The organism is Bacteroides sedimenti, assembly GCF_040365225.1.
In the GTDB taxonomy this organism is placed as follows: domain Bacteria; phylum Bacteroidota; class Bacteroidia; order Bacteroidales; family Bacteroidaceae; genus Bacteroides; species Bacteroides sedimenti.
In genome coordinates, this window is the sequence record NZ_AP028055.1 from 2,595,215 (window position 1) to 3,517,960 (window position 922,746).

716 protein-coding genes, 24 tRNA genes, 5 rRNA genes and 11 pseudogenes (2 of these 756 only partly in view) are annotated in these 922,746 nt (G+C 39.5%); 406 read left to right on the plus strand and 350 right to left on the minus strand.

Features of this window, described 5'->3' with window-relative positions; translation table 11 throughout:
* From ABWU87_RS10240 to ABWU87_RS10255, 4 genes are all read right to left on the minus strand, one after another.
* Window positions 1-48: ribosomal RNA gene (locus ABWU87_RS10240) — 23S ribosomal RNA — on the minus strand; it reaches 2,834 nt to the left of the window's first position.
* Between the two features lie 143 nt (window positions 49-191).
* A tRNA-Ala gene (locus tag ABWU87_RS10245) sits at window positions 192-265 on the minus strand.
* Between the two features lie 45 nt (window positions 266-310).
* A tRNA-Ile gene (locus ABWU87_RS10250) sits at window positions 311-384 on the minus strand.
* A 120-nt stretch (window positions 385-504) separates the two neighbouring features.
* A 16S ribosomal RNA gene (locus ABWU87_RS10255) occupies window positions 505-2,027 on the minus strand.
* Together the 16S and 23S rRNA genes with 2 tRNA genes alongside form the textbook arrangement of a ribosomal RNA operon.
* Window positions 2,028-2,773: 746 nt before the next feature.
* Here ABWU87_RS10255 and ABWU87_RS10260 point away from each other — a divergent pair.
* A complete protein-coding gene (locus ABWU87_RS10260) occupies window positions 2,774-3,949 on the plus strand; it encodes an MFS transporter (protein ID WP_353330443.1) in 1,176 nt (391 codons plus the stop codon).
* A gap of 424 nt (window positions 3,950-4,373) precedes the next feature.
* On the opposite strand, the gene ABWU87_RS10265 is transcribed toward ABWU87_RS10260, so the two are convergent.
* Complete coding sequence (locus tag ABWU87_RS10265; protein WP_353330444.1) at window positions 4,374-4,838, minus strand: hypothetical protein; 465 nt, start codon at window positions 4,836-4,838, stop codon at window positions 4,374-4,376.
* Between the two features lie 517 nt (window positions 4,839-5,355).
* On the opposite strand from ABWU87_RS10265, the gene ABWU87_RS10270 reads away from it, so the two are divergent.
* Together ABWU87_RS10270 and ABWU87_RS10275 are read left to right on the plus strand one after the other, a co-directional pair.
* Window positions 5,356-5,805: a hypothetical protein gene (locus ABWU87_RS10270; protein ID WP_353330446.1), complete on the plus strand. Its 450-nt coding sequence runs from the start codon at window positions 5,356-5,358 to the stop codon at window positions 5,803-5,805.
* 36 nt (window positions 5,806-5,841) lie between these two features.
* The gene (locus ABWU87_RS10275) at window positions 5,842-6,315 is read left to right on the plus strand and encodes a hypothetical protein (RefSeq protein ID WP_353330448.1); all 474 of its coding nucleotides are present in this window, start codon (window positions 5,842-5,844) and stop codon (window positions 6,313-6,315) included.
* A gap of 215 nt (window positions 6,316-6,530) precedes the next feature.
* On the opposite strand, the gene rrf is transcribed toward ABWU87_RS10275, so the two are convergent.
* From rrf to ABWU87_RS10300, 5 genes are all read right to left on the minus strand, one after another.
* A 5S ribosomal RNA gene (rrf, locus tag ABWU87_RS10280) occupies window positions 6,531-6,641 on the minus strand.
* Between the two features lie 106 nt (window positions 6,642-6,747).
* Window positions 6,748-9,629, minus strand: a 23S ribosomal RNA gene (locus tag ABWU87_RS10285).
* Between the two features lie 143 nt (window positions 9,630-9,772).
* Window positions 9,773-9,846, minus strand: a tRNA-Ala gene (locus tag ABWU87_RS10290).
* A 45-nt stretch (window positions 9,847-9,891) separates the two neighbouring features.
* Window positions 9,892-9,965, minus strand: a tRNA-Ile gene (locus ABWU87_RS10295).
* A 120-nt stretch (window positions 9,966-10,085) separates the two neighbouring features.
* Window positions 10,086-11,608, minus strand: a 16S ribosomal RNA gene (locus ABWU87_RS10300).
* Window positions 11,609-12,211: 603 nt separating this feature from the next.
* Here ABWU87_RS10300 and ABWU87_RS10305 point away from each other — a divergent pair.
* Entirely contained in the window at window positions 12,212-12,385 is a 174-nt protein-coding gene (locus ABWU87_RS10305; protein WP_353330321.1) for a hypothetical protein, read from the plus strand.
* A gap of 2,717 nt (window positions 12,386-15,102) precedes the next feature.
* On the opposite strand, the gene ABWU87_RS10310 is transcribed toward ABWU87_RS10305, so the two are convergent.
* The 5 genes from ABWU87_RS10310 to ABWU87_RS10330 are packed head-to-tail and all read right to left on the minus strand — an operon-like array spanning window position 15,103 to window position 21,683.
* Complete coding sequence (locus tag ABWU87_RS10310; protein ID WP_353330450.1) at window positions 15,103-15,396, minus strand: PG0541 family transporter-associated protein; 294 nt, start codon at window positions 15,394-15,396, stop codon at window positions 15,103-15,105.
* Between the two features lie 23 nt (window positions 15,397-15,419).
* Entirely contained in the window at window positions 15,420-18,560 is a 3,141-nt protein-coding gene (locus ABWU87_RS10315) for an efflux RND transporter permease subunit (RefSeq protein WP_353330452.1), read from the minus strand.
* Between the two features lie 45 nt (window positions 18,561-18,605).
* Window positions 18,606-19,631, minus strand: coding sequence for an efflux RND transporter periplasmic adaptor subunit (locus ABWU87_RS10320; protein ID WP_353330454.1), 1,026 nt, complete (start codon window positions 19,629-19,631; stop codon window positions 18,606-18,608).
* A 31-nt stretch (window positions 19,632-19,662) separates the two neighbouring features.
* Window positions 19,663-21,024: a TolC family protein gene (locus ABWU87_RS10325; RefSeq protein ID WP_353330456.1), complete on the minus strand. Its 1,362-nt coding sequence runs from the start codon at window positions 21,022-21,024 to the stop codon at window positions 19,663-19,665.
* A gap of 14 nt (window positions 21,025-21,038) precedes the next feature.
* Window positions 21,039-21,683, minus strand: a complete 645-nt coding sequence (locus ABWU87_RS10330; RefSeq protein ID WP_353330458.1) for a TetR/AcrR family transcriptional regulator — start codon at window positions 21,681-21,683, stop codon at window positions 21,039-21,041.
* 221 nt (window positions 21,684-21,904) lie between these two features.
* Here ABWU87_RS10330 and ABWU87_RS10335 point away from each other — a divergent pair, with 221 nt between their 5' ends.
* Window positions 21,905-23,185, plus strand: a complete 1,281-nt coding sequence (locus tag ABWU87_RS10335) for an O-acetylhomoserine aminocarboxypropyltransferase/cysteine synthase family protein (protein WP_353330460.1) — start codon at window positions 21,905-21,907, stop codon at window positions 23,183-23,185.
* 256 nt (window positions 23,186-23,441) lie between these two features.
* Here the strand turns inward: ABWU87_RS10335 and ABWU87_RS10340 are convergent, their stop codons facing one another.
* The gene (locus tag ABWU87_RS10340; protein WP_353330462.1) at window positions 23,442-24,065 is read right to left on the minus strand and encodes a cyclodeaminase/cyclohydrolase family protein; all 624 of its coding nucleotides are present in this window, start codon (window positions 24,063-24,065) and stop codon (window positions 23,442-23,444) included.
* A gap of 270 nt (window positions 24,066-24,335) precedes the next feature.
* Here ABWU87_RS10340 and ABWU87_RS10345 point away from each other — a divergent pair, with 270 nt between their 5' ends.
* The 7 genes from ABWU87_RS10345 to ABWU87_RS10375 all read left to right on the plus strand — a co-directional run bounded on the left by ABWU87_RS10345 (window position 24,336) and on the right by ABWU87_RS10375 (window position 33,383).
* Window positions 24,336-25,679: a sigma-54-dependent transcriptional regulator gene (locus tag ABWU87_RS10345; protein WP_353330464.1), complete on the plus strand. Its 1,344-nt coding sequence runs from the start codon at window positions 24,336-24,338 to the stop codon at window positions 25,677-25,679.
* A 418-nt stretch (window positions 25,680-26,097) separates the two neighbouring features.
* Window positions 26,098-26,178: a K(+)-transporting ATPase subunit F gene (kdpF, locus tag ABWU87_RS10350; RefSeq protein WP_353334455.1), complete on the plus strand. Its 81-nt coding sequence runs from the start codon at window positions 26,098-26,100 to the stop codon at window positions 26,176-26,178.
* A gap of 4 nt (window positions 26,179-26,182) precedes the next feature.
* The gene (kdpA, locus tag ABWU87_RS10355; RefSeq protein WP_353330465.1) at window positions 26,183-27,883 is read left to right on the plus strand and encodes a potassium-transporting ATPase subunit KdpA; all 1,701 of its coding nucleotides are present in this window, start codon (window positions 26,183-26,185) and stop codon (window positions 27,881-27,883) included.
* A gap of 13 nt (window positions 27,884-27,896) precedes the next feature.
* A complete protein-coding gene (gene kdpB, locus ABWU87_RS10360; RefSeq protein WP_353330468.1) occupies window positions 27,897-29,930 on the plus strand; it encodes a potassium-transporting ATPase subunit KdpB in 2,034 nt (677 codons plus the stop codon).
* A gap of 11 nt (window positions 29,931-29,941) precedes the next feature.
* Window positions 29,942-30,520 (plus strand): K(+)-transporting ATPase subunit C, encoded by a 579-nt coding sequence (locus ABWU87_RS10365; protein ID WP_353330470.1) that lies wholly within the window; start codon window positions 29,942-29,944, stop codon window positions 30,518-30,520.
* Between the two features lie 6 nt (window positions 30,521-30,526).
* Window positions 30,527-31,651 (plus strand): sensor protein KdpD, encoded by a 1,125-nt coding sequence (locus ABWU87_RS10370; protein ID WP_353330472.1) that lies wholly within the window; start codon window positions 30,527-30,529, stop codon window positions 31,649-31,651.
* A gap of 16 nt (window positions 31,652-31,667) precedes the next feature.
* Complete coding sequence (locus ABWU87_RS10375) at window positions 31,668-33,383, plus strand: ATP-binding protein (protein ID WP_353330474.1); 1,716 nt, start codon at window positions 31,668-31,670, stop codon at window positions 33,381-33,383.
* Window positions 33,384-33,399: 16 nt separating this feature from the next.
* Here ABWU87_RS10375 and ABWU87_RS10380 read toward each other — a convergent pair whose 3' ends face one another.
* Window positions 33,400-34,020, minus strand: a complete 621-nt coding sequence (locus ABWU87_RS10380) for a glycine zipper domain-containing protein (RefSeq protein WP_353330476.1) — start codon at window positions 34,018-34,020, stop codon at window positions 33,400-33,402.
* A gap of 295 nt (window positions 34,021-34,315) precedes the next feature.
* On the opposite strand from ABWU87_RS10380, the gene ABWU87_RS10385 reads away from it, so the two are divergent.
* Window positions 34,316-36,133: a MutS family DNA mismatch repair protein gene (locus ABWU87_RS10385; RefSeq protein WP_353334456.1), complete on the plus strand. Its 1,818-nt coding sequence runs from the start codon at window positions 34,316-34,318 to the stop codon at window positions 36,131-36,133.
* An 18-nt stretch (window positions 36,134-36,151) separates the two neighbouring features.
* Here the strand turns inward: ABWU87_RS10385 and ABWU87_RS10390 are convergent, their stop codons facing one another.
* The 35 genes from ABWU87_RS10390 to ABWU87_RS10560 form a co-directional block, all read right to left on the minus strand.
* The gene (locus ABWU87_RS10390) at window positions 36,152-36,682 is read right to left on the minus strand and encodes a hypothetical protein (RefSeq protein ID WP_353330478.1); all 531 of its coding nucleotides are present in this window, start codon (window positions 36,680-36,682) and stop codon (window positions 36,152-36,154) included.
* 239 nt (window positions 36,683-36,921) lie between these two features.
* Window positions 36,922-37,410 (minus strand): 50S ribosomal protein L17, encoded by a 489-nt coding sequence (rplQ, locus tag ABWU87_RS10395; protein ID WP_353330479.1) that lies wholly within the window; start codon window positions 37,408-37,410, stop codon window positions 36,922-36,924.
* 3 nt (window positions 37,411-37,413) lie between these two features.
* On the minus strand, window positions 37,414-38,406 hold the full coding sequence (locus ABWU87_RS10400) for a DNA-directed RNA polymerase subunit alpha (RefSeq protein ID WP_353330480.1): 993 nt from the start codon (window positions 38,404-38,406) through the stop codon (window positions 37,414-37,416).
* Between the two features lie 14 nt (window positions 38,407-38,420).
* Window positions 38,421-39,026: a 30S ribosomal protein S4 gene (rpsD, locus tag ABWU87_RS10405; protein WP_353330482.1), complete on the minus strand. Its 606-nt coding sequence runs from the start codon at window positions 39,024-39,026 to the stop codon at window positions 38,421-38,423.
* Window positions 39,027-39,140: 114 nt separating this feature from the next.
* Complete coding sequence (gene rpsK, locus ABWU87_RS10410; protein ID WP_002558049.1) at window positions 39,141-39,530, minus strand: 30S ribosomal protein S11; 390 nt, start codon at window positions 39,528-39,530, stop codon at window positions 39,141-39,143.
* An 11-nt stretch (window positions 39,531-39,541) separates the two neighbouring features.
* Window positions 39,542-39,922: a 30S ribosomal protein S13 gene (gene rpsM, locus ABWU87_RS10415; protein WP_353330485.1), complete on the minus strand. Its 381-nt coding sequence runs from the start codon at window positions 39,920-39,922 to the stop codon at window positions 39,542-39,544.
* Window positions 39,923-39,955: 33 nt separating this feature from the next.
* Complete coding sequence (gene rpmJ / locus ABWU87_RS10420) at window positions 39,956-40,072, minus strand: 50S ribosomal protein L36 (protein ID WP_073402467.1); 117 nt, start codon at window positions 40,070-40,072, stop codon at window positions 39,956-39,958.
* Between the two features lie 11 nt (window positions 40,073-40,083).
* The gene (gene infA, locus ABWU87_RS10425; protein ID WP_002558052.1) at window positions 40,084-40,302 is read right to left on the minus strand and encodes a translation initiation factor IF-1; all 219 of its coding nucleotides are present in this window, start codon (window positions 40,300-40,302) and stop codon (window positions 40,084-40,086) included.
* Window position 40,303: 1 nt separating this feature from the next.
* Window positions 40,304-41,101 (minus strand): type I methionyl aminopeptidase, encoded by a 798-nt coding sequence (map, locus tag ABWU87_RS10430; protein ID WP_353330488.1) that lies wholly within the window; start codon window positions 41,099-41,101, stop codon window positions 40,304-40,306.
* A gap of 11 nt (window positions 41,102-41,112) precedes the next feature.
* Window positions 41,113-42,459: a preprotein translocase subunit SecY gene (gene secY / locus ABWU87_RS10435; protein ID WP_353330490.1), complete on the minus strand. Its 1,347-nt coding sequence runs from the start codon at window positions 42,457-42,459 to the stop codon at window positions 41,113-41,115.
* Between the two features lie 4 nt (window positions 42,460-42,463).
* On the minus strand, window positions 42,464-42,910 hold the full coding sequence (gene rplO, locus ABWU87_RS10440; RefSeq protein WP_353330492.1) for a 50S ribosomal protein L15: 447 nt from the start codon (window positions 42,908-42,910) through the stop codon (window positions 42,464-42,466).
* Between the two features lie 31 nt (window positions 42,911-42,941).
* Window positions 42,942-43,118 (minus strand): 50S ribosomal protein L30, encoded by a 177-nt coding sequence (gene rpmD / locus ABWU87_RS10445; protein WP_353330494.1) that lies wholly within the window; start codon window positions 43,116-43,118, stop codon window positions 42,942-42,944.
* 11 nt (window positions 43,119-43,129) lie between these two features.
* Window positions 43,130-43,648: a 30S ribosomal protein S5 gene (rpsE, locus tag ABWU87_RS10450; protein WP_353330496.1), complete on the minus strand. Its 519-nt coding sequence runs from the start codon at window positions 43,646-43,648 to the stop codon at window positions 43,130-43,132.
* A gap of 5 nt (window positions 43,649-43,653) precedes the next feature.
* Window positions 43,654-43,998 carry a 50S ribosomal protein L18 gene (rplR, locus tag ABWU87_RS10455; protein ID WP_353330498.1) on the minus strand — a complete coding sequence of 115 codons (345 nt, stop codon included), beginning with the start codon at window positions 43,996-43,998 and terminating at the stop codon, window positions 43,654-43,656.
* 21 nt (window positions 43,999-44,019) lie between these two features.
* On the minus strand, window positions 44,020-44,574 hold the full coding sequence (gene rplF, locus ABWU87_RS10460) for a 50S ribosomal protein L6 (protein ID WP_353330500.1): 555 nt from the start codon (window positions 44,572-44,574) through the stop codon (window positions 44,020-44,022).
* Between the two features lie 17 nt (window positions 44,575-44,591).
* Window positions 44,592-44,987: a 30S ribosomal protein S8 gene (gene rpsH / locus ABWU87_RS10465; protein WP_353330502.1), complete on the minus strand. Its 396-nt coding sequence runs from the start codon at window positions 44,985-44,987 to the stop codon at window positions 44,592-44,594.
* Window positions 44,988-45,038: 51 nt separating this feature from the next.
* The gene (gene rpsN / locus ABWU87_RS10470; RefSeq protein WP_073402447.1) at window positions 45,039-45,308 is read right to left on the minus strand and encodes a 30S ribosomal protein S14; all 270 of its coding nucleotides are present in this window, start codon (window positions 45,306-45,308) and stop codon (window positions 45,039-45,041) included.
* Between the two features lie 6 nt (window positions 45,309-45,314).
* Window positions 45,315-45,872: a 50S ribosomal protein L5 gene (gene rplE, locus ABWU87_RS10475; protein WP_353330505.1), complete on the minus strand. Its 558-nt coding sequence runs from the start codon at window positions 45,870-45,872 to the stop codon at window positions 45,315-45,317.
* Window positions 45,872-46,192 (minus strand): 50S ribosomal protein L24, encoded by a 321-nt coding sequence (gene rplX / locus ABWU87_RS10480; protein WP_353330507.1) that lies wholly within the window; start codon window positions 46,190-46,192, stop codon window positions 45,872-45,874. The genes rplE and rplX overlap by 1 nt, the downstream gene beginning before the upstream one ends.
* A gap of 20 nt (window positions 46,193-46,212) precedes the next feature.
* Window positions 46,213-46,578: a 50S ribosomal protein L14 gene (rplN, locus tag ABWU87_RS10485; protein ID WP_353330509.1), complete on the minus strand. Its 366-nt coding sequence runs from the start codon at window positions 46,576-46,578 to the stop codon at window positions 46,213-46,215.
* Window positions 46,579-46,580: 2 nt separating this feature from the next.
* Window positions 46,581-46,838: a 30S ribosomal protein S17 gene (gene rpsQ / locus ABWU87_RS10490; RefSeq protein ID WP_353330511.1), complete on the minus strand. Its 258-nt coding sequence runs from the start codon at window positions 46,836-46,838 to the stop codon at window positions 46,581-46,583.
* An 8-nt stretch (window positions 46,839-46,846) separates the two neighbouring features.
* A complete protein-coding gene (gene rpmC, locus ABWU87_RS10495) occupies window positions 46,847-47,044 on the minus strand; it encodes a 50S ribosomal protein L29 (RefSeq protein WP_353330513.1) in 198 nt (65 codons plus the stop codon).
* A gap of 5 nt (window positions 47,045-47,049) precedes the next feature.
* Window positions 47,050-47,484, minus strand: coding sequence for a 50S ribosomal protein L16 (gene rplP / locus ABWU87_RS10500; protein ID WP_073402438.1), 435 nt, complete (start codon window positions 47,482-47,484; stop codon window positions 47,050-47,052).
* 24 nt (window positions 47,485-47,508) lie between these two features.
* Entirely contained in the window at window positions 47,509-48,240 is a 732-nt protein-coding gene (rpsC, locus tag ABWU87_RS10505) for a 30S ribosomal protein S3 (protein WP_353330516.1), read from the minus strand.
* Between the two features lie 5 nt (window positions 48,241-48,245).
* Window positions 48,246-48,656 carry a 50S ribosomal protein L22 gene (rplV, locus tag ABWU87_RS10510; RefSeq protein ID WP_353330518.1) on the minus strand — a complete coding sequence of 137 codons (411 nt, stop codon included), beginning with the start codon at window positions 48,654-48,656 and terminating at the stop codon, window positions 48,246-48,248.
* A gap of 37 nt (window positions 48,657-48,693) precedes the next feature.
* Window positions 48,694-48,963 (minus strand): 30S ribosomal protein S19, encoded by a 270-nt coding sequence (gene rpsS / locus ABWU87_RS10515; protein WP_353330520.1) that lies wholly within the window; start codon window positions 48,961-48,963, stop codon window positions 48,694-48,696.
* Between the two features lie 20 nt (window positions 48,964-48,983).
* Window positions 48,984-49,808: a 50S ribosomal protein L2 gene (gene rplB, locus ABWU87_RS10520; protein WP_353330522.1), complete on the minus strand. Its 825-nt coding sequence runs from the start codon at window positions 49,806-49,808 to the stop codon at window positions 48,984-48,986.
* A 5-nt stretch (window positions 49,809-49,813) separates the two neighbouring features.
* The gene (gene rplW / locus ABWU87_RS10525; RefSeq protein ID WP_353330524.1) at window positions 49,814-50,104 is read right to left on the minus strand and encodes a 50S ribosomal protein L23; all 291 of its coding nucleotides are present in this window, start codon (window positions 50,102-50,104) and stop codon (window positions 49,814-49,816) included.
* Between the two features lie 3 nt (window positions 50,105-50,107).
* Entirely contained in the window at window positions 50,108-50,746 is a 639-nt protein-coding gene (gene rplD / locus ABWU87_RS10530; protein WP_353330526.1) for a 50S ribosomal protein L4, read from the minus strand.
* Window positions 50,746-51,363, minus strand: a complete 618-nt coding sequence (gene rplC / locus ABWU87_RS10535; RefSeq protein ID WP_353330528.1) for a 50S ribosomal protein L3 — start codon at window positions 51,361-51,363, stop codon at window positions 50,746-50,748. The genes rplD and rplC overlap by 1 nt, the downstream gene beginning before the upstream one ends.
* Window positions 51,364-51,381: 18 nt before the next feature.
* Window positions 51,382-51,687, minus strand: a complete 306-nt coding sequence (gene rpsJ / locus ABWU87_RS10540; RefSeq protein ID WP_073402422.1) for a 30S ribosomal protein S10 — start codon at window positions 51,685-51,687, stop codon at window positions 51,382-51,384.
* Between the two features lie 19 nt (window positions 51,688-51,706).
* Window positions 51,707-53,821 (minus strand): elongation factor G, encoded by a 2,115-nt coding sequence (fusA, locus tag ABWU87_RS10545; protein ID WP_353330530.1) that lies wholly within the window; start codon window positions 53,819-53,821, stop codon window positions 51,707-51,709.
* Window positions 53,822-53,833: 12 nt separating this feature from the next.
* Window positions 53,834-54,310, minus strand: a complete 477-nt coding sequence (gene rpsG, locus ABWU87_RS10550) for a 30S ribosomal protein S7 (protein ID WP_353330532.1) — start codon at window positions 54,308-54,310, stop codon at window positions 53,834-53,836.
* 149 nt (window positions 54,311-54,459) lie between these two features.
* Window positions 54,460-54,870, minus strand: coding sequence for a 30S ribosomal protein S12 (gene rpsL, locus ABWU87_RS10555; protein ID WP_353330534.1), 411 nt, complete (start codon window positions 54,868-54,870; stop codon window positions 54,460-54,462).
* Between the two features lie 190 nt (window positions 54,871-55,060).
* A complete protein-coding gene (locus ABWU87_RS10560) occupies window positions 55,061-55,369 on the minus strand; it encodes a DUF3467 domain-containing protein (protein WP_353330536.1) in 309 nt (102 codons plus the stop codon).
* Between the two features lie 665 nt (window positions 55,370-56,034).
* On the opposite strand from ABWU87_RS10560, the gene ABWU87_RS10565 reads away from it, so the two are divergent.
* The 3 genes from ABWU87_RS10565 to ABWU87_RS10575 all read left to right on the plus strand — a co-directional run bounded on the left by ABWU87_RS10565 (window position 56,035) and on the right by ABWU87_RS10575 (window position 59,751).
* A complete protein-coding gene (locus ABWU87_RS10565) occupies window positions 56,035-56,712 on the plus strand; it encodes a porin family protein (protein ID WP_353330538.1) in 678 nt (225 codons plus the stop codon).
* Window positions 56,713-56,795: 83 nt separating this feature from the next.
* Window positions 56,796-59,258, plus strand: coding sequence for a replication restart helicase PriA (gene priA, locus ABWU87_RS10570; protein WP_353330540.1), 2,463 nt, complete (start codon window positions 56,796-56,798; stop codon window positions 59,256-59,258).
* A gap of 10 nt (window positions 59,259-59,268) precedes the next feature.
* Window positions 59,269-59,751 carry a low molecular weight protein-tyrosine-phosphatase gene (locus ABWU87_RS10575; RefSeq protein ID WP_353330542.1) on the plus strand — a complete coding sequence of 161 codons (483 nt, stop codon included), beginning with the start codon at window positions 59,269-59,271 and terminating at the stop codon, window positions 59,749-59,751.
* 64 nt (window positions 59,752-59,815) lie between these two features.
* Here ABWU87_RS10575 and ABWU87_RS10580 read toward each other — a convergent pair whose 3' ends face one another.
* Window positions 59,816-61,915 carry an HD family phosphohydrolase gene (locus ABWU87_RS10580; protein WP_353330544.1) on the minus strand — a complete coding sequence of 700 codons (2,100 nt, stop codon included), beginning with the start codon at window positions 61,913-61,915 and terminating at the stop codon, window positions 59,816-59,818.
* Window positions 61,916-62,061: 146 nt separating this feature from the next.
* Here ABWU87_RS10580 and gltX point away from each other — a divergent pair, with 146 nt between their 5' ends.
* Window positions 62,062-63,582 carry a glutamate--tRNA ligase gene (gene gltX, locus ABWU87_RS10585; RefSeq protein ID WP_353330546.1) on the plus strand — a complete coding sequence of 507 codons (1,521 nt, stop codon included), beginning with the start codon at window positions 62,062-62,064 and terminating at the stop codon, window positions 63,580-63,582.
* 9 nt (window positions 63,583-63,591) lie between these two features.
* Window positions 63,592-64,812, plus strand: a complete 1,221-nt coding sequence (locus ABWU87_RS10590; protein WP_353330548.1) for a 3-deoxy-D-manno-octulosonic acid transferase — start codon at window positions 63,592-63,594, stop codon at window positions 64,810-64,812.
* Window positions 64,813-64,891: 79 nt separating this feature from the next.
* On the opposite strand, the gene ABWU87_RS10595 is transcribed toward ABWU87_RS10590, so the two are convergent.
* Both ABWU87_RS10595 and ABWU87_RS10600 read right to left on the minus strand, forming a co-directional pair.
* On the minus strand, window positions 64,892-65,404 hold the full coding sequence (locus tag ABWU87_RS10595; protein ID WP_353330550.1) for a gamma carbonic anhydrase family protein: 513 nt from the start codon (window positions 65,402-65,404) through the stop codon (window positions 64,892-64,894).
* A 33-nt stretch (window positions 65,405-65,437) separates the two neighbouring features.
* On the minus strand, window positions 65,438-67,219 hold the full coding sequence (locus ABWU87_RS10600) for an aminopeptidase P family protein (protein WP_353330552.1): 1,782 nt from the start codon (window positions 67,217-67,219) through the stop codon (window positions 65,438-65,440).
* Between the two features lie 264 nt (window positions 67,220-67,483).
* Between ABWU87_RS10600 and rpsU the strand changes: the two genes are divergently transcribed.
* The 17 genes from rpsU to rpoC all read left to right on the plus strand — a co-directional run bounded on the left by rpsU (window position 67,484) and on the right by rpoC (window position 81,927).
* Window positions 67,484-67,675, plus strand: a complete 192-nt coding sequence (rpsU, locus tag ABWU87_RS10605) for a 30S ribosomal protein S21 (RefSeq protein ID WP_073402398.1) — start codon at window positions 67,484-67,486, stop codon at window positions 67,673-67,675.
* 75 nt (window positions 67,676-67,750) lie between these two features.
* Window positions 67,751-68,632, plus strand: a complete 882-nt coding sequence (gene xerA, locus ABWU87_RS10610; RefSeq protein WP_353330555.1) for a site-specific tyrosine recombinase/integron integrase — start codon at window positions 67,751-67,753, stop codon at window positions 68,630-68,632.
* Window positions 68,633-68,647: 15 nt separating this feature from the next.
* Window positions 68,648-68,947, plus strand: coding sequence for a ribosome hibernation-promoting factor, HPF/YfiA family (gene hpf / locus ABWU87_RS10615; protein ID WP_353330556.1), 300 nt, complete (start codon window positions 68,648-68,650; stop codon window positions 68,945-68,947).
* 98 nt (window positions 68,948-69,045) lie between these two features.
* Window positions 69,046-69,119 (plus strand) — tRNA-Thr (locus ABWU87_RS10620).
* A gap of 13 nt (window positions 69,120-69,132) precedes the next feature.
* A tRNA-Tyr gene (locus ABWU87_RS10625) sits at window positions 69,133-69,215 on the plus strand.
* A 29-nt stretch (window positions 69,216-69,244) separates the two neighbouring features.
* Window positions 69,245-69,317, plus strand: a tRNA-Gly gene (locus tag ABWU87_RS10630).
* Between the two features lie 7 nt (window positions 69,318-69,324).
* Window positions 69,325-69,396: transfer RNA gene (locus ABWU87_RS10635), tRNA-Thr, on the plus strand.
* Between the two features lie 52 nt (window positions 69,397-69,448).
* On the plus strand, window positions 69,449-70,636 hold the full coding sequence (gene tuf / locus ABWU87_RS10640) for an elongation factor Tu (RefSeq protein WP_353330558.1): 1,188 nt from the start codon (window positions 69,449-69,451) through the stop codon (window positions 70,634-70,636).
* A 45-nt stretch (window positions 70,637-70,681) separates the two neighbouring features.
* Window positions 70,682-70,754: transfer RNA gene (locus ABWU87_RS10645), tRNA-Trp, on the plus strand.
* Between the two features lie 16 nt (window positions 70,755-70,770).
* The gene (gene secE / locus ABWU87_RS10650) at window positions 70,771-70,974 is read left to right on the plus strand and encodes a preprotein translocase subunit SecE (RefSeq protein ID WP_353330560.1); all 204 of its coding nucleotides are present in this window, start codon (window positions 70,771-70,773) and stop codon (window positions 70,972-70,974) included.
* Between the two features lie 12 nt (window positions 70,975-70,986).
* Entirely contained in the window at window positions 70,987-71,529 is a 543-nt protein-coding gene (nusG, locus tag ABWU87_RS10655) for a transcription termination/antitermination protein NusG (protein WP_353330562.1), read from the plus strand.
* 55 nt (window positions 71,530-71,584) lie between these two features.
* Entirely contained in the window at window positions 71,585-72,028 is a 444-nt protein-coding gene (gene rplK, locus ABWU87_RS10660; RefSeq protein ID WP_353330564.1) for a 50S ribosomal protein L11, read from the plus strand.
* A gap of 15 nt (window positions 72,029-72,043) precedes the next feature.
* Entirely contained in the window at window positions 72,044-72,742 is a 699-nt protein-coding gene (gene rplA / locus ABWU87_RS10665; RefSeq protein WP_353330566.1) for a 50S ribosomal protein L1, read from the plus strand.
* A 14-nt stretch (window positions 72,743-72,756) separates the two neighbouring features.
* On the plus strand, window positions 72,757-73,269 hold the full coding sequence (gene rplJ / locus ABWU87_RS10670) for a 50S ribosomal protein L10 (protein ID WP_353330568.1): 513 nt from the start codon (window positions 72,757-72,759) through the stop codon (window positions 73,267-73,269).
* A gap of 47 nt (window positions 73,270-73,316) precedes the next feature.
* A complete protein-coding gene (gene rplL, locus ABWU87_RS10675; RefSeq protein ID WP_353330570.1) occupies window positions 73,317-73,691 on the plus strand; it encodes a 50S ribosomal protein L7/L12 in 375 nt (124 codons plus the stop codon).
* 104 nt (window positions 73,692-73,795) lie between these two features.
* Window positions 73,796-77,608 (plus strand): DNA-directed RNA polymerase subunit beta, encoded by a 3,813-nt coding sequence (gene rpoB / locus ABWU87_RS10680; protein WP_353330572.1) that lies wholly within the window; start codon window positions 73,796-73,798, stop codon window positions 77,606-77,608.
* A 32-nt stretch (window positions 77,609-77,640) separates the two neighbouring features.
* Window positions 77,641-81,927 carry a DNA-directed RNA polymerase subunit beta' gene (rpoC, locus tag ABWU87_RS10685; protein ID WP_353330573.1) on the plus strand — a complete coding sequence of 1,429 codons (4,287 nt, stop codon included), beginning with the start codon at window positions 77,641-77,643 and terminating at the stop codon, window positions 81,925-81,927.
* A gap of 205 nt (window positions 81,928-82,132) precedes the next feature.
* Here the strand turns inward: rpoC and ABWU87_RS10690 are convergent, their stop codons facing one another.
* Window positions 82,133-82,756: a phosphatase PAP2 family protein gene (locus ABWU87_RS10690; protein WP_353330575.1), complete on the minus strand. Its 624-nt coding sequence runs from the start codon at window positions 82,754-82,756 to the stop codon at window positions 82,133-82,135.
* Between the two features lie 335 nt (window positions 82,757-83,091).
* On the opposite strand from ABWU87_RS10690, the gene ABWU87_RS10695 reads away from it, so the two are divergent.
* From ABWU87_RS10695 to ABWU87_RS10705, 3 genes are read left to right on the plus strand one after another with little or no spacing between them, the layout of a single operon-like run.
* The gene (locus tag ABWU87_RS10695; RefSeq protein WP_353330577.1) at window positions 83,092-83,769 is read left to right on the plus strand and encodes a succinate dehydrogenase/fumarate reductase cytochrome b subunit; all 678 of its coding nucleotides are present in this window, start codon (window positions 83,092-83,094) and stop codon (window positions 83,767-83,769) included.
* A gap of 52 nt (window positions 83,770-83,821) precedes the next feature.
* Entirely contained in the window at window positions 83,822-85,765 is a 1,944-nt protein-coding gene (locus ABWU87_RS10700) for a fumarate reductase/succinate dehydrogenase flavoprotein subunit (RefSeq protein WP_353330579.1), read from the plus strand.
* A gap of 13 nt (window positions 85,766-85,778) precedes the next feature.
* Window positions 85,779-86,534 carry a succinate dehydrogenase/fumarate reductase iron-sulfur subunit gene (locus tag ABWU87_RS10705; RefSeq protein WP_353330581.1) on the plus strand — a complete coding sequence of 252 codons (756 nt, stop codon included), beginning with the start codon at window positions 85,779-85,781 and terminating at the stop codon, window positions 86,532-86,534.
* Between the two features lie 475 nt (window positions 86,535-87,009).
* Here ABWU87_RS10705 and dprA read toward each other — a convergent pair whose 3' ends face one another.
* The 3 genes from dprA to ABWU87_RS10720 all read right to left on the minus strand — a co-directional run bounded on the left by dprA (window position 87,010) and on the right by ABWU87_RS10720 (window position 89,897).
* Entirely contained in the window at window positions 87,010-88,122 is a 1,113-nt protein-coding gene (dprA, locus tag ABWU87_RS10710; RefSeq protein WP_353330582.1) for a DNA-processing protein DprA, read from the minus strand.
* A complete protein-coding gene (locus ABWU87_RS10715; protein ID WP_353330584.1) occupies window positions 88,119-88,526 on the minus strand; it encodes an acyl-CoA thioesterase in 408 nt (135 codons plus the stop codon). Before ABWU87_RS10715 ends, dprA begins: the two co-directional genes overlap by 4 nt.
* A gap of 96 nt (window positions 88,527-88,622) precedes the next feature.
* Window positions 88,623-89,897, minus strand: coding sequence for a peptidase U32 family protein (locus ABWU87_RS10720; protein ID WP_353330586.1), 1,275 nt, complete (start codon window positions 89,895-89,897; stop codon window positions 88,623-88,625).
* Between the two features lie 71 nt (window positions 89,898-89,968).
* On the opposite strand from ABWU87_RS10720, the gene dusB reads away from it, so the two are divergent.
* Complete coding sequence (gene dusB, locus ABWU87_RS10725) at window positions 89,969-90,964, plus strand: tRNA dihydrouridine synthase DusB (protein WP_353330588.1); 996 nt, start codon at window positions 89,969-89,971, stop codon at window positions 90,962-90,964.
* A 266-nt stretch (window positions 90,965-91,230) separates the two neighbouring features.
* On the opposite strand, the gene ABWU87_RS10730 is transcribed toward dusB, so the two are convergent.
* The 3 genes from ABWU87_RS10730 to ABWU87_RS10740 form a co-directional block, all read right to left on the minus strand.
* Window positions 91,231-92,730: a sulfatase family protein gene (locus tag ABWU87_RS10730; RefSeq protein ID WP_353330590.1), complete on the minus strand. Its 1,500-nt coding sequence runs from the start codon at window positions 92,728-92,730 to the stop codon at window positions 91,231-91,233.
* Window positions 92,731-92,897: 167 nt separating this feature from the next.
* The gene (locus tag ABWU87_RS10735) at window positions 92,898-93,863 is read right to left on the minus strand and encodes a phosphatase PAP2 family protein (RefSeq protein WP_353330592.1); all 966 of its coding nucleotides are present in this window, start codon (window positions 93,861-93,863) and stop codon (window positions 92,898-92,900) included.
* The gene (locus ABWU87_RS10740) at window positions 93,854-94,867 is read right to left on the minus strand and encodes an NAD-dependent epimerase/dehydratase family protein (protein WP_353330594.1); all 1,014 of its coding nucleotides are present in this window, start codon (window positions 94,865-94,867) and stop codon (window positions 93,854-93,856) included. The genes ABWU87_RS10735 and ABWU87_RS10740 overlap by 10 nt, the downstream gene beginning before the upstream one ends.
* A 257-nt stretch (window positions 94,868-95,124) precedes the next feature.
* Between ABWU87_RS10740 and rnr the strand changes: the two genes are divergently transcribed.
* The 3 genes from rnr (at window position 95,125) to ABWU87_RS10755 (ending at window position 98,309) form a co-directional block, all read left to right on the plus strand.
* A complete protein-coding gene (gene rnr / locus ABWU87_RS10745; protein ID WP_353330596.1) occupies window positions 95,125-97,281 on the plus strand; it encodes a ribonuclease R in 2,157 nt (718 codons plus the stop codon).
* An 88-nt stretch (window positions 97,282-97,369) separates the two neighbouring features.
* A complete protein-coding gene (locus tag ABWU87_RS10750) occupies window positions 97,370-97,831 on the plus strand; it encodes a lipocalin family protein (protein ID WP_353330598.1) in 462 nt (153 codons plus the stop codon).
* A 4-nt stretch (window positions 97,832-97,835) separates the two neighbouring features.
* On the plus strand, window positions 97,836-98,309 hold the full coding sequence (locus ABWU87_RS10755) for a pyridoxamine 5'-phosphate oxidase family protein (RefSeq protein ID WP_353330600.1): 474 nt from the start codon (window positions 97,836-97,838) through the stop codon (window positions 98,307-98,309).
* Between the two features lie 145 nt (window positions 98,310-98,454).
* Here the strand turns inward: ABWU87_RS10755 and gldN are convergent, their stop codons facing one another.
* The 10 genes from gldN to ABWU87_RS10805 form a co-directional block, all read right to left on the minus strand.
* Complete coding sequence (gene gldN, locus ABWU87_RS10760) at window positions 98,455-99,504, minus strand: gliding motility protein GldN (RefSeq protein ID WP_353330602.1); 1,050 nt, start codon at window positions 99,502-99,504, stop codon at window positions 98,455-98,457.
* Between the two features lie 14 nt (window positions 99,505-99,518).
* A complete protein-coding gene (gene gldM / locus ABWU87_RS10765) occupies window positions 99,519-101,090 on the minus strand; it encodes a gliding motility protein GldM (RefSeq protein ID WP_353330604.1) in 1,572 nt (523 codons plus the stop codon).
* A gap of 16 nt (window positions 101,091-101,106) precedes the next feature.
* Window positions 101,107-102,141: a gliding motility protein GldL gene (gldL, locus tag ABWU87_RS10770; protein WP_353330606.1), complete on the minus strand. Its 1,035-nt coding sequence runs from the start codon at window positions 102,139-102,141 to the stop codon at window positions 101,107-101,109.
* 2 nt (window positions 102,142-102,143) lie between these two features.
* Entirely contained in the window at window positions 102,144-103,571 is a 1,428-nt protein-coding gene (locus tag ABWU87_RS10775) for an SUMF1/EgtB/PvdO family nonheme iron enzyme (protein ID WP_353330608.1), read from the minus strand.
* A 5-nt stretch (window positions 103,572-103,576) separates the two neighbouring features.
* A complete protein-coding gene (locus tag ABWU87_RS10780; RefSeq protein WP_353330610.1) occupies window positions 103,577-104,518 on the minus strand; it encodes a PorP/SprF family type IX secretion system membrane protein in 942 nt (313 codons plus the stop codon).
* A gap of 164 nt (window positions 104,519-104,682) precedes the next feature.
* On the minus strand, window positions 104,683-104,904 hold the full coding sequence (locus tag ABWU87_RS10785; protein ID WP_321425513.1) for a DUF2795 domain-containing protein: 222 nt from the start codon (window positions 104,902-104,904) through the stop codon (window positions 104,683-104,685).
* A 68-nt stretch (window positions 104,905-104,972) separates the two neighbouring features.
* Window positions 104,973-105,536 carry a cob(I)yrinic acid a,c-diamide adenosyltransferase gene (locus ABWU87_RS10790; RefSeq protein ID WP_353330613.1) on the minus strand — a complete coding sequence of 188 codons (564 nt, stop codon included), beginning with the start codon at window positions 105,534-105,536 and terminating at the stop codon, window positions 104,973-104,975.
* Between the two features lie 45 nt (window positions 105,537-105,581).
* Entirely contained in the window at window positions 105,582-106,307 is a 726-nt protein-coding gene (locus ABWU87_RS10795) for a class I SAM-dependent methyltransferase (protein WP_353330615.1), read from the minus strand.
* An 86-nt stretch (window positions 106,308-106,393) separates the two neighbouring features.
* On the minus strand, window positions 106,394-107,872 hold the full coding sequence (gene rhaB / locus ABWU87_RS10800; protein WP_353330617.1) for a rhamnulokinase: 1,479 nt from the start codon (window positions 107,870-107,872) through the stop codon (window positions 106,394-106,396).
* Between the two features lie 293 nt (window positions 107,873-108,165).
* Window positions 108,166-110,286: a GDSL-type esterase/lipase family protein gene (locus ABWU87_RS10805; RefSeq protein ID WP_353330619.1), complete on the minus strand. Its 2,121-nt coding sequence runs from the start codon at window positions 110,284-110,286 to the stop codon at window positions 108,166-108,168.
* Window positions 110,287-110,883: 597 nt separating this feature from the next.
* On the opposite strand from ABWU87_RS10805, the gene ABWU87_RS10810 reads away from it, so the two are divergent.
* On the plus strand, window positions 110,884-112,452 hold the full coding sequence (locus ABWU87_RS10810; RefSeq protein ID WP_353330621.1) for a rhomboid family intramembrane serine protease: 1,569 nt from the start codon (window positions 110,884-110,886) through the stop codon (window positions 112,450-112,452).
* A 390-nt stretch (window positions 112,453-112,842) separates the two neighbouring features.
* Window positions 112,843-113,568 carry a DUF6064 family protein gene (locus ABWU87_RS10815; RefSeq protein ID WP_353330623.1) on the plus strand — a complete coding sequence of 242 codons (726 nt, stop codon included), beginning with the start codon at window positions 112,843-112,845 and terminating at the stop codon, window positions 113,566-113,568.
* 155 nt (window positions 113,569-113,723) lie between these two features.
* Here ABWU87_RS10815 and ABWU87_RS10820 read toward each other — a convergent pair.
* Window positions 113,724-113,807, minus strand: a tRNA-Leu gene (locus tag ABWU87_RS10820).
* Window positions 113,808-113,953: 146 nt separating this feature from the next.
* Here ABWU87_RS10820 and ABWU87_RS10825 point away from each other — a divergent pair.
* Window positions 113,954-115,036: a mannose-1-phosphate guanylyltransferase gene (locus ABWU87_RS10825; RefSeq protein ID WP_353330625.1), complete on the plus strand. Its 1,083-nt coding sequence runs from the start codon at window positions 113,954-113,956 to the stop codon at window positions 115,034-115,036.
* 55 nt (window positions 115,037-115,091) lie between these two features.
* Here the strand turns inward: ABWU87_RS10825 and ABWU87_RS10830 are convergent, their stop codons facing one another.
* From ABWU87_RS10830 to ABWU87_RS10840, 3 genes are all read right to left on the minus strand, one after another.
* Window positions 115,092-115,505: an HIT family protein gene (locus ABWU87_RS10830; protein WP_353330627.1), complete on the minus strand. Its 414-nt coding sequence runs from the start codon at window positions 115,503-115,505 to the stop codon at window positions 115,092-115,094.
* Between the two features lie 10 nt (window positions 115,506-115,515).
* Window positions 115,516-115,980 carry a transcription elongation factor GreA gene (greA, locus tag ABWU87_RS10835; RefSeq protein ID WP_353330629.1) on the minus strand — a complete coding sequence of 155 codons (465 nt, stop codon included), beginning with the start codon at window positions 115,978-115,980 and terminating at the stop codon, window positions 115,516-115,518.
* Window positions 115,981-116,187: 207 nt separating this feature from the next.
* Complete coding sequence (locus ABWU87_RS10840) at window positions 116,188-117,339, minus strand: DUF4369 domain-containing protein (RefSeq protein ID WP_353330631.1); 1,152 nt, start codon at window positions 117,337-117,339, stop codon at window positions 116,188-116,190.
* A gap of 219 nt (window positions 117,340-117,558) precedes the next feature.
* Between ABWU87_RS10840 and pnp the strand changes: the two genes are divergently transcribed.
* Window positions 117,559-119,694 (plus strand): polyribonucleotide nucleotidyltransferase, encoded by a 2,136-nt coding sequence (gene pnp, locus ABWU87_RS10845; RefSeq protein WP_353330633.1) that lies wholly within the window; start codon window positions 117,559-117,561, stop codon window positions 119,692-119,694.
* 209 nt (window positions 119,695-119,903) lie between these two features.
* Here pnp and ABWU87_RS10850 read toward each other — a convergent pair whose 3' ends face one another.
* Window positions 119,904-120,146 carry a hypothetical protein gene (locus ABWU87_RS10850; RefSeq protein WP_353330635.1) on the minus strand — a complete coding sequence of 81 codons (243 nt, stop codon included), beginning with the start codon at window positions 120,144-120,146 and terminating at the stop codon, window positions 119,904-119,906.
* A 268-nt stretch (window positions 120,147-120,414) separates the two neighbouring features.
* Here ABWU87_RS10850 and ABWU87_RS10855 point away from each other — a divergent pair, with 268 nt between their 5' ends.
* Window positions 120,415-120,828: a hypothetical protein gene (locus tag ABWU87_RS10855; protein WP_353330636.1), complete on the plus strand. Its 414-nt coding sequence runs from the start codon at window positions 120,415-120,417 to the stop codon at window positions 120,826-120,828.
* A 296-nt stretch (window positions 120,829-121,124) separates the two neighbouring features.
* A complete protein-coding gene (locus ABWU87_RS10860) occupies window positions 121,125-122,423 on the plus strand; it encodes a T9SS type A sorting domain-containing protein (protein WP_353330638.1) in 1,299 nt (432 codons plus the stop codon).
* Between the two features lie 350 nt (window positions 122,424-122,773).
* Here the strand turns inward: ABWU87_RS10860 and ABWU87_RS10865 are convergent, their stop codons facing one another.
* The 8 genes and pseudogenes from ABWU87_RS10865 to ABWU87_RS10900 form a co-directional block, all read right to left on the minus strand.
* A complete protein-coding gene (locus tag ABWU87_RS10865) occupies window positions 122,774-123,133 on the minus strand; it encodes a transposase (RefSeq protein ID WP_353330640.1) in 360 nt (119 codons plus the stop codon).
* A gap of 117 nt (window positions 123,134-123,250) precedes the next feature.
* Window positions 123,251-124,057: a transposase gene (locus ABWU87_RS10870; RefSeq protein WP_353334457.1), complete on the minus strand. Its 807-nt coding sequence runs from the start codon at window positions 124,055-124,057 to the stop codon at window positions 123,251-123,253.
* A gap of 120 nt (window positions 124,058-124,177) precedes the next feature.
* Window positions 124,178-124,486: pseudogene (locus ABWU87_RS10875) on the minus strand (transposase family protein); the annotation flags it as partial.
* 571 nt (window positions 124,487-125,057) lie between these two features.
* Window positions 125,058-125,141: transfer RNA gene (locus tag ABWU87_RS10880), tRNA-Leu, on the minus strand.
* 337 nt (window positions 125,142-125,478) lie between these two features.
* Entirely contained in the window at window positions 125,479-125,871 is a 393-nt protein-coding gene (locus tag ABWU87_RS10885) for a lipocalin family protein (RefSeq protein WP_353330642.1), read from the minus strand.
* Window positions 125,872-126,029: 158 nt separating this feature from the next.
* Window positions 126,030-126,428: a hypothetical protein gene (locus tag ABWU87_RS10890; protein ID WP_353330644.1), complete on the minus strand. Its 399-nt coding sequence runs from the start codon at window positions 126,426-126,428 to the stop codon at window positions 126,030-126,032.
* A gap of 585 nt (window positions 126,429-127,013) precedes the next feature.
* Window positions 127,014-127,469, minus strand: coding sequence for a JAB domain-containing protein (locus ABWU87_RS10895; protein ID WP_353330646.1), 456 nt, complete (start codon window positions 127,467-127,469; stop codon window positions 127,014-127,016).
* Between the two features lie 207 nt (window positions 127,470-127,676).
* Window positions 127,677-128,531: a Dam family site-specific DNA-(adenine-N6)-methyltransferase gene (locus ABWU87_RS10900; RefSeq protein WP_353330648.1), complete on the minus strand. Its 855-nt coding sequence runs from the start codon at window positions 128,529-128,531 to the stop codon at window positions 127,677-127,679.
* 83 nt (window positions 128,532-128,614) lie between these two features.
* On the opposite strand from ABWU87_RS10900, the gene ABWU87_RS10905 reads away from it, so the two are divergent.
* Entirely contained in the window at window positions 128,615-128,866 is a 252-nt protein-coding gene (locus tag ABWU87_RS10905; RefSeq protein ID WP_353330650.1) for a helix-turn-helix domain-containing protein, read from the plus strand.
* On the plus strand, window positions 128,853-129,704 hold the full coding sequence (locus tag ABWU87_RS10910; RefSeq protein ID WP_353330652.1) for a DUF7687 domain-containing protein: 852 nt from the start codon (window positions 128,853-128,855) through the stop codon (window positions 129,702-129,704). Before ABWU87_RS10905 ends, ABWU87_RS10910 begins: the two co-directional genes overlap by 14 nt.
* Window positions 129,705-129,834: 130 nt before the next feature.
* Here ABWU87_RS10910 and ABWU87_RS10915 read toward each other — a convergent pair whose 3' ends face one another.
* The 3 genes from ABWU87_RS10915 to ABWU87_RS10925 all read right to left on the minus strand — a co-directional run bounded on the left by ABWU87_RS10915 (window position 129,835) and on the right by ABWU87_RS10925 (window position 131,795).
* Window positions 129,835-130,422 carry a tyrosine-type recombinase/integrase gene (locus tag ABWU87_RS10915; RefSeq protein ID WP_353330654.1) on the minus strand — a complete coding sequence of 196 codons (588 nt, stop codon included), beginning with the start codon at window positions 130,420-130,422 and terminating at the stop codon, window positions 129,835-129,837.
* A 157-nt stretch (window positions 130,423-130,579) separates the two neighbouring features.
* Entirely contained in the window at window positions 130,580-131,602 is a 1,023-nt protein-coding gene (locus ABWU87_RS10920; RefSeq protein ID WP_353330656.1) for a DUF3871 family protein, read from the minus strand.
* Entirely contained in the window at window positions 131,562-131,795 is a 234-nt protein-coding gene (locus tag ABWU87_RS10925; protein ID WP_353330658.1) for a hypothetical protein, read from the minus strand. The genes ABWU87_RS10920 and ABWU87_RS10925 overlap by 41 nt, the downstream gene beginning before the upstream one ends.
* A gap of 157 nt (window positions 131,796-131,952) precedes the next feature.
* Here ABWU87_RS10925 and ABWU87_RS10930 point away from each other — a divergent pair, with 157 nt between their 5' ends.
* Window positions 131,953-132,504, plus strand: coding sequence for a hypothetical protein (locus ABWU87_RS10930; RefSeq protein WP_353330660.1), 552 nt, complete (start codon window positions 131,953-131,955; stop codon window positions 132,502-132,504).
* A gap of 113 nt (window positions 132,505-132,617) precedes the next feature.
* Here ABWU87_RS10930 and ABWU87_RS10935 read toward each other — a convergent pair whose 3' ends face one another.
* From ABWU87_RS10935 to prmC, 14 genes are all read right to left on the minus strand, one after another.
* The gene (locus ABWU87_RS10935; protein WP_353330661.1) at window positions 132,618-133,427 is read right to left on the minus strand and encodes a hypothetical protein; all 810 of its coding nucleotides are present in this window, start codon (window positions 133,425-133,427) and stop codon (window positions 132,618-132,620) included.
* Between the two features lie 1,273 nt (window positions 133,428-134,700).
* A complete protein-coding gene (locus tag ABWU87_RS10940) occupies window positions 134,701-135,765 on the minus strand; it encodes a hypothetical protein (RefSeq protein WP_353330663.1) in 1,065 nt (354 codons plus the stop codon).
* Window positions 135,766-135,911: 146 nt separating this feature from the next.
* The gene (locus ABWU87_RS10945) at window positions 135,912-136,775 is read right to left on the minus strand and encodes a hypothetical protein (RefSeq protein WP_353330665.1); all 864 of its coding nucleotides are present in this window, start codon (window positions 136,773-136,775) and stop codon (window positions 135,912-135,914) included.
* A 78-nt stretch (window positions 136,776-136,853) separates the two neighbouring features.
* On the minus strand, window positions 136,854-138,059 hold the full coding sequence (locus tag ABWU87_RS10950) for a site-specific integrase (protein WP_353330667.1): 1,206 nt from the start codon (window positions 138,057-138,059) through the stop codon (window positions 136,854-136,856).
* 157 nt (window positions 138,060-138,216) lie between these two features.
* A tRNA-Leu gene (locus ABWU87_RS10955) sits at window positions 138,217-138,300 on the minus strand.
* A 14-nt stretch (window positions 138,301-138,314) separates the two neighbouring features.
* A tRNA-Gly gene (locus ABWU87_RS10960) sits at window positions 138,315-138,387 on the minus strand.
* 73 nt (window positions 138,388-138,460) lie between these two features.
* Window positions 138,461-138,904 (minus strand): hypothetical protein, encoded by a 444-nt coding sequence (locus ABWU87_RS10965; protein ID WP_353330669.1) that lies wholly within the window; start codon window positions 138,902-138,904, stop codon window positions 138,461-138,463.
* 13 nt (window positions 138,905-138,917) lie between these two features.
* The gene (locus ABWU87_RS10970; protein ID WP_353330670.1) at window positions 138,918-139,916 is read right to left on the minus strand and encodes an aldo/keto reductase; all 999 of its coding nucleotides are present in this window, start codon (window positions 139,914-139,916) and stop codon (window positions 138,918-138,920) included.
* A gap of 25 nt (window positions 139,917-139,941) precedes the next feature.
* On the minus strand, window positions 139,942-141,282 hold the full coding sequence (gene argH, locus ABWU87_RS10975) for an argininosuccinate lyase (RefSeq protein ID WP_353330672.1): 1,341 nt from the start codon (window positions 141,280-141,282) through the stop codon (window positions 139,942-139,944).
* 22 nt (window positions 141,283-141,304) lie between these two features.
* Window positions 141,305-141,715, minus strand: a complete 411-nt coding sequence (locus ABWU87_RS10980; protein WP_353330674.1) for an SRPBCC family protein — start codon at window positions 141,713-141,715, stop codon at window positions 141,305-141,307.
* 15 nt (window positions 141,716-141,730) lie between these two features.
* A complete protein-coding gene (pyrE, locus tag ABWU87_RS10985) occupies window positions 141,731-142,369 on the minus strand; it encodes an orotate phosphoribosyltransferase (protein WP_353330676.1) in 639 nt (212 codons plus the stop codon).
* Window positions 142,370-142,591: 222 nt separating this feature from the next.
* Window positions 142,592-143,284, minus strand: a complete 693-nt coding sequence (locus tag ABWU87_RS10990) for a ComF family protein (protein ID WP_353330678.1) — start codon at window positions 143,282-143,284, stop codon at window positions 142,592-142,594.
* Complete coding sequence (locus ABWU87_RS10995) at window positions 143,262-143,741, minus strand: regulatory protein RecX (RefSeq protein ID WP_353330680.1); 480 nt, start codon at window positions 143,739-143,741, stop codon at window positions 143,262-143,264. The genes ABWU87_RS10990 and ABWU87_RS10995 overlap by 23 nt, the downstream gene beginning before the upstream one ends.
* Window positions 143,738-144,574 (minus strand): peptide chain release factor N(5)-glutamine methyltransferase, encoded by an 837-nt coding sequence (gene prmC / locus ABWU87_RS11000; protein ID WP_353330681.1) that lies wholly within the window; start codon window positions 144,572-144,574, stop codon window positions 143,738-143,740. Before prmC ends, ABWU87_RS10995 begins: the two co-directional genes overlap by 4 nt.
* A gap of 35 nt (window positions 144,575-144,609) precedes the next feature.
* Between prmC and ribD the strand changes: the two genes are divergently transcribed.
* The 10 genes from ribD (at window position 144,610) to ABWU87_RS11050 (ending at window position 155,804) form a co-directional block, all read left to right on the plus strand.
* The gene (gene ribD / locus ABWU87_RS11005) at window positions 144,610-145,683 is read left to right on the plus strand and encodes a bifunctional diaminohydroxyphosphoribosylaminopyrimidine deaminase/5-amino-6-(5-phosphoribosylamino)uracil reductase RibD (protein ID WP_353330683.1); all 1,074 of its coding nucleotides are present in this window, start codon (window positions 144,610-144,612) and stop codon (window positions 145,681-145,683) included.
* Between the two features lie 124 nt (window positions 145,684-145,807).
* Window positions 145,808-147,157, plus strand: coding sequence for a DUF6242 domain-containing protein (locus tag ABWU87_RS11010; RefSeq protein ID WP_353330685.1), 1,350 nt, complete (start codon window positions 145,808-145,810; stop codon window positions 147,155-147,157).
* Window positions 147,158-147,235: 78 nt separating this feature from the next.
* Window positions 147,236-147,937 (plus strand): DUF6089 family protein, encoded by a 702-nt coding sequence (locus ABWU87_RS11015; RefSeq protein WP_353330687.1) that lies wholly within the window; start codon window positions 147,236-147,238, stop codon window positions 147,935-147,937.
* Between the two features lie 6 nt (window positions 147,938-147,943).
* Complete coding sequence (locus ABWU87_RS11020; RefSeq protein WP_353330689.1) at window positions 147,944-148,675, plus strand: isoprenyl transferase; 732 nt, start codon at window positions 147,944-147,946, stop codon at window positions 148,673-148,675.
* Between the two features lie 10 nt (window positions 148,676-148,685).
* A complete protein-coding gene (gene bamA, locus ABWU87_RS11025; RefSeq protein WP_353330691.1) occupies window positions 148,686-151,316 on the plus strand; it encodes an outer membrane protein assembly factor BamA in 2,631 nt (876 codons plus the stop codon).
* A 23-nt stretch (window positions 151,317-151,339) separates the two neighbouring features.
* Window positions 151,340-151,855 carry an OmpH family outer membrane protein gene (locus ABWU87_RS11030; protein WP_353330693.1) on the plus strand — a complete coding sequence of 172 codons (516 nt, stop codon included), beginning with the start codon at window positions 151,340-151,342 and terminating at the stop codon, window positions 151,853-151,855.
* Between the two features lie 60 nt (window positions 151,856-151,915).
* Window positions 151,916-152,428 carry an OmpH family outer membrane protein gene (locus tag ABWU87_RS11035; protein ID WP_353330695.1) on the plus strand — a complete coding sequence of 171 codons (513 nt, stop codon included), beginning with the start codon at window positions 151,916-151,918 and terminating at the stop codon, window positions 152,426-152,428.
* A 79-nt stretch (window positions 152,429-152,507) separates the two neighbouring features.
* Window positions 152,508-153,350, plus strand: a complete 843-nt coding sequence (murI, locus tag ABWU87_RS11040; RefSeq protein ID WP_353330697.1) for a glutamate racemase — start codon at window positions 152,508-152,510, stop codon at window positions 153,348-153,350.
* Window positions 153,351-153,484: 134 nt separating this feature from the next.
* On the plus strand, window positions 153,485-155,545 hold the full coding sequence (locus ABWU87_RS11045) for a hypothetical protein (RefSeq protein ID WP_353330699.1): 2,061 nt from the start codon (window positions 153,485-153,487) through the stop codon (window positions 155,543-155,545).
* A gap of 19 nt (window positions 155,546-155,564) precedes the next feature.
* Complete coding sequence (locus ABWU87_RS11050) at window positions 155,565-155,804, plus strand: hypothetical protein (RefSeq protein ID WP_353330701.1); 240 nt, start codon at window positions 155,565-155,567, stop codon at window positions 155,802-155,804.
* Between the two features lie 94 nt (window positions 155,805-155,898).
* On the opposite strand, the gene ABWU87_RS11055 is transcribed toward ABWU87_RS11050, so the two are convergent.
* The 5 genes from ABWU87_RS11055 to aroQ are packed head-to-tail and all read right to left on the minus strand — an operon-like array spanning window position 155,899 to window position 160,024.
* On the minus strand, window positions 155,899-157,131 hold the full coding sequence (locus ABWU87_RS11055) for an FtsX-like permease family protein (protein ID WP_353330703.1): 1,233 nt from the start codon (window positions 157,129-157,131) through the stop codon (window positions 155,899-155,901).
* 4 nt (window positions 157,132-157,135) lie between these two features.
* A complete protein-coding gene (rbfA, locus tag ABWU87_RS11060) occupies window positions 157,136-157,468 on the minus strand; it encodes a 30S ribosome-binding factor RbfA (RefSeq protein ID WP_353330705.1) in 333 nt (110 codons plus the stop codon).
* An 8-nt stretch (window positions 157,469-157,476) separates the two neighbouring features.
* Window positions 157,477-158,118 (minus strand): O-methyltransferase, encoded by a 642-nt coding sequence (locus ABWU87_RS11065; RefSeq protein ID WP_353330706.1) that lies wholly within the window; start codon window positions 158,116-158,118, stop codon window positions 157,477-157,479.
* Between the two features lie 2 nt (window positions 158,119-158,120).
* Complete coding sequence (gene pyk, locus ABWU87_RS11070; protein WP_353330708.1) at window positions 158,121-159,572, minus strand: pyruvate kinase; 1,452 nt, start codon at window positions 159,570-159,572, stop codon at window positions 158,121-158,123.
* 26 nt (window positions 159,573-159,598) lie between these two features.
* A complete protein-coding gene (aroQ, locus tag ABWU87_RS11075; RefSeq protein WP_353330709.1) occupies window positions 159,599-160,024 on the minus strand; it encodes a type II 3-dehydroquinate dehydratase in 426 nt (141 codons plus the stop codon).
* A gap of 75 nt (window positions 160,025-160,099) precedes the next feature.
* Between aroQ and xerD the strand changes: the two genes are divergently transcribed.
* From xerD to ABWU87_RS11095, 4 genes are all read left to right on the plus strand, one after another.
* On the plus strand, window positions 160,100-161,113 hold the full coding sequence (gene xerD / locus ABWU87_RS11080) for a site-specific tyrosine recombinase XerD (protein ID WP_353330711.1): 1,014 nt from the start codon (window positions 160,100-160,102) through the stop codon (window positions 161,111-161,113).
* Between the two features lie 133 nt (window positions 161,114-161,246).
* Window positions 161,247-162,944 carry a hypothetical protein gene (locus ABWU87_RS11085; protein WP_353330713.1) on the plus strand — a complete coding sequence of 566 codons (1,698 nt, stop codon included), beginning with the start codon at window positions 161,247-161,249 and terminating at the stop codon, window positions 162,942-162,944.
* 144 nt (window positions 162,945-163,088) lie between these two features.
* On the plus strand, window positions 163,089-164,213 hold the full coding sequence (locus tag ABWU87_RS11090; RefSeq protein WP_353330714.1) for a TlpA disulfide reductase family protein: 1,125 nt from the start codon (window positions 163,089-163,091) through the stop codon (window positions 164,211-164,213).
* Window positions 164,214-164,219: 6 nt separating this feature from the next.
* On the plus strand, window positions 164,220-165,758 hold the full coding sequence (locus ABWU87_RS11095; RefSeq protein ID WP_353330715.1) for a YifB family Mg chelatase-like AAA ATPase: 1,539 nt from the start codon (window positions 164,220-164,222) through the stop codon (window positions 165,756-165,758).
* A 195-nt stretch (window positions 165,759-165,953) separates the two neighbouring features.
* On the opposite strand, the gene ABWU87_RS11100 is transcribed toward ABWU87_RS11095, so the two are convergent.
* Window positions 165,954-166,397 carry a radical SAM-associated putative lipoprotein gene (locus ABWU87_RS11100; RefSeq protein WP_353330717.1) on the minus strand — a complete coding sequence of 148 codons (444 nt, stop codon included), beginning with the start codon at window positions 166,395-166,397 and terminating at the stop codon, window positions 165,954-165,956.
* A 169-nt stretch (window positions 166,398-166,566) separates the two neighbouring features.
* Window positions 166,567-168,627 (minus strand): acetate--CoA ligase family protein, encoded by a 2,061-nt coding sequence (locus tag ABWU87_RS11105; RefSeq protein ID WP_353330719.1) that lies wholly within the window; start codon window positions 168,625-168,627, stop codon window positions 166,567-166,569.
* A gap of 369 nt (window positions 168,628-168,996) precedes the next feature.
* Between ABWU87_RS11105 and metG the strand changes: the two genes are divergently transcribed.
* The 12 genes and pseudogenes from metG to ABWU87_RS11165 all read left to right on the plus strand — a co-directional run bounded on the left by metG (window position 168,997) and on the right by ABWU87_RS11165 (window position 183,426).
* Window positions 168,997-171,036 (plus strand): methionine--tRNA ligase, encoded by a 2,040-nt coding sequence (gene metG, locus ABWU87_RS11110; RefSeq protein ID WP_353330721.1) that lies wholly within the window; start codon window positions 168,997-168,999, stop codon window positions 171,034-171,036.
* A 16-nt stretch (window positions 171,037-171,052) separates the two neighbouring features.
* On the plus strand, window positions 171,053-172,504 hold the full coding sequence (locus ABWU87_RS11115; RefSeq protein WP_353330722.1) for a lipopolysaccharide biosynthesis protein: 1,452 nt from the start codon (window positions 171,053-171,055) through the stop codon (window positions 172,502-172,504).
* 8 nt (window positions 172,505-172,512) lie between these two features.
* Window positions 172,513-173,511: a glycosyltransferase gene (locus ABWU87_RS11120; RefSeq protein WP_353330724.1), complete on the plus strand. Its 999-nt coding sequence runs from the start codon at window positions 172,513-172,515 to the stop codon at window positions 173,509-173,511.
* A 4-nt stretch (window positions 173,512-173,515) separates the two neighbouring features.
* Complete coding sequence (locus tag ABWU87_RS11125) at window positions 173,516-174,409, plus strand: FkbM family methyltransferase (RefSeq protein ID WP_353330726.1); 894 nt, start codon at window positions 173,516-173,518, stop codon at window positions 174,407-174,409.
* 23 nt (window positions 174,410-174,432) lie between these two features.
* Window positions 174,433-175,257: a hypothetical protein gene (locus ABWU87_RS11130; protein ID WP_353330728.1), complete on the plus strand. Its 825-nt coding sequence runs from the start codon at window positions 174,433-174,435 to the stop codon at window positions 175,255-175,257.
* A gap of 1 nt (window position 175,258) precedes the next feature.
* The gene (locus tag ABWU87_RS11135) at window positions 175,259-176,164 is read left to right on the plus strand and encodes a glycosyltransferase family 2 protein (protein WP_353330729.1); all 906 of its coding nucleotides are present in this window, start codon (window positions 175,259-175,261) and stop codon (window positions 176,162-176,164) included.
* Entirely contained in the window at window positions 176,161-177,072 is a 912-nt protein-coding gene (locus tag ABWU87_RS11140; RefSeq protein ID WP_353330731.1) for a glycosyltransferase family 2 protein, read from the plus strand. Before ABWU87_RS11135 ends, ABWU87_RS11140 begins: the two co-directional genes overlap by 4 nt.
* 75 nt (window positions 177,073-177,147) lie before the next feature.
* On the plus strand, window positions 177,148-178,413 hold the full coding sequence (locus ABWU87_RS11145) for a glycosyltransferase family 4 protein (protein WP_353330733.1): 1,266 nt from the start codon (window positions 177,148-177,150) through the stop codon (window positions 178,411-178,413).
* Window positions 178,406-179,158, plus strand: coding sequence for a glycosyltransferase family 2 protein (locus tag ABWU87_RS11150; RefSeq protein WP_353330735.1), 753 nt, complete (start codon window positions 178,406-178,408; stop codon window positions 179,156-179,158). The genes ABWU87_RS11145 and ABWU87_RS11150 overlap by 8 nt, the downstream gene beginning before the upstream one ends.
* An 849-nt stretch (window positions 179,159-180,007) precedes the next feature.
* Complete coding sequence (locus ABWU87_RS11155; protein WP_353330736.1) at window positions 180,008-181,228, plus strand: TlpA disulfide reductase family protein; 1,221 nt, start codon at window positions 180,008-180,010, stop codon at window positions 181,226-181,228.
* 302 nt (window positions 181,229-181,530) lie between these two features.
* A pseudogene (locus tag ABWU87_RS11160) lies at window positions 181,531-181,650 on the plus strand (ATP-binding protein); the annotation flags it as partial.
* Between the two features lie 387 nt (window positions 181,651-182,037).
* The gene (locus ABWU87_RS11165) at window positions 182,038-183,426 is read left to right on the plus strand and encodes an ATP-binding protein (protein ID WP_353330738.1); all 1,389 of its coding nucleotides are present in this window, start codon (window positions 182,038-182,040) and stop codon (window positions 183,424-183,426) included.
* A gap of 68 nt (window positions 183,427-183,494) precedes the next feature.
* Here the strand turns inward: ABWU87_RS11165 and ABWU87_RS11170 are convergent, their stop codons facing one another.
* From ABWU87_RS11170 to rpsO, 5 genes are all read right to left on the minus strand, one after another.
* Window positions 183,495-185,978, minus strand: coding sequence for a hypothetical protein (locus ABWU87_RS11170; protein WP_353334458.1), 2,484 nt, complete (start codon window positions 185,976-185,978; stop codon window positions 183,495-183,497).
* Between the two features lie 41 nt (window positions 185,979-186,019).
* Complete coding sequence (ahcY, locus tag ABWU87_RS11175; RefSeq protein ID WP_353330740.1) at window positions 186,020-187,438, minus strand: adenosylhomocysteinase; 1,419 nt, start codon at window positions 187,436-187,438, stop codon at window positions 186,020-186,022.
* Window positions 187,439-187,653: 215 nt separating this feature from the next.
* Window positions 187,654-189,303 carry an AMP-binding protein gene (locus ABWU87_RS11180; RefSeq protein ID WP_353330742.1) on the minus strand — a complete coding sequence of 550 codons (1,650 nt, stop codon included), beginning with the start codon at window positions 189,301-189,303 and terminating at the stop codon, window positions 187,654-187,656.
* A gap of 11 nt (window positions 189,304-189,314) precedes the next feature.
* On the minus strand, window positions 189,315-189,890 hold the full coding sequence (locus ABWU87_RS11185) for a helix-turn-helix domain-containing protein (RefSeq protein WP_353330744.1): 576 nt from the start codon (window positions 189,888-189,890) through the stop codon (window positions 189,315-189,317).
* 253 nt (window positions 189,891-190,143) lie between these two features.
* Window positions 190,144-190,413 (minus strand): 30S ribosomal protein S15, encoded by a 270-nt coding sequence (rpsO, locus tag ABWU87_RS11190; RefSeq protein WP_353330746.1) that lies wholly within the window; start codon window positions 190,411-190,413, stop codon window positions 190,144-190,146.
* 285 nt (window positions 190,414-190,698) lie between these two features.
* On the opposite strand from rpsO, the gene typA reads away from it, so the two are divergent.
* On the plus strand, window positions 190,699-192,498 hold the full coding sequence (gene typA, locus ABWU87_RS11195; protein WP_353330748.1) for a translational GTPase TypA: 1,800 nt from the start codon (window positions 190,699-190,701) through the stop codon (window positions 192,496-192,498).
* A 506-nt stretch (window positions 192,499-193,004) separates the two neighbouring features.
* Here the strand turns inward: typA and pckA are convergent.
* Complete coding sequence (pckA, locus tag ABWU87_RS11200; protein WP_353330749.1) at window positions 193,005-194,612, minus strand: phosphoenolpyruvate carboxykinase (ATP); 1,608 nt, start codon at window positions 194,610-194,612, stop codon at window positions 193,005-193,007.
* Window positions 194,613-194,845: 233 nt separating this feature from the next.
* Here pckA and ABWU87_RS11205 point away from each other — a divergent pair, with 233 nt between their 5' ends.
* On the plus strand, window positions 194,846-196,156 hold the full coding sequence (locus tag ABWU87_RS11205) for a polysaccharide deacetylase family protein (protein WP_353330751.1): 1,311 nt from the start codon (window positions 194,846-194,848) through the stop codon (window positions 196,154-196,156).
* Window positions 196,157-196,162: 6 nt separating this feature from the next.
* Window positions 196,163-196,816 carry a uracil phosphoribosyltransferase gene (gene upp, locus ABWU87_RS11210; RefSeq protein WP_353330753.1) on the plus strand — a complete coding sequence of 218 codons (654 nt, stop codon included), beginning with the start codon at window positions 196,163-196,165 and terminating at the stop codon, window positions 196,814-196,816.
* 153 nt (window positions 196,817-196,969) lie between these two features.
* Here the strand turns inward: upp and ABWU87_RS11215 are convergent, their stop codons facing one another.
* The 3 genes from ABWU87_RS11215 to ABWU87_RS11225 all read right to left on the minus strand — a co-directional run bounded on the left by ABWU87_RS11215 (window position 196,970) and on the right by ABWU87_RS11225 (window position 202,521).
* A complete protein-coding gene (locus tag ABWU87_RS11215) occupies window positions 196,970-197,983 on the minus strand; it encodes a 2-oxoacid:ferredoxin oxidoreductase subunit beta (RefSeq protein ID WP_353330755.1) in 1,014 nt (337 codons plus the stop codon).
* Window position 197,984: 1 nt separating this feature from the next.
* Entirely contained in the window at window positions 197,985-199,838 is a 1,854-nt protein-coding gene (locus ABWU87_RS11220; RefSeq protein WP_353330757.1) for a 2-oxoacid:acceptor oxidoreductase subunit alpha, read from the minus strand.
* A gap of 217 nt (window positions 199,839-200,055) precedes the next feature.
* Entirely contained in the window at window positions 200,056-202,521 is a 2,466-nt protein-coding gene (locus ABWU87_RS11225) for an outer membrane beta-barrel family protein (RefSeq protein WP_353330758.1), read from the minus strand.
* Between the two features lie 142 nt (window positions 202,522-202,663).
* Between ABWU87_RS11225 and ABWU87_RS11230 the strand changes: the two genes are divergently transcribed.
* The 5 genes from ABWU87_RS11230 (at window position 202,664) to ABWU87_RS11250 (ending at window position 207,252) form a co-directional block, all read left to right on the plus strand.
* Window positions 202,664-202,735, plus strand: a tRNA-Arg gene (locus ABWU87_RS11230).
* A gap of 1,144 nt (window positions 202,736-203,879) precedes the next feature.
* Window positions 203,880-204,398, plus strand: a complete 519-nt coding sequence (locus ABWU87_RS11235; RefSeq protein ID WP_353330760.1) for an ECF transporter S component — start codon at window positions 203,880-203,882, stop codon at window positions 204,396-204,398.
* Window positions 204,388-204,786 carry a phosphoribosyltransferase gene (locus ABWU87_RS11240; RefSeq protein ID WP_353330762.1) on the plus strand — a complete coding sequence of 133 codons (399 nt, stop codon included), beginning with the start codon at window positions 204,388-204,390 and terminating at the stop codon, window positions 204,784-204,786. The genes ABWU87_RS11235 and ABWU87_RS11240 overlap by 11 nt, the downstream gene beginning before the upstream one ends.
* 9 nt (window positions 204,787-204,795) lie before the next feature.
* Window positions 204,796-205,731, plus strand: a complete 936-nt coding sequence (locus ABWU87_RS11245; RefSeq protein WP_353330764.1) for a DUF362 domain-containing protein — start codon at window positions 204,796-204,798, stop codon at window positions 205,729-205,731.
* 6 nt (window positions 205,732-205,737) lie between these two features.
* A complete protein-coding gene (locus tag ABWU87_RS11250) occupies window positions 205,738-207,252 on the plus strand; it encodes a 4Fe-4S dicluster domain-containing protein (RefSeq protein WP_353330766.1) in 1,515 nt (504 codons plus the stop codon).
* Between the two features lie 317 nt (window positions 207,253-207,569).
* Here ABWU87_RS11250 and secDF read toward each other — a convergent pair whose 3' ends face one another.
* The 5 genes from secDF to ABWU87_RS11275 all read right to left on the minus strand — a co-directional run bounded on the left by secDF (window position 207,570) and on the right by ABWU87_RS11275 (window position 215,575).
* Window positions 207,570-210,596 carry a protein translocase subunit SecDF gene (gene secDF / locus ABWU87_RS11255; RefSeq protein ID WP_353330767.1) on the minus strand — a complete coding sequence of 1,009 codons (3,027 nt, stop codon included), beginning with the start codon at window positions 210,594-210,596 and terminating at the stop codon, window positions 207,570-207,572.
* A 188-nt stretch (window positions 210,597-210,784) separates the two neighbouring features.
* Entirely contained in the window at window positions 210,785-212,872 is a 2,088-nt protein-coding gene (locus ABWU87_RS11260) for a M3 family metallopeptidase (RefSeq protein WP_353330768.1), read from the minus strand.
* A gap of 29 nt (window positions 212,873-212,901) precedes the next feature.
* Window positions 212,902-214,005, minus strand: a complete 1,104-nt coding sequence (locus ABWU87_RS11265) for an endonuclease/exonuclease/phosphatase family protein (RefSeq protein ID WP_353330770.1) — start codon at window positions 214,003-214,005, stop codon at window positions 212,902-212,904.
* 3 nt (window positions 214,006-214,008) lie between these two features.
* Window positions 214,009-214,914: a rhomboid family intramembrane serine protease gene (locus ABWU87_RS11270; protein ID WP_353330772.1), complete on the minus strand. Its 906-nt coding sequence runs from the start codon at window positions 214,912-214,914 to the stop codon at window positions 214,009-214,011.
* Window positions 214,895-215,575, minus strand: coding sequence for a rhomboid family intramembrane serine protease (locus ABWU87_RS11275; protein ID WP_353330774.1), 681 nt, complete (start codon window positions 215,573-215,575; stop codon window positions 214,895-214,897). Before ABWU87_RS11275 ends, ABWU87_RS11270 begins: the two co-directional genes overlap by 20 nt.
* 221 nt (window positions 215,576-215,796) lie before the next feature.
* Here ABWU87_RS11275 and ABWU87_RS11280 point away from each other — a divergent pair, with 221 nt between their 5' ends.
* Complete coding sequence (locus ABWU87_RS11280; protein WP_353330776.1) at window positions 215,797-216,069, plus strand: HU family DNA-binding protein; 273 nt, start codon at window positions 215,797-215,799, stop codon at window positions 216,067-216,069.
* Between the two features lie 120 nt (window positions 216,070-216,189).
* On the plus strand, window positions 216,190-217,983 hold the full coding sequence (gene argS / locus ABWU87_RS11285) for an arginine--tRNA ligase (protein ID WP_353330778.1): 1,794 nt from the start codon (window positions 216,190-216,192) through the stop codon (window positions 217,981-217,983).
* 305 nt (window positions 217,984-218,288) lie between these two features.
* On the opposite strand, the gene topA is transcribed toward argS, so the two are convergent.
* The 3 genes from topA to ABWU87_RS11300 all read right to left on the minus strand — a co-directional run bounded on the left by topA (window position 218,289) and on the right by ABWU87_RS11300 (window position 225,613).
* Entirely contained in the window at window positions 218,289-220,634 is a 2,346-nt protein-coding gene (gene topA / locus ABWU87_RS11290) for a type I DNA topoisomerase (RefSeq protein WP_353330780.1), read from the minus strand.
* Window positions 220,635-220,813: 179 nt separating this feature from the next.
* A complete protein-coding gene (locus tag ABWU87_RS11295) occupies window positions 220,814-222,595 on the minus strand; it encodes a TonB-dependent receptor (RefSeq protein ID WP_353330782.1) in 1,782 nt (593 codons plus the stop codon).
* Window positions 222,596-222,604: 9 nt separating this feature from the next.
* Complete coding sequence (locus tag ABWU87_RS11300) at window positions 222,605-225,613, minus strand: tetratricopeptide repeat protein (protein WP_353330784.1); 3,009 nt, start codon at window positions 225,611-225,613, stop codon at window positions 222,605-222,607.
* 213 nt (window positions 225,614-225,826) lie between these two features.
* Between ABWU87_RS11300 and amrS the strand changes: the two genes are divergently transcribed.
* On the plus strand, window positions 225,827-226,861 hold the full coding sequence (gene amrS / locus ABWU87_RS11305) for an AmmeMemoRadiSam system radical SAM enzyme (protein WP_353330786.1): 1,035 nt from the start codon (window positions 225,827-225,829) through the stop codon (window positions 226,859-226,861).
* A gap of 117 nt (window positions 226,862-226,978) precedes the next feature.
* On the opposite strand, the gene amrB is transcribed toward amrS, so the two are convergent.
* Window positions 226,979-228,421 carry an AmmeMemoRadiSam system protein B gene (amrB, locus tag ABWU87_RS11310; RefSeq protein ID WP_353330788.1) on the minus strand — a complete coding sequence of 481 codons (1,443 nt, stop codon included), beginning with the start codon at window positions 228,419-228,421 and terminating at the stop codon, window positions 226,979-226,981.
* Window positions 228,422-228,651: 230 nt separating this feature from the next.
* Here amrB and ABWU87_RS11315 point away from each other — a divergent pair, with 230 nt between their 5' ends.
* Entirely contained in the window at window positions 228,652-229,761 is a 1,110-nt protein-coding gene (locus ABWU87_RS11315; protein ID WP_353330790.1) for a sialidase family protein, read from the plus strand.
* 163 nt (window positions 229,762-229,924) lie between these two features.
* Here ABWU87_RS11315 and ABWU87_RS11320 read toward each other — a convergent pair whose 3' ends face one another.
* From ABWU87_RS11320 to ABWU87_RS11330, 3 genes are all read right to left on the minus strand, one after another.
* Window positions 229,925-230,443: an NUDIX domain-containing protein gene (locus tag ABWU87_RS11320; RefSeq protein ID WP_353330791.1), complete on the minus strand. Its 519-nt coding sequence runs from the start codon at window positions 230,441-230,443 to the stop codon at window positions 229,925-229,927.
* A gap of 58 nt (window positions 230,444-230,501) precedes the next feature.
* Window positions 230,502-230,575, minus strand: a tRNA-Asn gene (locus ABWU87_RS11325).
* Window positions 230,576-230,600: 25 nt separating this feature from the next.
* A tRNA-Asn gene (locus tag ABWU87_RS11330) sits at window positions 230,601-230,674 on the minus strand.
* Window positions 230,675-230,754: 80 nt separating this feature from the next.
* Between ABWU87_RS11330 and ABWU87_RS11335 the strand changes: the two genes are divergently transcribed.
* From ABWU87_RS11335 to ABWU87_RS11360, 6 genes are all read left to right on the plus strand, one after another.
* A complete protein-coding gene (locus ABWU87_RS11335) occupies window positions 230,755-231,741 on the plus strand; it encodes an adenosine kinase (RefSeq protein WP_353330793.1) in 987 nt (328 codons plus the stop codon).
* A gap of 44 nt (window positions 231,742-231,785) precedes the next feature.
* A complete protein-coding gene (locus ABWU87_RS11340; protein ID WP_353330795.1) occupies window positions 231,786-233,483 on the plus strand; it encodes a S41 family peptidase in 1,698 nt (565 codons plus the stop codon).
* Window positions 233,484-234,739: 1,256 nt separating this feature from the next.
* Entirely contained in the window at window positions 234,740-235,219 is a 480-nt protein-coding gene (locus ABWU87_RS11345; protein WP_353330797.1) for a hypothetical protein, read from the plus strand.
* Between the two features lie 243 nt (window positions 235,220-235,462).
* On the plus strand, window positions 235,463-236,140 hold the full coding sequence (locus ABWU87_RS11350) for a hypothetical protein (protein WP_353330799.1): 678 nt from the start codon (window positions 235,463-235,465) through the stop codon (window positions 236,138-236,140).
* A 188-nt stretch (window positions 236,141-236,328) separates the two neighbouring features.
* Window positions 236,329-236,985, plus strand: a complete 657-nt coding sequence (locus ABWU87_RS11355) for an SMI1/KNR4 family protein (protein ID WP_353330800.1) — start codon at window positions 236,329-236,331, stop codon at window positions 236,983-236,985.
* 680 nt (window positions 236,986-237,665) lie between these two features.
* Window positions 237,666-239,759, plus strand: coding sequence for a right-handed parallel beta-helix repeat-containing protein (locus ABWU87_RS11360; protein ID WP_353330802.1), 2,094 nt, complete (start codon window positions 237,666-237,668; stop codon window positions 239,757-239,759).
* 108 nt (window positions 239,760-239,867) lie between these two features.
* Here ABWU87_RS11360 and ABWU87_RS11365 read toward each other — a convergent pair whose 3' ends face one another.
* From ABWU87_RS11365 to ABWU87_RS11400, 8 genes are all read right to left on the minus strand, one after another.
* A complete protein-coding gene (locus tag ABWU87_RS11365; protein WP_353330803.1) occupies window positions 239,868-241,712 on the minus strand; it encodes a 4-hydroxy-3-methylbut-2-en-1-yl diphosphate synthase in 1,845 nt (614 codons plus the stop codon).
* A 78-nt stretch (window positions 241,713-241,790) separates the two neighbouring features.
* Entirely contained in the window at window positions 241,791-242,297 is a 507-nt protein-coding gene (purE, locus tag ABWU87_RS11370) for a 5-(carboxyamino)imidazole ribonucleotide mutase (protein ID WP_353330805.1), read from the minus strand.
* 9 nt (window positions 242,298-242,306) lie between these two features.
* Window positions 242,307-242,687, minus strand: a complete 381-nt coding sequence (gene gcvH / locus ABWU87_RS11375) for a glycine cleavage system protein GcvH (protein WP_353330806.1) — start codon at window positions 242,685-242,687, stop codon at window positions 242,307-242,309.
* A 27-nt stretch (window positions 242,688-242,714) separates the two neighbouring features.
* Window positions 242,715-243,332, minus strand: a complete 618-nt coding sequence (locus tag ABWU87_RS11380) for a hypothetical protein (protein ID WP_353330808.1) — start codon at window positions 243,330-243,332, stop codon at window positions 242,715-242,717.
* Between the two features lie 20 nt (window positions 243,333-243,352).
* Entirely contained in the window at window positions 243,353-244,816 is a 1,464-nt protein-coding gene (gene rpoN / locus ABWU87_RS11385; protein WP_353330810.1) for an RNA polymerase factor sigma-54, read from the minus strand.
* 122 nt (window positions 244,817-244,938) lie between these two features.
* Window positions 244,939-246,612, minus strand: a complete 1,674-nt coding sequence (locus ABWU87_RS11390) for a nucleoside kinase (protein ID WP_353330812.1) — start codon at window positions 246,610-246,612, stop codon at window positions 244,939-244,941.
* Between the two features lie 334 nt (window positions 246,613-246,946).
* Complete coding sequence (rd, locus tag ABWU87_RS11395) at window positions 246,947-247,111, minus strand: rubredoxin (protein ID WP_353330814.1); 165 nt, start codon at window positions 247,109-247,111, stop codon at window positions 246,947-246,949.
* 58 nt (window positions 247,112-247,169) lie between these two features.
* The gene (locus tag ABWU87_RS11400) at window positions 247,170-247,883 is read right to left on the minus strand and encodes an SIR2 family NAD-dependent protein deacylase (RefSeq protein ID WP_353330816.1); all 714 of its coding nucleotides are present in this window, start codon (window positions 247,881-247,883) and stop codon (window positions 247,170-247,172) included.
* 110 nt (window positions 247,884-247,993) lie between these two features.
* On the opposite strand from ABWU87_RS11400, the gene ABWU87_RS11405 reads away from it, so the two are divergent.
* From ABWU87_RS11405 to ABWU87_RS11420, 4 genes are all read left to right on the plus strand, one after another.
* Window positions 247,994-248,629 carry an FKBP-type peptidyl-prolyl cis-trans isomerase gene (locus ABWU87_RS11405; protein ID WP_353330818.1) on the plus strand — a complete coding sequence of 212 codons (636 nt, stop codon included), beginning with the start codon at window positions 247,994-247,996 and terminating at the stop codon, window positions 248,627-248,629.
* Between the two features lie 17 nt (window positions 248,630-248,646).
* A complete protein-coding gene (locus ABWU87_RS11410; protein ID WP_353330820.1) occupies window positions 248,647-249,513 on the plus strand; it encodes an FKBP-type peptidyl-prolyl cis-trans isomerase in 867 nt (288 codons plus the stop codon).
* A gap of 182 nt (window positions 249,514-249,695) precedes the next feature.
* Complete coding sequence (locus ABWU87_RS11415; RefSeq protein WP_353330822.1) at window positions 249,696-250,160, plus strand: Lrp/AsnC family transcriptional regulator; 465 nt, start codon at window positions 249,696-249,698, stop codon at window positions 250,158-250,160.
* A 7-nt stretch (window positions 250,161-250,167) separates the two neighbouring features.
* Entirely contained in the window at window positions 250,168-250,482 is a 315-nt protein-coding gene (locus tag ABWU87_RS11420; protein ID WP_353330823.1) for a DUF4491 family protein, read from the plus strand.
* Between the two features lie 89 nt (window positions 250,483-250,571).
* Here ABWU87_RS11420 and buk read toward each other — a convergent pair whose 3' ends face one another.
* Together buk and ABWU87_RS11430 are read right to left on the minus strand one after the other, a co-directional pair.
* Window positions 250,572-251,633, minus strand: coding sequence for a butyrate kinase (gene buk / locus ABWU87_RS11425; RefSeq protein ID WP_353330825.1), 1,062 nt, complete (start codon window positions 251,631-251,633; stop codon window positions 250,572-250,574).
* A gap of 9 nt (window positions 251,634-251,642) precedes the next feature.
* Window positions 251,643-252,548 carry a phosphate acyltransferase gene (locus ABWU87_RS11430; RefSeq protein WP_353330827.1) on the minus strand — a complete coding sequence of 302 codons (906 nt, stop codon included), beginning with the start codon at window positions 252,546-252,548 and terminating at the stop codon, window positions 251,643-251,645.
* 247 nt (window positions 252,549-252,795) lie between these two features.
* Here ABWU87_RS11430 and ABWU87_RS11435 point away from each other — a divergent pair, with 247 nt between their 5' ends.
* The 3 genes from ABWU87_RS11435 to ABWU87_RS11445 all read left to right on the plus strand — a co-directional run bounded on the left by ABWU87_RS11435 (window position 252,796) and on the right by ABWU87_RS11445 (window position 255,236).
* Window positions 252,796-253,704, plus strand: coding sequence for a S66 peptidase family protein (locus tag ABWU87_RS11435; RefSeq protein ID WP_353330829.1), 909 nt, complete (start codon window positions 252,796-252,798; stop codon window positions 253,702-253,704).
* 98 nt (window positions 253,705-253,802) lie between these two features.
* Window positions 253,803-254,792: a M20 family metallopeptidase gene (locus ABWU87_RS11440; protein WP_353330831.1), complete on the plus strand. Its 990-nt coding sequence runs from the start codon at window positions 253,803-253,805 to the stop codon at window positions 254,790-254,792.
* A gap of 18 nt (window positions 254,793-254,810) precedes the next feature.
* Window positions 254,811-255,236 carry a SufE family protein gene (locus ABWU87_RS11445; protein WP_353330833.1) on the plus strand — a complete coding sequence of 142 codons (426 nt, stop codon included), beginning with the start codon at window positions 254,811-254,813 and terminating at the stop codon, window positions 255,234-255,236.
* On the opposite strand, the gene ABWU87_RS11450 is transcribed toward ABWU87_RS11445, so the two are convergent.
* The 14 genes and pseudogenes from ABWU87_RS11450 to ABWU87_RS11515 all read right to left on the minus strand — a co-directional run bounded on the left by ABWU87_RS11450 (window position 255,233) and on the right by ABWU87_RS11515 (window position 273,407).
* Complete coding sequence (locus tag ABWU87_RS11450) at window positions 255,233-255,652, minus strand: hypothetical protein (RefSeq protein WP_353330835.1); 420 nt, start codon at window positions 255,650-255,652, stop codon at window positions 255,233-255,235. The two genes, ABWU87_RS11445 and ABWU87_RS11450, sit on opposite strands and share 4 nt — an antisense overlap.
* A gap of 135 nt (window positions 255,653-255,787) precedes the next feature.
* Window positions 255,788-256,726, minus strand: a complete 939-nt coding sequence (locus tag ABWU87_RS11455; RefSeq protein WP_353330837.1) for a bifunctional riboflavin kinase/FAD synthetase — start codon at window positions 256,724-256,726, stop codon at window positions 255,788-255,790.
* A 7-nt stretch (window positions 256,727-256,733) separates the two neighbouring features.
* Complete coding sequence (locus ABWU87_RS11460; RefSeq protein WP_353330839.1) at window positions 256,734-257,348, minus strand: HAD family hydrolase; 615 nt, start codon at window positions 257,346-257,348, stop codon at window positions 256,734-256,736.
* Window positions 257,345-259,204, minus strand: a pseudogene (locus tag ABWU87_RS11465) (calcium-translocating P-type ATPase, PMCA-type); the annotation flags it as partial. The gene ABWU87_RS11460 and the pseudogene ABWU87_RS11465, both read right to left, overlap by 4 nt.
* Before the next feature lie 267 nt (window positions 259,205-259,471).
* Window positions 259,472-260,254: pseudogene (locus ABWU87_RS11470) on the minus strand (cation-transporting P-type ATPase); the annotation flags it as partial.
* Between the two features lie 11 nt (window positions 260,255-260,265).
* Complete coding sequence (locus ABWU87_RS11475; RefSeq protein ID WP_353330840.1) at window positions 260,266-261,843, minus strand: S41 family peptidase; 1,578 nt, start codon at window positions 261,841-261,843, stop codon at window positions 260,266-260,268.
* Window positions 261,844-261,859: 16 nt separating this feature from the next.
* Window positions 261,860-262,312, minus strand: coding sequence for a pantetheine-phosphate adenylyltransferase (gene coaD / locus ABWU87_RS11480; RefSeq protein ID WP_353330842.1), 453 nt, complete (start codon window positions 262,310-262,312; stop codon window positions 261,860-261,862).
* Between the two features lie 2 nt (window positions 262,313-262,314).
* The gene (locus ABWU87_RS11485) at window positions 262,315-264,168 is read right to left on the minus strand and encodes a DNA topoisomerase IV subunit B (RefSeq protein WP_353334459.1); all 1,854 of its coding nucleotides are present in this window, start codon (window positions 264,166-264,168) and stop codon (window positions 262,315-262,317) included.
* A 42-nt stretch (window positions 264,169-264,210) separates the two neighbouring features.
* Entirely contained in the window at window positions 264,211-265,350 is a 1,140-nt protein-coding gene (locus ABWU87_RS11490; protein WP_353330844.1) for an N-acetyltransferase, read from the minus strand.
* Window positions 265,351-265,467: 117 nt separating this feature from the next.
* Window positions 265,468-266,649 (minus strand): THUMP-like domain-containing protein, encoded by a 1,182-nt coding sequence (locus ABWU87_RS11495; protein ID WP_353330845.1) that lies wholly within the window; start codon window positions 266,647-266,649, stop codon window positions 265,468-265,470.
* A gap of 121 nt (window positions 266,650-266,770) precedes the next feature.
* A complete protein-coding gene (locus ABWU87_RS11500; protein ID WP_353330847.1) occupies window positions 266,771-267,544 on the minus strand; it encodes a polysaccharide deacetylase family protein in 774 nt (257 codons plus the stop codon).
* Window position 267,545: 1 nt separating this feature from the next.
* Complete coding sequence (locus tag ABWU87_RS11505; RefSeq protein WP_353330849.1) at window positions 267,546-269,390, minus strand: glycosyltransferase 87 family protein; 1,845 nt, start codon at window positions 269,388-269,390, stop codon at window positions 267,546-267,548.
* Between the two features lie 349 nt (window positions 269,391-269,739).
* Complete coding sequence (locus ABWU87_RS11510) at window positions 269,740-272,691, minus strand: LamG-like jellyroll fold domain-containing protein (RefSeq protein WP_353330851.1); 2,952 nt, start codon at window positions 272,689-272,691, stop codon at window positions 269,740-269,742.
* A gap of 642 nt (window positions 272,692-273,333) precedes the next feature.
* Window positions 273,334-273,407 (minus strand) — tRNA-Ile (locus ABWU87_RS11515).
* A 521-nt stretch (window positions 273,408-273,928) separates the two neighbouring features.
* Between ABWU87_RS11515 and ABWU87_RS11520 the strand changes: the two genes are divergently transcribed.
* A complete protein-coding gene (locus tag ABWU87_RS11520; protein WP_353330852.1) occupies window positions 273,929-274,579 on the plus strand; it encodes an HAD family hydrolase in 651 nt (216 codons plus the stop codon).
* Between the two features lie 180 nt (window positions 274,580-274,759).
* Here ABWU87_RS11520 and ABWU87_RS11525 read toward each other — a convergent pair whose 3' ends face one another.
* On the minus strand, window positions 274,760-276,892 hold the full coding sequence (locus ABWU87_RS11525) for a glycoside hydrolase family 97 protein (RefSeq protein ID WP_353330854.1): 2,133 nt from the start codon (window positions 276,890-276,892) through the stop codon (window positions 274,760-274,762).
* 28 nt (window positions 276,893-276,920) lie between these two features.
* The gene (locus ABWU87_RS11530; RefSeq protein WP_353330856.1) at window positions 276,921-279,074 is read right to left on the minus strand and encodes a TIM-barrel domain-containing protein; all 2,154 of its coding nucleotides are present in this window, start codon (window positions 279,072-279,074) and stop codon (window positions 276,921-276,923) included.
* Window positions 279,075-279,393: 319 nt separating this feature from the next.
* On the opposite strand from ABWU87_RS11530, the gene ABWU87_RS11535 reads away from it, so the two are divergent.
* The 25 genes from ABWU87_RS11535 (at window position 279,394) to ABWU87_RS11655 (ending at window position 307,580) form a co-directional block, all read left to right on the plus strand.
* Window positions 279,394-280,290 carry a class I SAM-dependent methyltransferase gene (locus ABWU87_RS11535; RefSeq protein WP_353334460.1) on the plus strand — a complete coding sequence of 299 codons (897 nt, stop codon included), beginning with the start codon at window positions 279,394-279,396 and terminating at the stop codon, window positions 280,288-280,290.
* Between the two features lie 2 nt (window positions 280,291-280,292).
* Window positions 280,293-281,171 carry a cell division protein FtsX gene (locus ABWU87_RS11540; protein ID WP_353330858.1) on the plus strand — a complete coding sequence of 293 codons (879 nt, stop codon included), beginning with the start codon at window positions 280,293-280,295 and terminating at the stop codon, window positions 281,169-281,171.
* A gap of 27 nt (window positions 281,172-281,198) precedes the next feature.
* Window positions 281,199-281,429, plus strand: coding sequence for a DUF3098 domain-containing protein (locus ABWU87_RS11545; protein ID WP_353330860.1), 231 nt, complete (start codon window positions 281,199-281,201; stop codon window positions 281,427-281,429).
* 2 nt (window positions 281,430-281,431) lie between these two features.
* Window positions 281,432-282,325 (plus strand): undecaprenyl-diphosphate phosphatase, encoded by an 894-nt coding sequence (locus tag ABWU87_RS11550; RefSeq protein ID WP_353330862.1) that lies wholly within the window; start codon window positions 281,432-281,434, stop codon window positions 282,323-282,325.
* Entirely contained in the window at window positions 282,325-283,023 is a 699-nt protein-coding gene (truB, locus tag ABWU87_RS11555; protein WP_353330864.1) for a tRNA pseudouridine(55) synthase TruB, read from the plus strand. The genes ABWU87_RS11550 and truB overlap by 1 nt, the downstream gene beginning before the upstream one ends.
* Before the next feature lie 16 nt (window positions 283,024-283,039).
* Window positions 283,040-284,098, plus strand: a complete 1,059-nt coding sequence (gene queA, locus ABWU87_RS11560) for a tRNA preQ1(34) S-adenosylmethionine ribosyltransferase-isomerase QueA (RefSeq protein ID WP_353330866.1) — start codon at window positions 283,040-283,042, stop codon at window positions 284,096-284,098.
* Window positions 284,099-284,104: 6 nt separating this feature from the next.
* The gene (gene folK, locus ABWU87_RS11565; RefSeq protein ID WP_353330867.1) at window positions 284,105-284,572 is read left to right on the plus strand and encodes a 2-amino-4-hydroxy-6-hydroxymethyldihydropteridine diphosphokinase; all 468 of its coding nucleotides are present in this window, start codon (window positions 284,105-284,107) and stop codon (window positions 284,570-284,572) included.
* Between the two features lie 238 nt (window positions 284,573-284,810).
* The gene (gene metK / locus ABWU87_RS11570; protein WP_353330869.1) at window positions 284,811-286,106 is read left to right on the plus strand and encodes a methionine adenosyltransferase; all 1,296 of its coding nucleotides are present in this window, start codon (window positions 284,811-284,813) and stop codon (window positions 286,104-286,106) included.
* 194 nt (window positions 286,107-286,300) lie between these two features.
* Window positions 286,301-286,888, plus strand: a complete 588-nt coding sequence (locus ABWU87_RS11575) for a TIGR00730 family Rossman fold protein (RefSeq protein ID WP_353330871.1) — start codon at window positions 286,301-286,303, stop codon at window positions 286,886-286,888.
* The gene (locus tag ABWU87_RS11580) at window positions 286,885-288,045 is read left to right on the plus strand and encodes a DUF4271 domain-containing protein (RefSeq protein ID WP_353330872.1); all 1,161 of its coding nucleotides are present in this window, start codon (window positions 286,885-286,887) and stop codon (window positions 288,043-288,045) included. The genes ABWU87_RS11575 and ABWU87_RS11580 overlap by 4 nt, the downstream gene beginning before the upstream one ends.
* A gap of 4 nt (window positions 288,046-288,049) precedes the next feature.
* Window positions 288,050-288,808 (plus strand): uroporphyrinogen-III synthase, encoded by a 759-nt coding sequence (locus tag ABWU87_RS11585; RefSeq protein ID WP_353330874.1) that lies wholly within the window; start codon window positions 288,050-288,052, stop codon window positions 288,806-288,808.
* Window positions 288,809-288,904: 96 nt separating this feature from the next.
* Window positions 288,905-289,297 carry a ribonuclease P protein component gene (locus ABWU87_RS11590; protein WP_353330876.1) on the plus strand — a complete coding sequence of 131 codons (393 nt, stop codon included), beginning with the start codon at window positions 288,905-288,907 and terminating at the stop codon, window positions 289,295-289,297.
* Window positions 289,294-289,515 (plus strand): membrane protein insertion efficiency factor YidD, encoded by a 222-nt coding sequence (gene yidD / locus ABWU87_RS11595; RefSeq protein WP_353330878.1) that lies wholly within the window; start codon window positions 289,294-289,296, stop codon window positions 289,513-289,515. Before ABWU87_RS11590 ends, yidD begins: the two co-directional genes overlap by 4 nt.
* Before the next feature lie 7 nt (window positions 289,516-289,522).
* Window positions 289,523-290,155: a TatD family hydrolase gene (locus ABWU87_RS11600; RefSeq protein ID WP_353330880.1), complete on the plus strand. Its 633-nt coding sequence runs from the start codon at window positions 289,523-289,525 to the stop codon at window positions 290,153-290,155.
* Window positions 290,156-290,221: 66 nt separating this feature from the next.
* Window positions 290,222-291,514 carry a tyrosine--tRNA ligase gene (gene tyrS / locus ABWU87_RS11605; RefSeq protein WP_353330882.1) on the plus strand — a complete coding sequence of 431 codons (1,293 nt, stop codon included), beginning with the start codon at window positions 290,222-290,224 and terminating at the stop codon, window positions 291,512-291,514.
* A 340-nt stretch (window positions 291,515-291,854) separates the two neighbouring features.
* Window positions 291,855-292,400: an RNA polymerase sigma-70 factor gene (locus ABWU87_RS11610; RefSeq protein ID WP_353330884.1), complete on the plus strand. Its 546-nt coding sequence runs from the start codon at window positions 291,855-291,857 to the stop codon at window positions 292,398-292,400.
* Between the two features lie 75 nt (window positions 292,401-292,475).
* Window positions 292,476-293,483, plus strand: a complete 1,008-nt coding sequence (locus ABWU87_RS11615; protein ID WP_353330886.1) for a FecR family protein — start codon at window positions 292,476-292,478, stop codon at window positions 293,481-293,483.
* 168 nt (window positions 293,484-293,651) lie between these two features.
* The gene (locus ABWU87_RS11620) at window positions 293,652-296,993 is read left to right on the plus strand and encodes a SusC/RagA family TonB-linked outer membrane protein (RefSeq protein WP_353330888.1); all 3,342 of its coding nucleotides are present in this window, start codon (window positions 293,652-293,654) and stop codon (window positions 296,991-296,993) included.
* A 13-nt stretch (window positions 296,994-297,006) separates the two neighbouring features.
* The gene (locus ABWU87_RS11625) at window positions 297,007-298,851 is read left to right on the plus strand and encodes a RagB/SusD family nutrient uptake outer membrane protein (protein ID WP_353330890.1); all 1,845 of its coding nucleotides are present in this window, start codon (window positions 297,007-297,009) and stop codon (window positions 298,849-298,851) included.
* A gap of 81 nt (window positions 298,852-298,932) precedes the next feature.
* Complete coding sequence (locus tag ABWU87_RS11630; RefSeq protein ID WP_353330892.1) at window positions 298,933-300,051, plus strand: glycoside hydrolase family 88/105 protein; 1,119 nt, start codon at window positions 298,933-298,935, stop codon at window positions 300,049-300,051.
* A 26-nt stretch (window positions 300,052-300,077) separates the two neighbouring features.
* Window positions 300,078-302,309 (plus strand): M60 family metallopeptidase, encoded by a 2,232-nt coding sequence (locus ABWU87_RS11635; protein ID WP_353330894.1) that lies wholly within the window; start codon window positions 300,078-300,080, stop codon window positions 302,307-302,309.
* Between the two features lie 22 nt (window positions 302,310-302,331).
* Window positions 302,332-304,446, plus strand: coding sequence for a glycoside hydrolase family 2 protein (locus ABWU87_RS11640; RefSeq protein WP_353330896.1), 2,115 nt, complete (start codon window positions 302,332-302,334; stop codon window positions 304,444-304,446).
* 176 nt (window positions 304,447-304,622) lie between these two features.
* Window positions 304,623-305,465: a 5-dehydro-4-deoxy-D-glucuronate isomerase gene (kduI, locus tag ABWU87_RS11645; RefSeq protein ID WP_353330898.1), complete on the plus strand. Its 843-nt coding sequence runs from the start codon at window positions 304,623-304,625 to the stop codon at window positions 305,463-305,465.
* 21 nt (window positions 305,466-305,486) lie between these two features.
* Entirely contained in the window at window positions 305,487-306,266 is a 780-nt protein-coding gene (locus tag ABWU87_RS11650) for a gluconate 5-dehydrogenase (RefSeq protein WP_353330900.1), read from the plus strand.
* Window positions 306,267-306,350: 84 nt separating this feature from the next.
* A complete protein-coding gene (locus ABWU87_RS11655; RefSeq protein ID WP_353330902.1) occupies window positions 306,351-307,580 on the plus strand; it encodes a DUF4861 domain-containing protein in 1,230 nt (409 codons plus the stop codon).
* Window positions 307,581-308,948: 1,368 nt separating this feature from the next.
* Here ABWU87_RS11655 and ABWU87_RS11660 read toward each other — a convergent pair.
* The 3 genes from ABWU87_RS11660 to ABWU87_RS11670 all read right to left on the minus strand — a co-directional run bounded on the left by ABWU87_RS11660 (window position 308,949) and on the right by ABWU87_RS11670 (window position 314,397).
* A complete protein-coding gene (locus ABWU87_RS11660) occupies window positions 308,949-310,982 on the minus strand; it encodes a family 20 glycosylhydrolase (protein WP_353330904.1) in 2,034 nt (677 codons plus the stop codon).
* A gap of 23 nt (window positions 310,983-311,005) precedes the next feature.
* The gene (gene mutS / locus ABWU87_RS11665) at window positions 311,006-313,621 is read right to left on the minus strand and encodes a DNA mismatch repair protein MutS (RefSeq protein WP_353330906.1); all 2,616 of its coding nucleotides are present in this window, start codon (window positions 313,619-313,621) and stop codon (window positions 311,006-311,008) included.
* Between the two features lie 110 nt (window positions 313,622-313,731).
* Window positions 313,732-314,397, minus strand: a complete 666-nt coding sequence (locus tag ABWU87_RS11670; RefSeq protein ID WP_353330908.1) for a hypothetical protein — start codon at window positions 314,395-314,397, stop codon at window positions 313,732-313,734.
* Window positions 314,398-314,978: 581 nt separating this feature from the next.
* Between ABWU87_RS11670 and leuS the strand changes: the two genes are divergently transcribed.
* The 5 genes from leuS to ABWU87_RS11695 are packed head-to-tail and all read left to right on the plus strand — an operon-like array spanning window position 314,979 to window position 323,042.
* Window positions 314,979-317,768, plus strand: a complete 2,790-nt coding sequence (leuS, locus tag ABWU87_RS11675; RefSeq protein WP_353330910.1) for a leucine--tRNA ligase — start codon at window positions 314,979-314,981, stop codon at window positions 317,766-317,768.
* A gap of 14 nt (window positions 317,769-317,782) precedes the next feature.
* Window positions 317,783-318,664 carry a YitT family protein gene (locus tag ABWU87_RS11680; RefSeq protein ID WP_353330912.1) on the plus strand — a complete coding sequence of 294 codons (882 nt, stop codon included), beginning with the start codon at window positions 317,783-317,785 and terminating at the stop codon, window positions 318,662-318,664.
* 16 nt (window positions 318,665-318,680) lie between these two features.
* On the plus strand, window positions 318,681-320,168 hold the full coding sequence (locus tag ABWU87_RS11685; RefSeq protein ID WP_353330914.1) for a DUF6056 family protein: 1,488 nt from the start codon (window positions 318,681-318,683) through the stop codon (window positions 320,166-320,168).
* Window positions 320,169-320,170: 2 nt separating this feature from the next.
* Window positions 320,171-320,773, plus strand: a complete 603-nt coding sequence (locus tag ABWU87_RS11690; protein ID WP_353334461.1) for a non-canonical purine NTP diphosphatase — start codon at window positions 320,171-320,173, stop codon at window positions 320,771-320,773.
* Window positions 320,754-323,042 (plus strand): two-component regulator propeller domain-containing protein, encoded by a 2,289-nt coding sequence (locus tag ABWU87_RS11695; RefSeq protein WP_353330916.1) that lies wholly within the window; start codon window positions 320,754-320,756, stop codon window positions 323,040-323,042. The genes ABWU87_RS11690 and ABWU87_RS11695 overlap by 20 nt, the downstream gene beginning before the upstream one ends.
* 22 nt (window positions 323,043-323,064) lie before the next feature.
* Here ABWU87_RS11695 and ABWU87_RS11700 read toward each other — a convergent pair whose 3' ends face one another.
* The gene (locus tag ABWU87_RS11700) at window positions 323,065-323,736 is read right to left on the minus strand and encodes a hypothetical protein (RefSeq protein ID WP_353330918.1); all 672 of its coding nucleotides are present in this window, start codon (window positions 323,734-323,736) and stop codon (window positions 323,065-323,067) included.
* 541 nt (window positions 323,737-324,277) lie between these two features.
* The gene (gene nadA / locus ABWU87_RS11705) at window positions 324,278-325,270 is read right to left on the minus strand and encodes a quinolinate synthase NadA (RefSeq protein WP_353330920.1); all 993 of its coding nucleotides are present in this window, start codon (window positions 325,268-325,270) and stop codon (window positions 324,278-324,280) included.
* Between the two features lie 473 nt (window positions 325,271-325,743).
* Here nadA and ABWU87_RS11710 point away from each other — a divergent pair, with 473 nt between their 5' ends.
* Window positions 325,744-326,292 (plus strand): RNA methyltransferase, encoded by a 549-nt coding sequence (locus ABWU87_RS11710; RefSeq protein ID WP_353330922.1) that lies wholly within the window; start codon window positions 325,744-325,746, stop codon window positions 326,290-326,292.
* Here the strand turns inward: ABWU87_RS11710 and ABWU87_RS11715 are convergent.
* Entirely contained in the window at window positions 326,264-326,845 is a 582-nt protein-coding gene (locus ABWU87_RS11715) for a DUF4294 domain-containing protein (RefSeq protein WP_434533924.1), read from the minus strand. The genes ABWU87_RS11710 and ABWU87_RS11715 overlap by 29 nt on opposite strands.
* Before the next feature lie 163 nt (window positions 326,846-327,008).
* Here ABWU87_RS11715 and ABWU87_RS11720 point away from each other — a divergent pair, with 163 nt between their 5' ends.
* The 3 genes from ABWU87_RS11720 to ABWU87_RS11730 all read left to right on the plus strand — a co-directional run bounded on the left by ABWU87_RS11720 (window position 327,009) and on the right by ABWU87_RS11730 (window position 330,726).
* Window positions 327,009-327,818, plus strand: coding sequence for a hypothetical protein (locus ABWU87_RS11720; protein WP_353330924.1), 810 nt, complete (start codon window positions 327,009-327,011; stop codon window positions 327,816-327,818).
* A 3-nt stretch (window positions 327,819-327,821) separates the two neighbouring features.
* Entirely contained in the window at window positions 327,822-329,888 is a 2,067-nt protein-coding gene (locus ABWU87_RS11725; RefSeq protein WP_353330925.1) for a helix-hairpin-helix domain-containing protein, read from the plus strand.
* Window positions 329,889-329,949: 61 nt separating this feature from the next.
* The gene (locus ABWU87_RS11730) at window positions 329,950-330,726 is read left to right on the plus strand and encodes a radical SAM protein (RefSeq protein ID WP_353330927.1); all 777 of its coding nucleotides are present in this window, start codon (window positions 329,950-329,952) and stop codon (window positions 330,724-330,726) included.
* A gap of 180 nt (window positions 330,727-330,906) precedes the next feature.
* Here ABWU87_RS11730 and ABWU87_RS11735 read toward each other — a convergent pair whose 3' ends face one another.
* Entirely contained in the window at window positions 330,907-332,589 is a 1,683-nt protein-coding gene (locus ABWU87_RS11735; protein ID WP_353330929.1) for a SulP family inorganic anion transporter, read from the minus strand.
* A 247-nt stretch (window positions 332,590-332,836) separates the two neighbouring features.
* Here ABWU87_RS11735 and rbr point away from each other — a divergent pair, with 247 nt between their 5' ends.
* The 6 genes from rbr to ABWU87_RS11765 all read left to right on the plus strand — a co-directional run bounded on the left by rbr (window position 332,837) and on the right by ABWU87_RS11765 (window position 336,771).
* Window positions 332,837-333,415 carry a rubrerythrin gene (rbr, locus tag ABWU87_RS11740; protein ID WP_353330931.1) on the plus strand — a complete coding sequence of 193 codons (579 nt, stop codon included), beginning with the start codon at window positions 332,837-332,839 and terminating at the stop codon, window positions 333,413-333,415.
* Window positions 333,416-334,137: 722 nt separating this feature from the next.
* The gene (locus tag ABWU87_RS11745; protein ID WP_353330933.1) at window positions 334,138-334,944 is read left to right on the plus strand and encodes a hypothetical protein; all 807 of its coding nucleotides are present in this window, start codon (window positions 334,138-334,140) and stop codon (window positions 334,942-334,944) included.
* Window positions 334,945-335,099: 155 nt separating this feature from the next.
* Window positions 335,100-335,543, plus strand: coding sequence for a hypothetical protein (locus tag ABWU87_RS11750; protein WP_353330935.1), 444 nt, complete (start codon window positions 335,100-335,102; stop codon window positions 335,541-335,543).
* 102 nt (window positions 335,544-335,645) lie between these two features.
* Window positions 335,646-336,056, plus strand: coding sequence for a hypothetical protein (locus ABWU87_RS11755; protein ID WP_353330937.1), 411 nt, complete (start codon window positions 335,646-335,648; stop codon window positions 336,054-336,056).
* A gap of 50 nt (window positions 336,057-336,106) precedes the next feature.
* Window positions 336,107-336,460 (plus strand): hypothetical protein, encoded by a 354-nt coding sequence (locus tag ABWU87_RS11760; RefSeq protein ID WP_353330939.1) that lies wholly within the window; start codon window positions 336,107-336,109, stop codon window positions 336,458-336,460.
* A 26-nt stretch (window positions 336,461-336,486) separates the two neighbouring features.
* Window positions 336,487-336,771 carry a hypothetical protein gene (locus tag ABWU87_RS11765; RefSeq protein WP_353330941.1) on the plus strand — a complete coding sequence of 95 codons (285 nt, stop codon included), beginning with the start codon at window positions 336,487-336,489 and terminating at the stop codon, window positions 336,769-336,771.
* Between the two features lie 71 nt (window positions 336,772-336,842).
* On the opposite strand, the gene ABWU87_RS11770 is transcribed toward ABWU87_RS11765, so the two are convergent.
* Both ABWU87_RS11770 and nadB read right to left on the minus strand, forming a co-directional pair.
* Entirely contained in the window at window positions 336,843-337,985 is a 1,143-nt protein-coding gene (locus ABWU87_RS11770; RefSeq protein WP_353330943.1) for a glycosyltransferase, read from the minus strand.
* Between the two features lie 162 nt (window positions 337,986-338,147).
* Complete coding sequence (gene nadB, locus ABWU87_RS11775; protein ID WP_353330944.1) at window positions 338,148-339,719, minus strand: L-aspartate oxidase; 1,572 nt, start codon at window positions 339,717-339,719, stop codon at window positions 338,148-338,150.
* Between the two features lie 211 nt (window positions 339,720-339,930).
* Between nadB and lpdA the strand changes: the two genes are divergently transcribed.
* Window positions 339,931-341,274 (plus strand): dihydrolipoyl dehydrogenase, encoded by a 1,344-nt coding sequence (gene lpdA / locus ABWU87_RS11780; RefSeq protein WP_353330945.1) that lies wholly within the window; start codon window positions 339,931-339,933, stop codon window positions 341,272-341,274.
* The gene (dacB, locus tag ABWU87_RS11785) at window positions 341,274-342,674 is read left to right on the plus strand and encodes a D-alanyl-D-alanine carboxypeptidase/D-alanyl-D-alanine endopeptidase (RefSeq protein ID WP_353330946.1); all 1,401 of its coding nucleotides are present in this window, start codon (window positions 341,274-341,276) and stop codon (window positions 342,672-342,674) included. The genes lpdA and dacB overlap by 1 nt, the downstream gene beginning before the upstream one ends.
* A gap of 394 nt (window positions 342,675-343,068) precedes the next feature.
* Here the strand turns inward: dacB and ABWU87_RS11790 are convergent, their stop codons facing one another.
* Complete coding sequence (locus ABWU87_RS11790) at window positions 343,069-344,565, minus strand: acetyl-CoA hydrolase/transferase family protein (RefSeq protein WP_353330947.1); 1,497 nt, start codon at window positions 344,563-344,565, stop codon at window positions 343,069-343,071.
* Window positions 344,566-344,608: 43 nt separating this feature from the next.
* Window positions 344,609-345,028: a hypothetical protein gene (locus ABWU87_RS11795; protein ID WP_353330949.1), complete on the minus strand. Its 420-nt coding sequence runs from the start codon at window positions 345,026-345,028 to the stop codon at window positions 344,609-344,611.
* A 329-nt stretch (window positions 345,029-345,357) separates the two neighbouring features.
* Between ABWU87_RS11795 and miaB the strand changes: the two genes are divergently transcribed.
* The 7 genes and pseudogenes from miaB to ABWU87_RS11830 all read left to right on the plus strand — a co-directional run bounded on the left by miaB (window position 345,358) and on the right by ABWU87_RS11830 (window position 353,957).
* On the plus strand, window positions 345,358-346,725 hold the full coding sequence (gene miaB / locus ABWU87_RS11800) for a tRNA (N6-isopentenyl adenosine(37)-C2)-methylthiotransferase MiaB (protein WP_353330951.1): 1,368 nt from the start codon (window positions 345,358-345,360) through the stop codon (window positions 346,723-346,725).
* A gap of 230 nt (window positions 346,726-346,955) precedes the next feature.
* Entirely contained in the window at window positions 346,956-347,855 is a 900-nt protein-coding gene (gene epsC, locus ABWU87_RS11805) for a serine O-acetyltransferase EpsC (protein ID WP_353330953.1), read from the plus strand.
* Between the two features lie 10 nt (window positions 347,856-347,865).
* Window positions 347,866-349,029: pseudogene (locus ABWU87_RS11810) on the plus strand (THUMP domain-containing class I SAM-dependent RNA methyltransferase); the annotation flags it as partial.
* A gap of 2 nt (window positions 349,030-349,031) precedes the next feature.
* Window positions 349,032-351,182 carry a S9 family peptidase gene (locus tag ABWU87_RS11815; RefSeq protein ID WP_434533882.1) on the plus strand — a complete coding sequence of 717 codons (2,151 nt, stop codon included), beginning with the start codon at window positions 349,032-349,034 and terminating at the stop codon, window positions 351,180-351,182.
* 16 nt (window positions 351,183-351,198) lie between these two features.
* Complete coding sequence (purD, locus tag ABWU87_RS11820) at window positions 351,199-352,467, plus strand: phosphoribosylamine--glycine ligase (RefSeq protein ID WP_353334464.1); 1,269 nt, start codon at window positions 351,199-351,201, stop codon at window positions 352,465-352,467.
* 3 nt (window positions 352,468-352,470) lie between these two features.
* On the plus strand, window positions 352,471-353,469 hold the full coding sequence (locus tag ABWU87_RS11825; RefSeq protein WP_353330955.1) for a hypothetical protein: 999 nt from the start codon (window positions 352,471-352,473) through the stop codon (window positions 353,467-353,469).
* Window positions 353,457-353,957 carry a YqaA family protein gene (locus ABWU87_RS11830; RefSeq protein WP_353330957.1) on the plus strand — a complete coding sequence of 167 codons (501 nt, stop codon included), beginning with the start codon at window positions 353,457-353,459 and terminating at the stop codon, window positions 353,955-353,957. The genes ABWU87_RS11825 and ABWU87_RS11830 overlap by 13 nt, the downstream gene beginning before the upstream one ends.
* Before the next feature lie 4 nt (window positions 353,958-353,961).
* On the opposite strand, the gene mnmD is transcribed toward ABWU87_RS11830, so the two are convergent.
* A complete protein-coding gene (gene mnmD, locus ABWU87_RS11835) occupies window positions 353,962-354,684 on the minus strand; it encodes a tRNA (5-methylaminomethyl-2-thiouridine)(34)-methyltransferase MnmD (RefSeq protein ID WP_353330959.1) in 723 nt (240 codons plus the stop codon).
* A 99-nt stretch (window positions 354,685-354,783) separates the two neighbouring features.
* Here mnmD and ABWU87_RS11840 point away from each other — a divergent pair, with 99 nt between their 5' ends.
* From ABWU87_RS11840 to queG, 5 genes are all read left to right on the plus strand, one after another.
* The gene (locus tag ABWU87_RS11840) at window positions 354,784-355,653 is read left to right on the plus strand and encodes a metal ABC transporter solute-binding protein, Zn/Mn family (protein WP_353330961.1); all 870 of its coding nucleotides are present in this window, start codon (window positions 354,784-354,786) and stop codon (window positions 355,651-355,653) included.
* A complete protein-coding gene (locus ABWU87_RS11845; RefSeq protein WP_353330963.1) occupies window positions 355,650-356,411 on the plus strand; it encodes a metal ABC transporter ATP-binding protein in 762 nt (253 codons plus the stop codon). The genes ABWU87_RS11840 and ABWU87_RS11845 overlap by 4 nt, the downstream gene beginning before the upstream one ends.
* Window positions 356,412-356,572: 161 nt before the next feature.
* Window positions 356,573-359,884: a protein O-mannosyl-transferase family gene (locus tag ABWU87_RS11850; RefSeq protein ID WP_353330965.1), complete on the plus strand. Its 3,312-nt coding sequence runs from the start codon at window positions 356,573-356,575 to the stop codon at window positions 359,882-359,884.
* 16 nt (window positions 359,885-359,900) lie between these two features.
* Entirely contained in the window at window positions 359,901-360,509 is a 609-nt protein-coding gene (locus ABWU87_RS11855; RefSeq protein WP_353330967.1) for a polysaccharide deacetylase family protein, read from the plus strand.
* Entirely contained in the window at window positions 360,509-361,429 is a 921-nt protein-coding gene (queG, locus tag ABWU87_RS11860) for a tRNA epoxyqueuosine(34) reductase QueG (RefSeq protein ID WP_353330969.1), read from the plus strand. Before ABWU87_RS11855 ends, queG begins: the two co-directional genes overlap by 1 nt.
* A gap of 17 nt (window positions 361,430-361,446) precedes the next feature.
* Here queG and ABWU87_RS11865 read toward each other — a convergent pair whose 3' ends face one another.
* The 9 genes from ABWU87_RS11865 to polA form a co-directional block, all read right to left on the minus strand.
* The gene (locus ABWU87_RS11865) at window positions 361,447-362,628 is read right to left on the minus strand and encodes a hypothetical protein (RefSeq protein ID WP_353330971.1); all 1,182 of its coding nucleotides are present in this window, start codon (window positions 362,626-362,628) and stop codon (window positions 361,447-361,449) included.
* A 247-nt stretch (window positions 362,629-362,875) separates the two neighbouring features.
* On the minus strand, window positions 362,876-363,559 hold the full coding sequence (locus ABWU87_RS11870) for a GNA1162 family protein (RefSeq protein ID WP_353330973.1): 684 nt from the start codon (window positions 363,557-363,559) through the stop codon (window positions 362,876-362,878).
* Entirely contained in the window at window positions 363,556-363,906 is a 351-nt protein-coding gene (locus tag ABWU87_RS11875) for a DUF4810 domain-containing protein (RefSeq protein ID WP_353330975.1), read from the minus strand. The genes ABWU87_RS11870 and ABWU87_RS11875 overlap by 4 nt, the downstream gene beginning before the upstream one ends.
* Entirely contained in the window at window positions 363,903-364,241 is a 339-nt protein-coding gene (locus tag ABWU87_RS11880; protein WP_353330976.1) for a hypothetical protein, read from the minus strand. Before ABWU87_RS11880 ends, ABWU87_RS11875 begins: the two co-directional genes overlap by 4 nt.
* Before the next feature lies 1 nt (window position 364,242).
* On the minus strand, window positions 364,243-365,166 hold the full coding sequence (locus tag ABWU87_RS11885) for a CsgG/HfaB family protein (protein ID WP_353330978.1): 924 nt from the start codon (window positions 365,164-365,166) through the stop codon (window positions 364,243-364,245).
* 341 nt (window positions 365,167-365,507) lie between these two features.
* A complete protein-coding gene (locus ABWU87_RS11890; RefSeq protein WP_353330980.1) occupies window positions 365,508-366,419 on the minus strand; it encodes a ketopantoate reductase family protein in 912 nt (303 codons plus the stop codon).
* A gap of 62 nt (window positions 366,420-366,481) precedes the next feature.
* The gene (gene ychF / locus ABWU87_RS11895) at window positions 366,482-367,585 is read right to left on the minus strand and encodes a redox-regulated ATPase YchF (RefSeq protein ID WP_353330982.1); all 1,104 of its coding nucleotides are present in this window, start codon (window positions 367,583-367,585) and stop codon (window positions 366,482-366,484) included.
* Window positions 367,586-368,329: 744 nt separating this feature from the next.
* Window positions 368,330-368,746, minus strand: coding sequence for a pyridoxamine 5'-phosphate oxidase family protein (locus tag ABWU87_RS11900; RefSeq protein WP_353330984.1), 417 nt, complete (start codon window positions 368,744-368,746; stop codon window positions 368,330-368,332).
* Window positions 368,747-368,810: 64 nt separating this feature from the next.
* Entirely contained in the window at window positions 368,811-371,588 is a 2,778-nt protein-coding gene (polA, locus tag ABWU87_RS11905; RefSeq protein ID WP_353330986.1) for a DNA polymerase I, read from the minus strand.
* Between the two features lie 88 nt (window positions 371,589-371,676).
* Here polA and ABWU87_RS11910 point away from each other — a divergent pair, with 88 nt between their 5' ends.
* A complete protein-coding gene (locus ABWU87_RS11910; protein WP_353330988.1) occupies window positions 371,677-372,651 on the plus strand; it encodes a polyprenyl synthetase family protein in 975 nt (324 codons plus the stop codon).
* 256 nt (window positions 372,652-372,907) lie between these two features.
* On the opposite strand, the gene deoC is transcribed toward ABWU87_RS11910, so the two are convergent.
* From deoC to ABWU87_RS11950, 8 genes are all read right to left on the minus strand, one after another.
* A complete protein-coding gene (gene deoC / locus ABWU87_RS11915) occupies window positions 372,908-373,810 on the minus strand; it encodes a deoxyribose-phosphate aldolase (protein WP_353330990.1) in 903 nt (300 codons plus the stop codon).
* Window positions 373,800-374,135, minus strand: a complete 336-nt coding sequence (locus ABWU87_RS11920) for a nucleotide pyrophosphohydrolase (RefSeq protein ID WP_353330991.1) — start codon at window positions 374,133-374,135, stop codon at window positions 373,800-373,802. The genes deoC and ABWU87_RS11920 overlap by 11 nt, the downstream gene beginning before the upstream one ends.
* Window positions 374,135-374,587, minus strand: a complete 453-nt coding sequence (gene dtd / locus ABWU87_RS11925; RefSeq protein ID WP_353330993.1) for a D-aminoacyl-tRNA deacylase — start codon at window positions 374,585-374,587, stop codon at window positions 374,135-374,137. The genes ABWU87_RS11920 and dtd overlap by 1 nt, the downstream gene beginning before the upstream one ends.
* 50 nt (window positions 374,588-374,637) lie before the next feature.
* A complete protein-coding gene (gene uvrC, locus ABWU87_RS11930) occupies window positions 374,638-376,449 on the minus strand; it encodes an excinuclease ABC subunit UvrC (RefSeq protein WP_353330995.1) in 1,812 nt (603 codons plus the stop codon).
* Window positions 376,450-376,470: 21 nt separating this feature from the next.
* Entirely contained in the window at window positions 376,471-376,995 is a 525-nt protein-coding gene (locus tag ABWU87_RS11935) for an adenine phosphoribosyltransferase (RefSeq protein ID WP_353330997.1), read from the minus strand.
* Between the two features lie 57 nt (window positions 376,996-377,052).
* Window positions 377,053-378,927 carry a tRNA uridine-5-carboxymethylaminomethyl(34) synthesis enzyme MnmG gene (gene mnmG, locus ABWU87_RS11940; protein WP_353331000.1) on the minus strand — a complete coding sequence of 625 codons (1,875 nt, stop codon included), beginning with the start codon at window positions 378,925-378,927 and terminating at the stop codon, window positions 377,053-377,055.
* 733 nt (window positions 378,928-379,660) lie between these two features.
* Entirely contained in the window at window positions 379,661-380,080 is a 420-nt protein-coding gene (gene ybeY, locus ABWU87_RS11945; protein WP_353331002.1) for an rRNA maturation RNase YbeY, read from the minus strand.
* Between the two features lie 9 nt (window positions 380,081-380,089).
* On the minus strand, window positions 380,090-381,322 hold the full coding sequence (locus tag ABWU87_RS11950) for a nucleoside recognition domain-containing protein (protein ID WP_353331004.1): 1,233 nt from the start codon (window positions 381,320-381,322) through the stop codon (window positions 380,090-380,092).
* A 410-nt stretch (window positions 381,323-381,732) separates the two neighbouring features.
* Here ABWU87_RS11950 and ABWU87_RS11955 point away from each other — a divergent pair, with 410 nt between their 5' ends.
* The 6 genes from ABWU87_RS11955 to ABWU87_RS11980 all read left to right on the plus strand — a co-directional run bounded on the left by ABWU87_RS11955 (window position 381,733) and on the right by ABWU87_RS11980 (window position 388,471).
* On the plus strand, window positions 381,733-382,233 hold the full coding sequence (locus ABWU87_RS11955) for a helix-turn-helix domain-containing protein (protein ID WP_353331006.1): 501 nt from the start codon (window positions 381,733-381,735) through the stop codon (window positions 382,231-382,233).
* 228 nt (window positions 382,234-382,461) lie between these two features.
* Complete coding sequence (locus tag ABWU87_RS11960) at window positions 382,462-383,160, plus strand: DNA alkylation repair protein (RefSeq protein WP_353331008.1); 699 nt, start codon at window positions 382,462-382,464, stop codon at window positions 383,158-383,160.
* 67 nt (window positions 383,161-383,227) lie between these two features.
* Window positions 383,228-384,250: a Holliday junction branch migration DNA helicase RuvB gene (gene ruvB, locus ABWU87_RS11965; RefSeq protein ID WP_353331010.1), complete on the plus strand. Its 1,023-nt coding sequence runs from the start codon at window positions 383,228-383,230 to the stop codon at window positions 384,248-384,250.
* 87 nt (window positions 384,251-384,337) lie between these two features.
* Window positions 384,338-385,831, plus strand: coding sequence for a lipopolysaccharide biosynthesis protein (locus ABWU87_RS11970; RefSeq protein ID WP_353331012.1), 1,494 nt, complete (start codon window positions 384,338-384,340; stop codon window positions 385,829-385,831).
* A 158-nt stretch (window positions 385,832-385,989) separates the two neighbouring features.
* Window positions 385,990-388,119 carry a S46 family peptidase gene (locus ABWU87_RS11975; RefSeq protein ID WP_353334465.1) on the plus strand — a complete coding sequence of 710 codons (2,130 nt, stop codon included), beginning with the start codon at window positions 385,990-385,992 and terminating at the stop codon, window positions 388,117-388,119.
* A gap of 220 nt (window positions 388,120-388,339) precedes the next feature.
* The gene (locus ABWU87_RS11980) at window positions 388,340-388,471 is read left to right on the plus strand and encodes a hypothetical protein (RefSeq protein WP_353331014.1); all 132 of its coding nucleotides are present in this window, start codon (window positions 388,340-388,342) and stop codon (window positions 388,469-388,471) included.
* Between the two features lie 344 nt (window positions 388,472-388,815).
* Here the strand turns inward: ABWU87_RS11980 and ABWU87_RS11985 are convergent, their stop codons facing one another.
* The 7 genes from ABWU87_RS11985 to ABWU87_RS12015 all read right to left on the minus strand — a co-directional run bounded on the left by ABWU87_RS11985 (window position 388,816) and on the right by ABWU87_RS12015 (window position 397,980).
* Window positions 388,816-389,973 (minus strand): DNA methyltransferase, encoded by a 1,158-nt coding sequence (locus tag ABWU87_RS11985; RefSeq protein ID WP_353331016.1) that lies wholly within the window; start codon window positions 389,971-389,973, stop codon window positions 388,816-388,818.
* Window positions 389,970-391,337 carry a DNA double-strand break repair nuclease NurA gene (locus ABWU87_RS11990; protein WP_353331018.1) on the minus strand — a complete coding sequence of 456 codons (1,368 nt, stop codon included), beginning with the start codon at window positions 391,335-391,337 and terminating at the stop codon, window positions 389,970-389,972. Before ABWU87_RS11990 ends, ABWU87_RS11985 begins: the two co-directional genes overlap by 4 nt.
* Window positions 391,334-393,463: a helicase HerA domain-containing protein gene (locus ABWU87_RS11995; protein ID WP_353331020.1), complete on the minus strand. Its 2,130-nt coding sequence runs from the start codon at window positions 393,461-393,463 to the stop codon at window positions 391,334-391,336. The genes ABWU87_RS11990 and ABWU87_RS11995 overlap by 4 nt, the downstream gene beginning before the upstream one ends.
* Before the next feature lie 438 nt (window positions 393,464-393,901).
* Entirely contained in the window at window positions 393,902-395,725 is a 1,824-nt protein-coding gene (locus ABWU87_RS12000; RefSeq protein WP_353331022.1) for a DEAD/DEAH box helicase, read from the minus strand.
* Between the two features lie 190 nt (window positions 395,726-395,915).
* Window positions 395,916-396,836: a carbohydrate kinase family protein gene (locus ABWU87_RS12005; RefSeq protein ID WP_353331024.1), complete on the minus strand. Its 921-nt coding sequence runs from the start codon at window positions 396,834-396,836 to the stop codon at window positions 395,916-395,918.
* Window positions 396,824-397,429, minus strand: coding sequence for an SIS domain-containing protein (locus tag ABWU87_RS12010; RefSeq protein WP_353331026.1), 606 nt, complete (start codon window positions 397,427-397,429; stop codon window positions 396,824-396,826). Before ABWU87_RS12010 ends, ABWU87_RS12005 begins: the two co-directional genes overlap by 13 nt.
* A 2-nt stretch (window positions 397,430-397,431) precedes the next feature.
* On the minus strand, window positions 397,432-397,980 hold the full coding sequence (locus ABWU87_RS12015) for a TIGR00730 family Rossman fold protein (RefSeq protein ID WP_353331028.1): 549 nt from the start codon (window positions 397,978-397,980) through the stop codon (window positions 397,432-397,434).
* A gap of 107 nt (window positions 397,981-398,087) precedes the next feature.
* Between ABWU87_RS12015 and ABWU87_RS12020 the strand changes: the two genes are divergently transcribed.
* On the plus strand, window positions 398,088-399,308 hold the full coding sequence (locus ABWU87_RS12020) for a M16 family metallopeptidase (RefSeq protein ID WP_353334466.1): 1,221 nt from the start codon (window positions 398,088-398,090) through the stop codon (window positions 399,306-399,308).
* Window positions 399,309-399,398: 90 nt separating this feature from the next.
* Here the strand turns inward: ABWU87_RS12020 and ABWU87_RS12025 are convergent, their stop codons facing one another.
* From ABWU87_RS12025 to dapB, 5 genes are read right to left on the minus strand one after another with little or no spacing between them, the layout of a single operon-like run.
* The gene (locus ABWU87_RS12025; protein ID WP_353331030.1) at window positions 399,399-400,028 is read right to left on the minus strand and encodes a WbqC family protein; all 630 of its coding nucleotides are present in this window, start codon (window positions 400,026-400,028) and stop codon (window positions 399,399-399,401) included.
* Window positions 400,028-400,978, minus strand: a complete 951-nt coding sequence (gene lepB / locus ABWU87_RS12030; RefSeq protein ID WP_353331032.1) for a signal peptidase I — start codon at window positions 400,976-400,978, stop codon at window positions 400,028-400,030. The genes ABWU87_RS12025 and lepB (ABWU87_RS12030) overlap by 1 nt, the downstream gene beginning before the upstream one ends.
* A 2-nt stretch (window positions 400,979-400,980) precedes the next feature.
* Complete coding sequence (locus tag ABWU87_RS12035) at window positions 400,981-402,462, minus strand: S26 family signal peptidase (RefSeq protein ID WP_353331034.1); 1,482 nt, start codon at window positions 402,460-402,462, stop codon at window positions 400,981-400,983.
* A 37-nt stretch (window positions 402,463-402,499) separates the two neighbouring features.
* Entirely contained in the window at window positions 402,500-403,978 is a 1,479-nt protein-coding gene (gene lepB / locus ABWU87_RS12040; RefSeq protein WP_353331036.1) for a signal peptidase I, read from the minus strand.
* 10 nt (window positions 403,979-403,988) lie between these two features.
* Entirely contained in the window at window positions 403,989-404,708 is a 720-nt protein-coding gene (gene dapB / locus ABWU87_RS12045; protein WP_353331038.1) for a 4-hydroxy-tetrahydrodipicolinate reductase, read from the minus strand.
* A 114-nt stretch (window positions 404,709-404,822) separates the two neighbouring features.
* Here dapB and ABWU87_RS12050 point away from each other — a divergent pair, with 114 nt between their 5' ends.
* The 5 genes from ABWU87_RS12050 to ABWU87_RS12070 all read left to right on the plus strand — a co-directional run bounded on the left by ABWU87_RS12050 (window position 404,823) and on the right by ABWU87_RS12070 (window position 410,215).
* Complete coding sequence (locus ABWU87_RS12050; protein WP_353331040.1) at window positions 404,823-406,091, plus strand: DUF2851 family protein; 1,269 nt, start codon at window positions 404,823-404,825, stop codon at window positions 406,089-406,091.
* An 84-nt stretch (window positions 406,092-406,175) separates the two neighbouring features.
* Entirely contained in the window at window positions 406,176-406,691 is a 516-nt protein-coding gene (locus ABWU87_RS12055) for a DUF4348 domain-containing protein (protein ID WP_353331042.1), read from the plus strand.
* Between the two features lie 81 nt (window positions 406,692-406,772).
* The gene (locus ABWU87_RS12060) at window positions 406,773-407,420 is read left to right on the plus strand and encodes a carbohydrate-binding family 9-like protein (RefSeq protein ID WP_434533883.1); all 648 of its coding nucleotides are present in this window, start codon (window positions 406,773-406,775) and stop codon (window positions 407,418-407,420) included.
* A 94-nt stretch (window positions 407,421-407,514) separates the two neighbouring features.
* Complete coding sequence (locus tag ABWU87_RS12065) at window positions 407,515-409,407, plus strand: Ig-like domain-containing protein (RefSeq protein ID WP_353331044.1); 1,893 nt, start codon at window positions 407,515-407,517, stop codon at window positions 409,405-409,407.
* On the plus strand, window positions 409,343-410,215 hold the full coding sequence (locus tag ABWU87_RS12070) for a DUF3108 domain-containing protein (protein ID WP_353331046.1): 873 nt from the start codon (window positions 409,343-409,345) through the stop codon (window positions 410,213-410,215). Before ABWU87_RS12065 ends, ABWU87_RS12070 begins: the two co-directional genes overlap by 65 nt.
* On the opposite strand, the gene ABWU87_RS12075 is transcribed toward ABWU87_RS12070, so the two are convergent.
* The gene (locus ABWU87_RS12075; protein ID WP_353331048.1) at window positions 410,205-410,609 is read right to left on the minus strand and encodes a hotdog fold thioesterase; all 405 of its coding nucleotides are present in this window, start codon (window positions 410,607-410,609) and stop codon (window positions 410,205-410,207) included. The genes ABWU87_RS12070 and ABWU87_RS12075 overlap by 11 nt on opposite strands.
* Before the next feature lie 71 nt (window positions 410,610-410,680).
* Complete coding sequence (gene cysS / locus ABWU87_RS12080; protein ID WP_353331050.1) at window positions 410,681-412,156, minus strand: cysteine--tRNA ligase; 1,476 nt, start codon at window positions 412,154-412,156, stop codon at window positions 410,681-410,683.
* 207 nt (window positions 412,157-412,363) lie between these two features.
* Between cysS and ABWU87_RS12085 the strand changes: the two are divergent.
* The 4 genes and pseudogenes from ABWU87_RS12085 (at window position 412,364) to ABWU87_RS12100 (ending at window position 419,807) form a co-directional block, all read left to right on the plus strand.
* Window positions 412,364-413,200, plus strand: a pseudogene (locus ABWU87_RS12085) (1-acyl-sn-glycerol-3-phosphate acyltransferase).
* Between the two features lie 4 nt (window positions 413,201-413,204).
* The gene (locus tag ABWU87_RS12090) at window positions 413,205-414,182 is read left to right on the plus strand and encodes a GNAT family N-acetyltransferase (RefSeq protein WP_353331052.1); all 978 of its coding nucleotides are present in this window, start codon (window positions 413,205-413,207) and stop codon (window positions 414,180-414,182) included.
* 531 nt (window positions 414,183-414,713) lie between these two features.
* Entirely contained in the window at window positions 414,714-416,633 is a 1,920-nt protein-coding gene (locus tag ABWU87_RS12095; RefSeq protein WP_353331053.1) for a KUP/HAK/KT family potassium transporter, read from the plus strand.
* A gap of 495 nt (window positions 416,634-417,128) precedes the next feature.
* A complete protein-coding gene (locus ABWU87_RS12100) occupies window positions 417,129-419,807 on the plus strand; it encodes a TonB-dependent receptor plug domain-containing protein (RefSeq protein WP_353331055.1) in 2,679 nt (892 codons plus the stop codon).
* Window positions 419,808-419,854: 47 nt separating this feature from the next.
* On the opposite strand, the gene ABWU87_RS12105 is transcribed toward ABWU87_RS12100, so the two are convergent.
* Window positions 419,855-421,180, minus strand: a complete 1,326-nt coding sequence (locus ABWU87_RS12105; protein ID WP_353331057.1) for a deoxyguanosinetriphosphate triphosphohydrolase — start codon at window positions 421,178-421,180, stop codon at window positions 419,855-419,857.
* A gap of 177 nt (window positions 421,181-421,357) precedes the next feature.
* Between ABWU87_RS12105 and dut the strand changes: the two genes are divergently transcribed.
* The 7 genes from dut to ABWU87_RS12140 all read left to right on the plus strand — a co-directional run bounded on the left by dut (window position 421,358) and on the right by ABWU87_RS12140 (window position 429,636).
* Window positions 421,358-421,792, plus strand: a complete 435-nt coding sequence (gene dut, locus ABWU87_RS12110; protein WP_353331059.1) for a dUTP diphosphatase — start codon at window positions 421,358-421,360, stop codon at window positions 421,790-421,792.
* A gap of 68 nt (window positions 421,793-421,860) precedes the next feature.
* Complete coding sequence (locus ABWU87_RS12115) at window positions 421,861-423,678, plus strand: tetratricopeptide repeat protein (protein ID WP_353331061.1); 1,818 nt, start codon at window positions 421,861-421,863, stop codon at window positions 423,676-423,678.
* Window positions 423,675-424,538 (plus strand): DUF4292 domain-containing protein, encoded by an 864-nt coding sequence (locus ABWU87_RS12120; protein ID WP_353331063.1) that lies wholly within the window; start codon window positions 423,675-423,677, stop codon window positions 424,536-424,538. Before ABWU87_RS12115 ends, ABWU87_RS12120 begins: the two co-directional genes overlap by 4 nt.
* Complete coding sequence (locus tag ABWU87_RS12125; RefSeq protein ID WP_353331065.1) at window positions 424,535-425,881, plus strand: murein hydrolase activator EnvC family protein; 1,347 nt, start codon at window positions 424,535-424,537, stop codon at window positions 425,879-425,881. Before ABWU87_RS12120 ends, ABWU87_RS12125 begins: the two co-directional genes overlap by 4 nt.
* 39 nt (window positions 425,882-425,920) lie before the next feature.
* A complete protein-coding gene (locus ABWU87_RS12130; RefSeq protein ID WP_353331067.1) occupies window positions 425,921-427,444 on the plus strand; it encodes a lipopolysaccharide biosynthesis protein in 1,524 nt (507 codons plus the stop codon).
* A gap of 15 nt (window positions 427,445-427,459) precedes the next feature.
* A complete protein-coding gene (locus ABWU87_RS12135) occupies window positions 427,460-428,452 on the plus strand; it encodes a glycosyltransferase family 2 protein (protein ID WP_353331069.1) in 993 nt (330 codons plus the stop codon).
* Window positions 428,449-429,636 carry a glycosyltransferase gene (locus ABWU87_RS12140; RefSeq protein WP_353331071.1) on the plus strand — a complete coding sequence of 396 codons (1,188 nt, stop codon included), beginning with the start codon at window positions 428,449-428,451 and terminating at the stop codon, window positions 429,634-429,636. Before ABWU87_RS12135 ends, ABWU87_RS12140 begins: the two co-directional genes overlap by 4 nt.
* Here ABWU87_RS12140 and ABWU87_RS12145 read toward each other — a convergent pair.
* Window positions 429,621-430,574, minus strand: coding sequence for a hypothetical protein (locus ABWU87_RS12145; RefSeq protein ID WP_353331073.1), 954 nt, complete (start codon window positions 430,572-430,574; stop codon window positions 429,621-429,623). The two genes, ABWU87_RS12140 and ABWU87_RS12145, sit on opposite strands and share 16 nt — an antisense overlap.
* A 3-nt stretch (window positions 430,575-430,577) precedes the next feature.
* The gene (locus ABWU87_RS12150; RefSeq protein WP_353331075.1) at window positions 430,578-431,639 is read right to left on the minus strand and encodes a M20 family metallo-hydrolase; all 1,062 of its coding nucleotides are present in this window, start codon (window positions 431,637-431,639) and stop codon (window positions 430,578-430,580) included.
* Window positions 431,640-433,309: 1,670 nt separating this feature from the next.
* On the opposite strand from ABWU87_RS12150, the gene ABWU87_RS12155 reads away from it, so the two are divergent.
* The 9 genes from ABWU87_RS12155 (at window position 433,310) to ABWU87_RS12195 (ending at window position 443,550) form a co-directional block, all read left to right on the plus strand.
* Window positions 433,310-433,711, plus strand: coding sequence for a hypothetical protein (locus ABWU87_RS12155; protein ID WP_353331077.1), 402 nt, complete (start codon window positions 433,310-433,312; stop codon window positions 433,709-433,711).
* Between the two features lie 259 nt (window positions 433,712-433,970).
* Window positions 433,971-435,776, plus strand: a complete 1,806-nt coding sequence (locus ABWU87_RS12160) for an AMP-dependent synthetase/ligase (RefSeq protein WP_353331078.1) — start codon at window positions 433,971-433,973, stop codon at window positions 435,774-435,776.
* Between the two features lie 154 nt (window positions 435,777-435,930).
* The gene (locus tag ABWU87_RS12165; protein ID WP_353331080.1) at window positions 435,931-436,911 is read left to right on the plus strand and encodes a GntR family transcriptional regulator; all 981 of its coding nucleotides are present in this window, start codon (window positions 435,931-435,933) and stop codon (window positions 436,909-436,911) included.
* A gap of 90 nt (window positions 436,912-437,001) precedes the next feature.
* Complete coding sequence (gene fucI, locus ABWU87_RS12170) at window positions 437,002-438,771, plus strand: L-fucose isomerase (RefSeq protein ID WP_353331082.1); 1,770 nt, start codon at window positions 437,002-437,004, stop codon at window positions 438,769-438,771.
* A 183-nt stretch (window positions 438,772-438,954) separates the two neighbouring features.
* A protein-coding gene (prfB, locus tag ABWU87_RS12175; RefSeq protein WP_353331083.1) for a peptide chain release factor 2 occupies window positions 438,955-440,074 on the plus strand; the annotation gives its coding sequence in 2 pieces (ribosomal slippage) (window positions 438,955-439,017 and window positions 439,019-440,074; 1,119 coding nt in all).
* A gap of 145 nt (window positions 440,075-440,219) precedes the next feature.
* Complete coding sequence (locus ABWU87_RS12180) at window positions 440,220-440,351, plus strand: hypothetical protein (RefSeq protein WP_353331085.1); 132 nt, start codon at window positions 440,220-440,222, stop codon at window positions 440,349-440,351.
* Between the two features lie 79 nt (window positions 440,352-440,430).
* Complete coding sequence (locus ABWU87_RS12185) at window positions 440,431-441,747, plus strand: OprO/OprP family phosphate-selective porin (RefSeq protein ID WP_353331087.1); 1,317 nt, start codon at window positions 440,431-440,433, stop codon at window positions 441,745-441,747.
* A 1-nt stretch (window position 441,748) separates the two neighbouring features.
* Complete coding sequence (locus tag ABWU87_RS12190; RefSeq protein ID WP_353331089.1) at window positions 441,749-442,219, plus strand: CYTH domain-containing protein; 471 nt, start codon at window positions 441,749-441,751, stop codon at window positions 442,217-442,219.
* Between the two features lie 26 nt (window positions 442,220-442,245).
* Entirely contained in the window at window positions 442,246-443,550 is a 1,305-nt protein-coding gene (locus ABWU87_RS12195) for an MgtC/SapB family protein (RefSeq protein WP_353331091.1), read from the plus strand.
* 136 nt (window positions 443,551-443,686) lie between these two features.
* On the opposite strand, the gene ABWU87_RS12200 is transcribed toward ABWU87_RS12195, so the two are convergent.
* From ABWU87_RS12200 to ABWU87_RS12245, 10 genes are all read right to left on the minus strand, one after another.
* Window positions 443,687-444,928 (minus strand): OmpA family protein, encoded by a 1,242-nt coding sequence (locus tag ABWU87_RS12200; protein WP_353331093.1) that lies wholly within the window; start codon window positions 444,926-444,928, stop codon window positions 443,687-443,689.
* Window positions 444,929-444,960: 32 nt separating this feature from the next.
* Window positions 444,961-445,530 (minus strand): Yip1 family protein, encoded by a 570-nt coding sequence (locus tag ABWU87_RS12205; RefSeq protein WP_353331095.1) that lies wholly within the window; start codon window positions 445,528-445,530, stop codon window positions 444,961-444,963.
* Between the two features lie 40 nt (window positions 445,531-445,570).
* On the minus strand, window positions 445,571-446,077 hold the full coding sequence (locus ABWU87_RS12210; protein ID WP_353331097.1) for a DUF4251 domain-containing protein: 507 nt from the start codon (window positions 446,075-446,077) through the stop codon (window positions 445,571-445,573).
* 568 nt (window positions 446,078-446,645) lie between these two features.
* Complete coding sequence (locus ABWU87_RS12215; protein WP_353331099.1) at window positions 446,646-447,530, minus strand: 1-acyl-sn-glycerol-3-phosphate acyltransferase; 885 nt, start codon at window positions 447,528-447,530, stop codon at window positions 446,646-446,648.
* 35 nt (window positions 447,531-447,565) lie between these two features.
* Window positions 447,566-447,994 (minus strand): GtrA family protein, encoded by a 429-nt coding sequence (locus ABWU87_RS12220; protein WP_353331101.1) that lies wholly within the window; start codon window positions 447,992-447,994, stop codon window positions 447,566-447,568.
* The gene (locus ABWU87_RS12225) at window positions 447,987-448,697 is read right to left on the minus strand and encodes a CDP-alcohol phosphatidyltransferase family protein (protein ID WP_353331103.1); all 711 of its coding nucleotides are present in this window, start codon (window positions 448,695-448,697) and stop codon (window positions 447,987-447,989) included. Before ABWU87_RS12225 ends, ABWU87_RS12220 begins: the two co-directional genes overlap by 8 nt.
* A 225-nt stretch (window positions 448,698-448,922) precedes the next feature.
* Window positions 448,923-449,004 (minus strand) — tRNA-Leu (locus ABWU87_RS12230).
* Window positions 449,005-449,091: 87 nt separating this feature from the next.
* The gene (locus ABWU87_RS12235; protein ID WP_353331105.1) at window positions 449,092-450,114 is read right to left on the minus strand and encodes a S41 family peptidase; all 1,023 of its coding nucleotides are present in this window, start codon (window positions 450,112-450,114) and stop codon (window positions 449,092-449,094) included.
* Window positions 450,115-450,137: 23 nt separating this feature from the next.
* On the minus strand, window positions 450,138-450,986 hold the full coding sequence (locus tag ABWU87_RS12240) for a DUF3316 domain-containing protein (protein ID WP_353331107.1): 849 nt from the start codon (window positions 450,984-450,986) through the stop codon (window positions 450,138-450,140).
* Between the two features lie 48 nt (window positions 450,987-451,034).
* Window positions 451,035-453,761, minus strand: coding sequence for a DNA gyrase/topoisomerase IV subunit A (locus ABWU87_RS12245; RefSeq protein WP_353331109.1), 2,727 nt, complete (start codon window positions 453,759-453,761; stop codon window positions 451,035-451,037).
* A 162-nt stretch (window positions 453,762-453,923) separates the two neighbouring features.
* Here ABWU87_RS12245 and ABWU87_RS12250 point away from each other — a divergent pair, with 162 nt between their 5' ends.
* Together ABWU87_RS12250 and ABWU87_RS12255 are read left to right on the plus strand one after the other, a co-directional pair.
* Window positions 453,924-455,465 carry a glycine--tRNA ligase gene (locus tag ABWU87_RS12250; protein ID WP_353331111.1) on the plus strand — a complete coding sequence of 514 codons (1,542 nt, stop codon included), beginning with the start codon at window positions 453,924-453,926 and terminating at the stop codon, window positions 455,463-455,465.
* 13 nt (window positions 455,466-455,478) lie between these two features.
* The gene (locus ABWU87_RS12255; RefSeq protein ID WP_353331113.1) at window positions 455,479-456,036 is read left to right on the plus strand and encodes an FKBP-type peptidyl-prolyl cis-trans isomerase; all 558 of its coding nucleotides are present in this window, start codon (window positions 455,479-455,481) and stop codon (window positions 456,034-456,036) included.
* Between the two features lie 234 nt (window positions 456,037-456,270).
* Here the strand turns inward: ABWU87_RS12255 and ABWU87_RS12260 are convergent, their stop codons facing one another.
* Entirely contained in the window at window positions 456,271-457,791 is a 1,521-nt protein-coding gene (locus tag ABWU87_RS12260; RefSeq protein ID WP_353331115.1) for a GH3 auxin-responsive promoter family protein, read from the minus strand.
* 151 nt (window positions 457,792-457,942) lie between these two features.
* Here ABWU87_RS12260 and ABWU87_RS12265 point away from each other — a divergent pair, with 151 nt between their 5' ends.
* The gene (locus ABWU87_RS12265) at window positions 457,943-458,953 is read left to right on the plus strand and encodes an ATP-dependent 6-phosphofructokinase (RefSeq protein ID WP_353331117.1); all 1,011 of its coding nucleotides are present in this window, start codon (window positions 457,943-457,945) and stop codon (window positions 458,951-458,953) included.
* Window positions 458,954-459,123: 170 nt separating this feature from the next.
* Here the strand turns inward: ABWU87_RS12265 and rnc are convergent, their stop codons facing one another.
* The 3 genes from rnc to ABWU87_RS12280 are packed head-to-tail and all read right to left on the minus strand — an operon-like array spanning window position 459,124 to window position 461,576.
* On the minus strand, window positions 459,124-460,095 hold the full coding sequence (rnc, locus tag ABWU87_RS12270) for a ribonuclease III (RefSeq protein WP_353334468.1): 972 nt from the start codon (window positions 460,093-460,095) through the stop codon (window positions 459,124-459,126).
* Entirely contained in the window at window positions 460,061-461,323 is a 1,263-nt protein-coding gene (fabF, locus tag ABWU87_RS12275; RefSeq protein WP_353331119.1) for a beta-ketoacyl-ACP synthase II, read from the minus strand. The genes rnc and fabF overlap by 35 nt, the downstream gene beginning before the upstream one ends.
* Before the next feature lie 16 nt (window positions 461,324-461,339).
* Window positions 461,340-461,576 (minus strand): acyl carrier protein, encoded by a 237-nt coding sequence (locus ABWU87_RS12280; protein ID WP_321436101.1) that lies wholly within the window; start codon window positions 461,574-461,576, stop codon window positions 461,340-461,342.
* Window positions 461,577-461,675: 99 nt separating this feature from the next.
* On the opposite strand from ABWU87_RS12280, the gene ABWU87_RS12285 reads away from it, so the two are divergent.
* Complete coding sequence (locus ABWU87_RS12285) at window positions 461,676-462,323, plus strand: phosphoribosylglycinamide formyltransferase (protein WP_434533925.1); 648 nt, start codon at window positions 461,676-461,678, stop codon at window positions 462,321-462,323.
* Between the two features lie 142 nt (window positions 462,324-462,465).
* Here the strand turns inward: ABWU87_RS12285 and ABWU87_RS12290 are convergent, their stop codons facing one another.
* Complete coding sequence (locus ABWU87_RS12290; protein ID WP_353331124.1) at window positions 462,466-464,325, minus strand: hypothetical protein; 1,860 nt, start codon at window positions 464,323-464,325, stop codon at window positions 462,466-462,468.
* A gap of 405 nt (window positions 464,326-464,730) precedes the next feature.
* Here ABWU87_RS12290 and ABWU87_RS12295 point away from each other — a divergent pair, with 405 nt between their 5' ends.
* From ABWU87_RS12295 to ABWU87_RS12430, 28 genes are all read left to right on the plus strand, one after another.
* Entirely contained in the window at window positions 464,731-465,678 is a 948-nt protein-coding gene (locus tag ABWU87_RS12295; protein WP_353331126.1) for a polysaccharide deacetylase family protein, read from the plus strand.
* Between the two features lie 90 nt (window positions 465,679-465,768).
* Window positions 465,769-469,278, plus strand: a complete 3,510-nt coding sequence (locus ABWU87_RS12300) for a SusC/RagA family TonB-linked outer membrane protein (protein ID WP_353331127.1) — start codon at window positions 465,769-465,771, stop codon at window positions 469,276-469,278.
* A 12-nt stretch (window positions 469,279-469,290) separates the two neighbouring features.
* On the plus strand, window positions 469,291-471,111 hold the full coding sequence (locus ABWU87_RS12305) for a RagB/SusD family nutrient uptake outer membrane protein (RefSeq protein ID WP_353331129.1): 1,821 nt from the start codon (window positions 469,291-469,293) through the stop codon (window positions 471,109-471,111).
* A gap of 159 nt (window positions 471,112-471,270) precedes the next feature.
* Window positions 471,271-472,722: a sodium:solute symporter gene (locus ABWU87_RS12310; RefSeq protein ID WP_353331131.1), complete on the plus strand. Its 1,452-nt coding sequence runs from the start codon at window positions 471,271-471,273 to the stop codon at window positions 472,720-472,722.
* A gap of 6 nt (window positions 472,723-472,728) precedes the next feature.
* Window positions 472,729-475,764: a xanthan lyase gene (locus ABWU87_RS12315; protein ID WP_353331133.1), complete on the plus strand. Its 3,036-nt coding sequence runs from the start codon at window positions 472,729-472,731 to the stop codon at window positions 475,762-475,764.
* A 926-nt stretch (window positions 475,765-476,690) separates the two neighbouring features.
* Window positions 476,691-479,732 carry a SusC/RagA family TonB-linked outer membrane protein gene (locus ABWU87_RS12320; protein ID WP_353331135.1) on the plus strand — a complete coding sequence of 1,014 codons (3,042 nt, stop codon included), beginning with the start codon at window positions 476,691-476,693 and terminating at the stop codon, window positions 479,730-479,732.
* Window positions 479,733-479,742: 10 nt separating this feature from the next.
* Window positions 479,743-481,389 (plus strand): SusD/RagB family nutrient-binding outer membrane lipoprotein, encoded by a 1,647-nt coding sequence (locus tag ABWU87_RS12325; protein WP_353331137.1) that lies wholly within the window; start codon window positions 479,743-479,745, stop codon window positions 481,387-481,389.
* A 21-nt stretch (window positions 481,390-481,410) separates the two neighbouring features.
* On the plus strand, window positions 481,411-482,253 hold the full coding sequence (locus ABWU87_RS12330; protein WP_353331139.1) for a hypothetical protein: 843 nt from the start codon (window positions 481,411-481,413) through the stop codon (window positions 482,251-482,253).
* Window positions 482,254-482,264: 11 nt separating this feature from the next.
* On the plus strand, window positions 482,265-483,905 hold the full coding sequence (locus ABWU87_RS12335) for a PKD domain-containing protein (protein WP_353331141.1): 1,641 nt from the start codon (window positions 482,265-482,267) through the stop codon (window positions 483,903-483,905).
* Between the two features lie 69 nt (window positions 483,906-483,974).
* Window positions 483,975-486,755 (plus strand): family 10 glycosylhydrolase, encoded by a 2,781-nt coding sequence (locus tag ABWU87_RS12340; protein WP_353331143.1) that lies wholly within the window; start codon window positions 483,975-483,977, stop codon window positions 486,753-486,755.
* Window positions 486,756-486,810: 55 nt separating this feature from the next.
* Window positions 486,811-488,193 (plus strand): T9SS type A sorting domain-containing protein, encoded by a 1,383-nt coding sequence (locus ABWU87_RS12345; RefSeq protein ID WP_353331145.1) that lies wholly within the window; start codon window positions 486,811-486,813, stop codon window positions 488,191-488,193.
* A 104-nt stretch (window positions 488,194-488,297) separates the two neighbouring features.
* On the plus strand, window positions 488,298-490,748 hold the full coding sequence (locus tag ABWU87_RS12350) for a phosphodiester glycosidase family protein (protein WP_353331147.1): 2,451 nt from the start codon (window positions 488,298-488,300) through the stop codon (window positions 490,746-490,748).
* Window positions 490,749-491,031: 283 nt separating this feature from the next.
* Window positions 491,032-493,482: a phosphodiester glycosidase family protein gene (locus ABWU87_RS12355; RefSeq protein WP_353331149.1), complete on the plus strand. Its 2,451-nt coding sequence runs from the start codon at window positions 491,032-491,034 to the stop codon at window positions 493,480-493,482.
* Window positions 493,483-493,557: 75 nt separating this feature from the next.
* Complete coding sequence (locus tag ABWU87_RS12360; protein ID WP_353331151.1) at window positions 493,558-496,071, plus strand: phosphodiester glycosidase family protein; 2,514 nt, start codon at window positions 493,558-493,560, stop codon at window positions 496,069-496,071.
* Window positions 496,072-496,447: 376 nt separating this feature from the next.
* Window positions 496,448-497,320 (plus strand): hypothetical protein, encoded by an 873-nt coding sequence (locus tag ABWU87_RS12365; RefSeq protein ID WP_353331153.1) that lies wholly within the window; start codon window positions 496,448-496,450, stop codon window positions 497,318-497,320.
* Window positions 497,321-497,331: 11 nt separating this feature from the next.
* Window positions 497,332-499,743, plus strand: a complete 2,412-nt coding sequence (locus tag ABWU87_RS12370) for an Ig-like domain-containing protein (protein ID WP_353331155.1) — start codon at window positions 497,332-497,334, stop codon at window positions 499,741-499,743.
* 333 nt (window positions 499,744-500,076) lie between these two features.
* On the plus strand, window positions 500,077-500,922 hold the full coding sequence (locus tag ABWU87_RS12375; RefSeq protein WP_353331157.1) for a hypothetical protein: 846 nt from the start codon (window positions 500,077-500,079) through the stop codon (window positions 500,920-500,922).
* A 248-nt stretch (window positions 500,923-501,170) separates the two neighbouring features.
* A complete protein-coding gene (locus ABWU87_RS12380) occupies window positions 501,171-503,027 on the plus strand; it encodes a PQQ-binding-like beta-propeller repeat protein (protein ID WP_353331159.1) in 1,857 nt (618 codons plus the stop codon).
* A 42-nt stretch (window positions 503,028-503,069) separates the two neighbouring features.
* Complete coding sequence (locus tag ABWU87_RS12385; RefSeq protein ID WP_353331161.1) at window positions 503,070-504,533, plus strand: glycosyltransferase family 2 protein; 1,464 nt, start codon at window positions 503,070-503,072, stop codon at window positions 504,531-504,533.
* The gene (locus ABWU87_RS12390) at window positions 504,530-505,477 is read left to right on the plus strand and encodes a DUF4922 domain-containing protein (RefSeq protein ID WP_353331163.1); all 948 of its coding nucleotides are present in this window, start codon (window positions 504,530-504,532) and stop codon (window positions 505,475-505,477) included. The genes ABWU87_RS12385 and ABWU87_RS12390 overlap by 4 nt, the downstream gene beginning before the upstream one ends.
* Window positions 505,474-506,787 carry a SpoIID/LytB domain-containing protein gene (locus ABWU87_RS12395; protein ID WP_353331165.1) on the plus strand — a complete coding sequence of 438 codons (1,314 nt, stop codon included), beginning with the start codon at window positions 505,474-505,476 and terminating at the stop codon, window positions 506,785-506,787. Before ABWU87_RS12390 ends, ABWU87_RS12395 begins: the two co-directional genes overlap by 4 nt.
* A 20-nt stretch (window positions 506,788-506,807) precedes the next feature.
* Window positions 506,808-508,109, plus strand: a complete 1,302-nt coding sequence (locus ABWU87_RS12400; RefSeq protein ID WP_353331167.1) for an MFS transporter — start codon at window positions 506,808-506,810, stop codon at window positions 508,107-508,109.
* 18 nt (window positions 508,110-508,127) lie between these two features.
* Entirely contained in the window at window positions 508,128-509,366 is a 1,239-nt protein-coding gene (locus tag ABWU87_RS12405) for an exo-beta-N-acetylmuramidase NamZ family protein (RefSeq protein ID WP_353331169.1), read from the plus strand.
* 39 nt (window positions 509,367-509,405) lie between these two features.
* On the plus strand, window positions 509,406-512,204 hold the full coding sequence (locus ABWU87_RS12410; protein WP_353331171.1) for an FAD-binding and (Fe-S)-binding domain-containing protein: 2,799 nt from the start codon (window positions 509,406-509,408) through the stop codon (window positions 512,202-512,204).
* A 4-nt stretch (window positions 512,205-512,208) separates the two neighbouring features.
* Complete coding sequence (locus tag ABWU87_RS12415; RefSeq protein ID WP_353331173.1) at window positions 512,209-513,381, plus strand: acyltransferase family protein; 1,173 nt, start codon at window positions 512,209-512,211, stop codon at window positions 513,379-513,381.
* Window positions 513,378-514,211 (plus strand): ATPase, encoded by an 834-nt coding sequence (locus ABWU87_RS12420; protein ID WP_353331175.1) that lies wholly within the window; start codon window positions 513,378-513,380, stop codon window positions 514,209-514,211. The genes ABWU87_RS12415 and ABWU87_RS12420 overlap by 4 nt, the downstream gene beginning before the upstream one ends.
* 21 nt (window positions 514,212-514,232) lie before the next feature.
* The gene (gene murQ, locus ABWU87_RS12425) at window positions 514,233-515,066 is read left to right on the plus strand and encodes an N-acetylmuramic acid 6-phosphate etherase (protein ID WP_353331177.1); all 834 of its coding nucleotides are present in this window, start codon (window positions 514,233-514,235) and stop codon (window positions 515,064-515,066) included.
* Complete coding sequence (locus ABWU87_RS12430) at window positions 515,063-515,725, plus strand: GDSL-type esterase/lipase family protein (protein WP_353331179.1); 663 nt, start codon at window positions 515,063-515,065, stop codon at window positions 515,723-515,725. Before murQ ends, ABWU87_RS12430 begins: the two co-directional genes overlap by 4 nt.
* Window positions 515,726-515,826: 101 nt before the next feature.
* Here the strand turns inward: ABWU87_RS12430 and pdxB are convergent, their stop codons facing one another.
* Window positions 515,827-516,882, minus strand: coding sequence for a 4-phosphoerythronate dehydrogenase PdxB (pdxB, locus tag ABWU87_RS12435; protein WP_353331181.1), 1,056 nt, complete (start codon window positions 516,880-516,882; stop codon window positions 515,827-515,829).
* Entirely contained in the window at window positions 516,879-517,577 is a 699-nt protein-coding gene (locus tag ABWU87_RS12440; RefSeq protein ID WP_353331183.1) for an ATP-binding cassette domain-containing protein, read from the minus strand. The genes pdxB and ABWU87_RS12440 overlap by 4 nt, the downstream gene beginning before the upstream one ends.
* 134 nt (window positions 517,578-517,711) lie before the next feature.
* On the opposite strand from ABWU87_RS12440, the gene ABWU87_RS12445 reads away from it, so the two are divergent.
* The 8 genes from ABWU87_RS12445 to ABWU87_RS12480 all read left to right on the plus strand — a co-directional run bounded on the left by ABWU87_RS12445 (window position 517,712) and on the right by ABWU87_RS12480 (window position 524,784).
* The gene (locus ABWU87_RS12445; RefSeq protein ID WP_353331185.1) at window positions 517,712-518,317 is read left to right on the plus strand and encodes a DUF4254 domain-containing protein; all 606 of its coding nucleotides are present in this window, start codon (window positions 517,712-517,714) and stop codon (window positions 518,315-518,317) included.
* 2 nt (window positions 518,318-518,319) lie between these two features.
* Window positions 518,320-519,357 (plus strand): glycosyltransferase family 9 protein, encoded by a 1,038-nt coding sequence (locus tag ABWU87_RS12450; protein ID WP_353331187.1) that lies wholly within the window; start codon window positions 518,320-518,322, stop codon window positions 519,355-519,357.
* Window positions 519,357-520,100 carry a lipopolysaccharide kinase InaA family protein gene (locus tag ABWU87_RS12455; protein ID WP_353331189.1) on the plus strand — a complete coding sequence of 248 codons (744 nt, stop codon included), beginning with the start codon at window positions 519,357-519,359 and terminating at the stop codon, window positions 520,098-520,100. The genes ABWU87_RS12450 and ABWU87_RS12455 overlap by 1 nt, the downstream gene beginning before the upstream one ends.
* Window positions 520,101-520,112: 12 nt before the next feature.
* On the plus strand, window positions 520,113-521,159 hold the full coding sequence (locus ABWU87_RS12460; protein ID WP_353331191.1) for a CDP-glycerol glycerophosphotransferase family protein: 1,047 nt from the start codon (window positions 520,113-520,115) through the stop codon (window positions 521,157-521,159).
* A gap of 18 nt (window positions 521,160-521,177) precedes the next feature.
* Window positions 521,178-522,215 carry a pyridoxal-phosphate-dependent aminotransferase family protein gene (locus tag ABWU87_RS12465; RefSeq protein ID WP_353331193.1) on the plus strand — a complete coding sequence of 346 codons (1,038 nt, stop codon included), beginning with the start codon at window positions 521,178-521,180 and terminating at the stop codon, window positions 522,213-522,215.
* A gap of 11 nt (window positions 522,216-522,226) precedes the next feature.
* On the plus strand, window positions 522,227-522,721 hold the full coding sequence (locus ABWU87_RS12470) for an adenylyltransferase/cytidyltransferase family protein (RefSeq protein WP_353331195.1): 495 nt from the start codon (window positions 522,227-522,229) through the stop codon (window positions 522,719-522,721).
* Between the two features lie 65 nt (window positions 522,722-522,786).
* The gene (gene glf / locus ABWU87_RS12475; protein WP_353331197.1) at window positions 522,787-523,905 is read left to right on the plus strand and encodes a UDP-galactopyranose mutase; all 1,119 of its coding nucleotides are present in this window, start codon (window positions 522,787-522,789) and stop codon (window positions 523,903-523,905) included.
* Between the two features lie 21 nt (window positions 523,906-523,926).
* The gene (locus ABWU87_RS12480; protein ID WP_353331199.1) at window positions 523,927-524,784 is read left to right on the plus strand and encodes a DUF4422 domain-containing protein; all 858 of its coding nucleotides are present in this window, start codon (window positions 523,927-523,929) and stop codon (window positions 524,782-524,784) included.
* Between the two features lie 65 nt (window positions 524,785-524,849).
* Here the strand turns inward: ABWU87_RS12480 and ABWU87_RS12485 are convergent, their stop codons facing one another.
* Window positions 524,850-525,641, minus strand: coding sequence for a DUF5672 family protein (locus ABWU87_RS12485; protein WP_353331201.1), 792 nt, complete (start codon window positions 525,639-525,641; stop codon window positions 524,850-524,852).
* 166 nt (window positions 525,642-525,807) lie between these two features.
* On the opposite strand from ABWU87_RS12485, the gene ABWU87_RS12490 reads away from it, so the two are divergent.
* Both ABWU87_RS12490 and ABWU87_RS12495 read left to right on the plus strand, forming a co-directional pair.
* On the plus strand, window positions 525,808-526,857 hold the full coding sequence (locus tag ABWU87_RS12490) for a glycosyltransferase family 9 protein (protein ID WP_353331203.1): 1,050 nt from the start codon (window positions 525,808-525,810) through the stop codon (window positions 526,855-526,857).
* A gap of 139 nt (window positions 526,858-526,996) precedes the next feature.
* Window positions 526,997-528,046, plus strand: coding sequence for a galactofuranosyltransferase (locus tag ABWU87_RS12495; RefSeq protein WP_353331205.1), 1,050 nt, complete (start codon window positions 526,997-526,999; stop codon window positions 528,044-528,046).
* 139 nt (window positions 528,047-528,185) lie between these two features.
* Here ABWU87_RS12495 and ABWU87_RS12500 read toward each other — a convergent pair whose 3' ends face one another.
* The 3 genes from ABWU87_RS12500 to ABWU87_RS12510 all read right to left on the minus strand — a co-directional run bounded on the left by ABWU87_RS12500 (window position 528,186) and on the right by ABWU87_RS12510 (window position 530,946).
* On the minus strand, window positions 528,186-528,800 hold the full coding sequence (locus ABWU87_RS12500; RefSeq protein ID WP_353331207.1) for a ribonuclease H family protein: 615 nt from the start codon (window positions 528,798-528,800) through the stop codon (window positions 528,186-528,188).
* Window positions 528,801-529,115: 315 nt separating this feature from the next.
* Window positions 529,116-530,288: an acyltransferase family protein gene (locus tag ABWU87_RS12505; RefSeq protein WP_353331209.1), complete on the minus strand. Its 1,173-nt coding sequence runs from the start codon at window positions 530,286-530,288 to the stop codon at window positions 529,116-529,118.
* Between the two features lie 94 nt (window positions 530,289-530,382).
* A complete protein-coding gene (locus ABWU87_RS12510; RefSeq protein WP_353331211.1) occupies window positions 530,383-530,946 on the minus strand; it encodes a Crp/Fnr family transcriptional regulator in 564 nt (187 codons plus the stop codon).
* A 643-nt stretch (window positions 530,947-531,589) separates the two neighbouring features.
* On the opposite strand from ABWU87_RS12510, the gene ABWU87_RS12515 reads away from it, so the two are divergent.
* The 8 genes from ABWU87_RS12515 (at window position 531,590) to ABWU87_RS12550 (ending at window position 538,975) form a co-directional block, all read left to right on the plus strand.
* A complete protein-coding gene (locus ABWU87_RS12515) occupies window positions 531,590-532,033 on the plus strand; it encodes a hypothetical protein (RefSeq protein ID WP_353331212.1) in 444 nt (147 codons plus the stop codon).
* Window positions 532,034-532,127: 94 nt separating this feature from the next.
* On the plus strand, window positions 532,128-532,610 hold the full coding sequence (locus ABWU87_RS12520) for a hypothetical protein (RefSeq protein ID WP_353331214.1): 483 nt from the start codon (window positions 532,128-532,130) through the stop codon (window positions 532,608-532,610).
* Between the two features lie 263 nt (window positions 532,611-532,873).
* A tRNA-Glu gene (locus tag ABWU87_RS12525) sits at window positions 532,874-532,945 on the plus strand.
* Window positions 532,946-533,248: 303 nt separating this feature from the next.
* A complete protein-coding gene (locus ABWU87_RS12530; RefSeq protein WP_353331216.1) occupies window positions 533,249-534,334 on the plus strand; it encodes an isochorismate synthase in 1,086 nt (361 codons plus the stop codon).
* A 15-nt stretch (window positions 534,335-534,349) separates the two neighbouring features.
* Window positions 534,350-536,023: a 2-succinyl-5-enolpyruvyl-6-hydroxy-3-cyclohexene-1-carboxylic-acid synthase gene (gene menD, locus ABWU87_RS12535; protein ID WP_353331218.1), complete on the plus strand. Its 1,674-nt coding sequence runs from the start codon at window positions 534,350-534,352 to the stop codon at window positions 536,021-536,023.
* A 6-nt stretch (window positions 536,024-536,029) separates the two neighbouring features.
* On the plus strand, window positions 536,030-536,851 hold the full coding sequence (menB, locus tag ABWU87_RS12540; RefSeq protein ID WP_353331220.1) for a 1,4-dihydroxy-2-naphthoyl-CoA synthase: 822 nt from the start codon (window positions 536,030-536,032) through the stop codon (window positions 536,849-536,851).
* A gap of 2 nt (window positions 536,852-536,853) precedes the next feature.
* On the plus strand, window positions 536,854-537,894 hold the full coding sequence (locus ABWU87_RS12545) for an o-succinylbenzoate synthase (protein ID WP_353331222.1): 1,041 nt from the start codon (window positions 536,854-536,856) through the stop codon (window positions 537,892-537,894).
* Window positions 537,869-538,975, plus strand: a complete 1,107-nt coding sequence (locus ABWU87_RS12550; protein WP_353331224.1) for an AMP-binding protein — start codon at window positions 537,869-537,871, stop codon at window positions 538,973-538,975. Before ABWU87_RS12545 ends, ABWU87_RS12550 begins: the two co-directional genes overlap by 26 nt.
* 140 nt (window positions 538,976-539,115) lie before the next feature.
* Here ABWU87_RS12550 and ABWU87_RS12555 read toward each other — a convergent pair whose 3' ends face one another.
* Window positions 539,116-540,267 carry a lactonase family protein gene (locus ABWU87_RS12555; protein ID WP_353331226.1) on the minus strand — a complete coding sequence of 384 codons (1,152 nt, stop codon included), beginning with the start codon at window positions 540,265-540,267 and terminating at the stop codon, window positions 539,116-539,118.
* A 112-nt stretch (window positions 540,268-540,379) separates the two neighbouring features.
* Between ABWU87_RS12555 and ABWU87_RS12560 the strand changes: the two genes are divergently transcribed.
* A complete protein-coding gene (locus ABWU87_RS12560; RefSeq protein ID WP_353331228.1) occupies window positions 540,380-540,907 on the plus strand; it encodes a shikimate kinase in 528 nt (175 codons plus the stop codon).
* Between the two features lie 4 nt (window positions 540,908-540,911).
* Here ABWU87_RS12560 and ABWU87_RS12565 read toward each other — a convergent pair whose 3' ends face one another.
* Window positions 540,912-541,256, minus strand: a complete 345-nt coding sequence (locus ABWU87_RS12565; RefSeq protein ID WP_353331230.1) for a cupin domain-containing protein — start codon at window positions 541,254-541,256, stop codon at window positions 540,912-540,914.
* 179 nt (window positions 541,257-541,435) lie between these two features.
* On the opposite strand from ABWU87_RS12565, the gene speA reads away from it, so the two are divergent.
* From speA to ABWU87_RS12590, 5 genes are all read left to right on the plus strand, one after another.
* Window positions 541,436-543,328, plus strand: coding sequence for a biosynthetic arginine decarboxylase (gene speA / locus ABWU87_RS12570; RefSeq protein ID WP_353331232.1), 1,893 nt, complete (start codon window positions 541,436-541,438; stop codon window positions 543,326-543,328).
* Window positions 543,329-543,331: 3 nt separating this feature from the next.
* Window positions 543,332-544,105, plus strand: a complete 774-nt coding sequence (gene argB, locus ABWU87_RS12575; protein ID WP_353331234.1) for an acetylglutamate kinase — start codon at window positions 543,332-543,334, stop codon at window positions 544,103-544,105.
* Window positions 544,106-544,166: 61 nt separating this feature from the next.
* Complete coding sequence (locus ABWU87_RS12580) at window positions 544,167-544,676, plus strand: RNA polymerase sigma factor (RefSeq protein WP_353331236.1); 510 nt, start codon at window positions 544,167-544,169, stop codon at window positions 544,674-544,676.
* The gene (locus ABWU87_RS12585; protein WP_353331238.1) at window positions 544,666-545,190 is read left to right on the plus strand and encodes a hypothetical protein; all 525 of its coding nucleotides are present in this window, start codon (window positions 544,666-544,668) and stop codon (window positions 545,188-545,190) included. Before ABWU87_RS12580 ends, ABWU87_RS12585 begins: the two co-directional genes overlap by 11 nt.
* Before the next feature lie 2 nt (window positions 545,191-545,192).
* On the plus strand, window positions 545,193-545,675 hold the full coding sequence (locus tag ABWU87_RS12590; RefSeq protein ID WP_353331240.1) for a DUF4252 domain-containing protein: 483 nt from the start codon (window positions 545,193-545,195) through the stop codon (window positions 545,673-545,675).
* Between the two features lie 325 nt (window positions 545,676-546,000).
* On the opposite strand, the gene ABWU87_RS12595 is transcribed toward ABWU87_RS12590, so the two are convergent.
* Window positions 546,001-547,332 (minus strand): deoxyribodipyrimidine photo-lyase, encoded by a 1,332-nt coding sequence (locus ABWU87_RS12595; RefSeq protein WP_353331242.1) that lies wholly within the window; start codon window positions 547,330-547,332, stop codon window positions 546,001-546,003.
* A 355-nt stretch (window positions 547,333-547,687) separates the two neighbouring features.
* Window positions 547,688-548,479, minus strand: a complete 792-nt coding sequence (locus tag ABWU87_RS12600; protein WP_353331244.1) for a head GIN domain-containing protein — start codon at window positions 548,477-548,479, stop codon at window positions 547,688-547,690.
* A gap of 136 nt (window positions 548,480-548,615) precedes the next feature.
* Between ABWU87_RS12600 and ABWU87_RS12605 the strand changes: the two genes are divergently transcribed.
* The 10 genes and pseudogenes from ABWU87_RS12605 (at window position 548,616) to ABWU87_RS12650 (ending at window position 560,622) form a co-directional block, all read left to right on the plus strand.
* Complete coding sequence (locus tag ABWU87_RS12605) at window positions 548,616-549,320, plus strand: YgjP-like metallopeptidase domain-containing protein (protein WP_353331246.1); 705 nt, start codon at window positions 548,616-548,618, stop codon at window positions 549,318-549,320.
* Window positions 549,321-549,504: 184 nt separating this feature from the next.
* Window positions 549,505-549,972, plus strand: coding sequence for a ribosome assembly cofactor RimP (gene rimP, locus ABWU87_RS12610; protein WP_353331248.1), 468 nt, complete (start codon window positions 549,505-549,507; stop codon window positions 549,970-549,972).
* 1 nt (window position 549,973) lies between these two features.
* Entirely contained in the window at window positions 549,974-551,230 is a 1,257-nt protein-coding gene (gene nusA / locus ABWU87_RS12615) for a transcription termination factor NusA (RefSeq protein WP_353331250.1), read from the plus strand.
* A gap of 832 nt (window positions 551,231-552,062) precedes the next feature.
* Window positions 552,063-554,405, plus strand: a pseudogene (gene infB / locus ABWU87_RS12620) (translation initiation factor IF-2); the annotation flags it as partial.
* A 133-nt stretch (window positions 554,406-554,538) separates the two neighbouring features.
* Complete coding sequence (locus tag ABWU87_RS12625) at window positions 554,539-555,039, plus strand: CvpA family protein (protein ID WP_353331254.1); 501 nt, start codon at window positions 554,539-554,541, stop codon at window positions 555,037-555,039.
* A gap of 2 nt (window positions 555,040-555,041) precedes the next feature.
* Window positions 555,042-556,496 carry a Fe-S cluster assembly protein SufB gene (sufB, locus tag ABWU87_RS12630; protein ID WP_353331256.1) on the plus strand — a complete coding sequence of 485 codons (1,455 nt, stop codon included), beginning with the start codon at window positions 555,042-555,044 and terminating at the stop codon, window positions 556,494-556,496.
* Between the two features lie 16 nt (window positions 556,497-556,512).
* Window positions 556,513-557,265 carry a Fe-S cluster assembly ATPase SufC gene (sufC, locus tag ABWU87_RS12635; protein ID WP_353331258.1) on the plus strand — a complete coding sequence of 251 codons (753 nt, stop codon included), beginning with the start codon at window positions 556,513-556,515 and terminating at the stop codon, window positions 557,263-557,265.
* A 50-nt stretch (window positions 557,266-557,315) separates the two neighbouring features.
* Complete coding sequence (sufD, locus tag ABWU87_RS12640) at window positions 557,316-558,659, plus strand: Fe-S cluster assembly protein SufD (RefSeq protein ID WP_353334469.1); 1,344 nt, start codon at window positions 557,316-557,318, stop codon at window positions 558,657-558,659.
* A 27-nt stretch (window positions 558,660-558,686) separates the two neighbouring features.
* Entirely contained in the window at window positions 558,687-559,901 is a 1,215-nt protein-coding gene (locus tag ABWU87_RS12645; protein ID WP_353331260.1) for an aminotransferase class V-fold PLP-dependent enzyme, read from the plus strand.
* 118 nt (window positions 559,902-560,019) lie between these two features.
* Window positions 560,020-560,622: a ribonuclease HII gene (locus ABWU87_RS12650; protein ID WP_353331262.1), complete on the plus strand. Its 603-nt coding sequence runs from the start codon at window positions 560,020-560,022 to the stop codon at window positions 560,620-560,622.
* 157 nt (window positions 560,623-560,779) lie between these two features.
* Here ABWU87_RS12650 and ABWU87_RS12655 read toward each other — a convergent pair whose 3' ends face one another.
* From ABWU87_RS12655 to ABWU87_RS12675, 5 genes are all read right to left on the minus strand, one after another.
* Window positions 560,780-561,193 carry a hypothetical protein gene (locus tag ABWU87_RS12655; RefSeq protein ID WP_353331264.1) on the minus strand — a complete coding sequence of 138 codons (414 nt, stop codon included), beginning with the start codon at window positions 561,191-561,193 and terminating at the stop codon, window positions 560,780-560,782.
* 376 nt (window positions 561,194-561,569) lie between these two features.
* Entirely contained in the window at window positions 561,570-562,148 is a 579-nt protein-coding gene (locus tag ABWU87_RS12660) for a hypothetical protein (RefSeq protein WP_353331266.1), read from the minus strand.
* Window positions 562,149-562,239: 91 nt separating this feature from the next.
* Complete coding sequence (locus tag ABWU87_RS12665) at window positions 562,240-562,581, minus strand: hypothetical protein (protein WP_353331268.1); 342 nt, start codon at window positions 562,579-562,581, stop codon at window positions 562,240-562,242.
* A gap of 142 nt (window positions 562,582-562,723) precedes the next feature.
* Window positions 562,724-563,029, minus strand: coding sequence for an RHS repeat-associated core domain-containing protein (locus ABWU87_RS12670; protein ID WP_353331270.1), 306 nt, complete (start codon window positions 563,027-563,029; stop codon window positions 562,724-562,726).
* A gap of 45 nt (window positions 563,030-563,074) precedes the next feature.
* Entirely contained in the window at window positions 563,075-563,497 is a 423-nt protein-coding gene (locus tag ABWU87_RS12675; RefSeq protein ID WP_353331272.1) for a hypothetical protein, read from the minus strand.
* Window positions 563,498-565,785: 2,288 nt separating this feature from the next.
* Between ABWU87_RS12675 and gpmI the strand changes: the two genes are divergently transcribed.
* The 4 genes from gpmI to ABWU87_RS12695 are packed head-to-tail and all read left to right on the plus strand — an operon-like array spanning window position 565,786 to window position 568,782.
* Entirely contained in the window at window positions 565,786-567,300 is a 1,515-nt protein-coding gene (gene gpmI, locus ABWU87_RS12680; RefSeq protein ID WP_353331274.1) for a 2,3-bisphosphoglycerate-independent phosphoglycerate mutase, read from the plus strand.
* Between the two features lie 7 nt (window positions 567,301-567,307).
* Entirely contained in the window at window positions 567,308-567,889 is a 582-nt protein-coding gene (locus ABWU87_RS12685) for a DUF3109 family protein (RefSeq protein ID WP_353331276.1), read from the plus strand.
* Window positions 567,890-567,908: 19 nt separating this feature from the next.
* Window positions 567,909-568,394 carry a flavodoxin domain-containing protein gene (locus ABWU87_RS12690; protein WP_353331278.1) on the plus strand — a complete coding sequence of 162 codons (486 nt, stop codon included), beginning with the start codon at window positions 567,909-567,911 and terminating at the stop codon, window positions 568,392-568,394.
* A 40-nt stretch (window positions 568,395-568,434) separates the two neighbouring features.
* Window positions 568,435-568,782 carry a DUF3795 domain-containing protein gene (locus ABWU87_RS12695; protein ID WP_353331280.1) on the plus strand — a complete coding sequence of 116 codons (348 nt, stop codon included), beginning with the start codon at window positions 568,435-568,437 and terminating at the stop codon, window positions 568,780-568,782.
* Between the two features lie 367 nt (window positions 568,783-569,149).
* Here the strand turns inward: ABWU87_RS12695 and gyrB are convergent, their stop codons facing one another.
* From gyrB to ABWU87_RS12710, 3 genes are all read right to left on the minus strand, one after another.
* Complete coding sequence (gyrB, locus tag ABWU87_RS12700; protein ID WP_353331282.1) at window positions 569,150-571,108, minus strand: DNA topoisomerase (ATP-hydrolyzing) subunit B; 1,959 nt, start codon at window positions 571,106-571,108, stop codon at window positions 569,150-569,152.
* 186 nt (window positions 571,109-571,294) lie between these two features.
* A complete protein-coding gene (gene rpsT, locus ABWU87_RS12705; RefSeq protein WP_353331284.1) occupies window positions 571,295-571,549 on the minus strand; it encodes a 30S ribosomal protein S20 in 255 nt (84 codons plus the stop codon).
* Between the two features lie 45 nt (window positions 571,550-571,594).
* Window positions 571,595-571,666: transfer RNA gene (locus tag ABWU87_RS12710), tRNA-Glu, on the minus strand.
* A gap of 297 nt (window positions 571,667-571,963) precedes the next feature.
* Here ABWU87_RS12710 and recO point away from each other — a divergent pair.
* Complete coding sequence (gene recO, locus ABWU87_RS12715) at window positions 571,964-572,689, plus strand: DNA repair protein RecO (protein ID WP_353331286.1); 726 nt, start codon at window positions 571,964-571,966, stop codon at window positions 572,687-572,689.
* Between the two features lie 246 nt (window positions 572,690-572,935).
* On the opposite strand, the gene ABWU87_RS12720 is transcribed toward recO, so the two are convergent.
* From ABWU87_RS12720 to mraZ, 14 genes and pseudogenes are all read right to left on the minus strand, one after another.
* On the minus strand, window positions 572,936-573,385 hold the full coding sequence (locus ABWU87_RS12720; protein WP_353331288.1) for a GatB/YqeY domain-containing protein: 450 nt from the start codon (window positions 573,383-573,385) through the stop codon (window positions 572,936-572,938).
* Between the two features lie 14 nt (window positions 573,386-573,399).
* Complete coding sequence (ftsZ, locus tag ABWU87_RS12725; protein ID WP_353331290.1) at window positions 573,400-574,716, minus strand: cell division protein FtsZ; 1,317 nt, start codon at window positions 574,714-574,716, stop codon at window positions 573,400-573,402.
* A gap of 37 nt (window positions 574,717-574,753) precedes the next feature.
* Window positions 574,754-576,220, minus strand: coding sequence for a cell division protein FtsA (gene ftsA / locus ABWU87_RS12730; protein ID WP_353331292.1), 1,467 nt, complete (start codon window positions 576,218-576,220; stop codon window positions 574,754-574,756).
* A 105-nt stretch (window positions 576,221-576,325) separates the two neighbouring features.
* Window positions 576,326-577,060: pseudogene (locus tag ABWU87_RS12735) on the minus strand (cell division protein FtsQ/DivIB); the annotation flags it as partial.
* A complete protein-coding gene (murC, locus tag ABWU87_RS12740; RefSeq protein ID WP_353331294.1) occupies window positions 577,057-578,433 on the minus strand; it encodes a UDP-N-acetylmuramate--L-alanine ligase in 1,377 nt (458 codons plus the stop codon). The pseudogene ABWU87_RS12735 and the gene murC, both read right to left, overlap by 4 nt.
* Window positions 578,423-579,550, minus strand: a complete 1,128-nt coding sequence (gene murG, locus ABWU87_RS12745) for an undecaprenyldiphospho-muramoylpentapeptide beta-N-acetylglucosaminyltransferase (RefSeq protein ID WP_353331296.1) — start codon at window positions 579,548-579,550, stop codon at window positions 578,423-578,425. The genes murC and murG overlap by 11 nt, the downstream gene beginning before the upstream one ends.
* A gap of 60 nt (window positions 579,551-579,610) precedes the next feature.
* Entirely contained in the window at window positions 579,611-580,864 is a 1,254-nt protein-coding gene (locus ABWU87_RS12750; protein ID WP_353331298.1) for an FtsW/RodA/SpoVE family cell cycle protein, read from the minus strand.
* 6 nt (window positions 580,865-580,870) lie between these two features.
* Window positions 580,871-582,205 carry a UDP-N-acetylmuramoyl-L-alanine--D-glutamate ligase gene (murD, locus tag ABWU87_RS12755; RefSeq protein ID WP_353331300.1) on the minus strand — a complete coding sequence of 445 codons (1,335 nt, stop codon included), beginning with the start codon at window positions 582,203-582,205 and terminating at the stop codon, window positions 580,871-580,873.
* A 2-nt stretch (window positions 582,206-582,207) separates the two neighbouring features.
* Complete coding sequence (gene mraY / locus ABWU87_RS12760) at window positions 582,208-583,476, minus strand: phospho-N-acetylmuramoyl-pentapeptide-transferase (RefSeq protein ID WP_353331302.1); 1,269 nt, start codon at window positions 583,474-583,476, stop codon at window positions 582,208-582,210.
* A gap of 20 nt (window positions 583,477-583,496) precedes the next feature.
* Window positions 583,497-584,948: a UDP-N-acetylmuramoyl-L-alanyl-D-glutamate--2,6-diaminopimelate ligase gene (locus tag ABWU87_RS12765; RefSeq protein ID WP_353334470.1), complete on the minus strand. Its 1,452-nt coding sequence runs from the start codon at window positions 584,946-584,948 to the stop codon at window positions 583,497-583,499.
* Between the two features lie 3 nt (window positions 584,949-584,951).
* Window positions 584,952-587,078 (minus strand): penicillin-binding protein, encoded by a 2,127-nt coding sequence (locus ABWU87_RS12770; RefSeq protein ID WP_353331304.1) that lies wholly within the window; start codon window positions 587,076-587,078, stop codon window positions 584,952-584,954.
* 1 nt (window position 587,079) lies between these two features.
* The gene (locus ABWU87_RS12775; protein WP_353334471.1) at window positions 587,080-587,385 is read right to left on the minus strand and encodes an FtsL-like putative cell division protein; all 306 of its coding nucleotides are present in this window, start codon (window positions 587,383-587,385) and stop codon (window positions 587,080-587,082) included.
* A gap of 86 nt (window positions 587,386-587,471) precedes the next feature.
* The gene (gene rsmH, locus ABWU87_RS12780; RefSeq protein ID WP_353331306.1) at window positions 587,472-588,383 is read right to left on the minus strand and encodes a 16S rRNA (cytosine(1402)-N(4))-methyltransferase RsmH; all 912 of its coding nucleotides are present in this window, start codon (window positions 588,381-588,383) and stop codon (window positions 587,472-587,474) included.
* Entirely contained in the window at window positions 588,380-588,859 is a 480-nt protein-coding gene (gene mraZ, locus ABWU87_RS12785; protein WP_353331308.1) for a division/cell wall cluster transcriptional repressor MraZ, read from the minus strand. The genes rsmH and mraZ overlap by 4 nt, the downstream gene beginning before the upstream one ends.
* Window positions 588,860-589,502: 643 nt before the next feature.
* Here mraZ and ABWU87_RS12790 point away from each other — a divergent pair.
* The 6 genes from ABWU87_RS12790 (at window position 589,503) to ABWU87_RS12815 (ending at window position 600,234) form a co-directional block, all read left to right on the plus strand.
* A complete protein-coding gene (locus tag ABWU87_RS12790) occupies window positions 589,503-590,087 on the plus strand; it encodes an RNA polymerase sigma factor (protein ID WP_353331310.1) in 585 nt (194 codons plus the stop codon).
* A gap of 67 nt (window positions 590,088-590,154) precedes the next feature.
* Window positions 590,155-591,129, plus strand: coding sequence for a FecR family protein (locus tag ABWU87_RS12795; RefSeq protein WP_353331312.1), 975 nt, complete (start codon window positions 590,155-590,157; stop codon window positions 591,127-591,129).
* A gap of 237 nt (window positions 591,130-591,366) precedes the next feature.
* Window positions 591,367-594,909 (plus strand): SusC/RagA family TonB-linked outer membrane protein, encoded by a 3,543-nt coding sequence (locus ABWU87_RS12800; protein WP_353331314.1) that lies wholly within the window; start codon window positions 591,367-591,369, stop codon window positions 594,907-594,909.
* A gap of 12 nt (window positions 594,910-594,921) precedes the next feature.
* The gene (locus tag ABWU87_RS12805; protein ID WP_353331316.1) at window positions 594,922-596,826 is read left to right on the plus strand and encodes a RagB/SusD family nutrient uptake outer membrane protein; all 1,905 of its coding nucleotides are present in this window, start codon (window positions 594,922-594,924) and stop codon (window positions 596,824-596,826) included.
* Between the two features lie 287 nt (window positions 596,827-597,113).
* Window positions 597,114-599,402 (plus strand): glycosyl hydrolase family 95 catalytic domain-containing protein, encoded by a 2,289-nt coding sequence (locus ABWU87_RS12810; protein ID WP_434533926.1) that lies wholly within the window; start codon window positions 597,114-597,116, stop codon window positions 599,400-599,402.
* Between the two features lie 58 nt (window positions 599,403-599,460).
* On the plus strand, window positions 599,461-600,234 hold the full coding sequence (locus tag ABWU87_RS12815; RefSeq protein WP_353331320.1) for a glycoside hydrolase family 16 protein: 774 nt from the start codon (window positions 599,461-599,463) through the stop codon (window positions 600,232-600,234).
* Window positions 600,235-601,100: 866 nt separating this feature from the next.
* On the opposite strand, the gene ABWU87_RS12820 is transcribed toward ABWU87_RS12815, so the two are convergent.
* The 3 genes from ABWU87_RS12820 to ABWU87_RS12830 all read right to left on the minus strand — a co-directional run bounded on the left by ABWU87_RS12820 (window position 601,101) and on the right by ABWU87_RS12830 (window position 606,658).
* Window positions 601,101-601,739 (minus strand): class II aldolase/adducin family protein, encoded by a 639-nt coding sequence (locus ABWU87_RS12820; protein ID WP_353331322.1) that lies wholly within the window; start codon window positions 601,737-601,739, stop codon window positions 601,101-601,103.
* 550 nt (window positions 601,740-602,289) lie between these two features.
* A complete protein-coding gene (locus ABWU87_RS12825) occupies window positions 602,290-604,539 on the minus strand; it encodes a GH92 family glycosyl hydrolase (protein WP_353331324.1) in 2,250 nt (749 codons plus the stop codon).
* A gap of 13 nt (window positions 604,540-604,552) precedes the next feature.
* Window positions 604,553-606,658 (minus strand): glycoside hydrolase family 172 protein, encoded by a 2,106-nt coding sequence (locus ABWU87_RS12830; protein ID WP_353331326.1) that lies wholly within the window; start codon window positions 606,656-606,658, stop codon window positions 604,553-604,555.
* Between the two features lie 363 nt (window positions 606,659-607,021).
* Between ABWU87_RS12830 and ABWU87_RS12835 the strand changes: the two genes are divergently transcribed.
* From ABWU87_RS12835 to ABWU87_RS12890, 12 genes are all read left to right on the plus strand, one after another.
* Window positions 607,022-611,077 carry a hybrid sensor histidine kinase/response regulator transcription factor gene (locus tag ABWU87_RS12835; protein ID WP_353331328.1) on the plus strand — a complete coding sequence of 1,352 codons (4,056 nt, stop codon included), beginning with the start codon at window positions 607,022-607,024 and terminating at the stop codon, window positions 611,075-611,077.
* 344 nt (window positions 611,078-611,421) lie between these two features.
* Window positions 611,422-614,517 (plus strand): SusC/RagA family TonB-linked outer membrane protein, encoded by a 3,096-nt coding sequence (locus tag ABWU87_RS12840; RefSeq protein ID WP_353331330.1) that lies wholly within the window; start codon window positions 611,422-611,424, stop codon window positions 614,515-614,517.
* 18 nt (window positions 614,518-614,535) lie between these two features.
* On the plus strand, window positions 614,536-616,062 hold the full coding sequence (locus ABWU87_RS12845) for a hypothetical protein (RefSeq protein WP_353331332.1): 1,527 nt from the start codon (window positions 614,536-614,538) through the stop codon (window positions 616,060-616,062).
* A 24-nt stretch (window positions 616,063-616,086) separates the two neighbouring features.
* Window positions 616,087-616,449, plus strand: coding sequence for a hypothetical protein (locus ABWU87_RS12850; protein ID WP_353331334.1), 363 nt, complete (start codon window positions 616,087-616,089; stop codon window positions 616,447-616,449).
* 87 nt (window positions 616,450-616,536) lie between these two features.
* Window positions 616,537-617,634: a hypothetical protein gene (locus tag ABWU87_RS12855; RefSeq protein ID WP_353331336.1), complete on the plus strand. Its 1,098-nt coding sequence runs from the start codon at window positions 616,537-616,539 to the stop codon at window positions 617,632-617,634.
* Between the two features lie 21 nt (window positions 617,635-617,655).
* On the plus strand, window positions 617,656-620,466 hold the full coding sequence (locus ABWU87_RS12860) for a formylglycine-generating enzyme family protein (protein WP_353331338.1): 2,811 nt from the start codon (window positions 617,656-617,658) through the stop codon (window positions 620,464-620,466).
* 12 nt (window positions 620,467-620,478) lie between these two features.
* Window positions 620,479-623,850: a GH116 family glycosyl hydrolase gene (locus tag ABWU87_RS12865; RefSeq protein WP_353331340.1), complete on the plus strand. Its 3,372-nt coding sequence runs from the start codon at window positions 620,479-620,481 to the stop codon at window positions 623,848-623,850.
* Between the two features lie 5 nt (window positions 623,851-623,855).
* Window positions 623,856-625,889 carry a beta-L-arabinofuranosidase domain-containing protein gene (locus ABWU87_RS12870; RefSeq protein WP_434533884.1) on the plus strand — a complete coding sequence of 678 codons (2,034 nt, stop codon included), beginning with the start codon at window positions 623,856-623,858 and terminating at the stop codon, window positions 625,887-625,889.
* Window positions 625,890-625,915: 26 nt separating this feature from the next.
* Complete coding sequence (locus ABWU87_RS12875) at window positions 625,916-628,537, plus strand: glycoside hydrolase family 3 protein (protein WP_353331342.1); 2,622 nt, start codon at window positions 625,916-625,918, stop codon at window positions 628,535-628,537.
* A gap of 141 nt (window positions 628,538-628,678) precedes the next feature.
* On the plus strand, window positions 628,679-630,523 hold the full coding sequence (locus tag ABWU87_RS12880) for a glycoside hydrolase family 127 protein (RefSeq protein ID WP_353331344.1): 1,845 nt from the start codon (window positions 628,679-628,681) through the stop codon (window positions 630,521-630,523).
* A gap of 27 nt (window positions 630,524-630,550) precedes the next feature.
* Entirely contained in the window at window positions 630,551-633,664 is a 3,114-nt protein-coding gene (locus tag ABWU87_RS12885; protein WP_353331346.1) for a formylglycine-generating enzyme family protein, read from the plus strand.
* Window positions 633,665-633,733: 69 nt separating this feature from the next.
* Complete coding sequence (locus tag ABWU87_RS12890; protein WP_353331348.1) at window positions 633,734-634,873, plus strand: aldose epimerase family protein; 1,140 nt, start codon at window positions 633,734-633,736, stop codon at window positions 634,871-634,873.
* Between the two features lie 600 nt (window positions 634,874-635,473).
* Here the strand turns inward: ABWU87_RS12890 and ABWU87_RS12895 are convergent.
* The 8 genes from ABWU87_RS12895 to ABWU87_RS12930 form a co-directional block, all read right to left on the minus strand.
* Window positions 635,474-636,316 (minus strand): FAD/NAD(P)-binding protein, encoded by an 843-nt coding sequence (locus ABWU87_RS12895; RefSeq protein WP_353331350.1) that lies wholly within the window; start codon window positions 636,314-636,316, stop codon window positions 635,474-635,476.
* Window positions 636,313-637,323, minus strand: coding sequence for a 4Fe-4S dicluster domain-containing protein (locus tag ABWU87_RS12900; protein ID WP_353331351.1), 1,011 nt, complete (start codon window positions 637,321-637,323; stop codon window positions 636,313-636,315). The genes ABWU87_RS12895 and ABWU87_RS12900 overlap by 4 nt, the downstream gene beginning before the upstream one ends.
* Window positions 637,324-637,329: 6 nt before the next feature.
* Window positions 637,330-638,130 (minus strand): 4Fe-4S dicluster domain-containing protein, encoded by an 801-nt coding sequence (locus tag ABWU87_RS12905; RefSeq protein ID WP_353331354.1) that lies wholly within the window; start codon window positions 638,128-638,130, stop codon window positions 637,330-637,332.
* Window positions 638,123-638,584: a hydrogenase iron-sulfur subunit gene (locus tag ABWU87_RS12910; RefSeq protein ID WP_353331356.1), complete on the minus strand. Its 462-nt coding sequence runs from the start codon at window positions 638,582-638,584 to the stop codon at window positions 638,123-638,125. The genes ABWU87_RS12905 and ABWU87_RS12910 overlap by 8 nt, the downstream gene beginning before the upstream one ends.
* Before the next feature lie 10 nt (window positions 638,585-638,594).
* Entirely contained in the window at window positions 638,595-640,595 is a 2,001-nt protein-coding gene (locus ABWU87_RS12915) for a CoB--CoM heterodisulfide reductase iron-sulfur subunit A family protein (protein WP_353331358.1), read from the minus strand.
* A gap of 4 nt (window positions 640,596-640,599) precedes the next feature.
* Window positions 640,600-641,439 (minus strand): CoB--CoM heterodisulfide reductase iron-sulfur subunit B family protein, encoded by an 840-nt coding sequence (locus ABWU87_RS12920; RefSeq protein ID WP_353331360.1) that lies wholly within the window; start codon window positions 641,437-641,439, stop codon window positions 640,600-640,602.
* Window positions 641,436-641,999 carry a 4Fe-4S dicluster domain-containing protein gene (locus tag ABWU87_RS12925; RefSeq protein ID WP_353331362.1) on the minus strand — a complete coding sequence of 188 codons (564 nt, stop codon included), beginning with the start codon at window positions 641,997-641,999 and terminating at the stop codon, window positions 641,436-641,438. Before ABWU87_RS12925 ends, ABWU87_RS12920 begins: the two co-directional genes overlap by 4 nt.
* A gap of 189 nt (window positions 642,000-642,188) precedes the next feature.
* Entirely contained in the window at window positions 642,189-643,196 is a 1,008-nt protein-coding gene (locus tag ABWU87_RS12930) for an aspartate-semialdehyde dehydrogenase (RefSeq protein ID WP_353331364.1), read from the minus strand.
* A gap of 106 nt (window positions 643,197-643,302) precedes the next feature.
* Between ABWU87_RS12930 and ABWU87_RS12935 the strand changes: the two genes are divergently transcribed.
* The 4 genes from ABWU87_RS12935 to ABWU87_RS12950 all read left to right on the plus strand — a co-directional run bounded on the left by ABWU87_RS12935 (window position 643,303) and on the right by ABWU87_RS12950 (window position 648,832).
* Window positions 643,303-645,213, plus strand: coding sequence for a lamin tail domain-containing protein (locus ABWU87_RS12935; protein ID WP_353331366.1), 1,911 nt, complete (start codon window positions 643,303-643,305; stop codon window positions 645,211-645,213).
* 121 nt (window positions 645,214-645,334) lie between these two features.
* On the plus strand, window positions 645,335-647,467 hold the full coding sequence (locus ABWU87_RS12940) for a cation:proton antiporter (protein WP_353331368.1): 2,133 nt from the start codon (window positions 645,335-645,337) through the stop codon (window positions 647,465-647,467).
* A complete protein-coding gene (locus ABWU87_RS12945; RefSeq protein WP_353331369.1) occupies window positions 647,467-648,177 on the plus strand; it encodes a tRNA threonylcarbamoyladenosine dehydratase in 711 nt (236 codons plus the stop codon). Before ABWU87_RS12940 ends, ABWU87_RS12945 begins: the two co-directional genes overlap by 1 nt.
* A gap of 4 nt (window positions 648,178-648,181) precedes the next feature.
* Window positions 648,182-648,832: an ABC transporter ATP-binding protein gene (locus ABWU87_RS12950; RefSeq protein WP_353331371.1), complete on the plus strand. Its 651-nt coding sequence runs from the start codon at window positions 648,182-648,184 to the stop codon at window positions 648,830-648,832.
* Here ABWU87_RS12950 and ABWU87_RS12955 read toward each other — a convergent pair.
* A complete protein-coding gene (locus ABWU87_RS12955; RefSeq protein WP_353331373.1) occupies window positions 648,829-649,728 on the minus strand; it encodes a ComEA family DNA-binding protein in 900 nt (299 codons plus the stop codon). The genes ABWU87_RS12950 and ABWU87_RS12955 overlap by 4 nt on opposite strands.
* Before the next feature lie 98 nt (window positions 649,729-649,826).
* Here ABWU87_RS12955 and ABWU87_RS12960 point away from each other — a divergent pair, with 98 nt between their 5' ends.
* Complete coding sequence (locus tag ABWU87_RS12960; RefSeq protein WP_353331374.1) at window positions 649,827-650,213, plus strand: VanZ family protein; 387 nt, start codon at window positions 649,827-649,829, stop codon at window positions 650,211-650,213.
* A gap of 561 nt (window positions 650,214-650,774) precedes the next feature.
* On the opposite strand, the gene ABWU87_RS12965 is transcribed toward ABWU87_RS12960, so the two are convergent.
* On the minus strand, window positions 650,775-652,073 hold the full coding sequence (locus tag ABWU87_RS12965) for a UDP-N-acetylmuramoyl-tripeptide--D-alanyl-D-alanine ligase (protein ID WP_353331376.1): 1,299 nt from the start codon (window positions 652,071-652,073) through the stop codon (window positions 650,775-650,777).
* Window positions 652,074-652,419: 346 nt separating this feature from the next.
* Between ABWU87_RS12965 and folP the strand changes: the two genes are divergently transcribed.
* Together folP and cdaA are read left to right on the plus strand one after the other, a co-directional pair.
* Window positions 652,420-653,268: a dihydropteroate synthase gene (gene folP, locus ABWU87_RS12970; protein WP_353331378.1), complete on the plus strand. Its 849-nt coding sequence runs from the start codon at window positions 652,420-652,422 to the stop codon at window positions 653,266-653,268.
* A gap of 10 nt (window positions 653,269-653,278) precedes the next feature.
* Entirely contained in the window at window positions 653,279-654,043 is a 765-nt protein-coding gene (cdaA, locus tag ABWU87_RS12975; RefSeq protein ID WP_353331380.1) for a diadenylate cyclase CdaA, read from the plus strand.
* Here the strand turns inward: cdaA and ABWU87_RS12980 are convergent.
* From ABWU87_RS12980 to ABWU87_RS12995, 4 genes are read right to left on the minus strand one after another with little or no spacing between them, the layout of a single operon-like run.
* Complete coding sequence (locus ABWU87_RS12980) at window positions 654,040-655,083, minus strand: GNAT family N-acetyltransferase (protein ID WP_353331382.1); 1,044 nt, start codon at window positions 655,081-655,083, stop codon at window positions 654,040-654,042. The genes cdaA and ABWU87_RS12980 overlap by 4 nt on opposite strands.
* 6 nt (window positions 655,084-655,089) lie before the next feature.
* Complete coding sequence (locus ABWU87_RS12985; RefSeq protein WP_353331384.1) at window positions 655,090-655,983, minus strand: DUF2156 domain-containing protein; 894 nt, start codon at window positions 655,981-655,983, stop codon at window positions 655,090-655,092.
* A gap of 33 nt (window positions 655,984-656,016) precedes the next feature.
* Window positions 656,017-656,712 (minus strand): LrgB family protein, encoded by a 696-nt coding sequence (locus ABWU87_RS12990; protein WP_353331386.1) that lies wholly within the window; start codon window positions 656,710-656,712, stop codon window positions 656,017-656,019.
* Window positions 656,709-657,047, minus strand: a complete 339-nt coding sequence (locus ABWU87_RS12995) for a CidA/LrgA family protein (protein WP_353331387.1) — start codon at window positions 657,045-657,047, stop codon at window positions 656,709-656,711. Before ABWU87_RS12995 ends, ABWU87_RS12990 begins: the two co-directional genes overlap by 4 nt.
* A gap of 277 nt (window positions 657,048-657,324) precedes the next feature.
* Between ABWU87_RS12995 and ABWU87_RS13000 the strand changes: the two genes are divergently transcribed.
* From ABWU87_RS13000 to ABWU87_RS13040, 9 genes are all read left to right on the plus strand, one after another.
* Window positions 657,325-658,392, plus strand: a complete 1,068-nt coding sequence (locus ABWU87_RS13000; RefSeq protein WP_353331389.1) for a tetratricopeptide repeat protein — start codon at window positions 657,325-657,327, stop codon at window positions 658,390-658,392.
* 131 nt (window positions 658,393-658,523) lie between these two features.
* Window positions 658,524-658,988 carry a hypothetical protein gene (locus ABWU87_RS13005; RefSeq protein WP_353331391.1) on the plus strand — a complete coding sequence of 155 codons (465 nt, stop codon included), beginning with the start codon at window positions 658,524-658,526 and terminating at the stop codon, window positions 658,986-658,988.
* 192 nt (window positions 658,989-659,180) lie between these two features.
* Entirely contained in the window at window positions 659,181-659,564 is a 384-nt protein-coding gene (locus ABWU87_RS13010; protein WP_353331393.1) for a DUF3244 domain-containing protein, read from the plus strand.
* Between the two features lie 101 nt (window positions 659,565-659,665).
* Window positions 659,666-660,073, plus strand: a complete 408-nt coding sequence (locus ABWU87_RS13015; RefSeq protein WP_353331395.1) for a hypothetical protein — start codon at window positions 659,666-659,668, stop codon at window positions 660,071-660,073.
* 81 nt (window positions 660,074-660,154) lie between these two features.
* A complete protein-coding gene (locus tag ABWU87_RS13020) occupies window positions 660,155-661,795 on the plus strand; it encodes a tetratricopeptide repeat protein (protein WP_353331397.1) in 1,641 nt (546 codons plus the stop codon).
* Between the two features lie 466 nt (window positions 661,796-662,261).
* Window positions 662,262-663,134: a VIT1/CCC1 transporter family protein gene (locus ABWU87_RS13025; RefSeq protein WP_353331399.1), complete on the plus strand. Its 873-nt coding sequence runs from the start codon at window positions 662,262-662,264 to the stop codon at window positions 663,132-663,134.
* Window positions 663,135-663,299: 165 nt separating this feature from the next.
* Window positions 663,300-664,313 (plus strand): phosphate acetyltransferase, encoded by a 1,014-nt coding sequence (pta, locus tag ABWU87_RS13030; protein WP_353334473.1) that lies wholly within the window; start codon window positions 663,300-663,302, stop codon window positions 664,311-664,313.
* 19 nt (window positions 664,314-664,332) lie between these two features.
* Window positions 664,333-665,304, plus strand: a complete 972-nt coding sequence (locus ABWU87_RS13035) for a 3-hydroxyacyl-CoA dehydrogenase family protein (protein ID WP_353331401.1) — start codon at window positions 664,333-664,335, stop codon at window positions 665,302-665,304.
* 5 nt (window positions 665,305-665,309) lie between these two features.
* Window positions 665,310-666,512: an acetate/propionate family kinase gene (locus ABWU87_RS13040; RefSeq protein ID WP_353331403.1), complete on the plus strand. Its 1,203-nt coding sequence runs from the start codon at window positions 665,310-665,312 to the stop codon at window positions 666,510-666,512.
* A 74-nt stretch (window positions 666,513-666,586) separates the two neighbouring features.
* Here ABWU87_RS13040 and ABWU87_RS13045 read toward each other — a convergent pair whose 3' ends face one another.
* A complete protein-coding gene (locus ABWU87_RS13045) occupies window positions 666,587-667,567 on the minus strand; it encodes an ROK family protein (protein ID WP_353331405.1) in 981 nt (326 codons plus the stop codon).
* Window positions 667,568-667,711: 144 nt separating this feature from the next.
* Here ABWU87_RS13045 and ABWU87_RS13050 point away from each other — a divergent pair, with 144 nt between their 5' ends.
* The 8 genes and pseudogenes from ABWU87_RS13050 to ABWU87_RS13085 form a co-directional block, all read left to right on the plus strand.
* Window positions 667,712-668,428 carry an ABC transporter ATP-binding protein gene (locus ABWU87_RS13050; protein WP_353331408.1) on the plus strand — a complete coding sequence of 239 codons (717 nt, stop codon included), beginning with the start codon at window positions 667,712-667,714 and terminating at the stop codon, window positions 668,426-668,428.
* A gap of 2 nt (window positions 668,429-668,430) precedes the next feature.
* Window positions 668,431-669,705, plus strand: a complete 1,275-nt coding sequence (locus tag ABWU87_RS13055) for an ABC transporter permease (RefSeq protein ID WP_353331410.1) — start codon at window positions 668,431-668,433, stop codon at window positions 669,703-669,705.
* Between the two features lie 2 nt (window positions 669,706-669,707).
* Window positions 669,708-670,952 carry an ABC transporter permease gene (locus ABWU87_RS13060; protein ID WP_353331412.1) on the plus strand — a complete coding sequence of 415 codons (1,245 nt, stop codon included), beginning with the start codon at window positions 669,708-669,710 and terminating at the stop codon, window positions 670,950-670,952.
* Window positions 670,953-670,990: 38 nt separating this feature from the next.
* On the plus strand, window positions 670,991-672,115 hold the full coding sequence (locus ABWU87_RS13065) for an efflux RND transporter periplasmic adaptor subunit (protein WP_353331414.1): 1,125 nt from the start codon (window positions 670,991-670,993) through the stop codon (window positions 672,113-672,115).
* A gap of 8 nt (window positions 672,116-672,123) precedes the next feature.
* Complete coding sequence (locus tag ABWU87_RS13070) at window positions 672,124-673,440, plus strand: TolC family protein (RefSeq protein WP_353331416.1); 1,317 nt, start codon at window positions 672,124-672,126, stop codon at window positions 673,438-673,440.
* A gap of 46 nt (window positions 673,441-673,486) precedes the next feature.
* Window positions 673,487-675,109: an ExeM/NucH family extracellular endonuclease gene (locus ABWU87_RS13075; protein WP_353331418.1), complete on the plus strand. Its 1,623-nt coding sequence runs from the start codon at window positions 673,487-673,489 to the stop codon at window positions 675,107-675,109.
* Window positions 675,110-676,018: 909 nt separating this feature from the next.
* The gene (locus ABWU87_RS13080) at window positions 676,019-678,136 is read left to right on the plus strand and encodes a glycoside hydrolase family 2 protein (RefSeq protein ID WP_353331420.1); all 2,118 of its coding nucleotides are present in this window, start codon (window positions 676,019-676,021) and stop codon (window positions 678,134-678,136) included.
* 15 nt (window positions 678,137-678,151) lie between these two features.
* Window positions 678,152-678,496 (plus strand): annotated as a pseudogene (locus ABWU87_RS13085) (DUF4861 family protein); the annotation flags it as partial.
* Window positions 678,497-679,564: 1,068 nt separating this feature from the next.
* Here the strand turns inward: ABWU87_RS13085 and ABWU87_RS13090 are convergent.
* The 7 genes and pseudogenes from ABWU87_RS13090 to ABWU87_RS13120 all read right to left on the minus strand — a co-directional run bounded on the left by ABWU87_RS13090 (window position 679,565) and on the right by ABWU87_RS13120 (window position 691,239).
* Window positions 679,565-679,924, minus strand: coding sequence for a transposase (locus ABWU87_RS13090; RefSeq protein WP_353330640.1), 360 nt, complete (start codon window positions 679,922-679,924; stop codon window positions 679,565-679,567).
* Between the two features lie 117 nt (window positions 679,925-680,041).
* Complete coding sequence (locus tag ABWU87_RS13095) at window positions 680,042-680,848, minus strand: transposase (RefSeq protein WP_353334457.1); 807 nt, start codon at window positions 680,846-680,848, stop codon at window positions 680,042-680,044.
* A gap of 120 nt (window positions 680,849-680,968) precedes the next feature.
* Window positions 680,969-681,277, minus strand: a pseudogene (locus ABWU87_RS13100) (transposase family protein); the annotation flags it as partial.
* A gap of 423 nt (window positions 681,278-681,700) precedes the next feature.
* Window positions 681,701-683,491, minus strand: coding sequence for a RagB/SusD family nutrient uptake outer membrane protein (locus ABWU87_RS13105; RefSeq protein ID WP_353331422.1), 1,791 nt, complete (start codon window positions 683,489-683,491; stop codon window positions 681,701-681,703).
* Between the two features lie 31 nt (window positions 683,492-683,522).
* Window positions 683,523-686,702 (minus strand): SusC/RagA family TonB-linked outer membrane protein, encoded by a 3,180-nt coding sequence (locus tag ABWU87_RS13110; protein ID WP_353331424.1) that lies wholly within the window; start codon window positions 686,700-686,702, stop codon window positions 683,523-683,525.
* 22 nt (window positions 686,703-686,724) lie between these two features.
* Window positions 686,725-688,428: a RagB/SusD family nutrient uptake outer membrane protein gene (locus ABWU87_RS13115; RefSeq protein WP_353331426.1), complete on the minus strand. Its 1,704-nt coding sequence runs from the start codon at window positions 688,426-688,428 to the stop codon at window positions 686,725-686,727.
* 12 nt (window positions 688,429-688,440) lie between these two features.
* Entirely contained in the window at window positions 688,441-691,239 is a 2,799-nt protein-coding gene (locus tag ABWU87_RS13120) for a SusC/RagA family TonB-linked outer membrane protein (protein WP_353331428.1), read from the minus strand.
* 684 nt (window positions 691,240-691,923) lie between these two features.
* On the opposite strand from ABWU87_RS13120, the gene ABWU87_RS13125 reads away from it, so the two are divergent.
* The 6 genes from ABWU87_RS13125 (at window position 691,924) to ABWU87_RS13150 (ending at window position 704,379) form a co-directional block, all read left to right on the plus strand.
* Window positions 691,924-693,069, plus strand: a complete 1,146-nt coding sequence (locus tag ABWU87_RS13125) for a glycoside hydrolase family 88/105 protein (protein WP_353331430.1) — start codon at window positions 691,924-691,926, stop codon at window positions 693,067-693,069.
* Between the two features lie 80 nt (window positions 693,070-693,149).
* Complete coding sequence (locus ABWU87_RS13130; protein ID WP_353331432.1) at window positions 693,150-694,604, plus strand: alpha-L-fucosidase; 1,455 nt, start codon at window positions 693,150-693,152, stop codon at window positions 694,602-694,604.
* An 87-nt stretch (window positions 694,605-694,691) separates the two neighbouring features.
* Window positions 694,692-696,056, plus strand: coding sequence for an alpha-L-fucosidase (locus ABWU87_RS13135; RefSeq protein WP_353331434.1), 1,365 nt, complete (start codon window positions 694,692-694,694; stop codon window positions 696,054-696,056).
* 376 nt (window positions 696,057-696,432) lie between these two features.
* Window positions 696,433-700,542 carry a hybrid sensor histidine kinase/response regulator transcription factor gene (locus ABWU87_RS13140; RefSeq protein WP_353331437.1) on the plus strand — a complete coding sequence of 1,370 codons (4,110 nt, stop codon included), beginning with the start codon at window positions 696,433-696,435 and terminating at the stop codon, window positions 700,540-700,542.
* Window positions 700,543-700,733: 191 nt separating this feature from the next.
* On the plus strand, window positions 700,734-701,852 hold the full coding sequence (locus tag ABWU87_RS13145) for an acyltransferase family protein (RefSeq protein ID WP_353331439.1): 1,119 nt from the start codon (window positions 700,734-700,736) through the stop codon (window positions 701,850-701,852).
* A 571-nt stretch (window positions 701,853-702,423) separates the two neighbouring features.
* Window positions 702,424-704,379 carry a biosynthetic peptidoglycan transglycosylase gene (locus ABWU87_RS13150; protein WP_353331441.1) on the plus strand — a complete coding sequence of 652 codons (1,956 nt, stop codon included), beginning with the start codon at window positions 702,424-702,426 and terminating at the stop codon, window positions 704,377-704,379.
* Between the two features lie 66 nt (window positions 704,380-704,445).
* On the opposite strand, the gene ABWU87_RS13155 is transcribed toward ABWU87_RS13150, so the two are convergent.
* The 5 genes from ABWU87_RS13155 to ABWU87_RS13175 all read right to left on the minus strand — a co-directional run bounded on the left by ABWU87_RS13155 (window position 704,446) and on the right by ABWU87_RS13175 (window position 710,344).
* Window positions 704,446-705,846 (minus strand): hypothetical protein, encoded by a 1,401-nt coding sequence (locus tag ABWU87_RS13155; RefSeq protein WP_353331443.1) that lies wholly within the window; start codon window positions 705,844-705,846, stop codon window positions 704,446-704,448.
* A 105-nt stretch (window positions 705,847-705,951) separates the two neighbouring features.
* Window positions 705,952-706,785 carry a CvfB family protein gene (locus ABWU87_RS13160; protein ID WP_353331445.1) on the minus strand — a complete coding sequence of 278 codons (834 nt, stop codon included), beginning with the start codon at window positions 706,783-706,785 and terminating at the stop codon, window positions 705,952-705,954.
* 7 nt (window positions 706,786-706,792) lie between these two features.
* Window positions 706,793-707,797, minus strand: a complete 1,005-nt coding sequence (locus tag ABWU87_RS13165) for an inorganic phosphate transporter (RefSeq protein ID WP_353331447.1) — start codon at window positions 707,795-707,797, stop codon at window positions 706,793-706,795.
* A 15-nt stretch (window positions 707,798-707,812) separates the two neighbouring features.
* Entirely contained in the window at window positions 707,813-708,472 is a 660-nt protein-coding gene (locus ABWU87_RS13170; protein WP_353331449.1) for a DUF47 domain-containing protein, read from the minus strand.
* A 504-nt stretch (window positions 708,473-708,976) separates the two neighbouring features.
* On the minus strand, window positions 708,977-710,344 hold the full coding sequence (locus tag ABWU87_RS13175) for a Gfo/Idh/MocA family protein (RefSeq protein WP_353334474.1): 1,368 nt from the start codon (window positions 710,342-710,344) through the stop codon (window positions 708,977-708,979).
* 906 nt (window positions 710,345-711,250) lie between these two features.
* On the opposite strand from ABWU87_RS13175, the gene ABWU87_RS13180 reads away from it, so the two are divergent.
* From ABWU87_RS13180 to ABWU87_RS13190, 3 genes are read left to right on the plus strand one after another with little or no spacing between them, the layout of a single operon-like run.
* A complete protein-coding gene (locus tag ABWU87_RS13180; protein ID WP_353331451.1) occupies window positions 711,251-711,847 on the plus strand; it encodes a DNA-3-methyladenine glycosylase I in 597 nt (198 codons plus the stop codon).
* Window positions 711,848-711,888: 41 nt separating this feature from the next.
* Window positions 711,889-712,233, plus strand: a complete 345-nt coding sequence (locus ABWU87_RS13185; RefSeq protein WP_353331453.1) for a hypothetical protein — start codon at window positions 711,889-711,891, stop codon at window positions 712,231-712,233.
* Window positions 712,234-712,257: 24 nt separating this feature from the next.
* The gene (locus tag ABWU87_RS13190) at window positions 712,258-713,022 is read left to right on the plus strand and encodes a class I SAM-dependent methyltransferase (RefSeq protein WP_353331455.1); all 765 of its coding nucleotides are present in this window, start codon (window positions 712,258-712,260) and stop codon (window positions 713,020-713,022) included.
* 252 nt (window positions 713,023-713,274) lie between these two features.
* Here ABWU87_RS13190 and ABWU87_RS13195 read toward each other — a convergent pair whose 3' ends face one another.
* Window positions 713,275-713,676 (minus strand): BACON domain-containing protein, encoded by a 402-nt coding sequence (locus ABWU87_RS13195; RefSeq protein WP_353331457.1) that lies wholly within the window; start codon window positions 713,674-713,676, stop codon window positions 713,275-713,277.
* 371 nt (window positions 713,677-714,047) lie between these two features.
* Here ABWU87_RS13195 and ABWU87_RS13200 point away from each other — a divergent pair, with 371 nt between their 5' ends.
* A complete protein-coding gene (locus tag ABWU87_RS13200) occupies window positions 714,048-714,809 on the plus strand; it encodes a DUF72 domain-containing protein (RefSeq protein ID WP_353331459.1) in 762 nt (253 codons plus the stop codon).
* Between the two features lie 59 nt (window positions 714,810-714,868).
* Here ABWU87_RS13200 and ABWU87_RS13205 read toward each other — a convergent pair whose 3' ends face one another.
* The 16 genes from ABWU87_RS13205 to ABWU87_RS13280 all read right to left on the minus strand — a co-directional run bounded on the left by ABWU87_RS13205 (window position 714,869) and on the right by ABWU87_RS13280 (window position 736,465).
* A complete protein-coding gene (locus ABWU87_RS13205; protein ID WP_353331461.1) occupies window positions 714,869-716,533 on the minus strand; it encodes an AMP-binding protein in 1,665 nt (554 codons plus the stop codon).
* Between the two features lie 51 nt (window positions 716,534-716,584).
* Window positions 716,585-717,139 (minus strand): helix-turn-helix domain-containing protein, encoded by a 555-nt coding sequence (locus tag ABWU87_RS13210; protein ID WP_353331463.1) that lies wholly within the window; start codon window positions 717,137-717,139, stop codon window positions 716,585-716,587.
* An 18-nt stretch (window positions 717,140-717,157) separates the two neighbouring features.
* Window positions 717,158-717,931 (minus strand): pyrroline-5-carboxylate reductase, encoded by a 774-nt coding sequence (gene proC / locus ABWU87_RS13215; RefSeq protein WP_353331465.1) that lies wholly within the window; start codon window positions 717,929-717,931, stop codon window positions 717,158-717,160.
* 134 nt (window positions 717,932-718,065) lie between these two features.
* Window positions 718,066-719,187: an aspartate aminotransferase family protein gene (locus ABWU87_RS13220; protein WP_353331467.1), complete on the minus strand. Its 1,122-nt coding sequence runs from the start codon at window positions 719,185-719,187 to the stop codon at window positions 718,066-718,068.
* A 17-nt stretch (window positions 719,188-719,204) separates the two neighbouring features.
* A complete protein-coding gene (gene argC, locus ABWU87_RS13225) occupies window positions 719,205-720,173 on the minus strand; it encodes an N-acetyl-gamma-glutamyl-phosphate reductase (protein ID WP_353331469.1) in 969 nt (322 codons plus the stop codon).
* 21 nt (window positions 720,174-720,194) lie between these two features.
* On the minus strand, window positions 720,195-721,394 hold the full coding sequence (locus ABWU87_RS13230; protein ID WP_353331471.1) for an argininosuccinate synthase: 1,200 nt from the start codon (window positions 721,392-721,394) through the stop codon (window positions 720,195-720,197).
* Between the two features lie 24 nt (window positions 721,395-721,418).
* A complete protein-coding gene (locus ABWU87_RS13235) occupies window positions 721,419-722,018 on the minus strand; it encodes a GNAT family N-acetyltransferase (protein ID WP_353331473.1) in 600 nt (199 codons plus the stop codon).
* Window positions 722,019-722,049: 31 nt separating this feature from the next.
* Window positions 722,050-722,532: an arginine repressor gene (gene argR, locus ABWU87_RS13240; protein WP_353331476.1), complete on the minus strand. Its 483-nt coding sequence runs from the start codon at window positions 722,530-722,532 to the stop codon at window positions 722,050-722,052.
* Window positions 722,533-722,956: 424 nt separating this feature from the next.
* On the minus strand, window positions 722,957-723,148 hold the full coding sequence (locus ABWU87_RS13245; protein WP_353331478.1) for a hypothetical protein: 192 nt from the start codon (window positions 723,146-723,148) through the stop codon (window positions 722,957-722,959).
* Between the two features lie 260 nt (window positions 723,149-723,408).
* Window positions 723,409-724,092 carry an SGNH/GDSL hydrolase family protein gene (locus ABWU87_RS13250; RefSeq protein ID WP_353331480.1) on the minus strand — a complete coding sequence of 228 codons (684 nt, stop codon included), beginning with the start codon at window positions 724,090-724,092 and terminating at the stop codon, window positions 723,409-723,411.
* A 345-nt stretch (window positions 724,093-724,437) separates the two neighbouring features.
* Entirely contained in the window at window positions 724,438-727,233 is a 2,796-nt protein-coding gene (locus ABWU87_RS13255; protein ID WP_353331482.1) for a glycoside hydrolase family 3 N-terminal domain-containing protein, read from the minus strand.
* A gap of 42 nt (window positions 727,234-727,275) precedes the next feature.
* Window positions 727,276-728,484 (minus strand): glycoside hydrolase family 88 protein, encoded by a 1,209-nt coding sequence (locus ABWU87_RS13260; RefSeq protein WP_353331484.1) that lies wholly within the window; start codon window positions 728,482-728,484, stop codon window positions 727,276-727,278.
* Between the two features lie 2 nt (window positions 728,485-728,486).
* Entirely contained in the window at window positions 728,487-730,430 is a 1,944-nt protein-coding gene (locus ABWU87_RS13265) for a heparinase II/III domain-containing protein (protein ID WP_434533885.1), read from the minus strand.
* Window positions 730,431-730,563: 133 nt separating this feature from the next.
* Window positions 730,564-732,291, minus strand: a complete 1,728-nt coding sequence (locus ABWU87_RS13270) for a RagB/SusD family nutrient uptake outer membrane protein (protein ID WP_353331486.1) — start codon at window positions 732,289-732,291, stop codon at window positions 730,564-730,566.
* A gap of 10 nt (window positions 732,292-732,301) precedes the next feature.
* Entirely contained in the window at window positions 732,302-735,457 is a 3,156-nt protein-coding gene (locus ABWU87_RS13275) for a SusC/RagA family TonB-linked outer membrane protein (protein WP_353331488.1), read from the minus strand.
* Between the two features lie 935 nt (window positions 735,458-736,392).
* Window positions 736,393-736,465: transfer RNA gene (locus ABWU87_RS13280), tRNA-Pro, on the minus strand.
* Window positions 736,466-736,583: 118 nt separating this feature from the next.
* On the opposite strand from ABWU87_RS13280, the gene ABWU87_RS13285 reads away from it, so the two are divergent.
* From ABWU87_RS13285 to ABWU87_RS13300, 4 genes are all read left to right on the plus strand, one after another.
* Window positions 736,584-736,656 (plus strand) — tRNA-Phe (locus tag ABWU87_RS13285).
* Window positions 736,657-737,809: 1,153 nt separating this feature from the next.
* Window positions 737,810-737,995: a DUF2007-related protein gene (locus ABWU87_RS13290; protein ID WP_353331490.1), complete on the plus strand. Its 186-nt coding sequence runs from the start codon at window positions 737,810-737,812 to the stop codon at window positions 737,993-737,995.
* Window positions 737,996-738,077: 82 nt separating this feature from the next.
* Entirely contained in the window at window positions 738,078-738,323 is a 246-nt protein-coding gene (locus ABWU87_RS13295; protein ID WP_353331492.1) for a DUF2007-related protein, read from the plus strand.
* Window positions 738,324-738,442: 119 nt separating this feature from the next.
* Window positions 738,443-738,685, plus strand: a complete 243-nt coding sequence (locus tag ABWU87_RS13300) for a DUF2007-related protein (RefSeq protein ID WP_353331494.1) — start codon at window positions 738,443-738,445, stop codon at window positions 738,683-738,685.
* A 94-nt stretch (window positions 738,686-738,779) separates the two neighbouring features.
* Here ABWU87_RS13300 and ABWU87_RS13305 read toward each other — a convergent pair whose 3' ends face one another.
* Complete coding sequence (locus ABWU87_RS13305) at window positions 738,780-739,928, minus strand: pyridoxal phosphate-dependent aminotransferase (protein WP_353331496.1); 1,149 nt, start codon at window positions 739,926-739,928, stop codon at window positions 738,780-738,782.
* A gap of 181 nt (window positions 739,929-740,109) precedes the next feature.
* On the opposite strand from ABWU87_RS13305, the gene proB reads away from it, so the two are divergent.
* The 4 genes from proB to ABWU87_RS13325 all read left to right on the plus strand — a co-directional run bounded on the left by proB (window position 740,110) and on the right by ABWU87_RS13325 (window position 747,302).
* Window positions 740,110-741,192: a glutamate 5-kinase gene (gene proB, locus ABWU87_RS13310; RefSeq protein ID WP_353331498.1), complete on the plus strand. Its 1,083-nt coding sequence runs from the start codon at window positions 740,110-740,112 to the stop codon at window positions 741,190-741,192.
* A gap of 20 nt (window positions 741,193-741,212) precedes the next feature.
* Entirely contained in the window at window positions 741,213-742,463 is a 1,251-nt protein-coding gene (locus tag ABWU87_RS13315) for a glutamate-5-semialdehyde dehydrogenase (RefSeq protein ID WP_353331500.1), read from the plus strand.
* Between the two features lie 28 nt (window positions 742,464-742,491).
* On the plus strand, window positions 742,492-743,448 hold the full coding sequence (locus ABWU87_RS13320; RefSeq protein ID WP_353331502.1) for an N-acetylornithine carbamoyltransferase: 957 nt from the start codon (window positions 742,492-742,494) through the stop codon (window positions 743,446-743,448).
* Between the two features lie 701 nt (window positions 743,449-744,149).
* On the plus strand, window positions 744,150-747,302 hold the full coding sequence (locus tag ABWU87_RS13325) for an ABC transporter substrate binding protein (RefSeq protein WP_353331504.1): 3,153 nt from the start codon (window positions 744,150-744,152) through the stop codon (window positions 747,300-747,302).
* Between the two features lie 465 nt (window positions 747,303-747,767).
* On the opposite strand, the gene bioB is transcribed toward ABWU87_RS13325, so the two are convergent.
* From bioB to ABWU87_RS13355, 6 genes are all read right to left on the minus strand, one after another.
* Window positions 747,768-748,712: a biotin synthase BioB gene (gene bioB / locus ABWU87_RS13330; protein WP_353331506.1), complete on the minus strand. Its 945-nt coding sequence runs from the start codon at window positions 748,710-748,712 to the stop codon at window positions 747,768-747,770.
* A 6-nt stretch (window positions 748,713-748,718) separates the two neighbouring features.
* Entirely contained in the window at window positions 748,719-748,952 is a 234-nt protein-coding gene (locus ABWU87_RS13335; RefSeq protein ID WP_353331508.1) for a hypothetical protein, read from the minus strand.
* A gap of 276 nt (window positions 748,953-749,228) precedes the next feature.
* Window positions 749,229-750,833, minus strand: a complete 1,605-nt coding sequence (locus ABWU87_RS13340; protein WP_434533886.1) for a glycoside hydrolase family 31 protein — start codon at window positions 750,831-750,833, stop codon at window positions 749,229-749,231.
* Window positions 750,834-751,302: 469 nt separating this feature from the next.
* Window positions 751,303-751,788 (minus strand): hydrolase, encoded by a 486-nt coding sequence (locus tag ABWU87_RS13345; protein WP_353331510.1) that lies wholly within the window; start codon window positions 751,786-751,788, stop codon window positions 751,303-751,305.
* 232 nt (window positions 751,789-752,020) lie between these two features.
* Window positions 752,021-752,446, minus strand: coding sequence for a TIR domain-containing protein (locus ABWU87_RS13350; RefSeq protein WP_353331512.1), 426 nt, complete (start codon window positions 752,444-752,446; stop codon window positions 752,021-752,023).
* A 62-nt stretch (window positions 752,447-752,508) separates the two neighbouring features.
* The gene (locus ABWU87_RS13355; RefSeq protein ID WP_353331513.1) at window positions 752,509-752,967 is read right to left on the minus strand and encodes a universal stress protein; all 459 of its coding nucleotides are present in this window, start codon (window positions 752,965-752,967) and stop codon (window positions 752,509-752,511) included.
* 446 nt (window positions 752,968-753,413) lie between these two features.
* Here ABWU87_RS13355 and ABWU87_RS13360 point away from each other — a divergent pair, with 446 nt between their 5' ends.
* From ABWU87_RS13360 to ABWU87_RS13380, 5 genes are all read left to right on the plus strand, one after another.
* Entirely contained in the window at window positions 753,414-753,842 is a 429-nt protein-coding gene (locus tag ABWU87_RS13360) for an Hsp20/alpha crystallin family protein (protein ID WP_353331514.1), read from the plus strand.
* Window positions 753,843-754,108: 266 nt separating this feature from the next.
* Entirely contained in the window at window positions 754,109-756,529 is a 2,421-nt protein-coding gene (locus ABWU87_RS13365; protein ID WP_353331515.1) for a serine hydrolase, read from the plus strand.
* Between the two features lie 180 nt (window positions 756,530-756,709).
* The gene (locus ABWU87_RS13370) at window positions 756,710-757,525 is read left to right on the plus strand and encodes a hypothetical protein (protein WP_353331517.1); all 816 of its coding nucleotides are present in this window, start codon (window positions 756,710-756,712) and stop codon (window positions 757,523-757,525) included.
* A gap of 868 nt (window positions 757,526-758,393) precedes the next feature.
* On the plus strand, window positions 758,394-762,422 hold the full coding sequence (locus ABWU87_RS13375) for a glycoside hydrolase family 2 TIM barrel-domain containing protein (RefSeq protein WP_353331519.1): 4,029 nt from the start codon (window positions 758,394-758,396) through the stop codon (window positions 762,420-762,422).
* 297 nt (window positions 762,423-762,719) lie between these two features.
* The gene (locus tag ABWU87_RS13380; RefSeq protein ID WP_353331520.1) at window positions 762,720-763,244 is read left to right on the plus strand and encodes a hypothetical protein; all 525 of its coding nucleotides are present in this window, start codon (window positions 762,720-762,722) and stop codon (window positions 763,242-763,244) included.
* Window positions 763,245-763,273: 29 nt separating this feature from the next.
* On the opposite strand, the gene ABWU87_RS13385 is transcribed toward ABWU87_RS13380, so the two are convergent.
* The 6 genes from ABWU87_RS13385 to rpmH form a co-directional block, all read right to left on the minus strand.
* The gene (locus ABWU87_RS13385) at window positions 763,274-763,942 is read right to left on the minus strand and encodes a NigD1/NigD2 family lipoprotein (protein ID WP_353331522.1); all 669 of its coding nucleotides are present in this window, start codon (window positions 763,940-763,942) and stop codon (window positions 763,274-763,276) included.
* Complete coding sequence (locus tag ABWU87_RS13390) at window positions 763,939-765,090, minus strand: acyltransferase (RefSeq protein ID WP_353331524.1); 1,152 nt, start codon at window positions 765,088-765,090, stop codon at window positions 763,939-763,941. Before ABWU87_RS13390 ends, ABWU87_RS13385 begins: the two co-directional genes overlap by 4 nt.
* 4 nt (window positions 765,091-765,094) lie before the next feature.
* The gene (locus ABWU87_RS13395; RefSeq protein ID WP_353331526.1) at window positions 765,095-766,069 is read right to left on the minus strand and encodes a D-alanine--D-alanine ligase; all 975 of its coding nucleotides are present in this window, start codon (window positions 766,067-766,069) and stop codon (window positions 765,095-765,097) included.
* Window positions 766,066-767,157: an RluA family pseudouridine synthase gene (locus tag ABWU87_RS13400; RefSeq protein WP_353331528.1), complete on the minus strand. Its 1,092-nt coding sequence runs from the start codon at window positions 767,155-767,157 to the stop codon at window positions 766,066-766,068. Before ABWU87_RS13400 ends, ABWU87_RS13395 begins: the two co-directional genes overlap by 4 nt.
* 11 nt (window positions 767,158-767,168) lie before the next feature.
* On the minus strand, window positions 767,169-767,825 hold the full coding sequence (locus ABWU87_RS13405; RefSeq protein ID WP_353331530.1) for a PASTA domain-containing protein: 657 nt from the start codon (window positions 767,823-767,825) through the stop codon (window positions 767,169-767,171).
* Between the two features lie 119 nt (window positions 767,826-767,944).
* Window positions 767,945-768,100 carry a 50S ribosomal protein L34 gene (gene rpmH / locus ABWU87_RS13410; protein ID WP_353331532.1) on the minus strand — a complete coding sequence of 52 codons (156 nt, stop codon included), beginning with the start codon at window positions 768,098-768,100 and terminating at the stop codon, window positions 767,945-767,947.
* Window positions 768,101-768,297: 197 nt separating this feature from the next.
* On the opposite strand from rpmH, the gene efp reads away from it, so the two are divergent.
* The 5 genes from efp to ABWU87_RS13435 all read left to right on the plus strand — a co-directional run bounded on the left by efp (window position 768,298) and on the right by ABWU87_RS13435 (window position 771,851).
* Window positions 768,298-768,864, plus strand: coding sequence for an elongation factor P (efp, locus tag ABWU87_RS13415; protein ID WP_353331534.1), 567 nt, complete (start codon window positions 768,298-768,300; stop codon window positions 768,862-768,864).
* 71 nt (window positions 768,865-768,935) lie between these two features.
* Window positions 768,936-769,925, plus strand: a complete 990-nt coding sequence (locus tag ABWU87_RS13420; protein ID WP_353331536.1) for a glycosyltransferase — start codon at window positions 768,936-768,938, stop codon at window positions 769,923-769,925.
* Window positions 769,926-770,013: 88 nt separating this feature from the next.
* On the plus strand, window positions 770,014-770,700 hold the full coding sequence (gene radC / locus ABWU87_RS13425; protein WP_353331538.1) for a RadC family protein: 687 nt from the start codon (window positions 770,014-770,016) through the stop codon (window positions 770,698-770,700).
* A gap of 63 nt (window positions 770,701-770,763) precedes the next feature.
* On the plus strand, window positions 770,764-771,075 hold the full coding sequence (locus ABWU87_RS13430; protein WP_353331540.1) for an iron-sulfur cluster assembly protein: 312 nt from the start codon (window positions 770,764-770,766) through the stop codon (window positions 771,073-771,075).
* Between the two features lie 11 nt (window positions 771,076-771,086).
* Window positions 771,087-771,851, plus strand: coding sequence for a UDP-2,3-diacylglucosamine diphosphatase (locus ABWU87_RS13435; protein ID WP_353331542.1), 765 nt, complete (start codon window positions 771,087-771,089; stop codon window positions 771,849-771,851).
* 161 nt (window positions 771,852-772,012) lie between these two features.
* Here the strand turns inward: ABWU87_RS13435 and rplS are convergent, their stop codons facing one another.
* The gene (gene rplS, locus ABWU87_RS13440) at window positions 772,013-772,366 is read right to left on the minus strand and encodes a 50S ribosomal protein L19 (protein ID WP_353331544.1); all 354 of its coding nucleotides are present in this window, start codon (window positions 772,364-772,366) and stop codon (window positions 772,013-772,015) included.
* 161 nt (window positions 772,367-772,527) lie between these two features.
* Between rplS and ABWU87_RS13445 the strand changes: the two genes are divergently transcribed.
* Genes ABWU87_RS13445 through ABWU87_RS13455 form a run of 3 tightly spaced genes read left to right on the plus strand, consistent with a single transcriptional unit; the run spans window position 772,528 to window position 777,148 of the window.
* A complete protein-coding gene (locus ABWU87_RS13445; RefSeq protein WP_353331546.1) occupies window positions 772,528-773,307 on the plus strand; it encodes a 5'-nucleotidase in 780 nt (259 codons plus the stop codon).
* Window positions 773,308-773,318: 11 nt separating this feature from the next.
* Window positions 773,319-774,170: a bifunctional metallophosphatase/5'-nucleotidase gene (locus tag ABWU87_RS13450; protein ID WP_353331547.1), complete on the plus strand. Its 852-nt coding sequence runs from the start codon at window positions 773,319-773,321 to the stop codon at window positions 774,168-774,170.
* On the plus strand, window positions 774,167-777,148 hold the full coding sequence (locus ABWU87_RS13455; protein WP_353331550.1) for a glycoside hydrolase family 3 N-terminal domain-containing protein: 2,982 nt from the start codon (window positions 774,167-774,169) through the stop codon (window positions 777,146-777,148). Before ABWU87_RS13450 ends, ABWU87_RS13455 begins: the two co-directional genes overlap by 4 nt.
* A 423-nt stretch (window positions 777,149-777,571) precedes the next feature.
* Here ABWU87_RS13455 and ABWU87_RS13460 read toward each other — a convergent pair whose 3' ends face one another.
* Window positions 777,572-778,288, minus strand: coding sequence for a porin family protein (locus tag ABWU87_RS13460; RefSeq protein ID WP_434533887.1), 717 nt, complete (start codon window positions 778,286-778,288; stop codon window positions 777,572-777,574).
* Window positions 778,289-778,472: 184 nt separating this feature from the next.
* Between ABWU87_RS13460 and ABWU87_RS13465 the strand changes: the two genes are divergently transcribed.
* The gene (locus ABWU87_RS13465) at window positions 778,473-778,643 is read left to right on the plus strand and encodes a DUF362 domain-containing protein (RefSeq protein WP_321438523.1); all 171 of its coding nucleotides are present in this window, start codon (window positions 778,473-778,475) and stop codon (window positions 778,641-778,643) included.
* Between the two features lie 349 nt (window positions 778,644-778,992).
* On the opposite strand, the gene ABWU87_RS13470 is transcribed toward ABWU87_RS13465, so the two are convergent.
* The 4 genes from ABWU87_RS13470 to ABWU87_RS13485 all read right to left on the minus strand — a co-directional run bounded on the left by ABWU87_RS13470 (window position 778,993) and on the right by ABWU87_RS13485 (window position 783,901).
* Window positions 778,993-780,186: a pyridoxal phosphate-dependent aminotransferase gene (locus ABWU87_RS13470; RefSeq protein ID WP_353331552.1), complete on the minus strand. Its 1,194-nt coding sequence runs from the start codon at window positions 780,184-780,186 to the stop codon at window positions 778,993-778,995.
* Window positions 780,187-780,304: 118 nt separating this feature from the next.
* Complete coding sequence (locus tag ABWU87_RS13475; protein WP_353331554.1) at window positions 780,305-781,519, minus strand: bifunctional 3,4-dihydroxy-2-butanone-4-phosphate synthase/GTP cyclohydrolase II; 1,215 nt, start codon at window positions 781,517-781,519, stop codon at window positions 780,305-780,307.
* 3 nt (window positions 781,520-781,522) lie between these two features.
* Window positions 781,523-783,427 (minus strand): LptF/LptG family permease, encoded by a 1,905-nt coding sequence (locus ABWU87_RS13480; RefSeq protein WP_353331556.1) that lies wholly within the window; start codon window positions 783,425-783,427, stop codon window positions 781,523-781,525.
* 87 nt (window positions 783,428-783,514) lie between these two features.
* On the minus strand, window positions 783,515-783,901 hold the full coding sequence (locus ABWU87_RS13485; protein ID WP_353331558.1) for an START-like domain-containing protein: 387 nt from the start codon (window positions 783,899-783,901) through the stop codon (window positions 783,515-783,517).
* A 197-nt stretch (window positions 783,902-784,098) separates the two neighbouring features.
* On the opposite strand from ABWU87_RS13485, the gene ABWU87_RS13490 reads away from it, so the two are divergent.
* The 3 genes from ABWU87_RS13490 (at window position 784,099) to ABWU87_RS13500 (ending at window position 786,003) form a co-directional block, all read left to right on the plus strand.
* A tRNA-Met gene (locus tag ABWU87_RS13490) sits at window positions 784,099-784,172 on the plus strand.
* 767 nt (window positions 784,173-784,939) lie between these two features.
* Window positions 784,940-785,368, plus strand: coding sequence for a DUF2231 domain-containing protein (locus tag ABWU87_RS13495; RefSeq protein ID WP_353331560.1), 429 nt, complete (start codon window positions 784,940-784,942; stop codon window positions 785,366-785,368).
* 23 nt (window positions 785,369-785,391) lie between these two features.
* On the plus strand, window positions 785,392-786,003 hold the full coding sequence (locus tag ABWU87_RS13500) for a rubrerythrin family protein (protein WP_353331562.1): 612 nt from the start codon (window positions 785,392-785,394) through the stop codon (window positions 786,001-786,003).
* Window positions 786,004-786,190: 187 nt separating this feature from the next.
* Here ABWU87_RS13500 and ABWU87_RS13505 read toward each other — a convergent pair whose 3' ends face one another.
* Complete coding sequence (locus ABWU87_RS13505; protein ID WP_353331564.1) at window positions 786,191-786,592, minus strand: hypothetical protein; 402 nt, start codon at window positions 786,590-786,592, stop codon at window positions 786,191-786,193.
* Window positions 786,593-787,059: 467 nt separating this feature from the next.
* Here ABWU87_RS13505 and ABWU87_RS13510 point away from each other — a divergent pair, with 467 nt between their 5' ends.
* Complete coding sequence (locus ABWU87_RS13510) at window positions 787,060-788,424, plus strand: hypothetical protein (RefSeq protein WP_353331566.1); 1,365 nt, start codon at window positions 787,060-787,062, stop codon at window positions 788,422-788,424.
* A 23-nt stretch (window positions 788,425-788,447) separates the two neighbouring features.
* The gene (locus ABWU87_RS13515; RefSeq protein ID WP_353331568.1) at window positions 788,448-788,948 is read left to right on the plus strand and encodes a hypothetical protein; all 501 of its coding nucleotides are present in this window, start codon (window positions 788,448-788,450) and stop codon (window positions 788,946-788,948) included.
* A gap of 399 nt (window positions 788,949-789,347) precedes the next feature.
* Here ABWU87_RS13515 and ABWU87_RS13520 read toward each other — a convergent pair whose 3' ends face one another.
* Complete coding sequence (locus tag ABWU87_RS13520; protein ID WP_353331570.1) at window positions 789,348-791,756, minus strand: leucine-rich repeat protein; 2,409 nt, start codon at window positions 791,754-791,756, stop codon at window positions 789,348-789,350.
* Window positions 791,757-792,195: 439 nt separating this feature from the next.
* Entirely contained in the window at window positions 792,196-793,707 is a 1,512-nt protein-coding gene (locus ABWU87_RS13525) for a tetratricopeptide repeat protein (protein WP_353331572.1), read from the minus strand.
* Between the two features lie 1,498 nt (window positions 793,708-795,205).
* On the opposite strand from ABWU87_RS13525, the gene ABWU87_RS13530 reads away from it, so the two are divergent.
* Together ABWU87_RS13530 and ABWU87_RS13535 are read left to right on the plus strand one after the other, a co-directional pair.
* Complete coding sequence (locus ABWU87_RS13530; RefSeq protein WP_353331574.1) at window positions 795,206-795,727, plus strand: ester cyclase; 522 nt, start codon at window positions 795,206-795,208, stop codon at window positions 795,725-795,727.
* Complete coding sequence (locus ABWU87_RS13535) at window positions 795,724-796,230, plus strand: nuclear transport factor 2 family protein (protein ID WP_353331576.1); 507 nt, start codon at window positions 795,724-795,726, stop codon at window positions 796,228-796,230. The genes ABWU87_RS13530 and ABWU87_RS13535 overlap by 4 nt, the downstream gene beginning before the upstream one ends.
* 123 nt (window positions 796,231-796,353) lie before the next feature.
* On the opposite strand, the gene ABWU87_RS13540 is transcribed toward ABWU87_RS13535, so the two are convergent.
* Window positions 796,354-797,124: a Mut7-C RNAse domain-containing protein gene (locus tag ABWU87_RS13540; RefSeq protein WP_353331578.1), complete on the minus strand. Its 771-nt coding sequence runs from the start codon at window positions 797,122-797,124 to the stop codon at window positions 796,354-796,356.
* A 192-nt stretch (window positions 797,125-797,316) separates the two neighbouring features.
* On the opposite strand from ABWU87_RS13540, the gene ABWU87_RS13545 reads away from it, so the two are divergent.
* The 8 genes from ABWU87_RS13545 (at window position 797,317) to rodA (ending at window position 807,115) form a co-directional block, all read left to right on the plus strand.
* Window positions 797,317-798,159, plus strand: coding sequence for a polysaccharide deacetylase family protein (locus ABWU87_RS13545; protein WP_353331580.1), 843 nt, complete (start codon window positions 797,317-797,319; stop codon window positions 798,157-798,159).
* Between the two features lie 147 nt (window positions 798,160-798,306).
* Window positions 798,307-799,491, plus strand: coding sequence for an RtcB family protein (locus tag ABWU87_RS13550; RefSeq protein WP_353331582.1), 1,185 nt, complete (start codon window positions 798,307-798,309; stop codon window positions 799,489-799,491).
* Between the two features lie 343 nt (window positions 799,492-799,834).
* Complete coding sequence (gene purH / locus ABWU87_RS13555; RefSeq protein ID WP_353331584.1) at window positions 799,835-801,358, plus strand: bifunctional phosphoribosylaminoimidazolecarboxamide formyltransferase/IMP cyclohydrolase; 1,524 nt, start codon at window positions 799,835-799,837, stop codon at window positions 801,356-801,358.
* A 6-nt stretch (window positions 801,359-801,364) separates the two neighbouring features.
* Entirely contained in the window at window positions 801,365-802,384 is a 1,020-nt protein-coding gene (locus ABWU87_RS13560) for a rod shape-determining protein (protein ID WP_353331586.1), read from the plus strand.
* Between the two features lie 93 nt (window positions 802,385-802,477).
* On the plus strand, window positions 802,478-803,323 hold the full coding sequence (gene mreC, locus ABWU87_RS13565) for a rod shape-determining protein MreC (protein WP_353331588.1): 846 nt from the start codon (window positions 802,478-802,480) through the stop codon (window positions 803,321-803,323).
* The gene (gene mreD, locus ABWU87_RS13570) at window positions 803,323-803,820 is read left to right on the plus strand and encodes a rod shape-determining protein MreD (protein WP_353331590.1); all 498 of its coding nucleotides are present in this window, start codon (window positions 803,323-803,325) and stop codon (window positions 803,818-803,820) included. Before mreC ends, mreD begins: the two co-directional genes overlap by 1 nt.
* Window positions 803,821-803,823: 3 nt before the next feature.
* Window positions 803,824-805,677 (plus strand): penicillin-binding protein 2, encoded by a 1,854-nt coding sequence (gene mrdA / locus ABWU87_RS13575; RefSeq protein WP_353331592.1) that lies wholly within the window; start codon window positions 803,824-803,826, stop codon window positions 805,675-805,677.
* Entirely contained in the window at window positions 805,658-807,115 is a 1,458-nt protein-coding gene (gene rodA / locus ABWU87_RS13580; RefSeq protein ID WP_353331594.1) for a rod shape-determining protein RodA, read from the plus strand. The genes mrdA and rodA overlap by 20 nt, the downstream gene beginning before the upstream one ends.
* Window positions 807,116-807,134: 19 nt before the next feature.
* Here the strand turns inward: rodA and ABWU87_RS13585 are convergent, their stop codons facing one another.
* The 5 genes from ABWU87_RS13585 to ABWU87_RS13605 all read right to left on the minus strand — a co-directional run bounded on the left by ABWU87_RS13585 (window position 807,135) and on the right by ABWU87_RS13605 (window position 812,339).
* Window positions 807,135-807,614: a gliding motility lipoprotein GldH gene (locus ABWU87_RS13585; protein WP_353331596.1), complete on the minus strand. Its 480-nt coding sequence runs from the start codon at window positions 807,612-807,614 to the stop codon at window positions 807,135-807,137.
* Window positions 807,589-809,040, minus strand: a complete 1,452-nt coding sequence (locus tag ABWU87_RS13590) for a PSP1 domain-containing protein (RefSeq protein WP_353331598.1) — start codon at window positions 809,038-809,040, stop codon at window positions 807,589-807,591. Before ABWU87_RS13590 ends, ABWU87_RS13585 begins: the two co-directional genes overlap by 26 nt.
* 11 nt (window positions 809,041-809,051) lie before the next feature.
* The gene (gene holB, locus ABWU87_RS13595; protein WP_353331600.1) at window positions 809,052-810,179 is read right to left on the minus strand and encodes a DNA polymerase III subunit delta'; all 1,128 of its coding nucleotides are present in this window, start codon (window positions 810,177-810,179) and stop codon (window positions 809,052-809,054) included.
* A gap of 6 nt (window positions 810,180-810,185) precedes the next feature.
* Complete coding sequence (gene metF, locus ABWU87_RS13600; RefSeq protein WP_353331602.1) at window positions 810,186-811,139, minus strand: methylenetetrahydrofolate reductase [NAD(P)H]; 954 nt, start codon at window positions 811,137-811,139, stop codon at window positions 810,186-810,188.
* A gap of 276 nt (window positions 811,140-811,415) precedes the next feature.
* On the minus strand, window positions 811,416-812,339 hold the full coding sequence (locus tag ABWU87_RS13605) for a DsbA family protein (protein WP_353331604.1): 924 nt from the start codon (window positions 812,337-812,339) through the stop codon (window positions 811,416-811,418).
* Window positions 812,340-813,096: 757 nt separating this feature from the next.
* Here ABWU87_RS13605 and ABWU87_RS13610 point away from each other — a divergent pair.
* Window positions 813,097-814,221: a lipid II:glycine glycyltransferase FemX gene (locus ABWU87_RS13610; RefSeq protein ID WP_353331606.1), complete on the plus strand. Its 1,125-nt coding sequence runs from the start codon at window positions 813,097-813,099 to the stop codon at window positions 814,219-814,221.
* Window positions 814,222-814,243: 22 nt separating this feature from the next.
* Here ABWU87_RS13610 and ABWU87_RS13615 read toward each other — a convergent pair whose 3' ends face one another.
* Window positions 814,244-815,149 carry a helix-turn-helix domain-containing protein gene (locus tag ABWU87_RS13615; protein WP_353331608.1) on the minus strand — a complete coding sequence of 302 codons (906 nt, stop codon included), beginning with the start codon at window positions 815,147-815,149 and terminating at the stop codon, window positions 814,244-814,246.
* A 348-nt stretch (window positions 815,150-815,497) separates the two neighbouring features.
* Here ABWU87_RS13615 and ABWU87_RS13620 point away from each other — a divergent pair, with 348 nt between their 5' ends.
* The 11 genes from ABWU87_RS13620 to ABWU87_RS13670 all read left to right on the plus strand — a co-directional run bounded on the left by ABWU87_RS13620 (window position 815,498) and on the right by ABWU87_RS13670 (window position 835,744).
* Window positions 815,498-816,817, plus strand: a complete 1,320-nt coding sequence (locus ABWU87_RS13620; protein WP_353331610.1) for a TolC family protein — start codon at window positions 815,498-815,500, stop codon at window positions 816,815-816,817.
* A gap of 25 nt (window positions 816,818-816,842) precedes the next feature.
* Window positions 816,843-817,877: an HlyD family secretion protein gene (locus tag ABWU87_RS13625; RefSeq protein WP_353331612.1), complete on the plus strand. Its 1,035-nt coding sequence runs from the start codon at window positions 816,843-816,845 to the stop codon at window positions 817,875-817,877.
* A 6-nt stretch (window positions 817,878-817,883) separates the two neighbouring features.
* Entirely contained in the window at window positions 817,884-819,482 is a 1,599-nt protein-coding gene (locus ABWU87_RS13630; protein WP_353331614.1) for a hypothetical protein, read from the plus strand.
* 417 nt (window positions 819,483-819,899) lie between these two features.
* A complete protein-coding gene (locus ABWU87_RS13635) occupies window positions 819,900-820,868 on the plus strand; it encodes a FecR family protein (RefSeq protein ID WP_353331616.1) in 969 nt (322 codons plus the stop codon).
* A 236-nt stretch (window positions 820,869-821,104) separates the two neighbouring features.
* Window positions 821,105-824,524, plus strand: a complete 3,420-nt coding sequence (locus ABWU87_RS13640; RefSeq protein WP_353331618.1) for a SusC/RagA family TonB-linked outer membrane protein — start codon at window positions 821,105-821,107, stop codon at window positions 824,522-824,524.
* Window positions 824,525-824,541: 17 nt separating this feature from the next.
* Window positions 824,542-826,119 (plus strand): SusD/RagB family nutrient-binding outer membrane lipoprotein, encoded by a 1,578-nt coding sequence (locus ABWU87_RS13645; RefSeq protein ID WP_353331621.1) that lies wholly within the window; start codon window positions 824,542-824,544, stop codon window positions 826,117-826,119.
* A gap of 376 nt (window positions 826,120-826,495) precedes the next feature.
* The gene (locus tag ABWU87_RS13650; RefSeq protein WP_353331623.1) at window positions 826,496-827,944 is read left to right on the plus strand and encodes an alpha-L-fucosidase; all 1,449 of its coding nucleotides are present in this window, start codon (window positions 826,496-826,498) and stop codon (window positions 827,942-827,944) included.
* A gap of 100 nt (window positions 827,945-828,044) precedes the next feature.
* Window positions 828,045-830,336: a GH92 family glycosyl hydrolase gene (locus ABWU87_RS13655; RefSeq protein ID WP_353331625.1), complete on the plus strand. Its 2,292-nt coding sequence runs from the start codon at window positions 828,045-828,047 to the stop codon at window positions 830,334-830,336.
* A 315-nt stretch (window positions 830,337-830,651) separates the two neighbouring features.
* Entirely contained in the window at window positions 830,652-831,212 is a 561-nt protein-coding gene (locus tag ABWU87_RS13660; protein ID WP_353331627.1) for an RNA polymerase sigma-70 factor, read from the plus strand.
* Window positions 831,213-831,387: 175 nt separating this feature from the next.
* Window positions 831,388-833,607: a DUF4838 domain-containing protein gene (locus tag ABWU87_RS13665; RefSeq protein ID WP_353331629.1), complete on the plus strand. Its 2,220-nt coding sequence runs from the start codon at window positions 831,388-831,390 to the stop codon at window positions 833,605-833,607.
* A gap of 34 nt (window positions 833,608-833,641) precedes the next feature.
* Window positions 833,642-835,744: a glycoside hydrolase family 97 protein gene (locus ABWU87_RS13670; protein ID WP_353331631.1), complete on the plus strand. Its 2,103-nt coding sequence runs from the start codon at window positions 833,642-833,644 to the stop codon at window positions 835,742-835,744.
* Window positions 835,745-835,819: 75 nt separating this feature from the next.
* On the opposite strand, the gene ABWU87_RS13675 is transcribed toward ABWU87_RS13670, so the two are convergent.
* Window positions 835,820-836,392, minus strand: a complete 573-nt coding sequence (locus ABWU87_RS13675; protein WP_353331633.1) for a pentapeptide repeat-containing protein — start codon at window positions 836,390-836,392, stop codon at window positions 835,820-835,822.
* Between the two features lie 307 nt (window positions 836,393-836,699).
* Here ABWU87_RS13675 and ABWU87_RS13680 point away from each other — a divergent pair, with 307 nt between their 5' ends.
* Window positions 836,700-837,113 (plus strand): hypothetical protein, encoded by a 414-nt coding sequence (locus ABWU87_RS13680; RefSeq protein WP_353331635.1) that lies wholly within the window; start codon window positions 836,700-836,702, stop codon window positions 837,111-837,113.
* A gap of 135 nt (window positions 837,114-837,248) precedes the next feature.
* On the opposite strand, the gene ABWU87_RS13685 is transcribed toward ABWU87_RS13680, so the two are convergent.
* The 3 genes from ABWU87_RS13685 to ABWU87_RS13695 all read right to left on the minus strand — a co-directional run bounded on the left by ABWU87_RS13685 (window position 837,249) and on the right by ABWU87_RS13695 (window position 839,149).
* Window positions 837,249-837,321, minus strand: a tRNA-Lys gene (locus ABWU87_RS13685).
* Between the two features lie 100 nt (window positions 837,322-837,421).
* Window positions 837,422-838,531, minus strand: a complete 1,110-nt coding sequence (locus tag ABWU87_RS13690) for an AI-2E family transporter (RefSeq protein WP_353331637.1) — start codon at window positions 838,529-838,531, stop codon at window positions 837,422-837,424.
* A gap of 24 nt (window positions 838,532-838,555) precedes the next feature.
* Window positions 838,556-839,149: a thymidine kinase gene (locus tag ABWU87_RS13695; RefSeq protein WP_353331639.1), complete on the minus strand. Its 594-nt coding sequence runs from the start codon at window positions 839,147-839,149 to the stop codon at window positions 838,556-838,558.
* A gap of 160 nt (window positions 839,150-839,309) precedes the next feature.
* Here ABWU87_RS13695 and rsmI point away from each other — a divergent pair, with 160 nt between their 5' ends.
* From rsmI to ABWU87_RS13765, 14 genes are all read left to right on the plus strand, one after another.
* Window positions 839,310-839,984, plus strand: coding sequence for a 16S rRNA (cytidine(1402)-2'-O)-methyltransferase (gene rsmI, locus ABWU87_RS13700; protein ID WP_353331641.1), 675 nt, complete (start codon window positions 839,310-839,312; stop codon window positions 839,982-839,984).
* Window positions 839,985-840,021: 37 nt separating this feature from the next.
* Entirely contained in the window at window positions 840,022-840,882 is an 861-nt protein-coding gene (locus tag ABWU87_RS13705; RefSeq protein WP_353331643.1) for a hypothetical protein, read from the plus strand.
* An 84-nt stretch (window positions 840,883-840,966) separates the two neighbouring features.
* On the plus strand, window positions 840,967-841,656 hold the full coding sequence (locus ABWU87_RS13710) for a YjjG family noncanonical pyrimidine nucleotidase (protein ID WP_353331645.1): 690 nt from the start codon (window positions 840,967-840,969) through the stop codon (window positions 841,654-841,656).
* Between the two features lie 475 nt (window positions 841,657-842,131).
* Window positions 842,132-845,335, plus strand: coding sequence for a SusC/RagA family TonB-linked outer membrane protein (locus tag ABWU87_RS13715; protein WP_353331647.1), 3,204 nt, complete (start codon window positions 842,132-842,134; stop codon window positions 845,333-845,335).
* A gap of 14 nt (window positions 845,336-845,349) precedes the next feature.
* The gene (locus tag ABWU87_RS13720) at window positions 845,350-846,816 is read left to right on the plus strand and encodes a SusD/RagB family nutrient-binding outer membrane lipoprotein (RefSeq protein WP_353331649.1); all 1,467 of its coding nucleotides are present in this window, start codon (window positions 845,350-845,352) and stop codon (window positions 846,814-846,816) included.
* Window positions 846,817-846,844: 28 nt separating this feature from the next.
* Complete coding sequence (locus tag ABWU87_RS13725) at window positions 846,845-847,540, plus strand: BT_2262 family domain-containing protein (RefSeq protein ID WP_353331651.1); 696 nt, start codon at window positions 846,845-846,847, stop codon at window positions 847,538-847,540.
* A gap of 12 nt (window positions 847,541-847,552) precedes the next feature.
* The gene (locus ABWU87_RS13730; RefSeq protein WP_353331653.1) at window positions 847,553-848,053 is read left to right on the plus strand and encodes a lipid-binding protein; all 501 of its coding nucleotides are present in this window, start codon (window positions 847,553-847,555) and stop codon (window positions 848,051-848,053) included.
* Window positions 848,054-849,175: 1,122 nt separating this feature from the next.
* On the plus strand, window positions 849,176-852,367 hold the full coding sequence (locus ABWU87_RS13735; RefSeq protein WP_353331655.1) for a SusC/RagA family TonB-linked outer membrane protein: 3,192 nt from the start codon (window positions 849,176-849,178) through the stop codon (window positions 852,365-852,367).
* A gap of 12 nt (window positions 852,368-852,379) precedes the next feature.
* Complete coding sequence (locus ABWU87_RS13740) at window positions 852,380-853,951, plus strand: SusD/RagB family nutrient-binding outer membrane lipoprotein (protein WP_353331657.1); 1,572 nt, start codon at window positions 852,380-852,382, stop codon at window positions 853,949-853,951.
* Between the two features lie 938 nt (window positions 853,952-854,889).
* Window positions 854,890-856,134, plus strand: coding sequence for a GTPase HflX (gene hflX / locus ABWU87_RS13745; protein ID WP_353331659.1), 1,245 nt, complete (start codon window positions 854,890-854,892; stop codon window positions 856,132-856,134).
* A 20-nt stretch (window positions 856,135-856,154) separates the two neighbouring features.
* On the plus strand, window positions 856,155-858,143 hold the full coding sequence (locus ABWU87_RS13750; protein ID WP_353331661.1) for a DUF4954 family protein: 1,989 nt from the start codon (window positions 856,155-856,157) through the stop codon (window positions 858,141-858,143).
* A 495-nt stretch (window positions 858,144-858,638) separates the two neighbouring features.
* Entirely contained in the window at window positions 858,639-860,279 is a 1,641-nt protein-coding gene (locus ABWU87_RS13755) for a fumarate hydratase (protein WP_353331663.1), read from the plus strand.
* A 780-nt stretch (window positions 860,280-861,059) separates the two neighbouring features.
* Window positions 861,060-864,071: a SusC/RagA family TonB-linked outer membrane protein gene (locus tag ABWU87_RS13760; RefSeq protein WP_434533888.1), complete on the plus strand. Its 3,012-nt coding sequence runs from the start codon at window positions 861,060-861,062 to the stop codon at window positions 864,069-864,071.
* Between the two features lie 18 nt (window positions 864,072-864,089).
* Window positions 864,090-865,799, plus strand: coding sequence for a RagB/SusD family nutrient uptake outer membrane protein (locus tag ABWU87_RS13765; protein WP_353331665.1), 1,710 nt, complete (start codon window positions 864,090-864,092; stop codon window positions 865,797-865,799).
* A gap of 130 nt (window positions 865,800-865,929) precedes the next feature.
* On the opposite strand, the gene rsgA is transcribed toward ABWU87_RS13765, so the two are convergent.
* The 4 genes from rsgA to ABWU87_RS13785 all read right to left on the minus strand — a co-directional run bounded on the left by rsgA (window position 865,930) and on the right by ABWU87_RS13785 (window position 870,325).
* Window positions 865,930-866,862, minus strand: coding sequence for a ribosome small subunit-dependent GTPase A (gene rsgA, locus ABWU87_RS13770; RefSeq protein WP_353331667.1), 933 nt, complete (start codon window positions 866,860-866,862; stop codon window positions 865,930-865,932).
* Between the two features lie 75 nt (window positions 866,863-866,937).
* Window positions 866,938-867,498: a ribosome recycling factor gene (gene frr, locus ABWU87_RS13775; RefSeq protein WP_353331669.1), complete on the minus strand. Its 561-nt coding sequence runs from the start codon at window positions 867,496-867,498 to the stop codon at window positions 866,938-866,940.
* Between the two features lie 264 nt (window positions 867,499-867,762).
* Entirely contained in the window at window positions 867,763-868,947 is a 1,185-nt protein-coding gene (locus ABWU87_RS13780; protein ID WP_353331671.1) for a hypothetical protein, read from the minus strand.
* Window positions 868,937-870,325, minus strand: a complete 1,389-nt coding sequence (locus ABWU87_RS13785) for an APC family permease (RefSeq protein ID WP_353331673.1) — start codon at window positions 870,323-870,325, stop codon at window positions 868,937-868,939. Before ABWU87_RS13785 ends, ABWU87_RS13780 begins: the two co-directional genes overlap by 11 nt.
* A 164-nt stretch (window positions 870,326-870,489) precedes the next feature.
* On the opposite strand from ABWU87_RS13785, the gene ABWU87_RS13790 reads away from it, so the two are divergent.
* Genes ABWU87_RS13790 through ABWU87_RS13810 form a run of 5 tightly spaced genes read left to right on the plus strand, consistent with a single transcriptional unit; the run spans window position 870,490 to window position 876,414 of the window.
* Window positions 870,490-871,305, plus strand: coding sequence for a metal ABC transporter permease (locus ABWU87_RS13790; RefSeq protein WP_353334479.1), 816 nt, complete (start codon window positions 870,490-870,492; stop codon window positions 871,303-871,305).
* A 29-nt stretch (window positions 871,306-871,334) separates the two neighbouring features.
* A complete protein-coding gene (locus ABWU87_RS13795) occupies window positions 871,335-874,187 on the plus strand; it encodes a tetratricopeptide repeat protein (RefSeq protein ID WP_353331674.1) in 2,853 nt (950 codons plus the stop codon).
* Between the two features lie 22 nt (window positions 874,188-874,209).
* Window positions 874,210-875,760 carry a bifunctional response regulator/alkaline phosphatase family protein gene (locus tag ABWU87_RS13800; RefSeq protein ID WP_353331676.1) on the plus strand — a complete coding sequence of 517 codons (1,551 nt, stop codon included), beginning with the start codon at window positions 874,210-874,212 and terminating at the stop codon, window positions 875,758-875,760.
* A 20-nt stretch (window positions 875,761-875,780) separates the two neighbouring features.
* Window positions 875,781-876,191, plus strand: a complete 411-nt coding sequence (gene tsaE / locus ABWU87_RS13805) for a tRNA (adenosine(37)-N6)-threonylcarbamoyltransferase complex ATPase subunit type 1 TsaE (protein WP_353331678.1) — start codon at window positions 875,781-875,783, stop codon at window positions 876,189-876,191.
* Between the two features lie 4 nt (window positions 876,192-876,195).
* Window positions 876,196-876,414 carry an immunity 17 family protein gene (locus ABWU87_RS13810; protein ID WP_353331680.1) on the plus strand — a complete coding sequence of 73 codons (219 nt, stop codon included), beginning with the start codon at window positions 876,196-876,198 and terminating at the stop codon, window positions 876,412-876,414.
* A 7-nt stretch (window positions 876,415-876,421) separates the two neighbouring features.
* On the opposite strand, the gene ABWU87_RS13815 is transcribed toward ABWU87_RS13810, so the two are convergent.
* On the minus strand, window positions 876,422-877,147 hold the full coding sequence (locus tag ABWU87_RS13815; protein ID WP_353331682.1) for an RDD family protein: 726 nt from the start codon (window positions 877,145-877,147) through the stop codon (window positions 876,422-876,424).
* 101 nt (window positions 877,148-877,248) lie between these two features.
* Between ABWU87_RS13815 and ABWU87_RS13820 the strand changes: the two genes are divergently transcribed.
* From ABWU87_RS13820 to ABWU87_RS13855, 8 genes are all read left to right on the plus strand, one after another.
* Window positions 877,249-878,217: a stage II sporulation protein M gene (locus ABWU87_RS13820; RefSeq protein WP_353331684.1), complete on the plus strand. Its 969-nt coding sequence runs from the start codon at window positions 877,249-877,251 to the stop codon at window positions 878,215-878,217.
* Window positions 878,192-879,121, plus strand: coding sequence for a hypothetical protein (locus ABWU87_RS13825; RefSeq protein WP_353331686.1), 930 nt, complete (start codon window positions 878,192-878,194; stop codon window positions 879,119-879,121). Before ABWU87_RS13820 ends, ABWU87_RS13825 begins: the two co-directional genes overlap by 26 nt.
* 6 nt (window positions 879,122-879,127) lie before the next feature.
* A complete protein-coding gene (locus tag ABWU87_RS13830) occupies window positions 879,128-879,754 on the plus strand; it encodes a DUF4129 domain-containing protein (protein ID WP_353331688.1) in 627 nt (208 codons plus the stop codon).
* Entirely contained in the window at window positions 879,744-881,087 is a 1,344-nt protein-coding gene (locus ABWU87_RS13835) for a DUF4350 domain-containing protein (RefSeq protein WP_353331690.1), read from the plus strand. Before ABWU87_RS13830 ends, ABWU87_RS13835 begins: the two co-directional genes overlap by 11 nt.
* A gap of 6 nt (window positions 881,088-881,093) precedes the next feature.
* Window positions 881,094-882,065: an AAA family ATPase gene (locus tag ABWU87_RS13840; RefSeq protein WP_353331692.1), complete on the plus strand. Its 972-nt coding sequence runs from the start codon at window positions 881,094-881,096 to the stop codon at window positions 882,063-882,065.
* Between the two features lie 6 nt (window positions 882,066-882,071).
* Window positions 882,072-883,382, plus strand: a complete 1,311-nt coding sequence (locus tag ABWU87_RS13845) for a DUF58 domain-containing protein (RefSeq protein ID WP_353331694.1) — start codon at window positions 882,072-882,074, stop codon at window positions 883,380-883,382.
* A 1,177-nt stretch (window positions 883,383-884,559) separates the two neighbouring features.
* Window positions 884,560-885,303, plus strand: a complete 744-nt coding sequence (locus ABWU87_RS13850; RefSeq protein WP_353331696.1) for a hypothetical protein — start codon at window positions 884,560-884,562, stop codon at window positions 885,301-885,303.
* Window positions 885,304-885,349: 46 nt separating this feature from the next.
* Entirely contained in the window at window positions 885,350-885,847 is a 498-nt protein-coding gene (locus tag ABWU87_RS13855) for a hypothetical protein (RefSeq protein WP_353331698.1), read from the plus strand.
* Window positions 885,848-885,938: 91 nt separating this feature from the next.
* On the opposite strand, the gene ABWU87_RS13860 is transcribed toward ABWU87_RS13855, so the two are convergent.
* The 3 genes from ABWU87_RS13860 to dnaE are packed head-to-tail and all read right to left on the minus strand — an operon-like array spanning window position 885,939 to window position 890,334.
* Window positions 885,939-886,274: a hypothetical protein gene (locus tag ABWU87_RS13860; RefSeq protein WP_353331700.1), complete on the minus strand. Its 336-nt coding sequence runs from the start codon at window positions 886,272-886,274 to the stop codon at window positions 885,939-885,941.
* 43 nt (window positions 886,275-886,317) lie between these two features.
* Window positions 886,318-886,632: a thioredoxin gene (gene trxA / locus ABWU87_RS13865; protein WP_353331702.1), complete on the minus strand. Its 315-nt coding sequence runs from the start codon at window positions 886,630-886,632 to the stop codon at window positions 886,318-886,320.
* A gap of 45 nt (window positions 886,633-886,677) precedes the next feature.
* Window positions 886,678-890,334 carry a DNA polymerase III subunit alpha gene (gene dnaE, locus ABWU87_RS13870; protein ID WP_353331704.1) on the minus strand — a complete coding sequence of 1,219 codons (3,657 nt, stop codon included), beginning with the start codon at window positions 890,332-890,334 and terminating at the stop codon, window positions 886,678-886,680.
* Between the two features lie 214 nt (window positions 890,335-890,548).
* Between dnaE and ABWU87_RS13875 the strand changes: the two genes are divergently transcribed.
* The 3 genes from ABWU87_RS13875 to ABWU87_RS13885 are packed head-to-tail and all read left to right on the plus strand — an operon-like array spanning window position 890,549 to window position 892,257.
* Window positions 890,549-891,235: a phosphatidylserine decarboxylase family protein gene (locus ABWU87_RS13875; protein ID WP_353331706.1), complete on the plus strand. Its 687-nt coding sequence runs from the start codon at window positions 890,549-890,551 to the stop codon at window positions 891,233-891,235.
* A gap of 9 nt (window positions 891,236-891,244) precedes the next feature.
* Window positions 891,245-891,952: a CDP-diacylglycerol--serine O-phosphatidyltransferase gene (gene pssA, locus ABWU87_RS13880; RefSeq protein WP_353331708.1), complete on the plus strand. Its 708-nt coding sequence runs from the start codon at window positions 891,245-891,247 to the stop codon at window positions 891,950-891,952.
* Between the two features lie 59 nt (window positions 891,953-892,011).
* Window positions 892,012-892,257 (plus strand): DUF4834 family protein, encoded by a 246-nt coding sequence (locus tag ABWU87_RS13885; RefSeq protein WP_353331710.1) that lies wholly within the window; start codon window positions 892,012-892,014, stop codon window positions 892,255-892,257.
* Window positions 892,258-892,275: 18 nt separating this feature from the next.
* Here ABWU87_RS13885 and ABWU87_RS13890 read toward each other — a convergent pair whose 3' ends face one another.
* Window positions 892,276-892,710, minus strand: coding sequence for a nucleoside deaminase (locus ABWU87_RS13890; protein ID WP_353331714.1), 435 nt, complete (start codon window positions 892,708-892,710; stop codon window positions 892,276-892,278).
* 1 nt (window position 892,711) lies between these two features.
* Entirely contained in the window at window positions 892,712-892,945 is a 234-nt protein-coding gene (locus ABWU87_RS13895; RefSeq protein WP_353331716.1) for a hypothetical protein, read from the minus strand.
* Between the two features lie 69 nt (window positions 892,946-893,014).
* On the opposite strand from ABWU87_RS13895, the gene ABWU87_RS13900 reads away from it, so the two are divergent.
* Genes ABWU87_RS13900 through ABWU87_RS13910 form a run of 3 tightly spaced genes read left to right on the plus strand, consistent with a single transcriptional unit; the run spans window position 893,015 to window position 894,508 of the window.
* Window positions 893,015-893,380, plus strand: coding sequence for a YraN family protein (locus tag ABWU87_RS13900; protein ID WP_353331718.1), 366 nt, complete (start codon window positions 893,015-893,017; stop codon window positions 893,378-893,380).
* Between the two features lie 32 nt (window positions 893,381-893,412).
* On the plus strand, window positions 893,413-893,769 hold the full coding sequence (locus ABWU87_RS13905) for an MmcQ/YjbR family DNA-binding protein (protein WP_353331720.1): 357 nt from the start codon (window positions 893,413-893,415) through the stop codon (window positions 893,767-893,769).
* A gap of 4 nt (window positions 893,770-893,773) precedes the next feature.
* The gene (locus ABWU87_RS13910; RefSeq protein WP_353331722.1) at window positions 893,774-894,508 is read left to right on the plus strand and encodes a biotin--[acetyl-CoA-carboxylase] ligase; all 735 of its coding nucleotides are present in this window, start codon (window positions 893,774-893,776) and stop codon (window positions 894,506-894,508) included.
* Window positions 894,509-894,599: 91 nt separating this feature from the next.
* Here the strand turns inward: ABWU87_RS13910 and ABWU87_RS13915 are convergent, their stop codons facing one another.
* Window positions 894,600-895,286, minus strand: a complete 687-nt coding sequence (locus tag ABWU87_RS13915) for a tetratricopeptide repeat protein (RefSeq protein ID WP_353331724.1) — start codon at window positions 895,284-895,286, stop codon at window positions 894,600-894,602.
* A gap of 106 nt (window positions 895,287-895,392) precedes the next feature.
* On the opposite strand from ABWU87_RS13915, the gene pyrH reads away from it, so the two are divergent.
* On the plus strand, window positions 895,393-896,103 hold the full coding sequence (pyrH, locus tag ABWU87_RS13920; protein ID WP_353331726.1) for a UMP kinase: 711 nt from the start codon (window positions 895,393-895,395) through the stop codon (window positions 896,101-896,103).
* A 356-nt stretch (window positions 896,104-896,459) separates the two neighbouring features.
* Here pyrH and ABWU87_RS13925 read toward each other — a convergent pair whose 3' ends face one another.
* Window positions 896,460-897,689, minus strand: coding sequence for a 3-phosphoshikimate 1-carboxyvinyltransferase (locus ABWU87_RS13925; RefSeq protein ID WP_353331728.1), 1,230 nt, complete (start codon window positions 897,687-897,689; stop codon window positions 896,460-896,462).
* 755 nt (window positions 897,690-898,444) lie between these two features.
* On the opposite strand from ABWU87_RS13925, the gene ABWU87_RS13930 reads away from it, so the two are divergent.
* The 4 genes from ABWU87_RS13930 (at window position 898,445) to ABWU87_RS13945 (ending at window position 900,389) form a co-directional block, all read left to right on the plus strand.
* Complete coding sequence (locus ABWU87_RS13930) at window positions 898,445-898,885, plus strand: hypothetical protein (protein ID WP_353331730.1); 441 nt, start codon at window positions 898,445-898,447, stop codon at window positions 898,883-898,885.
* Between the two features lie 193 nt (window positions 898,886-899,078).
* Complete coding sequence (locus ABWU87_RS13935) at window positions 899,079-899,594, plus strand: HEAT repeat domain-containing protein (protein WP_353331732.1); 516 nt, start codon at window positions 899,079-899,081, stop codon at window positions 899,592-899,594.
* 37 nt (window positions 899,595-899,631) lie between these two features.
* Entirely contained in the window at window positions 899,632-899,904 is a 273-nt protein-coding gene (locus ABWU87_RS13940; RefSeq protein ID WP_353331734.1) for a transposase, read from the plus strand.
* An 11-nt stretch (window positions 899,905-899,915) separates the two neighbouring features.
* Window positions 899,916-900,389, plus strand: coding sequence for a hypothetical protein (locus ABWU87_RS13945; RefSeq protein WP_353331736.1), 474 nt, complete (start codon window positions 899,916-899,918; stop codon window positions 900,387-900,389).
* A gap of 715 nt (window positions 900,390-901,104) precedes the next feature.
* Here ABWU87_RS13945 and ABWU87_RS13950 read toward each other — a convergent pair.
* Window positions 901,105-902,415: a leucine-rich repeat domain-containing protein gene (locus tag ABWU87_RS13950; protein WP_353331738.1), complete on the minus strand. Its 1,311-nt coding sequence runs from the start codon at window positions 902,413-902,415 to the stop codon at window positions 901,105-901,107.
* 234 nt (window positions 902,416-902,649) lie between these two features.
* Between ABWU87_RS13950 and ABWU87_RS13955 the strand changes: the two genes are divergently transcribed.
* Complete coding sequence (locus ABWU87_RS13955; RefSeq protein WP_353331740.1) at window positions 902,650-904,068, plus strand: amidophosphoribosyltransferase; 1,419 nt, start codon at window positions 902,650-902,652, stop codon at window positions 904,066-904,068.
* A gap of 253 nt (window positions 904,069-904,321) precedes the next feature.
* Complete coding sequence (locus tag ABWU87_RS13960) at window positions 904,322-904,663, plus strand: hypothetical protein (RefSeq protein WP_353331742.1); 342 nt, start codon at window positions 904,322-904,324, stop codon at window positions 904,661-904,663.
* Window positions 904,664-904,756: 93 nt separating this feature from the next.
* Here the strand turns inward: ABWU87_RS13960 and ABWU87_RS13965 are convergent, their stop codons facing one another.
* The 8 genes and pseudogenes from ABWU87_RS13965 to hydG all read right to left on the minus strand — a co-directional run bounded on the left by ABWU87_RS13965 (window position 904,757) and on the right by hydG (window position 917,419).
* Window positions 904,757-907,933, minus strand: coding sequence for an alpha-mannosidase (locus tag ABWU87_RS13965; RefSeq protein WP_353331744.1), 3,177 nt, complete (start codon window positions 907,931-907,933; stop codon window positions 904,757-904,759).
* A gap of 347 nt (window positions 907,934-908,280) precedes the next feature.
* Window positions 908,281-910,056 carry an NADH-dependent [FeFe] hydrogenase, group A6 gene (locus ABWU87_RS13970; RefSeq protein ID WP_353331746.1) on the minus strand — a complete coding sequence of 592 codons (1,776 nt, stop codon included), beginning with the start codon at window positions 910,054-910,056 and terminating at the stop codon, window positions 908,281-908,283.
* 6 nt (window positions 910,057-910,062) lie between these two features.
* The gene (locus tag ABWU87_RS13975; RefSeq protein WP_353334480.1) at window positions 910,063-912,660 is read right to left on the minus strand and encodes an NADH-ubiquinone oxidoreductase-F iron-sulfur binding region domain-containing protein; all 2,598 of its coding nucleotides are present in this window, start codon (window positions 912,658-912,660) and stop codon (window positions 910,063-910,065) included.
* Window positions 912,661-912,870: 210 nt separating this feature from the next.
* Window positions 912,871-913,101: pseudogene (locus tag ABWU87_RS13980) on the minus strand ((2Fe-2S) ferredoxin domain-containing protein); the annotation flags it as partial.
* An 85-nt stretch (window positions 913,102-913,186) separates the two neighbouring features.
* Entirely contained in the window at window positions 913,187-913,687 is a 501-nt protein-coding gene (locus tag ABWU87_RS13985) for an NAD(P)H-dependent oxidoreductase subunit E (protein WP_353331748.1), read from the minus strand.
* 1 nt (window position 913,688) lies between these two features.
* Window positions 913,689-914,780 carry a [FeFe] hydrogenase H-cluster radical SAM maturase HydE gene (hydE, locus tag ABWU87_RS13990; RefSeq protein ID WP_353331750.1) on the minus strand — a complete coding sequence of 364 codons (1,092 nt, stop codon included), beginning with the start codon at window positions 914,778-914,780 and terminating at the stop codon, window positions 913,689-913,691.
* A 3-nt stretch (window positions 914,781-914,783) separates the two neighbouring features.
* Window positions 914,784-915,980: a [FeFe] hydrogenase H-cluster maturation GTPase HydF gene (hydF, locus tag ABWU87_RS13995; protein ID WP_353331752.1), complete on the minus strand. Its 1,197-nt coding sequence runs from the start codon at window positions 915,978-915,980 to the stop codon at window positions 914,784-914,786.
* Between the two features lie 11 nt (window positions 915,981-915,991).
* Window positions 915,992-917,419: a [FeFe] hydrogenase H-cluster radical SAM maturase HydG gene (gene hydG / locus ABWU87_RS14000; protein ID WP_353331754.1), complete on the minus strand. Its 1,428-nt coding sequence runs from the start codon at window positions 917,417-917,419 to the stop codon at window positions 915,992-915,994.
* A gap of 475 nt (window positions 917,420-917,894) precedes the next feature.
* On the opposite strand from hydG, the gene ABWU87_RS14005 reads away from it, so the two are divergent.
* From ABWU87_RS14005 to ABWU87_RS14015, 3 genes are all read left to right on the plus strand, one after another.
* On the plus strand, window positions 917,895-919,760 hold the full coding sequence (locus ABWU87_RS14005; RefSeq protein WP_353331756.1) for a CocE/NonD family hydrolase: 1,866 nt from the start codon (window positions 917,895-917,897) through the stop codon (window positions 919,758-919,760).
* Window positions 919,761-919,782: 22 nt separating this feature from the next.
* Window positions 919,783-921,828, plus strand: coding sequence for a glycoside hydrolase family 65 protein (locus ABWU87_RS14010; protein ID WP_353331758.1), 2,046 nt, complete (start codon window positions 919,783-919,785; stop codon window positions 921,826-921,828).
* 319 nt (window positions 921,829-922,147) lie between these two features.
* A protein-coding gene (locus ABWU87_RS14015; protein ID WP_353331760.1) for a hypothetical protein crosses the window boundary here: on the plus strand, window positions 922,148-922,746 show its 5' portion. Its footprint extends 22 nt past the window's final position; the window shows 599 of its 621 coding nt (coding positions 1-599); the start codon lies at window positions 922,148-922,150; its stop codon lies off the right edge, out of view.

Genomic DNA, 922,746 nt, shown 5'->3' on the forward strand with positions numbered 1-922,746 from the left:
CGCCTCCGAGAGCCAAGGCATCCGCCATGCGCCCTTGCTTACTTTCTTCAAACAAACCGGCATTCACATTGCTGATCATGCCGCGTATGGTTCGATATATACTTTCAGCTCTTTTTTTCTCAAAAAAGTTACTTCTTTATTTGCTTTTGTACATCATGTCAAAGATCTTGTCGAGAAATGAATCTCTTTTGTGGAGAATAACGGATTCGAACCGTTGACCCCCTGCGTGCAAGGCAGGTGCTCTAGCCAGCTGAGCTAATCCCCCGAAATCATTCAGAAGCTTTCCGCTGTGGTGCTTCCTCATTATTCGTAGTCCCAGGCAGAGTTGAACTGCCGACCTCTACATTATCAGTGTAGCGCTCTAACCAACTGAGCTATAGGACTGTCGTTCAAAACCGCCTGCCTTTCGGCCCGGCTTCTTTCTTTATCTCTTAAAATCTATATTTTAAATTAAACAATATACCGTAGTACAAGAAATCCAAACCAAGAACGGAATCGCTCCAGAAAGGAGGTGTTCCAGCCGCACCTTCCGGTACGGCTACCTTGTTACGACTTAGCCCCAGTCACCAGTTTTACCCTAGGACGCTCCTTGCGGTTACGTACTTCAGGTACCCCCGGCTCCCATGGCTTGACGGGCGGTGTGTACAAGGCCCGGGAACGTATTCACCGCGCCGTGGCTGATGCGCGATTACTAGCGAATCCAGCTTCATGGAGTCGGGTTGCAGACTCCAATCCGAACTGAGAAGGGTTTTGGAGATTAGCATCCTGTTGCCAGGTAGCGACCTTCTGTACCCTCCATTGTAACACGTGTGTAGCCCCGGACGTAAGGGCCGTGCTGATTTGACGTCATCCCCACCTTCCTCACATCTTACGACGGCAGTCTCAATAGAGTCCTCAGCATGACCTGTTAGTAACTATCGATAAGGGTTGCGCTCGTTATGGCACTTAAGCCGACACCTCACGGCACGAGCTGACGACAACCATGCAGCACCTTCACAGATGCCATTGCTGGCTATGATGTTTCCACCATATTCATCTGCAATTTAAGCCCGGGTAAGGTTCCTCGCGTATCATCGAATTAAACCACATGTTCCTCCGCTTGTGCGGGCCCCCGTCAATTCCTTTGAGTTTCACCGTTGCCGGCGTACTCCCCAGGTGGAATACTTAATGCTTTCGCTTGGCCGCTTACTGTATATCGCAAACAGCGAGTATTCATCGTTTACTGTGTGGACTACCAGGGTATCTAATCCTGTTTGATACCCACACTTTCGTGCATCAGCGTCAGTTGTACCCCGGTAAGCTGCCTTCGCAATCGGAGTTCTTCGTGATATCTAAGCATTTCACCGCTACACCACGAATTCCGCCTACCTTATGTACACTCAAGAAAAACAGTATCAACTGCAATTTTACGGTTGAGCCGCAAACTTTCACAGGCTGACTTATCTTTCCGCCTACGCACCCTTTAAACCCAATAAATCCGGATAACGCTCGGATCCTCCGTATTACCGCGGCTGCTGGCACGGAGTTAGCCGATCCTTATTCATAGCATACATACAAAAACCCACACGTGGGTCACTTTATTCTGCTATAAAAGAAGTTTACAATCCATAGGACCTTCATCCTTCACGCTACTTGGCTGGTTCAGGCTCGCGCCCATTGACCAATATTCCTCACTGCTGCCTCCCGTAGGAGTTTGGTCCGTGTCTCAGTACCAATGTGGGGGACCTTCCTCTCAGAACCCCTATCCATCGAAGACTTGGTGAGCCGTTACCTCACCAACTATCTAATGGAACGCATCCCCATCCATAACCGATAAATCTTTAACTTAATTAGGATGCCCTAATAAAGTACCATCAGGTATTAATCTTTCTTTCGAAAGGCTATCCCTGAGTTATGGGAAGGTTGGATACGTGTTACTCACCCGTGCGCCGGTCGTCAGCGGTATTGCTACCCTGCTACCCCTCGACTTGCATGTGTTAAGCCTGTAGCTAGCGTTCATCCTGAGCCAGGATCAAACTCTTCATTGTAAAAGTTTCTTTTTAATTCTGTTCAGGATTCCGATTCTTATTTTAATATCTCATCCTATAAGGAGGGATATTGACGGTTTGAATCTTTTTTACTAAAATATCTCGATTAACATCGAAACATTATAGCTCTTGTACTACTTGTATTGTTTATATCTAAATCTTTTCAAAGAACGATCAAAATTGTGCTTGATTGTTAAGCGGATGCAAAGGTAGAGGTTTTATTTCTTACCTCCAAATCTTTTCTGAATTATTTTTTTTAAATCCTTTCAGCCAAGCTTCGGAATAAAGCAACCGTTATCAGCATGTCATTTATCAAGGCTTTGTTTCTCTTGCAAAGCGGGTGCAAAAGTAGACCTTTTCAACTTACCAAACAAATTTAAAACACTCTTTTTCCTCAAAAAGTTTCAGGCAAAATGTTAATCAACTGGTTCTCAATTGTGTTATATAACATAATTTTTTCGGATTAGGAAAATAGGGAGAACAGGGCATTACCTTATTGTATTACGCGCGCGTGAAGGAAGAAGAGCCCTCCATTTAAAAAAACTGCATTAGAAATGCTAAAAGTTGATTAATGCAATAATTCAGCTAACAGAATCTCCACATTAACAGAATCTGATTATGAAAAGTATTTCAATATTTCAGAAAACTCTTATACCTTTGTAATACACCAACTAAGCAAAGGTACAACTATAGTACACTAGTGTGAGTGGGTATATCGACTAATCATAAAAAACATTCAATTGGAAATGAAGCAACAGTCAAAAAAGGTTTTCGGTTTTAGCAGAAACATCTTCTTTACGGGATTAACAAGTCTGTTTACCGACATGTCCACAAAAATGATATACTCTATCATGCCTATGTTTTTATTATCTATAGGAGCTTCAAAGACCACTCTATCTATTATTGAGGGTATCGCAGAAAGTACAACCACACTTCTAAAAGCTTTTTCAGGATATTGGAGCGATAAAATGGGGCGGAGCAAACCCTGGATGATATTAGGCTATAGCCTTTCTGCAATAGTAATGCCGCTTTATGCCTTTGTTGTCACTCCGCTGCAGGTTCTCTATATCCGCTTTATCGAACGGATTGGCAAAGGTATACGGACAGCACCCCGTGATAGTCTAATAGCTGGTTATGACCAAAATAAAGAATCAGGAAGGAACTTCGGTCTTCAAAAAGCGATGGACAACACAGGTGCGATAATAGGACCGCTGATAGCATTCGCTCTTTTGTCTACTTTCCCAAACAATTACCATCTTATATTCTTATTAGCAGGCATACCATCCATCTTGGGAGTATTTGTACTTATTTTTTATATTAAAGAAGGTAAAAAACCAAGAGAACTGTTGCTTGACAAATTTAGTTTTAGAGACTATCCTAAGCGTTATTATTTCCTCTTAGGAATAATCTTCCTCTTCACATTGGGAAATTCAACAGATGCTCTTTTGTTAGTCAAGGCAAACGAAGTGGGAATACAAGTTGCTTACATTCCACTTGTTTACCTGATTATGAACTCAGTTGCTGTTGCCTTATCCATCCCTTTAGGCACACTATCTGATAAGATAGGTAAAGAAAAAATTCTGATCATCGGATATCTTATATACTCTCTTGTATATTGGGGATTCGGAGCAACTCATAGCATCAAAGTGATCACTTGTTTATTTGCACTTTATGGTCTCTACTCAGCTTCAACCGACGGCATTCAAAAAGCATTGGTAAGCGATATACTTGATGCAAATAAGAAAGGAACCGGCTTGGGTATTTACAATGCACTTCTAGGGATTACCCTCCTTCCCGCGAGTATTATAGCAGGATTACTTTATGACAAAATAAACTCTTCTATTCCATTTTATTTTGGAGCTTCAATAGCAGCACTGTCATCCTTGTTAATGATGATCTTCTGCAAATACTCTTCAAAATAGAATTGAACTTTTATTTTAATAAAGCAATCCGTACATATAAACAGCTGTTTCGCATTGAGCAATGGTAAGTTGCAAATTATACCAACTGTGATAAAATAGCAGTGAACCTGAACAGTTTTATCAATTGCCATAACTCATTCTTTGTTTGACTCTGCGTCATAAATGTAAATAGATGGTTAGAACAAAAAATGCGTTATGGGATTAATATTTTATGCAGATGTATCAAAAAGGAACAGATTCCTTTAAACAATGTGCTATACCATATCCACTGCAGCTAATTGAAGTAAATCAAAATTAACCAAATGAGTACTTTTCTCTGTTTTTACTATAGTTTGATAATCAATCAGAGCACAGCTTAAATTGATCCAAGATCAACTATGATGCTAGTATAAAAATTATATTACAGAGACCTGAGTGGTAATTGTTAACTTTGAAATTCAAAAAATGTTTTATTAAAGTGATTTTCGTAAAGATCTGATAAAATGAAAGACTCACCAGTTACATCAGAACATAGATTCTGTAACTGATGAATGTAGTGAATTTGTCTGTTTTCATACCATATTGTGTTGTCGTACTTATGCACTTTAAGTTCTAAGCTACCATTATAGTAATGATAGATATCTTCTTGACAATCTACTTTAATTAAATCGCCAGCCTCATTTCTTCGAATTGTGCTACTTATATAAAATTTAAGATCAAACAAACAATCAATGAACAAACTCACTGGTTTAATCTCTTTTTTAGAGATCCAAGTAGACCCGTTGATTTGCAGAGAAGTTATAACGTTATCTGTATATTCTATTTGAGTCACTTTTACAATTCTCGGATGATCTGAACTGTTTTCAAGCACAACAAAATTTCCAGGTCTATATGTATCAATGTCTTTCATCTCACTTATTTTTATATATCCCAAATATATTTATTCATTTCATGATAAACAAACTTTCTTATGAAAAAGAAAAATGCTAAATCATACAACAAATTATTCATTAACAAAGCAACGTTAATGAAGAAGGGCTTATGAAACAACCAGAAACAATATCTTAATCTATGTATTAGTCCTTACTCTCTCATTATTCAATTATCAAAACTGTTTAAAGCAGTTTCATTTTCAACTAATATCGCAACTAAAAGCTGAACTATTTGAATTAATGATTGTTATAATCAATAAATAACTATTGCAAATCCATTGTAGAATGAGGTTTTGAAAAAAGTTCTTAAAACATCAGTAAGAGTTTTCAAAATGATTTTCAATACAAAGTTCTCTCTCATTCTCACTATGACATTTTAAAATTATAATATTTTGATCATAAGCTGAATATTTGAAATACACTCTCATGGTTATCTTACAAATAGATAAAATTCACTTTTAGTTAAAAATCTACTAACCGATAAAATATTGAATTATGAAAGCAGTGAAATTCTTCTTTTATTTAATCGTGCTGTTCACTATCAGCAGTTGCACTCAACATAAAAAAATTCTTCCCATAGGTGCATGGAAATTAGTTTTTGCCCAACAAATGTCAGGCGATTCTGTGGTTAACAAATTTTCTGTTGATAAGAATGGGACTCAGCTCAAAATATGGTCAGAAAATAATTTTTTCTTTGTTGGTAGAAAAAAAATGGACCAGGATACCGCCTTTAGTGACACTTATGGTAGCGGCACTTACAAATTAACAGACAATCAATATCAGGAAGTGGTACTATATCATCACAACAAACTTGTTGTGAATACAGTCATAAATATGATATTGGAAATTAAGGGCGATACTCTAACCCAATCCTGGCCTGTAGATCAGTATGGAAAAGTGATCCCTGCCAATTACTATGTTGAAAAATACATCAGGCTAAAATGATTTTAAGTATCTAATTACCTCTAAAACATTTAAATTATGAAAGTGAAGTATATTTTCTATTTAATGATTATTCTAATCATGAGTAGCTGTGGTGCAAAAAACAAAGAGGTTAAGCACCCTGAAGTAGGAGCGTGGCAACTGTTTTATTCAAAATATGTTCGTGCGGATACAATTGTATTCGAGATTTTGGGAGATGTCACTGGTACAGATGTAAAAGTCTGGTCGGGAAAATACTTTATTTCTGTTGGACGGTTCAAAGAAGATACAACATATGTTGATAACTATGTGGGAGGTTCATACACACTGAATGGAAATAATTACGAAGAACATATCCAATATCATGTCAATAAGAAATATGTAGGTAAAACAGTAAAAATGATAATGGAATTCAAAGGAGACACTCTCATCCAGACATGGCCGGTTGATAAAAATGGTCAAATCGATTCTAAAAACTACGTACGCGAAAAATACGTAAAAATCAAGACCAAATTTCAACGGCCTCAAATATAGCTAACAGGTCATATCTTTCCAAAGAGGCATAAAAATAAAATTCTCATTTTACAATTTTGCTGTTCAGATATATGTTTTCAAACGATTTATGGACTATCCAGGGCTTTCATAAGGTTTTGGATAGTCCTTTTTTATGAGTTTCTATGTATGCAGCTTAAAGGCTTTTGACATCAAAAAAGAGTCCCGACCATGTTTCCATGACCGGGACTCGGATAAAACGGCGGCTACCTACTCTCCCACTGTTACGCAGTACCATCGGCGTGATCAGGCTTAACTTCTCTGTTCGGAATGGGAAGAGGTGGAACCCTGATGCTATAGCCACCTTAATATTTTTTTGATCTTACTCTCTATTAAGATAACACAATGCAAAAGCAATAAAGAAGCCCTTTTATCAATAAAAGAGCAAAACATATAGCCAACCATACAAAGGCTCGAAGAAAGTGTACGGGCAATTAGTACTGCTCGGCTTTGACATTACTGTCTTTACACCTGCAGCCTATCAACGTTGTCGTCTTCAACGACCCTAAGAAATCTAATCTTGTGGCTGGCTTCGTACTTAGATGCTTTCAGCACTTATCCAATCCCGACTTAGATACCCGGCGATGCACCTGGCGGCACAACCGGTAAACCAGCGGTCAGTCCAACACGGTCCTCTCGTACTAGTGTCAGAGCCACGCAAATTTCATACGCCCACGATAGATAGAGACCGAACTGTCTCACGACGTTCTGAACCCAGCTCGCGTGCCACTTTAATGGGCGAACAGCCCAACCCTTGGGACCTTCTCCAGCCCCAGGATGTGACGAGCCGACATCGAGGTGCCAAACCGCTCCGTCGATATGAGCTCTTGGGAGCGATCAGCCTGTTATCCCCGGAGTACCTTTTATCCTTTGAGCGATGTCCCTTCCATACGGAAACACCGGATCACTATGCTCTAGTTTCCTACCTGATCGACTTGTCGGTCTCCCAGTCAAGCACCCTTATGCCATTACACTCTGCGGACGGTTACCAATCGTCCTGAGGGTACCTTTAGAAGCCTCCGTTACACTTTTGGAGGCGACCACCCCAGTCAAACTACCCACCAAACAGTGTCCTCGTAACCACGAGTTAGAACTCAAATAATCAAAGGGCCGTATTTCAACAGCGGCTCCACAAACACTGGCGTGCCTGCTTCAAAGCCTCCGGCCTATCCTACACATCAATTACCCAAATTCAATGTTAAGCTATAGTAAAGGTTCACGGGGTCTTTTCGTCCCATCGCGGGTAATCGGCATCTTCACCGATACTACAATTTCACTGAGCTCACGGTTGAGACAGTGTCCAGATCATTACACCATTCGTGCAGGTCGGAACTTACCCGACAAGGAATTTCGCTACCTTAGGACCGTTATAGTTACGGCCGCCGTTTACTGGGGCTTCAATTCAACGCTTCTCTTGCGATGACATCTCCTCTTAACCTTCCAGCACCGGGCAGGTGTCAGGCTATATACGTGATCTTTCAATTTTGCATAGCCCTGTGTTTTTGTTAAACAGTTGCCTGGACCTATTCTCTGCGCCCTCATTGCTGAGGGACCCTTTATCCCGAAGTTACAGGGTCAATTTGCCTAGTTCCTTAACCGTGATTCACTCAAGCGCCTTAGTATATTCAACCCGACTACGTGTGTCCGTTTACGGTACGGGTACCTTAAGGATTAAGTTTAGCGGATTTTCTCGGGAGTATGCTTACATGCACTATCCAATCACCACAAGGGCTCTCGGTACTATCAGGTTCGACTAGTCTTCCGGATTTGCCTGGAAATCTAATATCTACACCCTTCAACCAGCTATTCCGTCAGCTGGCGGCACTGTCACGCCTCCGTCTCCACGTCACTCCTTAAGGTAGTAAGGGAATATTAACCCTTTCTGCCATCGGCTTCGCCATTCGGCTACACCTTAGGACCCGACTAACCCTGATCCGATTAGCGTTGATCAGGAAACCTTAGTCTTTCGGCGAGGGGGTTTCTCACCCCCTTTATCGTTACTTATACCTACATTTGCTTTTCCACACGCTCCAGCAGAGCTCACGCTCCACATTCAACGCTGAGTGGAATGCTCCCCTACCAACCATTACTGGTTCCATAGCTTCGGTAAATTGCTTATGCCCGATTATTATCCACGCCAAACTCCTCGACTAGTGAGCTGTTACGCACTCTTTAAATGAATGGCTGCTTCCAAGCCAACATCCTAGCTGTCTTAGCAATCTGACTTCGTTAGTTCAACTGAGCAATTATTTCGGGACCTTAGCTGATGGTCTGGATTCTTCTCCTCTCGGGCACGGACCTTAGCACCCATGCCCTCACTCCTGATATTAAACTAATGCGCATTCGGAGTTTATCAAGACTTGATAGGCGGCGAAGCCCTCGCATCTTATCAGTCGCTCTACCTCACATTAGTAATTATCAAGGCTGCACCTAAATGCATTTCGGGGAGTACGAGCTATCTCCAAGTTTGATTAGCCTTTCACCCCCACCCACAGTTCATCCGGAAGCTTTTCAACGCTTATCGGTTCGGTCCTCCAGTTAGTGTTACCTAACCTTCAACCTGACCATGGGTAGATCACTTGGTTTCGCGTCTACTACCACTGACTAAAAACGCCCTATTAAGACTCGCTTTCGCTTCGGCTGCAAAACTTAGTTTCTTAACCTTGCCAGTGACAGTAACTCGTAGGTTCATTATGCAAAAGGCACGCCGTCACAGCTAAAAGCTGCTCCGACCGCTTGTAGGCGCATGGTTTCAGGGACTATTTCACTCTTCTATTCGAAGTGCTTTTCACCTTTCCTTCACAGTACTGGTTCACTATCGGTCTCTCGGGAGTATTTAGCCTTACCGGATGGTCCCGGCAGATTCACGCAGAATTCCTCGTGCTCCGCGCTACTCAGGATACCACTATGGTATACATTAGATTCATGTACGCAACTATCATGCTCTATGGTGACACTTTCCAGAGTCTTCCATTCTCTAATGTAAGTCCAACAACGTGGTCCTACAACCCCATAAATGCCGTAACATCTATGGTTTGGGCTAATCCGCGTTCGCTCGCCACTACTTACGGAATCATTCATTTATTTTCTTCTCCTACAGGTACTAAGATGTTTCAGTTCCCTGCGTTCGCCTCCATCTATGATGGATAATATCCCTTCAGGATATTGGGTTGTCCCATTCGGAAATCTTCGGATCAATGGTTATTTGCACCTACCCGAAGCTTATCGCAGCTTATCACGTCCTTCATCGCCTCCGAGAGCCAAGGCATCCGCCATGCGCCCTTGCTTACTTTCTTCAAACAAACCGGCATTCACATTGCTGATCATGCCGCGTATGGTTCGATATATACTTTCAGCTCTTTTTTTCTCAAAAAAGTTACTTCTTTATTTGCTTTTGTACATCATGTCAAAGATCTTGTCGAGAAATGAATCTCTTTTGTGGAGAATAACGGATTCGAACCGTTGACCCCCTGCGTGCAAGGCAGGTGCTCTAGCCAGCTGAGCTAATCCCCCGAAATCATTCAGAAGCTTTCCGCTGTGGTGCTTCCTCATTATTCGTAGTCCCAGGCAGAGTTGAACTGCCGACCTCTACATTATCAGTGTAGCGCTCTAACCAACTGAGCTATAGGACTGTCGTTCAAAACCGCCTGCCTTTCGGCCCGGCTTCTTTCTTTATCTCTTAAAATCTATATTTTAAATTAAACAATATACCGTAGTACAAGAAATCCAAACCAAGAACGGAATCGCTCCAGAAAGGAGGTGTTCCAGCCGCACCTTCCGGTACGGCTACCTTGTTACGACTTAGCCCCAGTCACCAGTTTTACCCTAGGACGCTCCTTGCGGTTACGTACTTCAGGTACCCCCGGCTCCCATGGCTTGACGGGCGGTGTGTACAAGGCCCGGGAACGTATTCACCGCGCCGTGGCTGATGCGCGATTACTAGCGAATCCAGCTTCATGGAGTCGGGTTGCAGACTCCAATCCGAACTGAGAAGGGTTTTGGAGATTAGCATCCTGTTGCCAGGTAGCGACCTTCTGTACCCTCCATTGTAACACGTGTGTAGCCCCGGACGTAAGGGCCGTGCTGATTTGACGTCATCCCCACCTTCCTCACATCTTACGACGGCAGTCTCAATAGAGTCCTCAGCATGACCTGTTAGTAACTATCGATAAGGGTTGCGCTCGTTATGGCACTTAAGCCGACACCTCACGGCACGAGCTGACGACAACCATGCAGCACCTTCACAGATGCCATTGCTGGCTATGATGTTTCCACCATATTCATCTGCAATTTAAGCCCGGGTAAGGTTCCTCGCGTATCATCGAATTAAACCACATGTTCCTCCGCTTGTGCGGGCCCCCGTCAATTCCTTTGAGTTTCACCGTTGCCGGCGTACTCCCCAGGTGGAATACTTAATGCTTTCGCTTGGCCGCTTACTGTATATCGCAAACAGCGAGTATTCATCGTTTACTGTGTGGACTACCAGGGTATCTAATCCTGTTTGATACCCACACTTTCGTGCATCAGCGTCAGTTGTACCCCGGTAAGCTGCCTTCGCAATCGGAGTTCTTCGTGATATCTAAGCATTTCACCGCTACACCACGAATTCCGCCTACCTTATGTACACTCAAGAAAAACAGTATCAACTGCAATTTTACGGTTGAGCCGCAAACTTTCACAGGCTGACTTATCTTTCCGCCTACGCACCCTTTAAACCCAATAAATCCGGATAACGCTCGGATCCTCCGTATTACCGCGGCTGCTGGCACGGAGTTAGCCGATCCTTATTCATAGCATACATACAAAAACCCACACGTGGGTCACTTTATTCTGCTATAAAAGAAGTTTACAATCCATAGGACCTTCATCCTTCACGCTACTTGGCTGGTTCAGGCTCGCGCCCATTGACCAATATTCCTCACTGCTGCCTCCCGTAGGAGTTTGGTCCGTGTCTCAGTACCAATGTGGGGGACCTTCCTCTCAGAACCCCTATCCATCGAAGACTTGGTGAGCCGTTACCTCACCAACTATCTAATGGAACGCATCCCCATCCATAACCGATAAATCTTTAACTTAATTAGGATGCCCTAATTAAGTACCATCAGGTATTAATCTTTCTTTCGAAAGGCTATCCCTGAGTTATGGGAAGGTTGGATACGTGTTACTCACCCGTGCGCCGGTCGTCAGCGGTATTGCTACCCTGCTACCCCTCGACTTGCATGTGTTAAGCCTGTAGCTAGCGTTCATCCTGAGCCAGGATCAAACTCTTCATTGTAAAAGTTTCTTTTTAATTCTGTTCAGGATTCCGATTCTTATTTTAATATCTCATCCTATAAGGAGGGATATTGACGGTTTGAACCTTTTTTACCAAAATACCCCGATTAACATCGGAATATAATAGCTCTTGTACTACTTGTATTGTTTATATCTAAATCTTTTCAAAGAACGATCAAAATTGTGCTTGATTGTTAAGCGGATGCAAAGGTAGAGGTTTTATTTCTTACCTCCAAATCTTTTCTGAATTATTTTTTTTAAATCCTTTCAGCCAAGCTTCGGAATAAAGCAACCGTTATCAGCATGTCATTTATCAAGGCTTTGTTTCTCTTGCAAAGCGGGTGCAAAAGTAGACCTTTTCAACTTACCAAACAAATTTAAAACACTCTTTTTCCTCAAAAAGTTTCAGGCAAAATGTTAATCAACTGGTTCTCAATTGTGTTATATAACATAATTTTTTCGGATTAGGAAAATAGGGAGAACAGGGCATTACCTTATTGTATTACGCGCGCGTGAAGGGATGAGAACCGGGCGATAATATGAGAACAAGAACTAGTTTTTTATTGTGAGCGTGTGTGGGAGTTTTCGCTAAAGAACAATACAAATGGGGTTTATATTATGCGCAAATGTGGAAAGAAAGTTCAAAGTGATAGCCACCTTTACCTACGTCAAGCTTGTTATATTATGCGCACGTGTGGAAAGAAAGTTTGTCGATTATAGGCAGGAGGTAGTAATTATGGCTGTATTCTGTTCTATTCAGGAACTAAGTAAGTCTTGAGTTATCCGGTGGTATTAATAGAATAAAAGCAATGGCAAAGGATTGGGGTGGCACAATTGGCAGGGAGCAAAATGCAAAGCGGAGGTGAAATAGATGGGTTTACCAATGGTTGTCGAGGGGCGGTTATGCTTGTGTTATATTATCGGACATTGCGAATGATGGGTATAAGAATTGTATGCGGAGATAGTCACCAGGAATCTCCATAGCGTTGATTTAAAAAAGTAGCACAAGTCGCGCAAGTCACGCACTTTCGATATAAAACACTCATATCATGGCCATTACAGGTGCGTGACTTCTGCGTAAGCAGCGCGTAACTTCCTGGCAAAGGGCAAGGGATTGACATCAGGTTGGAGAGGATTAAGTACTGACTTGCAGCAGATTGTCATGCGGAACGCTGAAGGGAGTTGGATTGTAGCTATCTAGGAGGTTGATGGAAGAAGGATGTACAACCAGGGCAATTGATGGGAGAATAGAGAGGCTTAATCTACGATTAACGGGAGGCGGTGCAGTTAACTGCAGGGAAAAAATAGAAGCTCTAATATAAGGTGGGGGTTGGATTGCTACTGGAGTGAACCGGCAAAGGATTGATATACAATCAGAGAAGAATTATCGCGAGACTAAAGAGGCTTAACCTACGATTAACGGGAGGAGGTGCAGCTAACTGCAGGAAAAAAATAGACGTCCTTCTATCAGATGAGGGATTAGATTGCTGCTGGTGGGTAACCGGAGAAGGGTTGGTATGCAATCAGAGAAGAATTATCGCGAGACTAAAGAGGTCTGGTAAAATATTTGAAAAGAACCAGTCAGGATTGGTGAAGAATTAATAAACTACCGGCAGAAAAGTGTAGTTGGAGAAGTATAAATGAATGAGCTACAAGGATGGAACAAACATTGATATACAATTATATAAGAACGGACGGAAACTGGTGTATAACTATAAAGCACAGGTATATGGATGAAGCGAATCAAACAGCGTAACTTGGGTATTAATGCCGGCCAATTACCCGAAATTAGGATACTTCCAGCGAAGGATTGACGCGCGAAGGTTATAAGAAATACTACTATCCAAGAAATTAGAGAGTAATTATTATGAAACGATAGACGATCTGGAAAAATACTTAAATACAACTGATGAGGAGCCGGTTAAGGAAAACGATCACAAAAGAAAAGAAGTGCTGTTTGCGAAGAATTAACGCAAAAGCAACTAGAAACAGGTAGAAACCGATACCGCACTGACCAAAAACTGACGGAAATTGGCGCATAACCGTCAAGGGTTTATCATATTAAACGCTCTACCTGTTGATATCCGCATCCTACCGCCAAGGGATTGTCAAACAACAGGCTAAGATTCTAAAATTCAAGGTGAATAATTCCTCTGTCCACCCAGGTCTACCCGCCCCTCCCACCCGGGTGTACCAAGCCTTTACATCTGGGTGCACACCTCTTCTAGATCCGGGTGGAGCAACAAAGATATAATATCAAATGTCATAATCTGACAAAGTTTGAATTATTTTGTTTCTTTACCCTTTTGGAGTTGACTGATTATATTTTAACCGCTAACTTCGGTTGAATAAATTTTTTATAGTCTCTATTGTGGTTAATAGATCTTTTTCAATTTTAAATATTTAAAGAAGAAGAGAGGTTCGCAGCCTTCTTTCCCTATCTCGTTCTGGTTCTTGGCAGAATCTTTTTTACCATCAAGACAAAGATAGTTTTCTCTTTATTGTGGGCTAGATTCTCTATATTTATCTTTATAACTTGTCCATCGTTTCTTGATTATTCCAGTCTTTCCAAAAGCCTGTTGTGGGGTAAGCATATCTAAACTCCTATGGGGCCGTTTGGTATTCTAGAATGTGATAGCCGACTGTCTCACTTGTTCGATTATTTCAAAGGAGTATTGGTTAATAAATTCCTTTTTATAAATATTGCTATCGCCACCACAGCACCGCCATGATGAGTAGAAATCGGTTTTCATCTTTAAGGTGAAAATAAAAACTTTCGAACAAAAAATTTTTATTAAAACCAATATCGCCAATCAGAAGAACAGTTCCAACCTTTAATATACCGCATTATTATTTACATAATATCAAAATGACACTGCGCGACTTATCAGAAGTCACGCAGTAGTCACGCAGAGGTCTCGCGCCTATAAACAACTATCCTACTGCATATTAATCACTCGCTGCGTAACATGCGTGACTTGCGGGACTTTTTTGAATTCAGTTTATGGTAGAGGATGTAAAGAGGACGATTAAGCATCGTATACAAAACAGATGAATAGCAGGGAATACATCCATCTAAAGGTTAATTCCAGAAGCATCTGATAAATTTGATTTACTTACTTTTCCCCTAATATTTCTCAAATAGGTAATAAAAGTATTACTAATAAACAGTTAGATAATCAACCATAAAAAGAGCCAAAGACCATACATTTTGCTTCAGTTCAAATTATCGTAAGTCTGATAACTATGCAAATAAACAGACGACATTGTATTAAAAGCCAGGGAAAAGCCTTTCAATATTTACTAAAAAAAAATCAAATGGAGAATTTTGTTTGAATTCGGACAAAAAGAAAGATCAAAATAACAAAACGAGACCTACCTCCTTCTCTTAACCTATTCATTCGAACAAATTATAAGTCGATTGATGAACCAAAAAAAACGTCCCGGAATGCATATTATTGCTCCGGGACGTTATCCAAATATCACAATAGTGCGCTATATTGATTTTTCAATATTCCAGACAAAAGCCCGGAGCCCAAGCTGTTCGGTGGATTTATCTAGACGATGCAACATCTCCAGAAGGCGGTCTACCTTTTCATCTTCTACGACGGTTATTATTGCTGAGCACATAGAAGGCCATGCATGACTGCCATAATGAGGGTCACCCGTCTTACTTCCTCGTCCTTTTACCTCTTCAATGTAAGAAAAGCCACGACAACTATTCCTATCTAAAACAGCTATCACACTATCGTAGAAGGCCTGATCGAATGTTATTAAAACTGATTTCATATGTTTTCTTTTTTCCTAATTCATTAATCATTTTCTACTGATGCTACAATTGCTTCCAGTTCACGCATTTTTTTACGTTTACGTTTAACTCCCGTTCCCGCAAAAATGCAATAAAATACTGGAATAATAACCAGAGTCAACAGTGTAGATACAGTTAATCCACCAATAACGGTAATCCCCATCGGCTTCCACATTTCAGAACCCTGGCCTCCACCAACAGCCATTGGAATCATACCGAGAATCGCTGTAAGAGAAGTCATAAGTACAGGGCGCAAACGAGATTTTCCACCTTTAACTACCGAAATGATAATACCCAGACCGCGTTCACGGTTCAGATTAATATAATCGACCAATACAATACCGTTCTTCACCACAATACCAATCAACATAATCATACCAATACCCGACATCAGATTTATGGTGCTACCCGAGATCCACAGTGCAATCAACACTCCCGATAAAGCAAAGGGTAAGGCAAACATTATAATAAACGGATAAGTAAGCGATTCAAATTCTGCCGCCATCACAATAAACACCAAAATTATGATAAGAGCTCCCAAGGTGAGCAAATCGCCAAATGATTCTTGCTGCTCCTCATATGTTCCCGACAATTGCACAGTAACGCCTGCGGGAACTTCCATCTGAGATATCTGCTGACGTGCAGCAGCCACAACTTTATCCATGGAGGTACCCGAGATAACCGTCTGAACCGTGTTGACACGTTCACGGTCTTTTCGTTCGATGGTTGGAGGGACACTCGCTTCCACGACAATTCCCAAATCTTTTACACGGATGCCTTTCCCTTGATTATTGTAAACCAGGATATTTTCAATCGATTCAATAGACTGCCTGTATTCGGGAGCATACATTACCTTGATATCATACTCATCCCCTTCTTCACGATACTTTGATGCCGTGGCACCATTGATGCGGTTTCTTACAAATGTTGCGGCTGTTGAAAGCGTCAATCCATTTAAAGCCAGCTTTTCGCGGTCGAATTTAATCTGATATTCGGGTTGATAATCACCACGACTTATATTCACGTCGGCACACCCAGGCACCTTCATCATCCTTTCTTTCAGCTCTTTGGCCACCTTATCTGTTTCTGCAAAATCGTATCCATAAACTTCCAAATCCAACGTGGATTGTCCGCCACCCATTGAGCTCATTCTACTACCCCCCACATTAACCATGTACTTCTTTATCTCAGGGAAATCGGCCAGGTCCTTACGCATATCATCACAAATTTCCACAATTCCTCGCTTACGTTTTGCAGGATCAGACAAACGGATATTGAAAGACATGATATAGGTTCCATTATCGGTCATTGATGCCCAGGTATTATCTGAAGAAGCCTGCCCAACGGTAAAGTTTATCACCTCAATCTCGGGATATTTCTTTTTCCAGAGATTCTGCACCCTTAAGGCTACATCTCGGGAAACCTCTGTACGAGTTCCAATAGGCATTTCCAGCGTCACCCCTACACGGCCATTGTCCTGCGTAGGCATTAACTCCATTCCAATAAATTTGAATAAGAAGAGAGAAGCAACGAAAAACGCAACACCGCCTAAGATAACAACCGTTTTGTGACGAACCGCCCAGTTCAGAAGCTGAGCATACGAAGCATCGAGTTGGTCCAGCCCTCTTTTTACTGGTCCGTAAAACTTCTCGAACGTTTTATTGTGTGTCGGATTAAGTTTAAGAAGCTGTGAACTCATCATCGGAGTCAGCGTCAATGCACAAATAAGCGATATTGCCATAATGATACAAACCATCCATCCCAACTCGCGGAACAGTACACCGGTCATGCCCGATACCAAAGTAAGCGGGAAGAACACCGCAAAAAGAGTCAGAGTTGAAGCAACAACGGATAACGCCATCTCGTTTGTACCATGAACGGAAGCCTGTTTCGGGTGACTACCTCTTTCAATATGCGTGGTCACATTTTCGAGCACCACAATGGCATCATCCACCACCAATCCAATGGCAATTGACAAGGATGACAAAGAGATGATATTCAGCGAACTACCCGTGGCTGCCAGATAAATAAATGAAGCGACCAACGACAATGGGATTGTGATAAGAATAATAACACACGACCTCCATCTGCCCAGGAAGATAAATACAACCAAGCCTACAAAGATTAGCGCATCACGAATTACATCTCCTAAAGAAGCAATCGTATTTTTGATATTATCTGAGGTGTCCAGAATCACATCCAGTTTCACATCAGAAGGCAGCTTAGCCTGGAGTGCAGGCAGTGCCTCCTTTACCTTATCGGCAATTTGCACGGAGTTTGCTCCGGTTTGTTTCTGGATAACAATCATAGCTCCTTGCACTCCATCATTATATGTTTCCTGAACCCTTTCCTGTACAGAGTCATTTATCCGTGCAACATCTCTCAAATAAACATTCTTTCCATTATAACTTCCTACTACAATATTTTCCAGCTGAGAGGCATCTTTGAATTCACCCTCTACGCGTAAAGAGTATGTATTGCTTCCTATATCAAAGTTACCCCCCGGCACATTTTTATTTTCAGCTGCAATGATAGAAGAGATGCCTTCAACACTCAGATGGTAAGCGTCCAAACGGACAGGATCTATATATACCTGAATCTGGCGTTTAGGCGCACCGGTAACAGATACCGTTCCAACCCCATTAATTCTGGCCAACGGGTTTGCCACACCTTCGTCCAGAATCTTATAAAGTGCCGGCATGCTTTCTTTTGCCTTGGCCGAGAGCACAATGATTGGAATCATATCCGTGCTAAACTTAAAAATCACCGGATTCTCAGCATCATCGGGCAACATCGACTTTACCAAGTCTAATTTATCACGCACATCGTTTGTAAGCACATCGATATCTTTCCCATAATCAAACTCCAGCGTAATAATGGAGATATTCTCTCTTGACTTAGATGTAATATGCTTAAGGTTACTTACTGTATTCAATACATTTTCTAGAGGACGAGATATATTATTTTCAATATCCGGAGCACTTGCTCCCTGATATGAAGTCATTACCATAATGGTATTGGTCTCGATATTCGGATATAAATCAATCGGTAATTTCTGTAAAGAAAAAAGTCCCATTACCATCACTGCCACAAAACAGAGTGAGGTCATAATAGGACGTTTTACCGCTCCTGCGTATATACTCATATTATTTTATATTTTATCAGCTTCTGAATAGAAATGCTGTTTGTGTTATTTCTTTTCTACTTCGACGGCTATTCCGTTAATTAAATGAGTCTGTCCTGCTATCACAACCTGAGAATTGTTTGGAACTCCTGACACCAGTTCATATTCTGCTCCCATACGACGCCCAAGCACAACTTTATTATAAGAGACCTTTCCATTGTTGTATACATATACGTAACGATCTCCAGAACCAGTCTGTTTAACTACTGCAAGATCTGGAACCACTACGCGTTCAAGTGATCCAAAGCTCAGAGTAACCCGGGCAAACATTCCCGGACGCACCTTCTGACCTCCATTTGCAACAGTAATTTCAACCGGGAACGTACGGGTAGTTTGATCGACAGTAGGATAAATCAGGGTTACATTTCCTGTGAATTCTTCGTCACCATATACATCCAGTTTAATGCTTGCCTTCATTCCTCTTTTTACTTTTGTGAAATAATCTTCAGAAACATTGATCATCAATTTCACCGGAGTAATCTGTTCAACAGTCAGTACTGGCATTCCTCCGGAATACATATCACCGCTATCATAGTTACGAGCTGTAACTACACCACTAATAGGACTGGTCAGAGAAGTATTTCGTAAAAGATTTCTATAAGAGGTCTGCATCACATCCAGACTCATCTTTTTGGCATCCCACTCTGATTTTGAAACACCCCCCACTTTGTACAATTCATCAATTCTTGCAAACTCAATTTTAAGATTGTCCAATTGAGCTTTCACCTGGTTCAGGCTGGATGCATCCATTTGAACGAGTTTTTGACCTTTACGAACCTGATCGCCCACTTCGACAAAGATCTTTTCGATGCGAACAGGAGAAGAAGGTGCTATATTATTCTTTACATTTGATTCGACTGTTGCTGTAAACTCCTGAATTTGTTCTACATTTTCTGTTTTCACAAGTGCCAGCTTTACTTTAGGTTTTTCTTCCTTCACTTTTACTTCAGCACTTTTATCACTCTTACCACATGAGCATAACAACATTAATGCGCTCAGAGTGAGTAACTGAATTCTTCCATTACTTTTCATATCTTACTTTTTTAAATTATCAGTTAGTGTTTTATTTCTTTGTGTCATTATTATTAAATGAAGTTGTTGATTGAGTCTTTCCCAACACTTTTTCCAGATCAGCCTTTGCAGACAGGTAATCAAAAATAGATTGATTGTATGCCAGTTTAGACTGTGTCAATGCCAGCTCCGAATCATTTAATTCCAGAATAGTGCCTTTGCCTACTTCATACCTCTTTTGAGCAATGGAATATCCCTTCTCTGCCTGTTTTACTCCTTCTTTGTTTGAACCAACCTGTTCGATCGATTTTTGAATATTATTCATATAATTCTTCGCCATCACATCAAGATTTCTCCGCAAGTTCAATGCATTTAAATTTAACTGCTCAATCTGCAGTTGCGTCTGCTTTGTTCTGTATGAGCGAGCCCCACCCTGATAGATTGGAACAGAAACAGTGATTCCAACTGTACTGTAAGGATTCCATTTATACTCATTAAATTTAAAGTTCTCGTTCATTGAAACATAAGTAAACTGAGAAGATAAGTTTACAGTCGGAAGATAAGCACTCTTATTTATTTCCATTTGTTTATCAAGCATTTCACCTTGTAGCCTCAACTGTTTTAACTGAGAGTTATTATCAAGCATAGCGGTATCAAGGTTCAAGACATCGGAATACATTGATTTCTCATAATCAGCAAGATTTCCAACAACTTCAATGTTTTGATTTGCATCCATACCAATGAGTACTTTTAACTGGAGCTTGGTCAGATTTACTGCATTTTCGGCAGAAATCACACTTGGTTTCAGGTTCCTCACCTGAACTTCTGCACGGATTTTATCGTATTCCGACACAACTCCCTGCTTAAATTTGTTGTTGACCACTTCATAGTTCTCTTCGGCATGTGCATAACTTTTTCTAAGTACATCATACGAATCCTGAGTCAACAGCAATTGATAGTATGCTTTTGTAACCTGATTCACCAAATCCTGATTGGATGAACGGGCGCTTTCCAGAGCAAGTTCCACATCTTTTGCCTTTAAATCGATAGATTTATAGAGAGTTGGAGCAAAAATAGGCATAGCAAGTCCAACACCAGCATTCCAGTTGTTCGATTGACCGACTTTAATAGTCTGCCCCATCATTGCAAAGACCTGTTTTTTAATGGTATATGTATACCCACCGTTAGCTGAAATATTGGGGAATAATCCGGCAAGGGTCTCTTTCCTTGCATACTCTTTCTTTTGAATTTCTTTATTGGCGACTTTAATAGTCGGGCTCTCATTCTGTGCTATTTCCAATGCTTTTTCAAGGTTCAGCTTAAGTACTTCCTGAGCATTAAGTCCTCCTGATAAGAGCCACACGGTAATAACACACAACATTTTATTACCGATTGAAGATTTCATTTTTTTCATTTATAATTCGTGTATTATTTGTTTTTGTTTCTATAATTTTCAATAAACTCCTCCAATATTTTTTGACCCTTGGCAGTTGAGATACCACGTAAGAAAGTAAAAACTATAGATTCATAAATTTCAATAATCGGATAGTTGCAAACAATCTCCGCCCGATTCAGGAAATTCATTTGCTCTCTGACTAAAAGATTCAGAATCCCAAAATTTACATCCCCTCTGAAAATGCCCTGGTCAACTCCACCCTGAAAGAAAGCAATCGCATCCCTTTGATTTTTTTCACGACTTTGTTCAATCAGTTCATTTACCCTGGAATATTTCTTTATATCATCGAAAAATCTCTTATCTACATTATTATATATTTCAATACTAAGTTTGTAGATTTTCAGTATAACTTCCAGAGCATTTTCAGATTCTGCCAAAATCTTCTTATAAAAAGTCTCCTTTTCCCTTTCATGATTTTCCCAGCCTGCAACCAACAAACTTTCTTTATCCTTAAATATTTCGTATAAAGTGCGCTTTGAAATCCCCAGTTCAGAAGCAACATCATCCATTGTCACTCCTTTTATTCCTTTTGAAGTAAATGCTTTCATAGCAACAGAGACAATCCGCTCTTTGAGTTCAGACTTCATCTCATCGTGTTTTTTTCCACAATTATTCATCCAATTATTTATCTTTTTATTTGACTATTTCACTGAAATATTATCAGGACACAAAGATGAATAAAACTATTCATACGAAAGTAGTTTTCAATTACAATATGTAGGCATTTTGCAATTATTAAGTTTTATTGCTGAAACATTAAAAGAATTGTTAATATGCTTCCCCAATTATATTGTAATTTTGCGGCAGAGATTTTAAATCATTTAATATTGTAGATAAGATGACTAAGAAACCTAATCCGGAAACGATATGTGTACAGGCTGGATGGAATCCTAAAAAAGGAGAGCCTCGTGTACTCCCCATCTACCAAAGTACAACTTTCAGATACGAAACAAGTGACCAGATGGCCAAGCTATTCGATCTGGAAGAGAGCGGATATTTCTATACCCGTTTACAGAACCCAACAAATGAAGCTGTTGCAGAAAAAATTGCAGCACTAGAAGGAGGAGTAGCTGCCATGCTTACTTCGTCTGGCCAATCGGCTAATTTTTATGCTATTTTTAATATTTGCTCTGCAGGAGACCACATTGTAAGCGCTTCAACAATTTACGGTGGGACATTCAATCTCTTCGGTGTGACAATGAAGAAACTGGGCATTGAAGTTACTTTTGTAGACCCGGATGCAAGCGAGGAAGAAATATCTAAAGCCTTTCGCCCCAATACAAAAGCTCTATTCGGAGAAACAATCTCAAACCCAGGATTAAATATTCTGGATATTGAGAAATTTGCAAATATTGCGCATAGCCACGGTGTACCTTTATTGGTTGACAACACCTTTGCAACTCCAATAAACTGCCGCCCGTTTGAGTGGGGAGCTGACATTGTAATTCACTCTACTACCAAATACATGGATGGCCATGCCACATCAGTAGGGGGAGCCATTGTTGACAGTGGTAATTTTGATTGGGATGCATATGCCGACAAATTTCCAGGCTTAACCCAACCGGATGAATCTTACCATGGACTGACATACACAAAAAGTTTTGGTAAAAATGCATATATTACAAAAGCAACCGTGCAACTGATGCGTGACTTAGGCTCAGTTCAGTCACCGTTCAATGCTTTCTTGCTGAATCTAGGATTGGAAACTCTTCATTTGCGTGTTCCTCAGCATTGTAAGAATGCCCAGAGAATTGCTGAGTATCTTGAGCAAAACGACAAAGTGGCATGGGTAAATTATAGTGGACTTAAAAGTAGCCCATATTACGAACTGGCTCAGAAGTATTTGCCAAACGGTTCTTGCGGGGTAATTGCATTCGGGCTGAAAGGCGGACGCGAAGTTGCCATTAAGTTTATGGACAGTTTAAAAATGGTAGCTATTGTAACTCACGTGGCCGATGCACGTACCTGTGTACTTCACCCAGCGAGTCACACACACCGTCAGTTAAGCGATGAGCAGCTCATTGAAGCCGGAGTAGCCCCCGACCTGATTCGCTTTTCGGTTGGAATTGAGAATGTAGAAGATATTATTGCAGATATAGAGCAGGCACTGGCTCAATAGTTCAAAAAAATCCCCGGATTTCAGAAAAAGGAAAATACACTTAAAGGTTTTGTAAATAACCTTAGAAGAGTTTCAAAGAGTTCCGGGGATTTTTTTCATCCCAAACTAAAGAGAATTTAAAGAAAGTAGCCATTGCAACTCACATGGTCTATGAAAGTACTTACGTACTTCACATTGCAAGTTATACACACCGTCAGTTAAGCGATGAGCAGCTTATGATTTTTCCGCTATAAACGAAAGAGAAATTAAAAACAGCTCAATTAGAACTCTTAATCCAGTCAAGTAGCTCCCGTTCTTTTGTGACAGCTTGTTTTTCTATTTCGCTCGATTTAATCGTCAAATCCACTACTACGTTCTTACTTTTCAATGAAGGTAGATTCGTCCGGGTTGTCTGTAATCCACTCAATGCGGCACTACGTGCAAAAAACATTGCCGTACAAATGTCGCTTAATAAATTCTTGTCAGCCAATTTTGCAACTTCAGCAATATAATCCATCATCCTCATAGCCATTTCTGCTACATCGAAAGGTACCATTGCAACAATCAGGGTGTTTTTCTGAATCTGTTCATCGCGCAAAACCTTTTCCTCCTCTGTTTTGGAAGGCATTTTATGGGCAGCCATCAGCTCCTGATAAGCCTTTGCATCAGCGTCAATACAATGCGTAAACTCATCTGACAATGCCCCCATGTTATCAGCCAGGGATTCCATCTGTATTTTTTGTTCCCCGATGTCCATTCTGGAAGCAATCAGCTTTGCTATTTTTCGAGTTAGTGATGCAGCCAATGCAGCTCCCATCGCTGCGGCACAACCTCCGGCGGGAACAGCCTCATCTCCTGCTGTTTTTGCCAAGTATTCTTTGATAGTCAAGTCTGCCAACATTCTTATATATAAATATCTAGTTATTATTAATGAGACGAAGATATACTTTTTCGGTAAGAAAGAACAATAGATCAATGCAATTTTTGATTTCCTTCACCAATAAATCAGAATAAATATTCAGCTCATTCATAAAAAAAGACTTATTTTGCAATTTATTTCTAAGAAGCAGAACTTAAATTCAATATATGCATTCATCAAAATAGAATTGCATGTTTCAGAAAAGGTCAATTATATCTAAAAGCTTTTCTCAATAAATAAACAATTACTGGCATGAATAAAGTACTTATCATTGACGACGAGAACCAGATTCGGAAATTACTAGCAAGAATGATTGAGCTTGAAGGGTATGAAGTGTATCAGGCTGCCGATTGCCGTTCCGGTCTTAAGCTTCTAGATATCAGCATGCCCGAAGTGGTTTTGTGCGATGTCCGCTTGCCAGATGGTAATGGAGTAGACCTTGTCTTGAAAATTAAGAAACTGTTCCCACAAACAGAGGTTGTACTACTTACCGCTCACGGGAATATTCCTGATGGTGTTCAGGCAATCAAAAACGGAGCTTACGACTACATTACCAAAGGAGATGATAATAATAAGATTATTCCACTGATAAGCAGAGCCATGGAAAAGGCTTTGATAAACAAACGGTTAGAATCACTCGAAGCACAAATCGAAAAAAAATACTCATTCAGCAATATTCAAGGAAGTAGCAAGCTGATAAAAGAGGCTATTTTACTTGCACAAAAAGTTTCTGCTACAGACGTACCTGTATTGCTGACCGGTGAAACAGGGACTGGCAAGGAGGTTTTTGCACAGGCGATTCACGGGAATGGCCCTCGTCATAATAAAGCATTTGTGGCAATAAACTGTTCATCATTCAGCAAGGATTTACTAGAAAGTGAGATTTTCGGTTATAAAGCCGGAGCATTTACCGGCGCTAATAAAGACAAAAAAGGATTGTTTGAAGAGGCAAATAACGGAACCATTTTTCTTGATGAAATAGGAGAAATGGCATTTGACCTGCAAGCCAAACTTTTACGCATACTTGAAACTGGAGAATTCATAAAAATAGGTGAAACCAAACCAACCAAAGTAAACGTACGTATTATCGCAGCGACAAACCGCAATCTTGAAAAAGAAATAACAGAAAACCATTTCAGAGAAGATTTATTTTACCGTCTTTCAGTTTTTCAAATTCACTTACCAGCTTTGCGCGACCGAAAGGAAGATATAGAATCCATAGCCCTTACTCTTATTAGGGATTTCGGAGCCAGATTATCAAGAAAAGATATAAAAATAAATAGCGAGTTTATTGAGGCACTTAAAAATCATCAGTGGAAAGGGAATATCCGTGAATTGCGCAATGTAATTGAAAGAAGCCTCATCATTTGTAATGAAGAAGAGCTCACCCTTCAAGACCTGCCGATAGAAATCCAAAATAGCCATTTTGAAGAGAGTGCTGGCAGAAACTATTCAAACTTTGAATTAGCAGCAATGGAACGCAGACATATTTCGAGGGTCCTTCAATATACCAAAGGGAATAAGACCGAAGCTGCCCGACTTCTGAAAATAGGCTTAACCACACTTTACAGAAAAATAGAAGAATATAAATTATAAATATCCTTGCTTTTTCAGAGGACTCTTCCTTAATCATTTCCAAGACTACTCTCACAATTATATCTGAATTATAAAAGACAGATAAAATCAACTACATTTTCATTTGATAACAGATAACGTTATTACTCTTACTATACCAAAACAACATACACCCTTCCAAAATGAAAAGGTAGCAATCCCCCTTTTCAAAAGAACATTCCACCTTAATTAGTTGTTTTTGTGATATATAAATCTCTATTCTTAATTGTGGCATGCTATTAGTACACTATTCTGCGATAGAAAAATTAAATGATAAACAATTTTAAGAATAAAAATGATGAACGTACTATTTTTAATAGCAGATTGTCTTGCAGGCTCTATCTGCTTCTGGTTTTTCTTTAAATGCATTGATTGGTTCGAACAAATTTAAAAAAATGATATGTATACAATTTTATTCATATTAGGAGTGGCCATATTCATTTATATGGTATACGTACTTATCAAACCAGAAAAGTTTTAATCAAATGAACACAGAAATACTTGGAATCGGGATACAGATTATCCTGATGATCGCATTAAGTTACCCACTGGGTAAATACATAGCAAAAGTATATAAAGGAGAAAAAAACTGGTCGGATGTTATTTCTCCGGTAGAAAATTTCATATATCGGTTCTGCAAAATTGACCCGACAGAAGAGATGGACTGGAAAAAGTTCCTGAAAACATTACTTATTCTTAATCTATTCTGGTTTTTCTGGGGAATGGTACTGCTTATGTCTCAACATTGGTTGCCACTAAATCCGGATGGAAATGGAGCACAAAGTGCAGATCAGGCGTTTAATACTTGCATCAGTTTTCTGGTAAACTGCAATTTACAGCATTACAGTGGCGAAAGTGGGTTGACATACTTCACTCAATTGTTTGTGATTATGCTCTTCCAGTTCTTAACCGCAGCAACGGGAATGGCGGCTATGGCAGGAATTATGAGAGCCATGGCAACAAAAACCACTCAGACCATTGGTAATTTCTGGTTTTTCCTGGTGAGAAGTTGTACGAGAATACTTCTGCCCATCTCATTATTGATTGGTCTTATACTAATACTTCAGGGAGTGCCGATGGGATTTGAAGGAAAGGCAAAAGTTACAACTCTTGAAGGGTCAGTACAAACAATATCGCAAGGGCCAGCCGCAGCAATTGTTGCCATCAAGCAACTAGGTACGAACGGAGGTGGTTTTTTCGGAGCTAACTCCGCCCATCCTTTGGAAAACCCGTCATACCTGAGCAATATGGTCGAAAACATTTCAATTCTTCTCATCCCAATGGCTATGATTTTTGCACTTGGGTTCTACCTAAAGCGAAAGAAAATGGCTTACATCATTTTCGGTGTGATGCTGTTAGGTTATCTCATAGGTGTAACGATCAACACATGGCAGGAGACAAGCGGGAACCCTAAAATTTCGGGGATTGACCAAAGAGGTGGAGCCATGGAAGGTAAAGAAGTAAGAGTGGGTTCGGCAGCAACAGCATTATGGAGTGTGAGTACTACGGCTACTTCCAATGGGTCTGTAAATGGCATGCACGATAGCATGAAACCTCTTTCGGGAATGGTAGAGATGCTCAACATGCAGATTAACACCTGGTTTGGAGGCGTAGGTGTTGGTTTTATGAATTACTATATTTTCATCATCATAGCTGTATTTATCAGCGGATTAATGGTGGGTCGTACTCCCGAATTCCTTGGCAAGAAAGTTGAAGCCCGGGAAATGAAAATAGCAACAATCATTGCCTTATTCCACCCATTTTTAATTCTTACAAGTACTGCCATAGCAGCTTATTTGTACATACATCATACCGGTTTTGTCTCGTCCGAGGGAGGTTGGCTGGCTAATCCATCTTATCATGGATTAAGTGAAATATTTTATGAGTATACCTCTTGTTCGGCTAATAATGGTTCCGGATTTGAAGGTTTAAAAGATAACACTCCTTTCTGGAACTACTCTTGCGGCATGATTCTTATTCTGAGCAGGTACATACCTATTATAGGACAAGTAGCAATAGCCGGTTTATTAGCCAAAAAGAAATTTATTCCAGAAAGTTCGGGAACATTAAAAACGGATACGGTTACGTTTGGCATTATGACCTTGGCAGTTATATTAATTATTGCTGCCCTGGCATTCTTCCCTCCGTTGGCATTAAGCACAATTGCAGAACAGTTAAGTTTATAATTGAAAGAAGTATATGAAAAAAAATATGTCCACCTCTTTATTCCCTAAAGAGCAAGTAAAAGCAAGTTTAAAGCAATCATTCGTGAAATTGGATCCGCGGATGATGTTTAAAAATCCTATTATGTTTACTGTGGAAGTAGCTACAATAGTTATGTTTATTGTCTCTATCTACTCCATTACGAACAATTCACAGGGTTCATTCGGATATAACATTACGGTGTTCATCATTCTTTTTATTACCTTATTGTTTGCAAACTTTGCGGAAGCCATAGCCGAAGCGCGAGGAAAAGCACAGGCCGACAGCCTTAGAAAAACCCGTGAAGATACACCTGCCAAACTCATAATCAATGGAAAGATTAAGATAGTAAGCAGTTCGCAACTAAAAAAAGGAGATATTTTTGAATGCGAGGTTGGCGACATTATTCCTGCAGATGGTGAAATTATCGAAGGCTTGGCTTCTATTGACGAAAGTGCAATAACAGGCGAGAGTGCTCCTGTAATTCGTGAAGCGGGAGGTGATAAAAGTTCTGTTACAGGGGGAACAAAAGTTCTGTCGGATAGTATCAAGGTAATGGCAACCACACAACCTGGCGAAAGTTTCCTGGATAAGATGATTGCATTGGTTGAAGGAGCAACACGCCAGAAAACACCAAATGAAATTGCCTTGACTATTTTATTGGCAGGCTTTACACTGGTCTTTATAATTGTCTGCATGACTTTAAAGCCTTTGGCCGACTACAGCAAAGCAACGCTCACTATCGCATCATTAATATCACTCTTTGTCTGCCTCATCCCTACCACAATAGGAGGCTTACTATCTGCCATCGGCATTGCAGGAATGAACCGTGCCTTGCAGGCAAATGTAATTACCAAATCGGGAAAAGCGGTTGAAACTGCCGGAGATGTAGACACTCTTCTACTTGATAAAACAGGTACAATTACCATCGGCAACAGAAAAGCAACCCGTTTTTATCATGCAAATGGAATGGAAGAACGGGCATTTATTGAATTCTGCATGCTCTCTTCCATGTCGGATGAAACTCCTGAAGGTAAATCGATAGTAGACTTGGGACGTGAATCTGGACTTCGGATGAGAAACCTGAACACAACGGGAGCCAGAATGATTAAATTCACGGCAGAAACAAAATGTTCCGGTGTAGATCTTCAGGATGGAACACAGATTCGCAAAGGTGCTTTCGATTCTATTCGTCAAATTATTGAGTTGGCAGGTAATAAATTTCCTACGGAAACAGAAGAGATGACTTCGGCTATTGCCAATAACGGAGGAACTCCGCTTGTTGTATGTGTTAATAAGATAGTGGTTGGGGTTATTGAATTGCAAGACATTATTAAACCCGGCATCCAGGAGCGCTTCCAACGTTTAAGAAAAATGGGGGTTAAAACCGTGATGGTTACTGGAGATAACCCGTTAACTGCCCGATATATTGCAGAAAAAGCCGGTGTGGATGATTTCATTGCAGAAGCAAAACCGGAAGATAAGATGGAATACATAAGAAAAGAACAGGAGTCGGGCAAGTTGGTTGCCATGATGGGTGATGGCACCAATGATGCTCCGGCTCTTGCGCAGGCGAATGTAGGAGTGGCAATGAACAGCGGAACACAGGCTGCCAAAGAAGCCGGGAATATGGTGGACCTTGACAATGACCCTACCAAACTGATTGAAGTGGTGGAAATCGGGAAACAGCTACTGATGACGCGAGGCACTTTAACCACTTTCTCTATTGCTAACGATGTAGCCAAATATTTCGCCATTGTACCAGCTCTCTTTATGGCAACTATTCCTCAACTTTCATCACTGAACATAATGGGGTTGCATAGTCCGGAAAGCGCTATCTTGTCTGCCATCATATTCAATGCGCTTATTATTCCGGCTTTAATTCCTTTAGCTTTAAAAGGGGTAGAGTATAAACCTATCGGTGCATCGGCGCTTCTCCGCCGCAACTTGTTAATTTATGGTTTTGGAGGCATAGTCGCACCGTTCATCGGAATCAAGTTGATAGATCTTATTGTCGGTTTATTTATTTAAGGAAATATAAAATGAAAACAACTCTTATAAAATCGGTAAAAATAACCATTCTGTTTAGTTTACTGCTAGGAATCTCTTATGTACTAATTCTATGGATTTTCTCATTATTAACAACGTCTGATAAAGGGAATGCAGAACTGGTTTCCTGTAACGGTAAAGTAGTGGGAGCTGCCAATGTGGGTCAGAATTTCACAAAAGAGATTTACTTCTGGGGACGTCCTTCAGCGGTGAATTATACAGCTGATGCTTCTGGTGGAAGCAACATGAGTATTACAAATAAGAAATATTTGAATGAGGTGGAAACCAAAATCAAGGAATTTCTGGTTCATCACCCTTATCTTAAACGCAGTCAGGTTCCTATTGAAATGGTTACTGCCAGCGGATCCGGACTGGACCCGGACATTACTCCTCAGTGTGCTTATGTTCAGATTAAGCGCGTAGCTAATGCACGTGGAATGAATGAAGAGAACGTAAAAAAAATCGTTGAAAAACAAATACACAGACCATTTTTAGGTATATTTGGAACAACCAGAATAAATGTTCTGAAATTAAATATAGCACTAGAAGAGGCAGATAAGAGAGCTAAATAAATAGTCATGAACGACGAGAACAATGTACAACATTTCCTTGATTTGATTAAAAAATCGAGAAGAGGGAAATTTAAAATATACATCGGTATGATAGCCGGTGTAGGGAAATCTTATCGCATGTTGCTGGAAGCTCACGATCTTCTTAAAAGTGGTGTGGATGTGCAGATTGGATATATAGAATCTCATGGAAGAGCTGAAACCGAAGTGCTGATAAAAGGTTTGCCTGTTATTCCAAGAAAAAAGGTATTTTATAAAGGAAAAGAAATCGAAGAAATGGATTTGCAGAACATCTTGCTTATCCATCCGGAGATTGTGATTGTGGACGAATTGGCACACACAAATGTGGAAGGAAGTACAAACGAAAAGAGATGGCAGGATGTTATTACGCTTCTGGATGCAGGCATTAACGTAATTAGTGCGGTAAACATACAGCATATAGAAAGCCTGAACGAAGAAATAAAAGATATTTCGGGCATTGAGGTGAAAGAAAGAATACCTGACAGTCTATTGGAACAGGCCGACGAAGTTGTAAACATCGACCTAACGGCAGAAGAATTGGTAAATCGTCTGAAAGCAGGAAAAATATATCATCCTGATAAAATCCAGATTGCACTAAGCAACTTTTTTAAAACGGAAAATATACTTCAATTACGTGAGCTTGCTCTAAAAGAGGTGGCATTACGGGTAGAAAAGCAGGTGGAAAATGAGTTTATCCAAGAGACATCACGCATTCGTCACGAAAGATTCCTAGCATGCATCAGTGCAAATGAAAAAACCCCAAGAAAAATAATACGCAAAACAGCCCGTCTGGCTACACATTATAATACAAAGTTTATTGTACTGTATGTACAGACTCCACGAGAATCAAGCGACCGTATTCCTCTGGCCAACCAAAGACATCTGCTCAATCATTTCAAGCTTGCAACAGAACTGGGTGGTGAAATAATGCAAGAACAATCGGCAAATATTATCGATACCATTATCCGGGTATGCAAAGAACGGCAAATTACCACCGTCTGCATGGGAAGCCCTTCATTTAAAATTCCCAGGGTATTTTTTTCAGTAACTAAATATAAGAAATTCATCGATTCACTTTCAAGGGCTAACATCGACCTGATTATCTTAGCCTGATTAAAAAATCAATGTTATGAGGATAAAAACTAAACTCACCTACGGCATCGGAGTTCTTGTTGCCATAATCGTTCTCCTGGGGATGCTCTCGCTGAACTATATAAATAAACTGGATAATGAAACCCGTAAAATTTATACGAACAACAACTATTCACTGGATTATTGCAGAAACATGTTGTCTGTTCTTGATAATGTGGAGAGCAATAGGGAGGCGCAGAAAATATTTCTGCTGAACTTACATAAACAACAAAAGAATGTAACCGAGGTTAATGAAAAAGAATACACGGATAGGTTGACATTCAATTTCGAAAAGTATTTAAGTAAAAAAGATAAGAAAACACTGCCACAAATTAGAAGTGACATCTACTCTATTATGAGTCTGAATATGGCTTCTATCTATCATAAAAGTGAAGTTGCCAGGCAGACGGCAAATAACGCCTTATTGTGGATTTCGCTGACTTTTGCCGGATGCATTATTCTGGCATTAGCTATCTTATTCCGCTTTCCGTACACTATTTTGAAACCGATAAGGGAACTAATCAGCGGAATCACAGAAATTGCCAATCACAACTATGACAAACGGCTTAATTTTGAACCAACAAGCGAATTTGGCGAAGTATCTGCTTCTTTCAATAAAATGGCAGAGCGATTAAATGAATACAAAGAAAGTGCTCTTTCCGACATCATTGCCAACAAAAAATACATTGAGGCTATTGTAAATAGTATCACAGAACCGATTATCGGGTTAGACAATGAGAAAGAGATTCTTTTTATCAATGATGAAGCGCTGAATATACTAAATCTGAAAAGGGAGAATGTAATTCGAAAATCAGCTCCTGAAATAGCACTCAAAAACGATCTTCTCCGACGTTTAATAAGAGAGCTGGTAAATCCCGGAGAAAAATACGAGCCTCTGAAAATTTATGCAGATAATAAAGAGAGTTATTTTCAGGCCAATTACATCCCTATAAAGATTGTTGAAACCGGAGAAAAGGAACCACACAGCATTGGATACGTAATTCTTCTGAAGAATATCACCGAGTTTGAGGAACGGGATTCGGCAAAAACTACCTTCCTCTCTACCATTTCTCATGAACTAAAGACTCCGATTTCAGCCATCATGATGAGCTTACAGCTATTAGAAGACAAACGGATTGGAGCCCTGAATCATGAACAGGAGTCACTTTCGCAAAACATAAAAGAAAACAGTGAACGTTTATTGAATATAACGGGCGAATTGCTGAAACTGACACAGGTAGAAGCTGGTAAACTGCAACTGATTCCTAAGATTACTAAACCAATCGAATTAATAGAGTATGCAATAAAAGCAACCCGCATGTTGGCTGAGAGATTTGGATGCCAAATTGAGGTTGAATATCCTGAAAAGATATCGAAACTGTTTGTTGATAGTGAAAAGATAGCTTGGGTTCTTACCAACTTGTTAAGCAACGCAATTCATTATTCGAAAGAAAATTCAAGGATCATTATCGGTGCCCGTCAAGACGGAGATGTTGTAGAAATGTATGTGCAAGACTTTGGCAAAGGAATTGATCCGAGGTACCACCAAAGCATTTTCGACAGATATTTCCGCGTACCTGGAACTAAAGTACAAGGCAGCGGACTGGGACTTTCAATTTCAAAGGATTTTATTGAAGCTCAGAATGGTACAATTACTGTTGAAAGTGAAGTAGGAAAAGGAAGCAAATTTATAATTCGGTTTAATGTTAAATAGGTAGCTCTATATATTCTTATCTCCCTTCAGTCCTAATTGAGAACTCTTCCCTGGGTGTACCGAATCCATTTCGCTCATCCAGGTAGATTTCAAATACAGCCTCGCCACTTTTTAGACCACGTGTGGCGGATAGATTTACTTTGTAGAGCACCTTTTCACCAGGCTTTATTTTATCTATCACTGCCGGAGGCGAATAAATCAGATGCCGGGTACCTTTTCCTCCTTTAAGCATTGGAGTTACATCGTAGGCAGTATTTTCACCCTCGTTGTAAATCTCAAATATAAGCCGGCAATCCTCACCAGTCTCTACCACTCTGTTCCAGTTTTCGTCCTGAAGCCTAATATCACGAATTATCAGATAAGGAGATGGAACTGTTTTATCGATATTGGGATGCCTGCTGTGAGGTTGCTCTCTGTTCACAATGCTTGCACCTATCAAGGCTCCGGCTGCCGAACCGATAAAAGAGCCCATGTAAGAACCTCTGTACCCTCCAATGTTTTCTCCAATAATTGAGCCGGCTATACTACCAATTGCAGCTCCAGTTTGAGTAGCGATAATAGATTGAGAAAATCGGTCCATCGAACTGCATTCTGAAAGAAGAAGCACACATGCAGTATATATAAATGCTTTTTTCATACCTTCTGGATATTGATTATACAAAAAACAGAAAACGTAACGCAAGTTAATAAATTCCGTCCTTATAATTAAGGCAATAGTTGGTTATATGTTCAACAAAACAGGTAGATTTAATATTAATTAGGTCTACACCTTCAATAATTATACTCTACTACTTACTAATTTTAGCCCTAGGTCTTTTAGTAAATCATTAAGCAGTAAATTGCTTAATCGTGGTGTTAAAACTAGTAAATAAAAGGGTCTCGTGATAAATATATTCCATACATTTGCTCTGAATCAAAGTAAAACACAGGTAATGGAGCAAAATCTCATTGAAATCAGCAATCGATACAAGCAGATTATTGAGGAAACTCGTAAAAAACACGTTGAGGTAAAAAAGAGAACAAATCTTATCAGCATAATCCGCGTACTGCTTTTTATCGCGGGAGTGGCAGGAATTATCTATTTCTTCAACGCAGGAGGAGTTGTTGTGTGCAGCATAGCAGCCTTTACTTTCTTGCCTTTTCTGGCGCTAGTGAAGCACCATAATCGTCTGTTCTATAAGAAAGAATATCTAGAAAAGAAAATTGAGGTTAATGAACAGGAACTTTCTGCCTTTGACTATGACATCTCTTCTTTCGACGGTGGAAAAGAGTACATAAACCCAGCTCATCTATATTCCTACGATCTTGACGTATTTGGAGACAACTCCTTATTTCAGTACATTAACCGTACCTCTACTTTATTTGGCAAAGAACAACTGGCAGCCTGGTTCAATCATCACCTGGATAATAAGGAGACGATTGAGCAGAGACAGAAAGCTATTCGGGAACTTACACCTGAGCTATCCTTCCGTCAACGCTTCCGCATCCTAGGACTATTATATAAGGGTGAAGCTGCCGACCGTCAGGAAATTGAGGATTGGATAGCTGGTGAAAACTATTTTAAAGGCAAAAAGGGAGTTAAAATACTTACACTAGCTGTACCAGTAGTTAATTTGCTCGTTATATTCCTGGCATTAACAAATGTAGCATCGTTTAATTTGCTGGGATTTTCATTTGTTTTATTTCTGATTTTAAGTCTAAAATTCTCGAACAGGGTTACTAAATTCCAGATAGTATATGGAAAAAAGCTCGGCATTTTAGCTACTTATGCAGGATTAATGGAGATGGTTGAACAGAAGAATTTCAAAAGCATACTGTTACTAAAAATCCAAGATGGACTGGGGGTAAAAGAGGAACCGGCATCTATAGCCGTAAAAAGGCTTTCGACAATGATGAATGCACTTGATCAACGCAACAATATTTTGGTAACCATGTTATTGAATGGATTCCTCTTCTGGGAACTACGCCAGACCATCAAAATAGAATCGTGGAAAGAGAAGCATGCTACCCGATTAACCAGTTGGCTTAATGCCGTAGGAGAAATAGACGCGCTTTCTTCTTTGGCCACATTTGCCTACAATCATCCTGAATATACATTTCCAGCTATCAAAGAAAAGCCATTTATCTTAAAAGCGTCAGAAATGGGGCATCCCTTGATGGACCGTAACAAATGTGTAAAAAACAGCATCAACATTGAAGAACAACCATATTTCGTTGTAATTACAGGAGCAAATATGGCTGGTAAGAGTACATACCTACGCACAGTCGGAGTAAATTACCTGCTAGGCTGTATCGGAGCGTCTGTCTGCGGAAAAAAGATGGAAATCTACCCATCGAGGTTGATTACAAGTTTGCGGACTACCGACTCACTTACTGAGAATGAATCCTATTTCTTTGCAGAACTAAAAAGATTAAAAATAATTATTGAGAAGCTTGAAAAGGGTGAAGAGCTTTTCATTATACTGGATGAAATACTGAAAGGCACCAACTCATTGGATAAACAGAAAGGTTCTCTGGCTTTGATTAAACAATTTATGACGCTAAAGACAAACGGTATAATTGCAACCCACGATTTACTGCTGGGCACATTAGCCGAACAATACCCTGAGAATATCCAGAACCACTGCTTCGAAGCAGAGATAAATAACAATGAACTAAATTTCTCGTATCAGCTTAAAGAAGGAGTTGCACAGAATATGAACGCATGCTTTTTAATGAAAAAAATGGGGATAGCCGTAATAGACGCCTAACCCCCATTTCAAAACTACTTAATTATATTTATTAAAATAAGCGGCTACTTCAACGGCTTTATCACCACGGAAATAAGCAACTGGAATATCAGACGTAAATTTGTAAGTAGAGAACTGAAATAGCTGCATTGCTATGAATTGATTATCTTCAGAAACAAGGTAATCTAACCGAACAGAGCCTTTTTCGCCAGCAGCAACAATATCTTCGGAGAAAGTACCTGATTTCATCATCTTTTCGAGCTTGTATTTTGCATGAATATCAAAAAACAAGGAACGCTTCAGAATTTTACTCCCTGTTGGCTCATAGACCAGAGTCTTTGATTTCCAGGCCAACCAATAAATACCTAAAAGAAACAAAAAAGCAGCCAACACCATTGCTGTCAAAGTTACTGCACCTGAGAGTTTTTCTAACTGATTTGAAAAAACAAATGTCACAATACCAGCAACTATAAAAAGAAAAGATAATAACAGACTACCAATGTTAGTGCGCTTCACAACATCTTGATGGTTAGATTCAAACAGGTGTTTCTCAGCAGAAGTTTTGTTCATAGTAAATATAGGTTAAATAGATTCATAATAAATCATACATCATCTCTTTCACAAAGGCAACTATTGCAAAGATAAATAATAATATGAAACAAACAAGTTTAAAGACAGGAAAGTAAAGATTTAGCCGGGAATGAAAAGATAAGCCTGTTGCAACTTTTAAAAAATCTTGTAATACGGTATAAACAAAAAGAGGGAATATCCATTGGATATCCCCTCTATATGAAATATATTGGTGTATATTATTCAGCTTTTGCTTCTTCAGCAGCAGGAGCTTCAGCAACTGTAGCTTCAACAGCAGGAGCTGTTTCAGTCTTCTTGGAACGACGAGTACGAGTAGCTTTCTTAACAACCTTTTCTTTAGCCATATTTTCATTGTAGTCAACCAACTCGATGAAACACATTTCTGCGTTATCTCCTAAACGGTGACCAGTTTTGATAATACGAGTATAACCACCCGGACGATCAGCAATCTTCACAGAGATTTCTTTGAACAATTCTGTTACAGCGATCTTATCTTGCAAGTTGCTAAATACAACACGACGAGAGTTAGTTGTGTCGTCTTTAGACTTAGTAATCAAAGGCTCAACGAATTTCTTCAAAGCTTTTGCCTTTGCAACAGTCGTAGTGATTCTTTTGTGCTTAATCAAAGAACACGCCATGTTAGAGAGCATAGCACTTCTATGAGAAGCAGTACGACCTAAATGATTGAATTTTTTATTGTGTCTCATTTTTTAATCTTTATCTAATTTATATTTAGAAATATCGGTTCCAAACGACAGATTCAGACTTTCGAGCAAATCATCAAGCTCCGTAAGCGATTTCTTACCAAAATTTCTGAACTTAAGAAGATCGGTTTTGTTGAACTGAACAAGGTCTCCTAATGTTTCAACATCAGCAGCCTTCAAGCAGTTAAGTGCACGAACAGACAAGTCCATGTCAACAAGCTTGGTTTTCAACAATTGACGCATGTGCAATACTTCTTCATCAAACTCTTCGTTGCCATCAACATCTGAACTTTCAAGAGTAATCTTTTCGTCAGAGAACAGCATAAAGTGATAGATTAAGATTTTTGCAGCTTCTTTAAGTGCATCTTTTGGGTGTATAGAACCATCAGTTGTAATTTCAAGTATTAGTTTCTCGTAGTCAGTTTTCTGCTCTACGCGGAAATTCTCTACAAAATACTTAACATTACGGATAGGTGTATAAATTGAATCAATTGGAATTACATTCACATCAGTGCAGTATTCGCGATTTTCATCAGCAGGAATATATCCGCGACCTTTGTTGATTGTAATATCAATTTGCATTGTAGCTTTTGAATCTAAATGGCAAATAACTAATTCAGGATTTAACACTTCAAATCCAGTCAAATACTTACCAATATCACCTGCTTTAAATTCTGCTGAATTTTCTACAGAGATAGAGACCTTCTCACTTTCAAACTCTTCAACTACTTGCTTGAATCTTACTTGCTTCAGATTCAAAATAATGTTAGTTACGTCTTCCTTGACCCCTGGAACAGTTGAAAATTCATGCTCAACACCCTCAATTTTAATGGTGGTGATTGCATAACCTTCTAATGAAGAGAGAAGAATACGGCGCAAAGCATTACCCACAGTAATACCAAAACCAGGTTCCAGCGGACGGAACTCGAATTTACCGAATTTGGCGTCTGCCTCTAACATTAATACTTTATCAGGTTTTTGAAATGCTAATATAGCCATGAAATTAATTATTATTATTTAGAATACAACTCTACAATCAACTGCTCTTTAATGTTTTCTGGGATGTCAGCTCTTTCAGGTACATGTAACAATTTACCAACCTTAGAAGTATCTTCCCACTCTAACCAAGGATATTTGCTGTGATTGAAACCTGCCAGTGAATTTGCAATCACTTCCATAGATTTAGATCTTTCACGAACACCGATAACCTGACCTGGTTTAACAGAATAAGAAGGGATATTAACAACTTTCCCATCAACAGTGATGTGTCTGTGGCTTACCAACTGACGAGCTGCTGCACGAGTATTTCCGATACCTAAACGAAAAACGATATTATCAAGACGAAGTTCCAATTGTTGAACCAAGATCTCACCAGTAATACCTTTAGCACTTTCAGCTTTTTCAAATAAGTTACGGAATTGTTTTTCTAAAACTCCATAAGTATATTTCGCTTTTTGTTTTTCGCGAAGTTGAATACCATATTCTGAAGTTTTTCTTTTTCTAGAGTTTCCGTGTTGACCGGGAGGATAGTTCTTTTTAGATAATACTTTATCTGGACCAAAGATTCCTTCACCGAATTTACGGGCAATTCTTGATTTAGGACCAATATATCTAGCCATTTTTTTTAATATTTAATTGTTTGTTAATGAACTTAATCTGTTGCAGCCGCGATTACAGAAAGGAAAATGTAATCCAATAACAAAATCAAGTATCATATTTAAAAATAAAGAAATTTAGACTCTCCTTCTTTTTGGAGGACGACAACCATTGTGTGGAAGTGGGGTTACGTCTATAATTTCAGTAACTTCAATACCGGCACCATGAATAGTTCTGATTGCAGATTCACGACCGTTTCCTGGTCCTTTAACATACGCTTTAACTTTTCTCAAGCCAAGATCGTATGCAATTTTTGCACAATCCTGAGCAGCCATCTGTGCTGCATAAGGAGTGTTCTTTTTAGAACCTCTAAATCCCATCTTTCCTGCTGAAGACCATGAGATAATCTGACCTTCACTATTTGCTAAAGAAACAATAATGTTGTTGAATGAAGAATGAACATGTAATTGTCCATTAGCATCCACTTTTACATTTCTTTTCTTAGCTGCGACTGTTTTTTTTGCCATATCAACAATTATTATTTAGTAGCTTTTTTCTTATTTGCAACTGTTTTCTTTCTACCCTTACGTGTACGAGCATTGTTCTTAGTGCTTTGACCTCTAACCGGCAAACCAATACGGTGACGCACACCACGGTAACAACCAATATCCATTAATCGCTTAATGTTAAGCTGCACTTCTGAACGAAGATCACCTTCTACTTTAAATTCAGCACCAATGATTTCGCGAATTTTTGCAGCCTGATCATCATTCCAATCTTTAACTTTAAGATCTCTGTCAACACCTGCTTTATCTAAAATCTTTGCTGAACTACTACGACCTATACCATATACGTAGGTCAACGCAATCTCACCTCTCTTATTCTGAGGTAAATCTACACCAACTATTCTTATAGCCATATACTAAATTATTTTTTTTGCAAAAATAATAAATTATCCTTGACGTTGTTTATACTTAGGATTTTTCTTGTTAATAACATACAAACAGCCATTACGTCTAACGATTTTGCATTCCGGCGTACGTTTTTTTAATGATGCTCTTACTTTCATATTATTATTTATTATTTATATCTAAAAACGATTCTTCCTTTTGATAAATCATAAGGTGACATTTCAACTCTTACTTTATCGCCAGGTAAAATTTTAATGTAATGCATTCTCATCTTTCCTGAGATATGGGCTGTAATCTCATGTCCATTTTCTAATTCTACACGAAACATTGCATTTGACAATGCTTCGACGATTACTCCATCTTGTTCTATTGCAGATTGTTTTGCCATATTAAATCGCTTTATCTCCTAAAACTTGTTCAACAAATTCAAATGAAGAGAGTATATCTGCACCTTTAGGCCCGATTGCAATTGTGTGTTCAAAATGAGAGGCAGCCTTTCTGTCTCTTGTCCGGACAGTCCAACCATCACGTTCCATCACAATTTCACGTCCTCCAAGAGTGATCATTGGTTCGATAGCAATACACATTCCTTTTTTAAGCATTGTGCCGTATCCTCTTTTGCCATAATTCGGGACTTGAGGATCTTCATGCATATCTTTACCAATTCCATGACCTACAAACTCCCTTACAACACCAAACGAATTAGATTCGCAATATTGCTGTATCGAATAACCAATATCCCCTAGCCGTTTTCCGGCTACAGCATTTTGAATACCGATATATAAAGACTCTTTTGTCACTTTCAATAACTTGCGCACTTCAGGATCAACCTCACCTACACAAAAAGTATAAGCAGAATCTCCACAAAAACCATTCATAAAAGTGCCACAGTCTATTGAGACAATATCACCTTCCATCAAAGGTTTATCATTTGGTATTCCATGTACAACCTGTTCATTTACAGAAGTACAAAGAGTTGCAGGAAACGGATCCCCATATTGATTTGGAAATCCTTTAAAAGTAGGAATTGCTCCATGATCTCTTATAAACTCTTCAGCCACTCTATCTAGTTCGAGAGTGGTTACACCGGGCTTGATTAATTTTGCAATCTCACCCAATGTTTTAGCTACGAGCAAGTTACTTGCTCGTAGTAATTCAATCTCCTCTTCAGTCTTAAGAAATATCATTATTAAATGAATTAATAAGCTGCAACGCTACCTGCACGCCCTTTAATTCTCCCGGATTTCAGTAATCCATCGTAGTGTCTCATTAAAAGATGACTCTCAACTTGTTGAAGAGTATCAAGAACAACTCCCACAAGAATTAATAATGAAGTACCACCAAAGAACTGAGCAAATTCAGCTTTAACACCAAAAACACCGGCAAAAGCAGGCATAATAGCAACAAGTGCGAGGAACAAAGAACCAGGTAATGTTATCCGAGACATGATCTCGTCAATATACTCTGCAGTTTTCTTACCTGGTTTAATTCCTGGTATGAAACCATTATTTCTTTTCATATCCTCAGCCATCTGGGTTGGATTAATTGTTATTGCTGTATAGAAATATGTGAAAAGAATAATCATCACAGCAAAAATAAAATTATACCAAAATCCAGTATGATCTGTTAACGCACGAGCGACACCGCTTGCGCCTTCTATTTTTGAATAACCGATAATTGCTACCGGGATAAACATAATAGCCTGAGCAAAAATGATAGGCATTACGTTTGCAGCATTAACTTTTAATGGAATATACTGTCTTGCGCCGCCATACTGTTTATTACCAACTATTCTCTTAGCATATTGCACAGGAACTTTTCTTGTCCCCTGCACCAAAAGGATGGCACCAGCTATGACAATTAGCAAGAATGCTATTTCAAATAAAAACATAATAAGACCACCTGCACCAGTGTCAGTTGTACGTGAAACTACTTCCTGAGACAAAGCTTTTGGAAGACGTGCGATGATACCAACCATGATTATTAATGAAACACCATTGCCAATCCCTTTATCAGTAATCCTTTCACCAAGCCATAATATGAACATACTTCCGGCAGCCAAAATGATTGTGGAAGTAGCCATGAATAAGGTCCAGTTTATTGCAGGATTCAAAGAAGGGCCAGCCTGAGCTTTCAAGTTCATTAAATAAGAAGGAGCCTGAAACAATAAAATCGCTATAGTCAGATAACGTGTATATTGGTTGATCTTTATTCTACCACTTTCTCCTTCACGTTGCAGTTTCTGAAAATAAGGAACTGCGATTGCTAAAAGTTGAATAACAATGGAAGCAGAAATATAAGGCATAATACCCAAAGCAAATATAGAAGCATTAGAAAATGCTCCTCCTGAGAACATATTCAACAAGGCTAAAAGACCTTCACTAGTTTGTTTATGCAATTGAGTTAACATCCCAGGATTAATGCCTGGTAAAACCACATAAGAACCAAATCGGTAAATCGCAACAAATAATATAGTGATGAGGATCCGTTGTCTCAGATCCTCAATCTTCCATATATTCTTTAATGTTTCAATAGCTTTTCTCATTGAATCAGAGTTTTACAGCATTTCCACCTAAAGACTCGATAGCTGCAACAGCAGATTTTGAGAAAGCATTTGCTTCAACATCAATCTTGTTGGTTAAACTACCGTTGCCCAAAATCTTCACTAACTGGTTAGAAGAAATAAAGCCAGCTTCAATAAAGTCATTGATTCCAATCTTTGTTAAATTCTTGGCTTCAGCCAACTTTTGCAAAGTATCAAGATTTATAGCTTTATATTCTACTCTGTTTATATTCTTAAAACCAAACTTCGGAACACGACGTTGGAGTGGCATCTGACCACCTTCAAATCCGATCTTTCTTGAGTATCCAGATCTAGATTTTGCTCCTTTGTGACCTCTAGTGGAAGTTCCACCTAAGCCTGATCCAGAGCCACGTCCGACTCTTTTTCTTGTTTTGGTAGCCCCTACTGCAGGTTTCAAATTACTTAAGTTCATATCGTAATTAATTTTATTATTCAACAATAATTTACTTAATAATGGTAACCAAGTGCTTAACTTTTTCTACCATACCAAGAATTGAAGGAGTCTCTTCGTGCTCAACCACACGATTCATTTTACGAAGTCCTAATGCATCCAGCGTTCTTTTCTGATCAGCAGGAGCACCAATTCTACTTTTAGTTTGTTTGATCTTTATAGTTGACATATAAATCCTCCTTATCCTCTAAATACTTTGTCCATACTAATACCTCTGTTTTGTGCAACCATTCTTGCATCTCTCAACTCACTTAAAGCTACAATTGTTGCTTTTACAAGGTTATGAGGATTTGAAGAACCCTTTGATTTTGCCAAAACATCAGTTATACCAACACTTTCAAGAACAGCACGCATTGCACCACCGGCAACAACACCTGTACCATGAGTAGCTGGTTTGATGAATACTTCGGCTCCACCAAATCTTGCAGTCTGTTCATGAGGAATGGTTCCTTTGAATACAGGCACTTTGATCAGGTTCTTCTTAGCAGACTCAACACCTTTAGCAATTGCCGCAGTTACTTCACCAGCTTTACCAAGTCCCCAACCAATAACACCATCTTCATTTCCAACAACTACTATAGCAGAAAAACTGAATGTTCTACCCCCCTTTGTTACCTTTGTAACACGGTTAATAGCAACCAATCTGTCTTTAAGCTCTATATCGCTAGATATTTTGAATCTATTACTTATTCCTGCCATAATAATTAAAATTTAAGTCCACCGTTACGAGCAGCATCAGCCACTTCTTTTACTCTCCCATGATACAAGTAACCATTACGGTCGAATACAACAGTCGTAATTCCTGCTTCTTGAGCTTTTTTAGCGATCAATTCACCTACTTTAGTAGCCTGTTCCTTCTTAGCAACTTTATCTTCCAAACCAAGTGAAGAGGCAGCAGCTAAAGTCTTACCACACAAATCATCAATTAATTGAACATAGATTTGTTTGTTACTTCTAAATACAGTCATACGTGGACGATCTGCTGTACCAGAGATCTTATTACGTACTCTGTATTTGATTTTAATTCGTCTTTCTATTTTTGTTGTCATGATTATACAAATTTATGTAAATTACTTAGCACCGGCTGATTTGCCCGATTTTCTGCGAATTTCTTCTCCAACAAATTTAATACCTTTACCTTTATATGGTTCTGGCTTACGGAAAGAACGTATTTTTGAACAAACTTGACCTAGTAACTGTTTGTCACAAGATTCTAAAATAACAAGAGGATTCTTATTTCTTTCAGATTTTGTCTCTACTTTAACTTCAGAAGGCAACTGCAAGAAAATACTGTGAGTATAACCTAATGAAAACTCAATAATATTTCCATTGTTAGAAGCACGGTATCCAACACCGACTAACTCAAGCTCTTTTTTATAACCTTCAGAAACACCAACAACCATATTGTTAATCAAAGAACGATAAAGACCATGAAATGCTCTTTCTTGCTTATCATCGCTATTACGAGTTAACACAATCTGGCCATCAGCAACTTCCACGCTGATTAGTGGATTTACATACTGACTTAACTCTCCCTTTGGTCCTTTTACGGTAACCACATCATCTTTCAGAGTAACAGTTACTCCTGCAGGGATACTAATGGGTAATTTTCCTATTCTAGACATTGCTTATTCCTCCTAAATTAATATACATAACACAAGACTTCACCGCCAATTTTTAATTCAGCAGCTTCTTTGTTTGTCATTACACCTTTGGAAGTAGATATTATAGCAATACCCAAACCATTAATAACACGTGGCATATCTTTGTATCCGGTATACTTACGTAAACCTGGAGAAGATATTCTTACCAGTTTCTTGATCGCGTTTACTTTGTTAACGGAATCATACTTCAAGGCTACCTTAATAGTGCCTTGAGGTCCATCTTCTACAAACTTATAGTTAAGAATGTAGCCTTTCTCAAAAAGGATTTTTGTAATTTCCTTTTTAAGGTTAGAGGCAGGAATTTCAACAACTCTGTGCTTTGCACTAATTGCATTTCTCAACCTCGTTAGATAATCTGCTATTGGATCAGTCATATAATAAAATTAAATTAATCAGGACTCCCTGACAATATTTAAAAAAAATAATTACCAGCTTGCTTTTTTAACTCCAGGAATAAGGCCATTAGAAGCCATTTCGCGGAATTGAATTCTTGAAATTCCAAACTGACGAATATACCCTTTTGGACGACCTGTTAATTTGCAGCGATTGTGCAAACGTACAGGTGACGCATTTTTAGGCAGAGCCTGCAATGCGTCGTAATCACCGTCTTTCTTCAACTGAGCTCTTTTTTCGGCATATTTGGCTACAAGTTTTGCTCGCTTAACTTCGCGAGCTTTCATTGATTCTTTTGCCATAATATATTAGTCTTTTTTAGCGTTTTTAAAAGGTAAACCAAATTCTTTTAATAAAGCATACCCTTCTTCATCTGATTGTGCAGATGTTACAAAGGTAATATTCATTCCGAGAATTTTAGTAATACTATCGATATTTATTTCAGGGAAAATGATTTGTTCCTGAATTCCTAACGTATAGTTACCTTTACCGTCAAACTTGCTTTCAATACCTTTAAAGTCACGAATACGAGGCAATGCAACGCGAACTAGTTTTTCAAGGAATTCATACATTCTTTCTCGACGTAAAGTTACCATCACACCGATAGGCATTTTTTTACGTAATTTAAAGTTTGCAATATCCTTCCGAGAAATAGTAGCAACGGCTTTTTGACCTGTAATCGTTGTCATCTCGTTAATAGCAACTTCAATAATCTTTTTATCAGCAACAGCAGATCCCAAACCTTGATTGATAACAATCTTCTTTAGGACCGGAACTTGCATAGATGAACTATATTGAAATTGTTCCTTCAATGCAGGCGCAATACGCTCTGCATATTCTTTCTTAAGGCTAGCAGTATTACTCATTACTTAATCTCCTCTCCTGATTTTTTAGAATAACGAACTAAAGTTCCATCAGAACTTAATTTTCTCCCAACGCGTGTTGCTTTACCCGATTTTGGATCAACAAGGTTTAAGTTAGAGATATGTACAGAAGCTTCCTGCTTTACAATACCACCTTGAGGGTTCTTAGCATTTGGTTTAGTACTTTTAGATACCAGATTGATGCCTTCAACGATTGCACGTCCTTTTTTAACGAGGACTTTCAACACACGGCCAGTTTTGCCTTTATCTTCACCAGCATTGACTAAAACTGTATCGCCTTTTTTAATATGTAATTTACTCATTACTCAAATCTTTTACAAAATTAAAGTACCTCTGGTGCTAATGAAACTACCTTCATGTTTGTAGCACGAAGTTCTCTCGCAACCGGACCAAAGATTCGACTTCCCCTAATTTCACCTGCATTATTTAATAAAACACAAGCATTATCATCAAAACGAATGTACGAACCATCAGCACGACGGATTTCCTTTTTCGTACGAACGATCAAAGCTTTGGGCACTGCACCTTTTTTAACATCACTTGCGGGGATAACGCTTTTTACTGAGACTACAATAACATCCCCAACAGAAGCATAACGACGTTTTGTACCACCCAACACACGGATGCACAAAACCTCTTTAGCTCCACTGTTGTCGCAAACTGTAAGTCTGGATTCTGATTGTATCATAATTACTTAGCTCTTTCGATTATTTCAACTAATCTCCATCTCTTCGTCTTGCTCAAAGGACGAGTTTCACTAATTCTAACAGTGTCACCAATGTTACAATCATTGTTCTCATCATGAGCATGGTATTTTTTCGTTTTACTAACGAACTTACCATAAATGGGGTGTTTTTCTTTAAACTTAGAAGCAACAGTAATAGTTTTATCCATTTTGTTGCTCAGAACGACCCCAGTTCTTTCTTTTCTTAAATTTCTAGCTTCCATCAAACCCATTATTTATTGTTAAGTTCTCTCTGGCGTAATTCTGATTTCATACGCGCAACCATCCTGCGTAATTGTTTTATCTGTGCAGGATTATCCAAAGGGGAGATAGAATGGTTCAGCACCAATTGATTATAGTTGACAACTTCTGCCTCAATTCTTTCTACCAATTCTTTGGTACTAATTTCTCTAATTTCTGCAATTTTCATAAACATTATGCATTTTGATTTTGAGTGTCATAATCACGTCTTACTATAAACTTAGTAGTAACCGGAAGCTTTTGAGCTGCTAAGCGCAAAGCTTCTTTTGCGATTTCATAAGACACACCTTCTACTTCAATCATAATTCTACCAGGAGTAACTGGAGCCACGAAACCTTCCGGACTACCTTTACCTTTACCCATACGCACTTCTGCTGGTTTCTTAGTAATTGGTTTGTCTGGGAAAATTCTAATCCAAATCTGGCCTTGACGTTGCATATATCTTGTAACAGCAATACGGGCAGCTTCAATTTGTCTACCAGTAATCCATTTGTTCTGCAAAGCTTTGATACCAAAAGAACCAAAGGCGAGCTGGTTGCCTCTTTGGGCATTACCCTTCATGCGACCTTTTTGTTGTCTTCTGAATTTTGTCTTTTTCGGTTGTAACATAATTTCCTAAAATTCAAATTCGTTTTAGCGATTATTTTTCTTTCTTTTGAAGTTTTTTCCGCCGGTATTACCAGGAGCATTACCACGGCCTCCTTCTTTGCTTTGAGTAAAATTAGGAGCAAGTTCTTTTTTGCCAAAAATTTCACCTCTGCAGATCCAAACCTTTATACCAAGCAAACCAACTTTTGTCAGTGCTTCTGCATGACAGTAGTCGATATCAGCTCTAAATGTATGTAACGGAGTTCTTCCTTCTTTATACATTTCAGAACGAGCCATTTCAGCTCCATTTAAACGCCCTGAAATTTGCACTTTGATACCTTCTGCTCCCATACGCATTGTATTTGCGATTGCCATTTTGATAGCACGGCGATAGGCGATCTTGCCTTCTACCTGGCGAGCGATGTTATTTGCAACGATCACTGCATCTAACTCCGGTCTTTTTACTTCAAAGATATTGATTTGAATATCTTTGTCGGTGATCTTCTTCAACTCTTCTTTCAGCTTATCAACTTCTTGACCACCTTTTCCGATAATAATACCTGGACGTGCCGTACAAACGGTTATTGTCACAAGTTTAAGTGTACGCTCTATAACAATTCTTGATACACTGGCTTTAGCTAGTCTTGCATTAAGATATTTACGAATTTTGCTATCTTCCAGCAAAGAATCACCATAATTATTTCCACCATACCAGTTGGAATCCCATCCTCTGATAATTCCTAAACGGTTGCTTATTGGATTAACTTTTTGTCCCATCTAGCTTAATTTTGAACATCATTAATACTCTTAGAATCAACGAACAAAGTCACATGATTTGAGCGTTTACGAATTCTGTATCCTCTTCCCTGAGGTGCTGGTCTCATTCTTTTCAATGTAGCACCACAATCAACAAAAATCTTTGTTACAAATAATTCGCCGCTTTCAGCTTTACGTTCGTTTTTCTGTTCCCAGTTAGCAATTGCAGAGCGCAATAATTTCTCCACTCTGGCAGAAGCTTCTTTAGAAGAAAACTTCAAAACACCAAGTGCTCTATTCACCTCCATACCGCGGATCATGTCAGCCACGAGACGCATCTTACGCGGTGAAGTAGGAACATTTTGCAATTTAGCAAAATACATGGTTTTAAGGGCTTCTTTTCTTTTATCAGCCGATATTTTTTTTCTTGCTCCCATTATTTTTTTACTTTATTATTCAGATTTAAAAATCCTGTTAACGTTTCTTGTTACCGGCATGACCTCTGAAAGTACGAGTTGGAGAAAATTCACCCAACTTATGTCCAACCATGTTTTCGGTAATGTAAACAGGAATAAATTTATTTCCGTTGTGAACTGCAATAGTATGCCCAACAAAATCGGGCGAAATCATTGAAGCTCTGGCCCAAGTCTTAACAACAACTTTCTTGCCTGACTCATTCATAGCAAGTACTTTTGTTTCAAGCTTCACATTAATGTATGGACCTTTTTTTAATGAACGACTCATAGTTTACTCAATTAATCAGATTACTTTTTTCTTCTCTCTATAATATACTTAGAAGATTGTTTCTTTGGTGCTCTTGTTTTCAAGCCCTTAGCGTACAATCCCTTGCGAGATCTTGGGTGACCTCCGGAAGCGCGTCCTTCACCACCACCCATTGGGTGATCAACCGGGTTCATAACAACACCACGGTTGCGTGGACGACGACCTAGCCATCTAGAACGACCAGCTTTACCAGAACGTTCCAATCCATGATCTGAATTACCAACGCTACCAATTGTAGCTTTGCAGGTACTGAGAATTTGTCTTACTTCTCCAGAAGGCAATTTAATAACACAATACTTCCCTTCTCTAGAAGTTAACTGAGCAAAATTACCTGCTGATCTAACTAAAGCAGCGCCTTGTCCCGGACGTAATTCAATGTTGTGAATTACAGTACCCACAGGAATATTCTGTAGAGGAAGTGCATTACCAATCTCTGGCGCTGCAGTTTCACCTGACATAAGAGTGTTACCTACTTGTAATCCGTTGGGAGCAATAATATATCTTTTTTCACCATCAGCGTAGAACAATAAAGCAATACGAGCCGAACGATTCGGATCATATTCAATTGTCTTAACTACTGCCGGAACACCGTCTTTATTTCTCTTGAAATCGATAACTCTGAATTTCTTTTTATGACCGCCACCAATATAGCGCATAGTCATCTTACCCTGGTTGTTACGACCACCAGAAGAAAACTTACCAAAAACAAGAGATTTTTCTGGTACTGATGCAGTTATCTCCTCATAAGTACCAATAATTTTATGTCTTTGCCCCGGTGTTGTGGGCTTAAATTTACGTACTGCCATTTTTATTAAATATTGCTATAAAAATCAATAGTATCTCCTTCTTTCAACGTTACAACTGCTTTTTTATATGCATTTGTTCTACCACTGATCAAGCCAGCCTTAGTGTAACGGCTTTTATTTTTACCGGAGTAACGAATTGTATTTACATCTACAACTGTAACATTATATAAAGCCTCGATTGCTTTCTTAATTTCCAGTTTATTAGCTTCAGGACGCACAATAAATCCGAAACGATTTAACTTTTCAGATACTGCAGTCATTTTTTCTGTAACCAACGGTTTAATAATAATTCCCATTATTTAAGCCTCCTTTTTCATTAAGATATCGTCGATAGCCGAAAGAGAACTTTCAGTAAGCACTAATGCACCCGAATTCAATACATTGTAAGTATTTAATCCAGATACAGTTAATACATTAGCTCTCTCAACATTACGAGCCGACAAATATACGTTTTTATTTGGTTCTGATAATACCAAAAGTAATTTTTTATCAGAAACTTTAAGATTATTTATCAATGCTACAAAATCCTTAGTCTTAGGTGCTTCAAAAGCGAAATCCTCAACAACGATAATAGCGTTATCTTGAGCCTTGTATGATAAAGCTGATTTTCTTGCTAATGACTTAACTTTTTTATTCAGTTTAAAATAGTAATCTCTTGGTTTAGGACCAAAAACTCTTGCACCTCCAACGAATACTGGAGAATTGATATCACCTGAACGAGCTCCACCAGTACCTTTTTGTTTTTTCAACTTTCTAGTACTTCCTGAAAGTTCACTTCTTTCTTTAGATTTGTGAGTTCCCTGACGCTGATTTGCCATAAATTGCTTTACATCCAAATAGATAGCGTGGTCGTTAGGCTCAATTCCGAAGATTGATTCATTTAACGTAACCTTTCTTCCAGTGTCTTCACCTTTAATGTTATATACGTTAACTTCCATTATTTCTCAATTATTACGATTGAACCTTTGCATCCCGGAATTGAACCCTTAATTAAAAGAAGGTTATGTTCTGGAATAACTTTTAAAACTCGCAAATTTTGAACGGTAACTCTGTCACCCCCCATTTGTCCACCCATTCGCATTCCTTTGAATACTTTAGCTGGATAAGAACAAGCACCGATAGAACCCGGTTTACGCAGACGGTTGTGCTGACCGTGAGTTGACTGTCCAACACCACCAAATCCGTGTCTTTTAACTACACCCTGGAAACCTTTTCCCTTAGAAGTTGCAATCACATCAACGAAAGTTGCGTCATTGAACAGTTCTACCGAGATTGTGTCTCCCAGATTAAGTTCATTTTCAAATTCTTTGAACTCGGCCAAGTGTCTCTTTGGTGTTACATTGGCTTTAGCGAAGTGACCTTTTAAAGGTTTTGTAGTATGTTTCTCTTTTTTGTCTTGGAAACCTACTTGAACTGCTTCGTAGCCATCTTTTTCAACTGTTTTCAGTTGAGTAACAACACAAGGACCTGCTTCGATAACAGTGCATGGTACATTTTTACCATCAGCACTGAAAACGGATGTCATTCCGATTTTCTTTCCTAATAATCCTGGCATTTCACTTTTTTTTAATTATCAAACTTTAATTTCTACTTCAACTCCACTTGGCAATTCCAATTTCATCAGAGCATCAACAGTCTTAGCAGTAGAGCTATAGATGTCGATTAATCTCTTGAATGATGAGAGCTGGAACTGTTCTCTGGACTTTTTGTTAACGAAAGTAGAGCGGTTCACTGTAAAGATACGCTTGTGCGTAGGAAGAGGTATAGGGCCACTTACAATGGCACCTGTAGTCTTCACAGTTCTTACAATCTTCTCAGCTGACTTGTCAACCAAGTTGTGATCGTAAGACTTCAATTTAATTCTAATTTTTTGGCTCATATTTATTTAAACTATAATTTTAAACTAAGTCAACACGTCCCTTTACTTCTTCAAGTACAGCCTTCGCAATAGAAGAAGATACTTTTTCGTAATGAGAGAATGTCATTGATGAAGTTGCACGACCTGAAGTGATAGTACGCAATGAAGTTACATACCCAAACATTTCAGACATTGGAACTTTAGCTTTAACGATTCTTGCACCAGTGCGGCTTGATTCCATTCCTTCAACCTGACCACGACGTTTGTTCAAGTCACCGATAACATCACCCATGTTTTCTTCCGGAGTTACAACTTCAAGACTCATGATTGGTTCAAGAAGAGCCGGACCTGCCTTAGCACAAGCATTTTTGTAAGCTTGGATAGCACAGATTTCGAAAGACAACTGGTCAGAGTCAACCGGGTGGAATGAACCATCAACCAATGTTACTTTCAATGTATCAAGCGGATATCCTGCAAGTACGCCATTCTTCATTGCAGAAGTGAAACCTTTTTGTACAGCTGGAATAAATTCCTTAGGAATGTTACCACCCTTCACTTCATCAATAAATTGTAGTGTTCCTTCGAAGTCTTCGTCAGCAGGACCGATATTAACAATGATATCAGCAAATTTACCACGACCACCAGACTGTTTCTTGTAAACTTCACGAAGATTAACAGTTTTAGTGATAGCTTCTTTGTATGATACCTGTGGGCGTCCTTGGTTACATTCTACTTTGAACTCACGTTTCAGACGGTCAACAATAATATCCAAGTGGAGCTCACCCATACCTGCAATAACTGTCTGGCCTGTTTGCTCGTCAGTTTTAACAGTGAATGTTGGATCCTCTTCAGCCAATTTCGCCAAACCGTTAGACAGCTTATCAAGGTCTTTTTGAGTTTTAGGTTCAATTGCGATTGCAATTACAGGATCCGGAAAGTCCATTGATTCAAGAACGATTGGTTTTGATTCGTCGCAAAGAGTATCCCCAGTACGGATATCTTTGAAACCAACTCCAGCACCAATATCACCAGCACCAATCACTTCAACAGGATTTTGCTTATTTGAGTGCATCTGGAACAAACGTGAAACACGTTCTTTCTTTCCAGAACGAGAGTTATAAATATAAGAACCCGCTTCAATCTTACCTGAGTAAACACGGAAGAAAGTCAAACGTCCAACATAAGGGTCGGTTGCAATCTTAAATGCTAACGCAGAAGTAACTTCATCTTCTGATGGTTTTCTGTCCTCTTCAAGACCTGTATCAGGATTTGTCCCGATAACAGCTTCTGTATCTAATGGAGAAGGCAAGAATGCACATACATAATCCAAAAGAGTCTGAACTCCTTTATTCTTGAATGATGAACCACAAAGCATTGGAACGATAGCCATCTGAACAGTTGCTTTACGAAGAGCGTTGATCACTTCTTCTTCAGTGATTGTAGACGGATCTTCGAAGAATTTCTCCATCAAAGATTCATCGTATTCAGCCACTGATTCCAGCATCTTTTCTCTCCATTCGTTGCATTCGTCAATCAAGTTTGCAGGAATTTCTTCAACATGATAATCCGCACCCATGCTTTCATCGTGCCATAGGATAGCTTTCATCTTAATCAGATCGACTAAGCCTTTGAAAGTTTCTTCGGCACCGATAGGAACAACGATAGGACAAGGATTGGCTCCTAGAATATCTTTCATCTGACGAACAACTTCGAAGAAGTCAGCACCAGAGCGGTCCATTTTGTTTACGTATCCGATACGAGGTACATTATATTTATCAGCTTGTCTCCACACTGTTTCAGACTGAGGTTCAACACCACCTACTGCACAGTAAGTAGCAACCGCACCGTCCAAAATACGAAGAGAACGTTCAACCTCAGCAGTGAAGTCAACGTGTCCCGGAGTGTCAATCAAGTTAATCTTATAAGTATTGTCATTCCATTTCCATCTGGTAGTTGTAGCAGCAGATGTAATAGTAATACCACGTTCTTGCTCCTGAGCCATCCAGTCCATTGTTGCAGCACCTTCGTGTACTTCACCAATCTTATGAGTAAGACCAGTATAGAAAAGGATACGTTCAGAAGTAGTTGTTTTACCAGCATCAATGTGAGCCATGATACCGATATTACGGGTCAAATGTAAATCTTGTTTTGCCATCTTGTTTACGAATTAGAATCTGAAATGAGCAAATGCACGGTTAGCTTCAGCCATTCTGTGCATATCTTCTTTACGTTTGTATGCACCACCTTGTTCGTTGAATGCATCAAGGATTTCAGCAGCAAGTTTATCTGCCATTGATTTTCCTCCTCTTTTACGAGCGTACAGGATCAGATTTTTCATTGAAACAGATTCTTTACGATCAGGACGAATTTCAGTAGGAACCTGGAATGTAGCTCCACCTACGCGGCGAGATTTAACCTCTACCTGAGGAGTGATATTATCTAATGCTTTTTTCCAGATTTCCAAAGAAGTCTTTTCTTCGTTTGGAAGTTTTGCCTTTACGATTTCCAAGGCAGCGTAGAAGATTTCGTATGAAGTATTTTTCTTACCATCATACATCAAGTGGTTCACAAATTTGGAAACCTTTTGATCATTAAATACAGGATCCGGAAGGATAACCCGTTTTTTTGGTTTTGCTTTTCTCATTTGTTTGAAAAATAATGTTTTGTTTTTGGTTGCACCATTGTCTTCAACATCCCCGCCGGGGTATTTACTCAACCTTTTATAGCTTATTCCAACAAATCAAAACGGAATTTAATAATTTTGTTTTTAATCAGTTCGGCAAACGATTGAAATTACTTTTTCTTTCCTTTTGCTGCTGCAGCTGGTTGTCCTGGTTTTGGACGCTTAGCTCCATACTTAGAACGTCTTTGAGTACGGCCTGCTACACCTGCGGTATCAAGTGTACCACGAACGATGTGATAACGCACACCCGGAAGGTCTTTCACACGACCACCACGCACCAATACGATTGAGTGTTCTTGCAAGTTGTGACCTTCTCCCGGAATATAAGAGTTTACTTCCTTTTGGTTTGTCAGGCGCACACGAGCCACTTTACGCATTGCAGAGTTAGGCTTTTTAGGGGTTGTAGTATAAACTCTCACACAAACACCACGTCTTTGAGGACATGAGTCTAGCGCAGGAGATTTACTTTTTTCAACCAAAACGGCCCTTCCTTTTCTTACTAATTGCTGAATTGTAGGCATTTTTAATTGTTTTTGAATTATTATATTATTGTTATATTAATTTCGTTTGAATACATTTTGGGGTGCAAAAATACGAATTATATTTGAATAACCAATTGATTATCCAAAGTTTTTTCTCATTATCAGGTAAAAATAGACTTTTAAACGTCCAAAACACAATCACCTGAAGCACAAAGTTTTTTTGTTATAGCTAGGCATCACCTGCAAGGCCGGATATAGGTTGTGCCGCACTATCTTCATTCAGACGAATCGGTCCAAATGAATTTTCATATTTACGTACGTTATCCTCCAAAGCACGCATCAACCTTTTTGCATGTTCCGGAGTCAGTATAACACGACTCTTTACACCAGCTTTTGGTAACCCTGGCATTACCCGAATAAAATCGACAATAAACTCAGAACTAGAGTGGGTAATCACAGCAAGATTTGCATAAATTCCTTGAGCCACATCGTCACTCAATTCTATTTGCAACTGATTTGTTGGGGTTTCATTATTCATTTTCTCGGTTATTTTATCTTTATTATTATGCGCAAAGATAGTAAATAGATATTAAATTAATGCGTATCAACATCTTATTTTCTTTACTTTTAAGCAATAAAGCATGATAAATAACATTCTAAAACAGATAAAAACAACAACCCGATATGGGCAAACATTAACCAACCCTTCTTCTCGTCAAGAACTTCGTCTCCCATTAATTGCAAAAATGATTTTAAACAAAAAAACTTTATATTGATTTGCACATCCAAGCATAATACATAATAGTACCAATACCTCTTTTTGTGTAATAAATTCCTATTAGCATGACAAACTCATAGGAAAAAGACTCTTTATATGCATAGGGGAATAATTTGTCACCCCCTTCCACAAATGGTTTCAGACAACATGCAGCTTTTACCCCCCTAAAAAACCCCGCCATCTTTTCTCTGTTTACAATATTATATATGCAAGAATGAAAAAAACCGGCAATCAACTATATATCTGCTACTTACAAACAATAAAAGTAAATAATAAAATATAGCAGACTTCTCTCCAGCGATATTTAATGTACGATTGTATTACCTTTTATAAAGAAAACAAACTTAGTTTAACACCAGTAAACAATTAAATATTCCGAAATTTTTATATAAATTTGCAGACATCCACAAAATTATTATCGAATTATGAAAAAAATTTCAAGCATTATTTTGATAGCTGTATGCATGCTAATGGCTATCCCAACACAAGCACAAATAAAATTAGGTGTAAAAGGCGGTGTAAACCTTTTAAATGCAGATTTTTCAGGGTTAAGCAGCAATTTCAAGACTGAAAATATGGGCGGTTTTTTTGTCGGACCAATGGTAGATATGACAATCCCTCTTTTAGGATTAGGGCTTGACGGGTCTTTACTTTATGCAGAAAAGGGCACAAAGTTCACAAACACGATCACGAATAAAGACTTGACCAACAAACAAAAAACCATTGAGGTTCCGGTTAATCTGAAGTATTCAATTGGATTAGGAAGTACAGCAGGCATATTTTTAGCAGCAGGTCCAAATTTCTCTTTTGATATAAACAGTGACAACCTAACAACAGACTTAACTGAGCTTGCATCTCAGACAATCTCAGGGAATTTACCTTCTATAGACAGAAAGAACTCCGAAGTTTCTGTAAATATCGGTGGCGGTTTAAAACTATTAAATCATCTACAGATTGGGTTAAATTACAATCTCCCTCTGACAGATTCTGCTAAACAAAATTTCTCAAACGGAGATTTAAGCGAACTTTCAGGGATTATCAGCGGTTCGTCATTCAAAACTAAAAATAAGATTTGGCAGGTTTCCGTAGCCTACATTTTCTAAATAATCTGCCTGATACAAAAAAGGGGGCTCTTCTTCTCGGAGAGCCTCCTTTTTTGTATCTTTGTCTTTTAAACTGAGAGATAGTGAAAAAATTTGCAGATGTTATATTACCTCTTCCTTTACGCCAGCTGTTTACTTATTCCTTGCACGAAGATATAGCAGAGAATGTACAGATTGGATGCCGGGTGATTGTTCCTTTCGGGCGCAAGAAGTTCTATACCGCAATTGTATACAACATACATTATTGTGCACCTGAAGCATACGAAACAAAAGAGATAACAACTGTTCTCGATGCAAATCCAATTCTATTTCCTGTTCAGTTCAAATTCTGGGAATGGATTTCCTCCTATTACCTATGTACGCAAGGTGACGTTTTTAAGGCGGCATTACCATCTGGGTTAAAGCTGGAAAGTGAAACAATCATAGAGTACAACCCCGATTTTGAAAGTACATCACCGCTATCAGATCGCGAACAACTTCTACTCTCTTTGCTCGAAAAAAAACCAGAACAGACTGTCAGCCTTCTGGAAAAGGAAAGCGGATTGAAGAATCTGTTGCCAGTTATTAAATCCTTGCTCGATAAGGAGGCTATTTTTGTAAAAGAAGAGCTGAAGCGGAATTACCAGCCTAAGATGGAACTTCGAACGCGTCTCAATAATAATGTTAAAGGGGAAGTCTATTTACAGAAACTCTTCGACGATCTGGCGCGCGCACCTAAACAATTGGCGCTTTTAATGAAGTATCTGGAGCTATCACAGTACCTAAAAGATGTGACGCAGCTAAAAGAAGTAAGCAAAAAAGAGCTTATTAGAAAGGCCGAAGCCTCACCTGCTGCTTTCAACGGGCTGGTCGAGAAAAAAATATTTGAAGTATACCGCCACGAAATCGGACGATTAGATTCTTCCTCACATACTACTATCGACCTGAATCCGCTGAATGAGAATCAACAACAGGCGTATCTGCAGATTTTGGATAGTTTTAAGGAAAAGAATGTCTGCCTGCTGCACGGAGTAACCTCGAGTGGAAAGACAGAAGTCTATATTCACCTGATTGAAAAGACAATAAAGGAAGGAAAACAGGTGCTATACCTGCTTCCGGAAATAGCATTGACCACCCAAATAACCGAACGACTGAAACGGGTTTTCGGAAACAGGTTGGGAATATACCATTCCAAATTCTCGGATGCCGAACGGGTAGAAATCTGGCAAAAGCAGCTGAGCAATGAAGGATACGATATTATACTGGGGGTGCGTTCGTCCATATTCTTGCCGTTCCAGAACCTAGGATTAGTAATCGTGGACGAAGAACATGAAAACACTTATAAGCAATACGACCCTGCTCCGCGCTACCATGCCCGCAACGCTGCCATCGTCCTTGCCTCTTTTTATGGAGCTAAGACTTTATTGGGCACAGCAACCCCGTCGGTCGAAAGCTACTTCAACGCTACAAACGGGAAATATGGGTTGGTAGAACTGAATGAACGATATAAGGATATTGAATTGCCCGAAATTCTGTCAGTAGACATCAAAGAACTCGCCCGAAAAAAAAGAATGAGCGGACAGTTCTCACCCGTACTGCTTGCCCACATCCGCGAAGCGCTGGAACGCAAGGAACAGGTAATCCTCTTTCAGAACCGCAGAGGGTTTGCCCCGATGATTGAATGCAAAACCTGCGGCTGGGTGCCCCGATGCAAGAACTGCGATGTGAGCCTCACCTACCATAAAGGAATGAACCAGCTCACCTGCCACTATTGCGGATACACCTATCAGCTGCCCCGTTCGTGTCCTGCCTGCGAGAGTGTGGAACTCATCAATCGCGGCTTTGGAACCGAGAAGGTGGAGGATGATATAAAAGCACTTTTCCCACAGGCAAAGATTGCCCGCATGGACATGGATACCACTCGCACCCGAACAGCTTACGAGAAGATTATTGCAGATTTTGAACAAGGGAAAACAGATATACTGGTCGGCACCCAGATGGTATCAAAAGGGCTCGACTTTGAACGTGTTAGTGCGGTTGGTATCTTGAATGCCGACACCATGCTCAATTATCCCGATTTCCGTTCGTACGAAAGGGCCTTCCAGTTAATGGCACAGGTATCGGGTAGAGCCGGAAGGAAGAACAAGAGGGGATTAGTTATCTTGCAGACAAAGTCGATCGACCACCCCATCATTAATCAGGTTATCCACAATGACTACCAGCAGATGTATACCGCTCAGCTGGCCGAACGCCAGATGTTTCGCTATCCGCCGTACCACCGATTGGTATATGTATACCTAAAAAACCGGAATGCCGATTTGCTGGATACCATGGCACGTACCATGGCCGATAAGCTTAGGGCCATTTTCGGAAGCCGCATCCTAGGACCCGACAATCCGCCTGTGGCACGCATCCAGTCGCTCTTTATCAAAAAAATAATTGTGAAGATCGAAAACAATGCCTCAATGGAAAAAGCCCGCACACTACTCTTGCAGGTACAGAAAGAGATGGTGGAGGATGAGCGTTTTAAATCGCTGATTGTATACTACGATGTAGATCCTTATTAATAATATATATATGAAGAAATATAGAATCCTGTTTGTTTGTCTTGGAAATATCTGCCGTTCTCCACTGGCAGAGGGTATAATGCAAAGTTACCTGGAAAGGGAAAGTATGGAAAGCCAGATTGAGGTCGACTCGGCCGGCATTCTGAGTATTCACCGCGGTGAACTGCCCGACCCCCGCATGCGTGCCCATGCAAGCAGACGCGGATATAATCTGGTAAGCCGCTCTAGACCGGTGGTGACTGACGACTTCGACAAATTCGACCTAATTCTGGGAATGGACGACCGCAATATTGATGACCTCAAAGATCTGGCTCCCTCTATTGAGGCACAGCAAAAAATTCGCAGGATGGCAGATTTCTGCAGAAATATCCCGGCAGACCATGTGCCCGACCCCTTTTTCGGCGGTGCATCCGGCTTTGAACGAGTGCTGGATATTTTGGAAGATGCCTGCGAAGGGTTATTGGAACATTTAAAAAAGAAGCTGAAGGATTAATTATCTCTTGTACAAAAGAATGCAATCTTCTGTACAAAAGAATAGATTCTTCTGTACAGAACAATTAATTGTTTTGTACAGAAGAGAATGAATCTGTCGACTCATCTGTATTTTTTAATTCCGGATAACTCACCCGCGTGTGGTAAATGGTACGTAGCTTCTCCTTAAACACCCATTTCACGGTGGCAATATCTTTAAAGGTAATAGGACAGTATTTAAAGCAACCTTCGGCCATCTGTCCGTCAATAATCTTATCAACAAGTTCGCTGATGGACTCTTCTGTGTATTCCGGCAGACTGCGCGAGGCGGCTTCCACCGAGTCCGCCATCATTAGGATGGCCGTTTCCTTGGAGAACGGATTAGGTCCGGGATAGGTAAACACAGATTCGTCAACCTCCTTGTCAGGAAAATCATTGAGGTACGAAACATAAAAATACTTCGTTTTCCCTGTGCCGTGATGTGTTCTGATAAAGTCCTTAATCACTTTGGGTAAATTATTTTTTTCAGCCAGTTTCAACCCATCCTGCACATGACTGATTACAATCTGGGCACTCTGTTCATAACTTAATGACTTATGCGGATTAACGCCCGACTGGTTTTCCGTAAAGAAAGCCGGATTCACCATTTTACCAATATCGTGATAAAGCGCTCCTGTTCTTACCAGCTGACTTTTTCCTCCTACCCTGATGGCTGCCTCTGCGGCAAGATTAGCCACTTGCATGGAGTGCTGGAAAGTACCTGGCGCCACTTCAGACAGTTTACGCAACAGTGGATTGTTTATATTTGAAAGCTCTACCAGCGTAACATTCGAAGTGAATCCGAATATCTTCTCGAAAAGGAAAAGCAACGGATAGGCAAACAGCAACAAGGCACCATTAATTGCAAAGCTTAGATACATGCTAAGATCCAGCTTTGAAAGGTCGTTCTCCTGAATTAATTCTAAAGAAAAATACAATACAGCATAGCTAAGTACAATCAGGAAAGCTGTTCTAAAAAGCTGAGAACGCTGCGACAGCTCCCTCAGGCTATATATGGCAACAATTCCGGCTGTGAGTTGCAGAAGAATAAATTCGTAAGGATAACGCAAGGTTATGGAACAAAGCAAAATAGTTACTGCATGAGTCATAAATGCCGTTCGCGAATCGAGGAACACCCTAATCACAATTGGCAATATGGCATAAGGTAGCATATAGACATTAAAGAATTTGAACTTTACCATCAAGGCCGTTAGTACAGTAAAGAGAATAGCCAGGGCAAAGAGCAGTGTCAGCCCTCCTTTGTGCTGATAATAATCTTTTCTGAAAAGATCCAGATAAAGCATGAAATAAAGCATTAATATACTGACAAAAAGCAACTGTCCTCCTAAAATAAGTCGTTGCTGTTCTATGGAAGCGCTTCTCTTTATCGATTCTTTCTTTAAAGAGTCCAGAATTCTAAAAGTGCGTTCATTTATTATCTCTCCTCTATCAATAATCTTTTGTCCCGATTGCACGATGCCGGTAGCCCATGCTACTGTACTCAGCAACTCTTTTTTCACTTCGTCCGACTTCTTCTTATCGTACCTCAGATTTGGTATGATATAGTTATCCAAATCACATTGCCTGAGTATCTCTTTATCAAAATGCACAGGGTCCAGGTTCAGCAAATATTCATAAGCCGATTTAATGGTATAAAGTTCTGAAACAGGTTTACCATTAGCCATTTTCTCTTCGGCTACCATTATAGACTTAATATTAGCTTGTTCAAGTCCGGTCATCTCGTTACTTGGTACAATACCTACATTGTAAACATGTTGCAGAGCTTCGATTATATGTTTATAGTAAACGGCAGAAAGTATGTTATTTTTCTGCTTATACTGATAGTCTGTTTTTACTTTTGCAAAGGCTTTTTGCGCTATAGCTTGATCATAAACAAAATAAGGTTTATAAAACCTCAGAACACTATCCTGCTCTTTCTTTACGAGGGCTTCATCTTTGTATACAGGAAAGTCAAAAGAAGCAGTCAGCAGTCCATACTTCCAGGGCTTATCAATGTCAAATTGATAGTTAAACTTCCCGCTACGAGGTAAAAAGTAGACAATAACAACTACAGTGGCTAAAAAAATCAGCGACTTATATAACAAATCTTTATATGAAGTACGGCTTCTATTCTTTAACTTTTTCATTTTACTCCTATTTTTGGCGAAATTTACAAAAAAAAATGATACGATTTCTTTTTTTTATCATAAAGACCAATACTAAGCAGGAAGTTATGCTGTTAGTTCAAAAAAAATAGATTAATTTTGCCTCCGTTTCACATTATTATAGCATTATGGCAGAAAGAAAAATAAGAGTTCGTTTTGCTCCAAGTCCAACCGGAGCATTGCATATTGGAGGAGTACGCACTGCGTTATATAATTATTTGTTTGCCCGTCAGCATGGCGGAGAGATGATTTTTCGTATTGAAGATACAGATTCTCAACGTTTTGTTCCCGGAGCGGAAGAATACATTATTGAATCTTTCAAATGGTTAGGCATTAAGTTCGACGAAGGTGTAAGTTTCGGTGGAAACTATGGCCCTTACCGACAGTCGGAACGCAAAGATATATACAAAAAATATGTAAACATTCTACTTGAAAACGGGAAGGCTTATATCGCATTTGATACTCCGGAAGAACTGGATGCCAAACGCGCGGAAATACAAAACTTTCAGTACGACGCGTCTACTCGCATGTCCATGCGCAATTCACTGACACTTTCTGCCGAGGAAGTTAAATCTCTGATTGACTCCGGCAAGCAATATGTGGTCAGAATGAAAATTGAGCCCAACGAGGATGTGGTTGTAAACGATATCATCCGCGGAAAAGTGGTTATTAACTCCACAATTCTGGACGATAAGGTATTATACAAATCGGCGGATGAACTGCCAACCTATCACTTAGCAAATATTGTGGACGACCATTTGATGGAGATTTCTCACGTCATTCGTGGCGAAGAGTGGCTCCCTTCGGCCCCATTGCATGTACTTCTGTACCGTGCATTCGGCTGGGAAGATACTATGCCTGAATTTGCTCATCTTCCACTCCTGCTGAAACCGGATGGAAACGGAAAATTAAGCAAACGTGATGGAGACCGTCTTGGCTTCCCGGTATTCCCATTGCAATGGAATGATCCAAAAACCGGTGAAATCTCATCCGGATACCGCGAATCAGGCTATTTGCCCGAAGCTGTTATCAACTTCCTGGCTCTTCTGGGCTGGAACCCAGGCAACGACGAGGAAATCATGAGCATAGACGAGCTTATAAAGATGTTCGATTTGCACAGATGCAGCAAAGCCGGTGCGAAATTCGATTACGAAAAAGGAAAATGGTTCAACCATCAGTATATACAACTGAAACCCAATGAAGAAATAGCATCTTTATTTCTGCCTTTCCTCAAGGAAGAAGGTGTAGACGCACCTTTTGAAAAGGTAGTTACCGTTGTGGGTCTTATGAAAAACCGGGTGAATTTCGTGAAAGAGCTTTGGGATCAATGCAAGTTCTTCTTTGTTGCACCGACAGAATACGACGAGAAAACTGTAAAGAAACGCTGGAAAGAAGATTCGCCTGCTCAAATGACCGAATTGATGCATGTATTAGAAGGAATTGATGATTTCTCTCTTGAAAATCAGGAACAGATTGTTATGGACTGGATTACAAGCAATAATTACCACATGGGAAATATCATGAATGCTTTCCGTTTGACACTGGTTGGAGAAGGAAAAGGACCTCACATGTTTGATATCTCGGCTCTGCTAGGCAAAGAAGAAACCATTGCCCGAATGAAAAGAGCAATCGATATGATAAAGAAATAAAAAACAGACATGCTTTATAATTTAGGAATTTATATATACTCAATGCTAATTCATCTGGTTGCGCCTTTCAGTAGAAAGCCCCGCAAAATGATGAAAGGACACTGGGTTGTATATGAACTGCTTCGTCAACAGAAAGAGAAAGACGCTAAGTACATCTGGTTTCATGCAGCCTCTTTAGGGGAATTTGAACAAGGTCGTCCTTTGATTGAAAGAATCAGAGAGAGGTATCCGGAATACAAAATATTGCTCACATTCTTTTCTCCGTCTGGTTACGAAGTACGAAAAAACTATCAGGGTGCAGACATCGTCTGTTATCTGCCAATGGATAAACCACGCAATGTTAATAAGTTCCTTGATATCATCCAACCATGCATGGCTTTTTTCATTAAATACGAATTCTGGAAAAACTACCTGGATGAGCTGCACAAGCGTCAGATTCCTGTATACAGTGTATCTTCCATTTTCCGTAAAGAACAGGTCTTTTTTAAGTGGTACGGCGGACTTTACCGCAAGGTCTTGTCGGACTTTGACCAGCTGTTTGTTCAGAACGAAACATCAAAACGCTTTCTGGCAAAGATTGGAATTAACAAGGTTTCTGTTGTAGGCGATACCAGATTTGACCGTGTACTTGAGATACGCAAGGAAGCAAAGGACCTCCCTTTGGTAGAAGCTTTTAAAGGAGACTCTTTAACTATTGTTGCCGGCAGCTCGTGGGCGCCCGACGAAGATCTTTTTATTGAATATTTCAACACTCATCCGGAAGTAAAGCTCATTATTGCGGCTCACGTGATAGACGAAAATCATCTGGTGGAGATTATCAGCAAACTGAAACGCCCATATGTGCGTTATTCTAAGGCTAACGAGAAGAATGTTGTGAACGCAGACTGCTTAATCATTGACGGATTCGGGCTGCTCTCTTCCATATACAGATATGGTGAAATAGCTTATATTGGTGGAGGTTTCGGTGTTGGGATCCACAATATTCTTGAGGCTGCTGTATATGGGATACCTGTAATATTCGGTCCGAAATATCAGAAATTCATGGAAGCCAGAGATTTAATTGAAGAGAAAGGGGCATTCTCAATCGAGAATTATGAAGAACTTAGCCAGCTGCTCGACAAAATGATTTCAGATAAGGAATTTCTAAAAGAAAGTGGTTCAAATGCAGGCAACTATGTAACTCGTAACTTAGGAGCAAGCGAGCGAATATTAAGTCAAATTAAACTTTAAAATTTACATATATAAAAAGCGTCCGGCTATTATGTCTCTGACATACTTTTAGCCGGACGCTTCTGTTTTTATCGCAAGTTTACTTATACCAATCAGAGTACATCAGATAGTTGTGCGCAATCTTCTCGTTAAGTTCTTTTGCTTGTTCTGGGTCCACCTTTTTAATAAACTTTGCAGGGACACCTCCCCAGATGCTTCCGGGTTCAATCACTGTGTTGCTTAGAACTAACGAACCAGCAGCCACAATAGCCCCTTCGCCTATCACCGCATGGTCCAGAATGGTGGAACCCATGCCTACCAACGCATAATCTTTGATTGTAGCACCATGAATCGTTACATTGTGCCCCACAGAAACATTATCGCCAATCTCAATGGTCGATTTTTCATATAAGGTGTGCAAAACGGTACCATCCTGAATGTTTACCCGATTTCCAATGCGGATGGAATTTACATCCCCTCGCAAGATAGTACCAAACCAGATGCTACATTCACTCCCCATCTTCACATCACCAATAATCGTAGCATTATCTGCCAGGAAACAATTCTCACCAAATTCGGGAGTAAAGCCTCTCACTGATTTTATCAATGCCATTTTATTCTATTGTATAATTAAACAATTAAGACATTAAATCGCCAATGTCTTTTCTCTTAACCAGGCAATTTCCTCTGCATTCAGCGTAGGGCTCAATCTTTCAAAAACAACCTGGTGATAATAGTTCAGCCAATTAATTTCAGTATCGGAGAGAAGGGATTTAATGATGCCTTTAGTACAAATAGGACAAAGAGTCAAAGTCTCGAAACGATAAAACTCTCCAAATTCTGTTTCCACATCCTTGCATACTAATGTCAGATTTTCAATCCGAATGCCATGACGTCCACCTTTATAAACTCCTGGCTCGTTAGAAGTAACCATACCTGGCACTAACAATACCGGCACCTCATTCAGACGAATGCTTTGCGGCCCTTCATGAACACTCAGAAAATGTCCAACCCCGTGACCTGTTCCATGCAGATAATTCATTCCCCTCTGCCATAAGGCATGACGCGCCAGAACATCAATCTGAGCCCCACGGGTACCATAAGGGAATTTACAGGTTGCAATAGCAATATGACCTTTCAACACCAAAGTATAGTCAATTTTTTCTTCTTCGGTCAATGAACCTAAAGCGATAGTGCGGGTAATATCTGTTGTTCCATCAAGGTACTGGGCACCCGAGTCGAGCAATAAAAAGCCTTCGGGCTTTAAAACGGAACATGATTCGGGAGTAGCAGAGTAATGTACAATAGCTCCGTGTTCCTTATAACCGGCGATAGTATCGAAGCTTTCTCCCATATATAAATCTTGTGCAGCCCGGAATTCGTGCAATTTCTCATCAATTGTCAGTTCTGTTTCATGCCCTGTCGGAACCGCCATTTCAAGCCAGCGAAGGAATTTCACCATGGCTACACCATCACGAATCATAGCTGCATGAATGCCTGCAATTTCAGCCTCGTTTCTTACCGCTTTTAATAAGGCGATTGGAGAGGAACCACGAACAATCTTACAAGATGGATTAACTGCAGAGAACACATCATAATTCGTTCTTGCAGGATTGATTAACAATGACGAAGCGGTCAGCTCATTCAATGCACTGTTTATCTCATCATAACCACGCACTTCAACCTGCTGAGTGGATAAATACTCACTTACATCAGCTGTCAGCTTTTCAGGTGCGATAAAGTATATTGTTTTCTTATCGGTAATAAGCAAATAGCTAACCACAAAAGGATTACACTTAACATCACGACCTCTCAGGTTCAATGCCCATGCTATTTCGTCAAGGTTTGAAATAAGCAGGCTTTCAACATCAACTTTTTCCATTTTCTGACGAATCTGCGCAATTTTATCAAGGCATGAAACACCGGAATATTGAGTTTCATAAATGAAAGCCGGGTCCTGGGGCATCAGAGGTCTGTCAATCCATATAGATTCAAAAGGATCTAAACTGGTCTCGACAGCAATATTCTTTTTCGATAAAACATTCTTCATTTCTTCAACATCTGAAACAGAGAACATTTTTCCATCAATTCCCAGAGTTGAACCAACGGCCATTTCACTTGTCAACCATTCAATTATAGAAGGGGTTTCAGGAAGTCCATCTTTAAAAAGTGTAATGCCCGAGCCCTCAAGTTGGTCAGCAGCTTGAAGGAAATAGCGGGAATCAGTCCAAAGACCAGCCTTTTCAAGAGTCACAACAACTGTTCCTGCTGATCCTGAAAAACCTGAAATCCATTCTCTCGATTTCCAATGAGAGGCAACATATTCACTGAGGTGAGGATCGGTACTTGGTATAATAAATGCCGAAAAATTATTCTCCGAAAGCAGTCCTCTTAATGAGGCAATACGCTCTTTTATGCTTTGTTCCATAATCACATTATAAAGATGTTTAACATTACTCGCAAAGATACACATCTTTTTTATATTTTTCTGGTTAAGAAAGAACTATGTTTCGCTTTACAATATCAACTTAACAACTAATTAATCAGTTAAAAGAACTTTCTTAAATAAACTTTGTTATTGAATTTTAGAATAATTATTAGCCGAAAGTTTTGTGAATAAAGAAACTATATGTAATTTTGCCGCGCAATTTAAGTGCAGAATTTATAAAAACAACATATTAATAAAAGTAAAATGATAGTAGTACCTGTAAAAGAAGGCGAAAACATCGAAAAAGCGCTGAAGAAATTCAAAAGAAAATTTGAAAAAACCGGAGTAGTTAAAGAATTAAGAAGCAGACAACAGTTTGACAAACCATCTGTAACTAAAAGGTTTAAGAAAGAACGCGCTGTATACGTTCAGAAACTTCAGCAAGTAGAAGAATAATAATTCATCACTTCTCTTGAATTATTAGATTATTTTTCATACATTCGTTGCAGGATTATTAACGCAACGATTCATATGTTAATTGACTCTTTTCTAAAGTATCTTGAATTTGAGAAAAATTACTCGCCTCAAACCATAAAAAGTTATAAGGCCGATTTAATTCAATTTGAAGAATATTTTAAAAACTTAAGTGAGGAGTTGTCACCTACAAACGTTGACACTGATATAATACGCCAATGGATAATCAATCTAATGGACGAAGGATATACAGCATCATCAGTAGGTAGAAAACTTAGTTCATTAAGATCGTTTTACCGATTTCTATTAATAAAGAAAGAAGTTACAATAGATCCAACCAGAAAAATTGTTGGGCCAAAAAAGAAAAAAGCACTTCCGTACTTCTTAAAAGAAAGCGAAATAAACAGAATTATTGATGAGAATGATTATAAAGAAGGTTTTATTGGTGCTAGAGACCGAATGATTATAGAAATGTTTTACGCCACAGGCATCAGACTTTCAGAATTAATCGGATTAAATGACACAGATATAGATTTCTCGCAATCACTCATAAAAGTAACAGGAAAAAGAAACAAACAAAGACTTATTCCTTTTGACAAGGAGCTAAAAGAGTCGATGATTGAATACATTAACATAAGGAATAACACCCTCACTGAACAGCCCGAAGCTTTTTTCGTTAGAGAAAGTGGGCAGAGGTTATACAGTGGAATAGTTGAAAAGTTAGTAAAACGACAATTATCAAAGGTTGTAACGCTAAAAAAAAGAAGCCCACACGTATTGAGACACACTTTTGCAACAGCAATGTTGAACAATAAAGCAAATCTCAATGCCATCAAGGAGATTCTTGGACACTCAAGCCTAGCAGCTACTGAAGTGTACACGCATACAACATTTGAGGAGTTAAAAAACAACTATAACCAGGCTCACCCAAGAGCCTAAAAAAAGGAGGTATGTATGGAAACTAGAATTCAATCAATTCACTTTGATGCGTCAGAGCAATTACAAACTTTCATCCAAAAGAAAGTTGCAAAGTTAGAGAGATTATACGATGATATAAAAGTTGTGGAGGTGTCACTAAAAGTTGTAAAACCTGAAACAGTAAAAAACAAAGAAGCAGGAATAAAAATCACAATTCCTAACTATGAATTTTACGCCGATAAGACTTACGATACATTCGAAGAGTCAATTGATGAAGCATTAGACGCTTTATCTAAACAATTGGTCAAATACAAGGAAAAACAACTGAATAAATAGAGAAAAAAAAGACAAATAACTTTGCAGTTATAAAATAAATACCTAAATTTGCAGCCGTTTCGCTTAGATTAACGTAACGGTTGCATTTTTAAGATAACGCCTCTTTAGCTCAGTTGGCCAGAGCACGTGATTTGTAATCTCGGGGTCGTTGGTTCGAATCCGACAAGAGGCTCAAAAATTGTTAAGGGCAAATACCAGAGTGGCCAAATGGGGCAGACTGTAAATCTGCTGTCTTTCGACTTCGGTGGTTCGAATCCATCTTTGCCCACAAAACACAAAGCGCCGCTTTGAAAGACTGCGGAAGTAGCTCAGTTGATAGAGCATTAGCCTTCCAAGCTGAGGGTCGCGGGTTTGAGCCCCGTCTTCCGCTCTTTTTCGCTGTTGTAGCTCAGTGGCAGAGCACTTCCTTGGTAAGGAAGAGGTCACGGGTTCAACTCCCGTCAACAGCTCACAAAAAATGTATGTGCTGATTATTAATCAAATAAATAAACAAGTAAAGCTATGGCTAAAGAGAAATTTGAACGTACCAAACCGCACGTTAACATTGGTACTATCGGTCACGTAGACCACGGTAAAACGACTTTGACTGCAGCTATCACTACAGTGTTAGCAAAGAAAGGTCTTTCTGAATTGCGTTCTTTCGATTCAATCGACAACGCTCCTGAAGAAAAAGAAAGAGGTATTACTATTAATACTTCACACGTTGAGTATCAAACAGCTAACCGTCACTACGCACACGTTGACTGTCCAGGACACGCCGACTACGTAAAGAACATGGTAACTGGTGCTGCTCAGATGGACGGTGCTATCATTGTAGTTGCTGCAACTGATGGTCCTATGCCTCAAACTCGTGAACACATCCTGTTAGCTCGTCAGGTAAACGTACCAAAATTGGTAGTTTTCATGAACAAATGTGACATGGTTGAAGACGAAGAAATGTTGGAACTTGTTGAAATGGAAATGAGAGAACTTCTTTCATTCTATGAATTTGATGGTGACAACACTCCTATCATCCGTGGTTCTGCTCTTGGTGCACTTAACGGTGTTGAAAAATGGGAAGACAAAGTTATGGAATTGATGGATGCTGTTGACACATGGATTCCACTTCCTCCACGTGATGTTGATAAACCATTCTTGATGCCGGTTGAAGACGTGTTCTCTATCACAGGTCGTGGTACTGTAGCAACAGGTCGTATCGAAGCAGGTATCATCAAAACTGGTGAAGAAGTTCAGATCATCGGTCTTGGTTCTGAAGGAAAGAAATCAGTTGTAACTGGTGTTGAGATGTTCCGTAAGATTCTTGATGAAGGTCAGGCTGGTGACAACGTAGGTTTGTTACTTCGTGGTATCGACAAAGAAGAAATCAAACGTGGTATGGTTATCTGCCACCCGGGAAAAATTACTCCTCACACTACATTCAAGGCTGAGGTTTATATCCTGAAGAAAGAAGAAGGTGGTCGTCACACACCATTCCACAACAAATACCGTCCTCAGTTCTACCTTCGTACATTAGACTGTACAGGTGAAATCACTCTTCCAGAAGGAACTGACATGGTTATGCCAGGTGATAATGTAACAATTTCAGTTGAACTTATCTACCCAGTAGCTCTTAACTTAGGTCTTCGTTTCGCTATCCGTGAAGGTGGACGTACAGTAGGTGCTGGTCAGATCACTGAAATCTGTGACTAAATAAAAAATATCAGTTCTTGGTTTCATATCAAGAACTGATTATTTACGGGAGTAGCTCAGTTGGTAGAGCACCGGTCTCCAAAACCGGGTGTCGGGAGTTCGAGCCTCTCCTCCCGTGCAAATATATTATATATATGAAAAAAATAGTAGATAAAGTAATATCTTACTTCAAAGAAACTTACAACGAACTTGTGCATAAAGTATCGTGGCCTACGTATTCAGAACTGACTAACAGTGCAGTGGTTGTTTTATATGCTTCCCTACTCATTGCAGTGGTAGTTTTCGTAATGGACTCATGCTTCCAGCATTTGATGGAAGGTTTCATTTATCCACATTAACATAGGAGAAAAATGTCTGAGATTGAAAAGAAATGGTATGTTTTGCGTGCCATTAGCGGAAAAGAAAGCAAGGTAAAAGAATATCTTGAAGCTGATATCAAAAACAGCAACCTTGGTGATTATGTATCTCAGGTATTGATTCCTACTGAAAAGGTATATCAGGTTCGCAACGGGAAAAAAGTTGTGAAAGAGAGAAATTATCTGCCTGGATACGTTTTAGTGGAGGCAGCTCTTGTTGGTGAGGTAGCTCATCATTTAAGAAATACTCCTAATGTAATCGGTTTCTTAGGTGGTTCGGATAACCCTACCCCTCTGAGACAGTCAGAAGTGAATCGTATACTTGGTACAGTGGATGAACTACAAGAATCGGGAGAAGAAATCAATATCCCGTATATAGTAGGAGAGACTGTAAAAGTAGCTTTTGGTCCATTCAGCGGATTCAGTGGTACCATTGAAGAAGTGAATAACGAAAAGAAGAAATTAAAGGTTATGGTAAAGATATTCGGGCGAAAAACTCCGCTTGAATTAGGCTTTATGCAAGTAGAAAAGGAATAACATGGGTTACGCCGTGTTGTGCCTTAATTAATGTTTATATAAATAAATTAAAAAAATGGCTAAAGAAGTTGCTGGACTAATCAAATTACAGATTAAAGGAGGCGCTGCAAATCCATCACCTCCCGTTGGACCTGCTTTAGGTTCTAAAGGGATCAATATTATGGAATTCTGCAAGCAATTCAATGCCAGAACCCAAGACAGAGCAGGTAAAATATTACCTGTCGTTATTACTTATTATGCAGACAAGTCTTTTGATTTTGTAATCAAGACTCCTCCTGTTGCTATCCAGTTATTGGAAGTAACTAAGCTTAAGAGTGGTTCTGCTGAGCCTAACCGTAAAAAGGTTGCTGAGATTACTTGGGACCAAGTACGCACAATTGCTCAGGACAAAATGACTGACTTGAACTGTTTCACTGTAGAAGCTGCTATGACTATGGTTGCTGGTACAGCTAGAAGTATGGGTATCACTGTAAAAGGGGAATTCCCAGGTAATAATTAATAATCTTCAATTATAATGGGAAAACTGACAAAAAATCAAAAGTTGGCTGCCGCTAAAGTTGAAGCAGGGAAAGCATACTCACTAAAAGAAGCTTCAGCGCTTGTAAAGGAAATCTCTTTTACAAAGTTTGATGCCTCATTAGATATTGATGTACGTTTAGGTGTAGATCCACGTAAAGCAAACCAGATGGTTAGAGGTGTAGTTTCACTTCCTCACGGAACTGGTAAAGAGATTAAGGTCTTGGTTCTATGTACACCTGATGCTGAAGCCGCTGCAAAAGAAGCAGGTGCTGATTATGTAGGTCTTGATGAATATATTGAAAAGATCAAAGGTGGATGGACTGATATTGATGTAATTATCACTATGCCATCTATCATGGGTAAAATAGGTGCTTTGGGTCGTGTACTTGGTCCTCGCGGATTAATGCCTAACCCAAAAAGTGGTACTGTGACTATGGATGTTGCCAAAGCAGTAAAAGAAGTAAAACAAGGTAAAATCGACTTTAAAGTAGACAAAACAGGTATTGTTCATACTTCTATTGGTAAAGTTTCATTCGATGCAGATAAAATTCGCGACAACGCAAAAGAATTTATTTCTACATTGCTTAAACTAAAACCAACTGCAGCAAAGGGCACATATATTAAGAGTATTTATCTTTCTAGTACAATGAGTTTAGGTGTTAAAGTAGACCCTAAATCAGTTGAGGAAATCTAATAAAAGGAGGAATAATGAGAAAGGAAGATAAACAAACAGCAATTGAACAAATTGCTGCAACTACAAAAGAATATTCCCACTTCTACTTGGTAGATACAACTGCAATGAATGCAGCTGCTACAAGCGCTCTTAGAAGAAAATGTTTCCAATCTGACATCAAATTGATGGTGGTTAAGAATACATTGCTTCTGAAAGCATTGGAAAGCCTGGAAGTAGATTATTCTCCTTTGTACGGATCAATGAAGGGCAACACAGCCGTGATGTTCACTAACACCGGTAATGCTCCTGCTAAATTGATCAAAGACGTAGCTAAAGACGGAATCCCTGGACTGAAAGCTGCATATGTAGAAGAAAGCTTCTATATTGGTGCTGATCAATTAGAAAATCTTATCAGTATTAAGAGTAAAAATGAAGTTATTGCTGATGTTATTGCCTTGCTGCAATCTCCAGCCAAGAATGTTATTTCTGCTCTTCAATCAGGTGGAAACACCCTTCACGGAGTACTCAAAACTCTTGGTGAAAGATAATATCAAAACAAATTATTTAGTAAATTAAACATTAAAATCATACAAAAATGGCAGATTTGAAAGCTTTTGCAGAACAATTAGTTAACTTGACAGTAAAAGAAGTTAATGAACTTGCTACTATCCTTAAAGAAGAATACGGTATTGAACCTGCTGCTGCAGCTGTTGCTGTTGCTGCTGGTCCTGCTGCTGGTGCAGCTGCTGAAGAAGAAAAAACTTCTTTCGATGTAGTATTGAAAAGTGCAGGTAGCGCAAAATTACAAGTAGTTAAAGCAGTTAAAGAAAATTGCGGTCTTGGTTTGAAAGAAGCTAAAGACTTAGTTGATGCTGCTCCTAGCGTAGTTAAAGAAGGTCTTGCTAAAGCAGACGCTGAAGGATTGAAAAAAGCATTAGAAGAAGCTGGAGCTGAAGTTGAACTTAAATAACATTAGCCTGTTTATCAGGTAATTCGGTTAAGAGCCCTCCGAAAGAGGGTTCTTAACCTTTTTGTGTATATATTTATAAATAAGTTCTACAAATCCATTAACAGATGTCTTCAAATACTGTAAATCAAAGAGTTAATTTTGCTTCTATCAAGAATCCATACGGATATCCAGATTTCTTAGAAGTACAATTGAAGTCATTCAAAGACTTTCTACAATTAGACACCCCGCCCGAAAAGCGCAAAAATGAGGGATTGTACAAGGTATTTGCTGAAAACTTTCCCATAGCCGATACAAGAAATAACTTTGTGCTTGAGTTTTTGGACTACTATGTTGATCCACCTAGATATACAATCGACGATTGTATCGAACGAGGCTTAACATACAGCGTTCCATTAAAAGCCAAACTCAAGCTATACTGTACAGATCCAGACCATGAAGACTTTGACACTGTTATTCAAGACGTGTTTCTTGGTCCGATTCCGTATATGACAGACAAAGCTACATTTGTCATAAACGGAGCAGAACGTGTAGTTGTTTCTCAGCTCCATCGTTCACCTGGTGTATTCTTCGGTCAAAGTGTTCATGCAAACGGTACAAAACTTTATTCAGCTCGTATCATCCCATTCAAAGGGTCATGGATTGAGTTCGCAACAGACATCAATAATGTCATGTATGCGTATATTGATCGCAAGAAAAAATTGCCAGTAACAACTCTACTAAGAGCGATCGGCTTTGAAAATGATAAAGATATTCTTGAGATCTTTAATCTGGCAGAAGATATAAAAGTAAGCAAGAGTAACCTCAAAAAAATTGTTGGTAGAAAACTTGCAGCAAGAGTACTCAAAACATGGGTGGAAGATTTTGTAGATGAAGACACCGGTGAGGTTGTGTCAATCGAACGTAATGAAGTTATTATCGATCGTGAGACTATACTTGAGACAGAACACATTGACGAAATAATCGAATCGGGCGTTCAAAATATCTTGGTTCATAAAGAAGAACCAAATCAGTCTGATTATTCTATTATCTATAATACTCTTCAGAAAGATCCAAGTAACTCTGAAAAAGAAGCTGTATTATATATTTACAGACAACTTCGTAACGCAGACCCTGCTGACGATGCAAGTGCACGCGAAGTTATTAATAACCTATTCTTCTCAGAAAAGAGATATGATTTAGGTGAAGTTGGTAGATACAGAATCAACAAAAAGTTGAATCTTAGCACCAACATGGATGTTAAAGTCCTGACAAAAGAAGACATTATTGAAATCATCAAGTATCTGATTGAGTTAATTAACTCAAAAGCAGACGTCGATGATATTGACCACTTAAGTAACAGACGTGTACGTACAGTGGGCGAACAGCTATCCAATCAATTTGCAGTTGGATTAGCTCGTATGTCGCGTACTATAAGAGAAAGAATGAATGTCAGAGATAATGAAGTGTTTACGCCAATTGATTTGATCAATGCAAAAACTATATCTTCAGTAATCAACACATTTTTCGGAACAAATGCATTATCTCAATTCATGGATCAAACCAATCCATTGGCTGAAATCACACACAAAAGACGTATGTCAGCCCTTGGTCCAGGTGGTTTGTCGCGTGAAAGAGCCGGATTTGAGGTTCGTGACGTTCATTACACACACTACGGTCGACTTTGTCCTATTGAAACTCCTGAAGGTCCAAACATTGGTTTGATTTCATCTTTGTGTGTATATGCAAAAATTAATGATCTCGGCTTTATTGAGACTCCTTACAGAAAAGTTGAAGAAGGTAAAGTTGACATTACTTCAAACGGAATTATTTACCTTTCAGCAGAAGAAGAGGAAGGTAAAATCATTGCCCAAGGAAATGCTCCATTGGATGACGATGGTAAATTTATTAATAACCGTATCAATAGCCGTCAGGATGCGGACTTCCCAGTTGCAGAGCCATCTGAAGTTGAATTGATGGACGTAGCGCCACAACAAATTGCTTCAATTGCAGCATCACTAATCCCATTCTTGGAACATGATGATGCTAACCGTGCATTGATGGGATCTAACATGATGCGTCAGGCTGTACCATTGTTGAAATGTGAATCTCCAATCGTTGGTACTGGTATTGAGAAACAATTAGTTCAGGATTCACGTACTCAGATTACTGCAGAAGGCGATGGTGTAATTGAATTTGTTGATGCAACAGTCATCCGAATTCGTTATGACAGAACAGAAGAAGAAGATTTTGTAAGCTTCGAAAGCGCAGTTAAAGAGTACAGAATTCCTAAATTCCGTAAGACGAATCAGAATATGACAATTGACCTTCGTCCAATTTGTACAAAAGGACAAAGAGTCAAAGAAGGAGATATACTTACAGAAGGTTACTCAACTCAAGGCGGAGAACTCGCACTTGGTAAAAACCTTCTTGTAGCATTCATGCCTTGGAAAGGATATAACTATGAGGATGCTATTGTACTTAATGAACGAGTTGTTCGGGATGACATTCTAACATCGGTTCACGTTGAAGAATACTCACTTGAGGTGCGTGAAACTAAACGTGGCATGGAAGAATTAACCTCTGACATACCGAATGTAAGCGAAGAAGCCACTAAAGACCTCGATGAAAACGGTATTGTGCGTATTGGCGCAAGAATTCAACCGGGGGATATCCTAATTGGTAAAATCACTCCAAAAGGTGAGTCAGACCCATCTCCAGAAGAAAAACTCCTAAGAGCAATCTTCGGTGATAAAGCTGGTGATGTTAAAGATGCTTCGCTTAAAGCTTCTCCTTCATTAAAGGGAGTTGTAATTGATAAAAAACTGTTCTCAAGAGTTATAAAGAACAGAAGTTCTAAGCTTGCAGATAAAGCATTGCTTCCAAAGATTGACGATGAGTTCGAAGCAAAAGTCGAAGAACTGAAGCAAATTCTGATTGAAAAGCTCTTGGTTCTGACTGAAGGCAAAACTTCCCAGGGAGTTAAGGATTACTTAGGAGCTGATGTAATTAGTAAAGGAGCACCTTTCACAGCATCTGATCTGAGAAACTTGGATTATACTTCTATTCAGATAAGCAAATGGACGGCAGATTCTCACAAGAATGATATGATTCGTGATCTGATTTTGAATTACTTGAAAAAGTACAAAGAATTAGATGCAGAGCTGAAACGCAAAAAATTCAGCATCACAATCGGAGATGAACTTCCTGCAGGTATTATCCAGATGGCCAAAGTATATATTGCTAAGAAACGCAAAATTAGCGTGGGTGATAAGATGGCCGGACGACACGGAAATAAAGGTATCGTTTCAAGAATCGTAAGACAGGAAGACATGCCGTTCCTTGCAGACGGAACTCCAGTAGACATCGTTCTGAACCCACTTGGTGTACCTTCTCGTATGAACCTTGGACAGATATTCGAAACTGTACTTGGTTGGGCTGGTAGAGAACTTGGTGTTAAGTTTGCAACGCCAATCTTCGACGGTGCAACACTCGAAAATATTACTGAATGGACAGATAAAGCAGGTGTTCCTCGCTTTGGAAAGAGTTATTTGTGTGATGGTGGTACAGGTGATCGCTTTGACCAACCTGCAACAGTTGGAGTAATCTACATGTTGAAACTAGGACACATGGTTGAAGATAAGATGCACGCACGTTCTATCGGACCATACTCATTAATCACTCAGCAACCTCTTGGTGGTAAGGCTCAGTTTGGTGGTCAGCGCTTCGGAGAAATGGAAGTTTGGGCACTGGAAGCATTCGGTGCATCACACATTCTTCAGGAAATCCTGACAATTAAATCTGACGACGTAGTTGGACGCTCAAAAGCTTATGAAGCTATTGTAAAAGGCGAACCAATGCCACAGCCAGGTATTCCAGAATCTCTCAATGTATTATTACATGAATTAAGAGGTCTTGGACTGAGCATCAACTTAGAATAATTAATAGATAACTCTTTACATAAATTAATCGTATGGCTTTTAGAAAAGAAAATAAGATAAAGAGTAATTTCTCGAAAATCTCAATCGGCTTAGCTTCACCAGAAGAAATCCTTGAGAATTCGAGTGGCGAAGTATTGAAGCCGGAAACTATCAATTACCGTACATATAAACCTGAACGTGATGGTCTTTTCTGCGAACGCATTTTTGGTCCAATCAAGGATTATGAATGTCATTGTGGAAAATATAAAAGAATCCGCTACAAAGGGATTGTTTGTGACCGTTGCGGTGTGGAAGTTACCGAAAAGAAAGTAAGACGGGAACGCATGGGGCACATTCAACTTGTGGTTCCTGTAGCGCACATTTGGTACTTCCGCTCATTACCCAACAAGATAGGTTACTTACTAGGATTGCCTACTAAGAAACTGGATTCAATTATTTATTACGAACGTTATGTCGTAATTCAGCCAGGTATTAAAGCTGCTGAAGGCATTAACGCTTACGATTTACTATCAGAAGAAGAGTATTTGGATATTCTGGATGCTCTTCCAAAAGATAATCAATATCTTGAAGATACTGATCCCAATAAGTTTATTGCTAAAATGGGAGCAGAAGCTATCTACGACTTATTGTCTCGTCTTGATTTGGACTCACTCTCATACGAGTTAAGACACAAAGCTGGTAGTGACTCTTCACAGCAACGTAAGAATGAAGCATTAAAACGTCTTCAAGTTGTTGAATCTTTCAGGGCTTCAAAAGGACGCAATAAACCCGAATGGATGATCGTTCGCATTGTACCGGTTATCCCGCCAGAACTAAGACCATTGGTTCCTCTGGATGGTGGGCGTTTTGCAACATCCGACCTGAATGACCTGTACCGTCGTGTAATAATTCGTAATAATCGTCTTAAAAGACTTATCGAAATCAAAGCTCCTGAAGTTATTCTGCGTAATGAAAAACGTATGCTTCAGGAATCTGTTGACTCTTTGTTCGATAATTCTCGCAAATCAAGCGCAGTTAAAACTGATGCCAACCGTCCGTTGAAATCATTGTCTGACAGCTTGAAAGGTAAACAAGGACGTTTCCGTCAAAACTTATTAGGTAAACGTGTAGACTACTCAGCACGTTCCGTAATTGTTGTCGGACCAGAGTTGAAGATGCACGAATGTGGTATTCCAAAACTGATGGCAGCAGAATTGTACAAACCGTTCATCATTCGTAAACTGATTGAGAGAGGTATTGTTAAAACAGTTAAGTCAGCAAAGAAAATTGTAGACCGCAAAGAACCTGTTATCTGGGATATCCTTGAATATGTAATGAAAGGTCATCCTGTTCTGCTGAACCGTGCGCCGACATTGCACCGTTTGGGTATTCAGGCATTCCAACCTAAAATGATTGAAGGTAAAGCTATCCAACTTCACCCATTAGCATGTACGGCGTTCAACGCCGACTTCGATGGTGACCAGATGGCTGTTCACTTACCACTTAGCAACGAGGCAGTTCTTGAAGCACAGATGTTGATGCTTGCATCACATAACATTCTGAACCCTGCCAATGGTGCCCCTATCACCGTGCCTTCACAGGATATGGTGCTTGGTTTGTATTACATTACTAAACTAAGAAAAGGAGCCAAGGGAGAAGGACTTACCTTCTACGGACCGGAAGAAGCTACTATTGCATACAATGAAGGAAAAGTTGACATTCACGCTATTATCAACGTTGTCGTAAAAGACCTCGATGAAAACGGCAACATTGTCGATGTTCTGATGAAAGAAACCTCTGTTGGACGTGTAATCGTAAATGAAATTGTTCCTGCTGAAGTTGGATATATAAATAGAATTATATCTAAGAAATCTCTTCGTGAGATTATCGGTGATGTAATCAAAGCATGCGGAGTTGCCAAAACTGCCGATTTCCTTGATGGTATCAAGAACTTAGGTTATAGAATGGCATTCCAGGGTGGACTTTCTTTCAACTTGGATGATATCATCATTCCAAAAGAGAAAGTGGCTCTTGTTCAGCGTGGTTACGATGAAGTAGAACAGGTTGTAAACAACTACAACATGGGATTCATCACCAACAACGAACGTTACAACCAGGTTATCGACATCTGGACACACGTAAACTCAGAGTTATCTAACATCCTGATGAAAACAATTTCAACAGATGATCAAGGATTCAACTCTGTATATATGATGCTCGACTCAGGAGCCCGTGGTTCTAAAGAACAGATCCGTCAGCTCTCTGGTATGCGTGGTTTGATGGCTAAGCCTCAGAAAGCCGGAGCAGAAGGTGGACAGATTATTGAAAACCCAATTCTTTCAAACTTTAAGGAAGGATTATCCGTACTTGAATACTTTATTTCAACCCACGGTGCTCGTAAAGGTTTGGCCGATACCGCGCTTAAGACTGCGGATGCAGGGTACTTAACTCGTCGTTTGGTAGACGTATCGCATGATGTTATCATCAACGAAGAAGACTGTGGTACACTTCGCGGACTGATTTGCACAGAATTGAAGAACAACGAAGATGTTATTGCAACTCTATCCGATCGAATTCTAGGTCGTGTTTCTGTACATGATATCATCCACCCAACAACAGGTGAATTACTTGTTTCCGGAGGAGAAGAAATTACAGAAGATATTGCTAAGAAGATCGAAGATTCACCGATTGAAAGCGTTGAAATTCGTTCAGTTCTTACATGTGAATCGAAGAAAGGTGTTTGTGTTAAATGCTATGGCCGTAACCTTGCAACCAACAGAATGGTTCAAAGAGGAGAAGCTGTTGGGGTTATCGCAGCTCAATCTATTGGTGAGCCAGGTACACAGCTTACACTTCGTACATTCCACGCCGGTGGTACTGCTGCTAATATTGCAGCAAACGCAGCTGTCAAAGCTAAATACAACGGACGTCTGGAATTTGAAGAATTACGTACTGTTGACACTGTCGATGAAACTGGTGCAAATGTTAAGATGGTAGTAGGCCGTCTTGCTGAACTAAGAATCGTTGACGTCAATACAAATATCGTTCTTTCAAATCACAGCATTCCATACGGTTCTACACTGTATGCATCAGAAGGCGAGATCGTGGAAAAAGGAACCTTAATTTGTAAATGGGATCCATTTAACGCGGTTATTATCACTGAAGCAACCGGTAAAATCGAATTTGAGAGCGTTATTGAAAACGTTACATATAAAGTTGAATCTGACGAAGCAACAGGTTTACGTGAATATATCATCATCGAATCAAGAGATAAAACGAAGGTTCCTTCGGCACACATCTTGGATGAAAGTGGCGAGTTAATCCGTACCTATAACTTCCCAGTAGGTGGACACGTTGTTATTGAAAATGGTCAGAAGGTTAAATCCGGAGATATTCTTGTTAAGATTCCTCGTGCAGTTGGTAAGGCTGGTGACATCACCGGTGGTCTTCCTCGTGTAACTGAGTTATTCGAAGCACGTAATCCTTCTAACCCAGCTGTTGTATCTGAAATCGACGGTGAAGTAACAATGGGTAAGATTAAACGTGGTAATCGTGAAATCATCGTAACTTCTAAAACAGGTGAAGTTAAGAAGTATCTGGTTTCTCTCTCTAAACAGATTCTTGTTCAGGAGAACGACTATGTACGTGCTGGTACTCCACTTTCAGACGGAGCTACCACGCCTGCAGACATTCTGGCAATTAAAGGTCCTACAGCAGTTCAGGAATATATCGTGAATGAGGTTCAGGACGTTTACCGCCTACAAGGTGTAAAAATCAACGATAAACACTTCGAGGTAATCGTTCGTCAGATGATGCGTAAAGTACAGATTGTAGAGCCGGGAGATACCCGATTCCTAGAACAACAGGTTGTTGATAAGCTGGAATTCATGGAAGAGAACGATCATATCTGGGGTAAAAAGGTTGTCGTTGACGCCGGTGATTCTCAGAATATGCAACCTGGTCAGATCGTTACTGCCCGTAAGCTTAGAGATGAAAACAGTATGCTGAAACGTCGTGACCTGAAACTGGTTGAAGTTCGTGATGCAGTAGCTGCAACTTCTACTCAGATTCTGCAAGGTATTACTCGTGCAGCACTTCAGACTAAGAGCTTCATGTCGGCTGCTTCCTTCCAGGAAACAACTAAGGTACTGAACGAAGCTGCTATCAACGGTAAGATCGACAAGCTGGAAGGTATGAAAGAAAATGTTATCTGCGGACATTTGATTCCTGCAGGTACCGGTCAGCGTGAATTTGACAAAGTCGTTGTTGGTTCTAAAGAAGAATACGATCGTATCCTTGCCAACCGTAAGACAGTTCTTGACTACAGTGAAGTTGAATAAACTGATATGTTATAATTTAAAAGAGAGTGTTCTGATGAACACTCTCTTTTTTTTATTCCTACACGAGTGAGAAATTCATTTCATGGATCAAAGGTCCCAAATTATTTTAGTAAAGAAAACAATCGTAAATCAAAGAAACGTTTCTATCTAAGAACGATTTTGATAACAAGCAGTCTCAATATATAGACATTGCCTGGATACATTTTCAATAATCAATAGTTTTAGTAACACCTTTTGGATAAATTATCCCCTGGAGATACTTATTAATATAAACATTAATTACAGCACATCCTGTTCCGATCACAGCTCCAGCAAATACGTCAGAAGGATAATGAACACCAATATTCATTCTTGAGAACCCAACAGAACAAGCCCAAAGATAGCTAGGAGCAATCACATACCACTTAGGATATCTGATACTCAATGAAGTGGCAAGGGAGAAAGCCGTTGCTGTATGCGCTGAAGGAAATGAAGAACTTGATTCTACGGACCGGTTTGTGATAAGATCGGGATACCTGCTATAAGGGCGCTCTCTATCAACAAGCTCTTTCATAGTTGTTGATATAATTACTGCTTCTGCCACACTTGAGCCTACATATATAGCATCCTCCAGGAGCTTCTTATCATCCGTTATCAATGAGTAACTCCCCATTAGCAGAGGAATACCGATAGCCAGATAAGGTTCTGTATTAGAAATCCCTTTGCTATATCCCTTAATAAAGGAATTATCAACATTATTAATTCTCTTCAGCGTATTTATATCCCAGTTTTGTGCACTGCATTCAAAAACAAGAATAGATATTATTGAAAATAAGAGTATTCGCTTCATCACACTAATTTATAAATAATTTCTACAAATATACGTATAAATCAGATCCAATAGAGATATACCAAAAATATTCTTAAGAAGGGTGCAGTCTTAAGTAAAAATTACACCATCAGTAAAACAAAGAACTAAATATCAAAAAGTTAAAATCAACAGAATTGTATTTGATTAAATCCTCTTTAAACTGAAATTTGTAAAATACAGAAGCTCTCAATTGCTGAATTATTTCTTTAATCCCTTGCTTAATAGGTGGATTTCATGTACTTTTGCCGGAGGAAAACTGACTAAACAAAGAAAATTATAGTTCTAACAATTAAATAATTTAAATTCAATCATTTATGTGGTTAACTAATTCATCTGTAGGAAGGAAAGTAGTCATGAGCGTATCAGGACTATTCCTTGTCCTGTTTCTAACATTTCACATGGCGATGAACCTTGTGGCGATTTTCTCTGAAGAAGGCTACAACATGGTTTGTGAGTTCTTAGGAGCAAATTGGTATGCTTTAGCTGGTACTCTTGTATTAGCTGCCGGTTTTGCTGTACACATCATTTATGCATTTTGGCTGACAATGCAAAACCGTAAAGCTCGTGGTAACGAGAGCTATGCAGTTGTTGAAAAGCCAAAGAGTGTTGAATGGGCTTCACAAAACATGCTTGTTTTAGGTATCATTGTTGCTCTTTTCTTTGTTCTTCACCTTGCTCAGTTCTGGTTCAAGATGCAATTCGTAGAAATAAGCGGTCTTCACAGCATTAATCCAACACCACAAGACGGTGCAGCATTAATCCGTGAAACTTTTGCAAATCCTTTATTTGCAGTTCTCTATCTTGTCTGGTTTGTTGCTATCTGGTTCCACTTAACTCACGGTTTCTGGAGTGCTCTTCAAACTCTGGGTTGGAGCAATAAGATCTGGTTCGAACGTTGGAGATGCATTTCAAACATCTTTGCAACTGTAATCTTCTTAGGCTTTGCTCTTGTAGTAGTTGTATTTTATGTAAAATACGGATTACTGGGTTAAGTAACCTGCGAATGTGAACTCTTATTAAATCAGAAAAAAGAAATAATATATTATGACTAAGATAGATTCAAAAATTCCTGAAGGCCAATTGGCTGAAAAATGGAGTAACTATAAAGCTCATCAAAAGCTCGTAAACCCTGCAAACAAACGCCGTCTGGATATCATCGTAGTTGGTACCGGTCTTGCCGGAGCATCAGCTGCAGCTTCTCTTGGTGAAATGGGTTTCAAAGTTTTCAACTTCTGCATCCAGGACTCTCCTCGTCGTGCTCACTCTATTGCTGCACAAGGAGGTATCAATGCTGCTAAGAATTACCAAAACGACGGTGACTCTGTATACCGTTTGTTCTATGATACAATCAAAGGTGGTGACTACCGCGCACGTGAAGCTAACGTTTACCGTCTTGCTGAAGTTTCCAACGCTATTATCGACCAATGTGTTGCACAGGGTGTTCCTTTTGCTCGCGAATATGGTGGTTTGCTTGACAACCGCTCTTTCGGTGGTGCTCAGGTTTCTCGTACCTTCTACGCAAAAGGTCAGACTGGCCAGCAATTATTGCTTGGTGCATACTCTGCATTGAGTCGTCAGGTACACAAAGGCACTGTTAAATTATTCACTCGCTACGAAATGCTTGACGTTGTTGTAATCAACGGTCGTGCACGTGGCATTATCGCTCGTAATCTGGTAACAGGAAAGCTTGAACGCTTTGCTGCACATGCAGTAGTTATCGGTACCGGTGGTTACGGTAATGCTTTCTTCCTTTCTACAAATGCTATGGGTTCTAACGGTTCTGCCGCAATTCAATGTTACAAGAAAGGTGCTTACTTTGCTAACCCATGCTACGCACAAATCCACCCAACTTGTATTCCTGTTCACGGAGATGTTCAGTCTAAACTAACATTGATGTCTGAATCACTTCGTAACGACGGTCGTATCTGGGTTCCAAAGAAACTGGAAGATGCAAAAGCACTTCAGGCTGGTACATTAAAACCGACTCAGATTCCTGAATCAGACCGCGATTACTATTTGGAACGTCGTTATCCTGCATTCGGTAACCTGGTTCCTCGTGACGTAGCTTCTCGTGCTGCTAAAGAACGTTGCGACCACGGTTTTGGTGTAAACAACACAGGTCTTGCTGTATTCCTTGATTTCTCTGAAGCTATCCAACGCTTAGGCGAAGATGTAGTAAGAGCTCGTTACGGTAACTTGTTCGACATGTACGAAGAGATCACTGATGAAAATCCGTACATGACTCCAATGATGATCTATCCTGCTATCCACTACACAATGGGTGGTATCTGGGTTGACTACGAACTAATGACTTCAATCCCCGGATTGTTTGCAATTGGTGAAGCTAACTTCTCTGATCACGGAGCTAACCGTTTAGGTGCTTCTGCATTGATGCAAGGTTTAGCCGACGGATATTTTGTATTACCTTATACAATTCAGAACTATTTGTCTGATCAGATTCAGGTTCCACGTTTCTCAACAGATCTTCCAGAATTCGTTGAAGCAGAAAAAGCTATCACGGATAAGATTAACAAGATCAAGAACATCAACGGTAAACACTCTGTAGACTCAATCCACAAGAAACTGGGTCACATCATGTGGGATTTCGTTGGTATGGGACGTACAAAAGAGTCATTGCAAACGGCCTTGGTTAAACTGAAAGAGGTGAAAAAAGACTTCTGGACCAATGTTCGTATTCCTGGCGATGTAAACGACCTGAATGTTGAATTGGAAAAAGCACTTCGTCTGTCAGACTTTATCGAAGTTGGTATGTTGATGGCATACGATGGCCTTAACCGTGAAGAGTCTTGCGGTGGACACTTCCGTGAAGAGTTCCAGACTCCAGAAGGTGAAGCTCTACGCGACGACGCAAACTTCTCTTATGTAGCTTGCTGGAAATATACTGGCGAAGATACAGCACCAGAACTGATTAAGGAAGATTTGAACTATCAATTCACTAAGGTTCAGACACGTAATTACAAAGCTTAATAATTAGTAGACAATGGAAAAAAATATAAATTTCACGCTAAAGGTTTGGCGTCAAAAAGGTCCAAAAGCTAAAGGTGCTTTTGAATCATATCAAATGGAAAACATTTCGGGCGACACTTCTTTCCTCGAAATGCTTGACATCCTGAATGAAAAACTTATCAATGAAGGTAAAGAACCGGTAGTTTTCGATCACGACTGTCGTGAAGGTATCTGCGGTATGTGTTCACTTTACATCAACGGACACCCACACGGACCTGCAACCGGAGCTACTACTTGCCAAATGTATATACGTCGTTTCGAAGATGGCGACACTATCACAGTTGAACCATGGCGTTCGGCAGGTTTCCCTGTTATCCGCGACTTGATGGTAGACCGTAACGCATTCGACAAGATTATGCAGGCTGGTGGTTACGTATCAATAAATACTGGTGGTATACCTGATGCAAATGCTATCGCTATTGCGAAACCAATCGCCGACGAAGCAATGGATGCAGCTTCTTGTATCGGTTGTGGCGCTTGTGTTGCTGCTTGTAAGAACGGTTCGGCTATGTTGTTCGTTTCTGCAAAAGTAAGCCAGCTGTCTCTTCTTCCTCAAGGAAAAGTAGAAGCCGGTCGTCGTGCTAAAGCAATGGTTTCTAAAATGGACGAACTTGGTTTCGGTAACTGTACCAACACCAGAGCTTGTGAGGCTGAATGTCCTAAGTCTATTTCAATCAGCAACATTGCAAGATTGAACCGCGACTTCATCGCAGCTAAACTGAAGGATTAATCTACAGATTAGATAGAACACAGAAAGAGGGTGTCTCATACTATTGAGACACCCTCTTCTTATTTTACGGGTACCAAATGGGGTAAAAACACCAAAATCTTCCTGGAATTAACAAGCATTCGACTCAGGATTCAACAATTTATTTCGGAACCAGAAAAGGATTATTCATATTCGCATTGAACTGTTATAAGGAATGCTTCTTAAACCGTATGTATCAATATGATAACAGCTTGAGCTATCTGATTTTTTTATCATTCAAATAAACCTGAAAGATATCAAAATGATAATTATATTTCTGTTTCAAAGAGCATTTTATTATAATAAACAGCTAAAATCGGTGAAAGAAAATTAAAAGAGGCAGATATATTTTGCCATCATACTTGAAAGCCCTACATTTGTAATGTGTTTTTCATAGTATTAGATTTAAGGTTAAAAAAGGTTGGAGTCAGGCGTGACTCCTTTTTTTTTGCTTTTTTCAAAGCAGCTGAAACATTCCTCCAGCCAAGGCCCGAACAACACCTTTCATCTCAAGCTCAAATAGAATTGCATTTATCTTATTGACCGGCATATCGGCCTCAACCACCAGAGAGTTAATTTGAGAATCTCCTTTTTCGCGCAGAATATCTACTATCAATTGTTCTTCTTCCGAAAGATCCACGAACAACTGTCGCTGAATGGCAACGGGAACAGCATCGGGATTTGCGTCCCAGCACATGGATTTAATGAAATCTTCGGCAGAAAGTATCAGTCCGGCTTTATTATCTTTGATAAGGTTGTTGCATCCAACAGAGAATTCGTCGTTTACTCTTCCCGGGAAAGCGAAACAATCGCGGTGATAGCTCTGGGCTATATCAGCTGTTATCAGGGCTCCCCCCTTCACGGCCGATTCTACCACAATAGTGGCATCGCTCATTCCCGCCACAATCCTGTTTCGTTTCACAAAATTCTGCCGGTCGGGATTTGTTTCCGACATAAATTCGGTCAGCAAACCTCCGTTTGCAAGCATATCAATGGCTGTTTTCCTGTGGGCGGCGGGATAGATTCTGTCCAGTCCATGCGCCAGGACGCCAACCGTTGTAAGACCATTGCTCACAGCTGCTCTGTGTGAATGAATATCAATTCCATAAGCAAGGCCACTAACCACGAGCACATCGGGACATAATGATTTAAGGTCGGTAATAAAATCACGGCAGATACGCTGTCCGTAATCGGTTGCATTGCGGGTTCCCACCATATTGATAACGCGTAAAGCGTTTAAATCGGCCTCCCCTTTAAAGAACAGTATCACCGGAGCATCGGGACACTCTCTTAATCTTGAAGGATAAGCCTCATCATTGTAGCAAATGCAGTTTATCCGGTTCTTTTGGGCGAAAGCGTATTCGGCCTCAGCCCTTGCAAAAGCCTGCGGACAATCCAGCAACTCTGCTATTTTGGGGGTAACTCCCGGAATTATCTCGGAAAGTTCCTTGCGACAGGCAAATACTTTCTCCGCACTTCCGGCACCATTTATCAACATCCGTGCGCTTATCAGTCCCACTCCCAGGACTTGTGTAAGCGCAATGCTCGCAATTACTTCCTTTTCATTCATTGTGTAAAATAGGGTTGAAATGCACGATCAAACAATTCACTAGGCCCCAACCGTCCGTTGGTGAGGCATACCACTTCCACCTTGGCCTTTACCGATACTTTATTATCGGATAATCGGTAGATATCTTGATAGAAGACATATTTCAGTCCTTCTTTCTCCATATAGAGCTTGGATACAAAATCGTCGCCGCTGCGAAGAGGGGTTTTATAAGCTATGGAAATTCGGGCTACCACGGGATCGATTCCCTGCACATGCAGCTCGCCGAAGTTAATGCCAAGCGTAGTGATAAATTCATGCCGCGTATGTTCCAGATAATGTTGGTAATTGGCATTGTTGACTATTCCCTGCATATCACATTCATAGTCGCGTACTTTCATATTCAGTTCAAAAATATATTTTCCCATATAACTTATTTAAAACATCACGTAAAATAAAAAATCTCTTGTACAAAAGAATGCATTCTTCTGTACAAAAGATCTAATTGTTTTGTACAGAAGAATCTATTCTTTTGTACGAGATTTCTTTAATTCATCGGGTGAAACCAATTTATATAGCTTATCGCTTGGGCGAATCTTCTCTGCAAACTTCATGGAGAAGTTTTCTCCTTTGTGCACCACCTCAACCGGTTTCAAATCTACCCTCGCCTCTTCCAGTGTAGAGAACAAGGCTCCGGTGGTTGGCCCGGTAACCAGTAGTTTATCTCCCACCTTCAGTTCGGCAGCTTCCACAAGGAATTCGGCCACATTGATGTTGCCGAAATATTTAACCGCCTTACCCACGTATACTTTCCGCTCGGTAGCTTCTGAACCGTAGTTCTTGCTCCACTCGCCCAGCCGTTGTCCCAAGTAATATCCGTTCCAGAATCCGCGGTTAAAGACCGTCTTCAGTCGAGAATCCCACGCATCGATCTTCTCCTGAGAGAACGTTCCATCCAAACAAGACTGAATAGCCTGCTTGTAACACTCCACAACTGTACGCACATACTCTGGTCCTCGGGCGCGTCCTTCAATCTTGAATACCCTTACTCCGGCTTCAATCATCTGGTCCATAAAATGGATAGTCTTTAAATCCTTTGGCGACATGATGTACTGGTTATCAATTTCCAGTTCAATATCGCTCTCCTTATCCTTCACGGTATAGGCACGTCGGCAAATCTGCATGCATGCACCCCGGTTTGCCGAGTTGTTCATTTCATGAAGCGAAAGGTAACATTTTCCCGAAACCGCCATACAGAGTGCACCGTGGCAGAACATCTCGATACGAAGCTCGTCACCCATCGGTCCGCAGATTTTATCTTCTTTGATACGGTCGTAGATGGCACGTACCTGTTCCAAGTTCAACTCACGGGCCAACACCACTACATCGGCAAACTGAGCATAGAATTTCAACGCTTCCGCATTCGAAATATTTAGCTGTGTAGAAAGATGTACTTCTTGTCCGATGGAACGCGCGTAAGACATCACCGCCACATCTGCAGCAATGATAGCCGAAATGCCAGCTTCCTTCGCGGCATCCACAATTGTGCGCATCAAAGGAATATCATTATCGTAAATAATTGTATTAATTGTAAGATAACTCTTCAGACCATGCTCATCACATATCTGAGCAATCTCTTTCAGATCATCTATTGTAAACGTGTTCGATGACCGAGCACGCATGTTCAGATTCTCAATACCAAAGTAAATTGAATCAGCTCCTGCCTGAATTGCGGCGGCCAAAGATTCGCGCGAACCCGCTGGCGCCATTATTTCAAAGTCTTTTAACTGATGGTTCATACCTATTTTATAATTAGTTGTGTACAAAGGTAGTGGTTTTTTGCGTATTTTTGCAGCAATAATAACTGATTATGAAAATAGGCTCTATAGACTTAGGGGAACGCCCCGTTTTATTGGCTCCCATGGAGGATGTAACCGATATTGCTTTCCGGTTGTTGTGCAAACAGTTTGGAGCAGACATGGTTTACACCGAATTTATTTCCAGCGATGCGCTGGTACGTTACGTAAACAAAACAACCCAAAAGCTCACTATTTGCGAAGAGGAGCGACCGGTTGCCATGCAGATTTACGGAAAGGAAGTGGAACCCATGGTAGAAGCGGCAAAAATTGTGGAGGCAGCTCACCCAGACATTCTCGATATTAATTTTGGTTGCCCCGTAAAAAAGGTAGCTGGCAAAGGCGCCGGAGCAGGTATGCTTCAGAATGTGCCTAAAATGCTAGAGATAACCAAGGCGGTGGTCGATGCCGTGAAGATTCCTGTTACCGTGAAAACCCGGTTGGGATGGGACAGCGACAGCAAAATCATCGTTGAACTTGCCGAACAACTGCAGGATTGCGGCATAGCCGCACTAACCATACACGGAAGAACCCGAAGCCAGATGTATACCGGCGAGGCAGACTGGACATTGATTGGCGAGGTAAAGAACAACCCGCGCATGAAGATACCCATCATTGGCAATGGAGATGTGACCACCCCTCAACAGGTAAAAGAATACTTTGATCGATACGGTGTAGATGCCATCATGATTGGACGTGCCAGCTTTGGCCGCCCATGGATATTCAAGGAGGTGAAGCATTACATGGAAACAGGCGAAGAGCTTTCTCTCTCGTTCGACTGGAAAATGGAGGTACTGCGCAAGCAGGTTGAACAGAGCATTGAGCGGCTAGACGAACGCCGGGGCATTATTCATGTCCGCCGACACTTAGCTGCGTCTCCATTATTCAAGGGAATCCCCAACTTCCGCGATACCCGCGTTGCCATGCTGCGGGCTGAACATAAAGAGGATTTGGATGCCATCTTCGACAGAATAATAGCCGAACACGGAGGTGCCGCCCATCAACAATGAACCAAAACAGAGAGTAAATAAAAAAATAGCGCATCGAACCTCCCGTTTTGATAGACTGAAGTTACCGAATCTGATTTAACCCACTTATTAAAGACTGAGAAGAGCCGTTTTCAACCTTTCTTGTAGATTGAAAACGGCTCTTTTATTTTAGAAAGTATGACCCTTATTAATTGAGGGTGATTTTTTATAATTACTTCCTGAAAAGAGTTATACAAACATCCTAAAGTATAGTACTTCAACAAGATGAATCAATAATCCTCTAAAGTCTAATAATTTGTAACTTTACTTGTTTCACGTTTCAACTGTTCAAACCTCATCATCATCTGTCTTAATAATCTAGGATTCTTACCTGCCAAATTTATATTCTCTCCCGGATCATCTTTCAAATTATATAGCTGATAGGTTTCTCCAACTCCTGGATAAGGCGGAATCATGACCCAATCACCTTGTCTAAAGGCATAATTAAACATTCCTTCAATTACTAATTCCTTACGGCCCTCTTTACTCATTCCTAAAAATACAGGTAATGTATTCTGGCTATCAGTTTTATCAGAATATGTTTGTCCAGTAAGTGCTGCCAGCGAAGCTAATAAATCCATTTGGCAAACGAAAGTTTCAGAAACTCCAGGCTTTACGATGGCAGGCCATCTTACGATGAAAGGAATGCAAGTTCCACCTGCATACATCGTAGTTTTCCACCCTCTATATGGCCCGGCTGGTTTATGCTTTCCTACCATCTCTTCGGCATTATCCTTATATCCATCATCTAAAACCGGACCATTGTCACTCGTCAGGATAACCAATGTATTTTCAGTCAGTCCCAACTTATCCATTTCTTTCAGAAACTCAGACACGCACCAGTCGGCTTCCAAAATCACGTCACCTCGTGGCCCCATTCCTGATTTTCCTGCAAAACGCTCATTTGGAACCCTGGGTACATGGGGTTGATGCAATCCATAATACAAGAAAAAGGGCTTATTCTGGTTTTCTTGCATGAATTGTTTTGCTTTGTTCAGGAAAAGCTCCGCCATATCTTCATCCCTCCATTGCGCTTTCTTCCCTCCGGTTTGAAATCCTATTCGAGGGATTCCATTTACTATTGAGCCATCGTGTCCCACACTTGGAAACATTCTAAGTAGCTCCGGGTTATTTTTTCCGGTTGGCTCTCCACCGAAATTTTCCTGATAGCTTACATAGAGCGGGTCTTGTGGTTCCAATCCTACTCCTTTTCCGTTTTCTATGAAAATACAAGGCACACGATCATTGGTGGCAGCTTGAATAAAAGAATAATCATATCCAACATCCTTCGCTCCAGGATAAACTTTTTTATTCCAGTCAACAGCTCCGTTTCCCAATCCTAAATGCCATTTCCCCACAGCACCTGTAGCATAACCCGCCTGTTTCATGATTTTAGGTAAGGTTACCCGCCTTGCATCAATAATTAAGGCAGCATTTCCAGGAAGGATTTTAGCCCCTTCGTTTGTCCATGGATACATGCCCGTAATCAAGGAATAACGACTTGGAGTGGATGTAGCAGCGGTACAATACCCGTCTGTAAAACGTACCCCCTCTTTTGCCAATCTATCCATCCCGGGAGTTTGAATTGTTTTCGATCCATAACAGCTTAAATCTCCATATCCTAAATCATCGGCTTCAATAATTACGATATTGGGGTGGGATTGCAATAAATTTTGTCCCAAGACAGGTGATCCAAAGACACCTGTTAAACCTAAAAAGGTACAAACTCTATTTTTTGTGAATTTCATGTTTAGATGCTTATATATCAATCATTTAAAATACAGATTTGGCAAGTATTATAATTAAAAATCTGTTATAAGAATATGATTTTGTCTCAATTAGTCTCATTTCTGTCTATGATTCCTCTTGCCCTGAAACCATACAATTCAAGTGGTACAGTTAATTTAATGCTGAACTATTTAAAAAGCGGGTCAGCAAACCATTTATTATACATTTTCTTGACAAGGAAATAGACAACGAAGGCAGAAAAGAATCCAACGATAGCATCAATCAGATAGTGCGCCTGAATATATACTGTTGCACAGCAAAGCAGCACATAAAAAGGTATAAGGAAACTACCCAGTTTTCTACTCACCTGAAAGGCCGAAAGCATCACTATGGTAGAGATAGCTACGTGCGAACTTGGGAATGCCGCCGTTGGCCTTTCACCAATCTGTTGTGAAGCGTCAACCAGACTATAGAAGAAACCATGTTGGTAATCGGGACCGGGCAACAGTTCATGATGAAAGTTGAAATAATGTCCGATAGAAGGGAATATTCCATTAGCTACATTCTCCGCACCGATAGCCGGAAAATAGAACTGAGGGCCTGCCACAGGAACAAATATAAAGATAAAGTAATAGACAAAGAAAGAGGCAACCACAATGAAAGACCATTTCTCGAACAGGTCGAACCTGCGAAAGAAGTAGTACAAAGCCACAACTACAATCATTGGGTAGTAAGAGAAATACCCTAGATTAAAAGGCTCGCTTATCCATTTGTATGGCAGATGCTTACTGAACTCAACCGCTGGCTGGCACCCGAAAATAAACTGCTCTGCAGAAGCAAAGAAGTGATCAAGATTAGGGAAGAAGCGGTTAAACTCAAACGTATCCGGATACCAGTACGAAAGCAAGCCCATCTGTACGGCAATACGGACAAAAGCAGAGAATTTGCAAGGGGCCAGTCTGTAAAGATAGATAAGGCAGAAAGTAACCAATGCAATCATAGCTCTGTCTCCCAGCATTTCGTATGGGTGACTCATGCGAGGAAGCATGAACAAAATCAAAATTGATGTCAAAAGGTTATATATCAAAGAAACCTTCTCAACGGCAAACAATCCCTTCTGGACCTCTACCTTTTTAAAAATGTCTAAAGCCATCCTTCTTTTTTATACCATTCAATAGCATGTTTCACCCCTTTGGCCAGATTATATTGGGGAGCATATCCCAAGTCGTTAATCAGTGGAGTAATGTCGCACTGCCAGTTTCGTTGTTTCATTATTTTATATTTGTCTCCATTCAGCGTACTACTCTTCCCTGAAGAGGAGGCAATGAATTCAGCGCACAAAGATATAATTTTTAATATAAATAATGGACATTTAATATGTATTACAAATGGATTTCCTAATTCTTTCTGTAACAAATCCGAAAAATCACGACTCGAATAAACATTTCCGTCACTTACGAAGTACGATTTCCTACAAATCTCTTTCTTTTCTATCCCTAAGAAGATAGCTTGAGCCAAATCGGCCACATAAACAAACGTAAGTATCTGTTTGCGCAGTCCGGCAGCAAAATCCAGATGCTTTTGAATTGATTTGGCCATCAGGAAATAATCTTTTTCGCGAGGCCCGTAAACTCCGGTAGGGCGATAAATCAGGTAAGGAAAATCAGGAAGCTCCTTTATGTATTGTTCTGCACGAAGTTTACTAATTCCATAGGCTGTATTGGGTTTAGGGGTATCATTTTCCGATATCGGTAACATCTTCTTTTCATGAATCGGTCCAAAAACACTTAATGAACTTAGATAAACAAACTTTTCGGGAGTCATATCTAGTCCACTGAGTGTTTCAATAAAGTTCTTGGTAGCCTTATAATTTCCTCTATCAAAGTCATTTTTATCCTGACATTTAGTAACACCGGCTGTATGAATAATGTAATCCCATTTACTATGAGTCTCTTTAAAATCCGTTAATTGCATCTTAAGTGTTGAAGGGTGTGCAAAATCCAACTCAATCAGATGAATATTTGTTGCCTGTAAACCTTCAAGGTTGCTGGTTGCACGCACTCCTGCCCACACTTCATATCCTTTCCGCAGAGCCTCCTTCACTAAATAATTTCCAATAAATCCACTCGCACCAGTCACTAAAACTCTTCCACCCATACAATTACTCTCCAATATCTTTTCCAGTCCTGAATCATTAAAACATATATCCTTTTTTACAAAAATGCAGCAAGGACCTGTTACATTTTTTACTATAAATTAAATAATATAATTGGCAAAGATACTATATTAATTCATTTCATGAATTTTATGATCTTTTTTTTAGTATTAGTACAGAACTTTATTGCATTAGTAGTCTGTCAAAAGCAATTAATTTGCTTACTTTGTAAATAGTAACTGTAAAAACAATCCATATTATGGCAAAAAAAGATAAAACGAAAGCAGGTAAGAGAATGAAGAAAGCGCAATTAGCGGAGTTACTAATGAGGTTGTTTGAGACAAAATCTACAGAAACACTTAGCCTGAAGTATATTTTTGCAGAACTAAAGCTTACTACACATCCGCTAAAAATGGTGTGTATGGACATTTTATATGAGATGGTGGCTGATGACTATATTTCGGAAATCGAAAAAGGCAGATACAAGCTTACCAGTCATGGAAAAGAAATGACAGGAATATTCCAACGGAAAAGCAATGGAAAAAACTCATTCTTGCCTGATGACGGAGGAGAACCAATATTCATAGCAGAACGTAACTCGGCTCATGCAATGAACAATGATAAAGTTCGTATCGTTTACTTAGCCAAAAGAAAAAACAGGGAAGCTGAAGGAGAAGTAGTTGAAATTGTGGAACGGGCAAATGAAAACTTTGTGGGGACACTTGAAGTATCTGATTCCTATGCATTCCTTATTACTGAAAACCGCACGCTGGCAAACGATATTTTTATTCCGAAAGAAAAGCTGAAAGGAGGAAAAACAGGAGACAAAGCTGTAGTTAGAATCATAGAATGGCCCGACAGAGCCAAAAACCCAATCGGACAGGTTATAGATATATTGGGAGTTGCAGGAGATAACACAACCGAGATGCACGCTATTCTAGCCGAATTTGGTCTTCCTTATGTTTATCCACAGGCTGTAGAAGAGGCGGCTGAAAGAATTCCGGCAGAAATCACTGAAGAAGAGATTGCTAAACGGGAAGATTTCCGGAACATCACTACATTCACTATCGACCCGAAAGATGCAAAAGACTTTGACGACGCACTCTCCATCCGTAAAATTGAAGATGGTCTCTGGGAAATAGGAGTACATATTGCCGATGTATCACACTATGTGAAGGAAGGCGATATTATTGATAAGGAAGCAGAAAAAAGAGCAACATCTGTATATCTGGTAGACAGAACAATTCCTATGCTGCCCGAACGTTTATGTAACTTTATCTGTTCTCTCCGTCCGGATGAAGAGAAACTAGCCTATTCGGTGATTTTTAATATCACTGATAAAGGAGAAGTAAAAAGCTCACGCATTGTTCATACAGTAATCAAATCCGACCGCAGGTTTACTTACGAGGAAGCTCAGGAAATTATTGAGACCAAAGAAGGAGACTACAAGAAAGAAATTCTTGCGATGAATCATATTGCCCAGATTCTCCGTCAGAAGAGATATAATTCCGGAGCTATTAACTTTGATCGATACGAAGTAAAATTTGAAATCGATGAGAAGGGAAAGCCTATCAGCGTTTACTTCAAATACTCTAAAGAGGCTCATAAATTGGTCGAGGAGTTTATGCTTCTGGCTAACAGAACAGTAGCTGAAAAAATTGGTAAAGTTCCGGAAGGCAAGAATCCTAAGGTTCTGCCATACCGTATTCATGATCTTCCAGATCCGGAGAAGTTGGATAATCTGTCACAGTTTATTGCCCGATTTGGCTATAAAATACGAACTACCGGTTCTAAAACAGATATTTCGAAGTCAATTAATCACATGCTCGACGACGTTCAGGGCAAGAATGAGGAGAACTTGATTGAGACTATATCAATTCGTGCAATGCAGAAAGCGAAGTATTCTGTGCACAACATTGGACATTATGGGTTGGCCTTTGAGTATTACACTCACTTCACCTCACCAATCCGTCGATTCCCCGACCTGATGGTTCACCGATTACTTACCCGTTATTTGGAAGAAGGAGGAAGAACAGTTTCAGAAACCAAATATGAGGACCTTTGCGTTCATAGCTCAGACATGGAGCAGATAGCTGCTAACGCTGAACGTGCATCAATCAAGTACAAACAGGTAGAGTTTATGAGTGAAAGGCTTGGACAGGTATACGACGGAGTTATCTCGGGAGTAACAGAATGGGGGCTCTATGTAGAACTGAATGAGAATAAATGCGAGGGAATGGTTCCTATTCGTGATTTGGACGATGATTATTACGAGTTCGACGAAAAGAATTTCTGCTTGAAAGGAAGAAGGACAAACCATATTTACAGGCTGGGAGATTCAATCACGATACGCGTTGCACGTGCAAACCTTGAGAAAAAACAACTTGACTTTGCACTGGCCGAGCAAAATAATTGATTAACAAATATTTATTTTCACATTTATTTATTTCTATGAAACCTTTTTATCAAAATTTTGTTTTTTAAGTATTAAGCTTAAAGAAAAAATGAAGAAACACAAAAACATAGACACAGTTCCCTATGTTGAGATAGAGCGTTATGCTGGTATCTGGTACGAGATTGGGCGTTACCCAAGCTGGTTCGAAAAAGACACCTGTAACGTCTCTGCAGAATTTATCCCTAAAGAAGGTTACATAGAAGTAATAAATCGGTGTGAGAAGTCAAAGAAAGAAAAAAAGACTCAAGGAAAAGCTTACATTGTTCCCGAATCAGGGAATGCAAAACTTAAAATGCAATTTCGCTGGCCGATTAAATGCGATTACTGGATTATTGATCTTGATGACAATTATCAATGGGCAGTCGTATCTGATTCATCACAAAGCAGTTTATGGATTTTGTATCGTCAACCTCTTATTGAGAATGACGAACTACGCCCCATTGTCTATAGACTAGTCAATCGCGGATTCGATCTGGCAAAAGTACATTGGACAAAACAAGAGATAAAATAACGACATGAAAACAGTAAAGATTGAAGAACAAGATTATATTGAAGAAATTATTTCCCGAAGCGACATTTGTTATGTAGGTATGGTTGACAACCAGAATAACCCTTATGTTATCCCTATGAATTTTGGATACAGAGAAGGAGTTATCTATTTACATTCAGGCCCAACGGGACATTCTATTGATATTCTGGAACAAAATAATAATGTTTGTATTACTTTCAGCATAGACCATGAACTGGTTTTTCAACACCCTAAGGTGGCATGCAGCTATCGTATGAAAGCCAAGAGTGTAATCTGCCATGGGAAAGTACAATTTATTGAAAACCTGGATGATAAACGCGAAGCTCTGAATATAATCATGAGCCACTATTCAGACAGTACTTTTGAATATTCCGAACCTGCAGTAAAGAACGTAAAAATATGGGAAATCCCTATAGATACAATTAGTGCAAAAGAATATGGTGTTCCCCACAAAAGATAATACATCCCGAATTCTTTTCGCATATAGTTATACTGAATATTGATAACTAAAACGATAACGGATTATAAAAAAGGGGTTGTCTCAAAATTAGACAACCCCTTTTTCTGACTAAATGCTAAAAAGAAATTTGTTTCGCGTTAAATAATTATCTTCTCTGACGCCGCACAGAAGCTTTAGGAGCTGTTGAAGTCGACTTCTCCTTTTTCACCTTGGGAGAAGAGACTGTTGTTGAGGAAGTCTTTCTTCTGGAAGTTCTCACTGAAGTCTTTTCTGTCGCTTCACTCTTCTTTTTCTTATCCGATTCTTTTGCTGATATAGTATCGGCAGGGCTCGTCCAAAGATGTTCTTCAAAAGCCTTTAATTGTCCTTCTATTCTTTTTTGTTCTTTCACCAACGCACTATCAGTCGGGCAATACTGTGCCAGTGTCTGATTAAGCATATTAGTGGTTTTATAAATATCTCCCTTATACTGTCTGGTAGTGAAATAATCATCCATTGTGATACTGGAGGTATTATTCAGGTTGCTGGTCATCACATTCATACGTGTCAAATATGGACTCAGATCATTATAATTCAACCAAAACATCGGATATTTGGTAATATCCATGGAAAAATCTCCAGAACGATGAAGCACCGGACATATTGCTGCAACCTTTGAGTTGTAAGTTGAAGAACGTTGGTCAAAATACCACACCTCTTTGATAAAGTAGCTGAGAACTTCGTTACTTGGTATATCACTGTTATCAACTATATATATGGTATCTTTCCCAGTACCTTTCTTAGCCTGGTTGTAAATATGAAAGCGGTCAAGTACATCTTTAAATTTGACTTTACTTTCAGTCGTGAGAACTTCCGTACCATCCAGATGATACTCATAAGCAGGAATCTTTCCTTCTGCAAGGAGTTTAAAAATCAGTGTAAAAAGATTCATTCGGTCGCCTATAGGTTCCACAGGATAATATAAGGCTGAATTCTTTTCTTGTTTCAGATCAAGAGTTCTATAAATCTCTCTTTTCCATAAAACCTCCTCAGGCATTGTCAATTGTCCGGTATATTGCGTCTGTGCTCGGACAGAAAGAGTCGTACCGGATTCTTTTGTTTCCTGCTTTGCTTTACGCGCTTTCGGTTGCGCTGGCAGTTGGCAGATACCAATTGTAGTGCAAAGAAGAGCCATAGTACATATAAAGCGTTTCATATCTTCGTATTTAATTAATTTACAATGACTTCAAGTGTTGTAGGAAGTAAACGTTCAATACCATCCGGTCCAACCGCCCTTACCCTTGATATATAGAATCTTTTTCCTCGTGATAACTTACGAAACACTTCCCTTTGTCTTGCAGAAAATTTACTTCCGGCAGAAATCTCAGGCACTGCATTACCCATGTTATCAAAGAAAATAGTTTCAAAATTGAGAACACGAAAGTTCACATTCAGCAATCCATCGTCTATGGCAGCACCAATGCCTTCGGTACTCATCAGCAAAGCTTTTGAGAAACCTGTTCCTCCACGATATCTTTTTGGATTACCTGGGGTTCCATCATATTCAATAAACGGCATCGGATCGGGCAGTTGGCGTACCCTGTAAACAAAGTTACCCATCAACTGATTCCGACCTCCCAGATTTGCGGTAACTGCAAAATCTGTTTGCCCGATCCTCGATGGGCGAACAATGTATCCTCCCGGCACGGATGTTATAGAACCATTTCCATTTGTAATTGTTAATTGTACATGTTGACTGGGCACTCCAGGAACTGAAACACTCATCGGGTTGTCATATCCGGCGTATAACACATTCATCATGGTAGCCGACAACGTTGCCGATGGATTAACCACCGTATATTTTTGAGAGAAATTGCGTCTCAGAATATCTCCACCACCCCTATTAAGTTCCAGATATCCGCTTAAATTGAACTCACCAGTATTATTACATATTGTTTCAAAGAGCCCATTACTGGAGGATGGCAATAAACGGTTTCCAATATATACAGAAGGCTTCTGAGTGGAATCAACAGCCGCCAGAATAATCTGAGCACTGAATTTTCCACCTTTTACAATCGTCTGCGCATTAGGAATCACATATGCATTCACCTGATTCACCCTAATATCTCTAACATCAATATTCTTCACCAAAGTATGCAGTACCTCTCCTTCTGCATAACGAATATCATTCTGCAACTTTGTGAGCAATGTTACAGCCGCAGCCACTGGTGTATTCTCAAACATATACTCCTGCCAGTTCTTTCCTACCGTTGTAGCTCTACGAGGAACTTTTGTACCCAGGTTACTACTGATAATTCTTCGCTGAGTGCTATCAGTTACAAGAGCAAGGATAGCATTCCGATAACGGTTAATGGAGTTATATAGTTTCTTCCCTTGTCCTGTTCCCGGAGCCAGCATCACAGAATTTGCAGCCTCTAGGTCTTCTTTATTCTGAATGTTCATAACATCGGCTTCTTCACCGTCAACAGTTCTGACAATCTTATATTTAAGTTCATCCACGAACTGATAAAGAGAATCAGACATCTTGCGTACAGACTGAGCTTTATTAAACCATTCCTGCACTTTTTCGGGATTTTTAGCCATAAAATCGGCCATATCATTATACAATGATTTGTTCTGTTTCGTGGAATTAGTAGTCGATCTGTTAAGACTCTCATCTACCAATGAAAAGCCATTGAGCACATCTGAAGAAACATTCAGAGCCAACATAGCCATAAGGACGATATACATAAGGTTTATCATCTTCTGACGTGGAGACTCCGGGCCGAGTGATGTAGACATATCAGTTATCTATAAATTATAATTGTTGTTGATTGTTCATGTTAACTGTCATTGCTTTCAGCATACGGGCATAAACATTGTTTAATTCTTCCATTTGCTGAGCCATTTTCTCAGCTTCTTTGTTGAATTTTTCGCTGTCGCCAGTCGAACCCTCATACATATCTTTGATTCGTTTCAGACCTTCATTAACCCTATCAATGGTATCAATCTGAGAACTGATGCTCTTCAACTGAATCTCATAAATTGTATTCAATCCCATCAGATTACGGTTCAACGACTGCATCTGTTCAACATATCCGGCAGAATTTGCAGTAATCGAATCAGAATTATCACTTATGCTCTTATACGATTTAAGCAAGGTGTCAGAAACCTCTGCCAATGCATTGGTTGCGTTATTAAAGCGCTCCAATGTATTTGCCATTGATTCCAGTTTTGTTAGGTAAACAGCTGTAGCATCAGATACCTCCGGAGAATTTGCAGCAACTTCTCCACTGATTCCTGCCGCCCAGTCTTCACCAATCAATACAGGAGCTTCACTTACAGCTGAAACCTCTCCGCCAGCAACAGAGACACCTTGTACACCAACTGAAACAGTCTGTCCGGCTCCAGCCGAAACTGCCGCACCCTTAATTGTTGCGGGTTTTGTTATTGTTCCTTCCGTTTTCTTAGGAACAGCAGGTTGGTTAAGAGCTTGTTTTACAGCATCCGGAAGAGCAGGTTCTTCTTTACCGTTCCCATTGTAATCGGGCCACTCATTCTTTTTAGTATGCGTATCTCCGGAAATTTTAATATGTGGAAACACACTCTCCCATTTATATGATTTATGCGGACGGTCGAATGCCGATATAAAGAACACGATTACCTCGGTCCCCATACCAACCCAAAGCATCAAATTTGCCCCAGGTAAATGGGTTAGCTTAAACAAGGCACCCAAGATTACGATGGATGCTCCCCAGCTATATGCATAGTTAAGCATTACTTTCCCATTATAGCTTACCAGAAAATCCTGGAACCTGCGGATTGGATTTTTCCTTCTAATATTATCATTCATAATTATCTTCCTTTTTTATTATAACCAACCTGAGTTCTGACACAACGGAACCCAATATAAGATCTGCTCTCATTCTGATATTCGTATGTACGTGCATCAGAACGCACATAAGATGCCACATCTTTCCATGAGCCTCCGCGAACTGTTTTTTTCTTCATCATGTAGGGATCTTCCTTTGCAGCATTATATCTGAGTTCAGGATTCATATCACTCATAGATGAGACACCTGCTTCAGTGTAAACTGTAGAGGTCCATTCAGCCACATTACCCGCCATATCATACAATCCGTTTGAGTTAGGCGAATAAGAACCGACCTTAGTTGTAATCAGATTTCCGTCTTTTGTATAATTTCCTCGGCCTGGTTTAAAGTTGGCATAGAAACAACCTTCATCAGACTTGGTTCCTGATGATTTCCAAGGATATGCATTTTTTTCTTGCCCTCTAGCTGCAAATTCCCATTCAATCTCTGTCGGTAACCGATAACGTTGTATCTGCCGAGCAGTACCACGCAATCCTGCCATTAAAAAATTAGTTCTCCATGCGCAGAATGCATTTGCCTGTTCCCAAGATACACCTACGACAGGATAATCGTTATAACTTGGATGACTGAAATACAATTTCATATAAGGTTCATTATATGCATTCTGAAAATCGTTTACCCAACAAGTTGTATCCGGATAGATATTTACGATATAACTATTTTGGAAGTCATACAATGAAGATAGTGGACGAGTAATTGTCTGGTTCACAATCTGTCCTTCATCATTGATATATGCAGTATCTTTCGATATCATCACTACTTCATCATAATTTACTGGGACATCAGTATTCCTGTTTCGATCAGCAGGATTGAGTCTGTTTTTTCTTAAAGCAGCCTGTAAATGATCATAAAACTCGAAGCGGTAATTCATCTGTTTAGCATCGAGCATAGTGGTTCTCTCAACAGGATGGGTAGTATAAACACTTTTAATGGCAGCTAACTCCTCCTCAGTAGCTCTTTTCCACGGTATCGGTTTTGCCCAGTTTAAAAATGGTTTTATAGGATTGCCCTCTCTATCCTCAGTAACCTTGTAAACTTCATTACCACCATAAGCTGGATCGGCCAGACGTTCACGAATAATCGAATCGCGCACCCAGTATACAAATTGTTTGTATTTAGAGTTTGTAACCTCAGTTTCATCCATCCAGAAAGCATCCACAGAGACTTCCTTTGACGGAGTTGATTTTCCCCAAAGACTATCTGTTTCTTCCGGTCCTGCCTTAAACGAGCCTCGCTTGACAAGCACCATACCGTAAGGTGCAGGTTCATCCCACGCCATTGCACTGACACCTGTCAGTTCTCCTCCGACAGCCGATTCGCCAACCGGTCCACCACATGAACTTAGAACGAAAGCTAAGGCTAAACTTGTTATAACTAAGAGTTTTTTCATATTTTTTATAAAATACGTATACTTTTATGTTTGTTTTTACTGTGTCCCGAAAAGTTGATATCTGTAGAATAATTAATAATCAGATCATGACTTCCGCTGCCTGCCCCGATTTGCGATGTAAACAAATCGTAAGCATAGCCAACAGTAATATTTTTTATTTTTGCACCAACAGAAAAGGTTACTGATGTCTTGGGACTATAGGAAATACCTCCATAAAAGATTTTATCATTATAATCGTAAAACACCTTACCTGTTACATCTACTTTTGTTGATATCATATCACTCTTCAACAAGAAAGATGGTTGTAACCGAATTAACGGATTTCTCGTTTTAATATTGTATCCTCCTGTCAAATAAATAGTAGGATCAACTTTAAACTCATTATTTTCACCCATTAGAACTGTCGCTCCGTTAAGATGTGTCACCGAAAGACCAGCATACCAGTCCGGATGAGTATAATAACTTCCTATACTTGCATCCATCGCCATTCCTGAAACATTCGCCGTAGGAAAAGCATCGTCCTTGGTTTCATCACCCAAATTTATTTTGGAAGGGTCGAACGCGATGTTTAGCGCACCTAATTGCACACCAATACTCAGTTGACCTTTTTCAAGCTGTTTCTTGTACGAATATTGCAGGCCAAATATCTGATTTTTGAAAAGACCTATCCCTTCGTTAAAGAGCATAACTCCCACTCCATGTTTTTTTCCTAGAAAACTAAACGGCATATCAGCGCCAAAAAACATCGATTTTGGAGCATTTGTAAATCCTGCCAACTGCTGGCTATAGGCTCCCGAGATAGTCAATTGATCGGTCTGCCCAGCATATGCCGGATTAAAATATCCCGTCACAGCCCAATATTGACTGAACTGTGAATCAAATTGCGCCCTTGCTACGTAACAACAAAGCACAAAAAAACAAAACAACAGAGATCTTTTAATTCTCATTCATGCATCTGAATCAAAGTATTCCAATACTTTATTAACTGCTAAAAAGTCAATAAATTGTGTTTTCCATCAATTTATGTAGTACAAAATGAGGAATCTGGCAAAATGGAAGGTTGAGAATAAAAAAGGAAGGTAGCTTGAATACCTTCCTTATAAGTTTGTTTTTAATACTCTTCCTCGTTAAAAAAGAAATCCTCCTTACTTGGATAGTCAGGCCAGATGTCTTCGATACTTTCGTATATCTCGCCTTCATCTTCCATTTCCTGAAGATTTTCAATAACTTCAAGAGGAGCACCGGAGCGCATAGCATAATCGATAAGCTCATCCTTGGAAGCAGGCCAAGGGGCATCTTCCAGTTTTGATGCCAATTCCAAAGTCCAATACATAGTTTTCGATATTAAAAATGATTACTAATTTCGTGTTTTAAATTTCCGCAAAAGTATAATAAATAATTTCATTTACAAGTTTTATCCCAAAATATTTCATTATGATTATTATTATGATTCAATTTTCGGGATAAAAGGAATAAATAATCGGACAAACGATTCATATAAGCAATTACGTTTTTATCTACCTCACAGTGGGTATCCAATGTCAAAATGCGCCTTTCGGCTCTGCGGCATATTGTGCGACATATATGGCAAACTGCAGCATCACGGCTTCCTCCAGGAATTACAAAATGATTAATTGGAGGTAACTGTTCGTCTATTTCATCAATTCTGTGTTCTATTGTTTCAATATCCGATAAAAAAATAATACTTGCCGCATTAAGGGCAATCTTATCCTGATCGGTTGCAAGATAAGACCCTATCGTAAAAAGTTTATTCTGAACTTTTAAAAGAAAACTGCTATCCGCTTCCTCAATCAGGAAAGTTTGCAGTAATCCCAAGTAAGAATTCAGTTCATCTATAGTACCATAAGATTCGAGCCTCACATCAGTTTTTGAGATTCTGGTTCCTCCTACCAGAGAAGTGGTACCTTGATCACCGGTCCTGGTATATACTTTACTCTTTTTCATTTCTCTACCGTATTTTTATCAGTATTTAGCAACTGGAGTATAAAGCTAATAATTAACAATATAATGCTGTTTAATTTTTCTCTTGTCGAAATAAACAATGCCCAAGTCATAAAGGTCGAAAGTGATTCCGACTTTCTCGTCAGCCACGATTTGATTCCACCATTTTCGTATAACCCGCGAAGAGTGAATGTCTCGTATTACAAAGACTGAGTTTTGATTACTTTTCTCACAACACAAATCAAACATTAACCGTATATCCTTAATTGGATATTCTTCCGGATTTAACAAAAGAAAGTCGAGAGTTCCCAGCTCTGATAGTAAGTCAGGAAGCAGTTTTTCAACATCCCCGATGCGATAGTCTACATTCGCATTGCAAAGATGAAAGATATTTCTTGCCAGTATATTCGCTGGCGATTCATGATCTATAGAGATACATCGTCCTTTTTTACGGGAAGCTGATAAATAAACCATTGCAGCGCCACCCATTGTTCCAACCTCTAATATAGTATTCGATCGGGAATCATCAACTAATTTAAAAAGCATCTCACAAATATTTCGGCTTTCCAGGTATCGTTTATTCGATACAACCGAACCAGTCTGTACTTTTTCGATCTGTTCTTTCAGAAAAGGGAAATCATAAAAGGGCATTTCTCCATAAAACACATTGGTAATCAAGTCAAATGCAAAAGGAGAATGTACACCATACCCTTTCCGATATCTGAATCTCAACAACCATATCCATATTCTATTTAAGAATCCCCGCTTCTTCATTTTACAACCTATCGTTATATTTGATTTTTACAACATTTCTGCATAATCAGCCATCGGCATTGAAACGTCGCAAAGATAGTGATATTTTATATGTTTTCCCTGAATACTTTTAGGAAAGCGACATACCCTTCATCCCATATATCTTTTTCGACAGGTTCAAAGACATTCACGTCTATCGAAGCACAAATCATTTCACGCATCTGCTGAATACTGGAAACAACTCCCGCAGCTTTTGCCTGCAGCATGATATTCCCGATTGCCGTCGCTTCCGAAGGACCTGCCACAACCTTTATTCCTAATGCATTTGCAGTAAAAGAGTTCAGTAGATTATTCTTAGACCCGCCTCCAATCACATGCAGACGTTCAATAGAGAAAGGAGCCACCCTTTTCAGGTTTTCAAGCGTATAACGATAAATCAGAGCCAGACTTTCAAAAATACATCGAGTAATTTCTCCATAGGTTTCGGGGACCGCTTGCTCTGTTGTTTTGCAATAATGTTTGATGGCTTCAATCATCGAAACCGGATTGGCAAAGCAAGAAGCATCCGGGTTAATCAGACTTCTGAAAGCAGGTGCCTTCATAGCTGCCTCAATTAAATCTGTATACGAGTAATCAGCCACCATTGCCCACTCTTTGCGGCAGCGTTCCAGCAGCCACATTCCGCAAATTGTTTTCATAAAACGGGTAGTTCCTTCCACACCACCTTCATTAGTGAAATTCATTTTAAAACTCTCCTCGTTGATAAACGGCTGTTCAAGTTCAATACCCATTAGTGACCAGGTACCCGAGCTTAAATAGGCAAAGTTCTTATCAGGTGCTGGCACCGCAGCAACAGCAGAGGCTGTATCATGTCCGGCAACAGCAATCACCGGAACAGAACTCAGTCCGGTCTGCATCTGCACCGATTTGGACAGGATACCTACTTTCGTTCCTGGATATACAAGCTTTCCAAAAGTCTTCCTGGGAAGTTCAAGCAACTCCAGCAAAACTGGTTCAAACTCCTTTTTTATTGGGTTTATTAACTGTGAAGTTGAAGCAATTGTATATTCCGTTACTATTTCACCGGTGAGCATATAAGACAGAGCGTCAGGAGTAAACAATATTTTATCGGTTACCGGCAATACGGAAGAACTATTCTTTTTCATGGCTGCCAGCTGATACAGAGAATTGAAGTTCATTATCTGAATGCCAGTCATTTGGTAAATATCTTCCCGAGGAATGCGCTTGAAGAGTTCTTCGGGCAAACCTATCGTATGAGGATCACGATAACTATAAGGGTTACGCAGAATTTCACCATCTTTACCTACACAAACAAAATCAACTCCCCAAGTATCAACCCCTATTGACGCGATAGGTATTTTTTCTTTCGAAACCTGATTCAGGCCGTTTATTATTTCATGGTAAAGAGCATATATATCCCAATAAAAATGCCCATTCACCTCAATGAGGTTATTTTGAAAACGAGTAAGTTCCCTTAACTCAATAGAGCCTTCTTTTACCATTCCCAGAATAGTACGACCACTGGTGGCTCCTAAATCGACTGCAAAAAAGCTTGTGTTCTTCATTCTAAAATTATCAGTTTAAAATCAATCAAAGGCAGGTAGTGCAAAAATATGCTATAAAATCGTGAATATTAATTTTAAGGCAAAAATTATTTAATTTTAAAGTCTATCGCCACAATTCTTCAAAACCGGCACATAGTACTATCGGTATATATATTCTTTTTCAACTATCCACCTTACAAAAGGGGTGAAATCTTATTATTACTATCAAAATTTCTTATAAACATTAATTTAATGCATGAATATCTGATGAATGAAAGATTCATTTATTACATGCAGATCGTGAGAATATGGATTTACTTTATTAGCTTTGAGATCTCTTCAGAAAACACCTGATAACCGTTAGTTGTCAGGTGTATATAATCCCCTCCATATAATCCTGATTTGATAGTCCCGTTTGCATCTACAAACCAGCTGGTAGGATTAATATACTTCACATCTTTAATAGGTTTTTTTGCCAAAATGGCATGTATTTGGTTGCACTTGATTCTGATATCACTTGAGACTTCCTTCCCTGCAGGCAAGAGCCCCAACAAAATTATTTGTGTCTGAGGCAGTTTTATCTTTGCTACATTGGCAACGGCAATGATACCTTCTGCTACTTGTTCAGGAGTGTCGGCTTCTCCAAAAAGATTATTAATTCCAATCGCAATTACTGCATATTTAGGATGACAAACATTATAGTTTACATATCTAATGCGCCACAACAGATTCTGAGTTCGGTCTCCTGCAATTCCAGCACTCTCCCATTGATTTTCCCCCACGGCTGCATCCATCGCTCTTTTCCCTGGCTTATAAGTCACTGCTTTTCGGTTACCTCCCCACCCTTGAGTAATTGAATTGCCTAACAATAACAGCTTCAAATTCTTTCCTTGAAGGGTAGCTGAAATATCCTCGGATATAGTGTGCCAGTCAGCGCCTTCTGTCCATCCAGCAGAAGCACGAAATTCATTTCCCGGAACGGGATGAATACATCTATTAACACTTCTACCAGTAGCCTTGAGTATAAAGCGAACAATCGTTGATGGGTTATTCAGCGAATGTGGATGGTGGTCCACTCCGGGTTTATGAACAACAGTGATCGGGTAGTTCAACTGTTTGAGTCGTTCTTCAAAGATTGCCGTATTTTCATCAACAGGCACCACTTTGTCTGCATCACCCACCACATGAATAACGGGGATTCTGTATTTAGCTATCACAGATACGCAATCAATAGGATTTCTCTTCCAGTTAAGCGCCTCTTGCTCATTACCGAAACCATATACTTGAAGCATTTTCCTGGTATCATCCGGCGAGCCTTCTGATTTGCCGGTTCCCATTGGCCAGCTTTTTATATCCATCACTGGGGCATCAGCGTAAATACAGGCTACTTTTTCCGGATTTTGAGTTGCCCAGTTATAAACAATTAAGCCTCCCCGACTCATACCTTCAAGTACAACTTTACTATTGAATCCAACTTTACGCAGCCTCCTGTATAAACTATTCCAGCGCTGCACTGCCTTATTCGATCCATACATATCGGCTACATCGCAATAAACTAAATGAAATCCATTCTCCAACAAGGCAATATCTGTTTGTGGTTCATGATCCCAAAAACGAGCTCGGATAATCCAGGGTCTCCCTACAGCCTCGACGTAAGGTTCAACTACCCGACATGTTGTTCCTTCATTAGTGAATTCGTACCCTTTATATCCATGGAAATTAAATCTTGCTTTACCTTGTATGTGAAGCGCTTTTGTAATATTAACCTTATTTCCTTGTTTTAGAGTGAGGCATTCAAATATTTTTTCAGCAATCATTCCAGCACCTATGGATGAGGGATGCAATTTATCAGGCATAAGGTGTTGTTCCCATTTATCACCAAAGAGGTTGTACAGATTGATAATTTCAAGTTGGTTTTCATAGGCCATTTTTTCAATGAACGTCCGGATCTCTCCTCCTATGAGCTGATCGCTGATTTCAGAGCCATCGGGTAAAAAGCATTTTACAGGAGTAAGCAGAATAATTCGAGGATGAGAGGATAAGTTCTTATAGCTATTAACCAGTGACATAAAATCGGCTTTCAGATCCTCTTTGTACTTCCAGTTCTGAGGTTTTGAATCATTTGTCCCCAGTTTAATAATCACAATATCTGGATTGAAAGACAACGATTCTTTATAAGCACTTGTCTTAATGTATGGGTAATCTCCTTTCGAGAGAAGTGTCCGACCGGATACTCCAAAATTCTGAACCAGATAGCCGCCTCCAAGATAAGCCTGTAGCTGGGCCGGATAACTGTTTTTATCACGATTAGGAATGCCTGCTCCATAGGTAATGCTATTTCCTATACAAGCGACTCTTATGACATTCCGGGCAAAGGTTTTATTGGCCAGAATCAACATAAAGCCTATGGCCAGTATAATTTTTAAGTTTTTCATCATCATTTATTTTTAAGGTAACTCAATCATTTATATTAAAATCGAACAGTCTGCTATCCTTGTTTTCGAATTGGTATCACCCTACCCTTGTTAGAAATAGAAAATACAGTCTTTTAATAAGCATATAACAAATAAAATGATAACCAGACAACTCAAAAGAAAGTACTATGTAGGCATCTTGCATCAATTTAAGGTTGTAATGATATATTCAATTTACATATAAACGCAACAAAAGTATATTATATCAATCAAGAAACTATCCATTTAACACTTAAAAAATTAAAAATACAACTATCCTATGCCCAAACAACATATAGATCTGCTCTTTTGTAAAAAGGTCTAAAAGATTTGGAAAATCATATTATTATCAAAAATAAGCAGCACAAACTTTCTACCCATCAAGTGTAATCGTCACGGATTAAAAATAATATTAGACAGACCGGTACTGCATTTCAATTATTGTTATATATTTGCCGACACATAATAGGGAATATTTTTAAACGAAATAAAACATATAATTCCTAGTATAAATCAATCACAAACACATTATTGAAACAAAAATCAGGAACAAAATAAGTTTCAAAACGATCAAATAAAATGAAAACATACATCGCAAAAGTAAAACACATCATACCAACTTACCTCATCATATCTCTTTCAACCATGGCCGGACTGCTCCTTTTCCGCTGGCTTTTTACAATTCAATTTGAAATCATTGACATCAAGGAAGATATCTGGAATTTTTGGATCCCAGCACTACTCCCATGGATTCCGATACTGATTTGGTTAGAACCTAGATTCAAAGACTTAACCTCCAAGGATGACACCGATAGATCAAGCACCATCTTCACCTTTGTTTCAGGAGTTACCCTGGCTGCATGCCTTATAATTTCACAAGAGTATCTAACAACAGCAACCGGAAAACTGGAACTATTACAATATCCTAGTGAAATAACCGTTAAGCCAAAAGCCCGTTTTTACAAGATAAATAGATATAAAATTGAAAAGGACTTTATAAGCTATTACACTGACATTCAATTAAGCGGGAAGTATAACAAGCATTTGGATATTTCGATTTACTTTGTTTTCCCCATTGATGCTGACAACGTAAAGAGCGATACGGTGGTATACTCAACCAATTGTCGGCTTTGGTATGGGACAATCTTCAAGAAACAGATCAGCAATCGAATCAGCAGTAAAAAGAAAGATTCATTATATTACGAATTTTTCAAAGAATGTTCAGAAACAGCCCAGAAATACAGACTAAACAACATCGATCACTTTGAAAGAATTCCATCATCTAAAAATAGAAGCTCTTTCTTAGAGGCAATTAATAAAGTTACTGTGAATCAAAAAGAAGATCAGATAATTGTCTTGAAAGGTATAAGTGAACCATACGATCAACGCAACGGGAATAAGTTTGCATGGATTTTTGGTTCATTTGGGATCGGCCTTTCAATTCTGCTTTTCTTACTTATTTTCACAGGATTCGACAACAAAGAGAAAGTGCGACTCCTATGCGGCAAAAAATCCAAGAATAGCGAATTGACCGAAATACTTAAATACCTGATTCCAAGAGATGAACATTTTATAACCTCCATAATTATCGACCTAAACCTTATAGTCTTCATTCTGATGGTTTTAGCAGGAGTTGACATTATGAGTCCAAATGGGAAAGAGCTTCTCCAGTGGGGAGCAAACCTCAGATCGGCAACAACAGACGGAGAATGGTGGAGACTCTTCACCAGCATGTTTGTGCATGGTGGATTAATACACCTTTCCTGCAATATTTATGGACTAGTGCTGGCAGGATTGTTCGTCGAACCGATATTCGGCAGAAAAAATTATCTCATAATTTACATCATATCCGGCCTTTTGGGAAGCATCGCTAGCATTTTATGGTACAATGCCACAATAAGCGTTGGCGCTTCAGGAGCCATATTCGGACTGTACGGAGCAATTCTCGGCCTTCTGTTAACCAACGCCATACCGAAAACAGGAAAGAAATTGATACTTTCATTGATTGGCTTTTTCGTTGTCATCAATTTATTAATGGGGCTAACAGGAGGTGTTGATAATGCCGCTCACATCGGGGGTCTGGTAAGTGGAACAATAATTGGACTAATATTATACAAGATCAAGAATGCGATAGAAGAGCTAATCTAAGCAAGGCATCTTGCCGTAGAAAGAGGTATTTAGAAACTATTCTTTTGAATCATTGTGGAAACCGGTCGTTTGTTTTATGAAATAAGTTGTTCTTGCACTCAATAATTCATTTAGGACTAACAGCAATCAGGATACCAGGCAAAAATACATTAACATAAATAAGTAACAATTAAGATTGTGATTGTTTTTTTAAATCTCTAGTCGGGGATTTATTTCTAATTTTGCAGCCCAATTTAATACACTTTATTTGAAGCTGAGAAGTGAGAGAAACGAAAGCAGATTTTAAAATAAGAATCTTTGCTTTTATTATCGGAAGTTCAACATCAACACCAGCTCTTATAAGGCAGACTCAACAAACGAATAAGCTACTAATTAAACTATTTAGGAATTATGGAGACGTTCTGGAACACAATTGCCCAATACAATGCTGCAACTTGGGGGTATCAGATATTACTAACAGTGATTGCAATAGCATTAACTATCTCATTATTCACAAACCCAACAAAAATCATACAACGAACTATGAAATTGTTTCTTGCATTGCTTAATGCATGGATTGCAATAGTTTATTATTACATATATTGTGAACCAAGAAGCTTAAACAATGTATTTACATTATTTTGGGGAGTAATGACACTATTTTGGTTATATGATTTTCTATTTGACCGTACCCCTTTTGAGAGAACATATAAATACGACAAGCTATCCATTCTACTTTGTTTGCTTCCACTAGTTTATCCACTCTTCTCACTAGCACGTGGTCTTCATTTCCCGATGATGACCTCACCGATTATGCCTTGCTCTGTTGCTGTATTTACAATTGGATTACTACTTGCATTTTCCAAGAGAAGGAATATTTTTCTGATTCTGTTTCTGTCTCATTGGGCTTTAATTGGTTTTACCAAAGTATACTTCTTCAAGATACCGGAAGATTTTCTTTTAGCAAGCTCTTCAGTTCCGGCACTCTATCTTTTCTTCAAAGAGTATATAAACTCAAATTTGCATAAATCCTCAAAGCCAAAAGCAAGACTTCTTAATCTTGCATTAATAACATTATGCGGCATCATCGGTTTCATATTTTCAATAACCATGATAAATGAGATTTGTCAAATGTAAACTTCAATATTTACGAAGTTTCTACAATGCGGGATAAATGCAAAGACAGCTTTATTCCCTTTTTTTGAGGCAATCTATTTATCAGGATAAAATATGATTTACACCACTCAAAAACAAAAAAGCTCCTCAATCAACTGATTGAGAAGCTTTCTTTGTACCCAGAGCCGGGATCGAACCGGCATGGAAGTGAATCCACTGGTGTTTGAGACCAGCGCGTCTACCAATTCCGCCATCTGGGCGAATTGCGAGTGCAAAGATACGGCTTTTTTTCATATTTGCAAGACTAGAGAAAGAAAAAGTTGAAAAAAATAGAATTCTATAGAGGAGGTTAGCCTTTTTATAAAATAAATGCTACCTTAGCAGAAACTTTAAAACAGGTATTATCATGACAAACAGCAATAATTATTGTGTAATCATGGGTGGAGGTATCGGAAGCCGTTTCTGGCCTTTTAGTCGTAAAAGCCTCCCAAAACAATTTCTTGATTTCTTCGGAACAGGTCGTTCACTCCTTCAACAAACATACGACAGATTCAGCAAAATAATTCCCTCTGAAAATATATTCATCGTAACTAATGACTTGTATGCTTCTCTAATTCAGGAGCAGCTTCCTGAACTCTCACCCAACCAGATCCTTCTAGAACCAACACGCAGAAATACAGCACCTTGCATTGCCTGGGCATCTTACCATATTCACTCATTAAATCCTAATGCCAATATCGTTGTAGCTCCTTCAGACCATTTGATATTAAAGGAGGATGAGTTTCTGGAAGCAATCGGAAAAGGATTAAAATTTGCAGAAAAAAAATGCAACCTACTTACTCTGGGCATCAAGCCCAATAGACCGGAAACAGGTTACGGATACATTCAAGTAGATGAACAAAAAGACGGTGAGTTTTACAAAGTAAAAACGTTTACAGAAAAACCAGAACTAGAATTAGCCAAAGTATTTATTGAAAGCGGAGAGTTTTATTGGAATTCCGGATTGTTCATCTGGAACGTAAATTGCATCTTGAAAGCATTCAATGAACTACTACCTGAACTGGTTGCTAAGTTGGCACCCGGGGTTGGGTTATATGGCACAGACAAAGAGAAAGCATTTATCAACGAATATTTCCCAGCCTGCCCTAATATCTCCATCGATTTCGGAATCATGGAAAAAGCGGACAATGTATATGTACTAATGGGAGATTTCGGATGGTCTGACCTAGGAACCTGGGGGTCACTATATGACCTATCGCCAAAAGACAACAATCAGAATGTGTGCTTAAAATGTGAATCTCTTACCTACAACAGTAAAAACAATATCGTAGTGTTACCCGAAGGTAAATTAGCCGTGCTCCAAGATATGGATGGATACTTAATTGCAGAATCGGATAACGTGTTGCTGATTTGTAAAAAGGAAGAAGAGCATGCAATAAGAAAGTTTGTGAATGATGCTCAGATTAAAATGGGAGAGGATTATATTTAATAAAATCGATTATAAAAAGAATGCGCATTGATATTATCTATCATGCGCATTCTTTTTATAAATCAGTTTTGTTATTTTCCCAAACACTCTTAATTGAATCTGCAATAGTTGCAAACTCTTCATTGGAAAGTGCCAGTTTAGGATTTGAAATTATCATATCAGATTCCTTGTTGATCGGTATAAGATGAATATGAGCGTGAGGAACTTCCAGACCCATCACCGCAACCCCAATTCTTTTACAAGGAATTACTTTCTCAATAGCAGAAGCTACGCTTTTTGCGAAAAGATGCAACCCAGCAAACTCTTCATCTTCTAAATCAAAAAGATAATCAACCTCATGTTTTGGAATAACAAGCGTATGTCCTTTAACCAAAGGGTTAATATCTAGGAATGCATAAAAACGGTCGTTCTCTGCTACCTTGTAACTGGGAATGTCTCCTGCTGCAATTTTACTGAATATTGTTGCCATTTGCGGTTAATTAAAGAGAGATATTAAGTACTTCCAATGAAATATTTCCTTGTGGAACTGCAATATGAGCCACATCACCCACTTTCTTACCCAAGAGTCCCTGAGCAATAGGTGTCTTAACTGACAATTTTCCTTCTTTCAGATTTGCTTCGCTTTCAGAAACAATAGTATATTTCATTTTCATTCCATTCTTCAGGTTTTTCAATTCAACCTTATTCAAAATCTGAACTGAATCCGTTTTTAATTTTGATTCATCGATAATTTTTGCGCTGGAGATAATTGTCTTCAACTGATTAATCTTCATCTCGAGCATGCCTTGCGCCTCTTTTGCTGCATCATATTCAGCATTCTCTGATAAGTCTCCCTTATCTCTCGCTTCAGCAATCTGCCTTGAGATTTCCGGACGGTTAACGGTTTCCAGAATTCTCAATTCCTCAACTAACTTTTTGTAACCCTCTTCAGACATATAAGCCATGATTCGATCCTCCTTTATTAATTAATAAAATGCTTTTAATTTTAAACAATTAAACCGTCATATAAACAAAAAAGAATTCCAACATTTACATGTCGGAACCCTCTTTCATTTAAATACTATGCAAAGATAGGCTTTTAAACAATACGTGTCAAGCAAAATTGTATGCTTTGTAACATGTTTAACAAAAAAGCCCTAAATATTAGCAATTTAAAGCAGTTTTTTCACTTCTTCCTCTAAATTCTTAATATTCTCATCACGCTTTTTAAGTTCGTTATTTCTATCAATTACGAAAAACGAAGGGACTTTCGATATATTATACACAGAAACATATCTTGACTGCAATCCATTGTCATCATGAACACAAACCCAAGGCAGATTATCAGCAGATGTTTTCCAGAAATGTTCATCAGTATCTAAAGACACTTGATAGATTTGCAATCCTTGAGATGCATATTTGTTATACAGATCACGTAATGCATAGTTATGTGCAACTCCTCCTTCTGCTTGATAAACAGTAAAGTCTAGAATCACCACTTTCCCTTTCAGGTCACTCAATTTACGAGACACGCCGTTAATATCCTTCAGATTGATATCAATCAAACCTGATTGCGATAGTTTTTCCTGAGGCAATTCGATTATTTTTTGTTTACCTGGACGGGTATTCTTCAGTCCTTTAATAACGATATTATATAGATTCTTCGACCGGTCAGCATCAGGATATGCATTATTCAAGCTGGTTGCAACTGCTTGGAAACATTTGATATCATCCTTGCTATACATCGGATCAAAAAGCATATAGCCATTTACTTTCTGAAACAAGGCAAAATAAGCGTAGGTCATATTGGGAGCAGCAAAGATATATTTCATTTTCACCTCATCTTTGTATTTCTTTACCATACCAGCCACACTATCTTCGAATACATCGGAGGAAATCTTGTTTTTCTGAGCCACCTTCACTAATGCATCGATTTTATTCTGCAATCCGATCTGTTTCAGGGTTAATTCTTTGATCTTATTACAATTTTCTGAACCTTCAACAGCATATCCGGTTGAAAAATCATTCAGTTTAGTCTTTATGGTAACCGTTTCTGTACTGTCAATAGAAACATTAATAACTTTATCATCCAGTCTCAACCTGTAAAATTCAGGAGATTCAGGGCGCAATTGCTTAAAGCTAAACTCTCCTTCTCCCTTCAGCTTAACAGAATCGAGCGGCTCAACGTCGTTAATACCAGAGGCTTCCAGATATAACATTTTCCCATCGGCTCCAGCAACGGTTCCTTCAATTTTAAATTTCGGATTATTATTACAGGAAGCTAATATCAGAGTTCCCAATATGAATAAACTACTCTTTTTCATGGTTTGTATTCTTATTTATTTGCAAGTTTTAGATGTTTTTACTTGTTGCAAATATAGTTCTTTTCACGTTTAAGCAAAGCATTTACATGGTATCTTCTCTTTAAAAAATGAAAAAAAATGGATCTGAAGTAACTTTTTCGCTCATTTCCACTGTCTTAGAATAAGAATTGTATATCTTTGCGGTAATTTTGAAAGAAAGAAATAGATAAAACAATTTTTATGATCAACCCAATTGTTAAAACAATCGAGTTAGGAGATGGAAGAACCATCACACTCGAGACGGGAAAATTGGCAAAACAGGCAGACGGTTCTGTTATGCTTCGCATGGGAAACACCATGTTGCTTGCTACTGTTTGTGCCGCTAAAGATGCAGTTCCCGGAACAGATTTCATGCCTTTACAGGTAGAGTATAAAGAAAAATATGCAGCCTTTGGTCGTTTTCCCGGAGGTTTTACAAAAAGAGAAGGAAGAGCGTCGGATAATGAAATCCTGACTTGTCGCTTAGTCGACCGTGCTCTCCGCCCATTATTTCCAGACAACTACCACGCCGAGGTATTTGTAAATATCATCCTTTTCTCTGCAGATGGCGTAGATATGCCCGACGCATTAGCTGGTCTTGCAGCTTCCGCAGCATTAGCTGTATCTGACATTCCTTTCAACGGCCCAATCTCTGAGGTACGTGTAGCACGCATCGATGGTCAATTTGTAATCAACCCAACATTCGAACAGCTTGCAAAAGCAGACATGGACATTATGGTGGCTGCAACTTACGACAACATCATGATGGTTGAAGGTGAAATGAAAGAGGTTTCTGAAGCCGAGCTTCTGGATGCTATGAAAGTAGCCCATGAAGCAATCAAGGTTCATTGTAAAGCTCAGATGGAATTGACTGAAGCCGTAGGCAAAACAGTAAAACGCGAATATTGTCACGAAGTGAATGATGAAGATCTTCGTAAAGCTGTTCATGATGCATGCTATGAAAAGTCTTATGCAATTGCTGCTTCTGGAAACAAGAACAAACATGAACGCGAAGATGCATTCAATGCAATCCGCGAAGAATTTAAAGCTCAGCTCAGCGAAGAAGAATTAGCTGAAAAGGGAGCATTGATTGACCGTTATTACCACGATGTAGAAAAAGAAGCAATGCGCCGTTGCATCCTGGATGAGGGCAAACGTCTTGACGGAAGAAAAACAACTGAAATTCGTCCTATTTGGAGCGAAATTGGATATCTTCCAGGCCCTCACGGATCTGCAATCTTTACTCGTGGCGAAACACAATCACTAACATCAGTTACCTTAGGTACCAAGCTTGATGAAAAGATCGTTGACGATGTACTGGCTCGTGGAAAAGAACGTTTCCTTTTACATTATAATTTCCCACCATTCTCTACCGGCGAAGCAAGACCACAACGTGGTGTAGGTCGTCGCGAAATTGGTCACGGAAACTTGGCTCACAGAGCCCTTAAAGGAATGATTCCTGAAAACTATCCTTATGTAGTCCGTATAGTATCTGAGATTCTTGAATCAAACGGTTCCTCTTCCATGGCAACCGTATGTGCCGGAACACTGGCATTAATGGATGCAGGTGTGAAGATTAAAAAACCGGTATCTGGAATCGCAATGGGATTAATTAAAAATGCAGGCGAAGAGAAATTTGCTGTATTGTCTGATATCTTAGGTGATGAAGACCACTTGGGAGATATGGACTTCAAGGTTACCGGAACTAAAGACGGTATCACTGCTACTCAAATGGACATCAAGGTAGATGGACTTTCATTCGAAATCCTTGAAAAAGCGCTGAATCAGGCAAGAGACGGACGCATGCACATTCTTGGCAAGATTGTTGAAACCATCCAAGAACCACGTGCCGACCTGAAAGATCATGCTCCACGTATTGAAACGCTTACTATTCCTAAAGAATTCATCGGTGCTGTAATAGGCCCGGGTGGAAAAATTATTCAGGGAATGCAGGAAGAGACTGGTGCAACCATCACAATTGAAGAAGTTGAAGGCGTTGGAAAGATTGAAGTTTCAGGCACAAATAAGGCTTCTATCGACAGCGCTATGCGTTTAATTAAAGGCATTGTGGCGGTACCAGAGATTGGAGAAGTGTACAAAGGTAAGGTTCGTTCTATCATGCCTTATGGTGCATTCGTTGAATTCCTTCCTGGAAAAGACGGATTGCTTCACATCTCTGAAATAGACTGGAAACGTCTTGAAACAGTAGAAGAAGCTGGTATTAAAGAAGGCGACGAAATCGACGTGAAGTTGATTGACATCGATGCTAAGACTGGTAAATTCAAACTTTCAAAGAAAGTTCTGACTCCACGTCCTCCTAAAAAAGAAGAGAAGTAATATCCCATCTATTTTAATATAGAGCAGCCTCAGTTAAATAAGGCAATCTATATTTTAATTGGATAAGCTCAAAATATAGATCCTCTTATTATAGCGCATTTCTTCAAAGAATGCAGCATAATAAGAGGATTTTTTGTCAACAGAAACGCTTTTCGTTGGATTCTGAGAAATATAAAAATTAGCGAGACAAACGCCTCGCTAAACCTTATTCAAGCTTTATGTGCATGCCGCCCTTTACAAGCCACCATATTTGTCTTACCTGGCTTAAACATGAGGTGCTTGATTCGGTCTCCAAACCGTTCGTGCATGCTTGATTTACCTAACTTGGGGACAACCGGATTATTTGTTTTTCCTGGCTCGGGAAGTACCGAATGCGGCAATTTTTCTCCCCCATAATTCGGCATTATTCTGGTAATGAATTTCCCGAGATTACTCATCTTCTTCTTCTCCATGATAATTGAGTTTTAAAGTAACACCTCTATATATGTAACATTAATGATCTGCATTTGTTCGTTTATTCACCGCCTAAATTAACAACCGCAATCACCTTTTAAAAACACCATAAATGAGATAGGAAGACGTTCGTTAACAAACGAAATGACTTACGGTAAGAAACAAGTTTCACTATCGAAAAAAGAATATTTAACCGTTTATATTTGTAAGAAACAGCAATAATACACTTTCTTTGCCCTATTATATATCTGCAAAAATAAGAAATTGATGATTTTCAAAGTAAGCAACCGCACATTGTTCTTTACTGCAGGAGCAGTATGGATCATTGCCGGAATAAATATTTTAAAGATTGGCATTTCCACTTGGCTACTTGATATTCAAAACTGGGCATTCAAGCTAGGGGAGGCAACAACTGTCTTTTTTCTGTTTTTTTATCTTGTATTTTTAAAACTATATAGGAAACATTCCCTAAGGATAAGTCAGAAGAATAACAACAACTGCCTCTTTTCATTCTTTGATATAAAAGGATGGATTATCATGACTTTTATGATTTCACTTGGAATATCAATCCGGAAATACCAGCTTTTACCTTCCTCTTTTATCTCAGTTTTTTATACAGGATTGTCTGTTGCCCTGATTATAACAGGAAGTCTTTTCCTAAGACAAGGATTGAGAAACTGATATTGTTCTTCTCAACATATAAAAACAAAGTACAAGTTGCTTATCAACTGAGAAACAACAGAATAGAGGAAATATTTTTATTTTCAGCAAATGGTATGTTAAATAATTCTGTTTATTTCCTAATTACATAAAAAACACTCATCTTTATACATCACATTTACTAAAAGTCGTTATTAGCTGTGCACCATGTTATTGCAAGTTTTATTTAGCTAAGTATATTTTATAAAATAATCAGATAAGCTGTACATTTTGAAGTTTTCGAACTTACATATATGTTTAATTTAAAACTAAATCGCATGAAAAAAATTACACTATCATTAGCCATGGTATGCATTGGAGTTGCAATGACAGCTCAAACAGTTACAACAAACTGGTCGATCAGTAACAGTAGCGGCAATCCTCCGACACTTCCAGACGGAGGAGCCACATTACTCGACAACACAACAAGAAACTTCGCAGTCGGAACAGTGAATGGTAACGACCGCGTTTTCATTGTGACAAGAGCTGGCGGCACACCGAAAGTCTTGGTTTATAATTCCTCCGACGGGAACTATGTAGGCTCATTACCAACTGGAGACGTCATCACTACTGATGCTACAGTTAAATTTGCTGTGAACGACGGTGAAGTGACCGAAGATGGAAAACTACTGGTTACCAACATGGTGATGCCCGGAAACTTCAAAGTATATAAATGGGATAATGAAACATCCACCCCTACCGTTGCACTATCTTACACCTTCACATCGGGCAGATACGGCGACAACATCACCATTTCAGGCAATTACACAACCGGCACAGCAAAAGTATATGCAGTAAACAGGGTTCTTGGAACCACAAAAGTATTATGCTGGTCAATGATGCCAGATACTAGCAATCCAGGCTCGTATATATTCAATAATACACCTACTGAATTATTTGACGTTAGTGCTAATAACTCGAACCCAACCGTAGGCTTAAGACCGGATGGAGGTCTATATTTTAAGGACGGCGGATTGCAGATAGTAAAGCATTCTGCAACAGGAGAAGTACTTAGCAGCTCGCTTGCAAGCGTTGTATCATTTCCGGGACACACAGTACGCTATATAGGAACAGAGGGAACAGATGAATATATCGCTTATTTTAAATATAGTTTAACTGCTACTACAGCCGAAACAGCGCTCGAAAGAGTTGATATTTTAAAAGTTCCCGACGGCGATTTAAGTAAAGCAGCAGTTATTGCTACAACTCCATCATTAGGTTTTTCTGCAAACCCTAACGGTTCGGGAGATATAGTTGTTAGAAGAGTCAACAAGGACGTTGAGATATTTGCAATTTCGGCCACAAACGGCTTTGGCAAATATACCGTTAAAGATGTCTTCACTCAAACTGGCATACAAAACACCGAAAACAACAAAATTAAGATTGTATTCAATTCAGGAATCCTATCTGTTGAAGGTATTAATGCTACCGAAATTGAACTTTACAACACATTAGGCCAGATTGTTAAATCACAATCCGACAGTAACAAGATGGAAACCGGCAACCTGAAAGGTTTGTTCATCGTTAAAGTAAAGGCTGATGGAAAGATTGTAAAAACCACTAAGGTAATCATTTAAACCATCACGTACACGCTGTGATAACTTGAGATATTACGCAAATACGGAATATTGAGTAGAAAGCCTTGATTGACAAGAGTCTGTCAGGGCTTTTTCCTTTCATATCAATGCCGGAACTAAATTAATACAAACCAATCTAGCATTTAACAAATTGAACATTGAGCTCTTACAAAACAAATTAATTAAACTCCTAGACAGACTAATCAAAACAACGATAAAAACTACCCCAATCTTGTACATGATTGGGGTAACTCTTCGTGTTGTTTGAATTAACTCATTACCTTGTTTCTCTAGTCGATGGTTTTGGGTTGACTAATACTGCTCTAAATTCTGTAATGGGTGGTTCTTCGTCACTTTAGTTGAAAGCTTTTATTTGTTAGGATCATTTTCCTTTTTAGCAGTTCTAATCCGGCTCTTCCATACATTATTCTTTTTATAGCTTTAAGCTTATTCACAAATCCTTCAACAATTCCATTTGATATTGGGTAAATGATAGTATTTCTTACAGCTTTAATATCTAATTTTATTCCTATGATAAATGTTCTTAACTTAGATAGAGTTGTATTTTTATGTTTTTCAATCCATTGATCCAACAATTCAGCTTTGTTACCCATGATTGTTTTATAGAATGATTCGGCTGCTCTATATAAAGATTCAAACCATTTCAGCCCCATCAATATGCTCATTAAATCTTTATCTTTTTCATTCAATTTGTATTCTCGTATGCTTTTGAAAACAACAGCGGATATAGTTTTTACAGGTATTAATGGTTCTCGCTTGTCAACCGGTTTATCCTTTCTGATACATCCTGTTTTCTTTTCTCTTTTTCAGCAAAGATGCCTGTAATGGTAATAAAACGGACTAAGGCCCCCTGTAAAACCTTTATTTACGACATCCTTATAAGTGCTTTTTAATGTTTTTCCTTTGGCGCATTCACTCTCTACATATTGATCAAACTTATAATATTCATTCCTTGGACTGCTTCTTCTTATAGGAAGTGTTTCATACTGCATGTATTTACGGGCCGTTTGTCTGGCGATGTGCAATCTTCTTGCTATTGCATTAATCTTAAAACCTTTAGACTGTAGTTCTTTCACTTCATTAAACATGTTTATTCTAGAATCGGTTTTTTGCTCTATTTCGGTGGCCATTTCTGTGATTCCCTCTAGTTTCTCTAATGGAGTTTTATTCATAGGTACTTCTTCCGGGCGAATTGCTTTTCTATAATCCGAATAATTATCGATTATTATTTTGGTAACACAATCAAGCATATTCTTTACTAAATGAAATCTGTCGGCAACTTCCGCTATATCTCTCCCTGTATTTGCTATAGCCGAAGAATAATTCGTGGACCGGTCACGGCTGACCAGATTTACATCGGAATGTTTTCTTATCCAACATTCAAAGCTCTCCGTTTCTCTGTCAGCAAGCAAATCAATTACGTCTCTCGTCTTTAAATCAACAAGAATACTCCCATAAGTTACTCCCTTGCGAAAAACCCAATCATCTACACCAAGAGTTGTTATGACTCCACAATCAGGTATATCCATCCGATAGATTGTTCTCAGAACCGTGCTGGGACTCACCGGGATTTGCATTGATTTCAATGATACCCCGGTATTTATGGCGGACATTCTTACTCCAAGATTACCAATAATAGTTTCACAACGTTTAGTGCGCCTTCTATATCTGCATATTTCATCTCCGGGTTGTTCCGCAAAAGTTTTCTTCGAACAAATTGTATTCTTGCAGAAAAACTTACGGGCTTGAAAAAATATACTGACTTTATGGTTTAGAACAGGCAAATCTCTCAGAGTACGGGCATAAACACTATGCACCTTATAACTTATCGCTCCACAATATGGGCAAACACCAAATGTTTTTGAGGATTTTAAATATAAAATAATTTCTGTGTCTATAACCCTTAATGATTCAACATGAAGCATTGAAGATTTGAAAATTTCGTTGAAGGGGTGTATTGTATCGGAAAAAGTTTCAGTTGTTCTAAAACTCGGTTTTAGGGTTTTATTGTTATATTTGTTCTTGTTAGGATATTTAGGCATTGCTTTGTTCTTTCTGTTTGGCGATATAAAAATGCAAAATATACGCCTAATATCCTAACTATTAAACATGTACGAAATGATAAATGCACACATTAAAAAGTGTTATGTGTGTATTTGGAATCAAAATAAGTACAAAGATATAACCTTCAACTAAAGTGACGAAGAACCTAATGGGTTGACTAATTTATCTATAAAACTGATTTGGGTTGTCTTTTATATTTATAGTGCAGATATACAGAAATATACTACTATAGTATTAGCCACCTGGGTGGTAGAGGTGGTAGCAAAAGAATGCTTTTTAGCTTTCTGAAAAATGTAAATTGAAAAATCTTCAAAAAGATTTTTTTGCAATTACGATTTACAGAACGATAAAAAGAATGTTTTCACTGCCACACTGCCACTAAAAATATTTACATAGCATTTCACCATAAGATTGTAACAGCGAATTGGGTTGATTTTGCTATGAGATTCTCAGAATTCGGTATAACCCTAAAAAGATTATTATTTCGAAGGAAATATAAAAGCAAAAGCTCCGTAAATCAATGATTTACAGAGCTTCCGACTTACTGTGTACCCGAAGTGGGACTTGAACCCACACAGCTGCAATAGCCAAAGGATTTTAAGTCCTTCGTGTCTACCATTCCACCATCCGGGCATCCTTGATAGAGCAATCCTCGTGTCAGCCTAGGCATCCTTATTCTTCGTAATAGACATTTTGCATGCCACTATTTCTCTGGTTTAACTCTCAGTTTAACTGAAGCTGTAAAATCAAGATTGATTAATAATTTAATTGTTTAATTCTAAATTCAATATTGGTACAGAATCCTTGAAGGCATATAAAACAGAGATCCCAAATTCCTTACCAATTCTGTAAAGGTAGCCATTTATTAGCATTATCATTCTTAGCTATAGTAAAAGTCACTATATAAATGAAGAAAGACAGCAAATGAATTGCTTCGCCTGCCGTCTCCTTATAAATGTAGAATGAATTTTTACTGTTTACTTTGCTTATATAGGACAAAAGTATCTGTCTGAGTTTTCCCGTTCTCTACGTAAGTAGAAGTTAAAGTTAATTTTGTCTCAGTGAGTTCCTTAATTGTCATTGCACTTGTTTCACCTCCACCTGTAATAGTTAATGCAGTTCCACTGACCTTATAAGTTAATGATGTGGATTTATCCAATGTTGTGCCATTGTAAACTTCCCATTTACCTGTGCCGTCTGAATTGAACGTGTAAACATACTGCTCTACTGATGAATCCTCTGCCCAAGTTCCTACGATTGCAGTATTATTGCTACTAGGTTCATCGTCACTTTTGCTACAAGATGTAAAACCAACACACAAAACAACCATTACTAGGGTTGTAAATAATCTAACTGTTTTCATTATAAATTTGATCTGTGCCTACCTGTTCCCTCAAGTTGGCGTTAAAGTAATTACAAAGCATGGGAACTAACAACAAGATTGTTGAATGCTTCTTATTTTCTATTTGCTATTAGAACAAGGTGAGTTAAGCTGTTTTGAATGAACTCTTAAAACACACATTATAAAGTATGTTCAACCTCACCATCTATAAATTCGTTGAGTTTATATGTAACAAAACTATCCATTGCTTGATTGCTGATGTAAAATGCCATTGAATTAATCACGTCTTTACAATATCTTTTTTGGCGTGAACTTGTCAAACACCACTTCAACTTATATAGAAGTTCTATATGGTCTAGATCGTTTTGAGATGCAACATCTTCAAATAAACGTTCACTAATATTAATCTCTTTCTTTACCCTTTGTATATGATTACGAGGTCCTGAATCTTCTGGACACCCATGAATTTGTAAGAAATGTCTAATCATTGCGGATATTTCCAGAATCAAATAGTATTTAGCTTTCTCTTCTAATGTAGGGATGAAAACCCATGGAACTGAGTACTGTTTTATTGGCATAGTATTTCTGTTTGTAATTGTTTTAAGTTTGTTAGAAGAATAGGCAGTAGGCAATAATTGCTCCTATTGAAATGCCTATAAGAACTATAGTTCCCATTGTAAAATCATCTTTTTGCATGTTGTTGTAATTATATAGCCTTCCTGTTCCCTCTGGTAGGCGTTAGTATTAATAAGCAGGGAACTTACAACTAGGTAGTTGTATGCCTTTTATTCGCGTGTGTAATAGGATGGTAATTGTATTTTTCTTATAAAGGATTTATTTGCTAACTGTTCCCTTGGTTAGCGATTAAACACAACGAAGGCGTGGGAACTGCCCTATCATCTGTCCAGAGGTATCGCCAAACACCCACAATCCAAACAATAGAAACAGCCCACGCCCATATTGTATATCCTTAAGAAAAGGGTATGCGCAATGAACGTGAACGTTTGTCCCTACTATCCTTGGATTGTTCTAAAATTTGGCGATTTTCTGAACAAGGATAATATGTTAAACGCTTCGTATTCTCTAAAAATGTACTTCCGCTTTCGGAATTGGTACAAATATAGAGAAAAGCGTTTGTTTAGAAAAGGAAAAGTGAAAATTTATCAAATCAGTCCTTCATCAGTAAAGCTGTAGTAAGCCTCATTGCTTATAATTAGATGATCTAGTAAGCTTATTTTCATAATATTGGCAGCTTCTTTAACCCTCTGGGTTAAACGGTTGTCATCTCCACTTGGTTGAATATTTCCTGATGGATGGTTATGAGAAAGAATAATTCCGGACGCATTAGATAGAATAGCGGCTTGTAATATAATTCGTATGTCTGTTGTTGTCTCAGATATTCCTCCTTCTGAAATGCTTGTCACTCCAAGAACCTTGTTGGCTTGATTTAGTAGTACGACTTTGAATGACTCCTTGTGTTCTATGGTGTCTTTGTCATAGAAGTTGTCAATTAGTAGCTTGTAAACGTCTGCGGAGCTGTAAACTCTTAAACGTTCTGATGCTTTCACTTTGGGATGGTAGATTATCTTAACCTCGCTGACCTTATAAATGTTACTCATAATTCTATGCTTTAAATGGTTTGTTCTAAAGCAAGTTTGCCGATGTAATGAGGACTAGTTTTTAGAAGAAAGCTGGGATAAATACCCTTGTGTGTAAAGGCAGTTGAAATGCAATATTGATAGACGTACTCTAAGAAGGTTAGTTAACAAATAAAAAGCCTCACATATTTTGATGTGAAGCTCTAATATTTTTCTCCCAAATTTACTTTAATAAGTTAGGAGAAGTCTGTCTGAAACATTCTCGTTTTGCAAAGTACTTCCTTCTATTTGAAACCTTTTTAGCATGGAACTCCCACAGTTGATGAATATTTCTTTTTCAAATAAATCTGGAGGAATTGGTAAATCGCATGTTTTAGCTCCTGATTTCTTCTTTCCATCAATGCTTAATGCAACTTTCACTCCTTTAGATTTTGCGTGTTCTATTTCTTCAAAGAGTTCTTCCAATTTAAATTCCTGTGCTCCATATAATATGCTTTGACTATGTGAATAAGGTGGATCACAGTAAATAAAGTCCCCTTTTTGGGCTAAAGAAAAAGCCTCTCTATAATCCATCGATTTGAATGAAACATTCTTTAACCTTTCACGCCATTCATTAACTCTTCTCTCGAAGTTTGCGACAGGAATTGGCTTGTGTGCTCCACAAGGGGTAGACATGTAACCATCTGATTTTCTAAATCTTATAATCCCTCCATAACAGGCTCTTGAAAGAAAAAGAAAATCTGCCCCATTAGGGTTCTTGTTATATGAGTCTCTTATTTGTGCATATATATCTACTTTGTTTTCTTCTGTGATTAAATCACGCCTCTCCTTGTACCAATTAATAAGTTCATTGGGAGCATATGATAGCTTTTCCCATATATCCATTAAAGGAGTAAAAACATCAGAACCAACTCCTTTTTTAGGCGCTACAGTTGCTATAATTGCCCCACTTCCTAGAAATGGTTCATAAAACGTATCAAAATTAGGAGGGAAATATTTTGTTATCTCAAGTGCAAATTTTTGCTTATTTCCTACCCACTTTAAAAGTTGATTTTTTGGAGGTATATATCTGGGAGTATCCATTTTTCTATTTTTAGTGCAAAGATAATGATTCTATTCAGATATCCCAAAATGGGATATTGTAATTTAGTAATTACATTTGAACAATGAATAAATCGACGCATACTAAGGAATATAATCTTTTGCTTCAACTTTTGTACAGTTTAAGATTAAATGCTGGCTTTACTCAACTAGAGCTTGCTAAGAGAATGAATGTACCTCAGTCATATATTAGCAAAATTGAAAATGGAGAAAGAAGAATAGACATAATCGAATTAAGAAGTATATGCCATGCTCTAAATTGTGATATGGTCGATTTTGTAAAGGAACTTCAAAATAGAATAAATGAGAGCAAATGAATCGTTTTTAGGTAAACCTTTAGATTTCTGGGCTAATATAAGATTACTGAATCAGAAATTAGGGTATGTTGAAACTAAAAGTAAAAAGAATCCTGATCCACAAGGAATAGTACCGACTATTGATGATGTTAAAAGAGTTTACGCTCAAGAAGGCTTAGACTGTTCAGGTCTGATTAATGATGATAAGTGGACTCAGTTGGGCAATGAGATTATTGCTTATTTGCAATATAGAAGTGGTGCTTTGCAATTTGTTAAATCAAAGTTAATGGAGAAAGAAGAAGCTAAAAGTCTTTTCGACGAATTAAAAAGGGAATTGAATCCTTCATGTCCTCTGCCAATGAATAAGCAAACTGGGGATAAGAACGATTTTGCATTTTTGACAGGAATAGTAAATATGCTAGTTGAGTCTTCTTTAAAATTAAAAAGTTCAGAAGAAAGAGTTTGTGATTATGACCCTCGTAGTCTTACTTCAATTCGAAATTGTAACGGTCCTATAAGGACTCTTTCTCGAAGGCTTGATGGGGCTTATCCTTCCATTATAAATCCTAAAGCTATTTGGGAAATTAAGGAGTATTATTACACGACTACATTTGGCAGTAGAGTCGCAGATGGAGTATATGAAACTCAACTTGATGGTTGGGAATTATGGGAAATCAGATCTTCCTTAGGCATTCATATAGATCATTATTTAATCATAGATGATTATTTTACATGGTGGGAAAAGGGCAAATCATATTTATGCCGCATTATTGACCTTTTACACATGGGCTTGTTAACTGAGGCTTTATTTGGTAAAGAAGTTATAACTCGAATTCCTGAACTTGTAAGTTCTTGGTAATAAACTGCTTTAATGCGTAAATTTATTAATTGAAGCGATTTACTATCATTTACGACCTGATTAAATAAGAAGGAGTCTCATTAGATATCCTTCTTATTATTCATTTATAAATGTGTTCAATGATTTAGCTCTAGAAGCTAAGACAATCGTATGTTTCCATAATTTCCTCTTGCCTTAATCCCAAGTATCTCTTTGTAATGGCAACAGAAGAATGATTGAATAGCTCCATCAGCTTTATAAGGGCTAATTCTCCATTCTCCGCATTCAAATTATAAACCTGTCTGCCAAATGTCTTTCTTAGGGAATGGCAAGAGAAATTCTTCACCTTTAACTTGTACTTCTTCTTCGTCTCTTTTAAAAGGATGTTGATTCTCTGTACGGAGTAAACTGTACCTTTCTGACTTACAAGGATTGGTGCATTAATTCCAATCGGATTGATATGCTCGTAGCAATCTGCAATATGTTTCTGTAATTGCTGATTAATCCTAATAGTTCTGGATTTACCTGTTTTCTTTTCCTGTATGGTAAATTCCTCTACATTAAGAATCTGATTCCACCTAAGGAGCAAAATATCTGAAATTCGTAATCCCCAGAAAGAGCCAATTGATATAAGAAGAGACATCTTGTACTCTCCATCTCTAGCCAATTTCCTGACTAAGTTTGTCATTTCATCCCATTCTATATAATCGGCTGTTGTGATTGAATATTTTAGTGACATAATGTTCTGTATTATAAGTTTATAAGTGAAAGTGAATGTGTTTATTAGGAGACGAAATATAATCTGCTAATAATCAGTGTAATATTCACTAGTAGTAGAAGTGAATATCCTTTTAAAAGAAGAAGGATGCCTAAACAGACACCCTTCTCCCAACCAATCAATCAATGAACCATTTAAACTGTTCATCTCCGTGCAGCGCGTTATTAATTCCTTGTGCAATTTCTGTAGCATTCAAAGAACGGTCTAAGAATGAATCTATATATGAACTCTTATTGCTTCCTGTTAAAAGATTGTAGAATTTCCACATATTCAGATCATTCCCTAATGAACCAAAGTTCTCATCACTGATATAAGACCTAGCTACATTGTTTATCTGTGAATCAGTAAGCAACATTCTAGGTAATCGTTTCTGGTAACCTTGTGGCAAGCACTGATATAATCTCATCTTTCCTAAAATCTGGCAGAATTGATGTTCTGATAAATGAGAATCTCCTAATGATTGCATTAAGTGGATATGTTTAGCAGGATTGTACTGATTAAACAGTTCCAAAATAGCTTGGTATAAATCTCTGCTGCTTGTAACTCTTATATCGTTCTTCAATCCGTCCGTACTGACACACATATTGCAACAAACCTGATTCTTGAAACCAATAGCAACAGAAAAACGTTCTGCTGACTTCTTACTAAAAAGAGACTCTCTATTGAAGGCTCGTACTCCCGTAACTGATAAGTTTAGCCTATTTCCTTCAACTGTCTCATAAACGGTTGGAATATCAATGCTAAAAGCTGCTCGTTCATAGTATATAGTCTTATCAGATTCTAATAATTGGTTAGCAGGTTTGTGAATTGCTTGTGGAATGCGACCTTTTACCACATGTGAAGTCCTGATCTCTGGTTGCTCAATTCTCTCCCTACTAAAGAAACTCTGTGCTGCGTCATAGACCGTTTCTATAAATTGTGGATGAGAGATTGTTAATTCGTTGTCCTTGCTAAACACAGGAATAATGCAGTCTTTTACAAGGTGCTGTAATGTTACTTCTTGTGTATTTGCCTCTATGAAATGATTAGCTTTCCTTATAATGGGTTCATCTGTGATAATCTGTGCATCTTCTGCGTACTCATTAAAACTACTTGCTCTCCTAACTGTGCCATTGTTGGCGATAATCTGTAATGCTTCCATGATGAATAATTTTAAATTGATTTACTGATTGAATTGGATTGACTAAAACCATTTTAGCAGTGAATAAATTGCTGCATTTATAAGGAAACTGCGAATAGTATTTAGCCTTACTAAAACCTTCAGGAAGTTTGGAGGATAGTTTTTTGTTCTGGAAATAATGTTCTTCTTGGGGGTGCGGTACTCCCTCACTCATATAATTGATTTTTCCTTTTAAACGTAGGAGGGGGCTTTATATGTACTATAGTGGCGTTTGAGGCATTCTAATGTAAACAAATAGTAGGATATCTTATTTGTAGAGTTCATTATCAGAATTTTCTTCTTAACTTGCAGCTAATATAAACTGATAGAATATGGAGAGTATAAAAACTGTGTCTGATGAAGGCTTTGAGTTAAAAGAGGAATATTATAAGTATGATTATCAAGTAAATTTAACCAAGCAGCTAGATGAGTATTCTGAGGACTTTGATGAATTTCAGATAAACAGAATTGCATTATGGAAGCTGAACAGATATTTCCACATTGACGAAGAAACTCTGGATAAAATTAACCAGGTCAAACCTACAGATTCAGAACTGAATGAGAATTTGACATTGGAGATTTTGGATGGGTTACTTAGAACGGACGGCATTCGGTTAGCTATGGCCTCTACAATTCTCCGTTTCAAGAATCCTAATATTTATCAGATCATTGACCAGAGGGTATGTAGAATTTTAGGAATTGATAGCTTTACAAAACTTACTAGCTCAAAGAAGATAGAGGAACAGAAGGAATTGTATCTAGCTTATTTAAAAGAACTACGTAAGATCTGTGTTGAAAGGAATGTTGAATTTATCAATGCTGATAGGGTATTCTACAATGCTGATAAAGATATCAATCGCAATGTAAAACTGACTGGCTACTAATGATAATGTCATTTATTAGAACTACTAAACAATCCTAATTCTTGTAATGTAGTAAACTTATATGAGTATAGAAAAAGCTCCAGACCTTTTTGCTGATCTGGAGTTTTGAATTATTACAGTATAATAGTAATAGGTTCTTTTTCCTTCTTTTTCTGCTTCTTCCCAACGAATCCTGATAGCAGTGATTTCATAAAGGCATGCATATTTCCAATTCCCTCAAAATTCTTCTTTTTGTACTTCTTATAAATCATGCATTCTCTGGAAATAGGCCCCCCCTTGCTTTCATTATTTGCTATCATATTATCGAAGCCAGCCATAGTTTCTTCTACAAACTTATCCTTTGGCAAGTCAATTATGAAGCTTTCCACTTTTAGTATCTTCCAATCGCCAAATTCATCGAGCAAATCTAATTCTTTTAGCTGTTTAATATAAGAGGATATAGTATTGTGATTCATGTGGATTAATTCTTCCAGTTTTCTCATTGACAGTTTAATGATGCAACTATGAGGCTCCGCTGCACTGAATAGTTTTAGCAAAAATCCCCTTAGCTTTAAATCTAAAGTGTTATATTCATCATAGAAGGCTCTATCAATTCGTCTGTAATGTTGTTCTTTTACAGGATTGAAGATGTATTCATTCCTGCTTCTGTCTTTACGACCACTGTCGATCTTATTGATCTTGACTTCTCCTGTCGCTTTCAATTTATCATTAAACGACTCCGAATTGCTACCTCCTTTATAGTTAGTAACTTTTTCTCCAACAAAATAAGCTAATTGATCTAAAGTGGTGTCTGTATTTAAGGCGGTTTTATCAGCAGTTAGTAGTAAAACGTATGTTCTGTAAACATCTGCACATCTTAATTCCTGAATCAAATTATTACTCATTACAGTGTAACTTTTAAATGGTAGTCTTTCGTAACTCATAAGGCAAACGCTCAGTATGTTTAATTAAGATAATTTTGTTGGTATTTAGTAAGAATCTCATTTTAGAAGAAGATAATCTGTTGATTTTCCTAAGCTCTCTGAGCTTGTTGTATAATTTCTCATTATATAGCCACATGTAGTTGTTTAATTGTATTGTTATTAATGGGTTACTTTTGAAAGTTCGCCAGAATCTTTCAATGGTCTTAATGGAATGTAGTATAAGGAATGTAGACAGGAGGTGAATAAACACGCACTCGAAAGGTGAATAAGCACACGTCCCAAGAGGTAAATAAGCACATCTGCAAAATCTAATCTTATTTGGTTCTAATTTCCATCTTTTGCTTGATTAATAAGCAAGGTCTTGTAATTTTAGGTAAATTGTCAAAACCTTGCCATTTATCTGTCTTCTTGTTTTCATATAATTGTTAAGACTTGCTCATAATCCAATATGAACTTTGTTATCTTTTGCTCCCTGTTTGAGGGCTTTTTCTCTGATTTGTTCGTAAGTGTATTCCTGCATCTTTAGTGGGATTAAGTAAGAAAAAAATAGAAGGGAAATTTTATGTACTTTGGGAATCTGTAAAGAAGTATCTTTGTAGGTTTTACCCAAAGGTACAAAGATTTAGGTAAGTGAACAAATGTTAAAACCTCATCCTTAAAAAATAAGGAAAAAGTTTTGTAATAGATGAATTGTAGGGTAGGACAAACTCTAATTTGGGTTTAAAACAGCTAACCATTATATAGATTTGTCCTACCGTATTTATAGTAATGGAGCATTCAGTAAATAACCACGTTCTCTCTTTTTTCCAATTTTGCAAGGGTCTGCATCAAAATAATCTCTTATAGTTTCACCACGGATAGGTTTATTAGGGTGAATTTTCAGTATTTCAAAGATTCTGTTGAATTCAAACACAATATCTGAACACTTGTATTTATATCCTGTTCTAAAACTGTTTTTGATTAATTGAACAGTAGAATTGCATTTCATTTGCTTAAGAATAAGAACCTCCTTCATTTGCTTCTCCGAATAATTCGCCTCCTCAATAGCTTTTTTTCCAAGTACCTCATAAGCTTCAACCAGTATAGGGTCAATTTTCCTTATTTCATTAAATTTGATCGTTTACAAGTACTACCAGTAGCTCAAGTTTTAGGACAAGCGGTTGAAGTCATAAAACTTAGGTTTTCTAGGTATTATATAAGGCTTAAATGGCAAACCCTAAAAATTTGAGTAGAAAAGCCAACCTGTCACATTGGCTTTCCCTTTGATTTAAAATCATTTTTTAGATGCTTCTTTAAGCATTTCTACAAAATCCAACTCATCTTTGATTGATTTCAACTTACTGTTATCAAGATTTAAACATTTTAATTTGTCTAATGCATTAAAAGCCCTCTTTTCTGTTGTTGAGCTAGCAAAGCTATTAAAACCTTTTATGAAGTAACGTTTAGTAATAAAGGAAACATCCATATTAGCAGCTTTACATAAATTTACAAACTTATCTCCTCTTTCAATATCTATTTTAGTACCTTTAGGAAAAGTTACTTCACTCCCCTTTAATGCATTATCAATCTGCTTCTGAGGTAGATTCTTACTTGTGTAAATCAATATTGTGGTAGACGGGTTAAAGCCCTCATTTAATAAATTTGCTACACTTTTGAATAGTTGTTCTTTTGCGGTTAAAGATGTTACAATCAATTTTTCTTTTTTATCCCAGCTGCTGCCAACATTATTTATATCTACCAGATATTCACCAACATTCTCAATATCTCTAACGTGAACATTAGGGATTACTCCATCATATTCCCCTGTTGCAAATAGTTTAGCAAATGCTACAGACCTGTGCTGCCCATCAAGGATTACAAAGTAGTTTTCAGCCTCTTCTTCTGTCAATATATTACCATTAATGCTTACAACTTCATAGCCAGCTTCAATAAGCTTCTTAGCATTAACGACTATGATAGGATATGCCTTTTCATATTTTCCACTGGCGATTATTGCAATGAAGCCATCTACTTTCTTAATATTAATTGGTCTATTGTTTTTCACAAAGGCAATCTTTTTCTTTTGTTCTGTCCTTTCGCCAGTTTCGTCATCTACTACATTAAATCTCAGAAACTCTTTGCCTATATTCTCATTAAATGTATCAGGCTTATCCAGTTCAACATTAGAGTTATCTGCTGTATTTTGTTGTTCATCAATTTCCTTTTCACTTACATTCTTCTCTTCAACATTATCCAACGTACTCTCTTCATTCTTTACTACTCTTTCCTGTTCTTTCACGATATTCATAGCTACACTTGCACTTTCTTGGTTCTTTCTTTTTTTCTTATTCTTTCCCATGATTTATAATTCTTTAATATTAAAAAATCGAATTGTACAATCATCAACTTGGCGCCTTATCGTTTCTGATTACGTTGCAAAGGTAGAATGAAAACAAGAAAATGGCTAGAGTAACTTTTGTTCTCTACTTTTTACTCTACTGTAAATCAAAACATTAAACCATCTTGAAATGTAATTTTAAAGTCCACGAAATCTCTCATTAGTTTATCGAATGTAACATTGTTATTGTTCGTACAAACAATTGTAGGGTCACCAAGGAGTAATTTGCAGAGGTATAATGTACATAAAGCAAAATCTCTTTCAGCTTGGATAAACTTTACTTCTGCTGGTTTATCTATCTTAGTAGGAAGATTATCTAGCAACGTTTTTACTAACAAATATTGGATAGTTCTTTCTCTAATCCTTTTGGGGTCCCGTTCAAGAAGGCCTTGGGATATTAAATTGTTGGACATATAGAACTCTAGCAAGGATTGAATAAAGGCAGAATTATTAAACTCAATATTCTTACTATTAACCTTTATATTCATTGATAATTTGACTTCAGGGTCTTCTTTGAGTAAAGATAGGATAGTATTTACCTTTGCACCACAAGTTGTAATCTGCTTCTCACTCCAAGACTTAATTATGCGAAATAAAAATGCTATAAATTCAAATGTTGGTTGAGGTTGTAAACCTAACTTGGATATGGCTTCCTGAATCAATGAGAAATTATTAAATTCATCTTCTGTAAAAGGCAATTCTTTTAATTGAGAATCTCTAGTGTAATAATATTTAAAGGGAGCTTGTAATGGCTGGTATTCTTCATCAAAGAATGGAAATTTTCTACAGTATATTCTTATGTACTCAATCTTATCTAAAATTGTTTTTCTGCTATCTTGTGGGTATTCATTTATGAAGTTAGCTTCAAAGTGCATCTCCATATCTGAAAGCATTTTCCAATCAATAGGAACTATGCCTTCTTGTTCTTTAATAGGGGTGTTAAAGTATTCCAGAAATAAATGATTTGTCATGGTTACAGTTTTTTGAAGTTTATCGCAAAAGTAAGAAATTAATCCCACTCCTTTATAAGGAGAAGGATTAATCAGCGCTTAAAGCAAATTTCTCATTGCATCTTTCATTTGTGAGTTGTCAAAGCTATCCAAGTAAATCTGCGTTACTTTCTCAGAACTATGCCCCAACGATTCACTAATGATTGAAGTTGAAACTCCAGATCGTTTAAGTACTGTGGCAAATGAATGTCTTGCAACATAGGTAGTAAGGTCAATGGGAATTCCTAATTCCTTTCCTATATCCTTTAAATGTCTATTTATATCTGCAATTACATCATGCACTCTATATCTTTTCTGCATGTCTGTTTTATGAGAATCAAACAGTATTGGAAACAAATATTTCCTATTTTCACTATGATAATTCTGAATTATATGAATTGCCTTTTCTTGCAAAGGAAGCTTAATCAACTTTTTGGTCTTTCTTCTCACATAAACCAGTCTACTATCATTAAGATTATCTTTAGTAAGGAAAGCTATATCAACAAAGTTAATCCCTCCCATCAGATATGAGAAGGTAAATAGATCTACTGCCATGCGTTTATAAAAACAGCATGAAGCTACATTATAATTGATAACTTTAAATATCTCATCTTTATTAATCGCTCTTTTTGCTGTAGCTTGGTGTAGTTTAGAAACTTTAAATGATTTAAAAGGATAGTATTCTGCCTTTACAATATTTACCTCAATTGCTAGATTGTAAATTGTCCTTAAGGTTCTAAACCTTATTCCAATCGTATTTTCTGCCAGCTGTTCACTCCTTAACCAAGTTTCATATCTTTTTAACCATATAACATCGATGTCTGAGAAATAGATGTTCAGGTGTTTATTAAACCTTATTAGAGAATTGTAAACCTGCTGGGTGGAAAGCATATATCCAAGTCTACCCTCCTCTCTAAGCCTCTGAATTTGCTCTAAAAATAAGCTATTCACTGTTCTAGATTTAACTTTTCCCTGAACATCTTCTACTAGTTTACTGGAAGTGAAGTCTTTATCTTCAGATTTTAGTTTAACAATTTGTTCTGAGAACTCCTTACTCTTATTTGCTATAATCTTGTTAATAAGCTCCTTGTTAGGACAATTGTTTTTAGGCTTACTCTTCTCAAAATCCCAATAGACAGGGTTTATAGAAATTCCCAAACTTTTGTACTTCTTAGTACCATCCTTACACACACGAATCATTAATGGATTTTCACCATTTGAAAGAGTTTTAGACTTGTAACATAGTACATTAACTGTAACACTCATGAGTCTTTTGGTTTAACTCTTGGTTTAACTCTCAGTTTAACTCAGACAGTATTTCCATTGAAAATATAAAAAAGAAGTAGTTAAGAAGAATTGGGGGATAAAATTAAAAAAGCTCCGTAAATTATTCATTTACGAAGCTTTTAAGGATGCACCTTTGTACCCGAAGCGGGACTTGAACCCGCACAGCTGCAATAGCCAAAGGATTTTAAGTCCTTCGTGTCTACCATTCCACCATCCGGGCATCTCGGTAGAGAGAGCGAAAGACGGGATTCGAACCCGCGACCCTAACCTTGGCAAGGTTATGCTCTACCAACTGAGCTACTTTCGCGTTTTTACGGGTGCAAAGATAAGTGGTTTTACTATTCCTGCCAAATAAATCATGTACTTTTTCAACATTTTCTTTAATTGGAGATATAAAGCTTATCCTGACCTGAAATATTTACGTAATATTTTTTCAGATATTCAGTCCCTACCCCATTAGGAGCCCCATTATTATTCAAGTCATATTCCGTTTTACACTTAGGGCAAACAGCCTTTCCTAACCCATCAGCAGATATTTTAACTACAATATCCCGACTTGCTTCTACCGGACATGCAGCATCAAAAGCACAATACCCATTAAAGTAGGAGTTCCCGATAATAATCCCCCCATATCCTAGCGGCAAGTTAAATTTGTTTTTCGTCTCCAAAACAAACTGCCCTGAAATTCTTAATGGTTGATACTTTGCCTGCAACATATCCACCTCAAAAACAAAATTCCCTACATTCGGAATACTGGAATGAAAAGAGTCGCCACATGAGATGGTAACAAACAACAATGTTAGCAAGACAAATGCTTTTCGCATAACAACTTAACAATTAAAATGGAGAAATTAAGGATTCAATCCGGATAATCTCTTCAGGTGTAAACGACAGATTCTCTACTGCTTGAAGGTTATCTGCCAATTGCTTTACAGAACTTGCACCTACAATAACCGAGGTAACTCTTTCATCTTTCAGTACCCATGCCAGAGCCATCTGAGCTAAAGTCTGCCCCCTGCTTTCTGCAATCTCATTCAACTGCAGAGCCACTGCTATTTTATCTTCCGTGACCTGATCTCTTTTCAGGAAACCGGTCACCTTTGCCGCACGGGAATCTTCTGGAATGCCATGCAGATATTTATTTGTCAGCAATCCCTGTGCCAGAGGCGAGAAAGCAATAAATCCAACTCCAAATTCGGCTGCTAAGGAGAGGGTACCATTCTCAATTTCGCGATCGAACATGCTATATCTGGATTGGTTAATCAGACATGGAACACCGTTTTCTTTTAGCATCTGATAAGCAATCCTGGCTTTTTCTGGAGGATACTTGGATATCCCCGCATAAAGAGCTTTCCCCTGCTTTACTATATCAATCAGAGCCTGAATGGTTTCCTCAACCGGAGTTATTCCGTCGTATCGATGAGAGTAAAATATATCAAAGTAATCAAGCCCAGTCCTGCGAAGGCTCTGGTCAATGCTTGCCATCAGATTTTTCCGAGAACTTCTGTCGCCATAGGGGCCTGGCCACATTTCATGACCCGCCTTGGAAGAAACAATGATTTCATCACGATACGCATCAAAATTATTCCGGAAGATCCTTCCGAAATTAATCTCGGCAGAACCGGGAGACGGTCCGTAATTATTTGCCAGATCAAAATGGGTTACCCCATGATCAAATGCATATCTAAGCATATCGGTAGCTACACCAAAATCGTCAACATCACCGAAATTATGCCACAACCCCAAAGAAATACGGGGAAGTAACAATCCGCTGTTTCCGCAATATTTGTATTGCATCTTGCCGGAATAGCGATCTGTTGCAGGTTCGTATCCCATAATATTATATTTTAAGATTTCAGAATTATCTTCCTAAAAGTGCGTTTTCCGCCTGAGTGATCTTGCAGAAATTAAATTCGTCAACCACTTTCTGCATTAACAAAGAAATTTCATCATTGCAAAGGTTGCCAATACTTCCTTCGTGAGTGTGATTCACTCTCTTTTCGTGAGTAAATTTACCCGCTTCAATATCGAAGCCCACCTTTTTATATGCATCCCGGAATGGAATTCCTTCAGCTGCAAGACGATTAACTTCTTCCACGCTAAAGATAAGCAAATATTTATCATCATCGAGTATATGCTCGTTGACTTTTATTTCATTCATAATGTATGTGGTCATCTGCAGACAATCTTTCAGTTCCTGAAAGGCAGGAATAAAGATTTCTTTTATAATCTGCAAATCTCTGAAATATCCTGAGGGCAGATTATTCGCAATCATCATAATTTGTTGCGGCAGTGACTGAATTTTATTGCATTTGGCCCGGGTAAGTTCAAATACGTCGGGATTCTTTTTGTGCGGCATGATACTGGAACCAGTAGTACATTCATCAGGCAGTTTCACAAAGTTAAAGTTCTGACTGTTGAACATACAGGCATCGAAGGCCAGTTTAGAGATTGTACCCGCAATGCTTGCCAGAGCAAAAGCCACATTTCTTTCCATCTTTCCACGCCCCATCTGTGCATAAACCACATTGTAATTCATGGATTCGAATCCCAGCAATTTGGTTGTCATGGTACGGTTTAACGGGAATGATGAGCCATAACCAGCAGCAGAACCTAACGGATTGCGGTTGCACATTCTAAATGCCGCTTGAAGAAACATCATATCATCCACCAGACTTTCTGCGTAAGCACCAAACCACAGTCCAAATGAGGAGGGCATAGCAATCTGAAGATGGGTATAACCAGGCATCAGCACCTCTTTGTATCGTTCGCTCTGGGAAATTAAAACCTGGAACAGCTGTTCCACCATTTCAGCAATCTCGTGTATCTGAGTTCGAGTGAAGAGTTTTAAATCCAATAACACCTGATCATTCCTTGAGCGACCACTATGTATCTTCTTTCCGACATCTCCCAATTTGCGAGTCAACATCAATTCAACTTGAGAATGAACATCCTCCACACCTTCTTCGATTACAAACGTACCGTTTTCGGCAGTGAAATAGATATTCTTCAGTTCCTCAAGAAGAAGATGAAGCTCGTCAGTAGTAAGCAGACCGATGGTTTGAAGCATAGTAATGTGTGCCATCGAGCCGATTACGTCATGTTTTGCAAGATATATATCCATCTCGCGATCACGACCAACTGTAAATTTCTCAATGTCCTTGTTTACTTGTACACTCTTCTCCCAAAGTTTCTGCGCCATAATTTTTGATTTTATTTTCTTATTAATAAGAAATTTGAGACAGCATTTCTACCATCTTTTCTAAACCGTCCTTCAGCGGTTTTTGTATCATCCCTTTAATAAATGGATTTACATCCGCTTTGATGGTTAGTCTTACTTTACACTCATCTGTTGCAGTAGGAACAATTTGTATCCATAAGTTAAACGGCAGAGGAGAGTTAGTTGTCTCAAACTTTATACATTTTTCAGGTTCACGTTCGCAAATACGAAGTGTTACCTGCCCTGCGGGTGCTACATTGAAACTTAAACTATCGGAATCAAAACTGATATCCTTGATTTTATCTGCCGGCAACCGATCTTTCACTCCTTCCAAATTCTTTAAATCGGAAAGTTTACTATATACACGTCCCTGAGCATAAGGAATAACCTTTATACTGCTTTCAAATTGAGTCATACTATTGTAAATTTGTTATTTTTCAGGGTTCCAGTGTGCCGGGTCTTTCCTCCAGTCCTGCAATGTAGAAATATCATCTTCTGCAATATAGCCGGTGCGAAGAGCAACGTCAAGCACAGCTTCATAATTGGTTAAAGTAACCAATTCCACTTTGGCTTCTTTGAATGCTTTCACTGCAACATCAAATCCGTAAGTAAATGCTGCCACCATACCAATCACTTCACATCCATCACGACGGATAGCTTCCACTGCTTTCAGGCTACTACCACCTGTTGAGATAAGGTCTTCAACCACTACCACTTTCATGCCCGGACGAAGTTCTCCTTCAATCAGGTTCTCTAAACCGTGATCTTTCGGTGTAGAACGAACATAAACGAATGGCAGATTCAATTCTTCTGCAACCAATGCTCCTTGAGGAATAGCTCCTGTTGCAACACCTGCTATAGCGTCTACCTGACCAAATCTTTCCAACACCAAACGACAAATCTCAATTTTAACAAAATTGCGAAGAGATGGATAAGAAAGAGTTTTGCGATTATCGCAATAAAAAGGAGATTTCCATCCTGAAGCCCAGGTAAAAGGATTTGCCGGCTGCAGCTTAATGGCCTTAATCTTTAGCAGTCTTTCTGCAAATAATTTCTCTAAAGTATTCATGACTTAATAAACTATAATTATTTTCGCAAAGGTACTGAAACTCGTTGAATGTGATATAAACAACGCGGATATTTTTTCATTTATTAATGTTCTTGAATCAATTCACTACCCAAAAAATAAAAAACGGAATATCAGCCTATCTATTTGTCTAATTCTGATATTCATTTAATGAATAACAACTGTACAAACCTGAACTGAACCAAACTGTATAGCGAGAATTGATCAAGCCACGGCAAGAGTGGCAACACTGACCTTTGCATCTGCCTGTTCGGTGAGGATCACTGCACATGAAACAAGAGTAGCTCCGGTAGTGAGTACATCATCTATTAAAAGCAAGTGCTTCCCTTTTATCTCGACATTCGGGTTTACATGAAAAGCATTGCGCACATTTTCCCAACGTTCGAACACACTCTTTCTTGTCTGCGAACTACCATCGTCAATCCTGGTCAGCAGATCGGATTTTACAGGAATGCCTGTAGCCCGTGAAAGCCCCTGAGCAATCCACTCACTTTGATTATAGCCCCGTTTCCTCTTTTTCTTTGGATGAAGAGGCACAGGAACAATCAAATCAATTCCCTGAAAGAAGCCTGAAGCAAGAAGCTCTTTCCCCATGCAACGCCCCATCACTTCACCCAATCCTTTATCCCCTAAATATTTCAGGTGATGAAGAATACGATTGTAATCACTTCCTTTGTTATAAAAGAAAAAAGAGGTAGCCCGTTCAACTTCAGCCTTTCCCCAAAAGCGTTGCTCAACTTCATTATCGGACTGAAGATGGTAATTCGTCCGAGGCATACGAGAGTTGCAAATAATGCAGACACCCTCCTCTCCTTTTGCCAAAGCCCCACTGCAAACAACACAGGATTTGGGAAACAAGAGATTAAAAAAAGAATCAATCAAGTAAATCATATTCATCTGACAACTGAAGACATTTTCTTATTATATTCATCTCAAAGCCGCGACTCAAAGCAAACCTGATAAGTTTCATGTTAAGCTGATAATCATCGTTATCACGAATGGATTTTCTTTTCGAGCTTAGCAAAGACCGAAGTACATTCATATAATCGCGTTCTTCAATCTCTTCCAGATATCTGGAGAAAACAGAAGAAGGAATCTTTTTCATGTAAAGTGCCTGGGAGATTTTCATGCGCCCCCATTTATTAAACCGGAATTTATCGTTTACAAAGAAACGACAATAACGCTCTTCATCTATAAACCTTTCATCCAATAAGCGTTTAAGGATTTTCTCTTGTGTTTTAACATCTACTCCCCACTGAACAAGCTTGGAGGTAACTTCAGAGCAGCAACGTTCTGATGCCGTACAATAAGCTGCAGCCTTATTCAGGGCTTCTTTTTCGGTCAATTCATTCATCGTATTGCTTTAACAATTCTATCCTTACCCGACAGATCTTTAATAATATTCACCTCCCTATATCCTATCGACTCTAATAAATGGGTCGTTTCCTTACCAAACGCCTGATTTATCTCAAAATAAAGTTTCCCATCATCTGTCAACATTTGCAATCCCTTTTCTGCAATCCTGCGATAAAAAAGAAGCGGATCTTCATCAGGTACAAAAAGAGCCAGATGAGGTTCCCACTCAAGAACATTTGCTTCCATTTCTTCTTTTTCAGAGACCGTAACATATGGAGGATTGCTTACAATCACATCAAATTTCTCATCTTTAGGCTGATATTCAAGCACATTTATTTGTTGAAAGAGTACCGAGGTTTCCAGCCTCGCATTATTTTTCATGGCTATTTGTAATGCTTCAGAAGAGACATCCCATGAATGAACCTCGGCCAAAGGAAGATAATGAGATAGCGAAATAGCAATGCATCCGCTCCCACTTCCTATATCGAGAATCCGGGAGGAACATCCTAAATTCTCCTGGATTATAAGAGACACCAACTCTTCCGTTTCCGGACGAGGGATTAGCACAGACGGAGTAACATGAAAGTGCAACCCGTAAAACTCAGTAAAACCTAAAACATACTGAATAGGTTCGTGTTTTTGAAGGCGAGCAAGAATCTCCTCAAGTTCTTTAAGTTGATTTGCAGATAATTTAATATCTTTGCCCATATAAATATCAAGCATTTTCAAATGAAAAACCTCTGTGAAAATTATTTTAGTGAAGCTCCGAATCTCTGCTAATGAGTAGATTCCAGCAAGAGATCTTTTGATATGTGATTCAACTGCATGCATAACTAATGGTTTACATGCAAAAGTATAGAAAATAAATGAATAAAAACAAAACGATAACAGAAGAAGAAAAATATATCTCCCGATGTATACAGCTTGCCAGACAAGGAATGACCGGAGCGCCTCCTAACCCAATGGTTGGAGCGGTAATTGTGTACAATGGAAAAATAATCGGAGAGGGCTTTCACCGAAAATGCGGAGAGGCCCACGCTGAGGTAAATGCAATTAATTCTGTCAGAAATCAATCCCAATTAAAGAAATCGACCATCTATGTAAGTTTAGAGCCCTGCTCCCACTATGGAAAAACACCACCATGCGCTGATTTAATCATTGAGAAAGGAATTCCCAATGTGGTAATAGGCTGCAAGGACCCTTTTGCCAAGGTGGCTGGGCGTGGAATAAAAAAGCTTAGGGATGCAGGGATCAATGTCACAGTGGGAATACTGGAACAGGAATGCTGCAAGCTAAATAAACGTTTCATTACTTTTCACTCCTGCAAGCGCCCATATATTGTCCTGAAATGGGCCGAGTCGGTAGATGGATTTATCGATGTGAAAAGAAGTGGCGGTAAACCAGCAATACTTTCAAGCCCGTTGACAAGCATGTTGGTGCATAAACGGAGGGCGGAAGCTGACGCAATTATTGTGGGTACCAAGACAGCTTTACTAGATAATCCGACCCTTAATGTAAGGCATTGGTATGGGAACAATCCACTCAGAGTGGTAATAGACAGAACTTTAAAAATACCAGACCATTTCCACCTCCTTCAAAATGACCTTCCTACCTGGGTAATAACAGAAAAAGAACATGCTGACAGTAGTATAACAACATACAAAAAAATCGATTTTACGGATGAGCTTTTACCCCAACTCCTTACTGAACTTCACAAAAACAACATCCAGTCGATTCTTGTTGAAGGAGGAGCCACTCTGTTACAATCTTTCATCAATAAGAAATTGTGGGACGAAGCATTTGTTGAGAAGACAACCATCAGTCTCAATGAAGGAGTTAAAGCACCTCACATCGATGCAATCGTTTATTCTGTTGATGAACATTTCAGCACTCCAATATGGCACTATTTTAACGAAAATGAGACTTCTGAAGGGATATAATACATTATTTATCGAAAAAACAACACATTATATCTATAAATATTTATAAAACTTATCCTGAAAGAAGAGCAGAGAGAAAAAATCTGTTATTTTTGCACCTTGTAAATAAACAAAGTAATTCCAAATGAAAATAAATATCTTATCAATATTAGTCAGCATATTTGTTGCATCACTAACATTCACATCTTGTTTAAAATCTGATGGCGTGAGCAGTTTTGAAACTGACCCTACAATTAAAAGTTTTTCATTTGATTCAATCCGAATCGATTCTATAAAAAGTGCAGTTGGAAAAGACTATCCATTTTCAATCGATCAGATTGGCACAGGTGACACTGCACTGATATATAACACGGACTCGTTACCAGTCAACTCAAAAATATCAAAAGTCAAAATCAACCTCACTACAGCAGGAGGAATTACATACCAGAAGAATGGGAAAGACACAATCTGGAACACAACCGACACACTTGATTTTACAAGACCTGTTTGCTTCACAATTCACGCTTATAATTCAAACGGAACAACTATAAAGAAAATTTATAAAATTTCTATCAATGTGCATAAACAAGACCCCGATTCACTTAACTGGGGTATTAATCCGTATTATACCGGCACAGGGATCATCGGAAAGCAGAAGAGTCTTATCCTGAATAACAAAATATATGTCTTCAATGATGACGGAAGTGCACAGATAAAAGTAACTTCATCTGCAATGAATGACGGAAAAAGCTGGAGCAACCTACAAGCGATCGCTGGAATTAACGGCAAAGCAGATTACTCATCAGTGACCTCTTTTAACAATAGTCTCTACCTTGTTTCTGAAGGAAATGTTTATTCATCAACAAACGGTATTAGCTGGTCATTGGTTAGCAGTCTGAGTGACAAAGTAAAAACATTGCTTGTATCCTTTGACGGACGCCTTACCGGAATTAAGGGAGTTGGTTCCGAAACCAGATTCTGCGTAACTACAAATGGTCAAACATGGGAAAACGGAGAAGTCGTTCCGGCTGAGTTCCCAAAATCTAATATCTCAGCAACTTCTTACCCGCTTAAAACCAATGCAAATATTCACAGAGCAATTCTGGTGGGAGACAATTCTGCATTAGGTTCCGCCGACACAATTGCTACTCCGTGGTCTTCATTTGACGGGAAAGATTGGGCTGCTCTGAAAACAGATGCCGGCTATTGCCCTAAAACAAATAACATTTCTATCATATACTATAATAATCAATTTTATACATTCGGAGGTTCTGGACAGAATGGTTTTAAAACATTCTACGAATCAAAAGATGCACGAGTTTGGACGAAAGTAAAAGAGAAAGTTTGCTTTCCTGTATCTTTTACTGGAAGAGGAGATTACTCGTATGTAGTAGACAACAACAATTTTATCTGGGTTATATGGAGTAAAACAGCTCAAACAAATGATGAAATATGGAAAGGAAGAATCAATTCATTGGGCTTCGTAACTCAATAATTATGATAAACAAATGTAATTTATAAACTAAATCAGCGTTTTGTTAATAGAATAATCAAACTTATAAAACATGTAGGTATGGCCTTTATTAATAAAACGCTCATTATATTTGCACTGTTAACCTTCACACTGCCCAACTTTATTCAGGCGCAAGAAGATGAATATAAGATGGAAGCAGGTGGAATGTTCGGAGGCAGTTTTTATATGGGAGATGCAAACACATCAACTCCTTTTAAAAACATGCAATTTGCTGCAGGAGCTATGGCAAGATTCATACTAAATCCGCACATGGCAATTAAGGCAAACTTAGTAATAGCAAAGATTGCTGGAAATACAGCCGATTTAAAAAATAAATTCCCAGGGAATAATCAGGTGAGCTTCAATCGAAACATTTTTGATTTAGGAGCTCAATACGAATACAATTTTCTGGGATACGGGATGGGGCAGGAATACAAAGCCATTAAAAGATTCACTCCTTATATATTAGGAGGAATGGGATTCACCTTTGCACCAGCACCAGCTAAAGGAGTTTTTACCGTTAACTTCCCTATAGGACTGGGTGTTAAATATAAAATTGGCAAAAGACTTAATATTGGATGTGAAACTACCATGCGATTAAGTCTCTCTGACAATCTGGATGTAACAAACAAAGAAGGATTGATTCTGAGTGATCCGTACGGAATAAAGAGTACAGGTATGAAAAACAAGGATAGTTACTCATTTACTACGTTATTTATCACTTATGATATATTCCCGAAATGTAAAAAATGTAACAATTAAGGTATTATGCCATATAACGAAGAATTAGACATTACCCGAATTCCCAAACATATTGCCATCATTATGGACGGTAATGGCAGATGGGCAAAGCAACGTGGACACGAACGAAGTTTCGGACACCAAGCTGGAGCTCAGACCGTACATATTATCGCAGAGGAAGCTGCAAAATTAGGAGTAAGATATCTTACTTTATATACCTTCTCTACAGAAAACTGGAACAGACCAGCTAATGAGGTAGCGGCTATCATGGCATTGCTATTTGATTCAATTGAGGAAGAGATATTTATGAAAAACAATATCAGCTTCAGAATTATTGGTGACATGGGTATGTTACCGGAAAATGTAAGACACAGCCTGCTTCAATGCATTGAAAGAACATCTGTCAATACCGGGATGTGTCTGGTGCTAGCATTAAGCTACTCTTCCAGATGGGAAATTACTGAAACGACTAAACAGATAGCCCGCGAGGTTCAGCAAGGGAAATTATCAATAGATCATATTACTGAAGATTATATTTCTTCCCGGCTGACCACAAACTTCATGCCCGATCCGGATCTTCTAATCCGCACAGGAGGTGAACTCCGCTTAAGCAACTATTTGCTATGGCAGGCTGCCTATTCTGAGTTATATTTCTGTGAAACCTTTTGGCCTGATTTCAGGGAGGAAGAGTTCCGGAAAGCAATCTATGAATTTCAAAAAAGAGAACGCCGTTTTGGCAAAACAAGTGAACAAATATAAAATAAATAAAATGCATTATCGTATTTCCCGAATACTACTATCAATTTGCCTGTGTTTATACGCATTCTCAGGCTACGCACAAGAAAAGAGCGATTCAGTTACTTCTGCAAAGCCAGTAATTGTGTATTCAGCTTCTCCCAAAAAATATGAAATCGGAGGAATTACCGTTTCCGGAGTTAAAGAACACGAGGATTACCTATTAATAGGCTTATCTGGATTGGCAGTGGGACAGGTTGTATCTGTTCCAGGTGACGAAATTACGCAAGCTATTAGAAGATACATGAAGCATGGTCTTTTTTCAGATGTGAGCATTACTGCCACTAAGATAGTAGATAATAGGGTTTACCTAAATATTGCCTTAAAGCAACGTCCTCGTATTTCTGAAATACATTATAACGGGATTAAAAAATCAGACAGAGAAGATTTGGAAGCCAAACTGGGGCTTGTAAAAGGGAGCCAGATTACTCCAAACCTGATTGACCGCGCTAAAATTTTAATCAAGAAGCACTTTGACGAAAAAGGGTTTAAGAATGCAGATATAGAAATCGTGCAAAGAGATGATGTCTCAGATGATAATAAAGTTATCGTAGATGTCAATATTGACAAGAAGGACAAGGTTAAAGTTCATAAAATTACAATAGAAGGAAACAGCGCTATTTCAGATAAAAAGTTGAAGCGCGTAATGAAGAAAACGAATGAAAAGGGGAAACTAGTCAATCTTTTCAGAACCAAAAAGTTCGTAAACGAAAAATTCGAGGAGGATAAACAGCTTATTATAGACAAATACAATGAACTGGGATATCGAGACGCACGCATTGTTACAGACAGCGTATCTCCATTCGATGATAAAACAGTTGATGTGTTTATCAAAGTTGAAGAAGGTGATAAATATTACCTCCGTAATATTAGCTGGGTAGGCAACAAATTATACCCTACAGAACAACTTAACTTTCTGTTAAGAATGAAGAAAGGGGATGTTTATAATCAAAAGTTATTGAATGAACGAATTAGTTCTGATCAAGACGCTATTGGTAATTTGTATTATAATAATGGATATCTTTTCTATCGCCTGGATCCCGTTGAAATAAATGTCGACAATGACTCTATCGACCTTGAAATGAGGATATATGAAGGCCGTCAGGCAACAATCAACAAAATAAAGATCAACGGAAACGATCGTTTGTATGAAAACGTTATACGTCGTGAACTTCGTACAAAACCTGGACAATTGTTCAGCAAAGACGACCTTGAAAGATCCATGCGTGAGATTGCTCAGATGGGCCACTTTAATCCTGAAAATATCAAACCAGACATCCAGCCTGATGAAATGAACGGGAGTGTAGACATCGCATATAATCTGGAATCTAAGGCAAACGACCAGGTAGAATTCTCTGCAGGTTGGGGACAAACCGGAGTTATAGGAAAGTTGAGTCTGAAATTTACCAACTTCTCACTAGCCAACTTACTGCATCCTGGAGAAAATTACAGAGGGATCCTTCCACAAGGAGACGGTCAGACTCTGACAATCAGTGGTCAAACCAATGGTTCTTACTATCAATCATACAGCGTCTCGTTCTTTGATCCATGGTTTGGAGGAAAACGTCCAAATTCATTCTCCGTCTCGGCTTTCTATTCAAAGCAGACCGACATTAGCAGCCGCTATTATAACTCAGCTTATATGAACAACTACTATAATAGCCTTTATGGTGGTTATGGTGGATATGGCAGTTATGGTGGATATGGCAATTATGGCAACATGTCTGATTACTATGATCCGAACAAATCAATTCAGATGTACGGACTTTCGGTTGGTTGGGGAAAACGTTTGAGATGGCCGGATGATTACTTCACCATTTCTGCAGAACTCTCATATCAGAAATACATTTTGAAAGACTGGAGATATTTTCCGGTAACAAACGGAAACTGCAACAACATAAGCATGAAGTTGGCATTGGCTAGAAGCTCTTCTGACAACCCTATCTATCCTCGCCGTGGATCTGACTTCTCGTTGTCAGTTCAGTTCACTCCTCCTTATTCTCTATTTGATGGTGTAAATTACAAATCATACAACACCAGCAATCAGGATGACATGAACAAAATGCACAAATGGATTGAATACCACAAGTGGAGTTTCAAATCAAAGACATATACCGCTCTTACAGATGGAGCAAAATGCCCGGTACTTATGACCAGAGCCGATTTTGGTTTCTTAGGACATTATGACAGATATAAAAAATCGCCTTTTGAGACATATGACATGGGAGGTGATGGTATGACAGGATATTCATCTTACGCTACTGAAAGTGTTGCATTACGTGGATATGAAAACAACTCACTTACTCCGACTGGATATGCAGGTTATGCTTACACTCGTTTAGGCATTGAGTTGAGATATCCGTTGATGCTTGAATCTTCAACCAGTATTTATGCGTTAGGGTTTGTAGAAGCAGGTAATGCTTGGCATGATTTGAAAAACTATAATCCGTTCGACCTGAAGCGTTCAGCTGGTGTCGGAGTACGTATCTTCCTGCCAATGATTGGTATGATGGGTATTGACTGGGGTTACGGTTTCGATAAGGTATTTGGTTCTAAACAATATGGCGGAAGTCAGTTCCACTTTATTTTAGGACAGGAATTCTAAATATAAACTTAATACGAAGAGTTATGAAAAAGTCTATTCTTTTATCAGTGTTGTTATTCGCCTTTTCATTGGCGGCAAGCGCACAAAGGTTTGCTTTGATTGACATGGAATATATCCTGAAAAATATCCCAGCTTATGAAAGAGCGAACGAACAATTGAACCAAATTTCAAAAAGATGGCAAAGTGAAGTCGAGACTTTATCTAAAGAGGCTGAAACACTATACAAAAACTATCAATCGGAAGCTGTTTTCCTTTCTGAAGAACAAAAGAAAAAGAAAGAAAGTGAGATTGTAGAAAAAGAAAAAACCGCTGGCGAGCTGAAGCGCAAATATTTTGGTCCGGAAGGAGAACTTTACAAGAAGCGCGAAAGCCTTATTAAACCTATTCAGGATGAAATCTATAATGCCGTAAAAAGTATAGCCGAAACAAAAGGATATGCAGCAATAATAGACAGAGCATCAGCAACAAGTATTATTTTTGCTTCGCCGCAAATAGACATAAGTAATGAAGTTCTGACAAAATTAGGATATTCAAATTAATTTCATACATTTGCATCCATTATATAAACTAAATTGTAATCATTAATAAAAAATAAAATTATGCTTAAAAAAATTGCTTTAGTACTATTGTTCGCACTCCCTGTGGGAGCATTCGCCCAGACATTTAAGTTCGGACATATGAAATTCTCTGAAATTGTAACTGTAATGCCGGAATATATCAAGGCACAGTCAGACTTACAAGCTCTACAGAAACAATACGCCAGTGAAATTAAAAGAACGCAAGATGAATTTAATAAGAAATATGCAGAATTTATAGCTGCAAAAGACACCCTTCCACAAAATATCTCTGAGAGAAGACAAAAGGAACTGCAGGATATGGCTCAAAGAGGACAGGAATATGAGCAGGAAGCTCAAGCACAGCTACAAAAAGCTCAGGAAGAAAAAACAGCTCCAATCTTTAAAAAACTGGAAGATGCTATTACTGCTGTAGGACAAGCTGAAGGATTTACTTACATTTTCGATGTAAGCAACAAAACAATTATTCCTTTTGTTAATGAAAAAACAAGTATTGATGCAACTCCAGCAATCAAAGCAAAATTGGGAATTAAGTAATTGTTCATTGATTAATTGATATCACATAAGAAAGGATGATAATGCTATCATCCTTTTCTATTATATATACCTCAGTTAAATGAAAAAAGAATTATCAAAAAAAGCAGGTGCAATAGGGATTTTCGATTCCGGATATGGCGGACTTACCATTTTGAATCAGATAAAAAACTCAATGCCAGAATACGATTATATCTATTTAGGTGATAATGCACGGACACCTTACGGCACACGTTCATTTGAAATTGTTTATGAATTTACTCTGCAAGCTGTCACCAAGCTTTTTGAAATGGGGTGCCATCTTGTAATTCTTGCCTGCAATACAGCCTCAGCGAAAGCATTGCGAAGCATTCAAATCAATGATTTACCAAGCATTGATCCAAACCGTAGGGTGTTGGGAGTAATTCGTCCAACCGTAGAGTGCATCGGAGATATCACCCACTCAAGGCATGTCGGCATCCTGGCGACTACCGGAACCATCAACTCCTGCTCTTATCCACTCGAAATCCACAAGCTTTATCCAGAGATTACCGTTAGTGGAGAAGCATGCCCTATGTGGGTCCCTTTGGTCGAAAACAATGAATACAACTCACCCGGAGCTGATTATTTTGTAAAAAAACACATTGATAGCCTGCTAAACAAAGACCCTGAGATAGATACGGTTATTCTGGGGTGCACTCACTATCCATTACTTTTATCTAAAATTAAGCAATATCTCCCCGAGGATATAACAATTGTTTCTCAGGGAGAATATGTGGCACAGAGTTTATGGAATTATCTGAAACGGCATCCAGAGATGGATAAGCTCTGCACCAAAAACAGTACATGTAAATTTTTAACCACAGAATCAGAAACTAAGTTTTCAGAATCTGCGTCAATATTTCTCAATCAGAAAATAGATGTTGAAAGAGTTATTATTGAATAATTTATATTTATAACTGATAAATATTTATTAAAAACAGATAAATGTCCGATAAAACTTAATTTGAAAATATTTTTTTGCTTTAATGATATATTAACCATATCTTTGATTTTTGTTAATCTTATAATTAAGAAGATATGGTACTTAGAAAAAAACAAAAGCCAAGCTTAGCCTTGACTGTAGCACTATTCTCCTTATTATTCATAAATAGCAACGTATGCTATAGTGATACAGTAGTCCCCAAATTAAGTAATGGTAACAGCAGTGGCTGGTCACTTAACAACATGACACAAGAATCGGACTGTTGGTCGATGAAAACCATTGAAGCCTCAGCAGAGACAGAGCAATATTACGATTTTGATGTTTTCAGCAGCATAAAAATCGAAGCGGTTACCAGAACCTATTTTTCATTTACCAATTGTACCACAAGGCTTGAAATCTCTACTGATGGAATAAACTGGAATCCAATTGCGACATTTGAACATAGCATAAAAAATAGTACTGGAAAGACCTTCACAATAACTACAACCTTGCCTTATAAACAAGCCAAACTAAGGTTAATTGCTACAAATGCAAATATCACATTAGGTTGGCCCAAGCTCGTTAGTCTTGAGATTACCGGAATTCCCAAATTCATCCCAACACCCACAGGAAAAGAAGGGGTTGATATTACAAACAATTCATTTACCTGTCAGTGGAATCATTGTAATAATGCAACTTACTATGAAGTCGATCTTTATCGAGTGTTTCCAGGAAAAAAGGAAAAAATGTTATTAGAAGAAGATTTCAGAAACCAAACTACCAGCTCAACTGGGACAATGGATAACGAACTTTCTACATATCTACCTAAATGGAATGGAAGTAATGTCTATTTTGTACATAAGAACATTGAGAACCTGAAATATCTGAAAATAGGTAGAAGCAATGCAACCGGTTTTATTGCAACCCCTCCTTTGAACCTTTCGGGGAATGGAGGAGAGTTTAAGCTGAGTTTTGATATTGGTTCTTCAAGCAAAATCGTCTCTTCAAAGATAAATCTCTATATCAATAACAGATTGACACAAATTGTCACAGCAGGAATAACAAACGAATTGCCGACACAACGGTTTACTCTTCCCTTCTTGGGAGGAACCGAGAAATGCATAATAAAGTTTGAAGGAGCTGTAAAGTCAGACCCAGGTTTTCTAATAGACAACATTACTATTACCCAACTTCTAGATGGGGTAGAAACATCTCTCCCAGGATATCCGATCATTGTAAAAGACACTATTTATTCAATTACAGATTTTGCACCAAATACAACCTATTATTATACTGTCAAAGCTTCAAATGGATATATAACAACCAACAAATCTGAACCAACAAGTATTAAAACTCTTTCCGGTGAACAAATCACAATTGATTCAGATACAGAAAAGACTTTCCAGGATGAAACCATTGAAGGGGATTTATGTATCAAAGAAGGAGCAATTGTCAGAGGAAAGGTAACAGTAAAAGGAGAAGTATCTTACTTATGTAGATTAACTACTGGAAAATGGCACAGTTTTTCTCTTCCGTTTATACCTCGAATTGTAGGCGGATATATTGAAGGAAAGAGGTATGCTCTGAGAACCAACTACGATTATCAGCTAAAAAGCTACCAAAACGGGGGTTTCACAAATACTGAATTGGGTGAAAGAGGGTATATCATTAAAGTCTCTCCTCATATAGACAATGGTGAACTATTCTTCTTTTCTAATAAAGGGATAACATTAAACGAAACAACATCAATCAATATGATTGAAGAGGGTTATTCACATTTGCCAAATCCGTATACATTTAGTATCAATCCCAGAGATTTAGCATTAGGAGACAAATTCTATTGTCTAAAAGATAATAAATACGTTGAAACAACTAATGAACTTCCTCCATTTCAATCTGTCATCGTATACAAAGAATCAAAAGTCACCCGGCCATTAAACGCAATCACAATTGAGTCAGGAATCACCGATTTACCCATCGATGAAAATACTATTCCAAAGATTTGGAAAGAAGGAAATTTTTTACGGATAAAAAGTTCTAAAGAATCCATCACTATCTATACAAGTAAGGGAGAAATAATCTACAATGGGATTGTTAATGAATCTGATCTGATTCCTCTCCCTAAGGGGCTTTATTTGGTTAAGATAAAAGATTTTACATCAAAAATAACCTTTTAACTTTTTAATTAAATTAATTATGAAAAAAACATTAATTAGCTTGATTACTTGCATACTTCTGTCTGCAGGTGGTAGTACTGCATCTGCAGCTTTCGAGTTCGGCGAATCATTTAGTCTTTACTCAAACAGTTCACCTATGGAAGATGATTCTGCAGATGATTTAGATCCGGTTCCTATTGGAGATGCAACAGGAGTTCTGATATTTTTAGCTGGTGTTTATGCTTACAGAATTTATTCCAGAAAGAAAAAAGCAACCTAAGATTCTTAACAGCAGGCGTATTTAGATAAGTTGAACACATTCAGATACGCCTGTTTATCTGAATTCTCGGTTCGCAAAAGAACCAAACAGGGAATTATTTCAGCAACAGTCGCTTACTCAGATAACGAACAGGATACCAGACAGATAAGAATCCCACTACAAGGACAGTAAAGAAGATTATCACAATATCTAATGGCCTGACACTTACCGGGTATGCATCGACAACAAATTCTCCTTGGGTTTGTCCTAAAGAGATCAATCCAAATTTTTGTTGCAGAAAACAAAGAATTAATCCGAGAATAATGCCAATAATAGCTCCAATCATGGAAATCATCCGCCCTTCGAAAAGGAAGATCCGTGCAATCAGCTTATCATCGGCTCCAAGATTACGCAATGTTGCCACATCTTTCTTCTTATCAATAATGAGCATGGAGAGTGAACCAATTACATTAAAACAGGCGATCATCAGAATGAATGTGAGAAAAATATAGGAGATGAGCTTCTCTATTTCCATAATTCGAAATACATCAGCCTGTTGTTCGTACCTGTCTTTCACCACAAAAGATTCTCCAAGAATCTCTTTAATCCTGGATTTTACTTTATCTACGTCGGCTCCTGGCGTTAATTTCAGCTCGACAGCAGATGCCTCAGTTGTATAATTAAAAAGTCTTCTGGCAAATTCAAGTGAAGCCAAGATATAAGAGCCATCATACTTTTGCTGCTTCACAATAAACACCACGCCAGGTGAATAAAGATACTGAACGTTGAATGCAGAAGCAGGGTTGGCAAGATTAAGCTTTGCATTACGCTTTGGAGCATAAACTTCCAGTGGGTCGACAAACTGCACTCCTGAACTAAGCTTAGAAACTAGTTCGGCTCCCATTACACAATAATCAACAATTGAATCGTGAAGTATAAACCGTCCGTTACCATATAGAATGCTATCAATCCGGGTCAGTTTTTCAAAGTTATCCTGCACCCCTTTAATAACAGCCATGGCTTGACGTCCTTTATACTGAACCATTGCATTCTCCTCAAGTGTTTCAGTGAACACTGCCACCTCTTTCAATGAGCGCACCTGTTGAATTCTGCTATCATTCGTATCAAAAACCTTTCCCTGTGCCACCGTAATCTTGATTTCCGGATCGAAAGCCGTAAAAAAGGTGGCCACCATATCCTGAAAACCGTTAAATACCGAAAGAGTACATACGAGTGCAAGTGTAGCAAGAGCAACCCCACAAACAGATATTGCAGAGATAATGTTGATTGCGTTATGAGACTTCTTTGAGAAGAGGTAACGTTTGGCTATGTAGACAGGGAAATTCACAATCTTATTTCAACAAAGAATCAATTCTTTCAATATAATCAAGTGAATCATCCACAAAAAACTTCAATTCAGGAATAATTCTGAGCTGATGACGAACACGATTGCCTAAATCAAAACGGATAGACTTCATGTTGTCATTAATATTTTTAATAAGCTCTGTTCCTTTCTCTGAAGGAAAGATGCTTAGATAAACCCTGGCAATACTCATATCAGGGCTAATTCTCACTGCACTAACTGAAACCAACACTCCCTTCATTGATTTTGTTTGCAGCAAGAAAATATCACTTAATTCCTTTTGAAGTAAACGCGAAATTTTATTTTGTCTGGTTGTTTCCATTCTTAATATTATTTTTTTCTGATAATCGTTAATCCGTCCCTCAAAGGAAGTATCACTTTTTCTACCCTTTGATCATGAGCTACATAATCATTGAAATTCTTAATTCCAATTGTCTGATAGTCATTACTTTTTGGTTCTTCAAGTACATGTCCGTCCCATAAGGTATTATCCGCAATTATGTAGCCACCTTCTGATAATTTTGAAAGCACCATTTCATAGTATTCTATGTACATTCGCTTATCGCCATCTACAAACGCCAGGTCGAAGGTGATATCCATTGTCGGCAGTAGCTCCAACGCATCCCCTATATAGAACCTGATTTTATTAGCTACGGGAGAGTTTTCCAGCCACGGGCGCGTAAAGTCCTCCTGCTCATCATTGATTTCAAAGGTATGAAGCATTCCTCCTTCTGAGAGGCCTTCTGCCAGACATATGGCAGAATAGCCACTGTAGGTGCCGATTTCCAGTATTTGCCGAGGACGAATCATTTCCACAAACATTTTCAGCATTCTGCCCTGCAAATGTCCCGAAGCCATCCTTGGCCGCAACAGTTTTACATGTGTATCCCTGTACAGGGCCCGAAGATAATCTCCTTCATCATCTATGTGGTCAAGAATATATTGTTCTAATGATTCGTCGTTGGCTTTCATTGTTACTCTATAAAACTTGGCAGCAGGTATTTGTCCGCATTCTTCAAGATATCACGAACCTTGTTGATTTCAAGGAAAGTGGTACCTCCCCCTTCACCAAAGCTTCCGCTTAAGTATGCAACCATATCATCTTCATTCACTCTTCCCTGACTCATCAGCAATTTTAATGCTGCAAAGAAATAAGCCTGTGCATTTGGTTTTTCTTCCTGATATATTGGTAATACCCCATAAGAAAGGGCCAGTTGTCTCATTGTCTTTTCATTATAGCAGATTGCCAGAACGGGATACTTGCCACGGAAAGCAGCTAGGTTTCTTGCGGTTCTTCCTGAGTAACTATCAGTAAAAATCGCACGGATTTTCAACTTTGCAGTTGCCTTAACCGCCTGCTTAGCAAGAAATGCAGTTACATCAAGGGTATCAGTTGGAAGAGGAATACGGATATCATTTTCTTCCAGTTTACCTTTTTCTGCCTCCTCAATAATTGCCGCCATTGTTTTAACCGCTTCAACCGGATATTTACCATAAGCCGTTTCGCCACTCAGCATCAAGGCATCGGTACGGTAATAGATGGCGTTGGCCACATCTGTTACCTCCGCACGTGTTGGGCGAGGATTGTTAATCATAGTATGAAGCATCTGAGTCGCCACAATAACCGGTTTCTTCGCCAGCACACATTTACGAATCAAAGAACGCTGAATTCCCGGAATCTTTTCCTGAGGCACTTCAATACCCAAGTCTCCACGTGCAATCATAACACCATAGGCAACTTCGAGAATTTCATCTATATTATCAACACCTTCCTGATTCTCAATTTTCGCAATAATCTTTATTTTGCTCTTATGTTCATCAAGAATTTTCTGAATATCTAGTACATCCTGTTTATTACGCACAAAAGAGTGAGCAATAAAGTCAATATCCTTTTCAATTGCATAAAGAATATTTTTACGATCTTTCTCTGTCAGTGAAGGAAGGTTGATACGAACACCAGGAACGTTAACACTCTTACGGCTGCCAAGTGTTGTCTCGTTCATCACCTCGGCTTCAAGGTAATCATCGTATTTTTTAACCACATGCAGGTCCAGGTCGCCATCATCAAGAAGCACTTCGCTTCCTTCAGAGATATCGTGTACAAAATTAGGATAAGAAACAGCAATACATTCATGAGTTGTTTCAGCATCTGGATTACCCACAATACGTACCCGTTCACCGACTTTAAAAGGGATTGGTTCTGCGCAAGCAGTCGTTCTCACCTCCGGTCCTTTAGTATCGATCAGTATGGCAATCTTATTGGATACTGTCCTTACATTATTTATTATCTGTTCAAGACCTTCTACTCCGGCATGAGCTGTATTCATACGAACTACATTCATACCTGCATCATACAATTTACTAAGAAAATCAACATCACAACGTCTGTCAGATATTGATGCTACAATCTTTGTATGTTTTTTCATAAAACCTTATACCTTTAATTATACCTTTATTTATCTTTTTCAACTAATGCTTCCATAGCCAACCGATAAGAATCGAGGCCAAAACCACAAATTACTCCTAAGCAAGCAGAAGATATCATTGAAACATGCCTAAAAGACTCGCGGGCATGTACATTAGAGATGTGGACTTCGATCACAGGAGTTGTAACTGCTCTGATAGCATCTTGTAGTGCAATTGAGGTGTGCGTATAAGCTCCTGCATTTAAAATGATGCCATCAAAATTAAAACCTACTTCATGAATTTTATTTATCATCCCCCCTTCTATATTTGACTGATAATAGAGTATTTCTATTTCGGGGTATCTCTTACGCAAAATCAAAAGATACTCTTCAAAAGAAACAGCTCCATAGATAGAAGGTTCACGCTTGCCTAATAAATTGATATTAGGACCATTAATAATTTGTATTCTCATAAAGTCAATTATTCTATTAAAAATTCAATATCTTTGTGAGGAGCATTTATTAAGTTGCAAAGGTAGAAAAAAGAAATGAAATTAAACGAAAAAAGGGACAATAAGGATAAAAACAAACTGTTAATCAAGAAATATAAACAATATTTACTTCTTGAAAAGTCGCTGACACCAAACACGTTGGATGCATACCTGACTGATCTTGACAAGCTTCTTAGTTACCTCTTACTGGAAAACATAGACTTGTTCGAAACCACGCTCGACGATCTTCAGAATTTTGTTGCCGGATTACATGACATCGGAATCCATCCACGATCTCAAGCCCGAATCATTTCGGGCATAAAGTCTTTCTACCGGTTCCTAATTATGGATGACTACATACAAATAGACCCTACAGAGCTTCTAGAAGCGCCTAAAATAGGATTTAAGCTACCCGATATACTGACAGTAGATGAAATTAATTCTCTGATTAACAATATTGATGTCAGCAAAAAGGAGGGACAGCGAAACAGGGCTATCCTTGAGACACTTTACAGTTGCGGACTTCGGGTTTCAGAACTCACCAATCTAAAGTTGTCAGAGCTCTATTTCGATGAAGGATTTATAAAAGTTGAAGGAAAAGGTCGAAAACAACGGCTTGTCCCCATCTCTCCCCATGCCATAAGTGAAATTAATGATTACCTACCCTACCGAAACCAGGTTGAAGCGAAAAAGAACTTTGAAGATTTTCTCTTCTTAAGTCGCAGAGGCACAAATCTCTCCCGCATCATGGTATTTCATATCATCAAAGAACAGACTGAGCTGGTTGGCATAAAGAAGAATGTGAGTCCGCACACCTTCCGTCATTCTTTTGCCACGCATCTGCTCGAAGGAGGAGCCAACCTCAGGGCCATACAATGTATGCTGGGACATGAATCAATCACAACCACCGAAATATATGCTCATATTGATCGCAATATGCTTAGAAGTGAGATCATTGACCATCATCCACGCAACATCAGATATCATAAAATCAAGGAAAAAGAAGCACAAGCATCGAACAACAAAGATTATTTACTAAAAAACGAACTAAAAAACACCATTAATTCTTAGAATACAGCAAGAAAATAAGAATAAGGCTTGGCAATATATTTTAGAATTAATATCTTTGTCCGAGATTCTGCAAAATTTTCAGTAAGCAGAGCTACTATGATTTCAATTACAAACATTAATTAATAAGAAAAACATGGTTAAGAAGTTGTATTTGCCATTACTTATGGCTTTAGTTGTCGCCCTTTCTTCTTGTGGAAAAATGGGTGAATTATCATCGGAATACTTCACGACTAACCCTCAGGTATTAGAGGCAGTCGGAGGTAAAGTCCCAGTTACAATTAACGGCAAGTTCCCTGAAAAGTACTTCAAAAAGAATGCTACAGTAGAGGTTACTCCAGTTTTGAAATGGAACGGTGGCGAAGCTAAAAGTCAGCCAGCTCAATTCCAGGGTGAAAAAGTTGAAGGTAACGATCAGACTATCTCCTACAAAATGGGCGGTACTTACACAATGAAAGCTAATTTTGATTATGTTCCAGAAATGGCTAAATCAGAATTATACTTAACTTTCAATGTTAAACAAGGAAAAAAGAGCATCAGTATTCCCGACGTAAAAGTCGCTGACGGTGTTATTTCAACTTCTGAACTGATCAATAACACATTGTCAAGTGCTAACACAGCTGGTTCTGATGATGCATTCCAACGTATTATCAAACAAGCACAGGAAGCTAAGATCATGTTCCTTATCCAACAAGCTAACCTTCGTGCAAGCGAATTGAAATCTGCAAGCGTTGTTGATTTCAACAAAGCTGTTGTTGATGCAAACGCTGACACAAAAGGAAAGAAAATCAACAATATCGAAATTTCTTCTTACGCATCTCCTGATGGCGGTCAGAAACTAAACACTAAACTTGCAGAACAACGTGAAGCTAACACTGTTAAGTACCTGAACAAGGAACTTAAGAAAGGTAAAATCGATGCTGCTTTAGATGCAAAATACACAGCTCAGGACTGGGAAGGATTCCAGGAATTGGTTTCTAAATCAAACATCCAGGATAAAGATCTTATCCTTCGCGTTCTTTCAATGTACCAAGATCCAGAACAAAGAGAATCTGAAATCAAGAATATTTCAGCTGTATTCAAAAGACTTGCTGACGAAATTCTTCCTCAGTTAAGACGTTCACGTCTGACTTTGAACTATGACCTTATTGGTAAATCAGACGACGAGATCACTACACTTGCTAATACAGACGCTAGCAAGCTGAACCTTGAAGAACTTCTTTATGCTGCTACTTTAACAAAAGACAATTCTAAAAAGGAAGCTATCTACAAGAAAACAGCAGAAATGTTCCCTAACGATTACCGTGCATACAACAACTTAGCAACTATCGCTTTCCAGAATGGCGATGCAGCGTCAGCTAAATCTTACCTGAGCAAAGCTGCTAACCTGAAAGCTGCTCCTGAAGTTAACATGAACTTAGGTCTTGTTGCTTTGAAGAATGGCGATAAATCAGCTGCAGAATCTTATTTCGGAAAAGCTGCTGGTGCTAAATCATTAAACGAATCTCTTGGTAACCTTTACGTTTCAAGAGGCGAATATGACAAAGCTGTAAGCGCATTCGGCGACGCTAAGACTAACAGTGCTGCTCTTGCTCAGATCCTTGCTAAGGATTACAACAAAGCAAAGAACACTCTTTCTAACATTGCAAATCCAGATGCTTACACAGACTACCTGATGGCTATCTTAGGTGCAAGAACGAACAATGCTTCTATGGTAACAAGCAGCTTGTCAAGCGCAGTTAAGAAAGACGCTTCTTTAGCTAAGAAAGCTGCAACAGACTTAGAATTTGCTAAATTTGCAACTAACTCTGACTTCCTTAATCTTATCAAGTAAGAAATAAGGTTTTCAACTAAATAATATATTAGCGGGCTTATCATTATGATAAGCCCGCTCTTTTTTTGTCCGTACAAAATAAAGCAGAGGCTATAAGGCTGAATGATAACAAATTTGCTACATTTGTAAAAAAAATGATTTTATATGAAAAAGATAACTTCTGCGGTATTAATGATTCTAGTTTTAATAAGCTGTTCCGGTAACAAGAAACGAATTGTGATCGAAGGTGAAATTGATGGAATGAAAAACGATACCATCCTAGCATTTGGAGCTGAAAACAAGGGAGACGCATTAGATACCATATATGCAAAAGACGGAAAATTCACCTACTCAGCACCGCTTGATACTTTTACCACTATCAGATTATTGTTTAAAAATATGCAAGAATGCGTGGTATTCGCAAATAAAGGAGAAAAGATTAAAATCAGTGGAGATATTTCTAACACAGATATCCTCCAAGTGAATGGAAACGACTTAAATGAAGAGATGAATAGCTTTAAGAAAAGCATTGCCGACATTTCCAAATCAACCAGTCAATTAAAGAAAGAGTTATATACGTCTTATATTTCAGGAAACCAAAACAAGTATAATGAGCTAACCGAATCGTCCGTTTTGATAAAAGCAAACAACGAAATCAAAGATAAAGCCGAAGCATTTATCCGCGAACACAACTCGTCACTGGTCAGCAGCTATCTTCTAGACAGATATTTTGTGCAACAACCAAATCCGGATACAAAAAAGATTAAAGAGCTGGTTGCAGTACTAAGCGGGAGTGCAAAAGAGACTCCCTTTATACAGCAGCTCATTAAAATGATGAATGCTGAAAAAATTGTCAACATTGGTAATCAGGCACCCTATTTTTATCTTCCCGGCAACAATAATAATTATGTAAACTTAGCCAATTACCGGAACAGATATTTGTTGATCAACTTCTGGGCATCATGGAGTAATCCTTCAAGAAAAGCAAATGCTACAATCAATTCAATTTATAAACGCTTTGGGAAAAACCATTTTTCAATTCTAAACATCTCTATTGATGCCGACAAAAAAAGCTGGACAGATGCTATTAAAAGAGATTCTCTAGCGGGTGAACATGCATCCGACCTTAATGGATGGAACTCTCCCGTAGTTCAGAATTACGGAGTGGAAGCTGTTCCATCAAACGTACTGATTGATCCTCAGGGACGTATCATGGCACGTAATCTGGAAGAAAAAGAGCTAATAACTAAATTACAGGAACTATTCATCGAAAATAAAACACCAAACTGATAGACTATGCTTGTAAAGGTATTCGGAGCAGCCGTTCAGGGGATTGATGCTACCCTGATTACTATCGAAGTGAACAGCACCAGAGGATGCATGTTTCATCTTGTCGGGCTACCCGACTCTGCCGTAAAAGAGAGTCACGAACGTATTTTATCTGCTTTGCAGGTAAATGGATACAAATTTCCTACTTCACAGATTGTGATTAATATGGCGCCAGCCGATATCCGGAAAGAAGGTTCGGCCTACGACCTGCCTCTTGCCATTGGAATGATGGCCGCCAAAGAGAATGTTTCTTCCGAAAAACTTGATAAATACATCATTATGGGCGAGCTGAGCCTGGATGGGAGTCTGCAAGCTATCAAAGGGGCATTGCCTATCGCCATCAAAGCTCGTGAAGAAGGTTACGAGGGACTGATTCTTCCCCGACAGAATGCCCGCGAAGCCGCGGTTGTGAACAACCTAAAGGTATACGGAGCAAATAATATAAAAGAAGTAATCGAGTTCTTCAACGGAGAAAAAGAACTGGAACAAACAACCGTCAACACCCGGGAGGAGTTTTACGCTCAGCAGGCCTCTTTTGAATTCGATTTTTCGGATGTCAAAGGACAGGAAAATGTGAAACGCGCGCTCGAAGTAGCTGCCGCAGGGGGGCATAATTTACTTATGATTGGTGCACCGGGGAGCGGAAAATCGATGATGGCCAAACGCCTTCCTTCCATCCTTCCGCCGCTCTCATTGGGCGAGAGCTTGGAGACAACAAAGATTCATTCAGTTGCAGGTAAATTAGGAAAAGATAGTTCATTGATAGCACGCCGTCCTTTTCGAAGCCCTCACCATACTATTTCGCAAGTGGCCATGGTTGGCGGCGGAACATACCCACAACCGGGCGAAATCAGCCTTGCGCACAACGGCTTGCTCTTCCTTGACGAGCTGCCTGAATTTAACCGAAGTGTACTAGAAGTGCTCAGACAACCATTGGAAGACCGAAGGATTTCGGTTTCTCGTGCCAAATACACCATCGACTATCCAGCCGGTTTCATGATGATAGCCTCTATGAATCCCTGTCCTTGCGGATACTATAACCACCCAACCAAAGCATGTGTATGCAATGCGGGGCAGGTACAGAAATATCTGAACCGAATCTCCGGGCCATTGCTGGATAGAATCGACATACAGATAGAGATAGTTCCTGTACCTTTTGAAAAGATGGCTGACAGAAGGCTATCAGAGTCGAGTACAGACATCCGCAACCGTGTTATCAAAGCACGGCAGGCACAGGAAGAGCGATATGCAAACCATCCGGGTATTTACTGCAATGCCCAGATGACCACCAGATTGCTGCATGCTTATGCCGAGCCAGACACAAGCGGACTGAATCTCTTGAGAAACGCCATGAGTAGGCTGAATCTTTCCGCCAGGGCATACGACCGTATCCTGAAAGTTTCCCGAACCATTGCCGATCTGGAAGGGAGTAAGCGGGTACAATCTGCTCATCTTGCGGAAGCCATCAGCTACCGCAACCTCGACCGGGAGAGCTGGGCAGGTTAAATAAAAAGACACTAAAAAGCAAGATTTCTTAGCTAACAATCCTTTTTAGAAAAAGAAAAAAATGAGAGGACCAAAAAGTATTTGGCACTCTCATTTTATTCGTGTTCCTATTCGAGGCTAAATTCAAAAATCCGATTTCACAAGGCAATGTTTGATTGCCTGTATAGCCTCATAAAAATAAGAAAAAGCGGCATATTATTCTGCTGGTGTTAATTTTATATTCGCTTCTTTCTCTGCAGAACCAAGGAAAGAACCATTACCATCTTTCAGTTCAGCTTTTGTAAAAGATACTTTTACCGAGTCGGTCTTATAAGATCCATTACTTTCCCCATCAATATCATTAAAGAAAATATTATAATCTACATCTGCATTCCCACTAATCTTATATTTCTTTGCAAATGCACCTTCACTGTTTGTTATTAACGTATCATTCTTCCAACCTGCCTGATTGGATTTTACAATTACCTGAACAGCGGGAATAGCAACACCGCTCTGGTCCTGTACAACCCCTTTAAGCGTATGCTCAGCATAATTTTCTACATCATCTTCATTATTACACGATGACAAACTCAAACCTGCGAAAACAAATAATCCTACGAAGAAAAAATTCATACTTTCTTTCCCTATATAATTTTTCATATTTCTTTTTTCGTTATATAAATTATTAATATAAAGGCTTGGCCAAGTCTTATTTGTACCCTAGATACGCAATAAAAATGCGCCAAAGCAAGATATACTGCTCTGGCGCATTTTTAATTACCATTCTTTAACAATCAAAAGAATCTGTCAATACGTATTAATAACGCGACTATTTCTCAATCCGAATACGGGCATCCACTGCAATGACATCCTTATCTGTGGCTAGTAATGGGTTAATATCCATTTCCTTTATCTCGGTGGCAAATCGAAGTAACGTAGATAAACGGACGATAATTTCGGCAAACTTGTCTTCATTGACTCCCTTCTGACCGCGAGTTCCTTGAATAATTTTATAGGCCTTCAATGAATGAATCATCGAATAAGCCTCTTCGTAGGAGAGCGGAGCCAGACCGGATGAGACATCTTTAAGTACTTCTACAAAAATGCCTCCTAATCCGCAAAGAACCACATGACCAAACTTCTCCTCGTATTTTGCTCCTATAAACAGCTCTGTACCTTTAAGCATGGGCTGTACCATTACGGCAGTCACATCCGGTAGCTTAATCATGCGATCGAACTCCAAAGCAAGGTGTTGTGCAGACTTCACATTCAATGCGACCCCACCTATATCCGACTTATGCACCGGTCCTACTACCTTGGCTACCACCGGGAAACCACATCTCTGTGTAAACGCAAGCAACTCTTCCTTATCGGCGGAAACAAACTCCTCTACCACAGGAATACCGGCAGAGCGTAACAGATCCTGCACATAACATGGTTTGATATATCCGTTGTCAGGGATAGAATCTATAATTCTTCGGATACGGGGGATGTCAACCCCAAAAAGTTCAATCTCTTTAACAGCAGGTTTGGGCACATTCATGATTCGTGTCAAGGCTGTTCCCAGTGTCACCTCGTCTGCAAAGTTTACATGCCCTTTTTTCAGGAAGGCATCAACCTCTTTTCCGGCGGTATGTAACGAAGGAAGAACAGGGAATACTGGTTTTTTACAGGTAAGCATCTTCTGGTGAAGCACTTCGTAAGCTTCAAACATGGTCACCAGTCCAGGTGTCCCGAAGATTGCCAGTATGGCATCAATCTCTTCAAACCGGTTTTCACAGTAATCAATGGCAATTCCCAGATGTTCGGGGGTACCAGTTGCAAGTATGTCAATTGGGTTTCCAACAGATGCTCCGGGAAACAGTTTACTTTTGAGCTCTTCAGCCACAGGTCCTTCCAGCCTGGGAACGCTTAATCCGCCCTTGGACAAGGCATCGGTAAGCATTACACCCGGTCCGCCGGCATGCGTCACAATAGCAAAATTCTTTCCTTTCAGAGCTGGAAGCGTAAAGATGCAACCTACCGTGGTCAACTCTTCACGGGAGTAGCAGCGCACAATTCCGGCTTTTCTGAACAGCGCCTCCACAGCCGAATCGGGACTGGCAATGGCTCCCGTATGTGAAGAGGCTGCACGGCTTCCGCTCTCCGAACTTCCCGATTTAATGGCGGCAATCCGGCATCCCTTGCTGATGAGCGAAGAGGCATGAAAGAGCAGCCGGTCGGGATCCTTGATACTTTCTATATAAATCAGTTTAATCTTCGAGTCGGTTTCCGGATAAAAGGTTTCGTCCATGTACTGAAGTACATCCTCCACCCCTATTTGTTTGGCGTTGCCCACCGACCACACTGAGTTGAACTGAAGTCCTTTGGCCACCGCACTCTCCAGAATGAAAACCGCCGTAGCACCGGAACTGGAAATCAAATCCACACCTTTTGGATTGAGCAAGGGGATTGGTTTGGTAAAGACACTGTGATGCCACATATTCAGGAGTCCAATGCAATTGGGCCCGATTAACGATGCCCCGTACTTGTTCACAGTCTCCAGAATCGCGTTCTCCAGTTCTCCCCCTTCGTGAGTCTCCTCCCCGAAGCCGGCAGACAGAATAATGAATGCTCTTACCTGTTTATCGCGTGCCAGAATCTCAACAGCCAACGGACACATACTTGCCGGAATAGCCAGAATAGCCAAATCAGTTTCCGGTATGCCCGAAACATCTTCGTAAGAGACAACTCCTTGAACCTCTTTCTCTTTTGGGTTTACTGCTCTGAGTTCTCCCTGATATCCACCGGAGATAAGGTTTTTCAGAATAGCCCCTCCCGGTTTATGCACATTATTTGATGCCCCCACTACCACGATGCTACGGGGGCGCAATAATTCCTGTGTTATCATAGGATGTATATTTTTCGTTTATTTATAAAACAAAGATACTAATTTTGAGAAATAATCAACCAGTACATAGTTCTTTTTCGCAATTGCTCAAATTTTATTCAACCTATCAGAAAAAAGTATCATTGGGATATAGACACACTAGGGCAAAGTTGCTGAATGATTAAATCTAAGGTCACGACTTCAATGCCTTAACCTTCTGAGGTCAAAACAATAGGGTCGTGAGGTTACTATTCAGGCCTTATAAGGGCAATTATAATCTATCGGCATAAAATAGTTAACATATCTGATTTTCCAGAGTAATATTCCGTTATTACCTTAAAAACCTTTATCTTTGCACGTTGCAATAAAAGAAAATAAAAATCATCATACATGGAAAAAAAATATAAAAGAACCACGGTGACCTCGGCGTTACCTTATGCAAACGGACCGGTTCACATCGGACACCTGGCAGGTGTATATGTTCCTGCCGACATATATGTACGTTACCTTCGCCTGAAAAAAGAGGATGTACTCTTTATCGGCGGTTCCGACGAACATGGTGTACCCATCACCATCCGCGCAAAGAAAGAGGGCGTTACGCCTCAGGACGTAGTAGACAAGTATCACGGAATCATTAAGAAATCGTTCGAGGATTTCGGCATTACTTTCGATGTTTACTCACGCACCTCCTCACCGACACACCACCAAGTGGCTGCCGATTTCTTTAAAAAGCTGTATGATAAAGGAGAGTTCATTGAGAAAACTTCCGAACAATATTACGACGAAGAAGCAAAGCAATTCCTGGCCGACCGTTACATCACCGGAACTTGCCCTCATTGCGGTAACGAAAATGCATACGGTGACCAATGTGAGGCATGCGGAACATCACTGAACCCTACCGACCTAATCAATCCGAAATCGGCCATCAGCGGAAGTCAGCCGGTAATGCGCGAAACAAAGCACTGGTACCTGCCACTAGACAAACACGAAGCATGGCTTCGCGAATGGATTCTCGAAGGACATAAAGAGTGGAAGCCGAATGTGTACGGACAATGCAAGTCTTGGTTGGACATGGGTCTTCAGCCTCGTGCGGTAAGCCGTGACTTAGACTGGGGTATTCCTGTTCCGGTGGAAGGCGCCGAAGGAAAAGTGCTCTACGTATGGTTTGACGCTCCCATCGGCTATATATCAAACACAAAAGAGTTGTTGCCCGATTCATGGGAAACCTGGTGGAAAGACTCCGAGACACGCCTGCTGCACTTTATCGGCAAGGACAACATCGTGTTCCACTGCATCGTGTTCCCGGCCATGCTGAAGGCAGACGGAAGCTATATCCTTCCTGAGAATGTTCCAGCCAATGAGTTTCTCAACCTGGAAGGAGACAAGATTTCAACTTCCCGTAACTGGGCGGTTTGGTTGCACGAATACTTGGTCGACTTCCCCGGCAAACAAGATGTGCTTCGCTATGTGCTGACAGCCAACGCTCCTGAGACTAAAGACAACGACTTTACCTGGAAGGATTTCCAGGCACGCAATAACAACGAGCTGGTAGCCGTATTTGGAAACTTCGTGAACCGCGCTCTGGTGCTGACCGAGAAATATTTCGGCGCTCAGGTTCCTGAAGCCGGCGAGCTGACCGAGTACGACAAGCAGACTCTGGCCGACTTCGAAAACGTGAAGAAAGATGTGGAACACTATCTGGACACATTCAAGTTCCGCGAAGCTCAGAAAGAGGCTATGAACCTGGCTCGTATCGGAAACAAGTACTTGGCCGATACAGAACCATGGAAGCTTGCCAAGACAGACCTTTCACGTGTGGCAACTATCCTGAACATCAGTCTGCAGTTGGCAGCCAACCTAGCTATTGCCTTCGAACCATTCCTGCCTTTCAGCTCTAAGAAACTGAGAGAGATGCTTAATATGACCAGCTTCGACTGGGCTAACCTGGGACGCACCGACCTGCTGGAAGCCGGTCATAAGCTGAACAAGGCCGAACTGCTCTTCGAAAAAATAGAAGACAACGTGATTGAAGCACAAGTACAAAAGCTTCTCGATACAAAGAAAGCCAACGAAGAGGCAAATTATAAGGCAAACCCAATCCGCGAGAACATTGAATTCGACGATTTCATGAAGCTGGATATCCGGGTGGGAACCGTTCTGGAATGCCAGAAGGTGCCCAAAGCCGACAAACTTCTACAATTCAAGATTGACGATGGTCTGGAATGCCGCACCATCGTATCGGGTATTGCAAAACACTACGCTCCCGAAGAGTTGATTGGCAAGCAGGTATGCTTCATCGCCAACCTGGCTCCTCGCAAACTCAAAGGCATTGTTTCGGAAGGTATGATTCTTTCCGCAGAAAACAATGACGGCAGTTTGGCTGTAATTATGCCGGGCAAGGAAGTAAAACCGGGTAGCGAAGTGAAATAAGCAAAGAGAAAAAAGCATGGCAAAAACACTAAAGGAGAAAACTGTCGGGGCACTATTCTGGAATGCGATTGATAGAGTTGGTCAGCAAGTCATTCTCTTTATTATCGGGATAAAGATAGCGCGAATTCTTAGCCCTGACGACTATGCCTTGGTGGGTATGCTTGCGATATTCATGGCTTTAGCAAACATTGTGATTGAGAGTGGCTTTTCGGCCGCTCTCATTCGTAAAAAAGATGCCACAGAGAAAGATTACAGCTCGGTTTTCTATTTTAATCTGGGAGCCAGCATTCTTGCTTATCTGGTCTTATTTGTTTGTGCGCCGTATATTGCAGAGTTCTATAACCAGCCGTCTCTCACGCTGATTGCCAGAATAGTGTTTCTTGCCCTTCCAATCAATTCGCTCAGCCTCATCCAAACCACTATATTAACGAAGCAAATCAATTTCAAGAAGCTCACCAAAGTAAACTTCATCTCTTTGATAGTTTCAAGTTTGCTTGCCCTGTATATGGCATACGCCGGATATGGTGTGTGGACATTGGTTATGCAACCCGTTTCTCTGGCAGTTGTCCGCACTATCCTCCTTTGGATTATGAGTAGCTGGCGTCCTGTAAGGGAGTTTAGCCTTCTCTCTATAAAAGATCTGTTTGCTTTTGCTTCCAACCTGATGTTGTCCAGCATTATCAACACAGGTTTCCAGAATGCCTATTCTGTTTTTATCGGGAAAATATATCCGCTTCAACAACTCGGTTACTATAGCCAGGCCAATAAAATGTGCGACATGGGGGTCAGCACCATTTATGGGAGTATTCAGAATGCCACTTTCCCCATCTTTTCGTCAATACAGGATGAGAAAGAACGTCTGTTGCGTGCTTATCGAAAAACCATCAGGCTCACCTCTTTCCTAACCTTTCCGGCAATGACAGGGCTGATATTAGTGAGTGAACCATTTATACGGGTTGCATTGACAGACAAATGGGCCTTTTCGGTTCCTTTTCTACAACTGCTATGTCTAGGCGGAATCTTTAATATCCTGGCCACAATCAACGGAAACTTTCTGAAGGTCAACGGCCGTTCGGACATAATCCTAAAGCTCGACATTTCGAAAATTGCAATAACCGCAATAGCCTTATTTTGCACACTTCATCAAAGTGTACTGGTTATGGTAGCAGGTCTTGTTGTGACACGAATCGTAGTTTACCTGGCAAACATCGTCATGGTACATAAATACTGTAATTACTCCATGCAATCACAGCTGAAAGATATTATGCCCTATCTGCTAATCTCTTCAGCGCTTTATGCATGTTTTTATCCTCTTGGTTTATTTATATCCGACCTCAAGTTGCTTTTGTTTGTACAGATTGCACTTTATGCCACGGCATATATCTTTATTAATAAATGGCTGGGGTCTAAAATATTTGATGAAATAATGTCTTTGTTCTTTAAGAAAGGAGCAAGAGACGGAAAATAAGTTGAAGAATGAATGAGAAGATTAAAGTCAGCGTAATAGTTCTTGCTTACAATCGCGAGAATTTCATTACCAATGCACTAGACAGCATAGTAAAGCAAAAGGTTGATTTCCCTTTTGAGGTGGTAGTCGGAGAAGATTGCAGCACAGACAATACAGCACGCATCTGCATGGAATATCAGGAGAAATATCCTGATATCGTCAAAGTAACCAGGAACAAGGAGAATCTTGGACTACTTGATAACTTTGTAAGCGCTTACAACCGGTGTAAGGGAGAGTACATAGCCATTTGTGATGCAGACGACTTTTGGATTAACAAGCATAAGCTGCAGATTCAAGCCGATTTTCTTGACCAGAATAAAGAATACTCAGCTTGTTTTCACCGAGCACTGAATTATTATCAGGACGATGGAAGCAAGAGCATCAGCAATGGTTTACACCAAAAGAAGAGGAACACAGTTCTTGATATCATCAACAGTAATCCTGTTACCTTTTCAACGTCAATGTTCCGTCGGGGACTTTTTGGAGAATTCCCATCCTGGTTCAATCAGGTAAAATCAAATGATTTCGCTGTTAATGTGCTCAATGCAGAGCATGGGGATTTCTATTTCATGAATAAGATAATGACCGTTTACCGCCGGCACAGAGAAAGTGTATGGGGCATGTCCACCTTTGAGAAACAGGCACTTATTTCTGTTCGCAGCAGACAAATACTCATTGAACATTACAGGGGTAGAAATAAGGACATCTACAATAAACTGGTTGCAACATACACAAACGGCTGCATCCGCCTAGCCCAGCACTATCAGTCGGTGGGCAACACAGAAAAGCTCCATGAAATGGAAGAGCTGGTCCTGAAAGCCAACCCTTCGTTTACTATAGAGCAGGTGAAGGAGATGGAAAAGGTCAGAAGAAAAACAGCAAAAGAAAGAATAACACAACAGATATTCCGTTTGGTTAAAGCAACCAGACGGGAAATTTCAAAACTAATTCCATTACCCAAAATCTAAGCAGATGAAACTATTCAGTTTCCTTCAGACTATTCAATATAAAGTAAATTGCGAACTTAAGAATAGTCAAAGAAAGAACGAACTCTCTAAAATGAGAACTCAGATTCTTTCTTACTACGAAAAACACACTCCTGAATACCAGGAGGCAGAAGAGTACATTAACCACCTGAAGCATTCTGCATTGAAAACGTTTTGTTCTTCCTTTACCGATGCGTATAAATGGGAAGATATAGAGGTTTTAATGGACTCTTCGAATGGGCTTCGTTATGTAATGCACCAAGGCAAGCGATTATACTTTATCCGTTCATTTAATGAAAGAACAGTGAAGTATTGCTATAATGGATTGCGAACCGAGCAAGACCCTGAGTCTCCGCATTGCTATCTAAGTGACAACTTCCAGATAATGGGGAATGAAGTACTGCTGGATGTAGGTAGTGCAGAAGGAATCTTTTCACTTACACATATAGAGAAACTGAAACAGGTAGTGCTGTTTGAAAGAGACCCGCAATGGGTAGAGGCATTGGAAGCCACTTTTGCTCCCTGGAAAGAGAAAGTGACTATTGTCCGGAAGTACGTATCAGATTGTGATGATGATGAAAATGTAACTATAGACTCTTTCCTCTCAGATAAGCCATACGACCCCTCTTTTATAAAAATCGATGTGGAAGGAGCTGAGCAAAGGGTGCTGAATGGAATGAAGCAGACTATTAAGCAGCCGGGATTAAAACTTGCATTGTGCACCTATCATCAGCAAGGAGATTTTAAGACCTTTACGAAATTACTTACGGATAAAGGATTTATGTGCAATCCCTCGAAAGGGGTAATGCTTTTCCTGAACGACCTGGAGAGCCTTAAAGCGCCCTATTTCAGAAAAGGATTAATCCGAGCTAACAATTAAACAGACAATTAGTATATAAGAAAATGATAACATTAGTACCAGTAGGAGGACTAGCCAACCGGATGAAGGCGATTGATTCCGCCATTGCACTTGCCCGTGAAACAGGCACAGATCTGCGGATAATCTGGTATAAAGACCAGGGACTAAATTGCCGTTTTGATGAACTATTCCAACAACTTTCTGTTGATAATAATATAAAACTGAAAGAGGCTTCATTCTTGGACCGGTGGATTTACGACCGTCCCAGAAAGAAGAATTTCTTTTTGCCGAAGCCTTTCCAACAGTTGCTTTTTAACGACTGCATTTACGAAGCAGATGCAACAGAACGGATGTACCGTGGGTTTGATTTCAAGGAGTGGGCACGGCAAAAACAAGTGTACCTGGCCAGCTGCGTCTATTTCTTCCGTTCGGATAATAAAAAGCTCTTTGACGTATTTGCCCCGATTGCCTCTTTACAGGAGGAGATCAACCGCCGTTCGGCACTGTTCAACGAACATACCATTGGGATTCATATCCGACGGACAGACAACATCGCATCGATCAATGAAAGCCCTACAGAACTATTCATCGAAGAGATTAACAAGGAGATTGACCGATGCAGCGATGCCAATTTCTATCTGGCAACGGATTCCGAGGAAGATAAAAAAATACTTATGACTACCTTTGGAAACCGAATCATGACTTCGGGCAAGCCGGCAGTCAGAAACAGCGTGAGCGGTATGCAGGAGGCGTTGATAGAGATGTACACTCTGGCAAATACAACAAAGATATTGGGTTCGGCCAAAAGTTCCTATTCGGAAACAGCTGCACAGCTAAGTGGCATTAAATGTGTTATTTTAAAGAGATAATATGAAAGTATCGGTAATCATCGTATCGTATAATTTTGAAAAGTGGATAGACCGCTGCCTGGGCAGCCTGCGCCGTTCCACCCATCCCGTTTCCGTAATCGTGGTGGATAACGGTTCAAAAGACCATACGGTTCAGATTATAGAAAAAAAATACCCCGAAGTCCATCTTATAAAGACCGGAAAGAACCTCGGCTTCGGGAAAGCCAACAACATTGGTATTCGTTGCGCCATGGAACAGGGCGCCGACTACCTCTTCCTGCTCAATCAAGATGCCTGGCTCAGCGAAAAAACTATCCAGACACTGCTCACGCTCTTTAAAGAGCATCCCGAGTACGGAATTCTCTCGCCTACCCATCTGAACGGGAAAGGAGACAAGCCCGATTTCGGTTTTTCCACCTATTCGGGCATGAAAGAGATGGAAGAGTTCGTGGCAATGCAACAGGAACGTGAGGTGATTACCCTGAAGTTTATCAATGCAGCATTCTGGATGATTCCTTCTCACGTTTTAAATAAAGTGGGTGGCTTCTCTCCTCTTTTCTATCATAACGGAGAAGATATTGATTATATCAACCGATTGCATTTTCATGGATTACTATTAGGCTACTCTCCCCATGTATTCGGTTATCACGACCGCGAAAACCGGGAAATGACACGTAAGAACTTTCTTCGTCTGGAAAAAGTCTACCATCTTTCCGAGTATGCCAACATCAATTATCCTTTTTCAAAAGCCTTCGCCTATGGTGTACTGGCCGGAATCAAGAAAGCATTGCAGGCACTCGGCAAAGGAAAGATGGCAAACTTCGGAGCCTACCTCAGCATCTGCTGCGGCCTGCTCTGCAAAACCAGAACAATCATTCGTATCCGAAATAAAAACAAAAAAGAAGCATTAAATTATATCCGACCATGAGTTACGCACCTATTCTTTTATTTGTTTATAACCGCCCCCTGCATACACGGAAGGTAATCAAGTCTCTGCAACAGAACTGTCTGGCAAAAGATAGCGAGCTCTTTATCTATTCTGATGCGGCCAAAACTGTGGAGGATGAACTGGCTGTGGAGGATGTGCGCAAAGAGATTCATTCCATCAGCGGATTTGCAGGAGTCACCATTATTGAGCGAGGAAATAATTGGGGACTGGCAAGAAACATCATCGACGGAGTAACTACACGGGTAAAGGAATACGGAAAAGTAATCGTCTTGGAAGACGACCTGGTGGTGGCACCGCACTTTCTACGCTTTATGAACGATGCGCTTGAAATGTATAAGGACGAACCAAAGGTAGGACACATACAGGCTTGCGAATTCTTTGAAGACCCCTCACTGCCGGATACTTTCCTGATTAAATGGACCGGAAGCTGGGGATGGGCCACCTGGGAAAGAGCCTGGGAACTCTTCAACCCCAACGGGGAAGCATTGCTCAAGGAGCTGGAAGAGCGCAAACTGACAAAGGCATTCGATTTCAACAATGCTTACCGCTTTACCCGCATGCTGCGCCGACAGATTGCCGGAAAAAACAACTCGTGGGCCATCCGCTGGAACGCCAGTCTGTTCCTGAAAGATGTCCTTTCGCTGAATGTAGGAAAGTCTTTGGTGCAGAACGTGGGATTCGACGGTACCGGAACCAACTGCGGCGGAGGCGGACTCTATTCATCCACACTCCACCAGGAAAAGCTGCCGGTGGTAAAGATTGAACCTATCGAGGAGAACAAGATGGCCCGAAAGGCTGTTGAGAACTATTACAGAAGAACAAACTCCTTCTATGCAAAAGCCATGAGAAGGATAAAAAGAACGTTGAGAGGCGACTTCGGGGCATAGGAATTTGTGTAAAAATCAACCTTCAAAGCTCTATTTTCGGCAGAAACAATTACTTTTGTTAAAACATTCAACAGGATGAGAGTACTTATAATCAATACATCAGAACGCATCGGCGGTGCAGCAATTGCAGCCGGTCGGTTAATGGAATCCCTGAACAACAACGGAGTTAAGGCAAAGATGCTGGTTCGTGACAAGCAGACAGACCAAATCAGCGTGGTACCGCTGGCCCGTTCCTGGATGAATTCTGTACGGTTTGTATGGGAACGCGTAATTATCTGGAAGGCAAACAGCTTCAGAAAGAACAACCTCTTCGCGGTATCGATTGCCAACACTGGAACCGATGTCACCGCTCTGCCGGAGTTTAAAGAGGCCGACATCATTCACCTGCATTGGATAAACCAGGGAATGCTCTCGCTGAACGACCTCAAGCGCATCATCGCATCTGGGAAGCCCATTGTTTGGACTATGCACGATATGTGGCCCTGCACCGGCATCTGCCATCATGCAAGGGAGTGCACCAACTATCAGGACGAGTGCCACAACTGTCCGTTCCTCTACAACGGAGGCGGGGCAAAGGACCTTTCTTACCGGATATTCCGGAAAAAGCTGGAGGTTTACAGAAATGCAAACATCACTTTCGTTGCTTGCAGCGGATGGCTTCGCTCCCTGGCCGAGAAAAGCCGACTGCTGACCGGACACCGTACAACAAACATCCCGAACCCAATCAATACCAGCCTGTTTAAACCGCGCAACAAGAAGGAGGCGCGTTACAAATACAACCTCCCGACGGATAAGAAACTGCTGCTGTTCGGGTCGGTAAAAATCACGGATAAACGCAAAGGAATTGACTATCTGGTGGAATCGTGTCACCTGCTGGCAGAGAAATACCCTGAATTAAAGGAGAAAATCGGAGTGGTGGTGTTTGGAAAGCAATCTTCACAGCTGAAAGAGTTGATTCCATTCCCGGTATATGCTCTTGATTTCGTCATCGAAGAAAAGGAACTGGTTGATATCTATAATTCGGTCGACCTGTTTGTCACCCCATCCCTGGAAGAGAATCTGCCCAACACCATCATGGAGGCCATGGCGTGCGGCGTTCCGTGCGTAGGCTTCAACATAGGAGGAATTCCTGAAATGATTGACCACCTCCACAACGGCTATGTGGCCGAATATAAATCGTCACAGGACTTTGCAAAAGGTATAAGTTGGGCATTGACTGAAACGGAATACCCCAAGCTATCCGAAGAGGCGGTCCGGAAGGTGGCATCCAATTACTCCGAAGGCAGTGTCGCCAAGAAATATATCGATATCTATAATAAAATAACCGGAAAAGATGCATAACTGTCCCAATCCACGTTTCTCAATTATAACAGTCACTTACAACGCGGAAAAGGTGATTGAGAAGACCATCCGATGCGTTCTGTCGCAAACGTACAATAATTACGAGTACATCATCGTAGATGGCGCTTCGAAAGACCAGACGCTCACCATCATCGGCCAATACAAGGAACAGATTACCCAGGTAATCAGTGAACCCGACAAGGGACTTTACGATGCAATGAACAAAGGAATCGCGGCTTCCACCGGCGATTACCTCTGCTTCCTGAATGCCGGCGATATATTCCATGCTCCTGATACATTACACCAGATGGTGCAAACCATCCAAAGTGAGGAACTGCCCGACATTCTCTACGGTGAAACGGCTATAGTTGATAAGGAGGGGAAATTCCTGCACATGCGTCGGTTGAAGACTCCGGAGAAGCTGACCTGGAGAAGCTTTAAACAGGGCATGTTGGTATGCCATCAGGCCTTCTTTGCCAAACGTTCATTGGCCGAACCGTTCGACCTGAACTACCGTTTCTCGGCAGATTTTGACTGGTGCATCCGGGTAATGAAAAAAGCAAAGCATTTGCACAACACCCACCTCACGGTAATCGACTATCTGGACGAGGGGTTGACCACACAAAACCACAAGGCATCGCTGAAAGAGCGCTTCCGCATCATGGCAAAGCATTACGGTTGGATAAGCACCATTGCCTATCATGCCTGGTTTGTTATTCGCCTGGTCCTGAAGCCGGAGAAGTAGACCACCATTTCTCCATAGAAATAATTTTTAGAAGTCACACAAGTCGCGCAAGTCACGCAGAAACGCTGCAAAAGACTGTGCCTCAACCGTTTGCAGGCGCGTGACTTCCTTCCAAAAAGCGCGTAACTTCTGAAAAGTCACGCGGCACCGTTCCGGCTTATTAAATCAGTTTTTTTACATTTTCAATTAGTCTTATTCTTATAGTTTTCGCCCAGTAATTTTACTTAACCAATTTATTTATGGATATACTTGGGGAGGCAAACTCCCATCGTTAAAAATCGGTATATCAATCTGTATATGTACTGACTAGTCACCTCTATAAAAATAATCTCGCCCGCTAGTGTCTGTTTGCAGGAGTTTGAAGTTTGATCCATAGGTTAATTTATTTTAACCAATCGACATCTATCTTGCTGTACACCTGGATGTACAGCTGTGGTACACCCGGGTGAAGAGCTTGGGTACACCCGGAAGGAGGATGCGTGTAGACCCGGGTGTACGGAGGAAAGAGAGGCGATAAATCATGTCAGATGCGATTGTGTAAATATTAATAAACTATCTTGATTTGCATGTGATTCCTGAGCAATCCGGAAAAGGGTGACTGCGTTTTTCAAAAGTCATAAAATTTATCGCCAGGCCTACTGATTTTCATATATTTTCCTTTTCGTCAAGAATAAGATTAATAAATATATATTTCTATTTGTTATTTATTTATAACGAACTATTTGTTTGATATTTTTTATCCATTTTTAAATTAATAACTTATATATTTAAACTATAATTATAACTCAGTTAAATACTGACAGTCTCTAATATAAACTATTTTATCATTCACATAATATCTTTTACTATATGAAATACAACAAAGCCATTTATGCAATTTTACTTATTACAACATTATTCTGTAATAAAACTAACGCGGCTCCATTTCAACTGAAAGGCAGAATAGCTAACGTTAAGGATTCAACAATCATCGAACTGTTTTATACTACCTTTAAAAATAATAAATGGATTAAAATTTCCAATTCTGCAATGATTCTAAATGGCGAATTTTTATTTAAAGGGGACATAGATGAAACGACTGCTGCCTGTTTGGATTACCCAAATAGAATTATCCCGATATACATTGAACCAGCGAAAATGCAACTGCACATTGATGGAAACAACCCCTATAGATATCAGCTGATCGGGACAACCGTTGAAAAAGAAAACACAGAATTAAGAAAGCAGCTGTTGCCTTATTGGGAGTTTTATTATGGATATATAGATAAGGCTATTGATTTATCTAAAAAAAAGACCTTGTTCAAAGATAATGCAACAATCAGTGATTCGCTTTTTTCTGAAATGCGCAACTTAACTAAAATGAAAGATAATAATCGCCGTAAGATGGATAGCGTCTGGTTTGATTTTGCGTCAAGGCATCTTTCCTTTCAAATAACTCCAGATTTGTTAAATTCAATATCAGAAGATGGGTTTGTGGGTATAGACTCCATACGTTCTGTATACGATAATTTGCCGGTGCAAAATAAGAACAGTTTGATGGGTAAACTTGCATTAAAACAAATAGAAGAACACGAATATAGAGATAAGGTTTTAAAAAACACGTTAGTAGGTGCATTCCCACCTGATTTTATCAGAAAAAGTATTTCTGGAAAAACAGTTAAGTTATCCGACTATAAAAACAAGACCTATGTATTATTGGATTTTTGGGCAAGCTGGTGTGTCCCCTGTTTGAAGGAGATGCCTAAAATGAAGGAAATTTATAAGAAATACAGGGATAAAGGATTAAATATAATTGGAGTCTCCTTAGATAGGGATAGAAATAGTTGGTCCAAAGCAGTGCAAAAGAATGGGCTGAATATTTGGCCACAAGTTTTGAGTTCTGTATCTACCGGAAAATCCACCAATTCAGATTTCTCTATAGATAACTTATCAGATCTGTATAATTGTGATGCAGTTCCATTTTTTGTTTTAATAGATAGAGATGGAAAGGTGGTTGCGAAGTGGCAATATATGGGGGATGCTCAATTACAAGAGCTAGATAAGTATCTTAATACAGAGAACAAAAAATAAATATCAAACTCGAGTCACGCAGAAGTCGCACCCCTACAACATATTGATGCCGAATCAATTGCAGGCAAAGTGCGAAACTAGCGTAATTCGTGGTACCTTTCATGTACGATTGTGAGGACTAATCCAACATTTCTTCCAATCCGATATGGCATTCCTAATTATACGGAACAGCTATATAGGAAAAATTTCAGTGCTATTATCTAAGAATGCACTGTGATAGTGCAATATTTATCATTTTTTGCACTCTCATAGTGCAATTATTCAAAACAAGGGAAAACTACGATGCTATAGAACTTCTTATCTGCGATTTCCTGATTAACAACATGACTTTTGAGATTGGGGGCAAGAACAAAGGGCAAAAACAAATTCAAGGGATTGAAAATAGCTTTATAGTAAAAGATGATATTGAGTTTGGCTATTGATATGGCGGAATATTGCTCACGCGCAAGTCACGCAGAAGTCACGCACTTGCAATACATTGACAACAAGCTAATTACAGCCAAGGTGCGTGACTTGCGCGACTTGTGCTACTTTTTTGAATTACAATCATGGGGAGAGAATAGAAAATGCCGTCGTTAAGGATAGATTTTACTAATTTAGAAAATTTAATGGCTATCCATCCCTTTGGGGCATGAGCAACAAACAGAACATCGAATTTATGGAGGACTCAATTTAGCTTTCTCAGAGAAGAGAAGAAGTATATCTCAGACAAACAAGAAAACTATCTGAGCAAATTCACTATATTCGATTTGCATTTAATATATTTGTAGGTAGTCAGTTTAAATAGTAAATATGTCAACAATCAAATAATGCTAACTGGAGAAAGTCATAACATAGAATACAAGCAAAACTGGAGAGACGAATACCTGAAATGGGTTTGTGGCTTTGCTAATGCCTCGGGTGGCAAAATATATATTGGCATAGATGACAATGGTTGTGTGGTAGGGTTATCTGAGGTTAAGAAACTGATGGAAGATATTCCCAATAAGATTGTAAACTTTCTGGGTATTGTGGCCGATGTTAACTTACTAAATGATAATGACCACGACTATATTGAGATAATTGTATATCCATCAAGTGTTCCTATTTCCTATCATGGGGTTTACCACTATCGTAGCGGAAGTACCAAACAAGAATTAAAAGGGGGTGCTCTTCATCGTTTTCTTTTAAAACGTCTAGGTCGCACTTGGGATGACTTGCCTTGTGAGTGGGCTACTTTTGATGACATAGATAAAGAGGCGGTGGCTTTTTTCTTCAAGAAAGCCGCTATAGCCAAACGGATGGCAGGCAATATAGTTGATGACGATATGCCTGTTGTGTTTCAGAACCTTGATTTGGTAACTGAAGATGGAAAGCTCAAGAATGCTGCTTTGCTGCTATTTGCCAAACGCCCCTCCCACTTCTTTCCACTTGTTCAATTTAAAATAGGACGCTTCGGAAGAGGTGACGATGATTTAATTTTTCAGGACGTTGTGGAGGGAAATATCATTCAGATGGGAGATAAGGTAATAGAGATTCTAAAATCAAAGTACCTGATTCTTCCTATTCATTATGAAGGACTTCAGCGTATCGAGCGTTTGGAAATGCCAGAGGATGCACTACGGGAAGCCATTTTCAATTCTATTATTCATAATGATTTCACAGGCGCACCTATCCAACTGAGTGTGTATGATGATAGACTGATATTGTGGAATGAGGGTCGTTTGCCGGAGGATTTTACTATTGAAACCCTGTTAGGCAAACATCCTTCGAAACCACACAATAAAAATATTGCTGATATTTTCTTCAAGGCTGGTTTTATAGAAGCATGGGGACGAGGCGTGTCTAAAATTATAACAGGATTTAAACAGGACGGATTGCAGGCTCCAAAATTTGAAGCAACAATGGGAGGTATTATGGTTACTTTTATAAGGAAAGTCACCCCACCAGTTACCCCACCAGTTACCCCACCAGTTACCCCACCAGCTCTTTTAGACATTTTAGGAACTAAAGAAAAAGTAGAAATACTATCAGATTTGTTTAGGACCCAACATGAATGTAGTTCTAAGGACATATTAAATGCTTTCAATTTAAAGGATATAAGATATGTACGTGAAACATATGTAAAGCCATTATTGGAGGCAGGAATCTTAGCATTGAAATACCCAAATGTACCTAATCATCCAAAACAGATGTACCGTTTAGTAATACCTATATAAACAAGAATCGCCGGTTAAACACTTATATCCATATGCTTAACCGGCGATTACCTTATAAATAAGAGTTCTTATTTCCTTCTCTTTCTTACTTCGATGACAATTACTCCGATTGCTCCCAGGAATAAGATTCCAAGTGCAACATAAGCAATGCCTTCGGTGGTATGAATGGATTTAGGGTCGAACTTAAATTCAATCTTATGATTACCTGCAGGTACAACCATTGCCCGGAGAATGTAGTCGGCACGACCATGTTCTACCTCTTTACCGTCGATATACGAATGCCATCCCGGATAGTAGATTTCAGAGAATACCACCACGCCGCCTTTTGCAGAAGATGTTTCGTAAGTGAGAGCATTGGGGGCATACGAGGTCAGTTTAACAGTTGACAAAGTATCTTTGCCAGCCGATTGTGCTCCACTGAAGACCGACTTGAATTGCTCGGCAACCACGGCTGTCTTTGACGGCAGCACCTTATTCAGGGCATCAATCTCCTGATTGACACTCTGTACATACTCTACATTCTCTACGAACCAGGCATTGCCGTAAGCATGCGGATTCGGGATTGGCGCGGTCTGTCCGCCTCCGGTAGGGAAGATAAAGTATTTCGTGTTCAGCATGTTAATAACGCTTATGGAGTCCGGATTGATTTTGGTCATATCTCCCTGAACGGCAGGTATCTGCTGCTGAAGATAGTTCATCTCTTTTGAGATGTGATTTTCAATCATCTCCTGGTAACGTCTCAGCTTGGCCGGATGATACCCTCCCACACTTTTATGCCAGTAAGAGGTATTGTTATCGTTGAACGTGCTCACTGCAAAGTTAAGCACCCTGTAATCAAGACTCTTGTCACGAAGGATAGCCTCATCCGTCGGAGTTTTCTGAACCACCGCCATGCGCTGTTCTGGTTCTACAAAATCAGCATCTTTCAGATAGCGTTTGTTCACGCCCCACATATCTCCCAAACAAAGAATTGTAAGCGCAAGCACCATCCATCGTGCTTTCAGTTTACCTGTGTTATACGCGAGAATCAATGCACCACCAATCAGGATTACTATCAGGCTTCTCCATGCATCCGAGGTGAATATACTCTGACGGATTTCAGTCAGGTTGGCAATAATCGGCGCTATGTGCTCGGCAGGAATTCCTCCTTTTAATGCCTGCATCTCACTGGTGGAGATATAGGATGAGAAGAAGAGTCCGGGAGCCACGGCAAACAGCAATGCAATACCACCGGTCAGCCCGATACTGATATAGAAAGCCTTCAAGTTCTCTTTCAGTACCTGCGGTTTCTCAATAATCTCTTTCAGAGCCATCAAGGCCAGTAGAGGAATGGTAAATTCCGCAACAACCAGAATGGAAGATACCGCCCGGAACTTGGAGTACATCGGTACATAATCGATGAAGAAATCGGTAAGCCCCATAAAATTCTTCCCCCAAGAAAGGAGGATGGACAGTACGGTTGCAGCAAGCAATGCCCACTTCACGGGAGATTTCACAACGAAGAGTCCCAAGATAAATAGCATTATAATGAATGCCCCTACATAAACCGGACCCGAAGTGCCCGGCTGCTCTCCCCAATATTGCCCTATTTGGCCATAAAGTTGTGCATAGTTTGGATTGGCTTTTTCCATTGCCTTTTCGTTGGCAGCCAAAGGAACAGAGGCTCCTCCCTTCACATTGGGTACCAACAGCGAAAAAGTTTCGCCAATTCCGTAACTCCACTGCACAATATAATCACGTTCCAGTCCGCTGCTTGTTTGGTTGGCCTGATTCTTTTTCACTAACTCGGATTTACCCCGCATGGTGTCTTTACTATACTGGTAAGTATGATAAAGGTTTGATATATTGACCGAAACACCAATCAACGCAGCAACAATCAGTATGCCACTTGCCTTGAAGAAATGAGGCAGTTCCTTGTTCTTATACGCCTCTGCAAAGTAAGCAATCACCATAAACAGTATGACAAACAGGAAATAGTAGGTCATCTGCACATGGTTCGACAAAATCTGCAGGGCCACAAAGAAGGCGGTAAGCACCCCACCTATCAGATACTTCTTACGGTAAGCCAGCACCATACCCGCTATTGTTGGCGGAATATAGGCCAGAGTGATGAATTTCCAGATATGGCCGGCACCGATTATGATAAAAAAGTAAGATGAGAAAGCCCAGGCTATAGCTCCCAAAGCTGAAAGGTAGACTGAGAAATTGAATGCTCTCATCATTATATAAAAACCGAGCAGCATAATAAATACCAGATATACATAATCAGGCAGGAAAAGGCTGTATGCCTTTTCTACTTCATGGATCGCATTTGTCGATTTATAACTGGGAGATATCTGATAAGTAGGCATTCCACCAAATACAGCATTAGTCCACCGGGTCTTTTCGCCTGTCTTTTCTGTAAACTCCTTCGATTCTTGACCCAGTCCGATACTTGCCACCGCGTCATGCTGGGCAAGAACTCTTCCTTCCGTAATTGCCGGAAAGAAGTAGGCCAGCGATATCACAACGAATGCTACTATCGCAACAATATCTGGCAATATTCTCTTCATCATATTCTAGTTGAACTTTCTAAGCTGAATTTACAATCGGATTAATATCTGTAATGTTCTGCTTTATACGGACCATCTACTGATACTCCAATGTAAGCAGCCTGCTCGGGAGTCAGTTTGGTGAGTTTCACACCAATCTTTTCCAGGTGCAGACGGGCAACCTCTTCATCCAGGTGTTTAGGCAGACGGTAAACGTCAATTTCGTATTTCTTCTGGAACAGTTCAATCTGAGCCAATGTTTGGTTTGTAAATGAGTTACTCATTACAAATGATGGGTGTCCTGTTGCACATCCCAGGTTAACGAGACGACCATCGGCCAACAAAAGAACTGAGTGTCCGTCAGGGAAGAAGTATTGGTCTACCTGTGGTTTGATGTTGCGACATTTGATTCCTGGATAGCTCTTCAGCTTTTCTACTTGGATTTCATTGTCGAAGTGACCAATGTTGCAAATGATAGCCTGGTCCTTCATCTTTTCGATGTGGTCGATACGGATGATGTCGATATTACCGGTTGTGGTAACAAAAATGTTTCCTTCGCTTGCTGCATCTTCCATGGTCATCACCTCGAATCCTTCCATTGCAGCCTGAAGCGCACAGATGGGGTCAATTTCAGTAACTATTACTCTTGCTCCGTAAGAACGCATAGAGTGAGAGCATCCTTTACCCACATCTCCGTAACCGCAAACAACCGCCACTTTTCCGGCAATCATCACATCGGTAGCACGTTTGATACCATCGGCAAGAGACTCACGGCAACCATACAGGTTATCGAATTTAGATTTTGTAACCGAGTCGTTAACATTGAAGGCTGGGAACAGAAGTTTTCCTTCTTCCATCATCTGATACAAACGGTGAACTCCGGTAGTGGTCTCTTCAGAGACACCACGAATTTCAGGAACCATACGTCCCCAGATGTTGTTATCTTCCTTCAGTACATTCTTCAGGATTGCATACAATTGCTTTTCATCTTCAGCCTGAACATCGTTATCCAGGAATGAAGCGTCTTTTTCAGCCTCATATCCAAAGTGAATCATCATGGTTGCATCACCACCATCGTCCACAATCACTGTAGGACCTTGATGTCCGGGGAATGTAAGCGCCTGAAGAGTACACCACCAGTAATCTTCCAGAGATTCACCCTTCCAGGCAAAAACCGGAACGCCTGCGGCAGCAATGGCAGCAGCTGCATGATCTTGAGTAGAATATATATTGCAGGAACACCAACGCACATCAGCACCCAGAGCCACCAGTGTCTCAATTAACACAGCAGTCTGAATGGTCATGTGAAGTGACCCCATGATACGAGCACCTTTCAGCGGTTTAGATTCTCCATATTTTTCGCGAAGAGCCATCAGGCCGGGCATTTCTTGTTCTGCCAAATCGATTTCCTTGCGACCAAAATCGGCAAGAGTTATGTCTGCCACTTTATAAGGCAGTTCAGAGAATAATTTTGTAGACATACTAAAATATAATTTGTTTATTAATTAATGGGGCAAAGATAAGATTTTCTGAATAGGGAGGCAAAGGTATTCCATTTTTTTAAGCATGATACTCACCTCTTTAAGCTTTTCAACAGCAACAGCTAATTGTTGGGTGAAGGCTTTTGAAGAAAAAATAAGTCCCGGTGCAGATTTTCAACCATCTGTCCGGGACCCATCCAACAATTTTCTAACATTTAAATAATTTCAATTCCCTGCTCCGCACAAAGCTTCACACTCAGCTCTTTCAATTTGAATTTCTGAATCTTACCGCTTCCCGTCATAGGGAACTCCTTTACAAAAAAGATATATTTTGGTATTTTGTAACGGGCAATTTTATCTTTGCAATATTCTCTTACATCCGAAGCTTCCATATCTACTCCTTCGTGAAGAATGATAAAGGCGCCTACCGCCTCACCGTATTTGGGAGAAGGCACTCCTGCTACCTGCACATCTTTTACACCTGGCAGTTTATAAAGAAACTCTTCAATCTCACGTGGATAAATATTTTCTCCACCACGGATAATCATATCCTTGATACGCCCCGTAATGCGATAATTACCATCTTCATCTTTCACACCAAGGTCGCCCGAATGTACGAATCCATCCTTATCAATCACCTCTTCCGTAGCCTGTGGATTCTTATAATAACCTTTCATGTTGTTATATCCACGGTTACATATTTCACCCTGGACGCCAACGGGACACTCCTCACCGGTTTCAGGATTTACCACCTTCACCTCGGTAAATTCAAATTCGTATCCCACAGTATTGCAACGTGCCTCGAACGAATCGTCAATACGCGTCTGAGTCATACCAGGAGAAGTTTCGGTTAATCCGTACACACTGGTTACCCTCATATGCATCTTTTCCTGCACACTCCGCATCAGTTCGACCGGGCAAAGTGAACCTGCCATGATTCCTGTGCGAAGGGATGAAACATCAAACATATCAAACATTGGGTGGTTCAGCTCTGCAATAAACATGGTAGGCACTCCATAAAGAGCCGTACATCGTTCTTTGTGAATAGATGCCAGTACTACCAGCGGGTCAAACCGCTCTACCATAACCTGAGTGCAACCGTGTGTAAGCACATTCATACTGGCCAATACCACTCCGAAACAGTGAAACAAAGGAACGCAGCAACAAAGCTTATCGTCGGCTGTAAAGTTCATATGTTCTCCGGTGAGGTATCCATTATTGGCTATATTATGATGTGATAGCATTACCCCTTTGGGGAATCCGGTTGTACCCGATGTATACTGCATATTTACCACATCGTGGCAGCTCACCTGTTTTTTTGTCTCGTTAAGAGATTCATCATCTACATTCTTTCCCATGAGAAGTATCTCCGGAGTATTATACATTCCTCGGATTTTCTCTTGACCAATGTATATCACATTCTTCATCTGCGGGAAGCGTTTGCTTTCCAAATGACCTCGCTGAGAGGTTTTCAGTTCAGGAAGCATTTTATAGACCATCTCCACGAAATCACTGTCGCGTTCACCATTGGTTATACACAATGTATGCATATCTGAGTTCTGGCAGAGATACTCCAGTTCCGACTGCTTGTAATTGGTATTCACCGTTACATAGATCGCACCAATTTTAGCACATGCATAAAGAAGCGTAAGCCAGTCGGGCACATTCGCAGCCCAGATTCCCACATGCGATCCTCTTTCCACTCCAATGGAAAGAAGACCTTTTGCCATATCGTCAACCCGTTCGTTAAACTGCTTCCATGTAAAACGTAAATTTCTATCGGAATACACAATATATTCCTTGTCTGGTGTCACCTCAGCCCAATGTTCAAGCCACTGACCCAAGGTCCTGTCAAATAACTGCATAATTCCGATAATTAAATAGGGGTATAGATTACAGCCAGGATTCTGGCAGCTTGTCCTTCAAAAGCATGCACATGATGAGGAACGATAGAATCATAATAGATACTGTCACCTTCTTCCAGTACATAGGTATTCTTCCCATAGTTAATTTCCATGGTTCCTTGCATAACCATGATAAACTCTTCTCCTTCGTGCGAAGAGAGAATAAACTCATGGTCCGTGCTTTCTGCCACATCAATCAGGAATGGCTCCATATGACGATCTGCTTTCGATTTAGATAATGAATGGTATTCCATGTGTCTGCGAGAAGGAATTGCATTATTTGAAAAGCTGATTGTATCGCTTGTCTCTTTTTTACGACAGAGTACAGGACCCTGATCATCCATATCATCAAGAAAAGTTCCCAAACGAACCCCCAGCACACGGGCAATCTTAATCAGCGGAGCCAGAGAAGGAAGATCAACATTATTCTCTATACGCTCAATCTGTTCTATGGCAAGACCTGAGCGTTCTGCCAGATCCTCAATGCTAATCCCTTTGGATTCGCGAAGTGACTTAATTTTTTCACCTACAATTTTAGTATTGTCCATATCCTCAAATATATTAATTCATTATTTAATTGCAGCAAATTTAATCAAATCTTCAGTTTTCTGAAAGTAAATACCATTAAATTATCACATAGAACACTATTTATTCTGTAAACATGCAAGACCAAATCTCTATTCGGCCGGTTTTAATTGAACAATAAGATTGTATATTTTATAGGAAATCACTCGTTTTAGAAAAAAAACAAGGCTGCTTCTCAGATGAGAAACAGCCTTGATAATACTTTCGTAAGAAAGATTACTTTCTAAGTCCGAGAGTCTTAATGATTGCACGATATCTTTCGATATCTCTTTCTTTCAGGTAGTTCAGCAGTCTACGACGTTTACCTACCAAAATTGTCAATGATCTCTCTGTGGTATAATCTTTTCTGTTGAGCTTAAGGTGCTCAGTCAGGTGAGAAATACGGTATGAAAACAATGCTATCTGAGCCTCAGGTGAGCCAGTATCAGTGTTAGACTTTCCGTACTTTTCAAAGATTTCTTTTTTCTTAGCTACATCTAAATACATAATTCTTAGCTTTTTTATAAATATATAATATCTCTTTGAGCGTGCAAAGATAGGTATTATCTTTTATCCCACAAAGATTTAGCTTAAATAATTAATTGTTTTTTCATTTTTATTCATCCGGCAGGCAACTGTTAAAAAGTTCTTCAAACAACTTTATTTCAAGCCCGATCAATGGGAAATTTCATATAACTCGCTTATTTTTCACATAATAACCATTCGCTTTTACATCAATTAATATACAGGTTCCGATATTTTGTCGTACCTTTGCGCCCAAATTACTTACCTATGCAAAATATCAGAAACATTGCAATTATTGCCCACGTAGACCATGGGAAAACAACTTTAGTCGATAAGATGCTTTTAGCCGGACACTTGTTCCGCGACAACCAGTCTAGTGGCGAATTAATCTTAGACAATAACGACCTCGAGCGCGAGCGAGGAATAACGATTCTTTCAAAGAACGTTTCCATTAATTATAAAGGAACAAAAATCAACATCATTGACACTCCGGGTCACTCCGATTTCGGTGGTGAAGTGGAACGTGTCCTGAACATGGCAGATGGATGCATTCTTTTAGTAGATGCTTTCGAAGGTCCGATGCCTCAAACCCGCTTTGTACTTCAGAAAGCACTTCAGATAGGCCTTAAGCCAATCGTCGTAATCAATAAGGTAGATAAACCCAACTGTAGGCCGGATGAAGTTCATGAAATGGTTTTCGATTTAATGTTCAGTCTCGATGCCACAGAAGACCAGCTCGACTTCCCTGCCATCTACGGTTCTGCAAAGAATGGATGGATGAGTACCGACTGGAAAAATCAGACTGAAGACATTACCGCTTTGCTTGATTGCATCGTAGAAAATATCCCTGCTCCGGAAATGCTGGAAGGAACTCCTCAGATGCTAATTACATCTTTAGATTACTCATCATATACAGGACGTATTGCTGTAGGCCGCGTTCACCGAGGTACACTAAAAGAGAACATGCAGGTTGCTCTGGCAAAAAGAGATGGCAGCATTGTGAAATCAAAGATCAAAGAAGTGCATGTATTCGAAGGATTGGGACGCGTTAAAACAAGCGAAGTCTCTTCGGGCGATATTTGTGCGTTGGTAGGTATCGAAGGTTTTGAGATTGGCGACTCCATTTGCGACATTGAGAATCCGGAACCATTGAAGCCGATTGCTATCGATGAGCCGACAATGAGTATGCTTTTCACCATCAACGACTCACCATTCTATGGTAAAGATGGTAAATATGTAACCTCACGCCACATCAACGACCGCTTGATAAAAGAGCTGGATAAGAACTTGGCCTTACGTGTGCATAAGAACGAAAACGCTGATAAATGGTTGGTTTTCGGTCGTGGCGTACTTCACCTCTCAGTACTTATCGAAACCATGCGCCGCGAAGGATACGAACTTCAGGTTGGCCAGCCGCAGGTTATCTATAAAGAGATTGACGGAAAGAAATGCGAACCAATCGAGGAACTCACCATCAACGTTCCTGAAGAATATTCAAGCAAAATAATTGATATGGTTACCCGCAGAAAAGGTGAAATGGTATCAATGGAGAATACAGGCGAACGCATCAACATGGAATTCAACATTCCATCCCGCGGTATTATCGGTTTACGTAACAACGTACTGACAGCCTCAGCCGGAGAAGCTATTATGGCCCACCGATTCAAGGAATATCAACCATTTAAGGGAGAAATTGAACGACGTACCAACGGTTCGATTATCGCTATGGAAGCCGGAACAGCATTTTCTTACGCTATTGACAAACTTCAGGATCGTGGTAAATTTTTTATTTTCCCACAGGAAGAGGTGTATGCCGGTCAGGTGGTAGGTGAACATTGTAAAGACAATGACTTGGTGGTAAATGTAACCAAATCGAAGAAGCTCACCAATATGCGTGCTTCCGGTTCCGACGACAAAGCCCGGATTATTCCTCCTATTGTATTCTCTCTGGAAGAAGCTCTGGAATACATCAAAGAAGATGAATATGTAGAAATAACTCCAAAGCACATGCGTATGCGCAAAATCTTCTTAGATGAAAACGAACGTAAGCGTAACGCTAAAATTTAAAAGCTGATCCTTGATCACTCCATAAAATCAACCCCCGGTAAGATGTTTGTCTTTCCGGGGGTTATTCTTTCGTATTTAAGTTAGAACGTAACAAACAATAAGAAAAATAGGTTGAAAGGTATTCGACTTATTCTTTTCTCATCAACAATAGATCACTTCATTTAATTGAGGTCTTACACCTTTAACAGTTGACCATTTCTCCTCTTCCGAAAAATCTCTTCTTCTTAACGCTTCAAAAAAACTATTCTGTTACATCTAACTAAAAGAAGAGTCTCTGCAAATACAACCGTAATAATTGAAGAAAGCGTTCTACTTGTACGAACAACAGGAAGAAGATTTTCGCTTTCAATACCCTGTATAAATCCTGATCTACCATTATTGGGAATTTCGAAGCATCTACAACCAGATTTCAGTCAGAAGATCAGACTAGAACACCTCAACAAAAAAGAGAGCGATTCCCAAAGGAACCGCCCTCTTTATATATATGTAATTAAGGGGGAACTTAATTAAAGCTGAGGACCAGCAGCAACTAATGCCTTACCAGCTTCGTTACCAGTGAACTTAGTGAAGTTCTTGATAAAGCGACCTGCAAGATCTTTTGCTTTTTCTTCCCACTGAGCAGCATCAGCATAAGTATCGCGAGGATCCAAGATTGCTGGGTCTACACCTGGAAGAGCTGTAGGTACTACGAATGAGAAGTAAGGAATAGTCTTAGTTTCAGCCTTGTCGATAGAACCATCAAGGATAGCATCGATAATACCTCTTGTATCTTTGATAGAGATTCTCTTACCAGTACCGTTCCAACCTGTGTTAACCAAGTATGCTTTAGCACCAGCTTTTTCCATCTTCTTAACCAATTCTTCACCGTATTTAGTTGGGTGCAATGAAAGGAATGCAGCACCGAAACAAGCAGAGAATGTTGGAGTTGGTTCAGTGATACCACGCTCTGTTCCAGCCAATTTAGCAGTGAAACCAGAAAGGAAGTAATACTGAGTTTGTTCTGGGTTCAGGATTGAAACCGGAGGAAGAACACCGAATGCGTCAGCTGACAAGAAGATTACCTTCTTAGCTGCAGGAGCCTTAGAAACTGGCTTAACGATGTTGTCAATGTGATAAATAGGATAAGAAACACGAGTGTTTTCTGTCTTAGAATTATCATCAAAGTCGATCTTACCGTTAGCATCAACAGTAACGTTTTCAAGAAGAGCGTCACGTTTGATAGCAGCGTAGATATCTGGTTCGTTTTCTTTGCTCAGGTTGATAACCTTAGCGTAGCAACCACCTTCGAAGTTGAATACACCTTCATCATCCCAACCGTGTTCGTCGTCACCAATCAGCTGACGTTTTGGGTCTGTAGAAAGAGTAGTTTTACCTGTTCCTGAAAGACCGAAGAAAATAGCTGTTTCACCTTTTTCGTTAGTGTTTGCAGAACAGTGCATAGAAGCCATTCCCTGCAAAGGAAGCAAGTAGTTCATGTATGAGAACATACCTTTCTTCATTTCACCACCGTACCAAGTACCACCGATCAACTGAATTTTTTCAGTTAGGTTGAATACAACGAAAGTTTTAGAGTTCAAGCCAAGTTCAGCGAAGTTTTCACCAGCGTCAGCCTTAGAACCGTTCATAACAACGAAATCTGGTTCACCATAGTTAGCCAATTCTTCCTCTGTTGGACGGATGAACATGTTCTTTACGAAATGAGCCTGCCATGCAACTTCCATGATGAAACGGATTTTCAGACGAGTGTTTTCGTTAGCACCGCAGAAAGTATCCACTACGAAAAGGCGTTTGTTAGAAAGTTCTTTAGTAACGATGCCTTTCAATACATTCCAGCTTTCAGTTGAAAGAGGTTTGTTGTCGTTCTTGTATTCGTCAGAAGTCCACCATACTGTATTTTCAGTAGTAGCGTCTTTTACGAAGAACTTATCTTTAGGAGAACGACCTGTATAAACGCCTGTCATTACGTTTACTGCGCCAAGTTCAGTTTCCTGACCTTTTTCAAAGCCTTCCAAACCTGCCTTTGTTTCTTCTGCGAACAACTGTTCGTAAGATGGATTGTGCACGATCTCAGTTGCACCTACAATGCCATACTTGCTTAAATCTAACTGTGCCATTTTCTTTTAAATTAATTAAAATTGGTATTACAATATTCTCTTTTTACTTTCTTAATTCCAAGCAATCCTTGTAATTCGGATACAAAAGTAATACTTTATTTGAAAACAAACACCATATTAAAGAAATTTTTCTTTAATTCATCACGTTTTATATTTATGTAACAAATTAACCCCTTTTTTCATATTCATAAGAAATAAATTCGTTATTTTGCAAGCCGTAAAGTGATTGGACCATGATTATAGTTTTTTCAGATAAAAAAAGCCCTCGGCTTAACTATATACTCTCCCGCATCTTCAATGATATTCTGGGAGTTGAAGTCTATTTTACTTTTGATGAAGAAGAATTCCTGGCCTCTACGCTCCCATCGATCAACTATTCTGCAAAAAACATGCAAAAGGGGGTTTGGATAGTACCTCATACCTTATTATATAGTAGTGGCATCAGCAGACAAAAGACGGAACCGATATCCAGCTGGAAGAATATGCCTGTATTTTTTTTGCAGGAACAAGGCGATATTCCATTCGATATGTTTGCAGCCTCATTCTATCTAATTACAAGATATGAAGAGTACCACTCAACAGCTCTCGACAATCATGGACGCTACGAGTATACCGACAGCATTATTTATAGAATGGGATGCATTCAGGAGCCAATTGTTGATCAATGGGCCTACGCACTGAAGGATGAACTTTTAAAACTTTATCCGGAATGCACGTTTACCCCCAGAAAATTCCGCTTCATACCAACCATAGATATTGACCATCCTTATCTTTACCGGAACAAAGGTTTTATTATGAACCTGCTGTGTTTAATGAAAGATTTGACAGGAAGAAAGTTCACCGTTTTCAGAGAACGACTACTGACGATTCTACATTTAAAAGAAGATATCTATTTTAATTTCGAGTCCCTTCTTCAGCTTTATCGCACTGAAGAAGTTAAAGGACTCTTTTTTGTGCACCGTGGCCCCTATGGAAAGTTTGATCGCAGATACTTATACCCCTCCCGTCGCTATAGGAAAATGCTCAGGCGCATCTCACAGGAACACGCAGTTTATATCCACCCATCTTACATAGCAGCATTCAATAATCTTCAATTCTGCAAAGAGAAAATGGAACTTGAACGGGTTTTAAACCATAAAGTTGAAGGAAGCAGACAGCATTACCTTCGTTTCCGCTTCCCTGAAACGTTTCGCCAACTACTGGCTGCTGATATCAAGGATGATTATTCCGTGCTTTATTCAAACCAATACGGCTTCCGCGCCGGAACAAGTATCCCATTCCCATTCTATGACATGGAAATTGATCAGGAAACCAAGCTGACCATCCACCCTTCTTCAATAATGGATGTCACTCTACTCCGCGATTTCAAGATGTCACCAAAAGAAGCTTTTAATAAAATAGTAGAGATAGCAGAAAAGGTAAAAGCGGTAAATGGAGATTTCATAACACTCTTTCATAACTCTTCTCTTGCTGATACAGCTGAATGGGAAGGATGGGAAAGAATGTATTCCGAGATGATACGAAAAATAAATATAACCAAATAAATAACAATGAGAATAATTAATTTTGGTGAGACAAACTCCATATTGAATCAGTATGTCTCCGAAATAAGAAATGTAAAAGTACAGAATGACCGCATGCGCTTTCGTCGCAACCTGGAACGAATCGGCGAAATCATGGCTTATGAAATGAGCAAGGAATTCACTTATTCCACAAAAAACATCCAGACCCCTCTGGGTATTTCACCTGTTAATACTCCTGATAATAAGATTGTAATCAGCACAATTCTACGTGCAGGACTTCCTTTCCACCAAGGATTCCTAAACTATTTTGACAGAGCTGAAAACGCTTTTGTTTCGGCTTATCGCAAATATAAGGATGCTTTAAAATTCGAAATCAACATTGAATACATTGCTTCTCCTCGCATTGCCGGCAAAACACTTATTATTACCGACCCAATGCTTGCCACTGGAAGCTCTTTGGAATTAAGTTATGGTGCGATGCTTACCAAAGGTAATCCGAAAGAGATACACGTTGCGGCTATTATTGCGAGCCAACAGGCACTTGACTACATCAAGCAGGTATTTCCTGAAGAGAAGACAACTATCTGGTGTGCAGCTGTCGATCCAGAAATCGATTCTCACTCTTATATCATCCCGGGATTAGGGGATGCTGGAGATTTGGCTTTCGGAGAAAAAGAATAGACTTAAGTTTATTAAGCAAATCTTTCGGAAGACATAATCAAGTTTCTGAGAATTGAAACCAAAATTAGTTTTCAGACAGAGATATACGAACAAAGAAGAGGGTGGAACCGTTTTAGCGATCCACCCTCTTCCTTATTTATATATATAGAGAGATTACTTAATCTCCCATTTATCTCCACTTAGCAAGAAATCTTCAAGAGTACGAGCCGGCTTCTTGGCACGAACCTCCTCAATCTGAGCATACACACACTCGTCGTAACTTGGACTTTCTACATCGCGAATCACACCCAAAGCAATCGGGAAATCAGGTCCTTCCATCAACGCAAGTTTCATGTGAAGCGTGTTATCTTCACAGTGTGCATTGTGCACCAGTATATCTTTTTCTGTGATGCCATTTTCACCCAGAGTAACAACTTTCAAACCGAAACCTTCCTGCATTAATCCTTTTTCATTATTTTCACCAAATAACATTGGTTCACCGTGTTTCAGATAAATAGCATTTTTAGCACGTCCTTCTTTAGTGGCAACAGCATTGTGGCAACCATCATTAAAAATAACACAGTTCTGCAACACTTCAACCACAGAAGCACCTTTATGTTTGGCAGAAGCTGTAAGTACCTCTATTGAACAGGCAGCATCAACATCCACACACCGTCCAAAGAACCTACCTCTAGCACCAAAAGCCAGCTCAGCAGGACGGAAAGGGTCTTCAACTGTTCCATAAGGAGATGACTTGGAAACAAATCCACGAGGCGATGTCGGCGAATATTGTCCTTTGGTTAACCCGTAAATCCGGTTGTTAAGAAGAACAATGTTGATATTCACATTTCGGCGAAGCGCATGAATAAAGTGGTTTCCTCCAATTGCCAGCCCATCACCATCACCCGAAATTTGCCAGACAGTAAGTTCCGGATTAGCCACTTTCACTCCTGTGGCAATTGCTGCGGCACGTCCATGAATAGTGTGGAATCCATAAGTATTCATATAGTATGGTAAGCGGGAAGAACATCCGATACCCGAAATAACGGCAGTCATATGCGGAGCAATACCCAGACCAGCCATTGCCTTGTGCAATGAATTTAGCAACGCATGGTCTCCACAACCCGGGCACCAACGTACATACTGATCACTTTTGAAATCTTTTGCTGTATATAATTGTTCGCTCATCTTACATCCCCTCCATCAATTTAGTAAATTCTTCTACAAGTCTGGTCACGTTAAAAGGTTGCCCTTTCACTCTGTTCAACTGACAAATATCCAATCCAGGAATTTTCATTCTCAAAAGGCCGGCAAACTGTCCCAGGTTCTGCTCAACAACCACGATCTTCTTAAATCCTTTGAGCACTTCTTCTGTATTCTTTGGTAGCGGATTGATATACTGGAAATGAGCCAGAGCCACCTTCTTTCCTTCTTCATGACATTTTTCCACAGCAGAATAAAGATGTCCGTAAGTTCCACCCCAGCCTACAACCAATAGGTCGGCATCTTTGTCGCCCTGAATTTCAATGTCCGGGATGCAGTTGGCAATATAATCAATTTTTGCCTGACGGGTTATTGTCATGCGCTGGTGATTATCAGGATCGGTAGAAATGGCACTGGTAACATAATCCTTTTCCAGACCACCCACTCTGTGCATAAATCCCTCCATTCCGGGAACAGCCCAGTAGCGAACCTGAGATATCGTATTACGTACGTAAGGTTTCCATCCTTCCTGCATCTCTTTAGTCACATAGTTCGGTTTGATTTCCGGATAGTCTTTCAGTGAAGGAATTTTCCAGGCTGCAGAACCATTAGCAATATATCCGTCAGTCAGAAGCATTACCGGAGTCATGTGCTCCAAGGCAATCTTAGCTGCCATATAGGCTGAATCAAAACAGTTAGTAGGAGATGTAGCAGCAATCACAACCAGTGGGCTTTCACCGTTTCTTCCGTAAACAGCTTGCAATAGGTCGGTTTGCTCACTCTTGGTTGGCATTCCGGTTGAAGGACCTCCACGTTGTACATTTACAATAACCAGAGGCAATTCAGCAATTACCGCCAGATTGATTGCTTCACTTTTTAGACAAACTCCCGGTCCGGAAGTGGTAGTTACTGCCAGATTTCCTGCAAAAGAAGCTCCAATAGCACTACATGCTCCTGAAATTTCATCCTCACACTGTACGGTAATCACACCTAGTTCCTTGAATTTGGCCAGGTTGTGGAGGATATCTGTTGCTGGAGTAATCGGATATGAACCCAGGAAGAGCTGGAGCCCTGCTTTTTCGGCTGCAGCAACAAGACCATAAGAGGTTGCAAGATTACCATTCACATCAGTATAGAATCCTTTTTCCTTTTCACCCTTCGATTCAACAATGTATGTTGAAACAGACGCGTGGGTATTATGACCGTAGTTGTATCCATCCGTCAGCACCTTGATATTTGCATCTGCAATGGTTGGTTTCTTTGCAAACTTCTCCTGAAGCATATGCATGGCATAATCTAAAGGTCGATTGAACAACCAGCATACCAATCCCAGCGCAAACATATTTTTGCAACGAATTGCCGCTTTATTGTCCAGACCGCTCTCTTTCAGGCTCTCTTTACACATGGATGTAATAGGAGCATCAATTACCTGCTGGGATAGCCCCAATTCTTTAAAGGGATCGTCAGTGACAAAGAGCGCTTTTTCCAAATCCTTTTTAGTGAAAGAATCAGCATCGATGATGATAATTGACTGTGGAGTGAGGTATTTCGCGTTTGTCTTTAAAGCAGCGGGGTTCATCGCGACCAGAACATCACATTTATCACCTGAGGTAAACACCTTTTTGGCTCCAATATGTACCTGGAAACCGGAAACGCCACTAATGGTGCCTTGCGGGGCACGGATCTCGGCCGGATAATCGGGGAATGTAGAAATATCATTTCCCAGCACCGCCGATAAATTAGAGAAAATGTTGCCGGCTAATTGCATTCCGTCTCCGGAATCACCAGAGAACCTAACAACCACCCTCTCTAATTCTTTAACTACCAATTCGTCTGCCATAACTTATTTTTTCTTTATAATTAGGTTTAATGTCACCAAAAAAGCATAAACAAAAGTAACTTTTTTCAATAAATCATTATTGAGTTACTTCTGTCTATGCATCCACAAAGTTCGGAAAGTTATGCGACTTGGCAAAATCTTTTCGTAACTATCTAAGTTTTAGTATTGAAACTATTTAATTATACTTCTTTTATACTATTATTGAGTTAGAATAATGTTACTCTTCTTCCATTGGAGACGACATATTGTCATCATTTCTTTTGTTTGGCTTGCTATATTTAGCCTTCATGTTCCCAAAATTGTACGTAAGTGTAAATCCGAATTGTCTACCCGAACGCCAGTTTTTTGAATCTTGAATGAAACCGGTTCCATAGCTAATAGTATGTTGAGAGCGTGAATTAAGAATATCGCGTGCGCTGATGCTCAGGCTTAGTTTTTTATTCATGAACGATTTACGCAAACCTGCATCCAAAACATAGTTTGACTTTTGTGTTCCCTGAGCCACCACCTGTCTGGCATTGTAGCTTCCGGTAGCCTGAAATGAAATAGAATAGGGAAGAATTACATTGGCAATCATCCTCGCATTCCAGGAAAAGTCCTCTTCCGGCTTCCCGACAACTGGCAGTAATCCATCTTGGGGCTGATAACTGAAACCATCAAGTTTATAATAGAAGAGATTAACGGTAGTGGTAAGATCTACTATTTTAAATAGTCTGTCTTTACCAACAAGCTCTACTCCTGCCGATTGTGTTTTAGCTATGTTATCATAAGTACTCTTCATCACGTTTCCATCCAGATATCTGATGCTTTGAATTACATCATCGGTGGTACGATAGTATCCGGAGAAAGAGAGTGTATGGGCATCCCAGTTTTTGATGTAATTCAGTTCGAATGCATTTGAGTATTCTGGTTTCAATTCCGGATTACCAAATGAAATATTAGCAGAGTCGGTGATATTCTTAAAAGAGTTGAGTATCATTCCTCGTGGACGAGAAATACGGCGTGTATAGTTCAGTTGCACTTCGTTATTTCCGGGTAGTACATATGAAATAAATGCACTAGGAAACAGGCTTAAATAATCTTTCTTGTAAGGAGTGCTATTTTGTGTGTAGTCCAAAGATTTAGTGTTTATCTTTGAATATTCTCCCCGGAGTCCTAACTGGTAACCCAGCTTCTTATCAACCTTGCCCGAATAAGTGGCATACAAAGCATGGATGTCTTGATTATAAATAAAACGGTTGTATAGAGCATTGTCAAAGTTGGCTGTCTCGGCAGTTAATCCGGAGTATGTCTCAACCGGGCTTTCAGATCTTCCGAGGGTTCCTTTGTAACCCGCCTCTATTTTAGCATTCTCATTGATCTTATTCATATAATCAAGCTGAAACTCCCAGTTATGACTATCTACATTGTTCAGCTGCTTTTGAAAAGAAGAAGCTTTCCGGTCGGAATAATAGGAAGTCTGATTATAGATGCCGGTATTGTCCATCTGCCATTTATTGTATGATGCCGTGAAGTCCAAATAGCTATTCTTGCTGAAATCGTGCTTGTACCCTAGCTCAAGATTGCCTCCGTTCATAGAGTTGTCGCTATCAGACCAGCGGAAACTTTTTGAGTATGAATTGGGAACATTGCTTAAATAATTGATTTCACTGCTATTCTTCATAGTTCCGAACATTCCGAATCCTCCCACAGTAAAGTGATTTGTCGGTGTAAGGTGATATGTTGCTCCACCTCTCAGGAACATACCAGAGTGTCCTCCATCCTGGCTGGAAGTCTGGTTCAGAAAAGTATCATCATTTGTTTCCAAGGTTCCTTGTGTGTTGGTTCTGTTGCTATAACCACCCCCTTTTCTTTGATGGTTGCGATAGCCAACACTGGCATAAGCATCCAATTTACTGCTGCTATAGTTGATGTTAAAGCTACCATTGTATCCTCCCTTGGTGTCAGCTCCAGCCTGAGCACTACCAAAATACCCCGCTTTACGATCTTGTTTCAATACAATATTAATAATACCAGCAGTTCCTTCAGGGCTATATTTTGCCGAAGGATTTGTAATTACCTCGATGCTCTGAATATTTTCTGCGGGCATTTGTTGTAGAATCTGAGCTCTATTGTCGGCTGTGATACCAGATGCTTTACCGTTAATCCATACTGTTACACTTGAATTTCCGCGTAAGGAGACATCTCCGTCAGTATTCACTTCAACAGAAGGAATGTTGCTCAGCACATCACTTGCAGATCCACCGGTTGAAGCTATATTCTGATCCACATTAAAGACCTTTTTGTCAATCTCAAATTTCATTTGCGCCTGTTGTCCTACAACTTCCACTCCTTTTAGCACATGACTATCTTCGTTCAAGACAATCACATTTAGATTTACTGTTTTTTTTGCTGAGGAAATGTTAATTTCCTTTTCAAAGACTTTATATCCGATATAAGACACACTCACCAGATATTTCCCATCTTTAAGACCTCCCAAGATAAAATCTCCGTTCTGGTCTGTCACTACACCCTTAATTAGTGAATTATTAGGTTTTGTTTTTACACTGACATTTACATACTGCAGGGCTTCTTTCGTTTTCGAATCAATTACCCTTCCTCTTACCCCTCCGATCTCATCGGAGGCTGCATTAGCTAATAAAGCAATCACTAGCATTAAAGTGCTCAATAACAATCTTTTCATCGTATAAATCCTTAAATTACTCGTCAAATAACTGCTTATTAGACTTGCGATTGAAAGGATGGTTTAATCAATCTGGCTTTTAAATGCTTAAAAAATCTTTTGTTAAGTCAACAAATTAATCTACCTTTGCGCATACTTTTCTGGCCCTGTAGTTCAATGGATAGAACAAAAGTTTCCTAAACTTTAGATCCGAGTTCGATTCTCGGCGGGGCTACTCTAAACTGCCCAATAGATTTCTATTTCATAAATCAAGGATCTCACAAAGGTTTAAAAATCACTCTTGACTCTGCCGCAAATTAAATGACGCCTACGAGCGGAACCAATTGAACCCGCCGAAAATCTTACGCCTTGTTTTTAAATTCTTTCGGCATGTTTTACCCAGTCTTAACTTATGTTTTATTTTTGCAAAGAATTAAATGCTGGCCTTTGCTGGAATCGACCTTTTTGTTCAGGGATATAAAGGTAGTTGATTGGTGTTATTCTTGACTATAGTTTAGACATTGCAATTACAAACGCCACATTATTTTCAGAATTGATTGGCAATATCCATCTCATCTCTAAGCCGACTTCATGTTTTATATGATTGCATTGACCGTCTTTGGTAAAATCATCTCTTATTCAACAACTCAGACCACTGTTAAATTTTCCAGGCATACAAGAGTAGAGAATCAATTTATTAATGAATTTGCCTCGAATTTCATGTTGTATTTATTCATTTGAATACATTATATTTTACAGTCAACAAATAAGTTTTTACTAGCTAATGATAAGGTTATTGGATTATTTGAGCACATATATAATTTATTCACTTTATTATTTCACTATAATCGGACTACATTCTGTATAATATATTTATTTCGAACAGAAATCAGGCTAAAATCCCCACAAGGTATAACCTTAGTACACAATCATATAACACTTTTTAACTATCTTCTTCGAACATCGAAAGAAAAACCTCACAACATCTTCTGTCTTACTATTTTATTTTTAGTGTTAGTTGGCTGATAATGAGCCGCGGGGAATTTAATCTCTCCCTCTATATATACAAAAATATGGCATAGTTGCCCGCACAATTATTCTCTCCAGAATATTCGTGTATTTACTTTCGTCCGCCAACAAAATTTTATAGGAAAGCTTGTTCCTAAAATTAACTAAATAATGATTAAATTTTTGTTTTAGTAATTCCCGGTAGCCTTTTTACAGAGTATATTATTTGGTTGAAAAGAGACTTTTAGCTATATTTGTGACTAAACCTTTGACCTTGTTGTTCAGCAACATAAATTCTGAAATGAGTGCCGGTCACTCCTTTGCTTTTGCATTAGTATATATTCAAAATAATAATATATAATCGAATAATAATGAGAAGTACTGCCTTTCACCCAATCAACCTGGGATTATCTAATTTTTGCACTTATCTGTTAAGTGCGTTGTTTATTGCCGGCAATCTAATTTTGCCACAATTATGTCATCTGATCCCTGATGGCGGGAGAATATTGCTCCCAATATATTTTTTTACACTAATTTCATCTTATAAATTCGGCATTCGCATCGGACTGCTCACAGCTCTGTTGTCTCCACTGTGCAACAGTTTACTGTTTGGTATGCCACCCCAAGCAGTTCTTCCGGTCATTATGATAAAATCAGTGTTACTTGCCATTTTTGCTGCCGGAATAGCCCACTATTCCAAAAAGGTATCTTTGTTTCATTTGGGATTAACGGTACTTGCCTATCAACTCACAGGCGGACTGGCTGAGTACATTCTTACAAATAGCTTACCTATGGCACTGCAGGATCTGAGAATTGGATTCCCAGGAATGATTATCCAAATTATTGGTGGTTGGTTCATTCTGAAAAAACTGGCAGAGTATGAATTCTAAGAGTTTTGAAGAGGTTACCGCTCGAATAAAACAAATAGAGTTTGATGAACCGTTTGATATGATTGTAGCTGTAGCCAATGGTGGTATTATTCCTGCGGCATTGCTAAACCAGAGACTTAATCTGGAAATCCATCTTTTAAAGCTTAACCTGAGAGATCAGACCCAAAAACAACTATATGACGAACCAAGGCTATTGGAACCTATTGGATTTGATTTTGAAGGAAAAAGGATTCTACTGGTGGAAGACCGGATAAAGACAGGAACCACAATTAACTATGCTCGTGAGTTACTTTCAAATGCAGCTGTTGTTAAAACATTCGCCGTGAACGGCAATGCTGATTATTCTCTCTATAATGAGAGTTGCTTTAGATTTCCCTGGATTTTATAAATAAATAAAATGAAAAGACGAGATTTCTTACGCGCACTTGCGCTAACCGGCCTGGCAACGACCGTTGAACCTGGAAAGGCCTTTGATATGCTGATACAAACCGGTGAGAACGCTGCCGGTAATGCCTATGACATGGTAGCCGTCATGGGCGGCGAGCCCGAAGTGATGTTTCGCAGCGCAATAAAAGCAATGGGAGGAATGAGTAAATTCGTAAAAAAGGGATATAAAGTGGCCATAAAACCCAACATCGGATGGGATAAAACACCCGAAATGGCAGGAAACACTAACCCTAAACTGGTAAAGGAGGTCATAAAACAATGCTTTGATGCAGGAGCAAAAGAAGTGGTTGTGTTTGATCACACCTGCGACGACTGGCGGAAATGTTACAAGAACAGTGGTATCGAAGAGGCGGCAAAAGAAGCAGGAGCAAAAGTATTGCCGGCTCACGAAGAATCTTACTACCGCACCATCTCCTTGCCCAATGCCCTAAATCTAAAAACAGCCAAGGTACATGAAGCCATACTGGATAGCGATGTATGGATTAATATTCCTATCTTGAAAAACCATGGTGGAGCCAAGATGACCATCTCTATGAAAAATCTGATGGGGATTGTATGGAACAGAGGGTACTTTCATGCCAATAACCTACAACAATGTATTGCCGACATCAGTACACTCTCCAAACGTCCTGTGTTGAATGTAGTTGATGCATACCGGGTGATGAAGAGTAACGGACCAAGAGGAAAGTCAGCATCCGATGTAGTGCTGGCAAAAGGTCTCTTTGTTTCACAGGATATGGTGGCTGTAGACACGGCAGCCGTGAAATTCTTTAGCCAGATTACCGACATGCGGCTGGAAGATGTTGCGCATATTGCAAATGCTTCCAAGCTAAAGGTAGGAAATATGAACCTGGACAAGATGAAAATTAAACGAATAAAACTATAATTAATAATGTTACGAAAAATCCGAATAGCGATTGCACTCATCATGCTATCGCTACTTTCATTTTATTTCATTGATTTTGCCGGAATCGCACCAGTCGAGACAAAACTACTTACGAAAATTCAGCTGGTTCCGGCCTTATTGGCTCTAAACATCGGGGCAATAATCATTCTGCTGCTTCTCACCTTCCTTTTTGGTCGTGTGTACTGCTCGGTAATCTGTCCGCTGGGTATTTGGCAGGATGTAGCAGAATTTATATCCGGATTATTTAAACGGAAAAGAAAATATAAATTTCTTCCAACCAGAAACTTGCTGAGATATGGTATCCTTGGAGCGGTAACCCTGGCTTTCTTCTTAGGATTTACTTTCTTGTTAAGCCTTCTGGAGCCATACAGCATTTTCGGACGCATCGCTTCGAACATTTTTCGTCCGCTTTATCAAGAGGGGAATAACCTGCTGACAACTATACTCGGTTGGTTCAATAACTACAAACTCTATATGGTGGAAATAACCATCCGAAGCATCTTTTCCTTTATCATTGCCGGGATAAGTCTGCTGATTATCTCTTTCATGGGATATAGGTACGGACGCCTCTACTGCAACACTATCTGTCCGGTGGGAAGCTTATTGGGGTTCCTTTCAAAATATTCTCTTTTTAAGGTACGTATCGACAAAAATAAATGTAACAGTTGCGGAGTATGTGCCACCAAATGCAAAGCATCATGCATAAACAGCAAAGACCATCAGGTTGACTATAGCCGTTGTGTCACTTGTTTCAACTGCCTTGAATCTTGTAAAAAGGATGCTATCAGCTACGACTGGTCATTAAAAACAGCAGCAAATGAAAAAGGACCAAACAGCGGCAGAAGATCGTTTATGGCTGTCACTGGTGCCGGATTAATCACTATTCCCTTAGCCAAAGCAAAAAACACAGCAGCTCTATTAAACGGAAAAAAGGCATTTAAAAGGAAACAGCCACTCTCTCCACCGGGATCGGTCAGCGCAGAGCATCTACTCAGCCATTGCACCGCTTGCCATCTATGCGTAAGCCGATGTCCATCTCATGTCTTAAAGCCGGCTTTCACAGAATATGGTCTTGGAGGAATAATGCAACCGATGATGAGCTTTGAAGAGGGATTCTGTAACTACGATTGCACTGTTTGCTCACAGACTTGTCCCAACGGAGCAATATTGCCTCTCACCAAGGAAGAGAAACATCTTACTCAAACGGGCCGTGTAGTATTTACACTTGAGAACTGCATTGTGTACAGCTATGATACCGACTGTGGTGCATGTTCCGAACATTGCCCTACACAGGCCGTAACCATGAAACCTTACAAAGACGGGCTCACTATTCCTACCGTTGATCCGGATATCTGCGTAGGATGTGGCGGATGCGAATATGTTTGTCCAGCCGAGCCATTCAAGGCAATCAATGTTGAAGGTAATGCAGTTCAGCTAGAAGCAAAACCCATCAAGGAAGAAAAGGAAAAAGATATTAAAGTTGAGGATTTCGGATTTTAAGAGTACAAAAAGAATCAACGCAAATTTGGCTTATGCACAAAGATAATGTTTACAGAATTTAGGGATAAACCGCAACCATTGATACATTTCATTGACGTCGATGGGCGGCATATCTCACTTCACAGAGAAAACAAATCGTTGCAATGTAAAAAACAACTCTTGCTTCTGAACAGGAAATATAAGATAATCAGTTAAAGCTTTCCTCAGTCCTGATTCCAACAGACTATTCCTGCATATAGAATACAACATAAGAATGAAATAAAAAAGGCTGCCCCATTATTACAGAGCAGCCTTTTATTATTGAAGTTGATTGAATATTAATTATTCAAAGCTTTTGCATGTCTTTTAGCTTCTTTTTGTTGCATCATATATGCAACCGGAGCAGAAACGAAAAGCGAAGTAAGAGTACCGATAATGACACCCAGAATCATTGCGAATGAGAAGCTACGGATAGATTCTGCACCCAGAATGAAGATACACAAGAGCACAAGCAATGTACACAAAGATGTGTTTACTGTACGTGCCAATGTAGTATTCAATGAGTCGTTAAACAGCTCTGTACGATCGTGTTTCGGATATAGATGGAAGAACTCACGAACACGGTCGAAGATTACTACCTTATCGTTGATTGAGTAACCAATCACGGTTAGGATCGCTGCAATAAAGGTCTGGTCTATTTCCATAGAGAATGGTAATATTCCCCACAAGAGCGAATAGATACCAGAGATGATAACCACATCGACAGTCAGACCAACAATAGATCCTACGGAGAATGAGATATCCCTGAATCGTACCAAAATATAGAGTCCGATAGCAATCAGTGAAAGAACAACGGCAAAGATTGCACCGATTGTAATGTCTTTAGCTACACTAGGACCAACCTTGGTAGAACTGATGATGCTACCTCCGGTACGGATATCGGGGTTCTTGAATGTTTCAAGAGTTGTACCAGGAGTCAACAGTTTATCTTTTGTTGCGTCATAAAGCATTGTTTCAATATCATTGTCAACATTGCTTCCGCTTTCATTAATACGGTAGTTGGTGCTCACACGAACTTTCTTTCCGTCAGTTCCAATTGCAATAACATTAAGTGAAGTTTCGCCGAATTTCTTAGCTAATAGTTCTCTTACCTGTTCAGGAGCAACCTGTTTTTCGAACTGAAGTACATAGTTACGTCCACCGGTGAACTCAATACTTGGACTTAATCCGCGAACTGCCAAAGAGCCGAAGCAGACAATCAGAATAGCTCCCAATACGATAGCCACTTTCTTGTTTGTACCCATAAAGTTAAAGTGAGTATGCAGGAAGATCTTCTTTGACAGATTGGATGAGAATGGCAGGTTCAACAGTTTATCCCTGCTCATGAAGTGTTCGTAAACCACACGTGTCATAAACACAGAAGTAAAGAACGATGCAACCAAACCGATAATCAAAGTGGTTGCGAAACCTTTGATAGGTCCGGTTCCGAAGTAGAACAGAATAACACCAGTGATGATAGAAGTCAAGTTGGAGTCGAAGATTGCAGAGAATGCATTCTTATAACCGTCAAACAGCGAGTTTCTAACGCTCTTACCAGCTCTGAGCTCTTCTTTAGTACGTTCGTAAATCAATACGTTAGCATCCACCGCGATACCAAGTGTCAACACCATACCGGCAATACCTGAAAGAGTCAGTGCCGCCTGGAAGGAGGCAAGGATACCCAGGATAAAGAACATGTTAAATACCAATGCGCCATTAGCAATCATACCCGGAATGAATCCGTACATGAAGCACATAAACGCCATCAGCAGCACGATAGCCACAACGAATGAGAAAATACCGGCGTTGATGGATTCTTGTCCCAATGAAGGACCGATGATATCTTCCTGAACAATGTGAGCCGGAGCAGGCATTTTACCTGACTTCAATACGTTTGCTAAGTCTTTTGCCTCTTCTGGAGTGAAGTGACCTGAGATTTCGGAATTACCGCCTGTGATTTCGCTATTAACGTTTGGTGCAGAATATACATAACCGTCAAGTACAATAGCAATAGCCTTGCCAATATTTTGTTTAGTCATCAAAGCCCATCTTCTGGCACCTTCCTGATTCATTGACATGCTTACAGCAGGTTTGCCATATTGGTCATAGCTATCTTTTGCATTGGTAACCACATCACCTTCAAGCGGAGCACGTCCATTGCGTTCAGTAGATTTGATTGCATAAAGTTCGAAAGTATGACCTTTCTTGTCTGCCTCAGCAGCCTTAACACCCCATTTAAGTCTCAGATCCTTTGGAAGTTCATCCTGAACCTGCTTCATGGCTAAGTAACGGTTGATAGTAGCAGTATCCTTATTATTTGCATAACCTACTATACATCCATAGCCGCTGGTATTTGGCTGGAAGATTGATAATAAAGGATGTTCACCTTTTGCTTGTGCAGTTGCTGCAGTTCCTTTTTCATCCTTCTTCGCAGTTTTGCCTTTCAGTGCTGCAAGTAAGCTATCTTTTGCATTCACATTAGAAGCAGCCATAACAGATGAATCTTTTGCAAGAGAATCGGTTTTTGCGGTATCAGTTACTGCAATTTCCTTACCTTCAGCCAGCATACGAAGTTTGCTGTCAATAGATGTGAAGTAAGGAACAATCTCTTTTGAATCGTAAGTTTCCCAGAATTCAAGGTTAGCAGAACCCTGAAGCAGTTTTCTTACACGCTCTGGTTCTTTTATACCCGGAAGCTCAACCATGATGCGGCCCATTTTATCCTGTAAGCTCTGGATATTTGGCTGAACAACACCGAAACGGTCGATACGTGTACGGAGAACATTATATGAGTTATCGATTGCAGCTTTCACTTCTTCTCTCAGCACCTTCTCAACTTCTCCATCGGAAGATCTTTGAGTAACTTTATCTTTAAGTTGCTGGGTTGCGAATAACTCTGATAATCTGGCACCTGGAGCCAGTTTTTTATACTCTTTAATGAAAAGGGTGATGTAGTCAGATTGACTTTTTTCAGAGAGTTTTTGAGCAGAAGCCAGCGCCTTGTTGAACGCTTCATCCGTTTTGTGATCGGCAAGCGCCTTGATTACATCACCAACAGATACTTCAAGAATAACATTCATACCTCCCTTTAGGTCAAGACCTAAACTAATCTCCATTTCACGACACTGTTTGAGCGTATAATTACCCAACCACACCTTTTCGCTTGACAATGAGTCAAGGTATGCCTCCTCTAACTTTGAGTTTCCTTTTGCATACTCTTCCGCTTGCTTAACGTAGTGGCGGGTAACAAAAGAAAAAGAAAGATAGAACACACATACGAGTGTGAGTAATACCGCAAAAACTTTTACAAGTCCTTTGTTTTGCATTTTACTTTTAGATTTATATTACTAACTTTTAATTAATTTATACCGTATATAAGGCGCAAATATAGCTTTTTTTTCACTTTAATATAAAAAGTATAGCAAATATTTGAGTTTGGTTCCAAATTTGCTCTGATAAATTATGCTCTATAACAGTTTTTCAATAATAAACAATACATTACATTTTGAATATTTTATTGAAGTCCTCTGTTCTTTAGCATTGGTTCAAGCTTAGGTTCTGCACCACGGAAGCGCTTGTAAAGCACCATTGGTTCTTCACTTGCACCTTTCTCCAGCACATTGGAACGGAAATCTTTTGCCGTTGCCTGATCAAAAATTCCATGCTCTTTAAATGCTTCGAAGGCATCGGCATCGAGTACATTAGCCCACAGATAGCTATAGTAGCCAGCTGCATATCCTCCGATAATGTGATTGAAATAGGTGCATCTGTATCGGGGAGCAATCTCTGGGATTAGACCTATCTTATCCATTGCCTTTTTCTCAAAAGCCAAAATATCAAAGTTGTTTGCATCTTTCAAATTATGAAGTTCCATATCAAGAATAGCTGCGGCAAGAAGTTCTGTGGTCATGAACCCTTGGTTAAAATGTTTCTGTTTTGTTATCTTCTCAATCAGAGAATCAGGAATAATCTCTCCCGTCTTGTAATTCTTAGCATACATTTTAAGTACCGTTGGTTCTGTTGCCCAATGCTCCATAATTTGTGAGGGCAGCTCAACAAAATCACGGGTTACGTTAGTACCGGAAACTCCTACATAATTACACTTTGTCAAAAGTCCATGAAGAGCATGTCCAAACTCATGGAAAAGAGTCTCCACCTCATCAAGAGTTAACAGGGAAGGTACATCTCCCGATGGCTTAGTAAAGCTGCCCACATTACAAATTACAGGACGAACATCTCCATGTTGATCCTTGTAATTATTCATCCAAGCTCCTCCTCTTTTACCTGCCCGTGGGAAATAATCCACATAAAAGAGCCCCAGATGCTTACCATCACTATCTTTCACATCAAAGGCTTTCACATCAGGATGATAAACCGATACATTTTTCAGTTCGGTCAATGTAATGCCATACAGTTTTTTAGCAACAGCAAATGCTCCATCGCGTACATCTTCCAATTTAAAATAAGGTTTCAATTCTTCTTCGTTCAAATTGTATTTTTCCTGGCGCAGCTTTTCGGAATAGTACCACCAATCCCAAGCAGCCAGTTTCTGACCTTTATTCTCACGACTCATGATTGCCTGTAATTCGGCCGCTTCTTTTTTGGCATTAGCAATGGAATAACCCCACAGTTTATTCAGGAAGTCCATTACTGTGGTGGAATTCTTAGCCATATTTTCGTCTAGAACAAAGTTTGCATAACAATCAAAACCCAGCAGATTGGCTTTTTCCAGACGGAGTTTTACCACCTTGGAGAGAATCTCTTTATTATCATTCTTGTCTCCTTTGTTCGCCCGGTTTATGTAAGCAGTGTAAATCTGTTCACGCAGCTCACGGTTGTCAGCATATTGAAGGAAAGGCAAACGACTGGAATTTTGAAGGCTGAACACCCATTTTCCTTCTTTCCCAGCAGCTTTTGCATCTTCCGCAGCGCTCTGAATCAACCATGCAGGAAGCCCGGAAAGATCTTTCTTATCAGAAATAACAAGTTTGTAGGCATTGGTTTCATTCAACACATGATTGCTGAAATCAATCTCCAATGTTGATAGTTCTTTGTTGATTTCACGCAAACGAGCCTGCTTCTGTTCATCAAGAGCAGCCCCGGAACGGATGAAACGTTTATAGATTAACTCGAGAAGGCGTTCTTGCTCGCGTGTGAGATTTAACGTTTTTCTCTGCGCATAAAGAGTATCAACTCTTTTAAAAAGAGCTTTATTCAGATAAATATTATCGTTATGTTCTGAGAGCATTGGCGCCATCTTTACAGAAAGGGCAGTCAGCGAATCGTTGGTTTCAGCCTCAGTCAAGTTGAAAAATACACCACCTACACGACGCAAAATCTCTCCACTGTTGTCGAGGGCAACAATGGTATTTTCAAATGTAGGCTTCTCTTTGCTTGAAGCGATTGCTTCAATTTCCGCTTTTTGCTGACGGATACCTTCAATAAAAGCCGGTTCATAATGCCCGATCTTGATCTGATCAAAAGGAGGAGCATTAAAAGATGTTTTAAACTCGGATAAAAACGGGTTTAGTTCGTTCTTGCTAGCACAGGAGTAAGTCATACCGCAAATGGATAAAATAAACACTATTCTCTTTAGGTCCATAACTAAAATGTATTTTAAGGGTAACAATATTACTTTTTAATGCCAACATAGCACCAGATAGGATAATGATCCGATTCCTTGATACTTCTGTCGACAGTGCAGTTATACGCTACCAGATTTTTGCTAATTAATATATTATCTATCCGAAAATAGAAACGATGCTGGTTATAAGAGGTACCTAATCCTCTTCCGGAAGTAGTAAAAGCATCATCCAGTCCTTTAGAAATAACCCGGTGAGCATATGATATGGGAGTGTCATTAAAATCGCCGCAAACAATAATTGAGGTATGCTTGGAAGCTGCAATCACTTTCCGGATGGTATCAGCCTGCACCGCTCTGATTGCCGAAGCCTCGGCAAGCTTCTTCACTAAATGTCTCACCCCGTTTTTAACCTTCTGAGTTTCGGGAGATTTGATCATATCCACATAGGCGTCTTTATCTTCCTTTGTCAGTTTATTAGATTCTAAATGGTTGTTTACAACCGAAACAGTATCACCATTCACCAGAATTTCGTAAACGGCAGATCCGTTATATGTGCTTTTATATTCAATAGGACGGGCCGACAGGATAGGGAATTTTGAATAGCAGGCTACCCAGTTTCCAGTTCCATAAGCACTTACGTTGTTTTTACAATGATATGGATACTTGCTTAAAGCCCTGTTTATGTTTTCCTCTGTAAGCAGATGTTTATCAGATGAAAACTGAAACTCCTGCATGCAGACAATATCTGGATCTTTCTGCAGGATATATTTGATAATCGGATTTGGACTATCCTTGGTATGCTTTTTTAGCTTATTGAATCCCATTACATTATAAGAAAGTACTTTTATTGCATTATCAGGGATTTTTTTTGAACGAGTATTAACAGGTATATAGGTAAGAATCTGTCCAATGCACAGTACAAAACCACAAATCGGCACCAAGGCCCATTTAGTAGAAGTAAACAGCCAGAAAAAAAGAAAACAGAGATTGATAAACAGAAAAACAGGAAACACCAGTCCAATACATGATAACACAGGATGTACTGTTGGATTAATAATCCAAGGACTATATGCGGAGAATAAAAGTAAACCTATAAAGAACAGATTTACTGCCAGTAGCACATAAACCAAAGCTTTTCTCAGGCGTTTCATATGCTATCTTTTACTTGCATCAAAGAGTCTTTTTTTCTCTTCATTGGTCAAACTATCGTATCCCGATTTTTTAAGTTTATCCAGTATACGATCCACCTCATCGCTCTGAGCCTTCTTCTGTGCATTATAATCATAATCCGCACTACGCTTGTTCTTATTGTAATGCACTGTCATCTTTGGCTTACGGGCAGACTTAAATACACTACCACTAAACAGGTTTACAAATAGGTCAAGGATTCTATTTATCCAAGCCGTTACATCATGTCCTTTTTTCAGGCTTGCAGCAAACCACAGTCCGGCAAGAGCTCCTCCCAAATGAGCAATATGCCCCCCGGCATTGTCGGATGTAATAAAAAGAAGATCAGAAAGAATCATAATCAAAGCGATGTACTTCAAACGAATGGCTCCGAAAAGAAGCAGACGAACCTGATATTCGGGCTGACGGTAGGCTGTGGCCACTACGATTGCCAATACAGAAGCAGATGCCCCCAACATGTAAGAACCTTCTACAACCTTGCTGAAATATGGGAACAGGTTGAATGAGAGCATATAAAGTGCAGCACCACAAATACCTCCTAACAAATAAAGACCTCGAAGATGCTTAGCAGAGAAAAAGGAGAGAAAGAGTTGACCAAACCAGAAGAGCCACAGCATATTAAAAAGAATATGCAAAATATCGGCATGCATAAACATGTAGGTAAAAAGGCTCCATGGCTGATGCAGAAAGTTTTCCAGTGAAGCTGGAAACTCTCCGTATAAAAGAATACTTCCCCCACTCCGGTTGAAGAGTGTGAGAAGAATCAAAAACAGAGAGGTGATAATATACACAGCCGCATTTATATAAATCAGCTGAATAGCTATATTTCCCCGTTTAAATGAGTTTCTTAAATCAGTAATAATATGTTCCATTGCTTCCTCTGTTTTTTTTCTTTCTCCAATATATTATCAATATAAAGCCAAATATCATTCCACCCAGGTGAGCAAAATGAGCTACATTGTCGGCTGGATTGTTTGCAATACCCTGCATTAATTCAACTATGGCATATCCAGCTACAAAAAATTTCGCTTTGATTGGGAATGGAAAAGGAATAATAAACATTCTTTCGTTGGGAAAGAGCATTCCAAATGCCAGCAAAATACCATAAACCGCACCTGATGCTCCAACAGTATTTAGCTGGTTCAGAAATTCTTGCATTGGGACAATGAATCCCTCAGGAGTTTTTACTGGAGATGTCGAGAAGTCAACAATGTACTGAATGTATTGTACCAACTCCTGCATCAGTCCGGCACCAATACCGCATACTATATAATAAAAAAGAAAACGTTTCGGTCCCCAAATCTGCTCCAGAATACGCCCAAACATCCATACGGCAAACATATTGAAGAAAAGATGAGTGAAGCCACCATGTAAAAACAAATATGTTATAAGCTGAGCCGGATTGAAATTGTCGCCCATAAAAAAATGTAAGCCGAGATAATCGGATATATCGAACCCATATTTAAGAGCAACAATTCCTCCAAAGAAGAACAAGACATTTATTATAATCAGGTTTTTGGTGACAGTAGGCATATGGTACAGATTAATATTTAAGTCTGAGACAGATACATTATTTACGCAAAAATAGTAAATATTTCTGTTTTAAAGCATAAAACGCCCATTCTATTAGATTTTTTTCGTTTTCCGTCGTATTTTTTTAAGCTTTAAATTTGATTATTTGTTTTGTTAGTCTATATTTGTGAGGATTTTCGATTTATCTTTTAAGTTACATATTAATTAATCATTTACGAATTATGAATAAGGCAGAACTTATTAATGCTATTGCAGCAGGATCAGGCTTGAGTAAGGCAGATTCAAAGAAAGCTCTTGACGCTTTCATCTCTAGTGTATCAGATACTCTTAAGTCAGGTGAAAAAGTTTCTTTAGTTGGTTTCGGAACATTCTCTGTTAGTGAAAGAGGTGAAAGAACAGGTATCAATCCTTCTACTAAATCGCCTATCACTATTCCAGCTAAGAAAGTTGCTAAATTTAAAGCAGGCGCTGAATTGGCTGACGCTATCAAATAAGCCAGTTTATTAGGAAATAAAAAAGGAGATGCAAGAGTTTGCATCTCCTTTTTTTTATATCTGATGCGAAAATATTATCTTTGCACCCTCATAATATCTCATTTAGAAACAAATACAGATATGAATATAGAAAACAAAATAGCAGCATCGGTTATCAATGGGCTAAAAGCTCTGTATGGACAAGATGTTCCTGCAGGACAGGTGCAACTGCAAAAAACAAAAAAAGAGTTTGAAGGACACCTTACTCTGGTGGTATTCCCATTCCTGAAATTATCAAGAAAGAAACCCGAAGAGACAGCTCAGGAGATTGGTGAATATCTGAAAGCTAACGACTCATCCATCGAGGCATTCAACGTTATCAAAGGTTTCTTGAACCTTACTATAGATTCTTCCTGCTGGATTGAGCTATTAAACTCTATTCAGGCCGACAAGCAGTATGGAATTACTCCCGCCAATGAAAATTCTCCATTGGTTATGATCGAATATTCATCCCCAAACACAAATAAACCACTTCACCTGGGCCATGTACGTAATAATCTGCTAGGACATTCACTTGCGTGCATTATGATGGCCAATGGGAACAAGGTGGTAAAGACCAATATTGTAAACGACCGTGGTATTCATATCTGTAAGTCGATGTTGGCATGGAAGAAATACGGAAATGGTGAAACACCAGAGACATCCGGCAAAAAAGGCGACCACCTGGTTGGAGATTATTATGTATCCTTTGACCAGCACTACAAAGCAGAACTTGCAGAGCTACAAGCACAAGGTCTTAGTAAAGAGGAAGCTGAAACTAAGTCTTCGCTTATGAACGAAGCCCGCGAAATGCTTATCAAGTGGGAAGCCGGCGATCCAGAAGTAAGAGCTCTCTGGGAAATGATGAACGAATGGGTATACGCTGGATTCAATGATACATACAAAAAAATGGGAGTCAGCTTTGATAAGATTTATTATGAATCTGCTACTTACCTGGAAGGGAAAGACAAGGTGCTGGAAGGCCTTGAAAAAGGATTCTTCTATCAGAAGGAGGATGGTTCTGTCTGGGCTGACCTTACAGGAGAAGGACTTGACCATAAGCTACTACTCCGTTCTGACGGTACATCAGTATATATGACCCAGGATATTGGTACAGCAAAACTCCGCTTTGCTGACTATCCAATCAACAAAATGATCTACGTAGTAGGTAACGAACAAAACTACCATTTCCAGGTTCTCTCCATCCTGCTCGACAAGCTTGGATTTGAATGGGGGAAAGACCTTGTACACTTCTCGTATGGAATGGTTGAACTACCAGAAGGTAAGATGAAATCACGCGAAGGTACTGTGGTAGATGCTGATGACCTGATTGAAGAAATGGTAAATACCGCTAAAGAAACATCCAATGAACTGGGTAAGCTGGACGGCTGCACAGAAGAAGAGGCAAACAACATTACCCGTATGGTAGGTCTGGGAGCTCTGAAATACTTCATTTTAAAGGTAGATGCTCGTAAAAATATGACTTTTAATCCGAAAGAGTCCATCGACTTCAATGGTAATACAGGTCCGTTTATTCAATATACTCACGCACGTATAAAATCTGTACTTCGTAAGGCTGAAGAGGCAGGCATCGTTCTCCCTGAAACATTGCCAACCAATGTAACGCTGAACGAAAAAGAAGAAGGATTGATCCAGATGCTTTCTGAATTTGCAGGAGTCGTAAAACAGGCAGGAACAGATTACAGCCCATCAATCATTGCAAACTACGTGTACGACTTGGTGAAAGAGTACAACCAATTCTATCACGACTTCAGCATTTTGCGTGAAGAAAATGAAGACCTGAAAATATTCCGTCTTGTGCTCTCTGCTAACATCAGCAAGGTTATTAAGCTGGGCATGGGGTTACTTGGAATTGAGGTTCCGGAAAGAATGTAAATTCAACCCGTTTTTTGAGGAATATCGCTTTTATTAAGCAAATGTATCAATTACATTGTTTTTAAAAGCTTTCTAAACAACCCATTTCAAAGCTGATATTTTTCACTTGAATCTGTCAAACTTTAAATATCCCCTTATTTAAACTGCTCTTTAAGAAGAACAGGCTTAAATAAGGGGTTTCTCATTCCTATTCCTTTATGCACATCAGAACGCCCTCTCTATTTACCCGAAAACATAAAACGAGAGGTCTGCCGGATAACCCGACAGACCTCTCACCATATTGTATATTTGAATAAATCTCTATCTTATTTCTTTTTTGATGCATATCGTCCGCGCTTCGCAGTAGCCGGCTTTTCATCCTGAATACGTACAATCTCGAGGCAGGTAGGCAAATTAAGATCCTGTGGAACTACATCTTTCGGGATTTTATAGTTTGTTCCCTTGAAGGCAATGTAAGGCCCATAACGTCCGTTCAGAATCTGCAATTCCGGTTCATCTTCAAAAGTCTTGATAATTTTCTGAGCTTCTGCCAATCTTTTCGCTTCAATCAACTCAATTGCCTCTTCCAAGGTAATTTCCATAGGATCAGCATCTTTTGGAAGAGAAATAAACTTAGCATTATGGCGAACGTAAGGGCCGAAACGTCCAGTCCCTATCACTACTGTTTTATCTTCAAAATCACCCAGTGTTCGAGGTAGTTTGAAAAGTTCCAACGCCTCTTCCAGAGTGATGGTCTCCAGTGACTGTCCCTTTTTCATCTGAGCAAAACGAGGTTTATCCTCATCATCAGCCGAACCTATCTGAACCACAGGTCCGAAACGGCCAATCTTTACAGAAACTGGCTTCCCGGTTGCTGGTTCTTCGCCAAGAATACGTTCACCCACCTTATGTTCAGTTTTTATAGCTAAAGTCTTTTCAACAGATGGATGGAACTTCTCATAGAATTCATGCATTATTTCTGTCCACTGCTTTTCTCCTTCAGCCACTTCATCAAACTCTTTTTCTACTGATGCAGTAAAGTTATAGTCTAGAATTTCGGGGAAATACTCTGTTAGGAAATCATTCACAACTGTTCCAGTATCTGTTGGGAAGAGTTTTGCCTTCTCTGCACCAACTGTTTCTGTTTTCGTAGTTTCAGTTAAAGAAGAGTTACTTAATACCAGTTGTTGGTAAGAACGTTCTTGACCTTCCCTGTCTTCCTTCACCACATATTCGCGTTGTTGAATGGTTGAAATAGTAGGAGCATAAGTAGACGGACGTCCGATACCCAACTCTTCGAGTTTACGAACCAAGCTTGCTTCCGTATACCGAGCCGGATGTTGGGTAAATCGTTCAGTGGCTACAACCTCTTTCCGTTCAAGTTGCTGCCCTTTCTTCATTGGAGGAAGTAAACGGCTTTCAGTCTCCTGTTCAGCGTCATCATCGTATGATTCTTTATAAACGCGAAGGAAACCGTCGAATTTCACCACTTCACCTACAGCGACAAACTTCTCTGCTGCATTGTCAAGTGCAATGGTAGCTGTTGTTTTTTCGAGTTCAGCATCAGCCATCTGCGAAGCAATGGTACGTTTCCAGATCAAGTCATAGAGTTTCTTCTCCTGAGAGGTTCCCTCCACACTCTGCTTTTCCATATAGGTAGGACGAATCGCTTCGTGAGCCTCCTGCGCCCCTTTGCTCTTGGTATTGAAATGACGAAGTTTTACGTACTCTTCGCCCATGATATTTGTGATTGCATCTTTGCTTCCCGCTACTGCCAAATCAGACAGATTCACAGAGTCGGTACGCATATAGGTAATTTTTCCAGCTTCGTAAAGTTTTTGTGCTACGGACATGGTTTGTGCCACAGTAAATCCTAGTTTACGAGCAGCTTCCTGTTGAAGGGTTGAAGTAGTAAATGGTGCAGCCGGACTCTTCTTCAGAGGTCGCATGCTAATATCTTCAATGGAGAATGCTGCATTTTTGCAGGTTTCCAGAAAAACTCTGGCCTCTTCAATAGTCTTCAGTCTACGTGAAAGTTCTGCTTTCATCTCTATCGGCTTACCATCCTGATCGGGAACAATAAAGATAGCCGTTATACGATAGGCCGCATCCACTTTAAATGCCTGGATTTCACGCTCACGTTCCACCACCAAGCGAACTGTCACCGATTGCACACGTCCGGCGGATAAGGCAGGTTTCACCTTCTTCCATAACACAGGAGATAATTCAAAACCTACAATTCGGTCGAGAATGCGTCTAGCCTGCTGTGCATTCACCAGATTAATATCTATGTCTCTTGGCTGTTCAATAGCCTTGAGAATTGCATTTTTTGTAATTTCATGAAAAACAATACGCTTTGTATTTTCTGGTTTAAGTCCGAGAACCTCATACAAGTGCCAGGAAATAGCCTCTCCTTCGCGGTCCTCATCGGATGCGAGCCATACTGTTTCTGCATCTTTCGCTTCCGCCTTGAGTTCAGTCACTAGTTTCTTCTTTTCAGTGGGGATTTCGTACTTAGGTTCGAAGTTGTTTTTTACATCGATACTAAATTCTTTTTTCTTCAGATCCCGGATATGACCATAGCTGGAAAGAACTTTAAAATCTTTCCCCAAAAATTTCTCAATGGTTTTAGCTTTGGCAGGAGACTCGACAATTACAAGGTTTTTCTGCATAATATTCTCGTTTGCGATTAAAGGAGCCAACCCTTTTTAACTTCTGAAAAACAGGTTGATTCCAATTCGATTTTGCCCGCAAAAGTAGGAAAAACTTATTTCCCCACCTTATAATATAGAAAGAATCTACATTTTTTTACGAAAAAAGACTCTTTTTATGTTATAGGATGGGGAAATAGTTAGAATCTGATACTAGCACCAGCCAGGAAGTTAATTCCCTGTACCGGGTAAGAGTAGTAATATTGGTAATCCTTATTCATGATATTACTGAAGCGTGCAAAGATGGATATATCATCAGAGAGGTTATAGGTTGCCCCTAAACTTAGGTCGCTAACAGGACTCAGCTTAACAGCAGAACCATGAACAACCGGACTTATGAAAGAATCGGATAGGCCAGAACCAGAAAGTGCTGGATTGATATAATCTGATGCAACAACATCAATATAGTTCAAATTTACTTCACTCCGTGCAATGTACCGATATCCGGCATTGATCGTCAGCTTAGGAAGCACCTTTACATCTGCATTAAACTGTAAATCGAACTTCGGTTTCATCAACATATAGTTCATATCGCTGTTTTTCCATGAATAATAGGTTCCTTTCAAGGAAAAGTCGGCCATACCTCGATAGGTATATTTCAGTTTGGAGCCGATATAGAAATGCTTTGTGTCTTCAGTCTCTGTATAAGGTTTAGCCAGATTTATCATATTTGAGAAGAGGTTACTAAAACAAAGATCGTCGTTAATGATATTATATCCGGCAAAGAGATCAAACCAGAATCCGCCTCCCACATTTGCCTTGAATCCCAACATTGCATCCAGCTGATTATAAGAATTATTTTGTTGATAGAAATTAGCATAAGGATTCAGAGATTCAAGACGGCGGAAATCATTCAATTCCTGTCCGCCAACCAGCTTCAGATAAGCCACATAGCTCTTTGCAAAAAGATATTGCGTCTCTATATCCGGTGAAACCTGAATTGCCGGGCTCGATTTACCACCATCCACATTATTATTCAATGATGAATAGTCTACATGCGCACCAAGTCTCACTTTCCAGGAATCATTCGAGAACACATAATAAGGATTCAGTTCCAGCGAGGTGTAACTGCGATATCCGGTCTTTGAATAAAAAAAATTATTCATCTCTGCCTTAATTCCCACTCGCTGCTGCTCACCTATCATTCCATAAACATCGCCTTTGGTGCGCCAAATCTTTTCCGTCACACTTTCAGGATAGGATTTTTTGAAAGAGAGGAAGTTGGTCTCTGCCTGAAACTGCAAAGGGAAATTCTTATCAAGAGATTTGATTCCTGCATGCAAACTCCATTTAGCATGGTGCTGCTTGTCGGTTAAACTAGGCATTAACGCATTCTCCGGCTCTAGGAATGCGTGATAATTAAAGTTATCCGTTCCGAAGTTTACCGCCGCATCCAGGAGTACCCTGTCAAACCGATGCTGATAATCCGCATTCAGTTTTGTACGGTAGTAACGCGATTTCCAGTTTCTGTTCTGATAAGCTGATTCAAAGATTTCAGGTAATTTCAGGGAAGCATTCATTCCTTCCAGACTGCCTGAAACATTAAGTTGATCCCTCGGTGACAAATCAAAAAGGTATGCCGCCCTGGCATCCAGATTTCCATAGTTACCATATCCCAGCTGGGCAAATCCCCACTTTGCTTTCGCCTGATCCAAATTGCGTGTTACAGGGTTCATCATCTCCTCCAAAGAAGAAATGGGAAGCAATGACATGTTGTACTCAATTGTTCTTTTGCCAACAAATGGTTCTTGAACCTTAGGCAGAACATTCACTTTCGAGGCATCCATTATATCCGGGTTGTACTCTTTTTCCACTACAACCACGCGGTTCAGTGTCGTGTCTTTCTTTGCCTTCTGACCAGCAGCATTCAATGATACGGATAGTAGGGCCGCGGCAAGAAGCATATTATTAAGTTGTTTCATGTTTGTTTCTTATTTAAGTTTTTCCAACCGGTTGTTTATCATCTCCTGAATATCATCCTTTTCGGTATAGTTCTCCTTGAGACTCAGCAGATATTGTTTAGCATCCAGCTTTTTGTTCATCGAAGCATAGATATCCGAAAGAAGCACAAATCCGCGAGCCAACCAGTATACATGTGGCGTGCTCTGGTCAATGTAGTTCAGCACCTCTTTTTCGGCCAATGCCTTATTCCCTGCATTGAAATATAGTTGAGCCACCAGGTATTTTGCTTCTGCTCCATATAGGGTACGTGTATCCTTGGCGAGAGTCTGCAAATCCTTAAGCGCATTCTTCTCGTCTTGCAGAGCGAGATAAGACTTTGCCCTATCATAAGTTGCTTCATTCACCAGCTCGGGCGAAAGTTTTTTATTAGCCAGCAGTTCCGTTGCAGCACCTATCGCTTCCTTGTATATTCCGGAGTTGAATGAACTTCGCAAAATTCCAACCTGCGCCATTGAACGATTCTCAGCCGAGGAGGTTTTCTCCTTCAAGCGTTTGTATACCTGCAATGCCTCCTGATATTTTTTCTCATCCATCAACAGCCCCGAATTAATAATCATGGCCTCTTCCGAGAACTCATTATCCGAGTACGAAAGCACCTTCCCAGAATGTTCCAATGCTGCAGCAACATCTTTTTTACCTGCATAAATCACAGAAAGATAGTAGTGTGCATTGACACTAAAAGCACCGGCAGGAAAATTCTGCAGGTAGGAAAGGAAACTTTTTCCGGCTGACTCATTGTCTCCCTTCATATAAACCTTCTCAGCCGCCTGATAGGTGATGGAATCCTGTTCAGACATATCAAAAGTTCCCGCCCCTGAGGTTGTCTGTGAGAAAGAGATAAACTCGTCCGTCTTATTCAGGTCAATGTAGATTGACTTTAGGTCGCGCATTGCCATACGCGCCTCTTCACTTCCCGGATAATCGGCAATCACTTTCTTGTAAGCCTTGATAGCTTTTCCATAATCATCCTGCTGATAATAGAGCAATCCAATCTCGCTTGCTCCGGTCCGGCTTATATCACTGGTTGGAAAGCGTTGAAGCAACTCCTCAAACGAAGCAATGGCCTGTTGATTATACCCTGCCATTACACAGGCACGTCCTCTTTCATAAAGAGCATGATCCATGTATTGCGAAGAAGGGTATTTCTGCATTAACTGATTCAACAGAGATATTTTCTCGGAATAATTCTTTTGTAATCCGGCCACGAATGCATCCTGATAAAGAGCGTAATCGCCTGCCGACGGGTCGGTCGCGACAGCTTTGGAATAATTTCTACGCGCTGTAGTAAACTCCCTATCATAAAAATAGCAGTCGCCCAAACGGTTGTATGCATCAGCAAGCACTGTTTTCCCACTTTCCCCGTTTACCAAAGAGGTATATTTCTGGAACCAGCTTAAAGCATTCCGGTAATTCTGCTGTTTGAAATTGACATACCCCATATTGTAATGTGCCAGCGCATACATCTCGGTAGCTTTCTGGGCTGTTAACTGCAGATAGCTCTGAAAGCCCTGTCCGGCTTGTGTATATTTCCCCTGTCGGTAATAAGCTTCCGCTCTCCAGTAGTAGGTATCTGCCTTGGTCTGTGCATTATACTGTCCAATTTCCAAAGCACGATCAAAATAGGATATCGCCTTTACAAAGTCTGCATTTGCAAAACTCTCCGTACCCAATTGGAAGAGCACATTCTGTTTAGCTTCCATAATACGGGCACCGGGACGAGAAATCTTTTCAATTGATTTTAAGGCGGCAGCATAGCTCTTGCTGTTCATATAAACCTCCACCAAGTAATCGCTTACCTTTTCGGCATAAACGGACGACGGAAACTCGTTCAGGAATCGTTCAAACACTTTCACAGATTCGCCAAAGGCAGAATAGGAGGTTTCGTGTATGCATAACGCATAGTTGTACATGGCCAGCTCTTTCACTTTCATGTTATAGTCAACAGATGATGCCTGCTCAAAAGCCATTCGCGCTTTATTCTTTTCAACCAGCTGCAGGTACGAAAGTCCCAGGTGAAGATATGCATTCTGGGTCAGCGCATCTTTTACAGTCACAACTCTCCCCAGAGTTTCGGCCGCCTGAGAATAGACGTTGGTTTCGTAATATGAAAGTCCCAACAGATAGAGTGCCTCTCTGGAAGGCTCTTCGGTTGCCCCTGCATATTGATTCAAGGCATCCACAGCCTTGGGGTATTGTGCGGAATAGAAGCAGGCTTCCCCCAGTATACGCTGCAACTGTGCATTCTGCTTCCCGTTCGGATAGCGTACAATGCAGTCGAGTGCTTCTTTTTCTGCTTCAGCATATTTTTTTTGCTTCAGGTACATCTCACCTATAAACACAGGCGCAAGCTCCCCATACACCGGATCAGCTTTCAGGGAAAGAAATCCTGTTAGTGCAGATTCATATCCTTTCTGGGTATAGTCTATGTAGGAAAGATAGTAAATACAGTCGGCGGAATAGTTGTTACCAAGATGCTGCAAGGTTCGGAACCAAGTGGCCGACTGCACCAGATTGCCTAACTGCAGATAAGACATCGCTTTTCTGAAAGTGACATCCTGACACTCTTCATTACTTAGCTGACTTGGATCACAGCCATCGAAAAGCGAAATTGCTTCTTTGTACTCCTTGTCAAAATAGTAAGCAGACGCAATCAGTGAGTTCACCCGGTTTGCATGACGCGATTCCGGATATTTCTCCAGATATCCCCTCAATACAGCGATACGGTTGCTCTCATTTAACTCATAGGAAGTGCAGGCAATCATGTACTCTGCTTCCTGGATTAAATCGGCATCCTCCTTTTGCTGAACAAATGTTTTCAACATCTGACGGGCCGATGAATAATTCTTTTGTTGAAAAAGTATTTTCCCATTTTCAAATGTACGTACATAAGAAGTTATCGTTGAAGACTGCTGAGCAGAAACAAATATTGGGAAACCACAAATTAATTGAAATACAAGCAGGGATCTTCTAAGTCTCATAATAATAGTTTTTACAAAAATACAACCTTATGTTTTAGGAAACAACACGAATGATCGTAAAAAAGCTAAAAAAGAGAGTGGTAAATCATTCTCAATAAGCCAAATTATAACAACCCTTTACGGTCGTTAACGTCAATTAGGGAGAAAGAGGATAAATCACATCAACTCTTTGTCAATTAAAATGTTATATAAGAATAGACAAAAAGTATCCGTATGAAAACAACAGACTTAGGCAAATGGCACAAACTCTCGGCTTATCAGGAGAAGCTGGAGGAAAACAACGTGCGATGTCATATTTGCCCCCACAACTGCCTGATTCATGAAGGAGGAACGGGCATATGCCGCGCCAGGGTAAACATGGAAGGCATTCTATATTCCATCGCCTATGGAAATCCTTGTTCCATGGGAATTGATCCGATTGAAAAGAAGCCGTTGTTTCACTTTCTACCCGGGGAAAGAATCTTCTCCCTGGCCACAGCCGGGTGCAATTTTCGTTGCCTGAACTGCCAGAACTGGGAAATTTCGCAAAGTTCACCCCAGAAACTGGAGCACTACGATCTGTCGCCTGAGGATCTGGTTAAAAACGCGATTGCCCACAACACACAGCTAATTGCATTCACTTATACCGAGCCGACCGTCTTTTACGAATATGTATATGATACTTCGCAGATAGCCCACGAAGAGGGGTTGAGAACGGTGTTCATCTCAAATGGATTTATCAACCAACAGCCATTACTCGATCTTTGCCCCTACCTGGATGCCGCCAATATTGATCTGAAATGTTTCGATGATAGCATATATCGAAAGCTGGACGGCGGACGTCTGCAACCTGTTCTCGATACGCTGAAGATACTCAAAGAGAAAGGGGTATGGCTTGAAATCACCAATCTGCTGGTTCCTACCTATACCGACAAACCAGAAATGATTGAAAAGATGTGCGCATGGCTAGTGGAAAACGGATTTGAAGATACTCCGCTACATTTCAGTCGGTTTTTCCCTGCTTACAAACTAATGGACCTACCGCCGACAGCAGAATCAATTTTGATTGAAGCCAAGAATATTGCAGAAAAAGCAGGAATTAAATATGTCTATATAGGTAACATCCCAAGCCTGGGAAATGAAAACACCATTTGTCCGCACTGCAAAAAAACGATTATAGAACGCAACTGTTACCTTATCGGTCAGGTTTCCATTGAAGACGGGAAATGTGGATTCTGTAAAGAACCCATTGCCGGAGTCTGGGAATAATAAAAAACGCGAAGTTGTACAAGCTTCGCGTTTTTTATTATCAGTTATCTGTAACAAGATTCACTGGATATTTGTAATACAACAATTGGGAATCGGTGTAAAATAGAGGCTATAGGCTTATTCGCTCTCTCCAAAAACGGTTGCGGTGAATATATAAATCTCAGCATCTTTCCATCCTTCCCATCCAATGCCGGCCTTATCGCGGGCACAATGCCCCAGGAAAGTCTCCTTATCCCATCCTGTTTCTGTAGCCACCTGAGGGAGGAAAACTCCACTGTAGAAACCTTTCACCAGGTAAATTCCATGCACTCCCAGCTCAATTTCAGAAATATCTGCAATCTGACGCAAAGGAGATAGCGCCGAAATCTCAATAACAATATCCTCTAACTCCTCTTCCTTTAACGGCGGAAAACGGGAATCGTAAATAGCAGCCCATACCGCCTTATCACGCACGGTCTGAATCAGGGGTCTGTCAGCCGTCAGCTGACCGATACATCCACGCAATGAACCGTCTTTCTTATGAAGAGATACAAAAGCTCCACAATGAGCCTTCAATCCGGAAGAACATTCTACAATATCCAGCGGTGGTCGATCCACTTTTCGGAACAACTTCTCGATTGCCCCTCTCGCCTCATGCAGCAATCGCTGCTTTTCTTCATCTGTCAATGAGAAGTCTTCCTTGCTTGCCTTGGTTTCGGTAACTGCAATTGCCCAATACCCCACCACCTGACTCCTATCGCCAAACATCGCGGCATCTCCGGAATTGTTGTATTTCACCCCTTGATACAATAAAGAACGATTATCCTCGGTCATATAAAGCAAAGTCAATACCGACGGCCATCCGCACAAACTGGTTGCCAGATGAGGAATGTGCTTATGTGCATTCTCAGCCAGTACCTCAAGCAAATGTTTCGGGTTATTGGAGATAATGGCCCGTTCAGTCAGCAAATCCACCGATCGAGCATTTTCATAACCCGGATAATGAGAGAAATCGGTGCTGATTACAAAGAGGTTTTCCCCATTCAGATAGGGTTTAAGCGCCAAAGCAATCCGCTGGCAGATTGCCGGTTCGGCGGTTCCCAAAAGAATTGGTACAATCTTGTAATTACCTTTCAGTACATGATGCAGGAAAGGGAGTTGCACCTCTATGCTATGTTCACTTAAATGAGGCTGTCGGTCGGCCGTAAAAATATCGGGATGAAGTTCAACCAGCTTTTTCCCAAGTTCGGTATCCACCACCTCTTTTCCGTAGGGCATCAGGAAATCTCCGTCGCAATAGATTGATGCTCCCTCAAAATAGGCTCGGTGAGATGAACCTATTATGAATACATGCTGATAATTGGCACTAGCATCAATCTGATTAAAAGCCGATGCGGCAACTATACCGGAAAACACATACCCTGCATGTGGAGTAATAATGGCCCGGACATTACGGTACTCTTTCGGAGCAGCTTCCGCAAAAAGTATATTCAGTTCATACTGTAATTTTTCGGCACTGCCAGGATAGAATTGTCCGGCCACCGCAGGCTGCCTGTCATAAGCGGAATGTTTGTCACTCATATTCAATAGAATTAAATGCTTGGAGAGAAAGCGACTTATCTATTTATAAACAAACAAGAGCTGCAGTAAGTTTAAATGTTTTCAATTACATTTGAGAGTATCAGGAGCCTAATCATACTAAAACTTAGTGAAGACAACATTAAATAAAGAAACAATTCAACATAAAAAAGGAGTGCTTTTTGTACTTTTGAGGAACTAAACTATAACCCGGCTTAATTAAAAAGATTATAATGAAGAGTGTTCTGAATCTTACGTCAATAACTGTTGTTGCACTTTTGCTCTCCTCCTGTAAAAGTGATGAGCTAGCACAGAATGACGACACGAAAGAGTTTATTGAAATTAAAGAGAATTTTGAGATTTACAATGGCTCCATTCCAAATGGATGGACAGGAGATATCATGGTTGCTATGGATGGCTCAGTATTGGCCGACCGTAGAAGTGTAGACGGTGGAAGGACCTGGGGACCACGAATTCCTTTATTGGGTGGAGCCGGAAGAGTTCTGGATGAAACCACCGGAGATATTCTGAAACTAGACCCGGGAGGCGCAGGCAAGAAGCCACAGAATTTTATGTACCGTAGCAAAGACAACGGACTGACCTGGGTTAAAGAAGATATTGTGCGATATCCGGACATCAACGGATGGGTACCTATCATATCAGGATGCGAGGAGGGCATCACACTTCGCCACGGGAAACACAAAGGAAGATTGTTGCTTCCTTCAAGAGTACTGATAAATTACGATGCAACCAACGATTCATTGCTTCCTTACCACTACAGCAGCGCCAACTATTCGGACGATGGAGGAAAAACATGGCATACAAGCGCACCCTATCCTGTTTCGGGAACCGGAGAGGCCGCATTGGTAGAACTCTCCGACGGAACCATCTACTACAATTCGCGCAATCATAACCGTGACGGAAATAGGGATATTGCCTGGAGCTATGACGGAGGAGAAACCTGGCAAGACCAATCCATTAGCAAAGAACTTCCCGACGGTCCTCCCAGAGTATATGGAAACAAAGCCGGATTGGTGCGTCTGGAAATTGAGGGGCAAGATATCCTGGTTTTCAGCATGACAGATAATCCTTTGGGGCCTGTAGCTATTCACAGCACGGTTGGGCGTATCAACATTACCGTATGGGCTAGCTTTGATGGCGGGAAAACATGGCCGGTAAAACGGTTGGTACATCAAAAAGGAGGATATTCCCATCTGGCAGCCGGGCGGCCCGGAACCCCCAGCGAAGGATTGATATACCTTACAACCGATGGCGTGTATGCCCGCTTCAACCTTGCGTGGATAACACACGGGAAGGACTGGCACGAGTTTCTGAAAAAATAACCATTTTGAGGATATCAAAGAGACTGCCTCAAAAAGTGAAATTAAGTCTTATAGACTTGAATATTTGGATATAGATCCAATTTGAGTCTTGAAGAAAAGAGAGATAAAGAGGGTTGTCTGGAAATTAAGGACAACCCTTTTTCAAATTATAAGCTTTGCATATTTACCGCAATGACTTAAACCGGATTACTCCTTCCCTGACCGAATCCAGCCCGAACTCCTCGGGGTTGACCTGTTCCAACGGCAGAAAAAAAGAGTCGGCCACATCATCCATAGCTTTAAAAGAGGAAGTATCCTTCACTTCACACAAAAAAAACATGTCGAGTGTATGTACCGGGAAACCGGAATAAACATATATGTTTGGCAAAGTAAAAAGGTAAGTTGCCTTATCTACCTTCAGATTCGTCTCCTCAAGCACCTCGCGGGCAACGCCCTCCTCGGCTGTTTCGTGCATATCGATGAAACCACCCGGCAAATCCAGCGTTCCTTTATGGGGTTCCTTTGCCCGGCGGCAAACCAGCAACTCATTCTTTTCATTCAGAATAACAGCAACTGTGGCCGATGAAGGATTGAAATAGTAAACAAACCCGCAGTCACGACATGCCTTCGACTTTTCATTGTGCTCTTCAAAATGGGAAGAACCGCATTTGGGACAGAAAGAAAACTGAGCTAATGGATGCATAGAAGAATAGATTAGATGGTAAAACAAAAAAGCCCACATTAAAAATGCAGGCTTTATGCTCTTCGAGTAGGACTTGAACCTACGACCCTCTGATTAACAGTCAGATGCTCTAACCGACTGAGCTATCGAAGAATTACATCAATTCAGGAAAGGAAAGCTCTTCGAGTAGGACTTGAACCTACGACCCTCTGATTAACAGTCAGATGCTCTAACCGACTGAGCTATCGAAGAATGCTTCTTTTTCTTAATTGCGATGCAAAAGTAATAGGATTTATTGAAATATGCAATATCTTTGCACAAAAAATTTTCAAATGGATAAAATAATAGGTTTAGGCAATGCCTTGGTTGATGTTCTTGCAACACTCAACAACGACGACATACTTCATGAGATGGGACTACCCAAAGGAAGTATGCAACTAATAGATGAGACTAAGCTTCAGCAGATTAACACCCGATTTTCTCAGATGAGCACCCATCTGGCCACAGGTGGTTCGGCCGGAAATGCCATTCTGGGACTGGCAAGCCTCGGTGCAGGCACCGGATTTATCGGAAAAGTGGGAAATGATGATTTAGGAAGATTTTACCGCGATAATCTGATTCAAAACAATATCGACGAGAAATTATTGGTTTGCGATTTGCCTTCGGGAATTGCCTCAACCTTTATTTCACCGGATGGCGAAAGAACCTTCGGAACTTTCTTGGGAGCAGCATCAACCCTGAAAGCGGACGACCTGACCATCGACATGTTCGTTGGATATACCTATCTCTTTATTGAAGGTTACCTGGTGCAGGACCATGAAATGATTCTTCATGCAATCAAATTGGCTAAAAAAGCGGGATTGCAAATTTGCCTGGACTTGGCAAGCTACAACGTGGTTGAGAGCGACCTGCAATTCATCACTTTATTGGTGGACCAATATGTAGACATCGTTTTTGCCAATGAAGAAGAGGCAAAATCGTTTACCGGCAAGGAGCCTAAAGAAGCCCTGAATGTAATAGCCAGCATGTGCAGCATCGCCATCGTTAAGATTGGCTCCAAAGGTTCTTATATTAAGAAAGGAACTGAAGAGGTTCATGCAAAAGCTATCTCGGTAAATAAGGTGGTTGACACAACCGGTGCGGGCGATTACTTTGCCGCCGGATTCCTTTATGGCTTAACCTGCGGATATAGCCTTGAGAAATGTGCAAATATAGGCTCCGTACTATCCGGAAATGTAATTCAGGTAATTGGAACCACTATGCCAAAACATCAATGGGATGAAATAAAGTTAAATATTAACAATATTATTTCTCAATAAGAAGTTAATAATCTACTTTTAGGTCTCAAACCAAAAACTGTAATATGAAAAAGTTCCTTGCTAAAAAAATGATGCTCCTGGTAGGACTGGTTCTGCTGGGACTCACCTTTTCCAGTTTCAAAGACGACGATAAGAACTTTAAGGTTGCCAAGAATCTGGATATATTCAACACTATTTTCAAGGAGTTGAACATCTACTACGTAGACACCATCAACCCCGACAAGAGTATAAAAGTGGGAATCGACGCCATGCTTGATGGGTTAGACCCCTACACGGAATACTATCCGGAAGAGGAAATGGGCGATTTGAACCTGATGCTGAAGGGAAGTTACGGTGGAATTGGTTCTATCATCACCTACTATAAAGGACGAGTAGCTATTGACGAACCTTATGAAGGGATGCCTGCTGCAAAGGTAGGATTAAAAGCGGGTGATGTGTTGCTCGAGATAGATGGGAAAGACCTCAAAGGGAAATCGGTAGCTCAGGTAAGCGAAATGCTGAAAGGACAAATAGGCACTAGCTTTATGCTGAAGGTGGAACGCCCCGGCGCCAAGAAACCTTTGGAATTTAAGCTTACCAGAGAATCAATTCAGATTCCGGCAGTACCATATTACAGCGTGGAAGCCAATAATACCGGATACATTCAGTTGAACTCTTTCACTGGAAAGCCATCCAAGGAATTCAAGGACGCTTTTCTGGCGCTTAAGAAAAAAGGAATCACCTCTTTAGTCATCGACTTGCGCAACAACGGAGGTGGATTACTGGATGAAGCGGTTGAGATTGCCAATATGTTTATTCCAAGAGGAAAAGAGATTGTTTCTACTAAAGGAAGAATAAAGCAAGGAGACAGAAGCTATAAAACAACCCGTGAGCCGATTGACCCCGAAATTCCTATCACTGTGCTGGTAAACAATTCATCAGCTTCAGCATCCGAGATTCTTGCCGGAGCCTTCCAGGACCTGGATCGTGCAGTAATTATCGGAACAAGAACATTTGGAAAAGGACTGGTTCAAACCACCCGTAATCTTCCTTATGGCGGCAACCTGAAACTGACAACTGCAAAGTACTACATACCCAGCGGACGATGCGTTCAGGCCATTGATTACAAACACCGCAACGAAGACGGAAGCGTGGGTCGTGTGCCCGATAGCCTGACAACAGTGTTCCATACTGCTGCCGGAAGAGAAGTCCGCGACGGTGGAGGAATTATGCCGGATGTGGAAATCAAGGTGGAAAAAGCACCCAACATCCTTTTTTATCTGGTAATGGACAAGCTGATCTTTGAATATGCAAACGACTATTGCGTGAAGCACCCTACAATTGCATCTGCAAAAGACTTTGTACTGACAGACGAAGATTACAACGAATTCAAGGCATTGGTAAACAAAGCAAACTTTAAATACGACCGCCAGAGCGACAAGGTTCTTAAGAATCTGAAAGAGGTGGCCGAATTCGAAGGCTATATGGACGAAGCTTCGGAAGAGTTTAAGGCATTGGAAAAGAAGCTAAGCCACAACTTAGACCGCGACCTGGACCATTTTGCCAAGGATATCAAATCGGTTATCTCAACGGAGATTGTAAAACGTTCACAATTCCAGAAGGGAGCCATCATTCAGCAGCTGAAAGGGGATGAAGAACTTGCAAAAGCCATTGAACTGCTCAAGGACCAGGATAAATACAAGAGTCTCCTGAAACCGGGCAAAACAAACGCAGAGCAGAAATCTGTCGCAACAGCAAAATAACAACTTTAGGTATTAAGCCAGAACCGGTTCGTTCATACTGACCTGGTTCTTTAAGATATGAGGGTGAACCGCTAAATATGGTCCACCCTCTTTTATTCTTGCCTTTTGGTTCTGCTGCTGATTTCAGATTATCGATAAAACACCCCTTCTTTCTCTTTTCTTCTTCCTTTCTTCACGACTTATGTATCCAAAAAAGCCTTGCTTTAAGAGATGTAAACATTTTTAGTGGCAGTGTGGCAGAAGAAACATTCTTTTTCTCGTTCCAGAAATCGTAATTCCAAAAAAATTCTTTTTGAAGAATTTTCAAATTTCATTTTCTGAAACCGAATAAGCCTTATTTTCACTGCCACTACTGCCACTAAAATTGTTTACAAAAGAAAGAACGACTCAGAATAAAGTCATTTTCAGAACTGCCGGGGTGTAGAGGGTGGAGTAAAATAGTCCCTTTTTCGGTTTTAGAATTTCATATTTGAAAAAAATCTTTTTGAGGATTTTTCAAATTTCATTTTTTGAAATCGAAAAACCTTTGTTTTCTCTCCACCCTCTGCACCCCAAAGAGTAAACGTGTAGTACTATATGGCTGGTTATCTGTGTTATATGTATTACAGACAACCCAAATCAGGGCTAATAGTTCATCAGTCAACCCATTACAGAATTAGGAACTACATTAGTCAACCAAAAACCAGCGATTAGGGAAATTTTCCCTAACAATTAACAGAAGTCGGAGTCAGTTTATTAAAAGCATCGGGACATATTACCCCAATCATGTACAAGATTAAGGGGTAATCATGTACAAGATTGAGCCCAAACATGTACAAGATTGAAGCGAAACATGTACATGATTGGGGTAATCATTGCTGTTATTTTGGTTAATTTTCCAAGTTGATTTGGCTAGTTCCTCTTGGACAATTGATTAGTATTTTGGAATACATCCTTTTGTTCTGCCATCTGTGCACCCATTTGTAGAATTAATGTTTGCATTCTACATTCGAAACCTTAATTACTTCTGAAAAGCAATAAATTAAATAATTACAGAATGTAATAGTTACAGAACAATGATATGGTAAAATTTATTATATTTGTCGGATACGATACCCCCGATAGTTAAGAAAGCTGGGCTAGAGCTGACTATTTTGTGTTGTGCCCGTTGGCATTACCAATTACAATGTAGCCCTAGCTAAAAAAGAGGATATGTAAGAGAGTTGCAAAGGGTTGATTTTACATACATGGAAAACAAATTTAAAACCTCATTTAATATGAGAACCACTAATATGAGAACCACAAAAACACTTTTAATTATTGCTTTTAGCATTTTGTTCTGCTCCATGTGTTGGGCGTCTAAAAGTCAGCAAACAAACAATAAACAATTGCTAGTGGCAGGGAAAGATGTTGTCAAACCGAAAGCGAGAATATCTAAAGGGGGATTAATTTTTAGAGAATGGAATATAAATAAAGACACATTAGAGCTAATCTCGGTAGACGATTTCTTAGCTTTTCCTTTTGGTAGCTATAAAAAAATAAATGATTTACAGGTAAGGTTCAAAGGTCTGAAGTATAAAGAGGTAGTTGATAGTCATGACCCGAAAGGTACTACAAAACTAAATAAGTTCTTTGTTGGAAATAACTATATTAAATTCATCTTTCTTAAAGATGTTTTTTCCGACATGAGAAGATCCAGATTGTTTCTGCAAACATTAATGACAAGGAAATTATCTTATCGAAAAAGATACAGGTAGGAATAACTAAAGACGAGTTTTTTTCAATTCTGATTGGCAATTCTATAAATTGCAACATATCAGAAATAAATGTAGTTAAATTAACCTGGGAAGCTCTTGGTGTTTGGCATTATTATCATTTTGACGGAAACACATTGAAATCTATAATTATTGATACAGATTATATTTTAGATAAGGATTAACTGCATTAATATTCCAAATTGGTTGTGCCTACTCATTTATGTACCCATAAAAAATCAAAACATGAAATCGTATAAATTTTGTTTTTATCATATACTACTCTTATTCGTTTTTCAACTAAATGTTTTCGCTCAAAAAAGCCAAACAAGCGGAACATATATTGGGGAAGAACAAGAGGCAATCATTATAGAAAACAATAGTTTTAGAATTTTTCCAGGTATTTTAATGGACAAGGACTATTCGAAAACCGCGTCTGGAAGCATCAAGTATTGCACTGACAACTTTTTAGAATTAAATTCTACTGATTATAGTAAAAAAGTAACTGAAAGTGTTGTTATTACAGAATCGAAAATCTCCAATATGAAGGATAGCATTTTGATAGTCTTTCATTTCCCTTTTTCTAAACAATATAAGATAGAAATGCACATAGAAGACTTAGGGAAATTTGAATCTATTAACAATAACAAAATAATAATAAAGGATAACACTAAAAAAATAAAATCAATAAACTTCAAAATATTTAATTTAGATATCATCCCTGAACAAACTGGCAACTGTTATAATATTATATCATATAATTACGATTCTAAATATTTAATTAAGAATAAAGAATCAAATTGTATTTCCATCTCTATCCCAGAATTAACGGATGCTTACTTTCTTAATATATTTATTAAAGGTGAATACGCCTTAATTAAAAACGGAGCTTTATGGTGGAGAGGGAAATGTTATGTAAAATGAAAACATTAGTCCCACTTTTAATAACATCTTGGATATTTATGATGCACATGTGCGTTCTTATATCTGGAACAATAAATATCCTGTGTCATACGATGAGTAGATTAGCTTTGAATATAAATCTTCATTTAAAAAATATATGATAAATTAGTAGCAAAATAGATCGGAAATAGAATAATAAAGTAGAATTATTGGCAGAAGAAAATAACATTATTTCATGTAATAAATATAAGGTATATCTCTTCGAAAACAATCAATTAAAAATGAAAAACTCAGAAATATCAAGCTTGTTGTACAAATTCGAAAATTTAGGAATAGGAAATTCAAGCGATGGAGCCACCATGATAGGCAAAGCGCCTCATGTTGGACCAAAAGCCTGGCTAAATATCTTATTCCCTACATTGAATAAAGAAGAATTATTTTATTTGAGTGAAGAATTAAAAACTGAAATACCAAAAGAATACGCTGATTTTTTGTTAAATTTTAGCAATGGGCTAAATGTATTATCGTCAACACTCAGCTTGTATGGTCTTAGAAAGCAAATAAACCGTGATATAGAAGCGAATGTAAGACAACCATATTCAATAATAACACCTAATCTCTATGAAAGACCACATAATGCAAAAGATAGTTACTTTTTTATCGGCGGTTATAACTGGGATGGTTCGCATCTTTATATAGACAAAGAAACAAATATTGTTCATTGCTGTGAAAGATGGGATGCTACATCAAGAAAACAATGGAACTCTTTAGAAGAAATGATATTATCTGAAATAAAAAGATTATATAAACTCTTCGATGATAATGGCGTAGAGCTTGATGAGGATAAAGAGACGATACCGTATTAAGAATATTAATAAGCACAATCTGGGCACTTATAAAATTTTAAATTAATATTGTTCACTGAAATCTCACACCATCGTATGCATGACTTAGCATATCGCGACATCTTATTTACGATACATTTATTATGGAAGAACTTGCATTTTGCAATTAAATTAGATCAATCACTCGACATTCAAACCCCATAATTACTTCTGAAAACAATAAATTAAATAATTACAGAATGTAATAGTAACAGAGCAATGATATGGTAAAAAAATTATTGTATTTGTCGGACACGATACAACAGTATGCGTTATGCGATAGTTAATGAAGGCAGGCTAGAGCTACTATTCGTTGAAAAACTTACAGAAGGAACTTTCTATATTGATAATTTATTAGTTTATAATGCAATAATTAGCATATTGTCTACATGATATACATTATATTTTTAAATGAACCTTTTCAATATATAATTTGTTAAATGATTAGAATAGAAGCGTTTTAAATATTATCCTGATTGAAATATCGACAAATTTACAGCATCGACAAACGATCCATGCCTTTTTGTGGCGTGTTATTTTCCATGTCATTTGGCGAACGATGTCGAGCCCCTCACGGCAGTGGTATGTTTAACAGTTCCCGCGCCTTCTTTTTATGTCAAACCCTGAACTAGAGAACTGGACAGGAAGAATGAAAGAATATTATGGAAAAGAAAAGTCATGTAAAAGCAATTGCATTGCTATTAATGTTCTTCTGTTTGAATGGGAATTTATTATCTAAAACTATTTATTATGTGAAAACACGTGGATTTGGCGATGGCTCTTCATGGGCTAGTGCTGCTGGAAACATTCAAACAATGATTGATAAAGCCGTAGCTGGAGATGAGGTTTGGGTAGCAAAAGGACTTTATTTCCCCACAACTGAAACTATTGCACGGGATGCTCGCTCGCGTACTTATGTATTAAAAGATGGCGTGAATGTTTTGGGTGGATTTGCAGGAACAGAATCAGCTATTCCACAGCGTGCTTTAGCAGACTTAGATAAAAACGGGAAAATTGACTCGTGGGAGTTTGTAAATGCAACACTATTAAGTGGTGATATTGACGGAGTGGAAGATGTCTGGACAAAAACCATAAATTCCGATGGAAAAACATGGGAATGGACTATCACCGGAAATACAGGAAATTGCTACCGAGTGGTTACTTGCCAAACTGATTTTACAAATAAAACTAATTTCGATGGGTTCTCAATTAAAGGAGCAAATGGCTATGAAACACAACTCGGGGGTGGAATATATGGAATGGCCAACTTGTCTATAGCGAATTGCACAGTAAACAACTGTTATGCATATGGTAGCGGAGGTGGAATATATGTCCTATCTTCTTCTGTTGCCAATTGCACAATTAGCAACTGTTCTACAGAATATAACGGTGGTGGAATATATTCCGAATCTTCTTCTGTTGCCAATTGTACGGTTAGCAACTGTTCTACAGATATGGGAGGAATATATGTCCTATCTTCTTCTGTTGCCAATTGTACGGTTAGCAACTGTTCTGCAGATTATTTCCAAGGTGGTGGAATATATGCCGTTACTGCTTATGTCGCCAATTGCACAGTTTGTAACTGTTCTGTTGTAGATAAAGGTGGTGGAATATACGCTATAGGTACTTCTACTGTAGCCAATTGCGCTGTCAACAACTGTTACGCAGCAGATAAAGGTGGTGGAATATTTGCTGATATTTATTCTACTGTAGCCTACTGTGCTGCAAGCAACAATAAGACAGGTTCTGGAGGACCAGATATTTCAGGCGGATTACAAATGAGTAATATTAGTCCGTTTGTGGAAACTGCATATATAAAACCGACAAGTTATATTGGCATAGCAACAACTGAAGCACAACAAGCAGAGCTGCTCAGCGCTAATTGGCGTTTGCGTGAGGCCTCACCCTGTATTAATGCGGGTATTCAAACTTCTGTTGTTACTAATAATGACATTGATGGTAATCCGAGAATACAATATGGCTTAATAGATATAGGCGCTTATGAATTTAGTGTGCCCACCATCCAATTACCTGCCGTTGAGAATTTCAATAATTGGACGAATTTTGATGGTAGTAATGTTTTATACAATTCTGCAACAATCAATGGTGGACCACTACAGATAAGTTGGGGAATAGAAAACCAAAAGGCTGTATTTAGTTGGAAGACTAATTTAACATCAGCATACAGTGAAGCGTTCTTCACTTACCAAATAGATGCAACCAAAGCAACAAACGTTTTTCTACGCTACGATATGTACTTTAAAGCTTATGCGGGAACAATAACCCCTTTAGGAACAGAGAAATTAGGCGTTGACTTTTCTACTGATTTGCAGGCTTGGACATCAATTACAAGCTATTCCAATCAAAACGGCACAATTGCTAATAAAAACTATTTGCATGACATTAGTGCATTAGCAGCGGGAAAAACCTTCTTTATCCGCTTTAACGCAAATGGAGCAAACAGCAATAGGATTGAAAAATGGGAAATTGACAATATAATAGTTGACACAGATGGTAAAACTGCAGTACAACCAACACAGGAGGATAAATACAAATATTCAATTAACAATGGAATGCTGATTATAAGCAATTTGGATAAAGGAGCATTCGTTCAGATATACGATGTAAGCGGGAAACTTCTGAATAATGAAAATGCCATGTCAAAAACAGACTATTACACTTTACCTTGTCATGGAGTCTATTTTATAACGATTTCTTCTGATTCGGGAGATGAGAAAAAGAAGGTAGTTTGGTAACAAACTACTAACGTCAGACAGTTATAAAAAAATTCACTCCAAAAGTTATGTATTGCTTTTTGGAATGAAGTTTTTTATTTTCTGTGAGCAACTAAAATAGGGCGCGAATTACGCTTTCTCGATATAATCTCCGTTAGCCTTGATCAGTTCAATCAGCTTCTCGACTGCCTGTTCTTCGGGAATATTCTTTTCAATGCATTCCTTCTTTTTGTAAAGGCTAATCTTGCCGCGACCGGCGCCAACATAGCCGTAATCGGCATCGGCCATTTCGCCGGGACCGTTGACAATACAGCCCATGATACCGATCTTGAGACCGGTAAGGTGACTGGTGGCCGCTTTGACACGGGCAATGGTAGATTGCAGATCGAAAAGGGTTCTTCCGCATCCGGGACAGGAGATGTATTCCGTTTTACTGGTGCGGATACGCCCCGCCTGCAGGATACCGAAGGCGGTTGCATCAATCACCGCGTGACTCAGGCTTCCCTGGTTAAAGAGAAAAATGCCGTCGCAGAAACCATCGAAGACTAGAGCACCCATGTCGGCAGCCGATTTTACCTGAAGGTTTTCGGCCTCATTCTCCATGTATTGCTGGAAGAAAACCACCGGATGCTCGCAGCCTGCCGAAATGAGCTGGTGAACCAACGCACGGTGCTCGCCTAACCGGTTCTGGTGATTGCTTTGGGAAATGATTACTACATTTTTGATTGCTTTCAGTTCCAAGGCCAGCTGGTCGGTCAGCGCCATATAGGGAAGGAACAGGAAGTTGAGTTCTGCCTTCGACGCCTTTAGTCCGTCAATGCTGTTGAAGTTGAATGCAGGATAAGTGTTCTCTTCTCCCGACCACACATCGCCATCCAAAATGTATCCCACTCCTTTGAGGCAGGTTTGCGGAAGTTCGCGGGCGGCATAGATGTAATCGGGGGTAAACTGCGGATTGTACTCCTGATTGCCATCCATCCGGTCGGCAATCACCACCGGAAGATTGTCTCCGCCAATGTTCCGCACGGCAAATGTCTTCCGTCGGGAAGGGGAAAGGTAGTCAAATTCATCAGCTGCCACGCCGGGAATGTATAAATGGTCGGCACGGCTGCCTACATAATCCACCAGTTTTCTGGCTACCGGAATCTCGAACTCGGGTTCTTCGCTGAGCGACACCCGAATGGTATCGCCAAGGCCATCCGACAAAAGAGCGCCGATACCCAGGGCCGATTTAATTCTTCCGTCTTCTGCATCGCCCGCTTCGGTAACCCCGAGGTGCAACGGAAACTCCATTCCCTCCTTCTCCATCGTTGCCACAAGAAGACGGACGGTTCTTACCATCACCACCGTATTGGATGCCTTGATGGAGATAACCACGGCATTGAAATTCTCTTCCACACAAATGCGAAGAAATTCCATGCACGACTCGACAATTCCTTCGGGCGTATCGCCATAACGGCTCATGATGCGGTCGGACAGTGAACCGTGATTCACCCCGATGCGGATAGCCGTATAGTTCTCCTTGCAGATGTTAAGGAAGGGCACAAAGCGCTCGCGGATTTTCTGCAGTTCGTGTGCATACTCTTCATCGGTATACTCTAGTTGTTTGAAGGTACGGGCCGAATCGACATAGTTTCCGGGGTTGATCCTTACTTTTTCGGCATAATGTGCCGCCACATCGGCCACTTTTGGATTGAAATGAACATCGGCCACCAACGGAACCATGCAACCGGTTTCCCGAAGAGCGATATTGATGTTCATCAGGTTCTCCGCTTCTTTGACTCCTTGGGTTGTAAGGCGCACATACTCGCCACCTGCAGCTACAATCCGTTTAATCTGAGCAACACATGCCTCCGTATCCTGGGTAGATGTGTTGGTCATTGATTGTACACGTATTGGATTATCTCCACCAAGTGGAGTGCCACCAATGTTTACTACGGATGATTTTCGACGGGAATAATTGAAATAGTCCATTTTGCTTGGTTGGGATTAAACAAGAGACAAGCCAGCAGAAACCCATTGAAAGGTTTCTGCCGGCTTGTGAAAAGTGCATTAATTTGTTTTAAACTGATACTTAACCTCTTTCAGCTCTTCGTTGGCTTTTACAATCTTCTTTTTCAAGCCATCTTTGTAGGCTGATAACTTCGTTTCAAGCTCTTTGTCCGACAGCGATAGAATCTGAACAGCCAGAATAGCGGCATTAAGGGAAGCATTGATTCCCACTGTAGCTACCGGAATTCCCGGAGGCATCTGAACAATGGCAAGAAGGGCATCCATCCCTTCCAGGGTTGACTTGATGGGAACGCCAATCACGGGCAATGTGGTAGACGCGGCAATAACGCCCGGAAGATGGGCAGCCATTCCTGCTGCGGCTATAATAATCTTAATACCACGTTCTTTGGCATTCTTTGAAAACTCTTCTACTGCTTCGGGGGTACGATGAGCGGATAATGCGTTGATTTCGAAAGGGACCTCCATGTCATTCAGGAAGGCTGCCGCTTTGTCCATAACCGGCAGATCCGATGTACTGCCCATAATAATACTTACTACTGGTGTCATAATTTATATTTATTCATTAATCAGTTCGCGATATGCGGTCGCGTCGAGCAAAGCATCGAACTCTGACAAGTCAGTCGGCTTTACCTTCACGAGCCATCCTTCGCCATACGGGTCGGAATTAACCAGTTCCGGATTCTCTTCCAAAGCGGCGTTTACTTCAATAATCTCGCCGGAAACAGGAAGAAACAAATCGGAAATAGTCTTCACAACCTCAATGGTTCCGAAAACTTCTCCTGCTGCAAGGGTTTCACCCTCACTTGGTACATCAACAAAAACAATATCACCCAGCTGATCCTGAGCATAATCAGTGATACCTACATAAGCAATTTCGCCATCTAAACGAATCCATTCGTGTTCGTTTGTGTACTTTAAATTTTCAGGAAAGTTCATAATAATCGGTTTTTAATAGTTTTATAATTAAAGATACAAAATTCCAAATATTGCACAGAGGAAGCCGATTAGAAAACCGGTGAGCACCTCAGGCAAGGTATGATGTTTCAGCACAATCCGGGCAGTACCCAGACAGCCGGAAGCCAGGATAAAAAATGAAAGCCAGAACAGGGGGTTATAATTAACCAAGAAGCTGAAAGCGATTAATCCGCCTACAACCCCTCCAATGGCGGTCATATGTTCACTGATCTTCCATTTCAGGTTCAGCAGAATGCAAACAATCATAGCTATGAGCGAGGCAACAATAATCCCTGTCATATAGCGAGGCAGATTCATCTTCACCATCATTACCAGACAGGCTATATAACTTAAAATAGTTAGTATGTAAGGCACAAATCGTTTTTTCCGATCGCGAAAAGCCCTCATGCCCCAGCCATTTATCTTCCGGAAGAAAAAAATGGTAAGAGTAGGCATCAGGATGGTAAATGCGTAAACAACTCCCAAAACTACCAACCGGTATGTAAGCGGAAGCATGCTAAGATAGGAGAAAAAGAATAAAGCCATAAAGGCAAGAAATGGCACTATAAAGGGGTTGAATATCCCGGAAATAATTCGTGCAATGGTATTTATATTCTTCTTATCCATATCCGTTTATTTGTTCATTGTCATTTTCTTAATCTTGCTACCGGAATATTGAGCTGCTGTCTGTATTTGGCCACGGTGCGGCGGGCAATGGGATATCCCTCTTTGTTCAGAATCTCTGTCAACTCATCATCCGTCAATGGCTTTTTCTTATCTTCTTTGTCAATATGCTCTTTCAGAATCCTCCGAATCTCTCTGGGCGACATCTCTTCTCCGCCTTCGGTGGTAAATCCTTCGCCAAAGAAATATTTCAATGAAAAGATTCCGTAATTGGTCTGCACATATTTACTGTTGCTCACCCGTGAGATGGTGGAGATATCCAGGCCAGTACAATCGGCAATATCTTTCAGAATCATGGGCTTTAGCAATGACTCGTCTCCTTCCAGAAAGAAAGGGCGTTGCACATCGATGATGGCCTGCATGGTGGTGAGCAGCGTATTCTGCCGCTGCTTAATGGCATCAATGAATCCTTGTGCCGCATCGATTTTCTGTTTCAGAAACAACATGGCATTCCGGGATTCCTTGGACTGATTGGCCTTATTGCGGGTATGCTCTTCCAGCATTTCGGTAAAGCTGCGGCTCATCCTTAGTTCAGGAACATTCCGGTTATTCAGGGCTAGCGTAATTGTTCCGTCATCATAGGTCTCAACAATAAAATCGGGTACAATCTGCTGAAGGTTCCGTCCGATGGCTTCGCCCAATGAACTTCCCGGACGTGGATTCAAGCGGGTGATCTCCGACAGAGCCTCGTTAAATTCTTCATCCGTCAGATTAAGCCGTTGCATAATCTTATCCCAGTGCTTGCGGGTAAATTCGTCATAGCACTTTTCAATAATCTGAATCTGTATTTGTTTAAGGGGGGTATCCTCCTTACGGTTAATCTGTATTAGCAAACACTCTTGCAGTGTTCGGGCGCCAATTCCGGGAGGGTCGAAGTCCTGAATCATCTTAAGAGTCTGTTCCAGCTCCGATTCATTCGTTTCAATACCTGAGTAGATAGCCAAATCATCGACAATGCTTACAAGGCTTTTCCTCAACAGTCCGTCGTCGTCCAACGAACCTATCAGGTATTCGGCCAGTTCCTGCTGATGTTCATCAAGACTTCTTTCGCCAAGTTGTTCTTTAAGCATCTCATAAAATGAAATCGCCTCTGAAAAAGGGATATCTTCGGCTTTCTCCTCTCTGGATCGGTTATTCTCCTGAAGCTTATAATCGGGGATGTCGTCCTCGGTGAGGTAATCACCCATGGAAAAGTCCTCCATATCATTGGCAGATGAATCTTCATCCAGAGAGTTTCTTTCCAGGGTATCTTCAGTCGTTGTTTCTTCCGGTCCCTCTTCAAGCGCGGGATTCTCGAGAATTTCGGCACGAACACGATCCTCCAGCTCTATAGCCGGCAGTTCCAGTAACTTTACGACCAGTATCTGCTGCGGAGAAAGAGTCTGAACCTGTTGTTGTGTCTGTATCTGATGAGCTCCTTGAACCATTCTTGATTTTCTAAAAACGTAAACTCGCTACAAAATTAATGAATAGTTCGACATTGCGAACTATTCCATACTATTTGTTTCCTCAATGAAAGAGAAAAAAAGCGTTCTTTTGATATAAAGATTTAATACTTAAAACTGCTTCCTCCAAGAAACTCTCTCAGGAGAGATGTGGGCGGAATATCCTTATCTTGTATCGCCACAAAATACTTGATGAACTTGAGCAGACGATAAGCCTCTGCATATTCAGGACAATTACGGGGAACTCCGTTCAGGATAGGCTCCACGTGACTTCGAAGAACTGCCAGTTCAAACAAGAGTGCGGAGTTAAACATCACATCTGCATTCTCCTGATAAGGGAATATCCATTTATCTTCTCCGGCCCTTACACTAGGCCAGCGCGAAATGGTTTCCTGCGCAGAATATCCACGGTAGTTATAATCGCGGATGATGCGTCGCAACAACCGGTTATCCGTTGTGGGTATCCAATTGTGATCGTCCAGCGAAATGGTTGTCAATGCAGAGACGTATATCTTGAACTTCTTTTCGGGCGGAATCAGCGGTGTCAATTCAGGATTCAAGGCATGAATACCTTCCAGTATCAGAATTGTATTTTCACTGATGCGCAAACGATGACCGTTATACTCTTTCTTGCCCTGAGTAAAATTAAAGGTCGGGATCTCCACCTCTTCTCCCCGGAGCAGGGCTTGTAAATGCGAATTAAAAAGTTTCAAATCAAGTGCGTAAAGAGATTCATAATCATAATTCCCTTTCTCGTCAAGTGGAGTCTCTTCACGGTTCACAAAATAGTTATCCAATGAAATGGAATGTGGCTTAAGACCATTAGTCATGAGTTGCACCGAAAGACGCTTGCAGAAAGTAGTTTTACCGGAAGAAGAGGGGCCCGAAATAAGAACCAGTTTAACGCCACCTCCACTCTTGGACCGATGATATATTGAATCGGCAATCTGAGCAATCTTCTTCTCCTGAAGGGCTTCGGCTACATTGATAACGCTGGTAGTATGTCCTGCCAGGCAAACTTCATTGAAATCGCCCACATTATTCATGTCCATAATATCACTCCACCGAAGGTACTCTTTGAAGACATCAAGCATTTTTTCCTGCTTCACCACCTCTTCCAAGATATCGGGATTCTCCTTGTTGGGAATCCGAAGGAGCACACCTCCGTAATAGTTAACCAGATCAAACAGCTTGATATCGCCGGTACGAGGCAGCAAACTTCCATAGTAATAATCCACATGCTCGCCCAATGTATAATAGTAGGTATAAATTGCTCCGGAAGTTTCCAACAGCTTAACCTTATCCATCATATTGTGTTGGGTAAACAACTTAACAGCCTCTGAGATATAACACTCCACCCTATGAAAAGGTATATTCTCATCGATAATCTCCTGCATCCGCTGCTTAATGCGCACTACATCTTCATCGGTAACCGGACGTCCAATGCGTAAATTGCAAAAATATCCTTTTGAAACGGGATGTTCCAGCAATATGGTTCCATTTGGAAAAACTTCATCCACTGCCTTGCAAAGCACAAAACATAAAGACCGGACGTAGGTACGCATACCTGAGGGATCTCTTACATCCAGGAATTCAACATCTTTATTATTATAAACGCGGAAATTAAGACCTTCGGATCGGTTATTTACTTTTGCACTGACCACTTGATAAGGAAAATCAAGGTCGAATCCTTTAAAAATCTGCAGCAAGGAACTACCAATGGGGAACTCCTTACACATATGATTATTTCGACAATATATCTGAATTTTTTCTCTCATACAAATTTATTTTAATGCTGGCTAATGGCTAAATATAGTCTTTATTTAGATAGGAGTCAATAAAATGACAGAATAACTGAACACAAACCGCTTATTTTATATATTTTTAAAATTCATAAGCAACTCCCGTCGGAAAAGAGATGGAAGAGAATATAATAAAACATGCAGTAACTGACATAGATATCTTTTTGTAAAAAATACATTGGTAAGAAAGCTTGCTTCACAAAGATAATAGGGAAACAATAAGAGAGAAATGAAATTAATGATGAAATTGGGAAATTACCCTGCAATTAGCCACCTGAAAGTTACTGGGAGATAATTGCAGAGTAAAAGGTTACTTACCCACAGGTTCAAAATCTTCTTTACCCACACCACAAATGGGGCAAACCCAATCGTCGGGAACATCCTCAAACGGAGTACCGGGTTCTATTCCAGATTCCGGATCTCCTTTTTCAGGATCATAAACGTATTCACAAACAGTGCATCTGTATTTCTTCATAACTTAAACGGTTTAGTTACACATTGAAGAACAACAGATACAACAAAAAAGTTTAAAATCAAGACGATGCACTCTCTGAAAGAAGCTGAAGCAGCTCTCTCATCCCTTCGGATGCCACTTTACGGATAACATGAATCTGATGTCCGTTACTTCTGACATTGACCTCTTTGGGATCAATCAGAAACACTTTTGCACCGGGGCGAACATAATTTAGTAATCCGGCTGCCGGATAGACATTCATGGATGTGCCAATAATCAGAAATATATCTGCTTTCTCCACCTGGTCAATTGCATCTTCTATTTTAGGAACAGCCTCTCCAAACCATACGATATAGGGACGATACTGCGAGCCGTCAGGAGCCAAATCTCCAAGTTTCACTTCATATTCGTCAGGAGTTAGTTCTTTTATACATTGCGTATCATGGGGGTCGTACGAAGAACAGATCTTAGTCAACTCTCCATGAAGGTGAATTATATGCGAACTCCCTGCACGTTCGTGCAGATTATCGATATTTTGTGTCACAACAGTCACATCAAAATTTTTCTCCAGCTCAGCCACAAGATGATGCCCTTCATTCGGCTCAACAGTAAGTAGCTGTCGGCGGCGTTCGTTATAAAAGTTAATGACTAATCCGGGATTGGCCCTGTAGCCTTCAGGAGTTGCCACCTCCTCTACAGGATATCGATCCCATAAGCCCCCGGCATCGCGGAAAGTACTTACACCACTTTCTGCACTCATCCCGGCACCTGACAAAACAACCAATTTTTTCATAATAAATCCTCCCAGAAATAGATTGTTACAAAAATAATAAAATTTAAAGCATAAAAAGGGTTTCATTCAAATAAAACTCTTACTTTTGTGAGCTTTTTGTAAGCCACTGATTGTTAGTCTGCTTAAATAAAAAGCCAAATGATAACACTTATAAATCAAGAATGGATAAATTTAGTTATGCTATCGGCTTAGGTATAGGCCAAAACCTTTTGAGCATGGGAGCTCAGGGTATCAATGTAGAAGATTTTGCAAATGCAATCAAAGCTGTTCTGAATGGAGAGGAACCTGCTATGAGCCATACAGAAGCACGAGAAATTGTGAATAAGTATTTTGAAGAGCTGGAAACAAAAATGAACGCCGCCAATATTGAAAAAGGAGCTGCATTCCTTGAAGAAAATAAAAAGAAGGAAAATGTAATTACTTTATCCAGCGGATTGCAATACGAAGTTCTGGTAGAAGGAAACGGTAAGAAAGCAAAAGCTACCGACCAGGTGAAATGCCACTACGAAGGTACGCTGATTGACGGCACATTGTTCGACAGCTCCGTAAAAAGAGGCGAACCTGCAGTATTTGGTGTAAACCAGGTTATTCCGGGATGGGTGGAAGCACTTCAATTGATGCCAGAAGGCTCTAAATGGAGACTTTATATCCCTTCAAACCTGGGTTATGGTGCTCACGGTGCAGGAGAAATGATTCCTCCACACAGCACACTTATCTTTGATGTTGAATTAATTCAAGTATTATAATAAACACTTTAAAACAGATGAAAAAATTAAGCATTTTTATGGCTGTTGCTGCTGCAGCAACTCTTGCTTCATGTACAGGTAAAGCTCCAAAAGCTAATCTTAAGACAGACATCGACTCACTGTCTTACTCAATCGGTATGTCACAAACACAAGGCTTGAAAGATTATTTAGTTCAACAAGTTAAGATGGACACTACTAATATGGATGAGTTCATCAAAGGTTTGAAAGACGGAGTGAAAGAAACAAGCAAAAAGAAAGACGCTTACTATGCAGGTCTTCAAATCGGACAACAGATCAAAAACCAGATGATCAAGGGTGTAAACAGAGAGTTGTTCGGTGATGACTCTACAAAGACCATCAGTGTAGAAAACTTCATGTCAGGTTTCATTGCAGGAACATTGAACAAGGGTGGCAAGATGACCATGGAAGAAGCTCAGCAATATGCAAGAATGAATATGGAAAGAATCAAGTCTAAATCACTTGAAAAAACATATGCCGCAAACAAAAAAGCAGGCCAGGATTTCCTTGCTGCAAATAAAACAAAACCAGGTGTAGTAACTACTCCAAGCGGTCTTCAATACAAAATTGTAAAAGCAGGAACAGGAGCAATCCCTACAGATACTTCTAAAGTAAAAGTACACTATAAAGGAACTTTGATTGATGGTACAGAGTTCGACAGCTCTTACAAAAAAAACCAACCAGTAGAATTTGTAGCTAACCAGGTAATCAAGGGATGGACAGAAGCCTTGAAACTGATGCCTGTTGGTTCTAAGTGGATTCTATACATTCCTCAGGAATTGGCTTACGGTTCAAGAGATACAGGTACAATCAAACCTTTCTCAACTTTGATTTTTGAAGTTGAATTACTTGAAATCGCGAAGTAATATAAAGCATATATCTATATTTAAGGGGCACCTTGTCAGGGTGCCCTTTTTTTTATAACTGTCATCAATTTGTTTGTTGTAAATACAAAAATGAATAATTTGCAATAAATGATAGGAAAATTAAAATAATTCTCTATATTTGCTTACTTTTTGATACTAAATAAGAACTTATATTCATTTATATGGAAAAAATTGATAGTCTTGACAGGCAGATTCTGGAGATAATTTCACAGAACGCACGCATCCCGTTTAAAGATGTCGCTGCAGAATGTGGCGTATCGCGCGCAGCTATCCATCAACGTGTTCAACGATTGATAGACCTGGGTGTAATCGTTGGTTCCGGATATCACGTAAATCCTAAGAGTTTAGGATACAGAACCTGCACTTATGTAGGTATTAAACTGGAAAAAGGATCCATGTACAAAAATGTGGTGGCACAGCTTGAAAAAATTCCAGAGGTTGTGGAATGCCATTTCACAACAGGGCCATACACCATGCTTACAAAAGTATACGCTTGCGATAATGAGCACCTGATGGAGCTGCTCAATTCGAAAATGCAGGAAATCCCAGGAGTTACAGCTACTGAGACACTGATTTCTTTAGAACAGAGCATCAAGAAAGAAGTTCCAATTAAAGCAGATAAATAAAAACCAGATGACTGACTTGTTAAACTCTTATCATCTTACCGGACTTGTAATAGGAATCTGCACCTTCCTGATAATAGGGCTCTTTCATCCTATTGTGATTAAAGCGGAATATTATTGGAGTACAAAATGTTGGTGGATCTTTCTTATATTAGGGGTTGCTGGGGTTATTGCCTCTTTTGCAACTGAAGATGTATTTTTTTCTTCTTTGCTGGGAGTCTTTGCGTTTTCTTCATTCTGGACTATCAAGGAGATTTTTGACCAGGAAAAGCGTGTAAAGAAAGGATGGTTTCCTAAGAATCCTAAACGAACCTACAAATTTTAAAACCCGGGCTAATCTGAAAATAGATTTCATTTCTCAACTTTATATACAGAAAAAAGAGAACGCATATAGTAATGCGTTCTCTTTTTTTATTAGTTGTAGACCTTACATACAATGTTTCCCTGTAATGCTTCGAGCGCATTAAATGCCAAAGCCTCCATCTCATCCTCTCCTGGGAATATGTGGATAGGTGCCAAAAAATCTATCTGACCAATCAGCCTGTCTACACAATAACTGTTATAAGCTATTCCTCCTGTCAAGATGATAGCATCTACATTGCCTCGTAAAGAAACACACATGGATCCTATTTCTTTAGCTACAGTGTAAATCATAGCATCGACAATTAATTCGGCATTAGCATCTCCATCATTAATTTTTTTTATAACCGCAGGCATGTCGGTAGTTCCTAGATGAGCCATCACTCCTCCTTTTCCACAAATCATCTTATCAATTTCTTGGAGCGAATATTTCCCACTGAAGCAAAGTTCGGCTAATGCTCTGGCAGAAAGCGTTCCAGCTCTCTCAGGCGAAAAAGGGCCACTACCATTTAATGCATTATTAACATCAATTACCCGTCCGCAGCGATGGGCTGCAACTGATATCCCTCCTCCTAAATGAGCAATGACCAAATTCATCTTCTCATAGTTCTTATTAATGCTCCGAGCATATTTACGTCCTACAGCCTTGTGATTCAGTGCATGAAAAATAGAAACACGGGGGAGCATAGGCAATCCAGAAATACGGGCAACATCCTCCAGTTCATCAACAACAACCGGATCGGCAATGTAGGCCTTACACCCAGGGATAGATCGGGAAATATCTTCGGCCAGCAAGCCACCTAAGTTACTGGCATGCTGCATTGATGCATTCCGTAAATCTTTTAGCATTGTTTCGTTTACCTCATATACTCCGCTTGGAATAGGCTTAAGTAACCCGCCACGACCTACAACTGCATCAAAGAGAAATAAGACATCTTCCTTTTTCAGTTCTGCAAGTATTAACTCTTTACGAAATTCATACTGTGAATTTATTGTTGGAAAAGGAGAGAGAGTTTCAATCGAATGATAGAATGTTTTTACAAACAAACGCTTTTCATTTTCATAGACGGCAATCTTTGTAGATGTTGAGCCGGGGTTAATCGCCAGGATTTTCATAGAGTAATATTATGAGGTTAAACAAGCCATTGCTATACTGTAATATTTAGAAAGTCCGCTATCACTTCTGGAGGGTAATACCACAGGACAAATTGGCCCTTGCAACAGACCTGCCATTTGGGCATTACAGAAAAGTGAAACCCCTTTATAAAATGCATTTCCAGATTCAATATTTGGGAAGATAAGCACATCAGCCTTCCCGTCTATAGGAGAAACTATACCTTTGATATCACCGCTTGCCTGTTCGCAAGAGGTACGTACATCGAGCGGCCCGTCAATTATTACATTACCAAATTCACCAGCTTCCGCAAGCTCAACAATATTCACATAATCCAACGAATGAGGAAACTTGGAACTTACTTTCTCGGTGCAATGAATCAACGAAATGCGAGGCTGTTCAATGCCAAAACTACGGCATGTATGTATTGCATACCAAATCATTTCAATACGTTGCTGGAGTGAAGGACGGGGTATTACTGCTGCATCTGAGAAAAAAAGCAGTTTATGGTAACTAGGAATCTGCATGACCGACAAATGGGTCAGCACCTTTCCTGCAGGGAGCAATCCTTTTTCCTTATCAAGTATGGCACGTAGCAGGTTGTCCGTATTAATGATTCCTTTCATCAGGATATCTGCTCCGCCATCTCTTACAATACGAACAGCCTCAATTGCCGCCTCGTCGGGGTCTTCTATGTGAATGGTTCTAACAAACTCGGGGTATTTCTTTAAAGTCTGATATTTCTCCAGAATCGCTGAGTCACCTATCATCAGGAACTCGGCAATCCCCTCTTCAAGAGCACGTGCTATGGCATACTCAGTATTTGGATCATTGGCGCAAACCACAGCAATTCGTTTGCGTCTCTTTGATGTCATCAAATGAGCTGTTAACTGTTCAAAACTACATATTGGAACCATAAGGATTGTATTTTTAGCAAATATGCGAAAAAAGTTTGAAATCTATTCATCTGGCAAAAAAATAATCAAAAGGGAAGTATAAAATTAACAATACAGGTATAACTGCACTATCAACCTATCAAATTGATAGTTCAAAAAGGACTAAAGAACTAGTAAATCAGTGCTTCTTTATACCTTTTTCAGCAATTATCAACATATTGTTTACCTTATTCAGATTTTAATGTACATTTGCAAAAAATAGATATATATGAGTACGTTTCAATTTCCTCCCATTCTTAAATCGGGAGACAAGGTTACCATCATATCTCCTGCTGGAAAGATAGATAAAAATTTCCTGAATGGAGCAAAAAAAACAATCGAATCGTGGGGGTTAAAAGTTGCTTTTAGTAAACATGCCGCAGGAGAGAACGGACGATTTTCTGGATCAACAAAACAGCGAATAGCCGATCTTCAGTCTGCAATGGACGATGAAGAGACAAAAGCAATTCTTTGCAGTCGTGGAGGTTATGGCGCCATTCACCTCATTGACCAGATCAGTTTTACTAAATTCTTGGAACATCCTAAGTGGTTATTGGGATACAGTGATATTACTCTACTACATGGACTTTTTCAGCAAAAAGGCTTTGCATCAATCCACTCATTAATGGCAAGACATCTGACCGTTGAGCCGTCCGACGATCCATGTTCAATGCATCTTAAAAACATACTCTTTGGGGAATTGCCTGTTTATAAATCGCCCAAACACACACGTAACATCAAAGGAAAAGCAGAAGGAGTCCTTCGAGGAGGAAATCTATCTGTGCTTTACGGAATGAGAGGTACTCCATTTGACATCCCTGCAGAAGGAACGATTTTATTCCTTGAGGACATAGGAGAACGACCATATCATATTGACCGGATGATGCATAACCTGAAGCTTGGAGGGATTCTTGAGAAAATTTCAGGCTTGATAATAGGACAATTCACAGAATATGATGAGGATCCGTCAATGGGTAAAGAGGTATATGAGATGATTGCCGACCTGGTTAAACCTTATGGTTATCCGGTATGCTTTGATTTCCCGGTTGGACATATTGCCAACAACGTACCTTTGATTTGTGGTGGAGAAGTTGAACTGATTGTAGAAGACAACGGTGCAGAGTTGATATTCAAATAATCTGTACTTTCGTATAATTTTGTGAAAACAAGGGTACAAAAAAGAATTATCTACTTAAAGATTTGTACTTTTGAAACATAAACTCAAATAGTCAAAGAATGAAAAAGAACTATTTTCTGCTGATATTGGCAACGCTGCTTTTTGCATGCGCTTCCTGCGGAACTAACAACAAATCTTCCAACCAGAAAGAAGAGATAGTAAAAGCACCCGACTTTGATGCTGATAGTGCATACAATTATGTAAAGGCTCAGGTCGATTTTGGTCCGAGAGTTCCCAATACAAAAGAGCATAAAAACTGCGGAGAATATCTTGCCGGAAAACTGACTTCTTTCGGTGCTAAGGTCACCAATCAGTATGCAGATCTTATAGCTTACGACGGAACACTCCTAAAAGGACGCAATATTATAGGATCATATAATCCCGAAACAAAAAAAAGAGTACTGCTGTTTGCTCATTGGGACACTCGTCCGTGGGCTGACAATGATAAAGATGAATCAAAACATCACACTCCTATTTTAGGAGCCAATGACGCCGCCAGCGGTGTGGGAGTTCTTCTTGAAATTGCCCGTCAAATTAATAAAAAAGCTCCATCAATCGGAGTAGACATCATCTTCTTTGATGCGGAGGATTATGGCACACCGGAGTTCTATAATGGAGAACATAAAGAAGAGAGCTGGTGTCTGGGAACACAATATTGGGCAAACAACCCGCATGTTGAAGGATACAATGCCCGTTTCGGAATACTGCTTGACATGGTTGGTGGAAAAGGAGCCACTTTTTATAAAGAAGGATATTCAAAACAGTTTGCAGAACCAATAGTTAAGAAAGTTTGGAGCAAAGCTTCTTCATTGGGATATAACAGTTATTTTATAAATGAGGATGGAGGACTGGTTACAGACGATCACCTTTTTGTAAATCGTATTGCAAGGATCCCTTGCATTGACATCATTCCGACAGATATGAGCAGTCAGGAGGGCGGATTCGGTGCATTCTGGCATACAACGGATGATAATATGAATATCATAGACCGTTCAACGCTCAAAGCTGTAGGACAAACCGTTTTAGAGGTATTATATAACGAAAAATAATTTTGAAATAAAAATCATATGACCATTAATGAATTACAGGAAGAGGTAATTGAAGAATTCAGCAGTTTCGATGACTGGATGGATAGATATCAGTTACTTATTGATTTAGGAAACGAACAGGAACCTTTGGAAGAACAATATAAGACGGAACAAAACCTGATTCAAGGATGCCAAAGCCGGGTATGGCTTCAGGCAGATCAGATTGACGGGAAACTCATTTTCAAGGCAGAGAGTGATGCTCTTATTGTAAAAGGAATCATTGCTCTTCTAATAAAAGTAGTATCAGATCATACGCCTGATGAAATACTGGAAAGCGAACTTTATTTCATTGACAGAATCGGATTGAGAGAGCATCTTTCACCTACCCGTAGCAACGGCCTTCTGTCAATGGTCAAACAAATGAGAATGTACGCACTGGCATACAAAGCAAAAGGAGGAAATTAAGAAATCCTCCTTTGCTCTACTATAAGTACTATCAACGAAGTAAGGAATAGTATACCTGTCGAGGTAACGGCAATGTACCCCCACTCATATTTCCATGTAAAAAAGGAGACTCCAAAAAGTAGGGCAGTAAGAATAAAAGAGATCGTATCACGCTTTATCCTGCTTTTCTGTCTGAGCCGATCATGAATCTTTTTCTCATCAATCAGTAATCCGCATCCTACGGATCGAACAAGTATCTGCATGTTCCGAGGAGAGATCATAGCTGGATCATATTCTACTTTCATCAACATGTTTGAAGGATTTACTGAAACTTCTGTAACTCCCAACTGGGAATTAATGATCCGCTTAATCCATTGTATCTTTTCTTTATGCCTGATGTTAGTAATCAGAAACACTCCCTTTGTGATTGTATCCATATCTCTGCCATTAAATTAATATCGTTTTCGCAACACTGGCAATACAAACAACAAAGAAAGAGAGAATAAAGTTCATTTTAAGATTCCGCAAACATTGCTCTTTTCAAAGTAAATAAGAGATTAAAACGTGACAGTTTAAGAGACAAATGGCTTGTTTCTAAATATTTCCTCAACTTTACGCTGGTCATCCTGAATCTGAGCCTTCAATGCATCCAGACCATTAAATTTGACCTCCGGACGGATACGTTTTACAAAAGAGACCTTTATTTCTTTTCCATAAATATCCTCATTAAAGTCTAGAATATTTACCTCCAGTGTACGATTAAGTCCATCATCAATGGTCGGTCGATGCCCGATATTCATCATCCCGGCAAAATTCTTCTCTTCAACAGTGACTTGAACTGCATAAACACCGTCGGCTGGAATAATTTTATCCGGATCAGGGTTCAGATTAGCTGTCGGAAAGCCAATGGTTCGTCCTAACTGCTGTCCGGTAACAACCTCTCCTTCCAAATAATAGTTGTATCCCAAAAACTGATTCGCCAAATCCAAGTCTGCTCCCGAAAGAGCCTTACGGATAGCAGAAGAACTGATTTTCAATCCTTCTTGCATGAAAGGCTCTGCCTGAATCACTTCCATTCCTATCTCCTGTCCGCATAGGCAATAATCTTCAAATCCTTCACTTCGTTTATGGCCAAAACGATGATCGTATCCAATAACGAGTGAATCAACTTTGAACTGCTTTTTGAGAACACCGGTCATAAACTCACTTGCTGTAAGTGATGATATCTCGGCGTTAAAATTCAACAGAAAGCAGTAATCTACTCCTGTCTGACTTAATAGATGCACTTTCTCCTCAAAAGTTGAAAGGAGCTCAATACGGTGAGACGGATCAAGAACTTTGCGTGGATGCACAGGAAAAGTGATCAGAGCGGAAGGTAATCCCTTGCGTTTCGCCACTTCTTTTATTTGTTCTATGAGAAAACGGTGTCCTTGATGAACACCATCAAAAAAACCAATGGTAGCAACGCAGGGCTCTATGTTACAATCTTTTGGATCGGAAACAATTCTCATCTTCTCATTATTTAAAAATATGCCCCCAATCCTCGTGTGCTTTGGGGGTATATGTATGAATGCCAAGTGACTGAGCTGTTATGCAATTGGCCTCGGAATCATCAATAAAGAATGTATCTTCCGGTTGGATACCTGTTACTGCCATTACTGTTTCAAAAATCTCTTTCGAAGGTTTTAACTGATGCATTTGATAAGAGAGAAATATCTTCTCAAAGAAATCCTCAACCTGAAGGTTCTTGTATGAAAAAAATCGTTCACACGACATTTCCCAGTGAATAGCATTCGTATTACTTAGCAGGAAAACAGAGTAATGTTCACGAAGTTTCAGCAGCAAGTCAAGTTTATAAGTGGGTACGTTCACCAGAAAACTATTCCAGGCATCATCTATCTGTTTATCACTCATCTCTTTACCAACAGTCTGTCTTAATTCATCATGAAACTGGTCGGTTGTAATTTCGCCCTTTTCGAGTTTCATGAGTAATCCCTGCTGATAATAAGGATTCAGCATTTCTTCGATGCAGTCGGCTCCCATCGCCTTAAACGACTCGATGCAACGGGAGCGATCAAGATCAACCAGTACTCCTCCGAAATCCAGTATCAGGTTTTTAATTTTATGATTCATCTTTTATTGCTTTTCAAGCGTTTGAATAAGCGTAGCAACTCACCAACCCACAACACAACAGAGGTTAAACCGAAAATAGCTGCCCAGGTACTAAGACTAAGAGGCTCCGTACGGAATACCTTACCGCCAAACTGTACAATGAGGAACTGACCTGCAAGGATCAGCACCAATACAAGTTCTATTCCGTATGATTTTCTGATTCCTTTGAACGCAGAATCATTGGTGCCAAATACACGGGCGTTGAAGAGGTTCCAGAATTGCAGCATCACAAACGTAGTAAAGAATACCGTCAGGTTGTGCACACTCATATCACCGATATTTCCGGTATAGTGATAAATCATTCCTAAAAGAAGAACCAGAAAGGCGCCACCTACTCCAAGAATGTTATAACGCATCTGCTTTGAGATAATAAAGTCGGTACCCTTACGTGGCTTTTCTTTCATAACCTCGTCACTAGGCGGAATTGAGGCAAGTGCCAAGGCGGCAAAAGTATCCATAATCAGGTTCACCCAAAGCATCTGTGTAACCGTCAGCGGAAGTTCAGTCCCGATAAATGCACCAAGCAGTACAATAAGCAATGCCACAAAGTTAATGGTCAGCTGGAAAACTATAAAGCGCTGAATATTCTTGTACAGAGAACGCCCCCACATTACTGCGGTACTGATGCTGTTAAATGAATCGTCCATCAGTGTAATATCACTGGCTTCTTTAGCTACAGAGGTTCCTGTACCCATGGAAAGTCCCACCTGAGCGTGATTCAAGGCTGGAGCATCATTTGTTCCGTCACCGGTAACAGCTACCACTGCACCTTTTTGCTGCAGCAACTGAACAAGTCGTTGCTTATCTGTAGGACGAGCTCGCGACATAATCTTCAGGTCCAATACTCTATCCAGCAACTCCTCATCGCTGAGTTCGGCAAAACCGGCACCTGTTATATGGTTCCGTTCGGTATCTTTCTCTGTCCATAGACCAATCTGGCGGGCAATCTCCTTTGCTGTTCCCGGAGTATCACCTGTCACAATCTTCACATCGATTCCTGCCGACTGACATTTGCCTACTGCAGCAGGCACATCCAGACGGATCGGGTCGGATATGGCCACAACTCCCAGGAAGTTTAAGTCATTCCCGGCAGCCAGGTCCACACAATCATTCGGTGTACTTGCATCCACTATTTTATAAGCAAATCCCAGCGTACGCATGGCCATATTCTGATATGCCAGCAATTGCGCTTCAATGGTTGGGCGATATTCTGCCGCAGGCACCACTTTATCACCAAGGATTACCTGTTTACATTTTCCCAATACAATTTCGGGAGCCCCTTTCATGTAAAGTATCTTCTTTCCTTCCAGAAGTGAGGACTGTACCAACGTAGCCATGAACTTCCTTTCGGTAGAGAATGTGAGTTGATCGTACACTTTAGCATCTTCGCGAAGTTCAAGATAATTCACATTCTGAGAATTGAGCCATAAAAGCAATGCAACTTCAGTTGGGTTACCTACCCCTTTAGGTTTATCGTTCTCAGAGCTTTCTTCCAGAAATGCGGTTGAATTTGAACTGATGCCTTCTTTTATCAAGCTGCTGATTTTATCATTAGCTAGCACTCCACTTTCTTTAAGTCCAAAAAACTTGGTTTCGTGCACCTGCATCAGGTTTTGGGTCAGTGTACCTGTCTTATCGGTACAGATTACGGTAACCGCTCCCATCGTTTCGCATGCATGCATCTTGCGCACAAGGTTATTAGTAGAAAGCATACGACGCATATTCAGAGCCAGACTGAGCGTTACACTCATTGGCAATCCTTCCGGAACAGCAACTACAATCAAGGTAACCGCCATCATAAAGTATTTAAGTACTAACTGGAATACCGCCATATAAGATTGCCAGTTATCCAATTCGGTCTTATCAAGCCCGTATGCAAGGAAACCTGCTACAGCCGCAATCAGGAATGAGAAGATTGCTATCAGTGTCCAAAACCAAGATGAACGACGGTTAATTGCTTCAGAGAATTTATGAGGCATCCACATTTTAATGGAAGCAATCATCAATCCCAGGATTGCAGCAATCGAGATGATTTTAGGACCAATCAGTTTAACCTGAGCCGCCCCTTCATATTCCAGCGAACTGGCAAACAATACATCTTTGACAAAGAAAACAAGGAAGGTAGCCAGTGCAACTGAAAAACCGATGGTTCCAACAAACGTTGCCAGTTTGGTTAACTGGATGTTCAGTGGAGTAGGCTCCTCATTCTTTTCGGTGGACTGCTTGGCAACCTTACCAATCTCAGTTGCATCACCTACACGAAGCACCTCCATAATACCGTGCCCATCAACTACAGTTGTACCACGCATCACCATATTAGAAGCGTAAGTTGCCTCTTCATCAAATTGCGATTCATCAGTTGTTTTTTCCACAATAGGTTCTCCGGTCAGGTTAGATTCATTGATCTGCATGGAGATTGCTTCGATCAATTCTCCATCTGCAGGCACTTCCTCACCGGTTTCAAGAATCACAATATCACCCACTACTATATCTTTCCGTGGAATTTCCTGTATTTTCCCGTTTCTTAATACTTTAACGGCAATTTCTTCATTGACTGCATTCAGCAAATCAAACTTCTTGCCGGCATCATATTCAAAATAAAAGCCAATGCCTGTTGCCAGGAAGATTGCGAAAAAGATACCGATGGTTTCTGCATATTCATTTTCAATGATAGCAATCATCAATGAAAACATTGCAGCCACAAGCAGCACACGCACCACAGGGTCTTCAAACTTCTCCAGATAAAGCTTCCAAAGAGAAGTACGCTTGGGGGGCGTCAGTAAGTTTGTTCCATTTTTCTCACGACTTTCATTAACCTGTTGGTCATTGAGTCCAATGTGATAATAATCTTTCTTAGTAGCAGTCATATATATTTAGCTTATTTATTAAGTTTTCTTTCATAATCTCCCGACTGTAGTATCTCTACCGCCTTTTGGATCGTAGGATTTATGTCGTTCATTACTTTATAATATTCACTCATATCCCATAAGTCACGTGCAATCATCGCCTTCAATTGGGTCTTAATCAGCGGTTCAGAGATCTTGAATTGATCCTTCTTCATCTCAATTTTAGCAGCATCTCCGGCAGCAATGAGCTCGTTTATCAAAGCTTCATTCACTTCAAATTTATCTTTATAATCGCTGAATTTCTTGTATTTATTCAGAAGTTCCTTCCGGTGATTTTCCACATATTTAAGCGTTACATTAAGAATCACTCCTTTTGCTACGAGATTACGATGATAGTCTGTGTACAAAGTAGTGTCCACCGGCACAAAGTAGTCCGGCATTATTCCCCCGCCGCCATAAACAACTCGTTCCAGTTTCTTTGTTTTTGATTTTAGAGAATCGGGGAAATGAATACTGTCTGAGTTCATCATCTCACCTTTATTATAACGGTTAATCAAATCCATGTTATATTTCTCAATATTCTCATATGGTTTCTGGATACAGCGTCCGGCAGGAGTATAATAGCGGGCTACCGTCAATCGAATCATAGATCCGTCGGGCAAATCGATAGGCCGTTGTACCAATCCTTTTCCAAAAGAACGGCGTCCCACAATTAGTCCTCTGTCCCAATCCTGTATTGCTCCGGATAGAATTTCACTTGCCGATGCAGAGAACTCATTCACCAACACTACCAATCTTCCATTCTGGAACCGTCCTGTTCCTTTTGCAAAAAACTCACTTCGCGGCGCACGATGTCCTTCCGTATACACAATCAGTTCTTTTTTCCCGAGAAACTCGTTAGCCATATCAATTGCAGCATTCAGGTAACCTCCTCCGTTATCCTGCAGATCAAGAATTAAATCTTTCATTCCCTGGTCTTTCAGTGTTTTCAATGCCTTGATAAACTCATCGGCGGTTGTCGATGCAAAACGGCTGATGCGGATATAGCCTATTTTATTCTTGATGATGTAAGAAGCATCCAAGCTATAAAGGGGAATACGGTCGCGCTTTACAGTAAAGTTCAAAACATCACGCACCCCTCTTCTAAGCACTTTCAGTCTTACAGTTGTACCTTTAGGACCTTTCAATCTACTCATCACATCATCCGTGCTCATTTTTACGCCGGCAATAGCTGTATCATTGACTGCAATAATACGGTCGCCAGCCATAATTCCAACCTTTTCCGACGGACCTCCCGAAACCGGTTGGATAACCAGCAAGGTATCCTCAGCCATATTGAACTGAATCCCTATACCCTCGAAGTTACCCTGTAAAGGTTCATTCAGTTTTTTTACCTCTTCCGGATTGGCGTATGTAGAGTGAGGGTCAAGGGTTGACAGCATCTTGATGATTGCTTCCTCCACTAATTTATCTTCATTTACTTTATCTACGTAGAGGTTATTGATTGCAAACTCAGCCATATGTAATTTACGGGACGCAATGCTTCCGTTATTTTGAGCCTGCGCACCAACAGCCAGCAAGCATGCTAAAGAAACAACTATTTTCTTCATTTAATCTTTTTTTCGGTCAGATCTTCATTCCTTTAGGAATAAAGCAGCTGATATCTTTGTTATATTGTAAAAGTTCTCTAACAATTGTGGAGCTCACACTGGTCAGTTCCGGTTCTGTAAATAACAGAATTGTCTCAATCCCGGCCAACTGTCTGTTGATATCGGCAATCGTTTCTTCGTATTCAAAGTCCTTCACTGTGCGTATTCCACGTACAATAAATTTAGCATCAACAGATGTTGCAAAATCAATCGTCAGCGAACTGTAGGGTTTAATTATTACTCTAGGTTCATCTTTATAAAGATCCTGAATCATCTCCACCCGTTTTTCTATCGGGAAGTAAGTTCTTTTATTCTCATTAATACCAATACCAATCACAACCTCATCCATAAAGGTCAAAGCCCTTTTCACTACCGAGTAGTGACCTATTGTAAAAGGATCGAATGTACCGGGAAATATAGCTCTTCTCATAATTACGCAACGTCTTCTTCAATAACTAAATTATCGATAATAAAATTCTGACGTTCCATGGTATTCTTACCCATGTAAAACTCCAGCAAATCTTTCACCAGGTCGTGCCTTCTTAGCGTAACCTGTTCCAGCCTCATATCCTTTCCGATGAAATTTTTAAACTCATCCGGCGATATCTCACCAAGTCCTTTAAATCGGGTGATTTCCGGATTGGGTGAAAGCTTATTTATAGCGCTAACACGTTCCTCTTCCGAATAACAGTAGATGGTCTCTTTCTTGTTTCGTACACGGAAAAGTGGTGTCTGCAAAATGTAGACATGTCCTTTCTTAATCAGGTCCGGGAAGAACTGCAGGAAGAAAGTAATCATCAGCAAACGGATGTGCATTCCATCCACATCGGCATCGGTAGCCAGAATCACTTTATTGTAGCGCAATCCTTCAATGCCATCTTCTATGTTCAGAGCAGCCTGCAAAAGGTTGAATTCTTCATTTTCGTACACAACCTTTTTAGTTAGACCGAAAGAGTTGAGCGGTTTACCGCGGAGACTGAACACCGCCTGTGTATTCACATCCCTACTCTTGGTAATGGAGCCACTCGCTGAGTCACCCTCAGTAATGAAAATACTTGAATCTTCCTGATTCTTTCCTTTCATGTCATTTAGGTGAGTACGGCAATCGCGTAGTTTCCGGTTATGCAGATTTGCTTTCTTTGCTCTTTCGCGAGCCAGTTTAGTAACACCTGCAATCGCTTTCCGCTCTTTCTCAGAATCTTGAATCTTTTGAAGCAGGATTTCGGATGTTTCGTGATTAATATGCAGATAATTGTCCAGTTCCCGTTTCACAAAATCTCCGATGAACTTTCCTACTGATGGACCGTCGGGTCCTACATCCTTAGAACCCAATTTGGTTTTTGTCTGCGACTCAAACACAGGTTCTTCCACCTTGATGCTGATAGCTCCCACCATACCGGAACGAATATCGGCATAATCAAAGTTTTTGGGGTAATATTCCTTGATTGTTCTCGCCACCGCCTCACGGAAAGCCGCAAGGTGGGTACCTCCTTGAGTGGTATGCTGTCCGTTCACAAAAGAATAGTACTCTTCTCCATATTGGTCGGTATGGGTAAGTACCAGTTCTATATCTTCTCCCTTCAGGTGAATGATGGGATAGAGCGGATCGGTAGTCATGTACTCATTCAACAGGTCGACCAACCCGTTTTTAGAGTTGAATTTTTTTCCGTTGAATATAATAGAAAGGCCCGAATTAAGGAATACATAATTCTTAAGGAGCGGTTCGATGTGCTCATTCTGGTAACGATAATCTTTAAAAATGGTATTATCCGGAACAAATTCTGTCAACGTACCATTATCGTGTTCTGTTTCAGCAATCGGGAAATCCTTTATCAACGTTCCTCTTTCAAATTCCGCACTTTTCTCCTCTCCATCCCGGAAACTTGAAATACGGAAGTAGGAAGAAAGGGCATTGACAGCTTTGATACCAACTCCGTTCAAACCAACAGATTTCTTAAATGCTTTAGAATCGTATTTACCTCCGGTATTCATTTTTGATGAGACATCGATCACTTTCCCCAAAGGAATACCACGGCCGTGGTCACGCACCGTAACCTTGCCATCAATCACCGTCACTTCAATTGTTTTACCAAAACCCATCATGTACTCGTCAATTGAGTTATCCAGCGCCTCTTTCAGCAGCACATAGATACCATCATCCGAGTGTGAGCCATCGCCCAGCTTCCCGATATACATACCAGGGCGGCGACGAATGTGCTCTTTCCAGTCAAGGGTGCGAATATTTTCTTCGGTATATTCCGCGACCTGGAGTTTTTCTTCAAGCATTTCTTCCATAACTAAAAATCTACCAATAGATAATATATTATATTACAAACTAATTCTCTTTATGAACGCGCGACGACGTTTATGTTGTTCCGTTTTAAAATACTCCCACTGAGACTGAACTCTTCCGTTCATCTCCAGTTCCGGATTACTTTCGGCATATTCAAAACCCTCCTTTTGGTAAACAGGAATCAAATCAGAGAACAGCAATGCGTTCACACCTTTGTTCTGATATTCTGGTTTTACGGCAATCAGCAAGAGATCAACGATTTTTCTTTTTCCGAAGTAAAGAGCCTTTGCCAGGTGGTACCATCCAAAAGGCAACATCTTTCCTTTAGCTTTTTGCAGTGCTACAGACAAAGATGGCATTGATATACCCACACCTACCAGTTGTCCTTCCTGATCCACGATCAACGGAACCAGTTTCAGATCTACAATTGGAAGATATTGCTTTACGTACTGGTCAATCTGATGCTGCGATAGGGCTGAATAACCGAACAAAGGCTTGTAAGCCTCATTCATCAGTTCAAAGATTGCCTGTCCGTAATCTTTCGATAGTTTCTTTCCCGAAGTATATTTAATCACTTTCAGGTTGTATTTTCTTTGTATCAGGTCTGATATGCGCTGATGCTTTTCAGGAACCCCGTTTTCAGGAATGTAGATTTTAAACTCTACCCAGTCGGCTTCCTTCTCATATCCCAACTTTTCCATGTGCTCGGGGTAGTAAGGATAGTTATAGATGGTAGCCATTGTGCTTAACTGGTCGAATCCTTCAACGAGCATACCTTCCGCATCGAAGTCGGTAAATCCAAGTGGGCCCTGAATGCTCTCCATCCCATGTTCTTTACCATATTGTTCCACTGCTTTCAGTAATGCTTCCGAAACTTCCAGATCGTCAATAAAATCGATCCATCCGAATCGAACGTCCTTTTTATTCCAGGTAGCATTTGCTTTATGATTGATAATGGCTGCAACCCTTCCCACTAGTTTGTCATCCTTGTATGCCAGAAAATATTCAGCTTCGCAGAATTCGAATGCCGCGTTTTTCTTTTTGTCGAATGTACTAAGCATATCATCGTAGAGGTCGGGAACGGAATATGCATTGCCCTTATATAACTCGTAGTTAAATCGTATAAAATCTTTAAGTTCCTTTTTATTAGATACTTGCTTTATTTTTATTGCCATAGGGTGAATTAAGATATTAAGCTCACAAAGATACTCTTTTTCAAGAAAAAACATAATTATCGCCCGATTAATATCTCTTAAATAGCATCGTTTAGACTGATATTAACGAGGTATATGTTATATTTTATGACATTTAATCAGCACTTTCTGTTCGCTCTTTAATGTTGTTGCAAAAAGGTAAATATCTCCCCCGTCAGAAAGACGAAGCTTCTTTCTTAAGTCGGCCACCGTGGAAGGAAAGTTCCGGATTGTGATATTCGCCTGCTTCACATCTCCCAAATATGTCTTTAACTCCTTTTTATTCAGAGAGAAAACCGATTTACATTCAAAGCACCTGCCGGGGAAATCGGCCTGTTTAATATTGGACGTGTAAAGATGGCTGTTGGGATGAAGTTTCTTCAGATTAAACGAATTTGCAATGCTTTTATAGCCTCCCGCCTTTAGTATTGAAGCGCTCGACTCGTAAAGATATGTTCCTATTTCGTCTGTATAGTCGCACACCTCTGACTCTTGCTCTTTAGAAAAGGTATATCGTTGTACTTCACCATTTTTAAGAACATTGATACAGTGAATTGCCATCTCTTTGTCGGGCGCTCCTTTTTCAAGGATTATCAGTACCTCTTTACATTCGTTGGCAACCGATACCACATGCACCTCTTTGGCATAAGGCAAATCACGCAACGCCAGTGAGAGGTCGAGCATTGGTGAGAGCTTAATCATTACTTGCCTTGCTTTACTTATTAGCAATTCGGAAAGCCGGGCAACATCGGGCTCGCAATCGGCTATTGCTACGACCTTTCCGCCCTTTTCGTCCCTTCTGGCAGGATCGAGAAATATCAGGTCGGCAGGCTCCATCTGTGAAAGGTACCCCACTCCATCTTCGTTCACCACTTTGATATGCGAAAGTCCCATTAGAGGAAAATTGGAAGTGGCTATTTCGCATAGTTCTTGTTGACGTTCCACATAAACCGCCTGCCGGAAGTTTGCCGAAAGGAATGCACAGTCAATCCCGAACCCGCCGGTGAGGTCGACCATCGTATCCCCTTTCACCAAAGATGCCTTGTACTTTGCAGTTGCTTCGGATGAGCACTGCTCCAAAGAGAGATGCCTGGGATAAAGTAGTCCATCTTTGTTTCCCCACGACGGAATTTTCTCCATCGCCATCTTCCGGCCCACTATCTGATTGATAACAAAAGGCATATCCACATCAGGATATTTCTTTGCCTGAAGTGCCAGTTTTGAAGTATCGTCATCCAGATGCTCCCTTATAAATTGAATCGTTGCGTTGGTAACTTCCATCTGCAGGTTATTAAATTAAGAAGATTACAAAGGTATAACAACGTACTCAAATTGCGAATCTCTGGGGAAGATTAATTTCAGGGAGCCATTTTCATTGCTTCATTAAACCTACTGAATGAGACTATTTATTCTGCAACAACTGGAAAGTTGTTACAAAAGGAACTCCTTTTTTGAGATAATAAGAAATAACCGAATCTAGCCGTACAATTAAACAATCGCCCGAATTCTTTTGTATAAACCCTGGAACCCCCAATTTTTTATTATCCAGATGGTTGTAAAACTCCCATGGATGAAAATAAATATTCAAAAAGCCATCTTTCCTAAGCGCACTGTTACATAAGAATTTATAGAACGGTAATGGAAACTGATGGAGAGAAATCCAGAAAAGAGGAATTCGGAACGGATAAGAAACCGAAGCCGGTACCTGCCAAACGTTCTTTTCTTTAAAAATATTCCGTGGACGACGAAGATGATTATACCTACCGGGAATCCAGGTAGGATTCAGCGACGAATTATATGTATATCCGGCATAATACAGCTCACTTTCATCAACAGCCATCATCCGAGGCATCCGAAAGCCTCTTACTTGAGCATTACTTAGTTTCTCCAACGCATCTTTTGATGCTTTTAAGTCTTCTATATTAAAATTTGAATGATTGCAGCCATGTGAAGCAAGTTCGTGCCCTTCTTGTACTATTCGTTCAATAATTTCTAACGAAGATTTAGCAAATGTAACCGTGCTGAAGAACGTTGCTTTTATTCCGTACTTTTTTAGCAAGTCGAGCACCTTGACTAATCCATCCTTTGAGATGGCAATTTGTTCTGCCAACGAGATTTCTTTGTGATGCTCTATCGGTAAATCAAATTCTTCTATATCGAAACTTAATGCAATCATATTATCTGTAAGCTATTCGTACAAAATTAAATAATTCTTTTTTCAAAACTTTCATCCCCATGTGAGAAAGATGTACCCCTTCACGAATATCCGTTTTTACTTCACAAATATTAAGATCCCTTTCTCTGGACGCCAAATATACAAACTCAGTATCAAAAAGAAACTGATCAATCTTTGTTCTTAAGAAAATGTCTCTCCCCTTTCTGCTCATGCCTTTCAACCCACCTTGGGCATCGTTAAACTTCATACCTAGAATCACTCTATTCATAATCCGGGAACAAAAAGACATAAGACTACGGAAAAAGCCTAGTTCTGAATGATGAAAATAGGAGTTTGTCCGAGCTGCAACAACGACATCGTACCCTTTTTCCAACTGATGAATTACAGCAAGAATACTATTTAGGCAATAAGGGAAGTCCCAATCTGTATAAATAATCAAAGAAGAACGCGTGGTCTCTATACCTTTTCTAAGCGCATATCCTTTCCCTCTGTTTTCAGGATAACTTATAAATCGGGCTTCAGGAATCATTTTTCTGAACTTTACAATTTCCTCTTCATCCATCTGGGTTGTTGACCCATCGTTTACAACAATCAGGTTGAATGTTTTATCAGGTAAAAAAGATTTCAATTGATTCATCTTATCGGATATAATTTTCTGCCAGTTAGCCGGTGGATTATAACAAGGAAGAACAATATCAACCTCATTACTAGTGGTTGGCACAACAGCAACATGTTCTTTTTTATTATAACATCCTTCTCTCTTTAAAAAATTGAAGATGTATAGTTCATAGCAGACTTTCAGCCAAATAATGATGCATGGTACTGCCTTGATTGAATATGGAATTATAAAGTCATTTCTTATTCCTTTCGGAAACAGATCAGTACATGAAATTTCGGTTATTACAAAAGCAAAGATTAAAAGAGCCTGATTTAACTTTCTGTTTCCAGAAGGTGTATTTATATACCATAGTGTAACTCCTAAAATAGCTATTATATAGGAACTTGACTCGCTTCCTGTACTGAACAGTACCGTAAAAAGCAGTACAGAAGCCAACAGCATCATTCGGAAACTTTGGGAGCGATATTGCTTTATACGTAAATAGGGTAAACCAAATAGAATTATTCCAGGAATAAGCAGCCATAAATCAGAATAAGCACCGCAACTCACTTTCCTGACAAACCCAAGCAGGGAAATATTCTGATAATATGCAAATATATTTTGGCTGTTTTTACCTAAAAGATCTACTATCCACGAATGGTACTGTTCAAATATGTAGGATGGAGATGAGTAGATCATGGGAAAGAAAAACATAATTACACCCCAGAAAAGACAAGACAGCAGGAGTCTTTTTTTATCTCTGGAGAAAGGCAGGAAGGCAAGTCCTACTACTCCATATATTTTAGTGAATGTGCCCAACATGATAAAAAAAGCAGCCCAAAAATCTTTTTTCCGGTCAATATAATAATAGGATAAAATAATGATCGCAGTAATCCCGACGTTGAATTGTTGCGCAGTTACCGAAGTACACAGCTCAATTGCGCTAAATAAGAAAATAAACAAATGCTTATTGCGGCTCAGTGGTAGTTTTTTTATCGCAAAGAATAATAAACAGGAATTTGCCACCACCCATAATGTAAGCCCCAGAAAATCGGGAAGAATTGAAAATGGAAAAATCACAGCACTAAAGAATGCTCCATAATGAGCAATGTCATGGTATTCTTTAGGATAGGGAGCATATAAAGGCAACTGATTATATGCATGCCAAAAGATGTTTTTAAAAATTCGATAATTATTATATCTGTCTCTGATTAATCTCAATGAGCCACAAATTACCGTTGCTATCATCCAAACAGAAAAAATAATATGGTAATTTTTACATAGGTATTTGTACACTAAATTATCTTTCCGGCAATTCATTACAAATTAAATTTTTAAATTTTTCATTAAAAGAATCAGCATCTATTACAGAAATTAAAGTCTCTCTTTCAAGAATGTTCAAATTTGGGGATCAATTGTCACTACTTATCAAACAATTCGCTTTCATAGCATTTCCCCATAAAATCAATTTCAAAAAGTAGCACAAGTCACACAAGTCGCGCACATTGGCTGCAACACATTTATTATCAAACAAGTACAGGTGCGTGACTTCCTGCGTGACTTGCGCGTGACTTACACATCCGAACAAGCAATATTCTTACCAAATTACGACTTTATTCGTTTGAGATGCGTGTTCCTGCTTCAGTTGAATAAAATAAATTCCTTTTTTAAATGAAGCCAAATCAATCTTCTCTGTGGGTTTGCCTGACAAAGGTTGAGTTAATAACAATCGTCCGTTTGCGTCCGACACCATTATTTGCCCGGCTCCTTGTACTCCGTTCAAATAAACGATTCCGGTAGATGGATTCGGATATATTGTCAGGCGATTGCTCAGCTGATTGTTTATTCCGGTATTGATAAGGCTTCTTGCAATATTACTTATACGCACTTCGTCTATATAACCATCTAGGTTGGTGCCAATCTGAAGGTCGCGTGCATTTAGATAGGTTTCAGTGGAGGTATAATTCTGTTCTCCTGAGAAAATCTGATTCCGGTTTCTGTCGTGTACAATCAGCTTTATTTTCATACCCTTTGTATCCCGGATAAAAGTCACATGATACCATTCGTTCAGATTTATAGAAGATGAGGTTTGCCCGATACGGGAATTAAGCCCGGAAAAGTAGTATCCATGGAATACATTTCCCCACCAGGGACTTACTTCCAGCGAATAGTTGGACTGATACATATCTGAATCGCCCGGCTTCCATACTAGGTACATGTTATTATTGGCAGTAAATGAATTGAGCTTTATCCAGGCTTCAATGGTCCAGTCGCCTGTCAGATTCAATGCCGCACTGTTGGGCACGGTCAATGGTGTTACTGTTTTGTAGCTTCGTCCCAGCTGGTCCACTCCGGCAGCATCGGTTGCCAGACTGGTCGGATTTCCAATAGCATTGGGAGCCAAATTGCTTCGGTTGTTCAAATCATTGTCGAAATGCAGAAGCAGTACCGTGTTTTTGTCCATCAGGTAAGGACCTCCCACCGGATTGTTTTGCAAAACCGTGAATGTTTCGCCAACGGAAAGGTTACTGTTGTTGGATAAGTCGGTAATTTTCAACTGACAAGCACCCGAAATATTTGTTGGAACAATCCATTTATATTGTCCGGAAACAGTAGAAGTACCGGGCTCGATGCCAGTCCAATCTACGCCGTTATTGATTGAATAATCAATTTTAATATTCTGCACATTGGTGGTTCCCCATTTGATTATTGCCGTGTCGCCGGTTATCACATAACTGTTTATTGCAGGAGAAATCAAACTGAGTTTGGCCAAATTTACTTTTTGGAAAGGACCGAATGTGGTTGAGACATCCAAATTATCGGGAGCAGATATCTTGATAAAAAAACGACTTTGAATATCTGCGGCATTCCATGTGCAACTGGTATCTGTAGTGTGGTCGGCAATCTTTGTCCAGCTCTTAGCTTCATCGGTTGAGACATAAACATTCAGTTTGATTGTGTTTTTAAGCGGTACCCAATTGATAGCTACAGTCTGATTTGTTTCATTGGTGCTGGTTACCGGATTTAGCAACGTGGCAACAGGCATTTGCTGAACGCGGGTATCAAAATCGAATAAATAATCTTCGAAAAAAGCCTGGGCAGTAGCATATCCTAAGGTTTTATAACCTACAGTGTCGTTTATCTGTACATTTTTTACCGCATCATATCCTCCTTTTCTGTACATGAAATCAATCATGCTATATCCTAAGTATTTGTAACCATAATCAGTTTGAGGATAATCTTTGGTATCGGCATAAGTAGGACGATGCCCAAAATAACGGGTTGCAAAATCCATGGATGAAATAAGCAAAGGACGATATGAAAATCCGGACAGCCCTAAATATTCTCCAGCCAAAGGGCCTTCTGCATTAAAGAAAGCGAATCCCTCTCCTAGCCATGCTGTTCCTGATTCCTGTTTCCATAATCCTTGAAACAGATGAGCCAATTCGTGCCTCATGAGGTATTTTACCGAATTTAAATCTGCTGCGTTGGATGTGCAACCGGCATGTAATCCCGATGACCATGCCGTTCCTCCAATATTTGCAGTAGCCGGGTCGCAATTTAATCCTTCAATATCGGCATCTACACAATCTCCTAATGTAAATACAGACATCTTCTCTCCTGCTTTTACATTATAATGGGAAGTATATTCGGCATAAGCCTCCTCCATTGATTCTGTAAGCATTGGGAAGTTTATATTTCCAAAATATGGTGTAGTATAAAATTTGAAATTGTCACTTTCACGGTATAATTTAACACGAAAGTTATCATCTGAGAGCAAAAAACGGTGAGACAGATAACGATTAAAATCTCCCAGCAATCCGGGCAAGTTATCTACATTAAACCACCACGGAGCCACATCAAATCCATTTGCATTTATATTGGTAATCAGAGGATATCCCCAGTTTTTAAATACGTTCATAAATTCGGCAAAGACACCGGCAACAGCCATTCCGTTGTTCGCTATAAAGCCGGCACGGTTATTCAACACATCAAATGAAGGAAAAGCTCCTCCGTAAGCATTAACTGCTGCTTTTATTGTTGCATCCGAAGGGAGTAAGCCCGATTCAAACAAGGGAAATCCTACCTTGAAAATCAAAGGCATCTGATTCGTTTGATAATAATGGAAGATGTACGCCTGATTCAGGTAGTACAAAGCCACACTGGTTAAATCGGGGAAAACGGCTTTTTGCTCATTAGTAATAGGTTCACTAATGGTGATAGTCCCGTTTGCAGCAACGAATCCTGCTTCAAAAGGAAAAGCATCGGCGGGCTTCTGTGTCTGATAATCGCTTGCCGAGATAACGATAAAGGGATAGACAAAGGTGTTGAAAGGCGGATTAAACCATACGCGACCATGATATTTCAACACTTCCAGCCGGTTCTGAATTCTTTGCATATCTACTCCGGGAATTGGAATAACCTCTGTCTTTTTTGCTAATGGTTGAGACGATCCTGTTGGATTTAATATTGAATAGGCTGGTAACGTGATTGCACTAAAAATAAGTACAATGAAGATTTTTTGAAGGGAAGATGTGACTGATTTCATATCTGTCAAATTTAAGGTTCTTCAATTTTTTGCTAAATATATGTATATTAGACAACAAATGCAATAGTAAGTTATAAATTTAGATGCAATTAAGTTACATCTATAGCGTACGATAATAGCTTTTTTACTTTGCGATTATTATTGATAAGGCCGTTGTGCTAATAATTATTCGTATAATTGTCTCCTACATCCGGATGTACCGATAGCCTACACCCGGGTGTACCCTGCCTCTCCATCCGGGTGTACAGGTGCGGTACACCCGGGTGGACGGACAAAAACATAAAGGTAAAATCAAGCACTTTAAAGTAAATATATCGTAGGCATCCAAGTGATATCGCTTTGATGATTAAGCATCAAATCAATTGTTCACTGACATTTTCTAAATGATTTTCGATGCACGATGCATATTGTTTACACGTTATTGAAATGACGCTGCGTGACTTATTAGAAGTCACGCGCTTTTTTAGCGAAAGTCACGCACCTATATACACCTGACATACAGAATATTACAAGCCTTCTGCGTGACTTGCGCGACTTGCGTGACTTTAAAAAATAAATTATATGGGGAGAGGGGGATGCGATAAATGAGGCATTAAAAAAGCCGTCACGAAAACTATTCGTAACGGCTTGATTTTTAAGAGGTGGGCCATCTTGGGCTTGAACCAAGGACCTCCAGATTATGAGTCTGTTGCTCTAACCAACTGAGCTAAAAGCCCGTGCGTCCATATCTGGATGCGGGTACAAAAGTAGAAAGTTTTCGTGAATTATGCAAGGGTTTCTATTAAAAAGATAAGAAAAATATACCAGTAGGAACTTTGTGGAGCCATATTTAGGTTTTATACCCGGGAGCCAGGTTAAGGTAACCACTCCTTAACCTGGCCGCCTGAGTTAAATATCTATCCACCTTCAAGAGAAAAAACAAACATCATCATAACCAAATCTTGATTAGGTAGATACAAAGAATTTAAAAACTAATTTTGAAGAGTTACTCAGTTATGTCATATCTAAGTATACACAAGATTTATTTCTTCGATGCAAATTAAAGCAAAAAAAATAGTTTTAGAGCTAAAAAGCATTGGACTATTCTCTTCTCCAATATTCTTTTGATTTACAAATAAATAACTCTATTTTTAGCACGATTATATCTGTTTGATATTGGACAAATGCATTTTTTACTCCATCCAGAAAGGAAATTATGTACCTTTGCCGGACAAAATAAGATCATTTTATCTGCTGCATGAAAAAGGAGTATCAATACATATTATTCGATCTGGACGGAACTATTTCCGATCCAGCAACCGGCATCACCCGTTCTATACAATATGCTCTTTCATTCTTTGAAATTACCGTTCCTAACCCGGAAGAGCTTACCAAATTTATTGGGCCACCCCTGATTGAGTCTTTCAAGGAGTTCTATCACTTCAACGACGACCAAGCTTTACTTGCCCTGAAAAAATACCGGGAATATTTTGTCGCCAAAGGGATGTTCGAAAATTATCTGTACAAAGGAATAGAAGAACTACTACAGACACTGAAAGAAAAAGGGAAAACCATATTGCTGGCTACTTCTAAACCCGAACCTTTTGCGAAACAGATTCTGGAGCATTTTAATCTTACACATTATTTCTCTTTTATCGGAGGAGCCACACTGGACGGGAGTCGTTCAACAAAAACGGATGTTATAAGGTATGTATTAAAATCAAACCAGATTACAGAACCGGGAAAAACTGTCATGGTTGGCGACCGTGAACACGATATAGAAGGAGCAAAGAATAACGGCATCACCTCGATTGGCGTACTTTATGGTTACGGAAGCAAAACCGAACTGCAAAAGGCCGGAGCCGATTTTCTAGCTTCGGACATTAAGGAACTTATGATGCTTTTATAAATCAGGAAAACCAATCACCACAAAATGGTGAAATTGGGAAAAAAGTTTCAGATTTTATCTGGTTTAAGCCCAGATATACATTATTATATTAAATACGCAGAAAACAGTCATCCTCTTTCCCGAAAGAAAAGAAGGAGACGGTTTCCTGCGTAAACTTAAAAAATGAAGGGATAGGTTATTTTATAATTTCTTAAGTCCTTTCATTTCATCTGGAGTTTTTACCTCAATAATGCTAATAGCATAACCTCCACCCGGAGCAGCCTTGAGGGTAACCTTAGATTTATTTGTCACCACTTTTTTCTCTATTGTATAAGCCGAAGGATTCTTTTGATAATGAGCATCAGCAGCATCGCAATAGAAGGTTGCAATATACTTTTTTCCGGGTTCGAGGAAGTTAAACGACAATTTGGACTGGTGCCCATTCTCATCGCTGGTATTCCCCACAAACCAGTTGTTTGTTCCTTTTGCTTTGCGGGCTACTGTAATATAATCGCCCGGTTCTGCTTCCAAGTACTTGCTGTCATCCCAATCTACTGCCACATCTTTGATAAACTGGAATGCATCCAGGTGCTTATTATAGTTCTCAGGAAGGTCGGCAGCCATTTGTAATGGGCTATACATAGTTAAATAAAGTGCCAACTGGCGAACAAGCGTACTACGAACAAACGAGTGCTCTCCTTTGATGAAACTAATCTTGGTATCGAAAATTCCCGGAGTGTAGTCCATCGGGCCCCCCATTAGACGGGTGAAAGGAAGGATAGTGGTATGATCGGGATTGTTTCCTCCAAAAGATTCATATTCCGTACCACGGGCAGACTCATTCCCTATCAAGTTAGGATAAGTACGGCAAAGCCCAGTGGGACGCACAGCTTCGTGGGCATTAACCATAATTTTGTATTCGGCTGCCTTAGTAACTGCATAAAGATAATGATTCACCATCCACTGGCCATAATGGTATTCGCCACGTGGAATAATATTGCCTACATAACCACTCTTCACTGCATTATAGCCATTGTCTACCATGAACTGGTATGCTTTGTCCATGTGGCGTTCGTAATTACGAACCGATGAAGAGGTTTCGTGATGCATCATCATTTTCACCCCTTTGGAAGCTGCATATCGGTGCAGTTCCTGAACATCGAAATCGGGGTAAGGAGTAACAAAGTCGAATACATAATCTTTTGATTTGCCAAACCAGTCTTCCCAGCCAACGTTCCATCCTTCTACCAAAACAGCATCGAATCCGTGCTTGGCAGCAAAATCGATATATTCTTTTACGTGCGCTGTATTAGCAGCATGCTTTCCGTTTGGTGTTACTTTTGAATAATCGGTAACTCCTAGTTTAACAGCCGGCAGGTCGGTGTAGGACCAAGTACTTTTCCCCGTAATCATCTCCCACCATACACCTACATATTTAACAGGCTTAATCCAAGAGGTATCGTCGTATTTACAAGGGTCGTTCAGGTTCAGGATTGTTTTTGAGGCAAGAATATCACGTGCATCATCGCTCACGATAACCGTACGCCAGGGCGACTGGCAGGGAGTTTGCAGATACCCTTTATCGCCAATGGCATCAGGGGTGAGCCATGATTCGAAAATCATATTCTTATCGTCCAGGTTGAGGTGCATGCAGGAGTAGTCTACCAGTGCCGCCTCGTGAATATTGATGTAAAGTCCGTCTTTGCTCTTCATCATCAGCGGAGTTTGCACTCCGGTAGGAGAGAAAGAAGTCTGGGAGGCATTTGAAGTGATAGCCGCTTTCATTTTTCCCCTGATTTCGGAAAGGTCGGATGTTACGGTACTATACTCCTGAGTATCATAATCTCCTGGAAGCCAGAAAGCTTTATGGTCGCCTGCCATGGCAAACTGGGTACGTTCCTCTTTCACCACAAAATAATTGAGGTTTTTCTGTTGTGGGAACTCATAACGGAAACCTAAACCATCGTTGAACAACCGGAAACGGATTATGATATAACGGTCGGCCGATGGTTGGGTCAGGGTAGCAGCTAATTCATTATAGTTGTTACGGATGGTTTTAACCTCACCCCACACCGGATTCCAGTTTTGGTCGAAACTGCTTTTATCCACACTAGTTAGAACAAAATCTTTCAAAAGGCTAGGCCCTTCTTTCAGCTCCAACCCCAGCTTGCTCTCCTTGACAACGGGTTTGCCTTTAAAGGTAAGCTGATAAACAGGAACTCCTCCTGTTACTTCAAAAGTAAGTTCCAGGTTTCCGTTCGGGGACTTAATGGATTCTGCTTTTGCCACTATCACCGAACAGATTAAAAAAAGAAATAAGAATGCTTTTCTCATGGTAAAAAAATAATTATATTGAATTTGTTTAATTGATTCTGTATTTTGCAGAAAGCGAAACTGTTACGTTAGAGCCTCTAGTCCAACCGGATGCAAAGGTGCCTTTATCTGTAACAACAATAACCCGGTAGTTTCTCGCCACCGGATGTAGTTTCCCTGAAACAGGTTTTACAACAAGCGCGACAGATGCTCCTTTCTGTATTGCCGAAAAGGAGGAAAGAAGGTATTCTCCTTTCTGATATTGAAATCCGTCACCGGCATCTTCATACAGTGAGCCTTTTGCCATCCCGTGCTTATCAAGTGATACAACTAACGTTAGCGAATCAAGCTTATATTCAGTGGTATTCTGAATTACTTTTCCCATAGGAATGATGGCTCCTCCCCTTAACTTTACATCGGGCTGATACTTATCAGTCCGGCTATCTTCGCCTGTGAAGGAGATTGTTCGCCAGATTCCTTTTGGCAAAGCGGGTTTAACAGCCCATTTTGGTATTACCAACAAATCGCTTCCCAGAAGAAAAGCCTGATCTTCTTTGCGCAAAGTAGTATCCTTAACATCAGCAAAGAATACCGGACGCATAACCGGCATGCCGTTTTGAGATGCTTCATGGAAGAGTGTATAGAAATAGGGAAGTAAACGGTATCTTCTGTTAAGCGCCGTACGCGAAACCTGTTCTATTTCGGGACCGAAAGCCCAAGGTTCTTTATTGTTGGCATTATTACTAGCATGACCTCTCATAAAAGGATAAAACGCGCCAAAGGCAATCCATTGTCCAAAAAGTTCGGGAGTTACACTACGGGAAAATCCTCCTAAATCGGGTCCATTGAATGCCTGACCGGACAAGCCAAGGTTTAGCGACATTGGCACAGACATCTTCATATGATTTACAGTAGAAACATTATCGCCTGTCCAAGTGGCTCCGTAACGATGACTACCCAGAAAACCAGAACGGGATAAGATAAACGGACGCTTTTCAGGATTGGCTTTCAGGATTCCTTCTTTTGATGCTTTAACCATCAGCATACCGTACACATTATGGTAGCGCAGGTGAGAACCCGAAGGCACTCCTTCGCCTCCTCTGTGGAGATTGTCTTCAGGCATTGTTCCGTCGGGGCCGTCAAAGACAGAGGGTTCATTCATATCGTTCCACACCCCGTCGATACCTGTTGCCATGAAATCTTTATAGAGTCCGCCCCACCAGTTCCGTGTTTCGGGCCTGGTAAAATCAGGGAAAGCACATTTCCCGGGCCAAACACTGCCGTTGTACTCCTTTCCATCATTGTTTAGCACCCAGTGCTTGCCTACACTCCCGGAATCATAAACAAAATAGCCCTTTTCGGCTTTTACACCAGGATCAATCATCCAAACAGACTTGAAGCCTTTTTGATGCAGGTAAGTATTTACACCTTTAGGATCGGGAATCTTATTTTTATCGAAAGTAAAGATCTTGAAATGATCCATGTAATCAATATCCATCCAGATTACATCGCATGGGAGTTGTTTAATCCTGAAAGTATCTGCCACGCTCTTTATCCGGGTATCGGGAACATAAGAGAACCGGCATTGCTGATATCCCAGCGACCAGAGAGGGGGCATGGAGATTCTTCCAATCAGGTTCGTCAATGTCCGGAGCACTTCCTGCGGAGAATCTCTCTTAATGACAATAACGCGAAAAGCAGGACCATCAGAAATAAATCGGATGCTATCGGTCAGTTCAATTTGCTGCTTCCAGGTATTATCGGCTATGATACCAAAAGCTGTACCATCGGCATTTACTCCCAACACCCAAGGGTGAGAATGATAAAGGCGCTTACCTTCATCTTTCTCGTACTCGCAATTATCTGTATTCCAAAGCGTAACCACGGTACCATTTCTTAGTAAAGGCCCAGTATTCTCTCCGGTTCCATAAAGACTGGTTCCTTTCGCAATGGGTAGAGTGGCATACGACTTCCTTCCTTTCAGATAGAAGTTTGGCCTAAGTTCCCAACCTGAAGGGACCTCTCCTGTCACAGCCGGTTCTTTCAATAACGCAAATGAAGGCTGATGGGCAGAAGAATCATAGTTCCGGGGATAAAAGACCGACACATTTTTTCCAATGAGTTTGCATGATTGTGCTACACAATGTATGGTTGATATAGAACATGCTGTCAACAGACAAATAAATACGGATTTCTTGATCATTCTATCGCTGTTAATTATATATTTTTCAAAAATAAAATTAAACTCATTAATAGCTGTTGATTAACAGCAATTTTTTCCCGGATGCAAATCAAATAATTATTAATGATACATAACTAATAGATGTGGTAAAAGAGGGAAAAGAGCAAATGCAAACGTTTTCACTGAACAGAGGTTAAACACGTATCTTTCAGTAAAAAAGTTGTTATATAAAAATCCTTAAATTATGGCTTATACCTCACTTTTTATTTGTTTATTTGCACCAAATTCGGGTGATATGTGCCCATACATGAACACATTCACTCATGACGGATATAAACAGATGAATAAACTCACGATAAATGCATGTCCTCTTTGCGGCGGAACAAATCTTGATAAAAAGAAGACATGCACAGATTTTTATGCCTCAGGAGAGCAATTCGACCTTTATCAGTGCCGGGACTGCAGCTTCCTGTTTACGCAGGGAGTTCCTGTAGAAAAGGAGATTGGGAAATATTACGAGACACCCGATTATATTTCTCACAGTGATACAAAGAAAGGGCTGATGAACGGAATTTACCACAAGGTACGAACTTATATGCTCCAAAAAAAGGCACAGCTGGTAAGTCAGGCCTCAGGAAAAAGTACAGGGCGGATTCTGGACATCGGAACTGGAACGGGATATTTCTCACATACAATGCAGCAGAAAGGATGGAATGTAAGTGCGGTAGAAAAAAGCGCTCAGGCACGTACATTTGCTAAAAAGAACTTTAACCTGGATGTAAAAGATGAATCGGGGCTACAGGAGTTTACGCCTGCATCGTTCGATGTTATCACCCTATGGCACGTGATAGAGCATCTGGAAAATCTGAATGATACCTGGAAACGATTGCATGAACTGCTTTCCGAAAAGGGAACGCTCATTATTGCTGTTCCAAATTGTGGTTCTTACGATGCGCAAAAATACAAAGAATTCTGGGCTGCGTATGATGTTCCCCGCCATTTATGGCATTTCAATCCGGATACCATGAAGAGATTCTGTGAAAAACATAATTTTGAAATGGTGGATCATTTACCGATGCCGTTTGATGCATTTTATGTCTCAATTCTGAGTGAGAAATATAAAAAGAATCCATTCAGTTTTGTGAAAGGAATGTGTACTGGTGCCACTGCATGGATTCATTGCTTGAATAATAAGGATAAAAGCAGCTCGATTATTTATGTATTCAGAAAGAAATAAATATGAAAAGTAAACATAACAACACTGTTTCATACTTTGATATTCAAAGTGTAACCTCCAGTATCAGTACCATGTTGGTATTACTCCTGTTGGGACTGGTTGTTTTTTTTGTGTTATCGGCAAATAACCTTTCCGTATATGTACGCGAAAATATCAACTTTTCAATCCTGATCAGCGATGATATGGCTGAAGCCGACATACTGAAAATGCAAAAGGAACTGAACAAAGAACCTTTCGTTAAAGAGTCAAGCTATATTTCTAAAGCACAGGCGCTTCGTGAACAAAGCGCTGCAATGGGGACCAATCCGGAAGAATTTCTGGGGTACAACCCATTCACCGCCTCACTGGAGGTAAAGCTGAACTCGGCATATGCCAACTCGGACAGTATTGCAAAAATAGAGAAAAAGATAAAAAAGAATACAAATATCCAAGAGATACTATATCAAAAAGATCTGGTTGATTCGGTAAACAAGAATATTCGAAATATAAGCCTGGTATTGCTGGCACTTGCAGGACTTCTGACGTTGATCTCTTTTGCCCTTATCAATAATACCATTCGCTTGACGATACATTCAAAAAGGTTTCTGATTCATACCATGAAACTGGTGGGAGCCAGCTGGGGATTTATACGGAAACCTTTCCTGATAAGGAGTATCTGGGTAGGTTTAATTTCGGCAATAGCAGCAGATGCAATTCTTCTGGGGGGGGCTTATACACTGGTAAATTACGAACCGGAGCTAATCTCTATTGTCACAACCGATGTTCTGCTTATTGTTGCTTCCTCTGTACTGTTATTCGGAGTGATAATAACTTTTTTGTGCGCTTATCTGTCGATAAACAGATATTTAAGAATGAAAGCAAGTACACTTTATTATATTTAAAAACAGATAATTCAAAACAACAAGAATATGGACAAAAAGAAATTAGCTTTCGGTAAATCCAACTTTATCTTACTAGCAATAGGGATGGTTATTATTATTTTAGGCTTTATATTAATGACAGGTCCTTCAACCACGGAGACAACTTTTCAGCCTGACATCTTCAGTGTCCGCAGAATCAAAGTGGCGCCTATGGTATGTTTCCTGGGATTTATTTTCATGATTTACGGCGTTGTACATAAACCTAAATCCGACAAGTAGGAATGGGAGATTTGACATTATTACAAACCATACTTATTGCAATTGTCGAAGGGTTGACTGAATTCCTGCCTGTCTCCTCAACTGGTCATATGATTATTGTACAAAATATGCTGGGTGTTCAGAGCACTGAGTTTGTAAAGGCATTTACTGTAGTTATTCAGTTTGGGGCAATTCTATCCGTTGTAGTACTTTACTGGAAAAAGTTTTTCAAACTGAATAAGTGCAAAATTATTGATAAACAGGCGACTTACAACAAACCTTTTGGGGGAAGAGTTGTTGTTTATCTGAAAAGATTCCTCTATAAATTTGATTTTTACTGGAAGCTCTTGATTGCATTTATCCCGGCAGCTGTAATAGGCTTTATTTTTGGAGATAAGATTGATGAAATGCTGGAAAGTGTAACTGTAGTTGCTACAATGCTGGTAATAGGAGGAATATTTATGCTTTTTGTGGATAAAATTTTCACGGAGGTTGATGAAAGCAAAGGTGTGACTGAGAAAAAAGCCTTCAATATAGGGCTCTTTCAATGTATCGCCATGATACCGGGAGTTTCACGCTCTATGGCGACCATCGTTGGGGGAATGACACAAAAAATGTCACGTAAAACTGCTGCCGAATTCTCTTTTTTCCTGGCGGTTCCAACCATGTTTGCTGCTACGGCCTATAAGTTGTTAAAGCTTTTTCTGGAACCCAACGGAATAGAGATTCTGAGCCAGAATGTAATGGCATTGATAGTTGGTAATGTGGTAGCTTTTATTGTGGCATTGCTGGCTATTAAGTTTTTCATCAGCTTTGTAACCAAGTATGGCTTCAAGGCTTTTGGTTATTATCGCATCATTGTAGGAGGAATCATCTTGGTGATGATGTTTTTAGGACATAATTTAGAAATTGTTTAATGAATTTTATTGAAGGAGAAGTTTTATGCTTCAACAAGCCACTGAAGTGGACATCTTTTAATCTCGTGGCTAAAGTAAAATTTCCGCTACTGAGAAAACTGAGAATAAAAAAACTAAAGGTTGGCCATGCCGGAACGCTCGACCCCTTGGCAACAGGTGTAATGATTATCTGTACCGGGAAAGCCACAAAGCGAATTGAAGAGTTCCAGTACAAAACAAAAGAGTATATTGCCACAATCATGCTAGGGGCTACCACTCCCTCTTATGATTTGGAAAAAGAGATTGATACCACCTACCCTACGGAGCATATCACTCGTGAGTTGGTTGAGGAAACATTGAAAAAATTCATTGGAAGCATTGAACAGGTTCCACCAGCCTTCTCGGCCTGTAAAGTTGATGGCGAAAGAGCTTACGAATTGGCCAGAAAAGGGAAAGAGGTAGAACTAAAACCTAAGACTCTGGTGATTGACGAAATTGAGCTACTGGAATGTAACCTGCCCGAAATCAAAATACGGGTAGTATGCAGCAAAGGAACCTATATACGGGCATTGGCACGGGATATTGGCGAAGCACTTAACAGCGGTGCACATCTTACAGGACTAATCCGCACACGGATTGGTGATATAAGATTAGAGGATTGCATGGAAATAGACCATTTTGTGGAATGGCTAGACAAACAAGAAATTGAAGTAAACTAACGTAAAGAAAGAAAATATGAAACTGTCACAATTTAAATTTAAACTGCCCGAGGATAGAATTGCTTTGCACCCTGCAAAGTACAGAGACGAATCCCGTTTGATGGTTCTTCATAAGAAGACTGGTGAAATTGAACATAAAGTATTTAAGGATGTCCTGGATTATTTTGATGATAAAGATGTCTTTATATTCAATGACACAAAGGTGTTCCCAGCTCGTCTTTACGGAAACAAAGAAAAGACCGGTGCCCGTATCGAGGTATTCTTACTGCGAGAACTGAATCAGGAACTGCGCTTATGGGATGTACTGGTTGATCCGGCTCGAAAAATCAGAATCGGGAATAAGCTCTACTTCGGTGATGACGACTCAATGGTGGCCGAAGTAATTGATAATACAACTTCACGAGGACGTACATTGCGATTCCTTTATGACGGTCCTCACGAAGAGTTCAAAAAAGCACTCTATGCATTGGGAGAGACACCTCTTCCACATTCCATCGTGAATCGCCCGGTAGAACCCGAAGATGAAGATAGATTCCAATCGATCTTTGCAAAACATGAAGGCGCGGTAACTGCACCAACTGCAGGTCTTCACTTCAGCCGAGAACTAATGAAACGCATGGAAATCAAAGGTATAGACTTTGCATTTATAACTATGCATGCCGGATTGGGTAACTTCCGTGATATTGATGTGGAAGACCTTACCAAACATAAAATGGATTCGGAACAAATGACAGTTTCTGATGAAGCTGTCAGAATTGTCAACAAGGCAAAAGATGAGAACAGAAACATCTGCGCAGTAGGTACAACAGTAATGAGAGCCATTGAAAGCACTGTAAGCACTGACGGACACTTAAAAACATTCGAAGGATGGACAAATAAATTCATATTCCCTCCTTATGAATTTACTGTGGCCAACTCCATGATTTCTAATTTCCACATGCCCCTGTCTACTCTATTAATGATAGTAGCAGCATTTGGCGGTTATGATTTTGTAATGGATGCTTATCAGGTAGCATTAAAAGAAGAATACCGTTTTGGTACCTACGGTGATGCAATGCTGATTTTGGACAAATAATTGGGAATGACAAAAGTATATCTGGGCTTAGGTTCTAATCTGGGTAACAAGGAGAGCAATTTGCATCTTTCAATAGAAAAAATAAAAGAGCGGATAGGGAAAGTTATTTCCCTGTCTGCTTTTTATGCTTCAGAGCCCTGGGGGTTTGAATCAGACAATTCATTCCTAAATGCCGCTGTATGTGTAGAAACAGTCCTCTCCCCACTCGTGTTGCTAGAAGAGATCCAGAAAATAGAGAAAGAAATGGGGCGAACAAAGAAATCGTTAGGAGGGGTTTACAACGACCGCCTGATTGATATTGATATCCTTTTTTATGGCAATCTGATAATCCGGTCTGAAAAGCTATCTGTTCCCCACCCATTAATAAAAGAACGTTCATTTGTCATCATCCCGCTAAACGAAATAGCACCTGAACTGATTGAGCCGGAGACTGGCAAAACAATACGTACCCTTTGCAATGAAATATCTTTATGAGTATTAAATTCTTTTAAATTAAATCCTTTAAAAGAACCAAACTCAGGAAATTAGCTTTATATTTGTGCCATCTTAAAATGTGGAAAGATTTGGGCCGCTTGCAACCACAGTAAAAAATGCTAAAATTTAGCTATTTATCAAGTTACTACCTCTCCGAATCATCCCCTCATTTAAGGATTATATTTAGTATAAACCGACGGCTATTAAAAAAACCGTCAATCAAAAACTTTATTTATCCATGGGATATTTATTCACATCCGAATCGGTGTCTGAAGGACACCCCGACAAAGTAGCCGATCAAATATCGGATGCTGTACTTGACGAACTAATGGCTTATGATCCAAGTTCTAAAGTAGCTTGCGAAACTCTCGTTACTACCGGACAAGTAGTACTTGCGGGTGAAGTGAAATCTGAAGCATATGTGGACTTACAAGAAGTTGCTCGTAATGTAATCAATAAGATTGGTTATACTAAAGGCGAGTATATGTTCGAAGGAAACTCATGCGGTGTATTCTCTGCCATCCACGAACAATCTCCCGACATTAACCGTGGAGTTGAACGTACAGACCCGATGGAACAGGGTGCCGGCGACCAGGGAATGATGTTTGGTTATGCAACCAACGAAACAGAGAACTACATGCCATTGTCTTTGGATCTTGCGCATAAAATACTATACATTCTGGCAAAAATCAGAAGAGAAGGCAAAGTAATGACTTATCTCCGCCCGGATTCAAAAAGCCAGGTTACAATAGAATACGATGATAATGGAAAACCAGTGCGTATTGATACAATTGTTGTATCTACTCAACACGATGATTTCATTCAACCGGAAAATGATTCTCCAGAAGCTCAGTTAAAAGCTGACGAAGAGATGCTGGCTATTATTCGCGAGGACGTTATTAAAGTATTGATGCCAAGAGTATTTGCATCTATTCATAATAGAAAGATCTTAGACTTGTTCAACGGTGCCATCACTTACCACGTAAATCCTACAGGAAAATTCGTTATTGGAGGACCACACGGAGATACAGGACTAACAGGACGTAAGATTATTGTTGATACTTATGGTGGTAAAGGTGCTCATGGTGGTGGCGCTTTCTCCGGCAAAGACCCTAGTAAGGTAGACCGTAGTGCAGCATACGCAGCACGTCACATTGCAAAGAACCTGGTGGCTGCAGGTGTAGCCGACGAAATTCTGGTTCAGGTATCCTATGCTATTGGTGTGGCTCGCCCTATCAATATCTATGTAAATACTTACGGACGCAGCAATGTGAACATTACAGACGGTGAAATTGCCCAGAAGATTGATAAGATTTTCGATCTACGCCCGAAAGCAATCGAAGACCGCCTGAAACTACGTAACCCTATTTATTCAGAAACCGCCGCATACGGACACATGGGACGCACCCCGAAAACTGTAACAAAACACTTCCACTCACGTTATTTGGAAGATAAAACAATGGAAGTTGAATTGTTTACCTGGGAGAAACTTGACTACATCGACAAAGTAAAAGAAGAGTTCGGCTTATATTAATCAACCGGACAAAAAATAGAAAGACTATGCCGTTCCTTCAGCAGGAATTGCATAGTCTTTTTTTTGCCATATTTAACGTAAGATGATTTCAGATGCTAACTCTTCTTTAAGTATACTACAATTCCTCATTATAAAAGTCGTAAAACGAAAAGATTTGCTTAATTTTGCAGCTAAATGTAAAACAGACTTCCGGGATGAATAACATTACTTCTGTATGTGTATATAGTGCTTCAAGCACAAAAATAGACCAAACCTACTTTAATGCAGCTACTGCATTGGGTCGACTATTGGCCAAAAACAAGATTCGTCTGATAAATGGTGCTGGAAGTATTGGACTGATGAGAGCTATCGCCGATGCCTCTCTTCAAGCTGGAGGAGAAGTTACGGGTGTGATTCCCAGCTTTATGGTTGAACAAAACTGGCACCATCAAGGCCTCACAAAGCTTGTGGAAGTAACTACCATGCATGAAAGAAAACAACTGATGGCAGACCTGTCAGACGGTATTATCGCCTTACCAGGAGGATGCGGCACTCTGGAAGAGTTACTGGAAATTATCACTTGGAAGCAATTGGGGCTATATTTCAACCCAATCATAATACTTAATGTAAACAATTTCTTTAACCCTTTGCTGTCCCAGCTCAATGAAGCGGTGGAGCAGAACTTTATGCGTCCGCAACATGCCAACATATGGAGCGTAGCTCAAACACCTGAGGAGGCAATTGAGTTGCTTTATAATACCCCTAAATGGGACAAGAATATCCGTAAGTTTGCAGCGATATGATTGTTGTAGTAAAAGATAGTATCCAGAAACCTGTAGCCAACCCTCTGGTTGCAACTCCGGTAAAAGTTCAGCCTGCAACAACTGGTACCTCGGGTACAAGCAAAACACAGGCTTCAGGAAAGAATATAACTTCTGCAGGTGTACAATCCTTAAAAAAACAAATATCTGCGCAGGGACAGACTATAAACCAAGCGGATAACCAAGCAACACAACAAAGCAAAATAAAATCACAAAAAAAGGGGAGTGAGCCCCAGAACCAACAACCCGTCATTGCAAATACTGATATATTGTTGCAGCATTTGCAGGCTCAGAATGATTCAATCAAAGCACATGCAGAAGCGACCGATTCCATCAGGAAAGCCCAACAGGTTGCTCCTGATACCATACCGCTGTATTACAAGACACATTTTATACCCGGAGATTCTATCAAATGGACTTCAACAGGTCATCTTCCCTCAGGGATTGATGGTACCCCAATACCCTATAGATTAAGAGCAGATAACGCGATCACCGGATTGCTTTTATTTTGTTTTATCCTTACAGCTTATGTATTCACAAATGGCAAAAAAGGGCTTATAGAACAGACAAAAAATCTTTTCAGCAGAAAAGAACATTCTGATTTTCTTGGAAGAGCAACTGCATCTGATCTTCGTTACCGGGTAATGCTTCAATTTCAAACTTGCATTCTTTTGGGAGTTTTCTGCTTTGATTATTTTCATGATTACAACCCTTTGGAGTTGGACAATACTTCTATTTACTGTGTATTAGGAATATATATCGGAATTTTCGTAATATACTATGGTATAAAATGGATGATCTATAAATTTTTGGGATGGATATTCTTTGATAAATATATAACATCGGCCTGGATAGAAACCTATTCTGCGATAATTTACAACCTGGGTCTTTGTCTTTTTCCCTGTATATTATTGATGGTTTATTCGGACTTAGCAGTCTCAACAATCCTTATTATTGGGTTAATTCTGGTAATTTTTGCTAAAATACTGATGTTCCTCAAGTGGCTAACGCTTTTTTTCAAAAATATGTATGGTCTTTTGTTTTTAATTGTGTATTTTTGTGCGCTTGAAATTTTGCCTTGCTTCCTTTTGGTTCAAGGACTTTTACAAACAAATATCATATTGCAAATAAAACTTTAGGATTTTGAAAATAAAGAAAGTACTCGTATCGCAGCCCAAACCTACTTCTGAGAAGTCGCCCTACTATGACATCGCAGAAAAGTATGGCGTGAAGATTGATTTCCGCCCCTTCATTAAAGTGGAAAGCATATCTTCTAAAGAGTTTAGGCAACAAAAAGTGTCTATTTTGGATCATACTGCCGTGATTTTCACATCACGTCATGCCATAGACCACTTTTTCAACCTTTGTTCGGAGCTTCGTTTAGCAATTCCTGAAACGATGAAATACTTTTGCATCTCCGAAACTGTGGCTCTTTACATACAAAAATATGTACAGTACCGCAAGCGCAAAGTATTCTTTGGTGCAACAGGTAAAATTGCCGACCTGATTCCTACGATTGTGAAGCACAATTCCGAGAAGTTTTTTGTTCCGATGTCAGATGTTCATAACGACGAAATGAAAAATCTGCTCGACAAAAATAACATCGATCACACAGAAGCTGTTATGTACCGCACTGTTAGTAACGACTTCCAGGAAGGGGAAGAATTTGATTACGACATGCTGGTTTTCTTTAGTCCTTCAGGAATTTCCTCACTGATGAAGAACTTCCCTGATTTTGAGCAAAAAGATATTAAGATTGGATGCTTCGGACCTACAACCGCTAAGGCCGTTCGCGATGCCGGACTGCGTCTTGACTTAGAGGCTCCTAGCGTAAAAGCCCCTTCTATGACTGCAGCTCTTGATTTATTTATCAAAGAGACTAACAAAGAGGGAAAGAAGTAAATTCGATCATAAACTTATATTCAATTCCGAGAGTTTTGTATTTACAGAGTGATTACTCTGTAAATCGAGGCTCTCGGTTGTTTTTAATACAGTAACATGGATATACACAGCAACGGACTTTGCAAGGCTGAACGACTGAACAGCAAAAATGTTATAGATAAACTATTTGAAGGAAACTCCAAATCGTTTTCTGTCTATCCGTTGCGGGTAGTATATATGCCCGTCGAAATAAAAGGAAACATCTTTGCCAGCATTCTTATAAGTGTGCCTAAAAAACGATTCAAACGTGCTGTAAAGAGAAACAGAGTAAAACGGCAAATAAGAGAGGCATACCGGAAAAACAAATACGAACTACTGACTGTTCTGAATGAGAAAGGGTATGGACTGGCCATGGCTTTCATATACTTGAGTAATGAACTCTATCCTACGGAAAGAATAGAGGAATGCACCAAAAAGATTCTGGAAAAACTAATCGAAAAACAGCAATGAAAAAGATTCTTTCCTATATTTTTTTGCTCCCCATTTACTTTTATAGGGCATGCATCTCCCCAATGACTCCTGCTTCTTGCCGCTTTATGCCAACCTGTTCCGAGTATGCCCTGGAAGCAATTAAAAAACATGGCCCATTCAAGGGGACCTATCTTGCCATAAAACGAATTCTTAGATGCCACCCCTGGGGAGGCTCTGGATACGATCCCGTCCCTTAAAAAAGAAATGGAAATTCTGGATATACATACCCACCGAGTGAAAGAAAATTCTTCGCAATGCATCTACAGCTGCTTGCCCACTGCTTTCAATCCTCAGGAGGGAGGGTATTATTCTGTCGGGGTTCACCCCTGGTATATCAACGCTGATACCGGGAAAGAATTAGAATATCTAAAAAAGATTGCATCGAACCCACAAATACTTGCAATTGGAGAGGCAGGAATAGACAAATTAATAACTACTCCGCTCTCAATCCAGATGGATATATTCCGCCATCATATAGAATTGTCTGAAACACTTAATAAGCCTCTGATTATTCATTCGGTTAAAAGTGTAAACGAAATTGTAATGTTGAAGAAAGAGCTTTCACCTAAGGCAACGTGGATTATTCACGGATTCAGGGGAAAAAGAGAGCTGGCCCAACAACTGTTTGCACATGGCATCTATCTGTCATTCGGAGAGCAATTCCAGGAAAACGCACTGAAATGCATCCCGTTGGAACGTCTTCTACTGGAAACAGATGAGAGTGACAAGAATATTCTAGAAATATATCAAACTGTTGCCAAAATACTTAATCTATCTGTTGAAAAACTACAGGAACAAATACAACAAAATATCAAACAGCTCTTTTTTAACCGATAAGAGTTGGTCGTTAGAATAAAGAGTCGTACTTTTGTAAGCATAAACCTTTAATAATATAATCATTCGATGAATTTTGTAGAAGAATTAAGATGGCGTGGAATGGTGCATGATATGATGCCCGGAACAGAAGAATTACTGACAAAGGAACAGGTTACTGCATATTTAGGCATTGACCCGACAGCCGACTCATTGCACATTGGACACTTGTGTGGAATTATGATGCTGAGACATTTCCAGCGTTGCGGCCACAAACCATTGGCTCTGATTGGTGGTGCCACTGGTATGATCGGTGACCCTTCAGGCAAATCGGCCGAAAGAAATCTACTGAATGAAGAAACACTACGTCACAACCAGGCTTGCATCAAAAAACAATTGGCCAAATTCCTGGATTTTGACTCCAATGCATCCAATGCCGCTGAACTTGTTAACAACTACGACTGGATGAAGGATTTTACATTCCTTGATTTCGCAAGAGAAGTTGGTAAACACATCACAGTGAATTATATGATGTCTAAAGACTCTGTAAAGAGAAGACTTAGCAGTGAATCAACCGTTGGAATGTCGTTCACGGAATTTACTTATCAACTTTTGCAAGGATACGACTTTCTTCATTTATATGAAACTAAAGGTTGCCGACTTCAGATGGGCGGTTCCGATCAATGGGGAAATATTACTACGGGAACAGAATTGATTCGCCGTACAAACGGAGGCGAAGCGTTTGCTTTGACTTGCCCACTGATTACCAAAGCCGATGGTGGCAAATTTGGAAAGACAGAATCGGGCAACGTATGGCTTGATCCTAAATATACATCTCCTTATAAATTCTATCAGTTCTGGTTAAATGTAAGCGACGATGATGCTGCTAAGTATATCAAGATTTTCACTTCGCTAACTAAAGAAGAGATTGATGCATTGATAGCTGAACATTCTGCAGCACCTCACCTTCGCACTCTACAGAAACGACTGGCAAAAGAAGTTACCATAATGGTTCATTCGGAAGAAGATTACAATGCGGCAGTCGACGCATCGAATATCCTCTTTGGTAATGCAACATCTGATGCATTAAAGAAACTGGATGAAGATACTTTATTGGCAGTATTCGAAGGAGTTCCTCAATTCGAGGTTTCTAAAGAAGTTCTGACAGAAGGAGTAAAAGCAGTGGATCTGTTCACTGAGATTGCAGCAGTATTTCCTTCCAAAGGAGAAATGCGCAAACTGGTTCAAGGAGGTGGAGTTTCAATAAACAAAGAAAAGCTGGCAGCATTCGATCAGATAATCAATCTGGAGAATCTACTGAACAACAAATATTTATTGGTACAGAAAGGAAAGAAGAACTATTTCCTGATTATTGCAAAATAAAAAATATATTAAAAAGTTTGGATAGTATCACTGATTAGACTATCTTTGCATCGCTTTTGAAAGGAAGCATACAGTTTGTCTCATGGTGTAATGGTAGCACTACAGTTTTTGGTTCTGTCAGTCAAAGTTCGAATCTTTGTGAGACAACATAAAAAATCCCGATTATCAAATTTGATAACCGGGATTTTTTATTTGCACATCCACAGATGTGATAAAGTTTGCTTATAATTATATAGGTGCCTCCAAAAGGTAGCCGATTAATTAAAAAATATCTTATCCTTTCCTTTTCACCAACACAATATTATCATATTTTTGCATAGAAAACACACAAAACATATAAATGAATGAACTTGACGACATACTACTTTTTAAACTAATTAAAGCAGGAGACGAACAAGCATTTAAATATTTATTTGATACATATTTTGTTTCAACGTGTCGTTACATGCGTCTCTATTTGGGTAATCCACAAGAAGCCGAGGAATTAGCAGTAGATATATTTATGTATCTTTGGGAGAACAAGGAAAAAATAGAAATAAAATTATCGTTTAAAGCCTATTTATTCCAGGCAGCTCGTAATAGATGCTTAAACCATTTGCGTGATAGAAAACAGATTTGTTCTATTGATGACATTGCAGATAGTAAATTTTCTACCGATTTCCCATACATAGAGATCGATGAGCTAAACCATTTGATTGAAGAGGCCGTATCTGCTCTTCCTGAAAAATGCAAAGAGGTTTTTTGTAAAAGCAGAAATCTGAATCTGACAAATCAGGAAATTTCAGAAGATATGAAAATATCAATTAAGACAGTTGAAGCTCAAATCACTAAAGCTTTGAAATGCATTAAGAAATCTCTTGGAGAAGAGTATAGATATCTTTTTTAAAAAAAACTCCCCCCTTGCGTAAGGGTGGCAACGCCTATTTGTGTCATATATATAAATCACATTGACGCAGATACTATGAATAAGAAAGTACCTTGGGAATTAATAATTTTAAAGCTTAAAAACGAGATTACTGATGATCAGAATTTCAGGCTGGTTAAATGGCTTTCCGAAGACGAAAATAAAAAAGTTTTTGATGAACTTCATGAGGTATGGGAAAATGTGCAATCAAGCGTCTCAGGGTATGTGCCTGACAAGAACTACTATTGGGAAAAGCTATCTGCTCAGATGAATGCTACTAAAAAGAAGACCTCAAGAAAATTCATTCCAATTACTTCTATTTATCGGTATTCAGCGGTAGCATGTGTTATACTGGCTGTTTTCATTACTGCATCTTTCCTGATCACAAAATCTTTTCATGACTCCAGGATTACAACTCAAACATATTCTACATTAGGTGGTAAATCAAAAATAACACTCCCTGATGGAACAGTTGTGTGGCTTAATTCAAATACAACTCTTTCTTATGAAACAGATTTTAGAGAGACTGATAGGAGTGTAAAAATAACTGGTGAAGCTTATTTTGATGTAACAAAAGATAAGAAAAGACCATTTATAGTAAAAACTGATGGAGTCGAAATTATAGTACATGGTACTAAGTTCGATGTAGAAGCACTTCCAAATAATGAAAATATTTTTGTAAGTCTTGTAAATGGAGCCGTTTCTTTAAAAACAGCTACAGAAAACAGAGCACTTTATCCTGGCGAAATAGCTACATTTTCAAAAAAAAGAAATCAACTATCCATACGAAAAGGCAATGTTGAGTTTGTTAAATCATGGGCGAATGACAAAATTATATTCAAAAACAAATCACTTGAGGAAATTTGTCGTTTTCTATCAAGATGGTATGGCGTCAATATTAAAATCGATCCTGCTTTATCACAAAAACAATATTATACATTCACGTTACAGAATGAACCTTTAGAAGAAGTACTCAGGATTATGGCGCGTATTAATGCCATAGAATATCGATTTGATGAAAATAACAGTGTGAATATTTCTAGAAAAATAGATGTTAAACCTTAAAAATAAAATAATACTATGTAAAACACAACAAAACCACACACACTAAAAAAAGCACGGATTATAGAATAACCCGTGCCATGAGAATCAATTAACAAAGTAGTAAGCGATTGAATTTGACAGGTTCTTGCTCCTTACAACTTAATGTTAAATTTATAAACATACAAAAATATGAATTTAAAGAAATATATAGCAACCTTCTTGCTATTATTTTCTGTGCTGAGCTTGTCGGCTCAAGTTGCAGAAAAACGAATTAATTTATCTTTTTCTAATATTACTCTTGCAGAGGCAATGACACAGATTGAAAAAAGTAGTGGATATACTTTTTTTTATGATGTAAATAAGACAAACGTAAAACAAAGAGTTACTCTATCAGCCAAAAACACTTCATTAAAAAAAGCGATAGAATTGATGTTAAAATCAACCGATCTGGATTTTGAAGTTACAAATTCTCAGATAGCTTTGTTTCCAAAAAACAAAAAAATCACAGAAAACACTACAGACAAAGATGCCAATATTAAAGGTACCATTGTTGATGAAGCAGGTATGCCTATTATTGGAGCAAATATTTTGATTGAGGGAACAAAAAAAGGAACTATAACAGATATAGACGGAAATTTTTCTTTATTTGCTCAGCATGGTTCAAATCTGCGCATCTCTTATATTGGTTATCAAACAAAAACTGTTAAAGCAAGTGCTACCGCTATCATTAAATTAGTTGAGAATACTAAAACACTTGATGAGGTAGTAGTGGTGGGATATGGTACCATGAAGAAAAAAGACCTAACCGGAGCTGTCAACACTTTAAAAGTAGAACAACTTGAAAAGGATCAGCCAAAAACAATTCAAGATATGCTCAGAACCGGCGTTGCCGGACTGGCTGTAGGGATGGCTACCGATTCAAAGGGAAATACTAGTATGTTACTTCGCGGAAAAGGTTCTATGTCTGCCGGAACATCTCCTCTTATTGTTCTAGATGGAGTAATTTATCCTGGAGAAATAACAGATATTAATCCTAGTGATATTGAGCAAATAGATGTGCTCAAAGATGCCAGTTCTGCTGCTGTCTATGGAGCAAAAGCATCAAATGGTGTAGTCCTTATTACAACAAAAAAAGGGACAAGAGGAAAGAAACCTGTTATAAACTTTAGTGCTACGCTTGGAGTAGCTTTCAAAAACTCGCTTCCGGAAGTCTATAAAGGAAAAGAATATGTGAACTACCGCCAAGCTGTAGAAGAGAGTATGTATCCATCTAAACCTAAAGGATATTTCTCTGACCCGACAGCTTTATCGGGTAGCGAATTATCGACATGGATGGATGGTGCTTCGGGAGATCCCACTGCCATTTGGCTGTCTCGTTTAGAGATGTCAAACATCGAAATTGAGAATTATAAGGCTGGCAATGTAACCGATTGGGAAAAACTGACTTATAATAATGCAGCTCTTCGACAAGATTATACTGTAAGCGTGGCAGGAAACAAAGAAGAGATGTCGTATTATTCTTCTCTAAATTATATAAAAAATGAGAATAATTTAAAAGGCGGTGGATTTGATGCGGTGCGGGCTCGTTTTAACTTGGAAAGCAAAGCACAGAAGTATATTACATATGGCGTAAATGCTCAGTTCACTGCTCGTAACGAGGGATATATAAGCGTAGGGGGATATCAGAGTTGTTCTCCTTATGGAAATGTATATGATGAGAATGGAAAATATAAATTATATCCTAATGACAATTTAAATGGATACAATCCTTTAATAGATGCTGTTTATACAAAGAGAATCAATGATATAAATAATATCAATGCTTCAATGTATCTCAAAGTAAACCTGCCTTTTGGTTTATCCGTACAAACAACATATTCTCCTCGCTTTGAATGGACAAACTATCTGAATCATCAATCTTCAGAACATCCTGCATGGGCAAAGGACAAAGGTAATGTCACCCGCGAGCAGACAAAAGACTTTTTCTGGCAATCGGATAACATGCTGAAGTGGAACAAGGAGTTTGGAAAACATGCTTTTGATGTGACATTGCTTGCCAATTGTGAGAAGTTTCAACGCTGGAATAATGAAATGACCAACAAATTATTTGAGCCAAGTGATAATTTGGGATACGGCGGAATTGGATATGGAACTCAACCAACAGTGAATAGCAATGATAGTTATCGAACTGCTGATGCATATATGGGAAGGTTTCACTATGTATATGACAAAAGATATCTGATAACAGCAACAGTTAGGCGCGATGGTTATTCTGCTTTTGGGATGAATAATCCCAGAGCAACATTCCCGGCCCTTGCATTGGGATGGGTTTTTTCAGAAGAGAATTTTTTCCCTAAAAACACATTCGTTGAATATGGAAAACTAAGACTTTCTTGGGGAAAGAATGGTAACCGGGATATTGGGGCCTATGAAGCTTTAATGAGATTGGATCCTCGAAAATACTACTATTGTGATTATCTTACCGGAGATCTTATTAACGTAAATAGTTTCTATGCATCCAATATGGCTAATCCTAATTTAAAATGGGAATCGGTTACTGCATATAATGCAGGATTAGATTTTGCCCTGTTTAATGGTCGTTTATCAGGTAGCCTCGATGTATATATTAAAAGCACATCAGACTTGTTAAATGCCCGAATTTTACCAAGTATTACAGGTTATACAAATGTAATTAGCAATATTGGTGAAGTACAAAATAAAGGTTTCGAACTTTCATTAAATTCAAGAAATATAAAAGAAAATAACTTCAACTGGAATACAAGTTTCAATCTGGCTTATAACAAAAATACTATCAAGCACCTATATGGCCTAACAGAAGACATAAAAGATGAAGCGGGAAATGTGATTGGCCAGAAAGAAGCAGATGATATTTCAAAAGGGTACTTTATTGGCCGTTCATTAGATGAAATATGGGGTTATAAGCAGATTGGCGTATGGCAGATTGATGAAGCTGAAGAAGCAAAAAAATATGGCCAAATGCCAGGTGACATGAAAGTACTGGATGTGGATGGCAACTACAAATACGATAATAAAGATAAGGTCTTCCAGGGACATACCACTCCACAGGTTCGTTGGAACATGCGTAATGAGTTTATTATCTTTAAGAATATTTCCGCATCATTCAGTGTATATTCTTATATTGGTCATTATGCCTCTTTTAACAGAGCAAAAAACGACAATGCATTATTGAATGTGACTAATCAGATAAAAACTCCTTATTGGACTCCAGATAATCCAACAAATGAATATGCACGTTTAAAAGCTGCACGTCCGGCAGGAATCGATTTCAATGTTTATAGTAAAGCTTCCTTCCTCCGTTTTGATAATATATCAGTAGGATATATATTCCCAAAAGCGTGGTTGAAAAATGCTAAGATTGAGGGATTGAATGTAAACCTGACAATGAGAAATGTTGGATATATTGCACCAAGCTGGAAAGGAGAAGATCCTGAAAATAGTGGAAGCAATACACCAAGAATTGTTTATTTTGGAATTAACCTAACATTATAAAAAATTGAAAGTCATGAAATTTTTAGATAAAAAGGGGATATATGTTTGTGCCTTAGGTTTATTGACATTAACAACTGCCTGCACCGACTGGCTAGAGCCAAAGCCATTATCATTCTTTACGCCCGAAAACTCATTTAATTCTTATGGGGGATTAAAGACGGCAACAGATATGTTGAATAGAGATGTCCGTTATATAGATTATTATCCTACTGGATTTTCTGCACCTCCAGCATTTCTCACTGAACTTGTGTTTTCCGACGTGGCCGTTAACGGAATGACTGACACCAATAATCCTCCTCAGGATTTGAATCGCCAGATAACTCCCAGTGCCAATTTATCAACAGCTGCCAATGCAGGTAGAAGTGGTTTTTATTGGGACAGTATGTATAAAGGTATAAAAGATGCCAATACCATTATTTCTCGTTCCAAAACTGCAACTTTTGACTCTGAAGAACAAAGGAAAGAGGTAGAAGGACTAGCTTATTTTCATCGTGCATATCGCTATTATCGTTTGGTTCATCAGTTTGGCGATGTTCCTTTAATCACAGAGGAGATTACAGAGCCCCGGTATAATTTTTACACTACCAAACGAGAAGTCATTCTTCGGATGATGAAAGAGGACCTGGAAAGAACTGCTCCATATTTGAAGAAAGAAGTTAATAAAGGAATGGTTAGTCAAGCTGCAGCCTATCACCTATTGGCTAAGATAGATTTAGCCTTAGGCGAGTTTGATGCTGCCATCGATGCAACTTCTAAAGTGATTAATGATGGAGTACACTCTTTAATGACCGAACGGTTTGGCATTGACAAGAATGATGCAACAAAGAATGTTATCTGGGATTTGCACCGTTCAGAGAACAAAGCACTACCTGCCAATAAGGAGGTGCTTTATATGGTGCTCGATCGTTTTGGACCTGAAGGTGGTTCAGCAACCGGACTTGAAATAAAACGTCAGGTCTTGCCTATGTATTCAGCCACAAATAATCTTTTGACTCCGGATGGTTTTGCGGGTTTTGTAGATAACGATGAAGTGAAAAATCCATATTTAAAACAATATGGACGTGGAATCTGTACACTACGTTCAACATGGTATCATACACACATGATTTGGACTTTGGACAATACCGACCTTCGTCATGCAAAAGGAAATTGGATGGAAATGTCAGACTTGAATTATAATAATCCTTCTTTAAAAGGAAAGTCTCAGTGGTATGGCAAACCTGTTCAACTAACAGATGCAAAAGGGAAATATTTATGCAAAGATACGATACGAGCATGGGTAGGATGGCCGCATTATAAAGTCTATGTGCCGGATGATACAGAAGCTAACTGGAGAGGGGGACATGCCGATTGGTATATTTTCCGTCTGGCAGAAACTTATCTTTTAAGAGCAGAGGCCTATTACTGGAAAGGCATGAAAGAGGAAGCTGCAGCAGATCTAAATAAAATCCGTGCAAGGGCTCAAGCCAGGCCTTTGACCGCAAGTGAAGTGACAATGAAAACTATCCTGGACGAAAGAGCAAGAGAGCTATTTTATGAAGAACCTCGTAAAACAGAACTGACCCGTATTGCTTATATTTATGCACAAACGGGCAAGGTTGCTGACAATGGCAAGACTTATTCTTTGGACAAATTCTCTGAAAATAACTTTTTCTTTGATCAAATCTCCAAATACTCTGACTTCTATAATAAAGGGGTTAAAACAGCCAAAGGAAACGAATATACAATGAGTCCATATCATGTTCTGTGGCCTATTCCTATAGATGCCATCAAAGTAAATGTTCAGGGGCATATTAATCAAAACAAAGGCTATAGTGGTTCAGAAGACAACATAACACCGCTAGACCACTCTAATTAACTTGAAAATGAAATAAACAGATAAAGGTGGATACTTTGATTTTAAAGGGTGTCCACCTTTAATATAATAAATATAGAAATAATGAAAATAAATTATAGATTTATACTTTTAGGAATTATTTTTTCGTCATCTCTCCCCACGTTTTCACAAATCTCATTTAAAAAATCAGAGGTTAAAAACATAATAAAGAAAGTTGCAGACTGGCAGATTGCTCATCAAAAAGAGGTAAAGCACGGTGAAATCAATTGGACAAATGCAACATTATATCTGGGTATGCTAGAATGGGCAAAAATGGCAGAGGAAGAAGATCAGGACTCTTCTTACTATAAATGGTTGCTGCGCATTGGCTCTCGTAATTATTGGCAGGTAGACCAGCGGATGTACCATGCTGACGATATTGCAATTTCGCAAATATACATTGATTTATACCGGAAATATAAAAAGAATGCAATGATTGTTCCTACGATAGCCCGGGCAGAATGGGTAATGGAGCATCCATCTAAAGGATCTTTCGAATTAGATTATAGTAAACCTAAAACACTGGAACGTTGGACCTGGTGCGATGCATTATTTATGGCACCACCTGTATATGCAAAATTGTATAGACTTACAGGTGATAAGAAGTATATTAAGTTTTTAAACAAGGAATATAAGGCGACTTATGATTATTTGTTTGATAAGAAAGAGAATTTATTTTTCCGAGATTGGCATTATTTTACTCAAAAAGAGGAAAATGGCAAAAAAATATTTTGGGGACGCGGCAATGGCTGGGTACTGGGTGGATTAACGGAGATATTACAAGAATTACCTAAGAAGGATAAAAATCGCAAATTTTACGAAGAACTTTACATAAAATTGTGTACGCGAGTTGCCGAGCTGCAAAATAAAGATGGTTTTTGGCATGCAAGTTTGTTGGACCCCGATTCATATCCTTCACCTGAGACAAGCTGCACAACTTTTAATGTGTACGCAATGGCATATGGCGTTAATGAAGGAATACTGGACAAAAAAGTATTTCTCCCCATTGTAATAAAAGGATGGAAAGCGCTTGTGTCTTCCGTAGATGAAGATGGGAAACTTGGATATGTGCAGCCTGTAGGAGCAGATCCTAAGAAAGTAACCAGAGAGATGACAGAGGTTTTTGGAGTGGGGGCATTTCTGCTTGCCGGTAATCAGATTTACCGAATGGCTGAGTTATAAGAATGTTAACTAGATGATTTAGTTCTATGAAAAAATACATATTTTCAGCTATACTCATTTTTGAAGCATCCATTTTTAATTCATGTTCGGATGATATAACTTCAAATTCGGATAACCCGAAAATTACAGAAACAGAAGAATACTCTCCACAAGGAAATCCAGGTGTACAAGAAGATATAAAACTAATTGTATCAGGAGCAAAGGCATCTTCTTACCAACCAGGCAATGGAATAGAATTATCTTATGATGGTAAATATGACACATTTTATCATTCCAACTGGAGTAATCCTGTTGATTATCCTACAACTCTGGAGTATAATTTTGATAACACCCCGACAATTGATTATTTAGTTTACCATCCTCGAAAAAATGATGTAAGAGGAAACTTTAAAGAGTTCGAGGTGTGGATATCAACAGAAACTGAACCTCTTTTTAAAAAAGTAGGTGTCTATGATTTTAAAGGAGTTGTAACAGCTTCACGAATAAACTTCCCCGACGGATTAAGGAAAGTTAAAGCTGTTCGATTCGTGGTAAACTCTGCAATCAACGAGATTCCGGGATATAAAAAACCGGGGATTACCTCTTGTGGTGAAATGGAATTCTTTGTTAAAGGTCGTTCTTCATATAATCCTTTAAATATTTTTACCGATATGACTTGTTCTGAGCTAAAAACCGGATTCGAACAGAAGAATGTGGATAGCATATCAAATGCTTTTTATAAAAATATAGCTCAACACATGCTCAGAGGGAGCTATCCGCGGGAATACCGTATACAAGAATATAAACCTTATCCCGACCCTACGATTATGGCGGCTGAATGCAAAATATCGCCATATAGTTTACGTGATAACCCAACAGGTATTTCGGTGAGTGAAGGAGAAGAAATGACAGTTATGGTAGGTCCTACCGCACAAAATATCAGTTTACTTATTCAAGATTTGGACAATGGATACGGAGGTAGTGTTTTCCAGTTATCAGAAGGAGTAAATGTATTTAAGGCAGCCAATAAAGGGTTAGCGTATATAATGTATTATACTCCAACAGGAATAGAAAAGCCAGTTAAAATTCACATAGCAACGGGAAAGGTAAATGGCGTGTTTCGCTCCGATAAGCATACTGCTAAAGATTGGGTAAACATACTTAATAAAACAACTGATAAGTATTTGGATGTTGTGGGTGCATATGCACATCTGACTTTCCCTGTAGAGAGTTTTAAAAAATATACATCCGATGGCCTACGCCTGATTCAGGCATATGATTCCATAGTGAAATTTGAACAACGATTCCTGGGACTAGAAAAATATAAAAGAGTGATAAAGAATCATCTGTACTGCCACATTGTTTATACAGATAGTTATATGTATGCTACAGATTATCGCACAGCATACTCTGAACCAACAATGGCAAAGATTCTTGATCCCAATAAACTGACCGGAGGAGACATTTGGGGGCCAGCTCACGAAATGGGGCATATTCATCAAACACGTCCGGGATTTAAATGGGCGGGTATGACTGAAGTCTCTAATAATGTACTTTCTTTGTATGTTCAAAAGTGCTTTGGCAATAAAGCCCGCCTGGAAAATGCAGATGATAAAAGGTATAACAGTATATATGAACAGTCTCTTCACGAGATTGTGGTACCTCATATTGCTCATGGTGCAGCCGGTGACAATGCTTTCTTTCAGAAGCTTGTACCATTCTGGCAGTTACAGCTTTACTGTGCAGGCGTGAAAGGTAAAAATGATTTTTATAAAGATATATATGAAGCAATTAGAGTTAATGCCGATCCTTCAACAAGTGGAAAATGCCAATTGGCTTTCGTGAAGTTATGTTGTGAAATGGCTGGTGAAGATTTGACGGATTTTTTTCAGGCCTGGGGACTATTAAAACCAGTTCAGCTTACAATTAATGACTATGGCAATAAAGACATGACCATTACACAAGAAGAGGTAGAAACAACTTTAGCCGAAATTAAAGCATTAGGACTTACTAAACCTGTAGCTCCTTTTCAGTATATTTGTGAATCGAATTATGATTTGTTTAAGTTAAACAATGCTGTATCAAAAGGAACAGTAACTATTAATGGAACAAAAGTTACGATGAATGGTTGGAAAAATGCCGTAGCATTTGAGGTCTTTAGTAACAACAGCTTAGTGTTTGTTTCACCTTACTCAACATTTGATCTACAAAACAATTATTCAAATCTAAAAATATACGCTGTCTCAGCCAACGGAACACGTACAGAGGCAACTCTATAACATAAATCAATATTATAAACATATGAATAGATTTTTTTTATTATCGGCAATTCTTCTTTATATATTACTATTACCTCCCCCCTTGCAAGGTCGAGAGGTTCTTTCTTTCAACACTGATTGGCAGTTTAAGAAGGGGCCATTTTCGTCAGAGGCTATGCAAGCAGCTCAAAAATGGAATTCAGGATGGGAAAAAGTGGAAATACCTCATACCTGGAATGCAAAGGATATGCAGGTAAGAAGCAATGACTTTTATGAAGGAGTGGGCTATTACAGGAAAACATATTTCTTTCCCGAATCACTTCAAGGGAAACGTGTTTTTCTTCGCTTTGAAGGAGTAGGAGCTTGTTCCGAGGTGTATGTAAACGGAAATTTAGTGGGGACTCATAAGGGAGGATATTCGGCTTTTGCTTGTGAGATAGGAACTGCAATAAAGCCGGGGGCTAACAATGAGATCATTGTAAAGGCAGACAATACTGCACGTCCCGATGTGATTCCTGTGAATCATGGCCTGTTTGGCGTATATGGCGGAATCTATCGTCCGGTTTGGCTCATAATAACAGAAAAAAATAATATCACGGTAACCGACTGCGCCTCTTCGGGAGTATACATTACTCAGAAAAATGTATCAAAGCAACAGGCTGATATAACAGTGAAGGTAAAGCTTGACAATGCAACTCTACAGCCGGTCTCCTTAAAGCTGGAAAATACGATTTACAACCAAGCAGGAAAAAAGGTCTCCAGCGATACACAGTCGTTCGATCTTACACCGCAAGGATCACAGACTTATTTCTCTGCTTTTATCATGAAACAACCTCATTTGTGGCAGGGAAGAAAAGATCCCTATCTGTATAAGGTTGTTTCTCGTCTGATAAAAGACGGACAGGTTATTGACGAAGTGGCACAGCCTCTGGGGGTAAGGAAGTATGAGATTGTTGCCGGCAAAGGCTTCTATCTAAATGGTGAGAAATATCCAATGTACGGAGTTACCCGTCATCAGGACTGGTGGGGACTGGGTAGTGCCTTGAAGAACGAAAACCATGATTCTGACCTTGCCATGATCATGGATATTGGAGCCACAACTGTTCGATTTGCTCACTATCAACAGTCTGAGTACCTTTATTCTCGTTGCGATAGTCTGGGACTGATTATTTGGGCTGAGATTCCTTTTGTGAACAGGGTAACGGGAAAAGAAGCTGAGAATGCACAGACACAGCTTCGGGAAATGATTCGTCAGAGCTTTAACCATCCTTCCATTTATGTTTGGGGATTGCATAATGAGGTTTATCAACCTCACGAATACACAAGTTCTCTAACACAATCCTTGCACGATTTAGCCAAGACTGAAGACCCTGATCGTTTTACCGTTTCTGTGAATGGATATGGACATGCTGAACATCCCGTAAACATGAATGCTGATATACAAGGTATGAATCGTTATTTTGGTTGGTATGAGAAGAAAATAGGTGATATTAAACCTTGGGTGAAAGAAATGGAAAAGAAGTATCCCTACCAGAAACTGATGTTATCAGAATATGGAGCAGATGCTAATATTGCACATCAAACCGAATATTTAGATGAGTCTTTAAACTGGAGCGATCCATTTTATCCTGAAACTTTTCAAACAAAAACACACGAGTACCAATGGAGTGTGATTGCTAACCACCCCTATATTATCGCTTCGTACTTATGGAATATGTTCGACTTTGCTGTTCCAATGTGGACACGAGGAGGAGTTCCGGCAAGAAACCTGAAAGGGTTGGTCACTTTCGACCGAAAAATAAAAAAGGATTCTTATTTCTGGTATAAGGCCAACTGGAGCAAAGAGCCTGTTTTATATCTTACCCAAAGAAGAAACACCAATCGCGAGAAGCAAGTTACATTAGTTACAGTTTACTCAAATGTTGGTGCGCCTAAGGTATACTTAAACGGAAAGGAGCTGACAGGAATAAAGCAAGGATATACCCCTGTACATTATATATTCGATAAGGTAACGTTAGCCAATGGAAAGAATACACTTAAAGCTGTTTCGGTAAAAAATGGCAAGAGTTACGAAGATACGATTGAATGGAATTATACTGGTGAGAAAAAACGTGGAGATGATGCCACAGAAAATGTAGAAGAACATTCAGGCTTCTAAATGAAAAGGGAACAACGAAGGCTAGCCTATCAAAGTTATAAATGATAAAAGTTACTATTAATGTAATTTGGAACAATATTACCACCTAATAAGAACGATTTTGCCACCTGAAGAAATGATACTTTTCATAACTTTGTGGCGTAGTCAATTAACTAAACTGCTTAAAATCTATAAAGATGAAAACAAATTATGAAATTCGCTATGCAGCGCATCCTGAAGATGCGAAAAGCTACGATACAAAAAGAATTCGCAGAGATTTCTTAATCGAAAAAGTTTTTACTCCGAATGAAGTAAATATGGTATATTCCATGTACGACCGTATGGTTGTGGGTGGTGCGATGCCTTGCGGCGAAACCTTAAAACTGGAAGCTATCGATCCATTAAAACAACCTATATTTTTACGTAACCGTGAAATTGGTATGTATAATGTAGGAGGCCCGGGTATTGTAAAGGTAGGTGACACTCAGTTTGAGCTAAACTATAAAGAGGCGCTTTATCTGGGTTCTGGTGACCGCGAAGTCTATTTTGAAAGCAAAGATTCTAACAATCCTGCAAAATTCTATTTCAACTCACTGACCGCACACAGAAATTATCCTGATAAAAAGGTAACTAAACAAGATGCGGTTGTAGCCGAAATGGGCTCTCTAGAAGGATCAAACCACCGTAACATCAACAAGATGATTGTTAACCAGGTATTACCAACCTGCCAGATACAGATGGGTATGACCGAGTTAGCACCGGGAAGTGTATGGAACACCATGCCAGCTCATGTTCATTCACGTCGTATGGAAGCGTACTTCTACTTTGAAGTTCCTGAAGATCAGGCAGTATGCCATTTCATGGGCGAAGTAGACGAAACCCGTCACATCTGGATGAAAGGTGATCAGGCTGTACTCTCTCCCGAATGGTCAATCCACTCGGCAGCAGCTACGCACAACTATACATTTATCTGGGGAATGGGAGGTGAAAACCTCGATTATGGTGATCAGGACTTCTCTGCAATTACTGATCTTAAATAATAACTTAAAAACTATAAGACAATGGTTAATTTTTCATTAGAAGGTAAAATAGCACTTGTAACAGGTGCATCCTATGGAATTGGTTTTGCCTTGGCAAAAGGTTTCGCAGAAGCCGGTGCCACAATTGTTTTCAACGACATCAATCAGGAATTAGTAAATAAAGGTCTGGCTGCTTACGAAGCAGAAGGCATCAAAGCGCACGGATATATATGCGACGTGACTGACGAAGACGCAGTAAATGCTTTAGTAGCACAGATTGAAAAAGAAGTTGGCGTTATTGATATCTTGGTTAACAATGCAGGAATCATCAAACGTATTCCAATGATTGAGATGAGTGCTAAAGATTTCCGCCAGGTTATCGATATCGACTTGAATGGTCCATTCATTGTATCAAAAGCTGTTATCCCATCAATGATTAAGAAAGGTCATGGTAAGATTATCAACATCTGCTCTATGATGAGTGAACTTGGACGTGAAACAGTATCTGCCTATGCAGCTGCTAAGGGTGGTTTGAAGATGTTGACTCGCAACATTGCTTCTGAATATGGTGAATATAACATCCAATGTAATGGCCTTGGTCCAGGATATATTGAAACACCTCAGACTGCTCCGATTCGTACTCCGGGACATCCTTTCAACGAATTCATCATTTCCAAGACTCCGGCTGCTCGTTGGGGAACCCCTGAAGATTTAATGGGGCCAGCCGTATTCTTAGCTTCTGACGCATCCAATTTTGTTAATGGACACGTTCTGTATGTGGATGGTGGTATTCTGGCTTATATAGGCAAACAACCTAAATAAAATAAAAAACCAACCTATGTGCCGATGTAACACTTTAATAGTGCCTGCATCGGCACCCCCTTTTTTCACCTCAAATAATCAAGAATGAAAAAAATACTATTCCTGCTTTTTGCCTCATGCATGGCAATCTCATGCTCAGGCTCAAAAAGCATCAGTGTCAAGGTATCAAATACCTCTTCACTAGACCGCGCTAAAGAGATGGTGGAAGTTTCCATGAATGATATTAATGCAAAGCTTAGCCTTTCAAAAACAGATCAAGTTGTGGTTTTGGATAAATACAATCAGCAACTTCCCTATCAGGTTACTTATGATGGAAACCTAGTATTTCCTACTACGGTGAAAGCGAATTCATCAGAAGATTATACTATCAAAATAGGTTCTCCAAACACCTTCAACACAATTACATGCGGAAAACAATACCCCGAACGGTTGGATGATGTTGCTTGGGAAAATGACCGTATAGCTTTTCGTACCTATGGACCAGCACTTCAAGCAACAGGCGAAAAAGCTTTTGGCTTTGATATCTGGGTAAAACGATGTGAACAGCCTGTTGTGGAAGCAAGATATGCCAAAGAACTGGACAAAAACACCGTGGAAAAGATAAAAAGCCTTGAAAAAACAGATCCTGCTGCAGCAAAAGCGTTGAGGGAAGCCTCTACTTACCATGTGGACCACGGAAACGGACTCGACTTTTATAAAGTGGGACCAACTTTGGGAGCCGGAACATCTGCCTTTCTGATTGATAGCACATTGGTTTATCCATATTGTTATGCAAAACAAGAGGTACTTGATAATGGTCCATTAAGATTTACGGTGAAACTTACCTACAACCCTATAACCATCAAAGGAGATAGCTCCGTGGTTGAAACCCGCATCATTTCTCTGGATGCTGGTTCACAGATGAATAAAATTGCTGTTTCTTATAGTAAAATCAAAGAGATATTACCTCTAGCAACTGGAATTGTAATCCACAAAGGAAGCAACGATTACGCAATGTCGGCAAGTAAAGGATATATTGCCTATGCTGATCCGAAAGATCCAGTAAACGGGCAAATCTACGTAGGAGCTGTATTTCCCGCCAATGTAAAAGAGACCAAAGTACAACTGTTTAAAGGCGCTGAAGCCACAAAAATAAAAGATGGGGCAAACGGACACGTGATGGCTATCAGCGATTACGAAGCTGGTTCGGAATTTATTTATTACTTCGGTGCAGGTTGGAGCAAATGGGGATTCAAGAGCTCGGCCGACTGGTTTAAATATGTAGATGAATTTGCACAGAAAGCACGTTCACCTTTAAGCGTTACAATTAAATAAATTATTTCATCATACAACAAACGAGGGTGTTTCGCAAATGCGATTTCACCCTCGTTTGTTTTGCATCCTCTCTTAGTACAGCTCAAAAAGTCGGTTCTGAAAACACCGGCATCCTGTTGAAAATAAATCCACGGGAAACTATACCATATTTTTGTATATATAGGGGGCTAGTTTAAATCCCCCGTGGCTCATTATCAATCATCTAGTCATAAAAATAAAATAGTAGGACAGAAAACAAGGCGAAGTATTTCTTGTTCGCCCCCAAAATGAGAGTTAAAATATGTTTCATCCCTGATTTTCAACACATTATGACACATTGTTTTTTGACCATTTTTTATGCAAAATAATCCATATTTACATAAAATGGGCTATATATAGTGCAATAAACGGGTTAACTATTTAAATTCACACTTATGTATAACGTAATCATTTGATATAATGAGATTTAATCACACTGTAATTTGATGTAAAATATAATGTATTCAAATAAAGATATATAACATAAAATTCAGGTAAATTCATCGATATATTGACAGATTACTCCTTTAACCCTTGCATGCATGGAAAGAAAAACGGTGGCTTGACCTATCGAAGGGGGAATAATGCTGCTAAAAGCGGTCCGTATTGCAATATAATATCGGGTTAACCCAGAAACCGGTAGAATCTCGCCCATAGGTTCCGGCAATAACGATAATGAATCTATAATAGCTAAAACTTTATTTGATTGAATGCCGCGAATCAGTTTCAGCAAAACTTAAAAGCTAATTGGCTTTAGAGTGGAAGTCGCCGGAATATCACCCATCGGTTTTGGCAATAACCCAGGTAACTGCAAGTTCAATCTAGTCAAAGGTTGGAATTTTTATGCTTCATGAAAATAAAACATAAGGAAAGAACGGGAAATACATGCTTAAAGATTGAGTCAAACATGCCCAAAGATCGGTGAATATATACCTAAAGATCGTGATAATCATAGTGAAAGATCGGGTAAAACATGGTAGGAAGTAGGCAGGACATAAAGTAAGATTAAGCAATACATGCTAAAGGAACGAGCAAAACATGGCGATAGATTGGAAAAACATAACGAGAGTTTGAGCAAAACATGGCGGCAGATTTTAAATTCAAGGCGTAAGATTTTCGGGGAGTGCGTTTGGTTCCGCCAGCAGGCCTGTATATTAGATAGATACAGACCTATTTCAACGGAATGCTGCTTTCATTTGCCGCGCAATTTTACGGGACTTCTCATTATTCTGAAGTAGAGATAATGCGCCTGATAAATCCTGTTTTGCAGTTTCTATCACACATCCCATTATTCCGAAGTAGAAGATCACACCGATGCCACCCACTTCATCCATTTCTAAAGAGGAAGACCTATTGCTTCAGCTGTCTGACCTCCAGATTCTTCATCTCACCTTTGAATCCGGTCAATTTATCGACGATAAACTGAAGCGGGAAGAAGCTGGTGAAGTGATAATACATGGTACTTGAACCACCATTTAACTTCGAACACACTCTTTTCTGTGCAGTCAAATCCTCTACCTGCTTGCCGTTTATGTAAAGCGTCATGCCCTTTACATTGCCTGCGATGCCGATTTTCACCCACTCATTGGTTGGAATCGCACTCTCGAAGGTGAAGGTATACCCTTCGCGAGAAAAGGCAATCTTACCGGTGCTATTCCAGTTTGCATACACCTTTACGTAATCATTGGCAAAAAGGATTGCATCTTTCGGGCTGTCAGCCGACAGATTAAGATCAAATTCAACGGAATATGGATAACCTACCTCATAAATCGGTGTTTCAATAATCCCGTCTCTCCGTTTCTTAATATTAAACCCATTCTCAGAGAGGTCTTTGCTTTTTGGAGAAATAACATCGTACTTTAAGGCCACATCCGATTTGCTTTCAATCTTTCCAGCCAGATTAACCCCCGGTGCTTCAATCATTCTTTTACGTATCTGTTCAAAATCGGCAAATTCAGCCGGTTTGCCTCCATCGTTCCACATTTTCTGAGCAAGAGTCTGCAAAGCGGGCATTGTACGCAAATGGACATCCTTCTGAGAAATTCCATTGCCGCAGTGATCATTCCAAACAGCAAACATCGCACCCGTCAGTCCTGGTTGATCTTTCGGCAATGTCACCTCACGATTAATCTTGGCAACGCTCCAGTTTTTATATATCCATTCTGTATTAAGGAAATCCTGATAGTAACCTGCACCCGGAACAATATAGAGATAAGTGTCACAAGTATTTATTAATTCATATCCATCCTTCAATGAAACAATGGGGTCTACCCAGTCAATGGACCAGGCGTTGACAATAACCCCTTTCGACTTGACGGGAGTCTTGCCGGGAAGCCATTTCAAGCCTCCCCACATGCGTGGCTGCTTATGATAGGATTCTACCAGCTTAAGGTACCTATCAGTAAAATAGCGGTATTTCTCCGCCTCCTTTTTGTTGTATTCATCGGTGCCGATATGGAAGTCTTTCCCTATGAATACGGGATTATCTCCGCCGATGTACTCATCAATCAAGGCATCGCAGAATTTGTAGGTCTCAGGGTTATAAAGATCCAGGTGATCCATTCCATACTCTTTGCTCCCTATCCCCGGTTTATACTGAGTGAACGCCAGTGAATGGGCCGGAATGTCTATTTCGGGGATGATGTTCACTCCAAAATCCGCCGCTTCCTGCTGAAGCTCCGTAAACTCTTTCTTGGAATAGGAGCCATCCTTAGCTGTCAGCCCCGGAAACTTAGTGCTTTCAAGACGGAATGCCGAATAAGTTTTGTTCCAGTCGTTGTCGAAGAACTCAACGAAACCGTTGTCGTTCAAGTGAATCTGAAACTCGTTCATTTTATAGAAAGAGAGGATACGCACGTAGTCTTTCAGGTATTTCATGGGAAAAAACTTACGTCCGCAGTCAAGCATGAATCCCCTTCTGGGATAGTCTGGAAAATCCCTTATCTCCCCTTTCGGGAAATTCGTTCCACCGGTCAGAATCATCTGAAGCAGGGTTCTTGTCGCCCAGAACGCTCCTTTCTTGGTTGGTGCTTCCACTCGTACATAATCCTCTATGTTGATCTTATACCCCTCCTCTCCCAGTGACTTATCGGCTGTGTTCAGTGTGAAATAGATATCGCCCTTGGCAGGTTTGCCATATTTAACCTCATATTTCATTCCCGACATTTCGAGCAGATCGGTCTTGAATTGTTCCACACCGGAAGCAAGCTTTGTTCTGTATTCCGGCTGCACCACCAATCTTCCTTTTTTCTTCAGGAGGAGTTTTCCACTCCCCCCTTTCCACTCTTTCAAAGAAGGAATTACCTGCGGACACTGCTCCTGGGCTTTCAGTGCAGAAACAGCAATAAATAATGATGCAAAAACTAAAGCAATGTGTTTTTTCATGGTTTGTATATTAGCAATCTAAGCTATTTCCCTTTGACAATTTTCTTAATGTCGTTTAGTTTATTCAGTGCCTCAATAGGTGTTAGATTATTTACATCCAGATTTAAGATCTCATCCCTGATCTGACAAAGTACGGGGTCGTCCAGCTGGAAGAAACTAAGCTGCATCCCTTCCCTGTTCTCGCCAACCTCCGAGAGATGCTTGCCCGAAATCCCCTTCTTGCGGTTATCCGATTCCAGCTTATGAAGGATATCATTAGATCGCTTCACAATACTTTTGGGCATACCTGCCATTTTCGCCACATGAATACCAAAGGAGTGCTCGCTCCCACCCCGTTCAAGTTTACGTAGGAATATCACTTTATTATCAATTTCCTTCACTGAAACATTATAATTCTTTATCCGTTTAAAGGACTTCTCCATTTCATTGAGCTCATGGTAATGAGTAGCAAAGAGAGTACGAGCTCTTGCTTTAGGATGCTCGTGAATGTACTCAACAATTGCCCAGGCAATAGAGATACCGTCGTAGGTGGATGTTCCACGACCAAGTTCGTCAAACAGGACAAGGCTTCGTGGGGATATATTATTCAGAATATCGGATGCTTCATTCATCTCGACCATGAATGTAGATTCACCTACCGAAATATTATCACTTGCCCCAACTCGGGTGAATATTTTGTCTACCAACCCTACATGAGCACTTTCAGCTGGCACAAAACTACCTATCTGAGCCAATAGCGTAATAAGGGCAGTCTGCCGAAGCAAAGCTGATTTACCGGCCATATTCGGTCCTGTGATAATGATTATCTGCTGATGTTCCGTGTCAATCGTCACATTGTTGGCAATATATTTCTCGCCTACAGGAAGTTGCTTTTCAATCACAGGATGTCTTCCCTGTTTAATTTCAAGCACATCGTTATCTTCAATGACAGGTCGAATGTATTTGTTTTCAGCTGCAACATTAGCAAAGGACAAAAGACAATCTATCCGGGCAATTTGATTGGCGTTAATTTGGATTGCCGGAATATATTCATTCAAAGAAAGCACCAGATCGTTATAAATACGGGTTTCGAGAACCAGGATTTTATCTTCGGCTCCTAATATTTTCTCTTCATATTCTTTAAGTTCCTGAGTAATATAACGCTCCGCATTGACTAAGGTTTGTTTTCGGATCCATTCTTGCGGCACCTTATCTTTATGGGTATTTCTAACTTCAATAAAGTAACCGAAAACGTTGTTATAAGCAATTTTCAGACTGGGAATTCCTGTTAATTCACTCTCGCGTTGCTGAATCTGCAACAAGTAATCTTTTCCTGAAAAGGCAATTTTTCGCAACTCATCAAGCTCTGAATTCACACCGCTCTTAATTACTCCGCCTTTATTGATCAGTAGAGGCGGATCATTATTTATCTCCCCCTCAATCTTTTCTCGAATGGAAATACAGAGATTAAGCTGCTCCCCTATCCTACTCAGACTCTGATTATCGGCCGATAAACATGCCTCTTTTATGGGTTCTATTGCTCTTAATGCAACTTTCAACTGAACAACCTCTCTTGGAGATACCCTTCCGACAGCCACTTTCGAGATGATTCGTTCCAAATCGCCTATTAAATGTAATTGTTCTTCAATCAGTTCCTTGAACTCAGGATGACGGAAAAAATATTCCACAACATTCAGTCGGTCATTGATTGGCTTTTCATCTTTCAGGGGAAAGACTATCCAACGTTTTAACATTCGGGCACCCATCGGACTAATTGTTCTATCAATCACATTCAACAGGCTTTTCCCTCCGTCATTCATACTTGATATCAATTCAAGATTGCGAACGGTATATTTATCCAAACGCACATATCTGTCTTCTTCAATTCGCGAAAGTGATGTAATGTGGCCAATCTGAGTATGCTGGGTCATGTCCAGATATTGAAGAATTGCTCCAGACGCTACAATTCCGTACTTGAGATGTTCCACCCCAAATCCTTTAAGGCTACTTGTTTCAAAATGCTTGAGTAATCTTTCACGGGCACTTGTTTCGGTAAAGGCCCAGTCTTCTAATTCAAAAGTGAAGAATTTATTTCCAAAGTTACCTTCAAACATCCCCCTTTTGCTACGTTCGAAAAGAACTTCTTTCGGAGCAAAATTATTCAACAGTTTATCTACATAATCAAAAGGTCCTTCTGCTGTAAGAAACTCCCCCGTAGAAATATCCAAAAAAGCTATCCCACATTCATTCTTTCCAAAATGAACTGCAGCCAAAAAATTATTCTCGTTGTAATTTAGAATATTATCGTTAATAGAAACTCCAGGAGTCACCAATTCGGTAATTCCTCGTTTCACCAGTTTTTTTGTTGTTTTAGGATCCTCGAGCTGGTCACAAATTGCAACTCTCTTGCCAGCTCTAATCAGTTTAGGTAAGTATGTATCCAAAGCATGATGGGGGAATCCCGCCATCTCAATTGTTTTAGCTTGTCCGTTTGCTCTTTTGGTCAGTGTAATCCCCAATATTTCAGAAGCGATGATAGCATCTTCAGAATATGTTTCGTAAAAGTCTCCACAACGAAAAAGCATCACCGCATCCGGATGTTTGGCTTTTAGGTCCAGAAACTGTTTCATCATTGGGGTAAGAACTATATCATTTGCCACGGTAAATTCCTCTTATTTTAGTGAATAATAAACGCAAATATAGTTCTTTTAAGAAGAAATCTGGTCGCCAAAAACTTAAAAATTGAACAATTATTTAATCTTTAAAGTCCCTAATAACATTCAGCAGTTGCATCTACCCCTTTTTCTTTGAAAATATTAACAATTTCTTTTATATCCTTTTTGGGGAGCATATCAAGTGGAAATTGGTAGTATTTAAAATTTTTATCAAGTATTTCAAGGTAAAGAAAAGCCCCCTTCCCTAAACTCGAACCAAAAGATACCTTCATTGTATCATCGTATTTAAATCCCCAGCTCTTTCTTCCAAGCAGGTTTCGAATAGTAAACGATTCATCTTTCATTTTCAGGTAATACATACGTTCCCAGTAGGTATATATAAAATATAACAATAAAGGAAGAAAACATAACAGCAGATGAAAAGTTGTTTCATTATGATAAACAATAAAACTGTAAACCATAAAAATTATAATTGCACCCAGAATAATTAAAGGGGAAATAATTGTAAAAAATGCTTGCATACCCGATTTCTGGTAGATAGAAACCTTAACTTTCGTATCAATTGGAGTGATTGGTTTGTAATTAAGAAATTGGATATTATTATCATGTAAATAAGTCAGAATTATCTTTATATCATGAAAACCAAATAGGGAAAAAGCCTTACGTTTTCCATCTTTAAAATGAAATATCATCACAGTGGGTCCACTTATCCCAATATATTTTCCTCTACCTTTTGGAACAGAATAATAGTAGTCTCTCATAAATTCGAATCCTTTAAGGTCGTTCAGGCATATTTTTGACTTGGGCAGAGCAAATAGATTATAGATTTGGATCACATCTTCCAGCAATCTAATTTTTCCGATTCCCTTCGAAAATGCATAAAAAAGGAGTGGAAACAACAGAAACAGATAAAGATAAACCATTAAAATTAACTCCTTAATGATTGCAAAAAGAAGGATGCAAGAGAGGAAAAGTACGACTACCCAAAATAGCCGGTATTTCCTACCAAGATAAAGAGTTATTGCTTTCATAATATCAAGGCTTTTGGGTTGAATACAAAGATTAAAATTCAGCTTTCATTCATGATAGCTACCAGAAGTTATCATTAAGAATAGTATATATAGTTACCAATTCATCTTTAATATTAATAAGGGATTTATCTACTTGAACATAGATTGGTTACTTTCCTGTACAAGAGAATTAAAAACCCTATTTCATTATTCAGAAAATCAATAAGAATTTAAAAAAAGTAGAGCCAAATAAGCTTATCTTTCATTATCTTTGTCCACTAAATAACTTCATTACGTAATTAATTAACACATTAAGATAAAAAGAGTTCGCTATGGAATATAATTTCAGGGAGATTGAGAAGAAATGGCAAAAACGATGGGCTGACCAAAAAACCTATCAGGTAACTGAAGATGAATCAAAGAAAAAGTTTTATGTACTAAACATGTTTCCTTATCCTTCGGGAGCAGGATTACATGTTGGACATCCGCTAGGATACATCGCATCTGATATTTATGCCCGTTACAAGCGTCTACAGGGATTCAATGTACTGAATCCGATGGGATATGACGCTTATGGATTGCCGGCTGAGCAATACGCCATCCAAACCGGACAACACCCTGCAATAACAACTGTAAATAACATCAACCGTTATCGTGAGCAATTAGATAAAATTGGTTTTTCATTCGACTGGAGTAGAGAGATACGTACCTGTGAACCGGATTATTATAAATGGACACAGTGGGCTTTCCAGCAAATGTTTAAACACTATTACGATAACGATGCAAAAAAAGCAGCTCCAATAACCGAACTGATCAATAGATTTGAAACCCTCGGTACTGAAGGGTTGAATGCTGCCTGTGGCGAAGAACTTTCGTTTACAGCCGAAGAATGGAAGGCTAAAAGTGAGAAAGAACAACAAAGTATCCTGCTTAACTACCGCATTGCCTACCTTGGAGACACAATGGTAAACTGGTGTCCGGCACTTGGAACTGTACTTGCAAACGATGAAGTTGTTGATGGAGTATCTGAACGTGGTGGTCACCCGGTTATTCAAAAAGTAATGCGTCAATGGTGCTTGCGTGTTTCTGCTTATGCACAACGTCTTCTCGATGGACTGGAAACTGTAGACTGGACCGATTCGTTGAAAGAGACGCAGAAAAACTGGATTGGTAGGAGTGAAGGTGCCGAAATGCAATTTAAGGTTAAAGATTCCGATATGGAATTCACCATCTTTACTACCCGTGCCGATACAATTTTTGGTGTAACCTTCATGGTTCTTGCTCCTGAAAGCGAACTGGTGGGCAAACTAACCACAGTTAAGCAGAAAGCAGAAGTTCAGTCTTATCTGGACGCTACAAAGAAAAGAACCGAACGCGAACGTATTGCCGACCGTAGGGTAACCGGCGTGTTCTCCGGATCGTATGCAATTAATCCTTTGACCCAGGAAGCTATTCCGGTATGGATCAGCGATTATGTATTAGCTGGATATGGTACCGGAGCTATCATGGCAGTACCGGCACACGATAGTCGTGACTATGCATTTGCTAAACATTTCGGACTGGAAATCCGTCCGTTGATTGAAGGCTGCGATGTTTCTGAAGATAGCTTTGATGCCAAGGAAGGAATCATGATTAACTCTCCAAGTCCCGAAAATGCAATCGAAGGCGGATTGGTACTTAACGGACTGACTATCAAGGAAGCTATTGCCAAAACCAAAGAATACATAAAGGAAAATAACCTGGGTAAAGTGAAGGTCAACTACCGTCTTCGTGATGCAATCTTCTCACGTCAGCGTTACTGGGGTGAACCATTCCCGGTATACTACAAAGAAGGAATGCCTTATATGCTTGATGAAGACAAGCTTCCATTGGAACTTCCTGAGGTAGACAAATTCCTTCCAACAGAAACAGGAGAACCACCACTGGGTCGTGCAACAAACTGGAAAACTGAAGAAGGGTATCCTCTTGAACTGAATACAATGCCGGGATTTGCAGGATCAAGCGCCTACTATCTACGTTATATGGATCCGCACAATTGCGAAGCACTGGTATCATCTAAGGCAAATGCATACTGGCAAAATGTGGATCTTTATGTAGGAGGAACCGAGCATGCTACCGGTCACTTGATTTATTCTCGTTTCTGGAATAAATTTCTGCATGATATCGGCGTTTCTATTAAAGAAGAACCTTTCCAGAAGCTGATTAACCAGGGAATGATTCAGGGAAGAAGTAATTTTGTTTATCGAATTAAAGATACCAATACATTTGTATCGCTCAACTTAAAAGATCAGTACGATGTAACTCCGTTGCACGTAGATGTAAATATTGTAAGTAATGATATTCTTGACCTGGAAGCATTCAAAAATTGGAATCCGGAATACAAAACTGCGGAATTCATTCTTGAAGATGGCAAGTACATCTGTGGTTGGGCTGTTGAAAAGATGAGTAAATCGATGTTCAACGTGGTAAATCCAGATATGATTGTTGAAAAATATGGTGCAGATACACTCAGATTGTATGAGATGTTCTTAGGTCCTGTTGAACAATCCAAGCCATGGGACACTAACGGCATTGACGGTGTTTACCGTTTCATCCGCAAATTCTGGCATCTATTCTATAGCAAAACCGGAGAATTCCAAGTTAAAGATGAACCTGCAACCAAAGAAGAACTGAAAGCAATTCATAAACTGATTAAGAAAGTATCAGCTGATATTGAGATGTTCTCATACAACACTTCAGTCAGTGCATTTATGATTTGTGTAAACGAGCTCTCTTCCTTGAAATGCAGCAAAAAAGAGATTCTCAACAACCTGGTTATCTTGTTGGCACCATTTGCTCCTCACATCAGTGAAGAGTTGTGGGAGACATTGGGTAATACAACCTCTGTTTGTGATGCACAATGGCCAGAATTAAATGAAGAATATCTAAAAGAAGATGTTGTGAACTATACAATCTCTTTCAATGGTAAAGCGCGATTCAACATGGAATTTGCAGCAGATGCAGACAATAATACCATACAGGAAAAAGTCCTTGCATCCGAAAACGCAATTAAATGGATTGAAGGCAAACCCATCAAGAAAGTGATTATCGTTCCTAAAAAGATTGTGAACATTGTTGTCTAATATTAAGAGCCAATATGGTAAAATTTAATAAAACTGATTTTTTAAGAGAATTAAAAGATTATTTTTTCATCAACTTAGGCTTAATTAGTTATGCAGTAGGTTGGGCAGCATTTTTACTGCCCTACCAAATAACAACCGGTGGTGTAACAGGTATTTCAGCAATAATTTACTACGCCACAGGTGTGCAGATTGAAATCAGTTATTTTATTATTAATGCCATCTTAATGACATTTGCAATAAGAATACTGGGACCTAAATTCAGTATAAAAACAACCTATGCCATCTTTGCACTAACCTTTTTTCTCTGGTTATTCCAGTTGATGATTGGAAATAAGCTGCTATTGGGACCAGGTCAGGATTTTATGGCCTGCGTAATTGGAGCTACCATGTGCGGAATAGGATTGGGGATAGTGTTTGTAAACAACGGTAGTACAGGAGGTACAGATATAATTGCCGCCATTGTCAATAAATACAAGGATGTAACCTTTGGACGTATGATTTTATACTGCGATGTGGTAATTATATGTTCATGCTATTTTATCTTTGATGACTGGAGAAGAGTATTATTCGGACTATCCACACTGGTTGTAATCAGCTATGTGCTCGACTTGATTGTGAATAGCGCCCGACAGTCAGTTCAATTTTTTATTTTCTCCAAGCATTACGAAAAGATTGCCGAAAGAATAGTTCAGGATCAACATCGTGGAGTAACCATCTTAGACGGAACAGGATGGTACACCAAAGAACGGGTGAAAGTTCTCTTTGTGCTAGCCAAAAAGAGTCAATCTATTGAAATATTCCGTCTGGTGAAAGATATTGATCCCGATGCTTTCGTATCGCAGAGTTCAGTAATTGGTGTGTATGGAGAAGGGTTTGAAAAGATCAAAGTGAAATAACCAGAATCCATAATTAATGAAAATAAAGACAGATAGTAAATATAAATGGGCAGATTTATTACTGATCATCTCTTGTATCAGTTCTCTACTCCCATTATTTTTACTATCTGTTTATAATAATCCGGCCAATGATGATTATACGTACGCATTAAGAGATGTCAATAGAAACATTTTCGACGTTATATTTCACACTTATCAAACCTGGTCCGGAAGATATTTTGCCACAGCGATTGGTCAATTAAATCCACTTACTTTCCATTCTTTGACTGCCTACAAAGCCTACCCTGTGGTGTTGCTTCTTTTCTTTTCTTTCTCCTTTTTCTATCTCTTTCATTCGCTATTTAAAGGAACTCTCAGCCGCTTGAAAATATGTTCAATCAGCATGTTTTTCATTCTATTGTTTTTATTTCAGACACCCAGTTCTTCAGAAGCGTTTTATTGGTTTTCAGGTTATGCAGCCTACACTGTTCCTGCAATACTCACTCTAATTTTGGGAGCAATCCTGATAAAAAAAAGAAATTTACTGCAACAAATTACTGCAGTCGCATTAACCATACTTATTATTGGCGGAAATGAGGTTTCAGCCTGTATTCTGTTTTCAATTCTATTGTTTATTAACATTGTCCCATATATCCAAAAAAATCAGATAAATAAACAAAATGCACTCTTATTATTTGTATCGGCTATTTGTCTGGCAATTGTAGTTTTATCTCCGGGAAATTCCATCAGATCTGAAGGAGAAACCACCTCTTGCAATCTTATCTGGACAATAGGTGGCAGCCTTTTGCAAAGTTTCTCTTGGTTTGTTGTCTGGGGACAAACGTTATTACTTGCTTCCATCGTTTATATTACACTCTTCGGTATAAAAATAGCAAATTCAGAGAATGAAAAGCTGAATAAACTTTTTAGTATCAAGTGGAAATATTTCATACTTTTCTTTTTCCTAACGCTTTTCTTAGCTCATATCCCACCATTCTGGGGACTTGGAACAGTGGTAATTGGTCGCATTGCCAATGTGATATACCTTTTCTTCATTTTTTCCTGGTTTTTTGGCATCCAGCTAATAATCAATAAGTACAAAAAACAAATTCCTTCACATAATAATTCTTATCTAAAATATCTTTATGCCACTGTCTTAGTTGCCTTTTTACTAAATAATGTATTCAATATCAATAATAATGTGGCAACATCATACGTTGATTTAATAACAGGAAGAGCTAGCAACTACAATGAGGAGTTAGAAAAAAGAAGAGTATTGATTGAAAACAATAATAATACTTCACAGGTTATTATGATTCCTGTAATTGATAATCTGCCCAAAACAATCTATTTCAACGATATCAGCAACGATGAAAATTACTGGGCCAACAGAAGTTACAAGGAATATTGGAATTGTAAAGCAAAAATAAAAAAGGAAGATAGAAAAGAGTATAGCTATTCAAATTTTGAAGCATTGAAACTTTTCGGGAAAAATATCAGAAACAATAAATTCAGCAGACAATGAACATGAAAAATAAACTTGTTTTCGCAACAAATAATCGCCATAAACTAGAAGAAGTGTCGCACATTCTAAATGATAAAGTTGAGATACTTAGTTTAAAAGATATCAATTGCGATGTGGATATCCCGGAAACGGCAGATAATCTGGAAGGGAATGCATTTTTAAAAGCACAGTACGTGCATGAAAATTACGGATTCAACTGTTTCGCAGATGATACCGGTCTCGAAATTGAAGCTCTCAATAATGCACCAGGAGTCTACTCGGCCCGGTATGCCGGCACCGATAAAAGCTCCGAAGCAAACATGCTCAAAGTTTTAAAGGAACTGGAAGGAATCGAAAACAGAAAAGCGCAGTTCAGAACAGCCATTTCTCTGATTATAGGTGGTGAGTCTTATCTTTTTGAAGGAATAATCAAAGGAACTATCATCAAGGAAAAAAGAGGAAATGCAGGTTTTGGGTACGACCCGATTTTCATGCCGGAAGGTTATGATAAGACATTTGCTGAATTAGGGAACGAAATAAAAAATAAAATCAGCCACCGTGCTCTGGCAATCAATAAGCTATGTGATTTCTTAAAAGAGTTCGATTATGAAAAAACTGGTCTTTAGTCTTATCCTATGCTTAATCACCATCTCCTTATCGGCACAAATGGCGATAGGAGAGTGGGGTGTTCATCTGGCATATCACAATGTTACCCAAACTGCTCCTGCAGGTAATTTAATTTATGCAATAAGTGACGGATCTCTTTTTTCTTATGATAAAAAAGATCAAAGCATCAGCTTATATAACAAAGTAACTGTTTTAAGCGATAACAATATCAGCTACATTAAATACAGCAACATTCATAAAACGCTGATTATTGTATACAAGAACTATAACATCGATCTTTTTTCTAACGGAGAAGTGTACAATATCCCTGATTTAATGAATAAAACCATGAGTCAGGACAAAACTGTGAATAGTATCAATATAGTTGGCGATTATGCCTATTTTTCTACAAATTTCGGAATATTGATATTGAATCTAAAAAAGAAAGAGATAACCAATACATTCATTTTAAATAAAAAAGTATATTCTTCTTCAATTCAGAATAATACAATCTATGCTGCAACCGATAAAGGTTTATTCAAAGGTGATTTATCCAATAATCTGCTGGATAATAATAGCTGGATATTAGCAAATACAACAGTATTCTCCCAGTTTTTACTATTCGAGAATAAACTTATAGGTAACGTACCTTTTGATGGAATTTATGAATATAGCAATGATACAAACACTTTAACCAAAAAGGTAGGAGGGTATTATTCTTTTGGAGATGTATATGATGATAAAATGATCTTTGGAAATTATAATTCTATCATCATTTTTGATCATTTCAACTCCTTTAACTACATGAATTTATCCTATACATTCAGTAATTTGTCTTATACAAAGGATGATAATTCTTATTGGGGAAGTAATGGCAGTGATGGATTGAACGGATATAAACTCAATTCAGATTATAAACTTGAAAAAAGTATTAGTTCAATCGTACCCGACAGTCCTCAAAGAAATCTTCCTTACTACATGACATTTAGTAAAAACAGACTACTGATCTGTGGAGGAGGAATGACTTATGACAGACTGAATAATCCGGGAACAATCATGATGTATGAGGATAATAAATGGAATAGTTTTCAGGAGGATGGTATTAAAGAGGTTACCGGATTGGATTATAAAGATATAACCTCTGTAATTCAGGATCCTAATGACCCGGAACATCATTTCGCCACATCAGGGGGAGAAGGGGTGTACGAATTCAGAAATCTGAAATTCGTAAAACTATATGATTACACAAACAGTAGTCTGAAATCCATTTTTTCAAATAATCCCAATTACATAAGAACCAACGGGCTTCAATATGATAAAAATCATAATCTATGGATGGTTAACTCCAACGTAGACAATATAATCAATGTATTAAAAGACGACGGCAACTGGATTAGTTTCCATCATTCAGAGATCAGTGGAAAACCTACTTTTGAACGAATAATTTTCGATAAGAGAGGATGGGCTTGGGTTACTTCTATGCGATATTCACCCGGAGTATTTTGCTTCAATACAAACGGAACTCTCGAAGATACCAGCGATGATAAAACCCGGTTTATAGGATCATTTGTGAATCAAGATGGAACTAATCTTGGTGAGCTTAGAATACTTTCCATTGCCGAAGATAAAAACGGAGCAATATGGATTGGAACAGAAAAAGGACCTCTTGTAATCAACAATCCAACCAAGTTTTTTGATAACGACTTCTATTGTACTCAAGTAAAAGTTCCCCGCAATGACGGAACTAATTTAGCGGACTTCCTGTTGGCAAACGAAAAAATAACTGCTATTTGTATCGACGGAGCCAATCGCAAATGGATAGGAACCGAAACTAACGGTATATTCTTATTAAGTCAAGATGGATTGGAAACCATACACCACTTTAATACCATCAACAGTCCGCTATTATCTGATAAAATACAGTCATTGGCAATCAATCCAAATACAGGAGAAGTATTTATTGGTACCGACCAGGGGCTAATGTCGTATATGAGCGATGCAACCGAAGGAGGAGCAAGCTTCTCAGAAACCGCACACGCTTTTCCCAACCCGGTTCGCCCCGATTATACAGGTGTAATTACTGTAACCGGACTAATTCGTGACAGCGATGTGAAGATTACTGATATCAAAGGAAACCTTATCTGTACCGGAACATCGGTAGGTGGGCAATTTACCTGGGATGGTAGGAATTCCAAAGGTCAACGAGTTGCATCAGGTGTCTATCTGGTTCTGGCTGCTGATGCAGAAGGGAAAGAGGGTATTGCCACCAAAATATTGATAATCAAATAAGTTTATTATCAGCATACAAAAATTAGAAGTAAGCTTCATATCCATGTCCATTTTTACCATAAAAGATTAGCCATCTAGCTAACGAATAAACAATATGGAGCTTACTTTCAATACTATTTTCATCTGTTTCAGGCGGCATTCTTTGCTCTTTTAAGTATTGCAGTTTATTATCTTTTGCTATTTTATCAGCTGCAGACATTAATCTATTTCCATAATCTAGTGCATCTCCGGCCAATTTAGTGTACCAAGCCTCATTTACTAAATCTTCTCCTATCAAATCAATACAATCCTGCATAAATTCTCCTCTAAAAACATTTCTATCCTGTTCCATAGAAGCATATACAGGTATACCATCTAATTCTTTGGCTAATTCGATCACATAATATCCTTCGTAATCTTTAATAAAATTCTCCTCCGAAAGTTTATTATCACTCTCCCTATATTTTTGTTTTATCCAATCGTTAGCTTCTTTATCTCTCCCAACTCTTGGCGCTTTTATTGTATCATATGAAGCAATTTGAATATCAAACCATTCTTTCAGTAATTCATCTTCAGAAAGTAGTTTCTTACCTTTAAGTCGGTCTATAAAACTAATTTTCTGCTTTTCTTTTCCTTCAATAATTCTGTAAATTTGATGATATCTTTGTTCAAATCCCTGTTTGGGTTTCCCCATTGGTATCATGTCTAATCCCATATGTTTAAATGTTTTTTAGTATCAATGATTCGGTTTATACAAATATAATATTTTTATCATTATAAATATCCTATTTAGCAATATACTAAAGATATAAGATAAAGAATAAAAATTAAATTATGGAGAAAGACAAAACATATTATGAATAATATAGTTTTATTTTTTTTGTCAATATATGCATTTATTCAGGAGTAAATATAAGATAATTTAATTAGATATATATTAAATTATAAACCATATTATAAAAAAATACTAATCTTAGTTATAACATAAATGAACACCTCCCATGAAAGTCTAGAAATGGATTATTAAATAAATAACAATATTAAATCATCAGTATTATCTTTATAATACAATATATAAATGTAATAATAAATTATAAAATATAATTATAGATGAGAACAGAATAAATAAGGTGTTTTAAAAGGAATTTGATAGAAGTAAAAACTATTATTGTTTATTGAGGAAGAAATGAACACATATAAAAATAGGCTGTTGGTTTCATTTTATCAACAGCCTATTCATATATTATGATCGTAATTTATAAACCTAGTTTTTCAGAAATATTCAGCATTCGTTTGATCGGTTTAACCGCTTCTTTTGAAATTTCAGGATCCACCTCGATAGTTGGCCATTCATGTTTCAAGCAGTTATATAACTTTTGCATGGTATTCAACCGCATGAAATTACATTCATTGCATGCACAGGTACTATCGTTTGGAGGAGCAGGGATAAAGTTTTTATCAGGACACTCCTTGCGCATTTCGTGAATGATACCCGATTCTGTAGCCACGATAAAGTTCTTTTTATCCGATTTAACGGCGAATTTCAAGATTGCTGCAGTAGAACCCACAAAATCGGCCAGAGTCAATACTGCGCTCTTACATTCCGGATGTGCCAGAACAAGAGCATCGGGATATAGCTTCTTCAATTCAACAATCTTTTCAACAGAGAATTGTTCATGTACATGGCAAGCTCCATCCCACAATAACATATTTCTGTGGGTGACAGAATTGATATAATTCCCCAGGTTTCTATCGGGACCAAAGATTAATTTCTGTTCTTTCGGAAAACTTTCCACTATCTGCTTGGCATTTGTGGAAGTAACTACAATATCTGTCACCGCTTTAACTGCAGCTGTTGTATTTACATACGATATTACTGTATGGTCAGGGTGTTCTTTAACAAACTGTGCAAACTTATCAGCCGGACAGCTGTCGGCCAACGAACAGCCTGCATTCAAATCAGGAACCAGTACTTTCTTATCCGGACAAAGAATCTTAGCCGTTTCACCCATAAAGTGAACACCGCAAAGCACAATGATATCTGCCTTTGTCTTTGCAGCCCATTGTGCTAGAGCCAGACTGTCGCCTACATAATCGGCGATATCCTGAATTTCACCGGGCTGGTAGTAGTGAGCCAGAATCACAGCATTCTTTTCTTTCCTTAAAGAATCAATTGCAGCATTAAGATCCATTGAAGGATCGATCGCTTCATCTGCAAATCCCTTTTTCAACCATTCTTCTTTAACCATTATATTATATATTAATTCTCTATTTCTAATTTTAAAAATCTAATGATAGTAATAATAGGCTGTTAATAGTGTTGGTAAATAAATATGTTTTTACTTGCTTTTAAAGTTGTTAGTCTACGGCAGAAAGTTATCCAATGGTTTTAAACATGTATAATCTTTATATAACTATTGATTATAAGCCATATAATATCTATAATCAGAATTTCATTAACACCCTGTTAATACAATGCAAAGTTAAGAACTTTAGAAGAATTTGTTTCTTAATAAGGGGTAAAAAGATGTTTAAAATGGTATATAAACTTTTAGCTAACTTATTTGGAGAGTTTATTTTAATCGTTGCATAATTCTTTTTATGAAATATCCTAGAACTTTTTATAAAAATGTTTGCCCTTAGTTTGAATAGCTTTTAAACAGTTATAAACATGGTATTGTGAATTGTTACTATCTTTGTGCTGAAATAAACATTAACCGGTATGCGCAAACTAAAAATAACAGAATTAAACCGTATAAATGCTGAAGAGTTTAAAGAAGCCAGGAAGTTACCTCTCATAGTTGTATTAGATGAAATAAGGAGTTTACACAATATTGGTTCCGTATTTCGCACTTCAGATGCTTTCAGAATTGAATCCATCTATCTATGTGGAATTACTGCCACCCCTCCTCATCCCGAAATGCATAAAACAGCTCTTGGGGCCGAATATACTGTCGATTGGAAGTATTTCAAGAATACACTTGATGCTGTTGATAAGTTGAAAAATGATGGATATACTGTTTATTCCATAGAACAAGCCGAAGGAAGTACTATGTTGGATGAGCTCAAACTGGATCCTACAAAGAAATACGCCATTATCATGGGAAATGAAGTAAAAGGGGTAAAACAGGAAGTTATTAACAACAGTGATGGATGCATTGAGATTCCACAATATGGAACCAAGCACTCGTTGAATGTTTCGGTAACAACCGGAATCGTTATCTGGGACTTTTTTAACAAGCTTAAATCTGACCGTTTAGAGCTAGAGTAATAACTCGTTCGGTCAGACTATCGTCTTTAACAGCATTATATTCTTTTTTCAGACTTGCACCAAATATACTTGCAAATGTCTGATAGAATCCAGCTTTAAAGCTTCCCATAAAAGCTTTGATAATTTCATAGGAAGACTGGTTACACTCCCTGTCAACCAGTTTAATAAGTAGTTTCCCCTGACTGAAGGATAGTTTTTTGAATTGGGCTGTATATTGCTCTTTCAACCCTTTTTCCACTCTTTTAATATGGGCATCCTTTGCTTTTTGATTAGGTAGTGTTTCGAGGTATTCGTAAGTTTCGATGATGGTATTATGAATCATAATGGAGAGCGGAAGTACTTTCTTCACATTATAAACCAACCGATAGTATTCTTGCCACTCTTTTGTTGTCTTAAAATTGAGTGGAGGGTATATATAGATATTTCGTAATTGCACAAAAGGGATAGTATCACCCTGATACACGCAGGCTTCCACCCACTGTATCTCGGGTTTAGTCTGCAATTGTTGCGCTTTTGACATGGAAAAGCAAAACAGTGCGGCGCAGAACAACATCCCAGTTTTCAACACTCTTTTCACAGCTGCAAAATTAATTGAATAAATTAATAATAAATCATTTTATAGATAAATTAATCGGGTTCTACTTGATAAGGATTTATATTTAACTTATATTCGCACAATGTTGTACCTTTTTTATAAAGTATTTAAAAATTAATTTATGAAAAACTTACTGCTAGGTGTTTTTATCCTCCTATTGTTTCCCTTTACCTTTTGTTATGCCCTTGAAACCGATCGTTATATTAATGCTCGTGCTTATTCTATGGGAAAAACAGCGTCAGTTATATCCGGTTTTCTAAATCCTGCAACTTCCGGTTATTTTTCTTCCAGATATTTTTCAATGGAGTATCTGAATCGTTATGGAGTAAAAGAATTATCCTCATTTGCTGTTATGCTAAATTACCCAAATAACTACCTTAATAGTGGGGTCTATTTTTCAAGATACGGATTTGATGCATATAATGAACAGTTGGCAAGCATCAATTTTTATAAGAAACTCTCTCCGTTGATAAGTTTAGGAGGAAGAGTTAATTATTTGGGAGTTCATTATTCCGATCAGGAACAAGATGCGGTTGCTGTTACCGGTGACATGGGTATATTATTGCACCCGGTTGAAAATCTCCATTTTTCTTTGTTAGTAATGAATCCACTTCGTAGTGAGATAAAAATGGAGGATGAAACCCGCGAATTGGCGAATGTTTTTCTATTGGGATTAAGTTATCAACCGGAGAGCCGATTTTTGTTAACAACAGAGATTGAAAAGGATTTCAACCGCTCGGTCATTTATAAATTAGGTATGGAATATACACCTATCAAGCAGTTGTCCTTTCGCACTGGTATGTGGACCAAGCCATTTACCCCCAGTTTTGGTGTGGGAATCAAGTTGTCTCCTGTTAATATCGATTTGGCTTTCAGCAACCATCCGGTATTGGGTTTTAATTCCTGTTGTGCTTTACAATTTAATTTTTAGGAGATGGAGGTACGGCAAAGACTATTTCTTGTTGTTATAACTCTATTTTACTTTTATCTGCCGATATCTGCTCAGATAGATAATGTTACCGATTGGGAGGATTTGGCAGAGGAGATGGTTTCTGAGGATGAAGAAGAAGATAAAGGTTGGGTAAATTGGCAGGAGGATTTAAATTACCTGAAAGAAAACCCGCTCAATCTGAATCAGATAACCAAGGAACAGTTAGAACAGTTTCCTTTTCTTTCCGCCCTTCAAATCGAGTACCTGCTTTACTACCTTTATCTAAATGCTCCAATGAAAAGCATATATGAATTACAGTTGGTTGAAGAGTTGGACAGGCAGACCATTCAGTATCTGTTGCCCTATGTCTTTGTTGGAGAACCTGAAAAGAAAGAAAAGATTCCTTCCTGGAATGACCTGTTAAATTACGGGAAGCATGAGATATTAACAAGGTTCGATATACCCCTTTATATGAAAAAAGGGTTTACTAAAAATGAAGACAGCTTATCAACACCAGATGTGAATAAACGGTTCATAGGCAGTTCATACTATCATTCCCTGCGCTATTCATTTCAGTATAAAGACCTCTTAATTTGTGGATTAACTGCAGAAAAAGATTGTGGAGAACCTTTTCAACGGAGAGTTGATAACTTAGGATACGACTATTTATCGTTCTATTTATTAGTCCGAAATTTGGGAAAACTGAAAACTTTGGCATTGGGAAATTACAGATTAAGTTTCGGTCATGGCTTGGTTATTAACAGCAATTATTCACTGGGTAAAAGCTCCTCTATATCCACCATGGAATCCAAATCTACCGGTATCAAAAAACACTCTTCTACTGACGAGTATAACTACTTTCAAGGGATGGCGGCTACTTTTAAGCAGGACGATTTTTCATTTACGGGTTTTTATTCATACCGCAATCTGGATGGAATTGTAACCGATGGAGTTCTCTCTTCTATAAAAAAAGATGGCTTGCACCGCATCCCCAGGGATGTGGAAAGGAGGAATGCGGCAACTGTTCAACTGACGGGAGGTAACATCGGTTATTCTTTTCATAATCTCAAAGTTGGGATAACGGGAATCTATTATTTCTTTGATAAACGCTACGAACCGGAACTTCGACCCTATAATTACTATTACCTGCGTGGGAAAGAATTCTTTAATCTGGGAGTCGATTATAAGTATAGATGGAATAAAGTTCTTTTTTCAGGAGAAACAGCTGTTGGAAAGAGTGGAGGAATAGCCACACTCAATTCAGTGGCATTTTCCCCTGCAAAAGGATATCAGCTACTTTTGCTTCAGCGATTTTATGCCAAAGATTACAAGGCACTTTATGCCCGCTCTATCTCTGAAGGAAGTTCTGTTCAAAACGAAAATGGATTTTATCTGGGTGTGGAGTCGGCTCCTCGTAAATATTGGAAACTCTCTGCATATGTTGATTTCTTTCGTTTTCCATGGTTACGTTACGAAGCCGACAGGCCATCCTCCGGTTTCGATGGGTTATTGCAGTCCACTTATACACCTAAGACAAACCTAACAATGTTTTTGCGTTATCGTTATAAATCGAAAGATAAGAATTATACGCCTGAAAAATCAGGTCAGAAAGAGGTGTGCCCATTTATTCAGCAAAAGGTAAAATATCAGGTCGTATATACAATGTATAAATCACTTCTTTTTAAAACAACTGCCGATTGGGTTTGGACTAACCCGCAAGGGGTGAATGCCAAACATGGTTATCTGATTTTTCAAAATATTTCCTATCAACTTTCCAGTTTACCCATTCGGTTTGATCTTAGTTACGGCATGTTCGACACTGACGATTATTCCACCCGAATATCTGGCTACGAACGAAACTTGCTCTATGCCTATTCGCTAATGACTTTTTACGGTAAGGGTGTTCGCTTTGCCTTTAATACACGCTATGACTTCAATCGGAAACTGATGTTGATGGCAAAACTGGGACAAACAAGGTACACTGATCGCGATGAAATTGGTTCGGGACTGGATACCATATTCGACAATGCAAAGACAGACATTTATCTACAGCTTCGATGGAAATTTTAAAAGTAAATAGAACAATTTGCCATCTGTATCAATTATCTTTGCCTCAGAAAATTAAAATCGTATGTCAACAATTATATTTCCTTCACCAATTTTTGGTCCCGTTCATTCACGTCGTTTAGGTGTATCATTAGGAGTTAATCTTTTACCTGCAGATGGGAAAGTTTGTTCGTTTGATTGTATCTATTGCGAATGCGGATTAAATGCCGAGCGTAGACCCAAACAACCCTTGCCCACCCGTGAAGAGGTTCGTACAGCTCTCGAAGAAAAGCTGAAAGATATGCAGGTAAATGGTCCTTCACCCGACGTGCTTACCTTTGCCGGCAATGGAGAACCTACGGCACATCCTCAGTTTGCAGAGATTATAGATGATACCATTGAGCTTCGGAATCACTATTTTCCTAAAGCAAAAGTGAGTGTGCTCAGCAACTCCACCTTTATCAATCGACCGGGAGTATTCGAAGCGCTGATGAAGGTAGATAATAATATTCTGAAGCTTGATACAGTCAATGAAGATTATATCAGAATGGTCGATCGGCCCTCTGGAAGTTTTAATCTCCGTGAAATTATTGAGCGTATGAAGGATTTCAAAGGACATGTAATCATTCAGACCATGTTTATAAAAGGAACCTGTTGGGGTGAGAGTGTTGACAATACAGGAGATGATTTTGTGCTTCCCTGGCTTGAGGTAGTCGAAGCAATAGCTCCTTCGCAGGTGATGATTTATACAATTGATAGGGCAACTCCGGATAAACATCTAAAAAAAGCTACCCATATAGAGTTGGATCGTATTCTTGAAATGCTAAATAGTAAAGGGATTTCTGCCTCTGCTTCTTATTAATACAAAACAATCAACGGTAAGCTTCCCCAATAAAAGTCATAACATTCAATTTGGAAGAATAGTAAAAGATCCATTTTCAACCCACAAAAGAGGTTGAAAATGGATCTTTTTATTCTGAAGTTGTATACTGTAGTTTTTTCAGATTATGTAGGTTAGTTTAAATACCCTCTTAATTTTCTTTTATTTCTTGTCAATCAGTTCCTGAGCTCTTGCTAGTGCAAGAGTGATATGGCTGCAAATATTCTCTTTTCCCAGAAGATCATTAAATCCAGATTTTTCCAACACTTCGTGCACCCTGTCATTTACTCCGGAAAGAACAACCTCAATGTTTTCTTTCTTCGACATGCGACAAAGGTTTGTCAGGTTATGAACTCCGGTAGAGTCAATAAACGGAACCTTTCTCATCCGGATGATACGTACTTTTGGATGATCTTCCAGTTGTACCATCTGTTCCTCGAATTTATTTGCTATTCCAAAATAGAAAGGACCATTGATTTCATAAACTTCTACACCTTCAGGTATTTTAATCGGTTCCTCGGCAACTTCACCAACCTCACCTACAACGGCAGGTTCAATTTCTTCCGTGATAACCGATAGATTGGTAGTTTCTGCAACCCGTCTCATAAATAGCAGACAGGCTATTACAATACCTACTTCGATGGCTACTGTCAGGTCGATGATAATGGTCAGAAAGAAAGTGATTAGTAATACGGCAATATCCGATTTTGGATTTTTCAGCAAAGCCTTGAACGTTCTCCATTCACTCATATTGTAAGATACAATTACAAGTACACCAGCTAAACAGGCCATTGGTATGTGTTTTGTCAACGGGCCGAGGCATATCAAAATCAGCAGAAGCACTCCGGCATGAATCAATCCGGCAACCGGACTTTTACCTCCGTTGTTAATATTGGTCATGGTACGGGCAATAGCTCCTGTTGCAGGTATACCGCCAAATAAAGGTGTTATCAAATTGGCAGCACCTTGAGCTATAAGTTCCTGATTCGAATCATGTTTGTCTCCTGTTACACCATCGGCAACAGTTGCTGAAAGCAGTGATTCTATTGCACCCAAAATCGCAATAGTTATCGCTGCTGGGAAAAGCCCTTTAATTACTTCCCACGACATAGCAGGAACTTGAGCCTGGGGTAATGAGGCGTTGATGGTAAAACGGTCGCCAATTGTCTCGATTGAAGTGATACCTGCATAAGTTCTCATCAAGTATGCGAAAATAGTCATCACAATTATGGCAATCAGTGATCCCGGAATCTTTTTAGAGAACTTAGGTGTATAAGCAATGATCAGTATACTTAATAACCCCACTAATGTAGGCCATAGACTGATGGTTGAAAAATCCTGGAAATAGGCTCCCCATTTTGAAAGAAAATCGGCAGGCACAATGTGCATTTTCAATCCGAAAAGGTCTTTTATCTGAGTTGTGAAAATTGTTACCGCAATACCACTGGTAAATCCAACTACAATTGGGTAGGGGATATACTTAATGATAGTTCCCAGTTTAAAGACTCCCAGGATAATCAATAATAATCCGGCCATTATGGTTGCTACAATCAGCCCCTTTTCTCCGTATTGTTGGATGATTCCATAAACAATAACGATAAAGGCGCCAGTAGGTCCACCTATCTGGACTTTTGATCCCCCTAAGAATGAGATAATAAAACCAGCAATGATAGCTGTGATAATTCCTTTTTCAGGTGAAACACCCGATGCAATACCAAATGCAATTGCCAGAGGAAGCGCTACTATACCAACGATAATTCCAGCCATTAAATCGGAAAGGAATGTCTCTTTGGAGTAGTTTTTCAAAGCAGTGTATAGCTTTGGTTTGAATTCAAACGTTTTCATTTTATTTATTCGATATGTATAGTTAATTTCGCTAAATTCTTGACTATTAAAACGAGTAGACGCAAAAGTACATAAAAAATGTAAATGAATTATGTTTAACAACATATTTTTTCAACGAAACTATTTGAAAATCATTTTCTGAATGATTTTTCTAATTTAGAAAAAATTGATTTTCAAACTAAAAAAAGTATATTTGTGTTATAACAATATCGATGCTAAGATAGTTTACAACTTAAATAAGATGATTATGGCTAAAAGTATCAAAGGAACTCAAACGGAGAAGAATTTAATGCAATCTTTTGCAGGTGAATCGCAAGCAAGAATGCGTTATACCTATTTTGCAAGTGCGGCAAAGAAAGAGGGTTTTGAACAGATTGCTGCAATTTTCCAGGAAACTGCCGATCAGGAAAAAGAGCATGCTAAGCGTATGTTTAAGTTTCTGGAAGGTGGTATGGTAGAAATTACTGCCAGTTTCCCAGCGGGTGTCATAGGAAAAACAGTAGATAACTTACAGGCTGCAGCAGCAGGCGAGCACGAAGAGTGGTCTGAGCTTTATCCATCATTTGCCGATGTGGCCGAAAAAGAAGGATTCCCCCAAATCGCTGCCATGTATCGCAGCATATCCGTGGCTGAAAAAGGACACGAAGAGAGATACCGTGCTTTCGTAAAGAACATTGAAACAGCTTCTGTGTTTGCCAAAGAGGGTGAAGTTGTTTGGCAATGTCGCAATTGCGGTTACATACATGTAGGAAAAGAAGCACCGGAAGTTTGTCCGGCATGCATTCATCCTCAGGCTCATTTTGAAGTAATGAAAGAGAATTATTAATTTCTTCTGTTCAAAAAGGATAGAAAATTTGATAAAGTATTCATTTGGGAAACCTGTATTGATCTTGTGATACTGTCAACTAGTGAAATCAAGTAATTACAGAAAACGCTTTAAGTTAGAGCCCCCGTGGAAATATTTAAAAAGAGGGTTGTTCCGATTTATGGAACAACCCTTTTTCTTTCTTCATCCTTGCCCATTTTCCTCATAAAAATAATTTTTAGAAGTCACGCAAGTCGCGCAAGTCACTCAGGTTAGCTGTAATTTATTGTGCATCAATGGTGTATGGGTGCGTGACTTCCGTTGAAAAAGCGTGTGACTTTGCATAAGTCACGCAGCTTTGTTTATATTGTACAATTTGAATACCTTATATAAAAAATGTTTGCAAGTCCTTATTCCCATTGAGCATAAGTTTAATTACTTGTTAATTATACATTACAAATAAAAACACTTACTATTCAATGTGAAATTTATGAATAGGCTCATGTTGGAATATAAAATATTTCTTCTAATCATATTTCTACATTCATTTGCGTAAACCTTTAAAATTGAAATCGAAAATATAAACAAATATAGGATTGATATAATAAATTATATTGATACATTTGTACTCATTCAAAAAACAATGTTGTATTTATTGATATTCGATGGCAAAATAATACTTTATAATATTTATATCTTTTTATTTTTACTATAATAAATCAATTATTAATCAATAATATTTTATGAAAATAAAATTCTTACTTGTATTTGTTTTGATTCCTTTTATTACTTTCGCTCAAGAGATTCAGCCTGATTCGTTAAAATCGTCTGAAAAAAGTTGGAAATTTGCTGCAGGGGTAAGTTTATTAAGCAACATAAATCATACTAGGCAACAAGAAGCACAACCCATTGAATTAAATTTCAGATACAATATTAAAAACAAACATACACTGCGTTTAGGTATCCCTTTAACATTAAATCATAAGATATTTGGTGAACCGGAAGTTTCATCGGGGCATACAGTAGGTGAAATGCCTGCACTAGATTATATAAAGAATATGAAGGATGGAGATTTATATCCTTTTTACAATTCATTTTATAAAACATTAAAAAATGAATATAGTTTATATGGAATCTCTGTTGGATATGATTACAGTTATAAACTCATGGAAAATCTTTCTGCCTTTGCCGGAGCGGATTTAGAATTTTGTCATTTCTCGGCTAATGCAAAATATTATAATATACATTATATTAATATGAGCGATAATTACATGGCTTCTATGACGTCTGTTATTTTTATAAATAGAAACATTAATTCTAATGCGTATATGTGTAGACCGCTGCTAGGAGTTCGTTATCAATTTCAAAGATTATTAATTGAAGGGAATCTGGGATACAGCTTTAATAAAAGAAAGTTCTATGGTGACATGACATTAGATCTAGGCTATCAAGGTGGCAATAATGAAATCAGGAAACATAAATTCGGAGGATATGTATATAATGAGAAACAATTTAATTACAACATTAATATATCGTACATATTTAAATAATCATTTTTAGTTGTGTAAATAAAACTGCGTTGTGCTTTATTTACAGAATTTCATTGGTTTGTGATATGGAGGCATTTATAATCCTTATGATGCATCTGATTATAACGATAGACAGAATATAGAGATCTTAGCGCTATACAAATTAAATAAATGTTATGGAAGAGTTTAAAATAATGATTTGGAAGGAGGATAATATAAACATTAGATATCGGTCTTTAGATCAAGCAGAAATACAAAAATTACTTGATGATATTTCCGATAAACTAAATATAAAGATTTACTGTGACTCTTTTTTATTTACTAAACTTTCTGAAATATTGATGGATCAAGTGCTGTTATTGAACATTAATGAACCTGATGGTTTTGAATGTTTTATTTCGAAATTTAATTTACATATACCAGGAAATATTCCAGTTAATGTGATATGGAATTATGATAGTGTTGATTGTTTTGAAATTGATGAGCTGAAAAAGTTTTGGGAATATATTTGGTATGGGGCTTCAGATGAAATGTGTTTATTGTATTTTCAAGAAATCAATTTTATTATTATGTTAACGGATTACGGAACAATGTATTATAATCGGCTGTGCAAATTTTGAGAAACTTTTTTAGATTATGAAATAAACCAAATTCTAATATGACTAGTGGTGTTATCATAAAAATAAAATCAGGAATATAAAAGAACAAATCTGTGAGTGATAATGAAAAGTAAAATTAAGTATTTATTAATATTGTTGATGACTTCATTAGGAGCATTTGGACAAAAAATCAATTGCAATAAAATTAATGCGATTGTGATAAAACGTGTACCTTTTGAAATTATGACAGCTGTAGATGTTCCATGTGATGACTTTGAAAAAGCTTTTTCAGATAAATTGGAAATTATAATCCTGCGAGATTCTTTGGCGATAAACAAGTGTATATATTTATTGTCTAATTTGGAGTTAAGAGATTCTACTATATATCCTAATATTGATACTAGAGCTAAAATAGAGATTTATTCACCCAAAGACACTTTAACAATTTGTTTAAATCAATTTCTTACAATAAAAGAAGGCGTAAAATATAAAACATCAAAGGATTTAATAAATTTCGTCGTAAGTGTGAAGTAATAATTAAAATAAAAATAGTCGCTTCAATTTGAGTTATAAAAAAATAGCTAATGAGAAATAAAGTTAAGTATCTGATTATCTCTTTAATCATATCTATTCTTTCAGCTTTCTTTATTACGGGGTATCTGAAAGTTCGAAATTTTGCTGAAGCAATAGCTAATGAAGATGCTGCTAGAGGCCACGCTGTTGAAAAAAACTATAGTTGCGATACATTCTTAAGAAAAGCGAAAGAAAATTTGAATACTTTTTATGAGAAAAAAGATATAAATTATCTAAGAATTGCGAAGATATATCTTGATAGCATTGACTGCGATTCTTTCAGATATAAGATGTTAATACAAAAATATCTATTCTTTTATTATCAAAGGATTATAAAGAAGGGATTAAATATATTTCATCATTAGATTCTTGTTCTTTTAAAAGAAGCTATATGAAATCTATGTATTTGAATAGATTTAAAGGTTTAGAAAGCGAATGCAAATTGGATACAATTAAAAGGAATAAATTTTACAATAAGGGATTGTCTGCAATACATTTATATATGAAAGAACATCCTACTGATAAAGAATCATTATTTGATTATTATATTTTAAAAATGTTGTTTAATGATCATGCAGAAGTTATTAAGGAAGTTGAGTCATTGAAAAGTCTAAAAATATATGAAAACGACTTTTTAGATACCTTAATTGAAGCATTAAATAATTTTAATGAATAACTTTTGTTGTTTTATAAATATTTGGACAGTGTCGTTACTTTAACGATGATATTTACGCCATATAACCGGTTCTATTTCACCCCTCCAACAATCCCCAACATCACCTGCTCTTCATTCTCCCAGCAGAACTCTTTGGAGAGCTCATTCAGGCGTGATTGGTAAGCTGATTTGTCGTTCCACTCTTCCAGCATTTCAAGAATTACTTTTGCCAGATATTGGGGTTCATAGTGTGAGATAAGCTTTCCGGTGTGATGCGTATTTACGATACGTGCTATTTCGGGGAAATCGGAAGCAAGGACGGGAACTCCGTATTTCATATAATCGAAAATGCGGTTGGGGAGGGAGTAGTAATAACTTAATCCCATGTTTTCAAGCAATACAAAGCCCAAATCGGCCATGGCGGTGTATTGGTTCAGCTCTTCAAAAGGAAGTCTTCCGGTAAAAACAACCTGCTCTTCAAGCTGTTTTTCCCTGACTAATGCCTTCATTTCTTCGTAAAGATCGCCGTCGCCACAGATACAAAGCACGCAATTGTCCAGGTAAGGCATGGCATTGATTAACCAATCCACACCGCGCCCCACATTGACCGCTCCTTGGTATAACAGCAGTTTTCTCCCTTTCAGGGCAGGAAGCAGCGAATGGTTCTCTTTCTTGTCCGAGCTGCTCATAGTATATGTGGTGTCTCTGTTGGGGATATTCCGTACCACTCCCATGTTGATGCCATATCGTTGCTGGTAGTAATCGGCAATGGATTGGCATACGGTATACGAATGCTTCAGGTGCGGGAAAATGATGTCCTCAATTTTTTCCCATACTCGCTTTATCCGTGGACGGTTTACCAGTTCAGGGACTTCGGGAAACAGTTCGTGCGCATCGAAAACAAGTGGAACCCGGCATAGTTTGCTCACGATGTAGTTAGCCGGAAGGGCGTCGGTATCGTTGCACAACAGAATCTCTTTCTTCTTGAAAAGTAACACAAACATCAGGCGAAGATTGTACTCCAGATAGAATACGGCCTTCTTTTTGAAAAAGAGGTTGAACCGGAAGGTGGGGTAGGGCCTGGTTAATGGCTTGCGCTCCTTTTTGATGCAGCCAATCAGAAGGACATTGTACCCGTTTTGCTGCAGGGAAGCCGAAACCTTGCTCACCCTTTGGTCGGCAATCAGGTCGTTTGTTACGGATATAAGGATGCGTTTAGTGTTTCTACGGGACATATTATTAGATTCTTGTACAAAAGAAAACATTCTTTTGTACAGAACATTGCATTCTTCTGTACAAAAGAATGCAATGTTCTGTACAAGGATTTATCTGTTCATCGCCGTGTTTTTAAAAAACATCTATGCTCTTACACAAACAAGGCAATGGAGGGTGCATATCTATTCCTTTACGTGCGGATAGTCGATGGTGTAATGAAGGCCGCGGCTCTCTTTGCGCTCCATGGCCTGACGCATAATCAGGTAACCGGTGTTTACCATGTTTCTCAGCTCACAAATCTCTTTCGAAACCTTGGAGCGTTTAAACAGGCTTTCCGTCTCCTCGTAAATAATATCCAAGCGGTCCCAGGCGCGTTTCAGGCGCAGGTCCGAACGAACAATACCCACATAGGTACTCATAATCTGCCCCACCTCTTTCACACTTTGAGTAATCAAAACCATCTCTTCGGGAGAGCGGGTTCCTTCATCGTTCCATTCGGGGATTTTTCCGTTGTACTCATATTTATCTATAACGCTCAGGGAATGTCTGGCTGCGGCATCGGCATATACAACCGCTTCAATCAGTGAATTTGATGCCAGTCGGTTACCTCCGTGCAGACCAGTGCAAGAGCATTCGCCCACGGCATAAAGTCTGCTGATTGATGAACAGGCATTCAAATCTACCTTGATGCCTCCGCACAAGTAGTGCGCTGCCGGTGCAACCGGAATATAATCTTTGGTGATGTCAATGCCCAGACTGAGACATTTTTCGTAGATGTTGGGAAAGTGTTTCTTGGTCTCTTCCGCATTTTTATGGGTTACGTCCAGGTAAACATGTTCGTCTCCCCGGTTCTTCATCTCATTATCGATGGCTCTTGCAACGATGTCTCGCGGAGCCAGCGAAAGACGTGAGTCGTATTTCTGCATAAACTCTTTTCCGTCCATCGTGCGGAGCACTGCCCCGTAACCGCGCATCGCTTCCGTGATAAGGAAAGAGGGGCGGTCTCCCGGATGATAGAGGGCGGTTGGGTGGAACTGAATAAATTCCATGTCCTTTACTGTTCCCTTGGCTCTGTATACCATGGCAATTCCGTCTCCGGTTGCAACCAGCGGGTTAGTGGTAGTTTGATAAACGGCTCCCACGCCTCCGGTTGCCATCAAGGTTACTTTGGCAAGATAGGTATCCACCAGACCTGTCTTCTGGTCTAATATATAAGCACCATAGCATTCAATGTCCGGAGTCTGCCGGGTAACCGTCACTCCCAAATGATGCTGGGTAAGAATTTCAATGGCAAAATGGTTTTCCAGAACGGTGATGTTGGGATGTTGCTTTACCGCTCTGATCAGGCTGTCCTGAATCTCGGCACCGGTATTGTCTTTGTGATGCAGAATGCGGAATTCGGAGTGCCCTCCCTCTCGGTGCAGGTCGAAATCTCCTTTTTCGTTTTTATCGAATTCAACCCCCCAGTTAATCAGTTCCTGGATTTGTGCCGGAGCTTCACGAACCACTTTTTCAACGGCTCCTCGGTCACTGATCCAATCGCCGGCAATCATGGTGTCTTCAATATGTTTTTCGAAATTATCGACTAGTGTGTTGGTCACGGAGGCTACTCCTCCTTGTGCGAAATAGGTGTTAGCTTCTTCTAATTCGGTTTTACAAACAAGAGCTACTTTTCCTTTGTGTGCCACTTTCAGGGCAAAACTCATACCGGCAATACCCGAGCCGATTACTAAGAAATCGAACTTCTTAATCATAGTCTGCAATATTTTGAGGATACAAAGCTACAAAATTACTTTTTTAAATAACCTTTTCGCGCTTATTTTAATTATAAATTTAGTAAATTGCAGGCCTGTACAGATACAAAAATAATGCAATTTATGGCGCTTTGACTGTACTGTTGAACCAGAATAGGTTATGATTGAAAACAAATTGATAAATCCGGAATAAAACCAATAAACCACTACTATGAAATACAATTTAATTATTATCGGAGGAGGGCCTGCAGGATATACTGCTGCCGAAGCTGCCGGGAAAGCCGGACTGAGCGTGCTCCTGTTTGAAAAACAAAACCTGGGAGGCGTCTGCCTGAACGAAGGATGCATTCCTACCAAAACTCTTCTTTATTCTGCCAAAGTTTACGATTCTGCAAAGCATGCCTCCAAATATGGGGTAACTGTGCCCGAACCGTCTGTTGATTTATCAAAGATAGTTGCGAGAAAAACCAAAGTGGTACGGAAACTGGTATTGGGAGTCAAATCGAAACTGACAGCCAACAATGTTACCATTGTAAACGGTGAAGCAGTGATTGTTGGTAAGAACTCCGTGCAATGCAATGGTGAGACGTATGAATGCGAAAACATGATTCTCTGTACCGGCTCCGAAACGTTTGTTCCTCCTATTCCGGGGGTGGATAAAATTAGCTACTGGACACATCGGGATGCACTCGACAATAAGGAGCTTCCGGCTTCGCTGGTGATTGTGGGAGGTGGCGTAATTGGAATGGAATTTGCCTCTTTCTTTAATAGCTTGGGTGTGGAAGTGACTGTTGTGGAGATGCTGGATGAGATTCTGGGCGGCATGGACAAAGAACTTTCTGCCATGCTAAGAGCAGATTATGCCAAGAAGGGGATTAAGTTTTTGGTAAGTACCAAAGTGACGGCTTTTAATCAAACAGAACAGGGCACCGAAGTTTTATTCGAGAACCAGGAGGGGGAAGGAAAGATTGTTGCCGAAAAACTGCTGATGAGCGTGGGGCGCCGACCGGTGACCCAAGGATTCGGACTGGAAAACCTTTCGCTGGAGCTGACTGAACGCAGATGCATCAAGGTTAATGAATACATGCAGTCGTCCGTAGAAGGTGTTTATGTTTGCGGCGACCTGACCGGATATTCGTTGCTGGCACATACTGCTGTTCGCGAAGCGGAAGTTGCCGTGCACCACATCTTGGGAAAGAAAGATGAGATGAGCTACCGGGCCATTCCCGGGGTGGTTTATACCAATCCCGAAATTGCCGGTGTAGGACAAACGGAAGAGAGCCTGCAATCGGCAGGTTGTGCATATAAGTCGGTAAAACTTCCGATGGCTTTCTCCGGGCGGTTTGTAGCCGAAAACGAGGGAGTGAACGGAGTCTGCAAACTGCTTGTGGGCGAGGACGACAGCATTCTGGGTGTTCATGTGTACGGCAATCCGGCATCGGAGATTATTACAATCGCTGTAATGGCGGTTGAACTGGGATTAAAAACAGAGGAGTGGAAACGCATTGTTTTTCCGCATCCTACAGTAGGTGAAATATTCCGGGAGGCATTATAATGAAACGTACTCTTTCAATACTGTTTCTTTCGTTTTTAGCTTCTGTGGCTTTGCACGCTCAGCAAGGGCTTAGGGCAAAGCTGGATTCGTTATTGGAAGAGGATTTTTTAAAAACATCAGAGGTGGGAATTTCCGTGTACGACCTCACGGCCGATTCCCTCCTTTATGGCTATCAGAACAACAAGCTTTATCGCCCCGCTTCCGTTCAGAAGCTGATTACGGCCATCACAGGACTCTCGGTGCTGGGCCCCCGATATCATTTCTCTACCTCACTTTACTATTCCGGCGAACTAAGAGACAGTACGTTGTACGGAAATCTCTACGTGGTCGGCGGGCTTGATTCGGAGTTTGTCGATTCGAGCATGAATGTTCTGGTTAAGTTGCTCGGACGGTCGGGCATAAAAACAATTACCGGTAAGCTGATAGCCGATGTTTCGATGACCGATTCGCTCTACTGGGGCGCCGGTTGGTCGTGGGACGATGCTCCTTACTATTTTCAACCGAAAATTTCCCCGCTGATGTTCCAGAAAGGATATGTGGAGGTATATGCCAATCCCACGGAAAAGGATTCGCTTGTAAATTTGAATTGCATTCCCGCCTCCTCCTATTATTCAGTAAAAAATAACGCAGTAAGCAATTCAAACGGAATCCGTAAACTGGATGTTACCCGAAACTGGATGGAATATGGGAATGATATTTATATTTCGGGCACGGTAGATACGTTGTCAAGAGAAAGAATTACGATTGAGAATTCAGCCGACTTCTTTATGCATACCTTCCGGCAAAGAGCTTTGGAAAAAGGGATCAACCTTCCTGCATATACATACGGAGAATTACCCAAAGACTCATCCGCCATTTTCCTTGCCCGTTTGTCGCATCCGCTTCATCTGGTTTTGCAGCGGGCAATGAAAAACAGCGATAACCTTTCTGCCGAAGCTATTTTGTATAATCTGGCGGCAAAGGAAACTGGGAAAAATAAGTTGAGCAGGGAAGACGGTATAAAAGTGATTCAGCGAATAATTACCGAACTGGGCTATAATCCGGAAGAATATAACCTGGTAGACGGATGCGGAGTCTCTTTGTACAACTATCTCTCTCCGGAGCTGCTGACTGCTTTTCTAAAATATGCTTATTCCCGCAATAGGATTTTTAATGAACTCTATCCGGCTCTTCCTGTTGCCGGGATGGATGGCACGCTTAGCAACCGCATGAAGGAGGGGAAGGCTTTTAATAATGTGCACGCCAAAACCGGTTCGGTAACGGGGGTCAGCTCGCTGGCAGGTTATGCAACGGCATCAAACGGACATTTGTTAGCTTTTGCCATCATCAACCAGAATGTGATGAAGAGCTCAAAGGCAAGGGCTTTTCAGAATAAAGTATGTGAATTGCTTTGTGAATAGATTCACTGAAAATGAAAGAATGTTTTTTCTACCCCCGCCTGCAAAAATAATAGTGTGACGCAGATAATCAACAAATAGATATGTTTATTCTATTTGCAGGTGCGTGACTTCTGCGTGAGCAAAATGCGATTTTAGTAGAAGTCACGCATCCTACAATTGACTGATAATAAGCGTGTTGATGTTGCTACTGCGTGACTTGCGTGACTTGTGCTACTTTTCACGAAATAGTTATTGGGTATTGTGATGAAGGAGGCTGCTTTGATTGCAATGCATCACGGAAAAAACTCCCTTTGAAGCGCAAGTAATAGTATAATTCACTCTTTCGGACCTTTCTATAGAATAAAAAAAGGTGCCTCAAAAAGGCACCTTTATAATTATCTGAAATGATTTCCGCTTATCTTTGGTAATCAGCCCAGTTTACTGTTCTCATATCTCCCTTTTCATCTAAAGCAGCATGAAATGCAAGAGCTGCCTCAATACGGTGTGGAGTCTGTCCGCTTCCGGCTAGTTTGAGGTAATCCCAAAGCAGTTGTTGGTAATCAGGATGCACGCAATTTTCGATAATTGTCTGAGCTCTTTGGATGGGGCTCTTTCCTCTTAGGTCGGCAACACCTAATTCTGTAATGATAACATTAACAGAGTGTTCGCTGTGGTCGCAGTGCGAAACCATCGGAACAATGGCGCTAATCTTTCCACCCTTAGCAACAGAAGGACAAGTGAAGATAGACATGTATGCATTGCGGGTAAAGTCTCCCGAACCACCAATACCGTTCATCATCTTGGTTCCGCCAATATGAGTAGAGTTTACGTTACCATAAATATCCACCTCGATGGCTGTATTGATCGTAATCAGACCCAAACGGCGTACAACTTCGGGGTTGTTTGAAATTTCTGCCGGACGGATTACCATCTTATCTTTGAAGAAATCCATGTTGTTGTAAACCTTCTGAAGACTTTCGTCAGTTAAAGAGAGTGAGCAGCAGCTTCCGAACTTGATACGGCCGTTCAGCATCAGGTCGATTACAGAATCCTGAATCACTTCGGTGTACATTTCAAAAGCTGGAACATCCTGGTCTCTTCCAAGTGCTCCCAGTACCGCGTTGGCAATATTACCTACACCAGACTGTAGCGGTAGGAATGTTGAAGGAATGCGGCCTGCTTTTAATTCTTTCGACAGGAATGCGGCTACGTTGGCACCAATCTGAGTGGTAATTTCGTCAGCAGGATCGAATCCGCGGGCTTCGTCAGGTACATTGGTCTTAACGATTCCGACAATTTTTGATGGGTCTACCTGTACGTATGGCAGTCCGATGCGATCGGATGGTTTGTATACGCCTATTTCTCTTCTGTAAGGAGGGTCTGCCGGTTCGTACATGTCGTGCATACCCATCAATCCTTTGCTGTGATGGCTGTTCAGCTCAATAAATACTTTATCGGCAAGACGACAGAATGTAGGAACGTTTCCGCCGGCGGTAGTTGGATAGATTTTTCCGTCTTCTGTTACTTCGCACGCTTCAATTACAGCAACGTTTACTTTTCCCAGGAAACCATAGCGAACCTGTTGTGCCATTTCGGAAAGGTGAAGATCCTGATAATCAATCTCACCCAGGTTGATGGCAGCCCTCATTGATTTGTTTGTCTGGTAGGGAGCACGGAACTTGATGGCATTTGCACGGGTCAGTGTACCGTCAAGCGAATCTCCGGAAGAGGCTCCGGTAAGTACTCCAATCTTAAATGGATTACCTTTTTCATGCTCAGCTTTTGCTTTTTCTGCTATGGCAGCAGGAATAACCTTGGGCGAACCGGCCGGAGTAAATCCACTGAATCCAACGTTATCTCCATCTTTAACGTAACTTGCAGCTTCTTCTGCAGTGATAAACTTTAATGACATAATTTTCTAATAGTATATTTATTGTTTATTTCGAAACTGATATTTAATATTTTCTTTGGATAATCTCGGAATAGATAATGGCACGACGGACATCTTCAATGGATTGCAACTGAATTTCACTTTGATATTCAGAATTTTCTTCCTTGAATTGATTTATATTTTTACGAGATTCTTTTTTATTGGATGTAATTTTATTTTTAACGTTGGAATCTGTATGAATATTCTCTGAACGGGGAGCAATAACCACAGGTTCTTGTTTTAGGGGTGCTGCCTTAATTTCATCGGGTTCAAACCATTTTTCCCAATTATTAGGAATGGGAGTTGTGGCTTTTCTTTTATCCGGATTCAAAACAGGCTGATTGACGTCAGTCTTACTGTTTTCAATGTTTAATTTGCGGACTTTGCTTACTATAGCTACGATGACCGCAGCGACAACAATTATGTACTGAAAAACATCTTCCATATTCTTGCTAAATATTTGTCTGCCAAAGATATGAATTTAATTTGATAGTAAGTAGATATTGGTATGAAAAAAGGGCAGCTTCACAGCTCCCCTTTATTTTTTTTAACCTAAACCTTAACATGAAAAAACTTAAAGTCTTTTCACATCTGCAAATTTGTGAAATTTTTTAATAATGCAAAATATTTTGAATATAAAAATATTTGTGCTTAACAATAATTATATGTTTTTCTATTTAAATGTAAGTTTATACGTTTTTTTATCGATCGTTACCCACTTCCATTTGCCAAAGAACTTCTATCTTTGCAGTCGGATTTTAATACTAATAAATTATGAATGAATTAACAGGAGCAGACTTTAAATCTGCAACTGCTTTGGAAAACAAGAAATTGTTTATCGAAACGTATGGCTGCCAAATGAATGTGGCAGATAGTGAAGTAATTGCATCAGTAATGAAAATGGCAGGGTATTCTGCATGTGATACCCTTGAAGAGGCCGATGCTGTGTTTATGAATACCTGCTCTATTCGTGACAATGCCGAGCAGAAAATTCTCAACCGCCTGGAGTTTTTCCATTCTTTGAAGAAGAAAAAGAAGAATCTTATCGTGGGGGTATTGGGTTGTATGGCCGAAAGGGTAAAAAACGACCTGATTGAGAATCATCACGTGGACCTTGTTGTAGGCCCGGATGCTTATCTGACTTTGCCCGAGCTGATCGCGTCTGTAGAGGCGGGCGAGAAAGCCATAAATGTGGATTTGTCGACAACTGAAACTTATCGTGATGTGATTCCTTCGCGTATTTGCGGAAACCATATTTCGGGATTTGTCTCTATTATGCGTGGGTGCAACAACTTCTGCACCTATTGTATCGTACCCTATACTCGGGGACGCGAGCGCAGCAGAGATGTGGAGAGCATTCTTAATGAAGTGAAGGATTTGGAAGCAAAAGGATACAAAGAAGTAACACTTTTGGGGCAAAACGTAAACTCTTACTGTTTTGAAAAAGAGGGATCACAAATCACTTTCCCAATGTTGCTACGTAAGGTGGCTGAAACAGTTCCGGGAATGCGTGTTCGCTTCACAACATCTCATCCGAAGGATATGAGCGATGAAACACTGGAGGTTATTGCGCAGGTACCTAACGTGTGTAAGCACATCCATTTGCCTGTTCAAAGTGGAAGTTCTCGGATTTTAAAACTGATGAACCGTAAATATACACGCGAATGGTATCTGGAAAGAGTGAGTGCCATCAAACGGATTATTCCTGATTGCGGATTGTCGACCGATATATTCTCGGGGTTCCATTCCGAGACAGAAGAAGACCATCAGGAATCTCTTTCTCTAATGAGGGAGTGTGGATATGATTCTGCATTTATGTTTAAATACTCTGAAAGACCGGGTACTTATGCATCTAAAAATCTGGAAGATAATGTTCCCGAAGAGGTGAAAGTAGCTCGCCTGAATGAAATTATTGAACTACAAAATACACTTTCGGCAGAAAGCAACCAACGTTGCATAGGTAAAACTTATGAGGTTTTGGTGGAAGGCGTATCCAAACGTTCACGTGAACAGCTCTTTGGAAGAACTGAACAGAACAGAGTGGTGGTATTTGATCGCAAAAATTATAAGATTGGCGATTTTGTGAAAGTGACAATCACCGAAGCAAGTTCGGCTACGCTGAAAGGTATACTGGCTGAATAGTTAATTATTTACACAATATTTGCCGTTGTTCATAAACCTCTGTTGGTGAGTGAACAACGGTTTCTTTTTCCTTTTTCTTTTCAGGAAGTTACCTCTGATGCCTCGGAAGATTATCAGGTGTCTAATTCATGCCGGTTAACTCTCATTAATAGGAAGATTTTCAAGGCTATTTCATTGTAATCTTGGCAATAATTTCTACCTTTGCCCCAATTATATATACGGATTGACTTATGAGTCCAACGAATTTCACTCACATTCTGACACAAGCAGTTGATGAGCTATCAGAAAGCGAATCATATAAAGGGTTAATGCATCAGCATAAAGATGGAGAACCTCTACCTTCGGCAAAGATATTACAAGATATTATTGAACTTTCTCGTGCAATCCTTTTCCCAGGATACTTTGGTAATTCAACGGTAAACAGCCGTACTATCAGTTACCATATCGGAGTAAATATTGAGAAATTATATGGCCTGCTTACAAAGCAGATTATGGCCGGATTGTGTTTCAGCTCTGAAGAAGAATGCAATGAAGATACTGAAACCAAACAGGAACGTGCTTCAGTTCTTGCTGCAAAACTAATAGGTACTTTCCCTCAGTTGAGACGTACGTTAGCTACCGATGTGGAAGCGGCATACAATGGTGACCCTGCAGCACAGAGTTATGGAGAGGTGATTTGTTGTTATCCTGCTATCAGAGCGATAACCAACTACCGGATTGCACACGAACTGGTGAAACTGAATGTACCGCTCATTCCTCGTATTATAACTGAAATGGCTCACTCTGAAACCGGCATCGATATACATCCGGCCGCCCAGATTGGTTCCTATTTCACAATTGATCACGGCACAGGGGTGGTTATCGGAGCAACCAGCATAATAGGCAATAACGTGAAACTCTATCAGGGTGTTACCCTAGGCGCTAAAAGTTTTCCGCTTGATGAAGATGGAAAGCCAATTAAAGGAATTCCTCGTCATCCTATTCTGGAAGATGATGTGATTGTATACTCCAATGCCACAATTCTAGGACGTATTACCATTGGCAAAGGGGCAACAGTAGGAGGAAATATCTGGGTTACGGAAGATGTTCCTGCAGGTGCACGGATAGTACAAAGCAAAGCGAAAAAATAAATTTTAAAAGATATATATGCAATTTGAACTTATAGCAAAAACTTTTCAGGGGCTGGAAGAGGTCCTGGCTGAAGAGCTGACTAATCTTGGAGCGGACAATATACAAATAGGACGCAGAATGGTTTCCTTTACGGGAGATAATGAGATGATGTATCGTGCAAACTTCTGCTTACGAACTGCCATCCGCATTTTGAAACCAATCAAACATTTTACTGCTAAAGATGCTGATGAAGTATATGCTCAGATTAAAAAGATTCAATGGGAAGATTATCTGGGTGTAGATAATACATTTGCCGTTGATGCTGTTGTTTTCAGTGATGAATTCCGTCATTCAAAATTTGTAGCATACAAAGTAAAAGATGCTATTGTTGATTATTTTATGGAAGCAAGCGGAAAACGGCCGTCGGTTAGAATCAATAAACCGGATGTTCTTTTGAATATTCACATTGCACAAAATAGATGTACTTTGTCTCTTGACTCTTCGGGTGAATCTCTTCATCGTAGAGGATATAGACAGGAAGCTGTGGAAGCACCGCTGAACGAAGTTCTTGCTGCAGGTATGATTTTGATGACCGGATGGCATGGCCAATGTGATTTGATAGACCCGATGTGTGGTTCGGGAACTATACCTATCGAAGCTGCTTTGATTGCCCGTAATATTGCTCCGGGGGTTTTTAGAAAAGAATTTGCATTTGAAAAATGGAAAGATTTCGATCAGGAATTGTTCGACTCAATCTATAATGATGACTCACAAGAACGTGAGTTCAACCACAAGGTGTTTGGTTATGATAATAACCCTATTGCTCATGAGATTGCCATCCGTAATGTAAAAGCTGCAGGCCTATCCAAAGAAATTGTGTTGAAACTGCAGCCATTCCAGCAATTTGAAAAACCCAGAGAACAATCAATTATTGTGATGAATCCACCTTATGGTGAACGAATTTCAACCAGAGACATTCTGGGGTTATATCAGATGATTGGTGAGCGTTTGAAACATGCTTTCACTGATCAGGATGCATGGATATTAAGTTACCGGGAAGATTGCTTTGAACAGATTGGGCTGAAACCTTCAAGAAAAATACCTCTCTACAACGGTTCATTAGAATGTGAATTCAGAAAGTATCAGATTTTTGGAGGAAGGTATAAAGATTTCAAGAAAAACTTAACAGAAAAGTAATGAAAAAATTGATAATGTCATTGATCGCTACTTTTGTATTGACAGCAGGTTCACTAGCACAAAATCAGACATTTACCCTGGATGAGCTGATTCCGGGAGGGGCTCATTATGCATCATTTGTACCGGAAAATATTTATGGATTACAGTGGTGGGGCGATGTTTGCATGAAACCGGATATCGATAAACTGATTTCTGTAAATCCGGATAATAAGAAAGAGACAATAATCGCGACACTTGATCAGGTTAATAAGTCGTTAAAAGAGCAAAACCTGGGACAGATTCGTCATTTCTATTCTGTCTCCTTCCCATATGCAGATAAGAAAATCATGAAAATTGATATGCCTCAGAAGAGTATCTTTTATGATTTTGACAAGAATAATGTTGCCAGTGTTGTTACAACCAAGGAGAAAGCTGCCAACAATGATTTCTGTAAGGAGAATGGTGCCGTGGCATATACAATTGATAACAACCTTTATGTGACCAATTCCAAAGGTGAGAATATCAATGTGACAAACGAGCCGCAGGGAGTGGTTTGTGGACAGAGCGTGCACCGCAATGAATTTGGCATTAATAAAGGAACCTTCTGGTCTCCTAAAGGCAACTTCCTGGCTTTTTACAGAATGGATGAACGAATGGTGGCTGATTATCCTTTTGAAAATATAGACTCACGAATAGAAACTATCAATCCGGGTAAATATCCGATGGCGGGAATGACCAGTCATGAAGTGACAATTGGCATTTATAATATGGCTACCGGAAAGATAATCTATCTGAATGCCGGTAATCCCAAAGATCGTTATTTTACAAATATTGCATGGGCGCCGGATGAAAAGAGCATCTACTTTATTGAACTGAATCGTGACCAAAATCATTCTCAGCTGTTCAAATATAATGTTGCGACAGGTAAAAAGGAAAAGATGCTGATTGAGGAAACAAATCCCAAATATGTGGAACCTCAACACCCGATTGTATTTTTGAAAGGGGATGATAGTAAGTTTATATATCAAAGTCAGCGAGATGGATTCAACCATCTTTATCTGTATGATATTAATGGAAAGATGATTAAACAACTTACTAGCGGAAACTGGCTGGTGAAAGATATTCTTGGATTTGATGCTAAGGGAGATAATCTTTATATTTCTTCAACAGAAGGATCACCTTTAGAACAACATATCTACATGGTGAATGTTAAAAGCGGAAAACGCACTTGTCTGACAAAAGCAATAGGAACCCATAATTCATTGCTTTCGGCTTCTGGTAAATATCTGATAGACCGTTATACATCGACAGCAGTACCCCGCTGTATAGATATCATTGATGTAAATAAACTTAAAAGTACAAATCTGCTCACTGCAGCAAATCCTTACGATGGATATAAAACTCCGGAGATTGAAATGGGTAAAATAAAGGCTGATGATGGTATTACCGACCTTTATTACCGCTTAATTAAACCTGTAGATTTTGATCCTACAAAAAAATATCCTACTGTGATCTATGTCTATGGTGGTCCTCATGCTCAAGTAGTTAACAATACCTGGTTAGGTGGAGCTCGCGGATGGGAAATCTATATGGCCTCAAAAGGATATGTAATGTTTAGCATTGACAATCGTGGAAGTGAGAACCGAGGACTTGAATTTGAACAGGCAACTTTTCGTCAGTTGGGTGTAGTTGAATCAAAAGACCAGATGAAAGGGGTGGAATTCTTGAAATCTCTGCCATTTGTGGATGCCAACAGAATAGGAGTTCATGGATGGAGCTTCGGCGGATTCATGACAACCAACCTGATGCTTCGTTATCCAGACACTTTCAAAGTCGGTGTTGCGGGTGGCCCGGTAATTGACTGGAACTTATACGAAGTAATGTATGGTGAACGTTATATGGATTCACCTGAAAGTAATCCGGAGGGTTACAAGGAGTGTAACATGAAGCTGAAAGCTGGTAACCTGAAAGGACATCTGTTGATGATTCACGGAGGAATTGACCCAACATGTGTTCCTCAACACACATTCTCTTTTATCAAGGCTTGTGTTGATGCTGGTACTTATCCTGATTTATTTATTTATCCGGGTCATGAACATGGTGTTGTAGGTAAAGATCGTGTGCACCTGAATGTCAAAATGACTCAGTACTTTGATAATTTTCTAAAATAACTAATCGATTGAAATGATGAAACTCTTATTATTAGGTTCAGGAGGAAGAGAACATGCATTGGCATGGAAAATTGCACAAAGCCCAAAAGTAGAGAAATTATATATTGCTCCGGGAAACGCCGGAACAAGCAATGTGGGAGAAAACGTAGAAATGAGAGCTGATGATTTTTCAGCAATCAAGACTTTTGTTCTTAAGAACGAAATAGATATGGTCGTTGTTGGGCCTGAAGACCCTTTAGTTAAAGGCATATACGATTTCTTTAAAAATGATACAGAATTAAATAATATACCGGTAATTGGACCTTCGAAAAAAGGTGCAATGCTGGAAGGAAGCAAGGAATTTGCCAAAGCTTTTATGATGCGCCATGGCATCCCAACAGCGGGATATAAAAGTATTACGGCGGCAAATTTGCAGGAAGGGCTAGAATTCCTTGAAACACTACAGGCTCCTTATGTATTGAAAGCCGACGGCCTTTGCGCTGGTAAAGGAGTGTTGATTCTGAACACACTCGATGAAGCGAAAAAAGAGTTGCAAGAGATGCTTGGCGGAATGTTTGGTGATGCAAGTGCAACTGTGGTTATTGAAGAGTTCCTGAGCGGGATTGAGTGCTCTGTATTTGTACTGAGTGATGGTATAGGCTACAAGGTATTGCCGGTTGCAAAAGATTATAAACGCATAGGCGAAGGCGATAAAGGACTTAATACAGGAGGTATGGGTTCTGTCTCTCCGGTTCCGTTTGCTGACGAAGCATGGATGAAGAAAGTAGATGAACGAATCATTCGTCCTACAATCAACGGATTACTGCAGGAAGGTATCGATTATAAGGGATTCATCTTTTTAGGACTTATCAATGTAAAAGGTGAGCCTATGGTGATAGAATACAATGTGCGAATGGGGGATCCGGAAACTGAATCGGTAATGCTACGTGTAAAAAGTGATTTGGTAGAATTATTTGAGGGTGTTGCAGCCGGCAATCTAGATCAAAAAGTGCTGGAAGAAGACCCACGTGCAGCTGTTAGTGTAATGCTTGTTTCGGGAGGATATCCGGAGCATTACGATAAAGGATTCCCAATCAGCGGACTTGACCAGGTAAATGATAGTATCGTGTTTCATGCTGGAACAGCTCTGAAAGATGGACAGGTGGTGACCAATGGCGGTCGTGTGCTGGCAATCAGCTCATACGGAGTTAGCAAAGACGAAGCTTTAGCACAATCGTTCTCTGTTGCAAAACAGATTAATTTTGAAAAGAAGTATTTTCGTTCAGACATTGGCTTTGATTTATAACTGATGATAGCTAAGAAACGTATACAACAAAGAATAACGGCAGGTAGATTTGTTTTACCTGTTGTTATGATATTATCTCTTGCAATATGGATTGGAGTGTATATTATAAAACCTGTTGATGTATTTAAAGTATCATCCTCTCCTGTTTGGCAACTGATAGAACCTTTCTTTCTGGGTAAACCGTTGAGCCTTGTTATTAATTTTATTTTATATGCTTTTATTGCATATTTCTTGATTGAACTCAATAATGCTTTTGCAATAATACGCCTGAGAGCCTCTATTCAGACCTCTCTTTATCTAATATTAATAGCTGTTTGCCCTGAGTTGTATACATTGCATGTAGGAACAATTGTTACTTTGTGTGTTTCAGGCTCGCTTTTTTTCCTTTATCGCTCTTATCAACAATCAAGATCTTCTGCTGATATTTTTTATTCCTGGATGCTTCTGGGCTTGGGGAGCCTCATTTTTCCTCAGCTTTTATACCTGGTTCCGGTATATCTGATTGGTGCGTATAATTTTCAATCGCTTAATCCTAGAAGTTTTTTTGCCGGAATTATTGGCTTGAGTTTTCCATATTGGTTCCTTTTGGGGTATGCCTTGATTTTTAATCGGCTCGATATGTTTTATCATCCGTTTATGGAGTTGGTCAACTTTGCGCCGATTGATTTTCTAGTTTTGAAGAGTTGGCAGATAGCAACAATTTGTTATGTAATTCTTTTGTTTTTAGTTGCTGTGGCTCATAGCTTAATAAATGGGTGGCAAGATAAAATCCGTGCAAGAGCATATCTTAATTTCTTTTCTTTACTTGGAATTTCTTTGGCTGTAGGACTTATTTTACAACCTCAGCATTTTATTACTATTTTCCCATTGTTTTTGGTAAGTTTCAGTTTTTTGGTTGGCCACTTTTTTGTATTGACTCACAGTAAGGCTTCAAATCTATTTTTTCTTTTTTCATTAATCGGCTTAGGTGCCCTTCTTGGTTTTAATTTATGGACGCTATAGTTTCTGCTGTACAGCAGCTTTTTATTGATTGGGGGTATCCAGGTCTGTTTATCTCTGCTATGTTGGCTGGAAGCATTGTTCCTTTTAGTTCTGAGGTAGTGCTTGTTGTATTGATAAAAATGGGCCTCGATCCTTTCTATTCTGTTTTTTGGGCCACATTGGGAAATACTGTTGGAGGGATGAGTTGCTATTACATCGGCTATATGGGAAAGATAGAATGGGCGGAGAAATATTTCAAGGTGAAACATGCCAAGATTGAAAAGATGCAGAAATTTCTTCAGGGAAAAGGGGCATTGATGGCATTCTTTGCATTCTTGCCTGCTTTTGGTGAAGTTATTTCAATGGCACTCGGTTTTATGCGTAGCAACCAGCCCCTGACTGTTAGTTCTATGTTTCTAGGCAAACTTTTCCGGTATGCCATTATTGCCTATTGTTTTATTTTTGCGGTAGATGGTATAACATCTCTCTGGGCGCAGCTATTTGGCTAACACCTTATTTAGTAGCTCTTAATATTTCTCTTTTTCCGGGAGGGCCAGGTAATCTTTCCACGGTAAACCCTGAAGTTTGGAGCATTCTTCTAACCACTCCTTTGGCGCAATAGGTCATCAGGATTCCGCCGGTGTTCATATTAGCATAAAGTATATTGAACAGTTGCTGATTCCACATATCAGGTTGTTTTTCGGGTGCAAAAGCATCAAAGTAAACCACATCGTAACCGATTTTCTCATTATTGAAAATCCCTGGTTGCCATTGTTTTATCTCTTCAGAATTTGGAAGACGAGTAAAATCCACATTTAGTTTTAGTAAGGTAAAATTGGGTGTAATTTCACAAGGAATATTCCATGAAGCTTGATGCAGATTATAGTAAAGACTTTTATGTTCAGGACAAATGGTCTCTGGATAATTCAATTGCGAGATTGTTTCGATAGATAGTGGATAAAGTTCCAGGCTTGTATAAGTTACTTTTTTATTAATTCTTCCGGCTTCAATTAAAGTAAGAAATGCATTTAATCCAGTACCAAAACCAATCTCCAGAACATGAACGGGTGATGCTTTGCTCTTCTTCAATCCATAATTTATATAGATATGTTCAGCTTCTGTAAGTGCTCCGTTAACTGAGTGGTAATGCTCATCCATTGAGGGAACAAAAAGGGTGTGGCTTCCGTCGGCAGTAATCTCAATCCTGGATGAGAGCGATTGTTTCTTTGGTTCCATTAAACTATAACGATATGTATTAGTCAACAAAGGTAAGGATTTTCCTTCTACAATCAATAATTATAATTACTTTTGCATATAATGCAAAGTAACTGGATTATGAAAAAAGGATTCATTATACTCTCTTTATTGTTAGGTATATGCTTGATTGGTTGTACTAATAAAGCTAAACAGGATAAAATGATAATTACGGTGACAATAGAACCACATCGCTTCTTTGTTGAGCAGATTGCTGGCGATAAGTTTTCTGTAGTAAGCATGGTTCCTAAAGGAAGCAGCCCAGAAAGTTATGATCCTACACCAGCTCAATTAGTTTCTTTGGGAAATAGCAAAGCCTACTTCCGGATTGGTTATATTGGATTTGAGCAAACCTGGTTCGATCGCCTGAAAGAGAATGCTCCTAATATGATTGTTTTTGACTCATCAACTGGAGTTAAACTAATTTCTGATACACATCACCATAATCATGATGCCGGTCATCAGCATAACTCTAGTGGTATTGACCCTCATATCTGGAATTCAACCGTCAATGCACAGATAATTGTAGATAATACATGTAAGGCATTATGTTCTCTTGATAAAAATAATAAAGATTACTATCTAATGAGATGTGCTGATTTTAAACGTAAAATAAATACATTAGACGATACTCTCAAAATTATTCTGAAAGATGCGGATAAGGCTTTCATGATTTATCATCCTGCACTTGCCTATTTTGCACGTGACTATGGCCTGCATCAGATATGCATTGAAGAGGGAGGAAAGGAACCTTCTCCAGCTCATTTGAAGGAGCTGATCCAAACCTGTAAAAAGGAGGGGGTCAGAGTAATTTTTGTACAACAAGAGTTTGATATGAGTAATGCGGAACTTGTTGCAAAAGAAACCGGAAGTAGAATTGTACGCATCAATCCATTATCATATGATTGGGAAGGTGAAATGATTCGCATAGCTCAAGCCTTAAGAAAATGAATAAAGTTATTGAAATAGAAAACTTATCAGCAGGCTATGATCACAAAAAAGTACTGCGTGATGTCTGTCTAACCGTATATGAGAACGATTTTCTGGGTATTATTGGTCCAAACGGGGGTGGAAAGACCACACTGATTAAGGTGATTCTGGGTTTACTAAAGCCTCTTGAAGGCGAAATTCATTTTTTTCGGGAAGGTAAGCCTGTTGAAGAGATAATGATGGGATATCTTCCACAATATAATGCAATTGATAAGAAGTTTCCTATATCAGTCTACGATGTTATTCTTTCTGGTTTAAGCAGAAAGAAATCGATGTTCAAGCCCTTTTCTTCTGAACACCATGATCGGGTAGGAGAGATTATTAAAAGAATGGGTTTGCAGGGAAAAGAAAAGAAAGCCATCGGGCAGCTTTCTGGTGGACAGATTCAGCGTGCATTACTGGGACGTGCCATAGTTTCAAATCCTGAAGTAGTAATTCTTGATGAGCCCAATACCTATATTGATCAACGTTTTGAAAGCAGGCTTTATGAAATATTGTCTGAAATAAATAAAGAACGAGCTATCATTCTGGTTTCGCATGATATTGGTACTGTGGTAAGCAATGTAAAAACTATTGCATGTGTGAATGAAACACTTGATTATCATCCGGGAGCAGAAGTCACAGCTGAGTGGTTGGAAGAGAAATTTGAGTGTCCCATTGAATTGCTTGGGCATGGAGAACTTCCTCACCGTATTATTAAAAAACATCAGCACGTATAGGATAAGTAAATTTATCGATATTAACTATTTTATTAAAAACTATAAAAAAACTGTTTTCGCTTTCCTAATAGACTGAAAACAAGCGTTGGATGCATGGATTTCGTTAAAGTTTTCTATCTTTGCCGATCGTACATAACAATATAAACATATATTTAAATTAGATGAAACAGTACAAGTTAGTGAACAACCTGATGGGTTGGCTATCATTTGTTATTGCTGCCGTTGTCTATTGCCTGACAATAGAGCCCACTGCCAGTTTCTGGGATTGCGGCGAGTTTATTACATCGAGTTATAAGTTGGAAGTGGGACACCCTCCCGGTGCGCCTTTTTTCATGCTGACAGCTAACTTCTTTACTCAGTTTGTGAAAGATCCTGCGATGGTTGCTCGTATGGTTAATACGATGTCAGCTCTGATGAGTGCTGCTTGTATCATGTTTCTTTTCTGGACTATCACACATTTGACTAGAAAACTGATTTTAAAGGAAGATGAAAAGCCCAGACTTAGCCAGTTGATTACCATTATGGGTAGCGGACTTGTTGGGGCTTTGGTGTATACCTTCTCTGATACATTCTGGTTCAGCGCTGTAGAAGGTGAAGTATATGCTTATTCATCACTGTTTACAGCTGTTGTATTCTGGTTGATTCTTAAATGGGAAGAAGTCGCTGATGAACCTCATTCAGATCGTTGGTTGGTATTAATTGCCTATCTTACCGGTTTGTCAATTGGAGTGCATTTGTTAAACCTGTTATGTATTCCTGCTATTGTACTGGTTTACTATTACAAGAAAAATCCTAACGCTAATGCCAAAGGATCTTTGCTGGCCCTATTAGGCTCAATGGTACTAGTAGGTCTTGTTCTGTATGGTATCGTACCAGGTTTTGTCAAAGTGGGCGGATGGTTTGAGCTTTTATTCGTAAATAACTTTGGTTTACCATTTAACTCAGGAGTGATTTTTTATATCATAGTTCTTGCTTCAGCTATTTTCTGGGGAGTTTATGAATCGTATGTGGAAAAGAATCCGACAAGAATGAAACTCTCATTCCTGGCTACTGTAGCCCTACTGGGTATTCCTTTCTATGGATACGGCAGCTCTAGTATTCTGATTGGCGTTATTGTGCTTGGAGCTCTTTCCTTTTATCTATTTAGTAAAGCTATTAAACAGAAATATCAGATTAGTGCCCGTACATTGAATACTTCACTGCTCTGCATCATGATGATTATGGTGGGATACTCTTCTTATGCTCTGATTGTAATCCGTTCAACTGCCAATACTCCAATGGATCAGAATTCACCTGAGGATATTTTCACTTTGGGAAGTTATCTGGGTAGAGAGCAGTATGGAACCCGTCCCTTATTCTATGGACAGGCTTATTCATCTAAGGTGAAACTTGAAACGAAAGATGGTTACTGTTCTCCTGTTATTGAAGAGGGCGCACCTGTCTATTCGAGAAAAGATAAAAATTCTCCGAATGAAAAAGATCAATATATCATCACAGGCAGACAGCAGGACTATGTGTATGCTCAGAAAATGCTTTTCCCACGTATGTACAGTAGTGCACACGAGTCAATGTATAAGAACTGGGAAAAAATAGAAGGATATGACGTTCCTTATGACCAATGTGGTGAGATGGTTATGGTGAATATGCCCACACAATGGGAAAACATAAAGTTCTTCTTCTCATATCAAATGAACTTTATGTATTGGCGCTATTTTATGTGGAACTTTGCAGGAAGACAAAACGATATCCAAGGTTCGGGTGAAATTGAACACGGTAACTGGATTACCGGTATTAAATTTATAGATAATGCATTAGTTGGCGATCAGTCTAAGCTACCTGATGAACTGGCAAATAACAAAGGTCATAATATATATTACTGCCTGCCTTTACTGCTAGGAATCATTGGTATTTTGTTCCAGGCTTATCGCGGTCAAAAAGGCATTCAGGGATTCTGGGTAGTCTTCTTCCTTTTCTTTATGACTGGTATTGCCATTGTAATCTACCTGAACCAAACTCCGAGTCAGCCTCGTGAACGAGACTATGCATACGCAGGATCGTTCTATGCATTTGCAATCTGGATAGGTATGGGGGTTGCCGGCTTAATTAAAATGCTTAGCAAAAAACTTGGTGAGCTTCCTTCAGCTATCATTGCTTCAGTGGCTTGCTTACTGGTGCCTATTCAGATGGCTGGACAAACTTGGGACGATCACGATCGTTCAGGTCGTTATGCTTGTCGTGACATTGGCCAGAACTATCTGATGTCTTGTCAGGAAAAGAATAATCCGATTATTTTCACTAACGGAGACAACGATACTTTCCCATTGTGGTACAATCAGGAGACTGAAGGATTCAGGACCGATGTTCGTGTTTGTAATCTTAGCTATCTGCAAACAGATTGGTATATTGATCAAATGAAACGCCCGGCTTATAATTCGCCTTCTGTTCCCATTACTTGGACTCGTCCGGAGTATGTATCAGGTGCTAACGAATACATCCAGATTCGTCCGGAAGTAAAAGAAACCATTCTTTCTCTCTATAAGAGCAATCCTGTGGAAGCTAAAAAGAATTTCGGCGAAAATCCGTTCGAATTAAAAAATATTCTGAAGTATTGGGTGCGTTCTGATAAAGAAGATCTTAAGATTATTCCGACTGACAGTATTGTAATTAAACTGGATAAGGAAGCCATAAAACGGTCGGGCATGATGATTCCTGACTCTTTGAATGGAGAAATTCCCGATTATATGACACTTTCCTTAAAAGGTAAACGGGGGATAAGTAAATCTGAGCTGATGATGCTTGAGATGATTGATAAATGCAACTGGTCACGTCCTGTTTATATGGCTATCTCCGTCGGTTCTGAGAACCACCTTTGCTTTGCTAACAACTTCTGTCAGGAAGGGTTGGTTTATCGTATCACGCCATTTAACACAACTAAACTAGGGGCACGAATTGACAGTGAAAAGATGTACGATAATATAATGCATAAATTCAAATGGGGAGGAATGGATAATCCAAAGGTTTACCTTGATGAGAACCATATGAGAATGTGTTATTCACACCGTCGTCTTTTTGCTCAGACAGCTACACAATTGCTCAAAGAAGGTAAAAAAGATAAAGCATTAAAGATGCTCGATTATGCAGCCAAAGTGATTCCTACGAACTGCGTTCCTCATGATTACCAAAGCGGTTCGCTTGATATGGCTGAAGCCTACATAGATCTTGGTCAGAAAGATAAAGCTGAAAAAATTCTGAAAGATCTGGCCGCTAAATCTTATCAGTATGTGAACTGGTATCTCAGCTTCAACGACAGATTGCTGGCAACAAGCAACCAGGATTGCCTTTATCATTTATACATTCTGGATGAAATTAATAAAGCGCTTAAAGCCAAACAATCTCCTTTGCTTCAAGAGTATTCGAGAAGGTTTGAAACATTATATTCCGCTTATTCCATGAGAACAGGTGGTGCCCGATAAAAAGGAAATATAGAAGATGTTTATTGAACAACCTCCAAGGCTGGTAAGAACTCTCTATCCCGGGGCAATCTGGAGAATGGATCCGAAAGAGAAAGCAGTTTATCTGACTTTCGACGACGGACCCATTCCCGAGATTACTCCCTGGGTATTAGATTTGCTGGATAAATACGGTGTTAAAGCCACTTTTTTTCTGGTGGGTGATAATGTGAGAAAACACCCGGAAGAGTTTAAAATGATTCTAGATCGTGGACATCGGGTAGGGAATCATACTTTTAACCACATCAGAGGGTTTGAATACCTAACGAAGAATTATCTGGCAAATACAGAAAAGGCAAATGAACTGATTCATTCAAATCTGTTTCGTCCGCCTCATGGGCATATGAGAGCTCATCAGTATTATACGTTACGGAAAAGATATAAAATTGTAATGTGGGATCTTGTAACACGAGATTATAGTAATAAATTGAATGGGCGCCAGGTTTTAAACAAAGTTAAGCGGTATGTTCGCAATGGGTCCATCATTACATTTCATGATTCCCTGAAGTCCGAGCAAAACATGAAATATGCTTTGCCTCGTGCCATTGAATGGCTGCAGGAACAGGGGTATCAGTTTAAATTATTATAATGGATAGAATAGAACTTTCCAAAAAAATTAAAGCCGAAGCCTGCCGCCTCGGCTTTTTTGCTTGTGGTATAGCACGCGCTGGATTTGTTGGTGAGAATAAGAGACACCTTGAAGAGTGGCTGGCAAACGAGAATCATGCCGGGATGTCTTATATGACCAATCACTTGGATAAACGATGCGAACCTTGTTTATTGGTTGAAGGAACAAAAAGCATTATCTCGCTGGCACTTAATTACTATCCTTCTCAAAAATTGCGAGAAGATCAGCTCCAGTTTGCTTATTATGCCTATGGCCAGGATTATCATGAAGTGATGAAAGATCGCCTTAAAAAACTCTTCGATTTTATCAATGGGCAGTTGCCCGTATACGGAAGAGTTTTTTGTGATACTGCTCCGGTCCTAGAACGCTATTGGGCACAACAGGCCGGTTTGGGATGGATAGGTAAAAATACTCAGTTGATTATTCCTCATGCTGGTTCCTATTTCTTTTTAGGGGAGATTTTTCTGGATGTTGAACTGGAATATGACACTCCAATGGAAAATCGATGCGGAAACTGCCAACGTTGCCTTGATAGCTGCCCTATAAATGCATTAGAGACTCCATATGAACTAAATGCAAACCGATGCATTTCTTACCTTACCATTGAGAATAAAGGCGAAATTTCGGCTCAATTTGCTTCCAAGATAGGGGATCATCTTTATGGTTGTGACGACTGCCAGCGATGTTGTCCTTGGAACCGCTTTGCCACTCCCAATCTAATCCCTGATTTTCAGCCTTCAAAGGCATTTCTTTTAATGGAGAGATCAGATTGGGCAGGCTTAACAGTTGAGCAATATCGTACTCTATTCAAAGGCTCTGCGGTTAAGCGAGCGAAGTACGATGGTTTAATGCGAAATTTTAAAGCAATACAACCAGAATAGCTGATGGTAAAGTGCTATTACCTTAATCGGAAAGTATATCCTATTGATAGATTTATGTTGTCGTTTTGTGCACCAAAGACATACTTAGCAAAAGTCATCTTTATAGGAATTGCTCTATCATTTTTCAATGGAATTATGATACCTGAACTCAAGTAATATCCAAGACTATATGTGTCGAATGGTGTTTTTTTAAAATAGAAATCGTCATCTCCAGTAATAGGATTTTTCAGTACAGTATTGTTCTTGTTTTGTATGTCGAAAACTAGGAACTGTGCAAGTCCTATCTCGAAAAATGGGCGTATTTTGTGTCCCATTAACTGAAATTCTGCCCCAATATTGTTTGCAATTTGAATTGCTTTAAAATCTTCAATAAATACAGGTTCTTTATCATGCCCCATTTTTATTTGGCTAACATTTAACCCAAAATTTAATTTTTTACGGTCACTTTTTTTATTAAGGTTCATTTGAAAATTTACCCCTAATAATGGTGTGTAATTGTTTATCTTCGAACTTTCTTTTTCCACGCTGGCATTATAATGAGTCATATTTAATTGTGCTCCTATGTATGGTGTGATATAAAATTTGGACTTATATTTGGGCTCTTGATAGGTAATACATACAGATTCAGAACAAGTTAAATCATGATATTTCTTGAATAAATCTACAAATGAAGAGCGAGAATAATCCATCTTTTTTATATACTCTTCCATTTTAGGATTGAAATTGAAAATAGCCCAAAGTGTCCTTTTAATTTTTTCTCTATGTTTGTAAGACTTAGACTCTGCGGGAATAGGAGCTGATTTCCCATCTAATGCATTTAAGGAATAGTAAGATTCGAATTCTTCTCTTTCATTCTTTTCAAGATAATATAAACTGATGGTTCCTTTAACCAGACACTCAGCAAAACATTTGATTTCTAGTCCATTTATTTTTAGAATTATTGATTCATAGTATGCTCCCGAATCATATATATATCCTTTTATTTGATTGGGCATATAAGTACTGGCAGGGTCAGATGTGTTTTCTTTGAATATACATTTGCTCCAATCACCTACTCCATTGCGATAGCCAAGCGTTCCATGTATCGTGTCGCCTTGATTGGTAATGATTTTGCCTGATTTCCATTCTATGTTTGCACTCTTGGCTGTTATATTAATAAATAGTAAAAGTCCAATGAAAGTAAATATTGTTTTTTTCATAATAACTAAAAATTAGGAATGGGTTTTAATCTCAAATAATGTTTTTTGCTATAGCTAATTGTTTATTGTTGATTTACTCATTGATATATGTGGGGTGTTAAGTAAATTCTCTCAACTAACCATATTTAAAGTATAATTTTCAATAACTAAGAACCATTCCTTAGCTACAAAATAGTTTGGGAATGGTTCTCATATAGTTGTATTGTCTTGGTTAAATGATAAGTTATAATTTAACTTTTGACCATCTTTATTTTTTTACAGTGGCTTTAAACTCCTTTCCACTTGCCGGTGTATTTTGATCTGTACCGAAGGTGTTTCTATATTTGCCGTCAGGTAAATCAAAGAGTGAAAAAGTGTTGCATCTTCTTGCTGCAACCACTTTGTCGGTTGATGCCGTTGCTATAGCGGAAGCTGCCATGTCCACTAAAGCTCCTAAAAGACCTCCGCTTCCTGAGTTAATGCTTAGATCCACCGTCAGTGTTCCTTTCCTGTTGAAGAGGATTTCATTGTTAGTTGTTGATTTCAGGAAATATTCAATATCTACTGTAATGGTGTTTCCTAATGTGGATTTTTCCCATCGATTGATAATTGTGAAGAGGGCAGCATCAGCTCCGAATACCTCACGAAATTTGCTTAAACTTCCTTCAATGAACATTTCGGAATCGTAAGCACTTTCGCTTTTAAACATCTCCATCGCTAGGAAAGGAGAGATTGTGTAATATCCCTTTTCACATAGTGGCATTGCCAGCGAGGTGTAAAAGTATTCTTTGGCTTCCACATTGACAGTTTTATTTATTGGAGGCATTATGAGAATACACGTTGGTTTTTCTTCATACATTTTAGGATAATTCTCGCTGCGTGTAAATTTCTTCGTTTCTCCACATGAAGCAAGCAGGAGAAGGCATAAGGTGAAATATATTATTCTTTTCATTTTTCTACCATTTTAATGATTCTATCAATAAATACCTTCGATTCAGGGTATGTTTCTATCTCTTTTTTCAGCATAGCCAATCCCTCTTCATTTTTCCCGTTTTGAACCAGCAGGAACCCATATTCTGCATATGTGCCTGGAGGAACCACTTTACGAGTGCCTCTGTCTTGCTGTTCTATTATTTTAGCATATGTTTTTAATAAGGCCTGTGTACTTTCAGGAGTCTGTTTCTTAAAATAGTTATAAGAAGAGTTCTCATAGTTATTCCAGGAATAAAGTGAATTAGTTGCTGTGCAAGCACATAATAAAACGACACTGCAAGCTGCACAAATAAGTTTTATTTTCATGGTAATTGAATTTTTTTAGTTTCCTGTGCTGAAACAAATATCTCTCTCTCGTAAATAACTTTGCCATTGTATGATACCTTGATATATCTTTTCCCTTTGGCTATTGCATATAGATCTCTTTTTATAGTTCCTTTCTTTTCTTTGATTACTTTGGCATTAAATGTTGTCTCATTGTCAACGGTTACCTGAACCTCACCTTCATACGCTTCGTTCGCAACGAATAGCAGGTACGCCTGATCGGGTAATCCTCTCTCCTGGCTGTAATTTCCTACTTTACAGCTTGTTAATAGTGCGCAAATACACAATATGAATAATGCTATATGTTTTGTTTTCATTTTATTTCTCCTCAATATAATAGTTATTCAGATTCGTTTTATCTATACCTCCATCAGTGAATTTAACAACTGAGTATTCTGTTTCTGGTGTATCTCCCCCTGTCATAGTTATGGAAACTTCTCCCACTTTTTTCCCAGGTAGTTCAACACTCAATCCTGTTTGAGGATTCTTTACCGTTTTTCCTTTTTCCTTCACAATAAATATGTCTCCAACTTCTAAGCCTTGACTTTTTCCTCCGGAAATAAGAATAGCATCATTGTCATATGCCAGGAAATAGGATTTCCATGGTCTGTTTGTACAGTTATTGATAATATTTTCCACTAATTTGGAAATAGCCATTGAAATGGCCTTATCACTAAGAGTTGCATCATAATCGGCTCTTCCACCCACTCCAAGGGTTTGCTTAGTTTTTTGTTCAGCGGTTCCTTTAGCTTCTTCCGAATAAATAATTAATCCTGTTGAAACGTCCACTAAACGAACGCTGACAGCTGCTTCCACAATCTGTGTTTTACTTGTGGAGAAGACTTTTACATCTCCAATGTTTTTACGCCCAAATTCAGTGATGGAACCAATAATCAGATAATCCGCACCAATATTCTGATAAGAATTATTCGATTTAGCAGATTCATTTAGTAGTTGATTCAGGTCGCTCCGCTCCAATAAAATGAATTTGTTGGAGGCTGCTAATTTTGCAGACAAAATATCCAGAGCCTGTTTCCCCATTGGGTCATTCTCTTTGTCATAAAATAGGCCTTTTGCATACTGGGTTTCATTGGAGAACCGTGAAATAGCAACCTTTCTTTTCAGTGACTTTCCATGCTGTTTTACAGAGGACTCAGGTTCTACAACCGTAACCTTATTTTGCCCGTAAACAGTTAGTTGCGTACAAATAAAGATAAGTAGGAAATAGATTAATTTTTTCATAGTAATCTGAATTAAATAACATCTTATTTAAAAAATAATGAATAATATATTCCAAGCAAATATATAAATAAATTTATCTTTTAATAACACCTAAATGTTAAAATTATATTAGATGATTAATATTAATGCTGGTTATCTAAGAAACCGCTATCCTTCTCTGATAATTGTTTATTTATGATTATATTTACGTTTGAGTAAGCAGCTGTTTAATGGATGATTTTTTCTTTTTTCAATCATGTTACAGGAGAATATATTTTTAATAAAATACCCGGATAAGAAATCATTTTTTCTTATCCGGGTAACTATCGGAAATATAAACAAGTAATTATGTGCTCGTGGTATTATCTGAACTTTTCTGCAATTTTTCTATATGTCGGTGTCTCGATTCCAAGTTCTTCACCTCTTGTGATAAAATCAAAGAGTAACCCATCCACTTCCGATTCGTGCCCTTTGCTGATGTCTTTTTGCATCGAAGCCGTGCTGTGTGGGTCCAGCTTATCAAGTACTTTCAGGTTATAGGTTACAGTGTCTTCCTGGAATTTGATGCCCATAGCTTTACCAATTGCTCCACTTTCACGAGATAACCCGATGAATGTATCCCGTTCTTTGCCCTCCTGCTGCAATACACCCATCGGTACATCGTAATATGCCCCGGTGCAGGCCATAGCGGAGATGAATGACCACTTCACGAATGTGTCTCGATTGATATCATCCGAAATTGGGGCTTTGATGCCGCATTCCTGCAAGTCATTCTGCACTTTCAGCAACTTTTCATAAGGGACATTATCTTCTTTCCTTGCTCCAAACACCAATCGGAATATAGTTCCCATTTGAGTGATCTCACCTGGTGCTGAAACAAATCCTACAATGTAAATGCATCCATCTAGAACAGTCACATTTTTCACTTTGCGTTGAATCTTCGAACCGGTTCCGTAAACATTCAATATTGGGATAACTATAGTGCCTTCATGAGATGCGCGTTCAATCAGTTCGGTGATAGAATCAATTGAATAGCCCTTGACACAGACAAAGATTACATCGGCTTTGGCGTTATACTCCTCAGAAGTACAAGCTTTAACCCGTACTACATGTTCTCCTTTCAGGCCTGATTTCAGCTTCATCCCATTCTCTTGCATCGCTTTAAGGTGTACACCTCTAGCAATGCATGTCACATCATGTCCACCTAAGGCAAGAAAGCCGGCTATACTTCCGCCTACTCCTCCAGTCCCTATAATCAGATACTTTGTAACCATTCTGTTTTATTGATTAAAAAAGGGTTGAAAATTCAGTTTGTCTGTTTTCAACCCTTCAGGTTTTATACGTTAAATCGGAAGTGCATGATATCGCCGTCTTGCACCACATATTCTTTTCCTTCTACACCCAGTTTCCCAGCCTCTTTTACGGCTGCTTCTGAACCCAGTTCAATGAAATCGTGATATTTAATTACCTCTGCCCGGATAAATCCTTTTTCAAAGTCAGTATGAATTACTCCGGCACATTGTGGTGCTTTACTCCCTTTCAGGTAAGTCCATGCCCGAACCTCCTGAACTCCGACAGTGAAATAGGTCTCCAGATTCAGTAATTTATAGGCTGATTTAATCAATCTTGCTACACCCGATTCTGTCAAACCAATCTCGCCAAGGAACATTTCACGCTCTTCGTACGTTTCGAATTCTGCAATTTCAGATTCTATCTTGGCAGCAACAATTAGCAACTGAGCATTTTCATCTTTTGTAGCATCACGAACCATTTCTACGTATTTATTTCCATTTACAGCACTTTCTTCATCTACATTACATACGTAGAGAACCGGTTTGCTAGTAAGTAAGAACAGTTCTTTGGCAATCTTTTGTTCGTCTTTTGTCTCAAAAGTAACTGTGCGGGCCGATTTTCCTTGTTCAAGCGCCTCTTTGTACTTAATCAGCACTTCGTATGTCATCTTGGCTACCTTATCTCCGCCGGTCTGAGCCTGTTTTTGAACTTTCTGAATGCGGCTATCAATTGTATCCAGGTCCTTCAGCTGAAGTTCATAATCAATAATTTCCTTGTCACGAATTGGATTAACGTTTCCATCCACATGCACCACGTTGTCATCGTCAAAACAACGGAGAACGTGAATAATAGCATCTGTTTCACGAATGTTTGCAAGGAACTTGTTTCCCAGTCCTTCCCCTTTGCTTGCACCTTTTACTAAACCTGCGATATCTACAATTTCTACAGTAGTTGGGACAACTCTCTGGGGATGAACTAATTCGGCAAGTTTATTTAGACGTTCATCGGGGACAGTGATAACTCCCACGTTGGGCTCAATCGTACAAAAAGGAAAGTTTGCAGACTGTGCCTTTGCGTTAGACAAGCAATTGAAAAGAGTCGATTTTCCCACGTTGGGAAGTCCGACGATACCACATTGTAAAGCCATTCTTTATATCGTTATTTTGTTGTTATTCAAACTTTTTTCAGGGTGCAAAAGTACAAATTATTCGGGTGAATACAAAGGATTAACCATTTACCTTGAGTATTAATAATATCTATAAAGGAAGTTTTACCATTTATACACCTGATATTTTCCATTCTGCAATGATGGTTAGACATAGTTTGTCAGGTCAGAATCCTCATCGGATTTGGCATTACTTCTTTGAATCTGTCTATTGAAAATGGTCTGATGATGAATGATATGGATGTTCATAACGAAAGACATGCCGCCACCATTTTTCATCATGCGTTAGTTATGCAGAGTTCGGGAAAAAGAGAGTCAAAGCAAGAAATGTAACAATCACATCTGGTAATGCAACCGACGATTGTTTAACAGCAACTGCTGACGAAACTCCTTTGATCGATCCTGATAATCTTAAACAAGAATTTACCGGAAGAAGTCTTACTCAGAATGATATCCCGATTCACCACCTTGCCAAAGTAGCATCTGGTAAACTTTTTGAAGAAGGTCATTACGGCAGTGATTCGAATCGGGTAGGGAAGATACTTTGTTTTTGTAACGATTTCATTTCTTAGACATCAATAAAAAATATCTGTGATTATTCCTCGTTCAAAAATTGCTAGAGCGTTGATAATCACAGATATTTTTACGATTTATATAGATTTTCCAAACCTATTGTTTCACGTGAAATAATAGGTTTTATCAGCATCTTTTATAAAATTTCCCTTTTTAAACGGGGATAAAGCGCAGTAGGCAGTATTCATCTGATTCTACCCCTTTAGGAAAGAACTCTTTCCATTTATTGTTCCACGCTTTTCTCTTAAGTTCCTTGTCCTCTACTAACTCAAGTTTCCCTTGAAGCAGTAGTGCTTTGTAAGTATCATGATCATAAAAGTAAAGGGCAGATTTATTGTTGGCGATGATCTCCTGAATCTTTTTAGTAGAAAGATGAGTAGTAAGATAAATGGTCATCGGATTCTCTTCTTTCTCGTATAGCGGAGTAAGGTATGTATATTCCTTGTGCCTGAGATTCATCATGATACGTGTAGTAGGGTATCCCTCCTCATCTATTGTTGATAGAAATACCAGAGGTATTGATTCAATTATTTCAAGAGCTGCCTTTTTTTGTTCTTCTATCTGTTTCATATGCAATTATTCATTTAATCTATTAAACAAGCGTTTGAATCTCATTGTTTTATAATCCAGAAAATTAATGTGCTTCCAGCCAGTTATTCCCCCATCCGCAGTCGGCTTTTAACGGAACGTGCATGTGGTAGGCATTCTCCATTTCTTCCATCACAATTCGTTCCACCAACTCTTTCTCATCGGATGGAACGCTGAAGTTTAATTCGTCATGCACCTGAAGGATCATTTTGGCTTTTATATTCTCTCGTTTAAAACGGTTATAAATATTAACCATTGCAACCTTGATAATGTCGGCTGCACTTCCCTGAATCGGAGCATTAATAGCATTTCTTTCAGCATAACCTCTCACTACTGCATTGCGTGAATTGATATCGGGTAGGTATCGTTTCCTATGGAAAATAGTTTCAACATAACCGTTATTCCTGGCTACTTCAATGCTCTTATCCATGTACTCCTTTACCTTTGGATAGGTTTCAAAGTATCCGTCAATTAGCTCTTTTGCCTCTTTTCTTTCCACAGCCATTCGCTCAGCTAAACCGAATACTGAAATACCGTAGATTATTCCAAAGTTGGCTGTTTTCGCCTTCCGTCTCATATCTTTTGTTACCTCAGAAATATCTGTTTTATAGATCTTTGCAGCTGTTGCAGCATGAATGTCATGCCCTGAAGTAAAGGCTTCAACCATGTTAGGGTCTTCGCTTAGATGTGCCATAATTCTCAATTCAATCTGTGAATAGTCGGCAGAGAAAAAGCTGCATCCTTCATCCGGGATAAATGCTTTTCTGATCTCTTTTCCGTCTTCGTCACGGATTGGAATATTCTGCAGATTGGGGTTGCTGGAACTTAATCGTCCTGTTGCCGTCACAGTCTGATTGAATGAGGTATGAATCTTACCGGTTTTGGGATTGATTAGTTGTGGTAGTGCATCGACATAAGTGCTGACCAGTTTTTTTAGTCCGCGGTATTCCAGAATTTTTTCAACAACCGGGTGTTTACTCCGCAGGCTCTCCAGAACATCCTCCGATGTGGAGTACTGACCAGTTTTGGTCTTCTTGGCTTTTTCAACCACTTTCAGTTTTTCAAAAAGAACCTCACCCACCTGTTTGGGGGAACTGATGTTGAACTCCATTCCGGCAAGTGCGAAAATTTCTTTTTCTATTTCGTTCATTCTTGAGTTAAAATCCTCAGAAGTTTGACCGAGCGTGTCGGTATCCAGTTTCATCCCATTTCTTTCAATATTGGCAAGAACCGGAACAAGTGGCATCTCGATTTTGTAAAACAGATCTTCCACCCCGTTTTCCTTCAGCTCTTTTTCAAGAACATTTTTAAGTTTCAATGTTACATCGGCATCTTCGCAAGCGTACTTGTAAACCTGTTCGGGAGAAAGGTCGCGCATGTTTCCCTGGTTTTTCCCTTTTGCCCCGATCAGCTCCTCAATTTTGATTGTATTGTAGTTTAGATAAATTTCTGCAAGGTAATCCATGCCATGTCTGAGTTCCGGTTGAAGAACATAGTGAGCAATCATTGTATCGAAAATCTCACCCTTTATTTCTACTCCATAATTTTGGAGTACCAGCATGTCGTACTTAATGTTCTGTCCCACCTTGAGCGATTTTTCATTTTCGAAGATAGGGCGGAGCTCATTAACAATTTTTTGCGCTTCCTCTTGGTCGGCAGGTACCGGAATGTAGTAAGCCTGATTTTCGGCCACGCTAAAGCTCATTCCTACCAATTCTGCCGATATCGGATCGGTTCCGGTGGTTTCGGTGTCTAGGCTAATAATCTCAGATGTCAATATCCTTTGAATAAAATCAGTCCTCTTCGCTTCATTATCAATAAGTTGATAGTCGTAATCGATCGATTCTAACCCTGCTAGATTCGAGTATTTTTCTTCTTCCTGCCCTTCGGGCGTGAAAAATCCAAAGAGATCGCCTTGTTGTGGGGCTATGTTCACCTGTTTTTTCTCAATTTTGAAAATTCGCTCAATCAGGTTACGAAATTCCAGCTCCTCGAAAATTTTTCTCAGTTCTTCTTCGTTTGGTTCCTCCCGAACCAGTTCATCCATTTTTAGTTCTATGGGAACATCGATTTTTATGGTCGCCAAAAATTTAGAGAAGGTAATCATCTCCTTGTTGGTTTCCACTTTTGTTTTTAGTGCACCTTTAAGTTGGTCAGTATGCTCCAGCAGATTTTCGATGCTGCCAAATTCACCAATTAATTTTAGTGCCGTTTTTTCTCCAACGCCTGGACATCCCGGAATGTTGTCCGAGCTGTCACCCATCAACCCAAGCAAGTCGATTACCTGAGCAGGGGAGGAGATATCATATTTTGCTTTCACCTCTTCTACGCCAAGAACTTCAAATTCTTTGTCGCCGAATTTGGGACGGTACATAAAAACATGCTCACTTACCAGCTGGCCATAATCTTTATCGGGAGTCATCATGTAAGTAGTGATTCCCAGTTCGCCGGCTTTAGTCGCCAACGTACCAATTACATCATCTGCTTCATACCCCGGAATCTCCAGAATTGGAATACGATAAGCCCGGATAATGTCCTTAATTATTGGCACCGCAGTTCGGATTCCTTCCGGTGTTTCCTCTCTATGTGCCTTATATTGTTCAAAAGCTTCATGTCTGAAAGTGGGTCCCGAGGGGTCGAAAGCCACCCCGATATGTGTAGGATTTTCCTTTTTCAGCAGCTCCTCAAGGGTGTTAACAAAACCTAGAATAGCAGATGTGTTAAGGCCTTTGGAGTTAAATCTTGGGCTTTTAATAAATGCATAGTAGGCTCTGTATATGAGTGCGTAAGCGTCAAGAAGGAATAATTTATCAGTCTGATTCATAATCTTTCATATTTTTCTTTGGTAAAATTACAAAAAAATACCAGATTAATGGTTTTATTATTACTTTTGTGGTCAAATTCAATTTTCTATGGACAGATTATCTCAGATTAAGTCTCCTATAAACACAGATTTAGAGCAGTTCAAAGAGCTCTTTCATACTTCGTTGGATAATTCGAATCCCTTATTGAAAGAGGTGCTTTCGCATATCAAACAACGAAAAGGGAAGATGATGCGTCCAATTTTGGTTTTACTGATTGCTCGTTTGTTAGGAAAAGTAACCAGCTCGACACTGCATGCCGCAGTTTCTTTAGAGCTTCTTCACACAGCCAGTCTGGTTCATGATGATGTGGTTGATGAGAGCTCCGAACGTCGAGGACAGGCATCTGTAAACGCAATCTATAACAATAAGGTATCTATTCTTGTAGGAGATTATCTGCTTGCCACCTGTCTTTATCAAGCTGCCTTCTCTAATAATAACGAGATAATTAAAGTGGTTTCGCAGCTGGGACAAGATTTATCAGAAGGGGAGTTGCTTCAACTTTCTAATGTAAGTAATACCGAAATATCAGAATCTGTCTATTTTGATGTAATCCGCAAAAAAACAGCAGCTCTATTCGCTGCATGTACACAAACTGCTGCCCTGTCGGCCGATGCTACTCCAGAGCAACTGGAAATGGCTCGTTTGTTTGGTGAATATACCGGAATTTGTTTCCAGATTAAAGACGATATCTTTGATTATTTCGATGATAGAGAGGTAGGGAAACCTACGGGAAATGATATGCGTGAAGGAAAACTTACATTGCCTGCTATTCATGCAATCAATCACTCTGACGATTTTTCAGTAAAGGAGATGGCTGTAAAGATTAAAGCCGGCACAGCTACGGTCGAAGAAATAACCGGAATGATCAATTATACGAAAAAGAACATGGGTATTGAATATGCAACGCAGGTAATGATGGATTACCATTCAAAAGCAATCAGCTTACTGGCTGATTTCCCAGATTCCGAAATAAAACGTTCTTTGGTCGATTATCTGGATTACGTGGTTGATCGAAAGAAATAACCCATTTATTGCAGTCTATTTAATTATTATTTCAGTTGTTTTCCCCGGTAAGGTGTAGGTGTAAACAGAATATACTCTAGGGCAAACCTAGTTTTAATCCGGACCATTTTATTATTTAGAGGCAAATAAACAGCTTAACTATCGGGATAAGTTCGATTAACGATATAGAACAATCCCCTGTATCTCTTCTCTAAAACGGAGGTGATACAGGGGATTACTTTTTTTATTGTTTCAAAATCCGGATAGGAGGGTTGTCTTAGAAGAATTTGACCTCTTCTCCCTTGATGTCTGAAAGCAGTAGGTTTGCCAGACGGCTGGTTCCAAGACGGAAGAGCTCATTGGTTAGCCATTCTTCGCCCAGGATCTCTTTTACGATTGAATAGTACACGAGTGCATCCTGTACACTGTTAATACCTCCAGCGGGCTTAAAACCGATTTTATTGCCGGTTAAATCATAATATTCCTTGATTGCCTCGCACATTACATAAGCAGCTTCGGGAGTTGCGGCAGGTTGCTGCTTTCCGGTCGAAGTCTTAATGAAATCGGCACCGGCATACATGGAGAGGATAGATGCTTTTTTAATGTTGGATGCGCTTTCCAAAGCACCAGTTTCAAGGATTACTTTCAGGGTATTTTCCTTGCAAGTGTCTTTCAGTTCCTGTATCTCGTCGCACATATCTTCGTAATCGCCACTCAAGAATTTGCCTACCGGAATTACGATATCAATTTCGTTGGCTCCTTCCATAATTGCCATTGCCGTCTCTGCAATTTTCACCTCAATGAAGGTCTGAGAGGAGGGGAATCCTCCGCTTACAGCAGCTATTTTTACGTCATCAGCTTCCAGTGAATCGTTAACTACTTGCGCCATATTTGGATAAACACAGATTGCAGCCACGTTCTCCATATCACCGAATTCATCTGCGAATCTATTAACCTTTTCAGTAAAGGAAAGAATGCTTTCTGTGCTGTCTGTAGTGTTCAATGAGGTGAGGTCTATGCAGTGAAAGAGAAATCTCTTCACCTCCTCTGTATTGTTTTTGGCCAGATTCTTCTCAATCAGTGCGGCCACTTTTGCTTTGATATCGTTGTCGCTAAGGTCAGTATTGTACTTTTCCAGAGCAATTTCATACTTGGTTTTTTCAGCTTCGTTATTTTCCATTACTTGTCAGTTTAGGATTGTTTATATGCCTTTCGTTATCTCTCTTTGTCTTTTTTTCGAGGTTCTTCCGGAAAGCCTCGGTCAGGTCGACGCCTGTCTGATTCGCCAGGCAGATCAGCACCCAGAGCACATCCGCCATTTCGTCGGCCAGATTGCACTCTTCGCCTTTCTTGAATGATTGATCCCCGTATTTACGTGCTATGACCCGTGCCAGTTCGCCCACCTCTTCGGTTAAAACCGCCATATTGGTTAGCTCGCTAAAGTAGCGGACTCCGTATGTTTTTATCCAGTTATCGACCTCTTTTTGCGCTTCATCCAGTCTCATTATTCCTTGTTTTTAGTGTCAAAACAGATGGTTACGGGTCCGTTATTCAATAGTTCCACTTTCATGTCGGCGCCGAATTCTCCGGTTCCCACCTCTTTTCCTAGGGCGAAACTCAGTTCCTCGCAGAACGTCTCGTATAGGGGGATGGATATTTCCGGTTTCGCTGCCTTGATGTATGATGGACGGTTCCCTTTCTTAGTTGATGCGTGGAGTGTAAACTGACTAATTACAAGAATCTCTCCGTCTATATCAACTATCGACTTGTTCATTACTCCGTTTTCGTCGTCAAAAATTCGCAGATTGACGATCTTTTTGCACAGCCATTCAATGTCCTCTTGTCCGTCGGCTTCCTCGAACCCTGCCAGCACAAGCAATCCTTCCTTAATTGCGGATTTACAAGTCCCGTTTATGGTCACAGAGGCATGGCTGACCCGTTGTATTACAGCTCTCATTTTATAGTTTTTATCATGTGTCGTGAAAGACAAAGTTAATTATTCTGCATTTATTTACGAAGATTCTCCTGAATAATTTTTGCTTTTGCGTCGCCCACAACGGTGGTAAGTTCTTCCAGTGAAGCTTCTCGGATGCGTTTCACGCTCTTGAACTCCTTCAATAATGCGGTTTTGCTCTTCTCTCCGATGCCCTTTATTTCATCCAAGGCCGATTTTGTCTGTCCCTTGCTTCGCTTGTTGCGATGGAATGTAATGCCGAAACGGTGAGCTTCATCACGTAGATGCTGGATTACCTTAAGGGTTTCCGAGTTCTTGTCCAGGTAAATGGGGTAGGGATCATCGGGGAAATAGATCTCTTCGAGTCTTTTGGCAATGCCAATCAGTGTTACACGACCGAACAGATTAAGCTCGTTGAATATCTTCTGAGCCGAGCTCAGCTGCCCTTTACCGCCGTCAACGATCACCAGCTGCGGCAATGGCTGTTCTTCGTCCAAAAGTCGCTTATATCGCCTGTAAACCACCTCTTCCATGGATGCAAAGTCGTTTGGTCCTTCTACCGTCTTTATATTAAAATGGCGATAGTCCTTTTTCGATGGTTTGGCCTTTTTAAATACTACGCACGAAGAGACCGGGTATGCCCCCTGAATGTTCGAGTTATCGAAACATTCGATGTGCATAGGGAGCTCTTTCAGGTGGAAATCGCTCTGCATTCGCTTCAGGATACGCATGCTTCGTTGCTCCGGATTCAGCTTTTCGGCCTGCTTCAGTCGGTCAACCTTATACTGTTTTACGTTCATCAGCGAAAGATCCAGCAGTTTTTTCTTGTCCCCTCGCTGTGGAACTGTGAATGTTACATCGTTCAGCTCCATTTCGAGCTCAAAAGGAACGATTATCTCTTTAGAATGGCTCTTGTAGCGTTCGCGCATCTCCACAATACCCAGAGAAAGCAATTCTTCCGGAGTTTCATCCAGCTTTTTCTTGTATTCAAAAGTGAATGCCTGATTGATGCTGCCATTGGTGATATGCAGGTAGTTGATAAAGGCCGATTTCTCATCGTCAGCAATCGAAAATACGTCGATATTGTGCAATACGTTGCTGACGACTTCTGATTTGGCCCGGAAATTCTCAATCAGTTCAAATTTCTCCTTCACAGCTTGCGCCTCTTCAAATCGGAGCTCCATTGCCAATTCCTGCATTTTCTGATACAGCGCCTTGCTTATTTCCTGGGTATTTCCTTTGAGGATTTCCTTTACTTCGGCAATGTTTTTAAGGTATTCCTCGTGTGTGAAGAGTCCCACGCAGGGACCTGCACAGTTTTTTATGTGGTATTCCAGGCAAACTTTGAATTTTCCGGCCCGTATATTTTCCGGAGTCAGGTTTAGATGGCAGCTCCGTATGGGGTATAGGTGTTTTATAAGATCCAGCAAAGCATTCATTGATGGCACATGGCTATATGGACCATAGTAAGTAGAGCCATCCCGGATAATTCTTCTGGTTTTAAATACTCGCGGAAAGTATTCATTGCTTACGCAAATGGAAGGGTAGGTTTTGTCGTCCTTTAATAATACGTTATATCGTGGTCGGTATTTCTTGATCAGATTGTTTTCCAGCAAGAGGGCATCCTCTTCTGTATTCACTACGATGTACCGTATATCGGCAATCTTGCTGACTAAAACCCTTGTTTTCCCGGGTTCATGTTCTTTACTGAAGTAGGAGTAAACCCTTCTTTTTAGGTTTTTGGCTTTTCCTACATAAATAATGGTGCCGTGAGAGTCTAAATACTGGTACACGCCCGGTCCTTCGGGTAGATTGAGTACAATCCCCTTTAAATATTCCGAAGTTTTCAGCTCCTGAGCATCCATTACTTTGCAGATTATTATTGATTATAATGCCAGAACAACCTCTACATTATCCTCTTCATCAAATATTGCTCTTCCTTTCAAGTCTAAAAGCTCAATGATGAAATTAACGTAGATTTCTTTCGGATTAAATCTTTTGGTTAATTTTATGGCGGCTTTCATGGTTCCACCGGTTGCCAACAGGTCGTCGTGCAGCAAAACCACATCGTCTTCAGTGATGGCATCCTTGTGCATTTGGATTGTGTCCGTACCGTACTCTTTATTATAGCTCTCTTCCAGAGTCGCAGCTGGTAGTTTTCCTGGTTTGCGGATTGGAATAAATCCTGCTCCTAATCTTGCTGCCAGAATCGGTCCCATAATGAATCCGCGTGATTCAATACCTGCCACCTTAGTAATCCCTTTATCTTTGTACATTTCGTAGAGCTCGTCTGAAAGTTCCTTCAAACAATCGGCATCTTTGAAGAGTGTTGTTTCATCTTTAAACTGAATTCCGGGTATCGGAAAGTCGGGTACATTTCTAATGCTTTTGATAAGCTTTTCTTTGTTCATAACCAGTATTTTAATTGCTTTATATTAATTTCTTTGTTTCACGTGAAACGTGGCTTGTTATTTCCTTAAAAGCACCAGCAATACGTTTATATCGCTTGGTGAGATGCCCGGAATCCGGCTCGCTTGCGCGATGGTTTCCGGATCAATCTTGATGAGCTTTTGTCTTGCTTCGGTTGAAATCGAATTGATTGAATTGTAGTCAAACTTGCCTTTGATTTTGATTGTTTCAAGACGCTCGATTTTATCGGCAATCATTCTTTCGCGATTGATGTATCCTTCGTACTTGATTAATATTTCAGCGGCTTCTTTGATCTCTTCCTTTCTTTCGACGATTTTATCGAGTTCTTCCTTGAAGGAGGGAACTGCTTCCGAAATGTTGTCCAGTGTGATTTGTGGCCTATTGATCAGATCTATCAGCTTGCACCCTTGCTTTAGCGGGGTAGTTCCAACTGCTTCCAACCAATCGTTGATTGGACCTACTTTAACAGAATGCTTGCGCGCGAAATCCACAACGCGATGAATCTCGTCTCTTTTCTCGATCAAAAGGTCGAAACGGTCTCTTTTAGCCAATCCTATCTGATACGATCTTTCGGTCAGGCGCATATCTGCATCGTCCTGACGCAGCAATATCCGGTATTCGGCGCGTGAGGTAAACATCCTGTAAGGCTCGTCAACACCTTTTGTTACCAAGTCATCGATTAAAACGCCGATATACCCTTCATCACGGCCCAACACGAAAGGCTCTCCACCGTGACAGTTTAAGTGCGCGTTGATTCCTGCGATGATGCCTTGTCCGCCCGCCTCTTCGTATCCGGTGGTTCCGTTTACCTGTCCTGCAAAGAATAGATTTTTAATTATCTTCGATTCCAACGTGTGTTTTAATTGTGTTGGGTCGAAAAAGTCATATTCAATAGCATATCCAGGACGGTAAATAACCAGATCCTTAAATGCCGGTATTTTCCTTAAAGCCCGGATTTGAATGTCGAGTGGGAGTGAAGAGGAGAATCCGTTGAGGTACATCTCCTGAGTTGTTTCTCCTTCCGGTTCTAGGAACAGCTGATGTTGGTCCTTATCCGGGAAAGTTACGATCTTGGTTTCAATACTGGGGCAATATCTTGGTCCTATGCTCTGGATTTGTCCGTTGTAAAGGGGAGAGTCCGCAAGTCCGTCGCGGAGTATCTGGTGCACCTCTTCATTGGTATAACAGGTCCAGCATTGCAACTGTTTCAGATGGCGGATACTTGTATCCATGTAGGAGAATTTATGGAAATCATTTTCTCCATCCTGTATTCCCATTAAATCGTAATTCACGCTACGCCCGTCAATGCGTACCGGTGTTCCGGTTTTCATTCGGTCGAACTTGATTCCGTGTTGAACGATGGATTCGGTTAAAAGGTAAGATGCCGGCTCAGCCATTCTTCCTCCCGGAAGTTGGGTTTTTCCGATATGCATCAGTCCGTTCAGGAATGTGCCGGCTGTCAGAATCACAGTCTTTGCCCGGAACTCCACATCCATAAGCGTTTTTAATCCTGTAATTTCTCCGTTTTCAACGATTATTTCCTTTACTGTGTCCTGCCAGATATGGAGATTTGGCAGATTTTCGAGTATTTCCCTCCAAGCCCAGATAAACTTGTTTCGGTCGCACTGAGCGCGGGGGCTCCACATCGCAGGTCCTTTCGAACGGTTAAGCATGCGGAACTGAATGGCAGTTTGGTCTGTCACCAATCCCATGTAACCACCCAAAGCATCAATTTCCCGAACTATCTGTCCTTTGGCAATACCACCGACTGCAGGATTGCAGCTCATCTGAGCAATTTTATTCATATCCATTGTAATGAGACAGGTCTTCGACCCCAGGTTGGCAGCAGCGGCAGCAGCTTCACAACCGGCGTGACCAGCTCCGATTACAATTACGTCGTACTTAAAATCCATTGATTCAATCTATTTTACGCCGCAAATTTAAGAAAAATACTCTGTATGTTTTCGGTTTGGAATCAAAAGAATTCATAACGCCCTTTTATGCGCCGGCACAAGAGGCGGGGAGTAGTCTCTTTTTCTTCGAAAAATTGAGTTTTCAGTCTGCCTCTTTTTCCTATTTTCAGTTTCAAACAGCTCCATTGTTAATAGGAATGTAGTCTTAATAATCCCGCAGGTACTAGGGGGTGGGCGATTTGGGATTGAGGGCTTAAGTACCAGAGGAAAATTACACTTCCCATTATGTTTCGAGTAAATAAACCAGCGTTTACGGCAAGCAGAGATAAAGACCTAAAACAAGGCTTTAGAGCAGGGGCAAACCATTGTTCTATGATATAACTGTATTATTAAAACCAGAACGGTGCAATTCCGAAGAAGTTTCATCCCCAACGCGAAGATGCAAAATAAGGACCAATATTGGACTAAAACGATGTGTTGAAGAGGAAATCTCCAGTTTACAGACTAAATCCCGTAGAATTGGCAAGAATATATTCTGTTAAACAAAAGACAACGCAACTATTCTCTCAGCTATTAAAGCCAGCTGGGCAAAAAAGTAAAATTACCTCTTTGAGAACAGAATATTTGAAAACGTTTTCAGTTAGAACCGGGAGTAGCAGGTATAAAATAGGGGTTGTCCCGACTTTAGGACAACCCCTTGAGTAATCTTTTCTACTGTGTAAAGGATCCGGATTTAGTTGCTTTTCAGCGCAAGCGCCTTGTTTTCCGCAGCCTCCATAATCTCCCGTTCCCCTTCTCCTTTGTCGTCAATGCCGCACAAGTGAAGAATTCCGTGGATAATGGTGCGGTGTAGTTCCTCGTCATATGCAGTGTTAAACTGTTCCGAGTTGCTTTTTACCGTATCCAGGCTGATGAATATGTCTCCCGAGATGATATTTCCTTCACAATAATCGAAGGTGATAATATCCGTGTAATAATCGTGCTGCAGGTATTCACGGTTTACCTCCAGAATCTTTTCGTCTGAACAGAAAATATAGGCTATCTCCCCAATTTTCTTTTCGTATGTTGCTGCCACTTGCTTAATCCATGCGGTGGTCTCTCTTTTTTTAATGGCGGGCATTTTTATCCCGTCGGTCTGATAACTTATAGCCATAGAATTTTTTTAATGAAAGAATAAATAACAAACAGAAATCGCTGTAATAACACCGGCAAGGTCGGCAATCAATCCACAAGTAACAGCATGGCGTGTTTTCCTGATTCCCACGCTTCCAAAGTATACAGCCAGTACATAGAAGGTTGTGTCAGTAGAACCCTGGAAGATACATGACAGGCGGCCTACAAACGAATCGGCGCCGTATGTGGTCATGGCATCTACCATCAGTCCTCGCGCGCCACTTCCGCTCAAAGGTTTCATCAGTGCAACGGGAAGTCCGCCAACAAAACTAGTGTCCATACCGCTTAGCTTAAATACATATTCTATACCCTGAATAATAAAGTCCATAGCTCCCGAAGCCCTGAATACGGCAACTCCTACCAGGATAGCCACCAAGTAGGGAATGATTCTCACAGCTGTCGAGAATCCCTCCTTAGCACCTTCCACAAAGGTTTCGTACACATTGATTTTCTTTCTGATTCCCGAATATAAGAAAATGAGAATTACCGAAAAGAGGAATATATTTGCAAAAACAGTAGAGTAGGTGCCCATCACTTCTTTAGGAAGTACGCTGAACAGAAAGATTACCCCACCGATAAAAGCACTAATTGCGCCAATGAAAGCCAGGATTGTTTTATTGAATAGATTAATTCCCTGAAAGAGGCTTGCGGCTATTACACCTACAATGGCAGCACTAAAAGTGGAAATCATAATCGGCACAAAAATATCGGTTGGCTGTGCGGCTCCCAATTGTGCCCTGTAAACCATAATGCTGACCGGAATCAAAGTAAGTCCGGCGGTATTTATCACCAGAAACATGATCATGGGGTTACTGGCTGTTTTCTTATCAGGATTCAGCTCTTGCAACTCTTTCATAGCTTTCAGGCCTAATGGAGTAGCAGCATTGTCGAGTCCAAGCATATTGGCAGAGATGTTCATGAACATGGCCCCCATTGCCGGGTGTCCTTTAGGTATTCCGGGGAATAGTTTGCAGAATAGCGGACTTAGCCATCTCGAAAGAACATTGATCAGCCCTCCTTGTTCTCCGATTTTCATAATTCCAAGCCAGAGAGAAAGAATACCTGTCAACCCCAGAGAAATATCGAAAGCTGTTTTTGACGAACTGAAGGTTGAATTCATGATGTCGGTAAAAACCTGTGTATCTCCAAAGAAGATTAATTTCACTAATGCTACAACAAAGGCAATGATAAAGAATGCGATCCAGATATAATTTAATACCATATGATTACAGATTTATAGATTTTTGCAAAATTAGGAATATGTTTTTAGTTATTGCTGTTTTTTTTGTTGTTTTTCAGCTTCAATTTATTTCATTTTTACAGGCTCAATAATATAATAGAGGGTATTCTATTTCTCTCTTATGTCGATGTTTAGTACTTATCTTTCAGATTAATATGATTAAAATGCAAAAAAAATTAATTTCACAAAAACATTATTGAATAAATGATTGTTGATAATATAAATTGACTGTGTATGAATAGAATTTAGTTTGTTTATATTTAAAACATTAATAATCAAGTGATTGATGATTTATGTGTAAAATTGGATTAATATTTTATAAGAAGAGTGCAAGTAATATTTTGAGTTTAGGTGCAGGATAATGAACCGTTAACATTATAAAAAAGAAACACATGTCTAATCTGTTTAAACTATTTGTATCACAACTAAATCTTCTAAAGGAGAAAGGGACTCTGCAATCGGTTGTGAATAAGGATGGCGATTCTTCAGAAATCGATCCTAATCATGAGATGAAAATTTATCAGGAGGTCCTTTATAACATGGATTCTAAAAAAATCTATCTGGACTCATCTCTGTCTCTTGTAAAGCTTAGTTCTATGGTTGGAACCAATACCACTTATTTGTCTAATTCAATCAACAAAAATTTTGGTTGCAATTTTAAAACCCTAATAAATCGTTACCGGGTTGAATATTGCAAAACAATGTTGGGATCTAACCCGCTATCGGTGCCGATCAAGGAGATTGCCAGAAATTGTGGTTTCTCTTCAGTCAGTGCTTTCTATGCTTCATTTAAGAAGCTAACAGGGATTTCGCCGGTGCAGTACAGAATGTTGATGATATACAGGAACGAATTGAATAAAGTAGATCCTGGATCAGATGCAGAATCTTATTGAGTTATGTTGATGGCATATTAAAATGATAACAAGACCTTTGTGTTTCAAAAAATATAGTTAGGCTAGGTCAGGCGTGATCTAGGGAAGTGAAGAAACTTGCGAAAGTAAGTTTCGGGAGAGGGTATTTGAATAAGCAACAGCTGTTCAAATACCCTCTCTTATTTTTTCTGTAAATATTATGATAAGAAACGGATACAATCCGGAACTTTACTATTTTTGTCTTTCAATATGAATGCAATCGAAGTAAAAATAGAGCTGGAAAAGCATGCAAACGAGCAGAAAAGGGATTTTCTGCCTGTTTTCTTCAAGACCGGAAAAGGACAATATGGCGAAGGAGACCGTTTTATGGGGGTCGTAGTGCCTGATATTCGTCTGGTGGCTAAAATATTCAAGACGTTGCCGTTCGATGAAATAGCCCTGTTGCTTAAATCCGAATACCATGAGTGCCGCATGTGCGCTCTCCTGATTTTGGTGGAAGGCTTCAAGAAAGGGAGCGAAGAGGAGAGAACAAGGATTTATCATTTTTACTTATCGAGCACCTCCAGGATAAACAACTGGGATTTGGTAGACCTTAGTGCCCCCCAAATAGTAGGCGGTTATCTCATAAACCGTTCGCGTGAGGAGTTGTATAGACTGGCTTCCAGCTCACTTTTATGGGATCAGCGCATTGCCATGCTGGCAACTCTGACATTTATCAGGAACAATGAATTTACCGATACCATCAGGCTTGCAGAGATGATGCTGCACCATCCTCACGATTTAATGCACAAGGCCGTCGGCTGGATGCTGCGCGAGGCTGGAAAACGTAAGAAAGAGGTATTGGTTGAGTTTCTGGAAAAGCATCACAAAGAGATGCCGCGTACCATGTTGCGCTATTCCATCGAGAAATTAAGCGAACAAGAGAGAAAGTATTATATGAAAAGGTAATAAATGTAAAATCAGAGGCCCCCTTTTGATGATATTTCATACCTTTGTTCTTTTATTAGTGTGAAGCATGGAAGAGAATTTTAATATACGTGAGCATCAGCTGACCAATAAAGAGAGGGATTACGAGAACGCGTTGCGGCCATTGAGCTTTGAAAGTTTCAGCGGTCAGGACAAGGTGGTGGAGAATCTCCGTATCTTTGTGAAAGCCGCCCGCTTGAGGGGGGAGGCGCTGGATCATGTTTTGCTTCACGGACCTCCGGGATTGGGAAAGACTACACTTTCCAACATCATTGCCAATGAACTGGGGGTTGGATTCAAGATTACTTCCGGTCCGGTGCTCGATAAACCGGGAGATTTGGCCGGGGTGCTGACCAGTCTTGAACCAAATGATGTCCTTTTCATCGATGAGATTCACCGTCTCTCGCCAGTAGTGGAAGAGTATCTATACTCCGCAATGGAGGATTACCGCATTGATATCATGATTGATAAAGGGCCTTCCGCACGAAGCATCCAGATTGATTTAAGCCCGTTTACGTTAGTTGGTGCAACCACTCGCAGTGGTTTGCTGACAGCCCCTTTGCGTGCCCGTTTTGGAATTAATCTGCATCTGGAATATTACGATAACGATGTGCTTAGCGGTATAATCAGCCGTTCGGCCGGTATTCTAGATGTTCCTTGTTCTTCTCATGCAGCCGGAGAGATTGCCTCGCGCAGCCGCGGAACCCCCCGTATTGCCAATGCTTTGTTGAGAAGAGTCCGTGATTTTGCCCAGGTGAAAGGCACAGGTTCTATCGATACCGAGATAGCCGATTATGCCTTAGAGGCTCTGAATATAGATAAATACGGCCTTGATGAAATTGACAACAAGATACTTTGCACCATTATCGATAAATTCAAAGGAGGTCCGGTGGGAATAACCACAATTGCCACAGCATTGGGCGAAGACCCGGGTACTATCGAAGAGGTTTATGAGCCGTTCCTAATTAAAGAAGGCTTTTTAAAACGCACTCCTCGTGGTCGCGAAGTCACCGAATTGGCTTATAAACATCTAGGCAGGAGCTTGTACAGCAGAGAACAGACACTCTTTTAGAGAAAAACAATCAGGTCTCTCCTGATGTGAATTCAGCGGTTTCCTGATTTTGAAATAGAAACAGATAACTAAACATCCTGATTAATTATGGCCGGATTAAAATCATTGGCAAAAGATACTGCAATCTACGGAGTGAGCAGTATCGTGGGTCGTTTTTTGAATTATTTATTAGTTCCGCTCTATACGGTAAAACTCTCTGCAGCCTCTGGTGGCTATGGGGTAATTACGAACATGTATTCCATCACGGCCCTTTTGCTTGTGGTGCTCACCTATGGCATGGAAACCGGTTTTTTCCGTTTTGTTAATAAGCAGGAAGAGAATCCTTCGGTGGTATATTCCACCACACTGATTTCGGTAGGAGGGAGCTCTTTGATTTTTACGCTGCTTAGTCTACTCTTCCTGGTGCCAATTTCCAATTTCCTGGGTTACGGACAGAATCCGGAGTTTGTCGCCATGATGGCTATTGTTGTAGCACTCGATTCCTTTCAGTGCGTTCCGTTTGCCTATCTGCGTTACAAAAAACGCCCTATCAAATTTGCCGCGATGAAGTTTCTCTTCATCATTCCCAATATCCTTCTCAATCTCTTTTTCTACGTATGCTGCCCATGGCTGTTGGTGCACTTCCCTGCCACCGTTTCTTGGTTCTATGACCCCAATTACGGTGTAGGTTATGCATTTGTTGCCAACCTGATTTGTACCGTGATTCAGCAGTTTGCTTTCGTTAAGGAGCTCACCGGCTTTAAATACGTATTCAATAAAGTGTTGTGGAAGAAGATGATGATTTACTGTTTCCCGATACTTATTCTTGGAATCGCCGGAATCCTGAATCAGGTGGTCGATAAAATCATTTTCCCTTTTCTTTTCGAAGACCAGACAAAAGCCAATGTACAGTTGGGTATCTACGGAGCTGCCAGTAAGGTGGCTATGGTGATGACGATGTTTACACAGGCCTTCCGCTATGCATACGAGCCCTTTGTTTTCGGTAAGAACAGGGAAGAGGGCAACAAGAAACTGTATGCCGATGCCATGAAATACTTCATCATCTTTTCGCTGATAGCTTTTCTGGGTGTGATGCTGTATCTGGATGTATTCCGGTATATTATTGCCCGTGGCTACTGGAGCGGACTGGATGTGGTATGGATTGTGATGGTGGCGGCTATTCTCAACGGCATCTATTTCAACCTCTCATTCTGGTATAAACTCATTGATAAGACCATCTGGGGAGCCTATTTCTCAGGGATAGGCTGTTTCATGATTATCCTTCTCAATGTAATCTGGGTGCCAAAATACGGCTACATAGCCTGTGCCTGGGCAAGTCTTATCGGCTATGCCATAGTAACAATCCTCTCGTACATTATCGGTCAGAAGAAATATCCAATTAAGTACGACCTGAAAGGCATTGGAAAATATGTTTTACTCACAGCGGTGCTTTACATTGCTTCTGAATACATAAAAATAGACAACATTTTATTACGTTTATTATTCAGAACTGTTTTATTTTCTATCTTTATGGCGTATACCGTTAAAAAAGATTTTCCATTGAAGAATATCCCCCTGGTGAATCGATTCGTTAAGAAATAAACTGATTCCTTAGGGAAAGTATATAGCCGGCGGTTTACAAGAGTGCTTACGAAGCTACTCTTATAATCCGCCGGCTTTTTTAATCTGTAATCTGATATCAGAAGCTGGTATTCAATGACATTTATTGTAAACCGGTCTTTTAAATGAATAACATACTTATGAAAAAGCATTTTTTAGCATTTGTTTTAATCCTGCTTTCCTGTACCTCTTATGCAGACGAAGGAATGTGGATGTTGAGTCGTCTGGACAAGAAAACAACCCAATTGATGCATCAGCTTGGATTGGAAATGCCCGTTAAACAGTTGTTCAGTGAAAATAACCCTTCGTTGAAGGATGCCATTGTAAGCTTTGGTGGATTTTGTTCGGGGGTAGTGGTTTCTGACGATGGATTGGTCTTTACCAACCATCATTGTGGTTTCGATGCCATCCAAAATCACAGTTCAGTGGCCAACGATTACTTGAAAGATGGGTTTGTAGCTGCCACTAAAGAGCAAGAGCTCCCCAATCCCGGCCTCTTTGTCAGTTTTCTCATTCGTCAGGAGAACGTTACCGCCCGGATAATGAAGGATATCACTCCCGGTATGGACGAGCTGAAACGCAGTTACATTATCGATTCCTTGTCCTATTATATCGGGGCAGAGGTGAGTGAGCGCGACCCCAGCCTTCGGGGAGTTGTCAACACCTATTACGGAGGCAACGAATTCTATCTATCCGTCTATAAAGATTACAAGGATGTACGCCTGGTATATGCGCCACCCTCGTCAATCGGCAAGTTCGGTGGAGATACCGACAATTGGGTGTGGCCCCGCCATACGGGCGATTTTTCCGTATTTCGCATCTATGCCGGTAAGGATAACAAACCGGCCGATTATTCTCCCGAGAATCGCCCCTATGTGCCAAGATATGCAGCTCCAATCTCCCTGAAAGGGTATCAGAAAGGAACCTACTGCATGACATTGGGATATCCAGGCACTACCGACCGTTACCTCTCATCTTTCGGTATTGAGGAGCAGATGAAGACCCAGAATCAGGCCATGATTGATGCGCGTGGAGTGAAGCAGGCCATCTGGAAAAAGGCGATGGATACGAACGATTCAATCCGGATTATGTATTCCTCCAAATATGCCGCCAGCTCAAATTACTGGAAGTATAGTATCGGTGTGAACCAGTCAATCATTGAACTGAAGGTGCTGGATAAGAAGAGGGCATTGGAAAATGAAATAGCTTCGTTTATATCCAAAAGTGAAAAGAGAGAAGCCAAATACGGCCATTTAATCGACTCGTTGCGGATAAATTACAATAAAAGAGAGGCGCTTATGCATGCGGCTTCGTATATGGGAGAGTGTTTCGGCAATGCTTCCGAGCTGCTGATTATTTCCACTCAGGCAATTACAACAGATTTCTCCGATGCTGATGCAAAGAAGAGCGCACAGGAGGAAATGACAAGCGAATATGCCAATATAAACCTTTCCATCGATAAGAAGGTGCTGGTGGATATGCTGAAGCTTTACCGTGAAAAAGTGGACACCACTTACCTTCCGGCAGCCTATAAAAGCATTGACAGCGATTTTAAGGGCGATTATCAGGCCTACGTGGACCATTTGTACTCCACGTCCGAAATGGTTGGCTTAAAGTGCTTAGATCGCATTTGCAGCCGCGACACCACGTTCCAGATGTTCGAAGACCCGATGATTTCTCTCGCGGCAGACGTTGTGGCGAAATTTGTCGACCTATACCAGGGAATGGCCGATCTGAACGTGAAGATATCCCGTGACGAGCGCTTTTATAACGAGGCACTGCAGGCAATGAACGAGGAGCGTAGCTTCTATCCCGACGCCAACTCCACCATGCGGCTCAGTTTCGGGATTGTTTCCCCTTATAAATCAAAGAATGCAGCAGTTTCCTCCTATTCAACAACGACGAAAGGCATTTTCGAGAAAGTGAGCAAATATAAGGGTGACAATGATTTCTGGGTACAGCCTGCCTTCCTGGACCTTCTTTCCAAGGATAATTTTGGAAGATATGCCGATAAAAAGGGCGAACTGAATGTCTGCTTCATCTCCAACAACGATATAACCGGCGGCAATTCCGGCAGTGCCATGTTCAACGGGAAAGGAGAACTGATAGGCCTTGCCTTTGACGGCAACTGGGAGGGCATGAGCAGCAACCTACTTTACGATGCTTCCCTGCAGCGTTGCATCGGTGTGGATATCCGCTATGTGCTCTTTGTGATGGAGAAATACGGAAAAGCCACGCATCTGATTAAAGAGCTGCAGCTTGTTGAATGATGGCTTTAAAACGGACTACTCCCCATAGAGTTGATTTCAAAAAGTAACACAAGTCGCGTAAGTCACGCACTTGAGGGCTTAATGTATTTATAATCAATTTGATACGGGTGCGTGACTTCCTGCGCGACATTGCGGAAGTCACGCACCCATTTTTTAGTGTCTTCCTTCTGGATGTAGTCTTGTGCGGCTCGAATGCATACTAAGGTTTTACTTTTTCAAAATGAAGATTAATAATCCCCTCTCCATCCGGGTCTACCCGGCTCGTACACCCGGGTGTACCGTGCCCTTCCATCCGGGTGTACGAGGGGTGTACACCCGGGTGTACAGCAGAAAAGATGGCGAAAGATTATAAAATATACTCCATAAATAACATGTTTAAGCGGCATATATACAGTTGGTTGCATCATTGTGTGTGCCGCTGTACAAAGACTCCATTCCCCTGTTATGCTAGTGCGTGACTTGTCCGAAGTCACGCAGAAAGTCACGCACCTATATGTCTTTGATATATAGCCATATGCACCCTTTCTGCGTGACATGCGCGACTTGCGTTACTTTTTGAATTTAATTATATAGAGAATTTAAGCGTTTCAAGGTCATAACCAATCGTGCATCTGATGTAATAGGAGTTTTCTTTTATCAATTTCGTACGGATGGTAAAATGTATTAACGAATAAGTTTATGGTAAAAATGGGTGTTTTACAATATATTTCTAGGAAAGTAGGTCTTATTTGTAAGTATAATGTCAACTTCACCAGGTTTCATCGATTTATCACCAAATAACTTAGTTTGAGTCCTTGTATCTTCTTTAAGAGGTTTTTTTTGTATTCTAACACTATGATTAGGGAAATGCTTTTTCAATATTTCTAAGGTTGTGTCAAAAGTAAATTGACGTGCGTCTGTTCTAACATATATTGTTGCATCATCTTTCATTATTTTAGCACATAATCCAAATACACTATTAAGCAAATTATAATAATCTTTTTTATTTACAAATCGACCTTTATGCTTATCTTTGAGATATTGTGGATTTTCGTTTCCTCCCAACATCCAAATTCTCAACCATTGATCTGCATGATAATCAGTAATAGAACAGTATGGTGGAGAGGTAAACAATAATGAGATTTTTTTATTGGATGCTTCTAATTTATTTGCGACATCAATCAATTTAATAGTGCTATCACCGAAAATTACTTGATTATTTGTAGATATATTAGGTAACCCTTTTTCAAAACGCCAATCTATTTTTTTTACTATAAATTCATATGGGTTAATTTGCGGGGGAATTTCTAATTTTTGTTTTTTCCACCATTTTACAGAATATGCCATCCCCATTGATTTTGTCATTCTCATTTGATTTGATAAACCTTCTCCGATCTTTCCATGAAGATAGACAAGAATGATTGACATCAATGTCGCATCAACATTATTTTCTTCCCAATCTAAATATTTACGTGCAGCTAATAAGAATTTTAAAACCTCATCACAAAAGCAAATACGATAAAATTCTGGCATTTTTTCAATGCTTCGGGAAAAATAATTCCGTTTTGAATAAACTTCATGTAGACGGGAAAGAACTTCATGTTTTGGAGCTGGTCTCAGTTTTACTTTTCCATATAACCATCCAACAGGATTTATTTCTATTCCTAAACTCACCCGTCCTAAAACTCCTCCTGCGAAAACACTTGAACATCTTCCCGCAAATGGGTCTATGATATAGTCTCCCTTCTTGGAGTACTTCCTTACAACATCAAAGGCAAAGTCTAATGGAAACATTGCATAATATGGTCCGAAACGGGCCCATCTAGCCTCTGCTGTTTGATGTCCATTCAATATCTTTACATTATTACTTTTCATTCTCCATTCTTTTCTCTAATTTCACGCGCAATATCTTCAAAAATACGTTTTCCTAAATTTAATGGTATGGAAGCTTCTGCATGAGCAGAAATGAGTGGAGATATTGAATTAGGATAACGGCTAGAGACAAGCTGATCAAGCAAATTCATAACATCTCCCAAACGAGAAAATTGATTTGGATTTGCTGTTGTTGTATCTTTTTGGTTTTCATTAAACCAGGCTACGACAGGGACCAATTTTTGTCCAGACTTTGTTTTGTAAAATAGTTTTCTACCAAAATAAGTATCCTGTCCATAAGGTTTACTACTTTCAGAAAAAATAATATTACGTTTTATATAATTGTCAGAAAGTAATAATGCAGACTGCTTAGGGAATTCATCTATTACTCCATTCTTACTTGTATCAATATCAATAAAATGATTGAAGAATGTTCCCGATTTTTCTAGTCCTATTATTAATAAATCATCCCCATTTATGCGCTTTTGAAGGTCATTAATCCTTTTCAATTCTACTTCAATAACCTTAGTAAGCCATGAAGATGTACTGAATACAGCGAGAGGACCATCCATAACAAATGCAACCCGACGAAGAGTTCCCAACCATCCCTTTTTCTCAAAAGAACGCAAAATATGAATTAACCATAGCTTTTCAAGAGTAGACATTATTTGTCCAAATAATTCTCCGTTACTACCTCCTGGATTCATTAACTCATGCAATCGAAGCGCATCTGTAGAATATAAAGATTCACCTGAATAAGGGCATTTATATTCTCCATACCCATAAGTCATATCTTCATCGATACCATCAATAGGGCTATGTGGTAAATTTCTTTCAGGAAACCGTTCTTGTTTTATATGAAAAAGATGTTCATAAGTGTCGAGTAGGCTTTCTCCTTCTGAAAATATAACATTGCTTTTCAATTCTTCAAATAAAGCTTTCCTTAAAGATGATTTTGCACATTTTTCAGAATCAAGGATTATGTTACATCCTGGAAAAACACTTTCAATTGTTGATGCTTTTTCTGTTTCTCTAAATTTCTTTGGATCAATAAAATCATCTTTTTGCAGATGCCTTACAAGTTTTAAGTCTATTAATACAGAAGCAATCGTTACATACCCAAATTCAGCTCCGGGAAATCCATTTACAGCCTTTGCTGTAAGATAACTTCCATCAAAAGCTAGAATAAGATCAGGCTGTACCGTACTTTGGGACAGATCTTTTTTATAGACTAATGAATCTTTGAAATTTCTCAAAACCTCTTCCGTGTTATAAATACGCATACGGTTTTGTAAAGCTTTGATTTTAGCACTATCAAGTACTCTTCTCAATGGCTCATAACTGGCAAATTCTCCCTCAAAACTCATTGCTTTTCAATTTGAAATTTATCAATCTGAGCTGGAATAACGAAGGGATTACTTAATGTTTTAACCCTTAGAAATCCTTTATCTTGTGCACGACGAATTGAAGGCTCAAAATCTGCAAAATCATAGTATTTACAGAGTTCTTTTGTTTCATCAGTATTATTTAAATGTGCAATGAACCAATTTGAGGTATTACGTAATATATTTTTCTGGATGCTACTAACTTCTTGTGTTGCATAAACCATTCCAATTCTATATTTTGCACCTTCCTTGGCTGTTCTCACCCATATATCTGATAAGTCCAAATTATTACCTGCTGGCAATATATTATGAGCTTCTTCAATGTAAACTAAAACTTCTGGAATATTAGTTGCTCCTTGTGTAAATAGTTTTTGGTTTTCAAAAAATATTCTAGACATAATTCGACCTGCAGAAGATTTATTTAATTCGGGATCCCCACTGGATTGGTCAACGATGACTAATTTTCCTTCTTTAAGGTGATTATATATATCTTGTGCATAGTCAATGACTGTATTAGCACTATGTTGTTCTTTAGCTTTCCCTATCTGTCTAGAACCATTTGCATAATTAAACATTGTTAATATCTTAGCTAAAGAATCGTCTGCCCAATTATCTCCAGTTGATGAATTTTTTATATATTCATCTTCAAATTGATTATAATTACTCTTAGAATCATTTATATAATCTGCTAATCCTTCAAATATTTGAACAACCTTTGCCCAAGTATTGTTGTTCGAATCTTCTAACTTTTCTGCTGTTGCTTTGTAAATTGTAGAATTCTTTGAAGTGTCTTTTTTTAGATACTCTATTAGTTTCTTAGTAAATAATTTATTTGTAATCGGCTTTATATTTTTCGGAACATCAAATCCAGCCTTATATAATAATGCCCTATATGCCAAAACTCGCCTTTCATATCTAGTCATAGCGCTTCTGTCGTTTTTATCTGGTTCTTCAAAACGAACTTGGACAAAATTTTTTATAAACTTTGCAGTATCTTCTGAGAGAATGGAATCTATAATATCTTTCCCTATTTGTAAATTCTCATCTAAATAAAAATTTAGTAGCATTAAAATTCTATCTGTATCATTGGGATGAGGAGTTATTCCATATGTTACAACTTCATTTTTCTTCTGAGTATTCGGGACTAATTTCCAAATATTTTTTAAGGCATTAGGATTTCCATTTCCATCTTTGTCTTGTGTGTTTTCATTTGCATACTCTCCATTTGGATCAAATATAATTTGACCTATTCTCAAAGCTGTATCTTCCATTCTTTTAGGAGAGCGTAATTCAAAAACCGATTTCGCTATAATTTTAGTCGTATTGGATTTGCCAGTCCTAGTCATACCAAATAATGCAGATTTTTGACTTAACAAATCTGCGGGATAAATATATACAGGAACATCATCTATTTGCTGATATTTTCTATTAGTAGATGCGTATCGAACAAAGCCTAATTTTACCTTTTCTGTATTATTATACTTATATCTCTGTTCTTGTTTATTTATTGGATCGCAATAATTTACTATTTCTTCTAAAGACCCTGCATTAGGTTTATAAATTTTAAGTCCTCTATTCGGGTAATAGTTTGAAATATCACTTCCAAATTTAAGAACCAATGGTGCCTCTGAATTTGCAGCATTATTCTCCAAGTAGAAAGTCCCTATTATCCTACATTGAACTCCAGCATAGCCTAAAAGGACACGTGTTTTAGTATCCATAGCCCCCTCACTATCCCAATGTCTTTCTATTTCTCCACTTACTCTTTGCGCTGTTTCAACTCTAATTCTTTCTGCTTCCTTATCCTGTGGAAGTGAAGCACTATCCATTACTCTCAACAAAATGAAAGATGCATCTTCTGACTTAAAGTCCAAATCTGAAGCATTAGATGGGTCAACTCTCGTTGCAATAAGGAAGCTTAGGCTTGGAATTCCTCCTACTTTTTTCCTTTCATTATCATGGATAATGATTCTAGCTGTTTCATAATTTATTGAAAAAAGCTCACCAACATACTCTTCTTGTTGAATTAACTTTTTAAACCATTGTTGTGTTTCCACTTTTCTTTCATTATCTATTCTTTTAGATATGTCTTGCTCTAATCCTGTCATAAGCTGTTTTTTTACTATAAGAATTTATAAGGTAACATTCTGGTTCTGCCTCACAAAGATATATTTATTTTGAATAATATCTATAATATCTCATTTTATTATACTATCTTGTAATATCTTTGCCTGTTGCAAATCAAAATATTACATTTTAGAAAATATAATATCTAAATTTATACATTGATAAAATATTTAGTAATGTCAACTCCCTCCCCTTTTTTAAAAGGACGGCGATTAAACTGCTGAGTTAATAATAATATTATTAGGTTCTTTTTATATGGACGAGCGATGTTTATTGAAACGACATGGGTAATAATGTATATAATAACTACAAGCTATCGCAATAGAGTAAAATAAAAAAATGCATTGCTAAGTACCGGAGTACTAACAATGCATTTTACCAATTTCAATTAAGACCGGTTAGACCGGCTGTATAGCTTTTTATTTTCTTCTTTTGCGTCGTGCCCATCCCTCTTCGCTGAAGTCTGGCTCCTCGTCTCTGAAAGTCTGTGGGTAAGCATCCTTCTTCTTTGGGCCTCTCTTGGAAGTGTATCCGCGGTCTTCACGGCTCTTTTTGGGTGCCGGTTTGTCTGAATGTCTTCTGCCGCTTCCGGAGCTGCTCTCTTCACCTGCAATTTCCACAGAAATAGGACGTCCGTTAAGAGTAGCTTTGTTTAGTGCACTCATAATCGGTTTTACCTGAGCATCTTCTATCTCAAAGAAAGAGAAGCTTTTCAGTAAGTCGATCTTACCGATTTGCACCCTTTTTCTCATGTTTTTGTTTATTAGTTCAATCAGCTGGTTAGGATAGAAGTTGTCAGCTTTACCGGCATTGATAAACATGCGGGTAAAGCCCGGTTCGCTTTTATGTGGTTCTCTTGATCTTCCTTCATCCATTCTGCGGCCTTTTAAGGCACGTTCTCCTCTTCCTTCGTTTACTGGTGCCTGCAGATCTTCTGCATCGCGATAATACTCAAGGAAACGGTTAAATTCGAGTGATACCATGCGCTTGATGATATCTTCCTTGTCCAGCCATTCCAGTTTACGGTAGATTTCGGGCATGAAATCGGCAATCTCTTCTTCGTTAACCTTTACCTTTTCAATTTCATCAATAACCTTAATCAGCTGCTTTTCACAGATCTGTTTTCCGGTAGGCATTTCTCCGACAACGAATTTTTTGCCAATCTTTCTTTCTATATCCCGCATCTTTCCTTTCTCACGCAAGTTAATGATCGAGATGGAAATACCTGTTTTTCCTGCACGACCGGTACGGCCGCTTCTGTGAGTATAAGATTCACTTTCGTCAGGCAAACCGTAATTGATAACGTGTGTCAAGTCGTCTACGTCAAGTCCACGTGCAGCAACATCGGTAGCTACAAGGATCTGAATGTTACGTACGCGGAATTTTTGCATTACGGCATCACGTTGTTGCTGAGAAAGCTCTCCGTGAAGAGAATCAGCACTGTATCCGTCCTGAATCAGCTTATCGGCAATTTCCTGTGTTTCCTTGCGTGTACGACAGAATACGATACCGTAAATCTGTGGATAGAAGTCGGCAATACGTTTCAGTGCCAGGTATTTATCCTTGGCATGTACCGTAAAGTAGATATGTTTTACGTTTTTAGAACCTTCGTTTTTGGTTCCGACTGTGATTTCTTTCGCGTTATTTAGGTAATTCTTGGAAATGCGTGCTATTTCGGGCGACATGGTTGCCGAAAAGAGCAACGTGTTGCGGTCCTTTGGTACTTCTGCCAGAATTGCGTTGATGCTATCTGTAAATCCCATGTTCAACATCTCATCCGCTTCGTCCATCACTACGTTTTTAACTGTTGCCAGTCTAACGGTTTTGCGCTCCATAAGGTCGAGCAACCGTCCGGGGGTAGCCACGATGATATGAACACCGTTCTTTAAACTTCTAATTTGACTTTCGATAGATGACCCTCCGTAAACCGGGAGGACTTTAAGTCCGTTCACGTATTTTGAGTAATCATTGAGATCTCCTGCTATTTGCAGGCAAAGTTCACGTGTGGGGCATAGGATAAGTGCTTGTGGCACTCTGTTGCTAATATCAATGCCTTGTATGATTGGCAGCCCGAATGCTGCTGTTTTTCCTGTTCCTGTCTGTGCAAGAGCTACTACATCATTGCCTTCTCCCAGTAAATACGGTATCACTTCTTCTTGTACCGGCATGGGACTCTCATATCCCATTTCTTCAATTGCTTTAAGTATCTCCGGGGAAACGCCTAACTCTTCAAATGTTTTCATTAATTCTTTTTCTCTATTTCTTTTGGGATGCAAAGATACGCATAAAGAATGGATAATTAGTTATATTGCTGTAAAAGAATGCTTTTCAGCTGCAAAATTCATTTAAACATCTTTAAAAATAATGCAATCCCAATTCCTATGTATCAGAACTTTATCCTTTTATGATAGATTTTGTCTTCAGAAAAACTATTTATTTATAGTTTTTCGCAAATTCGGGTGATACGGAGTTGCTGTAACTTTTGCAAACTTCGGCCGAAAAGTCTTTTCCACACTGCACAATCTTGTCCCACATCTCTTCGCTCAGGGTGTTAAGGTCATGATAGCTAATATTGTACTTTAGTAATCCGTAAATGATTCCTGCATTGAAATTGTCACCAGCACCAATTGTGCTCACCGCCTGTATTGAATCTACAGTATAATCCTTAGTTACCCCTTTGGTTCTCAAAGCGATGGAATTGTTTCCTGATGTGCAGATAAAATTTGGGCAATAAAACTGGATTTTGTTTTTATAGATTTTTTCCACATCATCCAGGTTATACATATTAACGAAGTCTTCGTCTGATCCTCTCACGATATCTGCATACTCCAGATTTTCAATGATTGCAGGAGTAAGTTTCATTGCCTCATATTTATGCGTGCTGCGGAAGTTGGGGTCGTAATAGACTATGGCTCTCCGTTCCTTGGCATAATCCAGCAGCTCAATCATCTTGTCGCGTAGAACCGGATTCAAGGCATAGAACGATCCGAAAATCAGGATGTCGTCCTCATTGATGGAGGGATAGGCTATATCAAGCCGTTGTTTGGGATAATCTTTGTAGAACAGATACTCGGCATCATTCTTATCGTTCAGAAATGCGAGTGAAACAGGCGATTTGCCATCTGGAAAGATATTGATATGCTTGGTGCTCACGTTGTTTTCTTCCATAAACCGCTTGATGATGTTGCCAACTCTATCGTTCCCGATTTCGCTGATGAAAGAGACATCAACGTTCATTCTACCGAGTGAAATAATGCCATTAAAAACAGAACCTCCCGGAACTGCAGCAGTAGGCTGCTCGTTCTGGAAGATTATATCGAGTATTGTCTCGCCGATTCCAATTACTTTTCGCATATTTTTCTTGATTTCTCACCCAGATAACCTCCGTGATGGCGTTTTGAGTATTCTTCGATTGTAAATCCTGTCTTTTTCATGGTCTCAACAACCAGGATATCACCTATAACTGTCATGACAGTAGTAGAAGTTGTAGGGGTCATTCCCAATGCACAAACTTCTTTGGGGTTTCCGGTGCATAGACAAACATCAGATTCTTGCGCCAGAGGACTTTCCGGGTTTCCGGTAATCACAATCAGTTTCAGATTCGGATTCAAGATTCTTGAAAGCTGAGTTAGCTCAACAATCTCTCTTGTTTTTCCAGAGTTGGAGATTAACAGTAGTAGGTCATTTTTCTGAAAAATACCTAAATCTCCGTGTTGAGCTTCACTAGGATGAAGGAAAACGGCTGGTATTCCGGTTGAACAGAAAGTGGTAGCGATGTTCATGGCGATTTGTCCCGCTTTCCCCATTCCGGTTGTGACTAATTTCCCCCCCCTTGTATGTATTTGTTCGACTATTAATTTTACAGCTTCCTCGTAAGCATTGGTTACCGGAATATTGTTCACAGCTTCTGCCTCTTTGGTCAATAGAGCTTTAATTGATTCAATCATGATTATATGCTTGCTTGTTTGTTTAAAAGGTTGGTTAATTCACTAAAAGTATTGGCCACATCGAAATAATGAGATAAGGGATGTCTGGTAAATTGTCTCTCTTCAAATCCGTTCAGGATTGACAGTAATTCATCGTAGAATCCATTGATATTATAAAAGATCACCTTTTTAGAATGATATCCGATTGAGGCAGATGCCATAACATGAAAAATTTCGTCCAAAGTTCCTATTCCTCCGGGAAGAGCGATCATTACATCTGATTCAGCCAGAATTACATCTTTACGGTCGCTCAGGTTTTTGGTGTGAAAGAACTTATTGGGAAGTGTACTGACTTTTTCATTTTCTTCCAGCTTTGAAGGTACAACACCGATGATGTTTCCGCCACCTTGTTTTACTGTTTGTGCCACACATTCCATCAATCCCATATTAGCTCCGCCATAAACCAGTGTTTTGCCTTGCTCACCCATCCATTTGCCCAATTCCATCGTTTTTTCGAAGTATATATTGTCGATGGTTTGCGAAGCAGAACAAAAGATCCCTATTTTATTCATATAAAAGTTTATCACGTTATAACCTGCAAATATCTGTATTTTTCGATAAACCACAATAAGTTTTATTGTATTTTTGCATAATTATTGGATTACAAAAAGAAAGAATGATGCACTATAATCAACATACTTTACCGAATGGATTACGGATTATTCATCTGCCGTCCTCGTCGAAAGTGGCATATTGCGGTTACGCGATAAATGCAGGTACCAGAGACGAAGCGGAGATTGAGCAAGGAATGGCCCATTTTGTAGAACATCTCAGTTTTAAAGGAACTGAAAAAAGAAAAGCCTGGCATATCCTGAACCGCATGGAGAATGTGGGGGGAGACCTGAATGCCTATACAAACAAGGAGGAGACTGTTCTATATTCAGCCTTTCTGAAAGAGCATTTCTCCAGAGCTGTTGAATTGCTTTCGGATATTGTATTTCACTCTACATTCCCGCAACGGGAGATAGATAAAGAAGTGGAAGTGATTATTGATGAAATTAAGCTGTATGATGATACTCCCTCTGAACTTATTTTTGATGATTTTGAAGACCTGCTTTTCAAAGGCCATCCGCTGGGACGTAACATATTGGGTAAACCGGAATTGCTGCGCAGCTTTACAACGGCCGATGTGTTGAATTTCACATCACGCTATTATCATCCGGCGAATATGGTCTTTTTTGTTCTGGGTGATCTGGATTTTAAGAAGGTTGTTCGTCTGGTGGAAAAAACCATGGATGGCGGTCCTGTTACTGAATATAGTAATATCCGGACTTCTCCACCGGTTTATGTTCCACAGAATCTGGTTGTTCCCAAAGATACCAATCAGGCGCATGTAATGATTGGCGGAAGGGGATACGATGCCTATAATGAGAAACGTACTGCCCTCTATTTCCTGAATAACATATTGGGTGGTCCGGGTATGAACAGCCGGCTTAATATTTCGCTGCGCGAGAAAAAAGCATTGGTGTATAGCGTAGAGTCTAACCTTACCTCATATACCGATACCGGGGTATTCTGCATCTATTTTGGTACCGACCCGGCAGATGTGGAGCGTTGCATTAATCTTACTCATAAGGAACTGAAACGTCTTTGTGATGTGAAGATGACTCCCACGCAGCTAAGCGCTGCAAAAAAACAACTGATTGGACAGATTGGGGTTGCTTCGGATAATTTTGAAAATAATGCCCTGGATATGGCCAAAACCTTCCTCCATTATAATAAATACGATACGGCGGAATCTCTGTTTAAGAGAATTGAAGCATTAACAGCTGAATTACTTCTGGAAGTTGCCAATGAGATGTTTGCAGAAGAACAACTCTCTACGCTGATTTACCGATAAGCCTGATGCAGCACCGATAAAGATTTCAGGTGATTAATCATTAAATAATTGCGATATATATTTTTTATGTTGATACTTTGGGAGCTGATGTTATCTTACAGCATCCCTTAGTACCAATAGACTTTCAGGTCCCATATTGAAAAGCAGATCGATAATGCTCAGGTTTGGCAGAAATCCGTGACGGGTCTCAAACACCTGGTAATAGGGGTGTGCTTCAAAACCTGCTTGAGAATCTTTCTTAGGGTGAATTGCTTCTCTGAAATCGCATTCGTTCTGGAGGAATGATTGCTTGTACTCTGAGGTACGTGATAGATTTGGATGCATGTCAATCAGTCCGCATACAAGATTGCACAAGGCTTCATTGTAATCGAATAAAAAAGGATATTTCTGTTCGTAAAACGGGGCAAAGTCGTCTTTATAATATTCAAAGAAAGGAGAACTGCTGTAAGCCGATTCAATGGCAGTCCAGTGCAGGTGACGCCAGTTTCCATGATCGGAGATCCGGATATCCTTCATTGGACACTTCGCGGTGTCAGGCTTTTCTGTGGGAATTGAGAGTGTAAGCGGACCATCGGCCGAGGCAATGGTACATCTGTTGCGATAAGTTTGTTTTACGTAGTTATCATGCTGCTCAATAAATGCTTTTTCACAGCTGTAAAGCCTTGCATAATACTCTACGGGTGCCAGATAGGCTGAGCTAAGATATATTGTTTGTTTCATTATTGTACTGATTGAAAGAACCGATTCCAGCGAAAACCCCTAAAAAAGCCAGCTTCGCTGTCTTTAGAGAACCAGATAAGCGATGCTTTGCCTATTATAAACTCTTTCGGTACGAACCCGAAATGTCTTGAATCATTCACATTGATTGAATTGTTGGAAACCATCCAGTAATAATCCTTCGTAAAAGTATAGGAAGACACTTTCTGACTATTGACAAAAAGCAATGAATCGTTTATGATAAATGCTCTTTTTCCTTCGTGCTGGTTAATTGCATTTCTTAACAGAGAGATATTCCATTTGTTTACCTCTATTTTCAGCCCTTTCCCGGGGATTATAAGATGCCCGGTTTCTTTGCTTGTATCAGGCTGGATAGATTCTATCCGAAGATCCTGTGCTTCCTGTTTCAGCAGATATATTTCATAACGGCTGAAGCTGCGTACATATCCGCTTTTATTGTATCCAATCAGTTTGTTTCCCACAATACCCTGTTGCTTCATCAGCTCCTCAACAGTGCTCTCCTTCTCTTTGGGATAGATGTATAGTTGCTTATGGTCCGGATTGATTTCTGACTGGGGGCAAATTATGGAGAATTGCGGATTAATCATCAAAGTATCTCCTGGCATGCCCATGCAGCGGCTAATGAATGTTTCGCGCCTGTCGGCTGGTATTTGCGGTGACTTCGCTTGTGGATTGTTAAAAACAACAATGTCATTTTTGTGAACATCTTTTTCATTGAGCCTATGATAGCCGCAAAGAGACATAAAAGGCATGCGAAGCCCGTAAGCCCATCTATTGACGATGATATGTTCGCCGCGGAACAAAGAGTTCTCCATTCCCGATGAGGGGATGTAGCACGAGCTGAAGGCAAATAGCTGCAAAAGTACTACTGTCACAACTGTAATAGCAAAAGCCTTTAGCCAGAATAGAATATTCTTTGTTCTTGAATTCATACTTACATGTTCTTTACCAGTCTAAACAAGCGATTCCAGCGAATCTTTCCACTGAACCACCCTTTGTCTTGATCGAGGGACAACCATACAAGAAGCGGTTTTCCCACCACATGATCTTCCGGAACAAATCCCCAGTAACGTGAATCGGCCGAGTTATCCCTATTGTCTCCCATCATCCAGTAGTAATCCATCTTGAAGGTATAGCTGTCAGCCTGTTTGCCGTTAATGAATATTTTTCCGTTTCTTACCTCGAGCTTGTTGCCTTCATAAGCACGGATAGGGCGTTCGTAAAGGGCTAAATTATCCATAGTCAGACGGATGGTTGCACCTTTTTTGGGAATCCATAAAGGTCCGTAGTTATTTCGTGTCCACTTGGTATACATGTTCTGCGGATATAGGAACTCATTAGACCCTGCAGGACTTCTTTTTATTTTGGCTGTCAGTTTCTTATTGCCAGCAAGAGCATGATAAGCTGTCATGGTAAGGGGTATTTCATATACCGGATTCAATTTTCCCTGGGCATTTGCGGTGTTGAATCCCAATGCTTTTAGCTCTGGTTCACTTTTATCGGTTAGATTTCTATCGGCCACACTGACTCCAAGTTCCTCAAATATCTCATCTGTTATGTACGAGCCCGTTGTTTGAACCAAGTAATTAAACTGCATGTTCTGAGGGTTCTTCAAAGGTGTGTCATTTACATAAACTTGTCCGTTCACTATTTTAAGAGTATCTCCCGGAAGACCGATGCAGCGTTTTACATAATTTTCCCGACGGTCTACCGGACGAACTACAATTTTCCCGAATTCAGATTCATTTGCTAGTACAATTTTTCTTCCTTCGGCATAATATAAATTCAGAACAGCCTGTTGCTGTTCATGAGTCAGACTATCCATATTTACTCTCTGCATAGAGTTTTGAGCTACCATATAGCAAAGTGTGTAAAAGTCTGTTTTTTGCTGATAGTTAATTGCTACGGTGTCTCCTGCAGGGAAATTGAAGACTACGATGTCATTTCGCTTCACTTTTCCGAAACCGGCAGACCTTTTATACCCCCATTGTGGAAAATCGATATATGATTTGCAGTTGAGCACCGGCAGGGTGTGCTGTGCCAACGGCATGGAAAGGGGAGTGTTTGGAGTCCGTGGACCGTAACTCATCTTGCTCACAAAGAGATAATCTCCTATAAGCAATGATTTTTCCAGAGATGAGGTAGGAATCTGATAATTCTGGAAAAAGAAATTATTAACAAAATAAACAGCAATCAGCGCAAAAACAATGGCATCAATCCAACCCATCACTGTTCGGACGGTTTTGTTCTTGGAGTTTTTCCAGAAGTTCCAGGGAATCCGTTTGGTGATGTAGGCATCAAAGATAAAAGGAACAACAATGAGCCCCCACCAGCTGCTTACCCAGAACAAAAAAATAAGATATAGTACTGTAACGATGCTACAGTTAATCCATTGTTTGCGTGTTGCTTGTTTCATAGTTTCTCTTCTATTTAAGAAATTCAGTATTTTGTGTTTAATTTTTGCCGACTAACTTAAATAGACGGTTCCAACGTACTTTTCCACTAAACCAACCTTTGTCCTTATCCAATGAAAGCCATACAATGATGGGTTTACCTACGATATGATCTTCGGGAACAAAACCCCAATAACGCGAATCGGCTGAATTGTGACGATTGTCGCCCATCATCCAGTAGTAATCCATTTTGAATGTATAGCTGTTAGTCTGCTTGCCATTAATGAATATTTTCCCGTTTCTTACTTCGAGCTTATTGCCTTCATAGGCTTGGATAGGCCGTTCGTAAATAGGTAAGTTCTTCATAGTAAGTTGAACCGTGGCGCCCTTCTTTGGAATCCAGATTGGTCCATAGTTGTTTCTGTCCCATTTAGTGTAAAGATTCAACGGATAAAGTTGCCCTTCAACCTCTTCCGGTTCCATTATGATTTTTGAAATCAGTGCTTTGTTTGAATGAAGAGCCTGATAAGCCTTTTTAGTCAATGGCAGATGGTATGCCGGGTTTGGTTTGCCCTGGCTGTTAGTTCCGGTTAATCCCAGACTGACATATCCACCCCAGTCTTCTGTTAAAAGGATCTGATCGTCAAGACTGATACCCAGTTCATCGAACAATTCTGCCGGGATGTATGAGCCGGTAGTTTGTACATAGTAGTTGAATTGGAGATTTTCTGGATTTTCTGAAGGGACATTGTTTACATAAACCTGTCCGTTCACAATTTTCAAGGTGTCTCCGGGAAGCCCTACGCAACGTTTTACGTAATTTTCGCGTCGGTCAACGGGGCGAACTACAATATTCCCAAATTCTGCTGGATTGGATAATACTAGCTCTCTTCCTTTGGCATAGCGGGCATTATAAACCAACTGTTGATCACCGATAGATAGGCTGTCCATATTAATGCTTTGAAATGCTCTTTGAGATATCTGATATGAAAGAGTGTAGAAATCTGTCTGTTGATATTTCAATGCAACAGTATCTCCTGCAGGGAAATTGAACACAACTATGTCATTTCGTTCTACTTTTCCGAAACCGGGAGCACGTTTGTAACTCCATTGCGGGAATTCAATATAAGATTTACAATTGAATACAGGCAATGTATGCTGAGTAAGCGGCAAGGAGAGTGGGGTGTTGGGTATTCGTGGACCGTAACTCATTTTGCTGACAAAAAGATAGTCGCCAACCAACAGGGATTTTTCCAATGAGGAAGATGGGATCTGATAATTTTGGAAGAAAAAGGTGTTCACAAAATAAACAGCTACCAAGGCAAACACAATGGCATCAACCCAACTCATCACTGTGCGTACAGCACTATTTTTTGATTTTTTCCAAAATCCCCAAGGAATAAATTTCGTTATGTATACATCAAAGATAAATGGTACAACAAGTAGTCCCCACCAGCTGCTTACCCAAATCAGAAACAACAGATAGAGTACTGTAACAATCCCACAGTTTATCCATTGTTTGCGTGTAGCTTGTCTCATAATTCCTGCTTTAGAATTTAAATAAATCGTTCATACCAAGAAGCCCCTGTTTGTTACATGTAAATTCAGCTGCGAGTACTGCACCCAATGCAAATCCTTTCCGGTTTTTCGCATCGTGAGTAATAGAAATGCTGTCTGCTTCTGATTCGTATCGAATTGTATGAATTCCTGGAACTTCTCCTTCGCGGATTGAATGGATGGGTAGCTCGTTGGCGGCATTTGCCTCTTCTTTTACCCAACGTTCTTTGCGATCGAGATTTTCAAGTATCTCTTCGGCCAAAGTAATAGCTGTTCCGCTGGGAGCATCCAGCTTATGGATATGGTGAGTCTCACTCATCGTAACATCATAGGCCGGAAATTGATTCATGATTTTTGCAAGATATTTGTTTACCGCTGAGAATATGCCAACACCAAGACTGAAGTTGGATGCCCAGAAAAGAGTTTTTCCTCCTTTATCGCATAAATCCTTGATCTCATCTCCATGTTCGTCCATCCATCCGGTACTTCCAGAAACTACTTTCACTCCAGCTGCAAAAGCCTTCATGTAGTTACTGTAAGCCACAGTAGGAGCAGTGAACTCAATCGCTACGTCGGCAGACTTGAATGCTTCTGAATTAAAATCTTCCTGATTGTCCAAATCAATGATGCTGACAATTTCATGTCCGCGGCTAAGGGCTATCTTTTCAATTTCCTTGCCCATCTTTCCATATCCTATTAATGCGATTTTCATTTGAATCTATATAAATTTGTTTATATTTGTATGGTAATGATAATTATAATGTGCAAATATAATTAATTTAGAGGTAAGTTATTACATTTACTAGATATTTACAGCTCGTTAACAATGGAACAACTACTGCATTATATCTGGAAACACAGAATATTTCCCCTGAAGCAACTTGTGACCACTGCTGGCATAAGTGTGGAGGTGATTGATCCTGGCCTAAACAATTCGAATGCCGGTCCGGACTTTTTCAATGCTAAAATCAGAATTAATGGTACTTTGTGGGTAGGAAATGTGGAAATTCATTCCAAAGCATCTGATTGGTATCGTCATGGGCATGATCAGAATAAAGTATATGATTCCGTGATTCTGCATGTGGCAAGAGAGGTTGATTGTGAAGTGAAGCGCACTAGTGGTGAGCTCATACCTCAAATGCAGCTTAGCTGTCCTGAGCATATAAAAATGAATTATCAGGAACTTCACAAAGCCGATATGCTGCCTCCCTGCTATAAGATAATTCCGGATCTCTCTTCCTTTACTATTCATTCCTGGCTTTCGGTTTTGCAGAGCGAACGCTTTGAGCATAAGTCCGAAGCTATTCATGCACGTCTGAAACATTGCAATGGGAGCTGGGAAGATGCTTTTTTTATCACCCTGGCTAGGAATTTTGGCTTTGGACTTAATGGCGATGCTTTTGAGAAATGGGCAGGACTAATTCCTTTGCGCTCGGTAGATAAGCACCGTGACAGCTTGTTCAAAGTGGAAGCTATCTTTTTCGGACAAGCAGGATTACTGGAAGAGCCTCTTGACGATCCTTACTATAAGATGCTTAAGAAGGAGTTTGCATACCTGAAGCATTTGTTCCAACTTCCGGTAATGGATCCTTCACTCTGGCATTTCCTACGTTTGCGGCCGGGTAATTTTCCGCACGTCCGGATTGCTCAGTTGGCATATCTCTATTCAACGAAATGGGGACTCTTTTCAAGAGTTATGGGGGCTTCGTCCATAAAACAGATAAAAGAGGTTCTGAGTACTTCTGTTTCCGACTATTGGGAAGAACATTATCAGTTTTATTCTCCGTCTCCGCGCAGGTCCAAGCATTTGAGCGAATCTACTTATAACCTTTTGATTATAAATACTGTGGTGCCTTTTTTGTACGCTTATGGAAGGCATAAAATAGATGATGACCTTTGTCAAAGAGCAGGCAATTTGCTTGAAGAAATCAAAGCTGAAGATAATTATGTAACCAGAATGTGGAATGGGGTAGGACTTAATGTAAATAATGCTGCTGATTCACAGGCATTACTGGAACTTAAAAAAGAGTACTGTGATAAGAAGAAATGCCTCTATTGCCGCATTGGATTTGAATATTTAAAGCAACAGAAATAATTATCTGATTTCTCGCTTGTCATTTCAATTCTTCCTATATCTTTGCAACGGACTTTACATTTTATTGTACTAATACATATCACAATGAAGAAGAACAACCTGATTGCTTGTCTTTTATTTCTTTCCCTATTTGCAATATTGCCTTCGAATGCGGCATCAAATGGTGAAGACTTCAAGGCTTTTCTGAAGAGGTTTACTTCCAGTGCTGCATTTCAATATTCCCGGATAAAGTTTCCGTTGAAAACAGATATTATTCTTTCGACCGGCGACGGTGAAAATGAGAAGCATTTTCCCTTTACCAAGAAAGAGTGGCCCTTGCTGGACGATGAGACATTTGTGGAAGAACGAAATGAGGTGGAAGGAGAAGGTGTGTATGTTTCAAAATTTACAGTAAACGAAACTAATCATGTTGAGTTTGAGGCCGGATATGAAGAATCTGAGCTAGACCTTCGTGTTACCTTTGATTTAATTGATGGCAAATGGTTTCTCACTGATTGTTATACTGGCTGGTTTAATTTCAACGTCTTAGCCAGTGAATTTAATCAAACCGTACGTGAAATACAGGCTGAGAACAAAGAATTTATTAAATTGCATCCATAAAAAATACCTTACTAATGTTTACGGGAGAACTATTATTGATCTCCCTATTATTATATTTTCATAAATTAAATATTTATTATAATGGGTAAGCTTAATATAAAGAAATTAGCTTTGACGGGAACTTCAGTTGCCGAACTTTCAGTCTTAATGGACAAAGAAAATATTGAATTTAATGCGGTTGAATGTGTAAATTGGGATAGTTACCCATATAAGCCAAAAATGAAATTCCGCATTGCTCATACTGATGATGCAATTCTGCTTAACTATCAGGTGGAGGAAGCTACTGTTCGTGCCGTTTACGGAGAAGATAACGATCAGGTATGGACAGATTCGTGTGTGGAGTTTTTTGTTATTCCGGCAAACGACGGGTATTACTATAATATTGAGGCAACATGCATCGGGACCGTGCTTCTGGCTGTTGGAAAAGATCGTCATGAACGTGAACGCGCCTCTTTAGATGTAATGTCTGGCATTCAGCGTTGGGCAAGCCTGGGAAGAGAACCATTTGCAGAACGTGAAGGCTGTGCGTGGGAATTATCATTGATCATTCCTTATTCTGCCTTCTTTAAACATGATATTAAATCTCTTGACGGAGTATCCGCAAAAGGGAACTTCTACAAGTGTGGTGATGAACTGAAAACCCCGCATTTCGTTTCCTGGAATCCAATTAAGACAGAGAACCCCGATTTTCATCGTCCTGAGTTCTTTGGTGATTTGCTATTTGAATAGAGATTTTAGTGAAAGCACACGGACAAGTCCCTCTATTTTTTATTTTTAAGTCAAAGTATGCTGTTAAGTTGTAGATATCGTTTATTTTTGCAGCATGTTAAGTTTGAAAAATATTAGAGTAAAGCATACTTTTCGGAGTGTGATAGGGACCGGTGTTTTAACGCTGGCAGTCTGTTCTTGTGCCAATATGGGAAATCCTACCGGTGGTCCTATTGACGTAACTCCTCCTAAATTTGTGGGGAGTATACCGTCGATAGGAACACTGAATAATACCAAGAAGAAAATAGTTCTTGAATTTGATGAGTTTATCAAGATAGAAAATGCATCAGAGAAAGTTATTGTCTCTCCTCCTCAGGCGCTGAGCCCGGAAATTAAGCAAAACGGGAAAAAGATTTCAGTTAATCTTCTGGACTCACTCAAGCCCAATTCAACTTACACAATTGATTTTTCGGATGCCATTGTTGATAATAACGAAGGAAATCCGTTAGGTAGCTTTGCCTTTACCTTTTCAACCGGAACAAAGATTGATACCTTGGAGGTTTCAGGGTATTTGCTTGATGCATCCAATCTTGAGCCCGTAAAAGGAATGCTGGTTGGTCTTCATTCCAATCTGACCGACTCTGCTTTTATAAAATTGCCGTTTGATCGTGTTTCACGTACTGACAGTCGTGGACATTTTACTATTAAAGGTGTGGCTCCTGGTACCTATAGAGTGTTTGGTTTGCAGGATGCCAACCAGAACTTTGCTTTCGATCAGAAAAGTGAAGCGATAGCTGTTTATGGATCGCCAGTCACACCCAGATTTGAGGTCCGTAGCAAACAAGATACTATTTGGAGAGATACCATTACTGTGGATACTATACTGACAAAAAGGTATACGCATTATTTGCCTGATGATCTCATTCTCCGAACGTTCAAGGAAGAAGTAAAGTCTCAATATCTAATCAAAAGCGAGCGGTTGAATCCTAATAAATTCTCTTTATACTTTGCTGCAGCTTCAACGACTCTGCCCTCAATAAAAGGAATCAATTTTAATGAAAAAGATGCTTTCTTTGTTGAGAAAGCCCTTAAAAATGATACAATTCACTATTGGGTGAAGGATTCTGTACTGATTAAGAAAGATACACTTGAAATGTCATTGAACTATCTTTATACGGATACTCTAGGACATTTAGTGCCTAAAACAGATACACTATATCTGGCAGTGAAAAAGCTAAAGGGGAGTACAGTTCCTAAAAGGAAGAAAGGAGAACCCGAACCAATAAAATTACTTCAGGTTAAGAATGATGTACCTCAGTCTATGGATGTGTATAGAAATATAAGACTTGAGTTCGAGGAACCGGTGGCCGATTACGATAAGAATGCCATTCATCTGCAACAAAAGGTAGACTCATTGTGGAAAGAAGCCCCATTTATATTCAGGCAGGATACACTGCATCCAAGAGAATATGAATTGGTAACTGAGTGGGAGCCGGAGAAAGAATATCGTTTTGCGGTTGATTCTGCTGCTTTTAGAAGTATTTACGGATTACACTCGGGCAAAATAGAATCCAAATTCAAGGTTCGTTCACTTGATGAATATGCTACTCTCTATTTTAATATCACAGGTGCTGATTCAACTGCTTATGTAGAGCTGCTTGATGCACAGGATAAACCTGTCAGAAAAGTGAAAGCGGTTAATGGCAAAGCCGATTTCTATTTTCTAAATCCCGGTAAATACTATGTACGGCTCATTAATGATTCAAATGGAAATGGAGTATGGGATACAGGTAACTTTGAAAAAGGGATTCAGCCTGAAGAAGTTTTCTATTATAACCAAGTACTCGAGCTAAAAGCTCTTTGGGAAATTGAGCAGGATTGGAATGTCAGAGGTGTTTCTTTAGAGAAGCAAAAACCGGACATACTTAAAAAACAAAAACCAGATGAGAAGAAGAAAAAAAAGACTCAAAATAGCAGAACAAATTCAAACAGTAGGAGAGGTTTTTAAATATCGTACAGCTCTGTTACTGTTGTTATTGCTACTCAATGGCTCTTTCGTCTTTGCACAATGTGAAACAAAGAACGATGCGTTTAAGTCGGGAGAACATGTTATGTATGAACTCTATTTCAACTGGAAATTTATCTGGACTAAAGCCGGAACAGCTAGCTTGACAACTAATGCCATGAACTACGGTACAAAACCTGCTTACCGAATCAATTTGATGGCTTTTGGCAGTAAGACAGCAGATGTGTTTTTTAAGATGAGAGATACGTTGACTTGTATTATTAGCGATAAATTGCAGCCTTACTATTTTCGAAAAGGTTCCGAAGAGGGGAAAAGGTACACTGTAGACGAGGTTTCATTCTCCTACAAGGATGGGGTAAGCAATGCGAAGCTGAAACAGGTGAAGAATTTTGGTACTCCTAAATACGCTTCAGTTCAGGACAGCCGCTGTATATACGACATGTTAAGCATATTGGCTCAGGCCCGCTCCTTTAATCCGAATGACTATAAAGTGGGAGAGCGAATTAAGTTCCAAATGGCTACTGGCGCTAAGGTGGAAGAACAGACACTTATCTACAGAGGAAAAGAAGTTGTTAAAACCAATGATGGGGTTAAGTACCGATCTTTGGTTTTTTCTCTGGTAGAGTACAAAAAGAAAAAGGAGAAAGAGATAATAACATTCTTTGTAACTGACGATAATAATCATTTGCCAGTACGTCTCGATCTATTTCTCAATTTTGGATCAGCTAAAGCTTTTCTTAAGAGCGTGAAGAACAATAAGCACCCACTTACCTCAATTGTTACAGATTAAAAGGCAGTTTGCTATCCTTACGGTACATAGTGGCTTCCAGATCGGCAATCAGTTCACCATTCTGATTGGTTATGTCTACATGGTAATGAGCCGTCCTCTTATGAATAAATCGTTCTCTAGCTTCTGCATAGAGTAGATCTCCGGGCTTACTGGTTCTGAAGAAGTGAATATTCGATGTAAGCGATAAGGCAAGGTTGCCGTGTGAATTTGCGGCGGCTGCAAGTGCCAGATCTGCCAATGTGAAGATTGCACCTCCTTGGGTAGTGTGGCCTGCATTCAGATGATGTTCTGTAATCTTCATCATAGCCTTTCCATATCCCGGTTTGATTTCTACTAATTTTACCCCGGTTTGTTCAGCAAAACGGTCATCTTTAAAGAATTCAATTGCATTCATCTCTGTACTATAAATATAAAAAAGAGTGAAGAATGCATTCACATCCTTCACTCTTCAGATTTATCTTTTACTTACTTATTAAGCTTCCATTCAAATCCTTCTTTAGTATCTTTAATTTCAAACCCTAAAGCAGTAAGCTCGTTTCTGATTTTATCAGCAGTAGCCCAATCCTTGTTAGCTTTTGCCTGAACGCGAAGCTCCAGAAGCATATCTACCACCTTATTATACACTTCGACGTTGTCTTGTACGTTTTCTGTTTCTTCTTTCATTCCAAGAATATCAAACATGAAGAGGTGGAATACACTCTTCAATTCTTCCAAGTCCTCAGCTGTGATTGTATTGTTGCCGGCCAGGATATTGTTGATCATCTTCGTTGCATCAAACAGATATGAAATTACGATTGGCGAGTTTAGATCGTCATTCATGGCTTCATAGCACTTATTGCGGAGAGATTTGATTTCAACGCTAGAAGTAGCTTGTGGAATAATTTTTTCCAGGTTGGCCACCGCTTCCATCAACCGTTGCAATCCTTTCTCAGAAGCCTGAAGAGCCTCATTGCTAAAGTCGACAGTGCTGCGATAATGAGCCTGAAGGATAAAGAAGCGGATAGTCATGGCACTGTATGCTTGTGTCAACATCGGATGCGATCCATTAAAGAATTCTTCCAATGTGATAAAATTACCCAGAGATTTACCCATTTTAGTACCATTAATGGTAATCATATTGTTGTGCATCCAGTAGTGAACCGTTTCCTTGCCCAACGCAGCAACAGATTGTGCGATTTCGCATTCGTGGTGAGGGAATAACAGGTCCATGCCTCCGCCATGAATGTCGAACTCTTCACCCAGATATTTGGTCCCCATTGCAGAGCATTCCAAATGCCATCCAGGGAATCCCTCACTCCATTCAGAAGACCAGTGCATGATATGCTCAGGAGATGCTTTTTTCCATAGAGCAAAATCGGCAGAATTACGTTTCTCGCTCTGTCCGTCTAGCTCGCGGGTTGTGCTTAACAACTCTTCCACGTTTCTGCCGGAGAGCTTTCCGTAACGGTGATCTTTGCTATACTTTTCAATGTCAAAATAAACGGACCCTTCGCTTTCATATGCATATCCTGCATTTAGGATCTTACGCACGAATTCCATCTGTTCGATGATATGGCCCGAAGCCTGTGGCTCTATGCTTGGGGGAAGAACATTAAGTGAATCCATTGCATGATGATAGCGAGTAAGATAATACTGAACTACCTCCATTGGTTCCAACTGTTCCAGTCTTGCTTTTTTTGCAATTTTATCTTCTCCTTCATCGGCATCATGTTCCAAATGGCCTACATCAGTAATATTACGTACATAACGAACTTTATATCCTAAATGTCTGAGATAGCGGAAGAGTAAGTCGAAGGTGATTGCAGGGCGGGCATGTCCTAAGTGTGCATCTCCATATACAGTAGGGCCGCATACATACATTCCAACATGCGGCTCGTTCAGTGGAACGAACAGCTCTTTCTTCCTATTTAATGTGTTGTAAATCGTCAGTTTATGTTCCATAACTCAATTATTTTGAAAGCACAAATGTACAATAAATTATTTAGTGCTCATTCTATTTAGTTTAGTAATTTTCTTGTTCTGTTATCACTTTGTTCCTAAAAAGTAGATTTTGGAAAGAATTTGAGCCCTTTAGAACTTTTTTTTTATTAATCTTTATGCAGAATTCAAAAGATGGGTTAATTTTGCGACTTGATATATTAATAACGAATGGCTGACGACTCAATATTTCTAATTGACATTGACAAAGTACTCTGAACAAAAGCTCCGGGTAAATCTAAATATATCCCCAAATTTGTAGCTTCTTATCTGAAAAAAATTGTTCATCAGGAAGAGCTTAACGAGTTTCTGTTGAGGGTGAGAGACAGAGTCGGTGTAGATTTTCTTGAAGCTTCCATGGATTTTCTTGATGCAAAAGTTGACGTAAAAGGTGCAGAGAATTTTCCTAAGGACGGACTCTGTACGTTTGTATCAAATCATCCGTTGGGTGGATTGGATGGCGTTGCTGTAGGGTATGTGCTGGGTAAACATTATAACGGTAAAATCAAGTATTTGGTAAACGATTTGCTGATGAATCTTCATAATCTGGCGCCATTGTGTATTCCAGTAAACAAAACAGGTTCGCAGGCCAGAAATTTCCCAGCTATGGTTGAAGCCGGCTTTAGATCAGATAACCATCTTATTATGTTTCCAGCCGGAATCTGTTCGCGGAGGCAAAATGGTGTAATCAAGGATCTTGAATGGAAAAAAGCCTTTATTGTAAAAAGCGTACAAACGCAGCGTGATGTAGTACCAATGTACTTTGAAGGACAGAATTCAGATTTCTTCTATAATCTCGCTAATATTAGAAAAAAGCTTGGCATCAAGGCTAACATCGAAATGCTATATCTGGCAAATGAGATGTTTAAAAACAGACATAAAACATTTACACTGACAATTGGAAAACCAATTTCCTGGCAAACATTCGATGATTCGAAGTCACCTGCTGAATGGGCTGATTTTGTGAGGGAAATGGTATATAAGCTAAAAATACAAAAGGATAAATAAAACAATGGATGATATAATAAAACCGGTCAGTAAAGAAATTCTGAAAGCTGAACTTACAGACGATAAACGCTTGCGAATGACCAATAAGAGCAATAATTTTATCTATATTATTACTCATCAAGATTCACCTAATGTGATGCGTGAAATAGGTCGTTTACGAGAAGTTGCTTTTCGTGCTGCTGGAGGAGGTACGGGACTTTCATTAGATATTGATGAATACGATACGATGGAGAACCCTTATAAGCAACTCATTGTATGGAATCCGGATGCTGAAGAAATACTTGGAGGTTACAGGTATATCCTTGGAACAGATGTTCGTTTTGATGAAAAAGGACATCCTATTCTGGCCACATCTCACATGTTCGATTTCTCAGAGAAATTCATCAAAGAATATCTGCCTACAACCATTGAATTGGGTCGTTCATTTGTTACGCTCGAATACCAGTCAACCAGGGCTGGTTCAAAAGGTCTTTTTGCTCTGGATAATCTATGGGATGGATTAGGAGCGTTAACTGTCATTATGCCATCGGTAAAATACTTCTTTGGGAAAGTGACTATGTATCCTAGTTTTCATCGTCAAGGACGTGATATGATTCTTTATTTTCTTAAAAAGCATTTTGGCGATAAGGAGAATCTGATAACTCCTACCAGACCTTTAGAAATGGAATCTGATGAGCAAGATCTTGCAAGGATATTCAACAAAAAGTCATTCAAGGAAGATTATAAGATTCTAAATACTGAAGTTCGCAAGTTGGGATACAATATACCTCCACTGGTTAACGCATATATGGGACTTTCTCCAACTATGAAGATGTTTGGTACAGCTATTAATTATGGCTTTGGTGACGTTGAAGAAACAGGAATCCTGATTGCTGTTGACGAAATTCTCGAAGAAAAGCGCATTCGTCACATTGAATCTTTCGCTAAGAACCATCCACAAGATTGTGTTATCACTTCTGGAGCCAACAAGATTATTTATTAAACGATTAATATTAGTGCTGATATCAGAAAGGAGAGGAAAACCTCTCTTTTTTTTATAGATATATGAAGCCGGGCAACTCAATTGTCAGGTACAATTATTCCAAAAATAAAAGCCGAAAATAAACATAAATAGCACAATTCTTGTTTGATAAATTGATTTCTACCTTTGTGAATTTCCTTCGAATAATTTGTGCACATCTTTTTTGTCTCTTGATTTTATCTGTTTTTGCCTTTTATTCGGTTTAAATAAACTGTATTACTAGTCAAGCAAAAAGCTTAAAAACAAGACAAAATCAAGTAATGAACAAAATTTGAGCGGCTCATAACGAAGAAATAACGGATCGTTTCATCATGCTACAGAAGTTCTTTGATATAACTTTTTTGCTTCTTTATCTGAAGAATCTTCATAAAAAAGGCAGATAAAGCTAAAATTAGTGTTTATCAGTCATTTCGCAGATTAATATTCTATAAGTTTGTATAAATACTTACTATTTTTACTTATTTTTGCGGAGTTTTTTAAGAGTATAAAAAAATGAAACACCAGCACAAAGTGCCCTTTGGAATTATGGGCATATTCCTGGCAATCGGGATTGTTTATGGAGATATCGGAACTTCTCCGTTGTACGTAATGAAAGCCATTGTAAATGGATTTCCCGAAGCCCTTCGTTCTAACCCTGATTATATTATCGGAGCTATCTCATGTATTATCTGGACTCTGACACTGCAAACAACTGTCAAGTATGTAATTGTCACTCTAAGGGCCGATAATAATGGTGAAGGTGGAATTCTCTCTCTCTTTGCATTGATCCGGAAAAAGTATCGCTGGACCTATGTTATTGCTATGATTGGAGCTTCCACGTTGCTTGCCGATGGCATTATTACACCCGCCATTACAGTTATTTCGGCGGTCGAAGGATTGAATGTCCTGGTTCCTTCTATTCCTATTATTCCTGTTACGGTGGCTATTATTGTGGCACTTTTTCTGCTTCAACCACTTGGTACAGCACGTCTAGGTAAACCTTTCGGCAGAATTATGTTCTTATGGTTTACAATGCTTGGCATTCTCGGATTTTTCGCTTTTCTGCAGTATCCCATCATTGTTAAAGCATTCAATCCCTATTATGCCATAAAGGTACTAATCAACGCTCCCGATGCATTAATCATTTTAGGTGCAGTATTCCTCTGTACTACAGGAGCCGAAGCCCTCTATTCTGACCTTGGACACTGTGGCTTGCATAATATTCGAGTGTCATGGGTATATGTAAAAGCTACCTTGATAATGAATTATCTAGGGCAAGGAGCATGGATTATTACCCATCCAAGCGAAATTGTAACAGATATCAATCCATTTTTCTGCATTATGCCGAGCTGGTTCTCTTTTATAGGAGTCGCTATGGCGACAATGGCTGCCATCATTGCCAGTCAAGCGTTAATCAGCGGTTCTTTCACCATTATAAGTGAAGCTATTTCATTGGATATATGGCCTAATATTCGCATTAAATACCCAACTGAAATAAAAGGACAGATGTATATCCCTCAAGTGAACTATGCATTGATGGCATTGTGTACACTCATTGTGATTGCGTTCGGTTCTTCTTCTCACATGGAGGCGGCTTACGGTCTTTCAATTACAATTACGATGCTGATGACTACTCTGTTGCTCTTTATGTATTTTCAGTTTAAGAAAGTTCCATATGCATTGAGTATTCCGTTAACCCTTTTCTTTATTACCGTTGAAACCAGCTTCTTTATTGGTAATGTGTTTAAATTTGCCCATGGTGGTTGGGCTACCATATTGATTGCCGGATTGATTTTCTTTGTGATGTATATCTGGTATAACGGTCGACGTATCAAGAACCATGCATCAGCTTACGAACCAATTAATCCGACAATAGAGTGTTTGAAGAAAATTAGTGAAGATGAAACTATACCCAAATTTGCAACACATCTTGTATATGTTACTCGTGCCAAATATCCCGATGAAATGGAGAGTAAAATATCATATTCACTTATCAACAAACAACCTAAACGAGCAGATACATACTGGTTTGTATATCTCCACCGTAGTGATGAGCCCTATCACTTTAAATATACCGTGAAGACATTTGTTCCACAAAAGATGTTCCGTTTAGATGTCTATGCCGGATTCAAACAAGGGGTGCATATGGATAAATTCGTCCATCTGATATGTAAAGAGATGGAAGAGAATGGAGATGTAGATCTGTTAAGCCGCTATCCGTCGCTACGAGATAATAAGGTTGAGGGAGACTTCCGGTTCGTTGTAGTGGAACGAATTGCCCGTAATGTGCAGCTGCCTGCAATAAAGAAATCAATTCTGTTGCTTTATTATCTCATCAAGAAGTATTCTACATCGGATACCCAGATTCTGGATTTGGACCCGTCACTAGTTACTATGGAATATGTACCGATGAAATCGGAACAGCAACTATAAACAGGAAATTTTTTAGATATATGATAAGGAGGGTGATCTTTGCGATTCATCCTCTTTCTTTTTGATGGAGGTTCAGATGTCTTATTCTGTTTTACCAACAACAATTACTTGAGCAAATAATCTTGCTCTGGATATATTATTTTGATAACAGATGTAAGTGAATCTTCTATTTTATTTAAATCCAGATATTTTATACTGCTTTTGAATAAAAATAGAAAAAGATATAATTATATTTGGCCACAATTAGCAGTTGATGAAAGCTGAGTAATTAGTTATCCATCAGATTCCGTTAACGCTAACGGAGAGTAAAACTCCTATTTGGTCATCCTTAATCATCCTTTACCGAAATTTCCTTTGATCAGCCGAAGAATAAGATTTTTTTGTGAAGGCAGAGATGCTATGATTAACACATTTGTGATCAGGTATATAATTGCTCATAAAAGATGGGACATAAAGAATTCCTCATTATGAAATATAAATTAAATTCATTTTGGTATGAGATGTAGATTTTTCCTGTTTTGCTTCTGTCTCTTTTCCCAAATAACTTTTGGGAAACCTATCATTAACAATCCCGTCGACTCTGTTCGTCAATATTTTAATATTCAATTAAGTCTATTCCCTCAGGAGAAGATCTATACCCAGACAGACAGATCAGCATATATGGCAGGAGATACTATTTGGTTTCGCCCATATTTGGTCGATGCCCAAACGCATCTAACTGAGACACGTAGCAATTATGTCTATGCAGAACTGATCAATCCTCTTAATGAGATCACCTCTAGAGTGAAAATTTGGAAAGATAGCATCGCCTTTTCAGGATATATTCCACTTGCCTCAGATTTACCTGTCGGTAACTACCAATTACGCTTTTATACTCAATACATGATGGGTATGGACGAATCTTATTTTTTCAAAAGATCTATCCGGATTGGCAATTATCTTACAGATAGATATCATTGTGATGCTAGTTTTAAGATTGGCAGCAGCCCGAAAGATGTCAGTGCGGAATTTCGGTTTCGGGACAAAAACGTTTCTACCCCGGTAAAACCGGATAAAGTATCTCTTTATAATGCCCAGGGTAAAAGCAATGATCTTTTGATAGGCAGGGACAACATTATACAGACAAAACTAAAGCCAGACCAAATCAGGAACGATGGGATATTGCTGGAGTATAATTTGAATGGAGCTGTGCAGAAAGAATTTATCAACATACCAAAGCAGAAGGTTGATTTTGATGTTTCATTTTTTCCCGAAGGTGGAAATTTATTGGCTGGTGCAGTGAATAGGGTTGCTTTTAAAGCTATAAATTCTTCTGGCTTGAGTGAGGATATAAGTGGGTATGTTATTACTTCTGTTGGTGATACCCTAGCTGATTTCAGTTCGCAACATTTAGGTATGGGTTCATTCGCAATTCTTCCTGAAATCAATAAAACTATCTTTGTGGTATGTAAGAATGCATTAAATCAGCAAAAACGTTTCTACTTACCTGCAGTAACTGTGGATAATAAGATGTCGTTGCGGACTGATTGGTGGAAAGACAAACTGTATGTGTCAGTAAATAAATCATCAGGAACAGATTTGCCGGATAATCTGTCTCTGATTGTTCACTGTCGGGGAATGTTGATTTACACTGAAAAGTGGGATAAACGTAAAGAGATGGTACTGTTTGACCGGAAAATCTTCCCTGCTGGTGTGATACAGCTTTTGCTAGTTGACGAAAACAATCATCCCATTAGTGAAAGGCTGGTGTTCAATACTAATATGAATGATTTGGCAAAGGTGGCTTTTTCTACGAATAAACCGTCCTATACGAAGAGGGAAAATGTTCGGGTGGAGATTCTGGTTACCGACAATAATAATAAACCGCTTGAAGGTCGAGTCTCAGTTTCCGTCACTGATGATGGCGATATTAAGCCAGACAACTGTATGAATATTTTCTCCTCTTTATTGCTGACTTCTGAGCTAAAAGGCTACATTGAGTCTCCTGCTTATTATTTTACTGACAAAGATCCGAATGCTTTGAAGAACCTTGACTTGCTGATGATGACTCAGGGATGGCGTAGATACAATGTGGAGAAAATACTGAAAAAGGATTTCGAGTCCCCTAAATGCCCCGTAGAATTGGGACAACAGATTTCAGGTTCAGTGAAAAGTGGCTTTAGCCTCAATAAACCTGCTGATAATTATCCTGTAACACTTCTGGCAATTGATTATGGAAAGATGATGGAGATGCAAACTGACCACAATGGCCGATTTGTTTTTTCCAATCTGATTTTCCCCGAAAACACGAGGTTATTGGTTCAAAGTAAGAGCCCAAAGGGAAGTAGTCATGTGAAAGTTTCTGTAGATTCAACCTATTGTTCTCCTTCTGGGGATTTGTTACCTATATTGTCGAAAAGAAATCCGAATGCATCTAACACAGCAAATAATTCTGATGATGAGTATTTTGCAATGATGAGTAAAAAGGGTAATATGAGACAGAAGATTCATTTGCTCGAACAGGTTGTTGTTACAGCTTCAGCACAGGCGGATGATAATGATACAAAGCACTGGGCATCCTCCGGTTTTAACCAAACGGTTACAAGTGAGCAGATAGAAAAGATGCATCCTACAAGTATGCTCAATCTGCTAATGATGACTCCGGGATTGACTGTGTCTGGCGAGAATGTATATATCACAAGGTATCAATCCGGGAAAATTCATTCGGAAGAATCTTCGGCACCTCTTATTCTGGTTGATGGATTTGAAATCACATCAGACATGTTAGATACATATATGCCCGAGGATGTTGAAGAAATTGAAATTGTCAAGGGTGCACAAACTACAATTTTAGGACCTTCCGCCATCAGTGGTGCTATTCTAATCACAATGAAAAAAGGTGCAAAACATTCAAGACCTCTGGATATTGATAATGTGAAGTTTATTACCCCTCTTGGCTACCAGGTTACCAAGGAGTTCTATTCCCCATGTTATGAAACAGAAGAGCAGCAGAAGCAACGAACAATAGACACTAGAACTACCGTTTACTGGAACCCGGATGTCTCAATCTCAAGCGATGGAAAGGGCCTTCTGAATTTTTATTCCTCGGATTCCTCTTCCGACTATTCTGTGGTTATCGAAGGAATAACCTCCGATGGGAAATTAGTTTACGGGAAATTCAAAATCAGGAGATAAACGCCTTATCTCCTGAAGTGTAAACTGTTATCGTAAGAGGGGTCTAATTATACCGCTGGCAGGCTGTTTCCTTTTATTTTGCGATATAAATCAAGGGCGTAAATATCGGTCATGCCCGAGATGTAATCCAGTACCGCCTGTATTTTCCCGTATAAAGTGGGGGCATTGACGTTGTACTGTTTCGAAATGCGATTGATGAGCAGTTGCGAGTAAGCCTTTTCGGGCGAACTCACCGCATCAATCAGCAAATCAATCAAGGTACTGATTACCCGAAATCCAGCCAGTTCAATGTCAAGCACATCACTCGAACGATATATTTTGGCCAGAGATACCGATTCACAATGCTGGTAGGCTGCTTTTGGCTTATCGGCAATGTGTTTAATGAGGCTTCCCTCGAATTTGCCAGCCAGAATAGCTTCTTCGTTTTCCAGGAACACCTTTGTGCACTCCTTGATTAGCAGACCAATCACGGACGAACGCAGATAAGCTATCTGTTCGTTTGTATCGCTTACAATCTTCATTGTTTCATGAATATGGCTCAATCGTTGCTCACTAAAATATCCCATCAACAGTTCTTTAGTTTCTTCTGTTGTCAAAATTTTCAGCTTATGGGCATCTTCAATATCCATCATCTGATAGCAAATATCATCGGCGGCTTCAACCAGATATACCAATGGATGGCGGGCAAATTTGAGTGGATCCTCGTTTAGGCAGGTCATTCCCAGTTCTGTAGCGATTCGTTTGAAATCGTCCTCTTCCGAAACGAAAAAGCCGAATTTAGATTTCTTTCCGGCTAGTCTCGATGAATAGGGGTATTTCACAATAGAAGCGAGAGTAGAGTAAGTCATGGCAAATCCCCCTTTCCGTCTTCCCTCAAATTGATGAGTCAGCAATCGGAATGCATTTGCATTTCCCTCAAAGTGAATGATATCTTCCCATTCTTCCGGCTTTACTTTATCTTTCAGCGCCACTCCTTTTCCTTCCGAGAAATAGGTGGAGATGGCTTTTTCTCCCGAATGGCCAAACGGTGGGTTTCCCAGGTCGTGAGCCATGCAGGCAGCCGAAACGATTGAACCAATCTCAGAAATAAAAGAGTCGTGCAACTCCGGATGTTTCAGAAGAAGTCCTTTGGCAACATCATTTCCCAAAGAGCGTCCCACACACGAAACCTCAAGGCTGTGCGTCAGCCTGTTGTGGACAAAGACACTTCCTGGCAGCGGGAAAACCTGAGTCTTATTCTGCAACCGACGAAAAGGTGCCGAAAATACCAGACGATCGTAATCACGCTGAAATTCAGAACGGTTCTCCTCCCGGTGATGGTGAAGCACCTCCATGCCAAAGCGTTTCGCTGAAATCAAATCTCTCCAATTCATTTCTTTATACTGTTTATTTACCTGCAAAAATATAAAAAAGGCTTTAATAAAGCCGTTAATTGCTATGAAATACGTATTTTCGCAAATTAGTTATGTAATAGCGTGATTTTTACGTAACTTTCCGTTTCATAGTAACGACAAACTATTTACTGTAGAATTTAAGAAGTAAGAATGATTATGAAAATTCAGATTATTAATAAGTCGAAACATGCGCTTCCTGCTTACGAAACCAGCTTATCTGCCGGAATGGATATTCGTGCCAACATTTCGGAACCAATTGTTCTGAAACCATTAGCAAGATGTCTTGTCCCAACCGGACTTTATATCTCTTTACCCGAAGGATACGAAGCTCAGATTCGTCCCCGTAGCGGACTTGCTATCAAGAAAGGAATTACAGTCCTGAATTCCCCTGGTACCATTGATGCCGATTACAGAGGTGAGATATGTATTATCCTAGTAAACCTGTCTGCCGAGGAGTTTATCATACAGGATGGCGAGCGTGTGGCTCAGATGATTATTGCCCGTCACGAACAAGCTCAATGGGAGCAGGTGGATGTGCTCGATGAAACCGAACGTGGTGAAGGCGGATTTGGTCATACCGGAAAAAAATAAAAATAAAGCACTCTATACCAGAGTTGCTTGAACAGAAAGTAAAATAGGTTAATTCTTAAAGCATAAATATGGTTGCATTATTGAGTTTATCTCAAACAGACAGATTGAAGCCGGTAAAGGCTGGTTTTGCTACCTGGCACATTGGTGCATTGTCGGCATTACTCTTATTATCCTCCTGTGGGTCATCATCACAGAAAACTACCCAACGGGTTCCCGAACCGTCTGTAGCAGCCGTTGTAAACAGGTTGTCTCCTGATCAGCAGCAAAAATACGACTACTTTTTTCTGGAGGCTACACGTCAAAAGTCTAAAGGTTCCTTCGATGTGGCATTTGAACTGTACCAACACTGCCTGGACATTGATCCCAATGCGGCTTCTTCCTTGTCCGAAATATCTCAATACTATTTCTACCTGAAGCAGCCCGAAAAAGGACTTGCCTGTATGGAGAAAGCAGTTCAGAATGCCCCCGATAATTACTGGTATCACCAGACTTTGGCATCCCTATATCAGCAACAAGGGAATACCCAAAAAGCAATTGAGGCGTTCGAACGGATGTCGAACCAGTTCCCGGAAAGGCAAGACCCGCTGATGGCATTGATCGATCTGTATAATCAGACAAAAGATTATCCCAAAGTGATTCAGACTCTCGATCGATTTGAGAAGATAAACGGGAAGAACGAGCAGATAAGCATGGAAAAATTCCGCATCTATTTGTTGATGGATGACCACAAGAAAGCGTTCAACGAAATAGAAAGCCTCGCAAATGAGTATCCAAATGATATGCGCTATCTCTGCGTATTGGGAGATGTTTATCTAAATAACGGTAAACCTAAGGAGGCATATGCCACTTATCAGAAAGTTCTCTCCATAGAACCGGGGAATCCACAGGTACAGGTTTCACTAGCAGGCTATTATGAACAAACGGGACAGACCAAACTCTATGAACAGCAAATTGATTCCGTTTTACTGAATAAAAAGGTAGATAACGAAATCAAGGTTGATATCATGCGTCAGATGATTGTCAATTCCCAGCAGGGTGGGAAAGACAGCACACGTATCATTCCTCTTTTTCAGAGAATGATGGAAGGCGAGCAGGAGGATACACAGATACCGATGTTATATGTGCAGTATCTTTTGGCAAAAGGGATGGAAAAAGAATCGGTTCCTGTATTAAAACAGATTATTGAGTTGACACCCGAAAATGTTCCGGCACGACTTCAGCTGCTTAGCTATTCCATCAAGAAGAATGATTATGAAGAGGCAATCAAAATATGCGAACCGGCTCTTGAAGTGACTCCGGAGGCTATTGAGTTCTATTTTTATCTGGGACTTTCATACTATCAGGCCGAACGTGTGGATGATGCGCTTGCGGTTTTTAAAAAGGGACTTACTCACGTAACATCTACCAGCGATAAAAAAATGGTATCCGACTTTTACAGCATGATGGGAGATATCTATCATACTAAAGAACAGAACAATATGGCCTTTGCAGCTTATGACTCGGCATTGGTTTACAATCCCGAAAATAATGGTGCACTGAACAATTATGCATACTTCCTCTCCGTTGAGAAGACAAACCTTGATAAAGCAGAAGAGATGAGCTACAGAACCATTAAGGCCGAACCGAATAATGACACATTTCTGGACACCTATGCTTGGATTCTCTTTATCAAAGGGAAATATTCAGAAGCGAAGATTTATATCGAAGATGCCATGAAAAAAGGTGGCGATAAGAGTGATGTGGTGACAGAGCATTGCGGAGATATTTTATATATGGCGGGTTCAAAGGATGAGGCGCTGAAATACTGGATCAAGGCCAGTGAAATGGGCAGTAAATCCAAGACCTTGAAAAAGAAGATTGAACAAAAGAAATATATTGCAGAATGAGAAAAAGTGTATTGATGTGTGGAGGAAAAGGTCGGATGATGCTTGGCATCGCTCTTGTTTTTCCGATATTGTTTCTCTCTTCCTGTAAATCGGGTAAGATGATAAGCAAACCAGCCGAGACTGCAATGGTTGAAGAGTTAAATTACCTGGGGAACGTTGCAAAAAACTCTCCTGAAATAACCAGCTTCTCTTCCAAAATGAAGCTTACTCTCTCCTCAAACGGAAAAGACATCTCTGTCAATGGTACACTCCGCATCAAGAAGAATGAGGTTATTCAGTTATCGATTGTCCCTTTCCTTGGTATTGAGGCCGGAAGAGTGGAATTTACCCCGACCAAAGTGCTGATTATTGATCGGATTAACAAGCAATATGTAGAAGAATCTATTCCTGAGCTCATTGCCATGGCTAAAACCGATATGGACTTTTACACGCTTCAGGCGCTGTTTACCAATGCGCTTTTTCTGCCAGGGAACAAAGAACTCGACACGAAATTACTTTCGGAATTTACGGTTCGTTCCAGTGCTGACAATAAAACGATGGAGATAAAGAAACAATCAAAGGATTTCCTTTACAGTTTCTCGGCTACCCCCAATACCGGTCAATTGGTCGAAAGCAACATCTCCACTGTCTCGGCGCCTTACCAGTTAAACTGGAAATATAACGATTTTCAGCCTTTCGGTACGAAAAGTTTTCCCGCCCGGATGGATATCTCTTTCGAAGGTGGAAAGAAACCTTTCGCGGCTTCTATAGACTTATCTAAATTAAGCGATAATGGCGAATGGGATTACCCCACCACCGTTTCGTCTAAGTATAAAAAAATGGACTTTAATGAACTTGTAAAAGTGTTATTAGGATTATGAAGCAGTTTTTATTCTTGTTGGCAACTATTCTGATAGCATCGAATCTTTCTGCGCAGTCAAACAGGAAGATTAAAGAACTGGAAAACAAACGCATGGCCATTCAGAAAGAAATCTCCATAAAGGAAGGGCTTCTGAAGAGCACCAAAAAAGATGTGGGAAGCCAGCTCCGGGGACTGAACACCCTGATGGGACAGATCGAAGAAAGAAAAAGATATATTGAGGTAATCGGAAAAGATGTTCAGTCGATAGACTGTGAAGTTACCAGCTTATCGCAGCAGTTGCGTGCATTGGAACGCGATTTACTGGATAAAAAGAAAAAATATGAATCGTCTGTTAAGTACCTCTACAAAAATAAATCCATTCAAGAAAGGTTGATGTTCATCTTTTCGGCAAATAATCTGAGCCAGACTTACCGTCGTCTTCGTTACATGAACGAGTATGCCACCTACCAACGCATACAAGGTGAAGAGATTCTGAAAAGACAGGCACAGATAGGGCGTAAGAAGAATGAAATGGAGGAGGTGAAAACCGCCAAGGAGAATCTGCTTACAGAACGCGAAAGGGAAAAGCAAAAGCTTGAAGAACAGGAAAAGCAGAAACGGACGGTAGTTGCCGGACTGCAGAAGAAACAGAAAGGATTACAGGGCGAAATCTCAAAGCATCGCAAGGAGGCCAGCAAACTGAATGCACAGATAGACCGTTTGATTGCCATTGAGGTGGAAAAAGCACGTAAACGTGCCGAAGAAGAGGCTCGCAAAAAAGCTGCTGCCGAAGAAGCGGCTCGTAGGAAAGCGGCAGAGCGGGAGTCAGAGAAAGAGGTGGCCGAGAAAGGCTCCAAATCGTCAGGAAAATCTTCCTCTAAATCTTCGAAAAAGGCTGCTACTCCGGCACCGGTTTACTCAATGGATAGTGCCGATCGTATTATTTCCGGAAGCTTTGAACGGAATAAAGGTCGCCTGCCAATGCCTATTACCGGTTCTTATCTGGTTGTAAGCCACTACGGAGAATATGCGGTAGATGGATTGAAGAATGTAAAACTCGACAATAAAGGAATCGATATACAAGGACAACCAGGCGCACAGGCACGTGCCATTTTCGATGGAGAGGTATCGGCTGTATTCCAGGTTGGCGGATTGGCGAATATCATCATTCGTCACGGAAACTACATCTCGGTATATTGCAATCTTTCATCGGCTTCCGTAAGCAAGGGGCAGAAGGTAAGCACGCGTCAGTCCATTGGTCGGGTATATTCCGACCCATCTGACGGAAACCGTACCGTATTGCATTTCCAGTTGCGCAAGGAGACCTCCAAACTGAATCCGGAATCTTGGGTTAGCCGGTAAGAGGGGATGATAAGTTATAGTTTAATAATTTAAATGGGTGTGACAAATCAGGTAAATAAAAACTTTGTATCCAACATAATCAATTTGTTGGTCGGTGTTTTTGTTGGCCTCTTTTACACCCCTTACCTGATCCGGTGCTTAGGCGTTGCTGCCTACGGAGTTGTACCGTTAGCTTTTATTGTGAATCAGTATATCAGCGTAGTCACAACTTCGCTGACAGGTTCTCTTACCCGGTTCTATTCTGTTAGTCTTCAACAGGGAAAGTACAAAGAAGCTTCCAGGTATCTGAGCAGTAGCTTTCTTATCATTACTTTGATAGGGTGTTGTCTGCTCCCTTTCTTTATATGGTTTGTATCTAATCTGGACAGGGTATTTAATATACCGGCCAATTTGCTCTCTTCAGCTAAATGGCTTTTCTCATTTACGCTGATAAGCTTTTTAATGTCACTCTATTCAAGTTTGCTTAATATCACATTGTATGCGTTGAATAGGATTGATTTGATGAATGTGGTCAAGATACTCCGTTCGGCTCTGAAGGTTGTATTCACCATCTGTTTTTTTCTTTTTTTTAGCAAAGACGTTGGATTTATAGGCTTCGTTCTTTTTCTTACAGAATTCATAATCCTCTGTTTCAGCTATGTCGTATATCGTCGCACGGTGAATAACAAGATCGAGATTTCTGCAGGACATCTTAATAAGAAAGCTCTTTTGGCAGTTCTTTCCATGACAGTCTTTGTTATCATTCAACAAGTAGGTGATACCGGTCTTTACCGGATTGACAATTTTATCGTCAATAAATACTGGTCTGTTCGCGAATCTGGAATTTTGGGTGCAGTATCCGATTTTGGCAATTATATAATGACTTCAATAGGTGTTATCTCCTCACTTTTCGGGCCTCTTATATTAATTGCCTATTCAAAAGAGGAACATGATAAGGTGAAATCGTTGGCTGTAGAGAACTCGTTGTATGTCGGATTAATGGCTGCGCTTCTGGCAGGGGTGATTATTGGTTTCTGCAAGCCGATTATTACTCTTTGGATTGGACCTAATTATACGTCATACTTTCCATGGATGATTCTAAAACTCTATGTTATTCCATTTTATGCTGCTGCAGGAGTTTTTGCCTTTGTGTACCGCGCCTGGAACTATTTAAAGGTTCCTGCATTGTGGACTGTTATAATCGGGGCAATCAATCTGCTTGTTTCAATATTGTTATGTGAGTTCTCCGGAGGAGACGAAACCTATATTTTCTATATGCTGGTAATCTCTTCTATTTTTGTTATTTTGCAGAGCTACATTCTTTGTTCATACTGTTTTTCAAGATTGTATAACTTTTCTGAAAAACGTGCTTTGTTTATCAATTTTCTAAAGATATTATTCGTGCTGCTTCTTTCCGCTCTACTGGCTTATGTCTACGGATTATTTATTTCGGTAGGTCAGCTATTTCAGCTTTGCATTGCTATTATAGTTGTTGGATGCGTGGCACTGATTCTCTCTTTTATGCTGGTTCTCAGAAAAGAACAAAAGCAAAGGTTGTTGAGCTATCTGAAATCTTTCATCTAATCTAATGAAATTGCTATGGATATATCGATTTGCATACCGGTTTATAATGTCGCGCCTTACCTGAAAAGATGTCTCGACTCACTATTTACCCAGGATTTTGAAGGAACTTTCGAGGTGATATGTGTCGACGATGCATCGACGGATGATAGCTTTTCCATTCTGACCGACTATCAACGGGATGAACCCCGGCTGAAAGTGATGCAGCTGCCCGAAAGAAAGAAAATCTCAGTTGTACGTACTACTGCACTTCAGGCTGCTAGTGGCAATTATATTATGCAGGTTGATTCGGATGACTGGCTGCAACAGGGTGCCCTTGCTGCTCTCCACCGGAAATGCATGGAAACAGGAGCGGATATCGTTGTGTACGATTATCTGGTGGATGATTCGGGAGAGTGGATTCAGGATAGACATTTTAAAGAGGATGGGCTTTTCAGGGAAAATAAAAGTAAAATTCAGCCGATATTTAATGGAGCAGCATGCTGTAAGGTGGTAAAACGTGCGCTTATTGCCGATTTGTTGTTTTACAAACTTAATGTCAGTTGGGGAGATGATTTCCTGTTTAATACTGAAATTCTGCTAAAGGCAGAATCAATATGTCTTCTTCCTGCCGCTTATTATGTTTATTGCATAAATCAGCAATCCATTACCTACAGCATCAGGAAGAGTGAATATGAGATGCTGGAAGACAGGATTGCATCGGTAGATGCTACCAGCGAAATGCTTCACAGGTTTTCTGCATCATACCAGCATAAGCTCTCTTTATTGAACTATCATAAATATAAACTGCTTATCTTGTTGTTGCGGGTGAGCAATAGAGATGCGGTTAGGGAAAAGCAGCTGATAAGGCTTGCGGATAGTATGCGACGGCTTCCTGAGATGACAAAAAGGGGACGCCTGAATGTTTCTCTGACAATAAAGTATCCTTTGTATGCGTTGATTTATATGGCATTTAGGATTGACTTTAAACAAGCATTGGGTGTTTTTTACAATAAGTACATAAAGAGATGAATGATATTTCCGGAAACATAAGAATATTACAATTACCTTCTTGGTACCTTCCCGAAGGGGGACAGTTTTGCAAGGATCAGGCCATTTTCCTGAAGCAGAAAGGAATAGAAGTGCACATCCTTGCCAATGTGGTGCTGCCCTGGAAAAAGTACCGACTGAAAGCTGTGACTGCACCCTGGAAATCCTTTGAAGCGATAGAGGACGGAGTGCTGACCTATCGCTATTACTACCGCAGATTACCTAAACAAAACATCGGTAACATAAAGGCGTGGTGCAACCGGACTGTGAAACTATTCGATGAATACGTTGAAAAATACGGTAAACCTCATCTGATTCATGTGCATAGTTGTACGTGGGGTGGTTATGCGGCTTTCCTGATAAAAGAGAAATATGGCATCCCCTATGTTATTACCGAGCACAGGGGCATTTTCGGCATGCGTTCGTCTCTTGCCCAGAAATCCTTTTTACCACATTATACCCCTTTTTTGGAGAAAGGATTCTCCAATTCATCGTATATTATTCCTGTATCAGACCAGCAGATTCCCAAAATAAAGGAGTTTCTTCAGAAGGATATTCCAATTAAAACGATATCGAATATTCTTGATACCTCTTTTTTTCATTATATGCCAAGGGAACCTAAAGAAACTTTCACGTTTGTTTCGGTTAATGGGTTCTATGATGTGAAAGGATACGATATCCTTCTGCCCGCATTCGATTTGGTTTGTGCAAAAATGAAGAATGTCCGCTTGCGGATGGTGGGAGAGAACTTTGAGCAAAAGGCATTTCAGGATATATTGTCCAATTGCAGGAATAAAGAACTGATTGCTTTTACCGGATGGCTGGAGCCTGATGGTGTGCTTGAGGAACTTCGTGGAGCCGATGCTTTTGTGATGTCAAGCCGGGTGGAAGCGCAGCCCATTGCTATACTCGAAGCCATAAGTACAGGCTTGCCGGTAGTATGTACGGAAGTTGTGCCCGAAGCCGTTGTTTCACATAACGAAGGTTATCGCGTGCCGGTAGAGGATGTCGCTGCATTGGCAAATGCCATGCTGGAAATGGTAACCAACCGTAATAGGTTCGATGGAAAGGCCATTTCTGTTCATGCCGCCTCTGTTGCCGGACCTGATGTGGTGACAGAAAACCTGATATCCATTTACAGACAGATACTTCAATCTCGCTTATAGAGCGAAAACAGCAGCTTAAATACGCGCGAATAGTTCTTCTCAATCAGGAAATAGGGCTTTTGTATTGTCCCGAATTGGCGGTACGAGTTCTCTATACCTTCCACCATGCTCCCTTCGAAGTCGAAGTTGCGGGTTTTGTTTGTCAGAAACTTGATTGCTTCCCTGATAACGAGAGTCGATGCGCCGGAAGAAGCGTATTGGGGTGAAATAGAGTATACCAGTGTATAAGCGGAGTTCTGATCCCACACCGTGAAAAGCGCAGTATGGACATTTCCCGCATCATCCTTAATAGAGAAAAGCTGTCCGGCATTATGCGTTTGTGTAGCCTTGTAGATTCGCAGAAACAGTTCGTAGGAGTAGCTTATCTCTTCTCCACGTTCTTTCAGAGATTGCTTATGATGGCTGTAAAACTCGTTGGGTTTCATATCCAAACTGAGGTGTAGTCTCTTCTCGCTCTTCCTGATTTGTCTCTGCTTGGCAGGGCTGAACCGTGCAAACACCTTTTCGGGATTGCCGATGCCGCTGATTAGGTAAGTATAGCGGGTGGTCTGCCTGAAGCCTTTCCAGTAGAACGGGAGCCAGTTGGTTATACTCATGTGGAAGCATTGCTGGTAAAAGGAGAGGTTCAGCTTTTCTAGCTGTTCAATTAACCTGCCGAATATCTTCTTTTCGTATGATAAACGCTCGTAGTCGCTTTCGGTCTGCTTCTTTCTCAGCCAGATACCGTTGTACTGGGTCAGTTGTGGTTGCAGCACACAGCTGAATCCCAGCTTTTTTCTCAGGTGATAGGGCAGGGCTGCCATAATCTCTCCCTTCTCTTCCGCCAGAAGAACATCCCAGGCATCAAAGCATACGGCATCCATCCACCAGTCGCGGCAGAACAGAGGAATACTTTTCTCCTCCAGACATAGCTCTCTGTATCGTTCTTTGGCAGTCATAGGCTAAATGGTTAGTCCGTCCAGCAGTTGCAGGTAAAGGTTAATAGCTTCTTCTATTTCACTGATTAATATGTATTCATCGGCCGTATGCGAACGCGACGATTTTCCCGGACCGATCTTCACGCTGGGGAAGGGCATCAACGCCTGGTCCGACAGGGTGGGCGACCCGAATGGCGCTCTTCCCATCTTGATTGCGCGTTTTATAAACGGATGATTCTCTTCAATCCGCGACGAATTGAGTCGGAATGAGCGGGCTTTCACTTCGCTTTTTACATGCTTCTTTATATCGGCAAACAGCTCTTCGTTAGAGTAAAGCTCATTGCTCCGGATATCCACCACAAAGGTGCACCTGTCGGGGATTACATTGTGCTGTGTCCCGGCATTTATCTGGGTAACGCTCATCTTTACAGGCCCCAGCAAAGGTGACTCTTTTTTGAAGCGATGCTCCTTGAACCACTGGATATCTTCCAATGCCTTGTAGATTGCATTCTCTCCTTCGTTACGTGCCGCATGACCTGCCTTGCCGAAGCTGGTTACATCCAGCACCATCAACCCTTTTTCCGCAATGGCAGGATGCATTTCCGTGGGTTCACCCACAATGCCCAGCGCTATGGGTGGAAGTTCGGAGAGTACACTCTCGATGCCCTCTTTTCCTGAAACCTCCTCTTCGCACGAAGCCACGAAAATAAGGTTGTACTCCTGCCTTGTTTTCGACAGTTCCTGGTACACCTGAAATAGCGATACCAGGCTTGCACCGGCATCATTGCTGCCCAAACCGAACAGCTTTCCATTCTCTTCAACGGGGTTGAATGGATCTTTTCGCCATCCGTTTACCGGCTTCACCGTGTCGATGTGCGAATTGAGCAGGATGGTTGGTTTTTTCAGATCGAACATCGGAGCCACACAGATAATGTTGTTCCCTTTTCTTCGTGTCTCGATGCCGATGGATTCGATATAATTCTGCAGATAGTCGGCGGCTGCCTCTTCATCCCTGCTGAAAGAGGGGATGGAAATCAGAGATTTAAGCATGCCTACCGCTTCTGATAGTAGATATTCTGTATTCATTAATTTTTGCATTTTAAACACAAATATAATCATAAATAAATAATTATAAGAAATACTTCCCGGTTTTTGACTGAAGGGATGGATCATTGGCAATCTGCATGATTAATGCAGTTGTTCAATGCATTGCCTTTATATTTTTATCTGCCTTCAACTCCGGTTACTTCTGATTGTCATTCTACATTTCTCCATAAAATTGTTTTCAAGAAGTCACGCAAGTCGCGCAAGTCACACACTTGGCTTGTAATGTATTTATAATCAGAGCGATATAGGTGCGTGACTTCCTGCGTGACTAGCGCGTGACTTCTCATGTATCACTCATTTTGTGTGCATAGACCATCAATAAATGGTGTTTTCCGGAGGTGGAGAAGGTAACACCAAGTTCAATATCGGTAAATATACACCTTTTTGACTTTGAACTTAATGTAATTCGTGCATCAGAGTTAATCGATTGTCCGTCAGTCATTAAAATAGATAAAGATGGAAGTAGCTGGGGCTAAACCGGAGATTACAAAAACTATTCTATCAATTAGCTAAAACGTCGAGACGCATTAGCCCAATCATGTACAAGATTAAGGGGTAATCATGTACAAGATTGAATCCAATCATGTACAAGATTGGGGTGAAACATGTACATGATTGGACTAATCATTGGCGTTGTTTTGGTTAGTTTTTCCCGATGTTTTGTTTAGTTGCTCACATTGAATGGGTTAGTACTGGTTGGCTCTTTTGTCTTTTCCCATATAAAATGCAGTTGGCTTATTGGTGGGTCAGGATTGGCAACATGATATATTATGTTGTTCATTATGAAGGAAATAGCAAATGTTATGACAAACTTAGAAAGAGTTTCCCTGAAAAAATATTTTGATAATAATTAATATTTAATCAATCGAATAGTATATATTTGTTATCAAACTTTTGGTTCTTTATGATACTAAAATGTGCTGTCTGACTTTTGTGAATGACAAGTTGATTAAAAGAGATTGAGGATAGGTATACCATGGTGGTAGAAAACATAAATAAGACATAATAGAATAATATGAAATATTTAAATTTAAAGTGGTTTGATTACATATATTATAGAATATATTTGGCATATAGTAAGACTAAAGATCCTGACCCTTGGCTCTATGCAATAAATATTGTTACTGTGGTACAAGTTTTTAACTTTTTGTTGCCTCCACTATGTGTTATACGTATTTCTTATTCTAACTATTTTAATCCCAATTATGATAAATTGGTTAAGCTATGTCTGGTTTTATTGTCGGGGGTTTTATGGATTCATAATTATTATAGATATAAGAAAAAAACATATGAATATTTATTTAAAATCTGGGTAAACGAAAATAAAATAACTAAAAGGAGAAACGGCTATTTTGTTTTACTATATATTTTGATAAGCTTTTTTGCGCCAATAATATACATTTTCATTAAAAAAAACTTGGGGATGTGATTGGAGATACTTGCGTCGTATTATCTTTATAAAATGAATATAATTGGATTTGAATCAATATTCCCTGATATTGTTAATACATTAGGTTTCTTTTACTGTATACTCTAAAAAGTACTGCGATATAAATACTCAAGCGTATTTAATATTAAGTTGATTAAAAGAGATTGAGGATAGGTATACCATGGTGATAAAAAACAAAAATAAGACATAATAGAAAAATATGAAATATTTAAATTTAAGATGGTTTGATTACATGTATTATAGAATATATTTTGCATATAGTAAGACTAAAGATCCTGACCCTTGGCTCTATGCAACAAGTATTGTTACTTTAGTACAAGTTTTAAACTTCTTGTTGGTTCCAGATGTTATTATAAGCATTTTTAATCCTAACCTTGAAGGCGTAGTAACTAAGCCTTGTGTAATAATTTCGTTTTTTATTTTTTGGGTTCATAATTATTATAGATACAAGAAAAAAACATATAAACATTTATGTGAAATCTGGGTGAATGAAAGTAAAAAGACTAAAAGGAGAAACGGATTTTTTGTTATGCTTTATGTTTTTGTAATGATTTTTACGCCAATAGCTTATGGTTTTGTTACTCACAACTTGGCTAAGTAATAGTAAATACTTGCGTCGTATTATTTTTATAAAATGAATATAATTGGATTTGAATCAATATTCCCTGTTTTTTATTGATACTACATTGTCAATCCCTAATTATATCTTTTCTTAATGAAACATTTTGGGTAAGTTATGTGTTTTTTGCATTGCATTAGCTTGTTATATACAGCATAATGCAATGCAATTTCTTTAATCATTTTGTAAATTGTTGCAAATTAAACGATACCTTTGCACCGAAATATTAAAAAAACATAATATGACTTATCATCATTTATCTGTTTTGGTTCATCGCCAGGCCGAAAAATATGGCGACCGGGTGGCCTTGAAATATCGGGATTACGATAAGGCTCAGTGGATGCCGGTTACATGGAACCAGTTCTCTGAAACGGTTCACATTGCGGCCAATGCTCTGGTGGAGATGGGCGTATCCGAACAGGAAAACATCGGGGTGTTCTCTCAAAATAAACCCGAATGCCTCTATGCAGATCTTGCTGCTTTTGCCAATCGGGTTGTTACCGTACCATTATATGCTACAAGCTCTCCCTCTCAGGTTCAATATATTGTGAACGATGCGGAAATCCGCTTTCTATTTGTGGGCGAACAATTCCAATATGATGCAGCAATAAGTGTGCTTCCTTTATGTAAATCGCTTGAACGACTGATTATATTCGACCGGGCTGTGGTGAAAGAGGAACGTGATACCACTTCCATCTACTTTGACGAATTCCTGAAAATGGGAGAGGCCCGTCAGCATCAAGCCATTGTTGAGGAACGTTCCAACCAGGCGAACAGTGAAGATTTGGCCAATATTCTTTATACATCGGGGACCACGGGCGAACCGAAAGGGGTAATGATTCATCACTCCTGCTATCTGGAGCAGTTCAGAACTCATGATTTGCGCCTGTTGACCATGACCGACAAGGATGTTTCCATGAACTTCCTGCCTATGACGCATATCTTCGAAAAAGCCTGGTGTTATCTATGTATTAATAAAGGGGTGCAGATATGCATAAACCTTCGTCCAACGGATATTCAGATGACTATCAAGGAGATTCGTCCTACGCTGATGTGCAGCGTGCCTCGTTTCTGGGAAAAGGTATATGATGGTGTGCAGGAGGTTATCAATAAATCGACCGGAATAAAGAAATCATTGATGATGGATGCTATCAAGATTGGTAAAATCTATAATCTTGATTATTTAAGGATGGAGAAAACTCCACCGTTAACGCTTCGATTGAAATATAAATTTTACGAGAAGACAATCTTCTCCCTTCTGAAGAAAACGATTGGAATCGAAAACGGAAATTTCTTCCCAACAGCCGGAGCGGCCATCTCTGATGAAATCAATGAATTTATCCACTCTGTAGGCATCAATCTGGTAGTGGGATACGGACTTACCGAATCCACAGCAACAGTTTCCTGCATAACCTTGACCGATTATACCATTGGCTCTGTGGGGAAACTAATTGATGGCCTAGAGGTGAAGATTGGAAAGGATAATGAAATCCTTCTTCGTGGTAAGACCATTACAAAGGGCTATTATGAAAAGGCGGAAGTTACAGCTACTGCATTTACCGAAGACGGGTGGTTCCGTACCGGAGATGCCGGATACATGAAGGATGGCGAGCTTTACCTGACAGAGCGTATTAAAGACCTCTTCAAGACCTCTAACGGGAAATATATCGCCCCGCAAGCACTTGAAACGAAGCTGGTTGTTGATAGGTATATTGACCAGGTGGCAATTATCGCTAATCAGCGTAAGTTTGTTTCGGCTCTGATTGTGCCTGATTATGGGCATGTGAAGGAGTATGCAAAGGAAAAAGGCATTGAGTTTGCTTCGATGGAGGAACTTTTGCAGAATTCTGCCATTATTTCACTCTTTAAATCTCGAATTGATACTTTGCAGCAACAGTTTGCCAATTATGAACAGGTGAAAAAGTTTGTTCTGCTGCCGGAACCTTTCAGCATGGAAAAAGGAGAACTGACCAATACCTTGAAAGTAAAGCGGAATGTACTCGAAGGCAACTACAAGGAAGCAATTGATAAACTATACGAAGAGTAATTGCAAAATTGTAATATAGTATAAAACAGAGGGATATCTTACGAGATATCCCTTTTTGTGTTATGAAACATATTTAGAATACTTGTTTATCTTGTATAATATATCTTCCTTTGCACCGCAGCATAGTTCAGCATGGTTTAGTAATAGTAACTGGATGAAAAAAGAGTTTGGACAGCAGACAACAAAGGTTAAGCAACTGGCAGATGCAATCAGTCAGGAGATATCTATGGGTGCCTATAAAATAGGCGACCTGCTTCCTTCTATCAACCAGCTGAGTGCAGATTATAAAGTCTCCAGAGATACTGTTTTTAAGGCTTTTCTTGATTTACGCGAACGTGGGGCCATTGATTCCACTCCCGGGAAAGGATATTATGTGAAGAACAAGCTCAACAACGTGCTCTTGTTGCTCGACCAGTATTCTCCTTTCAAGGATGTACTTTACAACAGTTTCATAAAAAAACTTCCTGCAGGATATAAGGTAGACCTGCTTTTCCATCAATACAATGAGCGGTTGTTCAAAACATTGATTCGTGAATCGGCAGGACGATATAATAAATACATTGTGATGAATTTCAGCAACGAGAAGTTCTCGAATGTACTTAGTAAGATTGACCCGAACAAGCTCTTACTGCTCGACTTTGGAAAGTTTGACAAGTCTTCATACTCATATATCTGTCAGGATTTTGATGAGGGATTATACAAAAGCCTTGAATCCGTACTCACTAACCTGAAGAGATATAAAAAACTTGTACTGGTTTTCCCGAAAGATTTAATGCATCCTCAAAGCAGTAAGGAATATTTTGAGAAGTTCTGTACTGATTACGGCTTTCTTTGTGAAATTGCCGATTCATTGGATGAATGTAAGCTGCAATCAGGTGTGGCATATTTGGTAATTAAGCTGCAAGATGTGGTTGATATTATTAAGCAAAGCAGAATATTGGGACTTAAATGTGGAAAAGATATAGGTGTGCTGGCCTATAATGATATTCCTTCATACGAAGTAATTGATAATGGCATTACGGCACTGACAATAGACTGGCAAAGTATGGGAGCGAAAGCGGCCGACTTTGTTATTAAGAACAAACAAATAACAGAATATCTGCCGACTGAGGTGATAATGAGAAGCTCTTTATAGCTTTTTTTTATCCATATAAATCAGCACAGTTCGGTATGGATTTATGAGTTTAACAAACAATACAACAACACCTTATTACTTGAAAGAATTATGAAAAACTATCCTAAAATCGGGATTCGTCCTACAATTGACGGCCGTCAGGGCGGAGTCAGGGAAAGTCTGGAAGAAAAGACTATGAACCTGGCTAAAGCTGTTGCAGATTTAATCTCCTCGAACCTGAAAAATGGCGATGGGTCACCAGTGGAGTGTGTAATTGCCGACGGAACCATCGGTCGGGTGGCTGAATCTGCTGCCTGTGCTGAGAAATTTGAATGCGAAGGGGTAGGAGCCACCATTACAGTAACATCATGTTGGTGCTATGGTGCTGAAACAATGGATATGAATCCTTACTACCCGAAAGCGGTATGGGGATTTAACGGAACAGAACGTCCGGGAGCGGTTTATCTGGCGGCAGTGCTGGCGGGTCATGCCCAGAAAGGACTTCCTGCTTTCGGAATTTACGGACGCGATGTACAAGATATAGAAGACAATACGATTCCTGCAGATGTGGCAGAAAAGATCCTTCGGTTTGCCCGTGCGGCACAAGCTGTGGCTACCATGAGAGGAAAATCTTATCTTTCAATCGGAAGTGTATCAATGGGTATAGCCGGTTCTATTGTTAGCCCCGAATTCTTCCAGGAATACCTGGGCATGCGCAATGAATCGGTTGATATGAGTGAAATTATCCGTCGTGTAAACGAAGGAATTTATGATAAAGAGGAATTTGCCAAAGCAATGGCATGGACCGAGAAATATTGTAAGTGCAATGAGGGAGCTGATTTTAACACTCCCGAAAAGATTAAAACACGCAAGGAAAAGGATGCCGACTGGGAATTTGTGGTTAGGATGACCATAATCATACGTGACCTGATGCAAGGCAACCCCAGATTGAAAGAACTGGGATTCAAGGAAGAGGCACTGGGGCATAATGCCATAGCTGCCGGTTTTCAGGGACAACGTCAATGGACCGACTTTATGCCGAATGGCGATTTTTCTGAAGCAATGCTGAATACCTCTTTCGATTGGAACGGAATTCGTGAGGCATTTGTATTGGCTACTGAAAACGATGCATGCAATGGTGTAGCTATGCTTTTCGGTCATTTGCTAACAAATACAGCCCAGATATTCTCTGACGTGCGTACCTTCTGGAGCCCTGAAGCTGTGGAAAGGGTAACCGGAAAGAAACTGACAGGGAAAGCCGCCAACGGGATTATTCACCTGATTAATTCGGGTGCTACAACTCTTGATGGAACTGGACAACAAACAAAAGATGGCAAACCTGCGATGAAACCATCTTGGGAAATTACCGAAAGCGAGGTTGAAGAGTGCCTAGCTGCAACAACCTGGTATCCGGCAAGTCGTGATTACTTCCGCGGAGGTGGCTATTCTTCCAACTTCTTCACCAAAGGAGAGATGCCGGTTACAATGTCGCGACTGAACCTGGTGAAAGGTCTTGGACCTGTGCTTCAAATAGCCGAAGGATGGACCGTTGAACTTGATCCGGAAGTGAATCTTACATTAACACTTCGCACCGACAAAACATGGCCAACGACATGGTTCGTTCCTCGTTTGTGCGACAGAAACGGCTTTAAAGATGTTTATTCAGTGATGAACAACTGGGGAGCCAACCATGGGGCGATCAGTTACGGCCATATTGGCAAAGATCTGATTACTCTGGCTTCGATGCTCCGAATTCCGGTGTGCATGCACAATGTGGAAGATGATGAAATCTTCCGTCCTGCTGCATGGAATGCTTTTGGCATGGATAAAGAAGGAGCCGATTACCGTGCATGTGATAATTATGGACCAATATATAAGTAACAGCAATTACTAAATCCTAACTTTCAAACTTTCATTATCACCTGACAGGCAGCAGCAAATCTTTGCTGCTGTCTTTTTTTTGTGCTCGGGGTAATTATAATTTGTGCTATTTTAAAGCTATCTCTTTTACTGCTAATAAAATAATATCTATCTTTGCACCCTCAAATTTAACTAAAATCAGAGATGATAACAATCGAACAACTTAAAGACGTGAAAGAGCGCACCGATGCGCTGAGGAGGTATCTTTGACATCGACAGTAAATTAATTCAAGTCGAAGAGGAACAATTAAGAACACAGGCACCAGGATTCTGGGACGACGCAAAAGCGGCAGAAGCTCAGATGAAAAAGGTAAAAGGAATCCAGGGATGGATTGACGGCTACAATGAAATGAAGACACTGGCCGATGAGCTGGAACTGGCTTTTGATTTCTATAAGGATGAGCTGGTTACAGAAAAAGAAGTAGACGACAACTATGCCAAGGCCATTGAAACGCTTGAAAACCTGGAGCTTAAAAATATGCTTCGTCAGGAAGCGGACCAGTTAGGCTGTGTGCTGAAGATTAATTCAGGCGCGGGTGGTACAGAAAGTCAGGATTGGGCTTCAATGTTGATGCGTATGTATATGCGCTGGGTTGAAGCCAATAACTACAAACTTACAGTAGTTAACCTGTTGGAAGGAGACGAAGCCGGAATCAAATCGGTAACACTGCAAATAGAAGGCGATTATGCCTATGGCTATCTGAAAGGAGAGAACGGAGTACACCGATTGGTACGTGTTTCACCTTATAATGCGCAGGGAAAACGAATGACCTCTTTTGCCTCTGTATTCGTAACGCCACTGGTTGATGACACCATAGAAATAGAAATTAATCCGGCCGATTACACTTGGGACACCTTCCGCTCGGGAGGTGCTGGTGGACAGAACGTAAATAAGGTTGAAACGGGAGTTCGTATTCGATATAACTATAAAGACCCGGATACCGGTGAAACCCGCGAAATTCTTATTGAAAACACGGAAAGCCGTTCGCAGTTGGATAACCGTGAAAACGCCATGCGATTACTTCGTTCACAATTGTATGACATTGCCCTTCAGAAAAAGATGGCTTTGCAGGCAAAAGTGGAAGCAGGAAAGAAGAAAATTGAATGGGGTTCACAAATTCGCAGTTACGTGTTTGATGACCGTCGCGTGAAAGACCACCGTACAAATTTCCAAACCTCTGATGTAGGTGGGGTGATGGATGGTAAGATTGATGGATTCATCAAGGCTTATCTGATGGAATTTGCCGGGGAATCGGAAGAATAAAATGACTTTTAAATGGCAATGATCACTTGTAGGATTCTGTTTTCTGAATTAGGAAAAGTTTTAATAATATTGTTTGCAATATATTTTTTTAATTTCTAATTTTGGAAAAACGCAAGGATCATGTTAAACTTAATAATTTAATGCCATGGGAAAGAATAAAAAAGCACTGAATGCTAAAAAAGAGGAACAGCAGGCCAAAAGGGTTTTCGAGATTGTAATCATTGTATTGATTATTCTCTGTCTGATTATTTTGCTCAGCTCTTCTTTCTTTTCATAATAATCTGGCGGAAAAAGGAATTTCTCCCTTTTCCGCTTCTTTATTTTTTCCTGAGGCAGCATAAATCACAGTTTTCAATATGAATAAATTTTCTTTGCTACCTTTAGCATGTCTGTTTACAGCATCAACTTTGGCTTTTGCAGGCGAACCAGGATCAGTTTCTGAAAGTAAAAAGAATGAGTCCTCAGTTTTTAACTTATCTCAGAGTGATCTGAAAATTTCGTTTGGCGGACGTATCCAGATGGATGCTGCTTCTTATTACGGAAGTGATTTTCAACACATGGCAAATGGCGTAGGTTTTCGCCGCGTTCGTCTCAATACCAATGCTTCTTTCGGGAAAAATCTTTCAGGAAAAGTAGAAATAGAAGCTGCCGGTGGCGCTTTTGCACTGAAAGATTGTTTTATCAAGTATGATTTTCTTAATGGATTGAACTTCCGTCTGGGTAATTTTCAGGAAGGTTTTTCGATGTTGACCATGACCTCTTCGGGCGATTTCCTCTTCATTGAACACCCGAATGTAGTTTCTGCCTTTTCACCGGAATATCATATCGGCCTTCAGGGAGCTTATCAGAAAGGACAATTCTTGGGACAGGCTGGTGTTCATTTCCAGAAAATAAACGGTAGTACAGAGAAGGATTATGTGGATGCAAGTTTGAAGAATGGACAGGATGAAGGTGTTTCGTACACATTCCGAACAATATGGATGCCATTATCAAAGTCAAAAACAAGTGGATTCCATTTAGGGGCAGCCGCTTCTTACCGTACTCCTAAAACAGATGGAGGTAACTTTATCCCCAATACGGTGAGATACAGCACGGCTTCACTGACCGGAATTGATAAAGTTAAATACATGGATACAAAAGCAATCAATAAAGTGGATCACGATTGGCTTTTAGGCGGCGAACTGGCTGCATACAGTCACGGGCTCCGTTTCCAAAGTGAATATATCCTGAACCAGACTCACCGTATGGAGGGTTTGCCAACTGAAAAGTTTAACGGATATTATGCTGAAGCTGCCTGCATGCTGTTTGGCGGTCAACAAAAGTATGTTGCCGGCAAAGGTGCTTTTACCCAGCCAACCTGTGGAAAAGAGTGGGGAGATATTGAAGTGGCAGCACGTTATGACCGTCTTGATATGAATTCCATCAATGTCAAAGGGGGACAATCGGATGCATTAACCTTGGGCGTAAACTATTATGCCAGTAAATATCTTAAATTTCAATTAAATTACTCTTATGTGAACCACGATATATATGCCAATGGCGGTGGAACCATCGGAGTAGGATATACGAGCAACGGAGAGGTCACTAAAGAACCTGCAAAGGTTGATGAAAGTCGTGGCAAGTCGGGCAATAATTACAGTATTGTCACTCTTCGTGCTCAACTAAACTTCTAAAATGGCACAGGAGATTGAGCGGAAGTTCTTAGTGAAAGGGGAGTTCAAGCCAGAGGCTTATTCCTCCAGTCACATCGTACAAGGATACATAAGCAGTGTGCGTGGGCGCACTGTCCGTGTACGGATTCGCGATGAAAAGGGATATCTCACCATTAAAGGTGCGGCCAATGCTTCGGGCACAAGCCGCTACGAATGGGAAAAAGAGATTCCGCTTGGAGAGGCGCAAGAACTGATGAAGCTTTGTGAGCCCGGCATTATCGATAAAACCAGGTATCTGGTGAGAAGCGGACGCCATATCTTTGAAATAGACGAGTTTTGCGGGGAAAATGAGGGGCTTGTAATAGCCGAAGTGGAACTGGGCTCGGAAGATGAATCTTTTGAGAAGCCTCCTTTTGTAGGCGAAGAGGTAACCGGAGATATCCGTTATTACAATTCGCAACTGATGAAGAATCCTTATTCCAACTGGAAATAGTACCATATAACTTAAAATAAATGATTATGGAGAAGTTCTATCAATTGTTCCCTCAGGAACTGGTTACATTTGTACTGGTAACGTTGTTTTCACTCCTCATAGGTCTTTCACAGCGTAAGTTGAGCCTGAAGAAGGAGGGAGAAGGGGTTGAGAAAACCTTTTTTGGAACCGACCGCACCTTTACTTTCATTGGGATACTAGGCTACCTTCTCTATATTCTTGATCCGGCCAATCTTATACCTTTTATGGGAGGTGGATTTGCACTGGTCATTCTTTTCGGGCTGAACTATTATGTAAAAATGTCTCAGCACAATATCTTTGGAATTACCAGCATTGTTACCGGACTGATAACCTATTGTCTGGCGCCCATTGTGGTTACGCAGCCCTCCTGGTTTTATGTCATGGTGGTGGTCACCGTACTTCTGTTTTCGGAAATGAAACACACCTTTGTTGAGATTGCCCAACATATGCAGAACGACGAGATGATTACCCTTGCCAAGTTCCTGGCAATTAGTGGTATTATCCTTCCGATGCTTCCAAATGAGAACTTGATTCCCGGTATTAATCTTACTCCTTATACCATTTGGTTGGCTACAGTCGTGGTTTCTGGTATATCCTACCTCTCTTACCTGCTGAAAAGATATGTTTTCAAGGAGTCGGGGACACTGCTCTCGGGCATTATTGGCGGACTTTACAGCAGCACTGCCACTATTTCGGTGCTGGCACGCCGATGCAAGCATGCAAAAGAGAGGGAAATTCCAGATTATGTAGCTTCAATGCTTATGGCAGTGAGCATGATGTATCTGCGGTTACTGATTCTGATACCTATCTTCAGTCTCAAGATTTTCGTGTCAGCCTATCCCTATCTGCTTATAATGGCTGTTGTTTCGGCGGCTGTGGCATGGTATATTCATAAAAAAGGTGATTCTACGGAGGCTATGGAAAAGACAGAGGACGACGACGATGATAGCAGTAACCCGCTAGAGTTTAAGGTTGCCCTGATTTTTGCTTTCTTATTTGTATTGTTCACGGTGGTTACTCATTACACCCTGATCTATACCGGAACCGGAGGACTCAATGTTCTTTCCTTCTTATCAGGTTTGAGCGATATTACCCCGTTTATCTTAACGCTGCTTCAAGATACCGGAAGCGTGGCGATAGGTGTGGCAGTAGCATGTATAATGCAGGCTATTATCAGCAACAACCTGATGAAGATGTGCTATGCACTCTTCTTCTCGGGCAGAAGGAAAGAGATGCTCCCTTTCCTGACTACCGGTTTTTCTGTTGTTATAGCCGTTAATGTAGCTCTACTTATCTTCTTTTATCTCTAGTTTCTCCGGAAATAAACAAATAGTAAGCAGCCCTCTTATTTTTCTCAGGATTCTGAAGAAATTGATAAGGGGGCTGCTTTGTTCTCTTTTACCAGGCTTTGAATTAAGTGTGATCAAGAGAACTTTCGTTTATGTATTACAGTTTAATAAACTCAACTCTACGGTTCTTAGCCTTGTTCTCAACGCTGTTATTGGTTGCAATGGGTTCTGTCTTGCCTTTGCCGTCTGTTTCAATTCTGGAGCCATCAATCTTGAATTCATCAATTAGGCATTGCTTCACGTTTGCAGCTCTTCTTTTCGAAAGGTCCAGATTCATGGCGTCATCGCCATCGCTGTCGGTATGACCAACAATCTTTATCCTTACCGCTGGGTTCTCATTCAGAACATTAGCAATATCCCGGATTGAACCATAAGATTCAGGCTTTACCACATCTTTTCCCGTATCGAAATAAATGCCATACGAAATAACCTTTCCTTCGGTAAGCAATTTGCTTCGTGTATCTGGTGAAGCGGTGGTTATTTTCAGGTTGGTGATGTAGGGCAGACTGTTGCGGTCCCACCCGTTGAATACAATTTTGTTGAACTTGGTCGTGCTATGAATATTGGTCGGAATATCCAGCACTTTTGCTCCCTGGTGGTATATCCGTACTCTTCTTTTCTGCACCCAGATAATTACGTGGTTCACCTTTTCCTTTACCACCGGATTTATTTCCGATGAACCGCTCAATGATTCACCGCCCGATTTGTTTTCATATCCTGTGGTTTCCCAACGGTCGTCCACGATAATGAGTTTCAAACCATGCAAGCCCGGCCATGCATCATCATTTATCTCTTGTGGCCTCTGAGGGTCTTCTTCATACATATTCAATATTATTCCCCGGGAATAGTTCTTGTCCGGAATAAAGTCGAACTCAAAAATAAAGTTTTCGGGGAATGCAATCTTTTTAGTATAGCAATATACCCCATCTTTGCCGTTAAGATGGAACCAGTTTCCCGGTGCAATATTTACCTTTTTAACTTCACCGGTACTGTTTCCTGTCCAGTTTGTAGGAAAGTCCCCAATAGCATCCTGCGAGAAATCTTCGAAATAGATAATCTTATCACCCGGCACAAAATCGTATTTTGAATAGCTTTCCAAACCACCTTTTTCTTCATCTCCCTGAGGATTTACCTTGCCTTGGTCATCTTTATTCTTATTTTCGGTCTTTTTATCCTTTTTATTCAGCTCCTTGTCGATTGTTTGGTCAGTCTTCTTTTCTAACTTCTTTTCGACCTTGTCTGTTACCTTATCACCCAATTTCTTAAGCCATCCCTGTGCATTGGAATTGGTGCAGAGAAACAGGAACATAACTAAATAGAAAATGCTGCTTTTTTTCATGGCACTAATTGTTTGAAATGCAGTCTACTGCTTTAAAAAAGAATGAATAAAGCTCCAAGCAGTAGTGAAATTAATATAGATACGATTATGACAAAGACTATGGATGTGAGGAAATAGGAAGTAACTTTGTCTTCCGGTGTTTTCATCATAGGTGCGATGCCCAGATAGAGTATGTAGAGTCCGTACAATCCGAAGATTACTGCAATGCCCGACAGGCTTGGTATAATATAGAGAATGCCTGCCACGCACATTGGTGTATAAGAATATGCAACCAACTGGAATGCTTTATCAAAACTTTCTGTGGAAGCAAACTTAGGGGCCAACCAGGTTAAGATAAAAGCTGATAGATAAGCTCCTAAAATAATACCTACAAACGAGGTTACTGCCTGACGGACGGCCATATCCATTAAGCCTATATGAATGTCAATTACCCTATATCCAACTAATCCATAGCCTATCAGGTTTCCAACTGCGGGAATTATTGCCAGCAGAATCAGGTATGTTGTTAATACCTGGGTTGAATTCTTTTGTTCAGAGTCAATAACCAGCCATTCGGTTTTGGGAGAAAGGATGATTCTTTTTGCTCGCTCGATAATATTCATAGTGTTTTGATCTTTAATTTGTTATTTGACAATCATGATTCTATTTCTTTTGTTTGTGTAATTCATATTGAAAATTACCGTGATAGGAAATTCCTTGCCTGTTGATCGGAGTAACATAAATGTCAGCTTTACCAGATGTATAAATGGAAATAGAATAAGTGATATTATCATCTGGCGAACTTGTTTTGAATTGTATGTTAGCAGTACCGTCTTTCTTATATTTCAGTTCATAGTTGGTTATTGGAGCATTAAAGATCAGCCCGCTACCGCCACCATAAGGAATATTATATGCTACACCATAGTATGGAAGATATGAATAAACGGAGTCATTCCTTACTGTTAAGCTGTACATGGAAGTCAGGTTGATGCTTGCCCCTGTCATGGGATAGGCTATATCTACATCGATCTTAATCTTTTGAGCATTTACCAACTCCTTGATGGCATTGATCCTTGCTTCTTTTTTCTCCTTTTTACTCTGAGCGTTTACCGGCAAAGAGAGCCCTAACACGAGGACAAGCAGATAAATAAGTTTATTTGTACTTTTCATATCTGTAGATTTTTATATTTCAGATATAAAACGTTTTAAATACTTGAAATGTTCCCTCGATAATGAACTGATATTGTATTATTTCTATAAAAAAAGTGAATGAAAAAAGATAATTGTCAGTTGCTGTTGTTTGCACATTTATCTATGTAAATCAGTCTAGATTATAAGAAAGAAGTTTATAGGTCAAAATATAGTTATACAGACTTAAAGATGAGAAAAATTCTTGTGTAACCTGGCTGTGGTTGGTCTGAAAAGCTGTATTAAGCTATTCTTTATAATTGAAAGTTCTGAGTCCGGATGAAATATCAGGTAAACGTAATGGCCTTTATTTATTTGAATGCCTCTAAAATTATCTTTGACCCGGGTGGAGAAGCTGGGTACATCCGGGTGTAAGGGGGCTGTACATCCGGATTTAGAGATATCGTACACCCGGGTGTACAGAGGAACTTATCACCTTCTTTTTTATAAAGGTTATTACCGATAATTGAACATGTGTCTTCAGTAATAAACTTTCTGGGAAAGTTGTTTAGCTATTGCCTGGTTCGCTAATAGATTCTGAAGCACAATTTTATTGCTCGGATTCTGGTTTTTTATTCAAGTCAATTACTGTTCTGGGAATAAAGCTTTCTGGAACCGGCATATCATAGACAGATTTCCGTAAGAATGTGCGCAGCGATTGCCAGTCCTTGAATTGTTGCTGCTCTTCGACTGAGATTAGCTTTCCTATTCCGATGCGAGGATTTTGCTTACTTTTATTGAATACCTCATAAGGCATCCTTACAAGCCTTACCTTCCAGTCTATCAGCCCCAGTGAAAAGAAGAAGGGAGAATTCTGATCAAAGAATCGGATGGGTACAATAGGAACCTCCGCCTTCTGAATAAGCCGTATTATGCTTTCCTGCCATTCACGATCTCTGACGCACCTGTCGCGCAAACTGAGATCAGATACGGCACCTGAAGGAAAGAAACCGACAGGATGTCCCTCCTTTAATCGATTTAGTGTTTCGCGGATGCCGTTAACGCTTGCAGTAGAGATGCCATTGTCTTTTTTACCTTTTGGTCTGACAGGAATAAAATTTTCTTCCATTGCCTTAATCTGGCAAAGGAACTGGTTGACCATTACCTTGTAATCCGGACGTATGCCAGCCATTAAATCAATTAGCATAATTCCGTCGAGTCCGCCATAAGGATGGTTCGAAATGGTAATGAATGCTCCCTCGGGAAGGTGTTTTAGCCGTTCTATATTCCCTATGCGGTAATTTACTCCGAGGTCATTCAACAAACTTGCTGCAAAACTGGAGCCGGAATGTTCGCACGAATTTGCGTACAATCTGTTAACCTTATCCATTGCAAATAAACGTATTGCAAATTTTGCCAAGTGGTTTCCTACTTTCCCTTTGAATATGGGTGAGATGTTTTCCAGATCTGTTATGTCAATTAATTCTTTTTCCAAACCGATATAATAGATTTATTAATACTAGACTCCTGTTAAAGTTTGCTTTTGATAGAGTTGGGAGCGCTTTTCTTAAATACCCAGTAATGCTGAAGGGTATAGTTTATTCCTAGAGAGACAATCAGATCGGTTATTATGCGGCTAAACTCATAACTTATATGATGAAATGTTGTAATATAATAGGTTCCGCCCGCCTTTAGCAGGATGCTGTTAATAACAACAAATGCAAACCGGGTTAGTTGTTTCCAGTAAGAATATTTATAATTGCAACTCTTTGATTGAAAAGTCCAGGACTTGTTTAAGGAAAAATTGATGAATGCGCCCACTATTCCGCCAATGGCGATTGAGACTGTATAATGTACACCTAGAAGTTCGGTGCATAAAATCATGATTATATAGTCAACTATTCCGCCTATTCCAGATGATATCTGGGCTTTAGTGAACACAAATAGTTTTTCAATCATCTCCTTTATTCAGTTTGTTTTCTCTATCAGTAATGTCGCGTGAATCTGCCATATTCAGTAGCTTGTTGGTATCAGTCAGATTGGCAATGAAAAGCATGATACAGATAATGACTCCCGAATAAATAATAGAATCTTCAATAAGCACTTCGAGTATTAAAATCATCGAAATAAGGATTCTTACTTCCGTTGGGCCGAATAAGCCGCTGTCTATGCTGTATTTATCTGTAATTTTATATCTTAGTAAAGTTGTAATCATTTCCCAGCCGTACATAACTACGAAACCGAATCCCAGGAATTTCCATGGGCCATCAACGTATATCACGTATCCCAAACCTATCAGTATTGTTGTAATCCAGTCGACAGTGATATCCAGCGAGAAACCGTACCATTTACGAGGAGTTTTACGGTAATAGGCAATTCTTCCATCGAGCGAATCGCCCAGCCAGTTGATAGCAAATCCCAGAATACCCAATAAGAGGTAGTTGATGTGGATATAGGCTGCAAGTACGAAACTACCTGCGGTAATTATGCTTCCAACCATCCCGATCGAGGTTAGCATGTTCGGGGTGATGCAGGATGGAGTATGCTCCACAAGAAAAGCAAGTGCTTTCTGTTCCTGAACCTTAAGTAGGTTAGTTCGATGGCGTCCTTTTGAAATGGTATTTAATGTTTCTATTTTGTCACGTGATAGCTTATTTCTCATTATGCTGTTTTAAAATTAATAAAATCATTAACAAGCTGTTAATTTTGTGTTGTAGCGATGTGTATTTGGGCAAAGGTAAAGAAAAGATTTAATTTATGTGAATTTCTTTTCGTGAAACATTATTAATAACTGTTGTAAAGAACTGTTTTTGGAATGTTTTATAAAGAATTTGAGGGAAGAAGGAGGAATAAAAAAGACCCGCAAGTATCTTGCAGGTCTTTTAAGTGCGGCTGAAGGGACTCGAACCCCCACGACTCTCGTCACCAGATCCTAAGTCTGGCGCGGCTACCAATTACGCCACAGCCGCTTTTGCGGTTGATATCGCACTTTTTTGTTTAGCGATGCAAAGGTAGGAATAATTTTCTATTCTCCAAACAAAATGCCTATTTATTTCCTATTGTTTTAAAAATGCACGTGCTCGTTCAATGATGGTATCTATCCCTCTGTTATAGTCTGCAGAAGTAATATCTACTTTAATATCAGGATCTATACCCCATTCTATCTGGCTCATATCGGAAGCATAATGGGGGCTGGAAGAAAACCGTACACTCCATCCGTTAGGCAGTTCAGAAGAGGTGGGAAGACCCGATCCACCACCGGTTTTATCGCCGATGATTGTAACCAGAGGCAAAATTCGCATACTGTTTACAAAGTCGTTTGTAGCACTATAACTGCGACGATTGGTCAGTACCGCTACTTTCTTTTGCCATCGGATACTGTTTGATGGTTCCAGGTATATTGGGTAAGGATCAGAAAAATCGTTATGGCCGGTTCCCAGTTTGTGTCTTATATATCCAGTCAATACTTTTTTATTGGTAAACCGTTCAGCAAATTTGGTTGCGTTGGTTATAGTTCCGCCTCCGTTACTCCGTACATCAATAATAAGTCCGTCACAAATGGCCATATAATTTAGTACTTCATCCAGATTTCCACTTCCAATGCCATTAGAAAAGCTGCTATAGTAGATGTATCCGATATTATCTTCCAGAATTTTGTATTTAATTCCAGAGGCAATTCGGTAATTATTACCCAGATATTTTTTCTGGATTGTATCATTGAAGTTCATGGGGTAATCTTCATACCATTTCCAGTAACGCGAAACATCGTGTGCCGAGAAGAGGTTGACGTGTCCGTCCTTTAACTCTGCAAGCATATCTCCCAAAACTTCGAAAAGTCCTTCGTTAGTCATATCCGGAGTTATCCGTTTCTTGTACTTGGTATGAATAGCGTTCCAGTCAATTTTCTTATAATCTAAAAAGCAGTATTGTTCATCAATAATCTTCCAGAGTGCTTCAAAGTTTCCCTCGGGAGTGTTGCTATTGGTGTCTTCCTCCACACATGAAGATAAAGGGAGCAATAACAGGCATAATACAATACTCTGCAAGATATGATAGTTTATATTTTTTGGTAATTTCATTTCAATAAATAGCTCGGTTCATTCTAATACGCTTTCATCCGGGAAGGGAGTAAATCTCCATCCTTGTGTTTAACACGGTAGAGCTCTTTTACAAACCCTGCCATAAAAATATGCGAATAAGTATGTGTTTTTAGCTGGTTGACGTTAGACTGCTGAATATCCCAGAGATAACTTAACCTGAGTTTGGCGCTTAAGACCGGAAAATCGAGCGATAAAAGCTGTCGGATAGCAGGTTGTGTTTTAGGAGTGGTGAATTTTATCACACCATCGCTGTTGCCCAATGTGAATATCTCGTAGTAAGACTGCCCATAGTTGGGAGAGAAAAGCACTCCGGCCACAGGCACATTGGCCTGATACCTGGCTACAAAAGGAATGTTTTTAATATGAAATCTATAAATAGCCATTCCCGAAGCTGCCAGATTTATATATGCTTTAGCTGACGCAGGGTTGTTTGTGTTTTGCAGGTTGTAAACAAAACCACAGTTGAAATCGCCCAGAGCGCCGGCAAGCAGCTTCAGGTTATTGCCCAGGCGAAATTGATAGTGCAGCCCATAGTCCCAGTTCACCAATCCGGCGAAGGTATTATTATTGTCTACCTTGTTGTGGGTATAGGATAGATTTGCCTGAAAAATATTCTGCAGCGAAATATTTCCATCGAAAAGGCGGGTAAGCCTCATTGACTCACGATATATCCGTCCTTCAACACCCATGTACTCCTGTGGGGAGAGATAGGTATCCAGAATCTTTGTATATCCCACACCATAAGATGTGGCACGGGTAATGTAGCGGTTGGCCTCGGGAAAATCTTTCTGAGCGGATAGTTTTCCGCTCAGTCCAATCAGAATTGCAATTAACGCAGCGCTTTTTCTCATCAATCTATTCTGTTTAGGGAGATCGTTAGGAGCCATCAGGCACCTTTATCAGAACAATTTCATCTGTCCTGTGATCTCGTCAATAATGTCGTTCTCACTCTTCTCACTGTCCGGATCCATATTTTCTACTTCCGTCTGTTCTTCTTCTATTTCTTCGCTTTCGCGTTCAGGGAATCGGGTTGGCTCCAGCTCATTAATAGCCTCAATAGTAAATGTACTTATTCGCTTACCTTTTGCCTTGAACCCTTTAACACTGATAAATTCATCCGCATCAATGATCAGAGTTTCACGGAAATTGTCATTCCCTCCGAAAATAACCTCCAGTCGTGGATAGTATTCGTCAGTAAGTAGTATCAGTTTATTATCCTTGTTTTCGCCCAAGTAATTCTGTTTACGGTTAGATGCCTCAAAACAGAAGCGTTTCAGGTATGGATAATTTTGCTGATCGGCATCATAAAGTGCTGCCGACCATACTTTGTTGGGATCGTACTTTTCAACGATGCTCACATTGTCTTCGTAATGGTTGCTCAGGTCAAAGTTTGTTGTATAGAACTCTCCGTTATTCAGTACCACCAGTATACTGTCTTCACTTTGAAACTCTCCCAGAAATTCACCACGTCCGTCATAATTAAGTCGCAATACATCACGGTCAAACCATACTTTGCGCCCCCCAAGCGTAGATCCTCCTTTTTGTTTCAAACTAATTTTGTGAACATCATTTTTGGTCAGAATGTTCCCCATAGACTGACGTCCTTTGATTGCAATTTCACTAAAATCTTTTTCAAAGATAATCTTGCGAATTCGTGGGTTGGGTTTCAGTGTAACCTTGATTACTTCGGCTTCACCGTTAGGATTTGCTGTAAAGTAAACAATGCGCGATCCCGGAGTACCTTGTGTTACATCGTATTCTTTATCGCGGGTCATGGCGGTTACGTTAAATCGCTTGATGTAATGGAATCCATCTTTCCCATCACGATATATAACGTTATAGATAGTTCGCTTATCATTCTTTTTAAAGATGTTCACATACAGTATGTTTTTGCCCACAAACATCTTATCGGCCACGCGTACTATCTTGTATTTTCCGTCACGATAGAATATTATCACATCATCAATATCCGAACAGTTGGCTATATATTCGTCTTTTTTCAGTGATGTTCCAATAAATCCTTCCTCACGGTTTATATATAGTTTTTCGTTAGCTTCCACCACTTTTGCCGCCACGATAGTGTCAAAATTGCGGATTTCGGTAAGACGAGGAAATTTTTTACCATATTTATTCTTTAACATGGTGAACCAATCTACTGTGAATTCCACAATATTAGCCAGATGGCGGTCTATCTCCTCTATTTCACTCTTCATGCGTGCAATCTGTTCCTCCGCTTTGTCAGAGTTGAATTTCAGGATCCTACCCATTTTTATTTCCATCAGCTTGAGGATATCTTCTTTGGTTACTTCACGTACAAAAAGAGGGTAGTAAGGTGTTAGCCGGGTATCAATATGTTCGCAAGCTTCATCCATAGACTTTGCTTGTTCAAACTCTTTGTCTTTATAGATTCGTTCTTCAATAAAAATCTTCTCCAAAGAAGAAAAGTGGAGGCTTTCCAGCAACTCTCCTTTTTGGATAAGCAACTCTTGCCGTAAAAGGCTCAATGTATTATCTACCGATTTTTTCAACACATCACTAACCTTAAGGAAGTGTGGTTTATGCTCGTCTATAACACAGCAGTTTGGTGAAATGCTGATTTCACAATCGGTAAAGGCATAAAGAGCGTCGATAGTTTTGTCTGAAGAGACTCCAGGTGCCAGGTGAACAAGAATTTCCACCTCAGCAGCCGTGTTGTCATCTACTTTCCGTATTTTGATTTTCCCTTTTTCAACTGCCTTCAGAATTGATTCGATTACAGATGTAGTGTTTTTACCATATGGTATTTCTGTAATTACCAGTGTCTTGTTATCTAACTTGGTAATTTTGGAACGTACTTTTACTGAACCTCCGCGTTCTCCGTCGTTATACCGGGATACGTCTATTGATCCACCGGTCTGGAAGTCAGGATAGAGCTGAAATTCTTCTCCGTGTAGGTAAGAGATAGAGGCATCGCATAGCTCATTAAAATTATGCGGTAATATTTTAGAAGAGAGTCCCACGGCAATACCTTCCACGCCCTGTGCCAACAGCAGCGGAAATTTTACCGGAAGAGTGATAGGCTCCTTATTACGACCGTCGTATGAGAGTTTCCAGTCTGTAGTTTTTGGATTGAAAACCACATCGAGGGCAAACTTAGAAAGACGTGCTTCAATGTAACGAGGAGCTGCTGCACCATCACCGGTAAGTATATTACCCCAGTTTCCCTGGCAGTCAACAAGCAGATCCTTCTGTCCCAGTTGTACCAATGCATCTCCGATAGAAGCATCCCCATGAGGGTGAAACTGCATAGTGTGACCTACAATATTTGCCACTTTGTTATAACGTCCGTCGTCCAACCGCTTCATTGAATGAAGGATGCGTCGTTGAACCGGTTTAAATCCATCGTTAATGTGAGGTACGGCACGTTCCAGAATTACATAGGATGCGTAATCCAGAAACCAATTCTGATACATGCCCGATAGTTGGTGCTTGATGCTTTCATCGGAATTTCCGGCCGGTTTATAATCAGAGTGGTCGTTGCTTTCTGCCAATTCATCTTCAGTGGTTTGTCCTTCTGCGATTTGATCTTCAGAAGAAAAAAACTCATCATCATTCAATTCGTTTTGGTCGATTGTGTCGTTGCTCATAAATATTCTTTTCCCCTTTTTCTATCTTGTTTTAACAACAAATTAAGTTTTTTACACCTATATAGGATGATGTCAAGGCAAAAATACGAATTAAATTGAAAAAAATCATTTACTTTGCACTTTATTTCTAATGAACTAGCTTACAAGTAAAATAAGAAGTATATGGCACAAGAAGATGTTTTTAAGAAAATAGTATCGCACTGTAAAGAGTATGGGTATGTATTTCCTTCCAGCGATATTTATGATGGGTTAGGGGCTGTGTATGATTACGGCCAAATGGGAGTTGAGTTAAAGAATAATATCAAAAAATACTGGTGGGACAGCATGGTGTTGCTGCACGAAAATATCGTGGGTATTGACTCGGCTATCTTTATGCACCCCACTATTTGGAAGGCTTCCGGTCATGTGGATGCTTTTAATGATCCGTTGATTGACAACAAGGATTCTAAAAAACGTTATCGTGCCGATGTGCTGATTGAAGACCAATTGGCTAAGTATGATGAGAAAATTAACAAAGAAGTCGAAAAAGCGCGGAAAAGATTCGGAGAATCGTTTGATGAAGCGCAGTTCCGTGCTACCAATGGCCGTGTTCTTGAAAATCAGAACAAGCGTGATGCTTTGCACGAAAGATTTGCTAAAGCATTGAATGATGGAAATCTTGAAGAGCTACGTCAGATTATTCTTGATGAAGAGATTGTTTGCCCTATTTCAGGAACAAGAAATTGGACAGAAGTGCGTCAGTTCAACCTAATGTTCTCAACAGAAATGGGTTCAACCAGCGATGGTGCTATGAAAGTATACCTTCGTCCGGAAACGGCTCAGGGTATTTTTGTGAATTACCTTAATGTGCAGAAAACCGGCCGCATGAAGATTCCTTTCGGTATTGCTCAGATTGGTAAGGCATTCCGTAATGAGATTGTGGCTCGTCAGTTCATTTTCCGTATGCGTGAGTTCGAACAGATGGAAATGCAGTTCTTTGTTCGTCCGGGCGAGGAGTTGACTTGGTTCCAAAGCTGGAAAGAACAACGTTTGAAATGGCACAAAGCTCTTGGTCTAGGTGATACAAAATATCGTTATCACGATCATGATAAGTTGGCACACTATGCAAATGCGGCAACTGATATTGAATTTGAAATGCCATTCGGCTTTAAGGAGGTTGAGGGTATTCACTCTCGTACCGACTTTGACCTTAGCCAACATGAAAAATATTGTGGAAAGAACATCAAGTATTTCGATCCGGAACTGAACGAATCATATACTCCGTATGTTGTTGAAACTTCAATCGGTGTTGACCGTATGTTCCTTAGCATAGTATGCTCTTCTTATTGCGAAGAGAAACTTGAAAATGGCGAAACACGAGTAGTCTTGAGACTGCCTGCTGCTCTTGCTCCGGTGAAACTGGCCGTAATGCCGTTGGTTAAGAAAGATGGCCTTCCTGAAAAGGCACGTGAAATTATCAATCAACTGAAGTTCCAGTTTAACTGTCAGTACGATGAAAAAGACTCTATTGGTAAACGCTATCGTCGTCAGGATGCTATTGGTACTCCTTACTGTGTGACCGTGGACCATCAAACGCTGGAAGACAACTGTGTAACCATTCGTCACCGTGACAGCATGGAACAGGAACGCGTCTCTATATCTGAATTAAGCAATATCATTGCAGATAAAGTTAGCATTACTAGTCTGCTCAAGAAGCTGATTTAAACTCATAAATAGTATGAATAAAAAGATATTTCTATTGCCGGCATTACTACTGATGCTTTTTGCTTTTTTCTCATGTAATGAGACCAACGGAGTTGATGAGTATGCTAACTGGCAAAACCGTAATCAAACCTTTATTGATTCGCTGCAAAATGTGATTGACACCAAATCGAACCCTAATCTTTTTGTGGTACCTTTGATGAGTACTACAAAATACAAAATCTACGCTGAGAAGGTTGCGGGGTACAATGAAATTGGCAGTCGTCCTTTGGATACGGATACTGTGCAGGTTTATTATAGAGGTAAGCTGATTAACGGTGAGGTTTTTGATCAGTGTTTTACGGGTGTGAATCCCAGTCCGGAATTCGATGTACCGTTTAAAACGGTTGTTGGATCTGGTGTGATTACCGGCTGGACTGAAGTGCTTCGCCAGATGAAGAAAGGAGAACGTTGGATTGTTTATATTCCTCATCAGCTGGCTTATGGTACTGCTGGAAGCGGAAAAATCCTTGGGTATTCGACACTTATTTTTGATATGAACCTAGTTAATATCTGGAGCCCGAAAGGGAAGTAAAATCAGCTTTGATAAGATAAAAGAAAAAGGGGTTGTCCAAGATACTGGATCAACCCCCTTTTTTATCTTTTTTTTCGGGTTTATCGAAGGTCATTTTCAAATGTTCAACTTTCAGAGACTCAATTTTACTTTTTGAAAAGTGTCGATTTTATTTAATCTAACCTAATCTGAACACAAGACAAAGTAAGCACTCAGCTTAACTTTTGTTCTTAAATGGATTAAATATACTGATTGTTACTGAGAGACTGAGTTATTTAAAAGAAGCATCTCCTCAATATGTTCTCTTGTATTGCACAAACGAGGTACTTTATGTTGGCCTCCCAGCTTTCCCTTCTCCTTGAGCCAGTCGTGAAACAGGTTTTTTCGGGCAATAATTACTTCCAACGGTTGTAATGCAATCTCTTTATACCGCTTGGCTTCGTAATCGGAATTTAGCTCTTTGAGAGAAGTATCCAATATTGTTGCAAAGTGTTCTACTGAATCGGGCATCCGGGCAAATTCAATCAACCATTGGTGTCTGCATTTGGCATTCTTATCCATAAAAACAGGAGCAGCTGAATATTCACTGACCTGTGCGCCGGTAGCTGCACATGCTTTTGCCAGCCCTTTTTCAGCATTATCAACGATTAGTTCCTCACCGAATGCGTTTATAAAGTGCTTTGTTCTTCCGGTAATGACAAATTTATAAGGATTCCTAGATGTGAATTTGATGGTATCTCCAATTAGATATCGCCATAAACCGCAGGAAGTGCTTATAACCATTGCATAATTCTTCTGCAACTCCACGTCGGCCAGACAAACAGTTTCCGGCTTTTCTTTTCCTAGTTCGTCCATACTGATGAACTCATAAAAGATTCCATAGTCTATCATCAGCATCATCGAAGGATCTGAAAGGTCGTTCTGAATCCCGAAGAACCCTTCCGAAGCGTTGTAGGTCTCAACATAGTGCATCTTATCCGAAGTGATGAGCTGGTTGTATTGTTCGCGGTAGGGGGTAAAGCTTACACCTCCATGGAAAAACACTTCCAGATTTGGCCATACCTCCTCCAGTTTCTGCTTACCAGTAATTTCAAGCACCCTTTTTATAAGTACCAGGAACCAGGAGGGAACCCCGGACAAGCTGGTAACATTTTGATGTATTGTATCTTGTGCTATTCGTTCAATCTTGCTTTCCCATTCGCTCATCAATGCAACTTCTTTGTTGGGGACGCGTATTAGATTAACCAGAGGGTTGATGTTCTGTATTAATATGGCAGATAAATCTCCTACCAGACTATGTTTTGAATTCAGGCCAGGGCTATGGCTTCCTCCCAGAATTAATCCTTTTCCTGAGAAAAAACGGCTTTCCGGATTAATTCGTGAATAAAGAGCAACACAATCTTGTCCGCCTCTGTAATGTATATTCTTCAGAGCTTCTTTGCTGACAGGCAGGAACTTGCTCTTGTCATTTGTGGTTCCTGACGACTTTGCAAACCAAAGGATTTTTGAAGGCCAAAGCAGATTTTGTTCTCCCTCGCGCAATCTCTTAACATATGGCTTTATTTCTTCGTAGGTTTGTAATGGAACACGATTTTTAAAATCTTCATAGTTCCTGATGTTATTATAGTCAAATTTATTTCCCCACTCAGTATGACGAGCCTGATGTATTAATTCTTCAAGAACCTTACCTTGAATTGATGCGGCTTTAGTATTGTATAAATCGAGCTCTTTAAGACGAGGTATGAATAATTTGTTTATCAGCTTTGTAGTGTTCATTATAAATTTGATCAAATTCTAGTAATCTAATGCAAAAATAACCTTATTTATTAATAAAAAATATTCATCTCTTTATTTTTTTTGTTGTTTTATAAAATGCATCTATTTTTTTCTACCTTTACACACAGATCAATATTAAATTAATTAAGGTATGAGAATCGGGATACTGACTTCAGGTGGCGATTGCCCGGGGATCAATGCAACCATCAGAGGGGTTTGCAAAACAGCAATGAATTATTATGGAATGGAAGTAGTTGGTATTCACAGCGGTTTTCAAGGCTTGCTGACCAATGATGTGGAGTTCTTTACAGAAAAGACGATATCTGGGTTACTCAACCAAGGAGGAACAATTCTGGGAACCTCTCGTGAGAAACCATTTAAAAAGAAAGGAGTCCCTCCCGGTGTTAATAAACCTGCCATCATGGAGGAGAATATTCACAAACTGGGACTTGACTGTGTGGTATGCATAGGCGGCAACGGTACCCAGAAAACTGCTTTGAAGATGGCTGCAATGGGACTTAATGTGGTTTCTGTTCCTAAAACTATAGACAACGATATTTGGGGGACCGACTTTTCGTTTGGATTTGACACGGCAGTTTCAATCGCTACTGATGCCATTGATCGGCTTCATTCCACCGCAAGTTCTCATAAACGAGTAATGGTGATTGAAGTAATGGGACATAAAGCAGGATGGATTGCTCTTTATTCAGGTATGGCTGGAGGAGGAGATGTAATATTGATTCCGGAAATAAAATATGATATCAGGAATGTTGGAGAGACAATTATGACGCGCCTCAAAAAGGGGAAACCTTATTCCATTGTGGTAGTGGCAGAAGGAATTGAAACCGATGGAAATAAAAGAGCTGCGGAGTATATTGCTCATGAAATTGAACGTGAAACCGGGATTGAATCACGCCAGACGGTTTTGGGATACATTCAGAGAGGAGGATCGCCTACACCTTTTGACAGGAACCTTTCTACCCGTATGGGAGGGCATGCCACAGAACTCATTGCAAATGGGCAGTTTGGACGAATGATTACATTGCAGGGTAATGAAATTTCTTCGTTGCCACTGAGTGAAGTTGCTGGAAAGCTCAAGATGGTAACTGAAGATCACGATTTAGTTGTTCAGGGAAGACACATGGGTGTTTGTTTTGGATGATGTATCAGCTCCATTTTCGGTTGAAAGAAAGAAGTCGAACTCTTCACGATCATTAAGAATCGTATTCATATATCAAATTCTGGTTACGAGTCTTCTTTCAGCCGGAATTTTTAATTGCTACAAGAGCCTTTGTAATGTTGCTCACTGCTTAAATAATACCGCGATGGAGCCTATACTGACGTTTGATAGGTAGCTATTTCCTTATCTGTGCATTCGGTTGTGTCTTCGTTTCCGTCAATGTATTCCGTAGTTTCGGAGCTGTTAGAATTCTCACCTATGGGATTGATGCTGGTTGTTTCCTCCGGAGCAGATGCAATCACAGCAGCTTCAACTCTTTTTTTAGCAGCATCAAAAACTTCATCCAGAAAGTTTGGAGTGGTTTGTACCTTTTTCATTGCCATCTTAGCTGCATTTTGTTGCGATTCTTTTTTAGAATAACCAATTCCAGTTCCTGCCGAAAGTCCTTCAATCAGAACTTCGGACTGAAAGATAGGATTAGATTCTTTATCCAGAAATTGCTCAATCAGCTCGAAAGAGACTATTACCTTGTTTTTTTGTGTCCATTCAATCAGTTTGGACTTGAAATTCACCTCCTTGCGCGCTACTTTTTCCAGGTCAATAAATCGTTTGATGATCTTCTCTTCCATGAAATATTTGCAGGCTGCATATCCCCGGTCAATATATATTGCACCGATCAATGCTTCGAAGGCATTTCCGCACATATAACTGTTATGAGAGGAGGTGCGGGTGGAATATTTAATCAGTTTGTCGAGACCTATTTCGACAGCCAGTTTGTTTAGCGTTTCCCTCTGAACTATTTTTGAACGGGTATTGGTTAGGAATCCTTCTCTTTTACCTTCAAATTGTTTAAAAACAATATCTGCCACGATGGCATCGAGGATTGCATCGCCAAGGAATTCTAGTCGTTCGTTGTTAAGCGGACGTCCTTTTTCAGACTTTACAGCAGTTGATTTATGCAACAAGGCCTGTTCGTAAAGGCTGATATTGTGGGGGTAGAAACCCAAAATAGAATAAAAACGAGAATAAGACTCTTTGTCCTTGCGGAACAAGAGCCTTATTCTATCTATTTTGTTATTTAGCACGATTTTATTCGCTGTACTTTTTAAAGATAACGCATGCATTGTGGCCACCAAAACCAAAGGTATTAGAGAGTGCTACATTAACTTCACGCTTTTGCGCCTTGTTGAAGGTTAAATTCAGGTTATAATCAATGTTTTCGTCATTATCTCCTTCTTCATGGTTGATAGTAGGAGGTACGATACCATTTTTTATAGCAAGAATACTTGCAATCGCTTCTACAGCTCCGGCCGCACCTAGTAGGTGACCGGTCATCGATTTAGTTGAACTGATGTTCAGCTTGAAAGCATGTTCGCCAAATACATTTTTGATTGCTTTAGATTCAGAAATGTCACCAACTGGAGTTGATGTTCCGTGAACGTTGATGTAATCAACCTCTTCCGGTTTCATTTCTGCGTCTTCCAATGCATTTTGCATCACTAATCTAGCTCCAAGTCCTTCCGGGTGTGAAGCTGTCAGGTGATAAGCATCGGCTGACATACCTGATCCAACAATCTCAGCATAAATTTTGGCACCACGTGCTTTAGCGTGTTCCAGTTCTTCCAGAACGAGGCATCCGCCACCTTCTCCCATTACGAATCCATCACGGCTTGCGCTAAATGGGCGGGACGCCTTTGCTGCTTCATCATTTCTGGTAGATAAAGCGTGCATTGCGTTAAATCCACCAACTCCGGCTGCAGTGATTGCTGCTTCGGAACCTCCGGTAACAATAACATTCGCTTTATTCAATCGGATATAGTTGAATGCATCGGCAATGGCATTCGAAGATGTTGCACATGCAGATGTTGTTGCAAAGTTCGGGCCATGGAAACCATACATGATAGAAATTTGGCCAGCTGCAATATCCGAAATCATTTTGGGGATAAAGAAGGGGTTAAACTTCGGACCGTTTTCCTTGTTCAAGGTGTAGTTCCCAACTTCTTCTTCAAAAGTCTGGATACCACCAATACCGGCTCCAAAGATTACACCAATTCTGTTTAAGTCCTCTTTTTCAAGGTCAAGTTCAGAGTCTGTTACGGCTTGTTTAGCTACAGCAACTGCATACTGTGTGTAACGGTCCATCTTTCTTGCCTCTTTGCGGTCGATGTATTGATTCGCATCGAATCCTTTTACTTCGCACGCAAATTGAGTCTTAAACAGTGACGCATCAAAATGAGTAATAGGTCCTGCTCCGCTCACACCGTTGATCAGGTTTTCCCAGAACTCGGGAACAGTGTTTCCTAATGGAGTAATGGCGCCAAGACCTGTTACTACTACTCTTTTTAATTCCATATGATGAAATCAGAAATTAAGCTTTAGCAGCTTCAATGTATGTTACAGCGTCACCTACAGTAGCGATTTTTTCAGCTTGATCATCAGGAATGGAAATACCGAATTCTTTTTCGAATTCCATGATAAGTTCTACAGTGTCAAGTGAATCTGCACCTAAATCGTTTGTGAAGCTTGCTTCCAAAGTAACTTCAGATTCTTCAACGCCTAATTTATCAACGATAATCGCCTTTACTCTTGATTCAATTTCAGACATAACTTTAAGTTTTTAATTAATAAATTGAATTATTTTTTTAATTTTGCAGCTGCAAAGGAATGAATATTTATTGTTTCGAGCAAATATTTGACTAATAAAATTCGTTTCATTGCACATTTTTCACGAATTTGTGCACAGATTAATCCTTTTATGAAGATACGGATTGCAATTTTAGGTTCCGGTTCAGGTACAAATGCTGAAAATATCATCCGTTATTTTCAGGGTCATTCCACTATGGAAGTAGCATTGGTCTTGTCTAACAGGGCAGATGCCTATATATTGGAACGGGCCAGGATGTATGGAATTCCTTATATTGCCTTCACTAAAACAGATTTTCTTTCAGAAGAGAGTATCTTGCCTTTATTAGATGAAAACAGGATTGATTTTCTGGTTTTGGCGGGTTTTCTGCTTCAAATTCCTGAGGCGCTTATACAGTTATATCCGAATAAAATTATAAATATTCACCCGGCTTTGTTGCCCAAATACGGTGGAAAAGGAATGTATGGCAACCGGGTTCATGAAGCAGTGGTGGCTGCGGGCGAGAAATTCTCGGGAATTACCATCCATTATATAGATGAGCACTACGATTCGGGCAGCATTATCTTCCAAACAACATGTGAAGTTCTTCCCACTGATACACCTCACGATGTGGCTGTAAAGGTTCATGCGCTCGAATATCAATTTTACCCTCAAGTGATTCAAGAGACAATCAATAAAGAGTTTGGCCTGACTCCCGACATTAAGTAAAAATAGTTACACTGTATTGAAGGTGTGACAAACTCTTGTAAAAAACATCTTTTATATGTTTCGGTGTAAAGTTTGTCACCCCCATTGCCAAAGCGTTTCAGAATAACTAGCCTTTATACCCCCTCAAAAACACCGTGTAGTTTCATGCTTCCCGTTTAATCTTTCTGCAACTTTTGTATATTGTTTGTTTTCTGTTGACAATGAGGATGCTACGCTCTTTTCTATTCCTCTTGCTGCTGGTTTCAAAGTAGTTGTCTATCTCTGTTGCGGATACTCTTTTATTTACAGGAATTCCGTTTTTCTTGTAGACGTTAGTCAGCACCGTGCTCACCTCTGTCACAGTATATTCTTTCCCTGTTTCGAGCAGTTTGTGTATCCCGTGGGTAACGGCAGGACACTTTTTAAGTTGTTGAACACTCTTTCTTTTTAAAGAGCGAAGCATCTCCGATTCCCGGAAATTGATGCTGCGAAGATAATCGGCCCCTTTCAGGCGATAACAGTCAAACAAAGTATTGTCGAACGGAGTGTGTAGCAACCGGCTGGTTTGTCGTTCATAGAATTCTTTTTTTCGAGGGTCGTCCGTAAACCGGAGATGGCTGATTTTTTCCAATTGCCGTAATAGCAATTCTGCTCTCCACTTACGGGTTTTTGCCCGCTGACGTGCCAGCCGGTCGTTGTCGCTGAACAAATAATTCCGCGGCTGGAAATCCACCTTGAAGCTGGGCACTGCCTGGTAGGCGGCCAGCAGCTTGTTGGCATCGGTATAGAGCCCTTTCACCCGCTGGTCGTTGTAGAAATTGGCAATCTTGTATTCATTCCGGGTTCCGTCCTCGTTAAGATATTGGTTTTCGCTGATTCCCAGTAGTGCCTGCAGGTAAGTCCCTTTTTCACCCTCGCTCATTGCCCGATTATAAAGATTACGGATAGTTTCAATGGCCCGTAAGGAACCCTCCAGGTAAAGCTGTGAAGCTCCCTCTGTATAGTATTCAAGATCTTCCTTGATGCTGCTTATGTGTGTGATGCTTTTAACTCCGTTGCGGAAGCGTCCAACAATCTGGATAGCTTCCGTCGCGGGATCGATAGCAGACTGTGGGGCTCCTTGCATGTCTGATAAGATGATGACATGAGGTGGACGGGATGGTTCGATATCGACTGCGGAATAGAAGCGGCTTGTAAAGAAGTTGATCCTTGAAAGCTTTCCAATAAAGCTACTTGCTTTCCGTTTGAAGTTCTTGGAATGAATGTAGGTGAGCTTATCCATGGAGTTTTCGCTGCAAAAGGTGGTGACCTGTTTCTGCATTTCGAAAGGTAGTTCACAGAAGATTGATTCGAATGTGTCTATGGAGTTGCAGAATACACAGATGTTTGCCGGACTCTTTTCGGCCTCTTCCAGGAACGACTCGAGAATATTGTTGGTCACAATCAGCTTTATCTTTTTATGATAAATAAAGTTGGGCACAATCCGGAGCATGGTAAACCCCTGTTCCTCAAATCGCGGATCGGAGGCAATAAGAGGAGTGGCCGAAACCATTGCCTTGTTTCTAAATAGGAAGAAATCCTTCATCGGCAGTTCTATGGTTTCCCGGTAGTCGATATCCTGCACCAGTTTCTCACACTCGTCGAATAAAAGAAAGAACTCATTGTAGATATCAATTCCCAGCTCTTGTAATGTCTCCTTCATTCGCTGAAAACTTTCGGGAGTTACTATGATTTTTCTTCTGGTTTTATGCTTTTGCAAGTATCTCTCTATATCTTGGCCGGTAATGCCGGCATAAACCCCCAGTACCTGATTTTTGTGTTTCTTCACTTTACCCTCAATCACCGGCACGTTAGGTTCTACTATTATTGAGTCTCGGTTGCTTGTCAGTTCGCAATAAGTGGCTCCGATTCCGGTCAGGGTTTTGTTTATTATGCAACGGGTGGGCAACATCTCCTTTCCATCACGCTTCAGCGCATCCAGCAACCTCTCGTTCTTTTCAATCTTCAGAATCGTTTCTCTCATATACATTACTAAATTTAGGTTAATATAAAAATTCCGAAGATACAACTAATATATTACTTTATAAAAAAAAGTTTTCTTGTACAAAAGATATAATTGTTTTGTACAAAAGAAATAAATGTTCTGTACAGAAGAATGCAATCTTTTGTACAGCGCACAAAAAACTCATGCTTATGAATATTTCTTTTATAGATGAACTTTTTTTATATGTCGTTTGAGACTTATTATATTACTGATTGTATGGGGTGTTTAGCCCGGTTGAATTACAATATTTGGTTACATCTGAGCACTAAATTTAAATAAATTAATGTTTGAGAACAATAATTTAGCTATAAAAGGTATAACTTTTGAATTATATTAATTATGTTTGCAATTATTAAACGTTAACTAACTTCGTATTATTATAATATGAAAATAATAGGACTAATACTGTTTCAGTCTTTTCTGTCCCTCGGTTCGGTATCTCAGGAGAGTTGCTTTAACCAGGGAAGCAGTCTGTCTGATGACGATATGTTTCTCGTTTCTGGGAATCATTCTGAATCGGTATCCGGTTCTGCCTTTACACAACTACATTCTTATTCTATAATAGATAGTGAAAGGGAATCCATTCCCGCCTTTTCTTGTATTGATAATAATAACCTGACCGAAGAATTTCTCCTACAGGGCCCGTTTAGACGGGTCCTTGGAGGAATTATCCAGGGAGACTCTTCTCAAAAAAAGATTGCATTGGTTTTTACCGGCCATGAATTTGCGGATGGGGGTGAAACAATTAGTCGAACTTTAAAGAAGGAGAAAGTGAAAGGTTCTTTCTTTCTGACGGGTGATTTTTACCGTTTATTTCCTGCATTGGTAAATCAGTTACAGAAGGAAGGACACTATCTGGGAGCACATTCGGATAAACACCTGCTTTATGCAGATTGGGGGAAAAGAGATTCCACCCTTGTTACACGCGAGGCATTCCGGAAAGATCTGCAAGATAACTACCAAACAATGACTAAAGCAGGAATAAATCCACCTGTTAAAAAATTCTTTCTTCCGGCTTATGAATGGTACAATCAGGATGTATCCAACTGGTGTACTGAGCTTGGAGTGCAACTAATTAATTTTACTCCGGGAACCACATCGAATGCCGATTATACCGTACCTCAAATGAAGAATTATCGTTCTTCGGAAGAGATATATCGAAACATTATGAATTATGAACTTAAACACACTTTGAATGGATTTATGTTGTTAATTCATATTGGTACTGATAGCAAACGGACAGACAAATTGTATGACATACTTGATGAACTGATTGACGCATTGAAATCAAAAGGTTACGAGTTTGTGAGGGTGGATGAATTACTGAAGTAAATAAACCTTGGACCGATTACTGAGGTTAGATATTATGCAATTTCTTATTCAAGTAAGAATTATATATTTTGTTAAACTTAATGATCTATTATGAACACAATTAAACAATCTCGGGGAGTTTTTTCGAAGAAGCTCCTTACTGCGCTGGCAATTGTTTTCTTCTTCTCTAACACAGGAAGTATGAATGCAACCGCGAGTGGCTGGACTGCCAATGCTTCTCTTGGAGTGAGTGAACAGCAGCAACAGACAAATACTGTGAGAGGTACCGTGACCGACCAGAACGGCGAACCGATTATAGGTGCAAGTGTCACAGAAAAGGGGGCACCCAAAAATGGTACTGTGACAGATCTAGACGGACGTTTTACCCTGAAAGTAAAACCAAATGCTACTTTAATAGTAACTTACATCGGATTTAAAAAAGAAGAAGTTGCAGTAGGCGGTAAGACCTCTGTTAACATCTCTCTGAAAGAAAATGCCGAGCTACTGGAAGAGGTTGTTGTGGTAGGATATGGAACACAGAAGAAAGAGAACCTGACAGGTGCTGTAGCTTCTGTTGACGTAGACAAATCATTAAAAAACCGCCCGATAGCAGATGTAGGACGTGGTTTGCAAGGGTCTGTTCCAGGTCTTTCAATTATGATAGGAAACGGTGAAGTGGGATCTGATCCGGTTATGAAGATCCGTGGTCAGCTGGCCTCTATCAATGGCGGGTCTGCTCCATTGATCTTGTTGGATAACGTTGAAATTCCAAGTATTCAAATGGTGAACCCCGATGATATTGAATCAATTTCTGTTTTAAAGGATGCGGCTTCTTCATCTATCTATGGTGCAAAGGCAGCGTTCGGTGTTGTGCTGATTACAACAAAGAAAGGGGCAAAACAAGAAAGTATAAACGTTCAGTATTCAAATAACTTTTCCTGGCAAAATGTAGCCAAAGATATTCAAATGGGACAAATAGATGCATTGGAATATACGGTAGAAGCCATGGAGAGATCAAGTAAAACCATTGCTGGTGCATTTTGGTATGTTACCCGCGAAAGCTACAACAAATCCCTGGAGTGGCAGAAAAAATATGGTGGCACAGTAAAATCAGGAGATCCTATTGTATTTGGACGCGACTGGTATGTTGATTCTAGTAATCGTAAAATTGGTGTTAGAACTTATAACCCATATGACTATATGGTAAAAGAATGGGCTCCATCGATGACGCAGAACCTGTCAATTGCCGGAAGATCTAAAAATACTTCCTACAACATAGGACTAGGTTATCTGAGTGAAAGTGGTATGATGAAGCCAGCTAAAAAAGATAATTTTACTCGTTATAATGCTTCTTTAAGATTAAGTTCTGACTTGAATAAATACATTACAGTGAGAGCAGGAATGATTTATTCAAAACGTGATAAGAGATATGCATATGTAACTAACTCTACAACTGCTGACCCATGGTTGTATCTGTATCGTTGGGGACCATTGCAGCCATTTGGAACTGAAGATGGTGATTTGGTTAGAAGTCCGGCCTCTGAATCAGCCCAAGCAAACACAGCAAATCAAACATTTAATTACAATAATGTAAACTTGGGTGCTACAATCAATATTACAAAGAATTGGACAGTAGATGCTGACTTTACACATGCTAACCAGGAATTTATCTGGAACAGACCTGGTACACGTTACACAGCGCGAGACTCTTGGTCAAGCCCTGTAGCTAAAAATGATGCTAACGGTAATAGACTTTATGTTAACGATGCAGGAGAACTTGTTGATGCTACAGCTACAGGAGCAATGCCTGCTTTCCAGCTGAATAATTGGACCTATACTTCTGCAGGATCTAATCCGGACCATATTTATCGTAATTCGGAGAACTATTCCCAAGAAACTGCCAATATTTATACAACTTACAACTTTAAGCTGGCTGAAATCCACGCATTTAAAGCAATGGCGGGTATTAACCGGGTTGAATCAAAAACTGCAAACAACTGGTCGCAAATTACACAGTTGATTGATATTACCAATCCTCAGTTTAATTTAGCAACCGGAACACAAACTGCCGGAGGTGAAACTTACTGGGAGTCTCAGTTGGGTTATTATGGAAGATTGAACTACGCATTGATGGATAAGTATCTTTTTGAAGCGAATATTCGCTATGATGGTTCATCTAAATTCCCAACAGACCTAAAATGGCGTTGGTTCCCTTCTTTCTCTGCAGGATGGAGAGCTAGTGAAGAAAAATTCCTGGAATGGATGAAGCCGACTATTAGTTCGTTGAAATTCAGAGGATCATGGGGTACTATTGGCGATCAGACTGTAAGTAATGAATTGTATGTGCCAACTATGTCAAGTACAATTTCTTCTTGGTTGAATAATGGAACAAAACTAATCTATTATGGAACTCCTGCTGCTGTCTCTGCAAATATTACATGGCAAGATATCACTACATTGGATTTAGGATTTGATGTTCGTATGTTTGATAACAAGCTAGGGATATCATTTGATTGGTTCCAACGTACAACAAAAAATATGATTGTTCCGGGCGCCCCTGTAGCAAATACATTTGGATCTGGCGCTCCTAGTGGAAATTACGGAGAACTGAGAACAAGGGGTTGGGAAATTGCCCTTGATTTTAATCATCGATTTGAAAATGGAATCGGCATTAATGCAACAGCAACTCTTTCTGATGCAACAACCGTTATTACTAAATATGCTCCAGGAGCAACCAAAACTGTTACTAACAGCTATTATGAAGGTAAAACCTACGGTGATATCTGGGGATATAAAACTGACAGACTGTATCAGTACAGTGATTTTGAACTTGATGCCGACGGTAAACCACAGCTAATTACTTTAACTGCGGCTGAAAGTCAAAAATATGCTGGAAAGAAAGCTTATAAACTAAAGACAATAGACGGTAAGAAACCAGTGTACCAGGCTTATCTTCAGAACTCATCAGACTTCTATTTTGGCCCGGGTGACGTTAAGTTTGTTGACTTGAATGGAGATGGAGAAATCAATAATGGAAGTAATACAGAAGATGATCATGGTGACCTTTCAGTGATTGGTAACTCAACTCCTCGTTATGAATATGGAATTCGTTTGGGTGGTGATTATAAAGGTTTTGATTGTTCTGTATTCTTCCAGGGTGTAGGTAAACGGGATATCTGGGGAGCAGGTTTCCTTACTACTCCAGGATTTAACTCTTCAGATGGTGCAATGCCTCAGGCTATAGCAGGAGATTTCTGGAAAGATACTCGTACTGATGCTTTCTATCCACGTCCTTATAATCAGGCAGGAAGTGATAATTCGAACAATATGCAAGTACAATCTCGCTATTTGTTGGATATGTCATATTTGAGAATTAAGAATATCACTTTTGGTTATACACTTCCACAAAGTCTATTGAGTAAGGCATATTTGTCAAAGGCACGTATCTATGTTGCTCTTGAGAACTTCTTTACATTTGATCATTTACGTGATCTTCCTATTGATCCTGAAGTTATTTCTGGTTATTCAATGTTTAATTCCTCAAACTATAACTCAGGTCGTACAGGTGTTGGTACTCCGATGTTCAAGAGTTTGTCGTTTGGTATGCAAATTAACTTCTAAAATAATAATACAATGAAAAAGAATATATTAACATTGCTGTCTGCAGTAATCCTGATTATTACCGGATGCAACGATAACGTGCTGGATCGTCCACAGCTGAATAAGCTGGATGATGCCAACTATTGGGTTAATGAAAATAATTTGCGGTTGTTTGCGAATGGATACTATACAAATTTCCTGGTAGGATATAATTCAGGTTGGGGAACCGATTACGCGCCCTTACGTGGTTATAACTTCAGTGACGACTTTGTGACCTCTAACGTACAGCCCAACTTTGAATCGAGCATTCCTGATTCAAGAAGTAGCAGTACCTGGATGTCCGAATATAACGGACCTTCTTGGTATTTTGGTTGGGTACGTAAATCCAATCTATTCATAAACCGTATTGAAAATGTGGCAAAACCCAATTTAACCAAAGAAGCTTTTTCTCATTGGTTGGGTATTGCCAAATTCTTTAAGGCATTAGACTACAGTATGTTGGTTGCCTCATTCGGGGATGTGCCATATTACCCAAAGTCTTTTAATGAGACAGATTATGCAGAAATGTATAAGGAAAGAACTCCTCGTGGTGAAGTAATGGACTCTGTTTATGCTAATTTTAAATATGCGTTGGATAATGTACGTGCAAACGATGGATCACAATATGTAAATAAATATGTGGTTGCAGGATTTATTGCTCGCTGGATGCTATTTGAAGGAACATGGCAGAAATACCATAAAAATGACCAGGCAAGGGCGAAAAAGTACCTTGAATTTGCAAGAGATGCAGCCGAAATCGTAATTAATAGTAATAAGTATGCTATTGCAAGTGATTTCCGTTCTCTTTTCGGTTCGGAAGATCTTAGTGCTAACAAAGAGTGTCTGATTTACAGACAATATGATGCTTCTCAAAGCGTTACTCACCATGTGGCCTCATACTCCAATGGTAATGAAGCGCAGTCACCTGCACCCAACCTGTCACTTGTAAAAGCATTTATTTGTAATGATGGTAAGGTTTGGCAGAATTCAAGTGTTGCGAATGCAGACTCGTTTAATCTTGCTAACCTGATTAAGACACGCGACCCTCGTTTTGAAGCAACATTCTGGAATATACCGAAAGTTGAATCAGTTTCTCTACTTTATGCATGTAAATTCATCGACAGAGAGGGAACTAACTATGTAGGTAAAACAGTACCCGCTAAGTACGGAAGCAACACAAATACCAATGATTATCCAATTTTAAGATACTCTGAAGTTTTGTTAAATTGGATAGAAGCAAAGGCTGAACTTGCTACATTAGGTGGTTCGGCAGTTACTCAGGCGGATATTGATAAGTCAATTAACCAAATCCGTAACAGGCCGTTGGATGCAGTTGCTATATCAAGAGGTGTAACCAAAACGGCTCCAATGCAACTTGCTTCCCTTCCGAATGATCCTGACCGCGATAGCGATGTTCCGGCTTTGATCTGGGAAATTCGTCGCGAACGCAGAATGGAATTTGTTTTCGAGCATTCACGTCTGTTGGATATTAAGCGCTGGAAAAAGATTAATTATATGAACTGCACTACTCACCCTGATAATCTTGCCGGAGTCTGGGTTAACTTCCCGAAAGAAGTTCCAGCATATCTCGAAAAGGCAAAAATTGGAATCCTGAAAGTGAAAAATGCTGCAGGCAATATTATTACTTATGATGGGACCAATGCCAGTCAGATGGTTGGATTCTATATCCCGGAAGGAGCTAAAGATAGAAATGCATTCGATGACCGTGTTTATTTATCACCAATCGGAAAAACACAGATTGATTTATATAGTGCGAAAGGATACACTATATCTCAAACCCCTCTGTGGCAATAATCTTTTAAATCCATGAACTAAAAGAAAGAGGATAGGCTCTTTAAGACTATCCTCTTTCTAATTATTGTCTGATTAATTCCTTCGGTATGATTTAAGTAAATTAAGGATACCTAATATAAGAGAGTTTTTTGGATTTGATTCTTATAATAAAAAATATATATGAGCCCAATTCTTGTACTATCAACCATCATTTGTTATTTTATTCTTTTATATGTAATTTCTTATATTGCCGGTAGAAAAGCCGATAACGAAGGTTTTTTTGTAGGAAACAGAAAATCTCACTGGTATGTAGTGGCTTTTGCCATGATTGGTTCCAGTATCTCAGGGGTAACCTTCGTATCTGTCCCGGGAATGGTGGCAGTGAATAATTTTGCTTATCTTCAGATGGTCTTTGGGTTTCTGGCAGGGCAGGTGATTATAGCTTTCTTGCTTATTCCACTTTTCTATAAGATGAATCTGGTTTCAATCTACGAATATCTCGAAAATCGATTCGGGGTTTCAACCTATAAAACCGGAGCCTGGTTCTTTTTTATCTCTAAAATGCTTGGCGCAGCAGTCCGTCTGTTCTTGGTTTGCGTGGTTCTTCAGTTATTGGTGTTCGAACCATTGCATCTTCCTTTCTTCCTGAATGTAATTTTCACCGTATCACTGGTTTGGTTCTATACATTCCGCGGTGGTGTAAAAGCGCTTATCTGGACCGACTCGCTTAAAACGATCTGCTTGGTTGGCTCAGTTCTTTTCTGTATCTACTATATTGCATCCGACCTGCACCTCTCTTTTGGAGGAATGATGCAGGCAATTGCTGAACATGACTATTCAAAGACATTCTTCTTTGATGATGTTAATGATAAAAGATATTTTTTCAAGCAGTTTCTTGCCGGAGTCTTCACAATGATTGCCATGACAGGTCTTGATCAGGACATGATGCAGCGCAATTTGAGTTGTAAAAACTTCCGTGATTCACAAAAAAATATGATTACCAGCGGTATTTGTCAGGTTTTAATTATCCTGCTTTTCCTCATGCTGGGAGTTCTTCTTTATATATTTGCTACAAAATCGGGTATTGAGATTCCTAAAAAAAGCGATGAACTTTTCCCGTTAATTGCAACTCACGGTTATTTCCCCAAGGCAGTTGGTGTGCTGTTTATTGTGGGGCTTATCTCTGCAGCTTATTCGGCCGCAGGTTCTGCACTTACAGCTTTGACTACTTCATTTACTGTTGACATTCTTGGAAGTACAAGAAAAAAGACGGAGGAAGAAACCACTAAAGTGCGTAAAAAGGTGCATGTGGCTATGTCTGTGGTTATGGGACTTGTCATTATTGTAATCAATCTGCTTAATAATACCAGTGTGATTGATGCTGTTTATATTCTGGCTAGTTATACATATGGCCCAATTCTGGGAATGTTTGCTTTTGGGATGTTCGTGAAGAAGCAAGTTCGTGATAAATATGTTCCTTTGGTAGCAGTCTTGTCGCCAGTGCTTTGCTTTATTCTTCAGAAAAACTCACAGGCTTGGTTTAATGGATACTCTTTCAGTTATGAACTATTGATTTTTAATGCGTTATTTACCTTTATCGGTCTTGTTTTGCTTATTAAAAAACAAAAATAAATATATATGAAATCCATTCTTAAATCTTCTCTTAGTTTGATGGTTGCCGGATTATTTTTCCAGACAGCTAGTGCTCAGGGAATTTCAAAAGAAGTTCTTGCTTCAATAGGAGAATTCCTTACTGAGACATCTCGCAAGGAGATCTCTGTAGGAAAAATATCTGTTGATTCTGTCGCTGTGAATAAGAATACAATAGAGCTATATGCCAATATGAATTGTTCGTATATTTCATTTCGGGAAAATAATGTAACAGAAATATATGGCAGAATTAAACAGTTGCTTCCAGCAGAATATGCGAAATATGAGGTGAAGCTGATTACGGATAAACATGCTATTGAAGAACTTATCCCACTGGCTTTACGGACTAAAAAACCTAAGAAAGCTTTGACTTTCACAAATAAAATTGAAAAACCACTTATTTCGCGCATATCTGTTCCGTTTCGTCCAGAGTGTGGATTGTTGAACCGTCATATTGCCATGTGGCAAAGCCATGGTTACTACTATGAACCCAAGCTGACTCGCTGGGAATGGCAACGTGCACGTATTTTCCAAACAGTGGAGGATCTTTATACCCAAAGTTATGTACTCCCGTTTTTAGTACCAATGCTCGAGAATGCCGGAGCTAATGTGTTATTGCCCCGTGAACGAGATAACAATACAACCGAAGTGATTGTGGACAATGACGGTTCTCTTAGTGCAGGGTCGAAATATGCCGAAAAGCTTGGAGTAAAACAATGGTCGGAAGGAGCCGGATCTGGCTTTGCGCAGAAAAAGGAGTTTTATATTAATACAGAAAATCCTTTCCGTGATGGAACCTTCCGCCAGGTTGAGACCATAAAGAAAGGAGAGGAGAGTACTGCTGAATGGACTCCCGATTTGCCGAAGGCGGGTAGTTATGCTGTTTATGTATCTTATAAAACGGTTGAGAACAGTGCAGATGATGCCTTATATACGGTTTATCACAAAGGTGGAGTTTCTCAGTTTAAAGTGAACCAGACCATGGGAAGCGGAACCTGGATTTATCTGGGGCATTTTAGTTTTGATGCAGGGAAAAATAGCGATGCAAGAATCGTTTTGAGCAACCGTTCTTCAAAGTCTGGGAAAGTAATTACTGCGGATGCAGTGAAGATTGGTGGTGGTTACGGAAACATTGCTCGTAGGATTGCTGACAGTGGTGCAACGGAAAATGTGAAAAGTTCGGATGCCGGAGCACAGGGAGAGGTGAAAGTACTTCCAAAAGTGGACTATCCGTATGAGACAAGTGGGTATCCCCGTTACACAGAGGCCGCACGCTACTGGTTGCAGTGGGCTGGATTCCCGGAAACTGTATTCTCTCCAAGTAAAGGGGTAAATGATTATACCGATGATTATAAATCAAGAGGTCTTTGGGTGAACTATCTGGCTGGTGGTTCACAGGTTGATCCCCAGGCAGAAGGGTTAAAGGTTCCGGTTGATCTTTCTTTTGCATTCCATACCGATGCCGGTACTACCATGAACGATTCTATAATAGGCACATTGGGTATCTTCTGCACTAATACTGATGAAGGTAAATTTGCGAATGGTGCATCACGGTATGCCGCCAGAGACCTGACTGACCTGATACAGTCGCAGATTGTAAATGATATCCGGAATTTGTACGAACCTAACTGGAGCCGTCGGGGAATGTGGAACCAATCTTATTTTGAAGCTCGTGTACCAAAGGTTCCGACTATGTTGTTGGAGCTTCTTTCACATCAGAACTTTGCCGATATGCGTTATGGCCTTGATCCACGTTTCCGTTTCACAGTAAGCCGGGCTATATATAAAGGTATGTTGCAGTTCCTGGCTTCTCAATATAAACAAAAATATGTGGTTCAGCCATTGCCGGTGGATCATTTTTCACTCAGCTTTATAGGCGAAAATGAAGTGGAACTCAGTTGGGAACCAGTGAACGACCCGTTAGAACCTACTGCGGTAGCCGAACAGTATGTAGTATATACCCGAATTGGAGATGGGGATTTCGATAACGGTGTTGTGGTGAAAAAGAATAGTTATAATGTAAAACAAGTAGCTGGCCAAATATATAGTTATAAGGTGGCAGCACTAAATAAAGGAGGGCAGAGTTTCCCTTCGGAAATTCTCTCTGCCTGTCGGTCGGTTGATGAAAAGGGTGTTGTGCTGGTTGTGAATGGATTCGACAGAATTAGTGCTCCGGCCGATTTTGTTGCTGATGGCATTGCCGGTTTCTACGATGAACTCGATCATGGAGTTCCTTATAAAACCGATTATAAATATATAGGAAACCAGACGGAGTTCCGACGCAAAATTCCTTGGATGGATGATGATGCAGCCGGATTTGGTGCAAGTCGCGCAAATTATGAAACGCAGGTTCTAGCCGGAAACAGTTTCGATTATCCGGCCGTTCATGGTCAGGCTATTGCTCAATCAGGTTACTCATTTGTTTCCTGCAGCAGTAAGGCGGTTATGGATGGTCAGGTGAAACTGACCGATTACAAATATGTTGATTTGATTTTGGGGAAACAGCGTCTTACAAAATGCGGTCGTGGTGGTGTTCATCCACTTGAATTCAAGACTTTTCCAGCTATGCTACAGAGTGTCATCCGCGATTTTTGCTCGAATAAAGGCAATCTGTTTGTTTCCGGGGCCTTTGTAGCTTCCGACTTGTGGGATAATGATGCCCCCGATCAGGCAGATAAAGATTTTGCAACGAATGTACTAAAGTATAAATGGAGAACCGGACAGGCTGCAATTACGGGCAAAGTGAAGAGCGTGGCTTCTCCCTATTCTGAGCTGAAAGGTAAATATGAATTCTATAGCGAACTCAACCCCGAATGCTATGTGGTAGAATCTCCTGATGCACTTGAACCTGCCGGCAACGATTCGTATACTGTTTTCAGATATTCTGAGAATAATCTGAGTGCAGGTGTTGCCTATGCCGGAGATTACAAAACCTGTGTTCTCGGCTTTCCATTTGAATCTTTAAAGACAGCTTCACAGCGTGTACAGTTGATGAGCACCATTCTGAACTTCTTTGGAAAATAAATTTTAACCTTAATGTCTATATCTTAATAGAGGCCGCTTCAGAACAATACGTTGAAGCGGCCTTTTTGTTTGTTATGAGATAATAATTAAACCTCTATTCTTTTATATGACTAAATTTGTTGTGATGCTTTCTTAATATTTATAAGCTTTATATCTATAAGCTCTGCTAATGATTGGTTCAATTATTTTTTTTGAAATTAAAATCCTATTTCAATTAATTAATTATTGCAAATTTAAGATGGTTTATTTATCTTTGTTTTATCCACGTGGAAAGTTAATAGGATTGGCATATTCTATTTGTCTTTTCTATTAATTGAAACACTATATACTTGTCTTTAATCTTCAATTTTATTGCTCTAAAACATATAATTAATATATGAAAACATCTATTTACATTGTTTAAATATTAAATACAATATTTTGCAGTAAAACGTTGCAGCTTTTAAAAATACTTTGCTTATGTTTGCATATAATAATCAATATAAAAATGTCAACTGAAAGAGATTGTGCTTTTCAATCTTGTAAATAATGATTTTACTACTTTGCTTTTGAAAAGAATATAGGGAAATTATTATTTTATTAATGGTTTGATTAATTGCGAGTTAGAGATGGTGGCTTTTTTATATTCTAAAATACTTGTTGAATCAATATTAAGGTAAAAACTATAATTATAATTAAAACTATTACTAGAATCTATTACTTATAAAATGATTGAAAATTAATGAGCATAAACATTCTTTTTATAGAATTATTTATCTGAGCCTTCTCGCGTAATGGTGGGGAGCTGTTTTGATATAATGGGATTGTATAATAAGAGCATTTGTTATTTTATAGCTTACATTATCTGAAAATAAATAGATTAAAGTAAAGTTGGAGAACATGTAGAATACATAATATAAATCTAATATTAACAAATAAATATGATTATGAAAAAACAGCTATTTCTTCTGTTGTTTTTCCTTTCAGCTGTAGTAGGATTTGCTCAGCGAACAGTGACCGGTGTGGTGACTTCTGCTGAGGATAAGATGCCTGTAATTGGTGCCTCTGTTATGGTAAAAGGAACTACACAGGGAGCAATGACCGATTTAGATGGTAAATATTCAATCAAGGTCTCCGATAATTCAACGTTGGTTTTCAGATACGTAGGACTAAAAGAGACAGAAGTAAAGGTTGGAAAACAGTCTGTAATCAACGTCGAATTGCAGTCTTCTTCAATTCAGCTTGAAGAGATTGTAGTTACTGCAATGGGAGTTAAATCGGAGAAGAAAAAACTAAATTTCGCAGTTCAGAGTTTAAGTTCTGATGAAATTATTGCCGGACAGTCGGCTAACTTTGTCAGCTCGCTGCAAGGTAAGATTGCAGGTTTGCAGACCACTAGCACAGGTGGATCTCCAAATGCATCTACTCAGATTGTTATTCGTGCAATTTCTTCCATCAACCCATCTCAGAGCAATGAACCATTATTCATTATTGATGGTATGCCAATGCGGGGTGGAGGAACTTCAGCTGGCGACATTAACCCGAATGACATTGAAAGCATGAACGTACTTAAAGGAGCTGCTGCTTCTGCGTTGTATGGTCAGGAAGCTGCCAATGGGGTGATTTTGATTACAACCAAAAGCGGAAAAGCCGGCAAAGTGGTAGTAAATGCAAACGCGAGTGTGCAAATTGACAATGCTGTAAGAGTACCTAAAATTCAGCAAATTTATACTCCAGGGTCTCAGGGATTCTATAAGGAACTAACAACTGGTGGATGGGGACCTTTAGTGTCTCCTGATCAGGCCATTTATGATAATGTTGGTAACTTCCTAGGCACTGGTTTTTATGATAAATATGACGTAAGCGCGTCTGGTGGTACAGATAAGTTTACTGCGTATGCCTCTGCGAATTACTCAAGAAGTAATGGTGTAGTTCATAATGATTACAAGAACAGATTTGGTTACCTGCTGAAAGCCAGTTACAATGTATCAAAGTATTTGAGTTTTTCAATGCAGGCTAATTATAATGAGTCTGAATCTCGTGGCTTTGGAAATAGTATGGGGTCGGTTTATTCATGGCCTATTACAGATGACATGAGGAACTATAAGACAGATGCGGGTGCAATCCGCTGGCTATTTAATATGAACGGACTAACAGATGACGAGAAACTTGGAGTTCCGATGAATCCTAATTGGTCAAGATATGAAGATTCAAGTAAAACTACATCAACTCGTAACATTTTGCAGGGAAGCATAGATTGGAAACCGATTAAGAATATGGTGTTGTCTGGAAAAGTAAGCTATGATAATTCGTACTCTACTTACGATGCCTATACTACTCCCAGATTTTCACGTAACGATTTTAATAACCCATCAGCATTAGATACTAAACAATATCTGTTTGGTCAATATGTTTATTCTCCTAGCAACGGATCGATGATGACCTTGCAGGGTGTAGGTACTTATAAGTTTAATTTGAATAAGGACCTCGAAGTGAATCTATTGGCTGGAGCTGAAATGAAGAATGTAAAAAGTGAGAGTGCAAATCTTGGTGGAGCTGAATTCCTTTTGCCAGGCGATTTTTACAGCATGCAAAATATATCTGATAGTAGTTTAACTACTGATGGATCAAGTGATTATGGAATAAGCCTTTATCATACAAAACAAAATAAGTTCGGCTATTTTGGAGAAGTTCGTTTAGACTATAAAGGGATTGCCCATATTAGTGGAACAGCCAGACAAGATATGTCATCTACATTAACTCAAAAGAGTTATTTTTATCCCTCAGTAACTGCCGGGGTTATTTTCTCTGAATTGTTCCATTTATCAAATGGCACTTTCTCATATGGGAAGATTCGCGGAAACTGGGCTGAAGTAGGAAAAGAAGGTCCTCTTTACCGCTTTGATAGGAGCTTTAAGCAATGGAGCAGCTTCCCTGATGGAGGCTTTGGAGTAGATCCTGCAGTTGGTTCTTCCAATGAACTGTTTCCAGAGATGACAAAATCGTGGGAAATCGGTACTGACCTGAGATTCTTTAACGATCATACCCGATTGGATCTTGCTTATTATTCAACAACCGTTTCAAATCAGATTGTGACTGTTCGCGTATCACCTGCCTCTGGTATGATTTTACAGACCCGTAATGAAGGAGCACTTGAAAACTATGGTATTGAAGCTCAGCTTTCACAGGATATTATCATGAATAAAGATCTTAAATGGACAGCTGGTGCAAACTTCTCTTTAAATAGAGGAAGGGTTGTAAGCTTGCCGGATGGAATCACTGAAATTCAAGGTGGTCAGTATGGTGATATTTTCCCAACTGCTTTCTTACATGGATCGTCTACTGCGATTTCAGGTAAAGATTATAAGAGAAGTCCTGATGGAAAGATTATATGTAATGAAGATGGATATCCAATTATTGACCCTGCAAAAGGTATTTTGATCGGTGACCGTTCACCAGACTTCTTGTTAGGTTTAACAAGTACTTTCCAATGGAAAGACTTATCGGTATCATTCCTGTTGGATACAAGATCGGGTGGTGATGTGGTTAATGTAACCGGACGTTCACTATTCTCAAGTGGTCAACATAAATCATTAGAAAAATACAGAAACCGTGAAATCATTGTTGATGGGGTTGTTCAACAAGCAGACGGTACTTATGTTCCAAATACAAAACCAATCATCTTTAATCAAACAAACATGAATAATTACTATTATGCAGTAAGTTCAAACTTTATTGAAGATGGATCATATATACGTCTGAGCTATGTAACAGTGGGTTATGACTTCTCTCGGTTCTTAAAGAAGACAGCCATTAAAGGATTGAAAGCAACACTCACAGGACGTAATCTGTTCTTGTTAACCAAGTATTCTGGTTCAGATCCACAGATTAGTACAGGTTCTGCAAGTGGTACCGGAAGTGCTGGTATTGATAACTTCCAGGTACCGAATACCCGTAGCTTTAACTTTACACTAAACGCAACTTTCTAAATTTATGATTATGAGAAAATTAAAATATTTTGCACTGGCATTGTTGCTTGGAATGGGTTTCTCGAGCTGTGAAAACATGCTTGATGATAATAAGAATCCAGATAAAGCATCATCAGTAACAGCTGAACAATTGTTACCTGTCGTAGTCTTTTATTCATCTCAGATAAATTACGACCATGCTGAGTATGGTGCTTACCTTTCTCAGGCATTGACAACTGGTGGTAAGAGTCAAACCGGATCTTATGCTTATAAGAGCGGATGGGAATTCCTGACAATGAATAGACATCCCCAATGGAGAAGACATTTCTTTGATATAGGGACAAACGTTAATGAGCTGATTAAAGCAGCAGAAAAGATCAACTCTAAAAACTTTATATTAATTGCCCGTACAATCCGTTTGATGTCTACTCAGCTAACAACTGATATGTTTGGTGATATGCCTCGTTCTGAAGCTTATAAATCAAACTCCCCTAAATATGACACCCAGGAAAGTATTTACGAATGGATGATTAAGGAATCTGATGAATTGATTGCTTTGTACAATGATCCTGCTTGGACAGATGCACCTACAAATGTTAAGATCACGAAACAAATGGACCGTATTTTCTCAGGTGATTTAAAGAAGTGGAAGCAATTTACCTATGCTTTAAAAGCACGTATTCTGTTGCGTAAACTTCCAAATTGGGACAATACTCCGGCTACCTGCCAGCAGATTATCGATGCTGTGGACGCTGCTAATACTGCTGAATGGGAAGAACCAAGATATAATTATGATAGCGGAACAGGTGTGAAGAGCTCTCCTTGGGGATTATCCAAACCTATCATTAATGGTTGGGAAAGTCGTGATAATCAATTGGATAAGGCAATAGCTTCAAAGTACTTTTGTGTAAATATTTTAGGCGTTTTTGATAAGCCAAGCCCATCAATCGGACAAGCAGAAGACCCTCGTCTCGAGAAAATGATGACTAAAAGAGCGGGCCCTGAAGGAGATGCTGCAATCAAATACCGCTATTTGGAAAATAATATTGGAATGGGAGTTTCTTACAAAGAATCGAACTATCCTGATTTATATGCTGGTGTGTATACAAAGGATAATGGATATATTCCATTGATAACAACCGAAGAACTGTTGTTAATAAAAGCAGAGGCAGAATACTGGAAAGGAGATAAAGTTGCTGCCAGAACATTAGCTATTGAAGCTGCTAATATGAATATGGACCGTTATGGTGTTATAAACGCTAAATACAAAAGCAACTATTTTGATCTGAAATATAAAGACAAATATTTCCCAGAAGGTGATGCGTTTACCATTAAGCATCTAATGCTTCAGAAATACGTTTGTATGTATTTGCAGCCAGAACAATGGACAGATTTAAGAAGATACAATTACAGCAATGATGTAAACAAGAAAACCTATGATGGAGTCATTGTTTATCCGGGATTGAAACGTCCTTATAACTTGTACGAACCTTATTGGTGCACTGAAAAGAATCCTGATGGAACTGTTAAGGAGGTTTGGATACAGCGGATTAACTATGACCCTGAAACTGAGGAAAAATACAATAAAGCTGAATTGGAAAGGCTTGGTGCTTATAAAAGTAGCGATTGGCTAAAGAAACCTATGATTTGGGCTATTTATTCTGATGCACATAAATAACTAATTTAATTGTATAATAACATGAAAAATATAATAAAGATCGCCTTATTATTGCTGTGCTCATCAGGCTTTACTGCCTGCGAAATTAATGACCCTGTCGATGGCTGGGCCCGAATTGGCCAGCAAGTACCTCAGACAATTTGGGAGTTGTCTAGTACAAAAGTGAAAGCCGGGGATAGTCTCCAATTTAAAGCCCAGTATTATACAAATGGCGAGGAAGTGGAAGACATGGCTGTGTGGTATGACCTGACCGAGAAAACAACTATGAGTGCAACATGCCCTATTGTAAGCTTTAACTATTCTCTCTCCATTGATAAATCGGTTCTATCAAGAGAAAATCAGGAAATTATTTCATATGTTCATTCCGAGAATTACTGGGATAGCAATAAAAAAGCATATATATTTAATGGCAAATTCCCTGTCAGCAATACTTTGCGCCCGATAGAATGGAAAGAGGTTGGAGACTTTGATAATGCGAAATTTCAAACACTGTTCCCTGATACATTTGCGACTGCATTTAAAAGTGGACTCTACCAGAAACTTGCTCAAGCAACATACTTGTCTGATTATCGCGCGGTTCTGGTAACAGCTGGAAATGTTACAGTAGAGGAATTTAACGCTTGCGTGGATTCCGTTTACAATAATAATAGTGCAAGCTGGGATAAGTTTATTAAAAACGATAAAGTTGCGACTTTGAAAAGTAAATTTGATGTTATCCCATTTGAAAACCTGATTTATAAATCCTCTGAATCGAAGTATATGATTAATTATTTAAAGTCATATTTTGCAGGGGCTACTTTCAGAGTCTTCGATAAAAAGAAGAATCAAGGTATTACAGAAAAGTTCACTATTGAAATTATATAAATCATAGAGCTATGAAATTTACTAAATATTTATTTGCAGTTCTACTGCTTACCTTATCACTGACGGGATGTGTAGAGAACAACCCGTTCTATGAAAACTTTCCTGGTGATAAGGTTGCATTCACTTACAATGTGGATGGCAATTATAAGATTGATTATCTGGTTGGTTCAACCATCCAGTTTACAAATATCTCAGAGGCAAAAGGCGCTTGTACTTGGGATTTCGGTGATGGATCCGGAGTGTCAACAGAAAATGATCCAAAGCATATCTTTGAGGTTGCAGGAACTTATGAAGTGAAACTGACAGTTGAAGGTGAAGGTACTGTTACTAAGAAGATTCTGATTAGTGACATTTTCCCAACGATTACGATTGATCCTATAGAAGGTGGACTCTGTGAGGTAAATTCTGTACCAGTTCATTTCTCCGTTTATTTACCCAACCCGCAGAATTTACCTGTTGACTTTACCTGGGTTTTACCGGAAGGTACTATTGATGCTACTGGCAAAGAAATTACTCAATTTGAGGGATCAGATCCTGGTCAATTGAGATTTAAGAATGTTGGTTCACAAAAAATTGTTTTAAAGACTAAATTAGGAGGTCGTTCTCTCGAAGAAGGGGTCGTTAATGTTCAGGTTGGTTACAATCAGCCGGCTAAAACTATCTATTACGCAGTGAAAGGTGGAAATCTGATGGCTATGAAACTGATCCCTAATTTACCTCAAGGAATGAAAAACAAACCATTCAATTTAGGAATTAAATCAGGACAACACCCGATGAATCTATTATTCAGTGATTCATGTCTGTATGTCCTTGATGCAGGTAAACAGTTTACTTATATCAATGACGCTGATGGTGTATTAGGCGATGGTGCAATATCTGTTGTGGCATACAATGGAAGTAAGATTGAAACCCTGCTTACAAATACTAAACAAGCTTTCAACGACCCATTCTATGGATACATTGATGGAAATGACCTTTATTTCTCCGATCGTAATACTGGTATAACTAGGGTTCCAAAAACATCAAGAAATATGTCATTGGATCGTAATGATTCACGTTTCTCATATTATGTTCAGAACGATCGATTGAAATATTATAATGTTGGATACCAATACGGTGCGATGAATGCTTGTATGACTAAATTGAAAGATGGAACATGGTGGTGGTCTAAAACTTATAACGGGGTAGGTATATACCGTTTCAAGGAAAGTGATATCTCTGCTAGTGCAATCTCTACCGGTGAAGCGAACAAACCTTATCCTGTATTAGCTTCCGGGCTTTACATAAAATCATTTGTAGTTGACGAAACTAGAGGAATGGTGTATTATGCTATTCGTGAAAAAGGTATCTATAAAGCATCAATTGCTGATTTCCAAGATCCATTTAAAATTACTCCTGCTAATCCCGGAACTCTAATTCAGGCCTTGATTTCTGATAGCGAAGGTTCAACCGGTGAGTATGTGGATGTATGTCAGATGGTTCTTGACCCAGAGGATGGTTCTGTTTATTTCGGTTATCGTAAAGATCCTACTTCAACTGTGGCTTCAGGTTTGAAACGATATAATCCGGCAGCGAATAAAATTGAATCTATTATCGACAATGTTGAAATATACGGTGTTGCAATCAATCACACCAAAGCAAAATTATTCTAAAACAAATAAAGCTGATAGCTGCTGTTCTTAGTAGCTATCAGCTAATATAACCACAATAATTTACCTTCTATGACTGACCATAGCATAAAAAGAATAATTCTTTCGCTATTATTATTGCATATAGGCATAATAGCTTTTTCGCAATCCCCTAAAAGAGAGATGCGCTCAGCCTGGCTTGCAACTGTATGGCAATTGGATTGGCCAAAATCGAAGATTACTTCTACAGGAAATGAACAGGAAATAAATGTTCAAAAGAAATTGATGACAAGAATCCTGGATTCGTTGGTTTCAGCTAATATGAATGCAGTTTGTTTTCAGATACGGAGCAGATGTGATGCTATGTATAAGTCTAGTTATGAACCTTGGTCTTCTGATTTAGTTGCGACTCGTGGAATGGATCCTGGATATGATCCTCTTGCTTTTGTTATTCAGGAAGGTCACAAAAGAGGTATTGAAGTTCATGCCTGGATAAATCCATATCGTTTTGAGTCTCAAGTTGGCCAATGGAGTGGTCAACCGGGTGATTATAATGTTGATCATCCAGACTGGGTACTTGCTCACAATGGAGCTTCAATCTTAAACCCCGGATTGCCGGAAGTAAGAAATCGCATCTCTGATATTATCCGGGAAATTGTTACCAATTATGATGTTGATGGTATCCTCTTTGATGATTATTTCTATCTATCGGGTACTACTGCTGCTGAAGATGCGGATGCATTCTCTAAATACAATCCCGAAGGACTAAAATTGGCTGACTGGAGACGATCTAATGTCAACAAGATGATTGCTCAGGTTTACAATACAATCCAAGAGGTGAAGCCTTATGTTACTTTCGGAGTTTCTCCCGCAGGTATTTGGGATGTAACTCCCGAAATCGCGGCTTCATACGGGCTGACGCTACCTCAGGGTATCTCAGGTGGTTATGCTTATAACAGCATCTATTGTGACCCTGTAGCATGGCTGAAGGAAGGAACAGTAGATTATATTTCTCCTCAGATTTATTGGACAACTGGATCGGGTACGACTGATTATAACAAGTTAGCACCTTGGTGGTCTGATGTGGCGCTTCATTTTGGGAAACATTTCTATTCAAGTCATTCAATAAGTGCGTTAACAGCCTCTTCATCTACCCAACCTGTACAGATTGATGGCGTTACTTTGCCTGCTGCAGCTTTATCAAACACAGAAAAAGCGATTCTGTTTGAGAACACTGCTCCTCAAACCCGCTTCGTTTCGACTGAAGTCGGTTTACAGATTGATGCAAATAGAAATGGTGATAAGAATGATGCACCGGGAAGTATTTTTTATCCGGTTACTAAAGTTTATGCAACTGCAGGTTTTGTGGACTATCTGAAGCGCTATAAATTTACAAATAAGGCATTGGCTCCTGCTATCCACTGGAAAAATACAACAAATCCTGGGACTGTCAGTAATATATCCCTCAATGGGTCCTTATTAAGCTGGACACCGGTGACTGGAAATGCTCAATACTCTGTTTATGCAATTCCTGCTAATCAGGTTGAGAGTCCGGAGGTGTTCAATTCTTCTCAATATCTATTAGGTGTATCATATGAACCGTCCTTTACAATAAACGGAGCCCTTAATTTGACCGACAAAGTCCTTGCTGTAGCAGTAATGGATCGTTATGGAAATGAATTTGCACCCGTGATTATGGGACATTCTTGTGTTGCAGCTTCTACTCCTGTTCAGGACTACCCTGCAGACCAGAGTAATTCATTGTATCCTTTCGTATTTACATGGGAGCCTGTGTCAGGTGCTATTTCATATATTATTGAGATATCAGAAAAAGAAGATTTTTCCAATTTGATTTGTGCTCGTGAAGTATATACGAACAGTTTTTCAACGACTAATCTGAAGCCTTTGTTGAATGGACAAAAATATTATTGGAGAGTAAAAACAAAAACTGCCGGAGAAATTAGTCTTGCCTCCGCAGCACGTTCTTTTGTTCCCAATACCTTCTGCATTGCTCAGCCTATAAATGCAGCTGAAAATGTTGCATTGACTCCACAGATTTCCTGGACAGATGCTGGCGCAGATGCAACATATCAGCTAGAGATTGCTTCAGCTGTCAATTTCTCGGATGGATTGATTTTATATAGTGCAAAATATAACACAAATAGTTGCCAACTTCCATCAGGTGTTTTGGTGGGACTAAAAACATATTACCTCCGAGTGAAGACTATGATTAATGGTGTTGAGACATATACTCCTATCGTAAACTTTACTACAGAAGCCCGTGTTCCTGATGTACCTCAGATTGCTTCTCCATTAAACGGAAGTACTATTGAGAGTAGTACGTTGAAAGTTAATTGGAATGAAGAACCACGAGCAAAGAACTTCAGAATTGAATTATGTTCTTCAAATAGTTTTTCTCCTCGACAAACTAAGATCAAATTGGTTGATCCATTTGTTTATGAAACGATATACGATGGTCTTACTTCCGGAACTTATTACGTGAGAGCAAGAGCTGAATACAATGATAAAGATGCTAATGGGAATATTATTACGGCTGTTACAAACTGGTCTGATACCATTCAAGTAACTTATAAGTTACCTACAGGAATTGAAGATATACAAAAAGAGGCAAACCGTTATTATATAATCAATTCAGGTGCAGGCGATAAAAAGTTAGTTGTTGAGTTGTGCGAATCTTCTAAAATTTCTGTTAGTCTGAATTCAGTATCCGGAGTTCAGTTAATGTCTCTGAATCAGCTTATGCCTGCAGGTCAGCATGTTATAGATCTTTCTATTCAGAATGTGCCAGCCGGAATTTATCTGATATTTATTGAGGCGGACGGTAAACGTGAAACCCTTAAACTAATTAAATAGAATATATTGTTTTTCAATATAAATTGTGATTATTGTTTAACTAAATTTTAAGATTATGAAAAAAGTATTACTTGGAGTTGCTGCTCTGTTTATTGGCGCAGCATCAATGAACGCACAAACAGGCGTTAAAGATACAGCAGTTTACAATCCTACAAATGGATATGAACTGAGGAATCTTTGGATTCAGTCTGAATTGTCTAATAATAAACAAATTATTACTGACATAGGTGAGGCCAGAGGTATGGCTGTTCGTAACGGTGAACTTTTGTTCTGTCAACGCGGTGGTACATCTACAAGTGGAAACATTTTGATTTATGATGGAGCAACCGGTGCATTCAAACGTAATGTTGCTCTAGCTAGCAATGTATTTGCATTGAATGATACAGCAAAGGTAACCAAGGTTTTTGGTGTTTGTAATGATATTCAGGTTGATGATGCAGGACATGTACTTGTTGCAAACTTACAAACAAATGCTGCAAAAGAAAGTTTCCAGGTTTGGAATATTAATCTTGCAGACGGAACAGGTACAAAAGTTCTGGATTGTTTGCTAACAGGTCTTACTGATGTATTCCGTATTGATGCATTTGGTGTTTATGGAGACGTAACAGGTGATGGATATCTGATGGCTGCTATTGCTGGTGATATCGCTGGTGCAGGTGACCAGGTACTTCGCTGGGATATTAAAGGTGGTGTCCTTGACGGGAACAATCCTGAATTTATAACTATACAAAGTTATTATCCAGTTGCTGCAAAGACTAATGGTACTGGACCACGTGTATGTCCGGTAGATAATGACCTTTTCTATCTGGATGGATTTAACTCTGCTGCAACTCTGTATGACATGAATGGTGTAATTGTAGATGGTTTTGCTAATGCTACTGATTGTGCTCCATTAAATATTGGAAATAACGGTGTAGATGAATTCTCTATCAATGGTAAAGACTTCGTAACATATATTTACTCTAATAACACTGTTTCTCCATACCAGGCATGGAACTTGTGTGAACTTGGTGCAGGTATGCAATTTACCGGTATGCAGAAATATTTCCAATTCCCTAAAGCTGGTTTAGGAAAAGCGTCTAATGCTGTTCGTACAGCATTGCCTCGCATCGAAGTAAATCCTGCTAAAACTGTTGCTACACTTTATGTATATGCATATAAGAGTGGAGTTGCAGCTTACCAGTTTGGTTTGACAAAAGATCTTCCTACTCAATCAGGAATCAGTAAGAATCATGCAGATGCTGCATTGAACGTTGTTGCTACTGCTAATGGCATCGAATTGTCTGAAGCTGCTAACGTTGAAGTATTTAACTTCGCTGGTCAGAAAGTAGCTGCTTTGAATAGCGCAAGTAAAGTTGTTTTGGCTCCTGGAATGTACATTGTAAAAGCAATTACTGCCAACGGAGAAGTTGTAACAGCAAAAGTTAATGTGAAATAATTAATTTGCTCTTTTTTAAACTTAAATAAAAGGGTGATCTATGTAGTCACCCTTTTACTTTATCACTCTTCCACTCTTCTTTCTCGCATTAAATACATATACTTATGAAAAAACTGTATACTACTCTATCTCTTATTTTTTGTTTTTGTCTATTTACCTTTGCAGGTAAAGGAAATGATATCACCATAGGTGGTGTCGTTTATCAGACAGATACCTTGTCTCACATGAAAGTAGGGCCAGGTTCATATTATACGGCTCTTAAATATTATACATCAACTAAGGTACTTCGTGTCTTTATGCTTGAGGTAGACGCTAAGAATCCTTATATACGCTTTGAATCTGTATTAGGTAAAGATTCTACAATTACAACTGAAAGGACTTCATCAATGGCTATCCGCAAAAGCAAAGAGGGAGCCGTTTATTTTGCCGGAACAAATGCAGACTTTTTTGATACCTCAGCAGCTAATCTTGGATATCCTATTCACGGATGTATTGTTGAAGGTCAGATAGCACGTACTCCAACAAACTCTACTCATATGGCATTTGCAGGTTCTGTGCCAATGTTGGATGTTGCAGCATTTACCAGCAGTAAATGTACTTTCGGGACTCAAACGTTAGCAATTAATAATGTTAATACAACCAGAGGTACAAATCAACTTATTCTTTATAATACACTAAACGGTAATTATACTCACACTAACTCTTACGGAACGGAAGTTTTAGTTGAGCTTCCTGCCGATACAAAATGGAATGTTAATACAACCATAAAAGCTAAAGTGGTAAAAAAAGAGTTAGCTAAAGGAAATATGCTTATTTTACCTAATCATGCTGTATTATCTAGCCATGGAACAGCTGATGCTTTTTTAACTCAGTTGAATGTAAATGATGAAGTGGAAATCTATCTGGGAGTAAATATGACAACCTTAGGAAGTTCTCCACAGATCAATGCAATGGTTGGTGGTGACCGTATGATTCTTCAATCAGGTGTTGTAACTGACAATGACTGGGCAGAACTTCATCCAAGAACATCAATTGGTTATTCTCAGGATCAAGGTAAGGTTTATTTCTGTGTTGTTGATGGTCGTTCCGGTTTATCCAATGGAACAACAACTAAGCAATTAGCTGATATTATGAAGAGTGCAGGTGCATATAACGCGCTGAATCTTGATGGTGGAGGCTCTAGCGCTATGTATATAAAAGAGTTCGGGGTAATGAACAATCCTAGTGATGGTTCTGAACGAGCTGTTTGTAATGGAATTTATGCAGTTAATACTTCTCCGGCAGATAATACTATTTCTGAAATCAAATGCTCTGTAAGCTCTATTTCATTGCCACGTTATGGTGTCTTTTCACCAAAATTCTATGGATATAATCAATATGGAACTCTAATCAATACAGATGTTAAAGGTGTCCAACTTTCTTGTTCAGCTGCATTAGGTGAGATTAATACTTCTGGCGCTTTTGTTGCTTCAGGTACCCAAAGCGGAACTTTACAAGCGGATTATAATGGAGTAAAAACCTCTGTTATGATTGATTTAAATGGTGAGGCAATCCCTTCCTTGCGACTTGATTCCGTGTTGGTAGATCAGAAACACGAATACGCAATTGAGGTGGAAGCTTTAGTAGGTGAGACAATGATGCCACTTCTTCCTCAGGCATTAACATGGACAACTGACAATTCTGCAATTTGTTCTGTGGACAATGGCATTTTGAAAGGAGTTTCTAATGGAACAACTTACATTCATGGAAAACTTGGCAGCGTAGAACTTACTCAGAAAGTAATTGTGGAAATTCCTTCATCAGATGTTTTATCTGTTGACAAGATTACCGATCTTTCTACCTGGACAGTGAAGGGATCATCGAATATATCGAATACGTCTATTACTTCGACAAGTTTCCCAACTACAATGAAGTATACTTACTCTTCTGGACGTTCTCCATATATCCAATTATATAAAGAATTTCCCTTATACAGCATTCCTGATTCCATGAAAGTTGTTTTAAATACCGGTAGAACAGGTGTGCTTAAAGCTCTTGTAACTGTAAGAGCTAACAATCAGACATCGTATTCACCCCTCGAATTTACTGGTTTTGAATTGGGAAAGGAATATGTTTTAAGCATGCCGATGAGTAAATTACTTACTGACATAAATGACCGTGCCTGTTATCCGGTTCGTTTTGAAGGCTTAAAACTGATGATAAATCCTACGACTCAGATAGCTGGGGAAGTGTATGATATTGAAGTAAAGGAATTCTCTTTAATATATGGAAACACAACAGTTGGCATCCTCAATCCGGAATTGATTTCCAGACTAAGAGTTTATCCTAATCCGGTAACGGAAGGAGTGGCTTATGTAGCTTTTGCCGTTGATCAACTTAAACCGGTTCGGATGGAATTGTACGCACTTACCGGTAAACTGCTCCGTTCAGAAAGACTGGAAAGTGGACAATCTGGTGAGATCAGACTACCGCTCCAGGGAATTGCATCGGGTACTTATTTGTTGAATTTGCATAGTGGAAATAAATCAGAGGCTGTGAAAATAATAATTAAGTAGTTGTTTTATTGTATTCTTGTACAAAAGAATGTATTCTTCTGTACAGAACAAATCAATCTTCTGTACAAAAGAATTAATTCTTTTGTACAGAAGAAATATAGTTTATAGGGATGTTTATGAAAATATAAGCAAGCTATTCTCTCTTAATCTACTTGTGTATCTCGGTCCATTCAATATGAACCTGTTTGCTGATGTTTCATTCGGTGGATATATGTAAAGTAGTGAAATAATTGATTGCAAAATCATGAAAATATAAGATACAATCCTTAAATATAAGACGATCATGAAAAAAACACTTTCAGCCTTTTTAGCTTTCATCTTTTCCTTATCTGTAAATGCACAAGCTCCCAACTGGGGAATTGCAGATACTCTGGAACATCATTCTTTAGGCCCTGGAATTCAATTCACAAAGATACGCTATAAAGATAAACCATTATTGATTTGGGTTACAACAATAGATTTGACTAACCCCAATAACAAAATCGAGCAGGTTCAGTCTCATAATAAGGTGCCCGATGTGGCTAGAGAGACAGTAATGGATATGTCGAAGAATAATACATATCAGAATCATAAGGTCTGCGCAGCGTTTAATCATGATTTCTTCTCTTATGAACAAGGTATATGCATCGGAGTTAATGTAAATAACGGAGAAATCCCCTATTCAAGTGGATGGGGACGTTCTCTTTTTGCTATTTCTGAAGGTAAAACAGCTTCTGTTTTCGCTCCTAATTTAGATGCGAAAGTCAATCTTACGGATGGCAGTTCGGTCAAGATCGATTTTTTTAATTCACAAGCTTTAGGCCTCACAGGTGATTGTATTTTATTCAATCGATTGAATGCACTAACGCTTACAGAATCTGGAAAGTATATAAAAATTAAGCCATTGTCAAAATGGACATTAAACGGTCCTGATATTGATTGTGAAGTATTGGAAGTGTCTGACTCACCATTGCAAACCAGTCAGACTGAGTATGTAATATATGCCCGCGGAAGTAAATTGACTGCTTTCGATGGAAAAATTAAAGCAGGAGATAAGATTTCAATTTCACAAAAACTTGCTAATGGTAAATTTGGAACACCTGCACAAAATATAGTAAACGCTTTTCATGGCTATCCCAGTATTGCTTATGAAGGAAAATTGCATGACGGGGAATACAATGATTTTGAAAACGGACGCGAGTATGAGGTTTCTGCCAGAGTGATGGCCGGAATGTCTCAAGATGGAAAAACAGTCTATATTGTAACCGTGGAATCTGGTTCAAGAAACAGTGTAGGAGTCAATTGCATTGATATTGCCAACTGGATGTTGGCTCATGGTTCCTGGAATGTGGTTAATTTTGATAGCGGTGGTTCTGTTGCCATTGTTGTGGATCATGAAATGCTTAACTATCCCGAACGAGGATCGGTGCGCCCGGTAGAAGATGGCCTGCTTGTTGTCTCTACAGCCGAAGAATCCAGCGAAGTGGCTTCTTATGCTTTTATCACTCCGACCCTCACTGCATCCGAAATATCATTATCTCCATTGACATTGTACTCTTTTAATAAGAACGGCGAGGTTCTTGAGAAAAATATACAAGGGTTCACCTTTTCCTGTATTCCTGAAGATTTAGGTATTGTTGATGAGAATGGTGTTTTTCATGCCGGAAATAAAATCCAGCAAGGTAAAATTTTGGCAACTAAAGACGGATTAACGGCAGAACTGGCTGTAAACGTTCGTTCTTTATCTGATATAAAGGTTTCTCCAACAAACATCTTATTGGATGGAGTTCGTAGGTTCCCTGTGCGATTGGAGGGAACCGTCGATAATAAGCAGTATTTATTAGACCCTAGTGCTTTTGTATGGAGTTCATCCAATCCAGCTTGTTGTGTTGTTGAGAATGGTATATTGCGAGGGATAGCTACCGGGAAAACGACATTGCAAGGAACTTACGGAGGTAAGGAGGTGGTTGTTGAGGTCTCAGTTGAGATTGCAGCAAAAGAGAGAGTTCACGAAAACTTCTCGGACATGTCCCTTTTTGTGGTCAACAAGAACTCACCGGTTTTAAATCTGAGATTTGAAAACAGTAATTTACCTTTGGGATGGACTGACGGAACTAATATGGCTTTTGATATTACCAGCGGCCGTCTGCCATATATTGAACTAGTGAAACCGGTTGTTTTCTACAGTTTGCCAGACTCTATGTCCATACAGTTGAAGGCGTCTGCAAATGCAGTCAAAAATATTCAGTTCTTCTTATCTTCAGCAACCAAAGCTGATTATAAACTAGTTGAAATGACGCTTCCTTCGCAAAAGGATTCGGTATTTGTCATTCCATTCAGTGAGGGCGGACCGTTGGAAACCACAGAATACCCAATTACATTGAATAAAATGAAGATAAATCTGGTTTCATCGGCAATGACCGGGATTACCTTGTCAATGCGTGATTTAAAAGCATATTATCCGGTCTTGACGGGAGTAGGTATTCCTGAAATTTCGCTAATAAAAAAAGGTGCATATATAACAACTATAAACGGCGAGGCTGTATTGCATTACAATATGCCTGAACCAGGAAAGGCCAGTGCCTCACTTTGGACAATGGATGGGCGTAAACTGGGTACTTTGTTCTCAACAACTCAACCGGCTGGTGAGCATACATGTTCTGTACCTTTTAACGGGGTGAATCCGGGCATCTATATGCTGCAGATGATTCTTAACGGTAAAATGGAAATCTTGAAATTTGTTGTTTCAAAATAATCTGAAAGAAAGAGTGAATTGAATAGCAGATATTATTTTCTTACGTACAAATAGATACAATAAATACTGACATTTATGAAAAAACAAGCAGGATATCTAATCTTATTCTTTATAAGTTTCGGATTACAGATTTTGGCAAGAGGTCCAATTAATATTCAGGGGATTTCAAAGGCTGTTGATACGTTGGCTTACAGACAAGTAGGCCCGGGGACGTTCTATACATATATGCGTCTTCCCGAACTTCCTATTAATGTTCATATGATGACTATTGATCTAAATAATCAGTATAATACAGTTGAGACATTTCAGGCAAATAACCGTGTTGGGAGTACTGAAAATATGACTAATGCTTATACAAGAATGTCATCGGCAAGACATGTGTCAATTGGTAGCATTAACGGTAATTTTTGGGTTGTTGCAGGTCAAGGACAACCCGATGTGCTATTGGGAGTACCTTACAGTGGTAGTGCCCGCAATGGTGAGATGATTACTGAGCCAAGTAACTGGAATCGTGGTCGTGGAACAACTCAAGAAGAGCTCCTGAATGAAATAGGTTTTGCCGCAATTGATGAAGATCGTAAGATGTGGATCTGTGATATGGGTTTTGACGGGAAAGTATCAATTGAAGGAGTAGGAGAGTATCCTATTTCTGAAATAAACAGAATCAGAAAAACGGATGAACTGGTTTTCTTCAATAGTTATGTGGGGCAGACTACCCGAACAGACGACACAGGAACCGAAGTCTTTATCAAACCGGTTGAAGGGCAATCGTGGGGGGTAAATAAAGAAACTTTATGCGAGGTTGTTCGCATTGTGAAAGATAAAGGTGCTAATGCCCTTGAAGCGGGCGAATCGGTTCTTTCTGGAAATGGTAAAGCAAAGACATTTCTTGAGAACCTGACTATAGGAGCCAAGATTAAAGTAAACATGGGCGTCTATACTCTTGTTGATAAATTAAGACCAGTTGTAAAAGAGATGGTTACAGGTAATGCGTTGGTAATGAAAGATGGTAACTTAACATATAGAAATACCAATGAAGCATACAATTCTCAGCTATATCCAAGAACCGGTATTGGCATGTCGGCCGATAAAAAAACAGTGTATCTGATAGTTATTGACGGAAAGTCTTCTGTCTCAGTGGGTGCAAGTACAGCGACAATGTGTGAGATATTAAAAGCAGCTGGCGCAGTTAATGCCACAAGTATGGACGGTGGTGGATCTGCACAAATGATGCTTAGGGGAAAAATCGTGAATGCGGCTGCTGATGGTAAAGAAAGAGCTGTTGCTAATGGCTGGATGCTTTTTTCTACAGCCCCTGCTGATCCCGAAATATCGAAAATTGAATTCTCTGATTATAAGTTGACAATCCCGGCAAATTCTAGCTACCGCCCCTCTTTTCTGGGATATAATCAATATGGAGAATTAATAAATGAAAATTTAGAAGGAGTGACCTTGAGTTGTGAACCTACTTTGGGGAAAGTTGTTGATGGACAATTTCAAGCATCGGGTGCTCCCCAGAAGGGAAAACTGATTGCTCGTTATAACGGGATTGAGAGTCAAAAAGAGATTACAATTCAAACTTCAGAGATGTCTATTCGCCTTGACTCGGTTCTGTTGGACAACAGAAAAGGTTATCCAATAGAAGTTCTTGCAAAGTCGGGTGATCTGTTGTTTAATGTCGACCCTGCGTCTTTGGAATGGGAAGTGAAGAATCCAGAAATATGTAAAATAGACAATGGTGTTTTAACAGGTTTATCAAATGGAACAACCCTTGTTCGTGGACAATTTGGCAACTTTAACGACAGCATTAAAATTATTACAGAGATTCCTCCTGCAGACAAACTTTCGATGGATGTGATTAACGATTTGTCTGTATGGACGGTGAAAGGCTCATCAAATATTTTAAATGGAATGCTCACATCATCAACATTCCCAACCACAATTAGATATACCTATACAGCCGGACGCTCTCCCTATGTTCAGCTTTATAAGGAAACAAAGTTGTACAGTATTCCCGATTCTATTAGAGTTGTTTTGAACACGGGTACAAGCGGAGTTTTGAAAGCAATTGTTACAGTAAGGGCAAATAATCAAATTAGTTATTCTCCGATTGAGTATACCGGAATTGAAGCAGGAAAAGATTATGTTTTAAGCTTGCCAATGGGGAAGCTAATGAGTGATGTAAATGATCGAGCTTGTTATCCTGTTTATTTTGAAGGATTAAAGCTTATGTTGAATACAGCGACTCAAGTTGCAAATCAAGTTTATGAAATTGCAATAAAAGAGTTCTCTCTTGTATATGGTAATATCAATGTTGGCTTTACTAATCCGGAACTTATTTCGAAGTTCAGAATATATCCGAATCCTGCAACAGAGGGAGTTGTTTATGCATTAGTTTCTGATGACAACTCTCAGCCAACTCGAATAGAATTATATGATCTTTCTGGAAAACTGATGCGTTCAGTGAACATTAAAAAAGTTGGAAGCGATGAGATAAGATTCTCTCTTCAGGGTATATCATCAGGAACATATCTAATTAAATTATGTAACGGGAATAAAAGCGAAGTTGTAAAACTGGTTGTGAGGTAATAGAAATAATTATAATCCTAAGATCTAAAAGAATGATGAAAAAAACGTTTTTAGCTTTCATTGCTTATATTATTGCTATTTCTGTAAATGCTCAAGCGCCGAATTGGGGAGTTGCAGATACTTAGTTCTCAACCACTCAACCGGCTGGTGAGTATACATGTTCTGTTCCTTTTAACGGTATTAATCCGGGCATCTATATGCTGCAGATGATTCTTAACGGTAAAATGGAAGTCTTGAAATTTGTTGTTTCAAAATAATCTCATGAGATCGGATTTTCTTATTTAAGGCATATTAGGCTGAACCGATCACATGATTTTCTTATAAAGTAAATTAGAGAGTTAAATTTATAATCCGTTAAAAACAGATTTTTTTTATTATGAAAACAAAACTAGTAATGTTTTTTCTCTTATGCACCTGTACACTATATGGACAGAGCATTAAAGTAAAGAAGCACTATTCGGCTGCTTCTGAGTATAAAGGGAAAGCTTTCTATCCAGTATTCAATCCGGATGGTACAAAGCTGCTTTTTACTTCAGGGAATTATCGTGGACTGAACCTTTGTGATTTACAGACAAATGAGGTTAAAATGATTGCTGATAATGAAGGTGCTGGATTTTCTCCTTCCTTTAGTAAGGATGGCAAGAAGATATATTATAGACAGGTAAGTAGAAAAGAAGGGCGCCAGTACAAAACACTAATGAGCTTTGATGCAGTAAGTAAGAAAAATGAAGCACTGAGCGAGCCTGTTCGTACTACAAAAGAGCTGACCGTTATTCAGAAGAGAGCGATGAAAAGAGGAAGCACTCCAACAATCTCAGTAAGTACAGAAAATCTTAAAATAGTCCTTTATCGTGATGGGAAAAGAACAGAAATGGAGCCGGTTGGAAAGGTTGCGGGCTATATCTGGACATCTCTCTCACCTAATGGTAAGATGATCCTTTTTACCGCAGCATCAAAAGGGACTTTTGTATGTGATCTGTCTGGAAAGATTATAGCTTCACTTGGAAAGATGAATGCCCCTGTTTGGTATGATAACAATTATGTAGTTGGAATGGAAGATAAGGATAATGGCGATTTTGTTGTTTCCTCCAAGATAATTATGGCATCAATTGATGGTAAAGTGAAACAGACATTAACCTCTGACGACAAAATAGCTATGTATCCAGCTGCTTCTTCTACAGCTAAACGCATTGCTTATTGTACTTTGAATGGAGACCTTTATGTAATGGAAATTGAAATTAACCAATGATTTTGAATATTATGAAAAGATTATATAGTGTTATTATTTTCTTTCTTTTTTCTATAGCCACTATAATGGCTCAGAATTTACAAGGAACGATAATATATGTAAATCCAGGGCATGGAGGGTATGACAGTGATGACAGAAATATGGTAATTGCACCATTTACATCTGGTGATCCAAAAGGTTTCTGGGAGTCTCAGAGTAATTTGGATAAAGGGATGCAGTTGGCTGATATGCTACGAAATGCAGGAGCCACAGTTTATACTAGCCGCGTGACGAATACAACGGCGGATGATTTGTCTTTGAGCTTAATTGTTCAGATGGCAAATGAAGCTGATGCCGATTATATGCTTTCTATTCACAGTAATGCCGGTGTTACAAATTATATACTTCAACTTTATGCCGGAGTTGATGCAGGCGATACATATACTTACCCAACTCCAACTCCATATTCTAATGAGAGCAAGGCTATAAGTACTATTATTGCCAATAACCTGTATACTAATAAGGTTAATACATGGGCTTCGGCTCCAACTATCAGAGGCGATAAAACATTTGCTCGAACCGCTATGAGTTGGAGTGACGGATATGGGGTTTTGCGTGGTCTAACCGTCCCTGGTTGTATTTCCGAGGGTTCTATGCATGATTATATTCCAGAGACTTATCGATTAATGAATATGGAATATAAGTGGTTGGAAGCATGGCATTTCTTTAAGTCATTCTGCGATTATTTCAAAGGGGGAGAAATCCCAACAGGGAATATTGCCGGGTCTGTACACGATAGCCGTAATAAAAATCTGGCCAATTATTATAAAATGAGTGGAAGTAAGGACGAATTGCTTCCTTTATGCAAAGCGAAGGTTACATTGTCTCCTGGTGGCTCTGTTTATACAACCGATGATTTATATAATGGCGTTTTTGTATTTAAAAACCTGACTCCAGGCACTTATGAAGTGAAAGTCGAGATGGATGGTTATTATTCTAAAACTGATACTTTGGAAGTAAAGGCTAATGAGACTATCTATCTGAACTCTATGCTCAATATGATTAGAAGTACACCTCCTGAGGTTACAAATTATTCTCCTAAGGTTGCATTAACCGATTCCGTTGTTTGTAGTACCCCGGTAGTCTTTGAATTTAACTGGGATGTGGATGTTGAATCGGCTATTAAAGCATTTTCTATCACTCCTTATGTGGAAGGAACAATCTCTTTTGAAGATAGCCAGCATCGAATGATTTTTAAACCTAATAAACCGTTTGATAAATCAACACTTTATACAGTTAAACTGGATAAAAGTCTAAAGCATCCTGGAGATATCACTATGGTTCAAGATTTTTCTTTCCAGTTTATGACTAAAAATAGAAATAGACTTGAGATGTTTGCAAATTATCCGAAAGCCAACGATAATGTTTATTATGTCAAACCAAATTTTGAATTCCGTTTTGACCGGGAGCTTGATCCGTTAACTATACGTGATGCAATTAAAGTATATGATTCAAAAGGGGTTGAGCTTGCAAAAAACAGCAGATCAATAAAGACAAATAAGCTGGCAGCTCCATATGGATCAAATTCTTTTATGCTGAACTCCGATTTGATTCCAGGAGAAGTTTATAAAATTACTTTAAACAGAAGCGTTATTGATCTTGAGGGAATAGATATTGTAGATCCAATTGAGTATACTTTCAAAGCAGCTGATGTGAAGGTTACAAATAAATCGATTGCGGAATCTTTCGAGGCTACGGGTTTACTATCATTTGATGCCGCTGTAAGTTCTGATGTGACGTCCGCTTCTGTAGCGCGTTCTACAAGCCAGAAGCTTTTTGATACGTCATCCTATAATTTCCTGTATACATTTGCTGGTTCATCTAATGGAAGTGCATTATATAAAATTGCAAATCCTACAGTGATAGTGAACTCTTCGAAAGTTCTAGGTGCTCACTTATATGGTGATCTGACTGGGAATGAGGTCTACTATCAGCTTACCTCAGGTGAAGATATTCAGTATGTCAAATTGTCGACTTTAAACAGTTATGGATGGGAATATACTGAATCATCTTTAAGTTCTTTATCAGAAGGAAAGGATTATCTGCTTACGGGAATTAAAATTGAGCAGAAACGTTTGCCTTTAACTTCTTCCGGTAGCTTCTATCTTGATAATCTGCTACTTTATGATGGACTAATAAATTCTCTGCCATCGACACAAAACGTTGGGATTAAAGTTTATCCAAATCCTGTTTCAGATATTTTGTATGTTTCTTCTTCTGAGAATATTCGCTCTCTTGAGTTATATTCTTTGAATGGTGTTGTTATGAAGAAAGTAAATTCATCAGTTATGAATGTAGCTGATTTAGCAGCGGGAACATATATTCTTAAAATAGTTGTGGGTGACAAAGTGTATTCTCGGGCCATTATAGTTTCCAGAAACTAACTAGGTGATTCCCTCTTCCTGATATACCGATTATTCGTTTATCAGGGAGAGGGGTTCTAAAATGATAATTACGAGGCAATATTTTTATACCTTATTCGTATGATATTTTATGAGTTCAGATGCATTTCCTTTTTTTTAATACTTCTTTAAGAATTGCTGTTAATAAACATACTTAAAAACCAATGTATTAAAAGGTGTATTTCTTGTGTATTTGAAAGGTAATTAATAATTTTGTGGCCACAATGTAATATAGTGGGCTAAAGTCTGAACAATTATCATAATAATGTAAAACATGGTTGTTAATTAGTCGTAAAAGTAACATAGAGTATTAAAATGAAATTGATAGCGGAGAGTGGTTCGACTAGAACTGAATGGGCTTTAGTTGAAGGAGACCATGTATTAGAACATATTTTTACTGAAGGCATTAATCCCTTTTTTCAATCAAGAAGAGAGATTAGCCGAAGTGTCCGACTAGAATTGCCCGACTCTTTTTTTAGAAAAAGATATGAACAGGTATATTTTTATGGTGCAGGATGCTCTTCTGCAGATAAAAAAGGGATCTTAGGTGCTTCCCTTGTCGCTCAGTTTAAATCGCCAATCCAGGTAGAAAGCGATCTGCTGGCCGCCGCTCGTGGATTATTAAAGAATGAAGCCGGAATAGCTTGTATTCTGGGAACTGGTTCAAATTCATGCTTTTATGACGGTACCAATATTGTTAAGCATGTTCAATCATTAGGATATGTATTAGGAGATGAAGGCAGCGGTGCTGTTATGGGAAAAAAGTTTCTCGCCGATTGTTTGAAAAACCTTGCTCCTGAAAATTTAATTGAGGCCTTTTATGATAAATTCCGTGTATCTTCTGATGATGCACTTGAATATGTATATAACCGGCCATTTCCAAATCGCTTCTTGTCAACTTTTTCTTATTTCTTATTTGAACATCTGGATGACGAGTATGTATATGAGCTTGTTTGCCAGAATTTCAGAGATTTTTTTACCCGAAATGTGATGCAGTATGATTACCTAAATTATCCGGTTCGCTTTGTTGGCTCTGTTGCATACAATTATGCAGAGGTCTTGACAAAGGTTGCATTGGAATTCGGAATCAGAATTGAGACAATTGAAGAAACGCCGATGGCTGGACTTGTTGAATTCCATACTTTAAATTGTAGGCTGTGATTTTTTAACTTATAAATAAGTCTTTTGTTAGTCTTTTATTCTATTTATTAAAATTATTGATTTTGTGCATTATTAAATTTGCTTAATGCATGTGAATAGCATATTCAAAAATGTTACAATATGCAAAAAAAAGAATCTAATTCATAAAAAGTTAAATAATTGTTTCTGATTCCAAAATTATTGTTCTACATTTGTTTCATACGAGTTGAGCATGTTTCTTTGTATAATAACACCCTAATTTTATAGTTATGAAAAAACTATTCCTATTACTTTTCTTGTGCTTTATTTTGAGCCCGTTAAGAGGAGAAGGTTTTCGTTTTGCATTACTGACCGATTTGCATTTAAATTCGGATTCATTGGCTTACAATGACTTGAAAAGGTCTGTTGACCAAATTAATAAGATCGGCAAGATTGATTTTGTAATTGTATCAGGTGATGTGACTGAAGAGGGTGATCGTGCATCATTAAAAAAGGTGAAGTTTTTGCTTGATCAGTTGAAAGTGAAATATTATATAACTTCGGGAAACCATGAAACCAAATGGAGTGAATCGGGGGCAACAGATTTTGGACATACCTTTGGTTCAGACCGATTCAGGTTCGAATATAAAGGATTCCTCTTTTTAGGTTTTAATTCAGGGCCTGTTCTACGAATGGCCGATGGTCATGTTTCACCTCAGGATATTGTCTGGATGAAAAATGAGATGCGGAAAGTTGGAAGGGAGAAGCCTGTAATTATAGTAACTCATTATCCATTGCAAGATGGCGATGTAGATAACTGGTACGAAGTTACTGATGCTATTCGCCCGTTTAATGTCCGGGCTGTATTAAACGGCCATTATCATAGCAACCGTATGTTGGCTTATGATGGTATTCCTGGAATCATTAATCGGTCGAATCTTCGTTCAAAAGATAAAGTTGGGGGATATTCAGAATATGAAATAAATTCGGATTCTATACTTGTATACGAGCATAGAATAGGTGAAGCACCTAAGAAGTGGGGAGGTTATTCTCTGAAAAAGAACTATTTTTCAGCTGATAATTCAACTTACAAACGTCCTGACTATTCAGTTAATCGCGAATACAATAATGTAAAATCGAAATGGGTGATAAAAAGCGATGCAGGTATCTATTCATCACCTGTTGTATATAATGATAATGTGTATGTGGGTGATGACTTGGGATTCCTGAGTTGTTACTCTTTAAAAGATGGTAAGAAAAAATGGCGATTCCAAACAGGTAACCGAGTTGTAGGGACTCCCGCGGCAGCTGACGGAATTGTTGTTTTTGGATCAGCTGATAGAAATATTTATGGTTTAAATGCCAAAAACGGAAACATGCTCTGGAAGTTTCAGGCAAATGAAGCGGTGTTGGGAGCTGTATCCATTGCGGATGGAATTGCCTTTATTGGAGCAAGCGATCGTTCGTTTAGAGCACTGGATATAAAGACCGGAAAACTTAAATGGGAATATACAGGTCTAAAAGGATATGTCGAAACCCGTCCTTTGATTTATCAGGGAAAAGTGATTTTTGGTGCATGGGATAATAATTTGTATGCTCTCGATCAGATTTCAGGTAAAGAGATCTGGAAGTGGAACGGTAATCTTACCCGGATGCACTTTTCTCCTGCGGCAGTATGGCCGGTTGCTGCGAATGGGAAAGTATTTATAACAGATCCTCAACGGGCTATGACAGCTATTGATCTGACAAGTGGTAAAACCATTTGGAGAACATTTCAATCAAAAGTGAGAGAAACGATCGGGCTCTCAGAGGATTATAAGCGTGTATATGGTAAAACCATGCAAGACAGTGTTGTTTGCTTCTCTACAGAAGGTAATCTCCCGAAACAAATTTGGGCCACGGATGTGAAGTTCGGTTATGAACACGCTCCATCCATGTTGCAGGAGAAAGAAGGGGTAGTGTTCGGAAGCACTAAAGGTGGAATGATCTTCGCCTTGGATGCATTTACCGGAAAATTATTGTGGAAGCATAAAATCTGCAATTCTCTTATCAATACTGTGGTTCCATTGAATGCAACTTCTTGTGTTTTTACAAGTACAAGCGGCGAAATTGGAATATTAAGTACTTCTGCATCCAAAAAGAAATAAATTATAATAGAATCAAAAAATAGAAAATAATACGATACCAATATGAGAACCTTAATGAATTGTTTTATCCCTTATATGGGAATTGCGCAGGCAGAACTGACTATAAATAATTTAAAATCGAGTGAATTAGTAAACAAGATCTATTTACTTGTTACCGAAGAACTGACAGAACAGATTGATGGATGTGAGCTATTGCTTGTGCCTTCCTTAAATTCTACTGCAGCTATTCGTAAAATTGCAGAACATTCAGATTCTGCTTATTCACTTATATATACAAAATATACAACTCTGGAGTTGGGTATGTTTGCTCTTGAACGCATGTTGCATATAGCTGAAGATTCTGACGCAGGAATGGTTTATGCAGATCACTATCAGGTAGTTGGTGAAACGAGAAATGTATGTCCCGTAATCGACTGTCAGGCTGGTAGCTTGCGTGATGATTTCAATTTTGGTTCTGTGTTGGTTTATAAGGCCGATCTTCTTAAAGAGGCCGCAAAAGCAATGAGTACTGATTATCAATATGCAGGATTGTATGATTTACGTCTGAAAGTATCTCAGAAAGCTTCACTGGTACATATCAACGAATATCTTTATTCCGAAGTGGAATTTGATACTCGTAAAAGCGGTGAAAAGATATTTGATTACGTAGATCCTAAAAACAGAGGCGTGCAGATTGAAATGGAAGCTGCATGTACGGAACACCTAAAAGAAATTGGAGGATATTTGGCTCCTGAATTCAAGCAAATAGAATTCAATGCTGGTGACTTTGAATACGAAGCATCTGTCTTGATTCCTGTTAGAAACAGAATTCGTACAATCGAAGACGCTATTCGTTCAGTACTGAATCAGAAAACGAATTTCAAGTTTAATCTGATTGTAGTTGATAACTATTCAACCGATGGAACCACAGAGATAATTGAGAAATACGCTTCTGACGAACGTCTGCTTCATATCATTCCAGAAAGAAAAGATTTAGGAATCGGTGGTTGCTGGAATCTAGGTGTTCATCATCCGAAATGTGGAAAATTCGTAGTTCAGTTAGATAGCGATGATGTCTATAGTGATGAAAACACACTACAGAAGATGGTTGATGCATTTTATCAGCAAAATTGCGCAATGGTAGTTGGTACCTATATGATGACTGATTTTAATATGAATATGATTGCTCCAGGAATTATTGATCATAAGGAGTGGACTCCAGAAAATGGCCGCAACAATGCATTGCGAATCAATGGCTTAGGAGCACCTCGTGCTTTCTATACTCCGGTACTAAGAGATGTGAAAGTCCCAAATACTAGCTATGGTGAGGATTATGCCCTTGGATTGAATATTTCACGAAAATACCAGATAGGACGTATATATGACGTTGTTTATTTATGTCGCCGCTGGGATGATAACTCTGATGCATCATTAGATATCGTTAAGATGAATGGCCACAACACATACAAAGATAGAATCCGTACTTGGGAACTTCAGGCTCGTATTGCTTTAAATAAGAAAAGATGAAAAGAATCGTCACATCTGCCCAAGTATTGGAATTGCTTCAAAACCAGCTGAATGTCTGGGAAGTTGCACGCAATAACTACGATGCATTAAAGCAGGTCAGGGTTAAAGAACTGGTTTTCGACCAGTTCAGAATCCTGGTTCAGTTTAATCCGGCCCGAATCGTTTCTTCAGCTGCAAAGGTTGATACAAAATCAATCCAGGAACGCAAGTGTTTCCTTTGTGAGGAGAATCGGCCGGCAGTGCAGGAAGGCATTCCTTTTGGAGATAAGTATATTGTACTGATCAATCCGTTCCCGATATTTCCGAAGCATCTAACAATTCCTGCATATAAGCATGTTGATCAACGCATTCAGGATAGATTTGGCGATATGCTTGATTTGGCATATAACCTGGATGAGTTTAATGTTTTCTATAATGGGCCAAAATGTGGAGCCTCGGCACCAGATCATGTTCATTTTCAAGCTGGGAGTAAAGGATTTCTGCCCATCGAAAAAGAATGGAGAACGTTTGCCGGCAATCCTTTGCTCGAGTATCATTCTGCAAACCTCTATGTGTTAAATAATTACCTGAGAGGTACAATGATCATCGAGTCAACAGAAAAAGAGAGTGCGGTTAATTTATTCGGAAAGATTTATGATTCTCTTCAGGTAAAACCGGATGAAACAGAACCGATGATGAATGTTCTGGTGTGGTATGATACTGATAAATGGGTCATTGCTGTGTTCCCGCGAACACAGCACCGTCCTTCATGCTATTCAGCACAGGGGGATAATAATATATTGATTAGTCCGGCTTCCGTAGATATGGGTGGAGTATTTATTACCCCATTGGAAAAAGACTTTGAAAAAATAACTGAAGATGACGTTCGCTCCATCTTACAGGAGGTGTGCATGGACGAGGCAGAACTTAAAGAGCTTATTGAACATCTTAAACCAACATTATGAATGAGCCAAAAGTAAGCGTGGGGATTATGTTTGAACCACAAATCGATTTTGTGTTGCAAGGAAATTATTTATGCAACGGCATGACTCTTTCCGGGATTCAAACGGCAGGTTATTCTGATGGGAAAATTGTGTGGAATGGTTCCTCATACGATGAATTGTTGTTCGAACCCACTGAATGCTCTTCAGATTCGTTCGAGTTGCAGGATGTTACTATCGGGATTAACTTTCACTGGGAACGAAAAGAAAACCAGCGTTTCCGCGGAGCATTGAAGCTGATTGTAGAAAATGAAAAACTCTCAGCAATCAATCTGCTTTCTGTTGAAGACTATCTTATCAGCGTGATTTCTTCAGAGATGAGCGCCACTGCTTCTGTCGAACTGTTGAAAGCACATGCAGTTATTTCCCGCAGCTGGTTATTGGCTCAGATTCAGAAAAATAATGAGATTGCTGATACTAAGTCTGAATATATTGCGTTTTCTCAGACAGAAGACGAATGCATTAAATGGTATGACCGTGAAGATCATGTAAACTTTAATGTTTGCGCCGATGATCACTGTCAGCGTTATCAGGGGATTACTCGTGCTTCCACTCCCAATGTGGAAATGGCTGTTCGCAATACTGCAGGAGAGGTGCTGATGTCGGGTACAAGAATCTGCGACGCACGTTTCTCAAAGTGCTGCGGAGGTGCTGTCGAGGAATTCCAATATTGCTGGGAGGATGTGAAACACCCGTATCTAGTGAAACTTCGTGATGATAAGACTGGCGCGGTTTTACCTGATTTGACAAAAGAAGTCGAAGCTGAAAAATGGATTCGTACCTCACCGGATGCATACTGTAATACTACAGATAAGAGGATCCTTTCTCAGGTACTAAATAATTATGATCAGGAAACAACTAATTTTTATAGATGGAAGGTTTCTTATACCCAAAATGAGCTCTCAGAACTGATAAAAAAACGTTCTGGTGTTGATTATGGGGAGATTGTTGACTTATTACCGATTGAAAGAGGGACTTCCGGTCGTTTGGTGAAAATGAAAATAGTGGGTACAAAACGCACGCTTACCATTGGTAAAGAACTTGAGATCAGAAGAACACTATCCGCATCTCACCTGTATAGCTCAGCATTTGTTGTGGAGAGGGAAAACATTATCAACCAAATACCTAGAAGGTTCAATCTGATTGGTGCCGGATGGGGGCATGGAGTAGGTCTTTGCCAAATAGGTGCCGCAGTAATGGGAGAACAAGGATTTTTATACGATCAGATTTTGTTGCACTATTATGTTGGTGCTTCAATAAATAAATTATATTAGGTTTTTATTAGGAAAATATTATGAAGAACAGAAAAGTATCACCTTGGGCCTGGATCCCAACTCTATATTTTGCCGAAGGTTTGCCATATGTAGCCGTTATGACAATTTCGGTAATTATGTACAAGCGTTTAGACATTTCTAATACAGACATCGCGTTATATACCAGTTGGCTCTATTTGCCGTGGGTTATTAAACCTTTCTGGAGTCCTTTTGTCGACCTTCTTAAAACAAAACGTTGGTGGATTGTAACAATGCAGTTGCTGGTAGGTGCTGGCTTGGCAGGAATTGCCTTTACCATTCCAATGCCTAACTTCTTTCAGCTTACATTAGCGGTGTTTTGGTTGGTTGCATTTAGTTCCGCAACTCACGATATTGCAGCTGACGGCTTTTATATGCTGGCATTGGATGTCCCGCAACAAGCATTGTATGTTGGTATTCGTAGTACTTTTTACAGGGTTGCTACAATATTCGGTCAAGGAGTTCTTATTGTATTGGCAGGAGTTATGGAAACCTGGACAGGTAGTATTCCATATGCCTGGTCTTTGACGTTCTTCATCTTGGGTGGATTATTTATCGCCTTTTGTCTTTATCATAAATTTATCCTTCCTGTTCCAGGTACAGACAAATCTGCAGTCAACAATGTTACGGCCGAAAATATTTTTAAGGAATTTCTTGCTACATTCATATCATTCTTTAAAAAAAAGCAGGCTGGTGTTGCTATACTTTTCATGTTGCTTTACCGATTCCCGGAGGCACAGTTGGTTAAATTAATTAATCCATTTTTGCTCGATCCTTTAGAAAAAGGAGGATTGGGACTGTCAACTGCCGAAGTGGGAATCGTTTACGGAACTGTAGGTATTGTGGGTTTGACCATTGGTGGAATCATCGGAGGTATCTGTGCTTCTAAAGGAGGATTGCAACGTTGGTTGTGGCCAATGGCATGGAGTATCTCACTTACTTGTCTTACGTTTGTTTACCTTGGATATTTCCAGCCACAGAATCTGATTATTATTAATATCTGCGTGTTCATCGAACAGTTTGGATATGGTTTCGGTTTTACCGCGTACATGCTCTACCTGATCTATTTCTCTGAAGGAGAACATAAAACCGCTCACTATGCAATCTGTACTGGTTTTATGGCATTAGGAATGATGTTGCCAGGTATGGCTGCAGGATGGTTGCAGGAGCATATTGGATACGAGAAATTCTTTATTTGGGTGATGATCTGCTGTGCAGCTACCATTGCGGTGTGTGCATTCATCAAGATTGATCCCGAATATGGAAAGAAAAAAGAAGTGACTAATGAATCTGAATCGAAATAATATTTAAAACAGAAAACAATGAAACTAAAATATATATTTACGTTGGCTCTTGCCACGTTGTTTGCTAGCACTGTTTCTGCGCAAAAAATCCGGATTAAAACAGGTATTGAGGTTTTAAAAGAACAAAACTTCAAGATCCTTAAAGGCAAGCGTGTTGGATTAATCACCAACCCTACTGGGGTAGATAACAACCTGAAATCAACGATTGATATTCTTCATGAAGCAAAGAACGTAAACCTGGTAGCTCTTTTCGGTCCGGAACATGGAGTACGGGGAGATGTACATGCCGGAGATCATGTTGATAGCACAAACGATCCAACAACTGGTTTGCCTGTTTACTCTTTATATGGTAAAACACGTAAGGCTACTCCAGAAATGCTAAAAGGAATCGATGTGTTGGTATACGACATTCAGGATATTGGTTGCCGTTCTTTCACTTACATCAGTACCATGGGGTTGGCAATGGAAGCTGCTGCCGAGAACAATATTGAGTTTGTTGTATTAGACCGTCCGAATCCAGTGAATGGATTGAAAGTTGAGGGTAATCTGACTGAAGATGGGTTTGTCTCTTTTGTTAGCCAGTTTAAGATTCCTTATGTATATGGCCTTACCTGCGGCGAGTTGGCACAGATGTTGAATAAAGAGAATATGCTGAAAAAACAATGCAAACTGCAGGTGGTAAAAATGAAGGGTTGGAAGCGTAAAATGGATTATGTTCAGACTGGTTTGCAGTGGATTCCTTCATCTCCACATATTCCTCATCCACATTCAGCTTTTTTCTATCCAATTTCAGGAATTGTCGGTGAATTAGGTTATCTGTCAATTGGCGTAGGATATACTATCCCGTTTCAGATGTTTGCTGCTGAATGGATCAATGCAGATGAATTCGCAAAAAAGATGAATGGGCTCAATCTTCCGGGTGTGAAGTTCCGCCCGATGTACCTTAAACCATTCTACGCAGTAGGACAAGGAAAAAATCTTCAAGGTGTACAGGTTCATATTTTCGATTATAATAAAGTCGCTCTTTCAGAAATTCAATTTTATGTAATGCAGGTATTGGCAGAGCTTTATCCCGATAAGGCAGTTTTCAATAACGCGGATGAAAAGCGGTTTAATATGTTCGATAAAGTGAGCGGAAGCGATCAGATTCGTCTGCGTTTTGCTAAGAATAATAAGTTTGAAGATATTAAAGAATATTGGTACAAGGATGTGGCAAACTTTAAAAAGCTTTCACAGAAGTACTATCTGTATAAATAAGTGATTTGTTCAAATTAGATCAATCAGTAGAAAGAGTATATGAGTAATGATTATCAATCTTTTCTGAAAGGAATTTCATCATTCGTCCCTAAGGAACGGATTTATACCGATGAACTTCGGTTATTAGCCTGGGGAACTGATGCAGGATTTTATCGTTTGATTCCTAAAATCGTTGTCCGTTCTGTAGATGAACAGGAGATTTCCCATATGTTGTTACTGGCCGATCAATTGAATTTGCCGGTAACTTTCAGAGCGGCAGGGACCAGTCTCTCCGGTCAGAGCATCAGTGATTCGATTTTGATTGTCGCGGGTAAGAACTGGGAAAAATATTCCATTTCATCAGATTATAATACAATAACTCTTCAGCCTGGTCTTATTGGTGAACGGGTTAATCAGATACTGAAACCTTTCGGGCGTAAGTTTGCTCCCGACCCTGCTTCCGTAAAGTCGGCAATGGTGGGTGGTATCGTTATGAACAACGCATCTGGTATGAATTGTGGTACGCATGAAAATAGCGATAAGATGCTTTTGTCTGTCCGTATTGTTCTGGCAGATGGAACTATACTTGATACAGGCGACGATGCCAGCAAGAAGGAGTTCGTCCGTAAAAAACCCGATTTCATCAAGGCAGTTGAGACGCTACGCGATCAGGTTCGTAACAATGTACAACTGTCTGAACGCATCCGTCATAAATATTCTATTAAAAATGTTACCGGGCTTAATATCCTCCCATTCATCGAGCATGATGATCCTTTCGAAATTATCACTCACCTAATGGTTGGCTCTGAAGGCACATTGGCATTTTTATCCGAATGCACGATGAAAACAGGACTCGATTATCCTTATCATGCTAGTGCCATGCTCTATTTCAATGATATCAAGGAGGCTTGCCGTGCAGTAGTAGCTATGAAAAAAGGGCCTGTTGCTGGAGCTGAATTACTTGATTCCAAATCGCTCGAATCGGTAAATGACCCTACAGGAAAAGGACTGACTGCTGTTCTGACCGAGACAATGGCAAATACAAAAGAAGAGCTTGAAAAGCAAATCAAAGAAATAAAAGCAATTCTTGAACCTTTTGATACGTATACTCCTGTTCATTTTACAGATCAGGAAAGTGAATATTCTCAGTACTGGAACATTCGTTCCGGCATTTTTCCCTCGGTTGGCGGTATGCGCGAGTTGGGAACTACTACCCTGATCGAAGATGTGGCTTTTCATATAGAGAACCTACCCGAGGCAACAGCTGATTTGCAGGCATTGTTGGCAAAACATGGATACCCTGATGCATGTATTTATGGTCATGCATTGGAAGGAAATTACCATTTCATCATCAATCAGGCATTTGATACTCCAGAGAAGGTTCAAAAATATGAGAATCTGATGAGTGAAGTGAAGAACTTGGTCGTAGATAAATACGACGGTTCTTTGAAGGCAGAACATGGTACAGGTCGGAATATGGCTCCTTTCGTGAAATATGAATGGGGGGAAGAGGCGTTTGCTGTTATGAAAGCGGTAAAGCATTTGTTCGATCCCAAGAACCTCATCAATCCGGGAGTGATATTCAACGATGACCCCGAATGCCACATTAAGAATTTCAAACCACTACCACTTACCAATGTACATGTAGATAAATGCATTGAATGCGGTTTCTGTGAGGTTAATTGCCTTACCTGTGGATTTACACTCTCTTCCAGACAGCGAATCGTTATTCGTAGAGAGATTTCTCGGTTGAAAAAATCTGGCGAAGATAATGACCGTCTGGAAACGCTGGAAAAACAATATAAGTATCTTGGTGATCAAACATGCGCTGGCGATGGTCTTTGCTCAATGTCATGTCCTATGGGGATTAATGTAGGTGATTTGACCCATGATATTCGTCAGGAACACCTACCCGCAGGTAGTCTTGGCTATAAAATAGGTGACTTTGCCGCGAATCATTTTTCTGGCATGAAAAGCATGCTTCGTCCGGTACTTAGTCTGGCAAATGGGGCACATACAATACTTGGTACAAAGAATATGTCATCTCTCACAAAAGGGATACGCTATATATCAATGGATAATTTCCCCTTGTGGACACCTGCTATGCCAAAAGCTTATTATCCGCATAAGATAAGTCAGAAAAGCGAGCCTCTTAAGGTGGTCTATTTCCCAAGTTGCCTGAACCAGATGATGGGGACGGCCAAAGATACTCCCGATCCAACACCATTGGTTGATAAAACGGTCTTATTGCTTCAAAAAGCCGGTTACGAGGTCATCTTCCCAAAAGAAATGGATAAACTATGTTGTGGAACCATTTGGGAGAGCAAAGGGATGATGGATATTGCTGATCGTAAATCGGCCGAACTTGAAGAAGCCTTGTTTGCAGCCAGCAAACAAGGAGCCTATCCGGTACTTTGTGATCAAAGCCCCTGTCTGCATCGCATGCGGAATGTAATGACGAAAGTGAAACTATACGAGCCGGTAGAGTTTATCTATACTTTCCTTCGGGATAAGCTCGAATTTACTCCGGTTGATAAACCTGTTTCCATTCATGTCACATGTTCTACCCAGAAGATGGGATTACGGAATCAAATAATTGCTTTGGCTGAACTCTGTTCAACAAAAGTTATCGTTCCCGAGGAGGTAGGCTGCTGTGGATTTGCGGGTGATAAAGGTTTTACTCGTCCGGAAGTAAATACTTATGCACTTCGTAAATTAAAGCCACAATTAGAAAAGGCCGGGGTAGAGGTTGGTTATTCAAATAGCAGAACCTGTGAGATAGGATTAACAACTAATTCTGGTATTCCTTATATCTCCATTGTGTATCTGGTTGATCAATGTACAAAACCTAAAATTTAATAATATGAAAACAAATGTAAGTCAGCGTTTGCTTGCCTTGGACGTTCTAAGAGGGATTACCATTGCAGGGATGATTCTGGTAAATAATCCAGGATCATGGAGCTCGATATATGCTCCTCTTGAACATGCGCCATGGCATGGACTGACTCCAACCGATCTGGTTTTTCCCTTCTTTATGTTTATAATGGGTATTTCCACCTATATTTCTTTAAAGAAGTATAATTTTGAGTTCAGTCATTCGGCAACACTCAAAATTCTGAAACGTACATTCGTAATATTTGTTATCGGTCTGGGAATCGCTTGGTTATCTTTGTCATTTCGAACCTATAATTCACTGGCTAAAGACAACTTGGAGTTTGGCGAACGTTTTTTACAGTCTATAACTAATTTCGGACATCTTAGAATACTGGGGGTAATGCAGCGTCTGGCGTTATGTTACGGTATAACTGCTATAATTGCTATTGTGATGAAGCATAAATATATTCCGGCTCTAGTTATTTCCACTCTTTTAGGATATTTTCTGCTGCTCTTTTTTGGCAATGGTTTCGAACAGAGTGAATTAAATATTGTTTCCATTGTCGATCAGGCTATTCTTGGAGTAGATCATATGTATAAAGATGCCGGCCTTGCTATTGATCCGGAAGGATTACTCAGTACGATTCCTTCTGTTTGTCATGTATTGATTGGATTCTGGTGTGGTGAATTATTGATGAGTGTTAAAGATAACGGTGAGCGCATACAACGTCTTTTTCTTGTTGGTGCAGTACTAACATTCTCCGGGTTCCTGCTTAGTTATGGATGTCCTATCAATAAGAAGCTCTGGACTCCCACATATGTGCTTACCACTTGCGGACTTGCATCCACTTTCCTTGCCTTGCTGATATGGATTATTGATATAAAAGGATATAAAACCTGGAGTCGCTTCTTTGAATCGTTTGGAGTGAATCCTTTGTTCATCTATGTGATGGGAGCAGTTCTTACCATTTTGACTGGTAGTTTCCTTTTTATTAGCTATGATGATAAGATGATTGCGTTAAAAACCTATGTTTACAAATATTTACTGCAACCTTTGTTGGGAGATTTCCCGGGTTCACTTACCTTTGCACTTCTGTTTGTAGGCATTAACTGGTTAATCGGATACGTATTGTATAAGAAAAAAATATATATTAAGATATGATTTTAATTGCAGATAGTGGTTCTACTAAGACAGATTGGTGTGTTGTAGAGCATGGACAATTAGTCCAGCAAATTTTCACAAAAGGAATAAATCCTTTTTTTCAGACTGAAGAGGAAATTGGTAAGGAAATAGAAGAATCCTTAATGCCTGAAATAAATAAGTATAAGATCGATTCGGTTTTCTTCTATGGTGCAGGTTGTGCTTTTCAGGAGAAAATAGATATGGTTCGTGATGCTGTAGCCAAACATATAGATGCCCCGGTTGAGGTGTTCAGTGATCTGGTAGCCGCTGCACATGCGTTGTGTGGTAAAGAACCTGGAATTGCCTGTATCATGGGTACTGGTTCCAACTCATGCTTTTATGATGGCGAAGCGGTAACTGAAAATGTTTCTCCGCTGGGTTTTATCCTTGGTGATGAAGGAAGTGGTGCGGTTCTTGGGAAATTGCTGGTCGGTGATTGCCTCAAGAATCAACTTTCCCCCGAATTGAAAGAGAAATTTCTGAGCCAGTATCAGCTTACTCCTGCAATTATCCTTGACAGAGTATATAAAAAACCATTCCCCAACCGTTTTCTGGCTTCATTGTCACGTTTCTTGGCTGAGAATATTGAACATCCGCAGATACATGCACTTGTACTAAACGGTTTTAAGTTGTTTCTAACCCGAAACGTAATGCAATATGATTATAAGAATCACAAAGTTCATTTTGTAGGGTCAGTGGCATATTATTATAGTAAAGTGTTAATTGAGGCTGCAGAAGAGCTAAACATTACAGTAGGAAACATCATTAAAAGTCCAATGACAGGTCTGATTGCATATCATGCAAATTAACTAGTAATTAAATAAGAAATTATGGCATTTATAAAAATAACTGAACAATCTTCCCTTCATAATGATTTGGAGAAAAAATCTGTAAGAGAATTACTTGAAGGGATAAATGAAGAGGATCAGAAGGTAGCGATTGCAGTTCAGAAGGCGATACCCCAGATTGAAAAACTGGTATCACAGATAGTTCCTCGCATGAAGCAAGGTGGAAGAATTTTTTATATGGGTGCTGGTACCAGTGGTAGATTGGGAGTACTTGATGCTTCAGAAATTCCTCCAACATTTGGAATGCCTCCCACTTTAGTTATTGGTCTGATTGCCGGTGGCGAAAGAGCCTTGCGTAATCCTGTGGAGAATGCAGAAGATGATATGGAACGTGGTTGGGAAGAGCTTAAAGAACATCATATTAACGAGAAAGATACCGTGATTGGCATCGCAGCTTCCGGTACAACTCCCTATGTGATTGGAGCATTACGTAAAGCTCGCGAAAATGGTATTCTTACAGGAGCCATCAGCAGCAATCCCGACTCTCCGTTGTCTGCAGAAGCAGAAGTGGCTATCGAGATGATTGTAGGGCCGGAGTTTGTCACCGGAAGTTCACGCATGAAATCGGGTACTGGTCAGAAGATGATTCTGAATATGATTACCACTTCTGTGATGATCCAGCTGGGACGTGTAAAAGGAAACAAAATGGTTAACATGCAGCTTTCTAACAAGAAATTGGTGGATCGTGGTTCCCGTATGGTTTCCGAGGAACTTGGGATGGATTATGAGCAGGCTCAACGCCTATTGCTGATGCATGGTTCTGTAAAAAAGGCGGTAGATGCCTATCGCGCACAACAAAATAGCGAACAAAAATGAAAAAAAATTGCTTGTTGATATTGCTCTGTCTGCTCTTCGGGACAAACAGCTTTGCGCAGAAAGGTAAGTACGGTACCTTTTATGATCAACGTACCACACTTTTTGAAAATCTGCCGATCAGATCCACCGATATTGTCTTTCTGGGAAACAGTCTGACCAATGGTTGTGAGTGGGCCGAACTTTTCGGGAATCCCCGTATCAAGAATCGGGGAATCAGCGGTGATGAAGTGATGGGTATTTACGATCGTATCAACCCGATTTTGAGAGGAAAACCTGCCAAGATTTTCTTGTTGACCGGGGTCAACGATGTGTCTCATGATCTTTCAGCAGACAGCATCTTGGTGATGTATACCAAACTAGTGGATAAGATTAGAAAAGATTCACCACGAACGAAACTATATATCCAGAGCCTGCTTCCGGTAAACGATGAATTTACCCGTTTCCCGAAAGTACATAACAAGACACAGATAATAATTGATATAAATAAAGGATTAAAGGCTTTAGCCAAAGAGAAGAAGTGTACTTACATCGATCTTTACCCACACTTCCTTGCTCCCGGCACACAAAGTCTGGAAAAAAAATACACGAATGATGGTCTGCATCTTCTTGGTGCAGGTTATCTTAAATGGAAAGAGATAATTAGGCCCTTTGTGGACTGATTTTTTGTTAATTAGGTGTTTGTTGGTTTGTTAGTTAGGGAGGAAGGCTACCGTTGTTAAATGGGAGCCTTCTTTATTTTTTATTTGTTTCTGAATTGCCGTCAACCTATACGGAATGTAAAGGCATTCCTCTCTCTTCTTAGTGGATAATCGCCACGTAGTTGTTCAAAGAGCTCGGGGTGTCTTTTCAGGGCTTCACTGTCCTTTCTCGGGTCGTAAGTTTGCAGATATGCATCCGACTCTGTCGGGGTAATTATTTCCGTGATTTCAGGTACTGGAGGGTTAATCTCAAAGTTTGGACTGATTCCGAAGAAACGACAGAATGATTCCAGTGACATCCGGGTTGCATTTGCTTTCCCATCAGCAGAATAACCAGCAATATGAGGAGTTCCGATAAAGACTTTATTCAGCAAATCCAGGTTTATGTCAGGTTCGTTTTCCCAGACATCAATTACAGCTTCATTGATTAGTTGATTGTTTAAAGCAGAAAGCAGAGCGTTGTTTTCAATAACCTCCCCTCTGGAAGTATTGATGACAACCGGACGTTTTTTTAGTGAATCAAAGAAATATCTGTCGGCCAGATGATAAGTCTTATATTTGCCCTCCTTGTTCAGTGGAGTATGAAAGGTAATCACGTCACATTCGCGGGTAATGGTTTCAAGATCGGTAAACCCTTCTTTCCCTTCTTTGTCAGCCCGTGGAGGGTCATTCTTCAGAACTCGCATGCCCAGTTCCTGAGCCACCCGGCATACTTTGCTTCCCACGTTTCCAATACCTATTACTCCGATGCATTTATCTTTCAGTACAAATCCTTTTACCTTTTCCAGGAGCAGAAGCGTGGAATGAATATACTGTTCAACCGAACCTGAGTTACATCCTGGTGCATTGGTCCAACTGATACCTGCTTCCCGGCAATAATCAGTGTCAATATGGTCGAAACCGATTGTTGCCGTAGCAATAAACCGCACCTTACTTCCTTCAAGTAATTCCCGGTTGCAGTGAGTGCGTGTGCGAATTATCAGAGCATCTGCATCACGTACAATCTCCGGGGTAAACTTCATTCCCGGTACATATATCACTTCGTTTGGTGTTTCTTCTCCTAAACTCTCTATAATCCCATTGATAAAAGGGATCTTATTATCTATGATTACTCTCATTTAGTAACTCTTTTAAAAATATTCTCCAATGATTCATCTTTGGTTAGTTCGGTTATCTGACCGTCCGCAACGATTCTTCCCTGATTAATGATCACTATGTGATCGCATAACTCCTTCACTTCTTGCAGGGAGTGCGAAGAGAGCAAAATTGTTTTCTCCTTTCCAAGCTCCCTGATCAGGGAGTGTATTTCTCCCAGTTGGTTTGGATCAAGTCCGGAGGTGGGTTCATCCAGAATTAGTACTTGTGGGTCGTGCAACAGGGCCTGCGCCAGTCCCACTCTTTGTCGGAATCCCTTGGATAAAGTTCCAATAGTTTTTCCGCTAACCTCCTCCAGTTTCACTTTTTCAATTATCTCGTCCACCATTCCGTGCAGGTTTGCTATTCGGTAAAGTTGTCCTACATATTCAAGGTATTCTCTCACATACATTTCAAGATACAGCGGATTGTTTTCGGGTAAATAACCCATACATCGTTTTGCTCCGATTGGATCTTTGCTGATGTCATATCCGCAAACAGTTACTGTTCCCGAATAATCAGTCAGCCAACCAGTAATAATTTTCATACAGGTAGATTTTCCAGCTCCATTAGGACCCAGAAAAGCTGTAATCTCCCCTGGATGAGCTTCAAAACTAATTCGATGGAGAACCTCTTGCTTGCCGTATGATTTGGAAATATTGAATAATCTGATAGACATAATACAAGTAAATTTGGTATCGATGACAGTTTACAAAAATACTAAAAGTTGAGCATTTTGTTAATAAAATGTGCAAATAATTGTTTCTTATAGAAAGAATGGCTAGTTTTGCACTTTACATAAAAAGATCGATTATGACATTTAGTAACCTTTGCAACGAAATTTTTTTTCAATCTACGGAGAATTATCATGTGACTGATAGTGTGGATGCTCCGATGAAGAATCCTTATGAGATTAAAACTATCGAGTATTACTTATATCTGAAGAACTGGATTGATGCAGTACAATGGCATTTCGAAGATATCATCCGTGATCCGCAGATTGATCCGGTTGAAGCTTTGAGCTTGAAAAGACGCATTGACAAATCCAATCAGGATCGTACTGACCTGGTGGAGCTGATTGACAGTTATTTCCTCGATCAGTATAAAGATGTAAAACCTCTTCCTGAAGCTGTAATCAACACAGAAAGTCCGGCTTGGGCTATCGATCGCCTTTCAATTCTAGCTCTGAAGATTTACCATATGAAACAAGAAGTAGATCGTACAGACTCTACCCCAGAGCATCATGAACAATGCCAGACAAAACTGAATATTCTGTTGGAACAGAAAAAAGATCTTTCTTCTGCTATCGATCAATTAATTGAGGATATCAAAGCCGGAAGAAAGTATATGAAGGTATACAAGCAGATGAAAATGTATAACGACCCTGCTTTGAATCCTGTTCTTTACGCTAAAAAGTAAGAATGGCCAAGATTCTGATTATTCGTTTTTCCGCTATAGGAGATGTCGCCATGACTATTCCGGTGATTTACTCTTTTGCTTTACAGCATCCAGAGCATGAGATCACCTTTCTTAGTCGGGCATCTCTCCGCCCGTTGTTTACCGGATTGCCATCGAATATCCATTTCATGGGAGCCGATCTTTCCGGTAAACATCATGGGCTTTTTGGGCTTCATAAGCTTTTTTACAATGAACTGAAAGGGATGGATTTCGACTATATTGCCGATTTTCACAATGTTCTACGTACAAAGATGATCCGTTACCGTTTCAAACTGATGGGGCTACCTACTGCAGCAATTGATAAGGGTCGCATTGGGAAGAAAAAGCTTACCCGCAGATATTTTAAGGTGTTCGAAAATCAGAAATCATCTTTTGACCGGTACACTGACGTGCTCACACAACTTGGATTTTCTGTCCATCCGGACTTTTCTTCTATCTATGGAGAGGGAAGGGGTGATTTTGCCCAAGTACGTCACCTTACCGGAGATAAAGGAGAAGATAAATGGATTGGCATTGCTCCATTTGCCAAACATACCGGCAAAGTGCTTCCGCTCGATAAGCTGGAACAGGTAATAGCGCACTTTGCCACTGATTCGCGAGTAAAGATTTTCCTTTTTGGAGGAGGACATAAAGAAAAAGAGGTACTTGCCGAATGGGCGGCTCAATGCCCCAATGTCATTTCTATGGTAGGACAGCTTAATATGAGTACGGAACTGATTCTCATGAGCTATCTGGATGCGATGGTATCAATGGATTCAGCCAATATGCACCTGGCCTCTTTGGTCAATGTGCCAGTCATCTCTGTCTGGGGAGCTACTCATCCATATTGCGGCTTTATGGGCTGGAAGCAAACTACCGACAATGCAGTGCAGGTAGAACTCCCTTGTCGTCCCTGTTCCGTTTTTGGCAAGAAACCTTGTTACCGAAAGGATTATGCCTGTCTGAAGATGATTACTCCTGAAATGATAATTAAAAAGATTGAGAGCATAATATTTAATTAATGAAGATACTTCTGAATCCGGCATTTGAATCGTTGCGTGCCTTTGTAGAAATGACACCTCAGATTTTTGATAAAGAGGGATATACTATATATAAAGGACGGAACGAGATTAAGGTTCTAAGAGTTGGTGAGACTGATATCAATGTAAAAAGATATAAGGTACCCATGTTGTTCAACCGGATTATATATACCTTTTTCCGCAAAAGCAAAGGACTTCGTGCTTTTACCTATCCAACACAGATTCTGGACAAAGGTTTCGAAACTCCCGAGCCAATTGCTTATATCCAAACGATGAAATGGGGAATGATAAACTATTCCTACTTCATCAGCGTACATTCGCCTTATAGTCATAGGTTTTACGAATTTGGCAATGCTCATGAAGGGGAGTACGAGGAGGTGATAAAAGCCTTTGCCCGTTATACAGCCCGCCTTCATAACGCACAAATTCTTCATAAGGACTTTTCTCCCGGAAACATACTTTTTGATAAGGTGGATGGAGAATATCATTTCTGTCTGGTAGATATCAACCGGATGTCTTTTGGCGATGTTTCCATGAAGAAAGGGTGTGAGAATTTTGCCCGTTTGTGGGGACAAACACATCTTTTCAGATTACTGGCAGCCGAATATGCCAAGGAACGCGGATTTGATCCGGAAGCATGTACAGATATTGTTCTAGAAGCTCGTCAAAAATTCTGGAATAAGTTCAGACGAAAACATCAGGTAAAGTTCGATTTGGATATTTAAATAAGTTCGATTATGCGCATCGTATTGTTTTGCGAGAATAAATATGCTGTAGGGATATTGTATCCTTTACAGAAATATGCTTCCAAAGAAGGTGGTAATGATGTTCTTTGGTATATCCACCAGAAGAAAATTCCCTCTTTCCCTTTGAAAGATAAGGTAAAATGGACTAATTCAATCCAGGAGGTATATGACTTCTCTCCGGAAGCAATCTTTGTGCCGGGCAACATCGTCCCGTATTACCTTCCGGGTGTAAAAGTTCAGGTGTTTCATGGCTATGCCGCAGAGAAAAAAGATCACTGGGTTATTCGTCGCTATTTTGATACTTACTTTACACAAGGCCCCTATTTTACAAACAATTTCCGTCGGTTGGCAGCAAAATACAAAGATTTTGAAGTTGTAGAAACAGGATGGACAAAACAAGATTGGATTCTTGCTAATCTGCATACATTCGATAAGGAGAAAGAAACTTTACTGAAACAATATAACAGGGAAAAGATGGTACTTTATGCTCCCACTTTTTCCCCTTCCATGACCTCACTTCCTTTTTTGAAAGAGGCGCTTCTACAACTGGCGCGTGAGAAAGATATTCTGTTACTGCTAAAGTTTCATCCTCTGACACGGCAAGAATGGATTGATGAATACAAAGAACTTGCAGCTCAGATAGAGAATATTATCTGGATTGATGATTTCAATGTTACCAAATATCAGTTGATGTCGGATGTGATGATAAGTGACACCTCATCTACTGTATATGAGTTTCTTCTATTAAATAAACCTGTCATAACCTTCAGAACCATTGCAAAGGATATATATTGGTATGACATTCAGGATGCAGCATTGCTTTCCGAAGCATTCGAAAAAGTACAGTTTGATCAGTCCTGTATTAATAAAAGACGCTGGGTGATAGAAAATTATGATCCTTATTTAGACGGCCAGGTTTGTCATCGTATGCTCGAGGCTGTCAGAGATTATATTAAAAGAAATGGTGTGCCCCCAAAGCGCAGACTTAATTTATGGCGAAAATATACCAGCATTAAAGAATTTGGCTGGATAAAATAAAACAAAAAAATCAACGAGATGAAATCTTATGTTTTTCCGGGTAATATTGAAAATGAGATTCTTCAGGTAGGAGCGGAGCAGATTCCGTACATGCGTACATCTTTCTTTTCCGGAATAGTAAAAGAGTCGGAGCAGCTTCTTCTGGAACAAATTCACTGTAAGAACGGAAGGGTGATATTCTATACAGGTTCAGGAACCGGCGCTATGGATGCAGTTGTGTCCAATTTCGTGACACTCAAAAAGAAATCGTTTATCCTCGCAGGTGGCTCTTTTGGATACAGATGGAAAGATTTGTGTGAATATTATCATTGTCCATACCACCTCTTTGAGGTTCCTTTTGCAAAAAGCCCCGATTATTCCGAGATGGAAGAACAGATTAAAAAGGCTAATCCTGACGTTTTCTTGTGCCAGCATCATGAAACGTCTACCGGCGAACTTTATAATTTGTCCCGGATTGCAGAGATTTGCAAGAAGTACGATGTATTTCTGGTGGTTGATGCTATTAGCTCTTTCTTGTCCGACCCGCTGGATATGAATAGCTTAAATATTGGAATGTGCATAACCAGTAGCCAAAAAGGGTTGAATATACCTCCCGGTCTCTCTTTTGTTTTTCTCTCTGAAAAGGCTCTTTCTGAGGAGTATAACCATTTGAGCTATTATTTTGACTTTAAAGAGAACCTGAAAAACCTGGAGAGAGGACAAACTCCTTACAGCCCTGCAACCACACTCTTTTTGCAGTTACACAAACGCTTAAAGATGAACTCGGAAATTGGGGTAGATGCAATCATTGATAAAGTGAGAAAGAGGGCGTTGTATTTCAGAGCGAAATGTAAAGAGCATGAATGGCTTATACCGGCAGAGAATCCATCAAATTGCATCACCGGTTTCTTTGTCAATAGAAACGGGGACATTCTATTCAATGAGTTGTTAAAGGAGAACATTTATATAATGCCAGGTTCAACTCCCGGCTTTTTCAGGGTGTCGCACTTGGGATTGCAATCCGAAGAAGATATTGATTATCTCGTTTCAAGAATAAAAGCTATTGAAGAAAAATAAGTTGTATTGCTATGAAAAATAAGAAAATAAGAGTTTTTACTTCCGGTAGTTTTGACCTCTTTCACGTAGGTCATTTAAACATCCTTGAAAAATCGGCAGCCCTTGGCGATGAATTAATTGTGGGAGTAAGTACTGATGAGTTAATCGAAAAGTACAAAGGTATGAAACCAGTTATTCCTTTCGAAGAACGTTTTAGAATTGTAGAAGCTATCGGCTGTGTTACAAAGGCAGTTAAACAGACAAAACTCACAGAGATAGCTCAGCTTAAAGAATACGAAATTGATATAGTCACTATTGGCGACGACTGGAAAGAAAAATACCTGGAAGGGTTGGAGTGGATGAAATCCCAACCCGGAAAACGTGTTGAATATTTCCCGTATACACAAGGTATCAGTACAACCAGTATTAAAAAAGAGATAATCGACAGTGCCAATCAGATAGTTATTAATGCTTTGCAAAGGGAAGAGGCAGACTCATTTAACTGGAAAGAAGATGAACGAAAATAAATAGAATATCAGATATTACCTATATCTTTCAGGCTGAAGAAACGTAAATATAGAAAGCTTTGAATATGACGAACACAAAATATGACTACCTAATAGTTGGTACAGGCCTTTTCGCGGCTGTTTTTGCTTACCACGCAAATAGACAAGGAAAGAGATGCCTGATGATAGAAAAACGCTCTCATATGGGAGGAAATATCTACTGCGAGAATATCGATTCAATTAATGTTCATAAATATGGCGCCCATATATTCCATACCAGCAATAAGGAAGTCTGGCAGTTTGTCAATTCATTTGTGGAATTTAATAGATTTACCAACTCTCCTTTAGCAAACTATAAGGGGATATTATACAATCTTCCTTTTAACATGAATACCTTCAATAAGCTTTGGGGAGTGAATACTCCGCAACAGGCAAAAGAGAAGTTGGAAGAGCAAAGAGGAAGGTTCGCTCACATTATTGAACCTCAGAACTTGGAAGAACAGGCCTTAAAGTTATGTGGCGAAGATGTTTACTATACTTTTATCAAAGAATATACCGAGAAGCAATGGGGACGTTCGGCTACTGAACTTCCTGCATTTATTATACAGCGCATCCCTTTTCGTTTTACTTATGATAACAACTATTTCAACGATGATTATCAGGGAATTCCGAAAGGGGGATATAATAAACTGATAGAAGGCTTGATTGATGGAATCGAAATAAGACTCAATACCAATTACTTTGAGAACAAAGCCGAACTTGACAACTTGGCTGATAAGATACTATTTACAGGACGTATTGATGAATTCTTTGATTATGAATTTGGAGCGCTGGAGTATCGTGGGCTCTTCTTTGAACATGAACGCCTGGATATCGAAGATTTTCAGGGAAATGCAGTAGTGAATTATAATGAGCGAAACGTTCCGTACACCAGAATCATAGAGCATAAACATTTTGAGTTCGGTAGGCAACCTTTTACTGTTATTACCCGTGAATATCCCGGTGAATTTGCCAATGATAATGAGCCTTATTATCCGGTAAATGACCAAAAGAATACCCAAATTTATCTGAAGTACAAAGAAAAAGCAGAATCGAACGGCAAGCTTCTCTTAGGCGGAAGGTTGGCTCAATATGCCTACTTTGATATGGACGATACTGTTGAGGCTTCTCTAAGTCTGGCGAAAAAGGAGTTCGGAATTTTTTGATGAAGAAAAAGGTTGAAGGGTATGTCAAATGATAAATTGAAGATTCTGGTTTGTGTGCATAAAAAAGATTTTTTTTTAAATGATGACGTCTATATGCCCATTCATGTAGGAAAAGCAATAAGCGATTTAGATCTGGGCATAAGTGGCGATAATACAGGAGAAAATATCAGTGTAAAGAATAAAAGTTATTGCGAATTAACCGGATTGTACTGGGTATGGAAGAATCTGATGAGCAGCGATGTTAGCTACATTGGGCTTTGTCATTATAGAAGATATTTTAAGTTTGTAACAGGTCCTTTTAATATCAGACGCTTTTTACCTGTCACTGCCAAGGGATTTGAAAGAGCAGACCTGTTGACATCAAATGTAGAGAGTATACTTGGACAGTATGATATAATAGTAGCCAAACCTTTAATCTTCCGATATAGTCTGGCTTTCGATTATAATAAAAGACACGTTGGAAAGGATTTAAAGGCTCTTGAGAGTGTAATTAAGGAGTTAAGCCCGGAGTATATGCCTGCATTTCATGAAGTCATTAATAATGGCAATAGGCTTTCTCCATGCAACATGTTTGTTGCAAACAAAGATATACTTAATGATTATTGTACCTGGCTTTTCACTATATTACAAGAGCTGGAAACACGAATAGATTTATCCGGGTATGACCCGGTTCAGGCTCGAATCTGGGGATACATGGGAGAGCGCTTGCTGAATGTATATGTCAGGAAGAACAACTTAAGGGTAAAATATTGCCCGATTATTGGAATAGATGATAACGCAAAAAAGAAAAACATACTAAGATATTGCTGGCCTGTATTAAGGAACCTGGTAGGATTCTCAATCAGTAAAATGCAGAATAAGCATATTGTAAAGCTCTAATATAAGAAATGCCAGACTAAAGCAGTCTGACATTTCTTAGTATTACGCAAATCAAATTTGTGGTATTATCGACTCTTATTGATAATTGGCTCCCAAAAAGGATTCATTTTCTTCTTAGTCCATGAATGGCATCCGTAAGGAAGCCTGTTTCCATTCATTTTATAGCATAATGCAGGGTATTTATCAAAAGAGAATTCAAGAGCTTCCTTATAATCGGGGGTGGAGAATGTCGGAAGAATCTTTTTTGCTTCAAGAGCCCAATAAACATCCTCGTTAAAACAATGAGCCTTGTTTTTCATCGAAATATAGTACTCAATAGTCTCTCTGTCAGATAATGAAATGTGATAAAACGACTCTGTTTTACGAAGAGAAAGGCCGCCGTTCCCAACCTTGAAATATATTTTCTGTCTGTTTGGAAGCGATCGTAGATCTCTATAAATCCCTTTTAATTTGCAGAACAGGTTGATTGGAAACCTTTGATAAACCGGTCTGAGAATCCATGGAGCGCCAACATAGTCATAGTCTTTATTGCACCACTCCTCTAATGAGTCACTGAAGAGAAACACATCCAACTGATGAATCAATATATATTTGTAGTCTAAAAACCGTTTATAAAAGTCGGGCGATAGCATTAGCCTATTGTAGCCTTCGATTCCATCAAAAAATGAAGGGGCAAATTCTTGCTCTTCAATTCCGGGAAATTCATTATGAATAGCTGATAAATCAAGTCCTTCAGGCTTAATGATTGTGATGTCGTACTTCTTGTTGATTTTATAACATTGCCTTAAAGAGGTTAAATCATTACTTGACAAGTTGTTTTGATATATTGGGATAAGTACATTAACCAGTTTTTTCATTTAAAAATAACATCTTAGTTTGGTGCAAAGGTAATAATAATGTTTTGACTAAGATTATAATATATAATATTAACGATAACCATTTGTATTTAATTATATGTTATCTTTGTCGCCAAAGAAAAAACAGTATAAAATGTTGCGCATTGCTTAATGCCATGAGAACAAAATGAAAATAAATAAGATATTAGTTATTCGTTTTAGAAGAGTTGGAGATTCAGTTCTCTCTGTAGCCATTTGCAAGAGTCTGAGGAAGTCTTTTCCTGATGCTCAGATAGATTATGTGGTGAATAAAGGCATTGCTTCATTGTATGAGAATCATCCCGATATTGACAATGTGATAACATTCAATCATGAAGAGAATTACAACATTATAAAATATATAAACAAAGTAAGGAAACTGGTCACAGCTCAAAAGTATGATGTGATTATTGATACCAGGAGTACTGTTAAAACGCTCTTTTTCTCTTTATTTTCATTATCTACCCCTTATAGAATCGGTTCCAAGAAAAAATACAATTTCTTTCTTCATAATTACCGCATTGATAATCATAGAGACAAAAGCATCGATATGGTGCAGCATAACTTAATGTTGCTAAGACCTTTGGAAAAAGAAGCTGAAATCCATTATTGTTCTGACTTTAATTTATATGTTTCCCAACAAGAGAAGGCGGACTATAAGCTGTATATGCAGAAACAGGGGATTGATTTTTCCAGACCTGTGGTGCTGGCAATGGTTACGGCAAGGTTAGCTCATAAAGTGTGGGATAAGGACCGCATGAAAGAGGTGCTTCGCAAGATGATAGATAAATATGACACCCAGGTTATTTTTAATTTTGCAGATAATGAAGAAGAGTTTGCCGTAAATATTCATCGTGAAATGGGTCTTGATAAGAATATATTTACAAATATTAAAGCCGATTCTTTGAGAAACTTGTGTGCTTTGCTCGTAAACTGCAACTTCTTCTTTGGCAATGAGGGCGGTCCAAGACATATTTCACAAGCATTGGATATCCCTTCTTATGCCATTTATCCTCCCAATATCCTGAAATCTATCTGGCTTCCCAATGAAGGGGAACGGTATGCCGGTATTAGCCCTGATGACAACCATTCACATGATGAACAATCTGGTATGAGCTATCTAGAGTGTTTTAACTTAATATCTGTAGATGAGGTATGGGAAGGCTTGGATAACATGCTTGCAAAATACCTGAAATAAATTTTTCTATCATAATCGGCCGCAATAAAGATAGGTGTAATTCATTATTGATTCTTTTGTTTTATGAATATTCAAAGATAAATTATATCTTTGGATTTGATAAAATGTGAATGTTGACTTATTTCTTTTATTAATAGACATGAAGAAATACTATCTTTCAAAGAATTATGTGAATCTGTCAAATGCTGGGAATAAAGCCAAAACCGATATTGAATTCATCTTGCTGAATCGCGGTTTTACTAATATTGGGTTGAGACAAACCTGCATTAAAAATGAATTATCAGGATTTATATTAACCTTGATGGGGGTCCTGAAAGCCTGTATCTCTATATCTGAAGGCAGCTGGCTGGTATTGCAGTACCCGCTGAAGAAATATTTTTTGTTTATCTGCAAGTTTGCACGTTTGCGGGGAGGAAAGGTTATTACGATTATTCATGATCTTGGCAGTTTTCGTAAAGGTAGACTAACCGTATCTCAGGAGATAAAACGCCTGAATAATGCTAATTGCCTGATTGTTCATAATAAAAAGATGGAAAGCTGGCTGAAAGAGCATGGCAGTACCTCTACAATCAGCTGTTTGGAGATATTTGATTACCTTTCTGAGAAATCTCCCAAGAAGATAATCGATGCTGATCCTTCTTTTAATATTATATATGCAGGTGCATTAAGTTATAAGAAGAATGCTTTCTTGTATAAGCTGGAAGAATATGTAAGGAACTTTAAATTTACTTTGTACGGTTCAGGGTTTGATAAAGAACTGCTGCGTGGAAATATAAACTATAACTACAAAGGATTTGTTCCTTCCGATGAGCTGATAGCTACAGCCGATGGGCATTTTGGCCTTGTATGGGATGGTGATTCAATCTCTTGTTGCAGCGGTATTTTCGGTGAATATCTTAAATACAACAACCCACACAAAACGTCTTTGTACATCCGCTGTCACCTTCCGATTATCATTTGGTCGGAAGCGGCATTGGCCGATTTTGTCAAGGATAATAATATTGGTATTTGCATTGATTCGTTGGAGCAGATTAATGATATATTATCCGGTCTTAGCAAAGAAGAATACGATGCAATGCGCAGTAATGTGGTAGAAATAAGCAGGAAGCTGTCGCAAGGATATTATGTGTCAAAGGCGCTTGGCGAGGTATTCTGTAAAGTCGGTGAAGGCGAACTTATTAAAGTGTAGTCGAATGTTAAGTTGGTCAGTACTGAGGTTTTATCACTAAGAACAATTTCTCTGAAGTGTAGGCTAGCACTCTGAAGAAAAACCCTAGGAGCTGTTTGTATAAAAAATGCAGGGTATTCTGTGATAGAAAGTCTTAGCTTTATTTTCTTCCGAAATCGGCCGGAATCTCTCCCCAATCCTTAGTCTCCCATTTAATAATCCGGGTGGAGTATTGGTTATTCTTCAACCAGTTTTCGGCTCGCTCAATAATCTGAAACAGTTCCTCTGTCTCCGGAGTACGCGGTAGTTTGGTTTTGCATTTCTTTTGTTTCACCCAACTGATGGCGTTTACGCTGTCGCTGTAAATAGGCATGGCAAGGTTTTGTTTTTTCAGCATGGCCAGTCCGTGAACAATAGCCAGGAATTCGCCGATATTGTTTGTTCCCTTCATTGGCCCAAAGCGGAAAATCTCCTGTCCGGATTCTATATATACTCCTCTGTACTCCATGGCTCCGGGGTTTCCGCTGCAGGCAGCGTCAACAGCCAGACTCTGTTTGATGATATTGGCCGGCAATGTTCTCGGCGCTGCTTTGGCTTGTTTGCCAATGTATGCGTAAGGCGAAGAGGAGTAGGCCTGTTCCGCTTCCTCTTTCGATTCGAACGACTTGTACTTGGCCCCTTCATACCCCTTAATCTGAATCTGACAATCATTCCAGGATGTATAGATCCCGGGGGTAACCCCGTCCCAAACCACATAATATTTCTGTTTCGCCATCGCTCTTCTATTCGGAATTGTTGTTTACTTTTGGTACAAGTCGTGACAAAGATAATAATTTTTTCTTCTTTCAACCTGATGATGTCAGGAAGTTGTCTTTCATCAAATCCCCATAGAGTTGTTTTTTAAAAGTCACACAAGTCGCGCAAGTCACGCGTATGGTTTGTAACTTGCTAATAACTAGTGTAGTATAGGTGCGTGACTTTCTGCGTGACTAGTGCGTGACTTCTGTTATCTCATGCGTTCTTATTCAGAAAGCGAGACTATTTCCTCTGTTTTAGGCAGAATAAAGATCCCTTTGTTCTTAAACAGCCGTTATTTTTTCTTATTCAAGAAACGATTTGCCAAATACTTGCGTACAGGCTCATCATACAACTTCAAGCAAGCATAAGCCAACAATACATTCCATGCCATTACACCCAAAGAAATTGCCCAGGTTTCGCCAAACGTATAAAGCTTGCTTTTTATGAGCCATGCATAGAACAAGTACATGAACGGATAATGTACTACATATAGCGGAAAAGAGATGTCGCCCAAGAACTTGCATATACTTGTCGATATCTTATCGGTGGTGGTGCCCGATGCGCCCAGCCAAACCAAGATAGGGAAAACTATGATGATGCAGAACGATTCGTAAGCACCGTTCATGCTGATGGGTTTAAGAGTTCCGATAAAAGGAACCGAGAACAAAGTCACCAATATTGCTGAGCAAATCCAGAAAGCGCCTCTCACTTTCACCGGCTTGAAGATGCGCGACAAGAACATTCCCATCGTGAACGGGAAAAGCATGCGCAACGAACCGCCCAGGAAATTCACGCTATCCAACGTCCAACCCACGCCAAGACTTCCATAAGTAGAAATGTTGAAGGTGGCAAACCACGTCAGGGCAATGCCCAACACCACAGCCAATGCCCCCAATGCCTTAGTGGACAAACGGCGGATGAACAAGGCATAAAGGATATTGCCTATATATTCGAAAAACAGCGACCAGTAGGGCCCGTTCAGCGGAAACATTTCACCGTTGCCCCGCACTTCGTAACCTACCCCCGGAATGGCAGGGATAAAGAACATGGTGCAAAGCAAAGCGAGCATGGTGAGGGAAGTCGCAACCTGCGTACCGTTCCACTGCACGCTGCCTTGGAGGCAGAATGTGATAACACCTAAAACGGCGCCTATTACCACCATCGGATGAAGACGAATCAACCGACGTTTGAAGAATTCTTTCATGGTAAAACCTTTTTTCCAACGGTCATCGTAAGCATAGCCAATAACGAAACCGGAAAGAATAAAGAAGAAGTCCACAGCCAGGTATCCGTGATTGAGGTTCTTGATGAGGCCACTACCCGCACCATTCACTGCTTCGGCAAAGCCAAAACCTTCATTTACATGGTACCATATCACTAAAAGAGCCGCCACTCCCCGCAATCCGTCCAATAGGTTATAATGCGGTTTGGTGTCTGCAAATGCTGCTGAAGAAATCTTTGACATCTGTTTTTTATTAGAGTTAATATTATCTTGTCCGCAAAATTATTGTTTGCAGAAAGAACTTCTTTTGCTTTTAAGCAAAAAAGAAAGGTAAAAGCTATTTTTGAGCGCGGATACGGCTTAAGGTATAGATGGAAATACCCAAGAAGGCAGCTACATATTTCAGTTTCACCCGATTGATGAGCCCGGGATAACGTAACAAAAAGCTATCATACCGTTCCTTGGGAGTAAGCTGCAGTCTTTCTACAAAGAGGTGGCTCAATTCTTTATTCACATTCTGATGCAGAATTCTTCCCCAGTTGGCTATGTCGATATACTTCTCGTAAAGCGTATTCAGTTTGTCAATGTGGATGACATATATCCGGCAGTCGGTCAGCGTTTCAATGCTTTCTATCGAACGCTGGTTATAGTACAGCGAATCCATGCCGAAAGTAATATCTCCCTCCTTGCTGAACCAAGTGGTGGTGTCCACCCCATCGTGATGAAACACCGAGCGGGTAACTCCCTCTTCAATGAAATAGACCAAATGGTCTGTTATCCCCGATTGCACAATACAGGTATCTTTGGGGTATATCCTCTCTTCCATCTCCGTCAGCAACGCTTGGAGTGCCTCATCGGAAACGGGGTAGGTCTGTCTGATATTGGCAATAATGTTTTTCATTGAAGGAGAATACGGTTTTTCTATAGATACAAAGTTATGAATTTTGTCTGATAAAAAATATTTCAGGGCACGATTTCTCTTGTACACCCGGGTGGAGGGGGTAGGTAGATCCGGATGTACCACGTCCCTCCATCCGGGTGTACGGCACCTCTTTATCCGGGTGTACGGCGGACAACAAGACGACGAATTTGAAAGCCCATATAATTGAATATAGATTCAAATATTAGATAAACGATTGAATATCTGATGAAAAGGCTGAATTGCCTCGCTGCGGTGGTGCGTGACTTCTAATAAGTCACGCGCTTTTTTAGCCGAAGTCACGCACTTGTATCTGGCTGATAAATAGATTAATACGCCCTTTTTGCGTGACTTGCGCGACATGTGCGACTTTTAAAAATTATCTTTATGGGGAATGCGGACAATTCAAGGCTCTATCCTTGCGATGAACAGATACAGTGAGATGATAATTTAAAATATTTTTTTCTTTTTATGTAATAAATACCCGAAGCTTTCAATGGTTTTTATATTACTGGATAACAATAAAGTAAATTCAGTAGTTACTAGGTTGTTCTTGCTCTTTGTGTAGCATGATATGTTATTAATTATTATATTTGTCGGATACGATTTGAAAAACGACACAATAATGAGATATTTAGTAATAACAATTATGTTGCTTCTTACAGTAAATTCATTTGGACAAGTACGGAATTTCAATAGAGTTCCAAATGACATCTTGAAGGAACTAAGTAAAATGGGGCTTGATAACTCTCCATTGTTAAACGAATACGAGAGTGCTTACTTCAATGTGATGTTCAAAGATAGTTTAAATGGTTTTGATTTTACAAACAAAAAAACAGGGTTTCTTACAGGAAGCACTGGTAGAATAAAGAATAGTAAAGAAAACTACTTTTATATGCAAAAAGAACACTCTGTCAATGAAAATTCTCCTTGCGATAATGGCGCTTTGTATATTTTCAATGCTGCCCAAAAAGCGGAAAGTGGAGGCTATGATGCCGCCATTGTCTATTGGTGCAAATTTTTGCTTCCTGTTGACAAAGTAGTTAAGCGACTAAAAAATAAGGGTTAAGGTCTGTAAGATAATTTAATGCCCAATTACTTATTAGACAATCAGAGGTTTAGTCAAGTCCGTATCTTTATCAAATTACAAAAAAATAATCGAAATGAAGAAGTTATTTATAATAGTATGTTTAGAAATGTTGGTATTGAGTTGTTCTCCCATTTACAAAAACAATTACAATGACAACAATATGAAAGAATCTGGACAAAAGCACGATATGCAAGTAAGTAGTTTTTCAGAAATTCCAACCGATTTATTGGAAAATCTGGATAAAATGGGGATAGATAGTTCTATAATACTCAATGAGTACGAAGGAAAATACTTAAATTTTATTTTTAAAATAGATCCGCAAAATTTTAATCTTGTCGGAAAAAAAGTTGGTTTTAAATTAAGCAAAAAATATTATTTTAACTCTACACGCGAGCGTTTTTACTCTAACTCCACAATGATTAGCAACAGTAGTTTGTATATTTTCGACACTACTCAAAAGGCTGAAAGCGGTGGTTATGATGCGGCTATTACTAGTTGGGATATATTCGTCATCCCAATAGAGAAAGTAGTCAAAAGGGTGAAAAAATGGCGTTAAGAAAATAATTAATAGATGCGTGATCTTGCAAACTGTGCTTTTATTTTTTGTGTACCGTGCCTAGTGCATAACTTGACGGTGTGAGTCTGTTATGGAGGTAGGTAGTTATTAACTATTTTAAAACCTGATATTATTAATAAACCCCTTGGACTATTTTTTTCTAAAAATGTTTGGTGAATTAAAAAATATCTCATACCTTTGCGCCACTTTTGAGAAAAGACGTTCCTTAAAGAGCCGAAGAAAATCAAAAGTATACAAATGATGGCCCGTTCGTCTATCGGTTAGGACGCAAGATTTTCATTCTTGAAAGGGGGGTTCGACTCCCCCACGGGCTACTTTAAATACTCTCGCGATTTACTCGCAAAACAACAATCCAAATCCTTATTTATAGTTTTTAGTAAAAGCAAATCTGCTTCCTGATTCGATTTCGCTTTCGGTAAATCTATTCGCATTCCTCTTTGCAATTATTATCAGCCCTCATCAATCTCAGAGACTCTTAAAAATCTCCGTTAAACAACGCTTGCATTAAGTTAAACCAATCCCCGTTTTAAGGATAATCGGAAAAATAAGCTTACTTTTGTACTCCAATTAGAAAGCAACAATGACAGATAGATTTTTAGTGCGAAAGGGGAGTTCAGATGAAAGGTATTGAGGCACTTATCAAACAGAATAAAAGCTTTGTTATTTACCGGGTTCCGCAGCAGGAGCCGGTGTTAATGCTTCAGTCGGACGGACGGCTGCTTCGCCTTAAGGAACTGGATGAACTGAATGGAAAGACAGGATTTGTCTTTGCTCCGTTCCAAATTACCGACTCTTCTCCGCTGATGGTGATGCAACCGGACCTCGTTATTGAAGGTTGGCAGGATATTAGCTGCTACCTGCAAAAGGCGGTGGATGAACCCGACTATGTAAAACCGGCGGAAGTCCTAAATGATTGCCGAAAGAGGGATGATTTTGAATCCTATTCGGAGGCTTTCTCTTCCTTTATCACTTCACTTAGAGAAAATAAATTTGAGAAACTGGTGCTGTCGCGCACTTCCGTTCAGCCTAAAATGGACTCCTTTTCTCTGGAAAAGGTTCTTCTCGAGGCTTGCGAACGTTATGCCAATGCGTTTGTTTATATCTATCATACTCCGGAAACGGGTACTTGGCTGGGCAGCACTCCCGAGATTTTGCTTTCCGGGGAAAAGGAGCAGTGGAACACTGTGGCGCTTGCCGGGACGCTTCCTTACAAAGAGGCCGTTTTGCCGGATGCATGGAACGAAAAAAATATTAGGGAGCAGCAACTGGTGGCCCACTATGTTAAGAGACAATTGGTGGCTTTTGGTGTTACACCAGAGGAAAATGGCCCTTTTACAGTCAAGGCAGGGGAGCTGGCACACCTTAAGAGTGAATTCTTTTTTGCCTTGCCGGAGAAAAAACGCCTAGGCAGTCTTCTGAGTCTGCTGCACCCCACACCGGCTGTCTGCGGCCTGCCCAAAGCGGAAGCTTACCGGTTTATCCTTGAGAATGAAGGTTATAACCGCAGGTACTATTCCGGCTTTATGGGTTGGATGGAACCTGAAGGGAAAACGGATTTGTATGTAAATCTACGCTGCATGGAGATTGGCGATTCCTGTCTCACATTATACGCCGGAGGAGGATTATTACCTCATTCGGAACTGGAAATGGAATGGAAAGAGACGGAAGATAAGCTGGAGACTATGCTGGCGATAGTTAAATAGATAGGGAGGATTTGTATGTATTCGAATAAAAAGAATGTTCTTCAACTGGCAGCCTTGCTGCGCGAGTATGGCATTGACCACGTGGTGGTTTCACCGGGTTCACGGAATGCTCCGATTATTCAGACGCTTACCCAACACCCGGCATTCCGCTGTTTTACAGTGGTGGACGAGCGTAGCGCGGCGTTCTTTGCACTGGGACTGATTGAAAAACTGCAACGACCGGTGGCGGTGTGCTGTACTTCGGGTACGGCGCTGCTCAACTTTGGGTCGGCGGTTGCCGAGGCATTCTATCAACAGTTGCCGTTACTGGTTATTTCGGCCGACCGTCCTGCGGCATGGATAGGGCAGATGGACGGGCAGACGCTGCCGCAACCGGGGATATTCAATACGATGGTTAAGAAATCTGTTTCACTGCCCGAACCCACTACGGCTGAAGATGAGTGGTACTGCAATCGGCTGATTAACGAAGCGTTGCTGAAGTTGACGCATCATGGTAATGGTCCTGTGCAAATCAATGTGCCGCTTTCGGAACCCCTCTTTGAATTTACTGCCGAGGAACTTCCTCGGGTAAGAACCATCCGCTACTCGGGTGGATATCCCAAGTCGCTCGATAACAACGATTACTTCCGTCGACAGTGGGCACAAAGCAGCAAGCGGATGATAATTATAGGTCAGCAACTGCCCGGTGAAAAGGTAAAAAATACAATTGAGACACTTGCCGCTCAATGGGATTGTGTTGTATTGGCAGAGCATCTCGCCAATATCCCTTCGGATGCAGTGATTGGGAATTTCGACCAGATAATATACGCTCTTCCTGCTGAACGGTGGGAGGAGTTTACTCCGGATCTGCTGATAACCTTTGGAGGGAATGTGGTTTCGAAACGGATTAGGCAGTTTATGAGAAAGCAGCGTCCGGCTCAGCATTGGCACCTGTCACTCGACGGTTCTGTTCCCGATTTGTTCCAGTCGCTTACGGATGTAATAGAGATGGACCACCATTTCTTTTCGTTGCTGGGCACTCCCGAAGAATCACAATCGATGGCCTTCAGTTCGATCTGGAAAAATGAATCGGAACAATTGAGAAACAAGAGTGAAGAGTTTATGGCGGCTATGCCATTCTCGGACCTGCAGGTGCTGAAGGAGCTCTTTCCGGTATTGCCCGAAGGGGCGGCACTGCAATTGGGAAACAGTTCCACGGTACGCAACGCACAACTTTTTCAACTGAATCCGGAGATTCCGGTCTTCTGCAACCGGGGTACCAGCGGCATTGATGGTTCCATGTCTACTGCGGTGGGATATTCGGCGATTCATCAGGCACTTACTTTTCTGGTGATTGGCGACCTCAGCTTCTTCTACGATGTGAATGCCCTCTGGAACAGGCATATCGGTAAGAATCTGCGTGTTTTGCTGGTGAACAACGGCGGCGGGGAAATCTTCCATCTGCTTCCGGGATTGAACAAGGCGGAATCTTTGAATGAACATGTCTCTTACCGACACAATACTGGTGCGAGAGAGTGGGCCGATGCAATGGGATTTGAATATCTTTCCGTTGAGAATGAGGCGGAATTGAAAGAGAATATTGTTACTTTTGTCAGTGATAACTCCGAAAGGCCGATATTGATGGAGACAAAAACTCCGATGGAGGTGAATGCGGAGGTGTTCAGAGCATATTATCATCATCTAAAATAGAGTTATATGGAAACAAGAAAATGGGAAACCATCAAGGAATATGAAGATATCCTGTTTGAATTTTATAATGGGATAGCGAAGATTACAATCAATCGTCCACGCTACAGAAACGCGTTTACTCCGACAACTACCGGTGAGATGAGCAATGCGCTCACTATCTGCCGCGAATGTGCCGACATCAGTGTGGTGGTGATTACCGGTGCTGGTGACAAGGCTTTCTGTTCGGGCGGTGACCAGAATGTAAAAGGAAAAGGTGGATATATCGGTAAGGACGGGGTGCCTCGCTTGAGTGTGCTCGATGTTCAGAAACAGATTCGCTCTATTCCGAAGCCGGTTATCGCTATGGTAAATGGTTATGCCATTGGTGGCGGACATGTGCTTCAGGTGGTGTGCGACCTTTCGATTGCTTCCGAAAATGCAATCTTCGGTCAAACCGGCCCTCGTGTGGGAAGTTTCGATGCCGGATTCGGCTCTTCTTACCTGGCTCGTTGCGTGGGACAGAAGAAGGCGCGTGAAATCTGGTTCCTCTGCCGTCAGTACAATGCACAGGAAGCATTGCAGATGGGATTGGTGAACAAGGTGGTTCCGTTGGAACAGCTGGAGGATGAAGTGGTGGATTGGGCAGAAACCATGATGCAACACAGTCCGCTGGCACTTCGGATGATTAAGGCCGGACTGAATGCTGAATTGGATGGTCAAAGCGGAATTCAGGAACTGGCAGGTGATGCCACTTTATTGTACTATCTCACGGAAGAGGCGCAGGAAGGTAAGAATGCATTCCTGGAAAAGCGTAAGCCTGACTTCAAGAAATTCCCAAAATTTCCATAGCCATGACTTTTAAGGCAACGATACGTTCTTCAATATTGCATTTTAAACAACCGGCGGGTACTTCGCGCGGGGTGTACAATACCCGAAAGGTATGGTACGTTACCCTCGCTTCCGTGGAGGAGCCTTTGCGAATCGGGATAGGGGAGTGTGCTCCGCTACCTGCTCTGAGCTGTGATGACCTGCCGGATTATGAAGATATTCTCAAAGCGGCATGTCGGAGACTGGAGGAGACCGGGGAGCTGGATAAGGAGGCGCTGCGTCCGTATCCTTCCATCGTGTTTGGGCTGGAGACGGCTCTTCTGCATTACAAAGCCAACAGCTTTGCGTTGTGGGATACCCCTTTCTCTCGTGGAGAGAGCGGAATTACCATCAACGGACTGATATGGATGGGCGACTATGCACAGATGTTCCATCAGATTGAGAAGAAGATGGAGCAGGGGTTCCGTTGCATTAAATTAAAAATCGGAGCGATTAACTTTGAACAGGAGTTGTCGCTCTTAAGGCATATCCGAAAGCATTTTACCGCCAGAGAGGTGGAACTCAGGGTGGATGCCAACGGGGCGTTTGCTCCGGATGATGCGTTGAACAAGCTGAACCGCCTGGCGGAGCTGGACATCCACTCCATAGAACAACCCATCCGGGCTGGACAGTGGGAGGAGATGGCGCGGTTGACGAAAGCAACGCCGATACCGATTGCGCTGGACGAGGAACTGATAGGCTGTAATACGGTTGCCGGAAAGAGGGAGTTGCTGAATAAGATTGCTCCGCAATACATCATTCTGAAACCTTCTCTTCATGGAGGGATAAGCGGTTGCACGGAATGGATAGATGAGGCTGAAAGTCGGCAAATTGGCTGGTGGGTAACTTCCGCCTTGGAATCGAACATCGGATTGAATGCCATTGCTCAATGGTGCGCCACACTTTCGCCCACACTTCCACAGGGACTGGGAACAGGAATGCTTTTTACGGATAATGTAGCCATGGCGCTGAGTATCCGGGGAGATAAGCTGTGGTACAATGCAAAGCCAGAGGATGAAGTATGAGCTTAACATAGAAAAACAGACGCTGACGCTCGACGGGACGACCTATTCTCCGGGAGAGATTCAGCGTTTTTTGAAGGATAAACCCGTCTATGCCGGGTTGCATGCTTTCCTTAGTCAGTGGTTTGACGGAGATGATTGCATCAGAGTGCATACATCGGGCTCTACCGGAAAGCCGAAAGAGCTGGTCGTCCGTAAGGAACAGATGATGCAGAGCGCCCGCCTCACCTGTGAGTTTCTGAACCTGAGTAAAGGAGATAGCGCATTGATATGCATGTCGATGGAGTATATCGCGGGGAAGATGATGGCGGTACGGGCATTGGTGGCCGGACTGGACATTCATTTTATTCCCACCTGCGGTCATCCGCTGGAGAAGGTGAAATATCCGTTTCGCTTCCTTTCGATGGTGCCTTTGCAGGTGTTCAATAGTTTGCAGGTGTCCCGGGAGAGGGAGCTTCTAAAGCAATCGGATATCCTGATTATAGGGGGAGGAGCTGTTGACCCGCAGCTGGAAGAAGAGCTGAAAGGATTCCCGGGTGAGATTTACTGTACCTATGGAATGACGGAAACACTTTCGCACATTGCGCTAAGAAGGCTGAACGGTTCGCAGGCTTCGGCCAGCTATCATCCTTTTTCATCGGTCAAGCTGTCACTATCTCCGGAAGGAACTCTGGTGATTGATGCTCCGCTGGTCAATGACGAAAGGCTGGTGACGAATGATATCGCCGAAATTCATGCCGATGGCAGTTTTGATATTCTGGGGCGCAAGGATAACATAATAAATAGCGGAGGCGTCAAGATTCAGATAGAGAAGGTGGAGGAACTGCTGAAACCGCTGATTCAGACTCCTTTTGCAATTACTTCGCGTTCTCATCCTAAATTCGGTGAAGTAGTGGTTCTGCTTGTTGTACCTCACGTGGATACGGAGAAGCTTGTAGATGACATGCAAAAAGTGCTTTCTCCTTATCAATTACCGAAAAAGATTTTCCTGGTAGATGCCATACCGCAGACAGGAAGCGGAAAGATTAGTAGGGTAGAGGTGAAGCGGATGGCTGCCGAACTTCCTTTGGAAGATACTCTTTAATTACGTGAAAGCCACTTCTCTTAGTGTGCCTGAGGTAGCTCAGGGATGTAAAAACTCCATTTTATAAATTTCGAAACGGCGAAAAAGAAACGTTCCCTTTATTTTGCATGATGACAAAGTAAAGGGAACGTTTAAATGGTCTATTTCAAGTTGGCAAACTTCAGGCAGACCGGTTTGTCTATCTTTATCTCTTTTCCGGTATCTTTCAGCAAGCCGCTATTGGAGTCGATGGCGAATATCTGGATGTTGTTATTGTCACGACTGGCCACCAGCAAATATTTTCCGTTTGGAGTGATGATGAAGTTGCGGGGATGTATTCCGGTAAACTGGTAACCAATTCGGGTGAGCTCTCCGGTGGACTGGTTGATCTTAAAGATGGCAAGTCCGTCGGCCTTTAGTCGGTTGGAAGCATAGAGGTATCTCCCGTCAGGTGTAATATGGATATCACCGCTACCTTTCTTGCCAACTCCCGGAGTGGTGTCGGCTGCAATGTACTGAATGTCTTTCAGTGTTCCTTTGTTGTACTTGAAAACGGTTACTTTGCCCGATTTTTCATTAATCAGATAAGCGAATTTTCTGTTGGGGTGGAAAGTGAGGTGTCTGGGACCGGAACCCTGTTCAACTTCGAAAGCGGCGGGTTTTCCTGTTAGCAGAAATGTGCTGTTATCTGTTCCTTTTGTAGGGTAGTTCACTGTGAATTTATGCACTTTGTCTTTCCCTAGGTCGTCGGCAAACAGATATTTTCCGTCGGGCGAGAATGCAACACAATGCAGGCGGGAATCGGGTTTGTCTCTCTCTTCAAAACCGATGACCTGACTGGCCGGAAGCAGTGAACCGTCACTCTTTGCAGGGAATACGGTCACATTCCCACCTGAATAGTTGGCAGTGATTACATATTTTCCTTTCGGATCGGTATTGATGTAACACGGTGAACCGCCGTTGGTTTTTTGTGAATTAAGGAAAGTCAGCTTACCACTCTTTTTGTCGAAAGAGAATGCACAAGCTTGGGCATTTCCTGCCTCATTCTCACTTACTGAATAGACAAATTTTTCATTGGGTGAAACGGTCAGATAGGACGGATTTGAAATTCCATCGATCTGGCTCACATAGCTACTCTCTCCACTCTCTGTATTGAATCGGTAGACGTAAATACCTTTGCTGGTACCAGAGGTGTAAGTACCTATAAGCAGGTAAAGTTCGCTATTTTTTGTAGCATCCGGATTATTCTTTTCCAGCGTGAAAGAGGAAAGTGTCATAGCTGAAATGGCCATTAGCATTATTTTTTTAAGCATATTCTGTTTTTAATAGTTTTGTGTTTTTGCAAAGATAAAAAACATACTGAAAGGCTGGCAAGTTCTTCCTTTTTAATTTTATCTTTGCATGGAAATATAAAAATGACGCGGTATGATTCGGATTTTCTTGCTTGGGTATATGGGGTCGGGAAAGACAACACTCGGAAAGGCTTTTGCCAGAGAGGTCGGGTTGTCTTTTATCGATTTGGACTGGTATATTGAAGAAAGATACCACAAAACCGTGAGGGAAATCTTTATTGAAAGAGGAGAAAATGGATTTCGTGAGGTGGAAAGGCAAATGCTGCTAGAGGTTGCCGAATTTGAGAATGTGGTGATTTCCACCGGAGGTGGCGCTCCCTGTTTCTTCGATAATATGGAGGTGATGAACCAGAAAGGAGATACAGTTTTCCTGAATGTCAGTCCCGGAGTGCTGTTTCACCGCCTGAAAGTAGCTACGCACAACCGCCCCATTCTGCAGGGAAAAACGAATGAAGAGCTGAAGTCCTTTATTGTTGAGGCTCTTGAGAAAAGAAAACCGTTCTATACTCAAGCCAAATATATTTTTAATGCCGACCAGCTGGAGAATATATACCAGATTAAGTCTTCTGTTATTGCATTAAAGAATCTGCTGAAATTATAGCATCTTACTTGTTAATAAAATCTTCTCTCATCGGGTTGAAGGTATCAATCAATGTGCCTGCTTCCAGGCATACACATCCATGAGATGCATTGGGCTTGATGTAAACCCCGTCTCCAGCTTTGACGATACTAGTTTCACCGTCGTTAGTAAATTCAAAAACTCCGCTTGCAACATAAGTTGCCTGTGTATGTGGGTGAGTATGAACGGATCCGATAGATCCTTTCTCGAACGCTACTTTGACCATCATCAGATCGTTGTTATATCCCATGATCTGGCGTTTGACACCCTGACCAGCTTCTTCCCAAATCATTTCTTTTTCAAATTGAAAAGCTGAACTTTCTATTTTCATATTTTTCGATAATCCTTTATATGAATCTTATTTTCCCTGCAAAAATAAGATTTTTTGTTTTATTATCTTAAGAATATGGCTCATTTAGTAAAAATATGCTTCTTACCAATTGTAAACTATAGATTTATGAGTATTTTTGCGAAATTAATAACTTACGTATAATAGTATAAGAACAGAAAATGAGAAAATGGCGTATTGAAGATTCAGAGGAACTCTACAACATTACAGGTTGGGGAACCTCGTACTTTGGTATCAATGACAAAGGTCGTGTAGTTGTAACCCCACGTAAAGATGGAGTGGCTGTCGACTTAAAAGACTTGGTTGATGAATTGCAGCTGAGAGATGTTTCAGCTCCTATGTTGTTGCGCTTTCCGGATATTCTTGATAACCGGATTGAAAAAACAGCAAAATGCTTTCAGATAGCAGCCGAGGAGTATGGTTATAAAGGCCAGAACTTTATAATTTATCCTATCAAGGTGAATCAGATGCGTCCGGTAGTGGAGGAGATTATCAGTCATGGAAAGAAATTCAACCTGGGACTGGAAGCTGGTTCTAAACCTGAACTGCATGCGGTAATTGCCATCAATACAGATTCTGATTCTTTAATCATTTGCAACGGATATAAAGACGAAAGCTATATAGAGCTGGCGCTTCTGGCTCAGAAGATGGGAAAACGTATTTTCCTGGTTGTAGAAAAACTGAATGAACTGAAGCTTATTGCAAAATTGGCCAAAAGACTTAATGTAATGCCCAATATAGGCATTCGTATTAAATTGGCATCTTCAGGAAGTGGTAAATGGGAAGATTCTGGTGGAGATGCCAGTAAATTTGGTCTGACCTCCAGTGAGTTGCTTGAAGCACTCGACTTCCTCGAAAAGAAAGATATGAAAGATTGCCTGAAGCTGATCCATTTCCATATTGGAAGTCAGGTAACTAAGATTCGCCGAATCAAGACAGCTTTGCGTGAAGCTTCACAGTTCTACGTGCAACTGCATTGTATGGGCTATAAAGTGGAATTTGTTGATATTGGTGGCGGGCTCGGTGTGGATTATGATGGAACCCGTTCCTCAAACAGTGAAAGCAGTGTGAATTATTCTATTCAGGAGTATGTAAACGACTCGATTTCTACTTTGGTAGATGCTGCTGATAAGAGAGACATTCCGCATCCCAATATCATTACCGAATCCGGACGCTCACTGACAGCACATCACTCTGTGCTTGTATTTGAAGTACTTGAAACAGCTTCTCTTCCTGAATGGGATGATGAAGAGGTGGTGAATGAAGATGATCATGAACTGCTAAAAGAATTGTACTCCATCTGGGATACGTTGAATCAGAATAAGATGCTGGAAGCATGGCACGATGCACAGCAGATTCGTGAGGAGGCACTCGATTTGTTCAGTCACGGAATTGTAGATTTGAAAACACGTGCTCAAATTGAACGCCTTTTCTGGTCGATAACCCGTGAGATTAATCAGATTGCTTCCGGAATAAAACATGCCCCGGATGAATTCCGTCAGCTGTCCAAACTGCTGGCGGATAAATATTTCTGTAACTTCTCGCTGTTTCAGTCATTGCCTGATTCGTGGGCGATTGATCAGATCTTCCCAATTATGCCTATTCAAAGGCTTGATGAGAAACCGGACCGCTCAGCTACGCTGCAGGATGTTACCTGTGATTCAGACGGGAAGATAGATAACTTTATCTCTACCCGCAATGTTTCACATTATCTGCCTGTGCATAGCCTGAAAGGTAAAGAACCCTACTACATGGGCGTATTCCTGGTTGGAGCTTATCAGGAAATTCTGGGAGACCTGCATAATCTCTTTGGCGACACCAATGCGGTTCACATTACAGTGAACGACAAAGGATACAGCATTGATCAGATTATTGATGGTGAAACTGTGGCAGAAGTATTGGATTATGTTCAGTATAATCCGAAGAAACTGGTGCGTACCCTGGAAACATGGGTGACATCTTCCGTGAAGAACGGACGCATTACGGTGGAAGAAGGAAAAGAATTCCTTTCCAACTACCGTTCCGGTCTTTATGGATATACTTATCTGGAATAAACAATGAAAGAGAAATTAGTTATAATTAAGGTAGGTGGTAAGGTGGTGGAAGAAGAAGCTACTCTGGCTCAGCTTCTGAACGACTTTGCCGCTATCGAAGGGAAAAAAGTATTGATTCACGGCGGAGGGCGATCGGCAACAAAGATCGCCTCCCTGCTGGGAATTGAAAGTAAGATGGTCAATGGCCGTCGCATTACCGATGCTGAAACCCTGAAAGTGGTAACCATGGTATATGGCGGATTGGTGAACAAGAATATTGTAGCCGGACTGCAGGCCAGAGGGGTGAATGCTCTGGGCCTGACCGGTGCCGATATGAATGTAATCCGTTCGGTGAAACGCCCGGTGAAGGATGTTGATTATGGTTTTGTAGGAGATGTGGAGCAGGTGGATGCAACGATACTTGCCGACCTGATTCAGAAAGGAGTGGTTCCTGTAATGGCTCCTCTTACCCATGATGGTAATGGTAATATGCTTAATACCAATGCCGATACCATTGCCGGAGAAACAGCCAAAGCATTGGCTGCTATTTTTGATGTGACATTAGTCTACTGTTTTGAGAAGAAGGGAGTTCTTCGGGATGAAAATGATGACGACAGTGTGATTCCTCAGATTACACGTGCCGAATTCGAGGCTTATGTAGCCCAGGGAGTGATTCAGGGAGGTATGATTCCTAAACTGGAGAACTCTTTTTCTGCAATTAATGCCGGAGTTTCACAGGTTGTAATTACCTTATCTTCAGCAATTAACAAGAATGAAGGTACTCGTATCATAAAATAATTCATATTTTTTTTCTGTCTGCCTGTAACTTTTTAAACGCTCACCCGTCATTTATTTAGAGATGCAAGAAATCAGCTTCCGAAACAACATATTGCCGCTGAAAGATAAACTCTTTCGGTTGGCCCTTAGGATTACCTTTGATAGGGCTGAAGCAGAAGATGTGGTTCAGGATACAATGATTAGGGCCTGGAACAAACGTGATGAGTGGTCACAACTGGAATCGATTGAAGCTTATTGTTTGACTGTTTGTAGAAACTTAGCAATTGATCGAAGCCAGAAGATGGATGCTCAAAATGTAGAACTGACACCAGAACATGAACAAACGGTTGTAGCATCAGGCCCTTATGAGCAATTAGTGAGTGCTGAACGAATGAATCTGATTCACCAATTGATCAACGAATTACCCGAAAAGCAACGCGCTATAATGCAGCTTCGGGATATTGAGGGGAAAGGTTATAAAGAGATATCGGAAGTATTGAATCTGACAGAGGACCAGGTTAAAGTGAACCTCTTCAGAGCAAGACAAAAGATAAAAACAAGATATACAGACATTGAGAATTATGGATTATAAATATATAGAGCAACTGATAGAAAAATATTGGGAATGCGAGACTTCCATTCTGGAAGAACATATTCTGCGTTCTTTCTTTTCTCAGGAAGAGATCCCAGCTCATTTGATTCCATACAGAGAGGTGTTTGTTTATCAGCAGGCACAAAAAGAAGTGAAACTAAGCGCTGATTTTGATGAGAAGGTCTTGGCGGCAATAGAGGCTCCGGTGGTGAAAGCCAGACAACTCACAATTGCAGGCCGATTTATGCCTCTCATGAAAGCTGCAGCAATGGTGGCATTTGTAATAACACTGGGAAATGTAGCACAACGCTCATTCCTGGCAGAAGATAATTTGGATTATAATTACGAAACATATAAGGATACCTACAAAGACCCGCAAATGGCTTACGAAAAACTATCGTCGGCTTTAATGAAAGTTTCCAAGGGTATTCACAAGTCTCAGGCTCATCTGACAGCAGATACAATTCTTAAATTGAAGGATCAGCAAAGAGATACAGTTACTGTTACGGAATGATAATGAAGCGCGTTCTTTTAATAATCTGCATTGTGTTGCTTGCCGGCAAGGTTTCTGCACAGGATTTTGCTTCCAGGTTTCTGGAAAAGCATTTGCCTGACACAAACCTGACCTGTGTAACCATTAGTCCGAAGATGATGGAGAAGGTGATGAATCTGGAAGTGGATGGTGAACAAGACATGATGGAGATGATTTCAAAACTGAAGAGTATGCGAATGGTTACGACAGAAGTCAATGGCCAAAAGTACTACAATGAGGCCTTAAAAGTCCTCGAGAAAAACTCTGGAAGGTTTGAACCGTATCTCTCGTTTGAGGATAAATCTGAGAATTATCAGATTATGATACGTAAAAAGAAGAACGCAATTATTGAATTGGTGATGTTAATGCGTGAAGCGGATAACTTTACGGTGATTAACTTTACCGGAAATATGAGTCAGGATTTTATAGCCAGACTTGCAAAATCAATGGAGCCTAAAAACTCGTGATTTAAAATTGTTCTTTTTCATTCACAATATACTGTAGTAGTTAAATGCTTTAATTAAAACAAAAACGATGAAGCTGTGAAGTTTCAATTCTCTCAAATTTTCATAAATAACTAACTTCAAATAAAACGGGTTGCCAGTAAATGGTAACCCTTTTATTATTTATAATCACGTCTGGGCGCTGAGTTAATCGAATCACCCTGTAAAGCTGCCGTCAAGAAATCTAAATATGTTTCTATGTTCTGCCTATCTTATCACTTTGTTCTATTTAGACAATGTAAAGGCGTTATTCCCTACGCATTCATTTTTTAGGATATTTGTGTCAGAGTTACTCGGTCTCCAGATTAGGGTCGAAAGGTTGCTTATTTTTAAACTTATTGGCTCCCATGTAACGAATGTTACCGAAAATAGGTCGGTTAAACCAGGGGCGGTCGTGAACTCCGCCGATGCACCAGGCACATCCGGTATATCCGTTGGGGTCTCTGCCATCCAATTGGTACTTGTCATTAAGATAGACGGCTATCTGCATGGCTTCTTCTGCTGACGGCGACCATTCCAGAATCTTTTTCCCCCAGAACATCCGCAGGTAATTATGCATTGTTCCGCTTTTTACCAAGACGCTCTGCGTCTTATTCCATAGCTCATCGTGAGTTCGGGCTTGTTCAAAATCTGCAAGTGAGTAAAGATGTTCCCGTTCATCGCGCTGATGTTGAAGCAATGTTTTCTTCGCCCAAGAAGGAAATCCATCGAATGAATCGTAATCAGGGTTGTGATAACAGAAATTCTCTGCCAATTCTCTTCGTACAATCAGCTGTTCCAGGAAGGCCTCCCTGTTTGCATCGGCTGGAGTATCATTCATCACCTTCAAAGCAATTTCAAGGGCAGATATCTGACCGAAATGAAGATATGGCGAGAGCCCGGAACAACCATCTGTTTCGATGTGATTACGTTCTGTTGCATAACGCCCTATTCGTTCATGGATAAATGTTTGCAATGTTTTCCGTGCAGCAGTTTCACCGGAAGACTTTTTTACAGGCTCAACGCTGCGATCAATCTTCAAAGAAGAAAGTATTTCTTTCCAGTCAGTAGTTTCAGGAATAAATGAATATTCCTGTCTAAGTGTTTCATTCTCCGGCATCGGATAAAGGAACTCGTATAAATGTCTGTTTATCTTCGGACGAAATGTGCGTGCTGCGAATTCCTGCTTTTCGGAAGCTATCCAGCAAGGCACAATGTTATGACCATCAACTTCGTAAATAGGAATGGAAAGAGAAGATAGCAGTTCCTTTTTCCAGGCCAAAGCGTGATGTAAAGGGTTGAAGTCTATTACCAATAGGGCATTTTTATGAAGATGTAAATAGCTGATTATTATAGATGGAATATTTCCCAGACGAAGATTGAAAGGAATATTCAGTGATTCCAGTGTTGTTTTTGTTTCCTGTAGCCCTTCCAGAAGGAATGAAAAACTCCGCTGGTTGGCTTCAGGAAAGGTATCGTCAAGTACGAAAAGAACTTCAAGGTGTTTACCTCTCTCTTTAGCCAGATTTGCTGCAAAGATTAACCCCGGATTATTGCTTGCACGCTGCTCACGACTCATCCAATATAGAACATTCCCCGTACCCGGAGTACCCTGTTGTAGTAAACGACTACGATTTTTCATACTGCTTATTTTCTATTTTTACAAATGTAATGAGCGGATTATAAAAAATCAACTTTTTCTTTCAAGAACTTACTCCTTCAGAGATGTCTTTTTTCTGATCCGATAATGGTGCAGCTTTACTTTAAGGTGGAGTTTTCTGTTGGATAGTGCTGGCTATGATGATTCAAATAGTGTGCAGGTTAATATGAGGGCTGAAAACTTGTCAAGGAAGACTTCAGAAGGAAACTGGCAGACGTATCAACAACAAATAGTCATGTGAAAAAAGGAAATGGCTGAACAATAAAAACGCGGCAGGCTCATTCCATTAGATGGAAAACAGCCTGCCGCCAACTTTAAGAGAATCTACTACTAATATTTATTTCTGTTCTTTCTTTCCTTGTGCAAAATCTACTTTAGGATTTCCTTTATAAGTAATGTCTCCAGATCCTAGGATACTTCCTTTTAGGAACGAAGTAGCATGACAAACGATGTCACCTGAGCCTAATGTGCTGGCATTGACATTCTCAACCTTAAGCCCGGCAGCATTGATGTCACCAGATCCCATTGATTCTAGTGTGGCGGTTTTGGCTTCACCTGTGAATAAGATATTTCCAGAGCCTTGTATAACTGCTTTAACTTTTTCTCCCACGATTCTTTTCAAGTCAATATCACCTGATCCCTGGATAGTAGAAGTGAGTTCATTGCAAATAATGCTATCTCCTTTTACGTTTCCAGATCCCTGGATGGATATATTCAGTTTATCTGAGTGTAGAGGGGTATTTAGTATTGCATCGCCGGAACCCTGAACAACTAAACTGTTGAGCTTTGGAGCAATTACCGTTACTTTGACTTCGCTTTTAGATCCAAATATGATAACATTGTCTTTTTTGCTTACTTTTAAAACTCCGTTTTCTACCCTGATGTTCATTAATTCGACGATATTATCGGCTCCATAGACTTTAATACTGGTAGTACTGTCAGAGCTTTGCTGAAAAATCAAATTTTCTCCTCCTTGCAGTTCGATGGCATTGAATCCTTCGGTCTTTACCTCTTTAGTTATGAAATTGTCACTGGCCTTGATACGTTTTACCTGAAGGCAACTCGTGCTAACAGCCATTAAAGCAGCTGTTATTGCCAGTAACATGAATTGTTTTGTTTTTCTTTTCATATTTGTACAGATTAAATTGTTTCTATTTTATTAGACGAATATCTCTTCTAAAAAGTTGCACTACCCGCCGATAATTTTGAAAAAAAGGAAAATCCTTCAAAGAGAATCTCTATCTTTGCTCCGTTAAAAGGGATTTATGGCAGGAAATAAAGAGTATTCAGACAAGGAATTGGGCAAAATAATTATCAGAGAAAATGTCCGTGCTAGACGTATTGTGATGCGTACTCGTCCAGAAGCACTCTATGTAACTGTTCCTTGTGGCGTGCAAATGGAGGAGGTGCAGGGTGTTATCGATAAATTTAGAGTTAAGCTGGTTCTTTCCAGAAAGAAAGTAGCGCGTAAACGAATTGATCTTGACTATCGCATCGATAGTGAGTTTTTTAAACTATCATTAATTAGTGGACGCCAAAGTAAGTTTCTGGCCCATTCAGAGTCTGGAAAAACGGAAATTATCTGCCCTCCCACAGCAAATTTTGATGATGAAGAGTTGCAGTCCTGGCTACGAAAAGTGATTGGAGAGGCGCTCCGCCGGAATGCAAAATATATATTGCCTGCTCGTCTTGAAAAGCTCTCAGAACATTATAATCTGCCTTACGAATCACTGAAGATCAATTCCAGTCAGGGAAGATGGGGTAGTTGTTCTGTGCGTAAAAGCATTAATCTCTCATATTACCTTCTCTTGCTTCCTTCACATCTCATGGATTATGTAATGCTTCATGAATTAGCTCATACTGTGGAGCTTAATCATAGTGAGAAATTTTGGGCTATTCTTGACAAGATGACATGGGGACAGTCTCTTGAGTTACGGGAGGCTCTGCGAGAATATACCACTGATTTCTAGGATAAAAGCCTTTTTATTGCGATATCGAACGTTTTTTTAAGATATTATAGCATATTTACGGACATAATATGAATAAAATAGTATTAATATTTTGTTCGTGAAGGGATTATTCGTATCTTTGCAACCGAAATGGATGAATGGTGAGGGCGATTAAAGCCCTTTTTTTGTTCTTAATTGTGAACTAATGATAGATAAAAGAACTGTAAGCCAGATTGTTGAAGAATGGCTTCAAGGAAAAGAGTATTTCTTGGTAGACATTAATGTGTCTCCGGATGATAAGATTCTTGTGGAAATTGATCATTCCGAGGGAGTATGGATAGAAGATTGTGTGGAACTCAGCCGGTTTATCGAATCTAAGCTGAACCGTGAAGAAGAGGATTACGAATTGGAAGTTGGCTCCGCAGGTATCGGACAGCCATTTAAGGTTTTGCAGCAATATTATATTCACCTTGGTTGTGATGTAGAAGTACTTGCGAAAAACGGAATCAAATATACTGGAGTTCTGAAAGAAGCGGACGAAGAAAAGTTTGCTATTACTATTCAGAAGAAAGTCAAGGAAGAGGGAGCAAAACGCCCTCAAATAGTGGATGAAGATATCTACTTTACTTACGATCAAATAAAATACACTAAATACTTAATTAGTTTTAAATAATATGGCCAAGAAAGAGGAAACAATCAGTTTGATTGATACATTTTCGGAATTTAAAGATCTGAAGAATATTGACAGAACCACTATGGTTAGCGTACTTGAAGAGTCTTTCCGCAGTGTGATCGCGAAAATGTTTGGCACGGATGAAAATTACGATGTGATTGTGAATCCGGATAAAGGAGATTTTGAAATATGGCGTAACCGTGAGGTGGTTGAAGATGAAAATCTGACTAATCCGAATATGCAAATTCCATTAAGCGAAGCGCAGAAGATAGATGCCTCCTATGAAGTAGGCGAAGAGGTTACAGACGAAGTGATTTTCTCTAATTTTGGTCGTCGGGCAATTCTTAACCTTCGTCAGACACTTGCTTCTAAAATTCTGGAACTGGAAAAAGACAGTATTTATGCTAAATATATTGATCGGGTAGGATCTATAATCAATGCAGAAGTTTACCAGATCTGGAAAAAAGAGATCTTACTGCTTGATGATGAAGGTAATGAGTTGTTGTTGCCTAAGACAGAGCAGATTCCAAGTGACTTCTATCGGAAAGGGGAAACTGCACGTGCAGTTGTCGCTCGCGTTGATAATAAGAACAATAACCCAAAGATTATCCTTTCACGAACTTCTCCTATTTTCCTTCAAAGATTATTTGAGATGGAAGTTCCTGAAATTAACGACGGACTGATCACGATAAGAAAGATAGCACGTATCCCGGGCGAACGCGCAAAAATAGCCGTTGAATCTTATGATGAGAGAATTGATCCGGTAGGTGCTTGTGTTGGGGTAAAAGGAAGCCGTATTCACGGAATTGTTCGTGAGCTTCGTAATGAGAATATTGATGTGATTAACTATACATCGAATATCTCTTTATTTATTCAGCGCGCTTTGAGTCCTGCAAAAATATCTTCAATTCGTCTGAATGAAGAGGAAAAGAAGGCGGAAGTCTTCCTGAAACCGGAAGAAGTGTCGCTTGCTATAGGTAAAGGCGGTATGAATATCAAACTGGCCAGTATGTTAACAGAATACACCATTGACGTATTCCGCGAATTGGATGAAAATGCAGAGGATGAAGATATCTATCTAGACGAGTTTAAAGATGAGATAGATGAGTGGGTGATCAATGCAATTAAAGCTATTGGTATTGATACAGCTAAAGCTGTTTTGAATGCACCACGCGAAATGCTGATTGAAAAAACCGATTTGGAAGAGGAAACGGTGGATGAGGTATTACGCATTTTGAAAGCGGAGTTTGAAGACTGATGAATGAGGGTTGAGAATAGATAGCTGGAGGTAAAAGATGCATTTCCGTTATCAGTTCTGACTTGTTTTCTGTTTTTCAATAATCCAATTTCAATTATCAATTAAAAAAAGTATGACGATAAGGTTAAACAAAGTAACAAGAGATTTGAATGTAGGAATCACGACGGTAGTCGAGTACTTACACAAAAAAGGATTTTCTATTGAGGCAAACCCGAATACGAAAATCACGGAAGAACAGTATGCTATTCTTGTAAAAGAGTTTAGCTCAGATAAGGATTTGCGCATAGAATCTGATAAATTTATTCAAGAACGCCAACATAAAGACCGGAATAAAGCTTCTATTTCCATCGATGGATTCGATTCAGAGAAGAAAGAAGAACCTGCTCAGAAGAAGGTTGAAAAGGTTATTAAAGTAGTGCTTCCGGAAGATGCTATTCCTAAGTTTAAACAGGTAGGAAAGATTGATCTGGAACAATTAAACAAGAAAACACAGACAGAAACAGCTCCTGCAAAAGAAGAAAAGGTCGTTAAACCGGAACCTTCTGTTGTAACTCAAAAGGTGGCTGATAAGCCTTCTGATGCCTTACAACCAGCCCCTGTAAAACAGAAGGAAGAAGTGGCAAAGAAAGAGGAGGTGAAAACTCCTGTTTTAGAGGCAAAAGAAGTTAAAGAAGAAATAGTAGTGGAGCCAGTTATTAAAAAACAAGAAAAACCAGCTGTTGCAGTAAGTGAAGAAAAACCGGCAGCTAAGAAAGAAAAACCTGAATCGGAATTGAAAGAGGGAAAAAAAGAAGAAAAAACAGTTGAGCAGGTGGAAAAAAATGAAGAAGGTGATGTATTTAAAATCCATCGCACCACAGAATTTGTGTCTAAAATCAATGTAGTTGGTCAGATCGATCTTGATGCATTGAACCAGTCAACCCGCCCCAAAAAGAAGTCAAAAGAGGAGAAACGCAAAGAACGCGAAGAAAAAGACAAGCAGCGTATTGAGCAGAAGAAGCTGATGAAAGATGCTATCATCAAAGAAATCAGAAAAGAAGAGGAAAAGACTCCTAAGGCTGTTGATAAAGGGGAAGATGATAAAAAGAAGAAAAAACGTAGCCGAATAAACAAAGAACGGGTAGATATCAATAATGTTACCGGAACTCCTTCTGCTGTGTCACGTCCGGTGCCTAATAGTGAAAGGGCGAATAAACCAGGACAACATGGAAATAAACCTTTTACAAAAGGACAACAATCCAATCGCTTCAAAAAACCGGTTATAAAGCCAGAGGTAAGCGATGAAGACGTTGCAAAGCAGGTGAAAGAGACGTTGGCTCGTTTGACCACTAAAGGAAAGAATAAGGCATCCAAATATCGTAAGGAGAAACGTGATGCTGTATCAAGCCGTCAGCAAGCTATCGAAGATCAGGAAATGGCAGAAAGCAGAGTACTGAAACTGACAGAATTCGTAACAGCTAATGAATTGGCTAGTATGATGGATGTCTCTGTTAACCAGGTTATTGCTACTTGTATGAGTATCGGTATGATGGTGTCCATTAATCAACGTCTGGATGCTGAAACAATTAATATTGTAGCCGAAGAATTCGGATTCAAGACAGAATATGTCAGTGCAGATGTTTCGGAAGCTATCACAGAAGAGGAAGATGCTGAGGAAGATTTGGAACCACGTGCACCAATCGTAACAGTAATGGGACACGTTGACCACGGTAAGACCTCTTTGCTCGACTATGTTCGTAAAGCAAATGTAATTGCTGGCGAAGCTGGTGGTATTACACAGCACATCGGAGCTTACAATGTGAAGCTTGAGGATGGAAGAAGAATTACATTCCTGGATACTCCGGGTCACGAAGCGTTTACCGCTATGCGTGCTCGTGGTGCGAAGGCTACAGATATTGCAATTATCATTGTTGCTGCCGATGACGATGTGATGCCTCAGACAAAAGAGGCGATCAATCACGCGGTAGCTGCGGGGGTACCTATTGTATTTGCCATCAACAAGGTGGATAAACCGAATGCAAATCCCGAGAAAATTAAAGAAACCCTGGCAAACATGAACTTCCTGGTAGAAGAGTGGGGTGGTAAATACCAGTCACAAGATATTTCTGCAAAGAAGGGTACAGGCGTTAACGAATTGCTGGAAAAAGTATTGCTTGAGGCAGAACTGCTTGATCTGAAAGCTAATCCAAATCGTCGTGCAACCGGATCTGTGATTGAGTCTACTCTGGATAAGGGACGTGGTTATGTGGCAACGGTTCTTGTGTCAAACGGAACCATCAAAATGGGAGATATTGTTTTGGCCGGAACCAATTTTGGTAAGGTAAAAGCCATGTTCAACGAACGTAACCAACGCATCAAGGAGGCTGGTCCTTCCGAACCGGTATTGATTCTGGGACTTAATGGTGCTCCAACTGCCGGTGATATCTTCCATGTGCTTGAAACAGAACAGGAAGCCCGTGAAATTGCTACCAAACGTGAACAGTTGCAACGCGAACAAGGCTTACGTACTCAGAAACTTCTGACACTGGATGAGGTTGGCCGTCGTATTGCATTGGGTAACTTCCAGGAACTGAACATTATTGTGAAGGGTGACGTGGACGGATCAATCGAAGCGTTGTCCGACTCATTGATCAAGCTTTCTACTCCTCAGATTCAAATAAATGTGCTTCACAAAGCAGTAGGTCAGATTTCAGAATCGGATGTAACCCTGGCAGCAGCTTCGAATGCAATTATCATCGGATTCCAGGTTCGTCCGTCAGCTTCTGCACGCAGGTTTGCTGAACAGGAAGGTGTGGATGTTCGTATGTATTCTATCATATATGATGCTATTGAAGAGGTAAAGGCTGCTATGGAAGGTATGCTTGCTCCGGTAGTAAAAGAGGAGGTTACAGCAACCATCGAAGTACGCGAAGTATTCCACATTACCAAAGTGGGTACTGTTGCTGGTGCTATGGTTAAGGAAGGTAAGGTGAAACGTTCTAATAAGGCTCGTCTTATCCGCGACGGTATCGTTATCTTTACCGGCGAAATCAATGCACTGAAACGTTTCAAGGATGACGTTAAAGAGGTTGCAACGAACTACGAATGTGGTATCAGTCTGCAGAACTATAGCGACATCAAAGTGGGCGACATCATTGAATCGTTTGAAGAAGTAGAAGTGAAACAAACATTATAACTAAACAGACTCTTGTTTGCTGTTGAGAAAACAGAGTCGCTTAGTTTACCAATTATGATGTGCCGATGTGCTGACGTATCAATTTAAGATACGGTGACAGGCACTTCGGCACATTTATTGTTTATAGATTAGCATGAAGACTATTGACTTGTTGATTTTGCTGGTAATTGGTGTTGGAGCATTCAAAGGGTACCTCCAAGGTGGGGTAAAACTATTTGTTTCAACGGTAGGGCTGGTTATTGGTTTATATGCAGCCAAGTTGCTGTATATGCCACTGTCTGAAAAGCTTTGTCCGTCTGTTTCAAGCTCAATGACATTTAATCAGGTGCTTGCCTTTGCTATAATATGGGTTGCTGTGCCGTTAATTGCCACACTGACAGGTAATTTTTTTACTAAAACGCTTGAAGCTATGCATATAAACTGGTTGAACAAATGGGCTGGAATTGCTTTAGGAGGGGTTAAATACCTGCTCATCCTAAGTTTGTTTATCAATGTGATACAGTTTATTGATGGTAGAAATCGGCTTATATCGAAAGAGAATAAACAAGACGCTATATTATATTACCCTGTACAGAAGGTGGCAGGAGTCATCTTCCCAATGGTAAGAGATGTTTCGAATAAATATATTCATTAATTATGCAACAAGAAGAACCCAATAAATATTTGAAAGAGATTACGGAAGAGAAGTATAAATATGGCTTCACTACCGATGTGGATACTGAGATCATTCCCGTTGGGCTTAATGAGGATGTGATCCGTCTTATCTCTGAAAAAAAAGAAGAGCCTGAATGGCTGCTGGAGTTTCGTCTGAAAGCTTTCCGGCATTGGCAAACTATGGAAATGCCTACCTGGGCTCATCTCACAATTCCTGAGATAGATTATCAAAGTATCAGCTACTACGCCGATCCGAGAAAGAAAAAAGCTGGACCTAAATCTCTTGACGAGGTAGACCCGGAGCTAATTAAAACGTTTAATAAGCTGGGTATTCCTCTGGAGGAGCGTCTTGCATTAAGCGGAATGGCGGTAGATGCAGTAATGGATTCAGTCTCCGTAAAAACCACATTTAAAGAGACACTGATGGAAAAAGGAATTATTTTCTGTTCTTTCAGTGAGGCAGTACAGGAGCATCCCGACTTGGTGAAGAAGTATCTGGGCAGTGTGGTGGGTTACAGAGACAATTTCTTTGCTTCACTTAATTCGGCAGTATTTTCAGACGGCTCATTTGTCTATATCCCGAAAGGTGTTCGATGCCCGATGGAATTATCAACCTATTTCCGTATTAATGCCGCCAATACCGGGCAATTTGAAAGAACATTAATTGTGGCCGACGATGATTCGTATGTGAGTTACCTGGAAGGTTGCACCGCTCCGATGCGTGATGAGAACCAATTGCATGCGGCAATCGTGGAAATCATTGTTCACGACCGTGCCGAGGTGAAATACTCAACCGTGCAGAATTGGTATCCGGGCGACAGTGAAGGTAAAGGTGGTGTTTATAACTTTGTGACGAAACGAGGTATTTGTAAAGGAGATGATTCAAAACTCTCCTGGACGCAAGTTGAAACCGGGTCGGCCATTACCTGGAAATACCCCAGCTGTATATTGGCCGGTGATAATTCGGTGGCGGAATTCTATTCCGTTGCAGTAACTAATAACTATCAGCAGGCGGATACCGGGACAAAGATGATCCACTTGGGGAAAAATACGAGGAGTACTATTATGTCGAAGGGAATTTCTGCCGGCAAGAGTCAGAACTCTTACCGTGGATTGGTAAAAGTGGTTGAAAAAGCCGATGGAGCTCGCAACTACAGCCAATGCGACAGTTTGTTACTAGGCGATAAGTGTGGTGCTCACACATTCCCATACATGGATATCCATAACGAAACAGCGATTGTGGAGCATGAAGCTACTACATCAAAAATCAGCGAAGATCAGTTGTTTTATTGCAATCAGCGAGGAATTTCAACCGAAGATGCCATCGGCTTGATTGTAAATGGTTATGCAAAAGAGGTAATTAATAAACTTCCGATGGAGTTTGCCGTTGAAGCACAGAAGTTGCTGCAGGTTTCACTGGAAGGTTCAGTTGGATAAAATAAAAACATATAATATGCTCGAGATAAAAGACTTACATGCCAGTATCAATGGCAAAGAGATATTAAAGGGAATCAATCTCACGGTGAAACCGGGTGAGGTGCATGCCATTATGGGTCCCAACGGTTCGGGAAAGAGTACATTGTCATCTGTCCTGACAGGAAATCCGGCGTTTGAAGTAACAAAAGGTTCGGTAACCTTTTACGGAAAGAACCTGCTTGATCTTCCTCCCGAAGACCGCAGCCGCGAAGGTATCTTCCTGAGTTTCCAGTATCCGGTAGAGATTCCGGGGGTAAGTATGGTCAATTTTATGCGTACAGCAGTAAATGAACATCGCAAATATAAAGGGCTTCCTTCACTAACAGCAAGTGAGTTCCTGAAGTTAATGCGTGATAAGCGTGCGGTTGTTGAGCTGGACAACAAACTGGCTAACCGTTCGGTTAATGAAGGCTTCAGTGGCGGTGAGAAGAAAAGGAATGAAATTTTCCAGATGGCTATGCTGGAACCACGCCTCTCAATCCTGGATGAGACCGACAGCGGACTTGATATCGATGCGCTTCGTATTGTTGCCAACGGGGTGAACCTGTTGAAGACTTCGGAAAACTCTACGATTGTAATTACACACTATCAACGATTGCTTGACTATATTAAACCCGATATCGTGCATGTTCTTTATCAGGGAAAGATTGTTAAGACCGCTGGTCCTGAATTAGCGCTTGAACTCGAAGAGAAGGGCTATGACTGGATTAAGAAAGAGTTGGAAGAATAATTAATTATTTGTCAGCATCCGTCTTGGATGCCGGCAATTAGCATCATAAGATTATGGTAGAACAACAATATATCGACCTCTTTTCTCAGTGTGAAGCGATGATTTGTGCAAATAGCGCTGAGGTACTGAACGCAAAACGTGCCGAGGCTTTTGCCAATTTTGAACGTTTAGGCTTCCCCACCCAGAAACTGGAAGATTATAAATATACTGATGTAAGCGAAGCTTTTGCTCCGGATTATGGATTGAACCTGAATCGCCTGGAGATTCCAGTGAATCCTTATGAGGTGTTTAAATGTGATGTGCCCAACATGAGCACTTCTCTATACTTCGTAGTAAACGATGCTTTCTATACGAAAGAGCAGCCCAAGGTGGAATTGCCGGAAGGTGTGCTGATGGGCAGTCTCAAAGAAATGGCCAAAAAGTATCCTGAACTGGTAAGCAAATACTATGGTAAGCTTGCTGACACATCGGGTGACGGAATTACTGCATTTAATACTTCTTTCGTACAAGATGGCGTTTTTCTTTATATCCCGAAAGGGGTAGTGGTAGAACGTACCATTCAGCTGGTAAATATTCTTCGTGCCGATGTGGATTTCATGGTTAATCGCCGGGTATTGGTAGTAATGGAAGAAGGATCTCAGGCAAAGTTATTGGTTTGTGATCATGCACAGGATCAGGTTAATTTCCTTACTACACAGGTGATAGAGGTTTTTGCCGGAGAAAATGCCGTGCTTGATATGTACGAACTGGAAGAGACTCATATTGCCAATACACGTATATCCAACTGCTATGTCCGTCAGGATGCCGGATCCAATGTCCTGCTCAACGGTATGACTCTGCATAACGGCATGACCCGCAACCGTACGCATGTGTTGTTGGCGGGCGAACATGCCGAGATTACGTTGTGCGGTATGGCAATTGAAGATAAGAATCAGCATGTGGACAATCATACGTTCATTGATCATGCTGTATCCAACTGTACCAGCAACGAACTCTATAAGTACGTACTCGACGATGAGGCGCGTGGAGCATTTGCTGGCAAGGTACTGGTTCGTAAGGATGCGCAGAAGACCTTCTCGCAGCAAACAAACCGCAATCTATGTATTACCCGGGAAGCTAGGATGTTTACACAGCCGCAGCTGGAAATTTATGCCGACGATGTGAAGTGCGGGCATGGTGCTACAGTTGGACAGCTTGACGAAAGTGCACTCTTTTATATGCAGGCACGTGGTATATCTCAACGCGAAGCCCGCTTGTTGCTTATGTTTGCTTTTGTCAACGAAGTGGTAGATTATATTCGGATTGATATTCTGAAAGAACGTCTGCACTTGCTGATTGAGAAACGCTTCCGGGGCGAGTTAAGTAAATGTGCTGGTTGCAATGGCTGTAAATAAGCTTTTCGGTTAATAAAAAATAAGTCAATGATCAATATAGAAGCTATTCGTCAGGATTTTCCAATACTTCAACGTGAAGTGTACGGAAAGCCTTTGATTTATCTTGATAACGGGGCAACTACTCAGAAACCTCGTTGCATGGTAGATGCCATTACGGAAGAGTATTACTCGGTGAATGCCAATGTTCATCGTGGAGTTCATTTCCTCAGTCAGCAGGCTACCGAACTGCACGAAGCATCGCGAAAAACTGTTCAGCAGTTTATCAATGCCCGCAGTACGAACGAAATTATCTTTACCCGTGGTACAACAGAGTCCATCAATCTGCTGGCTTTCTGTTTCGGCGAAGCATATTGTGAAGAAGGCGATGAGATTATCATTTCCGTCATGGAACACCACAGCAATATTGTTCCCTGGCAAATGCTGGCTGCCCGCAAAAAGATAACCATCAAGGTGGTTCCCATCAATGAAAAAGGCGAGCTGATTCAGGAGGAGTACCAATCGTTCTTCTCTGAACGTACCAAGCTGGTCTCCATTGCACATGTCTCCAATGTACTGGGAACCATAAATCCGGTGAAGGAGATGATTGCCTATGCACATCAGCATGGAGTACCTGTGCTGGTTGACGGAGCTCAGTCTGTTCCTCATATGAAAGTAGATGTTCAGGAGTTGGATGCCGATTTCTACGCTTTCTCGGGACATAAGATCTACGGTCCTACTGGGGTAGGTGTTCTTTACGGAAAGGAAGAGTTGCTGGATAAGCTGCCACCTTACCAGGGTGGAGGCGAGATGATTCAGACGGTAAGCTTCGAGAAGACCACCTTCAATGAGCTTCCGTTCAAGTTCGAAGCCGGCACCCCCGATTATATCGGCACCACGGCTCTGGCAGTATCGCTCGATTATATCTCCAAAATAGGGATAGAAGAAATTGCGGCCTACGAACACGAACTGACGACCTATGCCATGAATCGTCTTAGAACCATAGAAGGGATGAGGATATTTGGTGAATCAGAACGGAAGGGGAGTGTTATTTCCTTCTTGGTGGGAGACATTCACCACTTCGACATGGGAACATTGCTTGACCGCCTTGGCATTGCCGTACGTACCGGTCACCATTGCGCCCAACCGCTGATGCAATATCTCGGCATCGAGGGAACCGTTCGCGCCTCTTTTGGTTTGTATAACACCAAGGAGGAAGTTGATGTGCTGGTTGCAGGCATCGAACGGGTGAGGAAAATGTTTTAAACTAAGATATCATATACAGAAAAGCGGAGCATTCTTTCGGGTAGCTCCGCTTTTTCGTTTTCGGTAAGGCACTATTTATCTCTTAAACCGTTATCTTTGTTGCATCAAAATATAAAACATGCTTTTACCCTATTTAAATAAAGATTTGATTGAAGCCGGTTGTGATGAGGCTGGCCGTGGATGTTTGGCTGGTTCGGTTTATGCAGCAGCCGTTATTCTTCCTGCCGGTTTTAAGAACGAACAGCTGAACGACTCCAAACAACTGACCGAGAAACAGCGCTACGAGCTTCGAACAGTGATTGAGCAGGAAGCGGTTACCTGGGCGGTTGGTATCGTAACTCCCGAAGAGATAGATAAAATCAATGTCCTCAATGCCTCTTTTCTAGCCATGCATAGGGCAATCGACCAACTGAAGGTGCGGCCCGAGCATCTGCTGATTGATGGAAACCGATTCAAGAAATACCACGAAACACCACATACCACGGTTGTGAAAGGAGATGGTAAGTATCTGTCGATTGCCGCAGCTTCTATTCTCGCCAAAACTTATCGAGACGATTACATGAACCGTCTGCACGAAGAATTTTCTGTGTATGATTGGAACAACAATAAAGGCTATCCTACCAAAAAACATCGGGCAGCTATTGCCCAACATGGCACAACTCCTTATCACCGGATGACATTTAACCTGTTGGGAGATGGGCAGCTCTCGCTTGATTTTTAATTACTTTGTATATTTGTTTTTGACATAGAACATCTGGAATTGATAGCTTAACCCTGAGTTCGCCCTAAGTTATGAATTTCAGAGTAAGAGAAAGCCCTTTTTATTTTTCTCTTACTCGATTTGAAAGTTATTATTTTATTCACAGATCTGCACATTATCAATTCGTCCTCTTACGGTTAATTATTAATGCAAAAATCCACAAAATATACAAAATAAAGAATGGATAAAAGATTTGAGTCCAAGTCCCGTTGACATTATTTATAAAAAAGATGTAGAGTGTATTCAGAATAATTGCCTCTACTATCAAATATTTGGATATAAACATTCTATCTTTCATCTTTTTATTAAGAATAAATCCTGTAAAATAGAGAAGAAAAGTAAAAGGAATATTAAAGAATACTTGTATTAACACAATTGCAAAAATCCAAGGAACAATCATTAATAGGTCACTCCGGGATGGCATTTCCCAAATACTAGAAATAATAATTACTAATCCACCGAGAAGAATTCCCACCAGAAAGGTTAATAAAGCAACCTTAAATATCCGCGATAGCCATTCTATCCAGTCCATAACAATATCACATTATTTTTTATTTAATACTGCCAAAATCATTTTGATGCTGTTTCCTAAAATCATCTATCTTTTTTTGTAGCTTCTGTATTGCAGCTTTTTGCTCTGCTTTCGTTCATGTTTTTGTTTTACCAAATTCCCACGACATGCCAGGAGTTTTTGATTTAGTTTTAGACAACATTTTATCACTAACTCCGATTTGGATAAAATGGTTGAAGTTGATGTATTGCAATTCCCCGTTGTCTCATCCAGACCGGTGATACCATCTTCTATTTGTGGACTATTTTATCACTTATTGATTTCCGTCTAATATAGAACGCATATAACAAATGAGCTTTTATGTTTATTGTTCAAAATATTTAAGCTGTCAACTAAGCTATTTTTTTAATTGAAGAATCGTTCCATCGTTTTGTATACTATAGGATCTTGTATATTTCTCTTCTCCCTTTTTAAAATACTTTGTGTAGTTAATTTCAATCTTTTCTAGAGAATGAATTTTTGAGGAAAAGGATAATGTGTCACCATATCCACCGGCAATAGGCAGACTTGACTTCTTATTTCCTTTACTATCATATATTGAGAGAATAGTTTCTGATATACAAGCTGTATAATCAGTTAAATAGGAACAAAAATAAATCAAAGCTACCAAGTCCTTATTCCCAGCTAATGAAAATTTTAATCCTGTAACATAGTTAAAATAGTTGGGCTGTTTTTTTGAATACAATCTGTATATCCAAAATTTATCATTGCTATTTTTAACAAAAAAATCGAACTCTTGCTTGGTAATATTACAAATATTGTTCCCATACAAATCATATTTTTCAAAAGTATCCTTTGTAATAGGAAAAGAATTTTCTTTAAACTTTTTCACAAACTGATTAAATAAATCAACTTGGCTCTGACAATTGCCTAATGCTGAAATTGTCAACATCACTAATATAAAATATTTTTTCATTTTGTATGTTTTATGCTTATCTGTAATAATATTTATATTATTTTCTAAAGCTGCAGACTTCAATTGTTTTGTTTAGGATGAAGTTAAATATTTACCACTTATAAATTTGTTCAAGAAATTTTTTATCTCTATTAGTATTAGGGTCTTTCTTTGAATATAAAATTTTGATAGTGTCCCCAATCATATAATAATCATTATCGACACTTCCTGTATATGAACTTTCCTTGATTTTAAAAGTATATGTACATTTGACTTTACCTTTACTTCCAACATATCGCACATCAGTAACAACAGCACTTATCTCAACACCTTCATCTATTAAATAGTTATTTTCAATGGTTTTTCTTATAATTACTACAAGGGAATTTACAATAATACACAAAATTATAAACCATATTATTTTATTTTTAAAGCTCCAATTATTTTTTTTCATTTCTGAAGTGGCACTTGTCGTTTTATTTTTTTTGCGTTTTTGAGATAGTCTTATTTATTGAGGAAGCGGTTTCCCCTTTTTGTATTTGCTTTCTTTTTGATTGCATTCTGTTGTTGTATATTTAAATGTTTTTGTTTTCGCATTATAAATTAAATATATGTCCATTTCCATTCGGGTCAATATACCGAATCGGATTATTCACACAGTAAACATACGGCGAAATAGAATAATACTTCTCCGCCAACGGACCCAAAGTTTCCCACCTGCCAATAACTGCATCATAATGCCGTGCACCGTAATCGTAGAGATTCAGGCAGTGTATGCGGTCCAGCTCTTTGCCGTTGTACTTGTAGCGCTGGTCGGAGGTGGTGATTCCTTCCCCGAAGGTCATGCCAAAGGGAATATAAGGGTTGGTCTTCTCGATGGATTCGCATTGGTTGAACAACACTTGGTTATTTCCTTAGTGACCCTGAATATAGTAATAAACAATTATTTATTTGTTAAAATCAAATTTAAAAAACCATTGTACCCGAGAATCTCTATTTGGCTTTGTTTTAAAATCAAAACCTGCATACCACCCCGATTCTATTTCTATGTAATAACCCCAACCTGCTCTGTAACCCCATTCCCCGACAAAATAAGATTCTGGTAATTTGTCGTTTATCTTTAAACCGCTTATCGTGAAGTTTTTATCCGTCGTTCCTATATAAATGGCTTTATTATTTAAAACGCCTACTGTGTATTCTATATTTTTCTCAATAATTGGAAATGACTTTATTAATGCTCCATTTGGAACAAAAAAAAACGTATTATTTGCTTTTGTTTCCTTGACTATCGAATTTAAAGTCAGATATTTTTTTGAAGAGCAGGATAAGCTCATAATTGAAACAAGTGATAACAGAATTATTTTATTCATTGGGGATACTTCTATTTATTTTTTAATTTCTTTATCCTTAGCAACTCTATCAAGAGTTCTTCCTTAATAGCTTATGAATTTTGAGGTTACTCCGTGCTTTATTCGCCTTATCTGGAGTGGTTAACTGCTTCACTCTCCGCTATACACCGGCTGCATCATACTTATGCGTAGTAGTATACCCTGCCATGAATTGCAATTGGCTCGGTAAGTTTAAACAATTATATTTATTTTACCTCTTGATCATTGTTTAAATTTGTGTCATTTTAATTTGTATAAAATATTTGTTGGAATAAATGTAATTGCAAACAATGTTGTAAACATAATATATATCCTTAAAGCTCTTTTTATATCCCATAGAGAAAATACACTATTAGTCAGATTAGAAAAATATAAATTAGGCATTCTTTTAAATTTAATTTGATTTGATACTTCTTCTGATATGTTAACAGAATATTCTCGCTGACAATATCGAACTTTCATTTGATAATATCCACCTCTTCCTCCTCTGTGATAGTCAGTTTCAATATATGAATATTTAATCGGTTTCTCGCTGTGTTTAACTCTTTCATATTCAATATATTTCACTGTGCTATATAGCGTAAATAAAATAAATATAACTCTAAAAAACAACCTTACACCCATTTCAATTTATTCTTATAATCATAAATTGTTATTTGCTAATAATTGAGTTTTATAGATAAAAGCATTGCAGAGTATCGTTATACTTGTAGCGTTGATCTTAATTGTCAGTCCCTTTCCAAAAGTTATAATCCCACTTTTTGGGGGTTCAGTTGCCATGCCGAGTTCCCTATTTGCGGATTATTCATAACTTATTGATCTCCGTTTAATATAGAGCACATATAACAAATTAATAATAAAATATGAATAACATAACACCATAACCAATAAAATATCTAAGTTGTTAATTCCATTAGCAAAAGATTCATATAGCCCCAACAAGGTTCCAAAAGCAAATAGGAAACACGATGACAAGTAGTATGAAAGAAAATTCTTAATTCTATTCTTTGGAACGGAATCAGTCTTTATGAAAAAGAATGAAATATTGGATAATAGGGCAATTATAAAGAATATGCCAAAGACAACATATCCCATATTTTCATCTCCTGTTTTTCTTCCCATAATTAGTCTCATCACAATCATTGGAATAAAATTGATCAGAATTGATCCTGTATAAAGTTTTAACGCTTTCATTGTTGTTTGTTGTTTTGTGAACTTTTTTACTGCAATGTGTACTTGTTTAATTGAAATAATCCAAGGAACGAGGAATAACAGTCCCAGGACAAATTTAGTAAATTTTTACAAATAAAGGTAATTCTTTTCATGAAATCTTACAAAACAAAATATCACGATACGGTGTCAACGGTAAAATATGGCCAATTTTGAGGGCGAAATGAAGTAGATGCAATTGTGGTGTTTGTATAATTTACATTTGGCGGAATTAATCCATACAATATAAAAACTGTAACAGGCGGATAGCCAGAATTATACAGTTGTTCGTGGTGCAGAGGGTGGATATGAAACGGCGTTTTTGGTGTTCTGAAAAATTAAAAACAAAAAATTCTTCAAAAAAAAGAATTTTCGAATTTTAATTTCAGAAAAGGATGGCAGGTCGTTTTTACTCCACCCTCTGCACCACTTTGGGGCTTATGGAGAATTGCAACGCCTTGATTAATAGTGTTGTAGATGCTAATAGGGTGGGGTGGCGTAGGGGTGGCAGTAGGTTTGCACTACCACCTCTAAACCACGTTCTGCTTCAAAAGTATGCCACTCCTTGCAGCAGGCATCTTCAAGCGGCAGCAGGCATGGTTATTTATACACTGGAAGTCGACCGCTTTCAGGCTTTAAAACCAAAGTGGTAAACCCGTATTTGGATGAAGAAACCATTTGGTCAACGGATAATAGGATTAAGAACGAATATGGAGCTTCGGCGTCGGTTTAGTATACCCTAAACGACGGATTAAAATTCTTAAAGGTTAAATTAACTATTCATTGATGAATGATTATCCCAATCATGTACATGTTTATCCCCTAATCATGTACATGTTTGGGTTCAATCTTGTACATGATTGAGATAATGCATTACGTTGGAAAAGCTAATTCATCAGGTTAATTTGATTATTTCACTGGATAACTTTCATAGTTGTTGGCTTTGGGAATTACACCATTCTTGTTGTTGAATGTGAATGAGTACTAAATCTGGCAATCCTATTGCTTTTTTTCGTAACTTTGCAATTGAAAAATGATAAGTATTTAAAACAATAAATAGTATGAGCAAGAAAGCACTTTTAATGATTCTTGACGGTTGGGGAATTGGTAACCAATCAAATGCAGACGTAATCTTCAATACTCCCACTCCTTACTGGGATTATTTAGTAAAAACATACCCTAATTCCCGCCTTGAAGCAAGTGGTGAGAATGTTGGATTACCCGATGGTCAGATGGGTAACTCTGAAGTGGGTCACTTAAATATCGGTGCCGGACGTATTGTATACCAAGACTTGGTAAAAATCAATAAGGCATGCCGCGAAAATACCATTATGCAGAATCCGGAAGTGGTTTCTGCTTTCACATATGCTAAAGAAAACGGCAAATCTGTCCATCTAATGGGATTGACTTCGGACGGGGGAGTGCACAGTTCACTTGATCACCTGTTTAAGCTGACTGAAATTTCAAAGGAATACGGTATCGAAAATACATTTGTTCACTGTTTCATGGACGGTCGTGATACTGACCCAAGAAGCGGGAAAGGTTTCATTGAACAATTGACTGATCACTGCGAAAAAACAACCGGCAAGGTTGCTACAATCATTGGCCGTTACTATGCAATGGACCGTGACAATCGTTGGGAACGTGTGAAACAGGCATATGATTTGTTGGTAAACGGCATTGGCAAGAAAGCTGATTGCATGGCGACTGCTATGCAGGAATCTTACGATGCTGAGGTGACCGACGAATTCATCAAGCCAATTGTAAATGCAGGAGTAGACGGAAGAATCAAGGAAGGCGATGTGGTTATCTTCTTTAACTACCGTAACGACCGTGCAAAAGAGCTTACAATTGTATTGACCCAGAAAGATATGCCGGAAGCCGGCATGAAGACTATTCCGGGATTGCAGTATTATTGCATGACTCCGTACGACTCTTCTTTCAAGGGTGTTCACGTATTGTTCGATAAGGACAATGTTGAAAATACATTGGGCGAATATCTTTCTTCTCAGAAGAAGACTCAGCTGCACATTGCAGAAACAGAAAAATATGCGCACGTTACATTCTTCTTTAACGGTGGACGCGAAACTCCATACGAAGGTGAAGAGCGTATTTTGATTAACTCTCCGAAGGTGGCAACTTACGACCTGAAACCTGAAATGAGCGCTTACGAAGTAAAAGATGCTCTGGTAGCTGAAATCAATAAGAATAAATTTGATTTCATCGTGGTGAACTTCGCAAACGGTGATATGGTGGGTCATACAGGTGTTTACGAAGCAATTGAAAAAGCTGTAAAAGCGGTTGATGCTTGTGTAAATGAAGTTGTTGAAACTGCGAAAGCTAATGGTTACGAAGCTATTATCATTGCCGACCACGGTAACGCAGACAACGCAGTTAACGAAGATGGTTCTGTGAACACTGCTCACTCTCTGAACCCTGTTCCATGTGTTTATGTAACAGAAAACAAAGAGGCTAAGGTGGAGAACGGTCGTTTGGCTGATATTGCTCCAACAATCCTGAAAATTATGGGACTGGAAATTCCGAAAGAGATGACTGGTTCAGTATTAATTAAATAATATACGAATGATTCAAATAGACGATACCATCATCAGCCTGGATATCTTTAAGGAGAAATTCCTGTGCAACCTCGATGCCTGCAAAGGGGAGTGTTGTATTGAAGGTGATGCTGGTGCGCCATTGGAAAAAGAAGAAGTAGAACAACTTAAAAAGGTCCTTCCGGTAATCTGGGAGGACCTTTCTCCTGAGGCGCAGGCAGTCATCGAAAAACAGGGTGTTTGCTATAAAGATGAGGATGGCGATTTGGTTACTTCCATTGTAAATGGCAAAGATTGTGTGTTTACATGCTATGACGAAAAAGGATGTTGCTACTGTGCCATTGAGAAAGCGTATCGCGAAGGGAAAGTGGATTTCTATAAACCGGTGTCCTGCCACCTTTATCCTATCAGAGTACAGAACTATTCTGAATTTAAAGCGGTAAACTATCATCGCTGGAGTGTTTGTAAGGCGGCTGTTCTTCTGGGAGAAAAAGAAAACGTACCAATATATAAGTTCCTGAAAGAACCACTCATCCGCAAATTTGGTGAAGATTGGTACACAGAACTCGAAATTGCTGCTGAAGAACTGAAGGAAAGAGGAATTATTTGAACCTGAAAATAAATTGATTATGAAGACGGCTATTCTCTATTTCTCGAAATATGGCACAACCAGGAAGGTGGCCGGGATGATACAATCTCGCCTGAAGGGTGATGAAGTGACCATGATTGATTTAAAGGAAGAACAGTCTCCCGACCTTTCTTATTACGACCGCATTATAGTGGGAAGCTCAGTATATGTAGGCTCGGCAAAGAAGAAGTTTAAAGAGTTCTGTTTGGCCAATTATCTGCCTTTATTTGCTATTAAGGAAGTTGGGTTGTTTCTGTGCGGAATGGAACCGGATGAGTTTAAGCAGCAGGAAGAGATGGAACGCTCGTTTCCTGAAGAGTTGCGCCGTCATTCAAAAGCAAGAGGTTTTATGGGTGGCGAGCTTTTAATGGAAAAGATGAATTTCTTAGATCGTGTTATAGTCAAAAAGGTTATGAAAACCACTGAATCGGTTTACAATATAAACGAAAAGGCGATTGACCAGTTTGTGGAAAAGATGCTGAGTTAACTCCTGAGACTGAATTCATAATAATTATAATGCAAATACTATGGAAAAGCAGATAGAAATAAACAAGGAGCTGGTTGCCTTCTGTGGGCTTTATTGTGCAGCCTGCCGGCAATATCTTAAAGGTGAATGTGCTGGATGTCAGAAAAATGAGAAAGCACAATGGTGTAAGGTTAGAACTTGTTGCCTGGAAAAGGGTTATGCCTCTTGCGCAGATTGCTCTATTAACGTTGCCGACTGCAAGAAGTTCTCGAATTTTGTGAGCAAGATGTTTGCATTCTTCTTTAATTCAGACAGAAAAGCCTGTATTGATAGAATTAAAGCGATAGGAGCTGAAGAGTATGCCCGCGAAATGGCAGGAAAAGGACTTCAGACAATCAAAAAACGATAGAGCGCTTTGATAAACCGGCTTTACTCAGACTCAGATTTTTGCTATGTTGGCAGTAAGCATTGATTCGTGTTTTACTGAACCAACTTTATTCCTGCCTCAATAATGGTATAAGCTTATCTGCAATCAATTTATACTGGTAGAACATTCGTCTATATGAGCCTATAAGATTGCTCAAAATAAAAAAGCATCCCCCGGAAGTTGATATGATACTTCCGGGGGATGCTTTTTATGTGAATAGATGATAGACTATATGAGCTTGTCTTTAGTGCAAGTTGACGATATACGTAATAAAATTCCCCTTATTTCGGTTCCTTTTATTGGAAAACCTGAAATAAGAGGAATCTCTTTTATTTAGTAAATGGGTTACTTACGCATCAATGTTTGCATAAGTGGCATTTTCTTCAATAAACTCTCTACGTGGGCCAACATCTTCGCCCATTAACATTGAGAAGATATAGTCTGCTTCAGCAGCATTTTCAATGTTTACCTGGCGCAGAGTACGGTTTTCCGGGTCCATAGTAGTATCCCAGAGCTGTTGCGCGTTCATTTCTCCCAAACCTTTGTAGCGTTGAGTGTGGATTGAACTTTCTGAACCGCCACCGTAGGTTTCAATAAAACGTTGACGTTGTGCCTCGGTCCAGCAATACTCTTCTACTTTTCCTTTTTTGCAAAGGTAAAGTGGGGGATTGGCAATATAGAGATATCCGTTTTGGATAATCTGTGGCATGAAACGGAAGAAGAATGTCATGATAAGGGTGTCGATGTGAGAACCATCGACGTCGGCATCGGTCATGATAATAATCTTCTTATAGCGCAGCTTCTCGATATTAGCCTCCTGTGAGTCATCCTCTGTTCCGATGGTTACTCCCAGAGCGGTGTATATGTTGCGAATTTCTTCGCTTTCGTATGCTTTGTGGCGCATTGCTTTCTCAACATTCAGAATCTTTCCACGTAGCGGCAGAATAGCCTGGAAAGCGCGGTTACGTCCTTGTTTGGCTGTACCCCCTGCAGAGTCTCCTTCGACAAGGAAGATTTCGCATTTATCCGGATCTTTGTCTGAACAGTCGGCCAGTTTGCCCGGCAGTCCACCGCCTGACATCGGTGATTTGCGTTGTACCATTTCACGCGCTTTGCGAGCTGCATGACGAGCGGTTGCTGCTAGGATAACTTTGTCAACAATCATCTTAGCCTCTTTCGGGTGTTCTTCCAGGTAGTATGCAAGTGCTTCTCCCACTGCCTGATCTACAGCTCCCATTACTTCGTTATTACCTAACTTAGTCTTGGTCTGCCCTTCAAACTGTGGTTCGGCTACCTTGATAGAAATAACGGCGGTTAACCCTTCGCGGAAGTCATCTCCGGAGATTTCAACCTTCACCTTTTCCAGCATTTTGGAATCTTCCGCATATTTTTTCAGTGTACGGGTCAGTGCACGACGGAAACCAGCGAGGTGTGTACCACCTTCTATTGTGTTGATGTTATTAACGTATGAGTGGATATTTTCAGTGTATGAAGTATTATAAACAATAGCAACTTCTACCGGAATACCCTGTTTCTCTGTATTGAGATAGATGATGTCGTTTATCAGCTTCTCTCTTGAAGAATCGACGAAACGGACAAACTCCTTCAAACCTTCTTTAGAATGGAAAACCTCATGCTTATAGCTTCCATCTTCGTTCTGAACGCGGCGGTCGGTAAGTGTTATGGTAAGTCCGGCATTGAGATAAGCAAGCTCGCGCATACGAGTTGCCAGGATGTCGTATTTGTATTCGGTTACAGTGAAAATAGAACCGTCCGGATGGAAAGTAACCCGAGTTCCCTGGTTTTCTGTCTTGCCAACAACCTTTACAGGGTATTTAGGAATACCGCAGGAGTATTCTTGTTGGTAGATTTCTCCTTCTCTGGCAACCTGAGCAACCAAGAGGGTAGATAGCGCATTTACGCAGGATACACCTACACCATGCAGACCACCGGATACCTTGTATGAGCCCTTGTCGAACTTACCACCGGCATGTAGCACAGTCATAACAACTTCAAGCGCAGATTTTTGTTCCTTTTCGTGGAAGTCAACCGGAATACCACGACCATTATCTTGAACGGTAATAGAGTTGTCTTCATTGATGCTAACTTCAATCTGGTCGCAATAGCCGGCTAAGGCTTCATCGATTGAGTTGTCAACAACCTCATACACTAAATGGTGTAAACCTTTTAGCCCTGTGTCTCCAATGTACATCGCCGGGCGTTTTCTAACAGCCTCTAACCCTTCAAGTACCTGAATACTATCAGCAGAATACACAGAATTATTATTCGCTATTTGTTCTTCAGTCATATTTAATTTGTAATTATTTGAACATAGCAAATATAGTGATTTTTATTGGTTTAAAGACACGTTGGCGCGTCATTTTTTAACCGTATTACACTTTTTTGCAGTATATATCTTTGGAGTATGCATAAACACAAAAAGCCGGATTAATAAATCCGACTTCCTTATATAATGTGTTTAATATTTCCCCTATTAAGCGAGCTTATTGATAAAAATAGCTAACTTTGATTTTAGGTTGTTAGCCTTATTTTTGTGGATAATATTAGTTTTAGCTAATTTATCGATCATTTTTGTTACGCTTGGGTACATAGCTGCAGCCTCTGACTTGTCAACAGTTGAACGAAGCTTTCTAACAGCGTTTCTCATGGTTTTACCATAATATCTGTTGTGAAGTCTTCTTTTTTCAGCTTGTCTGATTCTCTTGATTGATGATTTGTGATTTGCCATTTTCGACTAATCTTTATGTTCTTTGAATTTATACTTTTAACTTAGTAGCCCGTGGGGGAGTCGAACCCCCCTTTCAAGAATGAAAATCTTGCGTCCTAACCGATAGACGAACGGGCCAGCTTATGACTTGCTTTTGATTGTTTTCAGTTCTTTGTGAGAGCCGTTTTTCTCAATTGCGATGCAAAGATATGGGGTATTTTTGAATCTACCAAATATTCCTGCAAAAAAGTTTTAAGGATTTTCCATTGGATTCTTTATTGATCTATTTTATACTTTGAAAATCAGAGGTGTAGTGCGTTGGGCTTTCCTTGTTTTATTTTATAGAGAACAAAGGATAATGATGGCATTTGTTGTTTCTCTCCTTTTTTTGTAGTTTTGTTTCAGGAACCAGAATTTTAAAATAAGAGGCAAATTATGCTGCAAAAAACTATCGGCATCGTTCTTCATTCTATAAAATACAATGATACAACGAATATTGTGGAACTCTACACGGAGTTGTCAGGACGTGCTTCTTTTCTGATAAAGATTCCTCGATCGCGTAAATCCGGAGTAAAGCCGGCTTTGTTTCAGCCTCTTTCCATTATGGAGCTCGAAGTGGAAAATCGTCCGACCTCAAATCTCCAACGAATAAAAGAGGCCCGGTCTTATTATCCGTTTGCTTCTTTACCTTTTGACCCTTACAAATCAGCCATAGCTCTCTTTCTGGCCGAGTTCCTTTACAGGGCTCTTCGGGAAGAAGCGGAGAACCATCCGCTATTTGCCTATCTTGTTCATTCCATCCAATGGCTCGACGGACAGGAAAAAGGGTTTGCAAATTTCCATCTGGTCTTTCTGATGCGTCTCTCCCGTTTCCTGGGACTTTACCCCAATTTAGAAAACTACCAAGCGGGTGATTATTTTGATTTGCTGAACGGCTGTTTTGTTACCAAACGACCATTTCACAACTCTTTTATTGAACCGACAGATGCTGCCCGGTTGGAGAAACTGATGCGGATGAACTACGACACGATGCATCTTTTTGGTATGTCGCGAGTGGAACGTAACCGCTGTCTGCAGACCATTATTGATTATTACCGCCTGCATTTGCCGGAATTTCCTGAACTAAAATCACTCGACGTATTGAAGGAACTTTTCGACTAATTGGTTTTGTATGAGCATCAGATAATACCAGTGCTTTCCATTAGGATGTGGGGGAGAGGTATGCCCGTGTGTATATGGGGCGTACATCTGGATATATGCGAAAAAAGAAGTGCCTGAGATAACAAAAAGGTGCGTGACTTTTTTAGGAAGTCACGCACCTGTAATTGTATGTAAATGAGGTGTGTAATGCGATTTTGCGCGACTTGCGCGACTGCGTTACTTTTATTGTTTAATTCTGAAGAAATCTTATGCCAATAACTCCTTTACAAGAGCCGAGATAGCACGACCTTCGGCAAGTCCTGCTAACTTTTTAGTAGCTACTCCCATTACTTTTCCCATATCTTTTGCACTGGTGGCGCCTGTTTCTGCAATAATTGCCTTGATAGCAGCTTCCAGTTCCTCTGGAGTCATCTGTTTAGGCAGATATATTTCCATAGCTCTTACCTGAGCCATTTCGGCTTCGGCCAGATCCTGACGATTCTGCCCGATGAAGATTTCAGCCGAATCTTTTCCTTGTTTCACTAACTTTTGAATGATTTTCGTCGCAGCTTCATCTGTTAGTGTATCGTTTGCACCCGGTGCAGTCTTTGCTTCGATGAAATATTTCTTTACGTTTCTAAGTGCTTCCAGTTTTACCTTATCTTTGGCCTTCATAGCCTCTTTGATATCTTCGCTGATTTTGTCAAATAAATCCATGGTATATCTATCTTTTAATTAAAACTTATGATTGTACTTCCGTTTTCCATCTCGGGAACAACGGGTTTCTCTATTACAGTTGCTTTGGCTTTGATATTTTCTAATGTTACCTTATCGCGTTGGAATGTGGGAGAACTCTCTATGGCCGAGATAATCTCTTCGTTGTCTAAATCTTCCGGATTGAATATATAGATATGGCGACGCTTTTTGTACGTTTTTGCTCCGCCTTTAAGGGCGTCTTCTCCATAAGCGATGCGTATCCGTCGGCGGTTTTCTTCCTCTTTCTCTTCCAGCTGTGCCAAACGCTCTTCTTCTTCCTGGGTTCTTTTGCTGATCATTTCGTCCATTCCTGGGATATTGGTTATGCCGAATCCGGTAGCCAGTACGGTAATTTTCACCTTGTTCTCGAGTGTATTATCCACGGCAACCCCCCAGATTACTTCAACCCCTTTATCGAACTTGCTCATGAATTCGTGAATTTCGTTCATCTCCTCCATCATCAGTTCTGATTGTTGGCAGAAAGATACATTGAGCAGTACCTTTTTAGCGTTGAATATGTCGTTGTTGTTCAGTAGCGGTGAGTGAAGAGCATCCTCTATTGCCTTGCTTACACGGTTTTCTCCTTCACCCAGACCGGTACTCATGATGGCAACACCTCCGTCTTTGAGGATGGTGTTCACATCGGCGAAGTCCAGATTTACCTTTCCGCGCATGGTAATAATTTCGGCAATGCTCTTTGCCGCAATAGACAGAGTATCATCCGCCTTGCCGAAAGCATTCATAAACGTCAGGTCGGAATAGATTTCCCGAAGTCGTTCGTTATTGATAACCAGCAGAGCATCAACATGCTTACTGATCTGCTCAACCCCGTCGAGTGCCTGAATAATCTTCTTTTCGCCTTCGAACAGGAACGGGATAGTGACGATACCCACCGTAAGAATATCCATTTCCTTGGCAGTTTTTGCAATAACGGGTGCGGCACCTGTTCCGGTTCCTCCACCCATACCTGCTGTGATGAAAACCATCTTGGTGCCATCGTTCAGCAGATTCTTTATATCTTCGATACTCTCTTCCGCTGCAGCCGATGCACGTTCCGGTTTGTTTCCGGCTCCCAGGCCTTCAGTAATGGAACGTCCCAGTTGCAGTTTAACAGGAACCGGCGATTCCGCAAGAGCTTGGTTATCTGTGTTGCACAGAACGAATGTTACATCATGTATACCCTCTTTGTACATGTGATTAACAGCGTTTCCGCCGCCGCCACCCACACCGATCACCTTGATAATACTGGGGGTGTCTGTAGGAAATTCAAAAGGCATTATTTCGTCTGTCATAACTCTCTGTTATTTATATGATGTTATTATTAGATTCTTATCTCTCTTCGTCTGTGTCGCTGAACATGTCGGTTGTAAGCTTCTCAAAAATGGATTTGAACTTGCTTGGCTTCGCTTTTTTGGCTGCAGCTTTCTCTCTTTTTATCCGCTCTTTCTCTTCCTTCTCCGCTTTTTTCCTTTCTTTTTCTGCCTCTTCTCTTCTCCTGCGTTCCTCTTCTCTTCTTATTCTTTCCTCTTCGGAAGCGGCAGAGTCTTCGTAATCAAATTCATCTTCAGGTTCATTGAACGGGAGTACCTGTTCTGAAATTATGTTTTTGCTTACAGGAGGTTCAACAGGTTTCGCCACTTCAACCAGGCAGCAGTTCTCTTTTCCGGCATTCAACAAACCGATCAGGGTGTTTTGTGTTCCGTCTTTCTTGAGTAAATCGGGACCTTCGGCCCGGATGCCGGTACGGATAAACTTTGCTATTTTGACATTGTTGATCTTTGTACGGTTTTTAATGGCTTCATCGATGTTTTTCAAATTAGATCCACCCCCGGTTATTATGATTCCCGACATCAGTTCTCCCTGATAGCTGGAAAGTTCAATCTGATTCCATACATTAGCAATAATTTCATCCACTCGTGCTTCGATGATTTCGTTAAGCATTTTATTTTCCACCGAGCGTCTCCCATCTTCCAACTGATAGCTTCTGTCAGACTCTTCGTCGGAATGCTCAAGGGTTGCATTGCCATATCTTATTTTTAGATCTTCAGCTTCCTGTTCTTCAATTTGAAGAGTGCAGATATCTCGGGTGATGTTATTACCTCCCAGTGGCAGTACAGAAAGGTAACGGAGGATGTTGTTTTTATATACGGCTACGGTGGTTGTATCGGCGCCAAAGTCTACCAATGCACATCCAGTCCTTTTTTCTGTGTCGGTAAGAATAACCTCAGCTGCGGCCAAAGGTGAGATAAAATAATCGGCAACCTCAATCTTTGCCAGCTCAAAACACCTTTGCAGATTTTTTTTAATGGAAGAGCGAGCAACCACATTCAGGAAGCGTCCTTCGATATTGTTACCCAGAACACCTACCGGATCGGCCTGTAGGTTGACACCTATTTTGTATTCCTGCGGAATGACATCAAGGATATCTGTATCTATCATTGGCACCTGCATATTTTCGTCGATAATGGAATCGACTAACTCCTGCGAGATAATCTCTTCGCTGGCAAAGTGCCGGGTTACTATATTTTTCATTGTGCGGATTGATTGTCCGCCAACACCTACATATACTTTTGATATAGAATTGTTCAGTTCTCCCTCTAGCTTATTGATGATAGAGGTTAGGCTTTGAGCTGTTTTATCTATGTTATAGATTACTCCCTTTCTGATAAATGAGGATGATTCCTCCTTGGCATAGGCAAGGACATGAATAATTCCGTCACTATCTTTTCTCCCTGCTATACCGGTAATCTTGGATGACCCCAGCTCTATAGCTACGATAAAATCTGTTACTGCCATACTATTCTGTTTTTATTGTATCAATACTCCAACTTTTTCGGACTTCTCTGCTCCAGTAATTTCGGGCTTGTCCGTTTGTTTGGTTATCTCACAAGGCTTATTCGTTTCTTTTTTGGTGCAAATTATCTGGTTACTGAACTCAAGACTGATGCGTTCATATTTGTTCCAACCCACTTTGTTAAGGCCCTTTTCATAAAAGATTTTCAGTCTGCCCAGTTTTTCTTCGAAATTATCTATCTTTCCAAGAAAGACTATATGGTCTCCAACCCGGGGAACAAGTTCAATTTCTTTGGTCGGTGTGACATTTATCTGTTCAATCTGAGCATTCCAGAACTTGTCTTTCTGCAAAAATAACCCAAACTTATATAAATACCTCATGGTAAACGACTTTTCTGCATATCCTGTAACTATTGCCAAGTGGGCAGTGCAGTTTGCTTCAGGAGGAATAACTTTGCCCCGGTTATCAAGAAAAAAGCTCTCTCCTTTATAATTCATAATCCGAAGAATTGGAAGGCGTTGCGTTATCTCAATACAAATTTTTCCTGCCGGAGTTTTGTAACATTCAGCTCTTTCAATCAGCGGATGTCGGGTTAGTTCCTTTTCCAGTCGTTTGGTTTTGATTCGATCCATTTTCCTGCCTACAGGATACTCCTCTTCTTTTTTCAACAAAGTGGTTATTTCATTCTTGGTGATAAATCCTGCATTGACACTATCCTTGATAATCAGTTCAATATCCTGACAGGCCTGATCTTCAGGCTTGTTATTGAACGTTGTTACTGCTACCGCAAGGTAAGCAATAATCAGCAGCATAAGGAGCAATAGCAGAATTTTTTTTATCATCTGTTTTCAAGCATTTTTTGGATGTCACCTACATAATTATCAATATCGCCTGCACCGAGTGTAATAAGCACCTCAATTTGTTTGTCTTTAAGTACTTCGAGCAACTGTTCTTTCGGACACATGCATTTTTCCATTCCTTCACGCAGGTTGTCATAAATTAGTTTGCTGGTTACTCCCGGAATTGGTAATTCGCGTGCTGGATAAATATCAAGCAGAATCACTTCATCAAGCAAGGAAAGGCTCTCTGCAAATTCTTTATAGAAATCATTCGTACGGCTATACAGATGAGGTTGGAATACTCCGGTTATCTTTTTGTCCTGATACAGGTCGCGAATGGAAGTAACGCTTTGTTTAATTTCAGAAGGATGGTGCGCATAGTCACTTAAGAAAACCAATTTGTCATTCTTGATTTTGAAATCGAATCGGCGGTCAACACCACGGAAGCTTGCCATGCCGCTCTTCAACTCTTCGGCGGTGACTCCGTTTAGCCAGCACATAGCCATGGCTGCAACGCCATTTTCAATGTTGATACTTACCGGAACTCCCAGCTGAATATCCTTGATAGTCTCAGTAGGAGTAACAAAGTCGAAAAATATTTCACCGTTGCCTATGCGGATGTTCTCTGCGTGGAAATCGCCTTCCTCCTTGGAGTAGGTGTAAACCGTTACACCTTCCTGAACTTTGGGCTGCAAGGAGACTCCTTTCCGGATAATCAGGCTACCGCCCGGTTGAATCAGCGATGTATATTTCTCAAAGCTTTCCAGATAGGCCTCTTCTGTTCCGTAAATATCGAGATGGTCGGGATCGGTTGAGGTAATCACCGACATGTAAGGATGCAGCCAGTGGAAAGAGCGGTCGAACTCGTCGGCTTCAATCACGGTAAATTCACTTTTGTCTGATAAAAGCAGATTGCTTTGGTAGTTTTTGGCAATACCACCTAAAAATGCTGTGCATCCCACTTTCGACTGATACAGAATATGAGCTGTCATTGTTGAAGTGGTTGTTTTACCGTGTGTTCCGGCGGCACACAAACCTTTGCTTGCACGGGTAATGGTACCCAGCACTTGCGCACGTTTCTGAATCTCAAAATTGTTGTCTTTGAAGTACCTCAATTCGGCATGCTCCTCTGGAATAGCCGGAGTGAGGATTACCAGTGTGGATTCCTTGTCAAGACATTCCGTCGGTATAAGTTTGATATCTTCTGTGTAGTGTATATGTGCTCCCTCTTCAATCAGTTTCTCTGTCAGTTCACTGGGGGTACGGTCGTATCCGGCCACGTATTTCCCTTTGGATAAGAAATAGCGTACCAAAGCACTCATGCCTATTCCTCCGGCACCAATAAAGTAAACCGATTTTATTTGATTAATTTCCATTTTTCTTTCTGTATTCGTTTGCCAACTTATAAACTTCTTCTGCTATTATACTTGCCGAGTTGGGGAAAGCAAGTTTTTTTATATTCTCACTCAATTCTTTTAAAAGCTGCTCATTGCCGATGGCATCCATTGCTGCATCTACCAGTTTGTCTATGGCTTCGCTGTCCTTAATATACAAAGCTGCCGATTTATCAACCAGCGCCAGCGCATTTTTGGTCTGATGATCTTCGGCTACATTTGGTGATGGAACCAGGATAACCGGTTTCCCCAACAAACAGAATTCGGAAATAGAACCTGCTCCGGCACGTGAGATTACCAAATCGGCCGCAGCATATGCATGTTCCATGCTCGAAATGAAATCGGTTACATACAAAGGTAAGTCACCATATTTCTTTACCTCTTGCTGAGCCTGCTCAAAGTAGATTTTACCGGTTTGCCAGATAAACTGAATATTATTCTCCTTGATTCTTTTCAGGTTGGCCATGATGCACTGATTAATGGTGCGTGCACCTAAACTTCCTCCGATTACCAGAATAGTTTTTTTAGACGAGTCGAGGTGAAATGAATCAATTCCCTCTTCACGTGTTATTTTATTATTTACCAATCCCTGACGCACCGGATTACCTGTCAGAATGATTTTTTCCTTTTCAAAGAACCGCTCCATACCATCGTATGCAACGCAGATTCGTTTTGCTTTCTTTGCCAATAACTTATTGGTAACCCCAGCATAGGAGTTTTGTTCCTGAATAAGGGTCGGTACTCCCATCAGTCCAGCCATCTTTAATGTAGGACCGCTGGCGTATCCACCCACACCAACCGCGGCATGTGGCTTGAATTTCTTAATGATACTGTATGCCTTGAGCTGACTTTTTGCCAGTTTATACAAAACAGCAAAATTCTTCAGCATATTTTTTCTATCAAATCCGCTTACGGGCAGCCCTTCAATCTTATATCCTGCTGCGGGTACCCTTTGCATCTCCATTCTTCCTTCTGCACCAACAAAGAGAATCTCTGCATCAGGGTGTTGTTCCTTGATGGCATTGGCAATGGATACTGCCGGGAAAATATGCCCCCCGGTTCCTCCTCCACTTATAATTATCCTTAATTTCTCTTCCATAATCTATATTCTGTTGATTGTCCAACAAATATATGAATAAAACAATCTTTTTAATCTCCATTATGCCAAACTTTCTTCGGCAATAATCTCTTCTTTATTTATAGTTGTATCATCCGTCTTGCTATTAAGCAGTTTTTCGTTATCTTCCAATTTGGCGGTATACCGGCTTACACTCAGAATCATACCTACATACACGCAATTGATCAGTGTTGAAGTACCTCCTTTACTGATTAGCGGGAGTGGTTGTCCGGTAACAGGAAACAGCCCTACTGCCACGCACATGTTGATAATAGCCTGTGATACCAGCATCAATGCAATACCCATAACAAGGAACATGGCAAAATTTCCTTTAGCCTTTCGGGCTATTCTACCAGCCCGTATAAGCAGCCATATATAGAGAATCACTACAAATCCGCCTCCCAATAATCCTAGTTCTTCAATAATGATAGCAAAGATAAAGTCTGAGAATGCTTGTGAAAGGAAATCACGCTCTACACTGTTTCCTGGCATTTTCCCGATGATGTTACTGGTTGCAATGGCAATGTTTGCATGAGCTATCTGCGCATCTTTGTCAATATCGAATTTAGCTGCCGGAACATCTTCTTTGGGTTTTGTAAATCCAACAACACGTGCCTTCCAGGTACTCATACGGTGGAGAAATGGCAGATTGGAATCTTTAGGGACAATCATCAGAATTAGTCCCATAAAAAGAACTCCGGCCGCAAGCACTCCAATCAGTGAAGCCAATGCCTTGAAAGGAATCTTGCCGATGATCATCATCAGGAAGACAACGCCGAAAAGCAAGCCTGCTGTTGAAAGATTTTCAGGAGCAATCAGCATACATATTACTCCGGTTATTATCATTATATATTTAAATGCTCTGTAGTTAGATCCGTCTTCTTCCTGATTACGAGCCAGTATGGAAGATACAGCAACGATTACTGCCATTTTAGCCAACTCGGAAGGTTGAAACTGAAGTCCAAACAAACTCATCCAGCGGGCAGCACCGTTAGTATAGCTTCCGGAAATAAGTCCGGTAACCGAAACAACCGCCAGCAAGATGGCTGAAATCGGCACCAAAAAGAGGGGTATTACCTGAAAATATCTGTAATTAACTTTATGGGTGATCCATACGACCAATGCACCCACCAGCAAAATAATGGTGTGTTGGGTAATAGGTCCCCAGTGATCTCCGCTTTTGTAGGTCAATGTACTTGCTGCACTGAAGACCTCAATGATGGAGATCACACAAAGGAACAGGAAAATAATCCATATTACTTTGTCTCCTTTGAATAAGTTCTTTAACAGATCCATAGTTTATTATAAATTTCTAACGCATTCTTTGAACTGACGACCACGGTCTTCGTAGCTTTTAAACAAGTCGAAGCTGGCACAACAGGGAGAAAGCAGAACTGTTTCTCCTTTCTGAGCCAGGTTATAAGCCAGGTCAACAGCTTCTTTCATCGATCGTGCATCTGCAATTTTTTCCACTTTGCCATCAAAGAAGGCGTGAAGTTTGCTGTTATCCACACCAAGGAAGACTAGAGCTGATACTTTCTCCTTTACCAGTTGTTCTATCTCAGTATAGTCATTTCCTTTGTCTTTTCCTCCCAGTATGAGAACCACCTTGGTTTTCATACTTTCAAGCGCGTACCAGCATGAATTCACATTGGTAGCTTTCGAGTCATTTATGAAATCGATGCCCCGGACACGAGCCACTTTCTCCAGACGGTGTTCCACCTCTTTGAAATCACTCAGTGCCTCACGAATATATTCTTTTCTTATCCCGGCCAGATTTGCCGAGATACCTGCAGCCATCGAATTGTACAGGTTATGAGTTCCTGTAAGCGATAGTTCCTCCTGCTCCATATTAAAGGCGATAGGGTCGCTGAATACTACTTTGTCCTGATCCACATAAGCCTTTACTCCTTCTTCCTTGTCAATTGAGAATGGGTAGAGGTGTGCATGGATGCCATGTTTTTTCAGCTCTTCCTGAATAATGGGGTCGTCGTTCCAGAAAATGAAAGCATCCTCATCGGTCTGATTCTGGGTGATGCGGAACTTGGAATCGATATAGTTCTGCATGTTATGGTCGTAACGGTCCAGATGGTCGGGCGTTATGTTCATCAGGATGGCGATATTTGCACGGAAATTGTACATATTATCCAACTGGAAACTGCTAAGCTCAATCACATAATAGTCGTGATTGCATTCGGCAACCTGAAGCGCCAGACTCTGTCCGATATTACCTGCCAGCCCAACGTTCAATCCGGCTTTTTTAAAGATGTGGTAAATCAAAGAGGTAGTGGTGGTTTTTCCATTGCTACCTGTGATACAGATCATCTTTGCATTGGTATATCTTCCAGCAAATTCAATCTCTGAGATGATAGGAGTTCCTTTTTCCTGCAGTTTTAAAAGTAACGGTGCATCATTAGGAATCCCTGGACTTTTAATTATCTCATCAGCATTCAGAATAAGCTCTTCAGTATGGTGTCCCTCTTCCCATTCGATACCTCTCGAGTTGAGTAACTCTTTATACTGATCTTTAATGACAGACATATCCGATACAAAAACATCGAATCCTTGTTTCTTGGCAAGAACGGCAGCACCAGCTCCGCTTTCACCTGCTCCTAATATGACAATTCTTTTAGGCATCTTTATCTTATCTTTAAAGTTATAATTGTAATGGCAGCCAACAATATGGTTACAATCCAAAATCGGATGGTAATCTTAGACTCGTGATATACATTGGCCGGCTTGGTAAATTTGTAGGTACAACCCGGCTCAAGCTGTGCCAGAGTTGTACGGAAATGGTCGTGAATGGGGGTTCGCTTGAAAATCCGCTGTCGCACCCCTTTCTTTTTTCCTCTTTTGAAATAACGAACCTGAAGAATAACTGAAAGATTTTCGCACAGGAACACACCGCACAATATAGGAATAAGTAACTCCTTGTGTATTATGATTGCAAATACGGCAATGATACCTCCAATGGTAAGACTGCCGGTATCTCCCATGAAAACCTGAGCCGGGTAAGCATTATACCAAAGGAACCCAATTAGTGCACCAATAAATGCGCAAATGAAGATTACCAGTTCCTCGCATCCGGGAATATACATGATGTTCAGGTAACTGGCAAACTTGAGGTGACTCGAGACATAGGCTAGTATCCCTAATGTAAGTCCGATTATTGCTGAGTTTCCTGCGGCCATTCCGTCCATTCCGTCGTTCAGGTTAGCCCCGTTTGAAACGGCAGTAACCACAAAGATGGTAACAATTACAAAAATAACCCATCCAATCGGCTGTGCATTATCTCCCATGAAAGAGACAATATCGGCATAATCAAAGTTGTTTTCCTTAATAAAAGGGATGGTTGTCTGGGTTGATTTGATATTTCTGGTGGCATGTATTACATCCACAATGTATTTTCCCTGCTTTACTTCAATGTTTTCACGGATTACCACTTGCGGGCTTAAGTACAATGTCAGTCCAACGATTAGTCCAAGACCCACCTGGCCGATAATTTTGAACTTTCCGTGAAGTCCTTCTTTATCTTTCTTGAATATCTTGATATAATCGTCCAGAAAGCCAAGTGTGCCAAGCCAAATTGTGGTCACCAGCATCAGGAGCATATATACATTCCCCAATCTGCCCAACAGGAGGCAAGGAACCAATATAGCCACAATAATAATGACACCTCCCATACTGGGTACTCCTACTTTTCCTACATTAAAAGGATCGATACTTGCATCTCTTTGTGTTTCTGAAATCTGTTTGCGTTTCAGTGCATCGATAAATTTATTACCGTAAATGGTTGAGATGAGCAGCGATAAGATTAGCGCCATCAAAGCCCGGAAAGAAATGTAACCGAATACACCTGCTCCGGGGAAGCCGTATTTATGAAGATATTCAAATAGATAGTATAACATAAGCTGATTGAGTTAAGTGTTTAGTTCCCGAAAAACTCTCTAAGTATTTCCTTATCGTCAAAGTGATGTTTCACTCCTTTTATTTCCTGATAGTTTTCATGGCCTTTCCCGGCAACCAGTACAACGTCTCCGGGTTGAGCCAGCATGCAGGCGGTGCGGATTGCCTCTTTACGATCGATAATGGTGATTACATTCCGGCGTTCATCGGTATTCAGTCCTGCCAGCATATCATTGATAATATCCTGAGGTTCTTCATTGCGTGGATTGTCGGAGGTAATAATAACTCTGTCACTGCGTTTTACCGATTCCTGAGCCATAATCGGACGTTTTCCCTTATCACGGTTACCACCAGCACCTACTACGGTAATGATTTTACCTTTTCCTTCAAGTATTTCCTGAATAGAGTCGAGTACATTCACTAAAGCATCAGGTGTATGAGCATAATCAACTATAGCGGTGTAGCCGTTGGGTGAACGAAGAGAGTCGAAGCGCCCTGCAACCGGGTGGAGGGTACTAAGTGCCACCAGCACGTCTTCCTCTTTCTTGCCCAACAGACAGGCTGCCCCGAATACTGCCAGCAGGTTTGAGGCATTGAATTTGCCTATAAACTGTACTGCAAGCTCCTTGTCGTTAAAGTTAAGCAACATCCCTTCGAAGTGTGCTTCGAGGATGCGACCTTTGAAATCGCAAAGGCTTCTTAAAGAATAATTGTATGTTTTTGCTTTTGTATTTTGTAACATTACCATGCCGTTCTTGTCGTCTGCATTAGTGAGAGCAAAAGCATCTTTGGGCAGATCATCGAAGAACTTTTTCTTGGCCTTGAGATAATTCTCTACTGTTTTATGATAATCCAGATGGTCGCGAGTCAGGTTAGTGAAAATACCACCAGCAAAACGTAGTCCGCTAATCCTTTTTTGTGCAATGGCATGTGAGCTCACCTCCATAAATACATATTTGCAACCTGCATCAGCCATTCTGCCCAACAGTTCATTTAGGCTAATAGGGTCGGGGGTAGTGTGAGTAGCCGGAACCGCTTCATCGTCAATGTAGTTGCATACGGTAGAAAGTAGTCCCACTTTGTAACCAAAATAACGGAAAGTATTATATAAAAGTGTCGCAATGGTTGTTTTACCGTTGGTACCGGTCACCCCTACAAGTTCCAACTTGGAGGTAGGGTCGCCATAAAAGGCGGTAGCCGCCTTCCCGATAGCATCTTCCGTATCTTTTACCTGAATATAAGTAACATTCTCAGATAACTGTGCAGGCAGCTCTTCGCAGAGGATAGCGGCTGCTCCCTTTTCAACAGCGGTGGGGATATAGCTGTGCCCATCAGTCTGCGTTCCTCTTACAGCTACAAAAAGATGTCCGGACTCTATTCTTCTAGAGTCAGAATTGATTCCAGTTAACTCTATATCTGTGTGACCAATCTGCTGGATCACCTGAATGTTTTTTAATACCTGGTCTAGTTTCATCACTTAATTCAATTGTATGGTTACTGTTTGTCCTTTAACTATTCTTGTTCCTTGCGGAATGCTTTGCGAGTTGATCTTTCCAATTCCGGTAAGGCATACTTTCAACCCTCTGCTTTCCAACAAATATACAGCATCTTTGGCTCCCATCCCTATAACACTTGGCATAAAGTTTTTGGGAGATGTCCTTTCATTCATAATTACCGAACTGGCACTCTGCTGAGCCGTTCCCCAGACTTTCCTGCTCCAGGAAACCGGAGTAAACTGTTGCCGGTTTTGTATCTTTAATGCATCAAGTATATATTTGGTCTCATTGATTTCCCCCGATTTTACAAAAGGAATTACCACAGAGTTTGAATCAACGGCCTGTGATAGATCTGTACTAATCTGTTTCGAATAAATTCTTTCCGCGATCTTTCCGAAAACACTTCCTGCCATGAGCCCCCCTGATGCCGGCAAACCGGGTTTCTGTATGGCTACGATGCAGCTATATTTCGGATTTTCTGAAGGAAAATAGCCGCAGAAGCTGACTAAGTAGTTCATTTCACCCGATTTATATCCCGCAGTACCTTGAGAAATTTGCGCTGTACCTGTTTTTCCTGAAACATGGAACTGTTTGGAACCGGCTGGTTTTGCCAGTCCCTCGCTAACTACCCTTTGCAGGATCGCTCTGATTTGTTTTAGTGTACGTTCAGAACAGATAGATTGTTTTATGACCTCTGTTGGGAATTCCTGAATCATTTCACCATTTTTCATAACACCCTTCACGAACTTGGGAGCAACAAGCACACCGTTGTTGGCTATTGCGTTATAAAATGCCAGCGTGTTGATTGGAGGGACCTGTGATTCGTAACCGATAGACATCCATGCTAATGCCGTATTAGACCAGTTGTACTTGTTCGGCATACGGATATATGCTTTTCCTGCTCCTTTAATAGGTATATGGAGGTCGGCATTGATGCCAAGTTTGTAGAGCCCTTGCACAAACTTCTCCGGTTTATTGAAGTATGCTCTGTCAATCAGAGTCGATACACCAATATTTGAAGAAACCATCAATATTTTGGGAACAGAAAGAAGCTGATATCCTCCTTTTCTCCAGTTATGGTCTCTCATGGGACGTCCGTGCATAATCTTCACCCCTCCGGTTGCATCCACAACATCATTTGGAGAGATAACACCATCTTCCAGTCCCACCATGATGGAAGCTGTTTTGAAGGTGGATCCTGGTTCCATCATGTCCGAAATGGCGTTGTTTTTAATTTCCCTGTAAACTCCATCTTTGCATTTGGTCATGTTTACAATTGCCTTTACCTCTCCGGTTGCCACTTCCATGAGTACGGTAACCCCTACGGTGGCGTTAATCTCTTTCATCTTATCAACCAAAGCCTTCTCTGCAATATCCTGCATTCCAACGTCAATGGTGGTTACCAGATCCATACCATCCTGCGGAGGAATATCTGTAATATTAAGATACTTGTTCATAACCTTCTGCCGGTGAGTGATACCAACCTTTCCTTTCAGAATGGTATCAAATGCCAGCTCAAGCCCATTTTTTGCACCTTGTGCCGTGTCAGGATAAACATCACCCAATGTGCGGGTTGCCAATGAACCGAAAGGTTTTGTGCGTTGGTTGAATGCTAATTCGTGGAATCCACCTTTGAATTTGCTCATGTTGAAGATGGGCAATCTTTTCACCTCTTTATACTGGATGTACGAGATGCGTTTTGGATAAATCAGATAGCTTCTGCTTCCCTCTCTTCTTCCTTTTTTGAGATGTGCCTTGAACTGTGCAGCAGACATCTCCGGAAATATCTTATGTAAACCTTCGCAGATAATATTAAGACTATCTCTGAACAGACTGTCTTTTTCCTCGCCTCCGGCTTTAAAATCCATGTAGATTTTGTATTCCGGCAAGCTGCTGGCCATCAATTTTCCATCGGCTGAAATGATGTTTCCCCGGTTAGGGTAGACCAATACGTTCTCTTTTACAAAGCGTTCGGCCACATCTTTCCAGTATTCTCTTTCGGCAAACATCACTATTCCTGCCTTTACAATAATGGCAACACCAATCAGTCCCATCAATAGGATGACGAGAAAATAACGGGTCAATATGCTTTTTTTGTTGACAGACATATTATTTTTTTATTAAATATGGAGGATTTGTGGCTGTCTGCAGTTCGCTCTCCTGCGTGGAAACATATTCTTCAATCTTTGATTGCCGACTTTTCTCCATTAGTTCGGAAGAACGAGTCAAAGCATCATACTTTATATCCGTCAGCTCTTTCTCCAACCGGTCGATTTCAATTAGTTGTTGCTGACAGGAGTAGCGGTTGCTGATATAGAAGATAACAAATACCATGATTAAGACCAGTAATTTAGTCTGACGACGGAAAAAATCATTAGCCAGAATATCACCTCCCAGAATGCTTTTAATGGACATTCCCTTTGCCGGAGTCTCTTTATTATTATCCTTCTCCGGATTCTGTGCTGTTTTAAATTCTTCGTTCTCGTTCATATTCTCTGTTGTTATTTCTTTTCTGCAATTCTCAATTTGGCACTTCTTGAGCGTGGGTTACGGGCTATTTCCTCTTCATTGGGGACGATTACCTTGTTGTTGACCAACCTAAAAGGAGTATTGAGATTTCCAAAGAAGTCTTGCTCTTGTTTACCTTCCACATTGCCGGTTTTCATTATATTTTTCACTATCCGGTCTTCCAACGAATGATAAGTAATCACTACCAATCGTCCACCGGGTTTTAATGCATCTGTAGCAGCCAGTAACATCTCCTTTAGTGCTTCCATCTCTTGATTCACCTCTATTCGTAGTGCCTGGAATACCTTTGCAAGCTCTTTTTTTTCTCTTTCCCGTCCAAAAAGAGGTTTGATTATTGCCAGGAAGTCGTCAATGGTTTCAATTTTCTTTTCGGCTCGTGCCTTCATAATTACAGAGGCCAGTTTACGGCTGTTTTTTAGTTCTCCATAAAGATAGAAAATATTAGCCAGTCTCTCTTCCTCGTAGGTGTTTACCATCTCGGCTGCTGTAATACCTGCGCGTTTATTCATTCGCATGTCCAGTTTTCCCGAAAAGCGGAATGAAAAACCTCTTTCGCTGTCATCGAAGTGATGAGAGGATACCCCCAGGTCGGCAAGGATAGAATCTACGCCTTCAATTTCGTGATAGCGAAGGAAGTTGTGCAGGTATCGAAAGTTGCTCCGGACAAAAATAAAGCGCTTGTCGTTCACGATATTTTTTTCCGCATCTTCGTCCTGGTCAAATCCCAGTAACTTACCATTTTTTCCTAACCGGTTCAAAATTTCTTTTGAATGTCCGCCACCACCAAAGGTTACGTCCACATAAGTCCCTTCAGGCTTGATATTCATCCCGTCAACACTCTCTTTCAGGAGTACCGGTACATGGTATGTTATCTCTTCGTTCATTCTGTTGGTGGTTTTAATTCGTTTGTAACTTTTTTGTTCATCACTTTTTCCAGTTCCCGGCTGAACTCTTCGGGATTCATAAACGGATGATCCGCTTTCGTTTTCGCCCAGATTTCAATGGTGTTATCCACCCCAATAAAACGTACATCGGTGGTAATACCTGCCATTTGCATATATCTTTTGGGGATAAGGATTCGTCCATTGCTGTCAGGCGTGATGATTTCCACATCGGAGACAAACTGCCTGAATACTTGTTGATGGGTGGGGTTCCATTTGTTGAGGCGTTCACGTAATTCGTTAAGTTCTTCATTCCAAACGCTTTCGGGGTAAAGAACCAAACAGTCTTGAAAGATGTCCTTGCGCATAATCAGCCTTTCTTCAGAGGCAGCCTGGAGCTGTTTCCTGAACAAAGCAGGAAGAAAAAGGCGACCTTTCGCATCTGCTTTGGCTTCAATATTACCCAAAAATCGATCCATCAAGCACACTATATAGTTTCAGAGTGTAAAATTACACATTTCTCCACAATTCCCCACTTTTTTTCAGAAAAATATTTCAGTAAGTTTTTAGTAGGGTTCTTTCAACTTAAAATATTTTTTTAACTTTGACCGAATTTTTGTTAACCTATAATAAATCTAAATTTTAAAGCAATAAAGCAGATATATACTTTGTACGCAGAAGAACAGATAAACGTGGAAACAAAAATACGTCACTATGTTGTACTGGAGGTAAAATGGACTCTGTTGACTAGCAACAATTATATCAAATTGTTGTATGCTTACTCATGAATAAATGATGTTTATATCACATAATTTAAATGTTATTGGCGAAGATCATTTTGAAGAGGGTAAAGTAAGTCAAAACCCCATAAATTCTTTTTTGAGGTTACGAACCTCGGTTTTGAGAAACTTGAAATAATTTGCCTCTTTGAGTTGTAACAAGTTGAACTGCTCCAAAATAAGTTTCAAATTAAAGAAAATTTCGCAATTTGAAAAAATTGAAAAGAAAAGTATTGATATGAATTTTATTATATTATCTGTTATCAAAAAATAGCTCAAAACTAGTTCAGTTTTAAATACTAAATCCAAACTCGTTTATAACTTAATCTAGAATATTCAACAAATGCAAAAGGATATTGAAAGTGCATATATTAAGGAATTAAAGAGTGGCTCACGAAAAGCATTCACTACTTTATATAATCTGTATAGTGCCCGATTATATGGATATTGTTATCAATGGACTAAATCGCACGAAGATTCGGAAGAAGTTGTTCAAGATGCGTTTGTAAAACTTTGGATACATAGGGAAACAATCCATGATGAAAATACGATTCAATATTTTATTTTTCGTATTGTCAAGAATCAGTTAACTGATAAGTATCGAAAGAATCTTAATTCACCAATCTTTGAAGAGTATATACAATATAATAACGAAATGCTTCTGTCAGTAGACAATATCTCTCACCACTTGGAGTACGATGAGTTTTGTGTTTTGTTGAATAAGATAAAGAAAACTTTGCCTAAAACACAGCAGCAGGTTTATGAATATAGTGTATGCCAACAAAAAACAAATAAAGAGATTGCAGAAATATTGTGTTTGAGCGAACAGACTGTAAAGAACCAACTGTCACTTGCTCTCAAGGTTTTTAGGCAGAAACTAGGCAGATTTGGATATATGTATTTACTAATAACCCTCGTGTTAAGTTAAAATTTTAAAAATCAATAGTACGATATTCTATATAAAACCGTCCTTATAATGTAAAGTGCAAAAATAAATGGAAGATTTAAACATAAAATATATTGAAAACACATTAACTCCGGGAGAATTATCTCACTTAAGAGAATCCGTAAACAAAATGTCAGATACTCAGCTAGAAGATGTAATGTTAGATTCATGGCTTTCTTTCAATGAGGGGGAATATGCTGAATGTCAAGATAAAGTAGGTAAGATTGAGGCCAGATTAAAAAATGAAATTTGGACTGTTCCTCGTGTCTCGTTAATGAATAAGATACTTCGGATTGCAGCTATTTTGCTATTCCCAATATTGATGTTAAGTACATTCTATTTTTATAAACAGTCGACACTTGTTTCAAGTAACGATATGGTAATAAAAACAGGAAAAGGCGAACGTGCAAGTCTTGTTTTACCAGATGGCACTAAAGTAACTCTTAACTCTGAATCAGCTCTTAGATACAACTCTAAAAGTTTCAATAAAAATGAACGAAATGTTTCTTTCGATGGTGAAGCCTTTTTTAATGTGTTTTCAAATAAAGAGGCTCCATTTATTATTTCGACAGGAGAGATGCACTTGCAAGTTTTAGGTACCAAGTTTAATTTATTGTCACGCGTCCAATCGCCTGTAATTGAGGTGTCACTTCTAGAAGGACATGTCCTTCTATCATCACAAATATCGACCAAAACGCAAGAACTATTCTGTAGCCAAAAAGCAATATTTGATAAGCTTACAGGACAGTTTACTGTTATTAAAAAGGAAAATGTTCATTCCGAAATAGGATGGCTTAAAGGAGATTTAGTTTTTAGTAATTTACCATTGCAAGAAGTTTTAAAAACAATCGAATCGAGTTATGATGTTAAGTTTGTGTTAAAAGACTGTACCAATATGGCTAAAGACCCATTTACAGGGACATTGTCAAACAGGAATTTAAATGAAGTACTTGATATTCTTCAAAAAAGTTATGGTTTCAAATACTCTCAGCTAGGTAATAAAATCACAATATCTTTTAAGTAAAATAAATAAAAATTAGCTATATAGAGATGAAATGCTGAATGTTTTTTTATTCATTCAGCATTTTTTTATGCTAAATAACATAAAAATTGTTTGGTACGTTTTTAGAGAATGAGTGTCTTTCTTTATATTCCTAGGAAAACATTTATAAATCAAATCTAACTATTAACTATGACGAATTTAAGAACAAAGCGGTTTTGTGTTGCCGCAGCTTTATTGTTTTTTTGTTGCTCCATAATAATGGCGCAGACAAACGAGCAAAAGGTAACCTTGAATCTGAGAAATGTTTCGCTTGTCGAAGTATTCTCTGCTATTGAAAAACAAACAACCTATCGTTTTGCTTACAGAAATGTAGTTGTTGACAAGAAAAAGGATGTGACAGTTTCTAAGAGTGATGCTTCTGTTAAGTCGGTCTTGGATGCAATATTGCCATCAAAAGGTTTGCAATATTATGTTATATCCGATAAGTCAATTGTTATCTCGGCGGGAAAAGAAAATGAAGCGCGTACTCCAGGTAAGAAAAAACAAGTAACAGGAATAATTAAAGATGAAAAAGGCGAACCGATTATTGGTGCAAATGTTACCGAAAAAGGTACTACCAATGGTGTGACATCCGATGTAAATGGAAATTTTTCATTGAATGTTTCTGAGAACTCAGAATTGCTGGTTGGCTATATTGGTTATAACTCTCAGAAAATACCAGTTGCCGGTAAGAATTTCTTTACTGTCAAAATGGAAGAAAAATCTCAGACGCTGGATGAAGTGGTAGTGGTTGGCTACGGTTCTCAAAAGAAAGTGAATCTTTCCGGAGCTGTAGCGACTGTCTCAGCCGATAAGTTGGAAGCCCGACCCATCTCGAACTTGTCAGCTGCACTAGAAGGACTTGCTCCTGGTGTACGCATTACACAAGGTAGTGGTAACCCTGGTAGTGAAAGTGTTTCTATTCAGATGCGTGGAATAACCTCCACGAATGGTAGTTCTCCATTGATATTGGTTGATGGTGCACCGGCCGATATGAGTGTGTTGAACTCCGAAGATGTTGAAAGTATCTCTTTCTTGAAAGATGCTGCTGCATCCGCCATATATGGTTCTAGAGCAGGTTCGGGTGTTATCCTCGTTACGACTAAGAAAGGCAAAAAAGAGAAACCAAAGGTGACTTTCTCAACTTTGTTTGCTCAAACCAAACCGATTACAGATTTGACTTTCATGTCGAATACTGCAGATTGGATGGATCTGCATAACATTGCCCGGAAGAACGCTTCTCCTACATCGGGTAACGACTATGCACAAAGTACCATAGATGATTGGAGAACGGCTAATGCCAATCCCAATGGAACGTACACAAACCCTGTGACCGGACAAACCATTCCCAACTGGTTGGCATATCCAAACACAGACTGGGCACAGATATTGTTCCGGCCCAGCTATTATTCTAAACACAATATACAGGTAGCCGGTGGTAGCGAAACTACTAACTATATGCTGTCAATAGGCTATCAGAGCAACCCGGGTACATTGAAAAATACAGGAATGGACCGCTTCAATATCCGTGCCAATGTTGAAACCAAAATCGGTAAATTGTTCACTTTTGGAACACAGACATGGGCTACTAAAGAATACAAAGATCCGGGCAGTACCTCAATGACTTATTTGTTGCAGGCATTTCCTGGAATGACTCCTGAGTATAATGGGAAATATGGTGCTAGTGAAGATCCAAACACTACTCAGAAAGACAATATTCTGCAACAAGTTGCGGCACAGGGTGGAAAAAATGAATACACCCGCATCAATACGACCTGGTACAGCACGGTCAATTTGCCATTGAAGGGATTAGTTGGAGAGGCTCGTTTCAACTACAACGAATATATGCTCCAGAATGAGACTCACTCACAATTTTTACCCAAATACAGCTTCCGCGAGAGCTTCGAAATTCCGAAGGAAGGTTTGTCAACACTCGATCAGGCTACTACCAGCCGCTATTCATATGGTTCGAAAGCCTATACAGCCAACTTGTTGTTGCGTTACAATAATACTTTTGGAAAACACAATATATCTGCATTGGCTGGTTATGAACAATATTGGACTCAATCATCAGGCTTCAGCGCTACACAGAAAGGCTTGCTCGATTGGAATGTAAACGATATTACTTCGGGGGCAAACATGGAGTCTATCGGTGGTGATCCGAAACAGGGATATGCCATGCTCTCTTACTTTGGTCGTGTTGGATATAGTTATGAAGGTAAGTACATCCTCGAAATCAATTCCCGTTCGGATATTTCTTCTCGCTTTGCGCCTGGAAATCGCGGAAGTTTCTTCCCATCCGCATCTGTTGCATGGCGAATCAGTGAAGAAGGCTTCTATGAGCCAATCAAACCTTATGTCAGTTATTTGAAGTTGAGAGGGTCTTATGGCTCGTTGGGAAATGTTGTTTCGGGTAACTATGCATGGCAAGCTTTATATGGACAAGTGAACAATGTATTCAATGAGAAAGTAGCCAATGGTGTGATACAGCAAACACAACAGAACTTAACCCTCTCATGGGAAAAGGTGTACACCATGAATTTTGGTCTTGATGCTCGTTTCCTCGATGATCGTTTGGGTGCTGAAATTGATTTTTATCAACGTAAAACAAGTGATATGTTGGGCGATGTGCCCAGTTATCTAACATTGGGAAATGGTATCTCTGCACAAAAGGCTAACATGTATGCCATGTGTAATAACGGTGTTGAACTGAACCTGACTTGGACTGACAGGATCAAAGATTTTAAGTATAGCGTAGGATTGAATGCAACTTACAACAAGAATGAGTTGACAAAATACAATGGAGCCTTGACTTATGCATACGATGAAACAACCAAGGATGCTTGGGGTAACCCGGGAGTATGGCGTTATACTAACTTAGGTAAAGCTTCTACCGGTGGTGATACACGTAGGGCTGAAACACACATGATAGATGAATGGTATTTGCATAAACCATATCAAGGATCGGGTTCCTACTATAACACAGACGGAACTGTTAATCCTGCCGGTGGTCCGAAAGATGGTATGATTCGTACCAAAGCTGATTTGGATTGGGTAAATTCCATGATCGCTGCCGGATACTCTTTCAACCAAAAGAAAGTTGGTCCCGAGGCTGCTAATATTTGGTACGGACAAATCTTGATGTCGGATGAAAACAGCGACGGTATCTATGGGGGCACAGACGACAAGGTGTTCACTGGTAAATCTACAACTCCTAAATGGATCTTCGGTTTGAACTTGAATGCCGAATGGAAAGGTTTTGACCTTAGCATGAATTGGTCAGCTAGAGTGGGTTCATACCATTATATCAACGACCGTGGAGCCAACGGTTCTATCTTGAGTAATACAGGCGATACGATGCCGGCTGATGCATGGAATATGTTTTATTTTTACGATGCAGTTGCTGCTTACAACGATTTCAAAGGACTAGGAGCAGCATACGATCCAGCTACAGACCCAAATGCAAAAATCAATGCCAAGTATCCGCGTCTGCTTACAGGAAGCAGTATAATGACAAGCAACACTCTCTATTTGTACAATACTTCATATTTGAAACTGCAGTCGTTGCAAATAGGGTACTCTTTGCCTAAAAAATGGTTGGCTTCATCGGGCATCAGCAATATGCGCATCTTCATGGCAGGCGAAAATCTCCTTACCATAAAGTCTAAAGATTTCCCAGGAGTAGATCCAGAACTTGGAAGTTCGCTAGTTGTTTATCCTATCGCCAGACTATTGTCAGGTGGTGTTACAGTAACATTCTAAAGAAAATTGAAAATGAAAAGAATAATTTATATTTCAGCTGCTATCATATCCCTTATGAGTACAACGATGGGGTGTACTGAATTGCTTGATACAGCTCCCAATGATAGAATATCACAAAATGTTATGTGGTCAACTGAAGATTTGGTTGATCAGGGAGTAATTGGTGTTTACTACTCACTTCAACGGCCCATCAATGGGAATCAAATTATTGGTTCGAGTGCAGATATCGGTTACTATGGATTCGAAGGGTATGGAATGACCGGACAAGGTGAATATGGACTCGATAATTTATTTACAGCAGGTGTAAATCCCGGGAACACGCGGTTCGCCTTCCATTGGAGGTGGTCTTATTCGGGTATACATAGAGCCAATGCCGCTATTGCACAAATTCCAAAGGCACCTATCAAAGAGGAGAAAAAGGCTCGCTTGATAGCCGAATGTAAAATTCTGCGTGCGTTCTTCTACATGCGACTCAATGAGATTTACGGTCGCGAAGGTTTAGGCGTGCCTCTTTACACTGAGCCTGTCAATCCCTCCGATTTGACTCGTGGACAAAGCCCTGAGGCTGATGTGTGGAGGCAAATCATTCAAGATCTGACCGATGCAATCAACGAACCTAACCTGAAAAACAACGATATAAAAGGAGAGGGACGCGTTAGTAGGGGAGCTGCATACACATTGCGCGGACGTGCTTACTTGCTGACTAAGGAATATGCCAAAGCTGCTGCAGACTTTGCTGAAGTTAGTAAACAGGGGTATGGACTGTATTCAAATTACAAGAATCTTTTCAAAGTAGCTCAGGAACGCTGCGAAGAAATGATTATGAGCGTGCAATACATTGAAGATCCTACAGGATATGGAACCGGAATTCAAAAATTTACAGCAGCCTTTCAACAAGGATCGCAAGATTCCAGAGGATGTTGGACTGACTTGCAAGTGACACCGGCTCTTGTCAATCTGTATGAAGTGGTGTTGGATGCAAACACCGTCAAACCTTTCAAATGGGAAGATTATTTTGCTAACTGGAATGAAATCAGCGGTGACGGCACAACCACGGCCAACCGCAAAATCTATTTCTTACGCGACTCTAAAATCAACGGACAAGAGATCTCTGCAACATTGGTTTCAAAGCCTGTTAATAACGAATTGGCAAAGCTGCCCACCAATATTCAGGCTCTTTATTTGCCTGAAGGCAATGAAGCACGCCTGAAAAAAGCGTACGAAAATCGCGATCCCCGTTTGGCCATGAATGTGGTGACTCCTTATGCTAATTTCTATGGAGTCAATAGTAACTCAACCGCTGCGGGATGGTACACGTATCGCTTTCCAGTGGCTGGGAAGTATTATTTTGATCAGACCAATGCCGAACCCAATGCCAACAAAAACTTGCCAGCCAGCTACTATACTTCGGGTTCTTGCAATGCACAAGCCGAGTTTAAGTATATTAACCGTAAGTTTGTAGGCGAAGGATTGGAATATTTACGTAGGGAACAAAATCCTGTTGACGAACCCATCATCCGATATGCCGATGTTTTACTGATGTGGGCTGAAGCATTGGTAGAGCTAAATGATTTGCAAGGGGCAATGGCTAAGGTAAAATTAGTACGTGACAGAGCTGGTGTACCAACTATGGCTGCTTCGTTTGCCGATCAGGTTACTGCACGCAACTATGTGCGTGATGAGCGCCGACGCGAACTAGTGGGAGAAGGTGTTAACTTCTTCGATGAAATGCGTTGGAAAACATTAAAGGAGACGAAGTACAACCAAGTAAATGCCCAACACGCATGGGGTGGTACGGAAAACACCGGTGGTACAACATACCAGTGGCCGGGAGATTTCTTCTACACATGGCCGGTACCGAGAACTGAAGTGGAAATGAACCCCAATCTCACTAAAACGCCGGGTTGGATATACTAAATAAATAAGATGTTATTTTGGGGCTATTCAAAAAGTCATAAGTTAATGGAGTTTTTTTAGATTTAGTTCAGGCCCTTTCTATCAAATGATTAAGGGCCACAAAAAAACTTAGCATTAGTACTGAATTGACTTTTGAATAGCCTCTTTTTTTTTGTACACTAACTTAATAATCTGATTCTATGCCTGTATGTAGAAAAGAAATGGATACATCACTTGATAAAAATCAAGCAAGCCGAATGATCATTTCACAGAAATCTCACAGCAAATTACATGAATTGGGTATGGCGATGCGTCTATACCGTGTAAAACTAATTGCAATTCCTTTTATTCTTATGCTGTTTTCCTTTAATCTGATTGCTGGTACAAAGCCACTTGCGGTCAATATTAACTGGCCTGAATTTATGAACAAGCAGGATCTATATTGGAATGTGCTTCCTAAAAGCTGGGATGAAGGGCCTTTTTTAGGCAATGGCCTTTTAGGTGTCCAAATCTATGAAGAACCAAACGAAAATTACATTCGTTTTGAAGTAGGTAACAGCAATGTACATGACCATCGAACCGGTGAAGATTTATTTAATAGACCACGCCTACTTATCGGACATTTTGCATTGACACCTGTTGGTAAGATTATTGGTGGTGAAATGCGTCTTGATTTATGGAATGCTGAAGCCAGAGGCACAATAAAAACATCCAAAGGAAGCATCAGTTTTCGTTCCATTGTGCATGCACACGAAATGGGAATCATAACTGATGTAACATTTACGGGCGATGAGTCTGGGTTCAGATGGGAGTGGAAGCCAGCAAACGCAGACAGTCCCCGGTATTTATTTTCGCAAACACCTGCTTCCTATTTTAAAAAGCCTGAAGGATACATTTCAAATCCGCAACCAATCATCAATATACAAAATGGAGGTGGGGTATGTGTACAGCCATTGCTAGAGAAAGGACAAACAGCTACTGCCTGGAAAGAAATATCTGCTCAAAAAGAGCGAACTCTATATGTGAACATCTCGCATAGTTATCCTGAAAACAACGCACAAAGTCTGGCTGTCAATGCAGTTGAAAGGATCAGTAAAATGAAGGAGAACAAGTTGGTTCAATCGCACCGCAAATGGTGGCACAAGTATTATCCGGCAAGTTTTCTAAGTTTACCTGATGCTAAAATGGAGAATTTCTATTGGATACAGATGTATAAACTGGCATCTGCTACACGGGCAGATAGAGCATTAATAGATAATACGGGACCATGGCTCACAGTTACTCCCTGGCCTAATGCCTGGTGGAACCTGAACGTACAGCTCACCTATTGGGCGCTTAATCCCTCAAATCGAACTGAGCTTGGAGCCTCTTTGGAAAATGCATTGTATGGGAATATCCAAAATCTGATTATGAATGTGCCTGAACTTTATAGGTACAATTCTGCCGGAATTGGGCGCTCTTCCGATTTCTCAAATGTGAGTCCGGTCGGAGAACCCGGTAAGTTGACATCCACCCCTGAAGTTGGCCTTTTGACTTGGGCCTGTCATAATTTGTGGCTGTTGTATCGCTTTAAAATGGACGACCAGTTGTTGAAAGAGAAACTATTCCCATTGCTGAAAAAGTCGGTGAACTACTATTTGCATTTCTTAAAGGAAGACAATGATGGTAAATTACACCTTCCAACAACCTATTCTCCTGAATATGGCGTAGCAGAAGATTGCAATTTTGACTTGGCATTATTGCGTTGGGGGTGCGAAACACTGCTAAATACATGTTCGCGGTTAAGCATTTCTGATGAGCTAATTCCCAGATGGAAAGAAGTGCTCGACAAGCTGACTGATTATCCAATCGATACTAATGGATTTATGATTGGAAGGAATACTCCTTACGAAAAATCACATCGACATTATTCGCATTTGCTGTCAATTTATCCTCTTTATCTAACGAACATTGAAAAAGAGGGCAATAAAGAACTAATTGAAAGATCTTTAAATTATTGGCAAAGCAAAAAGGGGCATCATGAAGGATATTCTTTAACGGGAGCTTCGTCTATATCTTCAGCTATTGGCAACGGAAACGATGCACTATTCTACTTAAACGGTTTGTTTAGTAAATTTCTGCGTCCAAATACGATGTATAAAGAAGCAGGGCCGGTTATTGAGACCCCTTTATCCGGAGCACAGTCCATACATGATATGCTAATTCAAAGCTGGGGTGGAAAGATAAGAATATTTCCTGCTGTCCCTGATAAATGGAATGACATTGTTTTTCATAATTTCCGCACTGAAGGGGCCTTCTTGACGAGTGCACGTCGAGAAAATGGGAAAACAACCTTTATCCGAATCAAAAGTCTGGCTGGCGAGCCTTGTATCTTCATATCAGATATGATAACGCCCTCATTTAAAGGTGCCCGAAAGTTTAAACTTACCAATCTGGCAAAAGGGATATTTTCAATCGATTTAAAAAAGAATGAGGAGATTGTTTTATTCCCAAAAGGAACAGAGCCAATTTTGGATATTAATCCAATAAATAAAGGCACTCATGAACAAAATAACTTTGGCATCCGAAAAATAAATAATAGTTTTTCTTGTTTCTAATTAGCTTATTTAATATAATTTATTTAGATGCTCAATTTAATAATATAAATATTTTTAAATGAAAAAGATGTTGACAATACTAATTTCTCTGTCATGTATGTTTATGTCATGCAGTAAAGAACCAGATAATTCCTTAACTCCGGCTCATATTTTATCCAATTACCATTTGGCATGGAGCGATGAGTTCGATGGAAGTAGTGTAGACTTGTCCAAATGGAATTATAGGGCAGAAAATACAGTCCGTAATTATGCCACTGTTTCACGCAATACCATTTCAATGGATGGAAAAGGTAATGTATCGTTGAAAGTGACTAAAGATAACTCAGGGAAATATTTTGTAGGACAATTAGGTACCCAGGGTATCTATGAAACTACTTATGGATATTTCGAATGCCGTGCCAAAATGAATGCTCAAATCGGGCCGCATGTAGCTTTTTGGCTTCAATCGGCAGAGATGGGGAAGGTTGGCGATCCGGTAAAGAATGGTACTGAAATAGATGTTTTTGAATATCATCGTAAAACTCCTGGAACAGTTTATCATAACCTTCATTGGGATGGATATGGTGTTGACCACAAAACAACAGGCAAACAAATTCCAGTTGCTGCGATTGGTGCCGGATTTCATACTTTTGGGCTGGAATGGACCAAGGATGCCTATATTTTTTATGTGGATGGTGAAGAAACATGGCGATCATCATCGGCTGTTTCACAACATAAAGAATATCTGATCCTTTCAACCGAACTTACCGGTTGGGGAGGCGATCCGGCACTGGGTAATTTCCCCGATGAGGTTTTATTCGATTATGTCAGGGTATATAAATCAAATTATTAATCCGAGTAAGATAAAACTTATATATACCTATAGTCAATCGTTCGATTGTGAATTGTTTATCTGCTGGTATGTAAGAGTGATCTATTAAAATGAACTGGTAGGTTTGTGCTTACTTCAAAGTTGGCAGTAGCTATAAAGATCCATTGGTTTACGGAGCATAACGAGGAAGGTTAAAATAATTATACAGTGTGACAAACTTCTGTAAAATAGTTCTTTTATATGGTTCGGTGCAAAGTTTGTCACCCCCATCAGCAGGGCGTTTCAGGAGTAAGGGGTGCTTTACCCCCTCAAATTGGTGGTTATGAATTCCCTTTTTCAAATGTGCTAGTGATGCTTTTTTGAATTTAATTTTTTGGAAGGAAATGTTTCTTTATATGCTTGTTTAATGTGATTGTAATATTCATATAATAAGACTGTTAGGGTTGTTTTATGGGGATAGAGTGATGCTTGTAGGTTGGAATTAATTATTGGAAATCTTTTTTCTGTCAGTGAGTACTATGAAAAATAATACTTGATTTTAATTGACAAAAACAACGTCGTGTCTCAGCCTCGATAAATTTTTCCCTTAAAACAGCCTTATTGTTGTACTGGGAATAGAGATGAATAGTCACGGAGTTTTAGCGTGTATAGGGCAGTATAAAAAAAGATAATCGCAATTATTAAATGGCTGGTGAGATTGGGACTTTCTAATCAGAAAGCAAGGCTTACAATTTTCAACTTGCAGCCATAAAATGGCAATAATTTAATTTTCTGGAAAGCTTTAAACGAAGTTAACTTTAAGTAGATAACCAGATAAAATAGAAGAGCAGTTCCCAACTGATATTGTGGATTGGGAATTGCTCTTTCTTTTATCTTTCTCGCACTTTTTATTTTGCGGTCTTTCCTAAAACATATACTTCAAGGTCGTCTATTTCCTGTTCAGTCAATACAGAATAATCGCCGCCAGATTGTATGATGATGCGACAGGCCATTTCAAAGAACGTGGCGCGTTCGAATGTCTGGTCGAAATCCTTTCCGCATACCACCTGTCCGTGATTGGTGAGTAATATGGAGTTATGCTCTTTCATTGCTTCGGTCACCGCTTTTGCCAATTCGGGTGAACCTGGCCGATAATAGGGTACAATAGGAATTTCACGTCCCACGTGACACGGAATTTCTGCGGTAACATTGAAATTAATAGGTTTGTTTTTCATGCACGATACGGCAGTTGCATATTCCGACTGAAAATGAAGTACTACATTTACATCTGGACGTTCGCGAAGAATACCTAAATGGAACGAACTTTCCATCGAGGGGCGGACACCCTCCAGCCGTTCGCCGGTTGCGATGTTGCAGATAGCAATTTTTTCTTCAGAGATGCGTGGAAGCCAGGAACCGGTTCCCGAAACGATGGCTTCGCTGCCCACCCTCCAAGAGAGGTTGCCGCTGCTGCAAAGCATTAGTTTTTCGTCACCAAATCGGTGTGCCTCTTGAATAAAAGTGTTGATTTGTTCTTTGTTGATCATAATAATTATGGTGTTTGATTTTCATTTTTTTAAATCTTGGTAACAAACAAGATCCATGCTGATCCATGCTGATAAATTCTGTGCCAAAAGTAAGGCTTTATTTTTAAACAGACATCATCTGTTAGTGTGTTTGACAACATGGGTATCACTGGAAATCATCAAGCTGATTTTCTGTGCCTGATTAATGTGGGATGTGATAGACTAGTTATTGCGATATAACAGGCATTGCCGGGAATATATTTGTATCTCGCCCCGACAGATTAGTAAACTCTTGTACAAAACAATGCATTCTTCTGTACAAAAGAATTAATTGTTCTGTACAGAAGAATGCATTGTTTTGTACAAGAGAATTAAAACTCATAGAGTCAGGTTTGTTTTTTGATTAAAGTATTGCAGATATGCATACGATTGTTCTTGGTTCAAGGTTTAAAAAAGAACGCATTTCAGTTTAAGCCGATAAGGCTCTGTAAAGAATCTAAAACTAGCGATTGAATTGTGGATGTTGTACTTAATACCTCCGTTCCGCCTCTGCTTTTTGGCTTTTTATTCCTTATTTGCCCATAAAAAATTCTATTTTTCCTCCTTTTATAATATCCGAATGGGTGAGTTTGTAATCTTTGCATATTTCCCCGTTCAAAGCAATTTTCTTTATATGAATGTTCTTGTCCGAGAGATTGTGTGCAATAATCTCAAAATAAGAACCATTATCATTTTTAATTTTTGCATACGGCAAGAATGGGGTGCCTATTTCATATACTCCAGAAGCGGGATTTAGAGGATAGAATCCCATCATTGTAAAAACAAGCCAAGCGCTCATTTGACCACAATCATCATTGCCGCAAAGTCCTTGAGGTGTTGGACGGTACATTGACTTTACAATTTTCTGCAACTGTTCTTCTGTTTTTCGATGATTACCTAAATAATTATATATGTATGCATAGTGATGACAAGGTTCATTTCCATGCGCATATTGTCCAATAAATCCTGAAGCATTCTCTTCAATTATGGTATCTTTTTTCTGATCATTAAAAACATTGTCCAATAACAACATAGCTTTTCTTTTTCCTCCCATCATTTCAACTAAAGTGTCAATTTCGTGAACTGGTGAGAACTGGTATTGAAAAGCATTTGCCTCAGTGTAGAACTTTCTCTGGCCATCGCCATAGTATGAATATGGATCAAATGGTGCAAAAAAGGAGCCATTTTTTAATTTGGGGCGAAAGAACCCGGACTTTATATCGAATAAGTTACGATAACATTTCGAACGATTATAAAAATAAGAAAAGTCATCGTATTTCTCTAAAGACTTTGCCATTTGGGCTACGCACCAATCATCAAAAGAGCTTTCTAGAGTAACAGATACAGACTCATGAATATTCCCATCGTGAGGGTAATAGCCATATTGATCTAAAAACATTGGATACGATGTAAAAACGTGACTGGAATTAGCGCTGCCTTTGATAGCTTCATATGCCCGGCTATAATCGAAACCGCGAATGCCTTTTTTGTATGCATCAACAATTACCGGTATTGCATGGTTACCAATCATACAATAATTATCTACTCCCCATAGATGCCAGACAGGTAGTATACCTTTTACATCATAAAAATCGAGCATGCTGTTTATTATTTGGGCTGTTCTTTGAGATTGCAAAATGGTATATAAAGGATGTGCAGCCCTGAATGTGTCCCACAATGAGAATTGAGTAAAATAGGGCTCACCGGGTTTTAGCTTTCCTATTGTAAAATCACCACGAGTGTACTCTCCATTTACATCTGCAATGTTGTTTGGCTGAAGAAATGTTCTGTAAAGTGCAGTATAAAATAATTTTTTTTGTTCGAGGTCACCTTTAATTTCAATCTTTGATAATTCCTTCTCCCAGGCAAGTTGAGTATCTTCTTTTACTTTGTCGAAATCTTTTCTTCCAGTTTCTGTGATGATATTGTTTAAAGCATTTTCGCTACTGACGGTGGATAATGAAATTTTAATCTCAACCGTGTCTTTTTTGTCCGAGTTGAATTCTAATAATGCTCTGAGAGGTCTGTCGTTCCACGTTTCGGCTACAGTATTCTTTGTGGATAATACATTTCCCCATGTAATAAAAGAGCAATGACTTATCGGCTGATTTGTACGCAATGCGAAATAAACCTTGCGCAATCTAGCCCATCCTGTAGCAAATCTGTAACCAATGATTGTTGAATCATTCAATACTCTAGAATAACCATCCAATAGTTTAAAAGGGAACCATTTTCTATCTTTGGTAATTCCGTGATTTAAATCTACTACCACAAATTTTTTACTCTTTGATGGATATACATAACGGTGTAAGCCAACATGCTCACTTGTTGTGAGTTCAACTTTTACTTTTGAATCATTTAGTAATACACTATAATATCCTGGTTCAGCATATTCGTTTTTATGCGAGAACGATGATTTTATTTGTTTGTCTGGAGTTTTTAGTTTATCTAATAATTCAGCACTTTTACCACAAGTTGGCATTACCAGGATATCATACAGATCGGCAATTCCTGTTCCGCTTATATGAGAATGGCTGAATCCATAGATTTCCTTGTCTTTCCAATAGTATCCGCCACACACCACAAGGATGTCTTTTTGCGTATCCGGACTTAATTGTATCATTCCAAAAGGATATGTGGCACCTGGATATACATTCCCAGGTAAAGAATTGTTATCAAATGAATCAGTTCCAATAAACGGGTCAACCCAATCTGTCACTCTTTTATCTTGGGCTTCTACCTGGAGAGCAAATAATAGCAATATTATAAATATATTTCTCATAGTTCTTTATTTATTATTTCTCAACATGTTCAACTCCTATATAGTCCAAACCAATTTTATTGCTTTTAGAATCTGATTGTTCTAATGGCTCAATGTATACATGGTTCATTCCTTTTTTTATTCGAACGCTTTTTAATATTACATTGCCCAAACTGAAATTTTCAGCTTTCCCGTCAATTATTGCTGAATCATTTTGATTAATTGAGATCCTGAATTTACCGTAATCTTTATTCATTGAATAGACTATTTTAAAATTGCAAGTGTATTCTTTTTCAGAAATAAAGGTTAGGTGTAACTTATCTCCCAATTTCGTATCTTCCCAAACTAATTGCATATTGTTACTCCAACTCCTTTCCACACTGTTGCTGTATCTGAAGTTTCCTCCAGACATATTAATAAGATCTAAATTCTCTCCTTCTATTTTATTGTTGGTTATTACTTGCGAAATAAGCTGGTTCCGTTGTAATACAACATTTTCTCTTGCCTCTTTTAAATCAGAAGGCGATTCACACTTCTTGTTGTGAGGTAACAAATACCAAAAAGTTGTTGGGGCAAAATTGATAATTGCTTTTGTCCAGTGCCACATCTCCATATCAAATTTAAAATTCCTTTTAAACGGGATGGCATCTAGCACTCTGAAACGTAAATCATTTGTGTATCCCGGGTTAAAGTTCCCGCTTCCATCTGGCTGCGCAATAAATGGATGATTGTTGAATCTTTCTGGCCGGCACCAGGCATAGCCGTAATAGTCTTCGGTTCCTGTACCAAAATGTGAAGGAAATGTCTCATTGTCTATATAAATTTTCTCATCACCTTCTCCCCACCAGGCATAGACTGTATTAAATAAGGTGATCGCATCACCAACATAAACTCCTTTACCCTTTAAGGTAATGTAGTTAATATCAAAAGGGGCGCCATCACCTTCGTTGTTTTTCATTTCACCGGTATGAAGTTTTGAATACTGTTGCCATGCACAGCCAAAATACATTGTATTTTCGCTCCATGGATAAGGCGCAGTCGTAATTTTACCTGAACTGATATTTACGTTTTGTGTACCATTATTTGTTATTATAAAAATACAATTACTTTTTAATGGCATAACCCATTGGCATTGAAGTGTTCCGTCAGGCAGAACTTTTGTATACCACGTATCAGATGTTCTGAGTAGATATCCAGTTCCGAAGAAGTCTCCTATCGGGCATTTTACTGTTTTATTTCCATCAAAAGATATTTCCAGTAATGTACTTCTAAGTGCTTGCTCTAATCTATCTGCCGATAAATTGAGACAAAGGCGCCGTATGGAAGAATTCTTTTCATTGATAGGAACCTTTATTGATTGTCCGGGTGCAAGATTACCTGAGAATGGATAATTCTTGCTATTTGATGGGATGTTCACTTTACGTTCAAGAAGAACCTGTTGCACCTTTTTAAGTAATGTAGCATTACTCTTCATTTCTTTAGATGACCATGTTGTTACATTGGTTCCTTTTGTGTAGGTCCGGTAATTGATGTTATAATATACAGCTTCTCCACCCGTTTTAGCGCCAAAATCTTTTATGTTTTCACTTTCATAAGTTACTTTGCAGTGCTTTGAATAAGGTAAAGGAAGGTACAAGTTATGCCCACGCATGTTGTATTCGGTAGAATCAGATACTGATGTAGAAAGAGGTTTCCCTGCAAGTTTTCCTCCGCTTAAGATATCAAGAGCTTTACCCTCTATAGCAGGTTTTGATCTATGGTCGAAATAAATCCTTAATATTCCGTTACCGGCATTTTCACCGGCAAAAGTCATCCAAAAACGAACAATGCTTCCTGGACCTTGTGTGTCCATCATCACATACTCTTTCTTCCCATTATTTATTTCCGTACGAATAAACATTGATCTGTCCCAATTTGCAAACCAACTTTTATCTCCAGGTTTAACAGAGCTTCGATCATAACTGCTAAACTGACGACAACTATAATAGGGAATTGGGTATTGAGCAATGGATTCTCTCGAAATTATTTCTTCGAGCAAAGTCCTGAAATCAATTTTCTTTTGCTGACCATGAACCATTAAAAATGGTGTAACAAGGAGATATATGGATAAACACAAAAGAAGAGCCTTTCTTGTTTTCATAGTTTATATATTTATGTTTTTGAGGTATTCACAAAAATACTGGTTATAGTTTCATTTAAATAATAATTTCATCTCAAATAAAAGGAAATACATCTCAATGTTTGATATAAGATTATTTGTGCAAACACCCTATGTGATGTTTTACTTTTAAATTAAATTTCTTCATGATTTTTTCGCAAATTGAAATGTTTTTTATAAATTCGAAAATCAAATTGCCTTATTTTCTATTATGAATATGGCTTTTTGTAATGTTTTACTAAGTTCCTTTATCTAAACTATGTGTGTCATTTACCTTTTTATTTAAAAAGATTTGTTTTTGTTTTTTCTGTATGAAATGAAGAACAATAGCCAATCTGTAAAATATTGATTTCTTTGTTAACCGATATTAAACTTGCCATGAAAAGACTTGAATCTTTACTAAAGATAAAACTACTTATTGCTTCTTTGATACTTTTTTCAGAAGTTCTTTTCTCTGTCGTTAATGCGAATACAAGCATTAAATATTATTTCCGGAGTTTGCAGGTTGAGGATGGACTTTCTCAGAATATGGTTTATTCTATATTGCAGGATAAGCAAGGTTTTATGTGGTTTGGAACTCAAGATGGACTGAATAGATACGATGGAACAGCTTTTAAAATTTTTAAGTTTAACATTTCCGACTCTCACAGCATTGGAAGTAATGCTATTTTTTCTTTAATGCAAGACGATTCCGGGTTGATTTGGGTGGGTACGTCTAATGGGGTATACCTATATGATCCTACATTAGAGTATTTCTCTTCTCTGAAAGTTGATGATAAACTAAAAACAAATATTAAAGGCGTGGTTCGGGATATCTGTAAAGATAGAATTGGTAATGTATGGTTTGCTGTTTCAAATAAAGGAATCTTTTGCTATTCTCCGGAAGGCAAAGTGAGGCAGTATATATTACCTCTAAAACAACGAAACTCAAATATCAGGAGAATTTTGTTTGATGCTGAAGGGAACCTTTGGGTTGCAACTTATTGGCAAGGGCTGTATAAAATGAATGTACAAACCGGTAGATTTACTCATTATATCATTGCTCGGAATGGACAGAATTCTTTGGATAATGATATAAACGATATCTATTTATTAAATCAAAAAACATTATTAATTGGTACATCCAGTAATGGAGTTTTATCTTTTGATACACAGTCATGCAAGTTCAGTACCTTCTTAGACAAAGGCGCAAGCGGAAATTCTCTTTTTGTTCGACGTATTTTTCGTGCGATGAATGGAGAGTTGTGGATAGGCACAGAATCAGGTCTGTTTGTATACAATCTGAAAACGAATAAGATTGTTAATCTTCATCATGTTCCTAATGATTTATATTCAATATCTGATAATGCCGTTCATTCTATTTGCCAGGATAGAGAAGGTGGCATGTGGATAGGGACCTTTTTTGGTGGAGTGAATTATTTCTCAAGTTCGCTGGCACAGTTTGAAAAGTACTATCCAATGAATAATGAGAATTCTGTAAGTGGTAAAAGTATCAGTGAATTTTGTGAAGATGATCGACAACGTATATGGATAGGAACAGAAGATGCGGGTTTGAATTGTTTCGATCCGGCTACAGGAGATTTTGAAAAAGGATTTATCTCGGCAAAAAATATTCATGCTCTATTATATGATCGCGGTTATTTATGGGTGGGGACTTTTTCTGATGGTTTGTTTGTAATGAACTTGAAGATAGGCCAAATTCATTCTTATAAGAATGGGAGTTCTGTTACGTCACTTAATAATAATAACATTTACTCTATTTATAAGGATAGCTCTGGCACAATATGGGTCGGTACAATGTTAGGTTTGCATCAATATAATCTGAAAACAAATGATTTTACCAGAATCAGAGAACATTCAATAAATTGTCAGGTAAACGATATTATTGAAGATAAAGATGGAATCCTTTGGTTTGCTACTCTTGGACAAGGACTTTATTCTTATAATAAGAGAAATAAAAGGTGGAAGCATTATCTCTATCCAATGTCCAATAAATTGGAAAAAGCAAAAATGATAACGTGTTTATGTGTAGACTCAAATAAACATCTTTGGGTCGGTTCAGAGGGAGCTGGAATTTGTATGTACAATAAATCGACAGACTCTTTTGTGAATGTAAGAGACAAAAATAATGACTTACCCAATGATGTGGTGTATCGGTTGGTGGTAGACAAACAAGGACACATTTGGGGAAGTACTAATAAGGGACTTTTTCTGCTGAATATTCAAAATGGAAATATAAAGCATTACACACATTCCAACGGACTTCTAGGAGATCAATTTAATTACAAATCAGGAATGATAAGTAGTCAAGGTAAACTGTATTTTGGAGGAGTTAAAGGTTTTGTGGCATTCTATCCTGATAAGTTGAAAATAAAGAGAATTCCCCCGAATGTAGTAATAAGCAGTTTTCAGATTTTCAATAAAGAAATACAGCCAAAAGCAGAAGATTCGCCCTTGGATAAGTCTGTAACATGTACTCATGAGATTAGTATACCTAATAGAAACTCTATGTTTAGTCTTGGTTTTGCTGCATTGAGTTACGTTTCGCCGGAAGAGATAAAGTATGAATATAAGTTGGAAGGGCGTGATAATGAATGGATTCCAGCTGACCAAACACGTAGAGTCACCTATTCAAAATTGCCTTCCGGAAAATATGTGTTTCTTGTTCGTGCTTCAAATGGAGATGGAGTTTGGGGGAAAGAAACGGCTCTTAGAATTAACGTCTTACCTCCCTTCTATAGTACATTTTGGGCGTATATAGTTTATATAGTGGTAATTATATCACTTGTATATATATCGCTTCGGAGATATACTCATCTTTTGAAGAATAAGGCTAAACGCGCTCTGCAAGAGCTTAATAATCAAAGAGAAAAGGAACTGTATAATGCAAAGATTGATTTCTTTACCAATATCACACATGAAATCAGAACTCCGCTGACTCTAATCAAAGCTCCGTTGGAAGATATAATGAAACATGTGAATGCTTCAAATGAAAATTGGGAAAACCTATCTATTATAGAAAGAAACACCAATCGTTTATTAACGTTGGTCAATGAATTACTAGATTTTAGGAAGGCAGAATCAAAAGGGCTGAATCTAAATTTTGTTTTTGCAGATGTTGTGCTAGTAATCAAAGATACTGTGTCTCGTTTTGTTCCTACTGCAAATTTGAAAGGAATAACAGTGGATACGATGAATTGTGAAACTGCTTTTTATGCTGATATAGATTGTGGAATATTAATTACTGTTTTAAGTAACATTCTCAACAACGCATTAAAATATGCTAATAAGAATATATTAATAGAATTTTCACCCCAAAATGAGAATATCTGCATCTCGGTTACAAATGATGGAGATTTGATTCCTAAAGAGTATGCTGAAAAGATTTTCGAACTATTTTTTAAACTCAATGAAAGTACATGTGGATCTGGTATTGGTCTTCCATTCGCAAAATCATTAATCGAAATGCATAAGGGAAAAATATATTTGGATAACCAACAAAGTAACAATACTTGTTTTATTATTGAATTACCAATCCATCAAGATCATGCTATTCGCTTGCAATGTGAACATAATACCAATAGTCCAAAATCCGTGAAGAAAAAAGATGTTGGGGTAGAGATTGCAGGAGTTGGGGGACAAATTAGAAGAACAACTATTCTTTTTGTTGAAGATAATGATGAATTTCAATCTTTTTTGGCTGATCAACTGAGCGAAAAATATAATTTGTTATTAGCTTCTAATGGGAAAGAAGCACTCCAGATATTATCTCAAAAAAATATTGATCTCATCATTAGTGATATTATGATGCCTATTATGGATGGGATGTCTTTATGTAAGGAAGTGAAAGAGAACCTCAAACATAGCCATATTCCTGTTATATTACTGACTGCCAAAACAACACTCCAATCAAAAATTGATGGAATGAAAATTGGAGCTGATGAATATATAGAAAAGCCTTTTTCTGTAGACTATTTAAAAGTTCGGATTGAAAATCTTCTTGAGAACAGAGAAAAGATTAAAAAAACGTATCAAAATTTACCTGAATTAACATTTGATGCGATTACTTATTCGAAAGCAGATGAAGAATTTCTCAATAGTTTAGTCGAATTAATCCATTCTCGTTTAGATGAAGAAAATCTGGACGTAAATCAGCTTGCCTCAATGATGAATATGAGCCGTGCAACACTATATAGAAAAATTAAATGTATTTCCGAATTGACTCCTAATGATTTTATCAGATTAACACGTTTAAAGAAAGCTGCTCAATTACTTCGTGAGAAAGAGTATCGGGTAAATGAAATTGCATCGATTGTCGGATTCGGTTCATCTTCTTATTTTTCGAAATGTTTCTTAAAACAATTTGGTATGCTTCCAAAAGACTTTGTAAAAAAAACATAAAGTCTCTTCGCATTGCATTTATAAAGAACTCATTTTATATGGGTTATTCCTTATTAAAAATACTGATCAAATAGAATGGTTTTTTCTGGCTACATATGCATCCCTCATCGGATGCAACATAAGTTGAAAATTGTTGTATACCAATTTTGAGAATCAACATCTTAAATCAGTAAAATGCCTTAAATGCAGACATTTTTATTCATTGTATCTCTATCTTGATACGATTTTATCTTTTTATGATACAATAATCTCCGGGTATCTTTTTGTGAGTTTGTATGTTTGCTCATCAGAAAAACATATTTTATATTTTGCTTAAATCAAGTTTAACCTTAAAGTTCATTACCATGAAGAATAAAAAGGATTTTGGACAGAAAATTTCGTATCAGAGCATTCGACGAATCTCATGCGGAGCACTAATGCTTGCTATAGTGGGATTCTCCGATTTTGCTCCAATGCTTTATGCTGACATTCATTCAAAAAGTGTCACAGAGTTGCAACAAAAAAAGGTGAGAGTCACAGGTGTAGTTAAAGACACAGAAGGCTATGGCCTTCCAGGTGTCAATTTACTTGTGAAAGGAACAACAATTGGTGCAATAACTGATATTAATGGAAAGTTTGAAATTGATGCCCCTGTGAATTCCACATTGGTGTTTTCATTTATTGGCTATGTAAATCAGCAAGTAACGATTGGTGAATCAAATCAGAATCTGAAAGTTAGTATGCGGGAAGATGAGCGAACATTAAGTGAAGTGATCGTTACTGGTGTGGCATCAGGAACACCAAAACAAAAATTAGGTTTCTCTATTGAGAAAATCTCTGCTGATAAATTGTTGAAAGTTCCTGCAACTGATGCTGCTTCAGCTTTACAGGGTAAAATCGCGGGTGTACATATTACAAAAACAAGTGGAGCTCCTGGTTCAGAGTCCGATGTGCAGTTGCGTGGTGTTAAAATGATATTCGGTTCTTCAAATCCATTATATATCATTGATGGCGTTCTTACAGAAAATGGTATGGCTGACGTTAATGCTGAGGATATAGAATCTATAGAAGTGTTGAAAGGTGCTGCAGCTTCTTCATTATATGGTTCACGTGCTGCTAATGGTGTAGTTAGTATTATTACTAAAAGAGGTAATACTATGGATGCCGGAAAAGTACAAGTAGATTTTCGTACTGAAATTGGGCAGAGTAAATTGGGATATGTGCCTAAAAGTAGTAAAGCTTCTAATTGTGTAATTGAGAATGGAAAAGCAAATTATGGCGTGACAGATCCAGATGAAGTGTATGATAATAAATATCCACTCACTTATAATCATATTGATCAGTTCTTTAATCCTGGCACTTATCTAACTACACACTTGGCAGTAAAAGGTACTTCTGCAAATAATAAAATGAGCATATATTCATCCTTACAAACAACTGATGACGCAGGAGTTGTTAAAATGGTTGATGGAATGAAAAGAACAAACGTTCGCGTAAATGTTGATTATCGTATCCTTGATAATTTGCTGTTTACAACCTCTAACCTATTTACACAGACCAAATCAGATGATCGTGCTTCGGGTGCTTTCGGCAGTTTGTATCGTTCTGATCCACAGGCTGATTTATTAGCATTGAATGAGGATGGAAGTCCATATAAAGTAAATGCTAATAGATTGAACGATATAGTGAATCCTCTTTATACAATTTATAATACTATTAATCGTTCCGAATCAGAAAAGCTGGTCTCTTTCTTCTCATTAAAGTATAATCCTGTTGATTATCTTACTTTTTCGGCATCATATGGCACAACCAGAACCAATGGTGAAAACTTTTACCTATCTCCTAAAGGTCTTTTAAATTATGACTTGACTCTTCAGGATGGGTATATTTCACGCAGCATGTGGAGAAACAATGAACAAACCTTAACGGTTGATGCTATGTTTAACAAAAAACTTGGTGATTTTAATACTAAGTTCAAAATACAATATCTGTACGAAGCCTCAAAATCATCTAATTTGTGGGGAGGAGGAAATGACTTAGGAATTGGTGGTAAGAATATTACTTCTGTTAATTTGTCGGCAAATCAATCAGCAAGTTCCTCATTATATAAAAATATTGCCAATAATTATGCTGGCATGACTGTTTTGGATTATAAAGATAAATATATTTTAGATGCCTTAGTTCGGCGCGATGCATCTTCTTTGTTTGGTAAAGATGTAAGATGGCAAACATTTTATCGTATATCTGGCGCATGGCGTATCACTGAAGACTTTAAAATTAATGGTATTAATGAATGGAAACTTCGTGCATCTTATGGTGTTGCAGGTTTACGCCCTCCTTATGAAGCTCAGTATGAGGTGTATTCTTTGCAAAATGGGGTCCCTGGAAATATGGAAACGTTAGGAAATAGTAAACTGAAGCCATCTTTCTCGAAAGAAACGGAAATCGGAACTGATGTACGTTTCTTAGATCGATTTGATTTTAGTGTGAATTATTCTATTGCTAATAATACTGATCAGATACTTAAAGTCCCTGTTACTCCACTTTCTGGCGCCGCTTTTCAATGGCAGAATGCTGGAACAATTCAGACAAAGGTGTGGGAAGCATCTTTAAATGCAGATGTGATTCGTTCTAAAGATTGGAACCTGGACTTAGGACTTACTTTTGATAAAATAAAACAAAAAATTACCAAGCTGAATTGCACTCCATATATGTTGAATGGTACTGATTTCCGTATTGAAGAAGGTATTGATTTTGGAGTATTGTATTTACAGAAATTTGCAAGAAGTCTTGATGAGGTTATGAATCAGGTCCCAGCTGGTAGAAATGTTAATGAAGTTTTTGCAATTAATAATCAAGGTTTTGTTGTACGAAGAAGTGAAATTGGAACTATTAATGAAACCCCGGTGAAAGTGAAAGATGATAAAGGAAATATAGTTTCACTGCCAACCAAAAACCTGATACCTAATTTCAATCTGAATTTAAATGCAACTCTGAAATATAGAAATTTCACATTGTACATGTTGTGGGCTTATCAGAATGGTGGTCGTATTTATAATCACTCTGTTCGGTATAACACAGAACCCGCACTGTTCGATCAATCAGGCAAGCCCTGGAATGAAGTTAAAGCCGGCACATATTATAGCAATGGAGGTCAAGAAATTGGTATGTTAGGTTGGGGTAATGATGTTCTTTTGTTTGATGCAACATTCCTAAAACTGAGAGAATTATCGTTAAGCTATGACTTTAAGCTAAAACCTCTTAACTCATTTGTGAAAAATATACGTTTGAGCTTCATAGGACGTAATTTACTGACATTTACTAAATATCCAGGATTTGATCCGGAGGGTGTTCAAGCTGATAAGAGTAAAGGTGTGGATTCTAATACATTCCGCTTCGAATCGAATGAACAATATCCTTTATATAAAACGTACAGTGGATCTATAGCAATTACATTCTAATATTTAAAATAACTAATCATGAAAAAGATAATATTATATATACTTTTAGGATGCCTGCCTTTATTTAGCTCCTGTGATTTATTTGAAAGTATGAACGTACCCAATGAAAATCAACCTAATATTAAAGACTTGGCCACTCCTAGTGAATTCTATTCCTTGTTGAGAAATGGATACAATACTTGGTACAACGGTTCTATTGCTGCCAGTCCTACTATGGCCTTTGCATGTGCTGATTTATTTCAATCCGGAACAAATAGTTGGGGATCAGGAATGGTTTGGTTCAGACCCCGCAGAGCATTATTTAATGATGATGCATCAGACCCTGTAATTATAATAAATTTTGGTGCTTGGTATAATTACTATGGTAGTGTTGGTAGTGCAATAAAAATGTCGAAGATGTTTGAAGATAAAGATTTCAAAATTCAAATGAATGGAGTAGACTATACTAATCGTGCCAAGGCTCATTCTTACATTATTCAGGCTTTGCTTTATGGAAATATTGCATTACTATATGACAAAGCTTATTTATATACAGAAGAAGATGATGCTTTAACTTTTGATTTTGTGGCTAAAACAAAGAGTTATAAAGAGGTGATGAATTATGCTATTCAGAAATTGGATCAGGCCATATCTATCATAGAAAATGATCCTGTTGATAATGACCCAGCTTCAGTGATTGCAGGAGTTACTTTTGATAAGAACTTATTGTTGCAATTTGCAAATTCTATGGCGGCACGTTTTATTGCTTCAAATGCAAGAACACAGGCAGAGAATGCCCAAACAGACTGGAACAAAGTAAAAGCATATGCAGAGAAAGGTTTGAAACAAGACTTTAAGGTTGCGTATGAAGATGGTTGGAGAGGGAAAGTTATGACTCGTGATTATGGAATGAATTATTATGTCTTATTTAATTATAACTGGCTCAGAGCAAGTCAATGGTTGTTGCATAAAATGGCCCCCAATGACCCCAACGCTGTTAATCCTATCCCTGTTACTCCTGGAAGTGATAGTTTTAAAGATTGGCCGGCAATAGAAAATTGCCCAGATAAGCGATTAGGTAAGTATTTTACATTTAGCAGTCTACGCAATTGGTTTGGGGCTGATCGTACAACTAGACCTGGTTATGGGACTTACATTCTCTCACAGTATCTTTATTCTCGATACTATGATGTTGTAGAAAAAGAGGCTGGTGATATAGATCACTTCTTAAAGGCGGAAAATGACACTTATCTGGCTGAAGCACTCATTCGTACTAATGGTGACAAATCAAAAGTTGCCGAATTAATAAATAACTCTCGTGTAAATATCGGAGGATTATCACCTGCTAGTGCTAGTGAATCATATGATCAACTTGAAGAAAAATTGTTCTATGAAAGATATGTAGAGTGTGATTTAGCATGGCCACAACTTGGTTTTTTTGATAGACGTAGAAATAAGGATCAGATGCTTGAAGGTACTATTAGACATTTCCCGATTCCGGGCCCTGAACTAAAACTGCATGGACAGCCACTTTATACATTCGGTGGAGTAGGGAATGAGATGTAATTAATAACTAAAGAAATAACAATTATGAAAAAGATACTATTTATCCTGATTTTAGGATTTGTTGCAGTCTCTTGTGATAGAGATCTTGACTTTGATACAATTTCAGTGACACCTCCTGCTCTGGAAGTCCAGGTTGAAGGCCCTGCCGTGAATAATACATATCCAAAGATTTCTGGTGCGACTGTTGAACTTTTCAATAGCAATAACCAATCTCTTGCAACGGCAACTACTAATTCAGATGGTAAGGTTGTTTTTACCAAAGAACAATTAAAGGAAAAAGGAGTATTCAGAGTTACAGCCAGTAAAGATGGTAAAGTTGCAGAAGCTACTACTACATATTTGCTGTTAAATGATGGGATTACTTTACTTATTGTTTCCTTACAATAAAATTTGAATGAACTAAGGCGATGAAATTCTCTGAAATAAGGGAATTCATCGCCTTGTAAACAGCTTTTCAGCAAACGTGAATAAACTATGAAAAACAAGATATCATTTTTCTTATTAATTACATTTAGCATGCTTTTTTCACAGACAGCAAATGCCAAATCAAGTGTTAATCGAAACGCTGATACGATAAAAGTAAAAGTCGCAGTAGTTTACGAAGACCCTGTTTTGTCTGAATACGGTGGGAAAAGGATGCATGAATGTTTCCGTACTCCAAATGTTAAGCAACGGATATGGAATAATCCGATTAGATTATCATCAGATTATAAAGCAGCTTTAGAAGAGGTTTCAAGTCATGTAGTATGTTATGAAATAGTCGAAGAAATTCAGGCAAATCATTTCTTTACTTATTTAAAAAATGATCCTTTGAAAAGACATCTTACTGAAGATCAAATTGCTGTTTTATTGTCAGAACCTGATTGGAAAACGTTAAAAGAAATAGGTACCTCGTATGATTATGATGCAATGGTCAAATATTATGGCTTTGATAAAAAAAGAGATAATAATGAAATAAATGAAGTTTGGGTGTGGACCTTCCCTTATGGTGGTATGTATGAATCACACATGATGGGGAAAGGTGCTTTCTGGTTGAATTCTGATCCGGACTCAACTTCAACTTGTATTGAATTACTTAGTATCATGGGACTTAATTATGAACGAGATTTAGCTTGTGCTTTAGAAAGCTATGGGCATCGTTTTGAATCAACAATGATGCAGGTATACGGTTGGTGGGCTTACGAAAATAAACAGAAGATATCAGAACTTACAAACTGGGAACGTTTTGCTGGATACATTAAGAATTACGATAAGTTTAATACAGGGAAAAGTCATATAGGAAATATTCATTTTCCGCCAAACGGAGAGTTTGATTATAATTGGAAAAATGACAAAAAAGTACTCAGTTACGCTGACGAGTGGTATAATTATCCCAATATAAAAGAAAAAAAAGCTAGATTGATTAATTGTGAAGAATGGAATTGTGACCATTTAGGCTATATGAAGTGGTGGTTTTCTCATATACCTCATTTTAAAGGCATAAATCCCAATGACGGAAAGTTAAATAATTGGTGGTATTATGTTGTGAACTATAACGAAGCTTTGAGAATGGAAAACCAATTGAAGAAATAAAATATAACTTGAATTTATTCCATGAAAAATTTTAGAATAATCTCTTTGTCAATATTAATGGTTGGCATTAGCATCTTTATTCAATTGTATGCTCAACCCGTTAACGGTGGGTCATTAGAAATAAAGAAAGCTCTTGAAATATTATCTGCAGATATTGGAGTTAACTTCCCAAACTCTCTCCCCTTAGTTTCTTATAAGATTGGAGACAAATATTATACTTCTAATAATTCTAAAGATATAATAGACATTTCTTTCTGCAAAATAGAATATAATTATGGCGTTAAAGGTAAAATTACCTTTAAAAATATCAGTAAAGATACGATTGTTTTACATAATGTAGTTCCGTTAGGAGAATCGGCTGATCATGTATATATTACTGGAAAAGGAAACCACGAGTTGTCTCGTACTCATTTGTTTCGTCCATATTATGCTCCGGTTAATGTTATTGTTCCTGATAATTCCTGGGAACTGGGATTCTCTGCAGTGACCATTCCTGATGGAAAAAATGTCGCTGCATTAGTAAGGCGAGATAAAGAAAGTCTTAAACTTGGGAAACGCAGACGGTTTGAGACTGAATTATATCCTGGAGGGTCTGTTTCCTATAATTTATGGATGGACACTTATAACGGTGATTGGCAGGAAGGACTTAGGTTAATGTTCCAGAAACGTTATTTATATGATGTTGAAGTGGATAAATTTGATGATTCTCTACTTAAAAGAGATGATTTAAAGTGGATCAAGAGTAGTTATGCAGTCAATTTAATGATGGCATGGGATAACCGGTTCTATAATAATGCTGATGGGAATTTCCACGTAAAAGAGCATCTTCAGAAAATGAAGAAATTAATAGGTGGATATGATATCTATAGTATTTGGCCTACTTGGCCGGCTTTAGGTATGGATCAACGTAACCAATGGGATATGTTTCGTGATTTACCTGGTGGATATGAGAAATTACGCCAATTATCTGATATCTGTCATAATTTAGGGACTAAATTTTTTGTTTGTTATAACCCTTGGGATGGAAGTACCCGTTCTTCAGAGGGGCATTTTGATGGAATGACTAATATCACTAAAGTAGCAAATATTGATGGGTTTGTATTAGATACTCAAAGTGGTTCAAGTAAAGATTTGCAAAATGCTGCAGATGCGGCAAGACCTGGGGTTGTAATGTATAGTGAAGGGATGGCAGTGCCAAAAGATATGCAAGGTATTCCGTCGGGCCGGGTACATAACGCCTTGTATTATCCTCCTATGTTGAACCTTAATAAGTTTATAAAACCTGATTTTGCCATATTCCGGGTAGCAGAAGAGGCAAGAGAAGCAATCCACCGAGAGTTTAATGTTTCATTTTTCAATGGATATGGTACTGAAATTAATAATTTTCCTTCTGGTAAGTTCGAATGGTCGGATGATCAGATGAGATATTGGGGAAAACTATTACGTATACAAAGAGAAAATAGTAAGAATTTTCTTCAGAGTAGCTATGTGCCTTTATGCCCAACTTTGCATGATAGTATATATGTAAATATTTGGCCTAAAAATGATAAAACCGTTTATACAATTTATAATTTACATCCAGAAGGATATAGAGGAAACTTGTTTGAAGTATCTCCAACTGTAGGAAAACATTTTGTCGATTTGTATATGCATGAGGAGCTGGATCTCAACCATAATAATGGGAAATGGTATATACCAGTTAAACTGGAATCGTTTAATTGTTATGATTTAGGTACTAATAATGAAAGTAGTGTCTCGGCTATAGCGCAGTTCCCAACTTTATTGCAAGTCGGCTTAAAAAGCGATATTCTTAATATTTCTGCAAACAAGGGAACGAAGATTCGGTTGTGGGCAGGAATTCCCTCATATGAGAAAAAAACTATAGAATTTAGTATAGAAGAAAGGTCTATCCGTTTGCTGGATTTATATCCATTTTATGAGGGCAAATATGTGATTCAATTATTTGATGAGGATGAATTGCTGGATGAAAAAGTAGTTATTATACCCCCTGGTACAGCGAGGCTTGTTTCTCAGGTTGAGAAAACACTTCCTGTTAAAAAAGAGCCAGTAAATATGGTTAAAATATCGGCTGGATTGTTCCGTTGTGACAATTACCGCATAGGAGATTCATTTATTCCTTATCCAGAGGATTTAACAAAGAAAGGTGAATCCGTGCAAATGAAGAAATTCTTTATGGATAAATATCCTGTGACAAATGCGCAGTATAAGGAGTTCCTGGAAAGCACTAGTTATCAACCAGCCGATAGAACAAATTTTTTAAAACACTGGATAGATGGAAATATTCCTGCTGGGCAAGAAAACTATCCAGTAATTTATGTCACGTTGGAAGATGCTCAAGCATATGCTAAATGGGCAGGTAAAAGACTCCCGACTGAGATGGAGTGGCAATATGCTGCTCAAACAGAGAAAGGAAATGAATGGCCGTGGGTACAGAAGACACCAGTTACTAGAGTAGAAGACTTTATAACTAATACTTTGTCTGTCTGGAAACTGAAAGGAATAGAACCGACAAGATGCAACTTAGGCGATGGAGCTTTATATCCGGTAGGTAAATACGTTAAAGGTAGAAATGAATATGGTTTGTATGACTTAGTAGGATGTGTTTGGCAGTTGACAAATGATGTTTATGATAACTCTACATATAAATATATTATGGTAAAAGGCGGAAGCTACTTTTTGCCCTCATCAAGTTTTTGGTACGTGCAAGGTGGCCCTAGAGAACTTAATTTTAGGCAATATTTATTACGTGTATCTCCTTCTTTTGAAAGAAAAGCGACGGTTGGTTTTCGTTGTGTAAAAGATGCATTATAAAACATCAAAATTATGAATCTACGTTATTTTTTGTTTATATTTATTTCTTTTGTTTTTGTGATAAATCCTTGTGCTCAGCAGAGAAAGACAGTTGCTCTTATAATGAGTAATCCTGCAAAACAGTACGATGAGTATAAAGCTTTAATAAAAGTAATCAATAAACATCAAGATGAAATATCATATAAGATATTGTCATTCAATGAGATTTCGAAAGTGAAGAACAGTGACATTGTTTGGATTCATCGTCCTGATACAAGTGACTTCTGTAATAGTGAAATAAAAGCAGGCAAGATATTGAAAAATTTTGTTCAAAATGGAGGACAATTAATTCTATCGATGGAAGCTGTCCGCTTGTTGAATAAATGGGATATTGAGCAAGCACCTGTTCAGAGTATGTATTTTGATCTGAAAGACGAAGGCTTTGGCCGTAAACTTGGGATTCACGGATATAGAGAGCATCCAATTTTTGATGATTTGTTTGGTGGAGCTTATACTTGGCATGGGAAAAAAGACAACCGATGTCGTATCCTTGGTTTTTTTAATAATACAAAACCACAGGCAAGCGGTTCTAAGGTCATTGGAACATTGTGGGAGTATATTTTTTATCATCCAACAGATAAAGTTATGTGGGAAACCCCACTAGGTAAAGGACGAATTCTAGCGATAGGAGGTTGTTTGTATTACAGTAAAGATAATTTTAATAAGAAAATAGAAGAGCAGTTTACACTAAACTGTATTCGGTATTTGCATGGAGATAAAATGAAAAGCAATGCATATTATTGGGAAAATATAAATAAATGCCGTGTTGTTGCTTCCGATATAAAGTATAAATCTGTAGCTATGCCTAGACCTCAGGAATGGAAAATTTTGAATTCAGATAATTCAATAAAATGGGAGGCTTCCAATAGTTACTTTGACATACCTACGCAGAGGAATCTTGTGGTTTGTAAGGATAAAGGCGGTATCGAGGAAATATGGTCTCATCCTTTCCTTTCAATGAGAGATTTTAGAATTAGATTGAATATTGCAAATGTTGATACTCTTGTAGTACTAGATAATTATACTCCACAAATAGAATTACGCCCAAATTCAGCTATTCGAACATATCAAATTGGAGATTTGATATTCAAAGAAGTTATTACTTCCGATATTCATAATCCTGTAACTATTGCTCATTATGAATGGCTTGGGGAGAAACTAAAAGGAATTATTACTGATTTTAAAAGTAATTTGCGGTTTATGTGGCCATATGATGAATCTGCTTTAGGGGATATCTTTTATCAATGGTCTGACGAACTTAATGCATTTGTAGTAAATGATTCCAAACAAGAGTTTTGTTCTATGGTTGGAGCAAATCTGAAAGGTCGTTTATTGGATGAAGGCCAGTATGATAATTTTACGTATTCTCAAAACGGAATGGTTAAAGGGGTTTCGACTGATAAACTACAGGCGGCATCTTCAGTATCATATGATGTTACAACATCCAATGCTTTAGATGTTATTATGGCTGCAGGATGTGATGGCATTGATCCTTTAATTAGGCTTTATTCAAGAAAAGTTGAAAATCCAAAGAAGGTATTTGTCGATAGTGAGATGTATTATGATGCATATTCGGATAAACAAATGAGTATAATAACACCTGATTCCGTATTTAATGAAGGTTTTAGGTGGGCTTTACTCAGTTCATCTCAGTTTATTGTAGAAACTCCTGGCATAGGTACTTCATTAATGGCTGGTTATTCTTCTTCCCGGAGAGGATGGGGAGGAGGGCAAAAAGTAAGTGGTCGCCCTGGTTACGCTTGGTATTTTGGACGAGATGCTGTTTGGTCTGGCTTTGCATTTGATAATATCGGAGATTTCCCGACTGTAAAGAAGGTTCTTGAAACATTTATCCGTTATCAACAAGTTGATGGCAAAATTTACCATGAACTAACTAGCAGCGGATCAGTACATTTTGACGCCTCTGATGCAACTCCATTGTTTGTTAATCTAATGGCTCATTATTTACGAAGCAGCGGAGATTTGGATTTTATTAAAAGAAACCAGCATGCAATTCATAAGGCAATGGATTATTGCTTTTCAACTGATACAAATGGAGATCATTTGATTGAAAATACAAATGTTGGACATGGATGGCTTGAGGGAGGTGAATTGTATGGTTCAGATGCTGAATTTTATTTGGTAGGTATATGGAATGCGGCTTTGGAAGATGCTGCCTATCTTTCAGAAGCATTAAACAATCAAAAAAAAGCAGAGCAGTATAGGCATGAATCAAAAATAGTAAATACAATTATTAACCGCGATTTTTGGAATGTAAAAGGATATTATAATTATGGTAAGAAAATTGATGGTTCTTTTACAGATGAGTTAATTGTATTGCCCACAGTACCTGTATATTTTGGTGTGACCGATTCAATTAAAGCCTATGAAATGGTACAGAAATTTGCCTCCAGCAGATTCTCGGCTGATTGGGGAGTAAGAATGATTGATGATAGGCATTCATTGTTCAATCCCACAGCTTATCATTTTGGAAGTGTATGGCCCTTGTTTACAGGATGGACGGCATTGGCGGAATATAAAACAGGACGTTACTTGCAAGGTTATTCTCATATAATGGCAAATCTGATTAATTACAAAGGATTTGCTCATGGACGTGTTCCTGAAGTAATAAATGGTTTAGTATATAAACCTTCAGGAGTTACTTTACATCAGTGTTGGTCGGAAACTATGGTACTTCAACCTGTGATAGAAGGAATGTTAGGATATGTGCCCAATGCATTGAACAAATCATTGCAATTAGCTCCTCGTTTTCCTGTTGACTGGGATAGCTGTAGTGTTCAAAATCTTCGTATAGGAGAAGCATGCATTGGATTTAAAATGAAGAAAGATGGTGATAAAATTTTATATTCTTTTAAATCAGATCGACCAGTTAAGGTGTATTTCAAACCAGCCTTAGCAATGGGTACAGGAATAAAAGATGTATTGATTAATGGTAGGCCTTTAGATTATAGAAAGAATTATTTACCAGAATATCTGATTGTTGAGACTTCTTTTGAAGTAAAAAATGAATTATCAATCGAAATTAATTGTATAAAACAAGGTGCTACAGCCCTTTCTTCAATTGTTTTTCCTGAAATGGATAAAAAATCGAGTGGATTTAGAGTGATCAATCAACAACTAAAAGAGAATATTCTGACTATAACTGTTGAAGGGATTCCGGGGACAATTAACTCAATGGATCTCTTTTTACCGAATGGTTATAAACAGATTGAAGGTGGTAAGATTTCAACTCAATTACGTCAAAATGTTTATAAGATTGATATTCCTTTTCCTGATTCAAATGATAAGTATATAAAGAAACAGCTACAAATAATTTTAAATTAAATGGTATGAATAAGAAATATAACATTTTAATTGGCTTATTGTTGATGATATTGAGTATTTCGACTGCATCAGCAAACAAGATAAATGAATTGTATCAGAATAATCGTTATCCGTTGTTAACCAAACCTTATATTGAACTACCCATTGGAGCTGTAAAACCTGAAGGGTGGCTTAAGGATCAGTTAATTAGAATGAAGAAAGGAATGACTGGTAATCTTGATATCTTGTACGAAAAAGTAATGGGCAGTCGTAACGGATGGCTTGGTGGTGATGGTGATGTTTGGGAACGTGGCCCCTATTGGATTGATGGACTCGTTCCTTTAGCATATATTCTTGATGATGCTGAATTGAAACAAAAAGTGCAACCTTGGATTGAATGTGTTTTAAAGAGTCAACAACCCAATGGGTATTTTGGTCCTTCGATAGATAGGGAACCGGAAGCTGGATTGCAACGAAACAACGCACGCGATTGGTGGCCTAAGATGGTCGTTTTAAAATATCTGGTACAATATTATGATGCAACAGGCGATGAACGAATTATTCCATTCCTAACAAAATATTTTCAATACCAATTAAATGAGTTGCCAAAAAATCCTTTGAATCATTGGACATCCTGGGGGCGTGAACGTGGAGGTGATAATTTAATGGTTGTTTATTGGCTTTACAGTAAAACCGGTGATAAATTCTTATTAGATTTAGGCAATATAATTGCTCAACAAACTACTGATTGGACAGACATGTTTCTTAATAAGCAAATAATGTCCACTCTCTTTAGTGTACATTGTGTTAATTTAGCTCAAGCAATGAAGGAGCCAATTATCCGCTATCAATATACTAAAGATGAAAAGCATCTTAAAGCGATTGATAAGGGGGCATCTGATCTTAAAAGAACTCATGGCTGGCCTACAGGTTTATATGGTGGTGATGAAATGCTTCATACAGGGAATCCTACACAAGGTTCTGAATTGTGTACAGCTGTTGAGATGATGTTCTCACTAGAAAAAATGCTCGAAATTACAGGTAATACAACATTTGCTGATTGGCTTGAAAGAGTGACATTTAATGCCTTGCCTACACAAATTACCGATGATTTCGATGCTCGCCAATATTATCAGCAACTTAATCAAGTACAAATCTCAAGACAGGATCGGAATTTTGTTACTCCTTACAATGGTACTGGACAGCTATTTGGTCTTCTTACAGGATACCCATGTTGTACCTCAAATCTACATCAGGGATGGCCAAAATTTACAAGAAATTTATGGTTTGCAACAGAAGATCATGGATTGTCTGCATTAGTATATTCTCCTTGTACTGTTGAAGCTAAAGTGGCCGATGGTACTTTGGTTAAAATCACCGAAGATACAAATTATCCATTTGAAGAGGTGGTTCGTTTCCAAATTCAATTGCCTTCTAAAAAGGATAAAAGTGTATTTTTCCCTTTTCATTTGCGTATCCCTTCTTGGTGTGAAAATGCAAATGTAAAAGTTAATGGTGAGAAATGGGATGAGTTTGCAGCTGGAACAATAGCTAAAATATGCCGAACATGGAAAAATGGTGATAAAGTGGAGCTTGAGTTACCTGCTAAGGTGTCTGTGTCAAGGTGGTTTGAGAGATCTGCAGCTATTGAACGCGGTCCTTTACTTTATGCTCTTCGAATTGGAGAAAAATGGTCAAAAGTGAATGATGATCGTAAATTTGGAGAAAAGTATGGTGATTCTTATTATGAGGTATATCCTACTACACCCTGGAATTATTGCTTGAAAGAGAATGATTTAAAACCGGAGAATATTGAAGATGCATTTAAAGTTGTACGTAAGGATGTGAGAGGATATCCATGGAACCTTGAAAATGCACCGATTGAAATTAAAGCAAAAGGTAAACGTATGAAGGAATGGACATTGTATAACGGAATGGCTGGGCCATTGCCTTATAGTCCGCAGTATCAAATTGAAACACTTCCAGAAGAAGATATCACATTAATACCATATGGGTGTACAACATTGAGAATCACTGAATTCCCAACAACATTAAAGTAATATACTCATATTTCAGATTGGTTATTATGGGAAGATTTTTATTAGCTTACTTATTCTTTTATTTTACATTTCAGGTGAATTATGCTCAAAGCACATATCCCTGGGCTGATATTTCATTGCCTTTGGATGTTCGGGTTGATAAGTTGATCAAATCTATGACGATAAATGAAAAGATAGGTCAGATGATGAATGATTCTCCAGCCATTGAGCGCCTTGGAATTCCACACTATAATTGGTGGAATGAGTGTCTTCATGGAGTTGCAAGAGCTGGACTAGCTACTGTTTATCCACAAGCGATCGGTCTAGCTGCAACTTTTGATGATAAAGCGCTTTTTCATTCGGCTGAATTAATATCTGATGAGGCTCGGGCAAAGTATACGGATTTTGTGAAAAAAGGTTCAAGGGAGATCTATCAAGGATTAACTTATTGGTCTCCCAATATTAATATTTTCAGAGATCCACGTTGGGGTAGAGGGCAAGAGACTTATGGAGAGGACCCTTTTCTTACTGGATGTATGGGGGCTGCTTTTGTAAAAGGACTGCAAGGGAATCAAAGTAATTATTTAAAACTGGTTGCGACAGCCAAACATTTTGCCGTTCATAGTGGCCCTGAATATGAACGGCATGTTATGAATGCTGTCGTATCTCCTTTTGATTTATGGGACACATATCTGCCGGCTTTTCATAAACTAGTTCGTGATGCAAGTGTGGCTTCAGTTATGTGTGCATATAATAGATTTGATGGTGAGCCTTGTTGTGGAAGTAATACTTTGTTGACTGATATTTTAAGGAACATGTGGGGATTTAAAGGTTATATAGTATCTGATTGTGGTGCTATTGATGATTTTTACAAAACACATAAAATTTCAATAAATGGAGTTGACTCTTCAGTGAAGGCTGTACGAGCTGGGACTGATCTGGAATGCGGGAATACCTATGAAAACTTACTTAGCGCGTTTAATAAAGGAGAGATAAAAGAATATGAGATTGATGAAGCCTTGCATAGGCTTTTTATTGCCAGATTCCGCTTGGGATTATTCAGTCCCGACTCGTTGAATCCTTATGCTAATATACCATATTCTGTCGTTGATTCAAAGGATCACAGACAGGATGCATTGAATATGGCATGCAAGTCTGTTGTCCTTTTAAAAAATGAAAATGATATTTTACCACTATCCAAATCACTTCGTAAAATTGCAATTATTGGACCGGCTGCAACCGATTCTGTATCTATTCTAGGGAATTATAATGGTACCCCTGGAAAACTTGTGACGGTGTTACAGGGTATCAAAAACAAAGTCAGCACGGAGACAGAAGTAGTATTCAAGCAAGGAGTTAACTACCTTGATAATAAAATTACCATGCCGATAAATTTGTGGCCGATGATTTTTAATGAGGATAAGAATGGGATGAAGGCAGAATATTTTAATAATATAAAATTAGAAGGCACTCCTGTTTTAACACGGATTGAAAATGGTATAAATTTTAAAGGAGGAGTTAATGATGAAATTGCTCCGGGTATTAAAGCTCGCTGGATATCAGTAAGATGGACAGGAAAGTTTATACCAAATGACGATGGAGATTACACTTTCTGCATTTCTGGTGATGATGGCTTTAGACTATTTATTGATAATGAAATTGCTATTGATCATTTTTCTTTTCATGAAGAAATGTCAGATACCTATACACTCCATGTAAAAAAAGGTAAGAAGTACGATTTGAGACTTGAGTATTTCCAGGGTGATCAAGGTGTGTCTATACGTTTTGGCGGAGTTAACATTCAAGAAACAAATTATGAAGAGTTGGCAAATGAGGTCTCTGATGCAGACGCAATCATATTTGTTGGTGGAATATCTCCCCGACTTGAAGGTGAAGAAATGCCTGTAAACCTGCCAGGGTTTAAAAGAGGTGATCGCACTACTATTGCTTTGCCGGAAGTTCAGACAAAGATGATGCAAGCTTTATACAGAACCGGGAAACCAGTTATTTTTGTCATGCAGATAGGTAGCGCCTTATCAATAAACTGGGAGAATTCTTATTTAGCTGCGATTGTTAATGCCTGGTATGGTGGACAAGCTGCAGGAGAGGCTGTTGCAGATATTCTATTTGGAGATTATAACCCTGCGGGACGTTTACCAATTACCTTTTATTGCTCAGATAATGATCTTCCTCCTTATAATGATTACAGTATGAAAGGACGTACATATCGTTATTTTACAAAAGAAACATTATATCCATTTGGGTACGGTTTAAGCTACACCAACTTTTCTTACTCCGGTTTAAAAGTACCAGATAAAATCATCACAGGGAAAGATGTATCTGTCAGTGTCGATGTAAAAAATATCGGAAAAATGGATGGCGATGAGGTTGTTCAGCTTTATTTAATCCATCATTCATCTGATTCAACTATACCAAGATGTGCTTTGAAAGGATTTAAGCGCATTTCATTGAAAAGAGGAGAGTCCAAAACTGTAAGTTTTAACTTAACTCCTGAAGACTTAAGTCTTGTTTCATCAAATGGAAGATTAAGGCAAATTCCTGATAAAGTCTCTGTTTTCATTGGTGGAGGTCAACCACATACTATAGGTGGAATAAATGGAGTCTTTTCTGACACAAAAATATTAGGGCCTGTTTTCTATTGCAATTAATGTTCCTTTGTCTTTCAATTAGTATAGGCCCATTAAATGAATAGTATTTATCATTTTATGAAACGATTGTGCGAATGAATGATAAGCTAATTTAATATCTTTGGAAATCCTTGATAAGGATTATAACTTAATTATTAGACTATGAAAATACAAACTTTAATACTGAACCTACTTACATTCAGTCTGATTTCATGTTCTTCTTCTCAGAAGGTCCCTTTCGTGCAAAAGAATACTCCGGTGATTTTTTCTAAAGTTAGAATCACTGATAATTTCTGGCAGCCTCGTCTCAAAACCCATGCTGCTGTCACCTTAAAGGCGTGCATTAATCAATGCGAGAACGAGACTCAACGCATAAAGAATTTCAGTATCGCTGCAGGGATGGAACAAGGTAAGTTCAAAGGTTTTTTTTATGATGATTCGGATTTATATAAAATGATAGAAGGTGCATCTTATTCTTTAATGAATAATCCAAATCCTGAATTGGAAAATAAACTGGATAATATTATCTCAAAAATTGTAGGTGCTCAGTTAAAAGATGGGTATCTAATGACTTATTTCATTTTAGGAGATCTAAATAAGCGATGGACCGACATGGATAAGCATGAAATGTATTGTTGTGGTCATTTAATTGAAGCTGGAATTGCGTATTATAATGCAACGGGGAAAAGGTCATTGCTTGATGTCGCTATAAAATATGCCAATCATATTGATTCTGTTTTTGGCCCAGGTAAACGCGACTGGGTTCCCGGTCATCCGGAAATTGAGCTTGCTTTGATAAAGCTATATCGTGTTACAAATGAAAATAAATATCTAAAACTGGCAAACTGGTTGTTGGAAGAGCGCGGTCATAACAAAGGAACTTGGGATCCAGCAGATAAGGATTATTATCAGGACCTTAAACCTGTTAAAGAACTTTCCAAGATCAGTGGACATGCAGTTCGGGCAATGTACTTGTTTACCGGTATGGCCGATTTAACTTCAATTACATCGGATACAAATTATATACAAGCTTTAGATCGCTTGTGGAATGATGTTGTTTATACTAAAATGTATTTAACAGGCGGAATTGGTTCATCACGTAAGAATGAAGGATTTACTGAGGATTATGACCTGCCGAATGAAGAAGCATACTGTGAAACATGCGCTTCCGTTGGCATGGTCTTTTGGAACCAACGAATGAATATGTTGAGAGGAGACGGCAAATATGAAGATATTCTGGAAAGATCACTGTATAATGGAGCACTTGCAGGCACTTCTCTTTCAGGAGATCATTTCTTTTATGTGAATCCCCTGGCTTCTTCAGGCAATCACCATCGCAAACCATGGTACGGAACTGCATGTTGCCCAAGCCAGATATCTCGTTTATTACCTTCAATAGGTAATTATATTTATGCAACATCTAATGATGCTGTATGGGTTAATCTTTATATTGGAAGTGAAACAATAATCCCAATCAGGGGTAATAATATTAAGTTTATACAAACTACTGATTATCCCTGGAACGGCGATGTTCAAATTAAAATAGAGACAGAACAGAAAACTCCTTTCTCTGTAAAGTTGCGTGTGCCTGGATGGTGTAAGAATTACTCACTATTAGTAAATGGCAAACGTGTAAATGCCCAAAATGATAAACAGTACTTATTGATTAAACGTACCTGGAAATCAGGAGATATTATTCAATTTTCAATGGATATGCCTGTTGAAGTCGTTGAAGCAGATCCCCGCGTAAAAGCAAATATAGGAAAAAGGGCTTTGCAGCGTGGCCCCATAGTATATTGTTTGGAAGAATGTGACAATCCCGATTTTGTCAATTGTCGGCTTTCTAAGCAAACAACCTATACGTCTGTTTTTAATAAAGAGTTGTTAGGTGGTGTGGCAACTATCTCTGCTACAAATAAAGACAATACATATCATTTCGTACCATATTATGCATGGGATAATCGAAAACCTGGTAAGATGAAAGTATGGGTTGATTATAAAGAATAATTTAACATCGATATTAAGAAGAATATTATGAAATTAAGAATATTGATATTTGTTTTTTCCCTTTTATCTTTGTCCGAAGTCTGCAATTCACAGGCTTTAAAGGCCGTCAGGGTTTCTACTTCAGAAAATAAAGGTTTACAAATTGTTAATTTCAATGGCTTTCAACAGCCAGGTTATGATTTACCCTTAATATCGGTTCGCATTAATGGGGAATGTTGCTCTTCGCTGAATGCTCGTCCTGCGGATAATGAAAAAGCTGTGTTAAAAGGGAAGCTGGCATTGTCTGCTGATAATATTAAGCCCTTAAGAACAGGCGGAATTGTTTTACAATTAAGCATCCGAAATATTTCATCAGATACTATAACCGTTTCAAATATCGTGCCTTTCGGAGAGTCAAACCGTCACGTGTATTTAACTTCCTGGGATAAAGGTGATCCGCTTTCCCGTGCTTTTATTTTCAGGCCCGGATATAGCCCTGCGAATGTAACTTTGCCCGATAATTCTTGGGGAATAGGGTTGGGAATCGTTGATGTTGATAATGGCAGCTCAGTGGTGTCATTAAGTAAAATTGACAAGCAGGCCTCTGAACGGATCTCTGCTCGCCGTTTTGAAACAATTATGTATCCGGGTGCAAATCTTGTTTACTCGATATGGATGGATTCTTACATTGGAAGATGGCAGGAAGGATTACGGCTGATGTTCCAGAAAAATATGTTGTTTGACGTAGAACCTGGTACTTTTGATAACACATTGTATGAAAGAGAAGACTTGAAATGGGTGCGACACGGTTATGTTGGTCACTTTGTATCTGCCTGGCATAATTATTTTTATAATAATCAGACGAATGCATATACATTTGATGATTTTTCGCATAAGACACAACAACTCTACGGAGGCGACGATTATATGATATTATGGACTGGTTTCCCTGTCCTGGGGCTTGATCAACGGAATCAATGGGATCTAGTACGATCTCTTCCTGGAGGAGTTAAGAAATTGAAGGCGATTTCTGATGAAGGATTAAAACATGGTATGCACCTGATGTCTAACTATACGCCCTGGGATCTTCCTGCATCTCAAGATCAGATATTCAATTCAACCCGATATGAAAATCCAATAGATGGCTTAGGCCGTATTTCTCAGGAAGTCGGTTTTTGGGGAACTATGTTTGATACACGAAGCGAATCAGGGAAGTGGTTTCAAAATGGAATTGATCGCTATCGTAAAGGATTTGCAATTTTCCCTGAAGGAATGTGCGTGCCGGCGGATATGCAGAATTGTGTGATTGGCCGAACTCATGCAGCTATAGAGTATGCTCCTTTTCTTAATCTGAACAGATTGATTAAACCTGATTTTTGTATCTATCGACAAGCTGTAATTGAAAAAGATAACCCAAGACGAGATGCTGCTTTGTCTTTCTTTAATGGTCATGGGGTGGAATATCATCTTTATATGCCTCTTTCTTTAGACTGGCTGCAGGAACTCTATGAATTTACTGGTCGAACGGTAAGGATACTGCGTGAAAATACAGATAACTTTTCTGAACCGGGGTGGATACCTTTGATTCCTACAACTACAGATAGCATTTGGGTAAATGAATGGCCCGGTGTTAATAAAACAATTTACACAATATATAGCCTGAAACCAGAAGGATATAACGACTACTTATTTGAAGTTCCAGCTGATACTGGATGGCATTATATAGATCTGTGGCACCATAAAGAATTAACTCCCAAACGTGCAGGATCGAAGTTCTTAATTAAAGCTAATTTAGATCCTTTCCCGAAAAAATATCTTGGAACTCGTTCCGAGGCAAATGTAGAAGCTATTGCCCGTTTCAGGAGTTGGTTGCTTATTGAGAAGAAAGGAATAAATATATCAATTCAATCTCCAAAAGGAAAAGAACTAAAGATATGGCATGGTAGCCCGAAATATGATAAGCAACCCGTGTTTGTCTCAAATACGGATAAATCCATTTTAATATCGGAAGTAAAACTAAGAGAGAACGGATTCAAAGGCGATTTAGTTATTCAGCTTTTCGATGGGAAGCAACTAATTGATGAGAGAGTTCTTCAAGGAACACTGAGCGCAGGCAAAGAGGTACCAATAGAATACTTTTCTTTATCTAAAGGACTTACCTCTTATTCAGGAAAAGGAATGGAGGCTCAGTTATTGCGTGAACAGGATTTGCTAACCGTTAAGATGAAAGATGCTGATGAAATAGTTATTTCCTTGAAGGACCGAAAGAATTTTAAACCGATCATTTTGAGAGAACCTTCTAAAACATTCCGCACATTAGAAACTTTTGACCGTTATGAGGGAGACTTTGTGATCATTGCCCGGAAAAACAATGTTGTTGTAGACAGTACAAATCTGAATATGCCTTATGGATACCCGAGATTGGCATCAAAAGAGGAAACAACTGACTTGGCTAAATCTGCTTCTCAGGAAATGGTATATGTACCTGGCGGAAAGTTCCGTTTTATTGCTAAACATATTGGCGATTGGATGATTAAATATCCGGTAGAAGATACTGCGAAAGTGTTTTCGGTAAAATCCTTTTATATGGATAAGCATCCGGTGACAAACGTTCAGTACAAACAATTCATGGAGGCTACCCATTATCAGCCTAAAGACACTGAAAACTTCCTGAAGCATTGGGAAAATGGAAAAATTGCGCCTGGGGAAGAAAACAATCCTGTGACATTTGTTTCGTATGAGGATGCTAAAGCATACGCCAAATGGGTAGGTAAACGTTTGCCAACTGAAAAAGAATGGCAGTATGCTGCTCAGGGTGAAGATGGTCGATTGTATCCGTGGGGAGATAAGATGGATTCTTTAAAGTGCAATACAGGCAATGGTCGATTAGATTGCATTGGAAAATATCCCCAAGGAGCAAATCAATTGGGAATTGAAGAACTTACCGGATCAGTATGGCAAATGACAAATGATTTATATAGTAATACATGTGTGGATTTCATTATTCTTAAAGGTGGTTCTTATTTTACTCCTCGGTCTAGTTGGTGGTACGTAACCGGAGGTGCATTGCCTTTGACTTTCCGCCAGCAGTGGCTTCGTGTTTCCCAGGGGTATGAAAGGAATGCCACGGTTGGTTTCCGGCTGGTAAAGGATGCCAATTAGTCGATCCACAAATTGGCTTCCTAAAATCCTCCTAAAAAGAAAAAATAATAGATTTAAAAGCTTAATAACATGAAGAAACTAGGATTAATTATCGGGATTATCTTATTTGTTAGTTGTTCCGCCAATAGAAAGGGAGCCGGATTTATTTCGGATTCCGGTTTGAAGCAAAGTAATTTTCAGACAGTGGTAAATGGCAAGAAAGTCTCTTTATATGTTCTGAAGAATAAGAATAAAATGGAAGTGTGTCTGACAAACTTTGGAGGACGTATTGTTTCAATCATGGTGCCTGACAAAGAAGGGAAAATGAGAGACGTTGTTTTGGGTTTCGATTCTATTCAGGATTATATTAAATATCCAACTGATTTCGGAGCAAGCATCGGTCGTTATGCCAACCGTATAAACAAAGGGCAGATTACCATAGACGGAGTGAAATATCAACTGCCTCAAAATAACTTCGGGCACTGTCTGCATGGAGGTTTTAAAGGTTTTCAGTATCAGATTTACGATGCCAGGCAAATTAATGACCAGAAGATTGAATTTAGCTATTTATCCAAGGATATGGAAGAAGGATTTCCAGGTAGTCTGACTTGTAAGGTTACTTTTACCCTGACTGACGACAATGCAATTGATATCCAGTATGAAGCAACGACCGATAAGAAAACAGTCGTGAATATGACAAATCACGCTTACTTCAATCTGGACGGTGATCCTTCTAAGTCAAATTCCGACTATTTATTGACGATTAATGCAGATTCGTATACTCCGGTTGACAGTACCTTTATGACCACCGGGGAAATCCTTCCGGTAAAGGGCACAGATATGGATTTCAGAGTTCCGACAGCTATTGGAACCAGAATTAATGATACCAGTTTTGTACAGCTTAAGAATGGTCATGGTTATGATCATAACTGGGTGCTGAATACAAAAGGGGATATTACCAGGAAGTGTGCTTCGTTAAAATCGCCCAAAACTGGAATTGTTTTAAACGTGTTTACCAATGAACCGGGAATTCAGGTTTATGCGGGTAATTTCCTTGATGGAACATTAACAGGAAAAAAAGGAATTACTTATAAGAAGCGTGCTTCTGTATGTCTGGAAACACAGAAGTATCCTGATACGCCCAATAAGCCAAACTGGCCTTCTGCTTTGCTTAAGCCAGGAGAGAAATATTTTAGTCATTGCATATATAAATTCTCTGTAGAACATTAGTTTAACTCCCTAACTGCTTTTATTTTTAGTTAATGCACCGTTCTTTCAAATTGCTCTTATTAGGAGGCTTTTGATTGAACGGTGCTTTTTTATGCCTGATAAATACGGGATGTGATAGATCAACTATTGCGATATAACAGGCATTGCCGGGAATATATTTGTATCTCGCCCCGACAGATTAGTAAACTCTTGTACAAAACAATGCATTCTTCTGTACAGAACAATTAATTCTCTTGTACAAAAGAATTAATTGTTTTGTACAAGAGAAATTAAACTCATAGAGTCAGATTTATTTTTTGATTAGTAGTTTCTCGATTTTGCGTCAGTAGCTGTGGGGATTATATGCCGGTTCTGTTTTTTGCATTTAACATTGTGGTTGCCATCACCTTGTAGGTTGACAAACAGCTTGTTCGTGGAAAAGAAAGATGAGACGTGCAAAAATGAGAATAGCGTTGACTGTCAGGGTACAGTGCCAATAAAAAATCGGAGACAATGTTGCCACTGTCTCCGATTATCATTATATCGCTTAATCAATTAACACTCTTCCGGGTGAATCATGATGAATCTGGATTGCATTCTTCCGAGTGTTTCCTAAATAGATTAATACTCTTCTGCAGGAATGCTGTTTAATTGCTTCTTGCTGAACACAGGTCCGTCCTTACAAACGTAGAGTTTTCCCACGTTGCAACGGCCACATTTCCCAACCCCGCACTTCATTCGGTTTTCCAGGGTGGTGTATATCTGGTCGTCCTTGAAGCCCAGCTTGGCAAGTACCGGGAAGGTAAACTTAATCATGATGGGAGGGCCGCAAACAATGACGATGGTATTTTCGGGAGATGGCGCTACCTTCTCCACAATTGCGGGTACAAAGCCAATCTCACCTTTCCAGTCGGGCGTTTCACCTCCGGGGTCTACGGTTGTTACAAGGTTCACGTCCGGACGCTCTTCCCACTCATTTAATTCATGCTTATAAACCAGGTCGTTAACCGATTTGGCTCCGTAAACAATGGTGATGTCCTTGAAGTTTTCACGCAGGTCGAGTGAGTTCCAGATGACGCATCGCATGGGCGGCAGGGCGATACCTCCGGCAATGAATACCAGATTTTTCCCTTTCCATTCGTCGATGGGAAAGGTGTTGCCAAAAGGTCCGCGGAATCCCATGGTGCTGCCTTCCTCTAGTTTGGACAGTCCGGTGGTTACTCTTCCGGTTTCACGGAAGGTGCATTCTATGTATCCTTTACGGGTGGGAGAGGAGGCGATGCAGAAGGTTGATTCTCCCTCGCCGAAAGCGGAATACTCTCCGAATTGACCCGCTTTGAAATTAAAGGCATCTGCCTCTTCCTCATTTTGGAATTTCAGTCTGAATGTTCTCACACCCGGAGCTTCATTGATAATCTTGTCAATGGTCATCAGGTATGGTAGATAGATATTTTGTTCGCTCATTTTTTTGCAATTGAAATTAGGTGTTCAAGTATATTCATATCAACCGGACAGGCGCGAGAACAGCGGCCGCAGCCGGTACAACCCAGTACGCTGAGGCGGTCGGGCATGTAAGAAAACTTATGCAAGATGCGCTGACGCCAACGCTGGCTCTGTACGGCGCGGGGATTGTGCCCCGAAGTGTGCAGGGTGAACAGGGAGAATCCGCAGGCATCCCAGCAGCGAATGCGTTTTCCTTTCGAACCGTGTGCATCTTCTTGGATATCGAAGCAGGCACAGGTGGGACAGACAAACGCGCATGCGCCGCAACCCAGACAACGTTCCGACTGCTCTTTCCAAACCGGACTGTCGAAGGCTGTTGCCAGACGGGCTTTTATCTCTTCCACATCAAACACCTTTGGCACATCAACCAGGTATTTCGACTTGTCTTCTCCTTTGTCTTTCTCAAAGGCAGAGACAGCCAGCTGTATCAGTGCTTCACCTTTGGGAGTGAGAATCTCAACAATGGCACCGCCTTCGGGCATCATGGTAAGCTGCACGTCGCTTCCGGCAGTATTGCCGGGACCGCCATTCACACTGGTGCAGAAGCAACTGTTGTCTGCCTTGGCGCAACTGAAAGTGACAAGGGTGGTCTTCTCCAGGTGGGTGTTGTATAATTTATCCTTGTAATCCCAGTTGAAGATAGCGGTGAGGGGCTTGAAGCCTGCCGCGTCGCAAGGATGAACCTTCCAGAGCACAGTCTCTTTCACGGCGTCGGGATTGAAATCCTCTACCGCCACTTTGCCATTTTCCTTCTCGAAAGAGAATAGCACCTCTGCCCGAGGGAATACGGATGATTTGATGGATTGAGTGGTTTGAATGTAATCCTCGGCCACTTCGCTTAACGCCTGCACTCTTTTAAACTCAACCTGTCCGCGCTCCCTGACCGGTGCATAGACACGTTTCCCGCTTTTTACAATCTGGCTGAACCATTCATTCAGTCCTTCTTTGCTGATATATTTTATTTCCATGGCTCCTTATCGTATAAAGTTTTCCTTATCGTCCGCTTTCCAGGTGGAAAGGGCATTTCCATTCTTCGAGGGCTGTCCTGGAACGAATCCGAATTCGGGTCCCAGGTCTTCCATCATTTTACGGGTAAGCAACTGGATGGGAATGCCTAGCGGACAAGCATCTCCGCACGCACCGCAACCGATACAACGTCCCGCCATATGCATAGCACGGTTAATATGCCATTCAATGTTTGCCAGAGGCGCCGCCCATGGGTTGATCCATTGAGGGCGATTCTCCTCGACAATGCATTTGGTGCAGTAGCAAAGCGGACAGGCCGCCCGACAAGCGTAGCATTTAAAGCAGTGCGAAAGTTCTTTCATCCAGAACTCGAAGCGCTCTTCACGAGTCATTCCCTCGAGTTTCTCAATAATCTCCTGCTCTTTCCCGCTCAGTTTGAGTTGGAAATCGGCAATGTACGATTCAATTTCGGCAAAGCCGGCAAACTCCTTTAGCTCTCCCTGTTCTGTAACAGTGATTACCAGAATCTTTTCTTCATTTAGCTGGTTTTCAACCGATAGCTGCAAGATGCTTCTCAGGACGGGAATGGTTGCAGTTATAGCGACCTTCTCCGTTCCCATCAGCTCTTTTTTTGTGAGATAAACAGCCAGGTTGTTAATGCAACGGCTGTCATATATCAGCTTACCGGCATCTTCGGCCGTATGGCAAAAGAGGGGGCGTGGCTTGTTTGTTCCTTCTTCGTAACCAATAACGAGGGCTACGGTGCCGTCGGCAAGCAACGCGGCGGCTCTCTCTCTGAGTTTATCCATTGTAATCCTCCTTATCTAAATATTCTGCAACTTTCTTATATTCTGTATAGGGACCTAGTTCGCGGATATTGGCAACGGTGGAGTTTACCACATCTGCCCATTTGGCGCCTTCGGCCGCTGAGACCCAGGAGTATTGAATGCGTTTTACATCAATCCCCATAAAGTCGAGAAGCCCCCGGAAAGTAATCCAGCGACGACGCGCGTGGAAGTTACCGCTTGTATAGTGACAGTCGTTAGGATGACAGCCCGAAACAATGATTCCGTCAGCTCCCTGAGCGAAAGCTCTCAGAAGCAGCATGAAGTCAATTCTTCCGGTGCAAGGGAAACGAACGATTTTTACGTTCGTTGCATATTTAAGTCGGCTTGTACCCGTCAGGTCGGCACCTGCATAGGTACACCAGTTGCAGACAAACGCGACGATTTTGGGTTCAAATTCTGAATTCGTTGTATTCATGGTTTTTCATTTATTGATTCAACAATGACATCACTTCGGCAAACACCTGTTCATTGGAATAGCCCTGAATGTCGATTGATTTTGAACGGCAGAAAGCCACACAGGTTCCACATCCCTGACAAAGTCCAGGGTTGACCTTGGCTACCGTTTTAATTACTTTTCCGTCGCGACCCTTGATTTCCTCACGCTCGATGGCATTGTAAGGGCAAGCCGTCTGGCACATGAAACATCCCACACAGGTGCTGAATACCGGAGGCGGCATGCGGTTGACCACTGCAATCAGCGGTTCGCGCACCAGTTCGTTGTTGGAGAAGAGTCCGGCCACCTTCACGGCAGCACCCGATGCCATTCCTACCGTTTCGGGAATATCCTTCGGAGCCTGACAGGCACCGGCTAGGAAGATTCCCGCGGTATTTGTCTCAACCGGTTTCAGTTTCGGGTGGGCTTCAGCGAAGAAGTGGTAAGGGTCGTAAGAGATGTGCATCTTTTGCGCCAGCACTTCGGCACCACAGTTGGCAACACCCGCGGTAGCAAGCACCACCATGTCTGCTTCAATCTCAACCTGTTCTCCGCTAAGCAGGGTGTCTACCCCCTTGACAATCAGTTTTCCGTCCTTTTCGTATACTCTGGCCACACGTCCGCGAACATAGTTTACATGATCTTCCTCAATGGCTCTTCGAACAAACTCTTCGTAGTTCTTACCTCCGGCACGGATATCCATGTAGAACACGGTCGATTCGCCATCGTGTACCTTATGTTGGTAAAGCATGGCATGCTTGGCGGTGTACATACAACAAATTTTGGAGCAGTAGGGGATGCCTTTGGCCGGATCGCGCGAGCCGGCACAGGCTATGAAGACAATTTTCTTAGGTATGGTACCGTCCGACGGGCGACGTATTTCGCCGAAAGTAGGTCCCGAAGCTGAGGCCAGACGCTCAAACTGAAGTCCGGTAATCACATCTTTGTATTTTCCGTATCCATATTCCGGGAAGAAGTCGGTTCCTTTTACATTGAATCCGGTTGTAACTACAATGGCACCCACTTGTTCGGTCAGTATCTCATCCTCCTTATCCCATTCAATAGCTCCGGTTGGGCAGGCAGTTTCGCACAGTTTACATTTTCCACGTTTGTAATAGTTGCAGTGTTCGCGGTCTATTACCGGTTTGTTTGGAACAGCCTGTGGAAAAGGAACATAGATGGCAGTGCGGGTACCGAGTCCGGCGTTGAATTCGCTTGGAATCTTCTTTTGCGGACATTTTTGCATGCAAGCCCCGCAGCCGGTACATTTCTTATAATCCACACTTTTTGCTTTCAGCCTGATTTTTGCGGTAAAGTTACCGATGAATCCTTCCAAACTTTCCAGTTCGGCATATGTATATAAGGTAATGTTAGGATGTTGTGCAACCTCCACCATTCTTGGAGTAAGAATACACTGAGAACAGTCGAGGGTAGGGAAGGTTTCTGACAGTTGCGACATGTGCCCTCCGATGGAAGGGTCTTTTTCTACCAGAATTACTTGATGACCTGCGTTGGCAATATCCAGACTGGCTTGTATGCCGGCGATACCTCCACCAATGACCAAAGCCTTCTTCGTGATGGGTACCTTGATTGATTCCAAAGGTTTGTTGCGTTTCACTTTTTCAACCAGCATCTTTACCAGGTCGATAGCTTTGTTGGTAGTTGCGTCGCCTTTCTCATGAACCCATGAACAGTGTTCGCGCAGGTTGGCTATTTCGCACAGGTAAGGATTGAGGCCGGCTTCCGCGCACGCCCTTCTGAAAGTTGGCTCGTGCATGCGTGGCGAACAGGCGCCAACTACCACTCCATCCAGATGATGCTCTCTGATTGCATCTTTAATAATTGTCTGTCCCGGGTCGGAACACATATATTTATAGTCAATGGCACATTCCACGCCTTCCACTTTTGCGAGCTCCTGAGCCACTCGTTCACAATCGACAGTGGCACTGATATTTTCTCCGCAGTGGCAGATAAAAACTCCTATCTTTGACATACTACTACATTTTTACGGTTACAAAATGACGTTCCAATCCCAGCTCTTTGGGACTAATCCCCAGCGATAGGCCGATGGCCTGTGTGATGAAGAGAACCGGAATGTCAATGGGTTTACTTAAGGTTTCGTTAATCGCTCCACGGCGCATGTCCAGATTTGACTGGCACATGGGGCAGGCTACAATTACTGCTTCCGCGTTGCGGTCGGCGGCATCCTGTAGGATATTTCCCGATAGTCGGACAACCAGGTCGGTGCGCGAAACGGAGAATCCGGCTCCGCAGCATTCGGTTTTGAATGCCCAGTCAACAGGAGTCCCTCCAATCAGTTTAATCATGGAATCCATGCTTTGAGGATCTTCCACACGGTCAAACTGTAGAATCTTATGAGGACGGACCAGTAAACAGCCGTAGTAACAGGCAACTTTGTGGGCGAATGGCTTGGTAACCTTTTCCTGGATTTTGTCCATGGCATAGGACTCGAGCATTTGCAGCACATTAATTATTTTCAGTTCGCCGCTATAGGGCATCTGGATGATATCGGTAACTTTTTCTCTTTTCGTGTCGTCTTTTAATTCGTGTTGAGTCACCATTAATCGGTTGTAGCAAGCGGCGCAAGGCACAACAACTTCTTTTAGTCCCTGAGCTTCTGCCAAAGCCAGAATCCGGGCGGGAAGTGAAAGGGAGAGCTCTTCATTCATTGAGTGAGCGGCGGTTGCCCCGCAGCAGTTCCAATCTTTTATCTCAATAAGCTCAATGTCTAAGGCCTTGGCAATAGCTATTACCGATTCATTATATTCTCGGGACGATCCTTTTAGGGAGCAGCCCGGGTAAAAACCTATTTTCATTTATTCTTAGTCTTAGGGTTATCAATTGTCTTAACAAAAATTTGTCCCAAACCTTTGCGGTCTTTTATCATTTCGGGCATCAGGTTTAATTTCCCGTTCAGATACATTTTGGGAGCGAGCTTAACGTCCTGCGTTAATCGGAAGGTGCGGGCTTTAAATCCGGCAATCAAACCAACTTCGTAAAGTCGTCCCGTTTTCTTAATGGAGTCAAGGAATGATTTGTGGAATGCAACTATTGGCTTGGCATCCGGATGAAGTTTCTTTTTGTTAAGAGACTGCTCACGAAGATAGTCCATGATTTTAGGAATGTCGATTTCCATGGGGCAACGACCCACGCAATTCTCACAGTTCAGACAGAGCCAAATGGTATTGGAACGAAGAATTCGCTCGAAGTTATCTGCAGTTCCTGTTTGTAGCAGGCGCATCAGAAAGCTGGGCGGAAAGTTCATCTCTGAAGCAAGAACGCATCCGGCTGTACATTTTCCACATTGATAGCAGCGTGATACATCTACGCCGGTATGTTTTAGGATGTCCCCGGAAACTTTGTTAATGTTTTCCATGTTTGCTTTTAGATTATAAAAATATTAGTTTTCATCACTCTTCTTTCATTATAAAAGAAGCAGATCAACTTAATGGTCTAAAGGCAAAGGTATACTAAAAAAAAGAAACTTGTGTAGTAGGATTGTCCATTTTTACACAAATTTCTTTCAGATTAGTTTAAAATAAGACTTCTTTTAAGTCTTTGTAAATTAGATATTTTTTTCCTTAATTAAGTATTCAGCAATTTGAACCGCGTTAAGAGCAGCGCCTTTCTTGATTTGATCGCCAACAGCCCAGAAAGTCAATCCGTTTTCGTTTGCCAGATCCTTGCGGATACGTCCTACATATACAGGATCTTTTCCGGCAATGAATAAAGGCATTGGATATTCTTTGTTGGCAGGATTGTCCTGCAGAACAATTCCTTCAGCTTTTGCAAAAGCTTCACGAGCTTCTTCAACAGAAACAGGACGTTCAGTTTCTACCCAAATGCTTTCTGAGTGCGCTCTCAAAGCAGGTACACGTACGCAAGTTGCGCTCACTTCAACATCTGAATGCATAATCTTGCGAGTTTCGTTGAACATCTTCATCTCTTCTTTAGTATAACCGTTTTCGGTGAATACGTCAATTTGAGGAATCAGATTGAACGCCAACTGGAATGCGAATTTATCAACAGTTACCTTTTCACCGGCTAAAACCTGACGATATTGTTCGTAAAGTTCGTCCATTGCTGCTGCACCAGCTCCACTGGCAGCCTGATAGGTTGAAACGTGCACTTTCTTAATATGAGAAAGCTCTTCGATTGCTTTCAGGGCAACTACCATCTGAATAGTTGTACAGTTCGGGTTTGCAATAATGCCACGTGGACGATCTTTTGCATCTTCGGGGTTTACTTCCGGAACAACCAAAGGAACGTCATTATCCATACGGAATGCGCTTGAGTTGTCAATCATGACAGCACCATATTTAGTAATAGTCTCTGCAAAATCCAATGAGGTGCCACCACCAGCCGATGTAAAGGCGATATCTACACCTTTAAAATCGTCGTTGTGCTGCAGAAGTTTGACCTCAATTTCCTTACCGCGGAAAGTGTATTTACTTCCGGCGCTACGTTTCGAACCGAACAACACTAACTCATCCATAGGAAAATTTCTTTCATCGAGCACGCGCAGGAACTCTTGTCCTACTGCTCCACTAACGCCAACGATAGCTACTTTCATCTTTTCTTTTCTTTTGTTGTGATTAATACCTTTTTTGTCATACCTTTACAAGTAGTATGAATTCTGCTGCAAAATTATAACATTTTGCCATATAAATCGAAATCCTATGAAAAGAATTACATTAATTATCTGTTTTTTATATTCTATCTGCTTTTTTTTACCAAAAAATGAAGCATATTGTGGGGTTAATAGTGGCATCTGTCTAAATTACATTTGTTTAGCAAACTGTTCCGGGGAATCTGAATGCAATGAAAATCAGTCCGTGAAAGAGAAGGAATCATTAGTAAACTCGTTGGCGGAAGCTTTGCTTGATGTAAGCACCCGGATTCAATCTTTAAACGGAATAATCACGAACGAAAATGAGAAAAAGGAACTTCGTTTTGGTTCGATTGTTTTTAATGAAATCATGGCAAATCCAAGCGGAATAGAAGATTTTCCCGAATCTGAATATATCGAATTGTTCAACCGGACCGATTCATTGATTGTTCTGCGAAACAGTGCACTTTTTTACGGAGGGAAACGTTATCTTTTGCCGCCTGTTTCCATCGAAGCCAAAAGCTATGCTGTTTTATGTCACCAGAAGTATAAAGAACAGTGGGAGTTGCAGGGTGTTTCAGTAATCGGGGTGAACTCTTTTCCTGCGTTACTGAATACAGGAAAACTTCTCTGGCTGGAGGATGAAAAAGGGGGCTTGTTGTCGTGGGTGGAATACTCGGATAGTTGGTATAAAGATAGTAATAAGAAAGGGGGAGGGTTTTCACTGGAGTGCCTGGATCCGGATAATCTCTCAAACGACGCGGCCAACTGGTGTGCAAGTAGCGATACAAAAGGAGGAACGCCCGGAGCTCAGAATTCCGTCATGAAAAGCTTTCCGGACAACCGGGAGATGGCTTTGCTTTCTACAAATGCAATTGCACCGGACACAATGATGATTTGTTTTAATAAACCAATGAGTCTCAAGCCCCTTTCGGACTTGAGGAATTATCATATAGATGATTCTGATTTATCCTTGACCAAAGTTATTCCGGATTATCCGTGCGGAAAGAACGTAAAGCTAGCGCTGAGTGGAGCCCTTAATACAGGAGAAACCTTGCGTCTTACACTGACTAACCTCTCTGATGTGTCGGGCAACAAACAGAATAAAGAAATAAAAACTGAGCTATTTATCCCCGATCAATTGGCGAAAAATGATCTTCTATTCAATGAAATATTGTTTAATCCACGTTCGGGCGGAGCATGCTATGTTGAGATCTCCAATGTTTCCGGAAAGTCCTTTTCGTGTGGCCAGCTCTTTCTTTCAGTCCTGAAGAAGGACGGAACACGCTCCACCCCGGTTGCATTGGGTAAATCCGAAAAGCTCTTTTCCCCTCAGATAGAACTTTTCTTTACCAAAAATGTTTCGGCTGTAGCTTCCCAATATAGCTGTGAACCTTCAAGTGGTGTAGAAACTGCAGACTTCCCTGTTTTATCCGTTGAAAAGGGAACTTTATATCTCCTTTCCGATAAAGGGGTGCTGATCGATGAAATGGTCTATTCCGACTTGATGCATACCACCTCCGCAAAAGATAAAAAAGGAATTTCGCTCGAGAAAAAAGCCCCCGGACTGAGCTCTTTGGATGCAGGTAACTGGTCATCTGCTTCATATAATTCGGGATATGGCACGCCTGGGCTACCCAACCAATGCACCGAACAGGCCGAGAATGAGCTGAAACCAAGATTCTGGATTGAGAAAAATACCATTTCACCGAATAATTCAGATAATAATATACTGCAAATTCATTACCTATTAACTGAAGAGGGGTATGTGGTCAATACCCGTATTTACGATGCTTACGGGCGGGAGGTTTTTGCTTTGCCATTGATGAGCGGACTTCCGGCTGAAGGTGTGATTGAATGGAACGGGAAAGAAAGGGATGGAACTGTTTGCCGAATAGGTATTTATATTGCCTACGTGGAGATTCATAATGCAAAGGGATACCTGAAAAAGTATAAACTTCCCTTTGCTTTGACCAGATAAGTTTTTAATCGGGCTAATCACACTGGTTTGTTAGCCCGATTTTAAAAGCTCTTACTTTGTAATCTCCTTATTTTTTTGTTCTTTTGCAATTTAGAATGCAATATTAAATAATTCATAGCTTATGCATTTGTTCGATTATTCCTTGCGACTGCCAATAACAGATCCAACGTGGATCTTTTTTTTGGTACTTACCATTATTCTGTTCGCGCCGATTCTTTTGGATCGCCTGCGCATACCCCATATCATCGGAATGATTCTTGCCGGAGTGGCAATAGGTAAGTTCGGTTTCAATATCTTGGAGCGTGACAGTAGTTTTGAATTATTCGGTAAGGTAGGACTTTATTATATCATGTTTCTTGCCGGATTAGAGATGGATATGCTCGATTTCAAAAAAAACCGCAATAAAGCCGTTGTATTCGGAGTAATTACATTTATCATTCCTGTGCTATTGGGTGTGTGGAGCGGTACTGCTCTTTTAGGATATGGCGTACTAACCTCCGTTTTACTTGCCAGTATGTTTGCTTCGCATACACTCGTTTCATATCCCATAATCAGCCGTTACGGACTTAGCCGTTTAAAAAGCGTGAATATAACGATAGGGGGCACAGCTGTGACAGTAACACTGGCACTGCTTACTTTGACTATGGTTACGGGCATGTTTAAAAATGAAATAAATCAGTACTTCTGGATTCTGCAGCTGACAAAAATGGCATTGACCTGTTTTGTTATAATCTTCTTCTTCCCCCGCATCGGACGTTGGTTCTTCCGTCGGTACGAGGATGGAGTAATGCAGTTTGTTTTTATCCTAGCAATGGTGTTTCTTGGTGGAGGGATTCTGGAGCTGGTAGGGCTGGAAGGAATTTTAGGCGCGTTTCTGGTAGGACTTGTTTTTAATAGGCTGGTGCCACATGTCTCTCCGCTTATGAACCATGTGGAATTTGTAGGAAATGCCCTTTTCATCCCGTATTTCCTGATTGGCGTGGGGATGCTGATTGATGTCAAGACTTTATTCTCGGGTGGAGAAGCCCTTAAAGTGGCTCTTATAATCACCTTTTTGCCATTATGCGGCAAATGGCTCGCCTCTTTCATTACTCAGAAAATGTTTAAAATGAATTTTCATGAACGAAGAATCATTTTCGGACTAAGTAGTGCAAAGGTGGCTGCGTCATTGGCTGTGGTACTAATTGGCCATGAAATTGTTATGCCGAATGGAGAACGGTTGCTGAATGCCGATGTGCTGAACGGAACTGTGTTGATGATTCTTGTGTCTTCTTTGATAAGTTCGTTTGTGACGGAACGTGCATCGAGGAAGATTGCAATGAAAAACGAGGCACAAGAGAGATTGGGTGAGACAAAAACAGAAGATAATATTCTGATTCCAGTTTCAAATCCAGATACAATTGGCAATTTGGTGAATCTTGCGCTTGTTATCAAAAACCCGAAACGGAAAGATGGCTTGATTGCTTTGAATGTGATGAACGATCATAACGAATCAAGCGTAATGCAGGCACAGGGAAAGAAATATCTCGAAAAATCGGCGATGATTGCCGCTGCTGCAGATGTGACCATGCATACAGTAAGTCGGTACGATTTGAACATAGCATCCGGTATAATTCATACCATCAAGGAGTATAATGTATCTGATGTTGTGATAGGTCTTCACCGGAAAATCAATTTAGTGGATTCATTCTTTGGAGTAACGGCGGAGAATTTGCTGAAAAACACCCATCGTCAGATAATGATTGTAAAATGTTTGATGCCGGTTAACACACTTCGGCGCATAGTTGTTGCCGTACCACCAAAAGCTGAGTTCGAAGCCGGTTTTACCAGGTGGGTTAATCATGTTTGCCGGATGGGAAATCAGCTTGGGTGTAAGGTACATTTCTTTGCACATCCTCAAACACTTGACCGACTGGATGTGTTAATCAACAAGACATTCAAAGAGTTGCGCTATGAATTTTCGGAACTAGCCGATTGGGATGATTTACTTCTGCTTACCGGACAGGTAAATTTTGATCATTTGTTGGTGATTGTAAGTGCACGAAAAGGTTCTATCTCTTACCATCCGTCATTTGAAGCTCTGCCTTCCCAGCTATCTAAATATTTCAATAATAATAGTTTGATGATTCTTTATCCTGACCAATACGGAGACCCTGAAGAGACAATTACTTTTTCTGCTCCGCATGGCAGTAGTGAGTCGCTGACTTATGACAAAATGGGACAATGGTTTAATAACTGGTTTAAGAAAAACTGATGGAAGAGAGAGAACAAAGAACACAGCTTTTGCTCGGGGAAGAGAAAATGAATCGCCTGCGTAAAGCTCATGTCTTAGTGGTTGGGCTAGGCGGAGTGGGGGCTTATGCTGCGGAAATGATTTGTCGAGCCGGAGTAGGCGAGATGACCATTGTTGATGCTGATGAGGTTCAGCCATCCAATATTAATCGTCAGCTTCCGGCGTTGAATTCTACCGTTGGAATGAAGAAAGCTGATGTTGTGGCGGCCAGGATGAAAGATATCAATCCGGATTTGAAACTGACCGTCTGTCCAATCTATTTAACTGAAGAGAATATTCCGGAACTGTTAGATTCTGCACGGTTCGATTTTGTGGTTGATGCCATTGATACAATTAGCCCAAAATGTTCTCTGATATATAATGCGATGAAACGCGGAATTAAGATTGTTTCGAGCATGGGAGCAGGTGCCAAGACCGACATTACAAAAGTATGTTTTGCCGATATTTGGGATACTTACCATTGTGGGTTAAGCAAAGCGGTGAGGAAAGGATTGCAGAAGATGGGAATCAAAAGGAAACTGCCGGTTGTGTTCAGTACCGAGCAGGCCGACCCGAAGGCCATTATTCTGACTGATACAGAACGGAATAAGAAATCGACTACCGGTACAGTCAGTTATATGCCGGCAGTTTTTGGGTGTTATCTTGCAGAATATGTAATAAAACGAATTTGAATTTATGATAAAACTAGAAGGAATAACAAAGAGCTTTGGCGATTTACAGGTGCTGAAGGGAATTGACCTTGAGATATCCAAAGGTGAGGTTGTAAGTATTGTAGGCCCCAGCGGCGCGGGGAAAACAACCTTGCTTCAGATAATGGGAACATTGGACAAGCCGGATGGCGGAACGGTTAAAATGAATGACCAGGAGCTTAACCGAATGAAGGATAAGGAGATGGCTGCATTTAGAAATAAGCATATTGGCTTTGTATTCCAGTTCCACCAGTTATTGCCTGAGTTTACCGCTCTGGAAAATGTGATGATTCCTGCATTTATTGCCGGTACATCGACTAAGGAGGCAACCAAGAGAGCTAAGGAAATCCTTAATTTTATGGGGCTGACCGAGCGCTCCACTCATAAGCCAAATGAACTTTCGGGGGGAGAAAAGCAGCGTGTGGCAGTTGCCCGTGCATTGATTAACCATCCTTCGGTGATTCTTGCCGATGAACCATCAGGAAGTTTGGATACTCACAATAAAAATGAGCTGCATCAGCTCTTCTTTGACCTTCGCGATAAGTTTGAGCAGACTTTTGTTATTGTTACGCACGACGAAGGCCTGGCTAAGATTACCGACCGGACCATTCATATGATTGACGGGCAGATTGTCTAGAAACAGATATAGGGGGTCAATCGCTCAAGGTCTTTTGACGTAAATTCTTCATATAAGGAAAGCTCCTTCAGGTTTTTTATGGCACCTTTCTTTTTCCGGTGTTCGATAATGACCTTTGCCTGATAAAAATTAATGTAGGGGTGGTTGATAAGTCTATCGATGTTCAATCTGTTTATGTTTATCCGGTGGAAAGGCCCGTTTTTGATGATGAACCATTTGTTGAGCTCTGTCGGGAGACGGGCGTTGTCCTGTAGCTGTCCCACTTTATAGAAGCCGCCCAGTTTTTGCCGATACGCAATTATCTGCTTGGCAGTTCCGATTCCTATTCCGGGAATCTTTTTTAATTCGGTGGTGTCAGCTTCGTTCAGACAGATTACGGTACCTTCCGGATATTTAAAATACTTAAGTGAATCCCGGACTGTAAGCGGTGAAATGGCCCGGATTGAATCGTTCTTCTTCAAGAATTCATCGCCGATAGTGATGTATGGCAGCAATTTTTTATACTGTTCGGTCGAGAGCCCGTAAATCCTGGCAAATGATTCCCGGGTTTGGAATTTTCCCCCTTTCGATCGATATCGCAAAATATTACGCGCGATAAAAGAAGGCAATCCAAGTCGGACAAAAGTCAGCGAATCGGCAGTATTGGGATCGAATGCTTTTAGCTCTATCTTTTCTTCCTTATCTGGAAAATAGTAGTTCTGATTTCGTTCTTTTTCCCGTTTGTGTACAGAGGAGATAAATTGTTCATAGACTGATTCGTCCGGATGCTTTGTTGTTCTGGGGGAAGGGTTATCCGGAAGCAGCCAGTAAACAGTCAGCGCCACCAGAATCAGGGCAACCAGCAGATAGAATCCTGCTCGTTCTGTTTTGCTAAAATAGAAAAAGTCTTTCCACACACTGTCTCTTTTTTCAAGGGTTATAAGAATTGATATTCTACAGCTTTAAAGATAAATAAAATATATCGTACTTTTGTGCGTTATCTAAAATAAAGATTATGGCAACCATTTTAAGAAAATACCCATTCTCAATATTAGTCGTTTTAGCAGTGGTTTACCTGTCATTCTTCAAACCGCCTCAAACGCCTTTGGACAATGTTACCAACTTCGATAAGATTGCTCATATATGCATGTATTTTGGATTGTCCGGAGTACTATGGCTGGAGTATATGCGAAGTCATCGGAAACGATTCCGGCTATTGAAGGTAATATTAACTGCAGGTGTTATGCCTGTGGCCCTTAGTGGTTGTATTGAGCTTTTACAAGAATATTGCACCACGTATCGCGGTGGCGACTGGCTTGATTTCGCCGCAAATACTATTGGAGTAACCCTTGCCGGATTAATCGCCTATTTTCTTGTCACACCAAGATTCTTTAGAACGTAGCCGTTGCTTCCTTTATTGGGGGCCAGAGGTTTTGTTTCAATCGAATAACTCTTTTCGCTCCATCCCGATGTACGGCACTCGTCCATCCGGGTGTACGGTATCCCTCCATCCGGGTGTACAGCGCTTGTCCATCCGGGTGTACGTCAAAAGATGTGATTTAATTTTATATATCGCTTTCCGATAGATTGGACTTTCTTACTTGAATATTCCTATAAATCAACTGGTTATTCGGGGATGAGGGGCGACAATGGCTCTAAATAATCTGGTGCCTCTGAGTAAGCGTCCTCGTGATTCTGTCTTGATTAGTACGCATCTTATCTTTACTCTTGTCTTTTAAAATAGGACAGATGAAAATGTCGGAACCCTACACGTCAGCATTTTAAGATTACAATAGTGTTTTTTTGCTCGAGACGAAGGTGCGTGACTTGTCAGAAGTCACGCAGAAAGTAGCGCACCTGTATCTGTCAGATAAACAGGTGGTTGTGGCTATTTTGCGTGACTTGCGTGACTTGCGTGACTTGCGCGACTTTTAAAAACAAATTATATGGGGAAATACGCCTTTTACAAGTGTTCTACAATAAGTCCCAGTTTCATGCTGTTCGATCCCTTAATCAGTACATAATAGCCTTTGGGCTTATCCTGATTGATTAATTTGATGACTTCCGATACATTTGGGAAGGTGTCGTATGGATGTTCGGTTTCTTCGAACTGTTCACCTATTAAGATCACTTTTTCAAAGTTACAGGTACCGATGAAATCGACTATTTTTTGATGCTCATCAATGCTTGAATCGCCCAACTCCTTCATGTCTCCAAGGATTACCATCTTGTGTTTCACTTCCATCCGTTTGAAGTTTTTCAATGCCGCCATCATACTTGTAGGGTTTGCGTTGTAGGCATCAATGATAAGTTTGTTGTCTTCAGTTTCCTTCAGTTGAGAACGATTATTCTGTGGAGTATAGTTAGTCAGTGCATAATCTATTTTTGCCGGTTCTACACCAAAGAAACGGCCAATAGCAACTGCAGCAAGAGCATTATCGAAGTTGTATTCACCGATAAGCTGTGTTTGAACATGATGTAAGTGTCCATCTTTACCCGCTTTCCATTCAAATGTGAGATAAGGTGAGCAAGAGTTTATTTTTCCATTTACGTAGATATTCTCATTTACTCCGTAACGAATTAATGTCAATCCGTCTGCTATATCATTCAGGAAAGGATTTTCGTTTTGAATGAAAACTATTGAGTCTTCTTTCTGACGCAGAAAGTCATAAAGTTCCCCCTTTGTTTTGATTACCCCCTCGAAAGAACCAAATCCTTCCAGGTGAGCTTTCCCTACATTGGTGATAATGCCGTAATCGGGTTCGGCTATTTCAACCAGCGCCTTGATTTCTCCGGGGTGGTTGGCGCCCATTTCAATAACTGCAAGATCGTGGCTGGCGCGGAGCTTTAGCAAAGTAAGAGGTACACCGATATGATTATTCAGGTTTCCCAGAGTATATAAAACATTATGAGTTTCAGACAATACGGCGGCAATCAGCTCTTTTGTTGTTGTCTTTCCGTTGGTTCCGGTAATTCCGATAATTCTTGTTCCCAGTTGCTTGCGATGAAAATTGGCTAACTTCTGAAGAGTTTTCAGACAGTCGTCCACCAGAATGATGCGTGTGTTCTCAGGGTCAGCATATTGAGCTTCGTCCACTACTGCATAAGCACATCCTTCTTTCAGGGCTTTTTCGGCAAAAGTGTTTCCATTAAAGTTATCTCCTTTCAAGGCGAAAAAGATTGAACCTTCAGGACAGCTGCGACTATCGGTTGTAACAATTGGATATTGCAGATAAATCTGGTAAAGAGCTGATATTGTCATGTTTGTTCCATTAAAAATAAATTCTCTGCAAACTTAGATAAAATCTCGCTATTAATAAGCGTAGAGAAAAGAAAAATAGATATTTTAGTTTTTAATATCTCAATAAGTGATATAAATAGATAAATAAATTTACGCATCCTTGTATGTATTGGCTCATCAATGTGCGCTGAACTATGCAGGCTTAATGGTGGTTGGATGACTTAAGTTCTTTTCAATCGATAATTTATATCGAAAAAAGAAAAAAGAAAAGTGCATAAACAGCAAAAGATAAAGCGTATTTAAAAAAGGAGATTGAAAATAATTATGTATTTTTGCCATAAACTAACCATAGAAATAAATAAGAATAATGACTCACCCTTTCTCAAAAAGTATCAACGTAAAAGGAAAATTAATGGATCTTTCCACCCCTCAAGTGATGGGTGTTTTAAATGTTACCCCCGATTCATTTTACTCAGGATGTCGTGTTCAGTCTGAACAGGCAATCACAGTGCGTGCTAGACAAATCCTTGATGAAGGAGCTTCTATTATTGATATCGGAGCATACTCTTCCCGTCCTAATGCTGAAGATATTTCTCCTGAGGAAGAGATAAGAAGACTTCGTCCGGCGCTGCAAATTCTAAAGGAGCAATATCCGGATGCTGTTGTTTCTGTCGATACATTCAGGGCTAGTGTTGCCGAAGTTTGTGTGGCGGAGTATGGAGTTGCTATAATTAATGATATTTCAGGCGGTGAAATGGATAAAAATATGTTCGATACTGTTGCCCGTCTGCAGGTTCCTTATATCATGCAACATATGCAGGGCACTCCTCAGAATATGCAGGAAGCGCCTCATTATAGCAATTTGCTGAAGGAAACTTTTCTCTATTTTGCAGAAAAAGTGCAGAAACTTCGCGATAAAGGAATTAATGATATAATTATCGATCCAGGCTTTGGATTTGGCAAAACATTGGATCATAATTATGAGCTGCTTAATCATCTGGAAGAGTTCAGTATATTTGAACTTCCTGTACTTATTGGCGTTTCCAGAAAATCGATGATCACCAAACTGCTTGGAATATCAACAGAAGATGCATTGAATGGAACCACAGTTGTAAACACAATTGCTCTGCTGAAAGGAGCCGATATTATCCGGGTGCATGATGTAAAAGAAGCAGCTCAGGCAGTCCGGATTGTAGAAAAATGTAGAAACTTATAAAAATATTAGCATGCCAATAGCATTTGGAGTAAAGGATCTTATAGATATATTGTTAGTGGCTTTTTTGCTCTACTATACCTACAAACTGATGAAATCATCAGGGTCTATCAATGTCTTTGTCGGAATATTAGTCTTTATTCTGATATGGTTCGTTGTAACCCAGATTCTTGAAATGCGTTTGTTGGGTTCAATTTTTGATAAATTGGTTAGCGTTGGAGCACTTGCCCTGATTGTTTTGTTTCAAGATGAGATCAGGCACTTTCTACTTACTCTAGGTTCTCATCAGCGAGCCAGCGCTATAGCGCGCTTTCTGTCAGGAGCATCAAAGGAACAGCTCGAGAAAAGTGACGTTGTACCCATTGTTCTGGCATGTCTTAATATGAGTAAACAACGGATTGGTGCTTTGATCGTTATAGAACGCAGTATCCCTCTTTATGAAATAGTCAGGACGGGCGAAACAATTGATGCCAATGTTAATCAACGTCTGATTGAGAATATTTTCTTTAAAAACAGCCCATTGCACGATGGGGCTATGGTAGTAAGCAAAAAAAGAATAAAAGCAGCAGGTTGCATTCTTCCCGTATCACATAATCTGGATATACCAAAAGAACTGGGACTGCGTCATAGGGCTGCAATGGGTATTTCGCAGGTGACTGACGCTCATGCAGTGATAGTAAGCGAGGAGACTGGTGCAATATCAGTTGCTTATCATGGACAGTTTCATTTAAGGCTGAATGCAGAGGAACTGGAAAGTCTTTTAACAAAAGAAGATTAATCAAGCATTAAGCTCATGTAAGGTGCTTGTTTAGGAAATTCTCGGAATTCTTCTGGCAATTGTTCTATATCGTATCCTAAAAGAGCCTGTGTAAGCTGCCGGATATCAATCTGCAATGGTGTCTCCTTCGAATTATCAACTTTTATTTTACCCCTATTCATCGAGAATATTCTATTGTTCAGTTCAATTTGTTGGTCTTCCAATCGAAAGGAAATCTTTATATCCGGGTAATTGAATGCAAAAGTTTGAAGCATCGCTTCTGCATTAATGATACGTGCCATGCCAAGAATTTCACCCTTTTTATAAGCAGCTGGAGACTTTATTTTGATTTTCTCGGTATTCATCTCTTCTGCTGCCGTATAAAGAAGTGTATCTTTTACTAGTTTATTTTCATAAAAAAGTTCAGAAACGAACAAAGTCTCTTTTTCCGCATAACAAAAAACCATCCCTTCTATTTCTCCCCCTGAGCTTGCAACCAAGATCTTTCCTTTTCCTAAATTAAAGTCATCTACAATTACCATAAAATCTTCTAGGGTGTGTTGTATGCAGCAGGGACGTTCTTTCATTTTTTTCTCAAAATATGGAAAGATGTGATGATCGGCAGAGGTATACTCGGTTATGATGTATTTGTGTGAAGGTATTAGTTCTTTTTTAAAACAGGCGTTTTCTGTGTATTCAAATACTGGCACATATCCCATTTTCCAATAATAATCAAAAAGCCACTCCTCTGCAGGAATAAGTGTTGATAAAGGAACATCTCTTTCCTGCATTCGTTGGAATGCTTTCGAAAGCAGTCTTTTCATCACTCCTTTACTTCGATAATCTGGATGAGTACATGCACCGGAGATGTATCCGGTAGGAATAATTTCCTTACAGAATGTCATGGGGTAAGGCAATAACTGCAATGCAGAGATGACCTTTCCCTCTTCCTCAATAGCCAGATTAACATCTTCGTTATATCGTCTGGAGAAATAGAGTTCTGTGAACTCTTCATTGTCTCCAAAACAGAGGTTCCATAGTTTCCTGACTTCCTCTTTCATTCAAGATTATCCTTTTAATCGTGCAATATTCTTTTCCAGAATGATAGTTGGCTGATATGAAAGTTTTGCTTTTCTGAGTCCTTCAATGCCCAGATCCTCTTCCCGGTTCAGATAGATGTATTGTTCAGGAATCCGGCGTGCAAACTCCTGGTTAATCACATTGTATGCTCCCTCAATTTGAGTATCGGCTTTTTCAACGTGCACTCCGAATGTTTCATGATTAATTGGCATGCCAAAAGTAAAGGCTGCAATTTTACCGTTAACATACAGTATCCCTCCTGTCAGGCCTAATTCATCGAAATGATTAAGCGCGTAGGTCAATGATGTACGTTCATTGCCAGATCCATTTTGTTGTCCACAGTCATTTGCCTTACACCACTCTTCTTCCAGTCTCAGACATTCGTCAATACGATCGGTGGTGATGGGGGCATATTCGTAATCAGTGTATGTTTTATGGAATTTATTTACGTGATTACGTTTTGCCTGGAATTTCTTTCCTTTGAGTTCTGCAAGTTCAGACCGGAGGTAAATATAATCGGCATAATCTCTGTTTGAGGAAAATACAAATTTCCCGGGCATCAGCTTTTCAATTTCTTCTTTCATGTTGTTGCAAACGCCATACATCATGAAAGACTGATTTTCGTTTTCAGCGTCTTCTATCAGTTCTTTCAGAATTACATTCAAATCGCCTTCGCCAACAGGCATCATATACGCAAGTTTCCCGTTTAGATGAAACTTGATGATCAGGAACCCTTCAGCAACGGCAAACTGAGTATTAAACATAAATCGCCAACTGCACAGGTTCGAGAAAGAAAGATCACAATTCTTTCTTTCGCTTTTCATTGTAATAGAGGTAATAGCCTCTTTATCCTTAGGTGTAATATCTTTAAATTGTATCATACGATATTAACAACAAATAATTTGCCAGAATTGTTAAAGCAAACCTAATAATCTTAAGATTGTAGGAGTAAATAATGCCGTGAATATACCATTTAATGTGAGTCCTAAACTAGCATAAGCACCATATTTACCGCTGATATCCATGGCAGTAGATGTACCCACAGCATGAGCCGCAGTTCCCAGTGAAAGTCCTTGTGCGATTGGACTTCCGATTTTTAGAATGGCGAAAACCCTGAAACCGAAAATTGAGCCGAAGAGACCGACACAAACTACTACAGCTGCAGTTAATGATGGAATGCCACCAATTGTTTTTGTAACTTCCATAGCAATAGGAGTTGTGACAGATTTGGCAGCAAGCGACAAAATGACCTCTTTTGTGCCACCTAGAAGACGTGCTATTAAAACAACCGAGGTTACTCCAACAATGCACCCTGCTAGTTGTGAAAGCAAAATAGGTACTAATTGTTTTTTTATTTTTTCCAATTGCAGGTATAGGGGAACACCCAAAGCAACAACTGCCGGCTTTAGCCAGAACTCAATGAACTGCCCACCTTCATGATAAGTTTCGTAACTGATGTTACAGGCTTTTAGAATGACAATCAAAATGGCGATTGTTAGCAAGATAGGGTTGAGCAATAGCCATCCGGTTTTACGCTGAATCAGTTTGGAAATAAAAAACAGTCCAAATGTCAGTGCTAACAAAAATATAGGGTTTTCTATGAAACTCATTTTATTTTTCGTGTTAATTGGTGAACCCATCCGGTGACAAAAAGCACCAGGATTGTACTAACGATTGAAGCAATAACGATTGGCCAGAACTGAGCTGTGATAATGTCAAAGTAGAGCATGAGTGCCACACCTGGTGGTACAAAGAAAAAACCAAGATTGGCGACCAGGAAATCAGACATTCCTTGTACCCAATGCAGTTTTATCCAACCTAATTTCAAAAAAAGTGTGAGCAGCAGCATTCCGATAATGCTTGATGGAAGTTTAATTCCCGTGAGATAGACGGTTAATTCGCCTAAAGCCAAACAACCAAATAAAATGGTGCACTGACGTATCATATGTTATCCTATTAAAAAACTGTTGCAAAAATAAAGATTTATTGCTCAAAAAAAGAAGAAAAAGCAAGAAATGATTGTTTGGTAACCTTATCTTGTTGTTTTTTTATTGCGAAAATATTTTCTCTGAATTATGTGAAATGCATTGTATTTCTTAATTATAAGTTAGCTTTTGCATAAAAATACAATACAGGTTTCTTTGTTGTTTGAAATTTTGCAGTCAATACGCTTTCGAATTTGAATTTATAATGTTAAATTTGCCATTATACATGAATACAAAATGAAAAACTTTATTCTACATATCAACTTGATCTTGCTTTTTGCAGGTATAGTTGTCTCCTGTTCTAACGAACAACAGTCAATTCTTGACATCAAACATACTGAAAAGTTATTGGAAACTCGTCCTGATAGTGCTTTAAAATTGCTTAAACAAATAGATCCGAAAGTCTTGTCTACTTCTGAATATGCTCGCTATTGTTTATTGATGACCGAGGCTTTGGGAAAGAATCAGATTCCAATTACTTCCGATTCTTTGATAAGTGTTGCTGTTGAGTATTTTAATGATAAGAGTGATAAAGACATAAAAGCAAAAACTTATTTTTATGCAGGATGGGTAAATCAGGAAATGCAAAATACAAAGCAAGCAATGGAATATTTTCTAAAAGCAGCTGATTTTGCAGAAGGTGACAAAGATTATAAGCTACAATACCTTATCTACTTTTATCTGGGAGATCTTTATTTCCAGGAAAACCTTTATGATTCAGCTTTAAAGATGAATAAACAGGCCTTTAAATTCTCAAAACTTCTTGGTAACAAGAACTATATGGTTTATGCTTTGAGAAGCACTGCTTTGGCATATTCCGGAAAAGGACAGAAAGACAGTTCTATTGTTTATTACTCTAAAGCTATTGATTTATTGCCAAAGTCAGATTCCGTAACTCTTGCCACACTATATAATGAAATTGGTGATAGATATAATGATATAAAAAAGTTCAAACAGGCTATTCAATATGTTGATAAAGCCATTAGCTTGAATCCATCATCAGAAGAATTACACTATTTTTATGTAGTGAAAGCGCATATATATTATAGCTCTGCACAATATGATTCTGCATATTATTATTATAGTAAGACTGTTGAAAGCCCTAACTTGAATACTAAAGTAGATAGTTACTTGAAACTTTCAAATATTGAAAGAAAGCGGGGGAATCTTAAGAAAGCTTTTGAATATACTGACATATTTTTGCATAATAAAGATTTGATTGAAGAACAATCTCATTCAGAGATGATTATTAAAATGCAAAATATATACCAACATAAAAAAACTGTAGAAAAATCCAGTATCTGACCCTGGAGAAGAATCAACAGCGGACTTTTATATACTTAATCAGCGCAATCTCGGTGAGTGTATTACTCTTGCTAATAACTATACTCTTGTTGTATCGTAACCGAAAGGAGATACAAACCCGGGAGCTTGAGATGACAGTGCAGAAAGAAAAAGAAGAGGCTCAGATTGCAAACGCCCGTCTGCAAGAGAGTGAACTGATACGTATTCGAAAAGAGAAAACTCTACTCGAAAAAGAAATGGAACTTCGTACCGACTTCTTTAATAGACTAAATAACCTCACTTTCCCGTTCTTAGCATCTGTAGAGCAAAAAAATGCCAATATTCGCTTGACCGAAGAAGACTGGGATTCAATTGTAAAAAATACCGATGCTGCATTCAATCACTTTTCAGTTCGTTTGACGAAAGCTTATCCCGAGCTGAAAAGAGAAGAAATTCTTTTCTGCTGCCTTATAAAGATGAAGCTTGGCTTGACTACTCTCTCTTCAGTTTATAGTCTTAGCAAAGATGCAATTTCTAAAAGAAAAGAACGCATCAAAAAGAATAAGATGAAAATTGAAGATGGTCGTTCTTTAGATCAGTTTTTATCCGATTTTTAATATTTTCTTCCCTGAAATTATCATTTGTCCAATTCTGTCGGACTTATTTTTGCCTAATATGATGGTTAATGTATTGATTAATAGGTATATATCGGCGGTGTGACTTGTCCAATGATTTTTTTGAAAAATCAGCTACTTATATCTATTTTTGTATCAACGAAAGTTAAAACAAACATTTTAAAAATAACCATTATGAAAAAGTCTTTATTAATCGCATTATGTTACTCTATGTTTATTGTGGGTTCCTTAAATGCAAAAACGGAAACTCTTGCAGACATTTATTTAAAGTCTGGTACAACAACTAGCATTAAACCTCTATCTGTTGGTGCAACAACTTCACCAGTAACGGCTGGTATTGACGGTAGTTTGTTAAATGTAAATTTTGCTGCTTCTTTAGGTAATACTACTATCACAATTGAGGACTCTTTCGGTGAGGTGGTTTATCAACAGACGCTTTCTGTAAAAGGTGCTTTTATATTGCCAATTTCACTTGCTGGTGAAGAGCAAGATACATACACTCTTAAAGTTCAATCAGGCAGCAAGAGTTGGTATGGTGAATTCGATTTATTCTATTAATTGATAAATAGATTATTTTTGAGTGAAGCCGCCGATTCAATATAGATCGGCGGCTTATACTAAACTAAGGAATTATAAATGTAGATATAAAAATGACTAACATGCAATCTCTAAAAAATAATATTTATAGTTTTGACTATAATTCAGGAGCAAAAATATTACATAAGCCAGCTGCGATTTGCATGGACTCGGTTCAACTTGTTAGTAAAAGTATGCAAAAAGAATCGTTGATAATAAAAGAGGTACGATCAAATATTGGTGCTTTACAGGGTCAGGTTGTTGTACGTTCTCATTCAGAAAAAGATTCTTTGCTTCTTGAAATCAAAGAGAACTCGAAAAATATTAGTGCATTTGTGTATCTGTTTTCAATTACAGGAACATTACTCCAAATGATTCAAATTTCAACATCGACTACAATCTTACGAATTCCATATCTTTCAGATAATAAATGCCTTATGAATATCCAGATAGGGCAGGATGTATTTACTTGGAAAATTACAAAAGAATAACTTTCTAATAAATATAACTTTTTCCGACTCGTTTTAAATTAATTTATATAAATTTGTAGGCAATTTATTATGTAAGTTATAATGAAATGCACTACACTCCTTCTGATTCTACTGTTTCTTACAGTTGCAGTGATCCCCTCTTGTCATCGGGGCGGCCCGTTTGATCTATTAAATCAAGCTGATACTCTTTTAGATACCCGCCCGGATAGCTCTTTCACTTTATTAAAAAGTCTGGATTCTAAATCTTTATCAGACGAAGATAATGCACGTTATTGTTTACTGATGAGTGCCGCGATGATAAAGAATTCTATTCCAATAACTTCGGACTCTTTGATTAATATTTCTCTTAAGTTTTATAATAAACATGGAGACTCTATAAATAAAGCAGAAACCTATTTTTATGCAGGACGTGTTAGTCAGGAGATGAGAGATGAAAAAGAAGCCGCAAATTATTTTTTAAAAGCAGCAGACTACAGTGAGATTTCAAAAGAGAATAAATTAAAATACTTGATTTATTTTTATTTGGGAGATTTATATTTTAATCAAAATCTCTACGATTCATCAATAAAAATGCAGAAGAAAGCTCTTCAAATTTCTAAACTACTTAACGATAGCTCATATATTACACATGCTCTGAGAAGTTGTGCTCTTTCATATGCTGGGAAAAAAAACATGAAAATGTCATTGAACTATTATAATAAGGCTTTAAGGTATAATAAAGACACTGCCATGCGGATTGCTCTTTTTAATGAAATTGGTGAAAGATACAATAATATAGGTAATTGTACTCTTGCAATTTGGTATGTTAATAAAGCCATTGAGTTGAAACCATCGACTCAAAGTTTATTTTATTGTGATATTATTAAAGGCAATTCATATTTTATTTTGCATAAAACTGATTCAGCTAAATATTATTATAATAAAGTACTATTTAGTTCTAATATTTATACACGTGCTGATAGCTATTATAGTTTGGCTAAAATTGCAGCGATTGAAGGTGATTACAAACATGCATTTGAATTGATGCAAGTCTACAACAACTATAAAGACACAATAGATTCACAAACCAAAAGTGCTGCAATTATAGAAATGGAGAATATATATCAGCATGGAAAGTCAAAGGAGCAGATACAGCAGTTAATTTTGGATAAGAAAGAGCAGACTATTAGATTTTATCATTGGGGACTTTTAACTTTTGCTTTGATCATTATGTCGTCGGGAAGCTTTTTTATATATAGAAATAATGAGAAAAAAAGACTTTTGGATAAAAGTCGTAAATTGCTGGAGCAAGAGAATCGATTAATTATGATGCGTGAAAGAGATTGCAGGTTGCGAGAGGAATTTTTTAGAAAACTTAATAATATAAACAAGATCCCGTCATTGATATTTCTCGATGAAAAGGGAGAAAAAAATAAAAAACAAGAGGCTGAAGCTACAACTAAGATTTCATTAACCGACCGTGAATGGGAAGAGTTGATTCGTAATATTGATGTTGCTTACGATCATTTTTCAGAAAGACTTAAAAAAGCATATCCAAACCTAAATAACCAGGAAATACGTTTGTGTTGTCTGGTCAAAATAAAGGTTGCTCGTAATGACTTGGCCAATATCTTTTGCATAACCCCACAAAGTATTAAGACAACAAAGTATAGAATAAAGAGAGATAAAATGGGAATAAACGACAGAGAGATTTCTCTTGATAATTTTCTTGATAATTTCTAATTCATGCCGGTTTTGTTGCCGAAATATTGCTTTTGTTACCATTATAGTCATAGTTGCTTTGTTAAACGTCAGAAAATCAAAGATATATAAATATGGTTTTGTTACCCCTATTCCGGATATTATATCATTAAAAATAGCGTAATTTGCTTTGTGTTTAAGAAATAGATACCACCGGGAAGGTTATATGAATAATGGTTAGGGAAAATGTTCAGAAAGTGGGATTAATTGAAGCGTGCAATATAATTATCACCCTTTCCCGGAGGTTATCTATTTTAAACTTCATCTTCTAAACTTATCTTCAGAAAAACGCTTATTCCCCTGCGTTTGTTTTTTCTTTTGAAACTTTATTTATATTTCTATTTTGATTTTGGATTATTAAACAAATAACATTATTTTGTTGTTTCTAATAAGATATTCTCTCATTGGAGGAGGTTAGTTTTTTAATTGCAAAATAAAAACACATATTATGGACATTGATAATACTACAAAAAGTGAATTTATCCGTTTTCAACGGAATGAAATTACTGAAAGTTTTGTTTATAAACGTCTGGCTTCTATTGAAAATAACGAAGCCAATAGAGCAGTACTCTTAAGTATCGCTGCGGAGGAATCTGCTCATGCGAGGATTTTCAATAAATATACAGATGTAACCCCGTTACCAAATAAATGGAAAATATTTAAATATTATTGGCTAGCTCGTATTTTTGGATTGACATTTGCAATAAAATTGATGGAAGGAGGAGAAGCTTCAGCACATAAAATGTACGGTGAATACGCTGAATTTTCTGATTTACAAAGGTTGGCTCAAGAAGAGGAAATGCATGAAAAGAGGCTGATAGGAATGATCAATGAAGAACGATTAGAGTATATGGGCTCTGTGGTTTTGGGATTGAATGATGCTTTAGTTGAATTCACTGGGGCTTTGGCTGGTTTTACGCTTGCCCTGAGCGACTCAAAATTGATTGCATTAACGGGAAGTATTACGGGTATAGCGGCAGCTCTTTCAATGGCTTCTTCGGAGTATCTTTCAACTAAATCCGAAAATGGAAATGATAAACATCCTGTTAAGGCAGCTGTTTATACTGGTTTTGCCTATATTGTAACTGTGGTGTCTTTAGTCCTTCCTTTTATTTTGCTCTCAAATGTTTTTATCGCATTAGGCATTATGCTGATAGTCGCTTTGTCCATAATCGGCATTTTTAATTATTATTATTCTGTTGCCCGAAGTGAGAGTTTTAAAAAGCGTTTTACAGAAATGGCAGTCTTGAGTTTTGGTGTTGCTACAGTCAGCTTCTTTATTGGCTATGCATTAAAAGTTTTTACAGGAGTTGAAACTTAAGTGCAATAACTACTTTTTTTGTTCCTTAATGTTAAAGTATGCAACTTCCTGCTTTGGCAGGGTAAATTATATCCAATTTTGTAATGTACATATTGCAATTATATGTAATTTTGTACCGCGAAAGCCAATTACTTTGATATCAAAACACATAATATATATAACTCTATCATGGATTTAATCAATGAAATCATTGCGCGGGCTAAAGCTGAACGCCAACGCATTGTCCTTCCTGAAGGAACGGAAGAACGTACTTTAAAAGCTGCTGATCAGGTGCTGGCAGATGGTGTGGCCGACATCATACTTTTAGGTAATCCTGAAGAAATTAAGGAACTTGCTACTAAATGGAGGCTTAAGAATATTGAGAAAGCAACAATCATCGACCCTGTAAACCATCCGAAGAAAGAACAATATGCTGAGTTGCTTTGCGAACTTCGTAAGAAAAAAGGTATGACAATGGAAGAGGCTCGTAAGCTTGTTCTTGATCCGTTGTATTTAGGATGTCTGATTATTAAAAGTGGTGATGCCGATGGTCAGCTGGCCGGAGCTCAAAATACAACCGGCAACGTTCTTCGTCCGGCTTTACAGATTATTAAAACAGTTCCCGGCATTAATGTTGTATCCGGAGCGATGCTGCTTTTAACAAAAGCTGAACAATATGGTAAGGATGGAATGTTGGTTATTGCCGATGTAGCTGTTTTGCCTAATCCAAATGCTGAGGAGCTTGCTCAGATTGCAGTGGCAACAGGAAGAACTGCACGTGTTCTTGCTAATGTAGAGCCTAAAGTAGCTATGTTGAGTTTCTCAACAAAAGGAAGTGCAAGCCACGAAATGGTAGATAAAGTTGTTGAAGCGACACGCTTAGCTAAAGAACTTGATCCGGAAATGATGATCGATGGTGAACTTCAAGCTGATGCTGCTTTGGTTCCTTCAGTTGGAAAAAGCAAAGCACCCGGAAGTTTAATCGCCGGACAAGCAAATACCTTGGTTTTCCCATCTCTCGAAGTTGGTAACATTGCTTATAAACTTGTACAACGTTTAGGTAGTGCAGATGCAATCGGGCCTGTTCTTCAAGGAATGGCTGCTCCGGTTAATGATCTTTCTCGTGGTTGCTCAATTGATGATATCTATAAGATGATTGCAATTACAGCCAATCAGGCAATAGGGGCAAAGAAAAAATAAAATCGAAATAAAAACAAATATGGCAGAAATGATTAAAGAACCAATTGAGAACTATGGGTTGAGCTCCAAGGATCGTAAAAAGACATTGTTCTCAAAGATTGGTATCGTGGGCTGCGGGAAAGAAGGCTCTAAAATTGCTACAGTGGCAGCTACAGCCGGTATTGAAGTAGTATTCCTGGAAATCAGTGATGATAGAATACAACAAGCATTTGATAGAATCGGCTCTGAACTTGATATGCGTATTGCTACCTGGGGACTTACTGAATCGGAAAAGAAAACAATTTTGGGACGTATCAAAGGTACATTGACTTTTGCAGCGTTTAAAAACTGTGATTTTGTTATTGAAGCTGTTCGTTACGATGATAATGGGGAAAGAAGCTTGAATCATCGTAAAGAGATTTTTCATGAACTTGAAAACATTCTTGCTGAAGATGCAATTATTGCAACTAATGCATCTTCCGTTGTTATTACTGAACTGGCATCTGAACTAAAATACAAAGAACGTTGTGTGTGCCTGCATTTTGTTATGATGCAGCCACAAAGTCGTATTTTGGAGATTGTCCGTGGACTTTATACCTCGGATTCCTGCTACAATAAGGTTTGTCAGTTTGCCAAACTTATTGGTTATGATTTCGTAACAGTCGAAGAATCGGCCGGGCTAATTTCTAATCGTCTGTTCTTTATCTTGTTAAATGAAGCCTGTGCAATTCTTCAGGAAGGTCTTACTACTCCGATTGAAATAGACTCGATTATCAAAGTTGGATTGGGCCAACGCCAAGGAGTATTTTGTATGGCCGACCAGATGGGTATCGAAAAGATTGTTCCTCAGATGGAAGATCTGTACAAAGAGTTTGGTTCTTTGAAATACAAACCATCACCGCTGCTGCTTCGCCTAAATCGTGCAAAACGTTGGGGTGTCAGCACTAGAATTGGATTCTACGAGTATGACGAAGAGGGGAACCGTATAATTAATGAGAACGAGAAAAAATAGAAATTATGAAGATATTAGTGCTCAACTGCGGTAGCTCATCCATCAAATATAAGTTGTTCAATATGGACACCAAAGAAGTGATGGCACAGGGCGGTGTAGAGAAAATTGGATTGAAAGGTTCATTCCTGAAACTGACCCTTCCTAATGGAGATAAAGTGATGCTGGAAGGAGAAATCCTGGAACATACAGCTGGTATTGAATATATCTTAGGCGTATTGGTTAGCGAAAAATATGGATGTATCAAATCTTTAGATGAGATAAACGCGGTAGGTCATCGTGTGGTTCACGGAGGAGAGAAATTCAATAAATCTGTGCTGATTACCGATCAGGTAATTGAGAAGATTGTAGAATGTATTGATATTGCTCCGCTTCACAACCCACCTAACTTGAAAGGTATTCGTGCAGTTTCTGAACTGATGCCGAATGCTCCTCAGATAGCAGTGTTCGATACAGCTTTTCACCAGACAATGCCTGATTACGCATATATGTATGGTATCCCGTATCAGCTGTATAAGAAATATGGCATCCGTCGTTACGGTTTCCATGGAACCAGTCACCGTTATGTATCTCAGCGGGTATGCGAATTCCTGGGTGTATCACCTGAAGGGAAACGTATTATTACCTGCCATATTGGTAATGGTGGATCGGTTACAGCTATTAAAGATGGTAAATCAATTGATACTTCCATGGGATTCACCCCGGTTGAAGGTTTGTTGATGGGAACTCGTTCAGGAGATATAGATGCTGGAGTTGTCTCTTACATCATGGATAAGGAGATGATTGGTACAGCTTCTATCTCAACTTTGCTCAATAAGCACAGTGGTGTATTAGGAGTTTCAGGTGTTTCAAGTGATATGCGCGAACTTGAAGCTGCAGTTGCAGAAGGTCATGAACGTGCAATACTGGCAGAACAGATGTATTTCTATCGCATTAAAAAGTATGTTGGTGCATATGCCGCAGCATTAGGTGGTGTTGATGTCATTGTATTTACCGGTGGAGTTGGTGAAAACCAAGCTACATGTCGTGCAGGAGTTTGCGAAGGGCTTGAATTTATGGGTGTCTCCATTGATGCAGAACTCAACAAAGTTCGCAGTGAAGAAGCAATAATCAGTACTTCGGATTCTAAGGTGAAAGTGGTAGTCATTCCTACTGATGAGGAATTTATGATTGCTTCTGATACTATGCAGATTCTTTCTGAAACTAAATAAACAGAAAACTCCAAATAAAAAAAGAGGTATAGTCGTTAGATTATACCTCTTTCTTTTTATACGATTAAAATATCTTATTCCTTAAGATCTTTCAGTTCCCAGCCAAGAGCACTTGCTCCTAATACTGCTGCATCAGAATCTTTCAATTCAGAAACAAGAAGTTTTGTTTTTCCTTTGTAGATATTCAGTACATTGCTATCCAGACCTTTCTTAACAGGATTCATAATATAATCACCAGATTTGGCCAATCCACCGAATAAAACGATTGCTTCAGGACTTGAGAAAGCTACGAAGTTTGCCAAAGCCTCACCTAGTAGTTCTCCAGTGAATTCGAAAATTTCCTGAGCTAGCTTGTCACCTTGTACAGCAGCTTCGTATACATCTTTAGATGCAATTTCTTCTGCAGGAATGTGGCGTAGTAAGCTTTCGTCTGAACGTGCGATAAGGAATTCGCGAGCTGTGCGAGCTACACCGGTAGCCGAACAATATGTTTCAAGGCAGCCTTTACGTCCACAACCACACATTCTTCCGTTTTCGCGTACAATCACGTGACCCAGCTCACCGGCAAAACCATCGTGACCATATACCACCTGTCCGTTTACAACGATACCACTACCAACACCTGTACCAAGAGTAATCATGATGAAATCTTTCATACCACGGGCAGCACCATAAGTCATTTCACCAACAGCAGCAGCATTTGCATCATTGGTTAATGCAGTAGGGATACCTAATTTTTCCTGGAACAATTCTGCTAAGTGGATTACGCCTTTCCAAGGCAGGTTAGGAGCGAACTCAATAGTTCCGCTATAATAGTTACCATTAGGTGCACCAATACCAATACCTTTAATTTTTTCCACTCCACCTTCCGATTCAATTAATGGAAGTAAGTTCTCGCAAACGGCAGTCACATAATCCTCAACTTTATCATATGCTTTAGTCTTTACAGAGCCGCTGCATAAAATTGTTCCACGAGCGTCTACAATACCAAAAACGGTATTTGTACCGCCTATATCAATGCCTACTACGTAGGGCTTTCCCATGCTAGATATCATTCTGTTGCTAATTAAATGGTTAATTATTAGGCTACAAATAACGGAAAGATGAATGAGTCTACAAAATTTTTTTGAAATTTTCTTTCACTTATTTGCAACTTTTTAGTGTATCTGAGCGTCTAATATGGAAAACAGCGATGAAACATGATACATTTGGAAGATATTAACAAGACCTACTACAGCGGAGCCCCGCTTCATGTACTTAAAGGAATAAACCTCGATATTGAACGTGGAGAATTTGTTTCCATCATGGGTGCCTCTGGTTCCGGGAAGTCAACTTTACTCAATATTCTGGGACTACTGGATAATTACGATACTGGTAACTATTACCTTAATGACGTTCTGATGAAGAAACTGAGTGAGACAAAAGCTGCTGAGTATCGTAACCGGATGATAGGTTTTATATTTCAGTCGTTTAATCTGATTTCTTTTAAGAATGCCATGGAAAATGTTGCTCTACCGCTCTTTTATCAGAATGTGAGCCGCAAGAAAAGAAATATTGAAGCCATGGAATATCTCGACAGGCTTGGATTAAAAGATTGGGCGCATCACATGCCCAATGAACTTTCAGGAGGCCAGAAACAAAGAGTTGCCATTGCACGTGCCCTTATTTCCAAACCACAGATAATACTAGCCGATGAACCCACTGGTGCATTGGATAGTAAAACATCAGATGAAGTGATGGAAATTCTAAAAGAGGTAAATGATTCTGGAATGACCCTGATTGTTGTAACCCACGAGTCGGGAGTAGCCAACTGTACAAATAAGATAATCCATATAAAAGATGGAATTATTGAATCGATTGAAGATAACTCGAATCATAACATTTCTCCTTTTGGCAAAGGAATAATGATGAAGTAATCATGAAAATAGGACTAGGACTTGATATATGGCAGGAAATATTAAGCACAATCAAGCAAAATAAGTTGCGCACTGTACTTACTGGATTTGCTGTTTCCTGGGGAATCTTTATGTTGATAGTTTTGTTGGGTTGGGGCAACGGACTGATCCATGCTTTTGAAGAGGCTTCGGCTGACTTAGCAAAAAACTCCATCCGGATTTATCCGGGTTGGACGAGAAAAGCATATGACGGATTTGAGTCGAACAGAAGAATCACATTTGATAATAAGGATGTAAGCCTCACTAAGAATAAGTTTAATGACAATGTAATTCTTGCCGGAGCTACCGTTAGCCAAAGTGGTGCTAATATATCCTATAAAGATCAATATGTCTCTTTGTCACTGGATGGTGTTTATCCATCCTATCCGGATATTGAGCCTGTAAAAATAGACAAGAATGGCGGTCGTTTTATCAATGATCTAGACATAAATCAACGTAGAAAAGTTATTGTAATTCACAATAAAACTAAAGATGTTCTTTTTCGCCATGAAAATGCTATTGGAAAATTTGTCAATGCCGGAGGAGTAAGTTATCAGGTAGTAGGGATTTACAAAGATAAGGGAAACCGAGAGGCGCGCTCAGCCTATATTCCTTTCACTACTGCGCAGATTGTATATAGTAAGGCCGATACAATCGATAATATTATCTTCACTACACGCGGATTGAATACCGTTGAGGCGAACAAGAGTTTTGAAAAAGATTACCGCAAAGCCATTGGCGGGCATCACCGTTTCGACCCCGAAGATATGAATGCCATGTATATTTGGAACCGTTTCACGCAATACCTGCAACAGATGACCGCAAAGAATATCCTGACTACAGCTGTCTGGGTGATCGGTATCTTTACCTTGTTGAGCGGTGTGGTTGGTGTGAGCAATATTATGCTGATTACAGTCAAGGAACGAACCCGGGAAATTGGTATCCGAAAGGCTTTGGGTGCATCGCCCGCATCTATTCTCTGGCTGATTATCCTGGAAAGTATTATCATTACAACCATATTCGGGTACATTGGCATGGTAGCGGGAATAGGGGCTACGGAATATATGAATATTGCGGAAGGAGCAAAGACTTTTGGTTCGGGACCAATGAAAATGACCGTATTCAAAGATCCGACAGTTGATATTGGAATAGCCATACGAGCAACCATCACTTTGATAGTAGCCGGTACATTGGCTGGATTCTTTCCTGCACGAAAGGCCGTTAAGATTAAACCGATTGAAGCATTAAGAGCAGAATAACTATGAAACTAACAGATATAGATTACTGGGAAGAGATTCTGGTTACCATTACCCGAAACAAAACACGAAGCATACTGACTGCTTTCGGGATATTCTGGGGGATTTTTATGTTGGTCACGTTGATTGGAGGAGGAAACGGATTACAGCAGATGATGAGCCGGAACTTTGCCGGATTTGCCACAAACTCTTGTTTTATTGTGAGCCAGGAAACAACCGAACCCTATAAAGGATTCCGGAAAGGAAGGCGCTGGGATCTCGAAAACCGGGATGTGGAAATTTTAAAGAATAATATTCCTCAGATAGAATATATAACCCCGAACCTATTTCGATGGGGGGCTACTGTTGTGCGGGGAGACCAGAAAGGTACGTTTGTGGCTCGCGGTTCGTATCCCTCTTATGACAAGATAGAGAAGCAAACCATGATGTATGGTCGTTTTATCAACGATGTGGATATTAGCGAGCAGCGAAAGGTTTGTACTATTGGGACCCGTATTTACGAAACACTTTTCAAAAAGGGTGAGAACCCATGTGGAGAGTATATCCGGGTGGATGGAATTTATTACCAGGTGGTAGGTGTTTGTTCAGGTGTAAGCAACATCCAGATAGGTGGATCTAGTGAGGAGATGGTTAATGTTCCGTTTTCCACCATGCAGCAGGCTTACAATATGGGGAAAACAGTGCATATTATTTGTATGACAGCCCGGCATGGCGTAGCAATTACCTCTTTGGAACCTAAAATACAAGAATTGATAAAGAATAACCACCTGATTTCCCCTACCGATCCCCAAGCTGTATTGGTCCTGAATATGGAGGAGATGTTTAAGATGGTGGACAGTCTGTTTACCGGAATACGTATGTTGGTATGGCTGGTAGGTCTTGGCACATTGATGGCAGGAGCGATCGGAGTAAGTAATATTATGATGGTGACTGTTCGTGAAAGAACTGTGGAAATAGGAATCCGTCGTGCTATTGGTGCTCGTCCGCGTGAAATTATGGGACAGATTCTATCGGAAAGTATGGTGCTGACCTCTATCGCAGGTCTGCTTGGCATTTCGTTTTCAGTCTTAATCCTACAGGTGGCCGAGGTAGGGGTGACGGCCAGCGGTACAGTAGCTCATTTCCAGGTTTCCTTCTGGACAGCAGTTGGGATGGCACTTCTTCTTCTTTCATTGGGTCTGATTGCCGGTTTGGCTCCGGCTTACAGGGCTATGTCGATAAAACCGATTGATGCTATGCGTGACGAATAATATAATAATATGATAATAACAATAGAAATAATACTCATATGAAAAAGTTCTTTAAAATCCTTTTGATAGTGCTTGTCGTTTTCATTTTCATAAGCACTTTTGTTTTCCTTTATGTAAAATCCAGGCCAAAAGAAGTTGTTTATGAGCTGGTGACACCGAAAGTTGCTGATATTGTAAAGAGTACGGTCGCTACAGGGAAAATAGAGCCACGTGATGAAATTCTTATCAAGCCTCAGATTTCGGGTATTGTGGAAACTGTATATAAACAAGCCGGTGAAATGGTGAAAAAAGGAGAGGTAATAGCCAAGGTAAAGGTAATACCTGAAATGGTACAGCTTAACTCTGCCGAAAGCCGTGTCCGCGTGGCCGATATCAACTATAAACAGGCCTTGCAGGAATACGAACGTCAGAAAAAACTATTTAACGATAAGCTTATCAGTAAGGAAGAGTTCGAGAAAAGTGAGGTGTCAATGAAAACATCAAAAGAGGAACTGACTGCTTCAAGGGATAATCTGGATATCGTGAAAGAAGGTATTTCAAAGAGTTCGGCTTCTTACAGCAATACCCTGATTCGTTCTACAATTGATGGTCTTATTCTTGATGTGCCGGTTAAGAAAGGAAACTCTGTTATTATGAGCAATACATTCAATGACGGAACAACGATTGCTTCGGTGGCAAATATGAACGACATTCTTTTCAAAGGAAAGATTGACGAAACTGAGGTAGGTCGTATCAAAGAAGGAATGCCAATCAAGCTAACCATCGGTGCTTTGCAGAATATGAAGTTCGATGCCAATCTGGAATATATATCTCCTAAGGGAGTTACTGAAAACGGTGCCAATCTCTTTGAGATTAAAGCAGCCGTGAAAGTTCCGGCAGGTGTGAAAATCCGGGCGGGGTATAGTGCTAATGCAGAAATTGTTCTGAGCCGTTCACCTAAGGTTCTGTCTATTCCTGAAAGTACTGTCGAATTTTCCGGAGATACAACTTTTGTTCAGGTATTAAAGAGTGATAAACCCAAACAGATGTTTGAAAAACGCCGAGTTGTTGTAGGTGTAAGCGATGGAATAAAAATAGAAGTTAAGAGCGGTATTACTACAAAAGACAAAGTGCGTGGTGCGATTGTTGAAGAGAAGAAACCCGGAACAGAAGCATCTAAATAAGTAAGGTTATGAGAAAGAATATCCTATTAATCGCATTTTTATTGCTTCCAGCGGTGAGCTTTGCGCAAAAAAACTGGACGCTACGTGAATGTGTGGAATATGCGATAAAACATAATCTGCAGATTCAGAAACAGGAAATAGCAAACGAGCAGCGTAAGGTGGATCTTAACACAGCAAAGAACCAGCGGCTGCCGAACCTGAATGGGAGCGTGAGCGAATCATTCAGCTTTGGTCGTGCAGCCTCTCCGGTTGACAACTCGTATGTAAATAATAACAGTACCAACAGTAGTTTCGGAATTAACACCAATATTCCCATCTTTACAGGATTTCAGATAACCAATAATATAGCTTTAAATAAACTCAACCTAAAAGCGGCTATTGAAGATCTGAATAAGGCCAAAGAAGATATTAGTGTGAGTGTTACTTCCGCATTCCTCCAAGTGTTATTCAACGAAGAACTCTGCAAGATAGCCACTGAACAGATTGCACTTAGTAAAGAACAACTTGCCCGTATTACTCGTCTTGAAGAAGTGGGTAAGGCGGCGATGGCACAAGTGTATGAAGCAAAAGCTGCTTTGGCACAAGATGAGCTCTCTTCAGTTCAGGCAGAAAATAACCGTAAACTAGCAATTCTTGAACTGACTCAACTTCTTGAACTTCCTTCTCCGGAAGGATTTTCAGTTGTTTCTCCCGAGATAGAACCCGATTTTGCGGCTTTGACTGCTCCAGAAGAGATCTATAGTATGGCCATTGCAAATAAACCTGCAGTACTGGCAGCTAAATATCGTTTGGATGGAATGGATAAAAGTATTAAGATTGCTCAGGGTGCTTATTATCCTACTCTTTCATTTGGAGCAGGACTCAACACGGGGTATTACACAATGTCTGGGATTAAAAGCCGTAGTTTTGGTCAGCAATTGAATGATAACTTCAATAAATATTTGGGTTTATCACTCAGCATTCCTATTTTCAACAGATTTGATACGCGTAACAAGGTGAGAAATGCTCGTTTGCAGTATAATTCTCAATCTCTTCAGCTAGAAGAATCCAAGAAAAGTCTTTTTAAAGAGATTCAACAGGCCTATTATAATGCCGTGGCTGCTCAGGCAAAATTTGCATCCAGTAAAACTGCAGTTGAGGCAAACGAGGAATCCTTTAAGCTCATGCGAGAGAAATATGAAAACGGAAAAGCAACTTCTGTTGAATTCAGTCAGGTGAAGATGAACCTGATGAAAGCATCTTCCGAACAGATTCAGGCAAAGTATGATTATATTTTCCGGACTAAAATCCTTGAATTTTATAAAGGGATATCATTGATTCAGTAGATAATACTTATATCTTTGTGCCAATTTAATCGATGAAAAGGAGTTTATGAAAGAAATAAGGAATTTGCTATTGTTAATAGTAACGGGTTACGGATTGTTGATGTCTCTTCCCGGATTTTCACAGGTAAAAATTAACTCTTTCACGAACGATTTTTCTCCCTCTCTGAACGGTCAGGAGGTGATTTTTAATTTTCCTTTAACTGTATGTCGCACATACTATAATAGTCCGTCGGGAGGAGTTATTCTTTCTCCCGACCGTCTTTTTTCTCCAACCGAAATTGCTTTACCGGGCAGCGATGCCATTGCTCAGGCTTCCCTGAACGGGCAGCGGAAACTGACTCTGAACAGCAGCACTTATTCTTATACTGATTCAAATCAGACATTGCGAACAGGAAGCAGGGTAAACGGTTTGCGAGGATTTCTCTATTACAATAGCGGTGCATACTCGCTAACTCCAACAGTTCAACCTTCCTTCTCGGGAAATGAGCGTACGGCTTCGCCCGGTACAGTGGGCAACTGCAATTTGCGGGTGGCGAGCTTTAATGTGGAATATTATATAGCAAAAGATTCTTTATGGGGCAAAGGGTATGGTGCTGATAACCAAGCAGAGTTTGATCGGCAACGAGCAAAAATACTGGCGGCTCTCAAAGGGCTGGATGCCGATATATACGCGCTTTGCGAGGTAGGGCAGGGCAATACTTCCGTAATCGATCTGGTTAACGGACTAAATGCATTAACCTCTTCTAATGTATATACTTATGTCGCTGATAACGATTATAAAGAAAGTACCTATACTAAAAACGTATTTATCTACAACAAGAACAAGGTGACCCCTTACAACTCTATCACTTTTTTTGGAAGTGGAGGTTACAGACTGCGACAGGTGGCTCAGGGTTTTGAACTTAAAAGCAACGGTGAAAAGGTGATTATTTGTGTGAATCACCTAAAATCGAAGTCGGGGGGCGGCACAGGAGCAGATGCTGATACCGGTGACGGACAGGGAAGCTCTAATTATACGCGTGTAACCCAGGCTCAACTGATAGTAAACACCCTAAATAAGTTGGTAAGCAGTTACAACGATCCTGATGTGCTTGTGGTGGGAGATATGAATGCCTATTCAATGGAAGATCCTATTAAGGTTTTGACTGATAACGGACTGGTGAACCAACTGAAACGTTTCTCGCCAGAGGAATACAGCTATGTGTACCAGGCTGAAGCGGGATTTCTGGATCATTCCCTGGCAACCGCCACCCTTAGCAAACAGGTAACCGGTGCCCGTCCATGGCACATTAATGCCGATGAACCCGGCTATTTTGATTATAAAAGCAGCGCTTACTTTTCAGCAGATCCATACCGTTCATCAGACCATGACCCAGTTCTGACTGGAATTAGTCTGGGGAATTATAACACAGGAATAGAAGGAACAACGCTAGATAAAGGTCAGCAACTGCTGGTGTATGGCAATCCTTCCAACGGTTACCTCACGCTTTCTGCCGAATGGATTGACCGGGTTGAGCTTTTCACTGTAGGAGGTCGGCTACTCTATTCATCGGTAAACGAAGTTCCCGGTCCCAATTTCCTCCTTTCCATCGCTCAATTCTCCAAAGGATTCTATCTGGTCAGGGCATTCAACGGGAAAAAAGCGGTTACTTCGCGGTTAGTTCTCTAACAGATTTCTTTGTTATACATTGAAGATTGATTATGTCCCTTGCAAACACCTCCTATCAAATCTAAAACGGATATTTTCTTTACCGGCCATTTAAGCTGGGTGTTCTGATTTTAGCGAACCCAAGCCCGGTGAATCGCCATCTGCTATATGCATAACCTTATGATTAAGTTGCTTTAAGCCTTTGGTTAACCACTTTCATACACATGGCTGAGTGGTTTTATCCTTGTGTGTTTATGGAAACGTCTATGGGATATAAAACGAAATGTGTAAAATAGACAGATTGATTAAAGCGCATGAAAACACAACAAAGAGGTTCTTTATATGGTGCTCGACCGCTTTGGATCAGAAGGTGATTCAGCAACTGGACTCAAAATAAAACGTCAGGTGCTGCCTGTGTATTCTGCGACCAATAATCTTCGACCCTAAATGGTTTTTCAGGCTTTGTAGATAACTATGAGGTAAAAAATCCATATTTGAAACAATATGAGACATCCCTTTCTGGCAATTACAACTTTACTGTGCCGGCGTGAAAGGAAAGAATGATTTCTATAAAGATTTTTATGAGGTAATTCGTATTAATAAGTCGATGTAATTCTAGCTTAAATAAAAGCATTTAGACTTACTAAATCAACGGTTATTTTTCAGTATATTTGTAGATTAAACTATGATTGTTTACGTTGAATGTTGCTGTAACAAAAAACAATAACCATCAACGGAACAAAGCCAACAATGAGTGGCTGGAAAAATGCAGTCGCTTTTTAAATGCTTAGTGACGACAAGTTGGTATTTGATTCACCTGACTCAAAATTTGTATGCAACCGATTATTCTAATTTAAAAGTATTTGCTGTCTCAGTCAACTGAACACGTGTGGAGGCAGCTCTATAAAATAAACCAAATATTAAAAACACATGAATCGATTTTTTTTATTATTGACGGCTTTTCTTAGTGTATTATTACTAACACCACCCCCTGTACAAGGTCGAGAGGTTCTTTCTTTCAACACTGATTGGCAGTTTAAGAAGGGGCCATTTTCGTCAGAGGCTATGCAAGCAGCTCAAAAATGGAATTCAGGATGGGAAAAAGTGGAAATACCTCATACCTGGAATGCAAAGGATATGCAGGTAAGAAGCAATGACTTTTATGAAGGAGTGGGCTATTACAGGAAAACATATTTCTTTCCCGAAACACTTCAGGAGAAACGTGTTTTTCTTCGCTTTGAAGGAGTAGGAGCTTGTTCCGAGGTGTATGTAAACGGAAATTTAGTGGGGACTCATAAGGGAGGATATTCGGCTTTTGCTTGTGAGATAGGAACTGCAATAAAGCCGGGGGCTAACAATGAGATCATTGTAAAGGCAGACAATACTGCACGTCCCGATGTGATTCCTGTTAATCATGGGCTGTTTGGAGTATATGGAGGTATTTATCGCCCGGTGTGGCTCATAATAACAGAAAAAAACAATATCACGGTAACCGACTGCGCCTCTTCGGGAGTATACATTACTCAGAAAAATGTATCAAAGCAACAGGCTGATATAACAGTGAAGGTAAAGCTTGACAATGCAACTCTACAGCCGGTCTCCTTAAAGCTGGAAAATACGATTTACAACCAAGTAGGAAAAAAGGTCTCCAGCGATACAAAGTCGTTCGATCTTACACCGCAAGGATCACAGACTTATTTCTCTACTTTCACCATGAAACAACCTCATTTGTGGCAGGGTAGAAAGGACCCTTATCTTTATAAAGTTGTTTCGCGTTTAATAAAAGACGGAAAAGTAATCGATGAAGTAACACAACCTCTGGGTGTAAGAAAATACGAGATTGTTGCTGGTAAAGGGTTTTATCTAAATGGTGAAAGATATCCTATGTATGGGGTCACTCGTCATCAGGACTGGTGGGGACTGGGTAGTGCTTTGAAGAACGAAAACCATGATTCTGACCTTGCCATGATCATGGATATTGGAGCCACAACTGTTCGATTTGCTCACTATCAACAGTCTGAGTACCTTTATTCTCGTTGCGATAGTCTGGGACTGATTATTTGGGCTGAGATTCCTTTTGTGAACAGGGTAACGGGAAAAGAAGCTGAGAATGCACAGACACAGCTTCGGGAAATGATTCGTCAGAGCTTTAACCATCCTTCCATTTATGTTTGGGGATTGCATAATGAGGTTTATCAACCTCACGAATACACAAGTTCTCTAACACAATCCTTGCACGATTTAGCCAAGACTGAAGACCCTGATCGTTTTACCGTTTCTGTGAATGGATATGGACATGCTGAACATCCCGTAAACATGAATGCTGATATACAAGGTATGAATCGTTATTTTGGTTGGTATGAGAAGAAAATAGGTGATATTAAACCTTGGGTGAAAGAAATGGAAAAGAAGTATCCCTACCAGAAACTGATGTTATCAGAATATGGAGCAGATGCTAATATTGCACATCAAACCGAATATTTAGATGAGTCTTTAAACTGGAGCGATCCATTTTATCCTGAAACTTTTCAAACAAAAACACACGAGTACCAATGGAGTGTGATTGCTAACCACCCCTATATTATCGCTTCGTACTTATGGAATATGTTCGACTTTGCTGTTCCAATGTGGACACGAGGAGGAGTTCCGGCAAGAAACCTGAAAGGGTTGGTCACTTTCGACCGAAAAATAAAAAAGGATTCTTATTTCTGGTATAAGGCCAACTGGAGCAAAGAGCCTGTTTTATATCTTACCCAAAGAAGAAACACCAATCGCGAGAAGCAAGTTACATCAGTTACAGTTTACTCAAATATAGGTACCCCCAAGGTATACTTAAACGGAAAGGAACTGACAGGAATAAAGCAAGGATACACCCCAGTGCATTACATCTTCGATAAGGTTACGTTGGCAAACGGAAAGAATGTGCTCAAAACTGTTGCTGTAAAGAATGGCAAGAGCTACGAAGATATGATTGAGTGGAATTATACTGGAGAGAAAAATCGCGAGGCTAAGATGAGTGAAAACGACAAAGAGCATGCTGGCTTTTAAGTAGGACCTAAACTAAGAACAGGAATATCTACTTTATTGATTGACAGCACACTGGTTTATCCATATTGTTCTGTAACACAAGAGGATTTGGACAACGGACCTTTATTCTTCACCGTGAAATTAGTCTATCATCCAGTCACCATCAAAAACAACTTTTCTGTTGTTGAAACAAGCATAATCTCATTGAATGATGGCTCACAACTGAATAAGGTTGTAGTCTCTTTCTGTAAATTGAAAGAGTCTTTGCCTATTGCTACAGGTATTGTTATCCACAAAGGGAGTAATTATTATGCCATGTTTTCTAAGAAAGGCTATATTACATATACAGACCCGAAGGACCCTGACAATGGACAAATTTAAGTAGGTGCGGTTTTTCCTGATAATGTGAAAGAGACTAAGGTAGTGCCCTTATAAGGAGCCGAAGACTCTAAATTAAGGATGGGAAAAACGGGTATATATTAGCCACCAGCGACTACGAACCGGGCTCTGAATTTGTCTATTACTTCGGTTCAGGCTGGAGCAAATGAGGATTCAACAGTTCAGCGTACTGGTTCAGTTATGTGGATGAATTTGCTCAGAATGCGCGTTCACCTCTTACTGTTGCTATCAAGTAAGTACATTTTATGATTTCATCTTGAGACTGCTCCGAAATATCGGGGCAGTTTTTGTTTTCCTCAACATCATAAATGGAGTGCGATGCAATAAACGACTAAAAACAACCCATTTTATGTGCAGAAAGTGACTTGTCCCTTTTTTATGTATCTTTATTTCTTATTTGACTAAAATAAATATTAACAAATCAAATATATTAATCACATGTAGTTTAGTTGATTATAGATTTATATTGTGCAGAGGGTGGAGATGAAAAGGTGGTTTTTAAGTCACGAAAAAGAAGAATAAAAAAAACTTCAAAAAAAGAATTTTAAAAATTTAATTTCGGAAAAGGGAAACAGAATGTTTTTACTGCACCACTGACACCACCTTTGGTTTATGCAAAAAAATATATCGATCTGATTAACTGTGTATTAATTAATAAGAAGAGGGTGATGCATGGGTGGCAGTAGTTTACATTGCCACTTTGCCCCCCCTTCCATCAACCTAAGAGTGTACCTGTTATTTGCAACCAAAAAATCTATTTAGCGGCAGATAGTGCAATAATACACATTACAAGAGACTAACACCCTCAGGCTTTAAAACACCCTTCACACCAGATTAAAATTCTTAAAGGAAGAATTAACCATTTATTGATGAATGGTTAACCCAATCATGTACATGTTTACCCTAAATCTTGTACATGTTTGGACTCAATCTTGTACATGATTGGGGTAACTCTTCGTGTTGTTTGAATTAACTCATTACCTTGTTTCTCTAGTCGATGGTTTTGGGTTGACTAATACTGCTCTAAATTCTGTAATGGGTGGTTCTTCGTCACTTTAGTTGAAAGCTTTTATTTGTTAGGATCATTTTCCTTTTTAGCAGTTCTAATCCGGCTCTTCCATACATTATTCTTTTTATAGCTTTAAGCTTATTCACAAATCCTTCAACAATTCCATTTGATATTGGGTAAATGATAGTATTTCTTACAGCTTTAATATCTAATTTTATTCCTATGATAAATGTTCTTAACTTAGATAGAGTTGTATTTTTATGTTTTTCAATCCATTGATCCAACAATTCAGCTTTGTTACCCATGATTGTTTTATAGAATGATTCGGCTGCTCTATATAAAGATTCAAACCATTTCAGCCCCATCAATATGCTCATTAAATCTTTATCTTTTTCATTCAATTTGTATTCTCGTATGCTTTTGAAAACAACAGCGGATATAGTTTTTACAGGTATTAATGGTTCTCGCTTGTCAACCGGTTTATCCTTTCTGATACATCCTGTTTTCTTTTCTCTTTTTCAGCAAAGATGCCTGTAATGGTAATAAAACGGACTAAGGCCCCCTGTAAAACCTTTATTTACGACATCCTTATAAGTGCTTTTTAATGTTTTTCCTTTGGCGCATTCACTCTCTACATATTGATCAAACTTATAATATTCATTCCTTGGACTGCTTCTTCTTATAGGAAGTGTTTCATACTGCATGTATTTACGGGCCGTTTGTCTGGCGATGTGCAATCTTCTTGCTATTGCATTAATCTTAAAACCTTTAGACTGTAGTTCTTTCACTTCATTAAACATGTTTATTCTAGAATCGGTTTTTTGCTCTATTTCGGTGGCCATTTCTGTGATTCCCTCTAGTTTCTCTAATGGAGTTTTATTCATAGGTACTTCTTCCGGGCGAATTGCTTTTCTATAATCCGAATAATTATCGATTATTATTTTGGTAACACAATCAAGCATATTCTTTACTAAATGAAATCTGTCGGCAACTTCCGCTATATCTCTCCCTGTATTTGCTATAGCCGAAGAATAATTCGTGGACCGGTCACGGCTGACCAGATTTACATCGGAATGTTTTCTTATCCAACATTCAAAGCTCTCCGTTTCTCTGTCAGCAAGCAAATCAATTACGTCTCTCGTCTTTAAATCAACAAGAATACTCCCATAAGTTACTCCCTTGCGAAAAACCCAATCATCTACACCAAGAGTTGTTATGACTCCACAATCAGGTATATCCATCCGATAGATTGTTCTCAGAACCGTGCTGGGACTCACCGGGATTTGCATTGATTTCAATGATACCCCGGTATTTATGGCGGACATTCTTACTCCAAGATTACCAATAATAGTTTCACAACGTTTAGTGCGCCTTCTATATCTGCATATTTCATCTCCGGGTTGTTCCGCAAAAGTTTTCTTCGAACAAATTGTATTCTTGCAGAAAAACTTACGGGCTTGAAAAAATATACTGACTTTATGGTTTAGAACAGGCAAATCTCTCAGAGTACGGGCATAAACACTATGCACCTTATAACTTATCGCTCCACAATATGGGCAAACACCAAATGTTTTTGAGGATTTTAAATATAAAATAATTTCTGTGTCTATAACCCTTAATGATTCAACATGAAGCATTGAAGATTTGAAAATTTCGTTGAAGGGGTGTATTGTATCGGAAAAAGTTTCAGTTGTTCTAAAACTCGGTTTTAGGGTTTTATTGTTATATTTGTTCTTGTTAGGATATTTAGGCATTGCTTTGTTCTTTCTGTTTGGCGATATAAAAATGCAAAATATACGCCTAATATCCTAACTATTAAACATGTACGAAATGATAAATGCACACATTAAAAAGTGTTATGTGTGTATTTGGAATCAAAACAAGCACAAAGATATAACCTTCAACTAAAGTGACGAAGAACCACCTTTTATAGGGTAAGACACAGTTTTGGTTAATTCATTGAGTTGCTTTTTTAGCTGGCAATTTATGGATTAGCAGCTTCTGTACTTATCTATTTTTGGGGCTGAGAAATAAACAATTTATTTGTGCCTGCAGAGATTGGAGGTTCACAAAATAGTTTTATATAGAAATAGTATTTCAGAACCAGGCAAGTAGATAAGCAAAAAGAGAGTGCCTTTGTGAGACACTCTCTTTGAAAATAAATAAAGAATACAATTCTATTTCCAACCAGGATTTTGAATCAAAGTACCTTTTGCCCTATTGAATTCTGATAATGGAATTGCAAAATGGTAATCGCGAGGTGATTCGAATTTAAATGGTTTTCTAACCGTTATGATTTCAAAGTTAGAACAAGTCTGTGTCTTGCTGTCATAACCGGTCCATTTAATGCCGGTAGGATTATAATCATTCAGATTTTCCTTGAGTTTACGACGCAACAGGTCAACAAATCTAATTCCACCTTCACTTACAAACTCAATGCGTCTTTCATTGATAATAAAAGAGATCATTTCATCCTTGGTCATATTGGTGGGAACACCGTACCTTTGATTGGCTCCTGCTACTATACCGGCTCTTTTTCTGATGGCAAACAGTTGACTTTCAATCGTGCTTCGGTTTGCATCCACATCCAATTCAGTAAGCGCTTCAGCATACATTAACATAAAGTCTGCTAAACGAAAAATAGGAAATCCCGAATCGTTGGCTCCACTACTGCCGTAACTGGATTCCTTAACGAATTTCCTTAAAATATAACCTGTATAAGTAGAATAAGAATCATATCCCATTCCGTCTGTAGTTGCTTTATAATAAAGATTCACCCTTCCTGGAGTTTGAGAGGAATAGGAGGTAATCCATTTTGCACCATCATAAATGATGGTATTGTAAAAGCGAGGATCCCTGTTTTCATAAGGTTTGGCTGGGTTATAAGTTGTTCCTGAAGCCTTAATTGATTCTCCTGTTTTCATTGGGAATGCATCCACCAACTCCTGATAGGGGTACTGATAGTGCTGTCCGCCGCGAGATGCAGGGAGCAAGTAGCTGCTGGTAAATCCCGTTGCTTGCAGTAACAATTTAAAAATACACTCGGTATTTTTTCTGGTTGTTGTTACCAGATAAAAGCCATAACCAGGCCTTGTTGCATTGTCCTCCACCAATGAGTAGCCTGCATTCAATACAGCTTCAATGGCTGTTTTCGCTTTTTGCCAACGGTTTACATCATACGAATCGTAACCCAGGAATGCTTTCGTATCATCAGTTCCTACATTACCACCGTTAGACAGAGGACTAGCAGCGAGCCAAAGAACTTTTGCCTTTAGTGCCAAAGCAGCCCCTCTTTCAATTCTTCCATAATCGGTCGCTTCATAGGAGGTTGGCAAATTAGGTATTATTGCATCCATTTCCGAAACAATGTAATCAACCATTTCTGCATAAGTGGCCCGCGTCTCTTTCGGAATGTCGGAGTCGCCATATACATTATCTTTCAAAAGAGGCACCCCTCCCCAATAAGTCAAAAGATAATAGTAATAATAGGATCTCAAGAAGCGAGCTTCAGATTTCATTCGCTCTTTTCTGGAAGCTGAAAGAGGACTCTGATCTACATTAAGTAAAAAAGTAGTTGCAGTGTTTATAGCAATGTAGGTTTCACTCCACTTTGTTAAAAACTCGCTACATGAAGCCGGAGAAAGATAAGAGCTGTAATCATTAAATGCAAGTGTGTTACTCAGTCTGGTTGCACCTGTCCAAAGCAGGCAGGTATTATCTGTTGCCCCGTCCCAGTCGGCATAATAGCCAGTTCCACCCTGCTCGGCAAAGTAAGGTTTAATTAGTTTTGAATACACATTTGCCAGATATTGTTCTGTTCGTGTACTATCGGAAAAGACCCAAAGTCGATCAACAACAGTGTCGGCTTTTGAATCAAGAAATCCTTCGCTAGATTCTGTGCAACCCACAGACAAAAATAGAGCAGCTAGGGACGAAACAAATATCGATTTTTTAAATATAGCTTTCATAATCACAAATTGTAAATTAAGTAGATTTTATTTAGAATGTCACTTGCAATCCGAAATTGAACAGACGTTGTTGCGGATAGCTGGAATAGGCAGCCCGATCAGCATCTGAATTTGACTCCGGATCGACTTGATAAAGATTTAGTCCACACCATGTAATCAGATTCTGACCGGTAACAAATGCACGGGCACTATTAATTCCAAGAGTTTTTGTTAGTCTCCTTGAGAAATTGTATCCGATTTCAATATTCTTTAATCGCAAGTAGTCAGTCGGACGTAGCCAGAAAGTGGAACTATGAGAATTAGCACCTCCAAAGCGTGGAAATTCTGCGCTTTTATTCATCTCGATCAAAGTAGCTTCATCCGTTACAAAATTCCAATCTTTATCAAAATAGCTCCATCGTTTGGTATGAATATCAGATGGCACGCCATTGTCATTACCAATTTGTAAGAGCGTCTGCGAGCTTATAACTCCACCGGTAGCGCCCTGAAACAGTACTGAAAAATCCCAGTTTTTGTAGCTGCATCCCAATGTGAGGCCAAAAGTATAGTCTGGATAGTTATGTCCGATATCTGTTTGGTCATAAGGATCAATTACTCCATCCGGTTTACCCTCCGGACCACTAATATCTCTATACTTCAAGTCTCCTGGTTTTAGATTTCTACTCAATCCATCTTTGGGACTGTTGGCTATGTCACTTTGAGACTGATAGAATCCATCCCAAATGTAACCCACAGTTCTACCGAGGTTGTGCCCCGTTGCCATAAGAGCCGGATACATGTTTCTGGCCTCGTCGTTGAATAAAACCTTATTTACAGCATGAGATACAGTTCCTCTGATGTTGTAACTGAAGTTTTTATTGATCTTGCTACGCCAAGTGATTTCTCCATCGAAACCTTGATTCTGGTTTTTACCCATATTCCGAGGAGGCAAAACAGAAGAAGGAATTCCTATATAATAGGGCATAGAACCTCTGGCAAGGAGAATATTGTATCGTTTATTGAAGAAATAATCGGCTGTGATTCCTAATTTACCTTTGAACAACCGTATATCAGTTCCAATATCCAATTTTTTCTCTTTTTCCCAGCTAACATTATCGTTTGGAAGCTGAGATAAAACCATCGCATTTACGTATGTTGGATTTTCACCAAAGTAATACCCTCCAGATGTTACATACTTTTCAACATAATAGTTCGAAAATGAGCTGTTGAAATAATCAGAACCTACCACACCATATGAGCCTCTTAACTTAAAATACTCTACACCAAGTTTATCTCTTAAGAAATCCCCGGCAAACGGTTCTTCGCTGATGTTCCACCCCAAGCTAAGAGCGGGGAACAAATCAAAACGTTTCTTGGCTTTAAATTTGTCTGAACCGTTGTATGCTCCACTTAGTTCTACCATGTATCTTGATTTATAATCATAACTGATGCGCGAATTATAACCTTTTGAATTATCAGGAGTGTCAGCAGCACTTCGCGAGCTATTCCATGAAGCTAAGATTAAAGCGGCCAAATTATGAGGACCGAATTTTCGATTGTAGCTCAAATGAATCTGCGTTCCTAATTTGAGATACGGATAGCTTGAACTGTAGCCGGAAGCAGACGACAGATTGGGTAATACATACGTATCCGGAGTACATGAATTATAGGTGCCTGAATTTGAATCATATTGATATTCCAGGAATGTGTCGCGGGTTAAACTTTTGTAAAAAGACCAGGTATTGGTTACAGCCAACAACCCTTTTACTTTTAGACCAGGTGTTATAAAATCCAATTTTTGCTCTATAGCAGCATTTCCAACAACATTATTAGTAAATGTACGGGTGTATCCTCCCCATTGAAGTAAAGAAACCGGGTTGGTGGATGCGTTACCTGTCCGCCCTCCATAGGTTCCATTCTCATTATACACGGGGTACAACCATGAGTTAAGTGTACCTGAACTGATGCGGGCAAAAAAGGGCAAAGCACCTCCTGTTCGTCTTGGATCAGGCAAATAGGGCTCATTCTTCTCATCGATTACACCATTTACACCTAACTTTAACAAAGTACTTTTGGTAATGTTAAAGTCAAGATTAGCACGCACATTGTATCGGTTGAGATAATATTGGTTGTTGAATCCTTCGGTTGAATATTTTTTCAACATACCATCTTGATGAAGATAACCAAGCGAGAGGAAATATTTTACATTTTTTGATCCGCCTTGAATATCAAAAGTCTGTTTCGTTTGTATTGAAGCCTGGCGATAGAGCTCTTTGTACCAATCCACATTGGGATAAACATATGGCATGTCTTGCAACTTGTAGTGCTCCAAAACGTCGGATGCCAATAAACTGTTGGAGTTTTCGGGCTTGAAGCTTGGGTCAACTCCACTGAGATCTGATAATATGTTATTATTTAGATACTGCTCTCTGATAAGCATTAACGATTCGTACGATGAAAGGCTTTTTCGAACATAAGTAGGTTGTTGAACACCAAAATCTGTTCTAAAGGTAACTTTAGCAGCACCTTCTTCTCCTCGACGAGTGGTGACTAAAATAACCCCGTTTGCCCCTTTAATACCAAAAATCGCAGTACTACCTGCATCCTTTAATATGGATATGCTTTCTACGTCGTTTGGGTCCATTTGCGTAAGTGCTTGGATAGTAGATTCTACATCATCAATAAGCACTAAAGGAGTATTGTTTGATGATGATGAAATTCCTCGAATCATCAAATTGGCGGCATCATTGCCCGGCTGTCCGCTTCGTTGCAATTGAAACAAACCCGGTAATTTACCGACAAGAGCATTTTGAATACTCGCAGAAGGAGATTGACGAATGCTTTTACTGTCTATTTGACTGATTGCCGCCACATTTGAGATTCTGCTTTTAGTTCCAAACCCCATTTGTACAATCTGAACTTCCGGCAATATCTTTGAATCGTCTTCCAACTCGATCGTTGATTCCTTGAGTATCGAACCGGCAGTTAATGTTTTGTCGACATAACCGATGTATTTAATCCAAATCTTTGAAGATGAAGATTTTACTTTGAGCGAAAATTTGCCGTCTACATCCGAGGTTGTACCGTTGCGTATATTTTCGGCTTCTACAATCGCAGCGCCGATTAGGGGATTGCCCGATTGGTCAACAACTGTACCTTTGATATTAATTTGAGCTATAGCATAAAGCGGCAAAAGAGCGAATAATGCTATTATTATTAATCTGTTTTTCATAATTCTATTTTTGGCAAGTAAACTAATAATTCCATCCGATATTTTGAGTTAAAGCGCTATTAGCAACCATTTCATTTCTTGGTATCGGATACCAATACATTTTTGAAGCATCGAACTGTTGAGTGCGAACATTCGTTGTAGCATATGTAAACGTGCCATCAGCTTGTTTTGTAATAACCATGCCTTTTATGGGCTGATTCATAACTGTTTCCGCTATTTTCCAACGACGTATATCCCAGAAACGATGTTCTTCGAAGGCTAATTCAATGCGTCTTTCATTTCTGATAATCTCGCGCATTTCACTTTGAGTAAAAGTTGTGGGTAAACCATAGCGTCCATCAGATCCTGCTGTGATACCTGCTCTGCTCCTGATTTGCTTCATATAGGTGATGATATCAGGATTATCCTTATTCACTTCATTCAAGGCTTCTACGTAATTAAGTAGGATTTCAGCGTATCGGATGATATTATAGGCTCTTTTTTGCGAGGCTAATGAAGACGATGTTTCATTGTTTCCCATGAATTTTCTAAGGTAGTAACCGGTTTGCGTTTGAGCAGTTTGCCGATTAGGTTTATCCAAGCCTCCTTCAAACGTTTCCACAGACCGTTTTAACCAAGTTGAACCATTATAAAATACTGTGTATTTCAAACGTGGGTCTCTATTCTTATATGGGTCTTGAGGGTTATAAGTAGGATCTTTATCAATTGTTTTGCCATTGATCGTTAAAAATGCATCTACCAGGTTTTGGCTTGGACTGGTGTATCCATTACATCTAAAGGCAGAAGTATAGTATCCGCAAGGGCTATTATTCAACTCAACAGAATTGCTACCCGATGATGACGTGATCACATTGCCCATGATTACCTCATTATTTTTCAAGGTGACAAATAAGGTTTGGAATCCAGGAGATGTAGTATGCAAAGAGTATACATTAAGATTGATTACTGCTTTTGCTGCATCTGCTGCTGCCTGCCATTTGGTCAAATCATTTGTCGGGTTATACAAAGGGCTGGCAAGATAGAGTGCAAGCCGTGAACGTAGAGCCAATGCAACACCTTTATTCATGCGGTAATACATCGGATCTGAACTGGCTGCTACATTCGCTGCCGGAAGATACTTCATGGCATCATCTATCTGAGCATTGATGTAATCTACACATTCATTTCTCGAACTTCTGGGAACATTAATTGTATCTTCCAGATTATACACTTTGTCGTACACGATAGGTACACCGTCCCATCGCTTGAGGAGTTCAAAGTAGAAATAAGCTCTCAACAAAATCGCTTCACCCTTCATATATGTACGGCTGGGTTCGGGTAGTTTGTTGGTCGCCGGTTGAGCATCCCATTTTGAAAGGAATAGGTTGGCTCTTCTAATGCCTGTATAGCAAAGCGACCACATGGAAAGACCATCAACTGTGTTAGAGGGTGATAATCGCCCGTTGCGGAAACTTTCAACACCATCATTCGTATAAATAGTTGGAACGGCATCATCGGTGCCCGCATCTAGGTAGTTTTGGCTGATTCTATTATGCAGATCAGGTAATTGTGCATAAATGGCAAAAAAACTTTGTGTGAAATATTTTGCTGTTGAGTCTGTTGGATTAAAAGCCTGGTCTTCAGATAGTCTCTCCAACGGCTCATTTTCAAAAGTATTACATGAGTAGAGCCCCAAAGCCATAACAATGGATAACCCTAATGCTGTTTTTCTAAATAGATGTTTCATTCTCTCGTTTTTTTAGAATTGAATAGATATACCTGCATTATATGATTTGATATTTGGAAGTACGCTTCCTGAATTTGTTAACAATTCCGGATCTGTACCCTTCAGAGGACAAATGGTTAGAATATTACATGCATTTGTGAATAATCTCGCACTAGATAGTTTGATTTTATGCGTCCATTTGTCAGGTAGTGTATATGAAAGTTCAATATTCTTCAGTCGCAAATAACCAACATCTTTTAGCCAGAAAGTAGAAGTTCTTGTATTATAACCATTGCCAGTTGCAGAAAGTCTTGGGTAATCGGCATTAGGATTATTGTTTGTTGCCGTCCAGCGATTCAAGTGCTTTTCCAATGCGTGTCCGTACGAATTGTTGGAAGTGTTAACACCAAAAGGCATGTCTTGGATGATAGCATCATTATTGGCAATACCCGCCCACTGAGTGCTCAAATCAAATCTTTTCCATGTTGCACCCACCATGAATCCATATTCAATGAGAGCTTTGTGTGTGCCGATAGATTTGATGTCTTTTCCGTCAATAAAGTGGTCACCGTTCAGGTCGAGATATTTGATGTCACCAGGTTGTGGGTTATAATCTGATACAGTTGCATAAGAGCTAAGATAGTTATCCACTTCTGTCTGATCTTTGAACAGCCCGTCAGCCACATAACCGAAAATTATCCCATATGGTTGCCCCACACGTTGCATGTACGATTCAGGATAAGTAGGTTCTCCATTATACTTTAGCTTTGTTTTATAGAATGTTGCATTCACGTTGCCATATACATTCACCTGATTGAAGGTACGATTGTAAGCCAAATCTACTTCTATGCCACTATTTCTGTATTTCAATGTGTTTTCAGATGGAAGACCAACTCCGTAAATATAGCTGTTGTTGGTAATTCTGTTTTGCGGTATTTTTGAGTATTCATTATTGAAAAACTCAACGGTAGCAGTAAGAGTGTTGCTAAATGCCTTTAGATCGAATCCTGCTGTGAATCTGTTTATATGGTCCCAAGTTGATGTGTAAGGTAAAGTGGCTTCATACAAGTATGAGCTTGATATAATAGTGCTCCCGCCAGTGTAAACAGAACCGGTTGAGTTGTAGTACTTCATATAGTTGTAATAGTCGCTTACATTACCTGTACCTGCTCTATAATATGCAGCAGAACCGTTATCTCCGTTTACACCATAAGTTGTTCTCAGTTTTAAGAAATTGATTGTTGATAGATTCTTTTGAAACCAATCTTCTTGTGAAATGACCCATCCAATACCTGCAGCAGGGAAGTAACCTCTTCTCTTCCCAGGTTTGTACTGGCTAGATTGCATGGTATTCAGCGCAATTTCCGCTAAATATCGTTTATCGTAATTATATTCTGCATTGAAAGTTAAACCACTGTTAATAAAAGGCAGATTGGTTCCTTGCAAAAGATAGTTGGTATAGTTGCCAACAACTTTGGTTTGAAAGGCATGTTTGTTAAGATTGAAATCGTAACCTAAAGTGATATTACCGGACAATAGTCTGTTCTGGCGATTATAACTTGATGAGTTCGCTTGTGTGCCTGCGGTTGACAATACGGTATAGTTAGCACTTGTGGGATCTGAATTATCGTTAGGATCTTGCCAAAAATATGAAACTCCAATAGATTTTGTTCTGTTCAGTGCTTCACGATAGGATGAATTATATGAAAATGCACCTTTAAGATACACCCCGTCAAATACACCTTTAAACTTCTGGGTCAATGCCATATCAATATTTAAGTCCGTTTTTGGATATAAAGTATATCCTGAGTAGATTGTCTTTCCATAAATATTATTAGAATATTGAAGAGAAGCACCCAATGAACCATCTGGATTCAGAACAGGATATGCATTTCTGGGAGTTTCATTTAAAGAGCTGTAAATGGCAGTAACACTTGATCCTGTAGCTATCTCTCTAAACATTTGGCCAAAAACATTTGCTTCTAGAAGTGTTGTCGGTGATAGATCGACATCCAAGTTTGCTCTTAATGAGAACTTTTTGTAGTTGTTGGATGTAGAATACGTGTTGATAGATTTATCTTCTTTAATGAAACCAGCTTGATTATAATAATTCAAATCGATGAAGTAGCGAGCAGCGTTTGACCCACCGCGGAAAGTTACATTGTACTGTTGAATAGGAGCATAATCTTTAAGGATTTGTTTCATCCAGTCAACATTTGGGAAAGTATAAGGTTTTGTACCAGACTGATACAAATCCAAAGCTGTTTGCGAGTAAAGAGGTGACAAACCATCATTAACACGTGCTTCATTTAACAATGTAGCATAGCTGAATGCGTCCAAATGCTTGGGCCTGAAAATTTCTTTCGAAGTGGCCATTTGAGCCGTAAACCCAACTTGAAGTTTGGAAATCATTCCTCTTTTAGTTTTGATATACAAGACGCCGTTACCGCTAGCCATTCCTAACATTGATAAACCTAATCCGTCTTTGATAACTGAGACAGACTCTATTTGACTTACCGGAATATTGGCATCCGACCTAGGAATTCCATCTACAACAATTAAAGGACTTGAACCTCTCAAATAAATAGAGGCTTGGCTGCTTGGCAATCCATTTTCAAGACTGACCTTCAGACCGGGAAGTGTTCCATAAAAAAAATTTTCCATTTGAAATGCAGGTCGATGCAATAATTGATCGCCGCTGACTGTAGATACAGATTGTAACATCAATTCAGGAGATGACATCCCGAATAAAACAGGTTTTTTAGTTACTCCATTTGTTACACTTTTCGCTTGCCATGAGATTGAATCTTTAGACTGTGCTTTCAAGGACATTGTCATTGAAAAAGTTAAGAGCAGAGAAAATATCACTCTAAACAAGCTTTTCTTGTGTCGCAATAAATTGATACTCATACGTTTTGTTTTAAATAGTTCATAAAAGGTTAATAATGTGGTTGATTATTGATAAATAATGATCTCAAATAATGATCTGTATTCGATAAAGACGAGTAAATACATCAATATATCTACTTGTCTTCTAAAATTAATTAGTACGTTTTTCTCAATATTGATATTACATTTTATACCCGTCCTAACTACTTTCCACGAATAACTACAATCATTAAAATATGTTATTAATACAAAAGCAAAAGTAAAGGAATGTAAATTATTACAGTTGCTCTATTTGCTATTTCTTTTGTTCAATTGAACAACATCAGACTATCACACCGCCAATTACAGTCCACACTTTAGTATCCAGAATGCTATGAATCTGATACAAGTACATCCTCAAAACAGAATAGTGGCTGACGGAAAACCCCTCATATCAGAATCTTTCTTCCTGCATTTAGTGCTAGTTATTCATATTTCAAGCAAATATTTTACCCAGTTTATGTATTATTGCACTTTCGTTGTTCCCTTTGGCGAATAGGGCAAAACAATAGACAATAAAGACAAGCATGTATTAGCTAAGTAAAAGTACATTTGCATCAGTTTCAATATTCAACTTATACTATGAAAATGAGAATAATTATTTCTTTTTTTATTATTGTATTTCCGTGGCAATTCTCCGCAGGGCAATCTAAAAAAGAGTCGTCTACTCAACCTGCTGTCGTAATAAATAAAGATTCAATAAAAAACACATTAAAAAAAGTGGCCGATTGGCAAATTAAGAACTTCACCTATTCAACAAATCAATCTCATGATTTTGGTATAGATTCGTGGACTAATGCCACGCTATATTTCGGAATGTTGCAATGGGCAAAAATAGCTCCAGATAGCATCGCTTATTATGACTGGCTGACTAAATTAGGAGCGGAGAACCAATGGAAAATTGCAGAAAACTTTATTAACTATCCAAAATACGGGCTCTATCACGCTGATGAACTTTGTATTGCACAAACCTATTTAGGGCTTTATAAAAAATTCAGAAAAGAAGAGATGCTTAAGTCAGTACAGAAACGCATTGATTGGATTATAAACTATCCACCCAACGGTAATATGAGTCACACCAACAAGCAGACCTGGACATGGAGCGATGCTTTGTTCATGGCGCCTCCAGTATTTGCCGAACTCTATACATTGACAGGAAATTTGCGATATATCGAATTCATGGATGAACAATTTAAAAAAACATACAACCATTTATATGACCCTAAAGAGAAGCTGTTTTATAGAGATGACAGTTATTTCAATAAGCAGGAGAAAAATGGAGCAAAAGTATTCTGGGGCAGAGGCAACGGCTGGGTAGCCGCAGGGTTGGTCGATCTCTTGAAAATATTGCCAAAAGGTTCTCAGTACCGTCTGTTTTACCAAAATCTATTCAAGGAGCTAGTACCAAGACTTGCTTCATTACAAGACAAAAATGGATTCTGGCATGCAAGTTTATTAGACCCGACTAGCTATCCGGCGCCCGAAACAAGTGCTACATCATTGATTACCTATGCTTTGGCATATGGTATCAACGAGGGTTTACTGGACAAAGAAAAATTCAAACCTGTTGTAAGAAAAGCATGGCGTGCGCTTGCTTCGGCTGTAGACGAAAACGGTAAATTAGGATGGGTACAACCGATTGGTGCAGATCCGAAAAAAGTTACAAAAGAGATGACTTCGGTGTATGGTGTAGGTGCTTTTTTATTAGCTGGCACAGAATTATATCAATTTTGAAATGTACCCTCATTTTTTCTTGTTAAAAACAGATAATGGTGCAAGGGAATTAATATTCATAAATAATACTATATAAACACATGAAAAAAAGAAGTATTCTAATCACCCTACTATTAGGGCTTATTTGCGGACAAACATTTTCACAAGAAAAAACAACTCAAATCTCACTTAAACATGGATCGCATCGCTCTGGCAAACGAACCGACGCAACCATGCAAAGATGGCGAGAATATGGCTTGGGACAGTTTATCCATTGGGGGATATACTCCATTCCAGGCGGAGGATGGGACGGTAAAACTTATGGTGGTGCTGCCGAATGGATTCGCTCATGGTCGGGCAAAGATGCTCCGAATGATTGGAGAAAAACATACGATAACTTGTATAAACAGTTTAATCCTGTTGATTTCAATGCAAACAAATGGGCTGAGCAAGCTAAAAATATGGGTGCTAAATATGTTATCTTTACAACAAAACACCACGACGGGTTCTGTATGTGGCCAAGCAAATATACTGAATATACAATAGCCAACACCCCCTACAAAAAAGATATTGTTAAAGAGGTTGTAGATGCCTACAATAAGGTTGGAATAGACGTTTACCTATATTTTTCGGTGATGGATTGGAGTCATCAGGGTTGGCGATACGACATTAAAAGTCCAGAAGACAGTATCGCGTTCGAAAGTTTCAAGAAATTTACCCGCAACCAACTGCTCGAATTACTTACTTCTTACCCTTCTGCGAAAGGACTTTGGTTTGACGGAACCTGGGACAAGTCATGGGTAAAGCAAGCTGAGTTTGCTGATGAACTGGAGACCGAAATGAGAACTCTCAGGCCTGGGTTAATAATAGGAAGTCGCTTCCGGGCCGATGACTTTGGAAAACGCCATGTTGATTCGAACGGAGTCATGATGGGGGATTATGAACAAGGATGGGAACGCAACCTTCCCAACTCTATAGAAGATGTACATGGACACGATTGGGATTGTGTGATGACAATTCCAGATAATCAGTGGGGGTACAATTCACATTGGAAAGGATATGTGAAAACACCCTACAATTTGATCGAGATGTTGGTAAAATCAGTATCGCTAAGTGGTAATTTTGTCATCAACTTCGGACCTGATGGGAAAGGAAACATCCGTCAGGAAGAAACTAGCATTGCAAAAGAGATTGGTGATTGGATGAAAACAAACAACGAAGCTATTTATGGTTGTTCACACGCTGATATGAAGAAACAAGACTGGGGATATTTTACCCAAAAAGGGAGAAAACTATATTTGACAGTATTTAATCGCCCGATAAACAATTGCCTGAATGTGGAAATTTCAGAAAAAGGAGTAAAGCCGACCAAAGCTTATTTCCTAGCAAATAAACTACCGGTTGCGATTCAGGATGCAGGTAAAAACAAACAAAACAACAACCTTTACAATATTGTTATTCCAGCAAAATACATTTCCGACAAACCTTTTGTTATCGTATTGGAATTAGAAGAGTCACAAACCAACGAAAAGGCATATCAACAGGCGCGCACCTAAGAACGTTGCAAGTCTGTCAGTTAGAGTCAATAAGTTTAGTTCGTTATTCAAAACATTACGATGACCAGAGTGAGATTCCTTTTAATTGTGATTACATGCTTAATTAATTCAATTCTTTCTCTATCCGCCCAGGAAACAAAAGCTGATATTGAATGGTTTTGCAATGCGAAGCTAGGGCTGTTTGTTCATTGGGGGCTTTATTCCCAGACGGCCGGCCTTTGGAATGGTATCCCGTCAAAAGGAGGAGAACACTTTATGCTGTACGAACGTATACACCTGAAAGATTATGCCAAAATAGCCGATGACTTTAATCCGGTCGATTTTGATGCGGAGAGATGGGTAAAAACGGCAAAGGCAGCAGGGATGAAATACATTGTCATTACCGCAAAACATCACGATGGCTTTGCAATTTATAATTCAAAATGCAGCGATTATAACATTGTAAAAAGGACTCATTTTAAGCGCGACCCAATCAAAGAACTGTCAGTTGCATGCAAGAAAGAAGGCATCAAATTAGGTTTATATTATTCATTGGGAAGAGATTGGGAGGATCCCGATGTGCCAACCGATTGGCCACAAAAGGCGGGTCGCAGCAATACATGGGATTTTCCGGATGAAGATGCAAAGGTTTTGTCTCGCTATATCGAACGGAAAGTAAAGCCTCAATTGAAAGAATTACTCACCAATTACGGAGAGATCGCCATGCTGTGGTTTGATACACCCGAACTTGTTACAAAACAACAAAGTCGGGAAATCAGAGAGCTAATACACTCTCTGCAGACGCATTGTCTAATTAATAGCCGCATCGGTAACGGTCAGGGGGATTACGATATAATTGAGCAACAATTAATGGAAAAGATTAAAAGGACGCCGTGGGAAGCATGCCTGACAATGGGAAAAAACTGGGGCAACAACAGATTTGACACCATCTATAAAAGTCCGGAAATGATAATTCGCAATTTTGTTGATATTGTGAGTAAAGGTGGAAATATGCTTCTCAACGTCGGTCCAACCGGCAAAGGCTTGTTCCCAAAAGAAAGCGTCCATACATTTAATGGGCTGTATGCTTGGCTAAAAGTGAACGGCGAAGCTATTTATGGCACACATCCATGGAAAACATACGGTGAAAATTTGACGCCAACCGCAGAAGAAAACACCTCAAAGACACCTTTTCATGATGCTGAATACGATGGAATACCCAAAGGAAATACTTCAGACCTTCGTTTTACGTCAAAAGACAATTTTGTATACGTATTTGCACGAAGTATACAAGAAAGGAGTTTTGTCATTAAATCAATTGACAATACAGATAAAATAAAGAAAGTGACATTGCTTGGCAGCCGACTTCATGTCGGTTTCAAGCATGTAACAAACGGGTTGCAAATAAGCGTACCAACTTTTTCCACTGAACAAATTCCTGTATATGTTTTTAGAATAGAGTTTAAAAAATAGAAGAAAGCACCTTCTACAGGGAAAATTGCATTTTTTCATGGAATACACGCATCTGGAATTAAACTCTTGCAACCGATCATATGAAATATAACAGAATGTCTTTGTTGGATTTCTAGACTTTAGAAAAATTTGGTTCTATAGTAAATATACTATGAGTAATTTTCTCCCCCCGCCCAAAAAACGATTATATTTGCATCATGAATAGCACCAGCATTTTCCCCAGCTCTTAGCATAAATAAACTATAGCATGGAAAAAAACGTAAATTTTAAAGATACCGGCAATTTAAAGAAATCATATACAACGCTCAATTTTGAGCACGGTTTCTGTTTTACAACCTAAAATGGCAAGTCATAATTACATCAATCATTAATCCGTATGTCAAGATTTTCCACATTTCTTATTCAGTTGTTTATCGCTTCTTTTATTAATCTCTCGGTTGAAGCAAAAAATGTTAACGACTATAGATTCCGAACACTTTCACCAGAGGGAGGATTTTATTATGACGGAGTAAAATCAATAAAGCAAGACAAAGAAGGATTTATATGGATATTGATGGATAATGATTTGTTTCGTTTCGACGGATACCAATACAAACACTATTACTCACGGTTCAAGGGGCTCAATACTTCCGGATCGTGGTATTTCAATAACATTGCCATTGATTCTGCAGGACATCTGTTTGTTTCAGACGGGAATGGGATATTTATTTATAATAAAATATCTGATAGTTTTGAACGAATTCTGGATAACCCAGCAACCAGTATAGAGTTTGATAGTTTCGATAATCTTTGGTTGAACGACAAATATTTATACTGCTACGATAAAGATAGAAAAATAATGCAGCGACCTCTTTTTCAAGGTAAACCAATCAAATATGTCAATGCATTTTTTACTTCAAGAAATAAACTATTGGTGGGAACATTCCAAGGGAATATTTTTCTCTATGACTACCTCAAAAAGCAATTTAAACCTTTTATTTCGCTTTCTAAAGATAATGTTATATTGGGAATTGCAGAAAGACGAAATAAGTTATGGATCCTTACAATTAATTCGGGACTATATAGAGCTGATATAAAAACAGGTCGTATAGAAGCATGTTATGACTTCTTTTGTCAAGATGCGAATGAACAAATACCGGCAAAAGCACTTTTCTGTGATCGAAACGGGAACTTATTAATTGGGACACAGCGCGGTTTACATGTGTTCAATCCAGATAATGGTGAACGTTTCTTATATAGGCACTCTAAATCGGATCCTTTTAGCATACCAAACAACTCGGTTTGGGTGATTGCAGAGGATTATCATAAAAACATCTGGATAGGGACTTATTCAGGTGGTTTGGCTTATGTGAACTTCAAACAAAGTGCAGGCTTCAAAAGTTACTCATTCAGGGAAAAAGAATTGAATAACAATGTCGTAAGCGGATTTGCCGAAGATAGTAAATCCATTTGGATAGCTACTGAAGGAGGTGGAGTGAACCGGATGGACAAACAAACGGGTGTATTTTCCAATTACAAACATAACATGACAAGCAATAGTCCCGCTTCTAATAACATAAAATCAATGGTTGTTGACAGTAGGCAACGGCTATGGATATCTATGTTTAGAGGTGGCTTAGACATGTATGACATTCAAAAAAACAGATTTCAACATTTCAGACATGAAAAAAGAAATAACAACTCTCTAAAAAACGACAACCTGAGAAAAATTGTTTTAGAAGCTGATTCAGGACTGTGGATCGCCTATCAGCAAAGCTCTTTAGAAATCTCCTATTATTCTTTTGAACGAAAGACATTTACTCATTATTCATTAAAAGGATATGAAAATAATTATATTTTCGACATTGTCCACGGAAATAGCAACGATCTTTGGATTGTAACACATAAATGTTTGTATAGGATGGACATAAAAAAGCATACGATAAAGCCAATATCCTTATGCGGTCTGTCATCATTAAATGCACAAACAATCTACGTTGATGCAGCAAACAACGTTTGGATTGGTAGTATAGGAAGCGGTCTGATAAAATACAATTCACAAAACTCGCACTATTATTTTTATAACGATATTCTAAAATTCAACATTTCGACTATTTACAACATCTGTTCCAATGGCGGTACCGAGCTTTGGATGGGTACCGATAACGGATTGTTCAAATATTCGATCTCCAAAAATCGGTTTGCGCGTTATGATACAAAAGACGGGGTACAAGGCCCTGTCTTCTACCCTTTAGCTTGCATGAAAGGTAAAAATGGAGAGCTCTACTTCGGCGGTACTAACGGATTTACTGTTGTCTATCCACACAAACTGGTAACAAATGATTTTAAGCCCAAGGCTATCATTTCCGATTTTTTAATTGATAATGTATCAACAAAATTTGATTCGCTCAATTCTCCATTAAAAGTCAAAGGAGTATTACCAAATAGCATCAGACTCTTATACAATCAAGTTAATTTCGGATTCACCTTTGCATCTGACAATTTTCTTATGCCAGAAAAAAACCGGTTCAAATACCGACTCAAAGGTTACGATAACCGATGGAAAGAGGTGGATGCCTTCAACCGAAGTGCATTTTTCTCAAAAGTTCCCCCAGGGGATTACACCTTTGAAGTTATGGCGGCCAACAATGATGGCATTTGGAGTGAACATCCTACCACTATAACAATCAAACGTTTGCCGGCTCCCTGGTATAGTCTGCCTGCATATATGTTATATCTTATTTTAGCAGGCTGCATTTTGTATGTTATTTTGCGTTACTACAACAAGCAAAAGAAGCTAAAAATTGAGCTCTATTTAGAAAATCTGGAAAAAAACAAAAAAGAGGAAATTCACCAGTCACAACTGAGATTTTTCACCAATGTCTCTCACGATTTCCGAACTCCTTTATCTCTTATCATGGCTACTTTGAGTAAAATGAAACAAGATGGATTCGATGCACATTATTACAAACTACTAAATAGCAATGCTCAGCGTCTACTTAACCTGGTAAATGAATTAATGGATTTCAGGACCGTTGAGAATGGAAAAATGAAGTTGAAGATTGCGCCTGGCAACATCAACCATTTAATTAACGAATTCTCCTTTGATTTTTTGGATTATGCCAAGCGAAGAAATATTGACTTTTTGATAAATTGTGATTCCAATTTGGACTTAACACTTTATCTTGATAGGCAAATCATGGAGAAAATAATCGTCAATTTGCTGGATAACGCATTCAAATATACCAAAGATGGAGGAAAGATATCAATTGAGACTTATTATTCTCTCACGGACGTAAAATCAAGATACAACAATAGCTATAAAGTTGGTGATCAAACAAAAACAGACAATTTCTTCTGCGTTGCAATCCGTGATTCAGGAACAGGCATTTCAGAGGATTCGATTTCAAAAGTATTTGAAAGATTCTATAAAGTGGAAACCAACGATCAGAATGCCCATCTGGGCACCGGTATTGGCCTTGCCTTAGTTAAAAGTCTAGTTTTATTGCATAAAGGGACACTTGCCATTTTTAGCGAAAAAGAGAAGGGCACAGATATTTTAGTCGGGTTTCCTATACATAGAGAAACATATGCTTTTTCAGATTTCGCTTCAGACAACAACATAATACCAGCTGCAGCAACTTATTTCACCCAAGAAGTGGCAAAAATAGATCAGAATGTGCAAACGACTCCTGCCGACTATATGAAAGAAGTGCTTTTGCGACAAAAGAAGAGAATCTTATTGGCTGAAGATAATCCTGATCTGCGTGCTGTCATTGCAGACTACCTTACATCATATTACGATATTGTAGAGGCTTCGAACGGGCAAGTTGCAACACAGCTACTTGACGAGACAGAAGTCGATCTTATTATAAGCGACATCATTATGCCTTTAAAGGATGGAATCACATTCTGTAAAGAAGTTAAATCTGATATAAACACATCACATATTCCATTCTTTCTATTAACAGCAAAAAGTGGAATTGAGAGCAAAATAGAAGGAACCGGCTCCGGCGCAGATATGTACTTTGAGAAACCTATTGACCTTCATTTATTGTTGCTTTCAGTCGAAAACATCTTTAACCAGCAACAACATCTGAAAGAATATTATGCTAAAAATTATTTTGTTGATAGTTGTGAATTATCAACCAATCAACAAGATAATAAATTCTTAAAAAGACTGGCTGAAATTATAGAATCTAAAATCGACAAACCCGATATGGATGTTAACTATATTGCGGCAGAACTCTCTATGAGTCGTAGTAAATTGTACACCAAAATAAAAACCATGACTGATAAATCAATTGTGGAGTTCATTTTAAGTTATCGGTTAAGAAAAGCTGCCCGTTTAATTGCAGATGAAAATATTTCGATGCGAGAGGTAATAGATAAAATAGGCATCGAAAGCCAATCCTATTTTACCCGTTCATTCAAGAAAGAGTTTGGTGAAACCCCTACCGCCTTTGCCGCAAAACATCGGAAAAAATCTACACCACCTTCAAAATAAAAGCACCACTCTCAATACTTTAACGACCTTGAGCTATCAGGAGTCTTGACGAAGCATTGAATTTGTTATCATCTCGAAAAAGAGGGACTGGTACAAGATGCTATTTATTTTGATTTTTCAAAAGGTTGGCCAAGTAATAACACTTTTGACTATTTTTGCAAATAACCTAATACACGCATATACACAAAATTATGAAAAATACTACTACTAAGCATAGACTTGATTCACTTGATATTTTACGGGGATTCGACCTTTTTATGTTGGTTTTTCTTCAACCTATCTTGGTTGGCTTGCTGCAAAAAATTAACAATCCCTCATTCCAAGGCATTCTTAACCAACTAGATCATGAAGTTTGGACGGGTTTCAGAGCATGGGATTTGGTGATGCCTCTATTTCTTTTCATGGCAGGTGCAGCCATGCCGTTCTCATTCCAGAAATACCGGCTCGATAATAATAAATGGCCTATCTACAAACGTATTTTCCGCCGTGTTTTCTTGTTGTTTGTTCTGGGAGCCGTGGTGCAGGGAAACTTGCTGGGACTGAACCCCAAATATCTCTACCTCTATACGAATACGTTGCAGGCCATTGGCATCGGTTATCTGATTGCCGCCATTATCCAGCTTTATCTCCCTACGAAAGGACAGCTTATTGCCACAGCACTGCTTCTGCTGCTATATTGGGCGCCAATGACTTTTCTGGGTGATTTTACACCCGAGGGAAACTTTGCTGAAAAGGTAGACCGTTTCGTCCTTGGCCGTTTCCGCGACGGTGTTTACTGGAACGAAGACGGAAACTGGTCGTTCGCTCCCAATTACAACTACACCTGGATACTCAGTAGTCTCACTTTTGGTGTAACGGTAATGATGGGCGCATTTGCTGGGAGAATAATGAAAGACGGAAAAGATAAGCTCCGAAATGTGCAGACGCTGCTGATAGTAGGAGGTGCCTGTATTATCATAGCCCTGATCTGGAGTCTTCAGATGCCTATTATCAAGAGAATCTGGACTTGCAGTATGACACTTTATTCAGGCGGCATCAGTTTTATGCTAATGGGCCTCTTTTACTACTGGATTGATTGCAAGCAGCATACAAAAGGGTTGAAATGGCTAAAGATTTATGGTATGAACTCCATCACGGCTTATGTATTGGGAGAGATCATCAATTTTAGGAGCATCGTACAATCAGTCTGCTACGGTTTCGAGCAGTACTTGGGAAATTACTATTCCGTCCTGATCAACCTAGGAAACTACTTGATTGTGTTCTTTATCCTCAGAGAACTTTATAAAAGAGGTGTTTTCCTGAAAGTATAAACCTTCCAGAAATATAAAAGAGAGCCAGATTCATTTATCCGGCTCCTCTTTGTTTATTAAGTCTTCCATATTACGCATCGTCCCTCGTATTTGGCCTTTTTTACGGCAGACCCTTTCAATAACTCCATTGTTTTACGGACCAAAAGTGTTATATTTGTCTCACAAAGCAAAGCTGTTGTTAACTTGAACACTGTTTTATGAATCGTTCAAGCAATGGATATGAAAAGCCTAAGTAAAGCAAAGTAAATTTTTCGTTTTGTGTTAACATTATTGTCCAATTGCGCTGTAATATAGTGATAATCATTCTTTCATGCGTTTTAATCAATCTTCTATTTTACACATTTCGTTTTACCCCTTACATCTAGGGCTTAAACAAATAAGGTGTACTTCTAATACAGTAAAGGTGTAGGTTAAATTATATTAAGGTGTAGGTATATACTCTGATTTGTCGCCTTGTTTTCATTTAATGATCGCCATCTTTTCTTTAAACTTCTAATTCTTTTAGTTTAGTGAACAAGTTCCGTCAGAAATATCTAATTTTGCATCGCAAAACAAAAATGCAAACAAATCTATGTTCAGAATCGGACAAAAAACAAAGATAGGGATTCTGGTGGTTGCCGGTCTCATCGTTGTGGCAGTGATAGCCATTTATCTATGCAAAGATTCACTGTTGAATCATTATGCCAAAGGGAAATTTGACAAACTTGAAAAAGAATACGGGTTGAGAATTACCTATGATCGCCTTCATATGCCGGGAATTAATGAGGTAGAGATTGAGCATCTCACTGTGGTTCCGCACGAAAGAGATACGCTTCTCACCCTACGTTCTTCAAAGGTAAAGCTAAGTCTCTGGGAAATGCTTTGGCTAAATGCCGAAATGAAACGGGTTACTACCGACGGACTCCATCTCTCCTTCGTTAAGAAAGACTCTCTCTCCAATTATGACTTTCTATTTAAAAAGGAACAAAGAAAGGACGATCAAGAAGATAGAAAGGATTATGCTAGTAAGGTATCCCATCTGTTAAAACTTCTTTTCGGTTCTTTACCGGATAACGGCGACATGAAGGATTTTGTTCTTAGTCATCGCAAGGATACTGTTTATACCGAAGTTCAGGTCCCCATGCTGCATATTGAAGAGAACCGGTTTGAAACGGAGATAAATGTGAAGGAGGGCAGTGTTGTGCGGCAATGGATCAGTCGCGGACGGGTACATAGCGGTGAAAAGACCGTTGAGGCTGAACTTTATTCCAAGAATCCGGGCAAGGTTCTGCTTCCTTATCTGAATAAATATTACGGTGCCCAGGTGGCTTTTGATACACTTTCTTATCGGCTGACCGAAACCAAACGAGGAGGAGAGGTAACCCTGAATGGAAAGGCGGAGGTATGTGGACTGCAGCTTTATCATCCGGGGCTTTCGCCCGAAGTGGTGGACCTTGACAGGGGGCGATTCAATTACACCATCAATGTGGGAAAAGATTTTGTGGAGCTGGACAGTGCCACTACGGTTCAGTTTAACAGATTAGACTTTCATCCCTATATCCGTGCACAGAAAAGTGAAAAATGGCACATCACAATGGCTGTGGATAAACCCGCTTTTCCGGCTGATGATTTGTTCTCATCCCTACCCAAAGGTCTCTTCAGTAATCTGGAAGGATTGAAGACAAGTGGGAACCTTTCTTACCATTTTCTGTTGGATGTTGACTTTAATAATCTTAATGCCCTTAAACTGGAATCAGATTTGAAAGGAAATAGTTTCAAGATTACAGGGTATGGAAAAGAGAGCCTGTCGAAAATGAACGGTTCGTTCCTTTACACAGCCTACGAGAATGGCAGACCGGTACGCACCTTTATCGTTGGGCCCGAAAATCCTAATTTCCGTCCGTTGGATAGTATTTCACCTTTGCTTCAGACAGCAGTTATGCAGTCTGAAGACGGTTCTTTCTATTCCCACCGTGGATTCCGTCTGGATGCCTTGCGTCTGGCATTGATTCACGACCTGAAAGTGAAGAAGTTTGCCCGTGGCGGAAGTACAATTTCCATGCAGCTGGTGAAGAATGTCTTTCTGAACAGAAATAAAAACCTGCTTCGTAAGCTTGAGGAGGCAATGATTGTGTGGCTGGTGGAGAATCAGGGGCTTACTTCCAAGCACCGCATGTATGAAGTGTATCTTAATATTGCCGAATGGGGACCAATGGTTTATGGTGCCTGCGAAGCGTCGCATTTCTATTTCGGCAAGGAGCCATCGCAACTTACACCTGAAGAGGCCATTTTTATGGCATCTCTCATTCCTAAACCGAAACGTTACCGCAGCTATTTTGACGAGAATATGCAGCTTCGTTCCTGGCTGGGAGGTTATTTCCGGCTGATAGCCAACCGACTGAGCCGGAAAGGGCTGATTACAGAAGAGCAAGCTGCCGCCATTCAACCGATAGTAGTGCTATCGGGCAGTGCCGTTCAGGGCTTTTCTGCACCGAAAGACTCTGTAACTGTAGTCGAACTGCCTGTTGTTGAGGAAACCGATAAATAAGAAGGGCAACCACTTCACAGCGACTGCCCTTCTTGAAAAACAATGTAATATAACTATTTATTGAAACTATCTTCTTGACCAACTGTCTCTGCTTCTCGATGATTCGGAAGAAGAGCTACGGCTGTTATCGTTGCTTGCAGATCTAGATTGTTCTGAAGAAGAACTTCTTACGCTGCTTCTGTCGTTGTCCGAACTCCGTGTTGAAGGAGCAGGAGATGCTTGGCGGCTCTCTGAATAACTTCTTGATGAACTAACCGAAGAACGGCTTTCAGAATTACTCCTTTGTACGTTTGCCGGAGCGCGGTTTTCTGAGCTGGATCTTACGTATTCATAACTTCTGCCGGAGTTGTTGCTTCTTACAACAGGAGTGCCCGCAGTGGAGCGATTATAGGAAGATTCTCTTTCGCTGCTAACCGAAGGTCTTGCTTCGCTTCTTTTTTCTGCATTTTCAGAACCTCTGTTACTATATCTGTTTCTTTCGGCGGAACTGTTATTGTTGTATGTTCCATTGTCAGAGTTTATAAAATAGCTTTCATTATTAGGGGTTCTATCTCTCCTTCGTTCGCCTCCTTGGTTTGTATCACGTTCTCTTTTTATTTCTTGTCTATTATTCTCTCTTTCTTTATTTATTTCCCTTCTTTCATTACGCGTATCCTCTCTTTCTTTACGTATATTTTCTCTCTCCTTACCGGATTTTTCTTTCTCTCTATCCGAAGAGCCTCTTACTGTTCCTCTGTTGTTCTCAGTAGAACGATTGACTCCAGTTGAAGTTCTGCCTCTTTGAGATTCTGAGTTACGACCGGTATTGTAAAGGTCATCGTTGAATTTTCTTCCGCGGCTTTCCCTGTTTGGAGTGACATTCATGTTTTTGTAAACCGGTGAAGTCCTGCCGAAATCTGAACGACGGTTGTTGTTGTATACATTTACATCTCTTGTCTGGAAATTGCCCCGATACACATTATGGCTGTATTTGTTCATGTAGAAGCTACGGTCATTGTAATGAGAACGGAAGTGTCCTCCATGATAGCTTTTATAATGGTATGGCTTCCCGAAATAGAAGAATCCCGGATCTCTATAAGTGAGGTATATCCTGAACCCCCAGGAGTATCCGCTTGAATAAATAGGACGATAGAAATAATCGATGTTTAGGAAACGTTCATATTGCCAGTCTGACAGCACCCAGCGAAGGTCGTCATTACGCATGTCCAGATAATAATAATAATCGTCCAGCGCCCAGCTTTCTTCGTAAACCACATCATCTATAATATAACGTATATTGTAGATAAAGTCGTAATTAATTTCATATACATCATTGTATTGTTCAGTAGAAAGGTTCAGCTCATAAGCCATTTTGTCGGTTAGGAAACGAGTTTCTTGGCGAACCTTATTAGTGCTCATAGCAGCCATGCTTATTGAACTGATGGAGCTCAATGTGATGGCAATCAGGGTGAATATTAACTTTTTCATAACGCAACAGTTTAATGGTTCTTAATTGATGATACAAAAATAGGGCGAGGAAATGCCTCGCCCTAATGATAATCCCCATATGTTTTTAGGGATTTCCCTATATCTTTAAGCTAAAAGGATACCGTCTTTTTCTAATATAATCAGCCTTTTTTTATAAAGGTCGCCAACGGCTTTTTTGAAAGTTTTCTTGCTTACACCGAAGGTGTCATATATCTCTTCTGCCGGACTTTTATCATTCAATGAGATTCTTTCACCATTCTTCTTGATATATGATAGCAAAGTAACCGAGAAATCATCAATCTTCTCGAAGCCCGGTTTCTGAAGCATCAGGTCAATCTTTCCATCTTCCCGTACCTGTTTCACATACGCTTTAATTGTCATCCCCGTATGTAGTTGCTGGAATATCTCTCCTTCGTATAGCAATCCACTGAACTGATTTTCCACAATGGCTTTGAATCCCAGATCTGTCTTTTGCCAAATCAGGATTGAAACCTCATCGTTGGGCTGATAAGCGGGAATCTCTTTGGAAAGGTACCGTTCCACTTTGGCAGAAGCCACAATGCGATAACTCTCTTCATCTATATGTGCGTGAATCACATATCTCTTTCCAACCTGCATTTTCATTTTCTGCTCTCCGAAAGGAACAAACAGATCCTTCATCAGTCCCCAGTTGAGGAATGCACCGAACTGGTTTATCCAGGACACTTCCAAACAAGCAAACTCTCCCACCTGCACCAATGGAGTCAGGGTAGTGGCAATCAGCCGTTCTTCATTGTCCAGATAAAGAAAAACATTCAGGAAATCACCTATTTTGCAGTCTTCCGGAACATAACGAGTAGGAAGGAGAATTTCTCCTTGATCTCCACCATCCAGGTAAACGCCAAAATCGACGGTCTTGACTACCTCTAGGATATTAAATTTCCCCAGTTCTATATTCATGCTGCTATTATTTAATACCGACAAGATTTACGATCTGGTAAATGATTCCAGCCAGTACTGCGCTAACAGGAATAGTCAGAATCCAAGCCCACAACAAATTGATTGTTACGCCCCAGCGAACGGCTGAAAGCCTTTTTACGGCTCCAACTCCCATAATTGAACCTGTGATAGTATGTGTTGTACTTACAGGTATTTTGAGGAATTCAGTTATAAATAGTGTTACGGCACCGGCAGTTTCTGCGCAGACACCTTCTAAAGCAGTCACTTTCGTAATCTTGCTTCCCATAGTTTTTACAATACGCCATCCTCCGATCATTGTACCAAGGCCAATTGCGGCGAAGCAAGAGAGAGGAATCCAATCGGGCATTGAATCTACTGATTTGATGCTGCCGTAAGAAATCAGAGCTGTAGCTATAATCCCCATTACTTTTTGTGAATCATTCAAACCATGTCCCAGACTAAACAAAGCGGAAGAAGCCAACTGCAACTTACGGAACGAATTTTCTGCCGTACGGGCATTGACTCGTTTGAAAAGCCACAAGATTCCGATTGTGATTATGGCAGAGATAATCATACCGATTACCGGAGCCAACACAATGAAAGATGCAATTTTGAGGATTACAGCTGTATGAATGGATTGAAAACCTGCACCGCTGATAGCTGCTCCGGCAAATCCGCCGATAAGTGTATGAGAAGAGGATGAAGGTATTCCAAGCCACCAGGTAAGAAGATTCCAGGAGATTGCGGCAATTAGTCCTGAAAGAATAATGGGAAGAGTAATGTATTGTTCTAAAACTGTTTTGGCCACAGTGTTGGCAATACCAAACTCTCCGATTACGTATCTTGCCACAAAGAACGCGATAAAGTTGAATGCTGCAGCCCAGATAACCGCTTGCACAGGGGTTAGTACCCGGGTTGTAACAATTGTTGCAATAGAGTTGGCCGCATCGTGAAAGCCGTTAATAAAATCAAAAATAAGCCCTAATGCAATAACAATAATAAGTAATGTCATATGTTTTGTTTTTTATCAGGCGTATTTTACCAAGATAGTTACAATAGCTTTTCCTGTGCTGTTGATTTTATTTGCAGCTTTCTCAAGCTCCTGAATAATTTCTTTCAGCTTGATGAGTTCTACAGTATTGCTGCTAATGCTTGCTTCTTTGAAAAGACTGATGATTGCCTCTTCGTATACAACGTCTGCTTCTTCTTCCAGTCGTTTAATCTCTTTGCAATGAGCGCGAAGGCGAAGATCGGTTTTCTTGATGTTTGAAAGCTCATAAGCAGCATTTAAAAGCTCGTCGCTTCCTTTTTTAATGATATCAACCAGTTTGACTGAGTGCTCAGGGAAATGCTTTGGTTGATAAAGAAGAACTTTTTGTGCGCAGCGATTAATCACATCGATTACATCATCCATTGCGTCGGCAAGTGCGTGAACATCTTCTCTGTCAAACGGAGTGATGAAAGTATTGTTTAACTCGTGAATAATACCTCCGGTAACTTTGTCACCCTTAACCTCTTCGGCCTTAATAAGCCGGCATAATTCGTTTTTGTGTGCTTCGTCTTCACAAGCGAAAAGCTCCTGAAGATAGGTTGCTGACTGAGAGAGAATAGTTGCTGTTTCTTCCAGCATTGGAAAGAACTTAACATCTTTCGGAGCAAACATGCTCAATAAAGTATTAATTTTCATCTGTAGTCTTTATTATTTCGCTGCAAATATAGAATTTTCTGATTGTACATGCAAAACAATTTAACTATTTATATTCAAAATAAATACGCTCTGAAAATCGTGTAAAACAAATGTTGCTAATATGATTATTGAGAATCCCAGATAATTAAGGTGCTACTTTGCCTAAACATCCTTTTTTAGTAAAAAAATAACTAATCAAAATTAATCTTAAAATTTAATGGTATTTGTATTAGAAGGCTCTTTATGAGTGCTTTAAGCAGATGTGGCTGTTTTTGCTTTTTTATACAAACAAGAATTCAGAACTGAATGTTTCGTGGTAAATCTGGAAGACTTTTTTATTAAGTTCAGATATGAATCGATGTAAAAACTCTTGTAAGGAGCTATTTGAACTCTAGAAAACTCAGTTTTTTAAAGAGAATATCTTTTTCTTGAGCTTTAAAACAAAGAAGAGGCTGATTCCAAATTGTTAAATGAACCAGCCTCTTCAAATATGTTATTTGTTAATTATTTTGCAAATGCATGGCGGAATCCTTTAACCTTGTTCCAGTTTCCACGAGTAAAGTCGGGCACTGCAACAGGAGCTGAATTGTTTTCAAGTGAAATGGAAGTCAGCGGAGCCAGACAGCACCATTCGGCAAGATCGTATACGTCCATATCCAATGGCAGGCCGTTTTGCAGACAGTAGATAAGGCGATAATCCATGATAAAGTCCATACCTCCGTGTCCACCTACCTTCTTGGCAGTTTCTTCAAGTTCTACATGGATAGGGTGTTTATATTTCTTCATTAGAGCATCTTTTATCTCGTCAGAAACGTATGAGTGTGCATTCAGATTTTCGTGATTTGGAGTGATGCTTGCATCAACCTGTGAACCCTGAAGAGCATAACCTTCAACTGGATATTTATTTGCAAATCCCTTGGTTCCGGTGCATTGGTACATACGGCTGTAAGGGCGAGGAGAGGCAACATCGTGTTGAATGTGAATGGTTTTACCCTTTTCGGTACGAATCATGGTCATAGTGTGCTGACCGTTTTTGAATCCTGTTGAGTCTTCCTTTCTCACATTCTTGATGTAATTAGGAATACTTACCGGTTCGCTGTCCATTGCAACCAGGTAGTTCATTTTATCACCACGGTGTATGTCAAGAAGCTGACAAGCTGGGCCCATGCCGTGAGTAGCATAGATGTCACCACGATGTTCTTTGTTGTATTTCAGGCGCCAGTCAGCATTATATTCTCCCCAAAACTCTTCCAAGTTATGGATGTAAGAACCTTCGGCATAAAGAATATCACCAAACACTCCTTTTTGAGCCATGTTTAGAGTAGTCAGCTCAAAGAAATCGTAAACACAATTTTCCAGCTGCATGCAATGTTTTTGAGTTTTTTCTGCAGTGTTTACTACAGCCCAGATCTCGTCGAGTGTCATGGCTGCAGGTACTTCACAAGCTACATGCTTACCATGTTCCATCGCATAAATCATCATTTTAGCGTGATTTTTCCAATCGGTTGCGATGTAAATCAGATCGATGTCAGGACGTTCACACATCTTTTTCCATGCATCTTCGCTCCCGCTGTAACCTGTTGCTTCAGGCAACCCGGCCTTTTGTAGAATTTTCTGACAGTTTTCAACTCTCTCAGGATGTAAGTCACAAAGAGCTTTGATTTCAACCCCCTTGAGGTGTGTAAAACGTGAAACTGCTCCTGGACCGCGCATCCCCAGACCAATGAATCCTACACGGACTACATCCATTTTAGGAGTTGTAAGTCCAAGAACATCTTTCTGTCCTGCAGGACGTACCGGAACTTTTGTTTCAATCGGCATTACTTTCTTAGCTTTCTTTGCAGCATTCGATGGCAGTGCAATACTGAACATCAGCGTAAATAAGCATAGTGAATAAATCAGTTTTTTCATGATAAATTAATTAAGTGATATTATATAATATATGTTTGTTGTTAACTATAAAAATAGTATATTATTGCTTTGATTTTATATGCATTCTATAATGCTGTATTGCTGGCAGAATAAATTGTCATGAGTGAGGTCGGCTATTAATATTGTTAGAAATTTAGCTTTGGTATTTCTCATGAGTCTTTCATTGTAGATAAGCATTAAAGTCTACTTGGCAAAAATAAAAACTTTATTTAAACTATGCAAATAATTAAATGAACGATTTTTAATAGCAAGATAAAATAAAATGATTTAATAAAATGTTAATAGGTAATTCTCCCAAGACTATTTGTTGTATTGTAGTTAATTTGCTAATATTCAGATTGATTTCCGCTTTTGTCGAGGTCTTGCATGACAAGCCCAGCTAGGATAAACCAGGTATGGCTGTGGTATGAACCAGTGTTCCGTTTGTTCTGGCCTTCATGCTACACCATTCGTGATTTAACAGATTTGGATTGCCTAGACCGTTCTCTGTTTTAGGACACAAACATTTTCCCCAGCCGACGAAGCATTTGCACCTTTATTTTCAAGTAACTCCTCCCTATAAACACATTTAAACTTTTTGGTGAGTTTTTCTCCTTTTTTTATTTCCCGTTTGAGTGCTGCAGCCAGATGGCAACCAGCTACCTTTCAGAATTCGGCTACATTAATCTTTGTTAGATCGATTTTTAATGTGGCTCCCATTTTTTATTATTTTAAATCCGGTCGTAAAAGTACAATAAATAATATATATCAAATTCGCAACTCTTACATCTAAAATACAGAATAACTCTCAAGTAACAGATTCTCTTTTATTTTTAATATATTTGTAATCTCATAAATAAACGAGATATGAAGGACCAGAATTTTAAAATAGATCGTTGTAGTTGGTGCGGATCTGATCCGCTTTATGTGAAATATCATGATGAAGAATGGGGGAAAGAGGTTACTTGTGACTCCAAAATGTTTGAATTCCTTGTGTTGGAAAGTGCACAGGCCGGTCTGAGCTGGATTACAATTTTAAAAAGAAGAGAAAACTATCGGAATGCATTTGCTGGTTTTGATGCCGGAAAAGTGGCGCAATTCACCAACGAGGATGTAGAACGACTGATGCAGAATGCAGGGATTATTCGTAATCGACTGAAGATTTTGGCAACCATTTCAAATGCTCGTTGCTTCCTTGAAACACAAAAAGAATTCGGAAGTTTCTGCAACTACCTGAAATCTTTTCTACCTGATGAGAAACCAATCATAAACCATTGGACATCGTTGGATCAAATTCCTGCTTCTACACCATTGTCTGATACTATCAGTAAGGATATGAAAAAGCGAGGATTTAAATTCTTCGGTACTACTATCTGTTATGCACATTTGCAGGCTGTTGGATATGTGAACGATCATTTGGAAGGGTGCAGCTTTAAAAACAATCCTTCCGTCTTAGCTGTTTAATTGTATAAGAAACCTTCCTTGTAAGAATCATTATTAGAATTATGTATCGTTTTATAAAACAAACCTATATTCAAAATAAAATGTACTCCTTGCTTTCAATTCTGTTGAGCTTGGTTTCTCTCTTTTTTATTATCAAAGTTAATCTGGATATGGCAATCCGGTATCATTCACTAGATGGAAAAACTCAGCTGTTGTTGGGTCTGACTGAATTTGTAGGCTTTTATTTTAAGTTTTATGTAATCGTTGCGTTGAGCTTAATCGCTGTCGGATTGTCTTTTATTGGTTATAAAAAGAAAGAGAGAGTAAGTCTGAATGGAATAGCTCGTATCCTGGGTATCATTTCTTTGATTGCCGTAGTTTTCAATATTGGAAAATTTATAATCTAGTATATAATTTAAATCAGTTAGACTATGGAAAGGAGCTCTGTACTTAAACTGATTGCTGATTTTTTTCAGCCATTATATCGTCAAGGTCCGGGGGGAAGGAATGAAACGCTGAAGGCTTTAAGTTTTCTCTCGCCTTCGTGTCTGTCTCGGGAATTGAAAATTGCAGATATAGGATGTGGTACGGGTGCTCAAACGTTGGTGTTGGCCGAAAACACGAAGGGAACAATAACTGCAATTGATTTTCTGCCGGAGATGCTTGACGGATTAAATGCCCGGATGAAACTTCATGGGTTTCAGGATAGGGTTGCAAGCTTACTTGTTTCGATGGATAATCTCCCTTTTAATGAGAATGAACTGGACCTGATTTGGGCCGAAGGTTCTATTTTTGGTATTGGATTCAATCGCGGAATCACTGAATGGAAAAAGTACTTGAAAACTGGTGGACTGATTGCTGTGACAGAGATGTCCTGGCTCACTATAAATCGGTCTTTCGAAATTGAGCAATACCTTACTTCCTGCTATTCAGAGGTGGACCTTGTTTCTTCGAAAATTCGTCAGATGGAGTCGGCAGGATATTTGCCAGTGGCTAATTTTGTTTTGCCTGAAACCTGCTGGACAATCAATTATTATAAATTGGTGCAGGGCCGGTTCAATTCATTTCTGAAAGAACAACGTTATTCTGAAGAAGCAAAACAGTTTGTTGGAATGATGAAAGAGGAGATTGATTATTACGAAAAGTACAAGGCCTATTACGGGTATGTTTTTTATATCGGAAAGAAAATAGGATGAATTACTGTTTGTAAACTTCTCGAAGAAAATGCTCTCTTAGGAGATCTATTATCCTGTATTTTTATTTATAGAACTTCTGGCACCTATTTTAAGTCGCTTATATCTCAATAAGTACGGTCTCAGTTTCCCATTTATGGAAGATTCCCTTGGTGAGCATTCTACAGAGACTTTGATTGAGACTTCAGCATTTACAAAAAAGAGTGCTGCCTTCTTTGTGTTCTAGGATTGCTTTTCATTTGTTGTCAGCCTCGCTTATTTTTCAGCCTGATTAACTGTTATATTATCGAAATAGTCTCCCATCTCCAGATTGACATAAATAATTCGTTTCTTGCCGGTGGTATTTGGATCAATATGAATAGTCAAGATCTTTTCTTGAGGTCTGTTTATGGTATACCATTCCCCGGTTATTTGATAGGGTGTAGTTGTCCGGTTTTCAACGGGCACATCAAATAGAGGAGCTGCCTGGTAAGGCTTTGATGTTCCCAGTAGCCAAAATGTACCTTTTGAAGTTACAGTGAAGTCGCCTCCATTTGCATTAAAATCAACTGATTTGGCTGAGAGCTTTATACAATCGTCCCATAGACCGTCTGACTTTTCGCACGATGTGAACATGATAATTGATATCAGAAATGTAAATAAGATGATTTTTTTCATGGTCGATTTGATTAATTTCACTTCATTTTTAAGTTAATACAAATATATACTTTTTTTTATGTAAATAATAATATTCAGATGAAATTTGTCCTTAATTTTAATTGATTAGAATTTATGCAAGTATATTTATGTTTTTTGGTGAGTTGTAGAAAAATATTGATAGGTTTATTCCTTCTGGTTTTAAGATGAACAACGCTGACAGTTGCGATGTTATTTATTGTATGTTTCTTTTGTTCGTATTATACAATGCCAATATTAGTCATAAAGTAGGATAGGAGAGAGGACCCTCTAACCTGTATCTGAATGCAAATGTGGTTCTAGTAATATTTTGTAAATCTATCTCGTTGTTGCAAAAAGAAATCTTTGATAAGATGGAAGTAAATTTAAATCCGGGAAAATTGTTTATCGGAACTTCCGGCTGGAGCTACAAGCATTGGACCGGGGTTTTTTATCCGGAAGAGATAAGTCCGGATAAGTACCTGGAGTATTATCTTACCAAGTTTGATAGTGTGGAATTAAATTCCAGCTTTTACCACCTTCCCTTTAAAAGTACGGTTGACGGATGGGTGAGGCGAACGCCGGAGAGATTCAGATTCTGCATAAAGCTGAGTCGATTCATAACCCATCAAAAACATCTGTTGAACATTGAAGAGGCAATGGCTAATTATTTTGCTGTGTTTCGAAGAATGAAATCTCGGTTAGGCCCTGTTCTTGTTCAGTTACCTCCCGGATTGTATTATGATAAAGATCTTATTTGTTATTTTCTGGATTTATTGAATGAGAAATATTCCGGATATCGTTTTGCGATAGAGGTGAGGCACCAGTCCTGGGTCAGGGATGAATTCTTCGATTTACTTTCCCGCAATTCGGTTGCCTTTGTTATAGCTGATTCAGGAGGTCAATTCCCTTATGCTGATGCAATGACTACCGATTATGTTTATATCCGGTTTCATGGACGTGAATTGATATATGCGTCCGATTACGATGAGGCTGATTTGGAGTATTATGCAAAAAAGATCAGAGGCTGGCAAAGCGAAGGGAAAGATGTCTGGGCGTTTTTTAACAACGATTACAGTGGATATGCCCCGAAAAACGCAAGTAAGCTACTTGAGATAATACAATCTTATAGCTAATCTAAAACAAAAGGCATCCCGAACTATCAGGATGCCTTTTGTATATATCAGGAATTGAATTACTTCTTTGCCTCTTTATCTTTATCACGAATTTCAACGCGACGAATCTTTCCACTAATGGTTTTCGGCAGTTCGTCTACAAACTCAATCACACGTGGATATTTGTAGGGAGCTGTTACGTTCTTCACATGATCTTGCAGTTCTTTCACCAAAGCATCACCTGCTTTCTCTTTGTATTCTTTGGAAAGAATGATGGTGGCCTTCACCACCTGTCCGCGTATCTCGTCGGGGACACCTGTAATGGCACATTCCACAACCGCCGGGTGTGTCATCAATGCACTTTCCACTTCAAACGGGCCGATACGGTAACCGGAGCTTTTAATAACATCGTCGGCACGTCCTACAAACCAGAAATAACCATCCTCGTCTCTCCATGCCAAATCACCAGTGAAATAAAGACCGTCATGATATGCATCTTTAGTCAGCTCTTCGTTTCTGTAATACTCATTGCTTAAGCCAATAGGCATTCCTTTATCAATGCGAATCACAATTTGTCCTTGTTCACCCTCTTCAGCCGAACGGCCATCCGGGGTAAGCAATTCAACCTCATAGTTCGGACTTGGAACTCCCATACTTCCGGGTTTTGGCTCCATCCACGGAGATGTAAAGATCACAACAGCCGTTTCGCTCTGCCCGTAACCTTCTCGCAATTTTATGCCAGTGAGTTTGTAAAACTGGTCGTACACCGCAGGATTAAGAGCTTCTCCGGCAATTTCACAATACTCCAAAGATGAAAGATCATATTTTGTCAGGTCCTCACGAATCAGGAAGCGGAATATGGTAGGAGGCGCACAAAGAGAGGTAATGTGGTAATCGTGAATCTTCTTGAGCATATCAGCCGGAGTAAACTTCTCATGGTCATAAACAAACACAGTTGCACCCGATATCCACTGACCATATAGTTTTCCCCAAACCGCCTTGAGCCAACCTGTATCGGCAATAGTTAGATGCAGGCTTCCATCGTGCAGGTTGTGCCAGTATTTAGCTGTGATGATGTGCGATAGCGGATAGATATAGTTATGAGCTACCATTTTTGCATTACCGGTTGTACCCGATGTGAAGCTGATAAGCATGATGTCGGTGTTCTCGTTTACATGTTCAGGACGAACAAACGGAGCTGCATTGTTGATGCCTTTATGAAAATCATCCCATCCTTCAGGAATCACCGGCCCGATTGAAATGCGATTTTTCATGGATTGAGATTCAGGCATGGCGTCATTTATATGACCAATAATCAATTCATCGCCATCAGCCACAATCGTCATGATATCGGCAGCATTATTCCGGTAAACAATATCTTTTTTGGTCAACAAATGTGTTGCAGGAATAATAACCGCTCCAATCTTATGAAGAGCGATAATGGTAAGCCAGAACTCATATCTGCGTTTGAGGATAACCATTACCTTATCGTCTTTCCCTATTCCAAGGGACTGAAAATAGGAAGCAGTTTTATCGGATAATTCTTTAATGTCTGAAAAAGTAAAACGACGACATTCGTCTTTATCGTTTGTCCACAACAAAGCAAGCTTATCTGGCTGTTCAGCAGCCCAAGCGTCTACTACGTCATAAGCAAAATTGAAGTTTGCAGGAACATTGAGTTTATAATTCTTTTCGAAATCTTCCTGAGAGGTAAACTCTGTCTTTTCTAAAAATCTTTCGAGCATATTTGTATTAATTGTATCATTGATAATCTGTTCATTTGGCAAAACAACTCTTTAAAGAATCATTGCCAAAAATTTCACTGGTTGGCCATCAAGTGCCTTCATTCCGTGAGGACGGTTTGAGTCGAAGTAGATACTGTCGCCTTCATTCAGAATCAGTTCTTTACCATCAATGTCAATCAACATTCGTCCTGAAAGAACCAGATTAAACTCCTGTCCGTCGTGTGAATTGAATGTCATAGGGAAATCTTCGGATTTCGGTTCTACCGTAACAATAAACGGGTCAGCTTTTCTCTCTTTGAAACCGGAAGCAAGCGACTGGTATTTGTATGCTTTGGTGCGTTCAATTGAAACGCCTTTCCCTGCCCGGGTAAGAAAATAAGAACTCATCTTTGGTTCCTCACCAAACATCAGCGCATCCAGCGCGACACCGCACTTACGGGCAACCTTTTGAAGCATACTGACAGAGATATCTGCTTCGCCACTTTCTACCAATGTGTACTCTTCAGCGGAAATACCACAGATATTGGCCATTTCCTCTATTGTAAGCTCTAGCACTTCACGCAAACCGCGCAAACGTTCTGCAATTTGTTTTATCTGTTCATCCATAATTTTATATAACGGTTATTATCTGCTTGCTTTCATTGCCCGGATAATGGCCGAGCTGAAGCCAGCGTGTTCTAGTTCATTAAGTCCTTTAATTGTAATGCCGCCCGGGGTTGTAACCTTGTCAATCTCCAGTGCCGGATGAGTGTCATTCTGCAAAAGCAGTTCGGCTGCCCCCTTCACCGACTGAGCCACCATCCTTTGAGCATCCTTAGGATAGATTCCCATCTCTACGCCAGCTTCAACCGCAGCATGAATATACTTCAGTACGTATGCAATGCCACAAGAGGTAAGTGATGTTGCAGCACTCATTTGTGATTCGTTAATCAGCATGGCCAGTCCCATTTCCGAAAAAATATCCAGAATTAACTGTTCCTGTTCCTGAGAGGCATTGTATGAAGCAATAAGTGTGGTGCTTTCGAGCAGTGAAATGGCAGTATTGGGAATCACCCGGAAAATTGTTGCAGATGGGTCAATGATCGTACCGTAATCGGCAAACGAAACACCGGCAACAACCGTTACCAGAACCTGCTTCTTCACATCCATCTGAATCTCTTCCAGAACCTGTTTAACCAGCCAAGGCTTTACCGCCAGAATAATCAGATTTGCATCCTTTACAGCTTCCCGATTGGAATTGGTAACATGGATACTGGCATTAAAGTCTCTCAACACATCCAATTTGCCATTAGTTGGATTGGATACTGTAATATTCTCCGCTTTTACTTTGGTTCCCTGTACTAATCCGAGGGCAATGGCCCCACCCATGTTTCCTGCACCTAATATTGCTATTTTCATACTCTCTGGTTTTATTTGAAAAGGATAAGTTTCGCAAACTTACATAAAAATCTTAAATAATGTAAGTCACTTACAAAAAGAAATCCCTGTTTCATCTGAAATGATTGAAACAGGGATTTCTTATAGGGGTTTAATTACAAAACGTTCTTTAGCCGCAGTATAAATTCATCCGCTTCGGCTATACTCAGGCTGAGCGGTGGAAGAAGACGGATGACATTGGTCCCACTCACTCCGGTAAACACTTTCTGTTCGAACAACAGTTTGCTGCGTATCTCCTTAATAGGTTCGGCAAACTCAAGTCCAATCATCAGCCCTTCACCGCGCACCTCCTTAATCTGCGGAAATTTCTTCAGTTCCTCCATCAGGTGAGTTCCCACATTTGTGGCATTTTCCATCAGTTTCTCGTTCTGAATTACATCAAGAACAGCAAGTGCAGCTGCACAGGAAAGATGATTTCCACCGAATGTAGTACCAAGCATGCCGTAAACCGGTGTAAACATGGGGCTAATTAGCACACCTCCCATTGGGAATCCATTGCCAATACCTTTAGCAACCGTAATAATATCGGGACGGATGCCGGAGTATTGATGCGCAAAGAATTTACCGCTTCGTCCGTAGCCGGATTGAATTTCATCAAGAATCAGTATGGTTCCGGTCTCGGTACACACCTTACGCAGTTCCTGCATAAAAGTATTATCAGGTACTTTGATTCCTCCAATGCCCTGAATACCTTCAATGATTACCGCACATACATCGCCTTTATTAAGTTCTGCACACACAGCATTCAAATCATTCAGTTCCAGGAAGGTCACATCTATTCCTTCATTAATGGGTGCTACGATTTTGGGATTATCAGTTATTCGTACCGCAGCCGAAGTACGGCCGTGAAAACTCTTTAAGAAAGAGATAACCCGTTTCTTTCCTGTATGGAAAGAGGCAAGTTTTAGTGCATTTTCATTTGCTTCCGCTCCAGAGTTAATTAGGAACAGGGAATAATCCTCGTATCCTGACACCTCTCCCATGCGTTCGGCAAGCTTTTCCTGTAGCTTATTAATCACAGAGTTTGAGTAGAATCCCAATTCTGCAACCTGCTTCTGGATCATTTCCACGTAATGGGGATGGCAATGTCCAATCGATATGACTGCATGTCCGCCATATAGGTCAAGATATTCATTCTCTTTATCGTCCCACACCCTACATCCTTTTCCTTTTACGATATTGATATCGAATAAAGGGTATACATCAAATAGTTTCATTTCTTTTATTGGTTGTATCAGAAGGCACTTGATTTCAGTTTCAAGCCGACACTCTCTTCAAGCCCAAACATCAGATTCATGTTATGAACCGCCTGTCCCGAAGCACCTTTTAATAAATTATCAATACATGAAATAATAAGCAACTTATCTCCATGTTTTTCCAGATGAAGCAAACACTTATTAGTATTAACCACCTGCTTTAAATCGATATTTTTGTCGACAATATGTACAAACGAATCATTCTTATAGTATTCTTCGTACATACTTCTTGCCTCTTCTAGGGCAATGGTTGTCTTAACGACAAGAGTTGCAAAAATTCCTCGTGGGAAATCTCCACGATAAGGAAGGAAATCAATCTCTGCATCAAAACTGTTCTGCAGTTGCTTGAGCGACTGTTTTATCTCGGGCACATGCTGATGAGAGAATGGCTTATAAATAGAAATATTGTTATTACGCCAGCTGAAATGCGAGGTTGCTCCCGGCTTTACGCCTGCCCCGGTAGAGCCAGTTATGGCATTTACGGAAATTTCTCCTTTCAACAACAGATTCTTTGCCAGTGGCAATAGACCTAACTGAATGCAGGTTGCAAAACAGCCGGGGTTAGCCACGTGTTTGCTTTGACAAATCTGCCGACGATTAAGCTCAGGAAGTCCGTAAATAAAATCGTGCTCATCGGAAGCGATCCGATAATCCATGGAAAGGTCGATAATCTTTAGATTTTCGGGTAATGTATGACTTTCCATAAACTTTTTGGTGTCTCCATGAGCGGTGCAGAAATAGAGCAAATCAATCTGGTCAAGCGGCAGTTCGTCAGTAAAAACCATTTCAGTTTCACCATAAAGACCTTCGTGAATGTCAGCAATCTTATTTCCGGCATTACTGCTGCTATTAATAAACACTATTTCAACATCCGGATGGTTTATTAGCAGGCGAATCAGTTCGCCTGCCGTATATCCCGCTCCGCCTATTATTCCTACTTTAATCATAACTTGCGAACTGGTATTTGGTTATTTTCCGTTTTTCTTTTGGTTTGCGTAATATACTCTCAATGGGTTAGAAAGAATTTTGGTGAATCCTTTTGCATCTTCCGCAGTCCATCCCTTGTTCACTTCACCATATTCACCGAAATCTGTTTTAACCAAGTCAAAAGCAGATTCCACACCAACCAGTGTATAGCTGTATGGACGAAGAATGATGCTTACTGTTCCGTTTACATTACGCTGGCTGCTTTGAAGCATTGCCTCGCAATCGCGCATTACCGGTTCCAGGTATTGTGCTTCGTGAAGGAACATACCGTACCAGGTACCTATCTGGTCTTTCCAGTACTGTTGCCATTTGCTGAGTGTATGTTTTTCGAGCATCTTATGCGCGTTGATAATCAGGATAGGAGCTGCTGCTTCAAAACCTACACGACCTTTGATGCCGATGATGGTATCGCCAATGTGCATATCACGACCGATGCCGTATTTTGAACCGATAGCTTCCACTTTGTTGATAGCAGCCACCTTATCCTCGAACACTTCGCCGTTCACTGCATGCAACTGCCCTTCCACAAATTCCAGTTTCAGAACTTCTGTTCCGGTCGCAGTAATCTGAGAAGGGTAAGCTTCTTCAGGAAGTGTTTGTTCAGAATGAAGAGTCTCTTTTCCGCCGATAGATGTTCCCCAGAGGCCTTTGTTGATAGAATATTCCATCTTCTTAAAGTCAGCTTCGAAGCCATGTTTCTTCAAGTATTCAATCTCGTATTCACGGGTCAAAATCATGTCGCGCGTCGGAGTCAGAATCTTTATTTCAGGGGCAAGCACATCGAATGTCAGGTCAAAACGAATCTGGTCGTTGCCGGCACCCGTACTTCCATGTGCCACATAGTCTGCCTTAATTTCTTTTGCATAGTTAATGATGGCTATAGCCTGGAAGATGCGTTCCGAGCTTACAGAAATGGGGTATGTACCGTTTCGCAGCACATTGCCAAACACCATATATTTGATGCTCTTTTCGTAGTATTCCTGAGTCACATCAAGGGCTACATGCTTCACGGCACCCAGCTTGTATGCTTTTTCCTCGATAACTTTCAGTTCTTCGGGGCTGAATCCGCCGGTATTGGCCACAGCAGTATATACTTCATACCCTTTTTCCTCTGACAAATACTTGGCGCAAAAGGAGGTGTCCAAACCACCACTAAACGCTAAAACCACTTTTTCTTTCATTTCTATTTAATATTTTTTATAATCTTACTTATTTTCTGTACTCTCTGTACTCTCTTTTTCTGATTCTTTGTTGTGCGTGTCTTCCGGATGTTTAGCCGGATCGTAAAGCATGGCAGTACAAAGGCATTTTGTTCCACCGGTTCTTTGAAGGATATCGTAGTTCACACAGCTTTGGCAACCTTTCCAGAAAGCCTCATCTGTTGTCAGTTCAGAGAAAGTAACAGGCACATATCCAAGTTCAGAGTTGATTTTCATCACTGCAAGACCGGTTGTTAAACCAAATATTTTCGCATTCGGGAAACGTTCGCGAGAGAGTTCAAACGCACGTCGTTTAATTCTCTTGGCCAACCCGTGGCCACGGAATTTGTCTACAACGATAAGCCCTGAGTTAGCCACAAATTCTTTGTTGCTCCAAGTTTCGATGTAACAAAATCCGGCAAATTCGCCATCGCAAAGAGCTATGATTGCTTTCCCTTCAATCATTTTCTGCTTTACGTATTCAGGAGAGCGCTTGGCAATACCTGTTCCACGTATCTTTGCAGCAACCTCTATCGTATTTAAAATAATGTCAACGTATGGAATGTGATTCTCGTTGGCGACAAGAATTTCAATATTACTTTCCATTTTTTACTTTCTGTTTTATGTACTAAAAATATTATTTATTAATGTTCGGGATAATCAATGACAGTGACTGCTTTATATCGTTACGTGAATAACCATCTCTGAATACTAGCAAAATTGTATCGTCTCCGGCAATGGTGCCAATAACATCCGAGAACTCCCGATTATCAATATCGTATGCCAAGCTACTGGCATAACCGGGACGTGTTTTAATTACAGCCATATTTCCAGAAAAATCAATCGATTTAAATCCGTTTTGCATTAGCATTTCACTAACACTTTGAACATCGATTGTTCTTTTATACATGGTATCATTGGGTAATACATACACATAATTACCATTTGTAGTGGCGGCCTTTGCCACCTTCATCTGTTTCAAATCGCGTGACAATGTGGCCTGAGTAAGCTCATAGCCTTCTTTTGCCAACTCTTGGAGTAATTCCTCCTGGCTTCCAATCTCCATGCTAGAGATAATCATTTTGATGGAATCTAATCGTTTACTTTTATTCGTCGTCATGTATAATTATTCTTATTTCAATGCAAAAGTATGCATAATTTTGGAGATAAAATGCATAAAACACAATTATTTCTTAAATTTTATACAATACTAAAAATTATAAAAATGCGCAATCTGCACTAAATCATGTATTTATATTCCGAATGAAACAGCATTTTTCTATTTAAGAGAGCAACAAATATCAGTTTTTTAAGATTTTACAAAGAGACTTCTGGGCATAATTTATTCAATAAATCCTATAAAAGTCATTGTTCAGCAGAGATGATTCGCAATTCAATATACACCATAGCAGATATTCAAATAATCCGCATAAACAATCATTGATGCATAAATCCTCTCCTGATATATATCGAATTCCTACTCCGATACATATCAAACTAGGAAATCAAAATCAACTCATTTGTTTATGCCAGTAATAATCGAATTATTGTCTAGTACGCTCTTTCAGGAGCCACACTGCCAAAAGGAATAAGAAGATTGCAGCCACAAGACTAAACCACACCGGAACAATAAAACCGTTGACTACAACGTCCAAGGCAAAAAGGAAGCGAAGTAATTGAACTGTAGCCATTAGCAAAAGTACAATACCAATTACAAATGATGCGGGTTTTTTCATAATTTATCCTCCTATACAATAAATCGGATATTGAGAAATAAATGCATTACTGATTAATAACAAAATATCAGAAACATAAGTTCGGAGCCGAACGCTCCTGTACGGATGGGAAAGTAATGCATATTTATTCGAATACTATTTATGCATATATATATTATAAAAGGGTTTATAAGAAAAAGGCTTTCACAAATAGAAGTACATAAATATGTAAATATCTCCTATTTGAGACAGCCTAATATTCTGTTTATAATACTTCTCGTTTAAAGCAATTTTTTCAGTATAGACTGAATGACCTTTTCCATTGCATCGTATCCAGCCAAATTGGGATGCACTTCATCCTTTTGATAAATAGGATTGAGCCCCTCCTTATCGTCCACCATTACAGAATAGTAATCAGCATATGGAATCTTATTCGCTTTTGCATACTCTTTTATCTTACTGTTTAGTTCGGTGATAGGCCTTACCGATTCTATTTCTGGCCTCCATGGATAATGACTAGCTGGTAGAACGGAACACAGCACCACCTTAATTTTATTGCATCTGGCCAGTTCAACCATTGAAACGATGTTCTCAAATATATGTTCAACTGTTATATATCCATTGTTCATGGCAATATCATTAGTTCCGGCAAGGATGACCACTACTTTGGGTTTTAGATTAATGACGTCTGCACGGAAGCGTACCAACATCTGGGAGGTTACCTGTCCGCTGATTCCACGCCCCACATAATTATTCCCCTTAAAAAACTCAGGATGCATACTTGCCCATCCTTCAGTTATAGAATTTCCCATGAACACAACATCAACAGGCTGTTTCACACTTAGATTGGCCTGAGCGTATTTGCTGAAGTTAGCCCAATCCTTGTTGTTTTGTCCATTTGCTACTAAGGTACCAACAAACAGACAAAAAAATACAATGGTAATTTTAAACTGTAGTGTTTTCATAGATTCTATTTTTAGGGTATTTAAATTTATAGTATCATCAAAAAAAGGGCCATTAACTTATATCTAAATATCAGATCTCTAACCAACTAATTTCTTCAATTTTCAATATCATTATAGAAACAACAGTTTTATGTTTGTAATCAATATGATAATATCATCGGAAATGTAATTTCTGAAAATAAAAAGTTTGTTTACTTGAAAAAGAATCATGCAAATGTAATCGGTTTTTTGTGATTTTAGAAATTAAACAAAAAAAAAGAGCCTTTACAGTTATCTGTGAAGGCTCTTTTGGTGTATTAAAGCAAGTCGTATTGTTTTTCAACGATTGCTCTTATTTTCTAAACATTAGAATATTATTTTAGAAATAGAGGCGGCTCCCTCAGTGAGAAGAATGCGTAAATCGCTTGCTACCGTTTTTTTGAATTTATAGGTAACTGTTTTATCTCCAGCATCTACATTACCTCTATAGACTGTAAGGAACTGTCCTCCACCACTTGAAAGCTGTATTTCAAAAGATGTCGGCTTCTTTATTTCATTCCAGATGATAGTTACATTATCAGGCTTGGTACCATCAGCAAGTGAGATAGTAAGATAGTCTCCTTTTTTACCCTGCCATGTAGAGGTTAAAGATGCTCCAGGAACAGGACTCACATTGCCGGTTTTACCTAAACGTTCTTTTTCTGTGTAAGACATCACGGTAAGAGTATCTTTTAATTTAATATCCTCTGATGATGCCCCTATCATTATTCGAAAATCGCCCGGTTCTAACACCCATTTATTATCAGCGTTGAGAAGTTCGAGGTCACGAGGATGTATTATAAATTCCACCTCCTTGCTCTCGCCCGGGTTTAAATGAACACGTTCAAAGCCACATAAATTCTTTTCGTATGTTGTAACGGAACTCACCAAGTCACGGGTATAAAGTTGTACAACCTCATCACCAACACGAGTTCCGGCGTTTTTTACACGACAGTGGATTGTTGTCTCCTGATTAGGTGTAATTACTTTAGGTGAAATAGACAAATCCGAATATTCAAATGTGGTATAACTCAATCCATATCCAAAAGGATACAACGGACCGTTTACTCGGCTCATGGTTCCTTTCATTCCCGGAGTAGTTCCACCATCGACCTGAGAGTAAGGTTTTGCAGGAAAATTAAATGGAATCTGACCTACAGTTTTTGGGAATGTAACGGTTAACTTTCCTCCGGGGTTATAATCTCCAAACAAGACATCCGCAATTGCCTTACCTCCCTGTGAGCCTGGATACCATGCTTCCAGAATTGCCGGCACAAACTTCTCGGCCCAGTTCACAGAAAGCGGGCGTCCATTTATTAATACCAATACAACAGGTTTTCCTGTTGCTTGCAATGCTTGCAACAGAACTAGCTGGCGTCCAGGAAGTTCGAGGCTTGAACGCGACTTATTCTCTCCGCAAGTACGGCTATTTCCACCCAACACGGCTACTGTTACATCACTATTCCGGGCATTTTCCACCGCTTTATCAATCTCTGTCTGTTCTTCAGCCGTCAGTGGATAACTGATTATCTCAGATTCCGGCCAGTTGGCATCTACCATATCGCATCCTTTGGTATAAAGAACTTCAGCTTTATCAGTTACTTTCTCCTTGATTCCTTTCAAAACAGTTGTAACTTCTACTGCTAGTGGACCGTAATGAGTAAGAGCGTATGCAGAATCATTTGCATTGGGCCCGCAAACAGCAATGCGTTTGATGTTGTTTTTATCCAACGGAAGCAGCAGATTCGCGTTCTTAAGTAATACTAAACACTCACGTGAAGCTTGCAAAGCAACTTCTTGGTTTTTAAGGCTGTTTACTTCATCATCTGCTGCTTTTAAATTCATTTGGTAAGGAGTGTCAAATAGTCCAACCAAGAATTTTACACGAAGCACATCGCGCACTCTGTCATCTATAGTCTTCGTGGAGATTGCCCCTTCTGCTATAAGCTCGCGTAAAGGTAGCACAAACGAGTCGGGTGAACGGAATGTGCATCGCACATTCAAACCAGCAGCAACAGATTGAAGAACAGCCTCTTTCATATTACTTGCCGTGCCGTGTTTAGAGAAAAGATACTCTACCGCATCACTATCAGACACTACATATCCACGGAATCCCATCTCCTGGCGCAAGCGGGTCATTAACCAATAATAACTGCTTTGGATAGGAAACCCGTCGTAATCGTTATAGGAACTCATGACTCCTAAAAGGCCGGCTTCTTTAATAACTCTCTTCCATGGATAAACATGAATGTTTTCCACTTCGCGGGGCGACATCTGCGGATCGACTCTGGAAAGGCCTTCACGCGCACCTTTATTATTACTGTAAGCAATGAAATGCTTACCTGTAGCAGCCACTTGATGATTGTGCTGAACACCTTTCACCATTGATATTCCAAGTTCAGCAACCAGATAAGGGCTTTCGCCGTAAACCTCCTCGTATCGTCCCCAACGCTGGTCACGTCCTACATCTAGTATCGGAGCATATACATTTGTGTATCCAAGTAATCGAGCCTCGTGACCGGTTATAAATCCAACCTTTCTTATCAGCTCGCGGTTCCAGGTATGCCCCAGTCCTAGTTGAGTAGGAAAGTTAGTTGCTTTAAAGCTTTCCACTCCCCGAATACCTTCGTTGGTAAAATCAACCGGAATACCTAACCGAGTCTCCTCTATAAAAAAGCGTTGAACTTCGTTCAGCGCCCATGCATGGCGTGATGCCGGCCAAACGTTTGGATTATCAGATGGTGGAAGTCCCCATTGCTGAAACCCGTTTAAATGTTCGTCAATGGCACCGACCCCATCTTTCCAAAGTTTATTTTTCCATTCGGAAGTTGGCAAATCATCTGGCAACACACGTTTATATCCGTAAAGAGTAACCATTTGGCATGTTTTCTCTTCTACAGTCATTTGTTTAAGCAGATCCTCAATCCGGTCATCTAAAGGTGCAGTTGGATCCTCATATATATCTTTCTTTCCGTTTTTATTGAAATCAATCCAGCCTTTCTTGTAAATGGCTTTATTCTGTAATTTATAGACTTTTTGGTCTTTACTAAATGGAGGAGGAGTATTACCGGCAGTTCCATTGACTGCACAAAACAGAAGACCCAGAATAATTGTATTCTTCATTTTCCAATCCGTTTTTTAGTTTGTTGTTTTGTTAATCTTGTATTATTTAATCTCTAAATCTTTTTTTCTTTTAAGTGCTTCAAGGAAATAATAGTCTGCATAATTGAGGGGAACATCAATCTCGCTATTATGTGGAATACTGCCTACCGAATGCATTAACAGAAAGTTACCATTTGTACCAAGTTCCGCACGGTATGCAGGAGTTCCCAATGAAATCATGATTCTATCCGCATACGATTTGTAGGAAGAAGCATCTGGTACATTAAAAGTACTGATCATATACAACGCTGATGCAATACAAGCAGCAGAAGATGCATCCCGCGGTTCATTCGGAATATTCGGCGCATCCATATCCCAGAAAGGAATCAAGTCTTTGGGCATGCAAGGATGATTTTTCATAAAGGCAAAAGTCTTCAACGCCTGCTCTAAATAGGCCCGGTTTCCTGTTTCGCGATAACAAACTGCAAATCCATAGATTGCCCAGGCCTGCCCGCGTGACCATGCTGATGAATCCGAAAATCCCTGAGCGGTTTGACGGTGTCTCACTGAACCATCTTTCAGATTGTAATCAACTACATGATAACAACTTCCATCCGGTCTGAAATGTTCTGCCATTGTTCTGTTTGCATGGCTTACAGCTATCTTATAAAAAGTAGAATCTCCAGATAATTTGCTTGCTTCAAATAAAAGCTCCAGGTTCATCATGTTATCAATGATAACCGGACACTCCCATCCTCGTTCAGCTTGCCAGCCTTTCTCCACATTCCAGGATTGAATAACTCCGGGAGCTTTTCTAAAACGGGTAGACAATGATTTTGCAGCCTCAACAATTACGTTTTTATACTCTTGAGCATTTGTCACTTTATAACCATTACCGAAGCTACAACCTATTATAAAGCCTACATCATGATGCCATGTAAGATTTTTAGCTTTCTCAATGGCGTTAGTATATTTTTCAGCCAGAGTTAGATACGATTGATCACCTGTTAGCTGATACAAATACCAAACAGATCCCGGAAAAAACCCGCTTCTCCAGTCGGCATAGCTACCATAGTAAACAGTTTTATTCTCATTTAGAGTTATCGGATTCAGGCACTTTCCACTTTTTTCAATAACTGCAATCTCTTTATTAATCTGTTTTTGGGAAAATTCTATATTATCTTTTAAAAATGATTTCGACGCCGGAGGTCTGGTTGCACAAGAGGAGAAGATCACTGCACCTGTAATGCCCAATAATTCTATTAATTTCATTTTCATTGTTTTACAATTTCATATTTATAGGTTCCTTTTATTTTAAGATTCTTTGCTATAAGAGAAATCCGGAAAATTTCTTGTCCCCATACATTTGAAAGACGAGAGTCATCTAGTTTAATAGTCTCAATAGATGGTGTAAATACTTTCTTATCGTAGAGGAGAGCAACCTTCTGTCCTTGCACCTCTACTAAAATCTTACCTGAAACAGAAATATCAACCTTACCCCAGGTCAGGAAGTTTATACGACTATTCTGTTTGGCGTTTTTTAATGCAAAAGTATCAGTGATTTTTAATTTCTCTTTGTCCAACGTATAAGAGCGCACCCAACTCTTTGCATCAGCTTCCTGCGGATAGGCATTAGCAATATCAGCAGAGAAAGTTCGTGTTTTGGAATTGAACAACACATCAGTAGCCTTATATTTTGATCCAAATTTTTGAGGGACACCATTTATCATGGGTAAGTTGTGATAATTACTTTGCATGGCCCAGATACTATAGCGTTCACTACTAAAAGTCTGCCGGGTATAAGTACCCACACCGGCATCTATAAACATAGGAATCGTATTCAAGTAAAGAGAAAAGGTCCCTACATCGTTGTGATTATGGCTTTCATTATTGTATCCACCCTTAGCAGCAAAGAATAATCCACTTTTATTATTCATATAACAGAACTGAGTTTCGGGATACCATGTGTAAGGAGCGTTAGTATGACTTGGAGTCTCTTTTAACAGTTCTTTATGATACAAAATCGTTTGCAATCCTCTGAAGATATCTCTTCCAAAAGATATATCTGATTCCAGACCTTTTTTCGAGTCAGTGAGGCTATTCAGATAGGCGGCAAAATGCATCATTTCTTCACTGCCAACAGCTTTTCCATAACGAAATATTGTTGATGCGAGTCCTCCACCTTTTGCTGATGCATCAGCGAAATTAACTACCCATCCGTTTCCAACATAAGACCTGGAAATGTATTCTCCCATGTTTTTAATCATGGGTTCTTTAAAGATTGAAACTTTGCCACCTGTTCCGTCATAGAGCATTTGCAAATAGTCAAACAATTTACCCGCGGCATGTCCCCAATAAGAAGGTCCTTCTTCGCAAGCTCCGTCAGAATTTGTATAATTTAAAAATTTATCAACCGAAATAATTGTTCTGAAAACCGCTTTTGCTAGTTTTTCACGGTCATTCTCCAACAAGAAATAACATTGCAATACATTAAAATTGCACCAGGGGTTCCAGTTATTTATCATATCCCCCTGTTTCCAATTAAAAGCCATCCACCAGAATCGATCTTCGTTCATGTAGGTGTCCAAAATCCGTTTTTGAAGTTCAGAGTGTAAACGCTCTGAAATAATTGGATTAACCTTATCAAATTCTTTATTGAAAAAATAATATGTCCAGGAAAGCAAAGAACCTAAATCTCCGGAAGTTAGTTCTATAATATGTTCTTTATTACTGGGAAGAGATCTTCCGGAACGCTGTGCTCCTAGGTGTGCAGACAAAGCCCAAGAAGTCATTTCGCAGCTATGAAAAACGCCGTTAATGATCTGATCAATAAAACGTCCTTTTCCTTCTGCCAACTCGGCCATTACTAAGGTAGCAATCGCTTTATTATTGTCATCAAACGGATTCTCCATAATATTACGTGATCCGCTACGTTCATATTCGATATAATCTGTTGCTTTTATCACTTTCCACTGATAATTGAGTTTTTTTTCACCCTGCTTGATGTACAATTCTTTATAGTCACCTAAGAACTTATCCCAACCCGCACGATCTTCATAAGTAGGATATGGAACCCATTTCTGATTCATTATAAGAACCTTTTCCAAAGATTTTAAATCCGTATGTTTTTGTAACAGATTTTTCTCTGTATACGCCTGTGCCTGTATTAAAAAGCCAAAAAGCATCAAGAACGATACAACTAACCGATTGTTTTTCATGAACATTATTTCTATAAATTATATGTAAAAAACAAAACTCACAAACTCTCTAATATCAGAGTTCTTTTGAAATTTAAGCATGAAAACGGATTATATTCCATTTTCATGCTTAAAATTATTAATGAATAAATGATTAATCCCAGCTTGGATTTTGTATCAATGCGCTATTTGTTTCAATTTCTACAGCAGGGATAGGCCATAACATGTCCCTATCGGCAAATTGACGTGTAAACAGACGTGTTCCGGTAAAACCGAACTCATCATGATTAAGCATTTGCTTACTTAAACCCCATCTGCGCAAATCACTGAAACGAAGGCCTTCTCCGGCAAATTCCACTGCACGTTCTTGTACAATACGTTTAAAGACTTCTTCCTTTGTATTAGCTTGCAACCAAGAAGGACCACTGTTCAATTTTGGCATATTTGTAGAAGGACGTTGACGCACTTCATTAATATACTTTACTGCATCAGTCTGATTTCCTAATTCATTATAACATTCAGCCAACATTAATAATACATCTGCATAACGTATTAAAGGGAAGTTAATCGGAGTATGAGCCCGGTCATTAATTCCTCCGTCCATATTATACTCAGCTACAAATTTTCTGAAAAAATAAGTATCCCATCCTTTATTATTCCGAATAAAGCCATTCTTTTCGTTAACACCTTTTGCTACAACAAATTCGCAATCTTTTGGAGCATTAGCAACCCATCCTTTATACATGGTATAAGGAAGAATTATTGTCTGAGCCATGCGTGGGTCTCTATTTTCGTACATGCTCAGCAATAAGCTTTTGCTTGCAGGGTAAGTTGCCACGCTTTTAGTGTCGCCTGTTAATGTTGCCCGGAAAGTCTTATCTTTTACCGTTGCACTTTCATTAAAACCTGGTACTATATCATTCCAGTTAAAAGGTTTTCCATCTTTGGTTTCATACATATCTGCCAAAGTTGTTGATGCCATTACATTATTCCAGCAACTTCCAAAAGAGCTGCGGCTACCCATATAGAAATCCATCGGCATACCATAATCCATACCAACACCACCGGAGTTTTGAATTGCAAAAATCATTTCAGAACTTTGATCACCCACAGGTTTAAATAAATTAGCATAATTAGGATATAATGAATAACCATACCCCTTTCCAGAAGGGTCTAAAACGACTTCTTCAAAATCCTTCACCGCATCTGTATAGTTTTTATTGAATAAATGCACTTTCCCTCTTAGTGAATAAGCGGCACCTTTAGTTGCACGTCCATAATCTGAATCGGCCCATTTTACTGGTAATCCGGCAATGGCAGCTTCAAGATCTTTTAAAATGAAAGTTCGTGTTTCATCGGCAGAACTTCTTGGCGACAATAAATTATTGAAATCCTTGTCCAATACTACCGTTTCATCATATAATGGCACTCCGCCGAAAAAATCCAATAAATTAAAGTAATATAAAGCACGCATGAATTTTGCTTCCGCAATATATTGAGTTTTTAGTTCATCACTCATGCTTACTTTTGGGATATTCTGAATAACAGCATTAGCTCTCATTACCCCATCATAAAGAGTTTGCCACTTAGTTGACACTAAGCCTGTTCTCGAAGTTGTTGTTCCCAAAACAAAGGTTGGATAAGACGGGTCATCATAACCGACTGCTATATCAGTCATACAATCAAGTCCGAAATATGTGCCATAAGCACCACTATTTTTCATTACGTTGTATACCCCCATCATTCCTTCTTTGGCCTGAAGTTCTGTTTTCCAGAAAGTTCCTGAACTAACTACATCATAAGGATATTTATTTAAGTCGTAACAACCACTCAACAAACACAAAGATGTGAGTGATAGCAATAAAGTTTTATATTTGTTCATGACATTATTATTAGAAAGTTATGTTAATACCTACTGAAGCCTGTTTCATTGTAGGATAATTCGTACCACTCACTTCTGGATCCATGCCTTTGTAGCTTGAGAACGTAAAGAAGTTCTCTAAACTACCATAAAAACGAACCTTTTCAATATTTAATTTAGCGATTAGTTCTTTAGGCAAAGAGTATCCCAATTGAATATTCTTAATCTTGAAGAAGGACTTGTTTTGCATCCAGAAATCACTAACCTGTGTATTTCGAGTATTGCTTGAATCTAATAAGCGAGGATATGTTGCGTCTGTACGACCTTGATACCATCTACCGTCTGCAATCTCCTTATTGATTAAATATCCCCAACGAACTGTCGGAGTATAATAACCATCCAGCCAATACATCTTTATTCCGGTTACACCTTGTAACATTACAGAAAAATCAATTCCTTTATACTTTGCACCTAAATTTAAACCATAAGCAAATTTCGGATTTGGTCCATTTCCTACGACTTTACGGTCGTCATCATTGATTAATCCATCGCCATTCAAATCTTTGTATAATAAATCACCTAACTGAGGGCGTCCATAAGCAAACGGATTCTTTTTGTTCCCTGTTGCCGGGTCGATTGGTGCATTATCCACAATACTCTGAACAAGAGCTAAATCATCATCCGTTTGTACTATACGATCTACAATACGTACATATTGGGCTTTGATAGGCAATCCTTCTTTGATCAATCCATTGCCAGAAATAGTATATTGATCTCCCTTATATTTTGTAACTTCATTTTTTAACCAAGTAATGTTTCCATTCGCAAAGTAAGAGAAATCGCCTATTTTATCCTGCCATCCTAATGATAATTCCACCCCTTGGTTTACAACTATTGCACTGTTTTGTTTTGGTATTGAAGCGTTACCTCGTACCAATGGTGCAGGAAGGTCAATCAGAATGCCATCCGTTTTCTTATAGAAATAATCAACTGTACCTGTAAGTTTATTATTATAAGCACCAAAATCCAAACCAATATCTGCAATATTGGTAGATTCCCAAGTTAAATTCGCGTTTGCAATCGCCGTTTGAGAAAGTCCTGTTGCTAAAGCATTGTTTAATATATAGTTTGTTGTAGCATATACAGAAAGCGCATCATAATTACCTACAGCATTATTTCCCAGTGAACCATAAGATGCACGAAGTTTAAGATTACTCAACCAGTTTGAAGCAAATTTTTCCATGAATGGTTCCTGATCTATTCTCCATGCAGCAGATACAGATGGGAAATATCCCCAACGCTGATTAGATAAGAAGCGCGAAGAACCGTCTCTTCTGATATTTAACTCAAGCAAATACCGACTTTCCCAACCAAGATTTACTCTACCGAAATAAGACTGCATAGCCCATTCTGTTTTGTTCCCACTTGCAGAAGCGTCTCCTACAGCTCCATCAAGAACGCCAAGACCCATATCAATCAGATCTAGTTTTTTTGCCTGAAACCATTCATTTCTATATTGTTCCTGGCTAGCTCCAAGCATTACATTTAAATCAAGTTTGTTGATTTTAGTCTCATACTTCGCTACAGCATCCATGAAATTACGTTGTTGCTTTGAATTATAATTTGTGAGGTAAGATCTACTTGTTCCAGACAATGTTACCTGATTAGTGATAAAATTCCAGCAATCTATAAATACTGGTTTTGTCTGTTGTTGTTGATCTGTTAGTTCATAAGTATAAGAGCCTGTTACAGAAAGTCCCTTTACAGGAGCAATTGTTCCGAAGAATCGCGCTTTCAGATTTCTATTTGTGTACTGTCCATCAATATTGTTTAACCTGCGCAAAGGATTATTATTTGCAGCCTGAGAATCATCTTCTTCATTATTCATACCACCATATCGTCCATCGGGAGATCTGAAAGACATACCTGGGGTTGTTGCGGCAGCATATGTAAAGACATCATCAATTGCATTTGTGCCAGGTTCCGTTTCAGCATAATATCCGCTAAGATTGGTCCCTAATTTTAACCATTTCTTGACCTCCCCTTCAACGTTAGAACGAAAGTTTATTTTGTTAAATCCGGAATTTTCCATCACGCCGGGATTATTCATATATCCCACTGCAGTATAAAAACGCACTTTATCAGTACCTCCGCTTATTGATAGATTATGATTTGTTGCAACAGAAGTTTTAAACACCCCTTTAACCCAATCGGTATTAGGATATAAAAGCTGATCGCCATTTTCATTCGCTCTCCAAAGATCTATTTTCCCTTGAGAAAATATGGCTGGAAGATTGGAATTTAGCTTTCCTTCATTAACCAATTCCATGTAATCAGCGTAATTACTAACAGTCTCAATTGTTTTGCCAATAGACTCGAATGATAGGTATCCATTGTAATCCAACTTAACAGCTCCGGCTTTCCCTTGTTTTGTGGTAATAAGCAAAACTCCATTAGCTGCACGTGACCCATATATTGCAGCAGAAGCTGCATCTTTCAAAACAGATAAATTTTCAATGTCCTGTGGATTCACATTACTTATATTTCCTTCTACACCATCAATAATTACCAAAGGAGCAGAATTGTTTAAAGTTCCTTGGCCACGGATCAGAATAGAAGCATTATCATTCCCCGGCCTATTACTGCTAGAACTAACTTGTACACCAGCCGCAACACCGGCTAAACCACTTGAAAGATTTGTAATTGGACGGCTATCAACTAAGTCACTCATATTTACAGAGGAAACAGAACCTGTCAAATTCACTTTCTTTTGTGAGCCATAAGCCACCACAACAACTTCATCAAGAGTTTGTGCCTTTTCTTTTAACTGAATTGTATAAGAGGTTTGATCTCCTATTTTCAATTCAAAATTCAAGTAACCAACACATGTAACTTCTAATAATGCTCCATTTGGAACATTTAATGAAAATTTTCCATCAATATCAGTTATCGTAGCATTAGTTGTCCCTTTTTGCACAACATTTGCTCCAATAACAGTTTCTCCCTTTGTATCTGTTATTACACCTGTAATTCTTTTTTGTTGATTAACAGATGCAACAGCATTTGTTGATGTTCCTAATCCATTGGCAGTTTCTGCGTATATTCCACCGATGCCGATAAATAAAAGAGAAGCTCCAACCAATATCCTTTTAGTAAGGACAAAATAATCAGTTTGTATCTTTAGCATAGCAATAGTTATAAGTTAAAATTTAAAATAGGCATTAAATAATTAATATCAAAGACTTTGTCTTTGATTGGATGCAGGTAGAAGTTAATTTAGGTTTTCATAAGTATTTTTTTAACATTAATGAGAATGGATTTTATGTTTTTTTTTCTCGGTTGCCATCCTCTCAATATGATGCATATTTTCTAGATTATTAACATTTCAACATGTTCAGCGAATATTAGCACTTATTACTATAATCCAGCTCTCTTTTTTTAATGCATGTTCATATGTATAGTGTTTGATTCTCGATTAATATGTTAGTGTGTGCAAATATAGATCGAAAGATTGTTATCCGCAATAGGTGTGTGCGCACACATTTTATGAATTAAGACAGTATAATATTGAATATTAAATACTTAAATACTTTTTAAAAGCTGTAAAAAAAGCAATATGTGTTTTTAAACATAAAAATAATCACGTTTGCGAAAACGTAATTATAAATAATGAATGCTTATGATTTCATCATATTGGTGATAAATAGTTAATGGAAGAATGTGAATATAGCTACCCCAGATTTTCTTAGGTATAATAGTCTTTCAATTTATGTATCTTAAACAAATAATTGATTCTAATTATTAAAATAGAAAAGGTTCGCGGTATTTGTCAGCTTCCCTTTTTTCGGGGGGAGGTCATGTCCAAATAATGAGTATTTGATCAAAAAAATAGTAGCGTATTACACTTAGATGATTGATGAAGAATGATCTATAAATATTTCGATAATATATTAGTTTCTAATATATTTATATACTAAAAAAATATAACATAACGAGGATATAAATAAAATATAACGATAGATTTCTAATTTCATGTGGCAGATTTTCAGAAGTTGTCATTGTAGCTTTTGACGAGAAAATTAACAAAAAAGCGACAACTGAAATTTTTCAATTATCGCTTTGTCGGAGTGAGGCGACTCGAACGCCCGACCCCTACGTCCCGAACGTAGTACGCTACCAACTGCGCTACACTCCGTTTTTTTACGAGTGCAAAAGTAATCCATTTTTTTTAAATAACGAAGAATTTTCAGAAAAAATTCACAAGTCCTTGCAGATTCAAAAATTATATCTATCTTTGCATCCGCAATCACAAAGGTGCCATAGCTCAGTTGGTAGAGCAAAGGACTGAAAATCCTTGTGTCCCCGGTTCGATTCCTGGTGGCACCACCCCTGCAGAAGCGCTTAAACCTAATGGTTTAGGCGCTTTTTATTTTCTATTTCACAATTGAATTCAATCATTGAGATTTCAGGCCAATTTGTTGCTAAACTAAATCATCTATGCCAAGGGAACTAATAACATCATCAGATTCTACAGCCTGGAAATTAAAATCTGATCCCATAATTTGTTGATTGTCTCTCGGTTTTTTATTTCACTTATAGCATAGAATCTGAAGGACAAAGATAACTATTATTCTTTTATGTCATATCTGGGACCTATATATGCAGGAATAAGGTATGTTTCGATCCCTTATTTATTCCGAATATTCTTGTCTTTATCCATCATTTTTACTGGGGAACCGGTATCCGTGTTATAGATAACTGGAAGAACTGCAATCTTGATAGATTGCTTCTTTAATAATCCTATTTTAATTAAAGAGAGAGTTGACTCTCAAAACCTGTGGTTGGATATATTAAAATATATATTTTGGTTTCAGACTTGAATTCTTTCATAACCTATTAAATTGCAAAATTGCAGGAATCACTCTTACAAATTAAATATTTAACAGAGGTGGGAAAAAACATTGAATGATTTTCTGCTCTGCTGCATGGCTCATAAAAGCTACTTTATTTTGTCAGACATTAATCTATTCCTGATAAAAGAATATATTGATAAATTGTTTTAATATGTTGGGTATGAAAAAATAATTTTTAATTATCAATCGTAGTTTTAATAATTACAATGCAAGCAGCCGGTCTGAATTTTAAAAAAAGCCTATAAATTATATATGAGATGAATGAATTATAGGGTCTAATTTTATTAGAACATAATAAAGAAAGTAGTGTATAGTAATGCTATTGTAAACAAGTGGTGTAAATTATTTATAGAATTTGTTTTGAAGAACTGAGTGTTGTTGATATGTTTGATGAAATTTTAAAATTTATGCCTTTCAAATAGTATCAGTGAGAGAAATCGCAAAAGCTTTGATAAATGTATTGTGGTGTAAATACTTAAGTAATAAATGATTAAATAGACTGTATTCTTTCTCTTAACAGAAGGAAACGATTGCACAAAAGAATAGTTAAATCTATAGTTGATGTTTGGATTGAATTATTTTTTCTCCATATATTTGCGTCATCTGATTATTAATTCTTAACCTGAATGAAAACAAAGAAAGTCTCACAGATTGATGTCTTTTCCGGTGCCCCTTGGGAAGTGGAAATGATTAAGAACCTATTGCACGCAGCAAATGTAAACGCTAAGGTGGTTGATGACATGGAAATGAAAATCTCAGTTCCTTGCGAATGCTATACAACTGCTATGCAAGTTATCGGTAGCCGTATCTAACCGGACACAAAAAACTACTGGAACGATAATTTCTTCGCCATAATTATTATATTTGTATGCAGTGTATATAAATATGATAATTATGGGCGAGAAGGATAAAATCTCATTGATTGAAGTGTTTTTTGGAACCCCTTGGGAAGCTGAATTAATAAAAGGATTGTTAGAGAGTGCCGGTATTGATGTTGCCTTAAAAAATTATGGTTTGGTGAATTTTGTTCCAACTCAATCTACAGATTTTGGAGCAGGGGGTGGTATCAGTGTCCTTGTCTTCAAAGACGATTATGAAATCGCCCGTCAGCTCATTGAGAGTCGCGAAAATCTCAAATAGATTTATTATACTTTCTTTTTATCCCCTTTTCTTTTATTCTGTTTAATTTTTCCAAACACATTCTGCTTCAGATTTGTTATATCTACAATGATACTACTAACACTTTAAAGACTGATACTATGGAAGAAGAGGACAAGACCATTCTTGTGGAAGTATTTACAGGTACTCCCTGGGAGGCTGAATTAATAAAAGGTTTGCTGGAAAGTGCAGGAATTGAAGCTGCTTTGAAAGATGACAACCTTGGAAGTATGGCTCCGGCAATGACTGTTAACCTGGGACCAGGAGGTGTGTCTGTGCTAGTGTCTCCCGAAAACTATGAGCTAGCTGTACAGCTGGTAGAAAAGAGGGAAGAGAAGGGATGAAAAAATATTGCACCACAAATTAAGCTTCTGTTAAGTAATCCTATAAACAGGAAACTTGCAACAGCTTGATTTGTGGTGATATTGTTTATGCTTGTTATTTAAGTGTTTGAAGGTATGTTTCAAGGCGGTTCATCCCTTCCTTGATGTTCTCAAGTGAATTAGCGTACGAAAAACGGATATAGCCTTCTCCCGCGGTCCCGAAGTCAACTCCAGGAGTAACTCCTACATGGGCGTTTTCAAGTATCTCGAATGCAAATTTGTATGAGTCTTTGGTAAATTTACGTGCATCCGCGAAAATATAGAAAGCTCCTTTTGGTTCTACTTCAATCTTAAAGCCCATCTCTTTCAGACGCGAGATCATATATAACCTTCGTTCATTATAAATCTCTTTCATTTTTCTTACATCCTCTTCTGCTTCGGTGAGCGCAGCAATGCCTGCATGCTGTGAGATGCTTGGTGCACAGATAAAGAGATTTTGTTGCAGCTTTTGTAGTGAGCGAATGCACTCCTTTGGGGCGATCATGTATCCCAAACGTAGCCCTGTCATTGCAAATCGCTTTGAAAAGCCATTAAGCACAATAGCGTTGTCTGTAAATTCAAGAATACTTCTGGCGCGTCCTTCATACACCAATCCATGATAGATCTCATCCGAAATAACAGGTACTCCCAATGACGCGACCTCTTTCAGAAAGTCTTCTTCCACCAGCGTACCTGTAGGGTTCATTGGTGAATTTATGATGACGGCTCGTGTAAGTGGCGTGATGCACTTCTTTATATCTTCAATATCGTATTGAAAACCGTTTGCAGCACGTAACGGAACTAATACCGGATTGGCGTGTGCTGCCAAGGTGAAGTTGCGGTAGCAGGCATAACCTGGATTAGACATAATCACCTCGCTTTCGGGTTTGCATAAAAGCATTAATGCAAGGAGGATAGCAGGTGAGGAACCTGAGGTAACTATTATGCACTCAGGATCGACGGTTACACCATATTCTTTCTGGTAGAAACGAGAAATTTCATTTCTGAGTTCAGGGTCGCCCAATGAATGGGTGTAATGGGTCTTATGCTTGTCTAAAGCACTCTTGACAGCCTTAGCCACGCATTCGGGCATGTCAAAGTCGGGTTCGCCAACTTCCAGATGGATAATGGATATTCCCTGTTTTTGCATTTCGTTTGCTTTTTCTAGCACGTCCATGACAATAAACGAGGTCATCTGTTCCACTTGTGGGTTTGTTGTTCTCATCGTCTTTTGTTTGGCTGCAAAAGTACAAAAAAATACCCGATCCTGCTTAATAGCTCGTTGACTTTTCTTATATCTAAGAACTGATATTTAAGAATTGGGAAAAGACGAAATTAATAAATAACGACTATTTGCTATCAAATCGATTAATATTCCTATATTTGTGCTTCTAACTTATAAGAAAATGGCGTATCAGTTTGCAAAAATAGCCGTAAAGATAGGTAGCAATGTCCTGACGCGTAAGGATGGTACTCTTGATATCACCCGAATGTCTGCTTTGGTAGATCAGGTTGCTGAATTGCATAAGGCTGGAATTGAGGTAATTCTTATCTCTTCCGGAGCCGTTGCTTCGGGAAGAAGTGAAATTCGCGCTTCTAAAAAACTCGATAGTGTAGATCAGCGGCAACTTTTTTCGGCTGTAGGACAGGCTAAACTTATCAATCGGTATTATGAATTATTTCGGGAACATAAAATCCACGTAGGTCAAGTACTTACCACAAAAGAAAATTTCGGTACACGTCGACATTATCTGAACCAGAAGAACTGCATGATGGTGATGCTCCAAAATGGAGTTATTCCTATTGTTAACGAAAATGATACCATCTCCGTTACTGAACTGATGTTTACTGACAATGACGAGCTATCCGGTCTGATAGCCAGTATGATGGATGCACAGGCACTAATCATACTTAGCAATATTGATGGTATCTATAATGGTTCCCCCTCCGATCCGGAAACGTTTGTTATTAGTGAAGTTGAACATGGAAAAGATCTTTCTGACTATATACAAACAGAAAAATCGGGATTTGGACGAGGAGGAATGATTACTAAAACAAACATTGCCCGCAAAGTAGCTGATGAAGGTATCACAGTAATAATAGCAAATGGCAAACGAGATAATATTCTGGTCGACCTTCTAAAAAAACCGGAAACAACCGTTTGTACGCGTTTTATACCATCTACTCAGGAAGTCTCAAGCGTAAAGAAATGGATTGCTCACAGTGAAGGTTTTGCCAAAGGAGAACTTCACATCAATGAGCAGGCGTCACATGTACTTAATTCAGACCAAGCTGTGAGCATTCTTCCTGTAGGAATTACTGAAATTGTTGGCGAGTTCGAGAAGGATGATATTGTTCGTATCATAGATTGCCATGGCAAGCAGATAGGAGTGGGAAAAACCTCCTTTGATTCTGAAGAGGCACGGGAAATGATAGGCAAACACGGGTTGAAGCCGATAGTGCATTACGATTATCTATATATTGAGTGAAAATTTTAAATTAGCTTTTTATGATTGATCTGACAACAACTTTTCAGGCTGTTCAGTCGGCCAGTCGAAATTTGCCGCTGCTAGATGACAGGCTGATCAATGAAATTCTGCTTGACTTGGCTGATGAGGCCGAGGTGCATGCATCCTATATTCTTGCTGAGAATAAGAAAGACCTAGAACAGATGGAGCCATCTAATCCTCGTTATGATCGACTGATGCTGACTGAAGAGCGTATCAAAGGAATCGCAGCAGATATTCGGAATGTGGCCACCTTACCCTCTCCGTTGGGGCATGTCCTAACAAAGTCTATCCGTCCAAATGGTATGGAATTGAAGCGAATCAGCGTTCCTTTTGGCGTCATCGGGGTAATTTACGAAGCTCGTCCCAATGTTAGTTTTGATGTGTTCTCTCTCTGTTTCAAGAGTGGTAACGCATGTATATTGAAAGGAGGCAGCGATGCCGACTATTCCAATCGGGCAATTGTCAAGGTGATCCATTCAGTTCTCGATCGGTTTGGTATTGATGCCCATACAGTAGACCTTCTTCCGGCAGACCGCGAAGCCACTATTCAGCTGCTAAATGCGGTGGATTATGTCGATTTACTAATCCCTCGCGGAAGTAGTGATCTGATTCACTATGTCCGTCAGCACGCTATTGTTCCCGTTATTGAAACAGGTGCTGGAGTTTGTCATACCTATTTTGATGAATTTGGCGATACAGCCAAAGGCGCAGCCATTATCAACAATGCTAAGACCCGTCGGGTAGGTGTTTGCAATGCACTCGATTGCCTGCTGATAAATGAGAAAAGATTAACCGATCTTCAATCCCTGTGTTATCCCCTTCAACAAAGTAAAGTGGTGATTTATGCTGACGAAAAAGCCTATAGGTATCTTGAAGGCCATTATCCTGCCAGTTTGCTTAGACCAGCTGTCTCCGAAAGTTTTGGCACCGAATTTCTTTCATATACAATGGCAGTGAAAACAGTGGAAGATGTATACGAAGCACTTGAACACATATATAACTATGGTTCCAAACATAGCGAATGCATTGTAACTGAGAGTCATGAGAATGCAGAACTTTTTACCTCTGCTGTTGATGCAGCATGTGTCTATACCAACGTTTCAACGGCATTTACCGATGGAGCCCAGTTTGGCTTAGGGGCCGAGATTGGTATCAGTACCCAGAAACTTCATGCCCGCGGTCCGATGGGGCTCGAAGAGCTGACCTCTTATAAATGGATAATTAAAGGGAATGGTCAGATAAGAGAATAAACAGAAAACAAATAAAGAAAAGAATAAGATGAGACATTTTACAAATGTGAATGACTTGGGCGATTTGAAAGTCGCTCTTCACGAAGCTTTTGAGATTAAGAAAGATCGCTTCAAATTTGTGGAACTAGGAAGAAATAAGACTCTATTGATGATTTTCTTCAATTCCAGCCTTCGTACTCGTCTGAGTACACAAAAAGCAGCGATGAATCTTGGAATGAACGTAATGGTTCTTGATATTAATCAAGGTGCCTGGAAGCTGGAAACAGAACGTGGGGTAATTATGGACGGCGACAAATCGGAACATATCCTCGAAGCAATTCCGGTGATGGGCTCTTACTGCGATATTATCGGTGTCCGCTCATTCGCTCGATTCGAGAGTAAGCAAGATGATTACAATGAGTTGATTTTAAATCAATTTATCAAATATTCCGGTCGACCGGTTTTTTCTATGGAGGCTGCTACACGCCATCCGCTTCAGAGTTTCGCCGACCTCATCACTATTGAAGAGTATAAAAAAACGGAACGTCCAAAAGTGGTTCTAACTTGGGCTCCACATCCCCGTCCGCTTCCGCAGGCTGTGCCCAACTCATTTGCTGAGTGGATGAACGCCACTGATTACGAATTTGTAATTACTCACCCAAAAGGATATGAGTTGGCTCCGGAGTTTGTGAGCAATGCTCGTGTTGAGTACGATCAGATGAAAGCATTGGAAGGTGCCGACTTTGTTTATGCCAAAAGCTGGGCGGTGTATAATGATAAGAATTATGGTAAAGTGCAAAATAAGGATCGCGCATGGACCGTCGATGCTGAACATATGGCCGTGACCAATAATGCTTACTTCATGCATTGTTTGCCAGTAAGAAGAAATATGATTGTTACCGATGATGTGATTGAAGGACCTCAATCTATTGTTATACCTGAAGCAGCCAACCGTGAAATATCTGCACAGGTGGTGCTGAAACGAATTCTTGAAGGAATTCAATAATATTTCTGTTATTGTAATTTCAAGAAACTTATATACTTCTGATTAGTATTATAGTTGATTTTTCTGAAATAATAAAACAAGTGAGAGACTGTATTTTTATCACAGTCTCTCACTTGTTTTATTACAGTATTTATCTGGTATTGGTGTGAAATATGCGGATTTTGTTGTAATTGTTTTAAATACTTTTTGATATAAATATAAATTCATCTATGTTCTATGTATTTATTTTATTCATTAATCGTTTTGATTCTGAAATATCAAGAAGTATATCAACTTATCTGTATAAAATACAAAAAGGCATTTAATTATCATAGATTCTTAATAAAGTTTAAAAAAAGCTTGATTATTGGGTTAGATTGATTTAATTTGTGATTAGTCCATATGAAAACATAATAATAAGAATAGATTAGACTAAAAAACACAACGAATTGTAAGCTGTAACAATAAAGCTATTCCCAAACATGAAACTCCTTAAAGCTGTTCTTATTCTTTTTATTTCATTTCTTTTCTGCATGAATGTTCAGTGCCTTAAAGCAAAAGAGCATGTATTAATTATCAACTCTTCAACGGATGGGAACAAATGGTCAGAGAGGGTTCAAAATATTATCACGAATTCTCTATATAATAGAAAGAATATATCAGTCAACATTGAATATCTCAATTATTATAGATATAAATCTGTAAATGAGGCTAATCAAATTATGGGCAATTTGTATAGTTGCTACCCTAAAAAGCCGAAAACGATTGTTGTAATTGGCGAAAGCGCATGGATATCCTATCGTAGTACAGCTCCTCGGTCCTGGTGGAATATTCCGGTGGTGATTCCCACTGCTAAACAATATACATGGTCCTTGGAAGATCTTGTATCCGGAAGCGAACTCAAATCTAATAATCTGATACCTTATAAAGAAGCCTCCAAAAATTTCTGCGTGACTGGTGTTTATAACCAGATTTACATAAAAGAGACAATTGAGCTTATGAAGAAGTTGATGCCTGAGATGAGCAAAGTTGCCTTCATCTCTGATAAGTGGTATGCTAGTTCTTACTACAGCGCACAATTTAGACAGATTATGAAGAAGCATTTCCCGGAGTTGAGGGAAGTCCTTTTGTCTCAAAATAAAATAAGTTCAAGAGAATTACTTGACACTATTTCCTGTTTGGATAGAAAGACAGGTTTGCTTTATTATTCCTGGTTTGAAGATAATGCTACTAGCCATCCACTTAACAACACGATGGAAAAAATGATTGGAAGTTACTCCAATACTCCAGTCTTTAATCTCCTGGATGTAGGAAGCAACAATGCTTTTTTCGCTGGTGGTTGCTACTCAACAAGTAATGCTAATGGAGAAAAAACTGTAGAAATACTCAATCAAATTCTTAATGGAAAAGATGCAACTGTTATCCCTTACCAGCACTTGGAATCTCCGCAAGCTCACTTAAATTACGATTTTTTAATTCGTTGTGGAGTTGACAAGGCTCTTTTTCCTAAGGACGCGGTTTATTACAACAAACCACCTCTTTTTATTCAAGAGCACAAAATGTTCATCATTTCTATTGTTGGATTTATTTTAATATTTTTCACAATTTTCCTTTCTCGTATTTGGGCTTTACGCAGGATAAAGGAACTGAAGGAGCGTGAAATAGCATTGCTCTCCAAATATAAAGATTTGTTTAATAATCTTCCGCTAGCTTACGCAAAAATAAAATTGTCGGAGGATGAAAACAAAGCTTTGAAAAAATATCATATCCTGGAATTTAACCCATCTTTTCAAAGAGAGTTCAGTACTGATTCCAGCAAAATTTCAAGTCTTATTGATGAACGGTCTCGTTTGTGGTTTTCTTTAAACAAAGCTATTGCTGCATATTCCAGCAATTCTCAAAAAACTTTGTCGGGCATGTTTTATAATGAACAAACAGATAAACATTATCTTGCATTTCTATATCCTGCAGCCGCAGAATGGGTGTTTGATGTTTTTTTGATAGACAAAACAGAAGAGTACAAAGCTTCCAGGAAAACAGAAGAACTCTCAATGATTAGAAACGGAATATCTGCCATTATTCCTGATGTGATTCTGGTTGTAAACAAGTCGCTTGATATTATAGAAGTGAATGATCGGATTACTGAACAAAACGGTTGCATTCCGGAAAAGATTATAGGCAAAAATGTCGGCGAATGTTTCAATGAGAGATTTGCAGAACAACTTCATGAAAGCATCGTTCGTTGTCAGAATAGTAATGAATATATTGAGTTTCAGACTGAAAGAAAAGATGGTGAAATATTGAGATATTTTGAATCAAGATTACAACCTCTGTATGGTGAACTGTTTATTTGTTTCATTCGCGATGTTACTCAAAAGAAGGAGGAGGAGGCAAGAAGCCAGAGTCTTCAACTGTTGCTTGAGACTATGCTTGATAATCTTCCTGTTCCATTTTATGTCAAGAAGGTGGGAGAGGACCTTCGCTATATCTACTGGAATAAGAAAGCAGAAGAGTTATCTGGAGTAAAGTCGAAAGATGTTATAGGGAAAACAAGAGAAGAGGTTTTCGGTAAAAAGTATGCAGATAAATATGAGGGGAATAATGAACAGCTGATAACAAATGGTGAACCGGTGACTTATGAAGAAGATGTTCTTTACCCTAATAATCTGTTCTATACTACTCATGTGATTAAAAGCATTATAGAAACACCAGACAAATCTTCTTATATTCTAACAGCCAGGTGGGATATTTCTGAGTTGAAAGCCATTCATCGTCAGCTTGAATTCACAAACCGCCAGCTTGCGCAAGCACTTGATGCGGGAGATATTGTTCCGTGGACCTGGCACGTGCAGAGAGGACTAATTACTGTTGATGCCGGATATCTAGCGAAAGCAGGAAAATCATCATTAAAAAGTACGGTTAAAACGCTTCAGGAAATGCTGAATATGGTTTGTCCTTCCGACCAAGAGGGCGTAGAATCGGCCTTTTACGGCTTGCTTGAGGGAAAATTTGATAAGATTGATATAGACATTAAGATAAATTTCTGGGGTGAAGGCTACGACTGGTGTCAGATACAAGGTCTAATCAGTCAACGGAACGAGGCGGGTGAAGTGACTGAAATCTCAGGTTCTGCGATCGATATTTCTAAAAGAAAGCAGATAGAACAAGAATTATCTGATGCCAAGGATAGAGCAGAAGAGTCCAGTCGACTGAAATCAGCTTTCCTGGCAAATATTAGCCATGAAATCCGTACACCACTTAATGCTATTGTGGGATTCTCTGGTGTGCTGGGCGATGTCAGTGATGAAGAAGAGAGAAGAGAATTCCTGAAGATTATTAATACCAATAATGAGTTGTTGTTAAGACTCATTAGTAACATCATAGATTTCTCAAGCATAGAGTCAGGTTCCATGAAATTTCACTATTCATCTGTAGATATAAACAACCTGCTTTTCAGAGAGGAAGAGATGCTGAGAATATTAGCCGGTCAGAAAGGAATCGAAGTGTCATTTAATGAAAAGCTTCCTGAATGCATTATTTATACTGATAACGACCGTTTTTTGCAGGTTGTTTCTAATCTTCTATCGAATGCATTGAAGTTTACCAGTAAAGGAAGTATTCTGTTTGGATATACTATTTCTGCAAACAGGTTGTGCTTTTACGTGAAGGACACTGGATGTGGAATTCCTGAGGATAAGCTTTCTGAAATATTCGAGACTTTTACAAAACTTGATTCCTTCTCACAGGGCATCGGACTAGGTCTTTCAATATGCACTTCAATTGCCCATAAACTGGGCGGAGAGATGAGGGTGGAATCTGAAGCCGGAGTAGGATCTACTTTTTGGTTTGAAATCCCCCGCCTAGAGTTTGAATAAAAAATAGACAACTTATCTGATATCGGTTCGATAATTCTTTTGATTTGAAAAATATAATCCTCATGTCGATAATTGTAAAACGGCAGTCAACCTTTTTTAGGCTTTAAACCTAAAGAAGACAAACATATCAGAGTTAATAAATTAATAGGTCAACTATTTATTAGGTTTAAGAACATTAGTAGTCAACTGCAATCAGTTTATTACAAACATCAGGACATGTTACCCCAATCATGTACAAGATTAAGGGATAATCATGTACAAGATTAGGTTCAATCATGTACAAGATTGGAATGAAACATGTACATGATTGAGCTAATATACCTCGACGTTTTGGTTAGTTTCACCAGTTGTTTTGGTTAGTTCTTTATGAACACTTGGTTAGTATGTCTTGTCTGGTTCTCAATCAGCCCTGCCGGATGGCACTGATTGTCATTCCATAATACAATATGCTAACATGGAAAGGTATCATATTTCATAGTTGTTCTCTTTTAGAAAGTGGATATCCTCTTGAATGCCACTTCCCACGGTTGTGAGCATATCACCTACCAACGAAGCTGTCACTCCACAGGCCAGCGCTTGTTTCATTATGTGCCTAATTCGTAACCTCCCGGCAGCAAAGCGAACTTCGGCAGTTGGGTTGATAATCCGAAAGATGGCAAAGGCACGCAGAATCTCTCGGTCTGTAAGTGGTGTGGTGCCTTCCAAAGGAGTTCCCTTGATGGGCATCAGTATATTTACAGGAATAGAGTCTACCCCCAGTTCCTGAAGGAAAACCGCCATCTCAATGCGGTCTCTCTCCGTTTCGCCCATGCCAATAATTCCTCCCGAACAAATCTTCATTCCGGTTTCCTGTGCGGATCGGATTGTTTTCACCTTCTCCTCTATGGTATGCGTAGTGCATAGTTTGTCAAAGAACGAGGGAGCTGTTTCAATGTTGCAATGGTAACGACTTACCCCGGCTTCCCGAAGGCTTTGCAGTTCCTCTTTCGACTGCAGTCCCAGCGAAGCGCAATAACCAATGCCCGGAACTTCTTGGTTTAAGACAGAGAAGGTCTGACTTATTTTAAGAATATTTGTCGGCGTGAGTTTTCGTCCGCTGGTTACCAGGGAGAACATCCTGACGCCCGAATCCCTTATTTTTCGTGCTTCGACAACAGCTTCTTCTGTCTCCACCATTTCGAATTCAGCGCACGATGTTTTGTAATAAGCCGATTGCGCGCACCATTTACAGTCTTCCGTGCACTTCCCCGATCGGGCATTCATGATGGCGCAAGTGTCGAAACGTTGTCCGAAGTAGTGTTTGCGCAGGTCATCGGCCAGCTCAAATAGTTCATTGTCGGTACTGTTCTCAATAAAGTTAAAAGCCTGGCCAAGTGTAAACCTATAGCCATTAATAATTTTCTGTTTCATAGGTGTTTATGTAAAATGAAAATCCCCTGCTGAACCGTGAATTATGGCTCGACAGGGGATATGACGATTGAGAAGAAACGGCAGATTATTGCCTGCAGTCTCTCCGGTTAATTGATTTACACGTGATTGAAAAAGCAGATTAAGTAACTCTTCCCGGGAAGGCGGTTCATTGTCAGAATCGCTCAATGCCGGTATAACCTCTTTCAGGAAGAAATCGTTAGTTAACGCGAGTCTTGTCATCCCGCCTTGCTTCAGGAGGGACTGACAACAGATCGTCTTTTTCAGCTGAAGGATATGTACAACAGCTTTGAGACTGGCAAAGACCGCCCAGGACTTGTTTGTCCAGCGTCTGAACCAGATTTTCTTTTGCTGTTGATTATTGATGGAACTCAATGTTTCTATCCTCTTTATTTATATGGTTTCTTCAGTTTACTTGCGAATCCCTTTCTGTTTCATGTTTTCCTTCAAGAATAGGAGTACGCAAATATTGTTTATTCTTTCTTTTAATAGGAAAAACTATTTTATCCGTTCGTAGTAAGGCAACCTTTCCAGTTCGGCTGTTACCTCAATCACCTTCGGTCCACGGAATATCTTTCCGGTATCATCCTTCCATGTTCCTTTGGGCAATGATACTTTACGGGTGTTTACCTTAGTTAGGATTGGTGCTACCAGGTATTTGTCACCCAGCATAAACTGATCTTTACAGGTGGTGAATCCCTGATGAGGGAACGCATATTCCATGTGGCGTACAATCGGTTCGCCTGTTTTTGCCGCATGGTGAGCCAGTTCAAGAATATAACTTCCCATTTTTTCGTGAAGATGTGCGTAATCGCGACAGATGGCCAGATGCTTTTCGTCCAGAATGCGCCAAGGAGCCACGGAGAACTGCATCATTGGCATCAGTGCATGTACCTGACACGAGCGCACAATAAGCTCCTGGTCAAGTTTGGTTTGGTCTATGTTCAGGAATGAACCGAACTGTCCCCCTCCAATCATGTCCGGACAAGTATATGCATACCCCATCAGCCCGGCAGCTACCATATCGGGTATCAGTAGTTTCACCGCATTCCAGGAATAGTCCTTATCGCCCAGGCGTTGCACCAGTGCTTCGCCTCCCATTTTCCATCCGGCCCTGTATTCATTATAAGGGAAATTCAGTCCCATCTTTGCCCAGTATTGGCACATTTCTACCGAGGTTGCGTTTTTATCAAAGTATTCCAATGCAGGATTCCGGTAGTGGTCAATATCTCCTGCGTCAAATTTAAATCCGTCGATGCCATATTCCCGCTGCATTTTCTGAAGTTCACCTTTCAGATGCTCGGCTGCTGCCGGGTTGCTCAGGTCGTAACATGCGCTATAACCGTTCCACCAGGGGATAATGGCTGCATTTTTTGTCCCTTTCTGCTTAATCAGGTAACCTTTGGCTTGCAGTTCCCGAAACTCCGGACTGTCTGGGCTCACAAAAGGACATATCCACAACATGATGCGAAAGCCTTGTTTGTGGAGTCGTTCCACCATACCCTTCGGGTCGGGGAAGCGCTCTGGCTTAAACTCAAAGTTTCCATAGTATTTCTGCCAGTTATCATCTACCATAAATACGCCTGTTGGGAATTCATGCTTTAATACGTTATCAGCATATTTCAGAATATCGTTTTGATTCTGGTTATACATCAGTTCAATCCAAGTATTGTACTGTGGTTTCGAGAAGAAGTCCGCTTCGGGCAGTTTTCCTGATGGAGGGAAGTGTTTGGCGGAAGCATTCAGGAAGGCTTCTTTCAATGTTTTTCCTGCAACTACCGGATTAACTTGTTCATAATCGGAGAATATCTGCAAATTTCCATTTTCTATTTTGAAGGCGAACGGTTTATCACTCCAAAGGTAACGACCTTCCGAGGATATCAGCAGAGGTACGTTCTGATTGTTCATGTTTTCAGAAGCCAGGTTAAATAAACGCATCTCTCCTTCGAAAGGCATTTTCGACCCCAGTGCCACCATTCCTCCCCACCATTTCTCACCTGGCAGTGAAGATATTTCCGAGCGATACTGATTCCCTGCCTTGCAAGAAATGGTTCCCACCAAAATTACTGTCAGAATTAATAAGTGTTTTAATTTGCTCATCATAATTGTTTGGTCTGTCTTTATAAGATTTATTTTTTAATGATTTATTTATCCAATAGCGCTGCATTTCGCAATTAAGAACAAAGGTGGGGCTTTTCCTTTGTTTTAAAAAGTTAAAAAGGACAAAAAGGTAAATTAGTGTCCGATCTAATTAGTATTGTTTGAATTTCAAAGCGTTTTACTGTGGAGTACACTGTTCAATGTTGATTCCAAATTTGGATTCAACATTGCATATGGATGTAGTAAAGATAGAGAACCAATCCCTGTCTTTTTATATATAAATATGGTTTTCTTCTGTAAATGAATTACAGAACACTTTTTGAGTATAGCATAAGCTTTGCCATATGCTGCTAATAAGTGCAATCGTCCGTTACATATCTTCTTGAATTTATTGGAAACCTTGATTCAATTTGCCTTTTCAGGCACTTAATCTTCCGCTTTCCGGCCAAAGTGTTAGTTTCGTTAGATGAGGCTATTCTATCTGCGCAAAGATTGCAACATAGTTTTTGCCGTATTTCTTGGCACACTTTGGGCAGGTGGTGTACCACATAAATAGTTTCTGTGGGTGCATTCCTTTTGCGTTGGCTTTCTCTACGAAATCCTTGCACCATTTGCCTGTATCTCTGAAAGGACCCTCGTACACCTTGCAATAAAACTTTCCGCCGATGGTTGTGTTATTGGCTCCGGGCACCTCTTTGTCAACAGCCACATAGAGGTTCATGTTCCATTGCGAAGTATGATCCGATAAGCAGAGCCACTCGGGGACATCCGCATTGGCTTCCCCAATTTTCTTCATAAGTCTTCTCATTACACCTCCGAAATTTACGGGCATATAAAAAAGCGTAAAGACTTTATCTTTGATAAACTTTTTATTTTCCCATTCAATTATTTTATCTTCCCAAATGGTAGGATCAAACGGTGGGCAACAAATGGCCTCTTTCTCTTTCTGTGTTTCCATAAATTATAAATAATTAGAGTTTTCCTTGATAAAAACAAAGTGAGATCAGTGTTGTTTATCTCTAAAAAGGCATTTAATTTATTTTATATCAATTTGATATCTATGAATTGGAATCGAGTTTTTATAACAGTAGTCTTATATGATGTAGCTTTCTGGTTGTTAGCCAGATAAAAAGAAAGGAACTGATTTGCATTTGAATCAGTTCCTTGGGATTGATCGGTATATGAAAGATTTATGCATCCTTCAGTGCTTTCATAATAGCCTCCTTGGTAAAAGTCATGGCACACTTGGTTCCGCAACCCACGAGCTCATCCGGTGAATCAAATTTCTTATCGAGTTTGATACCCACCAGTTTGTTCTTATTAGTCTTGCTCGCAGCAATTTCGAAGTTCTGCCAGTTTCTGAAGCCAATATCTTCCTTATGCTTACTCTCTTTGTTTGAGTCTTTCCCAATAATTACAAAGGTGTAGGTAGTTTGGCTGATTTTGTTGACAAGAGCCTCTTTTACACGTGGTATATCCTCTTTCTTTATCTCATTTGGTGATAAGTTATTAAAACAAAATTCAAATTCTTCATTTGCGTTCCATTCCTCTAACAGATTCCTGTACTGCCGGTCATTGTCATGATCGAAACTTACGAAAACTTTTTTCTTTACCATTTTCAATAAAATTTAAGTGACTGATTGTAGACTAAGCTACCTGATAATTATATCTAAGTTGCCTATGTATTTTCTGACTTAATAGGAATAATGAAAAGCGGGATTGTTGTTTTCTTGAGTACCGCAATCGCGTCATTTCCCAGAAAGATGTTTTCCAACCATTTCCGGCTATGCGAGCCTAGTACAATAATGTCAGCCTCCATCTCTTGGGCGGTTTCCAGAATTGTCGAAGCAATTTCTCCCTCCTTCAGCACTGTTTGTACAGAGCCATCGTCCAGAAGCCGCTTAATCTCTTCCAGGAATTTCAGAGTGCGTTCTTTCATGTTCTCTATGAAATCCATATGTAATTCATAGATGTTGGGGTTTTCGCTGTAATATGCCGGATGTTCGTATATTACATGCAGCAGAATAGAATCAGCTTTCATTGCTTTTGCTATGGTGTGCCCCGATTCGGCTACAATTTTTGCACTTTTATCATAGTCAATAGCTATCAGTACTTTTCTGATTTTGGTTGTTTCCATTTGATTTGACTTTAAAGATTTTATATTGACTTTAAACGGTAAACTCCATTCTTTAAACAAACCAGTGTTTAAGAAAGATTTATAAAAGATATGTTATTACCCTGTCTGTCCGCTAAAAATGGTTAATCTGTTTTTAATGCCTCCTTATGCTGGCAATGCACTGAATTTTGTAATAGATGTAGTTGAAAAATATTTTATGTATCAGATATATCTATACACATTCTATTATTTTACTTTTAAATGATACTATATCCTATGTATTTAATGATGTCATAATGGCGGTGTTGATGATGTTTTGTGGGAAATTATGGCAGTTTCTACTTGAATAAATTACAGTAAATCCTTTTGGCATGGACATTGCTTTTTGTTAAGTGAATACGAACGAATGAAATAACTCAAAATATGATAAAAAGAATGTTTTAAATTTAAAGATAGGAGATAATATTATGACAGCAGTAAGAAGATACCAGACTTGGTTACCAGAAGTGTTCAATGATTTGTTTGATACAAATTGGATGATTCGCCCAAATGCTACTGCGCCTGCTATCAACGTAATAGAAGATACTGATGCGTATAAAGTAGAGTTCGCCGTACCAGGTATGAATAAGGAAGATTTTTGTATTAAAGTCGATGCGGAGAACCAACTGATTGTTGCCATGGAGAAGAAACAAGATTCTAAAGAGGAAAATAAAGAAACCCGTTATCTGAGACATGAGTTTTCTTATTCAAAATTTCAACAAACAATGATTCTTCCCGATAATGTTATGAAAGAGAAAATTGAAGCGCAGGTTGAGAATGGAGTACTTATCATCACTCTTCCAAAAATGAGTGCAGAAGAAGAGAAAAAGACTGAAAAATATATTGAAATTAAATAAGAGTTTTTGAATAGGATTAATAGTTATTTGTAGGCTATCGTCGAGAGGATGATGGCCTATTTTTTTCAATAAAGGCTGTTGATTTAGTTATTTGATGGATTTTCACCTTTTGCAACTAGAGAAATCTCATCAAAACTAGTTCAGCTTATTTTTTATATTTTTTTGTGAGGGGGCGATAGAATGGCTATAGAACCATTTATTTGGATAAGTTGTTAATGTATAAACTATCTACCGCTCAATTCATCACTTTCCATAAAATGACTATCATGAAAGCGTTCAAAATTTCCCGCCTTGTTTTTTTGTGCACCATGTTGGCATTCTCAAATCTCACAAATCTTCAAGGGCAAACGAAGAGCCAGAATCCTGTCATGGGATATGCTCAGGCCTCATATATGGGCCTTGCTGATAACGAATTCATGAAAAATTGGTTGATTCTTGGACCTGTACAATTGGATGAAGAAGCAATAAAAGCTGATGATTCCAGGCAAAAAATATTATTCGACAGAGATGCATTCACCACTGTCGCTGTTCACTCTGGCAAATCTATTGGCGCCGTAAAGATTGATAATACAGAATATACTTGGGAACCGATAAGAAGCGAAGAGGGAATTGTCGACTTATCTAAACTGCTTGGCAAGGTTGAATATTCCATTGCTTATGCCCTAGCTGAAATTAGGATGGATGTTCCGGCCAAGGTAATTGTAGGGATAGGCAGTGATGATGGCATTAAATTATACCTGAATGGAAGATTGGTGCACCAAAACTGGATTGGACGACCTACGACGCCTGATGAGGATATTGCTATTCTGAATCTTAAAAAAGGTAGCAACCAGATATTGTTGAAGATTCAGAATATGGAACAGGACTGGTCTTTTGCTATAAGGAAAATGGGGAAGGAATCACTTAAAAAAGCATTGATTGAATCTTCCGGGAGGGGCAATCTTGATAATGTAAAGATCCTGACAGATGATGGAGTTGATTTGAATGCACCCGACGACTCCGGGCTGACGGCTTATCAAAGTGCCATGATTCGTGGACGGGAGAAAATAATGGATTACCTTAAAGATAAAGGGGGTAGAACCGATATTCCTATGCCCTCATTTAAACAGCTGGTTGATTGTATATTCAAAAATGTTTATAGTGGGATAACATCCGGAGTATCTGTTCTTGTCTCGAAGAATGGTGAAATTATCTATGAAAAAGGATTTGGCTATGCCGATATCGGCAATAAAGTTCCTGTTACCCCCGATACAAAGTTCAGGATTGGTTCTATTACCAAACAATTTACTGCTGCCGCCATCCTTAAGCTTCAGGAAGAGAAAAAACTGAATATTCAGGATGTAGTGTCAAAGTACATACCTGGTTTTCCGAAAGGGAATGAGATTACTCTCCGTCATCTACTTACGCATACATCTGGGCTGCACAGCTATACTGATCGGCCATCATTTTTTAAATTTGTTACTTTGCCAATCTCTCTTTCGGCCTTAGTTGATACAATACAAGCGCAACCATATGATTTTGCTCCTGGTAACAAGTGGAACTATTGTAATTCCGGCTTTGTCCTCTTAGGGTATATTGTCGAAAAGATTTCGGGAAAGAGCCTGGCAATCTACCTTAATGATACATTTTTCGAACCACTGGGAATGAATAATACCGGTATTTACGAGACTAATAAGTTGATTGACAACGAGGCTTATGGCTATTCGTTCAATGGTAACAAAATAATAAAAGCCATTAACTGGGATATGTCATGGGCTGCAGGAGCAGGAGCCCTATATTCCACGGTAAGGGATTTGAATATCTGGAATGAAGCGCTGTTTAACGGGAAAGTACTGACCGAAGAGAGTTTAAAAGCCGCATTCACCTCTTCATTACTAAATAACAAGCAAAAAACAAATTATGGCTATGGATGGTTTATTCAGAATATTCGTGGTTCAGAGTTCATTTCACATGGAGGCGGGTTAAATGGTTTTCTTTCTTATCTGGGACGTCAACCGGAGAATAAATTTACGGTGATTGTTTTATGTAACTCAACTCCTCCGCCATCCGGTCTATCCCCAACTAACTCTGCCTCTTTAATTTCCGAATATATATTATGGCCTGAAATGATAAAGCAACCCACTTTTGCATCTGATATTCCTGTGGATGAAAAATTACTTAACGCATATGTGGGACGATATGATTACGGGCAGGGTGCTGTACTGACTGTTACGCTTGAAGGAAAACAATTGTATGCCCAAATGACTGGACAGGGTAAGTATCCAATATTCCCATCGTCAAAAGATGAGTTTAATTGGAAGATTGTGGATGCGAGTGTGAAATTTGTAGTGGATGAAAAAGGGAAAGTCATCTATCTTTTACATCATCAAAACGGACAGCAGATTGAGGCAAAGAAATTGAAAGAGGAGATTCCGGTTGCTGTTGACTTTTCCGTATTCGATAAATATACAGGGAAATACGATATGGGAAATAATTATGTGATGGCTGTGCTGAAAGTAGATAAAAAATTGTTCTTGCAGGGTAGCCAGCTTACTCGATTTCAACTATTCCCTGCATCCGAAACTGAGTTTTTTGCTAGGGAAATCAACATAAGGCTCAAATTTAAGGCGCATGGAGAACAGAAGGCCGATTCTGTAATTGTAGTTATCAGCGGCGAAGAGAAAGTTGCAAAGAGGGTAGGTGATTAATTAATTTGGTTCTTTTTTAATGTGCTGCGGTAAACGGATGTCTGACAAAATCTGTTTATCGCTTTTTATATGTAAACAGATTTTGTGAATAAAAGTTAGATGTAAAAAGAAACAGGCAATAGAGTTGTATTGAAATATATTGTATTTTTGAAGCTAAGAACATAACTTTAATTCTGCATAATGAAAAAGACAATCGCTATTTTCTTCCTGATGGGAATATCCGGTACCTTCAGCGCGCAAACGCCGCAAAATGATAGAATGAAAGCTAAGCACGAAAAACTAAAAACAGACAAGTTGGATGCCCGGAAGGTGGAACTGCAGCTTACTGGAGGATTACAGGCTTTTAAGAAATTTATGGATGAAAATAAGGTATGTGCAGACTTGGAATCTGTTACGTTTTTCGATAATTCAATAGAAGTTGATGATCATAATGTACCTGTAAGTGGTAAACAGTTCTATTTCCCACTGAAATTCTTTATTATGTCAGGTGAGAATAAAAACGAAAAGCCATTAATTGATATTGATTTAAATTCTATAATATACTATTCAAGGTTTCTTTATGCTATGAAAGAACCTTTGCTATTCAATAAAAAAAGCAAAAAGGAGATTTATCGTTTTACTTGGCTGAGAACGTTTCATCATCCAGTAACAATCAGGATAGAAAAAGATGGAGAAACTTGTTTGTTATACTGGAAACTCAGTGATGGAGAAGGAGGATATGATCCAGGGAAAGTGATAACAGACAAGTCTAAACCTGTGGATATAAAGATTTGGCAAGAGCTAAAATCAATGCTCCAAAAAATGGATTTTTGGCATATGAATAGAATACCCCAAGGAATAACAGTTGATGGCTCTAAATGGATTTTGGAAGGGGCCGAACCTGAACAATACAGAGTTGTGGATTTATCTTCCCCTGAAGCTAATGATTTCTATTATACCTGCCTATTCTTGTTGAATCAGACTGATTTAGGAATCAATAAAGAGGAGATATATTAAGCTGGTTGGAATAAAATAATTCATAAAAATAAGAATACCCTTATACCGGTTGTAATTCTCGGGTATATATCGTGCCTATTTATTGTGAAGAAATATATCCGCGGAAAATTATCTATTATTTCTGTATATATAAAGAGAAAACTAAAAGTTCCGCGCCACATAATCAGTATGTTATCTCTAAAAATAAAATAGTAAGACAGAAAACATGGCGAAGAATTCTCATTTTGTTGGCCGAAGTAGCGTTAAAAAGTGTTTAATGATTGTTTGTCAATAGATTATGTCTTTTAAAATGATGTAAAATTGGTATTTTAGGTCATAATATTGCTTCATTTTATTTTTTAATATAGAGTTCTCAACATATAGTTTCTACTTGCATACATTGGTAAGAATCATTCTGATTTTGTTTCTTGAATATAGTCTGAATTCATCATAGGGGGTAATGTTGTGGCGGTTTCGGAATCAGAAATACATTGCCAATTATTCCTAGATATAACTACGAAAACGTAATCCCATTGCAATAAAGGCCAATTTAATGGCATAGAATAAAAAAAACATGGCGGAAGATTGGTCAAAACATGACGACAGATTTTAATTTCCAGGCGTAAGATTTTCGGGAGGTGCGGTTTGTTCCGCTCGTAGGCAGGCGACGTATTTCTTAATAAATTAAACGGTTAAATTATTAACGCCAATAACTTCTGAAAAAAATATAAAACGGACTACTAGTTATTAATCTCTTTTATTATATGAATAAATTGCCTACATTTGCAGTTTATGGGAAAAAAGTCAGTAGAGATATCTATGAATCACATTATTAATCGATTATAATTCCATAAAACAATCATTTATAAAACAAACACTATTACTAACTATGAGAAAATTTCAATTAGCAGTAGTCCTGTGTTGCCTTGTTACGCAAAGCTTTGCTCTGAAGCCGTTACTGAACGGTTTTAAGTATGGAGAACAGAAAGCACCTGCTGGCAATGAATGGGAATCGCCTGAGTATTTAGCCTTGAACAAGGAGCAGCCTCGTGCTTATTTCTTTCCGTTCAAGGATGTGGAGAGTGCACGAAAGGTGCTGCCTGAATACTCTGCCTACTGGAAATCATTGAACGGAGAATGGAAGTTTAATTGGGTGAAATCGCCGGAACTACGTCCGAAGAACTTTTATGAAACCTCGTACGATGTTTCTTCATGGGATAATATTCCTGTGCCATCAAACTGGAATGTTTACGGTATTCAGAAGAATGGGGACCTGAAATACGGAGTGCCCATCTATGTAAATCAGAAGGTTATCTTTAAGCACACCGTGAAGGTGGGCGACTGGAAGGGTGGCGTTATGCGGCCTGCTCCCGAAAACTGGACTACAGCTAAATATCCGAACGAAGTGGGTTCTTACCGTCGTGATTTTGAAATTCCGCAAGACTGGGACGGACGAGAGGTTTTCATTAACTTTGAAGGAGTAGACTCATTCTTCTATCTCTGGATAAACGGCCAGTACGTCGGATTCTCCAAAAACTCACGCAATGCCGCCTGCTTTAATATAACCAAATATCTGAAAAAAGGAAAGAATGTAGTGGCTGCCGAAGTTTACCGTAACTCCGACGGCTCGTTCCTGGAAGCACAAGATATGTATCGCTTGCCGGGTATCTTCCGCACCGTGGCGCTCTATTCTACTCCGAAGGTGCAGGTACGCGACTTACGGGTAATACCTGATTTGGATGCAACCTACACCAATGGTTCGCTGACCATCAATACAGATATTCGTAACCTGGGTAAAGGTAAGGCAAAAGGCTACAAAATGGTTTATACACTCTATGCCAACAAGCTTTATTCTGATGAAACAACTCCGGTGAATGGTGTAATAGCTACAGCAAATGTGGATGTTATTGAAGCCAATCAGCAGGTTGAGGCACAACAGGCTATTATGAAGGTTGAGGCTCCCAATAAGTGGTCGGCTGAATTGCCATACCGCTATACTCTGGTAGCTGAGCTGAAAGACAAAAAGAACAAAACAGTGGAAACAGTTTCAACAATCGTTGGTTTCCGCAAAGTTGAGATTAAAGATACAAAGGCTGCCGATGATGAATTCGGATTGGCCGGACGCTATTACTATGTGAACGGTAAAACCGTGAAGCTGAAAGGGGTGAATCGTCACGAAAGCAATCCCGAAACGGGTCACGCAGTTCCACGCGAAAGGATGTTTCAGGAAATCATGGTGATGAAACGTGCCAATATCAATCACGTACGTAACTCGCACTATCCTGACGATCCTTACTGGTATTTCCTGTGCAACAAGTACGGTATCTACCTTGAAGATGAGGCAAACATAGAATCGCACGAGTACTACTACGGTGAAGCTTCGCTTTCGCATCCTGTTGAGTGGAGAACGGCACATGTGGCACGTGTGATGGAGATGGCGCACAGCAACGTAAACAACCCTTCCATCGTAATCTGGTCGCTGGGTAACGAAGCGGGTCCGGGTAAGAACTTTGTGGCTGCGTACGATTCTTTGAAGGCATTCGACGCTTCTCGCCCGGTTCAGTACGAACGTAATAACGATATTGTGGATATGGGCTCTAATCAGTATCCTTCCATCGGCTGGATGAATGGAGCTGTAAAGGGCAAGTATGATATCAAGTATCCTTTCCACGTTTCAGAATATGCTCATGCCATGGGTAATGCCTGCGGTAACCTGGTAGATTACTGGAAAGCCATCGAGTCGACCAACTTCTTCTGTGGTGCTGCCATCTGGGAATGGATTGACCAAGGCTTGTACAACTACGATAAGAAAACCGGCGAACGTTATGTAACTTACGGAGGTGACTTTGGTGATATGCCCAACGACGGACAGTTTATCTTCAAAGGGGTTGTGGCTGCCGACTTATCGCCGAAACCTCACTACTATGAAGTGAAAAAGGTATATCAGCACATAGCTGTTGATTCGGTTAACATCAATGAAGGTACTTTTGAAGTGTTCAACAAGTACTATTTCAAGGATCTTTCCGACTACGAGCTTCGTTGGTCATTGTATGAAAACGGCAAGGAAACTCAGTCCGGAAATATTGCTCTGGGCGCTGTTGCTCCACGCACAAAAGTGAAAATCAGCGTTCCTTATCAGTTTGATAAGCTGAATGCCGACTCGGAATACTTTGTGAAATTCCAGTTCATGTTGAAGAACGACATGCCTTGGAATAAGAAAGGATATGTTCAGGCCGACGAACAGTTCCTTGTTAAGGGAGCTGTTAAACAACCATCTGTTGCTGAGGTTGCCAAAACAGCATCTGCCGACAAACTGGAACTGACGGATTCTTCATCAGACATCAAGACTGTGAAGGGTAAAAACTTCGTGGCTCAGTTCGATACCAACACCGGAACCATCTACAGCCTGACTTACGGTAACGAAACAATCATTGCTCCGGGCAATGGCCCGAAACTGGATGCATTCCGCGCATATACCAACAACGACAACTGGGCTGTTTCAAAATGGTACGAATGTGGTTTGCATAACCTGAAACACAAGGCTACAAGCAGTAGCTTCATGAAAAAGGCAAACGGAACAATCGTGGCTTCGTTTACGGTTGAATCACAGGCGCCGAACGGTGCCCGCCTCATTGGAGGTACTACTGCTACAAAGAACAGCATCGAGGAACAAACCGACAAGAAGTTTGGCGAGAATGATTTCAAATTCACAACCAACCAAATATGGACAATCTACCCCGACGGTTCCATCGAACTACAGGCAAGCATAACCTCAAACAATGAGTCAGTGGTATTGCCTCGTCTGGGTTATGTAATGAAAACACCAGAAAAACTGGCAAACTTCACTTACTACGGACGTGGTCCGATAGATAACTACAACGACCGTAAGACAAGTCAGTTTGTAGAACTCTACAAGAGCACGGTGAAGGATGAATTCGCTCCAATCGTAAGACCGCAAAACGTAGGTAACCACGAGGAAGTACGTTGGTGTGCCCTTACGGATAATGCCGGAAACGGGGCAGTGTTTGTGGGTGACGGAAACTTGTCGGTATCTGCCCTGCAATATTCTGCCAACGACCTGGTGGCGGCTGCTCATCCTTATGAGTTGCCGAAAGGTGGCGATACGTATCTGCACCTCGACTTAGGGGTGACCGGTCTTGGTGGCAACAGTTGCGGACAAGGCGGTCCGCTGGAACAAGACAGAGTAAGAGCCGGACAACATTTCATGGGATTCATTATTCGCCCGGCCGGTCAGAATCTGACTAAAACCGCCAGCGTTTCAGTTGCCGGAGAAATGCCTCTTGCTGTTACACGCAACCGTGTAGGTGAGGTGAAAATATCTACTATCAAGAAAGATGCAGTGATTTGTTATGCTGTGAACAAAGGTAAAGCAAAGATATATTCAGGAGTAATCCCAATGCGTGATGGCGGAAGTGTAACTGCCTGGTATAAAGAGAATCCGCAGATGGAGACTACTGCCTCTTTCACTAAAATTGAGAGTGTTCACACTAACGTAATCTTTGCAAGTAGTCAGGAATCCGATGAAGGCGATGCTTCGAATCTGACCGACGGTGATGTTTCAACAATCTGGCACACCATGTATTCGGTCACTGTGGCCAAGCATCCGCACTGGGTAGACTTGGATGCCGGCGAAGTGAAAACAATCAAAGGATTTACCTGGTTGCCTCGTCAGGATAGCTACAATGGCGATGTGAAGGATTATACAATCCACGTCAGCATGGATTGCAAAAAATGGGGAGAGCCGATTGTTAAAGGTGTATTCGAAAGAAGTAAGGAGGAGAAGAAAGTTATGTTCAACAAACCTGTGAAAGCCCGTTATATCCGCTTTACCGCGCTGAGCGAGCAGAGAGGGCAAGATTACGCAACTGGCGCCGAGATTACAATCTTAGCCGAGTAATTTTTGATAACTACATAAATGGGGTGTCCGGGAGGTTGAATGCTTCTCGGACTCTCTTTTTTGTTTTGATGATAAATGTTTCGATTTTTCAGATATTTGTTATCTGGTTGCTAACTAGTGTTTTATCATGAATTATTCTGATTTCATTTTTTAAATTTTAGTCTCTGGTAAATTATTGATAAGACCTGACACATCTCATGCTAAAGTCTGCAGAAGTTTTTTTCAGGAATTAGCTACTTTGAGATAAAATTAAAAGTGTACCTTTGACTAGAAGATAATTGTAAATTAAAAAAAATTATGAGGCAAAGAGAAAAAAGAAAGCCTTTCAGTTATTATATTCGTGTTCTGCATCGTGATATCGGATTTTTCCTCATTGGGTTGACTGCAATCTACTGCATTAGCGGAGTAATACTGATTTATCGGGATACCAATTTCTTGAAAGACGAGAAAGTGGTTGAAAAACAGCTAAAACCCGATTTGAAAGGATCTGAACTTTCAGACGCATTGAGTCTCCGGAAATTTAAGGTGACCAGAAATGATGGAGAAACAATCTTCTTTAATGAAGGGACTTATAATACAACTACTGGTGTTGCCAGATATAGTTTGCAGGAACCTCCTGTATGGCTAAAGTCATTTAACAAGTTACATATGACATCAAGCAAAGGTCCAGCTGCTGCATTTGCAACAATTTTTGGGGTTTTACTATTGTTTATGGCCATCTCTTCATTCTGGATGTTTAAACCGAATACAAAACATTTTCGCCGTGGTATTTACCTGGCAGTTGCCGGGTTGGTGTTTGCAATCGTTTTGCTGTTGCTTTAATCTGCAAAGATGAGTAAAAAAGGCTTAACTTACCTACCCGGATAGCTGAATAGGTAATCTTTAATTCCTTCGGTATAGGTGTTTACCGAATAGCGAACAGAGAACCCATTGGGAAATCTACTTATATATTTTTCAAGAGGAGTAGAGAAATATCCTATTCTTGTATAGGCTTCAACATCTCCTTTATTGTCGTGGTAGAGTATGAGATGAACCTGTGGCTTGCCTCCCTGATAATATATGCCCTCCTCAATAAAGTTAAATGAGTGTGTGGCACTCTGAAGTTTAATCTGTAAAGTGAGGTTTATGTAGCGTCCGCTCAACCAAATACTTTGAATGCCTACCGGGTCGGTTTTCATTTGTGTCCCCGAAGCTAGTTTGCCAGGGGTGGGAGACACAACCTTAGATAGTGACCAGATGTCTGCTTTTGCGTAACTACCAGAAATAGTCGAGGTGGAAGGTTCGTAATAACAAATTACACGCGTACTAATATCAGCTTCAAGTTTACTTTTAGTACGATCAGTCTCTATTTGGTATACAGAATCCTTGTCTGTAGTTAGAGATATAATATTGCCTTTACTGTCGGTTTGAACATTGACAAACTCCAGTTTTACTGAAGGGAACACATACTTGTTCTCCTCTCCCGAACACGAAAGTAGGGAGAGAAGAATCAGAAATAAGTATGCATTTCTCAGTTTCATGCCTGAGCTGCTAAATAGTTTATCAATGGATTGGCATACATTGCCAAAAGTTTCTCTGTGAGGAATGGTACATCTTTGTCGGGCAGATCGATTTTTTCTATCTGATTGGTAATGTACTCTTCAAAGCGGGTTTTATCTTCCGCAGTATAATGCTGTGCATACCGTCCGTCACCCGCAAGTAAATCGCAGGCTACGTAGTTTCCGGGATAGATTCTGTAATTACGGTGTATCTCTTTGTCGATGGCTGTCGAAACCTGTGCAAATAATTCTGTCTTAGGTTGGTTGCGCTCAAGCGTCAAAAGAGTTTCGTTTAGACAATTACCTACCTGAAAGTGTACCTGTCCCTTGAATCCAAAAAGACCTGTTTCCATATTTTTCAGGTCGTCCTGAGTGGTTTTCTTGTACCCTTCAATATCACGTTTAAGCTGAAACTCCTTTGCCTTTAGAAAATCGCAAGGGTCGTACTCGTAAGAAATGGAGAGAGGAGCTATATTCAGAGGTAACAGACGCTCTATGATATCTCCTTCGCCACCCATTGCTAGCATCTTAAGTACGCTTTCCTGTGTGCGGTCGTTAGAATCCTTGGCACGTCCTTCACGCTGTGCTATCCAGATAGACTGATGCTTCTGGTTGATAGCAAAGTGCATGTAGCGTGACATGCGAGCTGAAGATTCGAGCATCTGGCGCATGGTAAGGCCACGCTGTACAATGAACGATTTGTTTACACGCACCAGTTTTTTTATCCAAGGATAAATAAGCAGGTTGTCGCCAATAGCAATTTCTACTGTATCCATTCCCTTGTCCAATAACAATATGGAAAGGAATCCTGAATCAAGTATAATATCGCGATGGTTAGAAATATAAGTATACGAGAGCTCACCATTGGTTGGCACAGAGTGTTCTAGTGTCAGTCCTGTGGCATATTTTTTTGCGATTCCCCAAAGGAACTCATAACAGAAAGCTTTCTGAAAATCTAAAGTAGTTTTACAGCTTCGCATTTTTGCTGCGACGGCTTCAAAAGGAACTCCCGGGAGTGCATATGCAATAGCTCCCTGAAAGGCCGGATCAGCTATAAGCTCCTCGAATATCTGAGGTAGTTCTTCGCTGGTATAAGGACGAATTTCGTCAAACTCAGTAGGAATTTTCATAATATTAAAACTTATTCTCAATAATATCTGTCATCACATCTTTGATATCGAGTCCGGCAGCACGAACTTGCTGCGGGATGAAGCTGGTAGCCGTCATTCCCGGAGTAGTATTAATCTCTAACAGATTAATTTTATCGCCTTCGGTGATAATATAATCGATACGGATAATGCCGTTGCAGCCCAGAATATCATAGATAGCCGAGGTAAGAGTTTGTACTCGTTTGGTGAGTTCTTCGGAGATGCGGGCAGGGGTAATTTCGTCTACCTGTCCGTTGTATTTGGCATCATAATCAAAGAACTCATTTTCAGTAACAACTTCTGTTATAGGGAACACGGTTGACTTACTTTTTGTTTTATAGCAACCGCAAGTAATTTCAGTACCTTGCATAAAGGCCTCTATAATTACTTCTTTAGCTTCTGCAAAAGCCTTTGCAATGGCTGGCTGAATTTGTTCGGCAGATTTTACCTTGGTTACGCCAAAGCTTGAACCTCCCAGATTGGGTTTGATAAAACAAGGTAAACCAATTCTTTCGATCACCTCTTCATTACTGATAGCCTGTCCTTGACGCAGCATAACTGATTCAGATACCTTCACTCCAAAACCTTTGAGGTAGTGGTTGCAGGAAAATTTGTTGAAAGTCAGTGCCGATGTTAGAACATCACAACTGGAATATGGTATTTGAAGCAGGTCAAGATAACCTTGCAACTTACCATCTTCACCCGGAGTACCATGTATTGTGATGTAGGCAAAATCAAACTTTATCTTTTCGTCGTTCAGCTGGAAGCTAAAGTCATTTCGGTCTAAAGGAGTCTTGTTGCCGTCAGGCAATTGAACTTCCCAACGGAGACCCTGCATTTCAACAATATACAGGTTGTACTTCTCTTTGTCTATAAAGGAATAAATTCCCTGGGCGCTGCGAAGGGATACGGGGAGTTCGGACGAATCTCCACCGGCAACTATTGCAATAGTACGTTTCATTCTATTTCTCGATTTGATATATAGCCTCTCCATTTGTCAATAAGCTGGACCATGTCCTTTGGCAGTTCGGAAGTGAAGAACATCTCCTTACCTGTACGTGGATGTACAAAGCCCAGTGTCATGGCATGTAATGCCTGACGTGGACAAATATCGAAACAGTTGTTTACAAATTGTTTGTATTTACTAAAGTGTGTTCCTTTTAAAATTTCGTGTCCTCCATATCGAGCATCGTTAAACAGCACGTGGCCGATATGTTTCATATGTACACGAATCTGGTGTGTTCTTCCCGTTTCAAGTACACATTCCACCAGAGTAACATAACCAATTCTTTCCAGAACGCGGTAGTGGGTCACAGCATGCTTGCCGATTGTGGGGTCGGTAAAGAAGGCCATCTGCATCCGGTCTTTCGGGTTTCGTGCAATATTGCCCTCAATTGTGCCTTCATCATTCTCTATAGTGCCCCATACCAGAGCATTGTACTTACGTTTAGTGGTTTTGTTGAAGAACTGTGCTCCAAGGTGGGTCTTGGCGTCGGGTGTTTTGGCAATCACCAGCAAGCCGGAAGTATCCTTGTCGATACGGTGTACTAGCCCTACCTGTGGGTCGTTCGCGTCGTAAGCAGGATTGTCTTTTAAGTGCCATGCAATGGCATTGACCAGTGTTCCTGTATAATTCCCATGCCCTGGATGAACTACGAGTCCGGCAGGTTTGTTTACTACCATCAGGTCATCATCTTCATAAACTATATCCAGTGGAATATCTTCAGGGATGATATCATTCTCATAGCGAGGGCGGTCCATCATTACAGTGATCACGTCGAATGGCTTAACACGGTAATTGCTCTTTACCGGTTTTCCGTTGGCCATTACACAACCGGCTTCTGCGGCTTGTTGGATGCGGTTGCGTGAAGCATTTACAATGCGTTCGAACAGGTATTTGTCTACTCGTGTAAGGGCTTGTCCTTTATCAACTATGACACGAAAATGTTCATAGAGTTGTCCGGGGCCGTTATCGACCTCTTCTTCCTCAAAATCAACAATTTCGTCAATATCTTCTATATCTACTATTTCTTCGGGTAATTCTTTCATGGAGTTATTCGTTAAAACCAGGACTCTTCCGCGGCGGGTTGATCTTCGGTTTTGTTCGATGTTCCCTCTTCGCCATTTTCGTTCATCAGAAGAGAGTCTTCCTGTATCACCTCTTTTTGGCCGTTACCCACCATAAGTGTGAGTGTAGCTCCGGTAGGAACTCGTTCACCAATCATCAACTGACGACCTTTATATTTAACACCATAAACCCAGTCGAGTTCACCTGTAACCAGTTCGTTGGGAGCAAGAACAAATCCTGCTGATATCAGCTTGGCAGTAGCTTGACGCACCGAACTGTTATCGGCTACATCGGGAATTGTTTGCATAGGCATTGTTAAAGAGTTAATAGTTAGATAGATAACTCTTCCTTTTTTTACCTGCTGGCCGTCGGATGGATTCTGTTCCAGGATACAACCAGAGGCTTTGTCTTTGTCATAGCTGGAGTCCACCACTATGCAGTCGAGTCCACGGTTGCGAAGCATCATGTGTGCTTCCTCCTCATTCATTCCGCGAAGGTTGGGAACAGTTACTGATTTGCCATGTTGGGTGTAGATATCGATGCACTTCAGAACACCAAATATTAGTAAACCCGCCAGAACAATCATTGCTATCACATTCCACCAGAAGTATTTATTCTCTTTGAAGGAAAAGAATTCTTTTATTGTCATATGCAGTTTTTTCTATTCTCTTTAAATTGCGGTTCAAAGATAATATAAAAAACAAAAGAAGTAAAGGTTCTTATTGCAAAACCTTTACTTCCTTGTATAATCTCGTATTTTAACCGATATTATCTTCCGTTGTATTCGTCAGAAACAGTTAGTTTCTTTCTTCCTTTAGCGCGACGTGAAGCTAAAACTCTACGGCCGTTAGCAGAAGCCATTCTCTCACGGAAACCATGCTTGTTCTTTCTCTTTCTGTTAGAGGGTTGAAATGTTCTTTTCATTGCTTATATGTTTTATTGTTATTATTCTAATTCAGAATCGGGATGCAAAAATAGGGACTTTTTTTTAATTAACCAAGATATAAGTCTTTTTTAGTCAAAACATTTTGTGTTTTTTATCTATTTAGATTACTTTTGCACTCGAAACAGATGAAATGAGAAAAATAGAAAGATAAATAAATAGCTAATTAAAAAAAAGTATGATCAATTCACAAGACATCAAGAACGGAACTTGCATCCGTTTAGACGGAAAGCTCTATTTCTGTATCGAATTTCTACATGTAAAACCAGGAAAGGGAAACACAATCATGCGTACTAAGTTGAAAGACGTAGTTTCAGGCCGTGTTCTTGAGCGCCGTTTCAATATCGGTGAAAAGCTGGAAGATGTACGTGTTGAACGTCGTCCTTTCCAATTCTTATATAAGGAAGGCAATGACTATATATTTATGAACCAAGAAACTTATGATCAGGCTCCTATCGCTCATGACTTGATCACAGGTGTTGACTTCATGAAAGAAGGTATGATTGTAGAAGTGGTTTCTGACGCTTCAACTGAAACAGTCCTTTTTGCTGAGGTGCCTGTTAAGGTTCAACTTTTAGTTACTTATACTGAGCCTGGACTTAAGGGAGATACTGCAACAAATGCTAGCAAACCTGCAACAGTAGAAACTGGAGCAACTGTACGCGTTCCTTTGTTTATTAACGAAGGCGAGATTATTGAAATCGACACTCGCGATGGTTCTTACCAAGGTCGTGTGAAAGCATAATCTTTTTAAAACACATATAATAATCAGAGTCCCCTCTTTTTGAGGGGATTTTGCTATATACCAGTCTTACTATGTTCTACTCCGTTATAATTCCTGTATATAATCGTCCGGATGAGGTGAACGAACTACTTCTAAGCCTAACCCGACAGAGTTTTACCAATTTTGAAGTTCTGGTAGTTGAAGATGGCTCTTCAGTACCTTGCGAAGATGTGGTAAAGAAGTACAGTGGTGTGCTAGATGTGAAATATTTCTTTAAACAGAATTCTGGTCCCGGACAAACCCGTAATTACGGAGTTGAGCGGAGCAAAGGAGATTACCTTATTATCCTTGATTCGGACTGCATTATACCTGAAGGCTATTTTGAAGCTGTAGAGGCAGAACTTAACAGCGAACATGCCGATGCTTTTGGTGGTCCCGACCGAGCGGATGATTCTTTCACTGATATGCAGAAGGCAATAAATTATGCCATGACTTCTTTCTTTACCACCGGTGGAATCAGAGGAGGAAAGAAGAAGCTGGATAAATTCTATCCACGGAGTTTTAATATGGGAGTGAAACGTGATGTTTATTTGGCACTAGGAGGCTTTTCTAAAATGCGTTTTGGCGAAGATATCGACTTTAGTATCCGGATTTTTAAGAATAACTATGAATGCCGGCTCTTCCCAGATGCATGGGTGTACCATAAACGGAGAACCGATTTGCGAAAGTTCTTCAAACAGGTGCACAATTCGGGCATTGCCCGCATCAACCTCTATAAAAAATATCCGGAATCTCTGAAGTTGGTTCATTTGCTTCCGGCAGCATTTACTTCCGGTTTGATAGTCCTGCTGCTTTTATCTTGTATTACACTCTGGGCATTGCTTCCCATTTTGTTCTATGCATTGATTATCCTTCTTGATTCAGCCTTGCAAACTAAAAGTCTGAAAATCGGGATAATCGCAATCGCGGCCTCGTTTATTCAGCTAACCGGCTACGGATCTGGTTTCATTCAAGCATGGTGGAAAAGGGTGTTCCTGAAAAAGGATGAATTTTCTGCCTTTGAGAAGAACTTCTATAAATAAATACTATATTTGGATTATTAATCCAGAAGCACGGATTCTGCAAATGACTGTTTGGTGAATCCGTGCTTTTTATTTCTATGAAAAAACTATGAAGAAGTTAACCATCAACCAATGGGCGGAAGAGGATCGCCCGCGAGAGAAGATGCTTGAGAAAGGAATTGGTGCGCTGACTGATGCGGAGCTGCTGGCAATCCTGATAGGGTCGGGGAACAGGGATGAGACGGCGGTGGCTTTGATGAAACGGGTACTTGCCTCATGCAACCATAGCCTGAGTGAACTAGGGAAACGTTCGGTAGAAGAACTGTGTGATTTTAAGGGTATAGGTCCCGCGAAAGCAATCTCCATTGTTGCAGCTTCGGAACTGGGGAACCGCAGAAAAGCAGCCGACCTTGTAGAACGTGGTATCGTAACTTGTTCTACTGATGTCTATAATCTCATGTACCCTGTAATGTGCGATCTGGCCACTGAAGAGTGTTGGGCGCTGTTGCTTAATCAGTCCAACAGATTGATTGACAAGGTGCGTATCAGTTCGGGTGGAATCAGTGAAACTACGGTGGATGTACGATGTATCATGCGGGAGGCTTTGCTTAAACGGGCTGTTACCCTGATCCTCTGTCACAATCACCCGTCGGGAAGTATTCGTCCAAGTACGGAAGATGATAAACTGACTAGTAGGGTGAGGCAGGCCGGCAGCTACATGAATGTCAACCTAGCCGACCATGTAATCGTGTGTGACGGAAACTATTACAGCTATGCAGATGAAGGACGCATTTAATTGAAAGATTGATTCATTATATATTTCTTTATATTTATCTTTGCAAAAATTAAAAACTGAAATATGACAACATTTGAAATAGAAGAAAAGATTGTAGAGGTCTTAAAGACAGTATACGATCCGGAAATCCCGGTCAATATCTACGACCTCGGATTGATTTATAAAATAGATGTGAATGACAGTGGCGAAACGGTGATTGACATGACCCTGACAGCTCCCAACTGTCCAGCTGTAGACTTTATCGTGGAAGATGTTCGCATGAAGGTTGAATCGGTAGAAGGAGTTACCTCAACAACGGTGAACATCGTATTTGAACCAGAATGGGATAAGGATATGATGAGCGAAGAAGCTAAACTGGAGTTAGGTTTCCTATAAATAACAAGAAGATGAAAAAAGTATATTTTCTGGCAGACGCTCACTTGGGCTCACGTGCCATTGAACATGGACGTACTCAGGAGCGTAAACTTGTAAATTTCCTAGAGAGTATTCGTCATGATGCTATGGCAATATATCTGTTGGGAGATATGTTTGATTTCTGGTATGAATTCAAACTGGTGGTACCTAAAGGATATACCCGATTCCTTGGGAAGATTTCTGAACTAACTGACGCGGGTATCGAAGTTCATTATTTTACCGGTAATCATGATATTTGGTGTGGTGACTATCTTGAAAAGGAGTGCGGCGTGATACTTCATCGTAAATCAATCACTGCTGAAATTATGGGTAAGGAGTTCTACCTGTCACATGGTGATGGACTGGGCGACCCTGACAAATCGTTCAAGTTGCTCCGAAAAATGTTTCACAACCAAACGTTGCAGACTCTCTTTTCGGCATTGCATCCACGATGGAGTGTGGAGCTAGGACTGAGTTGGGCAAAAAAAAGCCGATTGAAGCGGGTGGACGGTAAGGAACCAGAATATATGGGTGAAAACAAAGAGTTTTTGGTGCTTTATACTAAAGAATACTTAAAAAATCACCCATCCATTAATTATTTTATTTATGGACATCGACATATTATGCTCGACTTGATGCTTTCGCTCACTTCGCGGGTAACTATTCTGGGTGACTGGATTAACTACTACTCTTATGCTGTTTTTGATGGACAAGATTTGATCCTGGAAGAGTATGTAGAAGGAGAACAGCCCTTATAAGCCGTTTACTGGAGACTTCTCATTTCGTATTGATAACTTTTGTTATTATAAGAGGGTCTGTAATCTTGAAAAATATTTTTTCTCTTTTGTAGGAGGTGCAAAAAAAGAAGAGGAATAGCCGTATAGCGGTTCCTCTTCTTTTTTTATTTCGAAACAGAGAATTAAGCGTTAACTCTTTTTTCTTTGATTCTAGCCTTTTTACCTGTAAGAGCACGAAGATAATACAGTTTAGCTCTACGAACCTTACCAATTTTGTTCACTTCGATGCTATCAATAAAAGGAGATTCGATAGGGAAAATTCTTTCTACACCTACAGTTCCTGACATCTTACGAACAGTAAAACGTTTTTTGTCTCCATGGCCTGAAATCTTGATAACAACTCCGCGATATTGCTGGATACGTTCTTTGTTACCTTCAGTAATACGATAAGCTACAGTGATTGTGTCTCCGGCTTTGAAGCTAGGGTGCTGTTTGCCTGTAGCAAATGCTTCTTCTGCAATTTTAATAAAATCCATTGTTTTATATTTTAAAATGTTTTATCGTTACAACGCAACATATCAAGTAACTCTTCTTTGACAGCGATTGCGCGAAAGCGGTGCAAAGGTGCGAAATATTTATCAGATAGCCAAATATCTTAAATATTTTATATATATTTGGCTCTAGAAATCTGCATATTATGAACAAATATAGATCAAATAAGGTTCTGACGACGCTCTGTTTAACGGGACTATTTCTTTTTCCAGCCTGTCATTCAGTATATAAACTGACAAGTGTTGAAGGTCGCCGAATTGAAATAAACTCAATATACGATAAATCGCCCGACCAAGAGGCTGCTGAAATTCTGACTCCATACAAAGCAAAAGTTGACAGCATCATGTCACCGGTAATTGGTTTCAGTGAAATGGATATGTCAATAGGACGTCCTGAGAGCTTGCTCTCCAATTTGGTGGCGGATGCTCTCTGGAGTTATTCAAATTCACTTCCAGAACAGAAGGTTGATTTCGCTGTCATCAATATGGGTGGACTAAGAAGTTCACTTCCAAAAGGGGAGATCGCCTTTGGTACAATTTTTAAAATACTTCCATTCGAGAATTCGCTTTGCCTGCTTTCTATGAAAGGGAAAGATGTACGTTTTCTCTTTAAGGATATTGCCAGAGTGGGAGGTCAGGGTGTGAGCCATATTAAGCTTTTACTTTCAAAACCTGTTCAGGCAGAAGTTCTGGAAGCTACTATTGACGGTGAGCCTATCAATGATGAAAAGAGTTACTGGGTAGCAACCCTTGATTATTTGGCTGAAGGAAACGATGGGCTGAGCTCTTTTCTGAAAGCAGAAAAACGGGTGTGTCCTGAAGGTGCCACCATACGGCAGATATTTCTAGATTATGTGAAAGCGAAAACGGTCAGAGGAGAGAAAGTAACTTCCCGATTAGACGGAAGAATTGAAATCATGAAATGAAAGAGGAGGATATGAGACGAATAATATTACTTATAACAACTGTATTTTTGTGCTGCCAACTTTCCGCTCAGCGGGTAAAAGAGCTGACGGTGCTGCATACAAACGATACTCACAGTTTGATAGAACCAGTGAGCAAACTAGATGTCAACAAGGAACAGGCTGATAAAGGAGGATATGTAAGAAGGGCTGCCATGGTCAGGGAGATGCGGACAAAAGATCCAGATTTGTTGTTATTCGACTGCGGTGATTTCTCTCAGGGAAGTCCTTATTACAATATGTTCCAAGGAGAAGTGGAGATAAGGTTAATGAATGAGATGAAATATGATGTTGGAGCTATTGGCAATCATGAATTTGATTTTGGTCTAGAAAATATGGCACGTCTTTTTCGGATTGCAAAGTTTCCATTTGTTTGTGCTAACTACGATTTCAAAGGTACTGTGCTTGAAGGGTTGGTGAAACCATATGTAATTTTAAAAAGGAAAGGGTTAAAGATTGCTGTCTTTGGATTAAGCCCTGAAATGGAAGGGCTAATTCAGGCCGAGAAATGTCAAGGAGTTGTTTTTCACAATCCTTATGGGATAGCCAATAAGGTTGCTGCTTTGCTGAAAGAGAAGGAGCATTGTGACGTGATAATCTGCCTTTCTCATTTGGGATGGCGTGCCTCGACGAACAACTCCTTTTGTGATGAGGAGTTGATTAGTAAAACACGCAATATTGATTTGGTGCTGGGAGGTCATTCACATTCCATGTTGGAAACTCCCCACTATTATAAAAACTTGGATGGAAAAGAGATACCGGTGACCCAAATGGGGAAAAACGGCGTTTATATAGGTAAGATAAACTTAAAATTTACAAGGAAATGATCAAGAAAAGCATTGTATTAATCCTTGTCCTTTTATACACGACAACAACAAAGGCACAAGTAGAACCGCTACTGGTTTATAAAATTGCACAACAAAAGGACTGCCAGGAGTGGGTGGAGCACACCCTTTCCCGGATGAGTGAAAAAGAACGGATTGGTCAGCTATTTATCCATACCGTAACATCGGAGACAAGCAAAGCCAACAAGAAAAAGATTCGTAAGGTAATTAGGGAAAGCAAGGTTGGAGGATTACTGTTCTCCAAAGGGGATATGTATGACCAAGCGATAATGACTAATTATGCACAGTCACAAACAAAGATTCCGTTGATGATTACTTTTGATGGTGAATGGGGACTATCCATGCGATTAGCGAACACCCCTGTGTTTCCAAAAAATATGGTACTGGGATGCATACAAAACGACCGACTAATTTATGAATACGGTCAGGAAATGGCACGCCAATGTAGGGAAATGGGAGTGTCAGTAAACTTTGCACCGGTAGCTGATGTGAACCGTAACCCCAATAATCCGGTGATTAATGTCCGCTCTTTTGGTGAGGAACCACACGATGTTGCAGACAAGGTCGTAGCTTATTCCCAAGGGCTTGAAAGTGGAGGAGTGCTATCTGTTGCGAAACACTTTCCCGGCCATGGGGATACCGATGTCGATTCCCATTTGTCCCTTCCGGTACTTCCTTTTACCCGTGAAAGATTGGACAGCGTAGAGCTTTATCCTTTCAAACAATATATTAAGGCAGGATTGGGCGGTGTTATGGTTGGGCATCTTCAAGTACCTATTATTGAACCGAACCGTTTGTTCCCATCATCACTCTCCAGAAACATAGTCTATGGACTTCTGGCTGACGAACTACGTTTCCAGGGATTGATTTTTACTGATGCACTGGCCATGAAAGCGGTCTCTTCGACTGGGAAAGTCTGTTTGCATGCCTTGATGGCTGGTAATGATATGGTGCTGGCTCCTACTGATGTGGAGACTGAGGTGCAAATTGTGATCGAAGCAATTAAGAAGGGGGAGATTAGTCAGGAAGAAATAGACCGTAAATGTCGAAAGGTTTTGCTGTATAAATATGTGTTAGGGTTAGAGAAATTCCATAAAGTTCGTCTCTCAGGACTGGAACATCGTATTAATACTGCAAATTCAGAAGCTCTGATCCATAAGTTACGAATGGCTGCAATTACTGTGCTGGGAAATAGAGAACAGGAACTTCCGTTCAGGGCATCAGGAGATGAGATTGCTTTGGTAAATGTGGGAGAATCTGGCGCTGACTCTGTTTTTGTGGAAACTATGAAAAAATATGCTCCGGTGAAATGTTATCAATTGAACTACATGATGAATGATTCACTGGTGCAGGCGGTGAAGCATGAGATATCTCTTCATAAGAGGGTGGTTGTAAGCATTACTGCATTAGACTTGAAGCCTTATCTTCATTTTTTCTCTTCTCTTTCGATTACACAGCCGGCTGTCTATGTTTTCTTTACTCCATTTATAGTAATGGAACAGCTGCAGATACCACTTTCAGTTGCTTCAGCAGTTGTACTTGGTCATTCGGCAGATAGGGATGTACAGGCTCAGGTTGGTAATATAATTTTTGCTAAGGCTACGGCTGAAGGACGTCTTTCGGTTAGCGTGGGAACACTTTACAGTCCTGGCGATGGAGTGAGCATTGCTCCCGATACCCCGTACCGTGTTACTCCTGAAGATTTTGGGATGAGTTCGGTTGTCCTGTCGCGTATTGACTCCATTGTACATGAAGGAATTTCGGCTCGTGCTTTCCCGGGTTGTCAAGTATTGGTCATGAAAGACGGGAATACGGTTTATGAAAAAAACTTCGGATATTATACTTATGATGGTGGTCTCAAGGTAAGATCAACTACCATGTACGACCTTGCTTCACTTTCAAAAACGACTGGAACATTGTTGGCCATCATGAAACTATATGATAAGGGTAAACTAAATCTGGACGATAAAGCCTCTAAATATCTCAATTTTTTGAAGGGGACTGATAAAAAAGATATCACTATCAGAGAACTGCTTTTCCATGAATCGGGGTTACCTGCATCACTGCCTTTCTACAAGCTTGCTGTGGATGAGAATAGTATAAATGGTTCTTTTTTCTCTTCCAAAAAAGATGCCAGTCACATGATTAAAATTGGAGAAAATGCATATGCATGCACTTCCTTTAAATACAAAGATGGATGGGTGTCAAAAATACCTTCTGATGAGTTCACGATGCATGTGGCTGATTCTTTCTATGTGAGTAAAAAGATTCACGATGCAGGAATGAACCTGATTGCCCAGACTCCGCTGAAAGCAAAGAAGTATCTTTATAGTTGTGTGAATTTCATTGTGCTGAAAGAAATTGCTGAAACTATAAGTGGAGAACCGATGGATGTGTTTCTGAATAGAGAGTATTATGCTCCGATGAAATTGTACCGCACGTGTTATCTGCCCATGCGTTCTCATAAGAAAGCGGAGGTAGCTCCAACTGTAATGAACGACTATCTGCGTGGAGATACATTGCAGGGATATGTTCATGATGAATCGGCTGCATTCCTTGGTGGCGTATCAGGCAATGCGGGACTCTTTGCCTCTGCAAGAGATGTGGCACGGGTTTACCAGATGCTGCTCAATGGAGGAGAGATTGATGGAAAACGTTATCTGAGCAAGGCTACCTGTAAACTGTTCACTACCACCAATTCAAAGAGCGGAAGACGCGGGTTGGGATACGATAAGCCCATACCTTCAAATCCAGATGCAAGCTCATGCTGCGTTTCCGCTCCATATGCGGTTTATGGTCATACAGGTTTTACGGGCACTTGTTGTTGGGTGGATCCTATTAACGGACTGGTCTATGTATTCCTGAGTAACCGTACATTCCCAGATGTATGGAATAACAAACTTTCTCAGATGAATATCCGCACAGATATTCAGGAGGTGATTTATCAGTCCATGAAATAAGTATTTATTGTCTATAATAGATAATTTTAAAAGGCTGCATCGAAGTGCAGCCTTTTTTATATAGGTAGGAATATGCATAATTTTCTCAACTATTCACAAAACCATGAAAAGTAGCTGCCACTCAGTTGTGAAATAGTGTAATGGTTGAAAACAATTAAAAAACATAATAGAGGTTTTATATTTATTATACAACTATTATCACGGGTTGGAAACCAGTGGGTTCAGAATAAGATATAAAATGCAGTAAGTATTGCTGTTGTGTATTGCGTACATAGCTTTAGTAACTCAATCTGTTTCCTTCTGTTGTATGATGAGTTACACGAAAACATACTTGTTAATGAGTAATTATTGATGTGCTTCTGCTTTTATCTAGATGCATGAAATAGCTTCTTTTAAGTATAGAAAAGCTTTAAGGCGAGTGGCTTATTCAAAGTAAAGTGAAAAGACAATCATTCTGGAACTCATTTTATCTACTGAATAAGTATACTTTAGCAACGATTTATCATTTAGGTCTGTGCGATTTTTCTGCAGCAGGTTATTGAGGCCGAAACAGAATTTTAGTTCCGGAATCAGTTTGAAGAAAGGTAAGTAGAAATCACAGCCCACCCCTGCTTCCAAATAGCAATCTGCCCTTTTTACTAGCAGTTCCTGGTTCTTTTTTACGCTGAGATCTATCATAGGATTGATTCCGGTCATGATGTAGGGACGGTAATTGTTAAACCGCTCGGCGCTGAATTTCAAATCTAGCGGGAGCGAAAGATAAGTCGATTTAATCTGTTGCCGTTCCTCTTTCAAGCTCTTCTGTTCACGAAAAACAACTGTTTTATCTCCGAAGTGCAGGGTGGGAATGGCCCGTAACGCGAGGTTCTTGTTCAAATAAAGCTCTCCCAATACTCCTACCGTGAATCCCGGGTTGTAGGAGGGTACATCCGCAAACCAGCTTTCTCCATTTTCGGTAATATATCCATTGTTTATAAATTCCAAGTCTTGAGTATGCAGACCGATTAAGAAGCCGTAATGTACCTTTCTCTGATCAATATAAGGACGGTACTGTACTCTTCTTGTCTGGGCATTTACTCCTACAGTCATTAAATAAAGGAATAGTATGGTTAATATCTGTCTCAATTTTATTTTCCCCATTTATTTTATATAACGATAAACATGTCCGCTTATTGCGGGATTAAGGTTGAATATTAACAAATATACAGTTCTCTATTTAGATAATATCCAAATTAGGATAAATTATGAATTAAACATAGTAGGAAATAAATATAATCTTTATTTTTGCTGAACAAATTAGTACTAATATTTAAAATTAAAGACAATGGCTTACGTAATTAGTGATGATTGTATTGCTTGCGGAACTTGTATTGACGAGTGTCCAGTAGAAGCTATCTCTGAAGGTGATATCTATTCTATCAATCCTGAAATCTGTACAGATTGTGGTACATGCGCAGATGTTTGTCCTTCTGAAGCAATACACCCGGGAAACTAAATCCCTTTTAAAAGATAAAAAAGCTATCTCTTTAGGGATAGCTTTTTTTATTTGGAGTCAACTGATTAGTGTTTGTTTGGCGGACGAATAAAAAGTAATGAGGTCTTGCATCAGTCTTATGTGTTTTTATATAAATTATTCCCGCACCAGTTTATTCTGTAATCTGACACTTATGTCCGTTACCCTTTTTCATTTATAGAATTCAATTATTAAATAATATAAAATCCCCTTATTTTGCCTTTTCATTAATGGGAAACGGCTAAAATAGGGGGATTTTCTCTGAAGGGATTTCAATCAAAAGGTTTTCTGTTTAAGAAACCGAGATTTAAAATCTCTTTATTTTTCGAGTTTATTTCAGATTAGCCAATGCATTTTTGATTCTCTTCATGGACTCAATCAGGTTTTCATCTGAAGTAGCGTATGACATACGGATACATTCAGGTGCTCCAAATGCCACACCACCTACACATGCCACATGTCCCTCTTCAAGCAGGTACATAGCTAGATCGGCAGAATCATTAATCTTACGGTCACCAAATGACTTACCGAAGTAAGAATCACATTTTGGGAATACGTAGAAAGCTCCGTCCGGAATATTGCATTCCAATCCTGGAATATCTTTGACCAGATCAAGAACAAGATTACGACGACGCTCGAATGCTTTGCGCATATCTTCTACTGGAGTCTGGTCGCCCGCAAAGGCAGCTTCAGCAGCTTTCTGTGCAATTGAAGAAGGACCGGAAGTATACTGTCCCTGAAGCTTGTTGCTTGCTTTAGCCAGCCAGATAGGAGCGGCAACAAAACCAAGTCTCCATCCTGTCATTGCATAAGCTTTAGAAACACCGTTGATTAGAGCTACCCGTTCTTTGATTTCTGGGAATTGAGCGATACTTTCGTGTTTACCTACATAGTTGATGTGCTCATAAATCTCGTCAGCAATTACGATGATATTTGGATATTTAACCAAAACTTCAACCAAGCCTTGCAGTTCTTCTTTGCTGTATACACTACCGGTAGGGTTAGATGGTGAGCAAAGAATCAATGCCTTTGTTTTTGGAGTGATGGCTGCTTCCAACTGAGCAGGAGTTATTTTAAAGTTCTGCTCAATTCCTGCAGGAACAACTACGCTCTTACCTTCGGCCAGTTTAACCATTTCAATGTAGCTTACCCAGTATGGAGCCGGTATAATTACTTCATCACCCGGGCCAACGATACACAACAAAGTGTTGCAAACTGATTGTTTTGCTCCGTTTGAACAAACTATTTGTTCAGGAGAGTAATCCAGACCGTTTTCATTTTTTAGTTTTTCTGCAATTGCTTTACGAAGTGGCAGGTAACCTGGTACTGGTGAATAAAAAGAAAAGTTGTCATCAATTGCTTGTTTGGCAGCTTCCTTAATATGGTCAGGAGTAAAGAAATCGGGTTCTCCGACACTAAGGTTAATCACATCAATGCCCTGAGCTTTTAACTCACTGCTCTTTTGCGACATTGCTAATGTCTCCGAAGGAGAGAGACTGTTCAAACGGTCTGAAAGTTGATTCATAATTTCACTTATTAGTTGGTTGTAATTTCAAGATGCAAAATAAGATAAAATATTTGAATTAAGAAAGTAAAATATGGTACTCTTTTGACTTTTTATTTAAATTCAAATTAAATTTATATCACTTTGTAAAGTGGAGAGTGTGCCCCATTCTATCTTTTTTTGTTTTCAGGTAACGCTCATTATATATATTGGGAGTGATTTCTATACCTACGTTTTCTACAATTTCCAATCCGTAAGCTTCAAGCCCGATTCGTTTAACCGGATTGTTGGTCAGTAGCCTCATCTTACGTACGCCTATTTCTCGAAGAATTTCGGCTCCAACACCATAATCCCGTTCATCAGCATTAAATCCGAGGTGTAAGTTGGCGTCAACTGTGTCGAACCCTTCTTCCTGTAGCTTGTAAGCCTTAATTTTATTCATAAGACCAATACCTCGTCCTTCCTGATTCATATACACAACAACTCCTTTGCCTGCTTTTTCTATTTCTGCCATAGCTTTATGTAGTTGTTCTCCGCATTCGCAACGACAAGAGGCAAAGATGTCTCCTGTCATGCAGGATGAGTGCATTCTTACAAGAATAGGTTCATCTTGATTCCATTCACCTTTAATCAATGCAATATGTTCTAATCCGTTTGATTTCTGGCGGAAAGGGATAAGTCGGAAGTGACCATACTGAGTTGGCATATCAACCTCTTCTCCTTTTTCAACCATTGATTCCATCTTGAGGCGATAAGCAATCAAATCCTTTATACAGATAATCTTGAGTTCGAATCTTTTGGCAACCTCCATCAGTTCCGGAAGGCGAGCCATGGTTCCATCTTCATTAATAATCTCAATTAGTGCTCCAGCCGGGTACAGGCCTGCAAGTCGTGCTAGGTCAATAGTCGCCTCAGTATGCCCTGAACGACGAAGTACTCCACGTGAACGTGCTCTTAGCGGGTTAATATGTCCAGGACGTCCAAAGTCGCTGGCTTTTGCATTAGGATCGGCCAGAGCCTTTATTGTTGCAGCTCTGTCGTGCATGGACACACCTGTTGTGCAGCCTTCCAGTAAATCGATTGTCACCGTAAAAGGAGTTTCGTATATAGATGTGTTAGAGGATACTTGCATATCCAGTTCCAGTTCTTCACATCGTTCTTCAGTAATTGGTGCACACAACACTCCTCGTCCATATTTCAACATGAAATTGACTTTTTCAGGCGTTATCTTTTCTGCCGCAATAATGAAGTCGCCTTCGTTTTCACGATCCTCATCATCAACCACAATTACAAATTTCCCTTCGCGGAAATCGATAATAGCTTCATCGATCGTATTTAATTTAATCTCTTCCATACCTTATTTATTAACTAATTGTTTTCTAATAATATTCTGTAAATCTCTACTTGTTTTATGGATTAATTTCAGATCCTTATATAGGCGTATCCTGAAAGCCCACATCCTGAAATAGAAGATTAACCCTATCGGCAATACTATTCCGATTGCAATGTTTATAGTCGGAATATTGAAAGGACATCTATGAGCATGAACAGAAATAATAGGGTAGTTGTTCACTAAGTTCAAGATATTCAGGTCTCTGGTGTTTGCCAGACTTTCAATAATTGATTCCAGTTGAGTGTTAATTGCAATGACCTCTTCGTCTTTTTCCACTTTATTCCAGATTCTAAAGTAATTTGGTGCACGTGTCAGTTTTCTCTTTGCCACATATGGTTCACACAAACTGCAAAGCACTTCCAGCTTCTCTATTTCTTCCATATAGTTGGGATCTTCAATGATGACTTCCTTCTTTGACATATGACGTGTGTCTCGAATTCCAATCACTTTCTTAAGCCAGTTGATATAGGTGTCTGAGTTTAGCACTACAGAGTCGTTATTGGATTTATAAGTAAAGAATACGCCAACCGGCGCAAGGATAATAGTACTAATCCACATACCTATCCACATAATCCACTTATCATCCCGAGCCATTTTTGCTCCTGTTGTATTTATAATATAGTAAATGATGAAAATCAGCACAGAAATAACTACAGGCATGCCCAAACCACCTTTCCGGATGATTCCTCCCAACGGTGCCCCGATAAATAAGAATATAAGGCAAGAGAACGAGAGGGCTATTTTATTGTGCCATTCCATTTCATGTCTTCTAATGCGGTAATCGGTCTCGGCTGTATTGAAACTCTTGAACCTCCAGTCATTCTCTATGTTTTGTGCACTGTTAAATGCGGTTTCAATAATCCGTTGTTTGTCTTGTATGGTCAGATTGCTGTAAAGACTATCGAGATTGACTTTTTTTGTCAGTGTCTTTTTTAAGGCAAGCGTATCTTCATTGGTAAATCTGTCTGCCAGACGATATGTTGTGACTTTTGCCTCTTCATAGAATGTCTTGCCAATGCTGTCAACCTGATGTCTCATTGAATCAATTGAGGTCTGAAGCTCTACCATGTTTTTGCTTTGATACTGCTTGTTCATAAAGCTTTCATCTACCATGTTGAAATTGGAGTTAAATTCAATAATGATATGCTTTTCGCTGAAGCTTTCCCGCCTGTAAGGTATGTTGTTGACTGAGCCAGTCTGTGGCTTAATGTTCTCAAACATTTCTCCAGAATAAAGATGCAGGTAAAGATGCTGCTTGTCCGATGTCATCTCCAGCTTACCAGAATCAGCCACAAGAATCTGAGCGTTGTCATATCCTTTGGAGAAGTTGTAAATCATAACATTATAAAGAACACCTGTTTCCTTGTTTTTATGTTTTACATAGAGATTGTATCCTTCTATTTCGTCATAAAAAACTCCTTCCGGGATTTCCAGTTCAGGCGACTTTTGTTTCATAGAAATCAGTAACGTCCACAGTTTTACCTGCGCTTTTGGTGCAATAACATTCTGAAAATAGAAAGATGTGCAGCAAAGAATGAGGGTGATTACTACAAGCGGACGCATTACTCTCAAAAGAGAAATCCCTGCAGCTTTTACAGCAAGTAATTCATACCGTTCGCCAAGGTTTCCAAAAGTCATTAATGAAGCAAGTAGTACGGCAAGTGGTAATGCAGTTGGAACCAGTGTTAATGTTGCATAAAAGAAAAATTCGCCTAAAACATTAATCTCAAGTCCTTTACCGACAAGGTCATCCACATATTTCCATAAGAATTGCATTATGAAAATAAACAGACAGATGAAGAACGTTCCCAGAAAAAGAAGAGAAAAACTCTTGACGATAAATATATCTAATTTCTTTATGCGTAGCATCTTTTTTATACTTGTACAATTACCCGACAAAAGTAGTATAAAAAAAGATGTTCCCGCATACTTTTATCCATTTTTATAAAGCAGTCATTACATGCCACAAGTTCTTCTGAGGGTTTCAACCTGAGAATTCCACAGTTCGTAAAGATCGTCTTTCTCTTCAGGATCAACGGAATCGGTTATTTCGAGCACATAATCGCTGGTAAGCTCATTGAAATTCATTTTTAATTCGAAGTAGCTCTTCTCGTCTTCGTCGTCCAGCCAGTGGAAACGTACGAAGGAGTGCATTCTTGATGCGATTAGTTCTGCTTCTCTGATCTCAGATTTGCCCCAGGTAAATACAAACGTTTTGTCTTTCATGTTTACCCTGTCGGCAAACCAGCTTTCTAAACCAATAGGAGTGCTTATTGCATTCCATATGATAGTTCGAGAGGATGCATTTAGAAGATATTCTATATGAATCTTTTCTTTTTTCATAGTGCTTGTGTTTTTATTTCGTCGGCAAGATAATACTTTTTTTATAATTAGAAATATAAATGACTCTATATTATGGATTTCTTGGTCCTTTTTGAGTTAAAACAGCTCTTTCAGGCAAGAAAAAAATAAAAAAAAGCGGCCAAAGTTTTGCAGGTTTCAAAGATTTATCTACCTTTGCAACCGCAAATGAGAATTATGGCGGGATAGCTCAGCTGGTTAGAGCGCATGATTCATAATCATGAGGTCCCCAGTTCAATCCTGGGTCCCGCTACATTTAAGAATAAGGCATTTAGGAGGCTTCCACTCTTGGGTGCCTTTTCTTATTTCCTAAACTTGCCTGAATCTTGCCCGAAAAAGACTCCATAACAGAATTCTTGCTGTAAACTAACACCTGAAAACGAAGATTACTTCATTTAGGAATGGTGGCATCTGACACCGTTCTACTCATTATTGATTCATTTATTTTTAAATGAAATTATACTTTTGTCTAATTCAAAACAGTGCAATTTTTGGAGGGAGGTCACCTTTATATCGTACAGTCTAAAAGCAAATAAAATCAGTTAATCGAGGCATTCAATATATCAGTGAGAATACTGTCAATGTTTTGAATATTTCGACATCAAGTAGAATGTGAGTTGTAAAGGTAGCTGCAGGGATTACGAATGGTTGAAAGTTTCTTCAAGTTTCCAAAATGAATTTCTTACTATAAACCAACAACCTGAAAACGAAGATTGTTTCATTTAAGGATGGTAGTATTTGATACCTTTCTACAGTATATATAATTTGTTTCCTTCAAATTAAAACATACTTTAGAGAATCTTGCAATAAAAAAATCAAGCTGTACCAATATTATGTTCAAAAGAGATTGGATTTTTCTTTTAATTTGCTTTTTTTATTGCATTATTTTTTATTAATTTGTTATTCAACAATTAAATTATCAACAAATTAACAACAGGCACTCAATGAAATCTAAAACTTCATTCTTGCTGTTTTTATTCAAATAATCAATTCTTTTTCACCTCTTAATGTTTAAAAGTTATGTTTGATACAAGTCATTTTCATCCTATGCTGGTTCATTTTCCAATAGCATTGGTTATGTTTGGATTCATTATTGAATTAGCTTCTTTGTTTATTAAAAAAGAATTGTGTTTACCAAAGCTCAGCCTGTATTTGCTCATAGCTGGTACGTTAGCTACTGTAGTCACATGGCTATCGGGAGAATTATTTACGTCTGAAATGTCAGGTACTGCAGGCTTAATTAAAGAGTCCCATGAGTTATTTGCCTTTATTACAATGTGTTTGCTAATTATAACTTCAGTAATACGATTAATGCTTGCTTTAGGTAAAAAAGAAAATGGCACACTTAAATGGATTTCTTTTGTGTTGTATGGCATTGCTGCCATTGCTGTTAGTATTACTGGTTTTTTTGGTGGTACATTAGTCTATAATTATATGATGCCTCTTTAATATTAATTCTTAAAACAAAAAAAATGAAGAAAATTTTATTTTTTCTAGCATTGAGTATTATTGCCCTTGCAAGTTGTACCGGACCAAAGCCGGTTAAAACAATTGAGAACCTTAAAGCAGGAATTAAAGGTGAAACTACCGCTAGTGCTAAATACGCAGCTTTTGCACAAAAAGCAAAAGAAGAAGGGAACGATACGACTGCCAAACTATTCGAGGCAGCATCAAAGGCTGAAGCTATTCATGTTGCAAATCACACAAAAGTATTAGAAGAACTGGGAGAGAAAATGGAAGCATTTAAACCCGAGTTTGAAGTAAAAACTACAGCTGAAAATCTTCAGGAAGCAATCAAAGGAGAAACTTATGAAACAACAACTATGTATCCAAAGTTTCTTGAAGAAGCAAAAGCAGAAAAATCAGAAAAAGCTGTAAAATCGTTTTCCTGGGCATTCGATACAGAAAAAAAACATCAGGAATTTTATGCTGCTGCATTAGAAGCTTTAAAAGTTCATACTCAAAGTAAATTGCCTTTCGTATATGCAGTATGCCCTGTATGCGGCAACACCTATGATAATGCAAAGGTTGATCTAAAATGTGCATTCTGTCAGACAAGTAAAGACAAATTTATAATTATCTAGATAATAAGAGGACTGTTTCGCTTTGAAACAGCCCTCTTATATATTCTTTAAGGTGTTTTTGTTATTGAATAGAATAACCTCTACAACACCCGAATGTCTTCATCGGCAAAATCGCTTCACTTATTGCAAAGAGAGCCAAATCGGAAAGTTTGACCCTCTCCTACAATTCTTGACTTTTTAGAATCGATTATTTATTAAAAGAAATTCTAGATATTTCCTCTCCACTTGGCAATGAAATATTCCCTTTATCTTCCGCTGTTATAAATATCTCAACTATTTTAAAAGGTGTTGTTGTTTTTAATACGGTTTTTTTTGCATTTTTATTGATCAATTGTCCTATGTTCTTTATTCCATTTTTTTCTGTCACAATCCAAATGCTGTAATTGTTTTTAGGAGGATTTAGTCTATCAGGACTCGCCAAATTTTTAGCTGTAATTTTAATAGCATAATTGTTGTTCTTATCTTGTTTTATTTTTGCAAAAATTTCTGCTGCTGGTGCCTTATTAGATATTGGAAATCTCACAGATGATGCACAAGACGTTAAGATAAAAACTAGTATTAAAAATAAAACACCTTTACTTGTTTTCATAATAAGTTTATTATAAAATTTAATCCCTACTCATATGGCATTTCGGGAATTGCCCCTTTAGATGTTTGGTCATTTTAATTCTAAATTAGCATGCTTTACAATTTGTATATAAAACAAAATATAAGTGTTATTGTTCTTCTTCCATAACTAAATATACAGAAAAAGCTACGTTCTAAAGAACGTTATAACCCAATTAATCGTCGCTTAAAATAGGTAAACAAACAGTATTCAATATGCCTGTTTAAAATGTAGTCAATGATTTGTTTATTTAGGAGATAAAGTTTTATATGGTTGTTTATGGGAAACACACAATGTTCATCAAAAATAAGAAAAGTATTGATCTATAGCTTAAAAAGGTTGCCAAACTGTTATATATATAATAACATATCTTATATCTCCTTTCACAACTATTCCTGTTTTCAGCTGTTTTTTAATAGTGACTTAATTTTAATCTAAACTGTGCAATCATGAAAAAACTTTTTTTTGTCTGGGCCTTGCTCATGGCAAGCCTATTCTGCTATGCAACTACCAATGGTTCTGTTTCCGATAAAGAAAAAGAGAGAATCAAAGCTGAAGTGAAAGATGTGATCAACACACTGATCACAGGATGCGAACAAGCCAACTTTGAAATGATTTGTGGAACCTTTTATAATTCACCCGATTTCAAGTATATCTATAATGGAAATATATTTGGCTATAAAGATATGGTGAATGTAATGCAACCACTCTTTAGCACCATGACCGGTCAGAAATTTACTTTCTTCGATGGGTATTACAACATACTCGACCGTTCTACCGTGCTATACACATCCAAGTGTAAAACCGTTGCCTATTTTAAAGATGGACACACAACCGTATCCGACCCCGGAGCAGCTCAGTTCATTCTCCAAAAGATTGGTAAAGAATGGAAAATAATCTATGCAGTAGAATCTACCGTTGAAAAAAACATTGAAAGGCAACAGACCGAAAAACTGAATCAGGTTGAGCTGTTTAAAGAGTATGTTACCGGCATCTGGAAGTGCGGAACCGGTAAAGATACCCTTTTCACCTTTGATTGTAAAGCCAATGGAAATTATCTTGAGGCCAAGGCATGGTCGACGGACGCCAATGGAAAGAAGTTCTGGGAAAATAAAAACGTTATAGCTTACGATAGGAACAGCGATAAATTCATCTGGACCAGAACCTTTAAACGAGGAGCTGCTAGAGTTTTTGCATGTTGGTTCTCCTCTCCCAATGTAATGGAAATAATTCCAATAAACGATTTAGCCAAACCCGCTGGTGCAGCTTTAAGATTCAAAAACGAATATTTTCCACCTGATTTCATTAAACAAACTGCTATTCTAAATGACAAAGTGACTGACGTATTCAACTATTCAAGGGTAAAGGATGCAAAAGCTGAAGGACAACCAGAAGGAAAGTTGAGCCAGCTTGAACTTGTGAGTCAGTTCAAAGGCTACTGGACTGGAGAAATAGGAAAAGACACCTTTGAATTGTGGGAAGGTAAATCCATAGAGAATGGCATCGATGTCAATACCCGAACTACATACAAAAATAAAATATTGACTCAAGGGCGCACACTTCTTGTTTATGACCGTAGCATAGATAAATTCATTGGAACTCATACGTCAAAAGGGCTCCCTACAATAGTTTTTACTATGTATTTTAATACGAAGCACTCAGGCGAAATGGTAATGATCAACATCTCCAATCCAGAAGAAGAACAGTCAAAGATACTGTTCGATTTTAAAACATCCGTTGAATATACAGAAACCATTCCGCAGCAAAACAAACCTGCACTTGTAAATACCTACCATCTGATGAAGAAAAAATAAACTCTAATTTAATCCATACAATAATGAAAAAAATAATTGTTATTTCAGCAATAACTCTGTTTCTCATGTTATGTTCAAATGTGATGCAGGCGCAAAACAGTCACAAAAACCTCAATCAAGCAGAGCTGCTCAGGAAATACATTGGTGTCTGGAAGGCTGAAGTCGGTAAGGATACAACAAATTGGTTTGAGTTTGCAGCTTATGGAGAGAACGCTCTTACCGGCAACTTTAAAATGAAAGTGAAGGATAAGATAATTTTTCAAAATAAGCAATTATGGGGATATGACAGCAAAGCTAATAAAATAATTGGAGTAGAACTTGAAAGAGATTCAGGAATGATGATTCTTTACATATGCGGATTTGTCTCGGAAAATGTCTTGGAAGGAGTAGCAATCAGGAACATAACGCACCCTGAAATTGTAAGTGAGAAATTTTATGAAGAGTTTAAATCTCCCGATATGTATATTCAGAATTTTACGGAAAACAACCAAAAGATTTCAATAACGTTTAAGCGCATAAAATAGTGTGGAGCGCTTTTTATAATTTCTATCGGAACCATACTAATGAAACAGGCTGTTGATCCATTAAGATCAATAGCCTGTTTTCTACTCGTTAGGCTCAATTTAGTCGTATACACTGACTGCATACGACTAAATTGTTTGACTATCAAATAATAACGTGAAATATAAACCAGGAATGTTGACCTTTCTGTCTATTATTGATAATAAAACAGGCTGTCTTTAAGTCATTAGACGTGCAAATCTCACAACCCTGAAATTAAAAATTTACCATCCCCTTAGATTATTATGGTTTTTACACCACAGTTTTTGAGGTATTTCTCTATCAATGTAATTATTTCAGCTTTTATTTGTACCTCCATATTCTATTTCTCAATTCTGGCTGTATATACTTTGGATATAGATTTATAAGACCACCTTGAATGTGCGACTGCCAATTTTTACAAGGTATAGCTGTTTTGTTGCCATTTTTATAATTATGCTCTTGCTGTTGGCTGTGATCTTGCTCATCAACATTCCCGAAGGCGAGTAAATAGCTACCGTACTTCCTGGTACTGCATCATTAACTACAATAGCTCCGGCATGAACAAATACAGTTACACCGTCAACATTTTGTGGCATTACAGACGTATTCAAACCAGTAAATCCTTCAACCCTGGAAGCAATCTCTGCATCGGTGCGTTTCACGTTCGAAATGTGCAGATCGTCCATATATCCGAAACTGTTTCCCCAATAAGGAACATAAGCATAACCACCGTCAACTGCTGGTCGGAATGGGAGTGGAGAGACCACATCCGGTATACCGTTAATGTATATTTTGGTAGAATCGCCCCAGCTTACAGCAATGTGCGTCCACGTGTTCAGCTTCAGGGTTTTGTTACTCTGAAAAGCGTTGTTTACGATTGTACTCCAACCACTAAGATTTACTTTTCCGGCGGCATCTATCCCAAGGTGGAATACATATCCTCCCGAAGGAGCTGTGTATCTTTTACTTAAGTTGATAGTCAGTAAACCTTTGTTAAGCTCTTTCAGGTTTACCCACATTTCAACTGTTCCAGCGTTGACCATGTATTTGTTTACAGGGTAGATAATGTAACTGCTGCCTGCTGAGAAATCGACGGCTTTACCCAGCCCCTCCAATCCGTCAGTGTAGTTGATGGTACCCACGGCCTCACCTGTTGTTGCTTGATCAAAGTGGTCAAGCACAAGAGTGTTAGCATCTGCAATATCTTTTTCGAGTATGTTTGTGAAATCTTTCCAGATTGTGGCAGCCTGATAAGCTGCGAGTGACCCTCTGGGTACATACAGTTTACACACCTGTTTATCTACCAGTGGGAATGAGTATTCGTAAACGGCTGGCGGAATAGCAGATTTTAGTTGAATATCCAGCAGAGCGCCACAGCCGTCAAACAGCCAATTGTCTACTGACGAAAGTGATTTTCCAATTATTACTTTGTTAAGTGCCGCGCAACCCTTAAAAGCCTGTTCGCCCATTGACACCACTTTATCGGGAATTGTCACTTCTTTTAGTGCAATGCACCCTGAAAAGGCAAAGCTGCCAATACTGGTTACGCCAGTTCCTATTGTAAGAGATGTAAGTTTTGTGCAGTTGTTAAATGCACTGCGCCCCACAGAGGTGAGAGAACTTGAAGAAGCGTTGAGAGAAACAATTCCTGTGCACCCGTCAAAAGCATATTCGTTAATGGTGGTAACACCGTTGGGGATTTGGTAGGTTGCCCCCTTGGCATTAGGGTATGCAATCAGTGTGTTTTGTTCTTTGTTGTAAAGCACTCCGTTCAAGGAATTGTATGCAGTGTTTTCTTCTGATACACTAAAACCCGTTAGTGCTGTGCATCCTAAAAAGGTTGATAGTCCGAAGTCGTTGAGCCCTGACCCGATTGAGACAGTTGTTAACCCTGTACAGCCGTTAAAAGCCCCGGGATGAAACGCAAGTACATTATCCGGGATTGTGATCGAAGATAAATTTACACATCCTTCAAAGGCTCTGATTCCTATAAATTTTACCCCGCTTCCAATTGATACAGTATCAAGTTTTATGCAACCTTTAAATGCATATACCTCTATCGATGGTACATTGTTACCAATCGTCACGCTGGTCAGCTCAGGACAATCCATAAAAACCTGTGTTCCGATAGATGTTGCTCCGTTACCTATTACAACCGACTTCAGTCTTGCACATTCTCCGAAAGCTCTTCCACCTATTTCGGTTGGGGCATTATCTGGAATTACCAGTGAATTGAGTGAATTGCATAATCTGAATGCATCTGGGCCTATCCATTTAATACTTTCAGGAATGGTTACAGCTGGTAGTGAGTAGCAGAAAGCGAAAGCATTTTCACGAATTGAGTCCACCCCGTTAGGAATTATTACACTGGTTAGTCCGGTACAGAAATAGAAGGCCTGCTGACCGATAGAAGTCACGCTTTTGGGAATGACTACCGATTTTATGTTTGCCATGTTATAAAAAAAGTTGTCGGGCAACGCATTGTTTTTTGAAAAACAATTGCCGATTCCACTGGCACTGATAAAAAAGCTTCCGCCCTCTACGATGTTAACCTCTGCAAGATTTGCAGAGGTTAGCTTTGCCATGCTGCGTAATGTGCCTACATCAGTTGCGTTCATACTTCCTGTAAGTGTCAAATCCGTAATCAGATCCTTTTGTATGTCGAGGATTGTAGCCAGGCTTCCCGGGGTAACATTGACTGTATCCTCAACTATCTGCGCATTCATCCCCCAACTTGATAAGATGCATATTGCAGCTAATATCCTCTTTAAAGAAGTAAATTTTCCCATTCTTTTCATTGTTGTGCTTCCCTGTTCCCTGAGGTAGGCATTGTTAGATATTAAAACGTAGGAACTTTCAGCATTTTGATGCACGTTTTACTTGGTTTATTATACGATACTAAATGTATAACAACATTATTTAACTATTGGTTTCGATTCGACTTTATTTTTTTTGCAGATAATGCAACTGTTTGTTTTAATACTTCTTTTATCTGTGCATAACTTTGTGGGTATATACAAGTCTTTGTGTCGAGGAGGGCGGATAAAAATGAAATATAAAAATAGGAAATAACTGAAGGCAAATTTCTATTTTGCCAGACTGCAAGAATGAAAGCAAACATTGTTGCCAATTCAGAATTGCTCTATTTGTGAGGAAGCATACGAGGCAACTTCCCAATATAAGCACTTAGTAGACGAAGATTAATAGCAATGTGAAATAGAGTATTTATTATTTCATCTTCAACTTTTTCAGGGCATCGACCCCATTTTGATTGTTCGGATTTAGCTGAATAGATTTTTCATAATTCCTGATTGCCAGTTCCTTTTCTCCTGCCGTAGCGTATGCTTCACCCAAGCTGTCGTAGGCATTGAATGACATGGGGAATGCCTCTACATTCATTTTGAAAATTGCGATAGCTTCTTCGTTTTTTTTCGAAGAGAGGTATTCATATCCTAAAGCATTCATTTCTGCCTCCGACAAGTAATATTCAGTCCTTTTAACACGTAATTGTTTGAATTTTGCATTGGCCGCTTCAATTCCCGAGTTGTGAATCTCTTCCCGAATTGCTTCTGCAACAGATGCTTTCAGATAATGCTCAAGGTGTGCGTACAAAAGGTTGTTGCAACCTTCTATAGACACAGGTTTTACATTCTGGAATTCAGCTTGGCCGGAGTTTTGCAGGTCGGCAATTACCCATTCTCCATTACGGTCACAAACCACAAAATGAACATACCCCTGTTTCCAGACTTGTGGATTAAATACGTAATCTGCAAAAAGCAAGTAATCTGCATTCTGGGGATTCGCTTTAATATGATCTCTGAATTCGACTGCCATGTTCCACAATATCTTCATTTCATTCTGCTCTCGTGTCCTTAATTTCAGCGATAGGGTATCTTTGGAGGGTATAGCCTTGCAAAGCTCTGCACCGTTGATCATTTTAATAAGTTGTGCTGCACCCTGTCTGTTCAATTCGCCGTTGATACGAAGTGGATAAACCATCAGTTTCGACTTTTTGAAATTCGCTTTCATTATTTTCTCCAGTTTCGGCATCTCAGCAGTTTCCTTTTCAGTAGGCATCCCAAACCTGTCTCTAAATATTGCAGACAATTTACCCGGTTTGGCATTTGTGGTAGTTTCGGCTGTGAGGCCCAATCTCATACCAAGTCGCTCCGACAGCAGTATGGAATATCCCATCGGATCTGGATCAGCGACATGCCTAAAGGCGACATCAGTTGAATCCAGCTTCTCTGTCCACACTATTGCGCCGGTCTTATCTACTACAATTTCACGAAGTTCAGTAAAAGCACGTTTTTGCATATCCAAAATCATTTCAGAATACAATGCATATTCTGTCGGGATAGGATGTGCTTTTACGAATTTTCCTAGCGAGTCGGCCAAAGTTTGAAGGTTGCTTTGGGATGATGGCGAGAATTTTGCTTTGCTCAATTCAATACACTTCAGTCCCTTTTCTTCTAGCAGAACTCCAATAATAATAGCGATATCATCTCCCGGGAAGCCATTTATTCCAACCGGGAAAATAGTCAATGAGGCATCAATACCTTTTGCTTTCATCAGGTCAAGTCTTTGCTGCTGTTCATTCGATATGAGTTGCCTCGTTTGGTCCTCTTGCGCAAACAACTTACAAGTACCAAGCAAAACAATGAGAAATACAGCCGAAAATATCATCATAGAAAAAGGTTCATGACGAAGATTCAGTGTAATTTGATGTGGAGTTTTCATGTTCTTCGTTTTTATAAATCCATAATAGATAGACTGATTGCTTATCCATATAAAACAAACTACATATGAAACAGTTGCCGGTAATTATTTCTTTTATGTTTGCTCCCAAAAATAAACCGCGGGAAACTATGCCCTATTTTTGTATATATAGGGGGTGGGTTTAAATCCCCCGTGGCACATTATCAGGTATCTAACTCCAAAAGTAAGATAGTAGGACAGAAAACAAGGCGGAGCTTTTCTTGCTTAACCCAAAAATGAGAGTTAAAAAGTGTTATATGGTTGAACGTAGGCAAGATATAGAGTACGGATTTTTTGATGTTTTTTATGCAAAATAAGCAAGGTTTACATAATGTGGGAAGAATCCAGTGGAATTATCATGAATATAAATTAAATATGTACTAATCGATTATGCAATCTGTTTATAGTAAGCTGTTTAATGGTTGTGTTGGCTAGCTGTAAAATATAATGTATTCGAAAGAAGATATATGACATGAGATTAATGGTAAATTCAATGATATATTGATCCATTACTCCTTTACCCCTTGCACGGATGGAAAGAAAAACGATGGTTTGATTTTCTCCGATTGAATACCACGAATCAGTTTCGGCAATAACTTAAAAGCGAATTGCCTCTTGAGCGGGAGTTGCCGGAATGGTGCCCATCTGTTTCGGCAATTACCCTGGAGGTTGCGAACTCAATCTCGGCAAAGGTTGAAATTCAGGGCATCACGAAGATAAAACGTAAGGTGTAATTGAGTAAATCATGGCGAAGGGATGGACAAAACATGTCGAGAGGTTTAGCAAAACCAGACGAAGGGTCCAATAAAACCTGGCCAAAGATTAAGCAAAACACGGCAAGGTACTTAGAAATACATAACTAAGAATCGGGCAAAACATAAGGTCAGGTTTAGCAAAACATAACGAAGAGTTGAACAAAACATAACGAGGGATTTTAAATTCAAGGCGTAAGATTTTGGAGTGTGCGTTTGGTTCCGCCCGCAGGCAATTATTATTTGTCCGCAAAGTGATAGCAGAGCTGGAAATATGCCCATGTAGTTCTCTATCGACCTCTATTTGTCCGGTATGTGGCGCCAGATCGCCTTTTTTATCACACTAACCCTCCTGATAGTACCCGTCGCTAAAAAGCCTTACGTATTTAATTCTTTCGAATAATCGCCAATAAATCTCTTCACTATAAAATTATGCTAAATAATAACAACTATCTGCTGTGTGCATAATCTAATTCAATACTCGATTGTTATTTATTTTAGGCATGGTGTGTTCCTTTCATTAAAAAAGTTGCCTGATGGGTATTTCCAAAAACCGAAAGGATAGCCAAAGTCACTGCCACAATTGGTTGGCCGAATCGTAAGTGTTGACCTACGTTCCGACAAAGTAACATTAAACATTCTACACTTCGTCGATGTAAATCCTCACTTAAATGGAGTATGCATTGACTTGATTTCAAAGATTAATCTCCTCTTAATTTAGTGTAAACATGAAAAAGTCCAATCTTGTTAAGGTTTTATTGGGTTTAACCCTCAGTTTAATTTTTTTATGTGGTTGTAATCAGAAGAAAGATGTGGTTGATTTTAAACAGTTAGGCGATAAGATGCTGAAGGCGTTTAATGCTCATGACGCTTCTGCCTTAACTGAATTTTATGCCGATGATGCCGTTTTATTCGATGTGAAAGGAGAAGAGCTGGCTCGTGGAAAGGCGGCGATAGAAAAATATTATACCGCATATTTTCGTGCATTCCCCGATCTGAAAATGGAATTTGTGCAAATTATCGCTGCTGGCGATCAGGTTTGTTATGAGTTTATTAACCGGGGAACTTTTACCGGACCTTTTGCCGGACCACAGGGTGATATTCAGCCAACTGGTCTCAAGAGCGTAATCAAAGGGGCATTCCTGGCTAAATTAACTCCGGCAGGATTAATAAAAGAAGACCGGAGTTATTACGATGAACTCAGCTGGATGAAGCAGCTCGGTTTAATTAAACAAAATGAAGAAAAATGAAAAAGATTCTCATTCCCTTTCTTCTGATAGCCTTTTTATTTTGTGGTTGTCAGAAGAAAACCACTCCGACCGAAATGGCTGGAGCGAAAAAATCAATCTCAGAAATGCTTGATAGATCTTTTCAGGCCTTTATGGATAAAAAGTTGGATAGTATATCGGTCCTTTTGGCCGATAGTGGACTTTTCTGTGGAACAGATCCCGGCGAATTGTGGAACAAGAAGGCTATATGTGACGAGTATGCTAAGGTATTTGCCGATACATCGATTAAGTCTCAAATGCCAAAGCCTGATAAACGAGAGATTCTGGTTCAGAAAGATGGAAAATCTGCAATTGTTATTGAACAGTTGAAAGGATTATCGTTTTGTCCTAATGTTCCGCTTCGATGGGTTTATTATGTTGTAAAGGAGAAGGAGGGTTGGAAAATAAACTTTTCCAGTATCGCTTTGATTCCTTATAACAAGGACCTTCCCATGATTAATAAGGCTGTTGAACAGCAGAAATAATCCCTGAAGTATTTCGGAAATAATAGACTTCCCAATGAGGAGAAGCTTTATAATTTAACTGGCTCCGGCTCTAACTTCCAAAAAGATAAAAACTTAAAATGGAAGTATAAAGCCGAGGCCTTTTTATCCGATTCCCTGATTCTTGCTTTCTTTCCGTTTCTCTATCTCGCTGATTAGTTCCTTCATACGGTTTAAATGAGATCCTTCCCAGAAAATGCTTTGGCAACCGGTACATCTGAAAAACCGGTTGAAATACTTTTTGGTGAGTGGCTCCAGCTGATCCACAATCTCCTCCTTTTCTACCTCCGTCAGTTTCCCGTTGCACTTGATGCAGCGGCTGAAAGGTTTAATCAGTCGGTACAAATCAAAATGTTTCAGCAATTCCAATATCTGTTCCCTGGGTATTTGGCTTCTGACGAAATAGCCATAGATTACCGATTTCACTTTCAGCATACCAATATCGCGAGTCAAAATAACGCGGTGTTCTGCCAGGGATATCCGGATTATCTCCTTGTCTTCATAATCGTTCCGGTAAATGGTGTCGAATCCTGTCAGTCGGAGATACTTGGCCAGCTTACCCAAGTGGGTGTCTAGGATAAACTTCATCTCCCGGAGCGGACTTTCTCTGAGAAGACAGACGGAGGTGATATCCAGAAATTCAAAAATAGGATATACAGAAACACAGTCTCCCCCTTTTAGGGTATAGTCGAATCCAACCGACCGACCGTTAACCAGAATCAGGTCGACTTCCACGTGCGGTATTCCATTTGCTTCAATGGCATCTTTTATGGATGGACCACCGTTGAACAGGTATTCAAAAGTAATCTTCCTTTTCTCCCGAGGAAGAAAATCATTGAGCTCTTCATAGAAACGAAATGTGGCACTATTCTCCATAATTTTCCTTCTGATATACATTATCCAACATCTTGCTTTACCCCCGGTAATTGTTTTTTGCTGCCAGATCATATTCTTAGCAACTTTTTATCAATAGAAAAGATCCTGATATCCTCTCCCCGAAAAAACAAACTCTGCTTTCGCATTGTTTTTTTGATAAGAGGTTTTTATCTTTACTAAATTTAATATATCATGAACAGACTCCTTTTTATTATATATTCGCTTTTAATCGCTGCAGTGGTTGCTGGTTGCACCCGAACTTCAAACGCAGAAGAAGCAGATCGTGATTGCTCTGGAAAACAAATCACGAAGGCAGTTGAAAAGAGTGTAATAAACAACCCAAGAAACACCAATGCCCGGATATTTGCTCTCCCGCAGATACCGGTATTATGCTATCACCGCATTACATATAGTATGAAGAGTGAGTATGCGGTTACCCCTGCTACGTTCGAGGCGCAGATCAAGATGCTTGCAGATAGCGGATATCACTCAATACTGCCTGAGCAATTGTACAATTATCTGGTTTATAATAAAACCTTGCCAGAGAAACCTGTTCTGATTACTTTTGATGATTCGCGGGCCGAGCATTTCAATATTGCTGCTCCTGTTTTGCAAAAGTATGGATTCAGAGGAATATTCTTTATTATGACCATTACCTACAACAAGAAGAATTACATGACGAAGGGGCAGATTGCAGAACTGACAAAGATGGGTCATGTAATTGGGTTGCATAGCTGGGACCATGTAATGGTTACAAAATACAATGAGGACGACTGGGTGAAAGAACTTGTTAATCCCAAAAAGGAGCTGGAAAGGATTATCGGAATGCCTGTTGAATACTGGGCTTACCCGAACGGAGTTTATAATCGGAAGGCGGCTGAGAGGTTGAGTCACGATTTTAAATTGTCGTTTATACTGACCACGCCGCGCGATTCGCTCTATCCGCTTCAGACAGTGAGGCGTATGATTGTTCCGAAAATCTCGGCGAAAACTCTTTTGATCTCTATGCACAAGGTTTTCAGAAGAGAAAAATGACCAACCGTTGCAGAAGCAAACAGCTTATGGCTGCAGATAGTCCTTTTTCAACAGGATAAGATTCGACTGTTGAAAACTTGATTTTCCTGTTATCCGACTATTGGTCGGAGGATTCTATTTATTTATCTTCTACTAATATTCTGTAGAATGAAAAAGATAAGAAATTGCATTGGAAATGAAACGTTTATATTTGCTGAAACGATTGAACCCGAAGCGTTTGAGCAGATAAAGAAACTGTGCGATTATGAGCCTTATCAGAAAGCTCGAATTCGTGTTATGCCCGATGTGCATGTGGGCAAAGGCTGTACTATTGGAATGACCATGGTGGTCACCGATAAAATTACCCCGAACCTGGTGGGGGTTGATATTGGCTGCGGGGTGCTTACTGTTAAGTTGGCGAATAGGGAGATAGACTTTGAGAAACTCGACAGGGTGATTCGATCAAAGATTCCCAATGGGTCGGATGTGCACGAAAAGCCAAGAAAAGAGTTCGACTTTACCCGGCTCAGATGCAGGAATTCTGTCGACCTGGCTAAAGCGCAGCTGTCAATAGGTACGTTGGGCGGAGGAAATCATTTTATAGAGGTAGGCCAGTCGCAACAATCGGGTGATAATTACCTGATTATCCATTCGGGAAGTCGGAAGCTGGGAGGGGAGGTTTGTCGTTATTATCAGGAGAAGGCGTATCGTAATCTATTCGAAGATACAGGCGTGAAGGAGGCTATCATAGAGCACTTGAAATCAAAAGGAAGAAAACGGGAAATCGAGGCTGAACTGAAAAGACACAAGATGCCGCTTGTTGATAAGGAACTGGCCTTCCTTACCGGCAGCGACTTTAATGATTATATGAACGATATGGCTATTGTACAGCGATTTGCCTCATTAAACCGCAAAACGATGGCCGAAATAATTCTGGAAGAAATGGGGCTCACTGAATCGCGACATTTTGAAACGGTGCACAATTACATCGACTTCAAACGAATGATTCTGAGAAAAGGGGCTGTCAGTGCCGAAAAGGGTGAACTGCTGCTGATTCCCATCAATATGTGCGATGGCTCATTGCTTTGCCGGGGCAAAGGGAATGAGGAGTGGAACTACTCGGCGCCTCACGGAGCAGGACGGCTGATGAGCCGCAGTAAAGCGAAGGAAACCATTAGTATGGACGAATATATCTCCCTGATGAAGGATGTGTACTCCACCTGCGTGGTTCGAAGAACCCTTGATGAGGCTCCCCAAGCTTACAAATCAATCGACGAAATTAGATCGGTTATTGTTGATACAGTCGAGATTCTCACGGTAATAAAACCCCTCTATAACTTTAAAGCGCACTGAAAAGCTGCTTTGGTTGTACTTCCCGACTGCTTCCCGTTTTGTAACCCAAAAGAGGTTTACCGATATTCTGTTTGTTATATTTTCTCAGACATTAAGGTCCATGTTGCCAGTGTAGAAAATATAGAATGTTGCACCTGTAGTTTCGCTGTCATTATTTTGCCGGTTTTTCGACTTTTGATTTCATTTTTACCCTTTTCCTTCTTCACTTGTTTCAGCAGAATCCATAACATTTAAATACTTGTTTAAAAAACTGTGAAAATATTCATAAATCCGCTCTTATTTATGTACGGTATAAAACAATAATTTGTACCTTTGCGCATTGAAATACCTAATTTGCAATCAAATGTCTGAAACTAAAAAAATTAAAACCGCTCTAGTGTCGGTTTATCATAAAGAAGGACTGGATGAATTAATCACCAAACTTCATGAGGAAGGAGTAGAGTTCCTGTCTACAGGAGGAACACGTCAATTTATTGAATCTTTGGGTTTTCCGTGTAAAGCTGTAGAAGATCTCACTACATATCCATCTATTCTGGGTGGGCGCGTTAAAACACTTCATCCAAAGGTATTTGGTGGCATTCTTTGCCGTAGAGATAATGAGCAGGATATTCAGCAGATCGAAAAATATGAAATTCCGGAAATAGACCTGGTTATTGTAGATCTTTATCCTTTCGAAGCAACTGTTGCTTCGGGTGCCGGAGAGGCTGCGATTGTAGAAAAAATTGATATAGGTGGAATTTCATTGATTCGTGCAGCTGCCAAGAATTTTAAAGATGTGGTTATTGTGGCTTCTCAGGCACAATATAAACCGTTGGCCGATATGCTGATGGAACATGGAGCTACAAGCTCTATCGAAGAACGTCGTTGGTTTGCAAAAGAGGCATTTGCCGTTTCTTCACATTATGACTCTGCTATCTTCAACTATTTCGATGGGGAAGATGGCTCAGCTTTCCGTTGCTCTGTGAACGAACAAAAGCCACTCAGATATGGAGAGAACCCTCATCAGAAAGGCGTATTCTTCGGAAATCTCGATGCAATCTTTGATCAGATTCACGGAAAGGAAATTTCATACAACAATTTACTGGATATAAATGCTGCGGTTGAACTAATCGATGAATTCGAAGAACTGACATTTGCAGTACTGAAACATAATAACGCTTGTGGCATAGCTTCCCGCTCGACAGTTGCTGAAGCTTGGACTGATGCTTTGGCTGCCGATCCTGTCTCTGCTTTTGGTGGCGTGCTCATCACTAATGCAGTAGTTGATAAAGCTGCTGCTGAAGAAATCAATAAAATCTTCTTCGAAATCATTATCGCTCCTGATTATGACGTAGATGCACTCGAAATTCTGACCCAGAAGAAAAATCGTATCGTTCTGGTTCGTAAAGAAGCAAAATTCCCGAAGAAGCAATTTCGCTCTCTGTTAAACGGAGTTCTGGTACAAGATAAAGATTTAAATATAGAAACTCCAGCCGATCTGAAGGTGGTAACTGATAAAGCTCCAACAGAACAAGAGATTCAGGATATGCTGTTTGCAAACAAGATTGTGAAGAACAGCAAGTCGAATGCAATTGTACTGGCAAAAGGAAAGCAACTTTTGGCTAGTGGTATTGGTCAAACATCGCGTGTCGATGCATTGAAACAAGCCATCGAAAAAGCTAAATCGTTTGGCTTCTCGCTTGAAGGTGCTGTTATGGCAAGTGATGCATTCTTTCCGTTCCCCGACTGTGTGGAGATTGCCCACAATGAAGGAGTTACTGCTGTGATACAGCCGGGAGGATCTATTAAGGATCAGCTTTCTTTTGATTATTGCAATGAGAATGGTGTAGCAATGGTTACTACCGGAATCAGACATTTTAAACATTAATAAACAATGGGATTATTTTCTTTCACACAAGAAATAGCGATGGACTTGGGAACTGCCAATACCATCATCATCACGAACGGGAAAATAGTAGTCGATGAACCTTCTGTTGTTGCGCTGGACAGACGTACAGACAAGATGATTGCTGTAGGTGAAAAAGCTAGGCAGATGCATGGGAAGACTCACGAGAATATAAGAACAATCCGCCCTCTGCGCGATGGCGTGATTGCAGACTTCTACGCATGCGAGCAAATGATGCGTGGCATGATCAAAATGATGAATACGCACAAGCGCTTCTTCTCACCTTCCCTGAGAATGGTAATATGTGTACCTTCAGGAAGTACGGAAGTGGAATTGCGTGCGGTACGCGACTCTGCCGAACATGCTGGAGGACGTGATGTATATTTGATTTTTGAACCAATGGCCGCAGCTATCGGTATCGGTATCGATGTAGAAGCTCCAGAAGGAAACATGATTGTGGATATAGGTGGTGGATCTACTGAAATTGCAGTTATCTCATTGGGAGGAATTGTTTCAAATAAATCCATCCGTATTGCCGGTGATGATCTGACTTCTGATATCCAGGAATACATGGGACGCCAGCACAACTTGAAGATTGGTGAACGCACAGCCGAACAAATCAAGATACATGTTGGAGCTGCATTGACTGAACTGGATGATGCTCCGGAAGATTACATCGTTCACGGACCAAACAGAATGACAGCGCTTCCAATGGAAGTACCGGTATGCTATCAGGAAGTTGCACACTGTCTGGAGAAATCAATCGCGAAGATGGAAACTGCAATTCTGAGTGCACTGGAACAAACTCCGCCGGAATTATATGCAGACATTGTTCACAACGGAATCTACCTTGCCGGAGGTGGGGCACTGCTGAGAGGACTCGACAAACGTTTGACAGACAAAATTAATATTCCTTTCCACATTGCAGAGGATCCACTTCACGCTGTGGCTAAGGGAACAGGTATAGCATTGAAGAATGTAGATAAATTCTCATTCTTGATGCGATAAACTTAATCTGCCGATGTGCGGAGTTGCCTGTGTGCCGTAGGGTACCGTATATGGCATATCCGCACATCGGCTAGTTAGTACATTGGAATTTATATGCGGAACTTACTGAACTTCCTGATTAAATACAACTACTGGTTCCTCTTTGTTATGCTTGAGGTCGCCAGTTTTATTTTGTTGTTTCGCTTTAATAACTATCAGGGAAGCACTTTCTTTACTTCGACCAATGCCGCTGCCGGAAAGATTTATGAGCTCCGGAGCTCGGTGACATCCTATTTCTATCTGAAGAGCGCTAATGAGGAGTTACTAGACCGTAACATGATGCTGGAACAGCAGATTGCCGGACTGAAAAAAGAACTGAGAGAGCGGGGAGAAGATTCATTGAAAGTAGATAGTATGTTCAGCACACCTCTAAAAGGAATTAATCTGCTAAAGGCGGATGTTATAGATAATTCGCTGACTAAAGCCGAAAATTTTGTCACATTGGATAAAGGCTCCAGTGATGGAATTCGAAGGGATATGGGAGTTATTGACCGCAATGGGGTAGTAGGAGTTGTTTGTATGACTTCACCTCACTATTCATTAGTGATCCCTTTGATATCCAGCAAAAGCAATGTAAACTGTAAGTTGTTGCGTAGCGGATACTTCGGTCCGCTGAAATGGGAGGGTGGCGATTCACGCTATGCTTTCCTAAACGATTTGCCTCGCCATGCGAAATTCAGTCTGGGTGATACAGTGGTAACCAGTGGTTACTCTGAGATTTTTCCTCAGGGAATAATGGTGGGTACAGTAGACCATATCGGAAACTCCAAAGACGGTCTCTCTTATCAGCTGAAGATAAGACTGGCAACAGATTTTGGTAAACTAAGCAATGTGAGGGTGATTCCTGTTAAGTTCAATAAGGAACAGATGTTCCTGAAGCAAATGGAGAATAAACAGTAATGTTAGCAACCTATTTAAAACGTATAGAGTGGTTTGTGGCCCTGGTCCTGGTTCAGGTTCTGGTGCTTAATAATGTGCATATTGCAGGATATGCCACTCCTTTTATATATATATACCTCATTCTTAAAATTTCGTCTGGAGTATCCAGAAATGAACTTGTGTTTTGGGGATTTTTTCTTGGACTTACTGTTGATATTTTCTCAAACACTCCTGGCATGAATGCTGCTGCAACCACTTTCATTGCCTTTATTCGTCCGTACCTGTTACGGCTATTCTCTCCACGCGACAATTCTGATGAAATTGTTCCGGCTATTAAAACCATCGGGGTTTCACCTTTTATTAAATACGTGATAACCTGCGTACTGTTTCATCATGCCACCTTGTTGCTCATCGATTCGTTCTCTTTCTTTGACTTAACCTTTTTGCTAATCAAAATAGGGGCAAGCTCCTTACTTACTATTGTATGTGTGATGTGTATTGAAGGATTTAATAAATAGAAAGTGGCACGGGATTATAACTTAGAAAAAAGGAAATTTGTAGTTGGTGGCGTTGCCATATTGGTGGTGCTTATCTATATCGCACGTCTTTTTGTCTTGCAGATTTTATCGGAAGATTATAAGAAGAATGCAGATAGTAATGCTTTCCTGAATAAAATTCAATACCCTTCGCGAGGGATTATTTACGATCGTAACAACAAATTGCTGGTTTATAATCAGCCGGCCTATGATGTGATGGTGGTGATGAAAGAGATAGAAAATCTGGATACACTGGATTTATGTCAAACTTTGAACATCCCCAAGGAATATTTTGTGAAGCGGATGGAAGATATCAAAGACCGGAGCAAGAATCCGGGATATTCTCGTTTTACACAACAACTCTTTATGGTACAGCTCTCGGCAGAGGAAACCGGGATGTTTCAAGAGAAACTTTTCAAATTCAGAGGATTCTATGTACAACCTCACTCTATACGCCGTTATACCTATAACTCTGCTGCACATGTTCTGGGAGATATCGGGGAAGTTTCTACAGCGAATATTGAAGATGATGAGTATTACCAAAAGGGGGATTATATTGGTAAACAAGGAGTTGAAAAGTTTTATGAAAAAGAACTTCGCGGTCACAAAGGGGTTGAAATCCTCCTTCGTGATGCACATGGACGTATTCAAGGAAAGTATCTGAACGGAAAGTTAGATAGAAGACCTGTACCTGGAAAGAATCTTCGCCTATCAATTGATATTGATCTGCAACGATTTGGTGAGAAACTAATGGGAAGGAAGATTGGGGCTATTGTCGCCATTGAACCCGAGACCGGGGAGATTCTTTGCTTGGTTTCCACACCTACTTTTAATCCGGCTGATATGGTAGGCCGACAACGGGGTAAGAATCATATGGCTTTAGAGCGTGATCCCTTTAAACCTCTTTTTAATCGTGCTTTAATGGCTTCTTATCCTCCGGGATCCACCTTTAAACCGGCACAATCACTGGTTTTTCTTCAGGAAGGTATTATTTCACCATCAACCACATTTCCTTGTTATCACGGATTTGTAGTGCCGGGTTTGCGAGTTGGATGTCACTCACATCCTTCACCTCTGCCTTTGGTTCCGGCCTTGGCCACTTCGTGCAACTCGTACTTCTGTTGGGGATTGTACAAAATGATCGGAAATAAGAAATTCCTCAGACCTGATTCGGCGCTTACAGTATGGAAAGATCATATGGTCTCCATGGGTTTTGGATATAAACTAGGCATCGATCTTCCGGGAGAAAAACGAGGTCTTATTCCAAACTCGAAATTTTACGATAAGATATATGGAGAAGGCCGGTGGAATGGTCTTCGTATTATTCATACGGCAATCGGGCAGGGTGAAATACTCCTTACCCCTCTTCAGATAGCCAATCTTGGAGCAACGATTGCGAACAGAGGACATTTCATAACTCCACATGTGGTGAAGAAAGTCTTTGGAGGAAAACTGGATAGTACTTATCTTTATCCGCGTCATACAACCATAGACCCGAAGTATTACGATTATATTGTGGCGGGTATGCGTGGAGCAGTAGAGCATGGAACTTGTACTACGGCCAACTATATGCCCGATGTTCCTATTTGTGGAAAGACAGGTACGGCTCAGAATAAAGGAAAAGATCACTCGGTGTTTATGGGATTTGCTCCAATGAACAAGTCTAAGATTGCCATTTGTGTGTATGTGGAGAATGGAGGATGGGGAGCAACATACGCTGTACCTATTGGTGCACTTATGATTGAACATTACCTCAAAGGAAAAATTGCTCCTGAACGGGAGGCTATGGTTGAACGAATTAGTAATGCAGTAATATCTTATGGAACCCAGACGCGTTAATTTATGGAAATCGGTGGACTGGATAACAATTTCCATCTATCTCTTGTTGCTTGTTTGTGGATGGTTCAGCGTTTGTGGAGCCAGCTATAATTATGGTGATACTGACTTTCTGAATTTTGCAACCCGAAGTGGTAAGCAGCTGATGTGGATCTTATGTTCCTTTGGTCTGGGATTTGTGTTGCTTATGATTGAGGAGCGGATATACGATATGTTTGCTTACGTAATCTATATCGGTATGTTACTGCTACTTTTCGTCACAATATTTATTGCTACGGACGTAAAAGGGTCTCACTCATGGCTTCATCTGGGTCCGGTAAGCCTCCAGCCTGCTGAATTTGCAAAGTTTGCGACAGCCCTTGTTCTTGCCAAATTCATGAGTTCGTATGCTTTCAATATCAAGAGGCTCAAAAGTGTCCTGATTATGGCCGGACTTATATTCATTCCGTTCGGACTCATCATTCTGCAGAGGGAAACCGGTTCTGCACTTGTATATTTGGCATTTTTCCTGATGCTCTATCGTGAAGGGATGCCCGGAGCTATTCTTTTCTCAGGAGTGTGTGCTGTTGTCTATTTTATTGTCGGCATTCGTTTTGGAGATGAGATGATGTTAAGCGGAACTACTTCTATCGGACATTTCTCGGTACTGCTGATGATTCTTTTATTTGCAGGAGGTATGGTGTGGGTCTATATGAAAAGATGGGAACCGGTACGTAATATTATCGGGCTTACAATCTTACTGGTAGGTCTTTCAATTCTTGTTTCAGTGTATATTGTTCCTTTCAATTTGCTCTGGGTATTACTCCCCTTGTGTGTTATTTCTGCTGGTTACCTGGCTTTTCTCTCATTAACCGAAAGAAATAAAGGTTACCTGCTGATTTCAGTCTTTACACTTGCTTCCGTTGGCTTTCTCTATTCAAGCGATTATGTTTTTGATAATGTTCTTGAACCACATCAACAAATCCGTATCAAAGTAGTGCTTGGTATGGAACAAGATTTAACTGGTGCAGGATATAACGTAAATCAGTCAAAAATAGCCATTGGTTCAGGCGGGTTGTACGGAAAAGGCTTTCTGAATGGTACCCAGACAAAGCTGAAATATGTACCAGAACAAGATACTGACTTCATTTTTTGCACCATTGGAGAAGAAGAAGGGTTTATTGGTTCTTCGTTTGTCTTACTTCTCTACATGGTTCTTATTCTTAGACTTGTGTCCCTCTCCGAACGACAGCATTCAGCTTTTGGACGTATATACGGATATTCAGTGGTCAGTATATTTCTTTTTCACCTTTTTATTAATGTCGGTATGGTATTGGGACTTACACCTGTAATTGGTATTCCGCTGCCATTCTTCAGCTATGGAGGATCGTCACTGTGGGGATTCACCATCCTGCTTTTTATCTTTCTGCGGATTGATGCAGGAAGATCTGTTAGAACCTGAGAGCTGAATATAAGATACTCTAGTTTTTACACTCTATTTTGATGCCGATGTCGCTTATACCTTTTAGTGTATAGTCGCGCATACCTGGGGAAACTTTAAATACGAGATTTCCTGAGCGACGAGGAGTAACGAAGATGGATTTGTTGCCTGACGTCTGATAAAGCGAACCTATTCCTGTTCCTTTCCACTTTCCCGATTTATCTGTAAGAATGCATTTAATGGTATCAGATGTAAATACCGTGCTGTCTTTTGTATTGTGGGCTACAAAAAGGTATAGCTCGTTATAAGGATAATCTTCCTTGTTCCTCACTTCTATAGTTACGCGATAGGTTGCAAGAGAATCGATTATCGGTGCCTTAAAAGTAAGAGTATCACTCTTGCCCCATCCATCTTTAGGTGTATTGAGATAAGAGTGATACGTTGTATTTGTATCGCATGCGGTTACCATAAAAAGTAGTAACAGCAAGGCGAACTTATTCTTTTTCAGAAGGTTTGTCATTACGCTGTTGCGATTTATTGTTTGGTCTTTTTCTTCGTCTGTTTCTGTTCGGATTCGTGTTATCAGGTTTACTGGCATCTTCTTTTGTTATAATCCCAGTATTGCTCCCTTCTCTTTCAATCCGGATAACTTTTTCGTTGTTGTTTCGGTTCTCCGCTTCATCTCTGTTGCGATTCTTGTTGCGGTTCCTGTTTCTATCTTTTCTGTCTGGTCTGCCTTCCGGTCTGTTCTCCTCTCTTCCTTCTGTTCTAACTTCCGGATGGCTTTCGTTTCGACTTCTTTCTCCTCTATTCCTTCCGCCTCTGTTGCTGTTATCCGTGTTATTTTTATACACATCCTTTTTGCCGTTGCGATTCTCGTTATTTCCTTTTCGTTTGTCAAAACGGGTAAGGCTTTCCTGCTCCAGCAAGTCAATGGATTTTTGCGGTTCCGGCTTCTTTTCCGATTCATGCAGACTTTCGGGTTTCATTCCTCTTCTGTTGAGGCCTATTATCTCGAATGCTCGTTTCCCGGAGATGGTTGTCAGGTTTGCAGCTATATTTTTATCCGTTGAATAGGTAACCTGTCCGTTTAGGATATCTGCTTTGAAGAAATAGAATGTTCCGTCTTTTGTTTCAAGTTCTATTTCTCTTGATGGCAAACGTTTTTGTGCTTCCACATAAGAGTCCACCTCATAGTTCATGCAGCATTTTAACTTAGCACACTGTCCGGCTAGTTTCTGTGGATTCAGAGAAATGTCCTGAAGACGGGCCGCACTGGTCGAAACAGACACAAAGTTGGTCATCCAGGTGGCACAGCAAAGTTCTCTTCCGCAAGGGCCAATACCGCCAATTCTTCCAGCTTCCTGACGAGCTCCGATTTGCTTCATTTCAATGCGTACACGGAATGTTTCGGCTAAGACCTTTATCAGCTGGCGGAAATCCACACGTTCATCGGCAATGTAGTAGAAAATAGCCTTATTTCCATCTCCCTGATATTCAACATCACCTATCTTCATATCCAGATTCAGGTTGGCGGCAATCTGTCTGGAACGAATCATGGTGTCGTGCTCTTTGGCTTTTGCCTCTTCATATTTTTCCATGTCTACCGCTTTAGCCTTACGATATACACGTTTGATTTCAGTATTAGGCTTGAATCCGGTTTTGCGCATCTGCAACGGAACCAGTCTCCCGGTTAGGGTTACTACGCCAATATCGTGCCCCGGAGTTGACTCCACAGCTACTGTATCGCCTTTTTCCAGTTTCAGCCCGTTGCTGTTGCGGTAATATCCCTTCCGGGTATTTTTAAACTGAACCTCTACCAAGTCGCTTTCTTCACTGCTGCCGGGTATGTCGGCAAGCCAGTCATATGTATTCAGTTTGTTATCTTGACGGGAGCATCCTTTACAGCATAATTTCCCGCCACCGTTATGTAATTTATAATCCATTTTTTTGAGTTTTATTGTTTCAGCAATACAATCATCTTCAATGAGAAGTCAAAGAAGACCATTTTTGCATTCACATTTTGTTCTATATGTTGCTGAGCCAGTGAAAGCTCCTCCATTATCTGTATTGCATTACGCTCGTTCACAAAAGGGGCAAAGCGTGCGGAGAAGTTCATCTCTTCCCGGTTCATATAACTCATCTCTTTCCTGTGAAAGTTGAGAATGAAATTCTCTCGTATCATTCGTTGTGCATATTCCAAAAAGCTTTTCTGCCGCTCGCGTCCCATTCCCGCCAGTTGTTCGCTCCAAGCCTTCATCTCTCTTATTTTTCGTTGGTAGGAGAGACGCATCAGACTAACGAATAATTCAAAGAAAAGCTTGTTTTCTTCGTTAAGGTGAATCGTCTCCATTGCACGGATATAGTTCCCGTTGGCTAGGTGGGCTGTAATCTGTGCATCTTGGTCAGTCAGTCCATAACTCGTTTTCAGGACCTCTGAAATCTTTTCTTCTGTTATGTGCCGCACATTCACCCGCTGAGTACGGCTCAGAATGGTGCTGAGCATCATGTCCGGGTTTTCGGATACCAACAAGAAGACTGTCTGTGTCGGAGGTTCCTCCAGAAGTTTCAAAAGTTTATTGGCACAAGTTTCGTGCATTTTTTCAGGAAGCCAGATAATCATAACTTTATATCCCCCTTCGCTGCTTTTAAGGCTGAGTTTTCGCAAAATCTCGTCACTCTCTTTGCTGTAGATGATGGCTTGCGCATTCTCTGCATCTAACTCTTTCAACCAGTGATTCAGGTTGAAATAGGGATTGTTCAGCACAAAGTTTCTCCACTCCTTGATGTAGTCGTCACATACCACATCCTTACTTGAGTTCTTCTTCTTCACAATAGGGAAGACAAAGTGCAAGTCGGGATGCGCCAGCTTGTTTATCTTAACGCATGAAGGGCATACTCCGCAGGCATCCTCTTCTGTACGGTTAGGGCAGAGTAGGTATCGGGCATAGGCAATTGCTAGTGGAAGTTTGCCCACACCTTCGGGACCGCAAAGAAGTTGTGCGTGAGGGATTCTGTTCTCCTTCACCTCCAAAAGAAATTTCCTTTTGACCTCTTCCTGTCCTATAACCTCTCTGAAAAGCATAAACTATTAATAAATTTGTCCGGCAATCTGTTTGATGCTGTCTACCGCACCCACTGTATAGAAGTGAATGCTGGGAACTCCATGTGCCATAAGTTCCTTGCACTGCTGCACACACCATTCAATACCCAACTGTTTAGCTGCCGCATCATCTTTACATTTTATAGCTTCGTTTGCCAGCGCTTCAGGTAAGTCAACCTTGAAAGTTCTTGGTATTACACTAAGCTGAGAGAGTTTACTGAATGGTTTAATTCCCGGTATGATAGGGATGGTAACTCCTGCTTCTCTAGCTTTTTCTACAAAATCGAAATATTTCCGGTTATCGTAAAAGAGCTGCGTTACTGCATATTCGGCTCCGGCTTCCATCTTCTTTTTCAACCAAAAGATGTCTGCGTCAATGTTGGGCGACTCTTCATGTTTCTCCGGGTAGCAGGCCACTCCGTAAGAGAATGGCTGTCCCATAACCTTCATCTCTTCGCCATCAATAAAGAGTCCCTTATTGAAATTGTTAATCTGTTCCTGCAGTTCAATGGCATGATAGTACCCATTGCCCACCGGGACAAATGAAGATTCATGCTTTGCCTTATCACCACGCAATACCAGTAGATCGGTAATGCCCAGAAACTGAAGGTCGAGTAGTACATATTCAGTCTCTTCACGTGTAAATCCGCTGCAAAGCAGGTGAGGTACAACGGTGATGTTGTATTTGTTTTTTATGGCAGCAGCCACAGCTACCGTTCCCGGACGACGACGCGTATTCTTGCGCTGAAAAAGACCATTGCCCAGGTCCTTGTACACATATTCGCTACGATGAGTAGTGATGTTGATGTATTTCGGATCAAATTCTTTTAATATCTCTATGGTTTCAAACAGTTTATCGATACCTGTCCCTTTCAATGGGGGTAGTATTTCAATCGAAAAAGCTGTCTTGTCATTACTCTTTATTAAATCTATAACTTTCATACGTCTTTTGTATAACGGCAAATCAGATGCCGGATATGCACATTGTTGCAAAAATAGCAAAAAAAACAGAGTTTTAAACAATATTGAACCTTTTTACAATATCAAAGTAATATTTAAATCGAGGTGATCGGTAAAAAAAAGAAAAAGCTTCCTTTGAAGATGGAGGCTTTTTCTATATCATTCAATTCTCCGGATCTTTCCGTTGAGTTGATTTGCTTTTTAATAATGGTGCATTTTCTGTATAAGCAGGAATTCTGAATCAGTGAAGCTAAACGTTTAATTTTTTTTAATCCATAAGGCACCTCTCTTTGAAAGACATTTCTCAATGTATTTCAGTTTATGCAGCTCATTCAAAATTTCAAGTGCATCATTGTCGTGCCTGTCGGTGATGACAGCAAACTCATGAGTGGTAAGACTGGGGTAGAAATCGAACAATCCCTCATGTGTTTTGGTTACGGGATGTTTTACCGCCTGTGGACAAAGTGCGTGCAAGGTTTCTTCAAATTCCCAATATGGCCTTACTCCGAACAACACTAACCGATTGCCTTCTTTGTCAGTGAAGAATAGCGTTGGAAATCCGCGGACATTCATCTGTTTGCCACTTTTAAGGTCTTCCTCGAACAACTGTTGTGCATCGCCTTCAAAGTCTTTATTAAGCTGAACGAGATCCAGCTCTGCCTCCTCTGCTGCCTTTTCTATCCATTCCCACTTTGAGATATTCTTTTTAAGCAGGAAAACCATCTCTTTCATTCTTCTGAAAAATCGAAGTGCTTTCTCTTCGTCCTGCATCTGAGCCGCCTTGAATGCGATGGATGGAGGGTACGAGGATGAAAGCGGATCTTCCAACCAGATATCTCCGTCAATTGGCATGCCATAATAGGAGCCTGCTTCTTCCCAATGGTGGGCAATGTCTGCCGGTTTTCCCAGTTCTTCGTCATTGTAACATTCCCAGCTTGGAAGCAGTCCTCCCATCTTGTATTCTATTTCATAATAGTCGCCATATTCCAGCTTCAGCTTTCTAAGTTGAGGTTCAATACCCCAACAGGCTGAACATATCGGATCTGTATAGTAAATAATCCGTATAGGTTTATTTTTTGCCAGCACTCCGGAATCGCAGACGCCCGATTCTGGCTCCGGAACTTCACAAACCCCGGTTACCGGATTGCAGATTAGGGTGTTTAAATTAACTACGTCGCTCATAAGAAGAATAATTAGTTGTTAATAGCCACATTTTTAAACGGCTCAGGCGCCTTCTTTGTTCTCACAGATTGTTTCAATTTAGGGCTGATTTCCCTTTTTTAACAAAGGATGTTTGCTTCTCTTGAAATGAAAATCATATCTGTATCTCTCCGTCTCCTCTATATGTTTAATTTATAAAGTAGCGCAAGTCACGCAAGTCGCACGGTTAGTTTGTAATTACCAGAATGTCAAGGTTGTATAAGTACGTGACTTCTGCGTGACATCCGCGTGACTTTCAACTAGTCACGCACCGCCGGAAATGCCTGCCTGATTATTGATTGATAAGAATCGGGTCTGTGCACAATTAAAAGGCTCTTTTTCTTCCATTTACAGGGTGCTTTCTAATAATTTATCGCCAATTAATTCTACGTACACCCGGGTGTAGAGTGGGTGTACATCCGGGTGTAGAAGGGATGTAGATCCGGGTGTATGGCATCCCTACACCCGGGTCTACCTATGATTTACACACGATATGATTTTTTTTCATTGATATATAAAGAACTTTTGTCTGCAAGCATGAGCTATGTGCTTGAATGCTTTATTGACCAAGCCTGTTTTTATTATGGTGAGTGGCTTGGTTTGAGTTAAATAGAGCAGCCCATCACAGGAAAATTGTTTTATAAAGATATAATGTCTATCTTTGTTGCATCAAATAAAAAATATTGTTTTAACAGCAGATGAAGGAGTTTTTCCTTCATCTTTTTTATGTTCAACAGTCATGACATTAGATATTGAAAAGAAAGAGATTGCAGATGTTTACGGAACCCCTATTATACAGCAGACATCCTTTTGGTCGCATGTAAAGCGCAGCCAAGGAATTGAGTCGCATGCATTCGATTTCAAGGTTTCCAACAAGGATTTGTACGTTAATGTGGGAGGGTATTCTTACACTCAGGCAGATTTTGTACTCTTTCTCCAATATCTCAATTCAACGGACTGCGTTGCTTATTTGCCCTATGGACCAGAAGTGGAACCTTCTGAGGAGAATCAAGGTTGTTTTCTCGAGGAGCTTTCCGAGGTACTGCGTTCTTATATTCCGAAAAGTTGTATCGCTATCCGTTATGACCTGAACTGGCAGTCGCACTGGTGCAAGGAAAATGACTATGACGAAAACGGCAACTGGATAGGACTTCCCGAAAAAAAGTTTCAGGAATTTCAATTCAACTATCAGACTGTGAACTGGAACCTGGTAAAAACAAACACGGATATACTTCCTTCAAACACCATCATTCTTGACCTCACCGGAACAGAAGAGGAGATTCTAGCACGGATGAAACCGAAGACCCGTTATAATATTGGACTTTCCGAACGTAAAGGTGTGGTAGTGAAATCGCTGGGGATTAATGAATTGGATGTGTGGTATAAACTCTATCTCGAAACAGCCAGGCGAAATAGATTGTATGCTAATGATATCTCTTATTTTGAGTCGGTTCTTGCCACCAAGATGGAAGATGTCGATTCACCGGTGCATATAAAGATGCTTGTAGCCTATGCAGGCAACGAACCTCTTGCTTCGTTATTCCTGGTTATCTCAAGCCATCGTGCCACTTATCTTTATGGAGCCTCCTCGTCCGAGAATCGGAATCTGATGCCCACTTATGCACTGCAATGGGCTGCTATTAAGATAGCAAAAGCGGCGGGTTGTACCGAATATGATATGTTTGGTGTTTCTCCAAATGCCGACACATCACATCCTATGTACGGCTTATATAAGTTTAAGCGTGGATTTGGCGGCGAACTGTTTCATCAAATGGGATGTTGGGACTACCCGCTTCTGAAAGATAAGTATGCGCTGTTGCAAGCCTCGGAATTGGGAGCGCAGGGATATTACCTGCAAAGCTGATTTTTCTTAATGAATAATGTGGTCATTTAAGATTGTCTCCTTTCCGGAATTCAACCGGAGAAACACCCGATTTCCTTTTAAAAAATTTGCTGAAAGAAGACTGGTCGGAAAAACTGAGGGTGAATGCAATCTCTTGTATAGATAGTTTTGAATGTGTAAGCAGCTGACGGGCTTCGCTGTACAACATCTCAAAGATAAAGTCGCTCACACTCTGACCGGTAATGCGTTTTACAACCAATGTGAGATAATGTGTCGTTATATTCAGTTGAGAAGCGTAAAAATCAACTTTATGTTCTTTCCTGTAGTTTTCAATCAATAACCCGATAAACGATTTTATGATGTTTTCATAGCGCGTGAAGTTGCCATCATTGTTGCTATCCGAAGTCCGGTCTATTATATTACTCAAGTCGAGGTAGAAAGCAAACAGGCTATTAAGTATCATTTCCTTATAGTATAAATGGTCCGGATTATCAATTGTGCTATTGATGGAGGCGATACGGGCAGATAGTAAGGAGGACTGATTGTTCTGTAATTGTATTACGGGGGTGCTATATAGTCTAACACCATATTTTATCCTTTTGTAAATCATGTCTGTTGAGTCCATTTCATCCATAAACTCTTTGCTGACAAAAAGACTCTGAGCGGTGAAGTCGCTGCTGCATTCACTAAACAAGAGTAAGTGTGAGGAAGAAAGCACTGTTATCGAATTAACTGTTAAGTGATATTCCTTGTAGTTTACGCAAAGTGTTGCAGTTCCAGATAAAACCAAAATTGCGATAGTGGCATTGATATGTATAGGAGATGAAAGTTGCGATCGTATGTCAATATAGGAAATTGTTACACAGTTTATTTTTTCACGCATTTTATTCAATTCCGTATCCGATAACTGTAATTCACTGATGCTTTTAATCTGTTTTATACTTATCATTAAACTAGTCTTTTAGCTGTAAAGATAACATATTTTTTGCGCCAATGTTCAAATTAAACAAATTTTGGCACATTTCGGATTTTATCTCGTTTGTTGGAATTCCTACCTTTGCACCCGCTTTTAGACCATCTTAGTGTGGGTTCTAATTACATATATTGGGGGTATTGGGCTAATGGATTTATGACTTCTTCAGGATAACAAGTGTTGAGTGTCTTCTTGGTTTAATCTTCTGTTTATTATTTAAATAAGTGATTTGTGATGAGTATGGCATCAAGCCGGAATACTTATTCACCGGCCCGTTGTGTGTCTAAAAATAATATCTTATTATATTAAAATTTATTGCATAATATGAAAAAAAACATCTGGTTGTTATTAGTAATTCTGTTACACTCCAACGTTAGTTTGCTAACAGCGCAAACCAAACAGTGTTTGAGATTAAGCATTGAAGATATGTTTGGTATGGCTGAGGCAAACAGTCGGAGTATCCTCACTTATGACTTAGCCGAAAAAGAAGCGGAGCAAGCGGTGAAGGTGGCTAAAAATGCACTACTTCCTTCAGTTGATGTATCACTTTCAGCAAGTTATTTGGGAGACGGATGGATTGCAAATCGGAACTTCTCTGACGGAGCGAATGCATCAATGCCACATTTTGGAAATAATTTTGCGTTGGAGGCTTCTCAGGTAATATATGCAGGTGGTGCAATATCAAATGCAATAGAGATGTCCAAATTACAACTTCAGTTGGCAAAACTGGATAAAGAGAAAAATAGGCAGGAGATTCGTTTTTTGTTGGTTGGCAATTACTTGGAGTTGTATAAGTTACGCAATCAGGTAGAGGTTTATCAAAAGAATATTGAACAGACAAAAAGGTTGTTGGCTGATATCAATGCGAAGCAAAATGAAGGGCTTGCCATTAGAAATGACATCACAAGATATGAATTACAATTAAAATCCTATGAACTTGCGCTCACACAAATAGAAAATAGCCAGATTATTATCAATAATCAGCTGATTACTGTTTTGGGATTGCCTCAGGGAAGTGTTATTGATATAGATACAACGATATTGAATAATATGCCAGGTATGGAGGATGAAGCATTGTGGCAACAAGCAGCAGGAGAATTATCTCCAGTTTTGAAACAAGCAAAATTGGGTATTGAGCACTCTCAAATAAATGAAAAGATTATAAATGCTGAACGTTTGCCGTCCGTTGCTTTGGTTGCTGGCGACCATCTTGACGGACCAATCACCATAGAAGTTCCTCCTATAAACAAGAATTTCAACTATTGGTATGTAGGGGTTGGAGTTAAATTTAATATAGCTTCAACCTTTAAAACAGGAAAAAAAGCAAAGCTGGCTAAACTTTCAACCCTTAAAGCAATCGAAGGCGAGAAATTGCTTCAGGAAAATATTCAAAATGATGTGAAAGCGGCTCATGTACGTTTAGCTGAATCATATACCATTTTTGATACTCAGAAGAAAAGTCTCGAATTGGCTATCCAGAATTATGAAGTAATCAATAACCGCTACCTGAATGAACTGGCTCTGATTACCGAAATGCTCGATGCCAGCAATTCAAAACTAAGTGCAGAGCTGCAGGTTGCTAATGCACAGATCAATATTCTTTTCAATTATTACAGATTGAAAAAGGCCACAGGCAAATTATAAATAAACTATTTAACATCATAGAATCATGAAGCAGAAAAGAAAAAAGCTAATTAATAATATTGTTATTGTTCTGATAATTGCTTGCGGAGTTATCTGGGTATGTTCTCGATTTGTTCATCTTGGTAATGTGGAATATACCGATAATGCACAGGTAAAGCAATTGATTGTGCCAGTAAACTCACGTGTTCAGGGATTCATTAAGAAAATATATTTCAAAGAGAATCAGTATGTCCGTAAAGGTGATACGTTGCTTGTAATTGAAGATTCGGAATTCCGACTAAGAGTTGCACAAGCAGAAGCCGACTATCAAAACGCTTTAGCCGGGAAAACCGCTATGACTACAACCATTAGTACTACAGAAAACAACATATCTGTATCAGATGCAGGTATTCAAGAAGCTAAGATTCGTATGGATAATGCTGAGCGAGAATATAATCGATATAAGAATCTTTTGGGACAAGGTGCAGTTACTAAGCAGCAATATGATAACGTCAAGACAAACTATGATGCATCCAAAGCAAGATATGAATTGCTGGTACGCGAAAAGCAATCAACTGCCCTTGTAAAAAAGGAACAGACTCATCGTTTGGGGCAGACTTCCGCAGGAGTCAAACTTGCCGAAGCTGCTTTAGGACTGGCAAAGCTCAACCTTTCCTATACTGTTGTTACTGCTCCGTGTAACGGAACAACCGGACGAAAGAATATCCAGGAAGGAATGCTGATACAGCCGGGACAAGCTTTGGTGGACTTGGTTGATGAAAACGACAAGTGGATAATTGCGAACTACAAAGAAACACAAACCGCTAATATACGTTATGGACAAACTGTGGAAATTAAAGTTGATGCAATGCCGGATGTCATATTCAAAGGTAAAGTCGAATCGATAGCACAGGCTACAGGGGCAAGTTTCTCTCTTTTTCCCCAAGACAATTCGTCTGGCAACTTTGTGAAAGTGGAACAACGAATTCCTATACGTATAAAGTTTTCCGGAGGGAATAAAACCGAGAATATGAAGCGTCTTCGTGCAGGAATGAATGTTGAATGTGAAGTAAACTATTAATAATCTATGCATGATATCGGTCCTTTTTCAATCCCGGCCATGCGCTCTTTCGTTCCCGAAAAGTTGAGACCGTGGATAATGATTCTTTTTGCCGTCATCTTTCAACTCTCGGGAGGGGTCTATCTGGCAACGGTGAGCGAAATGGTAGGTTCTTTGTCATTGATGCGTGAGGATGTTACCATGGCAGGAGCAGCTTCGCTGGTTGGCCTGGCACTGACTTTCACCATCATGTTCCGGTTGAAATTCCGTTTCTCGTCGAAAGTAGCTCTGCTTACATGTTGTAGTGTAATAATTGCCTGCAATTTGATTTGTATGCATACCGATAGCGTACCTGTACTTGTTGCAACTTGCTTTGTTGCTGGTGTTTTCAGAATGTGGGGAACGTTTGAATGTAACTCAACCATCCAGTTATGGATAACGCCTAAAAGAGATCTTTCGATTTTCTTTTGCTACATCAATCTGATAGTGCAAGGGATGATTCAGTTTACCGGATTGGCTGCCATCTATACCTCTTTTCTCTCGAAATGGGAGTATATGCACTGGGTGGTTGTTGCATTACTTGGTTTGGTAATGATTGCTACAGTCATCTTATTCAGAACTTACCGGTCAATGAAGAAATTACCGCTTTTCGGAATAGACTGGTTAGGTGCTCTTATGTGGGGATTGACCATACTGTGTGTTATTTTTCTATGTATCTATGGAGAGCATTATGATTGGTGCGATTCTGAACAGATACAAATGGCAACCATTTTCGGGGTAGTGCTGTTACTCCTTAACTTATGGCGTGCAAAAACGATTCGCCATCCGTATATCTCCTTGCCAACATGGAAATTCAGAACGGTATATATTACATTCTTTATATACCTAGTTGTTTTCATCCTGATTTCGCCCATGCATGTTATAGAGCACGCTTATATGGAACACATACTTGGTTACGATTCATTGAATGTTATTTCTACCAATTGGATAGTCATTTTAGGAATTGCTACGGCAAGCATCTTTATGTACAGAACATTTGCTCTTAAAAAATGGAGTTACAAAAGAGCTACCGTTATTGGCTTTTCAGCAATTGTGGCTCACTTGATGATATTCTATTTCATGATCGATTACAACCTGCCAAAAGAATCGTTGATTTTGCCCATTTTTTTAAGAAGCTTTGGCTTCATTGTTATTTCAATCTGTTTTCTTACAGCATTGACACAAGTCCCTTTTAGGTACTTTTGGGAAGCATTGACTATACAAGCCTTTGTAGATGCATGTTTTGGAGAATTCTTCGGAGCAGCAGTACTGGGACGTGCGATGAAATTCGTAATGGCAAAAAACACCATGCTTTTGGGAGCAAAGCTGGATAACGTTAATGTTGTTGCCAATCAATTGTCAAAAGGAGAACTCTTTGGAGCATTGCAGCAGCAAGCCTTGATAGTATCAATGAAAGAATTGTACGGCTGGTTACTTATGTTTGGTATATTTTGTTTAGTAGTATTCCTGTTGAAAGAAAGTTCTTTGCGGCCTAAATTTGCAGTTCATCCTAAATTCAGAACCATCCGTAGGTGGATTAAACATGATTTACGTGAGGATGAAGCAATTGCTAAACAAGATTTCTAAATCCTTTTAAAGTTAGTATCTCATTTCTTTTTGCAGATTGATAAAAAGGAGAGATCTAAAAAAGTTGAATCTCTCAATTCTTCAATAACTTTTTTGAAGAGTTGAGAGATTGTTTTTAATAAAAACGGCTAAGTCCTCTTAATGGCGTTTGACGATAACTCATATTTTAAATTCTCGCTTATTTATGACTTTCAAATGGGAAATTTATCCTTTGTTCAGCAAATAAGAGTGAACATATTTATAAAGAAATATGTTTTTGTATAACACAAATTAGACTATATTTGCTTGATAAAGAGTCTTGGAGATAGTTGTTTTATATAGAACTTATATTTAATTAAAAATGTATATTGCATTTTTTACATTTTTTATTAGGTATTTTTCTCCTGTAAGTTGTATGTACTATACATAACTCATAAAATGGACGAAAAAGAGATATATAAATATTTAATAGGGCAAGCAACTCCTGAAGAAGAGAAAGAGTTGTTAAGCTGGCTTGAAGCATCATCAGAAAACAAGAAACTGTTTTTTGATATGGAAGCAATATGGAGAGCAAAGCATCAATTTACAGATAAAAATCAACCACTGGAACTTTTTAATTCTCTGGTTCGAATGAATGAGAATATCGATCAGGCTGAAGCTAAACAAAAGAATATCAGACGTAAAAAACAGAAGAAGCTGATCTATTGGTTTTCTGGAGTTGCTGCTTCAATACTTGTAACTGCTCTAATTTTAACCAATATTATTGATAAAAATTCTCATATAACATATTCCTATGCTAATTTTTTACCAGATTCAGTTAGACAGGTTAAACTAAAAGATGGATCTATAGTTTGGCTAAGTTCAAATGCTGTCATCACTTTTTCAGAGAAATTCATGGATAAAGAGAGGCGCGTTAAATTAAAAGGACTGGCCTTTTTTGAAGTGGAGAAAGACTCTTTGCGCCCCTTTGTAGTTGAAACTGAAGCTTTCAGTGTTAAGGTTCTTGGTACCGCATTTAGTGTTAATTCTAATTACTCTAAGAATAAAAGTGAGGCGGTTTTATTGAGAGGGTCGATTCAATTGGAAGATAAGGCCGGCGAGAGCCTGGCCGTTCTTCATCCCGGTCAACAGGCTCTATATTCTAATACATTGAAGACATTAGAAATAAATGAAATAGATGCTAACTCATATTCTTTATGGAGATTTCACTTAATATCTTTGCCAAATGCATCAATTACTGATATTATAAATAGTTTAGAGCACACTTATGGGGTGAAGCTCTCTGTGGATACGGAAAATATTAAACAACATAAATATAATTTCTATTATAAGGAACATGATGATCTTAATAATGTTCTTGAACAACTATTCTATCTTACTGGGCAACGAGCCAAAATAACTCATTAACTTTTTCTAAAAAAATACATTTTCTATTAGGTACTTCTTTCTCTTCAATTGTATTAGGGGGGAAGCTCTGAATTGAATTTAGTTATATGCCGGTGTATTAAAGTTCAATTCTTGGTATAGTAGTTAATATTAAAATTATAGCCTATGTAGAATAAGTTTAGAAATGAAAAACGGCGATGCCGTAATTAGTTAATTGAAAAACCCTAATCTATTGATTTAAAATAATAATGTGTTTTATGAAAAACAAATCTAACAACTATGTAATTTTAAAGTTTTTATGTGTTGTACTTTTCTTAGCGTGTTGTGGTTTAAAAGTACAGGCATTCTCAAACAATGAACTGCTTAATGATAGTTATAGCGTTCAACTTTCTTTAAAAAATGTAACTCTGAAGAGTGTTATTGATTTATTATCCAAACAAACTGATGTTGTATTCTCTTATGATAAGTCTTTGGAGACAAGAATTGTAAATGAAGTCTCAATTGATGTAAAAAATCAAAGCATTAATGTGATATTGGATAATGTTCTCAAAGGTACCGGCATTAAATATGAGATAAAAGATCATGTGGTTATTCTATTTGATTCAAAAGCTCCTTCTTCCAAATCAAATGGAACTCAACAAAAGATTAAAAAAGTTTCAGGTATTATAAAAGACAAAAACGGTGAATCTATTATTGGTGCTAGCGTTAAGGTTAAGGGAGAAAAAGTAGGGACAGTTACAGGTATAGATGGTGATTTTTCATTGTCTGTGCCAGGTAATGCTGTTCTAGTAGTTAGCTACATTGGTTATGTAACACAAGAAGTTTCTGTTAGTGGAACAACTAGTGTTAACATCACTTTAAATGAAGATTTACACTCTTTGAATGAAGTTGTTGTAACTGCTATGGGTATTAAAAGACAAAAACGGTCTATTGGATACTCTACAACAGAAGTCGGTGGCGATCAGTTTACTGCATCCCGGGATTTAAACTTAGGAAATGCTTTAAGCGGTAAAATTTCAGGTGTGAGCGTTGCTGGCAATGCTACAGGTATAGGAGGTTCTAGCCGTGTAATTATTCGTGGTAATGCATCTTTGGCAGGAAACAATCAACCCTTGTATGTTATTGATGGTGTACCTTTTGATAATACCAATCAGGGAAATGCTGGAACTTGGGGTGGCATGGATATGGGTGACGGTTTATCAAACATCAATCCGGATGATATTGCAAATGTTCAGGTTTTGAAAGGGGCTGCTGCATCTGCTCTTTATGGATACCGTGGTGGTAACGGTGCTATTCTGATTACTACTAAATCAGGTACAAAAGATCAGGATGGAATTGGTCTCGAATTTAATAATAACCTGACATTTAACTCTATTTACGATTACCGTGATTTTCAAAAGACTTATGGCCAGGGAACTCAAGGTATTAAACCAGCTGATCAAACTTCGGCTTATCAGACTTATAATTCAAGTTGGGGTTCTAAACTAGATGGTAGCAATTTTGTAAATCGTAATGGTGAAACAGCACGTTATGGTTATATTGATAACTGGAAAGATTTCTATCGTACTGGCGTTGACGAAACTGCATCATTAGCAATCAGCGGAAAGAATGATAAAGTTACTTATCGTTTTGGGGTGTCAAATACATTCTCTCAGGCTAACCTACCTAATGCAGGTTTGAATCAGCAAGGCATTAACATGAACACAGTATATGATATTACCAAGAAATTGCACTTAACCGTTAATGCCAACTACGTATTCGAGCATGTTAATGGTAGAGCAAATTTATCAGATGGCAATGGTAATACAAATGCGACCTTATTATATTTGGCAAATGCCTATGACGTAAGATGGTTAAAAGGAAATAAAGGTGCTGATACCAATGGCACAGAATTACAACCAGGTAACAATGTATACTTTAATAACCCTTACTGGTTGCAATATAAAAAAACAAATGAATCAGACAAAAACCGTTTAACAGGGGCAGCAACTCTTCGCTATGATATTACCGATTGGTTATATGCTCAAGGCCAGGTTTCAAGAGATGGTTATATCCTTTCTTTCAAGCAAGTTCAACCTAATGGAGCTGCTGCCGATCCAAATGGTTATATCCAGGAATACGAAAAGAACTTCTCTGAAATGAACTTGAACTATTTAATTGGTGTAAACAAAAAATTTAGTGATTTTTCAGTCAATGCAACAGTTGGTGGCAACAGACAACGTGATATTACTAAACAGTATGGTACAAATGGTGGTATTCGTCCATTTGTTATTGGTGGTGTTTATTCTACGTCTAATGTTTCTGCAAATACGCGAACATTTGCTAAAGATTATACTGAATATCAGGTGAATTCTGTATATGGTACTGCTGACTTTGGATATAAAGAATGGTTGTTCTTGAATTTTACAGGACGTAACGACTGGTTCTCTACTTTGGATCCTAAAAATAATCATTATTTTTATCCTTCTGTAAGTTTGAGCTGGATGTTGAGCGATTGTTTTAGATTACCAGAATGGGTAACTACTGCTAAAGTAAGAGCCTCTTTGGCATCGGCATCTAACGGTACTTCTCCTTATTTGACTTTGTTAACTTATACTATGAACGATTTCACTGTTCAAGGTCAATCAATGGGATATATTTACAACTCTGATGTACCTAATGCTTTCTTAAAACCGGTTAAAATCAGCGAAAAGGAAATTGGTGCAAATGCTTCTTTCTTTAAAAACCGTTTAGGTTTCGATTTTGCTGTTTATGAAAAAAATACAAAGGACGATATTGTTCCTGTTTCAACTAGCCAGACTTCTGGTTTCAGTTCTGCATATCGAAATATCGGTGAGATACGCAATAGAGGCTTTGAATTTATGGTGTTTGGAGTTCCTGTTAGCACAAAAGATTTCTTATGGAACACTTCATTTAATCTTGCATACAATAATAGTGAAGTTCTTTATTTAGGAGAAGGTGTTAAATCTATAACGATTAATGGAGCACAATCTCGTAGTGGTCAGGCTACTATTCGTAATATCGTAGGTGATTCTTATGGTCAGATTGTAGGTTACAAATATAAAACTGATGCTAATGGCAAAAGAGTCTATAATCCAGACGGACTTCCTGTAAGATCTGATGATGTTGAAGTGCTTGGTGACGGTGTTTATAAATGGACAGGTGGTTTCCACAATGATTTCTCTTATAAGAATTTTACATTGTCATTCTTACTTGATTTCAAATTAGGTGCTAAGCTGTTCTCCGGAACAAATTATAGCTTATATAGTGCAGGTTTGCAAAAGAAGACATTACAGGGTCGTGAAAATGGAATATCAGTAACAGGTGTTGATGAAAGCGGCAATAACTTCACAAAATCAAATATCGATGCTCAGACTTACTGGCAATGGATTTCTTCAAACAATATTACTGAAGAATTTGTATATGATGCAAGCTTCCTGAAGTTGAGAGAATTTACTCTGGGATATAATGTTCCTAAATCTTTCCTTGCGAACAAAATGCCTTTCATTAAAGGTGTTAATATATCCTTGGTTGGTCGTAATTTGTGGACTATTGTTAAGCATACTCCGAATATTGATCCGGAATCGGCTTACAACAACTCCAATGGACAGGGCTTGGAATTAAATGGTTATCCTGCAACAAGAAATATTGGTTTCAACTTGAATGTTAAATTCTAATCTTAGAGACAAATAATATGAAAAAGAATATTTTATATATAGCTGCACTAGGCTTACTAACAGCGTTTTCCGGATGTAGCAATTTTAGCGACATTAATAACGATCCGGAAGCAATCACTCCATCGGTGATGGATTATACTTTAGAGTTTACAAATGTTCAGCAGTATTGCTATGGAACTGAGTACGAAGCTTGGCGTAATGGCCTAATCTACTGCAGCACCATGTTACAACACACTGCTTCAACAGAAAGCTACTGGTGCGGTGATAAATATACTTACTCGGATGGTTACAACTCAGCATTTTGGGATAGAATGTATCCTAATGGAGTTCGTAACGTGATCGATTTATTGGAAAACTGGAAAGACAATGAAAAGTTCTATCCTGAATATCAGATGGCAAGAATCATGAAAGTGCTTTTGTTTCATAGAATGACCGATATGTATGGAGATTGTCCTTATTCTGAAGCTGGACAAGGCTATTATGATGCTAATGGTTATCCTAAATATGATAAACAAGAGGATATTTATGCCGACATGTTGAAAGAACTGAAAGAAGCAGCTGAAAACTTAAGTGGAAAAACTTCTACTATTGGAAATGCAGATATAATCTATCATGGCGACTGTGCTAAATGGCAGAAGTTCTCTTACTCTCTGATGCTACGTTTGGCTATGCGCATGTCCAAGGTAAATCCTACTTTAGCTAAAACTTGGGTTGCCACAGCTGTTAACGGAGGATTGTTTACAAGCAATGATGATAATGCTAAAGTTGAACACCCATCAGCTTCTACATCAAATAACTCTTGTGAACCATTTGGTAAAATCTACTGCCATGAGGATCCAGATGCATATCGCATGAGTGAGTCTTTTGTTAGCTTGTTAAAGAGCACTAGTGATCCACGCCTAAGACTTCTTTGCACCATTGTAACCGATCCTAGCAAAAAAATTGGCAGCGGTGACTGGCAAATGGGAGATACAATTGCTTCTCATCAGTTAGGTATGCCTAATGGGTATGATGAAACAACAGGGGCATCAAGCTCTACTTATTTAAAGAATGCTCCTAACTATCCGGGTAGTAAGAATGGTTACTCTGTGGTTAACCGTTATACTTATGCACGTATTGATGCTCCAACATTCCTTGTAACTTATGCGGAAAACCAATTGTTGTTGGCTGAGGCTGCTTATCGTGGTTGGATTTCAGGTAGTGCTGAAACTTTCTACAACGAAGGTGTTAAGGCTTCAATGAAACAATTTAATCAGTTTACTGCTGGATTGGCTCCAAGTGATGCTGAAATCTCAAACTATCTGAGATTGAATCCATATAGTGCGGCTACTGCCTTAAAGCAGATTAATACTCAATATTACATCAATACGTTCTCTGATGATTATGAAACATTCGCTAACTGGAGAAGATCTGGTTTTCCTGTTTTGAAGACTGTAAACTATGTAGGTAATGTTACAAATGGTACTATACCACGTCGATTTACATATTCATCAGGTGAGGCTTCTATCAATAGCAAAAATTACCTCGAGGCTGTTGGCAGACTTTCTGGAGGAGATAAGATGACTTCCAGAGTTTGGTGGGATAAAGCAGAATAATTTAGTTTTTTGAATGGAACTCGGAAGGATTAATTTCTTCCGAGTTTTGTTTGTTGTAATATTTTGTTTTTTTTCTCGGTTGAGAATTGAAAACCTTTAAGTAGATTAAATTTGTTTCATGATAAATAAATATTTTTTATATGCCTTTTATTTATAGGCGATTTGGTAGAATTACTCTCGATATTTGTAACAGAAAGCTATAATATTGAGTAATTCTGCTTTTTTATGTGGTTGCCAATTCTATCATGATCTTATTGAAGTTTTTTTTGTTTAATTATGGAATGATACTCAACCTTGTTTGTAACGATGGTTGTAATTTCTGAAATCAATCTGATAATATCGGCTATAATTAGTAATTAATAATCAACTTTATAATATGAAAAATCGTAAGGAGTTTGTTCTATTAGTGATTCTTGCTTTTATTTCATTTAATATGATGGCTCAGCCGAATGTACACAATCAATCTACAGAGTACGAATGGCCAAAAGATTCGTTGGTAAAGATTAAACTTGATGAATGGCAAAACAGCAAATTTGGCATGATTATTCATTGGGGACTATATTCTGTTCCAGGGATGATTGAATCATGGTCTTTATGCTCTGAAAACTGGATTGAACGTGATAGTACTATTACATATGATAATTATAAAAAATGGTATTGGAGTCTATCAAACAACTTTAATCCTGTGAAATTTAATCCGGAACAATGGGCTCAGGCTGCATATAATGCCGGAATGCGTTATCTGGTTTTTACTACAAAACATCATGATGGTTTTGCTATGTTTAATACAAAGCAAACTGATTTTTCTATCGCTCAAGGCCCTTTTAAGGATAATCCCAAATCGGATGTTGCAAAATATGTATTTGATGCTTTCCGCAAGAAAGGATTTATGATTGGAGCCTATTTTTCAAAGCCTGATTGGCATTCTGAATATTATTGGTGGCCTAAATATGCTACTCCTGATAGAAATAATAATTATGATATTAATAAGAATCCATGGAGATGGAATAAGTTTAAGCAATACACCTATAATCAAATCAGTGAGTTAATGCATAATTATGGTTCGATTGATATTCTATGGCTTGATGGTGGATGGGTTCGTCCATTAGAATCTGTCAATGAAGAGGTACGTTCATGGGGAGCAAATATTCCTAACTGGAGCCAGAATATAGATATGAAACATATTGCAGAAATGGCCAGAGCTGCTCAACCGGGATTGATAATGGTAGATAGAACAGTTCATGGACCTTACGAAAACTATCAGACTCCGGAACAAAAAATACCATTAGTAAAACTGGAACATCCTTGGGAAAGTTGCATGACTTTAGGTGATGCTTGGGGATTTGTTCCGAATGATAACTATAAGTCTTCATATAAGGTCATTCATTCACTAATTGAAATTGTATCAAAGGGAGGTAGTCTGCTTCTAGGGGTTGGGCCCTCTGCAGAGGGATTGATTCCTGATAAGGCCGTAAAGTGTTTGAACAAAATCGGTGTTTGGATGAATAAAAATGGAGAGGCGATCTACAATACAAGGACAACAGAAATTTATCATAATGATAACGTTTGGTTTACTCAAAACAAAGATGGTAACAAACTGTTTGCATTAGTTTGTTTACAAGAAGGCGATAAAATTCCTGAATATCTGGAGTGGAGTGGCAATCTTCCTGCAAAAGGAAGCAAACTGATTCTTCTGGAAACAAATAAAGCCGTGAAATGGGAATTGATAAATGGTAAGATTAGAGTTATCCTACCTCGTGGCCTATCTAAAGAGACAGAGGCTCTTGCTTTTTCTTTTAGACCTGTGGTTAAACCTGCAAAATAATATTAGAAGTGTTGTTTTACTCTTGCATCTTTTTGGGAATCTTCTCCTGTTTCTGTGCGACCATCATTTTTAGTAATAAAAAGAATAAATATAAATATCAATGAAGAATAAAAAGTTATTTAGAAATTCAATAAAAGGACTCTTGGTCTGTCTTTTCGCTGCATCTTTTATACAGCCTTGTATTGGAAAACAAACAAAGAAAAGCTCTCACCTTCTGAATTTGACTCAGTATGTAAATCCTTATATCGGAACAGCCGGACATGGTCATGCATTTTTAGGCGCAAATGTTCCATTTGGACTAGTGCAACTTGGCCCCAACAATTATACCAGAGGATGGGACTGGTGCTCAGGTTATCATTATTCAGATTCAATAGTGACAGGTTTCGGACATATGCATCTTAGTGGAACAGGAATTGGTGACCTGGGAGATATATCATTGATGCCGGCAATTGGGCAGGTAACAACAAAACAGAGTGCTCCAGAACAGTATCTTTCTGGCCTTGGATCACTCTATCATCATGCAACTGAAAAGGTTCGCCCCGGATATTATGCTGTTCATTTAGATCGCTATAATGTAAATGTGGAGTTGACGGCTACCCAACGCTGTGGATTCCATAAATATACATTTCCCGCTTCATCTGATGCAAAGGTTGTTATTAATCTGGAGAGTGGTATCGGCTGGGACAATCCGATGGAAACATATATCACGTCTGAGACTGACAGCACCATCTCCGGATACAGATTCTCTAAGGGATGGGCCAACGATCAGCGTATCTACTTTCATGCAACTTTCTCAAAACCATTCAAGAATTTTATCGTATCCGATACCACTGCTCTGAAACCAGGCCGAACGCTGAAAGCTCGCAGAGCTTATGGAGTGGCCTCTTTTAGCACAAAGGCGAACGAGGTTATCATGGTGAAAGTGGCCATTTCACCTGTGAGCATAGAAAATGCCAAAGCAAACATGAAAGCCGAATTGGCAGGATGGAACTTTAAACAGACTATTAGTAAAGCAGATGAAGCCTGGAATAGAGAACTGAACAAGGTGGTAATCAAAGCAGATGATGCAACTCGAATGCGCACTTTCTACACTGCATTGTATCATACCATGATTGCTCCATCACTCTTTTGTGATGTTAATAAAGATTATCGTGGAGCAGATAAGAATACTCATAAGAATGCTACATTTACCAATTATACCACATTTTCTTTGTGGGACACTTACCGTGCTGCACATCCGCTGTTTACCATCCTCCAGCCCGAAAGAAGCGCTGATTTTGTGAATACGATGCTTGCAATCTATCAGCAACAGGGAGAGCTTCCTGTATGGCACCTGATGGGAAATGAAACCTATTGTATGGTAGGCTGTCCGGCGGTAACGGTTATTGCGGATGCTTATCTGAAAGGATTGAAAGGCATTGATAAGAAACTAGCCTATGAAGCAATGAAGAAAACGATGATGCAGGATGGAAGAGGTCTTAAATATGTAAAGCAGTATGGATACATACCAGCTGACAGCACTGTGGAGTCGGTAGCTATGGGACTTGAATATGCCATTGCCGACTGGAGTCTGGGTCAGGTAGCAAAGAGGGAAGCTTTTACTGAAGATTACAACTATTTTGATAAACGAGGAAAATACTACCGAAACTATTTTGATGCTCAGACAGGTTTTGCCAGAGGGCGTGTAAATGATAATACCTGGAGAACTCCATTTAACCCGTTCTCCTCCATTCATCGTCAGAACGACTATACTGAAGGAAACGGATGGCAATACACTTGGTTGGTACCTCAAAATGTAGAAGGATTAATCGGACTTTATGGGGGTGAAAAAGCATTTACAAAGAAACTTGATTCCTTGTTTATAGCAAAAGGGGATCTGGGAGCAGAAGCTTCACCAGATATCAGCGGCTTGATCGGTCAGTATGCACATGGAAACGAACCGAGTCATCATATTACCTATATGTATGCCTATGTTGGACAGCCATGGAAAACTGCTGATAAGGTTCGTGAGATCATGAACACCTTGTATGCAGATAAGTTCGATGGCCTTTGTGGTAATGAAGATGTAGGCCAGATGTCTGCTTGGTATGTTTTCTCTGCAATGGGATTTTATCCGGTAAATCCTTCGAACGGATGTTTTGTCTTTGGCAGCCCTGTGATAAATAATGCCACAATCAGTGTGGGCAACAACAAAACCTTCACATTGAATGTTATTAATAACAGTAGTGCGAATAGGTATATTCAACGAATGACGCTGAATGGAAAGACATACTCTAAATCTTATATTCAATATAAGGATATTATGAATGGTGGAAAACTAGTGATTGAGATGGGCGCAAAACCCTCATCATGGGGAACAGCACCGGCAGATCGCCCGCGTTCTGAAATGTAAAAAATACTATTTAAGACAAATCAACAAACAAGTAACTATATTATCGAAAACAGGTCAGGATACAATTTTTTCGGGATCGATTTTTTTTATTCCAAAAATTCGTGTTAAAAATAATGCATTCATTATGTAGCTTTTTATACACAATGTATTTGACTTGTTTTTTAATTACAGATCCTTTCATAACGATAGTTTGCAAATATCTCTTAAAGGGGTTGTTGATAATGAGAAGATTAATGTTACTTTTACGGCAGAATATGGTCTTGTATAATGAAAGATGAATTTCTAGAATTCTTTAAAAAGCAGGTTTAAGCATTAATGGAAAAAGTTGTTTCATTAACAGAAAGGATAAAGAATGGTGATAGAGCTGCATTTAATGAACTCTATTTATTGTATTATGCTTCTTTGCAAAATTATGGAAGATCATTTCTCAGTGCAGCTGAAACAGAGGATATTATACAGGATGTATTTTTGAATGTATGGCTTCATAAAGAAAATATCGATGAGACTCTTTCATTAAAAGCTTATCTTTTTCGCTCTGTTTATAATTCTGCTTTAAATGTGCTGAAGAAAAAGCAAACAGATCAAAAAATGTCCGATTACCAACAGTCTATAGAGGAACTTAGATATCAATATTATGATCCGGATGCAAATGAAGTTATTCAAAGTCTTTATGATAATGATACTAAAAATAAAATCGATGCAGCGATAGGTAGTTTACCTCCTCGATGCCGGGAAATTTTTATTCTAAGTTATATTGAAGATATGCCAAGCAAAGATATTAGTAAACAATTAGATCTCTCATTAAGCACTGTTCAAAATCACATTTACATTGCATTGAAACAATTACGTGAGAAATTAAGAAGAAGTAGCGATTGATTTTGATTTAATTTATCTTAGATTAAATAATGATATATAGATGATTTCTAAGAATTCTAAATTTGAAGAATCCCAATCAAATGCTCTTCTGATGCATTGTTTGGAACAAATAGTTTTCTGAACGATAATCTACTATACTTATAATGTATGTATTGATAATAAATGTTGACCTATAATGAATACTAGATACAAAACGAAAGTTCTCCTTTTGTTGTTATCTTTTATTTCTCAATTTGCTTTTGCTCAAATAGTAATAGTAAAGAATGAGAAACCAATGGCACGGATAGCTGTCAATAGAGATGATAGCATCGATTTGAAAGCTGCACTCTTATTTCAGGATTTTACGAATAGAATAACTGGTGTAAAGCTGAAGATCATATCAACAGAGAAAAGTAGAAGGGGAGATGTTCTTATTGGAAATCATCAGCTTCCTCTTAATAATGTTAAAGCTTCAGATATTACAGAAGATGGATTCTATATCTCTTCAACTGATGGATATTTACGTATTGTAAAAGGTTCTGGAAAGGGAACGGTATATGGTGTAGTAACCCTTTTAGAAGATTATTTCGGAATTCATTATTATGCAGCAGAAACATATAGCATCAATAAGAGTAAAGATATGATTGTACCTTCGGGTATATGTAGAGTTGAGAATCCTTCCTTTAGATACAGGCAAACACAATCATACAGTCTTAAAGATCCCATGTACAAGCTGTGGCATCGTTTGGAAGAACCTGAAGAGGTCTTTGCCGGAGATTTGTGGGTGCATACTTTTAACAAATTGCTTCCTGCTGCTGAGTTTGGTGAGAAACACCCAGAATATTACTCCTTCATTAATGGTCAGCGCAGACCAGGGGTGGCCAGTCAGTGGTGTTTAACCAATCCAGATGTCTTTGAGATTGTTGCTCATCGTTTGGATTCAATCTTTAAGGCTAATACTGGGATGAAAATTATATCGGTTAGTCAAAATGATAGCCAGACTCACTGTTCTTGTAGTGAATGCAAAGCTATCGATGAGTATGAAGGTAGCCCTTCGGGAACAATTGTTTTTTTCCTAAACAAGCTTGCTGCACGTTTTCCTGATAAAGAGTTTTCAACTCTAGCTTATTTGTATTCTGTGCCGCCACCTAAACATATAAAACCTTTGCCTAATGTGAATATTATGCTTTGTGACATAGATTGTTACAGAGAAGTGCCATTGACAGAAAATTCTTCAGGTAAGGCTTTTATAAATAACATGGAGAGATGGTCTAAAATAACAAATAATATATTTGTATGGGATTATGGTATTAATTTTGATAATTATATATCTCCTTTTCCAAATTTTCATGTTTTACAACCTAATATGGAGCTATTTAAAAAGAACAAAGCCACAATGCATTTTTCACAGATAGCAAGTATAAAAGGAGGCGACTTTTCAGAGCTCCGTTCTTATTTGGTTGCTAAATTGTTGTGGAACACTTCGGTTAATGTTGATTCTGTCATTCGCTCTTTTTTAGATGGTTATTATGGTAAAGCATCTCCTTATCTGTATAATTATTTGATTTTGCAAAAAGGGGCACTGTTAGGTAGCAATATTCCTTTATGGATTTACGATACGCCAGTAACTCACAAGAGTGGGATGTTGAATAAAGTGTTGATGAAGCAATATAATGAATTGTTTGATGAGGCTGAAAAGGCAGTAGCTAATAATCGGATTTTCCTGAATCGTGTTAGAGAGTCCCGACTGTCCATTCAGTATGCAGAGCTCGAAATTGCACGAACCGAGCCTATCGGAAATGTAGCAGTGCTGAAAGAGAAACTGGATTTATTCAGACAAAGAGCTAAAGATCTGGGAGTTGTCAGTCTAAATGAACGAAATAATACGATTGAAGAATATTGTGACTTGTATTCGCAAAGAAATTTTTCTCAAAAGAAAATTAATCTGGCTCAGGGTGCCGAGGTCTCTTATATTATTCCCGCAGAAGCCCCATATGATAAAATTGCCGGTAAGGCGCTTACTGATGGATTGTATGGCGGTACTGCCTTTAATGAAAGTTGGGTAGGATGGTTAGGTAAAAATGCCGATTTTGTTATAGACTTAAATCAAAATCAGGAGGTTAGAGGTATCGAGGTTGATTTCCTTCATAAGCTGGGTGCTTGGATTTTATTGCCTAAAAAGATGAGTTGTTATACATCGACTGATAATAAGAATTTTACATTAATGGGAACTACAGAGATAGTGGAAGATAGAGATCCACAAGTTAAATATGTAAATATCCCTATCAAATTTAGTAAAGCTGTACATACGCGCTATATAAAAGTCAATATTGAAACTATAGGCTTATGCCCTGCATGGCACTATGGTGTAGGGAACCCAGCTTGGTTCTTTATTGATGAGGTTCTTGTTTACTAGTTTTGTTATATGATAGAAATTTAATAAAATAAATATGAGAAAAATTGTTTTTACTATTCTATGTTCCTTTCTTGTTCATACATTGGCTGCTCAGGAATTAAAATCTCCTGATGGCAGCTTTACTCTTTCATTCCGTCTGAAAGAGAATGGTACTCCTGCTTACAAACTTCAGTATAAAGGAAAGAGTGTAATTGGAGAAAGTGATTTGGGGTTTACTATTGCTCCTTCCATTTCTTTCAATGAAAATTTTGTTATTTCAAATACTCAGTTTAATAGTTCGAATGAGGTTTGGCAGCCCGTTTGGGGGGAACAAAAAGAGATTAGAGATAATCACAACGAAATGCTTGTTTCGTTGAATCAAACTTCAACAAACAGAAAATTGAATATCCGTTTTCGTCTTTTTAATGATGGATTAGGTTTTAGATATGAGTTTCCTGTTCAGGAAAATCTGCGTCATTTTACAATTAAGGAAGAAATGACCCAATTCAAGCTCTCTGGCAATCATAAAGCATTCTGGATTCCTGCTGATTATGATACAAACGAATTCCCAATAACTACATCAAAACTTTCTGAAATAGCAGGATTGATAGAAAAGGTTCGTAATGAGCCCCTTGCCGCAAAGGCTCCTGCATCGGGTCTGACTGTACAAACCCCTTTAATGCTAAAGTCGGATGATGGGCTATATATAAATATTCATGAAGCCGCATTGGTTAATTATCCAGCTATGGCTCTTAATCTGGATGATAAGGCTTTTTGCCTTAGCGCGCATCTTACCCCTGATAAGAATGGAAACAAAGGCTATATACAGACTGGTACTGTAACCCCGTGGCGTACAATAGTTGTTAGTGATGATGCTCGTGATATACTGGCTTCAAAGCTTATTCTCAATCTGAATGATCCCTGTAAATTTGATGATACTTCCTGGATTAAACCTGCAAAGTACATTGGCGTTTGGTGGGAATATTTCATTGGGGGTGGTTCCACCTGGGCTTATACAGATAATCAGGATATAATCATAGGTAAAACGGATTATTCGAAATTGAAATCTAATGGTCATCATGGTGCAAATACCGCACATGTAAAAGAATATATTGATTTTGCTGCGCAACATGGATTTGATGCTGTTCTTGTAGAAGGTTGGAACGAAGGCTGGGAAGATAACTGGGCTTATGCAAAAGAGGAGATATATAGCTTTACAAAAGCATATCCGGATTTTGATGTAAATGAATTACACCGTTATGCAGCGGGTAAAGGAGTGAAAATTATCATGCACCACGAAACTACATCATCGGCTGTTAGCTATGAACGTCAGTTAGAAGATGCTTTCCGTTTTATGGTTGATAATGGATACAATGCTGTGAAGACCGGCTATGTTGGTCCTATTATTCCACGGAGTGAATATCATGACGGACAATGGATGGTAAATCATTACCTCCATGTAGCGGAAACTGCTGCTAAATATAAAATAATGGTTGATTCGCATGAAGCAGTTCGTCCAACAGGACTCTGTCGTACTTATCCGAACTGGCTTGCACAAGAATCGGCTCGTGGAACAGAGTTTGAGTCATTCAACGGAAACAGGCCTGATCACACTACGATTCTTCCATTCACCCGTTTAATGGGTGGTCCCATGGATTATACCCCGGGGATATTTCAAGGCGACTTGTCTGTATATGGATCAAATAAGGCAAAACTGAGTACCACTTTGGCTAAACAACTTGCTTTATATGTAACGATGTATAGCCCTTTGCAAATGGCCGCTGATTTGCCTGAAAACTATAAACGTTATTCTGATGCATTTCAGTTTATAAAGGATGTGGCTGTGGATTGGGATAATACCTATGTTCTTGAGGCTGAACCTGGAGATTATATCACGATTGCGCGAAAAGCGAAAGGGAAGAATGAATGGTACATTGGAGGAATTACCGATGAAAATGCTCGTGAAGCATCTATAGACTTTAGCTTCCTTCCTGCAGGCATAAAGTATAAGGCCACAATCTATGCGGATGGTAAGAATGCACATTGGATTAACAATCCAAAAGATTATGTGATAAGAACTGTCGTGGTAACAAGTAAAACAAAGTTAAAGCAGAAGTTGGCGCCAAGTGGAGGAGTTGCTATCAGCGTAAAAGAGTAAAGAAGGAATATACAAAAAAAAAGTCTCTCAACTCTTCTATAACTTCCTGAAGAGTTGAGAGATTTCTTTTTCTTATTATTCAATCTCAATACCGTATTTATCAAGAAGACCGATGACTCCCTCCCTTGAAAAGCGGGCTCTCCGGATATGGTTTTGTTCAGGATCGATGGAGTAATTATATGAAGTCCGGAAGTCTGCCTTTTCAAGGTTCGTTTTCGAGAAGATTGTCCGGCTTAGGTCGCAGTTGTCGAAAACTGCTTCTGCGAGATTTGTATCCGTAAAATCAACCTCTTGCAGGTTGCAGTCCTTGAATCGGATGCCTTTTAGCTTCAATTGATAGAAAGAGGCTAGATGAAGAATACATTCCTTGAAAGAGAAATCGATGAGGAAGTTGTTGCATTCCTCAAAGTTAAGACCAACCAGTTTGCAGTTTTCAAAACTCACCTCCCGGAATGCTGTATTATTGATTTTTGCATTACTCAGATCGCACTTGTCAAACTGGCAATCCACGAAGACAACTTCTTTTAAATCTCCATTGGCAAAGTTGCAATTCAAGAAAGTGCACTCTGCGTATTCTCCTTTACTTAGTGGTTCTTCCAGGAAGTTGTTTCCTTTGAAGATGATATTTTCGAAAATCTGGTTACTCATCGATCTGTTTTTTTTAATAGTGCAAAGGTAATAATTGATTTTTGAAGCAAATTATGTCTGATAAAAAACTATTATGTATAACCTTCTTTTTTGAAACCATTCCAATGTCCTCAGAAATTATTAATAGTTGTCTCTAAATTGTTGAATTAAAGATGATAAAGAAGTAAGTTTGGTTTTAATTGATATATTTGTAGAAGTAATTAGCTAAAAAAAAAATAAGTATATCGGTTGCAGTTTGAATTGCCTGGATTAAGAATAATACAGGTAAAAATAATAATTGGGAATAAGGATATAAAGGAACTTGAAGATGATTGAAGAAAAAGATTATTTGAAAAGGCAGATAGACATGTTTTCAAAAGTTCTTGCAAAATGTATTTCCATTTTGCTTGGAATAAAAGGAGATAAGCATCTAAATTCAGGCATTGAATCAGTCTGCCAGATTTTAGAAAGTGAATTGGATATTGATATAAATTCTTTTATTCTTGTTGATGACGACAGTTTAGTTGATACGTTAATGATAGAGAAAGGATTTAATAATGCAAATCTTGATTCTATTGCTGAGATCCTTATGTTATTTGCTGATAATGTAAGCATGATAGACAATGAGAAAGCGAAGATTCTTCGCAAAAAGAGTTTGGTAATTTACGAATACCTGGAAATTAATGAATCTACCTATTCCCTCTGCAGGCATTTGCAGATTGATAAAATGAGAAAGGATTAATAAGATTCCTCAGAATTTATCTATAATCCGTATAATCTGTTTTGTAACTGAGCAGGTATAATTAGATGTTTTGGTTGAAATAAAAAAAGCTTCCTGAATCAATATTCAGAAAGCTTCTAATCTTGAGAGTTTTTGTGATCCGCCTGGGGCTCGAACCCAGGACCCCAACATTAAAAGTGTTGTGCTCTACCTGCTGAGCTAGCGAATCATTGCTTAGTTCCCTTTAGCGAGTGCAAAGGTACTGCTTTTTCTGTAACCTCCAAACAAATTGGAAAGAAATTATGAAATTATTTTTGACTGAAAACCTGTTATTCCTGATTATCAGAGACTTTTGGGTCCGTAATTTTTTCGCGTCGAATAATGTATCTTTGGTAATAGGATAACATCAGAGAAGTAGTAGGAAGTGCGATAATCATTCCAAGTATTCCCAGCAGTGATCCCCATATAGAAAGTGAAAGTAAGATGATGGCTGGGTTAAGACCGGTAATTCGTCCCATTACCTTTGGAACAATAAAAGAGTCTTCTATTGCTTGTACAACGGCAAATACCAATAAGGCTGATCCAAGCACAATCCAGACACTTTCCCCGGTATCGGCCACTTTAAGTAATCCCAGAATTAGAGCTGGAAACAAAGCAATAACTTTCATGTACGGTATCATACTCAATATACCTATGAGAAGTGCAAGTCCTAAAGCTAGCGGATAACCGATAATAAGAAATCCAATACCCGAGAGTATCGCAACACAAAGGGCAACCAAAGCCTGACCGCGGAAATAACGGTTCATTCCGGTTTTCAGGTCATTTACCACATTAGATGCAAAGCGTCTGTATTTTTTTGGAATTAGTTCTATCCATCCTTCAGAAATAGTTTCATAATCAAGCAGAATAAAAACAGTATATAACAGTATTATGAAGGAAGCTATGACGCTGAACAAAATATCCAGAGATTCGGAAAGCAATGTCCATAGCTTGGGTAATGCGTTCTTGGTGAGACTCGCAATATTTTCTGCACTGAAAATCTTGTTCAGTTCGTTTACATCCAGATTCTGATTAATGAAATCGGTGACAATCTTAGGAAAGACATTTATGCCTGATCCATTGGTAATATAGGTCATAATGAGGTTGTTTACCTTAGTTGCCTCGTTCATCATAGGGGGGATCAGTAGGAAAGAAAGTCCGGTTATTATTCCAGCTACGGTTAGTATAGCACAAAGAATGGATAGTATTCGGATTTTAACCTTTAACTTATACTGGAAAAAACAGACCAAGGGATACATAAAGTAGGCGATAAGCCATGCTATAAAGAAAGGCAGTAATACAGCGCTTAGTTTATCGAATAAATAAATTATCCCGATTATAATAGCTAGTCCGAATATAAAACGGATGAAACTATCGAAAGTGATTTTCTTTTCTAGCATAAATTCATAAATTAAAGGCGTTTTTTATTCTAAACTTTCCTGTAAAGCTATAGCATAACATTCTCTGCATAATGGTTCGTATTCGTCTTTCTCGCCTAGTAGCACCCTTTTGTCGTTATCTACAATTCGGTGCGAAATATATGCCAACTGTCCGCATCTTACACAGATGGCATGAACCTTTGATACTTCATCTGCTATAGCACAAAGGTCTGGCATCGGACCAAACGGTACTCCTTTATAATCCATATCAAGTCCTGCAATGATTACTCGGATGCCGCTGTCGGCCAGCTGTTTGCAAACATCCACCAACCCTTTATCAAAAAACTGGGCTTCATCGATGCCTACTACGTCAATATCCGTAGACAAAAGCAAGATGCTTGCCGAAGATTCAATAGGAGTAGAGGAGATGGAATTACTGTCGTGAGACACCACGCTATCTTCTGAATAACGAATGTCAATGGCGGGCTTGAAAATCTCAACCCGTTGTCGGGCAAACTTGGCTCTTTTTAAACGGCGGATTAGTTCTTCAGTTTTGCCAGAGAACATTGAACCGCAAATTACTTCAATCCGCCCTCTTCTTCGTGTTTCTTGTATATGATCTTCGGAAAATATTACCATAGTGCCCTGGTTTATTAAAAAATTAGTGACAGTTTGCTAATTGTCTACAAAAATAATACTTTTTTTGTGTTTTGCATATTATTTATTTCTACATTTGCGTAGTAATCTCGCATTTGTTGTGTAAATTGCAGATTAAATAATCGATATTATGTGTTAAGGCATGGGAAAATTGTATGTGGTACCAACACCGGTCGGTAATCTGGAAGATATTACATTCCGGGCTATCAGGGTTCTAAAAGAGGCGGATCTGATTCTAGCCGAAGATACACGTACCTCAGGTATATTACTGAAACATTTTGAAATAAAAAATGCAATGCAATCGCATCATAAGTTCAATGAACATAAAATGGTGGAAAGCGTTGTTAATAGAATAAAGGCAGGTGAAACCATAGCACTGATTTCAGATGCAGGAACGCCCGGGATTTCCGATCCGGGTTTTTTGGTGGTGAGAGAATGTGTAAAAAACGGCATAGAAGTGCAATGTTTGCCGGGTGCAACAGCTTTCGTTCCTGCTGTGGTTGCTTCGGGACTTCCGAACGATCGTTTCTGCTTTGAAGGCTTTCTGCCTCAAAAGAAGGGAAGGATGACCCGACTAAAATCTTTGTCGACCGAAACGCGTACAATGATTTTTTATGAGTCGCCGCATCGTTTACTGAAAACCCTGACTCAGTTTGGTGAGTATTTCGGAACTGAAAGGAAAGCTTCTGTATCAAGGGAAATTTCAAAAATGTACGAAGAGACTGTGCGAGGGACACTGGCCGAGTTAATAGAACACTTTACGGCGGTAGAACCACGCGGCGAAATTGTAATTGTACTGGCTGGAACTGACGATTGAAAAACTCAAAAATAGCTTCACTAAAAACAAAAGACGTATGAAAAAACTATTATTTTTATCTTTATGCGTAGCCATGTTGGCTTCATGTGATGGCAAAAAAGCTGGAGAAAAAGAACAGCTGAAAGCTCAAAACGATTCTCTTTTAATGCAATTGAATCAGCGTAATAATGAACTGGATGAGATGATGGGAACATTCAATGAAATTCAGGAAGGCTTCCGTCAGATTAATGCAGCTGAAAACCGTGTTGATCTGCAAAAGGGTAAGATAGCTGAAAACTCAGCTTCTGCAAAAGAACAGATCGCAGCTGATATTCAGTTTATCTCTAAAACAATGGAAGCTAACAAGGCTCAGATTGCCAAACTGAAATCTCAGCTGAAAAATAGCAAAACAAATTCTGAACAGCTGAAAAAAGCCATTGAAGGACTAACTGCAGAATTGGAAACTAAAACTAAGCAGATAGAAGAGTTGCAGGCTGAATTGGCATCTAAAAACATTCGTATCCAGGAACTGGATCAGGCTGTAGCCGGATTGAGCGCAAATGTTCAAACTTTAACAGAAGAGACCACTGCTAAGAGTAAGACTTTGTCGGAACAAGACAAAACTATCAACACTGCATGGTTTGTATTTGGAACCAAATCAGAGCTTAAAGCTCAAAAGATCCTCAAAAGTGGCCAGGTGTTGAAATCGGCTGATTTTAATAAAGATTACTTTACTGAAATCGATATCCGTACAACTAAAGAAATCAAGCTTTACTCTAAAAAAGCTGAAATGCTGACTAATCATCCTGCAGGTTCTTTCACATTAGAGAAAGATGATAAAGGACAATTGACATTGAAAATCAATAATCCGAAAGAATTCTGGAGTGTTTCTAAATATCTGGTTATCCAGGTTAAATAATACTGTCTGAAATCTGATGTGTGCCAATAAAGCCATTCTTGGCTCTATTGGCACACTATTTATATTAATATCTATCATTGTAATATGTACACGAATATTTTTTTTGATCTGGACGATACGCTCTGGAATTTCTCTGAAAATGCATACGATTCATTTGCTGAAGTGTATGCCAACTTTAACTTTGATAGGTATTTTGATTCGTTTGACGGTTTCTATACTATATATAAGGAATACAATGCTGCTTTATGGATTGAATATGGAAACGGAGAAATCTCAAAAGAAGAACTTAATCGTCGGAGGTTTTGCCATCCCCTCGAATCTGTCGGTGTTTACGATGAGGCTTTGGCCAAATCTTATTCCGATGATTTTTTCAGATTGATCCCAACTAAAAGCAAACTTCTACCGTATGCTAAAGAGACTCTTGAGTATCTTTCAGGCAGATATAGACTTTTTATTCTTTCCAATGGATTCCGGGAACTTCAGTTTCAGAAGATGAAATCAGCCGGAATTGAACATTATTTTGAAAAAGTTATTCTTTCCGAAGATATTCGGGTTCATAAACCACATCCGGAAATCTTTCATTTTGCTCTTTCTGCAACACAATCCTTGCTAAATGAATCGCTGATGATAGGTGATAGTTGGGAAGCTGATATTTTAGGTGCCAAAGGAGTAAATATGGATCAGGTTTTCCTAAATCCTTCCAACCGTCCTTTCTCCTCTTTTAAACCTACCTATCATATTCAAAACCTGAAAGAAGTATTGGGCATTCTTTGATAAGCTACCATCTCTAATTGCATATTACCATTTTCCTCTTCGTTTTACCAACCTCTTTCTTCCTGTTATTTGTATAAAAAGTAGTATTAAGTTGTTCTGAATATTAAATTTTATCTAATTAATTATTTACCTAATTAATAGTTGTCGATATATTAAATAATATTAAGCTGTTTTTTGTGTAATTTCGGCAAATAGATGTGTTTTAATGGTATATTTTATCAATAAATATCATTTGTTTGATCCTAAGTTTCTTTTTGATTTTTCAAAATGCTATAATTAGAGTGGTTTTTAGTATTTGTTAATGGCGTATTATGGGATAATTTATATGTTATTATGCTTTTAAAGTGTTAAACTGTAATATATGCAAGGTTTTTTAAATAAAATAGTTGTTTATTTTACTTTTATTCATATATTTGCGATTTGTTAGATGAAAGAAAAATTAATAAATGTAAAGTTTAACTTTAAGAGAGAATTTATGAAAAGAAAATTAATGCTGTTATTGACATGTCTTTTTGTAGGCATAGGTTTGGTAACTGCCCAAACTCAGAAAGTATCAGGTGTGGTTCTTTCCGAAGAAGACGGGCAACCTGTAATAGGTGCATCGGTATTGGTTAAGGGAACGACTTTGGGAACCTCAACCGATATGGATGGTAAGTTTACTTTGTCGAACATTCCTGCTTCTGCAAAGGTTTTGGTTGTTAAATACATTGGTATGAAAACATCCGAAGTTGCCATTAAACCAAATCTGACTATAACACTTCAAACAGATGCGAAAGTAATGGAAGAAGTTGTTGTTACCGCGATGGGTATTAAAAGGTCAGAGAAAGCTCTAGGCTATTCGGCAACTTCTGTATCAGGAGAAAAATTGATTCAGTCAAGAACTAATGATGTAATGTCTGGGTTATCTGGCAAGATAGCTGGTGTACAGATATCAAGTACCTCTTCTGACCCAGGTTCATCAAACTCAGTAATTATTCGTGGTGTTAGCTCACTGAAAGGAAACAACCAACCATTATATGTAGTTGACGGTGTACCAATGAACAACTCAGCAAATTATTCAGATGACGCTCTGAACAATGGGTTTGACTTTGGTAGTGGTGCTAATGCAGTTAATCCTGATGATGTTGAAAGTATGACTGTATTAAAAGGTGCTGCAGCAACAGCTCTTTATGGTAACCGTGCTGCTGGTGGTGTAATCCTGATTACAACAAAGAACGGGAAAAAACAGAGTCAAGGACTTGGTATTGAATATAATGGTGGACTCCAGCTTGAAACGATCCTTCGTCTTCCTGAATTTCAGAATGAATTTGGTATGGGATGGAATGGTAACCATACAGAAATAGAAAATGGTAGCTGGGGGCCTCGTATGGATGGTTCTTTACAACTTTGGGGACATATATATAACAGTTCTCAAAAATTAAAACCATTCTCACCGATGAAAAACAATATCAAGGACTTCTTTGATACAGGTTTAAGATATTCGAATAGTGTTGCTTTCAATGGTGCTACTGATAAAAGTAACTACTATGTTTCTTTCTCACAGTTAAGTGAAGATGGAATGTTACCGACCAGTGCTGATACCTATGATAAGTATACTTTTTCTGCTCGCGGAAGTCATAAAGTAAATAATTTAACTCTGTCTTCTTCTGTGAACTATGCTAGCCAACGAAATAAGTTTGCTACTACCGGACAGGGCTTCTCTATGTTGAATTCATTGTATCAAACTCCACGAGATATTAGTATTATCGGATTGAAAGACCTTAATGATCCGTTCAATTCCCCCGGATACTATTATACCCCTTATGGTGTTACTAATCCATATTATATTTTGGCCACCAATCAGAATACCTATAAATCTGAAAAAATTTATGGAAAGTTTCAGTTGGATTATGAGTTCCTGAAATATTTCAAAGCTACTTATCGTATTGGTTTGGATGCAACAAATAGTCAACAAAATTATGGGACTCCAAATCTAAAATCTCTTTTTGCTGGAACGCCCAATGTAGGAGGTAACCTTGAGAAAGAAGAAGGGCAGGTTCAGGTAACAACAGACCGTCGTCGGGAAATTAACCAAGATTTCCTTCTTACTTTTAATAAACAAATTACAGATTTTACGATTGATGCTTTAGCTGGTTTGAACTTGAATGAACGTAAGTATTCAAAACTTTCTGCAAGTGCTGTTGGACTTGATATCCCAACGTGGTATCACCTTAGTAATTCAGCAAATACCCCATCTGTAGAGCAGTATAGTGATCGACGTCGTTTGAATGGAGTATTTGGGCAGTTAGACCTTTCATGGAAAAGCATGCTTTATTTGACTGCTACAGCACGTAATGACTGGTCTTCTACTTTGCCAAAGGGTAACAGAGACTTCTTCTATCCTGGTGTTACCGGTAGCTTTGTGTTTACGGAGCTTCTTCCTGATAAAGTTAGAAACTGGTTTTCTTTTGGTAAAGTTCGTATGGCGTACGGACAGACAGGAAATGATGCAAGTGTATATATGATTGATCCTTATTACACACAAGCAACTGCAAGCTCTAGTGGCTGGGGTACAGTAACCTTCCCCTTAAAGAGATTGGAAAACGGTGTTTTGAAATCGTATAATGCATGGTCTTTAGGTAATACATTAGGTAATCCGACTTTAACTCCTGAGATTACAACAGAATATGAAGTTGGTGCAAATGTTGCATTTTTCAATGGACGCATATCTTTGGATGCTGCTTATTACAACCGAAATTCAGACAAACAGATTTTTAGTTTGAATATGGATCCAGCAAGCGGATATACATTCCAGAATATCAATCTTGGAAAAATTGAAAATAAAGGTGTCGAATTGTTGTTGACCGTTCGCCCAATTGAAACAAAAGATTTTAGCTGGGATCTTTCTTGTAACTTCACTAAAAACAAGAGTAAAGTAATTAGTCTACCTGAAGAATTAGGAGGAATTGCAACTCTTTATGGTTTGAACGGAAGTACTACAATGTATGCTATTGTCGGTGAACCTGTAGGTACATTTAAAGCCGAGGTAGCTGAACGTAGCCCTAAAGGAGAAATTGTAGTAAATTCATCAACAGGATTACCGGTTGCTGCTCCTGATTTTGCAATCTGCGGTAATATGAATTATGATTATGAAATGGGGCTCTCTACTACACTACGTTATAAAGGTGTTTCATTGAGTACAGATTTTGATATTCGTCAAGGTGGTGTGATGTACTCAAGAACAAAGGATATCAACTACTTTACTGGTAGCGTAATTCAAACTACATATAATGATAGAAATACATTTATTATTCCTAATTCTGTAAACAAGGTTACCGTGAATGGAGAAACCCAATATGTAGAGAACACTACACCAATTGCCTCTTCTGATATCTATCAATACTGGGGTGACGGTGGTATAGATATGGGTAGCTTTACTTTGGTTGATAAGTCTTATGTTAAGCTTCGTTCTGTAGTTCTTGGCTGGGACCTTCCCAAAAAATGGCTAAATAAAACAGTATTTCAGGGAGTAAAAGTTTCGGCATATGGAAATAACCTGTTCGTTTGGACTCCTTCAAGCAACACTTATATCGATCCTGAAATGTCATCTTTCGGTAACGACTTAAGTGGTAAATTTGGTGAATGGACTGCAAATCCGAGTACTCGTAGATTCGGTTTTAATGTTTTGGTTAAATTTTAAATTCAGAGAGAAATATGAAAAAAATATTAATAGTGGCAACCTCTGTTGCTCTTCTTACAGCATGCGATCTTGATGTGAATAAGAATCCTAATTATCCGGAAGAGGCACCTGCTACAATGTTATTGCCTGCAGTTCAGAATTCCATCGCTGTAACTGTAGGTGACGGAATGTACAATTATGCTGGCTTCTTTGCACAATATTATGATCAGATGCCTGAAGCAAACCAGTATAATACCTTATGTGATTATACATTTACTGAATCTTCGCAGATTATTGATCGTTCTTATAGAACATTATATGCCGGAGCGCTAGCTGATATTAATGGGATATTTAAAGATAAGAATGCGTCAGACGCAGATAAATATGTTGCAACAGTACTTCGTACTTTCTGCTTTCAGTTATTAGTAGATAATATGGACCAAGCACCTTATAAGGAGATTTTGCAAGGGAATGCAAATTCTATGCCTAAATGGGATGCTGGACAGGAAATATATGAAGGTGTACTTGCTGAATTAGATGAAGCAGAATCAAAATTGACCAAAGAATCAGCTATTCTAAGCCCCGATTTATTGTTGTCAAGAGATCTTGATCAATGGAAAGGTTATGCAAATGCTCTTCGTTTAAGAATGTATCTTAGATTTGTTGATGCTGGAGTTGATGCTGCTAACTATACTGCAAAAATCAAAGCTTTGGTAGATAAAGGTGTATTCTTTACCGGTGATATCAAGTTTGATGCATTTTCAGATGAAAAAGAAAAAAGAAATCCTTGGTATGCATGTAATAAGGTTGAGTTAGCAACTAATCATGTGGCGTCTTATCCGATAGTTACTTATATGAAGTCTACGAAAGACCCTCGTATAGCTTATAGCTTTCTTAAAGCAGCTAATGTAAGTGATTATGCTGGTGAACTTCCTGGATCAAAAGCCGCATTATCGAAAAAGAATGCAGATTATAGTGCATTGAATTATTATGCTACAAAGCCGGTTTACTTCTTTACTCAGAGTGAACTACAGTTCTTACTATCTGAAGTATATCTTCGCTTTTATAGTAATGATGCAAAAGCTGAAGCTGCATATATCGCAGGTATCGATGCGGATTTTTCTGCACGTGGGATGACAACTTCTGCATCTGTTATGTATGGTCCAAATGCTCCTGTTGCATGGTCTACTGCTTCAGATAATGCAGCTAAGTTGGAACTTATTTACATGCAAAAATGGGTCGCACTTTGCTATATGGATCATATGGAAGCATGGTCGGAAATTCGTCGTACAGATTGTCCTAAGCTTTCTTCGAAGACAGCGGATGCAATTTTTAAAGATCCGACAATCTATACTCCTGGAGAATTAATAGCTCCGATGCGTAATGGATTGGGAACTGGCATGGTAAAACGAATGTTTTTCCCGCTTAGTGCTCGTCAGTTAAATAAGAATACTCCGGCAGCAGTTCCTTTAACAACCGGTGTGTGGTGGGATAAAAAGTAAGTTGTAATAATCATAAAGAAAAAATAATATGAAAAAAATATTATATAGTATTTTGGCTTGTCTTCTAGTTCTTTTCACTTCTTGTGAAAAGACGACTGAAGACACCTCTAAAATTACGTACTTTGTAACTTATATGATGAATGGCGATCAGACAACACTGGTTCCTGTTGGAACTACATTTACTGATCCGGGTGTTGTTGCAAAGGAGGGTGAAAAAGATGTGACTTCAAAAATGACGGTTTCAGGTTCTGTTAATGCCAATAAGATTGGATTGTATACAATTACCTATTCTGCTGTAAACGTGGATGGTTTTGCTAGTTCAACAACTAGAACCGTTATCGTTTATGATCCTAATGTAACAACAGATATATCTGGCGAATACAAGTTGGCTGCAACTTCTTATCGTTTAAGAGCTGGTGCCAAGGTTTATTATTCTGATTATAAAGTAAACTTAACAAAATTAGCTCCTGGTATATTTACGGTATCCGATTTCTTTGGCGGATACTATGATATAAGGGCTAAGTATGGATCTAGATACGCTATGACAGGTTTGGTGAATCTAACTACTGATAATAGAATTATGCTACTTTCTAGTAAAGTTGAAGGTTGGGGGGATTCCTTGGATGGCCTGAATAATGGTACTTATAATCCAGATGCAAAATCAATTCATTGGGAAGCTGATTACGCTGGTTCAATGACGTTCTTCGTAGATTTAAACATGTAAAAACAAACAATTATGAGAAAATATTTGATATTGCTGTTTGCGGCTATTTCTTTTACTTTTGCTAGCTGCGAAAAAGAAACTGAACCAGGTGGTACTGCTGTTGAAAAAATGGCAGGAGACTGGTGGGTGACTGTTGAAGTGATTAAAAACGGCCAAAGTTTAGGTGACGCATATGGTCAGGGATATTTCAGAATGACAACATATAATACAGCTGCGAATTCAGATACAGAAATGTGGCTTGATGATGGCGGGCATTTCTGGGATTACAAGTTGAAGGTAAATGTAGATTACAAGACACGTTCTTTCTCAACATCTGACTTTGTAGATAACTTGAAATATGATTCTAAGGTTAAGATTACTGACGGAAAGATTCTTGAAGGAGCAGCCTTGTCTCCAAGTGGTATGCCAGCTGATAGTATTGTTTATTTCGTTCAGTTTGACGATGATAAAAATGGGTTTGTACACAAGATCTCAGGTTTCCGTCGTACCGGATTTGAACAGGATGATTTCTAAACTATCTTCTAAATAACCTTTTTAGGCTGATTAGAAAATAAATAATTTATAGAACCGTGTCAAAAGTAACTTTTGGCACGGTTTTTTTTGTCATGCATAATATGTTTTTATATTCTCTATTTATTTGACGATTTCACTAACTATCTTATCCTACAGTTTTAGACCATAATTTAAGATAAGATTAACTGCAGTTATCAGAGTTACATTCGCAAATGAAACGCTATCATTCGTTATTAGTAATTTATTCTTTTGTGATAATTTGCAGGCGCTTTCATAATGAAAATACGTATTAATACTTCTCTTCTTTAATTCTTTAGAAACTTAATCATTAGATATCCCCTAATTTGTTTATTTATATTCTCTAATTAATATATAATAACATTTTTTATATTTATATTCAATCCAGTTCTATCGTTTACAAGAATTTTAACTATAAAAATGTTTCTTAAATGACATAGATTTAAGATAGTCTTTCAATTTTCCCAATCTGTTTTTCATTTAATCATAAATCACAATTACCGTAAAAATTAATGGGGCAGTCTATTTTTCTCCTTTTTTTTAAAAAACAAACATTTTATTCTCCTGTCGTTAATGAAATAACTTAATTGTTATTACTGATTCGTTGCACAATGAAGAAACGATTTATCTAAATTACTCCATTGATTAATAAGAACTTTCTTTTGCTTTACTGATTCTGATGAATTTTAGCTTGTCAGTTAAAAAATGCAATTATATTATGAGTCATACTTGTGATTTGTATATACAGTAAATTGTTTATAAGTGTTTTGATAAATAAGATTCTGTAAAAAATCAAATAGTTTTTTGAATTTATCAGAATATCAAAAAGATGCATTTATGTCGTATAAATAATCAAAACGATGAGTAAATCGGCCAAAAAATAACATTGCAATTTATTGTGATATCTGTATTTATGTTTTGATAATTATAAATATGTGCTCAAATATGATAATAAGATTAAAATACGGATGGATAGCTATCAAAATGAAACAAAAATGTGTGTATAAATAAAAGTGGGTTTATTTTATAGGTTTAATTCATAAATTTGCAAACTGTTAGAATGAAGTGAATCAAATTATGAAATTAAACTTTAAGAGTGAATTTATGAAAAGAAAATTAGTGCTGTTGCTGGCATGCCTGTTCATGGGTGTTGGTCTGGCCACTGCCCAAAACCTGAAGGTAACAGGTGTTGTTCTTTCTGAAGAAGACGGGTTACCTGTTGTTGGGGCATCTATCTTAGTGAAAGGAACTAATGTTGGAACGATCAGTGATTTGGATGGTAACTTCGTGTTGCCAAATGTTCCTGCTTCGGCAAAATCATTAGTTGTTACTTTTATCGGAATGAAAGCTGCAGAGGTTGCAGTAAAACCGACAATGAAGATTGTTCTTGCTTCTGATGCGCAAGTAGTTGATGAAGTTGTAGTAACTGCGTTGGGAATCTCTCGTCAGAAAAAAGCATTAGGATATGCTGTTTCCGACATTTCGGGAGATGAAATGCTCAAAGCACGCGGTGGCGTGAGTAATCCGGTAAACTCTTTGCAGGGTAAAATTGCCGGTTTGCAGATTCAAGGAGGTTCCGGATCAATGGGTGGTTCATCCAAGATCATCATTCGTGGTGTGAAATCGATTTCCGGAAACAACCAACCTTTATTTGTAATTGATGGTGTGCCTATTGAAGGTACAGACTATAATAGCGCTGAAACCCAGAGAGGTGCCGGTGGTTATGACTATGGTAACCTTGTACAGGACCTTAACCCGGATGATATTGAAAATATATCTGTGTTGAAAGGACCGAATGCGTCTGCTCTTTACGGTTCACGCGCAACCAATGGTGTTGTAATGATCACTACTAAAAAAGGAAAGAAAGGTGAAGGGTATGGCGTTACATTCAATTCATCAGTTGGTTTGGAGGTAGTGAATAAACTCCCCAAAATGCAAAAATTATACGGTGGTGGTTACGGTTTCGAAGAGATTGCCATCAACGGCAAAAAATACTTGTATCCGGATATGGGTACGGACGAGAGCTGGGGTGATAAATACGAAGGTCAGGAATTTGTTTCTTGGTACGACCTTGCTAAATGGGAAGCTGCAGGTAAAGTTGGCAATCCTACCACTTCAAAATGGCAAGCTTCAAAACATGATATCAACGATTTCTTTGAAACAGGTCTTGCTTATACCAACAACGTTTCGGTGAGCCAGGCTTCAGACAGAGCAACAGCTCGTATCTCTTATACAAATTCCGATTTGAAAGGATACATGCCAAACAGCTCTTTGTCGAAGAATATCTTTAATGTAGCTGCATCAACAACCAGTGCAGACAAACGTCTGGAGGTTTTCACCAATGTAACCTATTTCAATTCAAGAGCAAAAGGACGCTCTGAAACAGGATATGGTGACAATAATGTAATGCAGAAATTCATTCAGTGGGGACACCGTGAGCTTGATATGAACGAATTGAAGAGCATGTACATGTACCCAGACGGAAGTCAGGTAACCTGGAACCGTGCAGCATGGGATGATCCAACTCCTATGTATAGCAACAACCCCTATTGGTCACGTTACATGAACTACGAAAACGACTCTCGTAACCGAATTTATGGTAACGTGGGTATGAGTTATAAGATTCTGGATAATCTGAAATTCCAGTATAAGGCAAATCTTGATTTCTTTGTAGACAAACAATATGAACGCAATGCTGTGTTCTCTCAGGAACAGTCTCGTTATTCTGAAATCTCTCGCCAGCAGGTTGAAACTAACCACGAGTTTATGTTATCATACAATACTCGATTGCTGGAAGAAATCTCTTTCGATGCAAATGTGGGTTCAAATATAATGAATCGCAGATACGAATATGTACATGGCGAAACTGATGGTGGTTTGGCAATTCCTATGTTCTACAATCTGAAGAACTCTGTGAATCCGGCTAAATCTGATAACTATCTCAGAAAGAAATCAATCAATTCAGTTTTTGCAAGCGCAACACTTGGATATAAGAGCACATATTATTTAGACCTCTCTTTGCGTAATGACTGGTCGTCTACCTTGCCAAATGGAAACAACTCCTATATGTATCCTTCTGTAACCGGTAGCTTCGTGTTCTCTGAATTGTTGAGAGATAAAACTCCATGGTTGAGCTTTGGTAAACTAAGACTGGGATATGCTCAGGTTGGTAATGATACTGACCCATATCAGATTATTGATACTTATTCTCAATATACCAATATTACTTCGACTCCGGGATATATTCTGAGCACTACACTTAAGAATGGCAACCTGAAGCCAGAGCAAACAAACTCATATGAGGCTGGTGTTGAAATGTCGTTCCTGAACAACCGTTTGGGTTTTGAAGCAACACTCTATGCAAGTGAAACTAAAAACCAGATTATTCCATTGTCTATTACTGGTACTTCTGGTTACATGTACAAAGTGGTTAATTCGGGTCTGATGACCAATAAGGGTATTGAATTTTCAATCCACGGAACTCCTGTTAAAACAAAAGATTTCTCATGGGAATCATCTCTGGTGCTTGCATCTAACCAGAACAAGGTAAAGAAACTGGTTGATGGTGTTACGTACTTTAAATTGGCTAGTGCACCTTTCAAGGTAGAAATCGGTGCTCTTGAAGGTCAGGAATATGGCGTAATTATGGGTACCAACTATGTATATGATAAGAATGGCAATAAGGTGATTAACGAAGATGGTACTTATGCCGCAACAAACGGTAATGAGAATATCGGAAAAGTTTATCCTGATTTCACAGGTGGATGGACCAATACATTCCGTTACAAGAACTTTGATTTAAGTGTGCTACTTGATTTCTCAAAAGGTGGACACTATTATTCTACCTCTTATTTGTGGGGTATGTACTCAGGTATGCTCGAAGAGACTGCTGCTTTGAATGAGAACGGAGTGAATATCCGCGAATCATTTGAAAACGGTGGTGGTGTTCTGTTGAAGGGAGTAACTGCAGATGGAAAACCAAATACAACCCGTATCGATGCCGAAACTTTCGGAACTCAAGTATACACAGGACCTGCAGCACAGGCTGTATTCAAATCGGATTATCTGAAGTTGCGTGAAATCAATATCGGCTATACAGTTCCGATGAAGAAAAACTACTTTATTAAATCAGTTCGCGTTTCTGCTTACGGACGTAACTTAGCTGTATGGGGACCAGATGTTAAACACTTTGACCCTGAAATGGCAATCACCAGCTCTGGTAACGTACAAGGTGTTGAAGGTGGAGCTCTGCCTTCTGTTGCGAACTTCGGTATGAATCTTAGTTTGAAATTTTAATAGATGTACATTATGAAAAAAATATTATATAAATTATTGATTCTTTCTATGGTGGTTGGAGCTGTATCTTGCCAAGATATGGAAAGTGTCAACACCGATCCGAACAACCCAGCCGGTGTTCCAAGTAATATGGTTATGGCAGGGGCCGAAAAGAAGATAATGGATTATGTATACGACAACTGGTTTAGTGGTCGTCAGTCATTGGTTTACAGCCAATATTGGTGTCAGAGAAACTATACTGAGGAAGATCGTTACCAGATTCGTGAAAGCGTAAACAATAACTATTTCAACCAACTGTATACTTGCCAGGCCAACCTGACTAAAGTGATCAAACTGAATTCAGATCCTGCAACGGCTTTAGCAATGGCCAAATATGGTAACAATAAGAACCAGATTGCAGCGGCAAAAATTCTGAAGACATGGCTTTATCAAGTGATGACCGATACTTGGGGATCAATTCCTTATACTGAAGCATCTAAGCTTGATGAAGGAATTTACTATCCAAAGTATGATGATCAGACTGAGATTTACAAAGCGATGATTAAAGAGCTGACCGATGCAGCAGCGATGATTGATGTAAAAGAAAAAGCGTTTTTAGGTGGTGATCGTATCTTTGACGGTGATGCTTTGAAATGGAAGAAATTTGCAAATTCGTTGAAATGTCGTCTGGCTATTCACGTATCGAAGGTTGATCCAAATTGGAAAAATTACATAGCTGAAGCTCTGGCAAACGGAGTTTTCGAAAGCAATAAAGATAACGCCGTATATACTTACTCAAAAACAGCTCCGGAGCAGTGTAACTTTTACCGTGGGTATTTTGAAGATATGAGAAATGACTTTACCATTTCAAGACCTTTTATGGATATTCTAAAAGGCCAGACAGATACATTGAATGCAAAATCTCACCCTTGGGCTGGTGTACAAGATCCTCGTTTGCCAATTTATACCACATCACCTGATAGTATAGGTATGCCTCTTGGTATTCCGAGTAGCTCAGTAGAATCTGGAATGCGTACTGCTGCTCCAAACTGGAAGAAAAACCCTCCTTTGTGTTTGAATGCAGATTTCTCAGTTCCGTTGATGACCTATGCAGAACTTCAGTTTATTCTTTCTGAATATAACGGCTTCAGCGTTAAAGAATATAAAGATGGTGTGCGTGCGTCAATCGAATACTGGAGCGGCCTGAATGGCACAACAGTCGGCGATGCTCAAATGAATACCTATATTGCAGCTGTAAGTAACAATGTTAACGCGGAAAAAGTTGCTCTTCAAAAATACATTGACTTGTATATGAATGGTACAGAAGCGTGGGTTGAATATCGTCGTACAGGTTATCCGGTTCAGCTGTTGAAACCAAACGAAATCTCTTGCATTTCGGGTGGAGAGACGCTTAAGTTCACAACTTTGTCTGAAACAAAAGGAGATCTAATCTCTCGTGTGAAATATCCGACTAACGAAAGTACTTTGAATAAAGAAGCCTTCGATGCTGCGGTTTCAAAGTTACAGGATAAAACAAACAACTATTATTCTAAGATGTTCTGGGATGTACGTACATCAACTAACCAGCACCCGGCGAACAAATAAACAAGAGTAGTTTATTCTACATTATAGTACACTTTACATTTATTGAAGGAGGTTATCTGGAAACAGATAGCCTCTTTTCTTTTTCGGTTATATCCTGCAAACGGCATTCTCTTATATATTCCACCTTCTCCCATATAATTATTTTAAAAAAGTCGCGCAAGTCACGCAAATCACGCAGAAAGGCTGCAAGTGGTTGTGCAGCAGGTGTATATAGACGCGTGACTTCCTGCGTGACTTTTCCGAAGTCACGCAGTGACGCTGTAAGGAAATACAACTGGTTGCTTTAGTTGCGGATGATGAGGCTTAACCAATTGTGTATGTATCGTATAAGTATCGTCTTAACAGGGCAATGTGTCGTTTAAATCTGTTTTTATTAAGTATAATTTATAACTAGTCTTTATGTTTTCTGCCGTACACCCGGATGTACACCCCCTGTACACCCGGATGGAAGGATACAGTACACCCGGGTGTACCAAGTGGGTAGATCCGGATGGAGAGAGGATTATTAAACCTTATATTGTGCAACAGCTGACCATCTTTGCGGATTTGAGGGAATACAAAGGCCAAATAAAGAGGAACAGAAGGATAGAAGAGATAACAAGTAACCCCTTAGTCTGCATCCGAATCCGAATCTTACAAGAAGGCATCGCGGAGACGCTTAAAAATGGTGCGTAACTTCCTGTGCGACATGACGGAAGTCACGCAGGAAGTCACGCGCTTGTATCTGCTTGACTTTAAATGTGTTAACCATCTAAGTGCGTGACTTGCGCGACTTGTGCTACTTTTTTGAAATCAATTCTATGGAGAGATGATAAGAATGGTGGGTGATAACTATCTTATTTTCTTAACAACCTACAGAGATAATCCTTTTTTTGAACCTCTGTGCTGTATTAAACGTTTTATCAGTATATTTGCGAATATTATTTTAAATACAGACAATGAAAGAATTTGTTATTTCAGAAGCACAAACCGAAACAGCAGTTCTGGTGGCCCTGATTACTCAGACGCAGGACGAGCGTAAAACGTATGAATACCTTGACGAGCTGGCTTTCCTTGCTGAGACGGCTGGGGTGGAAGTGGTGCGTAATTTTACGCAGAGACTGGATACTCCTAACTCGGTAACTTTTGTAGGAAAAGGGAAGTTGCAGGAAATAAGTGAATACGTGGCCGAGAATGAAATCGGCATGGTAATATTCGATGATGAACTGTCGGCTAAGCAGTTACGCAATATAGAAAACGAACTGAAGGTTAAAATCCTCGACCGTACTTCTTTGATTCTGGACATATTTGCCATGCGGGCACAAACGGCGAATGCCAAAACACAGGTGGAGCTGGCGCAATACAAATATATGCTTCCACGACTCACCCGATTGTGGACTCACCTTGAACGGCAGAGCGGTAGCTCGGGCGGTGGTAAAGGCGGCTCAGTAGGACTTCGTGGTCCGGGTGAAACGCAGCTTGAAATGGATAAGCGTATTATTCTTGGCCGAATGGCTCTGTTAAAAGAACAACTGAAAGAGATAGACAAACAGAAGGCTACCCAGCGCAAGAACCGCGGCAGACTGATTCGTGTGGCTTTGGTGGGGTATACCAATGTGGGAAAATCGACCTTGATGAATCTGATGGCCAAAAGTGAGGTCTTTGCAGAAAACAAGCTTTTTGCAACGCTCGATACTACGGTGCGTAAGGTGATTATAAATAATTTGCCTTTCCTGCTATCGGATACGGTTGGTTTTATCCGTAAACTTCCTACCGACCTTGTGGATTCCTTTAAATCGACTCTGGACGAGGTAAGGGAGGCCGACTTGCTTTTGCACGTGGTGGATATCTCGCATCCCGGATTCGAAGAGCAAATCGAGGTGGTTGACAAGACACTGACAGAGATTGGTGGAGGAGGTAAGCCTTGCATTATAATCTTTAATAAGATTGATGCTTATACCCATGTTGAGAAAGCTGAAGATGACCTGACTCCAAAAACCAAAGAGAACAGAACGCTGGACGAACTGATGAATACCTGGATGGCGAAACTTAGCGACAATTGCATCTTTATCTCGGCTCGTGAAAAAGAAAATGTGGATGTGATGAAAGAGCTTCTTTATAATAAGGTGAAAGAGCTTCATGTGCAACGTTTCCCCTATAACGATTTTCTTTATCAGATATACGATGAAGATATGAATGAGTAATTAACATAAATAAAATGCCTATGGAAACATACCGTGTGCTTACAGAAGATGAGATTATTCAGCTGAAAAGTCAATCCTGTCTGGCTGACGATTGGAGTCATGTTTTTGTTTCGTCGAACTTTAAGGCCGGTTATGTGCACCACACCCGTTTCTCGGGAACGGTGAAGCTCGGCTCTTTCGATGGTGAATTCACTCTAGCCGGTGGAATAAGAAAGCATGCCGGATTAAGACACGTTACACTTCATAATGTTACCGTAGGCGATTGCTGCTGCATTGAGAATATTCAGAACTACATTGCCAACTATGATATTGGCGAACACACATTCATTGAGAATGTGGATATTATTCTGGTGGATGGCATGAGCAGCTTCGGCAATGGTGTTTCGGTTGCCGTAATGAATGAAACGGGCGGACGCGAGGTGTTGATCAACAACAAGCTTTCTGCCCAGCAAGCTTACATCCAGGCGCTTTATCGCCATCGGCCGGAGTTGATTAATCGGATGAAGGTAATCACCGACCATTATTCCGGCAAGCATGCTTCGGAAACCGGAACAATCGGCTCGCATGTCACTATTGTCAACACCGGAGCCATCAAGAATCTCCAGATTGGTGATTATGCCCGCATTGAAGGCGCTTGCCGACTGGAGAACGGAAGCATAAACAGTGAAAAAGAGGCCCCGGTTTATATTGGATACGGGGTAATTTGCGAGGATTTTATCGTCTCTTCCGGTTCACGCATTGATGATGGCGCCATGTTGTCGCGCTGCTTTGTAGGGCAGGCTTGTCATTTAGGTCACAATTATTCCGCTTCCGACTCTCTCTTCTTCAGCAATTGTCAGGGAGAAAACGGTGAGGCGTGTGCCATTTTTGCCGGACCGTTTACCGTTACCCATCATAAATCCACGTTGCTTATAGCGGGTATGTTCTCGTTTATGAATGCCGGTTCCGGCTCCAACCAGAGCAATCACATGTATAAGCTGGGACCTATTCACCAGGGAGCGTTGGAGCGGGGTGCAAAGACAACATCCGATTCCTATATTCTCTGGCCTGCAAGGGTGGGAGCTTTCTCTCTGGTTATGGGTAGGCACGTGAATCATTCCGATACTTCCAATCTGCCTTTTTCTTATCTGATTGAGCAGGCAAATACCACCTATTTGGTTCCTGGAGTCAATCTCCGTAGTGTAGGAACCATTCGCGACGCCCAGAAATGGCCGAAACGTGATAAGCGGACGGGGACAAATAAGCTGGATTGCATTAATTACAATTTGCTTAGTCCGTACACCATCCAGAAGATGTTTAAGGGACGTGAAATACTGAAGGAGCTGAAACGGGTATCCGGAGAAACCTCAGAGATTTATTCCTACCAAAGTGCAAAGATTAAGAACCAATCACTGAATAACGGCATCCGCTTCTATGAGATTGCCATCAATAAGTTTCTGGGAAACTCGATTATCAAACGGCTGGAAGGGGGCAATTTCAAGAGTAACGATGAGATTCGTGCACGTTTGAAACCCGAGACGGAGACAGGCAGAGGTGAATGGGTGGATGTAGCCGGACTGATTGCTCCTAAGAGCGAGGTGGACTGGTTGCTAGACGGCATTGAACAAGGAAGCATTAAACGTTTGAGTGATATCAATAGCTATTTTGCCGACATGCATCAGAATTATTATACCTATGAATGGACCTGGGCATACCACAAGATTCAGGAGTTTTACGGTTTGAACCCGGCTGAGATGACCGCCAAGGATATCATCAAGATAGTCAATATGTGGAAAGAGGCGGTTGTGAGACTGGACAAGATGATTTATGACGATGCTAAAAAAGAGTTCTCTTTATCATCCATGACTGGTTTTGGTGCTGATGGAAGTCGTGAAGAAAAGGTGCTTGATTTTGAACAGGTACGAGGAGACTTTGAAAGCAATCCTTTTGTTATGGCGGTACTGAAGCACATTGAAGATAAATCGGCTTTGGGCGATGAACTGATAGGTAGAATCAGTCCGTTGACATAGTTTCACGTCCAATATTAATAGATAAATACTGTCCGGTTTTAAATTGGTTGGCTTATCTGACATAGCTTATCGTTTATACAACTGATAGATGAAAAGTATGCGTAAATAAACTTTGCCATTAAAATAAATTAGAGATAAAGACCCCGTTGTTGCTGGCACAATTCTGTAAATAGCCAGTCAACGGGGTTTCTTCTTATTGTACCTTCTTCTTATGCCATGAATACTGAACAGATGGAATTCTTGCAGCTCAATTGGTTTAGAACTCCTTTGCTCCATCATCTATCTTTTATTTTCGGTGTGTCACCTTTCTATTTCTCAGGTATTTCGCAGGCTGATATTGTCTTTCAAAATGTCAATTCAACTTAAATGCAGGCTAAAACAAAGGAGTGGGCAAAATATAACAGTAACAAAGAATAATTATCTTTTTATCAATTCCCCAAGAGGAGTTTTTTAGTATCTTTGCGGAACGAAATTTACTTTAAAAAATATAGAGATATGGCAACACCTCCGTTTAAGTATCAAGCTCCGTTCCCAATGGGAAAAGATGAGACTGAGTATTACTTGCTTACTAAAGAACATGTATCTGTAAGTGAGTTTGATGGAAAAGAAATTCTGAAAGTAGATTCAGAAGGATTAACCATGCTGGCGAATGCCGCTTTCCGTGACGTGGCTTTCATGCTTCGTCCCGAACATCAGAAGCAGGTGGCAAAGATTCTTTCTGACCCCGAAGCAAGTGAAAATGATAAATATGTAGCGCTGACATTCCTTCGCAATGCCGAAGTATCTGCAAAAGGAAAGCTTCCTTTCTGTCAGGATACCGGTACTGCAATTATTGTAGGAAAGAAAGGTCAGCAGGTATGGACTGACGGATGCGACGAAGAGGCTCTTTCGAAAGGTGTGTACAAAACATACACTGAAGAAAACCTTCGCTACTCTCAGAATGTGCCTCTGGATATGTACAAAGAGATTAATACAGGATGCAACCTTCCTGCACAGATTGACCTTTACGCAACTCAGGGAGCCGAATACAAGTTCCTTTGCATTGCTAAGGGTGGTGGTTCTGCCAACAAAACATATCTGTACCAGGAAACAAAAGCATTGTTGAACCCAGCCAAGCTGGTTCCGTTCCTGGTTGAAAAGATGAAAACATTGGGTACCGCGGCTTGTCCTCCTTACCACATTGCTTTCTGTATTGGTGGTACTTCTGCCGAAACAAACCTGAAAACAGTGAAGCTGGCTTCTGCCAAGTATTACGATAACCTGCCAACTTCGGGCAACGAAGGCGGACAGGCATTCCGTGATGTTGAACTTGAAAAACAAGTATTGCTCGAAGCTCAGCGCATGGGCTTGGGTGCTCAGTTTGGTGGTAAGTACTTCGCTCACGATATTCGTATCATCCGTTTGCCACGTCACGGTGCATCTTGTCCGGTAGGTATGGGCGTTTCCTGCTCTGCCGACAGAAACATCAAGGCTAAGATCAATAAGGACGGTATCTGGATTGAAAAGATGGAAGATAATCCGGGCCAGTATATTCCTGAAGAATTGCGCAATGCAGGTGAAGGCGATGCAGTGAAGATTGACCTGAACCAGCCAATGGCCGAAATTCTGAAGGAGCTGGATAAGTATCCTGTTTCCACACGTCTTTCTCTGAACGGTACCATCATTGTAGGTCGTGACATTGCTCATGCCAAATTGCAGGAACGTATCGATGCAGGCTTAGGTCTTCCTCAGTACGTAAAAGACCATCCGATTTATTACGCCGGACCGGCAAAAACTCCTGCTGGTATGCCTTCAGGTTCCTTCGGACCGACTACTGCCGGACGTATGGACTCTTATGTTGATACATTCCAGGAAAACGGTGGTAGCATGATTATGATTGCTAAAGGTAACCGCAGTCAGCAGGTAACTGATGCCTGCAAAAAGCATGGCGGTTTCTATTTGGGTAGTATCGGTGGACCGGCTGCTATCCTGGCACAGAATAACATTAAGAAGGTAGAATGCCTTGAATATCCTGAACTGGGTATGGAAGCAATCTGGAAAATTGAAGTGGAAAACTTCCCTGCATTTATTTTGGTGGATAACAAAGGAAACGATTTCTTCAAGCAGATTAAGCCTATTTGTGTAAGCTGTAAGTAACACATTGATATTATATGTTAAAGCCCCGGCGCTCTGGATTGAGCGGCCGGGGCTTTTTTTCTTTAATCAATATTGGAGGACTCATGGTTGAGCATTCTTTGCATTTGAAAGGCTGTTTCCTGTAAATGAGAATGCAGTCTTTAATTTATTATATTTGTTTTAATGCGACTATATAATAAAATAATTTCAATAATAGATTGTGATTATGTTTGATTAAGAATAAATATGCTATTTTAAGTCTAAGTTATTAAATTATAAATATTTAAATAGATCTTATTTTGACATTTTATTAATTCTAATTTGTGTATTTTGATGCTTTGTTATCTGTATTTTATTAATATATAATAAGTTATAGTATTATGTAATTCTGAAATATTCCATGTAAATAGTAAAAATTAGATACTAAATAAATGTAAGACTGCTATTTGTTTTTCTCGTATTTGTTTATTTTATTACTTTCATGTGGTTTTTATCTTCTTTAAAACATTAGATGTATGTATAAAAATATAACTTTTAATTTTAGGGTTTGCGATTACTAAAGATGACGATTGACTAATTTTGACTTGAACTTCTATCTGTGGCTAATTGGTTGATAATGTGGTGTATAAATAGGGATCATATTTTTAACATATAAATTTATTCGAAAAAATACATAAAAAAAGAAAAAACATATATCTTTGCCATTGTTAACCAGATAAATATTTTGTTGATTTTAATTAAGAAAGAAATTCTTGGAATTTCTTTCGACTAATATATTCTATAATTAAAATTGCTAAAAGTATGTCCAAATCTAAACAAATGAAAACATTAAACAGAAAACAGATGATCTTAATTTGTCTGTTTTTAAACTTTTTCCTGTGTGTCGGGTCTGTTTTCGCTGAATCACTTCAGAATCGAAAAGTGACAGGAACTGTATCCGATTCTAAAGGAGAACCAATTGTAGGAGCAAATGTCTCCGTAAAAGGAACCACGACTGGTACTTATACCGACATTGACGGTGGTTTTATGATTGAAGCTTCTAATAAAGCAACGCTAGTTGTTTCGTTTCTAGGTTACGCTTCTACTGAAGTGCCTGTTGGAAACCAAACTACCTTGAAGATCGTTCTTCAAGATAATGACAAAGTACTGAGTGAAGTAGTAGTTGTAGGTTATGGTACACAGAAGAAAGAAAGTCTGACTGGTTCTCTGCAAACAATCAAAAGTGATAAATTAGTTGATATTACCACTCCGAATGCGGCCAACCTGCTGAGCGGCAAGGCTCCGGGTGTATTTGTTGCTCCGGGTTCCGGACAACCAGGTTCTGAAGCTGCCATTGTGATTCGTGGAAAATCTACAGTAAACGGAAGTACAGCTCCGCTGTGGGTAATCGATGGTGTTATTGTGGGCTCTGATGCTGGTGCATTAAATCCGGCAGATATTGAAAGCGTTACTATTCTGAAAGATGCTGCATCAACTGCTATTTACGGTTCGCAAGGCGCCAACGGAGTTATTTTGGTAACGACTAAAAAAGCGAAAATACAGAAGATGACAATGACAGCTTCTGCTAAAGTGGGTTTTAGCAAACTGAATAATGGCAATCTAAAGGTAATGAATGGTGCTGAGCTTTATGATTATTATAAATCATTTACAAATGCAGAAGATATCTCATTCCCTCGCTGGAATAGTGATTTACGTAATAGTAATTTTAACTGGTGGGATTTGGCTACACATACTGGCGTGGCTCAAGATTACAATATGTCTCTTTCCGGAGGTGATGAAAAACTGCGGTCTTACTTTTCATTAGGCGTTTATGATGAGACTGGGGCTGTGAAGGGGTATGATTACACTCGTTATAACTTCCGTCTTAAGACCGATTATAAACCTTACGAATGGTTGACTATTAAACCTTCGATCTCCGGATCAAAAAACAATATCAAAGATCGTCAGTATTCGGTAACTGCTATGTATTCTAACATGCCATGGGATAACCCATACGATAGCAAAGGAAAGATCGTGGGTAACTACTCTGACACCTGGGTTAATAGTAACAGCACAAACTACTTGTACGATTTACAGTGGGATTACGGCAAATCTACCGACTATGAGTTTATGGGTAACTTCGACTTTGATGTGAAAATTACAGACTGGCTAACTTTCTCTTCTGTTAATAACATCAAGTGGACAGGCAGCACTTACAATTATTATACCGATCCTCGCTCTTCAAGTGGTGAAGGTGTAAACGGTCGCTTGTACGAGTACCAGAGCAATATGGAACGTCGCTATACCAACCAGTTGATCCGTTTCAATAAATCATTTGGAAAACACTCCGTGAATGCCTTGGCTGCTTATGAATTCAACGATTATTGGGGGAAAAACATTTCGGCTACAGGTACAGGATTTGTTCCGGGATTTGAAGTGCTAGATGTAACTGCTAAACCTGAAGCTGTTGGTGGAAATATCAGTGAATGGGCTGTACAGTCATACCTGTTTAATGCCAATTATTCGTATGATGAAAAGTACCTGGCTCAGGTTTCTTTCCGACGCGATGGTGCTTCTAACTTTGGTGACAATGCTAAGTATGGTAACTTCTTCTCTATAAGTGGTGGTTGGAATGTTCACCGTGAAGAGTGGTTCAGCGCTGATTGGGTAAACGCATTGAAACTTCGTGCGTCTTATGGTTCCGTTGGTAGCCGCCCTGGGGACCTCTATCCACAATACGACCTTTATTCTGTATCGTCAAGCTATAATGAAATACCGGGAGCTTTGATCTCGCAAATTGGTAACAAGGACCTCACTTGGGAGAAGACCTATACTACTGGAATTGGTCTGGATGCAACCTTCTTTAACCGGGTGTATCTGACATTGGATTTATATAATAAAAATACCAGTAACCTGCTTTATAGGGTTCCGGTATCTGGACTTACCGGTGTAACCGGCATCTGGAGAAACGTAGGTGAACTGAATAACAAGGGTATAGAACTAACCTTAGGTGGCGACATTATCAAAAACAAGAACTGGAACTGGAATGTAACCTTGAATCTGGGTACAAACTCTAACGAAATAAAGCAACTTTATGGAGATAAAGCTCAGATGATCATCAGTGATGGTAGTGGTATCGCAGGTACTGCAGACAAATTGCTTCGTCCGGGACTGGACAGTGATAGCTTCTATTTGCGCGAATGGGCCGGTGTTAATCCAGAAAACGGTGCTCCGCAATGGTATAAAACCGTAACCGATGCTAACGGCAACAAAACACGCGAGGTTACCAGCAAGTATGCGGAAGCCGATCAGGTAGTTTGTGGCGCATCAACCCCCGACTTCTTCGGTGCAATCTCTACTTCGTTGAAATACAAGAGCTTCGATTTGAATGCAAACTTCGGATACTCTGTAGGTGGTAAGATTTACAACTACTCACGTTCAGAATATGATTCAGATGGTGCTTATACAGACCGTAACCAGATGAAACTAATGGATGATTGGAGTCGCTGGACCAAACCTGGTGATATAGCAACACACCCGGCTGCAAGTTACAACAACAGCTCCAATTCTAACAAAGTTTCTTCTCGTTTCCTTGAAAACGGTGACTTCTTTAAACTTCGCTCATTGACATTGGGATATAACTGGACTTTGCCTCAATTTTCAATCTCTAACTTGAGAGCATTTGTTTCAGGAGAGAATCTCTTCTGCATCACGAAATATTCGGGTGTAGATCCGGAAATCCCAGCCTCTGGCTCATCGGTTATCGGAACAGCGGGTCCTTCTGTTTACCCCTCCGTCCGGAAAATCATGTTTGGTATCAATGTTACATTTTAATTAAGAGGAATTTACAATATGAAAAAACTAAGTATACTGCTTCTGGCAGGCGCATGCTCCTTTACAGCTTGCGATATAGAACGAATGCCCTATGGATCAATGGCAGCTGAAACAATTGTTTCCAATCCTCAAGGGTCGCTTGAATCATTATTAAATGGTTGTTATGCACAGATGAAGACATGGTCGGACGTGATGCACCGGTGTGGTGAATACGCAGGAGACAACATAATGATCCGTGGTACATCTACTGATGCATTCTATGAATTTATCTCATATTCACGCACCCCTAATAACTACCGTTTGCAATCTTTCTGGGACAACGGCTACAAGGTGATTGCTCAATCATCCAACATCATCAAGATGATTGAAGAAGGACAGAGTGCAGAAGTTGACAATAAGTTGGGAGAGTGCTACTTCCTGCGTGGAATGATGTACTTTTACCTTACTCGTGCATATGGTCGTCCTTACTATCAAAGTCCGGAAACAAATCTGGGAGTGCCCATCGTGAATGGAACTCCGGAAGATATGGTGAATCTTTCATTGCCCGACCGTTCGAGTGTAAAGGCATGTTACGAACAGGCCATCAATGACCTGAAAAAAGCTGAGTCGATGATGACGATAAATAATGGTCCATCTTACGCTTCGAAAGAAGCTGCCCAGGCTTTGCTCTCACGCGTTTATCTCTATATGAGTGGTACTTATGAGTCTCCTAATACGACTTATGCCCAACTGGCAGTGGACTATGCAACAAAGGTGATCAATTCAAATACTTATGGGTTACTTGATCGTGAAACATTCATGGGATACAATACCATTGTTCCTGAAGATAACAAGGAATCCATTTTCGTTATCAAACGTGTAGCTTCTGAATTCTCTGGTTATGATCATTACTACGGTATCGGCGGTATGTATTCAAATATTGGTGGCATGGGCTGGGGCGAAATGTACGCAAGTGGCAAGTATCTTGCTTTACTTGACGAAACCGGACGCAACGATTGGTATAACAATAAGATTGTTGATGCTCGTGCCAAGTTTATTGAACCGCAATATACCGAAACAAGAGATGAAGTGTTCCGCTTTATAAAAGACGTATATAATACCAGCAACGTGCAGACCGGTTACAACTATGTGCAGGCTTCTGTAACAAAAGATGGTAATACGGTTACTTGCAAAGAGGGCGATAAAAGTTATACGCTGACTCCTGTGGATGCTGAACAGGGTATTTACTCCATTAATTATTCTGATGGTAAAACTTATACTGGTGTGCTCGATCAAAGAATGCAGCTCAACCGTGTTTACCCAATGTTCTACATTGTTAAATGCTCACGTGAAGGGGAAGATTCGCAGCTTCACTCACCGGTAATTTCCCGTTTGGGTGAAATCTATCTGAATCGTGCAGAAGCATATGCAAAATTGGGTAAATATGCTGAGGCCAAGAGTGACTTGAACATTATACGCGAACGTTCACTTCCTGGCAAGGGATATGCCTCTTTGGATGCAACCAATGCAGCGGAAAGAATAGATAAAGAACGTCAGCTGGAGCTGGCTTATCAGGCTGAACGTAGTTATGATGTATTCCGTAACGGAAAATCATTGACTCGTCATTATCCTGGTCCGCACAAACCAATGGAAGATGTTGCTGCTACAGACTACCGTGTTGTTTATTATATTCCTCAGAATGCAATAAATGCTTATCCCGGTACGCTGACTCAGAATCCTACAAAATAAGGACTTAAAAGCAATATATAAATAATGTGGAGAAGGGCATTCGTGATGGATGTCCTTTTCTTTTTATATAAGACTCCTTACTCTATAAAAGTTGTTATCTGCTATAGTGCTTCGGAAAAAAATAAAATGATTAGTAAGCCGAACGGTATTTCCCTTCTTCCTTATCTTCCAGAATATTAAGGTAAGAGTTGTAGCGCGATTCGCTGATAAGGTGTTGTTCAACTGCATCGCGTACAGCGCATCCCGGTTCCTGACGGTGGGTGCAATTGTTGTATTTGCATTTATCAGATATTTGGAATATTTCGCGGAAGTAGTGGCTTACCTCTTCATCTTTCATGTCGAAGGTACCAAAGCCTTTGATGCCTGGAGTATCGATAATATATCCATTGCCCGGAACGGGAAACATCTCTGAGAAAGTGGTAGTGTGCATTCCTTTCTTGTGATAGGCTGATATCTCGGCGGTTCTCAGTTCCAGTCCCGGAACCAGCGCATTAATAAGAGTTGATTTCCCAACGCCGGAATGTCCGGAGAAAAGGGTAATCTTACCTTCCATCGACTTTCTTACTTCTTCGATTCCTTCGCCGTTGATGGCAGAAACCTTGAAGCAGGGATAGCCGATATAGGTGTAAAGGTTGATAAGTCCGTCCAGATAGCGCAGCTCATCTTCATCGTATGCATCCACCTTGTTGAAAACGAGTTTGACAGGAACCTGGTAAGCTTCGGCGGAAGCAAGGAAACGGTCGATAAATGTGGTAGATGTTTCGGGGTAATTTACGGTAACCACCAGCAGACACTGGTCCAGATTGGCTGCAAGGATATGCGATTGCTTGGATAGGTTGGAGGCGCGGCGGATGATGTAGTTTTTGCGATCCTCAATCTCACTGATAAAAGCTGTACCTTCCTGATTAATGATAATATGTACGTTATCTCCAACGGCAATGGGGTTGGTGCTTCTGATTCCCTTAAGGCGGAAATTTCCTTTGATTTTGCACTCTACCAAACGTCCGTCTTCCGTTTTAACCTGGTACCAGCTTCCTGTGTTCTTGATAACTAATCCGCGCACTTCTTTATTTTTATTGATTTACTGTAAAAAAGCTTCAGGAAACAGAGCAAAAGCTCTGTTCCCCGTTCTACTTTTTTATACGGTCATAATCTCTTTTTCTTTTGCAGCAAACATTTCGTCCACTTTCTTGATATACTTGTCGTGAACCTTCTGCAGACGAACTTCCGCATCTTTTACTTCATCTTCTGCCAGACCATCTTTCTGAAGTTTCTTCAGATGATCAATTCCTTCCCGACGGGCATTACGAACACTGATTTTTGCGTTTTCAGCATCTTTGGCAGCCTGCTTAGCCAGAGTTTTGCGTCGTTCTTCTGTAAGAGGCGGTATTCCCAGACGGATGATTTCTCCGTTGTTTTCAGGCATAATTCCTACTTCTGAATCAATAATGGCTTTTTCGATTACGCGAAACATGCTTTTATCCCAAGGCTTGATTACAATGCTTTTAGCATCCGGAGTGCTGATTGCAGCCACATTATTAAGCGCAACCATGCTTCCGTAAGAATCCACACGGATACCATCAAGAATTCGTGTGTTAGCTTTTCCTGCACGAATGTGTGCTAATGACTCATCAAGGTACATGATAGCCATGTCCATCTTTTCTTGTGCATCGTTAATACAACTGTTTACGTCCATCATCTTGTATCGGTTTAATAGTTTATTTGTTTCTGATTCTATTCGAATGAGCAAAAATAGTTGATTTTTTGAAAACCTGCAACAATTTAGCTCTTTATCCTTGTTGGTTAAGCACTTTATACGCCAATGTTAAGGCTTTTTAAGCTGTTATATTTGTAAAAAGGTGTAGGCTAAATATAAATAAGGTGTAGACTTTAATTGGTTAAAATCTACACCTTATTAAGAGATGAGGTAGTTCTTTTCAAGAATCCTTGCCCAATAAAAGCCTTACTCTTCGCCTTGATTTTTTAATAGGCAGAGTTGAAGGTTTGACTGCCTTGCATACCCTATTCGGAAGTTGATTGGTTTGGGTTCCTGTGTTTGATATGCATCGCGAAGATCGGGCTGCGGATACTTGGCAAACATATTGATGGGTTGGGTGAAAGCTCCATACAAATTAATATCCCATTTCGATTTGTCATAGAAACGTAGTGGGATCCCCGAATCGTCCTGCATAACGGCGCATGCATGGTTCAAGACGGCATCGCGGATAATCGAGAAATATGAGGTATGCATCAGGTAGGAGGCCGACTTGATAAAGCAAGCAGTTGTAGTCTGATCCAGCTTATCTATGTAAGCCATCAGTGGCTTGTTGCCTCCAAGTCCGCCATTGCTCAGATCGGTTGAAAGGTAATAAAGCGTTTGCAGCTTGTTGGTTCCTTTCCTGAAATACTTAAACTCTACCATTTTGCTTCGGTTTCCTGTTGCTGTATCGTTCTCATCCATATCAACAATCGTTCCTTCCTCGTTTATCTTTTTATGAGTAATGCTGACAATTTGTCTGTCCGAACGGGCCATAAGCATGGAGATGATGGGAACAACGCCATCGATGGTATCGTTTGCAAGTTCTACCTTCATATCCAGTGTCCGGAAAAAGCTGAGGTTCAGGATGTCGGAAACGGCATTCTGGTACAGTCTGTAAGTTGCAGTCGAAGGGTGTTTCACCTTGATTGCATTTCCGGGGCGCTCCAGTCCGATAAGGAAATAGGTATCCATATTGGGGAAGAAGGTATTCGGGAAAAGATAGTCGGGTCCTCCGAAGGGGTAGAACACAGTTTTGCATCTGCTGTTCACCTCATTCAGCTCATTCTGGGAGAAAGCCATTACTTTCGGAGCCGTTTGAAGGAACGAGTTCCATATCTGGTCCATGTTTTTACTGTGCGCCTTCCATGCTTCGGTTTGAGTAAGCGCATAGAGTTTGCTATCGTGGTTCTCAATGGGCATCCCCGCCACGAAACGTGCTGCCTCGTTCAGATCTTCGCTGGCATTCAGCTTAGGCTCTTCTTTCTGTTGAACGGTATCTTTCTGAGGAACTTCAGTAACAGTGGTCGCACTATTCCCCGGCTTCTGTTTACAAGAGGAAAAGGCCAGCACCATTCCTGCAATAAATAGTATTGCATGTTTAGCTTTCATTCTTATCATAACTTAATTTGTATATTAACTTTTTATAAAGCACCCATCTGTTAAGTCGGTAAATAAGTGCACCCGAAAGGAGTGTTGCCATGCTCATAAGGGTCATCCACATCGCTTTTTGCTTTCCTTCGATAAAAGTCTGGATGAAATCTTCACGAACCAGGTAGACAATCGACCAGAGAATCAACAGAATAAAGATAACCGGTGTGACGGGGTATCCCCAGGTTCTGTATGGTCGCTCGACTTGCGGATAACGATGACGATGTACAAAGACACCGGTTACTGTCATCAGGGCGAAAAAGGAGAGGGTGATTCCTGTATATTTGGTCACCAGCTCGAAAGAGTTGGTGATGATGAGCAATGCGCTGATAAAGTATTGCACCCAGATAGCGACAAAAGGGGTGCCGCGTTCCGATTTTCTGGCAAGCTGACGCAGAATGTAGGTGTCTTCTCCCATAACCTGAGAAACACGCGGTCCGAGGAATACCATGGAACTGATGCTTGATATCAGTAACAGGGCAATGAGCAGTCCCATCAAATTACCTAACGTCTGTCCAAAGATATGTTGTGCCGAAATCAATCCCACTTCCAGCTGTCCGGTCATTTCGTTTACCGGGGTAGAAAGCATGAACACGGCATTGATGAGCAGATAAAGCAGTGTCACCACCAACGTGCTGATAAAGAGAGAGCGAGGAATGGTGCGTTTTGGATTCTTGATTTCATTTGCCATATAGGCTGAAGCGTTCCATCCGGAGTAGGAGTAATAAACCCAGACCAGCGAAACGGCAAAACCTGTTGAGAAGATGTCTCCCCAGGAAAACTCAGAGAGAGAAACCGATAGACTCTGGCATTTAACCGGCATAACCAATCCGCAGATAATAAATCCCAGGATTACGAGAATCTTGAAAAAGGTAAATAAACGTTGCACGGCGCCGCCCATCTTAACATCGTAGGCATGAACGACTGTGACTAAGGTTAATACCAACAGTCCCACACTTATTGGGTTGAGAACCGGGAAAACCTTTGCCAGATATCCGCTCAGAGCCATACAGGCCAGTGCTACTGGTGCGGCAAATCCGACTATCAAGGAAGCCCATCCCGCCATAAAACCCAGCTTACGGTTATAGATAACCCGCAGATAATGGTATTCTCCTCCCGAACGTGGCATTACAGCCCCCAGTTCTCCATATACCAAAGCACCGCAAAGAGCAATGACACCGCCCAGTAACCAAAGAATCAGGATGGAGGTCATGTTGGTGGTTCCCATAAGCTGAAACCCCAGAGAAGTAAATACCCCTGTACCAATCATGTTTGCAATGACAAAAGCTGAAGCAGTGGTTAGTCCGAACTTGTACGTGCCGTATTTGTTGTTATTCATGCTTTTAGTTATGTTGTGTGTGCAAAAATACAATTAAATCTGTAACTTTGCAGAAATAACCTGAAAATGTGGAATAAATATTCTATACCTCTTGTATATAGGCGTTATACCGCTAATTCTAAACTGGTTAGAAAGGTGTGAAATCAACTAAAATAGTAAAGATGATGGAATTGCTTCAATATACTTTTTTTCAGAATGCGTTGTTGGGAGGATTGTTTGCCAGCATAGCCTGTGGAATTATCGGAACCTATATCGTTACCCGGCGACTGGTCTTTATCAGTGGAGGGTTGACGCATGCCTCATTCGGAGGGGTGGGCATCGGACTATATCTTGGTATTGCGCCGCTTATTTCGGCAACCATCTTTTCTGTGCTATCAGCTTTTGGCGTGAACTGGCTCAGTAAAAGAAAAGACATGCGCGAAGACTCGGCTATTGCAGTTTTCTGGACCATGGGGATGGCGCTGGGAATCATCTTTACTTTTCTATCTCCCGGATTTGCCCCCGACCTTTCGGCCTTTCTGTTTGGGAACATTCTTACAGTCAACACGGTCGATATCCTGATGCTTGTCTCTTTATCTATTGCTCTGGCACTCTTCTTTTTCTTTTTCCTTCATCCGATAATCTATGTGGCTTTCGACAGGGAATTTGCCCGTTCTCAAGGTTTGCCGGTAGCATTTATTGAATATACCCTGATGATGTTCATTGCACTCACCATTGTGGCATGTCTTCGTATGGTAGGAATCGTGCTGGTACTCTCGCTGCTTACTATTCCTCAGATGACAGCCAACCTGTTTACCCATAAATTCAAGTCAATTATCTGGATTTCCATCCTGATTGGATACATGGGATGTCTGGGTGGCCTGTTTATCTCCTATTTTCTGAATGTACCTTCGGGTGCATCCATCATTTTCTTCTCGATTATTATTTATGTGATTTGTAAGGTTGCGCGTAGCTTTTTTATACATTTGCAGAAACAATAAAAAGAAGGATTTTCTGTTTAATTTAGTATGTGAAACGTTTAAATACTGGTAGATTGGATAAAAAAGGGATATATCTCACCGGAAGCATGTTGTTGCTGATGGTTATTTCAGGCTGTTCTGTAAAAAAGAATACGGCTGGTTCCCGTTTTTATCATGCCTTTACAACCCGTTATAATGTCTATTTTAATGGTAATGAGGCCTACAAAGAAGGACTAATGGCCATTGAGACCGGAAACAAAGACAACTATCTGGAGATGTTTCCGCTTTATCCTATCGAAAATAAAAAAACAGTAGGGCTGGGAAGTGGTAATTTTGACCGGGCTATAGAGAAGGCACAAAAGGCAATCAAAGTACATTCCATCAAGAAAAAGCCTGATCGTAAGGTCGGAAAGAAGAGTGCTAAAGAGAAACGTTGGCTGGCACAGAAAGAGTATAATCCTTTCTTGCATAACGCCTGGATGCTGATGGGGAAAGCTCAATATAACAAAGGACAGTTCTTGGAGGCTGCTTCTACATTTTCATATATCACCCGTTTGTATGATACCAATCCTCAAGTGATGAGTGAAGCGAAAATCTGGCTTTCACAGTGTTATTCGCAAATGGATTGGTTTTACGATGCCGACGATGTGCTCTCTAAACTGAATAATGACACTCTTCCTTCGAAGTTGTTACCGGCTTATTCGGCAGCGTATGGTAGTTATCTTCTCCGACAGAAAAGGTACAAAGAGGCTATTCCATATCTGAAGACTATCATCAAAAACGAGAAACGAAAGAAGCAAAAGGCCAGGGAGTATTATCTGCTTGGTCAAGTCTATCAGGAACTTGGTGACAATTCAAATGCTTATGCTGCATTTGGAAAGGTGGCTGCACAAAACCCTCCTTATGAGATGGAATTCAACGCCCGTATTAAACAAACCGAGGTCCTTCCGGTTTCAGATGCACGCAGAACAATTAAGAAACTGCATGGAATGGCTCGTAGCAGTAAGAACAAAGAGTATTTGGAACAGGTATATTATGCAATAGGAAATGTATATATTTCTCTGAAAGATACGACACAAGCCATCAAGCAATACGAAAAAGGAGCGAAGGAGAGTACACGGAATGGCCTTGAGAAAGGGGTATTACTTCTTAGATTAGGAGACCTCTACTGGAACCGCCTTGATTATGTGAAAGCGCAGACTGCCTATAAAGAGGCAATAGGGCTGGTCAATAAAGAATATCCCGGATATGAAAAGCTGAATAAACGTTCGGAAGTGCTCGACGAACTGGTGAAGTATGTAGTCAATGTACAGTTACAGGACAGTTTGCAGCACTTGGCCTCATTGAGCGATGCCGAAAGAAGAAATGCTGTTGATAAAATTATTCAGGAGGTAAAGCGGAAGGAAGAGGCTGAACGGAAAGAAGCCGAGTTGCAGGAGCTGATGCTAAAGCGGGAAGAGGCTATGGATGGTCAGCCCCAGCGGAACACTCAGCCTGTGCAGAAAGCTATTAACACCGGAGATAAATCGTGGTATTTCTATAATCAACAATTGGTAACACAAGGAAAGAGTGATTTTCAGCGCAAATGGGGACGCCGGAAACTGGAAGATAACTGGCGCAGAAGAAACAAAACGGTAATATCCAACAACGAAATTGCAGAGACTAATTATAACGAGGAGACTAAGAGTGATACAACCCGGATTACAGAAAAAGGAAAAGGGGGCTTGCAGGATACTTTGGTAACTGATAACAAGAATCCTGAGTTTTACCTACAGCAGATACCTCTTACCGAAAAGGCAATGCAAGAGTCAAATGACATCTTGTCTGACGGATTGTTCAACATGGGTCTTATCTATAAAGACAAGCTGGAGGATTATCCGGCAGCACAAAGAACTTTCTCTCGTCTTTACACCCAATTCCCTCAATTTGGTCAGCTGGATGTGGCTTACTACAATCTTTATCTTATGAATTTAAGATTGAACAAGGTTTCTGAGACGGCTTTCTACAAGGAAAAACTGATGAAGGAGTTTCCTCAAAGCAAGTACTCAATGACGGTGGGCGACCCAGATTATGCCTACAATATGACGCATGGCAAACATCTGGAAGATTCTCTTTATGCAGAAACTTACGCTGCTTACCAACAAGGAAACTTTACTAAGGTCAAAAACAACTATGAAACAGCTCGCACTAAATATGCAATGGGGCAACATATGCCAAAGTTCATGTTCCTGAATGCCATCGGACAGTTACAGAGTGGGGAACAGAAGGAATTCATGGCCTCGTTGAAGGAGATTGTGGAGAAATATCCGAAGAATGAGATTACTGATTTGGCGGCAAACATAGTCAAAGGATTGCAGGAAGGTCGTCTGCTGGCGAAAGGAAGTACCTCATTCGGATCTATCTGGGAACGAAGAAAGAGCCAGATAGGAGAGGGGATCGCTGCGGCCGACACCATGTTGCCGAAATTTACGGCGGAAAGAAATACGCCATTCATCTTTATTCTGGCTTACGAGGAGGGAAAGGTAAACGAAAATCTATTGTTGTATGAGATGGCACGCTATAACTTCTCAAACTTTATTGTGAAGAACTTTGATCTCTCTTTCGTGAAAGAACAGGGCATTGGAATGCTTCAGGTGAAGGAATTTACCAATTTCGATGAGGCTTACTATTATATCAGACTGTTGTATAAGGATAAGGAGATGGCAAAGAAGCTAAGCGGAATGAGAGCGGTGATTATTTCAAAGCAGAATTATGATCTGTTATCAAAATATTACAGCTTTGACGATTATCAGGAGTTCTATCAGAAAAACTTCTCAGGTATTCCGGAACTGAACATCAAGGGATACACCCTCGATGAACCGGTCTTCGAAGAGAATAACAATACCGAGGAAGAACAAGAATAATAATGAACCTAAGAAAAGACAGATGAAAAAAGATCATTTACTCTGGGTGGACGATGAAATAGACTTGCTGAAACCGCATGTGCTCTTTTTGCAAAGCAAAGGGTACGAGGTAAGTACGGTGACCAACGGGCAGGATGCGCTCGACCTTTGCCGGGAGACTACATTCGATCTTATTTTCCTGGATGAAAATATGCCCGGACTTAGCGGCCTGGAAACCCTTTCGCTGATTAAAGAGATTTGTCCTACTGTGCCGGTGATTATGATTACCAAAAGCGAAGAGGAAGATATCATGGATATGGCGATTGGTTCAAAAATAGCCGATTACCTCATAAAACCGGTAAACCCTAATCAGATATTGCTAAGTTTGAAAAAGAATCTGCATAAAAAAGAGATTCTTACTGAGGTGGCTAATACCGGGTATCAACAAAACTTCGGAAAGATTGGAATGCAGATAAACGATTCGTTTACCTTTTCTGACTGGATGGAAGTATATAAACGGTTGGTTTATTGGGAACTTGAACTAGAGGCGTCTGAAAGCAACATGACGGAAATGCTGAGTATGCAGAAAACAGAGGCAAACAGTGCATTCACCAAATTTATCAAGAAGAACTATCTTGATTGGATTGCTAATCCGGAAGAACGTCCCGTGATGAGTCCTGATATTTTCAAGAAAAAGATATTCCCGCTGCTCGATGCAGGCGAGAAGGTCTTTTTTATTGTACTCGATAATTTTAGATACGATCAGTGGCGAGTGCTGAGTAATGAGTTGGCCGATTCGTTCAACTTTGAAGAAGAGCTGTATTACAGTATTTTACCTACTGCAACTCAGTACTCCCGTAACGCCATTTTTTCCGGGTTGATGCCCAACAAAATAGCCGAGATGTTTCCCGATCTTTGGGTAGATGAAGATGAAGAGGAAGGAAAGAACCTGAATGAAGCACCGCTGATTCAGACACATATTGAGCGCTATCGCCGCAAGCATACCTTTTCTTACCACAAGATTAATGATTCGGCAGGTGTTGAAAAACTTGTAAATTCAATGGATCGATTGAAGAATAATGACCTGAATGTTGTAGTACTGAATTTTATCGATATGCTCTCGCATGCCCGTACCGAGTCAAAAATGGTACGTGAGCTGGCCTCTACGGAAGCAGCTTATCGTTCTATAACTCTTTCCTGGTTCCGCCACTCTTCTGTGAAAGACTTGTTCAGAGCATTGGCAGCAACAGATTATAAGATAATCATAACAACCGACCATGGAACGATACGAGTCGACAACCCGGTAAAGGTTGTAGGCGACCGCAACACCAATACAAATCTTAGATATAAGTTGGGCAAAAGCCTAGGATATAATGCCAAGCAGGTTTTTGAGATAAAAGATCCCAAAAAAGCGCAGCTCCCAAGCCCTAATGTGAGTACTTCTTATATCTTTGCAGGTGGAAGAGATTTCTTTGCTTATCCCAATAATTACAATTACTACGTATCCTATTATACAAATACGTTCCAGCACGGAGGTATTTCTATGGAAGAGATGATTATCCCTTTGATAGGCATGCAAAGTAAGAAACGATAACGAAAATAAATACAATAGATATGGAAATTAAGATTGATTCTTTAGACAACATTCATGAGGCTGCCCGCCAATTTGTTGCAGAAATGGGTGATAATACTGTTTTTGCTTTCTACGGGAAAATGGGTGCCGGGAAGACAACCTTTATCAAAGCCGTTTGTGAGTGCTTAGGAGTGACCGATGTAATAAACTCTCCCTCATTTTCAATTATTAATGAATACCGCTCAGCGAGTGGAGAATTGATTTATCATTTTGATTTCTACCGCATCAACAAAATGGAAGAAGCTTTCGATTTTGGTTATGAAGATTACTTTTATTGCGGTGCGATTTGTTTTATCGAATGGCCCGAACTGATTGATGAACTGCTTCCTTACGATTGTGTAAAGGTGACTATCAACGAGCAGGAAGACGGCAGTCGTTTAGTTTCATTTTAACTGAATGTGGGCGAAATATTTTGTACAAGGACTTTTTGCGTTGGCAGGAATCATCTCTTTCCTGGCAGCGCTCCTTGACTGGAACTGGTTTTTCTCGTCTCAGAACATCCAGTTCTTGGTGCGGAACGTAGGGCGCAGATGGGCACGCATCATTTACGGTATTTTTGGACTGATACTAATAGGAGCTTCTGCTTTTATATTCTGTTTCAAAGGCAAATCCTGACTTTTTTTCAGATATCCACATAAGCGTAGTACTGGTAATCTTTTATTAGTGTTTTCAGAAACTTTTCATCGCTCATTTCCGGGGTAACCTGCAATATTTTTTTGATTTTACTGCTTAGAAGAGTAATGTGATTGTATCTTTCTTTCCCGTAGTTATTCAGTGTTTTTTCTATTACATTAATCTGTTCCAGAGATAAATCTCCTGCATGAGGGAATACTGGGCGATAATTAATGTCCAAATGCGAGTATTCGTCCAGACTAACCTGTATTTTACGGTAATTATTCAGTCTAACCACCATGGTACCTGCTGCAAGGTCACCAAGTCTTTGACTGTTTTTCGTTACCAGTATACTAACCAGTCCCAATCCACCTGTAATTGGTAAATCAATAGGAAAAAGAATCCAACGCAGTAGATAAGCGCTCAACGTTGGGGTTGAACCATCTGCCATTACTACACGTATATTAAGTAACTTCTTTCCTATAGACTGTCCGTTATTGAAGATTTCGAACGCTAGAGAGTAGAAAAAAACAGGCAGAACAATCAAAATAAAGAAAATTACCTGACTTTCATCAGATGAGAAAAAATGTACACGAGGTAAGAAAAAAACAAAAAATAAAACATACAGAAAAATAATAACCGAATCAATAACCTGCGCCAGAATGCGTTCACCTGCACTGGCGGGAGTCTGATTGATTCGAACGTATTGCCCCGTGATTATTGAAGTATCTGCCATCCGATTAGAAAAAGTTAAACTTTAATCTTGCAAATATATATAATTTAATTACTTTTGTCAGTATAAGTATCTAATATTATTTAAAAGACTGATAAAGACGGATGAAAGAGATCTCTTTTATACGACAAAATATAGCAAAGTGGAAAGATGTTGAGAAGGTCGTAGATCAAGCCGATGAACTTGACCCGGCGCACTTGGCAGCTGTATATACCGATATAACATCCGATTTGTCATTTTCACAGAGTCATTATCCTGCATCGCGGATTACCGTCTACCTTAATAATCTCGCTTCCTCTCTTCATAATAGGATTTATAAAAATAAAAAAGAACATAAGTCCCGAATCATTACTTACTGGACCAAAGAGATACCCAGGGTGATGCGTGACTCACAAAAAGAGCTGCTTTACTCGTTTCTGATTTTCGCCATAAGCATGTTTATCGGTTCTCTTTCAACTCTAAACGATGATACATTTGTACGCTTGATTATGGGAGACAGTTATGTGGATATGACCCTGAATAATATCCGCAACGGTGTACCCATGGCTGTTTATAACGGAAACTCAGAACTTTCTATGTTTCTGGGTATCACACTTAATAACATTCGGGTGGCGCTGGTCTGCTTTGCTATGGGAATTTTGTCAGGTTTCGGAACCGGCTATATAATCTTCAGCAATGGAATTATGCTTGGAGCTTTCCAGACTTTCTTTTATCAACAAGGCTTGTTGGGAGAATCAATGTTGGCCATCTGGATACATGGCACTCTCGAGATTTCTGCCATCATTGTTTCTGGTGCAGCTGGACTTGCTATGGGAAACAGTTGGCTTTTTCCAGGTACTTATTCCCGTAAGGCATCCTTTACCAGAGGGGCGAAGCGAGGATTGAAAATTGTGATTGGCACTCTTCCTATCTTTATTGTGGCAGGTTTTCTGGAGTCCTTTATTACACGCCACACTCAACTTCCGGATTCGTTAAGACTTGGAATCATCATGCTTTCACTCACATTTGTGCTCTATTATTATCTCTATTTACCTAATACATTGCGTTATGAACTATCAGAATCAAAAAATTAATTTCTATCAAAAGAGAACTTTCGGTGAAAATATCACAGCTACTTTCGACTTTTTAAAAGATAGCTGGAAACCGATATTATTACTCTGTTTATACGTAATGTTACCATTTTCCATTATACAGGGAATTCTTCTAAATAATATCTATGGCACCGTAATTGGAGTGGCAAAATACACTCCTTCTACTATTCAATCCATCGAAGGTCTTCCCTACAGTTTCTTTATTAACTATATAATCCTGATAGTTATCTCATGGGTTGGAATAAGTATTCTGACCGCTATTGTCTATACGGTGATGCAAAAGTATCAGGATAAAGCTCCTTCGGATACTTATTCGCTGTCAGAAATGAAACCCGATTTGATATCTTATGCCAAACAGTGTTTCATCCTGACGTTTTATCTTATAATCCTTTCAATAGGATATTTAGCTGTTATAATATCTCTTGGAATAATTTTTCCTCCATCCCTGATTGTGACTATTCCGGGAACCATTGCTCTCATGGTTCCTTTATCGCTAATTTATCCTGCTTATATCTTTGGTGAAGGGAGTGGAACGAATGTTGCTCTAAAACAGTCCATGCGTCTGGGATTCTCTTCTTGGGGACCTCTTTTCCTGATTTTATTGGTTTTATCTTTAATCGGATCAATCATCAATGGCATCACTTCCACGCCATGGACCATGGTTGCAGTGGTCAAATCGATTATCGTAGCGAGTAACCCAAGTGCGACTCCAACCTCAGTGGGTATGGATTTTATCAGTTATGTTCTGGCTGTAGTTCAATGTTTTGGAGCCTATATCTCACAGGTTATTACTCTGGTGGGAGTAGCATTCTTTTATTTTAGTGTATCTGAAGCGAAAGATTCAGTATCAGTGAATAGCGATATTGATAACTTCGAGCAATTATAAGGACCAATGTTAAAAACAGATACTCTTTTTTACGATGCCGATAAAATAGCTCAATATCAATCGGAGTCCCAGTATGACTACAATTCACAACTGGTTCAACGAAATGTGAACCTGATTGACATGTTCAAAGAGTGGTTTCGCAACTTGTTAAGGCAAATATTCAACAGTGATATTGCCGATAAGTACAGCGATATAATTCTTATTGTGCTTATTCTTGTTGTCATTCTGCTATTGGTTTTTCTTGTTTATAAAAAACGACCTGAACTTTTTTACAGGGCTAAGAAGTTGAGTTCCTCTGATGTATTAGAGGAGGAAACAATTTATGGAGTCGATTTTAGCAAGGAAATTGCTCTTGCCCTTGGAAAGAAAGATTTTTATATGGCCGTTCGTATGGCTTATCTGCAAACACTGAAATACTTGTCCGATCATCATCACATTGATTGGCAGACGTATAAAACCCCGACGGAGTATCTGTATGAAATGAATCGGAAAGAGGTTAAAGAAGAATTCAAAGGATTGACCAATTGCTTTCTGTTGGTGCGTTATGGTAATTTTGAGGCAACGGAAGAGACTTACATGGCCGTTAAAAACCTGCAGCAGGTTATCCTGAAAGGAGGTAACAGTGAAGGTTAATATTAAATTTATAATTTTTATCCTTGTACTTTTCTTTGGAATGTTTGCCATTGAACACAATATGGTCAAAGAGTATTCCTGGATTCCGACATTCAGTGCAAGCGACAAGCAACCATTTGGCTGCTATGTGTTTGATGATGTCCTCACTTCGTCCTTGAAAGGGAATTACTCTGTTTCCACAGAGACATTCTATCAGTTGGATCAGGATTCAGTGAATGCCCCCAGAGCCTTCCTGCTTGTTTCGAATGATATGGAGATGGACTCAGTCGATATTAATTCAATGACGAATCTGTTGGATAAAGGGAACAAGGTGATGATTGTATCTTCTTCTTTTCCTTATAACCTTACAGATTCATTAAACATTAAATTTCATAAATCCTATTTTGATTTGAACGACCTCAGGTTGCTGGCCGGCAACGGGAAGAGACAAGGAACTCTGGTCTTTTGTGACTCTGCAGCAGCGAATAAAAGTTATAATTTTTATTCGCAATTACTTACCGATTATTTCTGGGGAGTTGATTCCATAGAACCAGAGTATAAGTTTACAGAGACCGACGATCAGCCTTTGACCGAAGATGATTATTTAAACCCCGAAGATGCAAAGAATAATCCTCTTATAAGAAAATCAGAAAAACAACTAAAATCTTCCCGTCTGGCTCAATGTCCAACAACCGTTTTGGTACGCAACAAGCAGAAATATGTTGTGGCTTTCAGTAAGAAAGTGGGCAATGGTGAGCTTTTTATGGTTGCCAACCCTCTGCTTTTTACCAACTATGGGATACTGGACAAAGGGAATGCTGGATACATCTTTGGCCTCTTGTCGCACATGGAAGGAATGCCACTGGTTCGTTTGGGAAATGATACTAAAGAGATGGAACAAATTACTCCACTCCGTTATTTTCTTACTCAGGCTCCGCTAAAATGGAGCGTCTACCTTTCACTTATTTCTCTGGTTCTCTTCATGTGCTTTACGGCCAGGAGGCGTCAACGGGTAATCCCGGTGATTTATCCTCCCAGAAATACCACACTCGATTTTGTGAAACAAATCGGAACTTTGTATCATCAGGATAAAAAGTACTTGGAAGTATTGCGCAAGAAAAAGAGCTGTTTTGTTCAGGTGCTGAAGAAAGAGACCGGCGTTGATCTTAGCTCTGAGGAATTAACGGTGGAGCTTTGCCGGCGGCTTTCCGATAAGGCAGGAATGGATGCGGATGTACTCTATGCTATCCTGAAGAAATTAGAACTGTTGGAATATGATGTAGATATTGACGAAAAGGAACTGAAAGAATACATCGACAAGATGAATGAAATAATAACAAATTCCACTAAATAATAGATTATGGAAGAAACAACAAGCAGAATTGATTTAACTGGTTTTTCGGAGAAAATCAACGAACTGAAAAAATGTATTTCCGAAGTGGTTGTCGGACAAGACAAGGCGGTTGATTTGATTCTGACTGCCATACTGGCCAACGGCCATGTGCTGATTGAAGGAGTGCCCGGCGTTGCCAAAACTTTGATGGCTAAAATCATTTCTAGACTGATCGACGCTGATTTCTCTCGCGTTCAGTTTACTCCGGATTTGATGCCATCTGATATATTAGGCACAACGGTTTTTAATATGAAAACTTCATCTTTCGATTTCCATCGCGGTCCACTCTTCGGTGATGTAATTTTGGTGGATGAGATTAACCGCGCTCCTGCAAAAACTCAGTCGGCCCTCTTTGAAGTGATGGAGGAACGGCAGGCCACAATAGACGGCAAGAGTTATCAGATGGGCGAACTCTACACCATCCTTGCTACACAGAATCCGGTGGAGCAGGAGGGAACCTACAAACTTCCCGAAGCGCAGATTGACCGTTTTTTGATGAAGGTTACCCTGGGCTATCCCTCCCTGGAAGAAGAAGTTGCAATTCTTGAACGTCATCACGAACAAGCTGAATTTGTGAAGCTTCGCAATGTGAAGCCGGTTCTGAAGAAGGAGGAGTTGCTATCACTACGAGAGCTTACCCGGAAAGTGTATGTGGAACCCACCCTGATTCGTTATGTGGCACTCATCATTCAGCAAACCCGTACCAGTAAGTCAATCTACCTGGGCGCCTCTCCACGTGCATCGGTCTGCTTGCTTCAAGCCGCCAAGGCCTTTGCTCTTTTGCAGGGACGCGATTTTGTGACTCCCGAAGACATCAAGTTTGTGGCAGTTCCTGTGTTGCAACACCGTCTTTTGCTTACTGCTGAGGCTGAAATGGAAGGATACTCAACAGCTAAAGTTTCCCAGCGATTGATTGAAAAAGTGGAAGTTCCGAAATAATAGACTATGTTTCTGACTAAAAGGTTTTACCTTATTTGCATCGCTTTGATTCTATTGCTTGGGTCGGGCTATCTCTACCTTCCTCTTTTTACGGCAGGTCAGGTTGCTTTGTGCCTCTTTGCATTGACGGTGCTATTCGATGGCTGGCTGCTTTATCGCAAAAGTTCAATAACTGCCGCCCGAACCTGTGCGCCGCGCTTCTCCAATGGCGATAACAATGCGGTTAAAATAGCTGTTGAAAACCTCTATCCTTTTAAAGTGAATCTGGAGGTGATAGATGAGATTCCTCCGGTCTTTCAGCGTCGCGATATCTCTTTTCAGCTGGCGCTGGAAGCAGGTGCTAACGATACCATCGAGTATAATCTCTGTCCCGTGAAAAGAGGGAATTATGATTTCGGGTTGATTCGGGTTTTTGCCCACACATTCCTGGGACTGGTCTCACGCAGGTACAATTGCGGCGCTCCTGTGTCGGTGAAAGTCTATCCCTCGTACCTCATGCTGCATCAGTACGAACTGATGGCCATGTCTAATAACCTCACGGAGATGGGGATAAAGCGGGTAAGACAGATAGGACACCATACCGAGTTTGAGCAGATAAGGGAATATGTAAAGGGAGACGATTACCGCACCATCAACTGGAAAGCCACAGCCCGCCGCCATCAGCTTATGGTGAACTCCTATCAGAACGAACGGTCGCAGCACATTTACAGTGTGATTGACAAGGGGCGGGTAATGCAGTCCGCTTTCGAGGGGATGACACTGTTCGACTATGCCATCAATGCTTCGCTGGTTCTATCTTACATTGCCATTCATAAGGAAGACAATGCCGGACTGGTGACTTTTGAGAAGCAATTCGATTCGTTCTTGCCCGCTTCCAGAAAAGAGGGGCAGATGCAGCTGATACTGGAAAACCTTTACAGCCAGACCACCACATTCGGCGAAAGTGATTATTCGTCACTCTATGTTCACCTGAACAAGCATATAAGCAAACGGAGCCTGCTGATTATCTATACCAATTTTGATAATATCATCGGCATGGAAAGGCAGTTAAGCTATCTGCGCCGATTGGCACGTCAGCACCTGGTGCTGGTGGTTTTCTTTGAGAATAACGAACTAAAATCATTCATTGAGAAAACACCCACTTCGGCCGAGGGATACTGCCAACAGGTGGTTGCCGAGAAATTCGCAGCCGAGAAGCAGCTTGTGGTCTCCACCCTGAAGCAGCATGCGGTCTATTCTTTACTTACCACGCCCGATAAACTGTCGGTCGATGTTATTAACAAGTATCTTGAGATAAAGGCACGGCATCTTATCTGATTGATTTGCATTGAAAGCATTCAACTCTCCATAGAGTTGGTTTTCAAAAAGTAACACAAGTCACGCAAGTCACGCACTTTGGTTTTAATGTGTTTATAATCAATGCAGTATGGGTGCGTGACTTCCTGCGTGACTTTATTTATCTCACGCACTCAGGGTAAGCGTCTCGCGATGCCATTCGCTGTGCACCAATCTGTATCACTTGAAGCACTTCAAACGGGGCCAATAAAGCTCATCTTTATGTGGGTTTTTGCATACACCATAACTGTTAAGATGGTATTTAAAGTTGGATGTACCGCAACTCCATAAGAATGTTACAGTTGAGGAGGAATCCCGAAGAATCTTTCGCCAGATAATAATTATGAGAGTTATTGATTCAATGTCCACCCGCGTCTACCCGTCTCTTACACCCGGGTGTACCGGGGTCGTACATCCGGATGTGCAGGTTGCGTACACCCGGGTGTAGCCAAGAAAATAAGGCGTCGAAATCTGAATTTCAATCGTTTAATTTGGGTTAATATGCTTGTATGTAGTTGGTTTAAGTTAAGAGCCTGAGGCGAAGAAATGATTGATAACCATGTTTAGTATCACTGTAATACCGCCCGGGCGGCACTGCGTGACTTTTCAGAAGTCACGCGCTTTTTAGAGAGAAGTCATGCACCTGTATATTGTTGTTATACAGTATGTTGCAAGGTTTTTGCGTGGCTTGCGTGACTTGTGCGACTTTTTTAAATTCATTCTATGGGGAAATGAGAGAAGTTATGTTCAATAAAACAAAGTGTTCATTGACAATGAACGCACAAATTCATTAAACGTATTTGGATTAAATCAGTAGTTATTTAGAAAAACCAGATTCTTTTCTGCAAATCAAGGTGGTTACTTTTACCTCTTAGTGGATTTGCAATAGAATCATTAGAAAGAACCATTGCTCATTCATTTTTTCGGCTGCAAGAGGTCGTTTTGTAATAGAAAGGAGCGCTAAATTTTGGATTAAAAAGCTGGAGTGTTCAGTACGTAGAACAAAAATGAGATGCTTCCATTCTATAGACAGAATAAAAGTGGAATTATCTATAAACGGAAATGCCTGATGTATAACTTTTTTGTTACACCTGCATAATTCTCCAATTTAAGTTGTTTTTGATGAAACTAATGTATAATATTGTAAATGATATATACTATGGTAGTTGATAAATTCATACAGATGCAGGTTCTTGTATTGGCTTTTATTTTTTGCCCAAAAATGAAAGCCGAAATTCGGAGTGATTCAATAAAATCATCTCAGATAAATGTCAATGTTAAAAGTGGTATTTCAAATAGTGAAATAAAAAAAATAGTAATTGAACAGCTGATTAAGAGTTCTGGCGATTCGCTAAAGTATACAGACGTTGAGTCTGTAAAGTATTGGGGTAAATATAATCTTGTTGATTTAGGAGAAAGTAGAATTTACAAGATTAAACTAAGTTATAGTTTACCAAATGTTTGGCATTATCCACTTGTTCTGATTGTTGATAGCAATGGCAATGCATATTTAGTGAATTTGGATATGATTGAACTAATAAAAATAAAAGGAAATAGTAATGATTATTATTTTGCAGGCAGATATAAAAATAGATATTGTTATGGGGTGTTTAAAATCTTTGGATTCATAAACAACTCAATGTACCAGATATTTGAATCAGAGGAGCCAGTCAGCAATCATTCTCTTGATTGTGAAAGTTATAAAAATGACAACTTAAAACTCAAAAACATAGATTTGAATAATGACGGATATTTTGATCTGAAATTTTCAGGGATAAAATATAGTTATTGTGATGGGTTGGAACAATATGGGCGTGATGAAAGAAAACCTATAAAAAAAGAAAAAATTACAATAGTCTATTATTACAATTCAGTTGATAAGACTTGGCAAAAGAAGTTATAAGTAGCACGATGCAAGTTTTACTTATGTTTATATCATATATATATAAATGGAAACTATAGAAATAAAAATTAATCGGCATAAAGAAGTTATCTGTGGCATCAAACTTTCTGAAAGTGATTATTGGATGGTCATAAATGAAAATCCTGGGGACTTTGTATTAGACGGATACAAATTTATCAATAAAAGACATGTTAAACATGTAAATGAATTGGATGAAATTGATATAAAAAGAAAGATATTTGATTTAAAGTTTACATTAAATGCAATGACGCAGATCAGTGCTATTCCAGTCAACAGTTTGAGCTCGTTATTTCTCTATCTAAAAGAAAGTAGCGAATTAATAGAGATATCTTTAGAATCAGACGAATATATTCTTGTTGGGAAAATTGTGGAGGTTTTTGATAAGTCATTTACATTAGATGAAATTAGTGCTGACGGGAAACCACTAAGAAAAGAAAATATAAAATTTGTGTTGGTAAGAAGTGTTGGAATAGAGACAGATTATCTTAAATCCTTAAAATTGTATATTGATAAATATAGCTAATTGTCTCCTTCGTTACCGGAATTATAATATAACAAAAAAATAGGAGGAAAATCATTTCATTTTCCTCCTATTCAATTAATCAGGCGGCGGTTTATTCAACCTGGCCTAATGAATTCCCATATTCCATTTCTCCCTGTACAACAAAGAGAATATCTTCGGGATTAAATTCTCCTATACCATCTTTTTTTGCTTCCTTCACAATGTAATCCACGATTTCGTCCTGGTCGATGTTTACATATCCGTCGGCGTCGGGTTGTGCGTCCAGACATCCGCTTGTGGTATAGTAATCCACCATCACGTCAAGGAAATAGTAGAGCTCATCGTCCGTGAACTTGTCTTTCAAGTCCTGTGGCAAAAAATTCTTGATGAATTCAACGGTCTTTTCGTCGTCTTCATCTTCCAATAAGAAATCATCTTCTAAGCCCATAGTCTGTTTTTATTTTGAGAGTCCTTAATATTAAAAACCTTCTTTATAATAATGAATCGATTTTAGCCTGGAATACAGCCTTTGTTGCTGCTCCAACTTGCTTGTCTACCACCTCACCGTCTTTGATGAACAGCACGGTCGGTACGTTGCGGATGCCGAATTTAGAAACCAAGTCATCGTTCTCTTCGATATCACACTTTCCAACAGTTACTTTACCTTCGTATTCTGTAGCCAGTTCTTCGATAGCCGGTCCGATTTGTTTGCAAGGACCACACCATGTTGCCCAAAAATCTACTACTAAAGGTTTTCCGCTTTGAAGTAATTCTTCAAAATTATTGTCTGTGATTGCTAAAGCCATAATTAATTTCTTTTTTTTGTAATTTCTATATGCGCAAATATAATATTAATTAATCTGATATTCAAGATCGGGGTGCTCATTTATGTAATTTATGAGTTTTTTTCCAACCGATAGTTTGGTGGACCTTGCCATGAAATCGACGCTGTAATTCGCTTCGTCGTCAAACACTTTAAAGTAAAGCTCTGTTTTTCCAGGGCTTTCATAGCTCAGGATGGAGAGTTCTGTTACCACTTCCTGGTTTAGTGCCATCAGCGGTATTTTTATCGTCATCTTTTCTATCAAGGTGTCTTTCACGTCGGGCAACAGCTCGATGGAGGTAATCTTGACATCCAGTTCATCGGGCTTCCATTGGCGTGGCAGACACCTTCCTTTGATGTAGAGGAACATCCCAACCGAAAGGAAGTTTCTCCATTCGATGTAGTCGTTCCCAAAGAAAGGCAGCTCGTTGGAACCCGAGAAGTCTTCAATCTTCACAATGGCGAAAGGTTTTCCTGTCTTTCCCATCCCTTCGCGAACGTTCGTCACGATTCCACCGAACGTCATTTCCCGGTTTACCAGCGATGCCCTGTCCGAGAATTCAACCATTTTTGTGTTGCAAACATCGTTCAGGATGATGGAATATTCATCCAACGGATGGGCGGAAAGGTAGATTCCCACCAATTCCTTTTCCTTGTTCAGACGTTCCAGGTCGCTCCATCTGGATGCCGGAAGAATTTCCGGGGTGGCAATTTCGATAACATTATCGCCTCCGAAGAGAGAGTTCACCGCTGCAGCCTTGTCTAGTTGATATTTATTTCCATAGCGAACCAGTGTCTCGAGGAATGTTTCCCCTTTTGTATTGGCTGCAAAAAACTGTTCGCGTTTAATTTCTGTAAAGTTGTCGAATCCGCCGGCCAGAGCCAGGTTTTCAATGTTCTTTTTATTGCAGGCATTCAGGTTTACCCGTTGCACAAAATCGAAGATTCCGGTGAACGGTCCGTTGTTGTCACGTTCCTCAACAATGGCCTGTACTGCACTTTCGCCTACCCCTTTAATGGCTCCCAATCCGAAGCGGACGTTTCCATCCTTGTTTACTGTAAACTTCAGATTACTTTCATTGATATCCGGACCCAGTACCAGTATATTCATCGCTTTACATTCGTCCATCAGTTTGGTGATTTCGGTAATGTTCGAGATGTTCCGACTCATGGTGGCTGCCATATACTCCGAAGGATAATTCGCCTTCAGGTAGGCTGTTTGATAAGCTACCCAGGAGTAGCAGGTAGCGTGCGATTTATTGAACGCATACGATGCAAACTTTTCCCAGTCGGCCCAGATTTTTTCCAAAACCTTCGGGTCGTGTCCGTTCTTCTGTCCGCCCTTGATAAACAACGGTTTCAGCTGGTCCAGCTTATCCTTCAGCTTCTTACCCATTGCCTTACGCAAACCGTCGGATTGACCGCGGGTAAAGTCGGCCAGCAATCTGGACAGAAGCATCACCTGTTCCTGATATACGGTAATTCCGTAGGTATCTTTCAGATACTTTTCCATGACCGGAATATCGTATACAATCGGCTCACGACCATGTTTACGGTCAATAAACTGAGGAATGTAATCCATCGGTCCCGGACGATAAAGCGCATTCATCGCAATTAGGTCCTCGAAAGTGGAAGGTTGCAGTTCCTTCAGGTATTTCTGCATACCGGCCGATTCAAACTGGAAGGTACCTACTGTTTTTCCTTCACTGTACAACTTGTAAGTTGCCTCGTCTTTGATGGAAATGGTGTCAATGTCCAGCTCAATGCCTCGGTGTAGGCGTATGTTTTCGACGGCTTCCTTAATAATGGAAAGAGTTTTCAATCCAAGGAAGTCCATCTTGATAAGTCCTGTGTCTTCAATTACCGAACCTTCGTACTGAGTTACCAGCATCTTTTCGCCGGTCTCCTTGTCGTCGGCCGTACTTACTGGTACCCAGTCGGTGATATCATCGCGGCAGATGATGGTTCCGCAGGCATGTACACCGGTGTTGCGCACATTCCCTTCCAGCATCTGGGCATATTTCATGGTGTCCCGCACCAATGGGTCGAATGAGTTGCATGCCTCCTGCAGTTCCGGTATGGCTGCAATACAGTTCTTTAGGTTAATTTTCGGAGATTTTCCGTTTACCTCAGGCAGGCGGTCAGGGATTAATTTTGTCAGTCTGTCCGATTCTGATAACGGAAGTTTCTGTACCCGTGCCACATCCTTGATTGCCAGTTTGGTGGCCATGGTGCCGTATGTGATGATATGGGCCACTTTTTCGTATCCGTATTTCTCTGTTACCCATCGGAGTACCTCCCCGCGACCATCGTCGTCGAAGTCAATATCGATATCCGGAAGTGAGATACGGTCTGGATTGAGGAAACGCTCAAAAAGCAAATCATACTCAATCGGATCTATCTGGGTAATTCCAAGACAGTAAGCCACGGCAGAGCCGGCGGCCGAACCACGTCCCGGTCCAACGGACACACCCATCTCCCTGGCAGCGGCAATAAAGTCCTGCACAATGAGGAAGTATCCGGGGAATCCCATATTCTTGATAGTGGTAAGTTCAAACTCCACTCGTTCCTTTTGTTCTTCATTCAGTTCGCCCCACCGCTTTTTAGCCCCTTCGTATGTGAGGTAACGCAGATAATCATCATCGTTCTCAAAACCCGGGGGCTTTGGAAAGTTCGGTAGGATAGGGCCGTGGTCTATGGTGTAGAACTCTATCTGGTCGCAGATGTTCACGGTGTTCGAAAGAGCTTCGGGAACATCTGCAAAGATTTCGTTCATCTCCGATCTGGTTTTCATCCATTCCTGTTTGGTGTAGAGCATGCGGTTCGGGTCGTCCAGATCTTTACCTGTGCTGAGGCAAATCAGGCGGTCGTGAGCTTCGGCATGTTCTTCTTCCACAAAGTGCACGTCGTTGGTACAAATCAGCTTCACCTGATGCTTCTCTGCCAGACGAATAATTTCTTTGTTTACCGCTTGTTGAATTTCGTACACCTCATAGTTGGCTCTGGTTACAGTCGCTTTATGGCGTTGAAGTTCCATATAGAAGTTCTCTCCGAATACTTTTTTGAACCAGTTGATGGCCTCTTCGGCTTCTTCAATATTTTCACTCCTGATTTTTCTGGGTATCTCACCTCCCAAGCAGGCAGATGAAACAATGAGTCCTTCGCTGTACTTTTCCAGTTCTTTCCGGTCGGTACGTGGGCGGGAATAAAAACCGTCTGTCCATGCCTTGGACACAAGTTTTATCAGGTTATGATATCCTTTTTCGTTTTTTGCCAGCACCACAAGGTGATATCCTCCTTGGTCGGGTTTTCCTTCCTTCAATTCAAGCGCTCTTTTGGCTACATACATTTCACAGCCTATAATAGGCTTAAATAATTTTTTCTTAGCTGCCTCAAGTTTCTCTTTGCAGCTTCTGATTTCCCCCTCTTTATCATCACACTCCACCTCTCCGGCTTCAATTTGGCTTATCCTCTTTTTGAGGTCCTTAATCTCGCCGTTTGTTCCTCCATTCTTCTTCTTTACATAGTTGAAGAACTCCTTTACCCCGAACATGTTGCCATGGTCGGTCAGGGCAATTCCCCTCATTCCATCAGCCATGGCTTTATCTACTAATGCGGAGATAGATGCCTGTCCGTCAAGGATAGAGTATTGTGAGTGTACGTGTAAATGAACAAAATCTTGCATATTGTAATTGATCTTTTTTTTGTGACGAATTTCTCCAAAAATGGTTTCAAAGATACTTAGGTTTGACGGCTCAAAAAAATGAAATCGCTAAAAGTTATAAACAGAAGTGATTTTTTAAAGAAAAGAAGTAAAATTATTCATTTCTATGAAGAATTACTTGGTAGCTTTTCAAAATGTGATTATTTTTGCGGGATTAAATAATTAAACATCATTCATGGGCCGACTTAAAAAATTAAAGAAAATAAGAATACATCGTGAAGGAACTCATATCTTGGTATTAGGGTTTCTAGCATTATTTGTTATAAATAGCCTTGTTTATTACTATATTGATTGCAAATTACCATTTTATATCTTGTTTGTTGGCAGCATTGCTCTATACGGACTGATGGTGAATTTCTTTCGTTGCCCTATCCGTCTGTTTGGGGAAGACACCGAAAAAGTTGTTGTAGCGCCGGCCGATGGAAAGATTGTTACGATTGAGGAAGTTGATGAAAATGAATATTTTCACGATCGCAGAATTATGGTTTCCATCTTCATGAGTATCGTAAATGTGCATGCCAATTGGTATCCGGTTGATGGAACCGTGAAAAAAGTGGGGCATCAAGACGGAAAGTTCATGAAAGCTTGGCTTCCTAAAGCAAGTACTGATAACGAACGCTCACTAGTGGTTATTGAAACCCCCGAAGGAGTTGAAATTCTGGTAAGACAGGTGGCCGGTGCGATGGCCCGTCGTATTGTTACCTATGCTCAACCAGGTGAAGAGTGTTATATAGATGAGCACATGGGATTCATAAAGTTTGGTTCGCGTGTTGATGTATACCTTCCATTGGGTACAGAGGTCTTTGTCAAAATGGGACAACTGACTGTTGGTAACCAGACTGTTTTGGCAAAACTCAAATAAAATATTGTGATGGCAAATTCAATCACTCGTCATATTCCCAATTCTGTTACTTGTTTAAATCTCTTTTCAGGTTGTATTGCCTGTGTAATGGCGTTTGAAGCAGAATATGAACTGGCGATGCTTTTTATTATTTTAAGTGCGGTTTTTGACTTTTTTGATGGGATGTTGGCACGTACTCTTCATGCTTATTCCAAGATAGGGAAAGATCTTGATTCGCTTGCCGATGATGTAAGTTTTGGAGTTGCTCCTTCATTGTTGGTCTTTTCACTTTTTAAGGAAGTACATTATCCATCCTTCCTGATTGGGCTGGATGCTTACATACCGTATCTGGCTTTCACTATTTCTGTATTTTCGGCACTTCGTCTGGCAAAATTTAATGTTGATGAGCGTCAGACCAGCTCCTTTATCGGACTTCCTGTTCCTGCAAACGCGCTGTTCTGGGGATCGTTGGTAGTAGGGGCACATGATTTTCTTATTACCGATAATTTTAATGCCATTTACCTTTTCGTTTTGGTAGCTCTGTTCTCTTATCTTTTAGTTTCGGAGATTCCGATGTTCTCTTTAAAATTTAAGAACCTTTCCTGGAAAGACAATAAGGTAAGCTTTATATTTCTCCTCGTTACCATTCCGATGCTACTATTACTAGGAATTGCAGGCTTTGCTGCAGTCATTGTATGGTATATAGTTCTGTCGGTAATAACAGGATTTAAGAAGTAAACAACAAACCCTGGCACGCTTGTTGCTATACTACTTCATTATTTAAAACTTAATTACTCATGGGTGCTATTTTGGGCTTATTCTTTTTTATCATCATTCTTGTATTAGTTTTCGGCTTATCGATTATAGGTGGTATTTTACGAATGATTTTTGGCATTGGGCGTAAAGTGACTGGTCAGTCCGCTCGCTCTGATAGAGATGAAAATTATGCGGATAATTCCGGTAGTCAGCCAAAGCGAAAAAAGATTTTCGATAAGGAAGATGGTGAATATGTTGATTTTGAAGAGGTAAAAGAAGAAAAATAATCTTTTTGAAGATATTTATCAGCGCTTTTTCTTAAAGAATAACTTCATCAGCGCGGCACATTCTTCCTGCAGAACTCCCTTTTTCACAATTGTTTTCGGATGCATAGCTGTTGGTGCGTATCTTTGATATCCTCGTTTTTCATCATCGGCTCCGTAAACAAGCTTTCCGGTTTGTGCCCATGCAATGGCTCCGGCACACATTACACATGGTTCCACAGTTACATAGATGGTACATTCATTCAGGTACTTTCCTCCCAATACGTTTGCGGCAGCGGTAATTGCCTGCATTTCCGCATGAGCGGTCACGTCATTCAGCGTTTCCGTCAGATTGTATCCACGTGCAATAATTCGTTCTTTGCACACCACAACGGCTCCTACCGGAACTTCGTCTTTGTCGAAAGCCTTTTGAGCCTCCATTAAAGCCTGTTTCATGAAATAAGTATCATCCAGCATATCAGCGTCTCATATCGTGTTCTCCGAAGAGGGTAGGGTAATCTTCCTGCATATTTTTGTAAACAAACTGAAGAACGGTTTCGCGCAGCCAGCGTGACCGGTTCTCTATCTTGTATTTGTCCAGATAGCGATCCACAATCTGCATCTCCTCGTCACTCAGTGAACAGGTGATGTGTTGCTGCCTTTTTGGCAAGTTACCGGCTGTTTTTACTCTTTTTCTGTCGTTTGCTCCCATATTCTTTGCAAAATTACTTTTACTTCTGTAAATTCAAAGAATTAAATCAGTAAATTTGCAAAAACAGCTATGGCGGAACATAATATTTTAGGTAAAGCGGGCGAAGAGGAGGCCGTAAAGTTTCTTATGTCTCATGGTTATACCATTTGTCACCGTAACTGGAGACGAGGTCGCAAAGAATTGGATATTGTGGCTGAGAAAGAAGGCGAGCTGATAGTTGTCGAGGTTAAAACCCGAAAAGATACTTTGTTTGCGCAGCCCCATGATGCGGTTACACCGTTGAAGGTGAGACGAATAGTGCAGGCTACAGATGCTTACCTACGATTCTTTAAACTCGATTTGCCGGTTCGTTTTGATATCATCACTGTGGTAGGCGAACAAAACTGTTTTACTATAGAGCATATTAAAGAGGCATTTTATCCTCCGGTTAGCTGATCGGATATATTAATTAATATAATTACTACAAAATGGATATTGAATCAGCCAGAGATTATTACCTGCAGAAGAAAGGGGTGACCGAAGATTTCCCTTTCGATGAGACCACCCTGGTAATCCGGGTAATGAATAAGATGTTTGCGTTAATTGATTTGGAATCATCCGATAAGATTACATTGAAATGTGATCCCGATTATGCAATTGAACTTCGTGAGCAGTATCCGGGTATTGAAGGAGCTTACCATTTTAATAAAAAGTACTGGAATCAGGTTCCTTTCGATGGAACGGTTAGTGATTCTCTTATTAAACAATTGATTGATCATTCGTACGAAGAGGTAATAAAGAAATTCACCCGTAAGCTTCGTGCGGAATATGATGCACTACCTTGAATAGATGAAATTTTCGATACATAGATTAGAAGAGACAAATTCTACAAACGCATATATTCAGCAGCTTCTGATGCATGAAAAGCTGCAAGAATTCACAGTAGTGACAACTGCTTACCAAACCTCGGGTAAAGGGCAACGTGGCAATTCCTGGGAAAGTGAAGCGGATAAGAACCTGCTTTTCACTGTGCTGTTGAAACCTGAATTCGTTGCGGCCCGTTCCCAGTTTCTGATTTCACAGATTACCTGCCTGTCCATAAAGGAAACGCTTGACAACTTTGCTTCCGGATTCAGCATTAAGTGGCCAAACGACATTTACTGGAAAGAACAGAAGATATGCGGCATTCTAATTGAGAACGACCTTGCCGGATCCATGCTCTCGCAAAGTATACTGGGCATTGGACTGAACATTAACCAGGAACGGTTCATAAGTAATGCGCCCAATCCTGTTTCTTTGAAGAATATAACCGGCGAAAATCATGATTGTAATGCTGTTTTGCAGGATATTCTCCAGCGTTTATATTCTTATTATGATTTGTTGCGCAAGGGAGAAACGAAAGTTATTAGCGACCGATATCATGAGTCGTTATTTCGGAAAGAAGGTTTCCATAATTACAGTGACAAGAATGGTAGATTCTCAGCTAGAATTGTGAGAGTTGAGTCCGATGGAACTCTACTGCTTTTTACCGAAACAGGCGAGCTAAGAAGCTATCTTTTTAAAGAGGTGCAGTGTGTATTGTAGGCGTTGACCATTTTCTTCATAAAAAAGGAATGACTCTCCGGATTTCTTTTCCTGAGAGCCACTCCGTATAGATAAAGTTGTGTCTGATTTTCTATTGTCTGGATTCCTCTTCCACCTTCCGTATTTTTTCTAACGTTTTTTTTGCCTCAGCCGAAGGGAATATACTTAGAACTTTCTCCAGATAATTTTTTGCTTTATCATAATGCTCGTTTACCAGACGAGACAGTTCGTTGCGGTAGTTGGCATATTGCATCCGGGTTGGGTCCGAATTCTTTTTGTAATTCCTTTCAATCATTTTTCTTTCTTTGTCGGCTGTTAGAAAATAGTAGTTTCCAAAGAAAATGTTAGCCGCTAAGTTGTTATTGTCAAGAGTAAGAACCTTTTCGTATGTTTTTACGGCATCCTCTTCCTTTCCAAGAATCACTTCAAGCTCAGCACAAGATATCAAATAGATTATTTCGCGGGGTCTTAACTGAACCAGTTCTTTGTAATAATCATATGCTTTTTCATAATTTCTTCTCCCTTTACAATAAAAGCCCAGTTGATGAATCATCTCTGCTCTGGCAGGGCAATCGGGGGTTATTGATTCCTGAAAGAATTTTTCCGATTTGTACAGATCCTTATCCACTGCCAACCGGAACAAATTACTGGCCTCTTCCCAATGTTGGTCAGCCAGTGCTTTCGTAACATTAGGTAATATTTGTTCGGCAGTCTGCGCGTTAAGTGATAACGTGAACCAGAGAAGAATAGAGGTAATAATAGTAAAGTTTTTTTTCATGCGAGCTCCTTGTTACGTTTCATACAAATATATCAATAAATTGCAGACATCTCTCTTGTAACTGAAGTTTTTTATGTAAGTTTGCCGAAAATAAACATTTTGTAATATGGTTAAGTATAAAAGAATCCTCCTGAAGCTAAGCGGCGAGAGCCTAATGGGTGAAAAACAATATGGTATTGATGAAGTTCGTTTGGGTGAATATGCTCAGCAGATCAAAGAAATTCACGAACTGGGTGTTCAGATTGGCATCGTAATTGGTGGTGGAAACATCTTCCGCGGACTGAGTGGTGCTTCAAAAGGTTTTGATCGGGTAAAGGGTGACCAGATGGGGATGCTTGCTACAGTAATCAACAGTCTGGCACTAAGCTCGGCCTTGGGAGCTATTGGTGTAAGAAGCAAAGTACTAACCGCAGTTCGTATGGAGCCTATTGGAGAATTTTACAGCAAATGGAAAGCCATTGATACACTCGAAGCCGGCGAAGTGGGAATCTTCTCGGCAGGAACCGGAAATCCTTACTTCACAACAGATACAGGATCGTCATTACGCGGAATCGAGATTGAAGCTGATGTAATGCTTAAAGGAACACGCGTGGATGGTATCTATACGGCCGATCCTGAAAAAGATAAGAGTGCTACAAAATTCAAGGAAATTACCTATGATGAAATCTACACACGCGGACTTAAGGTGATGGACCTTACAGCTACTACAATGTGTAAGGAGAACAACCTGCCTATCGTTGTATTTGACATGGATACAGTGGGTAATCTGAAGAAGGTGATTGAAGGAGAAGATATTGGAACTTACGTTCATAACTAAGAAGAGGTAAACCAATTGTTGACGGTAGCTAAGACATTTGCTGGCGTTGGTTAAGGTATTTCTTCACTATTGATTTAGTAAAATAAGTAGGGCTAATAACGATAAGGTGTACACTTAAATAGTAATAGGTGTACGCCTTCTTTTGTTTTAGTGTACGTCTTTCCTGGATTCTTTCAGCATCTTTTCCCTTAACTATCCCGTTGTTTTGCTTAGTTATGGTGTACTATTGTTTAATGCTGGAGATTCAAACAATAAAAAAGCGGCTACTTGCTTGGTTTATGAGCAATCAGCCGCTTATCTTATTTACTTGATGCACAATCGGACTTTCTCTTCTTTAGGTTCAGTTCCGCTTGTGTCTACTTTTCTTCCAAAATTGTGAATCCTGCCTGCTTCAAATCCTCCCAATAGTTGGGGTAGGACTTTGAAACAACCTGTGGTTCGCTTATGGTTATTGAAGGTATACGAAGACAAACTGGTGCAAAAGCCATCGCCATGCGATGATCTTCGTATGTTTTAATCACTGCCTTTTCTGTGACAGTTGTGCGTTCGCCCTCCCATGAAAGCACGGCGTTTTCGCTTTCCCTGAGCAAATATCCCAGTTTAGCCAATTCGGCAATCAAGGCAGCCATGCGGTCGGTTTCCTTTATCTTCAGACTTTGCAGACCCGAGAAGCGGAAAGGTATGCCCATTGCGGCGCAGGTTACCACAAATGTCTGTGCCAAATCGGGCTCATTGACAAAGTTGTAATCCATTCGTTCGCAGCATTGACCTGTTTTACGGAGCAAGGCACCTTTGGAAGTAAAGATAGTTTCAACACCTAATGCAAGAAACAGCTCGGCCACCTTACTGTCGCCCTGGTAACTATCACGGAATAAGCCCAACAGTTCCACTTCTGCTTCCTGAGCCAGTGCCGTCATCTGGTACCAGTAGGAGGCTGCAGACCAGTCCGATTCCACAATAAACGGAACTGAACTGTAGGGGCGGGGAGCCACTTCTATCAAGTTGTCGGATTTCCATTCAGCCTGTGCTCCAAAATCCTTCATTAGCTGCAGAGTGAGGTTGATATAGGGGCGGGAGATGATCTCGCCGGTTAGTGTCAGCTGCAATCCGTTTCTCAGAACGGGCGCAATCATCAGTAGGGCAGAGATATATTGCGAGCTTACGCTTCCTTTCAGCGATATTTCACCACCTTCAAGAGGCTTGCCGCTAATATGTAGCGGGGGGAATCCCTCTTTACCGGCATATTCAATATCCGCTCCAAGCATCTTCAGTGCGTTGACCAGGATTTCAATCGGTCGCTGCTGCATGCGTTGTGTGCCTGTAATCACTCTTGTTCCACCGGTTACCGAAAGAAAAGCGGTAAGAAAGCGCATTGCCGTTCCGGCAGCCATGATGTCGATAGTCTCTTCCTGAGAATTCAGCGCCTTGATCATCACGTTGGTATCATCGCAGTCGGAAAGATTACCGGGAGTGAAGCACCCTTGAGCCAGGGCGTTAATAATCAGTGCGCGGTTGCTGATACTTTTCGAAGCCGGCAGCTGAATTGCGGCATGGATAGTTGCAGGAGCAGAAACTTTAATTTGCATGATTTATAATTTTATTTTGCGTCAAAGGGGTTAAACCTATTGCAAAGATAGTGTTTTTGTCCGGTTTTCAGTCAATTGTCTCTATATTGATCTTGTATTCGTTGCTTTCTTCAATCATTTTCAGTGTCAGAAACTGATTGTAAAAGCTAACAGTCTTATTTTATTGGTTTAATGATTTCGTACTATTTCTCTTGGGAAACAAGTAGTCTATTTGTGTTCTAATTTGGAGCATTTTGATATATCTGGTGGGATGGAGAAGATATACCGCTTAAATACATAGCTAACCAAATGAAAAGGTCGATGAATATTACAACAATCTATATTTTTCATATTTATGTGGAACCAAAGAATGCAGCAATCTGGCCGATCGGGATACGGGATTCTTTTACGGGCCAATGGCAATCTGATCACAGTTTTAGATCATGATATAGTGACAATTAGATATAATTTACTAAATTTGACCGATACAATCCAGCTCAGAAAAGGAACCATATCATCAACCGTTATGCGGCTGATGATAGTAAGCCTCACATCGATTACTTTACACATGAATCTCTCATGAATATGCGACACATGCTGAAAAAAATAGAATATATTAATAAATATTACCGTGAGGATTCACAACAATCTTTAGTTATAAGAACTAAAATAATTAATGGCAAATTAGATTGTACGAATTATATAGATAAAATAAGCCAGAATATATCGATAAAGGTTGTGGATTTCGTGAAATTTGAATAATCAAAATTACAAATATGAATATTGAAGAAATAATACAGCCAACAATAAATTCAAAAGTAATTTCAAGCATGTCGGGTGGATGTGTGGGCTCTCTCTGGTTAATTGATTTTGAAATCAATACCCATTTTTATATTTATTGCGCCTGGAGAATTGAACACAACAATCAAGTATTGGCATCAAGTAATGATGATAGCACTCCAGTTACCGGAAGATTGATAACAAGTGTTAAAGAGCTGGAAGGCTCTAAACTCCTTTCCTTTTATCTTACTGAGCAGTACGATCTAACTTTAAATTTCGATAACAATTATTGTGTGAAGATCTTTTGCGATGTATCTTATTCTGCAACAGAAAACGGTGGGACTTATGATACTAATTGGGACTTTTGCATACCAGAAAATGATTTAGTGGTTTCAATTAGTAATCATTTTAAAGTGAAAATAGGCAAGTATGAATAATTACGACATGAAAGAATTTTGGAATATGATTTATTACATTCTTTATAGAGGATTTTGCGAAATTGCATTTGCTGTTTAACTATGCAAATTTGTATGTTTGCATTTTTAAAATACCATTTATTAATAAGATGAATTAAAGGAATTGTTTGAGGAATGGAAGGCTATGGATTGTCCAACTGTAAAATAATGATATATGGAATATAAATCGGAAATGAAATTTTTACTGGATGAAATTGAACAGACCAAGCAGCAGAATGTTGCACGGTTGATTGATCTTATATTGAATTCGGATGATCCAAAGGTTAGTCATGAGGCTGCATTTTTGTTGGTTGATAACTTTAGAGATGAAAGAATAGAGGATTGTTTGATCAGTATAATAAATGATCCCCGTTGGAAGAATCGAAATGGAACTTTTCTTTTTCTTTTAGGAGAATACACCAACAGCTCTAAATATCTTTATTATTTAATTGAACTTATATTCAATAATTTAGATGATGGAGAAATCTTTATGGGAGCATATGGTATGATTATTGATATGCAAGTTCCATTGGATGAGAAAGAAATACATAGGGCTATAAAATTTCTGAAGAACGAAGAAAAAAAAGCAAAGAAAGAATCTAATAAAAGAAAAAAAAAGATTACTGATTCTCTTTTAAACTATTTGGAAGGCCAAATCGATATCTGTGAGTTTTACAAACAGTTTGGTTAAAATGCTGAGCCATATGTGAGGATATCGAAATTTAGCTGTGATTCTAATAAACATACTTTATCTGTTTGCCGATACAATCCAGTTTATAGCTAGCAAGCAGCAGCAACTTCTTAAATTTGCAAATACATTGGCCGCACACAAGAGTGGAATATTGGCATGGTACGACCACTGTATTTCAACCGGGAAAGCAGAAGGCATTAAAAATAAATTCAAAATAATGAAAAGACAAGCATATGGATATAAAGATGCAAGATTTTTTAAACTTAAAATATTAGCACTACATCATAAGAACTATGCATTTGTCGGATGAACCAAATAATTATGAAAAAATATTTTATATTATACTGTTTGCTTTTTCTTAGTTCCTGTTTTATTATATCTGGCAGTTATCCTTATGCAGAATACTACAGATTTGATATACCAAGTGATTCTTTAATTGTCAGGATCAAAGAGCTAAAGAAAAACAATCCTCAATACAATGTGATTACAACTTTTGAGAATGGGGAGATAGGTGTTCTACCAGATGACTATAGTGAAAATTTTTATAGTTGCTATTTTTATATAAAAAGTATAAAAACAACGATGTTTTGTGTTATAAATGTAAGCAAAGAGGTAAAAGATACTCAAGCTAAAATTGGTTTTGTTGGCATTACAACATCTGAAAACTTCGCAAGTTGGAAAACAATTAATACTAAAGAATTGAGTAAAGAAGACAATTTAAAATTGAAGAAATTTTTTGAAGCTTTAATACTAGATAAACTTGGTGTGTGGGAAAAAGACTGCTTCTTTAAATAATCATTGTTTGCATTTTACAACAATAATATCCACTGTTGCTTGATGCAATGTAATGTGTTTGGCAGCAATGGGATCAGTGTGAGAATTTGGAAGCTCAGCCCTAATAGTACAACGTAAAAGAGCTCATATAATGGACGGCTACAACAGAATAGTTGAGAAAATATAGTTCGAATGTAATTTGGGGGAATTAATTGTTATGAATAGATTAAAAATATTCTTGTGTTTTACAATTGGGGTACTTTGCTTTGTTTGGGTTACAACCACACCCAATTTAATCAATTTGCTCGCATATTCATTGTAGAATCTATTAGACATAAATCAAGGTGTGTCGATTAGTTTTACTGATTGTTTAATCTCTATTCTATTGATGCACGTTTCTTATTTCATAATTTATGAAGAAAAAACAGATATAATATATAGTATAAGTAGCCTATTGAGGTTTATTATTTTTACAATTTTGGTTTTATTTGATAAATCATTGGCTCATTTGATTAAATCATCGTGTATATCTTCGTTACAAGATATATATATATATATATTAATAGAATTGGATCATTGAATTTGGCTGTTGGGTTTGCAGACTTTTTATTGTTTCTTTTTTGCCAGTTAATAACAGAATGTTTGTACCTTTTGATTAACAAATACATTATTCTTTACGAAACGAAAAAGAATTAAACAACATAATAAAAAATCACATAATGGTTTTCTATTATGTTTACTCTTCTATAATCGTTATAAAATCACTCCAGAAAGCAACGTTCTTATATGAATTGGCTGCACCTTTGGGAACGAACAGTTTGCAGTATGTTTTATCAATCCCGTTGAAAGCTCCTGAAGCTACATTGGGAGGTGTGATTGCCTGGCAATGCATTTCTGTTAGACCTTTACAAAAGGCGAATGCCTGGTAACCAATGGAAGTAACGCAGCAAGGAATGGTTATTGTTATTAATCCTGAGCAGTTATTAAAGGCATTTTCTCCGATACTGGTGATGTTGACAGGAATGTTGACCGTTGTCAGTTTGATGCAGCCAAAGAACATATTTTCGGATATCGATGTCAGGCTGTCAGGAAGAGCAACAGTGCTTAAAGCAGTACAATCATGAAATGCATTTTCGCCAATCTCTTCAACACTTTCGGGAATTTCAATAGATGTAATTCCCGAACAGCCAAAGAAGGCAGCTTCACCTATTGAGATAATGCCTGGAGAAAGGATGACCGAAGTGAGTCCTGAGCAATCGAAAAATGCCCAGTCACTAATACGTATTACTCCCTTTGGAATGGCAATGGTTGTAAGCCCGGAACAATCTCGGAATGCATTCTCACCAATTGATTTTAAACTTTCGGGAATTATAATAGAGTTAATCCCTTTGCAGTTGCGGAAAGCCTGTTCTCCAATTGCCGCAAGATTACTGGAAAGAATCAGCGATGCTATTGCGCTACAATCTTTGAATGCCTGATCTCCGATGGAAGTTACGCTATCGGGAATAGTAAGAGTAGTTAAACCAGTACATCCCATAAAGGCAGCTTCCCCGATAGTTATAACATTATTTCCCAGTGTTAAAGAGGTTAGTCCGGTGCAGCCGGCAAAAGCGTTTCGTCCAATAACTCCATTTGGAATGGAAACAGAAGCTAATTCGTTGCAATCTTTAAAAGCCTCTCTGCCAATGGAAAGAACACTGTCGGAGATAATGACGGATCTGAGTTCAATACAGCCAGAGAATGCTTTTTCACCTATGGCAACAGCATTGTTTGGTAAAGTAACAGAGGTAATAATGTCCATACCGGCAAACATATATTCCGGGATTTCATTCTTTTTAATGGAGATATATTCGCGATCCGGGTTATAGAAGCCTCCTCCCTCAACAATACTCACCTCTGCAAGATTCAGAACAGAGAGGTTGGCTATGTTACGAATCGTTTCGATATCATTCCCATTTATTTCTCCTGTAAGAATCAATACCGTATTTATATTTTTTTCGGTTTCGAGCAGAGTGCTCAGACTTCCCGCTGTAACATTCGTTTTCATACTCAATCAATTATTGTTTTTCTTGTTCATCCAATCCACTGCGCAAATAACAATTGCTGCCATACTTTGGTTTTCTGCAATCAAATTATCAAAGAACTTTCCGTATTCAGACATATTTCTGATAATTTCATTTTATCAATGGAATTAGTGCAAACTTAATAAAAAATCCCCTTGTTTATACATTAAAATCAAGTATTTTTGCAGCCTTAATTTAATATAAAAAAACAATATCCTATGAGTGGTTTCTTTGGCAGTGTTTTGAAAGAAGATTGTGTGAACGATGTTTTTTACGGAACCGATTATCATTCTCATCTTGGAACCAAAAGGGCCGGTATGACCTTTTTCTCCAGAAATAAAGGTTTTCAACGAGCTATCCACAGTCTGGAAGATGGCTATTTCAGAAACAAGTTTGAAAACGACATCAGAAATTTCGAGGGTAACAGCGGGATAGGTGTAATTAGTGATTCAGAGTCACAACCGATTCTTGTAAACTCTCACTTGGGACGCTTTGCTGTGGTTACAGTGAATAAAATTGTGAATATTGATGAACTGGAAGCAGAATTCCTGGCAAAACATCACACTTTTTCTGAAACAAGTGGTGGTACAGTGAATCCAACCGAACTGGTGGCGATGCTTATTGCGGAAGGAAAAGACTTTTTATCGGGTATCCAGAATGTATATGATAAGGTAAAGGGCTCGTGCTCTATGCTGGTCCTGACAGAAGAAGGCCTGTTGGCTGCTCGTGATAAACTGGGACGTACACCTATTATCATAGGAAAGAAAGAGAATGGTTATGGTGCCACTTTTGAAACCTGTGCTTTCTCAAACCTGGGTTATGAAATTGATAAATATATAGGTCCGGGCGAGGTTGTTCGCATTACTGCCGAAGGATATGAACAATTGCGCAAACCAAATGAGAAAATGCAGATATGCTCTTTCCTATGGGTTTACTACGGATATCCACCCTCATTTTATGAAGGAATCAATGTGGACGAATGTCGCTATCGATGCGGTGCTGCTCTTGCCCGGCGCGATGATGTAAATGCTGATTTCGTTGCCGGAATTCCCGACTCGGGTGTTGGGCATGCCATGGGTTACAGCCATAAAACAGGTACTCCACTCAAAAGACCATATTCAAAATATACACCTACCTGGCCACGAAGCTTTATGCCTCAAAACCAGAATATGCGTGAGCTAGTAGCTAAAATGAAGTTAATCCCAAACAAATCAATCATTAAAGATAAATGTGGGGTATTCCTCGATGACTCTATTGTACGAGGTACTCAGCTGAAAGATAATGTGACCGATTTGCACGAAGCAGGAATTAAAGAGGTGAATATGCGTATAGCTTGTCCACCATTGACTTATCCTTGCGAATTTTTGAACTTCAGTCGTTCTCGTTCAAGTCTTGAATTGGCTACCTACAAAGCGGTGAATGAGCTTGAAAACAGAGAAGGCATAGAGATGATGGATATGAAAGAATATTCGGACTGCAACAGCGAAAAGTATAAAGCAATGGTTGAAAAGATCAGAGAACATCTTGGACTTACCACTCTTACTTTCCAAACACTTGATGATCTGGTGGAAGCTATTGGTTTGCCAAAAGAGAGACTTTGCACACACTGTTTCGATGGGTCCAGCTATTTTGAATAATCCGTGAGACAGATTTATAAAAGATTAAGATCCCGCTTTTTGCGGGATTTTTTTGTTTATAGAATTATTTCTTGAACTGATTTTCGCTTGCAAAATGACTCGGGTTGTGAACGATTAATGGGAAACTTTATTTAATACAGACGGGAGAACAATTTGCTGATTAGATGGTTTTTATAGGTACAGATATAGTGAAAATATCCTGTGCTGAATTGAGATAGGAAAAACATCTTTGTACATTTAAAATAGTCAGAATATGAAAGATTCTAATAAGCCAAAAGAGAGAGAAGAAGTTTCTGCAGTAATCAAAAAGATGATGGAGAAGGCTGAAAAACATGAAATAACTATAGAGGAAGCCAGAAGGCTTTCTGTAAAAGCCAAAGAGGAGATTGACAAACAGATGAAACAGGTGGATGAGCTGATCTCTGATGCTGTTCTAGCTTATAAAAAAGAGTGTGAAGATCGTTCTGTCTTTTTTGATGAGCCAAGTGTGAGCTCGTCAATCGTAGGGCCAAAATATGTTCATTTGTACAATCGGTCGAGATTATTGGCTAAATACGATATTAAGTCGGGTGAAGTCACCATCGCCAAATCATAATCTAAGCCCGGAGTTAAATCCGGGCTTTTTAGTTGATCTGTTTTATATTTTATTTCTCTCCAATGCGTTAGCTAATGTACTGCACGATTCGTCTTATTCCATTGAGCTATCGGCTAATGTTGAAATCAACGGAGTTGCCGCTTTTATATCATCTGCAGGGTTATCAGATACGGTAATGGCAAATACTGCCACTCTGTCGTCGTCGGGCAGTTGTAGCTGGGTGGTTCCTTCCGGCAGTTCAAGACAAATGCGGTATATATAAGTAAACGCGCAAGCTTCGTTGCCGCATTTCGGATTATGACGGTGGGTACCGATATAAGCGAGCGGCAGGTCTCTGATGTAGGAACGGCTGAAACCAGTTTTTCCCCATTGTCCGTAGAATCCGCTATAGTAAGGTACTTCCCGGGTGAAAACCTTGTTGCCCAACCTGAAATCGGCTTTTACTTCTCCCTCTGTTGAGGTTGCCAGGATATAGACCTTCTTGTACTTCTGATCTTTTGGAAGTTCAATGATATTTCCGTGGCATTTCAGTACATTGTTTTCTTCCGAGTTTCCAATTTTAAAGGGAATACCCAGGCTTATGATTCCATTTCTGAGGAGTTCGGCGGCAAATGAACATCCTTCTTTGTCGAACTCACCTTGCTTAAAACTTGCATCTGTGGTAAATGCTTGGTGATTGTATGGCAATTGCACCTGAGTGTGATGTACTGCCGGAAGGTTTATCTCGCACTTTTTTAACCGGATAGCAAATGTTTTCGGAGCGAAAGCGGTGGTGGAGAAGATGAGCCGGTTTTCCTTTATTGTTGCTTTCCCGATCTCTTTTTCAACGCCGTTCATCTCTGCTGCATCGATAATGGAGGAAGGGAATTCGATCTCCACATCTTTTGCCTCTTTGCCTTGAGTCTCGTAAAGCCGGATAATATATTGTTCTCCCTCTTGTGCCTTCTTTAAAGCTTTCACGGCTATTTGTGGGTTGCTGATTTTCAGGAAGGAGTATCTTCGGCCCAAAGGACCTTCGTGGCGAGGTGACTGAAATGCCAGCAACGGGTTGTTCAGTTCGTCGGATTTATGTGGAATGGAGGCCAGTTGAGGCTCATTGCTGTGCCCAACAATGGAGTAGGTGAATGTATGATGTCCCATGTCCTGCTGGGCCTGATAGGTAAAGTTATTCTTTACGTTGGGAGCGTGCAGCAGGGTGAGACGCAGAATGTTGTCCGCTGGTTTGTCCCATCCGTATTTACAGTTGTTCAGGATGGAGATGCCGTATCCTTCGTTATCAGTGATGTCTGCCCACTGCTGTGCATAGACTTCATAGGCGGTTTCGCTATTGTTGCCCCGTTTGATTTGCCCTAACCCTAAGTCGTATGTAGCTTGCGGATTGCAGACAGCCATTGGGAATTCAGCTTTAAGTAGTGCATTGGTGGTTGCCCAGTCTACTTCATTGACTATGTCTATGCGATCGTCAGCTGCTCCGTCTGTCATCCGGATGTACTGGATAAAATGAGAGTCGCCGAATCTGCGCTTTACACATAGTGAGGCGCAGGCTGGTCCATTCTCAGCGATTACGATGGATACAGAATCCGATATAGCAACCGGTGTTGCGTCGATTGTACTTTTTTGAATTTCCCATGAAGGCCAGGCAAAAGAGTTGTTTTCGGTAAACAGAGCTAAACGGAATGCCTTTCCCGGGGCAACCAGCTCTTTGTTGTATCGTTTGTCGATCAGGGACGAGATATCCCCGTTTGTATCCAAGGTGAGTTTATAAATCCGGTTTTCCAGCGAGTTGCCGGAAATCTTTAACCGGCTTTGGACGTTGTTTTCGCTGGAGTAGATGTCATATACGGCATAGCCTGTCGGGGCGACTTCAGCACTGAAGGCTATTTCTGCGGTTTCGTTACTGTAACCGGTCAGTTGTGCAGGAACCTCTTTGCCTTCTGGATTTACTACCCGGATCTGTTCGGGTGGGTTGGCCATGCTGATCCGGGCCCGCACAATACCTCTGTTGTTTGAGGACAAGGAATTATAAACCACAATTGGGATGCCGTTGGTCAGGGTATTCATCGCTTTGGCTACATTGCCCACTGAGGAGGTGATAACATCGGCAAAGCATGACTGGGAAATGAGTTCATCATTCCAGGAAAAACGATATGCTTCTGGAATGCTTGTCCCGGTCAGATCGTCGTGAAACTGATGCCAGATAAATCTTTTCCAGGATTCGTCAATCTCTTGCGAAGGATAAACGGTACCAGTAAGATAATGGGCAGCTACTGACGATTTCTCTGCTGCAACAGCCAGCTCCTCGTTTTTACGGTTGAATTGTTTCATAGCAGCCTGTGAGGTATAGCAACCGGTGGCATGTACATCCATCAGCAGTTCACCATCGAATACCGGCAACTCGGGGTGATTGTAGAAGGGAAGATAGTCCTGATAGAGCTGATCGGAGGTAGCACTGATGATCTGTATATCACCTTTGCCCCTGAGTCCTTTTTCAATAGAGATGACTGACCCGATGGTGGGCGATCCGCCTATATCTCCGGTTCCATAATATCGATAGGCGGTGTTGTTGATGCCTTGCCTGGCCAGTTCTCTGATTCCCTGATCTTTGCTGAGATCCTTACGATCCCAGCTGAAGTTGTAGTTTTGAGCATTCAAAGCCGCCATGATTACTGAACCGTCTACCCCTTTCCATAAGCCGATATTGAAAGGGACCTTAGAATTGCCATAAAACGGTTTGTACCTCCATTGCAGCTTCTGGGTGGAAAAGCCTATCAGACCTGCGTGTGCGGCAATGGTGGGCAAAGTGTAGCCAAACCCGAAGCAGTCGGGCAGGAATATGTCTTTTGATTGTACACCGAACTCTTTCCGATAAAACTCCTGTCCTAACAGAATGTTCCGGAAAAACGACTCTGGTGAGGGGAGGTTAGGGTCGGTAGCATCCCATGAACTGCCGCTTACATGCCAGCGTCCCTGACGGATGTACTCTTTGACCCGTTCGTAACGTTCCGGATAGTACTCTTTCATCCAGCTATATTTGATGCCTCCCTCAAAATTGAAGATATAATCAGGGTAACTTTCTAATAGTAGAAAATTCTGATCCATCGTGTTAAGTAGGTATTCATTGATGGATTTTTGTACATCCCAGCACCACTGGGTGTCAAAATGGGCATTGGATACAATGTAAGCTTTGTATTTCTTTTGGGCAGAAACCGAGATCTCGCTTAGAAGGAATATGAACAAGAAGATAGCTAATATGAGTCTGCTACTTTTCATAGTTTTAATTGTAAGGGTAATTATTCTTTTTAAAATCTTCTATTTGAATAACCAGCCTGAGGGGTGGATTTATGATATAACAAAGAAATATAAGATACAATGTTCGTTAAAATTCTTGAAATAAGCAAGCAATTTAGCTGGAAGTTTTTGTTGAAATAAAGGTGAGACTTTCCCGAAATATTCAAATTATGAAAAATAAGTTTCCGATAACGATTCATTGAAATCTCAAATATAAAATGGGAATACTAATTTGAATCAAATCGGTATTTCCCATTTTATATTTGGATAACAGAACTTCAAATCAGAGCTTTATTCATTAAAAAGTAGGAGTCATCCTGAGTGAAAACTCATTTTTTACCTCGAGGAGTATAAACAGTATGAAGCAATTCGTGGGATTTATGTCCAAGAGGAGCCCCAAGAAATTCGTGGTAAATGGTTTTGATATCTTCATTCTCATGCGATTTGCGAATGGTTTTTCCTTCATCTTCCCTATATATTGCCTCAAGTCTGCGTAACCTTATTTCATCATTGACAGGACGTGGTTGACCTCCACCACTGATGCAACCTCCGGGACACCCCATAACTTCAATAAAATGATATTGACTAGTACCTTTTTTAATTTCTTCCATTAACTGGGCAGCCCCAATTAAGCCACTTGTAACAGCTACTCTCAGAGTCACTCCTTCAAGAAATCTGAAGTCGGGCAAGGCCTCCTCTATCTTTAGCTCTGCTGATTTTATACGGCTAAGTCCCATGAGGGGTTTCAGATGGAGCTTTTCGGTTGGCAGTTCACGACCTGTAACCAGTTCATAAACGGTGCGAAGTGCAGCTTCCATCACTCCGCCGGTTGTACCGAATATATCGGCTGCACCAGAGGAGTGTCCCAATGGACTGTCGAATTTACCATCAGGCAGATTGCGGAAATCAATTCCCACCTCTTTGATCATCCGTCCCAATTCGCGGGTGGTAATCACTGCATCCACATTGGCTAGCCCGTTGTTGTACATCTCCGGCCGGATAATCTCGAACTTCTTGGCAGTACAAGGCATTACAGATACCATAAAAATGGTGGCAGGGTCGATGCCGACTTTCTCAGCAAAGTAAGTTTTGGTCAGTGCCCCCAGCATCATGTGGGGGGATTTGCAGGTTGAAAGATGTGACAGCTGGTCGGGATATTGGTGCTCTACATATTTTATCCAACCCGGGCTGCAGCTTGTAATCATTGGAAGAACAGCGGTTTTTTCCTTTGAGGTAAATCTATTCTTCAATCTTTCAAGAAATTCAGAACCTTCCTCCATGATGGTGAGGTCGGCTCCGAAATTGGTGTCGAAAACATACTTGAAACCAATTTCGCGTAAGGCGGAAGCCATCTGACCGGTTACCAATGTTCCCGGAGCATAACCGAACAACTCACCTAAAGTAGCCCGTACTGCCGGAGCTGTCTGTACAATGACAGTTTTTGACTTATCGTATAAAGCTTCCCATACCTGTTCAGTTGAATCTTTTTCTTTCAGCGCTCCGACTGGACATACCAGCACACACTGTCCGCAATTGGTACAGATGGACTCGCCCAGTAGTTCATCGTCTGTTGGTCCGATGAAAGTTGAGAAACCCCGGTGGTGGGGATTCATAAGACAAACTCCCTGAATCTGGTTGCATATCGTTACACAGCGTCGGCAAAGAACGCATTTCGAACTATCCCGGACGATTGAGGGGCTCGAGATGTCAATATATTCTTTGGATTTGGCACCCTCGTACCTGTATTCATCTACCTGAATTAAATTACCCAGATCCTGCAGTTCACAATTCTGATTCCGCCAACATGTAAGGCAATTCTTTGGATGATCGGAAAGCATCAGCTCATAGATTACTTTTCGTGCATTGCGCACCCGTTCAGAATTGGTGTGAATAATCATTCCTTCTGCTACTTCAGTAATGCATGAAGCCATCAGGTTTTTGGAACCTTCCACTTCGACCACACAAATCCGGCATGAACCGATTTTATGAATATTCTCCATATAACAGAAATGAGGAATAAGGATGTGGTTCTTTTTGGCAGCTTCAAAAATAGTGGTTCCTTCTTTCACCTGAACCGCTTTATCGTTTATGATCAGATTAATCATAGTCTTTTATTTCTCTTTTATTGAACGTCTTGAACATCGTAAACATCTCATTGCTTCGGCAGTTGCGTTAAGTTTATGGTAGCCCAGCCTTACTTCATCGAAATCTCCTGCTCGTTCTTTCAGACCGAGAGATGGCATCTGGAACCGTTCATGCTCAACTGTAATTCCTTCTTCAATCCCTTCCATTGGAATCCTAATCGGTTCGCCAATGTTCAGTACTCCAGTTCCACCCAGATAGATGTCAATAGATCGTGCAGCATTTTTTCCGTCCGCAATAGCTGTAATTACCACATCCGACCCACGAGCTATATCTCCTCCTGCAAAAATGCCAGGTTGTGTAGTCATTTGTGTTTCCGGATCTACTATAAAAGTTCCCCAATCAGTAACACCGACTTCTCCTTTAGGAATAAAAGGCAAATCCGAATATTGACTTACAGCCGGAATGGCCATGTCGATATTGATCATGAATATAGAATTAAGCACTTCGACCGGTATTCTTCGGCCGTCTTTTCCGAATTTTCCAGGAACCATCTTGACACATTCAATACCTGTAACTTTGCCATCTCCAACAAAACGAATTGGAGCAACCAGCTCGTGCAGAATAACACCTTCTTCGATCGCATCTTTAATTTCTCTTTTATCGGCAGGCATTTCTTCTATAGTTCTCCTGTAAAGAATGTGCACTTCTTTGGCACCTAGCCGAAGGGCCGATCTGGCTGCATCGATCGCTGTATTGCCTCCTCCAATAACTGCCACGACTCCTTTTACCTTTACCTTTTTATTCATATTGATATCTGTCAGGAAGTCGAGCCCGTGATATATTCCGCTTTTTTCTTCTCCTTCAATGCCAATCTTTCTTGAGAGTTGAGTACCAGTAGCAATATATATGGCATCGTATTTTGATTTCAAATCACTGAATATGATGTCTTTCCCAACTTTAGTGTTATAAACAACATTAATTCCTGCCTGAATGATTGAATCGATTTCTTTTTTCAGTTCCCCTTTTGGTAACCGATACTCTGGTATCCCGTATGCCAGAATTCCGCCTGCCACGCTCTTTTCTTCGTAAATATCAATCGAATAACCGAGTCGTGCAAGGAAGTAACCACAAGTCAGACCTGATGGCCCGGCACCTATGATACCCACTGATTTTCCGTTCTTGGGGTAATTCAGGTTGACCAGGGGCTCACCCGAATTAAGCACATAATCGGCTGCATAACGTTTCAGATCGGCAATGGCGATTGCCTCGTCAATCTGAGCGCGACGGCATTTCCCTTCGCATGGATGCGTACATACCCGACCGCAAATAGATGGGAACGGATTCTCCTGACGAATAAGGTCGTAGGCCTCTCGAACTCTGCCAGCGGCAATAAGAGCAACATAACCGGGCACATTCACTTTGGCCGGACAGGCATTCTGGCATGGGGCGAGGAAAAGTTCGCCGCAGACACCTGCATGGCAATATTTCTTTTTGATATGTTCGTTGTATTCCTGCCTGAAGTATTTGATGGTGCTGAGTACCGGATTGGGGGCAGTTTGACCTAACCCACAGATTGCTGTATCTTTGATTATATTACCCAGTTCAATCAAAAGTTCCACATCTCCTTCCTTTCCCTCTCCAATGGTGATTCTTTCCAGAATTTCCAGCATCCGCCTGGTTCCGATGCGGCATGGAACGCATTTGCCGCACGATTCATCCTGAACAAAATCCATAAAGAATCGTGCCATATCAACCATACATGCATCTTCATCGGCACAGATCAAACCACCAGATCCCATAATGGCTCCAAGTTTGGTGAGCGATTCGTAATCGATTGGTGTGTTGAGATGTTCAGCAGTGAGACATCCTCCTGAAGGACCTCCAATCTGAGCTATTTTAAACGCTTTATCTCTTGGAATTCCTCCTCCTATATCGAAGAGGATTTCGCCGAGAGTAGTTCCCATGGGTACTTCGACCAATCCTTTGTGAACAATGTCTCCAGCCAAAGCAAAAACTTTTGTACCCTTGCTCTTTTCCGTTCCGATAGAAGAGAACCATTCTGATCCTTTCAGGATAATTTGAGGAACATTACCTAATGTCTCTACGTTATTGATAACCGTTGGCTTACCAAACAGGCCACTTTGTACCGGATATGGAGGCTTTTGACGAGGCTCGCCTCTTCTTCCCTCTATAGACTCCATCAAAGCAGTCTCTTCTCCACATACAAAAGCTCCTGCTCCGATTCTGATTTCTATGTCGAAGCTGAAGTTGCTTCCAAGAATGTTATCTCCTAAAAGACTTGTTTCATGAGCTGACCTGATGGCCATTGTCAGTCTTTCGATAGCAATTGGATATTCGGCACGGATATAGACAACCCCTTTGGATGCGCCGATGGCATATCCTCCGATCATCATCCCTTCGATCACTGAATGCGCATCTCCCTCGAGCAGGCTTCGATCCATAAATGCCCCCGGGTCTCCTTCGTCGGCATTGCAGATGAGGTATTTCTGATCGCTCTTTTCATTTAGAGTCATAGCCCATTTGGCACCCGTAGGAAACCCACCGCCTCCACGGCCCCGTAATCCTGATTTTCTGATTTCATCAACAACCTCTTCCGGAGTCATAGTAAGTGCTTTTGCCAATGCAAAATATCCGTCGTGAGCGATGTATTCATCTATCGAAGCGTAGTCAATTACTCCGCATTTTTGAAGTACAATCTTTTTCTGATTTTTAAAAAAAGGAATATCATTTAAATTGGGTATTATTTCTCCCGCCCGGTTCTTGTAACAGAATTTTTCAGCTATTTTCCCTTCCTTTATATGCTCGTTGATAATCTGTGAAGCACATGCCGGGTTCAGGTTACAATAAAGAATACTGCCCGGATTGATAATTAAGGTTGGACCCAGTGTACAGGCTCCCATACAACCCGTTTGTACTATTCTTACTTTTGACTGAAGGTGCTCATGTTCCAGAGCCTGCTCAAATGCTTCTTTGAATTTTTTGCAATCAGAGGATATACACCCAGCTCCATAGCAAATTTGTGCGGTGTACTTAAAAGATTTTTCTTTAGTAAAAAAATCATTTTTTTATTGTATCAAGATCTGCAAGTGAATTTATCTTCATAGATTTATCGATTAGATTTTTGCCATCCTATTTCAATGTTCCCAATATTCGCTTTATTTTGTTGGGATTAACTTGTTTATACACCTTGCCATTGATGGTCATTGCCGGTGCAAGACCGCATGAACCGATACAACGCATTACAGTGAGTGAATACTTTTTGTCTTCGGTAGTTTGTCCCACATCAATGCCCAGTTCTTCTTTCAGTTTGTTAAGAACTTCCTTGCCTCCGCGAACATAACATGCCGTTCCCAGACAAACGGAAATAGTATATTCCCCTTTGGGTTTAGTAGAAAAGAAAGAGTAGAATGTTAAAACACTGTTTACTTTTGAAACAGTTAATCCCATCTCTTCAGCAATAAACTGTTGAACTTCAGTAGGAAGAAAACCAAATATGGTTTGAGCCATATGCAGAATCTGAATAAGATTACTCTCTTTTCTTTCGTAATCGTTGATAACATTTTTCAGAAGATCATATTTTTCTTCCTCTGTCATCAGATGAACATTACATACTTCGCCTTCGGTTACCATATTATTGTGGTTGTTTTCTGTTTATAAAATGCATAGAATCTCCATAATCATTATAAGCAATATCCTCACCTATCATCTTGATTCTCTTTGTTAAGCAATAAAGACAATCATCTGCAACCTGGTCAATACATGGTTTATTATCATAAAGAAGATAATTGCTCCTGTATTTGAGTGGTGTCAGATTTGGCATCATCACATTTGCACCAGCCTGAAGTCCCAGTTCTCTTCCGGAAGGATCTATTGATTGCAGAGCGGTGGTCGATGCGATGTTGATATCCGGCATCATTATCCTTAAAATTGCTATCATGCGGATTGATAATTTTAATCGTTCCGTTTGAGGCATCAGCAAATCCTTATAATTATACAATGGTGTATCGGCATGTTCCAAATACGGTCCCATTCCCACCATATCAATCTTTCTCTCTTTTATAAACAATAAATCGTCTGTAAGGTTCTCTATGGTTTGAAAAGGAAGTCCAATCATAACTCCTGTACCAGCCATATATCCTATATTTTGAATATTCTTCAGGCATTCCAGGCGTGTTTTGAAATTATGCAACTCATTGTCCGGATGAATTTTCCTGTAGAGCTTTTCGCTGGAAGTTTCAATCCTCAGCAAATATCTCTGGGCTCCCGCTTCGAACCATTGTCGATAAGTCTCCGGAGTTTGTTCTCCCAGGGAAAGTGTAATACGAAATCCTGGGTCGGTGATCTCTTTGATTTTTGCTATCAGATTCGTGACCCTTTCAGTGAAAAGTTGACTACTTGTTTCTCCCGATTGTAGAACGACTCCTGTAAGTCCATTCCTTCGGGCAAGTTCAACCACCTGAAGAACCTGCTCATCGGAGAGCGAATATCTGTTGATCTTCTGATTCCCTTTCCTTATACCGCAGTAGTAGCAATCCTTCCTGCAATAATTGGAAAATTCAATCAAACCTCTCAGATGCACTTTCCTGCCAACTGTATTCACTTTTACGGAATAAGCCTTTTTTATAAGTAATTCGTGCTCATCTTTATTGGTAATCGAGAGTAAACGTATAATATCATCTTTGGAGAACTCCTTTTTGTTCAATATTTCACTGATGGCCGCCATATATTAGCTTGTAAAAGGTGCTATGGCCCTGTCATAGAGACCATTCATCCAGGCAATGGTCAACCCGTAGTTGGTAACCGGGATTCCTGCCTCAATTGCATCAGACAGACGGCTGAAAACCTGTTTACGGGTTATCATGCAACTACCGCACTGAATTACAAGAGCGTAATCGGTTATCGGCTTTTTAATTTCATCCAAGCCAGACACTACATCAAATTCCAGTTGCTTTTGAGTGAACTCCTTTAACCAACCCGGAATTTTAAACCGACCGATATCGTCACAGCTTACCTGATGAGTACACGATTCAAGGATTAATATGCGGTCGCCGTTCTTAAGTTCCGGAATCTTTTTCACCCCTTTAAGATATTCTTCAAACGGGCCCCGCATGCGAGCATAAACAACACTGAACCCTGTTAATGGTACATTGGATGGTACGATTTTGTTGACAATCTTGAAAGCCTGACTGTCTGTGATAACCATTTTAGGCTTAATGCCGCTGTTTTTCAAGAACATCTCAAGCTCAGTTTCTTTCACGACAATGTTGATGGCATCATTGTCCAAAATATCCCGAATAGCCATTACTTGTGGTAAGATTAAACGACCTTCGGGTGCTTCCGAGTCAATGGATGTAATAAGTAGCATCACATCACCGCGTTGAATCATTCCTTTGAATAATGACGGTTTTTGATAGGCTGTTTCAGGGATGCTGCATCTCAGTGTTTCAACAACCCCTTCAATATTGAAGTTTGTTTTGGCACTGAATTCAACAATTGGAGCGTTGGTGTATTCTTGAATCTCTTTGATTGTACTATTTCTCAATGGATCAACATCACTCTTATTATACACAATCATATAGGCTATATCTAATTTCTCAAAACTCTGAACCAGTTTCTCATCAGATTCATCAAACGTGTTATCTGCAATAAGCAAGATTGCACAATCAATCTGCTTGATCACATCCAATGTTTTTGCCACTCTTTTATCTCCCAGTTCACCACTGTCATCGATACCTGCCGTATCAATAATGATCGCTGGTCCGACACCCAGTATTTCCATCGATTTTTTCACAGGATCGGTTGTTGTGCCTGCAACTTCAGATACAATGGCAACATCAGCTCCTGTTAATGCATTAATGAAAGAACTCTTGCCAACATTTCTCCGGCCAAAAATTCCAATGTGTGGTTTTAGATCTCTTGCCATATTTTCAAAAATTAATAGTATAAATCTCTTTTTCCCGATTTAAGAAGTTCAATCTTATTTTTAATGGAAATCTTCATCTTTTCATCTTCGATTTCTTCAATCGTTTTGTTAATAACCCTCCATCCATTATTAGCGGTCTGTTCAGGGGCATAGTCAATCAGATATTCCGCAAGAGTAAGAATTGCGTTTGGCGTACAGTATCGTTTGATGAATCCAGGAACCGAAAATTCCATGAAATGTTCACCCGTTCTGCCTATCCTGTAACAGGCGGTACAGAATGATGGAATCATACCCTGCTCCAGCAATTCGTCAATAATTTCATTCAACGGTCTGTCGTCGTTGATACGGAACTGCCCTCTATTCAGATTCTTTTCTGTGCCCGATTTCTCAGCATAGCTTCCAATCTCTATACTTGTGCCGCCATCAATTTGTGAAATGCCATACTGTATGATCTCGTTTCTAAGTGAAGCAGGTTCTCTAGCCGTGAGAATCATTCCTGTATATGGCACGGCAAGTCTTAAAATTGCAATCAGTTTTGTGAAATCTTCATCGCTGACGAAATAGTTTGTCTTTAGGTTTAGTCCTGATGCATCTTTGACTCTGGGGAAAGAGATAGTGTGCGGTCCGACATTATAACAAGCCTCCAAGTGGTTGGTGTGTCGCACCAATCCCATTACTTCAAATCGCCAGTCGTACAATCCGAAAAGAGCTCCGATCCCTACATCATCAATACCCGCTTCCTGTGCTCTGTCCAATGCCGTAAGCCGGTAACCGTAATCTGCTTTTCTGCCTTTCAGATGATAAATTTTATAAGCCTCTGGATGATAGGTCTCCTGAAAGATCTGATAAGTGCCAATTCCGGATGATTTGACTTCCCTGAATCCTTCAATTTCGAGAGGGGCCGCATTGATGTTCACCCTTCTGATTTCTCCCTTTCCTTTTTTTACGCTATAAGCGATTCTCACGGTATGAGCAATGAATTCCGGACTATATTCAGCGTGCTCACCATAGACAAGAATCAGTCTTTTTTGTCCTTCATCTTCCAGCGATTCAATTTCTTTTATTATTTCTTCATCCGAAAGGGTTCTCCGGATGGCATTTTTATTCGAAATTCTGAAACCGCAATACTGGCAGTCGTTGGTACATTTATTGCCAATGTACAGTGGCGCGAACAGAACTATTCTGTTCCCGTAAATTGAACGTTTAAGCGTTTTGGCGCCTTCTTTAATCTCTTCAATCAATTCAGGCGTGTTTGCGTTTATCAGACAAGCCACCTCTTCCAGATTCAATCTTTGCTTTGAGAGTGATTTGGCTATTATATCACGTACTCTCTCCTTTGATGACTGAGTTTTCTTGAGATAATCACATATTTCTAAAGGATCGATAAATGGTTTCATCCGTTCATCAACAATGGAATATTTCTGTGGCGTAAATTTCATGATTTTAATTTTAAAACATTTGTATCGTTTTATATGAAACAAGTAACAAACATGTTTTTGTAAAGAGTACTTAAAAAGGGTCTCTATTCCTGTTTCTTATATTTTAGATAAAACAACTGGCGAAATATAAAGTTCTTGATTTGGTAATAATTCTGCTTTAATGATATGCACAAAAAGAAACAATAAAAAATCCTTGGTTATCATATAAAAAGGATGATTAGAGTCGAAAAAGATCGCGATAATTTTTTTGTATTAATTTTCTGTTTAAGAGCACTTAAAGCAGATAATTCCTTGGTCTGAATTATAGGGGTATTGAATGTTCTGAAGATTTTTTGTTGTCCTTTTATTATAAAAATGTAAATTTGTGCATATTCATTCTGATTGTATATATTTCTCTCTATTTTCAGGCTTATAGTTATCTCGATTTACATCGAAAGCTAAATTATATAAAAAGTTAAACTTAAGTTTATCAACAATGAAACAGCTTTTATTTCTATTCTTTTTTTTCTCTTGCTTAATAACTAGTCATGCTCAAGTAATCGATTCGGATTGGATTGGTAAGAATTATACCAAGAAAGAAGTCATGATTCCAATGAGAGACGGGGCCAGGCTTTACACGGCAATTTATGAACCTGTTTCAAAATCAGAGAAGCATCCGATTCTTTTTACCAGAACCCCCTACAGGGTAGGCTCTTATGGTAATGAAATGAGTTCAGATCTTTGGAATATATGGCGAAATTATTCAAAAGAAGGATATATCTTCGTTATTCAAGATGTAAGAGGGCGTTGGATGAGCGAAGGCAAGTTCGTGAATATCCGTCCGTTCAATCCAAATAAGAAAACTGCGAAGGATATAGATGAAGCGAGCGATTCGTATGATACAGTCGAGTGGCTTTTAAAAAACACCGACAACAACGGTAGGGTTGGAGTAACAGGTTCCTCTTATCTCGGATTCTATTCTGTAATGGCCGCATTGAGTAATCACCCCGCCATTTGTGCCATTTGTGCGCAAGCACCGGCTATCGATTGGTTTATGGGCGATGACATTCACCATAACGGAGCTTTTATGCTCGAAGATTCATTCGGGTTTCTTTCTTCTGTAGATCGTCCTCGTTTAGCATTGACAACAACCCAATCACAGGCTAAACCTTATTATTTGAATGATGATTATTCATTTTTTCTAAAATCGGGTTCTTTAAAGCAAATAACAAGTCTGCTGGGAGACAGTATAAAGTTCTGGAATGATGTAATGGCACATCCCAATTATGATTCCTGGTGGAAGGAACGTGATTGCCGCAGATATTGCTATAACCTGAAACCAGCCGTTTTCGTAGTGGGCGGACTGTTCGATGCCGAAGATTGTTATGGCACCTGGGGGTTATATAAAGCAATAAAGAAGCAGAGCCCTCAAACGAATCTTTCTATAATAATGGGACCTTGGTCTCATGGGCAGTGGAAGTCAAAAGAGGCCAATTCTGTAGGTAATATTGTTTTTGGCAAAGGCCTTGCAGAGTTTTATCAGAACGAAGCCGAGTTCCCGTTTTTTAATTATTACCTTAAAGAAAAAGGAAATGTGGATACCCAAAACAGAGTTCTGGTTTTCTTTTCCGGAGAGAATCAATGGAGGAAATTCACTGAATGGCCCTGCAAGCAGGTTGTTGAAACCCCGGTTTATCTAAGAGAAAAAGGAACATTAAAGTTTGCTTTGCCAACTGAAAAGAGGTCCTATACTGAATATATTTCAGACCCCTGGCATCCTGTTCCGTATTCAGAAAAGGCAAGCCGCAGCCGTAGTTCCGATTATATGACAGCCGACCAGAGGTTTGCCAGTCGTCGTCCCGACGTGATTTCATTTGAGACAGGACCTCTGACTGCAGATTTAACCCTTGGAGGGGAAATTACTGTCGACTTGAAAGTGAGCATTTCTACCACAGATGCCGATTTTGTAGTAAAGCTGATCGATGTATTCCCGGATGATTTTTCTTCCGACCCAAAGAATGCGGGAGAAAAACAGAGTAGTTTGATGGATGGCTACCAGATGCTGGTTCGTGGAGATGTGATGCGTGGGAAATTCCGGGATAGTTTTGAACGGCCTAAAGCGTTTACTCCAAATACACCGGCAACTGTGTCGTTTAAGTTGGCAGATATAGCACATACATTTAAGAAAGGACATCGCATGATGGTTCAGGTTCAGAGTTCGTGGTTCCCATTGGTGGACAGAAATCCGCAAAAGTTTGTGGATATATACCATTGTAAGGAGAGTGATTTTGTTAAATCAACAATAAAAGTATTTCATCAGAATAATTTAGCTTCAAGGCTTATTCTGCCTGTATTGAAATAGTTTACAATAAATTTAGTACAATATGAAAATTGCATTCCCAATAAAAAGAAGGATTATTTTGTCGACTCTACTTCTGTTATTAACAGTTACGCAATTGTTTGCACAGACAGACCCTTGGATAATCAAGGCGGATAAGATTGATTCGTCCAACTACTATGGAATTACAGCGGCCAATGGAATTATTGGCTTGGTCTCGTCACCCGAACCATTTAAACTGAAGAATGTGGTTCTTGCCGGAACTTACGACCTCTATAAAGGTCGAGTAAATAATTTTCTGAATAGTTTTAACTTGCTGAATATGTCATTGTGGATAGACGGAGAAGCTGTCGATGCAAAGTCGGTGAGTAATTTCAAGCAACAACTTGATATGCAGAAAGCGGCATTTACAACTGTTTTTGATTATCAGGACAGGGCTAGTGTAAGTTACACATACTATTCTCTACGTCAGCTCCCATTTTGTGTGTTGATGGATGTCAGGATAACCGCGCAAAAAGATTTAACCATTGATGCAGCGAATATTATAGAAACAACAGATGCACTCAAATCTGTGAATAAGTATCATGATAAAATCAACAGCCCACAAGGTATGATTGAATTACTGACTTCTACGGCGCAGAGTCCCACAGGGAAATTGTTACTTTGCTCCTCCACCAATATCATGTTTGCAGAAAACGATACTCAGAAACCGCAGCTTATCTATGATGGAGATGTGCATCTGATGAAATTCAGCAGAAGCATAAAAGCCGGTGAGACGTTTTCTTTCTGCATTGTAGGTTCCTCAATCTCCTCTGCTTTTACCAAAGATCCGCTTAACGAAGCAGAGCGTCTCACTATTTTTGCTCGGCTGGAAGGTCGCGACAGGTTGATTCAGGGGCATGAAAAGGCTTGGGCTAATCTCTGGAAAAGCGACATTCAGATAGAAGGAGATGAGCAGTCGCAACAAGATATTCACAGTATGCTGTATCATCTCTACTCGTTCGCCCGTGAAGGCAGTTCGTTTGCTCCTTCGCCTATGGGCTTATCAGGATTGGGGTACAACGGGCATGTGTTCTGGGATTTCGATGTCTGGATGTTTCCGGTTTACTTGGTTCTTCAACCCGAAATAGCAAAGTCTCTGATAGATTATCGTTTCGAACGTTTGGATGCAGCCAAGCGCAATGCTCTTTCACATGGGTTTAAAGGTGCTATGTATCCCTGGGAAAGCGCACTCACCGGCGAGGAAGAGACACCTGTTTTCGCCTTGACCGGCCCGTTTGAGCATCACATTACCGGGTGTGTGGCATTGGCTGTCTGGAACTATTATTGTGTAACCAAAGATAAGACTTGGTTGAAGGAAAAAGGATGGCCTATTCTTTCTGCCACTGCCGATTTCTGGGTAAGTCGTGTAGGGCAAAACGAATCGGGCAAATATGATATTAAGAACGTGGTATGCGCTGATGAATGGGCCGAGAATGTTGATAACAATGCATTTACCAATGCAGTAGCAAAAGCGAATCTGCAATATGCCACAGTTACGGCTAAATTGCTGGGCATCAAAGCAAATCCGGATTGGGAAAAGGTGGCAAAAAACATCCCGACTCTAAAAATGCCCGATGGAGTTACCAGTGAACATGCTACTTACAAAGGTGCAAAAATAAAACAGGCTGATGTTAACCTCCTGGCATATCCATTGACAGAGATAACCGATGTAGACCAGATTAAAAAAGATTTGGAATATTATAGCAAAAAGGTTCCTTATTCGGACACTCCTGCCATGACACAGGCAATCTTCTCATTGCTGAATGCCAGGTTAGGTAACAGTAAGGAATCGTACAAATGGTTTAAGGATGCTTATGAACCCAACCTGAATCCACCTTTCAGGGTGATAGCCGAAACAAAAGGAGGAAAGAACCCTTATTTTGTAACAGGTGCAGGTGGTGTTGTGCAAAGTGTGTTGATGGGTTTCGGCGGGTTGAATATTACCGATAAAGGAATTGTGCAAGTCAAATCCGTATTGCCCGAGAATTGGAAGAAGCTGACTATTACTGGTGTGGGACTTGAGAAAAAAACGTATGTGATTAGCCGGTAAGTGAATAATCATTGAACTATTCATTTTTAAGAATCAAGTCCGGACATTCTTAGTATCCGTTTTTAAGCAATGTGTACATTCTGGTGCAAAACTATCAGCACTTGGGTGTACACATTATTTTTTTTAATAAATAAAGAACAAAGATGTTCATTGCTGCTTATTCTTGCCATAGTGGGAAGGGATTAAAATAAATGAAAAATATAATCAGAAAGTTGACTGTTATTTATGATTATTTCCTTATGTTTGAAGTCGTAATTGTATTATATAATAAATATTTATATATGTGAATTTAATAATATGTATTAAATAAAGTGTGATAATGAGACTAAATCTATATTTACTAATGCTGACTTTAATGCTCAGTCAAACCATATATGCACAAAGCAAATTATGTATTGTCGATTCACTTAATAAGGATACTGTAATTCATGAATCTAACGCTAAAAAAAATACGACTGGAAAGCCCATTAAATACACTGCAAAACGTGATAAGATTGAAGGAATAAAAATGATTGGAGAAATAGAATTGACTACTGCAAATAGTTCTCGTGATTCTTGGTTAGGATATCTTGGAACAGTTGGGTACCAATTTAATTCATACGTCTATTTAGGAGGAGGAACCGGAATTACTATAGGACCATTATACCCAGATTTTTCTGAAGATGAATTAAAACAATCTGTATATATTCCGGTATTTGGAAATATACGACTAAACTTACTGAAGAATTTTAAGTACATCCCCTTTTTTGATTTAAAATCAGGTTATAGCTTAAAAATAAGCAACGGTAAAAGGGGGGAAGGATTTTACTACAGTCCGTCAATCGGAGTCAAAAGCGTAACTGGCCTTAAAAATTTTATAAATGCTGTAACTTTATCTATTGGTAACACAGTCTATAAGCGGCATTATTACTTCAACTT

Excerpts from the sequence above, each read along its gene's own strand:
- ABWU87_RS13275 (WP_353331488.1), bottom strand. The coding sequence starts at position 735,457 with ATGCTAAAGATACAAACTGATTATTTTGTCCTTACTAAAAGGATATTG.
- rpsT (WP_353331284.1), bottom strand. The coding sequence starts at position 571,549 with ATGGCAAATCACAAATCATCAATCAAGAGAATCAGACAAGCTGAAAAA.
- ABWU87_RS11435 (WP_353330829.1), top strand. The coding sequence starts at position 252,796 with ATGAGTACGTTTCAATTTCCTCCCATTCTTAAATCGGGAGACAAGGTT.
- pckA (WP_353330749.1), bottom strand. The coding sequence starts at position 194,612 with ATGGCACAGTTAGATTTAAGCAAGTATGGCATTGTAGGTGCAACTGAG.
- ABWU87_RS13895 (WP_353331716.1), bottom strand. The coding sequence starts at position 892,945 with ATGGGAGCAAACGACAGAAAAAGAGTAAAAACAGCCGGTAACTTGCCA.
- ABWU87_RS13255 (WP_353331482.1), bottom strand. The coding sequence starts at position 727,233 with ATGAAGAATACAATTATTCTGGGTCTTCTGTTTTGTGCAGTCAATGGA.
- ABWU87_RS13175 (WP_353334474.1), bottom strand. The coding sequence starts at position 710,344 with ATGTTCAGTATTGCACTGCCATCGAATGCTGCAAAGAAAGCTAAGAAA.
- ABWU87_RS11150 (WP_353330735.1), top strand. The coding sequence starts at position 178,406 with ATGCATAACTGTCCCAATCCACGTTTCTCAATTATAACAGTCACTTAC.
- ABWU87_RS12580 (WP_353331236.1), top strand. The coding sequence starts at position 544,167 with ATGCAAGAAATCAGCTTCCGAAACAACATATTGCCGCTGAAAGATAAA.
- ABWU87_RS12750 (WP_353331298.1), bottom strand. The coding sequence starts at position 580,864 with ATGGATCTGTTAAAGAACTTATTCAAAGGAGACAAAGTAATATGGATT.
- rplB (WP_353330522.1), bottom strand. The coding sequence starts at position 49,808 with ATGGCAGTACGTAAATTTAAGCCCACAACACCGGGGCAAAGACATAAA.
- rnr (WP_353330596.1), top strand. The coding sequence starts at position 95,125 with ATGGCAAAAAAAGATAAAACGAAAGCAGGTAAGAGAATGAAGAAAGCG.
- ABWU87_RS11615 (WP_353330886.1), top strand. The coding sequence starts at position 292,476 with ATGAATAAGAAAGTACCTTGGGAATTAATAATTTTAAAGCTTAAAAAC.
- ABWU87_RS13020 (WP_353331397.1), top strand. The coding sequence starts at position 660,155 with ATGAAATGCACTACACTCCTTCTGATTCTACTGTTTCTTACAGTTGCA.
- queG (WP_353330969.1), top strand. The coding sequence starts at position 360,509 with ATGGATAGAATAGAACTTTCCAAAAAAATTAAAGCCGAAGCCTGCCGC.
- ABWU87_RS10775 (WP_353330608.1), bottom strand. The coding sequence starts at position 103,571 with ATGAAAAAACTCTTAGTTATAACAAGTTTAGCCTTAGCTTTCGTTCTA.
- ABWU87_RS10825 (WP_353330625.1), top strand. The coding sequence starts at position 113,954 with ATGACAAACAGCAATAATTATTGTGTAATCATGGGTGGAGGTATCGGA.
- mreD (WP_353331590.1), top strand. The coding sequence starts at position 803,323 with ATGTTAGCAACCTATTTAAAACGTATAGAGTGGTTTGTGGCCCTGGTC.
- rplV (WP_353330518.1), bottom strand. The coding sequence starts at position 48,656 with ATGGGAGCAAGAAAAAAAATATCGGCTGATAAAAGAAAAGAAGCCCTT.
- ABWU87_RS13675 (WP_353331633.1), bottom strand. The coding sequence starts at position 836,392 with ATGAGTAACCAGATTTTCGAAAATATCATCTTCAAAGGAAACAACTTC.
- ABWU87_RS12430 (WP_353331179.1), top strand. The coding sequence starts at position 515,063 with ATGAAAAAAAATTGCTTGTTGATATTGCTCTGTCTGCTCTTCGGGACA.
- rimP (WP_353331248.1), top strand. The coding sequence starts at position 549,505 with ATGATAGATAAAAGAACTGTAAGCCAGATTGTTGAAGAATGGCTTCAA.
- ABWU87_RS10970 (WP_353330670.1), bottom strand. The coding sequence starts at position 139,916 with ATGGGATACGAACCTGCAACAGATCGCTATTCCGGCAAGATGCAATAC.
- queA (WP_353330866.1), top strand. The coding sequence starts at position 283,040 with ATGAAACTGTCACAATTTAAATTTAAACTGCCCGAGGATAGAATTGCT.
- ABWU87_RS13545 (WP_353331580.1), top strand. The coding sequence starts at position 797,317 with ATGAACAGACTCCTTTTTATTATATATTCGCTTTTAATCGCTGCAGTG.
- ABWU87_RS10385 (WP_353334456.1), top strand. The coding sequence starts at position 34,316 with ATGGAGCAAAATCTCATTGAAATCAGCAATCGATACAAGCAGATTATT.
- secE (WP_353330560.1), top strand. The coding sequence starts at position 70,771 with ATGAAAAAAATAGTAGATAAAGTAATATCTTACTTCAAAGAAACTTAC.
- ABWU87_RS10870 (WP_353334457.1), bottom strand. The coding sequence starts at position 124,057 with ATGTCCGCCATAAATACCGGGGTATCATTGAAATCAATGCAAATCCCG.
- ABWU87_RS13645 (WP_353331621.1), top strand. The coding sequence starts at position 824,542 with ATGAAAAAGAATATTTTATATATAGCTGCACTAGGCTTACTAACAGCG.
- ABWU87_RS11850 (WP_353330965.1), top strand. The coding sequence starts at position 356,573 with ATGAAACAGTACAAGTTAGTGAACAACCTGATGGGTTGGCTATCATTT.
- ABWU87_RS12070 (WP_353331046.1), top strand. The coding sequence starts at position 409,343 with ATGAGAAGAAGAAAAAAAAGACTCAAAATAGCAGAACAAATTCAAACA.
- rbfA (WP_353330705.1), bottom strand. The coding sequence starts at position 157,468 with ATGGAAACAACCAGACAAAATAAAATTTCGCGTTTACTTCAAAAGGAA.
- ABWU87_RS12010 (WP_353331026.1), bottom strand. The coding sequence starts at position 397,429 with ATGATTGAATCAATTAAAGCTCTATTGACCAAAGAGGCAGAAGCTGTG.
- speA (WP_353331232.1), top strand. The coding sequence starts at position 541,436 with ATGAGAAAATGGCGTATTGAAGATTCAGAGGAACTCTACAACATTACA.
- ABWU87_RS13290 (WP_353331490.1), top strand. The coding sequence starts at position 737,810 with ATGAAAACAAAGAAAGTCTCACAGATTGATGTCTTTTCCGGTGCCCCT.
- ABWU87_RS10345 (WP_353330464.1), top strand. The coding sequence starts at position 24,336 with ATGAATAAAGTACTTATCATTGACGACGAGAACCAGATTCGGAAATTA.
- ABWU87_RS10320 (WP_353330454.1), bottom strand. The coding sequence starts at position 19,631 with ATGAAAAGTAATGGAAGAATTCAGTTACTCACTCTGAGCGCATTAATG.
- ftsZ (WP_353331290.1), bottom strand. The coding sequence starts at position 574,716 with ATGACAGACGAAATAATGCCTTTTGAATTTCCTACAGACACCCCCAGT.
- sufB (WP_353331256.1), top strand. The coding sequence starts at position 555,042 with ATGCAACAAGAAGAACCCAATAAATATTTGAAAGAGATTACGGAAGAG.
- ABWU87_RS13820 (WP_353331684.1), top strand. The coding sequence starts at position 877,249 with ATGAAAGAGATCTCTTTTATACGACAAAATATAGCAAAGTGGAAAGAT.
- amrS (WP_353330786.1), top strand. The coding sequence starts at position 225,827 with ATGAAAACAACAGACTTAGGCAAATGGCACAAACTCTCGGCTTATCAG.
- ABWU87_RS12165 (WP_353331080.1), top strand. The coding sequence starts at position 435,931 with ATGAAAAAAGAGTTTGGACAGCAGACAACAAAGGTTAAGCAACTGGCA.
- pyrE (WP_353330676.1), bottom strand. The coding sequence starts at position 142,369 with ATGAATACTTTAGAGAAATTATTTGCAGAAAGACTGCTAAAGATTAAG.
- ABWU87_RS11745 (WP_353330933.1), top strand. The coding sequence starts at position 334,138 with ATGAAAATAAAATTCTTACTTGTATTTGTTTTGATTCCTTTTATTACT.
- lpdA (WP_353330945.1), top strand. The coding sequence starts at position 339,931 with ATGAAATACAATTTAATTATTATCGGAGGAGGGCCTGCAGGATATACT.
- recO (WP_353331286.1), top strand. The coding sequence starts at position 571,964 with ATGCTGCAAAAAACTATCGGCATCGTTCTTCATTCTATAAAATACAAT.
- metF (WP_353331602.1), bottom strand. The coding sequence starts at position 811,139 with ATGAAAGTTATAGATTTAATAAAGAGTAATGACAAGACAGCTTTTTCG.
- tuf (WP_353330558.1), top strand. The coding sequence starts at position 69,449 with ATGGCTAAAGAGAAATTTGAACGTACCAAACCGCACGTTAACATTGGT.
- purE (WP_353330805.1), bottom strand. The coding sequence starts at position 242,297 with ATGACACCAGTAGTAAGTATTATTATGGGCAGTACATCGGATCTGCCG.
- ABWU87_RS11180 (WP_353330742.1), bottom strand. The coding sequence starts at position 189,303 with ATGCAGTTATTTGACAGGACCTTGGGTCAGTGGCTTGAACATTGGGCT.
- ABWU87_RS10720 (WP_353330586.1), bottom strand. The coding sequence starts at position 89,897 with ATGAACCATCAGTTAAAAGACTTTGAAATAATGGCGCCAGCGGGTTCG.
- ABWU87_RS13620 (WP_353331610.1), top strand. The coding sequence starts at position 815,498 with ATGAAAAAAAACATCTGGTTGTTATTAGTAATTCTGTTACACTCCAAC.
- ABWU87_RS11100 (WP_353330717.1), bottom strand. The coding sequence starts at position 166,397 with ATGAAAAATTATATAGGGAAAGAAAGTATGAATTTTTTCTTCGTAGGA.
- ABWU87_RS13890 (WP_353331714.1), bottom strand. The coding sequence starts at position 892,710 with ATGCTGGATGATACTTATTTCATGAAACAGGCTTTAATGGAGGCTCAA.
- ABWU87_RS11910 (WP_353330988.1), top strand. The coding sequence starts at position 371,677 with ATGGACAGATTATCTCAGATTAAGTCTCCTATAAACACAGATTTAGAG.
- ABWU87_RS11550 (WP_353330862.1), top strand. The coding sequence starts at position 281,432 with ATGGGAGATTTGACATTATTACAAACCATACTTATTGCAATTGTCGAA.
- ABWU87_RS13050 (WP_353331408.1), top strand. The coding sequence starts at position 667,712 with ATGATACATTTGGAAGATATTAACAAGACCTACTACAGCGGAGCCCCG.
- ABWU87_RS12415 (WP_353331173.1), top strand. The coding sequence starts at position 512,209 with ATGAAAACAAATGTAAGTCAGCGTTTGCTTGCCTTGGACGTTCTAAGA.
- rodA (WP_353331594.1), top strand. The coding sequence starts at position 805,658 with ATGGAACCCAGACGCGTTAATTTATGGAAATCGGTGGACTGGATAACA.
- ABWU87_RS10945 (WP_353330665.1), bottom strand. The coding sequence starts at position 136,775 with ATGACAAATCATTTATTTCTGGAATACTTTAACACCCCTATTAAAGAA.
- ABWU87_RS13140 (WP_353331437.1), top strand. The coding sequence starts at position 696,433 with ATGTCAAGATTTTCCACATTTCTTATTCAGTTGTTTATCGCTTCTTTT.
- ABWU87_RS12450 (WP_353331187.1), top strand. The coding sequence starts at position 518,320 with ATGGCCAAGATTCTGATTATTCGTTTTTCCGCTATAGGAGATGTCGCC.
- ABWU87_RS11165 (WP_353330738.1), top strand. The coding sequence starts at position 182,038 with ATGCTAACTGGAGAAAGTCATAACATAGAATACAAGCAAAACTGGAGA.
- ABWU87_RS10925 (WP_353330658.1), bottom strand. The coding sequence starts at position 131,795 with ATGAGTGAGGGAGTACCGCACCCCCAAGAAGAACATTATTTCCAGAAC.
- miaB (WP_353330951.1), top strand. The coding sequence starts at position 345,358 with ATGAATGAATTAACAGGAGCAGACTTTAAATCTGCAACTGCTTTGGAA.
- ABWU87_RS11135 (WP_353330729.1), top strand. The coding sequence starts at position 175,259 with ATGAAAGTATCGGTAATCATCGTATCGTATAATTTTGAAAAGTGGATA.
- ABWU87_RS13315 (WP_353331500.1), top strand. The coding sequence starts at position 741,213 with ATGATTGATCTGACAACAACTTTTCAGGCTGTTCAGTCGGCCAGTCGA.
- ABWU87_RS11205 (WP_353330751.1), top strand. The coding sequence starts at position 194,846 with ATGATTATAGTTTTTTCAGATAAAAAAAGCCCTCGGCTTAACTATATA.
- ABWU87_RS12720 (WP_353331288.1), bottom strand. The coding sequence starts at position 573,385 with ATGGATTTATTTGACAAAATCAGCGAAGATATCAAAGAGGCTATGAAG.
- ABWU87_RS12945 (WP_353331369.1), top strand. The coding sequence starts at position 647,467 with ATGGAAGAGAGAGAACAAAGAACACAGCTTTTGCTCGGGGAAGAGAAA.
- ABWU87_RS11845 (WP_353330963.1), top strand. The coding sequence starts at position 355,650 with ATGAATAAAGTTATTGAAATAGAAAACTTATCAGCAGGCTATGATCAC.
- ABWU87_RS13125 (WP_353331430.1), top strand. The coding sequence starts at position 691,924 with ATGAGAATAATTATTTCTTTTTTTATTATTGTATTTCCGTGGCAATTC.
- ABWU87_RS13710 (WP_353331645.1), top strand. The coding sequence starts at position 840,967 with ATGTACACGAATATTTTTTTTGATCTGGACGATACGCTCTGGAATTTC.
- ABWU87_RS13690 (WP_353331637.1), bottom strand. The coding sequence starts at position 838,531 with ATGCTAGAAAAGAAAATCACTTTCGATAGTTTCATCCGTTTTATATTC.
- rpmJ (WP_073402467.1), bottom strand. The coding sequence starts at position 40,072 with ATGAAAGTAAGAGCATCATTAAAAAAACGTACGCCGGAATGCAAAATC.
- ABWU87_RS12105 (WP_353331057.1), bottom strand. The coding sequence starts at position 421,180 with ATGAATTGGAGAGATTTGATTTCAGCGAAACGCTTTGGCATGGAGGTG.
- ABWU87_RS13505 (WP_353331564.1), bottom strand. The coding sequence starts at position 786,592 with ATGAAAACAAGTAAAGGTGTTTTATTTTTAATACTAGTTTTTATCTTA.
- ABWU87_RS11270 (WP_353330772.1), bottom strand. The coding sequence starts at position 214,914 with ATGGAACATATTATTACTGATTTAAGAAACTCATTTAAACGGGGAAAT.
- hflX (WP_353331659.1), top strand. The coding sequence starts at position 854,890 with ATGAAAGAATTTGTTATTTCAGAAGCACAAACCGAAACAGCAGTTCTG.
- rplJ (WP_353330568.1), top strand. The coding sequence starts at position 72,757 with ATGAGAAAGGAAGATAAACAAACAGCAATTGAACAAATTGCTGCAACT.
- ABWU87_RS12095 (WP_353331053.1), top strand. The coding sequence starts at position 414,714 with ATGAAACACCAGCACAAAGTGCCCTTTGGAATTATGGGCATATTCCTG.
- ABWU87_RS12800 (WP_353331314.1), top strand. The coding sequence starts at position 591,367 with ATGGCGCAGACAAACGAGCAAAAGGTAACCTTGAATCTGAGAAATGTT.
- rpsS (WP_353330520.1), bottom strand. The coding sequence starts at position 48,963 with ATGAGTCGTTCATTAAAAAAAGGTCCATACATTAATGTGAAGCTTGAA.
- ABWU87_RS13335 (WP_353331508.1), bottom strand. The coding sequence starts at position 748,952 with ATGACAAGACTCGCGTTAACTAACGATTTCTTCCTGAAAGAGGTTATA.
- lepB (WP_353331036.1), bottom strand. The coding sequence starts at position 403,978 with ATGAGACAAGCTACACGCAAACAATGGATAAACTGTGGGATTGTTACA.
- ABWU87_RS13945 (WP_353331736.1), top strand. The coding sequence starts at position 899,916 with ATGAAAAAATATTTTATATTATACTGTTTGCTTTTTCTTAGTTCCTGT.
- ABWU87_RS13080 (WP_353331420.1), top strand. The coding sequence starts at position 676,019 with ATGAATCGATTTTTTTTATTATTGACGGCTTTTCTTAGTGTATTATTA.
- dapB (WP_353331038.1), bottom strand. The coding sequence starts at position 404,708 with ATGAAAATCGCATTAATAGGATATGGAAAGATGGGCAAGGAAATTGAA.
- hydF (WP_353331752.1), bottom strand. The coding sequence starts at position 915,980 with ATGGCAAGAGATCTAAAACCACACATTGGAATTTTTGGCCGGAGAAAT.
- rplA (WP_353330566.1), top strand. The coding sequence starts at position 72,044 with ATGGGAAAACTGACAAAAAATCAAAAGTTGGCTGCCGCTAAAGTTGAA.
- argH (WP_353330672.1), bottom strand. The coding sequence starts at position 141,282 with ATGGCGCAGAAACTTTGGGAGAAGAGTGTACAAGTAAACAAGGACATT.
- ABWU87_RS12690 (WP_353331278.1), top strand. The coding sequence starts at position 567,909 with ATGAAGACGGCTATTCTCTATTTCTCGAAATATGGCACAACCAGGAAG.
- ABWU87_RS13665 (WP_353331629.1), top strand. The coding sequence starts at position 831,388 with ATGAATACTAGATACAAAACGAAAGTTCTCCTTTTGTTGTTATCTTTT.
- ABWU87_RS13800 (WP_353331676.1), top strand. The coding sequence starts at position 874,210 with ATGAAAAAAGATCATTTACTCTGGGTGGACGATGAAATAGACTTGCTG.
- ABWU87_RS13040 (WP_353331403.1), top strand. The coding sequence starts at position 665,310 with ATGAAGATATTAGTGCTCAACTGCGGTAGCTCATCCATCAAATATAAG.
- ABWU87_RS11840 (WP_353330961.1), top strand. The coding sequence starts at position 354,784 with ATGAAAAAAGGATTCATTATACTCTCTTTATTGTTAGGTATATGCTTG.
- ABWU87_RS13515 (WP_353331568.1), top strand. The coding sequence starts at position 788,448 with ATGAAAAAAATAATTGTTATTTCAGCAATAACTCTGTTTCTCATGTTA.
- ABWU87_RS13985 (WP_353331748.1), bottom strand. The coding sequence starts at position 913,687 with ATGGTAACCGAAGGCGAAGTATGTAATGTTCATCTGATGACAGAGGAA.
- ABWU87_RS11750 (WP_353330935.1), top strand. The coding sequence starts at position 335,100 with ATGGAAGAGTTTAAAATAATGATTTGGAAGGAGGATAATATAAACATT.
- ABWU87_RS11935 (WP_353330997.1), bottom strand. The coding sequence starts at position 376,995 with ATGAACAAAGAAAAGCTTATCAAAAGCATTAGAAATGTACCCGACTTT.
- ABWU87_RS11650 (WP_353330900.1), top strand. The coding sequence starts at position 305,487 with ATGGTTAATTTTTCATTAGAAGGTAAAATAGCACTTGTAACAGGTGCA.
- ABWU87_RS10705 (WP_353330581.1), top strand. The coding sequence starts at position 85,779 with ATGGAAAAAAATATAAATTTCACGCTAAAGGTTTGGCGTCAAAAAGGT.
- ABWU87_RS13450 (WP_353331547.1), top strand. The coding sequence starts at position 773,319 with ATGAGACGAATAATATTACTTATAACAACTGTATTTTTGTGCTGCCAA.
- kduI (WP_353330898.1), top strand. The coding sequence starts at position 304,623 with ATGAAAACAAATTATGAAATTCGCTATGCAGCGCATCCTGAAGATGCG.
- ABWU87_RS13845 (WP_353331694.1), top strand. The coding sequence starts at position 882,072 with ATGTTTCTGACTAAAAGGTTTTACCTTATTTGCATCGCTTTGATTCTA.
- ABWU87_RS10905 (WP_353330650.1), top strand. The coding sequence starts at position 128,615 with ATGAATAAATCGACGCATACTAAGGAATATAATCTTTTGCTTCAACTT.
- ABWU87_RS11790 (WP_353330947.1), bottom strand. The coding sequence starts at position 344,565 with ATGTCATTAAAGTTTATCACTGCAGAAGAAGCTGCAAGTTACGTTAAA.
- ABWU87_RS12490 (WP_353331203.1), top strand. The coding sequence starts at position 525,808 with ATGAAAATAAATAAGATATTAGTTATTCGTTTTAGAAGAGTTGGAGAT.
- ABWU87_RS13270 (WP_353331486.1), bottom strand. The coding sequence starts at position 732,291 with ATGAACAAATATAAAACTTTATTGCTATCACTCACATCTTTGTGTTTG.
- ABWU87_RS11685 (WP_353330914.1), top strand. The coding sequence starts at position 318,681 with ATGAAAATAAAGACAGATAGTAAATATAAATGGGCAGATTTATTACTG.
- ABWU87_RS12065 (WP_353331044.1), top strand. The coding sequence starts at position 407,515 with ATGTTAAGTTTGAAAAATATTAGAGTAAAGCATACTTTTCGGAGTGTG.
- ABWU87_RS13950 (WP_353331738.1), bottom strand. The coding sequence starts at position 902,415 with ATGAAAACGAATGTTACAGCGGGAAGTCTGAGCACTCTGCTCGAAACC.
- ABWU87_RS11410 (WP_353330820.1), top strand. The coding sequence starts at position 248,647 with ATGAAAAAATTAAGCATTTTTATGGCTGTTGCTGCTGCAGCAACTCTT.
- ABWU87_RS10885 (WP_353330642.1), bottom strand. The coding sequence starts at position 125,871 with ATGAAAACAGTTAGATTATTTACAACCCTAGTAATGGTTGTTTTGTGT.
- ABWU87_RS12125 (WP_353331065.1), top strand. The coding sequence starts at position 424,535 with ATGAAGCAGTTTTTATTCTTGTTGGCAACTATTCTGATAGCATCGAAT.
- dprA (WP_353330582.1), bottom strand. The coding sequence starts at position 88,122 with ATGAATGAAAAGGAAGTAATTGCGAGCATTGCGCTTACACAAGTCCTG.
- ABWU87_RS14005 (WP_353331756.1), top strand. The coding sequence starts at position 917,895 with ATGAAACAGCTTTTATTTCTATTCTTTTTTTTCTCTTGCTTAATAACT.
- ABWU87_RS13395 (WP_353331526.1), bottom strand. The coding sequence starts at position 766,069 with ATGAAACGTACTATTGCAATAGTTGCCGGTGGAGATTCGTCCGAACTC.
- ABWU87_RS13035 (WP_353331401.1), top strand. The coding sequence starts at position 664,333 with ATGGCAGAAATGATTAAAGAACCAATTGAGAACTATGGGTTGAGCTCC.
- folK (WP_353330867.1), top strand. The coding sequence starts at position 284,105 with ATGACAAAAGTATATCTGGGCTTAGGTTCTAATCTGGGTAACAAGGAG.
- ABWU87_RS10795 (WP_353330615.1), bottom strand. The coding sequence starts at position 106,307 with ATGAAGAAGCGGGGATTCTTAAATAGAATATGGATATGGTTGTTGAGA.
- ABWU87_RS12830 (WP_353331326.1), bottom strand. The coding sequence starts at position 606,658 with ATGAAAACAAGAAAGGCTCTTCTTTTGTGTTTATCCATATATCTCCTT.
- ABWU87_RS13010 (WP_353331393.1), top strand. The coding sequence starts at position 659,181 with ATGAAAAAGTCTTTATTAATCGCATTATGTTACTCTATGTTTATTGTG.
- ABWU87_RS12385 (WP_353331161.1), top strand. The coding sequence starts at position 503,070 with ATGAGAACCTTAATGAATTGTTTTATCCCTTATATGGGAATTGCGCAG.
- ABWU87_RS13435 (WP_353331542.1), top strand. The coding sequence starts at position 771,087 with ATGAAAAAAGTATATTTTCTGGCAGACGCTCACTTGGGCTCACGTGCC.
- rpsN (WP_073402447.1), bottom strand. The coding sequence starts at position 45,308 with ATGGCAAAAGAATCAATGAAAGCTCGCGAAGTTAAGCGAGCAAAACTT.
- ABWU87_RS10900 (WP_353330648.1), bottom strand. The coding sequence starts at position 128,531 with ATGGATACTCCCAGATATATACCTCCAAAAAATCAACTTTTAAAGTGG.
- ABWU87_RS10305 (WP_353330321.1), top strand. The coding sequence starts at position 12,212 with ATGGGGTTTATATTATGCGCAAATGTGGAAAGAAAGTTCAAAGTGATA.
- ABWU87_RS11455 (WP_353330837.1), bottom strand. The coding sequence starts at position 256,726 with ATGAGAATTGTTTCCGATCCAAAAGATTGTAACATAGAGCCCTGCGTT.
- mreC (WP_353331588.1), top strand. The coding sequence starts at position 802,478 with ATGCGGAACTTACTGAACTTCCTGATTAAATACAACTACTGGTTCCTC.
- ABWU87_RS12000 (WP_353331022.1), bottom strand. The coding sequence starts at position 395,725 with ATGAAAACATTTGAAGAGTTAGGCGTTTCCCCGGAGATACTTAAAGCA.
- ABWU87_RS11510 (WP_353330851.1), bottom strand. The coding sequence starts at position 272,691 with ATGAAATCAGTCACATCTTCCCTTCAAAAAATCTTCATTGTACTTATT.
- nusA (WP_353331250.1), top strand. The coding sequence starts at position 549,974 with ATGGCCAAGAAAGAGGAAACAATCAGTTTGATTGATACATTTTCGGAA.
- ABWU87_RS11690 (WP_353334461.1), top strand. The coding sequence starts at position 320,171 with ATGAAAAATAAACTTGTTTTCGCAACAAATAATCGCCATAAACTAGAA.
- ABWU87_RS13320 (WP_353331502.1), top strand. The coding sequence starts at position 742,492 with ATGAGACATTTTACAAATGTGAATGACTTGGGCGATTTGAAAGTCGCT.
- murD (WP_353331300.1), bottom strand. The coding sequence starts at position 582,205 with ATGCCTAAAAGAATTGTCATATTAGGAGCAGGTGAAAGCGGAGCTGGT.
- ABWU87_RS13445 (WP_353331546.1), top strand. The coding sequence starts at position 772,528 with ATGAACAAATATAGATCAAATAAGGTTCTGACGACGCTCTGTTTAACG.
- ABWU87_RS12205 (WP_353331095.1), bottom strand. The coding sequence starts at position 445,530 with ATGAATATTATCGAGCGAGCAAAAAGAATCATCCTTTCTCCCAAAACC.
- rplL (WP_353330570.1), top strand. The coding sequence starts at position 73,317 with ATGGCAGATTTGAAAGCTTTTGCAGAACAATTAGTTAACTTGACAGTA.
- kdpF (WP_353334455.1), top strand. The coding sequence starts at position 26,098 with ATGTATACAATTTTATTCATATTAGGAGTGGCCATATTCATTTATATG.
- ABWU87_RS13190 (WP_353331455.1), top strand. The coding sequence starts at position 712,258 with ATGGAAAGGAGCTCTGTACTTAAACTGATTGCTGATTTTTTTCAGCCA.
- ABWU87_RS12280 (WP_321436101.1), bottom strand. The coding sequence starts at position 461,576 with ATGTCTGAAATTGAATCAAGAGTAAAGGCGATTATCGTTGATAAATTA.
- pyrH (WP_353331726.1), top strand. The coding sequence starts at position 895,393 with ATGGTTAAGTATAAAAGAATCCTCCTGAAGCTAAGCGGCGAGAGCCTA.
- ABWU87_RS13635 (WP_353331616.1), top strand. The coding sequence starts at position 819,900 with ATGGACGAAAAAGAGATATATAAATATTTAATAGGGCAAGCAACTCCT.
- ABWU87_RS11015 (WP_353330687.1), top strand. The coding sequence starts at position 147,236 with ATGGCCTTTATTAATAAAACGCTCATTATATTTGCACTGTTAACCTTC.
- ABWU87_RS13180 (WP_353331451.1), top strand. The coding sequence starts at position 711,251 with ATGAAGGACCAGAATTTTAAAATAGATCGTTGTAGTTGGTGCGGATCT.
- ABWU87_RS12410 (WP_353331171.1), top strand. The coding sequence starts at position 509,406 with ATGAGTAATGATTATCAATCTTTTCTGAAAGGAATTTCATCATTCGTC.
- ABWU87_RS12565 (WP_353331230.1), bottom strand. The coding sequence starts at position 541,256 with ATGAAAATAGAAAGTTCAGCTTTTCAATTTGAAAAAGAAATGATTTGG.
- ABWU87_RS13930 (WP_353331730.1), top strand. The coding sequence starts at position 898,445 with ATGAATATTGAAGAAATAATACAGCCAACAATAAATTCAAAAGTAATT.
- ABWU87_RS12160 (WP_353331078.1), top strand. The coding sequence starts at position 433,971 with ATGACTTATCATCATTTATCTGTTTTGGTTCATCGCCAGGCCGAAAAA.
- ABWU87_RS11530 (WP_353330856.1), bottom strand. The coding sequence starts at position 279,074 with ATGATCAAGAAATCCGTATTTATTTGTCTGTTGACAGCATGTTCTATA.
- rpsQ (WP_353330511.1), bottom strand. The coding sequence starts at position 46,838 with ATGGAAGCTAGAAATTTAAGAAAAGAAAGAACTGGGGTCGTTCTGAGC.
- ABWU87_RS12890 (WP_353331348.1), top strand. The coding sequence starts at position 633,734 with ATGAAGAAACTAGGATTAATTATCGGGATTATCTTATTTGTTAGTTGT.
- ABWU87_RS11640 (WP_353330896.1), top strand. The coding sequence starts at position 302,332 with ATGAATAGATTTTTTTTATTATCGGCAATTCTTCTTTATATATTACTA.
- ABWU87_RS13670 (WP_353331631.1), top strand. The coding sequence starts at position 833,642 with ATGAGAAAAATTGTTTTTACTATTCTATGTTCCTTTCTTGTTCATACA.
- ABWU87_RS13155 (WP_353331443.1), bottom strand. The coding sequence starts at position 705,846 with ATGAAAAAGTTAATATTCACCCTGATTGCCATCACATTGAGCTCCATC.
- ABWU87_RS13925 (WP_353331728.1), bottom strand. The coding sequence starts at position 897,689 with ATGCAAATTAAAGTTTCTGCTCCTGCAACTATCCATGCCGCAATTCAG.
- ABWU87_RS11970 (WP_353331012.1), top strand. The coding sequence starts at position 384,338 with ATGGCCGGATTAAAATCATTGGCAAAAGATACTGCAATCTACGGAGTG.
- ABWU87_RS10910 (WP_353330652.1), top strand. The coding sequence starts at position 128,853 with ATGAGAGCAAATGAATCGTTTTTAGGTAAACCTTTAGATTTCTGGGCT.
- ABWU87_RS14010 (WP_353331758.1), top strand. The coding sequence starts at position 919,783 with ATGAAAATTGCATTCCCAATAAAAAGAAGGATTATTTTGTCGACTCTA.
- ABWU87_RS11960 (WP_353331008.1), top strand. The coding sequence starts at position 382,462 with ATGAATGCAATCGAAGTAAAAATAGAGCTGGAAAAGCATGCAAACGAG.
- ABWU87_RS10860 (WP_353330638.1), top strand. The coding sequence starts at position 121,125 with ATGAAAAAAATTACACTATCATTAGCCATGGTATGCATTGGAGTTGCA.
- tsaE (WP_353331678.1), top strand. The coding sequence starts at position 875,781 with ATGGAAATTAAGATTGATTCTTTAGACAACATTCATGAGGCTGCCCGC.
- ABWU87_RS11525 (WP_353330854.1), bottom strand. The coding sequence starts at position 276,892 with ATGAGAAAAGCATTCTTATTTCTTTTTTTAATCTGTTCGGTGATAGTG.
- ABWU87_RS13730 (WP_353331653.1), top strand. The coding sequence starts at position 847,553 with ATGAGAAAATATTTGATATTGCTGTTTGCGGCTATTTCTTTTACTTTT.
- ABWU87_RS11710 (WP_353330922.1), top strand. The coding sequence starts at position 325,744 with ATGCGCAAACTAAAAATAACAGAATTAAACCGTATAAATGCTGAAGAG.
- ABWU87_RS11725 (WP_353330925.1), top strand. The coding sequence starts at position 327,822 with ATGGAGGTACGGCAAAGACTATTTCTTGTTGTTATAACTCTATTTTAC.
- ABWU87_RS13855 (WP_353331698.1), top strand. The coding sequence starts at position 885,350 with ATGGAAACTATAGAAATAAAAATTAATCGGCATAAAGAAGTTATCTGT.
- glf (WP_353331197.1), top strand. The coding sequence starts at position 522,787 with ATGACGAACACAAAATATGACTACCTAATAGTTGGTACAGGCCTTTTC.
- rpmC (WP_353330513.1), bottom strand. The coding sequence starts at position 47,044 with ATGAAAATTGCAGAAATTAGAGAAATTAGTACCAAAGAATTGGTAGAA.
- fabF (WP_353331119.1), bottom strand. The coding sequence starts at position 461,323 with ATGGAATTAAAAAGAGTAGTAGTAACAGGTCTTGGCGCCATTACTCCA.
- secY (WP_353330490.1), bottom strand. The coding sequence starts at position 42,459 with ATGAGAAAAGCTATTGAAACATTAAAGAATATATGGAAGATTGAGGAT.
- leuS (WP_353330910.1), top strand. The coding sequence starts at position 314,979 with ATGGAATATAATTTCAGGGAGATTGAGAAGAAATGGCAAAAACGATGG.
- ABWU87_RS10995 (WP_353330680.1), bottom strand. The coding sequence starts at position 143,741 with ATGAATGAATTGACCGAAAAAGAAGCCCTGAATAAGGCTGCAGCTTAT.
- ABWU87_RS11485 (WP_353334459.1), bottom strand. The coding sequence starts at position 264,168 with ATGCTTGAAGAAAAACTCCAGGTCGCGGAATATACCGAAGAAAATATT.
- ABWU87_RS11045 (WP_353330699.1), top strand. The coding sequence starts at position 153,485 with ATGGTACTTAGAAAAAAACAAAAGCCAAGCTTAGCCTTGACTGTAGCA.
- ABWU87_RS13680 (WP_353331635.1), top strand. The coding sequence starts at position 836,700 with ATGATTGAAGAAAAAGATTATTTGAAAAGGCAGATAGACATGTTTTCA.
- ABWU87_RS10275 (WP_353330448.1), top strand. The coding sequence starts at position 5,842 with ATGAAAGTGAAGTATATTTTCTATTTAATGATTATTCTAATCATGAGT.
- ABWU87_RS12775 (WP_353334471.1), bottom strand. The coding sequence starts at position 587,385 with ATGTCCATTAAAAGCATTCTGGGAGGTGATATTCTGGCTAATGATTTT.
- ABWU87_RS12465 (WP_353331193.1), top strand. The coding sequence starts at position 521,178 with ATGAAATCTTATGTTTTTCCGGGTAATATTGAAAATGAGATTCTTCAG.
- ABWU87_RS12895 (WP_353331350.1), bottom strand. The coding sequence starts at position 636,316 with ATGAGCGAACAAAATATCTATCTACCATACCTGATGACCATTGACAAG.
- ABWU87_RS12225 (WP_353331103.1), bottom strand. The coding sequence starts at position 448,697 with ATGAGAAATAAGCTATCACGTGACAAAATAGAAACATTAAATACCATT.
- ABWU87_RS12935 (WP_353331366.1), top strand. The coding sequence starts at position 643,303 with ATGAAAAGAATTACATTAATTATCTGTTTTTTATATTCTATCTGCTTT.
- ABWU87_RS12255 (WP_353331113.1), top strand. The coding sequence starts at position 455,479 with ATGAATAAAAAGATATTTCTATTGCCGGCATTACTACTGATGCTTTTT.
- ABWU87_RS11765 (WP_353330941.1), top strand. The coding sequence starts at position 336,487 with ATGAAATCTATGTATTTGAATAGATTTAAAGGTTTAGAAAGCGAATGC.
- rpsH (WP_353330502.1), bottom strand. The coding sequence starts at position 44,987 with ATGACTGATCCAATAGCAGATTATCTAACGAGGTTGAGAAATGCAATT.
- metG (WP_353330721.1), top strand. The coding sequence starts at position 168,997 with ATGGAAAAAAAATATAAAAGAACCACGGTGACCTCGGCGTTACCTTAT.
- murC (WP_353331294.1), bottom strand. The coding sequence starts at position 578,433 with ATGGAAATTAATCAAATAAAATCGGTTTACTTTATTGGTGCCGGAGGA.
- rplX (WP_353330507.1), bottom strand. The coding sequence starts at position 46,192 with ATGAGTAAATTACATATTAAAAAAGGCGATACAGTTTTAGTCAATGCT.
- ABWU87_RS12325 (WP_353331137.1), top strand. The coding sequence starts at position 479,743 with ATGAGAAAATTAAAATATTTTGCACTGGCATTGTTGCTTGGAATGGGT.
- polA (WP_353330986.1), bottom strand. The coding sequence starts at position 371,588 with ATGAATCAGACTGATAAATTATTCCTTCTTGACGCTTACGCACTCATA.
- ABWU87_RS13000 (WP_353331389.1), top strand. The coding sequence starts at position 657,325 with ATGAAAAACTTTATTCTACATATCAACTTGATCTTGCTTTTTGCAGGT.
- ABWU87_RS13405 (WP_353331530.1), bottom strand. The coding sequence starts at position 767,825 with ATGACAATAAAAGAATTCTTTTCCTTCAAAGAGAATAAATACTTCTGG.
- ABWU87_RS12645 (WP_353331260.1), top strand. The coding sequence starts at position 558,687 with ATGATCAATATAGAAGCTATTCGTCAGGATTTTCCAATACTTCAACGT.
- ABWU87_RS13760 (WP_434533888.1), top strand. The coding sequence starts at position 861,060 with ATGTCCAAATCTAAACAAATGAAAACATTAAACAGAAAACAGATGATC.
- ABWU87_RS11590 (WP_353330876.1), top strand. The coding sequence starts at position 288,905 with ATGGATATACACAGCAACGGACTTTGCAAGGCTGAACGACTGAACAGC.
- ABWU87_RS11170 (WP_353334458.1), bottom strand. The coding sequence starts at position 185,978 with ATGAAGAGAATATTGCCAGATATTGTTGCGATAGTAGCATTCGTTGTG.
- ABWU87_RS12185 (WP_353331087.1), top strand. The coding sequence starts at position 440,431 with ATGAATAAATTTTCTTTGCTACCTTTAGCATGTCTGTTTACAGCATCA.
- dtd (WP_353330993.1), bottom strand. The coding sequence starts at position 374,587 with ATGAGAGCTGTAATACAACGGGTCAGCCATGCCTCTGTGACCATAAAC.
- ABWU87_RS13025 (WP_353331399.1), top strand. The coding sequence starts at position 662,262 with ATGGACATTGATAATACTACAAAAAGTGAATTTATCCGTTTTCAACGG.
- ABWU87_RS13705 (WP_353331643.1), top strand. The coding sequence starts at position 840,022 with ATGAAAAAACTATTATTTTTATCTTTATGCGTAGCCATGTTGGCTTCA.
- ABWU87_RS12790 (WP_353331310.1), top strand. The coding sequence starts at position 589,503 with ATGCAAAAGGATATTGAAAGTGCATATATTAAGGAATTAAAGAGTGGC.
- ABWU87_RS12600 (WP_353331244.1), bottom strand. The coding sequence starts at position 548,479 with ATGAAAAGAAAAACAAAACAATTCATGTTACTGGCAATAACAGCTGCT.
- rpsK (WP_002558049.1), bottom strand. The coding sequence starts at position 39,530 with ATGGCAAAAAAAACAGTCGCAGCTAAGAAAAGAAATGTAAAAGTGGAT.
- ABWU87_RS12650 (WP_353331262.1), top strand. The coding sequence starts at position 560,020 with ATGCTTTTACCCTATTTAAATAAAGATTTGATTGAAGCCGGTTGTGAT.
- ABWU87_RS12300 (WP_353331127.1), top strand. The coding sequence starts at position 465,769 with ATGAACACAATTAAACAATCTCGGGGAGTTTTTTCGAAGAAGCTCCTT.
- ABWU87_RS11400 (WP_353330816.1), bottom strand. The coding sequence starts at position 247,883 with ATGAAAAAATTGGTTGTTTTGTCAGGTGCCGGGATGAGTGCAGAAAGT.
- ABWU87_RS11735 (WP_353330929.1), bottom strand. The coding sequence starts at position 332,589 with ATGAAAACGTTTGAATTCAAACCAAAGCTATACACTGCTTTGAAAAAC.
- ABWU87_RS13510 (WP_353331566.1), top strand. The coding sequence starts at position 787,060 with ATGAAAAAACTTTTTTTTGTCTGGGCCTTGCTCATGGCAAGCCTATTC.
- ABWU87_RS12380 (WP_353331159.1), top strand. The coding sequence starts at position 501,171 with ATGAAAAAACTATTCCTATTACTTTTCTTGTGCTTTATTTTGAGCCCG.
- rsmI (WP_353331641.1), top strand. The coding sequence starts at position 839,310 with ATGGGAAAATTGTATGTGGTACCAACACCGGTCGGTAATCTGGAAGAT.
- folP (WP_353331378.1), top strand. The coding sequence starts at position 652,420 with ATGACTCACCCTTTCTCAAAAAGTATCAACGTAAAAGGAAAATTAATG.
- ABWU87_RS12235 (WP_353331105.1), bottom strand. The coding sequence starts at position 450,114 with ATGAAATTACCAAAAAATATAAACTATCATATCTTGCAGAGTATTGTA.
- fusA (WP_353330530.1), bottom strand. The coding sequence starts at position 53,821 with ATGGCAAAACAAGATTTACATTTGACCCGTAATATCGGTATCATGGCT.
- ABWU87_RS11865 (WP_353330971.1), bottom strand. The coding sequence starts at position 362,628 with ATGAAAAAAACAATATTTACTTTCATTGGACTTTTACTATTTATTAAT.
- ABWU87_RS13245 (WP_353331478.1), bottom strand. The coding sequence starts at position 723,148 with ATGAAAAAACCCGCATCATTTGTAATTGGTATTGTACTTTTGCTAATG.
- ABWU87_RS11365 (WP_353330803.1), bottom strand. The coding sequence starts at position 241,712 with ATGGACTATTTCAATTATTCCCGTCGAAAATCATCCGTAGTAAACATT.
- ABWU87_RS12190 (WP_353331089.1), top strand. The coding sequence starts at position 441,749 with ATGGCACAGGAGATTGAGCGGAAGTTCTTAGTGAAAGGGGAGTTCAAG.
- ABWU87_RS13170 (WP_353331449.1), bottom strand. The coding sequence starts at position 708,472 with ATGAAAATTAATACTTTATTGAGCATGTTTGCTCCGAAAGATGTTAAG.
- ABWU87_RS13235 (WP_353331473.1), bottom strand. The coding sequence starts at position 722,018 with ATGGAAAGTAATATTGAAATTCTTGTCGCCAACGAGAATCACATTCCA.
- ABWU87_RS12075 (WP_353331048.1), bottom strand. The coding sequence starts at position 410,609 with ATGAATGCAATTGAATTCTTTAAAGATGACCGTTTTGCTGAACAAACC.
- ABWU87_RS11335 (WP_353330793.1), top strand. The coding sequence starts at position 230,755 with ATGGATAAAATAATAGGTTTAGGCAATGCCTTGGTTGATGTTCTTGCA.
- ABWU87_RS10930 (WP_353330660.1), top strand. The coding sequence starts at position 131,953 with ATGGAGAGTATAAAAACTGTGTCTGATGAAGGCTTTGAGTTAAAAGAG.
- typA (WP_353330748.1), top strand. The coding sequence starts at position 190,699 with ATGCAAAATATCAGAAACATTGCAATTATTGCCCACGTAGACCATGGG.
- ABWU87_RS10580 (WP_353330544.1), bottom strand. The coding sequence starts at position 61,915 with ATGAAAAAGTTAAAGAATAGAAGCCGTACTTCATATAAAGATTTGTTA.
- ABWU87_RS12545 (WP_353331222.1), top strand. The coding sequence starts at position 536,854 with ATGACTTTTAAGGCAACGATACGTTCTTCAATATTGCATTTTAAACAA.
- ABWU87_RS13935 (WP_353331732.1), top strand. The coding sequence starts at position 899,079 with ATGGAATATAAATCGGAAATGAAATTTTTACTGGATGAAATTGAACAG.
- ABWU87_RS13860 (WP_353331700.1), bottom strand. The coding sequence starts at position 886,274 with ATGGGCTTAGAAGATGATTTCTTATTGGAAGATGAAGACGACGAAAAG.
- ABWU87_RS12495 (WP_353331205.1), top strand. The coding sequence starts at position 526,997 with ATGAAGAAATACTATCTTTCAAAGAATTATGTGAATCTGTCAAATGCT.
- ABWU87_RS12260 (WP_353331115.1), bottom strand. The coding sequence starts at position 457,791 with ATGAACACTACAAAGCTGATAAACAAATTATTCATACCTCGTCTTAAA.
- truB (WP_353330864.1), top strand. The coding sequence starts at position 282,325 with ATGAATTTTATTGAAGGAGAAGTTTTATGCTTCAACAAGCCACTGAAG.
- ABWU87_RS11115 (WP_353330722.1), top strand. The coding sequence starts at position 171,053 with ATGGCAAAAACACTAAAGGAGAAAACTGTCGGGGCACTATTCTGGAAT.
- hydE (WP_353331750.1), bottom strand. The coding sequence starts at position 914,780 with ATGGCGGCCATCAGTGAAATATTGAACAAAAAGGAGTTCTCCAAAGAT.
- ABWU87_RS13785 (WP_353331673.1), bottom strand. The coding sequence starts at position 870,325 with ATGAATAACAACAAATACGGCACGTACAAGTTCGGACTAACCACTGCT.
- ABWU87_RS12210 (WP_353331097.1), bottom strand. The coding sequence starts at position 446,077 with ATGAAAAGTACAAATAAACTTATTTATCTGCTTGTCCTCGTGTTAGGG.
- ABWU87_RS12510 (WP_353331211.1), bottom strand. The coding sequence starts at position 530,946 with ATGAAAAACATTATTGCCAATATCAGACAGACCTACCCCGTTTCCGAT.
- ABWU87_RS11575 (WP_353330871.1), top strand. The coding sequence starts at position 286,301 with ATGAATAACATTACTTCTGTATGTGTATATAGTGCTTCAAGCACAAAA.
- ABWU87_RS11460 (WP_353330839.1), bottom strand. The coding sequence starts at position 257,348 with ATGAATCATAAAATTAAAAACCTGATACTGGATTTCGGAGGAGTACTG.
- menD (WP_353331218.1), top strand. The coding sequence starts at position 534,350 with ATGTATTCGAATAAAAAGAATGTTCTTCAACTGGCAGCCTTGCTGCGC.
- ABWU87_RS10325 (WP_353330456.1), bottom strand. The coding sequence starts at position 21,024 with ATGAAAAAAATGAAATCTTCAATCGGTAATAAAATGTTGTGTGTTATT.
- ABWU87_RS13430 (WP_353331540.1), top strand. The coding sequence starts at position 770,764 with ATGACAACATTTGAAATAGAAGAAAAGATTGTAGAGGTCTTAAAGACA.
- ABWU87_RS10840 (WP_353330631.1), bottom strand. The coding sequence starts at position 117,339 with ATGAAAAAGAGTAGTTTATTCATATTGGGAACTCTGATATTAGCTTCC.
- ABWU87_RS13520 (WP_353331570.1), bottom strand. The coding sequence starts at position 791,756 with ATGGGAAAATTTACTTCTTTAAAGAGGATATTAGCTGCAATATGCATC.
- ahcY (WP_353330740.1), bottom strand. The coding sequence starts at position 187,438 with ATGTCTACAAAATTATTCTCTGAACTGCCTTATAAAGTGGCAGACATA.
- ABWU87_RS10380 (WP_353330476.1), bottom strand. The coding sequence starts at position 34,020 with ATGAAAAAAGCATTTATATATACTGCATGTGTGCTTCTTCTTTCAGAA.
- ABWU87_RS13525 (WP_353331572.1), bottom strand. The coding sequence starts at position 793,707 with ATGAAAACTCCACATCAAATTACACTGAATCTTCGTCATGAACCTTTT.
- ABWU87_RS11635 (WP_353330894.1), top strand. The coding sequence starts at position 300,078 with ATGAAAAAATACATATTTTCAGCTATACTCATTTTTGAAGCATCCATT.
- ABWU87_RS13110 (WP_353331424.1), bottom strand. The coding sequence starts at position 686,702 with ATGAAAAACAGATTAATAATAATAGCATTATTCGCTCTTTTGCCGCTT.
- ABWU87_RS12845 (WP_353331332.1), top strand. The coding sequence starts at position 614,536 with ATGAAAAAGATAATATTATATATACTTTTAGGATGCCTGCCTTTATTT.
- ABWU87_RS11885 (WP_353330978.1), bottom strand. The coding sequence starts at position 365,166 with ATGAAAAAATTAATCTATTTCCTACTTATCTTTATTTGTACGCAACTA.
- ABWU87_RS12665 (WP_353331268.1), bottom strand. The coding sequence starts at position 562,581 with ATGAAAAAAAATAATTGGAGCTTTAAAAATAAAATAATATGGTTTATA.
- ABWU87_RS11950 (WP_353331004.1), bottom strand. The coding sequence starts at position 381,322 with ATGGTATTAAATTATATCTGGATCGCATTCTTTATCATTGCCTTTGTT.
- ABWU87_RS12250 (WP_353331111.1), top strand. The coding sequence starts at position 453,924 with ATGGCACAAGAAGATGTTTTTAAGAAAATAGTATCGCACTGTAAAGAG.
- metK (WP_353330869.1), top strand. The coding sequence starts at position 284,811 with ATGGGATATTTATTCACATCCGAATCGGTGTCTGAAGGACACCCCGAC.
- ABWU87_RS12135 (WP_353331069.1), top strand. The coding sequence starts at position 427,460 with ATGGATATATCGATTTGCATACCGGTTTATAATGTCGCGCCTTACCTG.
- aroQ (WP_353330709.1), bottom strand. The coding sequence starts at position 160,024 with ATGAGAATACAAATTATTAATGGTCCTAATATCAATTTATTAGGCAAG.
- ABWU87_RS11580 (WP_353330872.1), top strand. The coding sequence starts at position 286,885 with ATGATTGTTGTAGTAAAAGATAGTATCCAGAAACCTGTAGCCAACCCT.
- ABWU87_RS13420 (WP_353331536.1), top strand. The coding sequence starts at position 768,936 with ATGTTCTACTCCGTTATAATTCCTGTATATAATCGTCCGGATGAGGTG.
- ABWU87_RS12440 (WP_353331183.1), bottom strand. The coding sequence starts at position 517,577 with ATGTCTATCAGATTATTCAATATTTCCAAATCATACGGCAAGCAAGAG.
- ABWU87_RS12480 (WP_353331199.1), top strand. The coding sequence starts at position 523,927 with ATGTCAAATGATAAATTGAAGATTCTGGTTTGTGTGCATAAAAAAGAT.
- ABWU87_RS13160 (WP_353331445.1), bottom strand. The coding sequence starts at position 706,785 with ATGAATATAGAACTGGGGAAATTTAATATCCTAGAGGTAGTCAAGACC.
- ABWU87_RS12925 (WP_353331362.1), bottom strand. The coding sequence starts at position 641,999 with ATGGAAAACATTAACAAAGTTTCCGGGGACATCCTAAAACATACCGGC.
- ABWU87_RS13640 (WP_353331618.1), top strand. The coding sequence starts at position 821,105 with ATGAAAAACAAATCTAACAACTATGTAATTTTAAAGTTTTTATGTGTT.
- ABWU87_RS13015 (WP_353331395.1), top strand. The coding sequence starts at position 659,666 with ATGCAATCTCTAAAAAATAATATTTATAGTTTTGACTATAATTCAGGA.
- ABWU87_RS13400 (WP_353331528.1), bottom strand. The coding sequence starts at position 767,157 with ATGAAAGAATTACCCGAAGAAATAGTAGATATAGAAGATATTGACGAA.
- ABWU87_RS12660 (WP_353331266.1), bottom strand. The coding sequence starts at position 562,148 with ATGAAAAAATATTTTATATTAGTGATGTTGACAATTTCAGCATTAGGC.
- ABWU87_RS13615 (WP_353331608.1), bottom strand. The coding sequence starts at position 815,149 with ATGATAAGTATAAAACAGATTAAAAGCATCAGTGAATTACAGTTATCG.
- ABWU87_RS12695 (WP_353331280.1), top strand. The coding sequence starts at position 568,435 with ATGGAAAAGCAGATAGAAATAAACAAGGAGCTGGTTGCCTTCTGTGGG.
- ABWU87_RS13460 (WP_434533887.1), bottom strand. The coding sequence starts at position 778,288 with ATGGGGAAAATAAAATTGAGACAGATATTAACCATACTATTCCTTTAT.
- ABWU87_RS12220 (WP_353331101.1), bottom strand. The coding sequence starts at position 447,994 with ATGATTGAAAAACTATTTGTGTTCACTAAAGCCCAGATATCATCTGGA.
- ABWU87_RS10370 (WP_353330472.1), top strand. The coding sequence starts at position 30,527 with ATGAACGACGAGAACAATGTACAACATTTCCTTGATTTGATTAAAAAA.
- ABWU87_RS10265 (WP_353330444.1), bottom strand. The coding sequence starts at position 4,838 with ATGAAAGACATTGATACATATAGACCTGGAAATTTTGTTGTGCTTGAA.
- ABWU87_RS10935 (WP_353330661.1), bottom strand. The coding sequence starts at position 133,427 with ATGAGTTACGAAAGACTACCATTTAAAAGTTACACTGTAATGAGTAAT.
- ABWU87_RS13260 (WP_353331484.1), bottom strand. The coding sequence starts at position 728,484 with ATGAAATTAATAGAATTATTGGGCATTACAGGTGCAGTGATCTTCTCC.
- ABWU87_RS10400 (WP_353330480.1), bottom strand. The coding sequence starts at position 38,406 with ATGGCTATATTAGCATTTCAAAAACCTGATAAAGTATTAATGTTAGAG.
- ABWU87_RS11660 (WP_353330904.1), bottom strand. The coding sequence starts at position 310,982 with ATGAAAAAACACATTGCTTTAGTTTTTGCATCATTATTTATTGCTGTT.
- ABWU87_RS12990 (WP_353331386.1), bottom strand. The coding sequence starts at position 656,712 with ATGAGTTTCATAGAAAACCCTATATTTTTGTTAGCACTGACATTTGGA.
- ABWU87_RS13960 (WP_353331742.1), top strand. The coding sequence starts at position 904,322 with ATGAAAGATTCTAATAAGCCAAAAGAGAGAGAAGAAGTTTCTGCAGTA.
- ABWU87_RS10330 (WP_353330458.1), bottom strand. The coding sequence starts at position 21,683 with ATGAATAATTGTGGAAAAAAACACGATGAGATGAAGTCTGAACTCAAA.
- ABWU87_RS11390 (WP_353330812.1), bottom strand. The coding sequence starts at position 246,612 with ATGAGAGAAAAAATTCAGATATATTGTCGAAATAATCATATGTGTAAG.
- topA (WP_353330780.1), bottom strand. The coding sequence starts at position 220,634 with ATGCAGAAAAACCTTGTAATTGTCGAGTCTCCTGCCAAAGCTAAAACC.
- ABWU87_RS11980 (WP_353331014.1), top strand. The coding sequence starts at position 388,340 with ATGAAGATTAATAATCCCCTCTCCATCCGGGTCTACCCGGCTCGTACA.
- ABWU87_RS13105 (WP_353331422.1), bottom strand. The coding sequence starts at position 683,491 with ATGAAAGCTATATTTAAAAAATCGATATTTGTTTCGTCCCTAGCTGCT.
- rpsG (WP_353330532.1), bottom strand. The coding sequence starts at position 54,310 with ATGAGAAAAGCAAAACCAAAAAAACGGGTTATCCTTCCGGATCCTGTA.
- ABWU87_RS13965 (WP_353331744.1), bottom strand. The coding sequence starts at position 907,933 with ATGAAAAGTAGCAGACTCATATTAGCTATCTTCTTGTTCATATTCCTT.
- rplR (WP_353330498.1), bottom strand. The coding sequence starts at position 43,998 with ATGACAACAAAAATAGAAAGACGAATTAAAATCAAATACAGAGTACGT.
- gcvH (WP_353330806.1), bottom strand. The coding sequence starts at position 242,687 with ATGAACTTTCCTGAAAATTTAAAGTACACAAACGAACACGAATGGATT.
- ABWU87_RS13365 (WP_353331515.1), top strand. The coding sequence starts at position 754,109 with ATGAAAGCGTTCAAAATTTCCCGCCTTGTTTTTTTGTGCACCATGTTG.
- ABWU87_RS13955 (WP_353331740.1), top strand. The coding sequence starts at position 902,650 with ATGAGTGGTTTCTTTGGCAGTGTTTTGAAAGAAGATTGTGTGAACGAT.
- ABWU87_RS11050 (WP_353330701.1), top strand. The coding sequence starts at position 155,565 with ATGAAAAAAACATTAATTAGCTTGATTACTTGCATACTTCTGTCTGCA.
- ABWU87_RS11830 (WP_353330957.1), top strand. The coding sequence starts at position 353,457 with ATGGACGCTATAGTTTCTGCTGTACAGCAGCTTTTTATTGATTGGGGG.
- ABWU87_RS11500 (WP_353330847.1), bottom strand. The coding sequence starts at position 267,544 with ATGATTGCATTAAGTTTCGATATAGAAGAATTTGATTTACCGATAGAG.
- map (WP_353330488.1), bottom strand. The coding sequence starts at position 41,101 with ATGATATTTCTTAAGACTGAAGAGGAGATTGAATTACTACGAGCAAGT.
- ABWU87_RS13145 (WP_353331439.1), top strand. The coding sequence starts at position 700,734 with ATGAAAAATACTACTACTAAGCATAGACTTGATTCACTTGATATTTTA.
- rplK (WP_353330564.1), top strand. The coding sequence starts at position 71,585 with ATGGCTAAAGAAGTTGCTGGACTAATCAAATTACAGATTAAAGGAGGC.
- ABWU87_RS10315 (WP_353330452.1), bottom strand. The coding sequence starts at position 18,560 with ATGAGTATATACGCAGGAGCGGTAAAACGTCCTATTATGACCTCACTC.
- ABWU87_RS12865 (WP_353331340.1), top strand. The coding sequence starts at position 620,479 with ATGAATCTACGTTATTTTTTGTTTATATTTATTTCTTTTGTTTTTGTG.
- ABWU87_RS13975 (WP_353334480.1), bottom strand. The coding sequence starts at position 912,660 with ATGACTCCGGAAGAGGTTGTTGATGAAATCAGAAAATCAGGATTACGG.
- argB (WP_353331234.1), top strand. The coding sequence starts at position 543,332 with ATGAAAGAGAAATTAGTTATAATTAAGGTAGGTGGTAAGGTGGTGGAA.
- ABWU87_RS11760 (WP_353330939.1), top strand. The coding sequence starts at position 336,107 with ATGAGAAATAAAGTTAAGTATCTGATTATCTCTTTAATCATATCTATT.
- ABWU87_RS13905 (WP_353331720.1), top strand. The coding sequence starts at position 893,413 with ATGGATATTGAATCAGCCAGAGATTATTACCTGCAGAAGAAAGGGGTG.
- ABWU87_RS11955 (WP_353331006.1), top strand. The coding sequence starts at position 381,733 with ATGTCTAATCTGTTTAAACTATTTGTATCACAACTAAATCTTCTAAAG.
- ABWU87_RS12900 (WP_353331351.1), bottom strand. The coding sequence starts at position 637,323 with ATGGAAATAAAATATATCAGCAAAGAAGGACTGAATGAATGGTTCAGC.
- ABWU87_RS11035 (WP_353330695.1), top strand. The coding sequence starts at position 151,916 with ATGCTTAAAAAAATTGCTTTAGTACTATTGTTCGCACTCCCTGTGGGA.
- ABWU87_RS11220 (WP_353330757.1), bottom strand. The coding sequence starts at position 199,838 with ATGGCAGACGAATTGGTAGTTAAAGAATTAGAGAGGGTGGTTGTTAGG.
- ABWU87_RS12870 (WP_434533884.1), top strand. The coding sequence starts at position 623,856 with ATGAATAAGAAATATAACATTTTAATTGGCTTATTGTTGATGATATTG.
- ABWU87_RS13325 (WP_353331504.1), top strand. The coding sequence starts at position 744,150 with ATGGGCAATTTGTATAGTTGCTACCCTAAAAAGCCGAAAACGATTGTT.
- ABWU87_RS13370 (WP_353331517.1), top strand. The coding sequence starts at position 756,710 with ATGAAAAAGACAATCGCTATTTTCTTCCTGATGGGAATATCCGGTACC.
- ABWU87_RS12520 (WP_353331214.1), top strand. The coding sequence starts at position 532,128 with ATGAAGAAGTTATTTATAATAGTATGTTTAGAAATGTTGGTATTGAGT.
- ABWU87_RS10565 (WP_353330538.1), top strand. The coding sequence starts at position 56,035 with ATGAAAAAAATTTCAAGCATTATTTTGATAGCTGTATGCATGCTAATG.
- ABWU87_RS10790 (WP_353330613.1), bottom strand. The coding sequence starts at position 105,536 with ATGAAAAAGAGTAAAGTATATACCAGGACCGGTGATCAAGGTACCACT.
- ABWU87_RS12795 (WP_353331312.1), top strand. The coding sequence starts at position 590,155 with ATGGAAGATTTAAACATAAAATATATTGAAAACACATTAACTCCGGGA.
- ABWU87_RS13205 (WP_353331461.1), bottom strand. The coding sequence starts at position 716,533 with ATGCTCGAAAGATTTTTAGAAAAGACAGAGTTTACCTCTCAGGAAGAT.
- ABWU87_RS12375 (WP_353331157.1), top strand. The coding sequence starts at position 500,077 with ATGAAATTGATAGCGGAGAGTGGTTCGACTAGAACTGAATGGGCTTTA.
- ABWU87_RS12315 (WP_353331133.1), top strand. The coding sequence starts at position 472,729 with ATGAAATCCATTCTTAAATCTTCTCTTAGTTTGATGGTTGCCGGATTA.
- mnmD (WP_353330959.1), bottom strand. The coding sequence starts at position 354,684 with ATGGAACCAAAGAAACAATCGCTCTCATCCAGGATTGAGATTACTGCC.
- purD (WP_353334464.1), top strand. The coding sequence starts at position 351,199 with ATGAAACTCTTATTATTAGGTTCAGGAGGAAGAGAACATGCATTGGCA.
- ABWU87_RS13165 (WP_353331447.1), bottom strand. The coding sequence starts at position 707,797 with ATGACATTACTTATTATTGTTATTGCATTAGGGCTTATTTTTGATTTT.
- gldN (WP_353330602.1), bottom strand. The coding sequence starts at position 99,504 with ATGAAACGCTTTATATGTACTATGGCTCTTCTTTGCACTACAATTGGT.
- coaD (WP_353330842.1), bottom strand. The coding sequence starts at position 262,312 with ATGAGAAGAGCTATATTTCCCGGTACATTCGATCCTTTTACAATAGGT.
- rpsE (WP_353330496.1), bottom strand. The coding sequence starts at position 43,648 with ATGGCAGGAATAAGTAATAGATTCAAAATATCTAGCGATATAGAGCTT.
- ABWU87_RS11300 (WP_353330784.1), bottom strand. The coding sequence starts at position 225,613 with ATGAGACTTAGAAGATCCCTGCTTGTATTTCAATTAATTTGTGGTTTC.
- ABWU87_RS12005 (WP_353331024.1), bottom strand. The coding sequence starts at position 396,836 with ATGCGAAAAGTAATTGGAATCGGCGAGACAATACTCGATATAATCTTC.
- gldM (WP_353330604.1), bottom strand. The coding sequence starts at position 101,090 with ATGTCTACATCACTCGGCCCGGAGTCTCCACGTCAGAAGATGATAAAC.
- ABWU87_RS12050 (WP_353331040.1), top strand. The coding sequence starts at position 404,823 with ATGGAACAACTACTGCATTATATCTGGAAACACAGAATATTTCCCCTG.
- ABWU87_RS13115 (WP_353331426.1), bottom strand. The coding sequence starts at position 688,428 with ATGAAACATCTATTTAGAAAAACAGCATTAGGGTTATCCATTGTTATG.
- ABWU87_RS13540 (WP_353331578.1), bottom strand. The coding sequence starts at position 797,124 with ATGGAGAATAGTGCCACATTTCGTTTCTATGAAGAGCTCAATGATTTT.
- ABWU87_RS10950 (WP_353330667.1), bottom strand. The coding sequence starts at position 138,059 with ATGAGTGTTACAGTTAATGTACTATGTTACAAGTCTAAAACTCTTTCA.
- amrB (WP_353330788.1), bottom strand. The coding sequence starts at position 228,421 with ATGAGTGACAAACATTCCGCTTATGACAGGCAGCCTGCGGTGGCCGGA.
- prmC (WP_353330681.1), bottom strand. The coding sequence starts at position 144,574 with ATGCATGCAGTTGAATCACATATCAAAAGATCTCTTGCTGGAATCTAC.
- mnmG (WP_353331000.1), bottom strand. The coding sequence starts at position 378,927 with ATGGATTTTAAGTACGACGTAATTGTAATCGGAGCTGGTCACGCCGGT.
- ABWU87_RS12195 (WP_353331091.1), top strand. The coding sequence starts at position 442,246 with ATGGAGAAGTTCTATCAATTGTTCCCTCAGGAACTGGTTACATTTGTA.
- ABWU87_RS12265 (WP_353331117.1), top strand. The coding sequence starts at position 457,943 with ATGAGAATCGGGATACTGACTTCAGGTGGCGATTGCCCGGGGATCAAT.
- purH (WP_353331584.1), top strand. The coding sequence starts at position 799,835 with ATGTCTGAAACTAAAAAAATTAAAACCGCTCTAGTGTCGGTTTATCAT.
- ABWU87_RS11670 (WP_353330908.1), bottom strand. The coding sequence starts at position 314,397 with ATGAGAGACTACTATTATTCTGTTCCAAAAGGTAGAGGAAAATATATT.
- ABWU87_RS11430 (WP_353330827.1), bottom strand. The coding sequence starts at position 252,548 with ATGGTTCCAATATGTAGTTTTGAACAGTTAACAGCTCATTTGATGACA.
- ABWU87_RS13605 (WP_353331604.1), bottom strand. The coding sequence starts at position 812,339 with ATGAGCGACGTAGTTAATTTAAACACCCTAATCTGCAATCCGGTAACC.
- ABWU87_RS12560 (WP_353331228.1), top strand. The coding sequence starts at position 540,380 with ATGATTCGGATTTTCTTGCTTGGGTATATGGGGTCGGGAAAGACAACA.
- menB (WP_353331220.1), top strand. The coding sequence starts at position 536,030 with ATGGAAACAAGAAAATGGGAAACCATCAAGGAATATGAAGATATCCTG.
- ABWU87_RS10980 (WP_353330674.1), bottom strand. The coding sequence starts at position 141,715 with ATGACTCAATTTGAAAGCAGTATAAAGGTTATTCCTTATGCTCAGGGA.
- ABWU87_RS10715 (WP_353330584.1), bottom strand. The coding sequence starts at position 88,526 with ATGGGAAAATATATTTTTGAACTGAATATGAAAGTACGCGACTATGAA.
- ABWU87_RS12100 (WP_353331055.1), top strand. The coding sequence starts at position 417,129 with ATGAGATGTAGATTTTTCCTGTTTTGCTTCTGTCTCTTTTCCCAAATA.
- ABWU87_RS11680 (WP_353330912.1), top strand. The coding sequence starts at position 317,783 with ATGGTAAAATTTAATAAAACTGATTTTTTAAGAGAATTAAAAGATTAT.
- xerA (WP_353330555.1), top strand. The coding sequence starts at position 67,751 with ATGTTAATTGACTCTTTTCTAAAGTATCTTGAATTTGAGAAAAATTAC.
- ABWU87_RS11420 (WP_353330823.1), top strand. The coding sequence starts at position 250,168 with ATGACTGACTTGTTAAACTCTTATCATCTTACCGGACTTGTAATAGGA.
- gltX (WP_353330546.1), top strand. The coding sequence starts at position 62,062 with ATGGCAGAAAGAAAAATAAGAGTTCGTTTTGCTCCAAGTCCAACCGGA.
- ABWU87_RS13560 (WP_353331586.1), top strand. The coding sequence starts at position 801,365 with ATGGGATTATTTTCTTTCACACAAGAAATAGCGATGGACTTGGGAACT.
- ABWU87_RS11855 (WP_353330967.1), top strand. The coding sequence starts at position 359,901 with ATGTTTATTGAACAACCTCCAAGGCTGGTAAGAACTCTCTATCCCGGG.
- ABWU87_RS13455 (WP_353331550.1), top strand. The coding sequence starts at position 774,167 with ATGATCAAGAAAAGCATTGTATTAATCCTTGTCCTTTTATACACGACA.
- ABWU87_RS10805 (WP_353330619.1), bottom strand. The coding sequence starts at position 110,286 with ATGAAAAACTTAAAAATTATACTGGCCATAGGCTTTATGTTGATTCTG.
- ABWU87_RS11340 (WP_353330795.1), top strand. The coding sequence starts at position 231,786 with ATGAAAAAGTTCCTTGCTAAAAAAATGATGCTCCTGGTAGGACTGGTT.
- ABWU87_RS11120 (WP_353330724.1), top strand. The coding sequence starts at position 172,513 with ATGAATGAGAAGATTAAAGTCAGCGTAATAGTTCTTGCTTACAATCGC.
- mraZ (WP_353331308.1), bottom strand. The coding sequence starts at position 588,859 with ATGGATCGATTTTTGGGTAATATTGAAGCCAAAGCAGATGCGAAAGGT.
- ABWU87_RS10855 (WP_353330636.1), top strand. The coding sequence starts at position 120,415 with ATGATTTTCAAAGTAAGCAACCGCACATTGTTCTTTACTGCAGGAGCA.
- ABWU87_RS13695 (WP_353331639.1), bottom strand. The coding sequence starts at position 839,149 with ATGGTAATATTTTCCGAAGATCATATACAAGAAACACGAAGAAGAGGG.
- ABWU87_RS13060 (WP_353331412.1), top strand. The coding sequence starts at position 669,708 with ATGAAACTAACAGATATAGATTACTGGGAAGAGATTCTGGTTACCATT.
- rplW (WP_353330524.1), bottom strand. The coding sequence starts at position 50,104 with ATGGGAATTATTATTAAACCGTTGGTTACAGAAAAAATGACTGCAGTA.
- ABWU87_RS12595 (WP_353331242.1), bottom strand. The coding sequence starts at position 547,332 with ATGAAAAATCGTAGTCGTTTACTACAACAGGGTACTCCGGGTACGGGG.
- ABWU87_RS10375 (WP_353330474.1), top strand. The coding sequence starts at position 31,668 with ATGAGGATAAAAACTAAACTCACCTACGGCATCGGAGTTCTTGTTGCC.
- gyrB (WP_353331282.1), bottom strand. The coding sequence starts at position 571,108 with ATGACTGAAGAACAAATAGCGAATAATAATTCTGTGTATTCTGCTGAT.
- ABWU87_RS12930 (WP_353331364.1), bottom strand. The coding sequence starts at position 643,196 with ATGAAAGTAGCTATCGTTGGCGTTAGTGGAGCAGTAGGACAAGAGTTC.
- secDF (WP_353330767.1), bottom strand. The coding sequence starts at position 210,596 with ATGCAAAACAAAGGACTTGTAAAAGTTTTTGCGGTATTACTCACACTC.
- ABWU87_RS12850 (WP_353331334.1), top strand. The coding sequence starts at position 616,087 with ATGAAAAAGATACTATTTATCCTGATTTTAGGATTTGTTGCAGTCTCT.
- ABWU87_RS13360 (WP_353331514.1), top strand. The coding sequence starts at position 753,414 with ATGACAGCAGTAAGAAGATACCAGACTTGGTTACCAGAAGTGTTCAAT.
- proB (WP_353331498.1), top strand. The coding sequence starts at position 740,110 with ATGGCGTATCAGTTTGCAAAAATAGCCGTAAAGATAGGTAGCAATGTC.
- ABWU87_RS13345 (WP_353331510.1), bottom strand. The coding sequence starts at position 751,788 with ATGGAAACACAGAAAGAGAAAGAGGCCATTTGTTGCCCACCGTTTGAT.
- ABWU87_RS13480 (WP_353331556.1), bottom strand. The coding sequence starts at position 783,427 with ATGCTACGCATAAAGAAATTAGATATATTTATCGTCAAGAGTTTTTCT.
- ABWU87_RS13220 (WP_353331467.1), bottom strand. The coding sequence starts at position 719,187 with ATGAAACTATTTGATGTATACCCTTTATTCGATATCAATATCGTAAAA.
- ABWU87_RS11995 (WP_353331020.1), bottom strand. The coding sequence starts at position 393,463 with ATGACAGGATTAGAGCAAGACATATCTAAAAGAATAGATAATGAAAGA.
- ABWU87_RS11380 (WP_353330808.1), bottom strand. The coding sequence starts at position 243,332 with ATGGATAAGAAGAATATAAATACCATTGCACGAATTATTTCCGGGATA.
- ABWU87_RS11440 (WP_353330831.1), top strand. The coding sequence starts at position 253,803 with ATGAAAAAGAACTATTTTCTGCTGATATTGGCAACGCTGCTTTTTGCA.
- ABWU87_RS11890 (WP_353330980.1), bottom strand. The coding sequence starts at position 366,419 with ATGGTTACAAAGTATCTGATTATAGGGACTGGAGGAGTAGGCGGAAGT.
- rplC (WP_353330528.1), bottom strand. The coding sequence starts at position 51,363 with ATGCCAGGATTATTAGGAAAGAAAATCGGAATGACATCCGTTTTCAGT.
- rpsU (WP_073402398.1), top strand. The coding sequence starts at position 67,484 with ATGATAGTAGTACCTGTAAAAGAAGGCGAAAACATCGAAAAAGCGCTG.
- ABWU87_RS13210 (WP_353331463.1), bottom strand. The coding sequence starts at position 717,139 with ATGGATGAACAGATAAAACAAATTGCAGAACGTTTGCGCGGTTTGCGT.
- ABWU87_RS12485 (WP_353331201.1), bottom strand. The coding sequence starts at position 525,641 with ATGAAAAAACTGGTTAATGTACTTATCCCAATATATCAAAACAACTTG.
- ABWU87_RS13850 (WP_353331696.1), top strand. The coding sequence starts at position 884,560 with ATGGTAGTTGATAAATTCATACAGATGCAGGTTCTTGTATTGGCTTTT.
- ABWU87_RS10270 (WP_353330446.1), top strand. The coding sequence starts at position 5,356 with ATGAAAGCAGTGAAATTCTTCTTTTATTTAATCGTGCTGTTCACTATC.
- ABWU87_RS13765 (WP_353331665.1), top strand. The coding sequence starts at position 864,090 with ATGAAAAAACTAAGTATACTGCTTCTGGCAGGCGCATGCTCCTTTACA.
- ABWU87_RS11975 (WP_353334465.1), top strand. The coding sequence starts at position 385,990 with ATGAAAAAGCATTTTTTAGCATTTGTTTTAATCCTGCTTTCCTGTACC.
- ABWU87_RS12500 (WP_353331207.1), bottom strand. The coding sequence starts at position 528,800 with ATGGCGAAACAGAAATATTATGTGGTTTGGGACGGGGTTACCCCCGGG.
- ABWU87_RS11540 (WP_353330858.1), top strand. The coding sequence starts at position 280,293 with ATGAAAAGTAAACATAACAACACTGTTTCATACTTTGATATTCAAAGT.
- ABWU87_RS12675 (WP_353331272.1), bottom strand. The coding sequence starts at position 563,497 with ATGAATAAAATAATTCTGTTATCACTTGTTTCAATTATGAGCTTATCC.
- holB (WP_353331600.1), bottom strand. The coding sequence starts at position 810,179 with ATGCTTTTCAGAGAGGTTATAGGACAGGAAGAGGTCAAAAGGAAATTT.
- ABWU87_RS12240 (WP_353331107.1), bottom strand. The coding sequence starts at position 450,986 with ATGAGAAAAAGCGCTGCGTTAATTGCAATTCTGATTGGACTGAGCGGA.
- ABWU87_RS10735 (WP_353330592.1), bottom strand. The coding sequence starts at position 93,863 with ATGGCTTTAGACATTTTTAAAAAGGTAGAGGTCCAGAAGGGATTGTTT.
- ABWU87_RS11695 (WP_353330916.1), top strand. The coding sequence starts at position 320,754 with ATGAAAAAACTGGTCTTTAGTCTTATCCTATGCTTAATCACCATCTCC.
- ABWU87_RS12655 (WP_353331264.1), bottom strand. The coding sequence starts at position 561,193 with ATGGACTGGATAGAATGGCTATCGCGGATATTTAAGGTTGCTTTATTA.
- mraY (WP_353331302.1), bottom strand. The coding sequence starts at position 583,476 with ATGTTATACTATCTATTTGAATATCTTCATAAATACGGCTTCCCCGGA.
- gpmI (WP_353331274.1), top strand. The coding sequence starts at position 565,786 with ATGAGCAAGAAAGCACTTTTAATGATTCTTGACGGTTGGGGAATTGGT.
- rbr (WP_353330931.1), top strand. The coding sequence starts at position 332,837 with ATGGCTAAAAGTATCAAAGGAACTCAAACGGAGAAGAATTTAATGCAA.
- bioB (WP_353331506.1), bottom strand. The coding sequence starts at position 748,712 with ATGAAACAGAAAATTATTAATGGCTATAGGTTTACACTTGGCCAGGCT.
- ABWU87_RS12880 (WP_353331344.1), top strand. The coding sequence starts at position 628,679 with ATGAAAATACAAACTTTAATACTGAACCTACTTACATTCAGTCTGATT.
- upp (WP_353330753.1), top strand. The coding sequence starts at position 196,163 with ATGAGAATAATTAATTTTGGTGAGACAAACTCCATATTGAATCAGTAT.
- ABWU87_RS10755 (WP_353330600.1), top strand. The coding sequence starts at position 97,836 with ATGAAAACAGTAAAGATTGAAGAACAAGATTATATTGAAGAAATTATT.
- ABWU87_RS10785 (WP_321425513.1), bottom strand. The coding sequence starts at position 104,904 with ATGTATTGGACTTTGGAATTGGCATCAAAACTGGAAGATGCCCCTTGG.
- ABWU87_RS13390 (WP_353331524.1), bottom strand. The coding sequence starts at position 765,090 with ATGAAAATTCCTACTGAGTTTGACGAAATTCGTCCTTATACCAGCGAA.
- ABWU87_RS10690 (WP_353330575.1), bottom strand. The coding sequence starts at position 82,756 with ATGAAGCGAATACTCTTATTTTCAATAATATCTATTCTTGTTTTTGAA.
- ABWU87_RS10600 (WP_353330552.1), bottom strand. The coding sequence starts at position 67,219 with ATGGAACAAAGCATAAAAGAGCGTATTGCCTCATTAAGAGGACTGCTT.
- ABWU87_RS11280 (WP_353330776.1), top strand. The coding sequence starts at position 215,797 with ATGAATAAGGCAGAACTTATTAATGCTATTGCAGCAGGATCAGGCTTG.
- ABWU87_RS11020 (WP_353330689.1), top strand. The coding sequence starts at position 147,944 with ATGCCATATAACGAAGAATTAGACATTACCCGAATTCCCAAACATATT.
- epsC (WP_353330953.1), top strand. The coding sequence starts at position 346,956 with ATGAGTCCAACGAATTTCACTCACATTCTGACACAAGCAGTTGATGAG.
- ABWU87_RS12555 (WP_353331226.1), bottom strand. The coding sequence starts at position 540,267 with ATGCTTAAAAAAATAATGCTAATGGCCATTTCAGCTATGACACTTTCC.
- ABWU87_RS13045 (WP_353331405.1), bottom strand. The coding sequence starts at position 667,567 with ATGATATCTAGCATGGGAAAGCCCTACGTAGTAGGCATTGATATAGGC.
- ABWU87_RS12980 (WP_353331382.1), bottom strand. The coding sequence starts at position 655,083 with ATGAAAGAGGAAGTCAGGAAACTATGGAACCTCTGTTTTGGAGACAAT.
- ABWU87_RS13815 (WP_353331682.1), bottom strand. The coding sequence starts at position 877,147 with ATGGCAGATACTTCAATAATCACGGGGCAATACGTTCGAATCAATCAG.
- ABWU87_RS12020 (WP_353334466.1), top strand. The coding sequence starts at position 398,088 with ATGCACTATAATCAACATACTTTACCGAATGGATTACGGATTATTCAT.
- ABWU87_RS13465 (WP_321438523.1), top strand. The coding sequence starts at position 778,473 with ATGGCTTACGTAATTAGTGATGATTGTATTGCTTGCGGAACTTGTATT.
- ABWU87_RS13340 (WP_434533886.1), bottom strand. The coding sequence starts at position 750,833 with ATGATGAGCAAATTAAAACACTTATTAATTCTGACAGTAATTTTGGTG.
- yidD (WP_353330878.1), top strand. The coding sequence starts at position 289,294 with ATGAAAAAGATTCTTTCCTATATTTTTTTGCTCCCCATTTACTTTTAT.
- ABWU87_RS12950 (WP_353331371.1), top strand. The coding sequence starts at position 648,182 with ATGATAAAACTAGAAGGAATAACAAAGAGCTTTGGCGATTTACAGGTG.
- gldL (WP_353330606.1), bottom strand. The coding sequence starts at position 102,141 with ATGAATGATAATATTAGAAGGAAAAATCCAATCCGCAGGTTCCAGGAT.
- dacB (WP_353330946.1), top strand. The coding sequence starts at position 341,274 with ATGAAACGTACTCTTTCAATACTGTTTCTTTCGTTTTTAGCTTCTGTG.
- ABWU87_RS12905 (WP_353331354.1), bottom strand. The coding sequence starts at position 638,130 with ATGGATAAACTCAGAGAGAGAGCCGCCGCGTTGCTTGCCGACGGCACC.
- ABWU87_RS12335 (WP_353331141.1), top strand. The coding sequence starts at position 482,265 with ATGAAATTTACTAAATATTTATTTGCAGTTCTACTGCTTACCTTATCA.
- ABWU87_RS10830 (WP_353330627.1), bottom strand. The coding sequence starts at position 115,505 with ATGGCAACAATATTCAGTAAAATTGCAGCAGGAGACATTCCCAGTTAC.
- ABWU87_RS10335 (WP_353330460.1), top strand. The coding sequence starts at position 21,905 with ATGACTAAGAAACCTAATCCGGAAACGATATGTGTACAGGCTGGATGG.
- murQ (WP_353331177.1), top strand. The coding sequence starts at position 514,233 with ATGGCATTTATAAAAATAACTGAACAATCTTCCCTTCATAATGATTTG.
- ABWU87_RS13185 (WP_353331453.1), top strand. The coding sequence starts at position 711,889 with ATGTATCGTTTTATAAAACAAACCTATATTCAAAATAAAATGTACTCC.
- ABWU87_RS10915 (WP_353330654.1), bottom strand. The coding sequence starts at position 130,422 with ATGTCACTAAAATATTCAATCACAACAGCCGATTATATAGAATGGGAT.
- ABWU87_RS13810 (WP_353331680.1), top strand. The coding sequence starts at position 876,196 with ATGTGGGCGAAATATTTTGTACAAGGACTTTTTGCGTTGGCAGGAATC.
- ABWU87_RS13120 (WP_353331428.1), bottom strand. The coding sequence starts at position 691,239 with ATGTCCTTGAAAGCACAGTCTAAAGATTCAATCTCATGGCAAGCGAAA.
- hydG (WP_353331754.1), bottom strand. The coding sequence starts at position 917,419 with ATGAAATTTACGCCACAGAAATATTCCATTGTTGATGAACGGATGAAA.
- argC (WP_353331469.1), bottom strand. The coding sequence starts at position 720,173 with ATGATTAAAGTAGGAATAATAGGCGGAGCGGGATATACGGCAGGCGAA.
- pnp (WP_353330633.1), top strand. The coding sequence starts at position 117,559 with ATGATCAACCCAATTGTTAAAACAATCGAGTTAGGAGATGGAAGAACC.
- ABWU87_RS12445 (WP_353331185.1), top strand. The coding sequence starts at position 517,712 with ATGACATTTAGTAACCTTTGCAACGAAATTTTTTTTCAATCTACGGAG.
- ABWU87_RS13650 (WP_353331623.1), top strand. The coding sequence starts at position 826,496 with ATGAAAAATCGTAAGGAGTTTGTTCTATTAGTGATTCTTGCTTTTATT.
- ABWU87_RS11900 (WP_353330984.1), bottom strand. The coding sequence starts at position 368,746 with ATGAAACAGATAGAAGAACAAAAAAAGGCAGCTCTTGAAATAATTGAA.
- ABWU87_RS11880 (WP_353330976.1), bottom strand. The coding sequence starts at position 364,241 with ATGAAAACAAAACATATAGCATTATTCATATTGTGTATTTGCGCACTA.
- rpsM (WP_353330485.1), bottom strand. The coding sequence starts at position 39,922 with ATGGCTATAAGAATAGTTGGTGTAGATTTACCTCAGAATAAGAGAGGT.
- ABWU87_RS12245 (WP_353331109.1), bottom strand. The coding sequence starts at position 453,761 with ATGAGCAACGACACAATCGACCAAAACGAATTGAATGATGATGAGTTT.
- buk (WP_353330825.1), bottom strand. The coding sequence starts at position 251,633 with ATGAAAATCCTGGCGATTAACCCCGGCTCAACATCTACAAAGATTGCC.
- ABWU87_RS12145 (WP_353331073.1), bottom strand. The coding sequence starts at position 430,574 with ATGACTGCCAAAGAACGATACAGAGAGCTATGTCTGGAGGAGAAAAGT.
- ABWU87_RS13055 (WP_353331410.1), top strand. The coding sequence starts at position 668,431 with ATGAAAATAGGACTAGGACTTGATATATGGCAGGAAATATTAAGCACA.
- ABWU87_RS11715 (WP_434533924.1), bottom strand. The coding sequence starts at position 326,845 with ATGTTGTTCTGCGCCGCACTGTTTTGCTTTTCCATGTCAAAAGCGCAA.
- ABWU87_RS12940 (WP_353331368.1), top strand. The coding sequence starts at position 645,335 with ATGCATTTGTTCGATTATTCCTTGCGACTGCCAATAACAGATCCAACG.
- ABWU87_RS11730 (WP_353330927.1), top strand. The coding sequence starts at position 329,950 with ATGTCAACAATTATATTTCCTTCACCAATTTTTGGTCCCGTTCATTCA.
- ABWU87_RS13630 (WP_353331614.1), top strand. The coding sequence starts at position 817,884 with ATGCATGATATCGGTCCTTTTTCAATCCCGGCCATGCGCTCTTTCGTT.
- pyk (WP_353330708.1), bottom strand. The coding sequence starts at position 159,572 with ATGAAAAAACATACAAAGATTGTAGCATCAATATCTGACAGACGTTGT.
- sufC (WP_353331258.1), top strand. The coding sequence starts at position 556,513 with ATGCTCGAGATAAAAGACTTACATGCCAGTATCAATGGCAAAGAGATA.
- deoC (WP_353330990.1), bottom strand. The coding sequence starts at position 373,810 with ATGGAAAATAACGAAGCTGAAAAAACCAAGTATGAAATTGCTCTGGAA.
- ABWU87_RS11620 (WP_353330888.1), top strand. The coding sequence starts at position 293,652 with ATGAATTTAAAGAAATATATAGCAACCTTCTTGCTATTATTTTCTGTG.
- dusB (WP_353330588.1), top strand. The coding sequence starts at position 89,969 with ATGAAAATAGGCTCTATAGACTTAGGGGAACGCCCCGTTTTATTGGCT.
- ABWU87_RS11155 (WP_353330736.1), top strand. The coding sequence starts at position 180,008 with ATGAAATACAACAAAGCCATTTATGCAATTTTACTTATTACAACATTA.
- ABWU87_RS12035 (WP_353331034.1), bottom strand. The coding sequence starts at position 402,462 with ATGAAACAAGCAACACGCAAACAATGGATTAACTGTAGCATCGTTACA.
- cdaA (WP_353331380.1), top strand. The coding sequence starts at position 653,279 with ATGCCAATAGCATTTGGAGTAAAGGATCTTATAGATATATTGTTAGTG.
- rd (WP_353330814.1), bottom strand. The coding sequence starts at position 247,111 with ATGAAGAAATACAGATGCACTGTTTGTGAATACGTTTATGATCCTGAA.
- ABWU87_RS11090 (WP_353330714.1), top strand. The coding sequence starts at position 163,089 with ATGAAAAAGATAACTTCTGCGGTATTAATGATTCTAGTTTTAATAAGC.
- ABWU87_RS13500 (WP_353331562.1), top strand. The coding sequence starts at position 785,392 with ATGAAGAAAATTTTATTTTTTCTAGCATTGAGTATTATTGCCCTTGCA.
- ABWU87_RS12605 (WP_353331246.1), top strand. The coding sequence starts at position 548,616 with ATGGCAGGAAATAAAGAGTATTCAGACAAGGAATTGGGCAAAATAATT.
- rpsL (WP_353330534.1), bottom strand. The coding sequence starts at position 54,870 with ATGCCTACAATTCAGCAATTAGTAAGAAAAGGAAGGGCCGTTTTGGTT.
- ABWU87_RS12770 (WP_353331304.1), bottom strand. The coding sequence starts at position 587,078 with ATGTCTGTCAACAAAAAAAGCATATTGACCCGTTATTTTCTCGTCATC.
- ABWU87_RS12815 (WP_353331320.1), top strand. The coding sequence starts at position 599,461 with ATGAAAAAGATGTTGACAATACTAATTTCTCTGTCATGTATGTTTATG.
- ABWU87_RS11320 (WP_353330791.1), bottom strand. The coding sequence starts at position 230,443 with ATGCATCCATTAGCTCAGTTTTCTTTCTGTCCCAAATGCGGTTCTTCC.
- ABWU87_RS11770 (WP_353330943.1), bottom strand. The coding sequence starts at position 337,985 with ATGTCCCGTAGAAACACTAAACGCATCCTTATATCCGTAACAAACGAC.
- ABWU87_RS12360 (WP_353331151.1), top strand. The coding sequence starts at position 493,558 with ATGAAAAAACAAGCAGGATATCTAATCTTATTCTTTATAAGTTTCGGA.
- ABWU87_RS10575 (WP_353330542.1), top strand. The coding sequence starts at position 59,269 with ATGAAGAAATATAGAATCCTGTTTGTTTGTCTTGGAAATATCTGCCGT.
- frr (WP_353331669.1), bottom strand. The coding sequence starts at position 867,498 with ATGATGGACGTAAACAGTTGTATTAACGATGCACAAGAAAAGATGGAC.
- ABWU87_RS12355 (WP_353331149.1), top strand. The coding sequence starts at position 491,032 with ATGAAAAAAACACTTTCAGCCTTTTTAGCTTTCATCTTTTCCTTATCT.
- ABWU87_RS12090 (WP_353331052.1), top strand. The coding sequence starts at position 413,205 with ATGGATGATATAATAAAACCGGTCAGTAAAGAAATTCTGAAAGCTGAA.
- ABWU87_RS13735 (WP_353331655.1), top strand. The coding sequence starts at position 849,176 with ATGAAAAGAAAATTAGTGCTGTTGCTGGCATGCCTGTTCATGGGTGTT.
- ABWU87_RS11065 (WP_353330706.1), bottom strand. The coding sequence starts at position 158,118 with ATGAAAGCCAACGACGAATCATTAGAACAATATATTCTTGACCACATA.
- rpoN (WP_353330810.1), bottom strand. The coding sequence starts at position 244,816 with ATGGTTCAAGGAGCTCATCAGATACAGACACAACAACAGGTTCAGACT.
- ABWU87_RS13915 (WP_353331724.1), bottom strand. The coding sequence starts at position 895,286 with ATGAAAAAAAACTTTACTATTATTACCTCTATTCTTCTCTGGTTCACG.
- ribD (WP_353330683.1), top strand. The coding sequence starts at position 144,610 with ATGAATAAAAACAAAACGATAACAGAAGAAGAAAAATATATCTCCCGA.
- rpoC (WP_353330573.1), top strand. The coding sequence starts at position 77,641 with ATGGCTTTTAGAAAAGAAAATAAGATAAAGAGTAATTTCTCGAAAATC.
- xerD (WP_353330711.1), top strand. The coding sequence starts at position 160,100 with ATGAAATTAAACGAAAAAAGGGACAATAAGGATAAAAACAAACTGTTA.
- ABWU87_RS13295 (WP_353331492.1), top strand. The coding sequence starts at position 738,078 with ATGGGCGAGAAGGATAAAATCTCATTGATTGAAGTGTTTTTTGGAACC.
- ABWU87_RS11520 (WP_353330852.1), top strand. The coding sequence starts at position 273,929 with ATGAAAAAGGAGTATCAATACATATTATTCGATCTGGACGGAACTATT.
- ABWU87_RS13150 (WP_353331441.1), top strand. The coding sequence starts at position 702,424 with ATGTTCAGAATCGGACAAAAAACAAAGATAGGGATTCTGGTGGTTGCC.
- ABWU87_RS12400 (WP_353331167.1), top strand. The coding sequence starts at position 506,808 with ATGAAGAACAGAAAAGTATCACCTTGGGCCTGGATCCCAACTCTATAT.
- ABWU87_RS13910 (WP_353331722.1), top strand. The coding sequence starts at position 893,774 with ATGAAATTTTCGATACATAGATTAGAAGAGACAAATTCTACAAACGCA.
- rpsO (WP_353330746.1), bottom strand. The coding sequence starts at position 190,413 with ATGTATTTAGATGTAGCTAAGAAAAAAGAAATCTTTGAAAAGTACGGA.
- ABWU87_RS11125 (WP_353330726.1), top strand. The coding sequence starts at position 173,516 with ATGAAACTATTCAGTTTCCTTCAGACTATTCAATATAAAGTAAATTGC.
- ABWU87_RS12150 (WP_353331075.1), bottom strand. The coding sequence starts at position 431,639 with ATGAATACAGAATATCTACTATCAGAAGCGGTAGGCATGCTTAAATCT.
- ABWU87_RS10390 (WP_353330478.1), bottom strand. The coding sequence starts at position 36,682 with ATGAACAAAACTTCTGCTGAGAAACACCTGTTTGAATCTAACCATCAA.
- ABWU87_RS11130 (WP_353330728.1), top strand. The coding sequence starts at position 174,433 with ATGATAACATTAGTACCAGTAGGAGGACTAGCCAACCGGATGAAGGCG.
- ABWU87_RS10590 (WP_353330548.1), top strand. The coding sequence starts at position 63,592 with ATGCTTTATAATTTAGGAATTTATATATACTCAATGCTAATTCATCTG.
- ABWU87_RS13250 (WP_353331480.1), bottom strand. The coding sequence starts at position 724,092 with ATGAAAACACTACAGTTTAAAATTACCATTGTATTTTTTTGTCTGTTT.
- ABWU87_RS13840 (WP_353331692.1), top strand. The coding sequence starts at position 881,094 with ATGGAAGAAACAACAAGCAGAATTGATTTAACTGGTTTTTCGGAGAAA.
- ABWU87_RS13535 (WP_353331576.1), top strand. The coding sequence starts at position 795,724 with ATGAAAAAGATTCTCATTCCCTTTCTTCTGATAGCCTTTTTATTTTGT.
- ABWU87_RS10940 (WP_353330663.1), bottom strand. The coding sequence starts at position 135,765 with ATGGGAAAGAATAAGAAAAAAAGAAAGAACCAAGAAAGTGCAAGTGTA.
- ABWU87_RS11505 (WP_353330849.1), bottom strand. The coding sequence starts at position 269,390 with ATGATAGCAACGGTAATTTGTGGCTCATTGAGATTAATCAGAGACAGA.
- ABWU87_RS11985 (WP_353331016.1), bottom strand. The coding sequence starts at position 389,973 with ATGAAAAGTAATAATGTAAAGATATTGAATGGACATCAAACAGCAGAG.
- ABWU87_RS10700 (WP_353330579.1), top strand. The coding sequence starts at position 83,822 with ATGACTAAGATAGATTCAAAAATTCCTGAAGGCCAATTGGCTGAAAAA.
- ABWU87_RS12320 (WP_353331135.1), top strand. The coding sequence starts at position 476,691 with ATGAAAAAACAGCTATTTCTTCTGTTGTTTTTCCTTTCAGCTGTAGTA.
- ABWU87_RS11870 (WP_353330973.1), bottom strand. The coding sequence starts at position 363,559 with ATGAAAAGAATAATATATTTCACCTTATGCCTTCTCCTGCTTGCTTCA.
- ABWU87_RS13070 (WP_353331416.1), top strand. The coding sequence starts at position 672,124 with ATGAGAAAGAATATCCTATTAATCGCATTTTTATTGCTTCCAGCGGTG.
- ABWU87_RS13740 (WP_353331657.1), top strand. The coding sequence starts at position 852,380 with ATGAAAAAAATATTATATAAATTATTGATTCTTTCTATGGTGGTTGGA.
- rpsD (WP_353330482.1), bottom strand. The coding sequence starts at position 39,026 with ATGGCTAGATATATTGGTCCTAAATCAAGAATTGCCCGTAAATTCGGT.
- ABWU87_RS12915 (WP_353331358.1), bottom strand. The coding sequence starts at position 640,595 with ATGTCAAAGATAGGAGTTTTTATCTGCCACTGCGGAGAAAATATCAGT.
- ABWU87_RS13715 (WP_353331647.1), top strand. The coding sequence starts at position 842,132 with ATGAAAAGAAAATTAATGCTGTTATTGACATGTCTTTTTGTAGGCATA.
- ABWU87_RS13590 (WP_353331598.1), bottom strand. The coding sequence starts at position 809,040 with ATGGATTATAAATTACATAACGGTGGCGGGAAATTATGCTGTAAAGGA.
- ABWU87_RS11225 (WP_353330758.1), bottom strand. The coding sequence starts at position 202,521 with ATGAAAAGATTGTTATTGAGCACTTTAATGCTAGTGATTGCTTTATTA.
- ABWU87_RS13725 (WP_353331651.1), top strand. The coding sequence starts at position 846,845 with ATGAAAAAAATATTATATAGTATTTTGGCTTGTCTTCTAGTTCTTTTC.
- kdpA (WP_353330465.1), top strand. The coding sequence starts at position 26,183 with ATGAACACAGAAATACTTGGAATCGGGATACAGATTATCCTGATGATC.
- ABWU87_RS13750 (WP_353331661.1), top strand. The coding sequence starts at position 856,155 with ATGGAAACATACCGTGTGCTTACAGAAGATGAGATTATTCAGCTGAAA.
- ABWU87_RS10815 (WP_353330623.1), top strand. The coding sequence starts at position 112,843 with ATGGAGACGTTCTGGAACACAATTGCCCAATACAATGCTGCAACTTGG.
- ABWU87_RS13655 (WP_353331625.1), top strand. The coding sequence starts at position 828,045 with ATGAAGAATAAAAAGTTATTTAGAAATTCAATAAAAGGACTCTTGGTC.
- ABWU87_RS12550 (WP_353331224.1), top strand. The coding sequence starts at position 537,869 with ATGCAAAGCCAGAGGATGAAGTATGAGCTTAACATAGAAAAACAGACG.
- rplF (WP_353330500.1), bottom strand. The coding sequence starts at position 44,574 with ATGTCTAGAATAGGAAAATTACCCATTAGTATCCCTGCAGGAGTAACT.
- dnaE (WP_353331704.1), bottom strand. The coding sequence starts at position 890,334 with ATGCAAGATTTTGTTCATTTACACGTACACTCACAATACTCTATCCTT.
- ABWU87_RS10695 (WP_353330577.1), top strand. The coding sequence starts at position 83,092 with ATGTGGTTAACTAATTCATCTGTAGGAAGGAAAGTAGTCATGAGCGTA.
- ABWU87_RS12395 (WP_353331165.1), top strand. The coding sequence starts at position 505,474 with ATGAATGAGCCAAAAGTAAGCGTGGGGATTATGTTTGAACCACAAATC.
- ABWU87_RS12330 (WP_353331139.1), top strand. The coding sequence starts at position 481,411 with ATGAAAAATATAATAAAGATCGCCTTATTATTGCTGTGCTCATCAGGC.
- ABWU87_RS13130 (WP_353331432.1), top strand. The coding sequence starts at position 693,150 with ATGAAAAAAAGAAGTATTCTAATCACCCTACTATTAGGGCTTATTTGC.
- tyrS (WP_353330882.1), top strand. The coding sequence starts at position 290,222 with ATGAATTTTGTAGAAGAATTAAGATGGCGTGGAATGGTGCATGATATG.
- ABWU87_RS13875 (WP_353331706.1), top strand. The coding sequence starts at position 890,549 with ATGGGCCGACTTAAAAAATTAAAGAAAATAAGAATACATCGTGAAGGA.
- ABWU87_RS11655 (WP_353330902.1), top strand. The coding sequence starts at position 306,351 with ATGAAAAAAATACTATTCCTGCTTTTTGCCTCATGCATGGCAATCTCA.
- nusG (WP_353330562.1), top strand. The coding sequence starts at position 70,987 with ATGTCTGAGATTGAAAAGAAATGGTATGTTTTGCGTGCCATTAGCGGA.
- ABWU87_RS11315 (WP_353330790.1), top strand. The coding sequence starts at position 228,652 with ATGAAGAGTGTTCTGAATCTTACGTCAATAACTGTTGTTGCACTTTTG.
- argS (WP_353330778.1), top strand. The coding sequence starts at position 216,190 with ATGAATATAGAAAACAAAATAGCAGCATCGGTTATCAATGGGCTAAAA.
- ABWU87_RS11105 (WP_353330719.1), bottom strand. The coding sequence starts at position 168,627 with ATGATAACACAGGAATTATTGCGCCCCCGTAGCATCGTGGTAGTGGGG.
- ABWU87_RS12420 (WP_353331175.1), top strand. The coding sequence starts at position 513,378 with ATGATTTTAATTGCAGATAGTGGTTCTACTAAGACAGATTGGTGTGTT.
- ABWU87_RS12855 (WP_353331336.1), top strand. The coding sequence starts at position 616,537 with ATGAAAAACAAGATATCATTTTTCTTATTAATTACATTTAGCATGCTT.
- ABWU87_RS11755 (WP_353330937.1), top strand. The coding sequence starts at position 335,646 with ATGAAAAGTAAAATTAAGTATTTATTAATATTGTTGATGACTTCATTA.
- ABWU87_RS12860 (WP_353331338.1), top strand. The coding sequence starts at position 617,656 with ATGAAAAATTTTAGAATAATCTCTTTGTCAATATTAATGGTTGGCATT.
- murG (WP_353331296.1), bottom strand. The coding sequence starts at position 579,550 with ATGGAAGAGAAATTAAGGATAATTATAAGTGGAGGAGGAACCGGGGGG.
- ABWU87_RS13375 (WP_353331519.1), top strand. The coding sequence starts at position 758,394 with ATGAGAAAATTTCAATTAGCAGTAGTCCTGTGTTGCCTTGTTACGCAA.
- ABWU87_RS13095 (WP_353334457.1), bottom strand. The coding sequence starts at position 680,848 with ATGTCCGCCATAAATACCGGGGTATCATTGAAATCAATGCAAATCCCG.
- kdpB (WP_353330468.1), top strand. The coding sequence starts at position 27,897 with ATGAAAAAAAATATGTCCACCTCTTTATTCCCTAAAGAGCAAGTAAAA.
- pssA (WP_353331708.1), top strand. The coding sequence starts at position 891,245 with ATGGCAAATTCAATCACTCGTCATATTCCCAATTCTGTTACTTGTTTA.
- ABWU87_RS12305 (WP_353331129.1), top strand. The coding sequence starts at position 469,291 with ATGAAAAAGAATATATTAACATTGCTGTCTGCAGTAATCCTGATTATT.
- ABWU87_RS12820 (WP_353331322.1), bottom strand. The coding sequence starts at position 601,739 with ATGATCAACAAAGAACAAATCAACACTTTTATTCAAGAGGCACACCGA.
- ABWU87_RS12515 (WP_353331212.1), top strand. The coding sequence starts at position 531,590 with ATGAGATATTTAGTAATAACAATTATGTTGCTTCTTACAGTAAATTCA.
- ABWU87_RS12840 (WP_353331330.1), top strand. The coding sequence starts at position 611,422 with ATGAAGAATAAAAAGGATTTTGGACAGAAAATTTCGTATCAGAGCATT.
- ABWU87_RS12455 (WP_353331189.1), top strand. The coding sequence starts at position 519,357 with ATGAAGATACTTCTGAATCCGGCATTTGAATCGTTGCGTGCCTTTGTA.
- ABWU87_RS12340 (WP_353331143.1), top strand. The coding sequence starts at position 483,975 with ATGACTGACCATAGCATAAAAAGAATAATTCTTTCGCTATTATTATTG.
- ABWU87_RS13550 (WP_353331582.1), top strand. The coding sequence starts at position 798,307 with ATGAAAAAGATAAGAAATTGCATTGGAAATGAAACGTTTATATTTGCT.
- ABWU87_RS11610 (WP_353330884.1), top strand. The coding sequence starts at position 291,855 with ATGAATGAACTTGACGACATACTACTTTTTAAACTAATTAAAGCAGGA.
- ABWU87_RS12370 (WP_353331155.1), top strand. The coding sequence starts at position 497,332 with ATGAAAAGATTATATAGTGTTATTATTTTCTTTCTTTTTTCTATAGCC.
- rpsC (WP_353330516.1), bottom strand. The coding sequence starts at position 48,240 with ATGGGACAAAAAGTTAATCCAATAAGCAACCGTTTAGGAATTATCAGA.
- dut (WP_353331059.1), top strand. The coding sequence starts at position 421,358 with ATGAAAATTCAGATTATTAATAAGTCGAAACATGCGCTTCCTGCTTAC.
- rplO (WP_353330492.1), bottom strand. The coding sequence starts at position 42,910 with ATGAACTTAAGTAATTTGAAACCTGCAGTAGGGGCTACCAAAACAAGA.
- ABWU87_RS13380 (WP_353331520.1), top strand. The coding sequence starts at position 762,720 with ATGAGGCAAAGAGAAAAAAGAAAGCCTTTCAGTTATTATATTCGTGTT.
- murI (WP_353330697.1), top strand. The coding sequence starts at position 152,508 with ATGAAAAAAGAATTATCAAAAAAAGCAGGTGCAATAGGGATTTTCGAT.
- ABWU87_RS13230 (WP_353331471.1), bottom strand. The coding sequence starts at position 721,394 with ATGAAAGAAAAAGTGGTTTTAGCGTTTAGTGGTGGTTTGGACACCTCC.
- ABWU87_RS11245 (WP_353330764.1), top strand. The coding sequence starts at position 204,796 with ATGAAAAGACGAGATTTCTTACGCGCACTTGCGCTAACCGGCCTGGCA.
- rpmD (WP_353330494.1), bottom strand. The coding sequence starts at position 43,118 with ATGTCAACTATAAAGATCAAACAAACTAAAAGTAGAATTGGTGCTCCT.
- ABWU87_RS12985 (WP_353331384.1), bottom strand. The coding sequence starts at position 655,983 with ATGATACAATTTAAAGATATTACACCTAAGGATAAAGAGGCTATTACC.
- ABWU87_RS11445 (WP_353330833.1), top strand. The coding sequence starts at position 254,811 with ATGACCATTAATGAATTACAGGAAGAGGTAATTGAAGAATTCAGCAGT.
- ABWU87_RS13720 (WP_353331649.1), top strand. The coding sequence starts at position 845,350 with ATGAAAAAAATATTAATAGTGGCAACCTCTGTTGCTCTTCTTACAGCA.
- ABWU87_RS12685 (WP_353331276.1), top strand. The coding sequence starts at position 567,308 with ATGATTCAAATAGACGATACCATCATCAGCCTGGATATCTTTAAGGAG.
- ABWU87_RS11475 (WP_353330840.1), bottom strand. The coding sequence starts at position 261,843 with ATGAAGAAAATAGTTGTTTCTTTAGCATGCTTGCTGGCTGTTGGTGCG.
- ABWU87_RS11630 (WP_353330892.1), top strand. The coding sequence starts at position 298,933 with ATGAAAATAAATTATAGATTTATACTTTTAGGAATTATTTTTTCGTCA.
- ABWU87_RS11415 (WP_353330822.1), top strand. The coding sequence starts at position 249,696 with ATGGAAAAAATTGATAGTCTTGACAGGCAGATTCTGGAGATAATTTCA.
- ABWU87_RS12295 (WP_353331126.1), top strand. The coding sequence starts at position 464,731 with ATGAAAATAATAGGACTAATACTGTTTCAGTCTTTTCTGTCCCTCGGT.
- ABWU87_RS11495 (WP_353330845.1), bottom strand. The coding sequence starts at position 266,649 with ATGGAAGTTACCAACGCAACGATTCAATTTATAAGGGAGCATCTGGAT.
- ABWU87_RS11030 (WP_353330693.1), top strand. The coding sequence starts at position 151,340 with ATGAAAAAGTCTATTCTTTTATCAGTGTTGTTATTCGCCTTTTCATTG.
- ABWU87_RS13485 (WP_353331558.1), bottom strand. The coding sequence starts at position 783,901 with ATGAAAAAAGAAAAGATTCATATAGAATATCTTCTAAATGCATCCTCT.
- ABWU87_RS12060 (WP_434533883.1), top strand. The coding sequence starts at position 406,773 with ATGGGTAAGCTTAATATAAAGAAATTAGCTTTGACGGGAACTTCAGTT.
- ABWU87_RS12140 (WP_353331071.1), top strand. The coding sequence starts at position 428,449 with ATGAATGATATTTCCGGAAACATAAGAATATTACAATTACCTTCTTGG.
- ftsA (WP_353331292.1), bottom strand. The coding sequence starts at position 576,220 with ATGGCAGTAACAGATTTTATCGTAGCTATAGAGCTGGGGTCATCCAAG.
- ABWU87_RS12625 (WP_353331254.1), top strand. The coding sequence starts at position 554,539 with ATGAAGACTATTGACTTGTTGATTTTGCTGGTAATTGGTGTTGGAGCA.
- ABWU87_RS13780 (WP_353331671.1), bottom strand. The coding sequence starts at position 868,947 with ATGAAAGCTAAACATGCAATACTATTTATTGCAGGAATGGTGCTGGCC.
- ABWU87_RS10310 (WP_353330450.1), bottom strand. The coding sequence starts at position 15,396 with ATGAAATCAGTTTTAATAACATTCGATCAGGCCTTCTACGATAGTGTG.
- ABWU87_RS11920 (WP_353330991.1), bottom strand. The coding sequence starts at position 374,135 with ATGAGACTGGATGAAGCGCAAAAAGAGGTCGATAACTGGATAAAAACA.
- ABWU87_RS10920 (WP_353330656.1), bottom strand. The coding sequence starts at position 131,602 with ATGGAAGCATTACAGATTATCGCCAACAATGGCACAGTTAGGAGAGCA.
- ABWU87_RS10890 (WP_353330644.1), bottom strand. The coding sequence starts at position 126,428 with ATGCCAATAAAACAGTACTCAGTTCCATGGGTTTTCATCCCTACATTA.
- ABWU87_RS11450 (WP_353330835.1), bottom strand. The coding sequence starts at position 255,652 with ATGGATACAATCACAAAGGGAGTGTTTCTGATTACTAACATCAGGCAT.
- ABWU87_RS11010 (WP_353330685.1), top strand. The coding sequence starts at position 145,808 with ATGAAAATAAATATCTTATCAATATTAGTCAGCATATTTGTTGCATCA.
- ABWU87_RS13265 (WP_434533885.1), bottom strand. The coding sequence starts at position 730,430 with ATGAAAAACAATCGGTTAGTTGTATCGTTCTTGATGCTTTTTGGCTTT.
- ABWU87_RS12960 (WP_353331374.1), top strand. The coding sequence starts at position 649,827 with ATGGCAACCATTTTAAGAAAATACCCATTCTCAATATTAGTCGTTTTA.
- ABWU87_RS12290 (WP_353331124.1), bottom strand. The coding sequence starts at position 464,325 with ATGAGAGAAACGATTCTGAAGATTGAAAAGAACGAGAGGTTGCTGGAT.
- ABWU87_RS11235 (WP_353330760.1), top strand. The coding sequence starts at position 203,880 with ATGAGAAGTACTGCCTTTCACCCAATCAACCTGGGATTATCTAATTTT.
- ABWU87_RS12025 (WP_353331030.1), bottom strand. The coding sequence starts at position 400,028 with ATGAAACAAACAATATATCTTAGCTCAGCCTATCTGGCACCCGTAGAG.
- argR (WP_353331476.1), bottom strand. The coding sequence starts at position 722,532 with ATGACGACGAATAAAAGTAAACGATTAGATTCCATCAAAATGATTATC.
- hpf (WP_353330556.1), top strand. The coding sequence starts at position 68,648 with ATGGAAACTAGAATTCAATCAATTCACTTTGATGCGTCAGAGCAATTA.
- ABWU87_RS11700 (WP_353330918.1), bottom strand. The coding sequence starts at position 323,736 with ATGGGATTAGACATGATACCAATGGGGAAACCCAAACAGGGATTTGAA.
- ABWU87_RS11875 (WP_353330975.1), bottom strand. The coding sequence starts at position 363,906 with ATGAAAATAAAACTTATTTGTGCAGCTTGCAGTGTCGTTTTATTATGT.
- ABWU87_RS12365 (WP_353331153.1), top strand. The coding sequence starts at position 496,448 with ATGAAAACAAAACTAGTAATGTTTTTTCTCTTATGCACCTGTACACTA.
- ABWU87_RS11295 (WP_353330782.1), bottom strand. The coding sequence starts at position 222,595 with ATGAAACAACTTAATAATATGCTTCTTGCCGCGGCCCTACTATCCGTA.
- nadA (WP_353330920.1), bottom strand. The coding sequence starts at position 325,270 with ATGGTTAAAGAAGAATGGTTGAAAAAGGGATTTGCAGATGAAGCGATC.
- uvrC (WP_353330995.1), bottom strand. The coding sequence starts at position 376,449 with ATGGATGCTCAGGAGCTGAAAACTTCGGAATATTTAAAGGGGATTGTA.
- ABWU87_RS13790 (WP_353334479.1), top strand. The coding sequence starts at position 870,490 with ATGGAATTGCTTCAATATACTTTTTTTCAGAATGCGTTGTTGGGAGGA.
- ABWU87_RS13065 (WP_353331414.1), top strand. The coding sequence starts at position 670,991 with ATGAAAAAGTTCTTTAAAATCCTTTTGATAGTGCTTGTCGTTTTCATT.
- ABWU87_RS11535 (WP_353334460.1), top strand. The coding sequence starts at position 279,394 with ATGAATAAACTCACGATAAATGCATGTCCTCTTTGCGGCGGAACAAAT.
- ABWU87_RS11720 (WP_353330924.1), top strand. The coding sequence starts at position 327,009 with ATGAAAAACTTACTGCTAGGTGTTTTTATCCTCCTATTGTTTCCCTTT.
- ABWU87_RS12015 (WP_353331028.1), bottom strand. The coding sequence starts at position 397,980 with ATGAATAAAATAGGGATCTTTTGTTCTGCTTCGCAAACCATCGACAAT.
- ABWU87_RS13885 (WP_353331710.1), top strand. The coding sequence starts at position 892,012 with ATGGGTGCTATTTTGGGCTTATTCTTTTTTATCATCATTCTTGTATTA.
- ABWU87_RS13825 (WP_353331686.1), top strand. The coding sequence starts at position 878,192 with ATGAACTATCAGAATCAAAAAATTAATTTCTATCAAAAGAGAACTTTC.
- ABWU87_RS12920 (WP_353331360.1), bottom strand. The coding sequence starts at position 641,439 with ATGAAAATAGGTTTTTACCCGGGCTGCTCCCTAAAAGGATCGTCCCGA.
- ABWU87_RS11600 (WP_353330880.1), top strand. The coding sequence starts at position 289,523 with ATGGAAATTCTGGATATACATACCCACCGAGTGAAAGAAAATTCTTCG.
- ABWU87_RS13470 (WP_353331552.1), bottom strand. The coding sequence starts at position 780,186 with ATGAATCAACTTTCAGACCGTTTGAACAGTCTCTCTCCTTCGGAGACA.
- ABWU87_RS12405 (WP_353331169.1), top strand. The coding sequence starts at position 508,128 with ATGAAACTAAAATATATATTTACGTTGGCTCTTGCCACGTTGTTTGCT.
- ABWU87_RS12765 (WP_353334470.1), bottom strand. The coding sequence starts at position 584,948 with ATGAAACTAGACCAGGTATTAAAAAACATTCAGGTGATCCAGCAGATT.
- pdxB (WP_353331181.1), bottom strand. The coding sequence starts at position 516,882 with ATGAGAGTAATCATAGATAATAAGATCCCTTTTATCAATGGGATTATA.
- ABWU87_RS12995 (WP_353331387.1), bottom strand. The coding sequence starts at position 657,047 with ATGATACGTCAGTGCACCATTTTATTTGGTTGTTTGGCTTTAGGCGAA.
- fucI (WP_353331082.1), top strand. The coding sequence starts at position 437,002 with ATGAAAAACTATCCTAAAATCGGGATTCGTCCTACAATTGACGGCCGT.
- ABWU87_RS12875 (WP_353331342.1), top strand. The coding sequence starts at position 625,916 with ATGGGAAGATTTTTATTAGCTTACTTATTCTTTTATTTTACATTTCAG.
- ABWU87_RS13495 (WP_353331560.1), top strand. The coding sequence starts at position 784,940 with ATGTTTGATACAAGTCATTTTCATCCTATGCTGGTTCATTTTCCAATA.
- ABWU87_RS11360 (WP_353330802.1), top strand. The coding sequence starts at position 237,666 with ATGGAAAAGAAAAGTCATGTAAAAGCAATTGCATTGCTATTAATGTTC.
- ABWU87_RS13350 (WP_353331512.1), bottom strand. The coding sequence starts at position 752,446 with ATGGTAAAGAAAAAAGTTTTCGTAAGTTTCGATCATGACAATGACCGG.
- ABWU87_RS10560 (WP_353330536.1), bottom strand. The coding sequence starts at position 55,369 with ATGAATAATGAAACCCCAACAAATCAGTTGCAAATAGAATTGAGTGAC.
- rplP (WP_073402438.1), bottom strand. The coding sequence starts at position 47,484 with ATGTTACAACCGAAAAAGACAAAATTCAGAAGACAACAAAAAGGTCGC.
- ABWU87_RS12120 (WP_353331063.1), top strand. The coding sequence starts at position 423,675 with ATGAGAAAAAGTGTATTGATGTGTGGAGGAAAAGGTCGGATGATGCTT.
- ABWU87_RS13585 (WP_353331596.1), bottom strand. The coding sequence starts at position 807,614 with ATGACAAACCTTCTGAAAAAGAATAAGTTCGCCTTGCTGTTACTACTT.
- efp (WP_353331534.1), top strand. The coding sequence starts at position 768,298 with ATGATCAATTCACAAGACATCAAGAACGGAACTTGCATCCGTTTAGAC.
- rpoB (WP_353330572.1), top strand. The coding sequence starts at position 73,796 with ATGTCTTCAAATACTGTAAATCAAAGAGTTAATTTTGCTTCTATCAAG.
- infA (WP_002558052.1), bottom strand. The coding sequence starts at position 40,302 with ATGGCAAAACAATCTGCAATAGAACAAGATGGAGTAATCGTCGAAGCA.
- proC (WP_353331465.1), bottom strand. The coding sequence starts at position 717,931 with ATGAAAATAGCAATATTAGGTGCAGGAAACATGGGTGGGGCCATTGCC.
- ABWU87_RS10850 (WP_353330635.1), bottom strand. The coding sequence starts at position 120,146 with ATGGAGAAGAAGAAGATGAGTAATCTCGGGAAATTCATTACCAGAATA.
- ABWU87_RS12885 (WP_353331346.1), top strand. The coding sequence starts at position 630,551 with ATGAAATTAAGAATATTGATATTTGTTTTTTCCCTTTTATCTTTGTCC.
- ABWU87_RS12505 (WP_353331209.1), bottom strand. The coding sequence starts at position 530,288 with ATGTCAAAGATTTCTTCAGCAGCATTTGCAGACACCAAACCGCATTAT.
- ABWU87_RS11490 (WP_353330844.1), bottom strand. The coding sequence starts at position 265,350 with ATGGCAATAAAAATAAAGCAAGTATCTAATAAAAAGGAACTTAAAGAT.
- rplS (WP_353331544.1), bottom strand. The coding sequence starts at position 772,366 with ATGGATTTTATTAAAATTGCAGAAGAAGCATTTGCTACAGGCAAACAG.
- ABWU87_RS12825 (WP_353331324.1), bottom strand. The coding sequence starts at position 604,539 with ATGAGAAATATATTTATAATATTGCTATTATTTGCTCTCCAGGTAGAA.
- ABWU87_RS13305 (WP_353331496.1), bottom strand. The coding sequence starts at position 739,928 with ATGAGAACAACAAACCCACAAGTGGAACAGATGACCTCGTTTATTGTC.
- ABWU87_RS10780 (WP_353330610.1), bottom strand. The coding sequence starts at position 104,518 with ATGAGAATTAAAAGATCTCTGTTGTTTTGTTTTTTTGTGCTTTGTTGT.
- trxA (WP_353331702.1), bottom strand. The coding sequence starts at position 886,632 with ATGGCTTTAGCAATCACAGACAATAATTTTGAAGAATTACTTCAAAGC.
- ybeY (WP_353331002.1), bottom strand. The coding sequence starts at position 380,080 with ATGGCTATAAGTTATCAGACCGACGGGATAAAAATGCCCGCCATTAAA.
- ABWU87_RS11250 (WP_353330766.1), top strand. The coding sequence starts at position 205,738 with ATGTTACGAAAAATCCGAATAGCGATTGCACTCATCATGCTATCGCTA.
- ABWU87_RS13530 (WP_353331574.1), top strand. The coding sequence starts at position 795,206 with ATGAAAAAGTCCAATCTTGTTAAGGTTTTATTGGGTTTAACCCTCAGT.
- ABWU87_RS11545 (WP_353330860.1), top strand. The coding sequence starts at position 281,199 with ATGGACAAAAAGAAATTAGCTTTCGGTAAATCCAACTTTATCTTACTA.
- ABWU87_RS12590 (WP_353331240.1), top strand. The coding sequence starts at position 545,193 with ATGAAGCGCGTTCTTTTAATAATCTGCATTGTGTTGCTTGCCGGCAAG.
- ABWU87_RS11215 (WP_353330755.1), bottom strand. The coding sequence starts at position 197,983 with ATGAGCGAACAATTATATACAGCAAAAGATTTCAAAAGTGATCAGTAT.
- ABWU87_RS13075 (WP_353331418.1), top strand. The coding sequence starts at position 673,487 with ATGAAAGAAATAAGGAATTTGCTATTGTTAATAGTAACGGGTTACGGA.
- ABWU87_RS10595 (WP_353330550.1), bottom strand. The coding sequence starts at position 65,404 with ATGGCATTGATAAAATCAGTGAGAGGCTTTACTCCCGAATTTGGTGAG.
- ABWU87_RS12810 (WP_434533926.1), top strand. The coding sequence starts at position 597,114 with ATGCGTCTATACCGTGTAAAACTAATTGCAATTCCTTTTATTCTTATG.
- ABWU87_RS11795 (WP_353330949.1), bottom strand. The coding sequence starts at position 345,028 with ATGGAAGATGTTTTTCAGTACATAATTGTTGTCGCTGCGGTCATCGTA.
- ABWU87_RS13625 (WP_353331612.1), top strand. The coding sequence starts at position 816,843 with ATGAAGCAGAAAAGAAAAAAGCTAATTAATAATATTGTTATTGTTCTG.
- ABWU87_RS11350 (WP_353330799.1), top strand. The coding sequence starts at position 235,463 with ATGAAATCGTATAAATTTTGTTTTTATCATATACTACTCTTATTCGTT.
- cysS (WP_353331050.1), bottom strand. The coding sequence starts at position 412,156 with ATGGAACATAAACTGACGATTTACAACACATTAAATAGGAAGAAAGAG.
- ABWU87_RS11825 (WP_353330955.1), top strand. The coding sequence starts at position 352,471 with ATGATAGCTAAGAAACGTATACAACAAAGAATAACGGCAGGTAGATTT.
- ABWU87_RS10965 (WP_353330669.1), bottom strand. The coding sequence starts at position 138,904 with ATGCGAAAAGCATTTGTCTTGCTAACATTGTTGTTTGTTACCATCTCA.
- ABWU87_RS12530 (WP_353331216.1), top strand. The coding sequence starts at position 533,249 with ATGAAAGGTATTGAGGCACTTATCAAACAGAATAAAAGCTTTGTTATT.
- rplQ (WP_353330479.1), bottom strand. The coding sequence starts at position 37,410 with ATGAGACACAATAAAAAATTCAATCATTTAGGTCGTACTGCTTCTCAT.
- ABWU87_RS11990 (WP_353331018.1), bottom strand. The coding sequence starts at position 391,337 with ATGAGTTTTGAGGGAGAATTTGCCAGTTATGAGCCATTGAGAAGAGTA.
- bamA (WP_353330691.1), top strand. The coding sequence starts at position 148,686 with ATGCATTATCGTATTTCCCGAATACTACTATCAATTTGCCTGTGTTTA.
- ABWU87_RS12155 (WP_353331077.1), top strand. The coding sequence starts at position 433,310 with ATGAAATATTTAAATTTAAGATGGTTTGATTACATGTATTATAGAATA.
- ABWU87_RS12115 (WP_353331061.1), top strand. The coding sequence starts at position 421,861 with ATGGTTGCATTATTGAGTTTATCTCAAACAGACAGATTGAAGCCGGTA.
- rplE (WP_353330505.1), bottom strand. The coding sequence starts at position 45,872 with ATGAGTAATACTGCTAGCCTTAAGAAAGAATATGCAGAGCGTATTGCG.
- ABWU87_RS12460 (WP_353331191.1), top strand. The coding sequence starts at position 520,113 with ATGCGCATCGTATTGTTTTGCGAGAATAAATATGCTGTAGGGATATTG.
- ABWU87_RS11240 (WP_353330762.1), top strand. The coding sequence starts at position 204,388 with ATGAATTCTAAGAGTTTTGAAGAGGTTACCGCTCGAATAAAACAAATA.
- ABWU87_RS13200 (WP_353331459.1), top strand. The coding sequence starts at position 714,048 with ATGGAAGTAAATTTAAATCCGGGAAAATTGTTTATCGGAACTTCCGGC.
- ABWU87_RS10740 (WP_353330594.1), bottom strand. The coding sequence starts at position 94,867 with ATGGGTGGAAGAGTTTTAGTGACTGGTGCGAGTGGATTTATTGGAAAT.
- ABWU87_RS11140 (WP_353330731.1), top strand. The coding sequence starts at position 176,161 with ATGAGTTACGCACCTATTCTTTTATTTGTTTATAACCGCCCCCTGCAT.
- ABWU87_RS13355 (WP_353331513.1), bottom strand. The coding sequence starts at position 752,967 with ATGGAAACAACCAAAATCAGAAAAGTACTGATAGCTATTGACTATGAT.
- ychF (WP_353330982.1), bottom strand. The coding sequence starts at position 367,585 with ATGGCTTTACAATGTGGTATCGTCGGACTTCCCAACGTGGGAAAATCG.
- ABWU87_RS11095 (WP_353330715.1), top strand. The coding sequence starts at position 164,220 with ATGCTTGTAAAGGTATTCGGAGCAGCCGTTCAGGGGATTGATGCTACC.
- rplD (WP_353330526.1), bottom strand. The coding sequence starts at position 50,746 with ATGGAAGTTAACGTATATAACATTAAAGGTGAAGACACTGGAAGAAAG.
- ABWU87_RS11345 (WP_353330797.1), top strand. The coding sequence starts at position 234,740 with ATGAGAACCACTAATATGAGAACCACAAAAACACTTTTAATTATTGCT.
- ABWU87_RS11145 (WP_353330733.1), top strand. The coding sequence starts at position 177,148 with ATGAGAGTACTTATAATCAATACATCAGAACGCATCGGCGGTGCAGCA.
- rnc (WP_353334468.1), bottom strand. The coding sequence starts at position 460,095 with ATGCATGCGTTATCTTTAAAAAGTACAGCGAATAAAATCGTGCTAAAT.
- ABWU87_RS10895 (WP_353330646.1), bottom strand. The coding sequence starts at position 127,469 with ATGAGTAACATTTATAAGGTCAGCGAGGTTAAGATAATCTACCATCCC.
- ABWU87_RS10810 (WP_353330621.1), top strand. The coding sequence starts at position 110,884 with ATGAAAACATACATCGCAAAAGTAAAACACATCATACCAACTTACCTC.
- ABWU87_RS11275 (WP_353330774.1), bottom strand. The coding sequence starts at position 215,575 with ATGCCTACTGTCACCAAAAACCTGATTATAATAAATGTCTTGTTCTTC.
- ABWU87_RS10730 (WP_353330590.1), bottom strand. The coding sequence starts at position 92,730 with ATGAAATTCACAAAAAATAGAGTTTGTACCTTTTTAGGTTTAACAGGT.
- ABWU87_RS12345 (WP_353331145.1), top strand. The coding sequence starts at position 486,811 with ATGAAAAAAGTATTACTTGGAGTTGCTGCTCTGTTTATTGGCGCAGCA.
- ABWU87_RS12470 (WP_353331195.1), top strand. The coding sequence starts at position 522,227 with ATGAAAAATAAGAAAATAAGAGTTTTTACTTCCGGTAGTTTTGACCTC.
- nadB (WP_353330944.1), bottom strand. The coding sequence starts at position 339,719 with ATGATTAAGAAGTTCGATTTCTTAGTAATCGGCTCGGGTATTGCCGGT.
- ABWU87_RS11085 (WP_353330713.1), top strand. The coding sequence starts at position 161,247 with ATGGTTAAGAAGTTGTATTTGCCATTACTTATGGCTTTAGTTGTCGCC.
- ABWU87_RS12805 (WP_353331316.1), top strand. The coding sequence starts at position 594,922 with ATGAAAAGAATAATTTATATTTCAGCTGCTATCATATCCCTTATGAGT.
- ABWU87_RS12965 (WP_353331376.1), bottom strand. The coding sequence starts at position 652,073 with ATGACAATATCAGCTCTTTACCAGATTTATCTGCAATATCCAATTGTT.
- ABWU87_RS12180 (WP_353331085.1), top strand. The coding sequence starts at position 440,220 with ATGGGAAAGAATAAAAAAGCACTGAATGCTAAAAAAGAGGAACAGCAG.
- ABWU87_RS12350 (WP_353331147.1), top strand. The coding sequence starts at position 488,298 with ATGAAAAAACTGTATACTACTCTATCTCTTATTTTTTGTTTTTGTCTA.
- ABWU87_RS12910 (WP_353331356.1), bottom strand. The coding sequence starts at position 638,584 with ATGAATACAACGAATTCAGAATTTGAACCCAAAATCGTCGCGTTTGTC.
- ABWU87_RS13660 (WP_353331627.1), top strand. The coding sequence starts at position 830,652 with ATGGAAAAAGTTGTTTCATTAACAGAAAGGATAAAGAATGGTGATAGA.
- ABWU87_RS13385 (WP_353331522.1), bottom strand. The coding sequence starts at position 763,942 with ATGAAACTGAGAAATGCATACTTATTTCTGATTCTTCTCTCCCTACTT.
- ABWU87_RS11265 (WP_353330770.1), bottom strand. The coding sequence starts at position 214,005 with ATGAAACGCCTGAGAAAAGCTTTGGTTTATGTGCTACTGGCAGTAAAT.
- rpmH (WP_353331532.1), bottom strand. The coding sequence starts at position 768,100 with ATGAAAAGAACATTTCAACCCTCTAACAGAAAGAGAAAGAACAAGCAT.
- ABWU87_RS13300 (WP_353331494.1), top strand. The coding sequence starts at position 738,443 with ATGGAAGAAGAGGACAAGACCATTCTTGTGGAAGTATTTACAGGTACT.
- ABWU87_RS12390 (WP_353331163.1), top strand. The coding sequence starts at position 504,530 with ATGAAAAGAATCGTCACATCTGCCCAAGTATTGGAATTGCTTCAAAAC.
- ABWU87_RS13755 (WP_353331663.1), top strand. The coding sequence starts at position 858,639 with ATGGCAACACCTCCGTTTAAGTATCAAGCTCCGTTCCCAATGGGAAAA.
- ABWU87_RS13830 (WP_353331688.1), top strand. The coding sequence starts at position 879,128 with ATGTTAAAAACAGATACTCTTTTTTACGATGCCGATAAAATAGCTCAA.
- ABWU87_RS11185 (WP_353330744.1), bottom strand. The coding sequence starts at position 189,890 with ATGGACAATACTAAAATTGTAGGTGAAAAAATTAAGTCACTTCGCGAA.
- ABWU87_RS10340 (WP_353330462.1), bottom strand. The coding sequence starts at position 24,065 with ATGTTGGCAGACTTGACTATCAAAGAATACTTGGCAAAAACAGCAGGA.
- rplN (WP_353330509.1), bottom strand. The coding sequence starts at position 46,578 with ATGATACAATCAGAATCCAGACTTACAGTTTGCGACAACAGTGGAGCT.
- lepB (WP_353331032.1), bottom strand. The coding sequence starts at position 400,978 with ATGAATTCAAGAACAAAGAATATTCTATTCTGGCTAAAGGCTTTTGCT.
- rhaB (WP_353330617.1), bottom strand. The coding sequence starts at position 107,872 with ATGAAGAACACAAGCTTTTTTGCAGTCGATTTAGGAGCCACCAGTGGT.
- ABWU87_RS13195 (WP_353331457.1), bottom strand. The coding sequence starts at position 713,676 with ATGAAAAAAATCATCTTATTTACATTTCTGATATCAATTATCATGTTC.
- ABWU87_RS10260 (WP_353330443.1), top strand. The coding sequence starts at position 2,774 with ATGAAGCAACAGTCAAAAAAGGTTTTCGGTTTTAGCAGAAACATCTTC.
- ABWU87_RS11260 (WP_353330768.1), bottom strand. The coding sequence starts at position 212,872 with ATGGACCTAAAGAGAATAGTGTTTATTTTATCCATTTGCGGTATGACT.
- radC (WP_353331538.1), top strand. The coding sequence starts at position 770,014 with ATGAAGAAGTTAACCATCAACCAATGGGCGGAAGAGGATCGCCCGCGA.
- rpsJ (WP_073402422.1), bottom strand. The coding sequence starts at position 51,687 with ATGAGCCAAAAAATTAGAATTAAATTGAAGTCTTACGATCACAACTTG.
- ABWU87_RS13475 (WP_353331554.1), bottom strand. The coding sequence starts at position 781,519 with ATGGAAGAGATTAAATTAAATACGATCGATGAAGCTATTATCGATTTC.
- ABWU87_RS10990 (WP_353330678.1), bottom strand. The coding sequence starts at position 143,284 with ATGAATATGATTTACTTGATTGATTCTTTTTTTAATCTCTTGTTTCCC.
- ABWU87_RS11815 (WP_434533882.1), top strand. The coding sequence starts at position 349,032 with ATGAAAAAATTGATAATGTCATTGATCGCTACTTTTGTATTGACAGCA.
- ABWU87_RS13900 (WP_353331718.1), top strand. The coding sequence starts at position 893,015 with ATGGCGGAACATAATATTTTAGGTAAAGCGGGCGAAGAGGAGGCCGTA.
- ABWU87_RS13970 (WP_353331746.1), bottom strand. The coding sequence starts at position 910,056 with ATGATTAATCTGATCATAAACGATAAAGCGGTTCAGGTGAAAGAAGGA.
- ABWU87_RS12310 (WP_353331131.1), top strand. The coding sequence starts at position 471,271 with ATGAGCCCAATTCTTGTACTATCAACCATCATTTGTTATTTTATTCTT.
- greA (WP_353330629.1), bottom strand. The coding sequence starts at position 115,980 with ATGGCTTATATGTCTGAAGAGGGTTACAAAAAGTTAGTTGAGGAATTG.
- ABWU87_RS12585 (WP_353331238.1), top strand. The coding sequence starts at position 544,666 with ATGGATTATAAATATATAGAGCAACTGATAGAAAAATATTGGGAATGC.
- ruvB (WP_353331010.1), top strand. The coding sequence starts at position 383,228 with ATGGAAGAGAATTTTAATATACGTGAGCATCAGCTGACCAATAAAGAG.
- ABWU87_RS10365 (WP_353330470.1), top strand. The coding sequence starts at position 29,942 with ATGAAAACAACTCTTATAAAATCGGTAAAAATAACCATTCTGTTTAGT.
- ABWU87_RS13005 (WP_353331391.1), top strand. The coding sequence starts at position 658,524 with ATGACAGTGCAGAAAGAAAAAGAAGAGGCTCAGATTGCAAACGCCCGT.
- ABWU87_RS11625 (WP_353330890.1), top strand. The coding sequence starts at position 297,007 with ATGAAATTTTTAGATAAAAAGGGGATATATGTTTGTGCCTTAGGTTTA.
- ABWU87_RS10750 (WP_353330598.1), top strand. The coding sequence starts at position 97,370 with ATGAAGAAACACAAAAACATAGACACAGTTCCCTATGTTGAGATAGAG.
- rsmH (WP_353331306.1), bottom strand. The coding sequence starts at position 588,383 with ATGAACGAAGAGATAACATACCATGTACCGGTACTCCTGAAAGAGAGT.
- ABWU87_RS12200 (WP_353331093.1), bottom strand. The coding sequence starts at position 444,928 with ATGAAAAAAAGCAGCATTTTCTATTTAGTTATGTTCCTGTTTCTCTGC.
- ABWU87_RS12055 (WP_353331042.1), top strand. The coding sequence starts at position 406,176 with ATGAAGAAGAACAACCTGATTGCTTGTCTTTTATTTCTTTCCCTATTT.
- ABWU87_RS13610 (WP_353331606.1), top strand. The coding sequence starts at position 813,097 with ATGACATTAGATATTGAAAAGAAAGAGATTGCAGATGTTTACGGAACC.